Source organism: Pararhizobium sp. LjRoot238 (genome assembly GCF_964252955.1).
GTDB lineage: Bacteria > Pseudomonadota > Alphaproteobacteria > Rhizobiales > Rhizobiaceae > Pararhizobium.
On the sequence record NZ_CAXUPP020000002.1, the window covers coordinates 57672 to 717567 of the forward strand.

Sequence of the window (659896 nt, forward strand, 5' to 3'; positions counted from 1 at the left end):
ACGACCCCGCCGTGTCGGCGAGTTCGATTTCGAGCTGGCGTCCGACGCCGCCCGCGTCAACGGCGCAACGCAATTGGCCGTGACGCATCTGGATTGGCTGGATCATGGCTGCACCCACCTTCCTATGGATCGCTGGAATTCGGATCTGCGTCGCTTCATCGATCGCCTGGAGGAAGCCTGCAACGTCCCCGCGACGCTACTCGGGACGGGGCCGGATACCCACCACATCGTCGACCGTCGGCATATTCTATGATCCCGCGCTATGGCCGTATGGAAATGATGCATCTTTGGTCGCGGAAGCATAGCTATTCCTTGTGGTTGAAGGTCGAATTGCTGGCCTTGGAGGGGATGGAGGCTATCGGTAAGATCCCTTCAGGCACCGCCGAGATCGTTCGCGCCGCCGCTGTGGTCAACGTGGAACGGATCGCCGTTTTGGAGGCGCAAGTCCATCACGAGGTTATCGCATTCCTGACGTCCATTTCCGAACAGGTCGGCCTCGAGGGGCGCTTTATTCACTATGGCATGACGTCTTCGGATATGCTCGACACGGCGCTTGCCGTGCAAACGTGCCAAGCGATAGATCTACTTCTTGCCGGGATCGACAATCTCACAAAAACGCTCCGCCAACGGGCGGAAGAACATCGTAGAACCCTATGTCTTGCCCGCACCCATGGACGAGGCGCCGAACCGACGACATTCGGGCTGAAACTTGCCGGTTTTTTTGCAGAATTCCGTCGAAGCGCGCACCGCCTCGCCGAAGCCAGACGGGAAATGGCGGTTTGCAAACTGGCGGGCGCCGTCGGCACCTACACCACCATCGACCCTCGTGTCGAAAACTTCGTCGCCGACGCGTTGGGCCTTACGCCGGAGACCGTCGCAACCCAGGCGGTTGCGCGCGACAGGCATGCCTCGGTGATGACCGGCCTGGCGATCCTGGCGGGCGCGATCGAACGCCTGGCGACCGAATTGCGCCACCTCCAGCGGCAGGAAGTCGAAGAGGTTGCGGAAGGCTTTTCGGCGACGCAAAAGGGCTCATCGGCCATGCCACATAAACGCAACCCAATTTTTTGTGAAAACCTGACCGGCCTCGCTCGGCTCATCCGGGCGGCGGCGATGCCCGTTTTGGAAAATATCGCGCTATGGCACGAACGGGATATGTCCCACTCTTCGGTTGAGCGTGTGGCCCTGCCTGATGCGTTCATCCTGTGCGATTTCGCGCTCGCGCGCCTGACCGGGATCATGCGCGGGCTAGAGGTTCGACCACAAAAAATGCGCGCAAACCTGGACGCCATGCGGGGTCTTTTCGCCTCGCAGAGAGTTTTGCTGGCCTTGATCGGTACGGGCCTTAGCCGCGAGCAAGCCTATGCGATGGTTCAGCAAGCCGCGGCCCGCGCGCAGGATCAGGGCATGGCGTTCAGGGAAGCCGCCCTCATGGAACCGGGATTGGCAACCCGCATATCGGTGGAGGAAATTGACGCGGCCACCGACCCCGCTTCCTATTTGGCGAATGTCGATTTCATTTTTGAACGCGTTTTCGACGGCTTGTGAGTTTTGCGCGCCGGCGATCTCAAGCAATTCGCGGAGCCTACCGAAACGTCACCGGTTCTACCGCAACGCTAAAATCTTGTGTGTCTGCAGGCACAATGTATAGCCGTGGCGCATGGCTATATCAGCGCAAAGGGCGCGGTTGCGTGCGTTCAGGATCTCGTTACCGTCGTCGCGCGGCATGACGTAAATCGGCGCCACCACTTTTTCCTGGCGGAATAACCGCATGACGTAGTTTTCCTTCTGCGTGGATCGCGCCGGTAATCCGTCATCCGCATCGACCTCGTCGACGGACAGGACATATTTGTAAGCGGAGATGCGGGGCACGATATCCGGATGCAAACCCCGGGTTTTCGGGCTGCACACAATCGTCAGGCGGTCGCTTTCCGGCAATTCGATCCACAAGGTTCCACTGGTCTCGATTTGAACGCGCAACCCCCGCGCCAACAAGGTTTCGACCAGCGGAGCGATATTTTGCCGAAAGGGTTCGCCGCCGGTGATTACGATTAAATCGCAAAACGACGGGCGAATATTCTCGATCGTCTCGAGTAACTCGTCCAGGCTCGGCCGCCATGTGGAGGATTCGAAATCCGTATCGCACCAGAAACATTTCAGGTTGCAGCCGCAGGTGCGCACGAAAACACTGGGTTGGCCACTGAACGGCCCTTCGCCTTGAAGCGTATAAAAGACTTCCTGGATCCAAAGTTCGCGACCGTCGGTCAATTCCTGGCGTCTTAGTTTATTCTTGCCCTTCATGGCGAAAACTCCACCGTTTGCGACGACTTGATGGCTCGGGCAGCGGCGGCCTCCCGAAGAAATTGCTCGCGATAATTCGGCTGAACCTGTGGGACGCGATCGGTCGCATGTGGTTTGCTTTCGGCGATGCCTGCCCCGGTGATCTGGACGAAACGCGCCTTTTCATGCATTTCGGCGATGTCCATGCTGCCGCAATAGGAAATCCCAGACCGCAGCCCATTGCAAAGCGACCGCAGCACCTGCGCTAGCGGGCCGCGATACTCAAAGGTCGCTTCGACGCCTTCAGGCTCGTAATCGGCAATTTCGTCGTCGAAAACGACGTCACCCTCTGTCCTGCGTATGGTCAGGTTCACGCCAAGGGAGACAAAACCGGTCGAAATCTTGTAACGTCGGCCGTCGCGCTCGACCGTAAAGGCGGCGCTTTCCTCCGCGCCGGCCAGGACGCTTCCCAGCATCACCGTCGATGCGCCGGCCGCCAACGCCTTCGTTATTTCCCCGGATCCACGTATTCCGCCATCGGCGATCACCGGAACATCGCGTGCCCGCGCGACCGCCACGCAATCGCGCACCGCCGTCAACTGCGGCACACCCGCCCCCGCCACCAACCGCGTCGTGCAAATTCCGCCAGGCCCGATACCGACCTTGATGGCATCGGCTCCAGCTTCAATCAAATCATGTGTTCCCTCCGCCGTCGCGACATTCCCGGCGATCACCTCGACCGTGGGATATCGGTGCTTGAGGCGCGCAACCGTTTCTATCGCGTAGTCTGCGTGTCCATGGGCGATATCCAATACCAGGATTTCGGCCCCCGCCTTGACCACAGCGTCAGCGCGCTCCAACGCTTCCGGCTTTGCGCCAACGGCGGCCGCCGCCAAAAGGCTGCCATCGCCCGACCGCGTCGCAAAGCATGCCGCCGCCGCGTCGATCACGGCGCTCTTCACATCCAGTATCGCCGCCACCTGCTCTCTGATCGGCATCATTCTATGGAGAACGCCAAGTCCCCCCAACTGTCCCATGGCAATCGCCATTCTGGCATCCGTGCACCAGGGCACATTGGCGGACAGGATCGGCACCGCAAGCGTCCTTCGGCGCGTTACCCGGCTGGATATGTCAACGTCCTTGCGGCTCCAGGCGCGGGTGCGTTGCGGGACCAACAAAACATCGTCGAACGATAGGCCCAGAGGAATGATATCTTGCGTCATGATCTATTGCGCCCTTCGACATTGGGGGCGTGGATATGCGCCTGGTCGTGGGCTGGGGGATATGCAGAGAATGGATCACGTGCCGGCGCGTCTCTCACCAGCAGTTTGCCATCCAGCCGATGATCGGTGTGCCATTTGGCGTCACCGCCGAACGGGCGGGTATGCCAACTGGTTTCGGATCCTGCGATACCGGTTCCAATCAAACTGTCCAACGTAACCGAAAGGGCCATTTCCTCGAAACTCAGCTTCTCGAAACCTTCGGGCAAAAGAGGCAGGACCAGGTAACGATGACGGAATGTCGAATCATAAACTCGGATTTCGGTCTCGTCCGGAATATCCAATCCGAATTGCCGGGACAAAAATCCTCGGGGATCCGCTTCCATTCGTCGCCGATATTCGGCGCTACGGTACCAATACGGTGCCGGACCCAACAAAGTCGTGGGATAACAGGAACATAATGTGCACACGACCGCATGGTGCAATCTCGGTTCGTTCTTCAGAACGGTCAGGATCGTGCCATCCTCCAGCGCGATCCCGTATTCCGCCAGGACACCCGCGGTCTCGGTCAAAAGACGATGTTCGAACGAGGGGTCCCGCCAAGCGCGCGCCACCAAGATCGCGCCGGCGGGTAAAAACACGTCAGAGGATGGCCCATCTCCGTCTCGCATTAGGCGGCACCGCGTTGGGCGTAACCTACCGGATCCCTCAAACCAGCCTCGCTGAACCCTTTCAGTCGAAGCAGGCAGGAATCACATTCCCCGCAGGACAGCCCCTCCGCCGTCGGGTCGTAACAACTGTGGGTCAATCCGTAGTCAACCCCCAGGTCCGTGCCGTGTCGAATAATCTCCGACTTGGTCATCTGAATGAGCGGCGTATGAATCGTCATGGTCGTTTCGCCGGTCACACCTGTTTTCGTCGCCAGATTGGCCATGCGGACGTAAGCGTCGATATATTCCGGCCGGCAATCCGGATAACCGGAATAATCCAGCGCGTTGACGCCGATAAATATGTCGGAGGCCTTCAGCACCTCTGCCCAAGCCAATGCGAACGACAGGAAGATCGTGTTGCGGGCGGGCACATAGGTGACCGGAATTCCCTCGCTCATTTCGGAGGTCGGCCGTCCCTTGGGAACGTCGATATCCTGCGTCAGAGCCGATCCGCCAAATTGGCGCAAATCGATCGACGCGATCATATGGTCCCTGACGCCTGCTTCGGCAGCAACTTTCTTGGCCGCCTCAAGCTCGGCGATATGGCGCTGACCGTACCGGAAGCTCAATGCATACAGGTCGAAGCCCTGCTGCTTTGCAATGGCCAAAGTCGTTGCGGAATCCAATCCTCCGCTCAACAAAACGACGGCTTTCGATTTTGACATGGCACTACCCTCCTCATGTCGGCTCTGGGAAAATCCCCGTTGATAATACTGCCGTCCACCGAACCCGATCGCCACTTCAAGCCAGGTGTTCGCTCGCGTTCAATTCCGCGACGCTGCTCACGACGTGATCTGGCGCCAGCGCCTCCAAGTGATGGGCCAAAAACCTGAAATTGCCCGTCCGAACGGCAATCGTTCGCATCGCGAGCGCCTTACCTGCCTGAATATCGACCGGTGCGTCGCCGACGATGGCGACTTCCCGCGGATCCAAGTTCAGCTCTTTCAAGCTCCGCTCCACCAACGCGAGTTTCACCTCCAGGCTGCTGGAAGCCCCCCCGCTCGCCTCGGCCTTAAGGTCGTCACGGGTCAGAACTGTTTCGAAGCAATCGGCAACCCGCTCCCGCGCCAGCAGATGTTTCGTCTGCTCGGTGGCAACCCAGGCGCTGGCTATAGCAAGTCGCATTCCGGTATCGCTCAAGCTGCGGATAACGTCGGATGTTCCGGGAAAAAACCGCGCCTGCTCCATGTATGACCGAGGGATATGATCCAGATGATCCATCACCAGAATGTCGCCGATCTTCCGCCCTTCCTGAATGCTATGCCAATAGTCCAGGCTCAACACATGATCGCGGTCACTGGGTACGGACAAGCCTTGCCGGACATGCAAATCGTCGACGAACGCCAGGAACATACCGGAGAAATCCAGCAAAGTGCCGTCCCGGTCGAAGATCACAGCCCTTATCATCTGTGCACCTGGACCTCGTCTGCGCTCTGCCCACAAGGGCTTGACGGCGCGGCGACACAAAGCCGCTCGATGGGCCCATCCGTCACCGCTTTTTGGTTTTCCCACGGGAAAACAACCCAATCGTCCGATTCTATCGCCCAATAGTCGGGGCGATTTTGACAGTTGACGTTGCAAACAACCGTTGCGGATCGGATGGAGTTTGCGCCCATCCCGCGGAGTTGCCCGATGGTGGCGCTCAAGGTACCGCCATCGCCGGCGATGTCGTCGCAAATCAGCAAATGGCGAGCGGACCAGTCGTCTTTCTCCGGCGCCACCCAAGCGAGCTTGGGCGCTCCACGCTCCGCATAGCGCTCGTCGCCGGCGTTTCGGGTGACTGAAATCACACGCAGATCGCGCAATTCCAGCCTATGCGCCAACGCTGTTGCCAGCGGCAGCCCGCCTCGCGCCAACGCGACCACGGCGTCCGGCTTCACCGCATCCTGGTATACACGCTCGCAGAGAACATCTACCGACCTGCCGAATTCCTCCCAGCTCAATTGCAGAAGCCGCTTTCCCAGCCAAAGACCCATGGTGCCCTCCTACTGACGCCAGCATGAATGGAATTGGGAACCTGCTACGACCCGTGCCATTCAAAAATACAATCTAAGAGATTATTACATAATAGTTGCACATTTAAGATTGCAATGCAAGAATAGTCCCGAAGATATCGTGAACCCTGGCCCAGTGGGGAAACCATGCCGGAACATCATTTGATCACACGTGAAATCGGTATCGATGCGGCCCACCGCATCCCGCATCATGAGTCGAAATGCCACAACTTGCACGGACATCGATATAAGATCGCTGCGACTTGCGTGGGCCCCCTGTCCGGGGATGGTGAACAGACCGGCATGGTCCTTGATTTCGGTTTCCTAAAGGACGAAATGATGGGACAGATCGATGCCTGTTGCGATCATGGCATGATGATTTGGGTCGACGACCCCTGGATCGCTTCCTTTGTCCCCGAAAACGCATCGGAGGCCAAAGCCGCGGCAGTTCTGCGGGAATACCGCGCTGAGGTCGCTCATACCGGTCAGAAGCGGATCGAAGGTCCGTTCGGCAAGACTCTTTTGCTGGCGAATGTCCCAACTGCGGAAAACCTCGCGAAGCATTGGTTCAACAGGCTGGCGCCTCGTGTCAGGTTCCGTAGCAATAACCGCGCACATCTCCTGCGTGTAGAAGTTTGGGAGACGCCCAACTGCATGGCGACATACCACAGCCAAGATCCCGACTGGTTAGGATTCGATGCCGCGCCGAAACTGACCTCCGGCAAATTGAGCCATTTGAGGATGCCAGGCTACGACTCAGGATTGAGTTGATATTCGCGGGCCGTGAGTCGATTCGACGTTATCGTATAGTGGAAAAGTCTGTGCGCGGAGCGCGTGCATGCTCGCTCGTACCCGCTGTCAGCGCACCGGTGGAAGGCAAGCGGGGCCGGTCGGACTGACGGGAGGTCAAGGCAGCTTGAGCCGAGACCTTGCATTGATCGTTTTCGGCGATACAGGTTTGGTCGCGATCTGCGCGGTAATGTTCGTAACTGGAATCAATGCCGGCGGTCTACGGGCCAGAAAGTGCAAGCGGTTGTTCGCCCTGATCAGCAATTCTACCAATAGACGCAGTTGCATTTTTACTGCAGAACACCCCCAGGGGCGGGACTACGCTTTCGGACGGGTCGTCGCATCCTAGCCGGCTGGGGCGCGCGGAAACGTTCCGGCCGGACAAACCCCGCGGGCGTGGGGTCAAGACACATTGATTGAGATAGAGATGAGCGCGGCGGCGATGCATATGCCTGAGAAGAAGGCCTGGGCGCATCGGTCGTTTCGGGTTGCGATTCGCCCGGTGAAGTTGCAACCTGTCCTCGATCTTGAAACAGCGCGAAGAGGTGCTAGAGGCGCGCGTCGATGTCATGGAGCCGATCGTCTGGTCGAGTGATGGTGACGATTGACAAAGAACCCGCCACCCAAAAAGGTGACGGGTTACAATTGATCGAGAAAACGCAGAACAGATTAAAATCCCTCGAACATGTACGTCAAAAACGCTTTCGCTATAAAAGCCGGGCCGGTTTCCCCCAAGGCGACGGCGAGAGTAAATTAGCATTAACTTATAAACTGGTCGATCACTAACTTTGGCGAGTTGACGTCCGGCCGATTAAGTGGATGACCGCAGGTCACGCTGCGCTCCAGAGCGTTTTGCCTTGTCGAGCGTCGTTGTGGTCAAGCGCGCAGCTGGCAGTGTCGTCAGGAACAAATTCCTTTGCAGCGCGTTTTACACAAGAGAGGGATTGATGATTGGGAGGAGACCAATGCATCCGAACGAAATCCCCAAACCTACCGAAATTGAATGGCAACCCGTCATGGTCACGTTTCCAGACGGACGCGTTTACAAAATCTGCGGACCGCTGGAAGCATTTGAAGTTCTCAACTGCGAACCACAGGACGGTCTTTATTTGAACGCGAAGCTTTGCTGCCGGCTGGCGATGGAGCGCAAGATGTCCGCCGAGGAGGCCCGCCTGGCATTCATCGCCGCGACCATGGAGCACATGCTAAAGGTCGTATAGGCCCCTGCTGGCTTGTTCATGCCCCCAACCGAAAATACTTCCGTCGCAGAGGCGTTCTGCTCATCTATCCTCCAGGCATCATGCGCGAGCAGGCCACTTTATCGTAGCCCGTGTGGCTCGGGCCAGATCCGTCGTTGGCTATCAGCTATCAGAGATGTATTCGGCACAAATCGCGTAACGTCGATCTATCGGCGACCATCAGTAGGTCACCGTCGCAACGATGGTGTCGGAATAGAGCCCTTGTGTCGGCGTCGTTTGTGCCGGTACACGACCGTAGACCGGCACCGATTGCACCACTCCGGTGCCCGTGCCTGAATAGGTATTCGTGCCGCTTGTGCTGCCGAAAGGCAAGGTACCGGAGGCGTCGCGGTAGAGGCCATATGTGACAGATGCCGAGCCGTTGGTCATCTTCCGTTGCGTGGGGCCGGTTCCAGTCAAACCGTTATTCAGACCAATTGTGTACGCTGTACCGCTTGTGCACGTGACCGCTAGGCTCGTCGAGCCTGTGACTTCGCTTGCCAGCAGTCCTACAGTACCGAAATTCAGATCGCTGGCGCTTACCATACAACTCGCGGCCACTGTTGCAGTTGCGAAGGCATTGGCGGTACCTGCGTTAGTCCGTCCATCGCAGTTCGAGATCGCGGTGGTACTGGCCGCCGACGTCTGAATTCGCATGAAGCCGCTATACGATCCTGCGGCGAAGGTCTGACTGCTCCCCAAGCGAGCGTAGATCGTTACGGTCGTGGTCCCCGTTCCATTTGCGGGGACTGCAACACTATACACCTTGCCCGAGGATCCGCCCGAGGTCCAACTCCAAGACCCCCAGCCCGTCGTGTAGGTCGCATCCGTGTACGTTCCGTAGGCTAACCTATTGGAACCGCTGGTCAGATAGCGATTTGTGGCACTTGTGGCCAAGCCATTGGGGTCTGCGGCAATGCCGACGCAAACATAAGCTGTGGTGGCTGACGTGACCCCGTTGCAGCTGAGTGTTACCGTATTCGTTGCGGTCGCAGAACTTCCGGTGGTCACAGTCACGCTTCCGAACTGCAGCGTTCCAGCGTTCGTGGCACAACTCAAGGCTGCTTGTGCGTTACCCGGTTTCAGAATGAACAGCGCGGCTATGAGGAGCAAAATTCGCGTCGCAGTTGTCATTTGCATATCACCGGTCCAATCAACACCTGCTGGTCGTCTTTGGGCGTATAACGGAAGGCCGCGTGGCAGACGCCCCCTGTAAGCTCCACCGCCACCTCATTCTTTGCTGCGAGGTTCGAAATGAAGGCACGTCCATCATAGCCGGTCACGAAGTTCTGTCCGGCTGCCGCCCGGCCGCTGAGGCCCGCTCTCAGCGGTTCGCCCGTCGGACCATGGAGCACGACGATCGCGGCATGCGGCTTGGTATCCACGCCGAAGTCAACGATGACACCGCTTCCATCGGCCGGAACCACCGTCTCCTCAGTCTTCGCAACACTGGCATTGACGGGTAATTTGCCCGGATCAATTGCAATCTTGTTGTGTTCATATGAGCGTAGTCCCGAGACAAGAGCCTTGCCGGTAAGGCCCGTGGTGGCAACCGGCTTATTCTCGTAGAGGACGGGGACATCGGTTGCGCCGGCGTCCACGACGGCAAAGGCATCATCGATCCTGTTTGCAACGAAGACATCGCCACCGGCTGCCACGACCGATCCCTGGACCTGACCACGGCCGTAATAACGGCCATCGTAGGCGTCTGCCGTGACGTCCACCTGTCCATGATTGGACCGATAGCCGAGGCTTGCCGAGCGATGCTTTTCGGGGCCCTCGGTATCGCTCAGCCGCCAACCAAAACTGCCAGGCTCCCGACCGACCGGCTTTCCCACTTCCGCGTGAATTGCGGCCCCAGTCTCGTCGCGACCGCCATCGGACGAGGCGGTGACGCCGCCGCCGAGGGGTACGCTCAGACCCACCGCAATTCCTGAATTCTTGCTATTGCCGATGTCAGCCCAGCCGTTCGCATAGAGTGTGGCGCTACCGAATATCTGCCGCGAATAGCCGGCGGTGAGAATGTGGTCTGAACTCCCGTCTGCCGACAAGTTCCTGATGTAGCTAAAATTCAATGAGCCTTCGGCGAACGGCAGTGGGGCGCCGACCGATAGACGATCGAGCGCGCGCGCAGGAAGGGCGCTTGTGCTGAGATAACCTAGGGTATCGAGCGACGAACTCAGGAGAATGGACTGCGCAGTGACGGATGCAATGTCATTGTAGGAACCGAATGTACGCATCGTGGACGCGGATATGGAAACATCTCCCACCCTCGTCTCGACCGAACCAAAGGCAAGCCCACCGAATCTATCGTCAGTGTAGCTGGCGCCGCCAGCGCCACTCACGAGTACCTTGTCGGCGAGATTGAATACTGCGCCGATCCCGCCATTGGCAAGTTCAGGCGTCCCTTCCGCATGAGCTTGCAAAGTCAGGCGGTCCGTGAGGCCGTAGGAGAGACTGGCTGATCCAGCGAGTTCGTCCGAATACTCGTTAGACAGCGCGCCGTAATAGAGTCTCGGAAAGCCCACTTCGGCCGAGAAGTTTAGCAAGCCCTCCCGCATCAGGTTGCCTGACACGAAGAACGGCTGCGTCGTCTCGGTTTCCCGCCCGGCGGCGTCGCGAACGACCACCTTGGCATCGCCCTGGCCGCTGACAACTGGAAGATCGGTAATGCTGAAGGGACCGGCCAAGACTTCTTGAGAGACGCTCTTGACCCCATTGACGTAAACATCGACGGTGGAGGGGACGGCTGCGCTGCCACTGACGCTCGCCAATGGCAGAGTGATAAGATCCGGTCGGAGGCCAAAATTGCGCTGCACCTGAAAGCCGCCGAGACGTACGGGACGCGTCCAGGTCAAACCGCCGGAGATGGTGTCGCCAGCACTATAGGTGAGCTGACGTTCCGGATCTGAATAGCTCCATCTTGAATCGAGTCGTAACACGTTGTTTCCCGACGTCGTGAACGTGTCCGAAGTGACCACAGCCGTCTGCGAAGCGATGCCCAACGGGCTGAAGAGCCGTGCTTCGAAAGCCGCGGATAACCCTTCGAAGTTCCAATTGGACAAGGACTCGCCGCCGGTCGATCCGTAAAGGTCATAATTCAGGACTCCTCCGACTGCGGACGGGCTGACCGGAATCCGGTCACGCGGGTGTCGAGCCTGATAGGTCCTCGCCAACCGCATATTGTCGGGCAAGTCGATGTCGATTGTCTGCGCCGGTTCATCGAATTGGTATGCCAAGCCAGGAAGATCGGCGAGCAAAACCCGGTCCTCGCTCTTGTAGCCGGACGGAACCTTGACGCCGAGCTCTTCTAGTTCCTTACGCGTGGCACTAAGCCGTCCGCGGTCATCCTCGCGAAAAGCACCAATGAGATTGGTCGGCCGGCCTGCAAGCGATACCTCAAGCTGCAAATCCCGTTCCGCGGCACTGACCGCAGTCGGCGAAAGATCGGAGAAAGCAATGGCGAGCAGGAAAAAGCCGCGCGCCGCGCGAAAATCGAGAGGGACAACCATCCCCCCTCAACGTCGCACTTTGACGGAAGCCGAAGCCTTCAGATCACCGATCTGTGACTGCCCTCTGACGGTGACAGTGGCGCCGGGAGCAAATCCCCGAGCGGGAATACCAGAGGGCCACTGCATTGTCGAACCCGGCAGTACGTATCCGAGGAGTCCCCTCCCGAACGGCAGCGAGCGCCCTGCCCCATCGGCAACGGTGATCGAGGCGGCCCTCATATAAGTTTCACCGCGGTTCCTTCCCTGCAGAACATAGCTGTGGGGACCGCGCAACAAGCTCCATTCAACATCGGCGGGCCCGAGGTCCCCTTGATGAAAGAACAACGGTACGACGTGGCGAACGACCACAGCGACCGTCCCGGTGCGGCGTGGCGCAGCTGGCAATTCGTCGATAACGAGACGATAGTCCTCTTCACCCTGAACAGGATTGCTGGCAGTGCGAACGATCCGCACGAGATAGTCCTGGCCGGCCGGCAACTGAAGAGATGGCGGACTAGCCACAACCGCGTCGGTCGGCTCCAGTCGCTCCTGCCCGTCCCGTTGAACCCAACGGAAGACGCGAAACTGGACATTGATTGGCTTGTTCCCCGTATTTCGCACAGTGGCCGACGTCGCCGCGCCCGGGGCGGCGACGTCGAGAAGCACAGGTGCGACCTGTAGGGAAGCGGCCGTAGCCGCGGCCGTCATGGCACAATAAGAAACCATAGCGGCCGCAAGGCCACTGAAAAGCCACTTCATCGGTCGTGTCCCGGGTCTGATTAGTATGTAAGTTCGACCTGCACGGTGTCGGTATAGACGCCGGCAGCAGGGGTCGTTTGAGAAGGCACGAGACCATAGACAGTGAGGCTCTGGTTGATGCCGGTACCGGTGCCACTGACCGTGTCGGTGCCAATCGTATTGCCCCAATTCGTGGCGCACGCCGAATCCCGGCAAAGCTGATAGCCGATCAACTCGCTCGACGGGCCGCCAATCATTTCACGCGATGTGACGCTCGAGCCGTTGACGCCCTGATCAATCCCGACGCTATAGGGAGTGGCATTGGTGCACAGAACTGTCAGCGACGTTGAACCTGAGATGGCGGTGCTGAGCAGGCCTGTGGTCGGAAACACCAGGTCGCTGGCCGAAAGCGAGCAGGCGCTGGTAATGGTGATCTGCACATTGAAGGAAGCAGTACTCGTAGCCGCGAGAACGGACGATGGCAGGGCGGCAAGGCCGCAAAGAGCAAAAATGGGTAGGTAACGCTTCATAAGTCCCTCACATTGGTAAACATCGATCATCGTGTATTGTGCCACGGGTGACCGATGCTGCTTAGCGAAGTGCGATATTTGGCGCGTCTACCGTTTGGTATACCGGTCCTGCACGCGTCGCTGGCGATTGGTCCACGCGGAATGCCAACGCCGGGACGATGGAAGGCTGATACGGCAATCGCGAGCCCGGAGATTGTTCCGGATGCATAACCGGCGAGTGCGCTTCATGCCACTATTATCGGCGTAAAGCGCACATCATGTAGGCACGTTAAAAACGACCGATAATTGGTTACCGTTCCTTTTGTTCTTTATAGGTGAATCGGCCGAGATCAGAACTCCGAAAATGCTCGTCAGGAAGACGCGGTTGTCGTCGTTCCACGAGTCTTACCCCGACGGCGGCCGCTGCGCCTGCCTGCGAAAAGCACAGGCAGGCGCGTGGATACTGCCTTGCCTGCGGTATGCGAAAAGCATACCATCAAAACCAGTAAATCAGGAGATTCGCTGTGGCTTCCGTTGAAAAAATGACAATTGCCCTGACGCCGGAAATGGCCGGCTTCATTCGCAGTTCCGTCGATGCCGGTGAATATGCCTCGACCAGTGAAGCAATCCGCGAGGCCGTACGGGAATGGAAGGAGCGTCGCGATTTGCTTGGCTACACGGCCGAGGAACTGCGCGAGTTGGTGGATGAAGGGCTGGTCAGCGGTCGCAGCGATCACACCTCCATGGCCGACGTAAAAGCTGCGGCGCGCACGCGGTTAGCGGCTGTCCAGAAAACGCGCTGACCGTGTCGTCGATTCAACGGACGAAACAGGCCGATGAAGACCTGATCGCCATCTGGCTCGAGATCGCCACGGATCATCCAACCGCGGCTGACCGGGTGCTTGATGCCATCGAGAGCCGCTGGCGGGAACTGGTCCACCATCCTTACTCGGGCCTCGGCCGCAATGATATTGCACCGGGCATTCGGCATCTGGTCGTCGGAAATTATCTGACGCTTTATCGCGTTATCCCCGATCAGATCGAAATCGTCAGGATATTGTACGGCCGCCGGAAGACTAGCCGTTACGCCGTCGAAGGGCGAAATGGGTAAAGGTCACCGAGGCGGGTCACAAACGCAACTCGATACGATGAGGAAAGCTATGGTTGGAACAAGCGGAAATGTTGCCCCTTCTGCCCTCGCCGAATCTCCAGGCGGTTCGGCCGGGTCGCGCGAAAACTCACCCACGGAGACGCCGAGCGCACTGCCCACTCACCTCGAACATCTCACGGAGCGCGCCCGCACCTATGTCGAGGCGGCCAGTTCGTCCAATACACGGCGCGCCTATGTCAGCGACTGGAAGCATTTTGCCGCCTGGTGCCGGCGCCAGAACGTAGCCCCCCTCCCCCCGGAGCCGCAGATCGTCGGCCTCTATATCACCGCCTGCGCATCGGGGACTGTGACGGGGGACAAAAAGCCGAATTCGGTCTCGACGATCGAACGCCGTCTCTCCTCGCTCAGCTGGAATTATGCCCAGCGCGGCCAGCCGCTGGATCGGAAGGATCGCCATATCGCCACCGTCATGGCCGGCATCCGCAACATCCACGCAAAACCGCCGGTTCAGAAGGAAGCGGTGATGCCGCAAGACCTCATCGCCATGCTCGAAACCCTCGATCGGGGAAGCTTAAGGGGCATACGCGATCGCGCCATGCTGCTGATCGGCTTTGCCGGCGGCCTGCGCCGCTCCGAAATCGTCGGGCTTGACGTGAAGAATGACCAGACACAGGACGGCCGCGGCTGGGTGGAGATCCTCGACAAGGGATTGCTGGTGACGTTGCGCGGCAAGACCGGCTGGCGCGAGGTCGAGATCGGCCGCGGCTCATCGGACGCCACCTGCCCTCTCGCCGCGCTGGGGATGTGGCTCAAGCTCGCCAAAATCGCCCATGGTCCCCTCTTCCGGCGGGTGACGGGTCAGGGTAAATTGGTGGGGTCGGAGAGATTGAACGACCAGGAGGTGGCCCGCCTCGTCAAGCGCACGGCGCTGGCAGCCGGCGTGCGCGGCGATCTTGCCGAGGGAGAAAGGGCACAGAAATTCTCCGGGCACTCCTTACGCGCCGGCCTCGCCTCCTCGGCCGAGGTCGATGAGCGCTATGTGCAAAAGCAGCTCGGCCATGCCTCTGCCGAAATGACCCGCAAATACCAGCGCCGAAGGGACAGGTTCAGGGTCAATCTCACCAAGGCCGCGGGGCTGTAGCTGATGCCCCCCGGCTGCCGAGTGAACTGATGCTTCAATCTCGCCGTCCACAAAAAAAGAATGCCACCGAAATCTTGGACAACGAGGTCCTCGGCAATCCCTGCCCTGCCCCACCCTCCTTGGTCATCCGGCTCGACCGGACTAGCACGGCAGCTTGGCTGAGCTCACTTATTTAACTGCAGGGCGGCTGGCGCATCAATCGACGAAAAGCCGAACGCCTCCATGCGCTGCTCGCGGATACGGGTGGAAAGTCGGGTGAAATCGGCGTCCCACGACACCAGGCAGAAGCCGTCGAAACGGCCCCAATGCAGCAAGTCCATCGCGTAGATCACGGGCTTGATATCGAGGCATTCTTTTCCGTCGTATGGACAAATCGCTGTTGCGGAATAATAGCGTGTGCGGCGAGCATATCCGCCCAACCTTTGGAGCGCGTGCCGGAGAAATCGCCATAGATGCGACGAGGCGCTCGCCTCGCCAATCTTAGCCCCTCTTCAAAACAGGCAGTCAACAATCTTGGCCGAAGTGTCGTCGCTCAGGACGGCCAGCCGTGGCGAGCGCGGCCGGCTCTGGTTTTCCTCTCTTCTAGATCGCAGGACTTATCAGCCGCACACTATCCAGTTCTTTCCGTCGGCAGCCGATTTTGGCAGGGGGGCATTTAAAGCGACCGCCGCCTGAAGATCGGTCCGAAAGGGGAGGGCGCTCTTCAATAGGCGAGAGTGGGCGCCAAGATTTTTGACCGCGCGAAACCATAAGTGTTCGGTTGAAGTTGCTTGGTGGCGGGCCTTTCACGCAGGTGGCTGTCGCAACGAGCGCATACAACGGTGCGCCTTGATTTTGCAGGCCATTTCTAGTGCGTGGCTGCGCCTGTGTAAAATGAGGGAACGCGACCGGGCAGGCTACGCCGCGACTAGGGAATCACGTAAGCCTCTCCAAGCGTCAGTTGTACATGTACAACGTAGGTGGTGCGCGCGGATTTTTTGAGTGGGACGTTAACCTTTTGTTAACGAAAAACTCTTTGCCACACGGTTTAGAATCGGGTCTATTGCGATCAGCGCATTTTGATCGCTTAGCTGGCGATAAGCGCAGATTTCATTTTCGAGGCACAGATGTTGAACACGGCAAATAGCAAGAAGAGCGACAACTTGCGCTCCCTCATTTCGTCTGATGCGGATGAGTTGTCGCGCCAACTCCAGGCTCACCAGCAGCGGACATTTCCGCCCACCGCCCTTAAGACCATTCGTCAGTTCACCCCTGCAGAGGCGGCAGACTTCATTGGCATCCATCAGGGCTACCTGCGCCAGATCGTTGCCGATGGTCACGGCCCGGAGCCGTTGGCAAACGGTCGGCGAATGTATTCCGTGCAGGATATCGAGGCCCTGCGGCAGATCCTTGACGAAGGAGGGAAGGGGCCTCGTAAATACGTTCGCCATCGCCGTGACGGAGAGAAACTACAAGTCGTCTCCGTCATGAATTTTAAGGGTGGTTCCGGCAAAACAACGACTTCAGCCCATCTCGCCCAGTTCTTGGCGCTGAGAGGATATCGGGTTCTGGCCGTCGACCTGGATCCCCAGGCATCCCTTTCAGCGCTCTTCGGCCATCAACCTGAATTGGACGTCGGCGAGAACGAGACCATTTACGGTGCAATCCGGTACGACGAGGCGAAACGGGATATTACCGAAATTGTCAGGGCGACCTACACCCCGAACCTGCACGTCATTCCCGGTAACCTCGAGCTGATGGAGTTCGAGCACGAGACGCCCAAGGCGCTTGCAGCGCGCCAGAGCGTCGACTCGATGTTCTTCGCGCGGATTGGCGAGCGTTTGGCCGAGATCGAAAGTGCCTACGATATCGTTGTGATCGACTGCCCGCCCCAACTGGGCTTCCTGACCTTGTCGGCCCTCTGCGCGGCAACGGCTGTCCTGATAACAGTGCACCCCCAAATGCTGGATGTCATGTCCATGAGCCAGTTTTTGCATATGACCGGCGATCTGCTTCGCGTCGTTGAGAATGCCGGCGGTACCATGGATTACGACTGGATGCGCTATCTCGTAACGCGCTTCGAACCGAACGATGGTCCGCAGTCGCAAATGTCGGGTTTCATGAAGTCAATTTTCGGCAACCGGGTTCTCGAGAACGCGATGGTCAAATCAACCGCGATCTCTGACGCCGGCTTGACCAAGCAGACTCTCTATGAAGTTGATCGCAACCAGTTCACGCGAGGCACGTATGACCGCGCCTTGGAATCCCTTACAGCGGTGAACTCGGAGATCGAGGATCTTATCAAGCAGACTTGGGGAAGGAAGTAACCCATGGCTCGCAAGAATATTTTCGGACTGGGCGAGCCCGATGCAGCGGCGGCAGCGGAGATTGACCACACCCTCGCAAATGCGCGGCCGCTCGCGGGCTTCGAAAAACCGCTTCGGCGTGCAAGCCCAGTGGGGGCAATCTCACAATCATTGGGTGGGATCAATGAGAAGGCGCAGCGTGCCGAAAATCTGGAAAGACAGCTCGCGCAGGGCCTGACAGTCGTAGAGCTTGATCCACTGCTGATAGACAGTTCATTCGTCGTGGACCGCCTAGGCGTCAGCGCGCAGGATCAGGAAACGCTGGTTGCCCAGATTAGAGAGCATGGGCAGCAAGTGCCGATTCTTGTTCGTCCGCACCCCGAAAGGCAAGGGCGCTTTCAGGTTGCGTATGGACATCGCCGCCTGGCGGCAGTCAAGAAAATAGGTGGGGCCGTCAAGGCCGTTGTACGGGATCTCAGCGATGAGCAGCTCGTCGTTAGCCAAGGGCAAGAAAACAATGCTCGCACCGATCTGACTTTCATAGAACGATCGTTCTTCGCATTCCGCCTCGAAGCACGTCAGTTCAACCGCGACGTCATAATGTCAGCGCTCGGTGTCGACAAAGCAGCGCTCTCACGCATGATTGCACTGGTCGACCGCCTTCCTGGAGAATTGATCGAAGCAATTGGCGCAGCACCTGGATTTGGCCGCACACGATGGGCAGAAGTTGCTGACCTTCTCGAGGAAAACGGGAAAAGAGCCAAAGCCATCAAGCTCAGTCAGGAACCGAACTTCCAGAATATGACGTCGGACGAACGTTTCCAGGCGATCTATGATCAACTCCGCAAGGTGAAGGACAAGGCCAGGACAACGATCTGGAAAACCGCGAGTGGCGGGAAAGTTGTCAGGATTTCAGAAACCGACGAGAAACTGAACCTCGTCTTCGACAAGGGAATTGAACCGGCGTTCGGGTCCTTTGTCGAAGCCAAGCTCAACGCTCTCTACGAAGAGTTTGTGCAGTCAAAAGACATAGCTGGAATAGGAGACTGAACCGCAAAAGAAAAGGCCCCCAAAACGTCGCCGTCGTGGAAGCCTCTCTCATAGTTTCGCACCTAGAGAATCGCATTTCCCCGAATCACAGTCAAGAGTCTTTGACGCCGTTTTGGTGACTGGATTTCTTTTGCCTGACAGAAGGTGAAGGAAAATGCAGACGTATAGTGTAACGACGCCCGTTGGGCGGCGGCCGATGACGCTTGCCTTGATGAAAAGGCAGCTTGAGACGGCCGAAATCAAGGCGGGTAAGACCGTCGACAAATGGAAAGTTTTCCGTGACGCCTGCGAGGCGAGGATGATTCTCGGGATCCAGGACCGCACGCTCGCCGTGCTCGACGCGTTGCTGACATTCTATCCAGACAACGAATTGTCGGAGAAACGGGGCCTCGTCGTTTTCCCATCCAACACTCAGCTATCCGCTCGCGCGCATGGGATCGCAGGGACGACGCTCAGGCGGCACCTGGCTGCATTGGTCGACGCCGGCCTGATCATTCGCAAGGACAGCCCGAACGGGAAGCGCTATGCTCGCCGTGACGGCTCAGGCGACCTTGAGCAGGCTTTCGGCTTCAGCCTCGCGCCTATGCTTGCCCGCGCCGACGAATTCGCCCACATGGCCCAACAGATAGCCGCTGAGCGCAAACGGTTCCGTCTGACCAAGGAGACACTGTCAATCTGCCGGCGTGATGTCCGAAAGTTGATCTCCGCCGCGATGGAGGAGGGCGCCGCAGGCAATTGGGGGGCGATCGAGGGACATTTCGTAGCGTTGCTGGCACGAATACCCCGTGCGCCGACCACGAACGATTTGCTGCCGATTCTCGAAGAGATGCAGATGCTCCGCGACGAAATCGTTAATTTGCTGGAAATGCAGATAAAATTGGAAAAAAACGACACCAATGGTGTCCATTATGAACGCCACATACAGAATTCTAATACCGATTCCATTATTGAACTTGAACCACGCTTCGAAAAGGAACATGGAGCGAAATCGAACCCAGACATCCGACCAGCAAGCGAGCCGATCAAAGCATTCCCGCTGGGAATGGTTCTTCAGGCTTGCCCGGATATCATCGATTACGGACCGGGCGGCGTGGTGGGCAGTTGGCGAGATCTGATGTCAGCGGCCGTGGTGGTGAGATCCATGCTGGGGGTCAGTCCGACAGCGTATCAGGATGCCTGCGAGGCCATGGGGCCAGAAAACGCTGCGGTAGCGGTGGCATGCATCCTCGAGAGAGCAGGGCATATTAACTCGGCTGGCGGCTACCTGCGGCATCTGACCGGCAAGGCCAGACGCCGGGAGTTCTCGCTCGGCCCGATGCTGATGGCTCTGATGCGGGCTCATGGTGCCGGGGCGAAGAGGGTATCATGATCGGTGGCCCCAACTCTTGTTAGCGGCCAGCGATGAAAGTAAAAGAGATCTTTTGAAAATCAACTAGTTATGAAATCGATCATCGCGCTCTGAAAGAGCTGCTTCTTCCCACCGCCAAGGCAGGTGCCGATTGCGGCTATCCCGGCGAGATCTCGCCCCAGACAGGCAAAATGAAGCACCAGTCGCGACCAGGATCACCGCTGGGAGCCGCTTCGACGCTTGGATAGAATTTTCAGCTTTGTGCGGAGCGCGGAAGCGTCTATCTGTGCTTCGCGCGAGGCCAGTCCGCCGATGGGGCGGTAAGGCAAATGATCGAAGGAAGACGCTATGGCGACCGGTACCGTAAAATGGTTCAATGCAACGAAGGGGTTTGGCTTCATCCAGCCCGACGATGGCAGCGCGGACGTTTTCGTCCATATTTCCGCGGTGGAGCGGGCCGGCATGCGGAGTCTGAACGATGGGCAGAAGATCACCTATGAGCTGGTAAAGGATCGTAAGTCCGGCAAGATGTCGGCGGACAATCTGCAGGCCTGAACTGACTGCCCAACAATGTTTGGAAGGCTGGGTTCAACCCAGGCCTTCTCCGTTTGTGGGATTGGCCGTTCGCGATAGTTTCGCCCGGCTCATGCTGAACTGTTGCACTCATCGAAGCCCGGCGCATCTCCTCCCGCGTCGGGCTTTTTCGTTGCGTCAGCCACGCGATCGTCGCAGGTCAGCGGCGTATCCCGATTTTGCCATTCTTATAGGTCGTTGAACGATTGTGGCGAGCCGGCCGGTCGGCCGGCGATCAGAACGGCGCGTTCGTCATCCTCGGCCGTTGTTGTCTTGGTGCGGCCGACAGGGATCAACAGGTAGGGGACCGATCGTGATGACGCTACGAATGCCTAATTCTTAGGAATGAACGTCGCGTAGTCAGAAAGCTTCTACCTTGAATGGGCGTGGTATTTGGCATATATTCTGCACAGAAAACATGGCGTTGAATATGGCGAGATAGATATGGGACAAGGACTCAAGGTGCCCGCACAGAATGAGCCTCTGATCCTGTCCTATATGGATCGGTTCGGTAAGATTGCGATTGCGGAGGTTGCGGACGGATTTGGCATGTCCAAGGGCCAGCTTGCCGAGACGGCTGGATTGGCTCGGGAAACGCTCTATCGGGCTGAGCGGAGTCGAGCCGCAAAGGCGCAGGGACGTCTGCGCGAGATGCTTGAAATCATCAGTAGAGTAAGTGACTGGGCGGGCGGTAAGGAACAGGCCATGGCCTGGTACCGCGCACAACCGCTCCCCGCATTTGGTGGACGAACGGCGGAAGCGCTTGTCAAGGACGGCAAGGCTGGCGCGGTTCGGGACTATCTCGATCACATGGCGGTTGGTGGCTTTGCGTGAGACTTGCCGCGACCTGTTACCGGGCGCATGACCCACATTGGTCGTTCAAGCCGACATCTGGCGATGGCGCAGCAATTCGGGGTGCGCGCTTCAATCCTCGAGGCGTTCCCGCGCTCTATCTCGGTTTGAGCATTTTGACGGCTATCAAGGAGGCTAATCAGGGCTTCGCCCATCGTATCGATCCTTGCGTCTTATGTTCCTATGAAGTCGACTGCAAGGATATCGCGGACCTGACGACGGGTGAGGGGAGGGGAGAATTCTCGGTCACGATCGACGAAATGGCTTGCGCCTGGGCGACAGCGCTTGCGGACGGTGACCGTCCGGCATCCTGGTCAATTTATGATCGGCTGAAGGCCCAGGGTATCGCCGGCGTTCTCGTGCCAAGTTTCGCGCCTGGGGCGGATGCGGAAGACCAGAATCTGGTGCTGTGGAAATGGGGACCGGATTTGCCGTATCGGGTAACGGTATTCGATCCGAGTGGGCGCCTGCCGAAAGACCAGTTGTCCTGGCGTTGACAACTGAACCAGCGAAGACAATCAAAGTCCCGCGGCCTGGGTGAGATCGCAGGCACGGCGGCCAGCGCTTGACGCGCGGCGCCACCGCCTGGCCGGTCAGCCGATCGGCGCCGACGGCCCTGCCCCCCGGTCCTCACGCGCCAGACCAAAGGCGCATGGGCGATCCCCGGCCGGGTCCTAGGGATGGGCGGCAAGGGGAGAGGCGGAGCAGGCCCGTGGACTGCGGCGGAGTGGCAACCGGAGCGTCGTCCGGGAGGTGTTTTCGGTGTTCCGATCGCTGCTGTGAGCCATTTCTCTCCCTCGATGGCGGAATGATCGATACGCCGGCATTATTGGACATTATTGTTACGCGACATGGCGTGCGCTTTATGGCGTTCGTGATGGCAATAAGCGCACATCGCTGATACGCCATTAGCGGAGGTTCCGAAGGTCGCAGGAGAGCCGAAAGCGGACCCACACGGAACCAGCTTGCTAAGGCATCCATTCGGACTAAGCTGAAATTTCATATGCGGGTCCCCATTTTCGAGAAGAAGTTCATGAGCCAGCGCCTTCGCAATATCTTCAAATTCACAAGTCAAGCGGACAGAGAACGCGCAAAGTTTCTCTCTAGGGTGCTTGGTATCTTTTCCGAACAAATCGTTTCGGTATGGACTGGTGACGAGCGCTCGCCATACGAAAACCTCGGCCGACCAACGATCAAGATAGATGATGGTGGCCGCGGGTACACACTAGACTTCGCCCTTAGACAACGTGCCAGCGGCAAGATCTATGTGAGCGAAATGAAGTGCGAGATTGAGTTTCAGAATTTTAAATTCTTTGTTTTGGAACATGTTTCTCAACTTGATCATCACAAGAAGCCTGCATTTGAAGCATTCCTGAGGGCCGCACTTCCAACGGTTGACCAAACGATTTTCGTGGAAGGCAAGAGCATCGATATTGACGGCGCAATTCTCATTTGGGGTTCTGTTGCACCCGAAGGCCGAGACGGAGCTATTACGGCAAAAGGCTTCCATGATGTATTGTCGGTCGAAGAGATTTGCGCGGACCTGGCCTCGTGGAAATGTGTACGATACGCGGCACTAATTGAGCAGCGCCAGAAGTGGTGCAATGAGCTTTTCACGGGCTTACTCGAAGGCCGCGCCAGCTGATGCTCCAGAACCCAGGCCGCGTACGGCTGCGGCCGAAGGCGAGCGAACTTCTGCAAAGGGTCCCAAATTGGCATTTTTTCCGAAGCGCCGCCGCTCAGGGGCCAATTCCTTAGCCTTCAACCCGTCCTATCCATAACGCGTTGGATTCATAGAGGTTAGGGTTTCCAGCCTCCCGGCGTGCAATTTTTCACCATCGGCTCGCAATTCGCCTATTGTCGTTGTCGCGCTGACCATGATCGCGATGCGATGGCGGCCTTCTTGACGGCCACGGCAATTCAGCCCATTCTGATACAGACCTGTCTCATCACAATGGGCGTTTCCTATGCCATCACCATCCGTCACCACCGACAAGCGCCAGCACATCATCGAAACCGCCTATGGCCTGTTCAAGAGCGTCGGCTTTCATGCCACCGGTATCGACCGCATCATCGCCGAGGCGGACGTGGCCAAGATGACGATGTACCGCCATTTCCCCAGCAAGGACGGACTGATCGTCGAAGTGCTGCGGTACCGGACGGACCGGTTCAATACCCAACTCGACGACCTCGCTGAACAGGTGGCAACGCCGGAGGAGAAGATCGCCACCATCTTCGACTGGTATGAGCGCTGGTTTCGCAGCCCGGAATTCCATGGCTGCCTGTTTGCCCATGCGCTGGCCGAATTCGGCGATGCCGGCCATCCGGTCTTTGAGGCTGTTGCGGGGCACAAGGACGGTCTGAAACGACGTCTGCGCCAAATTCTCGATGAGACAATGCCCGCGGATCGGGCTGAAAGTGCGGCCGCTGCGCTCTTCATGCTTCTCGAAGGAGCAACCCTGTTGGCGCAGATGGGGCAGGGGGACGCTGCCATGCGTGACGTCCGCAAGGCGGCGTCAAGCATCATTGCCATGCCGGATGACCTTCAATGAGCACGGCCGTTATCGGTCTCGCACTCTTTGCGGCGGTCCTGCACGCGACATGGAACGCCTTCCTGCGCTCGGGCGCCGATCGTCTCTGGACCGTGACGGTCATGAGCCTGGCAATGGCCGTGGTCGCCACTCCCTTTGCCGCTGTCTTTCCCCTTCCGTCTTCAGCGGCGTGGCCGTATCTCTTCCTCTCCTCCTGTCTCCAGGTCGGCTACAGCGTCTTTCTGGTTTTGGCTTACCGGCATGGCGAACTGGGGCAGGTCTATCCCATCGTTCGCGGCAGCGTGCCGCTGCTAGTGACGCTTGGCGGATTGGTGTTTGCCGGTGAGCATCTTACCTTGCCTGCGATGATCGGGGTCGTTCTCGTTGCACTCGGTATCATGAGCCTTTCTCTGGGCCGGACCCGCGCCTCGACGACCTCCATCTTATTTGCGCTGCTGACAGGCCTGTTTATCGCCAGCTACGCCACGGTCGATGCGATCGGCGTGCGGATATCAGGCAATGCAAGCAGCTACGCGATCTGGATTTTCCTGATCTACGGTACCTTGATGACGGCAACCTTTGTCGCCATGCAAAGAAAACTTACCGTGGATGTCCGCTCGCCCGAAACCTGGAAGGCGATAGGCGGCGGCATGGTTTCTCTCATTGCTTACGGCGCGGTGATCGCGGCCTTCGCCCTCGCCCCCGCCGGTCCGGTCACGGCGCTCAGGGAAACCAGTGTCGTGTTCGCTGCGCTGATTGGCCGGATGTTTCTTGGCGAAGCACTGACGGTGCGGCGTGTCACGGCCTGCGCGATCGTCGCGCTCGGCGCCGTCTGCCTCGGCTCTTCGTGACAAACCAAACGGTCCGGACTTCAACCTTAAAGCAAAGGCGCCATCCCCATGAACATATCCATGTTGATCGGCATCGCGGCCGCCCTTTTCGCGGCCTTTGCATGGTCGCTGAATTTTGTCGTACCCATCGTCATCGGCGACTATTCGGTCTTCGATTTTGCGGTATTCCGGTTTGTGATCTCCGGCGCCGTCGGACTGGGCATTCTAGCCCTGAGAAGGGCGGCCGCCCGAGATTTGAGCGTTCGCGACCTGCTGACGGCACTCTGGCTCGGGTTCATCGGCTATGTCGGCTATTTCCTGACGGTCGTGGGGGCGGCCATTTTCGCAGGCCCGGTGATCGCGCCCGCGTTTCTGGGGCTGGTGCCGGTCGTACTGGCAATCACGGGAAACCTCCGTCACAGAACCGTCTCCTGGAATGTTTTGCTTCTGCCTCTCATGCTGGCTGCTATCGGCCTTTGTCTCGTCAACATCAGCGTCCTCGACCCGGGAAGCAAGGCGACGACACAGTCGCTGGTGATCGGCATTCCGCTAGCGGTCGCAGCCGTGATCCTATGGACATGGTTCGGCCTTCTCAACCAGAGCGCCCTTGCGAAGCGTCCGGGCATGGATGCGGGCGTCTGGACAGCGCTTATCATGGCCGGTGGTGGACTGGAGATGCTGGCTTTCGTGCCGATCGGTGTGGTGATGGACGTGTTCGAGATACCCAGGCTCGGCCTCGGCTGGAATGTTGCGGCACCACTTTACGTCTGGGGAACCTCTCTGGCGATCCTAGCATCCGTCGGCGGGGCCGCGGCCTGGACAATCGCCGCACAACGGTTGCCCGTCGTGCTTTCCGCTCAATTGATCGTGTCGGAAACAGTCTTCGGAACGCTCTTCGGACTGGTAGCCCATGGCCGTTGGCCGACGTTGACGGAAGCTGGCGGGATTGCGGTCCTAACCGCTGGTGTTGTCGCAGCGATCCGCGCCTTTTATGGTGAACCTAAATTGACTGCGGCAACGTAAGTCCAGAATTCCTGATTTTTGATCGAAGCTGCCGCTGCGCGGAAAGAACGGAGTTATGGGAGGGTGGGAGAGTTTCGCGATTTCGCTCACGCGCAGTCAGAACGGACCACGGCGCACCGGGCAGACCAACCACATGTTCGAAATTCCGACGGCAGCCAGAGCAACGGCTACGTCAAGCGCGGGACGAAGCCAGGGCGCCGGGCCCGGGAGTCGCAGCTGACGCGGAGGTAAATACGGGCCACATTGAGGAGTCCGCACTCTGGTAACGTCGGCCGAGCTACCACGCGATTTTGAGCGCCAGCTCTGCGGGTTCACCTGCGCCCAGCATCTATCCAAACGCACGCCGCAGGCGTAGTATCCCGAGATCACCCTCCAAACTCTAGACTCGGCCGCTCGCATCGGCGGCTTTCGAGAACGGTGGTCAAGATGAAGGACCAGCACGCTCGCACCGCGGAACAATTCGCGCGGCGGGCCCACGAGCAGAGTGTGCTGTATCGCTTTACCGACCGCCTCTATCGAGCGCGTTCGATGGGTGATGTCTATGACGCGTCTCTGGATGCAATTGCCGATGGACTGGGTTGCGCCAGGGCGTCGATCCTCCGCTTCGACGACAATGGGATCATGCGGTTCGTCGCCTGGCGGAACTTGTCAGCCGCCTATCGGCAGGCCGTCGACGGACACTCGCCATGGCGCCCGGGCGATCAAAATGCCGAACCGATCTTCATCGACGACGTTCAAACGGCTGACATACCGGAAGCTCTGAAGGCGACCATCCTGCAGGAAGGCATTCGCGCCCTTGCGTTTATTCCGCTGACGATCGATGACAAGGTCATCGGCAAGTTCATGACCTATTTTGCAAAGCCTCGCGACTTCACGACGAACGAGCTCCAATTGTCAGTGACGATTGCACGGCAACTCGGCTTCAGCATCGGCCGTCGCTTGGCTGACGATAACGCCCGTCGATTGAGCGCCGCCGTAGAATCATCGAAGGATGCCATTTTCACCAGTGACTTGAACGGCATCGTCACCAGTTGGAATACCGGCGCCGAACGGCTGCTGGGTTATTCGCAGGGCGAGGCCGTTGGAAAACCTGCGGCAGTCCTTGTCCCACGTGATCGGCGCGGAGAACAAGCGGCTATTCTCTCGCGGATACGCAACAGAGAACACGACAGTTGCTACGAGACCGTTTGGCAACGCAACGACGGAAACCTGGTCGATATCTCGCTGACGGTCTCGCCGGTCTTGGATCGCGACGAGACGATCACGGGCGTATCCTATATCGCGCGTGACATTACCGATCGCCGCCGTGCGGAGGAAAAGCAGCACCTGTTGCTCCGGGAAATGGAGCATCGGGTCAAGAACCTTTTCGCCGTGGCGAGCAGCATCGTCCGCGTTAGGGCTCGATCCACGACTTCGCCATCCGATCTAGCTTCTGCTGTATGTGCTCAACTCTCAGCACTCGCCCAGGCTCACTCTCTCACCCTGACGCCGCGCCTGACCGATGATCCCAGGGAGGCGCCAGCCACAAGTCTGCATTCCCTCATTAGGACCATCCTCTCGCCCTATGACTGCAAGGTCGATGCAGAGTCCGGCTTCATGATAACTGGGCCTGACGTGCGCGTGAGTGGTAACGCGATCACGCCACTCGCGTTGTTGCTGTACGAGTTTGCGACGAACGCAGCCAAACATGGTAGCCTGTCCATGCCCAGTGGACGCATAGCGGTTGAATGCACAGCTGAAGGCGATCGCTATACATTGGTTTGGTGCGAACGTGGCGGGCCGTCGGATGCCATGCAAGGCGGGGAAGGCTTTGGAAGCATGCTCGTCAAGGCCACGGCTGCGCAGCTTGATGCGAAGCTGTCCCAGGACTTTAGCCCGACCGGACTAACCATCCGACTATCGTTATCCGCGGACCGCCTCGCGAATTAAAGCGTGTTAACGTCGAGGCGCTCCGTCTATGCCACCTTGCTGGTCGGGTTTCCCTGAACCAAACCGGGAATATGGCGCTTCGACCAGCGGATGACCGCTGTCGTAAACATCTTGGAAGCGCCGAAATGACATTCGCCTCTCGACGTTCCCGCGTCTGGTTCGACGAGCCGCCAGCAGGATGTTGCCCCACGTTTCAAAACGGCCGGATGGACTGCCGCGCGACTTGCGCCCGTTATTTCGCTGTCAGGACGGCGAGCGCCAAGAGACCCTGCCGGCTTATCCAACAAACATCGCACGCAGACGGGCCATAAGACTTTCCGGCTGGTCAACATGCTTTGCCCGGATATAGCTGGCGGTCGTCTGAGCGCTTACCGTCGCGCCGAAATGGCAGTAGCAGACGATACGGTGCAATTGCCTGTCGGACAGTTCGAAGAACCGTTTCGCCTCTCCGTAAGTGTCGTTTTTCAGCCCGGCTGCCCGAAGGACAGGATCGTCGAAGGCGACCGAGATCGCCGAGTTGTTGCAGCGCAACGCGGCGCGCACCGCGCGCGGCTGATATTCGGTTTCGTGCAACGTCGAGAGAAGCCGCGGCGGATCCGCTTCGAGGAGTTCCGCCCAGCGTTGAAGACGCTTGTCGCGCGGCATGACGGGATGAGGATAATCCTGGATCCTGGCAAGATTCTGCAGTTGATCGAATTCATGGTGCTTCATGTCGCCCTCCATTGAGACGCGTAATGCTCAGACCACGACAGAAGTGTGAACCAAACCTATGCCCAGGTCCAGTCATTATGGGGTCAGGACAAGAGCAGATGGGGTGGTTGCCGTCCTCCCCTAACGGCATCGCAATGTGCCAAGATGATGTGGTGTAGGCCAGAGGACGGAGAGGACGGCGAGATGAAGGCGCTCATGCCGTGCTGCTCGTTGATCAGGCGGGATGGCACGTCACGCCGAAGCTCAAAGTACCCGACAACATCACGCTGCTGTTCCTGCCACCGCGGTCGCCCGAATTGAACCCCGTCGACAACCTGTGGCAATTTATGAGGGAGAACTGGTTGTCCAACCGGATATTTAAAGACTACGACGACATCATTTCCCATTGCTGTGACGCATGGAACAAGCTGGTCGCACAACCGTGGAAGATCATGTCGATTGGAATGCGTGATTGGGCGCACCGGTTTTGATTAGCGCTCGTTGGTATTAACTGCAATACTGCAATCGTATCGGCGTGAAGGCCGTGCATCCTTTGATGTTCATCCGCCGTCCTCGGCAAATGCAATGCCGCCACGTTGCTGACGCTGATTCTCACATTAAATGCCGATGGTCAGACTCGATTATCAAAGTAAGTGTACATTCTCAAATTAGGTACGCAGCTAACGTTGACATCGTTGAAAAGCCATTCTCACAATTAACTGCCAAGCGACAGCAGTAGTGCGAAGAACTTTAGGTCTTGCACAAGGGCATGGCACACTGGCATTGTCTCTATTCTTGGTCGAACAGAGACTCTCCCTCTGTGGGAGATCTTCTACGGCACATCGCGCTGCTTGATCAATTACGATCCCAGGGGAACCGCCATGCCTTTGCAGCCACCTCCACTCCGGAACGAAAGCGTCGTCGGCGCGCACGTGTATAGCCACAGCGGGGAGTTCTCTCCGGAAGTACTGGATCTGGAGCTGCCGGGCAGAGGACTCTCGTTCCGGTTCTTACGCAAGTATCGTTCGGCTCTCGCTCATCAAGCCGGCCTACTGGGGCGTGGGTGGAGCTTCGAGTATGCCCGCCGCATTGAACAGGCACACGACGATGTGCTGTACTACGACGAACGAAGTCGGGTCTCTCTGTTCACCGCGAGCAAAGATGCGGCTGCGTTGTACGCCCCGGGGTTCTACGGTGTCCTTGTGCAGGAGAACGACCGCTTCGTGCTGAAGCAACGCTTCGGCGAGCACCTGATCTTCGAACTCCCTCAGCATGGCGGGCGGTTACTCGCTGTTCAAGACAGAAATCTGAACACGATGCAGTTCGCCTATGCGGACCACGAGATTGTGGTGATTGACTCGCTTGGTCGGCACATCGTGATTAGACTGGAGGCAAACCGCGTCGTCGAAACCCGAGACCACACCGGGCGCCATTGGCAATACCGTTACAACCATGACGGATGTTTGACCGAGGTCGTTCACCCCGGCATCCGCGGCATCAATGGTCGACGCTGCACGAAATACTGCTACGACGCCAAGTTCCGTCTGCTCTCCATCACCGATCCCAAAGGTCAGACGTTCCTGCGGAATGCGTACGACGAGGCGGGGCGCGTTAACGTGCAGCAGCACGGTGGAGGAGCCTTTCGGTTCCAATACGACGCCGTTTCGACGAGCCCGGGAAGTGCGCCTGTGTACTGGACACGCGTCACGCTCAAGAACGGGGGCGTGCTCGAGTTGCTGCATGATGGCAGTGGGCAGGTACTCCAACGGACCCTGCCGATCCGAAAGGCTTCGCTGAGGCCTGCCGATCGCCTCGACGGCGACGACATGGTCGCGCTGACAACTACGTCACGCTACAACGAGAACGGCGAGCTTGTGCAGCGCTCGTACCCAGCCGGCAATTCCGCTGAATGGGTGTACGACGAGGCCAACAACGATCCACGAGCCCGCGGCAACCTCCTGGAAGTGAGACAGCTCCCTGCGCTCGGTTCCGGTGAAAACGCCGGTCCGCTGGTGACGCGGTCCACGTACGAGCCGATGTTTCAGCAGTTATCTTCGCGCACCGACGCCCGTGGGAACACGACACAGTATGAATACGACTCGCGCGGCAATGTGACGGCCCGTGTCTACCCTGTGCTGGGAGTGCACGATTTGGCGGATGGCGGCCGTCGAGGCATGCGGACGCTTCAGCTTACCGCCCGATACAAGTACAACAACGCCGGCCAGATCATCACGTATACCGACGCACGCGGCGCATCCATACAGTACTTCTACTACCCGGAACGTGGTGTCGCGTCCTCGTCAGCGGGACACCTGAACACGCTGGTCCAAACAGCCGGCGGCTATTTGGCTCGCGTGGTGCGCGACGCAGCGAGCGATGAGCGGAGAATGGCAGGAACGCCGGCGAGCCTCACCTCAGAATTCGAATACGACGAGCGCGGCAATCTCGTCTCCATCATCGACGGGAAAGGGCGTCCCACGCGCCTAGAATACGATGAACTCGGCAACCTTGTCGGAACCATTTCGCGTGAACCCTTCGAGTATCGCGTGTCGTTCGACTACGACGCCAATGGGAACATGGTGGAATGTTCGCTCAAGTTTGGCCATCATGCCTACGACGACGGCGCCCGCCAGGTGAACTTCGTCACGAGCGAGATACGTGAACGATTCGAATTCAACACCCTGAACAACATCGTGAAGCGCGTCGCGGCGTCAGGGACGAGGCAGAAGGCTCACACGTTCGTACGCGACGCCGCCGAAAATGTCGTCCGTGAGGTGGAGCCTCTTGGAAACATCATCGAGTATGACTATGACGAGCACCATCATCTTCTTGTTCGTCGCTTTGGTGTAGGTTCAGAATCCGTCAGCACCATTAGTCACACCTATACTCCGAACGGCAGCCTCCGCGAGACCATCGACGCCCGTGGAAACACCACCACGCATAATTACGATGCGTACCACCGCTATGAGGGTTATACCAATGCGCTCGGAACCTCCAAGAAGCAGTGGCGTGACGCTGTCGGCAATGTCGTCCGTGTCCAGATCTTTGGTGCGACGCTCCGGCCGGACCCGCTCGAGCACGTCGTTGATGTGCCAGTGAAGACACTCGCGGAATCGTGGTTGGAATTCGACGAGTTGAACAGGCGAGTTCGGGTCGATCGCGCGTGGCGAGATGCGGTCACGGACGCGCCTCTCGGAAACAGTCAGTACGACGGCCGGAAAGGCGTCGTCTCATCCGTCGTGCAGTACGGCGAGGGCCACTTGCCCGTAGCTGTGTGGAGCGAGGCCGGGAACACCGTCCGCCTCGATTACGACGGGGCCGGCAGGGTCACCGATATCCGAGACGACACCGGCGAGACTCTCTCGATCGAGTACGACGAAAATAGCAACGCGCGTCGCGTGTCTCGACTGGACCCGACCTTCCATCACGTCGTCGACCAACAGTTTGATGAAATGGACCGAGTAGTCGCCCGCGCAGTGAACGACGGAACTCCTCAGCTCCTTGCCTACAATGCGTTGAACTCGCCGACCGACTATCGAGATGCAGCCGGAGCGACTGTTGTTCTGCTCCAGGATACGTTCGGTCTCTTCGGGGGATTGCTGATGCGGGCGAGTGGTCATACGGACACTGCCGATTCGCCTGCAGAGCAGGAGCTGGTGCACCGGTTTGAATGGGACGATAACGCCCGCCTCGTCACCTCGATCAACGCCCGCGGAAACGCAACTCGATACCACTACGATGCGCTGAATCGCCTGAGCAGCATCGCATTTGCCGACGGAGTGACGACGCGCTTCCAGAGGGATCCCGGCGGTAACGTCTTGCGCATGACCCGCGGCGACCATGAGATCTTCGCCAATCGGTTCGACGTGCTCAATCGCCTGATTGAACGAACGATTCAAACGCGCGACGACGAGGCCCAGGTTGAAACCGTGCAATACGACAATCTGGATCGCGTCATGCTCGCGGCGAGCGCAGGGATCTCGACGAGACGACATTTCGATTCTCTCTCACGGGTGTTGTCGGAGAGCCAGTCCGGACGTACGATTCATTACAGCTACGACTCGGCCGGAAATCAGATACAGGCCCGCTATTCAGACAATTACGCGGTAGACGTGTCGTTCGATCAACTGCGTAGGCCCGTCGACGTTGCCGGGCCGCTGGGACCGGTCGCGTCCTTCACGTACCGCTCGAGCACGCAGGTGGATCGGGTCCGGCTCGGCGAAGGTCTGAGAGCGGTATACGACTACGAGCCGGAGACAAACTGGCTTGCACGCGTCGTCTACCGTGCGCAGCGAACAGGGACCGTGAGCGACGGCGCTGGATACAGCTATGGCGCCGGGGGGCGCAGGCTTCAGGAGGTACACCTTCGACGTAGCGACGACGCTGGTGAGCGCTATTTCTACGATTCGGCTCATCGGCCCATGCGCGCTCAGTACGGCGTTCTGCGATTGTCCGACCCGAATAGCCCGTTCGACCGGGACGTGCTGTATCAGTTGGGACCGACAGGACTCTGGCAGCGCAGAACCGTGCGCGATGGAGCTCTGGCAATCGTGGCGCAAGACGTGGCCGAAGCGACGTCACGGGAGCGTTATTCATCGGTCGGCAACAATCGCTTCACGTTCGACGGTAATGGCAACCGAATCGCAGAGACCCGCGATCAGAATGGGGTTCCTGCGGAGCGACGATATCTTTACGACTATGCGAACAGACTCGTTCGCGTCGAGGACCTCGGGCACAACGGCGAAACAGCGCAGACGATCGAGTATGCGTACGATGTGCTCAGCCGCCAGATTCTGAAGCGTGTCACCAAGAGCGGAGAGTCCCATACCTACACTCGCGTCTGGAGTGGCTATCGGTTGATTGAAGAATGGAGGGACGGCACCCTCGTGACACGCTTAGTATATGGCGGCCCCAATGAGCAGCCGCTGGCGATTGTACGGAACACACGCGAGGGGGAGCGACTGTATTACTACGCATACAACGGTCGAAACCTCGTCTCCAGCATCCTGGATGGCTCCGGCGGCGCGCTCGCAACCTACGAGTACGACTTCTACCGCCGCCCCCGCGTGACGGACGAGCGACCGGACGCGGACGGGTGGACATCCAGTCTGACGACACTCTTCGTTGGACCCAATCTAATGTGGGACTCGGACGCGGAGCTCGCATTCAGCGGCGCCGCTGCGCATGATCTGACGGTCGGCGAGCGTATCAACTCCCCATCCCGGACCTCGTTTGATGAAGCTCCGTCCGGGGCTCCGAACGTGTCGTCCGTTCCTCCGAAACAGACGCCTAGTGGCTTTCCGCCTGGGACGGCGTCGGCATTGGGCGCACTAGGCGCCACGATCGGAGCGCTCGGCGTCGGGATTGCCATAGGCGGGATTCTTACCGGCCCTGGAGAACTCGTTGTGGGGCCGGCCGGCTTCGCGGTGTCCGGGGTGGGCATTCTGATCGGGGGAGTCGGGGCCCTCATCGGGTATGTCGATGCATTGGGCGACGACCCGTTCGGCGAGAACGGCCCGATCGGTTTCGGTCCGTTCACACGGCCTGGGCAGTTCACCGGCCCTTCGGACTCCGTTCAGTTTGGCTCGTTCTCGCATCCCGGCGGAGGTAGCCACGGCGACGCCGGCAATTCATCGGGCGGCGGCGAGGGGAGTTCATCGGGCCAACCTGAAGATCGCCCGTTCGGTAACGGAATCGATTACGGCCACGAGGGTGGGGCGCCCGGCAACGGAAGCGGGAGTTCGGGCGGAAGTTCGGGCTCGGGCACCGGTTCCGGTTCGACCGGTGGTTCAACGGGCAGTTCCGGGTCCAGCTCGGGCCAGACACAAAAAGAGCACAAGCCAGTTTTGAACAACAACGGAGAGTGGGTCTACGAGGATACCGGTGAGCCCGTAAAGGATGAAGACAAGAAAGATGCAGGCGCACAGAAGGGCGGCAGCATGCCGAACCCTATCGACGGAACCGGCGAAGGGATCGACAAGGACTGGTGGCGCAACCTGCCGAATGCCAGCGCTTTGAGCGTCGCCGCTGCGCTCCGGTCGCCATTGAAGTACGACGAGCGGGAGGGCACGCCGTATCTTCAACTAGGAGCCGCCAGCGGGTCCGACCACCTGGTCGAGTTTCTCTCGCCCCACCCAGTCACGGTGGACGAGGGGGGCGAAGGAATCACGATCAACGTGAACGCCGTCCACTCAACTGGTCTGTCGACCGGTTCGAACACTGCTGATGGATGGGGCGACAAGCCGCGAACGCTGGCGGAAGCTGTTGCCGCGCCTCGCATCAGAGGGGGCGCCCTGTCGAGATTCTAATCACGCGAAGCCACGAAGACGAGCGCGTAGCAGGCCTCGTCCTCGTGCGCCAGCGCCCCGGATCGGCCAAAGGCGTCATGTTCATGACCATCGAAGACGAAACGGGTGTGCCAACGTGATGATGGGGCAGAAGGGAACCGTCGCCTTAAGTTGCGGCTGGTTACAGGAAGGTCGGATGATACGAACCTGCGGCAGGCGACACGATTGAACAGGAGCGGTTGTGAATGCAGATCGCTTGGGTCCCTTATCTTGAGAACGTGCCTCTTGTTACGAGGTAACCATCCGGGCAAGGCCGCAGACTAAGCTGGCTGATCTCTGAGCTCGACTTTGAGCATTATGCGGCGAAGCAAAGAGCCTGTGTCATGCGCTTGAGGCGGCTTGGTTGCGTTTCAGGCCTAGTCGATGGGGTGGACGCCCCCTACGGCATCGCAATGTGCCAAGGTAGCGGTGTCGAAACGTTGCTACAAAGGGGAGTGTCCATGAACGATACTACCATCATCGGAATTGATCTGGCGAAGAATGTCTTTCAGCTGCACGGAATGGGGGCTGATGGTTCGGTGACGTTCCGCCGGAAGGTGTCGCGGGTGCGGCTCCTGCCATTGCTGGCTGAGCATCAGGCGTGTCTTGTGGCGATGGAAGCTTGCGCCAGTGCTCATTATTGGGGCCGGGAGATCGGAAAACTCGGCCATGAGGTGCGTTTGATCGCGCCTCAGTATGTGAAGCCGTTCGTCAAACGGCAAAAGAATGATGCGGCTGATGCGGAGGCGATCGCCGAGGCGGCGTCTCGTCCGACGATGCGCTTTGTCGCAGTCAAGAGCGCGGAGAAGCAGAGCCAGGCGATGGTTTTTAAAACCCGTGATCTCCTGCTGGTTCAACGAACCCAGACGGCCAATGCGCTGCGCGGTCACCTTGCAGAGTACGGGGTTATCGCACCGCAGGGTATCCAGCATATAGGTCATTTGACCAGGGCCCTGGAAGATGCGGATACGGCACTTCCGGCGGTTGTCGTTGATCTCGGCAGAGAACTTCTCGATCATCTTGCGGCACTGAATGAGCGTATTGCCGCATTGAACGAGCGTATCAAGGAAATTGCGAGAACGGATGAAACCGCCCGGCAGCTGACAACGATTCCCGGCATCGGTCCGATTTCCGCTGCTGCGATGCTGGCCATCGCGCCATCGCCCTCGACGTTCTCGAAGGGGCGTGATTTTGCTGCCTGGCTCGGGCTCACGCCGAAACAGAATTCGACGGGTGGCAAGACGCGCTTGGGCGGGACATCGAAGATGGGGCAAAGAGACTTACGGCGTCTCCTGATCCTTGGTGCGATGGCCGTAGTGCAACAGGCTGCGCGGCATGGCGCGACTGCAGGGTCTTGGCTCGCACGCATGCTTGCGCGGAAACCAAAAATGCTGGTTGCAGTCGCGCTGGCAAACAAGATCGCCCGTGTCGCCTGGGTCTTGATGGCCCGCGGCGGGGTGTACCAGACTCCAGCTTCCGCCTGAGGGCGACTGGCTGGAGGCGTCGAAATGCGGCGGTTCTAAGCGGAGGTTTATGGGCGAAAAGTCGAGAAGACGGGATCGGGAAAACCAGTTTCGGGCCAAGTGCCTTTGAGCACGCCTAGTCGATTTGGACCAGATCCCCGAACGATCCATAAGGGCCCGCGGCATTGTAAGGCCGCATCATGAGGCCGGACACACGACGGAACTCGACCGCATTGCTCATCGCCAAAGTGAAAAAACCACTTGCATTTCCGGGGGCGTCCACACACGGCCCGAAGCTGATGAGGTGGAACGGCCCTTCTCGAACGGCATCAAAAGTGCCTAACGTGGTCGTGCGAAACGCCACAAGAAGAAGGACCGTTCCATGGAGAAGATTACCACAGTCGGGCTTGATCTGGCCAAATCCGTTTTCCAAGTTCACGGCATTGCCGGAGATGGAACCGTGATCGTGCGGCGGGCTCTCCGTCGTTCGTAAGCACCCGATTGGCACCGCCTGCCGGATAGCGCCTTGATGGCCTAAGACACGTCATTAACGACGTCGTTGATGACGTGTCTTAGGCGAGGTATGGGATGCGGGTCGAAATTCTTGGTCAGGAACGGCGGCGGCGTTGGGGCGACGAGAAGAAGCTCGCCATTGTCATGTCGGTTGGGCTCGACGGTGCGACGGTCACTGAGGTTGCACATCGGCACGATGTGACCCGGCAGCAGATTTACGCCTGGCGGCATGAGCTGAAGAAGAAGGGTTTGTTGCCGTCCACTGCCGATACGGTCTTCCTTCCCGTAGACACGTCCGCCATGCATGACGCCCCGCTCGGGCGTGAGGACGTTGCGCGCGTGCCTGCAATGATCGAGTTGCGGTTGAACTATGGGCGTAGCCTTCGCTTCGACAGTGGCGTCGATGCCACCGTCCTGACACGGCTCATCCGGGCGGTTGAAGCAGCATGATTGGACCAGGAACCGGTGTTCGAGTGTATCTCGCCTGCGGAGCCACGGACATGCGCAAAGGGGTAGAAGGTTTGGCTGCGCTTACGCAGGATGTGCTACGCCAGAAGCCGACGGGAGGGGCAGTCTTCGCGTTTCGAGGAAGACGGGGCGATCGCATAAAACTCCTGTATTTTGATGGCCAGGGCTTCTGCCTTTACTATAAAATATTGCAGAGGGGGCGTTTTCCATGGCCTTCAGCAGCAGATGGAACGACCCGGCTGACAACGGCGCAACTGGCCATGCTTTGGGAAGGGATCGATTGGCGACGTCCCAACTGGGGCGCTCCGCCGGCGCGTGTCGGTTGATTTTATCTCACTGAATCGGGGTCGGAACAAGAACTGCTCGAAATCGTACGCTAAGCTCGAATGACCGTCATGCAGCACGCAGGATTCTTCCAGGAAGTCGCAATGGCCTGAAGCCTTCAGGCATCTGCTGCTCGGTGTCCCAGGAATAGATGCCGGTGAGATTTATGTGTTCCCAGCTGAGCGGCGAGACATGCTTGAGCAAGGCATCGGGAATGTTCCGCCCGCTCTGACGCAGATGGGAGACGGCGCGGCTGAGGTAGACGGTATTCCAGTGAACAATAGCGCTGACAACCAGATTGAGGCCGGAAGCCCGGAATGCCTGGCTCTCGAACGAGCGGTCGCGGATTTCGCCGCGCTCGTGGAAGAAGACGGCACGCTTGAGCTTGTGCGCGGATTCTCCCTTGTTAAGTCCGGCCTGACATCGCCGGCGGAGTGCCGGGTTGGAATACCATTCGATCATGAACAGGGATCGCTCGATGCGGCCGAGCTCACGTAGGGCTTTTGCCAACTGGCTCGGCTTCGAGGATGCCGCCAGCTTTTTAAGGATCGTAGAGGGCGCGACGGTTCAGGTGCGGATCGATGTCGCCAGATGAAGCAGATCATCCCAGTATTCCAAAATGAGCGCGGTATTGATTGGCGCGCCGATATGGTCAGCCAGCGCCGGATAGGCATCGGCCTTCTCGAAGGTGTGGAACTTCCGGTCCTTGAGGTTACGCAACCGGGGCGCGAAGCGCTTTCCGATCAGGGCGAAGAGGGCAAATACATGATCGCTGGCACCTCCGGTATCAGTAAAGTGCTCCTCGATTTCCAGGATAGTGTCATGGTCGAACAGGCCATCGAGAACATAGGCTGCCTCACTCTCGGTCGGGCTGATCGGCAGAATGCTGAAATAGCCGTATTGATCGGAAAGGTGGCTGTAGAATTTCGAGCCCGGCTCGCTACCGTAGTGAAGGTTGATATCGCCGCGCTTGGCGGCACGATCGCTGGCCCGAAAGAACTGACCATCGGATGATGCAGTCGTTCCGGTGCCCCAAAGCTGGGCGTGGGGATGACGCGCATGGGCGTCCGTCACGCAGGCCTGCGCCGCGCGATAGGTTTCCGCGCGAGCGTGGAACATGCGCATCCAGCCGATCTGATGGGCGCTGATCCCCTTGGAGGCTCCGGCCATACGCTTTGGGCCAAGATTGGTGGCGTCTGCGAGCGTGCCGGCGAGCATAGCCAGAATGTTTTGCGGCGTATCGCCTGTTCGGACATGGGTGAACTGATCGGCAAAGCTGGTCCACTCATGCACGTCTCTCAGAAGATCGGGCACCTCGACAAGTGGATACATTTCGCTGAGCTCGACATTCAATTCATCGGCTGCGGCGGGAACTTCGCTGGCCAAGGGTGTCACGATCAGGGTTCCGGCTTCGAGACGGACCCCTTGGAGTTTGCCGTTGCGGGCGCGATAGGCAAGACGCTTGAGATTGAAGTCGAGCAACCGCTGCATTTCGGTGAGCCAGGCCATGCCGTCGCTCTGCACACCAAGGCCAAGCTGGTCGGATTCCTTTAGTTCGGTGAACGCAGGGCGGGGCATGAGATGTTCATTTATCGGCCGGAACGCCCTGCTGCCTTCAACCCATATGTCGGCCGAGCGAAGCCGGTCGCGTAATGCCGCAAGCGTTGCAATCTCGTAGAGCCGGCGATCGGGCCTTGCCTGCGCGAAGATCAGTTTGCGCTCCGCCACGCCGAGATGAGCGACCGGGATGCGTTCTGGAAGCACGCGCCGTCCTCCCGTGTAAAGGGATTTGAGGGTTTCGATCGCTGCGAGCAAAGGATCGTGCCGACGACTTGAATGGAATGTAAAGATCTGAAGGAACCGGCCCGCATATTTGCGAACATTGGCATATTGTTCGACGGCAAGAATCAAGGGCGACGCGTCATTGTCCGTCACCATTGCCGTAAGCACCGGCTTTGCCTGCACAAGTCGATGCCAGCCCACCTGCCGGTCGAGCGTTTCGATGGCATCTTCGTCATTGTCGTGAGCGGACTGAAGAGCCGTTATCGTGTCGAGAAACAGCCGTAGTGCTTTGGCTGTTTCCATCCGAGTGTTCACATGGCGCTGCTTCTTGCGGTTATTCGCCTGCGAAAACAGCCTGCCGATCAGCTTGATGAACATGGTGACTGCGGCGTCGGTGAGCTTTTGGCCGAGCTTGGTGATCTGCGCGACGATCGTCGCGCGCCGGCGATTGGCGTTGAAGTCGGCGGCAAGCCATGCCGGCGTCACATCGCCCTCCCGGACCATCTGCTCCCAACGACCGGAATGGATGCGGGCTTGTAGTCGGGGATCAATATCGAGCGCACGGATGAACGTGATCCTCTCCATCAACGCGACCAGGTTGCCGGCACCCGGAGCATCCGGCGCAGATCGCAGCCAATGGAACCGCGTTTGGCCGATCTCGGGATCAACCTTCAAAAGGTCATCGAGGGATTGGAGCTTTTCGACCAAAAGGTCCGATATCAGCGCTGCCTCAGCGAGCCGGCGGGCTATTACGCGGCCTGCAAAGCCGATCCGCTCTATTGTGTCAGATGCGGGAAGCAACACATTCCGCTCCCGCAGTGTGGTGACAATAGCTTGAGCGATGGAGCGACCCTTATCTGTTGTGGTCGCCGTTTCGATGGCGGACAACAAGGCGACTCGCCGGTCCTGCGCAGTTGCCGTTCGTTTTCCCAGATAGGAAAGCAGATGAGCAGTGTGCTCGCGTCGCGTCTCTTCTCGACGGGCATAAAAATGGAAACTCTCCGGATCAGCATCAAGCTGCTCGGCGACATAATTGAGCATCGACAGCGGCGGGATTTCATGCACCATGAGCGCCCGGCCCGGATGTCGCATCATGCAAAGCTGGACAGCAAAGCCAATCTGGTTGTGTTTTCGCCTGCGGACTTCAATCTCCAGCCGGTCCGATGGAGATAAAGTATAGTGACGGATCAGGCTGTCCTCATCGGTCGGTACGCCGAACAGCTCCTGTCGATCCTGAATTTTGAGAAGCTTCCGCCGCGCCATTTTTGACTCCATACAAACTTGCGTCGTTGGTTCCAGGCATGTCCGAAAACGAGCGATTCCGTACAGGGGCAAAACGCACTGTCCACAAATTACCTTGACAGAATTATGAACAGCTAAGATATTCCGGACATCCTATTCGGACGAAATTGAGCTGATGCCACGCACTTTTGCCTATGTCCGTGTCTCCACGACCGGACAAACCACCGAGAACCAGGTTCAGGAAATCGAAGTGGCGGGTTTCCATGTCGAGCCGCGCCGTATCATCACCGAGACGGTCTCCGGCAGCACCGCAATCGCGCAGCGCCGTGGTTTCACCCGCTTGATGGACAAACTGGAAGCTGGCGACGTGCTTATCGTCACCAAGCTCGATCGGCTCGGCCGCGACGCCATCGATGTCAGCATGACGGTCAAGAAGCTGGCGGAAATGGGCGTGCGTGTTCATTGCCTCGCGCTTGGCGGCGTCGACCTCGCAAGTTCGTCCGGAACGATGACCATGAATGTCCTTAACGCTGTCGCACAATTTGAGCGAGATTTGCTTATCGAACGGACCCAATCGGGCCTCAAGCGAGCAAAATCGGAAGGCAAGATCCTCGGTCGACCATCCCGCCTCAGCGAGAAGCAGAAACAGAATGTGCTGGAGGATCTCGCGAAAGGGATGAGCATCTCAGCTATTGCCAAAAAATTCACAACCAGCCGCCAGACCATCATGCGTGTTAGAGATGATAGTTCACGCGCTGTTCGATCTTAAGTGTTGTGGACACTTGTCGATCGATAACACGATGGCGGCGACTCGCGCCCTCCGGCAGACCTCGGGAACCGGCGCTCCTTCCCCGGTCTGCCACAGAATGAGGCGCTCGGCGCCTCCGTGAACTTCGACTTTTCATGCCGAAAACTCCGTCTAGACTGGAATTTCCAGCCTCAACCGGTCCAGAAAATCGGAGGTGTCAAAGCGGCAACAATGCGTCAGGCTTCACATCACCGATTGATGCGTAACTGTGCGTTTCCCTGACACCAGGAAGCGGCAGAATGACCCGCTGCAGGAATTCCTGAAACGTCGCCATGTCCGCTATTCGTGCTTTGACCAGGTAGTCGAAACCACCAATCACCATATGGCATTCGATGATTTCGGGTGCCTTCGCAACAGCCTCTGCAAAGCGGTCGAAGACGTGCGGTGCGGTGTGATCGAGCCTTACCTGGACAAAGACGAGCGTGCCGCGTCCGATCTTTGAGGGCTCCAGCACAGCCCGGACGGCGCGGATAAAGCCTTCACTGAAAAGGCGCTTGATGCGCTGTGATGCGCCGGTCGGTGACAATCCAACGCGTTGGGCGAGGTCAAGAACAGTCCGGCGACCATCTTCCTGCAGTAGCCCGAGCAACATCCGGTCGACACGGTCCAAATCGTTCATTTTAGATTCACACTTTCTTGGGTCCGAATGCGCGACAATCACACAAAAAAATCAAAACTAACATATTTTATCACGCCACTTGCCGCAATACGGTTGGAAAGTAACTAAACCCCAACCAGAACGAAGGCAAGCAAGATCATGGACAGCACACAACCTGCCGCGAGCATTCACACCAAGGGTGAGATCAAGATTCTCTCGCTGAGCGAAGCGGAGGTCAAAAAAAGTATCGACCTGCGCAAGCTGCTCGACGCGCTAGCGGACGGATTCAAAGCGCTTTCCGACGGTCGTGTCGTCAATCCAGCGCGGCCACAACTCGATATTCCGAATGCAGGCTATTCGTTGGCGATGCCGGCCTGGATGAAGGGCATGCATTTGACCGTAAAGCTGGTCAACGTGTTTGAAGGCAATATCGGCCGGGGCATCCCGAGTCACCTCGCAACAATACATCTCTTCGATCCAGAAACAGGAATGCCTGTTTGCATTATGGATGGCACCTACATCACGGCCGTACGCACGTCTGGCTCGGCCGTCCTCTCAGTGCGAGAGCTCGCCAGGCGTAATGCCAAGGTCGCGACCGTCGTGGGCGCGGGCGTTCAAGCTAGCCAGCACCTTCACCTGTTGCCACTCGTTCGAGACTTCCAGGAAATTCGAGTGTTCTCGAAGGATTTTGCTGATGCGCAGGCGCTGGCTTCACGTCATTCCGGTATCACCGCGGTCGAGGACCTCGAGACCGCGGTACGCTCTTCAGATGTCGTGTGCCTCGCGACGCACTCCTACGTCCCCGCGATATCCGCAGAATGGGTTCAACCAGGAACGCACGTGTCCTCGGTTGGTGTCGCGCCACCCGGCGGCGAACTTCCGATCGATTTGATCGCTCGCGGCAACCTCTTCGTTGAGACGCGGGATTCCTTCTTGCCAACACCCGTGGGTTGCTGCGAACTTGCAAATATTGATCCGGAGGCAGGCACCGATCTTGGTGCGATGTTGCTGGGACAGCGACCAGGTCGGACGTCAGATCAGCAGATCACAATCTACAAGGCCATGGGCGTCGCCATGGAGGATATGGTGGCAGCCGACCTCGCTTACCGCGAGGCCAAACGCCTGGGTGCGGGCCAAGCTATTTCTCTCTAGGTGGCCTGGACTGTTATCTGATCCGTAGGACCGTTGCTGCAACGATGACGACGGCGAGGTAGTTTCTCGCCGTCGTCCCGAAGCGTGTACATTGCGACCTCCTGGAAGAATCTTGCGTGCTGCATGACGGTCATTCGAGCTTAGCGTACGATTTCGAGCAGTTCTTGTTCCGACCCCTTGATGGAAAGGCATGGGCCACTATGCCAGACTTTCCTGCCGCGGTAGAACAGGAATGAATTCCTGCATCCGCGAACAAATCCCACCGAACGCTCCTCTGGGACGACCTAGCCCACTCCTGGATGGGCGGGCGTCAGAATGAGTGAGAGGTTGCTAAAGCGCGACAAGCGCGACAGTGCCGCCCATTCCTGCCATCAAATCTTTTAAGCGCCCGGCCTGCGTCTGCGGCACAGCGATCGCGAGCAAGCGTTTTGCTCGGGACGCACCGACGTAGATTTTGCGCGCCTCTTCGTTGTCGCCATTTTCAGTACCAGTTAGGAAATCGATGATGCCCTTCGCCGTCCTCGGCGACATCACCACGCAGATCGCGGGAAACTCCATGCCCTTGACGCTATGAATTGTTCTGGCTGGATGACCTTCCGCCGGTGCGACCGATAAAGCTCTATGAAGATCCCCGTTGCGTCGGAGCCGCTGATTGATCGATTGGCCGTTGGCCGGAAGCAGTGGAGCAAGTAGTCGGCGCGCCTCATCCTGCCACGCCTCCGCAGTCGCAAAACGCTCCGGCGCAAAGCGAAGCGCTTGGGCCAGTTCGGTCGCTCCGGGCCGCCACGCGTCCGGCGCGACATCGGCGTCGGCGAGATGTTGGTGATAAGTCTTGCCTTCTAGCTGACCACCCAATTCAAGCAGGACGCGGTGAACAGCGATCAGTGCTTCCTTCCGCGCTCCGATATCGAACGAAAAATGGAAATCGCTCACCGCGACCGCCAATCGATAGCTGAGGTCCCGGACGCCGGAATCTTGAGGGTGTCCCAGTGCATTGGCGCCCGTGCGCCGCGTTGCTGACACCACCGGACAATCGCGCGGCTCGAGCCCCGTCGCGGTCACAAGCTCCTGAAATTTTGCCCCGATCGTCGAAGGGACACCATTTCCGGGATAGGACAGTATCTTGACCGGGGTCGGCTCGTTGCGATGCTCTCCCAGGGCTTCATCGACTACGGCGCGCATATCTGGTGCGCGAAAAGCAACCACACCTTTGGTGATATGTTCGCTGGATCGGAAATTACCGTTCATCGGCAACCGTTCGGCCGGAGTAAATGTCTCGGCAAACTGGCGAAGCTCGCGCGTGACACCCCCTCGAAATCCGTAGATCGCCTGGTTAGGGTCGCAGATGACCTTGACCGGAACACCCGCCGTCCTGAACCAGGTAATGATCTCAAGATCGACCGGGTTACAATCCTGCGCCTCGTCGACGATCACCTCTTGGAAACGCGCCCCAAGCGCGGGCCCGAGGATAGCGCCACAAGCAGGATCACGTAACCGGGCGAGTGCCATTGAGCGCGCATCAGCGAAATCGAGTTCGCCGCGCTCGAGAAAGCGCATACGTGCGTTTCGTGCAACCGTCTCGTGCGCGGCGATCTTGCCGCGAAAGCCGTTGCGCTGAATCATGGCTGGTATGGCGTTGCCTGTCACGCGATCGAAGCACTCAAGCGGCAATGCTTGCGCCGCCGCAAACGGCTTTATTGTCCGATCGTCCTTGTCGGGTATCAATCTCGGCCGGGCGAGGCTGCCATCGACGCCGAACGGGGCTATCAGGAACTGCCAGAGAAACGAGTCGAACGTTCCGATAAAATGTGGAAATGCCGGCGTCTCAACCAGTCCCTCTCGACACAGCCGATCCTCCAATTCAGAGACGGCAGCGATTGTAAAAGACAGAAACGCAATGCCGCGACCTGCCGCCCGATTACCGAGGAGCTTTCGCGCTCGCTCCACCATTACGCGGGTCTTTCCCGCGCCCGGACAGGCAGCGATAAAGGCCGAGCCTTCATGGTCGATGACTCGCTGCTGCTCATCGGTCGGCACGAACGGCCTGGTGGTCATTTCACCAACGCCTCGATTGCATTCTTCAGATAGCCTGGGACCTTGAAAGCAGTGCCCTTGCTGATCTCCTCAGCGACAAGTTGGGCAAAGTCGCCTTTGCGTGTTGTGTCGAATAGGTTCTGAATTGCAACTGCTTGGGCAGCTCCAGCCTGAACAACTGCGGCGTCCCACTTGTCGCCCGATCGCGGGTGAAGCTTGAGATAAACATCCTTGAGACACTCGGCGTTGCCAGCGCGGACCAGCTCGGTTTCAAGCGAATAATCATTGATGATGACCTCGAGGAATTCAGTGGCGCCGAGGTCCTCGACAACGGCCTCCAGATCGCGTTTGCGCGCCGCGCCGGGAGTGATCGCACCTGCAGCCACGTCGCCACCGTCACCGTCCGTCAACACCACGAGTCTGTCGGCGATGCGGACTTCGTTAAACGGCGAAAGCAGCAATTTGGCATATGGCTGAAAATCAACTCCGTCGATCGGAACGAATACGGCCGATCGGAATAAACGCAGCTTCTCTGGATGGTCCTTGAGGACGATCTTCTTGGCCATAACGGGAAGCAAGAGTGCTTCGGCGATGCCCTCCACGAGGAGCACGCGGCCCCCGAAAAGGAAGGCCGATTTAGTGACGTCCAGATAGCGATCGACTTTGCGCTGCTCAACGGGATCGAGCGCCAGCGCAGCAAGTGGGATGCACCGTGTCATGCGCCTCGGCCGAACGACCGGTATGACTGGGTTCGGCTCGATTTCCTGCACGATCGCGGCAGGGACGCCAGCGAGCAGTTGCGGCTCCTCGTGTGCAGGGCCGGGGACAGCCTGCGAGATTGCAGGCATAAAGGAGCGGAAAAAGACGAGCTTTTTGCTCTCTACCCAGGCCGACAGATTCGGCGAGTGGGTGGCGACGACTACTTGCAGCTCGCCCGCCGGCCCCTGATGTCCCGGACGCGGTTTGCGGGATTTCTCCGCCTGATCGTCCAAAAAGCTCAGGACCGCGGCCTGGAGTTGGGGATGGAGGTGCGCCTCGGGTTCTTCCACGAGGAACAACGTGAGATCGGCGTCGTTCACTTTCTCGAGCTCGACCGCAATCGTTGCCATATAGAGGAGGTTGGCGTAGCCGTGCCCGGAATAGCGGAGATCTTCGGGTTCGATGCCATGATCGGCGAGCTTGAAGCGCAAATCGCGCGCGATGTCGATCAGCTTCTCGTCGCTCGCAAAACCGAGCGAGGACACCTGCCGACGGACGCCGGCTGTCAGCGCGCTCAATCCAATCTCGACGGCTCCACCAACCCTTTCGAGAATCTCCGCCCCGACCCCGCGTCTCAGGGACTTGGCCAGCGCCTCGGGATCGCCCCCTTCGAGGAAATGGTTCAGAAGCGCGTAGATCCGGCTCGGATTGCCCGAAGCCAAGGCCCGCTTGGCGTCGCGGAGCGGCGGTAGATAGACGTGACGGATCATCTCATGACAACCGGGCTCGGGATTCCCTTGCTGATGCCCTGCCCACAGATTCGGCCGGACCGGAAAACGGCCGGTCGTCTCATCATACTTCAGACCGAAGATACATCCGGTGATGGCCGCGTCGGTCGCGGCAGAGATCATCCGGCCCTGCTGAGCAGGGTTCAGCTTCGTGAAGCTCGCACTCAGCTCAAATCTCCGGTTCGCGCTTCCGAAACGGATATCTGTCGTCTCGCAGTAGAGTTCGCGGCGACCGCCGAGTGGCGCGGTAAGGAGGCGGATGGCGTCGATTGCATTGCTTTTGCCGCCGTTGTTCTCGCCGACCAGTAGTGTGAGATCCTCGCACAACGGAATGTCCAACTGCGCAAAGGACCGGAAATTATTCAGCGTCAATTTGTCGAGATACATGCGCCTCCGCCCCAGAATACTGATCCGCGCTGCATCTGCGGCAGCCGTGATCTCGATTCGTCACGATTTCAGGCCGGGGCCTTCAGCCGCCCCTGCATCCATTCTGTTAGATCTTCGTCCAGCTCTGCATCGACATAAACGTCGCATTGCGGCGCGGTGCCCGCGGTTACATCGACCACCAGATGGAGGCCGACCGAATACCCATAGGCTCCTGCCTGCTCGGTCATGCCCTTGAGCTTCCAGATGTCTCCTTCATAGTCCGTGTTCGTCACCTTCTTCACTTCGACAACAAGAAGGTTTTCCCGCTTTCCGACATGGTGGACTATGAGGTCGGGAACGATGGCGTCCTTGCCGATTAGTTCCTCGTCCGACAGCCCATAACGAAGCCGCTTAATGACGTTTTCTCGGCGGCTCCACTCGAGATCGAGCGACCATCCAGGATATTTGCATTGTAGGAGGATGGCAAGGCGCGCGACGATCGCCCGCTCGGAAGGATCTGCGTAGGCAAGCTCCTTGTCGCGTAAAAGCTCAAGCACGGCAGACGCGAATATATCCAAGGTGTTCTTCGGGCTATCCGGCATAGATATCTTTGTTCACCCTCGCTTGCCTGTGTCCTCTTGAGGGACGGAATCCCCTGGCTTGAGTGTCCACACCATGTGCGTCTTGTCGCCAATTTCTGCCAGCACCTTTTCAACATCAACCGGCGAAAGGTGGTTGGTCACAGACGACATCGGATGGAATTCGGGCGTGAAGCTCCTGACATGTCCTGACTTCTCGAAAAAGTGGTGCGCGGCGCCAGGAAGCATCTCCATCGGCATGGGAATTGCGGCACGTGGATTGTGATAGACGTTTAGACCTTCGATCCAAGTCTCTTCGTAGCCGGCCGCGTTCACGATGACGCGAAATATTTTCGGCAGGGTGGCGTTGGGATTGTGATCGACCATACGGCCCTCTCGGATCGCAAGCACCTGCTTGGAGCCGAATTTACCCAGAATTCCGAGCCGGTTAAATTTCGCGATTGTCCCCGCATTGGTGGAGATCACGGCACTCACCTGCTCAGAGTCAGGCGAGTGGAAAAGGCCGGAAGGGATGGGTGGCTTATCGCCCCATTGATGGGTTTGAACTCGCACCGGCGAGATAATCAGTTTTCCCTCGCTATCGCGAGTGGTGGGATACTCATAACCCCAAAGATACCGCTCCAGTGCAGGCTGTGAATGCACCATCGACATCGGAGACGAGAAATCGGCGATCGCGAGCACGAATGGCTTGCCTCTGACATAGGGCTGTTCCCAGTATTTCTTTTTTAGCTTCGAGAACAGCGCACTGCCAAATTTGATCGGCATATAGTCCTTCAAAAAGCGGTCGATTTCTTCTGGCGTATCCGTGGGCGGAGGGGGTACGATCTGCCCATCCTTCATTGTCGGGCCAACGGTAGCGGCTTCGATATAGAGTTCGCCCAACAAGCCGGCGCAGCAGAAATCAGGTACGTTGTGCTCGCGGCTCAGAATGTAACCTGCTTCGATCAACATGGCGTAGAGATAAAGCTCCCAGATGCGCTGGTCGAAACCGGTCGTTTGGAACTGCTCAATGAAATTGCCGTCCGCATCCTCATACCAGCGCATCATAGGCTCCATGATATCGCGCGCAGGGGAGTATCCTTCGTTTGTCGTCAGTTGGACGAAGGATGGATGCAGTTTTTGTTCGTCATGCAGGTGGGTGAAGAAATCGACTGGCTGTCCTTTTTCGTCGCCCTGATAGTGGTCGTCCGCTTGCGCTCGGGCAGCTTCCCGCATCCCGGCGAACAGCGCTTCCTGTGCCGCTTCAGGGGTAGGGCAAAAATGCGTCACATGGACACCCCGGAAACATCGCTTCTGGTCTCGTGCCATGACGATTCCACCAAAATCCTGATCTTCGATGTCTCGGGTGGTGATGCCGATGACATCGCCACCATCCGCTTCGAAATATGCCAGCTCGTCTAACACGAGCAGGGTCCGAGGGTGACGAGCATAGCCACCTAGAGCATTGAAGCGTGTAAATGAGATTGGTCTGATTTGCAGGTCGTCCATGATTTATCGTCGCACAGAAGCCACCGAGCCGACAACCAGAGTTTGCAGGGAAAACTTCTTCCGGACCTTGTTTAGCGAGGGGAGACCAGCTCTGGTGTCCGATTTTGTAAGCTCAGAGAATGGTGAACTTTGCAACCACCGGAATGGCGGTTCATGGTTGCTTATCGGCCAGAGGTCTGAGTCATGATGTGTATGGTATCCGCCCGCCCAACCAAGGTGGCGTGCTGACGGGATATGGGGGAACAGCGTCGTCCACCTGAGTATTTGGTATTTTGCTCGAGTGCAAGGCGATGACGCTGATGTCGACGCCGGACTGCAGGAGATGCAGCGCCGTGGTGTGGCGGATGGTGTGAGGCGAAATTGTCAATCGGCTTGTCAGTCTGCGACAATAACAGCTTGAAATGGCGTTCACCCGTCTCCTCCGGGTTGACCAGATAGTAGTTACGGATCTTGCGCGCGGAAAAGCCGTCAACCGGCTCGGTGTCACCCAAGGCCTTAGCCACGGCGGCGAGGAGAATGGTGACGGTGGAGAGCCGTTGCTGACCGTCGATGACCAGCAACGGCGCCTGGTGAGACACCTGAGACAAGCCAGATTCGATATAGACGATCGACCCAATGAAGTGCACCGGAATCGTCTCATCCTTGCCCGCCCGCAGGATGTCTTCCCACAGCTGACGGCACTCCTTCTCGGTCCACGAGTACGTCCGCTGATAGATCGGAATGATGAACTGCGGTGACTTCTTAAGAAACCCCAGAAGATTGGCTTCCGTTGCTTTCATTTCCCGCTCCGCTCCCCTAGCGACAATCCAAATCACTTGCGAAGGTTAGGCGGCAAATGCCTGGGATGCCAATCCGCGAACAACCGGAGCATGCATGATTGATGAGATTGCGCACAGCTTTCACAGGCGCCCCCTAAACAGCCCAGGCTCCAGCCAGGTGTGGTGCGGCCAGCAATGGGGTTGCCAGTCATTCAACTAAGCGGGCAGCATAATCGAATTCGGGATAGCCATTGTGCGGGACAAAGGCGGGCGAGTCCGGCGACCATTCAAGACGTTGCGTAACGCTCTTGAGATCAGGTGCTGCGTAGACGAAACGCTCGTCATAGCGGAGATAAAGTGTCTGGAAAAACTGCTCAAGGCGCAACGGGCTGTCCTCAGCAGGATAGCAGGGCAGGAGCGTGCCGAGCTCGGCATCCGCCATCTCTACCATTGCGAGAGCCACGGCTTCGTATCGCGATACGTCGTCTCGAATGCCACGGCGCCCGGTCAACTCGCGTAGCGCAGAATGAAACCGGATAATCGATTCCACCGGCGCACCGCCAACGGCCATGGCAATATCATTGGCCTTCAACTGCCGGGCCGGCGGAGCATGCTCGTCAGAGGCGGCAATCGCGGCTGCTTCTTCGATCTGCCGATTGGCCCGGATCACGAAGAGATAGCCGAAGACCATTGCGGGATAGGTTATGTGCAGATTTGTGCACTCGCCGATGGTCTCTTCCATGCGATTGGTGAGGTTGCGAAAGGCGCCTGTCATGCCTTTGCAAGAGATGGACAGAACCGGCCCAAGCCCGGGCTTGTTGACCACGACATCGACATTCTTGGTTTTCAGTCCGCCCAATATGGTCGCTTCGCCGCCGGCCGCCAATTCGGGCTCATACCGGAGCAGCCACTTACCCTTGGCTTTGCGAAACGAAAAGGGTGGGCGCGGCGTGATTTCCTCGGGGCGGAAACCGCCCTCGATGACCAAGCGGCAGGCAACATACCAATGCAAGGGTTTGATGTGCTGCTGGCTCTGCGTCACTCCCGTGTAGGAAGCAAAATGCGTAAGAGCTTGGCGCTCATTGGTCCATTGGCACGTTTTCGGAAAATCCGGATCCTCGATCGGTGTGGTACCTTCGGGCAGTTCCTCCTGTTCGGGCTCGTTATCAGACATAATGTCTCCAGCGACGCATGGTGGAGACGGCGTCGGCCATAACGTGACCGTCCAGTTGCGGGAGCAAATCCTCTGGCGGAAGAAGAATTTGCCCTGCCTCGCGCGGTTCAAGTTTCAACATACCGCCGCCGAGGGGATGCCCCTCGATTTCCCGGCTAAGGGACAGGAAGTTGCTGTCCCAATGCTTCACCAGGGAACCCATGGCGGCCTTGTCGCGCACGCGTACGCCGTGGACGGAATTGGTGCAGGTTGCGCCTGCGGCGTTACGCACCAAACTTGCGGACACGCCAGACATGTAAGAGAGAAAGAAGTCGGGCATCTGCACGTCCGGGACGGAATACCATGGATCGCGCACCCTGCACTTATAGGCCTCGCGAGCCTCAAGGCCGCCGGCACTGTCAAGATAGCGCCGCACAGGGGTCGGCAGTGTTGCCGCGCTGGTCTTGGGCAGACGCAGCAGCATCACCGCTTCATCCGCTGCGCGCCACTTGTCGATGGTTGACTTCGTCAGTTGATTGGCTGGCAGCGCGCGACCGTTGCGAACCGCCGGATGGAGGAGGGCAGAGGGAATACCCAGCTTGTCGGCCTGCGACGGCCGCAGATGGAAAAAGTCGTTGGCGCCAGAGACGTAGCCTATGCCGACGCTTGCAATCTCACCGAACCGTCTTGACCTCTCGTGTATTGCTGCCATGCGGTAGAGATCGCGGGCCGCCTCGGGCAAAAGGAACGGGCGCAGGCGTCGATTCCAGATGGTTCGCCATTCTGAAACAGGGATTTTCAGGGCATTGGCAGGAGGTCGCGTCGACTTGCCCGGCTTGAAATTGTCGACAGCGGTAAAGCGGATTTCGCCGGTTTGCCCGCCGAAACCTTCGGTATAGAGCAACCAGCAGTCTTCCGAGAGCTCCGGAAACAGTTTGGAGCGTACCGCCACCACGTGCACCACTTCGAAATTGTCGACCAGGTATTCGATCAGCGGCGCGGCGTAGGGCGCGTGGCCGATCTCGGCGGGTACAACAAATGCCATGCGGCCGCCGGTCTTCAGCACTCCAGCCGTCGCGACGAGGAAGGGCGCCCAGGAGGAAGCAAGGCCAGAGAACTTCGCACCCAGTGACCGGCACAGGGAAAGGGCGCGCTCACGCACCGGCCCCTTGAAGCTTTGATATCGGATGAAAGGCGGATTGCCTGCCGCGCATTCGAAACGCTCGGAGGTCTCCGCAGCCCATGCGAAGAAATCGCCTTCGTGAACCAGGGCCCATGGGGCGCGATACATGGCGACCTTGGCAGATTCGGGATCCTGTTCGATACCAACCGTATTTCGATGACTAGCGATAAACCGTCCGTCTCCGCACGACGGGTCGAGCATGCGGTCATTTTCATCATGAACCGCCCAGCGCACGAGGTTCCCCACCACCGGATCCGGTGTGTAGTAGGCCCCTGCTTCCTTCTGTGTCAGGCGTCTAGCCATGCTTCCCCCAGCCGATTCGTCGTCAGCTTATAGCAGAGTATGTTTCCGAATTGTTCTCAAGTCGAAAGATCAACAGGTTTTCGCGGTTCGTTGCCCAGAGCGTTCCGCCGGGCGCCCTGGCCCCACCGTCGCGGATAGGAGGGGACGCCTCGGTAGCCGCCCGAACCCGTTTAAAACCCGCGCTTAGAACGTCGTGATCACTTTGGGCACAAGAGAATTCAAGCTGGCCGGCACATTCACGGATTTTGAGAGCCTAATTGGCCGGAAATATCGGGATTTGGCGGCTTTCGAGAGAAGATCGGCTACTTTGAATGAATGACGAGCTAGGACGGCCTGAATGACAATCGAATAGGGCGAGAGATTCAACTCGTTGACGCCTCTGCCGATGTTGGATTCCTCGTCGAGGTACTTCATGCACTGCTCAACGGTAACACCAAGTGTCCGTAAGGCAGATCCGATTACTTTAGCCAGACGTTGTAGATCCTTGGGAAGGGCGGCAGGAACGAAGCGACTCCGTAACTGCACTATTATTTCATGTATTCCAACGAAATCATCAAATTCCTTGGCGATAATTTGTGATCCTGCGAGACTTTCAAAGCGTTCGATTGACAACTCTGCATGCTCGAGCATGGCTCGGATTTGAGAAGCCACGCGAAACCTCGCCCAGCTCACTTCATCAGTTTTATATGTTAGATCATGGGTGGCGATGCCCCAAGCGTGCTGTAAGAACGTTTTGATCTGAATTTCAAAGATGACGCTGTGAATCTCTGTTGACCCCGCATATCCGGGCTTAAGTCGCACATACATTCGCAGATCGTCGAACTGGAAGTCAGTGGGTCGGTTCGTTGTCTTGTCGGAAGCGAGTGGTCGTCGGGCGACCACATCGAAATTATCTTCGACGATCTTAGTAGCCTTCGCAATTTCGGACGAATTCCGCACGACCCATGTGCAGGCGTAGAAATCGTCGATTACGAGGTTTTCATCGCACAATCCGGCCTCGACCTTGAGCGCAAAACTCTCGTCGCTTTTGAGCCGTGATACGAAATGCCAATTCTCGTCGAAAAGATTTCGACCAGATTCGACCTGGACTTTAACGCGCTCGTTTATAACAAGCTGATCCGAGAAGGCGTCTCGGATTGTCTTTTCAATTTTCAATTTTCAGTGCTTTTCGTAGAGCTGTGAGACGTCTTAATCTCTGAGGATATTCCGTAGTGGCACTTTGGTTTGCGTCGAAATAACTTTGCGCCTCTTCGCTGAAGACGGGAGCTGCCGGTAGCGAGCTTTCGGTGCTTCCCTGGGTGATTGCATCCAGCCGTTTTCTTTCGGCGGAGATGGCAGCCACCTCTTTCATGAACGTAACATATCCCTTCGTCAGCTCGTCCGCGGACGGAAGCTGTTTAGTGTCGAGTACCAAAATGGCCCACAGGACGTAGGTATTGGACACGCTAGAAAGAAACTGCGAGACGGAATTGTCTAGCTCGTAAACTTTCGCCAGGATGGTGCGCGCATCCGAAAGTCTGGTCGCGAAATCATCTGGATCAAACGGATTGTCTGGATCCGTAATATCCTCATGCTCCGCGTAAGCGATATCGATCAAGTCGTGATCAAAGCCGACGATCTGCCTATCTAGCAGAATCATAAACAATTCCGCTATGAACTGGACATCAGCCATTCTCCTGGCTCGACCCGTCGTAACGATTCCAATTTTTTTCCAAATTTGCTCGTCAACTTCGCTGTCTACCTGACGACTGAACCAGCCATCGTACCGCGCATTCCTCAGCTCTTGTTGAGTAAGCTTCCTTGAGTTCTTGTTCATTCTTTCAAAAATTTCGTTCACAACGGCGCTGTCAACGTCATCGAAATACTCGACCACAAATGGGTAGTTCAGGAAACGATTTCTGATCACCGTGTCGCTTATGATGTCAGGCCATTTTTTATTATTCAGACGCTCGTCCCCGTAATTTTCAGGCAGCCGAATTTTACCCTGCGCGAATCGAATTATGGTTTCAATGCGCTGCTTGCCATCCACGACGTGAAAAATGGAGGCTCCCGTCGAGTCGATCGTCTTGTGAAGATAGATTGGTGGACAAGGGTAGCCACGAAAAAGAGTGTCTAGAAAATAACGTCGGTCCTTCGACGTCCAGACACTACGCCTTTGATAGGGCGGATCGAGGTCGAGCCGTCTTGATTCATGTTGGTCAAGGAACCATGAGATGTCTTGTGTGCCAGGCCGACGATTAATTTTGATCAAAGGATATACTCGCGCGAGAAACAGATGGCGACAACCGCTCGTAGCCATTTGGTTGCCGAAACAACATCACGAGTCAATGGAAGCTCGTACCCGTTAAGCCACTCCAGAACGGTTTTTCCCGCGATGTGGGTAACATTGGCCACTATGGCACCGGCGATCTGGAGATTTCGCTGAAGTCCTGTTGTTTGGCACTTAAAAGCAAGAATGCGGCTGTTTAGATCTCATTTGGCAGATAATTTGAGATTCGACGATTGCTTCCTCGCAGAGATGTATGCCCTGCATGAAATGCGATAGCAGGTTGATCTGCTGGCTCGCGTTGGCATCTTCGGCGATCTTCTTCCCTGCGCTTCTCGAAACGAGATTCATGAACGCGCTGCTGGCGACAGCATGGGCATCCGTCAGCTTGATGTCGTTGTTCTTAAAAGTTTCTCTGTTGGATTTGCACCTTTCCATGTGCTGACCACCGACGATAGACACCGGGGCAAAAGCTTTCTCACCCCAGTTTTCGACAGCCCCGACGATGTCGTCACCAAATTTCAACTCGTGCTTCTTTCCCATCCTACAGGCCCTTTAACTTCGGCTGCCGCCCCAGAGCGGTGGGTAGATCCTTACCAGGGGTGTAAAGCCCTGCCCTCGTGTTAATCTCGAACTCGCCGTCACGGGCATAGAGCTGCTTGGTGGCATTCCTTGCGATGCTCGTGTTCATGTCGGCAACCTGATCGCGTCGGAAATTCCGGTTCGGTGGCTGTTTGACGAATAGCCCGATGAGCGCGAGCTCTGGCGCGATCGGAAACATGATAATCGTGCCGGCAAGTCCAAATCCCGGAGAGTGTGGCCCCCAATCTTTTCCGTCAGCCCAAGCCAGAACCACAGGGTCGTCGCAGGTGATGAACGTGGTCCCTGGTGCCGCTGAGGCGAATGACCAGCTCCTGCGAGCCAACTGTTCGACGACCGTCGGAACCGAATCGAGCTCCAGACCTATGAGGTAGGTCTGATCGATCGCGATCTTATATTCGCCGCGCTCAATGAACGCCTTCATGTCCTCATAGCTGATGTCGTCTCGGATCGGTGCGCCTTGCTGGCGAGCTTCTCGGATCGAGTCGTGATAGCGACCCTTATCCTGAACCGTCATCCGCATCGTGCCATTGGCGATCTTCACAGTATGCGGCGTCTCCGTCCCATTGATTATGCGGTTGCACCGGTCAGGTCTTTTGCTTGCTGGTGGTGCTATGAGCACGTCGGGGAGTCCCGGACGAGGTCACTGTGAGGCGCTGGTCCGTTGCGCATAGGCCCATGGCATAAGGGCGTCGATATCTTTGGCGAGATGACCATTTGCGAGGCTGATGAAGAGATCGCGCAGGTAGGCGTAGGGCTCGACACCATTCATTTTGCAGCTTCCGATCAGGCTGGCAAAGCGGGCCCAGTTTCGGCCGCCCTCGTCATGCCCGGCAAACAGCGCGTTCCGGCGGTTCATGGCCGGGCTGCGTATGGCGTTTTCGACCAGGTTTGAATCGATGTCGACGCAGCCGTCGTCGAGGAATAGCCGAAAGCCATCCTGGCGTTTCAGCATATAGGCCATGGCCTCACCGAGATCGGACTTGCGCGAGACGCGCGCGGCTTGAGCGGACAGCCAGGTGAAGAACTCATCCACCAATGGGCGGGACAGGTGTTGGCGGACATCCCGGCGATATTCGGGATCACGGCCTCGGATGCCGTCTTCAATCTTGTAAAGAGCGGCGATACGTAACAACGCCTCGTCGACGATGGGCGAACCCTTCTTCGGCTTGGCCTTGATCAGTTTTCTGCGGCCATGCGCCCAGCAGAAGGCCAGCTTCAACGGATCGCCGCCCGTGCGGTCCAGCGTGGCGAGGTGCGAGTAGCCACCATAGGCATCGACCTGGATCGTGCCGTTGAAGCCGTCGAGGATTTCTGCGGCATATTCGCCTTTACGCCCAGGCCGGTAGTGGAAGACCACGCCAGTCGGCGCAGAGCCGTTCCAGCCGCGGTCGTCGCGCAAAACAGCCCAGAGATAGCCAGTTTTCGTCTTGCCGCGGCCCGGATCCAACACCGGGGCCGTGGTCTCATCGACATAAAGTCTTGAACTGCCCTGTTTCAGGATCATGGCCATGCGGTCTACCACCGGCGCGATCGCAGCACCCGTTCGGCCCATCCAATCGGCCAGGACCGTACGGTCGATCGGCACTCCGTGTCGGGCCATGACTGTCGCCTGACGGTTGAGCGGCATATGTTCGGAATGCTTGGACACGGCGATCTGCGCCAACAGGGCTTCGGTCGGCCAGCTACCTTCCAGCAAATGCGCCGGCGCTCTGGCCTGAACCACGCCCGTGCGGCCCTTGGGACAAGCGTATTTCGGGCGGATCGTGACGATCACCTGATAGCAAGCCGGAATTTGATCGAGCCGTTCCGTCCGATCTTCGCCGATCCGCACCATGTTGCCGCAACCACAGGGGCAAGCAATGCTATCGGGCTCGATCACCCGCTCGACCCGCGGCAGGTGCTCAGGCAGCGAGCGCGTCTTGCGCTGTTTGCGAGGGACGTCCTTCCCGATATCGGGTCCGCTCGCCGCGATCTTTTCCTCGACGAAGGCGATCTGGGCCTGTGTTTCGGCAATCGCCGTCTCAAGGTCTTCCAGCGCCAGTTCCATCTGCGTCGGATCCAGCTTTTCCGATTTCGGCCCGAACTTCGTGCGGCGGTAGTCCTGAACCTGGCTCTCCAGCCTCTCGATCAATTCCTTCAGCTCGGTGATGAAGGCGTCCTTTTCGGCCACCACCGCCTGCTCATGCTGACGTGCTGCACGCTCGACCGACAGCTCAAACTGCACCGCCGCAAAGGCGTTTAATACCTCGACGGGAAGGTCCGGGAACTGGCTGAGATCGATCGGCTGCGACATGCAGCTTTATAGCAAATGAAAGCAGAAAATCCCAATAAAACAATGCTAAAATCAAGCCAGTGAGTCATCCTGCCGCAGTCGGCGCTGCCACTCGCTGCGCCATCACCCGTCGCCAATCGAGCCCTTCGAATAAGGCTTCGTATTGAGCCCGCGAAAGACGCATCGTTCCATCCTGCACCTTGGGCCAGGCAAAGTTTCCCTGCTCAAGAACCTTGTACCTCACAAGAGAATGCAGCCTCTACCAATGCAGATCAGCAGTTAGTACGGGTAACGCATCCGTTTCATCCACTATTTCCGATGCAGTTGCCGTGTGTCGGCAGGCGCTGCAACCCGCATGGGGAGCGTCTTTTGCTGCAGACAGAGGATGCCACCGTTTGGTCCGTTCCCCCGCAATGGACTGACCTTGTGAGCCCAGATCCTGAAGTTGTCATGGGCAACGGACGGTCGCTCTTGCGGGTCGTCGACTTAATGGAATTGGCCGCCCTGGTAGAGCGCCTTTCCGGAACACGATGATGTGCAGGGAATGTAAAGATAAATATGCCGCATCTGTAAAGCTTATTATGCCGCATGGGTCTTATTCTTCTGGAATTAATTCCGCAATTACAAGGGCTACATAATGCTCAACCATGAGGATTGCCTTGACGAGACAGCAAAATACGTCATAATTAACGTTACGATAACGTCGCTTCATGTCCTCGGAGCCATCGATGTCTGCGAAGTACGACAGCAAGCGCACAAAGACGGATGTCCTTATCGAAGAGGGCACGTTCAATCCCGCCCCCGAGAAGGTGCGCGATCCAAAGTTTCGGGGCAGCGAGTTCTTCGATCCGCACGACGCCGTCCAGGTCAAATACGAGATGCTGCGTCGCGTCTCCATCGACAAGGTGTCGGTGACGGAGGCCTCCGACGAGTATGGTGTTTCCAGGCCAACCTACTACCAGGCCAAGGTGAACTTCGACATGGCCGGGATTGCCGGACTGGTGCCGACAAAGCCGGGCCCCCGCGGTCCCCACAAGATCGACGACAAAGTCCTGGCATTTCTGCAGGCGCAGCTCGCCCCAGGAGAACCCGTTCGCGCCCGGGAACTGGCCAAGCTGCTCCGCCAGGAACTCGATATCGAGCTTCATCCCAGATCGATCGAGCGGGTTCTAAAAAAAAGCGGCACGTAAACATTGCCGCGACGGCGGCATGCCCGATCCAACCGTCGACCATCGCGTCCCAGTACGAGGTATTGCGCAAGGCTGCCCTCGGCGCAGCGCTGCCGCTTATGGCCCGTAGCGGCCTGATGCTCTTTCTGCGCCGGGGCATGTGGGCATGGGTTCAGGCGCTGACCGCAACAGCAACCACCCCGCGAGAGCAGAACTACCCAGCGTCAATTGCTTGTCCGCTGCACGGCGGACACCGCGCCGTCGTTCACGTCCTTGCGACAATCGCCATGAGCACCAACGATCGGAGGTCACCATGAATGTACATCTCAAAGTCCAGCCTCATCACCTCGAACGCGGCGCCTACCTGTACATCCGCCAGTCTTCCATGCGGCAAGTCGTTGAGAACGTCGAGAGCGCCAGGCGGCAATATGCGCTTCGGGGACGCGCTGTCGCCCTCGGCTGGCGCGACGAGCAGATTATCGTCATTGACAACGATCAAGGAGAGTCCGGTGCATCGGCGGTCTGGCGCGAAGGGTTTCAGCGGCTGGTCAGCGATGTCGGCATGGGGCATGCCGGGATCGTCATGGGCCTGGAGGTCTCCCGTTTGGCGCGCAACAATGCCGACTGGCAGCGTCTGCTCGAGATCTGCGCCCTTGCCGACACCCTGATCCTCGACGAGGACGGCGTCTACGATCCGGCAAGCTTCAACGACCGGCTTCTGCTCGGTCTCAAGGGAACAATGAGTGAAGCCGAACTGCATGTGATCAAGGCAAGGCTGCGCGGCGGCATCCTCAACAAGGCGCGGCGCGGCGAGTTCCGCTGCCCCCTGCCAACCGGGCTGGTCTATGACCATTCCGGCAATGTGGCGCTTGAGCCGGACATGCAAATCAGAGAGACGATCGTCCATTTCTTCGAGACGTTCTCTCGCGTCGGATCCGCCTCCCAGACCGTCAAGGCCTTTCGCAAGGAAGGCCTTCTGTTCCCATCGCGCCTGCACAACAGCCAGACGGTATTCCGGCCACTGACGCCTTCGACGGCGATGCGTGTGCTGCACAATCCACGTTACGCCGGAGCCTATGCCTATGGCCGCCGCCGCTATCGACGCACCATTGATGGCAAGAGGATTGTGCGTGAACAAGATAATGATGATTGGACGGCATGTATTCCAGATGCCCATCCCGGCTACATCAGTTGGGAGCAGCATCAGGAGAACCTGAGGATTCTGAAGTCGAACATCTGCCACAAATGGAACGCGGGGGTCGCATCACCTCCGCGGGAAGGCCCGGCGCTGCTGCAGGGGCGGGCTGTGTGTGGGCAATGCGGCAGGCATTTTCGCATGCGCTACGCGGCCAGACGCGGCCGGCAGGAAGCCTGGTACGTTTGTGATCGCGCCCGTAGCGATCGCGGTGAACCCTTGTGCCAGGCGATCGCTGCACCTCCCGTCGACGAAGCCATCGGTATGCTGATCGCCGAGCAGATGACGCCGGCAGCCATCGAACTGGCGATTGAAGTCCGCAAAGAGATCGAAGCGCGACATGAAGAGGCGGATCGGCTGCGCTGTCGCGCGATCGAGCGCGCCCAAACGGAAGCCGATCTCGCCCAGCGCCGTTTCATGCTCGTCGATCCCAATAACCGCCTCGTCGCCGACACGCTCGAAGGCGAATGGAACGAGAAGCTCCGCATCTTGGCCAATGCCCGCGAAGAGCGCGAGCGCGCCCGGGAGCACGATCAATTCATCCTCGATAAGGCCGTCCACGAGCGGTTGGTCGCAATGACGGCGGACTTCAAAAAACTCTGGACCAATCCAGAGACCCCAAACCGCGAACGAAAGCGCCTGCTTGCCCACATCATTGAGGACGTCACCCTCCTCAAACTACCGAAGAGAGGCACAACCAAGGCTCATATTCGCTTCAAGGGCGGTAAAACCCAGACGCTCGTCACCATGAGCCCAAAATCTCCCAGCCAGCAGATCAAGACGAACCCCGACATCATCGAACTGATCGATAACCTCCTCGACAATCATATTTTTTCCGAGATAGCAGAGATGCTCAACGATCAGGGATATCGTCCGGGCTCGGTGACGCGCCGTGACCAGCGTAATGCACGCTTCACAACCAAACGCGTCACCTATCTCGTTCGCGAATACAAGCTGAGATCACGCTATGACCGGCTCCGGGATCGTGGGATGTTGACAAAAAAGGAGGCGGCTGCACACCTCAATATCCATGAACACACTCTCGCCAGATGGGCTGAACACGGCCTCGTCACCAGCCATGCCTACAACGGGCACTACTACCTGTACGAGCTTCCGAAGACAGATTTACCGCAAAAGCAATGCAGTCGATGGAACCAGCTCGTCGATCGCGTCGCCGCGCGTAAGTAAAATGCCAGCCAAGCCAAAACCTTCAACTGAATGCGAAAGAGAGATGCAGTATGAATGCAGATCGTTGTAGATCAGCACCATTCCGGTGCCATCCCATACCAGGATTTTCAGGCGATCCCCGCGCTTCGACCGGAAGATCACGGTGACCCCGGAATGCGGATCGAGCTTCAACTCGGTTTGCACCATCAATGCCAGAGCCTGATGGCCACAGCGGAAGTCCACCGGCCGTGTTGCGATCAGGATCGGCAATCGTTGCCCCGCGACAATCACGCCGTCCCTCGCATCGCTCGCACCAGAGCCGCAACCCGATCAACCGGCACATCACCGGGAACCCTTACCACAAGGTCTGAGCCGATTTCTAAGGTCACGATCCCCGACGTGGCCGCGACCGGCTCCAGAACTGGCGATGCATCGGTAGTCTGCGGCGGCTCTGTCGTAATTGCCAGGGGCACAAAGGCAGGCTCAAATGGCTCGCTGTTCTCGCAAGGTACGGCTGCCATCAGCTCCGCAGGTAACGTCAAAAGACCCTGACGCGCTTGCCGCCGCCAGTCCGAAAGCTGATGCGCAATAACGTCATGGCGACGCGCAACATCAATAACCCGCGCACCAGGCTGGAGGCTCTCCGCTACGATCCGAGCCTTCAGATCATTGGGCCATCGCCGGTTTCCACGACGGGCCTCGACAACCTCGAAGCGCCCAACAAACCCCTCACCATCCGCCATGCCAAATCTCCAGCTCTTGCCGGAGCCGTTCTGGCACAAACATCAATGGTCAAGAATATCCGGATTCAATGGGATGGAGGCGGCGCATACTCTTCACATGAAGGTCTTCGATCATCGACCGGAAGCGAGGGTTGCGGACGGCCACGTTCCCCATCAGCATCATGACCGACGAAAAATGAGCGTCGGATGGAAAGCTTTTCGTGGCGACCACTTCCTCGAGAAGCGGTGCGATCTCGCCTTCGATCTCGGCCATGCCATCTTCGACATGATTGGGGTCAAAACCCGCGACATCGATCCGGAAAAAGTTCCGTCGTGCTCCGATGTTTCTTACCAGCGTTCGGAACGCCTTCTTCGTCGACTGGTCAAAGACGAAAACCTGGCACTTCCGTCGGTCTACTGCATCGCTGAAGCCCCTTAGATAAAACTGCGGAATGAAGTGGTGATTGACGGTGTCTGACATTACTTTCCGCAGTGTTTGCAGACCTTTGGGGGTCTTACTTGGTCGATAACAGCCGATATCGCGCCGAGAACCTGCACGATGAAGGGCTCTGGTTCTTTATGGCTGGTGACGTCCATCGCAGCCCAGATGAGGCCGAGCGTCAGGAGTGTGTGCTCACGAAGTCCGTCGTCCAGTTGCTGGCGCGACAGAGCGGGTCCGCCGTCATCACCAGCATAAAGTGCTTTATCCCGAAAGCCCGCTCTTTCGTGGACGCGTTCAACCATGGCTGCTGGGTCCGGAAACCAACTTATAAAGGCATCGGAAGCCGCCTATGAGGACGGGTCCTCACCATCTTCATTGAACGAGAAAAGCCGGAGCCGCAGCGGATAGACCGCCTCACTGTCTCCGACCCTGACCCTTGCTAGGACGTCATCCGCAACAGGGTTGTGAGCTACCGCCAGCTTCAACTCTTCCGCATGACCCGAAATGATCTGAGCGTAGGTTGACACCACCGCTTTCTGCGCATGATCATGGATATTCACTTTCCCGGCCAGCTTTCGGTAGCCATGCTTTTTCGCGGAAGCGATGAACGCCGCAACCGCCTCTTCGGTGGCGTGTGTCGCGCAGAAATAGGCGATGGTATTCGAAATTTCGGCGTCAGCGATCTTTTGCGCCCGAACCAGGTGGTTCCGAGCGTTCACTGCACACGACAAAGCCCGGCCTGAGAGTTGCTCATTGGCCCGCCTGTAGACCCATTCCGCTACCGGATGGTCGATTAACGCCTTAACGACCACTATTCTCTCCCGGCTTGGAGGCCTGATTTGCGGTTCGTCATCATTCTCGCGAGTATGCAGAAGAAGCTGATTCCGAACGATATTCGCATGATTGAAATGCATGTGGAGTGGTTGCTATTTTAGAAAGCGGCCGGAACGCCTAGAACTTCCGAAATGGTCCACACCGCAACGGCAGCTAACCGCAAAACGCCGACCGAAACAGATCGGCGCGTGGCTGCATCGCCTCCCTATACCTCTTCACCGTTATGACGCTTTAGCTTTGAAGGTCGATTGACGCTGAAAACCTGAGTTTTCCACGCATGCAAAGAAGCTCTCGAGGTCCGCATCGGTGACAATCAGATTGTCATAGGCTGGCTTGTCGTCAGCGTCATCAAGCTTGAACATTTCCGAGTTGCTCCCGAATAAATCGTCCGCCGACCCGCCTTCACTGTGCTTGGCGACATTGCAGGTGAGCCGCAGCCGCTCCAGCTCATCGCGCTCTACGATCAGTCCTTCCGCCTCAAGGGCGCGGTAGGCCTTTTTCGGCTCGTACTTCTTGGTTTTCATGAATTTGTTGATCTCACGCTCCCAGAGATGATGCAGCGAGATCACGAAGGCTTGGCGGACGAGCGACAGCGCGGACTCGATCTCGGCGTTCGTATCGCCAAAATGTTCGCTGTAGTCATAGATGACCTGCCCGTCCTCGTCTTCCTCGTACAAGACGGCTGCGCCTGCATCAACTTCAGCCTTAAACGCGGCCCACTGCTGCTCGAGACGAGCGCGATCGTGGTCACAAGACCCTCGTGCGGCAGCGTAGGCCCGGCGCAAGTCGTCCAACTTGGCCTGAAAAAACCAGCCTCTCACTGTGTTCATCTGCAGGTTCATCACAGTTCTCCGTCATTTGAGCCGGGAGACATCCAAATTCCCGGATTTCCGGAATTCGGGGCTCCGGATCTAGCGGATCAGGTTTAGGCCGGCTTGCCACGATCAAGCAAGTGATCTTCCGACACCGGCAGCCCGCACCTAAATCTACCCCGCCTGATACGTCTGCCTTTGCAGTCCTTCCGACCTGAGCTGTCAGTCCGCTTCCGGCCCCGAAGCGGACACCCACGTGTCCGCAGTCGCCATTGCCGAAAAGGGCTCCTCACCAAACAACGCTCACGAAGGTGCTGCCCGCCATGAAGATGATGATGAGTGAGCCCGGAGTCCATAATGCCGCGCGAATGTCATGAATCTGGGCGGTGTAGTAGGCAAGGAAGTGCAGCAGACGCGTCACGACATAGCCATAGAACAGGACTTGCGCGAGAAGCAGCGATGGCGCTGTCGTTACATATACTAGCCCGGCAACAAGGAAATAGGGAATATTCTCGAGATCATTGAGCTGAATGCGGCGGATACGTTCAACGCGCTCGTTGGGCACCAATTGGGTGTCGTTCGGCCTTGGGTTGGCCATTGTCTTTTTCAGGTCCTCAGGATTTCTGAAACCGCCATTTTCGGCCATCATGCGGATCACCGTCAACCAGGACATCGCAACGCCCTTCAGGATCATCAATGTCGCAGCGATGGCGTATGCCGCGAATACAGGATTGGTCAGGCTTAGATGGTCCATGCGCAAATCTCCTCGACGCCGACTTAATGGTAAACAGACTTCTCATAGCATTTTTAGACCAACGGTCTAAAAAGTCAATATATGGACGAATCTAGGTCCTGCTGGTATGGTGTGTCGATCGCATCGACCGGAGCAACTTGTGCCAAGCAGTAAACATAGCCGTACCGTTGAAGACAAAGCTGCCAGCCGGTTGGCTCGCCAGGAACGCCGTCGCGCGAGGTCGAGAGAAGAAATACTCGATGCGGCACGCAAAGTGCTACTCAGGAGCGGCGTTGCGGCCATGACGCTTGAGGCCGTCGCAAGCGAGGCTGGAATTTCGAAGACAGGGCTGTATTACTATTTCAGCTCCAAGGACGTTTTGGTTTTCGAACTTGTATTCAGCACGCTTGAAGGCCACGCACAGGCAGTGCAAGCCGCCGTTGCAAACGCAGAGACCGGCGGCGAGGCGCTTGGGGCGATCGTGCGTGAGACGGTACACGCTTTCACTGCGCAAATGGACGACTTCCGCCTGGCATTCATGTTCGGCCAGGTTGCGGGATCGGCAGGCATTCAATGGTCGGCAGAACAGTTCGCCCGTATTCGCCCGCTCAACGCGATGATCTTTAGTGGAGCGGTTGCGCTGATCGAAAAGGGACAGGCCGTCGGCGGGAAAATCGAACCAAGGCTCCTCGCATTCCTTGCGTATCTATCGGCAATTGGTCTGCTCACCATGAAGGGAATGGTCGAAGCACAGGGTGACCCGTTGGTCTACAGTGATGAGAATCTCATCAACGGTTTCACAAAATTATTCGCGGCCGTGGACGGCAGCTAAAGTCAAGCATCGATAATTCGGCACTGAACGCGAGTGCTGGCCGCAATTGGCGCATTTGAGACGTCGCCCCGAAATTCGGAAGACGGGTCACCGGTTCTATTCCGCTCAAGGTGATTACGACTACCTAGTGTTGTGACTCTAACGCCTGTCGCCCGCGGGCGACCTTTTCAAGAATGTCGGTAGCGGATTTGGTCCAAACGAAAGGCTTTGGATCGGCGTTGTGATGATCGAGATAGTCTTGAATTGCAGCTTCGAGCTCGGCGACACTCTTGAATACGCCACACCGGATGCGATCGCCTGTGATCAAGCCGAAGAAGCGTTCGACCTGATTGAGCCAGGACGCCGAAGTGGGGGTGAAATGCATATGGAAGCGAGGGTGTTTGGCCAGCCAGGCTTTGACCGCCGGGTGTTTATGGGTGGCATAGTTGTCGGCGATCAGGTGCAGGTCGAAGCCCTTGGGCGTGCTGCGGTCGATGAGCCGAAGGAATTTAAGCCATTCCTGGTGACGATGACGTTTCATGCATTCGCCGATCACCCTGCCGGTCGCGACATCGAGGGCGGCAAACAGTGTCGTCGTGCCATGCCGCTTATAGTCATGGGTCATCGTTCCCGCCCGACCCTTCTTCATCGGCAGGCCCGGTTGGGTGCGGTCCAGCGCCTGGATCTGACTCTTCTCGTCGACCGAAAACACCAGAGCCCGGTCCGGCGGATCAAGATAGAGACCGACGACGTCCGTCACCTTCTCGACGAACCGCTTGTCGTTCGACAGTTTGAACGTCTTGGTCAAATGGGGCTTGAGCCCATGTGCCGCCCAGATGCGCTGTACGCTGGTGTGGCTCAGACCAACCGCCTTGGCGAGCGAGCGCGCGCTCCATTGCGTGGCCGCCGGTGGCTTTTCTCGCAGCGTCATCTCGATCACACGCGCAATGACTTCGGCGCTCAACGGCTTCTTACGGCCAGGCCGGGTCGCGTCGCGCGCAAGCCCATCGACACCCTGCTCAAGATAACGATCGCGCCAGCGATAGGCCGTCTTCTTGGTCTTGCCCAGCGTCCGCACAATCGATGCCAGACTCGACGCGTCCGCCCACATCAGCACGATCCGCGCCCGCCAAACCAGCTTCTGCGGCGTGTTCCGGGCCGCCACCCAACCTTCCAGCCGCACCCGATCCTCGGGCGACAGCAACAACTTCTTGTCCGTGTCCATGGACCCAGACTCGCATATTTGCCAGCCGCAGGGAATCCTTCCGTTAATTCCAGAACACTAGGGTCCGTCCCCGCAAAGGTACAGATTGCGACATAGGATTTCGGCCAAGACATTGACGTGTTGGCTTATTTTAGGTTTTTTGTTCCCCCGTTAGCGGCCTGGTTTCAAGGGTTGTTTTTCAGGGGGAGGATTCCGAAGCTGTCTGCGAGTTTTTTGTCGGAGAAATCGTATTCTCCGAGCATGTTGATGTGCGCCCACGACTGCGGCGAGTGGGCCTTGATGGTTTTCATCATTTCGGTGTGCGTTTCGGGATCGGCCGCCCGTAGCTTCGTTTCGAGATAGAGATAATTCCAGCAGATTATGGCGTTCTTGATCAGGCGGTTGCAGGCTTCGGCCACCTGCTGGTCTTCCTGCAGGGCGAAGATGAACTCGCGTGGGCTGCCAACGGCCACCGCGCGGGTAAATCGGTTGGCCAGTTCGACCTTGTTGAGCATGGCTTCGATGTCCATTCGCAGATCGACACTGTCGATGTAGCGCAGGATGAACAGGGTTTTGACGATGCGGCCGAACGCCTTGAGTGCCGTGTATAGACTGTTCTGCCTGGAGTAGGAATTGAGCCGTCGGAAAATGTCCGACGCCGTGGTTTCCTTGAGTTTGATGGTCACCATGAGCCGCAGGATTTCCTCCCAATGGGCGCGGATGATCGACTTCCTCGCTGAGCAGATTGGTGGTATCCGGGGGATCGAGAAGCCGCGGCCGGAGCGTTAGCCGGCGAGCCTCAGTTCCGTGTCGACGGGGGTGCATGCAACGTCCCCAGCGCCAAGGGGAACTAGAGATCCTTAACGCAAAGCAGGCAAGCGCCAGTTATCTACGGGTCCGAGGTTCGCATCTCATCGCTTGTGATTTTGAGTCAGATTGTCCCTTTCGATGCGCAATCGAATTGTTGATTGCAGCGGTAAACCACTATGCTCGCAATCGCCATTCGGTGTTTGAAGTATGCCCTCCGGTACCCTAAGGTGAAACTTCGAGTTTGAACCCCTTGGTCGATGGAAAGCGCCCCGTCTGCTGTACAAGCGAGCGCGATGAGGGAGTGTTTCCAAATGCTTATTCGTTACGGCTACGATATTACGATGACATGCAGCCAATCGACCCCGATGCTGTCTCTGTTGACGCCACGCCGTGAACGTGCCGCTGACGTGCGGTCGCCGGACGTTGTTCTAACCAACCCTGAAGTCGCGACGTCCACATATCTGGATCTGTTCGGCAATGTTTGCCGCCGTTTTATGGCGCCGGCAGGTGATTTTCAGATCTGGGGTGACGGGACGATGGAAGACAGCGGTCTGCACGATCCTGTCTTCTGGGACGCTCAGGAGGTGCCCGTGGCAGCCTTGCCCGACGACTGCCTCGTCTACCTGATGGGGAGCCGTTATTGTGAAACTGACAAGCTAAGCCAGATCGCGTGGGACAATTTCGGAAACCTCGCGCCGGGATGGGGACGCGTCCAGTCGATCTGCGATTTTGTCCACCGGCACATCACCTTCGGCTACAAGGATGCGCGATCGACACGAACAGCGCTGGAGGCTTACGACGAAGGCATCGGCGTATGCAGAGATTATGCCCATCTTGCCATCGCGTTATGCCGCTGCATGAACATTCCCGCCCGTTATATCAACGGTCACCTCGGTGATATCGGGGTTCCGATCCTTGACCCAATGGATTTCAGCGCCTGGATCGAAGTCTATCTTGGCGGTCAATGGATGACGTTCGATCCGCGCAACAACGTGCCCCGCATCGGCCGGATCGTTGTTGCATGCGGTAGAGACGCCGCGGACGTTCCGCTCATCAATTCCTTCGGCCCTCATGTGCTGAAGTCATTCCGCGTCTGGACATACGACGTGACCAATCTGGAGCAGGCCACTTTCTGATGTGGGGCGCCCCCAGCGATCTGTCGGTTGTGCGTAGATCTCAAAACTGGCCGTGCGACGGCCAACAGATGCGGTCCATTCTCGCTATTTTCGATAGGCTATCGTCAAAGGCTCATTGCCATAAGCGGCTCTGAGCGCTGCAACCTCTCCTGGTCGAACGCGATCGCTGCGCTTTCCGTTGTGACGTTCACCTGAACGGACATTCCCTCATAATCCGACGCGTCACCATTGTAGCTACCCGTTAGCGGAATGGCCTGGCGGGAATTGCGAGCAACGGCAACGCGGATCAGGTCACGATTGCCGACAATGCCGTTGGTGGGATCGAACTCGACCCAGCCGGCTCCTGGAAGGTAGACCTGACACCAGGCATGGGTGGAGCCGCCGCCGAGTGTTGTCGATCCGTCGCGATCGGGGACATAGATATAGCCGGTAACGAAACGAGCAGCGAGACCCAGCGATCGTGCCGCTTCCATCATCAGCAATGCAAAATCCCGGCATGTTCCCCGTCGTAGCTGCAGGGTCTGGATTGGTGTCTGCGTCCCATGTTCCAGCCGGCGGTAATAGGAGAAACTTTCGTGGATCGCAAAGCAAAGCGTCATCAGCAAGCGACCGGTTTCCGTCGGCTGGCCAATCCTAACGAACTGCCGCGCCCAGCGCCCTACCTGATCGCCCGGATCGGCGTGCTGGCGTTCGATTGTCTGCCTGATATCGGGCAATTCATCGGGATCGTACGCAAAAGGATAGGTCCGAGCCTCATCGTCGATCTGAAGATCGAGGGCGACTTGCGATGTATGATCGAGGCGGATGTGGCTTTCAAACCGCAAGGCGCGAGCCGGGTGTGCGAATCCCACCAGAGCGACGCAGTTGCCGAAGACATCATGGATCCAGCGAACATAAGCCGGCGCCGGATCAACGGCCAAGGTTGCGCTGAGAAGCCGTTGGTCGAAGCTATCCCGTGGACGAAACATCAAACGATGTTCAGCAAACTCCACAGGCCGCTTGTAGTGATATTCGGTGATGTGCCTCACGGAGAAAATAGTCATCGAGAAAGGTTCTTTACACATGGCTCGCGTCCGCAAACGTGTGATGCGGCTAGGTTTATACGTCGCTAAAAACCCCGACCGGGCTTTGATACCACTTTTTAATACCCGGCACATCAACGCCCTTCTTAAAAAGGTTTTTCAGCCTACCTCCACAAATGCTGGACAAGCGCGGCATCGTCGGTGGCTCCGGCTGTTTGTACTCCTCCGCCCTCATCCGCCGGGTCAGTTAGCCTGATGCGCCTTGGGCCATTGCACAACATCCTCAGCCTGAACCCATATTGTGTCTTCCTCGCCAGCGCGGCCGTGCTCAAGCTTGTAAGACGCGACTTTGCCAAACGTTTCCGCGTACTCTCTCGACCGCTCAAACTGAGCTTTCAGGGGGCGAAGCAATATCCTTAAGGGCTTCGCGCGTGACGATCACAAGCCAGTTGGCTGTCTCGTCATACATCGGAATATGGCCGTTTTCATCCGCGATGAACGCTGGCATGTCTGGTCGCAGGGAAAGTGGCATTGTTTCTCCTGAAGCTTCGGTACAAAGGTGCTGATCCTCGTTCACTCTTCTTGATGGAATCCGCTCCATGCAAATCCGCGCGCTTATCTATTTTGACGAACTGGTTCGCACCAACTCAATGCGGGCGGCGGCTGAAAACCTGCATGTCGCGCCCACCGCCATCAGCCGTCAGATAGAGAACCTCGAATATTACTTCGGCACGTCGCTGATTGAGCGGAGCGCCCGCGGCGTCACGCTTACCGCGGCAGGGGAGCTTCTTGCCGCGCGTGCCGCCCGCACCCTGCGCGAGCTCGACCATGTACGCCAGCTCATGGACGATCTCAAGGGATTGCAGCGCGGTGGAGTAACGGTGTTTGCAAGCGGTGCCGTTGTTGCAAACCTACTCGCGCCGGCACTCGCCGATTTCAGCCTGCTCTATCCCAAGGTTCGCTTCGAGGTAATAATAGCCAGCGCCTACCGCTCCATCGAGGCGGTGAGCAATGCGGAAGCCGATATTGCTGTCACGCTGTTTGCGCCACCGCTCGCAGGCAGCAAGGTCAGGCTGCGGTCGGAGGTAACCTACGACGTCATTGCCGCTGCCGACCATCCGGCTGCGCGCCACAGCGAAATCTCGCTTCGCGCACTTGCACCATACCCCCTTGCCGTTCCGGACCAAAGCTTCGGCGCGCGTCAGGCTTTTGACGCGCTATTTGCCCGCGAAGGGCTGACACTCGATCCGATCTTCATCACCAACTCGCTTGAAATGCAGAAGGAACTCGTCCTGCGTGGCGCGGCCATCACGCTGCTGCCGGCGCTGGCGGTTTCAAGGGAGTGTCAGGCCGGGCAGCTCGTTGCGGTGCCCGTTGCAGGCAGCAAGGGGGTGCGAACACCCCTGGATCTCTGTGTTGCCCCTGACCGGCAGTTGTCGTTTGCCGCCGCCAAGCTCCTGGACTTCATTGAGCGCTTCATGCGCGAAACAATGGGGCATACGATCGGGACCCGAAGGGGTTAGACGAGAGACTGGCCGCCCGTTCACAAATCGAGGGCGACATAACGGTTGGTGGATCACTTTTCGCTACACTCAGCACACATTTTCGACATTGTGTGCGCGCCGCTAAGCTGACACACTTCCTCCCAAACGGACCAGTCGCGTGAAATTGACCACAGCGACGAGACCGCAACAAGGGGAATATAATGGACCGCATTCAAAGCATAGCGGGTGGTGTGGTCCGCTCAGCCACCTTCGGGTTTGCGCTGTCCGCGGGCCTGCTTTTGGCGGGAGTGACGATCGCAGCAACCAAGACGTCGCTGGTGCTCGGCATGAGCGTCGAGCCTCAGGGGCTTGATCCGACGATCTCCGCGCCGGTCGCCATCGGCCAGGTGACCTGGCAGAATATCTTCGAAGGGCTAGTCGCCATCGACAAGGACGGTAAGGTCGTGCCGCAGCTCGCCAAGAGCTGGGAAATCTCCGAGGATGGTCTGACCTACACCTTCAAACTGCAGCAAGGCGTCAAATTCCATGAGGGCGAAGACTTCGACAGCTCCGTTGCCAAGTTCACCCTCGACCGCGCCCGTGGGCCGGAATCGACCAATGGCCAGAAGCGTTTCTTTGCCGCCATCGACACCATTGACACGCCCGACAAGCAGACGTTGGTTCTGAAACTCAAGGAGCGCAACGGCAGCCTTCTCTATTGGCTCGGCTGGCCCGCCTCCGTGATGGTCGGCACCAAGAGCGCCGCCAATGACAAGACGACACCGATCGGCACCGGCCCGTTCAAGTTCGTCAGCTGGACGAAGGGCGACCGCGTGGAGCTCGCCGCCAATCCCGGCTATTGGAACACGCAGACCAAGGTCGGCCTCGACAAGGTGACGTTCCGCTTCATCGCCGATGCGCAGGCCCAGGCGGCAGCGCTGAAATCCGGCGACGTCGATGCGTTTCCAGAGTTCGCCGCGCCCGAAATGATGGAAGGCTTCAAGGAAGACGCTGAGCTCGTGACCGTGATCGGCAATACGGAGCTCAAAGTCGTTGCAGGCATGAACAACAGCCGCAAGCCCTTTGACGACAAACGTGTTCGCCAGGCGCTGATGATGGCGATCGACCGCTCGACTGTCATCGACGGGGCCTGGTCGGGTCTCGGCACCGCCATTGGTAGCCACTACACTCCCAACGACCGCGGCTATATCGACCTGACCGGCACCTATCCATACGACCCGGAAAAGGCAAAGGCCCTTCTTGCCGAAGCCGGTTACCCTAATGGCTTCACCTTCACGATCAAGACACCACAGATGCCCTATGCGCCGCGTAGCGCCGAAATCATGCAGGCCATGTTTGCCGAGATCGGCGTGACCATGACCATCGAGCCGACCGAATTCCCGGCAAAATGGGTGCAGGACGTCTTCAAGGGGACCGACTACGATATGACCATCGTGGCCCACGCCGAGCCGATGGATATCGATATCTACGCGCGTGATCCCTACTATTTCAACTATAAGAACCCGGCATTTACCGACATTATCAAGAAGATCGAACTGACAACCGACCCCGTTGAACAGGGAAAGCTCTACGGCGAGGCACAGACAATCCTAGCGGATGACGTACCGGCTCTCTTCCTGTTCGTGATGCCGAAACTCGGCGTCTGGAACGCCAAGCTGAAGGGGCTTTGGGAAAACGAGCCAATCCCCTCAAACGTCTTGACCGACGTTCATTGGGAAGATTGAGCGGATGGGGCGACCGGCCTGACGATTGCTCTCGAGCTGACGCCCGCCCGTGACCGCCGATCGGCATCCGTACTCTGCGTTTCCGGCGTAAGCCGGGACCATGAGATGGTTGGACCAAGGACAGTGGAATGATCGTATTGCTTCTGCGCAGGCTTTCGAGCCTTCTGTTGACGTTGCTCGCGGTATCGGCGCTGATCTTCATCGTCATGGATGTGCTGCCCGGAGACCCGGCGGCGATTATGCTTGGCACGTCCGCAAGTCCCGATACGCTCGCGGCGCTCAGGCACGAACTGGGGCTCGACCAGCCGCTGATCATCCGTTATGCGCAGTGGCTTGGCAGCGTCGTCACTGGCGATCTCGGCAACTCCTACACCTACGGCGTTCCGGTCGCGGGCCTCATCGCCGAACGGCTCGCCGTCACCCTGCCGCTCGCGCTCTTTGCCATTGTCCTTTCGGTCGCCATCGCCATTCCGCTCGGCGTCGCCTCGGCCGCCAGACGCAACAGTGCTGTCGACTATGCCGCCGCCTTCGTCTCCCAGCTTTTTATCGCGGTGCCGGGCTTCTGGGTCGGCCTTCTGCTTGTGCTGGTTTTCTCGGTGTCGCTCGGATGGATGCCCTCGGGTGGCTTTCCAGGCTGGCAGGGCGGGTTTGCACCTGCGCTCGGTGCTTTGCTTTTGCCGGCGATCGCCCTTGCGCTTCCCCAGGCAGGCGTTCTCACGCGGGTGACCCGCTCGGCCGTGCTTGAAGTTCTGAACGACGATTTCGTGCGCACGGCACGCGCCAAGGGTCTGCCGCGCCGGGCCGCGCTGTGGCGCCATGCGGTGCCCAATGCGCTTGTTCCCGTGGTCACCATTCTCGGCCTGCAGTTCACCTTCCTGATCGCCGGTGCCGTGCTCGTCGAAAACGTCTTCAACCTCCCGGGCCTCGGACGCCTTGCTTTTCAAGCGCTCACCCAGCGCGACATCATCGTCATGCAGGATGTCGTGCTGTTCTTTGCAGCCCTCGTCATCATCATGAATTTTATCGTCGATCTCTCTTATCTCTATCTCGACCCTCGCCTGAGGGGGCGCAGCCGATGAGTGCCGGAACCGGAACCGTCGAAAAGCTCACGGTGCGCAAGACATCGCTCTTCCTGCGCCGCCCGAACCTCGTCATCGGCGGCACCATCATCGCTGTCCTTGTGATCATTGCCTTCGTCTCGCTGTTCTGGACACCGCTGCCGCCGGGCAAGATGCAGATCATCCACAAGCTGAAGCCGCCGCTGGCCCAGGGCTTGCTCGGCACAGACCATTTTGGCCGCGATGTGCTGTCGATGCTGATGGCGGGAGCCTGGAACTCACTGTCGATCGCGACCATCGCCGTTGCCTTTGGCGCCTCGCTCGGCACATTGCTGGGCGTCACCGCCGCCGCCCGACGCGGTGTGTTCGAAGCGGTGGCGATGCGCGCCAATGACGTGATTTTTGCGTTTCCGCCGATCCTGTCGGCCATGATGCTCGGTGCCCTTCTCGGCACAGGCCGCTTCACCGCCATCATCGCGATCGCCGTGTTCATGGTGCCGGTCTTTTCGCGGGTCACGGTCAGCGCGGCGTCGCAGGTCTGGGCGCGCGACTATGTGCTGGCCGCCCGCGGCGCCGGCAAGGGCGGCGTGCTCATCACCATCGAGCACATACTTCCCAACATCGCCAACCAGATCATCGTCCAGGTGACGATCCAGCTCGGCCTCGCCATCCTGACCGAAGCGGGACTGAGCTTTCTCGGCCTTGGCATGGCCCCTCCCGCTCCAACCTGGGGCCGGATGCTGGCCGACGCCCAGACCTATCTCGGTACGGCGCCATGGCTTGCCGTTCTCCCGGGTGTTGCAATTGCGCTCACCGTGTTCGGTTTCAACATGCTGGGCGATGGTCTGCGCGATCTGCTCGACCCGCGTGAGAAAGGTCGTGCATGACCGAAGCACCGATTCTTTCCGTCGAAAACCTCGCCATCTCCATGCGTCTGCCGACCGGCGGCCAGATGCAGATCCTCACCGATGTCGGCTTTGCGCTCAATGCGGGCGAAACGTTGGGTATCGTTGGGGAATCAGGCTCGGGCAAGTCGCTTCTGTCGCTGGCGGTCATGGGGCTTCTGCCTGGAGCCGCAACGGCCACCGGCCGGATCATGTTCGAAGGTCGCGACCTCCTTGACCTCGACGATGAGACCCTTTGTACCGTTCGCGGCAAACGCATCGGCATGATCTTCCAGGAGCCGATGACGGCGCTCAACCCGGCCATGACGGTCGGCGATCAGATCGCCGAAGGCTTGGTCTGGCACGAGGGCCTGTCATGGAGGGCAGCCCGTGCCGAAGCCGTCGAGCTGCTTGACCGTGTCCGTATTCCCGATGCCAAACGCCGGGCAAAGACCTACCCGCATGAAATGTCGGGTGGCCAGCGCCAGCGGGTCGGTATCGCCATGGCGCTTGCCCTCAAGCCCGCATTGATGATCGCCGACGAACCGACGACCGCCCTTGACGTCACGGTGCAAGCCGAGGTGCTGGATATCCTCGACGATCTCAGGCGCGAATACGGCATGGCGTTGATCCTGGTCAGCCACGACCTCGGCGTCATTGCCCGCATGTGCCGGCGCACCATCGTCATGTATGCCGGCCGGCGCATGGAGGAGGGGCCGACCCGGGAAGTGCTGACCCGGCCGCTGAACCCGTATAGCCGCGGTTTGCTTCGCGCAGTCCCGAAGCGCCGCACCGACGGCGGCAAGCTCGATACCATTCCGGGTTCGGTTCCCGGCTTTGCCAAGCTTCCGCCCGGCTGCTGTTTTTCCGACCGCTGTCCCGAGCGGATTGCGGATTGCCAGAAGGCCGAACCAGTCTGGACGGTTCCCGCCGCCGCCCGCGGGGTTCGCTGCATCCGGGCCATGCAGGAGTTTGCGCGATGAAGAAACGTCCGGTTCTCGATATCCGCTGCCTGACCCGCGACTATGCCGGCAATTCGCTGTTCTCCAAGCCGCATGTCAACCGCGCCCTCGACGACCTGACCATGACGGTGGATGCGGGAACCATCTACGGCATCGTCGGTGAATCCGGCTGCGGCAAGTCCACGCTTGCCAGGATCGTTATGGCGCTCGACCGGCCGACGTCGGGGGAGGTGATCTTCGACGGGGACGAGTTGTTCCGGCTGAACGATAAAGAGTTGAAGCGCAAGCGGCGAGACTTTCAGATGGTGTTCCAGGATCCGTTCGGGTCCCTCAATCCGCGCCATACGATTGGCCGCATCGTCGCGGAACCGCTGCATGTGCTCGAGAGTCGGCCAGGACGCGCCGAGACCCGTGACAAGGTCGCTGCCATGCTCGAAAGCGTCGGCCTGACGGCCGCCCATGCCGAACGCCACCCGCATGAATTTTCCGGTGGCCAGCGCCAGCGCATCGCGATCGCCCGCGCGCTGATCACCGAGCCGAAGCTCGTGGTCGCGGATGAGGCAGTGTCGGCGCTTGATCTGTCGGTCCAGGCACAGGTGCTGAATCTTTTGATGGAACTGCGCGCGACGCGCGGCGTGACCTTCCTCTTCATCACCCACAACCTCGCCGTGGTCGATGCGATCGCCGACACCGTCGGCGTCATGTATCGGGGCCGCATGGTGGAGACGGGCGCCGCCCAAGAGGTATTTGCGAACCCGCTGCACCCCTACACGCAGGTTCTCGCTGAAGCCGAACCAAGCATCGAGAAGTTCGGCCGTCCGGCCACTCAGCAGAAACCCATGCCAGCGATTGCCCACAGCGGCATGGGGTGCAGTTTCCGGGGCCGCTGTCCGATCGCCGCGGCGCGCTGCGCCGTCGAACAGCCGCAGCTTCGCACCCTGTTGCTCGGACGACAAACCGCCTGCCATCGCGCCGAATACCTGCTGCCGTCGGCACAGTCGGCCGAGGCGCTTCGCATCTGAAATGCATCCTCATTTATCCAGAGGCATACCGATGACCGACTTGCTCGATTTTACCATAAAGGACCTTTTGCGCTCGTTCAGGGAAGGCACGCTATCGCCCTCCGAATACTGGCAGGCCGTCGAAGCGCGGATTGCCGCCTTCGAACCCGAGGTCGCCGCTCTCTATGCCTATGATCCGGAAAGCGCCCGCGTGCAGGCGGCCGCATCGACTGAGCGTTGGCAGAAGGGCGAAACACGTGGCCCGCTTGACGGTATTCCCGTTACCCTGAAGGAACTGATCGCCACCAAGGGCACGCCGGTGCCGCTCGGCACCGCGGCCGTGGAGCTGATGCCCGCCGCCGAAGACGCGCCGATTGCCGCTCGCATGCGTGAAGACGGAGCCGTCGTCTTCGCCAAGACCACATGCCCCGACTACGGCATGCTCTCCTCGGGCCTGTCGAGCTTCCATCCGCTGAGCCGCAACCCCTGGAACACCACCCAGAATCCGGGCGGATCGAGTGCGGGGGCGGCCTCTGCCGGCGCCGCTGGCTACGGCCCCTTGCATATCGGCACCGATATCGGAGGCTCCGTCCGGCTTCCGGCCGGCTGGACCGGCCTGTTCGGCTTCAAGCCCAGCCATGGGCGTATCCCGGTCGACCCCTATTTCGTCGGTCGCTGCGCCGGCCCGATGACGCGCACTGTCGAGGACGCCGCCTGGTCGATGTTCACCTTGTCACGACCCGACTGGCGCGATGGCACCAGCCTGCCTCCGAACGACATCGACTGGATGGACCTTGAGATCGATGTGAAAGGCCTGAGGATCGGCGTGATGCTTGACGCCGGCTGCGGCCTTCCGGCAGAACCGGAAATCAAGGCCGCCGTGCTTGCCGCCGCCAAGTGGTTCGAGGAGGCCGGTGCCATCGTCACCGAAGTCGCTCCCGTCTTGACGCGTGACATGCTGGACGGTCTCGACAACTTCTGGCGTGCAAAGTTCTGGGGCGATATTGAGGGTCTGAGCGAAGAGCGCCGCGCCATGATTCTCCCCTATATCTACCAGTGGGCAGCCAAGGGTGCAGTGGTCACGGGCCTTGAAGCCGTTGATGGCTTTCGCCAATCGATCGAAATGCGCAAGGCGGCCGGCAAATTGTTCTGCGAGGTCGATGCGGTGCTATCGCCCACGAATCCGATCGTTTCCTATCCGGCCGATTGGGCATCGCCCACCAATGACCCGGAAAAGCCGTTCGAGCATATTGCCTTTACCGTACCGTGGAACATGTCCGAGCAACCGGCTGCCTCGATCAATTGTGGCTTCTCGGCCTCCGGCATGCCGATCGGCCTGCAGATCGTCGGTCCGCGATTCGCCGACATGCTCGTGTTAAGACTTTCCAAAGCATTCGAGAGCTGGACCGGCGGCGTCAAGGCCTGGCCGCAACCACCATCCTAGCAGAGATCTGAAGAATTCCATTGAAACGATAACCGCGAGCAGGCCGAAATCATGATCGAATTGCCCAACCCTGTGTTCAATGTTGGACAATAGAGTGTAGGGCAGGGACAGGACGTAGCGCGCATCTTTGCGAGAGCGTCTTCCAGTATCCTGACCGGTCGGCGAGAGGGGGCCCGTCGTTCAGCTTAGCAGAGAACATATCTACGGCCCGTGTTTTGACTCCAGGCGCTAACGTCACCAACAAGATGTCGGCTGTCAATGATGACTTGATCCAGGGTGTCTGTGACCAATCGGTCGCTTCGCCGACGCTCTTCGACAATTCGCTGAGCGCGCGCTGGACCGAATAGCCGGGTGTCCCGATCGATTTCACGAAGGCTTCGGTGAACGGGCTCATGCTGCCGGTGCCATCGGTAGCTGTGGCATTGGGAGAGGTCGAATACGGGAGGGCGTTCGACGCTCTGTCAGTCTGGTACTGACGCTAAAATAGCGCCGACTCCTGCTATCGAAAGTTTCGCACGCCTACAGATTTACGCACTCTGCGTACTGAAAATTCGAACGCATAAAAGAAATGCAGGTTTCCTCGCTACGTTTGCCGGTCGTCGGCAAGGCGAAATCCTCTATCTGAGCTAAATCATTATATAATTTAATCAGATAAGCACCCGTCCGGTGAAAGCACAGGAGCGATTGCACGTATTTTATGCAGGTTTTTATCCCGCAACAATTTGCATCACTGCAACTTGCGCACCTTCTTTTTTTTGCTAACTTGGACCTGCGAGTACTTCCGGACGAGACGTCCAGTATCTTGTCGGAATTCCTGGAAATGAACCAACGATCATAATCGTCGTGTCAGAATATATCCACGCTGATTCAATTTCGATTTCTAAAAATATCAATAAAATCAGATGAGCTTTCCATGCTTGGTATACTAGCCGACGACCTGACAAGTGCACTAGACGCCGCCGCACCATTTGCGGAGCGCGGCTTATCTGCCCGCATCAGTCGCGCCGGTCAAGCTTGAAGCCGGGGACTTCTACCTCCTGACCAATGGCGAGGCGTATTGCTCGGCAACCAACCCGGTGCTTGCGCCGCTTGATGGACGATTGATCTTCGATACGCACAAAGATGCAGATGGGGTGGTCCGTTACGGCGACACTGGGGACAAGGTAGTAGCGGCCGGTGGGCGATTTACGTTCGATGACGCCACAAGTGACATCCTGCTTAAGCAGCTTCCACCACTGATTCACATTCCTGCCGCCTCACAGCGTGCCGGTCCTCTTGGGGCTATCCTCGATTTGCTCTCTTACGAGACCAAGACGATCCAACCCGGTTCGGCCATCTCAGCCGGCAGCATCGCAAACGTCGTGCTAGTCCATATCCTTCGCGCGCACCTTGCCACCTCGCCACAGCCGATCGGCTAGCTCGGTGCGATTACTGACGCCCGTGTTGGAGCCGCCCTCACGCTGATGCATGGCGATCTAGCCCGACGCTGGAAGGTCGAAGACCTGGCCCTTGCCGTTGGAATGTCGCGAACGACGTTTACCCAGCGCTTCAAGACACTCGTTGGCTTGCCACCCCTCGACTATCTGATGCGCTGGCGCATGACGGTTGCCGGGACCGAGTTGAGGAAGGGTGACAAAAGCCTTTCCGCAGTTGCCGAGAGCGTCGGCTACGCCTCTGACACCGCATTTAATTCCGCTTTCAAGCGGACGATCGGGCAAAGTCCTGGTCGCTGGCGTAGTGGAAACTAGGGAAGGGGCGATTTCACGCGATGGTGGGGCCAGTTTTCGGCCTGCTGCTCGCCCATCCGGCCGTCAACAGGCATCGTAAACTTAACGTGCCAAGGCCAAGGAAGTGCGATATTTGTTGCGATCAGGCGGCTTGAAGGCGGGCGGCGTTATGTTTGTGCGGCATGCCGGATCATTCACACTGTTTTCGATCGCAGCCGTATAGATGGGAAATGTTGAAGTTTGATTCCTGCACCAAAGTGCGTTGAAAGTGAAGGCGCGGAATTTTCACTGAGATTTGTGTGGGCCGCCGGTTCGAATCCTATCAAAGCAAAGAGGGATCAAGTCATCTACCCAACTGACCGTCTGCAATGGGGCGAGCGAACACGCTCTGGCGGCAATTTGGGCCACCGAGGCGAGCAACGCGGCTTCGGCCGCCGGGGCATGCTACAAGTATCCCAACCACGCCACTCTCGCGCCAGACAGCGTGGGAGAACTGGATACCAGAGATGATTTTCAGACCGCCACTGGCGTGAGCCAGGGCTGATCCAACGCAATAGAACTGTCGACCACCGCGTCCACGAAGGCAACCCCCTTCAATCCGTCGTAGGCTGTCGGAATGTCCCGACCGATTGCAGACGGGTCGCGCCCTTCGCGCTTGGCGCGGATCGCTTCGGCAAATCCTGCATAGAGATTGGCGAACGCCTCCAGATAGCCTTCCGGATGGCCCGGAGGTGTCCTCGTCCGAGCCTTTGCTCCTTCGCTGAGATCGTCGGCTCCGCGTTTGATCGTCTCCGTCCTGCCGTTCAGCCGGGCATGCACGAGTTCATTGGGCTGCTCCTGGAACCAAGTGAGCGACGCTTTTTCGCCGAAGACCCTGAGCCTGACGCCGTTGGATGATCCGAGCGCCACTTGCGAAGACCAAAGAAGACCTCGTGCGCCGCCCTCGTAGCGCAGCATCACATGCGCATTGTCATCGAGGGCGCGTCCTGGAACGAAGGTGGCGAGATCGGCAGTCAGCGACTCCAGTTTCAAGCCCGAGACGAAGCCCGCGAGATGATAGGCGTGCGTGCCGATGTCGCCGATCGAACCACCGCGTCCGTTCTTCTTCGGATCGGTCCTCCAGGCGGCCTGGGCATTCCCTTCGGTTTCGATGGCCGTTGCCATCCATTCAAGCGGGTATTCCACCTGCACGGTTCGGATTTTGCCGAGTTGACCGGTCGCCACCATGTGACGAGCTTCGTGCACCATCGGATATCCGGAGTAAGTGTAGGTCACGCCCATGAACCTGCCGCTGTCACGGACCAGTTGCTCGAGTGAGACGGCGTCCTCCAAGGTCGCGGTCAGCGGCTTCTCGCAGATGACGTCGAAGCCTGCCTCAAGGAAGGCCTTGCTGATGGGGAAGTGGGTGAAGTTCGGCGTGCAGATGGCCACGGCGTCCATCTTGTCCTCGCGGGCAAGTTCGCCTTTTATCATTGCCTTGTATTCGTCGTAAGACCGGGACGGATCAAGCCCTTCGCCAGCAGCGAAGGCGTGGCCCCGTGCCGCATCGACGTCGAAGGCACCAGCAACGAGCTGCCAGGCACCGTCCTGGCGGGCGGCGATGCGATGTATGTTGCCGATATAGGCACCTTGTCCACCACCGATCATGCCGAGCCGGAGCGGTTTTTTCGTCGAACTATTGGATGTCATGTCAAACCTCAGTCAAGCCCGAGCATCGCCCGGTTGGCAGCCTTGTTCGCGCCGGATTTCACGAAATCGTCGAACGCGCGGTCGGCGACGCGGATAATGTGTTCGCGGATGAACTTCGCGCCTTCGGCCGCACCGTCTTCGGGGTGCTTGATGAAGCATTCCCACTCCAGTGTGGCCCAGCCGTCGAAATCGTATGTCGCAAGCTTGGTGAACACCGCCCCGAAATCCACCTGGCCATCGCCGAGGGACCGGAACCGTCCTGCCCGCTTGGACCACGGCTGGAAGCCACCGTATGCCCCGGTCTTGCCGTTGGGACGGAACTCCGCATCCTTGACATGAAACATCTTGATGCGCTCATGGTAGTGGTCGATGAATTCGAGATAGTCCAACGCCTGCAGCACAAAGTGGCTCGGGTCGTAGAGGATGTTGCACCGCGGGTGGTTGCCCACCCGCTCCAAAAACATTTCGAAGGTCAGCCCGTCATGCACGTCTTCACAGGGATGAATCTCGAAGCACAGGTCGACACCGTGTTCGTTAAAATCGTTGAGAATTGGCAGCCACCGTTTCGCAAGTTCGTCGAAGGCCTCGTCCACCAGACCTTCCGGCCATTGCGGGTAGGGATAGAGATAGGGCCAGAGGAGACTGCCCGTGAAGCTGACGTGGCGATCAATGCCGAGATTGCGCGAGGCGCGCGCCGCAAACCGCATCTGCTCCTCGGCCCATGCCCTGCGGGCGGCTGGATTGTTGTGAACCGCGGCGGGGGCGAAACTGTCCATGATCTTGTCGTGAGCCGGATGGACGGCGACGAGTTGCCCGGTGATGTGCGAGCCTAGTTCCGGCAATTCGAGACCTCGCTCTGCGAGGACGCCTTTGAGGTCGTCGCAGTAGGTCTTGCTTTCGGCCGCCATCTTCATATCGATGAGGCGCGTGTCCCACGTCGGAATCTGCACGCCTGCGAAACCCCTGTCGGCAACCCAGCCCGCAAGGCTCGGAAGCGAATTGTACGGCGCGTCATCAGCCGCGAATTGGGCAAGGTATATTGCTGGTCCCTTCATGGTCTTCATTTTGAGTTCCTCATGCAGAAAGGGCTATGGCCGGCGCCGGGGGACCGCCATCGTAGGCTCCCCAGACCGATTGGTCGAAATGGACGACCGAGCCGGTCATCATGCCGGAGTCGTCCGAGGCGAGAAAGAGAACGGCGCGTGCGACCTCATCGGGAGCCAGGATGCGGCCGAAGGGTTGGGCGGCTGCGGCCTTGGCGAGCCAGTCAGGTTCCGCGCCGTGATATTCGCGCTGAACGCGGTCTTCGCCGTCCGACGCCATCCAGCCGATGTCAAGCTGGTTCACCCGTATCCGGTTGCGCATCAGGGCATAGCCGGAGTTGCGGGTCAGCGTCGCCAGTGCACCTTTGGAGGCGGAGTAGGGTGACAGGAACGGTTGCCCGGCCCGCTCCGACGTCGAACCGATATTCACCATGCTGCCCTTGATGCCGTCGCGGATCATCAGCTTGGCGGCTTCCTGCATCAGGAAGAAGGGCGCGCGCACATTGATTGCGAACATTCGGTTGAACAGGTCGGGTGTTGAGTTCAGAAGGTTTCCGCGATCGGTGAGGCCCGCCGCGTTCACGAGGACGTCGACGCGGCCATACTTGGCATCCGCGTGCGTCACGACAGATCGGCAATCATCCACGTCCTCAAGATCGGCAGCCACAAAGGAAACCGGAACTCCGGTGTCCTCGATAATCGAACGGGCAACGGCGTTACCCTTGTCGCTGTTCCGGCCGCAGGTCACTATGCCCGCAGCGCCGGCCTTGGCGAACAGTCGGGCGATGGCAGCACCAAGCCCTTGGGTGCCGCCCGTCACAACGGCGATCTTTCCGTCGATCCGGTTCATGTCACACTCCCACCCGCTGTTTCCTGCGAATTTCCTCCTGGTGCACCCGTGCGTTCTGCACGGACGCCCGTTCCGACACTTCCGGCACCCCAACGTCCCAATCAGCGTCACCAGGCACCCACGCATAAGCGTCGGTCACGAGGGTGACGACGGTCGTGCGGTCGGTGGTCTGCGCCCATTCCATTGCGGACTTGAGATCGGCAAGGCTTTCGCAGCGACGGGCGAGAGCGCCCATCGATTCGGCGTGTTTGACGAAATCAACCGCGAACGGTTCCTTGACCCGGCAATCCTTTATGAGGTTGTTGAAGCCCGGGACGCCCTTGAATTGCTGGAGGCGGTTGATAACGGCATATCCTCCGTTGTCGCAGACGACGACGATCATCTTGTGGCCCGTCAGCACAGTGGAATAGATGTCGGAATTCATCATCATGTAGGTCCCGTCACCGAGCATGACGATGGGCGTGCCGTCGCCGTTCTTGGCCATGGCATGACCCCATCCTGCGGCGATCTCATAGCCCATGCAGCTGAAACCGAACTCGCAATCGAAGGTGTTCGGATTCTTGACGCGCCAGCCCTTGGTCACTTCGCCGGGCGTGCCGCCCGCGGCCGCAATCAGAGTGTCGTTGGGTTTTGCGCTTTCATTGACGATGGCAACGACCTGGGCGTATGTCGGAATTGGTCCGTTTGTTATTGCCTGATGCTGATCGAGAAGCTTGTTCCAATCAGCGAATAGCGACTTGGCCTTCGCCAGGCGTTCGGCATCCGTCTTCCAATCGCCCAGCGCCGTATCAAGTTCGATCACTGTTTCCAGCGCGTCTCCCACCACGGCCACGGCGCGATGCTTGATGGCGTCATAGCGGGCGGTGTTGATCGAGATGAATTTTGCGTCTCGATCGAAAGCGGTCCACGAACCGGTCGTGAAGTCCTGCAGGCGGGTGCCGATGGCGAGCACGACGTCGGCGTCCTGGGCAAGGGCATTTGCGGAGGTCGAGCCGATGATGCCAATCGGCCCGGCATGCGCGGGATGATCATGAGTGACTGCGCCTTTCCCGGCAATCGTCTCTACAATCGGAATACCGCGCTTGACGGCAAATTCCGCTACCGTCTCTTCGGCCAGCGAATAACGCACACCGCCGCCGGAGATGATGAGCGGCCTCTTCGCGGATTTAAGAAGGGCGACAGCTTCAGCCAGTTTGGCCCGGTCCGGCCGCGGGCGCGGAACCGACCACATGGTCGGCTCGAAGAATGCCACGGGATAGTCGAACGCGACTTCCTGGGCGTCCTGGGCAAGACCGAGGAATGCGGGGCCGCAGTCCGCCGGGTCGAGCATTGCTGCGATCGCCTGAGGCAGGGACGAGACAATCTGCTCGGGCAGGACAATGCGGTCCCAATAACGGGTAACCGCCTTGAAAGCATCGTTGACGGTCACCGTGGGATCGTTGAAGTGCTCGACCTGCTGCATCACGGGGTCCGGAATCCGGTTGGCGAAAACGTCGCCAGCGAGAAGCAGTACGGGCAGACGATTGGCATGAGCCGTCCCGGCTGCGGTGACCATGTTGGCGGCACCGGGTCCGATGGACGTCGCGGCAACCATCAACTGGCGGCGGCGTTTGGCCTTGGCGAATGCAACGGCCGCAAGCGCCATCGACTGCTCATTTTGGCCGCGCCAGGTCGGCAGCTTGTCCTGAACGGCCTCAAGCGCCTCCGACAGGCAAGTGACGTTGCCGTGGCCGAAGATGCCGAACACACCCGCAAAAAGCGGTGCGCGCTCGCCGTCTATCTCCGTGAATTGATTGCATAAATAGCGCACAAGCGCCTGCGCCATCGTCAAGCGCACGGTCTCGCGGGACATCTCGTCTCCTCCCATGGATCATGTTTTCCGGAAGCTACGAAATATTTATTGACAATGCAAGAGTTTCGCAACAAACATTGCAAAAAATGAACAGGGAGGTTCCTGATGTTGAAAATAGCCGTTCTCGGATGCGGTCGAATTGGCCGGATGCATGCCGAGAACATCGCCGCGCATCCACGCGCCAGCCTCGCTGGTGTATTCGATGTTCATCGTCCGGCGGCCGATGACATAGGCTCAAAATTGGGCGCAAGGGTGTTCGCTTCGGCGGATGCCGTCTTTTCCAGTGCGGATGTGGAGGCGGTGCTGATCGCAACGTCGACCCCGACGCATGCGGATTTCCTCGAGCAGGCGGTCGCATCTGGAAAGCCTGTCCTTTGCGAGAAACCGATCGATCTCAGCCTGCAACGGGTTAACGCCTGCGCAAAGGTTATCGGCGGGACGAAGGTCCCGATCATGCTGGGATTCGTCAGAAGGTTCGATCCCGGTCACCGGGCGGCACGAGACGCCATCCGGGCCGGTCAAATCGGCCAATTGCATCAGGTGGTCATCACCTCCCGTGATCCGGGAATGCCTCTGGTTGCCTATACCGAGGCATCCGGCGGTATTTTCCGTGACATGACCATCCACGATTTCGACATGGCGCGCTTCATCCTCGACGACGAAGTCACCGAGGTTTTTGCAACGGGCAGCCGTCTGATCGATCTGGCGCTGATGGAGCGGCTTGGCGATTACGATACGGTTACCGTTGTTTTGAAAACAGCGTCGGGCATGCAGTGCATCATCAACAATTCCCGGCAGGCGGTCTACGGATACGACCAGCGGGTCGAAGCACTCGGCACAATGGGGATGGTGATTTCGGAGAACCGCCGCCCGAACATGACGACCCTGCATGGTGCGGACTTCACCGGCAGGGGTGCGCCTCTCCTTAACTTCTTCATCGACAGATACGCCGAGGCCTTCATGGCCGAGATCGGCGCTTTCGTCGATGCCATCGAGAGCGGCAAGTCACCTGAAATCGGCTTCGAGGACGGTCGCCTGGCGCTTGTGCTCGCCGAGGCGGCTATCAGGTCGGTTGCAGAAGGCCGCTCAGTCAAAACCAGCGAAATCGGGTGATCCATGTATCAGAACTATGGACTTTTCATCGACGGCAAATGGCTTGGCGCGTCGGACAACGCAACGACGGACGTTCAAAGCCCGGTCACCGAACAGGTGCTGGGGGCAGTGCCAAGGGCTAGCCTTGCAGATACGCAAAACGCTCTTGCCGCCGCCGTGAAGGGCTTTGGAAAATGGCGATCGACAAGTGCCTTTGCCCGCGCTGACGCCATGCATCGAATTGCGGACGAAATGACACGCCGCGCCGACGAAGCCAAGCGGATGATTTCCCTTGAGACGGGCAAACCGATCGGACAGTCCGAGCGCGAGTGGGCACTGTCGATCGACCAGTTCAGGTGGTTTGCCGAAGAAGCCCGGCGCATATACGGGCGAATCATCGAATCGCGCGTGCCGAATGGGCGTTTCGAAGTAACCCGTGAGCCTGTCGGAATCGTCGGGGCCTTCACCGCATGGAATTTCCCCGCGGCACTTGTTGCTCGAAAGGCGGCACCCGCGCTTGCAGCAGGCTGCTCCATTATCATTCGCCCCTCCAGCCAGACGCCCGGCGTCGCCATGGTGATGGTGGATTGCATGCGGGCAGGCAACTTGCCGGACGGAACTGTCAACCTTGTGGTCGGTCCGACTGCGACGACCTATACGCCGATCATGGCTGACAAGGCGGTTCGCAAAGTGTCATTGACCGGGTCGACACGCGTTGGTCAGCAGATGATCCGTGATGCCGCGGACACGGTTAAGAAAGTGTCGATGGAACTCGGCGGCAACGCGCCCCTGATCGTCTACGACGATGCCGATCTCGAACTCGCGCTCAATGTCTCGGTTCCGACGAAGTTCGCCAACGCGGGCCAGGTCTGCGTGACGCCCGATCGGTTCTTCGTGCACGAGCGGCTGCACGATCAGTTTGTCGATGGCCTCGTTTCAAGGACGAAAGCACTCAAATTGGGTGACGGTCTCGATCCCTCGGTCCAGATGGGACCACTGATCAATGCCGCAAGGCTCTCCGAGGTCGAGTCCATTGTCGGCGACGCCCTGAAATCGGGGGCCACTTTGGCCACTGGCGGCGAACGCGCCTCGGAGTTCAACGCGGGCCATTTCTACAAGCCGACCGTTTTGACCGACGTGACGGACGACATGAAAGTCTTCGCGGAAGAGAATTTCGGACCGATCGCTGCGATCACACGATTTTCCGAGGAAGACGAAGTGCTGGCCCGCGCCAATGCATCGGAGATGGGCCTCTCCGCCTATGCGTTCACACGATCGCCGGACCGTGCGCGGCGGACCGTTGCCGCACTCAAGGCTGGGATGGTTGGGATCAACAGTTTCGCGCTTGCGGCCTCCGAAGCGCCCTTCGGCGGCACCAACCATTCAGGTATGGGCAGAGAAGGCGGCATCGAGGGCATTAGCGATTATCTGGATACCAAGCTCGCCCAGATCGTGTTCTGAGGAGGTCGATGATGTTGAAGAACAGACTCAAGCAGATATGGGCGGAGGGCCGCCCTTCCATCAATGGCTGGCTGTCCATAGGCAACGCTTTCACCGCCGAAATCATGGCCGCCCAAGGCTACGACTCGGTATCGATCGACGTTCAGCATGGAGCCTTGGACTACGGGGCAGTCCTGCCCATGTTCCAAGCTATGCGTGCATCGGGCGTCGTTCCCATGGCGAGGGTACCATGGTTGGAGCCTGGGATTATCATGAAAGTGCTCGACGCCGGGGCATACGGCGTCATCTGCCCGATGGTGAACACGGCTGAACAAGCGGCCGAGTTCGTCAGCTATATGCGATATCCCCCGCATGGCCAGCGCAGTTTTGGACCGACACGGGTGAGTTTCGCCGCCGGCGCGAATTATGCCGGAGAGGCCAATGACGAAATCCTGGCATTTGCCATGGTCGAGACCAAGCAGGCGATGGCAAATCTCGACGCAATTGCCGCGACGCCCGGCCTCGATGGGATTTATGTCGGGCCGGCTGACCTGACGTTCAGCCTGATGGACGGCACGCTTGCGCCTGGCTTCGACCGCGAGGAGCCGGAAATGATCGAAGCCCTCCAGCGAATCGTCGCCGCGTGCAAGTCAAACGGCATTCGGGCTGCACTACATTGTGGCACGGCCGATTATGCGGCCAGGGCGATCGGCTGGGGTTTCGACATGACGACAGTTTCCGGCGATTCGCGTCTGCTTGCTGCCGCGGCGGCGGCAAGCGTCGGGCGGTTCCGCGAACTCGTTGGCCAGGCTGCGGGAAAAAGCGAGAGAGGGGCATATTGATGACGCACATTCTTGTCGCTGGAAAACTCCATCCGTCGGGGGTCGCGCTGTTGAACAGCGTGCCGGGTGTCACTTTCGATTATGTCGAGGAAGTTTCCGAGCCGTCATACGCGCCGCTGATCGGCAAGGCAGATGCGCTGGTATTGCGAACACAGCCGCTCTCTGCCGCAACCGTCGCCAATGCCGGTCGGCTCAAGGTCGTCTCGCGGCACGGGGTCGGCTATGATGCAGTCCACCTGCCTTCCCTCAACGAAAGAGGCATCGCTCTCACCATTGTTGGCGATGTCAATTCGGTGTCGGTTGCCGAACACGCCATGATGCTGATTCTTGCGGCATCGAAGCGGGTGCTGCGGGGTGACCGTGCCGTTCGGCAACCTGCCGAATGGGGATGGCGGAACAGGCTGGAGGCGGAGGAGATTTCCGGCAAGAGCCTGTTGATTATCGGCTATGGCCGGATCGGCCGTCACCTTGCGCGGATGGCAGCCGGCTTCGGGATGGAGATCAAGGCTTTCGACCCCTATCTGACGACACAGGGCTGGCCCGATGGGCCGGTCGGCGCAGTAGACACCCTTTTGGAGGGCCTTGCTTGGGCGGATTACGTTTCCGTCAACGTTCCCAAGGCCGATCGCCCAGTTATTGGGTCGGCTGAGTTCGCGGCGATGAAGCGCGGGTCGATCCTGGTCAACACGGCCCGTGGCGGTGTTGTTGAAGAAGCGGCACTCGTGGACGCACTACGGTCTGGGCAGATTGGCGCGGCGGGACTTGATGTCTTCGACGACGAGCCGCCGGCTGAGGATAGCCCGCTACTCGGCTATGATCAGGTTGTGCTTTCGCCTCATATCGCGGGATTGACGAGAGAGTGCGGGGAGCGAATGGCAGTAGCGTCAGTTCAGAACGTGCTGGATTTCTTCGCGGGAAGCATTGACCCAAAGCTGGTCGTTAATGGTGGCAACGGTATCGGCAGCTAAGCCCTGCCTCCCAACCATAAACCCTGTTCAGGATGCACTGTCGGTCTGAGGCGATGGGCTGTGCACCTGTGCATTTTGGAGTTTTGCAACGAATATTGCGAATATTGTATTCTACCACATTATATTGCATTTTTCCTTTGACTCATTGAGTTTTGCATAATAGATATTTACGCAATGAACATTGCAAAATGGAGTTGCGCGGTGTTCAGGCCGGGGGCTGACGCGGGAGGCGTCTCCTGCAGCACCCTGCGGCTATGGGAGACTATTGTTCCACGGGAGGTATAAATGGAACGCCTGATCACCACACTTTTAGCCACAACAGTCATTGCCGCCGCGTCGCTGTCCGCGGCCGTCGCAGAGGAGAAGTCGAAGGTTTTCTTTCTTCTCCCAAACGAGACGACGATCCGGTTCGAGAGCCGTGACGCTCCGTTCTTTATCGACGCCATGAAGCAGAAAGCACCGAATGTCGAAGTCGTGGTGCAGAATGCGCAAGGTGATCCAGCCAAGCAGCAGTCGCAGGTCGAAGACGCGATTGCACAGGATGCCAAGGTCATCCTTCTGACATCCGCCGATGCCAATCTTGCCGCCGGCGAATTGGCCGCAGCCGAAAAGGCAGGCGTTCCCGTTGTCCTTTATGACCACGACGCCGTTGGCGGGAAGGCAGACGCGCACATCGTTTTTGACTCTCTCGCTGTTGGCAGGGAGCAGGGGAAACGAGCCGCCGAACTGATCAAAGCTATGTCGAAAAGCCCTGTCAGGGTGGCCCGCGTCAAGGGCAACCAGGGAGAATATGGCACGACGCAGTACGAAGCGGGTCAGAACGAATTCCTTCAGCCGTTGATTGACGCCGGCAAGATCCAGGTTGTCTGCGAACAATACACGCAGAACTGGGATCCGGTCCTGGCGCAAAGCTTTGCCGAGGATTGCCTCACGAAAAATGGCGGCGACGTTGATGTGTTTGTCGGCATGAACGACGGTACGACGGGCGGGTCCGTGGCAGCTCTGATCTCGCAAGGCTTCAAGCCTGGCGACAAGCTGGTAACCGGGGGGCAGGATGCTACGGTCGAAGCGCTACGTTACGTCGCCCAGGGATGGCAGGACAACTCGGTTCTGAAAGACCTCAAGGTGCAGGCGAACTATGCGGCCGACGTCGTCGCTTCGGTCGCGGGCGGCAACGGCGTGCCCAAAGACCTCATCAACGGCAAAGTCAACAACACGTTCATGGACGTACCCGCGGTGTTCCTGCCCGTCTCCAACATCACCAAGGACAATCTCGGCGACGTCGTGAAGGCCGGCGTCTGGACTTGGGCGGAAATTTGCAAGGGCATCGAGACGAGCGAAGTCTGCAAGCAGAACATGTAGTCATCGGGTGGCTTTGGGAGCGGCGAAGGCCGCTCCCTCTATTTTCGAACGCGATTGGGAGGAGGTCATCATGACCGTAACGATCGATGCTCTTTCAGAGGCAAGAGCAGCGCGGACGACGTCGTCGGTGCCGCTGATCTCGATGCGCAACATACAAAAGTCCTTCGGTTCGGTGCATGCACTTCGTGGAGCGTCGGTGGAGGTACATGCAGGCGAGATCGTTGCGCTTGTCGGCGACAACGGGGCGGGAAAGTCGACGCTTGTCAAAGTCATGGCGGGAGTGCACGCGGCGGACTCGGGTGACTATGAGATCGAAGGCAAGCCTGTCCATATCCGCACCCCATCCGATGCGACGGCTTACGGTATCGCCACGGTTTACCAGGACCTGGCCCTTTGCAACAATCTCGACGCTGTACAGAACCTGTTCCTTGGCCGCGAACTGACGGGGTCCGGCATTTTCGGCAGGCGTATAAGACGTGCAGAATGCGAAGTGAGGGCACGCGAGGTGATGACCCGTATGCGCCTCGGAAATCTGTCGCTCACCCGCCCCGTCGGGGCGATGTCCGGCGGTCAGCGTCAGAACATCGCCATTGCGCGTTCGATTCTCTGGAAGCCCAAAGTCGTCATCCTCGATGAACCGACGGCGGCCTTGAGCCACTCCGCTGCGCAACAGGTCGCCGACCTCATCCGCAGCCTTGCCGACGACGGACTGGGTGTGGTGGTCGTCAGTCACGACATCCATCATTTCGTGGTGAACTCGACCGACAGGATCGAGGTCATGCGTCTCGGCGCGAACGCTGCGAGTTTCCGCTCCAAGGACGTGACCGGCGAAATGGTCGTCAACGCAATGGTCGGCGGCAACGAAGGCGTAAACCTCGCAGGCTGACCCGCGGAGAATGCTCCGCTTTCCAAGGATAATGTCTATGGCTTCCATCTCCGCCAACGCGGCACCCAAGCGGCGCACCTTCGGGGAACTTCTGACGAGCGACCTGCGGGCCTTGCCGGTCGTTATCGCCCTCATCGCCCTCTGGGTATTCTTCGCCTTTCAGAGCGATGTCTTTCTCTCGCCGCGCAACCTCTCGAACCTTCTGTTGCAGTCGACCGTGGTTGGCATGATGGCGCTTGGCTTGATGTTCGTTCTTCTTGTGAAAGAGATCGACCTATCCGTTGCGGCTATCCACGGTGTCACGGCGGTGCTGAGCGCCAAGCTCATCGTGGATTACGGGGTCTCGCCCTGGATATCCCTCCCGGCCTCGATCCTGATCGGTGCCGCGATCGGGTCGTGCTCGGCGCGTTGGGTGAACTGGGTCGGCGTCCCGTCCTTCGTGGTCACACTTGGCCTCGGGCTTGCTTTGAACGGCATCCAACTTCTGCTGCTTCCCGCCACGGCACGGTATGGCTTGATGGGAACCGGCGTCGAGTTGATTGCACAGACGACAGTCTCCGGAGTCTATGCCTGGTTCGCCTGGGCGATCGGCATCGCCGCACTCGGCGTGTTGATCCTGTCCCGCGTCGCGCGCAGGCGTAAGGCAGGACTCGAAGTCTCTACCCTGAACGCGGTTGTCATTCCGCTGTCTGGTGCCGGGGTGATCGGTGCCATCGCTGTTTTGGTGTTGAACGCCAATCAGGGTATTCCTCTGCCGGTACTGATTTTCGCGATTCTGTTGGGTATCGGAGGCTACATCCTCAACGAGACCCAGTTCGGACTTTACCTTTACGCTGTCGGCAACAATGACGAAGCGGCGCGCAGGGCGGGCATCAAGGTGCCGTTCATTCGAATGGCTGCCTTCGCCATCGCCGGAGGCGTCGCCGCCATCGCTGGCATTGTCGCCTCGTCCCGGACGCTCGGTGTAGGTGTCTTCTCCGGTGGTGGCGTGGGCGGCGGCACCCTTCTTCTCGAATCCATCGCCGCGGCGGTGATCGGCGGCGTCAGCCTATTCGGCGGGCGAGGTGCCATTCATGCGGCACTCTTGGGCGCATTGGTGATCGGGACCGTGCAGAACGGCCTGAACCTGATGGGAGTCGACAATGAAGTCAGACTTATCGTCACCGGACTTCTCCTCGTCCTGGCGGTATCGATCGACAAGATCATCGAAAAGCTGACAGGCCAGCAGGCATTCTAGTCGCCGAGGCGGCCTGTGAAGCTTTGGTGTTGACCATACCGTTGGAAAATACAAATAGGGGTTGGCAATCCGCAGGCGCGCAGCGCACAATGCAATGAATTTTGCAGGATGTGGGAATGGCAGAAATCGAACCGCCGCGTGACTACGAAGAACTGATCCGCCTCGTCCATGAGCGGTTCGAGAACATGAGCAAGTCGTATCAGAAGATTTCTGTCTATCTGACGCAGAACCCGAACGACGTTGCCGTGCTTTCTGTGAGCGCAATTGCAGAACGCTGCGGCATCCACGCATCAAGCTTCGTGCGCTTCGCCCAGTCTTTGGGATATGAGGGCTTCAAGGAACTCCAGGGTCTGTTCCAGAAGCGTCTTTCCACTGCTGCCCCCGGCTTCGAAGCCAGGGTCAGGGCGCTCGAGGCCGAGCTTGGAGCGCGGACTGATCGGAGCGAACTTGGTTTCCTTCGCGATCTCGTCGTGCGTGACATGGCGTCGCTTCAGGACCTGCTTGCTCAGGTCTCTGCCGAAGATATGGCTCGCGCTGTCGACCTGTTGGAGAAAAGTGACACCATCTACCTTATCGGACAGTTGCGCTCGGCACCGGTGGTCGATCTCCTGCGTTATGTCCTGACGATGCTGGGCAAACGTTGTGTGCTTCTCGACCCAAGTGGTGGCCTTGCCACCTACATGGCACGCACGATGACCAAATCGGACCTGCTGCTGGCGGTCTCGTTCCGGTTTTACGCAACCGAGGTTGTGAATGTGGTGGAGCAAGTCGCGGAGAAAGGGGTTCCCATTGTGGCGATCTCCGACAGCACGCTTTCGCCCCTGGCGAAGTCCGCTTCAGTGCTGTTCGCAGTTCCCGAGCACGAATATACATTCTCCCGTTCGCTTGCGGCTCCGATGTGTCTCGCTCAAGCGCTGACAGTGGCATTGGCCAGCCGGCTGCAGGACAGTTCCAACGATCCACGGATTCCAACGGTGACGGGCCAGTGAAGGAGCCACAGGGCGAGATTGCCTTCCTCATCGGTTGGAATCTGCCCGAAAGGATGAAGCGCGAGATGCGCGGGTTCCTTGATTGCTTTAAACGAAAGAAGACGAACGTCGTAAGGCTGGCCCACTTGTTCAAGCGCCCAGCGAACATGCATGTCACGCGCCAGTCCCTTACGGCGATCGGGTGACCGTTCAAAGGCGGTAATTGTAGCAGTCATCGTCGTTCTCCATAGCTTGTCTGTCTTGAAGACGACTGGCTAAACGAGCTTCCGACACCTCATGCTCAAGAGCATTCTCGCCGTCCGTTCAAATACAGCTCAAGGGATGCAAGGCATCGTGACTCGGCCCGCACGGCCCCGTGCGAGTTACTCCTGCTTCGGCGTTGCGTAAAATTTCCCGGCGTGCGCCCAGTTCGTCGGAGGGATTTCGACGAATACGATGTCGATAGATTCGACCGGACAATTCAACACCTCCGAAGTGAGCTTTGTCACCTCCTCGACGTATCTGGTCTTTTGCTCGTGTGTCCGCCCTGGGGACAACTCGATCCTGACGATTGGCATTTGATTTCTCCGTTGATTGGTGATTGCGTCGGCATCCGTTCGACCACCGACAATGGCAAAGCGACAACTGAGTCTCAAGACCGCGCATCAGATTGTGATCGGAGCCCACGCTTGTTGCCGTCACGGTGATGTCGACGAAGGGTACTTTGATGGGAAGGGAGTGATCTTTGCTCGCGCTAGGATCATGAAAAAGCGGCTGCATGAGATTGCAGCCGCTTTCGCCGGCCAGGGAGGGGCGCGGCATGACTTGGGACATATGGAGGCTTATCGCAAGTCAATGGGTCATGATCAGCGCGGTCAATTCGTCGAGGCTGGTCTCTTCCTTGCGAACGGATTTCACCACCGTGCCGTGCGAGACAACCACGAAGCGGTCGCAGACCTGATAAGCGTGATAGAGATTGTGGGTGACAAAGACGCAAGACCGTCCGCCCTCTGCAATGTCGCGCATGATCGCCAGTACCTTGTTTGTCTCTCTCACTGACAAAGCCGATGTCGGCTCGTCGAGCAGCAGGATGTCGCGCTGGAAATGCACCGCCCGCGCAATGGCGACTGCCTGCGCCTGGCCGCCGGAAAGCTCCTCCACAAGAAGATCCGGCGAGGTGATGCCGGCAATCTTCACATGTTCGTTGAGGATCGACATCGCCGTCTCCCGCATCTTCTTCATCTTCAGGAAGCCGAAGGGATAACGTTCTTCGCGACCGGCGAAGATGTTGCGGAGAATGGACATGGATTTCACCAGCGCGATGTCCTGGTAGATCGTCTGGATGCCGGCGATCTCCTCGCTGTCGCGGCGGGACTGGACGCTGATCTCTTGTCCCTCGCGCATGAACTTGCCGGTATCCGGCCGGATGATGCCCGACAGGATCTTGATGAGGGTCGACTTGCCGGCGCCATTGTCGCCGAGCAGGCCGGTGACTTCGCCGCGATAGATGTTCATGTCGACGCCCTGGAGTGCGCGGACGTGACCATAGGACTTGGCGATGCCTTGGATGGAGAGAAGGGGAGTGATGGCTGCTGCATTGTCCATGATGATATCCGATCAATAGCGTTTCTTGGCGACCTGGTTCAGCGTCACGCCGAAGACGATGACGAGACCGACGAAGAGGTCGAGATAGAAGCCGGGAAGCCTGGCAAGCAGGATGACGTCCTTGACGAGGTGGAACATGACCGCCCCGATGACAATGCCGAGAACCGATCCGCGTCCGCCGGTAAGTGCGATGCCGCCCATCACACAGGCCGCGATCGCTTCCAGCTCCATGAACACCTGCGGATCGGTCGTTGCCGTCTTCACCCGGGTGATGGCAAGAACCCCGGCGGCAGCCGCCATCAAGGCGCACCAGATGAAAGCTGCAATCTTGGTGCGCGGCACGTTGATGCCCACCTGATTGGCCGCCATCGGATTGCCGCCGACGGCAAAGAAGTGATTGCCCAGCGTGTGCCTGTTGAGGATGAGCCAGGCGAAACCGGCAAGCACGAGGAACCAGACGAACTGCATCTGGATACCCACGATCTTGCCGACGGTCAGGAATTCGAACCATTCTGGCGGGGCGAACATGAGAGGTTTGTTCTGTGAGACGAGCCTTGCGCCGGAGCGGAAGATGAAGAGCGTGCCGAGCGTCGTGATGAAGGACGGAATACCGTAGTAGACGGTGATCCAGCCGTTGATGAAGCCGATCACGGCTGCGATTGCCAGAGCCGCAGCCACGCCGACGAGAACCGGATAGCCGAGGCTGTAGCACAGCACCATGACATAGGAGGAGAGCCCGAAGGTCGCGCCGACCGACAGGTCGAATTCCCCTGATATCATCAGGAGACCCATACCCAGCGCCATGATGCCGAGTGTTGGAATGGCGCGTGTCAGAACGTTGACGTTTGCCGTCGACAGGAAGCGAAACTGGTCGGGAACGGCAAGAGAGATCGCAACGCAGATGGCGATGGCCGCAATGAAAATCAGCGTAACGTTTCCGGCTGGATGCGCGCGGACCCGGTCAAGCCAGGATTTCTGCGTGTAACGGGTCGAGGCGGCCTGTCCGATTGCGGTGTTCATCAGTATCTCCTCCGGCCTGTCGCTGCGCCGACGTTCATATTGAGGATGACCGAGACGATGATGATCGTGCCGATGAAGACGGGCATGAACTCGCCAGGAGCGCGGATCAGCAGAAGAATGTTCTCGACGGTGACGAGTAGAACAGCGCCGAGCGTGATGCCGACGATCGAGCCGCGCCCGCCAAACAGGTAGGTTCCGCCGATGACGCAGGCGGCGATCGCCTGCAGTTCCAGCCCCGTCAGCGTCTGGCCAGGATCGATGGTGTTGATACGCGTTGCCTGCATCAGGCCGGCAAAAGCCGAACAGACCGAACAGATCATGAAGGCGAAGAGCTTGGTCCGGTGTGTCCGGATACCGTTCTTTTCCGCTGCTTCGGGATCGCCGCCGGTGGCAAAGACATGATTGCCGAAGACATGACGGTTCAGAAGATACCAGGCACCGAGACCGAAAACCGCCAGCCAGAGCGTCTGTGCGTAAAACGGCCCCCAGAGATGGCCGGCCATCAGCGCTTCGAACCAGACGGGCGGCTTCAGGCTGATGGCACCCGGCTGCCCGGTCGATGAACTGATCGATATGCCGCGAACGATGCCGCGCAAGACGAACATCATGCCGAGCGAGGCGATGAAGGACGGAACCCGCAGACGGTTGACGACGAAGCCGATGGTGGCCCCGATCAGCGCGGCGATGAGGAACGACATCGCGATTGCTGGAAGGAAAGGCCAACCCCACTGGGTAAACGCAAGAGCAGCGAGAAACGGACAGACCGTGTAGACACCAGCCAGGGACAGGTCGAATTCGCCGGCGATCATCAGCAATCCGGCGCCGATCGCCATGATAGCGATCACCGGAATCTGCTGGGCGAGAACGGAGAGATTGCCTGTGGTGTAGAAGTTGAAAGTGTCGGGGTAGGCAATCGTCGCACCGATGGTGCCGGCAAGAATGAGCCCGGAGAGAATGGCGATGTTGGCAGACGCATTCCGCATGAACTTCTGACGCCGGTTCTGCGTGCGGTAGCGGGTCGATGCTGCGCTGGCAATCGCCTGCGTATCGGTCGCGGTGGCCCCGAGGGCCTTGGGTATCGTGGTCATGACAATGATCCGAAGCTAAGGGCGGACATCGGCAGGATGTCGGTGCCTGAACAGCAGGGTGAGACGGGGCAAGGCCCCGCCTCTAGCGTCCCGTCACCGGTAGGTGCCGGTGAACTTCGCAACGATTTCGGCGTTCGACTTGTCGATGATGCCGTTGGAACTGTTGAAATCCGCCGGTGCAAGCCCGTAGCGCACTTCATAGGACGCCATCATCACGGCGAGAAAGCCCTGCCAGAACGGCTGCTGATCGACGGTGGCGATCGTCTTGCCGTCGGTGATGTTCTTCATGATTGCCGGAGATGTATCGAAGCCGCCGTTCGGCAATGGCTCGAGGCCCGCTTCCTCCACCGCCTGCGGGATGACGCCCGTTGGCGTGTTGCCGAGACCGATCACGCATTTGGTGTCCGGATTGGCCAGAAGATACTGGGCAATCAGTGTCAGGGCTTCCTCCGGCTTGTCGCCGGTCCGCAGGATCTCGCCATCGGCTCCCACGGCACGTAGCGCATTGAGGACACCCTGTCCGCGTGACGCGATGTGGTGCTGTTCCGGGCTTTCGCCGGGCAGCAGGCATTTGTCGCCCTTGGTGATCTTGCCGTCCGTTACAATGCGATTGCCGATCAACTCGCCTGCCGCAACAAAGTCCTGACCAATATAGGCTTCGCGAGAGCCCGACTTTGCACCATCCGGATGGTCGGTGTTGGTGGCGATCACCTTGATGCCGGCAACGCGCGCCTTCTTCAGCGGCTCGGTCATGGCTTCAGGGGCGGCGATCATCGGAATGATGGCGTTCTGCTTGTTGGCGATCGCCTGTTCGATGTAATTGACCTGACGGGCCGGGTCGAACTCGGCGTTCTGAATGTCCAGCGTCACGCCAAACTTCTCCGCGGCTTCGTTTGCCCCCTTCAACAGCGGCTCCCAGAAGGCGTTTCCGAGACAGCAGTGCACGATGAGCGTGACGTCGATCTTGTCGTCGTCGAGCTTTGCCACGGCAGGCGAGATCTGGGCAGCCATACCAAGGGCCGCCACTGTGTAAACAAGTGACCTTGTTAGCGTTTTCATCTGTTCCTCCTCGATGAGGGCCCACTCCTCTGAGACCCATGCAGGGAATTTCACTGCGATAGTGATGTTTTAGCCCCGCCTAAAAACGCTACTTGAAGAGGACCCTATGTCGCAGTGTGTATTTTGGTGGTTTTCCATCATTTCTCCGATTGCCAGATTACCTCCATGAATGAATGGTTGAAGCCGGAGGAGGAGTCATGAAAACAGAACATACGAAACGCGGTGTGGCGGACATTGCCGCGCGCGCAGGGGTGGGCACGGCGACTGTCGATCGCGTGCTGAACGAACGCGGCGGGGTCAGCCAGAAGACCATCGAGAAGGTGCTTCATGCCGCGCGGGAAATTGGCGTTCGCCGGATCTTGCCATCCAGCCATCAGCGCATCATCCGCATCGAAGCCATCCTGCCACGGCCGGAGCTGCCGCTGATCGCGCGGATGATCAACGAGTTTCGCCATGTGCTAGCCCGCGCGCAGAATTTCGGCCGGCCGGTCATCATTCAACGGCGTGTGCTGAAGGATGAAGCGCCACTGACGATCGCGCATGCCCTGCGCGAAACGAAGTGCGATGCCGTCATCGTCTACTCGCAGGAGCACGAACTGGTCGATGACGCCATCCACGATCTTCACCTCAAGGGCATTCCGGTCGTCACGCTGATCTCCGACCTGTCAGGGTCCCAGCGTCTCGCCTATGCGGGGACCGACCACGTTCGCGCCGGAAGCACTGCCGGATATTTCATGGGCAGCATCGTCCACAGGCCGGGGCCGTTGATCGTTCTCTGCAACCATCTCGGCTTCCAGTCCCATTCAAAGCGCGTCGAAGGTTTTCGCGAGGCGCTGAGGCTTTATGCCCCTTCGCTGGAAATTTCCGAGATCGTGGAGGGCCATGACGATCGCATTCTATCCAAGAAGAAACTGGCGGCGGCATTCAAGGCTCATCCGGATACGGTTGGTATCTACAATGTCGGTGCTGCCAACCTGGCGGTGATCGCCGCGATCCATCAGAATATTCTCCATCGCAAGCCAGTTTTTATCGGGCATGAGCTGACCGAAAACACCCGCCTGATGCTGAAGGAAGGCGACATGGCGATCGCCATCGATCAGAACCCGGAGCAGCAGGTGCAGTTCGCGCTCAGCGTGCTGATGCACCATTTCGGTTTCGAAGGCATGGACTACATCACACTTCCTTATGTCAGCCCGGTTCCCTTCACGCTTTACGGGCCTACGAACACTTAACGCCGCGAACACTCCGGGTTTTGATTTAAAACCATCAGAAAGCTGACTACGCAATCGCATCGCGATGACTACACTCACCCGAAAACCCGGCTTTTGGCGGGAGAACTCTGCCAGCGAGGCGGTAGACCGGCTTTCATTCCGGACTGCGGTGCTTGGGAAGCGGCAGCAGAGTCCATGGAGGAGATCGCGATGCAGACTGCAAGGAAAACCTATGCCTTGGTGGGCAATGCCGGTCAGGCAAATTCGTTGACCAACGACAATTTCGAGGCCGATGTTTCCACGCAATGGTTTGCGGCGCGGATCGATCGCAAGCTGATGAAGTCCTTGATGAAGCGGGACGACAAGCCGGCACTCGTTCATTTCGGCCTTTGGTTGCTCCTGCTCGTCGGCTTCGGCGGCGCTGCCATCGCCACATGGGGCACCTGGGCGACGGTGCCATGGCTGTTGCTCTACGGCGTGATCTATTCGATGTCCGATCACCATGCGCACGAGCTGTCGCATGGCACGCCTTTCAAGTCGAAATGGCTGAACGAACCACTCTATCAACTGAGCGCCTTCATGACGCTGCACGAGAGCGAATATTGGCGCTGGAGCCACACGCGCCACCACACCGACACGCTGCTCGTCGGCCGCGATCCGGAAATTGCCGTCATGGCGCCGCCGAACATCTTAAAGGGTGTGCTGGATTTCTTCTTTCTGTGGTCCGGCACACAGTTGCTGATCTCAATCGCCAAGCACGCCTTCGGCAACCTGTCGGGCGATGGTGAGCACTTCATCCCGGACAGCGAGCGCGGCAAGATCGTCCGCACCGCGCGCATCTATCTGCTGATCATGGCTGCGACAGTTGCCCTTGCCGTTGCGTTGCAGAGCTGGCTGCCGGTTTTGCTCGTCGTGACACCGCGTTTTTACGGCGGGTTCATGGCGCAGGCGTTCAATGTGACCCAGCATGCCGGGTTGCAGGAAAACGTGATGGATCACCGGCAGAACTGCCGGACCTTCTATACCAATCCCGTATTCCGCTTCCTCTACATGAACATGAACTACCATGTGGAGCATCACATGTTTCCGATGATCCCGTATTTCCGGCTGCCGGAGATGCACGAGGCGATCAAGGACCAGTGCGCGCCTGCCTATCCCTCCGTCTGGGCCTGCTGGCTGGAACTGGTCCCGGCCGTCTGGAAGCAGCGCCGCGATCCAAGTTTCTACATCACCCGCCCCGTCGCCATGGCGGCTGCCGAATAAAGTCGCCGAACATGGCTGCCGCCGCGGTTTGTGGCGGCTGGCGGTGTTCCTAAACGATCGAAGAACAGAAATTCGGTCGGACAAAGGCTGAGCGCCGCCCGCTCGTCTCAACATCAAATTTACAGGTGAAAAAATGCTTGTTGAAACAACCACATGGATCAAAGCCTGTGCTGCCGATGATATAGATGAAGAGGACGTCATCCGCTTCGACCACGACGGTCGGACCTATGCGATCTACCGCAGCGAAGACGACACGTTCTTCGCGACCGCAGGTCTCTGCACCCACGAGAAAGTCCATCTCGCCGACGGTCTGGTGATGGGAAACATCATCGAATGTCCCAAGCACAATGGCCGTTTCGACTATCGCACGGGAGAGGCAAAAGGCGCCCCCGTCTGCGTCAACCTTCTCACCTATTCGGTGAAGGTCGAGGACAGCACGGTCTTCATCCAGATCTGACGACGGCCGAATCCGCCAACGATCGAGGGGAGGGACAGCATGCAATACAGGACATTCGGAAGAACTGGTTGGCAGGTCAGCGAGATCGCGTTCGGCGGTTGGCAGCTCGGCGGCGACTGGGGCAATATCGATGATCGCCAGTCGCTGGACACGCTGCTCTACGCCTACGAGAAGGGCATCAACTTCGTTGACACGGCAGAGCTTTATGGTTCCGGCCGCAGCGAAGAGGTGATCGGCAAGTCGCTGAAGGGGTGGAAAGGCGGCAAGATCTATGTCGCGACCAAGGCCCAGCCGATCAGATGGCCAAGTCCCGATCTCGACAATCCCGAAATGAAGGGACGTTATCCCGACTGGTATCTGCGCGAAAACGTCGAAAACTCGCTGCGGCGGCTCGGCGTCGAGCAACTCGATCTGTTCCAGCTGCATTGCTGGCTCGCCGACGGTATCCAGACGCTCGAATGGCTGGAGACGCTCAACGCGTTGAGGCTCGAGGGCAAGGTCGACCGCATCGGCGTTTCGATCCGTGATTACCGGCCGGAGGAGGGCGTCGATCTGGCCAGGCTCGGACTTGTCGATTCCATTCAGGTGGTCTTCAACCTGTTCGAACAACGCCCGGCAGGCGCGCTGTTCAACGCTGGGGAAGCGACAGAAACGGCTTTCATCGCGCGCGTACCGCTCGACTCCGGCTCCCTTGTCGGCAACTGGACGGAAGAAACGAACAAAAGCTGGGAGCCGAACTCTGTTCCGGCCCAGTTGTTTCGCGACGAACGCTTCCCCGAAACCTTGCGGCGCATACAAGCGCTGAAAGCGGATTGCGGGACTTACTTTCCGACTCTCGCCGAGGCGGCGATGCGCTATGTGCTGAGCGCACCGCAGCTTTCGACGCTGATCCCCGGCATGAAGAACCGTGCCGAGGTCGACATGAATGTCGCCTATTCCGACGGTGCGGCGTTTCCCGATGAATTGGCGGAAAAGCTTCCCGCACATGCCTGGCCGAGGAATTTTTACAAATGACCCAATGGGCAAACGATCCTTTCCAGGCAGTCCGCATCGAATACCTGCTGCCGCACGAAATCCGCGCCGCCGTTTCTGCAATGCCGGTCGCATATGTTCCACTCGGTACCTACGAATGGCACTGCGAACATTTGCCGATCGGGCTCGATAGCCTGACTGCGCAGGGGCTCTGCCTGCGGGCGGCCACCTCCGCCGGCGGACTTGCGCTGCCGCCGCTTTATTATGGCACCGGCGGCGGACATAGCGAGTATCCCTGGACAATGATGATTGAGACGGACGCGGCAATTGCCGCATTGCTTCGAAAAACGTTGTCGAGGCTGAATGATTTCGGCTTCAAGGTCGTAGTTCTCTTTTCCGGACATTTTGCCGATACGCAGATCGACATGATTAAACGGCTGGCACGTGAATGGAACGGCGGTGGTACCAGCATGGCCGTTCTTGCATTGGCGGTGAACGAGATTGAAGGCCTGCCGCTCGCCCCGGATCATGCCGGTCTTTTCGAAACCACTCTGCTGGGCGAGTTGTGGCCTGACCGAGTTGATATCGGACAGCTGCCACCGGTCAATGAATCCGAACCGACGGACAGACATGATCCGACGCACCCGATCTGGGGCGTGATGGGGGCTGACCCGCGGGTCTACGAGGCTGAGACTGCGCCGAGGCTTGTCGACCCGTCGGTCAATTGGCTTGTTGCGAAAGTGAACGATGCGATCCGTCGCCGGGCGTAGCACGTCGACGGAAAACCGTCTGTTTTTCCACTTTCGGGTTGGGCATCGACCGTCATAATATCGGACACACGGTCCAACGACCGACGGTCATACCGCCAGATCCCACATTTTGATCGACGCCCGGTTAACGTTACGGTGCCCTGCAAGGAGCTCGTGGAACTCATGGTGCGGTCGATGTACGCGGAGGAAAACACGGTGGCGGGCCAGGTCTTCGTGCCTTTCGACATCTACACGCCGGAACCGCCGCCACACAGCCTGAGTCGGGCGGCAACGCTCGGGAATCTGGTGTGCGAGATCGGGGGTGGCCGAGCCTATCCGCCGGGCGGCGGGTCCGTCAGGGTCGCCATTCTCTCGATTAGCCAGCGTCCCGCCGGTCCTGGCGGCGTGTCAACCTTGTGGACCGCCTGCAGGTTATATTCGCCGCCCCGCCAATTGCGCAGGTTGAGCTTCACCAACCGTCCGGTCTTGAGGTCTGCGCGGACCGCTGGCTCCGGCATGCCTCCCCACCCCAGCCCGGCGAGCAGCAGCGCGTGCTTCACCCCCAGGTCGCCGATCCGCCAGTTGTTGAGACTGACGACGCCATAGTCGCGGCCGTCGGCGGCCGAGCGCTCCGACAGGATGAGTTGAATATAGTCGCTCGGCTCGCGCGGGCCGCCGCCCGCCCTCGCCAAAGGATGGCCGGGCGCGGCGACCGGGATCATGCGGACCGCTTCAAGGTCGACTCGGCGAAAGCCAGCCATGTTCATGTGCAGTTGGTTGCCGACGCCGATTCCGGCATGATCTTGGCGAACGGCACGCTCGACCCCACCCAAGGACTCGACGAGCAGCCGCACCGGCACCGTCGGGAAGCGGTCGTTGAACTGGCGCAGCAGCGCGGTCAGGCGGTCAACCGGAAAAATTGAATCGACCACCAGCGACACTTCGGGCTCGAGGTTGTCGAGAAAGCCGCGCACCCGCGCCCGCAATGTTTCGACGCTCAAGGCGACAGCCTTGGCTTCGGAAACGATCGCTTCGCCTTCGCGCGTCAGCCTTGGCTTGCGGGTGGTCCCGCGATCGAACAGCGACAGACCGAGCTGCTGCTCCAGCGTGTCAATCGCATAGCTGATCGCCGATGTGGCCCGACCAAGGCGCCTCGCCGCCGCGGTGAAGCTGCCTTCCTGCTCCACGGCGAGCAGCACCATGAGCTGGTCGATGCTGGGTGTTCCTGGGCCTATCATATCAGTTTTCCTGAAAAGAACCGTCAATATTATACGGGTTTTTCTAGAAAAGGCGAAGGCCTATCTTCAAGCCGGTCAACCCTCACCAGGGCCGGGTCCTGAACCAGCTTAAGGAGCTTAGCCATGCTTAGAGTCGGAATCGTTGTCGGCAGCACGCGGCCGGGCCGCAAGGCCGACACGGTCGCACGCTGGGTCCGTGAAATCGCGGCCAGGCGCGGCGACGCGGAGTATGAAATCGTCGACATCCTCGACTTCCACTTGCCGCTGCTCGACGAGGCGTTCCCGCCGTCGATGGGCCAATATTCGCAGCCGCACACCAAGGCCTGGGCCGAAAAGATCGCAGCCTTCGACGCCTTCGTGTTCGTCACACCCGAGTATAACCATTCGATGTCTGGCGCGCTCAAGAACGCGATCGATTTCCTGTTCCGCGAATGGAACGACAAGGCCGCCGGCTTCGTCAGCTATGGTTCGGTCGGCGGCGCCCGTGCGGTCGAGCAGCTCCGACTGGTGATGGGCGAGATCAAGGTCGCCGACGTCCGCGCCCAATGCGCGCTGTCGCTGTTCACCGACTTCGAGAATTTCACGACGTTCAAGCCGCAGCCGTCGCAGGAAGCGGCGGTCGAAGCGATGCTCAATGACCTCATCCCGTGGGGCCGTGCACTGCAGTCGATGCGGCTCGAAGCGAGCGAAAGAGGAATGCTATGACCACGATCACCAAACCCACGGCGGCCGAGCAGCGCACACGCCCAATCGTGCATCGCACGTTTGGCGACCGACACGGCCCGATTACCCGGCTGATGAGCCCGTCCGGCCTCGGTCGTAGGCTGAAGCCTTTCGTCTTCCTCGACCTGTTCGACGCCGGCGGATCGGATCTGTCGGGCTTCGGCTGGCACCCGCATTCGGGCATCGCCACGCTGACCTACCTTTGGCAGGGCAGCACGCGCTACGAAGACACGACGGGCGCCGCCGGCCTGCTCCCCGCCGCCGGCGTCGAATGGTTCAAGGCCGCGGGCGGCGCCTGGCACGGCGGCGGGGCCGGCAATTCCGGCCGCTCGCGCGGCTTCCAGCTGTGGCTGGCCCTGCCGCCGAGCGAGGAGCTCGGACCATCCGAAAGCATCTATCTGGGCCCCGAGGAGGTTCCGTCGACTGGCCCAGTCTCGGTCCTGCTGGGCAGGTACGGCGGCGTCGACAGCCCGCTCAAGGCGCCGTCGCCGATCGATTATCTCGCCGTCCGCCTCAAGGCCAACGAAACCTGGCGCTACGATCCGCCCGCTGGCCACGACGTCGCCTGGATCGCTTTGGCATCCGGCAGCCTTGCGGTTCCCGATCCAGTCCAAGCCGGCGAAATCGTCGCGTTCGACAAATCCGCCACCGCCATCGACATCCGCGCCGAGGTGGACAGTGAGTTCGTCCTGGGCTCGGCCGCCAGCCATCCGCACGACCTCGTGCTCGGATATTACTCGGTCCACACCAGCGCGGTAGCACTCGACACCGCCGAGCGCCACATCGCCGACATCCAGCTACGCCTGCGGCAGGAAGGCGTGTTGTAGCGCCGGCCACATGAAGGAAACCAGCATGTTCAATCACGACAAGAAGCTCATCGCCGTCATCGGCGCCACTGGCCAGCTAAGCAGAGATTCCTGGATTGGCCAACGGACGGATGTTCCGCTCGATGTTTAGGGCGGCGACGGCGGCGTGGATGGCGCGATCGAGGGTCTGCGTGCCGCCGAAGGTCTGGTGGGCGAGATGATGGGCCTTGAGATCATGCCAGACGACCTCGATGTCGTTGAGCTCTGGTGCGTATTTCGGCAGCCACTCGACGGTGAGCCAATGCTTGCGGGCCTCGATCGCGGCCAGAGAGAGCTTGCTGAGGTGGATCGGCCCGTTGTCCTCGACCAGTACGACCGGCGTCGTCGCTCGTCCCGGTTTGGGGGCGTACAGGCGATCAAGCTGCTCGAGGTGAGCGAGGAAGTCGCTGCTGCGCTTGGTCGGGCTCGTATGCACAATGAGCTGGCGGGTGAGGTGGTCGAGCGAGCCGATCATCGCAACTTTCTGGGCTTGGCCTGGCGCCGGCACCCGCAGATCGGCACCACGCTTGGCCCATGCCCGCGCCAGATAGGGATGCGTCAGGGCCTCGCTCTCGTCGCCATAAAGCAGGACGATGTCGCCAGCCTCGGCTTGAGCCTTGCGCAACTGGAGGCGCAATCCCACGCGCTCGATCTGCTCGGCGATCTGGCGGCCTTTCAGCGTGTGTCGAGGTCGCCGCCAGCGGAAGTTTTTTTTCGCAGCGCCTTGGACAGTTGCGACCGGCCGATCTTGATGCCCTCGCGCGCCTCGATCTCAACCATGAGGCGCGCGATTGTCCAGTTGGGCCGGTCGGCAACGGGAGCATCGAGCAGAGGAGTGACGACGCGAAGCGCCGCCTCGGTCTTGACCGGTGCCGGACCCGGCGCGACGGTCGCCTGCAACGCCTCGACGCCGCCGCGGGCGAAATCACTGCGCCAGAGGCGAACCGTATCCTCGCGCACGCCGAAGGCTTCCGCAATGCGCGGGCTGGTCCAGCCTGATAGCGTCAACAACAGCGCCCGTGCCCGATCCGCCTCGCCGCGGTCGCGTGAACGGGCCAACATGCGCAGTGCCTCACGCTGCTCCGCACCGGCCATCACCGGAGATTTACCTGCCATGCCATACCCCACAAATCACCGCCAAGATGGAATCACACTTGCTATCCGTTGGTCAAGCTGATGGAATCTGCTTAGGTGGCGCAGTCGTTCGCGCCCTGCAGGCTCGCAGCGATTTCCGGGTCCGCGCGCTCACGCGCAATCCCGGTAAGCATCCGGATCTCGCGGAGGAAGTCGTCGAAGCCGACCTCGACTGCTCGGCCTCACTCCAGGCAGCATTCAAAGGGGCCCATGGCGTCTTCCTGGTGACCAATTTCTGGGAGGAAGGAACCGATGAGCTCAAGCACGGACGTAAAGGAGTATAAGCTCGAGCAGCAAGCGGACGTCCCGAGCCCGGTCTTTGCCTCTATTGCTCGGGACAAGAAATACCCTAGATGTGTCGTACGCATCGCAACACCATGGAGGGGTCGGTTCCGGGAGGGGGCGAAATGACACTCTAAGCGCTTTTGGTACCTGTTATGCGGTGTGATTTTCGCCGGTTATACACAACAACCGCCGTCGGATACGCTCGCTGACATCACAGTTGGAAGTTCGGACTATCGACACCTCGATTTTGACAGAAGGAAGCGAAGTCTACGAGAAATCTTTCGGCCATTTCTCGATTGGAAGGGTCCTCGAGAATCTCAAGGATCTGTTCCGGCGTGTCCTTCATCACCGGAAGTCGAAAGAACAGGCTTTCATTGAAATTGGAACTTACCGTCGAAAGCACCGTTCGCAGGATGTTTAGCATGTCGTCTCCGCGGTGCGAGGCATGGACAAGAGCAATGGATTTCCCAATCACCTGATCACCAGAAACGAGCCAATCGATCGCATTTTTCAAGCCGCCGGGGATACTGCGAACGTATTCGGGGCTGGAAATGACTAACCCGTCACTCTCCGAAATCGCCTGTTTAAAAAGCCGTACGTTATCGGGCTCGTCAGAACCTTCGAGGTCGGGCGAAAAGACAGGCAAATCCCCTATGCCATCAAACACGTCGATGACGATACCTGTCGGAGCTATGACTTGCATCGCCTTCAACAATGCAGTGTTGGTGGACAGTCGGCGTGCGCTGCCTGAAATTGCGAGTATCTTCATCGATTCACCTATCGCGATGCACAATCGCCTGTATGTCACCCGTTAGGTCCTTGCTGAGGAACCAACTGAAAGGTGGTAGTGGGCCGGACTTTGTCATTTGTTTTCCACACGGTTTCGCTTCGCTATATCGGCAACCGTATTCTTGCTGATGGCGAGGTCGCGAGCGATCCAGCGGTAGCTGCGACCTTCCTCGACCAATTCCATGACCTGAGGCGCAAGCCTATCCGATTTGGGACGCACACCGAGCTGGCGGCCAAGCTTCTTGCCGCGTGCCTTGGCGGCAGCAAGGCCCGATTTGACCCGCTCGCTGATCAGGTCACGTTCGAATTCCGCAATGCCGGAGAGAAAGGTCGCCAACATCCGACCATGCGGAGATGACAGGTCGAAAGCCATGCCATTCATGGCGATCACCGAAACCTTCCAGCTTTCCAGCTCTCGCAGCGTGTTGAGGAGGTCGACGGTCGAACGGCCCCAGCGAGACAGCTCGGTCACGAGGACTGCATCAATCTGCCGGGCTTGGGCAAGCGCCATGATCTTGCGGCGTTCGGCCCGATCGAGCTTTGCGCCGGAGCCCGTCTCCTTGAAAACCTTGACGACGTTATAGCCGGCGCGAGTGGCAAATGCCGTCAGGTCGCGCTCCTGCCTTTCGCAAGATTGGTCGGCGGTCGAAACGCGGCAGTAGATGGCGGCTCGTTGTCCCAATTGAACCTTCACGGATTTAGGCCCCACAAGGCCTTGATTTGTATGGGGTGATTGTTGTCCAAAACAGACTTTACTTCAATAGGGACAACGCCCGCATGCCGAGACGACATATTCTCACCGAGCGACAGCGCTCAGCACTGTTCGATCTACCGGCCGATGAATTGTCACTGCTTCGGCACTACACGCTGGGCGACGACGATCTCGCACACATCCAGGAACGCCGCAGGCCGGAAAATAGGCTGGGGTTCGCCCTGCAGCTTTGCGCGTTGCGATATCCAGGGCGCGTGCTGGCTCCAGGCGAAGTGATCCCGCATGAGGTTTTGTCGTTCATCGGGGCTCAACTCGGCGTCTCGGCCGATGCGCTTCTCACCTATGCCGCCCGGCGGCAGACCCGCCAGGAGCATATGGAGGCGTTGCGTGAGATCTACGGCTACAAGACCTTCGCGGGTCGGGGTGCCCGTGATCTGCGGGACTGGCTTTTCGAACAGGCTGAAGAGGCCCGTTCGAACGAGGATCTTGCGCAGCGCCTGGTCGCGCGTTGTCGTGAAACTCTGACGATCTTACCAGCGATATCGACCATCGAGCGACTGTGTGCGGACGCGCTGGTCGCCGCCGAACGTCGGATCGAGACGCGGATCGCGGAAAGACTTGATACCGGCGCACGCAAACGGCTTGATGGGCTGCTGACGGAACTGCTCGATGCCAATATCAGCCGGTTTATCTGGCTTCGCCAGTTCGAGGTCGGCAACAATTCCGCAGCGGCGAACCGGCTGCTCGATCGGCTGGAGTTCCTGCGCGGCCTGGATATTGATCCGCAGGTCCTCACTAGCGTTCCGCCGCACCGTGTCGCACGCCTGCGTCGGCAGGGGGAGCGCTACTTCACCGATGGTCTGCGCGACATCAGCTCCGATCGGCATTGGGCGATCCTTGCCGTCTGCGCCGTGGAATGGGAGGCGGCGGTCGCCGATACCGTGGTCGAGACCCATGACAGGATCGTGGGAAAGACCTGGCGCGAGGCGAAACAGCTGCATGATGAACAGATTGCTGATTCCAAGGCAGCGGTCACAGACACGCTGCGCGCCTTCACTTCCTTAGGGGCTTCTTTGCTTGAAGCCCGCAATAATGGTGTGCCGCTGGAAATGGCCGTCGCCAAATCGGCGGAATGGGATCGACTCGAACAACTGGTCGCGACCGGCGCACAGCTCAGCAATACGCTGGCCGGCGAGCCATTGGCTCATGTCGGACAAGGATATCATCGCTTCCGCCGATACGCGCCCCGCATGTTGCGATGCCTGAAACTCAAGGCAGCATCGGTAGCCCAGCCCTGATTGCGGCGGCAAAAGCCATCGGCGAAATGCAAGCATCACCATCGGCAACCGACAGCTTTTTGCGGCCGAATTCGAAATGGCACCGCCATCTGCGAGCACAAGACCAGGGCGATAACCGTCTCCGGGAGGTGGCGGTCCTGTTTCACCTGCGCGATGCTTTCCGATCCGGTGATATCTGGCTCGACCATTCGCGCCGTTATGGCGATCTCAAGCAGGTCCTGGTGCCAATGACCACAGCACAGACGAACACCAGGCTGGCTGTTCCCCTTGATCCGCAGCTTTGGCTGACAGATCGCAAGGCTCGGCTCGCCGATGGTCTGAAGCGGCTGGCCCGCGCAGCGCGCGACGGAACCATCCCTCACGGCAGCATCGAGGAGGGAACGTTGCGGATTGACCGGCTGACGGCTGACGTTCCGGACAGTGCCGAGGAGCTGATCCTCGATCTCTATCGCCGGATGCCACCCGTGCGGGTCACCGACATCTTGCTTGAAGTCGATGCTGCGCTCGGATTCTCCGAGGCTTTCACCCATCTGCGAACCGGGGTTCCGTGCGGCGACCAGATCGGTCTGCTCAACGTCCTGCTCGCGGAAGGGCTGAATCTGGGGCTGCGTAAGATGGCGGAAGCCACGAACACGCATGATTACTCGCAGCTCTCGCGCTTGGCTCGCTGGCACGTCGAGAGCGAGGCAATGGACCAGGCGCTGGCGATGGTGGTCGCTGCCCAGCGAAAACTGCCGATGTCCCGCTTCTGGGGCATGGGCACGACCGCATCGAGCGATGGCCAGTTCTTCCCTTCAGCCCGGCAGGGAGAGGCTATGAACATGGTCAACGCCAAATATGGAAATGAACCCGGCCTCAAGGCTTACACTCACGTCAACGACCAGTTCGCACCGTTCGCCTCACAGACTATTCCCGCGACAGTCAGTGAGGCCCCTTACATTCTTGACGGCCTGCTGATGAACGAGGCCGGTCGGCAGGTCGGAGAGCAATATGCCGATACAGCCGGGTTCACCGATCACCTGTTCGGGACCAGTGCCATGCTCGGATACCGACTTGTCCTGCGTATCCGCGATTTGCCCTCGAAGCGCCTTTACGTGTTCAATCCCGCAGGCACGCCTAAAGATTTGCGCAAGCTGGTCGGCGGCAAAATCCGCGAAGAATTGATCGTTGCGAACTGGCCCGACCTCTTCCGCTGCGCCGCTACCATGGCCTCCGGCAAGATCAAGCCGAGCCAGTTGCTCCGCAAGCTTGCCTCCCATCCACGCCAGAACGATCTGGCGGTTGCGCTGTGGGAGGTTGGCCGCGTGGAGCGGACACTCTTTATTATAGAGTGGATCCTCGACACGGACATGCAGCGGCGCGCCCAGATCGGCCTCAACAAGGGCGAGGCCCACCACGCTCTCAAGAATGCGCTGCGCATCGGTCGTCAGGGTGAAATCCGTGACCGAACCACCGAGGGGCAGCATTACCGGATCGCCGGACTCAACCTGCTCACCGCAATCATCATCTACTGGAACACCCTCCATCTCGGCCATGCAGTCGCAGAGTGCCGAAATGAAGGACTTGATGTGCCGCCCGAACTTCTGGCGCACATCTCCCCGCTGGGTTGGGCACACATATTATTGACCGGCGAATATCTCTGGCCAAAGGGGGCAACGGCTTAGAGTGTCATTTCGCCCCCAGCCGGAACCGACCCCAGAGTGACGATTGCGACTCTACGCCCGCGGAGCTGATCAGCGGCTTCCTGCCGGAGATAGGCGCAACGTGACAGGCTTCGAGTGTCGGTCAAGGCGGTCTGTGTGCCGCGTCCCCGATCCGACGCGTGCCCCGACGGTTACAGCGTCGGTGAAGTTCATGGGTTATCTCCCTGCCCGATTTGAGGGCCCGCTTGCTGCGGGTTAAAATCAGGGGTAGCGCAGGCTTTTGTCGTACCTTAAAGTCTCCTCATGGCAATGGAGGTTGCCCGAGGAGGATTTCATGAACGATCCAATCATTGGATTTTTGGTCGCAGGTGAACTGTCCGCTCTATTCTGGGCTGCAGTGTTCATGTTGGCAGGCTAAATCCCAGCGATTATCGCTGCATCACTCTACGTTGGCCTCTTCGAATATCTCCGGCCCGAGCAGTATCTCGCCCCGGTATGGCTTGACCTTGGGCAGCATACACCCGTGCCCTGCCCCCAGTGGCGGAGTTTTCGCGTGGCGGTCAAGGGTGAGCGCGACGAATGCACCACGGCTTTCGCTGTTGACGGGATTGAAGTTGGTGGTCGTTTCAGAACTTCTGCTTTGATCGCTTTGGCATGAAGTAGCTACGGATCTTGACAAGCGCTTCGGCGACGGCGGCGGCATCCGTTTGGCTGGCCGGTCTGAGGGCCTCACTGAGTTTGCGGATCGGAGCGATGATATCGCCAGTAATGGCGTGACCGCGAATGACGGGGCGCCACTGCTTCTGCGAGAAGTCCGTACCCATTAGGAAACTGATGCGCCAATCCATGGTGTCGTAGGTTGGAGAGCATAAGGTTTTGTGGGGCGCCGACGAAATTGTGGTGAATGGTCTAAAGTCCGTCCTCTGATTTTTCACAGGGCGGTCGGATTTGAAAACGGCAAAAAACGAAAAGGCCCCACAATTCCTCATGCTCTCCTTTTACGCGCAGGTCAACGGTTCAAATCTCTTCAAGGCGATCATCTCAACATGACAGCTTTCGGCCCCGAAGCGGACATAGAAGGTTCGATCACTGAAAGATGGCTTCGCGCCCTCATGGCAGTCATTCCTGCGGTCCCGTCCATTCAACAAAAGCGGACATCGCCAATGGACAGGCCACAGGCAGCTATGCGCCCGACATTTTGCCTCGAACGACGGGAGTAGATCCTAAGCAGACCATCCGACCAATGGCTCGGAGCTATCTTCCTTTGGCCTAACCGCTCTATGTTGAGACAGCGTGCCTGGTCGGCAGTAGTGTCAGACTGGAGGGAGGGAGCATCACATGAGTGAGACCCGCAAAATAGCAGCGATCCTGGTCTCGGATGTGGTCGGCTACAGCCGGCTAGCCGGCGCGGATGAGGATCGCATCTTGGCACGGCTGCGGGCGCTGCGCAGCGATCTCATCGACCCCACCATCGCCGTTCATCGTGGCCGCGTCGTCAAGCGCACAGGCGACGGGAGCCTTGTCGAGTTCAGCAGCGTTGTGGAAGCAGTGCGCTGCGCGCTGGAAGTGCAGAACGCCATGCTTGAGCGCAATGCCGGGGTGCCGGATGATCGCCGCATCGAGTTCCGGATCGGCATTCACTTGGGCGACGTCGTGCAAGAACGCGATGGCGACCTGATGGGCGATGGCGTCAATATCGCCGCGCGCCTAGAAGGAATCTGCGAACCTGGCAATATCTGTCTTTCCGAGCAAGCCTATTGGCAGGTTAAATCAAGGCTCGATATCGCGATCAACGATCGCGGTGCGGTTCAGCTCAAGAACATCGCCGAGCCGGTCCGGGTTTATTCGCTACAGGTCGGCATTCCCGCGAAGGCCAGACCCGCGGCATCGGCGGAGGCCCTCGTGCCGGACAAGCCTTCGCCGCAGCTCGCGCTGCCCGACATGCCTTCGATTGCCGTGCTGCCCTTTGTCAACATGAGTGGCGACGCCGAACAGGAGTTCTTCACTGACGGGCTGACGGAGGACATCATTACCGATCTGTCGAATGTGCCCGGCTTCTTCGTCATCGCCCGCAACTCCACCTTTGCCTACAAAGGCAAGCCCACCGACGTCCGTCAGATCGCTCGCGATCTGGGCGTCAAATATCTCCTCGAGGGCAGCGCGAGGCGGTCCGTCAAGCGTTTGCGCGTCAATGTGCAGCTGATCAACGCGGCCGAAGGCGGCAATCATGTGTGGGCCGAGCGCTTCGACCGCGAAATTGTCGACATCTTTGAAGTTCAGGACGAGGTCACGCGCCGCGTTGTTGAAGCGATCTCCGGCAAGATTGGTGCGAAGCATATTTCTGCCCGTTCTAGGCCATCAAATCTAGAAGCCTATGACCTTTGTGTTAGGTCACGGGAGAAATGGACCATGTCCAGATCAGACAACAGCGACGCGCGTTCAGCTTTGGAACGCGCCGTTTCGCTTGAACCAAACTATTGTGAAGCGCACAGCAATCTTGCCCTTGTGCTGTTATTTGGCTGGGTTGATTGGGGAGAACCACAGATACCCGATCGCGCAAATGCTCTGATGCACGCGCAACGAGCCATGGAAATCGATCCCGGCGGTTCCAACGTTCGCAGGATCCTGGGCTGCGTTCAGCTTTTTGAGCGCAATTGGGATGAAGCAAAATTCCAATTCGATGCTGCCATACGGATAAATCCCAACAATGCAGATGCGGTAGCATGGATTGGGGAGCTTCAAATCTACTTGGGCAAGCCGCAAGCGGCGCTGACAGCTTGTGAAGAGGCGTTCCGATTAAATCCTCGTCCACCTGGTTGGTACTTCTGGATCGTGGGAATGGCGCAGATTTCCACCGGTCACTACGAAGAAGCTGTTGCGACCTTGAGCCTGGAGGAAACATATGGGACCGGTTCAAGGGTGAACCTGATTGCCGCGCTTGCTCTTGCCGGCCGCTTGCCTGAGGCACAGGAGGAAGCCCGCCTATTTCTTACGGGCAATCCAGGTTGGACGATCGGTGAACTGACAGCGAACTTGCCCTTTAGGAGCATGAGTGCTGCGCAGCCCTTTGTCGATGGCTGGCGTCTGGCGGGCTTGCCAGACTAGGCGGCACGGCAAGGGGGCCGTTTCCAAAGGCAATGGCGTAAGCTAACTACGGCTCCAGCAGTGTCGACAAGCCAATGGCCCTTTCTAGATAGCGCAAACATGCTGGCGCGCTGTTTCGACATCGCATAACTTGTTGCCAGTTTCCTTGGCTGGTCGCATGGGATCGCGCTGCACGATGGGTAAGAACACTTGGACCGCAGAGCAGGATCGGCTGCCTTGATGCCGATGCGGAATTCAATGGGCCTGTCGGACGGCACTTCTGCGTTACGCTCGTGCATCTTGTGCTGGATTTCGACGGCGCAGGCCCCCGCATTTAGCACGCTCGGGAACTCGACCAGTAAGCCGTCGCCGGTCAGCTTGACTATCCTGCCCTGATGCTCAGCGATCTTGGCGTACACCAGTTCGTGGCGATGCGCCATGAAAGTCGACAGGGTCCGCTCTCGTCGAGATCCATGAGCCTGGAGTAGCCGACCACATCGGCCGCGAGATGGCGGCAAGGCTAGGCTGACAGCGTTCTTGGCCATTGGCAATGTGCTGACGAGCAAGGAAATCGTGCGGATTGTATGGGCCCTCAGGCGTGGTGTCTATCGCGCCCCTTGGCTGTTATTGGGTTAGCTTAAGACCTTGGTCGCGCCACGCCGAACGTCCGCTCTCTTTTTTCGGACGCCATAAGCCGACCTTCCGAATTCGGCCCCCTCGATCCCTGCGCTCCTGCGTTCTCCTAACGGCCAATGTTGGCCGAAGGAGAACTGAAATGGGTATTGCACAATACGATCCTACCGCACTGGGCCGTCCGGCGTGGAACGCCGGCCGAACGGTCGGCGTCAAGAAGCCGCTGAAACAACGCCAGATCTGGGCGATCCGCTTCTTCCTCGACCGGGAGGGACGCATGAGAGATCGCGCGTTGTTTGACCTCGCAATCGACAGCAAGCTGCGTGGCTGCGATCTCGTGAAAATCAAAATCGGAAGCCTCGTGACAGGAACGGAAATTCGAACTCGAGCCATGGTCGTCCAGCAAAAGACCGGCCGTCCGGTTCAGTTCGAAATCACGGCGGACGTGAGGGCAAGTTTGCTTGCATGGCTTGAGCGGCGAGGTGGAACAGTTGACGACTACGCCTTTCCCAGTCGAGTCGACCATACCGATCATCTGAGTACTCGCCAGTATGCCCGATTGGTCGATGAGTGGGTGACCGCAATTGGTCTACGACGCGAAGACTACGGCACGCACTCGCTTCGGCGCACCAAAGCCGCAATGATCTACAAGGCGACAGGCAATCTTCGCGCGATCCAAATCCTGTTGGGCCACACCAAGATCGAAAACACGGTCAAGTATCTGGGGGTGGACATTGAGGATGCGCTCGAATTAGCGGAGCATACTGAGATCTGAGCGCGTGCGACCCCGCGCATAGCGGGGTCGCATGTGTAGGGAGAAATGTTTCAATTCTGGCTTTTGCAATCGAACGGCAATGCGCCGGTCATAGAGACGGTCGTCGCGCCTGCACGAAAGTAGACATCGCATCGGTTTGGACGCGATGGCAGCCATGCGCCCTCGTTGACCTTGCCGAATGACGCGCAACGGCGCAAAACTCTCCCATTGCTGATATAGCAACACTGACTCGTGCACCTTGTGAGACTCAGCAGCATACCCGCAGTTTGAGGTCGCGCGGGATTTTAGTAACCGATGCGCGTGCCGTTGTACGAAGGTTGCCTTTCACAACGACAAAGGATCCCCATCATGTCGGCCAAATCTAAAGAAGGCCTCGATCGCCGCGACTTCATGATTGCATCTATTGCCTCAGTAGGTGCGTCGGCTGTCCTCGCCAGCAGCGCTGGCCCTGCGATAGCCCAAGACACAACTGCATCCTCTGGCGACGCGGTATCGGGCGCACCGCAGGGGACGGTCTATACCGGCGATGTGATCGAAGGGAAGAAAGTCGTCAGCTCGCTCGACGTCAACGACCTGGAGCCCGGCCAGAGGCATCTTTTGTATTTTCAGGGGGCGCAGATGCCCACCGGACAGCACTGGCATGTGTCCGTGACGGTCGCCAAGGGGGCCCAGCCGGGCAAGCGCGGTGAGCTGGCTCGGTTTGTCTGAACAGTCCCCGGCGCTTGTTAAGTGGATTTCCGCCTTGGTTACGCTGCAGCCAGCATCGGCGTCAGCGCGTTGAAGTAAGCCTGATCCGGTGTCTGCCGGTCAAGCGAAGAATGCGGGCGTCGTTGGTTGTAAAAGTTTATATAGCAAGCAATCCCGGCCACCGCGGGCGGGCTGGTCGAGCATCTGGTCAAGCTCAACGACAAGGTGGAAGCCGGACAGAAGGTGGCCATCCAGCGCAACAGCTTTGGCGAAGTGGTTGCGGAGTATACGAGCAGCGTGGCTGGCGAGGTGACGGGCCAACGCAGCGACGCGATGTCCGAGCCGGGCAACCCCCTGGTATTCATCCTCTTCAATAAGGCATCGCCGGAGGGCGCTGAGGCCTATCCCGAGTAGTCACTTGCGCGAACCCATTCGTGACGTTCGCGCGTCCTCCCCGGAACGACAGGATTTGGGCTGACAGTGGACGACTGCCTTGCCTGCTTTGCACCCTCGATGCGGTCATGGGAATGTCGATTATCGCTCCATGGCACCTTTTCCGGCGACTATATTCGGTCGAAATTTGGCGATGCGTGACATTCGCGTTTCGGGCTTCTTGGTAGAGCTGAGATTGATCACGTAGCTTTTCTGCCGCCCTGGCGTCAGGCTCCGAAAGGCTTCTGCAAGCTCCGGATCGGAGTCCAGGGCGTCAACCAGCTCATCGGGCAGCTCGATTTCACTCTCATCCTTTGGTGGCTTGATCCCAGCCTCCGCGTAATCCATCGCCTCTCTCAAGTAAGACAGGATAACGGTCTTCATCTTTGCCACCTGAACAGTATCCACGAAACGGATCATGTCGGGATGACGTGTGTTCGGGCCTTGCCTCTGGAGGACGCCGCAAGGGTCTTTCATCAATGCCGCGTTGAAAAAGGTTAAGCGGAAATCATCGCGAAAAGCGCCGAAGATGACGATATTGCGGTCTCGATGCATGTAACATGGATGCCCCCATTTTACCGTCGCGACCAGCCCCGCATCGAGGCAAATCTGGCGCAGTTCATTCAGGCCTTGCCCCCATTGCCGCGTCGAACAGTCCGGTCCGGCAAAACGCTCGCAGCGCCCGCATCCCTTGGTAAAGTAGTCTTCAATTGAAGTGATCATGGTACGGACTGCGAATTCCATCGAATCTCTCATTGCTAAAGGAAGGAAACATCCCGCGTGGACTATGCTTTCGATCCGCGCCACCTGGCGGCGTAGGGGATAGCAAACATGTACAGGCCAGTGAACATCAGCACAAAAAGTGGTGGTAACGGCGCATATACGATCCACGGCGGAGGCTCCCCGAGCCCCATGGCCACAAAGTTGGCGATGACGGCCACCGTGAAGACAATCGAAAGCCATCGGTGAACCTGGCGAAACCACACATTCGAACGCACATGCAACTCCTGTGCTTATCAGTGTTGAGGGGGCGGGAGACCTTTCAATCTGTCCCGGTTAAAACCTGTTCCAGCTTTGCAAGGAACTCAGGCCAGCCTGCCTTGGCGCCACCGTATGCCTGCCTCTGATCCGGCCGGAATCCAGACTGTTCCATGCGCAGGCGGGTGCCTGTCGTCGTGGGCGAGAGCGAAAAAGTTACGACACTGTTCAGATCGAAGGCCGGATCGTCATGTTTGAAGTTCCAGGTATAGGAGAGCGTTCTTTGCGGCTCGACAACGAGCACCTCGCAATCCAGAACGCCACCCCACTCGCCGCGAAGATTAAACCGGTGGCCCACGACAGGACTGAAGTCATTCTTCATCAGCCACTCCGAGATCAGGTGAGGCTGGGTGAGCGCCCGCCAGATCTTTTCCGGCGGATGCGCGATCTCGCGCTCGACAATGACGGTGCGTGTTGCAGTCGATGTTTCGCTCATTGATCCATCCTGTCCAGCAAGTCTTCGAGGTCGGCGAACCGGCCCTGCCAGAAGCTTGTCATCTGGTTTGTCCATTCGATCAACGGAGCAAGGGCATCGAGTTGGGCACTGTAATGGGTTTGGCGACCGTGGTGGCGGTCGCTCACCAAGCCGGCCTGCTTGAGGACGGCCAGATGCTTCGACACGCCTGGCTGGGAAACTCCGGCCCGAGCCGTCAGGGCTGCGACAGTCTGATCACCGTCGCGACACAACCCCTCGAAAATGGCGCGCCGCGTTGGGTCAGCAAGCGTCTTAAAGAGCATGTCGCGATCTGGGATGGCAATATTTGGCATGGCAATCCATAACCCGTGAGCTATTGGTTCAATCAATAGCTCACGGGTTATGAGTTCGTCAAGAGGCTTTGAAGAAGAGATTATTTGGCCGCTATCACCAATGACATCAGTGGCGGCGATTTAGTCCGCTTCGGGGCCGGAAGCGGAAGGTCTGCTTTCGGAGAGCAGGCGCTGAAAGCTGACATTCGTTCACCAGCGGCGAAGGTCCGCTTTTGACCCCGCAGCAGACGATTTTTTGCTGCTGCCGCCGCGGTGCATGACCTCGGATGACCGGTCTACGGCATGGAAAGTTCGGGATGCTTGCGCTTCCTGCGCGAGCAGGTTATATACTGAACTAGATGGTTCAGTATATAAGTCCTCCCCTCGATCTCTCGTTTGCGGCGCTGTCCGATGCGACCCGCCGCGGGATCATCGATCAGCTTGGGCGAGGGGACGCGTCGATCACCAGTCTCGCGGATAAGTTCCAGATGACGCTGACCGGCATGAAGAAGCACGTCCAGGTTCTCGAGCAGGCGGGGCTGGTCGTCACGCAGAAGGTCGGACGGGTGAGAACCTGCAAGCTTGGGAAACGTGGCCTCAAGGCGGAGGCCGAGTGGATCGAGGCGCATCGCAAGCTCTTCGAGGCCCGCTTCGAAGCATTGGACGAAATCATCAGCGAAATGAAACAGGAGGGAAGCGATGACTCAGCAAGTTAACAGTGCAGGTGGTGCGAAGAACCGCACGTCAGTCGAGCGCAGAGGGGATCGCGAACTCGTCGTAACGCGGACATTCAATGCGCCGCCGAGCACGGTTTACAGGGCGTGGAGCCAGCCCGAGCTGTTCCAGCGCTGGTGGGTGCCAAAATCGGTATCCGGCGTTTCGCTCGTGTCGTGCGATATGGACGTCCGTACCGGCGGCAAATATCGGCTGGAATTCGGCTCCGGCGGTTCGGACACCATGGCCTTCTATGGCAAGTATCTCGAGGTGGTGCCGAACGAGCGCATCGTCTGGACCAACGACGAGGGCGAAGAGGGCGCGGTCACGACCGTGACCTTCGAGGACCAAGGCGGGAGGACACTACTGAATTTCCACGAAGTCTATCCGTCCAAGGAGGCGCTTGAGGAAGCACTACAGGGCTCGGCGGCCGCATTGCCGGAGCAGTTGGAGCAGCTCGACGAATTGCTTTCCAGCATAGGCGAGTAGCGCGGGTCGGGAAACTCGCCTCGAGGGAACGTCTGCTCTTGGGGAGGTGACCCCACCGGCCTTTCCGGCCAGAGCGAGGGCGTGTATCCGCCAGACATTCGCCGCTAATTCGAAAAGTACCGAAAGCTACCTTGATCAGGTCAGAGTGTCTTCTCACCAGATTGAAGGCCATGATAAACGGCGGCTATGGGAATCGAGAACTATCTGATCGAAGGCGGTTCCGGCACTGGAAAAACGTCTGTCGCTACAGAACTGGGGCGGCGGGGCTACCATGTCGTCCATGGTGACCGGGTCTTGGCCTATGTCGGCGACCCCGAGACAGGCCAGGCACTCGCAGGACCGCCCAAAGGCGCGGACCGCATCGTTTGGGGATACGCGCACTGGATCTGGCCGGTCGACAAGGTCCGGGCTATTGCTGCCGACACCACCCATCCTGCCACCTTCTTCTGTGGCGGCTCGCGCAATTTCCACAAATTCCTGGACCTATTCGACAAGGTTTTCGTGCTCGACATCGACGTTGAGACGTTGAACCGACGATTAGATGGGCGGCCGAATGAGCCGGGCTTCGAGCCGGCCGAGCGGGCGCTGGTACTCCGCTACCATCATACCCGGGAATATCTTCCCGTCGGCATCAATATCGACACGGCGGGTACCGTCCCAAGTGTCGTCGACGATATCCTCGCTCAACTCTCCTGAAGCCCTGAAAGTATTGTGAATGGGATGGGAAGCACTCGATTATTGCGGGAAAGACGCTGGCCGCCTGAACGGCTCACTTGCGGCATTGTCGCTTTCGTAGCCGACTGGCAGCTTGCAGAACGACAAACCGGGTGCCTTAACGACCGTCTTGAGGGCGCATTGCCGTTCGATTGCAAAAGCCAGAATTGAAACATTTCTCCCTACACATGCGACCCCGCTATGCGCGGGGTCGCACGCGCTCAGATCTCAGTATGCTCCGCTAATTCGAGCGCATCCTCAATGTCCACCCCCAGATACTTGACCGTGTTTTCGATCTTGGTGTGGCCCAACAGGATTTGGATCGCGCGAAGATTGCCTGTCGCCTTGTAGATCATTGCGGCTTTGGTGCGCCGAAGCGAGTGCGTGCCGTAGTCTTCGCGTCGTAGACCAATTGCGGTCACCCACTCATCGACCAATCGGGCATACTGGCGAGTACTCAGATGATCGGTATGGTCGACTCGACTGGGAAAGGCGTAGTCGTCAACTGTTCCACCTCGCCGCTCAAGCCATGCAAGCAAACTTGCCCTCACGTCCGCCGTGATTTCGAACTGAACCGGACGGCCGGTCTTTTGCTGGACGACCATGGCTCGAGTTCGAATTTCCGTTCCTGTCACGAGGCTTCCGATTTTGATTTTCACGAGATCGCAGCCACGCAGCTTGCTGTCGATTGCGAGGTCAAACAACGCGCGATCTCTCATGCGTCCCTCCCGGTCGAGGAAGAAGCGGATCGCCCAGATCTGGCGTTGTTTCAGCGGCTTCTTGACGCCGACCGTTCGGCCGGCGTTCCACGCCGGACGGCCCAGTGCGGTAGGATCGTATTGTGCAATACCCATTTCAGTTCTCCTTCGGCCAACATTGGCCGTTAGGAGAACGCAGGAGCGCAGGGATCGAGGGGGCCGACAGTGGAACGGCCGCTTCCTAGATGGTAGCGCTGAAAACCGACCTTTGTATTCAGCGTAGTGGGCCGACTGCAGGGACGACGAACGGAGCGACGGCCCTTACTTCACCGTGATGGCAATACCGCTGAGATCGGCGTTGACTTGCAGGCCTACCTGCTTGCCTGAGAGTTCGAGTTGGGCGCCCTTGTCATTGGTCATGACGATCACCTGGGCCCCTTTGCCGAGCGCGCCGCCACCGCCCGCCGCACCGTAGACCCCCGTCACATCTCGGGCGCGGCGAATGTGGCGAACGGTACCATGGAAATAGGTCTTAGAAGCCCCGAAGGCGAGGCCGCCCGAGATGCCGCCGACAGAGATGGGATAGCGGCGACCATGGAAGGTCAGCATGCCCTCACCTCCAGAACCACCCACAAAGAAGGCAGCCTTGTAGACTGAGAAGCTGATCGTACCGCTGTCGGCATGCGCGGAGCCGGCAAAGCTGATTCCTGCTGCAGCGATAACCGCAGCCGCGACTGAACGAAATCTGGACGAAATCTTCATGATGCGAGTCTCCTCAAAATCGAGGCTTACCCAGCCAGGAGGGCACGTCAGCGTCATGCCAAAGTCACAGCTGAAACAGTCTCGCCCGTCATTAGTTCCAAGCACGCGGCCAGAACCCGGCTGCGAGAAGGCCGCCACGAAACGAGGCGGATGGCAAACATAGTCTCGGTGGCAGGGCCGGTGGCAGCCAACGCTCGGCTGACTCAGGATTGCCTGCACGAAATCTAGAGCCACGAAAGCGAGGGGATACGCAAAGCTGTAAACATTTAACAACCCACAACCTTTGACCGCGTTGCTGAGATGTGCTCGGAGGCTCGTCGCGACGCCACGTACAGCGCGGTCACAGGAGATGTCTGCTTCCGGGCAACGTCAAGATCGACTTCTACGGCCGACATGACGGCGCTACGCTGCCGAAGTAACTTGGCAGCTTTCGACCCGAAGACGACTTTGCTCGCCGGGTCCCGGGTCCCGGATCCCGATATCTGCCACGCGGTCCCTTGCAGTTGTTGTCCGGCTGTTTGCGCATGTCGCATGTCAATAGCCACAGCCGCGTGACCGCGATCCTGGTTCATTGAGGTCGAACCGTCCGCAAGAAACGCCCTATCCGAATCGTTCTTCCGCGCCCTTAACGAAATAATTGACAGTCCAACCAAAACGGCGCTCCGTGGTTCGACGGCGATGGATCTTGGCACTCTTGGTTGAGGCCGGCCTTCGCCGTTACGATAGGGAGGATGCAATGCCGACAGTCATTGGCCACCATAACATCACAAAGGGAACGAAGCACTGGCTCGACTCGCCGAAGCGCAAAGAGCTTTTTGGTCCGCTCGGCGTGACCAACATACGAACATTTGTAGATCCACAAAATCCGACTCGGGTGGCCGTTCTTATGGACGTTCCGGACATGGACGCCATGATGAAAGCTATGCAGAGCAAGGAAGCCGCGGATGCGATGGCCTTCGATGGAGTGGTGCCAGAGTCCTTGGTGATCCTGATCGAATCGGAAAGGTGATTGCTCCGCTGGCCAAGGCTAGCAGGTCTTGGTCAGCGATTGCCGTGCGGTTCCGGTCATTCTGGAAAGCGCCCATTATCGGCGTAGAGCCCGGTGGCCACTGGCTTCAAGAGCGAGCCTTGTGCGTGAGCGCCGACGTTGGTCTCGGTCGCGCCAAGATCAGCCGCTACAGCTTGCGCAACCTAATGTCGGCTCAAGGTCAGCGAAGGATTCCAGTAGAAACACTGCTCATTGGCTTCGCCGCGCCTTCACGCTGATAACGAGTGCGATCCAGTGCCAGATCGGTAGGGTGTTGCCATGAAAGCCTGGCCCAGTCATCTCTGCGTATTCCGACGAAGCCGGCCATCGATTCCGATTTGAAGCCGGCCAGTCATTCCGATTTCATTCCGGCCGGCGTTCCGATTTGAAGGCGGCCATTTCTCGGACTGATCCTGGGTCTGTTTGATGTTTGGATCGGGTTTCGTTTCAGGTCAAGCTTCGGTGTTTTCGGGTGCGACTGGCGAGCGCTGTTTTCGCATGCTTTCGCCGGTGAGATCGATGCGATAGGCGTTGTGAACGAGGCGATCCAGGATGGCATCGGCAAGCGTTGGGTTTGCGATGATTTCGTACCAGCGATCCAGGGGCACCTGACTGGTGATGATCGTCGAGCGCCGCTCGTAGCGGTCTTCGATGATCTCGAGGAGATCGCGCCGTTGATCATCGTTGAGTTTTTCCGGTCCCCAGTCATCAAGGATCAGCAGGTCGGTCTTGGCCAAGGATTTGAGGATCCTGCCGTATCGCCCGTCGCCTCTTGCAAGTGCGAGCGTGGCGAACAGCCGAGGAACCCGGTGATAGGCGACGGAGAAGTCTTCGCGGCATGCTTTGTGACCAAGCGCGCAGGCAAGCCAGCTTTTGCCGACGCCGGCTGGCCCCGTGACGAGGAGACTGTGATGCTTTCTGATCCAGTCGCAGCCGGCAAGCGCCATGAACAGGTTGCGATCGAGGCCGCGAGCGGCCCGAAAGTCGGCATTCTCGATCTGTGCATCATGGCGCAGTTTGGCGGCCCTAGCACGGGCTTCGAAGCGCTTCTGTCGGCGCATGGTGGCCTCCCGTTCGAGCAGTATGGCAAGCCATTCTCCATGCTCAAGACCGCGGGCTTCGGATTGTGCGTCAAGCTCCTGGAAGGCTGTTGCCATGCCGTAAAGGCCGAGTTCGCGCAGCATGTCGATGGTGGGATTGATCAGCATTGGTTTGTCTCCTCAATGAAAGTAGTCGGGGCCACGCAGATTTGCGTGATCAACGATGGCCGTCGGTTCGGTGGAATGGCGCGCGGCCTTGTGGTTGGCCAGGAGCGAGGCGATGCTCTTGCAGTTCAGACCGCCGATCTCGACAGCGCGAGCTGACACCGCCTCGGCCCGATCTCGCGTGATATCGCGAAACAGGCGCAGAATGCCCAGGCATGTTCGAAAGCCCTGTTCAGGATGCGGACGACTGGCAAGAACAGCAGTGATCAAACCTTCGGTCTGCGGCCCAATGGATGCAGCCCAGCGCCGAAAGCGATCGGGTGTCCACTCGGCATATCGCCGATGGGAACTGGGCATATGATCCGGGTCGGTTCCATGCCGAGTGCCGCCATATCGCCGCTGATGAACGGCGACGCGCTTGCCGCGGTGGAAGATCTCAATGGTGCGTGCCGTCGCTCTCAAATCAACCTGCTGGCGAATGAGGCCATGCGGTACGGAATAGAGGAAGGTCTTGAACTCGACGTGATAATCGGTCGACACGCGGACCAAACGCCATTCGGCGAATTCGTAGTCTTCACCGGGAAGATTGGCGAGCGCGGCGCGCTCGACGCTCTCAAACAGCTGCCGGCGACTGACGCCGAGCCGGCGCATGACATGATCATTGATGCGATCGAGTGCCTGGCCAATGGCGGCATTAGCCTCAGCAAGCGAGAAGAACGTGTGATTGCGCAGACGCCCCAAGATGCACGATTGGGCAAAACGGACCCCGTTCTCAACTTTAGATTTGTCCCTCGGCTTTCGTGGCCGTGCTGGAAGAACGCCGACGCCATAGTGAGAAGCCATCATGCCGTAGCTGCGGTTGATCTCGGGATCATAGAAACTGGCGCGACTGACGCCTGACTTCAGATTGTCGGGAACAATCAGCCGGGGAACGCCGTCAAAGAAGCGGAACATCCGGACATGTGAGCCGATCCAGTCCGGCAGCGTTTGCGTCCAGGTCGCTTCCGCATAGGTGAAGCTAGACGCGCCCAGCACCGCCACGAATATCTCCGCTTCGCGGATCTCACCGGTCTTGCGATCAACGATCGGAATCTTCTTGCCGGAATAGTCGACGAAGACCTTGTCGCCGGCCGCATGCTCCTGGCGCATCGTCGGCGAAAGCCGTTGCTCAAAGCCCCGGAAGAGCTCACAAAAGCGACTGTAGCCGTAACCCTCTGGATGCGACCCACGATACTCCTCCCAGAGGATAAGCAGGGTGACGCCGGGCTTCTTGAGCTCGACAGCAAGCTCGGCCCAGTTGGGTTCGACGCGTCGTCTCGTGCCCCGTTTGACGCCATTGCGCGCAAAGAGCTTGTTCTCGAGCGCGTCGTCGGTCAGTTCCCCCGGCAGGGGCCAGCTCAACCCAACTGCTGCTGCGCGCTGGAGATTATCCTGCACCGTACTGCGGGCTATTCCCAATACGACGGCGATCTCGCGGGAGCTCGTCCCGCTTCCTGCAAGCCGAAGCATTTGTCTTAATTGTCTCATGGTCAGCCTTCTCTTTGCCGGCATCAAAATGTCCTCGTTCATCGCGAGGTGATTGATGCCAAAGTTGCTGACCCAGGGGGTATCTTCAGTGCCGAAAACTGGCCGGATTTTGATTGGAATGGTGGCCGGCTTCAAATCGGAATGGTGGCCGGTCTTTGGTCGGATTGACGGCCGGCTTCACGTCGGAATCCGCAGTCATCTCTCCGATAGATCGACGGAGATTACCTCGACGACCTTGTTACTGGTCAGAGTAGACGTGACTGCAAAGGCCTTCAAGTTGGCCTGTTCGATCATACCATCATGGACCTCTTTTTGCCGGCCCCAACGCGCCACGTATAGGAGGCTACGGTGTCTCGTTCTATCTCGAAGCCCTCGATGCTCTCGTCGGCTCGCGGCACGGAACCCTTGCGGCCAGGATGGCGCGAACGCCGTGGACTAATCGACTTTACGAAAGTCCAACGCAGCATTGTCATCCACAGCCGCCTTTTTGCGGGTGGTGTAGGGCTTAGCGCGACAGCCCGCGTTGTCGCATTGAGACCGCCGACTCTGCGCGATCAGTGTCCGCTTCCGGGAAAAAGCACAGCGCTCCCTTACGACAAATATGACGGCGCACAGCGGAAGCGAACATGCGTTCTCGTTCTGTGCTCGCAGGATCGCATAACGTCTCCTCGGGAACCTGCGCAGGACCGCCGCGGTAGGGAGGTTGGACGCCGGTCGTCCCACTATGGCTCAGCCCGGCAATATTCGCTTCTCCTCAAGGCGAGCAATTGGCAAGCTTTTTTACCCTGGGAGGGGACCTAACTCGTGATCCGCAAGTCTGAAGCGATTTTACTCCGCGAGGCGCACACCAATCCCGCCGTTTGGCGAAGGACCTTCACTGAGGAAAACAATACCGCGTTCCTCATAGACCCGCTTTATGGCTTCGACCGTCACAGGCTGAGGACCACGCGGCCCAACATCGTCCTGCTCGACCCTGCTGACGGTGTTCGCGGTTACCTTCGCCAACTGTGCCACTTCTCGCACTCCCAGCTTCAACATCGCCCGAGCGGCTCTCGCCTGAATCGAATTCACAGTGACCTCGTATTTATTTCGATACAGGGTATTGACATGTAACCCGTCGTATTATAGATACATCGTATTCATGCTGCCAGCAATCTTACAGGCTAGTGCAGGGCGTTTTGCGTCCGGCTTTTCTAGTGTTGCGACGAAATTCACTTCGTAAACGTCTCATTTCCCCATCAGGAAATAGCATTTTGGAACTCCGCCAACTCACCTACTTCGTTGCCGTCGCCGAGGAGCTCCACTTCGGCAGGGCGGCAGCCCGGGTGCATATTGCCCAGCCGGCACTGTCCACCCAGATCCAGGCGCTCGAGCGCGAGCTCGGCGTCCAGCTGTTTGTCCGCACGACACGACGTGTCGAACTGACAGTGGCAGGCGAGACCTTCTATGACCGATGCGTGCGGATTTTGAGCGACGTCGATATGAGCGCGGAGGTAGCCCGCTCGGTTGCCGGCAAGACGGCACGGAAGATCCGGATTGGCACTATTTATCCGGCCACCATCGGCGTGCTACCGGCGTTCCTGTCGAAGATCGCCCGCAAGTATCCCGATATCCAGCTGCAGATCCAGAGCGGTTCGACCGGCGACATCATCCGCAATCTCGAGTCCGGACAGATCAACCTCGGCTTCATCCGGCCGGTCGAGAACATCGGATCCCTGCGCTTCTTCTCGATGGCGAACGACGAGTATCTGCTGGCTATCGCCAAGGACAGTCGGCTTGCCGGTCTCGACGAGATCAGCATCGAGGACCTGCGCGATCAGAAGATCATCTCGTTCTCGCGCCAAAACCTGTCCTATACCGAACGCTACTTCGCCGAGATGTTCGTCGAGCATGATCTGGGGCGCAACATCGCCTACACATGCGACGACACGTTTGCGCTGATATCGCTGGTGTCGGCCGGCCTTGGCATTGGCTTTGCGCCACAATGGACAATGGATTTCCCGAACCGCAATTTCGAGCTTCGCAAGGTGAGGGGAGTGGACTTCAGGATCGGCATGGGGGTTGCGTGGAACACGGAGGATCCGACTGCCGCGCGTGATGATATCATCGATATTGCTCGCTCCCTCGTCAGGCCGCCCAGACATCTTGCAACCGAACTTTCGCGGTGAGCGTTTCGAGCCGCGGCGCAGCGGCGACAAGCATCCGGCAACGCCGGCGATCATTCAAAATCACTTCAGACACGGGGAGACGATGATGTCGCGCAATCCAGTCCGGTCCAAGAGACCGCAGGCCACAAGCCGTCAACCCGCCGACCAAGGCAATCCGGCCGATGACGCCATCATCGACCAGGCGCTCGCACTCTATGGCAGTGAAGCAGCGACCGCGGTCGCCTACTGTGGGCTGGACGCCTGGTTCGAGGATGAGGAGGAAGAGTTCCGCCGCTTCACGCGAATATTTCGCAGGCTCAGGAACTAGCTTGCTCCAAGCCATCTTCCCAAGGCGAACTCGGCTAGGAATCTAGTGCCGTCCCTGCCGCCAGCGATTTTTGCCGCCGCCTGTTCGAATTACAGCAGGTGGTTTGCTCCATTTCGATGATCACACGCCTCACGAAGGTGTTTTTCAGGATCGTGAGATTGGGACGATCGGCGGCAGAATGAACGGCAATCATGCGCGCAGTTGTCAGCTTCCGGATTCAGCGTCGCCATAATTAAACGCTATGGCGGCAGAATGGAGTTGTGTTGGCCAGCGGCACTTTTATCAACCTACTGTGACGAGGTCAGCAAAGACTGATCTTGAAAGACCGCAAAAGCGGCAAGAAGCAAACGACGGCATTGGGCCGGCGACTGCGTCAAAAACACGGAGTGGGAACTCATGAAACATACTTCAAGCCGCAGAGCATTTTGCATTTCCACCGCCATCCTTTCGCTCGCCGCGAGCGTTCCAGCATCGTCCGGCGTAGCGTGGGCGGCGGACGAAACCATCAAACTCGGTATCGTCGCGCCGATGAGCGGCCCCAACGCCCGCTATGGCGCATTCTCCATGCACGGCGCAGAACTTGCCGTGAAAGACATTAATGCAGCCGGCGGCATCGACGGACGCAAGATCGAGCTGTTCAACGCCGACAGCCAGGGCACCCCGGTCGAGGGCGTCTCGGCAACCCGCCGTTTGATCGACGAGGACGAGGTCGACTATATCATCGGCGACGTCTCCAGTTCCGTGACGCTGGCCATGCAGCCCGTGGCAGAAGACGCTGGCGTCCTCCTCCTCAACGCCGCATCGTCCAACCCGAAGATCACCTACAGTGCTGGCGTCGGCGGCTACAAATGGACCTTCCGCAATTACCCGACGGATGAGAACCGCGCTTTCGTTGTCGCGAAATACTCAGCCGAACAACGCGGTTTCAGCAAGTTCGCCGTGCTTTCGGTCGACAGCGACTATGGTCGCTCGGCAATCGAGTTCACCAAGAAGTACCTACCGGAATTCAAGGGCGAGATCCTCAGTGAGGACTATTACAAGGAAGGCGAAGTCGATTTCCGCAGCGTCCTTGCAAAAATCCGCGATAACGGAGCGCAGGCGATCATCATGTATGGCCTCGCCGACACGACGCCAATCGTCGCGCGACAGATGGTCGAGATCGGATTGGCCGGCAAGGTGACGCTCATCGGCAATGGCGAGTTCAACACGGAAAAGACCATCAAATCAGCCCCGACAGCCCTTGAAGGTGCCGTTGAGGCCGCAGCGTGGCTCCCGGCATTTGATTCAGCGGAAAGCAAGGCATTCGTCGAGAAGTTCACGACTGAATACAACGAAGCGCCGAACAACCACGCCTATGTCCACTGGGACACGGTGAACCTGCTCGCCAAGGCCATCCACGAAGCCGGCAGCCCCGATCGGGAAAAGGTCCGGGATGCGCTGTCGAAGATCAAGTACAAGAGCCCCGTCGGAGATGTCACATTCGACGACCACAATCAGGCGCGCCTGCCGATGATCCTTCTGCAGATCGAGAACGGCAAGCCCAGCATCAAGGGTGCCTACACGGCGGACATCCAGTATCCTGCTCAGTAAGAATGCACGAGGGATACGACCATGTTCTCAACCATCCTTGAGCAGATCGTCAACGGTATCGTGACGGGTTCTGTCTATGCGATCGTCGCTGTCGGCATGACCATGATATTCGGTGTGCTGCGAGCCATCAACTTCGCTCACGGCGAATACTACATGCTCGGGACGTTTGGAGCATGGTTTTCCATCGACTATCTTGGGCTGTCCTATGAAGCCTCGATCGTGGTGGGCGTGCTGTCCACCATCGTCGTGGCCTACGTGGTGGGCAAGCTGGTCATGCAGCGCATGGTCGGTACCCCGGCGGAGTCCGGGGTGCTCGCCACGCTGGGTATCGCGCTTGTCCTGCAAAACACGGTGATCCTCGTCTTCGGCGGCGGCTACAAGTTCTTCTCCGGCGGTTACATCGAGCCTGTCTCCATTCTCGGCTTCAGCCTGGCGGAACAGCGGATTCTCATTCTGGTTGTCTGTCTGCTGGTCTTCGTCGGTCTCGAACTGATGGTCACCTACAGCCGCATGGGCAAGTCGATGCGGGCAGTGTCGCAGAACGTCGATTGCTGCGAAGTCGTCGGCATAGACGTGCCGCAGGTCGTGCTTCGCACCTTCATCCTCGGTGCCGCGCTGGCCGCTCTGTCAGGTGTGCTGACCGCCCCTGTGAATGTCAGCGTCTATGGTGGAATGGGCGAACTCATCACGTTCAAGACGCTCCCGATCATCATCATGGGCGGCCTTGGCAATGTGCGCGGGACCTTCTTCGCAGCGATGATCCTTGGGATCGCAGAGAGCCTGGTCGCGACATATGTCGGCCTCCAGTTCCGCGATACCGTCGGCTTTGCCACGCTCATCCTGATGCTGATGTGGCGTCCGCACGGACTGTTCTCGACGCAGGCGCGCTTCTGAGCGCGTTCCGCCGAACCTTTCTCAAATTTGAGGACTCGACATGTCTCTCACGGAAACAGCACAGCAGATCCGTCGTGGCGATCTTCGTATTCCACTCGGTGCCGTCCTGCTGATCGTCGCGCTGACCGCCCCCTTTGTCGGTAGCCGATATGTCACGCACTCGCTGATTATCGCTCTGATCTTCATGCTTCCCGCCCATGGCCTGAACCTCCTGGTCGGATATACCGGACTGCTTTCACTGGCCCAGGCTGCGTTCTTTGGCATCGGCGCCTACACGGCCGGTCTCCTTGCCGTGACCTATGGAACGCCCTTCTATGTAAACGTTGTTGCGGCCGGCCTCGTCGCTGGAGCCATCGCGCTGCCGCTTGGCATTCCCGCGCTGCGGCTGCGTTCAACGTCCTTTGTGATGTGCACGCTGGGCTTCGTGATCATCGGCCAGGCGATCGCCAAGAACTGGATCTCGGTCACCCGCGGCGACATGGGCCTGTCGAGCATCCCCAAGCCGCACTTTGAGCTTGGGCCGCTGTCCTTTACCGTATCCGGAACGATGGGCTTCTACTATCTGGCGCTGGCGACCGGCGTGCTTGCGACGCTCGCCGTCTGGGCGATCGTCCGTTCTCCGGCTGGCCGCAACATGATCGCCATCCGCGAGAACGAAACGCTTGCGGAGTCCGTCGGGATCCCGACGTGGCGCTACAAGCTGATCGTTTTCATGATCAGCGCCGTCTTTGCCGGTGTCGGAGGCAGCATCTACGCCCATTATCTGACGGTCGTCAGCCCGCTGACCTTCCAAATGTACTACTCGACCACGATGCTGATCATTGTGCTCGGCGGCGGCGCGGGGACAATCACCGGCGTCGTCTTCGGGAGCCTCCTGTTCGTAGGGCTGACGGAAGCGCTGCGGATCACGCCCGAGCTTCGCATGATTGCTTATGGTCTGTGCCTGCTTGCCCTGGTTTTCTGGTTCAAGAAGGGCTTTTCCCCTCTCATCAACCGCTTCTGGGATACGATCGGAGGTGCGAAATGACTGGTCTTCCAATCCTCGAGATCAAGAACCTGCGCAAGTCCTACGGGGCGGTAAAGGCGGTAAACGACGTCAGCATCCATATCGACCGCGGCGAGATCGCCGGGATGATTGGACCGAACGGATCCGGCAAGTCTACCTTTTTCGACTGCAGTACCGGGCTGGCGAAACCGGACACCGGAACGGTGAAGCTCGATGGGCAGGATATCACCGGCTGGTCGCTGAACCGCATCGCCCGTGAAGGCCGGATGCTCCGGTCGTTTCAAAAGACGGTCGTGTTCAAGTCGCTGGACGTAGAGGAGAACCTGATCATCGCGGGTCAGATGTTTACCTTCCCGTCACTCTGGTCGACGTTCGGCCTCGGCGGTCTGTCGCGTCAACGCGTCTCGGGCTTGCGCGAAAGAGCGCGCGAACTCATCAAGATGGCCGGCCTTTGGGACGTCCGTCAGCAGCCGGCCGGTAACCTCTCCGGCGGGCAACAGAAGCTCATCCAGTTCGCGTCCATGCTGATGCCGGAGCCGAAGCTCATCCTGCTCGACGAACCGATGGCGGGCATCAATCCGAAGATCATCGAACGGGTCGTTGACACGATCCTCTACGCGAACAAGTCGCTGGGTGTGAGCTTCCTGGTGATCGAGCACAATATCGATGTCGTGACCAGCATCTGCCAGCGCGTGATCGTTCTGGACCAAGGGCAGAAGCTTGTTGAAGGACTACCGCAGGACATCATTCAGGATCAGCGTGTGAGGGAGGCCTATCTTGGTGGCTAATTCGGAACTATCGATCAGGAACCTGCGTGCAGGCTACGGCTCCCTGGACATCCTGAACGGCGTCGAGCTCGAGGTGCCGCCCGGCCAGTTCGTGGCGCTGATGGGCCCGAACGGAGCGGGCAAGTCCACGCTTTTGAAAACGCTCTACGGTATGACGACCATCAAGGATGGCAGCATTCACTGGCAGGGCAAGAACATCGCAGGCTACAAGTCGCGCGCCATCCTGGGCGAGGGGATCTCCTTCGTGCCGCAGGGGCGCTGCAACTTTCCGGTGATGACGGTCGACGAGAACCTGCAGATGGCGGCGTATACGATCCGCGACGCCAAGGTGAAAGCCGAACGCGACTACGTCTACGATCTCTTCCCGATCCTGAAGAAGCGCCGCTCGACGCTCGCCGGAAACATGTCGGGTGGCGAGCAGCAACTCCTCGAAGTCGCCATGGCGGTCCTGCAGCGGCCGAAGGTACTGCTGGTCGACGAGCCGTCGGTCGGTCTTTCACCCGCGGCGATCGGCGTCGTGTTCGAGGAGCTTCTCCGTTTGCATGCGGCGGGCCAGACCATCCTGCTTGTCGAACAGAACACGAAGAAGGCCATGGAAGTCGCCGAACGTGCGGTGATCCTGCGTCTCGGCAAAGTTATCTGGGACGGCCTGCCCAAGGACATCACCCATGACGAGCTCGGCGAACTCTTCCTGACCGGGAAGATGCGCGGCGAGACCGAAGCGGTGCACTAGAGCCGGATGATTCTAGGTCGCATCGACCTAGAATCTGAATCCGCTCTAGACTCAAAAACGGAGAGCATGATGTCGTCCGAAAATCGCGCGCACTTTTCGCCATCATGCTTTAGCGCCGCCTCCAGCCAGACCACAATCCAGAATTTGAGGAAACTCCCATGAGCAGTTTTGTGCCTGCATCACGCGTGTCCCGCATCAAAGTATCGCCGAGCACGGCGGCCGCGGCCCGCGCGCGCGAACTGAAGGCGGCTGGCCGCGACATCGTCGACATGACGGTCGGCGAGCCGGACTTTGATACGCCTGACAACGTGAAGGCCGCCGCTCATGCCGCGATCGATCGGGGAGAGACCAAGTATACGCCGGTGAATGGCACGCCGGCACTTCGCAACGCCATCATCGGCGATTTCCAGCGCCGTCTTGGCCTCAGCTATGCCGACAACGAGATCTGCGTCGGCGGCGGGGCAAAACAGATCCTCTTTCTTGCGCTGATGGCGAGCGTCGACAACGACGCCGAGGTCATCATTCCGGCTCCCTACTGGGTCTCGTATCCGGACATGGTGCTTGCCAACGAAGGTAAACCTGTGATCGTCCAATGCCCGCAGGAACAAGGCTTCAAGCTCATCCCGGAGGCGCTTGAGGCAGCCATCACGCCGAAAACCCTCTGGCTGATCCTGAATGCCCCCTCAAATCCAACGGGGGCGGCGTACAGCCGGAGTGAACTCAAGGCTCTCGGAAACGTGCTTCTGCGCCACCCGCAGGTCTTTGTTCTCTCCGACGACATCTACGATCAGGTCTGGTTCCGGGATGAGCCAATGACGACCCTTGTCGCCGCCGTGCCGGAACTGAAGGATCGTGTGCTGCTCACGAACGGCGTCTCGAAGTCCTATGCGATGACCGGATGGCGCATCGGCTATGCCGCCGGCCCTGCGCCACTGGTCGCAGCGATCAACAAACTACAGTCCCAGATGTCGTCCTGCCCCTCTTCCATCAGCCAGGCCGCCGCCGCTGATGCGCTGTCGTCGGACCAGTCGTTCGTGACCGAAAGCGTCAAGGTTTACAAGGAGCGCCGCGACTATGCCTGCGCCCGGCTGAACGCCGTTCCCGGCCTGTCGTGCCTGGTGCCGGACGGAGCCTTTTACCTGTTTCCGAATTGCGCGGGTGTCATTGGCAAGAAGACCCCGGACGGCAAGACGATCGAGACGGACCTCGATTTTGTGCTCTATCTGCTCGACGGTGTCGGTGTCGCCGCGCTCCAGGGCGCTGCCTATGGCCTGTCGCCGTATTTCCGCCTGTCCATCGCCACTTCGATGGAAGCCATCAAGGCTGCCTGCGATCGCATTGAAAGCGCCGTGGCGGCCCTTCGCTGAAGTCACGCCTATCGCGGGAGGGGCTTGCGCCGCTCCTGCTCCAGGCCGTAGGTTCCACGAAACAAAGCCGGGAACCATGAGCGTCGATTTCAGAAAACTGAGAAGCTTCGTCAAGATCGTCGATACGGGCAGCGTTTCGCGCGCTGCAGCGATCTTGCACACAGCGCAGCCGGCGCTGTCGCAGCAGATCGCTGCCCTTGAGGCGCACTTCAAGCACAAGCTCCTGATCCGCAGCAACGTCGGCATCACGCCGACCGAGGCCGGGCTCATCCTCTATCGCCACGCCCAGTTGATGCTCAAGCAGATCGATCAGGCACAGACCGACATCAACCAGTCGGCAAGGTCGGTCGCCGGCCGTGTCTCCATCGGGCTGGCGACTTATTCGACGTCCAGCGCTCTCTCGCTGCCACTGCTCAAGGAAATGAAGGCGAAGCATCCCAAGATCGTCGTCTATATCAACGACAGCTTTGGCCACATCCTGAGCGAACTGATCATGACGGGGAAGATGGACATGGCGCTGATCTACGCGGCCGATCCCATCAAGGGCGTAACGCTGCAGCCGCTGTTTCGGGAGGAGATGTTCCTTGTCTCGCCACCGGGCATGGAATTGCCGGGCGATCCCGCCGAGCCGCTACCGCTCTCGGCCTTGAACGAGCTGGCGTTGCTGCTCCCCAGCAAAGGCCACCTCTTACGTCGCCTGATCGATGAAGCCCTGGCCAGGGCGAGGGCCACGCCAGACGTTGTCTCCGAGATCGAATCCGTTCCGGCGCTCGGAGCGGCTGTCCTCGACGGACTTGGCTCGACGATCCTTCCAGCGTCTGTGGTGACCGAGACGTCGGGTTTCGCGGGCGCGCAAGTGCGGGCGCTGACGAAGCCCGTCATCGATGCGACCGTCTCGCTCTGCGTGTCGGACCACCTCCCTCTTTCGGAGCCGGCACTCGCCGCACGTTCCGTACTGCTCGATATCGTCGGCAAGCTCATGAGCAGCCATCACCAGGGCATCCGTCCAGCCTGATGGCTGCCATAAGCAAAGCCTATGGCGGCAGACTGTAGTTGTGTTGGCCAACGCACGACTGGTTCCCCTAACCTCCTCTCAGACAACGGGTTCGGCAGAACGGACCCGACCCCAGCGGCGCTTCTGCGCCGTACAGTCGTTTCGAGGGAAACATGGCAAAACTGGCTTTCGACACCGGCGGTACTTTTACCGACTTCGCTCTTCTGGATGACACCGGCGCGCTTCATCTCCACAAGGTCCTGAGCACGCCGAAGAATCCGGCCGAGGCGGTCGTGCAGGGCGTCTGCGAACTTCTGGAGCAGTTTTCCGGCACGATCACCATCGAGGACTTGCAGGTCCTCGGTGCCACCACCGTGGTCACCAATGCCGTGCTTGAACGCAAGGGTGTCGAGACAGGCTTCGTGACGACCGACGGCTTCCAGGACATGCTGCGGATCCGCAACGAGGGCCGCTACGACCTCTACGATCTCAACATCAAGTATCCCGATCCGCTGGTGACGCGCGCCAACAGCTACGGTGCGGCCGAACGCATAGCCGCCGACGGCTCGGTGATGACGGAGCTCAAGGAAGAGACCGTTCGCGAGATCGCCGGACGTCTCAAGGAAAAGGGCATCCGTTCGGTCGCGGTCTGCCTGCTCCACGCCTACAAATATCCGCAGCACGAGCAGCGCGTCGCTGCTCTTCTGCGTGAGGAATATCCGGACATCTTCGTGTCGCTTTCGTCTGATGTCTGCCCCGAAATGCGCGAGTTCGACCGCGCCTCGACGACTGTCGTGAATGCCTATACCCGGCCGCAGATGGCCGGACATGTCGCTCATCTCCAGCGCGAGTTCGCCAGGAAGGGTATCGACCGCCAGGTTCTCTGGATGACGTCCTCCGGCGGTCTGGTTCCCAGTCGCCGTGCTGCCGAGTTGCCGGTCCGCCTGATCGAGTCCGGTCCGGCCGCGGGCGCGGTCGCTGCCGCCGAGTTCGGCCGCATTGCAGGCGAGGGCAGCGTGCTCTCGTTCGACATGGGCGGCACGACCGCGAAACTCTGCCTGATCCCGAATGGTGAACCGACGGTTGGAACCGACCTGGAGGTCGCTCATTATCAGCGCTTCCGCAAGGGATCCGGCTTCCCTTTGAAAATCCAGTCCATCCAGATGATCGAGATCGGCGCCGGTGGGGGCTCCATCGCGGCCAAGAACCCGCTCGGCCTGCTCGATGTCGGGCCCCGTTCGGCAGGCGCGCTGCCGGGACCTGCCGCCTACCAACGCGGTGGCACCGAGCCGACCGTCACGGACGCCGACATCCTGCTCGGCTATATGGGCACCGAGTCCTTCGTCGGTGGGTCCTTCAAGGTATCGAAGGATGCGGCCCGCGAAGCGATGGCGAAGCTTGCCGCCTCCCTGGACGTTAGTATCGATCGCTGTGCGTGGGGCATCCACGACCTCGTGAACGAATCCATGAGCAAGGCCGCAGCGATGCATGCCACGGACCTTGGCGTTGATCCGAGATCCCTGCCGATGGTCGCCTTCGGCGGAGCGGGCCCCGTGCATGCCTATGGCATCGCCCGCAAACTCGGCATCAAACGCGTCATCTGCCCGACCGGAGCAGGCGTGACGTCGGCCATCGGCCTCTTGATCGCTCCGGTCGCGGTCGATCTGTCTGCAAGCCACCCGATGGCGGTCGATGCCTGGGATGTCGACGGCATGAACCGTCTCCTCGACGACCTGGCCGCACAGGGAGCCGAAGTCGTGTCCGCCGCCGGCGTTCCCAAGCAAACCATCGCCAACCGCTACACCGTTGATATGCGCCATGTCGGCCAAGGCCATGAAATCACGGTCGCGCTTCCAGATCGCAGCCTGGCCAAAGAGGAGTTTCTGAAGCAACTTCTCGAGAACTTCTACAAGCTCTACCGGGAGCTGTTCGGCCGCACGGTCGCGGCCTCCGTCGAGGTCATCACCTGGCGGCTGCGCGCAAGCGGAGAGAAGGATCAGGTTACCAAGCCGCACGAGACCCAGGTCGCCGACGCCCGGAAGGGAAGCCGCCAGGTCTACTTCCAGGAGCTTGGAGACTATATGGAGACGACGGTCTACGACCACTACAAGCTCCCCGTTCAAGAAGAGATCAAAGGCCCCGCGATCGTTGAGCAGCGTGAATCCACCGCCGTGGTCGGCCCGAGCGGCGTCTTTCATGTCGATGCCAACGGCAATCTCGTGATCAACATTCTGTAAGGGGAATACGATGTCGAAGCCCGCCACCGATTTTAACGACCCGATCAATCTGCAGGTGATGTGGAATCGCCTGATCTTCATCGCGGACCAGGCGGACAACGTGCTTGGCAAGACGGCATTTTCGCCGATCGTCCGCGAGAACCACGACTACGTCACCGTCCTTCTGGACAGCCGCGGTCGGGCCCTTGCCCAGTGCACCTGGTCGATCCCGGTCTTTATCACGTCGCTCCCGGCTGCCGCTCAGAAGTATTTTCTGCCGAAGTTCCCGGTTGAAACTCTTCAGGAAGGTGACGTCCTTGCCACCAACGATCCCGAGATCGGCACGGGCCACCTGCCTGATGTCACGATGATCACGCCGATCTTCAAGAACGGCAAGGTCGTCGCCTATGCCGGGTCGATCGCGCATCTTCCGGACATCGGCGGCGCTCCGCTGCACTCCGAGGCAAGCGACATCTTCGAGGAAGGCATCCGGTTTCCGATCGTGAAGCTGTTGAAGGCCGGCGTTCCCAACCAGGACGTATTCGACATTATCGCTGCCTCCGTGCGGTTGCCGACCGAAGTCCAGGGTGACCTCGAATCTATGATCGCCGCCAACAACGTGATGGGCCGCGAGTTGCTGAAGTTCCTCGACGAGTATGGCCTGGAAGATGTCGACGGGCTGGCCGACGCGATCCATTCGCGCTCGGAAGCGCAGACCCGCAAGGCGATCCGGGAATTGCCGAACGGCACCTATAGCGCCGAGGTGCTTCTCGACGGCTACGATGTCGACGTGAAGCTAAAGGCGAGCGTCATCGTCAGGGACGACTCTATCCACGTCGACTACACTGGTACGTCCGATCAGGTGCTGCATTCGATCAATTGCCGCACGAACTACCGCTATGCACACTCGGTCTATGCCTTGAAATGCCTTCTCGATCCCGAGACGCCGAACAACGAGGGCTGTATCACGCCGATCACGGACGAAGCCCCGCTCGGCAGCATCCTCAATCCGCAGCCGTGGACGGCCGGCAATTCCAGAAACCTGATCGGGCATGTGATCCCCTCGCTGATCTTCAGGGCACTGGAGGGCGTCGTTCCGAACAAGGTCATGGGCGACAGCGGCGGCGCGCCGATTTGGGCTGCCAACTGCGTCGGCCAACGCGACGACGGCACGCAGTATGGTTCTGTGCAGAACTTTCATGGCGGGCAGGGGGCACGCGCCGAATTCGACGGCCTCGACACTTTGAGCTTCCCGTCCAACTGTAAGGTGACCGCCATCGAGATGTTCGAGATCGCCGTTCCCGTGCTGACGGAGCGCAAGGAACTGATCGCGGACTCCGGCGGTGCCGGAAAGCATCGCGGCGGTCTCGGCCAGCGCGTCATCCTTCGCAATCTCGGCCGGACTCCAATGAGCATCTATCTTGCCTCCGAGCGCGTCCGTCATCCGTGCTTCGGCGTTGTCGAAGGTCAGAATGGCACCGCGGGCAAGGTCATGAAGGAAGGCAAGCCCCAGTTCCCGAAAGGAAAGGTTACCCTGAAGACAGGCGAGCGCCTCGAGGTGGAGACGCCGGGCGGCGGCGGTTGGGGCCGTGCACGCGACCGCGCCGTCGAGATCATCGAGCAGGATCTCGCCGAGGGCTTGATCACGCCGAAGGCAGCGAAGACTGTGTATGGCTACAAGGGTATGTCGGCCGTTGCGGCGGAATAGGAGGACGTGATGGGTCTGCTTGACGGAAAAGTCGCGCTGGTCACAGGAGCAGGGACGGGTATTGGCCGCGAGGCCGCGCTGCTTCTCGCCAAAGAGGGAGCACGCGTGGTCCTTACGGGCCGCCGACTGACGCCTTTGCGTGAAGTTGCCTCCAAGATTGAAATGAAAGGCGGCAGTGCGTTCGCTCGTGCGCTCGACATCGAATCCCGTGACGAGATCTTCGCAACCGTGAAATGGATCCGCGATGGCGTCGGTCCGGTGGATATCCTGGTCAACAACGCCGGGAGTGCGAGCAAGGTCCTGAATGCCCAATTCCTCGGCGAGGACGAGTGGAATTCGACAATCAATGTCAACCTGACCGCGGTCTTCAATCTCACCCAGGCGGTTCTTCCGGACATGATTGCTAAGGACGAAGGGACGATCATTACCGTTTCGTCGCTTGCGGCGCTCAATCCAAACCTTCTGGGCGGAGCAGCCTATGGCGCGGCCAAGGCCGGTGTGAAGAACTTCATGACCTTCCTTCACAACACCTATCGCAACCAGGGCATCCGCGCGACGACCATCCTGCCAGGCGAGACCAACACGCCGATCATGGACAACCGGGCACGGCCTCCTTTGGAGAACGAACGCGCCGCGATGCTCGATCCGCATGACGTGGCAAGGGCGATCGCGCTCTGCGCTAGCCTTCAGAAGGGAGCTGTCATACCCGAGCTCCAAATCTGCCCGACATTCATGCGCGACACCTCGGCCGACATCGAGACCGCGCGCTGGGTTGGAGCGCCGGCGGATACGCCCGACCTGCCAAAGCCCGACCTGCAAAAGAACGAAAAGTAGGAGGAGCATCATGAACGGTGCCAAGTTGCGCGACCGGCTGCACGCCGGCGAACCCATAACCATGTTCACACCACACCATGCCTCCTCGGGCCTTGCGGCGCGTCTGGTGGAATTCGGAGCCGACTCCATCTTCGTCGACTGCGAGCACGGGACGTGGAGCTTCGAGGATGTCCGGATGACGTCGCAGATTGTCCGCTCCGCCGGCGGCGCTGCGATTGTCCGTCCTCATTCGCATGAACGGTCGGTCCTGATCCGCTACCTGAACGCCGGAGCCGACGGGCTGATGGTGCCGATGGTCGACACCGCCGAGCAGGCGCGCGCAATCGTCGATGCCGTTCGTTACGCGCTACCGTCGGACTACGAGAAGCGGCTCGTCGTCAGCATGATCGAAACGCTCGAGGCTATCGACAATCTCGACGAGATGCTCACAGTCGACGGTATCGACGTCTTCTTCATCGGACCCGGGGACCTCTCCCAGAACATGGGGTTTCCGCCCGCGCCGCCGTTCGGCGAGCCGCGCCCGGCACAGGTCGTGGAGAAGGTCGCCTTTGCAGTTGAAAAGATTCGCGCAGCCGGGAAGGTGGCCGGGACTCTCGCGACAGCCGAGGAGCTTCCACGGTGGTTGGATAAGGGCGTTCAATTCTTCTATATCCATTCGGATCCGTTTCTACGCCGCGGCCTTGCCGGCATCAAACAGACGCTAAGCCGATGAAGGGTCGGGGCAAGAGCAGTTCAAAAACCCTGCGCTAAGATCGAACGGACGATGAACATCATGCACCTTTGAGACGTCTGCCGGGAAGTCGCAATGCTCTGAAGCCTTCAGGCATCTGCTGCTCGGCATCCCAGGAATGGATGCCGGTGAGGTTGACGTGCTCCCCACTGTGCGGGGACACGTGCTCGAGCAGCTCGTCGGCAATGTTCCTGCCGCGCTGGCGCAGATGCTCAGTGGCACGGCTGAGATAGACGGTGTTCCAATGCACGATGGCGTTCGCGTCATGTGCTAAATGGATCGCATAATGGCTCGCCTGGAATCGCGGTGGTGATTTGGACGGAAGCCTGTGACCAATACCTTCCATGCCATTTGAAAAGCAGCTATTTGACGCCAATAAGCTGCAAGCTGACGAGCCGTGAGGTCGTACGGTTTAGGGGTTCTTCCTCACTTTGTGTGGTTCATCCGCTGTTAGTGGCGCTTCCGCTATGGGCGGGCATGCGAACGAAATCGAAATGGTCGCCTGGCCCAGGGGTCAAGATTCTGGGTGTCGCGCTCACCGTTGACGACGGGTGGGTTGCGCGATCGGCATTTGCCCCGATTGTGGTCGGCGAAGCCGAAGTCGGCATGGCTGGTCCAACCGTCACCTCCAGGATCTACCAGTCCAGGGCAAGCCGGTGACAGTGAAGCTTCTGCTGAGCCGCTGGCGATGCTCATATCGCAAATGTGAGCGACAAACGTTCACCGACCGGCTGCCAATGATCGCTGCTCCTTATGCGCGCCGGACGAGAAGGGTCGGGGAGATTCTTGGCCTGCTTGGCCACAGCACTGGCGGCCGTCCTGGCGAACGCTTGATGCAACGGCTCGGCATGCCGGTCAGCGACGACACCATCCTGCGGCAGTTGAAACGCGATGCCACGGTCGCTCACCGCAACTCCGAGGTCCGGGTGGTCGGCATCGATGACTGGAGTTGGCGGAGGGCGACAAGCTATGGGACCATCATGATTGATCTCGAGCGCCGCTCGGTTGTCGACATTCTGGAAGATCGGAGCGTTGAGAGTGCGGCCAAGTGGCTGCGGAGCCATCCTTCGGTCGAAGTCGTCAGCCGGGACCGCTGCGGCCTCTATGCGCAGGCTGTTCGCGAGGGCGCACCGAAGGCGCGACAGGTTGCCGATCGATTTCACCTGCTCCAGAATCTTCGCTCGGCCATCGAAGAACAGATGAGCCTTTCTGGACGTGCCACCGGCAGGGCCATCCTGTCGGACGACGCAATCGTCGACGCTGCGACACACCGCCGTCGCGCCCGCCTCGCGCATAGGCAATCTCGCCAGGAAATATTCGAGAAGCTCCATACCTTGCGCGAAGAGGGTCTGTCTTACAGCGAGATCGCCCGACGGATCGGCTATGAGCGTCGCAGCGTAGCGAAGTGGCTCAAGTTCAAGGCTCCGCCAGACAGGCGGCGAGCAGCACTAAATCCCACATCGCCATGGTATTTCGAAGCCTTCCTCGCCCAATGCTGGGAGGATGGGAACCGCTGCGGCCGGCACCTGTTTCATGACGTCAAGCAGCGCGGCTACACCGGCAGCTTCGCAAATCTGGAGCGCCTGCTGGGAGCCTGGCGGCGGTCGGAAAAGAAGCAGCCCAGTGATGTACCGCCAGTCGCGTTGAAGTTGGAGCCGGTTCGAGATCCAGAAACTGGTCATGCGATCTCGCCGGTGATTGCCGCAGCGCTTTGCATCAAGCCGCGAGGCCTGCTGACAGACCGGCAGGCAAGGAAGGTCGATGCCCTGAAGCACGGATCTGACGCGTTCGCCGAGATGCGACGCCTGGCGATGCGCTTCCACGGCATCCTCCGCGGCAAGAGATCGGCACCACTGGATGCGTGGATCGACGATGCGATCGACTCCGAACTCATTCCGATCATGCGGTTCGCCCGCGTCCTGCGCAGAGACATCGATGCCGTCAACAACGCCATTGAGCTGCCCTGGAGCAACGGACAGGCCGAAGGCCAGATCAACCGCCTCAAGACGCTGAAGCGCGCAATGTACGGTAGGGCAGGCCCTGAACTGCTGAGGGCACGCATGCTCCCTCCGCGCCACGCAAAGTGAGGAAGAACCCTTAATCGTAAGAATTCGGCCGTTCCAGCGAGCTAGGGCACTTAACGTGAGATTCTTTAAGGCGATTTTCGGCGCTTAACGCCTTCAGATGCGGCAATAACCCTTTGTGATATTTTGCGATTTGCTGATGATATCCACCGAAGACAGTCATTTTATTCACAGCGGCGGTTCTCACATTAAGTGCGGAAATCCAAACCAAAATCTCACATTAAGTGCCCAGTCTCAAATTAACTGCCGCGCTATCTTATTGAAATTCTTGCAGGCAGAGTCTTGCGATTAAATGCAAAACGACACTCGGCGTATGGGCGCCATTCCTGGCCGCCACGTTTGTGGAAGGCCGCGCGGTGATTTCATCCTGGGCTGACGAAATACCCGACGAGCGACCCAGCATATTCTCCGCACAGGGCGCTGGATGGCAACTCGATCGGGCACGGTTCGATCGGCTGCTGATGCAATCAGCAGCGGCAGCGGGCGCACAGGTGCGGCTTGGCACGCCCGTGCGTTCGGCTGTGCGTGAGGGCGACGGCTGGCGGCTCGAACTGACAGATGGCGACATCACCGCCGGCGCGGTTATCTGGGCGACCGGCCGCTGCTGGAAGCTGGCGCGATCCTTCGGCGCGAAGCTGCGGGTGCACGGGCACCTTGCGGCCTATACCCGCTTTTTCGATGGCGTGCCGGGCGATTGCCGAATGGTTATCGAGGCACGTCCCGAGGGCTGGTGGCACAGCGCCGACTTGCCCGACCAGCGTCGGGTGGTCGCGTGCCTCACTGATCCGGATCTCGGAAGCGAACTGCGCGATCCGAAATCGTGGCACCGCGCACTGGCGACGACACAATTCATCGCCCCGCTCCTGCCTCAAGGCGCGCGTGAAACCGCGATGTCGGTGAAATCCGCGGGAACGGCCACGATCAATCCGGCCGCGGGTGAGCGCTGGGTCGCCGCGGGTGACAGCCTGTTCTGCGCCGATCCGCTGTCGTCACGCGGCATCGTGCATGCGCTGCGCTCGGGCATCCTTGCCGCCTACGCAGCATCGGACATGATCGATGGACGTGGTGAACTCGCCCGCATGCGCTACGCCATGATCGCCTCGCAAGGCCTTGCCGACTACATCCCCGCGCTTGCTGCCCACTACGCCGCCGCCGCGCGGTGGGACACGGCATTTTGGCAGCGACGTCGGCCTCGACCCGAGGCAGCGGGCGGCGACCGAAACTCACCAGGAGAACACGCAACGTAGTGGTTTCCGCAGCCCGCCCGACGTGATCACCCTATGTTCTCAAATGTCGGACAGAAACGGTCGCAAGATCGAGGTCGAGCGCCGGAGGATTGAGGCATGAGCGATCGATACGGCGAAGGCATTCGGCGAGATGCGGAGTTCCACAGCAAGAACCGGCTCACCCTCAGCCGGACCTTCGGCCCGGGCCCGCGCGCGCTGGTGATTGGGTGCAATCCTTCAGACGCAAACGCCTTGAAGGATGACCCGACGTCGATCTGGTGGAACAGATGGTTCGAAGCTGGCGGGTTCGGCGGCTATGACGCGGTGAACCTCTATCCGTTCTGCACGTCGAGCCCTGCGGAGTGCCGCCGCATCGTGGCGACGGCCGATCATGGGGCGTGGGCTGTGCGGGACGATATGCGTTTCGTCAATCTTGCGCATGTCGTGGCAAAGGCGAAGGCCGCAAGCAAGGTCTTTGTCTGCTGGGGCGCCATCGCTTGGGATATCGATTGGGTGGATCACGTTGTGGAGGCAATCCAGTCAGGTGAAGCACCGTATCCCGACCTCTGGTGCTGGGGGACGACACAGTCAGGCGCTCCCAAGCATCCCCTGGCGCGGGGCAAACACCGCATCCCGGCCGATCAACCGGCTATCCTGTGGAGGGCTGCATCACGCCGTGTGGTTATCCGCAACACCGTTCAATCTCGCTACAGAGTCAATGAACGCGAGTGCCGTCCGCAAGCGAAATCTTTACCGAACAGCGACCTCTGAAACTGCCTTTCTGAGGAGCGTACCGTCCAGCGTCACGGAAACTTCAACCTGGTATTGACCCTGAGGCAGGGTTCGCTTTCTACCGGCATGGGCAGCATATGCGGCCTTGTTCCGGTCGAGCGGCTCGCTTGTGTGATCGACAAGCGTCCCACCTTTCGCATCCCTTAGGATGAACCTGATCGCAGTGCCTTTTTTGAGATTTGCAAACCACGCCCACGTAACAAACACGCTGTCGTTGGTCGAGACGACCGGCGGTGGCCCTTCACGGACGAGTGCGTCGTAAGCGACCGGCCTTCCAGCCACCCCCAACGCAAGAATATCCGGTTTTGTCGGCTCGAGTTTTGCAACAATCTCCGGTGCAAACAGCGATTCATCTGGACGGAATGTCGATGTGCAGCCCTCCGAAAGTTTTCGACCCGTCAGTGGGTCGAGAGGGTCGCCGTGCCGGGAGACCGTGATGTGGACGTGGGGAAACTGAGCAAGGCCGGAGGCGCCAACCTCGCCGAGCCGGTCACCTGTTCGGACAACGTCTCCCGGTTTGACAGCCAGACTGCCCTTTCGCAGGTGGCAGTACTGGACTTCATAGCCGTCCTGAAGCTGCATGACCAAACCGTTGCCGCATTCCCTTCCCGCAACGCTCGCCCGGTCGCTTTCGGTTTCAATCAGATAATCTGGCTCTTGGTCGCGAACCCGAAGGACTTTGCCGTCGCCAACCGCGACGACAGCATATCCAGTTTCCATATCCTTCATCGAAAGGATGCGCAGATCCGTCCCCGAATGGCCGTCGTAGGTCAGGGTGCCGCATAGCGGATCGGCCACCGCATCGCCTGCTGCCATGTCGGGATATTGCTGCACAAAGCATGTTTTGCCGAGCTCGCATTGCGCCGGCAGTCCGAGCTCGATCGCTAAAGCGGGCGCACTGAGAAACACAGGAGCGAACGCGATCGATATTGAGCGATTCATAAGGTTGAGCAATGACAGACCCTGATTCCAGATGGGCAAGTCCACACGCTATCATAACGAGGTAAGTCAAGCGAGATGAGCAGACAGAGCTGTGCCAGCAAGCGGGGAGGGAGGGGGAGGGGATTGTCGAACGACACCCGAGGCGCGGAAATAAAGTCGCCGGCAGCCGTGCGGTCTGACGGGACCGAGCTTTCGCTCGACGTGGTTTTCGCTGGTATTCAAGCCCGGCTTTACGGCGGCGTTGTCAAGCGGGATTGAACAAGGGTGAGGCTGCGCACAAACTCAAGCGCGCTGTCTTTTTTCACGAGCGTGGCGAAATTCGTGATCGTTCGTTTGAAAGTCAGGCGTTTCGGGCGTCCGGCCTCAATCTCGTCGTCAGCGCAATCGTCCACTGGAACACCGTTTACCTCAGCCGAGCCGTGCAGCATCTGCGTCAGAAACGCCGCATCATTCCCAATGACATGCTCAAGCATGTTTCGCCGTTGAGTTGGGAACACATCAATTTGACCGGCATCTACACATGGGACGAACCGCCAAGCTTCGCCGACAGCGGCTTCAGACCGCTGCGAACTTCAACGGCAATAGCGCAAGCAGCCTGAGATTCATCATTCGTTCACGTCTACCGTATGATTTCGAGCAGTTCTTGTTCCGGCCCCATTTAGGCGTGATCGAAACGGCCGTGAAGAACATCGATCCGATCACTGCATCAGAGTTTAAAGAGGCGCTGCATCGCAATTTGCAAGACGCCATTTTCGTTCTCGCATACGATAGTGAAGTCCTAGATCGTCTCCGCGCACTTGATCAGCCCGTGCAAAATCTGCTTGAAGCCGCGACCCTGTTCGCGAGAGGCGATTTGGTGACACGGAAGGCCGAACTGTTGTCGGCTTGGAGCGGGTGCGAAAAGCGATGAATAACTGTCCTCCGTCTGATACGGCCCTGTGCATCGGCCTTTCGTGAGAAGTGATTGCGACGGGCCACACAGTCACCAAAATTGAAGCGTTTTCGTTTGTCTAAAGGACCTCGCGAAGGGCTTCAAACGGTCATCAGAAACTTCCGTTTTGAGGCGAAATCCTCGGCTAGGCAGCCGCCGCAGGCTCTGTCTACCCATCCTGCGGTCCGGACCACTCCGACCTCCCCTCATCCAATCGTCCGGCCGGAGGCGTCGAAGACGTGGACGCGATCCGCTGCGATGCCGAGCCGCACCGTGCTGCCCGCTTCCGCTCGGTACGTGCCTGGCAGTTCCACGGTCAGGAGATCGCGGAGGCCCGGGACGCGCGCGTGCAGCAGGCTCGACCCGCCCAAGCGCTCGACCAAAACGACGCCCGCCGCCAAGCCCCCGCTGTCGACGAGCGAAATGGCGTCGGGCCGGATGCCGAGTTCGACGCGGTCGCCCGCGGCGATGGCCCCCGAGGCCGGCCGGGAGGCGATCACCGGTCCGTCCGCACCGAGCCGGAAGTCGATCGGTCCATTGCCCGGCGCGGCGATCGCGAGAAGGAAGTTCATCTTGGGTTGGCCGAGGAAGCCGGCGACGAACCGGTTCGCCGGCTTCTCGTACAGTTCCAGCGGCGGCCCTTCCTGCTCCACCTGCCCATTGTTGAGGATAACGATCCGGTCGGCCAACGTCATCGCCTCGACCTGGTCGTGGGTCACGTAGATCATCGTCGTCCTGAGCTCGTCGTGGAGCCGGGCGATCTCGACGCGCATCTGGGCGCGGAGGTCGGCGTCGAGGTTCGAGAGCGGCTCGTCGAACAAGAAGACGTCCGGCGATCGCGTGATGGCGCGGCCGATGGCGACGCGCTGGCGCTGTCCACCGGACAGTTGACGCGGCTTGCGCTCGAGCAGTTCGCCGATCTGCAGGATGTTCGCCGCGTCGCGCACCTTGCGGTCGACCTCGGCCTTGCTCACCCCGATCATCTTGAGTGCAAAGCCCATGTTCTCGGCGACGCTCATATGCGGGTAGAGCGCATAGGACTGGAACACCATGGCGATGCCGCGGTCGGCGGCCGCCACCCTGCTCATCGGCCTGCCGCCGATCAGCAATTCTCCCGAGGTGATGCCCTCGAGCCCGGCGATCAGGCGCAGCAGCGTGGACTTGCCGCAGCCGGAGGGGCCGACGAAGACGACTAGTTCCTTGTCGGCGATGGAAAGCGAGACATCGCGCACAGCCTCGACCTTGCCGAAGCTCTTGACGATATTCCTGAGGTCTACGGATGCCACGCGCCTAACCCTTCGCCCTGACGGCCCACATTTCGATCTCGACCAGATACCCCGGCAAGAGGATCGCCTGCACCGCGCGTGCGCACCGGCAGCGGCTCGGGCATTGCCCCCTCGTAGACGGCGTTAAAGCGCGCCCAGTGGCCGAGGTCGACAAAGTGGATGTTGACCTTGACCCCATCGCTCAGCATGCGCCCGGCGCTCGCCAGGTGGCCTGCGCAATTGCGCAGCATCGCAATCGTCTGCTTTTCGATGCTGTCGCCGATGACGTGGCCTTCGAGATCGACGGCGACCTGGCCGGAGATGACGACGAGGCGCCGCGCGTCGACCTCGAGCACCAGTGAGTAGGGGCCGGCGGTCACATGCTGGCGCGCGCCCTTGGGGCGGCTCTTCAATGGATGATGGATCTCGTCACCGGCGAAGTCGGTCATCTCGCTACCCCTTGACGGCGCCGCTGAGCAGGCCTTCGACGACAAAGCGCCAGACGAGGACGACCAGCACCAGCGTCGGCACGATGGCGATGAAGATACCGGTGTTGAGCAGGCTCCAACTCACATCGGTGTTGCGTGCCAGCGCCGCCATGACGACCGAGACAGGCCGCGTCCGGGTGTCGCCGGAAAGGATCATCGCGAACATGTACTCCGAGTAGGAGATCATGAAGGCAAACAGCCCCGTGGCGCCGACCGACGGCAGCGCCAGCGGCAGCGCGACGCGCCAGAAGGTCTGAAAGCGGCTGCAGTGATCGAGAACGGCAGCCTCGAAGATCTCGGCCGGGATTTTGCGGAAGAACACCGACAGGATCAGCACAGTGAACGGCAGCGCCTTGGCGGTGTGGACCAGGATGATACCGATCTGGGTGCCGACCAGCCCCAAAAACTGCAGCATCATGTAGATCGGCGTCACCAGCGCCACGGCCGGCACCAGCGGCGACAAGATCAGGTACATGAAGCTGATCTTCTTGCCGGGGAAGACGTAAAGGGCAAAGACGAAGGCCGCCGGCGCGCCGAGGATGAGGTTCAGCACCATCGCGGCAAGCGCATTGATCGAGGAATTGACCAGCGCCCGCGGCACCTGCCGCGCGGCGTCCGAGATCATCGCGCGGTTGGCGCTTTCCTGCTGGTAGCTATCTGGCAACTGCCCGGTAAAGACGTAGCGGTAGGTCTCGAAGTTCGGGCCTTCGGTGAGGATCGACTTGTCGGGGCTGAGTAGGACGCGATCGGGCACCAGGCTGCCATAGAGCGAGAGCAGTACCGGCCCGCCGGTGAACAGCAGGATCAGCGCGGCGAAGGCTACGGTCAGGATGGGATGCAGCCGACCAGCCATCTCAATCGCTCGCGAACAGGTCTGAGGGCAGCGCCCGGGTGATGGCGACGATCAGCACCGCGGAGATGACGACGACGATGAAAGCGACCGCCGAGCCGGCGCCGAAGTCGTACATCGAAAAACTCTCCCGCCAGATCTGGAAGCTCAAAAGCGTCGTCGCCGTCCCCGGGCCGCCGCCGGTCATGGCGTAGACCAGGTCGTAGCTGGTGAACGCGGTCAGCGCGTTATAGACTAGCAGCACCACGATCATCGCCTTGATCTCGGGGAAGATGATGTAGCGGAACCGCTTCAGCGGATTGCGGCAGTCGATGGCCGCCGCTTCGAGCGTCTCGGAATTGATGGTCGAGAGCGCCGCCATCATCAAAACGACGGCGAATGGGATTTGCGTCCATACATGGGCGAAGGTCACCGCCATCAGCGCGGTACGCGGGTTAGTGAGCCAGAGGATCGAGCCCTCGATCAGGCCGAGATCGCGCATGATGCCGTTGAGGATGCCGAAGCTCGGGTGGAACACCCAGACCCACAGCACCGCCGAGATCGCGCCCGGCAGCACCCAGGGCAGCAGCACGATGGAGCGAACCACCTGCGAGCCGAAGAAGCGCCGCTGCAGGAAGAGTGCGATCAGCGTGCCGAGGATCACCACAGACGGCGCGGCGAAGAGCGTAAAGACCAGCGAGTTCCGCAGCGCATCCTGGAAATAGTTGCTGGCAACGACGCGCTCGTAATTCCTCAGACCGACGAAGGGCTCGCCGGGGAACAGGATCATCACCTCGTGCAGCGACGTCCAGAGTGCGTGACCGATCGGGTAGACCGTCATCAGGATGACGGGCAACAGCGCCGGCAGCAGCCACAGGCCCGGAAAGCGATTGATGGTCCACATGATCGGGCGTCCCGCGAGGCTTCGGGTGACTATGATGGCGGACAGCGACTAGTCGCCATCCGCCGGCTTCGGGAGGAAGCTTACCTGCTCGCGAACTTCTCCTTGAGTTCAGTCCAGCGCTGCGCGCCGTCCTTCATCACCCGATCGACCGGGGCCTCGCCGACCATCGCCTGGGCCAGTAGCGGCCGGAAGTATGCCGACCAGACCGAGGAGAACTCGGTATAGGTGCCGGCCTTGGCGATCGAAGCCTGCTTGCCGAGGGCGGCGACATCGGCCCATTTGCTCCAGGCGGTGATCACGTCCTGGTCTTCGAACAGCGGCAGCTGCGCGAAGCCGAGACCTTTTTCGACCGCCCAACGCTTGGCGACCGTATAGGGCTTGCCGGCCATGAAGTTGACGAACTTCCACGCCGCCTCGGCGCGGGCCGGATCCGCAGCCGTCTTGGCGGTAACAACGTAGGACTTGGCAAAGCCGAGGGTTGAATGCGTGTCTCCCGGCATCGGCGCGAGCGCAAACTGGCCGGCGAGCGGCTGGGTCGCGGCGTCGTTGAGGGCAGCGAGCACATAGGTAAAGACGATGGTGAAGGCGTGCTTGCCGGTATTCATCGCCGTGATGATCGTCACTTCATGGTTGTCCGACTGCACGAGGCCCTTGGCATAGGCGTCGGCGATCCACTGCAGCTGCTTGTAGGCGCCATTCTCGGGATCGGCGAACAGCGGGTTCAGCTCGGCGTCGAACAGTTCCGCGCCGCGGCCATAGGACTGCGCAACGAAGGCATCTAGGAAGTTCGGCAGCTCCTGGTTGTATTCGTAGATGATCGGCTTATCCATGCCGCCGGCCTTGAGCTGTTCGGCGGCCGCCGTCACCTCCTCCCAGGTCGTGGGCACGGCAATGCCGGCATCCTCGAGGATCTTCTTGTTGTAGAGGAAGCTGATGGTGTCCGAGTAGTACGGCAGGCCGTAGACCTTGCCGTCATAGGTCACATCGGTGAGCGCAAAGCCGGCGATATCGGCGGCAAGTTCCTCGACCGCGCCGGCGGGCGCCACCGCGTCCAGCGGGGCGATAAAACCGGCCGCACCCCATGCCGGCAACCAATCCTGACCACCATAGACAACATCGGTCGGCGTGTTGCCGCGGATGCGCAGGATCAGGCTGTCCTGATAGTCGGGCCACGCATAGTCGGTGACTTTGACCTTGATTCCGGGATTGGCCTCCTCGAAGAGGCGGATGTTGTCCTGGATGGTCTCGAGCGAATAGTTCCAGACGACGAATTCGAGCGTAAGATCCTGCGCCAGCGCGGGCTGCGCGGCGAGGCCTGAAGCCACGGCCGCGGCGGCCAGGAGTTTCCTGATTTGCATTTTGGGTCCATCCTCTCTGTCTCTTAGCGGCCGGTTCGTTGACTGACTGTACCGACCGGCGGGGGTGCCCCAATTCTCGTTGACACTCCTGCTCATTGGTTGAATTATACGGACCACTTGAGATCAATTGCAACTATCTTCGTAGAACAGGTCGCGGGATGGCGCATAACGGCGAAACCAATTTCATCGGCGGGCACTGGCGCAGCGATCCGCTGGGCGAGACCAGGCCGCAGCATTCCCCGATCGACGAAAGCGCCATCGGGCTGCTGTGCTGGAGCTCGCGGCAGGCGGCGGTCGATGCCATCGCCGCGGCGCGTGCGGCCCAGCCGGGCTGGCGCAAGGTCTCGACCTGGGACCGCGCCAGGGCGATGCGCCGGATCGGCGACGCCATCACCGCAAGGCACGAGGAACTGGCGCGGCTGCTGACGCTTGAGCAGGGCAAGCCCTACGCGGAGGCGTATTTCGAGGTCGGCAAGTCGGTCGACGGGTTCAACCTCGCGGCTGACCTGGTGAAATATCTCGAGGGGAGCACCATCCCGACCGAGGACCCGACCAAAAGGGTGATGACCTTCTACCAGCCGCGCGGCGTCTACGCCGTGGTGACGCCGTGGAATTTTCCGGTCAACATTCCGGTCGAATACATCGCGCCCGGACTCGCGGCGGGCAACACCATCGTCTGGACGCCGGCGCCGACCACCTCGCTCGTCGCCGTGGCGCTGGTGAAAGCCATCGAGGACGCTGACCTGCCGCCCGGAATCCTCAACCTCGTCACCGGTGCCGGCGATGTCGTCGGCGACGAGATCGTCTCCAATCCCGGCACCAACGCCGTGGGCTTTACCGGCAGTGCGGCGACCGGCAAGATCATCAGTCAGCGCGCCGCAGGCAAGCCGCAGCTCATGGAGCTTGGCGGCAACGGTCCCGTCGTGATCCTCGAGGATGCCGACCTCGATCGCGCCGCGGCGGCGACCGCGTCGGGTTCGTTCCTCAATGCCGGCCAGGTCTGTTCCTCGTCCGAGCGCATCCTCGTCCAACGCGAGGTCTATGACGCCTTTGCCGGACGCATGGCCGCCGCGGCGCGCGCGGTCGTCCTCGGCGATCCGCGCAAGGAGGGTGTCACCATGGGCCCGCTCAACAATGAGGGCGTCGCACGGAAAGTGGCCGAGCACGTCGGCGATGCCGTGTCCCGCGGCGCTAGGGCGATCGCCGGTGGCGAGCACCCGGAAGGCGCCCTCAGCCCCCTCTACTTCGAGCCCACCATACTGACCGGCGTCACCCGCGACGCGATCATCAACACCGAAGAAACCTTTGGACCGGTGGCGCCACTGCTCGTCTTCGACAGCGATGAGGAGGCGTTAGAGATCGCCCGCGACAACCGATACGGCCTGGTGTCCTCGGTTTTCACCCAGGATATCGACCGTGCCTTCCGCTATGTCGAGGAAATGCCGACCGGGATCGTCAACATCAACGACACCTCGAACTATTGGGAGCTGCACATCCCGTTCGGTGGCGTTTCGGGCAAGGACAGCGGCATTGGGCGCGTGGGCGGCAGACACGCGCTGACCGCCATGTGCGACCTCAAAACCGCAACCTTCACGGTGCGATGATGCGCTGGGAGGAAATGACCTCGCCCGAAATCGGCGCGCTGGACCGTGCCGCGACGGTGGTCATTCTGCCGCTCGGCTCCGTCGAGCAGCACGGCAACCACATGCCGCTCGGCACCGATACGCTGCTGGCCCAGGCGGTGTCTCTGGCGGCGGCGGAAACGGCGGGCGACACAATCGTCATGCCGCCACCCTGGTATGGATTCTCAGCCCACCACATGCGCTTCCCCGGCTCGACAACGCTGCGCCCCGAAACGCTGATCGCCGTGGTCGAGGACGTGATCGCCTCGGTGGTAACGCACGGCTTCCGCCGCATCCTCATCGTCAATGGGCACGGTGGCAATAACGGCGTGATCGACGTGCTGGCCTCAACGCTCGGCCACACCCATTACGGTGCCGCCCGGATCGCCGCGCTCACCTACTTTGCCCTCGCGCGCGAGGCGATCGCAAAACTGCGCAAGTCGGAAACCGGCGGCATGGGCCACGCCTGCGAGTTCGAGACCTCGATGGTCCAGCACCTCCGGCCCGAGCTGGTGAAGATCGACCTTGCCGAGACCACCTACCCCGATCCGGGCTCGCGCTACCTCACCACCGACCTGCTTGGTGCACAGGCCATCCGCCTCTACCACGACTTCGGCGACCTTTCGCCCACCGGCACCCTTGGCGATCCGGCGCTCGCCAGTCCAGAGGCGGGAAAGGCCTTCTTCGACGCTGTCACAAGCGAACTCGCCACGTTCATTGCCAACTTCCGCTTCTGGACCATTCCGGAGCGGCGGCCGTGATCGAACCGCTGAGAGTCAGCGTTATCGGCCTCGGCTTTTTCGGCGTCCGGCACGCCCGGGTCCATGCGGATCATCCAGCCGCCGAGCTGATCGGCGTCGCGGACCTCGATCCGGCGCGGGTCGCCGGGGTGGCCGGCATGACCGGCGCGCTGGGTTTGCCGATTACCGCAAGTTGCTCGCCCTGCCCGGCCTTGCATGGAGCGAGCCTCTGCCTGTTCTACGCACCAGATTGGGCGCGAATGATTGACAATGGTGGGCCGAATCGGCTCATTGCCGACCACCTCGAGGATCTGCATTGATGACCATGACTGCCGCATTGCCGCAACTGACCGCCATCAGCACCAACGACCGGGCGACCCCGTCGCTGGTCTACCGGTCGCTGCTGCGCAGTATCAAGGACGGGCTGATGGTGCCGGGTGCCAAGCTCCCCAACGAGCGCGAGCTCGCCCAGCAGCTCAACACCAGCCGCACGGCGGTGCGCAGCGCGCTGGCGATGATGGAGCGGCAGGGCCTGGTGCGCCGCCGCGTCGGCAGCGGCACCTTCCTCACTGACGATGCGCACGACGTATTCGGGCGCATGGACCAGACCAACGCCGCAAGCCACGAGGCCGTGCCGTCCTTCGCCGAGATCGTCGAGGGGCGCCTCTTGTTCGAGCCGGCAATGATGCACCTCGTCGTCAGCCGGGTGCAGGAGCACGAGATCGTCGAGATGCGCCGCATCCTCGAAATGATCCTTGGCGCCCCCACCTGGGAAGATTTCAAGGAAAGCATCTACGCGCTGCACCGGCAAATGTTCGCCTCGACCAAGAACAAGTTCCTCGAGCAGATCATGGCCTCGATCCTGGACGACCGCCGCGCCGTGCTGTTTGACGGTCACGACACCGACAAGCCAGCGCCTAGCCCGGTGAAACAGCAGTCCTACAAGGACCTCAAGTCGATTGTCGACGCAATTGCCGACCGCAACGGCAAGCGCGCCGAGGAGCTGGTTTCCAACCACCTGATGCGGACGCTTGCGACGATCAACATTTGGCAATAGGGCGTCACGCCACGAAAGTGGTGATTTGTCCGACTTTTGAGAACATATGGCGATCATGCGGCGAGGATGGATGTTTCGCGCCGCAGCGGCCTGAGTTCGCGGTTGTCTGACGGGGTCCAGATATAATCGCCGGTGAGGCTGATATGCTGCCACCCGAGCGGGGTGATGTGTTTGATCACGTCCGGCGGGGTGGCGACACCTTCGCGGTTGAGCGCGGCGAAAGCCGGTTCGAGATAGAGTGAGTTCCAATAGACGATGGCGTTGATGAGCAGGTTCAGCCCGGACGCCCGGTAGAACTGGCTCTCGAAGGTCCTATCGCGCAGTTCTCCGAGGCGGTTGAAGAATAGCGCTCTCGCCAGGGTATTCTGGGCCTCGCTCTTGTTGAGACCGGCGGTAGCGTTCCTGCGCATTTCGGGGTTCTGCCACTACTGCGGCAGGAAGGGGTCGGAACAAGATGGGGTTGCCGCCCTCCCCAGACGGCATCGCAGTGTGCCAGAGTTGTGATCTTTAGAGGTCACACAGCGGAGAGGACGGTAATGAAAGATACAATGATCGGGGTTGATCTGGCAAAAAATGTTTTCCAGCTCCACGGCGCATCGATGACGGGCGAGGTGCTGTTTCGCAAGAAGCTGTCGCGCGGCCAGTTTCTGCGGTTCATGGGAAGTCATCCCGCCGCTATTGTCGTCGTAGAGGCATGTGGCAGCGCCCATCATTGGGCGCGCGAATTGATGGCGCAGGGCCATGAGGTCAAGCTGATCGCGCCGCAATACGTGCGCAGGGCTACCTGGTGGGCCGCCCCCGTCCGATCTCCGACTATGCCAAGCATGTCGGGCGCGCGGACGAGCTGCCAGTATCCATTCCTGCCGATGCGTCCCGTCATCCGGTCGCAAGCGGCACCCACAGCTCAGGCGGGAGCTCCAGTGTTGGTTGATGTTGAAGGATTCGGCCAGATCCTGACGGAATTGCAGAAACTGAACGCAGAAAGGCGGTATCATAGGCCCCATGTTTGTCTCATCACAGGCGAATGGCGATTTCACCCTCAAAGCCGCCGAACTGGCCGATCGGTTCGGACTGTCCGAGCATGAGTTTCACCGATACATGGCGCTCGGCTTGATCGTTGGAAGGGTGGAGATTGGTTCGGGCGACCAGGAGGGTACGCGTCGGCTGTCGCTGCGCTTCGGAAATCGGATGTGGCGTGCGATAGTCAGTGCCGATAACTCAATCCAGGACGAAGAGATGGCGTTCCTGCGCGGAAACGTCTCGAAACGCCGACGTAGCCCGCGACCAGATACTGTTTAGCCGCATCTGCTGCGCCAGCCCCGCCCTCTTGGTCGCCCGAAACAATATATCCACGCGACCAGCATTAGTCTGGTTGAAAGCGATGTGGCTGCTGTTGCAGTCGGATAAGGGTTTGTCGTCGGTGCGGTTGGCCGAGACGCTTGGGGTAAGCCAACCGACGGCCTGGCGGATCGGACATGCACTCCGTCTCATGGTGGCGCGCGAAAAGATGCTCGACGGCACGGTGGAGATTGACCATTTCTATCTCGGTGGCTGGCCGAGAAAGCGGCCTGATGAGCCGCCTCCGGGACGCGGCCGCAAGGGGCAGGCGAAAACCGAGAAAACGCCAGTCATGGCAGTGCAACGACCGGCTGGTGTTGTTTGGCACTTAAACGGGTTCTTCCTCACTTTGCGTGGCGCGGAGGGAGCATGCGTGCCCTCAGCAGTTCAGGGCCTGCCCTACCGTACATTGCGCGCTTCAGCGTCTTGAGGCGGTTGATCTGGCCTTCGGCCTGTCCGTTGCTCCAGGGCAGCTCAATGGCGTTGTTGACGGCATCGATGTCTCTGCGCAGGACGCGGGCGAACCGCATGATCGGAATGAGTTCGGAGTCGATCGCATCGTCGATCCACGCATCCAGTGGTGCCGATCTCTTGCCGCGGAGGATGCCGTGGAAGCGCATTGCCAGGCGTCGCATCTCGGCGAACGCGTCAGATCCGTGCTTCAGGGCATCGACCTTCCTTGCCTGCCGGTCTGTCAGCAGGCCTCGCGGCTTGATGCAAAGCGCTGCGGCAATCACCGGCGAGATCGCATGACCAGTTTCTGGATCTCGAACCGGCTCCAACTTCAACGCGACTGGCGGTACATCACTGGGCTGCTTCTTTTCCGACCGCCGCCAGGCTCCCAGCAGGCGCTCCAGATTTGCGAAGCTGCCGGTGTAGCCGCGCTGCTTGACGTCATGAAACAGGTGCCGGCCGCAGCGGTTCCCATCCTCCCAGCATTGGGCGAGGAAGGCTTCGAAATACCATGGCGATGTGGGATTTAGTGCTGCTCGCCGCCTGTCTGGCGGAGCCTTGAACTTGAGCCACTTCGCTACGCTGCGACGCTCATAGCCGGTCCGTCGGGCGATCTCGCTGTAAGACAGACCCTCTTCGCGCAAGGTATGGAGCTTCTCGAATATTTCCTGGCGAGATTGCCTATGCGCGAGGCGGGCGCGACGGCGGTGTGTCGCAGCGTCGACGATTGCGTCCTCCGACAGGATGGCCCTGCCGGTGGCACGTCCAGAAAGGCTCATCTGTTCTTCGATGGCCGAGCGAAGATTCTGGACCAGGTGAAATCGATCGGCAACCTGTCGCGCCTGCGGTGCGCCCTCGCGAACAGCCTGCGCATAGAGGCCGCAGCGGTCCCGGCTGACGACTTCGACCGAAGGATGGCTCCGCAGCCACTTGGCCGCACTCTCAACGCTCCGATCTTCCAGAATGTCGACAACCGAACGGCGCTCGAGATCAATCATGATGGTCCCATAGCTTGTCGCCCGCCGCCAACTCCAGTCATCGATGCCGACCACCCGGACCTCGGAGTTGCGGTGAGCGACCGTGGCATCGCGCTTCAACTGCCGCAGGATGGTGTCGTCGCTGACCGGCATGCCGAGCCGTTGCATCAAGCGTTCGCCAGGACGGCCGCCAGTGCTGTGGCCAAGCAGGCCAAGAATCTCCCCGACCCTTCTCGTCCGGCGCGCATAAGGAGCAGCGATCATCGGCAGCCGGTCGGTGAACGTTTGTCGCTCACATGTGCGATATGAGCATCGCCAGCGGCTCAGCAGAAGCTTCACTGTCACCGGCTTGCCCTGGACTGGTAGATCCTGGAGGTGACGGTTGGACCAGCCATGCCGACTTCGGCTTCGCCGACCACAATCGGGGCAAATGCCGATCGCGGATCCGGCAGCGGAAACAACCCACCCGTCGTCAACGGTGAGCGCGACACCCAGAATCTTGACCCCTGGGCCAGGCGACCATTTCGATTTCGTTCGCATGCCCGCCCATAGCGGAAGCGCCACTAACAGCGGATGAACCACACAAAGTGAGGAAGAACCCCATAATGTTAGCGCCGAATTCGGTTGATGACGCAGCCATAGCCAGGCGAGTTCGACCATTGTCGCTCGCAAGCGCGGATTTCCCGCTTTCGAGACACCTTGTTCGCGATTGACGTTGCCGCTTTGCCAAGGGGAGGGAGCGAGACCCGCGTAGGAGGCGACTTGCCGCCGATTGTCGAAGTGTCTGAACAAACCTTCCGTGTAAAGTATCGTCGCGAACTCCGGACCAATTCCCCTGACCCTTAAAAGCGCGGCCGCTCTTGCCGGTGCGCTGGTGGAATTGTGAGACATCGACGCGTCTCGTTCCGCTTCCACGGCCTTGATCTGTGTAAGCAACAATTCGAGACGATCGAGTTCTCTGCAGATTTCGGCCTTGAGGTGTCCTGATAACATTCGACCATCTCCAGTTCGGAGCTCGTCCAGGCGCTGACGGCGATCACGACGTAAAGGCTCGTAATCTCGTATTCCTTGAGTGAAGAGCAGCCCCTTGATGCGATTGACGTGGAAAACGCGTTCCGCGATCAGGGTTTTCCGCTCTCGCCCGAGCCGACGGTTGTCGTCCTCTTCGGGGGTGAGAAGTTTGACCATCGAGCACGCACGCGGCTCGCCGCGTTTCCAGGCCATCAAAGCGCGTATTAATGTTTCGCCGTCGATGCGATCCGTCTTTGCCCGGCGATGGCGGCGTGGCATGGAAATAGATGCAGCTTCTACAATATGGCTCTCGATCCAGGCCTCCTTGCTGAGAACGCGCCCCAGCCAGAAGCCATCAAGTCCTGCCTCCTGGATCACGACCAGCGGATAAAGCCTGTCCTTACGCCGCTGCACTTTCTGTCGGAGAGCGGCGAAACACGAGAACAAGCCGGCTATGTCGCCACCAGGCACGGTATGGCGAGACATCTTTTCGCTTCCCGGAGAGAGCGCGGTCACGAGCCATGTCGATTTGCTCAATTCCAACGAGACGAAAATTGCGCCAAGATCGACGGGGGTAGCGGTGTGTGCTTGAGTTTGATCTGCTTTCATCGGCATGATTGGCCTCCAGAGAGTTTTCTAGCGACCTCACTCTGCCACGGTGCAGGCCGCTATCCACCCCTGATGGGATCTCAAGGCGACCGAGCGAAACCATCGTCCTCATGGTCACGGGTACGAGTCCGGTTATGTGGAGCATGATGCACTCTGCCGCACTGTCGGCAATCCGTTCCCGGGGAGCCAGGCGACACCGTCACCCAAGTGCCTTTTGGAGATAGGAGTGGTCAAAGACGCCAGCGGCAGATGCCCGGTTTCCTTCATCGAGCAGGCCTGCACGAACCATCAGATCGATGGTTGTCTCAAGGGCCTTGTCAGGAATGGCGAGGTCTTGAGGCCACATGCCCATGTCACGCATGTAGCGTAGGCCGCGGCGAGCCAGATCTGCTTCGTCCGGTACGGTGATGCGCTGGAAGATTGGCAGCGTGACCTCCTCCATCGAGGGATCGTTGGTGATCACATAGGCTTCGGCCAGCGCCTCCAGAAGCTTTCTGATCGTTTCGCGGTTCACATCAAGCCAGCTCTTATTGCCGATGAGCGCGGCAAACAGGATTTCCGGGATGACGTCATTGACCTCGCCGATCGAGTTGTAGCCCGCCTGTTCAGCCACGAAATTCCAGGGCGCCGGCTGCGGCGCGCAATCGATCTCGCCAGCCTGCAACGCTTCCCAGCGCTTTGTGTGGATGCCCGCCAGCACGAAGTCGTAGTCACCGGGATATTTGAGCCCTTCGCGGGCAAGCAGCAACTGGGTGTAGATCGCCGTGCCCTCTGTCAGCGACGAGGTGCCGATTTTCTTACCCTTCAGCTCGGCGATCGATTTGATCGAAGCATTTGCCACGATCGACATGGGAAGGCGGTTGGAGTTTGATGCCACCACACGCAGGTCGCCGCCCTTGACGTAATTTGCAACGGCGCCTTCAGGTGGTGTGATCGCGAGATCTGCCTCGCCCTCCAGGACTGCAGTGGTCGCCTTGTCGACGCTGCCCATGCGCAGATATTCAATCTTCAGCCCGCGCTTCTCGAACAGCCCCTGCTCTTCGGCGACGAAGACCGGTAGCCAGTTGAACCCTTGCGCGCCACCTGCCAGTTTAATTGTGATCGTCATGAACATTCCTCCATTATGTCGGCGATGAACTAGCGGTTCTGTGCCTTGAGCTTTTTGTCGAGCAACGGATAAACGCGCCGCACATTGCCTTCGAAGATCGCGTGCCTGTCTTCCGTGCTCAGGTTCAACGCGTCGATGTAGCGCTTGGTGTCGTCGAAGCTGTGCCCGGTTTCCGGATCCAGAGCCTTCACGGCACCGAGCAGCTCGGAGCCGAACAGAATGTTCTTCTTGTCGACCACCCGGAACAGGGTATCAATGCCGGCCTGGTGGTAGACGCAGGTGTCAAAGAACAGGTTGTTCATCAGATGCTGACCAAGCGGGGGCTTCTCGAGCATGATCGACAGGCCCCGATAGCGCCCCCAGTGATAAGGCGCCGCGCCGCCGCCATGCGGGATGATCAGGCGCAGCGTCGGATGGCGTTCGAACAGGTCGCCCTGGATCAGCTGCATAAAGACTGCCGTATCGGCGTTGATGTAGTGGGCACCGGTCGTATGCAGGCAACGTTCGCACGAGCCAGATACATGGATCATCGCCGGGACATCCAACGCGGCCATGGCCTCCCACATCGGGTCCCACCATTCATCATAGATCGGCGGTGCACTCCATCGCCCGCCTGAGGGGTCAGGATTGAGGTTGGAACCGACGAAGCCTTGCTCGACGCGACGTTCCAGCTCCGCTATCACCGGCTTAAGGTCGCCGTCGACAGTTTGCGGCAGTTGGCACACACCGGCAAAGTTCTCCGGGAACAGGTCGACGATGCGGTTGACGCAATCGTTGGATATCGTTGCCCATTCGGTCGCGATATCGACGTTGCCAATATGATGACCCATTCCGGAAGCGCGCGGACTGATGATTGTCAGGTCCGACCCACGCTCCTTTTGGAGCCGCAACTGATTGCCCTCGACAATCACCGACAATTCCTCGTCGGAAATGCCGGGGTAGACGGGTCTTTCGTGCGCCTTGCCTTCGGCATAAGCGACCTGCGCCTTGCGGAAGTCATGATGTTTCTGCGGCTCGGTTGTGAAATGGCCGTGACAATCGATAATCAGAGTCATCACGCATCCCATCTTGCTGGAAGCACGTTGACGCCCCGGAAGCGCCAGCCTTTGGCCTTCACCTCTTTGTCGGTATCGAGGCGCAGGTTGGGAAGCTGCTTGAACGCCTCTTCAAGTGCGATCTCGCCCATCGCGCGTGAGAGGAAGTGCCCCGAGCAGAAATGCGGGCGGAAGCCGAACGAGACGTGCTGCTTCTTCTTCCGGAACATGTCGAACTGATCCGCGTGTTCGAAACGTGCTTCGTCGCGGTTTGCCGAGCCCATGACGATCGCCACCGAGGAACCGGCGGGAATCGTTGTACCGGCAATCTCGAAATCGGTGGCGGCGACGCGCGGCGTCACCCCGATCGGCGCGATCCAGCGCAAGCCCTCATCGAAAGCCCTGAGCGCGTGTGCCCTCGGATCTTGCGCCATTACTTTCGCCTGATCGGCGTTCGAAAGCAGGCCGGCGCAGGCATTTGCCGCCGCATGTCCAGGTTCCTGCAGCCCCCCCAGAATGATGACGCGCATCGTTGGCGAGATCTCTTGCAGGCTGCGCACTTTGCCTTCCGGCATGCCGCCATACATGACGTGGCTCGTCAGTGTGTGGTTCGGTTTCGACAGCGCCGCGTCGTAGAGTGCGCCTAACTGGTTGCTGATGTCCTCGAGCGCGGCGTCGAGCCGATCCCAGACGGCCTGGTTGTTGGAAACATTCTGCAGGCCGAGCGCCATGGCGTGGAACCACTCGACCAGATTGTCATTCGAGGTTTCCGTCAGCCCGATCACGTCGCCGATACAGCGCACGGAAATCGGCTCGAAGAGTTCCGTCGTCAGGTTTGCCTCGCCCCTGTCCTTGATCTGGTCGATGAAGTGCTGCACCACGGGCCGCGTCAGGCGGTCGACATAGGAACGCACGCGCTCCGCCGTCAGATCGATTTCAATGCCTTGACGCAGACATGCGTGCTCCTCGCCCGACATCGTCAAGACGTTCGGCATGCCCATGACGCGAGCCTCGGGTCGGTCGGCAGCGCCTGAGGGGCCGAAGATCTTGTCATTTGCGCCGACCGTACGGCAATCGTCGTAGCGGGTGACGAAATACTCATTGGTCCCCTCAAAAAGGGCCACCGGTGCTTCCTTGCGCAGCCGCGCATAGACGGGGTAGGGGTCTGTATACAGATTGTCGCTTGTCAGCGCCGACGCGTCGTTGGCCATTTCTTCCTCCCATTCAGAACATCAAGACGGCAGTGCTGATTAAGCTCTGTTCCTCTCGCCTCGGTTATTTCTCTGCTTGTCGAACCGGAAACGCCCGGGTCGACAAAGTCTGATTTCGCATACTGCATCGTTTTCAGATACCGTACGTATCTTGAAATGAATCAACTGTCAATCAGCGGTGGGATTCCAGGCGAAATGCACGGTGGGTCCATTCGAAGGCCAAACCTCCAGTTCTTTCGGCAAGCAGCTGTCCTATGGTGCGACGGCCTTGCAAATCCGGATACCACGTGGTATTAGAAAACTATTGGTATCTATTATGACCGGGAGGAAATCATGACGCAGACGATGCGTGCCGCGCGCTTGCACGCGGTTGGCGAGCCTATGAAAATTGAACAAGTCGCAAGACCACTGGTCTCCGGCAGTGATGTCGTGGTCCAAGTCAAAGCCTGCGGAATGGTGCCCAATCTCGGCAATGTCCTTGCGAACTGGGAGACGTGGTATCCCCAGATGCCTCTGCCGCCGCGGCCTGCAATCCACGGCCTCGACCCTTCAGGGGTCGTTCACCAGGTCGGCGAACAGGTCGTGGGCCTCAAGCCTGGGGACCGGGTCTATGTCAATCCCGGCCGTTTCTGTGGAGCCTGCCACGCCTGCTCGTCGGGCCATCCGCAGGCCTGCCAGCATTGGACGCTCGGCGGCTACTTCGGCTACAATCCGAAGAGCCTGGAGATGTTCAAACGTTATCCGTACGGCGGCTTTTGCGAATACATGCTGGCGCCGCAAGCACAGGTCGTCAAAATTCCCGACAACATGTCTTTTGTGCAAGGATCGCGCATGGGCTATCTCGGCACGTCTTACGCCGCCTTGAAGAAATGCGGCCCATTGATGGGACGCTCGCTGATCATCAACGGCGCGACCGGAACCCTTGGGGTCGGAGCGACACTCTTTGCGCTCGCCATGGGGGTCGGCAAGATTTACGCAGTCGCGCGCGGCGACGAGTTGCTCGCCCGCCTGAAAGCGCTTGCTCCAAACAGGATCGAAACCTTCTCGAACCGGGCCGGCTCTACCGCCGACTTCGTTAAGTCCCAGACAGGCGGCGTCGGTGCTGATCTGATGCTCGACACGCTTGGCGCCAAGGCACCGCTGGAGTCCATGCTCGACGCAATGAAGGGGGTTCGGCGTGGTGGCCGCATCATCAATATCGGTGGCACCGCGGGCGATCTGCCTGTCGATGTCAAATGGTGGATGGACGAACAGATGGAACTGATCGGCTCGGTCTGGTTCACCGCGGCCGAGGGCATGGAAATCGCCGCCATGGTCGAAGGCAATGTCGTCGACCTTTCGGTCATGGAGCCGATGGTCTGGCCGCTGGAAGACATCAATGAAGCGATTTCCGGCGTGACAAAGGGCGACGGCGGCTTCACCTACTACGCCGTTACGCTCTAGCCGACAGGCGAAGCGGGCACCAGAACGGCTGCGATTAAACGCGGGCCTGGCCTACTATTCAGGGGGAGGGCAGGCCCGTCCTGCTCTGTCCTCCAGCGGGACATTGCCGGTCGATGACGCGAAAGCCGAGGCCCGCCAATACGCGGGCGCATTATAGAATGTCTTACAGGATGAATCGGTCTCTTTCTTCCGGCTTTGGAATGAAGCAGGCGGCCGTTCTCCCGGCGAGCCTGTAGCGATTGCGCGCGACGAATTCTTAGAGCCTGTCCACCCACTTTCTCGGGATGAGACGAAGAACGCGGCAGATCGTCCAGGGAAATCCGGGGCCGGCCACCAACCGAATGGTGCCTTCCGCGCGCAGGTAAGCACGACCGTCCTGGAGAAACAGGTTGGTCTTGTAGTCTCGGTCGTCGAGTCCATAGTGCTGATACAGCGCCGAACCGACTTCCGATTGCGCGGTCATGAAGCGATACTTGCCACTCTTATCGTGCTTCAGCGCAAATTTGACCCAGCCAGAACAGAAGACGCATTGGCCGTCGAAGACGAAGATTGGCCCTTCATCCGAAAAGGAGGGGACCGCCTTATCCTTCCTGTAGCTGTATTGCTCCTTGCTCAACATGGACTGATTTTCCACTGTGACCGCTCAGCCGGCCGTATCCGGCGTGCGCCGTCGAAACGTACTCGGGATCATTGGTAGACGCCTAATCGGTCCGCTCGGTCGTTGGCATGTTTTTCAATCCAGCTATGAAAGCATGGAACCCAGCTCGGAGCGGATTGAAGAGCGGATTGTGTTTTTCCTTTAGCATGACCTCGCCGAGTAGCTTGGTGCCGACCGCCACGGCCGTCGCCGCATCCGGCGCAAGGCCTGAATTGCCGCGCATGCGTTCCACTATCGCGATGATGTCATCATGATTGTTATGTTCGAAGGTCACAGAGGCGGGCTTGTCGGCAGCATGACCATTGCGTCCGCGAACCAGCCTCACTGATACTTCATAGGTGTAGACCGAAGAAGCCATTGATCTTACCCCATGGGTTTGTTGCCGTTACGAATGGAAAGGGTGCTTTTGGAGCATGCTATCACCGATCGCGCCTATCACCCTGCAACCGGTCGGCGTGGCGCCGACCGGTCAGTGAGTTGATCCGCCCTTGATCAGTTGTTGGGTTTGACGTTTCTCTGGGCCGTCCAAGACGCGATATAGTCCATCAGTCCCGGTGACAGGCAGTCGTATGGGGGAAGTCCCAAATCATTGAGACGTTGACGGACCCCATCCATCATTTCCGGCTCGACGCCGGCTTCGATGACGGAGGAGACGAAGGCTGCAAAACCGGGCTCCTGCCATCCGCTCTCCTGGAAGCGTTCGGGGTGGATGAAATCAAGGCCCTGGAAGGGGTGATCCCGCTCTACCGGCCCATACATATGCACGCCGCATTCCGTGCAGGCGTGCCGCTGGATCAGCGCCGACGGGTCGACCACCGCCAGCTTGTCGCCGTTTTCCAGCACGCTCACCTTGTCGTGGGGTGCGACCGCGACCATGGAAAAGACCGCACCTTCCGGCTTCCAGCATTTGGTACAGCCGCAGGCGTGGTTATGGGCGATGGCGCCCTCGACCCTGATTTTGACGGGGCGTTCGGTGCAGGCGCATATAAGCACGCCACCTGAAAAATCTGCCGTGCTCTTGGATACGCCTTTGTCGAGCAGGGGATGTATCGAGATCGAACTTGTCATGGGTTCCTCGCTGTGCCGGCCTGTGACGTGGATCCGGGCGCCGGCTCGCACCGTGTCGCGTTTTGGGGGGCAGTCTCTTTCTCAGAAGACGACGACGGATCGGATCGATTTGCCCTCATGCATCAGGTCGAAGGCGGTATTGATCTCCTCCAGCGGCATGGTGTGGGTGATGAGATCATCGATGTTGATCTTGCCTTCCATGTACCAGTCGACGATTTTGGGAACGTCGGTGCGTCCGCGCGCACCCCCGAAGGCGCTGCCTTTCCATACGCGCCCGGTCACCAGCTGGAATGGTCTTGTCGATATCTCCTTGCCGGCTTCCGCGACACCGATCACGATCGATTCACCCCAGCCGCGATGACAGCATTCGAGTGCCTGGCGCATGACGGTTGTGTTGCCGGTGGCATCGAAGGAGAAATCGACACCTCCGCCGGTCAGATCCTGGATCGCCTGCACAACCTTGTCGGAGCCGACGTCCCGCGGATTGATGAAGTCCGTCATGCCAAATTTGCGGGCCATCTCGGTCTTCGCTGGATTGAGGTCCACGCCGATGATGCGGTCTGCGCCGACCATGCGGGCGCCCTGGATCACATTGAGACCGATGCCGCCAAGGCCGAAGACGGCAACGGTTGCGCCCGGCCAGACTTTTGCAGTGTAAATCACCGCTCCTATGCCCGTCGTGACGCCGCAGCCGATGTAGCAGATCTTGTCGAAGGGCGCGTCTTCGCGAATCTTGGCGACCGCGATCTCCGGCAGCACTGTGAAATTCGAGAAGGTCGAGCAGCCCATATAGTGGAAGATTTCTCCACCGTCGCAGGAGAAGCGTGTGGTCTTGTCCGGCATCAGCCCCAGCCCCTGCGTCCCTCGGATTGACGTGCAGAGGTTGGATCGCCGGGAAAGACAGGTTTTGCACTCCCGGCATTCCGGCGTGTAGAGCGGAATGACGTGATCCCCAACGCGGAGCGAGGCCACGCCCGGTCCTACCTCACGAACGATGCCGGCGCCCTCATGGCCGAGGATTGCCGGGAACTTGCCTTCGGAATCGAGACCGGAAAGCGTATAGGCGTCTGTATGGCAGACCCCCGTCGCCATGATTTCGATGAGGACTTCGCCCGCCTTCGGGCCGCCGATATCGATCGTTTCGATAGTGAGAGGTTTGTTGGCCGCCCAGGCGACCGCAGCGCGAGATTTCATGTGTATTCCTCGGTCGCGAAGCGCGCATGCCGCGCGTTCGTTGCAATGAAAAAGGGACCTTCGTGTCTGACGGCCCGGAACTGTGTGTCGGGCTGCTGGAAACGGTCAGTTTGCCAGCACGATGGCCGCGATTGGGCATCATGCCGCGGGCTATCCCCTAGACGACCGCCCTGTCATTGGCTGTCCAACGGCGTGCAGCCGCACCGCGCATCGATTCGGTCATGGTGTTTCTCCCTATTTCCTCCACCCGGCAAACCGGGCTCCGTTTCCACTTGACGTACTTGTTAGTCTGTAGATACTAAACGGTATCTGAGATTGCAAGGCAAATCTTGGAGCAAGTTTGGCCCTGGCTTGATCAGAGACAGAAACGCCGGCGCGGCTTCTGATTGACCTGGGGCGACACACCTATTGTGAAATCGGGAGGTGAAAATGTTTAATGTAACCGGTGGCCAAGAGGCGCAACGGAGTGAGTTGAAGGATATCGTTCTCGCAGGTGGTGCGCTCGGCCTCAATTGGCTGCACGTCCATCTAGCCGTTTCCGCGGGAATATTTGAAGCAAAGGGATTGCGCGTATCCCTGAAGAGGACTGGCAGCGTCGAAAAAGCGACAGCGGCGGTCAAAGCGGGGGAGGCCAATCTTGCGATCACGCCACCGGAGGGCGCCATCGCCGACAAGGTTGCCGGCGGCGCGTTGCGCATCCTGGCTGGAAACGTCAATCGCCTGCCGTTATCGCTGATCGCCAATCCCCGCTTCACTCGGATCGAGGACCTGAAGGGGAGGGTATTGGGGACATCCTCCTTGACCGAGGGCACGGCGATCTACACGCGCGAAATGCTCTCACGACACGGCCTCAACTATCCAGCGGATTACCAGCTCGTCGTGGTCGGCATGCATCCGGCGCGATGGAAAGCACTCCAGGAAGGAACCATTGACGCGGCAGTGTTGCCGCTCAACTTCGTCGGCAAGGATGCGGGATATACCAATCTCGGAGAGGTTAGCGATTATATTCCAGACATTGTGTACACCGCGATTGTCGGCGATCGCCGATGGGCGACCACACACCGCGAGCAGATCACGACACTGCTGGCCGGGCTGCGCGAAGCGACCGAATTCCTTTACGATTCCTCAAGTAACGCGCTGGCGCGATCGATCGTGATGGACGTCGCCCAGACCGATGAACACTACGGCCAACGCGCGCTCGACTACATGCGAGAGAAGCGCGTCCTTGCCCGGTTCCTGGAAGTTCCGTCCGCAGCGCGCGCAACAACGCTGGATCTGATAATCAAGGCGGGCCTCCTCGATGCCAGCAGGCGTGGTTTAGCGGCGACGACATTTGACGAGAGCTTCATCGAAGCCACGATCGCAGCATAGCCGGAGAAAAACATGGAATTCACACTTGAACCTATGAACATCCTGAGGGTGTTGTGCGGCATCTGGTTTATCCCGCATTGCCTCGGGAAAATCAGGCACGTCGGTCCGGCTTCCGCGACGTTTGCCAAAGCCGGGTTTCATCCGGGCCGCCTGTTTGTCATCGTGACGATCGTCGTGGAGTTGATTGCTGGAACAGGCCTGGTTTTGAATATCTTTCCTCGGTTTGCGGCCGGCATGGCGGTCGCAGTCCTGCTGGGGGCCAGCTACGCTGTGCTCAAAATCAACGGATTGAACTGGCGATGGCAGAAACAGGGACCCGAATTTATGGTGTTCTGGTCAGTAGCCTGTATCCTCTCCGTGCTTGATTGACGCACTATCATTTTCGGGATACGCGTGGTATCTGAGTGCTGTAGCAATCAAGGAGTGCAAAGTTGGTCCGACTGACACGCGAACAGAGCCAAGCGCGGACGAAAGCAAAGCTGCTAGCGTCTGCACGCGAAGTTGTTGCGCGCGACGGATACGAAGGCGCAACCGTCGAACGCATCGCCGAAGAGGCGGGGTTCAGCAAGGGAGCGTTCTATTCCAACTTCAATGGGAAGGAAGATATCTTCCTTTATCTGCTGGAAACGCATTCCGGTGAAGACGTGGTCGAACTGCAGCGCCTGCTGGGAGACATAAGCGATGGTCAGATGTTGATCGACACCCTCAGCAAGTGGGCACAAGACCGTTCAGCCGACCCAAGCTGGGGCATGCTTGCGCTGGAACTGTTTCGGCGTGCAAGACGCGACGCGACTTTTGGTGAGCGACACTCAAATCTGTTTCGCGCCCAGTGGGAGGGACTTGGAAAGATCCTCTTGCGTCTTTTTCCGGAAGGCAAGGCACCTGCCGAACCGGCGACGCTTGGTGGCATCGTATTCGAATTGACCTATGGTGCAGCATCCAGCTTCACAAACGGCCCGACTGTCGGTGAGCTGGTCAAGGTCGCGTTGAGCTCAATGTACAAGGCATATGGCCTGGGGCGCGAGACAGGTAGCTGATGCGCCGCGGTCGGGCGCCGACCGCTCCGATCGGCGCCCACATGCGAGGGTGCGAAGTTGCGCTCCACCTTCGACCACATGCACGACAGGTCTTGTGCCTGCTCATTGGCATTGTTGAGTTTCGCCTCCATGGAAAGCCAATGGCATTCCAGCTCAATCCTGTCGTGCCGGTACCAGTCGATGAACATTAGGCTGGCAGCGCGCGACAAGTTCTTCCACTCGCCGCTCCCTGGACAGATTCCGACGGGCCTGCGCGTGGCGGCCCGCCAGACAAAAGCACTACGCCTTTAAGGTGGGGCGAAGCGCATGAGCTCCGTCGCCGCCCAAGGCGACGGCGACGAGGCCAACGACCCAGAATGCAGGAAACTCCCATCCGCCATTCGGATTGGTGAAGAAAAAGCCGGCCGCAGCGTGCACGGTGAAGATGGCTCCAAGCAGCACGGGAATAAGCGCTACGGCAGCGATGCGTGCGAAGAAGCCTGCGATCAGCGCAACGCCCCCCGCAAGTTCGACAGCTATTGTCAAATAGGCAAGTACCGGGGGGAGCCCAAGACTCCCAAAGAACTGAGCCGTTCCGGCCGGCGTGAACACGAAGATCTTAAGACCCACATGTGCGAGGAACAAAATGCCGAGCGCGACGCGCAGGACGAGGATGGCATAGGGGGCAGTGCGCAGGTCAATCAACGTAGTCTCCTATTGGCGTTGTGGCGAGGCCTCGGCCTGTCGCCAGGCATTCGATAACGCGGTGTCGTCCGTCCAAAGGGCCGGAAACTCATCACGCTGAAGCGCTAGCCCAAGGTCGGGACTTTCCGCTCCGTGCGTCGAAGAAGCGTGTACGTCGACACCACAATTCTTTTGACTCTCTAAAGTAACCGTTGACATACCACAGAGACTTCAGATACTTTACGGTATCTTGAGGAATAAGAGCTGTCAATCGCGTTTTGAGGAGAGCGAAACGCGACGAGGAGAGATGGCTCAGACAAGCAGTTCCAACGCGAGGGAGGAGAGACTATGGCTGTGGTTGCGCCGGCTGCCGAGGAGGGCCGCCCAGTGCTTTCGGTCGAAAACGTCGATGTCCGCTTCGGTGGCATTCAGGCACTAAAAGGCGTCTCGCTCAATGTGCGTATGGGCGAGATTTGCGGGCTGATCGGCCCCAACGGCGCGGGTAAGACGACGCTTTTCAACTGCATTACGCGGCTGAGCACCGTGACCGCCGGTACCATCCGTCTTCATGGGCAAACGATCGAAACCCTGCCACCCCGCCAAATCATCCGCATGGGAATTGCGCGGACATTCCAGAACCTCGGCATCTATGCCGGCATGACCGTGCTCGAGAATGTCATGCTTGGCGCCCATCACCTTAGTGGAGGACGCTTTGTCGACGCTTTGATGCGCCCCGGGCGATCCCGCCAACGGGAGCAGGAGATCGAGCATCGCTGCAGGGATATCCTTGCCGATCTCGGACTGGAGGACGTTGCCGACGTAGCAGCCGGGTCTTTGCCCTATGCGACGCAGAAGCGCATGGAGATCGCCCGCGCCCTGGCGTCGCGGCCGGCGCTCCTGCTGCTTGACGAACCCGCCGGCGGTCTCACCCATGGGGAGGTGACGGAGTTCGGCACCTTGGTCTCACGGGTGCGCGAAGCCTATGGCATGACTGTCGTCCTGATCGAACATCACATGGGCCTTGTCATGAGCCTGTGCGACCGGGTCGAGGTCTTTCATCTCGGCCAGAACCTGGCGAGCGGCAGGCCCGAAGAGGTGAGAGCCAACCCGGCGGTCATCGACGCCTATCTCGGGAGGTCCAGATGAATATTCTCACCGTCAAGGATCTGTCTGCGGGATATGGCACGACCGATGTTATTCACAAGGTGAATTTTTCCGTCGAGCAAGGCTCGATCGTAGCCCTCCTTGGCGCCAACGGTGCAGGCAAAACGACGATCCTGCGCTCTCTCTCGGGGCTACTTCCGTCGCGAGGTGTTGTTGAATTCGACGGAACGGATTTGCGCCATTGCAGTCCGGCGCGACGGGTCGAGATGGGTCTGGCGCACATACCGCAAGGACGCGGCACATTCGGTGACCTTTCCGTCGAGGAAAATCTGGCCGCGGGTGCCTTTACGGTCCGCGACAAAAAGCAGATCGCCGAAGACATGGAACGTTGGTACTCGGCATTTCCGCGGCTCGCCGAACGTCGGCGGCAGCAGGCGGGAAGTCTCAGCGGCGGCGAACAGCAGATGCTGGCACTCGCCCGGGCGCTGATGTCCCGCCCGAAGCTCCTGATGTGCGACGAACCGTCCCTTGGACTGGCGCCGGCGATCACCGAGCAGATCTTCGAGATATTCAAGTCGCTCAATCACGAGCATGGCATGACGCTTCTTGTCGTCGAGCAGAACGCCGACCTCACGCTTCAATTCGCGCACACCGCCTATGTCATGGAGGCCGGGCAAATCACGGTCAGCGGCACGGCAAGCGAACTGTTGAGCAATGAGGCGGTCCAGCAATCCTACCTGGGAGCCTGACATGGTGCTCTTTTTCCAACTGCTGATCGACGGCCTTGCTTCCGGCGCCATCTATGCGTCCCTCGCCCTTGCCCTCGTTCTGATCTTCCGCGCGACGCGCATCGTCAACTTTGGCCAAGGCGAGATGGCCACGCTGTCGGCCTATTGCGCCTGGCAACTCTGCGAATGGGGCGTGCCGATAGCGCTGTCGTTTCTTATCGTCGGGGCTGCGTCGTTCATGCTTGGTGTTTTCGTTTTCCGTGCCGTCATCAAGCCAGTTTCGAAGGCATCGACCGAAACCGTCGTCGTCGTTACGCTCGGATTGTTCGTGTTTTTTCAGGCGCTATGTCTGTGGCTTTGGGGTGCCGACCAACGTGCCTTCCCGGCAATGTTTCCGAGCATCGGTTGGGATATTCTGGGTGTTCGTGTAACCGCAAGCGCCCTTGGCATCCTGCTCGTACTGCTGTGCCTTGCCGCGACCATGGGTGCAATTTTCCGGTTTACCCGTCTCGGGCTTGCGATGCGGGCCTCTGCCTATAGCAGCGAGAAGAGCCTGCTTGTCGGCATCAGGGTTGAGCGAATGCTGATGCTCGGATGGGGTTTTGCCGCCACAATCGGATTCATCGCAGCTGCCCTCGTTGGCCCGCGTCTTTTCCTCAGCCCGACGATGATGATGCCGATCCTGCTCTATGCTCTGGCCTCGGCAACGCTGGGCGGTTGGGATAGCCCGCTCGGAGCACTGGTCGGCGGACTGATCGTCGGTGTGGCCGAAAGCCTCGGTGCGACCTTCCTTCCCTTCATCGGCGCGGATCTGCGCGTCGTCATTCCGATCGCCGTGACGCTGGTCATTCTGCTCGTCCGGCCCGTCGGTCTCTTCGGTTCCAGCAAGGTGGTGAAAGTATGAACGGCGTCCGAATGTTCCAATCCGCTCCCGCAGTGCTGGTCGCTGGCGTGGCGCTCTGTCTGCCGCTTCTTGCGCCGGACTTCATGCTGTTCGAGTTCAGCATCGCTGTTTCCTATGGCATCGCAATCCTCGGCTTGAACCTGCTTCTGGGTTTCAGCGGTCAGATCTGTCTTGCTCAGGGTGCGCTCTTCGGGATCGGCGCCTATACGACGGCAATCCTCAATGTGAACTTCGGCATGGATCCCATCGTGACCCTGCCGTTTGCGGCAATCGTTACCAGCCTCATCGGTGTTCTGATCGGTCTGCCGGCGCTGCGGCTACAAGGACTGCAGCTTGCGATCGTCACATTCGGCGTGGCGAGCGCCTTTCCGCAACTGTTGTTGAAGATAGACGGGGTGACTGGTGGCGTTACCGGGCTTGCGATCGATCAGCCGATGGCTCCGCGCTGGTTTCCAGGCAGCCAGGAATTATGGCTTTACGGTCTTTCACTGATCTGCGCTGCTCTCTCGGTCTTCATGCTGAGCCGCGTGCTGCGCGGCGACACGGGCCGTCTGCTGCGGGCGTTACGCGACAATCCGCTGATCGCTGAATCGCTCGGCGTCAACCTGACCAAGGGCCGACTGGCGGCTTTCGCCGCGAGCTCAGCTTTGGCGGGTCTCGGCGGCGGCCTCTTCTGCATCCTGAACGGCTTTATCAGTCCGCAATCGTTCCTGCCGATGAAATCGATCGACATCCTGATCGGCGGCATCGTCGGCGGTGTCACCAGCATGGCCGGGGCCTTTATCGGCGCTGTTTTCATCGTCTTCGTGCCGGGTTGGACAACGGACATCAATCCTGCGCTCGGGGGCTTGATCTATGGTCTCTGCCTGATCGCCATGATGATGGTCGCGCGGCAAGGCATAGCCGGGATTCCGATTGGCCGTGGCCTGCAGGCTTTGAAGCACTTCTTCAACAAAAAGGATTTGTCACGTGTTTCGGGCGTCGTGCCCGGGCAATTGGGAGGAGAATGACATGCAATTACTGACTTCATCGTGGACGTCGCTTGCACTGCGGGCGCTCACACTGGCGGTGTTTGTCGCCGGACCCTTGCACGCACAAGAGCCTTCGCCGGGGATTACGGATGACACCGTGAAGATCGGCATATCGGGGCCGCTGACCGGTCCGGTGGCCGCACTCGGCGCGATCGCCGAAGGTGTCAGGACAAGGATAGATCCGATCAATGCCGCCGGCGGCATCAAGATGGCCGATGGCAAAACGCGCAAGATCGAGCTCGTCGTGGAGGACGACGGCCTGGACCCGCAGCGCACCCTTATCAATGTGCGAAAGCTCGTCGAGAGGGAAGAGGTTCTTGCTGTCGTCGCAACCGCGGGCACGCCGAACAACCAGGCCATCGGGCGCTACATCACGCAGCGCAGCGTCCCCAACCTGTTCATGTATTCGGGCGTTCATGAACTCGCTGGGCCAGAATGGGAGATCGGCTTTGTGCCGTCCTTCACAACGGAGGCTGCGACCTTCGCGAAATATATCCTGGACAACAAGCCTCAGGCGAAGATCGCCCTTCTCTACCTCAACACGGAAACAGGGCAGACATTTCAAGCGGCATTGGAGAGTGCGTTAAGCGGCTCTGTCGCCACGATCGTTGCGTCTCAACCCGTGACATCGGCCGATCCTACGGTCGAAACACAGCTTTCGACGCTGAAGGCTTCCGGCGCCGATACGCTTGTCGTGATAGCCGGTCCCAAACAAGGGGCGGAAGCCGTGCGCTTTGCCACCGAAAGCGGTTGGAAGCCGACGGCGCTCGTCTCGAACATCGCAGCATCGATCGCTTCACTGAAACCGGCGGGCCTCGAAAATGCCAAAGGGGTCATTACCAGCCAGTTTCTGAAGCAGGTCAATGCCTCGGCGCCCGGCGATGACGGTGTGAAACGCTATCTGGCCGATCACGCGGCCGCGCAGTCGAAATTCTCTACTGATGACGCGCTGGGTCAGGCCGGTTATGCAATCGGCGATGGGCTGGTAAAGGTGCTCGAATCGATGAAGGCGCCGACGCGCGACGCGATGATGGAGGCTGCGCGCAACCTCGATCACGCACAGCTGGATTTGCTGCTGCCCGGCATCACCTTGACGACGAAAAGCGGCGAGGACGTCTACCCGATCGAATCGCTTCAGCTCTTCCAGTTCGACGGGGCGGCCTATCAACCAATGGGTGATGTCATTTCGTTCGAAGGCAAGACACCCAAGCAATGATCGAAAAAAGAACCTGTGGTGTTCGAAAGGGGGCAAGCTGCCCCCTTTTTCGTGTCGGCTGGTGTCGCGGCAGATCGAGGCGCTGATTCAACACCGCGATGCAAATTCATAGTTGACATTCTCGTTAGAATTCGGATACTAGCGGTATCTTGAAGTGAAGCCGGAGGAAGCTTCCTGATCAGTGGACGCCGGTTTTGACGCCGCGCCACGCGATGGAAGTTACGGGAGGAAAACATGGCGAAGGTAGTTAGAAACGTGGCGCGGACAGAGGACGCCATTGTTCGTGGTCTTGGCGAGCTGGGTGTCGCGACGGTTCATGAGGCGCAAGGGCGAAAAGGGCTGCTGGCCTCCTCGCTGCGCCCGATCTATCGCCCCGTGAAGATTGCCGGCAACGCGCTGACCTGCGAGGTCACCCCGGGGGATAACTGGATGATCCACGTGGCGCTCGAGCAAGCCCACCCAGGTGATATTCTCGTCGTTTCGCCGACCTCACCTTGCGACGACGGCTATTTCGGTGATCTGCTTGCGACGTCCGCAATAGCGCGCGGCATTCGCGGCCTGGTCATCGACGCAGGCGTTCGCGATATCGCCACTCTGACCGAAATGGGATTTCCCGTATGGTCCAAGACGGTTTCCGCGCAAGGGACCGTCAAGGAGACCCTGGCAAACGTACAGGTTCCGATTGTTTGCGCCGGATGTCTCGTCCGGCCGGGCGATGTGATCGTCGCGGACGATGATGGTGTCTGCGTTGTGCCGGCGGAGAGCGCCGCGGATGTCTTGGCGAAGGCGCGTGACCGGGAGCGGATGGAGGAGGAGAAGCGCCAGCGCTATGCGGCCGGCGAACTCAGTCTCGACGTGAACAATATGCGCCCCAAACTGCTGCAGGAGGGGCTTGTTTATGTCGACTGATATCAGCACCAGAGTGCCACGTCGCGTGGTCACAGGTATCCGTGCCGGCAAGTCCGTCTTCGTCAGCGACGGCGCGGTCCCGAACGCCCATCTACATCAGTCCATCCCCGGCTTCATGACGTCTGTCTGCTGGGCGACGCCCTCGCAGTTCAGTCTTCCGTTTGATGCGACGGATCCGTCTTTTCCTGGAATCAGCATACCGCCTGCTTCGGGCGAGACACGGTTGATGATCGTGCGCTTTCCGCCGGAGTCCGTCATGGCCGATCCGTCCTTCGACCCGATCGCCGCCGACGCCGAGCAGCGCCAACATCTGCCTGGGCTTGCCGAGCTCTTCGAGCGCGAGGCACCCGGTATGCACACGACGGACACGGTCGACTACGACATCGTGCTCGAAGGTGACATCTGGCTGGAGCTAGACGATGGCGCGGAGGTTCATCTTCGGCAGGGGGATGTCGCCATTCAGTGCGGTACCCGTCATGCCTGGCGCAACAAGAGCACGTCGCCGGCTACCATGGCTTTTATCCTGATAGGCGCGACGCGGCCCTGAAGCAAGCGCCGGCGATCAAACCCGGATCAAACCTGATTAATACGAGATTGCGCCAACTTGGAGGAGCGCGACGATGGATTACGATTGTCTTATCGTGGGCAGCGGGCACGGCGGTGTTCAGGCGGCTGTCTCGCTTCGCCAGCATGGTTTTTCCGGCTCGATCGGCCTTGTCAGCGATGACCGCGATCTGCCCTACGAGCGCCCACCGCTGTCCAAGGACTATCTGGCTGGAACAAAGCCTTTCGAACGCATTCTCATTCGCCCACCCGAATTCTGGGCCACACGGAACATCGATCTTCTGCTCGGAAACGAGGTCACCAGATTGGACGCGACAGAAAAGCGCGTCTTTTGTGCGAATGGTGCGGCTTTCGGCTATGGGCACCTGATCTGGGCGGCGGGAGGACGGCCGCGCAAAATGACCTGTGCCGGTCACGAACTTCGCGGCATCCATTCCGTGCGCAATCGGGCCGATGTAGACGGGATCATCGATGACCTTGAAAGCGTGCAGCGCGTGGTGGTCATCGGAGGCGGCTATATCGGGCTTGAGGCGGCGGCCGTTCTGACCAAACTCGGCAAGGCAGTTGTCGTCCTGGAGGCGATGGACCGCGTTCTTGCCCGCGTGGCCGCCGAGCCTCTCTCCCGTTTCTACGAAAAGGAGCACCGCGATCATGGCGTCGATGTCAGATTGGGAACCGGTATCGAGAGTTTCGTTGGCCAGGATGGACGCCTGGTCGGTGTCCGGCTCACGGATGGCGAAACCTTGGCTGCCGACATGGCAATTGTCGGGATCGGTATTCTGCCCTGCGTCGAACCCCTACTTGCCGCTGGTGCTGTTGGATGCAACGGCGTCGACATCGACGACCATTGCCGCACCAGTCTCGCCAACGTGTTTGCCATCGGTGACTGCGCGCGCATGGTTTCCGGCCATGGCCTGCGGATCGAGTCCGTCCAGAATGCGAGCGACCAGGCCACCGCTGTGACGAAGACATTGTGTGGCGAGCCGGTGCCCTACAGCGCCGTTCCCTGGTTCTGGTCCAATCAATACGATCTGCGTCTTCAGACGATCGGGCTATCGAGCGGATACGACCAGACTGTCGTCAGGGGTGACCCGAACGGGCGAAAATTCAGCGTCGTCTATCTCCGCGAGGGCGTCGTCATCGCGCTCGACTGCGTCAACGCTGTGAAAGATTACGTCGAGGGCCGCGCCCTTGTTGAGGGCAAAGCGCGCATCGCTGCCGATACTTTGGCCGACACAGGCGTCACTTTGAAATCGATGGCGAACAAGTGAATTGGCGCCACCACCGCGCGGTGTGCGTCGCAGATTATATGGGAGGATCGAGATGTCTACATTTACAGTAATCACACGCACCGGACAGGTCGTTCCTGTCGAGGGACGGCTCGGAGTGTCGGTCATGGAGCATATCCGGGACGCAGGTCTGGACGAGCTGCTTGCGCTCTGCGGCGGCTGTTGTTCCTGCGCCACCTGCCATGTCTATGTCGATGACGACATAAACGTTCGTCTGCCGGAGCTTTCGGTCGATGAGGACGAACTGCTCGACAGTTCGGATTACCGGAAGGCGCAATCACGCCTCTCTTGCCAACTTCCGTTCACGCCGGAACTTGAAGGGATGATCGTCGTCCTGGCGCCGGAAGATTGATTGCACCGACGCAATCTACGGCATCGGAATTCGCAGTCTTTCGGAAGGAAACACGGGTGCAGCACAGAATATTCATACCAAAAGAAACCAGTGAATCCGAAGGTCGTGTTGCCGCATCTCCGGAGAGCGTGAAGAAGCTGAAGACGCTTGGTTTCGAGGTTGTCGTCGAGGCGGGTGCAGGTACCTTGTCGCGGATTCCGGACAGCGAGTTCGAGAAGGCCGGGGCGCGGATCGGGTCGATTGCGGATGCGGGCGGCGCCGATGTGGTCCTGAAGGTGCGCCGGCCGACGTCGTCCGAGGTAGCTTCCTACAAGTCCGGCGCCATCGTGCTGGCGATCATGGACCCTTATGGCAACGATGAGGCGTTTGACGAGATGGCCAAGGCCGGGCTTTCCGCCTTTGCGATGGAACTGATGCCGCGCATCACCCGGGCGCAGTCGATGGACGTTTTGTCTTCGCAGGCGAACCTTGCCGGCTATCAGGCGGTGATCGACGCGGCCTACGAATTCGACCGGGCGATGCCGATGATGATGACGGCGGCGGGCACGGTGCCGGCCGCCAAGGTGTTCGTCATGGGCGCCGGCGTCGCCGGCCTGCAGGCGATCGCCACGGCAAGGCGTCTCGGGGCCGTGGTCTCCGCCACCGACGTGCGTCCCGCCTCGAAGGAACAGGTCGCCTCGCTCGGCGCCAAGTTCATCGCCGTCGAGGACGAGGAATTCAAGGCGGCCGAAACCGCCGGCGGCTACGCCAAGGAAATGTCGGCCGAATACAAGGCCAAGCAGGCGGCGCTGACCGCCGAGCATCTGGCCAAGCAGGACATCGTCATCACCACGGCGCTGATCCCCGGCCGTCCGGCACCGCGGCTGATCAGCCGCGAGATGCTGAAGGCCATGAAGCCCGGCTCGGTCGCCGTCGATCTGGCGGTCGAGCGCGGCGGCAATGTCGAGGGTGCGGTGGCCGACCAGGTGGTCGAGGTCGAGGGCGTCAAGGTCATCGGTTATCTGAACGTGCCCGGCCGCATCGCCGCCTCGGCCTCGGCGCTCTACGCCAAGAACCTCGTCACCTTCCTCGAGACCATGGTCGGCAAGGAGACGAAGGCGCTGGCGCTCGACGTCGAGGACGAACTCGTCAAGGCGACGATGCTGACGCATGGCGGCGCCGTCGTGCATCCGAATTTTGCACCGGCTGCGGCCGCAGTCACAGCTTGAAAATTGGAGAGGGCGGCTTTGGCGCTTCGGGGGAAGTGCGGCCGTCCTAAGGGAGATGTTTGATGGCCAATGACCTTCTCGACAAGGCGATCGGCGAGCTCGACCGGGCGGTCGAAGCGGTGCGCACGGCAGCCGAATACGTGCCGGATGCGGCCGGGGCCGCCGCCCACGGGCTGAGCGGCGGGGCGATCGACCCGTTCGTCTTCCAGCTGGCGATCTTCGTGCTGGCGATCTTCGTCGGTTATTACGTCGTCTGGTCGGTGACGCCGGCCTTGCACACGCCCTTGATGGCGGTCACCAACGCGATCTCTTCGGTCATCGTCGTCGGCGCGCTGCTGGCGGTCGGTATCTCGGCAAGCGGCCTTGCCACCGGCTTCGGCTTCGTGGCGCTGATCCTTGCCTCGGTCAACATCTTCGGCGGCTTCCTGGTCACCCAGCGCATGCTCGCCATGTACAGACGCAAAGACAAGTGAGGCGGCCCTGATGTCACCCAATATCGCAGCCTTCCTCTATCTCGTCTCCGGCGTGCTGTTCATCGTGGCGCTGCGCGGCCTGTCGCACCCGACCACCAGCCGGCGCGGCAATATCCTCGGCATGACCGGCATGGGCATTGCCATTCTGACGACGCTGTTGCTCGCCACGCCGTCGCTTGGTGGGTTCGTCCTGATCGTCGTCGGCCTTGCCATCGGCGGCGGGGCAGGCGCCTATATCGCCCGCTCGATCGCCATGACCTCGATGCCGCAGCTGGTCGCCGGCTTCCACTCGCTGGTCGGCCTTGCCGCCGTCCTGGTGGCCGCCTCGGCGCTCTATACGCCGTCCTCCTTCGGCATCGGCGAGATCGGCTTGATCCATGCCCAGGCACTGGTCGAGATGGCGCTCGGCGTCGCCATCGGCGCCATCACCTTCACCGGCTCGATCATCGCCTTCCTGAAGCTCGACGGCCGAATGTCGGGCAAGCCGATCATGCTGCCCTACCGCCATCTCATCAACATCGCGCTCGTCGTGCTGATCGTCTTCTTCATCGTCGGGCTCGCGGCTTCAGAAAGCCGTTTCGACTTCTGGGCGATCGTCGCGCTGTCGCTGGCCTTGGGCGTCTTGCTGATCGTGCCGATCGGCGGCGCCGACATGCCGGTGGTCGTGTCGATGCTCAACTCCTATTCCGGCTGGGCGGCGGCCGGCATCGGCTTCACGCTCGGCAATCTGGCGCTGATCGTCACCGGCGCACTGGTCGGTTCGTCCGGTGCGATCCTCTCCTACATCATGTGCAAGGGCATGAACCGCTCGTTCGTCTCGGTCATCCTCGGCGGCTTCGGCGGCGACAATGGCGCGATCGCCAGCGATGACGGCGTCAGCCGCACGGTCAAGCAGGGCTCGGCCGACGATGCCGCCTTCCTGATGGCCAATGCCTCCAAGGTGATCATCGTGCCGGGTTACGGCATGGCGGTTGCCCAAGCGCAGCATGCGGTGCGCGAGCTTGCCGATGCGCTGAAGAAGAACGGCGTCGAGGTGACCTACGCCATCCATCCGGTCGCCGGCCGCATGCCCGGCCATATGAACGTGCTCTTGGCCGAAGCCAACGTGCCCTATGACGAGGTGTTCGAACTGGAGGACATCAACTCGCAATTCGCCCAGGCCGACGTCGCCTATGTCATCGGCGCCAACGACGTCACCAACCCGGCGGCGCGCGACGACAAGACCTCGCCGATCTACGGCATGCCGATCCTCGATGTCGACAAGGCCAAGACCTGCCTGTTCGTCAAGCGCTCGCTTGGCTCCGGCTATGCCGGCATCGACAACACCCTGTTCTACAAGGACGGCACGATGATGCTGCTCGGCGACGCCAAGAAAATGACCGACGATATCGTCAAGGCGATGGCGCATTGATGTTTGAGTTGCGGTTCGTAACCGGGGAGAATTAGATTCCGCGCCCCCATGTGAAGTCTAGCCCCGTGAAGATAAGTGGGCTGAGTTTTCCGACGTTGGTTCCATAGGCAAAATTGGACCTGAAGTCGTGGTTGGTAATGTTGACCTCGAATGCAACGTCATTGGTGTCAACTCTTTGAGATCAATTCTTCTGGAGGGGCGGGCATGGGTCTATTTTCGCGTCGTCGCGGCAAAAATTCTGGTGCCGCCGTTCCAGCACCAGGCGCGGCGGACGCCGAGCGGCGAGGTCGCCGACGGTTCGTAGGCCAGTCGTGGAACAGGCATCTCCCCCAACCGGCGACGCCACGGCAACGCGGGTCTCAGAATGTGGTCGCTTCGGCCTCCCGACGACTGGCCGAGGCGTTTTCGATATTTCCGTTCGATGCTCATTCCGGGGGCGACCCAGGTTCCGCGCGGCGGCTTTCCGGACCATCATGCTTGACAAACTAATGGTATTTCAATACTAAAGGTGTTAGGAGACTAATTGGTACCTGTGCATTGAGCTCACGGTGCCGATCGGTGGGAGGATGGAATGGGATTGCTTTGCAACGGGAAGGCGCATGCTTTCCGTGGAGCCAGCATTGAGATCATGACGAGGCCGCTGGCCTTGAATCTGTATTCCTTCGCATCCCTCCAGCCGGTATAACTTCGATGGGACAATCACCCCACGAGGCACTAATCATCGGCATCGGGGCGGTCAGTCTGGCTGCTTTCGCGCTTGCCGGCGTTTGCCGGCTTTTGCGTGTAGGGAAAGTCTGGGGCGCACTCCTTGTCCCAGCGGTTTTTCTCCTCTCCTACTTCATGGCTTACGGCAAGGTTCCGTCTTTTCCGCCCGTGGGGGCGGTCAACAAGATCTTCTATATCGCTCTTCTCGGCGCCGTCGTCGGTCTGATTGTTGACCTCGCAGGCAAGCCCCGTCTGGCGTCCTTGTTGCTGGCGCTTCAGCCGGTTGCGGCCGCATTGTACGTCGGCGAGGCACGTTTGCGGGCAGCCCCGATCGAGGTGCTGGGCGCTGCCGCTGCCGGCTTTGCCGCGATGTGGATCCTGCGACGGGATATGGAGGCTTCCACAGGCGAGGAGGGTATGAGACGTGCGCTGGTACTGGCGATCGCCGCACTCGGATTTGCCCCTATCGCCCTGCTTGGCGCCTCGTCCGCCAGCCTACAGCTTTGCTTGATCTTCGCCTTTGCGGTTCTTGCAACACTGGTATGGAATTTGCGAAACGACGACTACGCTTTTGGCACTTCCTCCCTTTTGGGGGGCGCGGGCGGCATGATCGCAGTCGTCTACGCGGTCACACTGATAACCCGGAAGACGGACCTCCTCGCTCTCGCAGTATGGAGCCTCATCTTCTTGGTTCCCGCATTGAGCGATCGCCTGCCTTGGGTGGCGACCCGGAAGGGGAAGGTCGTGCGCCTCGTTGCCTTTGCACTCTTCTGCGCTGTTCCGGTGGTATGGGCAAGCGCCACCGCAAGGAGATGGAGGAAACCATCCGGCTTGCAGGTGAGATCGGTGTCAAGAAGATCGTGACCATGTCCGGTTTGCCGGAAGCGGCGCCCGGTGACATGGCGCCGAACTGGCTCGTCTACACCAAGAGCTGGCCGAACGAGATGCCGGAGCGTGATCGCTACCAGTGGGAAGACCGCGCGTTTCCGCTCTGGCACGATCTGGTGAAGCTTGCCAAGGAAGTTGGCGTCGAGAAATATGCGCTCGAAAACTTCTCGGCGATGCTCGTGTGGAATCCCGAAACCCTGTTCCGCCTACGCAACGAGGTTGGCCCGACAGTCGGTATGAACCTCGACCCGTCCCATCTGATGTGGATGGGGGCGGATCCCATCGCATCGGCACGCGCGCTCGGAGATGCGATTCATCACTGCCACGGCAAAGATACTCGCATCGAACGCGGACTGGCCGACGTGAACGGCCTGCTCGAACTCAAGGAGGTCACTGACGTTGCCAACCGGACCTGGAACTACGTCGCAGTAGGGGCAGGCCACGATCTGCAATGGTGGAAGGAATTCTTCTCGGTGGTTCGTATGGTCGGCTACAATGACTGGGTTAGCCTCGAAATGGAAGATTTCACGATGTCCACCGAGGCGGGCATCCAGTCGTCCATTGACGCACTTCAAGCAACGATCAGCCGCTGACCGGTTTGGCGCGGGCCGCGATTGCTGCCCGCGCACCACGCCTGCGTGAGGACGACATGACCAACCCGATCACCATCACCACTGCCCCCTGCTGCTGGGGTGTCGATGACGTGAAAAACCCTCATCTCCCCGCATTGGGAGAAGGTGCTCGATGAGGCGCAGGCCGCCGGCTTCGGGGGGTTGGAGCTTGGGCCCTATGGCTATCTGCCGCTTGACCTCGGCCTTGTTTCGGAAGCGCTGAACAAGCGTGACCTGAAGATTGTCGCCGGCACGATCTTTGACGATCTGGTTTCACCTCCAAATCTTGACAACCTCCTGCGCCAGACCAATGAGATCTGCGCGTTGATTACACGGTTGCCGAAGCCAGAAACCCATGCAGGTCAGCGCTATGCGGCACCGTATCTGACTGTCATGGACTGGGGTCACGACGAGCGTGACTATGCTGCGGGACATTCTGACCAGGCCCCACGCCTTGATGGAACGGCGTGGGATGGGATGGTGGAAAACATCCGCAGCATCGCAACGCTTGCGCGCGACAAATATGGCGTACGCGTCACCATCCATCCCCATGCTGGAGGCTATATCGAATTTGCCGACGAGCTGGAGCGTATCGTCAACGATATTCCTGTCGATCTGGCAGGTCTCTGCCTCGACACCGGGCATATGGCCTATTCAGGCATGGATCCTGTTGCCACCCTTCGCCGTTACTGGGATCGTGTCGATTACATTCATTTCAAAGACATAGATGCCAACGTTTTCAAGGACGTCATGGGCGAGCGCATTCGTTTCTTCGATGCCTGCGCGAAGGGGGTCATGTGCCCGATCGGTCGTGGCTCGATCGATTACCCTACTGTCCGAGCCCTGCTTACCGAGCTGGGCTATGGCGGATACATCACCATCGAACAAGAGCGCGACCCCCGAAACGCCGGCGGCATTCTTGAAGACCTGGCGGCCAGCCGGACCTTCCTGGCGCGTACCGGTTTTTGAGGGTCTGCGAGGAGACTTGACATGAAATCACTCGACGTCATCACCATCGGCCGGTCCTCGGTCGACCTTTACGGAGCCCAGATCGGCGGCAGGCTCGAGGACATGGGCTCGTTCAATAAATACATTGGCGGTTCGCCCACCAATATCGCCTGCGGCGCGGCTCGGCTCGGTCTGAAATCTGGTTTGATCACCCGCGTTGGTGACGAGCACATGGGCCGGTTCATTCGCGAGCAGCTTAAACGCGAAGGCGTAGATGTTGGCGGGGTCGCTACCGATCCTGAGCGTTTAACGGCACTCGTCCTGCTGGGCATTCGTAGCGAAGAGCAGTTCCCGCTGATTTTCTATCGCGAGAATTGCGCCGATATGGCGCTCAGCGAGGACGACATTCATGCGGATTACATCGCCTCGGGGCGCGCGCTCGTCGTGACCGGCACGCATCTGAGCCACCCACGGACCGAGGCAGCTGTTCTGAAAGCCTTGGAGCTCGCCCGCAAGCATGGGTTGCGTACCGCGCTCGACATCGACTATCGCCCAAATCTATGGGGCGTCGCCGGCCACGGTGAAGGTGAGAGCCGTTTTGTGGAAAGCGGCAAGGTGACGGCAAAACTGCAAACGACGCTGCATCTGTTCGATTTGATCGTCGGCACGGAGGAAGAGTTCCACATTGCTGGTGGCTCGACCGAGACGATTGAGGCGTTGCGCGCAGTTCGCAAAGTGTCCAACGCTACGCTCGTATGCAAACGCGGTGCTGCCGGCGCGGCGGCCTACGTGGGCCCAATACCGGGCAGGCTGGAAGACGGAGAGACCGGTCCCGGCTTCCCGATTGAGGTGTTCAATGTGTTGGGCGCGGGCGACGGCTTCTTCGCCGGGCTCCTGAAGGGGTGGCTCGAAGATGCGGACTGGCCCACGGCTCTTGAATACGCCAATGCCTGCGGCGCTTTTGCCGTTTCTCGCCACGGATGCACGCCGGCCTACCCGTCGCTTGAGGAGCTGAAGTTCTTCCTTGAACGCGGGGTCAAGCAACCTGACCTGCGCAACGACTGCGAGCTCGAACAGATCCACTGGTCCACGAACCGTCATCGCAATCACGGGGAAGACTGGCCTGAATACCGGATATTTGCGTTCGACCACCGTATGCAACTTGAGCAGATGCAGGGCTACACCCTTGAACGGGGCGGCGCCTTCAAGGAGCTGTGCCTCAAAGCGGCATTGGACGTTCAAGAGGGACGATCTGGCTACGGGATCCTGTGTGATAATCGCATCGGGCGGCGGGCGTTGCATGAAGCCTCGGGTACCGGCCTCTGGATCGGACGGCCCTGCGAATGGCCGGGTGCGCGCCCGCTGACGCTGGAGCCTGAACTGGGCAGTGATTATGGCGGCCTGGGCGAGTGGGCACGGGAAAACGTCGTCAAGGTCCTTTGTTTCTGCCATCCCGATGATGACGCTGAAATGCGTTCCGATCAGGAGGCGACGGTGAAACGCCTTTTCGAGGCATCGCGGCGCGACAACCTGGAATTCCTGCTTGAGATCATTCCCTCGAAGGTGGGACCGGTCGATGACGAAACGACGGCGACGCTGATCCAGCAGTTCTATGACATTGGCATCTTTCCCGACTGGTGGAAGCTTGAACCGATGAAAACAACCGCTGCCTGGGCGAACACCATTGCCGCGATCGAGAAGAACGACCGGTATACGCGTGGGATCGTCGTCCTGGGTCTCGATGCGCCGGAGGCCGAACTGGCGGCGAGTTTCGAGGTCGCCGCCGGTTTCGATCTTGTCAAAGGCTTTGCCGTTGGTCGGACGATTTTTGGCGATGTCGCACGCAGCTGGATGAAAAATGAAATGCAAGACGACGAAGCCGTCGGCGAAATGGCAAAGCGCTATCGACGCCTGTGTTCGGTTTGGGACAAGGCAAGGGCAGCCGCACGGGAGAAGACAGCATGACCAAGACAATCAAGCTCACCGCCGCGCAGGCGCTGGTCAAATGGCTTTCAGTGCAGATGACTGAAGACGGCGAGCGCTTCATCGAGGGCGTCTGGGCCATTTTCGGGCACGGTAATGTGGCGGGCCTGGGAGAAGCGCTGCATGGGATCGGCGACAAGCTACCGACCTGGCGTGGCCAGAACGAGCAGACTATGGCTCACGCTGCCATTGCCTATGCCAAAACGAAGCGACGCAAGCGGGCGCATGCGGTGACCAGCTCCATTGGACCCGGTGCGACCAATATGGTGACAGCGGCAGCTCTGGGGCATGTCAATCGTCTGCCGGTCTTGTTCATTCCCGGCGATATCTTCGCCAACCGCCGCCCCGACCCGGTGCTGCAGCAGATCGAGGATTTTGACGATGGCACGGTCAGTGCGAATGACGCCTTCCGACCGGTAGTCCGTTACTTTGACCGCATCGCCCGGCCGGAGCATCTGCTGACCGCGTTGCCTCGCGCGCTGTCCGTCATGACGGATCCGGCGAATTGCGGACCGGTATGCCTCGCTTTCTGCCAAGATGTGCAGGCCGATGCCTACGATTATCCGGAAAAGTTTTTTGAGCCAAAGGTCTGGCGTGTTCGCCGCCCGGAACCTGATCGCCGAGAGCTCGATGACGTGGTTGCGATGATCCGGGCGGCGAAGAGCCCGGTCGTCATTTCAGGCGGCGGTGTTCTTTATTCCGGCGCCGAGGACGTTCTCGCTGCCTTCGTGGAACAGCACAATATCCCCTTCGTCGAGACACAAGCCGGCAAGGGCGCGACCTCGTGGGAAAACGCCTACAATTTCGGCTCGCCCGGCGTTACCGGCTCGGAATGCGCCAACCGTCTTTGCGCGAAAGCCGACCTGGTGATTGGCGTCGGCACGCGCTTTCAGGATTTCACGACGGGATCCTGGGCCTTGTTCACGAACCAGGAACGGAAGCTCGTCTCCATCAACCTGCATGGCTATGATGCGACAAAGCATGGCGCAATGCCCCTCGTTGGTGATGCCAGGGTGACGCTGGAGAGGCTTTCCGCTCTGCTGGAGGATCATAGGGCGCCGTCTTTCGACGCCGAATCCCGGAACAATTGGCACCAGACGGTGAGTAAGGTCACTGCCGCGCCGGAAGTCGATTTGACCAACTATCTTCCCACCGACGCCCAGGTGATCGGCGCCGTGCAGCGGGTAGCCACGAAAAAAACCGTTGCAATGTGCGCGGCAGGCACGATGCCGGGCGCGCTTCAGGTGCTGTGGCAGTCTGCAAAAGGCGGCTACCACGTGGAATACGGTTATTCCTGTATCCGCCCGGCACCTCCAAGTGGAACAAGATCGAACACCGCCTGTTCTGCCACATTACCCAGAACTGGCGCGGCCGCCCGCTCGAAAGCCGCCTGGCCGTGGTCGAACTGATCGGTGCCACCACGACAAAGACCGGCCTCAAGGTCGAATGCGCCCTCGACACCCGCACCTACCACAAAGGCGTCAAGGTCTCCGATGCCCAGATGGCAGGCCTCCATGTCAAAGGCGACGCCTTCCATCCAGAGTGGAACTACACCATCACCCCAAGAAACACGTAGCGGTTATTCTGCGAACTGTCCTTAACGAAACGCCACGAACTGTTCAGACAAACCGAGCCAGCTCTCAACGACGCTAACCGTCACATCTGGCTCATACGTTTCCTTGCGATGGCAAGCTTCTGGGCCGGCGACCAACGGCGACGGCGCTTCAAGCCGGACCGCACTTCTATCTCCGAGTTGTGACTGCTCATAATGTGAAGATTACCTCGCTCACTTACTAAGTGGGAGATCGTTCCCGGCGACTTATGTGGCCATTACAGCTGCCGGATGCTATGCACAAAGTTACCGACTTCACCATGTTGCTTGGCGAAGTCGGTAACTTTAGAATCGTATCGTAGGCCGCGACGCGCGAGGTCTTCAGGTTGCCTTAAATCTTCAGAACTTGTAGCTGGCTCCGAACAGAACCTTCTGCTGAGTTGCACCGAAATCGCCAATGCCTGAGCCGAAGTCCTTGTTGCCGAAATCGGAATATCGATACTCGCCACGCACCAGGATATTGTCGGTAACGGCGTGCTCGACGCCACCCCCGGCCGTCCACCCGATCAGAATATCATCTTTCTTGCCGACGCCAGGTACATCGACCTTGCCGCCAGCTGCAGCGATACCTGCCGTAGCGAAGAACAATGTACGATCCCAGGCATAGCCCACTCGGCCGCGGCCGGACGCGTCCCATTCAAGATTGGCTTCGCCGCCGTCTTCGAAGTTGTAATTGAAGTCGTTTTCGATACCGTAAACGATATTTCCATACTGGAAATTGTACCCCGCATGGGCGCCGAAGGATCCACTGTCAATATCCTGGTCCGAGCCTAGAATGGTTGCCTGGTTCCACGAGTATCCACCTTGAGCACCGAGATAGAAGCCGGACCAGTCATAAGTCGAATAGGTTTGCTGCTCGGGAGGGAGCAGGGGCTGCTCATACACCGCATCGGCTGCCAGGGCTGGTACGGTGGAAGTGAGCGCCAGAGCGGCGAAAGCGAATAGCTTGAAACGCATAAAGGAAGCCTCATCTTTGGTTAGCAAAAGAGCGGCGATCGCAAGGCGTTTGGCCGACTCATGGGCTTCACTATGGGTTAGCCCGATGTTGCGGAGTGTCTTTTCACGTTATGATTTGTTACGATGCGCGAAACGCGCGCAGCCTGTCTATGGAGCCATCAACAATCGGCCCACCGTCGATACGAAGTATCCGCGCGCCCAAAAGTGCTGTCCGGTAAAACAGCCTTACATCTTGGCGATTAGCAGTTCTGCATCAAGACCACCTCGATCCGGGAAATCCGGAGATGGGCAGCGGCCACGTCGCTGCCCATCCCCGCGGGACGCTATCGGCGTCATGAACCTGCTCGGCTCGGCGTCCGCAGCAATATCGATACGACCCGCAGTGCGATCGTCGTCGCGGAAGTGGGACGTAGCGTCGTCGGCCTGGTCTCCGATATCCTCTCGATCCGAGGCGATCAGATCCAGCCGGTTCCCGATCTCAGAATGGCTTTCGACAGAGTGCCATGTATTCGAAACTCGTCAGTTTTCACCCGATACGAACGCGCATTCCATCGATCAAAAAACGGAGCGATCAGAGTTAGGTTTCGATATCGGCTCTCGACAGGATAAGGCGTGCGCGCGCCATGACAGGGCGATCAACCATCTCTCCGTTCACCTGGATTGCTTCACCGGAGGCCGTTTTAGAGACGATGTTGCACGCCCATGTGACGGTCTGTTCGTCCGGACGGTACGCTTGCCTGATCTGTTCGACCTGTTTCGGATGGATCGCGAGCTTTCCGCCAAAGCCGAGTGCCGCCGCGTGACGTACATCGTCTTTTGTCATTTCCGGGTTTGAAAGGTCGGTCGTCACCCCGTCGAGCGGCGCCGCGCGTCTGGCCGCGCGCGACCGCCAGACAATCTCGCTGCGAGCGTTAAGGAGTGCCATGCGCTCATGCGCGCAGCCAAGATCCAGCGAAAAATCCACTGACCCGAATGCCGCCATGACCACGTTTTCTACACTCAAGAGGTCGGGTAGCCGGGCGAGACCGACCGCAGTTTCTATGAGTGCGATAACGGGAACGCTCCGGCCGATACGCAGAACGGCATTCGTTATTTCCTCGGGCCGCTCGGCCTTGGGCAGCATGATGGTCACGTCTTTGAGACCTGTAAGCGCTTCCAGGTCTCCTTCGTGCCAAGGCGTGCCAGAGGCATTGATGCGAACGATGACTGGAGATTTCAGGCCTGCAAGGTGGCCTATGACAGCATCCCGAGCGCGCTCCTTGTCAGTTGGGGCGACGGCGTCTTCCAGATCGAGGATGATCGCATCCGCGCCGCTTTCATCGGCCTTGTGAAACCGATCCGGTCGCGAGGCCGGCACGAAGAGCGGGGCGACAGGCGGACGAAAATCTACCATTGCGCCGTGGCCTCCATCGTCACGTTGCCGTGGCCACTCTGGACTTCCAGAGCGAGGGCGCCGTCTTCGCCGGGTGTTCCCCGCAAGGTTAGCGTCTGCGCGCCGGTCGCCGGATTGGTGCCCCGGAAGGAGAAGCGCCGGGGCGGCCGGTCGCCGATCGTGGCGGCGAAATTCAAAAGCAGCGTCGCCTGAAGCGGCCCATGGATAACAAGGCCAGGGTAGTGTTCGATCTCAGTGGCATAGGGGAGATCGTAGTGGATCCGGTGCCCGTTAAATGTCAGTGCTGAATAGCGGAAAAGCAGGACCGGGTTGACGTCGACCGGTCGCTCATGCGGAGCAGGGGGTAGGGCAGCGGGCGCCAGAGCTGGGGGACTGCCTGGAGCGGCGGCTTCGCGATAGACGATGGTCTGGTCTTCGTCGATGACGGGCTCGGCCCCGGTACTTATTTCATGCCGTACTGTGACAAAGAAAAGTGAGCCGGAGCGCCCTTGCTTTTCCTCCACCTTGCGTATGGTCGAACGGCGCCGCACTAGCTCTCCAGGTCCGATCGCGCCATTGAATGTGAGGTCGCTTGCCGCCCACATCCGGCGTGGCAGAGGTACCGGTGGGAGGAAGCCACCCTTTGGGGGATGTCCATCAGGCCCGAGCTCGTCAGTCTCAGCGATTTCTGGAGCAAGGCACCAGTGAAGTCCGAGCGGCGTTGCATCCGAAGTCGTAAGAGCTGCGTGCGGCGAAAGCGTCGCACGAAAACTTTCGATCAGACGCGGGGTCACGACATCCTCCGCCTCGACCGACCGGCCGACCCAGGCCTGCAATTCGGCAGTGTCCTGCAATTCCATGGGAATTCCTCCTCAAGCAAACTCAGTACGGATACGATCCGTGTGGGCTCCGAGGGCAGGCACCGCCGGCACGTCCTCAAAACCGGCTGATCGTATCGCCGGTTTTGGGACACTCACGCGTTTTCCGTCCGGGAGACTGACCTCTATTCGGCGCAAAGCTTTATGCCTTGGCAGGTCGCGGATCTCCGTCACTCGGCCCCAAGCATTTTGCGCCGCGTCGAGCCTTCGAATCGCCTCGTCGCTGTCAATCGCCGCGAAGATCGGCTCGATTTCGCTGTCGAGCCCTTCCCGGTTGGCGACGCGAAGGGCATTGGTTGCAAACCGTACATCGTCAGTGAGATCGGGACGTTGCAAGACTGCATTGCAGAACCGCTTCCATTCGCTGTTTTGCTGAATGGACACGACGATGGCGCCGCCGTCCCCGCACGCATATGGCCTATAGGGATAGATAGATGCATGCGCGAGGCCGTAGCGTTCGGTCTCACGCCCCGCATGCTCGTAGTGTAGAAGCGGCACAGCCATCCAATCGGCCATACCGTCGAACATGGCAATCTCGATCACCCGTCCGCGGCCCGTCTTATCTCGGGCGAGCAGGGCTTCCAGGATCGCTGCGTGTGCATTCATTCCCGTGGCGATGTCGGCTGCAGACACGCCAATCTTGCTCGGTGTGTCTGGCGTTCCGGTGACGGAGCAAAGTCCACTTTCCGCCTGCACCAGCATGTCGTAGGCCCGCATGGCGGCATAGTCGGTATCCTGGCCATAACCGACAATGTTTACGGCGATGAGGCGCGGGTAACGTTCGGCGATTGCCTCGGCGGACAGGCCGAGCCGGCCGATGGCACCCGGTGCCAGGTTCTGTACGAGGACATCCGCCTTGGCGACCATGCGATTGAGCAGCGCCAAATCGGTCTCGGATTTGAGATCGAGCGCAGTGCTCTCCTTGCCGCGATTCAGCCAGACGAAATAGGCGGACATGCCCCCCACGGTCGAATCGTAGTGCCTCGCCGTTTCACCTTCCGGACGCTCGATCTTGACGACGCGGGCACCGGCATCGGCGAGCCGCACTGTGCAAAGCGGGGCGGCAACGGCCTGTTCGATCGAAACGACGAACAAACCCTCAAGCGGTCGGGCGCCCTCAAACATTGCGCTGAACACCGGAGCGGGCGAGGACACCCGGCTTCAAACGCTCGTTCGCGCCATAGTCCTCCCTCGGATGGAAGAATAGGCGTGGGGTCGTTTCGAATTCGCCAAGCCGCTTCTTGTAAGCTTCGAGATAAGCCTGGCGGCCATCCTCACCGACGCGGCCGGGCATGTGGGCGACGAAGGGTGGCAGAACGTCGAAGCCGCTGTATCGCAGAAGTCCGTTATGGATCGGCCACAGTACCGTCAGGATATCGCCGTCGATCCCGTCCGGAGCGTAAGTGTCAGCCGAGGTCCCGGTTGTCGCAGCGACCATGGCCGTCTTGCCCTTGAACATGCCGGTGTCGTACTTGCGCCCAGGGAGATAAGCGAAGCCGCGCGCAAAAACTCGGTCCGCCCAGCCCTTAAGGAGTCCCGGCATACCGAACCACCAAACGGGGAACTGAAAAATCACCAAGTCGGCGCGCTTCAGCTTTTCCATTTCCGCCGCGATGTCAGGCGCTGTCGTTCCCTTCTCGCAGGCTTTGGTTTGCTCAATCGGAAGGCTGAAAAATTCCGGATTGCTCGATTTCCCTTCGAAGTCGTCATGGCCAGCAACGGGATTGAAGCCCATCGCGTAAAGATCGCTCACGACGACATCGTGACCGGCAGCGGTTAAAGTCTCGACGGCAAGGTCCTTCATGGCGCCATTGAAGGATTTGGGTTCCGGATGGGCGTAGACAATGAGGACGTTCACGGCAGCATTCTCCTAATACGAACGGGGCAGGCCGAGCACATGCTCGGACAGGAACGAGAGGATAAGGTTGGTTGAAATGGGCGCGACTTGGTAGAGGCGCGTTTCGCGGAATTTGCGCTCAACATCGTATTCCTCCGCGAAGCCAAAGCCGCCATGAGTCTGAATGCAGACATTTGCAGCCTCGTTCGAAGCGTCCGCGGCCAGCATCTTGGCCATGTTTGCTTCTGCCCCCGGATTCTTGCCTGACTCGTAAAGGCTCAACGCTTCCCGCACCATCAGTTCCGCGGCCCGCATATTTGCGTAGGCTTTGGCGATCGGAAACTGGATGCCCTGGTTCTGGCCAATCGGCCGGCCGAACACTTGGCGCTCCTTGGCGTAGTTGCTGGCCTTCTCGATGAACCACTTGGCGTCTCCGACACATTCGGAGGCTATCAAGATGCGTTCGGCGTTCATGCCGGAAAGGATATAGCGAAAGCCCTTGCCTTCCTCGCCAATCAAGTTGTCTGCCGGAACTCTCAGGTCGTCGAAGAAGACCTCCGTCGTGGCATGGTTCATCATCGTGCGAATTGGGCGTATTGTGAGGCCGTTGCCGATGGCATCGCGCATGTCGACCAGCAGGACAGATAGACCGTCGGTCTTCTTGACCCCCTCCGTGAGGGGAGTGGTTCGCGCAAGAAGCAGCATCAGGTCGGAATATTCCGCCCGGCTCGTCCAGATCTTCTGTCCCTTGACAATGAAGTGATCACCGTCAAGGCGCGCAGTTGTCTTGAGCGCGCCCGTATCCGTCCCACTTGTTGGCTCGGTGACACCAAATGCCTGAAGGCGCAATTCGCCGGAGGCAATAGCCGGAAGGTATTTTCCCTTCTGCTCCGCCGAGCCGTGACGCAATAGTGTGCCCATCGTGTACATCTGCGCGTGGCAGGCCCCGCCGTTGCAGCCGGTCCGCTGGATTTCTTCAAGCACGGCCGCTGCCGCCGAGAGAGGAAGGCCCGCGCCGCCATATTCCTCGGGGATCAGGATCGACAGCCAACCTGCCTCCGTCAGCGCGTTTACGAACTCTTTGGGATAGGCCATCTCGCGGTCTTGCGCGCGCCAGTATTCGCCCGGAAAGCGCCGGCACAGCTTGGTAACCGCTTCGCGTATATCCGAATAGTCGTCGACGGCCTCTGTCATCCGCATACTCCTCATAACTGATCGCGCTAGCTAACTCGTAAGCGGCGATAACGACAAGGATAGACTGGCGAGATCAGCTATGCCGGAATTTTATAGGCGTTTTGGTGATGCCTCTGTCTCGCGGATAAGAACCCGGCCGGACCAGATTCCCCGTTCGACCAACGTTTCGATGGTCGTGGCGATAACTTGGCCGGCAAAGCGCGCGAGCCGAGGGACGGGCCGGTCGGTTGGATAGGACATGATGAGCCTGCGCATCGGTACAGGATCAACCAGGGGCGCCGCGCAAAGAGATCCTTTTGCCAGTTCCTCATGAATAGGTGCGAGCGGGAGCACCGTGACGCCATGGCCGCTTCGTACAAGAGATTTAAGCGTTGAATAGCTGTCGGCTTCCACCTTGACGTTCAGGGTTATAGTGGCCTCCTGGGCGAGCCGGTCGAGGATTGTGCGCAGTCCATGGCCGACGCTCGGCAACAGCAGGTGATAATCCTCCAATCTGGAGAAAGCGACTGGAGTGTCCTGCGAAAGTCCCGAATCCGACGGGCCGATGAGAAATAGCGTTTCCTCAAGCAGAGGATGGATGCGTAGGGTGCGAGCGCTCTTGGGATCGTAGAGAATCGCTGCGTCGATTTCGCCTCGATGCAGCCAGTCAAGCAGATAGCCAGAGTAGGCGCTGACGATCCTGAGTGTCGCCTCCGGATGCCTGGCTTTGAAGGCGGAGACCAGGGGCTCGGAGAGAATGTCCGAGGCAGTCGGCGGCATGCCGATCGACACATGACCGCGCAATGGCGCGTTCTCATCCGAAACGACGGCGCGGATTTCTTCGAGTTCGGCCATGATCCGCAACGCATGACGCAGCACGTCCTGCCCCTGCTCGGTGACGATCATGCCGCGGCCGTGGCGGTCGAAGAGGCGAACGCCTAGCTCCTCTTCCAGCAGTCGTATCTGTCGACTGAGCGCGGGCTGTGCGATGTGCATTCGGTCCGAAGCCTTCGACAGACTGCCGAGTTCAGCCACGTGAATCAGGGTGCGAAGTTGAGAAATGTCCATGCTATACAATATCGCTATATCTGATCGTTAAAAAGGGTCGATGTCGAAACATTTCCGTTAAGGCATACAAGGTCTATCGATAATTCTACAGGGAGGCGAACCTTGGCTGCCGCTGAAATCTTATCCGCTCAAAAAGGGCCGAGGGCTCGGGACCTCGAAACTGATTGGCCGATCGAGCTCTACGAAAAACTCAGGGCTGCCGATGTCAGCCACATGTCCTATGTGCCCGATGCCGGTCATTCGACCCTGATCAGGCTGTTCAACGAGGATCCGCAAGTTGTCAGCAATGTCCTGACGACCGAAGAAGAAGGTGTTGCTGTTGCCGCTGGAGCCTGGCTCGGCGGCAAGCGCAGCGTTGTTCTGATGCAGTCCTCCGGCGTGGGCAATTGTATCAACATGCTGTCTCTTCCGGTGCAGGCGCGCTTTCCCTTGCTCCTCCTCGTGACAATGCGGGGTGAGTGGGACGAGTTCAATCCGTGGCAGGTTCCAATGGGGCAGGCAACGCAGGCCTCGCTCGAGGCGATCGGCATTACAGTTCTGCGTGCAGAGACCGGCGCCGACTTGATCGAGACCGTGGAGCAGGCCGCGACGATGGCATACCAGGCTGACCAGCAGATCGCCGTACTGATCGGCCAGCGCCTGCTCGGCAAGAAGAAGTGGTAATCAATATGACGCTTTCGACGATGGACCGCCGGGTGGCGGTAAAGAAACTCCTCGATACGCGAGACGGTGCGTTGGTGGTCACAGGGCTTGGTTCTCCAAGCTACGACGTGCATGCAGCGGGCGACCGGAACGACAACTATTATCTGTGGGGCGCGATGGGTGGCGCCGCTTTGGTGGGCCTTGGACTGGCGCAGGCGCAGCCCGACAAGCGAGTAATGGTCATTACGGGAGACGGCGAGCAGCTGATGGCTTTTGGGGCATTGGCCACCATCTCGGTCGCAAAGCCGAAGAACCTCGACGTGATCGTGCTCGACAACCAGCATTTTGGCGAAACCGGCATGCAGTCGAGCCACACAGGCAAAGGTATTTCCTTCGACAAGGTGGCGGCGGCGGTTGGATTTGCTGAAACTGCTGAGCTCAGGACGCTGGAAGAGGTCGACAATCTGACTGCTCAGCTTAGAGAGCCGGCCGCGGGCCCGCGCCTCTTTGTGCTTAAGATCGCGGCCGAAAATCTACCGCGTTCACTTCCGCCGCGTGACGCCGTTCACGTCAAGAACCGTTTCCGGGCCCATCTGGGCTTTGCAACCTGCTGAGGTCTCAATGGCGCTGCTCGGTTTTCAGAACACGGTTGCCGGGCAGCTCCAGCCTGCCGAGGCCACCTTTGAATCCTTCGATCCCTATACCGGCAAGGCATGGGCTCTGATTCCGCGCGAGGGCGCCCAACAGGTCGACGCCGCTGTTGCCGCGGCAAAAGCCGCATTTCGGTCCAAGGAATGGAGCGATCTTACCCCAAGCGCACGGGGCAAGCTTCTCGTGCGCCTTGCCGACCTTATTGCGGCCAACGCCGAGCGCTTGGCCGCGATCGAGACGCGCGACAACGGCAAGCTGATCACCGAGACGACGGCGCAGTTGCGCTACATTCCGGAATGGTTTCGCTATTTTGGTGGGCTCGCCGACAAGATCGAAGGCGCTGTCCTTCCGATCGATAAGCCAGGAATGTTTGCCTATACCCGGCACGAGCCTCTGGGCGTCGTGGCGGCGATCGCTCCGTGGAATTCTCCATTGATGCTGCTGACGTGGAAGCTCGCGCCGCTGCTTGCCGCAGGCAACACGGTCGTTGTCAAGCCGTCTGAACACACCTCCGCCTCCACGCTGGAATTCGTAAAGCTTTTTGCAGAAGCAGGCTTTCCAGCAGGCGTGGTGAATACGGTCACCGGTATGCCGCTCGACGTCGGTGTGCCGCTGGTCTCGCATCCCGATGTCGTGAAGATTGCCTTCACCGGTGGCGAACCCGGTGGGTTGGCTGTGTATCGCGCCGCAGCGGAGGGGCTGAAAACCGTCACCCTGGAACTGGGCGGTAAATCGGCCAATATCGTATTTGAGGACGCCAAAATCGAGAGCGCGGTCAACGGAGCGATTTCGGGCATCTTCGCCGCGAGCGGTCAGACGTGTATCGCCGGTTCCCGACTTCTGGTGCATCGCCGCATCCACGATCAGGTCGTTGATGGGGTGGTGAAGCTCGCGGCAAGCGCCCGAATTGGAAATCCCGCGCATGCTGAAACGCAAGTGGGTCCGATAACCACGGAGGCTCAGCGCGAGAAGGTTCTTTCCTACCTGGATGTAGCCCGTGGCGAAGGCGCGCAATGTGTGCTGGGCGGTGGGAAGCCACTGGCGGACGGGCTGGGTGATGGCTGGTTTGTGCAACCAAGCATTTTTACCGGTGTCAACAACGGCATGCGCATCGCCCGGGAGGAAGTCTTCGGCCCGATTCTCTCGGTTATCCCTTTCGACGACGAGGAGGAAGCCTTCGCCATCGCCAATGACAGTCCTTATGGACTGGCGGCAGGATTGTGGACCGCAGACATGGGGCGGGCGCTGCGTGGCGCCGCCGCGATGGAAGCCGGCACGGTCTGGATCAATACCTATCGCGCCGTCAGCTACATGGCGCCGTTCGGTGGCTACAAGCGAAGCGGCGTCGGGCGCGAAAGCGGCCAGGACGCCATCTACGCCTATCTACAGACTAAGACCGTCTGGATTGACACAGTTGGCAGTACCGCCAATCCCTTCGTGATACGGTAGGAGAGGGCGTGGCGAAATCATCTGAATCCGTCGTCATAATCGGAGGTGCGATCGTCGGAAGCTCGATCGCCTATTTCCTGCGCGAGGTAGGCTTTTCGGGCGCCATCACCATCGTTGAGCGTGATCCGACCTACCAGCAATCTTCAACCGCTCTTTCTGCTTCTGCGATCCGCACGCAATTTGGCACTCCGGTCAATATCCACATGAGTCAGTTCGGCGCGGACTTCTTTCGCACGATCAAGGATCGTTTTGGCAGTACCGCCGATATCGGCTTTGTGGAGCGCGGATATCTTATTCTTGGAGGACCGGAAACGGTTGAGGTCCGACGGGCCGGTGTGGAGATGCAGCGCAAGGAGGGTGCTGACGTTGCGGCTCTTTCTGCTGAGGAATTAAAACAGCATTTTTCATGGCTCAATGTTGACGACCTCGGAGTTGCTACAACTGCGTGGCGCGACGAAGGTTGGTTCGATGCCTGGTCTCTCCTTTCGCTCGTGCGTACATCAGCGCGCGATCGCGGCGTTACCTACGTGAAAGGCCATGCCGAATATGTCGAGGTGTCGGGAGGACGTGTTGTCGGTGTCAAGCTTTCTGATGGCAACCTGCTTCCAGCCGATTGGTGTGTGAATGCCGCAGGCGCGGCCTCGGCTTCGGTTGTGCGCGGGATAGGGATTGAATTGCCCGTTTCTGCCCGCAAGCGCACTGTGTTTAGCATCAAGGCACCGTTGTCGAGGGATGGCTTCCCCATGCTGTTCGACACCTCCGGGGCCTGGATCCGCCCGGAAGGAGAGGGGTTCATTTGTGGGATCGCGCCCACCGAGGAAAACGACCCCGATGCCACGGGCGATTTCGAACCGGCCCATGAACTTCTAGAAGACGTGCTATGGCCCGCCCTTGCTCACCGCATTCCGGCTCTGGAGCAGTTGCGGGTCGAGCGTGCCTGGGCCGGCCACTACGAGGTCAACACGCTTGATCACAATGGAATTATCGGGCCGCATGACGAAATTCCAAACCTCATTTTTGCGACCGGTTTTTCGGGGCACGGCGTGATGCATGCGCCGGCGACGGGGCGTGGCGTTGCCGAACTGGTCGCGCACGGGGAGTACAAGTCGATCGATCTGTCTCCTCTCGGGTTCGGGCGTGTCCGTTCAGGCACGCCGCTTCACGAGAGCGTGGTCTACTAACTGAAAGAAGAAAAGGAGTGGAACAATGAGACTGGTGGGCAAGATTGCTGTCATAACGGGCGGCTCAAGAGGGATCGGCCGTGCGACTGCCGAGCGTTTTCTGGCAGAAGGTGCAAAGGTCGTCATTGCATCCGTGGATGAGGCTCGACTTCACGAAACCGCTAGAGAAATTGGCACGCCCGAAACGGTTCTGGTTGTCGCCACCGACGTCGGCAAGAAAGATCAAGTTGAAGCTTTGATCGCCAAGGCTGTCGAGAAATTTGGCCGCCTCGACATCATGGTCAACAATGCTGGCATTGCCATGGTGCAAGATTTTCTCTCGGTGACAAAGGAAGACTACGATAAGGTCCTTGGCATCAATCTTGAAGGCGCTTTCTGGGGCACTCAGGCTGCCGCGCGACAGATGATCTCCCAGGGTGAGGGCGGCGTGATCATCAACATGTCCTCGATCAACTCGGGTCTCGCCAACCCGAACGTTGCGACTTATGCAATCTCCAAGGGTGGCATGAATCAGATTACGGGCACCGCCGCGGTCGCATTCGCCCCGCACGGCATCAGGGTGGTGGGCGTTGGTCCAGGTACGATCGATACCGAGATGGTCCGCGGTGATTTTGTGTCGAGCGCTGGGGACAGGGTAATCCTCTCGCGTACGCCGCTCGGCCGGTATGGAAGAGCAGAAGAGGTCGCTTCTGTGGTCGCATTTCTAGCAAGCGACGATGCATCCTACATCACCGGCGAGACGATCTATCCGGATGGCGGCCGCCGCGTCCTGAATTACGTGATGCCCGACAAGGAGTAGTCCAATGGGGATCTTTGACAAACTTCACCACATTTGCATCGTCGTCCACGACGCCGAAAAGACCGCTGCCTACTTCGCCACTCTCGGAGTCGGTCCCTGGCAGAACTATCCGCCATTGGCAGCTTACAAGGAACTCGATGTGCCGAGCGAGGAGTCGTTCAAGGGACTGAAGTTCAAGTTTATCAATCTCGCCAACTTCCAGCTCCAGCTTTGTCAGCCGGGTCCGGAGGACGGTCCCCAGCGGCGCTTTCTCGATTCTCATGGGGAAGGTGTGTTCCATCTTGGCTTCGACATTCCCGATTGCGACGAGGCGGAGAACACCGGGTTGGCTCTCGGTCTTGCTTCACTGATGCGCGGCCGGCGCGACGATCGCAGCGGGTTTACCTTCTTCGATACCGCCGAGAAGGCCGGCGTCGTGCTGGAGGTACGCTCAAGTCCGGCACCTGCTGGAAAGGGCTGAGCAAGAAAGATGCGGACAATCGATCTCAATTCTGACTTGGGCGAGGGCTTTGGCCCTTGGCGCATGGGCGACGACGAGGCGGTTCTCGGCGTTGTCACCAGCGCGAACATCGCGTGCGGCGGCCATGCAGGGGATGCTGCGACCATGATGGAGACGCTGGAGCTCTCGCATGAGCGCGGCGTCGTCACCGGAGCGCACCCTGGCTTCGCCGATCGCGAAGGTTTCGGTCGCCGCCTTATCCCGCTGACGGTGAAGGAGGTCGAGCATCTCGTGGCGACGCAGGTCGGCGCCCTCATGGGGGCCGCTGCTTTGACAGGTGCCCGTATCCGGTATGTAAAGCCGCACGGCGCGCTCGGCAACTGGGCCGCCGACGACCCTGCCGTCGCCGATGCGATTGTGCGTGCGACACGGGCGATCTCGCTTGATCTCGCCATCCTCGCAATTTCCGGGACCGAGTTGGAGCATGCCGGTCGCGAGGCCGGACTTGCAGTCTTTAGCGAAATCTTTGCTGATCGTGGCTATCTCGCAAATGGTCGGCTTGTTCCGCGCAGCCGAGAAGGTGCGATGATCCACGATGCCGATGCGGCGGCCAAGCGGCTGGTCGAGTTCCTGTCGACTGGGCTGATGCCGACAATCGATGGGGTCGCAATTCCGCTGAAAGCTCATTCGATATGTGTTCACGGCGATAGTAGCGGTGCCCTCGCAATGGCCCGTCACATCCGGCAAGAGCTGGAGGCAGCAGGCGTTGAAGTTCGCGCATTCTTGAAACCGCTCAAGGAGCAGAGGTGATGGCCAAGGGATTTCTTATCGCGCAAGTCACCGTCACTAACCCGGGTGCGTACTCCAGGTATGCCAAAGCGGCGGGCGACCTCCTTAAACACTACGGTGCCCGGGGCATCGTCAAGCCAGAATCCGTCTTGATCAAGGAGGGGAACCCCAAGGCACGAACGGTGATTTTTGAGTTCGAGACTTTCGACAAAGCCAAGGAATTCTGGGATAGCCCAGAATATGTCGAAGCCAAGGCTCTGCGGGCGGATGCCGCCGATGCCGACTTCATCCTCATCGAAGGTGCTGACTGATTTGAATGCCATCGCCGCTATCGCTGTTTCCGAAATTGCCCCCCGATACCGGCCTGTTGCCGCTCATGCGCTGCTTGTCGAGTTCGGCGAGGTGATTGATGAACAGATTCATAACCAGGTCGTCAGGCTGGACGCTGCTTTGAAAGCCGCTCCATTCGACGGCTTTACCGAAGCGGTGCCCGCTTATGCAAGCGTGCTTGTCTGCTTCGATCCCCTTGTCACAGACCATCGAAGGGTTGAGGCGGCTTTATCGGATCTCATTGCTCATAACGTTGCACATGTTGGCTCCGATAGGTTACGTGACGTCGAAGTCTGTTACGATGTAGACTTTGCGACCGATCTCGCTTCCGTTGCGGAGACAAGCGGGCTTTCACCTGAGGCAGTCGTCAACGCCCATCTCGCTGGTGACTACAGCGTCTTCATGTACGGCTTTGCGCCGGGATATGCCTACCTCGCTGGCGTTCCCGAACCAATCCGGCTTCCTCGTAAACAAGCGGCTGTTCGAGGAGTTGCCGCTGGCAGTGTCCTCATCGCCGGTCCGCAATGCCTTGTCACCACGCTGACCATGCCGACCGGTTGGTGGATTATCGGCCGCTCGCCGACGAAGATCCTCGATCCTTCATCGGAAGATCATCCGTTCCTGTTCGACGTCGGTGACCGGGTGCGATTCCGCCGCATCTCGCACGCTGAATTCGAGGCGAGTAGTCGCACATGACCGAAGCTGTTTTTTCTGTCAATTTCGCAGGCCCGCATGTCGCTGTCCAGGATGCGGGGCGTCATGGCTACATGCGTTTTGGCGTACCCGCTTCAGGACCAATGGACCGAGCCTCTTTTGCTGCGGCAAACATTTCCCTTGGTAATCCAGCAACCCACCCGGCCATCGAAATCTCGATGGGGGGACTGGTGTTGGATTGTCTTTCCGGTGTGGTGACCTTTGCCGTTGCAGGCGGAGGTTTCATCGTAGACCACGCCGACAGGAAAGTCGGATCCTGGACGATCGCGACCCTACGCACCGGTGAGCGGTTGGCGATCCGGCCTGGGCACTGGGGCAGCTGGACTTATCTCGCCTTTGCTGGCGATCTCGCAACAAAGACCTGGCTGGGAAGTTCGTCTACCCATGCGCTTTCCGGATTTGGTGGCGGTCGCCTCACAACGGGGCAGACGGTCACCGTAAACGATGCGACGGTGCGAGACGATCGGCTCGGTGCAATTCCCTGCCCAGTCACGGCACGTCCCCGGTCGGAATTGCACGTGGTGCTTGGACCGCAGGATCGGTTCTTTTCGGAAGAAACAATCTCGAACTTTCTTTCCACGCCGTTTCACCTGACCGATGCTTACGACCGTATGGGAGTTCGCTTGCAGGGACCGGTGTTGACGCCGAGCGCTTCGCTCGACATGCCATCCGAAGCGATTGTGCGGGGTTCTGTCCAGGTGGCGGGTGACGGGGTTGCCACAGTTCTTCTCGCCGATCATCAGACGACAGGCGGTTATCCGAAAATTGCAACGGTCGTCGATACGGACTTGGACTCCTTTGTCCAACTGAGGCCGCGCGACCTGGTGGCGTTTAAGGCCGTTACGCCACAACAGGCAGTTGAGCACGTCCGGATGCGAGCTGCCACCGCCGCACGTTACTTCGCAGCAATCTCGACGCCGCGCGGCACACTGGAACAAAGGTTGATGAGCGAAAATCATCATTGATGGGGTAGTAGGTCCGACCCACGCTTGGGCCGCCCTTGAGACTGAAATAAAGGACGGAAGCCAATCAGCTAATCGGGTCGTCTAAGCGCTTGGTCGGCAACAAATACATACTTGGTTGATGTCGCCCCGGACCTGATGGGAGAGGGGAAAGGCTGTTGAGATGCTGCGCACCGCTTCCGCGTGCGCCCCAAATCGCCGGCGCGCAAGGCGCGACTTGCTGCTTGGCATCACACTCTCATCATCATTCTCTTTATAGTGACGGGCACGTCGCAATGCGACGCGAGCAAGTTGCCGGCTTAGTACCGCTGCCCGCTGATGTCGGCTTGCCACGTCAGGCGATGCTGTACGGATGATGGAATATTGGGGGTCGAATGAGCACGACAAGCAGTAACAGCAGAGTGGGTTGCCTAGATGGACTGCGCGGGATAGCGGCGCTGTGGGTGCTGATTGGTCATGCTCATCTCCTGAGTGGATGGCGCGTCCCAATCATCGGAGATCCTGATCTCGGCGTCGATCTTTTCGTTATGCTCTCGGGGTTTTTGATGGTGTTCCACTATCAACTCCGAAAGGACAGGGAGCCGTGGGAAAATTGGCTGACTTGGCGTTTGTTCTGGACGCGGAGATTCTTCAGGATCGCGCCGTTATATTACGTGATGCTGGCGATTGCACTGGCACTGGGGCCGATACTCTACGATGCGCGCATAGCAATCGATACTTTCAACGGCGTGCGGCTCCAGGCGGAATCGCGATATCTTGACGACAGTATCGTTAATTATCTTTCCCATCTGAGCTTCCTTTTTGGGCTGATACCGCAATATGCCTACCGTACGCCATTGCCCGACTGGAGCATTGGACTTGAAATGCAGTTTTATGCAGCCCTGCCGTTTTTAATGATCATCATTGGCCGGGCGGGTTGGTTTAAGGGAATGATTGGCATTGTGGTGTGTGGGGCAATGATCGCTTTGCTCACCAAGATGGTTGGGATTCGCTTTCCGATGCCTTCCTTCCTGCCTCTTAAAATGCATGTTTTTGCAGCCGGCATGTTGCTGGCTGGCCCTATGGGGAGCGATCGGAAAGCAGCGCTGCTTGCGTTCTCTGTCGCGGCGCTTCTGATATTAGTACCAATCGGAGGCGAGACTGACCTCCTGCACGGCGCGGTTCGACTCTCGATCGTTGCCTTATTCTTCAGTCTCATTCATGCAACGTTCCTTCCTGCCGGCCTATCCAAAGTCGCAGTTCCTGCCAGCAAATTTCTAGGAAACAGGTTCTTCCACAATTTGGGGGAACTCTCATTTGGGGCGTATCTGATCCATCTGCTGGTCATGCAGCCGGTTATCGCTCAACTCATCAAGTATTACGGGACAGAAATGAGCGATCCTGCGCGCTGGGCAGCATCCCTTGTCATCACTCTGCCGGTTGTCTATGGCTTCGCGTGGGCGGGGTACAATCTGATTGAAATTCAGGGCCAGAAAATCGGCAGGGCTTTAACACGAGCTCCAGCACCTGCGGCAGCATAGTCGCAATGCGGGAGCCTCAGCGCGTCTTGCTGCGTGACGCATCGCCCTGACATCGTATGGAACTTTTCTGGCGGGCAGCCAATGGGCGCCCGCGCCCTTGGTCATTGTCGGTGAGCGCATTTCATCGGCACTCAAGCCCCGCAGGTCCAGGGAAATGCTTCGAGATGCATTACGCCGGACGTTTTCAGAAAGGCTTTTGGCGCTGCGTTCAGGCAGAGGCTGCAAGAGGTCAGATTCTCTCGCTTACCGGGTAGTGTTGAACCAAGACCTAGTGCATTGATTCCAACACTTGGTGCCCACGTTTGACGGCTGCAATGATCTCATCCGGATCAGCTTTCCAGACGAAAGGCCGCGGGTGCTGATTGTGCTCCTTGATGAAGCGGTTGATGGCCGCCTGGAGATCGACGACGGAGTGAAAGACGCCGTGCTTCAAACGTCGGCGCGTCAGTTTGCGAAGAAGCCCTCGACGGCGTTCAGCCAAGAGCATGATGTCGGTACGAAGTGGAATGTCCATCGCGGATGCCTTGCCATCCAGGCGCGGACCTTCGGTTGCTTATGGGTCGCGTAGTTGTCGAGAATGACGTGGACGGCTTTATCCTGTGGCAGTTCAGCCTCAATCGCGTTGAGGAAACGGATGAACTCCTGATGCCGGTGACGCTGCATGTTGCGGCCGATGACGGAGCCGTCGAGAACATTCAGGGCAGCGAAGAGTGTCGTGGTGCCATGGCGCTTGTAATCAGGGGTCATCGTGCCGCCGCGGCCCTTCTTCAAAGGAAGTCCTGGCTGCGTCCGGTCGGGGCTGGTCGTCGTGCCGTATGGCAGCGCCAAGGGACATTTTAACTTTGCGCACAAACGGACATTCCAACCTTGCCGCCACATGCTTGTAGCCCGGCGGCAGTTCATATCCCTTCAAGGCGGGCAGCCCCTGTGATCACGCCTACCCAGATGACCGAGGGAGTTGTCACGTTGTTGAACGTTGATCGAACTATTCCGCCACTCTATGAGATCAGGGAAGGGGTCCGGTCACGGCTTTCCAGTGCGCCATGGCTTGATTTCGCAGCCTGCTCCTTTTTGTCAGCGATGAAACGACTTCAAAGCGGGGCGCTCATCACCGAATGTTTGTCGAACATGGAAATCTCAGCCCAGCACTGGAACGAATACGCCAGCTGTGAACTGCGCGGCAAGATAGACAGGACCGGTGTTGTTGATTGCCTTCTTGAGACTGTTACAAAGATCCAGATTGCCTCGGCTTCATCGGCACGGACATGTCGACATGCAAGCAATCGGCATGCTGTTGGTGAAAGCGGACTCGAGATTAGCGATATCGGCGCCGCGGCTGCAAAGAGCCTGAACTATATTCGCGCGGCGGTGGCGGGCGCATGCTCGAGGTAAGCGCAGCATCTAGCCCCAGTTCCCGAGAAACGATGACCCCCATATCCAACTCGTCAGTGTCATGGTTGCTGCCCTGACAGATGGTATCGAGTGACCGATATGGTTTGGCGATCGGCGATTTTAGCACGACGAAACTCAGATATTTGTCGATTCCGATGTCTCTGTCTATCAAGAGCTCCATAATGGTCTGATACTCGACAAGCCCGCTGGTGACAAACTTCACCAGATAATCGTAGCCGCCGGAAACCAAATGGCACTCGATTGCGGCCGCCAGCCTGACGATCGCCGCAGCAAAGCGGGCGAAATCGATCTGCCTGTGGTTCCGAAGCGTGATTTCCGTAAAGACGGTCACCGCCTGGCCAAGCTTGGCTAGGTTGAGCTGGGCAGAGTAGCCGCAGATGTAACCTTCCGTTTGCAATTTCTTCACGCGCATCAGACAGGGGCTTGGCGAGAGGTTGACGAGCTTCGCAAGCTCGGTGTTCGTCATACGCCCGTTCTTCTGGAGCTCGCAGAGGATTGTGATGTCGATGCTGTCGAGTTTCATTCCCTTACCCTATTGGGGCTATCGGAGATTACCGAGCGCGCGGGTTGATCCTGCTTCTGAAGGCATCGGGCAGGATCGCGCCATGCGAAATCCGTAGCGCAAAATCGACGAACCGTCATCGTTGGGGAGGTGTCGCCGATAGTCGGCGACACCGTTTCAATCACTTCACTGACAGTTCCGGCGTGAGGTAATAGTTGTTCAACGGATGCGGCCGAAAACCTTGGATACGGTCGCTGACCGCATCGAAGGTGTTGACGTGGACGATACCGACGACTGCCGCGTCATCCTGCAGTTTCCGGGCAATCTTGCCGTAGAGCGCATAGCGTTGTTCGTTATTGTCGTTGGCGCGTGCTTCCTTGATCAGCGCATCGACTTCAGGCGAGCAGTAATGCGCCAAATTGTATCCACCATCGCAGGAGAAGTCGGAAGACAGGAAGCCTGCCGGATCGAGAACATCGGTCAGATAGTTGCGCGAGAGGAAGGCGAGATCGAAATTGCCGCTGAGAAGATCCGGCTCAATGGCATTGTACTGCGCGGCCTTGATCGTGCTCTGTATGCCGACGTCCGCCAGCATCTGCTGGACGGCGGCAGCGATATCCTTGAATTCGGCTCTTTCGACATAGGCGATGATCTCCACCTTGAGGCTGCCGGGCGCAATGCCGGCTTCCGTGAGCAGCGATTTGGCAAGATCGGGATCATAGGTCGGCTTCTGATTCTTCGGTGCCCAGGCGTCCGTCGGGCGGAAGACATCGTTGGCAGGTGGCATAAGCCCGTCGAACAGAGCCTCGGAAATCGCCTGATTATCGATCGCCGCCTGAATGGACTTCCGCACGCGCACGTCATCGAAGGGTTTCTTCTTGTTGTTGATGACGAGCATGGTGGTGCGCGGTGTGGCAGCCTCCGATATTTTGGCAGAGCCGGAATCGTTGACTTGCTTAACGCTGGTGGCGGGGACGAGGCGCGCGATGTCCGCTTCGCCCGAACGGGCCTGGACCGCGCGCGTATTGGCGTCGAGGACGAAACGGACTTCGCCTTCCTCTATTGCCGGCTTCTTGCCCCAGTACGTCGAGTTCGCCTTGACTTTCAGGCCTTGTGCCTGGTCGACGGAGGTGATCGTGAAGGGTCCCGTGCAATGGTTGATCGGATCGATGCCACCATTGGCCTTATAGGCTGCTTTGGACAGAATGCTGGTGGCAGGAGCGGCGAGGTAAGCCGGCAACATAACAAGCGGTTGGGTGGTCGTTATGCGCACCTTGTCCTTCCCGACAGCTTCCACGGACTTGAAGATCTTTGGCGGAAAGGCGCGTGCCGCGACTTCTCCATGCAGGAGGCTGGTGAGCGCGGAGGCGACGGCGTCCGCGTCGAACGGCGTGCCGTCCTGGAAGACGACACCCTGTCTTAACGTGACCTCCCACACGTTCGGCTCAACGCGGTTGAAGGCGGTGGCGAGCCACGGCTCCAGTTTGCCCTCGTAGTTCACGCGTGCCAGGCCCTCGTAGCAGCCGGCCACCGTGCCGACATAGACGTCGTCGGAAGTCATCGCCCAATTGTTCCGGATGCTCCAGAAGTCGGCAACCACGACCGGCTGGGCATGCGCGGCCGTTGCCGCGAAAGCCAGTGACAATGCGGAAATCCTGTTGAATAACTTCATGCTTATGTTCCCCTTTTTTGTTTTGGAATAAAGAGTAAGGCGGCGCGGCTTAGCCGGCCGCCATCGCCGGAGCGTTAGCGTTCTCCGCGCCGCGAAGTGCCGCGATCCGTTCGAAATGATGGCAGCGCACGAAATGCGGCGTGGCCTCGTCTTCCATGATGCTGCACAGCGCTGGCTCCGCCTCTGCGCATTGGCTGTCGGCATGGGCGCATCGTGTTCGCAGGCGGCATCCGCTTGGCGGATTGAGCGGGCTCGGCGGCTCGCCGTGCAGGGTATCGATCGTCTCCTCCAGTCCGTGCTCGTCGAGAAGGGAGGAGGCGATCAACGCTCGCGTATAGGGATGTTGGGGATTGGCGAAGAGATCGGCCGCGGGCGCTATCTCGACGATCTGGCCAAGGTACATCACTGCGATGCGGTCACAGAAGCGAGACACGAGCCGCAGGTCATGCGTGATCATCAATATGGTGAGGCGCAGTCGGATTCTCAGTTCCGACAGGAGATTGAGGATCTGTGTGCGCATGGAGGAGTCTAGCGCCGACGTCGGCTCGTCGCAAACCAGAAACTCCGGACGCAGAAGCAGCGCTCGCCCGATACCGACGCGTTGCAACTGTCCGCCAGAGCATTGATGGGGGTAGCGATCGTAGAACGCATCCGTGAGGCCGACCTCGTGCAGCATGTCCAGAACCTTGGCCTTGCAATCCCCAGGCATATAGAGCGCATGCTGCATCAGCGGCGCGATCATGCTCTCACCGATCGTCATCGAAGGGTCTAGCGCCGAATAGGGGTCCTGGAAGACGAGTTGCATGGTGCGACGCATCTTGCGGAGTTCTTCGCCTTGCAATGCCAGGACATCGCGGCCGTCGACCTTCACACGTCCGGATGTCGGCGGTGTCAGGCGCATCAGCAAGCGAGCGACCGTGCTCTTGCCGCAGCCAGACTCACCGACAAGACCAAGGACTTCGCCATGGCGGATCGAAAAGCTGACGCTGTCGACGGAGCGAACGAGCCGCCGGCCCGGCAGTACATAGTGTTTCGTCAGGCCTTCCACGATGACGAAGTCGGAGTCCGCAATGCGTGGCTTCATGCCGAAGCTCCTTCACAGGCAGCGTGGTCTTCGCGGGTTGCGGCCCAGCAACGAGCCTTGCAGCCGTACTCGGTGTCGCCAAGATGCGGCTCCTCGACGATGCAGCGGTCGAGGCAGCCGTGTACCTGTGCAACCGGGCAGCGGGGATGGAAACGGCAGCCTGCCGTAAGATCCCGCGCATGGACGGCGCCGTGGGGGAGGGAGAAGAGCTTTCCCAGCGCATCGGCCTGAAAGAGAGAACAGCGAATAAGTGCCTGTGTATAGGGATGCGCCGGCTGCTTTAGGACTCTTGTTGCGGGACCTTCCTCGACGACGCGTCCGGCATACATGACGATGATACGATCGGCGACGGCGGACACGACGGAAAGGTCGTGGGTGATCAAAAGCACGGCGAGGCGTCGTCGACGGCGCTCGGCATCGAGAAGCCGCAGGATCTGCGCCTGCACGGTGACATCGAGGGCTGTGGTCGGCTCGTCTGCAATCAGCAGTTCGGGGCCGGCGCTGAGGGCCGCGGCCATCATCACTCTTTGCGCCATTCCGCCAGAGAGTTCGTAGGAATAGCAATCGGCGCGTGCCGAAGGATCGGGAATGCCGACCTCACTGAGCAATCCCACAACCTGACGGCGGTTTTCCCGTCCATGAATGCCGTTATGATAGTAAAGCGGCTCGCCGACCTGCGCTCCTACTCTCGACGTCGGATCGAGCATGGCCTGAGGTTGCTGGAACAGCATGGACAAGCGCCCGCCCCTGAGATGATCGAACTCGCCAGCCGATAGGTCTCGCAAGTCCTGTCCGGAGAAGTCGACGGCAGTCGCGCTGACCGTCGTGCCTGGAGGCAATAGCCGCATGATGGAGAGCGCGGTCACGCTCTTGCCGGAGCCCGATTCTCCAACGAGGGCGACAACTTCTCCCTTGCCGACGTCAAAGCTGACGCGATCCAGTATTGGTTGATCAACGCCGGCGAACCGCACCGTCAGGTCGCGTACCGATAGGATGGGCTGTCTCTCGCCCGAGGCGTGAGTTTTGCTGTCACAGGTCTGGCATGTCATGCGGTCTTCCCCTCTTTTTTATGAAAACTGGAGGTTCATGCGGCCGAAGCGACGTCCTTTCTTGCCTGAATGGCCTTGCGCATCGTTTCGACCGGATTGCCGAAATGCCGGCGCAGTTCGGCGAGCGCTTCTTCGAGCGTGCCAGACAACATGAGGTCGGCCAGCAACTGATGTTCCCGAACGAGCGCGTCGTTGCCGCTGTAGCCGCCCATCAGCTTGTGCAGGCAGAGCTTCGTCTCCGCCTGGACGGTCGCATAGACGCGCGATAGTCGCGGGCTCTCCGCCGCATCGACCAGCGTGCGATGAAATTGCATGTCGAGTTCCGCGATGAGCGGCCAGTTCTGGTTCTGGCGGGCGCGTTCCATCCGATTGGCGATCGCGCTGAGCTCCTTGTGGAGGGGCATCCGCTTCTCCTGCCTTGCCATGACCTTTTCCATGGCCGTGAGCTCCAGCGGCTGGCGCACCAGATAAATGTCGATCACGTCGCTTTCGGTGAGCTCGGGCACGAAGACCCCGCGATGCGGCAGACTATTGGCAAGTCCTTCCTGCACCAGGCGCGCAAGCGCCTCGCGAACCGGCCCACGGCTGACGCCGAACCGTTCCGCAAGTTCTGCTTCGTTCAACTGCGATCCCAGTGGGAATGTCCCGTCGAGAACGCCGTTGCGGACCTGTTCGGCGACTTGGGCCGCCAGGCTATAGCGCGGCAGCTTGACGTCACTGCCCTTTGATTTTGCCATGTAAGGCTCCCTAGAGTTCGTCATTGCTTCTTTTGCCTCTCCAGACCCTGGCCGATCCAGGTGACGGACAATGCGGTCAGGAAGATCGCAAGCCCCGGAGCGATGACCAGAAGCGGCATGCGATCGAAGTAGTTCTGGGCAGACGCCATCATCAGTGCCCAGTCGGCATTGGGCGGCTGGACGCCGAGCCCGAGATAGGACAATCCGCCGACCGTGATCAGCTTGTGGCCGAAGCGCAGAAAGGTGATCGCCGCGACAGGCCTGAAGACATTCGGCAACACATGTCGGAACAGGATGAAACTCGGACGGCAACCGAGCACTTCCGCTGCAGCGATATAGTCGCGGGTGTTGATGACAAGGGAGAGGCTGCGGGCAAGGCGGGCAAACGGTGCCCATCCGATGACCGTGAGCGAGATGATCAGCGTCGCATAACCGGTTCCGAAAATCGCCACCATGAACATCGCGATGATGACGTCGGGAAAAGATAGAAGCAGATCGACGATGCGCATGAGAAGCTCGTCGAGCCAGCCACCGGCTCGGGCGCTGATCATGCCGATGGTTATACCGATTGCTACGCAGAGAAGGAGCGTGACAGCCGAAATGGCGACGGCGAACTGGCCGCCGGTGAGAATGCGGCTCAGGAGATCCCGTCCGAGTTCGTCGGTGCCGAGCCAGTGTGCTGCGTTCGGCGGCTTCAGCCGCTTGAGCAGACTCTGTGTCGCTGGATCGTACGGCGCGATCCATGGTCCAATGATGAGAAGCGTCGCGATCATGGAGAACATGCTGGTTCCGACGACAAGCGTCCAATGACGACCTCGTGGAAAGCGAAACATCGTCAACTTGGTCCTGACCCGGTTATCCGACCACCGCAGCATAAGAGCGGGACTGAGGCTAGCGCGCATGACCGGCCCTCACGACGGGGTTGATGAACATGTGTATGATATCCGTGATCGTGGTGATGAGGATGGAAAGCACGACGATGCAGACAAAGCCGCCCTGCAGCATCGGAATGTCCTTGTTGATCACCGCCTCGTAGAGCAGGCGGCCCATGCCTGGGATGGAAAAGATGACCTCCACCACGACAGACCCGCCAAGCAGGCCTGCCAACCACATGGCGAAGAGAGTGAGGACCGGCATGATGCCGTTTCGCACTCCGTGATGCACCACGGTCTGGCGCATGTTGAGGCCGCGCGACAATGCGGCCGTTATATACGGTGCGCCGAGTACGTCGATCATGGCAGCACGGGTGACGCGCGTAAAATAGGCCATCGGGCGCAGCGACAGCACGAGTGCGGGCATGATGACAGAAGTCCATCCGCGCCAGCCAGCGGAAGGAAGCAGGCCGAGATGAAGGGACAGGAGCAGGATGGCCATTGGTGCCATCCAGTACTCCGGGACGGCGACGAAGGTCTGAGTGACGAAGGTCGTCGTGGTATCAAAACGGCCCCCCGGCCGCATGGCGCTCAGCGTGCCGAGAGGAAACGCCACGAGAAGCGCGAAGGCCAGTGCAACGGCAGCCAGCGTAGCAGAGACGCCGAGCGCGCGTGCGACCTCGTTTGCCACGGGCACCTTGTTCGCGAAAGATACGCCCAGGTCGCCTCGCACTGCGTCGGCCAGCCAGATTCCGTATTGTTCGTATAGTGGTCTATCGAGGCCGAGCTTCAGACGCAATGCCGCAACGGCGTCCTGATCGACCGCCAGATCGCCCACCCGCGATTGCAGAATTGTACGCACGGGATCCCCACCGCTCATATACGGCACGAGAAAAGCGAGAATGGAGACGAAGAGGGAGGTGGCGCAGAGGAAAGCCAGACGCTGAAGCAGGATTTTCGTCATCTTCCTTGTCTCGCCTCCGATTATCTTAATAGGTCGCGCAATGGATGATCCGCACAACAGGTGCGGATCAAGGCTTGGTGCCATGACCTGGGATCGCCGAGCGGTGGCGCGGCGGCGCAAGGCGAGAAATGAACGATGCCTATTGCCGAGGTTTTCATCTAAGCAGCCTTCTTATGCTATCCCCCTGGATGGCATATCATCATGAATTCACCTTCGTAGGATTGTCAACAATAGAAATGTTGGCGTAAAGCAGAAAATGACTTGATCCTATCCCCCTAGAGAGGATATAGGATGCCAAGAACGACAGCATGTTCGCCCTTGCATCTCTCATGGATATTGAAATGACTGACGCGGCTGATCTTGAATTTTCACCTGATTTGCATCTTTCTCTCCTTGCTGAGGCTGGCGGTGCGGGTGCGCGAGCGCGCCAATTCTGCCTTGACGTCATCAAGGAGTTCTATGGGTTCGATTATCGTCCGGATTGGCACGGTGATCTCGATTCCCTTCTCCTGCCGCCTGCCGGCAATCACTTCAGCAGCCTCCACCGCGGAGCTTTCTGGATTGTCGAGAACGGCCAGGGCGAGATCATTGCGACGACCGGTATCCGGCACCTGGGCTGGAAGCCTAATTGTGCGTCCCTGTTTTCCGATCTCTACGGAGATGGCACCGGCATCGCCTCACTCTGGCGGCAATACGTGCGAAAGGACTTGCGGGGGCTTGGGCTGGGCAAGAAGCTCGCCGCTCTTTGCGAGAGAGAGGCGCTGATCAGGGGCTATGAGCGCATGTATCTGCATGCCAGCTCCGATGCCTCAGCCACCGTTGGCTTCTGGAAATCCAGGAGATATGCCGCCATCGCCGATGACGGCGAGACCATCCATTTCGACAAGCTCCTGACCCGTCATTTGCCGCAGGCGGCGACCGCCTAACCCCTCAAATTCTTTCATCCACGACATTCGAACCAACGACTGGAGACACTATGGAATCCTTTAGTTCATTGATCGCCCAGGGCGGCGGCTCTGCCTGGCTCTTCATTCCAAGCGCCGTCCTGCTCGGTGCTCTTCATGGGCTTGAGCCTGGCCATTCCAAGACGATGATGGCCGCCTTCATTGTCGCCGTACGTGGCACCGTCGTCCAGTCGGTCATGTTAGGCTTGGCTGCGACCTTTTCCCATACCCTGGTCGTCTGGGCGATCGCGCTCGGCGGCATGTACCTCTTCTCCGGTCTCGACGCTGAGATCGCGGAGCCTTATTTCCAGCTCGTCTCGGCGTTGATCATTATCGGCGTCGCCGCCTGGATGTTCCGTCAGACATGGCGGGAGCAGCGTGCGGCAAAGCAATATGAGCGCGATGTCGCCGAATGGGAGAAGACCCGTAACAAGGCCATCCCCGCACAGCGCGTTGATACCGGCCATGGTTTCATGTCGATGGAGATCACGCCCGACAAGCCTGCCTTCTGGCGGCTGAAGGTCGTGAGCGGCGACAACTGGACCGCCGAATATGTAACTCTTTCGACCGAACGTCCGGATGGCACCAAGCAGAAGTTCACCTTCGTGGATCGCGACGGTTACATCGAATCCGTCGAAACCATCGCCGAACCCTATGACTTCATGGCGCGTCTCAGCCTCGACCACGGCGACCACGAGCATGATTACGATGTCTCGTTCCTGAAGGAAGGCGGTGCTGCCAAGACGCAAGGCGGCGGCGTCAATCTCGCGACCGAGGGGTATCAGGATGCGCATGCGCTCTCTCACGCCAACGACATCCGCAAGCGCTTCGACAATCGTCAGGTGACCACGGGGCAGATTATCCTGTTCGGATTGACCGGCGGACTCATTCCATGCCCGGCGGCCATCACCGTGCTTCTTCTGTGCCTGCAACTGAAGGAGATTTCGCTTGGGGCGGTCCTCGTCCTCTGCTTCTCGATCGGTCTTGCCCTTACGCTCGTCCTGGTCGGCGCGACCGCCGCAATCGGTGTGCGCAAGGCAACGCAGAAATTCTCCTGGCTTTCGAGCGCAGCCGCCCGCGCGCCCTATTTTTCGAGCGCCGTTATCGTGCTTGTGGGTCTCTACATGGGTTACCACGGTGTCAACGGTATCATGAACCCACATCATGAGCCCGCGGACAATGCCGCCAGCCTTATGGATACCGGGAGCACGGCCGTCGCCGCCGTCCGGTAATGGAGAGAGCCTTGCGGCGCGGTTCGCGACAACGATAAACAAAAGACAGGAGAAGCACCCATGCCCACCGCGCTTGCCTCGACAAAGAGCTTGAACTCGCCGCTTGACCAGATATCCGAGCATGGACTACCAAGAGACATGACCGATTCCACCGATGGCCACACCATCCATCATCACCACGAAGCAATCGCCAAGCGGTTGAAGCGCGCCGAAGGACACCTTCGCAGCGTCGTGCAGATGATTGAAAGCGGTCGGGAGTGCGTCGACATCGCCCAGCAGCTCTCTGCGGTCGAAAAGGCCATCACGCAGGCCAAGAAGACGCTCATTCAGGATCATCTCGATCATTGCCTCGAGGATGTCGTCGGTTCCCTTTCTCGGAAAGAACGCAAGTCGATCGACGAGTTCAAGACGATCACCAAATACCTTTAGTCTCCTGTCTGCATTTCCCGCAGGGCGAGGACGCGTGAGTTATCACCGTCGCAGCTTTGTGTGGTCATCTGTCGGTAAACCTTGCGATTCCATGGGGGAGTTCCAATGGAGCAATTCGTCGAACGTGTCGGAGATTTCATTCATAACCATCAAGCCTATGCGGGCCTGGTGGCAACCCTTATCGCCTTCGGCGAGTCCTTGATCCTCATAGGTTTCGCCATCCCGGCAACTGCTTTGATGTTGATCCTGGGAGGGCTGGTAGGGGCTGGGACAGTGGAGGCAGGACCGGTTGTTGCAGGAGCGATTATCGGCGCTATCCTGGGCGACGCCGTTTCTTATGGCATGGGTCGCTGGATAGGACCTGGCGCGGCGGACAGGTGGCCACTCAACCGATATCGGTCAGGCTTGGTACGCACGCGTTTCTTCTTTGAGAAATATGGATTTGCCTCGGTGTTTTTCGGCCGCTTTTTCGGTCCCGTGCGCTCGACCATTCCGCTCATCGCAGGAATGATGGCGATGGATCATCGACGGTTCCAGCTTGCCAACATGTCTTCGGCAGTTGTCTGGAGCGTTGCGATGTTGCTGCCGGGCTGGCTTGCGGGACGTGGTGCGTCGGAACTCGATGCCGCCAGTTATCTTGAGCGAGGTGCTGCGGTGCTGGCTATCTCGCTCCTCCTGGTTTTCGCAGGTGGAGTGATAGCCAAGAAAGTCTCCTCGATCGTCAGCAGGCGTCACGGCCAGGCGATCAGCAAGCACCATGAGTGCTGTGGCGGCAGGAGTGAAACCTGCCCTGGCCATTCTTGATTTTTCCGTGTCCATTATGATCCTATCCGTAGGGATAGGTTATAGCCCGGCACATCGCCGGCACAGTTTGAACCGCCGCCAGTCGGCATAACCTCGAAAGGAAAGTGTGAGATGTCCGAACAGCCTTCCATCCATATGGGCCACGGCCAAATGGTCGATATTGTTGGCAAGACCTCCGACAAATGGGAGATCATCTTCAGTGAGGCGGGCGTAGCTGACTACAAAGCGCCGCCGCTGAAGGAGATCGAGGCGGATGCAATCGACGTCGCCGGCAAGATTCATCCGCTTGCTATCGCAGCCGGTCCGAGTGAATCCACGGTCGTCGCCAGCGGTCAGGTCGATGGTGCCTACCGTGTGCGCGTCCGGGTTTGGCATGGAACCCATTTCCATACCCGAGAAGCCTTTCTGCCGGGTGCTGCACCGATCGAAGCCGTGATGGGGCCGAATGGCGGATCCTTGGCAACTTTCGACGAAAGCCTGCAGGTAGAGATCAAGCCGATCGACGCTGCCACGTGGGAACTCTTCTTCCTGAAGGATGCAACGCCGATCGAACCGCTCGCAGCCGAAGCTGTCATCGTGCAGGCTATCGGCCCGAAGGCGGAAGATTACCAGATCCGCAACCTCAAGACCGAATATTCAAGCAACCACAAAACCCTGATCGTCGAAGGCAAGATCAAGGACGCCGTTTATGCCCGCATCTCCATCGCAAAAGATGGCGACGAGGTCGTTCGCAGCATCCCGATTTTCCTGGCGAATTGATAGCCCGCCGGGAGAATGGCCGGGACCGCGATCCGGAGGGATCGTCTCCCGGCCTTTTCACCGCTTCCCTCGTACGAATTTATTCGGCCCGCCTGTCGCGAGCGGCTAGCCTATTTCAGGTAGGCGCGGGCAACATCGATCAACTCGACTGCTCGATCGCGACGCTTGCCCGGGCTCAGATCGGTGTCGGCGACATGCAGAAGGACGTGATCCTCGATTACCTCGGCGATCAGGCCGTTGATCGCACCCCGCACTGCGGCAATCACTTGCAGCGCTTCGGCACAGCTCTTCTACTCATCCAGCATCTTCTCAACGCCCTCCATCTGACCGCGGATACGGCGGACGCGATTGATCAGCTTGGTCTTCGCGCGCGGTGTGCGACATGCAGCCTCTTTTTGATAAGGACCCCGGTCAGGATCCTCCTGGAAAAGTTTTTCAGGCAGCAAAGGCTTGTCGGAGATGCTGTCCGGCGAACGCGAAGATGTTTCACGCCGGCCCGGGGCAAGCAGATCGCCGACGTCGTCGCGTTGGCGCCGTGTGCAATCGACGTCCAACGAGCCTCGCTGTTAACGAGGAAGGTTCTTTGCGCGCTCGCCAAGCAGCGTGCGCAATCTCTGCGCACGCATTTGTTCGAAGCCAGCCGCGCCCTTCAGAACATGCCTTGCGGATTGGCGCGGGGGATATTCTGGCCGATCCAGGGGGCCGAATTTTTCGGATTGCCGACAAGCTGTAGCGTGTCCCAGTGTTCGACGGCCTTTCCTTCGGCGTTCATCCTGTAAATATCGACGCCGGCCGTGTCATTGGGGTCATCGTGTCGGCTATCTCCAGGACTCTAACCTGATAGCGCGTCGCGTTGGGCCGATCTACGGAAAGCTCGTCGCGAGCCCGGACTACATCAAGGCTCATGGGGCTCCAGAAACGCCCGATGAACTCCTCACACATCAGGCGCTCATGCAGGGCACGGAGACTTGGCACATCGTCGACGGCGACAAGACGATCTCCGTTCGTCCGCAGGGGCGGTTCAAGGCAGACAATGGCACCGCTCTCGCCGTCGCGGCAGCAGCCGGGCTGGGTATCGCCTGGCCTCCGGCCTGCATCGTCGAGGATTATTTGGCTTCCGGCACCCTCGTCCCTGTGATGACACGCTATCCTCCCCCCACAGCCGGTGTGTTTGTTGTCCGGCCGCCGGGACAGTATCCTGCCCGAAAGGTTCGAGTCCTCACCGAACTGTTGATCGAGCATTTCGGATGAGATTAGCCTGCGTCGGAGGCTCTGTAGCGGGCAGCGTGCTGTATCTGAAATAGGTGGCGAATCCTGGCCGTCAGAGTGGTCGGATGACCGATACCAGCTGCGCCATCCACGAGGTGCTTTTCCATCTCCATCCTTTTCGCAAGCAGCATTCCCAGCTCCTCTGCGAGAGCTGGACGGTCATGCATGACTGAGGCGAGATGATCCTTCGAAATCTCATAGACAACCACGAACGTCAGCGCTCGGATGTTTCCGCGTTCCAACGCACCCATAAGAACGCCGCGCTCGCCGAAGAGGTCGCCGGGAGCGAGTCGCGCCAGATCAGCCTGGCCATCGACCCCATCGCGCTCCACCACCGCGACACCGGTTCGCACAATCATGAGCGAGGTCAGTGACGTGTCCGGCGCGGCGATGATGGTGTCCTTGCGGAACGTCAGCCGTTTCATGCTCGAAGCCAGCGCTTCCTTCTCGTCTTCCGTAAGGGTCGCAAACAAGGGGACCGAGTTCAGCAACCTCCATGCCGTCCCAGGATGCTTCGAGGCCTGTTCTACTGAACCGTCGTCCTGGACGGGAAGGGCGACGCCCGCCGGTCCCGCCAATTGAAGGCCTGCCGCCTTTGTGTGGCGATAGACGAGGTCAAAGATCTCGTTTTTGGCGGCCGCTGTTTTTCCGATACCGCCGACGCGGAAGGAAAGTTCGATCTCCACCGCCTGACTGTCGAGACCGACGATCGTGGCCGACGGTTCCGGAAATTTCAGGATGGAATTGCTGCTGAGGAGGACAGCGCGCATGGTGTCTTCTATGGATGCCGGCGGCTTTGTCGGCAGCAAGCGGATGGTGAGCGAGACGCCGTGCGCCTCTTCAGGGCTCGTGAGATTGGTCAGGCGCGCCTTCGCCAATGCGCTGTTCGGAACAATGATCAGATCGTTCGTTTCGACGACGCGACCCTGGAAACCGTCGTCGAGGACGATCCAGTCCCCGACAGTGTAGGGACGGCCGAGATTGAGAGCGATGCCTGAAAAGACATCATTGAGCGCCGCCTTCGGGTTTCCGTAAAGGGACGAGACTACTCATTGAACGACAGCACCCAGGCATCGCGGGCCGGGAAAATGCAAATAATCGTGGACATCAAGATTTTTGCACACGTGCTCAAGTTTGTCACCCGGTCGTTACGTTCGCCCCTTAGAGCAGAATGCGCCACGTTTTCGTGGGGTTTTCGAAACGGCAGTCATACCCGTGCTGCTTGTCATGAAGCTTCACATTGCTCTTCTCGGGAGACGAAGAAAATGACCATTCTGCCAACTCTAAAATGCATGACGGTTGCCGCCGCCATCCTGGCCTCGACTTCGGTTCTGGCTTTTGCCAAAGATATCACCATCAGCGTCTGGTCCGGCGGAACGGGCCCGAACGACACTTACCGCCTCGATGCCATCGAAATCGCAGCTCAACAGCTCGAGCGTGAAGCCGCGATCCGCGGCGAGGAACTGAAGATCAAGGTTGAAAAGACGCCCTATTCCGACTGGGAAAGCTTCAAGCAGGCGTTGACCCTGGCAGCCGAAGCCAAGAAGGCTCCGAATATCGTTGCCACCGGACACGAGGATATCGGGCCCTGGTCGCAGGCCGGCCTCATCGTTCCGGTCGAGGACTATGTCGATCTGGATTCCTGGCCGCTCAATGGCATCTATGAAAACCTGATGGAGATCGCGTCGTTCAACGGCGTTGTCTACGGCATCCCTCAGGATGCCGAATCCCGGCCGATGTTCTTCTGGAAGCCGCATATGAAGGCGATCGGCTACAGCGACGCCGACCTCGACGCGTTGCCGCAGAAGGTTCAGGACGGCGACTATACCATGGCGAACGTTCTTGAAGATGCCAAGAAGATGCAGGACAAGGGTCTCGTTCAGCCCGGTTACGGCTTCTATCCGCGCGTCAACAACGGCCCGGACTATTGGCAGTTCTACACCAGCTTCGGCGGCACGATGGAAGAGGACGGCAAGCTCGTTTTCGACAAGGCGGCGATGATCCGCGCCTACGAGTTCTTCGCCGATGCGGTGAAGTCGGACGTTACGAAGAAAAATCATATCGGCATGCCCGGCGACCAGTGGTGGAAGGAAGTCGCCACCGGCAAGGCCGGCATCTGGCATGGGGGCACATGGCACTATGCCCGCCTGGTCAACCAGGAAGGCCTGACGAATTTCTTTGACAATGTCGTGTTCACGCTGATCCCTGCCGGCGAAGGCGGTAAGGCAAACACGCTGACGCATCCGCTCGTCTACCTCCTGACCTCCGGTCACGAGAAGGACGAAACGGAGATCGCCGCCCAGCTGATCAAGATCGCTTCCGAGCCGCGCATCAACGTGCTCCACGCAGTGAAGTCGGCGCACCTCGGCATCTCGAATGCTGAAGCCGAAATCGATCTTTACTCGTCCGATCGCTGGGCGCGCGAAGCGACGGAACGCCTTTTGCCGCATGCCATCGCGATGCCCAACAATGCTGATTTCGGCACCTATTGGACAATCATGTGGAAGGGCCTCGAAGCGGCCTGGACCGGCGCGAAGACCGTCGATGCCTCCATCGGCGATGTCGAGAGCGAGTTGAAGAGCACGCTTGGCGACAAGATCGTCATTCGCTGAAATAGACGAGAATTTCCGGGCGGCGGCCATTCGCCGCCCGGGAACGACCGGGAGAACGTCCATGAAAACATCCAGATTGCTTGGGCTGGTCATGATCGCCCCGGCGGCGATCATGATCATCCTGTTCTTCCTGATGCCGGTCGTCCTGACCGGCGTGTTCTCCATGACGAATATGACCACCGCGACGGGGATCTCCGGCGGCGCCTACCAGATCGCCCCTCATTCGCTGAACGACCTGAAATCGACCATGCCGGATATCGCCGCGCAGATGGCGCAGCCCAGCTACACGATCGATGAGGCCGGTCTGACGGCTGTCGAAGGGTTGGGGCTTGGTCCGGGCATCGCGGCGGAATTGCGCGCGAAGCACATGGGCGAGGTTTTCCAGTCCCGCCGCGAAGCGGAGCGGATGCTCAAGGATCTCGATCAGCGGCCCTCGACGCGAGACGTGAAACAGATTTCCGCGCAGTTCAACCGTTCCGTCGTCAATTCGCGCTACTCCAGCAAGGAAGAACTTTTTTCGGCGCTGGATAAGCTCGGTTTCGAGCTGACGGACGCGCAGAAGGACAGCGTTGCGACGGCGACCTATACCGGCTGGCACTGGACGGCCGAGAATTTCTCGCGCATCACCTCCTCGCCGGATTTGGCCCGCGTCCTCTTCAACACGCTTCTCTACGTCGCGCTGGTGCTTGTTCTCTTCAACACGACCTATGCGATGCTGCTTGCAATCTGGACGCATTACATGCCGTCAGCGCCGGCGACGATCTTCCGCTCGATCTGGCTTCTGCCGCGCATCACGCCCGTCGTCATCTACGTGCTGATGTGGAAGTGGCTGGCTTGGGACACCGGCTTCCTCTCCGTTCTGATGGGAAAATTCGGGTATCCGCCGAAGAATTACATGCTCGACAATGCCTATAATGCCTGGTTGTTCGTCGTGCTGATCAACGGGTTCATCGGCGCCTCGATGGGCATGCTGGTGTTTTCTTCGGCGCTGAAAGCGATCCCGAAGAGCCAGTTCTTCGCCAGCGAAGTTGATGGCGCCAGCCGCTGGCAGCAGATCCGCTACATCATCCTGCCGCAGATGCGCTGGCCGATCCTCTTCGTCACCTGCTACCAGACGCTTTCGCTGCTCGCCTCCTTCAACGAAATCCTGCTATCGACGCGCGGTGGGCCTGGCAAGGCGACGGAAGTCTGGTCGCTCGCGGCCTATCACACGGCGCTCAACAACTATGCCGGCAACCTTGAATACGGCCTCGGTGCTGCCATGGCGCTTGTCCTGGTTGTCATCGGCATCATGCTTTCGCTCGGCTATCTGCGCATCTTCAACTACGGCACGCTGGTTTCCCGGCCGCTGATCGAGGACTGACCATGGCGGAGAACTCGCAACCCTCGGCAAACTACAGCACCTGGCCCGTCATCCTGGCATTGTCGATCGTCAGTGCGCCGCTGGTGCTGATGTATGCCTATCTGTTCATCGACACGATTACCGACACGGCGGCAGGGTCGCTCATCCCGGAGAGCTTCACGCTGCGCCACTGGCGCTTCCTCTGGGAAACGCCGGCGGGCAAGCCGAATATCTGGCTCGTCACCCTCAACACGCTGATCTTCACGGCGAGCGTGACCACCGTCATCCTGCTCGTCTCTTCCATGGCCGGCTACGTGCTGTCGCGTCTCAACGTGCCGGCGCGCGGTTTCTTTCTCGCCGGCGTGATGGTGCTGCATGCGTTCCCCTCGGTAACGCTGATCATCGCCATCTTCATCGTGCTGCAAATGATCGGTCTTTATAACTCGCTGATCGGCGTCATCCTGGTGAAGGCCGCCATCGATCTGCCGCTCGGCATCTGGCTGATGAAGGGTTTTTACGACACCGTGCCCTGGGAGATCGAGATGGCCGGAGTGGTCGACGGCGCATCGCGCTTTCGCGTCTGGCGCAGTCTGGTCCTGCCGCAAGTGAGGCCCGGAATCATGGCGCTGGGATTGTTCTCCTTCCTGTCCGGCTGGAGCGAATTCATCCTGCCGCAGGTGCTGGCGCCCGGCAGCAATGTGCAGGTGCTGTCGGTCTATCTTTCGGCGCTGATCTTTGACGACAACAATTTCGATTTCGGTACCTTCAAGGCCGTCGGCGTCTTCTACATCGTCCCGGTGCTGATCGTTTACGCGCTGTTCCACAAGTACCTGATGAATATCTACAGCGGCGGGAGCAAAGGCTGATGCGCATCGTTCTCGACAATTTTTCCAAAAGCTTCGGCGCCACCAAGGTCATCGAAGGCATGACGCTCGAGGTCGGCCATGGCGAGATGCTGGCGCTCCTTGGCCCTTCCGGCTGCGGCAAGTCGACAACGCTGTTTGCCATCTGCGGCATTCACCGGCCGACTGGCGGGCGTATCCTGTTCGGCGACCGCGACGTCACGGATCTGCCGAGCCAGGCGCGCAATATCGGCGTCGTCTTCCAGTCCTACGCGCTCTATCCGCATATGACGGTCGCCGAAAACATCGGCTTTCCGCTGAAGGTGAAAGGCATGGCTGCCGAGGACATCCGCAGGGAAGTGGACCGTATTTCCGCGCTCGTCCATATCGGCAACCTGCTCGGGCGCCGCCCGGGCGAGCTTTCGGGAGGCCAGCAGCAGCGGGTCGCGCTGGCGCGCGCCCTGGTGCGCAAGCCGGACGTCCTGCTTCTCGATGAGCCGCTCGCCAATCTCGACGCGAAGCTGCGTCTCGAAATGCGCTCGGAAATCCGGCGGATCCAGCGCGAGACGGGCATTACCGCGATCCTGGTGACGCATGACCAGGTCGAGGCGATGAGCATGTGCGATCGCATCGCCATCATGAAGGAAGGCGAGATCGTCCAGATCGCCGCGCCGGCCGACATGTACACCGATCCGCGCACCGCCTTCGTTGCCGGTTTTCTCGGCAATCCCCCCATTACTTTCCTTCGCGGTGTGATGGAGAGAGGCGCCCTTGCGATACCGGACAGTGAAATCCGCATTCCCCTGCCGGTCTCCGTTGCAGCATCCGAAGGTGCAAAGCTGATGCTCGGCGTCCGGCCCGAGCATTTCACGCCGGCGGGCGACATTGCCGTTCCCGGCACGGTTACTTTTGCCGAGACGCAAGGGCGCGAGAACCTCTACGACGTCCAGCTGAATGGTGGGCCGCTGCTCCGGTCGATCCAGCCCGTTCGCCATGACGTCAATATCGGCGATGCCGTTACTTGGGCGATCGACAGCAAGGGCGTGCTGGTCTTTGCCGATGACGGACGGAGGCTTTGATGCCCCGCGATTTTTCTCCATTCTTCAGGCGCTATGGCTGGCCTTCCGGCAAGGCAACGCTTCCCTTCTGCATAGGCCATCGCGGCGCAAGCGGTCATGTGCGCGAAAACACCCTTGAGGCGTTTCGGCTGGCTTCGGATCTCGGCGCCGAGATGTGGGAGTTGGATACGCAACTGACGCGGGACGGCATCGTCGTCGTATCACATGACGACCACCTTGAGCGCGTCTTCGGTGTCGATCGTCATATCTCGCGGATGTCCGCTGCCGAACTCGCAGCGCTCGACGGCGTCAACGTGCCGACATTCGAGGCAGTGGCAGCGCTCGCTCGCGAACTCGGGGCAGGCCTTTACATCGAACTCAAGGCACCTGGAACCGGGCCCCTTTGCTGGGAACATCTCGGACAAACAAACCAGCGCTTTGCCTGTCTGGGCTCTTTCGATACCGCGCAGGTGCGTCAACTGCGCGACGCCGGATGCGACTTTCCGCTTTCGGTCCTGGTGCGCACCGGCCATGACCCGCATGCGCTCGGCGCCGAGGCTGGCGCCGATATCCTGCATCTTTGCTGGGAGAGGGCAGGGGAGCGGCCACAGGACCTGGTGACAAAGGGATTGATGCGGAAAGCCTTCGATGAGGGAAGAGAGATCGTGCTCTGGCACGAGGAGAGACCGGCCATTCTCCGGGATATCATGCGGCTGCCGGTACTCGGCATTTGCACGGATCTGCCGGATCTGATGCGGCCTGTAATGGATGGGGAAGAAAGACTTGGCTGACAAGGACAACGGACCGCGCAAGGTCACGTCTTTCGACGTGGCGCGTGTGGCGGGTGTCTCGCGCGCCGCCGTTTCGCGCGCTTTCACGCCGGATGCGAGCGTCTCGCCGAAGACCCGGGAAAAGGTCTATCAGGCAGCGAAGGAACTCGGCTACCGGGTAAACTATCTTGCACGGAGTCTCACCAACAAGCGCTCTGATCTCGTCGGCCTTGTCGCCGCCGGCCTTGACAATCCGTTCCGCACACTGCAGATCGAGCATCTGGCAAGGGCGTTGCTGGCCCGCAATTTCCGTCCGATCCTGCTGCCGACGTCGAAGGAAAGCGACACGTCCGCGGTCATCGGACAATTGCTGCATTATGCGGTGTCCGGCGTCATCGTCACCTCGGACGCGCCGCCAACGGAGATCTGCGAGCAATGTGCTGCCGAAGGCGTCCCGATCGTGCTCATCAACAAGGGGGAGGACATTCCCTACGTCGACAGGATCGTCTCGGACGACCGCATGGCCGGACATCTCGCCGCCGAACACCTGATCGAAGGCGGCGTGCGGTCGGCTGCGGTCATGGCCGCACCGGCGGTTTCCTACACGGCGCGGCGCCGCAGCGAAGCCTTCCTCACCCGCTGCAAGCAGCTGGGGTTGCAGGCGCGGCTGATCCCGCTGCAGGTCAATGATTATCAGAACGGCTACAGCGCTGCCGGCGATCTGGGGACGCTCGGCGTTGAAGGTGTCTTCTGCGCCAACGATTACATGGCCTGCGGCGTCATCGACCGGCTGATGGGCGATCTCGGCCGTCGGGAGGAGCCACCGATCCGGATCATCGGCCATGACGACATTCCGCAGGCAAGTTGGGCTGCCTATGCGCTGACGACCATCCGCCAGCCCTGCGATCTTCAGGCCGAACAGACCATCGACCTGCTGATAAGCCGGATGGCCGAGCCCGACATGACGGCGCGCGTCGAGTTCACGCCGGTGTCGCTGATCAAAAGAAGGACTGCATGATGCCTGCCATATTCGATCCCTCCACGCTTCAAGCGCGCGCCGAGGCAGCGATCCGGATCGCGCGGCAGGTTGGGCGGCAAGCCGCCCGTTTCCGCCAGCAGGCGAAGGCCGGCACTTTGCACGTCGAAAACAAGGGACTGCAGGACTTCGTAACCACCGCCGACAGGCAGGCGGAGCAGGCAATCCGCGACGGGCTGCTGGCGCAGTTTCCCTCCGACACGTTCATCGGTGAGGAAAGCGGCGGACGGACTGGACCGGCCGGAACATGGGTGGTCGATCCGATCGACGGTACAACGAATTACATTCGCGGCTTCCGCCACTGGGGCGTTTCGATCGCCTTCGTCGCCGACGGCAGGATCGAGATCGGCGTGATCTACGATGCAGCACAAGACAAGGTTTTCCACGCCATTCGTAATGGTGGCGCCTTCAAGGACGGTAAAGAGATCCATGCCGCTGCGACCAACGATCCGTCAAAAGCCATGATCATTCTCGGCCATTCCCGCCGCACCAGCTTCGATGATTATCTTGCGGTCGCAAAGCGGCTGTATGAGCGCGGCATGGACTATCGTCGCATGGGTGCTGCGGCGATCGGCCTGATCCGCGTCGCTGAGGGCGTCGCCGATCTCTATTACGAACGGCATCTCAACGCCTGGGATCTGCTTGCCGGAGCGCTGATCGCGCAAGAGGCTGGGGCGAAGGTGGCTATGCCACGCCTTTCGGACCTTCTTGATCGCGGGGGTCCGGTGATCGCCTATTCGGCCGGCTTGCAAAGCGAATTCACCTTTCTTCTCGACATGGAGCACTTGGCGCCGGCGGAAGTCCTCCGTCGTTAGCCCGCAATGCGCTTCGACCAAGCCCGCGCCGTCGCCGGTGCTTCGTCCGTGGTGATCTGGTCAGGTTTCAGCGCCATCAACGCCGAAAAATCGCGCCACTCGACATCGCTGAACCCGCCTACAGGGTCCTTCAGCGTGAAGGTCCACGCATCGACACGTTTGCCTTCGCTGCGGCAGAGAGAAACCATGTCGAGGCCGTCGCGGGCGGCCTGCAAAAGCAAAGACCATTGAAGATAGACGGTGTCCGGCTCTGTCGGGCCGCTGACATCGGCGAGCAGGTTCTTTTCGACCGCCTGCAGCCCGTCTTGCCGGTAGATCAAAGCAAGTTTGTCGGTCGGATCGATGCCGCGCAGCAGGTGCGGCAGCTTTTCCTTCACGGCGACGATGAGATTGAGGCAGTGGCCGCTGACAATCACCGAGGCGGTCATGGTGTGGAAATGCGCCGCCAGATGCGCAATGCCTTTCGCGCCGACCGCTTCGTAATCGTCCTTCATGTCGAATTGCAGCAGCGCATCGGGATGAGCCGACTGCAGCATGGCAGCAAGATCTTCGCTGAATGTCAAATCCCTGCCGCCCTCGCGCATACGGGCATCACGTAGCTCGTCAAGGCTCTTTTGGGATATTCGGCCGTGGCCTGTCGTTTCGCCTTGCAGTTCGTCATCATGCAGTACGACGAAGCCGCCATCGGCGCGCACGCGCAAATCGAGTTCCATCGACGCGCCGAGGGCAAGTCCCATCCGCATGACGTCGGTGGAAAACAGCGGATCGGAAAGCCGCCGGCGAAGCCGATGCCATTTCAGCCGGACGGGATGACCGTCGTTTTCAATTTCAATCTTCAGGTCCGACACCATGGATGTACCCGCCTTGGCTTGTCACGTTGTTTTTTTGCTTAACCGTTCTGGATAGTTCGTTTGGCATGAACACGCCCGCCGTCAGATACAAGAACCATCGCTTTCCATGGGGGCATCATCGGCGCCGATCGTGACCCCACCCAGTTTCCATTTGCGTCGGTAAATCAAATCCTTAGGCTCACATCGCGTGGGGGTCAGCCTTCAGTGCCGATTCACAGCCGATCTGCTATCTGGTCCGGTCAGAGACGCCCTAGAACGCTACGCATGCTGTTTGAGGTACGTTAGGACCATCGCAAGCGTTGCGATCAAAGCCTCTTCCTTTTAGTTTAGAAGGACCAGGCGTGGCTATCAAACCCTCGGCATACCGATTGGCCTGAGATGGCGCCGGAGTGCTGCGATGCGGAAGATGGCGTTGGCGGCGCCATAGCCCCGGTAGCCGCGACGCTCGACGATCTCAAAGAAGAAACCTTCGCCATACGTTGGCGAATAGAGCTGGAAGTACTCGCCATGCTCGTCACGATCATACAGGATATTAGATGCCTTCAGCCGTTCAGTCATCTGCGGATCCAGGCCGAAACGCACTTCCACGTCCTCATAGTAATTGGGAGAAATTGACAGCGGTACAAAGCCGTTCTGCTGCAATGCCTTAGCCGTCGCGAAGATGTCGCGCGTCTCGAATGCAGGTGCTGGATGCCATCACGCCAGCGATTCATGTACGAGAGCTAATAGCCACTAGGGCCCATACCGCCACTGCGATCGTCGCCGATGGCAGCTGAACGCTGCTGACGACGAATGCGTTCCAGATTGGAGCGCCCCGACTGGCGACCATCGATCATCTTCGGCGCCATCTTGGGCGCTGGGCGGTACCCCTTGTTGGGGGCGAGCTTCTGCCTACATGCTGTCACATGGGACGTCCCGCGATCGGACGGGACGCGCCACGTCCACCCTCCGCCTCAGATGGGGCAGGCAATAGCAACCACAGGAGAGACCGATGCAAGAGCCCCTTGTCGTCCGCCGCGAGACGCAGATCCCGGCGCCGCCCGCCGCTGTGTTCGCGCTTCTGACCGATCCAGAGCAGATTCTGCGCTGGATGGGAACGGAAGCGCAAATCGAGCCTCAGCCTGGGGGGCTCTATCTCGTCAACGTCACCGGTGCTCGGTTCGCTCGCGGATCCTTTCGCGAGGTGGTGCCGGTACACCGCCTGGCCTACAGCTTCGGCTGGGACGGCAGTGAGGTGGTACCGCCGGGGTCGAGCCTCGTCGAGATCGACCTGATCGAGCAGCCGGACGGAACGCTGCTGCGCCTGACCCACACCGGCCTGCCCAGTGCCGAGCAATGCGCCGGTCATGCGGAAGGCTGGGCTCACTACCTCGGCCGGCTGGCCGAGGTCGCAGCCGGGCGTGCCACGGGTCCGGACCCGTGGCACGGCAGGGTGTGACTCCTTTCCGCTCTCGAAATCGTCGCCCGTGAACCGATTGCACCTTCAGGGCAACACCGGCTCGCAGGCGTTTCGAAGGCGGCCTCGCCCTGAATGTCACCTCTGCTCACTCCGCCCTTGAGTACTTCCTGTCCTGTCGTGGGATGTCCACACGCGGAAACATGAGAAGCAAGAGCGCCATCGCCCCGGTGCCGATGACAGCCTGCAGTCGCCGTGGCATGATCGAGGCATGGATCTGCCCGCCCCCCTCGTCTGGCTGGTTGACGAGGCCTGCGCCTCGTCCAGCCCCGCATCGTTCCTTGCCGAGCTCGGTGGCCGGCTGCTGGCCGACGGCCTACCGCTTTCCGGTGGAGCGCTGACGCTCGCAGTGCCGCATCCGATTATCGCCCGCCGCACTTGGTTATGGCGGGCGGAGACCGGGGCGGTGATCGAGGCACTGGGCTTCGCCAGCGGCCCGCCCATCCAAGCTGGGCGCGACTGGCTCGTGGGGCTCGGCCCGGTGCGGCAGGACACGGTCGGCTCGGCGCCGGACAGTCCGGTACTGGCCTGGGCCGGGGCTCGGCCATTCTCCGCCGCCGAGGCCGACCGGCTGCGCCAGGCCGCGCGCTTCGCCGCAGCGCCCTTAGCCGCCCTGGCCGCGCGGGCGGCGCTGTCAGCGCTGCTCGAGGCCTATCTTGGCCGGCGTAGTGCGGCCCGGGTGCAGGCCGGCGCGCTCTGCCGTGGCACCGGCGAGACCATCCGCGCCGCGCTGCTGTGTGCTGATCTGCGTGACTTCACTGTCCTGTCCGAGGCGACGGAGCCCGCGGCGATGATCGCTGCCCTCGACGCTTGGTTCGAGCGTGTCACCGGGGCGGTGCACGCTTTCGGGGGTGAGGTGCTGAAGTTCATCGGCGACGGCGTGCTGGCTATTTTCCCGGTCACCGGCGCGCCGGGCGAGGCCTGCGAAGCGGGGCTGCGCGCGGTTGCTGCAGCCCGCGCTGGCATGGCCCATCTCGATGCGGTGCGGCAGGCGCAGGGGCTGCCGCCGCTACCCTTTGGTGCGGCACTGCATTTCGGCGAGATACTGTGGGGCAATATCGGCGCGGCCGACCGGCTGGACTTTACCGCCATCGGTCCGGCGGTCAATCTGGTCAGCCGGCTCGAAGGGTTATGCAAGCCGCTTGGTCGCAGCGTGCTCATCTCGGGCGCGGTGGCGGCGAAGACGACAACGGTTTTGGTCCCGTTGGGCGAGCACTTATTGCGCGGTATCGCTGATCCCTGCGCGGTCTTCACCCTGCCGGAGGACTGAGTCCGCGGATACAGGCGAGGATACTACGTGCGTGACTAATATGGGCGACTGTCGGTACATATGTGCAGGCAATCGGCTTTGGCAGGCGCGGCCATTACCACAGGCCGCTCTGGGTCATCAACGATTCCGGTTCCACTCAACGTCCACTTACAAGCGGCGATGTCGACCCGATGAAGGTCCGGAGATCCCCTCCAAGGCAAGGTCCGTGAAGGGTCGATATCAGCCGTCGCAACGAGGCTGAAACGCCGCTCGAGCCGCGGTCCAGCGCCCAGGCCCCCAACAGCCGCGCCTGCCCTTCGACCCAATGCCGAGCCAAATTGAGCCTTGCCTCGTGCTTTTGGCAGCAAGACCGCCCAAAATGCAGCGACTGGGCCTTAAAGGCCTGCTCGACCGGCCGCAGGAAGAGGTCAGCGACGTTGACGTGATCCGGCGCTCCAATGCGAAGAGGATTGTGTCTGCGATATCTGGGCCCTGCAGGAAGGTCATCTGTTTGGCGAGATTGTCCATCTGCTGGCGATAGCCGGGATCAGTGATGGTCGCAGAGCTCGGCTGCAACAGGTGACGCAAATATTGTGCTTCTATCCGACTTCCATGCGCAGACCGTCGGAGAAGGCGGTGGACCGGTGATGTGAACCAGACGCTTGCGCCCGGCCTCCTTCAGCCATGAGGTCGCAAGTTCGGCGCCCTGCCCGTCGTCGGCGGCGAACGTCACGCTATCAGGTGTTCCCGTCGTGACAACGTAGACGACGGGCACCGGCAGGCCAGCGGGGTCGATCGGGAGAGAGCTGTCGATCCGCTTGCCTGTCGCGATGATGCCGTCCACCTGCTTATCCAGCATGGCATCAACATGGGTCTTGCCGAGCGCGGGATCGTCTTCGATTGCGGGATTGATGGCTTGACGCAGCGGCGCGACGACGCACCCGGGTGGAGGACCTTCATAGCGCGGATGACAAGCCAAGGCTCTTAGTGAAATGCCCTTTGCCACAGTCAATGGAGCTTGCCTGCATTATCGTGTCGCGGGGCGGTCCGGCCGGCCGCCGATCGTCTTTGCCAACTCTCTTGGCTCGGATATGCGCATTTGGGGCGAGGTAGAGGAGCGGTTGAGAGACAGGTGTGAAATGCTGTTTTTCGACCAGCGCGGGCACGGGCTGTCCGAGGTGACTGAGGAGCCGTACTCTATCGCGCAACTGGGCGAAGATCTGGTTGGCCTTCTCGACCACATCGGCTGGCGGGTCGTCTGTCTCTGCGGTGTTTCAGTGGGTGGCATGATCGCGATGCTGGTCGCAGATCGACATCCAGACCGGATTTCCGGTCTCGTCCTCCTCGACACGGCGGCGAAGATCGGGACTGTAGAGAGCTGGAACGAGCGCATTGGGGCCGTTGAGCACGGTGGCCTTGCCTCGATCAGCGAACACGTTCTTTTCCGGTGGTTCCCGCCTGGATACGCCGTTCGCCATCCGCAGCGTTGGGCAGCATGGCGGCGGATGCTTGAGGGCACACCCGTCCAGGGCTATATCAACACGTGCAAAGCACTCCGTGACGCTGATCTTCAAAATCACCTTGCGCGCGTCACGCTCCCCACGGTGGTACGGGTGGGAAGCGCAGATCAATCAACACCGCCGAACCTGGTTGCCGCCACTGCGCAGAAGATAGCGGGTGCTGACTTTGCGATTATTGCCGGGGCAGGGCACGTGCCATCGATCGATGCTCCGGATGCGGTTTCAGACGCAATCTGGTCGATAGGGTCGACTGGTCGTGCTTGACCGAGATGTCAGCACGGTTTCCGAAGCAGAGTTTCCGGAACCGTACGAAGACGTTTTGACTATCGCAGCTTCGTCCCTTAACGAGAAAAGAAGCATTCGCTTAAGCGCCTGCGGATGCAGAAGTCCGGTGGCTCCGGCCGTCCAGCCGTCGATATTAGCGGCCTTCCGCGTCGCAAATTCTACCGCCGCTATGACGATTAGCAATGTACGCCTTGAAGACGCACAACCATCGACAATCTAAACAATATTGCGTATACTCCAAGGATAGATGGAGGCTGACATGCCGAGCGTAGCAAATGAGAATAGTGAGCGTATGAGCCTGCGGATCCCAGCAGCTGCAAAAGCCAAGCTGGTGCGCGCCGCTGCGCTTAGCAATACGGACCTGACGAATTTCGTGACGCAATCCGCACTGCGGGAAGCAGAAGCGGTAATCGAAGAAGCCGAAACGATCAAAGTCTCGGAGCGGGATTACCTGCGCATCCTCGAACTATTGGAAAATCCTCCTGCGCCGAATGCGAAACTGCTCGCTGCTGCTCGCGCGTTGCCGAAATCAATATGACGGCTTGGCGTGAGGAGCCGATCGCCAAACAGCACGATCGCAAATCTTTCGACTGTGGTGATGCCGATCTCAACGATTTCCTACAGCGCTTTGCGCGACAAAGCCACGAGCAGGGCGGCTCAAAAACCTTCCTTGCGATAGACGAATCAGACGGCAAAACGATCTACGGCTTCTATAGCCTGGCGCCCACATCGATCGATCCAGACAAAGTACCGGAAAGTGTAAAGCGAGGGCTTGCCCGTCATGAATTGCCGGGGTTTCGACTGACGCGTTTGGCCGTAGATAAACAACGGCAAGGGCAAGGTATGGGCGGTCAGCTTTTGCTCGCAGCCGGCAAGCGATGCCTGCGTGCGGCGTCCGAAGTCGGCGGCGTGGTCATGGCGATCGACGCCAAAAACGACAGGGTTGCCGAGTGGTACAAAACTTACGGCGCGTTACCGCTTATCGAGTCGCCCCTGACGCTTGTGATTCCTCTCAACACCTTAGCGGCAGCGTTGAAAGCTGCGGGTCACGACGCCTGATCATCGGTCTTTTTCTCTTCTAACTTCGCTGGTTCGCCGGCATACTCCCAGCGTATTCCAGCATCCATCAAACTCCGGACAAAGCGGTCTTGGCCGATCGTTAAATCACAACGATGGACAATCAAAAAAGCAGTCTCGACACAAACGTCCTGCGTGTAAATTACCGACAGATGCCAGCTGATGGTTTGGATAACCGGATCGTTCTTGTCATTGGACGCCCTCGTTTCCCTGCTTTCGTTGTTGCAAACGGAGCTCGGTCCCCAGGCGTTTTCTCGAGACTTCTGTGGATGTTGCCATGCTCTCGCTGCAGAGAGCACGCTCTCAGCTCTGCTCAACATTGGGCGTGCACGACGGCTGATCCTGGCAAGCAAAAATGGCTCGCGAGCTCGCAGGCGCATCAAAAGCAGGGACAGCCATCGCGCAGACGAAGAAATGATGGGTTGCCATCCTCTTGAGCAGCGCTCGCCACGCAAACAGACCTATCTACTTAGCCAGCTTACTGGTAGCACCAAGAAAACCCACCGGAGTGCCACCATGAACCTCGACGACAAGTACCAAATCATCGTCAACGCTTTCCACAATACCAGGTGGGGCGTTTCGCCAACCGCGACACGCGGCGCGGTCGAAAGTCATGCCAAAAAGCATGGGCTCGAAGGGGCGGAATACACTGAGGCCCTCAACGGCGCGATGGCAGCTGGGCTTGTTGCGCAGATGGCGGATTCGGCTCTGACGATCCGGAACGCCGGCCGGAACCTGCTGCCTAAGCGATAGCCTGAGCGTTGGATGGCTGTAGCCCTGTCCCGCAACGGCGCCGGCCCTTCGACCGGCGCTTCAATGCCTCAGCGGCACGCCGCACGCGACCCGACATCAATTGATCCTTGCCCGTCACCATGCTAACTGCCGTCGGCCGCTAGGCGGGGCGGCAAGAGGGCGTGGCTGTTCTACCGGTTCACCACGCATCCACATAACGGGCCCCGTCTCCGGCGACTGCAGGATCGGGCTTGAACCAACGTCGGGATCGTATAGATAACCCAACGGATCGCGACTGCCATTAACTTTAGAGTGGGGTCGGGCGGCAGATTGACGTCACGCCGCTGCCACGAGACTACGTGGCCGCTCCTTGTATCCCGATGCGATACCTTGTGGGATGTTTCCAAACGGTTCGAATATTTCAACCTCTCCCGGTGTGGTGGAAGAGGCTTTGTCCTTCTATCGTGACCAGACCGAACGGCATCACAGCGCGATGATAACAGGCGACATCGAAACCGCACCGCCGCTTCGCGAAAAGGCGCATAATCTCGCTCTACGTTCGAGCAAGGGTGAGGCCGACATTTTGGCCGGATCGGCGCGCCCGGCTGCATGCTGGCACGGCTGACCGCTGCGGAAACCGGTAAAGTGCCGCTCTGGGGGCAAACCGGTAATTTCGTCGTTACGGTACGGGATGCGCGCGTGCGCGCCGAGATGGACGGCATGTTCGGGATCGGCGTGAAATAGTAAATTGATAAGTTTCAGCGCGCATGTGGTAGATTGGGACAAGTCGTTTCTCTCAGAGACCGGCTAGGCGACCGCAGTTTCTGGGCATCCGCGCCGAAATCTCACCCGGGCTGACACCGAACTCATTCGTCTCGACGGTGATCAGCGCTCATGTCCAAAAGGAGCTGAAAGGGCGACTTAGGGACATCAGCCTGCAATACCGCAAGAAATAGATACACATTGTGTATGCGTTTGTGGTATATTGGCCCTGAAGGAAGATGCCATGACCAGCAAAAACGCCACCGATACCCATACCCGCGCCGTCAATTTGAGGGTCCGTGAGGACGTTCGCGTCCTGATCGACCGTGCCGCCAAGGCCCACGGAAAAACCCGTTCGGATTTCATGATCGACGCTTCGCGTCGTGCCGCCGAAGACGCGCTTCTAGACCAGACATTGGTGCAGATCGATCCTGACAGCTATAAACACTATCTCTCCGTGCTCGACCAGCCGCCGAGCGGTGAAGGCTTCGAACGGTTGATGAACGCTCCCAAACCCTGGCAGCCGTAATGTTTTCAGCACCAACGCTTCTCGGCGAAGCGTACGATCTCCAGCTGTTCGACAGCGGGCATGACAGTCTCAATGAATGGTTGCGCCGTCGGGCGCGGGCCAATCAGGTCAGCGGCGCATCGAGAACCTATGTGGTTTGCGAGGGCGAGCGCGTTGTCGGTTATTATTGTCTGTCATCGGGGGCCCTTGCAGTTGTGGACGCGCCGGGGCCGATCCGGCGCAACATGCCGGACCCTATTCCCATGGCCGTGCTCGGCCGTCTGGCCATCGATCGCAACTGGCAGGGAAAAGGAATCGGAGCGGCGCTGTTGCAAGACGCTGTGCTGCGTACCGCACAGGCGGCCCACATCATGGGTATTCGCGGCCTTCTGGTCCACGCGATCTCCGAAGAAGCTAAGGCCTTCTATGAGCACTATGGCTTTATCGCATCCCCCGCCAACCCTATGACGCTCGTCATGTCGCTGAAAAGCGGTGCAGACCGGTAAACATCACCCATGCTACGCCGAGTTTGTTCATGCTTCCTCATCACAGGAACGATCCCGACCGCGTTTTTCAACAACCGGTCAATGGCCTTCTCAATGCGCGCCTCGAAATTTCCAACTCAAATTGATGCCGATGGAGGCCGAAGACATGTCCAGAAAACGTCCCACTGACTTTATCCTTCCGAGTTTCCGGTGATATGACGATGCATCGGTTGAGATTTGCAGGAATCAGCCTGCCGGTAATTCTGATCGTATCCGGTCATCGGCAACGGGCACCCAAAGTCGCGATAACCGCCATCGTGCGAAAACCCTTCATTCTCGCAAACGCGCGCCCTCCTCAAGGCACACCGAAAATGGGTGCCTAAAATGGCTTGATCAAGGCGGAGACTGGAGGCGTCTTTTTTGCATATTTTATGCATTTCCTTTGGGTCAGGCGTTTTATGGGCCTTCGTGTGGCGCTGGGCCTGCTTTGAATCAGACCAGCTGAAGGTTCGCTCAATTCATGTTCGGTCACACCCGCTCTTGCAAGGTGCCTGTTCGCCGATTGTCGGTTCGCCCCAAAATGGTCCTGCAATCTACGCGATTACACTTGACGACTACGGCAATCTTAGCGATAGTTGAAATGCCACGCATAGTCCAGTGTATTTGAGCACGTAAACATTCGGCCCTTCTCTTCCCGGAGAGGGGCCTTTTCACCCTTTAATTAACTGCGAGCGGTGTCGACTGGACTTCCGCCAGGAAAACGAAGCCCATTGACCGACGACGAGAAGGAACGGGCGTGCGTCGCAGCAATTTTCATGTTGATGCATTAGCGGTTTGAATCTCGTCCGAAAGTCGATTCTCCGATTGTTTCAGGGAGCGCCGCACTTTTGTCAGTAGACATAAAATTTCCTCGTCAATACTTAATTAGTCAGCGTTATTTCTTTTCTTGCGCGCTCGTGCGCGGCCTATGCACAGAGTTGCTGCGGCGCACGTCATTGTAACCAGTCCCAATAGCGCCGCGTTGATCAGCGGCATGTAGAGTGGATTCCGTAACAGCTCCCCTCTTCGGCCGTCCATCCAAACGGGCAGAGGAATGAAGAATAAGAACGTGATGGCTACAAACAAAGGAAGGATAAAATGTCGGAACCGGACTTCGCGCGACTGAGCAAAAGAAAAAGGGTAGCCCAATCCTATTTTGATGTTTGCGACCGCGGAAAAAAGAACGGCGACAATGGTGATTACATACAGCATAAAGCTGAATGATATATAATACCTAATATCCTGTGCTGGATAATTTTGAAAATTGGCAATTTCTACACTAAACTTTGGTATGAATGACATAATATTTGAAGCTGAATTAATGTCAAAAACAAATCTTGGTAGAAGTAGCGAAGCACCGTACACCGCGTAGAATGTCAAGCCGAAGTAGTTAAAGTATAATTGGTAGAGCCTTTTGAATCGTCTATCCTCTATGTCGTCTGCCATCCTAAGAAATAGCGGAGTGTTGTCGTTTTTCATATGCTTCAACTACGTACTTTGACTTTATCACTACTGCAACGTCTATGAGGAGGGGCCGTTTCCTAAATTAGCGGTAGACTGCAATCCTTAGTAGCGCAATCTTTAAGGGTGTCAATGAGCTCTGCAGTCGGGCGGTGAATTATTCACAGAGCACTGCGTTTGCGTACGCAATTCGGACGGGGCTCGCAGTTTGAGGATAACCCAGTCCGTTGCTCTACCTTGAGCAATCGGCGGTCATATGGGACCAAGCGGACGGAATGCTAACGAGTTTTCGAGTTGAAACACGACTTGGCTGTGACGCGATCCAGTGCCTTTCTATGCCGAGTTGGACTTATAAGTTTGCGTCACCTGCGGATGACAAGCAGCGCAATCCAACTCATTCTTCGGCCAAGAGGGTAGCGGTGCGTCGAATCTTTTACCGCGGAGATCTGGCTCAAGCGACGGCGCGTCCGACACAAATGCGCGAACCTGTGGGTCGGGCCGCTGGTATCGGGACGCCTCGAGCATTCTTGAGTAGTCGTAGCGTTCTCCTGCGAGTGCCGAACGAACCGCGAGGCCGATTGCCTGACCGATGGCCGGTGGGACTGCATTGCCGACCTGTCGAGCTGTTGAGTCCTTGCCTCCGGCGAAATCCCACCAATCGGGAAATCCCTGCAGACGGGCACGCATCCGCAGCGTGAGCTGTGGAAGGAATCCTTCGCCGCCGGCGTCTGCCACCTCCTGAGTCGGCGCAACCAGATCGATAAAATCTTTTGGATCTACCTTGGAAATCGACTTTTTACGAAGCATTTAGCCATGCCTGTGCGACACCGGCCATCGGACTATTTCCACATCGTCCGCATCCTTGCGGCGACATCGATACGGATCTGTCGGGCACTCCGTTCGGAGGCGGCCGCGCTCACAATGGGCCATGTTGCCGTTTCGAAGAACTGAAGAAGTGTCGCTGGAATGAAGCGGGTTCGCGACGCGTAGACATGTCGGTCACCCTGCGCGTTCTGGCCACCCGTGAAGAACCGTTGCGGCGTGATCAGCGTCAGGCTGTCTTTCGCCCGCGTCATGCCGACGTAGAGCAACCGGCGCTCTTCCTCGATGTCATCCGTGGTGCCGGTTCCGAGATCGGAGGGGATGCATCCGTCGATGACGTTTAGTATAAAAACCGACCGCCATTCCTGCCCCTTGGCGGAATGGATAGTGGAAAGAATGAGGTAGTCCTCATCGAGGAGCGGCACGCCTGCCTGATCACTCGTGGCGTCCGGCGGATCCAACGTCAACTCGGTGAGAAAACGCTCCCGGCTCGGATATCCCGCCGCAATCTGCTCAAGCTGAAGCAGGTCCGCTTTTCGTGTCTCAGCATCTTCATGGATACGGTCAAGATAGGGTTCGTACCACGCGCGCGCCTGGGTCATTTCGGCGGGCCAGCCGGCATCCGCCTTTCCTAGACCCACAAGAAGCTTCGCCAAAGACGGCCAATCGTCGCCAGCGCGCGGTGGTGCTGGAATTTCCAGTAGCGCAAACAACGGCTCCGGGTTCGCGGCAATCGCATCGAGAATCCTGGCGGCCGTCTGGGATCCGACGCCGGGGAGAAACTGTAGCAGCCGGAAGCCGGCGACGCGGTCCCGCGGGTTCTGAGCGAACCGCAGAATTGCCAGCATGTCCTTCACATGGGCACTGTCCAGGAACTTGAGGCCACCGAATTTGACGAATGGGATGTTTCGGCGTGTCAGCTCCACTTCCAGCGGGCCGCTATGGCTGGATGCGCGGAAGAGGACAGCCTGCTGCTTGAGCGTCATGCCGGCTTCGCGGTTCTCCAGCACTTGTTCGACGATGTAGTTCGCCTGGTCGTTCTCATCCTTTACTGTCAACAGCTTCGGTCGCTCCGCCGACTCTCTGTCGGTCCAGAGGTTTTTGGTGAACCGCTCGCGTGCCAGGTCGATAACGCCATTGGCCGCGGCAAGAATCGGCTGGGTTGAACGATAGTTGCGATCCAGGGTGATGACCTCCGCGGCTGGACTGAACTCCTTCGGGAAATCGAGGATGTTTCGAACGGTGGCGGCACGGAATGAATAGATGGACTGCGCATCATCGCCGACGACCGTCAGGCCGCGGCCACCCGGCTTCAAGGCCAACAGAACCGAGGACTGGAGGCGATTGGTGTCCTGATATTCATCCACCATCACGTGGTCGAAGCGGTTGCCGATGTCCTCAGCGAGCTCGGGGTCGCTGACCATCTGTGCCCAGTAGAGTAGCAGGTCGTCGTAGTCCAGGACGCTCTGCGCTTGTTTGGCGTCCACATAGGCCGCAAAAAGCCGCTTCAACTCCTCTTCCCATCCGGCGACCCAAGGGTATTGCTTGCGAAGCACCTCCTGGAGTGGAGTTTCGGAGTTCACCGTCCGCGAGTAGATGGAAAGGCAGGTTCCTTTCGTCGGAAACCGGGTGTCAGTCTTCGAGAACCCGAGTTCGTGACGGGACAGATTCATCAGGTCGGCAGAGTCTTCGCGGTCGTGGATGGTGAAGTCGACATTGAGCCCGATCTGCTCGGCATAGATCCGAAGCAGACGCGCTCCGATTCCATGGAACGTACCAGCCCAGGCCAGCGCATCGGTCATGACTGCGGCGTTCGCTCTCAGAACCTGGCGACAGATGCGCTCGACCCTTCGCGACAGTTCGGCCGCTGCCCGACGGGAGAACGTCATCAGCAGGATGCGACGAGGATCGGCACCATTGACGATAAGGTGGGCCGCGCGGTGCGCCAGCGTATTGGTCTTTCCCGAACCGGCACCCGCAATGATCAGGAGAGGGGGCCCGATGTGGCTACCGACTTGCGTCACCCCGTGTACGACAGCACTGCGCTGCGGCTCGTTCAGTTTCTCGAGATATGTCGATGTCACTCCCATTCCCCCAACACCTCTGGCATCTATAGTTTTGCTCAGAAGGAGCGCACGCGCCTCCGAACGGCCTGCAGAACAAATCGAGAACTATCAGGTCTTTGGGGTGTTGGAAAGGACCTGGTGTTCGACACCCAGCCACACCTGTCATTTCTTTCGGCAGGTGCAGGCGTCGTAGCCCCCGGAAAACAGGCGGCCGGCCCTCATGCCGATCACTACCGGAATGTCGCGGACATGCAAAAGGCGAAGAGACCGGGCCATCGCGATCGCTGCCTCTGCACAGATTGCTGCGTCCTCGGCGGCATTGTGATGCTTGAAGCTCAGGCCGAGATGACTGGCCAAGATGTTAAGCTTGTGTGATCCGAGATCCGGCCAGACCCTTTGCGCCATCTTCACCGAGCAGAGATAGGACAGTTCGGGGTAACTCAAACGGTAGAGATCGAGACAGGAGCGCCAGACGCTGAAATCGAAGGCAGCATTGTGGGCGATCATGGTGGCGCCGCGAAAGTCCTCGGCGAACTCATCCATCACCTCGGGAAACTCACCGGCATCCTCTACATGCTCCGGGCAGATGCCGTGGATGGCAATGTTGAAGGATGAAAAGCGCATGTTCTTGGGACGGATCAGCCGCTCCTCGACCCGCGCGACCCGGCCATCCTCGATCCAGGCCAGACCGACAGAACAGGCGCTGCCACGCTGCTCGTTGGCGGTTTCGAAATCAATGGCGATGGTCTTCAAGGCGGTGTCCCGGTTGGTCTTGTCCATCTTCTAGCGTTGAGCGAGTGATTCGGCATCCTTCCGGGGAACATTTTCCCGGAGACGGGCGGGCTCGTGCCCCGCCCGCACTGAGACGCTAGCGCCGTCGATGCCGGTCCGTCGCGCGGGACTTCTCATTCACCGCTGTTCCGACATCGGAATGGAGGTCCTTCTCGCCCCGGCGGCCGGTTCTCGGCGAAGAAGGTTGAAAGTATCCTCTCGGCAGCGGATAGAACCTTGTCGGGCCATCATGCTAGGAGAGGAAGCCGGGTTTCAAACCTGCCGGACGATGGTGCCGATCACATTGGCGAGAAAGCGCGCGGCGGTCAGGGCCGACAGGCCGTCAATATCGGCGGGAGGATAGAGCTCGACAAGGTCGAATCCGGCGATCCTGGCCCGCCTACCGAGGCCCGCGATCAGGTCGATCACCTGCGTGTAGGTGAGGCCGCCGGGCGTACGCGCCGCCACGCCCGGCATGATGCCGGGATCGAGGCCGTCGCAGTCGAGGGTGACGACGATCCGTGCTCCTTCCGGAATATGCCGGAGTGCGGCTTCGACGCCCTGGGCGTGAACCTCGCGGGCGGTCACGAAGCGGCTGCCATAGTGCCGCGCCGCTTCGATGTCGGTGAGGCGCGCGCTGCCGACGCTACGGAGGCCGACCTGCACGATGCCGGCGACATGCGCCATCTCGCTCGCCCGGCGCATCGGGCTCGAATAGCCGTAGCGTTCGCCATGCACCTCGTCGCGCCAGTCGATATGGGCGTCGATCTGCAGGATCCAAACCGGTCCGTGATCCGCAAAGCCGGCGAGGAAGGGAATAGTCACGGAACAGTCGCCGCCGAGCAGGATTGGTACAGCCGGCAATGCCAGGACCTCGCGCGTCTTCGCGTCGATCCAGGCCCGGTTGCCGGCATTGTCATGCATGGTGGTCGGGATGTCGCCGGCGTCGATGCATGAGACCGGCTTGCCGTCGAACAGCGGGCCGCCGAGATCGAAATCCCAGTGTTCGACGAGCGCGGCGTCGTCCTGGCTCGCAACGCGGATGGCGTCGGCGGCAAAGGCATAGCCACTGCTGTCCTTGCCGGGATAGGTGCTGCCGTGACCTGCTCCGAAGATGACCGCACGGGGCATGTGGCCATCGGCGAGGCGATCGGGAAAGCCGAGAAAGGAAGGCGAGGCGGTCATTTCTTGATGGTCCTGATGATGGTTTAGCTGAAATTTCGGTGTTGAGGGTGCTGGTTAGGATTGTTTGCGGAAATCCTACACCAGGCCGAGAACCCGCTTTCCGTGATCCGGGCCGACTATCGGTCTGAACCGGAATAGTACGGAGCCCTGTCTGCCTTTGGCTCCGTCTATTCGGGTTCGCCATCGACTTCCCCTGAGCGTCTCTGGATCGTCAGGTTTGGACGCCTTCCAGTGCATGGTTACCAGATGAAACTCGCCGGAGCTTGAAGAAATACCGGCGCGGGTCGTCGTGCACGCACATCATCCCGACCAGTTCGTCATCACTCACACGCCGGAAATGGTCCACGATGGGCTGTTTGTCGTAGACCATTGCCGCGCTCGCGACTTGTTCGAATGTTTGGAGCATTATCGAAGCTGTCGTACCTTTTGCGCGGAATGCCTTCTGAAGGTGCGAGAACATGTTCCGAGCAAGACCCGTTCGTCCCAGCGGCGCCGCCTTGATCACCAGCCTGATGGGGACGTAGCGGGGATCGATCGCTACAAGCGGTCCGGGCCGCCATTGGAAGAGCAAGGCGTCCACCCGCATGTCGGCGTGGAAACGCTTGCCGAACCACCCAAGGTTTTCCAGCACGCCGTCCAAAGGATGTCCAGAAGGGATGCCGACGCCTTTCCAAAGTCCTAGCATCTCAACGGGATGGACTGCCTCCAGCGACTGGAACCAGTCCTTCATCTTGTTCTGCGGGTTCGCTTGCACCGAAGTCCTCCAGCATAGTCAGGCTTGCGGATAAATCGGAGCGGACGTCCGAAGTTCCGGCAGTCGCGTCACCTAAATCCACCAAAATCAAAGATGGGTCGATACTCGAAGGCCCGGCCCGCCAACCCGTGTCCATCGCGTTCGCCGGTTCGTCCTCGTCAAGGAGATTGAGCGGTGGAGGGCTGACTGTCTCGATGGATGGCTGAGACGGCCTGGGAGACGACACGAGCAGTCCCCTCTCAAACTCGCCGATCGAAATTTTTTCAACAGGAGGGCCCACTTGGCGTCGAACGCTACCATTTTGATTTGCCTCGCTAATCTGTGAATCTGCTAAAACCGAGGGAATATATTCCTCATTTTGGCCGCCTTGACTCCGCTACGCGGGCAGCGCTGGATCAGTATTCCAGCGGGCTGCAGCTCATCGCTCCCACCTTCATTGTGGGTATAGTCCCCATGGTCGGAGATTTCGCCACCCGGCATCAGGAACTCGGGTGGCGCCAGCCCGGAAGCTCAAGGGCGCGCAGCACGTCGTATAGCCCCGCGAGCGTTGTGACGTGCTTGATGTCCTCGCGACCGCGATACTTGATTGTCCAGGCGTAATACGTCATGCGCGGTCACCTAACCCTCATCAGTCGGATGCAGGTGCAAAAACAGGCGGGCATCTATGATTGGCTCTTCTGCCGGGTCTGGATCTTCCGAATAGGCGAGGCGAAGGTTTCTCAGAACGTCCTCTATTGCGTCCATTGTCTCGACCGTGCCCCAGCCGTGCATATTCGCTTTGTCGATGATCTCCAGCAGATCGCGTTCGACCGCCTCCTGGCAGGTAAGTTGACGGTCTGGGTGGCTCACTGAAAATTTTGCGGCTTCGACTGTCATGGTGGCCTCCTGCTGCGGAGAACATCAGGAGTGTCTAATTTGTTCCTTCGGGCATGGTCATTTCCGGGGAGGCATCCCGCATGTCACTACTGATAGTTTTACCAGTTGCGGAGAATTTCGATTTGGATGACGAAGAAGTAGATCACAGGATCGACCGGATGGCCGAGGGGTTCGGCAATGTCGCTCATCTGAAGCAGGACACATCGACTACCTCAACGAGATCGGACGGGTTTTCTAGCCCATGCCTGAGAAACCGAGCGTCGGTTCGACGTCCTGCCGCTCGCCACTCATGGCTCGGAAAGACTTCGCTATGTCCTCCTCGAGCACGGAAACAGGCTCGAATTCCATCAGGCTGGAGGTTGCCGCGCCAATCTGGTCGGCGACTTCCTGGAGTTCCTCACGGTCGATCGTGCTGAACGCTGTCTCGATCAACGGCCGGGAGAGCGCCTCCAGACGGCAAGGTCTCCTTCCGCGTCCCGAAGGGCGGGAAGGACATCCATGGAAATCCTGCTCCGGACGTCGTGGCCGAACTTCCTTGTCGGATCCCTGCCGCCGTAGCACGCAAACTGGAAGTCCTTCTCGCTCGTCGGTGCCCGCCCGAGGCCTGGGCGCGTCCTGTATTCGTATGTCAGCGCGACCGTGCAGGGGTCTCCAGGCACACGGAAATCCGTCAGGACGGCGAGAACGTCCGGGTCGGCCTCGAAGTCCTTGATTTCAACGGAGACAAGGATTCGGCTTTCCTCGTCGAGTCCTTCCAGACCATCCCAGAAGTCGCCGAGGGACAACTCCCGCGCGCTGTCCGGCAGCGATGGATCGAATATCAACCGTAGACCATAAAGCAGGTTCTACTTCCCGACACGGTTCTCGCCGACGATAACGACGTTGCCGGCCAGCGAAACGTCCAGGCCTCGAAAGTTCCTGAAATTTTCGATCGTGGTCCTTGAAAGGTACATTAGTTTTCTCGCTGGAGGTCTCTTCAGAAATCATAGCCGATTCGCGGTGTAGTTGTCCTTGTCCAAGTTGTTCGTCCTGCTGTCGACCGACGTGTGGTTTGCGTAAAGACAGAGGGGGCGCGGCCCGTAACGGGGCGGCGCAAATCCGTAACGATAGGGGCTGATCCTTGCTTGATTTTGTTAGGAGCCGATTATTTTTTTGCCCCGCCGGAGAACCGGGAAAACATTGCAGCGGCTGACGGGGATCCGCTCACGGTGTTCGGTCATATCGCAACGTATGGCGAAGCCCGCCCTGGGGATCGTCATCCTTACCTAGGCGCGATGCGCGAGGGATATTTTCGAGAGTTCCGGACGCGTGTGTGTGAACTGGTGCTCAGCTTGAAAATCGGGAATCATAGCCTATCGGACAATGCCTGCGTGAACGGCTCAAGCAGCATTGACAAAGTTGGGGATGACGGGGCCCATCATGGCGCAGATCTCCTGCTTTGCGATAACATCGGGCATGTCCGACCTCTCCGATGAATCGCAGCAGGAACAAGTCTTTACGCCTTCCGCATACATGCGGCAGAGGCGACCGCACCTCTTCTCGGATACAACCGTCCGGTCGACCCCGGTGTTCGACCGTGAAACGCTGTCCTACCACCTCGAATCCTTGACGAGTCGCAAGGACGAGGGAGTTTTCGAATCCTTCGCAAAGAGGCTCGCGGAAAAATTCATCTCTCCCAACCTCCGACCTCAGACGGGACCGATCGGCGGCGGCGATGGAAAGACCGACGCCGAAACTCATCCGGCGTCCAGAAGCGTCGCGCTCCGCTGGTGGCTGCCGGATATCGAGGCCGCCGATCAGCGCTGGGCCTTCGCGTTCAGCGCAAAGAAGGACTGGAAGGCGAAGGTCAAATCAGATGTCGCATCGATCGCCGGAACAGGGCGGTCGTACCCGAAGATCATCTTCATCACGAGCAGGTTCGCTCCGGCCAAGGACAGCGCCAGGATTCAAGACGACCTGGAGGCTGCGCACGGAATCCCCGTGACCATCCTCGATCGGACCTGGATACTTGAGAAAGTTTTCGAGGGCGACAGCGCCGATATAGCCGCTGATATTTTGGGCGTGGGAAAGGGCGCTGAAAAGACGGTTCTTAAGGTCGAGCCGGAAGACGCCCGGAGGCTCGGCGAGCTCGACAAGCTGGAGAGGCGGATCGCGGACGGGGCTGAATACAGAGGCGCCGCGTCGGCTCTGGTGGAAGACTGCCACACGGCGGCCCTCCTTGCCCGCGGCGTAGAGAAGCCGCGGCACGAGGTCGATGGCCGTTTCTTGCGAGCGGTGCGCCTGGCAAAGGAACATTCGCTTGCCAAACTAAGCAGATTCCATCAGCTTGACCAACGGATAGCAAGTGTGATTCCATCTTGGCGGTGATTTGTGGGGTATGGCATGGCAGGTAAATCTCCGGTGATGGCCGGTGCGGAGCAGCGTGAGGCACTGCGCATGTTGGCCCGTTCACGCGACCGCGGCGAGGCGGATCGGGCACGGGCGCTGTTGTTGACGCTATCAGGCTGGACCAGCCCGCGCATTGCGGAAGCCTTCGGCGTGCGCGAGGATACGGTTCGCCTCTGGCGCAGTGATTTCGCCCGCGGCGGCGTCGAGGCGTTGCAGGCGACCGTCGCGCCGGGTCCGGCACCGGTCAAGACCGAGGCGGCGCTTCGCGTCGTCACTCCTCTGCTCGATGCTCCCGTTGCCGACCGGCCCAACTGGACAATCGCGCGCCTCATGGTTGAGATCGAGGCGCGCGAGGGCATCAAGATCGGCCGGTCGCAACTGTCCAAGGCGCTGCGAAAAAAAACTTCCGCTGGCGGCGACCTCGACACACGCTGAAAGGCCGCCAGATCGCCGAGCAGATCGAGCGCGTGGGATTGCGCCTCCAGTTGCGCAAGGCTCAAGCCGAGGCTGGCGACATCGTCCTGCTTTATGGCGACGAGAGCGAGGCCCTGACGCATCCCTATCTGGCGCGGGCATGGGCCAAGCGTGGTGCCGATCTGCGGGTGCCGGCGCCAGGCCAAGCCCAGAAAGTTGCGATGATCGGCTCGCTCGACCACCTCACCCGCCAGCTCATTGTGCATACGAGCCCGACCAAGCGCAGCAGCGACTTCCTCGCTCACCTCGAGCAGCTTGATCGCCTGTACGCCCCCAAACCGGGACGAGCGACGACGCCGGTCGTACTGGTCGAGGACAACGGGCCGATCCACCTCAGCAAGCTCTCTCTGGCCGCGATCGAGGCCCGCAAGCATTGGCTCACCGTCGAGTGGCTGCCGAAATACGCACCAGAGCTCAACGACATCGAGGTCGTCTGGCATGATCTCAAGGCCCATCATCTCGCCCACCAGACCTTCGGCGGCACGCAGACCCTCGATCGCGCCATCCACGCCGCCGTCGCCGCCCTAAACATCGAGCGGAACATCCGTCCGTTGGCCAATCCAGGAATCTCTGCTTAGAGCTGGCGGTCACCTACGACTGGGCTTGGACCACCTATTTCTGGTTCGATGATGTGAAGACCCTGGGCCAGATGTACGACGACGTGGAACGCCTAGCGCTTTCCAGCGATACGGCCGTCGATCTCGAACGCCTGTCCAATCTGCTCACCCTCTTCCACACAGCGGTGAGGTTCGGGACGATCACTCGGGATGATGCGAAGCTTGAGCAACGCACGCGGAGCCTGAGCGAAGCACTTGCCGCCGCCCAGGCCGACGGATCGCGCCCTAACAATGCGCTGCATGCGCATGCCCTGGCGCTCCTCCTGAAGCTGACGCAGTACGTGAACGAGACCTCCATAGATCCTTCCTACAACGGCAGTCTGCCTGTTCTCTGGGACGAATTCACCCAGGTCATCGAGGATTCCAAGGGTCTCGGCACGTTTCCTTTCGAGCAGATGGCGGACACGCTTACGGAGGTCGGCGAATTCATTCCCGAGTGCCCCGAGTTCGACCGCCTTTACGAGGCATTGACGGACGCCGTGGTCGAGCGCCGGAGCGAAGGCGAGGGAGCGACCCGGAACTGCGAGCGTGCTTGGCAGAAGCTCGACAAGGATCTGCCGTACGAGGCAATCCGCTGGTTCGGCCGCGCGGTCAGCTTGCTGGTCAAGGCGGAATACAGGCATGAGCTGATTGACGCGCTCGTCGGATCCAGTGTCGCGTACGAGAGAGCCGGATTGCTATGGGCTTCTCGAAACTACGCGCTCGCGGCAGTCTCTCACCAATGCGGCGAATTCCATCGCTCGGGCTCGATCTCCGATCTCTCCCCGCGCACACTTGCGAGGTGGCTGGCGACCGAGCTCCAGCTCGGTAGGGTTCCCTACATCCTCAACGCTTACTACATGTTCGTGGCGGTCCTGTCCGGTCGACTGCCTTCCGCTGAGCGCGACGAGGTCCTCGCCAAGGAGCAGATGCGCTACGGCGGAATCGTTGGCACGCTCCTGCTCAGGACGCCGTTCGGGGTGCTCGCGGATGTGACCCGACTGCCCGATGGTCTGGCACGCATCGGATTGTCGCAGGCGCGCATGGCGCTGCTCCATCTCATTGGGCAGGAGGACCTTCTTCGCGAGGAAGGCTACGTCCCGAGGGAGGTGTCGCAGGAGGAATACGCGGACTTCTTCGATCGGTTCGCCGCCATCGGAAAGGAGCTCGGCGTCGCTGATACTCCGGAATACATGCTCGCTGCAGTGGTGACGTTGCGATCAAAGGTCCTCGGCTGCGAGATCGAAATCATATGTGACAACAATTCGACATCGGTCTCGATCGGCGAGAGCCTTCTCGGAACCATCGAAGGCCTCCTGTCAACGAGCCTTGGTCATCGCATGATACCGATGATCGACAAGCTTCGGCTGAGAATCAGACCGGTGGATGATGCCGGGGTTGCGCCAAAGCTTGCATTTGTCGATGAAGACGGCCGCGCGGTTGGCATCGCTTCTCACCGCGGGCGGCTGACCTATCGCACTGTTGAAGAAGCGCGGTCATATCCGGATTGGCTGACCGAGGCTTCGACTGAGATCTTCCTGAGGCTGGTTCAACCGGACTCTCCCGAGGATTGGGCTCGAGCCGTCATTAAAGAGGAAAGCGGCTTCAGCCGCGCGGTGACCTTCTCCAACGTTCCAAACGACATCGGTGTGATACTCGGCGCCGATCGCAACGTATTCACGATCGACGACTGGATCGAAGAGAGCGACACACATTACAATGTGGTTCGTGACCGCGCGTGGACGCCGTCGGCCCTGGAGGAGCCTGAACACGCAAGGGATCCGGTCGTATTTGGCGAAGGCGAGCCGCCGGATGGCATGTTCGACTTCGAGCGCATGAAGCACAGCGACTTCCGCGTGATCAGTCCGATCGATATCGAAAAATGGAACGCGGCGAAATGGCGGGCGGTCTTCTTCATGACAGTGGAAGGTGACGGTCCTCCGCCGGTGATGTGCCTTGCCTTTCTCAATGCCGAGCCGGGCAGGGCGATATTCGAATCCTGGCAGACGCTATATGGCTTGGATGATCCGGACGAGAACCTGCGGATCGCCGTCAGGGCGCTTATGGCAGGCCCGAAACCCAGCGTGGCGACGAGCTCCCCGTATTGATCAGTATCGGGAAGCAAGGAGACGAAGTTAGGCAGCAAGTTTTCAATCGGGACGATGTCTTGGTCGCCGAGCGCATCGGTCAAAGCGGTGGCGGTGCTCAAGCGCCCTTCAACCATCAACCTGAAGTGCGCCTCCATGCTGGCATCTTCTGCTCCGATCGCGACGAAGCGGGCGAAATACTGTCGCCCGTAGTCGTTCCAATTGTCGAAATGCGGGAAAACGGCGAGAAGGGGCCGCGGAAGATCGGCGGCAAGAGCTATCGCCTGTGTGCGCGCGACAACGACGGTTACATGGCCTTGGGCAGGGATGATTTCGGGCATTGGGGATTGGACTCAGGAAAGGTTCGGCTCGACGCTACCGCTGCGACACGTCTGTGACAAGCATGGCTGGCTCCGCGAGCGGTTCCCCATCAAGCTCGTGCAGAATTATGCCTTCACGCCGAATGTCCGCGAAGAAATATTGCCCCTGAGTAAGCGCTTTGTTGACCTCGCGCAGGCCGTGGACGATCAGGCCAACCGGCGTTTTCACGCCCGGATCCCACATCAGGCGATCCTCGGCTTTGTCCCAATACTCCCGTTCAGCAAGTTTCCGGGTGTTGACGATAACAAGGATGTCGTAGTCCGAGCGATAGCCCTTCATCGTGTGCGGTTCGTCGACCCAATTGCCTCTGGCGTAGGATCCGAACAGGATGATTTTCAGGATGCGGCCGCGTTTCTTGAATGGTGACGTGGCGCCATTCAGCGCGTCTGCAAACTCTTCCTGAATGATCTCGACCACGCGGGCAAGCTCGCGCTGCTTCTTGTCGGGGAGGTGTTCAAGGCTCGACTTCATAGACAATCGATAGGCGAAAGGTCATGCGCCGTCTACTCGCACAAATGAGGGTTTTCGATCGAATTGGCCGGCTCGGGGAGCTCAGCAGACAGCGAGCGAATAGCCCGGCGATTTTGACGCCGCCCTACAGGCTCGAAATGCCGCCGAGATCTGAAGCTTGTGGTATGGCGACTTCGGTGGCTCGATCGTGCCATTAGGCAGGCGGCGCCGGTTCTTAAATGATCTGAAATCTATGAAGTTGGGTGTTAGTTATCGGCTCTAAGTGGTTGATTTATTGCAACGTCAGCAGGCTCGAAAAACACCAATTCATACTCACCCGAGACAGGAGCGTCATCCGTCGGGTTGCAGGCTTTGAATCGCAGTTCGCACCCGCCGCTCTCTATGCGGCGGGCCTTGTCGTGACAGCCCCGGCGTCCGGGCTTAGGCGTGGGCGTGATGGTGATCCCAGACCGCCCAGAGCGATACGACGGCGACGAGCAATCCAAGCACCACGTTGGTCCACATCACGTTCACGTTGGCCGCAAAGCCAAGCAGCCAAGGCGACGCGGCCAGCCAGAGACCGACCACCAGATTGACCCATTCTTCCCATTCGGCGAAGGCCGAAATTGCCGCGACCGCCAGCGCGCCGAGCACGATCCCGACGATCCACGCGTTCCAGGTTGGAACCGGTTCGGCGGCAAAGCCGATCATCTCACGCAATAAATCTGCATCCGCGCTCTTCTCAACAAGCGCGCGTTCATCATGTCATTGGTCATCGGTGGTCTTTCCGTCAGGTTGGTCTTCGACAACCCGACCCTATCGGAAAACACTGATGGCCGCCCGCAAAGCCAACCACCCGCTACAGCGCTATGAAAAGCGCGCGGCGGCTTTGCTACCTCCTGCCACCTACACCACCTGCCGGGACGCGATCGCTTTTGCGGGATGTCGTAATTCTCTCACGATAGGCCGGTGCGCACAAATCAAAGATTTGGAATGGGTGAGCTATTGACGGTACTTCAATGCAGGGATGGCGGCGTTGGAGCCCTGTTTCGGGAAGCGGACCTGTCACCCTAAACGAACGTGAGAGTTCCCCCGGCTTTGCCGGCTTTGCCGGGGGATATTTACGCTTCAGGACGTATTCGTCGAGATGGTAGCAGCATGAGCGGCTGGGCCTAGTTGCGCCTTCCACCGGGTTCATCGTAGGTAATGGCCTTTCGGCGCCCTTTCTTTGGCAGCCTACAACAGTGGACCCCTGTCATGACGACCCTCCAGCAGGTTGCCTTCCGCGCTGGCTGTTCGCTTGCAACAGCCTCGCGGGTCTTGAACGGGACCGGGCCGGTCAGTGACGAGATGGTCCGGAAAGTCCGGCGCGCTGCGGCCGAGGTCGGTTATCGTCCGGCGGCAGCGCCATCGGGTTCCTCACGGCGCCGGCCGGTCATCGGCGTCCTCATTCCCAGCGTCACCAACCCTGTATTTGCCGCCTCTTTGAGCAGCATTCAGAACCGCATGCTGGTTGCCGGCCACGGCGTCTTGATCGCCCAGTCGGACTATGATCCGGCGCGCGAGGCGGATGCGGTCGCTTCCCTGCTCAACCAGCAGCCGACCGGGCTGATCCTCACCGTCTGCGATGCTCACCGCAGCAAGGCGCTGTCGGCGGACCTGCCGCCAACGGTTTTGCTCGGCAATCCCACAACCGCGCGCTTTCCCGCAGCCGTGTGTGCCGACAACCGCCAGGCTGGCCGCGATATCACCGAATATCTCCTGTCCTGCGGCCATAGGCGCATCCTGTTCGTCTCCGGTTATTTCACGGCTTCCGACCGCGCAAGGCTGCGCTATGTCGGATATTGTGATGCGATGGAAGCAGCGCGCATGGCCGTGCTCGAAGCCACGCAGATCCCTTTCGTCGACGGGTTCGAAACGCTCGACCTGTCGGCGACCCTTTCGCGTTTTGCGCCGTCGGCTATCATCGCGTCGAACGACCTTCTGGCGCTTGGCGTCATCGCAGCCGTCAGGCGTCACGGCCTGTCGGTTCCGGACGATATCTCGGTCACTGGTTTTGATGGCATCGCAATCGGCAGGCTCACCTATCCGGCACTGACGACGGTGGAGATTCCGGATGCGACGATGGGCGCCGCTGCAGCATCGCTTCTGCTCGACATGGCCGAAAATGCCGCTGCGCCACGGCATCTGCAGGTGGCGCACCGGTTGCGTCCCGGTGGCACGGTGCGCGACATCCGGAAAGATACCTGACAAGCGCCCCGGAGGCGTGCGGGGAACGTAATGCGTATGCAGGCCAGCGGTCTTGAGCATGGGTTGGGAGGAGAGTGTGAGAGGAGGGCATGGGGCTCCTCTCAGTCCACGCGTGGGCGGACCAAGCGTGGATTCAACGCGCCGTCACGCGGCCGACAAAGCGCGCTCGATCGCTTCCGGTTCCTTGTCAATGACCAGCAAGAGTATCCGGGAGGGTGTATCCATATTGGAACGTCCTTGCTCCCAATCGCGGACGCGGCCGATTGAAAAACCATAACGTGCCGCAAAGGCCTCCTGAGAAAGGCCCAATTTCTCGCGGATCGCGCGAACATTGACGCTTGTCGGCACATGAACCTGATACGTGCTCTCGTCTGCCTCACCTTTGGCGAGAGCGAGCGCTTCTCTAGCCCCTTGCAGAATTCTCGAACCTGCCTTGCTCATGTTCCACGTCTCCCAAATTGCTTCACGTTTTGCTTGACACTCTTCCTCCAAACACGAGGAAGGTCGGTCAAAATCTTGCGAAGTTCATTGCACTCGGCCTTCGACAGGTTGCCTGCGTATTTTGCCGTAAATATCCAGCAGGAAAACCGGGATATCGTCGGCGGCATAGTGATAACACGAAAGCCACCACTCTTGCCTTTGCCGGGGCTCGCGACCCTGACCTTTCGCGCGCCGCCCGTCCCCGGCATAATGTCCAACGGACGGATTGTTCGCAATGAATGCGACGATCTCCTGCCGCTCCTCGTCAGCGACACCTTCATCCTTCGCGGATGCCAGAAAAGCGCGAGTTTCGACAACCGTTTGCACGAAGGGAATATACGGAATTTCCGTAGGTGGCGCAAGAGAAAAGTACGGAATTTCCGCAGTCAAGCCCACCGACCGCTCACCTCCAAGCTTCCGACCGGCTTGGCTGTCCGCTCGCTAATTGATCTCTGGCAGCATGGTTCGCGAGACAACCGGCGGGGTGCGCTGGTGGAAGAACCCCTCTCGACCAATCGCAAGCCCAGCGGAAAACGGAAATACAGCCAGACCGCACGAGCGATGATCTATGTTGGAAAACGGTGGCGTGTATAGCTGACTGAAGACGCGATCATGCCTGCCGACCACCGCCGATACGCTAAGCGATAGATAACGTGGCATCGCCCAAACACCCAAAGCAAAACGGCCGCCTCGGAGAGAGGCGACCGTGTCTCGTCTCAAGTCTGTTTAGCTGCGCGGCAAAAGGTCTTCGACGTCGGCAGCTGCGTCGTCTAGTGCTTCCTGCGGCGTTACAGACTGTTCGACCACACGCGACAGGTTCTCGACGATGGTCTGGGTGACCTTGACGCCGTTGCTGCCCGGGAAGGCATACCAGGGCTTCATGAGTGGCATCTGCTCGAGGCCGGCACGAAACAGCGGGTTCTCCTTGTAGAAGGTGCCGAGATAGTCCGGCGAAGCGGCAGCCAGTTCATTGTTCGGAACATAGCCAGTGCCGGGAACCACGACCGAGGCGCCATAGGGGCCGGCGGCGAATTTGGCGAACTTCCAGGCCGCATCCTGTTTTTCGGCGTCGTGCGTCAGGATGACGACGGCGTTACCGCCGGTCGGCAACTTGCCATTGACCGGATCGATCAGCGGAATATGGGCCGTGCGAAGATCGAACTTGGTACCGACATTCTTGATCGTGTTGCGCAGCGCGCCGGTCGTCTGGAAGGCGAAGCCGATCTTGCCGGCAACGAAGGCCTGCTCGCCGGCCTGCTTGGTCAAAACCGGAAGACCGCCTTCCTTGACCATGCGGTCCAGCACTTCAACGGCCTTCTGGCCTTCAGGACCATTAAAGGTCACTTTGGTCTCGTCTTCGTTGAGCATGGTGCCGCCCGCGCCGAACAAGAGCGCGGAGAACATCCAGTCGTCGCCCTGCCACCGGAAATCGATGCCTTCATTGCCGTCGCCGAGCGCCTTGATCTTGCCCCCAAGCGCGATCACTTCATCCCAGGTCTTCGGCGGAACGTCCGGATTGCCGCCTGCAGCACGCACCAGATCTGCGTTGTAATACATGATCGGATTGGACGTGGCAAAGGCGAGGCCCACCTGCTTACCCTTGACCTGGGCGAGCTTCAGGATGTTTTCGGAAAAGCCCTGAGCAGCCATGTCGGCTTCCTTGGCGACAAGTGGGCCGAGATCAACAGGGATATCGCGTTCGTTCAGCATGCGCAGGCGGTTGAGGCCGATGAAGGTGACGTCGGGCATTTCGGCCGTGCCGGCCTGACGCATGATCGTCTGGATGCCTTCTTCATAGGTCGCCGACGGATTGGCGAACTGGATCCTGATATCCGGATTTTCTTCCATGAACTTCTTCGAGATCGTGTCCATCACGTCCTTGAAGAAGCCGGGCATGGGGTAGTGGACCGTCAGGGTCGTTTCGGCATGTGCCGGGATCGACATGGCGATCGACACAGCGGCGGCGGCGAGGGCTTGGCTGATACGCTTCATGGCATGGTCTCCTTGAGTTGCGGCTTGAGTTGCGACCGGTCAGCCTTTGAGACCGGTCATGGTGATGCCCTCGACGAAGCGTTTCTGCGCGAGCAGGAAAGCAATCACGAGGGGAAGAGTGATGATGAGCGTGGCGGCCATCAGCGCGCCGTAGTCGTCGCCAGCCTCGGCCGCCCGGAAGAACAACAGGCCGAGAGGAGGCGTCGCGTAAGACTGGTTGGTGACGACGATCAGCGGCCAGAACAGGTCGTTCCAATGCGCGACCACCGAGAAGATGGCGAAAGCGGTGACCGCCGGCCAGGCATTGGGCACGATCACCCGTGCGACGATGCCGGCCTCCGACATGCCGTCGAGACGGGCGGCATGGATCAGGTCGTCCGGCATGGCACGGAAGAACTGCAGAAACAGGAAAATGCCGAACACCGAGATCGAGAATGGCGCAACCAGCGCGGTATAGCTGTTGAGCAGCGACAGGTTGTCTAATGCGACGTAGAGCGGCAGGGCGGTCGCATGGATCGGCACCAGCAGGCCGAGCATCACCAGCGTCATCAGGATCCGCGCGGCTCCAAATTTCAGTTTGGCCATGGCATAGGCGCAGGGCACGGCCACGACCACCTGCAGCACCAGGATCAGCCCACAGACGATGACCCCGTTCAACAGCAGGTTCGGCATCGATACCCGCATCAGGGCCTTTGTGAAATTGGCCACATAGGCCGAATGCTGCGGGATCAGCGACAGCGACGCGGAGAAAATTTCGCTTTGGTCCTTGCCGGCGGTCGAGATCATGAAAATGTAGGGCGCGAGGAACATCAGGGCGCCGAGCGACAGCAGAAATAGCCGGAACAAACGTCCGAGTGTCAGGGCCTGGGTCATGTGTAATGCACCTGCCGGTCGAGGAAGCGATACTGAAGGATCATCAGGACGACGAGGATGGCGAGAAACACGACGGTCATTGCCGAGGCGTAGCCGACCCTCAGGTAAACGAAGCCTTCCTGGTAGATGGTGAAGAGCAGCATTTCCGAGGCCTTGTTCGGTCCGCCTTCGGTGAGGGTCTTGACCGTCTCGAACACCTTGACCGAGTTGATGACGCTGATCGTGCCGACGAAGAGCGTGGTCGGCCCGAGCATCGGCCAGGTCACCAGCCGAAAGCGGTCGATGGCGGATTTTGCCCCGTCGACTTCGGCTGCCGCATACAATTCGCGTGGAATGGCAGTCAGACCGGCCAGGAATAGGACCATGTTGAAGCCGACCGATTGCCAGATGCCGATGATCGAAAGCCCGTAGACGACCGTGCTTGAGGCGCCCAGCCAGTTCGGGCCGGGTATGCCGAACAGTGCGAGGAAGGTATTGAGCGGGCCGATGCTCGGATGGAAGATGTATTGCCAGACCGTCGCCATGGCGACGAGCAGTGAGGCGACGGGCAGAAAGTAGACCGTTCGGAAGACGTCACGGCCGCGTGGTTCCAACTCGATCAGCAACGCGATGCCAAGGCCAAGCAGGATCGACACCGGCGTCACGATCGCCGTGTAGACGGCTGTGTTCCACAACGAACGGCGAAAGGTCCGGTCGCTGATCAGGTCGGCGTAATTTTCCAAGCCGACGAAGCGGAAGCTGCCGTAGCCAAGTTCGAAATCGGTAAAGCCGAGGGCGACCACGGCGATGGTTGGAAGCACGATGAACAGCAGCATCAGCACGATGGCAGGTGCAGCAAGCAGCCAGGCGATCTGCGCCTCGCGCCGCCCTGCCGTCTCGACAGCAGAAACCTGGAGGGCGATATCAGCCATGGGCGGCCTCCCGCACGGCGGCCGAAACTGGCGCGGACGGAAGGCGATGGCCGTCCTCGGCAAAGAGCATGATGCGCGAAGGATCCATGTTAAGACCGATCGCCTGGCCGGCAACAAGGCCGCGCGCTTCGGCGGGAGAGACCTTGGCAAGGACCGTCTCGCCGATGGCGGCGAGCCTGGCAAGGACGATGACTTCGGAGCCGAGGAACTCCAGGCGCTCGACCCGGGCTGCGAGTGTGCCTTGGCCTTCGGCACGGAGCTGCACGAATTCGGGGCGAATGCCAAGGGTGACGTTCGCCGCGCCACCAAGGGGCGCAGATGACGAGAGACGCAACGCGCCGAATTGAACGATGCCATGGGCGTCTTTCTTGCCCGGCAGCAGATTGATGCGTGGCTGGCCGATGAAGCGCGCGACCTCTACATGGCTCGGATCATCGTAGATGACCTGGGGGGTGGCCAGCTGCAGCAGATTGCCACCGATCATCACCGCCACCCGGTCGGCCATGGACAGGGCCTCGGACTGATCGTGGGTGACATAGAGCGTCGGCACGCCGGCGCGGCGATGCAGCTCGACGATCTCGCCGCGGGCGTGGACGCGCAGGTTGGCGTCGAGGTTGGAGAGCGGTTCGTCCATGAGGAAGACGCTCGGATTGCGCACCATCGCGCGGGCAAGCGCAACGCGCTGACGCTGGCCGCCCGACATCTGGCCTGGCTTGCGATCGAGCAGGTGGTCGATCTTCAGCGACGCGGCGATGGCTGCGACCTGCTTCTGGATATCAGCGCAAATCTGGCGCTGGCCTGGCAGCAAAGCGCCAATGAAGGGCAGCCGCTGCACCCCGGTCAGCTTGCGCATGGCAAGCGGCACGGCGATGTTCTGTCCGGCGCTCAGGTGCGGGTAGAGCGCGTAGGATTGAAACACCATGGCGATGTTGCGATCGGCAGCTCTCAGCTGCGACACTTCGCGATCCGCGATCCGGATTTCGCCGCCATCGGCATGATCAAGCCCGGCGACGATGCGCAGCAACGTGCTCTTGCCGCAGCCGGACGGACCGACAAGGGCGATGAACTCACCAGCTTCGGCCTCCAGCGATACGCCCTTCAAAATAGCGTGTCCGGCAAAGGATTTCCGAATGTCACGCAGCGAAAAGACACTCATTGCGCCGCCTCCGCCACCTGCTTGGAAACGGAACGTGGATAGACCTCGTGGATCACCTCGTCGATGAAATACGGGGTGAGCTCAGGCAAGGCGACGATCTCGCTCGAAACATCCTCACCGAGCGTATGGATGACGGCGCCGACCACCCGTTCGCCCGGCATTTCCCGCTCCAGCGTATCGATGATGAAGGCCGACGAGGGCCCCCAGACGAGAGAGGTGTTTTCGAATGCGCCTGTCCAGGCCCAATGCAGATGGCCGCTCGCAAAAAGCGCCACATCATGTGCAGCGAACAGGTCGTAGAGGCGCCGGCGTGGTGCCGGACGGATGCTCCAGTAGCCCGTATCGCCTTCATGCGGCTCATCGACGAAAAGCGGCTTGTGGGTGAAGATCGCCACCCGCCGGCCGTCGCGAGCCGACAGAATGTCCGCAAGCCAGGCAAACTGGGCCTCTTCCTCGGCATCGTCCTGGCCGAACAGCAGGCTGTTCAGCCCGATCAGTCGCCAGTTATGGTGATCCGACACCCAATAGTCGGGCCCGGCCAAGCGGCGCCAGCGTTCCAGCCTTGCGGCATCCACCGGTTGGTCGGAGCCCGGCAGATGGCCGACATCGTGGTTCCCCGGCACGATCAGCATCGGGATCGGAAGCTGACGCATCAGCTCCATCGAGAAGGCGATATCGTCTTCCTGGTCGGCGCCATCAATCGTGAGATCGCCGGTATGAACGACAAGATCTGCATCCGTCCGGGTGATCCAGGCAGCAAGCGGTTCCCAGTTGCCGTTGAAATGCGCCTTGTTGGGGCTCAGATGAGTATCGGTGATCTGAATGATCTTCATGGTGCGTTCTCTCCGCATCGGCTTCTGCAGCGGCGCCACAGAGTGACCCGGCGCATTCGCAGCCTCTGTAGAGGTCGCAGATGTCAGGCGATTGACCGGTGTTTTCAGATGATTTTCAGGTTTGTCACAGAGCCGTCAGAATAGGCGGTGTGCCCGGGGCGGCCGCGATCAGGCCTTGAGCGCCGGCGGGGGTGATGGCTGTTCGGATATCATACGCAAGAGCGGTCAGGACTCGCATCGGCCGTTCATCAGTCGCCGTATAGCGCGCTGATACATCCACCGTGATGGCGTCGAGTGGATGCTCCCGCTTTCACGGCACACGTCAAGCGGAGTGACATGGACTCCGCTCACAACGGCGCTCAAGGTACCGTTTCGAGATCCGTTGCGGAAAATTCGTCATGGGTCGCGAGGATGGGGACCCGGTAATATTTCGCGCAGGCGTAATGGAGACAATCGCCGAGATTAAGGCCGTGTCGGCCTTGCCGGTAGTTATTGGCGGCGCTGAGGGCGAGCTTAGTCGCACGCTTGGCGGGCGGCAGGTCCCGAAGCTCGATGCCTCGGGCCTCCAGAAACTCCATGACGATCTCCTCGACGGCGGCCACAGAAATCCCAAACTTGTCGGGTCGGGCTAGACCGAGGCAGGTCTCTAGGATGGCGACGGGCGAGGTAAACCTTTTCGTCGCCAGAGAAATGGCATTGGAAACCCTTTCGGCTTCCGACTCTTCCGACAGGACCGCGATCAAGGCGCAGGCATCGATAAACATCAGTCGCGTTCCCACATTTCATCGAACGCCTCTTTGGGAAGTGGTTTTTTGTTATCCGCGGACAAGTTGACGCCATGTTTCGCGCGCAGCCGGGCGGCGGTCTGAAGGGGCGTCTCTGCACTCAAACGGCGCTCGATCGCTTCCCGCATGGCGATCACGATGGCGTCCGTGATGCTGACGTTTTCGAGCCTCGCAAACTTGCGGGTAAGGGTGTCCGCCTGCTCGTTGGTGACATTGATGGGCATGGCATCGTCTCCATGTAGAAAATGGCATTGTAGATAACGCAATCTACATAATCAAGGTGAGCCGGTCGTTGTTCGTCGCGCTTACGCTCTTTATCGAGGAACTTGCGGAAGCACCGCCTCCGCCCAGCTGCTGATGCCAAAGCAGCGGCCAAGTTCGGGTTGAGAGCGAGCGCGCGATCGATGTAGGCGGCACTGACATCGAGGTCGCCGCTTACATGGCTGAGGACGTATCCACCGAAGGAGCGCGCAATCGCATCGTCCGAGCCAGGCAGCAAAGTTGCGACCGCATCGGAATTCCTGCATGGACGGCGCGAAAGCTGTGATCGCCATTGCGCAGACTGGTCCAATGCCCTGCATTTTCGGCAGCCTGCGCACCACATTTCTCTCCCGTGCCTCGGCAGCGATGCGACGGTCAATTCAAGGCGGTCCGATGTTGTTCATTGCGCCGCTAGCGGAGGGGTTTCCGCGATGTCAGGCCACCTCGATGTCGGTGCGGGAAAAATCCTCGCCCTTGAAAAGAAGCGGTTCGCCGCGAGTGGCGGCCAGCGCATAGGAAAAGCAATCGCCGTAATTCAGGCCCGCAGGATGCCGTCCCTTGCCGAATTTCCGCCGCGCTACGTAAGCCTGCCCGACATCGACCGGGGTGATCTCGACGCCGGCCTTGTGCAGCCACAGGTCGAGCTCTGCAGCGCCGGATTGTCCCAGACGGGCTTCGATCACCGTCGTTAGTTCGATCAAGGGGCGCCGCGAGGGGCACCATTTCCTCCCGCCGGCCGTTCCAAAGATAAACCTTGAAAAACCCGGCCATTGGCCGTACCTTTCTGGAAGGAGAACGGTTTTGTCAACACCTGCTTTGAACACATCCCGTGGTCGAGTCCGTGGTGAGCGTCTGGAAACGCGCGTCACTGCTGACCAGAAGAGCCTTATAGAACACGCCGCCGCGCTTCAGGGCCGGACGGTGACGGATTTTGTGCTGACCAGCGTGCAGGAAGCAGCTCGCCGTGCCATCGAGGAACATCAGCGCCTCGACCTGTCTGTCCGCGACAGCCAGGCGTTCGTGGATGCTCTGATCAATCCGCAGCCGGTCAATGACCGCCTGCGCGATACGGTGCAGCGGTATCGTCGGGCCACCGGCGTCTGACGGGTGGGAGAGCTTGCTGAGGGGGCATTGCGGATTGAGGTTCTCGGCCCGCAGCATGATCGTGCATCATTCGAGAGTGGCGTGGAGCCGCTTGATCGATATTTCAGAGTGCAGGCGGGACAGGACGCGCGCAAGAACATGGCAGCACCTTTCGTGCTGGTGCTGGCGGATGGTTTCGTCGCGGGATATTACACGCTGTCATCGACGGCGGTGAATGTGGGCGAATGGCCCGCCCAGATTGTCCGCAAGCTACCACGCTACCCGCTTATTCCGGCGACACTACTTGGGCGGTTGGCCGTTGATCGGCGTCAAGAGGGGCGGGGCTATGGCCGCTATCTTCTGGCCGACGCCCTGTTCCGAGCGGTCAGCAGCGAGATCGCCTCCTTCGCGGTCATCGTCGATGCCAAGGATGAGAATGCGCGTCGCTTCTATGAACGTGAGAGCTTCTTGCCATTTCCCGACCGGCCGATGAAGCTGTTTCAACCAATGGCCGATATTGCAGACCTGTTCAAATCATATGCCGTGGAAAGGTAGTGCAAGTCTGAACTTGAAGCCATGGCGAAGACGTTCGATGCGAGCGGCCAGTACCGCAATCGCCGTAATTCAGACCGGCAGGATGCCGCCCCTTGCCGAATTTCCGCCAGGCTCGCCGCGCCACATAGGCCTGCTCTACATCGACCGGCGTGATCTCGACACCGGCCCTATGCAGCCACAGATCGAGCTCATCGGCGCCGCTTCTCCCAGACGGGTTTCAATCACCATCGTCAGTGCGAGCAAGGATGCCGCGGACATGAGTCTCAGCGGTGCGTCCACGATCTTCCGTTCCAGCGCTTCGGCATCCGGCTCGTTGAGAGCGATCGCAACGATAGCCGATGAATCGATCACCATTAGTTGGGGGATCCGTTTTCGTCATAGCCGAGAATTTCTTCTGCCGAACGATTGTCCAGCACTGGCAGGGCGGCCCAGCGCCTGCGGCTTGCCGCCAGTTCTGCCAGCAGCACTTCTTTTCCCGCCTGATTTCCCAGGCGACGGAGACGATCTTCCGGTGCCCGCCGTGTTGCCAATGTGATTGTTTCGCCCGTTCGATCAGCCAATGCTTTGGCGAGGCGTTCAGTTTCCGGATCTTTTATGCTAAGTGCCATAAAATGGTTCCTTGGTACCTATATGGCGCAATTCTACCTACCGAAAAGGGCTTGGCAAGGGTTTGTCGGCGTTTCACGCAGGCCGCTTCGACGCAGTGGGGTTTGCAAAGGTAAGGCTTTCGACCTTCACGCCAAAGCCCATGAACCGTGCTGGGGGGCGAGGCGGCCAGCGCTCCGAACACAAGCCCAAAGTGGTCAATCTTCTGCGACGCCGTTTCCTTACCCCAGACACCGTTGCGCTGGAAGCCGAGCGCCGTCACAAGCGCACTCGGGATACCGATCAATGCCATCCTTTTCGGCAAGCTGATGTAGGATAGAATTCCTTGATGTCCGGTAGGATTTTATGCTACTTTCCATAAACGACGGCAAGGAAAGGCTTGAAACATGCAAACGGCTGAGAAAGTCAGCATTACCATGACCCCGGAAATGCTGCGCGTAATCCGGGAAACGGTAGACGCTGGCGAATACGCGTCCACCAGTGAAGTTATCCGCGATGCCATGCGGGTGTGGCAACGAGACCGCCAGGAGCATGCGGAACGATTGAATGCCATTCGGTCCCGCATACGGCATTCCTTTGAAGACCCGCGTCCTGATCTTAACGAAGACGAAGCAAACGCCGCGCTCGAGGCGATTCTTGCCAAGGTAGACGAAGACTTCGATCGTGCGGCGTTTTAAGGTCTTTTACCGTCCTGAGGCAATTGCCGATCTCGGGGAGATATACCGGTTCGTGGCGATGCGCAGCCAGAACCGCGTGATCGCACGGGATTTTGTGGAGCGGATCAAGGTGCGATGCAGCCGTATCGGCCATGTCCCCCTTGGAGGGATCGGGCGTGATGATTTGGAGCCCGGTCTGCGCGCCGTGCCTTTCGAGAAATCCGCCGTGATCACCTACAAGGTGGAAGAGGATGCCGTGCGCATCGGTAACATTTTCTACGGCGGCCGCGATTTTGAAGCGTTGTACCATGGCCGACCGCTCGAAGAGCGCGATGACGAGGAGACTCCGTCTTGAGCACTGAGGACGATGATTTTTTCCCGCCCGAGTATGTGGCGGCCAATAAAGCGCAAGCGGCCGACCTGAGGCCACAGGCGGCGGAACGCGGCTTGCGCTTCGAGGGATATCTTGTCCCTTCGGTCGCCGAGTGGGTCCTTGCCGAAGTTGAGCAAGGTCGTTTCCGTGATCCGTCCGAGGCCGTGTTCGTGGCGATGCAGGTATTTATGGAGATGCAGTCCTATCCGGATTTGCGCGAAGAGCTATTGAGGCGTGAGATCCGGAAAAGTCTGGCGGACGAAGGTCCGACTCTTTCGGGGGAAGAGGTGCTTGCCAATCTGAAGGAGCGCATGAAGCGGGCAGGTGGCCAAAAGCCACCGATGTGGTCGAAGGTACCGTTTCCGTCATAGAGGCTGAGTCAGGTCGCGCAGGGTTCATCGTCTGTGGATGCAGGCGCGCAGGTGTTCAGTCGCTCAATACCCCATTCCCCATCCGCACGCACCTGCTCTGGTCGTGAGGGTGCCTCGTGTCGAGAACTGGCACTGGGCGTCATCGATTCCGCACGTCTTCTCAAAAGGCCGCGGTTGCTCGCAGATCGCACCGTTGGCCGCCCCTTTTCTTCGCCGTCGTCTAAATCTTCGGACCCATGCCTGTCAGGCCTTGTGCTTGCGGCAGTAGAGTTCCAGCCGGTGACGCACAAGATCGTAGCCAAGTTCTGCGGCGATTTCCGCCTGCAATTGCTCGATCTTGTCGGAGCGGAATTCGATGACCGCACCCGTATCGATATCGATCAGGTGATCGTGATGTGGCGCATCCGCGGTTTCGAAGCGGGCTGTGGCGCTTTCGAAGGCATGGCGATGCACGACGCCCTGTTGCTCAAGCGCTGACAGCGTTCTGTAGACTGTTGAGAGCGAGACGGTTGCATCGATTTCTTTCGCCCGGCGGTGCAATTCGCTAGCATCCGGGTGGTCTTCGGCGATGGCGAGGATCTTTAGGATCGCTGCCCGCTGGCGCGTCACGCGCACACCGCCGTCCCGCAGGACGCCTTCCAGTTCCTCGACGCGATTCTTGTTCTGTTTCATGGCTCAACACTAGCCAAGGGCGACAAGTTTGAAAATAGCTAGTTGCGAATGCTTCGCATTTGCATTGACTTATGCAATTCATTCGCCTAGTCCTGCCAGCGACAACATCACGGAGTATGGGATGATCGATCAGACGAGACGCGCGATCCTGGCAGCAGCAACAGCACTGGCAGCCTTCGCGCTCGTTCCCGGTGCCGCATGGGCGCAGGAGAAATTCAAGGCCGTCACCACCTTCACGGTGATTGCAGACATGGCAAAGAACGTTGCGGGTGACGCCGCAATCGTCGAATCGATCACCAAACCCGGAGCCGAGATCCACAACTACCAGCCGACGCCGCGCGACATCCTGAAGGCGCACGATGCCAGGCTGGTCCTTTGGAACGGCCTCAACCTCGAGCTCTGGTTCGAGAAGTTCTTCCAGAACTTCGACGACATTCCGGGTGTAGTCGTGTCCGAGGGCGTGGAGCCGATGGGCATCGCCGAGGGACCCTATACCGGCAAGCCGAACCCCCATGCCTGGATGTCGCCCTCGGCGGCGTTGATCTATGTCGATAATATCCGCGACGCTTTCGTGAAGTACGACCCGGCCAATGCCGAGACCTACAAGGCCAATGCCGAGGCCTACAAGAAGAAGATCGCGGCGACGATCGACCCCATCCGTGCAGCGATCGCCAAGATTCCGGAGGAGAAGCGCTGGCTGGTCTCGAGCGAAGGCGCGTTCAGCTACCTGACCCGGGACTTCGGCCTGAAGGAGCTCTACCTCTGGCCGATCAACGCCGACCAGCAGGGCACGCCGCAGCAGGTCCGCAAGGTGATCGACGCGGTCCGCGCCAACAACATTCCGGTTGTCTTCTCGGAAAGCACGATTTCCCCGGACCCCGCCCAGCAGGTTGCGCGCGAGACGGGGGCAAAATACGGCGGCGTGCTGTATGTTGATTCGCTCAGCGAAGCGGACGGTCCGGTTCCGACCTATATCGGCCTCTTGCGCGTCACGTCCGAAACCATCGCGAAAGGCCTTTCGCAATGAACCTTCAGGTTAAAGCCCGGCCCCGCGAAGTGCCGGCGTCAGGTGACACGGATACGGGTATCCGCGCCGCCGGCGTCACTGTCACCTATCGCAACGGCCATCGCGCGCTGCGCGATGCCTCGTTCGAGATCCCGACCGGGACCATCACGGCTCTGGTCGGCGTCAATGGCAGCGGCAAGTCGACCCTGTTCAAGGCGATCATGGGGTTTGCCAGGCTGGCGCGCGGAGAAATCTCCATCCTCGGCCTTTCGGTGCCGGAAGCACTGAAGAAGAACCTCGTTGCCTATGTGCCGCAGGCAGAAGAGGTCGACTGGAACTTCCCGGTCCTTGTCGAGGACGTGGTGATGATGGGCCGCTACGGCCACATGAACATGCTGCGTATCCCCAAGAAGGCCGATCATGAGGCTGTCGAAGCAGCACTTGCCCGTGTCGGCATGAGTGATTTCCGCAAGCGGCAGATCGGCGAGTTGTCCGGCGGTCAGAAGAAGCGCGTCTTTCTCGCCCGCGCACTCGCACAAGACGGTCGCGTCATCCTGCTCGACGAACCCTTCACCGGCGTCGACGTCAAGACCGAGGATGCGATCATTCGCCTGTTGATCGGGCTGCGTGATGAAGGCCGGGTCATGCTGGTCTCCACGCACAACCTCGGCAGCGTGCCGGAATTCTGCGATCGCACCGTGCTTCTGAAAAATACCGTGCTCGCTTACGGCCCGACCGACACCACCTTCACCCGGGAAAATCTAGAGCTCGCCTTCGGAGGCGTGCTTCGCCATTTCGTGCTCGGTGGCGAAAGCCTGCACGACGATGCCGACCCGCGCCAGCTTTCCGTCATCAGCGACGACGAGCGGCCGCTGGTCATGTACGGCGCCAAGGGCCACATGGTATCGCAGCCGGCCAAGCCTGAGACCGATCCAGAGGCGAACGGCAAATGATCACCGCGCTCTCGGAACCCTTTACCTACGGCTATATGCTGAACGCCATGTGGGTGAGCGCTCTGGTCGGCGCGGTTTGCGCCTTCCTGTCGTCCTACCTGATGCTGAAGGGCTGGTCGCTGATCGGCGACGCGCTCTCGCACTCGATCGTTCCGGGCGTCGCCGGCGCCTATATGCTCGGCCTTCCTTTTTCGCTCGGCGCGTTTTTCTCCGGCACGCTCGCAGCCGGGGCGATGCTCTTCCTCAACCAGCGCACCCGGCTGAAAGAGGACGCCATCATCGGACTGATTTTCACCTCCTTCTTCGGGCTTGGCCTCTTCATGGTCTCGCTGTCGCCGACCTCGGTGAATATCCAGACGATCGTGCTCGGCAATATTCTCGCCATCACGCCCGCCGACACGCTGCAACTGGCAATCATCGGCATCGTCTCGCTCGTCATCCTCACGGCCAAATGGAAGGATCTGATGGTCACCTTCTTCGACGAGAGCCATGCGCGCTCGATCGGGATTCCGACGTCCTTTCTGAAGGTGCTGTTCTTCACCTTGCTTTCGGCCTGCACCGTCGCGGCGCTACAGACCGTCGGCGCCTTTCTCGTCATCGCCATGGTCGTCACCCCGGGCGCGACCGCCTATCTGCTCACCGACCGTTTTCCCCGGCTGATCATGATCAGCGTGGCGATCGGCGCGCTGACGAGCTTCTTCGGCGCATATTTCAGCTATTTCCTCGACGGCGCCACCGGCGGCATCATCATCGTGCTGCAAACGCTGATCTTCCTCTTAGCCTTCCTCTTTGCCCCGAAGCATGGCCTTCTTGCCGCCCGCAGGCGCAGTGCCGAAGCGCTGGAGGTCGCCCGATGATCTCGCTTGACATGCTACTCGCCGTCTTCGAATTCGAATTCATGCGCAACGCGCTTCTGATCTCCGTGCTGGTGGCGATCCCGACGGCGATGCTCTCCTGCTTCCTCGTGCTGAAGGGCTGGTCGCTGATGGGCGACGCAATCTCGCATGCGGTCTTTCCCGGTATCGTCATCTCCTACATCGTCGGCCTGCCGCTCGCCGTCGGCGCCTTTGCCGCCGGCATGTCCTGCGCGCTTTTGACGGGCTACCTCAAGGAAAACAGCCGGATCAAGCAGGATACGGTGATGGGTGTGGTCTTCTCCGGCATGTTCGGCTTCGGACTGGTGCTCTACACCAAGATCCAGAGCGACGTGCACCTCGATCACATTCTCTTTGGCGACATGCTCGGTATCGGTTGGCCTGATATCATCGAAACCGGCCTGATTGCGCTCGTGGCGGCCGGCATCCTTGCGGTCAAATGGCGCGATTTCCTGCTACACGCTTTCGATCCCGCCCAGGCAAAGGCCGTTGGCCTGCGCGTCAACTGGCTGCACTACGGGCTGCTTGCCATTCTGTCGCTGACGATCGTCGGGGCGTTGAAGGCCGTCGGACTGATCCTCGCCATCGCGATGCTGATCGCCCCCGGCGCCATCGCCTTCCTGATCACCCGCACCATGGGCGGCATGCTGATCGCTGCTGTGCTCGTTGCGGCGGTGGCCTCCTTCTGCGGCGTCTACGTCTCATTCTTCATCGACAGCGCGCCGGCACCGACCATCGTGCTTCTGATGACTGCGATGTTCGTCGTCGCTTTCGCCTGGTCCTCCTGGCGAACGGCACGCGTCGAGGCGCAGCGGACGATCGTCGAGTGACCTTGACCTCCTCTCCGTGAGCCGTAGCATACCCGTGACTCACCGCGGAAGGCGAAGCGCGCGGTTGGGGTCGACGTCAACCACCCCGACCATATCGACGCCGGCAAAGGCTTCGGCGTGGGTACTGGCCATGCCGCTCGTGCGGAGCAGCTTCGGCCCGCGCCCGACGGAAACTTTCGTGCGACTAAGCGGCACCACGCATTTTTGTTGTGGTCATGGCCCGGCCGGCCTCGTCGAAACGATGCACGCGACCTTCTACCGGCGCGACTTGCAGTCTTTGGCCGGGTTGGTGCCCAGAGACGCCGTTTTCCCGAACGATCATCGGTTCCGCCGATCCGACATCGAGATAGACATAGCTGTCGGAGCCGAGAATTTCCGAATGAACAACCGTTCCGGCCCACTGCCCCTCGTGCGGTGTGATCTCGATATGCTCGGCACGGATTCCGACCGTATGGGCATCATAGGGCCGCGAGAAATCACCGGAGAGGAAGTTCATCTTCGGTGAGCCGATGAAGCCGGCGACGAAGAGCGAATTCGGGCTTTCATAAAGCTCTAGGGGCGTGCCGATCTGCTCGACGAGCCCGTCCCGCAGCACGCAGATCCGGTCCGCAAGTGTCATGGCCTCGACCTGATCGTGGGTGACGTAGATCATGGTCGTCTTGTGCATGCTGCGATGGAGCTTGGCGATCTCGAGGCGCGTTGCCACGCGCAGTGCCGCGTCGAGATTCGACAGCGGCTCATCGAACAGGAACACTTTCGGATCGCGCACGATGGCCCGGCCGATTGCCACGCGCTGGCGCTGCCCGCCCGAGAGTTGCCGCGGCAAGCGCTGGAGATAGGGCGTGAGTTGCAGCATCTCGGCGGCTGATTCCACCCTTTGCCTGCATTGCGCCTTGTCCCGGCCCGCCAGCTGCATGCCGAAGGCCATGTTCTCGAAAACCGTCATATGCGGATAGAGCGCGTAGGACTGGAAAACCATGGCGATACCGCGCTTCGGTGGCGTCAACTGGTTGACGACCCGCCCATCGAAGGAAAGAGTGCCCGACGTGATCTCCTCCAGCCCGGAGATGAGCCGAAGCAAGGTGGACTTGCCGCAGCCAGAGGGCCCGACAAACACCATGAACTCGCCCGCCTTGATGTCCATGCTGACGCCCTTGATGACGTCGAAGGCGCCGAAGGATTTGCGGATATCCCGCAGCTGAATCTCTGCCATTTTATTCTCCTATCCTTTGACGCCGCCGGCCGTGAGGCCGGATATGATCCGCCGCTGAAAGATCAGGACGAGGATCACGAGGGGAACCGTGACGATCACGGAAGCGGCCATGATGCTGCCCCAGGGAATTTCAAACTGACTGCCGCCAGAGAGCAGCGCGATTGCGACGGGGACGGTGCGCTGGGTGTCCGATGACGTGAAGGTCAGGGCAAACAGGAACTCGTTCCAGGCGGCAATGAAGGCAAGCAGACCGGTCGTGACAAGTGCCGGCCACATCAGCGGCATGAACACCCGCGTGATGATTACCCAAGGGCTCGCGCCATCGACGATGGCCGCTTCCTCGATTTCGACCGGCAGATCCCGCATGAAGGTGGTCAGCACCCAGACCGTGAACGGCAGCGTGAAGATCATGTAGGAGAAGATCAGCGCGAACGGCGTATTGAAGATGCCGATAAAGCGGATGAGCTCGAACAGCCCGGCAAGCACCGCGATATGCGGAAACATCGAGACCGACAGGATGGTGAGCAACAGCAGGCCCCGCCCGCGGAAGGGCACGCGCGCCAGCGCATAGGATGCCGTGATCGCAAGCAGCAGCGACAAGGCCACGACCAAGCCGGCGACCATCAGCGAATTGCCGAGATTCCTCACGAAGCTGCCGCCGGACAGGACGCCGGCATAGTTTGCCAGAGAAAGGGATGTCGGCCAGTAGTCCACCCGGAACAAGGCCGTGCCGGATTTGAAGCTTGTCAGGATCGCGTAGTAGAAGGGGAATACCGCGATGACGATGATCGCGGCGACGAGGGCATAGAACGCCGTGCGCTTTGCAAGTGTGGCAACCATCAGCGCTCTCCTCCTTCCAGGTTGACGCGGCCGAACCACATGTAAAGGACCGTGATCGTCGCGATGATTAGGAACAGCATGGTCGAGGCCGCTGCCCCATAGGCGAATTTGTCGAATTCGAAGAGGTTTTCGCGGGCGAGCACCGACATGGTCCGCGTCTGCGCATTGTTCGGCGTCAGCACGTAGATGAGATCGAAGATGCGCAGCGAGTCCAGCATGCGGAAGATGACGGCGACCATCAGCGCCGGGCGGATCAGCGGCAAGGTCAGGCGCCAGAAAACCCGCACCGGATGGATGCCGTCGATTCGTGCGGCCTCGTAAATATCGCCGGGGACCATCTGCAGGCCGGCGAGGATGAGCAGCGCCATGAACGGCGTGGTTTTCCAGACATCGACGACCAGCACCGCGATCATCGCCGTGTCGGGACTGGCGGTCCAGGCGATCTTCTGGCTGATCAGGCCGAGGCCGAGCAGCATGTCGTTCAGAATGCCGAACTGGTCGTTGAGCATCCAGGCCCACATCTTGGCCGAAACGATGGTTGGAATGGCCCAGGGAATGAGAATGGCGGCGCGGACGAGACCGCGGCCGGGAAATTCCGCGTTCAGCACCAGCGCCACGATCAGCCCGAACGCGGTTTCGATAACAACCGAGATCAGCGTGAACTTCAGCGTATTCCAGACAGCGCCCCACCAGGCCGGATCGGCAAGGAGGCCGCTAAAGATGGTGCGGCCGCTCTTCAGCGTGACCCACGACAGGTAGTTCTTGAAGCCGACGAACTCCGCGCCCGACAAATTGGTCAGCGATGCGTTGGTGAAGCTGAAATAGATGGTTCTTATCAGTGGCCAGCCTGCGACGATGGCGAGCACGAACAGGGTCGGCGCCAGAAACATCCAGGCCGAACGGACACGCTGCGCCCGCAGATCGGAACCGATCGCGCTTTGGCCCACATGAACGGTCGAACCGGATTCGAGGGAAAGTTCGGTCATGACGATTGCTCACTGGTTGTCATCCAGCCCGGAGCCGGAAGCATCGAACGTGCGGACAGCAGCCACCGGCTGCTGTCCACGGCTGAATGCGATTACCAGGTGTCGCCCTTGAGCTCGGTCAACTCGACTTCGAGCAGTTCGAGATTCTCGGCGGCGGACCCGTTTCCGGAAAGCGTGTTGTGCACCGCGCCCCAGAAGTCGGACGAGACTTCGTTGTATTTGACCTTTGTGACGGCCGACGGGCGCGGCACGGCATTCTGGAAGATCGGTTTCCAACTCGCCATGAAGGGCTGGCTGGCGGCAATGTCAGCGTCATCATAAAGCGCCGAAAGGGTCGGCAGGTTGGAAAGCTCGATCGCGCGCTTCTTTTGAATGTCCTTCGAGGCCAGGAACTTCACCAGTTCGATCGCAGCCTCCTGCTCGTCCGAATATTTCGAGACGGCAAGATTCCAGCCGCCGAGCGCCGAAGACGGCTGATCGCCTTCGGCTGCGACCGGAAGCGGCACGACGCCGAATTTGCCCTTGATCGCGCTGTCGTCGCCGTTGCCGAGCGCGTAGGCGTAAGGCCAATTGCGCATGAACGCCGCCTTGCCGGTTTGCCAGACGCCGCGGGCCTCTTCTTCCTGGTACGCGAGCACGCCTTCCGGCGTGATGCTGCCGATCCAGCCCCTGGCACGGTCAATGGCGGCGGCCGCCTTTTCATTGTTGACCGAAATCGTGCCATCCGGCTCGACGATCTGCCCGCCGCCCGAGGACTTGATCCATTCGAGCGCATTGCAGGTCAGACCTTCATAGGCGTTGGCCTGAAATACGAAGCCCCAGAAATCCGCTTGCCCGGCGGCGCGTTCCTTTTCCTGGATTTCCTTTGCCGTCGCCTCCAGCTCGTCCCAGGTCCTGGGTGGCTGCTTGCCGTATTTTTCGAGAAGATCCTTGCGGTAGTACATGGCGGGCGCGTCGGTGAACATCGGCAAAGCGACAAGCTTCCCGTTGACCGTCTGCGACGCGATGATCGATGGGAAAAACTCGGGCGTCACATCCTTCGTGGCTTCTGTCAGATCAACAAACTGATCGGCAAGCTGAGGCGCCCAGATGACATCGGTCTGGTAGACATCGACATCCGTGTTTCCGGCTGCGAGCCACAGGCGATACTGCCCGAACTGCTCGCTGCTCGAGGCGGGCATCGTCACGAGATTGACCTTGTTGCCCGTTTTTGCCTCGAACTCGACAAGGCGTGCCCGGAGGAAATCCGCATTCTTGCCGGTCGAGTTTGCCGCGAGAGTGAGTTCGGCGGCAAAAGCGCTGCCGCTCGTGATCGCGCCCAGAATTACGGCAGTTGCAAGTCGTTTCATTGTCATCGGCTCCTCCCAGGCCTCCAAGCGCCAGCTGAAACAGGATCAGCAAAATCGAAAGCGCTTTGGTTGGAAAAAACTGTCAGAAACAGAAAATAGAGTCAAGGGCACAAATGAAAACGTAGCTCGTCCTCGCGTTACTAATGAAAATATGATTGAAAAATCAATTGAATAGCTAAAGCGCGTGTTCCGCACGTCTGGTTTTCCGGTATGGTGCGAGAGCTTAACTCGGGTAACAATTTGAAAACGTTTTAATTTAATCATGGCGAGCAGGCGCGATCTCCCCCTCAGATGGATTGCTGGCAGCGGGGTAGTCGAGCTATAGCTAATAATCAGCATGCCAAACCTCGTCGGGCCACATGAAACTCAAAGAATTTGCCAAGCATCTTGACCTCTCCCCGACCACGGTAAGCCGAGCCCTGAGCGGTTATCCGGAAGTTCGCGAAAGCACCCGCAAGCGCGTTGCCGACGCGGCGATACGCCTGGGCTACCGGCCGAACATCAACGCCGTGCGCCTGGTGACCGGACGCGTGGGTGCTATCGGCATATTGATGGAGAGGGGTCGGGAAGTTAATTTCGCTGAATTCCTGAGCGGAATGGGCGAGCGCCTGGGGGGAGAGGATATCGATATTCTCGTCAGCCCGATAGCCGAACACGATGCCAAGGACGAGATGCAACTCTATAGCCGGCTGGTGGAAAGCAGGCGCGTCGACGCCATCATCGTCAATGCGCCGAGACCCAATGACGAGCGCATCGCGCTGCTTCACAGACTCGGCATGCCGTTTCTCGTTCACGGCCGGTCCGAAACGGATGTCCCCTATGCCTGGCTTGATATCGACAACGAAGGCGCGATCAAGCGCGCCACCGCTCAGTTGCTCGATCTTGGGCACAGGCGGATCGCCATGATCAATGGCCGCCCGGGCGTCACGTTTTCCATGCATCGCGACAAGGGGTATCGTGATGCTCTTGTCGAGCGCGGCCTACCGTTCGATCCGCGCCTCGTCGCCCACGGGAGTTTCACCGACGAGGTTGGCTTCCGGTTCGCGCGGTCCTTCCTCGAACAATCGCCGCGCCCGACGGCCCTCGTCGCAGGCTCGATGATGACGGCACTCGGTGTCTATCGGGCCGCCCGATCTCTCAACCTTATCGTCGGCAAGGATATTTCGGTCATCGCCCACGACGACGTCTTCCCTTATCTGAACGCCGACAACATGGCGCCGTCGCTATCGACAACCCGGTCATCGATGCGCGCTGCCGGCACGCGGTCGGCTGAACTGGTCCTGCAACTCCTTGCAGGCAAGTCGCCGACGGAAATCCACGAACTCTGGCCAATTGAGTTGATACTCCGGGAATCCACTGGCCCGGTCAGTGCTCTTTCCTAGCGGTGAGGCGGGAGCTCAAGCAATGGGACGGCCGCCGACCCAGACGGTGGTGATGTTCGGCTTGGACGCGGTGTAGACGATCTTCTGCAGGATGGCCTCCCCGTGATCGAGATCTCCCCACAAACGGATGGTTCCCCTTTCGGCGGTGGTGTCGATCACCAGCGCGTCGAACTGGCAGCCCGGTTCGAACCGGCCGATCGGCAAATCGAGGGCCACTCCGCCGCCGGTGGTGGCAAGATAGAAAGCGTCGCGAAAGTCGATCCTGGTGTCTGCGCGCCTGCTTCTCGCTTCGGGCGGAAGATCGGGATCGGTTCCGCTCTCCAGTATGCGTGACACCATGATCGCGCCGCGCATGGCGTCGAACATCGAGCCAATCGGCCCGCCGGAAATATCCGTGCCAAGCCCGACATGGAGGCCCTTTTCCAGCGTCGCCTTCAGGGGAAACACCGCGTTGGCGAAATAGGCATTCGATACCGGGCAATGGGCGACGGCCGCTTGCCGCATCCGGATCGTTTCCATATCCAGCGGCGTTAGAAAATTGGCATGAGCCAGCACGCTACGCCTGCCGACGAGACCGAAGCGGTCGAGGCTTTCCGTGTCGGTCATCCCGTGGCGGGAAAGAACATAGCCATGTTCCCAGTCGCTTTCGGAGCAATGGGTCTGGACGTGGCATCCGCAGCTTTTTGCAAGATCGCCCAGCCCTTCCAGAGTGGCGTCGGTGCAGGAAGGGATGAAGCGCGGCGTGATCACTGGCAGGATCCGTCCTTCGCGATTGTCCGGATGAGAATTGATATACTCGATCAACGCCAGTGTGCCGCCGATCGCCGCGTCCGGCGAGGCGTCGCGGTAGCTCTGCGGGCATTGGTCCTGATTGTCCATCGTCACCTTGCCGATCAGCGCCCGCTGTCCCCGCTCCAGGCAGATGTCTGCCAATAGGCGAGTGGCATCCTGATGGATGGTGGCGAAATACAAGGCGGTCGTCGTACCGCTCGCCAGCAAATCATCAACAAGCAGCCCGTAGCTTCGCCTGGCGAACGCGATATCGGCATAGCGCGCTTCGAGGGGAAAAGTGTACTGGTGCAGCCAAACCTCGAGCGGCACGTCAAGCGCTTGTCCAAGTTGCGGATATTGCGGCGCATGGACGTGAAGGTCGACAAAGCCCGGCAGGATATAGGCGCCGGCCGGCAGGGTAACGAGGTTTCCTTTCGCCGAGGCCGCCCGTTTCTCCGCCTCGTAGGTTGGCTCGCCGGGCCGCCGGATCGATAGAATTTCCCCGTCTTCCCCGATCGTAATCAGCGCGTCCGCCAATTCATCGACGATCCTGCGCTCCGGCATGTGGAAGCCGGAGGCGAGAAGGGTCTTGCCGCGAAGAGCGGTCATGCGGCTTGTACATTCGTTCCGTAAGTGATCCCCTTTTCCTTCAGCCAGCGGCGGTAGGCGATGGATGAGGAGTCCGCCCTGGTCGGGATTTCCGAGCGTGGCTCGAGCGGCAGCAGGCGCGGGCGCTGGTTTTCAAGGATGATCCGGTCCTGCAGGAAGATCAGCTGCTGGAAATGGATGAGGTCTGTCTGGGTCGAGACATCGTCGATCAGGAACATCACCGGATGCGCCCGGCAGCGATCCGGGTCGAGCGGCTGCACGAAGAGGCAGATGACGTCCCAGCGATTGGCGGCATTCGGGCAGGTCTTGTAGAGGATGGTCGCGAAGGGATTGGCGACCCGATACATATATTGCGTCATGATGCCTTCGGTTGCGGAGAGAGCCGCCTGCGGCTGGAAGAACTGGCAGTTGGTCGCCCAGACCTCATCGACGTCGCGGCGGATTTCCGTGGTGTAGTGCAGCACCTCCGTATGCGGCTCGGCGCCGAGGATATCGGTGTGGACGAAAGGGAAATGCGCCATGTCGAGGAAATTCTCGACAATGCGAAGACCTGACGCCTTCACCGAGATCGCGCCGCAGACAACGATGCGCCGGTCATCTTCTTCCGTTTCCGGGATCGGCAGCACGTCGGTTGCCGGCGTGCCAAGCGTCACCCAGAGATAGCCGTAGCGTTCGCGGATCGAAAGCGGCTCGGCTCGGTCTTCCGCATGGACGGTGATCGCGCCATCAGCCGCGCGGTCGACAGTCAGATCGACGCCAAGCAGGCGATTGGCCATCGAGCCCTCGGCAATGTCCTGCAGCGCCTCGATGCAATACCACTGGTCGAGGGCGGCTTTTTCGGCGGGTCGGATCATGGTGCGGTCCTCTTTGCGTTCACTGGTCGTAGAAGTGGTTCATGACGCCGGCGACGTCAACGGACATCGCGGAAATAGGGTTCGCCGAGGGCGGCGGGTGCGGCCATGACGCGGCGCATGCGCTGCCAGGCGAGAACAGGCACGATGATGAGTGCGATGGTGCCGAGATAGGGCAGCATCGAGAGCACAGCAGGCGCGACGGGCCAGCCACGCGCCTGGCCGACGAAGCCGAGTGCCGTGATGAGGCCGAAGAGCAGACCGGAAAGCGCAGCCGGGATCGGCCGGTAGCCGGCGAAGATCACCAGCGCAACGGCAATCCAGCCGCGGCCGGCGACGACACCGTCCGACCAGGAAGGCACGAAGGCGAGCGTCAGATAGGCGCCGGCGCCGGCGGCAAGTGCCGACCCAGCGGTGACATAGGCAAAGCGGGTCGCGTTGACCGGGATGCCGGCCGCGTCTGCCGCCGCCGGGTTCTCGCCGACGGCGCGCAGGTTAAGGCCGTGGCGGGTCTTGAACAGCAGGTAATGCAGCGCCAAAGGCAGGATGATGTAGATGAGATAGACGAGGATGTTTTGCGAAAACAGCGCCTTGCCGAGGATGGGAAGCTGGCTCAGCAGCGGGATTTCGATGCGTTCGAAAACGGCTGGTGCCGGCATGCCGGAATAGGAGCGGCCGATGGTGGAGGCGAGCCCCGTGCCCATCAGGGTTAGCGCGAGACCGCAGAGCACCTGGTTGGCCCGCAGCCAGACGGTGGCTGACGCAAAGACCATTCCCAACAATGCGCCGACGGCGAGTGCCGCGAGAAAACCGAACATCGGGTAGGGCGTAGCGGTCACGGTGGCGATCGCGGTGATCGCGCCCATCGCCATCAAACCTTCAGCGCCGAGATTGACGACGCCGACGCGCTCGGCCAGCACTTCACCAAGAGCCGCAAGCGCGAGCACGCCGCCAGCGAGAAAGGCGGTCGAGAAAAGTCCGGTCAGAAGGTCCACAACTTTTCTCCTCAGGTCTTGCTGCGGGTGATGCGGTAATGGGCGAGTTCGTCGCCGATGGCGGTGAGGAACAGGATGAGGCCGGTGATCGCCAGCACGGCCGAAGTCGTCAGCCCCTGTGTCTGCAGGATGATACCGGCATTCAGGATCAACGCCATGAGCGCCGAAGAGAAGACCACGCCGACGCAGGAATTGCGGGCGAGCACCGCGACCATGATGCCGAGATAACCGAAATTGTTGGAAATGCCGCCCTGCAACCGATGCACGGTACCCGCGATCTCGAACATGCCGGCAACGCCCGCGATTGTGCCGGAGAGCAGCATGACGGTAATGATGTGGCGCCGCACCGGGATGCCCGCATATTTGGCAGCCGACGGATTGGAGCCGGAAAGCCGGACTTCATAGCCCCATCTGGAGTAGGCCAGCACCAGCGCGAAACCGATGGCAAGCAGGATGCCCAGCGGCAGGCCCCAATGAACCAACCCCCAGAATTCCGGAATTTCGGCCGAAAGGCGCGGCGTTGCCGAATTCGACATACCGACCCGGTCGCGCCAGGGGCCGGTCGAGACGTAGTAGACCAAAAGAGCCGCGACGAAATTCAGGAGCAAAGTGGTGATCAGTTCGTTGACGCCGGCATAGGCGCGGGCGAGCGTCGGCACCAGAATCCAGACCAATCCACCCAGCGCGCCGCCGAGGAACATCAGCGGCAGGATCAGGACAGGCGGGCCGGGAACGAAAAGCCCGATAGCGGTTGCCGCAAAGGCGCCGGCGTAGAACTGGCCCTCGGCGCCGATATTCCAGGCGCCGATCTGCTGGCCGACCGCTACTGACAGACCGGTCATCAGGAGCGGGATCAACAGCAGGCAGAGGTCTTCCACGCCAAAGGTGGAACCGAACGTCGCGCTGACGACCTGGGCTCCAAGATCAATTGGATCCGCACCAACGATTTCGAGAACGATCGAGGCAAGAAAAAGGGCAAGAAAGATCGCTGCTGCGCGGGCGGCAAGCGCAATGCCGGGATGTGCGGAGGCAAGCCGCTGCAGACGGAAGCCGGAAAGCATCAGGCGACCTCTCGGTTCTGCTTTCGACCGCCCATCAAAAGGCCGATCTCGTCGATGTCGACCCTGTCGTTTTCAATCACACCCATGATCTTTCCTTCATAAAGCACGGCGATCCTGTCGGAGAGGTTGAGCAACTCCTCCAGTTCCTCCGAAATCAGCACGATGCCGGCCCCCGCATCCCGCAGTTCGACGATGTATTTGAGCATGGTGTTGATCGCGCCGACATCGAGCCCGCGGCTCGGATAGGCGGCGATCAGCACCTTATGGGCGACGCGCATTTCGCGGCGGGCAACAAGGCGCTGCTGGTTGCCGCCCGACAGGTTGCGGATCGGCATGGCGAAGTCGGGCACAGCGACGTCGGCCACCGCGGCGATATTCCGGGCGAGCGTGGTCGCAGCTCTCGGCCGGTAGAGACCGGCTGTAGTGACGGGCGGCCTTTTGTACTCGCGCATCACCGCATTGACGGTGACGCTGAGCGCCGGCGCCAGACCGCTGTGCAGGCGGTCTTCCGGGATATGCCCGATGCCCATCTCGACGAAATCGGCCGCGTCGCCTCGCGCAACGGGCGTGCCGTCGATCAGGATGCGGCCTGACGATGGAGGACGGATCCCGGTCAGGACTTGGCTCAATTCGCGTTGGCCGTTGCCCGCGACACCCGCGATGCCGACGATCTCGCCGGCATGGACGTCGAGCGTCATGCCGCGCAGGGCGGGAAGCCCGGTGTCGCCCAGCGCCGAAACATTGTCGAGCCGGAGCACCGGCTGCTTGGAGACCGTTGCTGCGCCCGCGGGGCGCTGGCGCATGTCGGCAAGCACGATGTCGCGGCCAACCATCAGCTTGGCGAGCATACGTGGATTGCATTTGGCTGCCTGCTCCGTTGCGACCTTGCGGCCGCCGCGCAGAATGGTGATGCGGTCCGAGATTTCCAGAACCTCATCGAGCTTGTGGCTGATGAAGATGACGGCGTTGCCGCGATCACGGAATTCGCGTAGCGCCTTGAACAGTTCGCGCGCTTCGGCCGGCGTCAGCACGGCGGTCGGCTCGTCGAGGATCAGCACACGTGCTTCGCGGGCAAGCACCCGCAGGATTTCGACGCGCTGCTGCTCGCCGGTCGAAAGCTCGCTGATACGCGCGTCGGGACGGACTTGAAGATTGAATTTGCGGGCAAGCTCGGCGGTGCGCGCTTCCAGCTTCTGCGCCGAGGCGCGCTTCGGCGTCTTGTCCCAGCCGAGATGAATGTTTTCGGCGACCGTGAAGGCCAGGACCAACTTGAAATGCTGATGCACCATGCCGATACCGGCAGCGATGGCGTCGAGCGGCGACGAAAACTCCTTGGCATAGCCATCGATGATGATCTCGCCGGCGTTCGGCTGGTAGATGCCGGTCAGGACGTTCATCAGGGTGGATTTGCCAGCGCCGTTTTCTCCGAGCAGCGCGTGGATTTCGCCGGGCATGACCTCGAGGTCGACATCCTGGTTGGCGACGACGCCGGGGAAATATTTGGCGATCCCTTTCAACTGAACGAGCGGTGGCGTTCCCGGGGGTAGGGGGAGGCTCGGCGGGATGTCATTCATCGAAAGGGTCCGGCTGCATGCGATGAGCCCATTGATCGGCTCGATCTGGATCGTCAGGAGAGGGCGGCGGCCGCCGCCACCCTCAATCTTCAAAGGGCTTCTGCGGGCGGCTTAACTGGTCAGGCCGCTGACGCCCTCGACCGACCAATCCCAGGTGTAGAGATCCATGTCAGTCATCTTCTGGTCCTTGGCGACGCGGACGGTGCCCGTCGCGTCCTTGATTTCCCCGACAAAAGGCGACCAGCCGCCGATGATCTTGTCGCGCACCGCGTCTGCCGCCTTGGCAACATCGGCCGGAACCTTTTCCCCCCAGGCGTCGCGGTCGACGCCTGAGCCCATCTGCAGCAGCGTTTCGCTCGGCGTCCAGGTGCCGGCCAGGCGCTTGCCGACCTGGTCGACGTAGAATTTCTTGAAATCGATGATGATCGAAGACACGTAGGAATTCGGGCCATAGCGGCGGATGTCGGTGTTCCACATGGCAGCCCAGACGCCGCGCTGTTCGGCGACCTGCAGATAGCCCGCCTCGTCCATGATGCCGAAGAGGAAGTCGCAACCGTTGTCGATCAGAGCAGTGCCCGCCTGGGTGGCAGCCTGCGGGTCGAACCAGGAGTTGATTGCAATCGTCTGCAGCGTCGCATTCGGATTGACCGAGCGGGCGCCCATCAGGAAGGCGTTGGTGCTGCAGAAGACGGACGCGACCGGGAAGGAGGCGACGTAGCCGAGCTTGCCGGTCTTGCTGAGATGACCGGCCGCGACACCGACGACATAGGTCGGGTACCAGTGGGCGAGATAATACCAGGCCAGATTGTCCATGACCTGATGGCCGTCGCATTCCATGAAGGCGACATCGGGCGCGCGCTTGACGACTTCATGCAGAAAGTCGCCGGTCGACGACGTGTCGAAGATGATACTGGCGCCTTCGCTGACGAACTGGCGGTAGGTGCGCGTCGCATCGGCCGAGTAGGGGACGTTCTCGACCTCGATAACTTTCTTCAGCTTCGGAAAGGCCTCCTTGACGGCCAGCAGGCCCTGATGGTGGCTCCAGGTCCAGCCCTCGTCGGTGATCGGACCGACATGGCCAAAACCGATCACGGCGTCTTCCTCGGCAATGGCAGGCAGCGGGGCGGCCGAAGCGCTACCGGCGCGCAGGAAGCCAGCGGGCATTGCAAGGGCTGCAGCGCCGGCGGCACTCATATTGAGAAAGCCGCGGCGGGAAAGAGTACGCAGGTCGATCATATAGTCCCCTTTTGATTGTTGGCGTGCCTGGCTGCTGACGGACGGGCCGATTTGCAGCGCAGACCGCTTGGATATCGAGCAATGGCAACGCAACAATTGTGCCAAGCGGAGCGGCGTGAGGCGAAGCGCATCTTGCCGTCGCTTCGCCTCACGCCGAACCGAAATGTCTGCCCGGTTGCATTGGCGAGCATGGGCTTTTGATCGGTTGCGCTGACGACCGTGGACGTGATGGCGATGACGCGAAGTGTTGCTTCTGACCTACAGACCGGTCAGCAGAAAAACTGTTTCAGATGCTTGTTGTTCGCAATAGAGCGAAATTTCCGATGATTAGGATGCAAAAAATGCAACACTTGACGCTGCGAATTTCTTGAGCGTAAAACCCCTCTCAGGCAGAGGTGCACAAAATCAATGCATGGATAAAAATTATGCATCATGTGCAATCGATATGCGGAAAGTGAAATTTTGCGGCAGCTTTCTCCACGACGAAGTGTTGAGCACGGCGCGGGCACACATTGCCGACCGGGGCTGTGCCCGTGAACGAAAAAGCGCGCTTCGTGTTCAAAGGGCACCTGCAGGCCGACGCCTTTGTCGAGTTCGCCCGCCATCGCGCCCGCCGTCTCGACATTGCGCTCGATGTGGAAAGCGCGAGTGCAGAGGCGGTGAATGTAACGGTGGAGGGACCGGTGGATCTGGTCGATGCCTTCGAGATGGCCTGCAGTCTCGGACCTTACGAATGTCTTGTGCTGGATGTGGTGCGCACCCTCCCGGCCTGAGAGCACGCGGCGAAACAGGAGCTGGAAATGACGACTGGAAATACGTGGCATCCCGTCAGCCTGTCGCACGCGATCGAACCCGGGACGTCGGCGGGAACGCGGCTGTCGGGCGAGGATCTTGTCGTCTGGCGCGACAAGAGCGGTGGCGCCCATGTCTGGGAGGACCGCTGCCCGCACAGGGGCATGCGGCTGAGCTTCGGCTTCGTGCGCGGCGATCACATCGCCTGTCTTTATCATGGCTGGCAGTATGACAGCGGCGGGCAGTGCCGTTACATCCCCGCCCATCCCGACCTCGAGGTGCCGAAGACGATCAAGGTGCCGGTCTATCTGATTGAGGAGCGGGCCGGAATGATCTGGACGGCATTGGCTGCGGACGCCGGGCCTCTCACTGTTGCGGCGGACGAGACCGGAACCGTTCCAGTCCACAGCATCTATGTTGACTGTTCCGCCGATGCTGCCGCAGCCGCGCTGGAAAACAGCAAGCTCGTGCCTTTCTCGGCCGCTCGCGATGCCGAGACCAAGATCGCTGCCGTGGCGCCATCGCTTTACGCCGTTTCCGCCGGGCATGATCGCCTGCTGGTGGGGTTCCAGAGCCTATCCGAGCAGCGCACGGCGTTGCACGTGGTGATTTCCGGTCTTCCGGAGGTCTATCAAGGCAGCGGACAAGCGCATTTCCTCAATTGGGTTCTCGGCCTGCGCTACCGCATCGAAAATCCGCCGAAGAAGGTGGTTCCCTCGCCCGCTCGCGCCGTTGCGGAGGCGCTATGATGGCCTCGCTGACGCTGTACAATTACGACCTCGATGAAAGCTGCTACAAGGTTCGCCTTGCGCTTTCGATGCTGGGGTTGACCTGGGAGACCATCGCCGTCGACGTCTTCCCTGGCCGGGAGCAGATCACACCAGCCTTCCTGGCGATGAACCCGAGCGGCCGGTTACCCATTCTGAAAGACGGTCACCTCGTCCTCTTCGGCACGGAAGCCATTCTGGCGCATCTGGCCAAAACCCATGATGCGACCGGAAAATGGCTGCCCGGCGGTGGCGCTACCTTCGCGCTGGTCATGCAATGGCTGAATTTCTCCGCGCGCGATCTCGACGCGACGATCGCCGCGCGCCAGCATTCGTTGTTCGCCGAACCGGGCGACGAAAAGGCCTTGCGCGCCGCATCGACGAAGGCCCTGCGGGTGATGGACGATCATATGACGGCACGCGGTTTCGATGGCGCGGATTGGTTCGTTGGGCCGGATCCGACGATCGCCGATATCGCCCTGTTTCCGGCCTTTGCGCTCGCCAGAGATTTCGGCGTCGATCACGACGAATATCCGGCTCTGCGGCGTTGGGCGCGAAAATTCAGAACGATCAAAGGGTTCATGACCATGCCGGGCATTCCGGATTACCATTGAGGCCGGGAAAGCCAGGAGGAGGGAATAATTCGATGCGTGCGTTGACCCGTTTTTCCGTAATGCCGCTGTCTGCGATGACCCGCCGCCTTGCCGATGTCGCCTTCGGGCGCACCGATCCGGATGTTGTGATCAAGGGCGCACGCGTGCTTTCCACCTATTCCGAGCGCATCCTGCCTGATCGGGAAATCTGGCTCTCGGGCGGACGCATCGCGGCGGTGAAACCCTCGGGAACACACAAGGGCTCGGCGAAGAGCTACGATGCCAGGGGCGGGATCATCGCGCCGGGGCTGGTCGATCCGCATATCCACATCGAATCCAGCATGGTGACGGCCTGCGCCTATGCCGAAGCGGCACTGCTGAACGGCACGACGACGATCTTCTGCGACAGCCACGAGATCGGCAATGTCATGGACATTGCCGGCGTGGAGGCGATGCTGGAGGATGCGCGACTGGCGCCTTTGTCGATCTTGCTGACAGTCCCGAGCACCGTTCCGGCGACCTCTCCGGAACTCGAAACCGCGGGCGGAGACCTGACGCCAGCCAAGATCGCCGCGCTGTTCGATAAATGGCCGGAAGCTGTCGCGCTCGGTGAGAAGATGGATTTCGTCCAGGTGGCGATGGGCGACGAACGCAGCCACGCGATCTTGGCCGCCGCGCTGGAACGCGGACGCCCGGTCTCCGGCCATGTCTATGGCCGCGAATTCGTCTCGGCCTATGCCGCATCCGGCGTCACCGATACGCATGAGGCGATCGACCGGGAGATCGCCGACGACATGCTGGAGGCCGGCATCTGGCTGTTCCTGCGCGGCGGTCCGCCGACGACGCCGTGGCACAGCCTGCCGGAAGCGATCAAGACCATCACCGAACTCGGCTCCTCCCACAAGCGCATCGCCGTCTGCACCGATGACCGCGATGCCGACGATCTGATGATGTTTGGGCTGGACTGGGTGACGCGCGAGGCGATGAAAGCCGGCATGAGGCCGGAACAGGCGTGGGCGATGGGCTCGCTGCACGGCGCCACGCGCTTCGGCATGGAAGGTGATATCGGTGGTCTCGGTGGCGGACGCCGGGCTGATCTCGTCCTGCTCGATGATGGTTTCAAGCCGGTCAACACCTGGTATGGCGGCGAACTGGTCGTCGAAGGCGGCAAGATTACACCGCTGCTCGATCAGGCTTTATCGACACGTTATCAGTACCCGGAAGCGGCCTATCATACGGTCAAGGTGCCGAAGAGCATCAAGCTGACGCCGGATCTACCGACCGAAAAGGTCGTCGCTCACACCATCAAGACGGAGCTGCCTGGCATCACGCTTGGCCATGTCATGGTGACGCTGGAGCCGGCAAACGATTGGCAGACGCATTTTGAGCGTCACGGCCTCTGCTTCGTTACCGTGGTCGAGCGCCACGCCAAGTCAGCGGGCAATGTTGCGCATGGCCTGCTCAGCAATTTCAACCTGAGGCAGGGCGCCGTCGCGTCCTCCGTCGGCCATGACAGCCACAACATCATCATCGCCGGGACCAATGAAGCCGACATGCAGGTGGCCCTTCGAGCACTCGAAGAAACGCAGGGCGGCGCCTGCGTCGTCAAGGACGGCAAGGTGACGGCCATGGTGCCGCTGCCGATCGCGGGCCTACTGTCGGACAAGCGGGTGACCGAGGTTGCGGAAGAGGTGAGGGCCCTGAAGGTCGAGTGGGAGAAGGCCGGCTGCAGCATTCCCTACATGGGCTTCAACCTGATCCCGCTCTCTGTAATTCCTGAGATCCGCATCACCGACAAAGGCCTGGTGCTGGTGCCGGAAATGGAAATCGTGCCGTTGTTCGAGGTGGCATGACCCATGGATCCCTATCGTCTCGGCCTGGTCGCGACCCGCGTCCACTATTTCCAACTCGTCGCGCGCCTTGGCTCGATCCGGCAGGCGGCACTGGCGCTGAACGCAGCGCCATCCTCGATCAGCCGCGTCATCAAGCAGCTGGAGGATGAACTCGGCACGCCGCTCTTCGAGCGCATTCGCCAGCGATTGAAACTGACGAGCGCGGGCGAATTGATGCTCTATCGTGCGCGCGCCTCGACGGCGGAACTGAACCGGGCCTGGTCCGAAATCAACGATCTTCACGGACTGCATCGCGGCACGGTCTCGGTCGCGGTGATCGAAAGCGTGGCGCGTGGCCTGATGCCGAAGGCGCTGTCGGATTTCTGGGCGAAGCATCCGCAGATCACTGTCGATGTGAAAGTCATGGGCTCTCAGCAGGTCTGCGACGCGGTGGCGGAGGGGGAGTGTGATCTCGCCATGACCTTTGATGTCCGGGTGCCGCGCAATGTTCGCCGCATCGCATCGGTCACCTTGCCGCTCGGGGTCCTTGCGCTTCCCGGCAGCCGGTTTGCGGACAGGAAGGAACTGAAGCTGTTTGATCTCGCCGGAGAGCGGATGATCATGTCGGATCCCAGCCTGATGCTCGGCAATTCGGTGGAGGAGGCCTTCAACCGGTCCCTGATCGACCTCAACCGCCGCTCCCGCACCAATTCCATCGGCCTGATGATCGACATGGCAAAACAGGGCATGGGCACCGTATTGCAGACACGGGTCGGCATCGAGCAGGAGGTGGCGGACGGACGGCTCATTTTCGTGCCCTTGCGTGATCCGAAAATCAATCCGCGTCGCCTCATGCTGCTGTCTCGTTCGGCCAAGGAAATGTCGGATGCCGCGACCGCCTTCGGAGGCCTTCTGGCACAGGGGATCGATGGGTTGCAGCACTGAGATGTTGCGTTCTCCTTTGCGGCGCTCGGTTTACTTGAAAAGGCCCGGAAGCCAGAGCGACAGCGCCGGCACATAGGTGACCAGCATCAGCACCGCGATGCTGGCGCCGAAGAACGGCCAGATCGTGCGCATCGCCTCGCGGATCGAGATGCCGCCAACGGCACAGCCGACGAACAGCACCGTGCCGACCGGCGGCGTGTTCAGCCCGATGCCGGCGTTGAGGATCATGACGACGCCGAAATGCACGGGGTCGATCCCGAAGGCCTTGACCACCGGCAGGAGCACCGGCGTGCTGATGATGACCATCGGCGCCATGTCCATAAAGGTGCCGAGCAGGAGCAGAATGACATTGATCAGAAGAAGAACGATGATCGGGTTGTCGGATATGGCGCCGATGGCCGAGACCATGGTTTGCTGTACCTGCAGGAAGGCCATCAGCCAACCGAAGGATGCCGCCGTGCCAATGACGAGAAGCACCATGGCCGTCGTGCGTACCGCCTGGAGGACGGCCTCGACGAAGCCGTGCCAATCGAGCGCGCGGTAGACGAAGATGGCGACGAGGAAGGCGTAGAAGACTGCGATGCAGGAGCTTTCCGTCGCCGTGAACACGCCGGAGCGAACGCCGCCGAAGATGATGCCGATCAAGAGCAGCCCGGGCACGGAAGCGAGCAGATAGTAGCTGAGCCGCCGGAAACCCGGGAAGGGTTCCGACGGGTAGCCCTGCCGGCGCGCGACCACATAGGCGGTGACCATCAGTGCGGCGGCAAGCAGCAGGCCCGGCAGGATGCCGGCGGTGAACAGGTCGGCAACGGAGACATTGCCGCCGGCGGCGATCGAATAGAGGATCATGTTGTGCGATGGCGGGATCATCAGTGCGATGATCGCCGCGTTTACAGTAACGTTGACGGCATAGCTGCGGTCATAGCCGCGCGCTGCCATCTGCGGGATCATCAATCCGCCGACGGCCGAGGCATCGGCCACCGCCGAGCCGGAAATGCCGCCAAACAGCGTCGCCGCGACGATGTTGACCTGGCCGAGACCGCCACGCATATGCCCGACGATACCGGCTGCGAAGCGGATGAGGCGATCGGCGATGCCGCCACGGACCATAAGGTCGCCGGCAAAGATGAAGAACGGAATTGCCATCATGGCAAAAACGCCCATGCCGGAATTCATCTGCTGGAACACGACGACCGCCGGTAGGCCAAGATAGGCGACGGTCGCGACTGACGCGATGCCGAGGCAGAAGGCGATCGGCATGCCGATGAACATCAGAAACGTGAACACGCCAAAGAGGATTGCGTAAGCCATTATGCGGTCTCCTGCAGGACAACGTCAGCTGCGACTTCCGCACCAAGCAGAACGTCCACGAACCGTTCGGCGGCAAACAACGCAAACAGCACGCCGCCCGCGATCATCGGGAAAAAATCGACGCCGCCAGGCCAGCCAAGCACCGGGATGGTCGCGGTCCATGTGCCGGCGGCAAGCAAGGTGGAATAGACGGTCATGGAGAGCCCGAACAGCACAATCAGGCCAAGGCTCACGAGATCCATCACCCGCTGGACGAGGGGCGGAGCGGAATGGCGCACAAAGTCGAGCCCGAGATGCACGCTCTCGCGCACGCCGACGGCAGCACCGAGAATGATGAACCAGGACATCAGATGGAGGGACAACGGCTCGGACCAGCTGGGCGTATCGTTGAGTATGTAGCGGGCAAAGACCTGCCAACCGACGATGATCGTCATCGCCACCATGCCCAGTCCCGAGATATAGAGCGAAACCCGGCTCAGCCAGGACAGCACAGGTCGTACGGCCTGCATGAAACGCCACATTGCCTTTTCCTCCCTAGGCTCCGGACGCCATCCAAATCGTTGTCCGGGAATGCAAGGCCAGCCCCGCCGCGGTAGCGGGGCTGGCCGAGATCGTCAGTTGATGGCGCGGATCCGCTCCAGCAGATCCTTCATCTGCGGGTCGGTGACGAAGCGGTCGTAGACCGGCTTCATCGCTGCCGAAAATTCCGCTTTGTCGACCGTGATCACGTTTGCGCCGGCTGCACGGACCTTTTCTTCCGAGGCCTTTTCGCGCGCGGTCCAGAGCTCGCGCATCTTTGCGACCGACTCTTTCGCTGCGTCCTTCAGGACCTTCTGATCGTCGGCGGAAAGCTTGTCCCAGCTGATCTTGGAGATGACGAGGATTTCCGGATTGAGCGAATGTTCCGTCAGCGTGTAGTTCTTCGCAACTTCAAAGTGGCGCGAGGATTCATAGGACGGCCAGTTGTTTTCCGCCGCATCCACCACGCCGGTCTCGAGCGACGAATAGACTTCGCCGAAGGGCATGGGCGTCGCATTGGCGCCGAAGGCTTCCATCATGGCAATCCACAGGTCGGATTGCTGCACGCGAACCTTCATGCCCTTGAGGTCTTCCAGTTTCTCGATCGGCTTCTTGGTCGAGTAAAAGGAGCGCGCACCGGAATCGTAGAACGCAAGACCGACAAGGCCATGCGGTTCGAAGGCGGCAAGCACCTCGTCGCCGATCGGACCATCGACGGTCTTGTGCATGTGCTCGGTCGAGCGAAACAGGAAGGGCAGGCCGAGCACCACGGTCTGCTGCACGAGGTTGTTGAAGGGGGCGGCATTGACACGGTTCATGTCGATGACGCCGAAGCGGGTCTGCTCGATCGTATCTTTCTCGGTGCCGAGTGCCGCGTTGTTCGTCACCTCGATCTTGATGCGGCCATTGGTACGCTGAGAGACGAGTTCGCCCATGTACTTGACCGCCTCGACCGTCGGATAACCGTCCGGGTGGATATCCGCCGACCGGAGCGTGATTTCCTGGGCGTGCACGGAAACGGCACTCAGGGCGACGCCCATGGCCAGGCAAAGCATTTTTGCAATCTTCATAGTTTCCTCCTCCTTTGAAATTGATGTCCGAGGTCTCCTCGCCCCGAACGCATGCAACAATCAGTCGACCCCGCTTGCGAAAGGGGGAAGGCCGTAGAGTTCTTCGGGATTGTTGATGAGCGCGAGCTTGCGTGCCGCCTCGTGAGGCAGCCAGCCAAGAACTATGTCGGTCAGATCGGCGTCGTCGGGATAATCCTCGCGGGTCTTCGCCAGATTGTGCGGCCAGTTGCTGCCCCAGACGATGCGCTCCGGCGCATGGGCCGCAATGCTGCGCGAAACGGCAGCTACGTCGGCATAATCGGGTCCGCCGCCCTTTGTGGATTCGTAGACGCCGGCGAACTTGAACCAGCATTTTCCGCCATCGATCAGCCGCTTGACGGCGGCAATCTCGGGTCCGTCGGACGTTGCACCGGAGAAGAATTTGCCATGGTGATCGAAGACCCAGCGAGATTTCAGCCTCTTCAGGCGCGCCTCGTGGTCGAGGATGTGGCTGCCGTCGAATTGCACCGCGATCATCCAGCCGCGCGCGGCGGCGCGATCGTCGATCGCCTCCAGCTCGCTCAGGCCGACAGCACCGCCCGGCAGATCCATGATGCGCGCGCCGACGATGCCGGCTGCGGAGAAGGCGTCGAGTTCTGCTTCTGATATGTCGCGGCCGAAAGCTGCGACACCGCGGGCGATCGGGCCCATGGCACCCAGGCAAGCAATCAGATTGGTGTTGTCGCGCTGATGGGCATTGCCCTGGGTGATGATCACCCGGTCGATGCCGAGCCAGTCCATCACCTGCCGGTATTGGGTCGCATCGGGCAGAGTGCCGGCTGGCAGGTCCGGTCCGCCGGGCCTTGCCGGGAATCCGGGCAGATACATGTGCATCTGGGTGTCCACCGTGCCTTTCGGCAAGGGTGTCTGCAGCGGACGGCCGGAAAGCGGGCGGACCAGCATCTCAGTCGTCCTTCATCCGGAACTCGGCAAGCGCATCGCGGTTGATCTCGATGCCGAGGCCCGGCCCATCGGGGATTTTGACCACCCCACGCACATGCTCGATCGGCGTCTTGACGACGGCCTGACGGAATGGGTTTTCGGTGCGATCGAATTCAAGGATCGGTTCGATCGGGTTGACCCGCACCGGGTTCGGAACCATCGCTGCCATGAACTGAAGGGCGGCTGCGATATGGACCGCCGTGCCCCACACGTGCGGGACAACGCGGATACCATTCAGCGCCGCCATGTCGGCCACGCGCTTTGCCTCGGTGAAGCCGCCGACACCGGCGAGATCGGGCTGGATGATATCGACCGCGCGCGTCTCGATCGGCTCGCGCATGCCCCAGCGGCTGTGCCAGGTTTCGCCGCCCGCAATGGGTATCGGCTGCTTGGCACGCACTTCGCGATAGGCGCCGAGCTGCTCAGGCACCACCGGCTCCTCGAACCAGTCGATGTCGTATTCGGCAGCCTTGCGCCCAAGTTTGATCGCTTCCAGCGGGTCATAGCCGTGATTGGCATCCACCATCAGCCGCATGTCGGGGCCGACCGCCTCGCGCACGGCGCGAATGACGGCCAGATCTTCCTTGACGCCGAAACCGATTTTCATCTTGCTGGCGTGGAACCCCTCGGAGTGGTAGCGCGCCGCATCAGTGGCATTGTCGGCGACCCGGTCGACGCCGTCGCGCTTGAAGCTGCCCGTCGCATAGGCCCTGACCTCTTCGCGGAAACGTCCGCCGAGCAGCATCGAGACCGGCGCGCCGAAATGCCTGCCCTTGATGTCCCAGAGCGCGATATCGATGCCGGACAGGGCGGTCACTGCCAGACCGCGCTGCCCCTGGTCGCGCAGCGCATTGTAGAGACGGGCCCAGATTTTTTCGGTCTCGAGCGGATTTGCGCCGATGAGCCACGGCTTGTAGGCGGCGACGACTGCGGCGTTGGGCCGGGCAGGGCCGAGGCATTCGCCCCAGCCGGTGGTGCCGTCATCGCAGACGATCTCGACCAGAACATGCGCGCGGCGGTCGAAGCGCATCGAGGCGCTTTCAAAGGGCACCGCCAGCCGGTATTCGAGCAGATGCGTATGGACGGCCGCGATTTTCATCCTAGCGCTTCCAGGGTGCGATGAGTTTTTCGAGCATCGCTTCTTCTTCCGCCGTCAGATCGTCGAGGGGAGGGCGGACCTTGCCGGCGTCAAAGCCCTGCAGGCGCACGCCGGCCTTCACCGCCGCGACCGCATAGCCCTTGCGCCGGCTGCGGATCGCCATGAACGGGTAGAAAAAGTCCTTGAGGATCGCTTCGCAGCGCGCCCTGTCGCCGCCGCGCAGAGCCTTGTAGAACTCGACGGCAAGCGCCGGCACGAAATTGAAGACCGCGGAGGAGTAGGTGGTGAAGCCAGCCCCGAGATAGGCTTCTGCGAAAAGCTCTGCCGTCGGCATTCCGCCGAGATAGGTGAGGCGATCGCCCATGGTGGCGGTAATCTGGCGGATAAGCCCGATGTCACCCGTGCCGTCCTTGAAGCCCACCAGATTAGGACATTCGTCGCAGAGACGCTTCAGCGTATCGACGCCGAGGATCGAATTGTCGCGGTTATAGACCATAACGCCGATGCCGACGGACTGGCAGATGCGCTTTACATGGGCGTAGAGGCCCTCCTGCGGCGCATCGATCAGATAGTGCGGCAGAAGCAGAATGCCGTCGGCACCTGCCTTCTCGACCGAGCGCGCAAGTTCGACGGCGACCTCGGTACCATAGCCGCAACCGGAGACGATCGCGGTTTTTCCAGCGGCTTCCTTCGCCGCCCTGACCACGTTCGGAACTTCTTGAGGGGAGAGCGAGAAGAACTCGCCGGTCCCGCCAGCCGCAAAAAGGACCGGGGCGTCGTAGCTCGAGAGCCATTCGACGTGGCGCTGGTAGCTTTTGGCCTGGAATTTTCCCTCCGCGTCGAAATGCGTCACGGGAAAGGACAACAGCCCCGCGCCAAGCGTGGCTTTGATCTCTTGCGGCGTCATACTGGATTTCCTCTGTCTGCCTCCTCTGGCAAACCTGTCATACATGTATGACAAGATGGAGTCAATAACTTATCGTACAGGTTGGCGCTGTTCGCGCAGCAATGCCCTGTAGCGTGCCTGGCTGCCGCGCAAGTGCCGGCGCATGGCGTCGCGGGCCCCCTCTTCGTCGCCGTTCGATATGGCGGCGACGATGTCGTTGTGCTCGTCGTCGAGCAGCGCGATGTAGGCCCGCTGGTCGGTCTCTGTGTCGTCCTTGCGCAGTGCCGCGCGCGGAATGACGTTTTGCCCGATCATCGCCAGGAATTCCCGAAAGCGCGGGTTGTTGGTCGCCTCGGCGATGGCAAGGTGCAGGGCGAAATCAGCCTCGGCGCTCGAGACCCCGGCGTTCAGGCAGGCGCGCACCGCATAATGACGTTCGATGATGACCTCCTCTTGCGCCGGCGACCGCCGCAGGGCGGCAAGCCCGGCTGCTTCGACTTCGACCGCGGTGCGCAGTTCCAGTAGTTCAATCGTCGAGGAGACGCGCGCGGGATCGATATCCTGCAGCGAAAGCAGCGAGGAGGGGGGCGTGGGCGATGTCTCCAGGACGAAGACGCCGGCGCCCTGGCGGGCTTCGACCAGCCGGTCGGCGCGAAGGGCGGCGATCGCCTCGCGCACGACAGTGCGGCTGACGCCATGGGTCTCTGACAACCGTGCTTCACTTGGCAATTTGCTTCCTGGGGGGAACTGGCCGGCGGCGATCGCTCGTCTCAGCGTATCGCCGAGCCGTGCCGTCAATGTGCCTGTTACCGGCTCGGATCTTGCCTGAACGCTCATCGGAGCTCCTTCCTTCGCGCTATGCGCCATGCCGCCAAGAGAATGCCTGGATACTTGTCTGTCAAGTTGACGGAAATCCTCGCAATATATGCGCCTTGTTGACGGTGGTTTGTCAACCTGTATGATGACTTTTGGGGTGAACTTGGCCCGCGATAGCGGATTTCATGCAGTAGGCATGCAGAAATCATGGAGGATACGGATTTGAAGCGACTGCTGATCACGGGGGCTGCCGGTGGGCTGGGCAGAGCGATGCGCGCAAGAATGGCGAAGCTCGCCGACATGGTGCGCGTTTCGGATATCGCCGATCTCGGCGTTGCAGCGCCACATGAGGAACTGGTGACCTGCGACCTCGGCGACGCCGCGGCCGTGCACAGCCTCGTCGAAGGCTGCGATGGCATCCTTCATCTCGGCGGCATCTCGGTCGAGGACAAGTTCTCGAAGATCATGAATGCCAACCTTTTGGGGCTCTACAATCTCTACGAAGCGGCCCGCGCCCATGGCTATCCACGTATTCTCTTTGCAAGTTCCAACCATACCGTCGGCTTCTATCGACAGGACGAGCAAATCGATGCGACCGCGCCGATGCGACCGGATGGGCTCTACGGCGTATCGAAATGCTTCGGCGAGGCGCTGGCCCGCATGTATTTCGAAAAATTCGGACAGGAGACGGCGCTTGTGCGGATCGGCAGTTGCATGGAAAGGCCGACGAACCACCGCATGCTGTCGACATGGATGTCCTACGACGATTTCGATGCGTTGATCGACTGCGTCTTCCGCGCGCCGATGCTTGGCTGCCCGATCATCTGGGGCGTCTCGGACAACGACAGCCGCTGGTGGGACAATTCACACGCCGCCTATCTCGGCTGGCGTCCCCGCGACAATGCGGAACGCTTCCGGGCCGAGTTGGAGGCAGGAGCGTCGCGCCCGGCACCCTCCGCGCCTCTGGCGCTCTATCAAGGCGGGCAGTTCACGCAGGATCCGATTTTCGCGGAAGAATGAGCGGGTCAGCCATGAAAAGCAGGGTGGCTGAACATTTTGGCGTTAACAGCACCATTGCGCACGAAAGCAGTCATTCAGTTTTGCGGAGACCAAAAAAAGGCCTTTGATGCGGGAGGAGTGGTTGGCCTCGAGTGTCGAGTGTGCTAAGATGTACACAAATTGACACAAAGGAACATTGCAATGGCTGGTAGCTCTACCATGACGATCCGTGTTTCTACCGAGGTTAAGGCAAAGCTCGAACGGCTTGCCGATGATACCAGGCGCAGCAAATCTTTCCTCGCTGGCGAGGCCGTTTCGGCTTATGTCGAGCGAGAGCTTGCCATAATCGAAGGTATCAAGCGTGGCATGGCTGATGTTGAGGGCGGGCGCGTCGTAGCGCATGATGATGCCATGGCTGAAGTCTATGCCGCGATCGATGACGTGAAGGCCGGCCGGGCGTGATGCGGCCTGTTCAATGGTCCCGTGACGCGCTGGATGATCTGAAGGCTCAGATCGTTCACATTGCCGCTGAAAACTCTCTCGCCGCGAAAAGCGTCGCCGATCGTATCAGGGATACTGGAAACGCCATTGGCGAGATGGCGACCGGTAGGCCTGGCCGGATATCCGGCACCTATGAAAAAGTCGTCGTCGGCTTGCCTTACATCATTGCCTATTCGATCACCGCCAAAGGCGGACGGGAGACGATCTCCGTCCTACGTGTCATTCACACATCGCGCGATTGGCCGGATGAGGAATGGCCGGGATCAATTTAGATGCCTGCATTTCGCATCAAGTCGTCCAACGCTTCGCCATAGGACATGCCAGTGTCGTTACAATATTGCTTGAAGCGATTGATGACATCGATTGGCGCTCTTGCGAACGCCTGATCCAAGGGCTCGCTCGTTTTACGTACGCGTTTAATACGCTGCACCTGCTCGCGGCTTTGAAAGCAGCTCATCGAAAGCGCGATCGGCGGCACAGATGTTGTCAAAACGCGACGCCTTCAAGCGCGATGATCCTCGTCCTGGCGCACTGCTCGCGGATGGCTTTGAGCCGACTGTACTCTGGCGAATTGTACCAGCCCATCAGTGCCGCCATGTCTGGAAACTCGATGATGACTAGGCGGTGCGGCTCCCAGTCGCCTTCGAGCACTTTGGTCGCGCCGCCGCGCCCCAGGTAGCGACCACCATAACGTTGCTCGGTCGCTACCACATCCCGTTTGTACTCTTCGAAAGCATCCGCGTCCAACACATCGACATCTGCAATCAGATGAGCGGCCACAGCTGAATTCCTCCGCTAACAAGCTTGCTCAGCATACGCTTGCAGCCGGTTCGTGCTGACTTATGGGCCATGCGCGTGAGGCCCGAGCTACTTGCGAGGATAACCCGGGCCTCGGGTCGCTTCTGTCCACATATGGTGGCAGCGACCTGTGGAGGCTCGGCCCCGGCGAAAGACAAAACCCCCAGCCGACCCAAAAAGGGTGGCCCTCATGGATCAGCCATCAAAGTTTAGCAATATCTAATATATTAGCAACGTCCAAGGAAATCATCATCATGGGTGGGACAAAGGTGCCTAGGCCATCCATAAGGCGCGGGGTTGATCATCAATCCGGATGGCCACCCCAAAATGGCCCGCAGCACGACTGCCGGGCTGGTGGGAACCGCCACAGCTTTCAATCAAGGCGGGCAGTTTACGCAGGATCCGATTTTCACGGAAGAGTGAGCGGGGCGATTGTGAAAATCACGGCGCCTGAACCGCCGCCACGCAGAGTGGCGGCAAAGCTCTGCTCCACGGAAAATTCCAGTTCTGAATGGCCTGATTATGGGACACGGATCACAATTCCTGCATCCTAAGTTGTCCAGTCCAAAAAGTCGTACAAAACGAGCGCCCGCGGCAACTGACACGGGCGCTCGAATTCGCAGCGGCCTCCGGAGAGCCGACGCGTCAGGGAGCTTAGAGATTAGTGAGCAGCTCGTTGATCCGGGTTTCGGCATCGGCAAGGGCTGCGTCGGTGTCCTTTTGGCCGGTTTCTGCAGCGTTCATTTCCTCGCCGACGATGTCCTGGATTGCGAACCGGCGCTGCACGGCCGACGGCAGAGGACGGCCCAGAGCGGCAAGCGGCGCCAGTGTATCGCGGTGCGGCAGTGCTTTGAAGGCGTCAGATGCGAGTACCGCCTTGTAAGCAGGCAGATGGCCGGTGCGCGACCATTCGAAATCATTGTCGGCGAAGAACTTCAGGAACTTGCCGATGGCGGCCAGCTGTTCCGGGGTGCGCTCCTTCTGCGAGACAGCCCAGCTATGGCCGTCGGCATATTGCGCCTGGTCGCCCGCGAAAAGCTGCGGGAACGGGTAGACGGCATAACCGCCTGCATTCAGCGCTGTGCCTGCCTTTTCGGAGGCCGCGGTATAATCGCCAATGACCCAGGTGCCGTTCAGATGCACGCCACCATCACCGGCCAGAAACGCATTGATGCCTGTTCCGTAGTCGAGGTTCGGGGTAATATCGCCGCTCGTATAGAGCGTCCGGAACATTTCGACGACCTTCTTGGCTTCCGGCGTATTCAGCTTGACATGCTTCGGATCAGCGAAGAAATCGGAGTTCTGCTGGAAGAGATAGCTATAGAGATTCCAGGCCAAATTGGCGGTCTCGTTCGCCGTCGGCTGGATGAAATATGGCTTGCCTGTCCTTTCCTTGAACTGCTTGGCTTCGGCCAGAAGCTCGTCCACGCTCGTCGGCAGTTTTGGAGTGCCGTCGGCATTGACGAGTTCAGCTTTCTTGAAAAGGTCCATATTGATGTGGAACAGCAGGCTCCATGTGTCGATCGGCAGACCGTAGATCTTGCCGTCATCCTTGGTGACGCCGTTGCGAGCTGCATCCGTGAAACTGTCTGGCGTGACACCGACCGACATCAGCACGTCGTCAAGCGGCAGTAGCAGGCCCTTGGACTGGTAGTCCGACAGCACGGATTCATGGATGGTGACGATATCAGGTGCGTCGCCCGACGCGAACTGGGCGGTCAACTGATCATAACCCGGCCACTCCACAGTGGTGACGGACACGTGCACATCCGGATTGTCGGCATTGAACTTGTTGATCATCGAGGTGATGATCCCGCATTCGCCAACGGCCTTGGTGACATCGGTGTTGGTGCCGAAATCGGCGTCACAGGCACCGAAAAAGCGCTGCACGGTCAGTTCCGTCGCTGCAAAGCTTGGACTTGCGAGCATCATTACGCCCGCAGAGACTGCGGTAAGCAGTATTGTTTTCATTTTCATATCAGTTCCTCCTACTGAGTTTCCACCACTCCACCCTGGACTGGCTTCATTCTTCGTCGCTGCGGCCATCCCTCTCGACCGTCAGGCAATTTTCGCTATCGCACCGCAGCACCAGAGACGGCCGTGACGATGTATTTCTGGAAAAAGAGGTAGATGACCAGGATCGGCGCGCCGGCGAACACTGCCTGCGCCATCAGGAAGCCGATGCCCTCCGACTGGGCGAAATTTGTCTGTGTCGAGGCCATGCCGACCGTCAGCGTGAACATGTCCTTCTTGGTCGCCGAGATCAGCGGCCAGAAGTAATCGTTCCATGCACCGAGGAAGGTGAAGATGCCAAGGGTTGCCTGAGCCGGCACGGTGAGCGGCAGAAGCACCTTCCAGAAAATTCTAAAGCGGCCGGCATTGTCCAGCATGGCGGCTTCGTCCAGCTCCTTCGGGATGGCTCTGAAATACTGAGTCATCAGGAAGACGCCAAACGAAGTCGACAGGCCGGGGAGAATGAGGCCGTGATAGGTGTTGTGAAATTTCAGCATGCTGAAGATCTGATGGCGGGCGACCAATACTGCCTGTTCGGGCACGGCCAGGCCAAAGAGCACGATCACGAACAGGGTGTTGCGGCCAGGGAAGTTCAGCCGGGCAAAGCCGTAGCCCGCCAGCGACGACAGGATCAGCGTGCCGAGGGTGAGGCCACCCGAGACGATGATGCTGTTGAGCACCCAACGGAACACCGACGATGTGCCGATGGTATTGATGTAGTTCTTCAGCGTATAGGGCGCATGGAACACCGAATTCGGATTGGCCATCAGCTCGGCATTTTCCTTCAGCGACAGGCCGATGACCCACAGAACCGGTGAAATCATGATGATCGAGAGCAGGATGACGAGGGTCAGCAACACGCGGTCGCCGAAGGCTCGTCCCTTGATGGAAGTGGCTGGAGCGCTCATGCCTGATCTCCCTTGTTGCGGGTGACGACGTATTGGGCCATGGCCGCAATCAGGATGAGGACGAAGAGGATTTCGGAGGCCGCGGCACCCATGCCGAGATCCCAGCGACGGAACGCAGTATCATAGATGTAGAGCACGATCGGCTTGGTCATGTTGTTCGGGCCGCCGCGCGTCATCAGCCAGGCCTGGCCAAACAGCTGGAATTGCAGCACGATCTGTATGATGATCACCAGGATGAAGGTGCGTTTGATCGACGGCAGGGTAATGGACCGCAGCGTCTGCCAGCGATTGGCATTATCGAGCGCGGCTGCTTCGTAAATATCCTGCGGGATCTGCTGGAGCGCCGACAGAAACAACATCATCGGCAGGCCGATGCACCACCAGATCGTGGCAATGGCAATGCCGATCATCGCTATGCTGGGATCGGAGATGAATGCCGGGGCGGTTGCGCCGAACCATCCGTAGATCGTCGACAGCAGGCCGACATTCGGAATGTAGACGATCCGCCAGATCAGCGTAACGATGGTGACCGACAGCACCGAGGAGGAGAAAAACAGAGTCCGCAGCACGGCGGCAGTGCGCGTGCGGCGATTGAGGCAAAGCGCGAGAAAAAGGCCGATAAGCGCCAGCGTCGGCACCGTTAGCAGCACGAAATAGAAGGTATTCCAGACCGATTGCAGGAAGACCTTGTCGTGAAAGAGCCTGACATAGTTGTCGAGGCCGACAAACCTGCCGGTCGAGAAAGTATCCGCCTTGTGGAAGCTCAGCCACATGCCCCAGAAAAGCGGGAAGATGAGCAGCGTCGTGAAGAAGAAAAGGAACGGTGCGACGAAAACGAAGTTTCGCCATTGCGACGAGTAGATATTGGCGCTTGGGACCCTGACGCCGGCGGCCGGCGCTGCGGTCTCTCGGATCGTCAGCTGGTCAGCCATATCAGGCCTCCCTCGCATGCCAGGCGCGCCCGGTTTCATTGAAGAGATGCGATTTCCTGCCATCGAAGGCGAGGCCGACCGTGTCGCCAACGGCAACGCGGCTGTTGCCGACGTCGGAGGCGACGATGATCTGGCCATTGCTGAGGCGGGCATAGACCAGCGTGCGTTCGCCAAGACGCTCCAGCACATCGACCTTGCCGTTGACATTGCCCTGGCCGGTTGGCGCGATGCGCACATCTTCAGAGCGGACACCAAATGTATGAGCGCCATCGACGACCTGGTTTGAGGCGATATAGGTGGCGATAACCGTGCTGTCGGCGAATTTCACGGTAACGACGTCGCCGGATTTATCGATCGTGACATCGACGAAATTCATCGCCGGTGCGCCGACGAAGCCTGCAACGAACTTGGTCGCTGGGCGCTCATAGATCTCCATCGGCGAACCGATCTGCTCGATCTTGCGATTGTTCATAACGACGATACGGTCGGCGAGCGTCATCGCCTCCACCTGATCGTGGGTGACGAAGATCATCGTCGATTGCAGGCGCTGGTGAAGCTGGGCGAGTTCTATGCGAGTGCGGGTGCGGAGGGCCGCATCGAGATTGGAGAGCGGCTCGTCGAACAGGAAGGCTTTCGGCTCCTTGACGATGGCGCGGCCGATGGCGACTCGCTGGCGCTGGCCGCCGGAGAGCTGTCCGGGTTTGCGCTCGAGCAGGTGCGGCATTTCGAGGATACGAGCCGCCTCGGCAATGCGCGCATCGATCACGTCGCGCGCCACGCCGATATTGTCGAGGCCGAAGGCCATGTTGTCGCGCACCGTCATGTGCGGATAGAGCGCATAGGACTGGAACACCATGGCAATGCCGCGCCTGCCGGGAGGCAGGTGGTCGATGCGCTCGCCGTTGATGGCGATCTCGCCCCTATCAACAGTTTCAAGCCCGGCGATCATGCGGAGAAGGGTTGATTTCCCACAACCCGACGGTCCAAGGAACACGATGAATTCGCGCGCCTTGATGGAGAGCGACAGGTCATCCAGCACCGTCATGGCACCGAACTGCTTGCTCACATTCCTGATTTCGATATTTGCGGTCACGTCGACGCTCCTCCTCAGCGCATACACCGTCTCGATGGTTTGCCTGAAATCAGAGCTTCAGGCGGATCATCTGATAGGAATAGGCCGGCAGCGACAGGCTGAGCTTGCCGTCCGTCACCTTGGCGTTCGCACCCTTTTTGGGGCCGACATTGGAAGGATTTTCGGACGAATTGACGGCTTTTAGATCCGCATGCGTCATCACCTGATGGTCAACGATATCAGCCGTGCCGAAGCCGGTCAGGTCGATCACAGTTTCAATTGCGTCATTCGCATGCCGGTTGATGGCAAAAAAGGTCACATGGCTGGTTTCTGTGTCATGCACCCCAGTGACGTCGACATAGGCAACGTCGCCTGCAACGGTGGAGTTGTAGGTCGGGCTTTCGACCTTGAGGTCCAGCGCATTGCCGCGGCCATAGATCGAGGCATAAAAATAGGGGTAGAAGGTCGTCTGGCGCCATGCCGGGCCGTTCGGAACGGTCATGATCGGGGCGATGACATTGACCAGCTGCGCGAGGCAGGCGATCTTGACGACATCGGCACGACGGATGAAGGTGTTGAGGATCAGGCCGACCTGCAGCACGTCCTCGAAATTGTAGATGTCTTCGAGCAGCGGCGGGGCGAAGGGCCAGCCGTCATCGCCGCCGAGGATCTTCTCGTCCTGCTCCTTGGAATGATACCAGACGTTCCATTCGTCGAACGAGATATAGACCTGCTTGTTGGAGCGCTTCTTGGCCTTGATGTAGTCGATAACGCCTGCGACCGAGACGATATAAGCATCGAGCTTCTCGCTCATGGCGAGATAGTTCGGCGTGTCGTTCGCCTCGTTGTCGAAATACATGTGCAGGGAGATATAATCGACCTCGTTGTAGGTATGGTCGAGAACGGTCGCTTCCCATTCGGGATAGGTCGGCATCTTGGCGTTGGACGAGCCGCAGACGACAAGTTCGAGCGACTTGTCGAAGGCGCGCATGGCTTTCGCGGTCTCATGGGCGAGGCGGCCATATTCGTCGGCGGTCTTGTGGCCGATCTGCCAGGGCCCGTCCATCTCGTTGCCGAGGCACCAGAGCTTGACGTTGTAGGGGTCCTTGCGGCCGTTGGCGATGCGCTTGTCGCTCCACTCGCTGCCGCCGGGATGATTGGTGTATTCGAGGAAGTTGCGGGCTTCGTCGAGGCCGCGCGAGCCGAGATTGACGGCGAGCATCATTTCGGTGTTGGCGGACACGCACCAGTCGGCGAATTCGTGCAGGCCGACTTCGTTGCTTTCCGACGTGTGCCAAGCCAGATCGAGGCGCACCGGACGTTCTTCCTTAGGGCCGACGCCGTCTTCCCAGTTGTAGGCCGAGACGAAGTTGCCGCCGGGATAGCGGACGATCGGAACGTTGAGTTCCTTGACGAGGTCGATGACGTCCTGGCGCATACCGTTGGCGTCCGCCGTCGGGTGACCGGGCTCATAGATGCCCGAGTAAACTGCGCGTCCCAGATGCTCGATAAAGGATCCGTAGAGTCTCGGGTCGATTTCCGAGACAATATAGCGCGGATGTGCCGTAACGGCCGCCTTCATTGGATACCTCCCAATTCATATCACAAGTGATGATGTAAATCATCTTGTTTGATATTAAAGGCCAAGAATTGGGCTGAGGTCAAGGCGTCAAGAAGAAAAAGTATGATAATTTAGGCGGAAAAGCGCTCAATATTCCCCTAGAACGCTGTGTTTGCTCATTTATTTTTAATATCAAAAAGTCGGATATCAAGCTGTCTTCAGCCGCAACAGGATGTCCTGATCATAGTTGCCAAAACCCTTGCCGAAAATGTTAATGCCGCCCGGATGGGCCGCATTCTCGTAGACGCCGATGCGCAGCCGAATCGAATGGTGGTTGGCAAGATCGAGTTCTGTGATCGTCACATCGGATATCCTGACGCCATCGACATACGTGCCGTCCCTGGCGATGCGCCAGTTCTTCAGCTTGCCGTATTGCGAGCCCTTGAGTTTCCACCAAACAGGGGTAAAGACGCCGCGCTTGTCGCCGAAATCGCCCGGAGACATCCAGACGCCGACATCCTTGCCGTTGATCGTCAGGGTGATGTCGGAAGGCCAGTCGGCGCTGGTGCCGGGCACCTCCGAACTCAGCTCCATGACGACCTCGATTTCCTGGATTTCCATGTTGGAGAGCTTGGCATTGTTGGGAAATTGATACTCGACGAAGCCACGGGTGAACCATAGCAAACCGGCCTTCATCCGGTCTGGATCGAGAAAGGCGTTGGGCACATCGAGGAGACCAATAATACCCTCGGGAGAGCAGAGGCCGCATGGCGCAGTCACCTCGAAACCAGTGTAGAGGCCGATCGGCATGGACACCTCGATCGTGTCCTTGCGCATCTCGCGATACTCGCTTTTGAAGACGACCAGCACTTCCTCGGCGGTGGGGTAGCAGATCTTCTGGTTGCCCTTCCTAGCTTTCTGGTTTTCAGTGCGGATCAATCCGCAATCTTCTAGCACCTGGATGTTGGTGGAGACCGTCGATTGCGGTAGCAACAGGACGTTAGCGATGTCGTTGACATTCATCGGGCCCTTTTCATGCAGCAGCTTGAGCATCTGGACGCGGACGGACGAGGCCAGGCCCTTGAGTACAGCTAACCCTTCTTCAGGCTCAATGACGAGGAAATTTCTGCTCATGCGGGAGACCTGCGCTAAACGAGGCAATTTTAAATGTTTCATATCAGACATTTCGATATATACAATCGTAGCAACTTCGGCAATGAACTGCTTTTTTTGAATTCCAGTGGGTATTCATCTTGAATCAAGCGGCCTCTGTTGTGCAATTGCCGATACTTGGCATGCATCCCATGCTCCACGAGGCTCGCAGAGACCACTGTCCCGATGGGTGACATCGCCAGCGCCGTCGTTAATTTGTCAATTTCCAGTAAGACATCGCCCGGCGACTTCGGCGACCGGCGCGGCATGTATTCGCCACGCTGGTGGAAGCTCAGCGGGACCATCAAGAGCCTTGGTGTAGCCGATCACCACTCCATCCGTTTTCGGATCGGTATCGACGAAACAGCCGAAAACGCCGGCGGCTTGAACATTTTCGGCAAGGGTTTCGGGGATTTCGACCAGGATATCGTTATGTCGATCTTCTTTTGAGGAAGTGGCTTGAGCTGGAGGATGTTGAGCTCATCAGCACATCACCCAGGCTCTTGGCCCATCGTGGCTAAATCAAATTTTCCCTCGGCTCTATCACCCTATCTGAGGGTCATGTGTGCGCAGGCTTTTCGGCCTGAGCAGCCGCAGCGATCTGCCTGTCGGATCGCTGTGCAGTTGCAGCACGCGTGTGAAGAAACGATTGCCCGGTTCCATCCGGCCGATATTTACAACAGCCGCATTGCCAAGTTGCTGCTCCAGGAATGTCAAAACCGTGTGGTATGCATCAGTTTCCAACGTGTCGAGCGCCTCGTCTATGATGATCCAGCGCGGTTTGTGCAGGCCAAGCCGGGCAATGGCAAGAAGCCTCAGCTCAAGCTCGTTGAGTTTCAGTGTTGTCCGCATGTCCTGGTCGAGGCGACCGCTCAACTTGCCGAGACCGACCTTGGACAGAACCGCCGCGAGGTCCGCTTTGCGGAACCTGTCCGGGTTTTTCGGATAGGAGAGAACCTCTTGCAGTGTGCCGGGCGGGAAATAGGGCGTTCGCGGTACGAAGGCGATGTCATCTCCTTCGGGAAGCGAGATGCGTCCGTCTCCCCAGGGCCATAGGCCGGCGATGGAACGGAAAAACGGCGCCTTTTCCACGTCCGGGGCGCCGGTCACGAGCACGCGATCGCCGGGGCCGATTTCCACGTGCGGTTCCGCAAGCTTGATGCATCCGGAGGGGACAGCAATCTCAAGGTGATCGATCGTCAATCGAGGGCCATGCGCTTTGGCAAAGTCTATGCGTTTGTCGTTCTCGTGCCGCTCATCGGTCATCAGTATTGCGGAACGGAAGGCGGCCACTCTGAGGAGCGTCGCCCGCCAATCGGCAATGGTGTCGATATTGTCGACGAACCACCGGAGCGATACATGCACCTGGTTGAAGGCGCCGACGGCCATCATCAAGCCGCCGAAACTCAGGTCGCCGGCGAAATAGACCGGAGCCGCGATCACGATCGGCGCGATAACGGTGACCCATCCATAGCCGGACGTTACCCATGTCAGCCGGGTCAGCGCGAGCATCAGGCTGTGGCTGATTTCGAGAACCGATGAAAGGTCGCGCTGGAGCCGGTGTTTCTCGTTCGCCTCGCCGGCTGAAAGCGAGACTGCCTCAATGTGTTCGTTGACCCGCATCAACGAGAAGCGCAGGACGGCTTCCCGGGCGTAATGTTCGCCGTTGAGCTTGACCAAGGGGCGCCCGACGAACCAACTCAAAGTCGCCGCCGTGCCGGCATAGAGGAAGGCAGCCCAAACCATGTAGCCCGGAATATTGATATCATAACCGCTGATATGGAAGATGAAGCCGGCTGAAAGCGACCACAAGACACCGACGAAGCTGACGAGGAGAATGCCCGACTGAAACAGGCCGATGGAGAGGCCTGCCGTCATGTCGGCGAGATGGCGCGCATCCTCGTGTACCCGCTGGTCAGGATTGATACCGATGGCGCCGGCATTGGCGAGACGAAAGGCGCGCGCGGGTTTCATCCACTCGTTGATCAGGTCGAGCGTCAGGCCTTCCCGCAGCTTGATCCTGATCCACTGGTTGAGCCAGGTTTGCAGCACGTTGAGGATCAGAAGCCCGCCGGCAATCTCGGCAAAGACGACCAGTTGCAGCAGGAAGGCCGAGAGGTCGCGCCGCTCCAGCGTGTCGTAGAATGCCTTGTACCATCTGTTGAGCAGAATTTGGCCGAAAGCCGTCGCCACGATGAGGACCGCGATTCCAACCGCGAGCCATGTAATCACATTGCGGACAGGCGAGGCGATGAAGGCCCGCCGCATCATCCGCAATTGATTGCGAAACGACTGCTCGTCGTCGGCATCTGCCTCTCCATTGTTTTTACCGCTCTTTTGGTGTGGCATCGGCGAGGTCTCCAGCATGGTCTTGCGTCTAAGGTATAGCGCGCCTTGAGCGCTATTCTAAGCGTATCAGCAAATGAAGGGCTGAGACTGGTCAACGGATCCGCGTTTTTCAGCCACCCGGTCGATCCTGAGAATGGATTCGACGTGGTTTTTGATCCGCCTCATTGGGCGCTTTTATGGAGCGAGCGTGAAATCCTGCGACTAAGCTGCATTAACGCGCCGGTCCGGCGCTTGAGCCCAGGGACCGAAAATGACTTCTGGCGTGTTTGGTAGGCTTCAGCAGCCCGTTTCAAGGTCGAATACGTGTAACGACTTGCCACCGATAATCTCAAACTGAAAACTGCGACAATTTGGCGAGACTTTCCAGTGTCTTGCGCTCCCAGTTTGCGGCGCCCTGGTTGCGCGCAAACGCGATGGCCTCCTGAAACGAACCTTCGATACCTGCTGCTGCCGGATCGGTCCGAAGTTGCACTTCTGCCTTGAGCCTCAACAGCTCGGCGGTAAAATAATGTTCGCCCGTATGGCTGACGAGATCGAGCGCCTGGTTGAGCGTGGAGTCGGCGTTCTCGATATCGCCTGTTTCGAGATAGCAGTCGGCAAGCAGTCCAAGATAGCAGGATTTATCGATTTCTTGCTCGCCGAGATTGTCACACGTCTTGCGCATCTTCTCCAAGCCGCGCAAATCGCCATCCGTTCGGGCCATGATCAACCCTTGGAAGAACGAAGCTATATTCAGCCACATGCGAAATCCATTCTCTTGTGCAAGCGGGATCAATTCGCCGATCATTTCCCGCAGTGGGCTGATGTCGTTGCGAAGGGCCATGAGAATGCAGCCATTGCCGAGGCAGGCTGCAAGCCTATAGGCGGAATGCTGGCGCGCGTTGATTTCGGCGGCGCGATACAGTTGCAGTGCGGCCTCATCGGAGCCGGCCAGTTGCAGTGTCCACGAAAGGTAGAGCATAGCCATGCTTGGGAAGTCGCTTCCGATCTCGGCCGCGCGGGCCTCGTATTGAAGCGATTTTTCGAGGTGCTCGCGGGCTTCCCTGATATGCCCCTGGGCGAACAGGCTCATGCCCTTGAACTGTAGCCCCAGCACGAGCGCCTTGAGGTTGTTGCGGTTTTTTCCAATGTCAAGCAACTGGTCGCTCGCCCATACGGCGTCCGCGAAATGAGCAGAGTTGAAAGCAGTACCGAACAACCCGTCAAGTGCGCGGATTGGCGCATCGGAATTCTGCAATTTCTTGCTTAGACGCATAACACTTCGGTATGCCGCGCGTCCCTCGGGTGTGACCCCGAAGGTGGCGTAGAGCACGTCGCCGCGCTCCAGCTCGAGCCGCAATTCCTTCCGGTCGCGCTCGACAGAAGCGGGCAGCTTGGCAAGGCATGCCAGCCCATTTGCAAACATGTTTGCTGCCTCCACCTTGGCCCAGGTCTTGCCCATATTGAGCCCGGCAGTCAGCCAGCTGTCGGCCGCCTGTTCGAACAACTCGGCCTCGGCGAAGTGCTGGGCGAGTACTTCAGGATGCTCCGCCGCCAACTTGGGATGGATACGTTCGAGGGCCTCTGCGACTTTCTTGTGGAGTTCGCGGCATCTTTCGTGCAGCAGCGTATCATGCGCGGCCTCCTGCAACAGCGCGTGTGTGAATGTGTAGTATTGTCCGCTGGTTGCCAATTGCGGTGAAATCAGTCCGGACGATGTAAGATGCCGCAGCGTCGAATTCAGAGCGGTGGCCGAAAGGTCGCAAAGGTGGGCAAGCAGATTGAGATCGAATTCGCGTCCGATCACGGAGGCAATTTGGGCTATGGTCTTGCCGGAACCGAGTTTGTCCAGCCGAGAGAGCAGCGAGGACTGCAGTGAACTGGGAACCCCGACTGCAGGTCTCTTCGAACCTGGCTCGACACGGTCGAAGGAGAGCCCGGTCTCCAAAGCGGCACGCGCCAGTTCCTCGACATAGAGCGGCACACCTTCCGCCCGGCTGAGAACCGAGATGCTGGTTTCGTCCGGCAGGTTTTTGCCTTTGGCAATGCTGGTAACCAGCGTCTGGGCCTCGGCGTCGTTCAGTCGTTCCAACCTTATGTCATGCAGGTTTCCCGGCTCCGGGTGTGTCCGCAGTGATTTTTCGCGCGTGGTGATCAGGATGAGCATCGGAAAGGAGGTCGCTTCCCCGATGAGCGTTTCCAGAACCGCGCCCGACGAGGGATCGATCCATTGTTCGTCCTCGATCGACAGCAGCACCGGACTGATCCGCGAGACGGAATGCAGCCAGTCGATTAGGATCCTGTGTGACACATCCCGCTGCTGTGTGGATGTCAGTTCGGAGGCCAGGTAGCGCGTCTGGTCGATGGACAGCAATCCTGCAAATATCGGCATGGAATCGGACAGGGCAACATCGCTCAGTGCGAGAACCCCTTCCAGTTTTTCCAGACTTACTTTGGCCGGATCGTTGGCGTGCATGCCGGCATAGCGCTTGAGAAGCGTGAGGAAGGGGAACAGGGCAGTGTTGGAATAGGCGCTCGAGCACTGGAGCGTCAAATAGGTGCATCGCGGGATGCGGCGCTGGACTTCGAAAATCAGACGAGACTTTCCGATCCCGGGTTCGCCGGAGATCAAGGCAGTCTCGCCGCGATGGTCGGCAGCCATCCTATGCCAAAGTTCGAGCAAACGGGTCATTTCCCGGCGACGGCCGACCAGTTCGGTCAAGCGTGTCCGCTTTGCAAACCGGTTCTCGAGGACGCGCGGTTTTTCGACCCGCCAAACCCGCACCTGGTCGGAAAAACCCTTCAATGATTGCGGACCGAGATCGGTAAAGACGAATGCGCCGGATGCGGTCTCGTAGGTCTTTTGGTCCGTTAGTATCGTTTGCGGATCGGCGAGTGTCTGGAGCCGCTGCGCCAGGTTGGGAATGGACCCCAACGCGACCGTGGACACGCCGGCTGGCGCGCCGAGAAAATCTCCGACAACGACCAAGCCGCTGGCCACTCCGATACGAACCTGCAAGGGCGGCCCATCCGGCACTGGTATGCGAGGCACGAGGTTGAGAATGTCGAATGCGAGCTCAAGCGCCCGTTCCGCGTCGTCCTCCTCCGCTATCGGGTATCCGAACAGGGCCTGGAGAGCATCGCCGATATAGTTTGTGGCAATGCCGTTATGGCTTTTTACAGCGCTGGAGCACCGTGCCAGATAGGTGCGCGTCAATTTGCTGAAGTCTTCCGGATCCATCCGAACCGCATATTCGGTTGAACCGACCAGATCGCAAAACAGGATCGTCAACTGGCGGCGCTCGACTGTTGTCGGGGGCAATCTGCTGCCATCGTCTTCCTTGAGCAGTTCGATACCCGCGAGAATTTTCCTGCGTGGCCCCAAAGGGATCCGCATTTCCCGCAGATCCTGGTCCGACAGGAGACGAAGGCTGTCGAAGTCAATCTGGCATTCAGCGAATGTATCGGCGAGGTGGTCGAGCCTCAGTTGACCCAGCCATTTCCTGACGTCTTCCATCGAGACCCCCAGTGGAGCAGCTATGCCCTCGATTACTCTACTTTCGGGTATCTTTTAGCGAACGATAACATACCAGGGCGTTGTTCGCGAAGCCGTTGGCAGGCTCACGGCATGAACAGCCACAGACGTTCAATCGCATCGTATGTCGGCGTATAGGAGCTGCCCCTTTTCCCCATATGCCGCGTCGCTCTGATCGAAGCAGATCCTCTTGGGAAGAAGACGGACCAAGTATCGTCTGCCGCATTGGGCCGGCAGGTCTATCCTGAACTTGCGCAAACCAGTCGAGGGTGTCGGCTCGGTAAACTTTGCGTGGCCGAAATAGGAGGCATTCCGGATAAGCAAAGCGGTGCCGGAGGCGCCAATTTCGCCGTCTATGGCAGTGAAATTCTTGCCTTTCGCTTCATCCAGATCTGGATAGTCGCTTACTGGTGGAGCCCGCCCCGATTGCGGGATGTCTGCCGTCTTCACGGCCATATTGAAGCGAACGTCGTCCCTCTGTGGGACATCGCCATAACTGTTGAGATAGCTCCAGCTCACGCGAAGCAGGCGGTCTGCACCAATCTCGCCGGCCGGTAATGGAAGCACGGCCGCGGAGATGTTCGCAGGCTCGGAACCGTCGCCCGATCCGGGGGCGGGGCAGGCGGTGTAGAGGGGACGATAGCCGCATTCGGCGGCCCCCGCTCCCCAAAGGCAATTGCTCAGCTTCTGCCAATCCGCGGAACCAATTTCCGGTGCCGCGGACGACAGATCGTTGCCATGGTAGGGCAGCATCCAGGGATGGATCTTACCCGGACCCGAGCGCAGCGCCCAGGCCGTCCGATGAGAGTTGATCTCGCTTAATTTCATCCGTTCTGCCCGCACTTGCAGAAGTTGGGCCCAGGTCGGGTCCGCGACAAACGGCTCCTGTGCAACCGCATCCGGCGCGAAGCGCTGCCCCGTGACCTGCGTCGTCAATGTGTGGCATTCTGTGCAATTTCCCGTGGGGTCACGGACCGTCCTGGCTTGGCGAAGCTCGGCGCCGTAGGTGCCGGTGTAGCCTGAGCCGATGACGCGGAACGGTCTTTGCTCGTTACGGGACGTTGCGGGAAGATGGTCGCCGAGGCTGAAGGCGGCCGCTTGCTGGCCGTGAGCCCCGGCGCGATAGCCTACCCGCGCAAGCCCGATATGGGGCGCGACGACGTAGGCGTTCTTGTTGTCATGACAGGCCGAGCATTGAACCTGGAACGTCGGATCGTAAAGCGCCTCTGCGCGCGCGCGGCCGTCGTGATCGGAGTAGGAACGGCCGCCAGGCGGAACAAATCGCTGCGACCAGTCGAATTCGGCTCTGTCCTTTCGTCCGTCAAAGAACACGATCTCGCCTGTCTTCCGGTTGAAGCCGATTGTTCCCACCCGGGCGAACTTCGGGTTTGATTTCTGCCAGTAGGGGTCAGGCTCGATCCCCAGATGCGACGTCGATTTGCGGCAGAAGGTCAGCCATTCCACATTGCCTTTCACCACGCGGTTCAGCCGCGAGTTCATGCCGCAATAGCTGACGTTGCCGGCAAGCGAAGGCTTGTCGCATTGCGCGATGCTGGACGTCCATTTGACGATTTCGCCATCCACATTGCGGTGTTCGAATTCCAGCGGATGACCCGCCTTGCCGGGATTGGGCTTCAGGTCCACGATATTGCCCTCAACCTCCAGAGGGATCGTCTTCGCCGTATCGGCGGCGCAGTCCCCGTCGGGGATCGGGCCGAACACGGCGCGTGCTTCGTCACCGAATCTCGTGACCACATTGTTACTGGCAGATGCAGGTTCCCACAAGAAATCGCCATTCCAGCGCCGCGCAATCGTCGCAAACGCGCTGGCCACGCCCCCCGGGCCGTTTGTGCTCGTGAGCCGGATAGTGGCCTTTCCAGGCTTTGCGGCCAGTTGGACCAATTGCCGGCAAAGCTGGAAGGCCTGCAGGCTCCGGATATAGTCGCGGTGTTTCTCGTTTTGCGGAAGAACCTCGGCAATAGGTCCGGCCGGCGGCGACGGAGCCGTACAACCTGTTAGCCTGTCGCAACGGTCGATGCCGTCGCAAGCCGAGCCGCCGCCCGCTCTTGCGGCCTCACCGGCCATCTGCGAGCCAATCCGATAAATTTCGGCCGTGCTCGTTGGCTTTGGCAAGGGCCAGGTGAAGCCTATCGACAAGCCCGCTGCCGCTATGGGGACCAAAATAAAGCCGATGCTCCTCAAGGCCATCTCCGCGCTTTACTGGAAAATGCAGATCCGGCCCTTAGCGCGCTCTCAATACAACTTCGGCTCCGTCGGTGATGAGCCTCAACTTCGCAAATTTCCAAACATCACCCTCTTTTTGGAAGGTGCTCTCAAGGGTGGCGGTATAGTCGAGGGTCGGCGTTTCGACGGCCGCGAACTGCACCGTCACAAGCAGCGCCGTTTTTCCCTCCACCGTATCCGCATCTATCGCATGGAGAAGCGTGTTGCTTTCGAAGTGCCTGGTTTTAAAGGCGGAGCGCTTGGATTCGGTGTTTATGGCGCGAAGATAGGCCGTCAGTTCGTCGTCACTGGACTTCCTCTCGAATTGATCGAGCGCACCGTTGCACAGCTCATAGGCAACGTTTGCAAGGAGCATTTCATCCATTCCAACGACAGTTCCCTCGTCCAATGCCCAGAGATAGCGATGAATGAGGTCCATGATCAATTGTCGATCGGCAGGGGGAGGATTGGTCACTCTGAAGAGGTAATCGCCAGAGTCGACGCACTTCGTCGGCACCACCGCTGGCAGCGGTGTCGCGGACTGCGCAATTGCCGCTCCAGTCAATGCCAGGAAAAAGCCAAATCCGAGCAATGTCTTTTTCGGAAGCGCGCGACTTGCATATTCTTCGCGGATGGATGTCATGCCGTCCTCCATGGATTTCCGTGGCCAATCGGATGCAGAATCAGCGTATTGAATTCAGAGAATGCTCTGTTATTCTGCGCAACCCGCACGTTGCGTCCGCTAATACGCAGATTAAACATCATAGATTGTCGCCAGTCGCGGCGACGATAACTTCATGATCGAACTATCTACCTGAAATCCCTCTCCAGTAGCCATAAATACGCCAGATTGTTACTATTTTCTACATTAGAATACAAGAATGCACTACTTGTGGCAAGTCAGCTCTTGGACCCGCGCTACCGCATCTGCATGAAGCTGTTCTCTTATGCGTCGCGCCATGATGCGGTGAGGGCAACTCCGCAAGCGCCGTCACACTGCCTGCAATGGAACAGGCGCCGGCGCAACCGCAGCCCCTTCTCGTCCCGGACAATGACATGCGTCCTGCTTTCCCGCCTTGGTGGCTTATCGGGCTCGCGGATCTTATACTCTCCGGGATCGACCTGCCCATTGGCAAAGAGTTCGGCGACGAAAGATGCCGCGGCTGCTTCGGGGCTGGCCGACTCCAGCGACCTGCCGTCGACGGTCGCGCCGCGTGCGATGAAACGCGGTGTTTCCGCTCCCGTTTCAACGAGCAGCGGTTCTTCCAGGCCAAATTCGGAGGCCGGAACGGACAGGGCGACCAGTTGGTCCCGCGGCTCGTCTGTTTTGTCTGAACCGGTATCGGATTCCGTTTGGCGCGACCGGATGGCTTCCGCCGTTTCCGTCGAAAGAATGGAGCGGCGGACAAATATGTCCAGAAGCGCCGCCCCATACTGTGAGTCCACCAGCGCGCTCTCCTGCACCATCCGATGGGCGACCTCGGCGAAATAGCCGGTCACCACGAAGGACCGGATGACGCCTCCTGCCATGATGGCCCTCACTTGCTCGCTGACCTCGAGCAATTCATCAGGCGTCGGCGCGCCGCTGTCTGCGGCGTGATAGTCTAGGAAAGTGCAGAGCGCTTCAAACAACGCTCCGGTAAATATCCGCGAGAAGGAATGCGGGTTGGACGAGAGCGATGTGGTGAGTTGTTGTGGTGCAAGACTGGACGGATCGCAGTAGTTAAAGGCATTCCACGCGTTGCGAAGGCAATCCGCATCCGCAACGTGGGCGTCCTCGACGTGAAGGGTTACGCCAAATTGCTCCGCCAACCGCGAAAGCCTTGAATTGCAGTAGAGCTGCCCTGCGGTATTTGCCAACACGGAAGCGCGCAGCGACGGTAGCTGCAGAGCGCACAAGATGGCGCTCATGTCGCCGAAGGATTCATGGAAAGCTGAAATCTCCGGTACGCCTGTGCTCCAAAGTTGCGGCTTGATTGCATCCAGGATAGCATGCCCCAGTTCGTGGCAAAGCGTATCCGGACTGGCCCCCGTATAGATCGTTTCGGCGGGCAAGGTCCGGTGATAGAAATTCAGCGACGTTCGGTCGTAGTCGGCCTGCAGATCCTCCCACCTGTCAAGATAGACCTCCAGGATGGGACCGCGCTGCCACTCTTGTGCCGGAACCTGCGGTGCCCAGAAATCGGCTCCTCTTCGCAGCGCTTCGGCAGCGGTCCAATACCTGAAGGCGGCCGAGCCCGTTTGATCGCTGGGCGGCGGCGCCGGCGTGTCAAACAGATAGCCGAAGGGCTGTTTGGCAACGTCAGGCAAGGGTGCAACGGTGAGTGTGCCGCTGGCGGGATCGTCCTCCCACACGGTGATGGCGGCCGCAGCTGCGAAGTCATTGGTCTCTGCTGGCATAACTTCCTCCTGATCGCCTCTGCCAACTGGCAAAATCTCATCGTGGAAATTGAGCTGTCATGCGCATTGAGAACGCGGAGAAACCCGCAGGCTGTATGTGTGAAAAGCCGGATAGGCTTGGTTGCAGTCAGATTCCAAGTCGCGCCGCGACGAGACGAAGTTCGGCACCGCACCCGGTTAATCGTGAATGACTTTATTATATCTTCCGCAAATATGCCATGGTGTGTTTGATCTGCGGTTGTTCCCACAATGGCACACAACGCGGCGTACCCTTCACAACGGGAAGTGTTTGGTTTAGAAGCTCCCCGATATCCGGTCGCAGCCCACCCGGTCAAAACAAGGGATCCTACGTTATGAAAACCATCGTCATCTGCTCCGGCGGATTGGACTCCGTTACGCTTGCCCACAAGGTCGCCGCGGAACATCAGCTTATCAGCCTTCTCTCCTTCGACTACGGACAGCGACATCGCAAGGAAGTGGACTTTGCGGCCGCCTGCGCCGAGCGGCTTGGCGTGCCCCATCAGCTCATCGACATCAGCAACATCGGCAGCCATCTCACCGGATCGGCGCTGACCGACGATGTCGACGTTCCGGACGGGCACTATGCCGCGGAAACGATGAAAGCCACCGTCGTTCCGAACCGCAATGCCATCATGCTCGCCATCGCCTTCGGTCTTGCCGCCGCGCAGAAAGCCGACGCGGTCGCGGTCGCCGTGCATGGCGGCGATCATTTCATCTATCCCGACTGCCGCCCTGGCTTCATCGATGCATTTCAGGCGATGCAGAATCAGGCGCTCGATGGCTATGCCAGCGTTTCTCTCTACGCACCCTACGTGACCATCTCCAAAGCAGACATCGTGGCCGATGGCGCAAAGAACGGCACGCCGTTTCAAGAGACCTGGTCATGCTACAAGGGCGGAGCGCGCCATTGCGGCCGTTGCGGAACCTGCGTCGAACGGCGCGAGGCTTTTCATCTTGCCGGGATCGACGATCCGACCGAGTACGAGGATCCGGATTTCTGGATGGCCGCGACTGCCGGCTTCTCCGCCGAGGAGGTGAAATAATGTTCCACATCACCAAGGAATTTCACTTCTCCGCCTCGCATCAGCTGACCCATCTGCCTGCCGATCATCAATGCGCCCGGCTGCACGGACACAACTATATCGTCGAGGTGGAGCTTTCGGCGGCCGAACTCGATGAAAACGGTTTCGTCAGGGATTATCATGAGCTTGCACCGCTCAAACACTACATCGACGACAGCTTCGACCATCGGCATCTGAACGACGTTCTCGGCCATGATCGGGTGACGTCGGAATGTCTGGCGAAACATTTTTATGACTGGTGCAAGGAGCGCCTGCCGGAAACCTCGGCCGTGCGCGTCAGCGAAACGCCGAAGACCTGGGCGGAATACCGGCCATGACCGCCGCCCGCGAGACGCCGATCCGCGTCAGCGAAATCTTCGGGCCGACAATCCAGGGGGAGGGCATCCTGATCGGCCTTCCGACCGTCTTTGTCAGGACCGGCGGTTGCGACTATCGCTGTTCGTGGTGTGACACGCTGCATGCGGTCGACAGCGACTATCGCGATCAATGGCGCCCGATGTCGGCCGACGAGATCTGGCAGGAAGTCACCCGCCTTTCCGGCAATAGACCGCTCACAGTTTCTCTATCCGGTGGCAACCCGGCGATCCAGCCGCTCGGTCCGCTTATCGAGCGCGGACATCGCGAGGGGTATCGTTTCGCGCTGGAGACGCAGGGCAGCGTTGCGAAGGATTGGTTCGCCGACCTCGACGTTCTGGTGCTGAGCCCGAAACCACCGTCAAGCGGCATGGAAACGGATTGGGACGCGTTCGACACCTGTCTGCGAATGGCAGGAGAAAAGCCGCAGATCGCGCTGAAAGTCGTTGTCTTCGACGATCGCGATTACCTCTATGCCCGCGCAGCCGCCGCGCGCTATCCCGATCTTCCGGTTTATCTGCAACCTGGCAATCACACGCCGCCGCCACCCGATGACGACGATGCAAGGGTCGATATCGACGGCATCATGGACCGGATGCTCTGGCTGGTCGACAAGGTGACGGAAGACCGCTGGTTCGAAGCGCGCGTGTTGCCGCAACTGCACGTTCTGCTCTGGGGCAACAAGCGCGGAGTTTGAGGTTTTCCCTTCGACCGGTGGTGGCTTTTGACAAGGAACAAATCACTTTGTAAAATCGTTCCAATTCAGTACTTTGCGAGATGATTGGAAGGCAAGAGAATAAAGCGACTGCGCCCAGGCCTCGATTGAAACGACGTGTATGAGGTGTTCTGCGTGTCTATAATATCTGCGTGCCGCGCGGCTCTTCAGCGGCGGGTGTGGGGACCGCGCCGAGGATATTCTCGTGAAACGTATTGTAGCCGGCCGTCGCGATCGCTGCGTCCCATGCATTGCTGTAGCGATCCGCTGATCGTCGGTCGATACCCGCGCGTATCCGATCTTTTTGGCGTTATTATCCGTTTTCCCGTTGAAACCGTCAGTTTATAGACTCTGATTTATAGACGCCATCAAAGACAGAGAACAGGCCCGAGGGCCGGGCAAGGCACAGCGTTGCGGAGAAATCCGCAAACGACCGTTTTCAGACTGGCGCTTGTGCAGTGCTATCAAACATAGTACGATGCTATCGTTGATAGCTTTGTTGGAGGGAGGTCATCATGGCAAGCGTTACCGTCAGGAATCTGCCCGACGAGGTGCATCGCGCGCTTCGCGTGCGCGCAGCAACGCATGGCCGCAGCACTGAGGCGGAAATCCGCGACATTCTGGAAACGATTGTTCTGCCGCCACAGCGCATCAAGCTCGGGTCTTTGCTGGCCGAAATTGGCCGCGAGGTTGGGCTGACCGATGAGGATTGCGTAGTCTTCGACCAGGTGCGCGACAAAACCCCAAGCGAGCCGGTGAGCTTCGAATGATACTGCTCGATACGAACGTGGTTTCTGAGCCCTTGAAACCCAACGGCGAGCCGGCCGTGTTGGCTTGGATCGACGCGCAGGCCGTCGAAACGCTTTACCTGTCCGCCATCACTTTGGCAGAACTTCGCTTCGGCATCGCCGCCATGCAGGACGGCAAGCGTAAGGACAACCTGCGTCAGCGACTGGACGAGCGTGTTGTGCCGGTGTTTGCGGATCGCATCTTGTCTTTCGGCACTGACGCTGCCGCTGCCTATGCGGAGCTGCGTGCCCGCGCTCGCGCTGCAGGCAAGGCCATCGGGACGGCAGACGCCTACATCGCGGCTGTTGCAGCCACGCATGGTTTCACCATGGCAACGCGAGACACAAGCCCCTTCCAGGCTGCCGGCCTCAACGTCATCAACCCTTGGGAGGCGCAGTAATGACGCACGACCGGGAAACATACCCAATGGCTGGCCACAGGGATTCAGGCCGCTATCGACGACCCCACGGCCGAGCATCCCACATGATCAAGTCATGGCCGACTCTAGCCTTAGCCTAAGCTAGGTGCGCGGCATTCCCGCGGGCCTCAGATGTTTGCGCAACGCCGCGATGCGGAAGATCGCGTTTGCCGCGCCATAGCCGCGATAGCCTCTGCGCTCGACGATCTCGAAGAAGAAGCCCTCAGCGAAGGTCGGGCTGTAGAGCTGGAAATATTCGCCGTGCTCGTCACGGTCGTAAAGGATATTGTGCGTCCTCAGCTGCTCGCTCATCTGCGGATCAAGCCCGAACCGCGCTTCGAGATCGTCGTAGTAATTCGGCGAGATTGCCAGAGAGACAAAGCCGTTCGCTGAAAGCGCCGCCGCCGTCGCAAAGATATCGTCCGTCCTGAAGGCCAGGTGCTGGATGCCGGAGCCGAAGGTCTCGGCGATGAAGCGGCCGGCAAGGGTATTGCGGTTCTCGGCGCCGTTCATGGTGATGCGCAGCGACCCTTTGGAATTTTCCACGACCTGGCTGCGCACGATACCCGATGGGTCGATGATGTCGACAACCGGGGTCTTGTGGGCCTCCAGCAGGGACGTGTAGAAGAGCAGCCACGTCAGCAGTTCGTCATATTGCATGGTCTGGGCGACGTGATCGATCGCTTCCAGGCCCGCGGGCGATACCGTTGGCGTATCTGCGACGGGTTCGAACTCGACATCCCATATGCGGGCAAGCGCGCTTTTACGATCGAGAAAATAGACGATGCCGCCGCCCACGCCGCGCACGGCCGGCATTTCGATCTCGCCAGGGTCGAGCGGTTGCGCGAAAGGTTCGGCGCCAAGCGCCACGGCACGGCTGTGCGCCGCTTTCGCGTCGTCGACGAGCAGGCCTATGGCATAAGCGGACGTGCCATGCACGAGATACGAGGAGGCGGCGAAGCCGCGGCTTTCCGTGTTCACGACGAGGTTGATGCCACCCTGGCGAAAGACTGCGACGTTCTTGGTCCTGTGCTTCGCTGCCTTGCGGAACCCGAGTGTCGCAATAAGCGCCTCGAGTTGCGGCGCTTCCGCTTCATCGATCGCAAACTCGATGAAGGCGACACCTTCGACGGCAGCTCGCGCCGGCATGTCCGGCACGGCGAGGAGGCTTTCGGGTTCGGCACGCCGTACCTGGTCACCGAGATAGAGCAGCGAGCGATAGCCATCCAGTGCGATCGCCTTGGGGGATCCACCGCGAAACTGGTCGTTGAAAATTTCGAGCGAGAGATAGTCGTCGTAGCCGGTTGCTGCCACTGCCCTCATGAAGTCGAGCACGGGAAGGTCGCCTTCGCCGGGCATGTTGCGGAAATGCCGGCTCCAGTAAAGCAGATCCATGTCGATCAGCGGCGCATCGGCAAGCTGAATGATGAAGATCTTTTCCTTCGGGATGGAGCGGATGGAGTTGACGTCGATCTTGCGCGAGAGCGTGTGGAAGCTGTCAAGGATCAGGCCGATGTTCGGGTGATCGGCCCGCCGCACGATCTCCCAGGCGTCGCGATGGTCGTTGATGTGGCGGCCCCAGGCGAGCGCCTCATAACCGACGCGCAAGCCGCGCTTGGCCGCCCGTTCGCCGAGTTCATGGAAGTCCGCCGCCGCACGGTCCAGGCCGCCGATCGCGGCAGACGAGACGTTGGAGCAGACGAGAACGAGGTCCGTGCCCATTTCCTGCATCAGGTCGAATTTCCGCTCCGCCCGGTCGAAGGTTCGGGTTCTGAGGGGCTCCGGCATGCCCTCGAAATCGCGGAAAGGCTGGAACAGGGTGATCTCCAGCCCGAAATCGCGCACCATGCGGCCGACATCGCGCGGGCTCTCGTCAAACACCAGGAAATCATTCTCGAAGATCTCGACGCCGTCGAAGCCGGCTTTGGCAATGGCGTCCAGCTTGTCGCGCAGATCACCGCTGAGCGAGACGGTTGCGATCGAAGTCTTCATCCTGGTCTCCTCGGCTGTCTCGGGCTCAGGCGGTCAACGCCTTGAAATGAGAGAGCATGCGGGTTGCATCTGGTTCGCGTCCGGTAAACAGGCGGAAGGCGCCTACGGCCTGGAATACCGCCATACCGCCGCCATCGAGCGAGCTGCAGCCGAGCCGCCTGGCCTCAGCGAGGAGTTCGGTCTCCAGCGGAAAGTAAACGACCTCGGCGACCCAATGGCGGGGTTCCAGTATTTCGGCGGGAAGCGGCATTCCGGGGTATTTCTCCATGCCCGTCGGCGTCGCGTGGATCAGGCCGGTGGCCGCTTTCATCGCGTAAGCGAGATCGGCTCCAGCACGGACGTTCGCATCCGGAAAGAGGGCGGACATGCTCGTGGCCAGCGTTTCGGCGCGGTCCGTCTCCCGGTCGAAAACGGTCAGCGACTTGAGACCGAGCGAGAGGATCGCATAGGCAGTGGCGACACCCGCACCGCCGGCACCGAGCTGCACGGCAGACGAAAGATCCGCGTCGGGCAGGCCGCGGCGAAAGCTTTCGGCAAACCCCCACCAGTCGGTGTTGTGGCCGTAGCGGCGGCCTCCCTTTAGAACGACCGTGTTTACCGCGCCGAGATCGCGGGCTTCGTCCGACAGTTCATCGAGGAAAGGGATGATGAGCTGCTTGCAGGGGTGGGTGATGTTCAGCCCGGAAAGGCCATTGAGTTCCGCCTCCCGCAGCAGCTGCGGCAGGTCTGCCGGCGTCGCGCCGCGCTGGTTGAGATCGATCAGCTCGTATTCATAGGAAAGACCCTGTGCCGCGCCTTCACGCATATGCATTGCAGGCGTCAGCGAGGCCTGGATGCCGGCGCCGATCAATCCGGCCTTCAGCGGTTTGAGGAGTGTCTCGGTCATCGCAACTGGTTCCATTGATCGGGGGGGTGCCGGCCCGCCATTAGGCAGGCCGGCGGCAGGCTTACTGTCCGCGCAACGTGTTGAGTTCCTTGAACAGGGCGGCGACGGTATCGGCGCCGATTTCGGTGCTGAACTTGTCGATTACCGGCTTGACCGCATCGCGCAGCTTCTGCGTCTCTTCGGCCGAGAGTTCGCTGACCTCCATGCCGGTCGCCTTGATGTCCGCGATCGCCTTCGCGTCGAGTTCGCGCGAGACCTTGCGCTGATAGTCGCGAGCTTCCGTGGCGGCCGACTGGAAGACGGCCTTTTCCTCGTCGTTGAGGCCGTCCCAGAACTTCTTGCTGATCAGGACGATCTGCGGGTTGTACTGGTGACGGGTCACCGTCATGTACTTCTGCACTTCATAGAACTTGGCGTTGAGAATGTTCGCTGCCGGGTTTTCCTGGCCGTCCACCGTGCCGGTTTCGAGCGCGGTGTAGAGCTCGGTATAAGGCAGCGGCACGGCATTGGCGCCGAGGCTGTTGAACAGCTCGATCGGGATTGGCGACTGGATCGTACGGATCTTCAGGCCCTTGATATCCTCGAGCTTGGTCACCGGATGGCGGTTGTTGGTGAGATTGCGGAAGCCGAGCTCCCAATAGGCAAGGCCGACGAGGCCGGTGTCGGGCAGGCGTTCGATCAGGCTGGTGCCGAAAGTGCCGTCCATGACCTTGTCGGCTTCCTCGCCATTGTTGAAGAGGAAGGGCAGATCGACAGCACCGAACTCTTTCACGTTACCTGCGAGAATGCCGGCGTTCAGCACCGTCATCTCGATCACGCCGCCCTGCAACGCTGAGACGGTCTGGACGTCGCCACCCAGCACGCCGCCGGGGAAGAGCTTGACCTCGATCTTGCCGCCGCTCTTCGCCGAGACCAGTTCGGCAAATTTCTCCATGCCGGTCACTTGCGGGTGGCCCTTGTTGTTGGCGGCGGCGAATTTGAGCTGGTGCTCGCGGATTTCGGCAAGCGTCGGACCGGCGGTCAGCAATGCAAAGGGCACGGCAAGGCCAAGGGCCAGTTTCATCAGTCTATTCAACATGTCTTCCTCCCGAATTTGGCCGGGTTCTCCCATCGGCCGGTTGAATTTGCAGGCATTAGTGTCCGAACCAGGAGACCGGGACGGTCACCAGTTGCGGAAACAGGACGAGCAGTAGAAGCACGATCACCTCGGCGATCAGGAAGGGCATCACCCCCTTCATCAGTTCTTCCATGTTGAGTTTGGAAACACCGCAGATCACGTTCAAAACGGTACCCACCGGCGGCGTGATCAGGCCGATCGCGTTGTTGATGATGAACAGGACGCCGAAATAGACCGGATCGATGCCCGCCTGTTTGATGATCGGCATCAGGACGGGCGTCATGACGAGGATGGTCGGTGTCATGTCCATCGCGGTGCCGACGAGGATGACCAGGCCCATGATTGCGAGCAGCAGCAGCGTCTGGTTGTCCATCAGCGGCTCGACGAGCCTTGCCAGATCGCCGGGAACGTCCGCCACCGTGATCAACCAGGCCGAAACGGCGGCGCAGGCAACCAGGAACATCACGACCGAGGTGATCTTGGCTGCGGCCACGAAGACGTGGAACAGCTTGGCTGGCGGCAGTTCGCGATAGATCACCATCGACACAAAGAGAGAGTAGACGGCCGCGACGACGCCGGCTTCCGTCGGGGTAAAGACCCCGAACTTCAGCCCGATGATGATGATCAGCGGCAGCATGAGCGCCCAGATGCTGTCGAGGAATGCTTTCAGCCGCACCGCACTGCTTTGTTTTGCCGGCAAGGCGAACTGCTCCTTGCGGGCGACGATCATCCAGGTGGCGCAGAGGGCAGCCGCAATCATCAAGCCGGGAAAAATGCCGGCCAGGAACAACTTGGTGATCGAAACGCCACCGACCACGCCATAAAGGATAAAACCGATCGACGGCGGGATGATCGGGCCGATGATCGAGGCCGAGGCCAGCAAGCCACCGGTGCGCGCCGGATCATGGCCCGATTTCAGCATCATCGGGAAAAGCAATGCACCGAGTGCCGCCGCATCCGCCACCGCCGAACCGGACAGGCTGGAAAGGATGCAGGCCGCGAAGATCGCCACGAACCCGAGACCACCGCGAATATGGCCGACCATCGCCATGGCGAGATCGACGATGCGGCGAGACAGGCCGCCGGTGTTCATGACTTCACCGGCCAGAAGGAAGAACGGCACAGCCATCAGCGGGAAGCTATCCGCACCGTTCAGGACGTTCTGCGCGACGATCTGGGCGTCGAACATGCCAAGATACATCATCAGCGCGACACCGGTGATGATCAGCGCGAAAGCAATCGGCACGCCGAGTGCCATGGGACCAAGCAGGGCGCCGAGAAAGATCGTGACGGTCATGGTGCGCTCCTCAAGATTTCACGATTGGCTGGGCAAGCGCCGGCGCGGCATGATCGTCGAGCGCGATTTGATCTTCGCTATCACGCACGAACTCTGCCGTCGCGACATCAATGCGGCCGGTGGCGACGGCAAAGGCGTCCCAGAGGATGATCAGGAATGCGGGAATGCCGAAGGCGAGGCCAGCGCCATAAAAGACACCCATGGAAATGCCGGTGGCTGGTGCTGCAACGTGCAAATTGATCACTGCCTGCGCCCAGCTTCCGCTGATCATCAGCCATGTCGCCCACAACATGAGCGCGTGGCCCGCGAGGACAGCGGCTTTCGCGCCGCGCGGCGGCAGTCGCCTGAGCAGGGAATCGACCCCGAGATGCGCATGCTCCCGCATGGCGACGACGGCGCCAAGGAAGGTCAGCCAGACGAAGAAGATGCGCGACAGTTCCTCGGAATAGGTGATGCCGGTGTTCAAGGCGTAACGCAGGATGACATTGCCGAAGACGAGCACAACCATGCCCGCGAGCAGCAGCGCAATCGCAGCCTTCAAAACCAGGAAACAGAATTCGATTATCCGGACCATTCGCTCCTCCCAAGCGGTTTACCGCTCTTGCGGCTCATCATGACCTTCGTCGGTCAGGACTGGTTGGCACGCAAGGCAGGCACGACGATCACTCCTCCAAGCTTTCGTAGCGCCCTTCTAAAATGTACTAACTAGTTCGGATGTCAAGCGCTATATCTTGAAAGACGTCGGCAAGCTCAATAAGACTATCCCCAGGACGCGGAGCGGAACCGTCGTGCGGCGCGCTGGCTTTTTTGCCGTTCGCGTTGAAAATCAGGAACGTAGCGGGGGAGAAGCGGCAGGGAATGACGGTGCGATCAGAAAACGGACGCAAAAACGATCCACAGCGAACGAAGGAAGATATCCTGATCGTTGCCACGGAGGAGTTCGCCACCCATGGCCTTGCCGGCGCACGCGTGGATGCCATTGCCGAGAAAACCCGCACGTCCAAGCGGATGATCTACTATTACTTCGACAGCAAGGAGGCGCTCTATCTCGCCGTCCTTGAGCGTTCTTACCGAAAGATCCGCACGCTCGAAGAGGACCTGAAGCTATCCAGCCTGGAGCCGGAGGAAGCGCTAAGAACGCTGGTATCCACCACGTTCGACCATGACGAGGCAAACCCGGATTTCGTCCGCCTGGTCAGCATTGAAAACATCCACCATGCCGCGCATATGCTGCGCTCCGAGGCGATCCGCGATCTCAACGTCTCCGTCATCGAGACGATCGCCGGGATTCTTGATCGCGGTGTCGCGCAGGGCGTGTTCCGCCGCAATGCGGACCCGATCGACATCCACATGCTGATCAGCGCCTTCTGTTTCTTCCGCGTATCGAACCGCTACACGTTCGGAACGATCTTCCGTCGCGATCTCTCCGAGCCCGAAACGGCGCAGCGGCACAAGACGCTGATCGCCGAGGCCGTCATAAGCTATTTGAAAACTCAGCCTGAAAGCCAAAACAACTAACTGGTTCATTGCCTGTCTCGACGTCGGATGAGCCGGGAGCCACGGCCGGGCTGGCTATTCCGCGGACATCGTCAAACGCGCATCAGCTATCTAGCAGCAGGAGGGCGAGCATCTCCCTTCGTGCGCTTCCTGGATCGGCGGGCAGGGAACATCGCCATAGGAACAGAAGACACAGCAATCCCCAGGTTTCGGCCGAAGCATCGCGCCACATCCCTTGCATTCATAAAAGAACTGGCAGGCATCGCGGGGCATGACTTCGCTGGATTGGTGACCACAGTGCGGGCAGGTCAGAATGGAGACGAACTGGGTCATGCCGGCTGAACCAACTGGAGCAGAAGAGGTTCGAGCGAGCCCCAGCCGGCCGCGACCAAGACAATCACCGATGCTAGCAGTAGGATGAATGGCTTTCTTGGCCTGCGCCTTGTCGCGCAAGTCGATCCGGTTTCGCAGCGCGCGCGCCACCAAACGAACCACCCGGCGGCGACCGCAAAACCGCTCACAACGAGGAGGGGCAGCCTCCAGGCTGCCATGCTTGCAAGAACTCCGAAGAAGCTCGTCCCAGCGCCAAGGGACGCAAGCATCAGCGGAACGGCGCAGCAGGACGAGGCGGCAAGGGCCCCAAGGCCGAATAGGCCGCCGACAACAGCGGCGGCATTTGTCCTGCTGAGCGCGCCGGGCATCGGACTATTCGCGCCCTTCGATATTGTGGCGGATTCGGTTGACGGCACGCGTGTTTTCCTCCCAAGTTGCCTGTATCCTGAACCCTGTAGCGGCTACGGGCTCAAGAGGAAAAAATGAGGAAATCATGCAAGGCCTGACGATCGGCAAACTGGCGGAAGCGGCGGGAGTCCATCTGGAGACGGTGCGCTACTACGAGCGTATCGGCCTGATGCCCGAACCGGGGCGAACCACTGGCGGCTACCGGAGCTACGGCGACGAACATGTGCTCCGGCTGTCCTTCATTCGGCGAGCGCGGGAGCTCGGTTTCACGATTGAGGACATCAAGACCTTGCTGGCCCTGGCGGAGCCCGGACACCGGTCCTGTGCGGAGGTTCGCGCGCTGACGATGCACCATCTGGAGGTGGTTCGTGCCCGGATCGCCGACCTTCGCCGGCTGGAAAGCATCTTGACGGCGACGGTCGACCAATGTTCCGGCACCGCGACACCCGTTTGTCCGGTACTCGACATGCTCGACGAGATGTAGGCGCGCACCGGTGACAGCGGCCGGTCGACGGGCGCCGAGGCTATCCCGGAACATTGCCTAGCCGGGTGCGAAGGAGCGCCAGCCCCATCAGGGCGAGAAGAGCGAAAGCGGCGCCAACCAGGAATGTGCCCTGCGGCCCCACCATGTCCCACAGGATGCCAGCGATGATGCTTGCGAGCAGCAACGCGACACCGGTGACGAGGTTGAACATGCCGAAGCCCGTCCCGCGGAGTTCCGGCGGCGCGGCGTCGGCAACCAGGGTCGCAAACAGGCCCTGCGTGAACCCCATATGCAGCCCCCAGAACACGACACCGGCGATCAGGCCGGCGATGCCGGGCACAAGCGCGAGCAGCAGGTCTGCCGCAATGAGCAGGAGAAGACCGATCGCCAGCATCGCGACCCGGTTCACGCGGTCGGACAATACCCCCGCCGGATAGGCCGATAGCGCATAGGCGATGTTCATCACGACGAGGATGGCTGGAATGAGCATGAACGGCAGGCCGTCCGACTGAGCACGCAGCACAAGGAAGGCCTCACTGAAACGCGCGAGGGTGAACACGGTGGCGATAACGACGACCCACCAATAGCTCGCGCCGAGACGGCCGAGTTCGTCGCGGTGCAACGGCATGCGGACGCGGCGCAATCCTTCCGCCCGCTTTGGCTCTTTGACCGCCACGATAAGCAGCGCAACAGCCAGAAACGCCGGGATGACGGCAACCCAGAACACCGCCTGGAAGTGATCTGCCGTCAACCACATCAGGCCGATGGCAAGAAGCGGCCCGAGAAAGGCGCCGATCGTGTCGAGCGACTGGCGCAAGCCGAAACTCGCGCCGCGCAGATGCGGAGGAGCGATGTCGGCGACGAGAGCATCGCGCGGGGCGCCGCGAATGCCCTTGCCAACCCGATCGATGAAGCGCGCGGCAACAAGCCATCCGACCGTCGGCGCGAGCGGAAAGATCGGCTTAGTGATGGCGGCGAGACCGTAGCCGACGACAGCGAGGAACTTGCGCTTGCCGAGCCAGTCGCTGAGTGCCCCCGAAAACACTTTGGTGATCGAAGCGGTCGCCTCCGCGATCCCCTCAATGATACCCACGGCGAGCGCCGACGTTCCAAGCACCGCCACCATATAGACCGGCAGCAGGGCGTGGATCATCTCCGAAGAGGTATCCATCAGCATCGATACGAAGCCCAGCGCCCAAATCCCCGCCGGAATGGACCTCCGGCCGTTCTGCGGTTCCGAGATATTGATCGTCACTCAGTTGCCTCCGATGATTCCTATCATCTGTTTTCGTCGTGGGCATCGAAGACCCGGCGGGCGTAGGCATCGAGCAATTCTTCGCAGCCTCGCAACCGAGCCGCTGCGTCTTCAGCCAGGGCGGCTCCGTAAAAATCGAGCTTGCGGATCTTCTCCAGCCACCCCTGAAGTTTCCGGAGGTCGATGTCTTCCTCTTCGAGTTCGGCATAGGTGAACTTGTTGATGGCGATCTCCTTGGCAATCTCCGCCTCGAAATCCATGCAGCGCCCAAGGAACTCGCGATACTGCTCGTCGCGATCGGCCTTGAAACGGGCGACGACCTTTTCCTCCTGCACGCGATCGAGTGCCACCGTCTCCAGGATGACGGCTTCTCCGCCCATTTCGCCGATGTCGTTTTCCAGCATCTTGAGCCGCCGAACGTGATCCTCGCTCTTTGGCAGCAGGCAGACACCGTTCTGCAGGTAGACGGCGCCGAGGCCCTTCAGCCGGCGCCACAACGCGATGCGTTTGGCGGCCGGTTCGGGCGGCACCTTATAGGTGAGGAGAAGCCAGGTGAGTGTAACCATGAGGTCATTTTACTGTAACGGCCGTAACATTTCAACTGCAATGAATGTGAGACAAACGGCCACGGTAATCACGCGGCGCGGCCGCTCCCGGCTTTTGGCGTCTTGCCCGGGCAGCCAAAATACCCTATAGGAGTATAGTATGAGCCATACGAAAACCAACAAGGACCAACTCGTCGCCAGGGTCCGGCGCATCGCCGGTCAGGTGGCCGCAATCGAGCGGGCGCTTGAAGCCGAGACAGGGTGCGCGGTGGTCCTGCAGCAAGTCGCCGCCGCACGCGGGGCGATCAACGGGCTGATGGACGAGATCATCGAGGACCATTTGCTCGAGCACGTCGCCCATCCTGAGCTCGACGACGCGGCCCGTGCGAAAGGCGCGGAAGAACTCATCGCGGTGATCCGCCGCTACGCAAAATAAGGCAGGCAGGCTATGATCGGACACGGCAACATCGACCTTTACACACACGAGCATAGCTATCTGGGCGATTCCCATGACGCGAATGCGCGGCGGACTCTTTGGGTCGTGGCGCTGACGGCGGTGATGATGGTCGGCGAGATCGTCGCCGGCTCGATCTTCAATTCAATGGCGCTCCTGGCGGACGGCTTTCATATGGCAACGCATGCTGGCGCCCTTGCCATCGCGGCTTGGGCCTATGGCTTCGCCAAGCGGCATGCCCGAGACCGCCGCTTCAGTTTCGGCACTGGCAAGGTGGGTGACCTCGCTGGCTTTGCGTCGGCGCTCATTCTCGGCGTCATCGCGATCGGCATCGCCGTCGAGTCCATGGAGCGGCTGCTGGATCCGCGTCCCGTTGCCTTTACGGAGGCAACCGTGGTCGCTGTCATCGGCTTGCTGGTCAACATCGTCAGCGCGCTGCTGCTGAGCGGCGGACACACGCATGGCCATCAGCATGCCGGTCACGATCATCACCACGGCCACGACCATAGCCATGGCGCACACCATCATGACAACAACATGCGCGCGGCGTTCGTCCATGTCATCGCCGACGCCTTGACCTCGGTGCTGGCGATCGCCGCATTGCTCAGCGGCCGCTATCTCGGTTGGGTCTGGCTTGATCCGGTGATGGGCATCGCCGGGGCCATCGTCATCGCCACCTGGTCATGGTCGCTGATCCGGCAAACGGCGGCGGTTCTGCTCGATACGACCGACGCGCATCTCGAAGCCGAAGTGCGCGGGCATGTTGAGCGTAAGGGCGACGCCCGCATCACCGACTTGCATATCTGGCGAGTGGGGCCCGGGGCGCATGCCGCTATTGTCAGCGTGACGGGTCCGGTCGATGGCGAGACCGTGCGTTCGCGCCTCACGTCAGTGCATGAACTGACCCACCTGACGGTCGAAACCCGATAGCGCGCGGCACCGAACACCCGGCGACGATCGGCATGTGCCCGATTGAACGCCGTGTTCGTCTCCTTTAGTCATGTTGCCGAGGAAGCGACGGTCTTGTGAGGGGTTCGCGTGAAGCTGGATGTCCGATTATGTTTGCTGGCGGGCTGTATAGCATTCCTGCCGGTGGATGCGTTTGCGGAATGGCAGGCCGTCGAAAAGGTGCAGCCCTACGCCATCGCCGGGAAAACAGGCGCGGAGCTCTATGCCTCGATCGGGGAACGGGGACCCAAGGTTGGCGGCTTGGTCCGCGCCATCGCGCACACCAATTTCAAGCTGACCTGGACCAGGAAATATGAGGCGCAAGGTGATGCCTGCGTACTCGTTTCGGCGCGACCGAAGCTCATCATCACCTACACCTTGCCCAAACCGGCAGAGCAGCTGCCAGCCTTCACCAGGCAGGGCTGGGAGACCTTCATCACCGGGGTGCACAAGCACGAACTGGTTCACGGCGATCAAATCAAGGACATGGTGAAGAAGATCGAGACTGCCACAGTGGGTCTGTCGTCTCCCGGCGACCCCAATTGCCGCAAGATCAAGACCGAAATGACCAAGCGCCTCGGCGCGCTCTCACAGGCTCAAAGGCAGCAAAGCCGGGACTTCGACCGCGTCGAACTCAGCAATGGCGGCATTATCCACCAGCTTATTCTGACATTGGTCAACGGACCTTAAACACGTCGTCGTGCAAGGCAGACGTGTCAGAACGTCGGTGGCGTGCAGGCGCTGATCACTTCGCATGCGACCGGTCCCACGCAGCGGAACCGGTGCGGCCGCCGGCTTTCGAAATAATAGGCGTCGCCCGGTCCAAGATTGCGCCGCTCGTCATCCACCGTCACCTCCAGGCGTCCCGACAGGACGATCCCGCCTTCCTCGCCCTCATGAACGAGCGGAACCTTTCCCGTGTCGGACCCCGGCTGGTAACACTCCTTGAGGATCTGCAGGCTGCGTCCGAAGAGATTGTCGCCGATCTGCCGGTAGGAGATCGGTCCCTTGCCGATCTCGGTGAGCTCATCGGAGCGGTAGAAGGCCTTGCGAGGCCGCTCCGGTTCGAAAGCGAAAAACTCAGCCAAACCGATCGGAATGCCGTCGAGAATCCGCTTCAGCGCGCCAACCGATGGATTGGACGAATTCGATTCGATCAGCGAGATCGTCGAGTTGGTCACGCCCGCCCGTTTTGCCAGCTCGCGCTGGGACAGATTGCGCATCATCCGCAGGTGCCGGAGGCGGCCGCCGATATCGACTGACATGGACATCCGTTTCTGTTGTTCGAAATATCGCAAACATAGACACGGCGAGCAAATAAATTCAATGGGTTGAATGAACGAAGAAAAGGACTTGTTCGATCGGCTAAATCATGGCGGCAATGGCCCATCGCAAGGGAGATTTTCGATGGACGCGCACACCAAACCAAACGCCCCGGTTCTTGACAGTTACTGGATGCCATTCACCGCCAACCGGCAATTCAAGGCGGCGCCGCGCCTCCTGGAATCGGCGGAGGGCATGCACTACACGGCGGTCGATGGACGCCAGATTCTCGATGGCACCGCCGGACTATGGTGCGTCAACGCCGGCCATGGACGCCGCCAGATCGCCGCGGCGGTGGAGCGTCAATTGACCACGCTGGACTATGCGCCGTCCTTCCAGATGGGGCATCCGATCGCTTTCGATTTCGCCGAACGGCTGGCGGAAATCGCGCCGGGCGGACCGGGCAACCGGCTTGACCGGGTTTTCTTCACGGGCTCGGGCTCGGAATCGGTCGATACGGCGCTGAAGATCGCCATCGCATACCAGCGTGCCATCGGCCAGGGCACGCGTACCCGCCTGATCGGCCGCGAGCGCGGCTATCACGGCGTCGGCTTCGGCGGCATTTCGGTCGGCGGTCTGGTCAACAATCGCCGCGTCTTCCCGCAGCTCCCAGGCTCCGACCATCTGCGTCACACGCATGATCTTGCCCGTAACGCCTACGTGAAAGGCCAGCCGGAGCACGGCATGGAGCTTGCCGACGATCTCGAGCGCCTGGTGGCATTGCATGGCGCAGAAACGATCGCGGCCTGCATCGTCGAGCCGGTAGCAGGCTCGACCGGCGTGCTTGTCCCGCCGAAAGGCTATCTCGACCGCCTGCGGGCGATCTGCGACCGCCATGGCATTCTCCTGATCTTCGACGAGGTCATCACCGGCTTTGGCCGTCTTGGCGCTCCCTTTGCCGCGGACTATTTCGGTGTCCGGCCGGATATCGTCACGACCGCGAAGGGGCTGACGAACGGCGCCATCCCAATGGGCGCGGTCTTCACCAGCCGTGCCGTTCACGACGCGCTGATGCACGGACCTGAAGGCCAGATAGAGCTTTTCCATGGCTATACCTATTCCGGCCACCCGGCCGCTTGCGCCGCGGGCCTTGCCACCCTGGACATCTATCGCGATGAGGGACTTCTCACGCGGGCTGCCGAACTCGAAACCGAATGGCATGATGCCATGCACTCCCTGAAGGGCTTGCCGCACATCATCGACATCAGAACGATCGGCCTGATTGCCGGCATCGAGCTTGCATCCCGCGACGCGGCGGTCGGATCGCGAGCCTACGATGTCTTTGTCGATTGCTTCCAGAAAGGTCTGCTGATCCGGGTTACCGGCGACATCATCGCCTTCTCACCGCCCTTGATCATCGAGAAAGAGCAGATCGGCGAGATCGTCTCCATGCTTGGCGACGCTCTGAGGCGTGTGGCCTGATCTCTACGCCTGCAAAGCGCCCGGTCTCCGGTCGCTCCGCGATATCCGCCTTCGAAATGTCCTATTGGCAGTTGAAGTGTGAATGGTCTGTTAACGTGTAGCCCATCCACACTTCGACGCCGGCTGCGTCAAAAGCGCGTGTGGGGAACACTCTGCCGACACGATGCGTTATGCCGTGGACCCAGCTGTGGCTCGGCCTATACATCGGGTGGGGTTTAGAAGGGAAAAATGATGAAAAAATCTGTTTCAATGACGCTTTTCGCCGTGTCAATCGGCCTAACCGGCGGGACCGCCGCCAGAGCGGCCGATCTGCGGGCCAACGATCCAGTCCCGACTTATCAGGAATCGGATGTCCGCGGCGGCGTCAAGATCGGCTATCTCCAGTGCGATGTCGGCGGCGGCGCCGGTTACGTTCTGGGGTCCGCCAAGGACATCGACTGCGTCTTCCACTCGAGCATCGGTGAGGAGCGCACTGACCACTACACGGGTGCGGTCAGGAAGATGGGTGTCGATCTCGGCTTCACGACCCGCAGCAAGCTGATCTGGGCGGTCTTTGCGCCGACAGCGGGGTATCACCAGGGCTCGCTGAGCGGTCTCTATCAGGGTGCGAGCGCCGAGGCGACGGTCGGTGCCGGCGTCGGCGCCAACATACTGGTCGGCGGCACGTCCGGTTCAATTCACCTCCAGACGGTGAGCGTCACGGGCCAGATTGGCCTTAACCTCGCTGCGGGCGGCACGTCTGTAACCCTGACCGCCGTGAACTGAGCGCTCGCCAACGTACGTTGGACGACACCACATGATCACCGCATGGTTGCTCGGCATGCAGCCATTCGGTTTTCTTTTCCCGATGCGTAACGCCGCCTACTCGTCATGGGTCGAGCCGGCAGCGCGAAAACGTTCCTCGAATTCGCGCCGCAGGCTGCGGCGTGTCTCTGCCGCGCGTAGGCGGCGTTCTCGTATTTCATCGGCCGGCGTATAGGGCGGCACATTGGTCGGGCGCCCCTCCGCATCGACGGCAACCATCGTGAAATAGCAGGAATTGGTGTGCCGCCGCTCGCCGGTCCGGATATTCTCCGCCTCGACCCTTATGCCGACTTCCATCGAGGTCCGTCCGGCGTAGTTGATGGAGGCGCGGAAGGTCACGAGTTCGCCGACGTGGATCGGCTGGCGGAAGACGACCTGATCGACCGACAACGTCACTGCATATTCCTGCGAATATCGTGAGGCGCAGGAATAGGCGACCCGGTCCAGGAGATTGAGAAGCGCCCCGCCATGGACCTTGCCGCTGAAATTCGCCATGTCGGGCGTCATCAGCACGACCATCTCGAGTTGGCTCGTGTCGTGACCGTCTTCCATGCTCAACCTCCTACTCCAATTGCCGCAGCGCCGATCTCGGAAGCACGCGGTGCCCGCAACCCGGTGGCTCGCAATGTAGGCGAGATTGATAAAACGGGATAGGTCGTCAACGAATGGAAATGCCTTTCTGGATCGGTTGACGGATGTCATTTCCCGAAGGCGCGAGCGCAAACCGTGCAACGTCGCCGGGATCCTTTGAGGCGTGGCCCGGCGCGAAAGTGCGCTACTATGTAGGAGCCGCCGCCAAGCCGAATTGCCGAATGTCATTCCGACCAAATGCTGGAGTTCTGTGTTCCTGCAAGCGAGACGTGTCGGCCAAATTCGATTCTTTAGCTTGTCCGCGCCTCTCTGTCTTCAAATCTCTTTCGAAGCGACGTAAACTCCCACCGGTGGAGCGGGCCTTGGCAGATATAACAAAACACGCTCTCCGTGCGCTAAAATTCAGGGGGCCGGGGGAGCGGATCGGACGGACAGTGGTATGAACCAGGCGACCGAGAATTTGCGCGGCAGTTCAGGCGCGGCGGTACGACCGCCGGTCGCCTGGGCGCTCGCGGCGATCGCCGGGGTCGCGCTCGACTGGCTCTACCCGCTGCCATTCCTGCCGGCGGCCGTGCCGGCCGGCTGGCTCGGCGGCATCGTGTTCCTCGTCGGCCTGGCGCTGCTGATCTGGGCGGCGGCGACCTTCCGCCGCGCGGGAACGCAGATCCAGACCACCCAGCCGACGTCGAAGATCGTCGATGAGGGCCCCTACCGCTTCACGCGCAACCCGATCTATATCGGCATGTTCCTCGGTCTTATCGGCCTCGCCGTCGCCTTCGACAGCCTGTGGCTCATCGTCCTATTGGTGCCATTCTATCTCGTCATCCGCTACGGCGTGGTCGCCCGCGAGGAGGCCTATCTCGAGCGGAAGTTCGGTGACGTCTATCTCGCCTACAAGGCACGCGTCCGGCGGTGGCTGTAGTGAGACGAAGAGGGGGCAACCTGCGGGAGCCCGACGACGGGAACGGGGTGGAAATGAGGCGTTCCAAACCCCTGTCGCCGGATTAGCCGGCTGCCTTGGCCTGAGGCCGAATATTGGTCGCGTCGATCCGCGACACGGCCGCGTTCTTCCGGTTTGTAAGTTCGCGAGGAACAGACGGGCACTGGTCTAGCTCGCCATGGCAAAGACGTAGGCGGCGCCCTTCCTTTCAGCAAAGCCCACCCCCGGATAGGTCCAGTGATAGCCAAGCATCTTGATCTTGTCGGTGGCGGCGCGATCGACGAGCTTCTTGCGGTTTTCGATCGCGAGGTCCGGATTGGCGTCGAAGCCGAATTTCCACTCCGGGTGCTCGAACGAGACGATTTCGTTCGTCATGGAATCAGCCGTGATAATCAGCCCTTCGCCACCCGACACTTTGAGCGAGATATGGCCTGGCGTGTGGCCAGGGGTGTCGAGAACCGATAGCCCGGGCACGATCTCATCGCCGCCCTTCAACATCGTCACGCGATCCTTGACGGCGGCGAGATTGCGCTGGGCGCCCTTAACGAAGTCTCCCATCTCGGTCGGCATCTTTGACAAGAGCTCCGGGTCTGTCCAGAAATTCCATTCGGCGCCGCCGATATAGTAGGCGGCATTCGGCAGGAACAGCTTGTCGCCGTCGACGAGCGTTCCCCAAATGTGGTCAGGATGCGCGTGCGTGAACACCACCTTGGTCACCGCCCCTGGATCGATGCCTGCGGCCTTGAAGTTTTCGGCAAGTTTGCCTGCTGTCGGCTGGAACTTGTTGCCCGACCCGTTGTCGATGAGAATGAGGTCGCTGCCCTTCTTTATCAGCGGTATGTTGGTAGCCGGCTCGGCATTGCCAGATGCCCAGCCGAGTCGCTTGGCTATTTCGGCAAGCTGTTGTGGAGACGCATCGACAGCAATGATCTTGAGCGGCAGCCTGAGTGAGCCGTCGCTGAACACTGTGACTTCGAAATCGCCTTGCACGAAACTATGGGGCGCGGCGGACAGCGCCAGCGCTTTCCACGGCATGAGCGATGCCGAAGCTAGGGCCGCGCTGCCGACAAGGAATTGACGGCGATTGAGCAGATGCAGCAATTCTTCATGATCAATAGCCATGGGGTTGTCCTCCCTGGAACGGGCTCCGCAGAGCCTTCAACGGAGCACACTACGCCTTGCTACCAAACTTCCGAAATCACAAAGCGGATTCGCAGGGGTTAGGTCGACCTTGGTATAGTCCAATGCTAAGCAACGCTGAAATGATAGAGAGATTTCTGTCGCAATAATTCCTCGCAAAGTCCGAGACCCGTGACTGATTTTTCGACAGGCACTCCAACCAGCTTTCTAAACGGCGGCCGCTCGCCTGCCACAGTTATGGCCATGACCGCGCCGACTGTTCGATCATCGAAGGTTTTGCAGACGCCCGGAGTCGCCCAGCCTGTCATGAACAAAGGCCTTGGCGTCGCCGACCGCAGTGACCACATCGTTGCCGGAGGCCAGCCGCGCCGCAATCGCGCTCGCCAGCATGCAACCGGTACCACGCATCGAGACGGCAAGGCGAGGGGCCCTGAAGCACTGAATGGCGTGGCCCGCCTGAACGAGCATATCGACGGATTCCAGGCCGTCGCCGTGGCCACCCTTGACGAGGACCGCCTGCGCGCCTGCGGCGACCAGCCGTCGTGCCTGAGCGATTGCATCCTCTGCCGGGTCGCCTCCAGCAGGAGCCGTGAGATGCGAAAGCTCCGGCAGGTTTGGCGTAATCAGCGCGCATTGGCGAAACAGCCGATGCAATGGCGCTTTCGCGTTCGGAGCGAGCAATACGCTGCCCGATGTGGATGCCAGAACCGGATCGAGCACCACGGGAATATCCCGATGGTCCGTGAGAACCGAAGCGACGGCCGTAATCGTTGCGGCCGTTGCCAGCATACCGATCTTGATTGCATCGACGTGGTTGGCTGTAAGCGCCGCACGCATCTGCTGGGCGACACGCTCTGCCGGGACGGCATCGATATGCTGTACGCCGTGATGGGTCTGGACGGTGACCGCGGTCACCGCCACCGAGGCCTTCACACCGAATGCGGCCAGTGTTTCGATATCACGGACGATGCCGGCGCCGCCCGAGGAATCCGAGCCGGCGACGACAAGCACATGCGGCCTCTTGGTCATCGCTCCCTCTTCATCGAAATTGCGCCGTCCGCTCAACCCATTCCCGCGTGCGTGCCTCCGGATCGGCGTTGAGGGTGATGTCGGTGACGACGGCAGCGCTGTCGGCGCCATGGGCAAAGACGCTGTCGATACGATCGGTGTTGATACCACCAATGGCGACAAGCGGCAGCTTTCCGATACGTGCCTTCCAGTCGCCCAGCCTGCCCAGGCCCTGCGGCGCCCATTTCATCTTCTTCAGGATCGTTGGCCAGACTGGACCGAGCGCCACATAGTCGGGCGCTGCTGCGAGCGCGGTTTCCAGCTCCGTCTCGTCATGGGTCGAGAGCCCGAATTTGAGGCCTGCGGTGCGGATGGCGGCGAGATCGGCGACGGCCAGATCCTCCTGACCGAGGTGGACGAAATCGCAACCTTCGTCGATCGCCAGCTGCCAGCAGTCGTTGACGATGAGCTGGCAGCCATGCGCCGTGCAGATCGCTTTCGCGCGGCGGATGTCTTTTCGCAGTTCCATCTCCGCGCAATCCTTCATCCGCAGTTGCACCAGTTTCACGCCCAGCGGCACCAGGCGGTCGATCCAGTCGGCGCTATCGACGATCAGATAAAAGGGATCGAGCTTCATGAAAACACCCCCTTGCCGATGACCGGCGTTGAGGGCACCGCCATGTCGCGCGGTTCCAGCATGCCCGCCTGAAACGCAATACGGCCTGCTTCGATGGCTCCGGCGAAAGCCGCAGCCATCGCCGCAGGATCGGCGGCGCCGGCGACGGCGGTGTTGAGCAGCACGGCGTCGAAGCCGAGTTCCATGACGGTGGCAGCATGGGAAGGCCGACCGATGCCGGCATCGACGATCAGCGGAATGTCTGGAAAATGCGCCCGCATGCTGCGCAGCGCCGGCAGGTTGACAGGCCCCATGGCCGAACCGATCGGCGCGCACCAGGGCATGAGCACCCCGCACCCCGCTTCCAGCAACCGCTCCGCCACGACCAGATCGTCGGTCGTATAAGGAAAGACCTTGAACCCTTCGCCGTTCAATATGCGCGCCGCCTCGACCAGCGCGAACACATCAGGCTGCAGCGTGTCATGGTTGCCGATCACCTCGAGCTTGACCCAGTCCGTGTCGAAGACGTCACGCGCCATTTTCGCGGTGAGGACAGCCTCGGAGACTGTGTGGCAGCCGGCGGTGTTGGGCAAGACTTTTACGCCGAGCGTGCGGATCAACTCGAAGAAGGCGCCGCCCGTGCGGCTGCCGGCCGTTTCGCGGCGCAGAGAGACTGTGACGATATCCGTTTTCGATGCGCGGACTGCATCGGCGAGGATGGCCGGCGATGGGTAACGCGCGGTTCCGAGAGCCAAGCGGGAGGCAACCGAGGTATCATAGAGTTCAAGCATGATCAGCCTCCTTGCATCGGCGAGAGGATTTCGATGCGGTCTCGGTCGGAAAGGGCGAAGCCCGGGCGGTCCTCGCGATGCACCAGTTCGCCGTTGACCGCTGTCGCCAGCCAATCGCCTTCGTAGTCGAGCGAGAGCAGGAGCTCTGAAAGAACGGAAATGTCTGTTTGATGGTCTTCGCCGTTGATGGTCAGTTTCATCGGTTTACTCCCGTCTGAAGTGGGATGGCGTTCACGTGTTCGGGTGCATGAAGCGGCGACGCGACGCCGACGGGCATCTGCCCGATGTCTCCGCGCCAGTCGCCGGTCATGTGGGCTGCAACGTCCCTTGCGATGGAAGGCGCCAGCAGAAATCCGTGGCGGTAAAAGCCGTTGATGCGGATGGTGCCACCATCAATCTCAAAACGCGGCAGATTGTCCGGATAGGCGGGACGCACGCCGGCGCCGGTTTCGATCAGCCGAGCCTCGCTGAAGGCCGGGTGAAGCGCATAGGCCGCATTCAGGAGTTCCATCAGCGACCGGACGCTGATCGGCCCGGAATCGTCGCTCTCGATCATCGTCGCGCCAACCATGAAACGCCTGTCGCCCCGCGGCACGATGTAAAGCGGGATCCGTGGATGCAACAGCCGGACCGGACGGGACAGCCTCACCTCCGGCGTTTCCAGCATCAGCATCTCGCCGCGCACGCCGCGCAGTTTCGCCGCTTGGCCGATTGCGTATGACCCGGTGCAATCCACGACACGGTCGAACCCGGCATCCGGAAAATCCGTCGCCGCGCCGAAATGGAACCGCACGCCGATCGCCTGCAGCTTGTCGTGGAGCGCCGTTATTGCCCGTCGCGGATCGAGATGCGCTTCGTCCCGGAAAAACAGCGCCTTTTGAAACCGCCCGGCAAGGTCCGGTTCCGCTGCTGCAACTTGATCCGCATCCAGCCAGTCGCACGCGCAGGTGCGGGCCGCGAAGCGGGCAAGCTCGCCGGTATCCCGCGGCGGTGCGACAACCAGCGTGCCCTTGCGGATGACATGGCCGGGCAGAGCGGCGTCCCACCAGTCGGCGGCAGTGCGCCCAAGCGTCAGTACGGTGTCAGGCGCACTTTCCCTTTCACACCATGGCGCCAGCATGCCGCCGGCGAACCATGAGGCACCGCCGCCGGCCCGCGCCGCCGTCTCCGCGATCTCGACATGAACCCTGCGCGCTGCCAGTTCATGGGCAAGGGTGAGGCCGGCAACGCCGGCCCCCCTGATCAGGACGCGCATGGTTACTCTCCCGCGGGCGGAGCGTTTCCATCGGTGCCAAGCGGCATATAGAGATCGCCGCCCGCCTGGAACTTCGCGGCCATCGCTTCCAACCCCTCCTTCTGGGCCTCGGCGCGGATGTCATGCGATATCCGCATGGAGCAGAATTTCGGGCCACACATCGAGCAGAAATGCGCGACCTTGTGGGCTTCCTTCGGCAGGGTTTCGTCGTGGAAGGAGCGCGCCGTTTCCGGATCGAGCGAGAGGTTGAACTGGTCTTCCCAGCGGAACTCGAAACGGGCCCGCGATAGCGCGTCGTCGCGCAGCTGGGCTGCCGGATGCCCCTTGGCAAGGTCGGCGGCATGGGCGGCGATCTTGTAGGTGATGACCCCGACCTTGACGTCGTTGCGGTCGGGTAGGCCAAGATGCTCCTTCGGCGTGACGTAGCAGAGCATAGCCGTGCCGAACCAGCCGATCATGGCAGCACCAATGCCCGAGGTGATGTGATCGTAGCCTGGCGCAATGTCGGTCGTCAGCGGCCCGAGCGTATAGAACGGGGCTTCGCCGCAGACTTCCAACTGCTTGTCCATGTTTTCCTTGATCTTGTGCATCGGCACGTGGCCGGGGCCTTCGATCATCACCTGGCAATCTTTCGCCCAGGCGATCTGCGTCAGTTCGCCCAGCGTCTCCAGTTCCGCGAACTGCGCGGCGTCGTTGGCATCGGCGATCGAGCCGGGACGCAGGCCGTCGCCAAGCGAGAAGGAGACGTCATAGGCGCGGCAGATGTCGCAGATCTCTTCGAAGTGCTCGTAGAGAAAGCTCTCCTTGTGGTGATGCAGACACCACTTGGCCATGATCGAACCGCCGCGCGAGACGATGCCGGTGACGCGGTTGACGGTGAGCGGAATGTAGTGAAGCCGCACGCCGGCGTGGATGGTGAAATAGTCGACGCCCTGCTCGGCCTGCTCGACCAGCGTGTCGCGGAAGACCTCCCAGGTGAGATCCTCGGCAATTCCGTTGACCTTTTCCAGCGCCTGATAGAGCGGCACCGTGCCGATCGGCACCGGCGAATTGCGGATGATCCACTCGCGGATGTTGTGGATGTTACGGCCGGTTGACAGGTCCATCACCGTATCGGCACCCCAGCGGGTCGCCCACACCATCTTCTCGACTTCCTCGGCCATCGAGGAGGTGACGGCGGAATTGCCGATATTGGCGTTGATTTTCACCAGGAAATTGCGGCCGATGATCATCGGTTCGGATTCGGGGTGATTGATGTTCGCCGGGATGACCGCCCGCCCGCGCGCAACTTCCTCGCGCACGAACTCGGCTGTGACGTGATCCGGAATGCGGGCGCCAAAACTTTCGCCGTCACGAACCAGAGCCTCCTTTGCGGCCTTGCGCCCGAGGTTTTCGCGGATGGCGATGTATTCCATCTCTGGCGTGATGATCCCGGCCCGCGCATAGGCAAGCTGGGTGACGGCCTTGCCGTCCCTGGCCTTGAGCGGCCGGTTGCGGATCGGAAATTCCGGCGTCAGCCGTTCGCCGGTGGCAAAGCCGTTGTCTTCGGGTTTGACATGCCGGCCCTCATACGCCTCGACGTCACCACGCGCCGTCACCCAGGCGTGGCGCAGTCGAGGTAGCCCGGCGTCGATCGAAACGGTGAGGGTGGAATCGGTGTAGGGACCGGAGGAATCATAGACGGTGACCGGCGGTTCGCCCGACGTTGGATGAAGCGCGATCTCCCGCATCGGCACGCGGATGTCCGGATGCCGTTCACCCGGAACATGGACTTTGCGCGAGGCCGGCAGGGGGCCTGTGGTGACAGTCGGGGTGAGGTTTTTTGCGGCAATATTCATGGTTGAGGCTCCAAATTTTAGGTTGGAGACCCAGTCCTTTAGAGCCGGAATGATGGAAAGACGCTGACACGAATCCGCAAACGGAAATCGAGTCATGGCAGCGCTCGCACCGTCCCTACGCCAGTATGAACTGGATCAGGTTCAACGGGTCACTGCGCTGCTTGAGGGCGGAAGAACCGCCTGTCACGCCAGCAGAATCTCAGCCCCTTGTCGGGACCCCCCTGGTGAATGCGGTCAGTAAGGCATGGTTCTGGACGATGCGTCAAGGGCTGTTGGCGTGGCCTGGGTGATGACGCGTCAAGCGGCGACCGGCTGCTCCTTTGCGCCTGCACGGCAAGCTGTAAAGATTTTCAATGATTTCAGTCTTCGTCTCGACAGCGTGGCTGCAGCAAATTATCTATAAAAAATGACCTCGACGCTCGAAGACACAATTGCCAGCCGTATCAGCCGCATCCTTGCCGACAGGATCGTGACGGGAGAGCTCGATCCGGGCACGAAGCTGCGGCAGGATCATATTGCCGAGGAGTTCGGAACGAGCCATGTGCCCGTGCGCGAAGCCTTTCGCCGGCTGGAGGCGCAAGGCCTTGCGGTCAGCGAGCCGCGCCGTGGCGTGCGGGTCGCGTCCTTCGATCTCAAGGAAGTCCGCGAAGTCGCGCAGATGCGCGCCGCGCTCGAAGTGCTGGCGCTTCGCCACGCAGCACCGCACCTGACGCCATCGATCCTCGATCTCGCCGAAGAGGCGACGGTCGCCGGCGACAATTCCCGCGACGTTCGATCCTGGGAGGAGGCGAACCGGCGTTTTCACAGCCTGATCCTCACGCCCTGCGGCATGCCGCGCCTGCTTGCCGCGATCAACGATCTGCATGCCGCCAGCGCCCGCTTCCTGTTCGCCAGCTGGCGCTCCGAATGGGAAGTTCGTACCGATCACGACCATCGCGCCATCCTGACGTTTCTGCGTCAGGGCAATGTCGAGAACGCCGCCGCCGTTCTCGAGCGCCACGTGCAGTGGATCGGGCAAAAACCCGTCCGGAGTGCGTCGGGAACGACGCGTGACGCCTTCGCGATCGTCGGCTGACGGTTGGCCCTGTTCCGACAGGTTTTTCCGACCGATACGCGTCAAACTGCGAGGCCGTGCCGTCCTCCTGAATTCTCGCTTTGATTGAAGTTTTTCCCACCCTCAACGAAAGGGCGCTTGCGTCCGATTGCGCCACAATAAATTATAGATAATATCAGGTCTTATCTATAGTGAGCTTGAAGGCAGGCGCGACAAGAGGGGAATCTATCGAAAATGTTGCAAGGAAGCACAGCCGCAGACCGCGTTGAACTGTCCGTCGTCACCCCGTCGGAGTCGACGTCGCTCGCTCAGGCGAAAATTATCTATAATTCTCCGTTCAACGATCTGTTGTTTCGGGCACAGACCGTTCACCGGGCGAATTTCGATCCCAACGCCGTGCAGATGAGCCGGCTGCTGTCGATCAAGACCGGCGGCTGCGCCGAGGATTGCGGCTATTGCAGCCAGTCAGCGCACTCTCCGACGGGCCTCAAGGCTTCCAAACTGATGATGGTCGAAAAGGTCGTCACCGAAGCACGCAAGGCCAAGGACGAAGGGGCCACCCGCTATTGCATGGGCGCCGCCTGGCGCAGCCCGAAGGACCGAGACATGGAAACGCTGGTCGCGATGGTCGCAAGCGTCAAGGCGCTCGGCATGGAAACCTGCATGACGCTCGGCATGCTATCGCCCACCCAAGCCGGCGCGCTGGCCAAGGCCGGTCTCGACTACTACAACCACAATATCGATACGTCGGAAGAGTTCTATTCTGAAATCATTACCACCCGCACCTTTGCCGACAGGCTGGAAACGCTGTCGAATGTGCGCGAAGCGGGCATGAAGGTCTGCGCTGGCGGCATTCTCGGCATGGGCGAGACGACGGATGACCGCATCTCCATGCTGGTGACGCTCGCCAATCTCCAGCCGGCGCCCGAGAGCGTGCCGATCAACATGCTGATCCCGATTCCCGGCTCGCGGCTCGCCGATGCCGAGCCGGTCGATCCGATCGAATTCGTCAGGACCATCGCGCTCGCCCGCATCCTGATGCCACGCACCCACGTCCGCCTGTCGGCCGGGCGCACGCAGATGAGCGACGAAATGCAGGCGCTCTGTTTCTTCGCCGGCGCCAATTCGATCTTTGCCGGCGATACACTGCTCACCACCGAAAATCCGGGCGAGGACCATGACACGGCACTGTTCCGCCGTCTCGGTTTGAAGCCGATGGAGCTGGAGCCGGCTGAATGACGCCAACACGGCTCGCGCGCTATGAAGCGACGCTGGCGGGGCTGGAGCGAAAGGAAAGGCTCCGGACCCTGATGCCGCGGGACGGCGCCGATTTCAGCTCGAACGACTATCTCGGCTTCGCCGGTTCGACGCGGCTCGCGACGGCGGTCACTGCAGCGCTTCAGCGCGGGGTACCCGTCGGCGCCGGCGGCTCGCGCCTGCTGCGCGGCAACCACCCGGAACACGAGGCGCTGGAAGCGGAGGGTGCTGCCTTTTTCGGCGCCGAGCGCGTCCTGTATTTTAGCACTGGCTATGCCGCCAACGCCGCGCTTTTCTCAACCTTGCCGCAGCGCGGCGATCTCGTCGTGTATGACGCCTTGGTGCATGCCAGCGCGCACGAGGGAATGCAGGCGAGCCGGGCGCAGGCGACGCCGGCAGCGCACAACGATGTCGGGGCGTTCGAAGAGGCCATCGTCGGCTGGCGGAATGGCGGCGGAACCGGCCATCCGTGGATCGCCGTCGAAAGCCTCTATTCGATGGATGGAGATCGCGCGCCACTCGCCGAGCTTGCAGCACTTGCCGAAAGGCATGACGGCTTTCTGGTGATCGACGAGGCGCATGCGACCGGCGTCTTTGGCACCAGTGGCCGTGGTCTCGCCGCTGACCTTGAGAACCGGAGGAATGTTATCGTGCTGCACACGTGCGGCAAGGCGCTTGGGGTCTCCGGTGCGCTGCTCGGTGCGAGCGCGACGCTCTGCGACTATCTGGTCAACCGGGCGCGCGGGTTCATCTATTCGACCGCGCCATCGCCGCTGATGGCAGCGACCGTGCGTGAAGCGCTGCGAATGCTCGTGGATGAGCCGAAGCGGCGCGCGGATTTCGACGCGTTGCGCGCCTTTGCCAACACGGAACTTGCCGCAAAGCTCGGGGTGGCGGGCAGCGGCTCGCAGATCCTGCCGGTCCTGATTGGCGATAATGGCCGGGCGGTGCGGATTGCCGCACGCATGCGGGCCGAAGGCTTCGACATCCGGGCCATCCGCCCGCCGACCGTTCCCGAAGGCACGGCACGGCTCAGGATCGCGATCACGCTCAACGTCGACATGCCGACGATTACACGCATGTTCACCCGGCTGGCGGCGATCATGGCGGAGGAGAAGCCGTGATGCGGTTTGTCGTGACCGGCACGGACACCGGCATCGGGAAGACGGTATTTTCGGCGGCGCTGGCTGCGGCACTCGGCGGCACTTACTGGAAACCGATCCAAGCCGGGCTCGATGAAGAGACGGACAGCCAGACCGTCAGCCGGCTCGGGCGTCTTCCCGCGGAACGCATTCTGCCGGAGGCCTACCGGCTGAGGACACCCGCGTCGCCGCATCTTGCGGCACGGCTCGACCACGTGACGATCGAGCCTGAGACCCTGACGCCGCCCGCGACAGGCGCCCCGCTCATCATCGAGGGCGCCGGCGGCCTGTTGGTGCCGCTGACGGAAAGCCAAGTGTTCGCCGATGTCTTTGCGCGCTGGCGCATCCCCGTCATTCTCTGCGCGCACACGGGGCTCGGCACGATCAATCACACGCTGCTGTCGCTCGAAGCGCTGCGCAGCCGCTCCATTCCGGTTTTCGGCATCGCCTTCATCGGCGAAGAGATGGCCGAAACGCAACGGATCATCGCCGCGATGGGGAGCGTGCGGGTTCTCGGTCGCATGCCACCGCTTGATCCGCTGACGCCGCAGCGGTTGCAGCGGGCCTTTCGCGACCATTTCCCTCTTTCTTCCTTTCAGGAGAGGACGGCATGACCTCACCCGTCTGGCACCCCTTCACCCAGCACGGGCTGGAACCGCCGATGAAGCGCATCGTACAAACGGATGGTGCCTGCCTGATCGAGGAAGACGGCTCGCGCATCCTCGATGCCATATCCTCCTGGTGGGTCATCACCCATGGTCACCGGCACCCCGCGATCATGAAGGCTATCCAGGCGGCATGCGAGACCTACGACCAGATCATCTTCGCCGAATACACCCATGAGCCCGCCGAGGACCTGGCGCGGGGCCTGATCGAGATCGTGCCCGCCGGTCTCGCCTATGTGTTCTACTCCGACAGTGGCTCGACCTCAGTCGAAGTCGCGCTGAAAATGGCGCTTGGTTTCTTCCATAATTCCGGCACGCCGCGCAGCCGCATCTGCGTCATGGAAGACGGCTATCACGGCGATACGATCGGCACGATGTCGGCGGGCGAACGCGGTGTCTTCAACCAGGCCTACGAGCCACTGCTGTTCGGCGTCGATCGCCTGCCGTTCCCGACGCCCGGCAGCGAACAGGAAACGCTCGACGCCTTCGAGTTCTATTGCGCGACGGGTCAGGTGGCCGCGCTGCTGATCGAGCCGCTCATTCTCGGCGCAGGCGGCATGCGCACCTATCCGGCATCGGTCCTCGCTGAGTTGAAGCGGATCGCTGAAAGGCACGGTGCTCTGATGATCGCAGACGAGGTGATGACCGGCTGGGGCCGCACCGGCAGTATTTTTGCATGCGAACAGGCGGGCGTAACACCCGATATCCTCTGCACCTCCAAGGGGCTGACTGGCGGCGCGCTGCCGCTGGCAGCGACACTCTGCACAACCGAAATCTTCGATGCGCACCTTTCGACGGACCGCCGCCGGACGCTTTTCCATTCGAGTTCCTATACCGCCAATCCGATCGCCTGTGCCGCCGCGGTTGCCAATCTGGCCGTGTGGAAGGACGAGCCAGTGCGCGAGCGCATCCGTTCGCTGCAGGAGATGCAACAGGAGCGACTTGCCCGTTTCCAGGACGATCTGCGCTTTACCGATATCCGCCAGGTCGGCACCATCACGGCTATCGATCTGCGGGTGCCGGCAGGCGGCTATCTGTCGGACGTCGGTCCGCGGCTGAGGGCCTTTTTTCGCGAGCGAAAACTGCTGATCCGGCCGTTGGGAAACGTCATCTATCTGATGCCGCCTTATTGTGTCACCGCCGCCGAACTCGACCGGGCCTATGACGCGATCGACGAAGCAGCCGCGTGTTTCGCGGCGGGGCGGTTATGATGGGCGCGCGGTCGTCCCGGCTTGCCGGTTTCGGTCACTGTGTCCCCCGCCGGCGTGTCGAAAACGCCGAGATCGAGGAAAGGCTCGGCCTGGAGCCGGGCTGGATCGAGCGCCGGACCGGAATCAGGGCGCGGTACTGGGCTGAACCGGACGATACGCTGTCCGGCCTTGCGGCAAGCGCAGGAGCGGCTGCCATTAAAAATGCCGGCATCGCCCCGGACGATATCGCGCTCACACTTCTTGCCACGTCGACGCCCGATCATCTGCTGCCGCCTTCCGCGCCGCTTCTGGCCCATCGTCTCGGCCTGGCCAATTCCGGTGCGATCGACCTCGCCGGCGCCTGCTCGGGCTTTCTCTATGCGCTGACGCTCGCCGACGGTTTTGTCCGGTCGCAGGGCCGGCCGGTACTGGTCGTTGCGGCCAACATATTGAGCCGCCGGATCAACCCGGCCGAACGGGCAAGCGCGGTGCTGTTTGCCGATGCCGCCGGCGCCGTCGTCCTGATGCCGTCTCAGGATGTTGATACGGGGATTCTCGGCGTCGACCTCGCCTCCGATGGCAGTCGCTACGACCTGATCTCGATTCCGGCTGGCGGAAGCAACCGGCCCTTTGCGGCGGGCGTCGCAGCGAGTGAATGCCTGATGACGATGCGCGATGGGCGGGAGATGTTCGCGCAGGCGGTTGAGATGATGGGGCATTGTGGCAAACGCGCGCTCGAACAGGCAGGGCTTTGCGCAGCCGATATCAGCCGCTTCGTTCCGCACCAGGCCAACGCGCGCATTTTCGATGCAGTTTGCAGCCACCTTCGCATAGAACCGGAAAAGACCGTTCGCACGATCATGGACTATGGAAACTCCTCGGCCGCAACGATCCCGCTTTCCCTTTCGCTTGCCCATCAGGCCGCGCCTTTCGCCGCCGGCGAAAAACTGCTGCTGACCGCAGCGGGCGCGGGATTGACGGGAGGTGCCTGTGTGATCGGGATTTGACGCGACGTTTTGTCAGCGGTGGAAAATTGCCTGCCCACGACGACAGCGGACCGATGGGACGGAATGCTCCAAAGTTGGCGATTGCTCGGCGAACCGCGGTTCAGGGGCATGATCTGATCGTTTGACAAAGAGCCGAGAAGAGAAATCCGAGAGCCTGCTTCGGATCTCTCTGTTTAAGCGTGGACCCGTTCCGGCTCTACCAAATGGTATGGTTCTACAAGGCAGTCTGCAGGGATGCCCCACTCCTTGTGCAGCTTGCGGATCATATCGACAGTGAGCGCACGCCTCTTGTTCAAGACCTCTGAGGCGCGCGAGCGGGAATCGAAAAGGGCGGAGAGATCAACCTGGGTGCGACCGGACATCTCCATGTGGGCTTTGATCAGTTCAACGGGCTCCGGTGCCTCGATTGCATAGTGCTTGTCTTCGTAAGCCTCGATGAGGGTCGAAAGGATATCGAAGCGATCGGCTTCCGCCGTGCCAAGTGCTGGCTGGCTGTCAAAATACCGCGCGACCTCTGCAATAGCCCATGCAAGATCATCATCTGTTCTGATGGCTCGAATGTTTTCCATTACACTGTCTCCGGGTTGATGGCGTCGTATTCCTTGTGAGTGCCAATGAACTTTATGAGCACTCGTCTGAATGGATAGGCGACGTGCACGACCAGGCGATATTTATTGCCCGAAATGTCGAAGATGAGGCGATTATCGCTCACAAAATCGACATTGGCGCCGAACATCGCCTTTACGTCTGCCGGACCTGTCCAGTCCGCTTTGCTGACAATCGCATGCCACGTTTTCAAAGGTGTTTCTGCTTGGTCATGAACCTCCCAGAACTGCTTCAATGTGGACTTCGCGATAATTTGCATGAGTTATTTATATTCCCATATTGGGAACAAATCAACAGTCGGTTGAATTAACTTCGGAGATTATCCGGTGACGAGGTCACGTGCATGCGCGACTGCGAATGCGCTGAGGTAGTACATCATCATGACCGTTGTACCCCGTCGTCGGCGCGCGTTGCGAATATCAGCACCCAGATTCCGCGATGCGCGGCGAACAGGTATCGGCAATGTAGCTTCGGGTTTTCCCGGAATAATGTTTACCAACGTTTGCATTAACTCGCAGTGTGAGCGTTGGTGAGCATATCTTCAAGTTCTTCCTTGATGATGCCTGAGCCACTTTTCGCAAGATCGCCCGGCTGCTTGATTTTAGGTAACGACGGAATCTTGTGACTTTTGCTATCTATTTCCGAACTTTCGGGTAGAGCGGCAACCAAACCCGTCTCGCGCCGGAAAGCGGCGGGGCTTTTTGGATGTCCATTTGCGGAAGGCGCGATGAAAGGCGCTGGGTTCGGAGAAGCCGAGTTGCGCGGCGATCTCTCCGACGCTGCTTTTGCCATGGCGCAGCATTTCGACCGCAAGATCGCGGCGGATCTCATCCTGTGAGGCTTCAGGAGCTTGAAACGCTCCTCGGGGATCGTCGTTGCTTCCAGGGCGGAGCGATTAAGCAATATATCCGGAAAGCGAGAGTGTGGACTACGGGTTGATTTTGAACTACATATTCTGTCTATTCCGTTTTGGAAAGTATATTTCAAATATTGAAGTATATTAGATCGATGATTGCTTGGTGGGTGGGCCGCATGCGCGTATTTTCAGATGAGAACTTGGAGGTGATGCATCGCGCAGGATCATCTCCTTATCTTCTCATCACCTTTAATGAGATGGAAATGAAGGCGAACGGCAGCCGCTTCTGGGGGCAGCGGTTCTGCGAGAAAGCTAACATTTCGGCGCTTGGCTTCATCAGCCGACGGCCAAACTGGTTTCCGGCCGCGAGCGTCGTCAAGGCTGTCGAGGCGGCCGCGCCCATTCTTCGCACAGCACCGGAGCGGATCCTCTACGGGCACTCGCAGGGCGGCTACGCGGCGTTGCGCTACCGCAGGCGCTTCAACGCTGCCGTTGCCATCGCCTTTTGCCCGCAAGTCTCGATAGATCCAAAGGCCGTTCCTTTCGATGGAAGGTTCGCACGCTATTTCTCACCCGGCGTCCACGCCAATATGGGAGTCGCGCCTGATCACGCAGCTGGCCGCGCCTATCTCTTCTTCGATCCGTTCCACGCCGTCGACCACCGGCACGCGGTGCGAATCGCGACGCTGCAGGAGAGGACGCATCTCGTGCCGGTCCACATGACCGGCCATGGCACGGTTCGGGCGTTCACTGGGACGGCGCGCACGTTGTCGTTGATCGAAGCCTGCCGCGGAGACGATCTTCCGGGTCTACGCGCTTTGACCCGCGCAGCGCGAGTGACAGCGCCGATGCGACCCTATCAGATTGCTGTGACGGCGATCGCCCGCCATCCTGCCTGGGCCGATCGATTTGATGCGCGCTTCGGCTCGGCTTTCTCTACGGTCGAGAGAGCAAACTTCCTCTACCATCGGGCCAACCGCCACATTCGCGACGGTGAGCTCGAGACGGCGCGGACCATGCTTGCGGACGCCATGACGATTCAGCCGGAAAATACTGGCTTCGCCCGCCGCATAGCGGAACTGGACGGCCGTATCGCGCGCGGTCGCCAGGCGGATTGTGCCGCGTTTTCGTGATCTGAATGTTGCCGAGCCTACTCGACAAGATAACCTTCCTGAAGAGGGAAGGCCCATCTCAGGTCCACCCGCGGGCTGGGCTCCTGACAAATGCGGTTCTCCCGAAACCGGGCATTGGTTATGAGGAAAAGACAAGCAAAACAAATGCAAAGACCCGAAGCAGATCCCGTGATCCTTCTCAAGCGATCTGCTTCAGATACATTGCTCAGGCGACCGCGCGCCGTGCCGCGACGAGGGTTTCTATCTCCATGTTGACGCAGGCGCCGAGGTCGGCACGGGCAATTGCCATGTGCAAGTTGGCACTCACGAAGCCAGCAGGCGAGCCGCAATCGAAGGTGCGACCGCAGAACTCGAACGGCCTGATCATCTGCTTGCCCACAGCAATTCCTTGGGAACGCTCTTGGTTGCCGGCAGCATCCTTGTTCCAAAACCGGCGGCGGGGATGATGGCCTTGGGGACTTTCTTGTGCATTGTAGGTAGCCTCCAGTTCATACGACCTTGCGAATGGTCTTTCTCAAGGGTTTGGTTGCATCGATCGTCTCTTGGTCGAAGCCGTTTCAGCGTTCCTCAAGACGAGCGTCGTTAAAGCGAGTGCGAGTGAAGCACAGGGCTCTCGGCCATGGCGGCATCGAGTTTCCGCCGCAGCAGCGCGCGATAGAGTTTGAGGTGTTCGCGCGCGCAGCCGAGGTGGTCGGCAGGTTGTCGCATGGAGACGCGCAGCCGATCCCAGGTTTGGGTATCACCCAATACTTCGACGATACGGTCCGCGAGATCCTGGCTGCTGCCTGCGCGGAAGTGCAAGCCGTCCTTTCCGTCACGCACCTTCTCGGCCATCCCGCCGATGTCGGAGCAGATCATCGGCCTGCCATGGAGCAGGGCCTCCTGGATCACAATGGGCGAGTTTTCCCACCAGACGGATGGCAGAACCACCCAGTCGACCGAACGCATCAGGCGTGGCATGTCCGCATTCTGGTAAGCGCCGTAGAAACGGACGCGGTGGCCGGCGTCGGCGATGAGCTTCTTCATCCGTTCCTGGAATTCGATCGGTTGTCGCTCGAGGTTGCCGCCGAAGATCATCAAGCAGGAGTCTTCACCCCATATCTCCTTCGGGATGCGCGAAACAGCGTCGATCAGGACATCGACCCCCTTGAACGGAGTCATCTGGCCGAAATAGGCAAAGCGGTTGCGGCGCGGGTTGGGACCTTGCAACTCTCGTGGGGGCACAGCTGCTTCCACGGTGATCCCGTTTTCGATGACGCGGAGCTTGTCCTCTTCGATGCCCCATTTGACATAGCGCTCCGCCAGAAACCGGCTGGGGGAGACGAAGGCGTCGGCAAGGCCAAGCATCCCGCGCGCAAACAACTCCCGCTTCAAGAAGCGCGAGACGGGTATGTCGGGAAAGCAGCCGTGGCAGGCGACGGGGGAGGCTGCTTCGCAGAGCTGGCCGGAAGGCCGTTTCACCATCTGCCCGTGATTGTGGCAGATCGACAGATATTCGTGGAACGTGACGAGTATGGCCGCGTGCGGAAATGCTTCTCTAAGGGCGTAGAGCGCTTCGAGACCGATGCCGAGAACATGATGGAAATGCACGACATGGGGCCTGAGATCGCACGCAAAACGCAACAGGTCCCGGCTGATCGCCTGCGTATCGCCGTTGGACAAAAAGAAGTGGTCGTAGTCGTCCGTGTGGAACAGTAGCTCATCTTCGGCAAGGCGAAGGCTCATCAGCGCGGACGCGGCGTGCCGCGGTACTGGATGGCCGACCCGGGCCAGGTAAACCGATTCCACGTTCGGCAATGCCTTCAGGCCGTGATGCAGGTTGTGAGATGCGATTTCCGCTCCGCCGAGCGAGACTGTCGGGTGCGCATGCGAGACGACAAGGACGCGAAGCTGCTCGTTCATGCGGGCCTCTTTTTTGGGTGCTTTTCAACGGCGAGGACAGGCGCCCATTGGCTCTTGAAGATCTTTCGATCGATCTCCTTCACCAGAGCCGCCATCGCCGGACCGTCCCCGTCGCGTGCGTCGTCGCAGCCCCACATCTGCACCGAAGGCAGCAAATAGGAGTCGATGCCGGACCGGCTGAGGCGGAGGCCGAGATCCAGGCCTTTTTCCTGCGCGCCCAGATAGCCGCCGGAAAAGCCGCCCGCGCGCAACAGGGCGTCGCGGGGCATGACGCAGCACTCGAGCGAGGCTGCCGCGATACGGGTCAGCGTCATCCCGGTAACTGCTTTGAGCGGATATCCAGTATAGCGGCCCACGACTGGTTGGTCGCAGTTGTCGTCATCGATCCAGCTTCCCGCCCAGCGAACGGAATGGTCCTCGTAAGCTTGGACGGGCGAGATGATGCTTCCTTTCAGGGTTGCGGTTGTGGCCACGAGCTTGCCGTACCAGCCTGTCCCGTACGGGATCAGTGAGGCGGAAAGCGGCACGATAGTTTCACAGGAGAGTGCTTGCGTGCCGGCTTCAAGCAAGTCGTAGAAGTCGGCTGTTCCCTTCGCCGATACCAGCCTAACCGAAAGGCGATAGAACCGCGCGAGTTCACTGAGGCAGGCGGCCTGCCTGCGATAGCGCTCGGCAGGCATGGCGATCACGATCGGCGCGCGCCGGGTCTCCGGATCGAGCGCAAGCAAGGCCAGCAGCGGGGAAATGTGCTCCTCTGTCTCCCCTGCGCCGATGACGATCGGCGGGCTGCTTTCCTGATCGAAGGATCCAGCATCCAGGATTGCGTCAATGACCGGCGCCGACCTTCCGGTTTCGCTGAGGAATGGGACAATTTGTGTATCGATGATCGCGGGCAACGCACAGTTCGCGGGATCGATGGAGCCGATCTGGCGCAATGCCGCCAAGCGCGCCGAAACCCGCGTTGGTTTCACCGGCAGAAACGCACGGCGCGAATCGCGCAGCGTCAGTTCGAAGAAGAGAGGCGCACCAGAATCTTCACTCGGCAATTGGGCGTGGGAGATGAAGCCGTGCGCATGCTGTTCGCTCCGAAGGCTCGGCGCGAAGTGCTGCTGGTCGTTGAAACTGTCCGTGACATCGGGGCGATCGAGGCGCGTCCAGCGTTCGTCGACGCGAGCCGCGGCATCGCGTCGACGCAGTCTTACCGCTGCGACGTGGTCGTCGGGGTCATAAAGCCAGCCGGAGACGAGGAGATTTCCTCCATCGGTCTCAAAGGTGTTGTCTGTTCCCATCCGGACGGGATACGGCAGGCTGGAGACGGTTTCTTTGCCGTCAAAGCTGTTAGCGGCCGCTCGCAGGGACAGGAGCACGTCTGGCGCGCTACGTGTGTGCAGCAGGATCGACCGGATGTGTTCGGGCGTCTCCAGCGGGCCGGCGATGCGCTTTCGGGGGTGGACCGCGGCGTACCTCCAACCGGCGCGCCCTCGATAGACCAGACCTTCAATGTCGAGAGCGCGGGCAGCCTGGTTGGCCTCAAGCAGACCAACAAAACCCGAGGCGCTATCGGGAGCGTCCGGGCGGGGAAAAACGGCGATGCCGCACTCCTCGACCACCGGTGTCGCGTTGCCTACCACGGACACCCGGCAAGGCCCGGGCGCCATGCTGCGGCTCCAGCCCTGCAGGAACGTCGCGCCGTCATGGCTTTCACCAATCAACTCGACGAAACCATCACTTGCGTGGGCTGCCTGCAAAAGTGCCGTGATGGTCAGAAGTCTGCGGCGGTTAACGTTGCCGACCATCAGAACGTCCACGAGCCGGTCAATGACCGCGGCCGACTGAGATCCCGCGGACTCGGCCACGAGCGCGGCTGCTTCCTCCGCGGAGGCAAGTCGGGGCGCAAGGATGTAGCCTGCGCCCGTCTCATCCTCACCGAACCGTATCGTGGTCATGCCCCGGTCCGTGGCCCCTGTCGGTAGGAGCGCCGCGAAGCCGTGTTTAGCCCGTGGTGAGGGCGCGGCCAATCGCCATTCCGAGACAAACGCGCTTCGCGTGCCCGCTTGATCCCCGTCGACGCCGACCACCACTTCGCCGGCCATGACACGGCCGAGGCCGATGATCAGCAAAGTTGTCTCGTCTACGCGGCAGCCGAGAACCCTTCCAGAGCGCATCGCCCTGCTCGCCCCATGCTTGCCTGCTGCGGGGCTAGTAACCGCGGGGGACTGTTCTGTAACCAGCACGCCGTAACCTCCCTGCATCAGATCCTGGCAATCAGCGCAAGGCCAGCGCCCGCGGCAAATCCCACAAGAACGAACAAAAGCAGCAGCAGGGGCTTCAACTCGCCGTTCGCACGTTTCTGCAACGTATTCAGGCGCTTCTCCATTCCTGCCACCACCCCATCCAGCCGCATCAGATGGACATCGAGATCATTCAGCCGTTGGCTGATATCCACCCTGAGGCTTTCGACGGCGTCGCTGACATCGGTCAGGCCGACGGTCCCTGTCTCGGACTTGTCGGCATCGACTTGTGGTGTGCGCTGCACTGAGCGCTGTGAGACCTGCAACTGCCGCTGCGCTGCCATCAATACGTCGAGCTTGTCGAGCACTTTCGTCAGCGGCGCGGCGATAAGGGCTTCGGCCGCTTGCTCATCTGGCTGGGGAACGCGCAAGGCTTGCTCGGAGCCACTTCCATTTCGCGCCACGACGACGAGATCGCTCGCCCGCGACTGGACGGGTTCGGGCAGTGCGATTTCAAATGCGTGTTTGCCGTCGCCAATGCCGTTGCGCCGCAGGTCGGGGCGATTGCGATCGGCAACGGCCTCTGCAATCACCTTGCCATCGAGCAGGACACGGATGATCAGCCGTTGATCCGGCGCCATCGGGTCGAATGCCCAGCCGAAGATCCTGCCCATGTCGATGGCATCCACCCGGCCGTTCATCGGCTTGGCATTGTCCTGTTCGGATGCGGCATCCGGTCGTTCAGCGGGATTGGCCATGAGTTCTCCTATGCCTGAACCTGCGTCGTCTCGATCCGCTTGAGGTAGCGGCGGGCGGTTGTATCGATGTCGTCGGGCTTGCGCGCGTTTGCGGCGAACCGGCGCAACAGGCTCGGCTCTTCCAATATGCTGCGCATCGCCGCAGCGAGCGCTCGGGCATCGTTGGGCGGAACGGTCAGGCCGTTGACGCCGTGCTCGACCATTTCAGCCATTCCGCCAATGTTGCTGGCGATGACCGGGCGCCCCTGAGCCTGGGCTTCCTGAATGACCAACGGTGCATTCTCCCACCAGACCGAGGGAACGATGGTGCAATCGACTGCGGCCACCAGATCGCCGATATCTTCGCGGCGATAGGGGCCTCGGGACTGCACCGATGCCGATGTTTCGGCAAAGCGCCGATCGATCTCGTCGACAAAGGCCTCGCTCTGGAAGGGCGCGCCGCCATGGACGCGAAGCTCGAAATCGAGGCCATCGGCCAGAAGCTGGCGCGCGGCGTCGAGCAAAACGGTTACCCCCTTCCAGGGGTTTAGATTTCCGAAATATCCGAAGATCGGCCTTCCGCCCTCGAGCAACTCTCTTCGAACGCCGGCATCTCGGCTGGGGATACCGTTGGGAATGACGCTGATCTTATCCGCATCCAGTCCCCATCGCACGAAGCGCTCCCTTAAAAAGGCGCTGGGCGAGACGAAGTGGTCGACCGTGCTCAGCAGGGCCTTCAGGTGGCTTTCGCGCAAGGTAAAGCGGTCGAGCGGAATGTCCTTGAAACAGCCGTGGCAGCGGTCCGGGCTGGACTGGTGACACAGCTCCTTGCTGCCGGTGCGCACCATCAGGCCGTCATGATGGCAAATGGGGTAGTAGTCATGCAGCGTCATCACGATCTGGCAGTGGGGCAGGGTGCGGCGGACAATGTGAGGAAACTCGGCGCCAAGCAGCAGCAGGTGGTGGAGGTGAACCACGTCCGGCCGGAAATCACGCAGCAGCTCCGTTATATCCGGCACGATACCGTAGAGGTCGATCTGGCTCAAGAAGAAGCGGTCGAAATGTCCGGACCACAACAGGATTTCGTCTCCCGCCTGGCCGATGCTCTGAAAACTCGTGCCGGGCCTCGCTTCGCGATGGATCTGGTTCGTGGCACCGAGAAACAGGGCTTCGTGCCCCTCGCGCTGGTAAGCGCGAAACAGGTCGTGCGCGAAGATCTCCGTCCCGCCCGGATGAAGAGACGGATGGTTGTGGGCGGCCACCAGAATGCGCTTGCTCATCGGCCGCTTCCCCGCCGCTTCGACACGATGAAGTCCTGATGGTGGCTCGCTTTGGTGCCGCGCCAATGGCCCAGCGATTTTAGGGCGACGGAGAGGCCGGCGCGTTCGAGCGCCTTGTCCAGAAAACCGTCCTCGAAGCCGATTGCGGCAAGGCGCGGCTGGTTGGGGACGAACCAGCATGGGCTTTCGCGATAGCGTTGGAAAGCAAGACGCGGATCGCGCCGCCCGTGTTCGTTTGCCGCCGCGATCTGGTCGACCACGAACGCTGTCATGAACAGGCGTCCGCCGGGTGACAGAACCCTGCGGACTTCGGAGAGGTAGACGAGGACTTCCGCGGGCGGCAGATGCGTGACCACGGACGTCATGATCACGAAGTCGAAATGATGGTCCGGAAAGGGCAGCGCCAAGGCCTTACCGCTGATCTTGCCGCCCGGATTATAGAGCTCGTGTGCGATGTCCAGTCGCTGGAATGAGAAATTGGGGTAGGCATGCGTGATCGTACGCTGGCACCAGCCAATACCGTCTTCGACGGGATCGATGCCATCGTAGCGACTCGTTTGCGGATCGAGATACTGGGTGAGCGGCACAGCCATCCGGCCGATACCACAGCCAATATCGAGCACACGGCTGTCTTCGCGCAGGCCGCCGATGCGAATGAAGTAACCGAGGAACTCGGCTCCGATCGCGCGAAAATCACCATCTCCCACGAAGACGTTGGTGGTATCCGGTTGCGGCAGGAAACGATTTGCCCGAACGGATTCGATGAGCCAGCGAATACGGTCTTCATCGATCAGCCGGGCCGGCGCGGGCGGCTGCAGGAGTGCCACTTTCGTCATGCTGCGCTCCGTTCCCGGATTCTCTCACCCATGGCGGCGGGGCGATGTGGGTCTTTATCGCGTTGGTTCGCCATCAGCTCGCTGATGTCGTCCTCCCAGCGCTGCGTGTGCAGCCATGAATTGTACTGGCTGGCAACGCCGCGCATGTAGTCCTGGCTACGGCGGATCGAGCGGCGTTCGAAATGATAGAGGCACGCCGCCGGCTCATAGGCTATCTGCAACCCGAGGCGGCGGATCTTGAGGCAGAGGTCGCTGTCTTCGTAATCGCCGATCACGTAGTCGTCGGTGTAACCGCCAACGCGCTCGTAAGTCTCCCTGCGGGCCACGAGGCAGGCGCCGGTGACGCCGGGTACGTCGCGGGTCTGCTGCGCCGGCCGGTAGTCGCCAGGCATGCCCTTGTGGAAATGGTGGTTCAGCCAGATCCCGCGCTGGTCGCGGCCGAAATAAAGCCCGGCATGCTGCAGCGATCCGTCTTCGAAGATCAGTTTCGGGCCGATGGCCCCCAGTTTTTGCGTTTCCAACAACTGACGCGACAACACCTGGAGCCAGCCGGGCTTGCAAGGCACGACATCCGAATTGAGCATCACCAGGATGGAGCCGCGTGCGAAACGCGCGCCGGCATTGCAGGCACGCGCGTAACCGCCGTTGCGGTTCATAACCACCAGTTTCATCGGCAGCCCGTGCAGAAGATGCAGTCCGCCCAGCAGATGCTCCGTCTCATCCTGGATTTCCGGTGAATCGAGGACGTAGATGACCTCCGCGTTGGCTGCGAGCCAAGGGTCCGTGGCCATCCCCGATAATTGAAAACGCAGGAAATCGAGAACCTTGTAGAGGGGCACGACAATGGAAACGAGCGGCGCGTTTTCGGGCAGGCTGTAGTCCTTTGTGTAGTCGACCTCGATGGTCTTGCCCAACCGTCGTTCAATGTCCTGCAGGGCGGGAGCGAGAATCGTGCGGAAAGCATCGTCGACTGCATGCTGCGGCGGCACGGCGCGCAGGACGTGGTTTCGCTGGATTGCTGGCTCGAAAGGCTGTGGCTTCGGTATCAGCGGCCTGACCGCTCCTGAAGCGAGACGCATCTGAAATCGCGGTTGCAGCAGTGGTCCGGGGGATTCCGCGAGTGGAATCCAGGCAACGAAACCCGTCACATCGGTCTTGCTCTTTTCGTCCTTCCCTTGCGCCCATGCCGGGAATTTGTAGTTGTTTCCGTCGAGCGGCACGGCGGTGCCGTCTTCCTTGACATAGTCGATGCCAGCGAAGGCCGATGATGGTCCATGAAACCAGCCGCCGGCCAGAAGGCCGCCATCGAGCGCCAGAGCGAGATCGACTTCACCGGACGGGTGCATCGACGACTTGGCAATCCGGCTCGCCGCCAGCGGGGCGCGCGTTTGAAGATCGATCGCCGTGGCGGCGCCGCCCTCCGGCAACAGGGCGAGTTGACGGATGATCATTTCGCGCAGTTCCACCGCCTCGCGGTTTTTGCTCCACCAACCCTGAAGGCTGGCATGGCGCGACTTGGCGTCAGGCAGTTGGCGAATGGCGAGGCCATTCTTGCTCAGGAGAACAATGAGAAACGGAGGGGAGGGCGCGTCTGCGATGAAATGGCACGATTGTAGGCCGTTTTTCGCATTGCGCCCGAGGGCGAGCCGGTCGGCCATGCGTGTGATCGAAGTGGCACCGATCGCATAGATCGCTGTGATTTCGCCCAGATTCGGATTGATCACAGTCTCGATCAGATGGCGCCCCTGCGCAATCTGGCAGACGACACTGGCGGTCTGCGGTTCGGGCACGAGCGTGTGAAGGGCGTCTTCTACCACCATGTTGAAAAGATGGTCGCTAGCGATGCGGAAGGCGCTTCGCCACACAGTCAGCAGGTTGTTGACGAACTTGATGCGGGCATCCGGCGCGAGATCCGCGAAAAGAGCCTCGACATCGAGGGGTGCAAGCGCGCGTGCCGGCTGCATCATGACGGTTTCGATGGTGCTGCCGTGCTCCGTGCAAATATCCACATTCACGGGTCGCTTTTCTGGTCTCATCGCCCAGAACATGCGTTGTCCCCCGTTGCCAAGCGGCAGCATCATGCTGACGAGCGGTACCGGCGACTGCTCCATGGACAACAGACACCTCGTATTGGCGGGAAGGGCTGGGGGAAGGTCCCAGATGAGGACGGCGAGCTCGGTGCCGAGCCGAAAGATCTTTGCGTTCCTGAAAACGCCAGTGGCGTCTATCGATTCGTCGAATGTCACACGCTGTCCCTCTGAATCGGAATAGCGCGCCCCACGGGAGGAGGCAGGGCGCGCCGAGCTCAGGCTCAGTGAACGGTGAAGTAGTTATCGGGATTGGCCTGGATGTCGTCGGCATCGACATTTACCAATGTGAGCGTATCGCCATGACCGAGATCCACGACGACATTGCCGCCGACCTGCGTGACGCGCGAGGCCAGGTCTTCGGGCGAAGTCACGTCGAGGCCATTGATGCCCTTCGAGATCTGCAACAGATCCTCGCCCGCGATAAAGTCGAGAATGACGTCATTCCCGCCGCCGCCGTCGAAGACGAAGATGTCGTGGCCGGCACCGCCAGCCAAGATGTCGTTTCCAGCCCCGCCGTCAATGACGTCGTGGCCCTCGCCGCCATACAGTATGTCGTTGCCCTTGCCGCCGGACAAAAGGTCGCTTCCGTGTCCGCCGAACAGGATGTCGCTGCCCTTGTCGCCGTAGAGAAGGTCATCACCCCAGCCGCCGACGAGGGTATCGTCGCCGTTTTCACCATTCAGTAAGTCGCTGCCCTCGCCGCCGAACAGGGTGTCGTTTCCCTTTTCGCCGAACAGCAGGTCGTCCCCGTCACCACCGAACACGACGTCGTGCCCGTTGCCGCCGCTCACGAAATCATCGCCCCCATGGGCGCGAATGAAATCGCTGAAGCGGGAGCCGAACAGGGCGTCGTCGTATGCGCCGCCTTCCAATGTAGCCATCTGCCTCTCCTCTTCAGGTTTATATGCACGCGTCTTCGGCGCTGGATGCGACGATTGCGCGCCCGGATTGTGCATTGCAAAAAAGAACGGCGCAAGTATCTAAAAGAGATAAATCGTCTAATAATGAGAAATAAATTTCTTAATTTGAGTCTTAATGGTACATTATTTCGGCAATGGCAGCTTTTATGAAGTAAAATTAAGTTATTTTACTCGTAAATAACTTCAATAATTGAAGCAATTTACACGATAAACCTCTATATTTCGTTTCCGCGCGCTAATCTTCCCTGAAGGCGCGATTGAAACTCTCGACGGCGGGAGAGGTAAGGTAATCGATCGCAAGGCGTGACTTGTGGATAATCAGCACCTCCGCGGGCATGCCGGGATAGAGGCGGACATCGGGGTTTGCCTTGAGCGATGCCGCGTCGATTTTGGCGCGCGCGACGAAGAATGCGGTGTTTGACTTTTCATCTAGCGACTGGTCTGCGGCGACATATGTGATGGCGCCTTCCATTGGCAGGCGGGAACGCTGATTATAGGCCGTCAACCGGATCTGCGTCTGGGAGCCCACGGCCATGCTGTCGATGTCACGAGGATTGACGCGCATCTCGATCAGTAGGGGCTCATTTTCCGGAACGATCTCGAGCAGCGCCTGGCCGGGCGTGACCGCGCTGCCAGGGGTGCGCAGCCAGATGTTGCTGATGATACCATCCTGCGGAGAGCGGATCTCAAGGCGCCGAAGCACATCCTTCGAGGCGGTGATCTGCTCCTCGACATCCGCGAGCTCGATGCGTGCCGTCGTGATTTCGCCGGCGATCGTCGACTGAAACTCGCTTTCGATTCCGATCAGTGCAAGCTGCGCGCCCGCTCCGGCTTTTTCTGCCCGGGCCTTGTCGCCGACGAGCTCGCTCCGTTCCCGCGCAAGCTCGCTGAGCCGGGACTCGATGTCGATGAGTTGCGTGCGCGGGAAGACACCTTTTTTCACCAACGTTGCTATCGCCGTCCGCTGCTCGTTGATGAGGTCGATTTGCTGGTCCGTCGCCTGGATCTGGATTATGAGCGACTTCGCTTGTTCGAGATGCTCCTCGATGGTTTTTTTCTGGACCTCTATGCGCCCTCCCTGGGCCTCGCGCCGCTTTTCGAAAAACATCGTCTCCGCCATGACGGCGTCGTCGATCGCGGCGTCCCGGGCGTGGCCGAAATCGTGTGGAAAGCTGATCCGGGGCGCGTCGGTCTGCTCGGCCTTCAGTCGCGCCAGTTTCGCGATTAGGCCAATGCGCCGGATTTGGAGCGACCGCAGGCTGGAACGGGCTCGCGTATCCTCCAACTCGATTAGGGGCTGCCCGGCAGAAACCTTGTCGCCCTCCTGAACGAGCAGTCGGCTCATCACACCGCCTTCAAAATGACTGATGGTCTTTCTCTTCGTATCGACGATGACCGTGCCGTTGGCGACCGTCGCGCTGCTGAGTTCGGTCGAAAACGCCCAGGCAAAAAATCCACCGAAGGACACCAGGATCGTGGCGATCCCCGCGATGACAAGACGGCGGAGCGGCGAGCGGGTATCAAGTTGTTCGAATTCCAAGTCCGAGGGGCTGATATTCAGCGACACCGGCTGATGCAATGGCAGGCGACGCTCGGAAAGGTCGGGGCGGACCGCAAGAGGCTTCTTCTCCGTCATATCGCGGCCACCTCGCGGCGTGCTTCGCCCGGCATTGTGGCCGGAATCACGTCCGTTCGCGGCCCGAATTGTGTGACGCGGCCGTTTTCGAGCACGAGCAGCTTGTCGGCGACTTGCATGATGGCTGGCCTGTGAGCGATTATGATGACGATGGCGCCGTCGCCGCGCGCGTGCTGGATGGCGCGGATGAGGGCCTGTTCGCCAATCGCGTCCAGGTTTGCGTTCGGCTCGTCGAGCACGATGAGACGAGGTCTGTTGTAGAGGCAGCGCGCCAACGCTATGCGCTGCCGCTGCCCTCCGGAAAGGGTCAGGTGTCCGTCGCCGACGGGCGTGTCGTAGCCGAGTTGTAGGCGTCCGATCATGTCGTGGATGTCGGCCAGTCGCGCCGCCTCCAGCACTTTGTATGGATCGCTTTCGGCCATCCGCCCAATGTTTTCTCGAATCGTGCCTTCCAAAAGCGATACAGATTGCGGCAGATATCCGACCACTTGGCCGAACGAGTTGCGCTCCCAGAGATAAGTGTTGTTGCCGTCGAGGAAGACGCCGCCGGACGTGGGTCGCAAGATTCCGACCAGCAGGCGCGCGAGGGTCGATTTGCCTGCCGCGGAGGGGCCGACCACGCCCAGAACCTCGCCCGGAGAGAGGGAGAAAGAAATGCCCTTGATGATCGGCACATCCAGTCCCGGGGCTGCGTAGACCAGCTTGTCGACCACGATGTCGCCCGACGAATGCGGCGTGGGCATCGTTTGGCGGATCGCAAGGTCCGCCTTGAGGGTGGCCTCAAGGCGACGCCAGCCCGCGATCGCCAGAACCCACTGCCGCCAATTGTCGATGATCGAATCGAAGGGGATCAGGAGGCGTCCGACAAGAATGCTCGATGCCATCATCGCGCCGGGCGTGATTGCCTGCTCCAGCACTAGAAACGCTCCGGCTGCCAAGGTGACGATCTGGATGGAATAGCGCAGGCTGCGGGTGATGGACGACATCGCCTTGCTCCTGGTCCCACTCGCTTCAAAGGCGCTGAGGGCTTGCATTTGCAGGGCGCGCCAACGATTCGCCAGGGCCGGCAGCATACCCATCGCCTCGATAGCCTCGGCATGTCGCAGCGATGCGCCAATCTTGGACACGGCCTCGATATTTGTCTGGTTTGCTTCCTTGGTGAGTTGGCGTGTCAACATGTCCGTGACCAGGCCGCCGCAAAGCAGCAGCGCCGCGGAGACAGCCCCAATGAGGCCGAAAAGCGGATGCAAAACGAAAAGGGCGCCGAGGAAGATCGGTGACCAGGCCGCGTCGAGGGGCGCGGTCACCGCTGACGAGGTCAGGAAGCTTCGCAATTCTGCGATGTCCCGAAGCGACTGGGTCGCGCGCGACAGGCCCTGGTCGACCGAGGCCTGAACGGCGGCGGCCAGGACTGGCATGTTTAAACGCCGCACGAGCGCGCCCCCGATAGCTTGGAAAGACAGGGCGCGGATGAATTCCAGAACACCGAGCACCACAAGGGCGCCGATCGCCAAAATGGTGAGCATGACGAGCGTGTCCATGCTCTGGCTATTGAGCACCCTGTCATGAACTTGCAGCATAAACAGAGGCATCGTGAGTTGTAGCAAATTGAGACACACGCTAAGCGCCGCCGCATATAGTAACCCGGACAAGAATACACGCTTTGCTTGCGACATCAGCAATCCCGGGTTGTTTTGATCTTTGCCTCCCCAAATTTGACTCTTGCTTCTTGTCTCATTTTGAACAGTATCACGCATGGTGATTTGCCTTTAGTTAACGTTAGAGCCAACTTCTGGAGGGCAGAATTGGTTATAACTGTGCCGAAGTGTAGTAATGCTTCGGCCAATCTGGCACAGACGGGAGGGCTTGTGCAAGCTCGGGTTAATCAGGGGTGATGAGCATATTTGAAAAGTACTTCAATTTTTGAAGTACTTTTCCGAATCGGAGTGTGAAATGAAAGAAAATAGTGTGCTCAATCTGTCCGAACTTAATGACGATCTAGGAATTCGAAATAACGGGCAGGCAGCACAAACGGACCCCGGGCATTCTCGGGATGCAGAGTTTGGTGACCTCCGGCAAGTTACATATTTCGAGCTTGCTCGCCTGATGGAGCGGGCAAGTCGACGGTTTTCAGGCCTGATTCGGGCGGAGCTGACCAAGCTTCGTGTCGATGACGTGGGGCCGGCACAGGCGATGATTCTACTGGCAATCGGCGACTCGGAGCTCTCGGTCGCCGAGCTTCTGGATCGTGGGCATTATGTTGGCTCCAACGTTTCCTACTATCTGAAGCAGCTTGCCGATGGCGACTATATTGATCGCGTTGCCTCCCAGCGCGACAAGCGGTCCGCACGCATCAAGTTGACAGAGAAGGGGCGGCAACTGAGAGCAAATCTCCGCGACGCGGCAATGACCTATGAACGCGCGGTGAATCGTGGCGACCAGGATCAGCGGATGCTTGAGACGGCCTTCCAGACGTTGCACCAGCTCGAACTGGCCTGGGGCACCAATTCACGGTACGGCGTCTAAGTGGTGAGTGATGCCGTGGGCCTGGCAATGGCGGACTAGGCGATGCACGTGGCGTTTGTTCATCGGCGGGGCTTCGGCCAGTTCGCTGCCTTGGCCGCCCATCTCGCGCAGGCGGGCAATGAGGTAAGCCTCATCACCGAAACCATAGATCAAAAGATCCCATCCGTTCGCGTTGTTCGACATCGCGCGGAATCAGGTCCGCGCGCGAATCCACACATGGCCCGGCACATGGGTACTCCCGATCACCACGCGCGAATCGGCCATCGCGTCGCCGAAACGCTCGACGCCATGGCGCGGCAGGGGCTGGTGCCCGACATTGTCGTTGGCCATATCGGCTGGGGCAGCATGATGTTCCTGAAGGACGTGCTGCCGCGGGTGCCCGCATTGGGATATTGCGAGTTCTTCTACCGATCGGAAGGGGCGGACATCGGGTTTTCCCCCGACGATCGGCCCGATCTGGAGACGCGAAAGAGGCTGCGGCTGCGTAACATCGCGCAGCTCTTGTCCCTTGAGGCCATTGAGGCCGGCATCAGCCCCACCCATTGGCAAAGAAGTCTGTACCCTGCCGACGCCCAGGGGCGCATTTCGGTGTGTCACGAGGGCGTCGATACGGCGCGGTTTCGACCCGACCCGACAACTTCGGTCAGACTTTCGGACGGACGTGTGCTCAGGGCTGGGGGTTCTCCCATTGTCACCTTTGTCGCGCGCGACCTTGAGCCGTATCGCGGATTTCCACAGGCTTTGGCGGCTGCCGCGAAGGTTGTGCGACAGCGTCCCGATGCGCTGTTCGTTTTCGTCGGCGGAGATGGCACCAGCTATGGTGTGCCGCCACCCGGCGGCGGGTCGTGGAAGCACCATCTCCTGGAATCGCTGGACATACCGCGGGAAAATATCCTCTTTCCCGGCGTGGTGCCGCATTCAGTTTTGCGGCAGCTTTTCCAGATCTCGGCCGCGCACCTCTACATGACCTATCCGTTCGTTTTGTCTTGGTCGGTGTTGGAGGCAATGGCGTGCGGCGCTCTGGTCATCGGATCGGATACCGCGCCTGTCCGGGAGGTTATACGCGCCGGCCGGAACGGTCTGTTAGTGCCATTCTTCGACGCCGACGCACTCGCCGAGGCCATTCTTGGTGCCCTGGAGAATCCGGAACGCCACGTCGGGATTCGTGCCGCGGCGCGCCGTACCGTCGAGCGTCGCTTCCGACTGGCGGACTGCCTCGAGCGCCAACAGGATATTCTTGAAAAATTGGGTGGAAAATCACTGATTCGTCAAAAATGAGCGCGAAGATGCATTATTACTTTAATTTTCAAAGTATATGTGAACTATTTTTTATGTATTATTTTGACTTCTATCATTGTGCAGCGCAAAATTAGTTGCTAGCATCATCGTTGATGACGCCTGGTTACTTTAATAAACAACTGATTATCCAGCGTCTTTGAGTTTTGTTCCGAAATAATTTTTCAGAGGCGGTGCGTGCAAGATTTGATGTCTTCCATCATAGGGCAGCGACTGGCGGCAAAAAAACTGGTGGCGGTATCGGGCCGGGACCGGTCGTACTTCGAGGGGAGCGATATAGAGCATCTGGTCGCCTACCTCGAAATGGACGGACGCCCTCAGTCGACCTTGCAGAACGCCTTTCCGTTGATCGCCGTCGCCTTTTCCGACGAGGGCGAGGCGGATCTGCAAGAGCGCCTGGCGCTGCTGGGGTCTCTGGGTACGGTGCCCGCGGTTCCCCTCCAGCGGCTTGATCCCGCCAGCAAGCCGGACAGTCTTGCGCTTCTGCGCACGCTGGCCGAGGGCGGCGTCGGCCGGCTCGCTCGATACAACGCCTCGATCACCTCGGAGCTGTCGATTCTGAGGCGGGAACGCGAGACGCTGCTGGAAAATTACCGAGCTCTCGAAGATGCGTTCCAGGCGCGAAACTGGGAGCCGGTTTCCGAGATATTCTCCCACGATCCCTATGTCGACCCAAAGGACGAAGGGATCGGTCAACTGCTCGCCAACGCCTTTGTCGAGCAACTGCTGCCGGTGTCCAGCCTCGGCGTGGCGGGGCTCGCGCTTCACCTGCATTCCGTACCGAAAGCCAGTGGAGAGCTCGTCGTTGCGTTGCGGTATCTTGAAAGCGGGGAAGGTGTGGCGGAGTGGACCGTGCCCTATGCGCAACTCGTCCCGAATTGGAACTTCTTCTCACTGCCGCGAGCCTGCGGAGGCGCGGCACGGACACTCCGGCTGCGGATATCCGCGACCGGGCCCGAGACCGTCGGCCTTTCGCTCGGCTATCCGATCGCCGGCGAACGCTATTCGGCGCGGTCGGAACTTCCGCATCCGGATCTCGATCTGCGCCCGTTGGCGTTTAAAGTGTTCACGGGACTGCCCGGGGTGAAGCCGTCCAGGGCACCCAACATGATTGCGCCGAGCAGCCTGCTCGAGGGTCAATACATCGTCGATTATCGCCTGGCGGTCGACACGTTGAGCCAGATCGCGGACGTTTCAGTCACGCCCATCGTCCCGGAATTCCAGACGGTGCGCTTCCTTGAGCATGAGCATGCCATCGTCTGCCACCCGTTGCCAAGCGGTATATCGGCGGGCGCGGTCAGTCGCGCTGTCGAGCCCGGAACGATATCCTTCTCGGCAAGTGCCGTTATCGATCATCCGGAAGGCCAGCCCGCGGCGGTCAGCTTCCTGCTCGCCCCGGCGAATTCGAATGCGCGTTCCGAAGTGGCCGAGCTTGCGCGAAAGGGCGCAGCCAAGCCGTCGGCATTCTTCAGCGGGTGGCGCGAAGTCACGTCCAAGCAGGTCGTCAACATCAACATCCAGCTGGACGAGCCGGTACGTGGCCCGATGGATCTGATGATCCTCAGTCGCGCTGTCACGGATTCGGTCGATTTCTCCTGGCTCAAGGTGTCCGGCTTCAGGTTGGTCAAGCAATCGACGGAGGCCGCCGATGTCCGGTAACCGGCAATTCACGGACCTGATCGCCGTGGCCATGCCCCTCTACGGTCACGCGGCACTCGCCCTGGAGGCGATAGAGTCCGTACTTGCCTCGAATCTCAGTAGCTGCCGGGTCGTCATTATCATCTCGGTCGACGGCGATCCACGGCACGAAACGTTCGATCAACTGTTGCTCTACGCCGCGGCCAATCCTTCCGTCCATGTCGTGTTCGGCCAGAACGCCGGGCCGGGCGGCGCACGCAATCGCGCCATCGATTACGTCCTCGAGCACTTTCCCGAGGCGAAGGCTGTCTATTTCCTCGATGCCGACAATCGCGTCCTTCCCGGCACTATCGAGACGCTTTACCGGCATCTCCTCTCCAGTTGCTGCGGGTGGGTCTACACCAATATCGATACATTTTCGGTAAGCTGGCGTGCCCACTACGGAAACCGCTATTCGCGGCTGGTCCACTGCGTCACCGATAATATCTGCGACACGGGATCGATGATCTCAATCGATGTTTTTCTGGAAGGCGTCCGCTTCAACGACGACAGGCAGAACGGCTTCGAGGATTGGGAGTTCTGGCTGTCCTGCATCGAGCATGGTTTTGTCGGTACGCCCTGCCACGACACCGTCTTCGAATACCGGCTGAGGGCAGAGAGCCGCTTCAAGGAGGCGAACCGGGATCGTGCGACGTCGGTAAGCTTCCTGCGCAAGCGCCACATGCCATTGTTCCAGCGCCCGATGCTGGTGGATTTCGAGCATGAGGAATGCCCGCGATACCTGTTTGCGCGAACGGAAGACACCGCGATCTCCTTCTTCACCGATCCCCTCAAGCCACCGACGACGCTTCGCCTCGACGACATCATCCCGGCGTTCTGGGCAAACATTGGCGAACCCGACAATGAACATTTCCCGCCGTTCATGGTCGCCGGAAGTGGCGCGACGCTCGACTTGCTCCGGCGTTCGCGCATGCTGCCGAACGTGCTTGCCCACCTTGAGCGCCTGAGCGAGACCAGCAACGTCGTCTTCGTACAACTCACCAACGATGCCGCCCAGCGCAAGATCGAGCCAGTCGGTCAGGGGGCGGGTGGACAAAAAATCGGCCCCGCCGATCTCATTTTCCTTTCGTCCCGGCTCGTTCAGGACGTGGTCCAGAACAACGCGGTGGACTGGTTCGCGTCCATCGGCAGCCCGCAGGTATGGCCGACATCGACGGTTCTGAAAGTGCGCTTTCCTTTTCCAAGAAGCCTCCCGCGCCGCACTGTCATTACGCCTCAGCAGGTGATGATCAATTGCGTCAACGCGATTGCCGCGAGTCCCCTGCGGGAGACGGCGGGCAGGCGGTGGACCTGGCGTCCGGCGCGACTCGTGCCTTATGGCGATCTGCACAAGGCGCTGCGCAAGGAGGTCGGGGGATCACCGGTCCTGCCGCTCGGGCACAGCGAATGCAAGCGGACCGTGGCGCTGCTCGTGCCGAACGCCTCGTTCGGCGGCGCCGAGAAAGTCGTCTACGCGGCCGCCCGGGAATTGAAGGCGGCGGGTTACGAAACCCATCTCTTCGTGCTCGGCACGTCCCGGATGGACGTGATCGATGAATTCGATTCCTGCTTCGACCACATTCACTTCTGGGACGCGGGAATTCCAGCCTGGGGAGGGTCGGGTTCCTTCCTGGGGCAGGACTTTATCGCCGAGGAGCATTCGGTCGACTGGGAGGCGCTCAAGGGACAGCTTTCCGGCTTCGACCTAATCATCAACAACCATGTGATGGCCGTCCATCCCCTCATCGCGCGACTTCGCTCCGAAGGCACGCGCACTGCCTGCTATCTTCACGTCGTCGACAACACGGCCTTCAAGAGGCCCGCCGGTCAGCCCTTCGCAGCGATTGCCCATGAGCATTGCTACGATGCCTTCCTGACTTGCTCCGAACAGCTCAAGATTTATCTGCACAGCTACGGCGTCCCCCACGAGAAAGTCTTCGCCGTTGCCAATGGCGCGAGCTTTTCGGTGCCGCCAAAGGTTCTGGCGGAGGTTCTGGCGGTCAGGCGGATCGAGCGCAAGGGCGACCGGTTGCGACTACTCTATATGGGGCGGCTCGATCAGCAGAAGGGCATCGATCGACTGGCGGCGACACTCGCAGAACTGCGGGCCTCCAACGCCCCCTTCGACGCCCGGGCTATCGGCGGTGAAATCCTCGCCGATTCAAGCGTGTCCTGGAGCGAGCGATTGAAGGATCTGGGCGTCGACGTGCGCCCCCCCGTCTTCGCCAGCAAGGATCTGATCAAGGCGCTGGGCTGGGCGGATGTTCTCGTCATGCCCTCACGCTGGGAGGGCGCGCCACTGATGATCGCCGAGGCGCAGCAACTCGGCTGCGTGCCCATCGCGACTGCGGTCGGCGCCGTGGACGAACTCATTTCCGACGGCGAGGACGGCATCCTCATCGACGCGGCTTCCGATCCTCAGGTCGTGAGGGAGATGGCGCGGATCATTGAAGAGGTGGCGCACAATCGTGAGAGGCTCGCTCCGCTCATGGAGGGCTGCATCAGGACCGCCGCGCGCCGGTCATGGGCTTCCTCCTTCTCGGATTTCATCGCGTGGAGCGATCGCTCCGTCAAAAATTCATCACTGTCTCGCGCCGCGGTCTTTCGCGAGCAGTCGGCGGCAAATCCCGTGGTCGCGGCGATCGGCTGATTGCCGGGCCGCTTCCCTGAACAGAAAGGTCTAGTCGAATGCGTCCACGAATTCTCGTGACGGGTATTCCTGGTCACTACACACGCCTTGCTAATGGCGCCCAGGGCTTGTCCGTCTCCTATGCGGAGCGGCAGAAGCAGCCGGAAGCGAAAGAGGAGTTTCTGCAGGAGTTGCGCAACATCAGCAACACCGGCAACTACCTCATCGGCGAAGGCGCTCTGCGCGCGCTCGCGCCGCATGCGAAGCAGGTTCCCTTCTGGCATCTCTACAATTCGAGCAAAAGCGGCAGCGGGTTCGATGAGTTCAACGCCAACTTCGACATCTGCGTCTTCACCTGCGCGAACCTCCTGCGCAAGGGGCTCTCCGCGGACGCCGAGGCGGAGGTGCTCAGCCGGCTCAACATGCCAATCGTCATGCTGGGCATCGGCCTGCAAAACCGCAAGGACCTGGAGAACAATCTTCCAGAGGGAACGAAGCGGCTTCTCGCCATCTTGAAGGAGCGCGAGCACTACTTCCTGACGCGCGGCCACGAGTCGGCCGGCTTCCTGAAAGACCAGGGCTTCTCCTTCGTGCGACCGACCGGATGCCCTTCCGTCTATTTCATGCCGGACAACATGCGCCGCTCCATGAAGAAACTGTCGAGCGTGGAAATCGGCAAGGCGCGGACAATCTTTTCAGGCTACCTCGGCGGCAATCAAGATGCGATCCTCGACGCCAATGCGCTGGCCCCACAGGGCACCGCGCCGCAATACGTGGTGCAGGATGAGTTTCTTCACTTCGACATGCAGGTGGAGCCTAACGACGAGGGGCGCGTCTACGATTCCGCGTCGGGCCTGATGATCGGCGATCTGACCTATCCCGGCACGGAGCGCGAGAAGCAGCGGTTCGAGGTTCGCACTTTCTACGACACCAACCAGTGGCGCGCCTGGGCCTCGTCGATGGACTTCAATCTCGGCCGTCGTTTCCACGGCTCTATCATCGCCATGCAGGCGGCGGTGCCGAGCCTGATGGTGGCGGTGGACGATCGCATGCGCGAGATGCTCGGCTTCACCGGCCTTCCCGCCGTCGACATCACCGAGATCGACAAGGCAGAAAACCGCGCCGAGTTCGTGGCCGATCATCTGGCAAAGCTCAACACGAGCGAGCTTGTCGACCGGTATTCCGACCGCGAGCGCGCCTTCCGCACGACGCTTCGTGAAATCGGCATCGCGAATTAATCGCCCAAAGGCCACCATTATCGGTTCAAAGGATAGTTATGCGTATTTTGCTCACGGGAATTCCGTCTTATCTGCAGAGAACGATTGCGCAGGTTTCGGGCACGACTGTCGTCCACCGGCCCTATTTTGACGAGGCCAGCACTAAAAAGGACTTGATTTCCCAGGTCAGGCGGATCGCCAATACCGGCAACTACCTGATCGGCGAGGGCGCGGCCGAAAGCCTGCGCGGTCATGACGTCACCTACCTCCCCTTCTGGCACCTCGCCAACAACCGGGGATCGGAAGACCTCTACGAGCGCGTCAACCGCGAGTTCGATATTTGCGTTTTCGCCTCCGCCAACCTCTTGCGGCCCGGCTACTCCGCGGACCTGGAAGCCGAAGTCTTCGCCAAGCTGAAGATGCCTGTCGTGGTGATGGGCATCGGTATCCAGCGCAAGGAGGGTCTCAAGGAACTGCTGCCGGCCGGCACGCTCCTGTTCCTTGAGGTCTTGAAGAAAAAGGAGAGCTTCTTCCTTACCCGCGGCTATTTCACTGCCGAGTTTCTCAGGGAGCAGGGCATGAAGTTCGTCAAACCGACCGGCTGCCCATCGCTCTATTTCGCTCCGAACGAGATGAAGCGGTCACTTTCCGCGCTTGCCAATCCGGGACTGGCAGAAGCCCAGAAGATCGCCTTCGGCGGCTATCTCGGCAGTGTTGCCGATACGATCGTCGACGCGCATGCCTTGCTTAAGCCCGACAGCGTCGCAAGCTATGTCGTCCAGGACGAGGTGGTTGCCTACAACCTCTCCCTGACCGGCGACGACAATGACATTGTCTATGACCGGGCGAGTGGGTGCATCACTGGCGCGACCGAATACAAGCATTCGGAAAAATGGCAGCGAAAATCCGAACTGCTGGTCTATTTCGACACGAACCAGTGGCGGGGCGCAATGTCCTCGCGCGATCTCTGCTTCGGCCGCCGTTTCCACGGCTGCATCATCGGTATGCAGGCCGGCACACCCGCCCTCATGATCGCGGTCGACGACCGCATGCGGGAAATGCTGGAGTTCATCGGCTTCCCCTATATAGAGGCGGCGACCTGGAACCGGGAGGCGGACAAGCGCGCATATCTGTCGAATTTCCTCGCCAAGATAGACACGCAAACCGTGATCGACCGCTATTCCGCTTGCGAGGCAAATTTCCGAAATGCTCTGGGGCAGATTGGACTTTGAGAGGATGAAAGCGGCGGCGCAAAAGCGCGCGCGCCTCGCTTGCGCGCTGGCAGCGCTCTGGGCCTTTGCACCGGCGCCGCCGGCGGACGCAGACGATGCGTTCCCCGATCGCATCGGCATTAACCGGGTAAACCTCGCCTGGCTTTCCCGCGCCGATCAGAGGCGCGTGCTGAAGGAAATTGCGGCAAGCGGCATCACCCATGTCCGGCTTTCGCTGTCGAGGCCGGTGGAGAAGAGCATCGAAGCGCTCGAAATGGCGGACCGGCTGGGGTTGAAAGTCCTTGTCGAGATCCAGCTCGGCAACAAGGACTACTATCCGGCGGGGGTGCGCCCTCGCACCGGTTTCGGCCGCATATGGGATGTTCGGCGGCTTTCGGATCTCGATCTCGATCTCTACCGCGCGCAGCTGCGCTCGGCGCTTCGCCGCATTGATGGCATGGGCATCCGCATCGACGCCGTCGAGCCCGGAAACGAAATAAACTACAGCGCCTACAATGGCGACCTCGTCGTCTACGAAAAACCTGGGCGGCAGACACCGCGCAGCGTTTCGGAAGTCGCAAATCGCTCGGCCTTCGAGCGCGGGCTCGACGCATATGTCGGCGCCGTCCGGATCACCCGAGAGGAATTGCAGGCGACGGTGCATAGCCGCGGCGCGCTGCTGATTTCCGCTGGACTTTCCGATATCGGCGCAAACGAGGCCGACCATCGCGGGATGGAACGGCTCGATCCCGGTGCGTTCGTCTCACTCCTGCGGGAACGGGGGATCGACGCGCTGATCGATGGCTATGGCATTCATGTCTATCCGGGGCGCAAAGGTGACGCGGCGCTTGCGCGGTATGTGGCGGCGCTTCTCGACTTTTGCCAACCTGAAGGGGAGGGCAAGCCGTGCTGGGTGACCGAATGGGGCATTGCCAACACCGCGCTTTCTTGTCCGATCGACGACCGGAAACGAGAAGGGGCGATCCGCGCCATGCGCCGCGTCTTCGGGCAACGGATGGCGGAGCGAACGCTGGAAGCGGTCTTCTACTACGACTGGGATACCCAGCCGGTCTACAGCGTCTGGCGTTGCGGCGCCTTGAGCCCGGCCGGCGTGGCGGCCACCGAACCGAATGCCGGTGAAGGATCGGTGAGATGACCAATGTGATCTGCCCCCTCCTGTATTCGCGGCCCGAACGTGGCCGCGGTGGGTGGAGCGTGGAAATGGCGACGGGAGAAACTGCATGAAAGGGATCATTCTGGCAGGCGGCACCGGAACGCGGCTCTACCCTGTTACCATATCGGTTTCGAAGCAACTGCTGCCTGTGCATGACAAACCGATGATCTACTATCCGCTGGGCACGCTGATGCTGGCGGGAATCCGTGACATACTGGTGATCACGGTGCCGCGCGACAGGCCGCTTTTCGAGGGGCTTCTCGGTGACGGAAGCGCGCTCGGCCTCTCGATTTCCTATGCCGAGCAGCAGCGGCCGAACGGACTGGCTGAGGCCTTCGTCATCGGCCGAGAATTTGTCGGAGACAGTCCGGTCGCTCTCATTCTGGGAGACAACATCTTCTACGGAGCGGGACTTGCGGAAATCTGCCGCGACGCGGTCGCTAGGCAGGCCGGGGCCACCGTCTTCGCCTATCATGTGGACGATCCGGCCCGATACGGCGTGGTCAGCTTCAACACAACGACCGGCAAGGCCGACGCGATCGAGGAAAAGCCTGCGATCCCCAAGTCGAACTGGGCGGTCACGGGTCTCTACTTCTACGACAACGATGTGCTGGACATCGCGGCCTCGGTCCGCCCCTCGGGCCGGGGGGAACTGGAGATCACCGACGTCAACCGTGCCTATCTCGATCGCGGCAATCTCCACGTCCGCCGGCTTGGCCGGGGCTATGCCTGGCTCGACACGGGAACCCATGAGAGCCTGCACGACGCCGCATCCTTCGTGCGCACCATCGAATACCGCCAGGGCGTGAAGATCATGTGCCCGGAAGAGATCGCCTTCGAGCTTGGCTATCTTTCGGCGGACCAGGTTCTGGCGCGGGCCGCAATGCTGGGACAGACGGACTATGCCGTCTATCTGCGGCGGCGCATCCGAGAGCTTGCCGATGTTTGAGCTTCGTACTTTCAGCCTCGACGGTGTGCTGGAGCTGACGCCGCGCAGATATGAAGACGAGCGCGGCTTTTTCACCGAAACCTACAACGCGGCCTGCTTCGCTGCGAAGGGGATCGATACAACCTTCGTGCAGGACAATCATTCCTATTCGGCCAAAGCCGGCACGCTGCGGGGACTCCACTATCAGCTACCGCCGCGCGCGCAGGCAAAGCTCGTCCGGGTCGTCCGGGGGGGCGTTTTCGACGTCGTTATTGATCTTCGCCGCGGCTCGCCGACCTTTGCCAAATGGGTTGGTATCGAACTCTCGGCCGAGAAGGGCAATCAGATCCTGGTGCCGGTGGGCTTTGCGCACGGCTTCGTCACGCTCGAGCCGGATACGGAGGTCTTATACAAAGTGAGCGACTTCTACTCGCCTGACCATGACCGGGCTGTCCGCTTTGATGATCCCGAAATCGCCATCGATTGGTCCGCCAATATCGACCGCCTGGTGATATCTGCGAAGGACCGAAATGCACCGCTTTTGGCGAATGCAACCGTTTTCGAAGGGACTGCGTGATGGGGACGAGGGGCATGCGGATTCTTGTCACCGGCGGCGCGGGCTTCATCGGTTCCGCGGTTTGCCGCCAACTGGTGGCGGGCGGCGCGGCGCGCGTCGTCAATGTCGATAAGCTGACCTATGCGGGCAATCTCGACTCGCTGCGTACGATCGAGCGGCAGGCGAACTACGTACACTATCGCGCAGACATCGGCAACGAGCGGGGTATGCTCGAGATCATGCGCCGCGAGAAGATCGACGCGGTGATGCACCTCGCAGCCGAAAGCCATGTTGACCGCTCTATCGACGGGCCGGATATATTCATCGAGACTAACATCGTCGGTACCGTTCGCCTGCTTAATGCCGCGCTTGCTTATTGGAGTGAGCTCGCGATCGGAGCGCGCGAACGCTTCCGGTTCCATCACGTTTCCACAGATGAAGTGTTTGGAGACCTCCCCTTCGATGGGAGCGTGTTCACCGAAGAGACGGCTTACGCCCCGTCTTCGCCTTACGCGGCCTCGAAGGCTGCCTCAGATCATCTCGTGCGCGCATGGGCTCACACCTACGGGCTACCCGTCGTGTCGTCCAACTGCTCTAACAATTTTGGACCGTATCACTTTCCCGAGAAGCTGATCCCGCTCGCAATCATCAACGCCATCGAAGAGAAGCCACTGCCGGTCTACGGCACTGGGATGAATGTGCGGGATTGGCTGCATGTGGAGGACCATGTACGCGCACTGGAACTGGTGGTGAGGCAAGGAAGGCCCGGCGAAAGCTACAACATCGGCGCACGCGCCGAGCGCTGCAATGTTGCCGTTGTTGAGCGTATCTGCGATCTCCTCGATGGTCGGCGACCGCGCGAGCTGGGCAGAAGTTATAGGGATCTCATCGCGTTCGTCCCCGACCGGCCGGGTCATGACCGTCGCTATGCCATCGACCCCTCCAAGATCGAGCGAGAGCTTGGATGGAAGCCGCGGTTGGGGTTCGACGAAGGGCTAAGCATGACGGTGGACTGGTACCTGGCCAACCGGTGGTGGTGGGAGCCGATCCGGCACCGGCGCTATTCAGGCACGCGTCTCGGCGAACGTCAGCGACGTCTGGCATGAAGATTGCCGTAACCGGGACCAAGGGCCAAGTCGCCCTGGCTTTGATCGAGCGGGCACGAGCGCTGCCCGATGTCGAGGTGTTCACCCTCGGGCGCCCCGAGTTCGATCTGGCTCGGCCCGAGACCATCTGGCCAGCGCTGGCGTCCTTGCGCCCCCAACTTGTCGTTTCAGCCGCAGCCTATACGGCCGTCGATCGGGCTGAGCGTGAGCCGAAACTGGCCTATAGGATCAACGCGACCGGCGCCGGGGCAGTCGCCGAGGCGGCGACCCGTCTCGGAGTGCCGATCATCCATCTCTCGACCGACTACGTCTTTGACGGAAGGAAGCAGGGCGGCTACCGCGAGACGGATGCGCCGGCGCCCCTGAACGTCTACGGAGCTTCCAAGCTCGCGGGCGAAATCGCCGTGGCGGCGGCGAACCCCCGCCATCTCATCTTGCGGACAAGCTGGGTGTACAGCCCGTTCGGGACGAACTTCGTAAAAACTATGCTGCGGCTGGCAAGCGCGCGTAAGGAAATCGCTGTCGTTGCAGACCAGCGCGGCAATCCCTCATCGGCGCTCGACATTGCCGCCGCCGTTCTGCGCGCCGCCGTTGCGACGGGTGAGGGCGGGGCATACGGTACCTATCACCTCGCGGGAAGCGGCACTACTTCATGGGCCGATTTCGCGCGTCATGTGTTCTCCTCAAGCCGCGCTCGTGGGGGGGCGTGGGCGGAGGTTCGTGACATAACAGCCGCCGAATTTCCCGTGCAAGCACTGCGCCCATTGAACACGCAACTGTCCACCACCAAGTTCGCCTCGACATTCGGCTGGACCATGCCGCATTGGCGGCAGTCGCTTGACGAGGCGGTGGGACTGATCTTCCAGGACGCCGCGGGCTAGCACATGCCCACAACTCCGCGGCGCGCCGCATTCAGATGATGGGCAACGGCGTCCGTGGCTGCCGCGTCGATACCTCAGGTTCGATTGCCCGACAGGGGAAGCGTTGCATAGGCGGCCACAACTGTTCGCATTCCGCGCCCCTGTACAGGAAAGGCGACGCCCCGCAGAGCAGGCCCGTAAGCCTCCCTGTCACGAAAACAGCTCCCGGAATAGGAGGGGGCCAGCCTCTTCCTCCGCAAGGGCGGCGTGGTTAGCTGCCTCGCGGAGTGCCTGAAAGTCGGCCTGGTCCCCGACCCTCGTACCGCCAAGCCGCACCGTCACCGATATATGGCGCTCTTGCCCGGCTGCGAAGGTGGTCTCGTCTATCCGCGTACGGATGCGCTCGCAGATGTCTCTGGCGTCTTCCGTTGTTGTGCCTGGCAGATAGATCCCGAGTTCGTCGGTGGCAAGGCGGGCGACGAGATCACCATAGCGCACGCAAGAATGTACGATCCGAACAATCGATTGAAGCAGCGTATCTGCCCATTGCGGGCCATAGCGACGACCGATCTCATCGAAATTGCCGACCCTGAGAACGAGCATGACGCCATCCGGGCTTTCAGCAGTGGTCAGGCGCCTGCGGTCTATCGCATGCTCGACCGAGGTCGCAAATGCGTTGGCGCGCAGTGTACCCGTGACGGGATCATGCCGGAGTGCGTGCTGAAGTTCTTTTTGGATCTCACGAAGCGCTTCGTTGCGTAGACAAAGCGCAAATTGAAGCGGAAATGTAACAACTGCCGTTATTGACGCCACTGCGGTCAATTCTGCCCAAAACGGACGGTCGGGAATAAGCAGGCTTAATACGCAAACGGCTGCGATCGCCCCAACGGCACAGGCAAGGGCGCCGAGCGTTGCTATCTTGATATGCGGGACGATTGCGGCTTGGCGAGAACGAAATTGCAGAGTCATCGGTTAATGGAGCTTTTGCAGGGGTCGCTATCTATGAGGGATTCGGTGAAAATATCAGGTGAATAAATCTGATGGCATTTTAGCAATGGTCCACGCAAAACTTGACTATCACGCCAATCAGATTGCGGGCCTGTGAAGCCGAGGCCAATTTCCTCGTTTCAAAGCCCATTCGCACCTTCTGCGTTGGCACCGAGAGTATTTGCTTCTAACACAGAAAACGATGAAGGCCCGCAGTTCGTATTCCATCAAGGTGAGAAATCACAACCCTCGGTGTCATCAGGCCCCGCAACCACGCCTTTTCACGATATGACTATCAATGCAGCCGGTGCCGAGACCCGATGACATCAAAAGTCGACCGACTGTCCCGATAGATGGCCAAATCTTGAAAAATTTCTCGGCGATTTTCCCTTTAAAATCAATAGCGTAGCTTTCTGACGATCCAGACGTCGGAGCTTGTTCGCGGCCAGAATGAATTTTCCAGTGATTTCAATGCGTTATATATTATTTAAACAATCGAGGCACCGTACACGACTCTTCATGTTGCCGGTGTGATTTTTGGTCGTATTGGACATCTGTCACACCATGCCTTGATGGCGTTTGCGGGGGCGTTGATGATCCAGTTTCTGAGTGCGTCGAGACCGATGCGGAACCATGATTTTTCGCGGCGGCCATGGGTCTTTCGTTTGATGGCTTTGATGCCCATGGTTTTTGTCGCGCAACGATAGGCCCAGGCCATGGCCAGGGTGACGACGACCAGCAGGCAGGAGAGTTTGTCATGCGAGCGGATGCGGGTGTCTTCGAGATTGAGACCGCGTGTCTTGGCGTCGCCGAAGAGGCATTCGATGGCCCATCTTTTGCGATAGTCATTGAGTGCCTGCCTGACATCCTGGCGGTTGGTGACGACGATCAGCCATTCATCGCTCTTGAGCCGCTTTGCGGCGAAATGCACCGCATGCTTTGCCGGGCCGGGCGTGCCGTTGAGACGCCCCTGGCCGATCGCCGGAGCGGTTCTGGCGCGCTTTCTGCGGAGAAGCGATGCAAACGACCATGTCCGTCCGTCGTCCAAGGTAACGGTCATGTCGATCTTGACGCGGATGACGAAGTTGATCTTGTTTTCACAGAGGAAATCCATCCACTCTGCGCCGATGAACTCCCGGTCGGCCAAAAGCATCGTGATCGACGCGGCATCGAACAATGCCAGATAGCGGCGCATCAGGGCGATGCGGTGGCCCGTGTCGGAGTTGCCCTGATGCGGCAGAAACGTCCACAGCAGAGGCACCCGGAAGCGGCGCGTCACGATCGCCAACATCAGGATGTTGACATCGGTGGAGCCGATCTTCCAGTTGGTCCGATCGAGCGCCAGGCATTTGGGGCGCTCCAGATTGAGCATCTGCACCACCAGCAGGGCCATGCTGTCGGTATCCAGACGGACGAACTGGAAGAAGCGCTGAAGCCGGCGATAGTTTGATGCGTAAAGCGCCGAACCGGGCAAATGACTGGCAAGATGCGACAGGTTCACGGTGCGAGACTGCGCAAGCCCCGCGATCAAGACCACAAGGCTCAGAAGCCGACTCTTGCTCAACGCAAAATGCGTCGATAGCGTCGTCATGAGAGCGGTATGAACGGCAGTCATCATTGAAGATCCTTTTGGCGAAGAATCTTCAATCTAAGAGTCGGTCCGGAAAGTTATTCATTTTGAACAGAGCCTTCGCAGCATGAGGCGGATAGACGCCAGCTTGAGGAAGGCGAGCGCGTTGCGCGACAGATTTTCGAAATCCTTGGCCAGCCTGCGGCATCGACCCAGCCATGCGAACGTCCGTTCGACCACCCAGCGCCTCGGCAGAACCTCAAAACCCTTGGCGGTGTCGGAGCGCTTGACGATCGCGGTCGCAAGTCCTGGCATTGCCTTCTTTTGTCCCTTGGCGAAGACAGGCCCCTGATAGCCACCATCGGCGAACAGTTTCTTCAAGAACGGATAGCGCCCGAACAGCGTCTTCAGAACCAGCACGCCACCGTCGCGGTCCTGGATGTCGGCCGGATGAACCAGCGCATGCAGCAGAAGGCCTACCGTATCGACAAGGATATGGCGTTTCTTGCCTTTGATCTTTTTCCCCGCATCATACCCGCCCGGGTCAATGCAGCGCCCCCTTTTTCAGCGCCTTTGACGCTCTGGCTGTCCATGATTGCCGCCGTCGGACTGGCCTCGCGGCCCATCGCCTCACGGCATTTCACGTAGAGTTCCTCATGAATGCGGCCGAGCGTGCCGTCCCAGTTCCACAGGTCGAAATAGCTGAACAGCGTGCTCTTCGGCGGCAGGTCCTTCGGCACTGCCCGCCATTGGCAACCCGTGCTGAGAACATAAAGCAGGCCGTTGAGAACCTCCCGGACATCGACCTCACGCCTGCGACCGCCGTGCTTGGCAGGCGGAATCAAGGGTTCAGCCAGCGCCCATTCCGCATCCGTCAAATCGCTCGGATAGCGCAGACAATCTCGATTGTATTTCCCTCGGTTAGCCTTCGTCCACATCGCGTCCATGCCCTCATCGAATCAATTCAACTGCATGGAATCACAAACGATTCATATCATTCAACTTCTTTATGGACCGACACTAAGCGCATCATCCCGTTCTCACCCTGACTGTCGTGTACGGTGCAATCGAGGTGGGTGTGACGGGTTATTTGGATACCAAAGGAGATTTTAGCGGGTCTTGGCGTAGTTAACCAGTCGAATGCCGATGGTTGATGGTCAATAGATGATAGCTACAAGGAACTGGGTTATCACATCAATGTCAAGAAGCTACCTCGTTGGCGCGAAACTAGTGAAGCCTCAGCATTATTCACCTTGAATATCGAAGTCGACGGGACTATCTTACGCTTGTCTTACCTGCAGGACTCCGACCGATGGCTCATGCTGAAAACCTGATTACGACCGTTTCGACCAAAGGACAGGTCATCCTGCCGAAGGCGATCCGACAGCGGCGGGACTGGGAAGCCGGTACTCGGCTGATTGTCGAGGAAACCCCGGAAGGTGTATTGTTGAAGCAGGCACCCGCATTCTCGCCAACGCGGCCGGATGATGTGTTTGGCATGCTCCGTTTCAGGGGTGAGCCGAAGACTCTGGAAGATATGGAGGCCGGCGTACTGGCCGAAGCTCGACGCCGCCATGATCGCGATTGATACCAATCTCATCGCCCGGTATCTGACGGGCGATCACCCTGAACAATCTCCCCGCGCTCGTGAGCTCGTCAACGGGCAGGCAGTTTTTGTCGCCGTTACAGTAATATTGGAAGTCGAATGGGTGCTGCGCAGCGCCTACGGGTACGGTCGACCAGACGTTGCCCGTGCCCTGCGCGCTTTTGGCGGGCTGCCCACCGTGACGGTCGAGGATGCGGCAATCGTTGCTGTTGCTTTCGATCTCGCAGAGAAGGGAATGGATTTTGCCGATGCCCTGCACCTCTGTAAGTCGGCCCATTGCGAAGAGTTTGTCACCTTCGACCGAAAATTCATAAAAGCAGCGCAAGCCTCCGGTTACGAAAGCGTCCGGGAAGCCTGAAATCAATCCGTTAAACGGCGTCCCGTTTCGCTGAAGGTGTATTCCTTGACAAGAATCGCCTCGTCCAGATTCTTGTGGTTAGCGCTTCGATGCTCCGTCGGAGCACCACGATTATATCAGGCCAATATTCATTCTCTTGGCGATTCATCTTCCGGGATTGCTTATCGCCGGCATATGTTCACCAATGTTTGCATTAACTCGTTTAGTGTAAGCGTTGCGCAAAATCGCCCGGCTGCTTGATTTTAGGTAACATCGCGCGACGGAATCTTGTGACTTTTGCTATCTATTTCCGAACTTTCGGGTAGAGCGGCAACCGAACCCGTCTCGCGCCTGAAGGCGGCCGGGCTCTTCGATGTCCATTTGCGAAAGGCCCGGTGAAAGGCGCTGGGTTCGGAGAAGCCGAGTTGCGCGGCAATCTCCCCAACGCTGCTCTTTCCATGGAGCAGCATTTCGATCGCAAGATCGCGGCGAATCTCGTCCTTGATGCCGGCATAACTTTGTCCTTCGCTTTGCAGGCGATGGCGAAGCGTCGATGGCGACATCTTCATCTGCGCGGCAAGTGCGCTGAAGCCGGACCAGCCGGAAGGCGCCGCTTGCCGCAGCCGCTTGCGGACGCTGGCAGCCAGACCTGCGTCGTAGCGATAACGCACGAGAATATTGGCGGGTGCGCCGCGGAGAAATTGTTTCAAGGCCTGCTCCGTGCGCACGATCGGCAGCTTCAGCACGGCGCGATCAAAGGCGAGACGGCTGGCAGGTTGTGAAAATTGCACCGGCGCCCCGAAAAACAATCGGTAATCCGCCCCCTGTGGCGGTTCCGCACAGCGGAAATCCACGCTGCGGATCGGAATGCGGCGCCCGACCAGCCAGCAGGTGATGCCATGCAATAGAATCCAGTAGGTCCGGTAAGCGAAGGCCGAGCGGGCCTCGCCCATGTCCGTCAGCACGATTTCGGCCAGCCCGTCGCGGATGACGAGTTCGCCGCTCGGGTCTTCCAGCACCACGCCGAGGAAGCGCAAGGCGCGCCGCAGCGCCTGTTCCAGGGTCTTTGCATGCAGCACGCAATGGCAAAGCAGCGTGAAGCTGCCGCTGCGCATCGGCCGTCCGCCCATGCCGAAGAATTCGTCATCGACTTCGGCTGCGACCGCCAACCAAAGGGCGCCATAAGCCTCCGCGGAAATCGGCCTGTCGACCACCGGCGGCAGACCGAGTGACGCGAGCAGCGGTTCCGTCGGCTTGCCCTGCCGCCGCAGACAATCCAGCGCCTCTTCCACGAAAGAGGGTGAGATCATCCGCCGGTCCGCATCTGCCATGGCCGCTCCTCCAACATGGCAAAACTGGCCAAAAAATGAAGGACAGTTCTGTCATCGATTGCAATACAGTGTCAGCGTAGAGTCCTGCAAGACAATGCTGCCGAAAAGCAGGTACCATCAACAAAACGCGGCAGGGGAGGGCTGCATGATGGATCGAAAATCAGCACCCGCACCTGTTCGAAACGGGAGCGGACTATCATGTTGATCCCCGGCAAGGTCTTTGTGGTGACGGGTGGCGGTTCCGGCTTGGGTGCCGCGGTCGTCCGCATGCTGGTCGACGCCGACGCCCGCGTCGTCATTGCCGATGTTAACCTTGAGGCCGGTGAGCGGATCAGCGCCGAACTGGGGCCGACGAGTGCCCGTTTCGTCCGCACCGACGTCACCAGCGAAGCGGACGGCCTTGCCGCGGTCAACGCAGCGGTTGAGACCTTCGGTCACCTGCATGGTCTGGTAAACTGCGCAGGCATTGCGCCCGGCGAAAAGGTGCTGGGGCGCGACGGTCCCCATCGCCTGGAAAATTTCGCCCGCGCGGTCGGCATCAATCTCATCGGCACCTTCAACATGGTCCGTCTTGCTGCATCGGTCATCCAGAATGAGGAACCCGACAGCGAAGGCGAGCGAGGCGTCATCGTCAACACCGCTTCGATCGCCGCTTTCGACGGGCAGATCGGTCAGGCCGCCTACGCTGCGTCGAAGGGTGGTGTCGTTGGTATGACCCTGCCGATCGCCCGCGAACTCGCCCGCTACGGCATCCGCGTCGTTTCGATCGCTCCAGGCATCTTCGAAACACCGATGATGGCGGGCATGCCGCCGGAGGTTCAGGAAGCGCTCGGAAAGAGCGTGCCCTTTCCGCCGCGCCTCGGCCGCCCTTCTGAATTTGCTGCGCTGGTGCGCCATATCTGCGAGAATACAATGCTGAATGGCGAGGTGATCCGTCTGGACGGCGCCTTGCGCATGGGGCCGCGTTGAGGCTGGTCCCCGGGAGGTTGAAATGACTGTGCATGATCCCATCGTCATCGTTGGTTCCGCCCGCACCGCAATGGGTGGATTTCAGGGCGACCTGAAGGATGCGACCGCTCCCCAACTCGGCGCAGCGGCTATCCGCGCCGCCTTGGAACGCAGCCAGGTCTCCGCCGAAGCGGTGGAGGAAGTGGTTTTCGGCTGCGTCCTGCCGGCCGGCCAGGGGCAGGCGCCGGCGCGACAGGCAGCGATCGGCGCGGGCCTGCCCTTCGCGACGGGCGCGAGCACCGTCAACAAGATGTGCGGCTCCGGCATGAAGGCGGTGATGCTGGCGCATGACCTGATTGCGGCCGGCAGCGCGAACATTGCTGTTGCCGGCGGCATGGAAAGCATGAGCAATGCGCCCTATCTGCTTGATCGTGCCCGCGGTGGTTACCGGCTCGGCCATGGCCGCGTCATTGATCACATGTTCCTCGACGGGCTGGAGGATGCCTATGACAAGGGGCGGCTGATGGGCACGTTTGCCGAGGATTGCGCCGAGGCCTATCAGTTCACGCGGCCCGCGCAGGACGATTTTGCGGTAACGTCGCTGACCCGCGCGCAGAAAGCGGTTGAGGAGGGGCTTTTCGATGCCGAAATCACGCCAGTCACGGTGAAGACCGGACGGACGGAAAACATCGTCGGCCGCGACGAACAGCCCGGCAAGGCAAGACTCGAAAAGATCCCGACCCTGAAGCCCGCATTCCGCGAAAACGGAACGGTGACGGCCGCCAATTCCTCTTCGATTTCCGACGGCGCGGCGGCGCTTGTGCTGATGCGCCGCTCTGAAGCCGATCGCAGGGGCTTGGCGCCTCTGGCGACCATCATTGGTCACGCGACCCACGCGCAGGCGCCCAATCTCTTCGCGACCGCTCCCATCGGTGCCTTGAACAAGCTCTCCGAACGGACAGGGTGGAACCTCAGGGATGTCGATCTGTTCGAAATCAACGAGGCATTCGCCGTCGTCGCCATGGCGGCGATGCGCGACCTCGATCTGCCGCATGACAAGGTCAACGTGCATGGCGGCGCCTGCGCGCTTGGTCATCCGATCGGCGCATCCGGCGCCCGCGTCATTGTCACGCTTTTGGCCGCACTCGAGCGCTATGGGTTGAAGCGCGGCATGGCCTCGCTCTGCATCGGCGGCGGCGAGGCGACAGCGATCGCCGTCGAGCGGTATTGATCGGGCTGGGGAGGAGACCGATAGATGATCCTGACTGAACAACAAATCCAGATTCGCGATATGGCCCGTGACTTTGCACGCGAGCGCCTCCTGCCGGGCGCCGCCGAGCGCGACGTCTCGCACGCGTTTCCGAAAGAAGAGTTGAAGGAGATGGGCGAACTTGGCTTTCTCGGCATGCTGGTGCCGGAAGCCTATGGCGGCTCGGAAACCGGCACGGTTGCCTATGCCGTCGCGATTGAGGAGATCGCGGCCGGTGACGGGCCGTGCTCCACGATCATGAGCGTCCACAGTTCCGTCGGCTGCGTGCCGATCCTGAAATTCGGCACGGAGGACCAGAAACGGCGCTTCCTGCCAAAGCTGGCTTCAGGTGAGTGGATCGGCGGTTTTGCGCTGACCGAGCCGCAGGCCGGTTCAGATGCTTCCAATCTGCGCACCCGCGCCCGCCGTGACGGTGATCATTACGTGCTGGATGGCGCCAAGCAGTTCACGACGTCCGGCAAGAACGGGCACGTGATCATCGTCTTCGCCGTCACCGATCCTAATGCCGGCAAGAAAGGCATTACCGCCTTCATCGTGCCGACCGATACGCCCGGCTACGAGGTCGTGCGGGTGGAGCATAAGCTCGGCCTTCATTCCTCCGATACCTGCCAGATCGCTTTCACCGACATGCGGATTCCGGCGGACCTGCGCTTGGGTGCGGAAGGCGAAGGCTACAAGATCGCGCTCGCCAATCTCGAAGGCGGCCGCATCGGTATCGCCTCGCAGGCAGTCGGTATGGCGCGCGCGGCTTTCGAGGCGGCACGCGACTATGCCCGCGAGCGCATTGCCTTTAGCAAACCGATCATCGAGCATCAGGCCGTCGCCTTCCGTCTCGCCGATATGGCGACGCAGATCGAGGTGGCGCGCCAGATGGTGCTGCATGCCGCCGAACTGAAGGAAACCGGAGTGCCCTGCCTGACGGAAGCCTCCATGGCAAAACTCTTCGCCTCGGAAATGGCGGAGAAGGTCTGCTCGGATGCGATCCAGATCCATGGCGGCTACGGATATATGTCGGATTATCCGGTCGAGCGCATCTACCGCGATGTTCGTATCTGCCAGATCTATGAGGGAACAAGCGACGTGCAGCGCATCGTCATTGCGCGTAATCTATAAGGGGAGGAAGCCTCGTTTTCCGGGAGAGAGCAAGGAAAACCGGGGTCCAAAAAGGAGGAAGAGCACGGCATGACCGAGTTTCCGCAATTGAGCCTGCATGTACCGGAGCCGGCCGTCCGGCCCGGCGGTCAGCCGGATTTTTCCAACGTCAATATCGCCAAGGCAGGCTCGGTGCCACGCCCGGAAGTCGACGCCGCGCCGGAATCGATCCGTGATCTTGCCTATTCGATCATTCGCGTCCTCAACCGAGACGGCGAAGCGGTTGGCCCTTGGGCAGGATTGCTGTCGGATGTGGAATTGCTGACCGGCCTGCGCAACATGATGAAGCTGCGCGCCTTTGACGCCCGCATGCTGATGGCGCAGCGGCAGGGCAAGACCTCCTTCTACATGCAGCATCTTGGCGAGGAGGCCGTCAGCTGTGCTTTTCGCAAGGCGCTGAGGAAGGGCGACATGAACTTCCCGACCTATCGCCAGGCGGGCCTCCTGATCGCCGACGATTATCCGATGGTCGAGATGATGAACCAGATCTTCTCGAACGAAAGTGATCCGTTGCGCGGCCGGCAGTTGCCGATCATGTACTCGTCGAAGGAGCATGGCTTCTTCACCATCTCCGGCAACCTCGCCACCCAATATGTCCAGGCGGTCGGCTGGGCCATGGCGTCGGCCATCAAGAACGACACGAAGATCGCCGCCGCCTGGATCGGCGATGGCTCGACGGCGGAATCGGATTTCCATTCCGCGCTCGTCTTCGCCTCGACCTACAAGGCGCCGGTCATCCTCAACATCGTCAACAATCAGTGGGCGATCTCGACGTTCCAGGGCATTGCCCGCGGCGGTTCCGGAACCTTTGCCGCCCGCGGCCTCGGTTTCGGCATCCCGGCGCTGCGCGTCGATGGCAATGATTATCTCGCCGTCTATGCCGTATCCCGTTGGGCGGCCGAGCGCGCCCGGCGCAATCTCGGGCCGACGCTGATCGAGTATGTCACCTATCGCGTCGGCGCGCATTCGACCTCCGACGACCCGAGCGCCTACCGCCCGAAGACCGAATCCGAGGCCTGGCCGCTCGGCGATCCCGTTCTGCGCCTCAAGAAGCACCTGATCGTGAAGGGTGTCTGGTCGGAGGAACGGCACGTGCAGGCAGAGGCGGAAATCCTCGACGAGGTCATCCAGGCGCAGAAACAGGCGGAGGCACACGGCACGCTGCATGCGGGCGGAAAGCCCTCGGTGCGCGATATCTTCGAGGGGGTCTATGCCGAGATGCCCGCACATATTCGCCGCCAGCGGCAGAAGGCAGGATACTGACATGGCCAGAATGACAATGATCGAGGCCGTGCGCAGCGCCATGGACGTGTCGATGGAGCGCGACGACAATGTGGTCGTCTTCGGCGAGGACGTCGGCTATTTCGGCGGCGTCTTCCGCTGCACACAGGGGCTTCAGGCGAAATACGGCAAGACCCGCTGCTTCGATACGCCGATCAGCGAGTCTGGCATTGTCGGCACCGCAATTGGCATGGCGGCCTATGGCTTGAAACCCTGCGTCGAAATCCAGTTCGCCGACTATATGTATCCGTCCTACGATCAGATCACGCAGGAGGCCGCCCGCATCCGCTACCGCTCGAACGGCGATTTCACCTGCCCGATCGTCTTGCGCATGCCGACCGGCGGCGGCATTTTCGGTGGGCAGACGCACAGCCAGAGCCCGGAGGCGCTGTTTACCCATGTCTGCGGCCTGAAAGTCGTCGTCCCCTCCAATCCCTACGATGCCAAGGGGTTGTTGATCGCTTCGATCGAGGACCCGGACCCGGTGATGTTCCTTGAACCCAAGCGCCTCTACAATGGCCCCTTCGACGGCCATCACGAAAAGCCGGTCACGCCCTGGTCGAAGCATGAGCTCGGCGAGGTGCCGGAAGGACATTACAGCATCCCGATCGGCAAGGCTGAAATCCGGCGGCGGGGTGCCGCAGTGACCGTCATTGCCTATGGCACAATGGTCCATGTCGCACTGGCAGCGGCGGAGGAAATGGGCATCGACGCCGAGGTGATCGACCTGCGTAGCCTGTTGCCGCTCGATCTCGACACCATCGTGCAATCCGTAACCAAGACCGGCCGCTGCGTCATGGTGCACGAGGCGACCCTGACATCCGGCTTCGGAGCTGAGGTGGTGGCGCTGTTGCAGGAGCATTGCTTCTACCATCTGGAGGCGCCGGTCGTGCGCGTGACGGGCTGGGACACGCCTTATCCACATGCGCAGGAATGGGACTATTTCCCCGGACCCGGCCGCGTCGGGCGCGCCCTCGCTGAAGTGATGGAGGCGTGACCATGGGTGAATTCACCATCAAGATGCCGGATGTCGGCGAAGGCGTCGCCGAAGCCGAGCTGGTCGAATGGCATGTGAAGCCGGGCGATCCCGTCCGCGAAGACATGGTGCTCGCCGCCGTCATGACAGACAAGGCCACGGTCGAGATTCCCTCACCGGTGACAGGCACCGTTCTATGGCTCGGGGCAGAGATCGGCGATACGGTTGCCGTCAAGGCGCCGTTGGTGCGGATCGAAGTTGCCGGCGAGGGGGGCGAGTTGTCCGCGACCGCGATGCCGGAGACGGTGATCATCGAGACTGTCGAAGAGCAATCCCCCGTCGCAAAGGTAGCGAGCCCGCCGCCGGTTGAGATCAAGAAAGCAGTCCAGGCCGCGCCGGTCGCGTGGGTACAGACGCCTGCGGAAAAACCGCTCGCCTCGCCGGCCGTCCGCCTTCGCGCGCAGGAAAGTGGCATCGATCTGCGCCAGGTGCCGGGCACCGGGCCTGCGGGACGTATCACCCATGACGACCTCGACCAGTTTCTTGCGCGTGGTACACAGCCGTCCGTCACGCCGGCGGGTCTTGCCAGGAAAACGGCCGTCGAGGAGATCAAGGTCACCGGCCTTCGCCGCCGCATCTCCGAGAAAATGGTGCTCGCCACCTCACGTATTCCGCACATCACCTACGTGGAGGAGATCGACGTCACGGATCTGGAGGACCTGCGGACGACCATGAATGGCAGCCGCAAGCCGGACCAGACGAAGCTGACGATCCTGCCCTTCCTGATGCGGGCGCTGGTGAAGACGGTGGCGGAGCAACCGGGCGTCAATGCGACCTTCGACGATGATGCCGGCATCATCACCCGCCACGGCGCCGTGCACATCGGCATCGCCACCCAGACGCCCGCGGGCCTGACCGTCCCGGTCGTGCGTCATGCGGAAGCGCGCGGCATCTGGGATTGCGCCGCCGAGTTGGTACGGCTTGCAGAGGCGGCCAGAACGGGCTCGGCCCTGCGTGAAGAGCTTTCCGGCTCGACGATCACCATTACCTCGCTCGGCGCAATGGGTGGTATCGCGACGACACCCATCATCAACCATCCGGAAGTGGCGATTGTCGGCGTCAACAAGATCATGACGCGGCCGGTCTGGGATGGCAGCCAGTTCATTCCGCGCAAGATGATGAACCTCTCGTCGAGCTTTGATCACCGGGTCGTCGACGGCTGGGACGCGGCAACCTTCGTCCAGCGGATAAAGACGCTGCTTGAAACCCCCGCGCTGATTTTCATCGAAAGCTGATGCCCATGAAAGAGATCGTCTGCAAACTTCTCGTCATCGGCGCCGGCCCCGGTGGCTATATCTGCGCCATCCGCGCCGGGCAGCTTGGCGTTGATACCGTCATCGTCGAGACCGTCAAGGCCGGCGGCACCTGCCTCAACATCGGCTGCATCCCCTCCAAGGCGCTGATCCACGCGGCCGAGGAATTCGAGAAGGTCAGCCATATGGCCGGCCCGAAAAGCCCGCTCGGGATCAGCGTCGAGGCGCCCAAGCTCGACCTCGCAAAGACAGTCGCCTGGAAGGACGGCATTGTCGGCCGCCTGAATAGCGGCGTGCTCGGATTGCTGCGCAAGGCCAAGGTGAAGATCGTACATGGAAAGGCAAGATTCCGGGACGGCAAGACAGTCGAGGTCGAGACGGAAATGGGAACGCAGGTGATCCGCGCCGAGACGGTGGTGATTGCGACCGGCTCCGAGCCGGTTGAACTGCCGTCGCTTCCCTTCGGCGGACCGGTGATATCCTCGACCGAGGCCTTGTCGCTGAAAACCGTTCCGAAGAAGCTGATCGTTGTCGGCGGCGGTTATATCGGGCTCGAACTCGGGACAGCCTTTGCCAAGATGGGCTCCGAGGTGGCAGTGGTGGAGGCGACCCAGCAGCTCCTGCCGCAATATGATGCGGAACTGGTACGGCCCGTTACCAAGCGGCTGGGCGAGTTGGGCGTCCGGGTCTTGACCGGTGCCAAGGCCAAGGCGCTGTCGGATGAAGGCTGTGCGCTTCTGATCGAAACGGCGCATGGCGAGGAGCAGCGGCTCCCCGCCGACAGGATCCTGGTGACCGTCGGGCGCAAGCCGCGCACCGAAGGCTGGGGGTTGGAAGAGCTCGACCTCGATCGGGCCGGAAGATTCCTGCGCATCGACGACCGCTGCCGGACGTCAATGCGCGGCGTCCATGCCATCGGCGACATCACTGGCGAGCCGATGCTTGCGCATCGCGCCATGGCACAGGGCGAGATGGTCGCCGAAATCGTCGCGGGAAAGAAGCGCGTGTGGGACAAGCGCTGCATCCCCGCCGTCTGCTTCACCGACCCCGAAATCGTGACCGCCGGACTTTCGCCGGACGAGGCGCGAGCGCAAGGTTTTGAAATCCGGGTGGGGCTGTTCCCCTTTACTGCCAACGGCCGGGCGATGACAATGCTGTCCGAGGACGGGTTCGTTCGAGTGGTGGCACGCATGGACACCAATCTTGTTCTCGGCGTGCAGGCGGTCGGTGCTGGCGTGTCGGAGCTGTCGAGTACCTTTGCGCTGGCGATCGAGATGGGCGCACGCCTGGAAGACATCGCCGCAACGATCCACGCGCATCCGACACGCAGCGAAGGCTTCCAGGAAGCCGCATTGAAAGCCCTTGGCCATGCCCTCCATATCTGAGCCCGTTTCTCTCCGCGCCGCACCGCAAACGCTGGTCGATCGCGATGGCGCGCTCGGTCGCATCCGGCTCAACCGCCCCAAGGCGCTGAACAGCCTGACGCTTGAGATGGTGCGCGACATCGAAGCTGCCCTTGACCGGTTCGAGCGCGAGCCGGCCGTCACTGCCGTCCTCGTCACGGGTGAGGGCGAGCGTGGTCTTTGCGCCGGCGGCGATATCCGCGCCATCTATGACGCCGGAAAAGCCGGATCGGAATTGCCGGCAACCTTCTGGCGCGAGGAGTACCGTCTCAATGCCCGGATCGGCCGCTATTCCAAACCCTATATCGCCTTTATGGACGGGATCGTCATGGGCGGCGGTGTCGGTATCTCCGTCTATGGCGGCCATCGCATCGTCACGGAGCGCACCCGCCTCGCCATGCCGGAAACCGGCATCGGCTTTTTCCCGGATATCGGAGCTTCCTGGTTTTTGACACGCCAGAACAATGAGCTCGGTACTTATGTGGCGCTCACCGGCGATCCGCTCGGTGCTGCGGATGCCATCCTGTCTGGCCTTGCAGATACGTTTGTTTCGTCTGATCGCCTGCCTGCGCTCGCGAAAGCATTGGCGGGTCTTCCGACCGGAGCCGCTGGCGAGGAGATATCCGTACTCATCCAAGGTTTTTCGCAAGTGCCCCCCGCTGGCGCGCTTGAGGCACATCAGCCGGCAATAGACCTTCTGTTTGCCTTCGACACCGTCGAGGAGATTTTCGAGGCACTGCGCCGAGATGGGAGCCCCTTCGCTGAAAAAGTTCTTGCTGTGCTCGCGACAAAATCGCCGCTCAGCCTCAAGGTCACCCTCCGCCTTCTGCGGTTAGGTCGGCAGACGGCGCGCCTGGAATCCTGCCTCGAACGGGAATTCGAAGCGACTGCGGCGGTTCTGAAGAGCCACGATTTCTACGAAGGCGTGCGCGCCGCCGTCGTCGACAAGGACCGCAATCCGCAATGGCATCCGGCCCGCCTCGACGACGTCACCGAGGCGCAGGTCGCAGCCTATTTCCAGCCATCTGCCCATCCGCTTTTTTCGCACACGAATGAGGGAGGACCCCGCACATGACATCCATCGGTTTCATCGGCCTCGGCCACATGGGTGGCCCCATGGCGGCCAACCTGGTCAAGGCCGGATACACGGTCAGGGGTTTCGACCTGTCGCAACCGTTGCTGGAACAGGCGCGTGAAAACGGCGTGATCCCGAGCGCGTCCCTTGCCGAAACAGTTGATGCCGTCGATACCGTGATCACCATGCTGCCCGCCGGCAAACACGTGCTTACGGTTTGGGAGGAACTGGTGGTATCAGTGCCCTCCGGCACGCTGCTTATCGACTGCTCGACCGTCGACATCGACAGCGCCCGCAAGGCACATGCCATGGCCACTGCGGAGAATTGTCCTTCTCTCGACGCGCCGGTTTCCGGCGGTACCGGCGGTGCGGCGGCGGGAACGCTGACCTTCATGATCGGTGGAGATCAGGACGTTTTCGCCAAGGCTCAACCAATATTCGCGGCAATGGGTAAACGCATCATTCACTGCGGCGGCGCGACGGCGGGCCAGGCGGCAAAAATCTGCAACAACATGATCCTCGGTGTCAGCATGATCGCCGTCGGTGAGGCCTTCGTGCTCGGCGAGAAGCTCGGCCTCACGCATCAGGCGCTCTTCGACGTCGCGTCCGTTTCATCGGGGCAGTGCTGGTCACTTACCACCTATTGCCCCGTGCCCGGTCCGGTTCCCACCTCACCCGCCAACAATGACTACCAGCCGGGTTTTGCCGGAGCGCTCATGTTGAAGGACCTGAAGCTTTCGCAGGACGCGGCAGCAGCGACCGGAGCGATGACACCGCTCGGCGCCAAGGCCGCGGAGCTCTATCAACTGTTCAACGACCTCGGAAACGCCGACAAGGACTTTTCGGGCATCATCAATCTGTTGCGGGAAAAATCAGGCGCCGGCGCCGCGTGACGAGTCCAACCTGCGGCAGTAAAAACTCAGGAGCAAGCCAGTGGAAAAACCGATCATTATCGAACAGCAGGACCGGGTCGTCATCGTCACGTTGAACCGGCCCGCGGCCCGCAATGCGCTGAATTCCGAGATCATGCACGCGCTGGCGGCCGAGCTCGGGCCGCTCGACCGCGACCCGGGCGTCGGCTGTTTCGTGCTGAAGGGCTCGGACAAGGCTTTTGCCGCAGGCGCCGATATCAAGGAGATGGCGGACAAATCCTTCGCCGATATGTTCGGCGAGGATTTCTTTGCCGCATGGGATCGCTTTGCTTCGTTTCGCACGCCAAAGATCGCCGCTGTGGCGGGTTACGCGCTCGGCGGCGGTTGTGAGCTGGCGATGATGTGCGACATCATCTTTGCCGCCGATACGGCCATGTTCGGCCAGCCCGAGATCAAGCTTGGCGTGATGCCTGGAATGGGCGGCTCGCAGCGGCTGACGAAGCTCGTCGGCAAGTCGAAGGCCATGGACATGATCCTGACGGGACGGATGATGGACGCGACGGAGGCCGAACGCTGCGGTCTCGTTGCGCGTGTCATTCCAGCCGAGACGTTGTTGGACGAAACGCTTGCCGCTGCCCGCACCATCGCCGGTTATGGCAAGGCCGCGACCATGGCCGCCCGCGAAGCCGTCGATCGCGCCCTTGAGGGCGGCCTCCGGGAAGGCCTCCTTTTCGAGCGGCGGCTTTTTCACTCCCTTTTTGCCACCGCCGACCAGAAGGAGGGCATGGCAGCCTTCATCGAAAAGCGGGACCCGAAGTTTCACGGAAAATAGGCCCCACCCCCAAAACAGGCGGCGATATCAACGGGACCAGCGGGTCGGCTGTTTTTCAGCCGCCACCGCTTTTATATGTTTCCCAATGCCGCACGCAACCTAATCTGCTGGCATTTTCCATCAGTATTTCAACCGCACGTCGCATGCAGTCCACAAGCGGACCAATTTGATACCGCCTCAACCCATATGAAAATGAATTTCATAAAATAAAGTTTTCAGAGGATTTGAGTTGACGACGGTGAAAATCTGCCTCAGTCTGCGAAAATAAATTACGATAATAAACGGGGAATACCAGAAGAATGAAAGTGGGCATCATCGGGCTCGGATTCCGTCTTGGCTATCTGGGTTATGTCTTCAGGGCTATGGACGAAAGCTTCGAGATCGCCGGCTATGTCGATCCGAACCCGGCCGGCTTGCCCGGTCTTACGGAAAAAGGCATTTCCGCCGGCACCGCCTATGCGACCCCTGAAGAGCTGATCGCCAACGAAAAGCTCGATCTTCTGATGATCGGTTCGCCGAACCATATGCATCTCGATCACATCCGCATCGGGCTCGAATCCGGCCTCAAGGTTTTCAGCGAAAAACCGATCGTTACGAGCGTCGAGGAAAGCCTGGAACTCGCCCGGCTGATGGCCAGGTACGGGCATGAACGGCTGATGGTCGGCCTCGTGCTGCGCTATGCGCCGATGTACCGGGACCTCCGCGCCGCCCAGTCTGCCGGAACCCTCGGTCAGATCGTCTCGATCGAGGCGGCCGAGCATATCGAGCCCTATCACGGCGCCTTCTTCATGCGCGACTGGCGCCGCTACGAACGTTATTCCGGCAGCTTCATGCTGGAGAAATGCTGCCACGACCTCGATCTCTACAATGGCATCGTCGGCGCGCGGCCGGAACGCGTCGCCAGCTTCGGCGGGCGCAAGAGCTTCATCCCCGCCAACGACCCGGCCCGTGATGGCATCAACGATCTCGAACTCTTCCATCGCAAGCCGAGCGGCTGGATGGGCTCCGACAAGGTTTTCGACAGCGATGGCGACATCATCGACTACCAGGTCGCGATCGTCGAATATGCCAACGGCGTCGGCATGAACTTCCACACCAACCTCAACGTCCCGGACCAGTTCCGCCGCTTTTGCATCATGGGCTCGCGCGGCATGGCCGAGGGCGATTTCATCCGCGGTTATTTCGATGTCCACGAGATGCTGACCGGCAAGAAGGTCATTGAAAACAAATATGCCGCGACGGAACTGTCGCAGCATTACGGCGCCGACGAGCAGATGGCGGCCGACATCATCGGCCATGTCCGCGACGACCGGGCACTGCCCGTTTCTACGATCGATGCGCTGGAAGCCGGTATTCTGGCGCTGTCGATGGACGAGGCGCGCCGCAAGCGCAGCGTCGTCGATCTCAGGCCCATCTGGGATAGCTTCGACGAAGCGCTCCATTCCCTGGCGGCTTGAGGAGGGGGCAGGATGAGCGTTCAGCGCAGCACCGTCATCTTCGCCTGGATCCTCCTGCTACCGGCCGTCTTCTATGTCACGGTGATCGTGGCCTATCCGCTGGTGGACACGTTCATCCTGTCCTTTACCGATGCCTCGTTGAAGAAAACGACCAACTGGGTCGGCTGGGTCAACTACGAGAAGATCTTCAACGCCACCTTTGCCGAAGTCATCATCCGCACCTTCGTGTGGACCTTCTTCTCGGTGTCGATCAAGATGATCATCGGGGTCTTCGGCGCCTCGATGCTGAACGCCGCTGTTCCTGGCCGGGCACTGTTTCGCGTGCTGACCATGCCGCCATGGATCGTGCCGATGGCGATCGGCATCTTCATGTGGGGCTGGATGTATAACGGCCAGTTCGGCATGATCTCGGGCCTCTTGCAGAACTGGGGCATCGTCGACGGTCCTGTCGCCTTCCTCGCCCGCGGGGAGACGGCCTTCTGGGCGACGATCATGACCGACGTCTGGATCGGCGTGCCGCTGGTGACGCTCTATATGCTGGCCGCCATGCAGGCGATCCCGCAGGATCTCTACGAGGCCGCCTGGACAGATGGTGCGGGGCGCTTCTACCGTTTTCGCCGCATCACCCTGCCTCTCTTGATCCCCTCGATGATCACCATGTCGATGCTGTCGCTGATCGCGACCTTCAATTCGTTCGACATCATCTGGATACTGACGCAGGGCGGGCCGAACGGCGAAACGACGACGATGATCATCGACACCTACCGGACGGCGATCGGATCGAAGAAATACGGGGACGGCGCCGCGCGCGCCGTGCTGATCTGCATCTTCCTGTCGATCTTCTGCCTTGCCTATTTCCGTGTCACCAGCCGCCTTTCTTCGGGAGAGAGCAACCGATGAGCACGCAGCCCGCCATGATCAACCGCTACCGCTGGTACGAACTCGTCGGCGTCTATGCGGGCATCTTCGTCTTCCTGGCGTTCATCCTGTCGCCCTTCGTCGAAGGATTTCTGGTGTCGCTGAAGCCGCTCGGTCTCTTGTTTTCCTCGCCCTACAAGTTCTGGCCGGAAAACGGCTCCTTTGCGGCCTATCGGTCGATGTGGGTGAGCGTTCCCGGTTTTGCCCGCTATATCTTCAACTCCTTCTTCATCTCTTCCATCGTGACCGCGATCGTCCTGGTGCTGGTCGTGCCAGCAGCCTATGCCTTCGCCCGGTTCAAGTTCCGTGGCAGCGGACCGCTGCTGGCTGCGTTTCTCGCGGTCAACATGTTCTCGGGCGCGGTTCTTCTCATTCCGCTCTTCCGGCTGATGCGCACCATGGGCGTGCTCAATACCTATTTCGCGATGATCGTGCCTGGAGTCGCCTTCCTCATTCCCTCGGCGATCTGGCTGTTGCGCACCTATATGATGCGCATCCCGCGCGAGCTGGACGAGGCAGCCTTCGTCGATGGTGCGAGCCATTTCTATACGCTACGCCGGGTGATCCTGCCGATCGCCATGCCGGGTATTACCGTCGTCGCGATAACCACCTTCATCGGCTCCTATGCCCAGCAGTTCATTTTCGCGCTGACCTTCAACTCGAAGACCGAATACATGCCGCTGCCGATCGGGCTCTACGCCTATTTCGGCCGGCAGGAAGTGATCTGGAACGAGCTGATGGCCGCAAGTTTCGTCGGCATCGCGCCGGCCGTCATCCTCATCTTCCTGATGCAACGCTATCTCGTCGCGGGCCTGACGGCCGGCGCCGTGAAACAGTAACCGCAACAACGAGCTCTACAAGCAAGGGGAACGACCATGAAAAAGCATGCCTTAATGATTGCAGCCACCTTGGCGCTGCTGACTGGGACGGCGCTGCCGTCGATGGCGGCCGACACCGAAATCACCTTCATCGCCTGTGGCGACAAGATGCAGCCGGCGCATGCCGATTTCATTAAGAAGTGGGAAGAAGCCAATCCCGGCTACAAGATCGCCTCTGAAGTGGTTGGCTGGGCGCAGTGCCAGGACAAGGTGACGACGCTTGCTGCCGCCGGCACGCCAGTGGCGCTCGCCTATGTCGGCTCGCGCACGCTGAAGGAATTCGCCGACAACGAGCTGATCGTGCCGATCACCTTCTCCGACGAGGAAAAGAAGTCCTATTATCCCTATATCATGGACACGGTCACCACCGACGGCAAGCAGTGGGGCATCCCGGTCGCCTTCTCGACGAAGTCGCTCTACTGGAACAAGGCGCTGTTCAAGCAGGCCGGTCTCGACCCGGAAACGCCGCCGAAGACCTGGGCTGAAGAGCTGGAATACGCCAAGATCATCAAGGAAAAGACCGGCATTGCCGGCTTCGGCGTGGTTGCAAAGACCTTCGACAACACCATGCACCAGTTCCTGCATTGGGTGTACACCAATGACGGCTCGGTGATCGACGCCGACGGCAAGATCACCCTCGACAGCAAGCAGAATCTTGAAGCGCTGACGGCGCTCAAGGATATCGTTCCCTATGCCGAGGAAGGCCCGACCTCCTACGAGCAGAACGAAGTGCGCGCCATCTTCCTCGACGGCAAGCTCGGCATGATCCAGGCCTCCGTCGGCGCGGTCAACCGCTTGAAGGAAACCAAGATCGACTGGGGCGTCGCGCCACTGCCGCTCGGTCCGAGCGCCAAGGGTTCGGGCACGCTGCTAATCACCGACAGCCTTGCCGTCTTCAGCGGCACTGGCGTCGAGGAAAAGGCGATCGAGTTTGCCAAGTACCTGACCAATGCCGAACACCAGCCGATTTATGAGGCGCAGGAAGGCCTGACGCCGCTGCGCCCGGGCAAGGCGGTGGATGATATGGTCGCGGCCAATCCCTATTGGAAGCCGTTCATCGACGGCATCTCCTTCGGCGGTCCGGAGCCGCTGTTCACCGATTACAAGGGGCTGCAGAACAGCATGATCGAGATGGTCCAGTCGGTCGTGACCGGCAAGGTCGAGCCGGCCGATGCGCTGAAGAAGGCGGCTGCCGATCTCGAGCAATACAAGTAAGGCCATCGGACCGCGAGCCCACTGCATAATTTCGGAGAAATTATGCAGCATTTCAGAGTGTTACGGCGACCTTAGCGCGTCTTAAAAGACGCGCGGCGCCGTAAGGGTTCGCGGTCCACTCCTCTTCTGCTATGAAAGGGCCGCTTCTCGCCGGCGGCCGGAGACACATTCTTGGGACAGCTTAATCTCAACACGGTTCAGAAATTCTACGGCACGTTCGAGGTGCTGAAAGGCATCGATCTCGATGTCAGGAACGGCGAGTTCGTCGTTTTCGTCGGACCGTCCGGCTGTGGCAAGTCGACCTTGCTCCGGATGATCGCCGGTCTCGACGAGACCAGTTCCGGTGACATCCTGATCGACGGCAAGCGCGTCAACGATCTGCCGCCGGTCAAGCGCGGGATCGCCATGGTGTTCCAGTCCTATGCGCTCTACCCGCATATGAGCGTGTTCGAGAATATCGCCTTCCCGCTGCGCGTCGAAAAGATGCAGGAGGATAAGCTCAAGGCCAAGGTGGAGAATGCCGCCCGCATCCTTCATCTCGACCAGCGGCTTGAGCAGAAGCCGGGCATGCTCTCCGGCGGCCAGCGCCAGCGCGTGGCCATCGGCCGGGCGATCGTGCGCGAGCCGAAGATCTTCCTGTTCGACGAGCCGCTATCGAATCTCGATGCGGCGCTGCGCGCCGACATGCGCATCGAGCTTGCAAAACTCCACCGGCAATTGAAGGCGACGATGATCTACGTCACGCACGACCAGGTCGAAGCGATGACGATGGCGGACCGGATCGTCGTCCTCAATGCCGGGGAGATTTCGCAGACGGGCGCACCACTCGAGCTCTACCACAAGCCGGCCAACATCTTCGTTGCCGGCTTCATCGGCAATCCGAAGATGAACATGCTACCTGTCGTCTGCAAATCCGTGGGAGCCGGCGGCGTCGAGGTCGAATACCAGGGACAGTCGGCGACGATCCCCGTTGAAAGCCGCGCGGGCCTCATCGGACAGCCATTGACGCTCGGCATACGTCCGGAACACATCCAGTTCGGCGCGGCCGACCTCGTATTGACAATTGCGCCTTCGGTGATCGAACGCCTCGGCGCCCACACCGTTGCCTATGCAGCGCTCAACGGCGAGGGCGAGAATTTCTGCGCCATGCTGCCCGGCAGCGCCGCGATCCGCACGGAGGAGACGGTTCCAGTCGGCATCAATGCCGCCGACTGCCACCTCTTCGACGCCGACGGCATCGCGCTCGAGCGCCGGGTGGAGCTCACCGATGTCGATATTGGGCTTTTAAAAGCAGGTGCGGTCTAGGCCGTGGTGACGATTTAAGGTTTTAAGGTTCCCAAAGGGTTTCAAATCAGATTCAACACTGACTTTTGGAGGTCAGTGATGGATTGCGATGCTCTTCGGGATGATCAGTGGGAGCGTATCAAGGCGATTGTGCCCGGCGGGACCAAGGGCAAACGCGGTCCGCGAACCAACAACCGGCTTTTTCTGGATGCGTTGCTATGGATGGCTCGTTCTGGTGGCCGCTGGCGTGACCTGCCTGAGCGGCTGGGCGATTACCGCTCGGTCAAGCGACGCTATTATCGCTGGATCGAGATGGGTGTGCTCGACGACATGCTTGCCGTCCTTGCCCGCGAAGCCGACCTGGAATGGCTGATGATCGATAGCACCATTGTGCGAGCCCACCAGCATGCCGCCGGAGCGCGCAAGGAAAAAGGGGGGCGGATGCCCAGGGCCTGGGTCGGTCTCGCGGCGGATTGAGCACCAAGATCCATGCCGCGACGGAGGCTCTGGGGCTTCCGGTGCGCCTGATCGGCAGTCCCGGACAGCGCAACGACATCACCCTTGCACATCAGTTGGTCGAGGGTTTCGAGACGGATGCGGCAATCGCCGACAAAGGCTATGACGCAGACCATTTACGCGACAAGATCGCCGAAGCGGGTGCTGAAGTCGTCATCCCGCCAAAGCAAAACCGCAAAATCCAGCATCCCTATAACGCCGACCTCTACAAGGAACGCAACCGTATCGAACGCTTCTTCAGCAAACTCAAACAGTTCCGACGAGTGGCAACCCGATACGACAAATTGCTGGCAAACTTCATGGGCTTCGTCAAACTCGCCGCCATCGCAATCTGGCTCAAATAGTTAAATCGTCACCACGGCCTAGGTAACAGCGCCAATTGCGATCGATCAAGCAGCTTTGAAGGGCGCGTCACCAACGCCCTTTTCCATATATTCGGGAACAATCAGATAACGCCGAGCGCAGGGGCAATACGCCATCAACTTGAACACCGCGCCCTAAGCCATCGCCTCAAGCCGCGCCCTAGTCCATCCCATGCGGATTGTCCACCATCGGCCAGATGTCACGCGGTGCCCGGCGATAGGCCGTGCGGGCCGGGTTGTTCGGATAGGGCGTTCCTGCCGAGCAATAGAGGATTTCCGAGGCGATCGGGGCGAAGGATGCGTAGAAATGGTTGGTCGATTTGATGACCAGTATTTTCCTCGATGTCGGCTCGATCCCCATCACCGAAAACAGGCTCGGGTCGAAGCTCTGCGCCCGCGTCGAGTTCAGGATGATGTCGATACCGTTGAGCTGGATATGCGCCGCATCACCGAAGGGTGCATAGCTTTCGCCGAAGCGCATTTCGGCATTGCGCACGAGCCGGACGATCTTGACGACGCCATCGATCGGATTGCCGGTGCCCGGCGCCGATTTCGCGCCGAAGCGCAGCTGGATCTCGGCGCCTTCGCCGGCCGCCATGCAGATCTGCACCGCCATCGGATCCCAGATCGTGCCGACCGCCGTGTCCTTTGCGCCCTGCGCCAGCAATTCCGCCAGCAGAACCGTCGCATCGCCGGCCGTCCCGCCGCCCGGATTGTCCCAGGTGTCGGCGATCACCACCGGTCCGCTCGCCGCGGCAAGAGCGCGGGAAACGGCTTCTCTCTCGTCGATCTGCGGCATGATGAAACTGCCACGCTTGGCGAAAAGCTCAAGGCCAAGCTCGCGGGCGAGCACCGCGCCTTTTTCCGGCTTGCCGTCGGTGAGAACAACCATTTTCGTCCCCATCTCCGGCACGTCGCCGGCCATGAACCCATGCACGACGGAGATCGACAGAATATCCACATCCGCGGCCTCCATCCGCATGATCTTGTCGACGAAGGACCGCATCGGCTCACGTGATGTCGGATAGACGTCGATCATGCGGCAGTCGAACACCGACATCACCGGCTTGACGCGGCCGGCGAGCGTATCGAGCGTAATGCGCCACAGATCCTCGGCGCGGTCGACGAAGTCGGTATGCGGGAATTCCTTGAAGTAGACGAAGAAATTCGCGGCCGCCAGGCGCTTCGCCGTCAGGTGGCTGTGCGGGTCGAGTTCGGCGCAAACGAGAATATCCGGGCCGACGATATCGCGCAGACGGGTGAGGAAATCGCCTTCGGTATCCTCGTAGCCGTCGGCCACCATGGCGCCGTGAAGACCGAGCACGACAGCATTGACTGGAAGGGCTGCGCGCAGCTGATTAAGAATCTCGTCGCGCAGCCCCTCATAGGTCAGGCGATTGACGAGGCCCGCCGGATCCGCCCAGGCGGCCGTTCCCTCGATCAGTTCGAATCCCTTTTCGGAGGCCAACCGGCGGCCGACGGTGATCGGCGCGGAACAGAGCGTCGGCGTTTCCGGATGTTCGCCCGGCGGCGCGTAGAGCGAGGCCTCGAAGGCGCGGCGGTCGACGCAGATCGGCGAGAAGGTGTTCGTTTCGGTCGCCAGGGCGGCGGTAAATATGCGCAATGCCGTTGCCTCTTGCTTGCCCGCTCAGGCTCCGCCCATCGGATTGGGCAGATAGCCAGTGAAGCCGCAGATCTTCCACCGCCCCTCGTGCAGGCGGCAATAATAGAGTGTCTGCCACATCAGGATATCAACGCTGCCATCCGATTTCTTGAGGCTGCCGTCAAACTTCTTGCGGGCCAGCGCCATGTCGCCTTCGATCTCGATATCCTCGAGCGTCGTCGTCGTGAAGATCGCGGTGCGCGGATCTTCGGCGAAGGACTGCCGCGCGAAGTCTTCTGCCTGCCGCAGCCATTCGTTGCAATAGGCATTGAGCGAAGGAAAGGCAAGGCGCCATTTATCGGGGCTCGTTTCGCGTTTCCCGTCGATGCCGATGAAGCCGTCTTCAACGAAATCCCCGGCGACTTTCGACCAGTCTGCGGCGAGGAAGGCATCGATGTCGCGTTCGACCAGCATTTGCCAGATTGCATGACGGGCTGAGTCGGAAGATGGAAACGGATTGCGGAAAGGATCGCGCACGTTTACTCCCTGGATTGAAATTCTTTTCATAAATGATGTTTTTCTCTGGTCAAATTCCGCTTTCTATGGTCCGTTGTCAACGGATTGAGAAAATAATTTGCAAGGACGCAGGAATGCCCATCAAACGTTACGGCGCCGAACAGACGGGCGCTGGCGGCAGGCCGCTCCCATTCGCTCGCGCGGTTGAAGTGAATGGCTGGCTTCATGTATCCGGCCAGGTTGCAATGGAAAAGGGCGAAATCATCGAGGGCGGCATCATTGCGCAGACCCACAAGACGATCGCCAATCTGTTGGCCATTCTGGAGGAGGCCGGCTACGGCCCCGAGCATATCGTCCGCTGTGGCGTCTGGCTCGATGACCCGCGCGACTTCTGGACCTTCAACAAGATCTATCAGGACTATTTCGGTAAGCATCCACCGGCCCGTGCCTGCGTGCAGGCGTCGATGATGGTCGATTGCAAGGTGGAGATCGATTGCATCGCCTACAAGGAAAAGACTGCGTAGGTCAGACGGAAGAACCGGGAGCAGGGTGGACATAGGGTGAGAATCGTGTGCCGGATCGCAGCATTGCAGCGGGTGCAGGGAGCCCCCTCAAGGCGGGCTTGCGATCTCATGAAAGGTGCACTTTGAATGGATATCTTCTCGACGCTTCAGGAAGAGAAAGGCAAGCTCTCGCAAGCCGAAAGCCGCATCGCAGAGATCCTGCTCACCGATTTTGAATTTGCCGTGAATGCCTCGATCATCGAACTCGCCGGCAAGGCCGATGTCTCGCCCCCGACCGTCACGCGCTTTTGCCGCCGCCTCGGCTGCGAGAGCTTTTCCGATTTCAAGGTTCAATTGGCGCGCACCGCCTATGTCGGCATGCGCTATCTCAAGCCAGAGCCGAAGAGCCGCGAGCCTGCCGATGTGGCGCAGGATATCGTCGCCAAGGCGCAGAACGCGCTTTTCCTGCTGCACCGCAATCTTGACCTTGCGGCGATCGAACAGGCCACCGAGCGGCTCGCCGCGGCAGATATGATTTATGCCTTCGGCTCCGGCGGCAATTCGTCGATGATCGCCAGCGAAATGCAGAACCGCCTCTTTCGCCTGGGGCTGCGGGTCACGGCGAGTTCCGATCACAGCATGCAATTGATGATGGCCGCCGCCGCCAGACCGACGGATGTGCTCATCGGCTCCTCGTTTTCCGGCCGCAACGCCGAGCTCGTCCGCTCCTTCTCGCTGGCGCGCGACCAGAAAGTAACGACCATCGCGCTGACGCAGAGCGGCAGTCCGGTCGCCCGCGCCGCCGATATCACCGTGCCGGTCGATCTGCCGGAGGGCACCAATATCTATCGGCCGACCTCGACCCGCATCGCTTATCTTGCGCTCGTCGATATCATCGCGAGCCTTGTCGCCTATCACATCCAGCCGCAGGCGACGGTGACGCTGCGGCGCATCAAGCAGCAGCTGGTCGCCCATCGTGACGGCGACGACCGCCAGCTTCTCGGGGACTAGCAAAGGATATGGTCAGAAAGGAACCGGCATGTCTTCATCTGTCGCGATCGTAACAGGGGCCGCGGGTGACATCGGCCGGGCGATCGCCCGCCGCCTGGGCGAAGACCATGATATCGTGCTGATGCCCGATCTCGACGGCGCGGCGGCCGAGAGGGCGGCAGCCAGCCTCGGCGACCCCGGCAAGTTCGTCGCCTTTGCCTGTGACATCACCGATCCGGCAAATGTCGCCGATATGGCGAAGCGCGCCGCGGCGCTGGGCATGGTGCGAACCCTCGTCAACAATGCCGGCGCGGCGTGCGCGGTCAGTCTGCACGATACGACGCCGGAAATCTGGCGCATGGACAGCGTGCTTAATCTGGAGGCTGCCTTCCTTTGTTTTCGCGCTGTCGAAGAAGCGCTGAAGGCGACGAAGGGCTCGGTCGTCAACATCGCCTCGGTCAACGGCACCAATGTCTTCGGCCATCCGGCCTACAGCGCCGCAAAGGCCGGCCTGCTGCACCTGACGAAACTGATCGCCGTCGAGTATGGCAAGTTCGGCATCCGCGCCAATGCCGTCTCGCCCGGAACGGTCCGCACCCAGGCCTGGGAGGACCGCGCCGCCGCCAATCCCAACGTGTTCGAGGACGCACGGCGCTGGTATCCGCTGCAGCGGATCGCCAATCCGGAAGACGTGGCCAATGCCGTTGGCTTTCTTGCCAGCCCACTTGCCGCCGCTATCACCGGCGCCTGCCTTCCGGTCGATTGCGGCCTGACGGCCGGTCAGGCGGAACTCGCCCGCACCTTCTCCCAATCGGACCACTATTAGGAATAAGAGGAACAGACATGCAATCGGCGTCCTATCGTCTCGAAAGCGCGTGGCAACCGGATGGCGGTCCAGATGGCCGCTTCACTTTCAGCCTGTTCAATCTCTCCGACCGCCCGATCGAGAATTTCACGATCGTCTACACATCGCTGACGCGGGTCATCGACCAGAAGGCCTGCGAGAACGCGACCTTCGTCAAGCGGGACGCCAACTACCACGAATTCGCCCCGCCGGCCGGTTTCGTGCTGGCCCCTGGTGCAGGCTGGACGTTTGCGGTCAGCGGCTTGCACCGCAAGGCGGTGCATTGTACCGACGGTGCGAAATCCGCCTATCTTACGCTGAGCGATGGCAGCCATGTGGCGGTTGCCGTGTCCGATCTGCTTCTCGAAGGCCACGTCAGCGAGCCACCGCCGGTGCTGCTGCCGGAAGGAAAACTCGATCTGCCGTTTGCGCTGCAGCCCTGGCCGCGCCGGATCGACGCGGAAGCGGGGGAAGGCTTACCGGTCTGCCTCTATCCCGCCGCAGGCGCATCGCTGGAGGATTTTAGGGCTGTCGACACAGTGCTTGCGCTCTTCCGGCGGCTGTTCGAAGCGGATCACGTGCCGTTCAGCCTGACGCCAAACAGCCAGGGCAGGGCGCTGCATCTCGAACGGGACGCAGCACTCGCGCCGGAGGGCTACGAGCTTTCCTTCTCGGCAAACGAGGTCACCCTTTGTTTCGGTGGTACCGCCGGCCGTCAATACGGTCTGACGACCCTGGCACAGCTTCTGAACGGCGCACGCAGGGAGCCCGCGAAATTCCGGTTTCCGATCCGTGGCACCATCTCCGACGCGCCGCGCTACAGCTGGCGCGGCTGCCATCTCGACGTGTCGCGGCAGTTCTATCCGCTCAGCGATCTCTCGCGGCTGATCGATATTCTCGCCTGGCTGAAGCTCAACATCTTCCACTGGCACCTGACCGACGACGAGGCATGGCGGCTGGAGATCAAGGCCTATCCTGAGCTCACCACGGCCGGCGTCCTCCGCGGCCCGGATGGACCGCTTCTGCCGCAACTCGGCAACGGCGCAGAGCCTGTGGGAGGCTTCTACAGCCAGGACGATGTCCGCAGGCTCGTTGTCCATGCGTCAGCACTGAACGTCGAGATCGTGCCGGAGATCGACATTCCCGGCCACAACGCGGCGACGCTTGTCGCGCTGCGCGACCTTTCCGACGGTCAGGAGGCACCCGAGAGCTATCACTCGGTCCAGGGTTACGCCAACAACGCGCTCAATCCGGCCGTGTCGTTCACCTACGAATTCCTGGAAAAGGTCTTCGATGAAATGGTCGAGCTTTTCCCGTCCGCCTACATCCATGTCGGCGGCGACGAGGTGCCGGACGGGGCGTGGCTCGCCTCGCCGCTGGCCAGGACGTTGATGGAACGCGAGGGCATTTCCGGCACCTTCGGCCTGCAGTCCTATTTCCTCAAGCAGGTAAAGGACATGCTGAGCAAGCGAGGCAAGAAGCTCGCCGGCTGGAACGAGGTCGCCCATGGCGGCGGCGTCGATGCGGAAGGCACCCTGCTGATGGCCTGGCAGACGCCGGAGGTCGGCATCGAGCTTGCCCGCGAAGGCTATGAAGTCGTGATGACGCCCGGCCAGGCCTATTATCTCGACATGGTGCAGGCAGAGGCATGGCAGGAGCCGGGCGCAAGCTGGGCCGGTACCGTTCCACCCGCACACACCTATGACTACGAGGCCGAGGGCGATTTTCCGGAGGAACTAAAACATCGGCTGAAGGGCGTGCAGGCCTGCATCTGGTCGGAGCATTTCCTCTCGCGTGGCTATTTCAATCGCCTCGTCTTTCCGCGCCTGCCGGCCATCGCCGAAGCGGCGTGGACGCCGAAGAGCGAGAAGAACTGGCAGCGCTTCGCGGCCATCGTCGGTCTCAGCCCGAAACTTTGAGGTCCGAACTGTGAGGAAAGCCATGCGCATAGCCGTCGGTGGTATCCATACCGAGTGCAGCACCTATTCGCCCGTCCTGATGACAATCGAGGATTTTTGCGTGCTTCGCGATGCCGATCTGCTCGGTGCGGAATATTTCAACTTTCTCGATGCCGACGGCATCGAGCATGTGCCTCTGCTGCACGCCCGCGCGATACCTGGGGGGCCAGTGTCGCGACAAGCCTATCAGACCTTCAAGGCCGAATTCCTTGCAAAGCTTGAGGCGGCTCTGCCGATCGACGGTCTCTACCTGGCGATGCATGGCGCGATGAATGTCGAGGGTATGGAGGATGCTGAGGGCGACTGGATTTCTGCCGCGCGCGGGGTCGTCGGTTCCGATTGCCCGGTTGCCGCGAGTTATGACCTGCACGGCAATGTCAGCCAGAGGATCATCGATCAGCTCGATATCTTCGCCGCCTATCGCACTGCGCCGCATATCGATGTTCGCGAGACCATGGTGCGCGCCTGGTCGATGTTGATCGAGACGCTGCGCACCGGCCGGCGCCCGGGTGTGGCCTGGGCCAAGGTGCCCGTCCTGCTGCCGGGCGAATGCACCTCGACGGAGGACGAGCCGGCAAAGTCAATCTATCTCGGGTTTTCGTCTTTCGACGCGAAACCGGGGGTCCTCGATACCAACCTGATGATCGGCTATGTCTGGGCCGATGAGCCACGGGCAACAGCCTGTGCGGTTGTCACTGGCGTCGACAAGGCCAGTGCGCTGAAGGCCGCCGAGGAAATCGCCCTCCAATACTGGAATGCGCGAAAGAGTTTCGGCTTCGGCCCGCAGACCGGGCCGCTGGAAGAGATGCTCGACATCGCCGAGAGGGCGACCACATCCCCGGTCATTCTTGCCGATTCCGCCGACAATCCGACAGGCGGCGGTGTCGGCGACCGCGCTGATGTGTTGCGTGCGCTTCTTGCCCGTGACTGGCAGGGCGCTCTCATCGCCGGCATCACCGATCGGCCTGCCGTCGAAGCCTGCTTTGCCGCCGGCGAGGGAGCGTCGCTTGCCCTTCGCATCGGCGGCAGCCTCGATCCGGCAAGCGCTCCGGCTGACGTTACGGCAACGGTCTTGCGTCTCGATGATCCTGGCGCTCCGGCCGGGCGCCAGGCCGTCGTGCGTGTCGGCGGTATCGAGATCGTGCTTTCATCGCGCCGCCGGCCCTATCATAATATCGAGGACTTCCAGCGGCTGGGGCTTGATCCGAAGGCCGTGCGGTTATTGGTGGTGAAGTCCGGCTATCTCTCGCCGGAACTGGCGCCGATTGCCAATCCGAACCTGATGGCGGTGACCGATGGCGTCGTCAGTCAGGACATTGCCAATCTCGCAAGCAACCGCAGGGCAAGGCCGACCTTTCCCTTCGATCGGGATTTTGAATTTACGCCGCAGGCCAAACTTTCAGCGCGTTGGGACGCTGTGGCAGGACCGGCGGACTGAGCCAAACCATATTCAAGCAGTTCCTTATCCGCGCAATCCCGTCAATTCGCGGGCGCCGTTCATCTCTCCACTGGTGTCTTCATCATGACCTCCACGCTGTTGATCGCCTTCCGCCACCCGGTGGTCCGGTTGAGCATGATCGCGATCTTTCTGTTCGGCTTCACGGGTGCGGCGACATCGCCCTATCAGTCGGTCATCGGCATCACGGAACTGGGTCTGAGCGACGGCTTCTATTCGATCCTGATTTTCATGGCCGCCGCGGTCAATGTTGTCGCAAGTCTCTGGGTCGGCGTGCTCGCGGACAGGATCGGCAACTATCGGATCCTGCTGATGACCGTCATGACGTTCGGCGTCGTAGGCTATGGCCTGGTTTATGCCGTGCCTTCGGCGGCAAGCTTCGTCGTCTGTACGCTGATCATTTTGCCGGTCTACAACGCAATGAACTCGCTGCTGTTCGCCAATGTCCGCGCGATTGCCAATGCCGGGGGCGGGCGCGATGCAGCGGCGATCAACTCCGGCGTTCGTGCGGCGATTTCCGTCGCATGGGTGCTTGTGCCCGGTCTTGTTGCGCTCGTATTGGCGGGAAGCGGCAGCATGCTGCCCGCCTATCTGCTCGCCTGCCTCGGCTGCATCGTCAATCTGGCGCTGGTCTTCCTCAAATTGCCCGCCGCCGGGCCTCCCCAAGAGATCAGCCATCGTCACTCCTATCTCGCCTCCTTCGCCAAAGTTCTCTCGCCCAAAGTGTTTTGGAGGTTGATGGCTGTCTCGCTGATCACCTCGACGCTGCATGTCAACGCGGCGGTCCAGCCGCTGATCATTACCGGTGCCGCCGGGGGCAAGGTCACCGATATCGGGGTCATCGTCGGGATCGTCGCTTTCCTCGAAGTCGTCTTCATCTTCGTGTGGGCGCGGATCCAGCTTCACCTGCACCCGGTAACGGCGCTCGCAGCCGGCACGGTGCTCTATGCGGTCTATCTGGCGTTGCTCGGCTTCTCCTCCGCGCCCTGGCAGATCTATGCCCTGACGACGCTCAGCGCTTTCGCTGCGGCGGCCCTGATCAGCATTCCGATCACCTATATCCAGGACCTGATCGCCGATCGTCCCGGTCTTGGAAGCTCGCTTATTTCGGTCAACCTGTTCCTGAGCGGTGGGCTCAGCGCCATCCTGTTTGCGCTTGGGACCCGGTTCAGCGACTATTCGGGAACGTCGCTGCTCGGTGCGCTTGCCGGCACGGCGGGTTTTGCCCTGCTCATCTATCTCGACGGTCGGGGTGCGCGGCGACGGTCTGCGCGCTAAGTGTTGCGGGCCACTGACCGCGAACCGCCGTCAGCCCGATCCGAATATCGCCGTGTTTGGCAAGAAGCGATAGAGCCTGTTTCTGCGCCCACCATGCGGCCAATCCCAGCGCAACGCCGCCAACGATGGCGAGCCCCGAAAAGACAGGCGCGGCGATTTTTCCGGAAACCAGCGGGAGAAGCAGTTCCGGCACAAAACGGTGCATGAGATAGATGTGGAAACCCGCCGCGGAAATCGGCAGGATCAATGTCTTCAGCCAGCCCGGAACTGGCACACGCGGCAGGAACAACAGCAGGGCCAGAACCGGGATTTGCATGAAATATTTAACCCTGGTGCCGATCCAGACACTCTCGTAGAAAGCGAAGAAGCAAAACACGGCCGTACCGACCGTCATCAGCAGCAGCCGTTTTGCGGTGGTGTCCGCAAACCCCGCCAGAAAGCCGATGGCCGGCAGATAGAGAAGCCAGGGCAAGGTGAAAATCTGACGATTCCCGGCCATTTGCCGGAGTTCGGGAATGATCAGACGAGCAAGCAGCGCCACGCCCAGCAACACCAGACCGGCCGAGAAGGGCGACTGCCTGGCCATCCTTCGAACCGGTGGAAGGGCGAAGAAGCCGGCGAACAGGACAAGCATCTGGCAGTAGGCTTCGACGAACCAATAGAGGTAGGGAAGCATCGTGTGCCGTTCCGGATCGGCAAAACCGAAATTGCCGGCCATCAAGACCGAAGCCAGCGGCACCTCGCTCCAGGCGACTGCATAGCCCACGACAATCAGATAATACGGGATCAATATCTGCAGCGCCGATCGGAAGAGGCGGGCGATATCGAACCCGGAAATCGCGCGCCATTGGAAGCGGGCGAACCCGAAGCCGACGAGCAGGAGCATAGCAGCCGAGCCGCCGGGGATCGGCCAGAGCGTCTCGTGCTGGACGACGACAAAGAGGATGGCGAGCGCCCGGATGAGAAGATTGGCGTCCAGTTTGGGCAGCGTCACGGTGTGCTTGACGCTGCCTGCCAGCTTCGACACCGGCAGCGTTTCCCAGTTCGGGGGCGCTTCTCCGAGGATGCGCTCCAGAGCGATCGAAAGCTGCACGAAACGCAGGGAATCGCCGCCCAGCGACAGGAAGCTATCCTGCGGACCGACGCGGGCCGGGTAGAAGAGTTGCGCGAAAACATCCTGGACGGTTTCCGGCCTATTTCCGGCGTTCACGGTTCTGCCGGGGGATTGCGCCCTCAGAGCGCTGTAGTCGATCTTGCCTGAAGAAAGGCGCGGCAAATCCGCTTGCGGCGTGGCGCCGACCTGAAGCAAAGTCAGGCCGCTTGCCGCCGCCAGAATGTGTTTGACGCCGGTCTCGCTGGCAGGACCGGCGCAATAAGCGTGGATTGACTGGTCGTCACCGATGACGGCTGCGCGAATCCCATGTTTCTCAAGCGCCGCCTCCATCGCATCATGGCTGATCCTCAGACCCGCGATCTTCGAAATACGCTTCAGACGCCCGCAGATGCGTAACAGTCCCTCATCGTCCATCTCGGCGAGGTCGCCCGTTTTCAGGCAGTCGAGCTCGTGGCCATGCGTCAGTTCGCGGCGCGAACTCGCATATCCCATCATAACATTGGGACCGCGATAGACGAGCTGGCCGGGGCGTCCCGGTGAGGAGATCGTTCGTCCCTGTTCGTCCTCAACCGTCAGCGTGCCGCCGGGAACGGCGATCCCGATCCGGTCCTCGTTTCCCTCAAGCCGATCTGGTGGCACATAGGCCAGCCGCGCAGTGCCTTCCGTCTGGCCATACATCACGAAAAAAGCGCCGTCGTTTTCGCGCATACGATGATTGTAACGGCGGATGATATCGGGCGACAGGCGGCCACCGGCGACCGTCATGAAGCGGAGGGATGAAGGGAGCCTGCTGCGGAAATCAATGCTCTCCAGAAGCTCGTAGGAATAGGGAACGCCGGAAAAATTCGTGCATCCGGACTGTTCCAGCCGATCGTGGAATTGCGGATCCGATATCGACATTTTCGGGAAATACAGGCTGGCACCGACCGAAAGATGCGAATGCAGAACGGACAATCCGTAACAATAATGCAATGGCAGCGCCATGCAGCCGCGATCTGTTGCCGTCAGGTCGAGATACTGGGTTATCGACGCCGCATTGGCGTCGAGGTTGCGGGCGGAAAGCCTCACCGCCTTGGCGCGGCCGGTGCTTCCGGATGTCATCAATAGCAGCGCCAGATCGGGATGTGGCGGAATACCGTGCTGGTCGCGGCTGCGGAGAGGCTCGATCAGTCTCCAGCGGCCGTCGATCTGGCGAAAGGTGATATCGGGCGCAAATGCCTCTGCGACGACGGCACCCTGCGCCTGATCCGCCGGTGGCATCATGATCACGGCATGGCCGGACTGAAGGGCCGCGAGGTAGCCGATGATTGCGTGCTCGGAATGCGACGCTTCCACGCCGACCAGCATTTTCTCCCGGCCGAAAGTCGTGGATTTCTGACTGACACGATCTGCCAGTTGCCGGTATGTGATCGGGTCACGGTCTGGAAAAAGCAGTGCAGGCGCATCGCCCCAATTTGCCAGCGCGGACGTAAAGAGCGGTGCCATGGTGTGCGATCTTGACGGAATAGGAAGGGAAGTTGGATATGCTCCCTATGAAATGCATGATTGCTATTGTCAAGTTATCGGCAGGGGCATAGGTGTTTTCGGAGGGACGACCTTTGGCGCGTGGAACCGAATGACGGAGAAGAGATTGATTCCGGCAGCAAAAGACCCGGCGCTCGAACTCTGCAATGTAAGCCGCAGGTTTGGAAAGACCGTCGCTCTGGATGACGTGTCGCTGACGATCAGCTCCGGCGAGATCATCTGTCTCGTTGGCCGTTCCGGCTGCGGGAAATCGACATTGCTGAGAATGATCGCCGGGGTCGATATGGTCGATGCCGGCCGCATCCTGCTCAACGGAGACGAAGTTTCGGGTCCTTCAACCTTCGTGGAGCCGGAGGACCGCAAGATCGGTTTCGTTTTCCAGGACTACGCTCTCTTTCCGCATCTGACCGTGGAGCAGAACATCCTGTTCGGTCTCAGGGGCCGGCCGAAAAAGACTGTCGCCGACAGGGTCGCCGAAATTCTCGAACATATCGGCATCGAGCATCTGAAGGCACGGTATCCGCACATGCTGTCGGGCGGCGAACAGCAACGCGCCGCGCTTGCCCGCGCTCTCGCGCCACAGCCGGATATCCTCCTGATGGACGAGCCGTTCTCCAACCTGGATCGCGGCCTGCGGGACAGGGTTCGCGATGAAACGCTTTCGCTTCTGAAAAATCTTGGCACGACGGTCATCATGGTCACCCATGACCCGGAAGAAGCCCTTTCGGCGGGCGACAGGGTTGTCTTGATGAAGGCCGGCCGGATCGTTCAGACCGGGTCGGGCTACGACCTGCACGACAGGCCCGTGAACCCTTATGCCGCTGAGTTCTTCTGCGCCTTCAACAAGGTTCCCGGCGTTTACCGTCAAGGTCATGTCGAAACGGCGATCGGCCGGTTTGCGCAGAGGCTGGATCTCGGCGAAGGCAGCGCCGCCACGCTCTATATCCGCCCACAGGGAATTTCCGTGTCGCGTGAGCCCGCAGACGTCTGCGGGCGCGTGCACAGCCGTGTCTTCCTTGGTGACGTGGAACAGCTCGCCGTCAAGGTGGAGGGTTTGGAGCAGCCGCTCCTGGTTCGAACGATGCAGCGCCTGGAGGCCGGTACCGACACGGTCGGTTTGGCTATCTTGCCGGAGAGCTGCCTGGCATTCGCCGCTGCTTGCGCAGGGAGCGCAGATCCGGATAACCCGATCAAGCCTGAGGGATCATTTACGGTAAATTTTCCTCGTTAAACTTGACTGCAGTACTCCATTAATGCTTGACGGCGCGACACAATTCATCTGGAGGATTAAATGACCCCGTTCACCATCGCAAAATCCGCGCTGCTTTCAACCACCTTGCTGCTCAGCACGGGTGCCGTGTCTGCTGCGGAGCTCAACATCTACACAACCCGCGAGCCGGGCCTGATCCAGCCGCTGCTGGACTCCTTCACCGCAGCCACCGGTACTAAGGTCAACACGGTCTTCCTCAAGGATGGCCTGGTCGAGCGCGTCGCGGCCGAGGGTGAAAACTCGCCGGCCGATATCCTGATGACAGTCGACGCGGGAAATCTCGTAGATCTCGTCGAGAAAGGCGTCACCCAGCCAGTGGAATCCACTGTCCTGACGGAATCGATTCCGGAGCAGTTGCGCGATGCGAAAGGCAACTGGTTTGCGCTATCCATGCGCGCCCGCGTCATTTATGCAGCAAAGGATCTCGATCTCGCAGCCTTCCACTACGAGGATCTGGCCGATCCGAAATGGAAGGGCAAGGTCTGCATTCGCTCCGGCCAGCACCCGTACAACACCGCGCTCTTTGCCGATTACCTCGCCCATTACGGCGCTGAAGAGACGGAGAAATGGCTCGCCGGCGTCAAGGACAACCTGGCTCGCAAGGCAGCCGGCGGCGACCGCGACGGCGCCAAGGACATTCTGGGCGGCATTTGTGATATCGCGGTTGCCAATTCCTACTATGTCGGCCTGATGCGCTCGGGCAAGGGCGGCGAAGAGCAGGCTTCTTGGGGCAACGCCATTAAGGTCATCCTGCCAACCTTCAAGGACGGCGGAACACAGGTCAACGTCAGCGGCGCTGCCGTCGCAAAACATGCGCCGAACAAGGCGGAAGCCGTAAAGCTCCTGGAATACCTCGTGTCCGACGAGGCCCAGAAGATCTACGCCGAAGCGAATTTCGAATATCCGGTCAAGCCCGGCGCCGCGGCCGACCCGATCATTGCATCCTTCGGTGAATTGAAGATCGATCCGAAACCTTTGACGGAAATCGTCAGCCATCGTAAGCAGGCAAGCGAACTGGTCGACAAGGTCGGCTTCGACAACTAAAAACGGGAAGGCGCCCGCGGTGAATGCGGGCGCCTTCCTGTCGCCGACGAAATGGATTTTCCTTGATGACCAGCGCCGCACGAAGCCGGCACCGGCGCTCCACTGGGTCCAGGTGGCTGGTCTGCGCGGGCGCTACCGCCTGTTTCGTCCTGCTGCCGTTCCTGGCGCTCTTGTTGCAGGCGGTGCAGGGATCCGCAGGACTGTGGTCGCATCTTGTCACGACCGTCCTGCCCGTCGCCTTGATGGATACCGTCATTCTCCTCTGTGGTGTGGGCCTGATCACTGCCATTGTCGGAACGACGACCGCCTGGCTGGTCACGGCCTATACCTTTCCAGGCCGCCGGGTGCTCGAATGGGCGCTGCTGCTGCCGCTTGCGGTGCCGACCTACATCATCGCCTATGCCTATCTCGACATCCTGCATCCGATAGGGCCGGTGCAGGGGGCGGTTCGATGGCTGCTCGGCTATTCCAGCCCAAGGGAATTTCGCCTGCCGGACCTGCGCTCGATGACGGGCTGTATCCTGCTTCTGGGTTTCGTGCTCTACCCTTATGTCTATATTCCGGTGCGGGCGATGTTCCTGACACAGTCCGCCAATCTGATCGAGGCTGCAAGAACACTCGGCATTTCCCGGCGCGCAATCTTCTGGCACGTTGCCCTGCCGCTGGCGCGGCCTGCCGTTGCCGTCGGCGTCAGTCTCGCGCTGATGGAAACGCTCAACGATATCGGCGCCTCGGAGTTTCTGGGCGTGCGGACACTGACCGTCTCCATATACACCACCTGGGTGACCCGGTCCGATCTGCCGGGGGCGGCGCAGATTGCCTTGGCGTTGCTTGCGATCGTCGTCATCCTGGTGGGGTGGGAAAGACGGGCAAGGGGAAAACAGCGCTACACTTCCAGCGCGCAGCGCAATCGCGCTTTCGAACCCCGCCGCGTTTCTCCGGCAAAAGGTTTGCTCCTGTTTGTCACAGGGCTTCTGCCCATCCTTGTCGGCTTCGCCGCTCCGGCGGCCTATCTCGTCGTCGAAGCCTGGAAAAGGGTGGAGTTTGCCGGGCTTTCGCCTCGGTTCCTCGTCGAAGCCGTCAACACCATAGGCCTGGCGGTCTTTGCGACGGTCATCACGGTTCTTTTCGGCCTGCTTGTCGCCTATGCCAGCCGTCTGCGCCCCGGTGCCGCGTCATCCTGGTTTCACCGCCTCTCGACGCTCGGCTATGCTGCCCCCGGTACGGTCGTCGCGATCGGAATTCTAATCGTTCTGGGAACATTTGACGGCTTCGTGGACCGTACAGCGACCGCTTGGTTCGGCATTTCAACTGGGTTGCTGGTCATGGGGTCGAGTGCAGCGCTGCTCTATGCCTATACGGTGCGATTTCTTGCCATCTCGGCCGGCGGCATAGAGGCGGGGCTGGCGCGCATCCCCATCTCCTTCGATCATGCGGCGCGCACCTTGGGCCAATCGAAGACGGGTACCTTCCGATTTGTCCATCTGCCGTTGTCGAAGGCGGCGATCACGGCCGCCGCCTTGCTGGTGTTCGTCGATTGCGTCAAGGAGCTTCCCGCCACCCTGCTGCTGCGCCCGCTGAATGTCGAGACCTTCGCAACGCATCTCTACGGCGAAGCGGCGAGGGGCACCTACGAGGAGGCGTCCATCGCCGCTCTCGCCATCGTCGCCATCGGCATCCTGCCCGTCATCCTGCTTTCCCGCATGGGACGCGTCGCCAGGCATCTTGAGTGAGTTTGCCAACGGAACTGTCGTGCGGCGGTTTCTTGATTCCCCGACGGTGCCGAGCAACACGCTCCCCACTGCTCACCGATTTCGTGATCTTCGGAAAAGGTCAATATTCCACGGGCAGAGCAGCCGTCGATCATCCTGCCAATTTATACCTCCGTCGCCAAACACCAGGATAGCTCCGAGAGACGCGAAGTCTCCGTGTTTGGAGGCGGCGCTACAACACCAGAGCGGCAGGTCAGCAATCTGATCTGCTTGCGTCCGTCAAGACTTCGCTGGAAGCGGAAATGCGGAGGCGTTGTCCAACAAACTCATAAGGGTCGTGTATTCCAGCGCCAAACTTCGGATGCGCCAAGGACCCGGAACCACTTACCCAGCGATCGTCACTCTTAAAAAAGGTACTCGGCTCGAGGTGTTCGCAACTGACGGCGAGTGGCTACAGGTGACCGCTTCCCGGCAGTCGGGCTGGGTTCATGGGAGCTTCGTTACCGACGGCAGCCCTATCGCAGCCGAAAAAAGCCCGATCAAGCAGGAAGCCGTGCCGGCATGGCGATTGGTCAGAACGACGCCGGAAAACAGCTCACGTCCCGGAGGCATCCCGCGCGTTTGGGCGCACCCAAAAACGAGTTCTCCTTGGATTAGTTGCCCTTGAAAGCTTTTTTAGGAAACCGTCTATTTTTGAAAGGATTTTTAGGGTCATTACTGTTTTTTGGGGGCGGGGCTATTTTTTGAAAAGAAATTTTGGGCAACGAAAGTTTTTAAGAAGGCCCCAAAACCTCTTGATCTCTTCTCGCGATCAGGCTGTTCTTATATTGGAAATGAACATGCCCAGGGCGTGCTGAACTGCGTCCTTTGCAGGCTCGGTCCCGTGCCATTCGGGGAAGTGACCGTCAACCGCCATCCGTGCAAGCCCGTAGACGAGCGCTCTGGCAGCAAGCACCAGATGATCGAAGTCCAAGCCCTGGCGGAGCTCATCCCGGTCACGGGCCTGAGCGAGAAGGTCGATCATCAGTGTCCGTATCTCTTCATTGTCTCGACGCAGGCTCTCCGAGCCGTCGAAATCAATGAGCGTACGCGAGCTGATGATCTCGAAGTGAGTGGTATTGGATAGCGCCCATCGCAGATAGCCTCGGCCGATTGCTTCGAAAGCCGCCAGCGGGTCTTGTTCGCCGGTCTCGGCCACCGTTTCGGCCACCGCCTCCTTCAACCGCGTCATTGCCTGTTCGGCTACCGCCGTCATCAATGCGGTCTTGGTTTTGAAGTGCCGGAACGGCGCAGCGGGGGAGACGCCCGCTCGCTTCGCCGCTTCGCGCACGGACACATGGTCGATGCCGCGCTCCTCGATGATCGCGACCGTGGCGGCAACGAGCGCCTCCACCAAGTTGCCGTGGTGGTACCGCTTGGGTTCTTGGGCGACGTGGCCCTGTGGGTGCGCATCTGTCATGTCCCGAGTTCTATCATGTCGAAGGAATGTAATCACCATTTACTTTTAAGGTTGACCACGACATCTTGGCGATGTAATCAGTGATTACTTAACAAGGAGAATTCAAATGCACCGATCCGCCCTCAAATATGCTGTCACGCTATCGTTGCTCGCAACGGCGATGCCCGCGCTCGCTCAGGACAAACCGTCCCTCGAAATCGTCTGGCCGCCGGCCAATGCGGTGATCACGCTTGGTGACGACATCGACAAATCGTTCGGCGTCGTCGTCAAAAGCAACTTTAGACTGCTCGCGGCCGGGCAGTGCGGGGACGACGATCAATGCGGTCACGTCCACATGAAGATCGATCCGCGCGGCAATACCTGCAACATTCCAGGCCATCCCTATAACAGCATGAACAGTGACGTCGGCGGCGATCTGATCAAGGCTCGGTTCGGACATTGCCCATCACCCGACGGAATCCACGTCATCGGCATCCTTTTAGCCAATGACCATCACAAGCCGGTCCTTGTCGATGGCAAACCAGTCACGGCGCTCGTGACCGTAAAGACAAAAAAGTGAGCTGAGGGACGAGAATGGTCTAGCACGGACGGCTTCCCGGATGTCGCTGGCAAATTCCAGGACCTGTTCGATCTCATTTTTTCGCTGGCGGTCAGACATCTCCAAAAGGCGACGCTGATCAGCGCCGGCGGGAAGATGCTCACGGCAATTCCAGGTTCGGGCGCGAAGCCCGTGCTAGCCTACAGGGGCCCTAAAGAACGGAAGCGAGGTAAGGACAGTTCGCGGAATAACCGCTACGTGTTTCTTGGGGTGATGGTGTAGTTCCACTCTGGATGGAAGGCGTCGCCTTTGACATGGAGGCCTGCCATCTGGGCATCGGAGACCTTGACGCCTTTGTGGTAGGTGCGGGTGTCGAGGGCGCATTCGACCTTGAGGCCGGTCTTTGTCGTGGTGGCACCGATCAGTTCGACCACGGCCAGGCGGCTTTCGAGCGGGCGGCCGCGCCAGTTCTGGGTAATGTGGCAGAACAGGCGGTGTTCGATCTTGTTCCACTTGGAGGTGCCGGGCGGATAATGGTGGACGTGAAGGACCAAGTCGGTCTCGTCGGCCAGTTTCTGCAATTCCAACTTCCATAGCCTGACGCGCGCGCCGTTTGAGCCGCCGCAGTCGGCCGTGACGGTCAGTTCACTTGCCTTGGGATAGCGCTCTCGTCCCATGCGATCGAGCCAGCACCGGATCGACTGGACGGCGAACTCGGCCGTATCGGCGGTAATGCCCAAGCTGACGAAGCCCGCGTTCGCCGTCACGTCGTAGATGCCGTAAGGCACCACCTTGCCCAGTTCCTTGTCCTCGAAGTCATGCACCTTGACGCGGATCGGCGTGCCTTTCGGGCGATAGTCGCTGCCGACATTCTTGTAGTTGCCCACCAGTTCCTTTTTCTTGGTATCGACCGAGATGACCGGTTGGCCCTTGGCTTGGGCCGCAATCACCTTCGTGTTGATGTGCTCGAACTGGGCGTTGCGATCGGGATGGTGCGAGCCTTCGTCCGCCTTGCGGTTGCGCTGACGCGAAAAGCCCAGCTTCACCAACTCCTTGGCCACCGTGTCGGCGCTGATCGGGTGGCCCATCGCCGTCAGCGTGTCGGCGAGTTTATCCATACTCTTCGACACCCAGAGCAAGGGCCGCTCGGGATCGCCCAGCGTGGCCGGCTCCACCAGTCGCTTCAACTGCGCAACAAGCCCAGGATCAAGCGCGCTCACCGCCTTGCGCCCGCCGCCAGCACGCCGAACCTGACCCAGCCCCAGAGGCATGGCATCCAGGTCGTCCTGTCCGCGATTGATCGTCGACCGCGCCAACCCGGTGATCCGCGAGACTGCCGCAAGCCCGCCCCATCCCGCCGTGCTCGCCTCGGCCGCCGCGAACATCCGACGCCCGCGTTCATCGAGCTTGCGCCCCACTGTCTCCCAGCGGTATCTGATGCCATCCTCGTCGATCATGCCATCGACATACGTCTATCTGATCCGGCCGGGAATCCCCCGCACATGAGTCAATCAGACGCACCCTCGACAAATGACGATTCAGTTATTGTTCGGAGCGTCCTAACAGTAACGGGCGTTGCTGCCGACAACAGCACGGTCGAGAAGTAACCCCTGGGGCAACAGAGGCAGTCCATCCCTCAACCTATCAGCCGGTTGCCCCATATGTCTCCGCAATATTCCCTCTGACCTAATGCAGCCGAATTACGCCTTTCCATCGACGATGTTCATGCCAATCCGATCCGCCAACCCGAGTAGCACCGAGTAGGCATCAAGGTCTGAAAGGATGTCAATTGGATCATCCTGCGCGACGAGATCCTTCGCTGACACCCTATCCCCGAACAACACTAGAGCTTGAGCACGATCGTCCTGGCGCGATATCCAGCATAAGCCCTCGATATCAGGACACTGAGCATGGATCGCCTCCGCCCACACACGCGTGTCTGGATAACGATCCTTTTCTGTATCGATCAGCTGGTTGCGCTGAATACCAAGTTTTCGCAAGGTGGTTGAACGTAGGTCCGCCAGCGCGAAGTCGCGTTGCGGAGCGACTTGCGAGTAGACCTGTCCGGTCAGCTTCTGCCTATCATAGGTCTTCAGGCCGGCCGCAAAAGGCACGTCATGAAAGACCGTTTCCATTGCGGCGCAGTCGAACGTTGTGCCTCCATAGAGAGTTGGTACGCTCGCTCCCATCGCATCCTTTATGGGGCTGAATCGCGCGTTCCCTCTCGCACCTGGATTGAACTGTGCACCCCGGTACAGGTTCAGATGGATTCGATGAATGAACTGGCCCTTCGGCCAGATCATAACTTTCACGGATTTCGGCAGGTCATTTGGCGGGGCGGGGACATCCGCGGTCGATGCTTGTCGGGTTTTCGCTTTACCCATGGAGTGCGCCAGCCAAGTCATCTTCAGCGGCTGCAACAACTCGTTGAGGCTGATCCGCCAGTAAATCCTGTGGCCGCATGCCACCCAGGAAGCTGTTTACCGATGCAAACCAGTATGCGAGACCCCAGCCGTCCTTTTTCTCACGAAAAACCCTTAGGACTTTGGTGAGTGTCTTGATCGGGCGATAGCCAGTTCCCGGATCCAGCGCATACCCCGGAAAGTAATCGATACCCCGATGCCTGACAGCAAAGATCAGGCCATCCTTTTTCCACTTATTTGGTTGGGCGCTTGGATTGGTTGTGCTGAAGCCTGCGACCTCCGCGATTTGTGCAGCTGTCAGCCAATCTCCGCTTTCAAGCACGGCCTTTCTCGCGTCTGCTGTCATGCGTGCTTCAACGAGCATATGCTGTGGCGGTGGCACCTGGGGCACCAACGCCTCGATTATCGATTGGATAGTTTCGCGCTGACGACGTTCCAGAATAGTGCGAACCAGCGGCGCAATACTAACAACCGTCTCGGCTAAGGCCCTGACTGCGGGTCCACTTCCATGCTCGAGCGTTAATGCAATGACTTGCTCAGCAACAAGCCGATCAAGCTGGTCGCCGACCTGCTTGGGCGTTCCTGTGAGCGTCGCGAAGCCGGACAACTCAATTGATTCGTGGGCAAGTGCCATGATTTCACTCCGGGTAAAAATGATCATGGTTATGTATATAGCATGATAACCGGAATCATCAATGACGTATCGTCACTCGCTATCGGCACCGAGCCTAAGCAAACCGGTGGTGCGGAGATCGAGAACCAGGAGAAGAGCCGTGGCGGTCACTTCCGCTACTGCCCATTCCTCAACCTCGCTTTCGTCGAGCACACGTTTCGCGGCGCCCTCGAACCTGTCACGGACAATTGTCTCGGCGATCGCCGTAGGAAGATCGCGAGCAATGTAGACGAGGCGAAATTTGCGATCGGGGCTGGAGAATCGCGTATTGCCGAAGCCCATTCCAAGCGGTGTCGCCATGTGAGCAATCGGCATCAGGCGAAGGTGGGATTGTGGCTGGAACTCTAGTGTCAGGCTCGCCCTTGTCCTAGCGCGAGCAAAAATTCATGGGCTAAAAGAAGGCAAAAAATTATCCGGGAATCGTTCGGCGATGAGCGTCAAATGGAGGTTCTGAAATCCAGTTGATCATTGTCTGTGCTATCTTTCGAGGCACACAATTTTCGAACGATTTGCCCGCTGTAATTTAAGGAAATATGCAGCATTCGACACTGATTGCTCAGGGCTGCGCCTTGAGATAGGAAATGAGGTCCTGCCGGTCCTGGTCTTTGGATATCCTCATCGTCATTGTCGTCCCACGGACAAGGGTGACCGGTGCGGCAAGAAATGCATCCAGGTTTTCCTCCGTCCAGACAAGACCTGACTGGGCGAGCGCCTTTGAATAGCGTGCGCCTTCGACCGAGCCGGCTTTGCGGTCGACGACGCCCGCGAGCGATGGGCCGATCCTGTTCTGGCCGTTGACCGTGTGACATGCGCTGCAGCGGGTAAAAAGCGTTTCACCCCGGCTCGCATCGCCCTCTGCGGCGGCGATGGACGGACAGAGCACCAGAGCGGCGAGAACAAGCATTGATGCAGTTTTTATCGTGGTCATGGCAGAATGATCCCTTCGCAGTCTCAGTTCCTGGAGATCGGCAAGTCTGCCGCCCTGTGGACCGGCTCACAGTTCTCGCTTGCTTGCGGAACAGCCAAGAGATTCCGTAGCGATCTTCCACCCGGCGCGTTAGCTCAATCCTGTTATATTATTGCCTAATTCTGTCGATATCAAAAAAATGTGATAAGACAGAAAATAGGCTTCGGGATAGATGATTAGTGTCGAAAGAGGGATTCCAATGGACGAAAACCTGCCGCGGCGCGAGGAGTTGAGTGCGCAGACCGAAATAATTCGGGCACGCATTCTCGACGCGCTTTCGCAATTGTCATGGGACGGTGTCAGCTTCAAGCATTCGATTCCAGGACTTTCGCTCTACCGGATTGTCGAGTCTGCTGGCCCCTTTTCCAGTGTGTACGAACCCAGTGTCTCGCTGATCATCAAAGGCAGCAAGCGGGTCAATGTCGGCGACAAAACGCTCGTCTACGATGAATCATGCTTCTTTCTGACCGCCGTTGGTCTGCCCATGACCGGCCAGATTTGTGCGGTGAGCGAAGCGGAGCCCTATGTCGCAGCTATGTTGCGGCTTGACCTTGAGAAACTGCGGCGCCTGATTGCCGAATTCGATATACAGCCGGCGGAGATGCCCGATCCTGATCGCGGCGTCGCGATCGGTGCGGCCACGCCGGAATTGTTCGATGCTTTCTTGCGGCTGATTTTGCTTGCAAATTCGCCGAAGGATGTCGCATTTCTTGCCAATCATATTCACACAGAAATTCTCTATCGGCTGCTCTCGGGCGAGCAGGGCGCGCGACTGCGGCGTTTTGCGCTTGCAGGCACCAACAGCAACCGCGTGGCAAAGGCGGTTGCCTGGCTCAAGGAGAACTACACCTTGCCGCTGCGCGTCGAAGAGTTGGCTGATATGGCGAACATGGGCGTCTCCACGCTCCACCATCATTTCCGCGCGATGACTGCCATGAGTCCGCTCCAATTCCAGAAGCATCTGCGGTTGCATCATGCGCGAGAGCTAATGCTTTCCGGGGCGCTTGATGCGACAACTGCCGCGCTCAGGGTAGGGTATGAGAGTCCTACGCAGTTCAGTCGGGAGTATCGGCGCAAGTTCGGTCACCCCCCGCTACGTGACATAAGGGCTATTCTGGATTCCGACCCTTCGGCAGGGCGCGGCTCAGTCGGTTAGCAACAGAATGCTGGACGCAAGGTGACGACTGTCCGAGCAGGTCTTTGATGGTCGTATGTTCGCGGAGACGACAGGAATGGGCAATAATCAGACAGGATCGAACCTACCACGCATCCCGGTCGTGCTCTACAGTCGCGCAAGACTGGCAAACGGCAGCAGTGCGTGATCCGGCGTATCCCGGGTCGATCTCTGGCATCGCGCCCCACAACGCAAGGAGAACACGATGGTGACTCTAACGATCAACGGCACCGAGCATCAAGTCGAAGCCGAGGCCGATATGCCGCTTCTGTGGGTGATCCGCGACCTCGTCGGCCTGACCGGCACCAAATTCGGTTGCGGTATGGCACAATGTGGTGCCTGCACCGTCCATGTCGATGGTGCCCCCGTGCGGTCCTGCCAGACTTTCGTCGGCGATATCGACGGAGCGAAGGTCACGACCATTGAGGGGCTGACGGGTAAGGTTGCGGAAACTGTACAGACCGTTTGGGCTGATCTTGATGTCCCGCAATGCGGTTACTGCCAGTCTGGCCAGATCATGTCGGCTGCCGATCTGCTTACAAACAACCCCAAGCCAACCGACGACGACATCGACGCAGCGATGGCCGGCAATCTCTGTCGTTGCGCCACCTATCACCGAATCCGCGCCGGGATTCACGAAGCTGCCAAGCGTCTGGAGGCCTGAGCCATGATCCCGAAACTGATGCAATCTCTCGCTCGTCCCGCCGCACAGGTGCAGGCGTCCCGGCGGCAATTCCTACTTGGGGCGCTTTCTGTCGGCACCGGTGTCGCAATCGGCTACCGCATCCTGGCGGCGTCGCCCGCGGCCGCCAGTGAGACGGCAGCAGATGAGAGCGGCTCGCATGCCTTTACCCCCTATCTGACGATCGGCGGCGATGGCAAGGTCACCGTGCTTTCCTCCCAGTTCGAAATGGGGCAGGGATCCTATAACGGCCTGGCGACACTCGTGGCGGAAGAGCTCGACGCGGACTGGTCGACGATCGACGTGAAGGGTGTTGCCGGCAATGTGCAGGCCTACGGCAACATCGCCTTCGGCGGCGCCATTCAGGGAACGGGGGGCTCCACCTCCATGGTCTCCTCATGGGAGCGCTACCGCAAGGCCGGCGCTGGCGCGCGCGCCATGCTGGTTGCCGCAGCGGCGTCCGATTGGGGTGTCCAATCAACTGAAATCACGATCGAAAACGGTATTCTGGCGCATCCGTCCGGAAAGAGTGGCGGGTTCGGAATGTTTGCAGCCAAGGCGGCGACAATGCCGGTGCCGAGCGAAGTGACGCTCAAACAACCGGGCGACTGGAAACTCATCGGCAATGCCAAGCTGAAGCGCTTCGACAGTGCCCGCAAGACCAACGGGACTGAACAGTACACGATCGACGTCAAGCTTCCGGGCATGCTAACAGCGGTGATGATTCATCCGCCGATGTTCGGCGCCAAGGTTAAGTCCTTCGATGCCGCGGCGGCCCGTTCCATGAAGGGGGTCGTCGATGTCGTCGAGACGCCGCGTGGCGTTGCCGTTGTTGCCGAGCACATGTGGGCCGCGATCAAGGCCCGCGATGCGGTCACGGTGGAATGGGATGAGACCGGTGCCGAAAGGCGCGGTACTCCTGACTTGATGGCGATGTATCACGACATAGCGCGCAAGGCTCCGGCAGCCATTGCGCGCAAGGATGGTGACGTCGACGCCGCCTTTGCGTCCGCCGCCAAGGTCATCGAGGCAAGCTTCGAGTTTCCCTATCTGGCGCACGCCGCGATGGAGCCGCTGAACGCTGTCGCGCGCAGCAATGAGGACGGAACGCTGGAAGTATGGGGCGGACATCAGTTCCCCGATGTGTACCAGACGCTTGCCAGCCAGATCGCGGGTATTACGCCCGACAAGGTGCATCTGCATGTCATGAAAACAGGAGGCAGTTTCGGCCGACGTGCGGTATTCGACGGCGATGTGATCGTCGAGGCCGTGCACATTGCCAAGGCGCTCGGATTCCGGGCGCCTGTGAAGGTGCAATGGACGCGCGAGGACGATATGCGCGCCGGCCGCTATCGGCCAGCCTATGTGCACAACATGAAGGCCGGGATAGACGGTGACGGCAAGCTCGTTGCCTGGAGCAATCATGTAGTCGGTCAATCCATTGTTTCGAAGACCATGTTTGACGGCATGGTCCAGAACGGCGTCGATCCGACATCTGTGGAAGGGGCGAACAATTTGCCTTATGCCATTCCCAACCAGAGGGTCGGTCTGACGACAACGGAGGTCGGCGTTCCGGTCTTGTGGTGGCGATCGGTAGGTTCGACGCATACCGCTTTTGCCGCAGAAGTTTTCCTGGACGAAGTCGCCGAGGCGGCAGGGCACGATCCGGTCGAGTTCCGCTTGTCGATGCTCGAGCCGCAATCGCGCCACGCGATCATCCTCAAGCTCGCGGCGGAAAAGGCCGAATGGACAAAGCCCTTGCCGGCGGGCCGCTTCCGGGGTGTTTCCGTTGCGGAAAGCTTTGGTTCGGTGGTGGCGCAGATTGCTGAGGTTTCAGCCGATGGCAGCGGCAACATCAAGGTCGAGCGGGTTGTCGCAGCCGTCGATTGCGGGTTGGCGATCAATCCGGACCAGGTCCGAGCCCAGGTAGAGGGCGGCATAGGCTTCGGTCTGGGCGCCATACTGGGTGAGGAAATCACCTTGTCCGAGGGCAAGATCGATCAAGGCAACTTCGATTTGTACACGCCGCTCCGGATCGACGCGATGCCAGCCGTGGAGGTGCACATCCTGGCCTCTGCAAACCCGCCTTCGGGTATCGGCGAACCCGGCGTTCCGCCGATCGGACCGGCCGTTGCCAATGCCATCTACAAGGCTCTCGGCAAACGGATCCGGGTCATGCCCTTCGCCAAGTCGCTCAACGCCTGACAAAACATCCCCGGCCGGGCACGGCCGGGGATGCTGTTCTTACGGAAATACGCCGGCAGCCGGCGGGGCCGTGCTCGGTCATCGAGAACAGATTGCCGCTGAGGGATGGACCGAAAGGCCGGCCGGCCAATTCGATGCACAATTCGTCAAGCCGCGGTTCACCATTTTGATCAAGACGCGTGCGCACTCGTCCGCCATGCCCCGAAATAGTCTGCCTTCACGCCGCAAGGGAGCCGAAGGTTCGCTTCGGGTCCCCTATCGGGCCAGCTTCTTGTTTCATCCGGGCTCGCGACGTGCGGCCTCGCGTGGTCTTCGAGGTTTGAAGGAGATATACAGATGAAAGTGGAACCAGAGATCAGCACGGCGCATGAAACGCTAATACCATCCGAGACTTCTGATCCGCTTGTGACGGCAGAAATCTGGAAAAAGGGCGGCCGCGAGGTTGCGATTGCGACCGTGATCGAAACATGGGGGTCGGCGCCGCGACCGGTAGGAAGTCACCTGGTCATCGACCGTGACGGTAATTTTGAAGGCTCCGTTTCGGGAGGATGCGTTGAAGGCGCCGTGATCGCCGAAGCGATCGACATCATCAGTGACGGTAACGCAAAGATTCTGGAGTTTGGCGTTTCGGACGAGACCGCGTGGCGCACTGGACTTTCCTGTGGCGGCCGCATCAGCGTCCATGTCGAAAGGCTCGACTGATGGAATCGGCCAATCTGACGCGCCTGAACCTCGCCCGCCGATCTCGAATTTCCGTGGTGCTCGTCAAGAACCTTGAGCGAGGCACGGAGCGCGTGATCACCGAAGACGAAGATCTAGGTGGTGCATTGGCTGTAGCGGTTTCGCAGAGCTTCCGCTCAGGTCGGTCCCGGCTCGTTGAAGTGGATGGGGAGAGCCTGTTTCTGAATGTGCAATTGCCGCCGCCGCATATGGTCATCATTGGTGCGGTTCATATAAGTCAGGCACTCGCTCAAATGGCTCTGCTCGCCGGTTTCAATGTCAGGATCGTTGATCCGCGGACAGCTTTTGCCACGCCCGAGCGCTTTCCCGGCATCGAACTGGCTGCGGATTGGCCGGCGGATGTGCTCAAGGAACGGCCGCTTGATGCACAAACTGCGCTCGTTGCCCTAACACACGATCCGAAGATAGACGATTTCCCAATCGCCAATGCGATCCGTTCCGGCTGTTTCTATGTCGGTGCACTCGGCAGCCGCAAGACCCATGCGTCGCGTATCGAACGCCTGCAGGCAGATGGCTTGAGCAAGGATGACGTTTCGAGAGTTCGGGCGCCGATAGGCCTCAGCATCGGAGCTGCGAGCCCGGCTGAAATTGCCGTGGCTATTCTTGCTGAAGTCGTCCAGTCCCTGCGCCTTCGCGACCTCTCCTCACCAACGAAGAGCATTTCATGAAATTCGGTACGTATCCGGTCGAGGAGGCGCAGGGGCTGGTACTTGCCCATTCGGTCAAGTTGCCGGAGGGCACGCTTTCCAAAGGTCATGCGGTAACCGCGGGCGATATTTCACACCTCAAGGCTGCCGGCGTCGACCGGGTGGTTGCTGTGATGATAGAGGGCGGCGACCTGAGCGAGAATGAGGCAGCACGCCGGTTGTCGCAAACCATCGCCCCCCGCCATCTTCGCTTCTCCCAGGCGACCACCGGACGCGTCAACGTTTATGCGACCAGCCCCGGCCTTTTTGTCGTCGACAAGGCAGTCGTCGATCGTGTTAACCGCATTGATTCCGCGATCACGCTTGCCTGCCTTGCCGATCATACGACGGTGAGTGCCGGAGACATGGTTGGGACCATCAAGATCATCCCGCTTGCTGTGCCAGGATTAGCCATTGAAGCAGCCTGCAGCGCACTTCGTGCAGCCCCGGTCTTCGGGATCAAACCGTTTTCCAAATTTTCGGTTTCGCTTATATCAACCGAACTGCCGTCCCTTAAAGTCTCAGTCATGGACAAGACGAAACGCGTCCTCGAACGGAGGCTTGCTGTTTCCGGAAACGGTATTGTGCGCGAGCAGCGGGTGGCGCATGAATGCTTGGCTCTTTCCAGGTCGTTGCAAGACGTGATCTCGGCACCGGATGAAGCTCCCAAGCTCGTCATCATTTTTGGCGCCTCGGCCGTCGCTGACATAGCCGACGTCATTCCAGAAGCAATCCGCGCGGTAGGGGGGGAAGTGGTGGCTGTTGGAATGCCTGTTGACCCCGGCAACCTCCTGGTCCTCGGCCGCGTTGGCCAGGCTTACGTCATCGGTGCGCCTGGCTGCGCGCGCAGTCCGAAGGAAAACGGCTTCGACTGGGTTCTGGACCGGATCGTCGCTGGCGAGATGCCCGACGCTCACGATCTGGCTGGTATGGGTGTGGGAGGGCTACTGACGGAGATAAACATGCGGCCCCATTTGCGCGATGGCCCGGATATGCCAAGTACGACCGCATCGGTTGCGATCGTCGTGCTTGCGGCGGGTCGTTCAAGCCGCATGGGCGAGGGCGGTTCCCAAAAGCTTTTGGCGGAGTTCGACGGATTGCCGCTTGTGCGGCGTTCGGCTCAAACAGCACTGGAAAGCAATGCGCTTTCCGTGACGGTCGTCACAGGACACCGCCGAGCCGAGATTGAGCAGGTGCTGTCGGGATTGTCGGTTAGCACCATAGAGAATCCGAACTATGCGTCCGGCATGGCAAGCTCCCTCATCACCGGCATTTCGGTCGGTGCTGTTCGGCACGCCGATGGAATCTTGATCATGATTGCCGATATGCCGGGCGTTTCGACTGAAGATCTCAATATTTTGATCGCTGCGTTTCATGAATCGGGCGCGCGCGCCATCGTCCGTGCTGTCTCTCGTGGCAAGCGTGGCAATCCGGTTATTCTGCCACGCTCACTCAAGGCAGCCATTCTGCGTCTCGAAGGCGACATCGGCGCGCGGCATATCATTGAGACAGCGGGCGCCCCAATTATCGACGTCGAGATAGGTGACGCGGCCCACCTCGACGTCGACACGCCCGAAGCGGTGATTGCGGCAGGCGGTGTGTTAAGAAATTAGGTCTTGGGGGCTGAAGTCAGAGGTAACGAACGGCATCGCCGTGTATCGATGATCTATGAGCGCGCGCGGCACGTGTCCTACAGATAGCGTGAGGGCTCCCCAGTTGGTCCAGGCGCTGTGCCGGAGAGCTTCGACCAGCAAGGTGAAGGCTAGAGAGGCATGGCGTCGGCTTGGATAGTGATTATTATAATCTAAATTATATAACGTGCGAGACCATTCTAATTCTCGGCTGGGAATAGCACCGGTTATTCGGACACGAGCGCGCGGTCGACGGCCTTGAATCCGGCGGTTTTTGCACCACGTCTGGGCGACTTCGTCGCGCGCGCAGCCGTCTTGATCGACGGCTCGCCAATGCCAGTGCCTCTGCCGCCGATCGAGACGACGACGTCATCGAGATGCCAGACATCATTGCGATGGCCTTTTGCGGCGCAGCCGGCGAGCATAGCCGGCGCTGGATTTCGTGGCCCATCGGCGGATCGTCTCCGAGACTATGATGCCCCGTTCGAGCAGCAGTTCTTCGCCAGCCGGGCGAAGTCCATCCTTTTATTAGTTTGCAGAAGCCTGATACAGGTCGCGCTCAGCGGTCCATAGATCGGCGTAGTCAACGTTCTGCCAGTCTTTAAACCACGGGCCGCCATTGGTGTAATGTATCGCAGCAGGCGCTTCGTCACGACGCGGATATTCCCCCTCGAGAAAGTTCCATTCAAGCGGCAATGCGCCAATCAGATTATCATGCGAAACCCACTGAAAACGATGAAGGAAGGCAGGCGCCGCGGAATTCACGACTTCCGGAGTGAGAGCTTTCACATCTGGATGGGCATTGTTAAACAGGATGAAAGATGACCAGTTCTTACGCGGATAGATGGTTTGCTGTTTGCCGTCCATCTTGACCGCATTGGCAGGCGTGTAGTCGTGTTGGACCACAAACGCAGCCTTGTCACGGCCGGCATGTTTCAGAACATCACGCACATCGCGGGTAAAGAGGAAATCGCAATCAACAAAGATCGTCCAGCCGTCATGGGCACCGAGATAGGGGGTCAGGAAGCGCGTGATCGAAAATTCTGTCGTGGCATTGTCTGTGCCGCGCGTATAAAGGCCGAGTTCTCGCAGTGCCGCTTGCTTCAGCGGATAGATTTCTACGTCCGGGCCGCTATGGCGCAGGAGCGAATGACGGCAGACCTGCCAAGCAATGTCTTCGCGACTATCGTAACCGACATAAATTTTTAGACGATCGCTCATAGGCGTATGTTCCTTTGCACTAGGTTCATGTCGATAACCTTACCCGTCTTCGGACCGTAAGGGGCTGCCGGCCTTGCGCCGCCAGGTGGCTGTCTCCGGATCAGGCGTATTTAGAGCCTGACTGAAAAAGAGTTGGGTGGAGTTGTGATTCCGTCGGATTTGCTCAGGATTCGATGGAAACCGCAATGCCCTGGACTGACTTCACCCGACGCAAATATGGCGGACGGACGAGGCGGTGATGGCCGAACTTCGGCGTGCCGCCTGGCCGCTCGTGGCCTTCAGCGCGGCAATCAATGTCCTTATGCTGACGGCCGCTCTCTACACGCTGCAGGTCTACAACCGCGTGTTGTCGAGCCACAGCCTGGAAACTTTCACGGCACTGACAGTCATGGCCGTTGTGGCATCCCTGGCCCTGGCGATATTGGAAACCGTGCGCTCCCAGCTGCTGATCGCGGCCGGGATCTGGATGAACAGACGCCTGTCGCCAGTGCTGCTCTCTACCTCGATCGAACAGGCGGCGGGAACGCGGGGTGGGGTGGCGGTCGAGCCCTCCGTGATCTGGAGCAATTCGGTAACTTTCTGACGGGATCTGGGATATTTCCAATCCTCAAAGCTCCTTGGGCACCGATCTTTTTCGTAGCAAATCTTCCTTCTGCACCCTTGGCTCGGCTGGCTGGCATTGGGTGGCGGCACAGCATTCTTCGTGCTGGCGGTGCTGACTGAATTCGTCAGCCGACAGCCGGTCGCCGAAGCGAGTGGGGCCCAAGGCGATGATTTCCAGCATGGCGGTCACGGCAGGCTACCGCCGTGACCCGCGGCCTTCATCAAAAATCCTCCCATTCCTTGACTGCGGCTACGGTTGCGGCTCTACCGCTGCCAAAGGCGCCGGCCAGTTTCTGACCAAGCGCCCGGGCCGGGGACGTGACGTGACGGCTGCCGTGGCCGATGGCACGCGGAGCCGACGCGGCGCCGTCGAGCCTGAAACGGGTGATCAGCCGGGCGAGGCTGGAAGCCTCCTCGGCCAGCCGGTTGGTCGCTGCGGTCGATTCCTCGACCATCGCCGCGTTCTGCTGCGTCACCTGGTCCATCTCGTTGACGGCGGTGCTGACTTCCGACAGACCGGTCGACTGTTCCTTGGCGGCGGTGGCGATCGAATGCACATGCTCGTTGATCTTGACCACGTGGCCCTGGATCAGGGTGAGCGCCTCGCCGGTCGCCGTCACCAGCTTGACGCCGGACTGAACCTCGCCGCTTGAGCGCGAGATCAGCGCCTTGATGTCCTTGGCGGCTCCCGCCGAACGCTGAGCGAGTTCGCGCACTTCCTGGGCGACGACGGCAAAACCCTTGCCGGCATCACCGGCTCGAGCCGCTTCGACGCCGGCGTTCAGCGCCAAAAGGTTGGTCTGGAAGGCGATCTCGTCGATGACGTTGATGATCTGGCCGATCTCGCCGGAGGCCTGCTCGATCCGCCCCATCGCCGAGACCGCATCCTTGACCACAGCGCTCGACTGCTCGGTGCTGCGGCGCGCCTCATCGACCATGTGGCTGGCTTCCGTTGCCCGCTCGGTGGAGCTTTTGACCGCGACGGTGATCTCTTCTAGCGCCGAGGATGTCTCCTCCAGCGACGCCGCCTGCTGTTCGGTGCGCTTCGACAGATCGCCGGAGGCCGTCCGCATCTCGCCGGCGCCGCCGTTGATCGTGTCGATGGCGGTTCGGACCTCGCCGAGCACCGACCGCAGGTTGGCCATCGTCACGTTGACATTTTCCTTGAGTTCGCCGAAGGCGCCGTGGAACTCGCCGCGCATGCTTTCTGTCAGATCTCCCTCGGCCAGCGCCGACACCACCCGGCGGGTTTCGGCGATGCCCCTGTCGACCGAAGACACCAGCTCGTTGACCTGTGCGGCAAAGCGGTTGAGGTCGGCGTTGTCATAATCCCTGTCGATGCGCTGGGTGAAGTCGCCGGCGACCGCCGCCGAGACCACCTTGCCAATGCTCGACTGCAGATCAGCGCTCTTTGCTTGTAGCGCTGCTTCCTGCGCATTCATCTCGCGGACCTTAATGCCGTTCTGCTTGAATACCTCGACGGCGCGGGCCATCTCGCCGATTTCGTCGTGGCGCGCGCCGAATGGGACATCGGTGTCGAGATTACCGCTCGCGAGAACGCTCATGCTGTCAGTCAGCCTGCCGATCGGGCGTGCGATGCCTCTCGCTCCGAACACGGCTGACGCGGCGAGCGTAACGACAACCAAGGCGCCAACCACGAGGTTCAGCATTTGCGCCAGGCTCTGCGCGGCGTCCATATCACTGCTTGCGTGGTCAGCACGACCCTTCGCGACCTCAACGCCTTCGTCCAGCGTTTTCGTCATTTTTCCAGCGGTTTCCAGCAGCGATGACCGAAGATTCTCTTCCTTATCGCTGAGACGTGAATCGTTCGCCGCGCCCAGCTTGGTTTCGATCACTTTCGCAAGTTCACCGGCTGTGGCGAAATAGCCCTCGGCCAAAGTCTTGATTGTTTGGACTCGGTCGCGGTTGACCTGAATTGTCAGCGCCGACGTCGCTCTATCGAGATATTTGATCAACGAGTGATGGCGTTCTCGCAGGTAGGTGGCCGCCTTGGCCGCATCGTCTGCGGTGCGCGCCAAGCGCAGATCGCGGACGCCGATCTGCATTCCCCGCACGGACGCCTTTGCGTCGACGAGATCGCGGGAAATGATCAATTGCTGTCTTTCCAGGTTGGAGCTATCGGTGACCATTCGGTTCGTCTGCCATCCGGTAACAAGCATGGCGACCACCATGAAAATGCCAAGACCGGACATGAATGCGAGTTTTGCGCTGATGCGGGAAAAAATCGAGGGTAACGTCATAGCGGCTTTCCTCTGTGACTAGGTACAGGAAGTCGTCATGGCTTCGGGTATCCGGGATTTTTGAAAACTGTCCGGCCGAGTCATTCCGCCGGAAGGCGATGGAGCGCCGCGATTGGCATGACAAATGCACCGCTGGATTGGCAGTCCCGCCGCAGACCGGCGACAAGTGTTGCAGGTGTCATGTGCGGGCGAGGCAAGAAGTCTGTCGATCTACCTCAGGATGTAATACAAGCAGATATTTTTTTTAAGTCGTTGAAAACGTAAGCGCGTATTCGGTCTTCGTTACACAATGTTTGTAGTGATAAGCTGTACACGTGGGGGTTCTCATAAGAATGATGCACAACCAGTATTGAGGAATCGTTAATATTACAACGCGTTGCTTTCAGTTAGATATTTACGATTCTCATGTTTGATTGGGAACCATGGCCGTACTTAGTTCGCACTTACCCGGCCGAGGACAAGAATGAACGAACAGGCGTCATGTATTGAACCGGTAAAGACGTGGCGAACGAGTCCGGACGGGTGGCAATCGTTGCTTGCCGTTCAAGCTTCCGGTTTAGATCTTCGCAACGTCTCTCCCGTGGAAGGGAGCAACCCCCGCCATTTTCCAACGGCGATCGCTGGCACATCGCGTGAGAGCTCTACTCAGCCTTCGTCACCTGACCGCGGATTTCCCCATCTGGGTTAGCGGCAGTGTGCAGGTTAAGATACCAGCGTCCTCCCGCAAGATCCGCAGCTTGGGCGTCGTCCAGCGTAGCGGAACCCTTCGCCAGTGCCGAGACATCGATCGGAACGACAGGCGGCGCATTCTCGCCGACCGGGGCCGGGCCGTGGAAATGGGCCGCCGTCACATCGTCACTCAATCCGGAATGCTCGACGGTCCAGGAGAGATTTTTGCTTCCGGAATCGTAGGTTATGTCTGCCGTACCGGTCGCGCTGGTCTGGACTGGCGGCACCTCCTCGCTTCCCTTGAGCTCGGCCTTGAACTTCATCTCCTCCGCGAACCCGGTTGTTCCCGCAGAGAGAAAACTCACAAGCGCGATGGCACCGGTCCCGACCTTCAAAGCTCTCAATTGCATGGCTCATTCCTCCCGATTTGTTGCTGGTCCATTTGCTGAATCATTCTCCGCCAGCAGAAATATTGGCGTGGAGATAGGGCGCGCTCCGCTGGTGACCAGTGGTTGCCAAACGCTGGGCGTATCTGTCCCAATGAGGTCAGAGCCATGAGCGCATCCTCGATGCCGTGTCAGTGCGACAGCCGGGACTTGCGCTCCGGCCGCATTTCGGTGGCGGCGCGACAACGCCTCAAAGGACACAGCCGAGCCTCGCGGATCGGGTATCTCCACTCGATCGCGAGCCGAGAGACTCGGACGCTTCCAAAGGTCGCCCAGACGAGCGCCCTGACCTCGTCCCAGGATCCTTTCGAGCGCGGCCGTGATGTCCGGGCGGAGATCGAGAGAGATTCGTCGTTATTATCGACTGCCATTGTCGCCCCGTCCTCAGCCATCAGGTGTCAACTAAGCTTATCCAGACGTGCTGAGCTACCGGCAACGGGGCATTTTAGGCATTGTCGCGCGTATTATTTTTCGCAAATTCGGCGATCGCCGCGGTAGGGCTGATAGGAACAATCCGAGAGGCGGAAGGAGCGATAAGCTCGTGCGCAGGCCCGAATATTACAGGATGCCGCAGCCTGCGTTTCGCCTTCCAAGCTTTCAGGCCCAGGGCCGGGACTCGGCTCAGCCATGGCGGCTTGCATGAATTCACGCCATATGCGAGCGGGGAGGTCGCCGCCCGTGACGCCCCTCATCGGTGTGCCGTCGTCGTTGCCGACCCAAACGCCTGCCACCAGAGGCTCCGTAAAACCGACAAACCAGGCATCCCTGTTGTTCTGGCTCGTGCCTGTCTTCCCCGCTGCAAAGTCGCCGGGTGAAGCAGCGCGCCCCGTGCCGCGTTCCACGACGAGCTGGAGCAGCGTGACGAGATCTTGCTGGTAAGCCGAAATGTCGACCGAAGGTTTGATCTGCGGTCCGATGCGGAAAGCACGCGCCTGTGCCTCGGCCTGAAAATCGATGACGCCCCAAGGCTCGACGGGGGAATTTCCGGCGCGGACCGAAGCATAGGCCCCTGTCAGGTCAAGCAGATTGACCTCGGACGCGCCCAGCGCAAGCGCTGGACCTTTGGTCAGCGGCGCGTCGATGCCGAGTTCGCTGGCTGCGGCTGCGACATTCTCTATTCCGACCACTTGTGCAAGCGCAACGGTGGCGGCGTTGAGGGAACGAGCAAAGGCTTCGGCGAGTGTGACAGGGCCACGATAGCTGCCGCCTGAATTTTCCGGCGACCAGCCGTCGATCTCGATAGGGACATCGTCAATCCGATCAGCAAGGGTAAAACCCTGCTTCAAGGCTGCGTAATATACGAACAGCTTGAATGTCGAACCTGGCTGACGCATAGCCGCGACGGCCCGGTTGAATTGGCTGGCTTTATAGTCGCGTCCGCCCACCATTGCGACAACGGCTCCGTCGGGCGTCATAGCCACCAATGCGGCCTGCGATACCCCGCGCGACGCGCCCTCTTCATCAATGGCTCGGCTGATTATCTCTTCCGCGGCCTGTTGGAGACGGGGCATGAGTGTCGTACGTACCGTTATCGATCCGGGGGAGGCGCCCGCGATCTCACGCGCTTGTCCTGAGACCCAATCCGCAAACCAACTGCCCGAACGAGGTGTTGGGGTGGTCACATGGAGCGCGGCGAACTCGGCTTTCGCGGCCTTGGCCTCATCCGGCGTCAGTTTGCCATTTTCGACCATCGCGTTCAGGACGGTTGTCGTTCTTTGTCGGGCGCCATCGAAATTATCAATCGGGTTTAGCTGGCTCGGCGCCTTCAACAGACCCGCCAGCATGGCCGACTCCCTGATGTCAAGCGCATCGATATCCTTGTTAAAATAGATACGCGCAGCAGCTGGCATGCCCGTGGCGCCAGCGCCAAGATAGACCGAATTTAGGTACCGGGTGAGGATCTCCTGCTTGCCGAGGTTCCACTCCAGCCAGAACGCGATGACCAACTCCTGTATCTTGCGCTTCAGTGTCCGGTCACTTTCCAGATAGAGGACCTTGATCAGTTGCTGGGTGATCGTGCTGCCGCCTTGCACGACCTCACCCGCCTGGAAATTCCGGACCAATGCGCGTGATATCCCCCGCAGATCTATCCCATAGTGATCCAGAAAGCGCCGATCCTCGATCGAGAGGACTGCATCCACGAGGTGCGGCGGAAATTGTTCATAACTGGCGCGCGGTCCCTGGAACGGACCCTGCCGCACCAATGGCTGCCCGTCCGCTGTTTCAAGCACGATGGTTGGTTTCAGCGATCCATCGGCAATCTCCCGCCAAGGGACGTCCTTCAGGGCCCAGAATAGAATGCTGGCTAAAACCAGAGCAACGCTTAGCGAAGCCAGGGCGAAAATAGCGCCCCAGGAGCGCCATCTCACCCATTTTGAGGGCCGCCTAGACGTCAATTTGCCGAGTGCCACAGATAACCCAGACCACGCCCTTTCGAAGTGGACGGCAAGGCGGCCCGCTGCAAGTTTCGCACCCGACTGCGAGGGCGTGCGGTTGCGTGATTGTTCGTTGCGAGTTGCAAGCGCTTGCAGAAGCCAAGCCTTGATACGCCGCCATAGCGTCCTCAGGTCGTGGCGCAGAGCAAAGGCGAGTTCCAGAGCAGCATGCCTGCTTCGTTCAAAGATTGGGGGTCCGTTCTCTGCCGCAGAGGAGTGGATGACTGCATTGGTTGTTTGCTCATTTGCCCCGGCGCTTGCGCGCGGCGACGTTTTGTCGCCGCCAGCATTTGTTTGTCTGTTGTCCGTCTTCCTGGCTTCACGCAATTCGCGACCGCCTTTTCGCTTTGGTTCGTCCGCCGTCTCGACACTGTTGCCGCGCTTGTGTGCCCCTCACAATCTAGTGCTCGGCGCAAGGTAGGGAAAGGCATGCGGTTCGGCAAAGACTGTTTTCCGATACGCTCTTCTTTCGTATTTGTTTCGCCCCGGCTCTCAAACGGTCAGGCCGCTGTCGCAGCGGAACATCGTCAAATCGCTAGGCTGACCGTGCACGCGCCAACAGCGGCCGCCCAGTTCATGTCATCGGCGCTACCATTGTCAAACGCCTGGCAAAGGAAGGCGCGCGTCCGATCATCCATTACGGTTGCGACCGGGCCGCGGCAGAGGCGCTCCTGCCCCGCCGTTTCTGGGGAAGGACTGATCGACCAGGCGGACCTCTCGACGGCCGGCGGCGCCTTTGTGCTTTGCCGGGCGGATCGATGTACACCTCACCCATCGTTTCCAGCCTAAGGCAGCTCTCACTTTGACAAGCTTTGCCAATCTATGCCATAATTGTTATATGTGGAGGCCGACATGGCGACAATGAATGTATCCCTGCCCGATGCCATGAAAGACTGGGTTGAGGCGCAAACCAAAACGGGGCGCTACGCCAATGCGAGCGATTATGTGCGCGACCTGATCCGCAAAGATCAAGAGCGTACTGACAAGGTTGCGGCGATGCAGCGCTTTGTCGATGAAGGTCTGAAGAGCGGTGTGGGCAATCGGTCCAAGGACGAGCTTTTTGCGGCGGCCCAGGCGAAAGCTGACACCCCGCGCGGCCGCTGAGAATGGGCTTTCGCCTATCCCTTCAAGCGGAAGAGGATATTATCGGCATTGCCGAGGACGGCGTGCGCCTATTCGGCCCTGCGCAGGCGCGAAAGTATCACGACGAACTCTTTGCCGTCTTTGATCTGATCGCTGCCAATCCTCGTATGGCGCGCGAGCGTCGTGAGCTATCGCCGCCGATGCACATTCATCCCTTCAAGGCTCATTTGGTCGTTTATCGCATCGACGATGACGGCGATATCTTCATTGTCCGTGTGCGGCACGGACACGAAGATTGGACGGGCGACGCTTCCTAGGTAGTCTGCACTACGATCATAGCGCTGCCCCACGGCCGAAAAGCGCCTATCGGCCCAGCAGCCAGTGATGATCAAACCGGTTGACCCGGGAGATAGTAGTGGCCCAATTGTCATTTGCGCAGTCGGTCAGCAGCAGCTTCCCTATATTCGTTGCCACGATGGAGAAGTCTCTTGGCGATTGATCACCATGGCGGTGCAATGGCAAAGATTTCTGTGGCGCTCCAAAGCGCCGACAGCCTGGCCGACGCAAAAGCTACCGTCTGCGAAACCGTCCAAGAATGGTTCAGTTCCACCGGCCTGTACGGATCGACCCGTACTTCCTCCTCAACGCCTGGCCGGCGGGATGAAACCACCACCCGTCAACTGGAGTCCTTGAACATCACGTGGCGGGAGCGGGAGATCATCAATGGTGCGCAGCGGGAAAAACTGCGTATGAAATCGCCTCGATCATAAACCGATCCGCTCGGACGGCCTCAGAAAACTTGAACAGCTGCCTCGGACTGTGGTCATCGTCGTCGTCTTCCGTCTTCTTGCAATGCCGACCCGCTACCGGCTCGCCAGTGTTGCCACGAGATCGCCGAAGCGTTCGCCCTGAATGCTCACGTGCTGGCGCAGGAGCGTGCGCGCGCCTTCCGCGTCGCCGGCGAGAATTGCTTCCACGATCGCGCCATGCTCGGCGAACGACGTCGTGACGCGGTTGCGCACGCGAAGTTGGAGACGCCTGTAAGGCTGTAGACGGCGATGCAGGGCAACACACTGCTCGCCGAGGAAGCCGCTGTGGCTGGCGGTATAGATGGCCTTGTGGAAGCGTTCGTTGTCATAATAGTAGGTGTCGCTGTTACCTGCCGAAGACGAACGATCACAATCCGCGTGCGCTGCCAGAATGGCGGCACGATCGGCATCGGTGAGGCGCCGCGCGGCCAGCGAACCGGCCATGCCCTCGAGCTCCGCCATCACCTCGAACATTTCAAAAACGCGGTGCGGTCCCGGATCGACCACAATAGCACCGCGGCGCGGCCGGATTTCCACCAACCCAATCGCATTCAACTGCATCAGCGCCTCGCGCACCGGCGTTCTCGACACGCCGAAACGTGTGGCCAATTGCACCTCGTCCAGCCGTTCGCCAGGGGCGAAGTCGTTCGAGATTATCCCGTTTTCGATCTCGTCTCGCAGTCGTTGAACAACATTCTCCGACATTTTCGTGCCTTTCAATGCATAATTCTTATTCTTGTATGCAAGAACGTTGACATTGCGCACAAGAATGATTAAGAACGATACCACAATAGGCTAGTCGCACACAATTGGGCGGACACATCCGAACGCCAGCGCGTGTCAGGAATGTGCGGGAGCGCACTGCCTGCGCCGATTATGACTTTGCCAGGAGGAATCTGACATGGCAGGCATCTCGTTCTTCAGTGATATGGTGCAAAGCATCACTGATCGCGGCCGCAGGCTTCTCGCCACAGGAGCGCGCAGTGAGCCGGTCCAGGCCGAGACAAATATCGAAACCCTCTGCGACATGTTGCTGTCGAGCAGGGGCGAAGCTTCGGGCATGGCACTAGCCGCCGAGATCCTTCACCGCTGGACCCATCTTGACGCGACCGGTCAGCAAGTCTTCGTGCGTATGCTGTATGAGCAGTTCGGCCCTGACCACGCCAAGCTGGACAAGGCCATCGAACGCTATCGCAGCGACGGGGGTTCGGATGCCCTCATCGAACTGCATCAAGCCGCCGAGCCGCGCCGCCAGGAACTGGTGCGCAGGCTCAACCTGGCCCCTGGAGGCACGGCGAAATTGGTGGAGATGCGCGAGCGCCTGCTGGCCATGAAGGAGGCGACGGAACAGTTCCGCGCCGTCGATGCCGACTTCGCCCACTTGTTCGGCTCTTGGTTCAATCGCGGTTTCCTAACCCTGCGTCCGATCGACTGGTCGACGCCAGCCGATATCCTGGAGAGGATTATCAGATACGAGGCTGTTCATGAGATCGCCGGCTGGGAGGAACTGCGACGAAGACTGGCTCCATCCGACCGAAGGTGCTTTGCGTTTTTCCACCCGCGTCTAGCGGACGATCCGCTGATCTTCGTCGAAGTCGCATTGACCACGACGATCCCCTTCGCCATTGCGGATGTGCTTGACGAGAACCGTTCTCCAATCACCGCTCAGGACGCCACCACCGCCGTCTTCTATTCGATTTCCAACTGCCAGGACGGATTGCGCGGCATCTCGTTCGGGAATTTTCTCATCAAGCAAGTCGTCGAGGATTTGCGCCGCGACCTGCCCGGCTTGAAGACTTTCGTTACCCTGTCACCGGTGCCGGGTTTCGCCGGCTGGCTCGCAAGGCTGCGCAAGGCGACCGATGCTCGCCTCGATGATGAGGCCCTCAAGACGCTCGACCTGCTGGATGATCCGAGCTGGGCGGATGATCCGCGGAAGGCGCAGGCAGTCGAAGGAGTGCTCGTCCCGCTCGCCGCGCGCTATTTCGTCAAGGAACGTGCCGACGGCGGACGGCCGGTCGATCCTGTGGCCCGTTTTCATTTGGGCAACGGCGCTCGCCTCGAACGGCTGAACTTCCTCGCCGATCGCTCCGCCAAGGCATTGCGGCAGTCCCACGGCCTGATGGTCAACTATCTCTACAAGCTCGACGACATCGAGGCGAACCACGAAGCCTTGGCGCAACACGGCGAGGTCGCAGCTTCGCTGGAGGTGAAGCGACTGACCGAGACCGGGCCGGCCGAAAGGGGTCTCAGCGGCTCAGCCCGCCGACGCCGAAACGAAATGCAGAAAGCGTGATCAGCGCAGTTGGGAGGAGTTCAATGAGTAATCACCTGTTCGACGCTATTCGAGCATCCGCAAAATCCGGCGACGCCACTTTCATCGAGACAGTTGATGGCCAGCGCTGGACCTATGGGGATGTGCTGCGACTCTCTGGACAGATCGCCAGCGCGATCGACGTGCTTGGTGTCCGCCCTGGCGACCGCGTAGCGGTCCAGGTGGACAAGAGCCCCCTGGCGCTGATGCTCTATCTCGCGTGCGTGCGTTGCGGGGCTGTCTATCTGCCGCTGAACACCGCCTATACGCTCGCCGAACTTGACTACTTTATCGACGACGCCGAACCGCGGCTCGTCGTCGTCTCCTCCAAGGCTCGAGCTGCGGTCGAAACGGTCGTAAACCGTTACGGCGCGCTTGTCGAAACGCTGGATGCTGACGGTGCCGGATCGTTGATGGCGTTGGCCAGGGATGAGCCCGCGGATTTCATCGATGCGGCCCGCGCTCCGGATGATCTTGCCGCCATCCTGTACACGTCTGGAACAACGGGCCGGTCAAAAGGCGCGATGCTGACGCACGACAACCTGCTATCCAATGCGATGGCTTTGCGCGATTGCTGGCATGTGACTACAACCGACCGGCTGATCCACGCGCTGCCGATCTTTCACACGCATGGGCTCTTCGTGGCGACCAATGTGACGCTCATCGCTGGTGCCTCGATGTTTCTGCTGCCAAAGTTCGAGCCGGACGAAATCCTTTCTCTGATGCCGAGAGCGACGCTGATGATGGGCGTCCCGACCTTCTACGTACGACTGCTTCAGCACGAGGGTCTTAACCGGAATGCGGTCGCCAATATGCGGCTCTTCATTTCGGGCTCTGCGCCGCTGCTCGCCGAAACGCACGTCGCGTTCGAGCAGCGTACCGGTCACGCTATCCTGGAACGCTACGGCATGACCGAAACCAACATGAATACATCCAACCCTTATAACGGCGAGCGAAAGCCGGGGACGGTTGGCATCCCGCTGCCAGGCGTGGCGGTGAGGGTCACCGATCCGGTTACGGGCGAGACGCTCGGACCCGACGAAACCGGTATGATCGAGATGAAAGGGCCAAATGTTTTTAAAGGCTATTGGCGCATGCCGGAAAAGACGGCCGCGGAGTTCACCAAGGACGGCTATTTCATCAGCGGCGACCTGGGCAAGATCGATACCGCGGGCTACGTCCACATCGTCGGCCGCGGCAAGGATCTGGTGATTTCCGGCGGCTACAACATCTATCCGAAGGAGGTCGAGAGCGAGATCGACCAACTCGACGGCGTGGTAGAGAGCGCAGTCATCGGCGTCGCGCATCCGGACTTCGGCGAGGGGGTAACGGCGATCGTGGTCCTCAAGTCCGGCGCCACGCTCGACGAAAAGGCCGTGCTCGCAGCGCTGCGCAACCGGCTTGCGCGTTACAAGCAACCGAAACGGGTCATCTTCGCCGAGGAGCTTCCACGCAACACGATGGGCAAGGTGCAGAAGAACTTACTTCGCGACCAATACAGCGGCCTCTACCTGCACGCCTCTTAGGAGGTGCCACGTCCTGGCGTCGGTTCATGGGAGCGAGACCGACGCAGGCTGATCATTAACCGATTAAAATGAGAACGGGCGCCTGACGGCGTTTCCCGAGGGAGGAAACTATGAATATCCAGATCCTGTCAATCGTGCTGCTGGCCGGCATGTTCGTCACCGCCACGATCCAGCCTATCAATATGGGCGCCCTTGCCTTCGCCGGTGCGTTCCTGGCCGGCTCTTTGATCATGGGAATGAAAGCGAGCGAGGTCCTCGCCGGCTTTCCGAGCGACCTCTTCCTGACGCTGGTCGGCATCACGTATCTGTTTGCCATTGCCCATATTAACGGCACAATCGATTGGCTGGTTGAGGGAGCGGTGAAACTGGTGCGCGGGCATGTCGCCTGCATTCCCTGGGTTATGTTTCTCGTTGCCGCGATCATTACCGGTTTCGGCGCGCTTGGCCCGGCAGCGGTCGCCATCCTCGCCCCTGTGGCACTGGGTTTTGCGTTCCAGTACTGCATCAGCCCGGTTATGATGGGGTTGATGGTCATTCACGGCGCGCAGGCGGGCGGCTTCTCGCCCATCAGCGTCTATGGCGGTATCACCAACCAGATCGTTGAGAAAGCAGGACTGCCCTTCGCGCCCACATCGCTGTTTCTGTCCAGCTTCTTCTTCAACCTGGCAATCGCGGTCCTGGTCTTCTTCGTCTTCGGTGGCTGGAAGTCATTGCGCAAGCATACGGTCGCGTCTGGCCCGTTGCCCGACCTCCATCACGCGGGCGTGACACAGGCGATCGTCGGCCACGGCGGCACGCCGGCCGCGCCGATCAGCCATCACGGCTTCGAGGAGCAAACCAGGAACGTTTCGGCACTTTCGAGCCTGACCACCGAGAAGCTGACGACGCTGGTTGGCCTCACTGCGCTCGCCATCGGCGCGCTGGTCTTCAAATTCAATGTCGGACTGGTGGCCATCACGGTTGCCGTCGCCCTGGCGCTGCTGTCGCCGAAAACGCAGAAGGCCGCGATCGACAAGGTCAGCTGGTCGACCGTGCTGCTGATCGCCGGCATCATCACCTATGTCGGCGTCATGGAGAAGATCGGTACGATCGACTATGTCGCAGACGGCATTTCAAGCTTGGGCATGCCACTGTTGGTGGCGCTTTTGCTATGCTTCACCGGCGCCATCGTCTCGGCGTTCGCCTCCTCGACTGCACTGCTCGGCGCCATAATCCCGCTTGCGGTGCCTTTCCTCCTGCAGGGACAGATCAGTGCAATCGGCGTGGTTGCCGCGATCGCGATCTCCACTACCATCGTCGATACCAGTCCGTTTTCAACCAACGGCGCACTCGTCGTCGCCAACGCCCAGGAAGGCGAGCGCGAGAGCGTGCTGAAAACGCTGCTGATCTACAGCGCGCTGATCGCCATCATTGGACCGATTGTCGCCTGGCTCGTGCTCGTGGTGCCCGGACTCGTATAAGCTGTCGAAGGCCAGACCTGAAACCCGTGTGCCCCGGGTAAAATGCGGTGGCGGCTTTGAGCCTAGCCTTGGTTTTGACCGGGACGGTCGATCCGATGGCGTGCTTGAGATCGGCGTTGAGGCGTTCATCGGGGTTTAGCTCGGGCGAATAGCTGGGCAGGTAGAAGATTTCGATGCGCTCCTTGCGCGGCTGCAGCCATGCCTTGACCGCCTTGGAATGGTGGGCCCGCGGCCCCGCTTTCCATATCGAAGATGAGTGCTGTGAATTGCGCCAGAGACGTGGCCTGACGCAAAGGGACCGATCCTTTGAGTCCAAACGGTGGTTTGATCGCTATTCTGCCCCGGCCCGCTGTTCGGCGAACAGCGGGCCAAAAGGTTTACGTTCTGAAAATGCCGCATGCGTGACAGGAGCGGCATATGCGCAACATCGAAAATACCGGATTGTTCCGGCGCACAGATCACACTCGATGAAAGATGAACTTTCGCCGTTACCAGGCGGGAGACAAATCATCTTCCAACATCTCGTGGCGCACTATGTGAACGTCAAAACGACTGTGTCTGCGATCGGTCATCTCGGTCGTAAAGAGCGCGGTGAGATCAACGAAAGCGTCCAGCTTCATTTCACAATTGCGCAATTCCGTTGTTAGTCGCCACAACGCCTCGTCAATCGCGCGCAAGGCATCGGCGAGAATCTCGCCCTTTTTTCCTCCGTGGCGTAAACAGCTGTAGTTGACCGCATTGCTTATGGCGATGTCGGCAAACCGGCCAGGAAGGAATACCAGACTGGATCCGCTTTCATCTTCATAATTTGCCTCCGGATAGCGTTGCGCCCGTCCGAGTCGGGCTGCGTATCGGGTGTATACTGGCCTGAATTCAATCCGCGCGCGTCAGCCTTTGGTCCTAAATGCAGCGCGACTTTGGTCCTAGTTCACGAAATATCTCTCGTGGGAAAGTGGTCGCTGCCGATGCCAAACCGTACTCGGAGTGCGACCGGCCGTTGCGAAAATGCTGGACACATCTGCGCGCGGTCCGAAGCGCTTGAGCCTCAGACCTTGGTTCCGGGCCGCCCATTACGAGCGAATGGACAAGCGCGGCGATGTCGGCGAAACTTTTGACGCTGCGAACCCTGCAGGGTTGGTGCTGTCACATCTGGAGAGCGGAAGATACTAACCCTGGCGCCGGATAATCTCCATCGCGATTGGGCGCGTGGCGAGTTCGTGCTCGTCCGTCACTCCATTCTGGAACAGTTCGATAATTTGGCTGGCGATCATCTGTGCTTCGGGGCTTTCCGGCCGGACGTTCAAATGCGCCAAGCGTGCGGCCAGCGCCCGTTGCAATAGTTCAAGATCCGATGGGTCGAGAAATTGGCCGAACATGATTTCACCCTCAGCGAACTCAAGTGACCGTCGAATTATCGCGGTAATCTTCGGATTCGCAACTGATACTTCGGGGGAAGAGTCCGTCGAATAAGACCGTGCTTGCCCGCCATCACTGCGTTATCCTCTCGGATCGAGGGAGACCGTCCGTGACCAGGCAATCGGCACCAATTTTGAGAGATATGGCGAGGCAGTGTTTGTTCCGCGACGGTCTCCAGCGGGAGCGCCTCTGCGATGTCAGGCTTAGCACAAAACCATGCTTCGCCCGGCAACTCGTACGGTTCCCTCAAAGCGGCTGCAAGGCCCGGCAGTTGCCTCTCGAAATGCTTCCTTCCTATTCGCCTCCGGCTGGCACTAAAATCAAAAAATACGTCACTTAAAATCCGTCGATCATCCGGCTCCAAAGGAGCTTAGCTTCTCCAGCAGTTTCTCGGAGATCTCGAATTGCCGTGCCGTTCCGCGACCCATAGAGTTCTTGACGAGTGTCTCTTTCAACATTCCTCGCTTTACCAGAAGATCGACCGTCTCCTTGACGCCGCTGCGTGTCAGGGCCGTAATCTCCATGATATTAGAGAGTGTTAGCTTCTGGTGACCCTGGTTCATGCTGTACAGGATCGTCATCATGCCGACCTGCTTCAGCCTTGCCTGCGGCGTCTCGTCTTCAAGTGGGTGATCGAGGATCTCATGCAGAATGAGACCTGAGAAGGCGAGATTGTGCCATTGGGTCTTTAGCGCTCTTGTCATAACTTTTTACTGTGTTATATACGTCAGTATGGTGGCGCAAGGAGGTGGGCCACCTCTTCTGCCAGGGATGTCGTGTTTTTGAAGGGTCGTGTCCATGAAAAACCTTCTGCTCAACTCGTTTGTGGCCGGCTGCACCATTTTGGCACCCTATCTTATTTCGGGTAGTAAGGCGCAAGCAAGTGATTGGGGTTGCCAGGTCGTCTTGTGCCTCTCCAACCCCGGTGGCCCTACCCAATTTGCCGAATGCCGGCCTCCAATCCAGAAACTGTGGCGGGAGCTTGCAAAGGGGCATTCGTTCCCGACATGCAGCGGCGTCGGCTTCCACAGTTCGCGCCCAGGCTACGAGCCCCATTACTGCAACGCCGGGTACAGATTGTCAGGCGACTACGGTTCCCGCGGTCGGGAAGTCACCTGCGTGTCGACATCCTTGCAGCACGTGAGCAACGCGTTTTGCTCCAATGGCAGAAACGGCTACCGTTCCAACGCCGGTTCTGTCCTGTCGCCGCGTTGGCAGCGGGAGGGCGGCGGCCGATGCATGGGGTATTCGACCGCCCGCCCGAATGTACGATCGCAGCCCCACTATGTCGATGTCACTATCGATGGGGCTGAAACGCACCGGGTCTGGTACTGATCGATGGCCGTCGCTTTCGTGGATCTCGCGCAAAGCTGCGCACCCATGGTGGAAGTCAGAATGCTCGCCGCTGTCATCAGTCTCGAGAGTCGTTTCGAGCCTTTCGCCATTCGTATCAACAGCGGGCCGCCGCTTGCCAGCCAACCCGCATCGAAGGCCGAGGCAATTGCGCTTGCCACGTCCCTCGTTGCCGATCACCAGGACATCCAGATCGGTCTTGGCGGTATCGGCATGGAGGAGCTGCGCAAGCTGAACCTTTCGCTATCGGATGCCTTCGATCCCTGCATGAACCTCAAGGCCACGGCCACGCTCCTCGACGGATACTATCGCTTTGCTGTGCGCGCAGGCGCCGATGCGGCGCAAGCCGAAAACGTCATGCTTCAGTCCTACTACGGCCGAGACGATCCGGCTGTCGGCAAGATGGTCCGATATGACGAGCAGGTCCGCCAGGAAATGGTCCGGCTGTCCCCCAAACTGGCGTCTCTTTCCATAGCCGAGCCGCGCGATGAAGCCCCTCTCGATGAGCCCGCGGGCACTCAAGAGGTGTCGGCCGTCGCAAAATCTCTTCCCCAAGCCGATGAGACCGCCTCATGGGACGTCTTCAATTTCCGGCGGCGATCCTCGGTTCTCGTCTTTCAGAATGATCGATCGGAGCAAAGTGAATGATCTCAAAAGCCAGTCTTCGCCATGCCGCGGCTTCTGCCCTTATGGCAGCAGCCATCGTTGCCTGCATGGTCGAACCGGCCTTCGCTCAGGCCGCTGGTATCGAAACCGTATTGCAGAACATTGTCGACATGCTGACTGGCAACATTGCTCGTCTGCTCGCGGTCATCGCGGTGATCATCATCTGCATTGCCTGGATGTTCGGCTACATGGATCTGCGCCGTGCCGGCTTCTGGATTATCGGTATTGGCGGAATCTTCGGTGCCACCGAACTCGTGAACACCATCGTCGGGAGCTGAGCGACATGGCGAGCATTCCCAACCTTGAAGAAGACACTCTGTTCCTTGCCTGCACTCGTCCTGCGATGATCGCGGGTGTGACGATGGAGGCGATGGGCCTGAACATCATGCTGACGACGATCCTCTACATCACTGCCGGATCGGTCGCCTATGCGTTTGTCGGCGTCGTCTTCCATTTCATATTCCGGACGCTCGTCAAGCATGACCATAACATGTTCCGGATCCTCATGTCGTGGATCGAGACCCGCGGCCGATCGCGAAACACCTCCTATTGGGGCGGCGCCACGCTCTCGCCCTTGAAGCTCACCAGACGCTATGACGAAAGGGACTTGAGCCTTGCCTAGCATCGCAACGCTTCGATCCCGCGAACTCGGGCCGGAAACCTTCATTCCTTACGTCCGCCATATCGACGAGGCAACGATTGCGCTCGATTCCAGGGCGCTGATGGTGATGCTCGCGCTCGAGGGGGTTTCCTTCGAGACCGCGGATGTTCTGGACCTTAACAGCCTGCACCGCAATCTGAACACGCTCTACCGGAATATCGCCGATGAGCGCCTGGCACTCTGGACGCATGTCGTTCGCCGTCGCGACAACGACTATCCGGAAGGACAGTTCGCCAATCCCTTCTCTGAAGGGCTGAACTCACGATACCGCGAGCGGATGATCGGCGAGTACCTGTTTCGCAACGATCTTTACCTCTCGCTTGTCTGGCATCCCGGTCGAGATCCGGCCGAAAAGGCCGCCAAGCTTCTTTCTCGGCTGCGCAAGGCACGTCGTGCTGACGTCGAACTCGATGAGAATGCGCTGAGGCACCTGCACGACAAAGTATCCGACATCACGGCAGGCCTGAAGCGCTTCGAGCCACGCGTCCTGTCCCTCTATGAGCAGGACGGCATCCTGTTTTCCGAGCCGAGCGAGATCCTGCACCAGATCGTGGGCGGCCGGCGCGAGAGCCTTCCTTTGACGGAAGGCAGGATTTCTTCAGCGATCTATTCGGATCGGGTGATTTTCGGTCGCGAGACCATCGAGATCCGTCACGAGGCCGACAGCCGCTATGCCGGCATGTTCGGGTTCAAGGAATATCCGGCGATCACCCGCAGCGGCATGCTGGACGGTATCCTGACGGCGCCGTTCGAACTTATCCTGACCCAATCTTTCGCTTTTGCCTCGAAGGCCGATGCCCGCACGATCATGGGCCGCAAGCAGAACCAGATGGTCAGTGCCGGCGACAAGGCGGCGTCACAGATCGAAGAGCTTGGCGAAGCCATGGACGATCTGGAATCGAACCGCTTCGTCCTCGGAGAACACCATCTTGCGCTTTCGGTCTTCGCACCCTCGGTGAAGGAGCTCACCGACCATATGGCGAAAGCGCGCGCCCATCTTACCAACGGCGGAGCGGTCGTGGCCCGCGAGGACCTTGGGCTCGAAGCCGCCTGGTGGGGGCAGTTGCCGGGCAATTTCCGTTACCGGGCGAGATCGGGAGCCATCACGTCACGGAATTTCGCAGCACTGTCTCCCTATCATTCCTATCCGACCGGCCAGAAGGACGGCAACGAATGGGGACCGGCCGTCGCCATGCTGAAGACCGCGTCCGGCTCGCCTTTCTACTTCAACTTCCATCACAGCGACCTTGGCAACACGTTCGTCTGCGGCCCCTCGGGCACGGGCAAGACCGTCCTCTTGAACTTCATGCTTTCCCAGCTCGAAAAGCATGATCCGCATATGATCTTTTTCGACAAGGATCGTGGAGCAGACCTCTTCGTTCGGGCGGCGGGTGGCACTTACCTGCCGCTTGGGAACGGCGTTGCCACCGGCTGCGCGCCGCTGAAGGCACTTGAGCTCAGCGCGGAGAACAAGGTGTTTCTCACACGGTGGATCGGCAAGCTGGTCGGATCGACGAGACGTGAGCTGACGGTCACGGAGCTGCGCGACATCGCCTCGGCCATCGACGGCCTGGCTGACCTGCCGGTCGAACGGCGCTCCATCGGTGCCTTGCGTACTTTCCTCGACAACACCGATCCTGAAGGCATCGCGTCGCGATTGCGGCGGTGGGAGAGGGGAGGGCCGCTTGGCTGGGTATTCGACAACGACGCAGACGACATCGGGATCGGCGCCAAATTCATCGGTTACGACATGACCGATTTCCTCGATAACGAGGAAATCCGCACGCCCTTGATGGCCTATCTGTTCTTTCGCATCGAGCAGCTGATCGACGGGCGCCGCATCATCATCGTCATAGACGAATTCTGGAAGGCGTTGCAGGACGAGGGTTTTCGCGATCTTGCCCAGAACAAGCTCAAGACGATCCGCAAGCAGAATGGGCTCATGTTGTTTGCGACGCAAAGCCCGCGCGACGCGATCGTCTCGCCGATCGCCCATACCATCATCGAGCAATGCCCGACGCAGATCTTCCTTCCCAATCCGCGTGGCGATCACGCCGATTACGTCGACGGCTTCAAACTGACCGAACGGGAGTTCGAACTCGTCTCACGCGAGCTCTCGGTCGAAAGCCGCCGTTTCATCGTCAAGCAGGGACACAACAGCGTCGTCGCCGAGCTGAACCTTAGAGGCTTCGATGACGATCTCGACATATTGTCCGGCCGCACCGCCAACGTGGAACTCGCTGAAGCGATCAGGGCAGAGGTGGGCGACAGGCGTGAAGACTGGCTACCGGTGTTTCAGCAAAGAAGGAGGGTGGGTTGATGCAAAGGAGCGGAACACGGTTTGCTCTTGTGGCGGCAATTTTCTTATGGCCGGCCGGAATGGCATTCGCACAGGGCATCCCGGTCATTGACCAGACGGCGATCGCCAAGCAGATCGAGAGCATCACGCAGCTGAAGTCCCAGCTCGACACGCTTAACCAGCAGCTCCAGCAGGCTCAGCAGCTTTACGGATCGCTTAACAAGGTCACCAACATGGCGGATGTCGCAAGTCTGCTGAACGACCCTTCCATCCGCAAGGCACTGCCGCAGGACTTCAATGCCGTCGAAGGTTTGTTCAAGGGGGCGGGAACCGGCATCTTCGGTAATTCAGCTTCGAAATTCCTTGAGGACAATTCGACCTATCGCACGGACGCCAATGATTTCTACGCGCAGGAATTGTCGCGCATCCAGAACCAGAACGCAGGACAGATGAGCCTCGGCCAGCAGATCTACGATGCAGCCACCAAGCGCATCGACGGCATCGATCAGCTGCGCCAGCAGATTTCCAGCGCTGCGGACGCCAAGGACATCGCCGATCTCCAGGCGCGGCTGCAGGCGGAAACGGCATTCCTGCAAACCGACGTGCTGCGCATGCAGGGCTTGCAGATGGTTCAGCAGGCACAGGTGCAGGTCGATGACCAGAGAAAGGCCGAGGATTGGCGCAAGCGCATGGATGCAATGGGGGCGGCGCTCAAATGAAACATGTTCTCCTTGGAGTGATCGCGCTGGCCCTGTCGGCCTGCTTCGGCCAGACAGAACAAACCTATACCGTCGACGCGCTGACGGCCGACGAGGCGTTGCTCGTGAAGATCATCGAAGAATGCCGCAACAATCCCGGCGAGCTTGGTGAAACGCCCAACTGCAGAAACGCTCAAGCCGCAGACGGCAAGCTGCGTCTGGAGCGCATGCGCAAGTCGCTTGGAGGTTGACCCATGTATCAGGTCTTCAGCTTCGTGGATGGACAGTTCAAGGCGCCCCTGGAGAACTTCATCTCGTCGGGCACCTCGAACATCGCCAACTGGGTGAGTGGCCCGCTCACCGCGGCGCTGACCCTGTACGTCGTTCTCTACGGTTACCTTGTCCTGCGTGGTTCCGTACAAGAACCTATCCTCGAGTTTGCGTTTCGGGCGATGAAGCTTGCGATCATTGTCATGCTGGTGAGGAACGCCAGTGACTATCAGATCTATGTGACCGATCTTTTCTTCGAGACGCTGCCCCGCGAGATCTCGCAGGCGCTGAACTCGGGGACGGCGCCGAGCGCTTCCACCTTCGACAGCCTGCTCGACAAGGGCCAGAAGTGCGCGCGCGAGATCTGGTCCCGTGCCTCCTGGCCAGTCGACATCGTCACCGGTGTCGGCGGGATGATGGTCATCGGCGCGAGCTTTATCGTCGCAGCAATCGGCTACATCGTCTCCCTCTATGCGCGGCTGGCGCTTGCCATCATTCTTGCGATCGGCCCGATCTTCATTGCGCTCGCGATGTTCCAGTCCACCCGCCGTTTCACCGAGTCGTGGATCGGCCAGCTTGCCAATTTCGTCATTCTGCAGGTTCTGGTCGTGGCGATCGGCTCGCTGTTGATCACCTGCATCGACATGACCTTCACGGCGATCGAAAGCTATACCGACGTCCTGATGCGCCCGGTCGCGCTCTGCGCCATCTGCCTCGCAGCACTTTATGTCTTCTATCAGTTGCCCGGCATTGCGTCGGCGTTGGCGGCAGGCGGGGCATCCCTCACCTACGGATATGGTGCCGCTCGCGATGCCCACGAGAGCACGCTTGCCTGGGCAGCCTCGCACACCGCGAGAGCGGTCGGGCGAGGAACCCGCTCCGCAGGGCGCCGTCTCAGACCGGGCCGGGCCGAATGACAGCCCTCCCTCAAGAAACTGAACAGGTTGTTTCCGCATGCTTCGTATCGTTTCATTGGTTCTCGTCGCCGGGGCACTTTCCGCCTGCAGCGCGATGACACATCCTCTTCCCAAATGTGACGGCTACTCCCGCCGGCCGCTGAACCGGTCCATGTGGCAGTGGGAGGACAACAGCAAGCGGAAGCAGCCGGCGTCCAAGGCGGTTCCTGCGGACTCGACAAACCATGCCACCTCATACGCGGAGGAACCGGCCTCAGTCGCGCCAGCCGCCTTCACGCATTTCGATGTCGAAGGTTCTTATCGTCCGTGCGAGGACACGTGACATGGTGATGTCGGACAGTCTCAAGAGTTACTTCGACAAGGCACGCCGGTTCGATCAGGATCGTTTGGTCCAGGTGGAGCGTTCCGCCCGCATCGCCTGGTTCGTTGCGGGTTTTGCCGGCGTCGTGGCAGCCGTCTCCGTCTTCGCCATTGCCGGGCTGACCCCCTTGAAAACGGTCGAGCCCTTCGTCGTCCGGGTCGATAATTCCACGGGCATCGTCGACGTCGTCTCCGCCTTGACGTCCACCGCGGGCACCTATGACGAGGCCGTCACCAAATATTTCGCGGCCAAGTATGCGCGCGCCCGGGAAGGCTATGTCTGGAGCCAGGCCGAGGAAAATTTCCGCACCGTTGCCTTGCTGTCGACACAGCCGGAGCAGACCCGCTTTGCAACGGTCTACCGGGGCAGCAACCCGGATTCGCCGCAAAATGTTTACGGCCGTAGCGCGACGTCGCGCATCAACATTGTTTCGATTTCGCTGATCAATGCAAATGTGGCCTCTGTTCGCTACATGCGGACGATTACCCGCGGAGACGATGTGCGCGCCACGCACTGGGTCGCGACGCTCACCTTTTCCTATGTCAACGCGCCGATGTCCTCGACCGACCGGCTGGTCAATCCCCTGGGCTTCGCCGTCAGCGAATATCGAGCCGATCCGGAGGCCATCAATTGAGACAAATAGTCCTGATCGCCTCTTTTCTGACCCTTGGTCTTTCCTCGACGGCGCTGGCCCTGGAAATTCCCCGCGGTGCATCGCAGGACAGCCGTGTCCGCTTCGTGGATTATCAGCCATACAACATCACCAGGATCGTCGGGACGTTGCGATCATCGGTTCAGGTCGAATTTGCCGCCGACGAGGAGATTGCCCATGTCGCGCTCGGCAACAGCGTCGCATGGGAGGTGGCGCCCGCCGGCAACATCTTGTTCCTGAAGCCGCGCGAACATCAGCCGGTGACCAATATCTCGGTTGTGACCACCAGACGCGATGGATCGACGCGCAGCTATCAGATGGAACTGACGGTGCGTGACGGTACGGTCGAAGCCGGGCAGAACACCTATTTTTATGTGAAGTATCGTTATCCGGCCGATGAGGCGGAACGCCGACGAGTAGAGGCCGCCGCCCGCGCCCAGGTTGCCCAGGCCGGCGAGGCGGATAGGGTGCTTGCCCTCCATGAGGCTTATGGGCCGCGGAACTGGCGCTACTCGGCGCAAGGCGCCGTCTCCCTCGAACCGCAAGCGGTCTACGACAATGGCAAGGTCACGACCTTCGCCTTTGTCGGCAATCAGGAAATGCCGGCAATCTATATGGAAAACTCCGACGGCACAGAAAGCCTGATCCCCAAATCCGTCGATGGCAACCTGGTGCTCGTCCATGCGATCAGCCGCAAGTTCATTCTGCGCAGGGGCGGGGACGTGCTCTGCGTCTTCAACGAAGCCTACGACCGTGTCGGCATCAATCCCGAAACCAACACGACGTCACCATCGGTCGAGCGCGTCGTCAAGACGCAACCCGCCGCAGCGCAATAGGAAGGTGTCATGGCCGAGGAAGAGATTACCCGGATCCCTGGTGAGCGCGCTGAGACGTCGACCGGTCGTCGGCTTGATAGCAATCCGATCCTGAAGCGCGGCGCCGTCGCTTTCGCAATTGTCGCCTTCGTTGCCTTCGCCCTCTGGTCGATGCGCGGACAGAACAAGCCGACAGAGGGCGTTCAGCCGGAGCGGATCGTTATCCGTCAGACATCGGATTTCGAGCCAGCGAAAGAACCGGTCCAGCCGGTCACCACGCCGACGGAAGTCCAACTACCGACGCCCGTGGTGACCGAGCAGGCACTGAGCGAAGATGACAAGCTTCTGGACGCGGCCCGCCGCGCGCCTGTCATAGCCTATGGCGGCGAAAAGGCGCCGGCTACCCAGCGGCAGGACCAGGACGGCAGCTCTAATACGTCTTCCAATTACCTACCGTTCGACGCCAATCCCGGCACTCTCGGTTCACAAGCGGAAAACGAAGACCAGCGCTTCAACCGGATGCTGACACCGACGCAATTGCAGGGCTCACGCGCGGGAACGTTGGGCAACCGAGATTTCATCGTCGCAATGGGCACATCGATGCCCTGCGTACTGGAGACGGCACTTTCCTCCGACCAGCCGGGCTTCACGAGTTGCGTCATCAACCGCGATGTCCTGTCGGACAACGGTCGTGTCGTGCTGATGGAAAAGGGCACCCAGGTCGTCGGCGAATATCGTGGTGGCCTTCGCCGCGGCCAGAAACGCCTGTTCGTCCTTTGGAACCGTGCGAAGACGCCGAAGGGCGTGATCATCACCCTGGCGTCACCGGCAACCGATGCTCTTGGGCGTGCCGGCATGGACGGTTATATCGACACGCATTGGTGGGAGCGTTTCGGCAGTGCGGTTCTGCTGTCGATCGTCGGCGATGCGACCTCCTACGCCAACAGTCGGCTTCAGGATAGCGATGTCGAGGCGCAGAACAGCACGAGTGCCGGCCAGCAGGCCGCGGCGATCGCCGTGGAACAGTCGATCAACATTCCGCCGACGCTGTTGAAGCGCCAGGGCGAACTGGTCTCGATCTTCGTCGCCCGTGACCTCGACTTCTCGGGGGTCTACCGGCTTCGGGTGACGGAGCCCCGCAATCGGATCTACGATCGTGCCGTGCTCGGGGATTTCCGGCCGGCTTCGACACTCGTCACGAAATAGGAGTTCGCAAAATGACGGAAGCGGCCGACTCCGGTGTCGTGCGCGAGCTTCTTGCTCCATTCTCGCCCTTTCTCCGCGACAAGTCGCTCTACGAGGTCATTGTCAATCGACCGGGGCAGATAGTCACCGAGGGGATGGCTGGATGGCAGTCCTACGAGCTGCCGGAGCTATCGTTCGACAAGCTCATGCGTCTCGCACGCGCTGTTGCGAGCTATTCCAACCAATCGATCGATGAGACGCGGCCGATCCTATCGGCAACACTGCCGAACGACGAGCGCATTCAGATCGTGATCCCGCCAGCAACGACCAAGGGAACCGTCAGCGTCACGATCCGAAAGCCGTCGTCCGTATCGCTGAGCCTGGACGATCTCGATCAGGACGGGCTGTTCGACGATGCAGTGAAAGCCGAAAGAGACGTTAGCTCGTCGGACCGCAAGCTGTTGGAGTTCTATAGGAACCGAGCCTACAAAGCGTTTCTGCGGGAAGCCGTTCTAGCAAGAAAAAACGTCATCGTCTCCGGGGCAACGGGATCCGGGAAGACGACCTTATCGAAGGCATTAATCCGTCACATTCCTTCAACCGAGCGGATCATCTCGATCGAGGACACGCCCGAGCTGGTCATCCCGCAATCGAACCACGTTCGCCTCTTTTATTCCAAGGGTGGTCAGGGCATGGCGAAGGTCGGCGCCAAGGACCTACTCGAATCCTGCCTGCGCATGCGGCCGGACCGGATCCTGCTGCAGGAACTGCGAGACGGAACTGCATTCTATTACATCCGCAATGTGAATTCGGGGCATCCCGGTTCGATCACGACGGTCCATGCCGACTCCGCCCGCCTTGCCTTCGAACAGCTGACGTTGCTGGTCAAGGAATCGGAAGGCGGGAGGGACCTCGAGAGGCATGATATCCGTGAGTTGCTGACAATCGCCATCGACGTCATCGTCCAGTGCAAACGTGTCGGTGGACGGTTTCGGGTGAGCGAAGTTTATTACCGGGGCGCGCAATGATGGATCGCGTCCGGACGTTTGACGCATTGCGCAAATCCGGTCGTGGTGATGTGCAGGAGGTTGATGGAGAGCTGGATCGGTCGAAGTAGGTGCCCGCGCCGGCAGGTCAGCCTTCAGCAATTCATCTGCGATCGGCGGATTTGTAAACTTCGGAGCGCTCCCGCTTGCCGACCGCGATCACCGGTACGACGATGTCGGCATCGCGCACTTCGTAAACCAGCCGATAACCGCTGCTTCGCAACTTGATCTTGTAGCGATCCTTGCTGCCATGCAGTTTCGCCGACGGAACGCGAGGTGTTTCCAGCCGTTCGAGAAGCTTCTTCTTGAACTGCATTCGCGTGTTGGCATCGAGCTTGCGCCATTCCTTGTCGGCTTCGACGAGGAATTTTAGCTTATAGCTCACCGATGCTGACCTCGATCTCCTGTTGTCCCTTGCGGGAATCAGCGATCGCATTCAGCTCGATATCCTCCAGCCGGTCCATGAGCGCTTCGAAAGCCTTGGCCGGCACGCAGTAGAAGGCCGGCTCGTTTCGATTGAGGATGGCGACCGGAAAGCCTTCGCCGGCAGCGACAGTGCCCATTGGGTTCTTCTTCAGTTCCGAAACGCTTGCCGTTACCTCGGCGAGGATTGTATGCGGCATTTTAAACTCCCTGAGATCGGTACCATAGATAGCACTCTAAACAGGTCATTTCAAGGAGCGTGGATTGGGTCTAGCGGCCCTGCAGGCGGCTGGAAACAGTGAGGTTGCGGCGGCAGCGAGGTTCAGAGGGAGAGGGGGGAAGGGGAGGTAGTGACGGATTTGGAGGTTCGGAGAGAGGCTCCGGCCGATCCGTCATGGAGAAACGACATGGCACAGGCCATTCAGAAGATCACTCTCAGCGCCGCGTGTGACATTCCCTTTAACAAGCTGGTGCTCAGCCAGCAGAACGTCCGCAAGATTAAGGCGGGCGTCTCCATCGAGGAGTTGGCAGAAGACATTGCTCATCGCGGCTTGCTCGCGAGCCTTAACGTCCGCGCCGAGCTTGATGGCGAGGGCAAAGAGACCGGCATCTACCGTATCCCGGCAGGCGGGCGCCGCTACCGCGCGCTCGAACTGCTTGTCTCCCAGAAGCGTCTTGCCAAAACTGCAGGCGTTCCCTGCATCGTCAGCCGTGGCAACACACTGGAAGTGGAAGATTCTCTCGCCGAGAATGTCCACCGCGTTCAACTGCATCCACTCGACCAGTTCCGGGCTTTCCAGACGCTGCGTGAGCAGGGCCTCGGTGAGGAGGAGATCGCCGCTCGCTTCTTCGTCTCGGTCGCAACCGTGAAGCAGCGACTGCGGCTTGCGTCCGTGTCGCCGCGTCTTCTCGATCTCTATGCCACCGACGAGATGGCGCTCGAACAGATCATGGCGTTCTCGATCACCAACGATCACGCTCGCCAGGAGCAGGTCTGGGATATGGTGTCGCGCTCTCATGTGCGGGAAGCCTATTACATTCGCCGCCTGCTGACCGAAACGGCAATTCGTGCCAGCGACCGCCGGGCGGTCTATGTCGGCGTCGAGGCCTATGAGGCCGTCGGCGGCATCGTGATGCGCGACCTGTTCGAGCAGGACCAAGGCGGATGGCTCCAGGACCCGGCACTGCTGGAACAACTGGTGATCGAGAAGCTCAAGGCCGCCTCCGAAACCCTCAAAACCGCCGAGGGCTGGAAATGGGTCGAGGCTGCATTCGATTTCCCCTATGGTCATACCTCCGGGCTTCGCCGCTTCTACGGCGAGCAGGCGGATATGATCGAGGACGAGCTTTTCCGGTACGACACTCTCAAGGCCGAATACGACAAGCTCGACGCTGACTATGCCGCCGCCGAGGACTACTCCGAGGAAACGGAAAAGCGGCTCGAAGAGCTTGGCAATGAGCTCGACCGTTTCAATGACCGGCCCTTTGTCTTCGATCCCGAAGAGGTCGCCCGCGGCGGTGTCTTCATCTCGCTTGGTGCCGGCGGAGAGCTGAAGATCGATCGTGGTTTCGTCCGGCCCGAAGACGAACCGGAGGCGGAAGTCCAAGCAAGCGGCGGTGGCGATGTCGACGGCGATACCGAGGTCGCGACCAGCGGTGCCAATTCCACGAACGGCGTTGTCCTCGCCGGTGAGCAGGGGGAGGAAGAAGACGACACGGTCCGGCCGCTTCCTGACCGGCTGGTCCTCGATCTCACGGCGGCGCGCACCGTCGCGTTGCGCAATGCGGTCGCCAACGACCCAGCGATCGCCTTCATCGCCGTTCTGCATGTCTTTGTGCTGAAGACCTTCTATCTCTACGGCTCCGACTCGTGCCTCGAGCTGACGCTGCAGAGCGCGAAGTTCAGCCAGACGCAGGGGCTTGCCGACACGGTCTGGGCAAAGGAAATCGATCAGCGCCATGAGGCCTGGGGCCAGGATCTTCCAAAGGATCCGAACGGGCTCTGGGATTTTCTGATCGCGCTCGATGAGGTCAGCCGCCAGGTGCTCTTCGCCCATTGCGCTTCGCTATCGCTGAATTCGGTCATCGAGCCCTGGAACAAGCGCACCCGCGCGATTGCGCATGCCGATCAGGTCGCCCGCTCGCTCGGCTTCGACATGGTCGAGGCCGGTTGGACGCCGACCGCCGACAACTATCTCGGCCGCGTCACCAAGGCTCGCATCCTGCAGGCCGTGCGCGAGGCGAAAGGTGAGCAGTCGGCACAGCTGATCGATCACCTCAAGAAAGGCGACATGGTCCGCGAGGCCGAACGCCTCCTTGATGGCAGCGGCTGGCTTCCCGAACCGCTTCGGATGGCGGCGGATGCGACTGAGCCCAATCCTACTGACGATGCGGCCGGCGATCGCGGCGACGAAGGTGCCGATGAGGTCGCCGTCGCAGATCTTCCAGCCTTCCTGACGGACGACCAGCTGCCATCCGATGAGCCCGCCGCGGACACAGTCGGCGATGTGTTCGAAGGACATGTCGACGCGGCCGAATGATCGCTCCTCCCAGACCAACCCAAGGCCCGGCCACAGCGCCGGGCCTTTTCAGTTCCGGATATGGAGATTCAACATGTTTCAATGGTCAAAATCCTGCGCCTATGACGAAGAACAGAAACGCCGCTTTCATTCGATCGCTCGCTCCAGGCTGAAAAAGCTCGCCGCCGAGCTCAGTCTACCGGCTGGGACCTATGATATCCGCTCGAACAAGGCGGGCATCGCCGTCTCCGGCGAAAGCACTCTGCATCACGAACAGTTCTACCTGCAGGTCGGCCAGTTTGGCCCCGGCTCGGGCCACGGCATCCTCCTCCGCACCTGCAAGGGACGTAAAGATACAGCGGTGGTCCCAATCACTTCGTCGCCTTGACCCTGCTCAACGACACCCGCGCCCTCGCCGCCAGTGTCTGTGCGATCACCGGCATCGGCCGCTCGACATCGAGCACCGCAGCGCAAAGCCGCGCGGCCTGATCTTCTCACAATCCTTATCCACACAGCCCGGCATCCACACGAAGTGATGACCGGTCTTTTCGTTCAAGGAGCTTCATCGTGAACCTGTCTTCCACAACTTCTCGCCCTGTCACCTCCGGCTACCGTGTCGATATCTCGCGCGGCGAGCGCATTGGCCGCGTGTCGTCGGAATGGTTTTCCCGTCCCGCCGACGAACGCTATCTCTCGCTCGGCGAGCTCCATGATGCCGCCAAGTCCCGCACTGAGCGGGCGCACGCCCGCACCGTCGAAAGCTCGGCGATCCGGGTCGAGGCCACGCGTGACAATGCCGAACGGCTCGAACTCATCGTTCCCGGCCAGCGGCAACCGGTCGCGCCGACGCACTGGAGCTACGGCCAGCTCTGCAGCCTGGTCGGTGCGCCAGCGACCTACATGCGCCAGCTGCCGGCGCCGCTTGCCGCCATCAACCTGCAGCACGGATTGCTCAACCATCGTGCCGAACTGGTGAAAACGCTCGAGATGGACGATGGCCGGCTCGAGCTGCGCGCGGTCACCGGTCCCGAATATGGTCGCATCTGGGATCACGAACTTGTCTCGGCAGTGATGAACATTGCCGGCAATGGCACTGGTGACACGATGTGGAAAGTGCCGGGCGTGCTCGACTGGTCGACCATGACCCACAATCCCTTCGTCGATATTACCAAGGACACCACGACGCTTTATGCCAGCGATCGGGACGTCTTCCTGTTCCTGGTCGACGACACGCATCCCATCGAAGCCGGGCGCCTGTCGAACGGCGAACCGGATCTCTATTTTCGCGGGTTCTACGCATGGAACTCCGAGGTCGGCTCGAAGACGCTCGGCATCGCATCCTTTTATCTTCGTGCGGTCTGCGCCAATCGCAATCTCTGGGGCACGGAGAACTTCGAGGAGATCACCATCCGCCATTCGAAGTTTGCGGCTCAGCGTTTCGCTCACGAAGCCGCACCGGCGCTGACGAGCTTTGCCAACTCCTCTGCCGCGCCCTTCGTCGCCGGCATCAAGGCTGCGCGCGAGCGCATTGTCGCCCGCAGGCAAGAGGATCGCGAGGCGTTCCTGCGCCGGCGGGGGTTCTCGAAGGGCGAGACCGGCAAGGTCATCGAGATGGTCCTCGCCGAAGAGGGCCGGCCGCCCGAGTCGATCTTCGACTTCGTTCAGGGAATTACCGCTCTGGCACGAACGAAGGCCAATCAGGACGTCCGTCTCGAGCTCGAAGGCAAAGCAAAGAGGCTTCTCGAAAGCGCGGCCTGAACCCGTCCCTCACCCATCCATCCATCCCATTGCACAGCCGTCGGTCGGTCACACCGCCGGCGGCTTTTCCGTCTTCAGAATGCCACGCCGCCACGCCGTCTCGGCAAACGCACGATACCGGCGATTTATGGGCCATTACAGCTGCTGCTTGCAACTGTAGTATATGCAGGATAGAATATTCGTATATTCCAAGATTGAATATACCACCGTCCGCAGGAGAAATCGATGTCTCTCTACATTCGCGACAATGATGTGGATGCACTGGCGAAGCAAGTCCAACAAGTGATCAAGGCGCCCAACAAGACCGAAGCGGTTCGGATCGCACTGCGAAACGAACTAGAACGCGCCAGGCAGGCGACACCATTGAAAGAGCGGATCAAACAAATCCAGGATGACGTTCGCGCCATGGGTCCGGACGATCCCAGCTTCGACATGAAAAAATTCACCGACGAGCAGTGGGGCGGCATCTGATGTTCTTGGATGCCTCCGCCATTGTTGCCATCGTCGGCGACGAGGAAGACGCCGGTTACCTCATCGCCAAAATCGAAATGTCGAAAAAGTCTATCTACTATTCGTCGCTTTCGGTCTACGAGGCGGTCATCAGCCTGGCGCGAAAGAAGCGAGATGCAGCCTATGGTGATCAGGTTCCGATCCCACCACATCTGATTGATCTGGCCCAAAAGCACATCGATGCCTTCCTCGAGACCATTGGTGCGCGGGAAATGGCGATCGACAGCAGCATGCACCGGATAGCTATCGAAGCCTGCCGCACCTATGGCGGTGTGGTCGCCCATCCAGCACGACTTAATTTCGGGGATTGCTTCTCGTACGCCTGTGCCAAGGCGAGCCGCCTTCCCCTTCTGTTCAAGGGCGACGACTTTTCACAAACGGATATCGAAGCGGCCTAGCCTCGCGGCGCAGCATGTGGGCTTCGAGCGGTCGCTGTCTGCCGTGGCCGAAGGCAGTGTAGTCGTGAAAGGCTCGAGGAGCCTGTTCCCAAATCGTCAAGCGATATGCCGCAGCCGAGTGCCATCAAAGCGGCGATTCCGCTTTGAATCTGACCGAAGTCCGCTGTAAAGGCTGTCTCGGTAATTTCCAAATTGAGGCGTTTGGGATCGAAACGACTTCCGTGAATGATGCCGATGACGTGCAGCAAACCTTCTGGCGACGTCCCGCAGGCCGGCCGCAAGACATCCTCACAGGCTACATCGGCACTGGCGCCAAGGCCATGGGCCGGTCGGCGTGACCTTCGACAACACGGGCGCGCTGCTGCTGGTCGCCGACGACGTCGGCAACGTCACCTGGCGGGTGACACCGGCCCAGCGCCGGAAATGAGCCGCCCTTCCAGCGCGTCAATTTACTTCCGGGGCGCGGCTACTGCGCCGCTCGCGGATGCATTGGCCATTTGTCTGGCGACGAGAACCGGCGGCGGAAGGTTCACGGCAGCTCCGGCATGTCTCCTTCCCCGACGCGCCATATCCATGGCCTCATCTCCGCTCTCGCTTCGATCATTTCGCCCAGTGCCTTTTCGTAGTCTTCACCAGCCCCGGCCGGGACCACGAACATCGCAACTGCTGCCGGCCGCTGTTCAGGTAACGTCAGCGAAACGATCGGCTGTTCGCGCGATAGATTGAAGCGCAACCCTTTCACGCTTTTGCGTTTCAACCACGACAGCCTCTCCAGAAGACCTTGCTCATGGACGCTTTCGAACGGAATCCAGTTCTCGTTCACCACCATCATGGCGACTTGGTCAACCACCGCAATCCCCGCCCCGGATATCCCGAATGTGGCGATAAGGATGAGGTGGAATTCTTCACCTGATCGCCACAGCTCAAGCTCCGTTTCGTATCTGGCATTCAGCCGGTTCCACGTCGATTGCTCGACCATGAACGGAAAGGGGAGGTGACGGACGATAATCTTCTGTCCGTCGCGCGCGGCCGAGAACTCTTTTATTTCCCCCACGGCGACCATGAGTTTCCTTGGCCCCGAACCCGCCGCCTGCGCGCCCGCCAAGGCTGTTGCCCTCCGAGCGGAAATGCCGTCCTTGTCATCCTGGCGGAAAACCTCCGGCACGAAAAGAATATCACTGAGCGGTGCGCCGCGGACCGTCATCTGCCGCGCGGCATTCATCAGACTGCTGCGGACCCGTCCCCATCCACGTTTCCCGGCCCAGAGCGACGTCCATTCCGTCAGTTCCCCCACGTCCCACAGATAATGCAGCATTCCTCGCAACGACAGTTTCTTCGTTTCGTTGCGCACCGTTCCGGAGGTTTCGCCCGGGGACGCCGGCGCAGTGCCTGGTCCTCGCTTCGAGAGAGAGAAATCGAGCTTCAGCACGGCGGATCCGGACGCCTCATCGATCTGGATGGCGTTTCCGATCAACGGCCCGAGCCCCGATAGTTCATAAGGGGGCTCATAGGACGGGCAGGCTGGATCGTGGTCACGTCCCGAGAGCGGCATTCGCTTGATCAGATATTGCCCGTCCAGACGCGCGATGTACATCGGCACTGAAGGCTCCCGGCATCTGCAGTGTGGGCGAAGCTTGCGTTCGTAGGCGTCCTGCAGGACCGACTGAAGCTCGGCCGTGTCTTCCTCGAATGTCCGATCGCCTATCGCCAACTGCCGCATATCTTGTCTCCTGCCACCATCCGGTTGGGCTTGGGCGCTGACGAAGTCGATCACCCACTCCGAAAACCAAAGTCACTATACTGATTTAAATAAGGCAGTATATCGAACCGCGTCCGGCAGGAAAGCCTTTGGTGCAAGGAGAGGGAGAGAGGGGCCGGAAAGGGTTGGTCTGGCGAGGCTCGGAGAGCGCCTGGGCAGGCTGATCCATTCCTCGCTCTCGGATAAGGTTTCTCATGAACGTGATCTCATCTCCGGCCGAAACGACGGCTGCTACGCCTCTAGTTTCCTCAGACCGCGCCAGCCGTGCGGCCCGTATTTTCGAAGCGGCCAACGTATTGCTTCCTTTCCTCGAACGGGGCCAGCCGATCGGCGCCACAGATCTTCGCAATACCCTGACGCATCCCTTCGGCGGCAGTGATGCCGAGGGCTTCTGGACCTGGAAGGATGCTTACGACGCCTGCGAGGCGGCACAGGTTCTTTTCCTCCGCAAGTTCGGGCCTGCCATTGCTGCCCGCCCGCAGGCGCAGTCCGCCCTTTCCATGCTGACGAAAGTGGCTCAACTGATCCCAACCCACACCCGCCGTTCCGACGAGAGCCAGGCGCTGCAGCAGCTTTCCACGCCCATGCCGCTCGCGTATGTCGCAGCCCGAGCCGCCGGCATCCTCGCGGACGATATCGTTCTCGAACCATCCGCCGGAACCGGCCTACTGGCGATCTTTGCCGAGCTCGCCCATGCCCGCCTGTCTCTCAACGAATATGCCGCTCTCCGCGGTTCGCTGCTGGAGCGGTTGTTTTCCGGAACGAAGGTCACGCAGTATGACGCAGCGCGCATCGACGACTATCTAGACCACTCCGTCCGCCCGACCGTCGTGTTGATGAACCCGCCGTTCTCGGCCGGCATCCATGTCGAGGGCCGGGTCGCGGACGCCGCCTGGCGGCATCTCACGTCTGCCTTTGCCCGGCTTGCGCCCGGTGGCAGGCTGGTCGCGATCACCGCATCAGGCCTCTCCCCCGACCATCCCAAATGGCGCGATGCCTTCATTCGGCTTCAGCAGCAAGGCGCTGTCGCCTTCACCGCTGCCGTTAATGGCAGCGTCTATGCCCGCCATGGCACGAGCACCGAGACGCGGCTGACGGTGATCGACAAGCTGCCGGCCATCGATCCTTCGAAGCTCGTTTCGTCGCGTGGCACAGCCCCTGATGTCGAAACGCTTCTTTCTTGGATCACCGGCCTTCCTCCCCGCTCTCTCTCGACAGTAGCGAACGCCATCGGCGCCCTTTCCGATAGCCTACTGCGCAACGTGGCGGCGAAGATGGCGGCTCGGAAGGCTTCAGGAACGATGCGTCCGGCAGTGCTGTCTGCCGATGCACGGTCTTTGGCACCCGAACGACACCCGCGTCCCGCACCCGTCATCGATGATGTCATCGAGCTTCTCTACGAGGTGCGTGACGCGGCGCCGAAACAGCATGGCGGCATCGCCGACGAGATCTACGAGACCTACCGGCTACAGTCGATCCATATTCCGGATGCCCGGCCGCATCCGGACAAGCTGGTGGAATCGATCGCCATGGCCTCGGTCGCTCCGCCGAAACCCGGCTACCGCCCGCATCTGCCAGGTCGGATTGTCACGGAAGGTCATCTGTCTGCCGCCCAGCTCGAGAGCGTGATCTATGCCGGCGAAGCCCACTCCGGCCATCTTGCCGGTTTCTGGGCCATCGACGAATCCTGGGACAATCTCAAGGCAGTTGCCGCCGATACCGATGATGCTGTCCGTTTCCGGCGGGGCTGGTTCCTTGGCGACGGCACAGGAGCCGGCAAGGGTCGCCAGGTCACCGGCATCATCCTCGACAACTGGCTGAAGGGCCGGCGCCGGCATGTCTGGATCTCCAAATCCGACAAGCTGATCGAGGACGCCCAGCGCGACTGGAGCGCTCTCGGCCAGGAAAAGCTGCTTGTCACGCCCCTGTCGCGCTTCCGCCAAGGCAAGCCGATCCGGCTGGAGGAAGGGATCCTGTTTGCCACATTCGCGACGCTTCGCACCGATGAGCGCGAGGACAAGCCCTCCCGCGTGCAACAGATCGTCGATTGGCTCGGCAAGGATTTCGACGGCGTCATCGTCTTCGACGAGGGCCACGCCATGGCCAACGCCGCCGGCGGCAAGACAGAGCGCGGCGACAAGGCGGCCTCGCAGCAGGGCAGGGCGGGGCTTCGCCTCCAGCGCGCCCTCCCCAACGCCCGCGTCGTCTACGTCTCGGCCACCGGTGCGACCGATGTCGAATCTCTCGCCTATGCCGAGCGTCTCGGTTTGTGGGGCGGGTCCGACTTTCCCCTCCCGACGAGATCGGAGTTCATCGCGGCAATCGAGGACGGCGGCGTCGCGGCAATGGAAGTCCTTGCCCGCGACCTCAAGGCTCTCGGGCTTTATGCCTCCCGTTCGCTCTCCTTCGAAGGTGTCGAATATCAGATTGTCGAACACGAGCTCACTGAAGAGCAGATCGGCATTTACGATTCTTATGCCGAGGCGTTTCAGGTCATCCACAATCATCTGGACGCGGCCATGCGAGCCTCCGGCATCACCGGCGCCAGCGGCACGCTGAACAGACAAGCCAAGGCCGCCGCCCGCTCCGCTTTCGAAAGCTCCAAACAGCGCTTCTTCAATCATCTCCTGATCTCGATGAAGACGCCGTCCCTGTTGCGGTCGATTGTTGAGGATCTGGACAAGGGTCATGCCGCCATCATCCAGGTCGTCTCTACCGGCGAGGCGCTGACGGAACGACGACTGGCGCAAATCCCGACAGAGGACTGGAATGATATCCAGGTGGATATCACGCCCCGGGAATATGTCCTCGACTATCTCGCACATTCCTTTCCGACGCAGCTCTTCGAGGAGTTTTCCGACGCAGAGGGCAACGTCAGCTCGCGTCCGGTCTACGACGGCCAGGGCAATCCTATTCAGTGCCGCGAAGCCGTTGTGCGCCGGGATGAATTGGTCGAGCGGCTCGGTAGCCTCCCGGCCGTACCGACCGCTCTCGATCAGATCGTCCAGCACTTCGGCACACGAGAGGTCGCCGAGATTACGGGCCGCTCACGCCGAATTGTGCGGAAAGAGACCGGCGGGTCGATCAGTCGCTTCGCCGTCGAGAGCCGTCCTGGTTCTGTCAACCTCGACGAGACCCGCGCCTTCATGGATGACGAGAAACGCATCCTCGTTTTCTCGGACGCTGGTGGCACCGGGCGTTCCTATCATGCCGAGCTGACGGCCAAGAACCAGCGCCTGCGTGTTCACTATCTGCTCGAAGCCGGATGGCGCGCCGATGTGGCAATCCAGGGGCTCGGCCGCAGCCATCGCACCAATCAGAAGCAGCCACCGCTATTCCGGCCGGTGACGACGAACGTGAAGGCAGAGCGGCGCTTTCTGTCGACGATCGCCCGGCGCCTCGACACGCTCGGCGCCATCACGCGCGGACAGCGGCAGACAGGCGGGCAGGGCATGTTCCGCAGCGAGGACAACCTGGAATCCCAATATGCCCGCGACGCGCTGCGCCAGTTCTACGGGCTCCTCTCTATCGGCGGCATCGAGGGTTGCTCTCTTTCGACCTTCGAAGCGATCACCGGGCTGTCGCTGACATCGGAAGAGGGTGGCCTCAAGGACGAGCTGCCACCCATCCAGACGTTTCTGAACCGCATGCTGGCGCTCACCATCGGCATGCAGAATCTGCTGTTCGAAGCCTTCGAGGAATTGCTCGCTGCGCGCATCGAAGGCGCCATCGCCGCCGGCATGTACGACAAGGGACTGGAGACGATCACCGCCGACAGCATGTCGGTGACCAATCGCCGCGCCGTCTATACACATGCGGCAACCGGCGCCCAATCGCATTTGCTGACAATCGAGGAGAAGCGGCGCAATCAGCCGATGACGCTTGCCGGCGTACAGTCGCTCGTGAAGCAGGATCCGCGGGCAAAGCTGATGATCAACGGCAAGTCCGGCCGGCCGGCTGTCATGGTGCCGACCCGGTCGATCATGCTCGACGACGGATCGGTGCAGCCGCGCGTGTCGCTGGTCCGGCCATTGGGCGAGCTTCGTTATGAAGTCCGGCAGCTCGAGGATACCAATTGGGACGAAGCGGACGAGCCCACTTTCGTGGCCGCATGGGAAGCCGAAGTTGCGAGGGTGCCGGAGTTTTCCGTCGCCACTCTGCATATCATCAGCGGCTTGCTTCTGCCGATCTGGCGCCTGCTGCCGCAGGACTTCTGCCGCGTTTACCGCCTGGAGACCGATGGTGGCGATCGCGTCGTTGGCCGCGTGATCGCACCATCGGCACTGACGACGTTATGCCGCAATCTCGGCATCGACCAGATGCAGGTCGTCACCGCCGATCAGGCGTGGGCGTCACTGGTCGATGGATCATCGATCGTTGGGCTCGCTGGCGACATGACGCTGCGTCGGGTCCGGGTGATGAATACCTATCGTCTCGAGCTCACGGGTTTCACCGATGGCATGCGTGACTGGCTGAAGGCATCAGGCCTGTTCTCGGAGATAATCGCCTGGAAGACAAGGTTCTTCGTGCCGACGACTGAAGAGGGGCCGGTGATCCTCGGCCGCCTGATGCAGCGCCATCGCCTGGTCGACGTCTCCAGCCGGTCGTGATGGAGGCATATCGATGGTGTCCGCCTCGGATCTGGCGGGCCGTCTCGCGCGCGATGCCGAGGCGGTCTGCCGCCATTATCTCTCCGCCGGGCGTCGTTCCGGCAATTACTGGATTGTCGGCGATGTCGCCAACAGCAAGGGCCGCTCGCTCTACGTCCATCTCACCGGCTCCCGCGCCGGGAAATGGACAGACGCTGCGACCGGCCAGTTTGGCGATCTGCTTGATCTTGTCCGCGAGGCCTGTGGGCTTGTCGACTTCCGCGATGTGGCTGACGAAGCTCGGCATTTCTTGAGCCTGCCACCACCCGATCCAGCGCAGTTTCGGCCGAATGGTTCAACCAGCACCGCGTCAGTCAGCCGACCGGCAGCGGAACGGGCTCGGCGCCTGTTCCAGATGACGCAGCCGATTTCGGGCACGCTTGCCGATCACTACCTGCGTCAGCGCGGCATCCTGCGGGCATCGGCGCATGGGGCGTTGCGTTACCATCCGTCCTGCTATTATGGGGATCTCGTGACCGGCAGGACGACCAGCTATCCAGCGCTGATCGCAGCCGTCACCGATGCCTCGGGCATGATCACCGGCGTTCATCGCACGTGGCTCGATCCGGATGGTGACGGAAAGGCCAAAGTCGACGACCCTCGCCGTGCCCTGGGAGGCCTTCTTGGAAATGCTGTGCGCTTTGGCATGCCGGTCGATGCACCTCTAACGGTCATGGTGGCGGGCGAAGGTCTCGAAACCATGCTGTCGCTGTCGCATGTGCTGCCCGGCATGCCGATGGTCGCCGCGCTCACTGCCAATCATCTCGCCGCCTTCCGGCTTCCGGCCGGATGCTCGCGCCTCTATATCGCCGCCGACGCCGATGCAGCGGGCCGGCACGGCATTGAGGGACTGAGCCGCCGGGCGCAGGCGCTCGGGATCTTGCCGCTCGTGCTTGCCCCCGAGCTTGGCGACTACAACGAGGATCTGCGGCGGCTGGGGCCGAACCGCATGACAGCACGGCTTCGCGAGCAGCTCGCTCCGGAAGACGCGATGGCCTTTGTGCCCGCGTGATGCTCTGGCCATCGAAGCTACGCGCGTAGGGTCTGCGGCCGTACGGCAAGGCCGGCTCCACGGAGGTGTCCTTTCCGGTAGGCGCGCGCCCGCAGGCCTGCCGAGAGGCGACCCTTACCACGCGTGGATCCGGGCCTTCAGCGGGTCAGTCAGGTTTCTTCCCCTGCCGGGCCGCAGGACGGCCCGGCATTCCTCGCGCAAGCCAAGAAACCCTCCTTGCGCCGCCCGGCGCTGCGCTGGGCCGCTTCGCTTCGCTTGCGGTTCCGGCCCGTCTCCCACGTGATCGGGATCGCCGTCAGGCCGCGAGACGCGCGGCCGCAACCGGATGGAGATCACAATGGACCTTTCCCTTCCCCCCGACGACGGCGATGAGCCACACCATGCTTCCTCGCCGACCGACCGCTTCATCTACGAGATGCAGATCTATGGCTATCGCCCGTTCCAGGACGAGCCGGACCCGCGGCCGCTTCCCGAAGAGCCGGCTGTTCAGGCGTCGCTGACCACGATCTTCGATGCCCTGTTCGAAATGCTCGGTGAAACGCGGCTGGAACCCGATCTCGAAGATCTGTTCTGGTCGACCGTCAACCTCTTCCATCGCGCCGGCGAGCGCATCCAGCGCGAACTGCAACGCAACGAGGATGCGCAGCGCACCGAACAGCGCGAGCAGGACGGCTCGGAGGTCAAAAGCGTCGAGCTGGAACGCCATATTGCTGAGGGCATCACGCTTCTGGAGCGCCGCAACAGTTTCGAGTTCATGCGGGACTTCGCCGCCGACCTGTTCGAGGCCCAGGTCGGATCGGCATGGCGCCCGCGCACCGGCTCCAAGGTTAGCCATGCCAACATGACTGCGGCGATGATCGATAGCCGCGACTTCCTGTCCGCGCGCCGCCACGCCGAGACGGAGGTGCTGATCCCTGCAGGCACCAAGATCGCTTTTGCCGGCGGCATGGACTACAACGATCACGACGCCATCTGGGATGCGCTCGATCGCGCCCACACGAAATTTCCCGACATAGTCCTACTGCACGGCGGCTCACCAAAGGGCGCCGAGCGTATCGCTGCCTGCTGGGCCGAAGCCCGCAAAGTGACCCAGATCAGCTTCAAGCCGAACTGGACGAAACACGCCAAAGCCGCCCCCTTCCGCCGCAATGACGATATGCTCTCCGTGATGCCGGCTGGCGTTGTCGTCTTTCCGGGCTCCGGCATTACCGGCAATCTCGCTGACAAGGCACGCCGGCTCGGTATCCCGGTGTGGCGCTTCGGTGGAAACGGCGCGTAACGGGCTGTGTCAAAACGCCATGCGGAGTTTTCCGCATGGTGTTTTCCGGCAGATGGTTCGACGCCTCGACTTGACCCTTGGCGATCCATCCTGTTCATTTGCGGCATGTTCACAGCATTCAACGCCGTACAGCTTCGCATTTCGCTCGACGAAATCGAGCCGGAGGTCTGGCGTCGCCTTGTTTTGCCATCTGCCTGGGATCTGGAGCAACTGCATCTTGCCATTCAGGCGGCCTTTAACTGGTGGAACTATCATCTGCACGAGTTCCGGATCGGTGGGCTGCGCTACGGCGATGTCGCACTGCTCGCAGAGGACGCCATCGAGGACGATCCTCGCGTCTTTGATTTTCGTGAGGTGCGGCTTCTCGATTTCGAGCAGGGAGCCGTCTTCAACTACGTTTATGACTTTGGCGACGGCTGGCACCATTCGGTCGTGATCGAGGAATTTGTCGCCCTTGATGCGCATCCGAAGCAGGGCATCTGTATCGAGGGCGCGCGTGCAAGGCCGCCTGAGGACGTCGGCGGCGTACCCGGATATGAACGTTTCCTGAAGATCATCGCGGACAAGACCGACCCAGAACACACAGACACCAAACGGTGGTGTGGTGGATATTTCGATCCGGGGTGGTTCGATCTCGCAATCGTTGACAAGGACGTTCGCAATGCGCTGCGCCCGAATGTCCGGCGACGGCTTCACCAGCCGAAGCCGAAGCGTACCGAGCCCGCGACTTAATAAATCGCCGTGAAACAAATCCCTGCGACGGCGTTGTTCTATGCAGCCCTCCGTGCCGAGTTGCCTAATGTGCGGATGGGGGATGCAGTCTCGTATCAAGGGCGAAGGCTTCCTGGAACTTGAGCGCATATGCACCCGCCGCCACGCTCGCCACGAAGATGAGATTCCAGCTATGCGGTGACACCGCGCTCGGTATCGCTACAAAGCGGTGTTGCCGCAGGAGATCGTCCCCGAACGCCTGCTGCCCGGCGCCCGGTATGCCTGGGCGCAGCCAGTTCGGATTGGGCACGCTTGCCGGATCGACGACATGTATGCCAGACGTGTCGGTAATGACAGCTGCTGTCAGCATGTGAGGAACGGTGTCGAGGGCGCGAAAACCTTTGTGCACAGCGACTTCGAGAACGGCCGTCGCGGGATCGACCGAGCAATAGACCGCTCGCACACCCTTGCCGTTCCAGCGGCCGCCTACCCGATAGGCACCCTCACCACTGTCCCATGTCGAAGCATAGTTGGCCTGATCGAGCCGCCAAGAGATGAGCTCGGAGCCGCCGAGTGCTATCGGCAGAGGCATCATGCATAGACGCCGTATTCAAGTCGCTCAAGATGGTCTTCGACCAGTTCGACGCCGGCGGGTGTGCCCAACAGATCGATCGGACGGCGCTGATCGAGGCCGATCGCCGGGCGCTCCAGCCATTGCTCGGCTTCCGCCTGCGTTCCGAGGACGTCCGTCGCCTTTGCCAGGATCTCCGCGAACTTCCATGCCCGTCCGCTCTGCTCCTGGCTGAGGGGTTTGGATGGAGCGTCCTTGCGGCGCTGCCAGGTCCGCAGGCTCATGCCGACGGCCTTCTCGAGGGATTCGGTCTTGCCGATGAAGACCAGTTGTCCGACGAGGTGATCGAGCGCTGAGGCCGGCAAACCGTTCAGAAGCAGTTCGTGCGCGTCGAGCGCGCTGGTCAGCCGATGCGAGAGAACACGGGAGCCGCCGAGCAGCGCCGCCACCTTCTGCAGCCCGCCGTCGCTCGCTTCCGCAAAGGTCTTATCCGCCACCGCTGCCATGAACTCCTCCTGTGTCATTTGTCGCTTTACATATGACAGTTGACGCGGAACTTTTCAAGTGCGCCTTGTGGAGACGATCCTCAGAGGTAGATCGACGTTTGATCTGTCGTCTACGCTGCGAGAACCGTGCGTGGTCTCCCGCGGCCGGGCGGCGCTCGGATGGCCATGCGGCTCTTGTCTCCGGCTTCCGGCTGCTTCGAAACCATTCCCGTTCTCATGTCGCCTTTCTAAGGGACCGGCCGCCATCAGCGTCAACCCGCAAGGGGTTCCCCTTCGCTTGGGCTTCGGTGACGCCTGCGGCTCGGCCCCTTCTTCGGGCGCCATCGGGAATGGTCCCGAGCAACCGAAGGAGCAAGTCACATGGCCACCACGATCGCAACCCTGACGCAGAAGACCGACGGCAGCCTCGAAGGCGTCTTCGCCACCATCCGGGTCAACGCCCCGATCGCCATCGTCCCGAACGCCAACAAGGCGAGCGAGGAAGCCCCGGACTACCGCATCATCCACCGCAAGACCGGCTTCGAGATCGGCGCAGGCTGGAACCGCATCGCCCGCCAGACCGGCGAGGAATACCTCTCCGTCAAGCTGGAGGCCCCCGAGATCGGCGTGATCTTCGGCAATCTCGCACCCGCCCCCGGCGGCGAGCCGAACCGCAAGGTCATCCTCTGGAACAACCCGGCCTGAGCCGGATCGCCGGCCCCAAAAGGGCCGGCGTCATTTCCGACCGAAAATCTCTCCAATCAGAGGATCCCCAATTGAGCCGCTATACGATCACCGTCACTAAAACCGTCTCCAGACACGCCGATTCCGATACCGTCTTCGGCTACGACCGCCCGCTCCAGACTTTCTTCAAGCCTTCCCTGATGAGGAAGGAGAAGACCTGGCACTCTGGCTCGGCACCGCGCCCATGAGACGCTTTCTGTCCTCAGGGCTGCGGCGATCGCGAAGGGCTACGATTTTATCCCGATGTCGTCTGGTACGCTCTGGAGGCTGCTCGACGACTGCGCGTGAGGCGCTCCGGTCTCTGCCGGAAACCATCATCGAGGATGTTCTGGCGGATGATGCCTCGACTGGACGACGCAGCGCGTCGCAAAACACGAAACCCCGGCCCGGTCCAATGCCCAGCCACTTACCTAAATGTGGAATCTTGGCCATTGCTCCATCAACACCCCTTGTAACGTCGGTTATCAGGGGTGTTGCGCATGCCGGAGATTTTTTCGGAGACGCAAAAGCCGATTGCGACTGCCTCTCCCTACCGAGGGGTGAACGTTAACTTTGTTAGAACCCTCATTGCCCGAACGCCGGCGTCGCGGCGGAGTTAGAAAACTTCTTCGCTTCGGTTCAAACAACCGAACTAGATACTGGTGGGCGACGCCGTGGCAAGAGCGAGAACGGTTTTCGTTTTAGATTCGTACAACGAGGGGCGTAAGGTCATGGACCAGGCGTTGCGCCACCATCATACGTCTCCTCTTTGTCTTCTTCATCTTCATCATGGCCGTCTGCGGGAAGCATCTCGACTGGAGCGTATGCATCCTTCTGCCGTGCATCTCTGATTGCCGCAATCTCAACAATGCCGTCTCGTGAGCGAATTGTGAGCACGAGGGGAGGCATACTAACCTTCCGAGTTCCTTCTAGGATTCCCCTCTCGGTCATTTGGGGAAACGATGAAAGGAGGTCTCTCTGCCTTTCCAGGCGTTCAACGAGTTTCCTTGCGGCGGCTGGGTTAACCTCTGCGAGTTCGGCAACCTTGCTCAAGAACCACCGTTCTGCACTTCTGGAAAGGCGAACACGAGGCATCAACCCACCCGCATACCGCGTCGATATTCGGCGGCATCGACGATTGTCCGAGCCTTCTCAAGCACATCCTCCAGATCGACGCTGTCCCCACGATCCAGTTCATCGAGGCCTTGAGCATCTCTGAGGACTTCGGCCCCTTCAGTTGCAAGGTATTGACTGAGCGCCTTCTGCATTACCCACGTGCGATCACGTTCAAGAATTCCGGCGATACGATCAAACTCCGAAACCAGCCGCGTCGGCAGCCTCAGAGAAACTTGGGATTTTTCACTGTTCAGCATGACTATCGCTCCGTAATGCAATGAATTACACTGTAACCCAAACCCAAGTGAAGTCAATGCGCCTTGGCCTCGCAGCGGCGCGATCAGCTTTGAGGGCATCCTGCTGTCTCCAAAGGAGACGATCGTCCTTAGGTTTGCTCAAGGGCTCTGTTTCAATGCATCCGGTCTTCGACCGGCAAGGCATAAAAAAACCGGCTTTCGCCGGCTTTTTCCCCTAACCGCCCGGAGTCCAAGCCTCTCAGGATGTCAGGTTAGTTGTTGATACCCAACATGGTGTTGGATAACGTCCAAGTCAACGGGCATGTGCCAGCTCTACCTGTATGGAGCCCTGCCGCTAAAACAGCGGCGGCCGACGGGCGGCCAATACCGACACTTCGCTCCGGCACCTCAATTCAACCGCCCAATTTCGACGCGACCGACAGTGTCGTGAAACTCCGTCGGTAGGCGTACAGTCTGTGACGTGCCGGATTGGAGCACACGTGCGAGGTGTCGCACGAATGATCATTTAGATTCTTCTTCTCCCTGACTGCAAGCAATGACGCGGATCTGGGCGCACCCGGCGTGCCGCCGGTCGGGCTCTATTCCGCCAGCAGAGCCGGCTCCACGAAGCCTGCTACCCGCTGTCTTCGCGCCTGACGGCGTGACGATCCCTTGCGCGGAACAAGTGGCGCTGCGCGACGATACAATTGCAGCGAGGATTGCGGTTATCCTCCGGGCGCTGCATGCTAGGCCCAAGGCGTCTGGCTAGACCATTTCACCGAGCCACTATCGATGTCACGTCCCGGTTTGCTCGTTTTGGCGAATCTCCCGCATTCTCAAATCATCCTGACGGGATATACCCCCTCTGGCGCTTTTTGCGCACCAGTTCCAGAAAATGCCATGCCGCTTCCTGCTCGGTCGAAAACACGTCGCTTTTCTCGCCGCCACGTCTGCCGATCCGGCCCCAGGCCCTTACGACCGCGATCTCACCGAACAATGTCGCCTCGATCGACAACATGTAATAGCGCGCCATGTTGCGACTGGCGTCGATGCGCTGACAATAGAATTTGAACGGGTACAGAGCCATGGACGGAAAGATCGCCGGGAAGCGCAAAGCTGTCCAACGAGACTTTTGAATCGATCATTGCCCACCGATTCACGCCGTTGATGAATGCATCCTACGCCCTGACAAGATGGGGGCACACCAATGGTGGGAAATCATTGCACGGGTGCCTCCAATTGGCGGCACGAACTGGTCCCCCGCTGTCGGCGGCGCGACCAATGATATGCCAGTTTTTCGACGGAGACTTTGGAGCTGCATCGCCACCGGGGGCGAGCGCAGGGTGCCGGGTCGCTAATACCGATCACGGCCAGCAGTTTCGACGGAGAGATCGTCGCTCAGGGGAATACGGGCTTGCGGCAATCTCGTGCGACGCGGATGCATGTTGGCGGTGACGGCGCGTCTGGCTCGCCAGTCGTCGGGTGGCGAGGAGGCATCGACCGGGATGGTGCCGATCTCATCTCCCTGGACTACTACGACCAGGCGGCGCCCGGATGGCCATGGGGCTCTTGTCTCCGGCTTCCGGCTGCTTCGAAACCATTCCCGTTCTCATGTCGCCTTTCTAAGGGACCGGCCGCCATCAGCGTCAACCCGCAAGGGGTTCCCCTTCGCTTGGGCTTCGGTGACGCCTGCGGCTCGGCCCCTTCTTCGGGCGCCATCGGGAATGGTCCCGAGCAACCGAAGGAGCAAGTCACATGGCCACCACGATCGCAACCCTGACGCAGAAAACCGACGGCAGCCTCGAAGGCGTCTTCGCCACCATCCGGGTCAACGCCCCGATCGCCATCGTCCCGAACGCCAACAAGGCGAGCGAGGAAGCCCCGGACTACCGCATCATCCACCGCAAGACCGGTTTCGAGATCGGCGCGGGCTGGAACCGCATCGCCCGCCAGACCGGCGAGGAATACCTCTCCGTCAAGCTGGAGGCACCGGAGATCGGCGTGATCTTCGGCAATCTCGCACCCGCCCCCGGCGGCGAGCCGAACCGCAAGGTCATCCTCTGGAACAACCCGGACTGAGCCGCACAACAGCCGGTCCCGGAAACGGGGCCGGCGCCCAAGCGAACCGCTAAACAGGGATCAAACGATGTCAGAAGTTCACCGCCCGTAAAGTCGGCCGCCAGTCGAGCCCATCCCGCCGCTACATCGGCAGACCGGACATATACGGTAATCCGTTCGTCATCGGGCGCGACGGACCCCGAGCCGAGGTCGTCCGGAAATACGCAGAGTGGATCGTCCGGCAGCCGCATCTCATGGCGAAGTTGCCGGATCTGGCCGGGAAGGACCTTGTCTGCTGGTGCGCGACGCTGCGGTGCCACGGTGACGTATTGCTGGATCTGGTTCAGCGAAATGTCTGCGACAAGGGCTGATTGCCAACCCGCAAACGGGTATCGAACCCGTTTGCGGGTTTCGGGGTGCCACACGAGACGTGTGGCTGTCTGCTCAGTTCGGCTGAGTCTGCCATGAGGGGATCAAGGCCTCAAGGCCGCGCGGTTAGAATGCATCTCCAGAACTGTCCTGATTGTCTCTTTACCTTAGCAATAGTCATGCAGGATGCCGCCATGTTTGCTGAGCTTGCACGGTGTCCACAGGAGGGCCCCGCGCATCGCGGAGTGACCACACGAGTCCGACGCAGCGATGCGCGGGAGGTACCTGTGGTCAACGCGGGCACGGTAGGCCGGCCGCACATAGGGATAAAGACCATGGCGATGATTATTCCTGCGACGAAGGGGCAGACCGGTATTCCTGCCGGGTTTCCCATCCTGATGTCCGGCCGCATGGAAATTATCGAGGCAGCCTTCGCCTACCTTCTGGAGTTGGCTACCATTCCAGGCCGTTCGCATTCTTCAGACACGGTGCGGACCTACGCGGAACACTTATACGATTGGTTCGACAGTCTGGAACAGTCCGATCTGGATTGGAGGCTGGCCGATGAGGAAATGATTGCCGCCTACCGCAATCGTATGCTGGAACAGCCCAGTCCCCATACTGGCAGGCCCTATGCGCGCTCCACGATCAATGATCGTATTCGCTCCATTTGCCGGTTCTATAATTGGGCGCATCAACGCGGTTGGGTGACGCACTTACCATTCCGTATGATCGATGTACGGATTACTTCCGGGCGCAAGCAGTCTCTCCTGGCCCATACCAATACCCGGTCAGCGGTGGTCGCTGCGAATATTCTGACTGTAGCTGAATTCGAAAAGTTGCCGCGTGCGCTTCGAGCCGATCAGCTCGCGCGATTGTTCGGTCACCTTTCCATGCCCTATAGGCTGATGGCTGAATGGGCAGTCTGTACCGGCATGCGGCGGATGGAGCTGTGCGCCTTGACGGTTGCGCAATTGCCCGAAAGCAGGGGGGTCGATGCAGCTGATCATCCGCTGATCGGCGTACCCCTTGCGATAACGAAGGGCGGTCGACCCCGGACAATTTATCCACCGATCCGTCTTGTCGATCGCACGAACTGGTATGTCGGTGAGGAGAGAGCCGCTCTGGTTCGAGCTCGCCAGCGCAAGTCTCCGGTTTATGATCCGCGTGAGTTCCTGTTCCTGAACAGGCATGGAGGTACCGTGACACGAGCGCACCTTAGCGCAGTTTTTGCCGCCGGCTTCGAAGCCGCAAAAATTGATGGCAGTTTGCACTGGCTTCGCCATACGTTCGCCACGACAATGCTCGCCCGCCTTCAACGGATCGCCGCTGAAAAGCCGGAGATCAACCCACTCAAAGTGCTGCAGATCCTCCTCGGTCACAGCTCGATCCAGACGACGTCCATCTACCTGCGCTGTGTCGATCTGCATCATCGAGAAATCGCCGAGAGCATTGAATATCTTTATGGCGAGGTCATTCCTGATGCGGTCTGAGCGGCCACATATCGACCGGCGCCTTGCTGTGGCTCCAGCTCTCGATAAGCCGATCTCAAGCGGTATCGTGATCACTTTCCGTGACGAGTGGGGTGTCGTCGCACAGATGTTCGACCTCAATAGGCTTGGCTTATCGGTCGATCTTACGATTCTCTTTGCTGACGCTTTCCGCGCATCATTCGCCAGTGCCGCCACGGCGACACGGAAAGGATACTGGAAAGCGCTTCGCACGTTTGCTCGCTTCGTCGCGGAAGCAGGCACGATCGTTGAAGTTGCGGATCTCACGACCGAGGCTGTCGGTCATTATCTCGTATGGCTTGATCGCCAGAGATCGCGGACGGGCCAACCTTGGGGAGTATCAACCCGGCACGGCCGCTATTTGCCTATAAAGATCATACTTGAGTGGGCGATGCGAAATCGCGCCCATCTCATGCCAGAACAATTGCAGTTCCCGGCCAATCCTTTCCCGGGTCGTCACCGGACACCAGTCCCGCGCCGACTTCCAGCGCATGAGCTGAAGGCAATCCTACGAGCCTGCTATGCCGAAATCGACGTCGCATGGGCTCGCTTCGAGGAAGGGCGCGCAATCCTCGAAACAGACCGTGATGGCGTAATGGATGATCGTCGGGATCTGGAGACGCTGTTGGTCGCAACGGGTCGTGCGGGTGGCGGAATAATGCCATGGTACGATCGTGCCCCGGGGCGGCGGTCACATCGGCGGACGAGGCGCCATGGTGGCACTCGGATGCTGGCGCAACACCTGCATCTGACGGTCGATACTCTGGTCCCATTCTTTTTGGCTATCGCCATTCAAACGGCGGCCAATCCGGATTCCCTTCGAAACATAGGACGCGATTGCTTGGCTTCGCATCCCCTCGACCCTCATCGGATCATCGTTGATTGGGCCAAGCCGCGGGCGGGGAACGCCGTGCGCCGTGCGCAGCGCCGGACCTTTGACAAGCGACGGCGATATTCCGTCCCTAATCTTGTCGAAAAAGTGTTGGCGATGAGCGCGCCGCTCGTTGCCCATGCTTCACCTGGTGAACGCGACCGCCTCTTTTTGATCAGAGGTAACCGCCCGAAGGGAGTGGGCGTAATTGGCGCTCAGACGCTGGATGCCGGTATCCGCAGGTTTATTGCTCGTTCCAATGAAGGAATTGCCATCTGGAATGCCGCTCACCCTGAGCAACTTCGTTGCCCGATGCGAACCTTCGCCCCTGTCCTGTTCCGTGGCAGCGTGGCCATCGAACATTACCATGCGGCCGGCGGTGATATCCGCGTTGCGCAAGCATTGCTCAATCACTCTCGAGCCAGCACGACAGACCTCTATGTTCGCGGGCCCGAAACACAACGCATGTATGAGAAGACAATCGCGAGCCTCCAGCATCGGATGATCGGCTGGATCGCAATGCGCCAAGAGGCCCATGGTGTTGAGCGAAATATCGATGGTCAGATCGGGAACAGCAATGAGGGTTCAGCCGAAGCCTTCAGCCACATCTGCATCAATCCGGTGGCCGGCAAGGCTCCTGGATCCACCCAGGGGCGCCTGTGCCCAGGTTTTATGAGCTGTCTCAGCTGTCCCGGCCTCGTTATTCCGATAGACAGCCGACACCTGGCCCGAATTCTGCAAGTGATGCGCAAGTTGGAAATCGCCCGCGATCGGCTCGATGCAGAGCGTTGGCGATCAATTTACGCCCCCAGCTATCGCATTCTCAGTGAAGAGATCCTGCCGGACTTTCCTTCCGGATTGTATGAGGCGGCGGAGTGCTTGATCGAGACACTTCCACCCCTGCCGGACCCGGAGTGACGTCAATGGTGGCTCAACCTGCAAATGCGGAGCAGCGGATCCGAAATCAGGAAATCCGTATCTCGACGATATCGATGTGGTCGGATCGCATTTGGCAACTGGATGTCGACGTGCCGGGAACGACACCCGCCGATCTCGTGATCGATTGGGGCATAGCCTTTGTGGATGGAAGCCGATTTACCGATGAGGAATGGGTAGCGTGGCGCGAGGCTGCGCGGCGCTTTCTCTGGTCGCTGCGCGTGACGCCGCCTCCGGGTCGTCGCCGTGCAAGGGGAACGACTCTTGTCAGAAGATTCCAGACCCTGCGCGTTCTCATCCGGTGGATGGTCGCCGAAGGCTATCGATGCTTTGCCGACCTCGACCGTGATGCAGCTCACCGCTTTCTCGGCGTCGTTTACCAGCGACCGGGTCGCGGAGGGCGCTTTTTATCGGAGACCGTGACCCCGGTCGGTTATATCCGGATTCTGGACCTTCTCTATTTACAGCGAGATTGGCTTCCTGACGCGCCGGCTGAACCTTTGGTGGACCCGATAACCGGCTCCCGATCATTGAGACCCGGGCAACTGTCCAAGTCTATGCCCTATACGCCGGATGCTATTGCCGTTCCTCTTATCTCTGCAGCATTACGTCTCATCGGCACGCCAGCCGACGACATAATCGCGCTGCGGGAACAAGCCGAGGACGCCCACGGGCAAGCCCTTTCGAGCGGATTTGGATATAAGGCGCGACAGAGTCACATGCGCGCTTGCCTTGATAGCTTCCGCTTCGCGACGGTGCCCGGGGAAGCTCCTCCTTGGAGGACGGAGCCCGTGCTGACCATGAAGTTGGTGCAATTCCTGGTCACCCGGATTTACGACGCCTGCTTTGTCGTCATCGCCTATCTTGTCGGTGCGCGAGCCTCGGAAATCTTGGGCCTGCGGGCTGGATGCATCGAGCGGCATGCTGCTGCCGATGGCACCGAAACCTTCGCTTATCTGAGTGGCCAGATCTACAAAACAGCCGTTGGCATCGGCGGAACGCCGCATCGATGGGTGGCGCCGGACCCTGTTGTGCGGGCCGTGACTGTTTTGGAACGCTTATCTGCTCCCATCCGCCAGCGGATGGGGCGGGAGGAATTATGGTTGTCGGCGATGGCTGGGCGCGGCGGGATGGCCATCCCGCGATCATCCGGGCTGGCTGACCGGCTCAACGGACCGTTTACATCCTTTATAGATCTGCCTCTTTATAACGAACGGCCGTGGCATCTGACGACCCATCAGGGACGAAAGACCTTTGCGCGCTTTGTCGGTCGACGCGACCGTACCGGCCTTGACGCCCTTGCCTCGCACTTCGGCCACGTGACCAGAGCAATGACCGACAAAGGCTATGTCGGGACGGACTTCGATCTGACCGATCTGATCGATGGAGAGATCTCGAACGACACAAGGACGGCGCTTGAGGATTTGCTGACTACGGCAACGGCGGCCGGCAGTGCCGGACGAGTGATCTCTGCGCACAGTCGCTTCCGCGGACGTATACGAGACGGAGATGCTGCGGACTATGTAGACTTCATCCTGAGAGAAACCGACATGCGCCTCGGTCATTGCGATTGGGGCTACTGCGTCTACCGCCGCGAAAGCGCATCGTGCCTGGGTGATGATCGAGGCCCGAACCCGGTCATCAGAACACAGAGCATCTGCGCCACCTGCAGCAATTTTGCGGTAACGGAAAAGCATCGGCCGGTATGGGAGGAGCGCCGCAAGCAAAATGCACGGCTTCTGGCGCATCCGATGCTCGACGACGACAGCCGTGCGTTGGCAAGGGCCAGGATCGATGAATGTGACCGCATTCTGGGCGAACTTCAGCAAGGTCGCGAAAACGATGACGAATAGTGCAGAGCAGCCCGCGAAGCTGAAATCTCATGAAACGCGTCATCGAAATACCGAGCGCCGCATTCGGCAGGCGATGGATCGGCTTGTTGCACAGGCTTCGTTGGAAGGGCGGACTACCCGGGTCACAGTGGCTGCACTGGCGCGAGAAGCTCAGGTCAGCCGAAACACGATCTATGCCGAACACAGCAGTTTCCTCGAAGAATTGGCATCCGCAAATCCACCGCGCCCCGGAACTCAGCGACCGCCTCCCAAATCTGACATGTCGGCACTTCGAGCTTCGATGCATGAACTCCAAGCGCAAAGGCGGCTGCTCGCGACCGAGAATGCCAGCCTGCTGAAGCGTGTGCTGGATGCCGAGAAGGCCGTTGCTCGATTGGAAAAGCAGAACGCCAAGCTGGTTCAGGAGATCAGCAGGGTGCGGCGGCTTAGCTCGACATGACTGATCGCGTTGAAGCATCCACCCGTCCATGATCCGATGAGCGAGTGGTTGATTTTTTTGGGTCCGAGTCCGTGGAACCCAAAGTCCGTTACTTCAGATATCCCATCCTACCATGCCGGATCAGCTCGCCTCGAGCACGAGCGGTACCCCCAAAATGCTGCGCATTTTGGCTCCCCCACTCGCCGGCTCCGCCGGTCGCCTGCGGCGATCCTCGACCCGAACTGCTCCGTCATCGTGCACGTCTCTCGTCTTCAAACAGAGGAGAGACACATGCTTACCATCTACGACGAAATCCAGCAGCTGCGCGTCGAGCTTGCCGCCTGCATCCTTACGCCTGCCGAGCGCGCGGCAAGTGAGGCTGAACTCGCAAAGCTCCTCGCTGAACAGGCATCGCTCGACAGCGCATTCGACGCCATCATGGCAGACGAGGAGCCGCCAGAATGACGGCGCCTTCTCCAAACAGGACGCTTGACTAAGACCTAAGAGTGGCCCCTCCAATTTTTCCTGCGCTGCGTTTCACTGCGCTCCGGAAAAATCGGTTCCTCCGCACGCCGGCTCCGCCAGTCGCGTTCCGCTAGCCTTGACCCCTTGATCCCCTCATGACCGGCGGCGGCATCTTTCACGTCAACACGGAGATGACGACGATGACCACCGAACAGATTATCGAATTCGAGCGCCAGATCGAAGAATTGCGCGCCGAGATTTCCGCCTGCATCGATCCGGAAGAACGGCGGCAGATCGAATCCGAGCTTCGGGCCATTCGTGCCGAACTGGCCGCGGAAAACCGGGAGGAGCTGCCGTAACCGGCAGCCTTTCCGATCCCTTAGCCCTTCTGTCCGGATCGACCAGACAGAAGGGCTAGCGAAGAGCAGCCACCGCTCCCCCCGCCATGTCAGGAACACAGTCCCACCAGCGCGGAGCTCTCTTCTGACGCCTGATTGAATTCGAAATCCGCTTCATCATCGACCGGAACCAGGCCGCGGCATCCCGATATCCGGCGCTACCGCGTCCTCGGTGGTTGCCTTGCAGGATGCTCACGATTAGACTCTCGCAAAAAGGTCAGTCTGGCAGGTCGCGGTGCCTTCTGGGACACGTCGACAGGAGCGTCGACGCGATGCGACAATCAACAGGTGGACAATGGCATGGCAACGAGGAGGCGCATCAATGACAGCTGGATCTTCTGCTTCAGACAGCCGCGACGACGCCGACACCAAGGCTGTCCGCATGCTTCGGTCTCTGGCAAGAGTTCCGTTCGCCATTCTTCGCGGAACCATCCTCGCGATAGTCCATAGCGTCTGGTATCTGGTCTTCTACGTGCTTTGCATGTTTCGTCCGCTCACCGGATTGATGGTGCTGGCGGCGATCGTCATGGTGCCGATGTCGATTGTGGTATTCGCGCATCCCGCCGCCGCACGCGGAATGCCGTTCTGGGCTTTCGGCCTGATGGCAATCGGCCTCGTCGCCTTCGCGTTCGGCTATGCGCTGTTCGTCGACCGGATCACGCCGCCGGGCGCGGAGGATCCTTTCGACCGCTATCGCAAACGGCGTTGATCCTGGAATCTCCACCGCCGCCATCAAACGCATCGCAGCAGCTTCGCCTTAACGCTTGCGCACGAATTCGGTCCGCAGGACGAGACCCTTGATCCCCTCGTAGCGGCAATCGATCTCCTCGGGATTGTCGGTGAGGCGGATTGACCGGATGACAGTGCCCTGTTTCAGCGTCTGGCCCGCTCCCTTGACCTTCAGGTCCTTGATCAGCGTGACGGAGTCGCCATCGGCCAGTACATTGCCGCTCGCGTCCCGAACGGCCACGTCGCCCGCATCGGTCGCCGGCATCTCGGAAGCTGGAGTCCACTCGCCCGTCACTTCGTCATAGACGTATTCATCATTCTCGCCGGCCATGGTTACCTCAGTTCGAAAGAAATCTTGTCAGATGCTTCCGACCGCAAGCGTTCGGCCAAAGCAACCCGCATGGGGCAATACTCATCTTGAGGCCGATCGTCAAATCCGCACAAAGCGATTGACCTTAGCCGCCTCATCCATGTCCTTCCGCCGGAAATAGATCGCCCGGCCGCAGCGGATCGGGCTATGACCCTGCACGATGATGGAAGCTCTGCCGGCGATCGCCGCAGCCAGGACATGGCGGTCATCTGGATCCGGAAGCTGAAGGCTCGGAACAAGCGAGTGGTAGTCGGCAACCTCCGCTTCCGGAAGCACGCGCTTCATAAGATCACGCGTCGCCTTTAGCCTCTCTGTTGAGAGACCCGCCGTATTGGCCGCGAGATTCCGGATCCACTCCGCATGAATGTCGTCGGTCCAGCGCGCCTCGACGAGACCGTCGACGGCGCACTGGATCAAAAGGTTGCGAAGATGAAATGGATAGAGGACACACGCATCGTAGACTGCGACGGGCGGCTTACAGTGCATGGTCGCTCATGAGGCCTTCGGTATCCTCCGCGAGCGCGTCGAGTGCAGCTTGACGGGTGTCGAGTTTGGTTTTCAGGGTCAGGACATCCGTCAGCTTCGCGCGCCGGTGCTTGCCGACATAGCGAAACGGCAGTTCGCCGCGATCCATGCGCAGAACGACGAGCGGCCGGGAAATCCCCAGTATTATTGAGGCTTCGGTCGGGCTCAATTCCTGGTCCTCGGCAAGAATGGCGATACGCTCTCCGCGCAGGAGATGGGCCAGGACCGTTTCCACAACATAATGCCGCGACAATCTAACTGCAATAACTGAAATTTGAATTGTCTTGAGACTGATTAACGTCGACCGGTTCCTGCGCAAGCTTTTCTGGTGCCACACCCAACCCACCCTGTCTGCTCAGAACAGTCATTGTGCCGTGAGGGGAAAAGCCGCCTCAAGGTCGCGCGGTTAGAATGCATCTCCAGAACTGTCCTGATTGTCTCTTTACCTTAGCAATAGTCATGCAGGATGCCGCCATGTTTGCTGAGCTTGCACGGTGTCCACAGGAGGGCCCCGCGCATCGCGGAGTGACCACACGAGTCCGACGCAGCGATGCGCGGGAGGTACCTGTGGTCAACGCGGGCACGGTAGGCCGGCCGCACATAGGGATAAAGACCATGGCGATGATTATTCCTGCGACGAAGGGGCAGACCGGTATTCCTGCCGGGTTTCCCATCCTGATGTCCGGCCGCATGGAAATTATCGAGGCAGCCTTCGCCTACCTTCTGGAGTTGGCTACCATTCCAGGCCGTTCGCATTCTTCAGACACGGTGCGGACCTACGCGGAACACTTATACGATTGGTTCGACAGTCTGGAACAGTCCGATCTGGATTGGAGGCTGGCCGATGAGGAAATGATTGCCGCCTACCGCAATCGTATGCTGGAACAGCCCAGTCCCCATACTGGCAGGCCCTATGCGCGCTCCACGATCAATGATCGTATTCGCTCCATTTGCCGGTTCTATAATTGGGCGCATCAACGCGGTTGGGTGACGCACTTACCATTCCGTATGATCGATGTACGGATTACTTCCGGGCGCAAGCAGTCTCTCCTGGCCCATACCAATACCCGGTCAGCGGTGGTCGCTGCGAATATTCTGACTGTAGCTGAATTCGAAAAGTTGCCGCGTGCGCTTCGAGCCGATCAGCTCGCGCGATTGTTCGGTCACCTTTCCATGCCCTATAGGCTGATGGCTGAATGGGCAGTCTGTACCGGCATGCGGCGGATGGAGCTGTGCGCCTTGACGGTTGCGCAATTGCCCGAAAGCAGGGGGGTCGATGCAGCTGATCATCCGCTGATCGGCGTACCCCTTGCGATAACGAAGGGCGGTCGACCCCGGACAATTTATCCACCGATCCGTCTTGTCGATCGCACGAACTGGTATGTCGGTGAGGAGAGAGCCGCTCTGGTTCGAGCTCGCCAGCGCAAGTCTCCGGTTTATGATCCGCGTGAGTTCCTGTTCCTGAACAGGCATGGAGGTACCGTGACACGAGCGCACCTTAGCGCAGTTTTTGCCGCCGGCTTCGAAGCCGCAAAAATTGATGGCAGTTTGCACTGGCTTCGCCATACGTTCGCCACGACAATGCTCGCCCGCCTTCAACGGATCGCCGCTGAAAAGCCGGAGATCAACCCACTCAAAGTGCTGCAGATCCTCCTCGGTCACAGCTCGATCCAGACGACGTCCATCTACCTGCGCTGTGTCGATCTGCATCATCGAGAAATCGCCGAGAGCATTGAATATCTTTATGGCGAGGTCATTCCTGATGCGGTCTGAGCGGCCACATATCGACCGGCGCCTTGCTGTGGCTCCAGCTCTCGATAAGCCGATCTCAAGCGGTATCGTGATCACTTTCCGTGACGAGTGGGGTGTCGTCGCACAGATGTTCGACCTCAATAGGCTTGGCTTATCGGTCGATCTTACGATTCTCTTTGCTGACGCTTTCCGCGCATCATTCGCCAGTGCCGCCACGGCGACACGGAAAGGATACTGGAAAGCGCTTCGCACGTTTGCTCGCTTCGTCGCGGAAGCAGGCACGATCGTTGAAGTTGCGGATCTCACGACCGAGGCTGTCGGTCATTATCTCGTATGGCTTGATCGCCAGAGATCGCGGACGGGCCAACCTTGGGGAGTATCAACCCGGCACGGCCGCTATTTGCCTATAAAGATCATACTTGAGTGGGCGATGCGAAATCGCGCCCATCTCATGCCAGAACAATTGCAGTTCCCGGCCAATCCTTTCCCGGGTCGTCACCGGACACCAGTCCCGCGCCGACTTCCAGCGCATGAGCTGAAGGCAATCCTACGAGCCTGCTATGCCGAAATCGACGTCGCATGGGCTCGCTTCGAGGAAGGGCGCGCAATCCTCGAAACAGACCGTGATGGCGTAATGGATGATCGTCGGGATCTGGAGACGCTGTTGGTCGCAACGGGTCGTGCGGGTGGCGGAATAATGCCATGGTACGATCGTGCCCCGGGGCGGCGGTCACATCGGCGGACGAGGCGCCATGGTGGCACTCGGATGCTGGCGCAACACCTGCATCTGACGGTCGATACTCTGGTCCCATTCTTTTTGGCTATCGCCATTCAAACGGCGGCCAATCCGGATTCCCTTCGAAACATAGGACGCGATTGCTTGGCTTCGCATCCCCTCGACCCTCATCGGATCATCGTTGATTGGGCCAAGCCGCGGGCGGGGAACGCCGTGCGCCGTGCGCAGCGCCGGACCTTTGACAAGCGACGGCGATATTCCGTCCCTAATCTTGTCGAAAAAGTGTTGGCGATGAGCGCGCCGCTCGTTGCCCATGCTTCACCTGGTGAACGCGACCGCCTCTTTTTGATCAGAGGTAACCGCCCGAAGGGAGTGGGCGTAATTGGCGCTCAGACGCTGGATGCCGGTATCCGCAGGTTTATTGCTCGTTCCAATGAAGGAATTGCCATCTGGAATGCCGCTCACCCTGAGCAACTTCGTTGCCCGATGCGAACCTTCGCCCCTGTCCTGTTCCGTGGCAGCGTGGCCATCGAACATTACCATGCGGCCGGCGGTGATATCCGCGTTGCGCAAGCATTGCTCAATCACTCTCGAGCCAGCACGACAGACCTCTATGTTCGCGGGCCCGAAACACAACGCATGTATGAGAAGACAATCGCGAGCCTCCAGCATCGGATGATCGGCTGGATCGCAATGCGCCAAGAGGCCCATGGTGTTGAGCGAAATATCGATGGTCAGATCGGGAACAGCAATGAGGGTTCAGCCGAAGCCTTCAGCCACATCTGCATCAATCCGGTGGCCGGCAAGGCTCCTGGATCCACCCAGGGGCGCCTGTGCCCAGGTTTTATGAGCTGTCTCAGCTGTCCCGGCCTCGTTATTCCGATAGACAGCCGACACCTGGCCCGAATTCTGCAAGTGATGCGCAAGTTGGAAATCGCCCGCGATCGGCTCGATGCAGAGCGTTGGCGATCAATTTACGCCCCCAGCTATCGCATTCTCAGTGAAGAGATCCTGCCGGACTTTCCTTCCGGATTGTATGAGGCGGCGGAGTGCTTGATCGAGACACTTCCACCCCTGCCGGACCCGGAGTGACGTCAATGGTGGCTCAACCTGCAAATGCGGAGCAGCGGATCCGAAATCAGGAAATCCGTATCTCGACGATATCGATGTGGTCGGATCGCATTTGGCAACTGGATGTCGACGTGCCGGGAACGACACCCGCCGATCTCGTGATCGATTGGGGCATAGCCTTTGTGGATGGAAGCCGATTTACCGATGAGGAATGGGTAGCGTGGCGCGAGGCTGCGCGGCGCTTTCTCTGGTCGCTGCGCGTGACGCCGCCTCCGGGTCGTCGCCGTGCAAGGGGAACGACTCTTGTCAGAAGATTCCAGACCCTGCGCGTTCTCATCCGGTGGATGGTCGCCGAAGGCTATCGATGCTTTGCCGACCTCGACCGTGATGCAGCTCACCGCTTTCTCGGCGTCGTTTACCAGCGACCGGGTCGCGGAGGGCGCTTTTTATCGGAGACCGTGACCCCGGTCGGTTATATCCGGATTCTGGACCTTCTCTATTTACAGCGAGATTGGCTTCCTGACGCGCCGGCTGAACCTTTGGTGGACCCGATAACCGGCTCCCGATCATTGAGACCCGGGCAACTGTCCAAGTCTATGCCCTATACGCCGGATGCTATTGCCGTTCCTCTTATCTCTGCAGCATTACGTCTCATCGGCACGCCAGCCGACGACATAATCGCGCTGCGGGAACAAGCCGAGGACGCCCACGGGCAAGCCCTTTCGAGCGGATTTGGATATAAGGCGCGACAGAGTCACATGCGCGCTTGCCTTGATAGCTTCCGCTTCGCGACGGTGCCCGGGGAAGCTCCTCCTTGGAGGACGGAGCCCGTGCTGACCATGAAGTTGGTGCAATTCCTGGTCACCCGGATTTACGACGCCTGCTTTGTCGTCATCGCCTATCTTGTCGGTGCGCGAGCCTCGGAAATCTTGGGCCTGCGGGCTGGATGCATCGAGCGGCATGCTGCTGCCGATGGCACCGAAACCTTCGCTTATCTGAGTGGCCAGATCTACAAAACAGCCGTTGGCATCGGCGGAACGCCGCATCGATGGGTGGCGCCGGACCCTGTTGTGCGGGCCGTGACTGTTTTGGAACGCTTATCTGCTCCCATCCGCCAGCGGATGGGGCGGGAGGAATTATGGTTGTCGGCGATGGCTGGGCGCGGCGGGATGGCCATCCCGCGATCATCCGGGCTGGCTGACCGGCTCAACGGACCGTTTACATCCTTTATAGATCTGCCTCTTTATAACGAACGGCCGTGGCATCTGACGACCCATCAGGGACGAAAGACCTTTGCGCGCTTTGTCGGTCGACGCGACCGTACCGGCCTTGACGCCCTTGCCTCGCACTTCGGCCACGTGACCAGAGCAATGACCGACAAAGGCTATGTCGGGACGGACTTCGATCTGACCGATCTGATCGATGGAGAGATCTCGAACGACACAAGGACGGCGCTTGAGGATTTGCTGACTACGGCAACGGCGGCCGGCAGTGCCGGACGAGTGATCTCTGCGCACAGTCGCTTCCGCGGACGTATACGAGACGGAGATGCTGCGGACTATGTAGACTTCATCCTGAGAGAAACCGACATGCGCCTCGGTCATTGCGATTGGGGCTACTGCGTCTACCGCCGCGAAAGCGCATCGTGCCTGGGTGATGATCGAGGCCCGAACCCGGTCATCAGAACACAGAGCATCTGCGCCACCTGCAGCAATTTTGCGGTAACGGAAAAGCATCGGCCGGTATGGGAGGAGCGCCGCAAGCAAAATGCACGGCTTCTGGCGCATCCGATGCTCGACGACGACAGCCGTGCGTTGGCAAGGGCCAGGATCGATGAATGTGACCGCATTCTGGGCGAACTTCAGCAAGGTCGCGAAAACGATGACGAATAGTGCAGAGCAGCCCGCGAAGCTGAAATCTCATGAAACGCGTCATCGAAATACCGAGCGCCGCATTCGGCAGGCGATGGATCGGCTTGTTGCACAGGCTTCGTTGGAAGGGCGGACTACCCGGGTCACAGTGGCTGCACTGGCGCGAGAAGCTCAGGTCAGCCGAAACACGATCTATGCCGAACACAGCAGTTTCCTCGAAGAATTGGCATCCGCAAATCCACCGCGCCCCGGAACTCAGCGACCGCCTCCCAAATCTGACATGTCGGCACTTCGAGCTTCGATGCATGAACTCCAAGCGCAAAGGCGGCTGCTCGCGACCGAGAATGCCAGCCTGCTGAAGCGTGTGCTGGATGCCGAGAAGGCCGTTGCTCGATTGGAAAAGCAGAACGCCAAGCTGGTTCAGGAGATCAGCAGGGTGCGGCGGCTTAGCTCGACATGACTGATCGCGTTGAAGCATCCACCCGTCCATGATCCGATGAGCGAGTGGTTGATTTTTTTGGGTCCGAGTCCGTGGAACCCAAAGTCCGTTACTTCAGATATCCCATCCTACCATGCCGGATCAGCTCGCCTCGAGCACGAGCGGTACCCCCAAAATGCTGCGCATTTTGGCTCCCCCACTCGCCGGCTCCGCCGGTCGCCTGCGGCGATCCTCGACCCGAACTGCTCCGTCATCGTGCACGTCTCTCGTCTTCAAACAGAGGAGAGACACATGCTTACCATCTACGACGAAATCCAGCAGCTGCGCGTCGAGCTTGCCGCCTGCATCCTTACGCCTGCCGAGCGCGCGGCAAGTGAGGCTGAACTCGCAAAGCTCCTCGCTGAACAGGCATCGCTCGACAGCGCATTCGACGCCATCATGGCAGACGAGGAGCCGCCAGAATGACGGCGCCTTCTCCAAACAGGACGCTTGACTAAGACCTAAGAGTGGTCCCTCCAATTTTGCCTGCGCTTGCGCTCCGACAAAATCGGCTCCTCCGCGCGCCGGCTCCGCCGGTCGCTATCGCGAACCTTGACCCGTCTTCTCCCCTCACAGCCGCACGCGTTATCTTTCACAAACGTCAAGGAGACGAAGATGACGATCGAACAGCACATCGAGGAACTGCGCGCCGAATTGAAGAACGCCGTTGACGCTGAAGAGCGCCATCAAATTGAAGCCGAACTCGAGGCGGCGCGAGCCGACCTCACCCGGCATATCGCCGAAGAACCGGCTCCCGAATAGGGAGCCAGCTCTCAGCTGCCGGCCACAGGAGCCAGCTGGGCCGGATCGACCCGCTTGGCGAGCTTGCAGCCTCAGGGCGTTTTCACAAAGCGGTTCGGCTTCACGGCGGCGTCCATGTCCTTCCGCCGGAAATAGATCGCCCGGCCGCAGCGGATCGGGCTATGACCCTGCACGATGATGATCTGCTCGTCCTTGCGCATCGACTGGGTGATCTCGTGCGGCATGATCAGCGGCCGACGCTGGAAGTTGACGCTTTCGGATTTGCGCGTGCCGCCGTTCTTCGAATCCCAACCGATATTGCGGGATCGGCCCTGCACCTCGACGGTCATTTCGCCGCATTGCGCCGAGACATTGCGGGCTGTGTCGAGCGCCTTGATCGCGGCATAGGAGGCGAAGACGCAGCCGTCGATCCAGGACGTTGCCCCATCCTTGCCGAAGTGCCGTTCCAGTTGCCCGACCGATTGGTACATCAACATCATGCTGATGCCGTATTTGCGGCCGCGATCGCGGGCTTCCTCCAGCACGCGCATGTAGCCGAGCAGGTCGACTTCATCCAGCATAAAGAGTGCCCGACGCTTGAAGCCGCCATCGGCCTGCACCATCGCATTGATGAGAGAGCCGATGATGACACGGCCAATGCCCGGATAGGAGCGCAGGATCGACGCCGGGATATTGAGGAACACGTCCTTCTTGCCGGTGACGATATCGCTCGACTTGAAGGCATTGCCGCAGACGAGGGCGGCGTAACTGTCCAGCGAAAGCCATTGCGTATCCTTCGATGCCGTCGAGTAGACACCGCTAAACGTCTGCTCGGTCATGTTGGTGAAGACACCCAGCGTTTCGCGGATGAAGGCCGATTGCGAATTTTCCTGAATGTCGCGCAGCATGGCGAGCACGGAGGGCTCCGGCTCCGAAACGATCTGGCGCAGGCTGCGCAGGTTTCGCCGCCCGGCATATTCCGGCGACAGCCTGACGTGGGCCAGCAGGCCGGTCAGAAGATTGTGCGCCTGGTTCTGGAAGTAGGAGCCGGTCGAGGACTCGAAGCGCGCGCTTTCCGATAGAAGCATGTGCGCGATCCCGACGATATCTTCCTCTTGTCGCGTCGACGTCTCGATTCCGTCGAGCACATTGAAGCCCATGATCGGATTGGTCGGATCGAGCACCATGACCTCTCGACCGAGCACGCGGTTGCGGTGTTCGACCACCATCGGCGCGACCTCGGTGGAAGGGTCGAGGCAAATGAGCGGCCCGGTATAACGCAGCGCTGTCGGCAGGACGTTGCTTGTCGTCTTGTACCCGCCCGATCCGGCGAAGAAGAGCATATGGGTGGAGTCGAAGTCTTGGCTGTATGTCAGCAATGGAGCGCTTCCGCCTTTCCCCCAGGTCGTCCGATCGTTTGGATCGAAGGGGAGTTGATGGATGATTTCCTTGTCGACCCGATAGCGTTCGCCGACGACGATCTCGCCGTCCGGCGGGAACAGCTTTGCCGCCGCCGACATGGAAAGCCAGTCGGCATCCCCGAAGGTTCCGCGCCGCGCGCGCTTGACCGGTTCGGGCACGACGACGGAGATGCGCGCAGCGACTGCGACTGCCATGAAGCCAACAAGCGCGCCGACCACGGCAACCATGTCGAGGTAGGATAGCGCATGATCCCATGTGATCGTTCCGCTCTTCACAGACGGGGCAAGACGCCCGAATTCACGCAACGCGTAGAAGCCCGCGACAATCAAAAAGCACAACAGGCTCGCCAGTGCGATCGGTCGGCGACGATGAAGCGGCAATGCCCAGACGGCCAAAAGTCCGCCAAGCGGTCCGAACAGCAGAGCCGGCACGGGTGCCGCGCGCAGGAACCAGTATTGCGTCTTGCCTGACATGCCGGTGGCCAGTTCCTGCCAGCGCCAGCCGCAGATGTAGGCGGTCAACACTGTCACCGCGACCGGCACGAGGACGAGCAGAAGGCTCGGATGCAATCTGCTCTTCAGGGCCATTCCGCCTTCTCCTCGATGCGTGGTGAAACAACTGCCGGCGCAGCGGCCTTGAACGCCTCTGTGCCGATATCACGCAGCCGCCGGTGTTCGGCAGAGCCCGGGGTTACCTTTGCCAGTTCGAGCAGTCCGCCGAGCAGGAACGCCCGATCGGCCTTTGACAATCCTGCCTTGACGACAATGCCGCCGAGCAGGAATTTTTCGCGCGCTTCGCTTTTGCGGTCAGCTGTCATGTGAAACTGCTGCCGGCGCTGCAGCCCCGCTATCTGCTGGTCGACGCGTTTGAGCCGACACGCCATCAGCCCCTTTCTTCTCCCCTTTGCGAAATCGCGCGGCGATCTCCTTAAAGATCCGATCGAGCTCCTCCTCAGTGATCTCCATCTCCGCCAGACCGGACTTCGTCGCGGCGCGGGCAAAGCGCTCGGCGGATTTAACGATCAAAAGTCTTTTGCGTTCGCGCAGCTTCTCGATCTGGGTGTCGAGATCGGAGATCGATGATTTTGCAGCCATTCCCTGTTCCTTCCGGTGTCGGTGAGGTCTCAGCAATCCGGTTATACTAACTAGAATAGGATAGTAAAATAGGCTATTTTGTGTCGTCCCGAAAACGTCGCGCCGGATTTCTTAGCCGTGGCCGTCTTCCGGAAAAGCGGCATCGGCCTGACCAGGCCGATCGGTTTGAGGGCGCAATATACGTCGCTGGGGCGACGTGCTTGGAAGGTCAGGAGACTGCAGTGGCGATCATGTTCGTCAGAGCGCAGGTGATCGGCAGGGGAGCGGGACGCAGCATCGTCTCGGCCGCCGCCTATCGTCATCGCGCCCGGATGATGGATGAACAGGCTGGCACGTCCTTCAGCTATCGCGGCGGGGTGGCGGAGCTGGTGCATGAGGAACTGGCCTTGCCGGATCAGAGACCGGCTTGGTTTCGCACGGCAATCGGCGGACGTTCCGTTGCCGGCGCCAGCGAGGTGCTGTGGAATGCCGTCGATGCCTTCGAGAAGCGGGCGGATGCGCAGCTCGCCCGGGAACTGATCATCGCCCTGCCGGAAGAACTGACGCGGGCCGAGAACATCGCGCTGGTGCGGGAATTCGTCCGCGACAATCTCACCTCCAAGGGCATGGTCGCCGACTGGGTCTATCACGATAGGCAAGGCAATCCGCACATTCATCTGATGACGACCCTAAGGCCGCTGACCGAGGAGGGGTTCGGGGCGAAGAAGGTGGCGGTGACTGGAGAGGATGGCGAACCGCTGCGCGTCGTTACGCCGGACCGGCCAAAGGGAAAGATTGTTTACAAGCTCTGGGCCGGCGACAAGGAAACCATGAAGGCATGGAAGATCGCCTGGGCGGAAACGGCAAACAGGCATCTGGCGCTCGCCGGCCATGAGATCCGGCTTGATGGCCGCTCCTATGCCGAACAGGGGCTCGACGGGATCGCGCAAAAGCATCTCGGTCCGGAAAAGGCGGCGTTGACCAGGACGGGCAGGGAGATGTTCTTCGCGCCGGCGGATCTGGCGCGCCGGCAGCAGATGGCCGATCGGCTGGTGGCCGACCCGGTGCTATTGCTGAAGCAGCTGAGCAACGAGCGCTCGACCTTTGACGAGCGCGATATCGCCCGGGCGTTGCATCGCTATGTCGACGATCCCCAGGATTTCGCCAATATCCGTGCCCGTCTCATGGCTTCGAGCGATCTGGTCATGTTGAAGCCGCAGCAGGTCGATCCGCAGACAGGAAAGGCAGCGGAACCGGCGATCTTCACGACGCGGGAAATGCTGCGCATCGAATTCGACATGGGGCAATCCGCGCGGGCTCTCGCCGGACGCCGGGGCTTTGCTGTTTCCGGTCGACGTGTTGCTGCCGCCATCGAAAGCATCGAGACGCACGATCCGAAGAAGCGCTTCAGGCTCGATGGGGAACAGGTCGACGCGGTTTGGCACGTCACGGGCGACAACGCCATGGCAACGGTCGTCGGTCTTGCCGGCGCCGGCAAATCCACATTGCTTGCTGCCGCGCGTCTTGCCTTTGAAAACGACGGCCACCGGGTGATTGGCGCTGCCCTTGCAGGGAAGGCGGCGGAAGGACTGGAAGACAGTTCCGGCATCAAGTCGCGAACGCTTGCTTCATGGGAACTGGCCTGGGCGGACGGGCGCGACAAGCTCGAACGCGGCGATGTGCTGGTGATCGACGAGGCCGGCATGGTGTCGTCGCAGCAGATGGCGCGCGTCCTGAAGGTCGCAGAAGACGCTGGAGCAAAAGTTGTCCTGGTCGGTGATGCCATGCAGCTGCAGCCGATCCAGGCGGGTGCGGCGTTTCGTGCCATCACCGAGCGGATCGGCTTCGCCGAGCTTGCCGGCGTGCGCCGCCAGCGCCAGCAGTGGGCGCGCGAAGCCTCGCGGCTGTTTGCCCGCGGTGAGGTCGAACAGGGGCTCGACGCCTATGCGCGCCATGGCCATCTTGTCGAAGCGGGGACGCGCGAGGAGCTCATCGGCCGCCTCGTTTCCGACTGGACGGATGCCCGCCGGCAGCTGCTTCAGAAATCCGCCGGTTCCGAACATCCCGGCTGTCTCCGAGGCGACGAACTGCTTGTGCTTGCCCATACCAATGAGGACGTCAGACGCCTCAACAAGGCGCTGCGCGAAGTGATGACGGGGGAGGGCGCGCTCGCAGAGCATCGTTCCTTCGAGACCGAACGCGGGGCGCGGGAATTTGCCGTCGGCGACCGCATTATCTTCCTCGAAAACGCCCGCTTCTTCGAGCCGCGCGCCGAACATCGCGGGGCCCAACATGTGAAGAACGGCATGCTCGGCACGGTCGTTGCCACCACCGACAAACGCGGCCGGACCTTGCTTTCGGTGCGTCTCGACAACGGCCGTGACGTCGTCTTCGGCGAGGATGCCTATCGCAATGTCGATCATGGCTACGCCGCGACAATCCACAAATCTCAAGGGTCGACGGTCGACCGGACCTTCGTGCTCGCAACCGGCATGATGGACCAGCACCTGACCTATGTGGCAATGACCCGGCATCGCGATCGCGCCGATCTCTATGCCGCGAACGAAGATTTTCAGGCAAAACCGGAATGGGGCCGCAAGCCCCGCGCCGACCATGCCGCCGGCGTCACAGGCGCGCTTGTCGAAGAGGGGATGGCAAAATTCCGGGACGAGGAGGACGTCGAGGAAAGCCCCTATGTCGATATCAGGACCGACGATGGCGCCACACATCGTCTTTGGGGTGTCAGCCTGCCGAAGGCGCTGGAGGACGGCGGCGTCTCCATTGGCGATACGGCGACATTGCGCAAGGACGGCGTCGAGAGAGTCACGGTAAGAGTGCCGGTGATCGATGCGGAAACCGGGCAGAAGCGTTTCGAAGAGCGCACCGTTGATCGGAATGTCTGGACCGCGAAACAGGTCGAAACGGCGCAAGCGCGCGCAGAGCGGATCGAGCGGGAAAGCCACCGGCCGGAATTGTTCAGGCAGCTGGTCGAGCGATTGTCGCGCTCCGGCGCCAAGACAACGACACTCGATTTCGAGACCGAGGCGGGATACCGGGCGCATGCCAGCGATTTTGCCCGCCGCCGCGGAATCGATCATCTCTCTGAAGTTGCGGCCACAATGGAGGAGGGCGTGTCGCGGCGGCTGGCGTGGATTGCGGACAAGAGGGAGCAGGTGTCGAAGCTCTGGGAGCGGGCGAGCATTGCGCTCGGCTTTGCGATCGAGCGGGAGCGAGCGGTCGCCTATGACGATGGTGTCGGTCCACAGCAGCCCGTCGCTACGGCGGGTTCTGACGATGGCCGCTATCTGCTGGCGCCAGCAACCGTCTTTATCCGCAGTGCCGATGACGAGGCGCGGCTGGCGCAACTGTCGTCGCTGGTCTGGAGGGAGCGTGACGCAAAGCTGCGGCCATTGCTGGAGAGAATCTACCGCGATCCGGACACGGCGCTTTCGACGTTGAATGCTCTCGCGTCGAATACCGGCATCGAACCGAGGAGGCTTGCCGACGATCTTGCGACCATGCCCGCGCAGCTCGGCCGGCTGCGCGGCTCTGACCTCATGATCGACGGCCGCGCGGCGCGTGATGAGCGAAATAGCGCAATCGCGGCTTTGGCGGAATTGCTGCCGCTGGTGCGTGCCCATGCCACCGAGTTCCGGAAGAATGCCGAGCGTTTCGGCATCCGTGAGCAGATGCGCCGCACGCACATGTCGCTGCCTGTTCCGGCACTGTCGAAGAAGGCGATGGCGCGGATCGCCGAGATCGAGGCGGTGCGTGCGCGCGGTGGCGATGATGCCTATAAGACGGCTTTTGCACTCGCCGTCGAAGATCGATCGGTCGTCCAGGAGATCAAGGCGGTCAGCGAGGCCTTGACGGCCCGGTTTGGCTGGAGCGCCTTCACGTCCAAGGCGGACGCCGTTGCCGAACGCACGATGATCGAGCGCATGCCGGACAATCTCACACCTGAAAAACGCGAGGGGCTGAACAGGCTTTTTATTGCCGTGAAGCGTTTCGCCGAGGAGCAGCATCTGGCCGAGCGGCGGGACCGCTCACGCATCGTTGCCGCCGCAAGCGCCGATCTGGACAAGGAGAACGTCACTATGCTGCCCATGCTCGCCGCCGTCACCGAGTTCAAGACGCCGGTGGACGAGGAAGCACGATCGCGGGCGCTCTCTGCGCCGCTTTATCGCCAGCAGCGCGCTGCGCTGACGCACACGGCCACGCGCATCTGGCGTGACCCTGCCGGCGCGGTCGGCAAGGTCGAGGATCTGCTGCTGAAGGGTTTTGCCGCCGAGCGGATCGCCGCGGCCGTCACCAACGAGCCCGCCGCTTATGGCGCTCTAAGAGGCTCAGATCGCATCATGGACCGGATGCTCGCCTCCGGTCGGGAACGAAAGGACGCGCTGCAATCCATCCCTGAAGCTGCGGCCCATCTGCGCTCGCTCGGTGGAACCTACGCAAGTTCCCTCGATGCCGAAAGCCAGGCCGTTGCCGAAGAGCGCCGCCGTATGGCGGTCGCCATTCCGGGATTGTCGAAAGCGGCGGAGGAGGCCCTGGCGCGACTGGCGATCGCGGTGAAGAAAGACGGTCGCGCGCCTGGCGCGATCATCGGTTCCCTCGATCCGACCATCCGGCGCGAGTTTGCTGCTGTCAGCAAGGCGCTTGATGAGCGCTTCGGCCGCAATGCGATCCTCCGCGAGGAGAAGGATCTCATCAATCGGGTGCCGCCCGTGCAGCGGCGCGCATTCGAGGCGATGCGGGAGAGACTGAAGGTTCTGCAGCAGACCGTCCGCATCGAGAGCAGCCAGAAGGTTATGTCCGAGCGCCGCGATCGCACGATCAACCGGGCACACGGCATCGACGTTTAGAGGGCAACGAGCAAGGATCGAGAGGTCGATTGAGGGGCCGAATCTGACCATATTCGTGTCGTTCTCGTAATCATGTCGGCCTCATACCAGGCGGACTGAACAGAGTAGATCGAGTCGCAGAAGTATGGTTAATCTGCTACCTGAAATAGTCGCCTGCTGAGGACTACTAATCTTGTGGCATTAGTTACGAGAGCGAGAAAGCGATACAAACGCCCTCCGCATACCTTGCTAATTTCGGTAATTCCGATTAAGGTAATGTAAATTACGGTAATTGCGATTAAGGTAATTGCGATTAAGGTACGTTATATTACCTTACGGAGGCACAATGGAGTTTTTAGGTCGTGAGCGGGAACTCAAATTATTGAGAAACGAATTGACGGCTGCACGGCCGTCACTCGTCATTTTGTTTGGTCGGCGCCGTATCGGCAAGTCGAGGTTCCTGCGGGAGCTGGGTAAAGGACATGACGAGATTTATTTTCAAGCGACGCGGGTGTCATCGCTTTTGAATCTGGAACAATTCAAAGCTGAGGTAGGAAAAACAATCGGCTCTAAGCCACAGCTTAATGCACTGTCCAATTGGGAAGGAGTGCTCCATTATGTCGCAGAGCATACGGCGGAACATCCAGGCCTGATCGTTACGATCGATGAATTTCCCTACCTCCTTGATGATGAGCCCGCACTTCCTTCTATCCTGCAAAAATTCTGGGACTCTGGCGCACCTGACCAGGGAGCCATGAAGCTGATCCTTTGCGGTTCTGCTATCTCCCAAATGGAAGAAATGTTAGCTGAGCGGAATCCCCTCTATGGGCGCAAGACTTTATCGCTAGACATGAAGCCGCTGCCTCTGAGTGATGTTGCCAAGTTCTTCCCTGAGTACGATGCCGACGACATCATCAAGGCTTATGCGATTTTCGGTGGCATTCCCTACTATCTTCAGCTCTGCAACCCGAGCGCCTCCCTGAGGGAGAACGTCGTCAATCTATTGCTGACCGAGACGGGTACGCTAATTGATGAACCGAACACTCTGCTCCAGACGGAGCTAAGGGAGCCAACCTTTTACTCCAGCATCCTGGCGGCTGTTTCCGATGGCTGTAACAGCAAATCGGAGATTGCAAATCGACTCGGGGTTAAAGCAGACAACATCGGACCCTATATGGCAAAGCTGCGGGCCCTCGATCTCATAAGCAATCCCAAGTCGTTAGATGCCGATGAGAAAGGTCGAAATCGCCGCTATCGGGTCGCAGACAGCCTGATTTCGTTTTGGCATCGCTTTGTTCGACCAAACCTGACTGCGATCAGCAGCGGTTTCGGCGGGGACGTTTATGACCGCGTCGTAGAGCCTCAGTTTTCAGAGTATATGGGCATCGAGTTCGAAGGTATCGCGCTGGAATATGCCAAGCTCCACATTCAAGAGATACTCGGAGTGCCTGCCCAGGAAGTTGGCCAAATCTGGGGTCATGCCGATTTCGATATTGATGTCGCGGGGAGACTGCTGAACGGTGCGTTTTTCTTCGGGGAGTGCAAGTGGAGGACGAGCACAATCGACCTTGGCCACGTCCGGCTGCTACGCCAGCGATCAGAAAAAACAACTTACGGTAAAAGTGCGGCCGATAAGCATTTTCTGTTCTTCAGCAGAATTGGTTTTTCAAGCGACGTTATCGATTTAGCGAAGGAAGAAAAGCAACTTCATTTGCTTACCCCTGAAAATTTGGTGAATCCGCGCAGATAGACACCACTGGCTCGGAGCACGGCGGACTTCATTGTCTTGTGGCATTTGCATAATTCCGGAAATGTCCCGACCAGCACAACTCCGTCGCTAATCGCCACTGGCATTGTGTGGTGTTCGGCGAAAACCACCTGCTCTCGCCCTGCTACCAGATTCCAGTCGGAGAACCTCTCTGCCGTGGGGCGAAACTCGGGCGACGCGTCAGGAAAATGGAGTCGCTCCCGCAGAGGACCAGCGGACTGCCGGTGGCATGGCTCGCGAAACCTCAGGTATGGAAGCCTCCAGGATAGTGGCCTCAAGCACAGTTCGTATGCCCAAGAGGATGACGATGTTCTCTGCGGCAACCCAAAGAAACAGGTCCCTGCCGGATGATCTCACAATGGCCTGGCCACCGTCGAAGGCCAGCGTTGTTTCGAGGCCGCTGTTCGTCGGCGAACAACGCAGTAAGCCACTGGGAATTTCCAGCCGCGCAAGCATCGCGTTTGAATCTGGCAGTTGCACTGAAGTCTGCGAAAAGTACGCGTACATTTCCACCTCGATCGGTTCGGCTGATCGCTCAGATCACACGCGCCCTGGCCGGCTTCGACGATCGCTCTCATCCGCTCATTGGGTTCGAGTCGATGTTGCTAACAAGGAACGGGGCGAGAACCTCGCACTCAGATCGGCCCGCTGCTTGTCTCGCTGCTCTTTTTTCGCTGCATTCGCTCATGCCCCGGTCAGACGGATTTCTTCCCTGATTCCGTCTATTGCCGCGCAAAGATCTTTGATCTGTGACTCGGTGTGTGAGGCGGTCAGGCAGATCCGCAAGCCCGCCTCGCCGCGCGAGACGGTCGGAAAGAAAATTGCCGATGCGTAGAATCCGAGCTGCAGCAGTTGCCTTGCTGCAGCGACGGAAAGCAGCTCGTCTCCCAACCGTATGGTTCGGATCGGCAGCTCGCTTGCCATGTCCTGTGTCGGCATCAACCGGTCAAGGAGTGTCAGGTTTCGCCTCAACGTCTCCTGCCGTCTGGCGAGCTCATCCGTGCGATGAATGCGGGCCAACGCCCGTGCCGCGCCGATCGCCGCCGTGTTCAAGGATGCCGAGAACGCGTGTGCCACCGCAAAGCGTCTGAACAACAACTCCTGTGCCGCGGTTCCGAGCATCAACATGCCGCCGGATGCGCCAAAGCCCTTGCCGAGCGATGCGGCGACGATCGTCCGCTCGCCAAGCTCGTCAAACCCGGATCGCGCAAAGCCTGAGCCATTCTTACCGATGATGGAAATCCCGTGCGCGTCATCGATGTAAAGAAAGAGGCCGTATTTCTCCTGAAGGGCACGAAGCTCCGCAAGAGGCGCGCTGCCCCCCATCGAATAGGCACCATCACAGACATAAGCGACGGACTTATGGGTACGGCACAGTGCCTCAAGTGCCGCGAGGTCGTTGTGTCGGATCGTTTCCACGATGGTTTCTCCTGCGACCGTTGCCTTGTGGTGCGCAAGCGTCGCATGAGCAAGGCGGTCGAAGACGATCAGCGGCTTTTGCCCTGCCGTCAGGTGCCCCGAGGCCAGCAACGGCAGGGCGCTCATGTTGGCTGCAAGAACCGTTGTGAATGTAACCACCCGTGCGCGAAACAGGTCGGAAAGGTTCTCTTCGAGTTCTCCGAGGATGCTGAAATTGAGGCGCGTCCTGGCGCAAGACCAGTGCAGGGAGCCGGCTTCGCTGACCGCCTGCACCGCGCCGGCGACGATGTCGGGGTGGTTGTCGAGACCGAGATAGGAGCACCGCACGAAGTCGACGACCGTCGGACCGTCATGGGCCAGCCGGACGGTGCGACCTGCAAGTGGCATCGCATAGAGCGCCATGATGCCCTGGTAGTGGGCGGCATCGAAATTCGGAGCAGCCGCGCTGATCATCCCGGCGGTATTGCGAAACTGACCCTGGCGGCTGGTGGGTTGGGATGTGTGGCTCATATGACAATCTCATTCGCTACCTATGCGCGAAGAAGGCCACGGTACACAAAAAATGACAACGAAGCTTCTGTGAAAGAAAATTCAAGATTTGTAGAAGGTGAAAACCGGATTATTGGTTGTCGTCGGTGACATCTGCGACGTATCCGTTCGACCGGATCGTGCGGATAATCGTCCTTCCAGTCGCCTGAACAAGCGTGCGGCGGAGATTTGCAATATGAACATCCACAGTGCGGGCATTGACGTGATGGTTCGAGGGCCAGGCCGTTTCGATGAGATCAGCGCGTGAAAGAACACGGCCCGGCGCTTCGAGCAGCCGCTTCAGCAACCGGAACTCGATCGGGCTAAGCTGCGCGCAACCTGACTTGCATCTGACGAGGCGCGTCTGCTCGTCGAGTTCGAAATCGCCAAAACGAAGGACTGGCCGTGACGGGGTCGCGGGCACCGTGGCGCCTGTCTTCGTTCCCGAAAGAGCACGCAGGTAAGAGAGGATCCGTTCGGGTGAAACGGGTCGCACGAAACCCTCGTCAATGCCGGCTTTCAGTAGACCGAGATAGCTCTGCTCGTGGCGGGCCTGAATGAGCGCAAGGAGCGGCAGTTGCGCGGTCGCAGGACTTGTCTTCAGAGCGTGGCAGAGCCTTGTTACCCCATCGATGGTGTCGCTGGTGTCGACAAGCACTGCAACAACGGCCGGCACGTCAGAGGCCGCGATAGCGTCAAAATCTTCGGCCAGCGATACCCGAAAACCCGCCACTGCCAGGATATGGCTCATCAGCATGAAGAAGTCTGGATCGCTGGAATGGATAATTACGAGATCGGTCATGGCACTGGTCAAGCCCTCTGGAGCGGACTGTGTTTTGGGGGCCGGCCGCTTGATCGTTTGACGATAATCAGCCGGCCAAGTTTGTCCGGGTGGCATTCGGGGTATCATCGTACCCAGTTGTTCCATCGCTGCAGCAGCATGGCGGCATTGGCATTGATCCAGGCTGCATCGGGAACGATGACGCTATCCTTGATCTCCGCTGTCGTTGGCATGGATTTGCGGGCTTCCTCCGACATCAGGGAGATCGCCTCCGTGCTCGGCGGTGTGCAGGATAAAACGTCGCAGGCTTTTGCCTGAACGGCGGGGTTGTCGAGCCAGAACGCAATGAGCTTCAGGGCATTGTCCCGGTGCGGCGCGCCTTTGATCAGTGCAATCCTGTCGCCGACGAGAAACGAGGCTTTGTAAGACCAGCCGATCGGCAAGCCATCATTCTTCATGGCTTTCGCCCGCGTCAGCCAGATCTGGCCGAGATCGTACTCACCGTCGCGAAAGCCCTGCACGCTCTGATCACCGGTTTTCCACCAAAGTGTCACGTCGTCGCGGACTTCGTCGAGCTTGCGGAAGGCGCGATCCACGTCAAGCGGGAAAAGTTCGTCTTTCTTGACCCCGTCGGCGAGAAGTGCGGCGGCGAGGACGCGCCAGGGATCGTCGAAATTTGGAAATGCCCGGCCGCCGGGGAATCTGCCAAGATCCCACATGTCCGCCCAGGTTTCGGGTGCCGCTTGCAATCCATCGTCCTTCCGGTAGACGAGCAAGGTCGCCGTCGACTGGAGGAGCGCGCCTCCCGCCGCGCAAGCGTTGGCCGCCAGGTCCGCCTTGGTCGAAAAGCGCGCGCAAAAGGCAGTGAGGTCTTCGGTGACCTGGCGATGGGCCTCGGAGGCTGATTGGATTTCTCCGTCGAGATAAAGGTCCCAGGTCACATTGCCCGACTTCACCATGGCCGCCGCCTTGGCGCGCATTTCGGCGTTTGTCGCCGATACGATGGTCACCGCGACGCCGGTGGCTTTGGTGAAAGGATCAAACCACGCCTCTTTGAGAGCGCGGTCATAGGCACCGCCGGTTGAGGCGATGATCACTTGATCCTGGGCGTTCGCCGGGCAGTCGGTCATAAACGTGGTGGCGACAACAACGAGGCAAGCCAGACTGTATGCGTGGTTTATCCGTCTACTTATCATTGGTCTTGTACTCCTGCTTGGTTTTGGGTGCTTCCGGCCTTCGAGAGAAGCTGGACGAAGCCGATCAGAAAAAGCGAGGCGACGACAACCACGGTGGATGCGGCCGCAATGACAGGCGTCAGATTGAAGTCGATGTCTTCGAACATCTTGCGCCCGATCGATTTTCCGCCGACGTCCGAAATGAAGAACGCGACGGTTGCCTCGTCAAACGACGCAAGGAAGGAAAACACGGCTCCCGACGCGACACCTGGGGCAATGTTGGGCAAGGTGACATGGAAAAAGGTCTGCGCCCGGTTGGCGCCGCAATTCAGCGCCGCAAGCTCGAGCGCCGGGTCAAGTCGCTGCAGCGCTGCCGTCACTGTGATGACGACGAAGGGCACAGCAAGAACCGTGTGACCGACCAGAAAGCCGGTAAGGGTTCCGGTCAACTGCAGCGGCGAGAAGACGAGATAGAGTGCGACGCCGAGGACGATGTGAGGAACGACCATCGGACCCAGTGATAGCGCATGCAGCGCTGCCTTGAACGGCACATCCCCGCGGACGACGGCGAGTGCCGTCAGCGTGCCGACCACAGTCGCCGTCACCGAAGTGGCAATAGCGATGCGCAGGCTGAACCAGGTTGCCGCCATCCAGTCAGGGTCGCTGAAATAAGCAGCATACCATTTCCAGGTTATACCTTGAGGCGGGAATTGAAGGTGCGACGTCGTGCTGAGCGACATTGGAACGATGATCAATGTCGGCAGGATGAGAAAGAAGAGGATCAGTGCCACGACGAACCCGGCCAGCAGGGTGAGAACGACCTGTTTGGCGGGGCGGCTTCGAGACCGATGCATCGTCGCAGGATCGGTGGCGGCTTCTTGGGCCAGGATGTTTCGTTCAATGAACATTGTGAAATCCTTTGCTGAGCGACAGAGCCCTGCGGAACAGGAAGACGATCAGGAGAGCGACGGACAAGAGAACCGTCGACAGCGCTGCCGCGAACGGCCAGTCCAGAAGAACGGTCGTCTGCTGGCCGATGAGCGTGGCCATCAGCATGGAACCCGGCCCACCGATGAGGGCAGGGGTGATGTAGAAGCCGAGCGCGAGAACGAAGCAGAGGATGGCGCCGGCAAAAATGCCGGGCAGGCTGAGCGGCAGGGTGATCAAAAGGAAAGCCCGGACAGGGCCCGCGCCGAGATTGGCGGCAGCGCGCGCCAAATCCGGTGGCAGCGTCCGCAGCGTCGCATAGATCGGCAGAATGGCGAACGGCAAAAGGATGTGCGTCATGCCCACGATGACGGCACCCTGCGTGTAGAGAAGTTTCAGCGGTTGCATTGACAGCCCTGCGTCTTGCAGGACATCGTTGACGATGCCATTTCGCTGCAACAGGACGATCCAGGCATACGATCTGATCAGAACCGACGTCCAAAGGGGCACGAACACGCAGGCAGCCGTGATGAGCGCCGCCTTTCCCCGAAGCCGGGTCATGGCGAAAGCGACCGGATATCCGAGCAACAGGCAAAAGCCGGTGACGGCTGCGGCGGTCACTACGGTCGTCGTCATCACACCGATATACAGGGCGTCCTGTCCGAGCCGGATGTAGCTTTCGGCGCCATTTGCAAAGCTGAGCGCCACGAGTTTGGCTAACGGGTACAAAAAGCCGACTGCGAACGTCGCAACCAGCGGAAGGGTTAAGAACCACGAGGTGAGGGGCGCGTAGCGACTGGCGTCGCGGGGTCGAGTGATGGTGGCAAGCCGGCTTTGCTTCTGGACAGATGCCTGAACCTTCATCGCGCTGCGCCCTCGGCATCAAAAACCCTGAGCGCGTCGAGGGAAAAGGAAAGCGCGACATTGGAACCGCGGTCCGGCAGAGATCGAATGCTGGAGGGTACATCGGCGCGCAGCACGAGCTCCGGAACTTCGTGCAGACGCACGAGCGCGGTTCTTGAGGCGCCGGCAAACACCATCGTCTCTATTGTTCCCGACAGGCTCAACGCGTCGCGATCGCGGTACGGCGCGATGGCAATATGCTCAGGCCGAGCGGCAACCCGGACGGCGGCGCCCTCCTCGTGCCGGTAGGCTTGACGCCCCTGCGGCGTGCGAACCTGGACGAGGGCGTTGCCGACCTTAATCGCCACGTCGAGGTGATCCGTGCCGCAGACGGTGCCTGGAATGAAATTGACCGATCCGACGAAGTCGGCGACGAAAGCGTTGTCGGGATTGGCATAAAGGTCGCTCGGTGTCCCGATCTGTTCCAGCCGGCCCTTGTGCATGACGGCCACGCGGTCCGACATGGTGAGCGCCTCTTCCTGGTCATGCGTCACATAGATGACCGTTGCGCCGATCCGTTCCTGAATCCGTTTTATTTCGAACTGCATCGCCTCGCGCAGCTTCTTGTCGAGCGCGCCCAGCGGCTCGTCCATGAGGATGACAGGAGGGTCGAAGACGAGCGCGCGCGCCACGGCCACCCGTTGCTGCTGGCCGCCAGACAGCTGGTGCGGATAGCGGTGCTGCAACGCGCCGAGCTGGACGAGCTCCAGCATCGCGTCAACGCGTTTGGCTAAGTCGCGGCCCCTCGCCAGACGCCGCATGCGCAGCGGAAACGCGATGTTCTGGCGCACGGTCATATGCGGGAAGAGCGCATATTTCTGGAACACCATGCCGATGTTGCGCCGGTTCGGCGCGAGCATTGTCACGTCCTGGCCGCCGACCATGATCGAGCCGGCGGTCGGGGTTTCGAACCCCGCAATCATCGTCAGGAGCGTCGTTTTACCCGACCCGGACGGGCCGACGATCGAAACGAATTCGCCCTTGCCGATCTCAAGATCCGTCTCACGCACCGCCCAGACCGCGCCATAGGTCTTCTGCACCCGGCGAAGTGTCATCTGTTGTCCGATCAAGTCGTTTTCCTCTTTGCTGTTGGGTTCCCTCATGCGCTGCTGTGAGCGTGTCGGTTCCGGACGGTTCGCGGTTCTTCCCGGCGTGTCGGGTGGGAGGCGTGACTTTGTCACCACGAATCGCTACGCTTTGATGCGCCAAAACTTTGCAAAACCTTCACACTTCAATTTTTGTTGCATCAAAAATATGTTGTGTCAACACGTTTAGGATGAAATATGAAAGACGCAAACCTTGGGGATGCAGCCTATGCCGAGTTGAAGGACCGGCTGAGCAGGGGTGCCTACAAGCCGGGCGACAAGCTGACGGTGCGGTCAGTCGCCGAAGCGTTGGACGTCAGTTCGACGCCGGCGCGCGATGCGATCAATCGTCTGGCCACGGAAAACGCCCTGGTGTATGCCGGCCCGAAAACCGTCATCGTGCCCATCCTCACGGAAGCCGACCTGCGGGAGATCACCCTCATTCGCATCGCGCTCGAGGGTCTGGCTGCACAGCTCGCGGTCGATCACGCAAAGCCGGAACACATTGAACAATTAGGAGAAATTCAGGTTCTCATCAACGCCGCACTCGACAGCAGGGACTACGCGCGGTCGCTTTGGCACAACAAGGAGTTCCATTTTCTTGTCTACCGTCTCTCGGGATTGCCGCATCTGGTTTCCATGATCGAAGCCCAATGGCTCCGCGTCGGTCCGTCCTTCTATGGCCTCTATCCCGAATTTGCCGAGGCAAAACACGGGGTGCGCAACCATGAAATGGTGATCGAGGCGCTCACCGATCGGGATGGCGGTGGATTGCGTGCGGCGTTCGAAAACGACATTCGTGACGGATATCGGCGGTTGCGGTTTGCCGTCCGGGAGCGCGCCGCAGCTCTCTAGGTTTTTTGTTATACCGTCTTGACGAGCGCCGTTTTTGTTGCAACAAAAAATAAAGCTTGCGCAAAGCTTCTGATTTTCCCTTGCAACAAGAAGGCAACCCAGATGTCTACAGCAACAGCTGCCGGTGCGGCCGGGCATGTTCGACCGCGCTCGGCCGATCTCTATCGTCGCGGCCGCGGGGTGTTTCCGAGCGGTGTCACCCGGTCCACGATCGATCTCGATCCGTACCCGATTTATGTCTCAAGGGGTGAGGGAGCCTATGTCGTCGACGTCGACGGCAACCGCCTTCTCGACCTCAACAACAATTTTACCACGCTCCTCCACGGGCACGGCTTTGCGCCGGTGGTCGAGGCCGTCACCGATCTGCTGCGAAGGGGAACGTGCTTCTCAAACCCGACCGATCATGAGATCGCGCTCGCCGAGCTTTTGGTTTCACGCATTCCGGCAATCGAGCAGGTTCGGTTCGTCAATTCGGGTACGGAGGCCGTGATGTTTGCGATCAAGGCGGCCCGCGCCTTCACGGGCCGTCCGGCGATTGCCCGCTTCGAGGGTGCCTATCACGGCGCCTATGACTGGGCCGAAACCGGGCAGTACGGTTCCTTTGACAGCGCAAGGACCGGTCGCCGCACGGCAAGATCGGCCTATACCGGAGCGCCCGGCACGACGGCCGACACTGTCGTTGTCCTCGATTTCAACGATGTCGATGGGCTGGAAGAGAGCCTGATGCCCCATGCCAAGAGCCTGGCGGCAATCCTCATCGATCCGATGCCGAGCCGGGCAGGGCTCCTCAAGCCCCTTCCTCAGTTCATCGAGCGCCTCAGCGCCCTTGCACAAGAACATGGCATCCTCATCATCGCCGACGAGGTGCTCAATCTCAGGCAAGGCCATAACGGGGCCTCGTCCCGCTACGGGCTTGCGCCAGACCTCGTGACGGCCGGCAAGATCATTGGCGGCGGCTTTCCGATCGGCGCCGTTGGAGGACGTTCCGACGTTATGTCGGTGTTCGGTTCAGACGGAAAGGCGCCGCTGGTGCCGCAGGGTGGCACATTTTCTGCCAATCCTGTTTCGATGGTTGCCGGACGTGTCGCAATGGAAGCTATGACGCCGGAGGATTTCGAGCGTCTGGAACGGCTGGGCGACAGGCTGCGCAAACAGTTATCTGAACTTGCGGTAAAGCATGACGCTTCGTTTTCAATCGCGGGAGCGGCATCCCTCTTCCGCATCCATCCAAAGCGCAAGGTTCCCAACACATATGCCGATGCAAGGATGACGCCGGCGGAGGCAGCGCGGATGCGCAGTCTCAGTCGCTTCTTCCGGGAAAACGGTATCCTGCTTCCCGCCGATGCGGCCGCGTGCCTTTCGACGCCCATGACCGACGGTGACATCGACAGCGTGTCGTCTGCTTTCGAAACGTTTCTGACAACCTCTGACGGTGGCAAAGAGGAGGCGCAGCAGTGAATACCATATCGATCGAGGAGACTGTGGCCGATCGTGTCGCGAACGCCCTTCTGCGTCACGAGGTCGAATATCTTTTCGCCCAAAGCTTGCCGTCGGCGGTCGTCCTTGCCGCGGAAGCACGCGGCATCCGCCAGATATCCTACCGGCAGGAAAATATGGGGGGAGCGATGGCTGACGGATATGCCCGGATATCCGGAAAGGTCGGCGTCGTTGCCGCGCAGAACGGACCGGCCGCGACCCTTCTGGTGCCGCCGCTGGCCGAAGCCATGAAGGCAAGCATCCCCGTCGTGGCGCTCGTTCAGGAAGTTGAACGGGACCAGGCCGACAGGAATGCCTTCCAGGAGCTCGATCATATCGCGCTCTTCCAGTCCTGCACGAAATGGGTGCGCCGCGTCCAGGTCGAAGAGCGCATCGACGACTATATCGACGCTGCCTTTGCCGCGGCGACATCCGGTCGTCCCGGCCCAGTGGCGATTCTGCTGCCGGCCGACCTGCTTCGCTCGACGGTCAAGCCTGCGGCAACGGTGCGCCGCGCCAGTCTCGGGCGCTATCCGCTCGATCGCGGGCGACCGACAGAGGAGGCGATCGGACAGGCAGCCGGATGGATCGCCGCTGCAAAAATGCCGGTCGTTCTCGCCGGCGGCGGCGTGCATGGCGCAAGCGCCTGGACGCAGCTCGCGCACCTGCAAGAGCTGGCGAGCTTGCCGGTTTGCACGACCAATATGGGCAAGGGCGCGGTCAACGAACATCATCCTCTTTCGCTTGGCGTCCTTGGCTCGCTGACAGGTCCCCGGTCTCTTGGTGCCCAGACGCGGCAATTTCTGGAGGAGGCGGACCTGATCATCCTGATTGGCACGCGCACCAATCAGAACGGAACCGACAACTGGCGCCAGATCCCGAAAACGGCCCGTGTGATCCATATCGATGTCGATCCGATGGAGATCGGACGCAACTTCGAGGCGCTCCGGTTGGCTGGCGACGCGCGGGAAACCCTGAAAGCGCTGAATGTGGCCCTTGCAGAGCGGAACCTGGATCTCCGGCACGCTGCCCGCGAGGAGCTTGAGGATCGGATCGCCCGGTGCTGGGCGGATTTCGAGGAGGCACGTCAGCCGGTTGCACGGTCGAACCAGTCGCCGATCCGGCCGGAAAGGGTCATGCGCGAGCTTCAGCCCTGGCTTGACGACGATCTGACTGTCGTCGCCGATGCGAGCTACTCGTCCATGTGGGTCACCGGACAATTGCGGGGCACAGCCGAGGGCACGCGGTTCATTACGCCGCGCGGGCTGGCCGGGCTGGGATGGGGGCTGCCGCTGGCGATTGGCGCAAAGCTCGCGCAGCCGGAGATCCCAGTCGTGGCCGTGGTCGGCGACGGCGGCTTTGCCCATAGCTGGGCGGAACTTGAAACCATGGTGCGCCTCAACATCCCTGTCACCACGATCGTACTGAACAACGGTATCCTTGGCTTCCAGCGCGACGCCGAGACCGTCAAGTTCGGCCGCTACACCTCGGCGTGCCATTTCTCGCCCGTCGATCATGCCCAGATTGCCGCTGCCTGCGGTTGCCGGTCTGCGCGCGTCGATGATCCCGGCGATCTGGCGGACCTGATCAGGAAGGGCATCGAGGCGGATGGACCGTTCCTGATCGAGGTCATGACGGATCCGGAAGCCCACCCGCCGCTCTCGCTCTTTGCCGCGATGGACCAGGCGGCGTGATGATCGACCTCTCGCAACGTGTTGCGGTGGTGACCGGCGGCAGTTCCGGCATCGGACTTGCCGCCGTCAGCCATCTTCTTCACGCCGGCTTCAAGGTTGGATTTTTCGGGCAAAGTGCCGCCCATGTGGATCAGGCCGCCGCCAGGCTCAGCCGGCAGTTCGATAGCCGGCGCTTTCTCGCGCGCTGCGTCGATCTGACATCGCCGCAACAGGTTGCCGGTTTCTTTTCTGACGTCGAGGACCGGTGGCGTGTTCCCGACACGCTGATCTGCAACGCTGGCATCTCGCCAAAGAGCCCGGATGGTGCAACGCCCTTTGCGCAAGTCAGTCTCGATGAGTGGAATGCCGTTCTTTCCGTCAATCTGACCGGAGCGATGTTGTGCTGCCAGGCCGTTGTGCCGGCGATGGCACTGCAGGGGTTCGGGCGCATCATCCTGATCGGATCGATTGCCGGCAGGGCCATCCCAAAGGTGGCCGGAACCGCCTATGTCGTCTCCAAAGCCGCGTTGTCGGGTCTGTCGCGTTCGTTGCTGGCTGCCTGCGCCGGAACGGGCGTGACCGTCAATATGATCGCGCCGGGCCGCATCGCAACGGGCATGGCGGGCGCCCCCGACAGCGCGGTCAACCGTGCAGCGCTGGCACGCATTCCGGTCGGACGGCTCGGCGAACCGGCGGACGTCGCCAGCACGATCGGCTTTCTCGTCTCAAGCGATGCTGGCTTCATCAATGGAGCAATCATCGATGTGAATGGAGGGGAGTTCGCTCCCCTCTGAAAACCGGAGCCAGGACCATGCCAAAGATCCTCGTCTGCGTCGCGGACGCGCAGCTCTTCCTCTTGCTTCGCCATGTGCTGGTGAGCGAAGGCTTCGATGCTTTCCTTGTGACGCAGCCTTCCGAAGTTGTGCGCCTTTGCCGGCGCGAGGCGGTAGCCGCCGCCGTGATCGATTGGTCGGAAGGGGCGCTTGACAGGGGAGCCCTTCTGGCAGCGGTGAGAGCTGTTGCTCCGCCTGTCGCCGTGATCCTGCTTACACGGGATCAGGCCGGGCTGACTGTCGCCCCACCCGCATGTGAACTGCGTCTCGAACGTCCCTTCAATCCTGTCGCTCTGCTGCAGTTCCTGCGGCGTCTGCGCAATCTGCGCCTTGCCGCCGGCCATCCAGGCTTTTCCGGAACGGTGCTTCGGTTTGCCGACCTTGAAATGAACCTTGCAACGGTGAAAGTGCGGCGGGGCGGAAACGATGTCGCATTGACGGCGTTGCAGTTTCGCCTGTTGCGTCGTCTGCTCCAGGCGCCCACGGTCGTTTGCCACCGCGACGATCTTATTGAGAATTGCTGGCCGGAGCATGCCGAAGTCGAGCCACGAACCGTCGACATCCATATCGGCCACATCCGCCGCGCCCTGGATGCACTGGGCCTGGGTCTCATCCGCACGGTACGGGGACGCGGCTACGCGCTTCACATGCCATCCGGCATCAAGGCTTCAAAGCCGTCTAATTCCTGAGCCGCCGAAACATTCCCGCCAGGCGGCGGAACTCCGCCTCCTCGCCGTCGAACCAGGCGTCCAGCCCACAGAAGGCGATGGCGGTTGCTGCTTCACTGCCGTAGAGCGCATGGGCGTGGTCGATGATGGCATCATCGGCCGGACTGCCTTCGTTGACGATCTCACGGTTTGTTGGCTGCGGTCTCTTCGATCTGGATGGATTTCGCGACACGATAGTCTCCCCGCGTCCGGCGCAGGAAGGGATTTTGGTTGATCGCCGGACGTTGTCGCACGCGTGTCGCCGCGTCGATTTGAAGCTCGTGCCGTCCCTGGCGAATGTTTCATCGCGACTATCTTTCTATAGGGCCGTTGCCGTTACGGCAAGCGCAAACGCGCTTCCGAGGCCATCGAGAACGGCGCAACGGCTTGGCGGCGCCCGCATGGCGGGGAACCGGCAGCTGGCAGAGCAGGGGCGAAACGAGGAGGTGACTGTGCTGGCTGTCATCTCGCCCGCCTGGTCGGGGCGCACAAAAATCTTAGGAACCGGAAAAACGAAACGGTTCCGGGCCACGCGAAAACCAAATTCGCGGGCGGTCGATCCCGATTTCGCCCTGCCGGCGGCGTTGTGCTAAACCTCCTGGGGTTGCCCTTGGAACCGAAGTTGCATGCGCAGTCCACGAGCCGTGGCTCTGCCGCCGCGATGCTCGATTCTCTGATGCGCTCTACTTTGTCTGGTTGCGTTCACGGCCCCAGAGTCCAATCTGTCGCTCGCAATGCAATGACCGACCCGCGTGGCAAGCATGGGCTGTGCGGATGCGCATGGCTCGGCTCTGTTTGTAAAGCTTGTGTGAAAACATCTTTGCAAACCCTTCGTTGAAAAGTGGGCCGGCTTCCGGCACTGTCCCTTGTGCCGTAAACCGGCATAGTTGGTTCGAATCAGAGCCGAAGAGGTATTAATTGCCGATGAAGACGAGCCTCGATCACCTGCCGCCGGTCAAGCAGCACGAGCTTCGCCGCGTCGTCGAGGTCATCCTCGAGGAGTTCGAGGATGCGCTGAAAGGGGCTTCGGCGGAGTTCAAGAAACGCGGCCGGATCCTGAAAATCATCCTCTTCGGCTCCTATGCGCGGGGCACCTTCGTCGACGAGCCGCATACGAAGAAGGGTTACCGCTCCGATTTCGACATTCTTGTCATCGTCAACAATCGCAAGCTCACGGACTTTTCCGCCTATTGGCACAAGGCGGATGAGCGATTGATGCGGCATCCCGAGGTGAACACACCGGTCAGTCTGATCGTGCATTCTCTCAGAGAGGTGAATGCCGAGCTACGGCGCGGGCGGTATTTTTTCGTCGACATTCGCCGCGACGGTCTGGCGCTCTACGAGCTTGATGAGGAGCCGCTGGCGCTGCCGGGGCAGGTCAGCCCCGAAGAGGCGTGGCAGATGGCTGCCGGGTATTTCGCGGATCGATTGCCGCATGCGAAAGTATTCCTGAAGACAGCCCGATTTTGCGTAGAGCAGGGTGACTTGAAGGAAGCGGCATTCCTACTTCACCAAGCGATTGAACAAGCCTACTCCACAGTGCTACTCGTGCTGACAAACTACAGTCCAGCCTCCCACAACATGCGATTTCTGCGCAGCCTTGCAGAGGAACAACACCGGGATCTTGTAGATGTTTGGCCGCGTAGCCAGCAGCGATATGTTTCTTGGTTTAACGTCCTCAATGAAGCCTACGTCAAGGCTCGGTACTCGCCGTACTTTGAAATTTCGAAGGACGCTTTGGAATGGCTGACCGATCGGACTGGGACACTCATATCGGTGGTTGAGAAAATTTGCGAAGGTCATCTCAATCGGATTCGCCCTATCTAGACTATTATAAATGGTCGCTCTGGCGCGGTTAACGAGCAACCCGCGCGACTCACAATTGCAAGGAACGGCTGTAGACACGAGCCGATCGCGCTTCAGCGGTATTTGGGGGATTCGGATCGGAGATCCGCAGCGGCGACCTGCTCCGTGCCAGCTTCATGTAGGCAGCGCAATCGGCGTGGGGCCTGCAAGTCCATGCAGTTTTCGACGGCCGTATGTCAGATCACTTCGGGTTAGCAAAACCCAAGTCTAGCGCATCAAATCTCACTTCCCCGGTGCCATGACCGACGGGGGCAGCCACGATCGGGCGATCAGCGGGGCCGTTCGCGTAATTCGGTCCGAGATGGCGGGATGCGCCCGAGTTGGCACCGCGATGTGTTTGCCTCAAATCTTTCGCCATTTCGCAGAACGCCGAAGCGCGTGAGGTGAGGCAGGAAGAGCTTCTCCGCTGACTGCAGCCCTTGACGTCGGTTTGCGAGCTACCCTCAGCGACAGCACGACCCGCAACGGGATTTGCATGAAATGCATCTTGCACTTGCATTCTTTTGAGATTTTTTGGTGTGCAGGGACTTGACAGATGCGTTATATAATGGAATAAATATTCCATTATATAATTTAATGGCAATTTTATTCCGTTTAATCGGAGGTGCAGGGGCTGTCGCTCCTGCATTTGAACGGATGCATTCCTGACTATTCGTCGCCGGTAGCGAACTCAGCGGCAGAAACAAATGGAGGAGGGGAGACGATGACGATCCTACGCACAGTGATGGCTGTCATGATGTCAGCGCAGGCCGAAACAGTCGGCGGCATTGATCCCACCTGAAATGCATTTCTAGCCATGGCTATCGACCACGCGGGTATAGTGATTTTCGTGCTGCCGGTGAGGGCGCGGCCGCTCTGGAGCTCACCGGAGATTTGCCGTCGAGAAAAACGTGCCCTCAGAACTCGTCACTAAAGGCCTGAATAACCTTCAGCCGAAGAGCCAGCAGTTCATCAGGGAGGGTGAGTGATCCCGCCTTATCACGCGCGAAAGTTCATATACGGAAGTGCCACCATTTACTGGGAGAGAAAGCCACGTTTGCCGGTCGCGAGTGCGGGATCGGCCCATACAACAACATAGGGAGGCAATAAAAATGACAGTCAGTCCGACAACGATAGCGGCGGTGCGTGCGAGTGGCGCGGTGCCGAATGCCGAATATCTGCTTGCGGTCGAGGGGGTGCGCAAGGAATTTCCGGGGGTGGTGGCGCTCGACGACGTGTCGTTCCGGCTGAAGCGCGGCACGGTGCATGCGCTGATGGGCGAGAATGGCGCCGGCAAATCGACGCTGATGAAGATCCTGGCCGGCATCTACACGCCCGACAAGGGCGAGGTGAAATTCAAGGGTGTCGACATCCAGTTGAAGTCACCGCTCGATGCGCTCGAAAACGGCATCGCGATGATCCATCAGGAGCTCAACCTGATGCCGTTCATGACGATTGCCGAGAACATCTGGATCCGCCGCGAGCCGAAGAACCGCTTCGGCTTCGTCGATCACCGCGAGATGAACCGGATGACGGCCGCCCTGTTCAAGCGGCTGAACATCGCGCTCGATCCGCAGCTCGAGGTGCGCGACCTGTCGATCGCCAACCGCCAGATGGTCGAGATCGCCAAGGCGGTGTCGTACGAGTCCGACGTGCTGATCATGGACGAGCCGACCTCGGCGCTGACCGACCGCGAGGTCGCGCATCTGTTTGAGATCATCCGCGACCTGCGCCGCCAGGGCATCGGCATCGTCTACATCACCCACAAGATGAACGAGCTGTTCGAGATCGCCGACGAGTTCTCGGTGTTCCGCGACGGCAAGTATATCGGCACGCATGCCTCGAGCGATGTGACGCGCGACGACATCATCCGCATGATGGTCGGCCGCGAGATCACCCAGATGTTTCCGAAGGAGGAGGTGCCGATCGGCGACGTCGTCTTGTCGGTCAAGGACCTCTGCCTCAAGGATGTCTTCCACGATGTCTCGTTCGACGTGCGCGCCGGCGAGATCCTCGGTGTTGCCGGTCTGGTCGGCTCCGGCCGCTCGAACGTCGCCGAAGCGCTGTTCGGCGTGACGCCGGCCACATCCGGCTCGATCCGCATCAACGGCAAGCCGGTGACGATCGCCTCGCCGACGGCAGCGATCAAACACCGCATGGCGTTTCTGACCGAGGACCGCAAGGACACCGGCTGCCTGCTGATCCTCAACATTCTGGAAAACATGCAGATCGCCGTGCTGCAGGACCAATTCGTGACGATGGGCTTTGTCGACGAGAAGGGCGTCTCGGCGCAATGCGAGGAGATGGCCCGCAAGCTTCGGGTAAAGACGCCGAACCTTGAGGAGCGCATCGAGAACCTCTCCGGCGGCAACCAGCAGAAGGCGCTGATCGGCCGCTGGCTCATGACCAATCCGCGCATCCTGATCCTCGACGAGCCGACCCGCGGCATCGACGTCGGCGCCAAGGCGGAAATCCACCGGCTGGTGACGGAACTCGCCCGCGACGGTGTCGCCGTCATCATGATCTCGTCGGAAATGCCCGAAGTTCTCGGCATGAGCGACCGGGTCATGGTCATGCATGAAGGCCGGGTCACCGGGTTCCTCGATCGGGCCGAAGCCAGCCAGATCAAGGTGATGGAACTTGCCGCACGCTGACGGCCAGGAAATCTCAACCACAGGGAGGAAAGAGCAATGGATACCAATGTCGCGGCACAGGGCGCGAGCCCGCCGCTTGCCAAATCCAGACGGCGCATGCCGCCGGAATTCAACATTTTCCTGGTGCTGATCGGCATCGCGCTGGTCTATGAGGTGCTCGGCTGGATCTTCGTCGGCCAGAGCTTCCTGATGAACCCGCAGCGCCTGACGATCATGATCCTGCAGGTGGCGGTGATCGGCATCATCGCCGTTGGCGTGACGCAGGTGATCATCACCGGCGGCATCGATCTGTCCTCCGGCTCGGTCGTCGGCATGACGGCGATGATCGCCGCCAGCGTCGCGCAGGCGTCGAGCTGGCCACGGGCGCTGTATCCGTCGCTGACCGACCTGCCGGCGATCGTGCCGATCGGCCTTGGCCTCGGCATCGGCCTGCTGGCCGGCTTCATCAATGGCCAGCTGATCGCCCGCACGAAGATCCCGCCCTTCATCGCCACGCTCGGCATGATGGTCTCGGCCCGCGGCCTGTCGAAGTGGTATACGAAGGGCCAGCCGGTTTCGGGCCTGACCGACCAGTTCAACTTCATCGGCACCGGCATCTGGCCGGTCGTCGTCTTCCTCGTCGTCGCGCTGATCTTCCACATCGCGCTGCGCTATACCCGCTACGGCAAGTTCACCTATGCGATCGGCGCCAACGTCCAGGCGGCCCGGGTCTCGGGCATCAATGTCGAGGCGCATCTGATCAAGGTCTATGCGATCGCCGGCATGCTGGCGGGGCTGGCCGGCGTCGTGACGGCGGCGCGGGCGCAGACGGCGCAGGCCGGCATGGGCGTGATGTACGAACTCGATGCGATCGCCGCCACCGTCATCGGCGGCACCTCGCTGACCGGCGGCGTCGGCCGCATCACCGGCACGGTGATCGGCACGGTGATCCTCGGCGTCATGACCTCCGGCTTCACCTTCCTGCGCGTCGACGCCTACTACCAGGAAATCGTCAAGGGCCTCATCATCATCGCCGCCGTGGTGGTGGACGTCTATCGCCAGAAGGGACGCAAGAAGGGGTAGGGATGGATGAAAATCCAGTAAAAGTGACTTGGCCGGGGTGTTTAAATCCACCCCGGCCTTTTCGTTGTGCGCCAGGCATGGCGCATGGTGTGCGAACACCGTTTGGCCGGGATGGTATCCGGCCGATGACTTAACCCGCCGCGCGCCATGCCAGCAGCCGCTTTGGAAAGCGGAACCACGGAGGCCTCGTAGAACTCATTGGTTTTGAAGCTCTTGCGGCGAATCCGTGGTTTGCGCTGCGCATTCGGCAGCAACGCAGTCCCGGTCGGCAACTTTCTCGGTTAATATTAAAAAAGAATCTCTTCCGTGCCAATTGTATCCAATACAACCTTTGCTATAAATCGATCGCCGCGTCGTGCGGAAGGGCATTAGGTTCGTCATAGCTTAACCGCCTGATATATTTTCGAATTGGGCGGATGATTGCGAAATGGCGACGATTGTAGGGGTAAACGATACCAAGGAAACACTGACCGGCACGAACGACGATGACGTCATCGTCGGTGGCGCTGGCACGAACATACTCTACGGCAAGGATGGTGCAGATACCTTCGTGATCGGTGCGCGCCCAGGTGTGTCCAGTAGCGATACCGTCAAGGATTTCCAGCGCGGCATCGACAAAATCGACATTTCAGCTCTGGGAATTTCGAGCTTCAGCCAGATGAAGCCGCTTTTGATGCAATCCGATATCCCGGTGGTGACAGGCCTGGGAGTGATGAGCAACTTTAATAGCCGGGGATTTAGTCTTGAAAATGTGAAGCTCAGCACGCTGTCAGCCGATGATTTCATCTTCGATACATCGAAATCAACCGTTGACGCGGCGACTGACGGTTACGACACGTTGTTCGGAACAGCAGGTGATGACACGATGATCGCCGTTGAAGGCGAATTTGGCAACGACCGACTCTACGGCGGTGACGGCAATGACATCATGGACGGTCGGGGCAGTCGCAGTGCCACGCTTTTCGGCGGAGATGGCAACGACACGATGATTGGCGCCGGCAATGCCCTCTATGGAGGGAACGGTAACGATACGCTGATTTTTGGGGAGGGGGAAAGCAACCTCTACGGGGACAAGGGCGCCGATATCTTCAAGGCGCCAGCGCGTGTGTTTAGCAAGTATAGTTATGGAACCGACGGCGTAGTCGAAGATTTCGAGATCGGCGTAGACAAGATTGATGTCAGCGCATTCGGCATTGCCAGCTTTGCGCAGTTGAAATTGATCATGGAGCCTGCGCCGACCCGCAGCGGCACGTATTTCAATGCCTATTACGGCGCCGATGAGCTGTACACGTCCAACAACCATGAGATTCTGATCTACGATATCGCGATGAAGGATCTTCATGGTGCCGATTTTATTTTCGCATCGTCCACGATAAAACCGCGAACCGGAACGGCGTTTGACGACGTCATTTTCGCTGGTGACGGCGATGATACACTCAGCGGCGGCAGCGGATCCGACAAGCTTTTCGGAGGAGCTGGCAACGACATCATCATCGGTGGCTACGGCACAAACAAACTGTACGGGCAACAGGGCTCCGACACATTCAAAATCAATGCGGCGAAGAATGATACCCAGTCCGTCCAGGACATTGGAGACTTTCAGGTCGGCATCGATAAAATTGATGTGTCCGCTACGGGCATTTCAGATTTCGAACAACTGAAATTCATTCTTGAGAACCGGGATGGGCAGCTGATCTTCAAAACCGCTATCGATGCATATGAACATACGGTGCTCCTCAACAGGGTGAAAGCGCAAGATCTGACGGCTGCCGATTTCATTTTTTATGAGGGTGATGGAAAATCGGTTTCTGGGACCAATTTCGATGACCGCATATTCGGGAGCCGCGCCGCCGATATCCTCAATGGCGCCGACGGCAATGATGAGCTGTTTGGCGGCGGCGGAAACGATCAGCTCTGGGGCGGAGAGGGCGACGATAAGCTGTTCGGAGGTTCGGGGAACGACATTTTGGATGGTGGCGCCGGCAACAACAAGCTGTACGGAGGAGCGGGCGCAGATACGTTCAAGCTGTTTAACGGGAGAGGCTTTACAACGCTCGGGGATTTCCAGATCGGCATTGACAAGTTTGACCTGTCCATCCTCGGTATATCGAGCCTCGATCAGTTGCAAATGATACTGCAGCAAAAGAGCACCGCGGAAGCAGCCTTCAATATTCCGTTCAGGGGCGGATTCGTTACCGTGACGTGGCAGAATATCGATATTGGCATGCTGACACCGAGAGACCTTGGTTTTGACAAATCGGGCCCGAAGCACCTCACCGGTACTTATGACGTTGACTATCACTTCGGCAGCACGCGATCGGACATATTGGAAGGCGGCTACGACAACGATAAATTGTTCGGTGGCGACGGCAACGACACGCTGGACGGCGGAGAAAGCGACGACACTCTCTACGGCGGCGCCGGTAACGACAAAATTCTGGGTGGTACCGGTAACGATGCGATTTACACAGGTCTCGGCAAGGACATCGTCGATGGCGGTGAGGGAAGCGATACGGTTTATTTTTTGGCTGGCGTCACCCTTGATTTCGCTAACTCGGCCAACAGCACGGGCGAAGCGCAATACACGACGTACACGAATATCGAAGCGTTTCGCGGCTCGGCGGTAACTGATCGGATGACGGGAGGCGTTCTCAATGACAGGTTCTACGGCGAGGGTGGTAACGACGTCCTAAGGGGCATGGGCGGAGACGACAGACTTCAGGGCGCGAACGGAGATGACCGACTGGACGGCGGCGATGGGAACGATATGATGTTCGGTGGTGCGGGCAACGACAAATTGTATGGTGGCCTTGGCAAGGATCGGATCAATGGCGGGGAGGGCGACGACGTAATCATCGCCAGTAGCTGGGATATCGTTAATGGCGGCCACTTCGGGATAGATACGGTCGACTTTTCAAAGCCGGTGACGATGAGCCTACTGGATTCATCCCTCAACACGGGCGAGGCTGAAGGCTCGCATTATTACAACATTGAAATCTTCGACGGTTCAAACGGCGCTGACGTGATGGTCGGTGGCGTCTATTCGGAGACCTTTTTCGGTCGCGCTGGCGATGATGCGCTTGGTGGCATGGGAGGGCGTGACGTTCTTTCGGGAGGAGGCGGCGATGACCTCCTGTATGGAGGCGCTGGCGCCGATAAACTCTATGGCGGGAAAGGCGCAGATATTTTCGCGTATGCTCGTATTTCCGAATCGAAGGCGGCGAGAACAGGCCAGGACACGATTATTGACTTCCTTGCGTCCGAAGGCGACCAGATCGATCTTTCTTTCGTTGATGCGAATTCGACGGTCGCTGGCGATCAGGCCTTCTCCCTCATCGGAACCGGAGCCTTTACCGGCAAGGCGGGCGAACTGCGCTACGACAAGAATGCCTCTGATACCTATATCTGCGCCGATGTGAACGGCGACAAGACGACAGATTTCACAATCCATCTCGATGATGCAGTCACGATGTTAAAAGGCTTTTTCCTGCTTTAATGGAAATAGGCTGTGCTCGCCCTCAAATCGACGCTGTTGTCGTTCCGGCCAGATAGGCGTGGGCTATTCGATGGTTTCGTGTCGGATCGTTTTTCATAGGCGTAGAGTAGCCAACGTGCAGGCGAGTGCAACTGGTAAAACTTCCAGTTGCTTTCACTTCACCAACAATCACCATCAAAACCCGCGCCGGCGTTCAGCAGGCAAGCCGCAAAGCATGAAAACACCGTCGGTCGGTGGAAGGCGAGGGCGGCCGATAGGATGGCGAGGGCAGAAATGGCGTAAGTCACGAGCTATTTTGTTGAGCGTCTCGTTCAAGACCTTTTGCGCGTGGCGCGCTTCAATGCAGATCGCAGGAACCCCTTCGGCTAGACCGACGCCAATGATGCGGATGGCTTGGCCCAGTTGGCCGAAGCCGGCTTCTACAAGGCAGTCCGGGTAAAGGCTTTCGACAGCATGCTGACGCGCACGCTGGTGGCGGCCCGCAATCAGCTTCTGAGCATCTCAACCCAGCTCAGCAACCAGATCCGCGGCGTGATGAAGACGTTCGGCCTTATCATCCCTAAAGGAACAGGTAGGGTGTTTGATGGCAATGTGAGGGAACTCCTGGATGGGAATGACGGCCTGGCCAGGATCATATTGCCTCTGCTTGAGGCGTGGCGCGACATACGCAAGCGCGCAGCCGATCTTGATCGCCAATTGCTTGCGGCTGCACGGGAGAGCCAGGCGACGAAGCTTTTGATGACGATCCCGGGGATCGGCGCCGTCACGGCCATCTCCTATGTCGCAGCGATTGAAGATCCAGAAAATTTCCGAACGTCGCGCTCGGTTGGCGCCTGGCTCGGGCTGACAACGCGGCGTTATCAGTCAGGCGAGGTTGACTATGATGGCCATATCTCGCGACGAGGCGACAACCACCTGCGCGGACTGCTTTACGAAGCGGCGACCGTGATCCTCACGAGAACAAATGCCAAGAACGAGCCGGCGCAGATCGCGGCCGTCGAGATAGAGAAGATCGAAGGCGTAGAGGATGATTTCGCCGGGTTCGTGCGCCGCCGGCCGGCGGCCGAGCGCCCGCTGCAGCATACCGAAATCGGATCGGCCCTTCTCGTCGAGCACGACGGCTTCGCCATCGAGGATGGCCGTCTTCAGGGGCAGGTGAGGGGCCTCGGCGACGATCGATGGAAAGCGATCCGTCCAGTCATGCCCGCCACGGGTCAAGATCCGCACGCCGGTTGGCTCGATATGGACGGCCAATCGATAGCCATCCCACTTAACCTCGAATGCCCAGTCGCTCCCTTTTGGCGGCTTTGATATAAGCGTCGCCAGACATGGGTCGATGCGGCATGGCATTGGATCTGGGGGCGGGGGCGCACCAGCAGGCTTACGACGACGACCGCGCGGCGGAACGCCGGCATCCTGCAGGTTTCCGATCGAGGTTGGCTCTAAAGGCTTCCTCATTCCATCATTGTAACGATTGTGATGGTCTCTGGCTATTTCTCAAACTCTCGGCCCCAGCAACGACCCTCTCCTATACCAGCGTACTTCCGATTTTTCGCCCGCCATCGTCCTGACCGCAACTTCCGGATTGAACGGAAACGCAGAACATTCTATGCGTTGTGTGTTTCGCTGTTGGGGGTATTTATGGGTGTAACTTTGAGAATGGGTGCTGGCTACAGCATCAACATGGTTGATTTTGATTTTGATTTGTCCGAACTGCCAAGCGCCTATATCAGCCAATACAATAGCACCGCGATCGTGGGCTACGTTGGCGGGGTAAAGGTTACAATCAAAGGGACAGGTTTCACATATAATAGCAGCGGCATCACCGGCGGCGAAGTCCAGAGCATCTCGGAAACCTACGGTGGTGAAACGCTTTTTTCACTGACCGGCCTGCGACTGTCGGTCAAATCCATTTTGAATGTAGTGGCATCGGGAAGCATTACAGAAGCCAAAAAACTGGTGACGTCCGCGCTTTCGGGCTCCGACGATATCTTTGGCGGCCAATATTCCGACGCGCTCTTTGGATTCGCTGGCAATGACGATCTCTCAGGAGGACGCGGCGACGACGCACTCAGTGGTGGTTCTGGCGCTGATAAACTGCATGGCGGCCTCGGCGTCGACAAGCTATTCGGTGGCGCCGGGAATGATACGTTTGTGTACACTTCTGCTACGCAGTCAAACACCCGTCTCGGCCTCGACACGATTCGCGATTTAATGATCGGTGATAAAATCGATCTGTCAGGTATCGATGCAAATGTGAGGGCTGCTGGTAATCAGGCGTTCAGTTTCATCGGCACAGCGACATTTCACGGCAAGCCGGGTGAGTTGCGCTTTGAGAAGAAAGCTTCGGACACGTACATCTATGGTGATGTGAACGGCGACAAGGTGGCTGACTTTGCCCTTCATCTGGACGATGCGGTGACGCTGAGCAAAGGCTACTTTGTCCTTTAGCCAGCGGTTCCGGCGTATCTTCAAACCCCGCTTCGGCGGTGAAAGCCGGCATGTCATTCTCGTTTTAGGTCGCGGTCGAAGCTCGGCGTCCATCCACGGGTAAAACCGATGCTCATAGCAGTTTGGGTCAATACCAACTGCTCGCGCAGATGCCGACAGTCCACGATCAGCGTACCGATCGTGGCGCGAACATTGCCGTCGTGGAACGCCAGGGCAGCGGCGATTTCATCGACTGGGCCCTGAATATTGAATGTCATAGGCGACGGCGCTGATGGTAGGCACGGCTTCTCCTTCCCACTGTGCATAACCCAGTGGCTATCATGTGGACATATTTTCAGATTGGCGGCCGCATCGCCGTGAATGTTCTTATTATGTTCACACAGGGCGCGGAGTCAAGGCCGGCAGTCGCATCGTCGTTGAGGAGAGCCTCGATCTGGTTCTGGATGATCGACTGAGCCGTATCGACCGGTTCCGGCCGCCACGGCCTTCACCCGTCACGGCCGCATCAACATGCGTAACGCCACGCCGAAGACATTCGGCCGCTGGATGACCAGTCCTCCTGCCCGGCGTCGCGCGATATTCGCGGGCCTACCTGCATCACCTTGTCCGTTCGAACGAATCCATTGGCGGCATGCATTTGACCTGGAACAACCTGTCCTACTATCAGGACCTGATCGCGGGTATCCGGCGATCGAACAGGGACTATGCCGACCTCATGGCCGAAACGCAGGAAGCGTGGCGCCAGGAGAACTAGCGCCACGATGAATAGCGAGGCTCAGACTCGCTTAGCCTTGACGACGATGCGGTCAAGGTCACCGGTCGCGCTCGACAGCTTGATTGAGTAAAGACGATCACGTCGGGTTGGAAAACGGAAGCTGCCCTCGGCCACCGTCACCGTGCCGGCAGTAAGCGGCTCCCATGTCACGCTTCCGGAAATTGGCCGCTGCTTGACTGTCCATTTCAGGTTGGCGGGACCACCGTGCGGTACGATGACATCGACCAGCGCCTCGCCATTGCCGAAGACCTGCGGCTGAATGCTGAGGCCACCTTTCTCCGCCGTCGTCTGGAGATACTGGAAGTCCGACCAGAGTTGGCGCAAATAGGCGTCCGCCTGGTTCGTCAGCCGCTGGCGCGCTTGCTCTAGCCCGCGCACCTCGGGTCGCACCTTGGCACGGCCAGCTTCCTTTGTCAGGACCATCACGTTGGCTGCGAGAAGAACGCCGCGCCGGAAAGAGACGATCGGTTTCGAAAACTTCGTGCCCGGCTCGAAACCGTAATCCTGGAGACGTTCGGGGTGCGGCCGGTTGAAAATATGATCGCGCACGAAGCAATCGAAAACCGGCTCGGCATGTAGCGGCGAACCATGGATTAGATCGATCAGGTGGTTGGGATCGAAATAGTAGTTGTGAGGAATGTCCTCCGTTACGCCGCCGAATGTGATGGCCGTGGTGAAGGCATAAACGCCGCCAGGCTTCAAGACACGCTCGACCTCGCGGAAGTGGCGCAGGAAATCCTCGTCGCGCCCGATATGCTCGAAAGCACCGGTCGACCAGCAGAAATCAAAACTCTCGTCCGGAAAATCGAGCTTGCGCATATCCATCGCCATCGCATCGACCTTCTGCGCGTCGATCGGCCAAGGCGCTTTCTGCAGGATGAGATCAAGAGGATTATCGGTGCGCACGCCGACCCAACCGCTATTCGGCAAGTAGAGATCGGTGACCATCGTCTTTGCGACGCGCGGTACGATTGCATAGATCAGCTTTTCCGTACCCGCACCCATGGCAAGACCTTGGGCTGCGGGATGCAGTTTTCCCTTCTTCGACAGGGCACGGAAGATCATTGCGAACTCCCAGGCACGCCGGGAGCCGAATGGAACTGATCTTAGATCGTGCCTTAGAATAGTATCAATCTCGGGATCAAAGAGATCGTAAATGTCACATACTTTCTGCAGCGGCATGTTCACTCTTAAGTTCCTTTATCATTTATTCAAACATGTCATAAGTGAGCTTTGTTCGAACATGTTTTAAATGAGATTTTGCAGGAACGTCAATGTATCGCATGCAGAAGAGTTGTATTGATTTATTTGTCAGATTTCCGGGCCGGGCGCCTGCTGCAGCATCTGCACACCGTTGAGCTTGTAGGTGCCGTCCGGCTGCTTGACGAGAAAATACAGCGCCGTCGCCGAGCAGAGTTCACCCGCGAAGCCGTAGAGGTTGAGTTGTCGAGGCGCGAGGCGCTCGTGGACGATACTCAATCAGGATCTCGGCAGTCGGGTGGGCAATCCCCAGAATAACCTCACCCACTTGCCAGCACCGGCCACCAGAACCACGCCGCGCGGAGGAGCAGCAGGCACGCTGCAAAGCATGAAAACACCGTCGGCCGTTGGAAGGCTAGGGCGGCCGATAGGACGGCGAGGGCGGAAATAGCGTAGGTCATGGCGCCAGCGTCTTTTAGGAGATCGGGGCCTTTATTGAGCAACAAGGTCTCACCAATCGACGCGCTGTTGCCCTCAATGCGTCGGCATCAAAGCCAGCGTTCCCCTTGGAATGCTGGCTTTGTGTTCACGCATTCCGCGTGGGGTGCTGAGCCAGGAAGGGAGCAGGCGGCCTTCATTGTGCAGGCGGTTGGAGCGTCATGTTCATATTCGGTCAGGGTGAGGCCTCCGGCCAATCGCAGTGTCAGGCGTATTGCCATCGAAATGGGGTCCGTCATGGGTGTATAGGACGACCTCGCCGAGTTTACGCCGTCGCCGAAGACGAAATCGCCGTCCACCTCTATGGGGAAAGCAAGGCGCGACTGAAAGCTTGCAAGTGGTGCCGATTTGGAGCTCACACAGACAACCAACTACCCCTGGGACAGTGTGATTGCCTTCACCACGACACTGGCATCACCGGCGAGGTCCGCTCTTTCGCTTCGCACCCCGGAATGGGCGAAAGGTGCGACGCTGAGCGTCAACGGCGCGATACTCGACCTTTCGGCATGCGTGGTCGATGGCTATGCCCGCATCGAGCGGGACTGGAGTATGGCGACACGGTAGCCCTTTATCTGCCGCTTGCGCTCCGTCCACAATTTGCCAACCCGAAGGTTCGCGATCCCTCACATCGCTCATCCACGTATCTGTGTGTCACGGATCCTTTCGTATTGTTTCTCCATTGACTATCCCGGTTTGGTGAGCCGCCCTAGAATTAATCCTCTCCTGTATTCGGACCTGACGGCTGAGCGGCAATTGAAGATAGCTGAGCGGAAGGACCTGGTTCGATCCAAAGGCAGCATCGTTGCGGCGGTAACAGCGAGGATCGTTGTGGGCCTTCTGGCACTGCAGGGAGCTTTGGCTCTCGCCTTTGATTGGACGATTGTGGCCGTTATCGTGCCATAACTAGGCCAAGTTCAGACCGCTGCCAACGCAGGCCCTTCCTTGAGTAATCCGCGCCCTTAAGTCACACAGCGAAAATGACGAAGTCAAAACCGTTGATCAGGTTCTTAATGGCATCCGACCGACTTGCAGAAAAGCAAAAGGGGCCGTACGAAGCGGGGCGAGACAGCATTTCAGGAGAAGATCAGTGAAGTCGATCTTTAAGGCGTTAAGAGCACATGCCGCAGGCGGAAAATCGAACGCGCTGGCCGAACATGTGCGCCGTCATGGTAAGGTTCCCCTGTCTTGGGCTGGCTCCACTTCTAGTATGGACTATCTCAACATCGGCGATGCGCTCAGCGCTGTCATGGTGGCACTTCTGTCGGGCCGCGATATCGAGCGCGTCCCCTCAAAATCGAATTCACTACGCATGGCGTGCGTCGGGACGATCGGCCATGGATTTGCCGGTGGAGAAGTATGGTTCTGGGGAACGGGCGCGTCGATGTGGAAAAATCCCTCCGCGCCGCGCAACGACTGGCAAAGCTTCAGCGGCGCCGGGGAAAAAGGTTTTACAGTGGCCGCAACACGCGGCCCGGTGTCGGAGCATCTGCTGACGGGCAAGCCGGAGGGAACTGTCGGTGTCTATGGCGATCCGGTGTGGTTGTTGCCGCGTTTCTATGCCCCGGTCCCGGTTAAGAAATGGAAGTTGGGCGTTATCGTCCATCTGTCCGAATTGGCTGATCGCGATCCCGAGGCCCACCTCAAGTCCGAACTCCGGCGCTATTCCATCCCAGAGAATCTGAAAGACCACATCCATCTGATCAATACGGTGACGCCGATCAGTATGACGTCGATCAAAGATAAGATCGATGAGATTTTGGCCTGCGATCGGATCGTGTCTACGAGCCTTCACGGCATGGTCTTTGCCGAAAGCTACGGTATTCCGTGCCTACATTTTCCGCTGCGCGGTCCGAAGCAGGGACTTCATGTCCGGAATCTCGGCGCCAACTGCGATCTCGATTTGCGTATCATCGACCTTTATCGAGGGCTGGGAATGACCGAACTGCCGGTCTACGCGCAAGATCGCAACCATGTGACGGATTGGGACGACCTGATGGCCGCGATCGATAGCGCCTGGTTGCCGAAGACATTCAATGCGCAGGCTCTTCTTGATGCCTTTCCGCTCGATCTTGCTCCGTTAACGTCACCGGCCGGCGGAACGATCTGGGATCACCCGATCCTGCAAGATCTGGTTCTGCAGCATGACGTCAACGAGTTGAAGCGCATGGACAAACTGCGCGCATAGGGAAAACGAAAGGCCAGCTCTCGAAAACGCTTTTGACTGCGTTGCAACGGCAGCTTCAGCGCGATTTGCTGCTTTCAATCAACGTCAGCACAAGAGCGGAAAGCAGTGTCAGTGGCGTTGTGGCGGCCGTCTGGGGTTTGGAGCTTTGCGTTGGGGTAAGGCCGACTTTCCCGACCGGTTTGTCACTTGCGTTGACCCCGCTATTGCCGAGCGTCCACCAACCCTCGCGCAGGATTTTTTCGATGACGAATGTGGCGACGTCGAGTGATCTCGATGGAGAACCTGGCGGCAGAATATCGGCGGAAGTCGGATTACGATCGCTCATCACCGAGTAATAGACGCGCCTGATATCGTTATCGATCTCGTCACTACCCTCAGGCGCGGTGTTTATTTTCTGGCGAAGTTTGCGTAGATCGTTAACCGTGACCGCCGTACTGCCCGCTATGCCCGCCAGTTCGTCCGCAAAGAGATCCGGATTGGTTCCTTCACCCGTGAACAGCTCGGAGAGCGCTGAACCAGGTGCAGCTTGCCGGTTCCGGATCACCTTGGCGGCCCCCCGAATACCATCCCGAAACGCCTCTTTCCGGATTTCGTCCTGTTTTGCGATCAAGGCGGAGGCTGCGGAACAAACTTCGAGAAGAAGTGCTGCTGCCTTTTGATCGCCCATCGTCAGCGCTGCATCATTCGCCCTTGCGAGCAGATCATTCAGTGAAGGCTTTTGATCGGTCATCGGCAGTCTGATTTCTTCATCACGAGGGTGTCGTCCGACGTTTCCCTCAACGTGTTACTTGAACTTGGCATAGAGATTCTGAAGACGCTCGGCGTATTTTTCCGAGGAAAACAACTTGGCGCGCTCTAGACCCACCGTCTCATAGTGCTTCATCAATCCGTCGTCATTTGCAATGTCTTTGATAGCTTGCGAGATCGAATTAACATTGTACGGATCGACGATCAATGCGCTGTCACCGGCGACTTCCGGGTTTGCGCCTTCACTGCCTGTGATCACCGCCGTACCCAGTTGCATCGCCTCGAGGATCGGCAAGCCGAAGCCTTCGTACAGCGAAGGAAATACAACCGCCCTGGCGCACCGGATCAATGACGTCAGGAGATTGAGAGGGAGATATTCCAGTCGCATGACCGAGGACGTCTTCGCGGCGTGACCGGTCGTGGGACCTAAGAGCTGTTTATTGAGCAGGGATTTCTCCGAATCCTGAAGAGCGTCGAGAAGACGAAGCTCGTTGGCATCCTTCCAAACCAGCTGCCCGACGATCACCAGCGGAAGCTGGCTGTGGCTGGCGAGATAGGCTTCGATAATTCGGCCAACATTCTTCTTCGGCTCGATCGCGCCGAAGAACAGGAAATACTGCTTATGTTCGAGCCCGAAGATCGACGAGACCTCTTCGCGGACCTCGTCCTCGTTCCGGTTCAGAATACGGCTCGGTAGATTGACAGCTTGATAGGTGTTCGTTACGCGACTTTCATCAACGCCCAGAAGTTCTACGATATCCTGCTTGGAAGCCTCCGAAACCGTGACGATGTGATCGGCTTTTTCGCTGATGCGCTTCACCTTTTTTAAAAACGCTCTCTTATTGTCGAGCGTCGTATAGGGCAGCCGCAACGGGACAAGGTCATGGATTGTGTAGAGGTTCGCTGCGTTTTTCAGCGTGACGGACAAGGGATAGGTCCAGTGCGCAATGTCGGCACTTCCGGCGTAATCAATGTTCAGGAACTGTCCATAGGTCCGGAAATGCCAGCGCGAGATCGTATAAAGGTTACGCACGTTGAATATCCGGTCATGCTCAGGCAGACCACCGGGTGTTTTCCGGGCGATGACCTTTCCGGTGATTGGAACCTGCTTGGCGGTGACCCCAAATGGCGACTTAATCAGGCTCTTGACGATTTCCTTTGTCCTCATCGATCTGGGCGACGGGTCAAAGAAACTCACTTCCGCAAGAAGTTCGTTTTTACCGGCCGAAGATCGTACGCCGTACATCAAGTCAACCTTATGCCCCAGCGCCGACAGTTGCGCGCTCAAATTTCGGGCGTAGGTGGCAATTCCCGTGCCTTTCTCCAAAGCGAGATTGTAGCCATCGACCAGGACACGAGGTTTAGACATGAAATGTAGATCCCACTTGCTGTTTGCTTCATCGGCCTGGATTGTGCGGAGGCTCGGCCGAGCGATGGTTGTTCGTCTTTAAGTCTCAGGTGACGGAACCGTCATTGCTGGCTGAAGGCGATGCGACCCGCTATCTATGCGATTGCTATATCGGAAGCAACCTTAATGCTGTCGCCGGGCAGGCTTCAGAAACGCATTTGGCGGTGATGAAAGGGCTTGTGAAAACAACTCATATCAGCGGATGAATGGAATTTCAGCCGTTTGGCCGCTGAATACAACAGACATCGTGAAGAAACGACGTCGCCAATCAGATCAAACCGTAAATTCTGATGGCCTTAACATTATTTATGTCAGGCCCCGCAAGAATCTGCCCATGCCCGGAGTAGGTTAAGTCCCTTTTCCAACAAAGCCTTAGCTTGGCTCTCTGTTTCCGCCTCGACATAGCAGCGCATTTCCGGGGCATTGCCCGATGGGCGGAAATGGATGATGCGTCCGTCTATCAATGCCACGCGAAGTCCGTCAATGTCGCTAACGCCTGCGATGGTGCCAACATCGCTCAGAAATGCTTCCAGATTGGCATCGTCGCCCCGCAGATAAGCCATGAGGGCCGTGCTCGTCTCGGTTGGGAAATTCTCCAGACGATCGCTGAGTGCCACCGGAAGGCTGTACGATGCGGATATGACCGAAAGAGGTTGGCCATGTTGTGCCACCTTAGCCAGAGCAGCCAGCACCGGTAGGAAGCTGTCGCGGGTGGGTAACGAGCTGATCAATGTGCCGTTGATGGAGAAATCTGTAGCTGTCAGCACCCCGCCATTCGCCTCAAAGCCCAGTACGCCGGTCTGTCCGTCTGAGAGAGCCTGCATCATACCGGCGATAACGAAGGGGGAGCCGACGCGGGTCCGCAAAACCGTAAAGTCGTCGCAACGCTCTATTCCGGAATTCGACGTGATAGGCGTGACTGCAACTGCGGCCCCGGTGAATTGCGCGGCGATCAGACCCAGAAAATCGCCGCGCAAAGGTTCACCCGTCTCGTCGCTGACCAGCGGACGGTCACCATCGCCGTCGGCCGAAACGATAGCATCGAGAGAATGTTCGACAGCCCAGCCCTTCAGAAGATCAATGGTTTCTGGCGAGACGGCTTCCGTATCGACCGGAATGAACGTTTCGCTGCGGCCAAGTGGGACAACGTCGGCCCCAAAGTGGCGCAGCACGTCCACAAACAGGTCGCGGGCAACTGTGCTGTGCTGGTAAACGCCGATCTTGAGACCGGTCAAGGCGCCTGTGGCGAGGATGGCGGTGTTGCGGGCGACAAACAGCATACGAACGTCGCGCTCGTGGTCCGGAGCCGTCGCGGGCGTTGCATCGATAGGCGTGCCAGAAGCCATAAGCTCTGCCGCCGCAGCGCCGATCGCCAATTCGTCTTCCTTGGCGATTTCACCGTCGGGAAGATAGAATTTGATACCGTTGCGGTCTGCCGGGATATGCGAGCCGGTAATCATCAGTGCTGCAGCGTGCTTCTGAAGGCCGTAGAGCGCTAGTGCTGGTGTTGGGACCGTGCCGCAATCGAGGACCTTCAATCCGGCGCGTAGCAAAGCGCCGATACAAATCGCAGAGATCTGCGGGCTTGACTGACGGAAATCACGGCCGATGAGGACCGTATCGCCGGGCTTGGCCTGCGAGGAGGCGATAAGCGTGCCCGCGAACGCCGTAGCATAGATTGCAGCAGCGGGGCCTTCCAGATCAACAGAAAGGCCGCGCAGACCACTGGTGCCAAATTTCAGGTTCAAATTCAGTCCTTTCAAAACTTGCCCTCTGATATCGTCGAAACCGCGGGCAAGCCGTCACGTAAGCCGGCGGGAAAACGTAGGTGTGACACAACAACGATGCCCGAGCCTTCCGGCCCATGCATTTTCGTCTTCAAACCCGGCCGAACTCGTCATCAAGGCGAATGACATCGTCATCCTTGAGATATGAGCCTGTCTGCACCTCGATCAGTTCCAGCGGGATTTTGCCCGGATTGCTCAGACGATGAACTTCACCCTGCTGAATGTAGATCGACTCGTTCTCGTGTAGCAGGTGGGTCTTGTCGCCAATGGTGATTTCGGCCGTACCGCGTACGACAATCCAGTGCTCGGAGCGATGATGATGCTTCTGCAACGAAATCTTGCGACCGGGTGTTACGCGCAGCCGTTTAACCTCGAACCGCTCGCCGCTCAGCACGGAGGCAACCGCGCCCCATGGCTTATATGAGGTCGGGTGAATTTGCGTCAATTGACGCGTCTTTGGCGCCTTGGCCAAGCTCTTGACGATCTGGCCGACATTCTGACTATCAGCCAGATGCCCGACATAGACAGCATCTTCGCTGGCAATAACAGCCATGTCATCAAGGCCATGAACCGCAAGATGGATATCGCGCGACAAAACAAGAGAGTTGCGCGTGTTGGAAACGGTCGCCTTCTGGCCGACCACATTGCCAAACTCATCCTTGTCTCCGATAGCCCAGACAGAATCCCAACTGCCGAGATCCGACCAACTGAAGGAAGAGGGAACGACCGCCGCGTGCAGCGTTTTTTCAAACACGGCATAATCCACGGAGATGTCCGGCGCTTCAGAAAACGTTGCTGCGTCAAGACGAACGAAATCTAGATCGCTGACGGAACTCTGAACGGCTTTTTGTGTCGCTTCGTGCACTGCAGGGGCGAAGGCAGCCATTTGCGACAGGAACAGGCTGACCGGCAGCATGAACATGCCGGAATTCCAGAGATAGCGACCGCTTGCCAGCAATTGCTCGGCACGGGCCTGATCTGGCTTTTCCACAAACCGGGCGACCGTTTTTGCGCCGGAATGCAGGTCCGTTCCCGTTTCGATATAGCCGTAGCCGGTTGCTGGCTCCGTTGGAGTGATCCCGAATGTCACGAGCTTTCCGGCCATTGCGGTGTCACGGGCAGTGGCAATGCAGTCGAAATAATGGGTGTTAGAATCGATCTCATGATCGGAAGCTAACACCTGCATCACGGCGTTGTCGCCGTAGTCGCGCTGGACCAAAAAGGCTGCTGCAGCCAGAGCCGGCGCCGTATTGCGCGCGACTGGCTCAAGCAGGATACTCGACAGGGGCACATCGACGGTCATAGCTTGCTCGGCCGCCATGAAGCGGAATTCCGAATTCGTGACAATAACAGGCTGTTCGTACCACTCTGCGTCCGCAACCCGTTTCAAGGTTTTCTGAAAAAGGGAATGATCGCCAAGAAATTGGAGAAACTGTTTAGGCGCTGCAGATCGGGACAATGGCCAAAGCCGCGTTCCCTTACCACCGGCCATAATGACCGGCACGATTTTCAATGGCATGGGTTTCCTCTGTGAGCATTCTGTAGGCGAAAGATTTGCTAAAGTTGCGAGTCTTTCTGTTGAATTACATTGTGTGACGCCCGCTAACGATTTTCCTACACGCTGTCTGGCGCTGAGATAATGACTGGCTATATCATTTTTGATTCAGCTGTCGAGTTCTCGGCTGTCCAACGGCTATTAGCCATTGCTTTGATCCCGGTCGACTTCCAACGAATGGTAGAAATATACCACTTGCACTATTCATCCGGCTCTTCTGGCACAGATTCCTAATGCCGTCGCATCGCCTTGATTAAGGAAAGCTGAGGATTCTGGGAGTTCCATCGAACTCAATGGCCATGAGCCCTGTGGTTTCGCAAAGCCCGCTCCAGCGCCAAACCCAGCATCAGCGCCGCGAAGGTCCAGCCAAGCATATAATTCATGGACATCATATGGGTGGGATAAGTGGGAAAGAACGCTGTCCTGAACAGCGCGACGAAATGCATAATCGGGTTGTAAGCCAGAATATCCTTGACTGCCGGGGGCATGTATTCGGGAATGAAAAAGACCCCGCTGAAAAATATCTGAGTACGCGCAAAAATCGACCAGCAAAATTTCCATAGTGGAATCAGGTAGGTGAGGAACGAATTGATGAGACCAACACCAAAGGCTAACAACGTAAGCATTGCTAGAAACTGCACTATCGCAACCGGATTATAGGGTATTGCGTAACGCGAAAGACCTAAAACGCTAATCATTGCGAAGAAAGCAAGAAAGGCGAGCGTAAACGATAAAAATTCCACGAAACTGCGCGCAACTGAATAATCGAGCGCCTCAATGAATGGGATACTTGTGACTGCTTTGGATGCCTCAAGTGCAGATGCTGCTTTAATACTAATGGTCCGAAAGAAAAGAATGGGAAAAATACCTGTGGCTATAAACAACAGCAGGCTATCACCGATGAGTAGGCTTCGATGAAGATATGTGAAAATGATCCAGTGTCCGACAATAAATAAAAGCGCCTCTAGCAGATCAAACAACTGCATGAATGCATGCTTGCTGTTGCGCAGTCTGATCTCGCGAATCGTAAGCGCACTTACGATCCTCAATTGCCGGGACAGGCCGAGCGCCAACACATTCATCGAAAGATAAGCTCCAGCTAGCTACAACCGATCAAGCATGGTCACGGATGCTGTAATAGATCAACGTCAACACCACCCACGCACCGAACGCGGACAGGAATACCAGGAGCGTGTCGACAAAGGTGCGGGGGTAGGAAGCAATCTGGGGCAGTCCTGGCTGAACATAGGTGGCGAGGTAGGTCTGGTTGTTGCTGGCCCGCATACGGGCATTTTCATAGTTCGTCAGAGAAGACTCATAGAGTTTTGTCGTGATCTCGACATCTGTCTGCAACTGATCGTATTTCGTGACACGTTGCGCGTCGTCCAATGTGCCGGGCTTCGTTGCATCGACATCGGTAACCTGTGATTGCAAAATTTCGATCTGTTCTTTTGCGGCGGTAATCTGATTCTTGAGGACGGTGAGCCGCGGAGACGTCGGATCCATGTAGCTCGAAAGCGCGGAATATTGCGCTTCCAGTACCGACAAATCGCCCCGCAGCTTGTTGTTCAGAAGCATCTTGCCTTCGGCGTCCTTGCGAACGTCAATACTCTTCTGGCCGGAGCGCAGTTCCGTTTCGCGCTGACGAACGTCCTTGAGACGCGCCTCGGCGCGGTCCAGTTCATTTTTGGCGAAAGCCATCTGACTCTGGCGCGCCTTTTCGGAAATGTCGTTGACGAGCTTTTCGCATAGAGCCTGCAGGGCGGTAGATATTTTGAGTGCGTCCTGTGGAGAAAACGCCGTGACCTCGATCGTGTTGATACCCGTCATGATATCGTAGCTCGTCGAAACCCGGTTTCGCCAGTAATCCACCAGACGCTCGAGCGAGGCGTCTTCAGAAAGACGCGACCACCCATCGATGCCATCCATCGAATAGATCCGGCGCAAACCGACACTCTTCTCCAGCGCTTCCACCGCATCCCGGCTAAGCGTGTAATCGGCGACAATATAGCTGTTGGACATGGCAACGGCCGTATCTGCAGCGACGGAGGAGGAGGAAGATATGTACGCGCCATCCGTTGGCCGAACGGAGAAGCGGAACTCGGACATATACTGCGGAGATGCCACGAAGGCGAAATAAAGGGCACCGATGATCGTTGGCACGATGACCATCAGGAAAAAAGATATCGATGCACCAGACAGGCCGCCCTTTGCTTTGGCAACCATATCCGTAACCCGCGCGGAGCGATATATAACAGTCGTCTTGCGAGGAAACTGCTTGGGAACAATCGTGGGTGCCGCCGCCTGCTGGCGGACCGGCCTGACTTCATCGAGTCGTAACACCAATGCGCCTGTCTCATCCGAGCGAGCCTGTGATTTTTCGAGCTTCGCCGGCCGGTTCGTGTCCTTCAACGTCGTCTCCTGAACTGGGCGCAATCCCCGCCGTAAGGGAGCCTCATAACACAGTTCCACCATTCGGAAAAGCGTGGCGGATCACTAGCGCAGGGCAATCGCTTCAGCTTTTTCGGAGAGCGGTAGCGCTTGACGGTGTTCCTATGATTCATGGGAGGCTTTGATTCTGCGGAGCCTCCCATGCCTAAACCGCTGCAGCCCTCTCGCGCCATCCTCGATCATTTTTCAGCGCTTAGCGATCCTCGGCAAAGCTGGCGGGTGATCTATCCGTTGCCGGAAATCCTGCTTTTGGTTCTCTGCGCGACGCTTTGTGGGATGGAGGATTTCGTGGAGATCCGGCTCTGGGGCGAGGAGCGGATGGATCTTCTGCGGCGTTTCTTAGCCTTTGAGCGCGGTCTTCCGTCCCATGACACCCTCAATGACGTGATCAATGCGCTGGACGCGAACCTGTTCAAATCCTGCTTCACCTCGTGGGTGGAGGCGTTGCGGGACGACGATCCCGAGGTCATCGCCATCGACGGCAAGACCTCGCGCCGAAGCCATGCCCGCGGCAAGGGCCGCGAACCGCTGCATATCGTCTCGGCCTGGGCGAGCCGGCAGCGATTGGTGCTCGCACAGGAGGCGACGGACGCCAAGTCCAACGAGATCACCGCCATTCCGCTGTTGCTGGAACGGCTCGAACTCACCGGCGCGATCGTCACCATCGATGCCATGGGAACGCAGACGGCGATTGCCGAGACTATCGTGCGGCGCGGCGGCGACTATCTTCTTGCCCTCAAGGCCAACCGCCCCGCCCTCCATGAGGAGGTCGCGCGCTTCTTCGCCGATCCGCCCGCCGACATGATCGAACGCGGCAAGATCATCGTCGAAAGCGATCATGGCCGGCTGGAACAGCGCCGCCACACGGTTTGCCACGAGGTCGATTGGCTCTGGTCCGATCGCCGTTACACCGGCGAACCGCACTTCCCGCATCTGGCCATGATCGCCATGGTCGAGAGCCGCACCGAAAGGGCCGGAAAAATAGAGACCGAACGGCGCTACTATCTCTCTTCAGCAAAGCTCGACCCCGGCACATTCGCTGCCGCCGTCCGCGCCCATTGGGGCATCGAAAATCGCTTGCACTGGGTCCTCGATGTCGTCTTCCACGACGATCTCGCTCGTCTCAGGACCGGCTTCGGACCGCAAAACATGGCGGTCGTCAAACACATGGCCATCAACCTCGTCAGATCCGCAAACGACAGGCACAGCCTCAAGGTCAGGCGCAAAAAGGCAAATCTCAACAACGATTACCTCGAAAGCATCATCGTTCAGACGCAGAAATTAACCTGAAGCGATTCCCCTGATCACTAGCGCCAGCGGTGTTGACCTGTGGCGCTTTAAGCTTAGCAAGTTGGCAGCTTTGAGACAGATCCGTCTCTCAAGCGCTAATTTCCCAAATCAGTGAGCGTATTCGAAACGGATGCAGCCTGGGCAATCGGCGCAGCGGTCGAGCTGACAAGTGTTGCAAACTTGCGAACTTCGGCAAGAGACGAGTTCGCTATGTAGATGAGGTCACGATTGCGCAGATTGAAACTCTTCAACAGGAAGAAGCCACTCGGATCGCTGAGATCGACTTGGTAAATGACATTTGCAGCCGACCCATAGGTGGAGAAATTCTTCTCGGGCATGAGCTGACGCAGCAATTCCGTCGATTCCGTCCGATAAATGAAGACGCCCTTCGCATTCGCCCGTTCGTCGTTCAGGCCGCCGACTTTCGCCAGCGCCTGATTGAGATAAAGCTGGGATTCGTCGAACTGGATCGATGCATTAGCGATGGACGCACCAAAAACGGTGAAGCTCCTCGGCTGACGGATCAACGCAACGACGTCATCAGGCTGAACATAGATGTTTTCATTCGGATCGGAAATCAAGCGCTCCATCGGAATGGTCTCGGTGCGGCGGCCACGCGTGATCTGAGCAGAAAGCTGATGGGATTCGATACGGGGGCCACCAGCCATGGCAATAACGTCAAGCAGTTTTTCACCGCGCGGGGAAAGCGGAATTCGCCCGCTGCTTGCCACTTCGCCCGTCACCGTGACCGTGTTGGACACGTTCTTGACCACACTGACAAGAACCTGAGGTTGAACCGCCATCCGGACGAGCGCCTGTTCGATCGATTCCTTGACCTGTTCCGGCGTCCGGTTTGCAGCCTTTATAACACCGGCATAAGGAACGGAGATCGTGCCGGCTTCCGAAACTGGCTGCTCTGGTATCTGGGTTCCGCCGCCGCGGCCCGAACTTGAAAACAAACCGTCTGGCGATGCTTCCCAGATGGAAATAATGACTGTGTCGCCGACGCCGATTAGCGCGGAGCTGCGTTTTTTGGTATTTCCAAGCGATGCAGCGAGCTGCCGGTCAAAGCCCTGAGCCAGAATAGAGACGACATTGGGGGTCACGTTGATGAGCGTGTAGGGCGCATATTGGTCTTTGGCTTCAGCCTGGATCTTGTTTGCGCTGGGGCCCGAGCTCGGCATAGTGCACGACGACATGGCAACACAAACCGCAGCCAATGAAAGTTTGGCGAATTTATCCAAAAACTGCATATGAACCCTGTATCGCCGGACTTGCTAGCAAGCCCATTTTCATAATCAAATTCCGGTGCCGCATTGGATATATCAACACCGGCGCGTAAACAATGACATCAAAGCCGCAGCTCAAGAAAACAACAGTTTTGAGTTAAAAGCGACGCGACATCGTATGTCATTGCGATCAATAGCGGTTTCCTTGCAACACTTCTTGTGAACACCGCCATACCTTGTCCTTGAACTGAACCGCGCGAGGCAGAGGAAACGCATTGAAGAGCGCTTCTCCCGTGTAGCTCAGCGGCTGCCAATGATTGTCGATGAACGCCATTGCCTTTTCCCAATCCGTTTCCTGATGAAGCGGGTGAAGATAACTCAAGACCGAATCCCGATCGGCGCCGCCGTAAAAATCGATCATGCGATGATCGATTGATCGCGATCCGTCGATGGGCAAAAACCCGGACCCGCCATGATTGGTTGAGAACCAGGCGCAAGGAATGTTGTACGTCTCAGCAATGACCAAACCGTGAAGACTGGTGGAAAGAATACGCCGGCAGGAGACGATTTCCTGTATCTTGGCACGCATTCCAGCGATATCGGCGCCGGTATATGTGTTGATTATCTTGATGTTTTGGGAGAGTTCCGGTGGAACCCTGTAGCGTTCGAGGTTCTTGCGCACGGATGCGCGCGCGGTTGCCTCGTCCAGCTCGGAAATGTGGACGATCACGCCCAGTTCGAATTCCTTCTTGAGATCGGCAAACGGAAACACGCGTGGCAGAAACCAGACCGGATCGCCAAAAATGTCGGGAACTTCCACGCCGAGCCTGCGCAGCCCGGCCGCCGTCTGTTTCCCCCGGACCGCATGGACAACGAGTTGCGTGTTGTCGGGAACCCGATAGTCGCCGATGGCGCCAGTCGGTCCTCGCTTCAAATCGAAGCCGGTGCCCCAGACGTGGACCTTGGCCCCATACTGGGCATGGCCGATGGTTCCGACGGCCGTCATTCTCTCGTTGTCGTAATTGAAAGCGGCAGGCTCTATCTTTAATCCCGAAATGGCCGATACCATCACCGCACTGAGCGCGTCGCCCAGGTTCGCATCGGGATGCTGCCCGGTGGTCCAGACCCAGGAGAGACGAATGCGCTCGCTCTTCGTTTCATTGTCCTTCAAAAGTACGCCATCCGCGGGCGACGTGATCTTGCGGCGAAACAGCCGTCTTGCAGCACCCAGACCCACCGAAACCACCATCCTCTTATCGTGCCCGCCGCAAAATGCGCGAAAGCAGGCCGTTCTTGGCACGCACGATCAGCCCCGCTTCTCTCTTCGTCGGGACGGAACGAATTAATGGATGATCGAACGCGCTGCCGGTCGCGCCTTTTTCCAGCATGGACAAACGAAGCGGAAACGATTCGATGAGCGGATCTTCAGAGAGATATTTCGGCTCCCAGACGTCGTCGATGGTCCGGATCAGAGCATCCCAATTCGTTTCTTCCGTGCGCGGCTGGTACCAGACATCGAGATGATCCTGCCCTAAACCGCGATAGAGATCGACAAATCGCAGATCCAGCCCTTCTTCGCTCATAAGATCGATGCGCCCGAGCCCTGATGTTTTCGCTCTCGGTGAGAAATAGAGGCAGGGGATACCGTAAGATTCTGCGAACACCATTCCATGAAGGCTTGTGGAGACAATACGTTTGCAAGCCAGAATTTCGTCGAGCCGTTCCCTCAGGCCCTCAATCGAAACAGGCGTCACCGTATTGATCAACTTGATCGCTTTGCTATCTTCCGAGGCGATATCGTGACGCCTCGAATCGGCTCTGGGATGCGCATCGTGTTCGCGGTCCGCCAGTTCCGACAAATGAAGAATGACGCCCAACTCATAAGTCTTCTTTTTAGGCGCTTGGTGAAAGCGCGGCAGAAGCCATAGGGGATCGCCGTAGACGGCCGGACCGGTTGCATCCGGCGCCAGGATCCGCCGGCTGAACGGGCCGCGGGTGGCGTAGGTATGGATCCTGGTATCTGCGGGCCTGACGTACGGGACCTTTGGCTGATCGGTTTGATTCGGGTTGGCGCTGGGCGATGTTCCGGTTCCCCAAAACGATACGTTTCCGCCAGCAAACATATGACCGATGGTGCCGACCGCCGCCAGCCGTACCATATCCGACTTGGACGCGGTGTGATCGACGGGCAATCCGGACATCATCGATACGATGACAGGTGACAAGGCGTCGCCCAGATTGAGATAATTCTGATCACTGTTGGTCGTCACCCACGAAAGGGGAATTGACTTTTTGGAGCGAACGATTTCAAGGAGTTCTTGCGACAATTTTCACCATTTTCGGCTTTTCCGGATAGAACTGGGATCGGGATATTCCCACAGAATGCACCGCCGTTTCAGTTGCGGCGGCGTATACCATATCGATTTAATATGCGAAAGTGGCGCTTGTGGGAGCAAAAAAAACGGGCGATTGGCTGAGTACGCCGTCCTCTTCCAATTGTTGCAAACGGCCGTTTCTAGATTTGTAGGCATAGATGTATCGTCTTTCAATGAGGTCCCTTTCGATCGAAACACCTCGGGTGCTTTTCGACATTTCACGTCTAGTCCGCAGCTACGAGCAGTCTTTTGCTACCGGCGTGGACCGAATCGATCTTGCGATCGGTCTGGACTTGTTGAAACGATTTGGCTCGGAGTGTCATTTCGTTCACGCAGGCCGACATGGCGTTTGCATCCTGCCGCAGGATCTTGGAAAGGCCGTACTCTCACGCCTCCAACATTTGTGGAACGACGATCCATCTTCCGTGGCGAAGGCGAGTGCGTTGACCAAGCTTCGACTCAAGCACGAGCCACGTGTCCGCAGCCATTTTTTTCCCCCGAGCGACAGAATCGTGTCTGCGCAAACAACGTATGTCGTGGCTTCGCATTCGGGTGTGGGAAAGATTGCGGGAGGGATGAGCGGCCTCGATCCGCATCGGAAAATGCAGCGTCTGATCTACATTCATGATCTGATCCCCATCGAGTATCCGGAATATCAACGGCCGGAGACGAAGCAGCAGTTTTCGAGCTTTTTGAAAGAGCTGACGGATGCGCCTGTGATCGCCGTCAGCAATTCGAACGATACCGATCGGCGCGTCAAGAAATTCGCGGCGGAGAATGCCTGGCAGCTCGCAGCCACCGACGTCATCGTGCCAACGCTTGATTTCAGACTTATGCCAGCGACGCCTCTAACACCGTCCGTCAGCGCATTTCTAGAAAATAGCAGTCCCTATTTTGTCATTCTCGGAACAATCGAACCTCGAAAAAACCATCTTCTGCTGCTGCAGATTTGGCGTGAGTTGTCTCAGCTTAAAAACCAGCCGCGTCTCTGCATTATCGGAAAGCGGGGCTGGGAAAATGAAAATGTGGTAGACATGTTGGAACGTTGCCCGGCGATAACGGATACGGTATTCGAATTCGCCGATCTTTCTGATTTTGAAGTTCAGACAGTGCTGCAACACGCCACGGCGCTTCTGTTTCCCTCCTTTGCGGAGGGGCTCGGGCTTCCCATGTTGGAGGCTGCAGCCCTCGGCGTTCCATGTGTCGCCTCCGACATTCCAGTGTTTCGTGAAATTGCACCGGCCAGCACGACGTTTTTGAGTCCTCTGGATGGAGCGGGCTGGTTGGCCGAGATCGTCTCGCGGGCGGGCGATGTGCACAATAACCAGATGAAAGACCAATCTTGAGCATCAGCTTCACCAATGTTCACAAGACGCTGCGCCAGAAGACGTCGCGGACCAAGGTCCTTGAGGGCGCAGACGCTGAATTTATCGGTGACCGGCTCACCGGCGTTCTGGCGTCGCCCGGCAGCGGGAAGACGACGCTTGCCAATCTGACGACGGGAAAATTGCGCGCCGATATAGGCCGGGTGCGACGCTCGTCGCTGGTTTCCTTCCCCGTTGCCTCCGGGGGGGTTTTTAACGGCGCTTTGACAGGTCGAGAAAATCTCGCGTTCCTTTGCCGTGTGTTCGGCTTCGATCCTGTTCCAATCATCCGCTTCGTCGTGGATTTCACGGAAATTGGAAAGGCAATCGACAAGCCATTCAAGGACTTGAACCGCGATGAACGCACGAAACTTCTGTTCACATCCTGCTACGCTATCCCGTTTGAGACCTACATCGTCGATGAAAGCTTAGTCGGTGGTCGCGCCGCCTTCAGGCTACGATGCGAGGAGCTTGTTCTGGAAAGAATGCAGTCTTCGGGCTTCCTGATCATGACCTCTTCGCCCAACCTCATCAAAAAATACTGCAATGACGTCTTCGTCATCGACAATTTCAAAATATTGGAAATGACCTCGGTAGACGAAGCCGAAATGTTTCTGGGTGCCGACCGTCTGCGAGCGGGTAACGGCGAGCTCGAATTTGTTGGCGAGACCGATGAAAGCCAAATCTTGGAATAGCAGCTTTACGGCCTGCAGTTCGCGTTGCGGCTTCAAGAGCCGTTTCTCATCGCGTGCCTCCATGAACTGGACACCTCTATTTACCGGCTGCCGTTGAGTTGATGGGGGTGTAAAGCCGTCTTCCGGTGAACCTGGCGAGGAATCCTGTCATTTTTGATAATGATGCCGCCTCGGCGGCATGCATTCCGGCCCTTCGGCCCCTCGGCGTCATGCCGCCTGCGGTTTTCCGGTCAGCCAGACATAGCGGAGCATGTTGTAGGCGATATTGGCCATGCCAATCTTGACCTTCGCTCTGCTGATGCCGATGAAGAGCTTCATCCGGTCCTTCTCAAAGAGCGATAGGCGCTATCGGCCCGTGAGCGTCCGGTGGCCTGCTTTTACTCCGCCACACCGGCCTGTTTTTGATCCGCCGTTGACACACAGCCGTGTCGGCAGGCTCAGGTTGTCGCAGAATCGTTGAAGGCATGCAGCGTGTCGAGCCCGACGATTTCTGGAGCGACTGTGCAGACGTTGTTCATGATACGGTTGAAATTAGCGGTTCCCGTCTCAAGCACAGGAACAGCGCCATCATCAAATATATTCGAGCTGACGACGCTTTTCGTCGTACTTGATAATACGACGCCGGTCCCGCCACCAGTCTCAAAGACATTATTGGCAACAGAGATTCGCTCGCTATCTTCGGCTCTTATACATTCGGGAGACGCATTTAAAGCGTGCTTGCTGAACGAATTCCCTGACATCGAAACTAGCTTACTTCTACGAAGATGTATGGCTGCTGCAGCGCCACCACCACCGTACTTCTTAGCAACACACCCGGTTATGCTTACTCGCTCACAGTTAGTTAGTGAAGCAAAGGAGCGACCTAAGGAGTCAGCCTGGCAAGCATTTATTATCAGGTCCGTGACACCATCCGCAGCAATTAGTGTGCCGTTTACGCCGTCCCCGCCGGCAATATTTCCGCCCCACATGGATGTCACTCTAACATCTTCAATCGCTGGCATATCTCCTCTGCGAATGTAAAGAGCAGGCAAACCGTCTGGTGTACTGTCGGTATGAAATCCGTCCAAGTGTAGGAAGTGAACGGGGTCTTCATTCTCGCCCGGCATGAACTCGCTCCCATCTGGCCTGGTTTCAGCGAATGCACCAATGCGGTTGGTGCATTGGAGCATATTCACATTCCCTCCAGTCTGCAGCCCGTTCGCGCCATGTAACAAGAAACCGATATCGCCAGCCATGAAGTAGCAGTCAGACATCATCGCAGTATTATCGCAACCGTGATGCGTAGCTGCAGATATTGCCTTCATCCAGAAATATCCGCGAATTGATCTAGGCTTGCCAACAGATGTGCACTTCGTGATGAGCGCATTCACCGTATATTCTTGAGTGATGCACCAACGCAAATTTTGAAACTGCACATTCTCGATGACAGGATTGTGCATCCATACCAACTCTATACCATAACTGTAAAATTGATTCTTGCCTGCCCCTATAATAGTTAGATCTCGAACTGCGGCTCGGCCTACCAGATTCTTCTCATCCCCCTTTCCGCTAAACGCTGGCTCGCTTCCAGTTACCTGTATCCTCGTCCCCTCTTTAGTGTCCCCGCGCCATTCGATACCATCCTGCATTGGAATGCTGCCGACAACAGGATATCTACCACCAGGGATGTAAATCCCCCCGAGACCGGGCCGCCCAGCGCCGCCCGGGTTGATCCTGTCACATATTGCTTGGAAATATGGAGTCGCATCTCCGGAAAAAAGACCAGTTCGAAAATCAGCCTGCAAGGCTTCAGGAACAACATCGTATAGGCTTGCGCTGCCTTGGAGGGCACCCTCTCCACTAGCCGGAGTAATTTTTTTTGCGAAACTAACTCTAGCTAACTGGTCTGCAGAATAACCCCCGCCAGCAAACATCCCGGATCGCAGAAATGATCGACGATCCATAGTGTCTCCTGTAGATTATCTGTCCGACAATTCAGAGCAATACCAGAAAAAACGCGTCACGCAGATTTAGCGTCTTTTATTCTCCGGACAAACCTGAGCCCAGATGCAATAATTTCGGCCGTGGAGAGTCGGAAATCGATTTGCGGAAGGTTATTCTCTCTTGCAAACGCTCCATATTTATGCCCTCCAGGCTCTCCGAGAAAGGCTGCTTGCGCGCCAAGAATCTTGGCCATGACTAGTGAATGGTAGCGCCAGGCAATGACCCCGTCAACTCTTGCGTAATATTCGAGCAATGCTTCCACGTCTACTGGAAATGGCAATGCGTCAATCAAGCCTCTTGATGCCTGCCAAAAGTATTCTCCATAAATCACGTCATTTTGAGCAATCACATTGAAGTGACGCGTGTGTGGTATGTAGATGAATTTTGCAATATCATTTGATTGCTTTGCAATCTCCGTGTAAACGTGAAGAGCTTTTTTTCGGTGATCAGCATCATGATAGAACGGTACCGCCGAATGGCTTATGCCAATTGTAACGAGTTTGCTATCTAGAGCGCGTGGGGGTAAATCTCTAAGCTCCAGCACGAAATCCGGTTTATAAATTGCTCGATCAGTCACGCCGGTTGACTTTAAAACTTCGACGGAATGCTCATCTCTAACGCTTATCTCAGAGCAAAGAGAAAAGAACTCCTTAGCCGCATCAACCGCCACGTGGACCCCTTGTGCCCCCAGCCTTTCCGCCTTCACATCGCAGCCAATCGCTTTCGCATCTCGTGCACATTTCGCCATTGCTTCAGCATGACTGGCCGCCCAGAATAGGCCACCACCCGCAAATATCAGGGTATCGCTGTGATGCAGGTATCTTTCTGGGTTTGCAAGAAACTCGAAATGGTCGATGAATCCAATGGGCTCTCTCAGGAACAATTTGCCATAAGCGATGACTTTACAGTTCTCTTTACCGTATCGCTGCAAAGCCGATTTTAAGATTGCGTCGTCACCGAGGTTGCCGGTTCCATAAGCGCCATATAGAAATATCATCCAATAACCCTAGAGCTGAATTTCAAGCTACGTTGCGGCACATTTCGGCCAAGGGTAGGCTTTTGTCAATACTGGGGTAACAGCTTACGAAACGATGGAGCGATTTGCAACGCGGCGCCAGACGATGCCGTCACCAAATGGCGGCGTGTGCCCACCGACGTCATCCGTTACCATAATCATGCGGCCTTGCCAAAAATAGAGAAGCGGCCAACAACGAAGCTTGGCTGATCTAAACCCTTAAAATTGCGCTTGGACCTTTTGAGTTTGCAGAAGAAATTCTCGATGAGAGGTCACCATCTGTACGGTTCTGCATCCAACGGCAGTGGTAAAGCGTGTCGTGGATGCTGTGAGATGAAATCAGGGACATGGCCCGCGATCCCAACCTGTTGGAGTGATGCGTCGCTCGATGCCGTTATTTATTGGCTGGTTTTCACGGTTAACGGGTTGACAGCAGCCGGGTCTTCCTTCCCCTGGCGACGCTCACAGAATTCGAACGCTCCGAGTGAAGGAGACCCTCTCGGCAACCCCGGGAGGGTCTCCTTGCTGGATAGGTTCCCGTCTGTCGTCGCTGATTTTCTCTTGCCGAAGAGGTGTTGGCGGTTCCGGGGCGATCTCGTCGATGATCTTCGGCGAACTGACATTCCTAGACTGAGGGCTGCGAACCTGCGTCGAACATGGCTCCATACCGATCTCCCGCAGCAGCGATTTCGTATCCTTCGCGGTGAAGCACGAGCCGTTGTCCGTGAGTCATTCGATGGGCTTTGGAAGGGTGTTGATCCGAACGAAGCGGTTCTCTGCAGCGGTGATGACCTCCTGAACGACCTCGCTCTTGATGCCTTCGGTGGTCGCGACATGGGAGATAGTGAACCGCGCCGGGTTTGCCGGAGGCCGTTTGGTTTAAGTTATGCGGCCAATGCTGGTTCGTCCAGCATGGCGTAATATCGCTCCTCGGCTTCGGCTGGCGGGATATTGCCGATGGGCTCCAGCAACCGTCGGTGATTGAACCAGTCGACCCATTCAAGGGTAGCGAATTCGACAGCTTCGAAGTTTCGCCAGGGACCGCGTCGATGAATGACCTCGGCCTTGTAAAGACCGTTGATCGTTTCGGCCAGCGCATTGTCGTAGGAGTCGCCGACGCTGCCAACGGAGGGTTCTATCCCTGCCTCTGCCAGTCGCTCAGAGTATTTTATCGACACGTATTGGGCAGTCCGAATGGTGGACGAGCCCGCCGCGATGAACTGGCCGCCGATCATGGAGTGCCTGCTCCAATGCATCGAGGACGAAGCTGGCATGAGCGGTGCGGCTCACGCGCCAGCCAACGATGCGACGGGCGAACGCGTCGATCACGAAAGCCACGTAAACGAAGCCCTGCCAGGTGGCCAGTAGAGTAAGAAGCGCAGATGCGCTTCTCCTCCCCGAACCGTACTTGCACCTTTCAGCGCATACGGCTCTCTATTCAAGCTTGGCCCATGGCCATTGCAACATCATGATAGTGCGATGTGACGGTACTGCGGTTTTCGATCCGGAAGATGTATGGATTCGCCTCCGGATTGCGCCACCGGAACTGCGCCTTGGGGCTTGAGACAAGCCGTTGCAACGCTTTTCCGACGGGGCCGCCGCGTTCATTTCGACCAAACACGAGCCAGGTTTTCGCCTTGCCCGGTTCCGGGACCCGGTACCATTTTCGCATCAAGGGTTTGATGCGGGAGCGGTATTTGTGTCCCAGACAATGCGCCATTTTCCAAAACACGACATGGTCGATGCGTCGGAAGACGTACGCCGTGAAGTCGGTGAACTTGTAGAACGCCGCCCATCCCACCAACTGGCGGTTCAGGCTGGCGATCATATCGACCGTGCTGACACTATGATTGCCGGAAAGGATTTCGGTAAGTCTGCGAGCAAACCCCTTGGCCTTTTCCTTGGGTATCGTCGTGACGACGGACATCCGTCCGTGCGCCCCTCGCTTGCGGATGATCCGGTGCCCCAGAAAGACGAAGCCATCATTGACGTGAGTGACATGGGTCTTCTCCATGTTCAGCGTCAACTTCAACTCACCTTCCAGAAGCGCCCGGCATTCCTTGGACTTGCTTCGGAAAAGTGGAGAGGCGATTTCAGATCATGCGGCCAGTCTCTCGAAGTGTGCGGGGCTTAAATAATCAAGCGCCGAGTGCCTGCGAACGGGATTGTAGAAGCCGTCGATGTAACGGGCAATGGCAATTTCGGCGTGGTCTCGCGTTTGATAGATGGTCCTCCAGATCAGTTCTGATTTCAACGTTTTGAAGAACGTTTCGACCATCGCGTTGTCGTAGCAATTTCCCTTTCCTGACATCGAGATCAGAATGCCTTTGCTGCGCAGCAGCGCCTGATAGTCAATCGAACAATATTGACTGCCGCGATCGGAATGATGGATCAGGCCAGGCTTTGGACGACGCATGACAATGGCTTTTCGAAGAGCATTGACTGCCAGTTGGCGATGTAGCCGATCGCCGACATGCCAGCCGACGACGCGGCGAGAGAACAGGTCGATGACAACGGCAAGATAGAGCCAACCCTCGCGGGTCCATACGTAGGAAATATCAACACCCCATTTCTGGTTTGGCCCGGTCGCAGCGAAGTCCTGATCGATGATGTTCGGCGCGACCGGAAACGCATGCTGGCTATCCGTGGTGCGCTTGAACCGCCGCTTTTGCCGGGCATGGAGGCCATTTTCTCGCATCAGCCGGGCAGTTCGTCGTCGACCGATGGCAAAGCCGCAGTCTTGCAATTCTCGCGTCATGCGTGGACTGCCATAGGTCTCGTGAGAAAGCGCATAGGCCGAGCGCACATGCGCCAGCATCACCATATCCTCGTGCTGCCGACGACTGGCGGGTCGATCCTTCCAGGCAAAATAGCCGCTCTGGCTGACGCCCAGAACCTTGCAAAGACGGTATGCGGGGAATTCCGTTTTCGCCTGGTCGATGAAGCGGAACTTCATCGACTTCCCTCCTTGGCGAAAAAAGTTGCGGCACGCTTCAATATCTCGCGTTCCTGCCGCAGGATTTCGTTCTCCCGGCGTAACCGTTTCAACTCGGCCACCATGTCCTCGGTGGCAGCCGCCCCTGTCGGCGCATCCATCGCCTGATCACGGCTACGGCCGATCCAGCGCACCAGCGTCGATAGGCCGACGCCCAAATCCTGGGCGATCTCGCGCTGCGTCCGGCCGCTCGTCTGCGCTAGGCGCACTGCCTCCTTCTCAAATTCTTTCGTAAAATTCTTCTGCTTCGGCATTCCGGTTTCCTTTCAACTCAAGAAAACCTCTCCACTTTTCCGAAGCAAGTCCACCTCGCGGATTTCCTCTGCCTGAGCCTTGGTTCCTTTTACGATCACGACAAAGTCGTCAGCGTATCGACAGTAGGCGACGGCCGGTTTCCATTGCCGGTTCTCGCGAACCGTAATGGGCCTGCCTTGCTGGATGCCGAAGTTCCATGCCCATCGATCCTTGCGGGCTTTCTTGTTCAGGTATTTCGTCTCCAGCCACATATCAAACTCGTGGAGCATGATGTTGGACAGGAGCGGGGACAGAACGCCACCTTGCGGAACACCCTCGCTGGAGGCCATGAACAGGCCACGATCAATGTGACCTGCTTTCAGGAGCCGATAGAGAAGATCAACGAACCGACCGTCCTGCACCCGTCGCCGCACGCATTTCAGAAGCAGCCGGTGATGGACCGTGTCGAAGTAGCTGGCCAGATCACCTTCGATGATCCAGCGGCCCCTCGTCGTATCGGCTCCATCCTGTAGCTGTATCCTCACGGTGCGGACGGCATGATGCACGCTCCGTTCCGGCCGGAAGCCGTAGGACAAACGATGGAAATCGCTCTCCCAGATCGGCTCCATGGCCATCAGCATGGCGCGTTGGACGATGCGATCCGTCAGGGTCGGAATACCCAGTGGTCGTAGCTTGCCGTTGGATTTCGGGATATAGATTCGCTTGACCGGCTGAGGGCGATAACTCTCCTCCAGCAGGCTTGTCCGCAAGCCGTCCAGATGCTGATCCAGTTTGACCTGCAGTCGTTGCTTGTCCATTCCGTCGATGCCCGGTGTTCGTGCGCCACTTGACGCCAAAACGATCCGGGCAGCCTCGGCAAGCCATTCCCGGTTGGCAATAAGCCGAAGAAGCCGATCGAACCTTCGGTTCGGATCGTGTTCGGCCCATGTTGCGAGCTTGTGCTGCATTTCGCTGATTATCAAAGGTCTTCACCTCGCTTGGTCAGATAGTTTGCACTTCAAGCAGTTTGAACTGTTCCCCTTCGCCATGTGGCAGGCTTTCCCTGCCGCGGACTACTACGAGAACTCCGCCAACACGATGGACATCAGGGTCAACTCCCTTGCGACGCAGAACTTCGTTGTCATTCCATCATGCCTTCCCTCGTTCATATGCTGGACGTCTGCGTATTGGTGAGGCTGCCGGTCGCAGTCTTTTCCCTTGCTTTCCGCAAGTCGATGCCGATGCCATGGTCTGGCTGCATTCTCCCCATGGCTGCCACGGACAGCCTACGTGTTCGTCCGTGTTGGGATGACGCTGGCATACATCTCAGGCGTCATCATCAGCATTTCGCCTGTTAAGCCGTGTAGGCGAAGGCGACATTCCAGCCCTCAGATGCGGGTTAACCGGTTCGTGTTCCTCAACCTTCCAATACTTCAGCCTCGGGAACCATCTCGGCGTAACGGCTTCGCCTCAATCCCCTTTACCTGCGGGCTACGTCACCCTGCCAGTTGACGGCAGGTCACCGCCGCTTGGGCTCATGCCCCCTTACAGCAGAGGGCAGGCAATCCTTCGCATCCTCCTTTCTCTTTTGCATTCCAGTCATATGCCTCCCCGATTGGGGCGAGGCGCACCGTAGGTGAAATCGGAAAGCCACAGCATGTTTGGCCTTGGTGCGCGAAACTGGCGGTTTACCCGGTCGAGAGGACATGGAGCCGCTTTGTCGCTGACGGTCGTGCGTGCGGATCGGCTTGCCACGAATAATGCCTTGGAGACCCATTGCCCTCATAAGCCGAGCGACAGTGCATCGAGCGATGTCGAAGCCTTCCCGCTGCAACTGCCGCCAGACTTTCCGCACGCCATAGACCCTGAAGTTCTCATTGAACACCCGGCGTATCTCGATCTTCATGGCCATGTCCGCGGGCGCGGACCGACAAGCGATCCACGTCCAGCCGTTTGGCGATGGCGTCATAATAGGTGGACGGGGCAATCGGCAGCAACTTGCAGATCGGCTCGACCCCGAGCTCTGAGCGGTGTTCATCGATGAAAGAAATCATCGCTTCAGTGGGCGGTCGAGCTCCGCCTGGGCGAAATAAGCAGACGCCTTGCGCAAAATCTCGTTGGCCTGACGAAGTTCGCGGTTCTCGCGCTCCAGGGCCTTCATCTTCTCGGCCATATCGCTCGGCAACCCGGCTCGCTTGCCAGTATCGACTTCCGCCTTCTTGGCCCACTCATTGAGCGTATGCGCCGAGCAGCCGATCTTGGCAGCTATCGAGGAGACTGCCGCCCAGCGGGAGGGATGTTCGGCTTCGTGGTCGAAAACAAGCCGCACCGCCCGAGCGCGGACTTCAGATGAAAATTTGTTTGTTGTCTTGCTAGTCATGGCTCCACTTTCTCAGAAGTTGGAGCCTCCGGCAAACCCGGCGCGGTTCAAAGCCTCACGGTCACAGAAGTCGAGGGCGGCGAAGGCAACGCGGACTTTCTCTCTGTTGTCGCACTCGGGGCGCTTCCACAGATAGCCATAATGGGCACATTACCTTGCTCACTTAATAAGTGGGAGATCGTGTCTTGAGATTTATGGGGCTATTTCAGTTTGTGCTCCGGCTGATTCGCCTTGCCGTAGATTCTGCCATGAGCGCCGTGGGCCACAGGGGCGCCGTACGACATTTTGGCTACCCCCGACACGGTGCGCCGCTGCCGTCCGGCCATCGGGGCGAGTCCTTAGAACGACAAGTGTCGATCACGACAACCAGTACCGCGTAGACATCGATCGCAGGACCAGTAGGTCGATGCGAGAAGGCAAAGGGCGGCGCTTATCATCATTGAGAGAATGTCGATCGAGATAACACATGCCGTCGCAGTACTGGCGTCACGACGTGCTGCCGAGGTGGACAGAGGCCGCTAAAAGCGCTACCGACATCGCGCGCGGGGCGGTTAAGAGTTTGGTGCACAGTATGTGAGCTCTCTTGTGTCGCCCCAATAGAAGTCGCCGAGACGGCATTCGCTCTTAGGCTGTAATCGTCCAGAGGCCTTGCCGGATCTCGCGATCTGTTTTAACCAGCCCCTGTGACTGGAATTGGAGAACTGAAATTGGCGGACCAGAAAGTAGCTTTGATATCTGGCGTGACAGGTCAAGATGGGGCTTATCTCGCCCAATTGCTTCTTGATAAGGGCTATATCGTCCACGGCATCAAGCGTCGCTCTTCCTCGTTCAACACGGAACGCATCGAGCATATTTATCAGGATCCGCATGATGCGAATGCCCGATTTTTCCTTCATTACGGCGATATGACAGATTCGACGAATCTGATCCGCATCGTTCAGCAGACTCAACCTGACGAGATTTACAATCTCGCAGCGCAGAGTCATGTGCAGGTGAGTTTTGAAACGCCGGAATATACAGCCAACGCTGATGCCATTGGTGCATTGCGGATGCTGGAAGCCGTCCGAATTTTGGGTCTGACGAAGAAGACGCGTTTCTACCAGGCATCGACGTCCGAGCTTTATGGACTGGTGCAAGAGGTTCCACAGAGCGAAACGACGCCTTTCTATCCTCGCTCGCCTTATGCCGCGGCAAAGTTGTATGCCTACTGGATCGTGGTCAACTATCGCGAAGCGTATGGCTTGCACGCTTCCAACGGGATTCTCTTTAACCATGAGAGCCCACTACGCGGCGAGACGTTCGTTACCCGCAAAATTACGCGTGCTGCGGCGGCCATAAGCCTCGGCAAGCAGGACATGCTTTACCTTGGAAATCTGGACGCACAGCGTGACTGGGGACATGCGCGAGAATACGTGCGGGGCATGTGGCTGATGTGCCAGCAAGAAAAGTCGGATGACTATGTCCTCGCGACCGGCGTGACCACATCGGTTCGACAGTTCGTAGAGTGGGCATTCGAGGAGACTGGAAAGACCATTGAATGGAGAGGCGGTGGGATCGAAGAAAAGGGCTTCGATGCTGAAACGGGAAAATGCCTCGTTGCCGTGGATCCGCGGTATTTCCGGCCGACCGAGGTGGATCTGCTCCTGGGCGATCCCAGCAAGGCCCATCTGGTTCTCGGTTGGAGGCATGAGACGGATGTCAGGCACCTTGCCCGTGAGATGGTGAGGGAGGACCTGAAAATCATGAAGACCAGCACCGTGATGAAAGAGGCGTAACTTCATGTATTCCTTGAGCGGTAAGCGCATCTGGGTTGCGGGTCACAGGGGTATGGTTGGTAGTGCCGTGGTGCACGCGCTTGCATCCGAAGATTGCGAGGTCTTGTCAACCGATCGAAAGACAGTGGATTTGACACGCCAAGCCGACGTGGAGGCTTTTCTGTCGAGGGAACGGCCACATGCTGTTGTCATGGCTGCGGCAAAAGTTGGCGGAATTCTTGCCAATGATAGCTTTCCTGCTGATTTCATCTATCAAAACCTGATAATGGAAGCGAATGTAGTTGAAGCTTCGTTTCACAGCGGGGTTGAAAAACTGCTCTTCCTAGGATCGAGCTGCATCTATCCGAAAAACGCCGAGCAGCCGATAGACGAAGATGCTCTCCTGACTGGACCGCTTGAACCGACAAACGAGTGGTATGCCGTCGCAAAGATCGCTGGCATAAAACTATGCCAGGCCTATCGGAAGCAGCACGGGGCAGATTTCATTTCCGCGATGCCGACAAATCTCTATGGCCCCCGTGATAATTTCGATCTGTCGTCGAGTCATGTCCTGCCTGCACTGATGCGCAAGGCCTACGAAGCGAAGGTTCAGGGTAGGAGCGAAATAGTCGTCTGGGGCACCGGAACCCCGCGCAGAGAGTTTCTCTACAGTGAGGACTGTGCGGACGCTCTCGTCTTCCTCTTGAAAAATTATTCCGACGCGCGGCATGTCAATGTGGGTTCCGGAAGCGACGTAACCATTGCGGAGCTTGCGCGTCTGGTGTGCGATATCGTCGGCTTTAGAGGACATATTGTTTTCGATGAAACCAAGCCGGATGGGACGCCGCGGAAGCTGATGTCCGACCAAAAGTTGAGGTCGATGGGTTGGTCCCCCAAAAACTCCCTAGAAGCCGGTATCGAAAAGTCGTTTCGGTGGTTTATCGAGAATGTTGCTCAGAAGTAGTTATAAGAGCCGCGCCATACATGCCGCGGCTCGTTTCTGCTCATTTTTCCGCGGCCAACTTCTGTGGTTCAAGGTTTTTGGAATAAATAGAGAGAGCTGGGCTGATGCTCGCCGGCTTTAGCGAAAGATATATTACCTGGCACTACGCCGTGCAGCGTGTCTCAGAGACTTGAAAAGGTATCGTAAATGAGGTTGTTTATCTGCGACCCCGCATGCGTCCAATCATTTGGACATAATGTCGTCGCACTGAAGTATTTTCGTGACGCTTTCAAGGAGAATTTCTCTGATGCGATTGCTCTATGCTGTAAAGAGCTTGATCAAAAGCTAGCTAAATTTTACGATTTTGAGCCTTTTTATCAGTTTTACTACGACGGATACATACAATCGCCGAATCATCAACCACTGGGGGCCGATAAGCTTCGTGATTGCCCTCTTCGATACATCGATGTGCTTGAATGGGTCGCAACCGAGGACGCGGTTAAGATGGTATCACAGTTCGCGATTTCAGCGAATGACGCCGTCTTCTTTCCCCATCTTGATTTTTACGGCGTGGCGGGTGCCATCAACGCTTTCCTCGAGATGCCTGCATCCTCTCGCCCCACCTTGTATTTACGATTTATCGGTGTGATGGAGAACGCGAGCCCGAGTTATCGTGATCCGACTCCTGAGTTGATCGCGAGGATCAGGCGGGCGAAGGAGCAAGGACTGAAGATTTCTTGCAGTGCCGAGACGCCGCGACTTGCTGATTTCCTCGCGGTGCTTTTGGGGGATGTGGTTTCCGTAACGCCCTATCCCGACTTCGGATCTCCCATGCCACTACCTAGCGGCGCGGAGTTTACTTACTTCTGCCCCGGTTCCGCTCGTTTCGACAAGGGTTTCCTCACGCTCGCTGAAATTTTCTCGCAAGTCAGGCGCCGCTCTCAAGATCTCAAGATTCGCTTCATAACGCAGTCTCTGCCTTACCGAGAAGGAAAGCATTGGCAAAATTACACGTCCGCACTTTACGCCATCCCCGGGGTGGAGGTCTGCGAGCCGACCATCAGCGAAGCTGCGATGCTCGACAACTACCGAAGGTCGTCTGCATTGCTGCTCCCCTACGACACGACAATCTATGAGCGTCGTGGATCGGCAGCAATGATGGAAGGTGTTTCCTTCTGCCGACCGGTGATCACGTATGATGGATCTGCGTTTGCAGATCAGGTACGCTACTATGGGTGCGGTCTGGTGGTTTCTTCACCAGAAGAGATGGTTGACGCCATCTTCAAGTTGGCTCAAACGCCGAGAGAAACAATGGCCATTCAGACAATGCAGTCGAATTATCGCTTCAGGAAGGACGTTAAACAATCTTACGCGTCTTGGCTCCCGGTGCAGTCATGAAAGTTCTTTTCGTCGATCACAGTTACCATCAGATCACCTCTTCGAGTAACTTCTTTGTTGAGCTGCTTCGCCAGTTCTTCGATGTGGAGGTCTTTTACGCTGATCCCCAGACGCCTCAGGATATACTAAAAATAAGCGAAGCGACCGGCCATGACGTCGCCGTTTTGTGGCAGATGGATTTCCTTGCGCCGTATTTTCTAGCAAGAAGCATCCCGACCGTCGTCATTCCCATGTATGACGGTTCAGGGCCAATGCCGGACTTGCATTGGCTTTGGTCGCGGAAGGCTAAATTCATCAACTTCAGCCGGCGTCTCCACGAGCGCGTCAGAAGCTTCGGCGGAGATTCGCTGCTAGTCCGTTACTACCCCGAGCTTAAAGTCGACGCGCGCCTGTCAGACAAGCATGAGGATGTACGGGTGTTCCTCTGGCAGAGGCGCCCTGAACATAGCATCAATCTGCACGCGATTGAGAGGATGTTCGGGGACTCTCTGAGCGCTGTTCATATCCATAACGTTCTCGATGACCCGTCAATCGATGCCGAGTCTTTCCTGGCGACGGAACGTCAGGACTATGAGCTCAGTTTTTCTAAATGGCTCCCTTCGAAGGAAGCTTACGGAGAACTCTTAGAGCAATTTAATTTCTTTGTTGCGCCGCGCCGCGCCGAAGGGATCGGCATGAGCTTTCTCGAAGCCATGGCGCGCGGCATGATTGTGTGCGGTCACGACGATGCGACGCACGACGAATACATATCGAATGGCGTTAACGGGTTTCTGTTCAACGCGGACGCGTCCCAGAAGATCGACGTAGGATCCGCCGCCCAGCGACGACAGATGAGCGCCATGGCGATCAAGTCTGTAGAGGACGGCCATATGGCGTGGCTCGATTCTAAGTTGAAAATCATAGATTTCATAAAACAGGCTGAGCCAGTCCTCCCATCGGTCCCTCAACTGGTTTCCGAGGATTTTCTTCGCGGATTGATCGCGTCATATTACGCGAGCCTGCACGCGTACAACTCTTTCCTCGCTCGAAACCTGAGCTTTGGATCCGATCTAAGCGGTGTCCATCTCGAAGATGTTCTAGATGACAACTTCAATTACAACCCGTCGGCAAAAAATCCGCCACGACAGGGCCAACTGAGGTCAGCTGCGGACCGGATGCCGTGGCTCAACCAGAACAGTCTTCGTTCAGAAGAACTGGCAGATGGCGCTTATATCTTGGACGGCGCAGTGAGGCTGCGAGATAACATCGCATGGGTCGCGGGAGAGAAGCTGGTGCTTGGCTTTCGAGTCGATGTCAGGACCGCAGCCGCCAGCAAGCTAATGATCAACATCAAGCGGCTGGTAACCGACCCGGTACGTTATTGCCTCATCTTGAACAACGTTCTACTCGATGCGGGGCCGCTAACAGATCAAAGCGTTATTGAGGTGCCAATACCGCTGCGAGCAATACGCATCGACAATGAACTTCACCTGCAAATTGAAATGGTAACGAACAGTGAATCGTCGAATGGCGAGACTGCCGGCATCCAATCTATCGTGTTCGGTTAGAGTGGCACATGAAATTCAGTTTCCAAGGACGAAAGCGCAGCAAAAGCCTGCAGACGCAGAAGCTTATAGCTTCAGCCGACCAGAACAGGGATTTACGTCGCTGGGAGCAGGCTAGAGATCTGTATGCGCAGGCCCTGCATACCGATAAGTCGCTGGACCATATTTGGGTGCAGTATGGCCACGCCCTCAAGGAGAGCGGTGACCGGCTCGCGGCACTTGCTGCATACAAGACAGCATTCGATCTAGAGCCAGCGAATGCCGATACGGCTCTGCAAATTGCACATTGTGTGAAGCTGCTGGGCGACATAGACCAGGCAACGCACTGGTATTTACGTGCTCTCGAACTGGATCCCCGGGAATATCATGCTGAGAAGGAGTTGAGGTTTCTCGGCGTACCGGTAGAGTTGCATCTTCCGGATATCGAGAAGCGGCGAGCGCCGGTGAAATCATATTCCGTCTTAGGCCGTCCAGTGTTTCTTTGCGTGACAAGCTTAGACCTGATCTCCGACCCGATTGGCAGGTTCAAAGAAACGCTCTATCGGGACGAGTGTCTGCCTTCTATTCAGAGCGGCGGTTCCTTCGGGATTTGTCAGCTCTCCTCCCGAGGGGAGTTTGAGATTCTCGACGGGCTGAGCAGCAACGAGGACGCTCATCACTACGTCGCGCGACAATGTGTTCCTGATAAATCAGCAGTTATCATCGGCATCGATGCATGGCTGGATGTGATGGGTGTCGGCGCGGCGATTTTGGAAGAGATGCATGAGCGTGACTTGCTTCCCATTCTCTTCATCGACAAAAACATGGATAAGACGAGCGCTGTGTCGTTTCTAAACGATAAGTCGGCGTTGTATCTCAGTGCTCGACTGCTGAGCACGCTGACATTGGCCATCGACGGGCGGACCGTGTCCACTCTTGATAGCGTTGCATCAATTACGCAACATCCCCTCTCGCAGGTCTTCCAGGTCGAGCGAGACGTGACGGACGTTGCGGAAATGACTGTAAGTGGAAATGCCGTAGTAATTGTTGCCCGGGATTTAGATTCTGGAAAACTGAAAAATATACTTTCCGCAGTGGAAGAAGCTGGAAGTGCTGATCGATATCAGGTTCTCTACGAGCATAAAACCTCAAGCAACATTCCGTCGACGATTTTGACGGCCGGTAACTCATTTCACATATACTCGCGAGAGGGAATTGCTGCATTAAAGAGCGCGCGGCTTGCGATCATTGTTGACGATTGCGCGGATGGTGCACGTTGGATTACGATCGCGCGTCGCATGGGTTGCCCCGTTATTTCAGGGCTATTGGAATCGAACTTCCGGATCTGGGGTCGAGCGATCGTTGATTACGTTGATTTTTCCAATATCAAAAGCCTATCTCGCCTGACGCGTGCCGTTCAAGAAAATGGCGCGCGGCATCGTGAGACGGCTGGCGCAGAAGACACAGAGCGGAAGCGCCCTCACTGGATGTTGCAGAAGCTAAAATCTTACGCTTGGACGGGTAGATCCGGCTCCGCTACACTTCAGTTTGGTGAGTTCTACGCGTTCCGGAACAGCGGCTTTGCGGCTGATCATCAAAATGTGCAGTCCGCAGAGCGATTTCAATGTGGTTCAAACTGGATAGCCTCAAGGCAGGGATGTGAAGACGGCGCGTTCAGAGAAGTAAAGCTGTCGGCCCACGTCGACCTTGAACGGGGCCAATCACTTCAGATGAGGCTTTTGATTGTAAACGAACATGAAACCGCGAATGCAGAGTTACGCTGGACGTCGCCAAGAGGCGCGGTCTCGAAAACCCTGCATCCCCGCCAGCGCGTTTGGCTGGACATGCAAGCTGTGCCAAAGGGTCAAAGCGGCGATTATACTTTTTCTGTGGGATGGAGCGGACAAAGGGGCGCTTGCACACCTTTAGGCTTCGTCGCGTTTCCTTCCGACCAGGAAGCCTCCTGGTCCGGCTTTCTCGATGTCGTGAGCCAGGGAAAACGCCAAGGCCTCTTAGAGCGTCTAACCAGTTGAGTGCTGCTGGACTGGCGGTGAGAAACTGGGTGGCACCTTTGGCGATCCAACTATCGCCGGCTGCAATCGCCATGACCTGGGCCTTGGAGACCATGGGCACGGCGTCGAAGGCGAATCTGTCGAGTGTCTTTCCAGGCGGCAGATGCGCCTCGGCGAGGTGGCGTTCGATCCTGCGATGCGATCGCTCGGCCAACTCATGTTCGGCGATGGCCGACAGGAAGCGGGCGGCGGGCCATCCCTCCCGATCGGCCTGCTCGGCAAACTGCGGCCAGGCCTTGGGCGCATGGAGGCGCGATCGGCATGCCATTGCGCTGTACTGGCCCGATAGTCCAAATTCCCACCTCGCGTGGATGCGTTGCGTCGCAGCTCGCGAGAGATCGTGCTCGGCGACCTCCCGAGTTTGCGTGCAATGGCCCGGGCTCCGTTGCCTTTGGCGAGTTCGATTGCAATGTCCTCGCGCTCTGAAAATGTTAGATAACGCCCGCTCGGTGGCTTTGCCGATGGGGCCAAATGTGTTGGTGGCATTCCTCCTGAACTCCGAAACCATCGCGCTCCGACAGGCGCCTAAACTGCGGATTCCGACGTGAAGCCGGCCGGCAATCCGATCAAAGACCGGCCACCATTCCGATTTGAAGCCGGCCACCGTTCCAATCAAAGACCGGCCAGTTTTCGGCACTGAAGATTACCTCCTGGGTCAGCAACTTTTGGCATCGATACCTCGTGATGAACGAGGACATTTTGATGCCGGCAAAGAGAAGGCTGACCATGAGACAGTTACGACAAATGCTGCGACTTGCCGGAAGCGGGACCAGCTCCCGCGAGATTGCAGTCGTATTGGGAATAGCGCGCAGTACGGTGCAGGATAATCTGCAGCGCGCAGCAGCAATTGGATTGAGCTGGCCCTTGCCGGGCGAACTCACTGACGATGCGCTCGAGAACAAGCTCTTCGCTCGCAACGGCATCAAACAGGGCACGAGACGACGCGTCGAACCCAACTGGGCCGATCTTGCCGTCGAGCTCAAGAAGCCCGGCGTGACGCTGCTCATCCTGTGGGAGGAGTATCGTGGGTCGCATCCCGAGGGTTACGGCTATTCCCGCTTTTGTGAGCTCTTTAGAGGCTTCGCGCAGCGACTTTCGCCGACGATGCGCCAGGAGCATGCAGCCGGCGACAAGGTCTTCGTCGACTATTCCGGCAAGAAGATCCCGATCGTTGATCGCAAGACCGGTGAGATCCGCGAGGCAGAGATCTTCGTAGCGGTGCTTGGCGCATCCAGCTTCACCTATGCGGAGGCGACCTGGACGCAAACGCTCCCCGACTGGATCGGCTCGCATGTCCGGATGTTTCGTTTCTTCGACGGCGTTCCGCGACTGATCGTCCCCGACAATCTGAAGTCGGGCGTCAACCATGCCAGCTTCTACGATCCCGAGATCAACCGCAGTTACGGCATGATGGCCTCCCACTATGGCGTCGGTGTTCTTCCGGCACGGCCAAAAAAGCCGCGGGATAAATCGAAAGTTGAGAACGGAGTCCGTTTTGCCCAATCCTGCATTTTGGGGCGACTGCGCAAGCAGACGTTCTTCTCGCTTGCCGAGGCCAATGCCGCCATCGGCCAGGCACTCGATCGCATCAATGATCACCTCATGCGTCGATTGGGTGTTACCCGGCGGCAACTGTTTGAGAGTGTCGAACGTGCCGCGCTCGCCAGCCTTCCGGGTGAAGATTACGAATTCGCCGAATGGCGTTTGGCCCGCGTCTCGACGGATTACCACGTTGAGTTCAAGACCTTCTTCTATTCCGTGCCGCATGCCCTCATTCGCCAGCAGGTCGATCTGAGGGCAACGGCACGCACCATCGAGATCTTCCACCGCGGCAAGCGTGTCGCCGTCCATCAGCGCCGGTATGGCGGTCCGCGTCATGGAACCGACCCAGATCATATGCCCAGTTCCCACCGGCGATATGCAGAGTGGACACCGGATCGTTTCCGTCGCTGGGCTGCATCCATCGGGCCACAGACAGAAGGTCTGGTGATCGCAATCCTTGCCAGTCGCCCACATCCCGAACAGGGCTTTCGAACATGCCTGGGTGTGCTTCGCCTGTTTCGCGATATCGATCGCAATCGTGCCGAGGCCGTATCTGCCCGCGCTGTCGAGATCGGTGGGCTGAACTGCAAGAGCATTGCCTCGCTGCTGGCCAACCACAAGGCTGCGCGCCATTCCACCGAACCGACCGCCATCGTCGATCACGCCAATCTGCGTGGTCCTGATTACTTTCATTGAGGAGACAAACCAATGCTGATCAATCCCACCATCGACATGCTGCGCGACCTCGGTCTTTACGGCATGGCCACAGCCTTCCAGGAGCTCGACGCACAATCCGAAGCGCGCGGTCTCGAGCATGGAGAATGGCTTGCCATACTGCTCGAACGAGAGGCCACCATGCGCCGCCAGAAGCGTTTCGAAGCCCGAGCCAGGGCTGCGAAGCTTCGCCATGATGCGCAGATCGAGAATGCCGACTTTCGTGCGGCCCGCGGCCTCGATCGCAATCTGTTCATGGCGCTTGCTGGCTGCGACTGGATCCGCAAGCATCATAGTCTCCTCGTCACCGGGCCAGCCGGTGTCGGCAAAAGTTGGCTTGCCTGCGCACTCGGCCACAAAGCCTGCCGCGAGGATTTCTCTGTCGCATACCACCGGGTTCCCCGGCTGTTCGCCACGCTCGCGCTTGCAAGGGGTGACGGGCGATACGGCAGGATCCTCAAATCGCTGGCCAAGACTGATCTGCTTATCCTCGACGACTGGGGACCGGAAAAACTCAACGATGATCAGCGCCGCGATCTCCTCGAGATCATCGAAGACCGCTACGAGCGTCGCTCGACGATCGTCACCAGTCAGGTGCCCCTGGATCGCTGGTGGGAAATTATCGCAAACCCAACGCTCGCCGATGCCATACTGGATCGCCTCGTTCACAGTGCCTATCGCATCGATCTCACCGGTGAAAGCATGCGAAAACAGCGCTCGCCGATAGCGCCTGAAATACCGCACGCTTGACCTGAAACAAAACCCGATCCAAAAATCAACCAGACCCAGGATCAGTCCGAGAAATGGCCGCCTTCAAATCGGAATGGTGGCCGGAATGAAATCGGAATGACTGGCCGGCTTCAAATCGGAATCGGTGGCCGGCTTCATCGGAATACGCACCTAAACGCCGGCGTCTACCGCCGCGTCCTCACTCGTCTGACCAGACGCAACAGTTTGCCAGAAGCGGCAGAGATTCTCACGCTGCCAGACTGGCGGCCGGCCGGGCGAACGTAGTTTGCTTCGTGTGTAGAGCGATCCGAACGACGCTTGTGGGGCTTCATCGTAACATCCTTGTTCAAGGTGTTGCGACGACCGGTTGAATCTGCCCAATACGTCTGTATCCGCTATACCGAGCGTCTCACCGAGGCCGGAATAGAGCCGTCCGTAGGCAGTGTCGGCGACAGTTATGACAATGCTCTCGCCGAAACGATCAACGGCCTTTACAAGGCTGAGGTCATTCACCGACGCGGACCGTGGCGCAACTTCGAAGCCGTTGAATTCGCCACGCTCGAATGGGTCGACTGGTTCAACCACTCTCTTCTGGAGCCCATCGGAAACATACCGCCTGCCGAAGCCGAGGAACGCTACTACACCATGCTGGACGAGCCAGCCATGGCTATGCCCAGACCATAGGCCGTTTTAGTGCAGCCAGCTTATTCAATTTCGTAACTTCGAAGACGGTTCGAGGTCCCCTTGAACCGGGTTCAAAGTCGGAATGAAGGTGCCTTCTATGCAGCTCCTGGCGGTGTCATATTGGATGTTCAAACGGTCTAAGCCGCTTGAGTCGTTGACTTGCGCAACCCCAGCGCTAAAATTGCGAGGGCATTTCAGGGGCATATAGTGGTAATCGCGCATCATTTTTACTCGTCACCGGACGTGGTCGTTCGGTCCGAGCTATTTCCGGGCAACACGGCTTTTGTGACATTTCAATCTGCCAGTCACACCCCGGGATTTCACAGACAGGGGTTCGGAGACAGCTTCTTCTCCAAGAGAGGCATCCCGGCCATTCACTTCGTTCCGTCGGATAACCTCTGGTACCAGAGCGAGGACGTCGTCGAAGCCGTCATGCTGGCCCGCGAAGCATTGAGGCCCTATTCGCGAGTGATAACCTATGGCGCGAGCATGGGCGGCTACGCGGCTCTTAATTTTGCGCGGCTACTGGACGCCACTGAGAGCATCGCTATCTCGCCCCAGTTCTCGATCAATCCGAAATACGTGCCGTTCGAGACACGCTATACGGCGGCGCAGAACAGCATTCGAGCTTACGTGTTCGACAAGGTGGCGGCCCTCAAAACCAGCGATGTTCGGTCCTATGTCCTTTTCGATCCCCGCAACCGTCTGGACAATGAACATGCCCAGTTGATCAATAACGTCGGCGGCAATCTGGTGGGGCTTGGCTATTCCAGTCACCCGATTACGAGCGTCCTGCCAACGGAAAGCCTCAAGCAGTTCCTACTCAACGGCGTCAACGACAGTATTGACAAAGCGGTTCCCGATCTGGTCGGGTCCTATCGGGTTTCCCGCAAGCAGAGCAGTGCCTATTGGCTCTTCCTTGCCAAGCAGAACCCGAACGCAAGCCTTTCCAAACGCATCCGGCTGGTGCAGACAGCACTATCGTTCGATCAACAAAACGCGGACGCTCACCTTCTGCTCGCCAACCTTGTGATTAGGGAAAATCCCCATCTCTCCTTGATCCATTGCCAACGAAGCATCGAAGGCAAATCGGATTTCTGGCCTGGGTATCTGACACTTGCCAAGTGCCATTTGGCGCTCAAGCAGTTCGACAAGGCTGAGATCGCGACCGAGGAGCTTGAGCGGATCGCACCGAACCGCGTGGAGACGGCCCGGATGCGCGCGATGATCGAAACCGCGAAGAAACGCGGGACCAAAGTCTAAAAGCCTTAGAGCGGCGCGATCAGCAGCCCGCGTGCCGTCAAGGCGATCTGCAGCGTCGCGATATTCACATCGGCCGGGAGCGTTCCGGCAAGCAGGTACTGGTTGGCGATGCCACAAGCCTCGGCAGCGAGGCAGAGATTGATGATGATCCGAATCGACGACCAGGCGACGTGGCTGCAGCTTGGCGTGTGCAGCAGGTTCGGCCGCGCCGAGTTGAAGGTAACCGCCCGGCTGTTACCGCGGGGATTTTGCCTTGATGCGCGCGATGAGATCTGGGTCTGAGACGAAGTCGTCGAGGAACTCGTGCCATTCTTTGGTCGAGCGGCGGGCATCTTCGAGCATCTGCCTCAGCTCTTCAATGCCGTCGTCGGTCAGAGCGGTGATCGCCTCGTCCGTGCCGTTGTAGAGTAACCGCCCGATTGTTACCGCGGAGATTTCGCTTTGAAGCGGGCGATGAGCTCTTCGTCGTCGACAAAGGCTTTGAGGAAGTCGTTCCATTCGTCGGTCGAGCGGCGAGCGTGAGCAAGCATCTGGCTCAGCTCGTCAATGCCATCGTCAGTGAGAGCAGTAATTGCCTCGTCTGATCCGGCATAGACGCTGATGATACTTCCATAGGTCAGATTATCGGAATTTCTGACGATCGCCCGAAGGAGCTCAGGGTCCTCGTCGAGTATTTCCGCGACATAGTCGATGGTGAGGACGTGGGTGATCGTCGCCATCAGGCGGCCTCGGCACAGATTGCAGTAACCGGCACCCAATTCCAAGGGAGCAGCTCATCGAGGCGATTGATCTTGTGATCGTGGATGCGGTCGAGCACGTCGGCCAGATAGGCTTGCGGGTCGACGCCATTCATCTTGGCCGTCTCGATAATCGTCATGGCACGTGCCAGAGTCTCGGCCCCTGTGTCGGCGCCGGCGAATAACCAGTTTTTCCGCCCAATCCCCATCTCCCGTTCATTCTGCCCATGTCGGCGATGAAGTGGAAGTTCATTATCGTTGGCATCCCTATTTCGGCCAACAGGTTTGTGTTCGCCGCGTCGATCAGCGAGCGACAGGTCAGTTTCTGCAGGTTTTGGGGCCGACAGGTGTCGTTGTTTCGATTGCCGGATGGATGATCGATCCTGTGACGTGTGCCGGCATGACGATGGGTCCGGCACGGGTTGATCTTGCGGCGCTGATCGAACTGAACAGGCTGGTCACAGGCGGTGACAAGCCTGCACTCTTCCGAGGTGGACTTAGAATCGCTCAGGAGGAAGATGATGAGACCTCGTAATACGCTGGTGCCGGCGTCGGCCGACAGCTCGACCTGATATTCAAAACGCGCAAGCTCGACGGACTGAGCGACAAGGAGCGCAAGAAGGCGATATCAACGCTGGCCTGTCTGCTGATGCAGGCTGCCGGTCTGGTCGTCGAGGAGTTCGACGATGACCAGCACTGACTTGATTCCGGCAGCGCTACTCGCGCGCAAGGCCGTCGTCTATGTGCGGCAATCCACTCAGTCGCAGGTCATGACCAATCTGAAATCGCCTCTCCACTTTTCCGAAGCAAGTCCATGTCGCCGCGCACCGTGGGGATACACTGAACTGATGGAGTCGTCTAAATGAACGTGAGAGCGAGCCGTGGCGTCCCAACGAATTGAGAGCCGAACTGAACCCTTATGGGGTGGAGCCGGCAATAGGGAAGAACTGGCTACCCCAATAGCTTTTTAGCTCGAATATGGCGGATTTTATCAAAGACCGCCTTTCAGCTTTACGTTCGAGTAGCCAGATCATTTGTATCTGGTCCACCAACTGACGTTGCAGGATGTTCCAGCCGGTAGCATGGAAGAGTGCCTCCACCTGCTGGCTCGACATTCCGTTGACCCACGCGTGGGCGCGCCTCTCTACCACAGGCTTCGGCGCATCCGTTATACAGTAGGAAATAACAGCCCTGTCGTGGCGCCAGCTGAGAGTGTTCAGCAGCGCCTCCGGGGCAAATAGATATTCCAGAAGACCAAGGCAGGTTACAGCCTCCGCCTTAATTCGGGGAGGGCTCGCGTTATTGAAATCGCAAACGATCGTACGACTATCGCGCGACACAACGTCAACAGGGTAATAGGTTGTGGCGCTCGGCAAAAGCTCTTCAAGTGCCATCACGCCGCAACCAAGATCAAGGACGGATCGCGGTGTTCCGAGCAGCCGAGCCGCAATGCGAGCCCGAGGCTTCCAAGGCTCTGCTTCGGTTTGCTCCAATGTGCTCCACCTCTCCGTAACAGTCCGACGCTCCGTGATTGCGCGCTCTGTCAGAGCAATGCGCTCCTTCTCTGAAAGATTGTAAAAGGCCATCAGCGTTCTCGTTTGGTGGGAGCCTCATTTATCACCGACGCTATAATGTTTCCATCCCAGCCGAAGCAAATAAGGCGGGTGCCCAAGCCGAGACGGAAGCCGTTGCGGGATATTCCTGATTAACGGTCATGATACGGCGCCTGGCCGCCACAAAAAAGAAAAGTCCTCCCGCGTTCGCAGAAAGGACTCTTCCAGCCTGGAGCGTTCGAATTCCACAGGCGGCGCAACTAATCATGGCACCAGGCTCAGGTCAACAACAATGCCCATCATTTGATCTTGGGGTGCGGGGTCTTCGTGCTTTTTGATGGCGGCATAGATCTGCTCGATGACCGATGCATCTTCGATGGCGCCATCGAACACTTCGTCGACGATCTTGCCAAGCAGCTCGCGGCTGATCTGGTGGCTGGTGCCGGTCATCGCGACCGTGTCATGGTGTTCGATCTCGGTCATCGGTTCTTTCTCCATTTTTCAAAATCGGCGACGAGCTGGCGCCAACGGGATGCAGCGGCGTCGTCGGTGTCGAGTTCGGCGCGGAAAGTGATACGCAGCATGGTGCGGATACGGCTGATGACGCGTTCCTTGTCGGAAACGGCGACCCCGTGACATGTGAAGAGGAAGTCGATAAAATCTTTCTCGTTGCATTTCATGCCGCATTCGGCGGCGTATTTCTTCGGCTTCGGTCGATTGCGCTCTTGCTGTTCGACCACCCGCCGATAGCGTTCGGCGAGGTTGGTGTATCGGTCCAGCAGCCAGAGCAGATCCTCCGGCGCCGCGATCGCGAACTCACGGTTAAAGACGCTGGCATCGTCGAGGATGATCGAAACGTTTTCGGTTCCCTCGTCGCCGGCGGCCGTCAAGGTCAATCCGCGTTCGCCGGCCATGATGCCCCAGTCGCTCGCGGCAAGCGCGGCGCGGCTGCGGATCGCGTCCATGCGTTTCTGGTTGGCGCTGACGGCGGGCTCGGTCATGTCACCGGTCCTGCTCGACCAGGTCGACCAATGCCTCGCCAAGCGCCTCGGCAACTGCCTTCGCTTCGCAGACGTTCTCAGAGCCCTCTGAAATGCAGCCGGCAAGCACAGCCATAATGGTCGACAGGGCGTCCTCGTATTCGAAACCTTCCAAGAGCGCCATGATCGCGTGAGCAATCTGGGTCTGCATGCCGGTCAGATCTCCGGTATCGACGGTTACATCGGTCATTGCACCTGACCCTTTCCCTTTCGCCGCTCGCCGGGAAAGATGATCTCGCCGTTCATGGCGCGATAAGTCAGCGATCCATTTTCGAAATTAATGGTGCGGTCGTGTAGCAGCTCGGTGCCCTCGACTAAAAAGCGCTCGATGTTTTCTGGGTTGGTGACCAGCGAGGACAGTATGTGGCCGGCGATCTCGATGCCGGGTTCACCGGAATGGAACCCGACCGTATTGGCCACGTCAGCGATTTTCCGCAGGATGAGCTCGGCGTCGGTCATGCGCGAACCTCCGGAAAGCCGTTGTGCTCGATGCCATCAAGCAGACGGCCTGCCTCGGCTTTCGGGACGCGCAACATGTAGGGGCCGTTGGCATCCGAGCAGGGGCGACGGTTGCCCCGCTGCTTAAAAAGGAACGGGACGCCGGCGGCGGCGCATTGGTCGCGTAGGGAGGTCGCCCACTCTGGCTGCATTGGACGCACGCCAGCGCCGCTTTCGCCGCCGACGACAACCCAGTCGAGTTCTGGTTGCTTCCAGGACTGGAGATTATTCCAAAGCTGGTTCGGCATGTACTCGGGGATGTATAGGGCGCACGAAAGTGCAGAAAGCCTCGTCGTGCCTCAAGCAGCGGCCAAACGGTACATCGATGCCGGGATGAAGTCTCCCTTCGAACGCGGGCTTCCGAGTGATGCCGCAGGCGCAACCGATCCCGACGCGCAAAAGTCGAAAGAAAGCGCCTGACATGACCAACAACGTGAAGATCGGCGGGATCACCGTCGATGCAGATGATCCCTGCGCTCGTTATGCCGCGCTCGCAGCTGCCAAAGCCAGCCAGAGCAACGAGGCAATCACCAACCAAAACGGGACGACTGACCGGGTCGGAACGCCGGTTTCGCCCAGTGCGAATGTGGCCTTTGCCGATACCGGCGTCGATTATTCCGCGCTCATGCGGGCGCCACGCCAAAGCGTGACGATCGTCGAGGAATTCACCGGCGTGACGCACCACTACGTCAACGCCTTCTTCACCGGCAATTCCGAAAACAACCGGCTGAATGGTGAAGTCAGCGGCCTGACGCTGGTGGGCGAAGCCTATCGCAGGACGGCGGGCTGACCATGAGCCGGAAGGTTGTCAAACTCTCCCGGCGCTACGAGCCGCCGGGTGTCGTTCCGTTCGATACGGTCGAGCTGCGCGAGCCGGCCTATGCCGACCGCCACATGTCAGGTCTTGGTATGCCGCAGGAGTGGCAGCCGAACGGGCAGGGCGGCGGCGTGTTGATGACCTATCCTGGCGTGGTCGATGAGTATTTGCAGCGGCTGATCGTTTCTCCGGGTTACGAGCATAAGGTTGTCATCAAGACGCCGGGTAACGCGCCTGACATCATCGTCACGGCGCCGGGGCAAAAATGATGACCGCCGAGAGCTACGCGGGTCCAGGTATCTGGATACGCATACAGCACCGGTTCGGACCGCGAATGACGGAGTGGATATGGGCAACGATCATGACGGGTTGGGGGGCTCACTGCTGTTGCCGGACCCGGTGTTTGATCAGCCGTCGTTCGCGTTTTTCCGAGCTTTGTTCGACGAAGACACCTTCGGCTGGCTGGTTTGCGTCGGTCTCTTGCGGCTGGTCGGCCTGTTTATCATTGGAGCTCGGAAGAACGTCACACCTTGGATCAGGGTGTTTTCCGCATGTATCGCTTCATGGTCTTCGGCGGCATCAATTACTGCGTTGCCTATTCCGGCGTCATCAGCACTTGGATCGCGATCTATCCCATGCTCGCGCTTATCGAGCTTCTCAATGCCTACCGTGCTGCGCATGACGCCGGAGAGAATTATGCAGTTTCAGGACATCAGTGATCTGCCGCCCCTTGCCACAATCGCCTTCGGAATCAGCCTCGGCATTTTGTAATTCGTCACCAAAGGTGGGTTTTCGAACGGCCAACGCTCCTCTCCCGCAGCCGATGCGAATAACGCCCAGGTAGCGGCGGTTATCCCACTGCGCTCAACCGCGCTACAGCCGCCATTGAGGCGATGGAGAGCATTAATGGGAGGAAGTCGTTTGGGCGCGAGCTGGAAGGTCTCTGTCGGTCTATAAACCGGCTGTGCGAGGAAGTGGATGACCTCAAGAAAGAAATCATCCGCAAGGCCTGATCGGTACTACACAGTTTATGGTTGGTGTGTCTAGCCAAATAGAACGAACGTTGAACTCAAGTTCTGAAATAGATTTTTTTGGTTACTTAACCCCGTATTGTGAATGTGATAATTTCAGAACGTAATCAATTAAAAATCAGGAGGCATATTATGACAGTTTATAACGGAACGGCAGATTCGGACAGTTTCAACGCGACTAGTGCTGGATACGGCCTAGAACTTAATACCATCTATGGTTTAGGTGGGGATGATTATCTGACGGGTGGCTATCTTCGCGATATAATTTACGGCGACGCTGGCAGTGACACGCTTATTGGCGGAGATGGTACTGATATTCTCAGTGGTGGCGCCGATAACGATTATCTACACGGCCAGGAAGGGTCCGATAATCTCTACGGCAATAATGGAGACGATTACCTTTCTGGCGGCGACGGTGCCGATACGATCGACACCGGAAACGGCACGGATACCGTTTATGCGGGAACGGGCGATGACACCGTCTACCTATTCGGCGAAGGCCTCAAGACAGCTTACGGCGGCGCGGGTGACGACAGTTTCTTCGCCTATATCGGCACGGATGCAATCTACGGCGACCAAGGTGTCGATCTGGTGAACTATTCCTACGCCAATGCCGGGGTGACGATCAACTTGCAGGGTGGAAGAGGCGCGGGCGACATTGCTGAGGGGGATACATATCGCTCGATCGAGGACATTATCGGAAGCTTTTATAATGATCGCCTCAACGGCAACGGCGCCTACAACACCATTTCCGGTGGTAATGGCAACGACGTCATCATGGGTGGAGCTGGCGGCGACGAACTCGATGGTGGCGCAGACGTTGATACGTTGTCGTACTCAACGTCAAGTGCAGCAGTAAACGTCGATTTGCAAACCGGCATAGCTAGCGGCGGCCATGCCGATGGAGACAGCTTCTTCAACTTCGAGGACATAGCGGGCAGCGCCTTCAACGATGCGCTCTATGGAGACGCCGGTGCCAATCTCATCCAGGGGCAAGGAGGCAACGACAGTCTTTACGGCCGCGATGGCGCGGATCGTTTGTACGGTCTTGCGGGAGCTGACGCACTTGACGGCGGTGCCGGCGACGACACGCTGAGCGGCGGCGATGACAATGACGCACTTTATGGTAACACCGGCCGGGATCTGCTCTACGGAGGCGCAGGAGCCGACAGGTTCGTATTCAAGAACGCCGCCGACACTGGGGTGTCAGGCGCCCTACAAGACGTTATAATGGACTTCGTTGCTGCCCAAGGCGACAAGATCGATGTTTCAGGCATCGATGCCAACACCTCAGCCTCCGGCAACCAAGCCTTTTCCTTTATTGGTACGGCCGCTTTCCATGGCATCAGCGGCGAGCTGCGGTATCAGATCAGCGGCACTTCCACTTATGTCTACGGCGACGTCAATGGCGACAAGGCAATCGACTTCGCGATAAGGGTAAATGACGACATCGCCCTGACCAGTGGAAACTTCATCCTCTGATTAGAGTTACCGGATGGGGTGCCGGAGGGTCCCCCATCCGCGTTAGCGATGAGCACTCATTGTGTTAAGGCACAATTGGGGAATACTGGGGCGGCCGCCCACCCCCGTAGTCGCTGGCCATGTGCTCCATCGACCTTCGTCCACGTCAGCGACCATTCGTCCATGCTGCCTTCGTTGTGCATGTAGGTCCCGTGCTCTGAAGCTTCCAATTCGACGGTCACCCGCGCGGAGGGCGGAAATTTCCGTCGTCACCAGCGGCTGAAACAGACGCTCAAACAGGGGTGCGAACCTAAGCACTGAACATCCCACAGACGCCTCCAGCGACGCGCGTGAACCGGTAGGTGCCCGCTGCGGTGATGACCGTCGCGGGGACATCAGGGTTCAGCTCGAAGACGTGATGATAGGCATTGGCATCGTCCTTCAGGAGAAGGAGGACTTTTGCAGAAGCATCCACCACTCCCTTCAGCGCGACGGTAACGGGAAATACCGGCCTCAACGACCACATCGGCAGAATCCGCCGCCGTGCCTGCGGTGGAAAGAATTTTAGTCGCCATCACGGCCTCCTGTTATCGGGCTGATCAGCCCCTGAAAAATCTCGACAGTTGCTCAAAGAAACCGGCGATGCTGACCGCCGCGCATCTTGCGGACGTTCAGGGATCCGCCAAACAGATCGATACCGAGTGCCTTGCGCTCGGCGGCGCTGTAAAGGCCGGCGACACGCTCGAGAACTTGCTGCGCCGCAGACGCCACGCGGCTGTGCAGTGTCATCCGCGTGATCCGGGTTGATTTGCTCCAGGCGAGATACATATCGAAAGGAATTTCGATATGCGTCTGATGCGGCCGATGACGGATCCGTCGAGAACGTTCAGGGCCGCGAAAAGTGTCGTGGTGCCGTGGCGGTTGTAATCATGGGTCATCGTGCCGGCGCGACCCTTCTTCATGGGAAGACCCGGCTGCGTCCTATCCAGCGCCTGGATCTGACTTTTCTCATCGACGGAAAGGACAATCGCATGGGCCGGCGGCGAAACGTAAAGGCCGACCACATCGTGAAGCTTCTCGGCGAAAGCCTTGTCGTTCGATAGTTTGAAGCTGCGCCAAGGCATGATCCCTTCGAGGCCGGGCGCACCACGTCTTCCGAGATACGGACGGCGCCGTTATGGACGCGTCGAATGGCGTCGCGATGCGCATGGCTTCCCTATGAGGTCGGCCGATCTAAGCCGCGGGCGTTTTTGATGATCACCTCGATCTTCGAATCCATTACAATGCGCAGATCCCGGATCATACCGGCCGCTTCGAGCAGGGCGGCGCGGACGTCTGCATCAGGTCTGCTACCGGTAGACCCGGCCAAGGCGCCTATCGCTTTCAATGAATCGGCGGCAGAGCCGCATGTGGGAAATCCAACGATATCCCGCATGTTCCGGATTGTCGCAATAGCTCGCTTCAACAGCCGACCCCTCTCCATAGGCGGCAGCTTTGCCACTTCGTTGGCGGCACGTACGAGCTCTGCGATGAAATCGGTCGTCGCGGTCATCGGCAGATGTTTCCCCCGAGAGATAGGAGGGAGTCAATCCGCCTCTGGCGGAAAAAAATGCCGGGTGACTACCCAGCCTCTCGCGAGCTTCGGTGTTAGTCGAAAACTCATTCGCCGCAGTTGCAAAATAACTGGCCGTTCCTCCCCACGAGGTCCTTCAATGACCGGTTTTGGGAAATGCGATAGCTGGTCTCGGAACGTCGGCTGACATTAAAGCAGATCGGATTTATTGATGTAAGAGGCGACCTCAAAAAGAAGTGAGTGATTCCAGCCAGTTGTGATTCCCTCGGATTTGCGAACATTCGATGGAGATCATAATGGCCTGGACTGAAACATGGGGTAATCGCGGCGCGATCGCCCCTAGCCATTTTCTAAGATGACGGCTGGCGGGGGTGGTTGCGCCGATAAGATGGAAATACGGGCTCACGATTGGAAGGGGGCCCAAACATCAAATGGAGGCAACCGTGGACCAATATATCGGGCTTGATGTTTCATTGAAAGATGGAGTGGTTGCCGCCCTCCCCAGACGGCATCGCAATGTGCCAGGATAGTGGTGTTTACGATCGTGTCCCTGGACGTGGTGTAGCTGACGGCGATTGCCGTGCTTTCCGACCTGGGTCGGAGGGGATATCAGCGTGCCACAGCGGGCAGACTGATTTGCGGATCATCGCTCATTTGCGCCATGGTCTCAAGCGTCATGTATCTGGCGCGTTGGACGGCCCATTCGTCATTCTGTTCGAGCAGCAATGCACCGACGAGACGGACGATGGCTTCGTCATTCGGAAAGATGCCAACGACCTCGGTGCGGCGCTTGATTTCGCCGTTGAGACGCTCGATTGGATTTGTCGAATGGAGCTTTGCCCGGTGCTCTTTCGGGAAGGTCATGTAGGCGAGCACATCCTCTTCGGCATTGTCCATGATGGTGGCGAGCTTCGGAACTTTCGGCCTGATCTGATCGGCGACGCTGCGCCATTGAGCGCTTGCTGCCTCTGGGGTCTCCTGGGCGAAGGCCGTTGCGATGAAGGCGGATACGACGCGCCTGCCGCTCTTTCCGGCATGTGCCAGGACGTTCCTCATGAAGTGAACTCGGCATCTTTGCCAGGTGGCACTGAGAACCTTGGTGACCGCGGCCTTGAGACCCTCATGCGCATCGGAGACGACGAGCTTCACACCACGCAGACCTCGGCGCGTGAGCCTGCGCAGGAAGTCCGTCCAGATCGGCTCAGCCTCGGACGTGCCGACCTCCATACCCAGAACCTCGCGCCGCCCGTCGCTGTTGACGCCGACGGCGATGATGACGGCAACGGAAACGATGCGTCCGCCGCGCCGAACTTTGAGGTATGTGGCATCCACCCACACGTATGGCCAGTCACCTTCAATCGGCCTGTCGAGGAATGCCTTCACCTTGACGTCGATCTCTTCGCACAGTCGCGATACCTGGCTCTTGGAGATGCCGCTCATACCCATGGCCTTGACCAGATCGTCGACAGAACGGGTCGAGATTCCCTGGATATACGCTTCCTGGATAACGGCCGTCAGAGCCTTCTCCGCCATCCGACGCGGTTCAAGAAAGCTCGGGAAGTAGCTGCCCTTGCGCAGCTTGGGAATGCGGAGTTCAACGGTTCCGGCTCGTGTCTCCCAATCCCGATCACGATAACCGTTGCGTTGAGCAAGTCGCATCGGGTTCTTCTCGCCGAAGTCAGCACCCGTGGCTCCGCCGACCTCCAGCTCCATCAGCCGTTCGGCGGCAAAGCCCCCTCGGACTTGATCCGGGGGCATCTCGCGCAATAAATCGGCGTCTGCACTCTTCTCAACAAGCGAGCGTACGTTCATCATGTCATTGGTCATCGGTGGTCTTTCCGTCAGGTTGGTCTTCGACAACCCGACCCTATCGGAAAACACTGATGGCCGCCCGCAAAGCCGATCACCCGCTACAGCGCAACGAGAAGCGCGCGGGCGTTCGGCTTTGCTACCTCCTGCCACCTACACCACCTGCCGGGACGCGATCGTGTTTACAGCCACTGAGCGGAAAGGACGGCAACCGTGACGAAAGATACAATGATCGGGGTGGATTTGGCAAAGACGGTTTTGCAGCTCCATGGGGCGTCGATGACGGGGGAGCTGAAGTTCCGGAAGAAATTGTCACGGGGAAGTTTTGCCAAATTTATGGCCGAGCAGCCTCCAGCGGTGATCGTGATGGAAGCCTGTGGCAGCGCGCATTACTGGGCCCGCGAGATGAGCAGGTATGGCCATTGCGGATTTCGGATTAACGGGACAGCGATTCCGGTAAATCCCGGACAGTCGTTTCACTAAATCCCGGACAGTCTCGCGGGATCGACTTTCGTTCGCCTGGTTGATGTCATGGGTTATTGATTTCGGCGTTTCGCGCTTCGGTCAAGAGCGGTCGTGGTTTTTGCTTCCTCATGCTGTCTCCCTCGAGCGCAATTCGATGGGCGTTATGGACGATACGATCGAGGATGGCGTCAGCGATCGTCGGTTCGCCGATCATCTCGTGCCACTGCGCGACGGGGAGTTGGGCGGTGATCAGAGTGGATTTCCGGCGGTAGCGCTCTTCGAAGATTTCCAGGAGATCCAGCCGCTGCTGATCGCTGAGCGCATGGGTTCCCCAGTCATCGAGGATGAGCAATTGAACACGCGCGAGCTTGTCGACCAATCGGGGAAACCGACCGTCGAGGCGCGCCAGCGCCAAATCCTCGAAGAGACGAGGCATGCGGACATAGAGAACGGAATAATCGAGGCGGGCCGCCTGCCGTCCTATGGCGCAGGCAAGCCAGGTTTTGCCCGTTCCCGTTTGTCCGGTCAGGATCAAGTGCTCATGGGCTTTGAGCCATTCGCCTTGGGCCAGGGAGAGAAGCTGTCGGCGGTCAAGGCCGCGATGGGCGGCGAAGTCGATATTCTCGATGCAAGCATCGGGGAAGCGCAGTTTGGCGATTGCAAGCCGGTTGGTCAGGCGCTTGTCGCCGCGCACGGCCATCTCCCGGTCGAGCATCAGACCCAGCCATTCATCGCGGTTGAGATCGCTGCTCTCGGGCTGATTGACCAGTTCGCGATATGCTGCCGCCATGCCGGATAGGCCGAGTGCGTGCATCTGGTCGAGGGTTGGATGTGTGAGCATGTGAGTGTCTTCCTTTCTTCACTGGTAATAGGAGCTGCCGCGGATGTTGCCGTGCGCTGGGGCGGCTTGACCGGCTCGGCAACAGGCGGAGCCTGATCGAGGCCGGATTTGAGGATGGTGCTGACGGAGGAATAGCTGAGCGCATTGATCGTCAGTGCCCGATCGCACGCCGCCTCAAGACGCTCGGGCCCGTACCGGCGCGCCAGCGATAGAACGCCTTGAGCGGCGCGGTATGGCTCGCCGACGTGCTGGCCCGTATCGCAGATCTTCCTGTCTCCCGCCTGCATGAACTGCTCCCGTGGACGTGGAAAAGGCTACGTGAGGCCGAAAAGGCCCAGGATCAGTACATCGCCTGAGCGACAGCCTCACCATACTTCAGCCAGTGCGCCTGCGCGCGATCCAACTCCGCGGCCTTCCGCGTATGGATACGGAGAACCAGGCTGCGAAGCGTTTGATGACGATACCAGGGGTCGGTGCCGTCACGGCCGTCTCCTACGTTGCCGCGATTGAAGATCCAGAAAATTTCCGAACGTCGCGCTCCGTTGGCGCCTGGTTCGGGCTGACAACGCGGCGCTACCAGTCGGGCGAGGTCGACTATGACGGCCATATCTCGCGAAGAGGCGACAACCACCTGCGCGGACTGCTTTACGAAGCCGCGACGGTGATCCTCACAAGAACCGGTGTCAGGCGCGAGTACAGTCTCAAGAGCTGGGGGCTTAAACTGCGTGAGCGGTTGGGCTTCAAGCGTGCCGCGGTGGCGGTCGCCCGAAAGCTTGCGGTCATCATGCACAGCATGCTCAAGACAGGAGAATGGTTCAACGCATTGGCTGGCGCCACCGCATAAGCGAGGTGCCAGCCTTCTTATCTCAGCGCGTCAAACTTGATTTGAGGCACTGAGCGTCCCTGCTGTGGACGTGGGTTGGATCATTCCGTTCAGGGTGGCTGCAGCTCGTTGAGACTGCGCCTGAAACAAAGGAAGATCCTACCTGCGAAGACATCAATCACCAGAGGCACGGATCGTCAGAAGGTGCTTGACCTCACCACGCCGAATAGAGAAGACAACCACCCGGCGGAATTATGTCCGTCGGACGCGCCGATATGCAAGATAAGGTATTCAGCTTCACGTCCCTCCCAGGCGCTGGGTAAAAAGGCACCGCTTTTCGAGCTCATGGTAGACCTGGTCTGTTTGAAACAGGCACAATCGTCAGAAAGGAAGTAGGTGTCTTTGCAGATGGCAGCTATGCGGGCGACAAGCTGAAAAAGAGGCTGCAGAAAATCGGGAAATGGACACTCGAAATCATCAAGCGTTCCGGCAAGGCCAAGGGTTTTGAAATCCTGCCGCGCCGCTGGGTCGTCGAGCGCACCTTCGCCTGGTTGGGTCGATGCCGCAGGCTGGCCAAGGACTTCGAAAAATCCGTCGCTTCAGCAGAAGCATGGATAACCATCGCCCACATCCGCATGCTCACCAGACGCCTTGCAAGATATGGATATCGTTGAAGCCTTTTCGAGTCCGACTCTGACGTGACAAGGTAAAAATTGTGCCGCGGGGGGTCGCCATCTTCCACACGGGCTCCTAATGTCCTGAGCCTAGGAAAGCGGGCGCAATACGGCCTCGCCCGCATTTCCCACGGGCGTTGAAGCAGAATTCTATTCGATAAGCGACACCGTTCGACCTACGAGGATCTCGTCCGTTGGTGAAGCGCAGGTTTCCATCGTCGAATTGCCCGTGAATGTCACCTGGTCCGCAACAATCTGGGTGCAGCCTCCGGAAACCGTGGAGTTTCCGGTGAAGTCGATGCGGGCAGTCGGCATGTAGAGGTTTCCCTCCAATGTCGATTCGGAGTTGCCGGTCACCTGGTGAACCACGCCCGTCGTGTGACGGCTGCCGAAAAAGAGCAGGCCGGCATAGGGCCCGCTGGTCGGGGCGGACAGATCGATATCGCCGTTGCCGAGCAGCTTCGCTGCCGCCGAATTGGCGAAGAACAAGGTGACCCCTTCGCCCGAGAGCTTCGCCCCCGCAGTCACCGTGAAATCGCCACCGTCTATGATGTACAGGCCCGGCTTCAGAGAGATCGTTCCTTTGATCTCCAGTCCGCCACAGAACCGGATCGCCTCTTGCCCGTTCGCAAGCCGGTCGAACGTGTAGGTCGAATTCGAGACATAGGCGAGCGTTCTGCAGGGAAGCTGCTCGATGTGCAGTTTCTCCGGCTCGGCGACGGATGCAAAGGGGTCCGCCGTCGGCGGGGCGCGTTCGACAGGTTCATAACACCCGGTAAGCGTGAGCCCCGTCGTCGTGACGGCTTCGCCGACCGTGTAGACGCAGTCGGTCGACATCACAGCGCTGCCGTTCTTCATCAGAAAAGCGTCCGCAGCGTTTGAATTGGAGACCACGCTGCAGCCCGACAAATGAACTTCCGTCGAGCCGGTCACCGTCACCGCGCCGGACGCGGAGCTCGACAAAGCAAGCACACAGGCCTTCGAGCCGCCCTTAATCTCGGCAACGGCGCGGGCCCCGATCTCCATGGGCTCGCCGGAGAAGATGGATGAAAACAGGCGCGGATACGTCTCGCTCAGTGCCACCGTTATTTTAGCGTTGCCCGCGGTCGGGCCGGACTGGGTGCTGACGGTCATGCTGCCGGGCGAATAGCTGGACGCGCTCGCAATTCTGAGCGCGGTGGCCTCCAGGGCCAATTGCTGGTCGCCCGCCCGGTGGCGCACGGCGGCCGCATGCGCGGAGACGTCCGCCGCATGCTGCAGCTTACGCTGTTTCAGGTACCAGTAGCCCGTTTCGGCACCCAGGCCCATTGCGCCAATCAGCACGGGGAAGGCGATCGCGGCGATCACGGCCACTGCACCACGCTCGTCCCGTAGCAATCGACGCGGAAGGCCGCGTGACCGGGGAGGCGGCTTTTTGGCGCCGATAGTGTCGTTCATTCGGATGTCCTGCATCCCGCTGTTCCACACCAGACCATATATCGTGGCTCGGCGAGGCTTGCGATTCGACCGGTTGGCCTAGTCCGGGCCGCGCGCCTTGTTCGGCTCGTCTAGGCCATCAGGTCGAATGGCGATTTCGCGGTCCAGACGGCACATTTCGCGGGAATTGAAACCGGCCCGTCGGGGCCTCGCGAAAGGCACCTGAAGATGATTTCCACATCCGCCGCTTGGTTCGCATTCTTCCTGTTCGCCGGAGTGATGACCTATGCCGGCGTCAAGGACGTGGCGACGATGACGATATCGAACCGCCTGGTGGGCTCACTGGCGATCGGCTATGCCATTCTTGCGCCGGTCGCCGGCATGGACCCGACGACGATCTCGTTGAGCATTTTCGTTGCCTCCGCCGCGTTGGCCTGCACTTTCACGTTCTTCGCCTTCGGCTGGATCGGCGGCGGTGACGCAAAACTGCTCCCCGTGGCAGTGCTCTGGCTCGGTGCCGACCTCGCTCTGCATTTCGTCGTCTACGCATCGGTGTTTGGCGCAGCTCTGACGCTTGCGCTCATCCAGTTTCGGAGGGTCCCTCTGCCGATCGTCCTGAACGGACGCGCTTGGTCCAGCCGCCTGCACGCGCGTGAAGCGGGCATTCCTTATGGGGCGGCGATGGCGCCGGCGGCATTGCTGCTGCTACCGGAGAGCCATTGGTTCTCCGCCCTCGTCTGACGCCGCACTGACGACAACACATCGAGGTAAGCCATGATCCGCATCGCCATTCTCTTGCTCGCCCTGACCTCCGGGGGCATTGCCTCTTGGTTGGCGCTCGGCGTCTCCAATCAGCCGACAGCCGCGGCTGCCAATGTACAAAAGACGCCTGCGCAGGAGGTGCTCGTCGCGTCTTCCGAACTTCCCCGCGGATCGGTTCTTGAGGAGACCCACATGCGTTGGCAGCCCTGGGAAGGCGACATCCCACCGGTGTTCATCAGCCGCAGTTCACGGCCGGATGCGACAGAGGCGCTCAAGGGCATGCTCGCCCAGAGCAGCTTCGTCGCCGGGGAGCCGATCCGAGAGGACAAGCTCGCTGCGCGCGGCAGCGGTTTCCTCTCCAGCATGCTGCCCTCCGGAAAACGGGCGATCGCCGTTCGCGTGACGGCGGAAAGCACCGCCGGCGGCTTCATTCTGCCCAACGACCATGTCGACGTCATCCACACCGTCGCCCGCCCGGACTCCTCGAGCAAGGACGGCAAGGTCGCCAGCCGCGCGATCCTTTCCAACATACGGGTGCTCGCGGTCGATCAGACCGTCTCGGAGGGAGCCGATGGCACCTCCGTTGTCGGAAAAACCGCGACACTCGAGGCGGATCCCGAACAGATCGCCATCATTGCAGCGGCGGAAGCCTCCGGCTCGGTTTCGCTCGCACTCCGGGCTGTCGCCGACAACCAGGAAGCGCCGGTTGTCGAAACGGAGGGAAACCGAAGGGGCGTCGTACGCATTGTCAGTGGAGGGCGCATGTCGATGGTCGAAGTTCCGTCCCGCTCTGACGGCAGTTGATCTAGTTCACGGAAGTGTCGGACAAATGAAACAGCTCGGTAACGAAACCCAAGCAACGCTCCATGTAGCGGCCACTCCGCCGCTGTTGTCCGTCCCGAAGGTGGAGATCGCCGTCTTCTGCCGGTCGGAGGCAGTGGCTGAGGCGATCCGCGCCGCAGCGACCGACCGTCGCTTGGCGCGAGCCACGGTGACGGTAAAGGACGGGGGAATAAAGGAAGCCACGACCCTCTATGGTGGCGTCACCTCGCCGAACCTCGTCGTCGTCGAGAGCAATGACGATGAAGTCCGGTTGATGGCGGCGCTCGAGGCGCTGGCGGTGGAATGCGTGACCGGCACGAAGGTCATCGTCATCGGCCGGTCCAACGATGTCGGCCTCTACAAGAAGCTTCTGGACGCCGGTGTAAGCGACTATCTCGTCTCGCCGCTCGAGCAGCTGGAGTTTGTCACGGCGGTCCAACGCTGTTTCCGCGACGCCACCGAGAAGCTCGGGCGGGTCGTCGCCTTCATCGGCGCCAAGGGTGGAACGGGCTCCTCGACGCTCGCGCACAATGTGGCGCTCGCGATGTCGAAGCACGCGGATGCCGATGTGCTGGTGGCCGACCTTGACCTCCAGTTCGGCACTGTCGGCCTTGATTTCGATGTAGAGGCGACACAAGGCATGGCCGACGTGCTCAACAGCCCCGATCGTCTCGACGACGTCCTCCTGCGGCGTCTGAGCGTGCCCTACGCGGATCGACTGCACCTGCTTCCGTCCACCGCCGACCTCAATAGGTTCTTCATCCTCAAGGAAGGCCATGTCGATCATCTGCTCGATGTCGCTCGGTCCAATTCCTGGCACATCGTGGTGGACTTGCCTCACATCTGGATGCAATGGACGCGGAAAATCCTGCTGGAGGCCGACGAGATTGTGATCACCGCAACACCGGATCTGGCCAGCATGCGCAACGCCAAGAACCTGATCGCGCTCCTGAAGAGGGAGCGTCCCAACGATCCGCCGCCGAGACTCGTGCTGAACAAGAGCGACACGCCGAAGCTCCCGGAGATCAAACCGAAGGACTTTGTCGCAGCGGTGGGGCTCGAGGAGAGCGTGTGCGTTCCCTTCGATCCACAGCTTTTCGGCAAGGCGGCGAACAATGGCCGGATGATCATCGAGACGGCGCCCGATTCCAAGGCGGGGCGGGCGATGGTTTCGCTTGCATGGCGGGTTGGCGGGACGAGGGAGAGACGAACCAGGCAAAAGGGCCTCAAAGCATTGATTCAGCGGGTCTTCAAGCGCGGGGCGGCGAAGGCCCCGTCCACCCTCCGCAGGAAGGTGAGCGAGCTGAAGACGTCCGAAACTGGCGTTTCCGCCGTGGAATTTGCGCTGATTGCTCCGGTGCTCGCGCTCTGTCTCGTGGCCACGGCCGATGTCGGACTTGCGATTTCCGAACGGATGGCGATCGACCATGTCCTTCGCGCCGGCGCGCAAGCCGCCATGGCCGATCCCGGCGCGACACAGGTCCACAAGGTACTGCAGTCTACGCTTGCTCAAAGCGCAAGGCCGGCCAATGTCATGCTGGCGCCGGTGATGCGCTACTGCGCCTGCCCGGAAAACGCCGATGTCACACCCGAGGTTGCGCCGGACTGCGGAACGACGCTGTGTGCCGGGGCGGCCCCGCAATTCGTATATTATCGCCTGGAGGCGGCGAAAGCCTATCAGCCAATGTCTCTGCCCGAGGTGCTTCCGGCCTTTAAGCTCGGTTCCACCATGCAGGTGCAGGTCCGATGACGGCGTCGCTCTCGACCCTTCGTCGCGCCTGGTGCAGCCAGTCGGGCGCAATGGCGGTCGAATTCGCGCTAGTCTGTTTTCCGCTGCTCTTGCTCGTCCTCGGGATCGTCGAATTCGGCCGCGCCCTTTATGTACGAAACGACCTGTCCTACGCCACCGACATCGCGGCTCGGACGGTGCTCATCGGGCAGATTGCGCGCGACGCGCCCGACAGCGAGGTACAGGCAAAGCTGGAGAGCGCCGTACGCGACAGTTTCGACGGTGGTGATCCACTGCTGCTGCAGGTTTCTGTCAGTAAGGAGACGGTGGACGGGATCGCATTTCGTGTGCTGTCGGTCCGCTATCCGTTCACCTTTTTCCTGCCTGGACTGGCTGAGAGCCCCGTCAGCCTCGGACTGTCGCGGCGCATCCCGATCGGATGACCGAGACTGGCGGGAGGGTCATGGCCCGCCGGCGCCGGTGGAACCGCCGCCGTCAATGACTTGCGGCGTTGCGCCAGGTGGATTTCCTTCGCCGGATTGAACCGGATCGCAGCGCTCGGAGCAGCTGTAGGTCGCCCGTCCATTGCCCTCGTCTACGGTGATCAAACGACCGCCCGCAGCGACCACGTCTAGGACGACATTGGCAACCTCGGCGCCCTCGGCGTCCATCACGATCAGGTTCGTCGATCCCGGTGTCTTGCCGGTCAGAATTACCGTTTTGTCGTCGCTGAGGGTCGCCTGTGCGATGGCCGGATTACCGATGATGACTGTACTCGCAGGTCGATCGAGTATGAAAGGTCTTGCAAAATCGACGATGACCTTCACCACGCCATCTGTTTGGCGGGCGGGCTCCTGCGCGTTAGTGGCCCCCGGCCGATCTTCCGCAGCTTGAACCATACTCACCGCGGCGCATAACGCCAATGCGAGAACAGGCCATTTGACGCCGATGCGCATTCGACCACTCCCGTTTGTTGCCGATTCAGGTGAACGGACGGAAGCATCATTCGTTCCGGTTACTATAGCATTATCGCGGAGTGATCGATCGGACTAGGCCATCAGGCCGATCCTATCCGGAAGGGGTATCGACCATCAGGCCGAATGGATCAAAAGGGTTAACAAAGTCTATATGGAGGCCACACAGCAAGCGGGCAACGAGGCAGAATCCGACCCGGCCGTGTGATGCAGAACTGGATACAACCCCAACCCACTGAAGGATCGAACCATGAAGAAACTCCTTGTTCGCTTTGCCCGCAACGAATCCGGCGCGACCGCCATCGAATACAGCCTGATCGGCGGCCTCATCGCCGTCGCTATCATTGCCGCGGTAAGGACCGTCGGAACGGATGTCGCCGCGGTGTTCACCAGCATCTCCACCGCGATCTAATCGGCGAGCAGCAACATGTTGCAGAGCAAGGCGGCGACACCCGTCTCCGCCAGCTCGTTCTACACCATCGCAGTTTGATTGAAATCAGGTTGGCGACGTCGATGTTCGGTAAGAAATCCATATCGGAGCAGAAAGTTCTCGAGACGGTAGCGCTGCCGGAGGTAGCAGAGCCGCAAGCCGTCCCGATGCCAAGCCAATCTCTGAGGCTTGCCGAGCCCGTGGCGGTCGCCAAGCCGGAAAAGGCTGAGCAATATTACAGCCTGAAGAAGGAAATCTTCAGCGCCCTCATCGCCACCATTGATGTCGCGGCACTCTCCAGCATGGACGGCGACCAGGCACGCCAGGAAATCGGCGCGATCGTCAACGATATCGTCGCGGCCAAGAAGACCGGCATTTCCATGGCCGAGCAGAACGACCTGCTGCGCGATATCTGCAACGATATTCTCGGCTACGGCCCTCTCGAACCCTTGCTTGCACGCGACGACATCGCCGACATCATGGTGAATGGTGCAAACCAGGTCTTTATCGAAGTCGGCGGAAAGGTGCAGGAAACGGGCGTCCGTTTCCGCGACAACGAGCAGCTCCTCAACATCTGCCAGCGTATCGTCAGCCAGGTCGGCCGGCGCGTCGATGAATCGAGCCCGATCTGCGACGCTCGGCTCGCCGACGGCTCGCGTGTCAACGTCATCGCGCCTCCGCTCGCGATCGACGGACCCAGCCTGACGATCCGCAAGTTCAAGAAGGAGAAGCTGACCCTCGATCAGTTGGTACGGTTCGGCTCGATCTCGCCGGAGGGCGCCGAGGTCCTCAAGATCATCGGCCGTGTGCGCTGCAACGTGCTCATTTCAGGCGGCACAGGCTCCGGCAAGACGACGCTGTTGAACTGCCTCACGGGCTATATCGACCATGGCGAGCGTATCATCACTTGCGAGGACGCGGCCGAGCTGCAATTGCAACAGCCCCATGTCGTGCGCCTCGAGACCCGGCCGCCGAATATTGAAGGACAAGGTGAAATCACCATGCGCAGCTTGGTCAAGAACTGCCTGCGCATGCGGCCGGAACGGATCATCGTCGGCGAGGTCCGCGGGCCGGAGGCTTTCGACCTGCTGCAGGCGATGAACACCGGTCACGACGGTTCCATGGGGACGCTGCACGCCAACTCTCCGCGCGAGGCGATCTCGCGCGTCGAGGCGATGATCACCATGGGCGGGCATTCCCTGCCGGCCAAGGCGATCCGGGAAATGCTCGTCTCATCGGTTGACGTGATCGTGCAGGCGGCGCGTCTGCGCGACGGTTCGCGTCGCATAACACACATCACCGAAGTGCTCGGCATGGAGGGCGATGTGGTGACGACGCAAGATCTCTTCGTCTACGACATCCTTGGAGAGGACGGAAAAGGCAACATCATCGGACGACATCGTTCCACCGGCATCGGCCGCCCGGCCTTTTGGGATCGCGCCCGCTATTACGGTGAAGAAGCGCGGTTGGCCACCGCCCTTGACGCCGCCGAGACAAAGGCGGCCGCCTGAGAGTGCCGAAACTCACCAAAGCCATCCTGACACAGGTCGAACGAACATGCTGAGCTCTTCGATATTTCCCGTCTTCGTCTTTCTCCTGGGATCGACCTCAGTCGGGGGCCTGTTGCTCGCTGCGTTCTATCCACAGGCCACCAAAGCCAGCGCCTACCGGCAGAGATTCGAGCGCGTCGCGGCGCGGACCGAGAGCAGGCGGACGGAGCCGGCCGACGAGAACGGCCGCGACCGCCGTCGTTCGGTGGAAAAGACGCTTCGCGAGATAGAAGAGAAGCAAAAGGCGAATGCGCGCAAAGGGGGAAAGCCTAGGCTCGGCGTCAGGCTCCGCCAAGCGGGCCTCGGCTGGTCGCTCAGGTCCTATTATCTCGCTTGTGCCGGCGCCGGCTCCGCCGCCTATGTCCTGATGCTGCTTCCGGGGTTTGGCGCCTTGAGCGCGCTGGGTTTCGCCGTCGCGGTCGGTTTGCTCTTGCCACACACCTATGTGAACGCGAAGCGCAAGGCGCGGTTTAAGCGGTTCGGTGCCGAGTTTCCGAATGCAGTCGATGTGATCGTGCGCGGGCTCAAGGCCGGCTTGCCGATGACCGACTGCCTGAGGGTGATTGCGGCCGAGGCGCAGGAGCCGGTCAAAGGCGAATTCGTCACCATCGCACAGGACCAGACGCTTGGAATCCCCGTCGACGAGGCCGTGCAGCGCATGTGCGAGCGCGTACCGCTGCCGGAGGCTAATTTTTTCGCCATCGTCATCGCAATTCAGAGCCGTACCGGCGGTAGCCTTTCGGAAGCGCTCGGAAACCTTTCCAAGGTGCTTCGGGAGCGGAAGAAGATGAAGGGCAAGATCAGGGCCATGAGCGCAGAGGCGAAGTCCTCCGCAGGCATTATCGCCGCCCTGCCGTTCTTCGTCTCCGGCGCCGTGTACCTCACCAGCCCCGACTACATGTCGCTTCTCGTCACGACGCTGACCGGCAAGATCGTTCTCGTGGGCTGCGCCCTGTGGATGAGCATAGGCACTTTCGTCATGCGCAAGATGATCAATTTCGATTTCTGAGATACGACATGAACCTCGCTACCCATATCCCCGATCCGGACCAGTTCTCTGCCATGATGGCTGGCTTCGCCGCCTTTTCCGCCGTCGTTGCCGTTTCCTGGCCCTACATCTTCCGCGATACGCTTGCCGAGCGCATGCGCAAGGTGGAGGATGAGCGCGAACGCATTCGCCAGCGCGAGCGCACGCGGCTCATTGCCGAGAAGCGCAACGTGTCTCTGCGTGCCGAACCGAAGCGCCTGTTCCAGACGATCGTCGATCGCTTCAACCTTGCAAAGCAGGCGGAGGGCGGAGAAATCGTCCGCAAGCTGAGCATGGCCGGCTATCGCGGCCATGCTCCGGTGACGACCTTTCTCGCGATTAGACTGATAGCCCCGTTTGTGATCTTCGCGGCCTGCCTGCTCTATCTGCTGCTCATTGTTAGGCCGGAGGCGCCGCTCATGGCCGTAATTGCGGTGGCCGCCGGCGTGGGATCGCTTGGATACTTCGCTCCAGCGATTTACATCAGGAACAGGATCACGAAGCGGCAGCAGGCGATCCGCCGGTCGTGGCCGGAGGCGCTGGACCTGTTGTTGATCACCGTCGAAGCCGGGATGGGCATCGAAAGCGCCTTTCGTAAGGTGGGCGAGGAAATCGGCACGCAATCGCCGGAAATTGCGGAGGAAATCCTCCTGACAACGGCGGAGCTTTCCTATCTGCAGGACCGGCGGCAGGCCTATGAGAACCTGGGGCAGAGGACCGGCATGGAGGGCGTCCGCGCCGTCGTAACCAGCCTTATCCAGGCCGAAAAATATGGGACGCCTCTTGGTCAGGCACTTCGCGTGATGGCGCAGGAGAACCGCGATATTCGCATGAGCGAGGCTGAGAAAATAGCGGCGGCTCTTCCCCCCAAGCTGACCGTGCCGATGATCCTGTTCTTTCTGCCTGTTCTGTTTGCGGTGATCATGACTCCCGCCGCCATTCAGATAGCCGGGATGCAATGAATTTGGGGTACTGCAATTCTCAAGAGACGCGATTGGCTGGTTCTGTTGCAAACCCATTCATTAGGATCGGTATGGCATTGATCTCCGGTAATGTTCCGGAGATTGGCAATGTTTAAAGGTCGGCATTTCGAGCAGTCGGTGATCTTGCTGTGCGTGCGTTGGTATCATCTCAAATTAGGTGCCCGCGAACCCCACGGTCTCCTGATTCATGGTGCCATTGCGCTTTCGCGCGCGTTACGCCGGATCGTCTGGGGCGGCTGTCCCAGCGTCCGCAGAAAAGCCCGGCGCATGCGATCACTATCGGCAAAGCCGGTCTCCTCCGCGATCACGTCCATGGAGTGGCGACCTTGTTCCATCATCAGCCGCGCCGCCTCCACGCGCCGGTTCTCCACCGCCTTGGCGGGCGACTGCCCCGTCTCTGACCGGAAGGCCCGGCTGAACTGACGCGCGCTCAAGCCCGCCGCATCCGCCAGTTCCTCCACGGAGAGAACGCTGCGCAGGTTGGCCTTGGCGTAGTTGACCGATTTCTGGATCCGGTCCGACTTCGGGTCCAGTTCGAGCAACGCCGAGAACGGCGATTGGCCGCCGGCCCTGCGGTGGTAAACCACGAGCTTGCGTGCGACCGAGCGGGCGACGTCTTGGCCATGATCCTTCTCGACCATGTCCAGCCTGTCGTCTAATCGCGGTAGAGCGCTCCAGTACCGTTTCGATGGCGGCGAACTCCTCTGCGAGCGGATCTTCCTCGGACCGCATCGACAGCCCTCCCACTCCCCAAAGCTCCCCCCAGGCGGGCGCGGAGTACCGCGGGTGCACGGGTGAGCTCGTGGGTCGGCGGGCGGATGTCCATGTGGGCGTCGTGGAGGACGAGGTCTTCCCGGTAAACGAGCTCGCCCTCGAGACCCGGCGCCTCAGCCGCGTCGCGGAAGGCCGAAGCGCCTGCCGCAGTCAATCTTCCCGGAGGCCCTTGGTGAGCGAGTCGAGCAAGGGACGCAGCAGATAGTCCAGGAGAGTTTGTTCGCCCGTCAGAATCATTACCTCGGCAGGCATACCCGGGCTCAGCCGTACATCTCGCATCCGCCCAAGTTCCGCCCGATCAACCTCTACCTTGGCCAGGAAATAGGCCTCTCCCGAGCGGTCGTCGATCAGCCTGTCCGCCGATATCGTGCGCAAAATCCCATGGACCTGGGGCAGATTGCGCTGTCGATATGCGGTCAACAGAACGCGGGCCCTCATGCCGGGTCGAATCGTGTCGATGTCGATCGGTTTAACGCGCGCATCGACGATGAGCCCAGTCTCCGACGGTACGATGTCGAGAAGGGGCTCGCCCGGCCCGACGACGCCGGCTTCGGTCGTTACCCGCACGTTCATCACGGTGCCGGCGATCGGTGCTGCAATGACCGTTCGGCTGAGAACATCGGTTCGGGATGGCAATTGGCTGCGTAGCTCCGCCAGGCCTGCCCGCACCTTTGTCAACTCCTCGTTTGCTCGCTCCTTATCCTCCTGGCGCAGCGTGAGAAGCTGCATTTCTGTCTCGCCAATCTCCTGCTTGTCGCGCGCTATGCGGGCCCGGTTCGCCGCCTTTTCGGCGCGAATTTTGGCTCGCTCGCGCTGGAGTGCAAGTAGCCGCGGGAGGCGCTCAAGGCCTTTTCCATAGAGCACCTCCACGCCCTCGATCTCCTTGCCGATCAGCGTGAGCTGCGTGTCCTGGGCGGCGACTACTTCGTGCAGGCCGCTGATCTCTTCCTCCAACTGCTTTACGCGCTGAGCAAGAATTCGCTCTCTACCTTCCTGGGTGGCTCGACGACTATGCAGGAGGTCCCGCTGGCCCATCACTGTACTGTGGTCGTGGGCGATCCCCAACGTCCTCAATTCCTCTGGAAACCCAATCTCTTCCGCGCCGGTCTGCTCGGCGATGAGGCGTGCTTCCATCGTCAGCAGATGGACATAGCGTTCCCGCAGCTCGTCATAACCGCCGCGGGCCTGTATATCCTCGAGCGTCACGAGCTTCTGCCCTTTAACGACCCAGTCGCCTTCCCGAACATGGATCGCCCGAACGATCCCGCCTTCGAGGTGCTGAATGGTTTTACGGCTGCCATCGGGGCTGACCACAGCAGGCGCAATGGCGGCGCTTGCCAGCAGAGCGGTCGACGACCAACCGCCAAAGCCAGCAATAAGGAGCAGAAAAGCAGCATAGCCCAACCTGCGGGGCCAGCGGGTCAGATTCGCGAGGCTCGGCCCCCCGGTTCCCGATGAGCGTCTCGCAAAAGCGAGCCAAAGCAGAATCATCGTGCCGCCCAACAGGCTGAAGAGCGTGACACCGACAGCAATCTGCGCCGCCGCTCCGGGATCAGTCCAACCCGCCGCCCGGAACAGCTCGAGGTACCAGGCTTTCTTGAGCGCGGCGAACTCCTGCAATTGCGCGATGAGCGAGCCCCACATGGACGTTATTCCGCGTGCATCGGCGTCGGGTCCGCGCCGTTGGAACGCTGGCTTACCGTAGCCCCCGGCGCTACGACGCTGATCTGACGGCGACCGCTCGTGGTCATCTTCTGAACCTGATCGCGGTTGTTGAACATCACCACGCTGCCTTCTTTCAGAACCAGGATCTTGTCGGTTAATTGCAGCGGTATAAGCTGGTGCGTGACGATCAGAACCGTCCGCCCCTGCTGCTTCAGGTAAGTCAGTGCCCGGATCAGCGCTTGGTCGCCTTCGCTGTCCAGATTCGAGTTCGGCTCGTCCAAGACGATCAACGGTGGGTCGCCGAACAGCGCACGCGCGAGCCCAAGGCGCTGTCGCTGGCCCAGTGAAATCCGGCTGCCGTGCAGGCCGACATCGGTTTGGTAGCCGTCCGGGAGGTGGAGGATCAACTCGTGAATGCCAGCACGCTTTGCCGCCGCTATGACTGGGGCGCTCTCTACCTCCCGTAGGCGGGCAATGTTCTCGGCAACAGTGCCGGGGAAGAGCTCCACCTGCTGAGGGAGGTACCCGACGTATTGGCCCAGATCCTCGGAGTCCCAAGCTGAGACCTCCGCTCCGTCGAGGCGCACGTGGCCGTCGGAAGGCTTCCACGCGCCGACAACAAGGCGACAGAGGCTCGACTTGCCGGCGCCGGAAGGTCCGACAATGGCACCGGTCTGGCCAGGCTCCAGCACAAAGGAGACATTCTTAAGAATGCGGTCCCCCGAGTTCGGCGCGAGGTAACAGAGTCCCTGCACCACCAGTCTGCCTTGAGGGCGCGGCAGGCGGACAGGCTTCGCCGCAGCCGTCGTGACGCCGAGGAGGCGTGTCAGATTTCGATGTGCAGCGCGCGCGGAAACAAAGCTGCGCCACGCCCCGATCGAGCGCTCGATCGGGGCGAGCGCGCGACTGAGGATAATTGACGCGGCGATCATGCCGCCAGCGGTCAATTGCCCCTTCAGCACATAATAGGCACCGAGTCCGAGAATTAGAACCTGCAGCGCAAGGCGCAGGGCACGAGTGCTGCTGACGATGGCAACCGTCGTCTCGGCTAGGCGCTGCCGTTCGGCCTGGGCGTCGCGGCGTTGCGCCTGCCAGCGCGCGAGAACCGTGCTGGTCATGCCGAGCGGAGCGATGGTTTCCGCGCTCTCCACATAGCGAAGCGCATCCGCCTGGTTGTGGCGCAGCGCGACGCTGGCGCGTTGCTGCCGCCCCCGAGTGAGGAAGTCGTTCGCCAGGGCGGCGAGAAACAGAATCACGGCGCCGGCGGTTGCGAGCGTCCCAAGCCCAGGATGTAACAGCCAGACAACCGTGATGAAAACGGGCGTCCAGGGTGCGTCAAGAAACGCGAGAACGCCGTCGCCGCCGACGAAGCCGCGCAGATCGGCTACATCCTTCAGACCGGCATCCGCGCCGGTGGCGCCGGCGAGGCGCGCGTCCATCGATCGACGGATGACAGGACCGCTCAATTCACCCTCCAACCAAGCGCCGATGCGACCGAGAATCAATCGGCGCGCTTGCTCGAAGAGGCCGTAGACGGCGATAGCGGCGAGCGCCATGACCGTCAGCCAGAGCAGCGTATCCATCGAGCCGCTCGCCAGCACTCGGTCGTAGACCTGCAGCATATAGAGGGCGCTGACCAGCAACAGCAGGTTGGCGACGAAGCTAAACGCGATGAGCGTCGGAGCTTGGCGCCTGATCGCGGCCATCACCGCGGTGAAAGAATGTTCATTGCACTGCATGACAACAGACTCGAATCCACGATCGGGCGGTATGCCGGCTGTGCGCCCAAGGGGCGCACAGCCGCTTGCCATTTAGGCGATCACGCCGTCAACGTGGTCGTCGTCGAAAATGCCGGTCCCATCGATCCCAATCGAGAAGCTGTCGCTGTCGGTATCCCCGTCCGCGTCGGCGATCTGAACCGTGAAGTCGAGCTTCTCGTCAGGCGTTGGTTGCGTCTGGACGAGGCTGAAGCCGCCGATATCGAAGGTGTTGTTGTCGTTGCCGGAAATGCCATCTGCGTTGCTGATGTTTTCGATCAGCACGCGGTCATGGTTTCCGCTCGTCGTCCACTGCACCTTGTCGCCGGTGCTCAGGCCGGTGATTATCAAGTTGCCGTCGGCGTCGATCGAGGCTTCCGGAGTAAATTGCGTATTGCCTGTCTTGACGACGAAGTCGGTGATCGAGAACGACGTGATGTTGACGTGCGTGTCGTTGGTGAGCCCGTCGACGAAATTCACTCCCGGTTCCGCGGCGGTGCTGAAGGCCGAGATCTTGACGGTGACGGGTCCGACGCCCGGATTGGTCTGGTTAACGGTGAAGGACGCCGCGGTCGCATTGAACACGTTCTGGAAGTCGATGTTGGCTTCGATATCGGCCTCGTTCTGGTCCAGATTGGGCACGAGGAAGTTCGTGTTCGCGCCCGTGACGTAGGTGATGAACGCGCCCTCATCGGGGTTGATCTGGTTGCCGTTGACGCCGAACGAGGTGGTACTGCCGGCCTGGCTGATATTGAGCACATCCTTGGTGTTGATGTTTCCGCCCTGGGATTGATTGAGCGGGTCCTGCCCGATCACCACGATTTGCGTGGAGGTCGGATCGCCGAAGGTCATGAACAGGTTGCTGCCGGAGGGTGCCCCGGCGAAGCCGAAATTCACCTCCGCGGGCGGAGGATTTTGGAGGACATCGAAGGTATAGTTGCCGCTCGACAGGGTCAGCTTGAAGAAATCGATGTCTCCGGCGGTGTGTGTGCCGCTGGCATCAACATCCTTGAAGTACGTAGCGACAGTGTTGTTGTTGGTAAGGTCCCTGAGCAGCGTTACCTGCGAGGACGTGCCGTCCAGTATCGTCAGGGTCGCCGGCGAGCTCGTGATGCTATAGGTTGCCGGGTCGTCCGCCCCGACCACTCCGCTGAGCGTCTTGGTCACGGTGCTGCCAGCAGCGAAGTCCACCAGCCCATCGCTGATAAGTCCGATGGCCGGGCCGTCGTCCTGGAATTGCACGGCATCGCCGATACCGGTCGAACTGGTCGCGGTGTCGCCGTCGCCGTCGGTGACGGTCACCACCGCCAGCAACGCACCGTCGGTGATGTTCACCGACTCGTCGTGACTGGCGCCCGGGGTCGGATGAAGGATCGAAGCATACTGCGCCACGCTGACGACCCCGGTCGCGCTATTGATGGCCACTGCAAAGGCTGTCTGCCCTGCAGCCCCGCCGATGCGGCCGACCACCAGGTCGCCTTCCTTGAACAGGAAGATGCTGGTGCCGTCGGTCGTGTCGAGGCCGGAATCCACCCCCGCGGCGGACACCGCCAGCGAGAACGCCGTCGTGCCGCCCTCCTGATCGGCGCCGAACGAGCTTCCGGTTGAGCTCACCACCGCGCTTGGGTCCTGTGCGTACCCGGTTGGACTGAGGTCGGTGCTGATGTTGCTGACGCCCGCGAACAGGGCGATGACCCCTGCCGCAGTGGTGTCGTCTGCATCGGCCTGGTTGCCCGCGGTCTCGTCATGCGCCACCGTCGGAGCACCCTGGACAATGCCCGCCGTCGGGCCGTCGTCCTGGAATTGCACGGCATCGCCGATACCGGTCGAACTGGTCGCGGTGTCGCCGTCGCCGTCGGTGACGGTCACCACCGCCAGCAACGCACCGTCGGTGATGTTCACCGACTCGTCGTGACTGGCGCCCGGGGTCGGATGAAGGATCGAAGCATACTGCGCCACGCTGACGACCCCGGTCGCGCTATTGATGGCCACTGCAAAGGCTGCCTGCCCTGCAGCCCCGCCGATGCGGCCGACCACCAGGTCGCCTTCCTTGAACAGGAAGATGCTGGTGCCGTCGGTCGTGTCGAGGCCGGAATCCACCCCTGCGGCGGACACATCCAGCGAGAACGCCGTCGTGCCGCCATCTGTACCCGTAGAACTGCCGGTTGAGCTCACCACCGCGCTTGGGTCCTGTGCGTACCCGGTTGGGCTGAGGTCGGTGCTGATGTTGCTGACGCCCGCGAACAGGGCGATGACCCCTGCCGCAGTGGTGTCGTCTGCATCGGCCTGGTTACCCGCAGTCTCGTCATGCGCCACCGTCGGAGCACCCTGGACAATGCCCGCCGTCGGGCCGTCGTCTTCGATCACGATCTGCTGGCCGACGAACTCCGAGGCGGAGCTGGACGTCACGATACTGAAGCCGCCGATGTCGAAAGTGTTGTTGTCGTTGCCGGAAATGCCATCCGCGTTGCTGATGTTTTCGATCAGCACGCGGTCATGGGTTCCGCTCGTCGTCCACTGCACGGTGTCGCCGCTGCTCAAGCCGGTGATTATCAAGTTGCCGTCGGCGTCGATCGAGGCGGCCGGAGTATATTGCGTATTGCCTGTCTTGACGACGACGTTGGTGAGCGAGAACGACGTGATGTTGACGTGCGTGTCGTTGGTGAGCCCGTCGACGAAATTCACCCCCGGTTCCGCGGCGGTGTTGAAGGCCGAGATCTTGACGGTGACGGGTCCGACGCCCGGATTGGTCTGGTTGACGGTGAAGGATGCCGTGGTTGCATTGACGACGTTCTGGAAGTCGATGTTGGCTTCGATATCGGCCTCGTTCTGGTCCAGATTGGGCACGAGGAAGTTCGTGTTCGCGCCCGTGACGTAGGTGATGAACGCGCCCTCATCGGGGTTGATCTGGTTGCCGTTGACGCCGAACGAGGTGGTACTGCCGGCCTGGCTGATATTGAGCACATCCTTGGTGTTGATGTTTCCGCCCTGGGATTGATTGAGTGGGTCCTGCCCGATCACCACGATTTGCGTGGAGGTCGGATCGCCGAAGGTCATGAACAGGTTGCTGCCGGAGGGTGCCCCGGCGAAGCTGAAGTCGAGCTTCTCGCTCGCCGCGAGCTTGAGGGTGTTGCCGAGATCGACCGCGTCATCCGGATTGGTGCTGTCGCCATGGAAGATCGGCACGTAGGTGACGATGTTGAAGGTCACCTGGGCGCTGGTGAAGTCGGCGTTGATCCCGTCCTGCTTGAAGATGACGAAGGCAATCGCGTCGGCACTGCCGTTGCCATCGCTGTCATAGCGGCCGATCACAGTGTCGTCGCCATCGGCAAAGAGCAGGATATTCTTGCCGTCGACGGTGTCGAGCCCGCTGTCGTCGCCGTCGAGGGCGCCGCCGCTCCCGTCGGTGAACTTGAGGTCGGTAAGCTGGCTGCCTGCTGAGGCATTAACGGTGACCGAGTTCGTCTTGGTCGCGACGCCGACGCTGGTCGGGAACGTCGGGCTCAGCAGGAGATCCGTCTCAAGATAGGTCCGGATCGAAGCCGGCAGCGAGGAGTATGCCACATCGGTGTCGGTAAAGCCGTCGGTGCTGTCGCCGATTTGCAGCCCGGTGGTCTGGTCGTTGACGGCCTCGTCGTTGAGGATAAAGGTGATAGCCATTGCTGTCCTCCCTATTCGCGTGCCTATTCGCGTGATCTATCCCGGCGGGCGCCGCACGTCCTCGACACCACGTGCCCTGGCCGGTGCTGTGGTAGCTGTGTGGTAGCTGTTAACCAAAGCATGCGGAGATATGAGGCGCGGAGGCCGTAACTATGCCGCCGTACCTCCTGAGGCTTTTCTGGTGGACATTTCCAACTCCGCGGCTCTGCGCCGCTGATCCGAAATGGGACCGCAGCGCACGAAAACACGCCCTCCCACTTGGCGACTGATCCATGACCAACCGCCCGCAAATATTAGCAACAAGAAATATTATAACGCCCTTATTATTTTGTGGCAATTAAACTCTTAGTACTATTGGATTTTCTATTCGTAACAGCCTGAATTTGCACTACAAATGCTGACTAACTGTTGCCAGCGCGGTGAGTTGCTGGAACAGGGACTAGTTCGATTGGAGTATGTCTTTCCTGGCGCTTCGCCGGCGGAACATCGAGGTGTCTCTGTATCGCCTTGAAGACTCTCCGGGCGAGGCGCGCACGATTTTCTTGCTGGATGTCTTGGGACAGCGCTGCTGGGATTTCTCCGACCTTAAGAGGTTCGCCGAAAAATTCGAACGGAAAATGTATGGGATTGAGCCGGGCTCGAACCAATTGATGCTTGATGCGATCAAGGATCCGGCGCTCGGCCTTGAAGACTGGGAGATGGTCGAATCAAGCGAGCAGGGGATGCTTTCCGAGGTCGTCCGGCGCTCGCGCGATAAATCCTTCGTCGTCTTCCAGGGATGGGCGCCGCATCCGATGAACACGGTCATCGACATGAAATACCTGACGGGCGGCGACAAGTTCTATGGTCCGAACTTCGGTGCGGCGACCGTCTCCACGCAGGTGTCTATGATCCGCTGCTGCGGGCCGCGGCGCATGCGTTGATCGCTGAATTCGAACGGCCAGGTCCACCCGATCTCGCGTATGCGGAATCCCTCGTTCGTGCCGTCGCGCACCACCTCATTCGGCGCTACTCAATTGAACATATGAGCGAAGGTTCGCCTTGCTCGTTTATACAAGTTTTGATATAAGGCAGGTTATGAAGCGTCTCGAATTTCTCGGAGACTCCCTGGAGCAATTGCGGGACTTTCCCGAGGATGCGCGCAAAGAGGCGGGCGTCCAGCTGCACAAGGTGCAGCTGGGGCTTGATCCAAGCGACTGGAAGCCGATGACAAGCGTCGGGGCAGGGGTGCGGGAAATTCGTATCCGCGACGAGGCCGGAGCCTTTCGGGTGCTCTACGTCGCGAAGATCGAGGACGCGGTTTACGTGCTGCACGCTTTCCAGAAGAAGACGCAGCAGACCGCGAAACGGGATTTGGACTTGGCCGCATCCCGATTGCGGCAAATCTAGCGGAGGCTCGCTATGGAACGTCAGAGCTTTGCGAATGTATGGGACGCCTTGGAAGACACGCCACAGGAAGCGGCGAGCATGTCTATGCGCTCCAATCTCTTAATTGCCATCGAGCAGCGTGTGCGGAGCTGGAATGTCACGCAGGCCGAGGCGGCGCGGCGGCTTGGCATCACGCAGCCGCGCCTTAACGATCTGCTTCGCGGCCGGATCACTAATTTCAGTCTTGATACGTTGATCAACCTAGCCACACAGGCGGGGCTTTCGGTGCGGTTGGATATCGCCGACGCCGCATAGTTGAGTGAATGTGTATATACGCTTTTGAGTGTATGAGTTCTTGTGGAATAGGCCCAGTCGGCCCGAAGCTGCGATTTTGGCCAACTTGAAAAACGTTGTGGGAACATCGCTTGTGGGATTGACCAGGTAAACGCCGGTTCGTGACATTGCGCTCCAAATTGAGGAGCGTTGCAGCGAGTACGGGTATTTCGTGTTCGGATTTCGTCGGCCAATGGAGCCTGAGCTTTGCCGACATTGATTTCATCAATTCCAAACCGGCGGTAACAAGGTTGGGTCCTGGCAACGCAGTTGAAGTTCTTCAGCGCACGCGGTTTTTTCGCTGACGATGGCACATTGGTCCCGAACGATGCTGCCGAATACCTAGCCGAGCAGATCGGCGTCCGAGCCGACGAACTGTCCGGCTATGATTTCGGCGGGAGAACTGCCCGTCGGCATTGCGCCGAGATTTTACAATATCTCGGATTTCGCCGCATGAAGCGGGTGGACCGGGAAGCGCTGTCTTTCTGGATTATCGACGAACTTTGCCCGTCCGGACAGCCCGTCAGCGCTATGCTTGAGGCGGTGTTCCTCTGGTGCCGGGATCGCAATATCTATGGTCCTTCGACCAAGGAACTGGAACGGCTGGTTCGCTCGCAACGCCAGCAATATCTGGACGGTTGGCTTCATGAGGTGAGCGCCGCGCTTCCACCTGAGACTGTTGCAGCGATGGAAAGCTCCCTGGCCGACGCGGATGGACCGACGGGCTCCAATGCAATGAAAGCCGATGCAGGTCGGGCAACGCTGGACAACATTCTCGAAGTCACCGAGCGGCTGGCGTTCATCCGAAAGCTCGCTCTTCCCCGGATTTTTCTCTCGAACATCAACCCGGGGTGGATTGAACATGTCGTCCGCCGCGTTTCCGGCGAAAAGGCGTCGGAGAGCCGAGTGGGCAAGCGGTCGAGCGTCCGTTGAACGATCCCCTTACGGACTGTGACAAATACCGCTGACAATCAGTGCCAAATAGCGATAAAGGTCACACCGACCCTTTTGTGACCTTCCCGGCGTGTCACATTCGACTGTCACTCTGAGGTGCACCCTAATGTGATGGACCGAATAAGTGGATATAGGACGACATGATACGATCTTGATAATAGTTGATAAATATGCCATCTTAGACCCAGTTCGACTGAACGAGGATTCAACATGATCAGTGCCGATCTGGGTAAACAACTCGAAAGTTATGTTAAGCAGCTCGTCGATGCGGGTCGCTATGGTTCGAAAAGTGAAGTGCTGCGGGAAGGGGTGCGGCTGATTCAGGATCGTGAGACGCGCCTTGCCGCCCTCGATGCCTCGATCATGCGCGGTATTGCCGATGCTGACGCGGGACGAACGAAGCCAGCGAGCGAAGTTTTTGACCGACTGGAAGCAAAATACCGCGCTATGGCTGAACAGGCCGAAAAGTCCGCATGATCGTTGAATTTTCGGACGAAGCAGAAAGTGACCTCGAACAGATTGCGGACTACATCGCAAAAGATAATCCGCGTCGTGCTCTTTCATTCGTTCAGGAGCTACGCGGCAAGTGTGAGGCCCTTACGGCCTCTCCGAAGGGCTTCCCTTTGGTGCCTCGATATGAACAGCACGGCATTCGCCGTCGGGTTCATGGCAGTTACCTGATTTTCTACCGTGTGGAAGATGAGCACGTGGTCATTGTCCACGTTCTGCATGGTGCAATGGACTATGCCGCCATACTGTTTGAGGGCTAAGTCGATGACGGAGGATTTCAACCGCCAAGATTTCTCAGACCTGCCGCCAGAAGACAAAATGGGCTTTGCGGTTCCGAAGACACCGACCCACTCGCTCATGCTTTTGAACAGCTACATGCGCACAGACATGCTGCAGCACATCCATTTGCGTCTTCATCAGATGAGAGATGCAAACGAGCCAGGATCGCCTTTGCACCATATGGCGAAAAGTCTCGAACGGGGTCATCGACACCTACGACGGCATAAATCTGTTCGAGTGCTTTACCCGCAACCACTTCCACATCGATCCGGATTACGAATTCCGGCCGGAACAGGATTACCTCCACGACATCCGGTTGATGAAGCACCACCTCAAATGTCACAGGAAAACGATCAAGGACCTGGATAGCTGGCGCTGACCGAGCCATCCGGGAAAAGTCGGCTGATCCCTTATGTAGGTTTTCTGTTCCGTTGCTGATACTGCTGGCGAATTCATTTTGGCGTTAACTACGGTTGGCTGGGTGCGGCACTACGACTCACCTAGGATGGTGGTCGCCTGCGAGTCAAATACCAGCGCCGCCATTAGAATCGAAGTCATCCCCGCCTTTGATTCTGCACAGGATGGCCATGTCGCTTCAGCCAAGAGAAATCGCCCCGGTTCCTGAGGATACCCGCCGTGTCGCCCATGCGGCCTTTCCCAAAGGAAATATTTATATCCGCATGCGAGATGAGATAGGCACAATCTTCAACGATCCGATGTTCGCGCCCCTGTTCCCGGCCCGTGGCCAGCCAGCCCAAAGCCCCTGGCGTCTGGCGTTGATCACGGTGATGCAATTCGCGGAGGGCCTGTCCGATCGTCAGGCCGCCGACGCGGTTCGCGGCCGGATCGACTGGAAATACGCTCTGGGCTTGGAACTAACCGATCCCGGTGGTGACGCTTCGGTGTTGTGCGAGTTTCGCGGCCGTCTCGTTGATAGTGGCGTCGGGGCAGCCGTGCTCGATACGATGCTGTCGCGGTTCAAAGTGCGTGGCCTCTTGAAGGCCCGTGGCCAGCAGCGCACGGATTCCACCCATGTCCTGGCCGCGATCCGCACCCTCAACCGGCTGGAAACCATCGGCGAAACTTTGCGCGCGGCTCTAAACTGCCTGGCGACGGCTGCGCCGGACTGGTTGACCGGCGTGGTCATCCTTGAGACCGGGAACGACAGCTTCCGCTTCAAGAACAGCTCAGCGCACGAAGCCAAAACCAGGAAGGAGAAAAACAGGAACTTGGCCACCACACCAGACCCGAAGCATACATAAAAGGCGGGTCAATTCTCGGCGGAAACGCCGGGTCAGTTCCTAGTGGAAATCAACACTCCGAGAGCTGAAAGTCCCAAGCAATCCTGAAGATCTGATCCGGATCTTGAAGGATCCTGCCATACCGCTCGTCCGGATCGGACTCGGGGCCGGTCCACTGTCACAATGGCTGTTTAGCGGGATGGTGGAAGCTGGCCTGCCTTAACCGCCGCGCTTTAGCCGCCGCTGGATGAAAGTTCCATGGCAGGTCAGCTGAACCCCGTAGCGTCACTGTGGCTGAGACGAGACATTGAATTTTTCCCTTCAATCATATATATTCCGACGGACCGGAAGATTTAGCGTGGAGCCAATCATGTCAGTTGCTGAGATGTTGAAAACGACCGAAGCTGCGGTCGTCTCGCACGTCGCACTTCGCGACGTAAACAGAGTCATCGACGAGGGCATTCTGCCGGAAGCCTTTTTCTCGGTAGATAACGGGCGTCACGTGTTAGCTGCAGCATGCACTCTGATTTCATTCTACTTCGAAAGCGCGGAACGCCTCACGTCTGAGGAGCGTCTCAATACCATTCGGTGGGCGGAGCCCAGGCTGAGTGAATGGAGGGCGTTGAATTTTTCTTCGTTGGTGAAAATAGACTGGACCATGCATCACGACTTTCTGGCCATCGACCTTGCTCCATTTGTGCGAAAAATGGTTGAGCGTCTTGCCAGCCTTGAGGCGGCGCGCGCCATGGTTGTCTCTTCACCCGATATCTTGGGGGGAACGCCGGTGATCCGAGGCACACGTATCCCTGTCCATGACGTGGCTGCCTCAGTCACTGCTGGCTATTCTCTTGAAGACATTCTCGAGGCCTATCCCGTCCTTTATGCAAAACAGGTGGAGCTGGCGACAGTATATGCCGATGCCAATCCGCCGCGTGGGAGGCCGAGGCCGGTGACTGAATTGCCTATCGGAGCAACAATTATTACTGATCGCCGCGTACCGCGACGCAGGAAAGCGGTATGAGGCTATTGATTGATGAGTGCCTGAGCCCTCGGCTCGCAACGATGTCGCAGACGGCAGGCTATGGAGAATCGTCTCATGTCGTCTGGCTCGGAAAAAGCGGATGGAAAGACTGGGAACTAAAGCCGCTCATCCTTGACGGAGATTGGACTTTCGTAACGAAAAACTCGGTTGATTTTCGCGGGTCCGCTGCGAACCCAGGGTCAAAGGGCCAGTATGCCGATGTTGCTCTGCATGCTGGCCTGATTTGTTTGAACGGTCCCGACACAATGGAGTTGGCGATGCAGGTGGAATTGTTCGATGAGGCTCTCATAGAGTTGTCTATGAACAGTGACCTTGTGAACCAAGTGCTCGAAATCAACATGACCGACCAAGACGAAATTCATGTGCTTCGCTATCTGCTGCCGGCGGAGTAAATTTTATTACCTGGAGGCCTATAGACACGCCATAACACCTCCTCACCGATAGCTGCATATCAATGAAAGAAGAACGGCAAACACGGCAAGAGCAGTGCCGGGTGATGTCGGCTACGGACCCAGCACACGACATGCCAGGCCCTATCATTCAGCGCAGCTTTTGGTCGATTCCAACCGCTGACCGAGAATTGTCAGTTGGTCGCGGATTGCTCGCAAACCCGACCTATGTCGCGCGGAGACTTCTCGTTCTGTGCTCAAATGATCGCATAATATCTCATGCGCAGGTAAGCGACGGCCCGACGTCTTTTCGGGTGGGTCATCAACGTCGAAACCTTTTCCGTATCCTTGCAAGCCGATGGAAGTCTCGGCGACAGGGCATTTTGTGTGCTCTCTCACACCAATGCAGCGCGTGCCGAAATTGGCGATCGTTTAAGCGCGCGCGGTCATAGGTCAACGACGAACTGCACATCGAATCCAATCGCTCGTTACAGTTGCGTTTATCCTTTTTGACCCGGGCCTAATATTCAGGCCGGGATTTTTTGTAAAGTCATACTTTTATTCATTTCTTTTATTTATTTTTTCGCAGAAAACGTTCCAGTTCCGCCGCTTTTCATCAAGCTGTTGCAATAACAGTCCTTTATCGCATTGCACGTATACACTGACGTTATTGTGCAGCGCACATAGGGTGGTATCGTTGCAAGGCGTCAAAAGAGGAGCAGCCTGATGTTCAATTTCGAAGATGCAAACAAGAAAAGCAAAGAAACGATGGATACGATGTTGAAGAGCTATGCAGTGTTGACAAAGGCATTTCAAGCGATCGCCACCGAAGCCGCCGACTATTCCAAGAAGGCTTTTGCAGACAGCGTTGCTCACGTCGAGAAGATCAGCACCGTCAAGAGCGTTGAAGCTGCTTTCGAACTGCAGACCAAATATGTGAAGTCTGCTTACGAAGGTTATATCACCGAAGCCACGAAGATCGGCGAAATGTATGCAGATCTCGCCAAGGACGCCTACAAGCCCTTCGAAGCGCCGGTCGCCAAGGCGACAGCTGCCGTCAGGTCCGCTGCGGCCTGAGGCTTCCGGGTCACAAATCAAATTCTGAAAAACCGGCCGCACATTCCGCGGTCGGTTTTTTGTCTGCATGGTGGCGTCGATGAGCGGCGGCCCAGGAAATTATTCAAATCAATAGATTAACCTATAGTTCATTTCATCGCGGCAAGAAGTGGGACAGCCTGTCCTGGCTCACGGCAACAGCCCCGCCTCGCGCCGCAAATGCCGCGGTTGCGGAGACGGTTTTCCCGCCGCCGCGCTCGGAGGAGCGCGAGAGCGGCCGGAGCGAGCCGATAGGGGAGCGCAGCAGCCGAAGGCAACCCGCGCCCGCAAGGTAGCGCCGCAGGGTTTGAAGCAGGTTTGTGGGAAACCGTCGGTGTTCCGACCGGTTCAGGATCGGGGCAGACGCCAATAACCAGACCGCAGGACCGCGGTAACTGACCGATGTCGCGAGCCGGCCCCGTAAAGGGCCAATGGCGTTGGCCGGAGGGCATGCGCCATGGGCGACCTGCGGCCGCAAAGCGGATGGGCGACGACGGCACGGGAACTTCGCGCATGGTCGAAAGCACTAAGAGCAGCTGATGGCGGCCAATGGCATGAGGGCCAGGGAAAATGAGCGACGATCGGACCAGTACAGTCGTTGTTCCAGGAGATCGATGCTGCCGCGCGAGCCAAACTTGCGAAGATGTGATGCGAAAATCCTGACATGGCCGCTGGTGGATTATGTAGCCGCGATGGCTAGCGCATCGACGTAGCGGACGCGCTGGTCCGGCATCAGCGGCGTTCTTATGCGTTTCAGGGCTTCATTCCACTCCGTCAATCAAGATCGCATTGCACATCATACTCTGCAGACGGAGTGGTAGGATCACCTGATATGCCTCGTGGCCTCAAATTTTGTAACAGTATCGTCTTTTTCAGTGGATCTCCGGTTCGGGCAGTCTGTGTGCAGACTGGAGAAAGGTGAAGTCGCAGCCGTCGGGTGCCTGCTGAATGTTCTCGGCGTGCATTTTAAGGTAGCCGCGGCTGTAGTGGCGCACGGGCGGCGTCCAAGCGGCAAGGCGGCGCGCGATCTCGTCATCCGGCACTTCCAGCGTCAGGCTGCGGGACGCAACGTCGACCGCGATGATGTCGCCATTCCGGACAGCGGCCAAGGGCCCGCCGACATAGGCTTCGGGTGCGATGTGCAGGACGCAGGCGCCATAGCTGGTGCCGCTCATGCGGGCATCGGAGATACGCACCATGTCGCGCACCCCCTGCTTCAAAAGCTTGCGCGGGATCGGCAGCATGCCCCATTCTGGCATGCCGGGGCCGCCTGCTGGCCCGGCATTGCGCAGGACCAGCACCGTATCGCGGGTCACATCGAGCTGCTCATCGTTGACGGCCTTCATCATCGAATCATAGTCGTCGAAGACGAGCGCAGGACCCCGGTGCTTCAACAGCGAGGGATCGGCGGCTGCAGGTTTCATGACGGAGCCTAATGGTGACAGGTTGCCCTTGAGGATCGCGGTTCCGCCGCGTGCCGCGACCGGTCCCTCGAGTGGCCGTATAACGTCGGGAAGGTGGACCTCGGCGCGTGCGATCGCCTCACCGAGCGTGCCCGACACGGTGCGTTCGCCGGTGTTGAGCAAAGTCTCGAGCTGCTTCCACAAGGCCGGCAGGCCGCCGGCATAGTGGAAATCTTCCATCAGAAAGGTGCCGGTCGGACGAATGTTACAAAGGACCGGCACGCGTTCCGACATGCGGTCGAAATCATCGAGCGTCAGATTGATGCCGCACCGGCGCGCCATCGCGATCAGATGGATCATTGCATTGGTCGAGCCGGCCATGGCCATGTGGACGACGAGGGCATTTTCGAAGGCGTTTTCGGTGAGCAGGTCGGATGGCTTCAGGTCGCCCCAGACCATGTCGACGATCCTGATGCCCGAGAGCGCGGCCATGCGCGAATGGCCGGCGTCAGGCGCCGGGATAGAGGAGGCACCCGGTAAGCAAAGCCCGAGGGTGTCGGCGAGTGCAGTCATAGTCGAGGCCGTGCCCATGGTCATGCAGGTGCCGAAGGAACGGGCGATGCCGCGTTCCATCTCTGCCCATTGTTCTTCGCTGACGCGGCCGGCCTCCTTTTCCGCCCAGTATTTCCACACGTCAGATCCGGACCCGAGCGTCTGGCCGCGGTAATTGCCCCGGAGCATCGGTCCGGCCGGAACGAGGATCGTCGGCAAGTCAACCTGGATCGCGCCCATGATCGTGGCCGGTGTGGTCTTGTCGCAACCGGCAAGCAGCACGACGCCGTCGATCGGATGCGACCGGATCAGCTCCTCGACTTCCATGGCGAGGAAGTTGCGATAGAGCATGGTCGTCGGCTTGACGTAGGTTTCCGCAAGCGACATTGCGGGCAGCTCGATCGGGAAGCCGCCGGCCTGCCACACGCCGCGCTTGACCTCTTCTGCCCGGGTGCGCAGATGCGTGTGACAAGGGTTAATGTCGCTCCAGGTGTTGATAATCGCAATGACAGGTTTTCCGGCGAATTCCGTCTGCTCGTACCCCATCTGATAGGCGCGCGAACGATGACCGAAGGAGCGCAGATCCTCCGCACCGAACCAGCGAAAGCTGCGTAAATCCTGCGGTTTTTTACGTTCGGCCATAGGTGCCTCCTTTGCATACGCGAATGGTTCGTCTAAATTGCCTGTCCATAAAATAGACAGGTGGGTGCAGGCGATTGAACGAAGCGTTGTTGAAGCTGAAGCCGGCGCGGCGCGAACGCCTTGCCGATGTGCTCTACGGGCAGATCCTCGAGCAGATTACCAGCGGCCGGCTGGGCGAGGGTGACAAGCTCCCATCGGAAGCGCAGATCTGCCACGACTTCGAGGTGTCGCGACCGGTCGTGCGTGAAGCGCTGATGCGGCTGCAGGCGGATGGTCTCGTCGTTTCGCGTCAGGGCATCGGCACCTTCGTCAAGTCGCGGCCATCCGAGAACTTGACGGACTTCGCCGCCTCGGCCGAGATCGCCTCCTATCTCAGGGCCTTCGAGCCGCGGCTCGCGCTCGAGACCGAATGTGCCGGGCTTGCCGCTGCGCGCCGCAACAAGCGGCAACTCGGCCAGATTGCTGATGCGCTTGCGGCTCTCGAGGCGGCCTTCAGCAAGGGCGATACCGGCTGGGAGGAGGACTTCGCCTTCCATCTCGCTGTCGCCGACGCGGCCGGCAACGAACTCTTTCCCCGACTGCTGCAGGAGCTGCGCGACATCCTCAGCGGATCGATGCGCATGGCGCTCAGCCTGACACGGCAAGGTTCCGACGAGCGGCGACGGCGGGTGCTCGAGGAGCATCGCAAGATCTTTCAGGCGATCTCCAGCCAGAACAGCGACCTTGCGCGCCTCTACATGCGCTACCACCTTACCGAATCGCGCGCCCGTATCGTCGGGTCTCATCGGGACTTCTGACCGGCTCATTTCAACCTCGCGCTGCGTCCTTCGATGCTGGCACAGCGAAAGCCTCGCTGGCCGCCTTCAGGGACAGAGCGGCCGCCGATATCGCGGCAAGACCCTCGTCGCCATCGCGATTCGACAGGAAATCGCCGATAGGCCCTGTCTCGCTGATGCCGGCAAGGCGAACCGCCTCGTGGAGCACGCGGATCGGCGAGTGGGCATCGCGTAAATCTTCGAGCGGCAGGAAGGCTTCGCGGATGCGCTGCGCCTCGGTCGTCTGGCCTGCCTTGCAGGCGCGCAGGATTGCCATTGACAGGTGCGGCGCGATGCAGACAGAGCCTGACGTGAAGCCGTTGAGCCCAATTTCGAGATGGTCGATTGCCGGGCGCTCGCCGATGCCACCGATGATGCGCGCACCGGAACCGACGGCATCGAGGATGGATTTCAAATAGGGGTCATGTGTCGGCTTGGGACGAACCACCGCATATTTCAAGGCACAGATGGCGCCATCGTTAAACAGGCGGGCGACATCGGCCGGGGAGATGTAGCCCTCGTTCTTGATGTAGAGGATCAGCGGGCGGCCTGCGATGTCAGCGAGTTTGCCGATGCCGGTGGCCAAGCCCTGTGGCGTTGCCGGAAATGAGAGCGGCAGGACCATCCCTGTGGGGAAGTCGCGCCCGCGAAGTACCGCCGCCTGGTCGGCCGCCTTGCCGAAGTCGGCACCGATCGACGGGATCATCCAGCAGCTCTCATCGGGCGCAATCGCCTCCAGCATGTCGAGCAGGCCGTCAAAACCGCCGACGCCGAAATTGTAGAGGTTGGCGTTGCCGCCATAAAGGTAGGTCGTGACGCCGCCGGAATAAAGCCAGTCGACCAGCTTGCGGTTTTCGCCTTCGAGCGGCAGCCCGGCCGGATCGCGCGACAGCGGTGGCACCGCAAGAACCGAGGCGGCGAGGTCTTCCGGGGTGACGGGGGCGGTTTTCATAAAAATCTCCCTTGTAAGCTATTTGTAATGTTAGTTTACACGTTTGCCCGTTGCAAGTAGCCGATCTTTGTTTTCGCAGAGACAAAATATCTTTGTTTTCATATATTGAATACGGGCGGGCGCATTGGGCGATGCAAATGGCATCCGGGGCGATTTTAATCAAACATGTATGCAAAAATAACATTCCGCTGACTTCCCGACGGCAGGTTCGGCGTTGCGGAGAGCCCCGCCTAAGACGATCGGCGCGATTGCTTCTTTCGTCGACATTCCGGGAAGGGCTCTGCATCGGATGGGACTAGACGGGTCCGGTCATGTCTGGTGGGCTTTCGATAGTGAGGTATGCAGCATCGGCCTTGCTCGCTCTGGCCTGCTGATTGTCGCACTTCGCAATGCGGTGATCCTGTTCGATCCGGATGCGGCAAAACGTGCAGGATCGTTGCCAGCATCGAGGCGGAGCGGACCGATACACGACTGAACGACGGCAAGGTCGGCCCCATGACGCCTTCTGGGTTGGAACCATGCATGAGGTTGCGGACCCGGCGGCCGGTTGCCTCCCTCTATCGCGTGACGCCGTCGGGGGCCGTGGAGCGCAGGGTCGAGGGGCTTGTCTGTTCCAACGGGCTTGCCTGGAATGCCGAGGGTAATCTTCTTTTCCATTCGGACTCCCCCGCGCAATGGATCGACCGGTGGCGCTTCGACGCTGAAACCGGCCTCCTGTTTGACCGCCACCGCATCGCGATCCTTGACGAGACGACCGGCCGACCGGATGGTGCCGCCATCGACAGCGAGGGCTTCTACTGGAGCGCCGGTGTTTCGGCCGGAGCGCTCAACCAGTTTTCGCCAGGGGGAGACATCGTCGAGCGCCATCCATTTCCAGTCGGCGCGCCGATGATGCCATGTTTTGCAGGCCCGCGGCTAAGGACGATGGTCGTCGCGTCACTGCGGCCTGCCTGCGCACAGCCTCTCAGGCGGAATTTTCATTGCTCAAAGCCCTGTCGCAGGCGCCGCCGTTCAACGCTTCGACGACAGCGCGCTTGTCTGAGGAAGACTGCCGGGGGGACCGCCCGGCAGACCCTGAAACTAGATTGCGATGCCGTCAGCGGCGAAAACGTGACAGCGGGCCGGATCGAAATAGACCTTGAGATTGGCGCCGCGTTGCACATCCTGTTGGCCGTCGAGAGCGACCGTCAGCGCCTGCCCGTCTGGTGTCGTCGTATAGAGCATCGTCGCGCCGCCGAGGTTTTCGACGAGATCGACATTGACGGTGCCGAGCGCGATCCAGGCCTCGCGTTCGGCTACCAGATGCTCGGGCCGGATGCCGAAGGTCACTGTGTCGCCGGGCGCGCCTGCCTTGAGGCGGCGCGGCAGGCGGACGGTGTTACCGCCAACGCTCATCACAGTACCTTCGCCATCGGAGGCTTCGAGCCGGGCATTGAGAAAGTTCATCTTGGGGCTGCCGATGAAGCCGGCGACGAAGCGGTTGACCGGATGATTATAGAGTTCCAGCGGTGCGCCGACCTGCTCGATGCGACCGGCGTTGAGCACGACGATCTTGTCGGCCATAGTCATGGCCTCGACCTGGTCGTGTGTCACGTAGATCATCGTGTTGCCAAGGCTGCGGTGCAGGCGGGAGATCTCCACGCGCATCTGCACGCGCAACTCCGCGTCGAGGTTGGAGAGCGGCTCGTCGAACAGGAAGATACGCGGCTCGCGCACGATGGCGCGGCCAATGGCGACGCGTTGGCGCTGGCCGCCCGAAAGCTGCTTCGGCTTGCGCTCAAGCAGCTTCTCGATCTGCAGAATTCCAGCGGCGCGGCGCACGCGGGGCTCGATCTCGGCTCTCTTGTAGCCTGCGGTCTCAAGGCCGAAGGCCAGGTTCTTGTAGACCGACATATGCGGGTAGAGCGCGTAGGACTGAAACACCATGGCAATGCCGCGCTTGGCCGGCGCCACTTCGTTCATGCGCTCACGGTCGAGCAGCAAGGCGCCACCGCTGATCTCCTCGAGACCGGCAATCATGCGCAGCAGCGTCGATTTTCCGCATCCGGACGGCCCGACGAAGACGACGAACTCTCCGGGCTCGATATTGAGGTCGATGCCGTGGATGACGTCGAACGCTCCGTAGCGCTTTTCAACTTTCTCTAGGACTACACTCGTCGACATCGCCCACATCCTCCCTTGGACCGGTTCCCGGTGTTTTGACGCCGCACCGAATTGCTCGGCCGGAGTTGGTTTAATCGGTTGGGGCGCCGCTAGCGTGTTCGCGCGCGCCAGTCTGCATATTTCGGACTGTCCGCGGTAATTGGCAACGTGACTTCGGAACCACTGTCGGACGACTGGTAGATCGCCGTCACCAGTTCCAGCGCTTTTCGGGCGTCGCGGCTTGTCACCGGCAGCGGGCCTTCGCCGCTGAGGTACCGGTGAAAGTGTTTCATTTGCGTGGTGAAGCGTGGCGCGACAGGCTTCCAGTCAGCGAGCAGCGCGTCGATGCTTGCCTGCACGACAGCGTTCGCTGCGAGGATCTTCCACGGATCCCTGCCCGGTGCATAGGGCTCATGGCTGCTTTCGAAGGTCACGTTCTCAAAATGCAGCCGCAGCCGGCTGATCTGCTCCTGCGAACCCAGCGTGCAGGAAAGTGAGACGAGGGCGCCGTTTTGCATGAGCAGGCTCGCGGTTGCGCAATCCTCGACCTCGATGTCGTTGACGCGGGTCGCGACGCGGCCAAAGACCTTGTCGACCGGTCCCATCAGATGGGTCAACATGTCGTGCTGGTGCAGCGCGTGGGTGACGAGGACGCCGCCGAGCTCGGTCGCCCATTTGCCGCGCCAGGGAACGGAATAGTATTTCGGGATGCGCAGCCAAAAGGTCTCGACCGCGCCGAGATAGGGCTTGCCGGCGATGCCGGCGTCGATGATGCGCCTGGCCTGCTCGATGCCGTCTCCGTATCGATACTGAAAGATCGGCATAAGCACGCCCTTGGCGTTCTTTTCCGCCTCGATGATCTTGTCGACGCCAGCAATCGAGCCGGTGAGCGGCTTCTCGCAGATCACGTGTTTTCCGGCCCCAAGGGCTGCGACCACCTGGCCGAGATGGATGCTCGGCGGCGTGCAGATGTCGATGATGTCGATTGTGTCGTCGGCAAGCAGCTCGTCAAACGAGGTCGTGCGGCGAGCGATAGAGAACTCATCACCGACCTGCTTCAGCCGCGTTTCGTCGAGGTCGCAGATGGCGGCCACGCGGAATTTGTCGGGGTGAGGGAGATAGCCTTCGACGATGTGCGATCTGCCGATGCCACAACCGACGACAGCGACTGTCCAGATACTCATCTCATGTGTCTTTCCTGGTTGGTCTCGGCCATCTCCTGCGCCGTCAGCGCCAGTTCCATGGCTTTGAAGCAGCGGGCCTGCGGCATTGCAGTTTCCGTCCGGTCGTGGATGTCGGCGATGAACTGCCGGCCGAAGGGCAGCTCCAGCGCCGAGCAATCGAAGTACCGGACACCGGTCCCGTCCGTCAGGAACAGGTGGTTGCCGCCTTCGCGGCCGGCGAGGTCCACAGTCTTGCGGATTTCGATCGTGCCGGCCGTGCCGATGATGAAGAGACGGCCGTCACCCCAGGTCGGCATGCCGTCCGGCGTGAACCAGTCGACGTGAATCGTGCCGGTGATCTTACCGGCTATCAGGTGGATGTCGCCACTATCCTGCAGTTCCGGCCGGTCGGCGTTGGTGTGGTTGGAAACGCTCGCCGACAGCACCCGGGCCTCCGTCGCGTTTGTGAAGAACAGGAATTGTTCGCACTGGTGTGAGGCGATGTCGCTCAGGATGCCGCCATAGTCGGCGCGGCGGAAGAACCAGTCCGGCCGTGTCTCGCGCCGCAGCCGGTGCGGCCCGAGACCGACAGTATGGACTACCTCGCCGATCGCGCCCTTGGCAACGAGTTCGCCGGCCTTGACGGTAGCGCTGTTCTCGAAATGCTCGGAATAGAGGATCGAGAAAATCCGCCTCGTTTCGGCCTGGACGCGCTTCACTGCGGCGAGCTGTTCCAGGGAGGTCATCCCGGGCTTGTCAACCAGCACGTCCTTGTCATGGCGCATGACCGAGATTGCAAGGTCGGCGCGCCGCGTTGAGATCGCCGCCGATGTGACGAGGCCAATCGTCCTGTCCTCGAGGATTTCTTCGAGCGACTTGCGCGGCACGTCCTGATACACGCCACAAAACTCGGCAGAGAGCTTATCGTCCTCTTCGTGGAAGCCGACAAGTTTTGCTCCGGCACGCAGCAGGCAATTGACCTGGCCATAGATATGGCTGTGGTTCAATCCAACGGCGGCAAAACGCAATTCACGCATTGATACAGACACCTCGTATGGTCATGGCTTCGGTCAATCCCGCGGGGGATCGTTGATTGCATTCAGATCCGGCGTGTCACCGCTTCATGCCGGTCGTCGCGATGCCCTCGATGAGCAGCCGCTGGAAGAACAGGAAGAAGAAGAACACCGGCACCAGCGACAGCGTCGACATGGCGAACAGACCGCCCCAGTCGGACGTGCTGCTCGAGTCTACGAAGGTTCTGAGGCCAAGCTGGATGGTGTAATTGTTCATGTCGTTGAGGTAGATCAGCGGACCGAAGAAATCGTCCCAGGTCCAGATGAAGGAGAAGATTGCGGCCGTTGCCAGAACCGGAAGCGACAAGGGCAGCATGATCTTCCAGTAGATGCGCCAGGGGCTGCAGCCGTCCATCATCGCCGCCTCGTCAAGCTCGCGCGGGATGCCGCGGAAGAACTGGACCATGAGGAAGATGAAGAAAGCGTCCGACGCCAGAAACTTCGGCACGATCAGGGGCAGGTAGGTGTCGACCCAGCCGAGGTTGAGGAACAGCACATATTGCGGGATCAGTGTCACGTGATAGGGGATCATCAGCGTGCCGAGCATGATCGCGAACCAGAAGTTCCGACCCGCGAACCGAAGCCGCGCGAAGGCGTAGGCCGCGAGCGAACAGGCAACGACGTTGCCGATCACGGTCAGCACCGAGACGACGAGCGAGTTCCAGAAGAAGCGCCCGAAGGAAATGTCGAGGCCGAACCAGCCGCGGACATAGGAGCCGAGATCGATCGACGACGGCAGGAGCGACGTCGAGGAGAAGATCTCGTCCTCGGGCCGGACGGACGCCGAGACCATCCATAAGAGCGGGTAGATCATGGCGATCGATGCGGCGATCAGGGCGACATGGATCAGCGCGCTGGCGATGGGGCTGCGTCCGGTTGGCGGAGGTGGGAGCGGAGCAGTGACGGCAGTCATCAAAATGTCAGTCATCGTAGTGCACCCAGTAGCGCGATGTCAGGAAGGAAAAGGCGGTGAAGATCGCGATGATCACCACGAGGATCCAGGCAAGCGCCGAGGCGTAGCCCATCCGGAAGTTTCCGAACGCCTCCTGGTAGAGGTAGAGCGTGTAGAACAGCGTCGAATTGATTGGTCCGCCGGTGCCGCCGGAGATGATGAAGGCCGGGGTGAAAGCCTTGAACGCGTCGATCGTCTGGACCACGGCGTTGAAGAAGATGACCGGCGTCAACAGGGGCAGGGTAATCTTGTAGAACTGGCGGAATTTCGAGGCCCCATCTAGGCTTGCGGCTTCATACATGTCTGTCGGGATTTGCCGGAGACCGGCGAGGAAGATGATCATCGGCGAACCGAACTGCCAGACCGACAGCGCAACCAGCGTGTAGATCGAATAGTTCGGATGCGAGATCCAGCTTGGGCCCTCGATGCCGAACTGGCTGAGTGCGGCATTGACGAGCCCGTCGCCGGCAAAGAGCTGCCGCCAGAGAACCGCAATGGCAACGCTGCCGCCGAGCAGTGACGGCAGGTAGAAGATCGCCCGGTAGAAGGTCAGTCCATTGATGCCGCGATTAAGCGCGATTGCGACCAGCAGCGCAAAAGCCAGCTTGAAGGGAACGGAAAGCACCACATAGGTGAGTGTAACGCTCATGGCCGCGGCGAATTTCGGATCGGCGTTGGCGATCCGGACATAGTTCGCCATTCCCGTCCATTCAGGAGACCGAATGAGGTCAAAGTTCGTGAATGAAAGGTACAGCGAGACCAAGGCTGGCCCCAGTGTCAAACCGAAGAAACCGATCAGCCATGGCAGGAGGAACATGTAGCCCGGACCGTTGGCGGCCCAGAGGCGCGCAAGGCGCCCCTTGGCCTTCACCACCGTCCGCGGCCCGTCCACGGCAATTGCCGTCGTGGCGGTGCGCGTCACGCTGTGCATGCCGGTTAGCCTCGTCCAACGATGCGTGCGACTTCGTCGACGAGCGCCTTGCCGCCATCAGCGGGCGAAAGCTGTTCGAAGCCGACCTGCTCACCGATGCTTCGCAGGGCGAGTTCTGCCTCGCCTGCACCTGCCGGCGGCGGCGGCGGCAGCTTACCGACGAGATCGCCGAGCCCGGCGACATAGTCGAGTGCCATCTTGCCCTGCGGGTCGAGCTTCGCTGCGACAACCTCGCGCATTGCAACCGATTCCGGGATACCGCGTTCGACGCCGAGGATTTCTATGGCTTCCGGGTTCTTGACGAAAAAGTCGATGTAGGCGACGGCCTGATCGACGGCCTTCGACTGGGCCGAGACGGAGAAGAACATCGATGGCTTGCGGTAGTGCCCGCCCTTGGAGGCCGCTTCGATGCGCATGTGGTTGGTGAGACTGAGCTTGTCCTTGTTGATCGCCTGATAGCCGACGAACTGGTTGGAATGGGCGAAGGATGCGGCGGAGCGACCGATCGATACCGTGTTGGTCTCGATATCGTTCTTGTCGAGCGCCTGGACATCCGGGGGAACGCAGACGCCGTCTTTTCGGAATTTCGCCCACATGTCGAACCATGCGGAAGCGTCGTCAAGATCGAAGGCGATCTTGCCTTCGGCTGTGTATAGCGCCTTGCCGCGCTGGCGCAGCCAGTTTTCGAACAGCGGTTCGTTGACGCTGCCGTCGGCCAGGCCGTACATGCCTTTGCGCTTGCCCGCCCTGGTGATTTCTGCGCCCATGCGGGCGAATTCTTCCCAGGTCGTTGCCTGTGTCGGCAAACCGACGCCGCATTCCTCGAAGGCCGACGCGTTGAGCACGGTCGCGGCCGCGTTGGCGCCGAGACTGACGCCGTAGAGATGCCCGTCGACACTGCCGCCCTCGATCTGCGACCTGTCGAAGTCGTCGACCTTGAGTTTGGCCGGTACATAGGCTTCCAGTGGCGCCAGCGCACCGCGGCGGGCATATTCGACGATGTAGCGGTAGTCCATCTGTATGACATCAGGCGCATTGCGCCCGGCGACCTGCGTGGCAAGACGCGGCCAGTAGTCGCCCCATCCGAGGAACTCGCCGTTGATCGACGTGCCGGCATTCTTAGACTGATAGAGTTGCGAGACCTTGTTGGTGCGGTCGGCACGGGCCTGCGAGCCCCACCAGAGCACCCGAAGGCGAGAGTCCTGGGCGAGGGCATTGCCTGCTCCAAGTGCTCCGAGCGACAGAAGCGCTGCTCCTCCCGCGACGAAATTCCGCCTGCTTACGCGTAGTGTCATCTGTTCCTCCTCCTCATTGAGGACTGCCTCCCAGCAGTCCCCTTGATTTCCCTTGCAACAAATAACTAATTGGTTACAAGTTATGTTGTAAAGCGGCGAAGGTGTCAAGCACCTGTTTAGCGTTCTATCATTACCTTGTAACTTTATTTTACAATATGATAGTGCGGCTATTGCAAAATGTGTCGATGGAGAGGGTGCTCAGATGGATGGAGGCGGCGAGGCTGGTCGAACTGGGCGTGGTCGCCGTGGCGTGTCGGAGCGCGCGAACCAGCGCGATCCAGAGCGCACGCGAGCGGCAATTCTGGATGCTGCAACGGTGGAATTTGCGGGCAACGGCATGGGTGGCGCCCGTGTCGATGCGATCGCCGAACGAGCAGGCACCAACAAGCGCATGCTCTACCATTATTTCGGGGACAAGGAGCAGCTTTATCTCGCCGTGCTCGAGCAAGCCTACATCAATATCCGCTCGGCGGAGCGGGCGCTGGATCTTGCAAATCGGAGCCCGGAAGACGGGATTCGCGAGCTTTCTCTATTCACCTGGCGTTATTTTCTCGACAATCCCGAGTTCCTCAGCCTGCTGGGGACGGAGAACCTGCATAGGGCGCGTTGGCTTCGCCAGTCGAAGCGCCTGCGCGAGCTGCATTCGCATCTGATCGGCGAGCTCGCCGACCTGCTTCAGCGTGGAAAAGCCGAGGGCACCTTCATCGAGGATGCGGATCCTCTTCACGTCTACCTGACGATCGCCTCGCTCGGATATTTCTATCTTTCCAACCAGTACACCCTGTCGACGATCTTCGGGCGCGACCTGATCGAGCCTGCGAATGTCGGCCGGTGGGAACAGCATATCGTCCATGTGACGCTCGCCTCAATCCGCCGATAATTCCAAACATGTCATTTTTGTTGTTGACAAGTGCGTATTCTCTCTGCCATCAAGTAACTGTTTAGTTACCGGCTGAAGCAAAGGCCCTGGTCGCCCCTTCAGCTCACCGACGATGGCAGGGGAGGAACCAATGGCACGTCTCGGGATCATTCTTCACGGCGTCACCGGACGCATGGGATACAATCAGCACCTTGTCCGCTCCATTCTGGCCATCAGGGATCAGGGCGGCCTGATACTGAAGTCGGGTGAGCGCCTTGAGATCGATCCGATCATCGTTGGCCGCAATGCAGCCAAGATAGAGGAACTTGCCCGCAAGCACGGCATCGCCCGCTGGTCGAGCGACATCGGCGCAGCACTTGCCAATCCAAACGATACGATTTTCTTTGACGCCGGCACGACTCTGATGCGGGCGCAGCTCTTGAGCCGGGCGCTCGACGCCGGCAAGCATGTCTATTGCGAAAAGCCGATCTCGGACGATCTCGAAGTCGCGATCAAGCTTGCCCGCAAAGCGCGCGCCTCCGGACTGAAACACGGCGTCGTTCAGGACAAGTTGTTTCTACCCGGCCTGCGCAAGCTGGCGCTTCTGCGTGACTCGGGCTTTTTCGGCAAGATTCTCTCGGTGCGCGGCGAATTCGGCTACTGGGTGTTCGAGGGCGATTGGGGCGTTCCGGCACAGCGTCCATCCTGGAACTACCGCAAGGGTGACGGCGGCGGCATCATTCTCGACATGCTCTGCCATTGGCGCTACGTGCTCGACAACCTGTTCGGCGAGGTCCGCGCTGTGTCGTGCCTTGGTGCCACCCACATCCCGGCGCGCGTCAACGAGGGCGGGCAGAGTTATCATTGCGACACCGATGATGCCGCCTATGCGACTTTCGAGCTCGACGGTGGTGTGATCGCGCAGATCAACTCCTCATGGGCAGTTCGAGTAAGGCGCGACGATCTGGTGACGTTCCAGGTCGACGGCACCCATGGCTCGGCGGTCGCGGGACTGACAAAATGCTGGACCCAGCACCGGGTGAATACGCCGAAGCCGGTTTGGAATCCGGATCAGCCGCAGACGATCGACTTCTACAAGACCTGGGACGAGGTTCCGGATACGCAGGGCTTCGACAACGGCTTCAAGGTGCAGTGGGAAATGTTCCTGCGCCATGTCGCAGAGGATGCGCCATGGCCTTACGGGCTTGAAGCAGGCGCCAAGGGCGTGCAGCTTGCCGAACTGGGACTGAAATCCTGGGCCGAGCGCCGCTGGCTCGGCGTGCCGGCATTGGAGTTCTAGGCGATGGTGACGATCAACCTGCCGCTCGACGGCCGCATTACGCCCTACACGCTTACCGGAACGCCGATCCCGCTCGCGCGGCGGGAGGCGAAATCGTTCCCGCGGGTCGTTTTCGCCGCAGCCCATGTGGTCGCCGATCCGCTGGCCGACAACGACCCCTGGCTGACACCGGCGATCGACTGGGAGCGCACGCTTGCCTTTCGTCACCGGCTCTGGGACCTCGGGCTGGGTGTCGCCGAGGCGATGGATACCGCCCAGCGCGGCATGGGGCTTGGCTGGGCGGAGGCGCAGGAGCTGATCCGGCGCGCGCTTGCCGAAGCGCGCGGTCGCCGCGGCGCCCTGATTGCCTGCGGTGCCGGGACCGACCATCTTGCACCGGGACCGGACGTGACGCTCGATACGATCATCAGGGCCTATGAGGCGCAGATCGAGACGGTGGAGGCTGCCGGGGGCCGGATCATCTTGATGGCGAGCCGGGCCCTTGCCGCCGCCGCGCGCGGCCCCGACGATTACATTAAGGTCTATGACCGCATCCTGTCGCAGGTGCGCGAGCCGGTGATCATCCACTGGCTTGGCGAAATGTTCGATCCGGCGCTCGAAGGCTATTGGGGCAATCGCGACCATCTGATGGCGATGGAAACCTGCCTCGACGTTATCGTGGCGCATGCGGCCAAGGTCGACGGCATCAAGGTTTCGTTGCTGTCGAAGGAAAAGGAAATCGCGATGCGCCGACGCCTGCCGAAGGGCGTGCGCATGTACACCGGCGACGACTTCAATTATGCCGAACTGATCGCCGGCGACGAGCAGGGCCATTCCGATGCACTGCTCGGGATCTTCGACGCCATCGCGCCCGCCGCTTCCGCGGCCATGGCGGCGCTTGGCGCGGACCGTCAGCGCGAGTTCTTCGATCTACTCGAGCCGACCGTTCCGCTCTCCAGGCACATCTTCAAGGCGCCAACGCGCTTCTATAAGACGGGCGTCGTCTTCCTAGCCTATCTCAACGGACTTCAGGACCATTTCACCATGATCGGCGGCCAGGAGAGTGCCCGGTCGCTTGCGCATCTTGCCGATTTGTTCCGTCTCGCCGACCGGGCACGGGTCCTTGCCGATCCGGCGCAGGCGGCAGAGCGCATGCGCCACATTCTCGCCGTGCATGGCGTCGTTTGAGGGCGAAGGTGTGACCGGCAAGATCGAGATCAGGCTCGAAGAAGCGGCGGTCTTCGAACGCTCTGTTCGCTTCCGCTTCCCCTTCCGCTTCGGCGCCGCACGTGTTGAGGCGGCGCCGCAGGCCTTTGTCCGCGTGCGTATCAGCGATACGTCGGGGCGCAGCGCCATCGGCAGGGCGGCGGAAATGATGATGCCCAAATGGTTCGACAAGAGCCACGTGCTTTCGCCGGACGACAATGTCAAACAACTGCGCACGAGCCTTCGACTTGCGATCGGCGCCTACCGCGATGTGGGAAGCGGAACACCTTTCGCGCTTCATGCGGCAATCGAGGGGGAGCATCACCGCCGAGCGGCTGAACGGGGACTGCCGGGTCTTGTTGCATCCTACGGGCTGGCGCTCCTCGATCGCGCCCTTATCGATGCGGTCTGCTGCCTTGAGGGGCTAAGTGCCGTCGAGGCAGTCCGGCTCAACCGTTTGGGCATCGACGCGGCGACCGCGCCCGATCTGCGGAGCTTCGATCTGAACGGCTATTTCGCAAGTCTCGCTCCTGCGGCCACGATGGCCGTGCGTCATACGATCGGTCTCGCCGATGCGTTGACCTCGGCAGATATCGCCGAGGGGGCGCGTATCGGCGACAGCCTGCCGCAGACGCTTCAGGACGTCATCGCCGTCTATGGCCATCGCCATTTCAAGATCAAGGTCTCCGGCCGTCCGGCAGAGGATACTGGACGGTTGATCCGGATTGCCGAAGTGCTCGATGCGGCGACCGAGAGCTACGTGGCGACGCTCGATGGCAACGAACAATTCGAGAGCAGCGAGGGCGTCGGCGACCTACTCGACCGGATTGCGGCCGAACAGCGCCTTGCCCGGCTACGCAGCTCGATCCTGTTCTTCGAGCAGCCGATCGCCCGCGCCGAGGCGCTGTCGCGATCGGTTGCGGACATTTCCTGCCGCATCCCGCTAGAGATCGACGAGTCGGATGCCGATATCGGTTCCTTCGTCGAGGCGAAGGCGCTTGGCTACGCGGGAATTTCGACCAAGTCCTGCAAGGGCTTCTATCGCTCGCTCCTCAACAGTGCCCGCATTGCCAGGTGGAACAGCGAGGAAAGAACAGATCGCTACTTCATGTCGGCGGAGGACCTGACGACCCAGTCAGGGCTGGCGCTGCAGCAGGATCTCGTGCTTGCGGCCCTCATCGGCGCGACGCATGTCGAGCGCAACGGCCATCACTATGTCGACGGGATGGTGGGCGCGCCTCAGGAGGAGCAGGCCGCGTATCTGAACGATCACGGCGACCTCTATCACATGTCGAACGGCCGCGCCCGGCTCGCCATCCGGGGTGGGCGCGTCGCGTTCACGTCGGCGCTGGCCGCAAGGGGCCTCGGTTCGTCAGTCGAACCGGACTGGTCGGCGATGACACGATCATAACGGAAATCTCGGGAGGAAAACGAGCATGCCGGTCGAGGATCTATCCATCAATCTTGCAACCATTCGCGAGCAGTGCGGCTTCGCTGAGGCCGTGGACGTCTGCCTGAAGCACGGTATCACGTCGATTGCGCCATGGCGCGATCAGCTGGCCGCGGTGGGGCTGAAGGAGGCGGTCTCGATCGTCAAGTCCAACGGCCTCCACCTGACCGGCGTCTGCCGCGGCGGCTTCTTTCCGGCGGGGACCCGGGCGGAGCAGGAAAACGCGCTTGATGACAATCGCCGGGCCATCGATGAGGCCGCCGCGCTCGGCGCTGATTGCCTGGTGCTGGTCGTCGGCGGTTTGCCCAAGGGATCGCACGATCTCGGCGAGGCGCACAGAATGGTGGCAGACGGTATCGCGGCGGTGTTGCCGCATGCGCGCCAGGCGAACATGCCGCTCGCTATCGAGCCACTGCATCCGATGTATGCGGCTGACCGCGCCTGCGTGAACACGCTTGGCCACGCGCTGGACATCTGCGAGAGGCTCGGCGATGGCGTCGGCGTCGCGATCGACGTCTATCACGTCTGGTGGGATCCGGATCTCGCCAACCAGATTGCCCGCGCGGGGCGGATGAAGGCGATCCTCGCACACCATATCTGCGATTGGCTGGTGCCGACCGCCGACATGCTGACCGATCGCGGCATGATGGGTGACGGGGTCATCGACTTGCCGGCCATCCGACGCCTGATCGTGAATGCGGGTTTCAACGGCCGTCAGGAGGTCGAGATATTTTCCGCCGGAAACTGGTGGAAGCGTCCCGCGGACGAGGTGGTCGCGACTTGCGTCGAGCGGTTCCGGTCGCGCTGCTGATGAGCCGAAACTCGGATACAAAAATGACAAGATGCTATCGCAAAATCTGGTTTGATTCGTTGACAATCCTCGATTCTAACGACTAGCATGTATTTTAAATTTACATGTTGGGCGTTTTACGCTCGGCGGCAACCAATCTCCGAATGCATGTCAATCAAGAGGCTATCATGGAACAGAGACGTCGCTTTGCGTTGGTCGGAACGGGCAATCGCGGTACCACGATGTGGGGGCGGGACCTCCTTGCCGGCTGGTCGGATCACGTCGAACTGGTGGCGATCGTCGACCGCAATCCGCTTCGCGCCGAGCGGGCGCGGGCGATCATCGGAAGTGCGGCGTCGATCTACACCGACCTCGAGGCCATGCTGCGGGATACAATGCCCGACCTCGTGATCGTGTGCACGCCGGACGACACCCATGACGACATTGTGGTGCGCGCGCTCGAGTCTGGCGCCGACGTCATCACCGAAAAACCGATGACAACGACCGTGGACAAGATCCGCCGCATCACCGACGCGGAAAAGCGGACCGGCCGGCGGGTCGATGTTTCCTTCAATTATCGCTTTGCGCCGACGGCTGCCCGCATCAAGTCGCTGCTCGATGCCGGTGAGATCGGCCGGGTGACATCGGTCGACTTTCACTGGTATCTCGACACCTCGCACGGTGCCGATTATTTCCGCCGCTGGCATGCCTACAAGAAACATTCCGGCAGCCTGTTCGTGCACAAGGCAACGCATCATTTCGATTTGCTCAATTGGTATCTCGGCAGTGATCCCGAGGCGGTCAGCGCCTTTGGCGACTTGCAGATGTACGGCCGCAAAGGGCCATTTCGCGGTCCGCGCTGCAAGCTCTGTCCCCACAAGGCCGAGTGCGATTTCTATCTCGACCTCGGTGCCAATCCCTTCCTCGACGCGCTCTACGAAGAGCCCTCGGCGATCGACGGCTATTTTCGCGATGGATGCGTTTTCCGGGAGGACATCGACATTCCGGACACGATGGTCGCGACGATCCGCTACCGCAACGGCGTCCACGTCTCCTATTCGCTGAATACGTTCCAGCCAATCGAAGGTCACCACATCGCCTTCAACGGGTCGAAGGGGCGCATTGAGCTGCGACAGTTCGAGGCGCAGCCCTGGGAAACGCCGGCATCAGACGAGATACTGCTGGTCCGCAGCTTCGAGGAGGGCGGCCGCGCGGTCGAGCGGATCACCGTGCCGCATTCCTCCGGAGGCCATTACGGTGGCGACGACCGGATGCGCAACATGATCTTCAAGCCCGCTACCACCGATCCACTCGGCCAACGGGCGGGATCACGCGCCGGCGCCATGTCGGTGCTCTGCGGAATAGCCGCGTTCTCCAGTGCAAACGGCGGCTCGGTTGTCCGGCTTGCCGACCTGATGCCGGAACTTTTCAGCGAGCAGAGCGAGCGCGTGCTGAAGGCAGTGTAATCGGTTGATGCCCAAGGGCGCGTTGCCTCAAGCTGCCTGGGCGTCGAGAATTCGATGCAGCGTTGCGGCGTCCTCGAAAAACGCGGCCTGCTCGTCCTCCGGGACGAACTCCAGCATGGCGAAGCGTCGGCCCTTCCACCGTGATGCGGGGACTGCAGCAAGCACTGAGCGCCAGTAGCTGCTGGCGGTCTCCAGCGGGTAACGGTTGCGCTCGCGGTCCCAGGCAAAAACGTGGACGTGCGATACGTGCTGGCCAATCCGCGCGATCTCGGCCAAGGCTTCCTCGATCGGGAGGCCGGGGCGGGGCTGCCAACAGAGATAGACGTTGTCATGACCGATCGCCTCGATCAGACGCTCGGCGGAACCGGTGGTGTCGGTCAGCGACTGAGGGTGATACTCAAGCGAGATCGTAACGCCCGCGCGTTCGGCTTCCGCGGCCATTTCGCGGATCAATACCGCGACTGCCCGTCGTTCGGCTTCGCTGTAGTCGGCGGAATCGCGCCAGCGGGTTCCGGGCCAGATTCGAATGTTCGAGGCATCCAACCTGACCGTCGTATCGAGCGCCTTCGCGAACGCACCGATGTCGTCCGTTGGCGGTGACACATAGGAGCCGAAGGAGGTGGCAAGCCCCGCCGCGCGGGACAATCCGCCGATGGCTAGCGCAGCTTCATCGTCTCCGGGTATGACATGGACGTCACCGGCCCATTCGATGGCGGCAAGGTTTGCCTCGGTTGCCAGCCGGACGATCTGCGCCGGGGGAAGGGAACGGAAGGTGACGGTACAGAGCGCCGGTTCGAATCCGCTCATGCCATGCCCTCCAGATCCTGCCCGCGTACCTCGTGGCGCAGCGGCCTGCCGTCGATGAAGCGGGCGATCTCGTCGATCACCGTTTCTCCGAGCCGGATGCGCTCCAATCCGACGGCGCCGGCGATATGCGGCGTCAGGAAGACGTTCGGCAGGTCATAGAAAGGCGAGGTGCGCCCGGGGATCTCGGGATCCGTCACGTCGATGATAGCGTCGATGGCGCCGGTCTTCAGCGTTTCGAGCAACGCGTCCTCGTCGATCAGTGCGCCACGCGCCGTATTGATCAGCGTCGCACCGTTTTTCATCAGCAAGAGGCGTCGCGCGTCGACCATGTGGTGGGTCTGCGGGAGTGAAGGAGCGTGCAGCGAAACGATGTCGGCTCGTGTGAAGAGGGTATCGAGATCGACTTTCTCGACCTGGTGATCGGCTGCCTCGCCCTCGCTGACCATTGGGTCGTAAAGTAAGACCTCGTAGTCGAAGGGCCGCAGCAGCTCGATGACGCGGCGACCGATGCGAGAGGCACCGACGATGCCGACGACGCGGCGATAATTGCCGATCGACTCGGCTTGAAGCGGATGGGTGAGCGTCCGGTCGCGTTGGGCGACATAGAGATCGCGGAATCGAAAGACATTCTTGCCAGCGAAGATGATGGCCGCGAGGGTGAACTCGGCAACGGGGAGAGCATTCGCCTGCGCCGCGTGCGTGACCAGCACGCCGGCATCGAAGACCCATGGACCGACAATACCCTTTACCGTGCCTGCCGCATGGGCAACGAGGCGCAGATTAGGGGTGGAGGCAAGGGCGTTGGCATCGAAAAGCGGCGCGCCCCAGCCGGTGACCAGAATTTCCGTTTCGGCGAGCAGCCGCCTTGCCCTGTCATCCGTGAATGTTGTCATCGGCGTGGTATCAAGCAGAAGGCCGAGTTGCTCAAGCCGGAGCAGGAGCTCCGGCGGAAGAACGTGCTGCGTGCGGTCCGGCAGCATGGCAAGGGTGATCGAAGGACGCTTCATGGGATCTGTCCCGGCGCATCCATGGCGCTGACGATAACCGCGCTTGCGGTCATTGCGACAAGCTCGTCGAGGGCTGGCGCAGACGGCGGCTTCAGCCAGTCACCGGCGATGGTGGTCGTGTCGCGAGCCGCCAGCACAGCGGTGCGAAGTATGGTCTCTCCCGCGGGGATATTTCCGCGCAATTGCGGCACGAGGGTCTTTGCGACGACCAGGTTGGTATTAGGCGGTGCCTTGTGGGCGATGCCGTCGCGGGGAATGGTCGAGCCGAGGTCGAGAATGCCGGTGAAATCCTCCTCGCCGATCGCATAGGCGGCGCCCACCACCGAAGATAGCGTATCCATCTCGAAGTCACGCCTGGCGATGGCAAAACCGCCTTCGGCTGTTTCGAGCGGCCGGGGTGTTACGATGCGGTGAACGCGGATATGCCAAGGACCTGCCGGCATCAGCCAGGTCTCGACAGTGACGTCCGGCCAGGGCGACCATCGCGAGAACAATGCATTGCCCGCCAGCGTTGCTTCCTCGTTGGTCTCACGGACCCGATAGTGGAGGCTGTCATCGCTGAAGGCGAGGGTGGAATCGAAGGCGCCACTATGAAAGCCGCGCTCGTCGCATTCGACGCTGAAGCCATAACGTGCCGAATAGGCGAACTTTGCGTATTTCTCCGTGCCGAAGCGTTGCTGGAGGTTTTGCTGGCCCGAGGAAAGCGCCACCACATCACCTTTACCGCGCATGACGACCATGCCGGGATGACGAAGGGGAACAGGTTGGCGGACGGGCGAAAGCGGATTCTCTTCACTCGTCCAGAAGGGGTGCGTCTCGCTGACGGCGAGCGCCAGGAAAGCCTTGAAGGCCCAATAGGGGGAGCCGGCAGAGTTGTAGCTTTCCGACATCAGGAGGTTGGAATAGCCGTAGCCGATCGACAGCACCCCGTCGCGATGGGTCATCGGCTTGTCAGCCCACCAGCGCAGGTGTCTCAGGCAGAGCCCCTTAATCTCCCCCCAGGGCAGCGCTTCGACGTCGGCAAAAGCGAGGGCCGACCAGAAGCCGGCGCAGGCGAAGCGATAGGTGAGGCTGCGGCCAAATGCGATGGTCGCCCCGTCCTCGGCGAACCAATGACGGAAATCGCGGGCGAAGAGCGCCGCTCGCTCGCGATAGCGCTTCGCCCGATCGTCCTCGACCAGCCGCGAATAGATCAGCCCGTAGAAGTGAATGGCGAAGGGCACATAGTGGTCGATGCGCCGGACGTTGCCATCCCTGTACCAGCCATCGGCGATGTAGAACCCGTCGAGTTCCTCAAGGTAGGTCTCCGTCAGGCTGCAATCATAGTCGACGCCGAGCCGGTCGAGAGCGATGTCGACGAGAACACGGAAGAATTTCCAGTTGTTGTCGGCATAATTGAAACGGCGGGCGTGCTTCAGATAGGTGACGAGATTGTCCTTTGCGCTGGGGGGGAGCGGATCCCAGAGCTTTTCCGGGACGAGGGCAAGCGCGAAGCCGAGGGCTGCGAGTTCGACCATGCGCTGGTCGCGGCCTTTGACCGCGCCCCAGTATTCCGGATGTTTCGGGTCGGTGCCGTTGGAGATGCCTTCGGCATAGCGGTGCCAGAATGCGAAGTCGCCGCCGCCGGCAGTAAAGGGGGCGAGTCCCCAGAGCGGCCGTGCAAAACCCTCCAGATCGGCCGCTGCCCGGTCGAAATGTCCTGCCGATGCATCGAGGCGGACACGGGCATTGCCGGTTGAAAAATACGGCAGCAGCGGATCGAACAGATCGGTCAGCGCGCGCTGCATGTCGCCGCGGCTTGCGAGGGGATTACCGGCGAGCGGGTTTCTGCTGGCAGGATCAAAGATCATGGCACTATCTTCTCAGTCATCTGGAAGTGATCCGCCCCGCACCGGAACGACGGCGTGGCAGACATGGCGGGCAGGCGCGTCCCGTTCGCGAAACCGCGCCAACATCAGTCCGACAGCTTCGCGGCCAATGGCCACGCGGTCGACGCGCATGGTCGCAAGCGGCGGATCGGTCATCCTGGCGCACGGAAGATCGTCGAACCCGACGATCGCGAAATCCTCCGGCACGCGACGGCCAATCTCGGTCACGGCCTCGAGCACGCCAACCGCGATGAAATCGTTCATGCAGAAGGCAGCGCTGACGTCCGGGTCTTCCGCAAGCGCGGCGATCGTCACGGCACGGGCTTCGGCAATCGCGCTCGTGTGGAAGGAGAGCCGGATGATGCGGCCGGTGGCGTCCTTGGTTGCTCCAATCGCCGCCTCGAAGCCGCGGGCCCGTTCGCGCAGTGTGTGCCGATGGGAGCCGGTCAGATGCAGGATGCGGCGATGTCCGAACGCGAGAAGACGGTTTGTTGCCTCATAGGCACCAAAGAAATTCGCAGGCGAGACTCCGTCAAAGCGCATCAGGGGATCGGTGCCATTGACGAGAACGACGGGCGTGCGACTTTCCTCCAGCCAGGCGCGTAGCGTATCTGCGGGGTCAATGCCGACCAAAAACAGGCCCCTTGCTCCGGCCGTCGTCATCAGGTCCCGAACGGCCTCCGTCGTTACCCGATCCTCGCGCACCAGCCGGATGTCGAAGGGAATGCCGAACTCTGCGGCGCTCGAACGCAGCCCCTCGACGATGCCTTCATAGAAGACGCTGAGGTCGCCTGTGACGCCGTCACTGGCAATCAACGCCAGAACGCCCGGCGCCGTGTGGCTTCCGGCCTTGAGCGGATAGCCGAGATCCGATGCCACCTTGAGGATCTGGCGCCGAACATCGGCGCTGATGCCCGGTTCGTTGGCGAGCACCCGCGAGACGGTCGACACTGAAACGCCTGCGCGCGTGGCAATATCTGCTTGGCGAAGTTTTCTGGAAGGTTCCTCGATCATGTCGCAAACATTATGCAAATTATGCAAATTTGCAACAAGAAAGATAATTTCTTGCATTATTATTATTTTTGCATAATTCTTCCCGTCGATGATCGACTCGACTGCGCAGGAGGAGCGTGAGCGGGGTCGTAACGACAGGGAGGAATGTCCATGCTCATCAACCGACGTTCATTTATGCTCGGCTCGGCGGGCACAGCCGCCGGTCTCGTGCTCGGCGCGGGCGGCGCGCGGTCAGCCTTTGCGGCCGACGAGACGAAGCTGCGTGCCATGTGGTGGGGCTCGAACGATCGCGCCAAGCGCACGCTTGCGGTCGCCAAGCTTTATCAGGAAAAGAATTCGGGAACGACGATCGTCGGCGAGTCCCTGAACGGCGACGCCTACTGGACCAAAGTCTCCACCCAGATGGCCGGGCGCTCGATCGCCGACATCTTCCAACTGGAACCGCGGACGATTTCCGACTATTCGAAGCGTGGCGCCTGCCTAGCGCTTGATCCCTTCATTCCATCGGCTCTGCAAGTCGACGCCTTCGGCAAGGACATGCTCAACCTGACGACGGTGGACGGCAAACTTTGGGGGGTCGGTCTCGGCCTCAACTCGTTCTCGCTGTTCTACGACGGCGACGCATTTGCCAAGGCCGGCATCACGCCGCCCGGACGCGATACGACCTGGAAGGAATATGCCGACATCGCGGTCGAGATGAGCAAGGCGGCCGGCAGGAAGACCTATTGGGGCGGTCCTTACGGTGCGCGCTACAGCTATGTGTTCGATGCCTGGCTGCGGCAGCGCGGTAGCAGCCTCTACGACGAAAACGGTCTCGGCTTCAGCGTCGAGGACGCCAAGGAATGGTTCGCCTATTGGGAAGAGCTGCGCAAGCGCGGCGGCACGGTCAGCGCCGATATCCAGACGCTCGACCAGAACACGATCGACACGAACTGCCTGGCACTTGGCAACTCCGCCATGGGCATGGCCTATTCGAACCAGATGGTCGGCTACCAGCTGCTGATGAAAGGCAAGCTTGGCATCGACATGCTGCCGCGCGAGACGAAGGGTGGGCCATCCGGCCACTACTATCGCCCGGCTCTCATCTGGAGCATCGGCGCCACGACCGAGCACGGCGAGGAAGCCGCGAAGTTCATCGATTTCTTCGTTAATGACGTGGAGGCTGGCAAACTGCTCGGTGTTGAACGTGGTGTTCCGATGTCGCCGGCCGTGCGTGAAGCCATCCTGCCGACGCTCAATCCCACCGAGCGGGCGACGGTCGATTACATCAACGGGTTAAAGGACCAGGTCGGCGGCTATCCGCCACCGGCGCCGATCGGTTCGACCGAGTTCGATATCAGCATTCTGCGGCCCATCACCGACGAGCTTGCCTTCGAACAGATCTCCGTCGCCGATGCTGCCGCAAGGTTGGTGAGCGAGGGGAAGAACACGATCAAGGCCGGCTGACGAGGATCACTCCCCCCGACACGGTTGGTTTAGAGAAAATCCGCACGGTGAGGCGTAAAGCTGTCGATCAGCTTGTCGGCCTCCAGCGCCTTGACGCCGTGAACGAGGCCGGACGGGACGATAAAGCTTCCGCCCGCGCGTAAAATCTCGCTGCTGCCGTCAATTGTGACTTTGAACACGCCTTCCGCGGGTTCTGTTGCAAAATTTGAGGTATCCGCGAGGCCGGGCGATTTCTGCGGCTGCTCAGATCGCGGCAACGAGGGTTTCGAACTGTTTGGCGATTGACAAGCTGGCAGTGGAGCGTTCTTGCAGCTGGTGCTTGCGCAGCATGTGGATCATCTCGATGCCAGGCAATGTTGCGACTGCGGATCTGAAAGACTTGAAGCCGAGCATTGGATCCGCCGGCGGCGCGACCGATCCAGAAGGCGGCTGATGGTGTCACAGGAAATGATCGCTTCCCGGTTGGTCTGGCTGCCGTCGATAACGACGCGTTCCGGCCGGCCATGCCGGGCGAACGCCTTTTTGAAGCAGCGTTTGGCTGCAAAAGGGTCACGATGCTCGCTGAGCCAGAACTCGACCGTGCATCCGTTGCTGTCGATGGCCCGATAGAGATATCTCCAACGACTGCGAACCTTGAGATACGTCTCGTCGGCATGCCATTTGCCGGTGACGACGCGCTTGCGCCGGTTGAACCGCTCCGCCAGCAGGGGCGCAAAGTGCACGACCCAGCGATGGATCGTCGAATGATCGACGCTGATGCCGCGTTCGGCCATCATTTCCTTCAGGTCGCGCAGGCTCAGGCCATAAGTCAGATACCAACGCACGCACAGCAAGATCACCGACTGCTCGAAATGCCGACCTTCAAACATTGCCAATCTCCGGAACATTACCGGAGATCAATGCCACACCGATCCTAATGAATGGGTTTGCAACAGAACCCTTGCGGGCCCCCACACCGATAGCGCCGCCCACATAACGCCGGTACGGAGCAGTGCGTCACGCCTGGAGAAAAGGCTGACGATCGCGACGGGGTGCCGGTTTAACGGCTCGGCTTCTTTTTCGCAGCCGGCAGAAGGCCTTCTCGCTGCATCTGCTTTCGAACGTTCTTGCGTTGACGGCTAATGGCCTCGGATTTCTGGCGCGCCTTCTTCACGGACGGCTTCTCATAGGCTTCCCGCAGTCGCATTTCGCGGAAGACGCCCTCACGTTGGAGCTTTTTCTTCAACACGCGAAGCGCCTGATCAATGTTGTTGTCGCGAACCAATACCTGCATTTGAAACCTTTCGAAGATTGCAGTCCTGAAGAGGAAGCGCGCAATCTATCGTCTTCGATGAAATTTACTAGTCGGGCGGCGTCATCATTTTTCGTAATTTCCAGCGACGAAAAATTAGACTAAAGTCGTATCGCTGAAGATCGCGGTAGACGATCGATGCAACTCGATGTTGTCGTCCTCGGGAGGGATAATGATGCAACATTTCACGACCACCATACCACCAAAAGATATCGCGCTGCTGCAAACCGTTCTTGATGCCTGGTGCAGCCAAAACAATATGCTTCGAAGCAAAGCCGAGAACGAGGCGAGAATTCTGATTTCCGAATACAAACGCGGAGTACGGTCTCAAATCGGTCTGGTCGATGCATTGGTCGCGGCAGAAAAGCACCAATAATCGGCTTTAGGGACGCGAGCGGCAAGCCAATCGTGGCCCGGTCCTGAGCCGTTCACCATACCCAAAACCCCAACATCTGTACCTGTTGGACGGTCGTCGCAATCTCGGCGATATCTGAACAGTCAGCCGGAGTGCGGAGGTATTTTTCCGCACCTCATCTTTGGCCCCTCCCTCCGGAGGGAGGGGCTATTCGGTTGTTGGGCTTCCATATTAGCGGCCAGGTATTATACCTCAGGACAATCAATCCTTCGAAGCTTGCTGGTCCTCAACCATCAGCCGATTGATCTCGGTTTCGAGGTCAAATGGCTGTTCGGCTTCAGGTACGCTCGGATCCTGGACATTGTCTCCAGCAGGAGCAGCGGCTCGGACGTGCCGTAGGGCAGATCGTTCGCTGAGAAGGGAGCGGTAACGCTTGGCAACCTCCGGCATCTCGATTTGCCCGACGATCCATTCCTCGATCCAGGCATGGAAACGGTCGTCCTGTTCTACGGCGTGCCCAGCCTCACGCGCTCGTCGAAACGCATTCTCCGCCGCTCTGCGCCTGATCTCAACCGACATCTATCCCTCGCATTGTACCTTCGCCGGACTGAACATAGGCGTGGGCGTTGCGATTTCCATGACCACCCTGTCCGATATCAAGCGGTTCTATCGACAGTGCTTGCGGTAAAAGTGTGATGAGCGGCTCGTCACCTTCGGGCGTCGATCAGAGACCTACGCAATGGGCGGATGCGAGCAAATTACACAAACCAACATTGACAAAGGAGTGCCTGTGGGCCGGCACAGAACCAAACAGCTCATATGCATGCACGGTAACGCATCTTAAAGCTGCATGGCTATGGCCATGACAACGTCTTGAGATTTCAGACCACCCACAAGGTGGTTAGGCGTGGCACTTGCCGCCCTACTGATGCTCATGCTTTCTCGACACTCATTCCGCCACCAGGCCGTCAAATACCTCGAGCATCGCATCGCTGATTGCTTTCCCAAGCTCCGCAGCGGTTGCGGCAAGTGCCTCTTCGTTCATATCACGTGCGGCAATCGCAAAGGACGCACCTGCGGTCGTCACGATTTCCTGCGCACGCTGAATAGCCCAGAGTGCAAAATCACTGCGACTGCCAATTTCCGTCGTTTCCACGCGTTTTCTCCTGATTTGTTTTCATGGCTGGCTATATCCAATTTAGCGCTCCACGACAGCCGACCCTGAACGAATTTTGCTTCGCCAACCTGAACCTACCGGTTCAGCAAAACGGCATGGCTTCGATCCCCTATGTCGGCCGAGCGCAAATTTTTTTCTGGCGACGATTTTTCGAATTCACGTTCAGCAGCTTGACGACAAGACTTGAAAGCCAGCGTTCTGCAGGAGCGTTGGCTTTTTTGCTCGGAGCGATCAGAAGGAAAGATCGAGGACGCGGTCTTCGAACAGGCGGTTGCGGGAACCTTCGAGATGAAGTCGCATCGCCCTTTCCGCATCCTCCGCGCGGCCATCGGCAATCGCTTGATAGATGGCGTTATGCTCCTCGAAGACTTTTTCCAGGCCGAGCCTCGGTCCCATCAGCGACAGGCCATGCAGGTGCATGCCGACGGCAATGTGCGGTTTGAGGGCCTCGATCGAGGCCGTATAATAGTGATTGTTGGCCGCCTCGGTCACCGCTCTGTGGAAAACGAAATCCGCGTCGGTGCGATGAAGCTGGTGGCTCGTCGCCTCGCGCAGATCGGCAAGGGCAGCGGCAATCTTCTGGAGGGCAGCTTCGTCGCGTCTCTGGGCGGCGAAAAAGGCTGCCGCGGGCTCGATCGTCAAGCGAAACTCATAGCAGCGCTGGATGTCGGCGATCGTCTTGACCGGCGAATAGGCAAGATGCGTGGCAGGCGACGCCTGGGCACTGACGAAGGTGCCGGCGCCTTGCCGTGAATAGACCATGCCTTCTTCGCGCAACCGTCCAAGCGCGTCGCGCACGATCGGGCGGGAGACCCCCATGATCGAGGCGAGTTCGTGTTCCCCCGGCAGGCGGGAGTCCGGTGGGTAGTTGCCGGAACGGATGCGCTCGCGCAGTTGGTCGAAGACGCGATCGACCAGCCTGATTGATTTCCCACGCTCCGGTTTGGCGGCCTGGCCGGGCTCTCCGATTGAGGGGGCATCTTGCGCCATTTTCTTCACCACGCCTGTTTTTCGATCCTTGTCCTGTTGGACGTCCTTTGACTTAGCAGATTCTCAGGGACGAGTTTTAGCAAAGAATCAACGTTGCCAAAGCCTCCCGATTTTACCGCGCAACGGAAAACTCTGCCATCTGCGCTTTCGATCTCGAACCAGGGAATGCCCGCCTCGATTTCGCCGTTCGGAATAAGGACGGAGGCTCCCAGTTCTTCCAGGATAGCAAGCGCCGTGTCGCCGCCGCCCATCATCATCATCTCCGGTTGTGTCCGTTCAACCGTCTTGCAGATACCCTCGGCGAAGCGGGTAGCGACCCGCTCGGGAAGCACTGTTTGTTCACCGGAGCATCGCGCCACCGCAGGAAGCGCAGTGATGGCGCCAGGCGGTAGATTGCCGGCAGGCGCGTCGGCGATCAAGGCGATCTGACGCATGTTGCAGAGATGTTCTATCTGCGCGGTGGTGATCGGATCGCGAGATCCGAAGGCAAACAGGGTCTTTGCGGACGGCGAAAATATTGAGGGCGCTGGTGCCGATTTTGCCAGCGAACGGGCAAAGGCGCCGCCAAGGCCGCGCGCGCCGACGGCGACTTTCGTGGTCCAATCGGTGCAACGGGCCAGGTCATCCAACTCGCCATCGCTGGAGGCATTACAAACTTCTACCGAAAAGGAGCTGGAAGGAAATATAGGGCGAATTGGCAACGGCGTCTCCACGCCGCGCCCCGTGACGGCGCCGTTGACCGTGAAGCGCTGCTGATCGGGAATGGCAGGAGCTACGATGATCGTGTTGCGGCCTGTTGCGCTGGCGAGCGCCGTGCTTTCGGCAGCGACGTTGCCTTTCAGTCTGGAATCGATCTTCTTGAAGAGAATACGGGGCGTTTCTGAGCCGATCGCCGCAGCAACAGCCTCGATCCTCGCTGCGGCTGCATCCGCCGAAAGAGCACGTGACACTGTATTGACCACGACGACATCGGGATTGTGAGCCAATGCCGCGCGCAGCGCCTTTACGTTGATCGCCACCGCCACCGTCAGGCCGGCCTCGACGAAAGGCGTCCCGGTATCAAGCGCGCCCGTCAGGTCGTCGGCAATGATGGCAACTTGCAGCGTCATCCAGGCAATCCCTCGGTGACGGCATGACAGGCAACCATGTGTCCGGGACGCGCCTCGCGCCACTCCGGCACGACCTTGCTGCAGACGCTCATGGCGATCGGGCAGCGGGTGTGGAAGCGGCAACCGGACGGCGGCGAAAGCGGGCTTGGCACGTCGCCCTGCAAAATCTGCCGCTTGCGGCTGCGCTCGTGGGCGGGATCGGCTTCCGGCACAGCGGAAAGAAGTGCCTTGGTATAGGGATGCAGCGGATGCTCGAACAGTTCCTCGCGTGTCGCCAGTTCTGCCAGGCGACCGAGATACATGACGCCGACGCGGTCGCTGATATGGCGGACCACCGCAAGGTCATGAGCGATGAAGAGGTAGGTCAGTCCGTATTTCTGCTGCAGATCCAGAAGCAGGTTGATGATCTGCGCCTGGACCGAAACGTCGAGCGCCGAGATTGCCTCGTCGCAGACGATGAATTTCGGCTGGCAGGCAAGGGCGCGGGCGATCGCCACGCGCTGACGCTGCCCGCCGGACAGTTCGTGCGGGTAGCGCGAGGCGAAGCGTGGCGGCAGGCCGACATCGGCGAGCAGTTCGGAAATCTTCTGCGGCAGTTCCGCCTTGGTTGCGAGCTTGTGGAACAGGATCGGCTCGCCGACAGCCTCGCCGATGGTCATGCGCGGGTTGAGCGTCGAATAGGGGTCCTGGAAGACGATCTGAAGCTGGCGCCGATAGGGGCGCATCGCCTTTTCGTCGAGATCGACGATGTTCCTCCCCTCATAGATGACCCTGCCTCCGGTCGCCCTGTGCAGGTTGAGAAGCGTGAAGCCGGTGGTCGACTTGCCGCAGCCGGATTCGCCGACGAGGCTCAGGGTTTCGCCTTCGAGTATTTCGAAGCTGACGTCATCCAACGCATGTACGGTCGCGGCGCGCTCACCGAAGGCGCCAAGCCGGACGTGGAAGTGTTTGACCAGATTTTCGATGCGCATCAGCGGTTGGGCGCCCATCACGCAGCCTCCAGTTTGCGTTGCGCGACAAAGCAGGCGACACGATGCGTGCCGGCCTCGCCAATGCCTTCCAGCGAGGGGACGCGCTCGTGGCAGATCTGTTCCACCAGCGGACAGCGGGGTGCGAAGGGACAGCCCGTCGGGCGGCGGCCCGGCTCCGGTGGCGTGCCGCCGATCGAACTGAGGCGTGTCGAACGCTCGTCGGAAAGCTTCGGGATGGAAGCGAGAAGCCCTTGAGTATAGGGGTGGCTCGGATTCGCAAACAGCGCGTCGACGGGCGCATCCTCGACCACGGTGCCGGCATAGAGCACGTTGATACGATCGACGAGACCGGCGATCAGCGCGAGGTCGTGGGTGATCCAGACAACGGACATGCCGAGTTTGTCGCGCAACTCCTTCACCAGATCGACGATCTGTGCCTGGATCGTTACGTCGAGTGCGGTGGTCGGCTCGTCGGCGATCAGCAGTTGCGGATTGCAGGCAAGCCCGATGGCGATCATCACGCGCTGGCGCATACCGCCGGACAACTCGTGCGGATAGGCGTCGAGACGCTCCTCGGCGCCGGGAATACCGACAAGCTTCAGGAGTTCGCCGGCCCGCTTGCGCGCCTGTGCCTTCGTCATGCCGCGGTGATAAATGAGAGGCTCGGCCAATTGCTGGCCGATGCGCATCACCGGGTTGAGCGAGGTCATCGGGTCCTGAAAAATGAAGCCGACTTCGCCGCCGCGCACTTTGCGCAGATCGGAGTTCGACATCTTCTGCAGGTCACGCCCGGCGAAATTGGCCTCGCCCTTCGTGACCTTGATCTTGTTCGGCAGAAGCCGCATCAGGCTGAGCATCGTCAGGCTTTTGCCGCAGCCGGACTCGCCGACAATGCCGAGCGTTTCGCCTTTGTCGACATGCAGATTGATGCCATCGACGATGGTCGCGGGTCCGCTGCGGGTGTCGATCTCGATCGTCAGGTCCTTGACGTCGAGCAGGCGTTCTCTGGTCCTCGACGTGGGTTCAGGGCGAATGTCGTTGGCCATCAGCATCACTTCGCTCCGCGCGGATTGAGGGCATCGTTGAGACCGTCGCCGAGGAACGAAAAGGCGACGGAGGCAAGGCCGAGGACGGCGGCGGGAGCAGCCAGAAGGTGCGGATAATGCTGCCAGACGCGCAGGCCGTCGGAGATCATGTTGCCCCAGCTCGGGGTCGGCGGGTTTACCCCGACGCCGAGGAACGAGAAGGCGCTTTCGAGCACCATGGCCGTACCAAGACCGGCGCTGACGGCAACGATCAGCGGCCCCAGTGCATTCGGCACGACATAGCGCATGAGGATGATGCGGTTGGTGAGGCCAAGTGCCTGCGCTGCGGTAATATAGGGCCGCGAGCGGATCGACAGAACCTGCGCCCGAACGAGGCGCGCATAGGGCGGCCAGGAGATCAGCGCCATCGAGCCGAAGACGAGCAGGAAATCGACCCAGACCGTTTCGCGATAGATCGGGTTGAGCGTCGCCAGATACCGGCTTTCCATCCAGCTAGCGATTGGCGATTTCAGCGAGGCATTGATGACGACGACGAGAAGCAGGTTGGGGATCGACATGGTCATGTCGGTCACCCACATGACGACCTTGTCGAGCAGGCCACCGAAGAAGCCCGCCATCGCGCCGAGAGAAACGCCGATGAGAACGGCGATGAAGGTGACGACAACGGCCACCAGGAAGGCGGTTCGCGTGCCATAAATGACGCGGCTGAAGACATCGCGGCCGAGATCGTCCGTGCCGAAGAGATGCGACATCGACGGTGCCAGGTTGCGGGCGCTCAGATCCTGGCTCAGGAAGTCGTAGGGCGTCAGGTATGGCCCGAAGGCGGCCGTGAAGGCGAGGATAACGACGACGATGAGGCCGAAGACGGCAAGCCGGTTGCGGCGCAGCCGGTGCCATGCGTCGCGCCACAGGCTGACAGGCGGCTCATTGTCGGTCTGGACGGGGTTGGTCATGGGAACGACAGACATGGTCAGCGGCTCCTTCTGGTATCGTTGGCGCGCGGGTCGAGCAGCGGATAGAGCACATCGACCAGAAGGTTGGAGATCATCACCAGGAACGAGCCGATCAGCGTCACGGCGAGGATGACCGGATAGTCGGTATTGGTCAGCGCTTTCACGGTCAGGCGACCAAGGCCCGGCAGGCCGAAGACGAGCTCGACGAAGATAGCGCCGTTGACGATGGTGATCATGATCAGGCCGAGCTGGGTGACGACCGGCGTCAGCACCGGGCGCAGGATATGGCGAAGTGCCACCATCGTTTCCGGTACGCCCTTGGCGCGGGCGGTACGGACAAAATCCTCCGACAGCACCTCGATCACGGCAGCACGGGTCTGCCGCACGATCAGCGCGATAGGCTGGAAGGACAGAACAAGCAGCGGCAAGAGGATGCGGACGTCAAAGACGCCGCCCCAGCCATAAGGCACGGCCGAGCCGGGCAGAACCATGATCAGAAGCACCATCAGCATGGGCCCCGCGACATAGGCCGGGATCGCCCAGAGAAACAGGGCCGAACCGAGAATGGCATAGTCGGTGCGGGTGTTCTGGTTCAGTGCGGCGATCAGCCCAAGCGGAATGGCGACGACGGCGGTGAGGATGACGGAACAGAGTGCCAGCTTGAAGGAAACGGGAGCCGCGGCCGAGACCATCGCCCAGACGGAACGTCCCGAGCTCAGCGAATTGCCGAAATTGCCATGCAGCAGGTTCCAGATATAGCTGCCAAACTGGACGAGAAACGGCCGGTTGAGGCCCGCACTTTCGCGGATCGCCTCGATGCGTTCGGGGTTGTAGGCGACGTCGCCTGGCGCGCGCAGGAAGATCAGCTTGATCGGGTCGCCGGCGCCATAATAGGCCAGCGCATAGACGCCGAGCATAACGAGCAGGACGGAGGGAATCCAGACGACGAAACGGGTCGCAATGTAGCGCAGCATGGCAGTCTCCCACCCTGGTTTTCTGAAGATGAAGCTTCGAGTTCTCGCCGCAGCGTAAGCTCGCGCTATCATACTCCAGCAATCGAAATCTGTGCGGAAGCGGTTCGCGCTCCCGCACAGGAGATGTTGGTATCCGCTTGGCTCAAGCGACCGAGATGTCCCAAGGCGCCACGACCTGCCAGTCGAGGTTCTTGTCGATGCCGGTCACCTTGTCGGTCGCCCAGCGCGACATGGCCTGGGCGTACCAGGGGATGAAGGTCCAATCCTCGCGGAAGGCCTTCTGCGCTTCCTGCGCAAGCGCAACACGCTGCGGATCATCCACCGCCTTGGTGGCGGCTTCGGCGAGCAGACTGTCGACCTTGTCGTTCTTGTAGCCGCCAAGCTTGTTCTGCGCGTTCGAGGAGGTCGAAGCGATGGAACCGGCGAGATAGGAAACGGCATCCGGAACGCGGGTTCCAACGTCGTCGCGGAAAATCTGCACCGCGTTCTGGTCGGGACCGGCATAGGCATCCTGCTGCGGCTTCATGTCGACGGCAGTGATACCAAGGTTCTGGCGCCATTGCTCGGCGATGAACTGCGCTGCCGCCTCGATCGCCGGACCGGAAATGCCAACGAAGAGAAGTTTGGGCAGACGCTCTGGGCCGCCATAACTTGATTCCGCCAGCAACTTCTTGGCGCCTTCCGGATCATGGGGGTAGGGTTCGAAGCCGGAATTGTCGGCGCCCGGCACTGAGTTCAGAACCTGGTCCGTCTTCTTGTGCGGGCCATCCGGGAAGGAGGCCTTCATCAGGCCCTCGCGGTCGACGGCCATGATCAGCGCCTGGCGCACCTTCGGATCGTCCATTGGCGCGCGGGAAGCGTTGAACCAGAAGTGCTGGCTGGTCGGAATCAGCGGCCCTTCTGCAAAGCTGGCGCCGAGATCCTGCACGATGGTCGAGGTGACAAGTTCGGTATGCGCATTGTATTCGCCGGACTTCAGGAGCGATGTTGCGGTGACGTTGTCCTCGATCGAGTCGATCTCGATGCGGGCGAGCTTCGGTTTCGGGCCGAAGAAGTTCTCGTTCGGCTCGAACACCAGCTTGCCGGCGTCGAGGTCGATGCTGGTCAGCTTGAACGGACCGGAAGAGACCGCGCCGTTGTCGGGCATGTACCAGTCGGCGACTTCCTCGCCGTCTTCGCCACGAGATTGCGACGCCTTGGTGATCGGGACGATGTGGTTGCCGAGGCGCATGAAGAAGATCGGATCGGCGTCGGCCAGCGTGACGACGACAGTGCCTTCGTCCGGCGTCGCGATACCGGAAATTTCCTTGGCTTTGCCGGCGCTCACGTCAGCATAGCCGGCGACCTTGCTCAGCACCTGATCGGCGCGCTGGTTCTTCGTGTTCGGCATGGCCGCAACGTTCCACGAGCCCTTCACGTCCTCAGCGGTGATCTTGCTGCCGTCGGAGAAGACAGCCTTCGGGTCGATCTTGAAGGTCCAGGTCTTGTTGTCGGCGTCCGGTTCCCAACTTGTAAAAACGTAAGGGTGCAATTCACCCTTGCTGTCGAAATACATCGGCGCGGCCCACCAGGCGGAATTCCAGCGATAGGGCGGGCCGCCGCCGCGCAACGGCGACCAATCCTGGTTGAATGCGGGATGTGCGACCTTGAGTACCTGGCCTTCCTGGGCGACGACGATACGGGCATTCAGGCCAAAGAGGCCGAGGGCCACGCTCGTGCCGAGACCGAGTTTCAGGGCGTTGCGGCGCGTCATCTGCGGCTGTGTCGAGCCGGTTCCATTGTTTCGATTAGACATCTGATCCTCCCATAGATGCAGTCATCGCGCCCTCCATCTGTCTGGTTCCTGACAGGTTGCCGCGCCATGATGAGGTCAGACACTGGATTGATATTGTAAATATGTCAACATTAATTCTTTGAAATATTCGCTTCAATAATCGATTTGCGAATAAACCTCATAGTTTTCAATAGGATATTTTTTGTGTGAGATTTTTGGCGTGGAATTTTCCTTGACAAGTTGTCATGATTGCGGAAAAAGCGGATGGCTCTGGCGGTTCAGATCGAAAAAGCGTCAGGCAGGGCAGCAGGAGTTCGCAGGATGACAATTCAAGGGATAAGCGGCGTCTACAGCGCTGCCACCACGCCGCTCAATGCCGACTATACCCCGGACCTCGGCCTTTTCACCGCCCACTGCCACCGATTGATCGAGGAGGGGTGCCACGGTGTGGCGCTGCTGGGCACGACGGGTGAGGCCAACTCTTTCTCCTCGGCAGAGCGCCGCGACATCCTTGAGGCTGCGCTGAAGTCCGGCATTTCCGGCGGTCAGCTGATGCCGGGCACCGGCGTTGCCGCCATCCCGGAAACGATCGAGCTGACCCGGCATGCGCTATCGGTCGGCGTTACCCGCGTCGTCATGCTGCCGCCGTTCTACTACAAGGGTGTTTCGGACGACGGGCTTTTCGCGGCCTATGCGCAGATCATCGAGACGATCGCCGACGACCGGCTCCGGATCGTGCTCTATCACATCCCCCAGGTTTCTGGCATTCCGCTGACGCTGTCGCTGATCGGCCGCCTGATCAAGGCCTTCCCGCATACGGTGGTGGGGATCAAGGATTCCGCCGGCGATTTTGCCAATATGCAGGCTCTTGTCGCTGCTTTCCCAGGATTTTCGGTGCTTGCAGGCGCAGATCCGCTGCTCTTGCCGCTGATCAAGTCCGGCGGCGCCGGCTGCATCACCGCGACGTCCAATCTGGTCGCCGCTTCCCTGCGGATCGTTTACGACCACGCAAACGATCCGGGCCGTGCGGGTGAGGTCGAGGCGGCGCAGGCGCGGATCAACGCCTATCGCTCTCTCTCCAATTCCTATGTCCAGATCCCGACGATCAAGGCGATGGTGGGATTGAAGAACGGCAACGCCGCCTGGGGGCGCCCGCGTCCGCCATTGATGGCGCTGAGCGCCGCCGAGCAGGCAGATCTCGCAACCAAATTCGCGCAACTGCCTTGAGGAGCGATCAATATGCTGACCACCTCCGGCCTTCGGCCTGACGAAATTCCAGCGTTGATGAACGGGGCGCTCTCGCCGCACCCCTTGGAAAAGGGCCACTTCGAGGCGTTTCTGCCGTCGCCCTGTGTGCAAAATCACGCCGCAAATCTTGCATTCCTGCCCGACGGCACGCTCGCTTGCGTCTGGTTCGGCGGCACGATGGAAGGCATGGGCGACATCTCGATCTACATGTCACGGCTGGCGCCGGGCTCATCCCGCTGGTCGGAGCCCGAAAAAATGTCGGACGATCCGCAGAAATCGGAGCAGAACCCGCTTCTTTTCACCGCGCCGGACGGCAAGGTCTGGCTGATCTTCACATCGCAGACCTCGGGAAACCAGGACGGCGCTATCGTCAAGAGACGGATCTCTGCGGACGACGGCCGCACCTTCGGCCCGGTCGACATTCTTTGCGATATTCCAGGCACATTCGTGCGCCAGCCGATCATCGGCAACGCCCAAGGAACCTGGCTTCTTCCGGCGTTCCGCTGCGTTGGCGTGCCGGGAGCCCGCTGGACCGGCGATGTCGATACCGCGGCCGTTCTCGCCTCGCGAGATGCCGGTGAAAGCTGGCTGATGGTCGATGTGCCCGACAGCATCGGCGCGGTGCATATGAACATCGTCCCGCAAGACGGCACGCGGATGGTGGCTTTTTACCGCAACCGTTTTGCCGAACAGATCCTGCGCAGCGTCTCGGACGACGACGGCATGAGCTGGAGCGCGCCGGAACCGACCAATCTGCCGAACAACAATTCATCGATCCAGGCGGTTGGTCTTTCAAACGGGCGGATCGCCGTCGTCTATAACCATTCCAATGCCTCGATGTCGGGCGATCGACGCCATTCGCTCTACGACGAGATCGAAGCGGACGAGGGCGCGCAAGGCGAAAACCCCGAGGCCGCAGCGGTCTCACAGGGGCGCAAGGCGGTCTGGGGCGTTCCCCGCTCACCGATGAGCCTCGCCTTTTCCGGTGATGGAGGCCGGACTTTCGGAGGCCAGCGTGATCTCGATACCGGCGACGGCTATTGCCTGACCAACAATTCGAAAGACGCTCTCAATCGGGAATATTCCTATCCCTCGATCATCGAAGGACCGGATGGCGCGTTGCACGTCGCCTATACCTATTATCGCCGTGCCATCAAATATGTGCGGTTGGCATCCCCTGAGAGCTGAGTCCTGCCGGGCTCCCAGTGCAGTTCGGCAGGCGTTTAGAATTCAGGGACGTCACCTCGTTGAGCCCGTATTTTTGACAAGTGGGCCAATCAGCGTCCTTTTTAAGTGCGAAAAGCGCGAACGATTCATAATTTTACATGGTTTTTGACAGGCTACTTATGCCGGCTGAGTGTTGCCCGTCACGATGTTTTGCGGTCGCCGCCCATGCGACTGTCGTTATAAAATAATAATAAAAATAAGTAGTTGGTGCAATATATTGAACCAACGCCACCGTGTCGCATTCATCGAAGACGCAGAAAAGATGGATAGCCCCAAGTTCTCTATTGCCAAGAAAGCCTGTCTTGTGTAACAAATTTACATGTTGTTGCGGGCGCCTGCTGGCGTATACGCCTAGACGCGAGGATCCATCATGACAAGCCTGAGCGCGCCCATCACGATCGTTCGTCCCCAAATCATCGAGTTCGGCGTCGGTGTCGCGGCCAAGCTCGGGAAGTGGGCGGCCGCTCAGGGCTTTTCGCGCGTTCTTGTCGTCTCGGATGCTTTCAACGCGTCCCGCGTCGATATCCTCGAGTTGCCGGGCGTCGTCACCGTCTTCTCGCAGGTCAGGCCTGAGCCTGACACGGATAATCTGGATTTGCTGCTATCCGTTGCAAACGAGGCGCGCGCCGACCTGATCGTCGGTTTCGGCGGTGGCAGCGCCATGGATCTCGCCAAGCTCGCCTCCGTCCTCTCCGGCTCCGTGCAGACATTGCGTGAGGTCGTCGGCGCTGGCAAGGTTGCGCAACGACGGCGGGTGGGGCTTGCGCAAGTGCCGACGACATCGGGCACCGGCAGCGAGGCGGGCATCCGCGCTCTGGTTACCGATCCTCAAACCCAGGCCAAGCTCGCGGTCGAGAGCATCCACATGCTTGCCGACATCGCCGTCATCGATCCCGGCCTCACCTTTACCGTTCCGGCGGCGACGACGGCGGCGACCGGCGTCGATGCCATGGCGCATTGCGTCGAGGCCTTCACCAACCGCAAGGCGCATCCAATGATCGATCTCTATGCGATCGAGGGAGTTCGCCTGGTCGGGCGCTACCTCGCTCGCGCTGTTGCCGACGGTTCGGATGCGGAGGCGCGGGCAGGGCTCTCGCTTGCCTCGCTCTATGGCGGCTTCTGTCTCGGTCCGGTCAACACTGCCGGCGGGCACGCGCTTGCCTATCCGCTCGGAACCCGCTGGCATGTCGCCCATGGCGCGGCCAATGCCCTGATCTTCCCGCATGTGCTGGCCTTCAACACGCCCGCCGTTGCCGGGAAGACGAAGCAGGTGATCGAGGCGCTGAACCTGAAGGCGGGTTCAGACCAGGCATCGGTGTTCGACGCTTCGTTCGGCTTCTGCGCCGGGCTTGGCATCGAGATGCGGCTCTCCGGCCTTGGCGTGCCCGCTGATGATCTCGGCGTCATGGCCGACGACGCCTTCGCCATTCGCCGCCTTCTCGACAACAATCCGCGCGAGCTTGGCCGCAGCGACATTCTTTCGATCTACCAAGCCGCCTATTGAGACGACAGGCCCGCAGAGGATAATGATCATGAGCACATCACGCGTAGCCGTCACACTCGGCGATCCGGCCGGTGTTGGACCGGAAGTCATCGTCAAGGCGCTGGCGACACTGCCGGAAGCCGACCGGGCGAACTTCGTCATTATCGGCAATGTCGAGGCGCTGGAGCGGGCAAACAGGGTGACGGGGACGGAGTTGCGGTTTTCCGCAAAGCCGGTTTCCGGTGCCATCGCCGTCGATGAAGTCGCCATCGACGGCTCGTTGCCGGAGATCGGCAAGGTCAGCCCGGTCGCGGGGGACGCGTCCGTGCGCTACATCAAACGCGCCGTCGAGCTTGCCATGTCCGGCGATGTCGATTGCATCGTCACGGCGCCGATCAACAAGGAAGCAATGAACCTCGCCGGCCATCATTTCGACGGCCACACGGGGCTTCTTGCCCATCTCACCGGGTCGAAAAGCTCCTTCATGCTGCTCGCTTCCGAGCGGCTGAACACCATCCATGTCTCGACGCATGTGTCGCTGCGCACCGCCATCGAACGGGCGACGGTCGAGCGGGTGCTGGCAACGATCGAAGCAGGGCACAAGCATTTCCTGCGGCTTGGCCGCAGGGCCCGTATCGCTGTCGCCGGCATCAATCCGCATTGCGGCGAAGGCGGGTTGTTCGGCGACGAGGACATGAAATTCCTGGCTCCGGCGGTCGAGCTTGCGCAGGCGAAGGGCATCGACGTCGTTGGCCCGATTTCGGCCGACACGGTCTATGCGCGTGCCTACGGCGGCGCCTTCGACCTGGTGGTGGCGCAGTATCACGACCAGGGGCATATCCCGATCAAGCTCGTCGCCTTCGAGACCGCCGTCAACGTCTCGCTCGGACTGCCGATCGACCGTGTCTCCGTCGATCACGGGACGGCTTTCGATATCGCGGGTACGGGAAAGGCAAACCATGCGAACATGTTGTCGGCAATCGACTATGCGCGACTGGTTGCGCGGTCGCCGAGACCGATTGTGGTGTAAAACACGAACGTCGTGAAGCGACGAGGTCTCAGCCACGGGAAAACCCGGTCTCTGCGAGTAGCTGCGAAGGTTAAAGACGGCTAAATGCTAGCGGATGAGCCGCCGCTCCAAAAAAGCCTGCATGTCGCGGCGTCCGTCGATGACGCAGGAAACGACCACATCCGTACCCATCACGCGATAGATCATGCGCCACGGCTTGTGATGCAGTTCCCGGTATTCGGAAATTCCAAGGCCAGCCAGTTCCTTCGGCACGTTTCCGCGTCCCGGAAATTCCTCAAGACCGGCGCAAGCGCTCTCGATTTCCGCAAGGATGCGCTCGGCTGTTTCGACGCCATCACGGCCGGAAATGAAGCGATAGAGATCTTCGATATCTCGTTCGGCGTCCTCGGCGAAAAGAACGCGATATGGCATCAGGATTGGCTGTCCGCCAGACGTTTGCGAATACGCGCGAAGGATTCCGCAGCGGGACGGAGCTTACCCTCGTCGACCTGACGGTTGGTGAGCGCCAGCACCTTCAGCAGAGCCAATGTTTCCTGTGTCTCTTCGTATTGGCCGACATCCTGAAGGACGGCTTTCGCCTCGCCATGAAGCGTTATGATAACCGGCTGCGGATTGTCCTTCAGCGTCCGGATGATCTCCGGTGCATGCGCCTTCAGATAACTGATCGGCTTAACCTGTCCTGACAGCTTCATGTGATTGCTCCACTCGACCAGAATATAGACCACAAAATGGTCGATAGAAAGGTATGCTTCTTTCGATCTGCCGATGATCTCGCTCGCGTCAGCAAAGAGGAGCGCGATTTTTCCCGCCTTGCGGCAGCGGCTCGCCTTGCCGGTCTGGCCGACCCGGCATCGACGGCGGCACGCGATGCACCGAGCTTGTCGGCCACCGGCAGGATCACCTGCTGGAATTTTTCCGACGAGCCGAGCGCCCGGCCGCCGGAGATGATGATCTTCGCCGAGGTCAGTTCCGGCCGGTCGGATGAGGACAGCGCGTCCGAAACGAAGGAGGAGAGACCGGAAGAAAGAGCTGTCGCCGCGATTCTGTCGTCATGCCTATGCCTCGGGAACCTTCAACTGCTGTCCAACGTTGAATTGTAACGGTGATGTGGTTCACCGTTAATCGCCTGTGGGCTGATGACTCCTGGATTTAGATTTCGGTGTGAGGTCAGCTTCAGCGCATATTGCAGAAGGGAGAAGATCATGTCCTTTCGAGATATCGTTGTTTTTTTGGACGCGGGTGTAAACACCGCCATGCGTGTCCGTACTGCGGTCGATCTCGCCACAAAATACCGTGCGACGCTCATTGGCGTCGACATCAGCACGAAGGCGGCTTTTGAAGGAGAGAGCCACGATGCTGCACTCGCCATTGAACAGGAGTTCGTGACAGCACTGCAGGGAAAACACATCGATTTTGAGTATCGCTTGGCACCGCCGGATGCGCGGACAGCCGAGAAGCTGTTTTCTCATTGCGCCGACCTCCTGATCGCCACACAAACGAACTCCGACGACCGTCATCTCTGTAATTCGGCTGTCCCAGAGGACGTTCTTCTGAGTGCCGGGGTCCCGATGCTGGTGCTTCCCGCAGGGTGGAGAGGTGAAAATCCAATCGGAAACAGCGTTGTTGTTGCTTGGAATTTCAGTCGCGAGGCGACCCGGGCGGTTCACGATGCCATGCCAATCCTGAAAAACGCACAGAAGGTCTATCTCTTCGTTTTCGCTCCTAACTACAGTGACGAGAATAAGGATGTTCAGGACATCAAAGCACACCTTGAACGTCACGGCGTCAGGGTCACTTTGGCAGGTTGGCGCGACTATGGCGAAACGGATGTGACAAGCGCTTTGTTTGCAGGCCTTGACCGGGAAGATGCGGACCTTATCGTGTGCGGGGCCTACAGCCACTCACCCCTTTCCGAAGCTGTGTTCGGTGGAGTTACCAAGGTTCTGTTGAGTAACGTTTCCATGCCGGTGCTGATGTCCCACTGATCGGCAGCAGATCTGCCGCAACGTGACGTCGACGTCATTTTCCGACAGTTTCTGACTCATGCCCATGGTCTCGCGCGCGACGCGAATTGTATCCCCACGGTGAAGAACGGTGAAGGCCGTCTTGCGAGTTGAGGTGGCGAACATTGGAAGTCCTAGGAATAATCCCGGAATTCCTAAGAAACATTCAGCCGGGCGTTGACGCGGGCTGTAGTGTGTAGCCAAGCGACTTTGCCCTTCGCTCGAGATTGTTGAGGACGCGTCGGCGGTAACTCTCCTCGTAATAGGAGGCTCCCGGATCGCTGTATTCCATACCGTGACGCAGCGTATTGTAGAACAAGACGGCGATTTTGCGGGCGGTGGCGGTGACCGCCTTGGCCTTGCCAACCCGTGCGGACAAACGCCGATAGAATGCCCCCAACGCGGTCTCAGTGCGCCCGACCCCAACTGCGGCAAGCCGCAGTAGTGCCGCGGCCCGGCTGCCAGATCGTCGGGTTCGTGAGGACAACACCTTGCCGCCGGAGATTTTGTTGCTTGGTGAGAGGCACAGCCAGGAGGTGAAGTGCTTGGCATTGGGCCAGGCCGAGAGATCGGTTCCGCACTCTGCGACCAATTTGAGCGCCAGATAAGCCCCGAGCCCATGAATCTGGGTGACGTCGCAACCAAGCAATGCTTGCAGTGCGGCGCGAACATCGAAGGCTGGGCTATTGGATTGCTTCTTCGTTGTCCCTACGAGCGGCAGTTTGCCAGCAGGGCCGGACGAGACCTTCCGCAGCCGTTTCAAGACGGCCTCGATGCGCACGTCACAGAGCGCCACCTTGGCTTGGTAGACGTCGTACAACTCCAGCGCCTGGGTCAGGGCAAAGATGTGCTCTTCGCGATCATTGCCAACGAGCGCCTGACGGATCGTCTCGGCAGATGCTCGGCAGCGCGGATGGCGATGGGTCGATAGAACCATGGGGTCGCGCTCCCCGGCCACAATCGCACGGATGATCGCCATGCCGGTTGCACCGGTGATGTCTGTCACCACGTGGTGGAGTTGCAGATTCATTTGCGTCAGCGCCTTTTGCATGTGCTGGATGTGCGAGGCGGCATAATCCAGCAAACGTTCACGCTGGCGCAGATAGGCGCGCATGACTGCAACTTCGCCCTTCAGCCGGAAGCTGGCCCTGAGCAATCCATACTCATGCAAACGCTGCAGCCATTGGGCATCGCTGATATCGGTCTTGCGGCCCGGCACATGCTTGGCATCGCGAGCGTTGACCAATATGACGTCGAAGCCGCGCTGGTCGAGTATCTCGAAGACAGGGATCCAGTAGACCCCCGTGGACTCCATCGCGACCGTGCGCACGCCGCACTGCTTAAACCAGTCCGCCAACCGATGCAGATCGTCGGTGAAGGTTCCAAAACTGCGGACCGGCTCGGAAAACTTGTCGGGCCTGACTGCGGCTACGTGCAAAGTCGCGCCGATGTCGATTGCAGCCGCATCTGGGTGTGTAGGGGAAATATCACGCTTGCTGCGAGACTTCTTTGTTCCAGACATGGCAGGCTTCTCCTATTCGTTGACGAATGGAGGGGCTGGGCTGTGCCAAAAGATCAAATTCCTAAACGGGATCGCCGCAAAACGACGTCGCCACTCTCAAGTGCGCAGCAACCCATGGACCACGTTATGTGACGGGGTTAGATACCACCAAAATTCCAACGGCCGCTCCCCTCCAGCGCCCACACTAGCATACCGTTTCTAATCTCCGCAGGCGGGACACCGACCCGCGACTGGTTATGTAGCAGATGCCACAAAGGCAAATCACAGAATTTTCACCCGCTACGGTTGAATCGCAAGCCCTATTATCGGTGCGAGAGGGGTCTTGGCTTTGGTACGTCGAACTCGGCATCCGTGAAAAGATTAGGGAAGAGCCTTTCTCTGTAATCAAGGGGAAATGCGATGCGTACCGGCGTCTTTGGCGAGTTTGACTTTAGAAAGCCAGCATGTACAAGTTCGGTCAGGGTGTTCCGCGCTGTCCTTTCGGATGTCTTGGTAACGAGATTGATCTCGCCTCTTTCCATCGATCCGTGTCGCAATACAGCAGAAATCACGTCTGGCGCACGCTTGTCATCTGTCACTGCACTCACCAGCTTCCGGTAGCGGCTCTCTAGTTTATCGAAGGCGAATACGGCGGAGGAGAACCTGATCTGATCGAGCGTCACGGAGAGAAACCACTCACAAAACGCCTCCAACGCTTTCAAAGAAAGATTCCCCCGTCCGTCGCGGTCCCCCATCCGAGGATGGTCCGCATAATCCATCATCCGTTTGTATTCGGTCTTTTCATGCAAGCCACGGGCCAGTCCCCGCGAAATCGACCAAAGCCCCTTTCCGCCGATGCCAGTATCGAGTGACATGGCATGCGACATAAGTCTGCTCACCCTTCCGTTTCCGTCTGGGAAAGGATGGATGAAATTCAGCCTGTGATGGGCCGCCGCAATCGCGATCACCCTGTTCGTCGCACCCACCCGAGCCTGCCTGTAGCGCTTTGAGAAATGATCCATGAATGCAGTGACGCGGGGGGACGAAGGGGGTTGGTGCCTACCGACCACGACATCGTCGTTTCCCTCTATCCGGAATGCGCCCGGTACGATTGGAACTTGCGCCCCATCCGGACGCTCAACGAACTTGAACTCGTCTGGCATCTCCTCATAGAATCTTCGATGCACCCACAAAATGAAGTCTGCAGAGGTAGGCAAGGGTAGCCTTCCTTCGAAATGCATTTGGTCAATTTCTCTCTGTACGATCACGTGCGCCTTGGCCTCCAGGGCGAGCGGTCGGGTGGCCTCTTCCACTTCTGCGCCGGCAAGCGCATTCTCAATGTCCTTGGGTCGGGTGTTGTGACCTTCGATCAAATTCGAATAATAGCAGTTCATGACCCGCACGAGGTCGGACAACTCAAGAGCTGAATCGTTGTGAAGCCCCTGTCCCAATCCCGCAGCCTCTGAGTGAATTTCAACGACTAGGTCGGACAAAGCCGAGGGGATGCTTTCTTCGAAAAAGCAGGGTTCGATGCGAGTGGGGACTTCTTCCATATTCTTGCCGATCTTAAACCGATAGATATCGCTTCTATAATAGGTACTTACGTTGCATTTTACAAACGTCTTGCCGATCATTGCTTCCGATGTTGCTCAGACCTCCACCAAAGCCATATCTGCCGATCGGGAAAATTAAAATTACCCTTTTAAATCTGGTTCTTAATGACCTCTTTCGACAAATTCTGCCGAACATGATTGCATGGGGCCGCGGTGGCAGATGGCGGACGTCCTGCGGACCGTGACGCACCGCAGGACGTCGAAGAACCTGTGCGGCTACTGGCAGGGAGCTGCCGATCGGATCGACGATCAGGTCTGGACGCCGGGAGAGAAGCCGGAGCGCCCTGGCTACCTTCTTTAACACCTATCGATTGATCTCCCAAAGCCGGCGGCTGCCGGCATCACCTGACTGCTCGAAACGAACCAGGTCCTGCTTGTAAAGACCGTCGAGGATGGCGGCGAAACGGCTGGTGAGATGGCTGTTCAGCCCTTCGACCATATCGCCTAGCTGCTCCTGGGCCACGAACCGCTGCGCCACCTCGGCCGCAGCGACGGGACCGTCGGATTTTCTGAGGATGTCGAGCGCGATGTGTCGCGGGTTCCGGTTTCTAAGCAGGGCGGTAACTCGCTTGGTGGGGGTCCTTCGGTCCGCTGAAGTCTTCCGTTTCAGGTCGGATGCGCCCGACGAACTAAAATCCGGATCGTAGCATGCGATTACGGTCTCGAAGGCCTGCCTCTGCGCTTCAAGAACGGCCGCCTCGGCGCGGATCGCTTCCAGCTGCCCCGCCAGTTCCACCAACTTGCCCTTCAACTCGTCCACCACGCCTGCCATGCCACCCTCCGGTTTCACAACCAGAAGGTAGTTCTCACGGCACCCGGAATCTTGTGGCATTTGCTACATAACCAGTCGCGGGTCGGTGTCCCGCCTGCGGAGATTAGAAACGGTATGCTAGTGTGGGCGCTGGAGGGGAGCGGCCGTTGGAATTTTGGTGGTATCTAACCCCGTCACATAACGTGGTCCATGGGTTGCTGCGCACTTGAGAGTGGCGACGTCGTTTTGCGGCGATCCCGTTTAGGAATTTGATCTTTTGGCACAGCCCAGCCCCTCCATTCGTCAACGAATAGGAGAAGCCTGCCATGTCTGGAACAAAGAAGTCTCGCAGCAAGCGTGATATTTCCCCTACACACCCAGATGCGGCTGCAATCGACATCGGCGCGACTTTGCACGTAGCCGCAGTCAGGCCCGACAAGTTTTCCGAGCCGGTCCGCAGTTTTGGAACCTTCACCGACGATCTGCATCGGTTGGCGGACTGGTTTAAGCAGTGCGGCGTGCGCACGGTCGCGATGGAGTCCACGGGGGTCTACTGGATCCCTGTCTTCGAGATACTCGACCAGCGCGGCTTCGACGTCATATTGGTCAACGCTCGCGATGCCAAGCATGTGCCGGGCCGCAAGACCGATATCAGCGATGCCCAATGGCTGCAGCGTTTGCATGAGTATGGATTGCTCAGGGCCAGCTTCCGGCTGAAGGGCGAAGTTGCAGTCATGCGCGCCTATCTGCGCCAGCGTGAACGTTTGCTGGATTATGCCGCCTCGCACATCCAGCACATGCAAAAGGCGCTGACGCAAATGAATCTGCAACTCCACCACGTGGTGACAGACATCACCGGTGCAACCGGCATGGCGATCATCCGTGCGATTGTGGCCGGGGAGCGCGACCCCATGGTTCTATCGACCCATCGCCATCCGCGCTGCCGAGCATCTGCCGAGACGATCCGTCAGGCGCTCGTTGGCAATGATCGCGAAGAGCACATCTTTGCCCTGACCCAGGCGCTGGAGTTGTACGACGTCTACCAAGCCAAGGTGGCGCTCTGTGACGTGCGCATCGAGGCCGTCTTGAAACGGCTGCGGAAGGTCTCGTCCGGCCCTGCTGGCAAACTGCCGCTCGTAGGGACAACGAAGAAGCAATCCAATAGCCCAGCCTTCGATGTTCGCGCCGCACTGCAAGCATTGCTTGGTTGCGACGTCACCCAGATTCATGGGCTCGGGGCTTATCTGGCGCTCAAATTGGTCGCAGAGTGCGGAACCGATCTCTCGGCCTGGCCCAATGCCAAGCACTTCACCTCCTGGCTGTGCCTCTCACCAAGCAACAAAATCTCCGGCGGCAAGGTGTTGTCCTCACGAACCCGACGATCTGGCAGCCGGGCCGCGGCACTACTGCGGCTTGCCGCAGTTGGGGTCGGGCGCACTGAGACCGCGTTGGGGGCATTCTATCGGCGTTTGTCCGCACGGGTTGGCAAGGCCAAGGCGGTCACCGCCACCGCCCGCAAAATCGCCGTCTTGTTCTACAATACGCTGCGTCACGGTATGGAATACAGCGATCCGGGAGCCTCCTATTACGAGGAGAGTTACCGCCGACGCGTCCTCAACAATCTCGAGCGAAGGGCAAAGTCGCTTGGCTACACACTACAGCCCGCGTCAACGCCCGGCTGAATGTTTCTTAGGAATTCCGAATAATCCTAGGAGTAGTCCTTCTGTAATGGGCCTTTGCTCGTCACGTCCCTCAGCACCAAAATCTCGTCACCAGGATCATGCTTCTGTCCGTGGTCAACACCAGGGCTGCCAGACCATGCCATCAGATCCAGAACCGGCAGGTCAATCTAGGGTGCGTGATTGCCGAAGCACCACAGGGCTACTCACGACCTTGCCAGGCTCTCGTCCCGGCGACGGGACTTCATAGAGACGAACCTACAATTGCCTCGTCTCGATACGGTCTATTCATGCTATCGCGGCTTCCTTGCCCCAACGGAATTCCGTCTCATCCACCCACATACGATGAAGGACAGTCGCAAGCTTGCGGGCTGGCGCAACTTTCGCTCGCTTCATGCCGCGCCGCTTCCCCACGTCAATTGCCCAGCGCTTTAGCGCTGAGAACCTGGTCGCGCGCGTCAACATGATATGCGCGGCCTCGTAAAGGGCGGTTCGCACCATCGCGTCCCCAACCCGGCTGATGCCGCCATAGATATCCGTTTCGCCCGATTGATACTTCTTCGGTGTCAGCCCGAAGTACGCGCCGACCGTTTGCGACTTTCCAAACCGACCAGGATCATCAACGGCTGAGCGATAGGTGATGGCCACCAGGGCGCCAACCCCAGGGGTCGTCATCAATCGCTGGCAAACCCGATCTTCCCGAGCCAGCCGCAGCATCTGACGATGCAAACGGGGAAATTCGCTCCAAAGGGCCAGACGGGCCTGCAACATCGCACCGATGACAGCCTCCAATACGGTGTGGCCTTCGATGAGCTCGCGGATCCGCCCTTCAAAGCGGCCCCGGCTCACCTCACCAACCTTGAGGCCGTAGCCACGCAGAATGCCGCGAATGCTGAGCTCGATGTCGCGCAATTTGGCTTGCAACAGTTTGCGGCCCGTTAAAAGCGCCGCACATCTTGAGATTCAGGAGACTTCGAATGCACGGGGCGATACCAACCCATTCGCAACGGTTGGGCGATGATGGTCTATAGAGGATCTACCGTCGTATAACGCCCATTTGGTTCAACGCGCCAACCCGATATTCTGGCCCAAGTGTCAGCGCTTACGCATCTTCAGAATGAGGCAGCCAGCTGCCCAGATATCCTCGACCACCGCAGATGGTTCGGGCGCAACACTGTTCTCGTCCCCATGGCGATATTTCCCGGTCCGAACGAGAATGCCCTTTCCGACACCCGCAGAAAGTGCGCCGGCGACATCGTTCTCCGCATCGTCGCCAACCATGGCGACATCGGCCGGATCGCAACCAGTGCTCGCCACAGCCGCGAGGAAGAATTCCGGCGACGGCTTGCCGAAAAGCCTCGCCTTCGTGCCACTGGCATATTCGAGCGCCTCGACGAAGGGGCCCGCGTCCAGACTGAGATGCCCGTCAATATCGCGGAACACCCGGTTGCGGGCAAGTGCTAGAAATGGTGCACCATTCTGCAGTTCGCGGAAGGCCGCGTTCATATTGTCATAGGTAAAACGCTGAGCCGCATCGCCGAGGACGATCGCAACCGGTCCTTCAGTGCGGCAATCGGCGAAGTCTTCCTCAAGGTCGGGATGGACCAGCAAATGCGGCGCGTAACCGTTCTTATCCAGCCAGGCACGGGCGGCCGCAACCGGTGTGAACACCTCGTGCGGAGCCGCGCTGATGCCGAAGGACTGGAGTTGTTGAATAAGCTGCCGTTTGGATTGCCGCGTTGTGTTTGTCAGGAACCTGATAGGGATTTCGGCAGCGCGCAGGTGCGACATTGACTCGACGGCCCCAGGCATCGCCGCGTAGCCATCACAAAGCACGCCGGAGATATCCAGCAGGACGCCTTTGATCATGAGAGAATACTGCATGAGCGCGAAGGGTCGGTCAATGACTGTGGATCGGATGCTACTCAATCGGTCCGATAGGGAAGGGGCCGCCGACCTGCCGAGACCGATTGCGGTGTAAAACACGAACGCGACACGCACCTCCTTTGGGGGCACCGCGCTCGGGCGAACGAAGTCTCATCAGGATGCCCGCCTCGAGTTCGCGGGCGAGGCGAGGAAGCTCCTCGAACGCGCCGCCTGAAATCTCGCTTTTCACATTGCGCGTTTCCCGATCTCGCCGCCGACAAAAGCTTTCTTGTCTCAGGCCGTTTGACAACAGCACACTCTTGCCGGATCGTTGGCTATTGGCTGTGAAATTGCAATGCCAGCAGCCTTTTGGCGCTGTGTTGTCTGCGTGACGATGCCTGCTCGATTGGGCAGTCTCGTCGAGCGCCTTTTGAAACCGAGCACAATCTGAAGCAAACCGGGAGGATAACGTGAGCGACCATGTCTATAAGAAGGTGGAACTTATCGGTAGTTCGAAAGTCTCGCTGACCGAGGCGATCGAGACAGCGATTTCGCGGGCCTCGAAAACCATGAGAAACCTTGAATGGTTCGAAGTCGATCAAATCCGAGGGCACATCAAGGATGGCGCGGTGGCGCATTATCAGGTGGTCATGAAGGTTGGATTTCGGATCGACGATTGATGCGCTGAGCCGGTTGTCTGTTGCAACCCAAGAGCTGGTTCCCCGAGCCGTCGATCGGTTATCGACAAGCGAGGACAAACGGCTCCAATCTGCTCGCGCGCAGCCACAGCGAAAACGTTGCTTCCACTCGATGTTGCAGGTTTGCCGCACAAGCCATAGCGTAGGGAAATGGCGACATCGAAACTGACGGCCTATCGCAAGAAGAGGAACTTTTCGAAGACGCAGGAGCCGGTTGGAAGTCTTGCCGGCGGCGGCAACCGTTTCGTCGTGCACAAGCATCATGCCACCGCGGATCACTACGATTTGAGGCTGCAGGTCGGCGGCGTGCTGAAGAGTTGGGCAGTCCCGAAGGGGCCTTCGCTCAATCCGGCTGACAAGCGGCTGGCGGTCGAGACCGAGGATCATCCGCTCGAATATATCGACTTCGAGGGCGTGATCCCCGAGGGCGAATACGGCGCCGGTCCGATGATCGTCTGGGATACCGGCATCTGGGCGCCGATGGACGATGTCGAGAAAAGCTTGAGGACAGGCGCCTTCAAGTTCCGCCTTGCCGGCGAGAAACTCAATGGCGGTTGGATGCTGGCGCGGCTGAAGCCCAAGCCGGGGGACGATGACCAGCGCAACTGGCTTCTGTTCAAGGAGCATGATCTCGCTTCAAACGACACCATCGACATCCTCGCCGCGCGTCCGGAAAGCGTCAGGTCCGGCCGGCGGATCGAGGAGCTGGCGGAAAAGCCAAAGCCCGCGACCAGACCGGCAAAGCCCAATCCCGGCGTGCTTCCAGGTGCTGTGCGAGGCGCCCTGCCGGCGCGCATAGAACCACAACTTGCAACGCAGACGACTATACCGCCCGGCCGCGCCGACCAGCGCGAGATATGGCTGCACGAGATCAAGTTCGACGGCTACCGGACGATGGCGCACGTGTCCGCTGGTGCCTTGCATCTGATCACGCGCGGCGGACTGGATTGGACGAAGCGCTATGGCGACCTGCCGGAGGCCTTTCGGCGGCTGCCGTGCCGCGATGCCGTCATAGACGGCGAAATCGTCGTGCTGGATGACAAGGGGATCAGCCGGTTCGCGCTGCTGCAAGACGCGCTCGCTAGTGGCGCAGGCAACAGGCTTGTGTTCTATGCCTTCGATCTCCTTCATCTTGACGGCTGGAACCTTGCCAATGTTCCGCTCGAAAACCGGAAAGCGCTGCTGGCACAGCTGCTCGAGGGGTACATATCAAGCCACTCCGCCATTCAGCTGAGCGATCATGTCGTTGGCGATGGGCGTGCACTCTATGAACAGGCCTCGGAAATGGGGCTCGAAGGCATCGTGTCGAAGCGCGCATCGGTTCCCTACCACAGCGGCCGGTCGAAAACCTGGATGAAGACCAAGGCGCTGATGATCGGTGACTTCGTGATTGCCGGATACACCGTCTCCGAGGCCGCGGGCGGCCTTGCCGCGCTCGCGCTCGGCGAATGGGTGGAAGGCGAACTGGAATATCGCGGGAAGGTCGGAACGGGCTTCGACGCGGGAATGCTCAAGCAATTGCTTGCGCGGTTGGAGCCGCTGCGTGCCGGCGCGACGAGGCTTGAGGGCGCGCCAAAAGACGTCACGTGGGTTCGCCCGGTGCTCTCGGCGCACATTCACTATTCCAACCGGACCGCCGACAATGCGCTCCGCCACGCGGTCTTCAAGGGACTGCGCGATGTCGAGCTCTCAACCCAGGTTTCCGCCCGGCGAGAACGGTTGATCTCGGACGCCGATCTCGCAAGCATCTCCGTCACCAATCCGACACGCCGGCTGTTCGGCAAATCCGGCCCGACCAAGCTCGATATTGCAGTCTACTATGCCCTGGTCGGCGATTTCATGCTGCCGCATATTCTCGGCCGCCCGGTCTCGCTTGTTCGCTGCCCGACGGGAAAGCCTCAGGACTGCTTCTTCCAGCGCCATCCCTTCACTGGCATGCCATCCTCGATGGTGACATTCGTAACCACCAATTCCGAAGGCAAGACGAAATCCTACCTCTCCGTGCAGGACGCAAGAGGGTTTCTTGCACTGGCCCAATTCGGCGTGGTCGAATTCCACACCTGGGGGACAACGCGAAAGCAGCTGGAAAGGCCGGACCGCATCGTTTTCGACCTCGATCCGGGCGAGGGCATTGGCTGGCGAGAGGTGGTCGAGGCGGCCATCCACATCCGCGGTGAACTCGAGGCGCTTGGTCTTGTCCCGTTCGTCAAGACATCCGGCGGCAAGGGTATCCATGTGGTCGTGCCGGTCACGCCGAAGCACACCTGGAAGAAGGTGCACCCGGCGACAAGTGCCATTGCCTCTCGCCTGGCGGCGACTGCTCCGCAGACCTTCACCACAACGATGGGCAAGGACAATCGCGTACGGCGGATTTTCATCGACTTTCATCGCAATGCCCGCGGGCACACGTCGGCCGCTCCCTATTCGCTTCGTGCACGCACCAATCTGCCGGCATCGACCCCCGTGAGCTGGACCGATCTTGAAACTATCGACGCTCCGGAGGATTTGAACTATTCTTCTTTGCCGGGCCTCTTGGCCACATCCGGCGATCCCTGGGCCGATATCGACGAATTCGCCAGGGATTTGCCCTTGTTGCCTGAGGCTGGAAAGTAATCGTGTTGCCGCGCAGGAGATGATCATGGCGCCCAGGGCAAGTTGGAAAGGTTACCTCAAACTCAGTCTCGTGAGCTGCCCGGTCCGGCTCTATCCCGCCACCAGTTCGAGCGAGCGCATCAGCTTCAATCAGCTTCACAAGGATACTCATAACCGGATCAACATGAAGCCGGTCGACCCAGAACTTGGCCTGGTCGAACGGTCCGACCTGGTGAAAGGCTACGAGTACGAGGACAAGAAATACATCATCATCGAGGACGCCGATCTCGAGAGCGTGCGGATCGAATCCAACCACACGATGAACATCGAGGCCTTCGTCGACGAAAGGTCGGTCGACGTCATCTACCAGGATGCTCCCTATTATCTGGCGCCGGATGGGGCGATGGCCGAGGAGACGTTCGTCGTGCTGCGCGAGGCGCTTCGGAAATCCGGTAAGCTGGCGATCGCGCGTCTGGTCCTGTCCAGCCGCGAGCGGGTGATCACCATTGGTGCGCGCGAGACCGGGATGTTCGTCTGCACCCTGAGAAATCCCAGCGAGGTGCGCGGCACGGCCGAATATTTCGGCAATATCCCGGTCGGTAAACCCGAGCCCGAAATGCTTCAACTCGCCGAAGCGCTCATCCAGCAGAAGCTGACTACCTTCGATCCCAGGAACTACGAGGATCGCTACGAGGTGGCGCTGATGCGGATGATCCGCGAGAAGTTGAAGGGTCACATGCCGATCATTGCGGCAGCTCCCGAACGCGGCAATGTCATCAACCTCATGGACGCGCTGAAGGCGAGCCTTTCACAATCGAAGCCGCCGGCAAAAAGCAAGACCAAGTCGGAGCCAGCGGCAAAGCCGGCCGCGAAGGCCGTCGCTTCCGCAACGGCCAAGCCGACTGCCAAGAAGAAAATCTGATGACGGTTTCTGGCCAGACATTTGGCATCGTGGGTGCTCTGGCAGCATTCCCGCGACGGCTGGCGGCGCGGGAGGTCGAACGGCAGCACGGGCATTTGAGACGCGGTGTGACGCGCCGAACCTCGCATCTGGTCTTCGGCAGAGGTTTGCTGACAAAGGCAAGTGAAGCCGAGATCGAAGCGCGGTTCGACATGGAGGCCAGCCACGGCAGGTGTTTCCTCAGCGAGAACGGATTTCTTCGATTGCTGGGTTTGATGACATCGCCGGCAGCATCCGCCCTCACACGGCAGGCGCTGATTGACCAATCCCGGCTGTCTCCACGGAGCTTCGATTTTCTTTCCCTGTTCGATGCCTTCGAGCACGACGCGGAACCCTACTCCTTCCGTGATCTGATCCTCGCAAGGAAGTACGCGGGCCTGATTGCCAGCGGCGCCACCTGGGGTGCGATCGCAAGGTCGGTATGCCGCTCCCGTTCGGTGGCCTCGCTCACCGCGCTGTCGCTCCATCACGAGGGCCCGGATACGATCTATGTCCGCGATGCCGAAGGTTTGAGCGAGCTCGACGGCCAATTGCTATTCGATCTGGGAGCGCCCGACGACGCGGAGCTTGAAGACCTCTTCTCTCGGGCCGAGGCTGCCGAAGAGGACGGTCTGTACGACGAGGCTGCCGCCTTCTATCAACGTTGCCTTGCCATCGATCCCACGGACTCCGTCGCCGCGTTCAATCGCGCGAATTGCCTCAAGGCGGGTGGCCGGCCGCTGGAGGCTGCGCATGATTATGCGCGCGCTATCAAGCTCGACCCGAGCTTCGTCGAGGCCTGGTTCAACCTCGCCGGGCTTATGGGCGATCGCGGGCGGATCGATGCCGCGCGCCGGCACCTGCAAAAAGCGATCGAACTCGACGGCGACTACGCGGATGCCATCTTCAATCTGGCGAAACTTGAATTCGATGCCGGCAATCTCAGCGAGGCGCGACACCGGTGGGCGCGCTATCTCGAACTCGACAACGATTCCGAATGGGCACGAACAGCCACGCGCGGCGTGCAGTTCGTCGACCTCCAGTTCACCACGAAAACGGTTGGCTGAGATGGGCGAACGATTTCTGTTCGATGGACCGGACGATGGCGCCGTCACCATCCTGCTTGCACACGGCGCCGGCGCGCCGATGGACTCCGCGTCGATGACTGCGACTGCCAAGGCCCTTGCCAAGGCCGGTTTTCGTCTCGCCCGTTTCGAGTTCGGTTACATGGCAGCCCGCCGCACATCTGAGGGCCGCAAGCCACCGCCCCGCGCCGAGACACTTAATCCGGAGTATAAGGCGGCCGTCGCTGAACTCGCCGCAGACGGCCCCCTCATTATCGGCGGCAAGTCGATGGGCGGACGGGTTGCCAGTATGGTTGCTGACGATCTTTATTCTGCGGGGAAAATCATCGGGCTTCTTTGCCTCGGCTACCCTTTTCACCCTCCCGGCAAGCCGGAACAACTCCGTACAAAGCATCTTCCCGGGCTGACGACGCCGGCATTGATTTGTCAGGGGACACGTGACGAGTTCGGCACAAAGCAGGAAGTTCCGGGCTATACACTCTCAGACAAGATCGAAATTCTCTGGCTTGACGATGGCGACCATGACCTCAAGCCTCGCAAGAGCGTCTCCGGTTTCTCGGCCGCCGATCACCTGACGACCATGGCCGAGGCGGTGGCGACGTGGGCCGGCAGGCTGGCGCGCTGACGATGCGGCCCGCATGAAGATCGCGACCTTCAACATCAATGGCGTCAACCGGAGGCTCGACAATCTACTCGCTTGGTTGAACGCGGCCGGGCCTGATGTCGTCTGCCTCCAGGAGCTTAAGGCAACGGACGGACAGTTCCCTAAAGCCGCAATCGAGGCCGCAGGCTACGGCGCGGTCTGGCGTGGACAATCGGGCTGGAACGGAGTTGCGATTTTGGCGCGGGACCGCGAACCGATCATGACCCGGAGCGAGCTACCCGGCGATCCGTCCGATACACAGGGCCGTTACATCGAGGCGGCGGTCAACGGCATTCTGGTCGCATCGCTCTACGCACCCAACGGGAATCCGCAGCCCGGCCCGAAATTCGATTACAAACTTGCCTGGCACAATCGCCTCGCGGTGCATGCTGCGGAGTTGTTCGCGACCGGCGTGCCGGTCGTGCTTGCCGGCGACTACAACGTCGTTCCGGAACCGCGGGACATCTATTCCACCCGTTCTTACGATGACAACGCCCTCATCCAGCCCGAGAGCCGCGCCGCGTTCCGGCGCCTTCTCGATCAGGGCTGGCTCGACGCAATTCGTAAAGTTCATCCCGAAGGGGCAATCTATACGTTCTGGGACTATCGCCGGAACCGATGGCAGCGCGATGCCGGTCTGCGTCTCGACCACATCCTTTTGAGCACGAAACTGACGCGCCGCCTCGGCGGCGCGGGCATTGACAGGCATATTCGGGGCCTGGATGGCGCAAGCGACCATGCACCAGCGTGGATCACTTTGCGGGACTAAAGG

Annotated in this window: 614 protein-coding genes, 68 pseudogenes, 2 riboswitches and 1 other annotated feature (1 of these 685 running past the window's edge); of the genes and pseudogenes, 365 read left to right on the forward strand and 317 right to left on the reverse strand. The window is 59.7% G+C overall.

The genetic code is table 11. From position 1 onward, the window contains the following. Nucleotides 1-253, forward strand: the 3' portion of a protein-coding gene (locus ACSQ3F_RS21260) for an adenylosuccinate synthetase (protein ID WP_436102262.1). 755 nt of this gene lie to the left of the window's left edge; the window shows 253 of its 1008 coding nt (coding positions 756-1008); the start codon falls outside the window, past its left edge; it ends in the stop codon at nt 251-253. Next, nucleotides 250-1548 (forward strand): adenylosuccinate lyase, encoded by a 1299-nt coding sequence (purB, locus tag ACSQ3F_RS21265; RefSeq protein WP_436102263.1) that lies wholly within the window; start codon nt 250-252, stop codon nt 1546-1548. Before ACSQ3F_RS21260 ends, purB begins: the two co-directional genes overlap by 4 nt. 57 nt (nt 1549-1605) lie before the next feature. Here purB and ACSQ3F_RS21270 read toward each other — a convergent pair whose 3' ends face one another. From ACSQ3F_RS21270 to ACSQ3F_RS21295, 6 genes are all read right to left on the reverse strand, one after another. Beyond that, complete coding sequence (locus ACSQ3F_RS21270; RefSeq protein WP_436102264.1) at nt 1606-2301, reverse strand: 7-carboxy-7-deazaguanine synthase QueE; 696 nt, start codon at nt 2299-2301, stop codon at nt 1606-1608. Further along, nucleotides 2298-3503: an IMP dehydrogenase gene (gene guaB / locus ACSQ3F_RS21275; RefSeq protein WP_436102265.1), complete on the reverse strand. Its 1206-nt coding sequence runs from the start codon at nt 3501-3503 to the stop codon at nt 2298-2300. Before guaB ends, ACSQ3F_RS21270 begins: the two co-directional genes overlap by 4 nt. After that, entirely contained in the window at nt 3500-4171 is a 672-nt protein-coding gene (locus ACSQ3F_RS21280; RefSeq protein ID WP_436102266.1) for a nitrile hydratase subunit alpha, read from the reverse strand. The genes guaB and ACSQ3F_RS21280 overlap by 4 nt, the downstream gene beginning before the upstream one ends. Then, a complete protein-coding gene (gene queC, locus ACSQ3F_RS21285) occupies nt 4171-4875 on the reverse strand; it encodes a 7-cyano-7-deazaguanine synthase QueC (RefSeq protein ID WP_436102267.1) in 705 nt (234 codons plus the stop codon). Before queC (ACSQ3F_RS21285) ends, ACSQ3F_RS21280 begins: the two co-directional genes overlap by 1 nt. A gap of 76 nt (nt 4876-4951) precedes the next feature. Next, nucleotides 4952-5605 (reverse strand): HAD family hydrolase, encoded by a 654-nt coding sequence (locus tag ACSQ3F_RS21290; RefSeq protein WP_436102268.1) that lies wholly within the window; start codon nt 5603-5605, stop codon nt 4952-4954. A gap of 8 nt (nt 5606-5613) precedes the next feature. After that, nucleotides 5614-6186, reverse strand: coding sequence for a phosphoribosyltransferase (locus tag ACSQ3F_RS21295; RefSeq protein ID WP_436102269.1), 573 nt, complete (start codon nt 6184-6186; stop codon nt 5614-5616). A 165-nt stretch (nt 6187-6351) separates the two neighbouring features. Here ACSQ3F_RS21295 and ACSQ3F_RS21300 point away from each other — a divergent pair, with 165 nt between their 5' ends. From ACSQ3F_RS21300 to ACSQ3F_RS21310, 3 genes are all read left to right on the forward strand, one after another. Then, nucleotides 6352-6975: a 6-pyruvoyl trahydropterin synthase family protein gene (locus tag ACSQ3F_RS21300; RefSeq protein ID WP_436102270.1), complete on the forward strand. Its 624-nt coding sequence runs from the start codon at nt 6352-6354 to the stop codon at nt 6973-6975. Nucleotides 6976-7587: 612 nt separating this feature from the next. Next, on the forward strand, nt 7588-7779 hold the full coding sequence (locus ACSQ3F_RS21305; protein ID WP_436102271.1) for a hypothetical protein: 192 nt from the start codon (nt 7588-7590) through the stop codon (nt 7777-7779). Between the two features lie 179 nt (nt 7780-7958). After that, nucleotides 7959-8213 (forward strand): DUF982 domain-containing protein, encoded by a 255-nt coding sequence (locus tag ACSQ3F_RS21310; protein ID WP_436102272.1) that lies wholly within the window; start codon nt 7959-7961, stop codon nt 8211-8213. 198 nt (nt 8214-8411) lie between these two features. Here ACSQ3F_RS21310 and ACSQ3F_RS21315 read toward each other — a convergent pair whose 3' ends face one another. The 4 genes from ACSQ3F_RS21315 to ACSQ3F_RS21330 are packed head-to-tail and all read right to left on the reverse strand — an operon-like array spanning nt 8412 to nt 13020. Further along, the gene (locus ACSQ3F_RS21315) at nt 8412-9371 is read right to left on the reverse strand and encodes a Csu type fimbrial protein (RefSeq protein WP_436102273.1); all 960 of its coding nucleotides are present in this window, start codon (nt 9369-9371) and stop codon (nt 8412-8414) included. Then, nucleotides 9362-11743 (reverse strand): fimbria/pilus outer membrane usher protein, encoded by a 2382-nt coding sequence (locus ACSQ3F_RS21320; RefSeq protein WP_436102274.1) that lies wholly within the window; start codon nt 11741-11743, stop codon nt 9362-9364. Before ACSQ3F_RS21320 ends, ACSQ3F_RS21315 begins: the two co-directional genes overlap by 10 nt. A 6-nt stretch (nt 11744-11749) precedes the next feature. Continuing rightward, a complete protein-coding gene (locus ACSQ3F_RS21325) occupies nt 11750-12481 on the reverse strand; it encodes a fimbrial biogenesis chaperone (RefSeq protein ID WP_436102275.1) in 732 nt (243 codons plus the stop codon). Nucleotides 12482-12501: 20 nt separating this feature from the next. Continuing rightward, nucleotides 12502-13020 carry a Csu type fimbrial protein gene (locus ACSQ3F_RS21330; RefSeq protein WP_436102276.1) on the reverse strand — a complete coding sequence of 173 codons (519 nt, stop codon included), beginning with the start codon at nt 13018-13020 and terminating at the stop codon, nt 12502-12504. 473 nt (nt 13021-13493) lie between these two features. Here ACSQ3F_RS21330 and ACSQ3F_RS21335 point away from each other — a divergent pair, with 473 nt between their 5' ends. From ACSQ3F_RS21335 to ACSQ3F_RS21345, 3 genes are read left to right on the forward strand one after another with little or no spacing between them, the layout of a single operon-like run. Next, nucleotides 13494-13772: a type II toxin-antitoxin system ParD family antitoxin gene (locus ACSQ3F_RS21335; protein WP_436102277.1), complete on the forward strand. Its 279-nt coding sequence runs from the start codon at nt 13494-13496 to the stop codon at nt 13770-13772. 2 nt (nt 13773-13774) lie between these two features. Next, a complete protein-coding gene (locus tag ACSQ3F_RS21340; RefSeq protein ID WP_436102278.1) occupies nt 13775-14080 on the forward strand; it encodes a type II toxin-antitoxin system RelE/ParE family toxin in 306 nt (101 codons plus the stop codon). 49 nt (nt 14081-14129) lie between these two features. Next, on the forward strand, nt 14130-15221 hold the full coding sequence (locus tag ACSQ3F_RS21345) for a site-specific integrase (RefSeq protein ID WP_436102279.1): 1092 nt from the start codon (nt 14130-14132) through the stop codon (nt 15219-15221). Nucleotides 15222-15385: 164 nt separating this feature from the next. Here ACSQ3F_RS21345 and ACSQ3F_RS21350 read toward each other — a convergent pair whose 3' ends face one another. Then, nucleotides 15386-15700, reverse strand: coding sequence for an NYN domain-containing protein (locus ACSQ3F_RS21350; protein WP_436102815.1), 315 nt, complete (start codon nt 15698-15700; stop codon nt 15386-15388). A gap of 627 nt (nt 15701-16327) precedes the next feature. Between ACSQ3F_RS21350 and repA the strand changes: the two genes are divergently transcribed. From repA to ACSQ3F_RS21405, 11 genes are all read left to right on the forward strand, one after another. Beyond that, the gene (repA, locus tag ACSQ3F_RS21355) at nt 16328-17527 is read left to right on the forward strand and encodes a plasmid partitioning protein RepA (RefSeq protein WP_436102280.1); all 1200 of its coding nucleotides are present in this window, start codon (nt 16328-16330) and stop codon (nt 17525-17527) included. Between the two features lie 3 nt (nt 17528-17530). Then, nucleotides 17531-18556 (forward strand): plasmid partitioning protein RepB, encoded by a 1026-nt coding sequence (gene repB, locus ACSQ3F_RS21360; RefSeq protein WP_436102281.1) that lies wholly within the window; start codon nt 17531-17533, stop codon nt 18554-18556. Nucleotides 18557-18710: 154 nt separating this feature from the next. Next, on the forward strand, nt 18711-19925 hold the full coding sequence (gene repC, locus ACSQ3F_RS21365) for a plasmid replication protein RepC (RefSeq protein WP_436102282.1): 1215 nt from the start codon (nt 18711-18713) through the stop codon (nt 19923-19925). A 327-nt stretch (nt 19926-20252) separates the two neighbouring features. Continuing rightward, the gene (locus ACSQ3F_RS21370) at nt 20253-20459 is read left to right on the forward strand and encodes a cold-shock protein (protein ID WP_222275749.1); all 207 of its coding nucleotides are present in this window, start codon (nt 20253-20255) and stop codon (nt 20457-20459) included. A gap of 462 nt (nt 20460-20921) precedes the next feature. Next, on the forward strand, nt 20922-21311 hold the full coding sequence (locus ACSQ3F_RS21375) for an antitoxin Xre/MbcA/ParS toxin-binding domain-containing protein (protein WP_436102816.1): 390 nt from the start codon (nt 20922-20924) through the stop codon (nt 21309-21311). Continuing rightward, the gene (locus tag ACSQ3F_RS21380) at nt 21308-21826 is read left to right on the forward strand and encodes an RES family NAD+ phosphorylase (RefSeq protein WP_436102283.1); all 519 of its coding nucleotides are present in this window, start codon (nt 21308-21310) and stop codon (nt 21824-21826) included. Before ACSQ3F_RS21375 ends, ACSQ3F_RS21380 begins: the two co-directional genes overlap by 4 nt. Before the next feature lie 536 nt (nt 21827-22362). After that, nucleotides 22363-22974 (forward strand): hypothetical protein, encoded by a 612-nt coding sequence (locus ACSQ3F_RS21385; protein WP_436102284.1) that lies wholly within the window; start codon nt 22363-22365, stop codon nt 22972-22974. Nucleotides 22975-23296: 322 nt separating this feature from the next. Beyond that, nucleotides 23297-23881: a TetR/AcrR family transcriptional regulator gene (locus ACSQ3F_RS21390; protein WP_436102285.1), complete on the forward strand. Its 585-nt coding sequence runs from the start codon at nt 23297-23299 to the stop codon at nt 23879-23881. Further along, the gene (locus tag ACSQ3F_RS21395) at nt 23878-24711 is read left to right on the forward strand and encodes an EamA family transporter (RefSeq protein ID WP_436102286.1); all 834 of its coding nucleotides are present in this window, start codon (nt 23878-23880) and stop codon (nt 24709-24711) included. The genes ACSQ3F_RS21390 and ACSQ3F_RS21395 overlap by 4 nt, the downstream gene beginning before the upstream one ends. Nucleotides 24712-24759: 48 nt before the next feature. After that, nucleotides 24760-25713: a DMT family transporter gene (locus ACSQ3F_RS21400; protein ID WP_436102287.1), complete on the forward strand. Its 954-nt coding sequence runs from the start codon at nt 24760-24762 to the stop codon at nt 25711-25713. A gap of 426 nt (nt 25714-26139) precedes the next feature. After that, nucleotides 26140-27642, forward strand: a complete 1503-nt coding sequence (locus tag ACSQ3F_RS21405; RefSeq protein ID WP_436102288.1) for a sensor histidine kinase — start codon at nt 26140-26142, stop codon at nt 27640-27642. 276 nt (nt 27643-27918) lie between these two features. Here the strand turns inward: ACSQ3F_RS21405 and ACSQ3F_RS21410 are convergent, their stop codons facing one another. Then, nucleotides 27919-28353 carry a hypothetical protein gene (locus ACSQ3F_RS21410; RefSeq protein ID WP_436102289.1) on the reverse strand — a complete coding sequence of 145 codons (435 nt, stop codon included), beginning with the start codon at nt 28351-28353 and terminating at the stop codon, nt 27919-27921. A 188-nt stretch (nt 28354-28541) separates the two neighbouring features. On the opposite strand from ACSQ3F_RS21410, the pseudogene ACSQ3F_RS21415 reads away from it, so the two are divergent. From ACSQ3F_RS21415 to tnpB (ACSQ3F_RS21440), 6 genes and pseudogenes are all read left to right on the forward strand, one after another. Next, nucleotides 28542-28823 (forward strand): annotated as a pseudogene (locus tag ACSQ3F_RS21415) (transposase); the annotation flags it as partial. A gap of 390 nt (nt 28824-29213) precedes the next feature. After that, nucleotides 29214-34640, forward strand: coding sequence for a DUF6531 domain-containing protein (locus ACSQ3F_RS21420; protein WP_436102290.1), 5427 nt, complete (start codon nt 29214-29216; stop codon nt 34638-34640). Nucleotides 34641-35119: 479 nt separating this feature from the next. Then, a complete protein-coding gene (locus tag ACSQ3F_RS21425) occupies nt 35120-36142 on the forward strand; it encodes an IS110 family transposase (RefSeq protein WP_436102291.1) in 1023 nt (340 codons plus the stop codon). A 361-nt stretch (nt 36143-36503) separates the two neighbouring features. Beyond that, nucleotides 36504-36611: pseudogene (locus ACSQ3F_RS21430) on the forward strand (IS110 family transposase); the annotation flags it as partial. A 98-nt stretch (nt 36612-36709) separates the two neighbouring features. Continuing rightward, complete coding sequence (gene tnpA / locus ACSQ3F_RS21435) at nt 36710-37084, forward strand: IS66-like element accessory protein TnpA (RefSeq protein ID WP_436102292.1); 375 nt, start codon at nt 36710-36712, stop codon at nt 37082-37084. After that, nucleotides 37081-37428 carry an IS66 family insertion sequence element accessory protein TnpB gene (tnpB, locus tag ACSQ3F_RS21440; RefSeq protein WP_436102293.1) on the forward strand — a complete coding sequence of 116 codons (348 nt, stop codon included), beginning with the start codon at nt 37081-37083 and terminating at the stop codon, nt 37426-37428. The genes tnpA (ACSQ3F_RS21435) and tnpB (ACSQ3F_RS21440) overlap by 4 nt, the downstream gene beginning before the upstream one ends. A gap of 67 nt (nt 37429-37495) precedes the next feature. Here the strand turns inward: tnpB (ACSQ3F_RS21440) and ACSQ3F_RS21445 are convergent. Beyond that, a pseudogene (locus ACSQ3F_RS21445) lies at nt 37496-40471 on the reverse strand (Tn3 family transposase). A 154-nt stretch (nt 40472-40625) separates the two neighbouring features. Here ACSQ3F_RS21445 and ACSQ3F_RS21450 point away from each other — a divergent pair. After that, nucleotides 40626-41219, forward strand: coding sequence for a recombinase family protein (locus tag ACSQ3F_RS21450; protein ID WP_436102294.1), 594 nt, complete (start codon nt 40626-40628; stop codon nt 41217-41219). A gap of 196 nt (nt 41220-41415) precedes the next feature. On the opposite strand, the gene ACSQ3F_RS21455 is transcribed toward ACSQ3F_RS21450, so the two are convergent. Further along, nucleotides 41416-41877, reverse strand: coding sequence for an Lrp/AsnC family transcriptional regulator (locus ACSQ3F_RS21455; protein ID WP_436102295.1), 462 nt, complete (start codon nt 41875-41877; stop codon nt 41416-41418). Between the two features lie 138 nt (nt 41878-42015). On the opposite strand from ACSQ3F_RS21455, the gene ACSQ3F_RS21460 reads away from it, so the two are divergent. Continuing rightward, complete coding sequence (locus ACSQ3F_RS21460) at nt 42016-43008, forward strand: ornithine cyclodeaminase family protein (protein ID WP_436102296.1); 993 nt, start codon at nt 42016-42018, stop codon at nt 43006-43008. A gap of 330 nt (nt 43009-43338) precedes the next feature. Here ACSQ3F_RS21460 and ACSQ3F_RS21465 read toward each other — a convergent pair whose 3' ends face one another. The 13 genes from ACSQ3F_RS21465 to tnpB (ACSQ3F_RS21525) all read right to left on the reverse strand — a co-directional run bounded on the left by ACSQ3F_RS21465 (nt 43339) and on the right by tnpB (ACSQ3F_RS21525) (nt 57764). After that, entirely contained in the window at nt 43339-45063 is a 1725-nt protein-coding gene (locus ACSQ3F_RS21465; RefSeq protein ID WP_436102297.1) for a UvrD-helicase domain-containing protein, read from the reverse strand. Then, nucleotides 45060-46916, reverse strand: coding sequence for an ATP-dependent nuclease (locus ACSQ3F_RS21470; RefSeq protein ID WP_436102298.1), 1857 nt, complete (start codon nt 46914-46916; stop codon nt 45060-45062). The genes ACSQ3F_RS21465 and ACSQ3F_RS21470 overlap by 4 nt, the downstream gene beginning before the upstream one ends. A gap of 68 nt (nt 46917-46984) precedes the next feature. After that, a complete protein-coding gene (locus ACSQ3F_RS21475; RefSeq protein WP_436102299.1) occupies nt 46985-47473 on the reverse strand; it encodes a hypothetical protein in 489 nt (162 codons plus the stop codon). A gap of 36 nt (nt 47474-47509) precedes the next feature. After that, nucleotides 47510-48982: a hypothetical protein gene (locus ACSQ3F_RS21480; RefSeq protein WP_436102300.1), complete on the reverse strand. Its 1473-nt coding sequence runs from the start codon at nt 48980-48982 to the stop codon at nt 47510-47512. Nucleotides 48983-49143: 161 nt separating this feature from the next. Next, nucleotides 49144-49761: a DUF262 domain-containing protein gene (locus ACSQ3F_RS21485; protein ID WP_436102301.1), complete on the reverse strand. Its 618-nt coding sequence runs from the start codon at nt 49759-49761 to the stop codon at nt 49144-49146. Nucleotides 49762-49948: 187 nt separating this feature from the next. After that, nucleotides 49949-50914 carry a hypothetical protein gene (locus ACSQ3F_RS21490; protein WP_436102302.1) on the reverse strand — a complete coding sequence of 322 codons (966 nt, stop codon included), beginning with the start codon at nt 50912-50914 and terminating at the stop codon, nt 49949-49951. Further along, entirely contained in the window at nt 50907-52379 is a 1473-nt protein-coding gene (locus ACSQ3F_RS21495) for an N-6 DNA methylase (protein ID WP_436102303.1), read from the reverse strand. Before ACSQ3F_RS21495 ends, ACSQ3F_RS21490 begins: the two co-directional genes overlap by 8 nt. 183 nt (nt 52380-52562) lie before the next feature. Further along, nucleotides 52563-53534: a hypothetical protein gene (locus ACSQ3F_RS21500; protein WP_436102304.1), complete on the reverse strand. Its 972-nt coding sequence runs from the start codon at nt 53532-53534 to the stop codon at nt 52563-52565. Then, nucleotides 53524-54630: a DUF262 domain-containing protein gene (locus ACSQ3F_RS21505; RefSeq protein ID WP_436102305.1), complete on the reverse strand. Its 1107-nt coding sequence runs from the start codon at nt 54628-54630 to the stop codon at nt 53524-53526. Before ACSQ3F_RS21505 ends, ACSQ3F_RS21500 begins: the two co-directional genes overlap by 11 nt. Nucleotides 54631-54822: 192 nt before the next feature. Next, complete coding sequence (locus tag ACSQ3F_RS21510; protein WP_436102306.1) at nt 54823-55188, reverse strand: hypothetical protein; 366 nt, start codon at nt 55186-55188, stop codon at nt 54823-54825. Between the two features lies 1 nt (nt 55189). Further along, nucleotides 55190-55789, reverse strand: coding sequence for a DUF4238 domain-containing protein (locus ACSQ3F_RS21515; RefSeq protein WP_436102307.1), 600 nt, complete (start codon nt 55787-55789; stop codon nt 55190-55192). A gap of 99 nt (nt 55790-55888) precedes the next feature. Next, nucleotides 55889-57541: an IS66 family transposase gene (gene tnpC, locus ACSQ3F_RS21520; protein WP_436102308.1), complete on the reverse strand. Its 1653-nt coding sequence runs from the start codon at nt 57539-57541 to the stop codon at nt 55889-55891. Between the two features lie 64 nt (nt 57542-57605). Beyond that, on the reverse strand, nt 57606-57764 hold the full coding sequence (tnpB, locus tag ACSQ3F_RS21525; RefSeq protein WP_436099829.1) for an IS66 family insertion sequence element accessory protein TnpB: 159 nt from the start codon (nt 57762-57764) through the stop codon (nt 57606-57608). A gap of 56 nt (nt 57765-57820) precedes the next feature. Between tnpB (ACSQ3F_RS21525) and ACSQ3F_RS21530 the strand changes: the two are divergent. The 3 genes and pseudogenes from ACSQ3F_RS21530 to ACSQ3F_RS21540 all read left to right on the forward strand — a co-directional run. Next, nucleotides 57821-58054 (forward strand): annotated as a pseudogene (locus ACSQ3F_RS21530) (DUF5372 family protein); the annotation flags it as partial. A gap of 194 nt (nt 58055-58248) precedes the next feature. Beyond that, nucleotides 58249-58710 carry a helix-turn-helix domain-containing protein gene (locus ACSQ3F_RS21535; RefSeq protein ID WP_436099830.1) on the forward strand — a complete coding sequence of 154 codons (462 nt, stop codon included), beginning with the start codon at nt 58249-58251 and terminating at the stop codon, nt 58708-58710. A 292-nt stretch (nt 58711-59002) separates the two neighbouring features. Further along, a complete protein-coding gene (locus tag ACSQ3F_RS21540; RefSeq protein WP_436099831.1) occupies nt 59003-61072 on the forward strand; it encodes a recombinase family protein in 2070 nt (689 codons plus the stop codon). Here ACSQ3F_RS21540 and tnpB (ACSQ3F_RS21545) read toward each other — a convergent pair. The 7 genes from tnpB (ACSQ3F_RS21545) to ACSQ3F_RS21575 all read right to left on the reverse strand — a co-directional run bounded on the left by tnpB (ACSQ3F_RS21545) (nt 61010) and on the right by ACSQ3F_RS21575 (nt 64615). Continuing rightward, entirely contained in the window at nt 61010-61321 is a 312-nt protein-coding gene (gene tnpB, locus ACSQ3F_RS21545) for an IS66 family insertion sequence element accessory protein TnpB (protein WP_436102309.1), read from the reverse strand. The genes ACSQ3F_RS21540 and tnpB (ACSQ3F_RS21545) overlap by 63 nt on opposite strands. A 17-nt stretch (nt 61322-61338) precedes the next feature. Continuing rightward, entirely contained in the window at nt 61339-61794 is a 456-nt protein-coding gene (gene tnpA / locus ACSQ3F_RS21550; protein WP_436102310.1) for an IS66-like element accessory protein TnpA, read from the reverse strand. Between the two features lie 49 nt (nt 61795-61843). Next, the gene (locus ACSQ3F_RS21555; RefSeq protein ID WP_436102311.1) at nt 61844-62254 is read right to left on the reverse strand and encodes a DUF4238 domain-containing protein; all 411 of its coding nucleotides are present in this window, start codon (nt 62252-62254) and stop codon (nt 61844-61846) included. Continuing rightward, nucleotides 62254-62517 carry a hypothetical protein gene (locus ACSQ3F_RS21560; RefSeq protein WP_436102312.1) on the reverse strand — a complete coding sequence of 88 codons (264 nt, stop codon included), beginning with the start codon at nt 62515-62517 and terminating at the stop codon, nt 62254-62256. The genes ACSQ3F_RS21555 and ACSQ3F_RS21560 overlap by 1 nt, the downstream gene beginning before the upstream one ends. Nucleotides 62518-62562: 45 nt before the next feature. Next, nucleotides 62563-63027, reverse strand: coding sequence for a hypothetical protein (locus tag ACSQ3F_RS21565; RefSeq protein ID WP_436102313.1), 465 nt, complete (start codon nt 63025-63027; stop codon nt 62563-62565). Nucleotides 63028-63270: 243 nt separating this feature from the next. Continuing rightward, nucleotides 63271-63891: a hypothetical protein gene (locus ACSQ3F_RS21570; protein ID WP_436102314.1), complete on the reverse strand. Its 621-nt coding sequence runs from the start codon at nt 63889-63891 to the stop codon at nt 63271-63273. Between the two features lie 259 nt (nt 63892-64150). Further along, a complete protein-coding gene (locus ACSQ3F_RS21575) occupies nt 64151-64615 on the reverse strand; it encodes an MAPEG family protein (RefSeq protein ID WP_436102315.1) in 465 nt (154 codons plus the stop codon). Between the two features lie 106 nt (nt 64616-64721). On the opposite strand from ACSQ3F_RS21575, the gene ACSQ3F_RS21580 reads away from it, so the two are divergent. After that, nucleotides 64722-65426: a TetR/AcrR family transcriptional regulator gene (locus ACSQ3F_RS21580; protein ID WP_436102316.1), complete on the forward strand. Its 705-nt coding sequence runs from the start codon at nt 64722-64724 to the stop codon at nt 65424-65426. A gap of 124 nt (nt 65427-65550) precedes the next feature. Here the strand turns inward: ACSQ3F_RS21580 and ACSQ3F_RS21585 are convergent, their stop codons facing one another. Both ACSQ3F_RS21585 and ACSQ3F_RS21590 read right to left on the reverse strand, forming a co-directional pair. Beyond that, a complete protein-coding gene (locus tag ACSQ3F_RS21585; protein ID WP_436102317.1) occupies nt 65551-66630 on the reverse strand; it encodes an IS630 family transposase in 1080 nt (359 codons plus the stop codon). Between the two features lie 164 nt (nt 66631-66794). After that, complete coding sequence (locus ACSQ3F_RS21590; RefSeq protein ID WP_436102817.1) at nt 66795-67373, reverse strand: Tn3 family transposase; 579 nt, start codon at nt 67371-67373, stop codon at nt 66795-66797. Nucleotides 67374-67730: 357 nt separating this feature from the next. On the opposite strand from ACSQ3F_RS21590, the gene ACSQ3F_RS21595 reads away from it, so the two are divergent. After that, nucleotides 67731-68555, forward strand: coding sequence for a transglutaminase-like domain-containing protein (locus tag ACSQ3F_RS21595; protein ID WP_436102318.1), 825 nt, complete (start codon nt 67731-67733; stop codon nt 68553-68555). A 104-nt stretch (nt 68556-68659) separates the two neighbouring features. On the opposite strand, the gene ACSQ3F_RS21600 is transcribed toward ACSQ3F_RS21595, so the two are convergent. Together ACSQ3F_RS21600 and ACSQ3F_RS21605 are read right to left on the reverse strand one after the other, a co-directional pair. After that, entirely contained in the window at nt 68660-69598 is a 939-nt protein-coding gene (locus ACSQ3F_RS21600) for a transglutaminase family protein (RefSeq protein ID WP_436102818.1), read from the reverse strand. A 361-nt stretch (nt 69599-69959) separates the two neighbouring features. Beyond that, nucleotides 69960-70109, reverse strand: coding sequence for a hypothetical protein (locus ACSQ3F_RS21605; RefSeq protein ID WP_436102319.1), 150 nt, complete (start codon nt 70107-70109; stop codon nt 69960-69962). Between the two features lie 67 nt (nt 70110-70176). Between ACSQ3F_RS21605 and ACSQ3F_RS21610 the strand changes: the two genes are divergently transcribed. The 7 genes from ACSQ3F_RS21610 to ACSQ3F_RS21640 all read left to right on the forward strand — a co-directional run bounded on the left by ACSQ3F_RS21610 (nt 70177) and on the right by ACSQ3F_RS21640 (nt 78155). After that, nucleotides 70177-71100 (forward strand): LysR family transcriptional regulator, encoded by a 924-nt coding sequence (locus tag ACSQ3F_RS21610; RefSeq protein ID WP_436102320.1) that lies wholly within the window; start codon nt 70177-70179, stop codon nt 71098-71100. Between the two features lie 182 nt (nt 71101-71282). Further along, the gene (locus ACSQ3F_RS21615) at nt 71283-72806 is read left to right on the forward strand and encodes an ABC transporter substrate-binding protein (protein WP_436102321.1); all 1524 of its coding nucleotides are present in this window, start codon (nt 71283-71285) and stop codon (nt 72804-72806) included. Nucleotides 72807-72934: 128 nt separating this feature from the next. Then, complete coding sequence (locus ACSQ3F_RS21620) at nt 72935-73885, forward strand: ABC transporter permease (protein WP_436102322.1); 951 nt, start codon at nt 72935-72937, stop codon at nt 73883-73885. Then, nucleotides 73882-74751 carry an ABC transporter permease gene (locus tag ACSQ3F_RS21625; RefSeq protein WP_436102323.1) on the forward strand — a complete coding sequence of 290 codons (870 nt, stop codon included), beginning with the start codon at nt 73882-73884 and terminating at the stop codon, nt 74749-74751. The genes ACSQ3F_RS21620 and ACSQ3F_RS21625 overlap by 4 nt, the downstream gene beginning before the upstream one ends. Continuing rightward, nucleotides 74748-75731 carry an ABC transporter ATP-binding protein gene (locus ACSQ3F_RS21630; RefSeq protein ID WP_436102324.1) on the forward strand — a complete coding sequence of 328 codons (984 nt, stop codon included), beginning with the start codon at nt 74748-74750 and terminating at the stop codon, nt 75729-75731. The genes ACSQ3F_RS21625 and ACSQ3F_RS21630 overlap by 4 nt, the downstream gene beginning before the upstream one ends. Further along, nucleotides 75728-76732, forward strand: a complete 1005-nt coding sequence (locus ACSQ3F_RS21635; RefSeq protein ID WP_436102325.1) for an ABC transporter ATP-binding protein — start codon at nt 75728-75730, stop codon at nt 76730-76732. Before ACSQ3F_RS21630 ends, ACSQ3F_RS21635 begins: the two co-directional genes overlap by 4 nt. Before the next feature lie 31 nt (nt 76733-76763). After that, nucleotides 76764-78155, forward strand: coding sequence for an amidase (locus ACSQ3F_RS21640; protein ID WP_436102326.1), 1392 nt, complete (start codon nt 76764-76766; stop codon nt 78153-78155). A gap of 76 nt (nt 78156-78231) precedes the next feature. Here the strand turns inward: ACSQ3F_RS21640 and ACSQ3F_RS21645 are convergent. Further along, nucleotides 78232-78588 (reverse strand): annotated as a pseudogene (locus tag ACSQ3F_RS21645) (caspase family protein); the annotation flags it as partial. Between the two features lie 535 nt (nt 78589-79123). Here ACSQ3F_RS21645 and ACSQ3F_RS21650 point away from each other — a divergent pair. Beyond that, nucleotides 79124-79573, forward strand: coding sequence for a cupin domain-containing protein (locus tag ACSQ3F_RS21650; protein ID WP_436102327.1), 450 nt, complete (start codon nt 79124-79126; stop codon nt 79571-79573). Nucleotides 79574-79618: 45 nt separating this feature from the next. After that, complete coding sequence (locus ACSQ3F_RS21655; RefSeq protein ID WP_436102328.1) at nt 79619-79903, forward strand: helix-turn-helix transcriptional regulator; 285 nt, start codon at nt 79619-79621, stop codon at nt 79901-79903. A 492-nt stretch (nt 79904-80395) separates the two neighbouring features. Here the strand turns inward: ACSQ3F_RS21655 and ACSQ3F_RS21660 are convergent, their stop codons facing one another. From ACSQ3F_RS21660 to iolD, 4 genes are read right to left on the reverse strand one after another with little or no spacing between them, the layout of a single operon-like run. Further along, a complete protein-coding gene (locus ACSQ3F_RS21660; RefSeq protein WP_436102329.1) occupies nt 80396-81571 on the reverse strand; it encodes a Gfo/Idh/MocA family protein in 1176 nt (391 codons plus the stop codon). A gap of 8 nt (nt 81572-81579) precedes the next feature. Next, the gene (locus ACSQ3F_RS21665; RefSeq protein WP_436102330.1) at nt 81580-82635 is read right to left on the reverse strand and encodes a sugar phosphate isomerase/epimerase family protein; all 1056 of its coding nucleotides are present in this window, start codon (nt 82633-82635) and stop codon (nt 81580-81582) included. Between the two features lie 10 nt (nt 82636-82645). Next, nucleotides 82646-83464, reverse strand: a complete 819-nt coding sequence (locus tag ACSQ3F_RS21670; RefSeq protein WP_436102331.1) for an SDR family oxidoreductase — start codon at nt 83462-83464, stop codon at nt 82646-82648. Nucleotide 83465: 1 nt separating this feature from the next. Continuing rightward, nucleotides 83466-85316, reverse strand: coding sequence for a 3D-(3,5/4)-trihydroxycyclohexane-1,2-dione acylhydrolase (decyclizing) (iolD, locus tag ACSQ3F_RS21675; RefSeq protein ID WP_436102332.1), 1851 nt, complete (start codon nt 85314-85316; stop codon nt 83466-83468). A 102-nt stretch (nt 85317-85418) separates the two neighbouring features. Between iolD and iolG the strand changes: the two genes are divergently transcribed. The 8 genes from iolG (at nt 85419) to ACSQ3F_RS21715 (ending at nt 94132) form a co-directional block, all read left to right on the forward strand. Continuing rightward, nucleotides 85419-86429: an inositol 2-dehydrogenase gene (iolG, locus tag ACSQ3F_RS21680; RefSeq protein WP_436102819.1), complete on the forward strand. Its 1011-nt coding sequence runs from the start codon at nt 85419-85421 to the stop codon at nt 86427-86429. 3 nt (nt 86430-86432) lie between these two features. Next, nucleotides 86433-87869, forward strand: coding sequence for an NAD-dependent succinate-semialdehyde dehydrogenase (locus ACSQ3F_RS21685; protein ID WP_436102333.1), 1437 nt, complete (start codon nt 86433-86435; stop codon nt 87867-87869). 11 nt (nt 87870-87880) lie between these two features. After that, complete coding sequence (locus ACSQ3F_RS21690; protein ID WP_436102334.1) at nt 87881-88690, forward strand: HpcH/HpaI aldolase family protein; 810 nt, start codon at nt 87881-87883, stop codon at nt 88688-88690. Further along, complete coding sequence (locus tag ACSQ3F_RS21695; RefSeq protein ID WP_436102335.1) at nt 88690-89658, forward strand: hydroxyacid dehydrogenase; 969 nt, start codon at nt 88690-88692, stop codon at nt 89656-89658. The genes ACSQ3F_RS21690 and ACSQ3F_RS21695 overlap by 1 nt, the downstream gene beginning before the upstream one ends. 285 nt (nt 89659-89943) lie before the next feature. Next, a complete protein-coding gene (locus ACSQ3F_RS21700; RefSeq protein ID WP_436102336.1) occupies nt 89944-91020 on the forward strand; it encodes an ABC transporter substrate-binding protein in 1077 nt (358 codons plus the stop codon). A 70-nt stretch (nt 91021-91090) separates the two neighbouring features. After that, nucleotides 91091-91906, forward strand: a complete 816-nt coding sequence (locus ACSQ3F_RS21705; protein WP_436102337.1) for an ATP-binding cassette domain-containing protein — start codon at nt 91091-91093, stop codon at nt 91904-91906. A gap of 37 nt (nt 91907-91943) precedes the next feature. Then, the gene (locus tag ACSQ3F_RS21710) at nt 91944-93143 is read left to right on the forward strand and encodes a sugar ABC transporter permease (protein WP_436102338.1); all 1200 of its coding nucleotides are present in this window, start codon (nt 91944-91946) and stop codon (nt 93141-93143) included. Nucleotides 93144-93259: 116 nt separating this feature from the next. Next, on the forward strand, nt 93260-94132 hold the full coding sequence (locus ACSQ3F_RS21715; protein WP_436102339.1) for a MurR/RpiR family transcriptional regulator: 873 nt from the start codon (nt 93260-93262) through the stop codon (nt 94130-94132). A 5-nt stretch (nt 94133-94137) separates the two neighbouring features. On the opposite strand, the pseudogene ACSQ3F_RS21720 reads toward ACSQ3F_RS21715, so the two are convergent. The 6 genes and pseudogenes from ACSQ3F_RS21720 to ACSQ3F_RS21745 all read right to left on the reverse strand — a co-directional run. Continuing rightward, nucleotides 94138-94347, reverse strand: a pseudogene (locus ACSQ3F_RS21720) (glutathione S-transferase family protein); the annotation flags it as partial. A gap of 147 nt (nt 94348-94494) precedes the next feature. Next, nucleotides 94495-94767 carry a 4-oxalocrotonate tautomerase gene (locus ACSQ3F_RS21725; protein ID WP_436102340.1) on the reverse strand — a complete coding sequence of 91 codons (273 nt, stop codon included), beginning with the start codon at nt 94765-94767 and terminating at the stop codon, nt 94495-94497. Between the two features lie 196 nt (nt 94768-94963). Further along, a complete protein-coding gene (locus ACSQ3F_RS21730) occupies nt 94964-95716 on the reverse strand; it encodes an ATP-binding cassette domain-containing protein (RefSeq protein ID WP_436102341.1) in 753 nt (250 codons plus the stop codon). Nucleotides 95717-95728: 12 nt separating this feature from the next. Next, nucleotides 95729-96736, reverse strand: coding sequence for an ABC transporter permease (locus ACSQ3F_RS21735; protein WP_436102342.1), 1008 nt, complete (start codon nt 96734-96736; stop codon nt 95729-95731). Continuing rightward, nucleotides 96736-97824, reverse strand: a complete 1089-nt coding sequence (locus ACSQ3F_RS21740; protein WP_436102343.1) for an ABC transporter permease — start codon at nt 97822-97824, stop codon at nt 96736-96738. Before ACSQ3F_RS21740 ends, ACSQ3F_RS21735 begins: the two co-directional genes overlap by 1 nt. A gap of 93 nt (nt 97825-97917) precedes the next feature. After that, on the reverse strand, nt 97918-98883 hold the full coding sequence (locus ACSQ3F_RS21745; protein WP_436102344.1) for a substrate-binding domain-containing protein: 966 nt from the start codon (nt 98881-98883) through the stop codon (nt 97918-97920). Nucleotides 98884-99080: 197 nt separating this feature from the next. On the opposite strand from ACSQ3F_RS21745, the gene ACSQ3F_RS21750 reads away from it, so the two are divergent. The 5 genes from ACSQ3F_RS21750 (at nt 99081) to ACSQ3F_RS21770 (ending at nt 103556) form a co-directional block, all read left to right on the forward strand. Continuing rightward, entirely contained in the window at nt 99081-100115 is a 1035-nt protein-coding gene (locus tag ACSQ3F_RS21750) for a LacI family DNA-binding transcriptional regulator (protein WP_436102345.1), read from the forward strand. A 189-nt stretch (nt 100116-100304) separates the two neighbouring features. Further along, the gene (locus ACSQ3F_RS21755; protein WP_436102346.1) at nt 100305-101357 is read left to right on the forward strand and encodes a fatty acid desaturase; all 1053 of its coding nucleotides are present in this window, start codon (nt 100305-100307) and stop codon (nt 101355-101357) included. A 133-nt stretch (nt 101358-101490) separates the two neighbouring features. After that, on the forward strand, nt 101491-101814 hold the full coding sequence (locus tag ACSQ3F_RS21760) for a MocE family 2Fe-2S type ferredoxin (protein ID WP_436102347.1): 324 nt from the start codon (nt 101491-101493) through the stop codon (nt 101812-101814). A gap of 39 nt (nt 101815-101853) precedes the next feature. Beyond that, nucleotides 101854-102828 (forward strand): aldo/keto reductase, encoded by a 975-nt coding sequence (locus ACSQ3F_RS21765; protein ID WP_436102348.1) that lies wholly within the window; start codon nt 101854-101856, stop codon nt 102826-102828. Further along, on the forward strand, nt 102825-103556 hold the full coding sequence (locus tag ACSQ3F_RS21770) for a creatininase family protein (protein WP_436102349.1): 732 nt from the start codon (nt 102825-102827) through the stop codon (nt 103554-103556). Before ACSQ3F_RS21765 ends, ACSQ3F_RS21770 begins: the two co-directional genes overlap by 4 nt. A 311-nt stretch (nt 103557-103867) precedes the next feature. Here the strand turns inward: ACSQ3F_RS21770 and ACSQ3F_RS21775 are convergent, their stop codons facing one another. After that, nucleotides 103868-104773, reverse strand: coding sequence for a LysR family transcriptional regulator (locus ACSQ3F_RS21775; RefSeq protein ID WP_436102350.1), 906 nt, complete (start codon nt 104771-104773; stop codon nt 103868-103870). Between the two features lie 123 nt (nt 104774-104896). On the opposite strand from ACSQ3F_RS21775, the gene ACSQ3F_RS21780 reads away from it, so the two are divergent. Together ACSQ3F_RS21780 and ACSQ3F_RS21785 are read left to right on the forward strand one after the other, a co-directional pair. Beyond that, nucleotides 104897-105478, forward strand: coding sequence for an NADPH-dependent FMN reductase (locus ACSQ3F_RS21780; protein ID WP_436102351.1), 582 nt, complete (start codon nt 104897-104899; stop codon nt 105476-105478). After that, complete coding sequence (locus ACSQ3F_RS21785; RefSeq protein ID WP_436102352.1) at nt 105475-106323, forward strand: pirin family protein; 849 nt, start codon at nt 105475-105477, stop codon at nt 106321-106323. The genes ACSQ3F_RS21780 and ACSQ3F_RS21785 overlap by 4 nt, the downstream gene beginning before the upstream one ends. A gap of 76 nt (nt 106324-106399) precedes the next feature. On the opposite strand, the gene ACSQ3F_RS21790 is transcribed toward ACSQ3F_RS21785, so the two are convergent. Together ACSQ3F_RS21790 and ACSQ3F_RS21795 are read right to left on the reverse strand one after the other, a co-directional pair. After that, complete coding sequence (locus tag ACSQ3F_RS21790) at nt 106400-107020, reverse strand: IS630 family transposase (RefSeq protein ID WP_436102820.1); 621 nt, start codon at nt 107018-107020, stop codon at nt 106400-106402. Next, entirely contained in the window at nt 107017-107457 is a 441-nt protein-coding gene (locus tag ACSQ3F_RS21795) for a helix-turn-helix domain-containing protein (protein ID WP_436100471.1), read from the reverse strand. The genes ACSQ3F_RS21790 and ACSQ3F_RS21795 overlap by 4 nt, the downstream gene beginning before the upstream one ends. A 38-nt stretch (nt 107458-107495) precedes the next feature. On the opposite strand from ACSQ3F_RS21795, the gene ACSQ3F_RS21800 reads away from it, so the two are divergent. Then, the gene (locus tag ACSQ3F_RS21800) at nt 107496-107759 is read left to right on the forward strand and encodes an NmrA family NAD(P)-binding protein (protein ID WP_436102353.1); all 264 of its coding nucleotides are present in this window, start codon (nt 107496-107498) and stop codon (nt 107757-107759) included. A 212-nt stretch (nt 107760-107971) separates the two neighbouring features. Here ACSQ3F_RS21800 and ACSQ3F_RS21805 read toward each other — a convergent pair whose 3' ends face one another. Beyond that, a complete protein-coding gene (locus ACSQ3F_RS21805; RefSeq protein WP_436102354.1) occupies nt 107972-108529 on the reverse strand; it encodes an NADPH-dependent FMN reductase in 558 nt (185 codons plus the stop codon). Nucleotides 108530-108622: 93 nt separating this feature from the next. Further along, nucleotides 108623-109231 (reverse strand): recombinase family protein, encoded by a 609-nt coding sequence (locus ACSQ3F_RS21810; RefSeq protein ID WP_025428810.1) that lies wholly within the window; start codon nt 109229-109231, stop codon nt 108623-108625. A 95-nt stretch (nt 109232-109326) separates the two neighbouring features. Here ACSQ3F_RS21810 and ACSQ3F_RS21815 point away from each other — a divergent pair. Further along, a pseudogene (locus tag ACSQ3F_RS21815) lies at nt 109327-112223 on the forward strand (Tn3 family transposase). Nucleotides 112224-112828: 605 nt separating this feature from the next. Here ACSQ3F_RS21815 and ACSQ3F_RS21820 read toward each other — a convergent pair. Next, nucleotides 112829-113062 (reverse strand): annotated as a pseudogene (locus ACSQ3F_RS21820) (UPF0149 family protein); the annotation flags it as partial. Between the two features lie 478 nt (nt 113063-113540). Between ACSQ3F_RS21820 and ACSQ3F_RS21825 the strand changes: the two are divergent. From ACSQ3F_RS21825 to ACSQ3F_RS21835, 3 genes are all read left to right on the forward strand, one after another. Next, nucleotides 113541-115307, forward strand: coding sequence for an adenylate/guanylate cyclase domain-containing protein (locus tag ACSQ3F_RS21825; protein ID WP_436102355.1), 1767 nt, complete (start codon nt 113541-113543; stop codon nt 115305-115307). Nucleotides 115308-116061: 754 nt separating this feature from the next. Next, nucleotides 116062-116694 (forward strand): tyrosine-type recombinase/integrase, encoded by a 633-nt coding sequence (locus tag ACSQ3F_RS21830; RefSeq protein WP_436102356.1) that lies wholly within the window; start codon nt 116062-116064, stop codon nt 116692-116694. Nucleotides 116695-117042: 348 nt separating this feature from the next. Continuing rightward, nucleotides 117043-117402, forward strand: a complete 360-nt coding sequence (locus ACSQ3F_RS21835) for a hypothetical protein (RefSeq protein WP_436102357.1) — start codon at nt 117043-117045, stop codon at nt 117400-117402. A gap of 38 nt (nt 117403-117440) precedes the next feature. On the opposite strand, the pseudogene ACSQ3F_RS21840 reads toward ACSQ3F_RS21835, so the two are convergent. Beyond that, nucleotides 117441-117578: pseudogene (locus ACSQ3F_RS21840) on the reverse strand (integrase core domain-containing protein); the annotation flags it as partial. A gap of 46 nt (nt 117579-117624) precedes the next feature. Here ACSQ3F_RS21840 and ACSQ3F_RS21845 point away from each other — a divergent pair. Next, on the forward strand, nt 117625-117795 hold the full coding sequence (locus ACSQ3F_RS21845; protein ID WP_436102847.1) for a hypothetical protein: 171 nt from the start codon (nt 117625-117627) through the stop codon (nt 117793-117795). Between the two features lie 120 nt (nt 117796-117915). Here ACSQ3F_RS21845 and ACSQ3F_RS21850 read toward each other — a convergent pair whose 3' ends face one another. From ACSQ3F_RS21850 to ACSQ3F_RS21865, 4 genes are all read right to left on the reverse strand, one after another. Beyond that, nucleotides 117916-118536, reverse strand: a complete 621-nt coding sequence (locus tag ACSQ3F_RS21850) for a YdeI/OmpD-associated family protein (RefSeq protein ID WP_436102821.1) — start codon at nt 118534-118536, stop codon at nt 117916-117918. Between the two features lie 62 nt (nt 118537-118598). Next, nucleotides 118599-118811: a hypothetical protein gene (locus ACSQ3F_RS21855; protein ID WP_436102358.1), complete on the reverse strand. Its 213-nt coding sequence runs from the start codon at nt 118809-118811 to the stop codon at nt 118599-118601. Between the two features lie 44 nt (nt 118812-118855). Continuing rightward, nucleotides 118856-119287, reverse strand: a complete 432-nt coding sequence (locus ACSQ3F_RS21860; protein WP_436102359.1) for an SRPBCC family protein — start codon at nt 119285-119287, stop codon at nt 118856-118858. Beyond that, nucleotides 119284-119619, reverse strand: a complete 336-nt coding sequence (locus tag ACSQ3F_RS21865; protein ID WP_436102360.1) for an ArsR/SmtB family transcription factor — start codon at nt 119617-119619, stop codon at nt 119284-119286. The genes ACSQ3F_RS21860 and ACSQ3F_RS21865 overlap by 4 nt, the downstream gene beginning before the upstream one ends. A 338-nt stretch (nt 119620-119957) precedes the next feature. Between ACSQ3F_RS21865 and ACSQ3F_RS21870 the strand changes: the two genes are divergently transcribed. The 3 genes from ACSQ3F_RS21870 to ACSQ3F_RS21880 all read left to right on the forward strand — a co-directional run bounded on the left by ACSQ3F_RS21870 (nt 119958) and on the right by ACSQ3F_RS21880 (nt 121497). Next, on the forward strand, nt 119958-120314 hold the full coding sequence (locus ACSQ3F_RS21870) for an ArsR/SmtB family transcription factor (RefSeq protein ID WP_436102361.1): 357 nt from the start codon (nt 119958-119960) through the stop codon (nt 120312-120314). After that, the gene (locus tag ACSQ3F_RS21875; RefSeq protein ID WP_113002237.1) at nt 120298-120801 is read left to right on the forward strand and encodes an SRPBCC family protein; all 504 of its coding nucleotides are present in this window, start codon (nt 120298-120300) and stop codon (nt 120799-120801) included. Before ACSQ3F_RS21870 ends, ACSQ3F_RS21875 begins: the two co-directional genes overlap by 17 nt. A gap of 186 nt (nt 120802-120987) precedes the next feature. Further along, the gene (locus ACSQ3F_RS21880; protein ID WP_436102362.1) at nt 120988-121497 is read left to right on the forward strand and encodes a nucleoside kinase; all 510 of its coding nucleotides are present in this window, start codon (nt 120988-120990) and stop codon (nt 121495-121497) included. Between the two features lie 239 nt (nt 121498-121736). Here the strand turns inward: ACSQ3F_RS21880 and ACSQ3F_RS21885 are convergent, their stop codons facing one another. Then, entirely contained in the window at nt 121737-122369 is a 633-nt protein-coding gene (locus ACSQ3F_RS21885; protein WP_436102356.1) for a tyrosine-type recombinase/integrase, read from the reverse strand. A 165-nt stretch (nt 122370-122534) separates the two neighbouring features. Continuing rightward, nucleotides 122535-122975, reverse strand: a complete 441-nt coding sequence (locus tag ACSQ3F_RS21890; RefSeq protein ID WP_436102363.1) for a hypothetical protein — start codon at nt 122973-122975, stop codon at nt 122535-122537. Nucleotides 122976-123711: 736 nt separating this feature from the next. Here ACSQ3F_RS21890 and ACSQ3F_RS21895 point away from each other — a divergent pair. Beyond that, nucleotides 123712-123984: a hypothetical protein gene (locus ACSQ3F_RS21895; protein WP_341487399.1), complete on the forward strand. Its 273-nt coding sequence runs from the start codon at nt 123712-123714 to the stop codon at nt 123982-123984. A 470-nt stretch (nt 123985-124454) separates the two neighbouring features. On the opposite strand, the gene istB (ACSQ3F_RS21900) is transcribed toward ACSQ3F_RS21895, so the two are convergent. Continuing rightward, on the reverse strand, nt 124455-125210 hold the full coding sequence (istB, locus tag ACSQ3F_RS21900) for an IS21-like element helper ATPase IstB (protein WP_436102364.1): 756 nt from the start codon (nt 125208-125210) through the stop codon (nt 124455-124457). 12 nt (nt 125211-125222) lie between these two features. After that, nucleotides 125223-126734, reverse strand: coding sequence for an IS21 family transposase (istA, locus tag ACSQ3F_RS21905; protein ID WP_436102822.1), 1512 nt, complete (start codon nt 126732-126734; stop codon nt 125223-125225). Nucleotides 126735-127987: 1253 nt separating this feature from the next. Between istA (ACSQ3F_RS21905) and ACSQ3F_RS21910 the strand changes: the two genes are divergently transcribed. The 13 genes from ACSQ3F_RS21910 to ACSQ3F_RS21970 all read left to right on the forward strand — a co-directional run bounded on the left by ACSQ3F_RS21910 (nt 127988) and on the right by ACSQ3F_RS21970 (nt 142051). After that, on the forward strand, nt 127988-128902 hold the full coding sequence (locus tag ACSQ3F_RS21910; protein WP_436102365.1) for a LysR family transcriptional regulator: 915 nt from the start codon (nt 127988-127990) through the stop codon (nt 128900-128902). 85 nt (nt 128903-128987) lie between these two features. Next, nucleotides 128988-129209 carry a hypothetical protein gene (locus ACSQ3F_RS21915; protein WP_436102366.1) on the forward strand — a complete coding sequence of 74 codons (222 nt, stop codon included), beginning with the start codon at nt 128988-128990 and terminating at the stop codon, nt 129207-129209. Nucleotides 129210-129605: 396 nt separating this feature from the next. After that, nucleotides 129606-130799 (forward strand): ABC transporter substrate-binding protein, encoded by a 1194-nt coding sequence (locus ACSQ3F_RS21920; protein WP_436102367.1) that lies wholly within the window; start codon nt 129606-129608, stop codon nt 130797-130799. A 21-nt stretch (nt 130800-130820) separates the two neighbouring features. Further along, nucleotides 130821-131693 (forward strand): branched-chain amino acid ABC transporter permease, encoded by an 873-nt coding sequence (locus ACSQ3F_RS21925; RefSeq protein WP_436102368.1) that lies wholly within the window; start codon nt 130821-130823, stop codon nt 131691-131693. 40 nt (nt 131694-131733) lie between these two features. Continuing rightward, nucleotides 131734-132720 carry a branched-chain amino acid ABC transporter permease gene (locus tag ACSQ3F_RS21930; protein WP_436102369.1) on the forward strand — a complete coding sequence of 329 codons (987 nt, stop codon included), beginning with the start codon at nt 131734-131736 and terminating at the stop codon, nt 132718-132720. Further along, entirely contained in the window at nt 132717-133487 is a 771-nt protein-coding gene (locus ACSQ3F_RS21935) for an ABC transporter ATP-binding protein (RefSeq protein ID WP_436102370.1), read from the forward strand. The genes ACSQ3F_RS21930 and ACSQ3F_RS21935 overlap by 4 nt, the downstream gene beginning before the upstream one ends. Then, on the forward strand, nt 133477-134220 hold the full coding sequence (locus ACSQ3F_RS21940; RefSeq protein WP_436102371.1) for a branched-chain amino acid ABC transporter ATP-binding protein: 744 nt from the start codon (nt 133477-133479) through the stop codon (nt 134218-134220). Before ACSQ3F_RS21935 ends, ACSQ3F_RS21940 begins: the two co-directional genes overlap by 11 nt. Nucleotides 134221-134378: 158 nt before the next feature. Next, nucleotides 134379-135587, forward strand: a complete 1209-nt coding sequence (locus ACSQ3F_RS21945) for an aspartate transaminase (protein ID WP_436102372.1) — start codon at nt 134379-134381, stop codon at nt 135585-135587. Between the two features lie 76 nt (nt 135588-135663). Next, nucleotides 135664-136602, forward strand: coding sequence for a nitrogen assimilation transcriptional regulator NAC (nac, locus tag ACSQ3F_RS21950; RefSeq protein ID WP_436102373.1), 939 nt, complete (start codon nt 135664-135666; stop codon nt 136600-136602). 152 nt (nt 136603-136754) lie between these two features. Next, nucleotides 136755-138818 (forward strand): hydantoinase/oxoprolinase family protein, encoded by a 2064-nt coding sequence (locus tag ACSQ3F_RS21955; RefSeq protein WP_436102374.1) that lies wholly within the window; start codon nt 136755-136757, stop codon nt 138816-138818. Between the two features lie 10 nt (nt 138819-138828). Next, nucleotides 138829-140505, forward strand: coding sequence for a hydantoinase B/oxoprolinase family protein (locus ACSQ3F_RS21960; protein ID WP_436102375.1), 1677 nt, complete (start codon nt 138829-138831; stop codon nt 140503-140505). A gap of 9 nt (nt 140506-140514) precedes the next feature. Beyond that, entirely contained in the window at nt 140515-141339 is an 825-nt protein-coding gene (locus tag ACSQ3F_RS21965; protein WP_436102376.1) for an SDR family oxidoreductase, read from the forward strand. Nucleotides 141340-141349: 10 nt separating this feature from the next. Beyond that, nucleotides 141350-142051, forward strand: coding sequence for an HpcH/HpaI aldolase family protein (locus tag ACSQ3F_RS21970; RefSeq protein WP_436102377.1), 702 nt, complete (start codon nt 141350-141352; stop codon nt 142049-142051). A gap of 58 nt (nt 142052-142109) precedes the next feature. Here ACSQ3F_RS21970 and ACSQ3F_RS21975 read toward each other — a convergent pair. Then, nucleotides 142110-142328: pseudogene (locus ACSQ3F_RS21975) on the reverse strand (Tn3 family transposase); the annotation flags it as partial. A gap of 218 nt (nt 142329-142546) precedes the next feature. Between ACSQ3F_RS21975 and ACSQ3F_RS21980 the strand changes: the two are divergent. From ACSQ3F_RS21980 to ACSQ3F_RS21990, 3 genes and pseudogenes are all read left to right on the forward strand, one after another. Next, nucleotides 142547-144156 (forward strand): annotated as a pseudogene (locus tag ACSQ3F_RS21980) (ISL3 family transposase). 353 nt (nt 144157-144509) lie between these two features. Then, entirely contained in the window at nt 144510-145400 is an 891-nt protein-coding gene (locus tag ACSQ3F_RS21985) for an NAD(P)/FAD-dependent oxidoreductase (protein ID WP_436102378.1), read from the forward strand. Between the two features lie 96 nt (nt 145401-145496). After that, on the forward strand, nt 145497-146150 hold the full coding sequence (locus tag ACSQ3F_RS21990) for a DUF1643 domain-containing protein (RefSeq protein ID WP_436102379.1): 654 nt from the start codon (nt 145497-145499) through the stop codon (nt 146148-146150). Here the strand turns inward: ACSQ3F_RS21990 and ACSQ3F_RS21995 are convergent. Next, complete coding sequence (locus ACSQ3F_RS21995; protein ID WP_436102380.1) at nt 146130-147158, reverse strand: M23 family metallopeptidase; 1029 nt, start codon at nt 147156-147158, stop codon at nt 146130-146132. The two genes, ACSQ3F_RS21990 and ACSQ3F_RS21995, sit on opposite strands and share 21 nt — an antisense overlap. Nucleotides 147159-147325: 167 nt before the next feature. On the opposite strand from ACSQ3F_RS21995, the pseudogene ACSQ3F_RS22000 reads away from it, so the two are divergent. Both ACSQ3F_RS22000 and ACSQ3F_RS22005 read left to right on the forward strand, forming a co-directional pair. Next, nucleotides 147326-147712, forward strand: a pseudogene (locus ACSQ3F_RS22000) (Tn3 family transposase); the annotation flags it as partial. A gap of 80 nt (nt 147713-147792) precedes the next feature. After that, nucleotides 147793-148023, forward strand: a complete 231-nt coding sequence (locus ACSQ3F_RS22005; protein WP_436102381.1) for a hypothetical protein — start codon at nt 147793-147795, stop codon at nt 148021-148023. Between the two features lie 227 nt (nt 148024-148250). Here the strand turns inward: ACSQ3F_RS22005 and ACSQ3F_RS22010 are convergent, their stop codons facing one another. From ACSQ3F_RS22010 to ACSQ3F_RS22030, 5 genes are all read right to left on the reverse strand, one after another. Beyond that, complete coding sequence (locus tag ACSQ3F_RS22010) at nt 148251-149330, reverse strand: ABC transporter ATP-binding protein (protein WP_436102382.1); 1080 nt, start codon at nt 149328-149330, stop codon at nt 148251-148253. Continuing rightward, a complete protein-coding gene (locus ACSQ3F_RS22015; RefSeq protein ID WP_436102383.1) occupies nt 149318-149758 on the reverse strand; it encodes a RidA family protein in 441 nt (146 codons plus the stop codon). Before ACSQ3F_RS22015 ends, ACSQ3F_RS22010 begins: the two co-directional genes overlap by 13 nt. 4 nt (nt 149759-149762) lie before the next feature. Continuing rightward, a complete protein-coding gene (locus ACSQ3F_RS22020) occupies nt 149763-150650 on the reverse strand; it encodes a carbohydrate ABC transporter permease (protein WP_436102384.1) in 888 nt (295 codons plus the stop codon). 1 nt (nt 150651) lies between these two features. After that, nucleotides 150652-151530, reverse strand: coding sequence for a carbohydrate ABC transporter permease (locus ACSQ3F_RS22025; protein ID WP_436102385.1), 879 nt, complete (start codon nt 151528-151530; stop codon nt 150652-150654). An 80-nt stretch (nt 151531-151610) separates the two neighbouring features. Next, nucleotides 151611-152888 carry an extracellular solute-binding protein gene (locus tag ACSQ3F_RS22030; protein WP_436102386.1) on the reverse strand — a complete coding sequence of 426 codons (1278 nt, stop codon included), beginning with the start codon at nt 152886-152888 and terminating at the stop codon, nt 151611-151613. A gap of 158 nt (nt 152889-153046) precedes the next feature. Between ACSQ3F_RS22030 and ACSQ3F_RS22035 the strand changes: the two genes are divergently transcribed. From ACSQ3F_RS22035 to ACSQ3F_RS22050, 4 genes are read left to right on the forward strand one after another with little or no spacing between them, the layout of a single operon-like run. After that, nucleotides 153047-154492, forward strand: coding sequence for an aldehyde dehydrogenase family protein (locus ACSQ3F_RS22035; protein ID WP_436102387.1), 1446 nt, complete (start codon nt 153047-153049; stop codon nt 154490-154492). Further along, nucleotides 154492-155271, forward strand: coding sequence for a creatininase family protein (locus tag ACSQ3F_RS22040; protein WP_436102388.1), 780 nt, complete (start codon nt 154492-154494; stop codon nt 155269-155271). Before ACSQ3F_RS22035 ends, ACSQ3F_RS22040 begins: the two co-directional genes overlap by 1 nt. Then, nucleotides 155268-155570, forward strand: coding sequence for a hypothetical protein (locus ACSQ3F_RS22045; protein WP_436102389.1), 303 nt, complete (start codon nt 155268-155270; stop codon nt 155568-155570). The genes ACSQ3F_RS22040 and ACSQ3F_RS22045 overlap by 4 nt, the downstream gene beginning before the upstream one ends. After that, nucleotides 155570-156307, forward strand: coding sequence for a FadR/GntR family transcriptional regulator (locus ACSQ3F_RS22050; RefSeq protein WP_436102390.1), 738 nt, complete (start codon nt 155570-155572; stop codon nt 156305-156307). The genes ACSQ3F_RS22045 and ACSQ3F_RS22050 overlap by 1 nt, the downstream gene beginning before the upstream one ends. 53 nt (nt 156308-156360) lie before the next feature. Here the strand turns inward: ACSQ3F_RS22050 and ACSQ3F_RS22055 are convergent. Next, nucleotides 156361-156729, reverse strand: a pseudogene (locus tag ACSQ3F_RS22055) (Tn3 family transposase); the annotation flags it as partial. A gap of 114 nt (nt 156730-156843) precedes the next feature. Between ACSQ3F_RS22055 and ACSQ3F_RS22060 the strand changes: the two are divergent. The 3 genes and pseudogenes from ACSQ3F_RS22060 to ACSQ3F_RS22070 all read left to right on the forward strand — a co-directional run. Next, a pseudogene (locus ACSQ3F_RS22060) lies at nt 156844-157083 on the forward strand (IS110 family transposase); the annotation flags it as partial. 226 nt (nt 157084-157309) lie between these two features. Beyond that, entirely contained in the window at nt 157310-157606 is a 297-nt protein-coding gene (locus ACSQ3F_RS22065; RefSeq protein ID WP_436102391.1) for a DUF6522 family protein, read from the forward strand. 58 nt (nt 157607-157664) lie between these two features. Then, a pseudogene (locus ACSQ3F_RS22070) lies at nt 157665-157964 on the forward strand (IS1595 family transposase); the annotation flags it as partial. 25 nt (nt 157965-157989) lie between these two features. Here the strand turns inward: ACSQ3F_RS22070 and ACSQ3F_RS22075 are convergent. From ACSQ3F_RS22075 to ACSQ3F_RS22095, 5 genes and pseudogenes are all read right to left on the reverse strand, one after another. Next, nucleotides 157990-159615 (reverse strand): ISL3 family transposase, encoded by a 1626-nt coding sequence (locus ACSQ3F_RS22075; protein WP_436102823.1) that lies wholly within the window; start codon nt 159613-159615, stop codon nt 157990-157992. 60 nt (nt 159616-159675) lie between these two features. Continuing rightward, nucleotides 159676-160701 (reverse strand): annotated as a pseudogene (locus ACSQ3F_RS22080) (IS110 family transposase); the annotation flags it as partial. A 193-nt stretch (nt 160702-160894) separates the two neighbouring features. Then, nucleotides 160895-161803: an ABC transporter substrate-binding protein gene (locus ACSQ3F_RS22085; RefSeq protein WP_436102392.1), complete on the reverse strand. Its 909-nt coding sequence runs from the start codon at nt 161801-161803 to the stop codon at nt 160895-160897. 29 nt (nt 161804-161832) lie between these two features. Next, the gene (locus ACSQ3F_RS22090) at nt 161833-162858 is read right to left on the reverse strand and encodes an amidohydrolase family protein (protein WP_436102393.1); all 1026 of its coding nucleotides are present in this window, start codon (nt 162856-162858) and stop codon (nt 161833-161835) included. Beyond that, nucleotides 162858-164048, reverse strand: coding sequence for a cytochrome P450 (locus ACSQ3F_RS22095; protein ID WP_436102394.1), 1191 nt, complete (start codon nt 164046-164048; stop codon nt 162858-162860). Before ACSQ3F_RS22095 ends, ACSQ3F_RS22090 begins: the two co-directional genes overlap by 1 nt. A 333-nt stretch (nt 164049-164381) precedes the next feature. Between ACSQ3F_RS22095 and ACSQ3F_RS22100 the strand changes: the two genes are divergently transcribed. Continuing rightward, nucleotides 164382-165491 carry an alcohol dehydrogenase catalytic domain-containing protein gene (locus ACSQ3F_RS22100; RefSeq protein WP_436102395.1) on the forward strand — a complete coding sequence of 370 codons (1110 nt, stop codon included), beginning with the start codon at nt 164382-164384 and terminating at the stop codon, nt 165489-165491. 163 nt (nt 165492-165654) lie between these two features. Here the strand turns inward: ACSQ3F_RS22100 and ACSQ3F_RS22105 are convergent. The 4 genes and pseudogenes from ACSQ3F_RS22105 to ACSQ3F_RS22120 all read right to left on the reverse strand — a co-directional run bounded on the left by ACSQ3F_RS22105 (nt 165655) and on the right by ACSQ3F_RS22120 (nt 168411). After that, nucleotides 165655-166107 (reverse strand): annotated as a pseudogene (locus ACSQ3F_RS22105) (thiol-disulfide oxidoreductase DCC family protein). An 85-nt stretch (nt 166108-166192) separates the two neighbouring features. Continuing rightward, entirely contained in the window at nt 166193-166507 is a 315-nt protein-coding gene (locus ACSQ3F_RS22110; protein ID WP_436102396.1) for a DUF3861 domain-containing protein, read from the reverse strand. 134 nt (nt 166508-166641) lie between these two features. After that, nucleotides 166642-167217 carry an S-(hydroxymethyl)glutathione synthase gene (gfa, locus tag ACSQ3F_RS22115; protein ID WP_436102397.1) on the reverse strand — a complete coding sequence of 192 codons (576 nt, stop codon included), beginning with the start codon at nt 167215-167217 and terminating at the stop codon, nt 166642-166644. 81 nt (nt 167218-167298) lie between these two features. Then, nucleotides 167299-168411 carry an S-(hydroxymethyl)glutathione dehydrogenase/class III alcohol dehydrogenase gene (locus tag ACSQ3F_RS22120; protein ID WP_436102398.1) on the reverse strand — a complete coding sequence of 371 codons (1113 nt, stop codon included), beginning with the start codon at nt 168409-168411 and terminating at the stop codon, nt 167299-167301. 429 nt (nt 168412-168840) lie between these two features. Here ACSQ3F_RS22120 and ACSQ3F_RS22125 point away from each other — a divergent pair, with 429 nt between their 5' ends. The 3 genes from ACSQ3F_RS22125 to ACSQ3F_RS22135 all read left to right on the forward strand — a co-directional run bounded on the left by ACSQ3F_RS22125 (nt 168841) and on the right by ACSQ3F_RS22135 (nt 170819). Next, nucleotides 168841-169782: an ABC transporter substrate-binding protein gene (locus ACSQ3F_RS22125; RefSeq protein WP_436102399.1), complete on the forward strand. Its 942-nt coding sequence runs from the start codon at nt 168841-168843 to the stop codon at nt 169780-169782. Between the two features lie 12 nt (nt 169783-169794). After that, on the forward strand, nt 169795-170151 hold the full coding sequence (locus ACSQ3F_RS22130) for a DoxX family protein (protein ID WP_436102400.1): 357 nt from the start codon (nt 169795-169797) through the stop codon (nt 170149-170151). A 62-nt stretch (nt 170152-170213) separates the two neighbouring features. After that, entirely contained in the window at nt 170214-170819 is a 606-nt protein-coding gene (locus ACSQ3F_RS22135; RefSeq protein ID WP_436102401.1) for a TetR/AcrR family transcriptional regulator, read from the forward strand. A gap of 279 nt (nt 170820-171098) precedes the next feature. Here ACSQ3F_RS22135 and ACSQ3F_RS22140 read toward each other — a convergent pair whose 3' ends face one another. Continuing rightward, nucleotides 171099-171503, reverse strand: a complete 405-nt coding sequence (locus tag ACSQ3F_RS22140; protein WP_436102402.1) for a DoxX family protein — start codon at nt 171501-171503, stop codon at nt 171099-171101. Nucleotides 171504-171830: 327 nt separating this feature from the next. Between ACSQ3F_RS22140 and ACSQ3F_RS22145 the strand changes: the two genes are divergently transcribed. The 19 genes and pseudogenes from ACSQ3F_RS22145 to ACSQ3F_RS22235 form a co-directional block, all read left to right on the forward strand. Beyond that, nucleotides 171831-172628, forward strand: coding sequence for an ABC transporter ATP-binding protein (locus tag ACSQ3F_RS22145; RefSeq protein WP_436102403.1), 798 nt, complete (start codon nt 171831-171833; stop codon nt 172626-172628). Beyond that, nucleotides 172625-173335, forward strand: coding sequence for an ABC transporter ATP-binding protein (locus ACSQ3F_RS22150; protein WP_436102404.1), 711 nt, complete (start codon nt 172625-172627; stop codon nt 173333-173335). The genes ACSQ3F_RS22145 and ACSQ3F_RS22150 overlap by 4 nt, the downstream gene beginning before the upstream one ends. Nucleotide 173336: 1 nt before the next feature. Continuing rightward, complete coding sequence (locus ACSQ3F_RS22155; protein WP_436102405.1) at nt 173337-174218, forward strand: branched-chain amino acid ABC transporter permease; 882 nt, start codon at nt 173337-173339, stop codon at nt 174216-174218. Further along, entirely contained in the window at nt 174215-175228 is a 1014-nt protein-coding gene (locus tag ACSQ3F_RS22160; protein ID WP_436102406.1) for a branched-chain amino acid ABC transporter permease, read from the forward strand. Before ACSQ3F_RS22155 ends, ACSQ3F_RS22160 begins: the two co-directional genes overlap by 4 nt. A 1-nt stretch (nt 175229) precedes the next feature. Then, nucleotides 175230-176465: an ABC transporter substrate-binding protein gene (locus ACSQ3F_RS22165; protein WP_436102407.1), complete on the forward strand. Its 1236-nt coding sequence runs from the start codon at nt 175230-175232 to the stop codon at nt 176463-176465. Between the two features lie 234 nt (nt 176466-176699). Then, a complete protein-coding gene (locus tag ACSQ3F_RS22170) occupies nt 176700-177374 on the forward strand; it encodes a 4-carboxy-4-hydroxy-2-oxoadipate aldolase/oxaloacetate decarboxylase (protein WP_436102408.1) in 675 nt (224 codons plus the stop codon). Next, entirely contained in the window at nt 177364-177921 is a 558-nt protein-coding gene (locus ACSQ3F_RS22175; RefSeq protein WP_436102409.1) for a cupin domain-containing protein, read from the forward strand. Before ACSQ3F_RS22170 ends, ACSQ3F_RS22175 begins: the two co-directional genes overlap by 11 nt. A gap of 73 nt (nt 177922-177994) precedes the next feature. Continuing rightward, a complete protein-coding gene (locus ACSQ3F_RS22180; RefSeq protein ID WP_436102410.1) occupies nt 177995-179209 on the forward strand; it encodes an NAD(P)/FAD-dependent oxidoreductase in 1215 nt (404 codons plus the stop codon). 52 nt (nt 179210-179261) lie between these two features. Continuing rightward, nucleotides 179262-179579: a 2Fe-2S iron-sulfur cluster-binding protein gene (locus ACSQ3F_RS22185; protein WP_436102411.1), complete on the forward strand. Its 318-nt coding sequence runs from the start codon at nt 179262-179264 to the stop codon at nt 179577-179579. A 68-nt stretch (nt 179580-179647) separates the two neighbouring features. Continuing rightward, complete coding sequence (locus tag ACSQ3F_RS22190; RefSeq protein ID WP_436102824.1) at nt 179648-180787, forward strand: Re/Si-specific NAD(P)(+) transhydrogenase subunit alpha; 1140 nt, start codon at nt 179648-179650, stop codon at nt 180785-180787. A gap of 62 nt (nt 180788-180849) precedes the next feature. Beyond that, nucleotides 180850-181260 (forward strand): proton-translocating transhydrogenase family protein, encoded by a 411-nt coding sequence (locus tag ACSQ3F_RS22195; RefSeq protein ID WP_436099995.1) that lies wholly within the window; start codon nt 180850-180852, stop codon nt 181258-181260. Nucleotides 181261-181270: 10 nt separating this feature from the next. After that, the gene (locus ACSQ3F_RS22200; protein ID WP_436102412.1) at nt 181271-182671 is read left to right on the forward strand and encodes an NAD(P)(+) transhydrogenase (Re/Si-specific) subunit beta; all 1401 of its coding nucleotides are present in this window, start codon (nt 181271-181273) and stop codon (nt 182669-182671) included. 175 nt (nt 182672-182846) lie between these two features. Next, nucleotides 182847-182975, forward strand: a complete 129-nt coding sequence (locus ACSQ3F_RS22205; protein WP_436102413.1) for a hypothetical protein — start codon at nt 182847-182849, stop codon at nt 182973-182975. Nucleotides 182976-183361: 386 nt separating this feature from the next. Further along, a complete protein-coding gene (locus ACSQ3F_RS22210) occupies nt 183362-184240 on the forward strand; it encodes a hypothetical protein (protein WP_436102414.1) in 879 nt (292 codons plus the stop codon). Then, nucleotides 184159-184857: pseudogene (locus ACSQ3F_RS22215) on the forward strand (sugar phosphate isomerase/epimerase family protein); the annotation flags it as partial. The gene ACSQ3F_RS22210 and the pseudogene ACSQ3F_RS22215, both read left to right, overlap by 82 nt. A gap of 56 nt (nt 184858-184913) precedes the next feature. Beyond that, nucleotides 184914-185844 (forward strand): annotated as a pseudogene (locus tag ACSQ3F_RS22220) (TIM barrel protein). Between the two features lie 21 nt (nt 185845-185865). Further along, the gene (locus ACSQ3F_RS22225) at nt 185866-187788 is read left to right on the forward strand and encodes a bifunctional 5-dehydro-2-deoxygluconokinase/5-dehydro-2-deoxyphosphogluconate aldolase (RefSeq protein WP_436102415.1); all 1923 of its coding nucleotides are present in this window, start codon (nt 185866-185868) and stop codon (nt 187786-187788) included. Then, nucleotides 187785-189107, forward strand: a pseudogene (locus ACSQ3F_RS22230) (thiamine pyrophosphate-binding protein); the annotation flags it as partial. The gene ACSQ3F_RS22225 and the pseudogene ACSQ3F_RS22230, both read left to right, overlap by 4 nt. Continuing rightward, nucleotides 189107-189382: pseudogene (locus tag ACSQ3F_RS22235) on the forward strand (ISAzo13-like element transposase-related protein); the annotation flags it as partial. The pseudogenes ACSQ3F_RS22230 and ACSQ3F_RS22235, both read left to right, overlap by 1 nt. Nucleotides 189383-189430: 48 nt before the next feature. Here the strand turns inward: ACSQ3F_RS22235 and ACSQ3F_RS22240 are convergent. The 8 genes and pseudogenes from ACSQ3F_RS22240 to ACSQ3F_RS22275 all read right to left on the reverse strand — a co-directional run. Further along, nucleotides 189431-189573: pseudogene (locus tag ACSQ3F_RS22240) on the reverse strand (transposase); the annotation flags it as partial. 184 nt (nt 189574-189757) lie between these two features. Continuing rightward, complete coding sequence (locus ACSQ3F_RS22245) at nt 189758-190375, reverse strand: outer membrane protein (RefSeq protein WP_436102416.1); 618 nt, start codon at nt 190373-190375, stop codon at nt 189758-189760. 577 nt (nt 190376-190952) lie between these two features. Then, a complete protein-coding gene (locus ACSQ3F_RS22250) occupies nt 190953-191768 on the reverse strand; it encodes an HpcH/HpaI aldolase/citrate lyase family protein (protein ID WP_436102417.1) in 816 nt (271 codons plus the stop codon). Further along, nucleotides 191762-192607: an FAS1-like dehydratase domain-containing protein gene (locus ACSQ3F_RS22255; protein WP_436102418.1), complete on the reverse strand. Its 846-nt coding sequence runs from the start codon at nt 192605-192607 to the stop codon at nt 191762-191764. The genes ACSQ3F_RS22250 and ACSQ3F_RS22255 overlap by 7 nt, the downstream gene beginning before the upstream one ends. A 12-nt stretch (nt 192608-192619) precedes the next feature. Further along, on the reverse strand, nt 192620-193750 hold the full coding sequence (locus ACSQ3F_RS22260) for a CaiB/BaiF CoA transferase family protein (protein WP_436102419.1): 1131 nt from the start codon (nt 193748-193750) through the stop codon (nt 192620-192622). Beyond that, the gene (locus ACSQ3F_RS22265) at nt 193743-194483 is read right to left on the reverse strand and encodes an NAD(P)H-dependent oxidoreductase (protein WP_436102420.1); all 741 of its coding nucleotides are present in this window, start codon (nt 194481-194483) and stop codon (nt 193743-193745) included. Before ACSQ3F_RS22265 ends, ACSQ3F_RS22260 begins: the two co-directional genes overlap by 8 nt. A gap of 12 nt (nt 194484-194495) precedes the next feature. Continuing rightward, the gene (locus ACSQ3F_RS22270) at nt 194496-195656 is read right to left on the reverse strand and encodes an acyl-CoA dehydrogenase family protein (protein WP_436102421.1); all 1161 of its coding nucleotides are present in this window, start codon (nt 195654-195656) and stop codon (nt 194496-194498) included. Nucleotides 195657-195746: 90 nt separating this feature from the next. After that, entirely contained in the window at nt 195747-196703 is a 957-nt protein-coding gene (locus tag ACSQ3F_RS22275) for a LysR family transcriptional regulator (protein WP_436102422.1), read from the reverse strand. A gap of 102 nt (nt 196704-196805) precedes the next feature. Here ACSQ3F_RS22275 and ACSQ3F_RS22280 point away from each other — a divergent pair, with 102 nt between their 5' ends. From ACSQ3F_RS22280 to ACSQ3F_RS22330, 11 genes are all read left to right on the forward strand, one after another. Beyond that, complete coding sequence (locus ACSQ3F_RS22280; protein WP_436102423.1) at nt 196806-197366, forward strand: thiamine pyrophosphate-binding protein; 561 nt, start codon at nt 196806-196808, stop codon at nt 197364-197366. Between the two features lie 5 nt (nt 197367-197371). Beyond that, nucleotides 197372-197959: a thiamine pyrophosphate-dependent enzyme gene (locus ACSQ3F_RS22285; protein ID WP_436102424.1), complete on the forward strand. Its 588-nt coding sequence runs from the start codon at nt 197372-197374 to the stop codon at nt 197957-197959. Between the two features lie 7 nt (nt 197960-197966). Continuing rightward, complete coding sequence (locus ACSQ3F_RS22290) at nt 197967-199445, forward strand: aldehyde dehydrogenase (protein WP_436102425.1); 1479 nt, start codon at nt 197967-197969, stop codon at nt 199443-199445. A gap of 8 nt (nt 199446-199453) precedes the next feature. Next, nucleotides 199454-200626: an NAD(P)/FAD-dependent oxidoreductase gene (locus ACSQ3F_RS22295; RefSeq protein ID WP_436102426.1), complete on the forward strand. Its 1173-nt coding sequence runs from the start codon at nt 199454-199456 to the stop codon at nt 200624-200626. A gap of 25 nt (nt 200627-200651) precedes the next feature. Continuing rightward, entirely contained in the window at nt 200652-201425 is a 774-nt protein-coding gene (locus ACSQ3F_RS22300) for an SDR family NAD(P)-dependent oxidoreductase (RefSeq protein ID WP_436102427.1), read from the forward strand. 4 nt (nt 201426-201429) lie between these two features. Further along, nucleotides 201430-201885 (forward strand): VOC family protein, encoded by a 456-nt coding sequence (locus ACSQ3F_RS22305; protein WP_436102428.1) that lies wholly within the window; start codon nt 201430-201432, stop codon nt 201883-201885. 9 nt (nt 201886-201894) lie between these two features. Next, nucleotides 201895-202674, forward strand: a complete 780-nt coding sequence (locus ACSQ3F_RS22310) for a LamB/YcsF family protein (RefSeq protein ID WP_436102429.1) — start codon at nt 201895-201897, stop codon at nt 202672-202674. Continuing rightward, nucleotides 202674-202964, forward strand: coding sequence for a DUF1330 domain-containing protein (locus ACSQ3F_RS22315; protein ID WP_436102430.1), 291 nt, complete (start codon nt 202674-202676; stop codon nt 202962-202964). The genes ACSQ3F_RS22310 and ACSQ3F_RS22315 overlap by 1 nt, the downstream gene beginning before the upstream one ends. Then, the gene (locus ACSQ3F_RS22320; RefSeq protein WP_436102431.1) at nt 202930-203679 is read left to right on the forward strand and encodes a 5-oxoprolinase subunit B family protein; all 750 of its coding nucleotides are present in this window, start codon (nt 202930-202932) and stop codon (nt 203677-203679) included. The genes ACSQ3F_RS22315 and ACSQ3F_RS22320 overlap by 35 nt, the downstream gene beginning before the upstream one ends. Continuing rightward, on the forward strand, nt 203676-204662 hold the full coding sequence (locus ACSQ3F_RS22325) for a biotin-dependent carboxyltransferase family protein (protein ID WP_436102432.1): 987 nt from the start codon (nt 203676-203678) through the stop codon (nt 204660-204662). The genes ACSQ3F_RS22320 and ACSQ3F_RS22325 overlap by 4 nt, the downstream gene beginning before the upstream one ends. Before the next feature lie 371 nt (nt 204663-205033). Beyond that, entirely contained in the window at nt 205034-206179 is a 1146-nt protein-coding gene (locus tag ACSQ3F_RS22330) for an acyltransferase family protein (protein WP_436102433.1), read from the forward strand. 268 nt (nt 206180-206447) lie between these two features. Here the strand turns inward: ACSQ3F_RS22330 and ACSQ3F_RS22335 are convergent. From ACSQ3F_RS22335 to ACSQ3F_RS22370, 8 genes and pseudogenes are all read right to left on the reverse strand, one after another. Beyond that, nucleotides 206448-206974: pseudogene (locus ACSQ3F_RS22335) on the reverse strand (IS630 family transposase); the annotation flags it as partial. A 676-nt stretch (nt 206975-207650) separates the two neighbouring features. After that, nucleotides 207651-208115: pseudogene (locus tag ACSQ3F_RS22340) on the reverse strand (Lrp/AsnC family transcriptional regulator); the annotation flags it as partial. Nucleotides 208116-208275: 160 nt separating this feature from the next. Continuing rightward, entirely contained in the window at nt 208276-209766 is a 1491-nt protein-coding gene (locus tag ACSQ3F_RS22345) for an ABC transporter substrate-binding protein (RefSeq protein ID WP_436102434.1), read from the reverse strand. 49 nt (nt 209767-209815) lie between these two features. Continuing rightward, nucleotides 209816-210850 carry an ABC transporter ATP-binding protein gene (locus ACSQ3F_RS22350; protein ID WP_436102435.1) on the reverse strand — a complete coding sequence of 345 codons (1035 nt, stop codon included), beginning with the start codon at nt 210848-210850 and terminating at the stop codon, nt 209816-209818. Next, nucleotides 210847-211899 (reverse strand): ABC transporter ATP-binding protein, encoded by a 1053-nt coding sequence (locus ACSQ3F_RS22355; protein ID WP_436102436.1) that lies wholly within the window; start codon nt 211897-211899, stop codon nt 210847-210849. The genes ACSQ3F_RS22350 and ACSQ3F_RS22355 overlap by 4 nt, the downstream gene beginning before the upstream one ends. Nucleotides 211900-211934: 35 nt before the next feature. Continuing rightward, the gene (locus ACSQ3F_RS22360) at nt 211935-212636 is read right to left on the reverse strand and encodes a GntR family transcriptional regulator (protein ID WP_436102437.1); all 702 of its coding nucleotides are present in this window, start codon (nt 212634-212636) and stop codon (nt 211935-211937) included. A gap of 20 nt (nt 212637-212656) precedes the next feature. Continuing rightward, a complete protein-coding gene (locus tag ACSQ3F_RS22365) occupies nt 212657-213511 on the reverse strand; it encodes an ABC transporter permease (RefSeq protein WP_436102825.1) in 855 nt (284 codons plus the stop codon). A 16-nt stretch (nt 213512-213527) separates the two neighbouring features. Next, on the reverse strand, nt 213528-214472 hold the full coding sequence (locus ACSQ3F_RS22370; protein ID WP_436102438.1) for an ABC transporter permease: 945 nt from the start codon (nt 214470-214472) through the stop codon (nt 213528-213530). A gap of 341 nt (nt 214473-214813) precedes the next feature. Here ACSQ3F_RS22370 and ACSQ3F_RS22375 point away from each other — a divergent pair, with 341 nt between their 5' ends. The 5 genes from ACSQ3F_RS22375 to ACSQ3F_RS22395 all read left to right on the forward strand — a co-directional run bounded on the left by ACSQ3F_RS22375 (nt 214814) and on the right by ACSQ3F_RS22395 (nt 218640). Then, entirely contained in the window at nt 214814-215398 is a 585-nt protein-coding gene (locus tag ACSQ3F_RS22375) for a GNAT family N-acetyltransferase (RefSeq protein WP_436102439.1), read from the forward strand. A gap of 50 nt (nt 215399-215448) precedes the next feature. Then, nucleotides 215449-216648 (forward strand): nickel/cobalt efflux transporter, encoded by a 1200-nt coding sequence (locus ACSQ3F_RS22380; protein WP_436102440.1) that lies wholly within the window; start codon nt 215449-215451, stop codon nt 216646-216648. Between the two features lie 138 nt (nt 216649-216786). Next, complete coding sequence (locus ACSQ3F_RS22385; RefSeq protein WP_436102826.1) at nt 216787-217077, forward strand: metal-sensing transcriptional repressor; 291 nt, start codon at nt 216787-216789, stop codon at nt 217075-217077. Nucleotides 217078-217182: 105 nt separating this feature from the next. Beyond that, the gene (locus ACSQ3F_RS22390; RefSeq protein WP_436102441.1) at nt 217183-217881 is read left to right on the forward strand and encodes a DedA family protein; all 699 of its coding nucleotides are present in this window, start codon (nt 217183-217185) and stop codon (nt 217879-217881) included. A gap of 111 nt (nt 217882-217992) precedes the next feature. Beyond that, nucleotides 217993-218640, forward strand: a complete 648-nt coding sequence (locus tag ACSQ3F_RS22395; RefSeq protein ID WP_436102442.1) for a hypothetical protein — start codon at nt 217993-217995, stop codon at nt 218638-218640. Nucleotides 218641-218750: 110 nt separating this feature from the next. Here ACSQ3F_RS22395 and ACSQ3F_RS22400 read toward each other — a convergent pair. Together ACSQ3F_RS22400 and ACSQ3F_RS22405 are read right to left on the reverse strand one after the other, a co-directional pair. Beyond that, nucleotides 218751-218963 (reverse strand): annotated as a pseudogene (locus tag ACSQ3F_RS22400) (metal-sensing transcriptional repressor). Between the two features lie 326 nt (nt 218964-219289). After that, the gene (locus ACSQ3F_RS22405) at nt 219290-219412 is read right to left on the reverse strand and encodes a hypothetical protein (RefSeq protein WP_436102848.1); all 123 of its coding nucleotides are present in this window, start codon (nt 219410-219412) and stop codon (nt 219290-219292) included. Between the two features lie 35 nt (nt 219413-219447). Here ACSQ3F_RS22405 and ACSQ3F_RS22410 point away from each other — a divergent pair. Beyond that, nucleotides 219448-219891: pseudogene (locus ACSQ3F_RS22410) on the forward strand (substrate binding domain-containing protein); the annotation flags it as partial. Nucleotides 219892-219893: 2 nt separating this feature from the next. On the opposite strand, the gene ACSQ3F_RS22415 reads toward ACSQ3F_RS22410, so the two are convergent. Both ACSQ3F_RS22415 and ACSQ3F_RS22420 read right to left on the reverse strand, forming a co-directional pair. Further along, nucleotides 219894-220679 carry a Crp/Fnr family transcriptional regulator gene (locus ACSQ3F_RS22415; protein WP_436102827.1) on the reverse strand — a complete coding sequence of 262 codons (786 nt, stop codon included), beginning with the start codon at nt 220677-220679 and terminating at the stop codon, nt 219894-219896. A gap of 90 nt (nt 220680-220769) precedes the next feature. Beyond that, a pseudogene (locus tag ACSQ3F_RS22420) lies at nt 220770-220910 on the reverse strand (mechanosensitive ion channel domain-containing protein); the annotation flags it as partial. Between the two features lie 264 nt (nt 220911-221174). On the opposite strand from ACSQ3F_RS22420, the gene ACSQ3F_RS22425 reads away from it, so the two are divergent. The 7 genes from ACSQ3F_RS22425 to ACSQ3F_RS22455 all read left to right on the forward strand — a co-directional run bounded on the left by ACSQ3F_RS22425 (nt 221175) and on the right by ACSQ3F_RS22455 (nt 228384). Next, the gene (locus ACSQ3F_RS22425) at nt 221175-222521 is read left to right on the forward strand and encodes an extracellular solute-binding protein (RefSeq protein WP_436102443.1); all 1347 of its coding nucleotides are present in this window, start codon (nt 221175-221177) and stop codon (nt 222519-222521) included. Nucleotides 222522-222582: 61 nt separating this feature from the next. Next, nucleotides 222583-223884, forward strand: coding sequence for a carbohydrate ABC transporter permease (locus ACSQ3F_RS22430; protein WP_436102444.1), 1302 nt, complete (start codon nt 222583-222585; stop codon nt 223882-223884). A gap of 2 nt (nt 223885-223886) precedes the next feature. Continuing rightward, nucleotides 223887-224729, forward strand: a complete 843-nt coding sequence (locus ACSQ3F_RS22435; RefSeq protein WP_436102445.1) for a carbohydrate ABC transporter permease — start codon at nt 223887-223889, stop codon at nt 224727-224729. Further along, nucleotides 224729-225784 carry an ABC transporter ATP-binding protein gene (locus ACSQ3F_RS22440; protein WP_436102446.1) on the forward strand — a complete coding sequence of 352 codons (1056 nt, stop codon included), beginning with the start codon at nt 224729-224731 and terminating at the stop codon, nt 225782-225784. Before ACSQ3F_RS22435 ends, ACSQ3F_RS22440 begins: the two co-directional genes overlap by 1 nt. Then, nucleotides 225784-226554, forward strand: a complete 771-nt coding sequence (locus tag ACSQ3F_RS22445) for a glycerophosphodiester phosphodiesterase (RefSeq protein WP_436102447.1) — start codon at nt 225784-225786, stop codon at nt 226552-226554. The genes ACSQ3F_RS22440 and ACSQ3F_RS22445 overlap by 1 nt, the downstream gene beginning before the upstream one ends. Next, nucleotides 226547-227551, forward strand: a complete 1005-nt coding sequence (locus ACSQ3F_RS22450) for a LacI family DNA-binding transcriptional regulator (RefSeq protein WP_436102448.1) — start codon at nt 226547-226549, stop codon at nt 227549-227551. The genes ACSQ3F_RS22445 and ACSQ3F_RS22450 overlap by 8 nt, the downstream gene beginning before the upstream one ends. Next, nucleotides 227551-228384 carry an inositol monophosphatase family protein gene (locus ACSQ3F_RS22455; protein ID WP_436102828.1) on the forward strand — a complete coding sequence of 278 codons (834 nt, stop codon included), beginning with the start codon at nt 227551-227553 and terminating at the stop codon, nt 228382-228384. Before ACSQ3F_RS22450 ends, ACSQ3F_RS22455 begins: the two co-directional genes overlap by 1 nt. Here the strand turns inward: ACSQ3F_RS22455 and ACSQ3F_RS22460 are convergent. Together ACSQ3F_RS22460 and ACSQ3F_RS22465 are read right to left on the reverse strand one after the other, a co-directional pair. Then, the gene (locus tag ACSQ3F_RS22460; RefSeq protein WP_436102449.1) at nt 228381-229235 is read right to left on the reverse strand and encodes a glycerophosphodiester phosphodiesterase; all 855 of its coding nucleotides are present in this window, start codon (nt 229233-229235) and stop codon (nt 228381-228383) included. The two genes, ACSQ3F_RS22455 and ACSQ3F_RS22460, sit on opposite strands and share 4 nt — an antisense overlap. A gap of 348 nt (nt 229236-229583) precedes the next feature. After that, nucleotides 229584-229916 (reverse strand): annotated as a pseudogene (locus ACSQ3F_RS22465) (3-keto-5-aminohexanoate cleavage protein); the annotation flags it as partial. Nucleotides 229917-230226: 310 nt separating this feature from the next. Between ACSQ3F_RS22465 and ACSQ3F_RS22470 the strand changes: the two are divergent. Continuing rightward, complete coding sequence (locus ACSQ3F_RS22470; protein WP_436102450.1) at nt 230227-230673, forward strand: SRPBCC family protein; 447 nt, start codon at nt 230227-230229, stop codon at nt 230671-230673. Between the two features lie 229 nt (nt 230674-230902). Further along, complete coding sequence (locus ACSQ3F_RS22475) at nt 230903-231961, forward strand: adenylate/guanylate cyclase domain-containing protein (RefSeq protein WP_436102451.1); 1059 nt, start codon at nt 230903-230905, stop codon at nt 231959-231961. Between the two features lie 376 nt (nt 231962-232337). On the opposite strand, the pseudogene ACSQ3F_RS22480 reads toward ACSQ3F_RS22475, so the two are convergent. Both ACSQ3F_RS22480 and ACSQ3F_RS22485 read right to left on the reverse strand, forming a co-directional pair. Further along, nucleotides 232338-232587 (reverse strand): annotated as a pseudogene (locus ACSQ3F_RS22480) (oxidoreductase); the annotation flags it as partial. Further along, nucleotides 232578-232844: pseudogene (locus ACSQ3F_RS22485) on the reverse strand (LacI family transcriptional regulator); the annotation flags it as partial. The pseudogenes ACSQ3F_RS22485 and ACSQ3F_RS22480, both read right to left, overlap by 10 nt. An 88-nt stretch (nt 232845-232932) precedes the next feature. On the opposite strand from ACSQ3F_RS22485, the gene pcaD reads away from it, so the two are divergent. From pcaD to ACSQ3F_RS22520, 7 genes are all read left to right on the forward strand, one after another. Further along, nucleotides 232933-233724 carry a 3-oxoadipate enol-lactonase gene (gene pcaD, locus ACSQ3F_RS22490; protein ID WP_436102452.1) on the forward strand — a complete coding sequence of 264 codons (792 nt, stop codon included), beginning with the start codon at nt 232933-232935 and terminating at the stop codon, nt 233722-233724. A gap of 280 nt (nt 233725-234004) precedes the next feature. Continuing rightward, complete coding sequence (locus ACSQ3F_RS22495; RefSeq protein ID WP_436102453.1) at nt 234005-234283, forward strand: DUF1778 domain-containing protein; 279 nt, start codon at nt 234005-234007, stop codon at nt 234281-234283. Then, complete coding sequence (locus ACSQ3F_RS22500) at nt 234280-234804, forward strand: GNAT family N-acetyltransferase (protein ID WP_436102454.1); 525 nt, start codon at nt 234280-234282, stop codon at nt 234802-234804. The genes ACSQ3F_RS22495 and ACSQ3F_RS22500 overlap by 4 nt, the downstream gene beginning before the upstream one ends. 534 nt (nt 234805-235338) lie before the next feature. Continuing rightward, a complete protein-coding gene (locus tag ACSQ3F_RS22505) occupies nt 235339-235575 on the forward strand; it encodes a hypothetical protein (RefSeq protein ID WP_436102455.1) in 237 nt (78 codons plus the stop codon). A 588-nt stretch (nt 235576-236163) separates the two neighbouring features. Next, nucleotides 236164-236298, forward strand: coding sequence for a hypothetical protein (locus ACSQ3F_RS22510; RefSeq protein WP_436102456.1), 135 nt, complete (start codon nt 236164-236166; stop codon nt 236296-236298). 262 nt (nt 236299-236560) lie between these two features. Beyond that, nucleotides 236561-236845: a DUF1778 domain-containing protein gene (locus ACSQ3F_RS22515; protein WP_436102457.1), complete on the forward strand. Its 285-nt coding sequence runs from the start codon at nt 236561-236563 to the stop codon at nt 236843-236845. Continuing rightward, nucleotides 236845-237330: a GNAT family N-acetyltransferase gene (locus ACSQ3F_RS22520; protein ID WP_436102458.1), complete on the forward strand. Its 486-nt coding sequence runs from the start codon at nt 236845-236847 to the stop codon at nt 237328-237330. Before ACSQ3F_RS22515 ends, ACSQ3F_RS22520 begins: the two co-directional genes overlap by 1 nt. 1812 nt (nt 237331-239142) lie before the next feature. Here the strand turns inward: ACSQ3F_RS22520 and ACSQ3F_RS22525 are convergent. From ACSQ3F_RS22525 to ACSQ3F_RS22565, 9 genes are all read right to left on the reverse strand, one after another. Beyond that, complete coding sequence (locus ACSQ3F_RS22525; protein WP_436102459.1) at nt 239143-239616, reverse strand: DNA cytosine methyltransferase; 474 nt, start codon at nt 239614-239616, stop codon at nt 239143-239145. Between the two features lie 32 nt (nt 239617-239648). Further along, nucleotides 239649-241721 (reverse strand): ATP-dependent helicase, encoded by a 2073-nt coding sequence (locus tag ACSQ3F_RS22530; RefSeq protein ID WP_436102460.1) that lies wholly within the window; start codon nt 241719-241721, stop codon nt 239649-239651. A 138-nt stretch (nt 241722-241859) separates the two neighbouring features. Then, entirely contained in the window at nt 241860-242450 is a 591-nt protein-coding gene (locus ACSQ3F_RS22535; protein ID WP_436102829.1) for a 3'-5' exonuclease, read from the reverse strand. Between the two features lie 291 nt (nt 242451-242741). After that, a complete protein-coding gene (locus tag ACSQ3F_RS22540) occupies nt 242742-243653 on the reverse strand; it encodes an agmatinase (RefSeq protein WP_436102461.1) in 912 nt (303 codons plus the stop codon). A 211-nt stretch (nt 243654-243864) separates the two neighbouring features. Next, entirely contained in the window at nt 243865-244383 is a 519-nt protein-coding gene (locus ACSQ3F_RS22545) for a GXWXG domain-containing protein (RefSeq protein ID WP_436102830.1), read from the reverse strand. Between the two features lie 503 nt (nt 244384-244886). After that, nucleotides 244887-245015, reverse strand: a complete 129-nt coding sequence (locus tag ACSQ3F_RS22550) for a hypothetical protein (RefSeq protein ID WP_436102462.1) — start codon at nt 245013-245015, stop codon at nt 244887-244889. Nucleotides 245016-245025: 10 nt separating this feature from the next. Next, the gene (locus ACSQ3F_RS22555) at nt 245026-245283 is read right to left on the reverse strand and encodes a hypothetical protein (RefSeq protein ID WP_436102463.1); all 258 of its coding nucleotides are present in this window, start codon (nt 245281-245283) and stop codon (nt 245026-245028) included. A gap of 234 nt (nt 245284-245517) precedes the next feature. Then, entirely contained in the window at nt 245518-245715 is a 198-nt protein-coding gene (locus ACSQ3F_RS22560) for a hypothetical protein (protein WP_436102464.1), read from the reverse strand. Next, on the reverse strand, nt 245712-246107 hold the full coding sequence (locus ACSQ3F_RS22565) for a hypothetical protein (RefSeq protein ID WP_436102465.1): 396 nt from the start codon (nt 246105-246107) through the stop codon (nt 245712-245714). The genes ACSQ3F_RS22560 and ACSQ3F_RS22565 overlap by 4 nt, the downstream gene beginning before the upstream one ends. Before the next feature lie 595 nt (nt 246108-246702). On the opposite strand from ACSQ3F_RS22565, the gene ACSQ3F_RS22570 reads away from it, so the two are divergent. From ACSQ3F_RS22570 to ACSQ3F_RS22590, 5 genes are all read left to right on the forward strand, one after another. After that, a complete protein-coding gene (locus tag ACSQ3F_RS22570) occupies nt 246703-247650 on the forward strand; it encodes a hypothetical protein (RefSeq protein ID WP_436102466.1) in 948 nt (315 codons plus the stop codon). Between the two features lie 15 nt (nt 247651-247665). Beyond that, nucleotides 247666-248106, forward strand: a complete 441-nt coding sequence (locus tag ACSQ3F_RS22575) for a helix-turn-helix domain-containing protein (RefSeq protein WP_436100471.1) — start codon at nt 247666-247668, stop codon at nt 248104-248106. A gap of 11 nt (nt 248107-248117) precedes the next feature. Beyond that, nucleotides 248118-248723, forward strand: a complete 606-nt coding sequence (locus ACSQ3F_RS22580) for an IS630 family transposase (RefSeq protein WP_436102132.1) — start codon at nt 248118-248120, stop codon at nt 248721-248723. 71 nt (nt 248724-248794) lie between these two features. After that, nucleotides 248795-250849, forward strand: a complete 2055-nt coding sequence (locus tag ACSQ3F_RS22585) for a hypothetical protein (protein ID WP_436102467.1) — start codon at nt 248795-248797, stop codon at nt 250847-250849. Nucleotides 250850-250908: 59 nt separating this feature from the next. Beyond that, entirely contained in the window at nt 250909-251226 is a 318-nt protein-coding gene (locus ACSQ3F_RS22590) for a hypothetical protein (RefSeq protein WP_436102468.1), read from the forward strand. 1 nt (nt 251227) lies between these two features. Here ACSQ3F_RS22590 and ACSQ3F_RS22595 read toward each other — a convergent pair. Both ACSQ3F_RS22595 and ACSQ3F_RS22600 read right to left on the reverse strand, forming a co-directional pair. Continuing rightward, nucleotides 251228-251680, reverse strand: a pseudogene (locus ACSQ3F_RS22595) (nucleotidyltransferase domain-containing protein); the annotation flags it as partial. 420 nt (nt 251681-252100) lie between these two features. Beyond that, the gene (locus ACSQ3F_RS22600; RefSeq protein ID WP_436102469.1) at nt 252101-252379 is read right to left on the reverse strand and encodes an SPW repeat protein; all 279 of its coding nucleotides are present in this window, start codon (nt 252377-252379) and stop codon (nt 252101-252103) included. Between the two features lie 112 nt (nt 252380-252491). Here ACSQ3F_RS22600 and ACSQ3F_RS22605 point away from each other — a divergent pair, with 112 nt between their 5' ends. Together ACSQ3F_RS22605 and ACSQ3F_RS22610 are read left to right on the forward strand one after the other, a co-directional pair. Beyond that, on the forward strand, nt 252492-252668 hold the full coding sequence (locus tag ACSQ3F_RS22605; protein WP_436102470.1) for a hypothetical protein: 177 nt from the start codon (nt 252492-252494) through the stop codon (nt 252666-252668). 248 nt (nt 252669-252916) lie between these two features. Then, the gene (locus ACSQ3F_RS22610) at nt 252917-253909 is read left to right on the forward strand and encodes a substrate-binding domain-containing protein (RefSeq protein ID WP_436102471.1); all 993 of its coding nucleotides are present in this window, start codon (nt 252917-252919) and stop codon (nt 253907-253909) included. Between the two features lie 144 nt (nt 253910-254053). On the opposite strand, the gene ACSQ3F_RS22615 is transcribed toward ACSQ3F_RS22610, so the two are convergent. The 12 genes and pseudogenes from ACSQ3F_RS22615 to ACSQ3F_RS22670 form a co-directional block, all read right to left on the reverse strand. After that, nucleotides 254054-254350 carry a helix-turn-helix domain-containing protein gene (locus ACSQ3F_RS22615; RefSeq protein ID WP_436102472.1) on the reverse strand — a complete coding sequence of 99 codons (297 nt, stop codon included), beginning with the start codon at nt 254348-254350 and terminating at the stop codon, nt 254054-254056. An 84-nt stretch (nt 254351-254434) separates the two neighbouring features. After that, on the reverse strand, nt 254435-254785 hold the full coding sequence (locus ACSQ3F_RS22620) for a hypothetical protein (RefSeq protein ID WP_436102473.1): 351 nt from the start codon (nt 254783-254785) through the stop codon (nt 254435-254437). 110 nt (nt 254786-254895) lie between these two features. Then, nucleotides 254896-255003, reverse strand: a pseudogene (locus ACSQ3F_RS22625) (IS6 family transposase); the annotation flags it as partial. Nucleotides 255004-255115: 112 nt separating this feature from the next. After that, nucleotides 255116-256381, reverse strand: a complete 1266-nt coding sequence (locus ACSQ3F_RS22630; protein WP_436102474.1) for an ABC transporter substrate-binding protein — start codon at nt 256379-256381, stop codon at nt 255116-255118. Between the two features lie 39 nt (nt 256382-256420). Beyond that, nucleotides 256421-257254 carry a carbohydrate ABC transporter permease gene (locus tag ACSQ3F_RS22635; protein ID WP_436102475.1) on the reverse strand — a complete coding sequence of 278 codons (834 nt, stop codon included), beginning with the start codon at nt 257252-257254 and terminating at the stop codon, nt 256421-256423. Next, nucleotides 257251-258165: a carbohydrate ABC transporter permease gene (locus tag ACSQ3F_RS22640; RefSeq protein WP_436102476.1), complete on the reverse strand. Its 915-nt coding sequence runs from the start codon at nt 258163-258165 to the stop codon at nt 257251-257253. The genes ACSQ3F_RS22635 and ACSQ3F_RS22640 overlap by 4 nt, the downstream gene beginning before the upstream one ends. Continuing rightward, a complete protein-coding gene (locus ACSQ3F_RS22645) occupies nt 258158-259321 on the reverse strand; it encodes an ABC transporter ATP-binding protein (RefSeq protein WP_436102477.1) in 1164 nt (387 codons plus the stop codon). Before ACSQ3F_RS22645 ends, ACSQ3F_RS22640 begins: the two co-directional genes overlap by 8 nt. Beyond that, nucleotides 259318-260154: a metallophosphoesterase family protein gene (locus ACSQ3F_RS22650; protein ID WP_436102478.1), complete on the reverse strand. Its 837-nt coding sequence runs from the start codon at nt 260152-260154 to the stop codon at nt 259318-259320. Before ACSQ3F_RS22650 ends, ACSQ3F_RS22645 begins: the two co-directional genes overlap by 4 nt. A gap of 359 nt (nt 260155-260513) precedes the next feature. Then, nucleotides 260514-260918, reverse strand: a complete 405-nt coding sequence (locus ACSQ3F_RS22655) for a type II toxin-antitoxin system VapC family toxin (RefSeq protein WP_436102479.1) — start codon at nt 260916-260918, stop codon at nt 260514-260516. Further along, nucleotides 260918-261163: a type II toxin-antitoxin system VapB family antitoxin gene (locus tag ACSQ3F_RS22660; protein WP_436102480.1), complete on the reverse strand. Its 246-nt coding sequence runs from the start codon at nt 261161-261163 to the stop codon at nt 260918-260920. Before ACSQ3F_RS22660 ends, ACSQ3F_RS22655 begins: the two co-directional genes overlap by 1 nt. A gap of 90 nt (nt 261164-261253) precedes the next feature. Beyond that, entirely contained in the window at nt 261254-261520 is a 267-nt protein-coding gene (locus ACSQ3F_RS22665) for a transposase (protein WP_436102831.1), read from the reverse strand. A 114-nt stretch (nt 261521-261634) separates the two neighbouring features. Further along, nucleotides 261635-261898 (reverse strand): annotated as a pseudogene (locus ACSQ3F_RS22670) (type II toxin-antitoxin system VapC family toxin); the annotation flags it as partial. A 103-nt stretch (nt 261899-262001) separates the two neighbouring features. On the opposite strand from ACSQ3F_RS22670, the gene ACSQ3F_RS22675 reads away from it, so the two are divergent. Both ACSQ3F_RS22675 and ACSQ3F_RS22680 read left to right on the forward strand, forming a co-directional pair. Beyond that, complete coding sequence (locus tag ACSQ3F_RS22675) at nt 262002-262304, forward strand: DUF1778 domain-containing protein (protein ID WP_436102481.1); 303 nt, start codon at nt 262002-262004, stop codon at nt 262302-262304. A 3-nt stretch (nt 262305-262307) separates the two neighbouring features. Next, nucleotides 262308-262838: a GNAT family N-acetyltransferase gene (locus tag ACSQ3F_RS22680; protein WP_436102482.1), complete on the forward strand. Its 531-nt coding sequence runs from the start codon at nt 262308-262310 to the stop codon at nt 262836-262838. Nucleotides 262839-262893: 55 nt separating this feature from the next. Here the strand turns inward: ACSQ3F_RS22680 and ACSQ3F_RS22685 are convergent. Both ACSQ3F_RS22685 and ACSQ3F_RS22690 read right to left on the reverse strand, forming a co-directional pair. Beyond that, nucleotides 262894-263192 (reverse strand): annotated as a pseudogene (locus ACSQ3F_RS22685) (type II toxin-antitoxin system VapC family toxin); the annotation flags it as partial. After that, on the reverse strand, nt 263192-263446 hold the full coding sequence (locus ACSQ3F_RS22690; RefSeq protein ID WP_436102483.1) for a type II toxin-antitoxin system VapB family antitoxin: 255 nt from the start codon (nt 263444-263446) through the stop codon (nt 263192-263194). The gene ACSQ3F_RS22690 and the pseudogene ACSQ3F_RS22685, both read right to left, overlap by 1 nt. Nucleotides 263447-263830: 384 nt before the next feature. Between ACSQ3F_RS22690 and ACSQ3F_RS22695 the strand changes: the two genes are divergently transcribed. From ACSQ3F_RS22695 to ACSQ3F_RS22705, 3 genes are read left to right on the forward strand one after another with little or no spacing between them, the layout of a single operon-like run. After that, nucleotides 263831-264121, forward strand: a complete 291-nt coding sequence (locus tag ACSQ3F_RS22695; RefSeq protein ID WP_436102484.1) for a ribbon-helix-helix domain-containing protein — start codon at nt 263831-263833, stop codon at nt 264119-264121. Beyond that, nucleotides 264108-264455 (forward strand): type II toxin-antitoxin system RelE/ParE family toxin, encoded by a 348-nt coding sequence (locus ACSQ3F_RS22700; protein WP_436102485.1) that lies wholly within the window; start codon nt 264108-264110, stop codon nt 264453-264455. The genes ACSQ3F_RS22695 and ACSQ3F_RS22700 overlap by 14 nt, the downstream gene beginning before the upstream one ends. Next, nucleotides 264452-264844 (forward strand): hypothetical protein, encoded by a 393-nt coding sequence (locus ACSQ3F_RS22705; RefSeq protein ID WP_436102486.1) that lies wholly within the window; start codon nt 264452-264454, stop codon nt 264842-264844. The genes ACSQ3F_RS22700 and ACSQ3F_RS22705 overlap by 4 nt, the downstream gene beginning before the upstream one ends. 243 nt (nt 264845-265087) lie before the next feature. Here ACSQ3F_RS22705 and ACSQ3F_RS22710 read toward each other — a convergent pair whose 3' ends face one another. Continuing rightward, entirely contained in the window at nt 265088-265516 is a 429-nt protein-coding gene (locus ACSQ3F_RS22710) for a Fur family transcriptional regulator (protein WP_436102487.1), read from the reverse strand. Nucleotides 265517-265637: 121 nt separating this feature from the next. On the opposite strand from ACSQ3F_RS22710, the gene ACSQ3F_RS22715 reads away from it, so the two are divergent. Genes ACSQ3F_RS22715 through ACSQ3F_RS22730 form a run of 4 tightly spaced genes read left to right on the forward strand, consistent with a single transcriptional unit; the run spans nt 265638 to nt 269180 of the window. Continuing rightward, the gene (locus ACSQ3F_RS22715) at nt 265638-266543 is read left to right on the forward strand and encodes a metal ABC transporter substrate-binding protein (RefSeq protein WP_436102488.1); all 906 of its coding nucleotides are present in this window, start codon (nt 265638-265640) and stop codon (nt 266541-266543) included. Further along, nucleotides 266540-267475, forward strand: coding sequence for a manganese/iron ABC transporter ATP-binding protein (locus ACSQ3F_RS22720; protein ID WP_436102489.1), 936 nt, complete (start codon nt 266540-266542; stop codon nt 267473-267475). The genes ACSQ3F_RS22715 and ACSQ3F_RS22720 overlap by 4 nt, the downstream gene beginning before the upstream one ends. Then, the gene (locus ACSQ3F_RS22725; protein ID WP_436102490.1) at nt 267472-268332 is read left to right on the forward strand and encodes a metal ABC transporter permease; all 861 of its coding nucleotides are present in this window, start codon (nt 267472-267474) and stop codon (nt 268330-268332) included. The genes ACSQ3F_RS22720 and ACSQ3F_RS22725 overlap by 4 nt, the downstream gene beginning before the upstream one ends. Beyond that, complete coding sequence (locus ACSQ3F_RS22730) at nt 268329-269180, forward strand: metal ABC transporter permease (protein ID WP_436102491.1); 852 nt, start codon at nt 268329-268331, stop codon at nt 269178-269180. The genes ACSQ3F_RS22725 and ACSQ3F_RS22730 overlap by 4 nt, the downstream gene beginning before the upstream one ends. Before the next feature lie 184 nt (nt 269181-269364). Here ACSQ3F_RS22730 and ACSQ3F_RS22735 read toward each other — a convergent pair whose 3' ends face one another. The 4 genes from ACSQ3F_RS22735 to ACSQ3F_RS22750 all read right to left on the reverse strand — a co-directional run bounded on the left by ACSQ3F_RS22735 (nt 269365) and on the right by ACSQ3F_RS22750 (nt 273568). Then, nucleotides 269365-270393 carry an ABC transporter ATP-binding protein gene (locus tag ACSQ3F_RS22735; protein WP_436102492.1) on the reverse strand — a complete coding sequence of 343 codons (1029 nt, stop codon included), beginning with the start codon at nt 270391-270393 and terminating at the stop codon, nt 269365-269367. Nucleotides 270394-270402: 9 nt separating this feature from the next. Continuing rightward, entirely contained in the window at nt 270403-271233 is an 831-nt protein-coding gene (locus tag ACSQ3F_RS22740) for a carbohydrate ABC transporter permease (protein ID WP_436102493.1), read from the reverse strand. Further along, nucleotides 271233-272219: a carbohydrate ABC transporter permease gene (locus ACSQ3F_RS22745; protein WP_436102494.1), complete on the reverse strand. Its 987-nt coding sequence runs from the start codon at nt 272217-272219 to the stop codon at nt 271233-271235. The genes ACSQ3F_RS22740 and ACSQ3F_RS22745 overlap by 1 nt, the downstream gene beginning before the upstream one ends. A gap of 92 nt (nt 272220-272311) precedes the next feature. Next, a complete protein-coding gene (locus tag ACSQ3F_RS22750; RefSeq protein WP_436102832.1) occupies nt 272312-273568 on the reverse strand; it encodes an ABC transporter substrate-binding protein in 1257 nt (418 codons plus the stop codon). A gap of 359 nt (nt 273569-273927) precedes the next feature. Between ACSQ3F_RS22750 and ACSQ3F_RS22755 the strand changes: the two genes are divergently transcribed. Beyond that, nucleotides 273928-274950, forward strand: coding sequence for a LacI family DNA-binding transcriptional regulator (locus ACSQ3F_RS22755; RefSeq protein ID WP_436102495.1), 1023 nt, complete (start codon nt 273928-273930; stop codon nt 274948-274950). 15 nt (nt 274951-274965) lie between these two features. On the opposite strand, the gene guaD is transcribed toward ACSQ3F_RS22755, so the two are convergent. From guaD to ACSQ3F_RS22785, 6 genes are all read right to left on the reverse strand, one after another. After that, nucleotides 274966-276330 (reverse strand): guanine deaminase, encoded by a 1365-nt coding sequence (gene guaD, locus ACSQ3F_RS22760; RefSeq protein ID WP_436102496.1) that lies wholly within the window; start codon nt 276328-276330, stop codon nt 274966-274968. Next, complete coding sequence (locus ACSQ3F_RS22765; RefSeq protein WP_436102497.1) at nt 276327-277184, reverse strand: aromatic ring-hydroxylating dioxygenase subunit alpha; 858 nt, start codon at nt 277182-277184, stop codon at nt 276327-276329. Before ACSQ3F_RS22765 ends, guaD begins: the two co-directional genes overlap by 4 nt. Before the next feature lie 56 nt (nt 277185-277240). Further along, nucleotides 277241-278176 carry an ABC transporter permease gene (locus ACSQ3F_RS22770; protein ID WP_436102498.1) on the reverse strand — a complete coding sequence of 312 codons (936 nt, stop codon included), beginning with the start codon at nt 278174-278176 and terminating at the stop codon, nt 277241-277243. A gap of 11 nt (nt 278177-278187) precedes the next feature. After that, nucleotides 278188-279237 carry an ABC transporter permease gene (locus tag ACSQ3F_RS22775; RefSeq protein WP_436102499.1) on the reverse strand — a complete coding sequence of 350 codons (1050 nt, stop codon included), beginning with the start codon at nt 279235-279237 and terminating at the stop codon, nt 278188-278190. Continuing rightward, nucleotides 279237-280811, reverse strand: coding sequence for an ABC transporter ATP-binding protein (locus tag ACSQ3F_RS22780; protein ID WP_436102833.1), 1575 nt, complete (start codon nt 280809-280811; stop codon nt 279237-279239). Before ACSQ3F_RS22780 ends, ACSQ3F_RS22775 begins: the two co-directional genes overlap by 1 nt. Nucleotides 280812-280922: 111 nt before the next feature. Further along, entirely contained in the window at nt 280923-282047 is a 1125-nt protein-coding gene (locus ACSQ3F_RS22785) for a BMP family ABC transporter substrate-binding protein (RefSeq protein ID WP_436102500.1), read from the reverse strand. Nucleotides 282048-282580: 533 nt separating this feature from the next. Here ACSQ3F_RS22785 and ACSQ3F_RS22790 point away from each other — a divergent pair. From ACSQ3F_RS22790 to ACSQ3F_RS22810, 5 genes are read left to right on the forward strand one after another with little or no spacing between them, the layout of a single operon-like run. Continuing rightward, nucleotides 282581-282820 (forward strand): hypothetical protein, encoded by a 240-nt coding sequence (locus ACSQ3F_RS22790; protein ID WP_436102501.1) that lies wholly within the window; start codon nt 282581-282583, stop codon nt 282818-282820. Between the two features lie 27 nt (nt 282821-282847). Beyond that, nucleotides 282848-283588, forward strand: a complete 741-nt coding sequence (locus ACSQ3F_RS22795) for a Rieske 2Fe-2S domain-containing protein (RefSeq protein ID WP_436102502.1) — start codon at nt 282848-282850, stop codon at nt 283586-283588. Beyond that, entirely contained in the window at nt 283585-284220 is a 636-nt protein-coding gene (locus ACSQ3F_RS22800) for a glutathione S-transferase family protein (protein ID WP_436102503.1), read from the forward strand. The genes ACSQ3F_RS22795 and ACSQ3F_RS22800 overlap by 4 nt, the downstream gene beginning before the upstream one ends. Before the next feature lie 32 nt (nt 284221-284252). Continuing rightward, nucleotides 284253-286052: an adenine deaminase gene (locus ACSQ3F_RS22805; RefSeq protein ID WP_436102504.1), complete on the forward strand. Its 1800-nt coding sequence runs from the start codon at nt 284253-284255 to the stop codon at nt 286050-286052. A gap of 3 nt (nt 286053-286055) precedes the next feature. Next, nucleotides 286056-286976, forward strand: a complete 921-nt coding sequence (locus tag ACSQ3F_RS22810; RefSeq protein WP_436102505.1) for a LysR family transcriptional regulator — start codon at nt 286056-286058, stop codon at nt 286974-286976. A 30-nt stretch (nt 286977-287006) separates the two neighbouring features. On the opposite strand, the gene ACSQ3F_RS22815 is transcribed toward ACSQ3F_RS22810, so the two are convergent. The 7 genes from ACSQ3F_RS22815 to ACSQ3F_RS22845 all read right to left on the reverse strand — a co-directional run bounded on the left by ACSQ3F_RS22815 (nt 287007) and on the right by ACSQ3F_RS22845 (nt 293679). Then, on the reverse strand, nt 287007-288287 hold the full coding sequence (locus ACSQ3F_RS22815) for a TRAP transporter large permease (RefSeq protein WP_436102506.1): 1281 nt from the start codon (nt 288285-288287) through the stop codon (nt 287007-287009). Beyond that, a complete protein-coding gene (locus ACSQ3F_RS22820) occupies nt 288287-288808 on the reverse strand; it encodes a TRAP transporter small permease (RefSeq protein ID WP_436102507.1) in 522 nt (173 codons plus the stop codon). Before ACSQ3F_RS22820 ends, ACSQ3F_RS22815 begins: the two co-directional genes overlap by 1 nt. 93 nt (nt 288809-288901) lie before the next feature. Next, nucleotides 288902-289876, reverse strand: coding sequence for a TRAP transporter substrate-binding protein (locus ACSQ3F_RS22825; protein WP_436102508.1), 975 nt, complete (start codon nt 289874-289876; stop codon nt 288902-288904). Between the two features lie 60 nt (nt 289877-289936). Continuing rightward, entirely contained in the window at nt 289937-290818 is an 882-nt protein-coding gene (locus tag ACSQ3F_RS22830; protein ID WP_436102509.1) for an amidohydrolase family protein, read from the reverse strand. A 1-nt stretch (nt 290819) separates the two neighbouring features. Continuing rightward, nucleotides 290820-291956, reverse strand: coding sequence for a mandelate racemase/muconate lactonizing enzyme family protein (locus tag ACSQ3F_RS22835; protein ID WP_436102510.1), 1137 nt, complete (start codon nt 291954-291956; stop codon nt 290820-290822). Nucleotide 291957: 1 nt separating this feature from the next. Then, on the reverse strand, nt 291958-292863 hold the full coding sequence (kdgD, locus tag ACSQ3F_RS22840) for a 5-dehydro-4-deoxyglucarate dehydratase (RefSeq protein WP_436102511.1): 906 nt from the start codon (nt 292861-292863) through the stop codon (nt 291958-291960). Between the two features lie 69 nt (nt 292864-292932). Further along, a complete protein-coding gene (locus ACSQ3F_RS22845; RefSeq protein WP_436102512.1) occupies nt 292933-293679 on the reverse strand; it encodes a FadR/GntR family transcriptional regulator in 747 nt (248 codons plus the stop codon). Nucleotides 293680-293880: 201 nt separating this feature from the next. On the opposite strand from ACSQ3F_RS22845, the gene ACSQ3F_RS22850 reads away from it, so the two are divergent. From ACSQ3F_RS22850 to ACSQ3F_RS22860, 3 genes are all read left to right on the forward strand, one after another. Continuing rightward, nucleotides 293881-294678 (forward strand): NAD-dependent epimerase/dehydratase family protein, encoded by a 798-nt coding sequence (locus tag ACSQ3F_RS22850; RefSeq protein ID WP_436102834.1) that lies wholly within the window; start codon nt 293881-293883, stop codon nt 294676-294678. 180 nt (nt 294679-294858) lie between these two features. Then, complete coding sequence (locus ACSQ3F_RS22855; protein ID WP_436102513.1) at nt 294859-295119, forward strand: CopG family ribbon-helix-helix protein; 261 nt, start codon at nt 294859-294861, stop codon at nt 295117-295119. Further along, entirely contained in the window at nt 295116-295430 is a 315-nt protein-coding gene (locus ACSQ3F_RS22860) for a type II toxin-antitoxin system RelE/ParE family toxin (RefSeq protein ID WP_436102514.1), read from the forward strand. Before ACSQ3F_RS22855 ends, ACSQ3F_RS22860 begins: the two co-directional genes overlap by 4 nt. Here the strand turns inward: ACSQ3F_RS22860 and ACSQ3F_RS22865 are convergent. From ACSQ3F_RS22865 to ACSQ3F_RS22900, 8 genes are all read right to left on the reverse strand, one after another. After that, on the reverse strand, nt 295427-295648 hold the full coding sequence (locus ACSQ3F_RS22865) for a hypothetical protein (protein WP_436102515.1): 222 nt from the start codon (nt 295646-295648) through the stop codon (nt 295427-295429). The two genes, ACSQ3F_RS22860 and ACSQ3F_RS22865, sit on opposite strands and share 4 nt — an antisense overlap. Continuing rightward, the gene (locus ACSQ3F_RS22870; RefSeq protein ID WP_436102516.1) at nt 295645-295938 is read right to left on the reverse strand and encodes a DUF1330 domain-containing protein; all 294 of its coding nucleotides are present in this window, start codon (nt 295936-295938) and stop codon (nt 295645-295647) included. Before ACSQ3F_RS22870 ends, ACSQ3F_RS22865 begins: the two co-directional genes overlap by 4 nt. A 672-nt stretch (nt 295939-296610) precedes the next feature. Further along, nucleotides 296611-297927: an extracellular solute-binding protein gene (locus ACSQ3F_RS22875; protein ID WP_436102835.1), complete on the reverse strand. Its 1317-nt coding sequence runs from the start codon at nt 297925-297927 to the stop codon at nt 296611-296613. Between the two features lie 101 nt (nt 297928-298028). Then, the gene (locus ACSQ3F_RS22880; RefSeq protein WP_436102517.1) at nt 298029-298877 is read right to left on the reverse strand and encodes a carbohydrate ABC transporter permease; all 849 of its coding nucleotides are present in this window, start codon (nt 298875-298877) and stop codon (nt 298029-298031) included. Further along, complete coding sequence (locus tag ACSQ3F_RS22885) at nt 298874-299809, reverse strand: carbohydrate ABC transporter permease (protein ID WP_436102518.1); 936 nt, start codon at nt 299807-299809, stop codon at nt 298874-298876. Before ACSQ3F_RS22885 ends, ACSQ3F_RS22880 begins: the two co-directional genes overlap by 4 nt. Nucleotide 299810: 1 nt before the next feature. Then, on the reverse strand, nt 299811-300902 hold the full coding sequence (locus tag ACSQ3F_RS22890; protein WP_436102519.1) for an ABC transporter ATP-binding protein: 1092 nt from the start codon (nt 300900-300902) through the stop codon (nt 299811-299813). Between the two features lie 49 nt (nt 300903-300951). Beyond that, complete coding sequence (gene arfA / locus ACSQ3F_RS22895) at nt 300952-302463, reverse strand: arabinosylfuranosidase ArfA (RefSeq protein WP_436102520.1); 1512 nt, start codon at nt 302461-302463, stop codon at nt 300952-300954. 186 nt (nt 302464-302649) lie between these two features. Continuing rightward, entirely contained in the window at nt 302650-303576 is a 927-nt protein-coding gene (locus ACSQ3F_RS22900) for an ArsR/SmtB family transcription factor (RefSeq protein WP_436102521.1), read from the reverse strand. A gap of 204 nt (nt 303577-303780) precedes the next feature. Between ACSQ3F_RS22900 and ACSQ3F_RS22905 the strand changes: the two genes are divergently transcribed. Next, nucleotides 303781-304044 carry a hypothetical protein gene (locus ACSQ3F_RS22905; protein ID WP_438825853.1) on the forward strand — a complete coding sequence of 88 codons (264 nt, stop codon included), beginning with the start codon at nt 303781-303783 and terminating at the stop codon, nt 304042-304044. Nucleotides 304045-304137: 93 nt separating this feature from the next. On the opposite strand, the gene ACSQ3F_RS22910 is transcribed toward ACSQ3F_RS22905, so the two are convergent. From ACSQ3F_RS22910 to ACSQ3F_RS22930, 5 genes are all read right to left on the reverse strand, one after another. After that, nucleotides 304138-305943, reverse strand: a complete 1806-nt coding sequence (locus tag ACSQ3F_RS22910) for an ABC transporter ATP-binding protein/permease (RefSeq protein ID WP_436102522.1) — start codon at nt 305941-305943, stop codon at nt 304138-304140. Between the two features lie 328 nt (nt 305944-306271). Further along, nucleotides 306272-309439 (reverse strand): ATP-binding protein, encoded by a 3168-nt coding sequence (locus ACSQ3F_RS22915; RefSeq protein WP_436102523.1) that lies wholly within the window; start codon nt 309437-309439, stop codon nt 306272-306274. A gap of 129 nt (nt 309440-309568) precedes the next feature. Next, on the reverse strand, nt 309569-311665 hold the full coding sequence (locus ACSQ3F_RS22920) for a hypothetical protein (RefSeq protein WP_436102524.1): 2097 nt from the start codon (nt 311663-311665) through the stop codon (nt 309569-309571). 34 nt (nt 311666-311699) lie between these two features. Next, nucleotides 311700-312323 (reverse strand): nuclear transport factor 2 family protein, encoded by a 624-nt coding sequence (locus ACSQ3F_RS22925; protein ID WP_436102525.1) that lies wholly within the window; start codon nt 312321-312323, stop codon nt 311700-311702. 302 nt (nt 312324-312625) lie between these two features. Next, nucleotides 312626-314080: a hypothetical protein gene (locus ACSQ3F_RS22930; protein WP_436102526.1), complete on the reverse strand. Its 1455-nt coding sequence runs from the start codon at nt 314078-314080 to the stop codon at nt 312626-312628. Between the two features lie 353 nt (nt 314081-314433). Here ACSQ3F_RS22930 and queC (ACSQ3F_RS22935) point away from each other — a divergent pair, with 353 nt between their 5' ends. The 5 genes from queC (ACSQ3F_RS22935) (at nt 314434) to ACSQ3F_RS22955 (ending at nt 317441) form a co-directional block, all read left to right on the forward strand. Then, complete coding sequence (gene queC, locus ACSQ3F_RS22935; protein WP_436102527.1) at nt 314434-315144, forward strand: 7-cyano-7-deazaguanine synthase QueC; 711 nt, start codon at nt 314434-314436, stop codon at nt 315142-315144. Continuing rightward, entirely contained in the window at nt 315144-315500 is a 357-nt protein-coding gene (gene queD / locus ACSQ3F_RS22940) for a 6-carboxytetrahydropterin synthase QueD (protein ID WP_436102528.1), read from the forward strand. The genes queC (ACSQ3F_RS22935) and queD overlap by 1 nt, the downstream gene beginning before the upstream one ends. After that, the gene (gene queE, locus ACSQ3F_RS22945) at nt 315497-316234 is read left to right on the forward strand and encodes a 7-carboxy-7-deazaguanine synthase QueE (RefSeq protein WP_436102529.1); all 738 of its coding nucleotides are present in this window, start codon (nt 315497-315499) and stop codon (nt 316232-316234) included. Before queD ends, queE begins: the two co-directional genes overlap by 4 nt. 533 nt (nt 316235-316767) lie before the next feature. Beyond that, nucleotides 316768-317022 carry a FitA-like ribbon-helix-helix domain-containing protein gene (locus ACSQ3F_RS22950; RefSeq protein ID WP_436102530.1) on the forward strand — a complete coding sequence of 85 codons (255 nt, stop codon included), beginning with the start codon at nt 316768-316770 and terminating at the stop codon, nt 317020-317022. Next, nucleotides 317019-317441 (forward strand): PIN domain-containing protein, encoded by a 423-nt coding sequence (locus tag ACSQ3F_RS22955; protein WP_436102531.1) that lies wholly within the window; start codon nt 317019-317021, stop codon nt 317439-317441. Before ACSQ3F_RS22950 ends, ACSQ3F_RS22955 begins: the two co-directional genes overlap by 4 nt. Before the next feature lie 120 nt (nt 317442-317561). On the opposite strand, the gene ACSQ3F_RS22960 is transcribed toward ACSQ3F_RS22955, so the two are convergent. From ACSQ3F_RS22960 to ACSQ3F_RS22980, 5 genes are all read right to left on the reverse strand, one after another. After that, a complete protein-coding gene (locus ACSQ3F_RS22960) occupies nt 317562-319451 on the reverse strand; it encodes a bifunctional sugar phosphate isomerase/epimerase/4-hydroxyphenylpyruvate dioxygenase family protein (protein ID WP_436102532.1) in 1890 nt (629 codons plus the stop codon). Nucleotides 319452-319476: 25 nt separating this feature from the next. Next, nucleotides 319477-320337 (reverse strand): shikimate dehydrogenase, encoded by an 861-nt coding sequence (locus tag ACSQ3F_RS22965; RefSeq protein WP_436102533.1) that lies wholly within the window; start codon nt 320335-320337, stop codon nt 319477-319479. A gap of 61 nt (nt 320338-320398) precedes the next feature. Next, nucleotides 320399-321415, reverse strand: a complete 1017-nt coding sequence (locus tag ACSQ3F_RS22970) for a TRAP transporter substrate-binding protein (RefSeq protein WP_436102534.1) — start codon at nt 321413-321415, stop codon at nt 320399-320401. A gap of 55 nt (nt 321416-321470) precedes the next feature. Further along, entirely contained in the window at nt 321471-322751 is a 1281-nt protein-coding gene (locus ACSQ3F_RS22975) for a TRAP transporter large permease subunit (RefSeq protein WP_436102535.1), read from the reverse strand. Nucleotides 322752-322761: 10 nt separating this feature from the next. Next, nucleotides 322762-323325: a TRAP transporter small permease gene (locus ACSQ3F_RS22980; RefSeq protein WP_436102536.1), complete on the reverse strand. Its 564-nt coding sequence runs from the start codon at nt 323323-323325 to the stop codon at nt 322762-322764. A 284-nt stretch (nt 323326-323609) separates the two neighbouring features. On the opposite strand from ACSQ3F_RS22980, the gene ACSQ3F_RS22985 reads away from it, so the two are divergent. Continuing rightward, a complete protein-coding gene (locus ACSQ3F_RS22985) occupies nt 323610-324269 on the forward strand; it encodes a TetR/AcrR family transcriptional regulator (RefSeq protein WP_436102537.1) in 660 nt (219 codons plus the stop codon). A gap of 90 nt (nt 324270-324359) precedes the next feature. Here ACSQ3F_RS22985 and ACSQ3F_RS22990 read toward each other — a convergent pair whose 3' ends face one another. Both ACSQ3F_RS22990 and ACSQ3F_RS22995 read right to left on the reverse strand, forming a co-directional pair. Beyond that, on the reverse strand, nt 324360-324581 hold the full coding sequence (locus ACSQ3F_RS22990; RefSeq protein ID WP_436102538.1) for a GDCCVxC domain-containing (seleno)protein: 222 nt from the start codon (nt 324579-324581) through the stop codon (nt 324360-324362). Then, a complete protein-coding gene (locus ACSQ3F_RS22995; protein ID WP_436102539.1) occupies nt 324578-324949 on the reverse strand; it encodes a mercuric transporter MerT family protein in 372 nt (123 codons plus the stop codon). The genes ACSQ3F_RS22990 and ACSQ3F_RS22995 overlap by 4 nt, the downstream gene beginning before the upstream one ends. 125 nt (nt 324950-325074) lie before the next feature. Here ACSQ3F_RS22995 and ACSQ3F_RS23000 point away from each other — a divergent pair, with 125 nt between their 5' ends. Then, nucleotides 325075-325473 (forward strand): MerR family transcriptional regulator, encoded by a 399-nt coding sequence (locus ACSQ3F_RS23000; RefSeq protein ID WP_436102540.1) that lies wholly within the window; start codon nt 325075-325077, stop codon nt 325471-325473. A 40-nt stretch (nt 325474-325513) separates the two neighbouring features. Here the strand turns inward: ACSQ3F_RS23000 and ACSQ3F_RS23005 are convergent, their stop codons facing one another. Beyond that, entirely contained in the window at nt 325514-326728 is a 1215-nt protein-coding gene (locus tag ACSQ3F_RS23005; RefSeq protein ID WP_436102541.1) for an MFS transporter, read from the reverse strand. 23 nt (nt 326729-326751) lie between these two features. Next, a complete protein-coding gene (locus ACSQ3F_RS23010; RefSeq protein ID WP_436102542.1) occupies nt 326752-327294 on the reverse strand; it encodes a Chromate resistance protein ChrB in 543 nt (180 codons plus the stop codon). Nucleotides 327295-327433: 139 nt separating this feature from the next. On the opposite strand from ACSQ3F_RS23010, the gene ACSQ3F_RS23015 reads away from it, so the two are divergent. From ACSQ3F_RS23015 to ACSQ3F_RS23025, 3 genes are all read left to right on the forward strand, one after another. Continuing rightward, entirely contained in the window at nt 327434-327709 is a 276-nt protein-coding gene (locus tag ACSQ3F_RS23015; protein ID WP_436102543.1) for a metal/formaldehyde-sensitive transcriptional repressor, read from the forward strand. 12 nt (nt 327710-327721) lie between these two features. Continuing rightward, entirely contained in the window at nt 327722-328657 is a 936-nt protein-coding gene (dmeF, locus tag ACSQ3F_RS23020; RefSeq protein WP_436102544.1) for a CDF family Co(II)/Ni(II) efflux transporter DmeF, read from the forward strand. A 108-nt stretch (nt 328658-328765) separates the two neighbouring features. After that, the gene (locus tag ACSQ3F_RS23025; RefSeq protein WP_436102545.1) at nt 328766-329365 is read left to right on the forward strand and encodes a DUF922 domain-containing Zn-dependent protease; all 600 of its coding nucleotides are present in this window, start codon (nt 328766-328768) and stop codon (nt 329363-329365) included. A 26-nt stretch (nt 329366-329391) separates the two neighbouring features. On the opposite strand, the gene ACSQ3F_RS23030 is transcribed toward ACSQ3F_RS23025, so the two are convergent. Further along, entirely contained in the window at nt 329392-329940 is a 549-nt protein-coding gene (locus ACSQ3F_RS23030; RefSeq protein ID WP_436102546.1) for a cupin domain-containing protein, read from the reverse strand. Between the two features lie 142 nt (nt 329941-330082). Between ACSQ3F_RS23030 and ACSQ3F_RS23035 the strand changes: the two genes are divergently transcribed. Together ACSQ3F_RS23035 and ACSQ3F_RS23040 are read left to right on the forward strand one after the other, a co-directional pair. Continuing rightward, on the forward strand, nt 330083-331420 hold the full coding sequence (locus ACSQ3F_RS23035; RefSeq protein ID WP_436102547.1) for an aspartate aminotransferase family protein: 1338 nt from the start codon (nt 330083-330085) through the stop codon (nt 331418-331420). Nucleotides 331421-331651: 231 nt separating this feature from the next. Next, nucleotides 331652-332185, forward strand: coding sequence for a DUF992 domain-containing protein (locus ACSQ3F_RS23040; protein ID WP_436102836.1), 534 nt, complete (start codon nt 331652-331654; stop codon nt 332183-332185). A 96-nt stretch (nt 332186-332281) separates the two neighbouring features. Here ACSQ3F_RS23040 and ACSQ3F_RS23045 read toward each other — a convergent pair whose 3' ends face one another. Further along, nucleotides 332282-332776 carry an acyl-CoA thioesterase gene (locus ACSQ3F_RS23045; protein ID WP_436102548.1) on the reverse strand — a complete coding sequence of 165 codons (495 nt, stop codon included), beginning with the start codon at nt 332774-332776 and terminating at the stop codon, nt 332282-332284. A gap of 478 nt (nt 332777-333254) precedes the next feature. Between ACSQ3F_RS23045 and ACSQ3F_RS23050 the strand changes: the two genes are divergently transcribed. After that, nucleotides 333255-333737, forward strand: coding sequence for a methyltransferase family protein (locus ACSQ3F_RS23050; protein ID WP_436102549.1), 483 nt, complete (start codon nt 333255-333257; stop codon nt 333735-333737). Nucleotides 333738-333923: 186 nt separating this feature from the next. Here the strand turns inward: ACSQ3F_RS23050 and ACSQ3F_RS23055 are convergent, their stop codons facing one another. From ACSQ3F_RS23055 to thiC, 7 genes are all read right to left on the reverse strand, one after another. Then, nucleotides 333924-334877: an MBL fold metallo-hydrolase gene (locus ACSQ3F_RS23055; protein ID WP_436102550.1), complete on the reverse strand. Its 954-nt coding sequence runs from the start codon at nt 334875-334877 to the stop codon at nt 333924-333926. A gap of 282 nt (nt 334878-335159) precedes the next feature. Then, entirely contained in the window at nt 335160-335924 is a 765-nt protein-coding gene (locus tag ACSQ3F_RS23060; protein ID WP_436102551.1) for a hydroxymethylpyrimidine/phosphomethylpyrimidine kinase, read from the reverse strand. A 10-nt stretch (nt 335925-335934) separates the two neighbouring features. After that, nucleotides 335935-336540, reverse strand: a complete 606-nt coding sequence (locus ACSQ3F_RS23065) for a thiamine phosphate synthase (protein WP_436102552.1) — start codon at nt 336538-336540, stop codon at nt 335935-335937. Next, nucleotides 336537-337310, reverse strand: a complete 774-nt coding sequence (locus tag ACSQ3F_RS23070; RefSeq protein WP_436102553.1) for a thiazole synthase — start codon at nt 337308-337310, stop codon at nt 336537-336539. The genes ACSQ3F_RS23065 and ACSQ3F_RS23070 overlap by 4 nt, the downstream gene beginning before the upstream one ends. A gap of 2 nt (nt 337311-337312) precedes the next feature. After that, nucleotides 337313-337510 carry a sulfur carrier protein ThiS gene (thiS, locus tag ACSQ3F_RS23075; protein ID WP_436102554.1) on the reverse strand — a complete coding sequence of 66 codons (198 nt, stop codon included), beginning with the start codon at nt 337508-337510 and terminating at the stop codon, nt 337313-337315. Continuing rightward, nucleotides 337507-338565: a glycine oxidase ThiO gene (thiO, locus tag ACSQ3F_RS23080; RefSeq protein ID WP_436102555.1), complete on the reverse strand. Its 1059-nt coding sequence runs from the start codon at nt 338563-338565 to the stop codon at nt 337507-337509. The genes thiS and thiO overlap by 4 nt, the downstream gene beginning before the upstream one ends. Nucleotides 338566-338567: 2 nt before the next feature. Beyond that, nucleotides 338568-340403 carry a phosphomethylpyrimidine synthase ThiC gene (thiC, locus tag ACSQ3F_RS23085; protein WP_436102556.1) on the reverse strand — a complete coding sequence of 612 codons (1836 nt, stop codon included), beginning with the start codon at nt 340401-340403 and terminating at the stop codon, nt 338568-338570. Between the two features lie 94 nt (nt 340404-340497). Then, a riboswitch (TPP riboswitch) is annotated at nt 340498-340636 on the reverse strand. A gap of 173 nt (nt 340637-340809) precedes the next feature. Between thiC and ACSQ3F_RS23090 the strand changes: the two genes are divergently transcribed. From ACSQ3F_RS23090 to ACSQ3F_RS23115, 6 genes are all read left to right on the forward strand, one after another. Further along, entirely contained in the window at nt 340810-341478 is a 669-nt protein-coding gene (locus ACSQ3F_RS23090; protein ID WP_436102557.1) for a GntR family transcriptional regulator, read from the forward strand. A gap of 213 nt (nt 341479-341691) precedes the next feature. After that, the gene (gene bioB, locus ACSQ3F_RS23095; protein ID WP_436102558.1) at nt 341692-342696 is read left to right on the forward strand and encodes a biotin synthase BioB; all 1005 of its coding nucleotides are present in this window, start codon (nt 341692-341694) and stop codon (nt 342694-342696) included. After that, nucleotides 342693-343838: an 8-amino-7-oxononanoate synthase gene (locus tag ACSQ3F_RS23100; protein WP_436102559.1), complete on the forward strand. Its 1146-nt coding sequence runs from the start codon at nt 342693-342695 to the stop codon at nt 343836-343838. The genes bioB and ACSQ3F_RS23100 overlap by 4 nt, the downstream gene beginning before the upstream one ends. Further along, complete coding sequence (gene bioD, locus ACSQ3F_RS23105) at nt 343838-344470, forward strand: dethiobiotin synthase (protein ID WP_436102560.1); 633 nt, start codon at nt 343838-343840, stop codon at nt 344468-344470. Before ACSQ3F_RS23100 ends, bioD begins: the two co-directional genes overlap by 1 nt. Next, nucleotides 344467-345732, forward strand: coding sequence for an adenosylmethionine--8-amino-7-oxononanoate transaminase (locus ACSQ3F_RS23110; RefSeq protein WP_436102561.1), 1266 nt, complete (start codon nt 344467-344469; stop codon nt 345730-345732). Before bioD ends, ACSQ3F_RS23110 begins: the two co-directional genes overlap by 4 nt. Further along, nucleotides 345729-346718 (forward strand): beta-ketoacyl-ACP synthase III, encoded by a 990-nt coding sequence (locus ACSQ3F_RS23115; protein WP_436102562.1) that lies wholly within the window; start codon nt 345729-345731, stop codon nt 346716-346718. Before ACSQ3F_RS23110 ends, ACSQ3F_RS23115 begins: the two co-directional genes overlap by 4 nt. Before the next feature lie 173 nt (nt 346719-346891). On the opposite strand, the gene ACSQ3F_RS23120 is transcribed toward ACSQ3F_RS23115, so the two are convergent. From ACSQ3F_RS23120 to ACSQ3F_RS23130, 3 genes are all read right to left on the reverse strand, one after another. After that, complete coding sequence (locus ACSQ3F_RS23120; RefSeq protein ID WP_436088262.1) at nt 346892-347287, reverse strand: helix-turn-helix domain-containing protein; 396 nt, start codon at nt 347285-347287, stop codon at nt 346892-346894. Next, nucleotides 347287-347583: a type II toxin-antitoxin system HigB family toxin gene (locus ACSQ3F_RS23125; RefSeq protein WP_436102563.1), complete on the reverse strand. Its 297-nt coding sequence runs from the start codon at nt 347581-347583 to the stop codon at nt 347287-347289. The genes ACSQ3F_RS23120 and ACSQ3F_RS23125 overlap by 1 nt, the downstream gene beginning before the upstream one ends. Nucleotides 347584-347955: 372 nt before the next feature. Continuing rightward, entirely contained in the window at nt 347956-348126 is a 171-nt protein-coding gene (locus tag ACSQ3F_RS23130; protein ID WP_436102564.1) for a helix-turn-helix domain-containing protein, read from the reverse strand. A 230-nt stretch (nt 348127-348356) separates the two neighbouring features. On the opposite strand from ACSQ3F_RS23130, the gene ACSQ3F_RS23135 reads away from it, so the two are divergent. Next, nucleotides 348357-349313: a hypothetical protein gene (locus ACSQ3F_RS23135; protein ID WP_436102565.1), complete on the forward strand. Its 957-nt coding sequence runs from the start codon at nt 348357-348359 to the stop codon at nt 349311-349313. A 205-nt stretch (nt 349314-349518) separates the two neighbouring features. On the opposite strand, the gene ACSQ3F_RS23140 is transcribed toward ACSQ3F_RS23135, so the two are convergent. The 11 genes and pseudogenes from ACSQ3F_RS23140 to ACSQ3F_RS23190 all read right to left on the reverse strand — a co-directional run bounded on the left by ACSQ3F_RS23140 (nt 349519) and on the right by ACSQ3F_RS23190 (nt 362702). Next, entirely contained in the window at nt 349519-349692 is a 174-nt protein-coding gene (locus ACSQ3F_RS23140; RefSeq protein WP_436102566.1) for a hypothetical protein, read from the reverse strand. Then, nucleotides 349692-349784: pseudogene (locus ACSQ3F_RS23145) on the reverse strand (UTP--glucose-1-phosphate uridylyltransferase); the annotation flags it as partial. The gene ACSQ3F_RS23140 and the pseudogene ACSQ3F_RS23145, both read right to left, overlap by 1 nt. Nucleotides 349785-349895: 111 nt before the next feature. Beyond that, on the reverse strand, nt 349896-351215 hold the full coding sequence (locus ACSQ3F_RS23150) for a glycosyltransferase family 4 protein (RefSeq protein ID WP_436102567.1): 1320 nt from the start codon (nt 351213-351215) through the stop codon (nt 349896-349898). Next, entirely contained in the window at nt 351212-353380 is a 2169-nt protein-coding gene (locus ACSQ3F_RS23155) for a glycosyltransferase family 2 protein (protein WP_436102837.1), read from the reverse strand. The genes ACSQ3F_RS23150 and ACSQ3F_RS23155 overlap by 4 nt, the downstream gene beginning before the upstream one ends. 86 nt (nt 353381-353466) lie before the next feature. Then, a complete protein-coding gene (locus tag ACSQ3F_RS23160; protein ID WP_436102568.1) occupies nt 353467-354204 on the reverse strand; it encodes a hypothetical protein in 738 nt (245 codons plus the stop codon). 8 nt (nt 354205-354212) lie between these two features. Further along, nucleotides 354213-355463, reverse strand: a complete 1251-nt coding sequence (locus ACSQ3F_RS23165; RefSeq protein WP_436102569.1) for a glycosyltransferase family 4 protein — start codon at nt 355461-355463, stop codon at nt 354213-354215. Continuing rightward, entirely contained in the window at nt 355460-356299 is an 840-nt protein-coding gene (locus tag ACSQ3F_RS23170; protein WP_436102570.1) for a class I SAM-dependent methyltransferase, read from the reverse strand. The genes ACSQ3F_RS23165 and ACSQ3F_RS23170 overlap by 4 nt, the downstream gene beginning before the upstream one ends. Then, nucleotides 356296-358545: a glycosyltransferase family 2 protein gene (locus ACSQ3F_RS23175; RefSeq protein WP_436102571.1), complete on the reverse strand. Its 2250-nt coding sequence runs from the start codon at nt 358543-358545 to the stop codon at nt 356296-356298. The genes ACSQ3F_RS23170 and ACSQ3F_RS23175 overlap by 4 nt, the downstream gene beginning before the upstream one ends. Nucleotides 358546-358610: 65 nt before the next feature. Beyond that, the gene (locus ACSQ3F_RS23180; RefSeq protein WP_436102572.1) at nt 358611-359270 is read right to left on the reverse strand and encodes a calcium-binding protein; all 660 of its coding nucleotides are present in this window, start codon (nt 359268-359270) and stop codon (nt 358611-358613) included. A gap of 274 nt (nt 359271-359544) precedes the next feature. Beyond that, on the reverse strand, nt 359545-360945 hold the full coding sequence (locus ACSQ3F_RS23185) for an HlyD family type I secretion periplasmic adaptor subunit (RefSeq protein ID WP_436102573.1): 1401 nt from the start codon (nt 360943-360945) through the stop codon (nt 359545-359547). Then, nucleotides 360942-362702, reverse strand: a complete 1761-nt coding sequence (locus ACSQ3F_RS23190; RefSeq protein WP_436102574.1) for a type I secretion system permease/ATPase — start codon at nt 362700-362702, stop codon at nt 360942-360944. The genes ACSQ3F_RS23185 and ACSQ3F_RS23190 overlap by 4 nt, the downstream gene beginning before the upstream one ends. A gap of 196 nt (nt 362703-362898) precedes the next feature. Between ACSQ3F_RS23190 and ACSQ3F_RS23195 the strand changes: the two genes are divergently transcribed. The 11 genes from ACSQ3F_RS23195 (at nt 362899) to rfbD (ending at nt 376146) form a co-directional block, all read left to right on the forward strand. Continuing rightward, nucleotides 362899-363471 (forward strand): MarR family transcriptional regulator, encoded by a 573-nt coding sequence (locus ACSQ3F_RS23195; RefSeq protein ID WP_436102575.1) that lies wholly within the window; start codon nt 362899-362901, stop codon nt 363469-363471. Nucleotides 363472-363513: 42 nt separating this feature from the next. Then, nucleotides 363514-364749 carry a glycosyltransferase family 4 protein gene (locus ACSQ3F_RS23200; protein ID WP_436102576.1) on the forward strand — a complete coding sequence of 412 codons (1236 nt, stop codon included), beginning with the start codon at nt 363514-363516 and terminating at the stop codon, nt 364747-364749. A 207-nt stretch (nt 364750-364956) separates the two neighbouring features. Next, nucleotides 364957-366426 (forward strand): DUF6212 domain-containing protein, encoded by a 1470-nt coding sequence (locus tag ACSQ3F_RS23205; RefSeq protein ID WP_436102577.1) that lies wholly within the window; start codon nt 364957-364959, stop codon nt 366424-366426. Beyond that, nucleotides 366416-369094 carry a glycosyltransferase gene (locus ACSQ3F_RS23210; protein WP_436102578.1) on the forward strand — a complete coding sequence of 893 codons (2679 nt, stop codon included), beginning with the start codon at nt 366416-366418 and terminating at the stop codon, nt 369092-369094. The genes ACSQ3F_RS23205 and ACSQ3F_RS23210 overlap by 11 nt, the downstream gene beginning before the upstream one ends. A 38-nt stretch (nt 369095-369132) precedes the next feature. Next, nucleotides 369133-370311, forward strand: coding sequence for a polysaccharide pyruvyl transferase family protein (locus ACSQ3F_RS23215; RefSeq protein ID WP_436102579.1), 1179 nt, complete (start codon nt 369133-369135; stop codon nt 370309-370311). Nucleotides 370312-370349: 38 nt separating this feature from the next. Then, complete coding sequence (locus ACSQ3F_RS23220) at nt 370350-371522, forward strand: polysaccharide pyruvyl transferase family protein (RefSeq protein ID WP_436102580.1); 1173 nt, start codon at nt 370350-370352, stop codon at nt 371520-371522. 4 nt (nt 371523-371526) lie between these two features. Continuing rightward, entirely contained in the window at nt 371527-372657 is a 1131-nt protein-coding gene (locus tag ACSQ3F_RS23225) for a glycoside hydrolase (protein ID WP_436102581.1), read from the forward strand. A gap of 85 nt (nt 372658-372742) precedes the next feature. After that, on the forward strand, nt 372743-373624 hold the full coding sequence (gene rfbA / locus ACSQ3F_RS23230; RefSeq protein WP_436102582.1) for a glucose-1-phosphate thymidylyltransferase RfbA: 882 nt from the start codon (nt 372743-372745) through the stop codon (nt 373622-373624). Further along, the gene (gene rfbC, locus ACSQ3F_RS23235) at nt 373617-374180 is read left to right on the forward strand and encodes a dTDP-4-dehydrorhamnose 3,5-epimerase (protein WP_436102583.1); all 564 of its coding nucleotides are present in this window, start codon (nt 373617-373619) and stop codon (nt 374178-374180) included. The genes rfbA and rfbC overlap by 8 nt, the downstream gene beginning before the upstream one ends. Nucleotides 374181-374194: 14 nt before the next feature. Beyond that, nucleotides 374195-375265 carry a dTDP-glucose 4,6-dehydratase gene (rfbB, locus tag ACSQ3F_RS23240; RefSeq protein ID WP_436102584.1) on the forward strand — a complete coding sequence of 357 codons (1071 nt, stop codon included), beginning with the start codon at nt 374195-374197 and terminating at the stop codon, nt 375263-375265. Then, nucleotides 375262-376146 carry a dTDP-4-dehydrorhamnose reductase gene (gene rfbD / locus ACSQ3F_RS23245; RefSeq protein WP_436102585.1) on the forward strand — a complete coding sequence of 295 codons (885 nt, stop codon included), beginning with the start codon at nt 375262-375264 and terminating at the stop codon, nt 376144-376146. Before rfbB ends, rfbD begins: the two co-directional genes overlap by 4 nt. A 189-nt stretch (nt 376147-376335) precedes the next feature. Here rfbD and ACSQ3F_RS23250 read toward each other — a convergent pair whose 3' ends face one another. From ACSQ3F_RS23250 to ACSQ3F_RS23260, 3 genes and pseudogenes are all read right to left on the reverse strand, one after another. Next, nucleotides 376336-377094 carry a GGDEF domain-containing protein gene (locus tag ACSQ3F_RS23250; protein WP_436102586.1) on the reverse strand — a complete coding sequence of 253 codons (759 nt, stop codon included), beginning with the start codon at nt 377092-377094 and terminating at the stop codon, nt 376336-376338. Nucleotides 377095-377629: 535 nt separating this feature from the next. Then, nucleotides 377630-378730 carry an IS4 family transposase gene (locus ACSQ3F_RS23255; RefSeq protein WP_436102587.1) on the reverse strand — a complete coding sequence of 367 codons (1101 nt, stop codon included), beginning with the start codon at nt 378728-378730 and terminating at the stop codon, nt 377630-377632. Between the two features lie 54 nt (nt 378731-378784). Beyond that, nucleotides 378785-379629, reverse strand: a pseudogene (locus tag ACSQ3F_RS23260) (IS5 family transposase). 365 nt (nt 379630-379994) lie between these two features. On the opposite strand from ACSQ3F_RS23260, the gene ACSQ3F_RS23265 reads away from it, so the two are divergent. Next, a complete protein-coding gene (locus tag ACSQ3F_RS23265) occupies nt 379995-380270 on the forward strand; it encodes an AbrB/MazE/SpoVT family DNA-binding domain-containing protein (RefSeq protein WP_436102588.1) in 276 nt (91 codons plus the stop codon). Continuing rightward, complete coding sequence (locus ACSQ3F_RS23270; RefSeq protein WP_436102589.1) at nt 380257-380646, forward strand: type II toxin-antitoxin system VapC family toxin; 390 nt, start codon at nt 380257-380259, stop codon at nt 380644-380646. The genes ACSQ3F_RS23265 and ACSQ3F_RS23270 overlap by 14 nt, the downstream gene beginning before the upstream one ends. Nucleotides 380647-380888: 242 nt before the next feature. Here the strand turns inward: ACSQ3F_RS23270 and ACSQ3F_RS23275 are convergent, their stop codons facing one another. Further along, nucleotides 380889-381956 (reverse strand): AraC family transcriptional regulator, encoded by a 1068-nt coding sequence (locus ACSQ3F_RS23275; RefSeq protein WP_436102590.1) that lies wholly within the window; start codon nt 381954-381956, stop codon nt 380889-380891. A 198-nt stretch (nt 381957-382154) separates the two neighbouring features. Here ACSQ3F_RS23275 and ACSQ3F_RS23280 point away from each other — a divergent pair, with 198 nt between their 5' ends. The 16 genes from ACSQ3F_RS23280 to ACSQ3F_RS23355 all read left to right on the forward strand — a co-directional run bounded on the left by ACSQ3F_RS23280 (nt 382155) and on the right by ACSQ3F_RS23355 (nt 399690). After that, the gene (locus tag ACSQ3F_RS23280; protein ID WP_436102591.1) at nt 382155-382925 is read left to right on the forward strand and encodes a 3-hydroxyacyl-CoA dehydrogenase; all 771 of its coding nucleotides are present in this window, start codon (nt 382155-382157) and stop codon (nt 382923-382925) included. 22 nt (nt 382926-382947) lie between these two features. Further along, complete coding sequence (locus tag ACSQ3F_RS23285; protein WP_436102592.1) at nt 382948-384135, forward strand: acetyl-CoA C-acyltransferase; 1188 nt, start codon at nt 382948-382950, stop codon at nt 384133-384135. A 24-nt stretch (nt 384136-384159) separates the two neighbouring features. Next, on the forward strand, nt 384160-385287 hold the full coding sequence (locus ACSQ3F_RS23290; protein WP_436102593.1) for an acyl-CoA dehydrogenase family protein: 1128 nt from the start codon (nt 384160-384162) through the stop codon (nt 385285-385287). A 69-nt stretch (nt 385288-385356) separates the two neighbouring features. Beyond that, nucleotides 385357-386589 carry a 3-methyl-2-oxobutanoate dehydrogenase (2-methylpropanoyl-transferring) subunit alpha gene (locus ACSQ3F_RS23295; protein WP_436102594.1) on the forward strand — a complete coding sequence of 411 codons (1233 nt, stop codon included), beginning with the start codon at nt 385357-385359 and terminating at the stop codon, nt 386587-386589. A gap of 1 nt (nt 386590) precedes the next feature. Beyond that, nucleotides 386591-387604 (forward strand): alpha-ketoacid dehydrogenase subunit beta, encoded by a 1014-nt coding sequence (locus tag ACSQ3F_RS23300; RefSeq protein WP_436102595.1) that lies wholly within the window; start codon nt 386591-386593, stop codon nt 387602-387604. Between the two features lie 2 nt (nt 387605-387606). Then, nucleotides 387607-388878 (forward strand): dihydrolipoamide acetyltransferase family protein, encoded by a 1272-nt coding sequence (locus ACSQ3F_RS23305; protein WP_436102596.1) that lies wholly within the window; start codon nt 387607-387609, stop codon nt 388876-388878. Nucleotides 388879-388883: 5 nt separating this feature from the next. Further along, nucleotides 388884-390281: a dihydrolipoyl dehydrogenase gene (lpdA, locus tag ACSQ3F_RS23310; protein ID WP_436102838.1), complete on the forward strand. Its 1398-nt coding sequence runs from the start codon at nt 388884-388886 to the stop codon at nt 390279-390281. Further along, on the forward strand, nt 390265-391374 hold the full coding sequence (locus ACSQ3F_RS23315; RefSeq protein WP_436102597.1) for an enoyl-CoA hydratase/isomerase family protein: 1110 nt from the start codon (nt 390265-390267) through the stop codon (nt 391372-391374). The genes lpdA and ACSQ3F_RS23315 overlap by 17 nt, the downstream gene beginning before the upstream one ends. After that, a complete protein-coding gene (mmsB, locus tag ACSQ3F_RS23320) occupies nt 391371-392267 on the forward strand; it encodes a 3-hydroxyisobutyrate dehydrogenase (RefSeq protein ID WP_436102598.1) in 897 nt (298 codons plus the stop codon). Before ACSQ3F_RS23315 ends, mmsB begins: the two co-directional genes overlap by 4 nt. A gap of 40 nt (nt 392268-392307) precedes the next feature. After that, a complete protein-coding gene (locus ACSQ3F_RS23325; protein ID WP_436102599.1) occupies nt 392308-393078 on the forward strand; it encodes an enoyl-CoA hydratase in 771 nt (256 codons plus the stop codon). 299 nt (nt 393079-393377) lie between these two features. After that, on the forward strand, nt 393378-394535 hold the full coding sequence (locus tag ACSQ3F_RS23330; RefSeq protein ID WP_436102600.1) for a Gfo/Idh/MocA family protein: 1158 nt from the start codon (nt 393378-393380) through the stop codon (nt 394533-394535). A 12-nt stretch (nt 394536-394547) separates the two neighbouring features. Next, nucleotides 394548-395435, forward strand: coding sequence for a carbohydrate ABC transporter permease (locus ACSQ3F_RS23335; protein WP_436102601.1), 888 nt, complete (start codon nt 394548-394550; stop codon nt 395433-395435). Beyond that, entirely contained in the window at nt 395432-396292 is an 861-nt protein-coding gene (locus ACSQ3F_RS23340) for a carbohydrate ABC transporter permease (RefSeq protein WP_436102602.1), read from the forward strand. The genes ACSQ3F_RS23335 and ACSQ3F_RS23340 overlap by 4 nt, the downstream gene beginning before the upstream one ends. A 36-nt stretch (nt 396293-396328) precedes the next feature. After that, complete coding sequence (locus ACSQ3F_RS23345) at nt 396329-397546, forward strand: ABC transporter substrate-binding protein (RefSeq protein ID WP_436102603.1); 1218 nt, start codon at nt 396329-396331, stop codon at nt 397544-397546. 171 nt (nt 397547-397717) lie between these two features. Then, on the forward strand, nt 397718-398851 hold the full coding sequence (locus ACSQ3F_RS23350; protein WP_436102604.1) for an ABC transporter ATP-binding protein: 1134 nt from the start codon (nt 397718-397720) through the stop codon (nt 398849-398851). Nucleotides 398852-398929: 78 nt separating this feature from the next. Next, nucleotides 398930-399690 (forward strand): IS5 family transposase gene (locus ACSQ3F_RS23355; RefSeq protein ID WP_436099515.1). Its coding sequence is split into 2 segments (ribosomal slippage): nt 398930-399269 and nt 399269-399690, totalling 762 coding nucleotides; the frame shifts between segments, so codons are not numbered across the junction. Between the two features lie 178 nt (nt 399691-399868). Here the strand turns inward: ACSQ3F_RS23355 and ACSQ3F_RS23360 are convergent. Continuing rightward, nucleotides 399869-401332: a M81 family metallopeptidase gene (locus ACSQ3F_RS23360; RefSeq protein ID WP_436102605.1), complete on the reverse strand. Its 1464-nt coding sequence runs from the start codon at nt 401330-401332 to the stop codon at nt 399869-399871. 24 nt (nt 401333-401356) lie between these two features. After that, entirely contained in the window at nt 401357-401848 is a 492-nt protein-coding gene (locus tag ACSQ3F_RS23365; protein ID WP_436102606.1) for a hypothetical protein, read from the reverse strand. A 113-nt stretch (nt 401849-401961) separates the two neighbouring features. Between ACSQ3F_RS23365 and ACSQ3F_RS23370 the strand changes: the two genes are divergently transcribed. The 6 genes from ACSQ3F_RS23370 (at nt 401962) to ACSQ3F_RS23395 (ending at nt 408856) form a co-directional block, all read left to right on the forward strand. Further along, on the forward strand, nt 401962-402351 hold the full coding sequence (locus tag ACSQ3F_RS23370; RefSeq protein WP_436102607.1) for a RidA family protein: 390 nt from the start codon (nt 401962-401964) through the stop codon (nt 402349-402351). A gap of 126 nt (nt 402352-402477) precedes the next feature. Next, nucleotides 402478-403341 (forward strand): MurR/RpiR family transcriptional regulator, encoded by an 864-nt coding sequence (locus ACSQ3F_RS23375; protein ID WP_436102608.1) that lies wholly within the window; start codon nt 402478-402480, stop codon nt 403339-403341. 28 nt (nt 403342-403369) lie between these two features. Then, nucleotides 403370-404146: an SDR family oxidoreductase gene (locus ACSQ3F_RS23380; protein WP_436102609.1), complete on the forward strand. Its 777-nt coding sequence runs from the start codon at nt 403370-403372 to the stop codon at nt 404144-404146. A gap of 17 nt (nt 404147-404163) precedes the next feature. Further along, nucleotides 404164-406083, forward strand: a complete 1920-nt coding sequence (locus tag ACSQ3F_RS23385) for a beta-N-acetylhexosaminidase (RefSeq protein ID WP_436102610.1) — start codon at nt 404164-404166, stop codon at nt 406081-406083. A 22-nt stretch (nt 406084-406105) separates the two neighbouring features. Then, nucleotides 406106-407560, forward strand: coding sequence for a M81 family metallopeptidase (locus ACSQ3F_RS23390; protein ID WP_436102611.1), 1455 nt, complete (start codon nt 406106-406108; stop codon nt 407558-407560). Nucleotides 407561-407644: 84 nt separating this feature from the next. Next, entirely contained in the window at nt 407645-408856 is a 1212-nt protein-coding gene (locus ACSQ3F_RS23395) for an MFS transporter (protein ID WP_436102612.1), read from the forward strand. On the opposite strand, the gene ACSQ3F_RS23400 is transcribed toward ACSQ3F_RS23395, so the two are convergent. Continuing rightward, on the reverse strand, nt 408810-411455 hold the full coding sequence (locus tag ACSQ3F_RS23400) for an AMP-binding protein (protein ID WP_436102613.1): 2646 nt from the start codon (nt 411453-411455) through the stop codon (nt 408810-408812). The two genes, ACSQ3F_RS23395 and ACSQ3F_RS23400, sit on opposite strands and share 47 nt — an antisense overlap. Before the next feature lie 130 nt (nt 411456-411585). On the opposite strand from ACSQ3F_RS23400, the gene ACSQ3F_RS23405 reads away from it, so the two are divergent. The 4 genes from ACSQ3F_RS23405 (at nt 411586) to ACSQ3F_RS23420 (ending at nt 416187) form a co-directional block, all read left to right on the forward strand. Continuing rightward, the gene (locus ACSQ3F_RS23405) at nt 411586-412725 is read left to right on the forward strand and encodes an ABC transporter ATP-binding protein (protein WP_436102614.1); all 1140 of its coding nucleotides are present in this window, start codon (nt 411586-411588) and stop codon (nt 412723-412725) included. A gap of 60 nt (nt 412726-412785) precedes the next feature. Further along, the gene (locus tag ACSQ3F_RS23410; RefSeq protein WP_436102615.1) at nt 412786-413808 is read left to right on the forward strand and encodes a Fe(3+) ABC transporter substrate-binding protein; all 1023 of its coding nucleotides are present in this window, start codon (nt 412786-412788) and stop codon (nt 413806-413808) included. A gap of 65 nt (nt 413809-413873) precedes the next feature. After that, entirely contained in the window at nt 413874-415541 is a 1668-nt protein-coding gene (locus ACSQ3F_RS23415; RefSeq protein ID WP_436102616.1) for an ABC transporter permease, read from the forward strand. 340 nt (nt 415542-415881) lie between these two features. Then, nucleotides 415882-416187 carry an SH3 domain-containing protein gene (locus ACSQ3F_RS23420; RefSeq protein WP_436102839.1) on the forward strand — a complete coding sequence of 102 codons (306 nt, stop codon included), beginning with the start codon at nt 415882-415884 and terminating at the stop codon, nt 416185-416187. A gap of 144 nt (nt 416188-416331) precedes the next feature. On the opposite strand, the gene ACSQ3F_RS23425 is transcribed toward ACSQ3F_RS23420, so the two are convergent. Further along, on the reverse strand, nt 416332-416979 hold the full coding sequence (locus ACSQ3F_RS23425) for a TetR/AcrR family transcriptional regulator (RefSeq protein WP_436102617.1): 648 nt from the start codon (nt 416977-416979) through the stop codon (nt 416332-416334). A 106-nt stretch (nt 416980-417085) separates the two neighbouring features. Between ACSQ3F_RS23425 and ACSQ3F_RS23430 the strand changes: the two genes are divergently transcribed. Beyond that, entirely contained in the window at nt 417086-417538 is a 453-nt protein-coding gene (locus ACSQ3F_RS23430; RefSeq protein WP_436102618.1) for a hypothetical protein, read from the forward strand. Between the two features lie 233 nt (nt 417539-417771). Here ACSQ3F_RS23430 and ACSQ3F_RS23435 read toward each other — a convergent pair whose 3' ends face one another. The 5 genes from ACSQ3F_RS23435 to ACSQ3F_RS23455 all read right to left on the reverse strand — a co-directional run bounded on the left by ACSQ3F_RS23435 (nt 417772) and on the right by ACSQ3F_RS23455 (nt 421541). Next, nucleotides 417772-418974, reverse strand: coding sequence for an ISAzo13 family transposase (locus tag ACSQ3F_RS23435; RefSeq protein ID WP_436098414.1), 1203 nt, complete (start codon nt 418972-418974; stop codon nt 417772-417774). A 243-nt stretch (nt 418975-419217) separates the two neighbouring features. After that, nucleotides 419218-419901 carry an RES family NAD+ phosphorylase gene (locus ACSQ3F_RS23440; protein WP_436102619.1) on the reverse strand — a complete coding sequence of 228 codons (684 nt, stop codon included), beginning with the start codon at nt 419899-419901 and terminating at the stop codon, nt 419218-419220. Further along, nucleotides 419894-420574, reverse strand: coding sequence for a hypothetical protein (locus ACSQ3F_RS23445; RefSeq protein WP_436102620.1), 681 nt, complete (start codon nt 420572-420574; stop codon nt 419894-419896). Before ACSQ3F_RS23445 ends, ACSQ3F_RS23440 begins: the two co-directional genes overlap by 8 nt. 72 nt (nt 420575-420646) lie before the next feature. Continuing rightward, the gene (locus ACSQ3F_RS23450) at nt 420647-420913 is read right to left on the reverse strand and encodes an RES family NAD+ phosphorylase (RefSeq protein WP_436102621.1); all 267 of its coding nucleotides are present in this window, start codon (nt 420911-420913) and stop codon (nt 420647-420649) included. Between the two features lie 256 nt (nt 420914-421169). Further along, on the reverse strand, nt 421170-421541 hold the full coding sequence (locus tag ACSQ3F_RS23455) for a c-type cytochrome (protein WP_436102622.1): 372 nt from the start codon (nt 421539-421541) through the stop codon (nt 421170-421172). 238 nt (nt 421542-421779) lie between these two features. Between ACSQ3F_RS23455 and ACSQ3F_RS23460 the strand changes: the two genes are divergently transcribed. The 6 genes from ACSQ3F_RS23460 (at nt 421780) to ACSQ3F_RS23485 (ending at nt 428681) form a co-directional block, all read left to right on the forward strand. Further along, nucleotides 421780-422736: an AraC family transcriptional regulator N-terminal domain-containing protein gene (locus ACSQ3F_RS23460; RefSeq protein WP_436102623.1), complete on the forward strand. Its 957-nt coding sequence runs from the start codon at nt 421780-421782 to the stop codon at nt 422734-422736. 223 nt (nt 422737-422959) lie between these two features. Beyond that, nucleotides 422960-423418, forward strand: a complete 459-nt coding sequence (locus tag ACSQ3F_RS23465; RefSeq protein WP_436102624.1) for a (2Fe-2S)-binding protein — start codon at nt 422960-422962, stop codon at nt 423416-423418. A gap of 3 nt (nt 423419-423421) precedes the next feature. After that, entirely contained in the window at nt 423422-425641 is a 2220-nt protein-coding gene (locus ACSQ3F_RS23470; RefSeq protein WP_436102625.1) for a molybdopterin cofactor-binding domain-containing protein, read from the forward strand. A gap of 336 nt (nt 425642-425977) precedes the next feature. Further along, entirely contained in the window at nt 425978-426343 is a 366-nt protein-coding gene (locus ACSQ3F_RS23475; protein WP_436102626.1) for an XdhC family protein, read from the forward strand. Further along, the gene (locus ACSQ3F_RS23480) at nt 426343-427050 is read left to right on the forward strand and encodes an XdhC family protein (protein ID WP_436102627.1); all 708 of its coding nucleotides are present in this window, start codon (nt 426343-426345) and stop codon (nt 427048-427050) included. Before ACSQ3F_RS23475 ends, ACSQ3F_RS23480 begins: the two co-directional genes overlap by 1 nt. Continuing rightward, complete coding sequence (locus tag ACSQ3F_RS23485) at nt 427047-428681, forward strand: NTP transferase domain-containing protein (protein WP_436102628.1); 1635 nt, start codon at nt 427047-427049, stop codon at nt 428679-428681. The genes ACSQ3F_RS23480 and ACSQ3F_RS23485 overlap by 4 nt, the downstream gene beginning before the upstream one ends. Nucleotides 428682-428992: 311 nt before the next feature. Here ACSQ3F_RS23485 and ACSQ3F_RS23490 read toward each other — a convergent pair. Next, nucleotides 428993-429200: pseudogene (locus tag ACSQ3F_RS23490) on the reverse strand (IS6 family transposase); the annotation flags it as partial. A gap of 27 nt (nt 429201-429227) precedes the next feature. Next, entirely contained in the window at nt 429228-429920 is a 693-nt protein-coding gene (locus ACSQ3F_RS23495; protein ID WP_436102629.1) for a glycosyltransferase, read from the reverse strand. Nucleotides 429921-430158: 238 nt separating this feature from the next. On the opposite strand from ACSQ3F_RS23495, the gene ACSQ3F_RS23500 reads away from it, so the two are divergent. Next, entirely contained in the window at nt 430159-430503 is a 345-nt protein-coding gene (locus ACSQ3F_RS23500; RefSeq protein WP_436102630.1) for a hypothetical protein, read from the forward strand. 24 nt (nt 430504-430527) lie between these two features. On the opposite strand, the gene ACSQ3F_RS23505 is transcribed toward ACSQ3F_RS23500, so the two are convergent. From ACSQ3F_RS23505 to ACSQ3F_RS23520, 4 genes are all read right to left on the reverse strand, one after another. After that, complete coding sequence (locus ACSQ3F_RS23505; RefSeq protein WP_436102631.1) at nt 430528-430713, reverse strand: hypothetical protein; 186 nt, start codon at nt 430711-430713, stop codon at nt 430528-430530. 31 nt (nt 430714-430744) lie between these two features. Beyond that, nucleotides 430745-432784, reverse strand: coding sequence for a methyl-accepting chemotaxis protein (locus tag ACSQ3F_RS23510; protein ID WP_436102632.1), 2040 nt, complete (start codon nt 432782-432784; stop codon nt 430745-430747). Nucleotides 432785-433425: 641 nt separating this feature from the next. Further along, nucleotides 433426-433863 (reverse strand): CHRD domain-containing protein, encoded by a 438-nt coding sequence (locus ACSQ3F_RS23515; protein WP_436102633.1) that lies wholly within the window; start codon nt 433861-433863, stop codon nt 433426-433428. A gap of 500 nt (nt 433864-434363) precedes the next feature. Continuing rightward, nucleotides 434364-436235: a PBP1A family penicillin-binding protein gene (locus tag ACSQ3F_RS23520; protein ID WP_436102840.1), complete on the reverse strand. Its 1872-nt coding sequence runs from the start codon at nt 436233-436235 to the stop codon at nt 434364-434366. A gap of 951 nt (nt 436236-437186) precedes the next feature. Here ACSQ3F_RS23520 and ACSQ3F_RS23525 point away from each other — a divergent pair. The 3 genes from ACSQ3F_RS23525 (at nt 437187) to ACSQ3F_RS23535 (ending at nt 438187) form a co-directional block, all read left to right on the forward strand. Beyond that, a complete protein-coding gene (locus ACSQ3F_RS23525; RefSeq protein WP_436102634.1) occupies nt 437187-437438 on the forward strand; it encodes a type II toxin-antitoxin system ParD family antitoxin in 252 nt (83 codons plus the stop codon). A 2-nt stretch (nt 437439-437440) separates the two neighbouring features. Beyond that, on the forward strand, nt 437441-437734 hold the full coding sequence (locus tag ACSQ3F_RS23530; protein ID WP_436102635.1) for a type II toxin-antitoxin system RelE/ParE family toxin: 294 nt from the start codon (nt 437441-437443) through the stop codon (nt 437732-437734). Between the two features lie 171 nt (nt 437735-437905). Beyond that, on the forward strand, nt 437906-438187 hold the full coding sequence (locus ACSQ3F_RS23535; RefSeq protein WP_436102636.1) for a hypothetical protein: 282 nt from the start codon (nt 437906-437908) through the stop codon (nt 438185-438187). A gap of 93 nt (nt 438188-438280) precedes the next feature. Here the strand turns inward: ACSQ3F_RS23535 and ACSQ3F_RS23540 are convergent, their stop codons facing one another. Then, nucleotides 438281-438931, reverse strand: a complete 651-nt coding sequence (locus ACSQ3F_RS23540) for a GntR family transcriptional regulator (protein WP_436102841.1) — start codon at nt 438929-438931, stop codon at nt 438281-438283. A 196-nt stretch (nt 438932-439127) separates the two neighbouring features. On the opposite strand from ACSQ3F_RS23540, the gene ACSQ3F_RS23545 reads away from it, so the two are divergent. The 3 genes from ACSQ3F_RS23545 to ACSQ3F_RS23555 all read left to right on the forward strand — a co-directional run bounded on the left by ACSQ3F_RS23545 (nt 439128) and on the right by ACSQ3F_RS23555 (nt 443526). Continuing rightward, nucleotides 439128-440522 carry a malonyl-CoA decarboxylase gene (locus tag ACSQ3F_RS23545; protein WP_436102637.1) on the forward strand — a complete coding sequence of 465 codons (1395 nt, stop codon included), beginning with the start codon at nt 439128-439130 and terminating at the stop codon, nt 440520-440522. Between the two features lie 23 nt (nt 440523-440545). Beyond that, complete coding sequence (locus tag ACSQ3F_RS23550; RefSeq protein WP_436102638.1) at nt 440546-442066, forward strand: malonate--CoA ligase; 1521 nt, start codon at nt 440546-440548, stop codon at nt 442064-442066. A gap of 110 nt (nt 442067-442176) precedes the next feature. Then, nucleotides 442177-443526 (forward strand): SLC13 family permease, encoded by a 1350-nt coding sequence (locus ACSQ3F_RS23555; RefSeq protein WP_436102639.1) that lies wholly within the window; start codon nt 442177-442179, stop codon nt 443524-443526. Between the two features lie 49 nt (nt 443527-443575). Here ACSQ3F_RS23555 and ACSQ3F_RS23560 read toward each other — a convergent pair. Further along, a pseudogene (locus tag ACSQ3F_RS23560) lies at nt 443576-443755 on the reverse strand (transposase); the annotation flags it as partial. Between ACSQ3F_RS23560 and ACSQ3F_RS23565 the strand changes: the two are divergent. Then, entirely contained in the window at nt 443700-444173 is a 474-nt protein-coding gene (locus ACSQ3F_RS23565) for a hypothetical protein (RefSeq protein ID WP_436102849.1), read from the forward strand. The pseudogene ACSQ3F_RS23560 and the gene ACSQ3F_RS23565 sit on opposite strands and share 56 nt — an antisense overlap. Nucleotides 444174-444692: 519 nt before the next feature. Here the strand turns inward: ACSQ3F_RS23565 and ACSQ3F_RS23570 are convergent. After that, complete coding sequence (locus ACSQ3F_RS23570) at nt 444693-444902, reverse strand: hypothetical protein (RefSeq protein ID WP_436102640.1); 210 nt, start codon at nt 444900-444902, stop codon at nt 444693-444695. A 390-nt stretch (nt 444903-445292) separates the two neighbouring features. Next, entirely contained in the window at nt 445293-445646 is a 354-nt protein-coding gene (locus ACSQ3F_RS23575; protein WP_436102641.1) for a MarR family transcriptional regulator, read from the reverse strand. Nucleotides 445647-445740: 94 nt separating this feature from the next. Here ACSQ3F_RS23575 and ACSQ3F_RS23580 point away from each other — a divergent pair, with 94 nt between their 5' ends. From ACSQ3F_RS23580 to virB11, 13 genes are read left to right on the forward strand one after another with little or no spacing between them, the layout of a single operon-like run. Continuing rightward, nucleotides 445741-446277 (forward strand): hypothetical protein, encoded by a 537-nt coding sequence (locus tag ACSQ3F_RS23580; protein WP_436102642.1) that lies wholly within the window; start codon nt 445741-445743, stop codon nt 446275-446277. Between the two features lie 3 nt (nt 446278-446280). Continuing rightward, nucleotides 446281-446943, forward strand: coding sequence for a type IV secretion system protein VirB1 (locus ACSQ3F_RS23585; protein WP_436102643.1), 663 nt, complete (start codon nt 446281-446283; stop codon nt 446941-446943). Beyond that, nucleotides 446940-447239, forward strand: a complete 300-nt coding sequence (locus ACSQ3F_RS23590; protein WP_436102644.1) for a TrbC/VirB2 family protein — start codon at nt 446940-446942, stop codon at nt 447237-447239. The genes ACSQ3F_RS23585 and ACSQ3F_RS23590 overlap by 4 nt, the downstream gene beginning before the upstream one ends. Before the next feature lie 5 nt (nt 447240-447244). Then, complete coding sequence (locus ACSQ3F_RS23595; RefSeq protein WP_436102645.1) at nt 447245-447583, forward strand: type IV secretion system protein VirB3; 339 nt, start codon at nt 447245-447247, stop codon at nt 447581-447583. Beyond that, nucleotides 447576-449942 carry a VirB4 family type IV secretion/conjugal transfer ATPase gene (locus tag ACSQ3F_RS23600; RefSeq protein WP_436102646.1) on the forward strand — a complete coding sequence of 789 codons (2367 nt, stop codon included), beginning with the start codon at nt 447576-447578 and terminating at the stop codon, nt 449940-449942. The genes ACSQ3F_RS23595 and ACSQ3F_RS23600 overlap by 8 nt, the downstream gene beginning before the upstream one ends. Beyond that, a complete protein-coding gene (virB5, locus tag ACSQ3F_RS23605) occupies nt 449942-450640 on the forward strand; it encodes a P-type DNA transfer protein VirB5 (RefSeq protein ID WP_436102647.1) in 699 nt (232 codons plus the stop codon). The genes ACSQ3F_RS23600 and virB5 overlap by 1 nt, the downstream gene beginning before the upstream one ends. Next, nucleotides 450637-450870, forward strand: a complete 234-nt coding sequence (locus tag ACSQ3F_RS23610) for an EexN family lipoprotein (protein ID WP_436102648.1) — start codon at nt 450637-450639, stop codon at nt 450868-450870. Before virB5 ends, ACSQ3F_RS23610 begins: the two co-directional genes overlap by 4 nt. Before the next feature lie 3 nt (nt 450871-450873). Then, nucleotides 450874-451806, forward strand: a complete 933-nt coding sequence (locus ACSQ3F_RS23615; RefSeq protein ID WP_436102649.1) for a type IV secretion system protein — start codon at nt 450874-450876, stop codon at nt 451804-451806. Between the two features lie 37 nt (nt 451807-451843). Further along, nucleotides 451844-452128, forward strand: coding sequence for a hypothetical protein (locus ACSQ3F_RS23620; RefSeq protein ID WP_436102650.1), 285 nt, complete (start codon nt 451844-451846; stop codon nt 452126-452128). Between the two features lies 1 nt (nt 452129). Continuing rightward, nucleotides 452130-452801: a virB8 family protein gene (locus ACSQ3F_RS23625; RefSeq protein ID WP_436102651.1), complete on the forward strand. Its 672-nt coding sequence runs from the start codon at nt 452130-452132 to the stop codon at nt 452799-452801. Further along, a complete protein-coding gene (virB9, locus tag ACSQ3F_RS23630; RefSeq protein ID WP_436102652.1) occupies nt 452798-453655 on the forward strand; it encodes a P-type conjugative transfer protein VirB9 in 858 nt (285 codons plus the stop codon). The genes ACSQ3F_RS23625 and virB9 overlap by 4 nt, the downstream gene beginning before the upstream one ends. Nucleotides 453656-453664: 9 nt before the next feature. Further along, nucleotides 453665-454840, forward strand: coding sequence for a type IV secretion system protein VirB10 (gene virB10, locus ACSQ3F_RS23635; RefSeq protein ID WP_436102653.1), 1176 nt, complete (start codon nt 453665-453667; stop codon nt 454838-454840). An 11-nt stretch (nt 454841-454851) separates the two neighbouring features. Next, nucleotides 454852-455847 (forward strand): P-type DNA transfer ATPase VirB11, encoded by a 996-nt coding sequence (gene virB11, locus ACSQ3F_RS23640; protein ID WP_436102654.1) that lies wholly within the window; start codon nt 454852-454854, stop codon nt 455845-455847. 121 nt (nt 455848-455968) lie between these two features. On the opposite strand, the gene ACSQ3F_RS23645 is transcribed toward virB11, so the two are convergent. Continuing rightward, nucleotides 455969-456250 carry a type II toxin-antitoxin system RelE family toxin gene (locus ACSQ3F_RS23645; protein WP_436102655.1) on the reverse strand — a complete coding sequence of 94 codons (282 nt, stop codon included), beginning with the start codon at nt 456248-456250 and terminating at the stop codon, nt 455969-455971. Continuing rightward, the gene (locus ACSQ3F_RS23650; protein WP_436102656.1) at nt 456240-456488 is read right to left on the reverse strand and encodes a type II toxin-antitoxin system Phd/YefM family antitoxin; all 249 of its coding nucleotides are present in this window, start codon (nt 456486-456488) and stop codon (nt 456240-456242) included. The genes ACSQ3F_RS23645 and ACSQ3F_RS23650 overlap by 11 nt, the downstream gene beginning before the upstream one ends. A gap of 207 nt (nt 456489-456695) precedes the next feature. Between ACSQ3F_RS23650 and ACSQ3F_RS23655 the strand changes: the two genes are divergently transcribed. The 5 genes from ACSQ3F_RS23655 (at nt 456696) to ACSQ3F_RS23675 (ending at nt 461473) form a co-directional block, all read left to right on the forward strand. Further along, the gene (locus ACSQ3F_RS23655) at nt 456696-458828 is read left to right on the forward strand and encodes a ParB/RepB/Spo0J family partition protein (RefSeq protein WP_436102657.1); all 2133 of its coding nucleotides are present in this window, start codon (nt 456696-456698) and stop codon (nt 458826-458828) included. Between the two features lie 73 nt (nt 458829-458901). Further along, nucleotides 458902-459195 (forward strand): hypothetical protein, encoded by a 294-nt coding sequence (locus ACSQ3F_RS23660; RefSeq protein ID WP_436102658.1) that lies wholly within the window; start codon nt 458902-458904, stop codon nt 459193-459195. 179 nt (nt 459196-459374) lie between these two features. Beyond that, nucleotides 459375-460565 carry a DUF932 domain-containing protein gene (locus tag ACSQ3F_RS23665; protein WP_436102659.1) on the forward strand — a complete coding sequence of 397 codons (1191 nt, stop codon included), beginning with the start codon at nt 459375-459377 and terminating at the stop codon, nt 460563-460565. A gap of 225 nt (nt 460566-460790) precedes the next feature. Beyond that, a complete protein-coding gene (locus ACSQ3F_RS23670) occupies nt 460791-461036 on the forward strand; it encodes a type II toxin-antitoxin system VapB family antitoxin (protein ID WP_436102660.1) in 246 nt (81 codons plus the stop codon). Continuing rightward, nucleotides 461036-461473: a type II toxin-antitoxin system VapC family toxin gene (locus ACSQ3F_RS23675; RefSeq protein WP_436102661.1), complete on the forward strand. Its 438-nt coding sequence runs from the start codon at nt 461036-461038 to the stop codon at nt 461471-461473. Before ACSQ3F_RS23670 ends, ACSQ3F_RS23675 begins: the two co-directional genes overlap by 1 nt. Here ACSQ3F_RS23675 and ACSQ3F_RS23680 read toward each other — a convergent pair. Both ACSQ3F_RS23680 and ACSQ3F_RS23685 read right to left on the reverse strand, forming a co-directional pair. After that, nucleotides 461470-461736: pseudogene (locus ACSQ3F_RS23680) on the reverse strand (EAL domain-containing protein); the annotation flags it as partial. The gene ACSQ3F_RS23675 and the pseudogene ACSQ3F_RS23680 overlap by 4 nt on opposite strands. Nucleotides 461737-462002: 266 nt before the next feature. Next, nucleotides 462003-463193: a DUF1173 domain-containing protein gene (locus ACSQ3F_RS23685; RefSeq protein ID WP_436102662.1), complete on the reverse strand. Its 1191-nt coding sequence runs from the start codon at nt 463191-463193 to the stop codon at nt 462003-462005. A 233-nt stretch (nt 463194-463426) separates the two neighbouring features. Here ACSQ3F_RS23685 and ACSQ3F_RS23690 point away from each other — a divergent pair, with 233 nt between their 5' ends. The 4 genes from ACSQ3F_RS23690 to ACSQ3F_RS23705 all read left to right on the forward strand — a co-directional run bounded on the left by ACSQ3F_RS23690 (nt 463427) and on the right by ACSQ3F_RS23705 (nt 470904). Beyond that, nucleotides 463427-467842, forward strand: coding sequence for a strawberry notch-like NTP hydrolase domain-containing protein (locus ACSQ3F_RS23690; RefSeq protein WP_436102663.1), 4416 nt, complete (start codon nt 463427-463429; stop codon nt 467840-467842). Nucleotides 467843-467855: 13 nt separating this feature from the next. Continuing rightward, complete coding sequence (locus tag ACSQ3F_RS23695) at nt 467856-468893, forward strand: DUF7146 domain-containing protein (RefSeq protein WP_436102664.1); 1038 nt, start codon at nt 467856-467858, stop codon at nt 468891-468893. Between the two features lie 337 nt (nt 468894-469230). Beyond that, entirely contained in the window at nt 469231-470172 is a 942-nt protein-coding gene (locus ACSQ3F_RS23700; RefSeq protein ID WP_436102665.1) for a DUF2493 domain-containing protein, read from the forward strand. Nucleotides 470173-470277: 105 nt separating this feature from the next. Further along, a complete protein-coding gene (locus tag ACSQ3F_RS23705; protein WP_436102666.1) occupies nt 470278-470904 on the forward strand; it encodes a plasmid pRiA4b ORF-3 family protein in 627 nt (208 codons plus the stop codon). A 64-nt stretch (nt 470905-470968) separates the two neighbouring features. Here ACSQ3F_RS23705 and ACSQ3F_RS23710 read toward each other — a convergent pair whose 3' ends face one another. Together ACSQ3F_RS23710 and parS are read right to left on the reverse strand one after the other, a co-directional pair. Further along, a complete protein-coding gene (locus ACSQ3F_RS23710) occupies nt 470969-471478 on the reverse strand; it encodes an RES family NAD+ phosphorylase (protein WP_436102667.1) in 510 nt (169 codons plus the stop codon). Beyond that, entirely contained in the window at nt 471475-471960 is a 486-nt protein-coding gene (gene parS, locus ACSQ3F_RS23715) for a type II RES/Xre toxin-antitoxin system antitoxin (RefSeq protein ID WP_436102668.1), read from the reverse strand. Before parS ends, ACSQ3F_RS23710 begins: the two co-directional genes overlap by 4 nt. A 360-nt stretch (nt 471961-472320) precedes the next feature. On the opposite strand from parS, the gene ACSQ3F_RS23720 reads away from it, so the two are divergent. Further along, nucleotides 472321-472644, forward strand: coding sequence for a DUF736 domain-containing protein (locus ACSQ3F_RS23720; protein ID WP_436102669.1), 324 nt, complete (start codon nt 472321-472323; stop codon nt 472642-472644). 747 nt (nt 472645-473391) lie between these two features. Here ACSQ3F_RS23720 and ACSQ3F_RS23725 read toward each other — a convergent pair. The 3 genes from ACSQ3F_RS23725 to ACSQ3F_RS23735 all read right to left on the reverse strand — a co-directional run bounded on the left by ACSQ3F_RS23725 (nt 473392) and on the right by ACSQ3F_RS23735 (nt 475101). Next, the gene (locus tag ACSQ3F_RS23725; protein WP_436102670.1) at nt 473392-473757 is read right to left on the reverse strand and encodes a type II toxin-antitoxin system RelE/ParE family toxin; all 366 of its coding nucleotides are present in this window, start codon (nt 473755-473757) and stop codon (nt 473392-473394) included. Then, nucleotides 473757-474035, reverse strand: a complete 279-nt coding sequence (locus tag ACSQ3F_RS23730; RefSeq protein WP_436102671.1) for a CopG family ribbon-helix-helix protein — start codon at nt 474033-474035, stop codon at nt 473757-473759. Before ACSQ3F_RS23730 ends, ACSQ3F_RS23725 begins: the two co-directional genes overlap by 1 nt. Before the next feature lie 820 nt (nt 474036-474855). Continuing rightward, on the reverse strand, nt 474856-475101 hold the full coding sequence (locus ACSQ3F_RS23735) for a WGR domain-containing protein (protein WP_436102672.1): 246 nt from the start codon (nt 475099-475101) through the stop codon (nt 474856-474858). 668 nt (nt 475102-475769) lie between these two features. Here ACSQ3F_RS23735 and ACSQ3F_RS23740 point away from each other — a divergent pair. The 9 genes from ACSQ3F_RS23740 (at nt 475770) to ACSQ3F_RS23780 (ending at nt 483602) form a co-directional block, all read left to right on the forward strand. Continuing rightward, entirely contained in the window at nt 475770-476093 is a 324-nt protein-coding gene (locus ACSQ3F_RS23740) for a DUF736 domain-containing protein (protein ID WP_436102673.1), read from the forward strand. A gap of 59 nt (nt 476094-476152) precedes the next feature. Continuing rightward, entirely contained in the window at nt 476153-476443 is a 291-nt protein-coding gene (locus tag ACSQ3F_RS23745; protein ID WP_436102842.1) for a DUF4326 domain-containing protein, read from the forward strand. Between the two features lie 333 nt (nt 476444-476776). Beyond that, a complete protein-coding gene (locus ACSQ3F_RS23750; RefSeq protein ID WP_436102674.1) occupies nt 476777-477934 on the forward strand; it encodes a tyrosine-type recombinase/integrase in 1158 nt (385 codons plus the stop codon). Continuing rightward, complete coding sequence (locus ACSQ3F_RS23755; RefSeq protein ID WP_436102675.1) at nt 477894-479741, forward strand: hypothetical protein; 1848 nt, start codon at nt 477894-477896, stop codon at nt 479739-479741. The genes ACSQ3F_RS23750 and ACSQ3F_RS23755 overlap by 41 nt, the downstream gene beginning before the upstream one ends. A 5-nt stretch (nt 479742-479746) precedes the next feature. Beyond that, entirely contained in the window at nt 479747-481612 is a 1866-nt protein-coding gene (locus ACSQ3F_RS23760) for an integrase (protein WP_436102676.1), read from the forward strand. Next, nucleotides 481560-482051 (forward strand): hypothetical protein, encoded by a 492-nt coding sequence (locus ACSQ3F_RS23765; RefSeq protein ID WP_436102677.1) that lies wholly within the window; start codon nt 481560-481562, stop codon nt 482049-482051. The genes ACSQ3F_RS23760 and ACSQ3F_RS23765 overlap by 53 nt, the downstream gene beginning before the upstream one ends. A gap of 270 nt (nt 482052-482321) precedes the next feature. Beyond that, the gene (locus tag ACSQ3F_RS23770) at nt 482322-482495 is read left to right on the forward strand and encodes a hypothetical protein (protein ID WP_292582362.1); all 174 of its coding nucleotides are present in this window, start codon (nt 482322-482324) and stop codon (nt 482493-482495) included. A 200-nt stretch (nt 482496-482695) separates the two neighbouring features. Then, nucleotides 482696-482854 (forward strand): hypothetical protein, encoded by a 159-nt coding sequence (locus ACSQ3F_RS23775; protein ID WP_436102678.1) that lies wholly within the window; start codon nt 482696-482698, stop codon nt 482852-482854. Between the two features lie 361 nt (nt 482855-483215). Next, entirely contained in the window at nt 483216-483602 is a 387-nt protein-coding gene (locus ACSQ3F_RS23780) for a hypothetical protein (protein WP_436102679.1), read from the forward strand. A gap of 48 nt (nt 483603-483650) precedes the next feature. Here the strand turns inward: ACSQ3F_RS23780 and ACSQ3F_RS23785 are convergent, their stop codons facing one another. The 3 genes and pseudogenes from ACSQ3F_RS23785 to ACSQ3F_RS23795 form a co-directional block, all read right to left on the reverse strand. Then, a complete protein-coding gene (locus ACSQ3F_RS23785) occupies nt 483651-483953 on the reverse strand; it encodes a zinc ribbon domain-containing protein YjdM (RefSeq protein ID WP_436102680.1) in 303 nt (100 codons plus the stop codon). 207 nt (nt 483954-484160) lie between these two features. Beyond that, nucleotides 484161-484478 (reverse strand): annotated as a pseudogene (locus ACSQ3F_RS23790) (PIN domain-containing protein); the annotation flags it as partial. Further along, nucleotides 484468-484752: pseudogene (locus ACSQ3F_RS23795) on the reverse strand (DNA-binding protein); the annotation flags it as partial. The pseudogenes ACSQ3F_RS23790 and ACSQ3F_RS23795, both read right to left, overlap by 11 nt. A 380-nt stretch (nt 484753-485132) precedes the next feature. Between ACSQ3F_RS23795 and ACSQ3F_RS23800 the strand changes: the two are divergent. The 6 genes from ACSQ3F_RS23800 (at nt 485133) to ACSQ3F_RS23825 (ending at nt 491187) form a co-directional block, all read left to right on the forward strand. Next, nucleotides 485133-486290: a tyrosine-type recombinase/integrase gene (locus ACSQ3F_RS23800; RefSeq protein WP_436102674.1), complete on the forward strand. Its 1158-nt coding sequence runs from the start codon at nt 485133-485135 to the stop codon at nt 486288-486290. Next, a complete protein-coding gene (locus ACSQ3F_RS23805; protein ID WP_436102675.1) occupies nt 486250-488097 on the forward strand; it encodes a hypothetical protein in 1848 nt (615 codons plus the stop codon). The genes ACSQ3F_RS23800 and ACSQ3F_RS23805 overlap by 41 nt, the downstream gene beginning before the upstream one ends. Nucleotides 488098-488102: 5 nt before the next feature. Continuing rightward, nucleotides 488103-489968 carry an integrase gene (locus ACSQ3F_RS23810; RefSeq protein WP_436102676.1) on the forward strand — a complete coding sequence of 622 codons (1866 nt, stop codon included), beginning with the start codon at nt 488103-488105 and terminating at the stop codon, nt 489966-489968. Beyond that, entirely contained in the window at nt 489916-490407 is a 492-nt protein-coding gene (locus tag ACSQ3F_RS23815) for a hypothetical protein (RefSeq protein WP_436102677.1), read from the forward strand. The genes ACSQ3F_RS23810 and ACSQ3F_RS23815 overlap by 53 nt, the downstream gene beginning before the upstream one ends. 270 nt (nt 490408-490677) lie before the next feature. Next, a complete protein-coding gene (locus tag ACSQ3F_RS23820) occupies nt 490678-490851 on the forward strand; it encodes a hypothetical protein (protein ID WP_292582362.1) in 174 nt (57 codons plus the stop codon). A 189-nt stretch (nt 490852-491040) separates the two neighbouring features. After that, nucleotides 491041-491187, forward strand: coding sequence for a hypothetical protein (locus ACSQ3F_RS23825; protein WP_436102681.1), 147 nt, complete (start codon nt 491041-491043; stop codon nt 491185-491187). A gap of 71 nt (nt 491188-491258) precedes the next feature. On the opposite strand, the gene traG is transcribed toward ACSQ3F_RS23825, so the two are convergent. Genes traG through ACSQ3F_RS23840 form a run of 3 tightly spaced genes read right to left on the reverse strand, consistent with a single transcriptional unit; the run spans nt 491259 to nt 493682 of the window. Continuing rightward, nucleotides 491259-493175 carry a Ti-type conjugative transfer system protein TraG gene (gene traG / locus ACSQ3F_RS23830; protein WP_436102682.1) on the reverse strand — a complete coding sequence of 639 codons (1917 nt, stop codon included), beginning with the start codon at nt 493173-493175 and terminating at the stop codon, nt 491259-491261. After that, entirely contained in the window at nt 493166-493405 is a 240-nt protein-coding gene (locus ACSQ3F_RS23835; protein ID WP_436102683.1) for a conjugal transfer protein TraD, read from the reverse strand. Before ACSQ3F_RS23835 ends, traG begins: the two co-directional genes overlap by 10 nt. After that, nucleotides 493395-493682: a TraC family protein gene (locus tag ACSQ3F_RS23840; protein WP_436102684.1), complete on the reverse strand. Its 288-nt coding sequence runs from the start codon at nt 493680-493682 to the stop codon at nt 493395-493397. The genes ACSQ3F_RS23835 and ACSQ3F_RS23840 overlap by 11 nt, the downstream gene beginning before the upstream one ends. A 221-nt stretch (nt 493683-493903) precedes the next feature. On the opposite strand from ACSQ3F_RS23840, the gene traA reads away from it, so the two are divergent. Beyond that, a complete protein-coding gene (traA, locus tag ACSQ3F_RS23845) occupies nt 493904-498526 on the forward strand; it encodes a Ti-type conjugative transfer relaxase TraA (RefSeq protein ID WP_436102685.1) in 4623 nt (1540 codons plus the stop codon). Nucleotides 498527-498851: 325 nt separating this feature from the next. Further along, nucleotides 498852-500255 carry an ATP-binding protein gene (locus ACSQ3F_RS23850; RefSeq protein WP_436102686.1) on the forward strand — a complete coding sequence of 468 codons (1404 nt, stop codon included), beginning with the start codon at nt 498852-498854 and terminating at the stop codon, nt 500253-500255. A gap of 702 nt (nt 500256-500957) precedes the next feature. Here the strand turns inward: ACSQ3F_RS23850 and ACSQ3F_RS23855 are convergent. The 6 genes from ACSQ3F_RS23855 to ACSQ3F_RS23880 all read right to left on the reverse strand — a co-directional run bounded on the left by ACSQ3F_RS23855 (nt 500958) and on the right by ACSQ3F_RS23880 (nt 507076). After that, on the reverse strand, nt 500958-502202 hold the full coding sequence (locus tag ACSQ3F_RS23855) for an aminotransferase class I/II-fold pyridoxal phosphate-dependent enzyme (RefSeq protein WP_436102687.1): 1245 nt from the start codon (nt 502200-502202) through the stop codon (nt 500958-500960). A gap of 109 nt (nt 502203-502311) precedes the next feature. After that, nucleotides 502312-503022 carry a winged helix-turn-helix transcriptional regulator gene (locus ACSQ3F_RS23860; RefSeq protein WP_436102688.1) on the reverse strand — a complete coding sequence of 237 codons (711 nt, stop codon included), beginning with the start codon at nt 503020-503022 and terminating at the stop codon, nt 502312-502314. A gap of 104 nt (nt 503023-503126) precedes the next feature. Continuing rightward, a complete protein-coding gene (locus tag ACSQ3F_RS23865) occupies nt 503127-504131 on the reverse strand; it encodes an extracellular solute-binding protein (RefSeq protein ID WP_436102843.1) in 1005 nt (334 codons plus the stop codon). Nucleotides 504132-504193: 62 nt separating this feature from the next. Further along, nucleotides 504194-504916 carry an ABC transporter permease gene (locus ACSQ3F_RS23870; protein ID WP_436102844.1) on the reverse strand — a complete coding sequence of 241 codons (723 nt, stop codon included), beginning with the start codon at nt 504914-504916 and terminating at the stop codon, nt 504194-504196. A gap of 157 nt (nt 504917-505073) precedes the next feature. Next, nucleotides 505074-505967 carry an ABC transporter permease gene (locus tag ACSQ3F_RS23875; protein ID WP_436102689.1) on the reverse strand — a complete coding sequence of 298 codons (894 nt, stop codon included), beginning with the start codon at nt 505965-505967 and terminating at the stop codon, nt 505074-505076. After that, entirely contained in the window at nt 505964-507076 is a 1113-nt protein-coding gene (locus tag ACSQ3F_RS23880) for an ABC transporter ATP-binding protein (RefSeq protein ID WP_436102690.1), read from the reverse strand. Before ACSQ3F_RS23880 ends, ACSQ3F_RS23875 begins: the two co-directional genes overlap by 4 nt. A gap of 213 nt (nt 507077-507289) precedes the next feature. On the opposite strand from ACSQ3F_RS23880, the gene ACSQ3F_RS23885 reads away from it, so the two are divergent. The 5 genes from ACSQ3F_RS23885 to ACSQ3F_RS23905 all read left to right on the forward strand — a co-directional run bounded on the left by ACSQ3F_RS23885 (nt 507290) and on the right by ACSQ3F_RS23905 (nt 512617). Next, nucleotides 507290-507946: a GntR family transcriptional regulator gene (locus ACSQ3F_RS23885; protein ID WP_436102691.1), complete on the forward strand. Its 657-nt coding sequence runs from the start codon at nt 507290-507292 to the stop codon at nt 507944-507946. Between the two features lie 102 nt (nt 507947-508048). After that, on the forward strand, nt 508049-509404 hold the full coding sequence (locus ACSQ3F_RS23890; RefSeq protein WP_436102692.1) for an aspartate aminotransferase family protein: 1356 nt from the start codon (nt 508049-508051) through the stop codon (nt 509402-509404). Further along, nucleotides 509401-511116 (forward strand): acetolactate synthase catalytic subunit, encoded by a 1716-nt coding sequence (locus tag ACSQ3F_RS23895; protein WP_436102693.1) that lies wholly within the window; start codon nt 509401-509403, stop codon nt 511114-511116. The genes ACSQ3F_RS23890 and ACSQ3F_RS23895 overlap by 4 nt, the downstream gene beginning before the upstream one ends. After that, complete coding sequence (gene fabG / locus ACSQ3F_RS23900) at nt 511113-511889, forward strand: 3-oxoacyl-ACP reductase FabG (protein WP_436102694.1); 777 nt, start codon at nt 511113-511115, stop codon at nt 511887-511889. The genes ACSQ3F_RS23895 and fabG overlap by 4 nt, the downstream gene beginning before the upstream one ends. 17 nt (nt 511890-511906) lie before the next feature. Further along, complete coding sequence (locus ACSQ3F_RS23905; protein ID WP_436102695.1) at nt 511907-512617, forward strand: winged helix-turn-helix domain-containing protein; 711 nt, start codon at nt 511907-511909, stop codon at nt 512615-512617. Here ACSQ3F_RS23905 and ACSQ3F_RS23910 read toward each other — a convergent pair. Beyond that, complete coding sequence (locus ACSQ3F_RS23910; protein ID WP_436102696.1) at nt 512607-512828, reverse strand: hypothetical protein; 222 nt, start codon at nt 512826-512828, stop codon at nt 512607-512609. The genes ACSQ3F_RS23905 and ACSQ3F_RS23910 overlap by 11 nt on opposite strands. Nucleotides 512829-513559: 731 nt before the next feature. On the opposite strand from ACSQ3F_RS23910, the gene ACSQ3F_RS23915 reads away from it, so the two are divergent. The 5 genes and pseudogenes from ACSQ3F_RS23915 to ACSQ3F_RS23935 all read left to right on the forward strand — a co-directional run. Next, nucleotides 513560-514462 (forward strand): nucleotidyltransferase and HEPN domain-containing protein, encoded by a 903-nt coding sequence (locus ACSQ3F_RS23915; RefSeq protein WP_436102845.1) that lies wholly within the window; start codon nt 513560-513562, stop codon nt 514460-514462. A gap of 1130 nt (nt 514463-515592) precedes the next feature. Further along, the gene (locus ACSQ3F_RS23920) at nt 515593-517134 is read left to right on the forward strand and encodes a sugar ABC transporter ATP-binding protein (RefSeq protein WP_436102697.1); all 1542 of its coding nucleotides are present in this window, start codon (nt 515593-515595) and stop codon (nt 517132-517134) included. A gap of 36 nt (nt 517135-517170) precedes the next feature. Next, nucleotides 517171-518196 carry an ABC transporter permease gene (locus ACSQ3F_RS23925; protein WP_436102698.1) on the forward strand — a complete coding sequence of 342 codons (1026 nt, stop codon included), beginning with the start codon at nt 517171-517173 and terminating at the stop codon, nt 518194-518196. Between the two features lie 427 nt (nt 518197-518623). Further along, nucleotides 518624-521692 carry a calcium-binding protein gene (locus ACSQ3F_RS23930; protein ID WP_436102699.1) on the forward strand — a complete coding sequence of 1023 codons (3069 nt, stop codon included), beginning with the start codon at nt 518624-518626 and terminating at the stop codon, nt 521690-521692. Between the two features lie 369 nt (nt 521693-522061). Continuing rightward, a pseudogene (locus tag ACSQ3F_RS23935) lies at nt 522062-522670 on the forward strand (IS110 family transposase); the annotation flags it as partial. Here ACSQ3F_RS23935 and ACSQ3F_RS23940 read toward each other — a convergent pair. Next, a pseudogene (locus tag ACSQ3F_RS23940) lies at nt 522662-523150 on the reverse strand (ATP-dependent DNA ligase); the annotation flags it as partial. The pseudogenes ACSQ3F_RS23935 and ACSQ3F_RS23940 overlap by 9 nt on opposite strands. A gap of 183 nt (nt 523151-523333) precedes the next feature. Between ACSQ3F_RS23940 and ACSQ3F_RS23945 the strand changes: the two are divergent. Continuing rightward, on the forward strand, nt 523334-524143 hold the full coding sequence (locus ACSQ3F_RS23945; RefSeq protein ID WP_436102700.1) for a calcium-binding protein: 810 nt from the start codon (nt 523334-523336) through the stop codon (nt 524141-524143). A gap of 53 nt (nt 524144-524196) precedes the next feature. Here the strand turns inward: ACSQ3F_RS23945 and ACSQ3F_RS23950 are convergent, their stop codons facing one another. Further along, nucleotides 524197-524400, reverse strand: a complete 204-nt coding sequence (locus tag ACSQ3F_RS23950) for a hypothetical protein (protein ID WP_436102701.1) — start codon at nt 524398-524400, stop codon at nt 524197-524199. Between the two features lie 223 nt (nt 524401-524623). Here ACSQ3F_RS23950 and ACSQ3F_RS23955 point away from each other — a divergent pair. Then, nucleotides 524624-524897, forward strand: a pseudogene (locus tag ACSQ3F_RS23955) (tRNA-guanine transglycosylase); the annotation flags it as partial. Nucleotides 524898-524918: 21 nt separating this feature from the next. On the opposite strand, the gene ACSQ3F_RS23960 reads toward ACSQ3F_RS23955, so the two are convergent. Both ACSQ3F_RS23960 and ACSQ3F_RS23965 read right to left on the reverse strand, forming a co-directional pair. After that, nucleotides 524919-525983, reverse strand: a complete 1065-nt coding sequence (locus ACSQ3F_RS23960) for a methyltransferase domain-containing protein (RefSeq protein WP_436102702.1) — start codon at nt 525981-525983, stop codon at nt 524919-524921. Between the two features lie 246 nt (nt 525984-526229). Further along, a complete protein-coding gene (locus ACSQ3F_RS23965) occupies nt 526230-526397 on the reverse strand; it encodes a hypothetical protein (protein ID WP_436102703.1) in 168 nt (55 codons plus the stop codon). A gap of 482 nt (nt 526398-526879) precedes the next feature. On the opposite strand from ACSQ3F_RS23965, the pseudogene ACSQ3F_RS23970 reads away from it, so the two are divergent. After that, nucleotides 526880-527248 (forward strand): annotated as a pseudogene (locus tag ACSQ3F_RS23970) (glycoside hydrolase family 127 protein); the annotation flags it as partial. Nucleotides 527249-527703: 455 nt separating this feature from the next. Further along, a complete protein-coding gene (locus ACSQ3F_RS23975; RefSeq protein ID WP_436102704.1) occupies nt 527704-528801 on the forward strand; it encodes a polysaccharide pyruvyl transferase family protein in 1098 nt (365 codons plus the stop codon). A gap of 55 nt (nt 528802-528856) precedes the next feature. Here the strand turns inward: ACSQ3F_RS23975 and ACSQ3F_RS23980 are convergent, their stop codons facing one another. From ACSQ3F_RS23980 to ACSQ3F_RS24005, 6 genes are all read right to left on the reverse strand, one after another. Next, nucleotides 528857-529531, reverse strand: coding sequence for a hypothetical protein (locus ACSQ3F_RS23980; protein WP_436102705.1), 675 nt, complete (start codon nt 529529-529531; stop codon nt 528857-528859). Between the two features lie 54 nt (nt 529532-529585). Further along, entirely contained in the window at nt 529586-530917 is a 1332-nt protein-coding gene (locus ACSQ3F_RS23985; protein WP_436102706.1) for a glycosyltransferase family 4 protein, read from the reverse strand. Nucleotides 530918-531267: 350 nt separating this feature from the next. Further along, a complete protein-coding gene (locus ACSQ3F_RS23990; protein ID WP_436102846.1) occupies nt 531268-532704 on the reverse strand; it encodes a phosphomannomutase in 1437 nt (478 codons plus the stop codon). A gap of 130 nt (nt 532705-532834) precedes the next feature. After that, nucleotides 532835-534262 carry a mannose-1-phosphate guanylyltransferase/mannose-6-phosphate isomerase gene (locus tag ACSQ3F_RS23995; RefSeq protein ID WP_436102707.1) on the reverse strand — a complete coding sequence of 476 codons (1428 nt, stop codon included), beginning with the start codon at nt 534260-534262 and terminating at the stop codon, nt 532835-532837. A 326-nt stretch (nt 534263-534588) separates the two neighbouring features. Further along, nucleotides 534589-535380, reverse strand: a complete 792-nt coding sequence (locus ACSQ3F_RS24000; protein ID WP_436102708.1) for an ABC transporter permease — start codon at nt 535378-535380, stop codon at nt 534589-534591. 31 nt (nt 535381-535411) lie between these two features. After that, nucleotides 535412-536710 (reverse strand): hypothetical protein, encoded by a 1299-nt coding sequence (locus tag ACSQ3F_RS24005; RefSeq protein ID WP_436102709.1) that lies wholly within the window; start codon nt 536708-536710, stop codon nt 535412-535414. 180 nt (nt 536711-536890) lie between these two features. Here ACSQ3F_RS24005 and ACSQ3F_RS24010 point away from each other — a divergent pair, with 180 nt between their 5' ends. Next, on the forward strand, nt 536891-538039 hold the full coding sequence (locus ACSQ3F_RS24010; RefSeq protein WP_436102710.1) for an ISAs1 family transposase: 1149 nt from the start codon (nt 536891-536893) through the stop codon (nt 538037-538039). Nucleotides 538040-538134: 95 nt separating this feature from the next. Here the strand turns inward: ACSQ3F_RS24010 and ACSQ3F_RS24015 are convergent, their stop codons facing one another. The 3 genes from ACSQ3F_RS24015 to ACSQ3F_RS24025 all read right to left on the reverse strand — a co-directional run bounded on the left by ACSQ3F_RS24015 (nt 538135) and on the right by ACSQ3F_RS24025 (nt 541595). Further along, a complete protein-coding gene (locus ACSQ3F_RS24015; protein WP_436102711.1) occupies nt 538135-539292 on the reverse strand; it encodes a polysaccharide biosynthesis/export family protein in 1158 nt (385 codons plus the stop codon). Between the two features lie 166 nt (nt 539293-539458). Beyond that, nucleotides 539459-540439: a polysaccharide pyruvyl transferase family protein gene (locus tag ACSQ3F_RS24020; protein ID WP_436102712.1), complete on the reverse strand. Its 981-nt coding sequence runs from the start codon at nt 540437-540439 to the stop codon at nt 539459-539461. 82 nt (nt 540440-540521) lie between these two features. Beyond that, nucleotides 540522-541595, reverse strand: coding sequence for a polysaccharide pyruvyl transferase family protein (locus ACSQ3F_RS24025; RefSeq protein ID WP_436102713.1), 1074 nt, complete (start codon nt 541593-541595; stop codon nt 540522-540524). Between the two features lie 251 nt (nt 541596-541846). Here ACSQ3F_RS24025 and ACSQ3F_RS24030 point away from each other — a divergent pair, with 251 nt between their 5' ends. Continuing rightward, nucleotides 541847-542989: a glycosyltransferase family 4 protein gene (locus ACSQ3F_RS24030; protein ID WP_436102714.1), complete on the forward strand. Its 1143-nt coding sequence runs from the start codon at nt 541847-541849 to the stop codon at nt 542987-542989. Then, the gene (locus ACSQ3F_RS24035; protein WP_436102715.1) at nt 542986-543702 is read left to right on the forward strand and encodes a hypothetical protein; all 717 of its coding nucleotides are present in this window, start codon (nt 542986-542988) and stop codon (nt 543700-543702) included. The genes ACSQ3F_RS24030 and ACSQ3F_RS24035 overlap by 4 nt, the downstream gene beginning before the upstream one ends. Nucleotides 543703-544139: 437 nt before the next feature. Here the strand turns inward: ACSQ3F_RS24035 and ACSQ3F_RS24040 are convergent, their stop codons facing one another. The 8 genes and pseudogenes from ACSQ3F_RS24040 to ACSQ3F_RS24075 form a co-directional block, all read right to left on the reverse strand. Then, nucleotides 544140-545645, reverse strand: coding sequence for a right-handed parallel beta-helix repeat-containing protein (locus tag ACSQ3F_RS24040; RefSeq protein ID WP_436102716.1), 1506 nt, complete (start codon nt 545643-545645; stop codon nt 544140-544142). Between the two features lie 56 nt (nt 545646-545701). Next, nucleotides 545702-546682 carry a polysaccharide pyruvyl transferase family protein gene (locus tag ACSQ3F_RS24045; protein ID WP_436102717.1) on the reverse strand — a complete coding sequence of 327 codons (981 nt, stop codon included), beginning with the start codon at nt 546680-546682 and terminating at the stop codon, nt 545702-545704. 633 nt (nt 546683-547315) lie between these two features. Then, nucleotides 547316-547552, reverse strand: a pseudogene (locus ACSQ3F_RS24050) (IS3 family transposase); the annotation flags it as partial. Between the two features lie 32 nt (nt 547553-547584). Further along, nucleotides 547585-548071, reverse strand: a pseudogene (locus tag ACSQ3F_RS24055) (DDE-type integrase/transposase/recombinase); the annotation flags it as partial. Nucleotides 548072-548138: 67 nt separating this feature from the next. Beyond that, a complete protein-coding gene (locus ACSQ3F_RS24060) occupies nt 548139-548732 on the reverse strand; it encodes a group II intron maturase-specific domain-containing protein (protein WP_436102718.1) in 594 nt (197 codons plus the stop codon). Nucleotides 548733-548798: 66 nt separating this feature from the next. Beyond that, nucleotides 548799-549949 (reverse strand): IS3 family transposase gene (locus ACSQ3F_RS24065; RefSeq protein ID WP_436102719.1). Its coding sequence is split into 2 segments (ribosomal slippage): nt 548799-549682 and nt 549682-549949, totalling 1152 coding nucleotides; the frame shifts between segments, so codons are not numbered across the junction. A gap of 12 nt (nt 549950-549961) precedes the next feature. Then, nucleotides 549962-550912, reverse strand: a complete 951-nt coding sequence (locus tag ACSQ3F_RS24070) for a reverse transcriptase domain-containing protein (RefSeq protein ID WP_436102720.1) — start codon at nt 550910-550912, stop codon at nt 549962-549964. A 643-nt stretch (nt 550913-551555) separates the two neighbouring features. Further along, nucleotides 551556-552309, reverse strand: a pseudogene (locus ACSQ3F_RS24075) (IS3 family transposase); the annotation flags it as partial. After that, nucleotides 551909-552025, reverse strand: a sequence feature (AL1L pseudoknot). It overlaps the preceding pseudogene by 117 nt. A 707-nt stretch (nt 552310-553016) precedes the next feature. On the opposite strand from ACSQ3F_RS24075, the gene gmd reads away from it, so the two are divergent. The 5 genes from gmd (at nt 553017) to ACSQ3F_RS24100 (ending at nt 559960) form a co-directional block, all read left to right on the forward strand. Next, nucleotides 553017-554084, forward strand: coding sequence for a GDP-mannose 4,6-dehydratase (gene gmd / locus ACSQ3F_RS24080; RefSeq protein ID WP_436102721.1), 1068 nt, complete (start codon nt 553017-553019; stop codon nt 554082-554084). A 4-nt stretch (nt 554085-554088) separates the two neighbouring features. Then, nucleotides 554089-555027: a GDP-L-fucose synthase gene (gene fcl / locus ACSQ3F_RS24085; protein WP_436102722.1), complete on the forward strand. Its 939-nt coding sequence runs from the start codon at nt 554089-554091 to the stop codon at nt 555025-555027. 186 nt (nt 555028-555213) lie between these two features. Continuing rightward, complete coding sequence (locus tag ACSQ3F_RS24090; protein WP_436102723.1) at nt 555214-556404, forward strand: glycosyltransferase; 1191 nt, start codon at nt 555214-555216, stop codon at nt 556402-556404. Beyond that, nucleotides 556401-557951, forward strand: a complete 1551-nt coding sequence (locus tag ACSQ3F_RS24095; RefSeq protein WP_436102724.1) for a glycosyltransferase — start codon at nt 556401-556403, stop codon at nt 557949-557951. The genes ACSQ3F_RS24090 and ACSQ3F_RS24095 overlap by 4 nt, the downstream gene beginning before the upstream one ends. Before the next feature lie 8 nt (nt 557952-557959). Beyond that, nucleotides 557960-559960 (forward strand): hypothetical protein, encoded by a 2001-nt coding sequence (locus ACSQ3F_RS24100; RefSeq protein ID WP_436102725.1) that lies wholly within the window; start codon nt 557960-557962, stop codon nt 559958-559960. A 7-nt stretch (nt 559961-559967) separates the two neighbouring features. Here the strand turns inward: ACSQ3F_RS24100 and ACSQ3F_RS24105 are convergent. Then, nucleotides 559968-560267 (reverse strand): annotated as a pseudogene (locus tag ACSQ3F_RS24105) (ATP-binding protein); the annotation flags it as partial. After that, a pseudogene (locus ACSQ3F_RS24110) lies at nt 560225-560521 on the reverse strand (helix-turn-helix domain-containing protein); the annotation flags it as partial. The pseudogenes ACSQ3F_RS24105 and ACSQ3F_RS24110, both read right to left, overlap by 43 nt. Nucleotides 560522-560725: 204 nt before the next feature. Between ACSQ3F_RS24110 and istA (ACSQ3F_RS24115) the strand changes: the two are divergent. Together istA (ACSQ3F_RS24115) and istB (ACSQ3F_RS24120) are read left to right on the forward strand one after the other, a co-directional pair. After that, nucleotides 560726-562237, forward strand: coding sequence for an IS21 family transposase (istA, locus tag ACSQ3F_RS24115; protein ID WP_436101599.1), 1512 nt, complete (start codon nt 560726-560728; stop codon nt 562235-562237). A gap of 12 nt (nt 562238-562249) precedes the next feature. Further along, complete coding sequence (gene istB / locus ACSQ3F_RS24120) at nt 562250-563005, forward strand: IS21-like element helper ATPase IstB (protein ID WP_436101600.1); 756 nt, start codon at nt 562250-562252, stop codon at nt 563003-563005. Between the two features lie 153 nt (nt 563006-563158). Here the strand turns inward: istB (ACSQ3F_RS24120) and ACSQ3F_RS24125 are convergent. Then, nucleotides 563159-563316: pseudogene (locus ACSQ3F_RS24125) on the reverse strand (IS30 family transposase); the annotation flags it as partial. 43 nt (nt 563317-563359) lie between these two features. Here ACSQ3F_RS24125 and ACSQ3F_RS24130 point away from each other — a divergent pair. Then, a pseudogene (locus ACSQ3F_RS24130) lies at nt 563360-563668 on the forward strand (integrase core domain-containing protein); the annotation flags it as partial. 159 nt (nt 563669-563827) lie between these two features. Further along, the gene (locus tag ACSQ3F_RS24135; RefSeq protein WP_436102726.1) at nt 563828-564931 is read left to right on the forward strand and encodes a hypothetical protein; all 1104 of its coding nucleotides are present in this window, start codon (nt 563828-563830) and stop codon (nt 564929-564931) included. Nucleotides 564932-564936: 5 nt separating this feature from the next. On the opposite strand, the gene ACSQ3F_RS24140 is transcribed toward ACSQ3F_RS24135, so the two are convergent. The 3 genes and pseudogenes from ACSQ3F_RS24140 to ACSQ3F_RS24150 form a co-directional block, all read right to left on the reverse strand. Continuing rightward, nucleotides 564937-565263, reverse strand: coding sequence for a hypothetical protein (locus ACSQ3F_RS24140; protein ID WP_436102850.1), 327 nt, complete (start codon nt 565261-565263; stop codon nt 564937-564939). 90 nt (nt 565264-565353) lie between these two features. Continuing rightward, complete coding sequence (locus ACSQ3F_RS24145; RefSeq protein ID WP_436102727.1) at nt 565354-565650, reverse strand: hypothetical protein; 297 nt, start codon at nt 565648-565650, stop codon at nt 565354-565356. After that, a pseudogene (locus ACSQ3F_RS24150) lies at nt 565650-565883 on the reverse strand (transposase domain-containing protein); the annotation flags it as partial. The gene ACSQ3F_RS24145 and the pseudogene ACSQ3F_RS24150, both read right to left, overlap by 1 nt. A 26-nt stretch (nt 565884-565909) precedes the next feature. On the opposite strand from ACSQ3F_RS24150, the gene ACSQ3F_RS24155 reads away from it, so the two are divergent. Beyond that, nucleotides 565910-566203: a hypothetical protein gene (locus ACSQ3F_RS24155; RefSeq protein ID WP_436102851.1), complete on the forward strand. Its 294-nt coding sequence runs from the start codon at nt 565910-565912 to the stop codon at nt 566201-566203. A 382-nt stretch (nt 566204-566585) separates the two neighbouring features. Here the strand turns inward: ACSQ3F_RS24155 and ACSQ3F_RS24160 are convergent, their stop codons facing one another. The 6 genes from ACSQ3F_RS24160 to ACSQ3F_RS24185 form a co-directional block, all read right to left on the reverse strand. Further along, the gene (locus ACSQ3F_RS24160) at nt 566586-567254 is read right to left on the reverse strand and encodes a methyltransferase domain-containing protein (protein WP_436102728.1); all 669 of its coding nucleotides are present in this window, start codon (nt 567252-567254) and stop codon (nt 566586-566588) included. 231 nt (nt 567255-567485) lie between these two features. Beyond that, entirely contained in the window at nt 567486-567704 is a 219-nt protein-coding gene (locus ACSQ3F_RS24165) for a hypothetical protein (protein ID WP_436102729.1), read from the reverse strand. Beyond that, nucleotides 567701-568222 carry a hypothetical protein gene (locus tag ACSQ3F_RS24170; RefSeq protein ID WP_436102730.1) on the reverse strand — a complete coding sequence of 174 codons (522 nt, stop codon included), beginning with the start codon at nt 568220-568222 and terminating at the stop codon, nt 567701-567703. Before ACSQ3F_RS24170 ends, ACSQ3F_RS24165 begins: the two co-directional genes overlap by 4 nt. Before the next feature lies 1 nt (nt 568223). Then, nucleotides 568224-568451: a hypothetical protein gene (locus ACSQ3F_RS24175; protein ID WP_436102731.1), complete on the reverse strand. Its 228-nt coding sequence runs from the start codon at nt 568449-568451 to the stop codon at nt 568224-568226. Beyond that, the gene (locus ACSQ3F_RS24180) at nt 568448-568720 is read right to left on the reverse strand and encodes a hypothetical protein (RefSeq protein WP_436102732.1); all 273 of its coding nucleotides are present in this window, start codon (nt 568718-568720) and stop codon (nt 568448-568450) included. Before ACSQ3F_RS24180 ends, ACSQ3F_RS24175 begins: the two co-directional genes overlap by 4 nt. Continuing rightward, a complete protein-coding gene (locus ACSQ3F_RS24185; RefSeq protein ID WP_436102733.1) occupies nt 568717-569007 on the reverse strand; it encodes a DUF5131 family protein in 291 nt (96 codons plus the stop codon). The genes ACSQ3F_RS24180 and ACSQ3F_RS24185 overlap by 4 nt, the downstream gene beginning before the upstream one ends. A 173-nt stretch (nt 569008-569180) precedes the next feature. On the opposite strand from ACSQ3F_RS24185, the gene ACSQ3F_RS24190 reads away from it, so the two are divergent. The 4 genes from ACSQ3F_RS24190 to ACSQ3F_RS24205 all read left to right on the forward strand — a co-directional run bounded on the left by ACSQ3F_RS24190 (nt 569181) and on the right by ACSQ3F_RS24205 (nt 572089). Beyond that, nucleotides 569181-569549 carry a hypothetical protein gene (locus tag ACSQ3F_RS24190; protein WP_436102734.1) on the forward strand — a complete coding sequence of 123 codons (369 nt, stop codon included), beginning with the start codon at nt 569181-569183 and terminating at the stop codon, nt 569547-569549. Between the two features lie 2 nt (nt 569550-569551). Then, nucleotides 569552-569845: a hypothetical protein gene (locus ACSQ3F_RS24195; protein ID WP_436102735.1), complete on the forward strand. Its 294-nt coding sequence runs from the start codon at nt 569552-569554 to the stop codon at nt 569843-569845. 79 nt (nt 569846-569924) lie between these two features. Beyond that, a complete protein-coding gene (locus tag ACSQ3F_RS24200; protein ID WP_436102736.1) occupies nt 569925-570347 on the forward strand; it encodes a hypothetical protein in 423 nt (140 codons plus the stop codon). A 392-nt stretch (nt 570348-570739) separates the two neighbouring features. After that, nucleotides 570740-572089: a calcium-binding protein gene (locus ACSQ3F_RS24205; protein ID WP_436102737.1), complete on the forward strand. Its 1350-nt coding sequence runs from the start codon at nt 570740-570742 to the stop codon at nt 572087-572089. Between the two features lie 289 nt (nt 572090-572378). Here the strand turns inward: ACSQ3F_RS24205 and ACSQ3F_RS24210 are convergent, their stop codons facing one another. The 5 genes and pseudogenes from ACSQ3F_RS24210 to ACSQ3F_RS24230 all read right to left on the reverse strand — a co-directional run bounded on the left by ACSQ3F_RS24210 (nt 572379) and on the right by ACSQ3F_RS24230 (nt 575468). Continuing rightward, nucleotides 572379-572594, reverse strand: coding sequence for a hypothetical protein (locus tag ACSQ3F_RS24210; RefSeq protein WP_436102738.1), 216 nt, complete (start codon nt 572592-572594; stop codon nt 572379-572381). Nucleotides 572595-572695: 101 nt separating this feature from the next. Continuing rightward, nucleotides 572696-572857: a hypothetical protein gene (locus tag ACSQ3F_RS24215; RefSeq protein WP_436102739.1), complete on the reverse strand. Its 162-nt coding sequence runs from the start codon at nt 572855-572857 to the stop codon at nt 572696-572698. A gap of 68 nt (nt 572858-572925) precedes the next feature. After that, nucleotides 572926-573183 (reverse strand): annotated as a pseudogene (locus tag ACSQ3F_RS24220) (IS630 family transposase); the annotation flags it as partial. A 101-nt stretch (nt 573184-573284) separates the two neighbouring features. Further along, nucleotides 573285-573620, reverse strand: a complete 336-nt coding sequence (locus ACSQ3F_RS24225) for a hypothetical protein (protein WP_436102740.1) — start codon at nt 573618-573620, stop codon at nt 573285-573287. A 630-nt stretch (nt 573621-574250) separates the two neighbouring features. After that, complete coding sequence (locus ACSQ3F_RS24230; protein WP_436102741.1) at nt 574251-575468, reverse strand: IS256 family transposase; 1218 nt, start codon at nt 575466-575468, stop codon at nt 574251-574253. Between the two features lie 195 nt (nt 575469-575663). On the opposite strand from ACSQ3F_RS24230, the pseudogene ACSQ3F_RS24235 reads away from it, so the two are divergent. Then, a pseudogene (locus ACSQ3F_RS24235) lies at nt 575664-575873 on the forward strand (IS110 family transposase); the annotation flags it as partial. Nucleotides 575874-575979: 106 nt separating this feature from the next. On the opposite strand, the gene istB (ACSQ3F_RS24240) reads toward ACSQ3F_RS24235, so the two are convergent. Both istB (ACSQ3F_RS24240) and ACSQ3F_RS24245 read right to left on the reverse strand, forming a co-directional pair. After that, nucleotides 575980-576756, reverse strand: a complete 777-nt coding sequence (istB, locus tag ACSQ3F_RS24240; protein ID WP_436102742.1) for an IS21-like element helper ATPase IstB — start codon at nt 576754-576756, stop codon at nt 575980-575982. 18 nt (nt 576757-576774) lie between these two features. After that, nucleotides 576775-577004 (reverse strand): annotated as a pseudogene (locus tag ACSQ3F_RS24245) (IS21 family transposase); the annotation flags it as partial. Here ACSQ3F_RS24245 and ACSQ3F_RS24250 point away from each other — a divergent pair. The 3 pseudogenes from ACSQ3F_RS24250 to ACSQ3F_RS24260 all read left to right on the forward strand — a co-directional run. Beyond that, nucleotides 576987-577112 (forward strand): annotated as a pseudogene (locus ACSQ3F_RS24250) (transposase domain-containing protein); the annotation flags it as partial. The pseudogenes ACSQ3F_RS24245 and ACSQ3F_RS24250 overlap by 18 nt on opposite strands. Nucleotides 577113-577138: 26 nt before the next feature. Beyond that, nucleotides 577139-577600, forward strand: a pseudogene (locus tag ACSQ3F_RS24255) (transposase); the annotation flags it as partial. 377 nt (nt 577601-577977) lie between these two features. Next, a pseudogene (locus ACSQ3F_RS24260) lies at nt 577978-578253 on the forward strand (transposase); the annotation flags it as partial. A gap of 150 nt (nt 578254-578403) precedes the next feature. Here ACSQ3F_RS24260 and ACSQ3F_RS24265 read toward each other — a convergent pair. Next, nucleotides 578404-579690 (reverse strand): pilus assembly protein TadG-related protein, encoded by a 1287-nt coding sequence (locus tag ACSQ3F_RS24265; protein WP_436102743.1) that lies wholly within the window; start codon nt 579688-579690, stop codon nt 578404-578406. A gap of 207 nt (nt 579691-579897) precedes the next feature. On the opposite strand from ACSQ3F_RS24265, the gene ACSQ3F_RS24270 reads away from it, so the two are divergent. The 4 genes from ACSQ3F_RS24270 to ACSQ3F_RS24285 are packed head-to-tail and all read left to right on the forward strand — an operon-like array spanning nt 579898 to nt 583425. Further along, nucleotides 579898-580410, forward strand: coding sequence for an A24 family peptidase (locus tag ACSQ3F_RS24270; protein WP_436102744.1), 513 nt, complete (start codon nt 579898-579900; stop codon nt 580408-580410). A gap of 33 nt (nt 580411-580443) precedes the next feature. Then, nucleotides 580444-581235, forward strand: coding sequence for a Flp pilus assembly protein CpaB (gene cpaB, locus ACSQ3F_RS24275; protein ID WP_436102745.1), 792 nt, complete (start codon nt 580444-580446; stop codon nt 581233-581235). A 25-nt stretch (nt 581236-581260) separates the two neighbouring features. Further along, nucleotides 581261-583003, forward strand: a complete 1743-nt coding sequence (locus tag ACSQ3F_RS24280) for an AAA family ATPase (RefSeq protein ID WP_436102746.1) — start codon at nt 581261-581263, stop codon at nt 583001-583003. Continuing rightward, nucleotides 583000-583425 carry a TadE/TadG family type IV pilus assembly protein gene (locus ACSQ3F_RS24285; protein ID WP_436102747.1) on the forward strand — a complete coding sequence of 142 codons (426 nt, stop codon included), beginning with the start codon at nt 583000-583002 and terminating at the stop codon, nt 583423-583425. Before ACSQ3F_RS24280 ends, ACSQ3F_RS24285 begins: the two co-directional genes overlap by 4 nt. Nucleotides 583426-583443: 18 nt before the next feature. Here ACSQ3F_RS24285 and ACSQ3F_RS24290 read toward each other — a convergent pair whose 3' ends face one another. Then, the gene (locus tag ACSQ3F_RS24290; protein WP_436102748.1) at nt 583444-583938 is read right to left on the reverse strand and encodes a pilus assembly protein N-terminal domain-containing protein; all 495 of its coding nucleotides are present in this window, start codon (nt 583936-583938) and stop codon (nt 583444-583446) included. A 268-nt stretch (nt 583939-584206) separates the two neighbouring features. Here ACSQ3F_RS24290 and ACSQ3F_RS24295 point away from each other — a divergent pair, with 268 nt between their 5' ends. From ACSQ3F_RS24295 to ACSQ3F_RS24310, 4 genes are all read left to right on the forward strand, one after another. Then, nucleotides 584207-584368: a Flp family type IVb pilin gene (locus ACSQ3F_RS24295; protein WP_436102749.1), complete on the forward strand. Its 162-nt coding sequence runs from the start codon at nt 584207-584209 to the stop codon at nt 584366-584368. Between the two features lie 101 nt (nt 584369-584469). Further along, entirely contained in the window at nt 584470-585897 is a 1428-nt protein-coding gene (locus ACSQ3F_RS24300) for a CpaF family protein (RefSeq protein ID WP_436102750.1), read from the forward strand. A gap of 46 nt (nt 585898-585943) precedes the next feature. Beyond that, nucleotides 585944-586945 carry a type II secretion system F family protein gene (locus ACSQ3F_RS24305; RefSeq protein WP_436102751.1) on the forward strand — a complete coding sequence of 334 codons (1002 nt, stop codon included), beginning with the start codon at nt 585944-585946 and terminating at the stop codon, nt 586943-586945. Between the two features lie 8 nt (nt 586946-586953). Continuing rightward, on the forward strand, nt 586954-587925 hold the full coding sequence (locus tag ACSQ3F_RS24310; protein ID WP_436102752.1) for a type II secretion system F family protein: 972 nt from the start codon (nt 586954-586956) through the stop codon (nt 587923-587925). A 206-nt stretch (nt 587926-588131) separates the two neighbouring features. Here ACSQ3F_RS24310 and ACSQ3F_RS24315 read toward each other — a convergent pair. From ACSQ3F_RS24315 to ACSQ3F_RS24330, 4 genes and pseudogenes are all read right to left on the reverse strand, one after another. Continuing rightward, nucleotides 588132-588605: pseudogene (locus tag ACSQ3F_RS24315) on the reverse strand (GlxA family transcriptional regulator); the annotation flags it as partial. A 265-nt stretch (nt 588606-588870) separates the two neighbouring features. Continuing rightward, the gene (locus ACSQ3F_RS24320) at nt 588871-590364 is read right to left on the reverse strand and encodes an HlyD family type I secretion periplasmic adaptor subunit (protein WP_436102753.1); all 1494 of its coding nucleotides are present in this window, start codon (nt 590362-590364) and stop codon (nt 588871-588873) included. Between the two features lie 5 nt (nt 590365-590369). Further along, a complete protein-coding gene (locus ACSQ3F_RS24325; RefSeq protein WP_436102754.1) occupies nt 590370-592124 on the reverse strand; it encodes a type I secretion system permease/ATPase in 1755 nt (584 codons plus the stop codon). A 72-nt stretch (nt 592125-592196) separates the two neighbouring features. After that, entirely contained in the window at nt 592197-595802 is a 3606-nt protein-coding gene (locus ACSQ3F_RS24330; protein ID WP_436102755.1) for a DUF5801 repeats-in-toxin domain-containing protein, read from the reverse strand. A 572-nt stretch (nt 595803-596374) separates the two neighbouring features. Here ACSQ3F_RS24330 and ACSQ3F_RS24335 point away from each other — a divergent pair. The 12 genes and pseudogenes from ACSQ3F_RS24335 to ACSQ3F_RS24390 all read left to right on the forward strand — a co-directional run. Next, a pseudogene (locus tag ACSQ3F_RS24335) lies at nt 596375-596686 on the forward strand (glycine betaine ABC transporter substrate-binding protein); the annotation flags it as partial. A 193-nt stretch (nt 596687-596879) separates the two neighbouring features. Next, nucleotides 596880-597191: a type II toxin-antitoxin system RelE/ParE family toxin gene (locus tag ACSQ3F_RS24340; protein ID WP_436102756.1), complete on the forward strand. Its 312-nt coding sequence runs from the start codon at nt 596880-596882 to the stop codon at nt 597189-597191. 12 nt (nt 597192-597203) lie between these two features. Beyond that, on the forward strand, nt 597204-597485 hold the full coding sequence (locus ACSQ3F_RS24345; protein WP_436102757.1) for a helix-turn-helix domain-containing protein: 282 nt from the start codon (nt 597204-597206) through the stop codon (nt 597483-597485). A 158-nt stretch (nt 597486-597643) separates the two neighbouring features. Continuing rightward, nucleotides 597644-598409: pseudogene (locus tag ACSQ3F_RS24350) on the forward strand (DUF4158 domain-containing protein); the annotation flags it as partial. Nucleotides 598410-598667: 258 nt separating this feature from the next. Continuing rightward, on the forward strand, nt 598668-598934 hold the full coding sequence (locus ACSQ3F_RS24355; RefSeq protein WP_436102758.1) for a type II toxin-antitoxin system ParD family antitoxin: 267 nt from the start codon (nt 598668-598670) through the stop codon (nt 598932-598934). Beyond that, entirely contained in the window at nt 598931-599227 is a 297-nt protein-coding gene (locus ACSQ3F_RS24360; protein WP_436102759.1) for a type II toxin-antitoxin system RelE/ParE family toxin, read from the forward strand. Before ACSQ3F_RS24355 ends, ACSQ3F_RS24360 begins: the two co-directional genes overlap by 4 nt. Before the next feature lie 167 nt (nt 599228-599394). Beyond that, the gene (locus ACSQ3F_RS24365) at nt 599395-599625 is read left to right on the forward strand and encodes a hypothetical protein (RefSeq protein ID WP_436102760.1); all 231 of its coding nucleotides are present in this window, start codon (nt 599395-599397) and stop codon (nt 599623-599625) included. 208 nt (nt 599626-599833) lie between these two features. Further along, a pseudogene (locus tag ACSQ3F_RS24370) lies at nt 599834-600379 on the forward strand (transposase); the annotation flags it as partial. A 187-nt stretch (nt 600380-600566) separates the two neighbouring features. After that, a pseudogene (locus ACSQ3F_RS24375) lies at nt 600567-600707 on the forward strand (IS110 family transposase); the annotation flags it as partial. A 150-nt stretch (nt 600708-600857) separates the two neighbouring features. After that, nucleotides 600858-601508, forward strand: coding sequence for a DUF433 domain-containing protein (locus tag ACSQ3F_RS24380; protein ID WP_436102761.1), 651 nt, complete (start codon nt 600858-600860; stop codon nt 601506-601508). Beyond that, nucleotides 601505-601921: a DUF5615 family PIN-like protein gene (locus ACSQ3F_RS24385; RefSeq protein ID WP_436102762.1), complete on the forward strand. Its 417-nt coding sequence runs from the start codon at nt 601505-601507 to the stop codon at nt 601919-601921. The genes ACSQ3F_RS24380 and ACSQ3F_RS24385 overlap by 4 nt, the downstream gene beginning before the upstream one ends. 723 nt (nt 601922-602644) lie before the next feature. Continuing rightward, nucleotides 602645-602995 carry a phasin family protein gene (locus ACSQ3F_RS24390; protein WP_436102763.1) on the forward strand — a complete coding sequence of 117 codons (351 nt, stop codon included), beginning with the start codon at nt 602645-602647 and terminating at the stop codon, nt 602993-602995. A gap of 890 nt (nt 602996-603885) precedes the next feature. On the opposite strand, the gene araD is transcribed toward ACSQ3F_RS24390, so the two are convergent. Next, the gene (gene araD / locus ACSQ3F_RS24395) at nt 603886-605610 is read right to left on the reverse strand and encodes an L-arabinonate dehydratase (RefSeq protein ID WP_436102764.1); all 1725 of its coding nucleotides are present in this window, start codon (nt 605608-605610) and stop codon (nt 603886-603888) included. Nucleotides 605611-605684: 74 nt separating this feature from the next. Between araD and ACSQ3F_RS24400 the strand changes: the two genes are divergently transcribed. Next, on the forward strand, nt 605685-606407 hold the full coding sequence (locus ACSQ3F_RS24400) for a FadR/GntR family transcriptional regulator (protein WP_436102765.1): 723 nt from the start codon (nt 605685-605687) through the stop codon (nt 606405-606407). A 10-nt stretch (nt 606408-606417) separates the two neighbouring features. On the opposite strand, the gene ACSQ3F_RS24405 is transcribed toward ACSQ3F_RS24400, so the two are convergent. Continuing rightward, a complete protein-coding gene (locus tag ACSQ3F_RS24405; RefSeq protein WP_436102766.1) occupies nt 606418-607377 on the reverse strand; it encodes a dihydrodipicolinate synthase family protein in 960 nt (319 codons plus the stop codon). 495 nt (nt 607378-607872) lie between these two features. Here ACSQ3F_RS24405 and ACSQ3F_RS24410 point away from each other — a divergent pair. Then, a pseudogene (locus ACSQ3F_RS24410) lies at nt 607873-608259 on the forward strand (SMP-30/gluconolactonase/LRE family protein); the annotation flags it as partial. A gap of 198 nt (nt 608260-608457) precedes the next feature. On the opposite strand, the gene ACSQ3F_RS24415 reads toward ACSQ3F_RS24410, so the two are convergent. From ACSQ3F_RS24415 to ACSQ3F_RS24440, 6 genes are all read right to left on the reverse strand, one after another. After that, entirely contained in the window at nt 608458-609540 is a 1083-nt protein-coding gene (locus tag ACSQ3F_RS24415; RefSeq protein ID WP_436102767.1) for an ABC transporter ATP-binding protein, read from the reverse strand. An 89-nt stretch (nt 609541-609629) separates the two neighbouring features. Further along, nucleotides 609630-610703, reverse strand: a complete 1074-nt coding sequence (locus ACSQ3F_RS24420) for a Gfo/Idh/MocA family protein (RefSeq protein ID WP_436102768.1) — start codon at nt 610701-610703, stop codon at nt 609630-609632. Beyond that, nucleotides 610700-611719, reverse strand: a complete 1020-nt coding sequence (locus ACSQ3F_RS24425) for a Gfo/Idh/MocA family protein (protein WP_436102769.1) — start codon at nt 611717-611719, stop codon at nt 610700-610702. Before ACSQ3F_RS24425 ends, ACSQ3F_RS24420 begins: the two co-directional genes overlap by 4 nt. 76 nt (nt 611720-611795) lie before the next feature. Further along, nucleotides 611796-612683: a carbohydrate ABC transporter permease gene (locus ACSQ3F_RS24430; protein ID WP_436102770.1), complete on the reverse strand. Its 888-nt coding sequence runs from the start codon at nt 612681-612683 to the stop codon at nt 611796-611798. Continuing rightward, complete coding sequence (locus ACSQ3F_RS24435; protein ID WP_436102771.1) at nt 612676-613638, reverse strand: carbohydrate ABC transporter permease; 963 nt, start codon at nt 613636-613638, stop codon at nt 612676-612678. Before ACSQ3F_RS24435 ends, ACSQ3F_RS24430 begins: the two co-directional genes overlap by 8 nt. 5 nt (nt 613639-613643) lie before the next feature. Beyond that, nucleotides 613644-614933 (reverse strand): ABC transporter substrate-binding protein, encoded by a 1290-nt coding sequence (locus ACSQ3F_RS24440; protein WP_436102772.1) that lies wholly within the window; start codon nt 614931-614933, stop codon nt 613644-613646. Nucleotides 614934-615135: 202 nt separating this feature from the next. Between ACSQ3F_RS24440 and ACSQ3F_RS24445 the strand changes: the two genes are divergently transcribed. The 6 genes from ACSQ3F_RS24445 (at nt 615136) to ACSQ3F_RS24470 (ending at nt 621983) form a co-directional block, all read left to right on the forward strand. After that, nucleotides 615136-615813, forward strand: coding sequence for a TetR/AcrR family transcriptional regulator (locus ACSQ3F_RS24445; protein WP_436102773.1), 678 nt, complete (start codon nt 615136-615138; stop codon nt 615811-615813). Between the two features lie 130 nt (nt 615814-615943). Next, the gene (locus ACSQ3F_RS24450) at nt 615944-617092 is read left to right on the forward strand and encodes a Gfo/Idh/MocA family protein (RefSeq protein ID WP_436102774.1); all 1149 of its coding nucleotides are present in this window, start codon (nt 615944-615946) and stop codon (nt 617090-617092) included. Between the two features lie 3 nt (nt 617093-617095). Further along, a complete protein-coding gene (locus ACSQ3F_RS24455; protein ID WP_436102775.1) occupies nt 617096-618259 on the forward strand; it encodes a dihydrodipicolinate synthase family protein in 1164 nt (387 codons plus the stop codon). Then, nucleotides 618246-619688 carry a mandelate racemase gene (locus tag ACSQ3F_RS24460; RefSeq protein ID WP_436102776.1) on the forward strand — a complete coding sequence of 481 codons (1443 nt, stop codon included), beginning with the start codon at nt 618246-618248 and terminating at the stop codon, nt 619686-619688. The genes ACSQ3F_RS24455 and ACSQ3F_RS24460 overlap by 14 nt, the downstream gene beginning before the upstream one ends. A gap of 25 nt (nt 619689-619713) precedes the next feature. Then, nucleotides 619714-620538 carry a sugar phosphate isomerase/epimerase family protein gene (locus ACSQ3F_RS24465; protein ID WP_436102777.1) on the forward strand — a complete coding sequence of 275 codons (825 nt, stop codon included), beginning with the start codon at nt 619714-619716 and terminating at the stop codon, nt 620536-620538. Between the two features lie 167 nt (nt 620539-620705). Beyond that, nucleotides 620706-621983: a Gfo/Idh/MocA family protein gene (locus tag ACSQ3F_RS24470; protein ID WP_436102778.1), complete on the forward strand. Its 1278-nt coding sequence runs from the start codon at nt 620706-620708 to the stop codon at nt 621981-621983. A 27-nt stretch (nt 621984-622010) separates the two neighbouring features. On the opposite strand, the gene ACSQ3F_RS24475 is transcribed toward ACSQ3F_RS24470, so the two are convergent. Genes ACSQ3F_RS24475 through ACSQ3F_RS24490 form a run of 4 tightly spaced genes read right to left on the reverse strand, consistent with a single transcriptional unit; the run spans nt 622011 to nt 626679 of the window. Then, nucleotides 622011-622790 (reverse strand): sugar phosphate isomerase/epimerase family protein, encoded by a 780-nt coding sequence (locus ACSQ3F_RS24475; protein ID WP_436102779.1) that lies wholly within the window; start codon nt 622788-622790, stop codon nt 622011-622013. After that, nucleotides 622787-623797, reverse strand: coding sequence for a hydroxyacid dehydrogenase (locus ACSQ3F_RS24480; protein WP_436102780.1), 1011 nt, complete (start codon nt 623795-623797; stop codon nt 622787-622789). Before ACSQ3F_RS24480 ends, ACSQ3F_RS24475 begins: the two co-directional genes overlap by 4 nt. Next, nucleotides 623794-625647, reverse strand: coding sequence for a DUF2264 domain-containing protein (locus tag ACSQ3F_RS24485; RefSeq protein WP_436102781.1), 1854 nt, complete (start codon nt 625645-625647; stop codon nt 623794-623796). The genes ACSQ3F_RS24480 and ACSQ3F_RS24485 overlap by 4 nt, the downstream gene beginning before the upstream one ends. Before the next feature lie 12 nt (nt 625648-625659). Continuing rightward, nucleotides 625660-626679 (reverse strand): LacI family DNA-binding transcriptional regulator, encoded by a 1020-nt coding sequence (locus tag ACSQ3F_RS24490; protein WP_436102782.1) that lies wholly within the window; start codon nt 626677-626679, stop codon nt 625660-625662. 150 nt (nt 626680-626829) lie between these two features. Between ACSQ3F_RS24490 and ACSQ3F_RS24495 the strand changes: the two genes are divergently transcribed. Next, on the forward strand, nt 626830-628125 hold the full coding sequence (locus tag ACSQ3F_RS24495) for an ABC transporter substrate-binding protein (protein ID WP_436102783.1): 1296 nt from the start codon (nt 626830-626832) through the stop codon (nt 628123-628125). 29 nt (nt 628126-628154) lie between these two features. Here ACSQ3F_RS24495 and ACSQ3F_RS24500 read toward each other — a convergent pair. The 3 genes and pseudogenes from ACSQ3F_RS24500 to rpsU form a co-directional block, all read right to left on the reverse strand. Continuing rightward, nucleotides 628155-628325: pseudogene (locus ACSQ3F_RS24500) on the reverse strand (cupin domain-containing protein); the annotation flags it as partial. A 43-nt stretch (nt 628326-628368) separates the two neighbouring features. Then, nucleotides 628369-628994 (reverse strand): IS6 family transposase gene (locus ACSQ3F_RS24505; protein WP_436102784.1). Its coding sequence is split into 2 segments (ribosomal slippage): nt 628369-628526 and nt 628526-628994, totalling 627 coding nucleotides; the frame shifts between segments, so codons are not numbered across the junction. A gap of 170 nt (nt 628995-629164) precedes the next feature. Further along, nucleotides 629165-629398: a 30S ribosomal protein S21 gene (rpsU, locus tag ACSQ3F_RS24510; RefSeq protein WP_436102785.1), complete on the reverse strand. Its 234-nt coding sequence runs from the start codon at nt 629396-629398 to the stop codon at nt 629165-629167. A gap of 190 nt (nt 629399-629588) precedes the next feature. On the opposite strand from rpsU, the gene ACSQ3F_RS24515 reads away from it, so the two are divergent. Beyond that, nucleotides 629589-629792, forward strand: coding sequence for a hypothetical protein (locus ACSQ3F_RS24515; RefSeq protein WP_436102786.1), 204 nt, complete (start codon nt 629589-629591; stop codon nt 629790-629792). A 240-nt stretch (nt 629793-630032) separates the two neighbouring features. On the opposite strand, the gene ACSQ3F_RS24520 is transcribed toward ACSQ3F_RS24515, so the two are convergent. The 9 genes from ACSQ3F_RS24520 to ACSQ3F_RS24560 all read right to left on the reverse strand — a co-directional run bounded on the left by ACSQ3F_RS24520 (nt 630033) and on the right by ACSQ3F_RS24560 (nt 638786). Continuing rightward, a complete protein-coding gene (locus ACSQ3F_RS24520; protein WP_436102787.1) occupies nt 630033-630350 on the reverse strand; it encodes a hypothetical protein in 318 nt (105 codons plus the stop codon). 370 nt (nt 630351-630720) lie between these two features. Continuing rightward, on the reverse strand, nt 630721-630927 hold the full coding sequence (locus ACSQ3F_RS24525; protein ID WP_436102788.1) for a hypothetical protein: 207 nt from the start codon (nt 630925-630927) through the stop codon (nt 630721-630723). Nucleotides 630928-631179: 252 nt separating this feature from the next. After that, a complete protein-coding gene (locus ACSQ3F_RS24530) occupies nt 631180-631938 on the reverse strand; it encodes a FadR/GntR family transcriptional regulator (RefSeq protein ID WP_436102789.1) in 759 nt (252 codons plus the stop codon). Nucleotides 631939-631943: 5 nt separating this feature from the next. Continuing rightward, complete coding sequence (locus tag ACSQ3F_RS24535; RefSeq protein WP_436102790.1) at nt 631944-633047, reverse strand: four-carbon acid sugar kinase family protein; 1104 nt, start codon at nt 633045-633047, stop codon at nt 631944-631946. Continuing rightward, nucleotides 633044-634036 carry an ABC transporter ATP-binding protein gene (locus ACSQ3F_RS24540; RefSeq protein WP_436102791.1) on the reverse strand — a complete coding sequence of 331 codons (993 nt, stop codon included), beginning with the start codon at nt 634034-634036 and terminating at the stop codon, nt 633044-633046. Before ACSQ3F_RS24540 ends, ACSQ3F_RS24535 begins: the two co-directional genes overlap by 4 nt. After that, a complete protein-coding gene (locus ACSQ3F_RS24545) occupies nt 634036-635070 on the reverse strand; it encodes an ABC transporter ATP-binding protein (protein WP_436102792.1) in 1035 nt (344 codons plus the stop codon). Before ACSQ3F_RS24545 ends, ACSQ3F_RS24540 begins: the two co-directional genes overlap by 1 nt. Beyond that, the gene (locus tag ACSQ3F_RS24550) at nt 635070-636032 is read right to left on the reverse strand and encodes an ABC transporter permease (RefSeq protein ID WP_436102793.1); all 963 of its coding nucleotides are present in this window, start codon (nt 636030-636032) and stop codon (nt 635070-635072) included. Before ACSQ3F_RS24550 ends, ACSQ3F_RS24545 begins: the two co-directional genes overlap by 1 nt. A 2-nt stretch (nt 636033-636034) precedes the next feature. Beyond that, on the reverse strand, nt 636035-636991 hold the full coding sequence (locus ACSQ3F_RS24555) for an ABC transporter permease (RefSeq protein WP_436102794.1): 957 nt from the start codon (nt 636989-636991) through the stop codon (nt 636035-636037). Between the two features lie 142 nt (nt 636992-637133). Further along, a complete protein-coding gene (locus tag ACSQ3F_RS24560; RefSeq protein WP_436102795.1) occupies nt 637134-638786 on the reverse strand; it encodes an ABC transporter substrate-binding protein in 1653 nt (550 codons plus the stop codon). A gap of 300 nt (nt 638787-639086) precedes the next feature. Here ACSQ3F_RS24560 and ACSQ3F_RS24565 point away from each other — a divergent pair, with 300 nt between their 5' ends. The 4 genes from ACSQ3F_RS24565 (at nt 639087) to pdxA (ending at nt 643753) form a co-directional block, all read left to right on the forward strand. Then, complete coding sequence (locus ACSQ3F_RS24565) at nt 639087-639992, forward strand: dihydrodipicolinate synthase family protein (RefSeq protein ID WP_436102796.1); 906 nt, start codon at nt 639087-639089, stop codon at nt 639990-639992. 12 nt (nt 639993-640004) lie between these two features. Continuing rightward, nucleotides 640005-641201: a sialidase family protein gene (locus ACSQ3F_RS24570; RefSeq protein ID WP_436102797.1), complete on the forward strand. Its 1197-nt coding sequence runs from the start codon at nt 640005-640007 to the stop codon at nt 641199-641201. 409 nt (nt 641202-641610) lie between these two features. After that, nucleotides 641611-642744, forward strand: a complete 1134-nt coding sequence (locus ACSQ3F_RS24575; RefSeq protein ID WP_436102798.1) for an iron-containing alcohol dehydrogenase — start codon at nt 641611-641613, stop codon at nt 642742-642744. A gap of 28 nt (nt 642745-642772) precedes the next feature. Continuing rightward, nucleotides 642773-643753, forward strand: a complete 981-nt coding sequence (gene pdxA / locus ACSQ3F_RS24580) for a 4-hydroxythreonine-4-phosphate dehydrogenase PdxA (RefSeq protein WP_436102799.1) — start codon at nt 642773-642775, stop codon at nt 643751-643753. 87 nt (nt 643754-643840) lie between these two features. On the opposite strand, the gene ACSQ3F_RS24585 is transcribed toward pdxA, so the two are convergent. The 3 genes and pseudogenes from ACSQ3F_RS24585 to ACSQ3F_RS24595 form a co-directional block, all read right to left on the reverse strand. Beyond that, nucleotides 643841-644164: a type II toxin-antitoxin system RelE/ParE family toxin gene (locus tag ACSQ3F_RS24585; protein WP_436102800.1), complete on the reverse strand. Its 324-nt coding sequence runs from the start codon at nt 644162-644164 to the stop codon at nt 643841-643843. Next, a complete protein-coding gene (locus ACSQ3F_RS24590; RefSeq protein WP_436102801.1) occupies nt 644164-644445 on the reverse strand; it encodes a type II toxin-antitoxin system Phd/YefM family antitoxin in 282 nt (93 codons plus the stop codon). Before ACSQ3F_RS24590 ends, ACSQ3F_RS24585 begins: the two co-directional genes overlap by 1 nt. A 146-nt stretch (nt 644446-644591) precedes the next feature. Then, nucleotides 644592-644801: pseudogene (locus ACSQ3F_RS24595) on the reverse strand (FAD-binding protein); the annotation flags it as partial. Nucleotides 644802-644845: 44 nt separating this feature from the next. Next, a riboswitch (Fluoride riboswitch) is annotated at nt 644846-644906 on the forward strand. 49 nt (nt 644907-644955) lie between these two features. Between ACSQ3F_RS24595 and ACSQ3F_RS24600 the strand changes: the two are divergent. Continuing rightward, complete coding sequence (locus ACSQ3F_RS24600) at nt 644956-645738, forward strand: universal stress protein (protein ID WP_436102802.1); 783 nt, start codon at nt 644956-644958, stop codon at nt 645736-645738. 184 nt (nt 645739-645922) lie between these two features. Here the strand turns inward: ACSQ3F_RS24600 and ACSQ3F_RS24605 are convergent, their stop codons facing one another. Together ACSQ3F_RS24605 and ACSQ3F_RS24610 are read right to left on the reverse strand one after the other, a co-directional pair. Then, complete coding sequence (locus ACSQ3F_RS24605; RefSeq protein WP_436102803.1) at nt 645923-647278, reverse strand: IS110 family transposase; 1356 nt, start codon at nt 647276-647278, stop codon at nt 645923-645925. Nucleotides 647279-647580: 302 nt separating this feature from the next. Next, nucleotides 647581-648891, reverse strand: a complete 1311-nt coding sequence (locus tag ACSQ3F_RS24610) for a Fic family protein (protein ID WP_436102804.1) — start codon at nt 648889-648891, stop codon at nt 647581-647583. Between the two features lie 121 nt (nt 648892-649012). Here ACSQ3F_RS24610 and ACSQ3F_RS24615 point away from each other — a divergent pair, with 121 nt between their 5' ends. Then, on the forward strand, nt 649013-649171 hold the full coding sequence (locus ACSQ3F_RS24615; protein WP_436102805.1) for a hypothetical protein: 159 nt from the start codon (nt 649013-649015) through the stop codon (nt 649169-649171). 3 nt (nt 649172-649174) lie between these two features. On the opposite strand, the gene ACSQ3F_RS24620 is transcribed toward ACSQ3F_RS24615, so the two are convergent. Further along, nucleotides 649175-649642 carry a hypothetical protein gene (locus ACSQ3F_RS24620; protein ID WP_436102806.1) on the reverse strand — a complete coding sequence of 156 codons (468 nt, stop codon included), beginning with the start codon at nt 649640-649642 and terminating at the stop codon, nt 649175-649177. Between the two features lie 305 nt (nt 649643-649947). On the opposite strand from ACSQ3F_RS24620, the gene ACSQ3F_RS24625 reads away from it, so the two are divergent. Next, entirely contained in the window at nt 649948-651303 is a 1356-nt protein-coding gene (locus tag ACSQ3F_RS24625) for an IS110 family transposase (protein ID WP_436102803.1), read from the forward strand. 285 nt (nt 651304-651588) lie between these two features. Here ACSQ3F_RS24625 and ACSQ3F_RS24630 read toward each other — a convergent pair. After that, nucleotides 651589-652319: pseudogene (locus ACSQ3F_RS24630) on the reverse strand (IS110 family transposase); the annotation flags it as partial. A 76-nt stretch (nt 652320-652395) separates the two neighbouring features. Beyond that, the gene (locus ACSQ3F_RS24635; RefSeq protein ID WP_436102807.1) at nt 652396-653169 is read right to left on the reverse strand and encodes a TIGR01458 family HAD-type hydrolase; all 774 of its coding nucleotides are present in this window, start codon (nt 653167-653169) and stop codon (nt 652396-652398) included. A 467-nt stretch (nt 653170-653636) separates the two neighbouring features. Here ACSQ3F_RS24635 and ACSQ3F_RS24640 point away from each other — a divergent pair, with 467 nt between their 5' ends. From ACSQ3F_RS24640 to ACSQ3F_RS24665, 6 genes are all read left to right on the forward strand, one after another. Next, entirely contained in the window at nt 653637-653846 is a 210-nt protein-coding gene (locus tag ACSQ3F_RS24640; RefSeq protein ID WP_436102808.1) for a dodecin, read from the forward strand. Nucleotides 653847-654014: 168 nt separating this feature from the next. After that, entirely contained in the window at nt 654015-656477 is a 2463-nt protein-coding gene (gene ligD / locus ACSQ3F_RS24645; protein WP_436102809.1) for a DNA ligase D, read from the forward strand. Nucleotides 656478-656502: 25 nt separating this feature from the next. Next, nucleotides 656503-657378, forward strand: a complete 876-nt coding sequence (locus tag ACSQ3F_RS24650) for a Ku protein (RefSeq protein WP_436102810.1) — start codon at nt 656503-656505, stop codon at nt 657376-657378. After that, nucleotides 657378-658463 (forward strand): tetratricopeptide repeat protein, encoded by a 1086-nt coding sequence (locus ACSQ3F_RS24655; protein WP_436102811.1) that lies wholly within the window; start codon nt 657378-657380, stop codon nt 658461-658463. Before ACSQ3F_RS24650 ends, ACSQ3F_RS24655 begins: the two co-directional genes overlap by 1 nt. A 1-nt stretch (nt 658464) precedes the next feature. Further along, on the forward strand, nt 658465-659106 hold the full coding sequence (locus tag ACSQ3F_RS24660) for an alpha/beta hydrolase family protein (RefSeq protein ID WP_436102812.1): 642 nt from the start codon (nt 658465-658467) through the stop codon (nt 659104-659106). A 13-nt stretch (nt 659107-659119) separates the two neighbouring features. Then, the gene (locus ACSQ3F_RS24665; RefSeq protein WP_436102813.1) at nt 659120-659893 is read left to right on the forward strand and encodes an exodeoxyribonuclease III; all 774 of its coding nucleotides are present in this window, start codon (nt 659120-659122) and stop codon (nt 659891-659893) included. Nucleotides 659894-659896 lie beyond the last annotated feature (3 nt).

Excerpts from the sequence above, each read along its gene's own strand:
- ACSQ3F_RS23725 (WP_436102670.1), bottom strand. The coding sequence starts at position 473,757 with ATGCCTCGTGTTCGCCTTTCCAGAAGTGCAGAACGGTGGTTCTTGAGC.
- ACSQ3F_RS23690 (WP_436102663.1), top strand. The coding sequence starts at position 463,427 with ATGAACGTGATCTCATCTCCGGCCGAAACGACGGCTGCTACGCCTCTA.
- ACSQ3F_RS22345 (WP_436102434.1), bottom strand. The coding sequence starts at position 209,766 with ATGAAGTTATTCAACAGGATTTCCGCATTGTCACTGGCTTTCGCGGCA.
- ACSQ3F_RS21700 (WP_436102336.1), top strand. The coding sequence starts at position 89,944 with ATGGAACGCCTGATCACCACACTTTTAGCCACAACAGTCATTGCCGCC.
- ACSQ3F_RS24475 (WP_436102779.1), bottom strand. The coding sequence starts at position 622,790 with ATGAGCGGATTCGAACCGGCGCTCTGTACCGTCACCTTCCGTTCCCTT.
- mmsB (WP_436102598.1), top strand. The coding sequence starts at position 391,371 with ATGACATCCATCGGTTTCATCGGCCTCGGCCACATGGGTGGCCCCATG.
- gfa (WP_436102397.1), bottom strand. The coding sequence starts at position 167,217 with ATGACAAGTTCGATCTCGATACATCCCCTGCTCGACAAAGGCGTATCC.
- ACSQ3F_RS21710 (WP_436102338.1), top strand. The coding sequence starts at position 91,944 with ATGGCTTCCATCTCCGCCAACGCGGCACCCAAGCGGCGCACCTTCGGG.
- ACSQ3F_RS24270 (WP_436102744.1), top strand. The coding sequence starts at position 579,898 with ATGATTTCCACATCCGCCGCTTGGTTCGCATTCTTCCTGTTCGCCGGA.
- ACSQ3F_RS22145 (WP_436102403.1), top strand. The coding sequence starts at position 171,831 with ATGGCTGTGGTTGCGCCGGCTGCCGAGGAGGGCCGCCCAGTGCTTTCG.
- ACSQ3F_RS24305 (WP_436102751.1), top strand. The coding sequence starts at position 585,944 with ATGCTGAGCTCTTCGATATTTCCCGTCTTCGTCTTTCTCCTGGGATCG.
- ACSQ3F_RS22525 (WP_436102459.1), bottom strand. The coding sequence starts at position 239,616 with ATGCTTCGTAAAAAGTCGATTTCCAAGGTAGATCCAAAAGATTTTATC.
- ACSQ3F_RS23385 (WP_436102610.1), top strand. The coding sequence starts at position 404,164 with ATGCAATCGGCGTCCTATCGTCTCGAAAGCGCGTGGCAACCGGATGGC.
- ACSQ3F_RS23010 (WP_436102542.1), bottom strand. The coding sequence starts at position 327,294 with ATGGTTACACTCACCTGGCTTCTCCTCACCTATAAGGTGCCGCCCGAA.
- ACSQ3F_RS23410 (WP_436102615.1), top strand. The coding sequence starts at position 412,786 with ATGACCCCGTTCACCATCGCAAAATCCGCGCTGCTTTCAACCACCTTG.
- ACSQ3F_RS22325 (WP_436102432.1), top strand. The coding sequence starts at position 203,676 with ATGACCGAAGCTGTTTTTTCTGTCAATTTCGCAGGCCCGCATGTCGCT.
- ACSQ3F_RS21745 (WP_436102344.1), bottom strand. The coding sequence starts at position 98,883 with ATGAAAACGCTAACAAGGTCACTTGTTTACACAGTGGCGGCCCTTGGT.
- ACSQ3F_RS23510 (WP_436102632.1), bottom strand. The coding sequence starts at position 432,784 with ATGACGTTACCCTCGATTTTTTCCCGCATCAGCGCAAAACTCGCATTC.
- ACSQ3F_RS22795 (WP_436102502.1), top strand. The coding sequence starts at position 282,848 with ATGACGACTGGAAATACGTGGCATCCCGTCAGCCTGTCGCACGCGATC.
- queC (WP_436102527.1), top strand. The coding sequence starts at position 314,434 with ATGAAAACCATCGTCATCTGCTCCGGCGGATTGGACTCCGTTACGCTT.
- ACSQ3F_RS23050 (WP_436102549.1), top strand. The coding sequence starts at position 333,255 with ATGAACCAGGCGACCGAGAATTTGCGCGGCAGTTCAGGCGCGGCGGTA.
- ACSQ3F_RS23950 (WP_436102701.1), bottom strand. The coding sequence starts at position 524,400 with ATGACATTCAATATTCAGGGCCCAGTCGATGAAATCGCCGCTGCCCTG.
- ACSQ3F_RS21405 (WP_436102288.1), top strand. The coding sequence starts at position 26,140 with ATGAAGGACCAGCACGCTCGCACCGCGGAACAATTCGCGCGGCGGGCC.
- ACSQ3F_RS23890 (WP_436102692.1), top strand. The coding sequence starts at position 508,049 with ATGTCTACAGCAACAGCTGCCGGTGCGGCCGGGCATGTTCGACCGCGC.
- ACSQ3F_RS24185 (WP_436102733.1), bottom strand. The coding sequence starts at position 569,007 with ATGCCGAACCAGCTTTGGAATAATCTCCAGTCCTGGAAGCAACCAGAA.
- ACSQ3F_RS22200 (WP_436102412.1), top strand. The coding sequence starts at position 181,271 with ATGTCACCCAATATCGCAGCCTTCCTCTATCTCGTCTCCGGCGTGCTG.
- ACSQ3F_RS23555 (WP_436102639.1), top strand. The coding sequence starts at position 442,177 with ATGAATATCCAGATCCTGTCAATCGTGCTGCTGGCCGGCATGTTCGTC.
- ACSQ3F_RS24435 (WP_436102771.1), bottom strand. The coding sequence starts at position 613,638 with ATGCACAGCGTGACGCGCACCGCCACGACGGCAATTGCCGTGGACGGG.
- ACSQ3F_RS23705 (WP_436102666.1), top strand. The coding sequence starts at position 470,278 with ATGTTCACAGCATTCAACGCCGTACAGCTTCGCATTTCGCTCGACGAA.
- ACSQ3F_RS23730 (WP_436102671.1), bottom strand. The coding sequence starts at position 474,035 with ATGCTGAACAGTGAAAAATCCCAAGTTTCTCTGAGGCTGCCGACGCGG.
- ACSQ3F_RS23920 (WP_436102697.1), top strand. The coding sequence starts at position 515,593 with ATGACAGTCAGTCCGACAACGATAGCGGCGGTGCGTGCGAGTGGCGCG.
- ACSQ3F_RS21460 (WP_436102296.1), top strand. The coding sequence starts at position 42,016 with ATGGACAGCACACAACCTGCCGCGAGCATTCACACCAAGGGTGAGATC.
- ACSQ3F_RS24545 (WP_436102792.1), bottom strand. The coding sequence starts at position 635,070 with ATGCTGATGGCCAACGACATTCGCCCTGAACCCACGTCGAGGACCAGA.
- ACSQ3F_RS23875 (WP_436102689.1), bottom strand. The coding sequence starts at position 505,967 with ATGAAGGTTCAGGCATCTGTCCAGAAGCAAAGCCGGCTTGCCACCATC.
- ACSQ3F_RS24145 (WP_436102727.1), bottom strand. The coding sequence starts at position 565,650 with ATGGCGACGATCACCCACGTCCTCACCATCGACTATGTCGCGGAAATA.
- ACSQ3F_RS21635 (WP_436102325.1), top strand. The coding sequence starts at position 75,728 with ATGAAGAAACGTCCGGTTCTCGATATCCGCTGCCTGACCCGCGACTAT.
- ACSQ3F_RS22800 (WP_436102503.1), top strand. The coding sequence starts at position 283,585 with ATGATGGCCTCGCTGACGCTGTACAATTACGACCTCGATGAAAGCTGC.
- ACSQ3F_RS21605 (WP_436102319.1), bottom strand. The coding sequence starts at position 70,109 with ATGCCACTTTCCCTGCGACCAGACATGCCAGCGTTCATCGCGGATGAA.
- ACSQ3F_RS21935 (WP_436102370.1), top strand. The coding sequence starts at position 132,717 with ATGACTGGTCTTCCAATCCTCGAGATCAAGAACCTGCGCAAGTCCTAC.
- ACSQ3F_RS23375 (WP_436102608.1), top strand. The coding sequence starts at position 402,478 with ATGGATATCTTCTCGACGCTTCAGGAAGAGAAAGGCAAGCTCTCGCAA.
- ACSQ3F_RS24230 (WP_436102741.1), bottom strand. The coding sequence starts at position 575,468 with ATGACCAATGACATGATGAACGTACGCTCGCTTGTTGAGAAGAGTGCA.
- ACSQ3F_RS22995 (WP_436102539.1), bottom strand. The coding sequence starts at position 324,949 with ATGCCCGGCGCGCTCAGCAGGACAAATGCCGCCGCTGTTGTCGGCGGC.
- ACSQ3F_RS23055 (WP_436102550.1), bottom strand. The coding sequence starts at position 334,877 with ATGGCTATTGATCATGAAGAATTGCTGCATCTGCTCAATCGCCGTCAA.
- ACSQ3F_RS23205 (WP_436102577.1), top strand. The coding sequence starts at position 364,957 with ATGTCTTCCATCATAGGGCAGCGACTGGCGGCAAAAAAACTGGTGGCG.
- ACSQ3F_RS23405 (WP_436102614.1), top strand. The coding sequence starts at position 411,586 with ATGACGGAGAAGAGATTGATTCCGGCAGCAAAAGACCCGGCGCTCGAA.
- ACSQ3F_RS23985 (WP_436102706.1), bottom strand. The coding sequence starts at position 530,917 with ATGTCTAAACCTCGTGTCCTGGTCGATGGCTACAATCTCGCTTTGGAG.
- ACSQ3F_RS22150 (WP_436102404.1), top strand. The coding sequence starts at position 172,625 with ATGAATATTCTCACCGTCAAGGATCTGTCTGCGGGATATGGCACGACC.
- ACSQ3F_RS21620 (WP_436102322.1), top strand. The coding sequence starts at position 72,935 with ATGATCGTATTGCTTCTGCGCAGGCTTTCGAGCCTTCTGTTGACGTTG.
- ACSQ3F_RS23515 (WP_436102633.1), bottom strand. The coding sequence starts at position 433,863 with ATGCAATTGAGAGCTTTGAAGGTCGGGACCGGTGCCATCGCGCTTGTG.
- ACSQ3F_RS24195 (WP_436102735.1), top strand. The coding sequence starts at position 569,552 with ATGAGCCGGAAGGTTGTCAAACTCTCCCGGCGCTACGAGCCGCCGGGT.
- thiC (WP_436102556.1), bottom strand. The coding sequence starts at position 340,403 with ATGAATATTGCCGCAAAAAACCTCACCCCGACTGTCACCACAGGCCCC.
- ACSQ3F_RS22025 (WP_436102385.1), bottom strand. The coding sequence starts at position 151,530 with ATGTGGACCATCAATCGCTTTCCGGGCCTGTGGCTGCTGCCGGCGCTG.
- ACSQ3F_RS23045 (WP_436102548.1), bottom strand. The coding sequence starts at position 332,776 with ATGGAAGACGGTCACGACACGAGCCAACTCGAGATGGTCGTGCTGATG.
- ACSQ3F_RS22350 (WP_436102435.1), bottom strand. The coding sequence starts at position 210,850 with ATGAAGCCACGCATTGCGGACTCCGACTTCGTCATCGTGGAAGGCCTG.
- ACSQ3F_RS24360 (WP_436102759.1), top strand. The coding sequence starts at position 598,931 with ATGATCGTTGAATTTTCGGACGAAGCAGAAAGTGACCTCGAACAGATT.
- ACSQ3F_RS24440 (WP_436102772.1), bottom strand. The coding sequence starts at position 614,933 with ATGACACTACGCGTAAGCAGGCGGAATTTCGTCGCGGGAGGAGCAGCG.
- ACSQ3F_RS22510 (WP_436102456.1), top strand. The coding sequence starts at position 236,164 with ATGCTGGCACGGCTGACCGCTGCGGAAACCGGTAAAGTGCCGCTCTGG.
- ACSQ3F_RS23700 (WP_436102665.1), top strand. The coding sequence starts at position 469,231 with ATGGACCTTTCCCTTCCCCCCGACGACGGCGATGAGCCACACCATGCT.
- ACSQ3F_RS24300 (WP_436102750.1), top strand. The coding sequence starts at position 584,470 with ATGTTCGGTAAGAAATCCATATCGGAGCAGAAAGTTCTCGAGACGGTA.
- ACSQ3F_RS23550 (WP_436102638.1), top strand. The coding sequence starts at position 440,546 with ATGAGTAATCACCTGTTCGACGCTATTCGAGCATCCGCAAAATCCGGC.
- ACSQ3F_RS22165 (WP_436102407.1), top strand. The coding sequence starts at position 175,230 with ATGCAATTACTGACTTCATCGTGGACGTCGCTTGCACTGCGGGCGCTC.
- ACSQ3F_RS23785 (WP_436102680.1), bottom strand. The coding sequence starts at position 483,953 with ATGGCCGGCGAGAATGATGAATACGTCTATGACGAAGTGACGGGCGAG.
- ACSQ3F_RS22320 (WP_436102431.1), top strand. The coding sequence starts at position 202,930 with ATGCCGACTTCATCCTCATCGAAGGTGCTGACTGATTTGAATGCCATC.
- ACSQ3F_RS22395 (WP_436102442.1), top strand. The coding sequence starts at position 217,993 with ATGTCCGAACAGCCTTCCATCCATATGGGCCACGGCCAAATGGTCGAT.
- ACSQ3F_RS22355 (WP_436102436.1), bottom strand. The coding sequence starts at position 211,899 with ATGACATGCCAGACCTGTGACAGCAAAACTCACGCCTCGGGCGAGAGA.
- ACSQ3F_RS22725 (WP_436102490.1), top strand. The coding sequence starts at position 267,472 with ATGATCACCGCGCTCTCGGAACCCTTTACCTACGGCTATATGCTGAAC.
- ACSQ3F_RS24415 (WP_436102767.1), bottom strand. The coding sequence starts at position 609,540 with ATGTCGACGAGTGTAGTCCTAGAGAAAGTTGAAAAGCGCTACGGAGCG.
- ACSQ3F_RS23655 (WP_436102657.1), top strand. The coding sequence starts at position 456,696 with ATGGCACAGGCCATTCAGAAGATCACTCTCAGCGCCGCGTGTGACATT.
- ACSQ3F_RS21375 (WP_436102816.1), top strand. The coding sequence starts at position 20,922 with ATGGGACAAGGACTCAAGGTGCCCGCACAGAATGAGCCTCTGATCCTG.
- ACSQ3F_RS21670 (WP_436102331.1), bottom strand. The coding sequence starts at position 83,464 with ATGAACCGGATCGACGGAAAGATCGCCGTTGTGACGGGCGGCACCCAA.
- ACSQ3F_RS22180 (WP_436102410.1), top strand. The coding sequence starts at position 177,995 with ATGGATTACGATTGTCTTATCGTGGGCAGCGGGCACGGCGGTGTTCAG.
- tnpC (WP_436102308.1), bottom strand. The coding sequence starts at position 57,541 with ATGTCGCAGCCGATCGATCTCAGCCAGTTCCCGGACCTTCCCGTCGAG.
- ACSQ3F_RS22040 (WP_436102388.1), top strand. The coding sequence starts at position 154,492 with ATGCGCTGGGAGGAAATGACCTCGCCCGAAATCGGCGCGCTGGACCGT.
- ACSQ3F_RS21955 (WP_436102374.1), top strand. The coding sequence starts at position 136,755 with ATGGCAAAACTGGCTTTCGACACCGGCGGTACTTTTACCGACTTCGCT.
- ACSQ3F_RS23345 (WP_436102603.1), top strand. The coding sequence starts at position 396,329 with ATGAAAAAGCATGCCTTAATGATTGCAGCCACCTTGGCGCTGCTGACT.
- ACSQ3F_RS24205 (WP_436102737.1), top strand. The coding sequence starts at position 570,740 with ATGACAGTTTATAACGGAACGGCAGATTCGGACAGTTTCAACGCGACT.
- ACSQ3F_RS22960 (WP_436102532.1), bottom strand. The coding sequence starts at position 319,451 with ATGAAGACTTCGATCGCAACCGTCTCGCTCAGCGGTGATCTGCGCGAC.
- ACSQ3F_RS23340 (WP_436102602.1), top strand. The coding sequence starts at position 395,432 with ATGAGCACGCAGCCCGCCATGATCAACCGCTACCGCTGGTACGAACTC.
- ACSQ3F_RS22690 (WP_436102483.1), bottom strand. The coding sequence starts at position 263,446 with ATGGCACTTAGCATAAAAGATCCGGAAACTGAACGCCTCGCCAAAGCA.
- ACSQ3F_RS23030 (WP_436102546.1), bottom strand. The coding sequence starts at position 329,940 with ATGTCAGTCGATATCGGCGGCCGCCTCCGGCACCTGCGGATGATGCGC.
- rpsU (WP_436102785.1), bottom strand. The coding sequence starts at position 629,398 with ATGCAGGTATTGGTTCGCGACAACAACATTGATCAGGCGCTTCGCGTG.
- ACSQ3F_RS23070 (WP_436102553.1), bottom strand. The coding sequence starts at position 337,310 with ATGCTTGAACTCTATGATACCTCGGTTGCCTCCCGCTTGGCTCTCGGA.
- ACSQ3F_RS22575 (WP_436100471.1), top strand. The coding sequence starts at position 247,666 with ATGGCAGGTAAATCTCCGGTGATGGCCGGTGCGGAGCAGCGTGAGGCA.
- ACSQ3F_RS22630 (WP_436102474.1), bottom strand. The coding sequence starts at position 256,381 with ATGAAGCGTATCAGCCAAGCCCTCGCCGCCGCCGCTGTGTCGATCGCC.
- rfbB (WP_436102584.1), top strand. The coding sequence starts at position 374,195 with ATGCGGATTCTTGTCACCGGCGGCGCGGGCTTCATCGGTTCCGCGGTT.
- ACSQ3F_RS21795 (WP_436100471.1), bottom strand. The coding sequence starts at position 107,457 with ATGGCAGGTAAATCTCCGGTGATGGCCGGTGCGGAGCAGCGTGAGGCA.
- ACSQ3F_RS24655 (WP_436102811.1), top strand. The coding sequence starts at position 657,378 with ATGACGGTTTCTGGCCAGACATTTGGCATCGTGGGTGCTCTGGCAGCA.
- ACSQ3F_RS23170 (WP_436102570.1), bottom strand. The coding sequence starts at position 356,299 with ATGACGAAAGTGGCACTCCTGCAGCCGCCCGCGCCGGCCCGGCTGATC.
- ACSQ3F_RS22830 (WP_436102509.1), bottom strand. The coding sequence starts at position 290,818 with ATGCTGGTCCGCCCGCTTTCCGGCCGTCCGCTGCAGACACCCTTGCCG.
- ACSQ3F_RS22225 (WP_436102415.1), top strand. The coding sequence starts at position 185,866 with ATGAAATCACTCGACGTCATCACCATCGGCCGGTCCTCGGTCGACCTT.
- ACSQ3F_RS22875 (WP_436102835.1), bottom strand. The coding sequence starts at position 297,927 with ATGAAAACAATACTGCTTACCGCAGTCTCTGCGGGCGTAATGATGCTC.
- thiO (WP_436102555.1), bottom strand. The coding sequence starts at position 338,565 with ATGCGCGTCCTGATCAGGGGGGCCGGCGTTGCCGGCCTCACCCTTGCC.
- ACSQ3F_RS21690 (WP_436102334.1), top strand. The coding sequence starts at position 87,881 with ATGTTGAAGAACAGACTCAAGCAGATATGGGCGGAGGGCCGCCCTTCC.
- ACSQ3F_RS23415 (WP_436102616.1), top strand. The coding sequence starts at position 413,874 with ATGACCAGCGCCGCACGAAGCCGGCACCGGCGCTCCACTGGGTCCAGG.
- ACSQ3F_RS21805 (WP_436102354.1), bottom strand. The coding sequence starts at position 108,529 with ATGAAGATACTCGCAATTTCAGGCAGCGCACGCCGACTGTCCACCAAC.
- ACSQ3F_RS23720 (WP_436102669.1), top strand. The coding sequence starts at position 472,321 with ATGGCCACCACGATCGCAACCCTGACGCAGAAGACCGACGGCAGCCTC.
- ACSQ3F_RS23685 (WP_436102662.1), bottom strand. The coding sequence starts at position 463,193 with ATGCGGCAGTTGGCGATAGGCGATCGGACATTCGAGGAAGACACGGCC.
- ACSQ3F_RS21640 (WP_436102326.1), top strand. The coding sequence starts at position 76,764 with ATGACCGACTTGCTCGATTTTACCATAAAGGACCTTTTGCGCTCGTTC.
- ACSQ3F_RS24045 (WP_436102717.1), bottom strand. The coding sequence starts at position 546,682 with ATGATATTTCTATATGGCGCTTATGGAACCGGCAACCTCGGTGACGAC.
- ACSQ3F_RS22170 (WP_436102408.1), top strand. The coding sequence starts at position 176,700 with ATGGCGAAGGTAGTTAGAAACGTGGCGCGGACAGAGGACGCCATTGTT.
- ACSQ3F_RS22245 (WP_436102416.1), bottom strand. The coding sequence starts at position 190,375 with ATGCGTTTCAAGCTATTCGCTTTCGCCGCTCTGGCGCTCACTTCCACC.
- ACSQ3F_RS22820 (WP_436102507.1), bottom strand. The coding sequence starts at position 288,808 with ATGTGGCGTTTCATGCAGGCCGTACGACCTGTGCTGTCCTGGCTGAGC.
- araD (WP_436102764.1), bottom strand. The coding sequence starts at position 605,610 with ATGGCCGAACGTAAAAAACCGCAGGATTTACGCAGCTTTCGCTGGTTC.
- virB5 (WP_436102647.1), top strand. The coding sequence starts at position 449,942 with ATGCAAAGGAGCGGAACACGGTTTGCTCTTGTGGCGGCAATTTTCTTA.
- ACSQ3F_RS24560 (WP_436102795.1), bottom strand. The coding sequence starts at position 638,786 with ATGTCTAATCGAAACAATGGAACCGGCTCGACACAGCCGCAGATGACG.
- ACSQ3F_RS23570 (WP_436102640.1), bottom strand. The coding sequence starts at position 444,902 with ATGTTCGGCCAATTTCTCGACCCATCGGATCTTGAACTATTGCAACGG.
- ACSQ3F_RS22495 (WP_436102453.1), top strand. The coding sequence starts at position 234,005 with ATGCCGAGCGTAGCAAATGAGAATAGTGAGCGTATGAGCCTGCGGATC.
- pcaD (WP_436102452.1), top strand. The coding sequence starts at position 232,933 with ATGCCCTTTGCCACAGTCAATGGAGCTTGCCTGCATTATCGTGTCGCG.
- ACSQ3F_RS22975 (WP_436102535.1), bottom strand. The coding sequence starts at position 322,751 with ATGACCGTCACGATCTTTCTCGGCGCCCTGCTTGGTCCCATGGCACTC.
- ACSQ3F_RS22855 (WP_436102513.1), top strand. The coding sequence starts at position 294,859 with ATGGCTGGTAGCTCTACCATGACGATCCGTGTTTCTACCGAGGTTAAG.
- ACSQ3F_RS22715 (WP_436102488.1), top strand. The coding sequence starts at position 265,638 with ATGATCGATCAGACGAGACGCGCGATCCTGGCAGCAGCAACAGCACTG.
- ACSQ3F_RS22090 (WP_436102393.1), bottom strand. The coding sequence starts at position 162,858 with ATGACTCTGATTATCGATTGTCACGGCCATTTCACAACCGAGCCGCAG.
- ACSQ3F_RS21480 (WP_436102300.1), bottom strand. The coding sequence starts at position 48,982 with ATGGACGACCTGCAAATCAGACCAATCTCATTTACACGCTTCAATGCT.
- ACSQ3F_RS21385 (WP_436102284.1), top strand. The coding sequence starts at position 22,363 with ATGAGCCAGCGCCTTCGCAATATCTTCAAATTCACAAGTCAAGCGGAC.
- ACSQ3F_RS24345 (WP_436102757.1), top strand. The coding sequence starts at position 597,204 with ATGGAACGTCAGAGCTTTGCGAATGTATGGGACGCCTTGGAAGACACG.
- ACSQ3F_RS23440 (WP_436102619.1), bottom strand. The coding sequence starts at position 419,901 with ATGGGTAAAGCGAAAACCCGACAAGCATCGACCGCGGATGTCCCCGCC.
- ACSQ3F_RS21785 (WP_436102352.1), top strand. The coding sequence starts at position 105,475 with ATGACCACGATCACCAAACCCACGGCGGCCGAGCAGCGCACACGCCCA.
- ACSQ3F_RS22615 (WP_436102472.1), bottom strand. The coding sequence starts at position 254,350 with ATGAGCAAGGCAGGTTCGAGAATTCTGCAAGGGGCTAGAGAAGCGCTC.
- arfA (WP_436102520.1), bottom strand. The coding sequence starts at position 302,463 with ATGAAGGCGGCCGTTACGGCACATCCGCGCTATATTGTCTCGGAAATC.
- ACSQ3F_RS24180 (WP_436102732.1), bottom strand. The coding sequence starts at position 568,720 with ATGACCGACGCCGAGCTCATCCTGCGGAAAATCGCTGACGTGGCCAAT.
- ACSQ3F_RS23775 (WP_436102678.1), top strand. The coding sequence starts at position 482,696 with ATGACCACCGAACAGATTATCGAATTCGAGCGCCAGATCGAAGAATTG.
- ACSQ3F_RS24535 (WP_436102790.1), bottom strand. The coding sequence starts at position 633,047 with ATGACGCTGCAAGTTGCCATCATTGCCGACGACCTGACGGGCGCGCTT.
- ACSQ3F_RS22365 (WP_436102825.1), bottom strand. The coding sequence starts at position 213,511 with ATGCTGCGGTGGTCGGATAACCGGGTCAGGACCAAGTTGACGATGTTT.
- ACSQ3F_RS21925 (WP_436102368.1), top strand. The coding sequence starts at position 130,821 with ATGTTCTCAACCATCCTTGAGCAGATCGTCAACGGTATCGTGACGGGT.
- ACSQ3F_RS23960 (WP_436102702.1), bottom strand. The coding sequence starts at position 525,983 with ATGATCTTCCGTGCCCTGTCGAAGAAGGGAAAACTGCATCCCGCAGCC.
- ACSQ3F_RS24365 (WP_436102760.1), top strand. The coding sequence starts at position 599,395 with ATGCAAACGAGCCAGGATCGCCTTTGCACCATATGGCGAAAAGTCTCG.
- ACSQ3F_RS22550 (WP_436102462.1), bottom strand. The coding sequence starts at position 245,015 with ATGACGTATTACGCCTGGACAATCAAGTATCGCGGTCGCGAGGACATC.
- pdxA (WP_436102799.1), top strand. The coding sequence starts at position 642,773 with ATGAGCACATCACGCGTAGCCGTCACACTCGGCGATCCGGCCGGTGTT.
- ACSQ3F_RS21455 (WP_436102295.1), bottom strand. The coding sequence starts at position 41,877 with ATGAACGATTTGGACCGTGTCGACCGGATGTTGCTCGGGCTACTGCAG.
- ACSQ3F_RS21325 (WP_436102275.1), bottom strand. The coding sequence starts at position 12,481 with ATGAAGTGGCTTTTCAGTGGCCTTGCGGCCGCTATGGTTTCTTATTGT.
- ACSQ3F_RS23160 (WP_436102568.1), bottom strand. The coding sequence starts at position 354,204 with ATGGCCAATCCCGCTGAACGACCGGATGCCGCATCCGAACAGGACAAT.
- ACSQ3F_RS23040 (WP_436102836.1), top strand. The coding sequence starts at position 331,652 with ATGAAAAAATCTGTTTCAATGACGCTTTTCGCCGTGTCAATCGGCCTA.
- ACSQ3F_RS24340 (WP_436102756.1), top strand. The coding sequence starts at position 596,880 with ATGAAGCGTCTCGAATTTCTCGGAGACTCCCTGGAGCAATTGCGGGAC.
- ACSQ3F_RS21735 (WP_436102342.1), bottom strand. The coding sequence starts at position 96,736 with ATGAACACCGCAATCGGACAGGCCGCCTCGACCCGTTACACGCAGAAA.
- ACSQ3F_RS24325 (WP_436102754.1), bottom strand. The coding sequence starts at position 592,124 with ATGCAGTGCAATGAACATTCTTTCACCGCGGTGATGGCCGCGATCAGG.
- ACSQ3F_RS24460 (WP_436102776.1), top strand. The coding sequence starts at position 618,246 with ATGGCGTCGTTTGAGGGCGAAGGTGTGACCGGCAAGATCGAGATCAGG.
- ACSQ3F_RS21655 (WP_436102328.1), top strand. The coding sequence starts at position 79,619 with ATGCATGGCGATCTAGCCCGACGCTGGAAGGTCGAAGACCTGGCCCTT.
- ACSQ3F_RS23295 (WP_436102594.1), top strand. The coding sequence starts at position 385,357 with ATGACCGAGTTTCCGCAATTGAGCCTGCATGTACCGGAGCCGGCCGTC.
- ACSQ3F_RS24420 (WP_436102768.1), bottom strand. The coding sequence starts at position 610,703 with ATGAGTATCTGGACAGTCGCTGTCGTCGGTTGTGGCATCGGCAGATCG.
- ACSQ3F_RS21780 (WP_436102351.1), top strand. The coding sequence starts at position 104,897 with ATGCTTAGAGTCGGAATCGTTGTCGGCAGCACGCGGCCGGGCCGCAAG.
- tnpA (WP_436102310.1), bottom strand. The coding sequence starts at position 61,794 with ATGGCGGATGGTGAGGGGTTTGTTGGGCGCTTCGAGGTTGTCGAGGCC.
- ACSQ3F_RS24635 (WP_436102807.1), bottom strand. The coding sequence starts at position 653,169 with ATGATCAAAGGCGTCCTGCTGGATATCTCCGGCGTGCTTTGTGATGGC.
- ACSQ3F_RS24280 (WP_436102746.1), top strand. The coding sequence starts at position 581,261 with ATGAAACAGCTCGGTAACGAAACCCAAGCAACGCTCCATGTAGCGGCC.
- ACSQ3F_RS22720 (WP_436102489.1), top strand. The coding sequence starts at position 266,540 with ATGAACCTTCAGGTTAAAGCCCGGCCCCGCGAAGTGCCGGCGTCAGGT.
- ACSQ3F_RS23650 (WP_436102656.1), bottom strand. The coding sequence starts at position 456,488 with ATGCCGCATACAATCCTCGCCGAGGTAACGGCAAGCGTTTCGGAACTG.
- ACSQ3F_RS23945 (WP_436102700.1), top strand. The coding sequence starts at position 523,334 with ATGGGTGTAACTTTGAGAATGGGTGCTGGCTACAGCATCAACATGGTT.
- ACSQ3F_RS24295 (WP_436102749.1), top strand. The coding sequence starts at position 584,207 with ATGAAGAAACTCCTTGTTCGCTTTGCCCGCAACGAATCCGGCGCGACC.
- ACSQ3F_RS23185 (WP_436102573.1), bottom strand. The coding sequence starts at position 360,945 with ATGACGGAGAAGAAGCCTCTTGCGGTCCGCCCCGACCTTTCCGAGCGT.
- ACSQ3F_RS22980 (WP_436102536.1), bottom strand. The coding sequence starts at position 323,325 with ATGGTCCGGATAATCGAATTCTGTTTCCTGGTTTTGAAGGCTGCGATT.
- ACSQ3F_RS24290 (WP_436102748.1), bottom strand. The coding sequence starts at position 583,938 with ATGCGCATCGGCGTCAAATGGCCTGTTCTCGCATTGGCGTTATGCGCC.
- ACSQ3F_RS23465 (WP_436102624.1), top strand. The coding sequence starts at position 422,960 with ATGGTGACTCTAACGATCAACGGCACCGAGCATCAAGTCGAAGCCGAG.
- ACSQ3F_RS23995 (WP_436102707.1), bottom strand. The coding sequence starts at position 534,262 with ATGCCATTGAAAATCGTGCCGGTCATTATGGCCGGTGGTAAGGGAACG.
- ACSQ3F_RS22900 (WP_436102521.1), bottom strand. The coding sequence starts at position 303,576 with ATGAGCAGAAATTTCCTCGTCATTGAGCCTGAAGAAGGGTTAGCTGTA.
- traG (WP_436102682.1), bottom strand. The coding sequence starts at position 493,175 with ATGGCCCTGAAGAGCAGATTGCATCCGAGCCTTCTGCTCGTCCTCGTG.
- ACSQ3F_RS23435 (WP_436098414.1), bottom strand. The coding sequence starts at position 418,974 with ATGATCGACGAGGATGGCATCAGATACCGCTGGGAGACAGTGGGGCGC.
- ACSQ3F_RS21570 (WP_436102314.1), bottom strand. The coding sequence starts at position 63,891 with ATGAACCTGCAGATGAACACAGTGAGAGGCTGGTTTTTTCAGGCCAAG.
- repA (WP_436102280.1), top strand. The coding sequence starts at position 16,328 with ATGTTGAACACGGCAAATAGCAAGAAGAGCGACAACTTGCGCTCCCTC.
- ACSQ3F_RS24355 (WP_436102758.1), top strand. The coding sequence starts at position 598,668 with ATGATCAGTGCCGATCTGGGTAAACAACTCGAAAGTTATGTTAAGCAG.
- ACSQ3F_RS22185 (WP_436102411.1), top strand. The coding sequence starts at position 179,262 with ATGTCTACATTTACAGTAATCACACGCACCGGACAGGTCGTTCCTGTC.
- ACSQ3F_RS22930 (WP_436102526.1), bottom strand. The coding sequence starts at position 314,080 with ATGCCAGCAGAGACCAATGACTTCGCAGCTGCGGCCGCCATCACCGTG.
- ACSQ3F_RS22805 (WP_436102504.1), top strand. The coding sequence starts at position 284,253 with ATGCGTGCGTTGACCCGTTTTTCCGTAATGCCGCTGTCTGCGATGACC.
- dmeF (WP_436102544.1), top strand. The coding sequence starts at position 327,722 with ATGATCGGACACGGCAACATCGACCTTTACACACACGAGCATAGCTAT.
- ACSQ3F_RS22430 (WP_436102444.1), top strand. The coding sequence starts at position 222,583 with ATGAAAACATCCAGATTGCTTGGGCTGGTCATGATCGCCCCGGCGGCG.
- ACSQ3F_RS21835 (WP_436102357.1), top strand. The coding sequence starts at position 117,043 with ATGTCGGCCAAATCTAAAGAAGGCCTCGATCGCCGCGACTTCATGATT.
- ACSQ3F_RS22030 (WP_436102386.1), bottom strand. The coding sequence starts at position 152,888 with ATGCAAATCAGGAAACTCCTGGCCGCCGCGGCCGTGGCTTCAGGCCTC.
- ACSQ3F_RS23580 (WP_436102642.1), top strand. The coding sequence starts at position 445,741 with ATGAAAAACCTTCTGCTCAACTCGTTTGTGGCCGGCTGCACCATTTTG.
- ACSQ3F_RS22585 (WP_436102467.1), top strand. The coding sequence starts at position 248,795 with ATGTACGACGACGTGGAACGCCTAGCGCTTTCCAGCGATACGGCCGTC.
- ACSQ3F_RS21965 (WP_436102376.1), top strand. The coding sequence starts at position 140,515 with ATGGGTCTGCTTGACGGAAAAGTCGCGCTGGTCACAGGAGCAGGGACG.
- ACSQ3F_RS23750 (WP_436102674.1), top strand. The coding sequence starts at position 476,777 with ATGGCGATGATTATTCCTGCGACGAAGGGGCAGACCGGTATTCCTGCC.
- ACSQ3F_RS23905 (WP_436102695.1), top strand. The coding sequence starts at position 511,907 with ATGCCAAAGATCCTCGTCTGCGTCGCGGACGCGCAGCTCTTCCTCTTG.
- ACSQ3F_RS23115 (WP_436102562.1), top strand. The coding sequence starts at position 345,729 with ATGATGGGCGCGCGGTCGTCCCGGCTTGCCGGTTTCGGTCACTGTGTC.
- ligD (WP_436102809.1), top strand. The coding sequence starts at position 654,015 with ATGGCGACATCGAAACTGACGGCCTATCGCAAGAAGAGGAACTTTTCG.
- ACSQ3F_RS21395 (WP_436102286.1), top strand. The coding sequence starts at position 23,878 with ATGAGCACGGCCGTTATCGGTCTCGCACTCTTTGCGGCGGTCCTGCAC.
- ACSQ3F_RS21420 (WP_436102290.1), top strand. The coding sequence starts at position 29,214 with ATGCCTTTGCAGCCACCTCCACTCCGGAACGAAAGCGTCGTCGGCGCG.
- ACSQ3F_RS21410 (WP_436102289.1), bottom strand. The coding sequence starts at position 28,353 with ATGAAGCACCATGAATTCGATCAACTGCAGAATCTTGCCAGGATCCAG.
- ACSQ3F_RS23450 (WP_436102621.1), bottom strand. The coding sequence starts at position 420,913 with ATGGCGACACCGCTTGGAATGGGCTTCGGCAATACGCGATTCTCCAGC.
- queC (WP_436102267.1), bottom strand. The coding sequence starts at position 4,875 with ATGTCAAAATCGAAAGCCGTCGTTTTGTTGAGCGGAGGATTGGATTCC.
- ACSQ3F_RS21390 (WP_436102285.1), top strand. The coding sequence starts at position 23,297 with ATGCCATCACCATCCGTCACCACCGACAAGCGCCAGCACATCATCGAA.
- queD (WP_436102528.1), top strand. The coding sequence starts at position 315,144 with ATGTTCCACATCACCAAGGAATTTCACTTCTCCGCCTCGCATCAGCTG.
- ACSQ3F_RS23545 (WP_436102637.1), top strand. The coding sequence starts at position 439,128 with ATGGCAGGCATCTCGTTCTTCAGTGATATGGTGCAAAGCATCACTGAT.
- rfbD (WP_436102585.1), top strand. The coding sequence starts at position 375,262 with ATGAAGATTGCCGTAACCGGGACCAAGGGCCAAGTCGCCCTGGCTTTG.
- ACSQ3F_RS22250 (WP_436102417.1), bottom strand. The coding sequence starts at position 191,768 with ATGGTAGATTTTCGTCCGCCTGTCGCCCCGCTCTTCGTGCCGGCCTCG.
- ACSQ3F_RS24225 (WP_436102740.1), bottom strand. The coding sequence starts at position 573,620 with ATGACCGCGACGACCGATTTCATCGCAGAGCTCGTACGTGCCGCCAAC.
- ACSQ3F_RS22125 (WP_436102399.1), top strand. The coding sequence starts at position 168,841 with ATGTTTAATGTAACCGGTGGCCAAGAGGCGCAACGGAGTGAGTTGAAG.
- ACSQ3F_RS22015 (WP_436102383.1), bottom strand. The coding sequence starts at position 149,758 with ATGACCGACTTCGCCGGTGACGAGATCCATCATCCATTGAAGAGCCGC.
- ACSQ3F_RS22645 (WP_436102477.1), bottom strand. The coding sequence starts at position 259,321 with ATGAGTGTCTTTTCGCTGCGTGACATTCGGAAATCCTTTGCCGGACAC.
- ACSQ3F_RS23220 (WP_436102580.1), top strand. The coding sequence starts at position 370,350 with ATGCGTATTTTGCTCACGGGAATTCCGTCTTATCTGCAGAGAACGATT.
- ACSQ3F_RS22405 (WP_436102848.1), bottom strand. The coding sequence starts at position 219,412 with ATGAACGCCGAAGGAAAGGCCGTCGAACACTGGGACACGCTACAGCTT.
- ACSQ3F_RS22085 (WP_436102392.1), bottom strand. The coding sequence starts at position 161,803 with ATGACGATCACAATTAAACTGGCAGGTGGCGCGCAAGGGTTCAACTGG.
- ACSQ3F_RS23275 (WP_436102590.1), bottom strand. The coding sequence starts at position 381,956 with ATGGCAGATGCGGACCGGCGGATGATCTCACCCTCTTTCGTGGAAGAG.
- ACSQ3F_RS22785 (WP_436102500.1), bottom strand. The coding sequence starts at position 282,047 with ATGATCGACCTGCGTACTCTTTCCCGCCGCGGCTTTCTCAATATGAGT.
- ACSQ3F_RS23380 (WP_436102609.1), top strand. The coding sequence starts at position 403,370 with ATGTCTTCATCTGTCGCGATCGTAACAGGGGCCGCGGGTGACATCGGC.
- ACSQ3F_RS23860 (WP_436102688.1), bottom strand. The coding sequence starts at position 503,022 with ATGACCGATCTCGTAATTATCCATTCCAGCGATCCAGACTTCTTCATG.
- ACSQ3F_RS22780 (WP_436102833.1), bottom strand. The coding sequence starts at position 280,811 with ATGAATGACATCCCGCCGAGCCTCCCCCTACCCCCGGGAACGCCACCG.
- ACSQ3F_RS22990 (WP_436102538.1), bottom strand. The coding sequence starts at position 324,581 with ATGACCCAGTTCGTCTCCATTCTGACCTGCCCGCACTGTGGTCACCAA.
- ACSQ3F_RS24450 (WP_436102774.1), top strand. The coding sequence starts at position 615,944 with ATGGCACGTCTCGGGATCATTCTTCACGGCGTCACCGGACGCATGGGA.
- ACSQ3F_RS23525 (WP_436102634.1), top strand. The coding sequence starts at position 437,187 with ATGGCGACAATGAATGTATCCCTGCCCGATGCCATGAAAGACTGGGTT.
- ACSQ3F_RS24215 (WP_436102739.1), bottom strand. The coding sequence starts at position 572,857 with ATGACACTGCACAGCCGCGTGGCGTCTGCGGCGCAGCAAGTTCTCGAG.
- ACSQ3F_RS23190 (WP_436102574.1), bottom strand. The coding sequence starts at position 362,702 with ATGCGTGATACTGTTCAAAATGAGACAAGAAGCAAGAGTCAAATTTGG.
- ACSQ3F_RS21320 (WP_436102274.1), bottom strand. The coding sequence starts at position 11,743 with ATGGTTGTCCCTCTCGATTTTCGCGCGGCGCGCGGCTTTTTCCTGCTC.
- ACSQ3F_RS24405 (WP_436102766.1), bottom strand. The coding sequence starts at position 607,377 with ATGAAAACCGCCCCCGTCACCCCGGAAGACCTCGCCGCCTCGGTTCTT.
- ACSQ3F_RS22100 (WP_436102395.1), top strand. The coding sequence starts at position 164,382 with ATGACGCAGACGATGCGTGCCGCGCGCTTGCACGCGGTTGGCGAGCCT.
- ACSQ3F_RS21630 (WP_436102324.1), top strand. The coding sequence starts at position 74,748 with ATGACCGAAGCACCGATTCTTTCCGTCGAAAACCTCGCCATCTCCATG.
- ACSQ3F_RS22710 (WP_436102487.1), bottom strand. The coding sequence starts at position 265,516 with ATGAAACAGAACAAGAATCGCGTCGAGGAACTGGAAGGCGTCCTGCGG.
- ACSQ3F_RS23195 (WP_436102575.1), top strand. The coding sequence starts at position 362,899 with ATGAAAGAAAATAGTGTGCTCAATCTGTCCGAACTTAATGACGATCTA.
- ACSQ3F_RS21540 (WP_436099831.1), top strand. The coding sequence starts at position 59,003 with ATGAATGTACATCTCAAAGTCCAGCCTCATCACCTCGAACGCGGCGCC.
- ACSQ3F_RS21660 (WP_436102329.1), bottom strand. The coding sequence starts at position 81,571 with ATGACATCCAATAGTTCGACGAAAAAACCGCTCCGGCTCGGCATGATC.
- ACSQ3F_RS21600 (WP_436102818.1), bottom strand. The coding sequence starts at position 69,598 with ATGACTATTTTCTCCGTGAGGCACATCACCGAATATCACTACAAGCGG.
- ACSQ3F_RS24190 (WP_436102734.1), top strand. The coding sequence starts at position 569,181 with ATGACCAACAACGTGAAGATCGGCGGGATCACCGTCGATGCAGATGAT.
- ACSQ3F_RS22730 (WP_436102491.1), top strand. The coding sequence starts at position 268,329 with ATGATCTCGCTTGACATGCTACTCGCCGTCTTCGAATTCGAATTCATG.
- ACSQ3F_RS21865 (WP_436102360.1), bottom strand. The coding sequence starts at position 119,619 with ATGCCAAATATTGCCATCCCAGATCGCGACATGCTCTTTAAGACGCTT.
- istA (WP_436101599.1), top strand. The coding sequence starts at position 560,726 with ATGAGACAGTTACGACAAATGCTGCGACTTGCCGGAAGCGGGACCAGC.
- ACSQ3F_RS24445 (WP_436102773.1), top strand. The coding sequence starts at position 615,136 with ATGGATGGAGGCGGCGAGGCTGGTCGAACTGGGCGTGGTCGCCGTGGC.
- istB (WP_436102364.1), bottom strand. The coding sequence starts at position 125,210 with ATGCTGATCAATCCCACCATCGACATGCTGCGCGAACTCGGCCTTTAC.
- ACSQ3F_RS22750 (WP_436102832.1), bottom strand. The coding sequence starts at position 273,568 with ATGAAACGACTTGCAACTGCCGTAATTCTGGGCGCGATCACGAGCGGC.
- ACSQ3F_RS22885 (WP_436102518.1), bottom strand. The coding sequence starts at position 299,809 with ATGGCTGACCAGCTGACGATCCGAGAGACCGCAGCGCCGGCCGCCGGC.
- ACSQ3F_RS24455 (WP_436102775.1), top strand. The coding sequence starts at position 617,096 with ATGGTGACGATCAACCTGCCGCTCGACGGCCGCATTACGCCCTACACG.
- ACSQ3F_RS21610 (WP_436102320.1), top strand. The coding sequence starts at position 70,177 with ATGCAAATCCGCGCGCTTATCTATTTTGACGAACTGGTTCGCACCAAC.
- ACSQ3F_RS23710 (WP_436102667.1), bottom strand. The coding sequence starts at position 471,478 with ATGATGCCTCTGCCGATAGCACTCGGCGGCTCCGAGCTCATCTCTTGG.
- ACSQ3F_RS21875 (WP_113002237.1), top strand. The coding sequence starts at position 120,298 with ATGACTCAGCAAGTTAACAGTGCAGGTGGTGCGAAGAACCGCACGTCA.
- ACSQ3F_RS21345 (WP_436102279.1), top strand. The coding sequence starts at position 14,130 with ATGGTTGGAACAAGCGGAAATGTTGCCCCTTCTGCCCTCGCCGAATCT.
- ACSQ3F_RS23800 (WP_436102674.1), top strand. The coding sequence starts at position 485,133 with ATGGCGATGATTATTCCTGCGACGAAGGGGCAGACCGGTATTCCTGCC.
- ACSQ3F_RS24615 (WP_436102805.1), top strand. The coding sequence starts at position 649,013 with ATGGGGCCGCGGTGGCAGATGGCGGACGTCCTGCGGACCGTGACGCAC.
- ACSQ3F_RS22745 (WP_436102494.1), bottom strand. The coding sequence starts at position 272,219 with ATGACCGAACTTTCCCTCGAATCCGGTTCGACCGTTCATGTGGGCCAA.
- ACSQ3F_RS22130 (WP_436102400.1), top strand. The coding sequence starts at position 169,795 with ATGGAATTCACACTTGAACCTATGAACATCCTGAGGGTGTTGTGCGGC.
- ACSQ3F_RS23210 (WP_436102578.1), top strand. The coding sequence starts at position 366,416 with ATGTCCGGTAACCGGCAATTCACGGACCTGATCGCCGTGGCCATGCCC.
- ACSQ3F_RS22635 (WP_436102475.1), bottom strand. The coding sequence starts at position 257,254 with ATGACCCAGGCCCTGACACTCGGACGTTTGTTCCGGCTATTTCTGCTG.
- ACSQ3F_RS22530 (WP_436102460.1), bottom strand. The coding sequence starts at position 241,721 with ATGGGAGTGACATCGACATATCTCGAGAAACTGAACGAGCCGCAGCGC.
- ACSQ3F_RS23760 (WP_436102676.1), top strand. The coding sequence starts at position 479,747 with ATGGTGGCTCAACCTGCAAATGCGGAGCAGCGGATCCGAAATCAGGAA.
- ACSQ3F_RS24530 (WP_436102789.1), bottom strand. The coding sequence starts at position 631,938 with ATGGCGCAAGATGCCCCCTCAATCGGAGAGCCCGGCCAGGCCGCCAAA.
- ACSQ3F_RS23735 (WP_436102672.1), bottom strand. The coding sequence starts at position 475,101 with ATGGCTCTGTACCCGTTCAAATTCTATTGTCAGCGCATCGACGCCAGT.
- ACSQ3F_RS23065 (WP_436102552.1), bottom strand. The coding sequence starts at position 336,540 with ATGAAGCTCGATCCCTTTTATCTGATCGTCGATAGCGCCGACTGGATC.
- ACSQ3F_RS21695 (WP_436102335.1), top strand. The coding sequence starts at position 88,690 with ATGACGCACATTCTTGTCGCTGGAAAACTCCATCCGTCGGGGGTCGCG.
- ACSQ3F_RS24140 (WP_436102850.1), bottom strand. The coding sequence starts at position 565,263 with ATGCCCGCCGCTCGACCAAAGAATGGCACGAGTTCCTCGACGACTTCG.
- ACSQ3F_RS22255 (WP_436102418.1), bottom strand. The coding sequence starts at position 192,607 with ATGGAATTGCAGGACACTGCCGAATTGCAGGCCTGGGTCGGCCGGTCG.
- ACSQ3F_RS23180 (WP_436102572.1), bottom strand. The coding sequence starts at position 359,270 with ATGGCTACATTGGAAGGCGGCGCATACGACGACGCCCTGTTCGGCTCC.
- ACSQ3F_RS22985 (WP_436102537.1), top strand. The coding sequence starts at position 323,610 with ATGACGGTGCGATCAGAAAACGGACGCAAAAACGATCCACAGCGAACG.
- ACSQ3F_RS24090 (WP_436102723.1), top strand. The coding sequence starts at position 555,214 with ATGAGGTTGTTTATCTGCGACCCCGCATGCGTCCAATCATTTGGACAT.
- ACSQ3F_RS23150 (WP_436102567.1), bottom strand. The coding sequence starts at position 351,215 with ATGAACGAGCAGCTTCGCGTCCTTGTCGTCTCGCATGCGCACCCGACA.
- ACSQ3F_RS23420 (WP_436102839.1), top strand. The coding sequence starts at position 415,882 with ATGCGCCAAGGACCCGGAACCACTTACCCAGCGATCGTCACTCTTAAA.
- ACSQ3F_RS23125 (WP_436102563.1), bottom strand. The coding sequence starts at position 347,583 with ATGCAAATTATCGCGAAGTCCACATTGAAGCAGTTCTGGGAGGTTCAT.
- ACSQ3F_RS21870 (WP_436102361.1), top strand. The coding sequence starts at position 119,958 with ATGGTTCAGTATATAAGTCCTCCCCTCGATCTCTCGTTTGCGGCGCTG.
- ACSQ3F_RS21625 (WP_436102323.1), top strand. The coding sequence starts at position 73,882 with ATGAGTGCCGGAACCGGAACCGTCGAAAAGCTCACGGTGCGCAAGACA.
- ACSQ3F_RS24425 (WP_436102769.1), bottom strand. The coding sequence starts at position 611,719 with ATGCGTGAATTGCGTTTTGCCGCCGTTGGATTGAACCACAGCCATATC.
- ACSQ3F_RS23315 (WP_436102597.1), top strand. The coding sequence starts at position 390,265 with ATGCCCTCCATATCTGAGCCCGTTTCTCTCCGCGCCGCACCGCAAACG.
- ACSQ3F_RS22735 (WP_436102492.1), bottom strand. The coding sequence starts at position 270,393 with ATGGCAGAGATTCAGCTGCGGGATATCCGCAAATCCTTCGGCGCCTTC.
- ACSQ3F_RS23390 (WP_436102611.1), top strand. The coding sequence starts at position 406,106 with ATGCGCATAGCCGTCGGTGGTATCCATACCGAGTGCAGCACCTATTCG.
- ACSQ3F_RS21665 (WP_436102330.1), bottom strand. The coding sequence starts at position 82,635 with ATGAAGACCATGAAGGGACCAGCAATATACCTTGCCCAATTCGCGGCT.
- istA (WP_436102822.1), bottom strand. The coding sequence starts at position 126,734 with ATGAGACAATTAAGACAAATGCTTCGGCTTGCAGGAAGCGGGACGAGC.
- ACSQ3F_RS22570 (WP_436102466.1), top strand. The coding sequence starts at position 246,703 with ATGGCGCAGATCTCCTGCTTTGCGATAACATCGGGCATGTCCGACCTC.
- ACSQ3F_RS21560 (WP_436102312.1), bottom strand. The coding sequence starts at position 62,517 with ATGGTTGAACGCGTCCACGAAAGAGCGGGCTTTCGGGATAAAGCACTT.
- ACSQ3F_RS24000 (WP_436102708.1), bottom strand. The coding sequence starts at position 535,380 with ATGAATGTGTTGGCGCTCGGCCTGTCCCGGCAATTGAGGATCGTAAGT.
- ACSQ3F_RS21465 (WP_436102297.1), bottom strand. The coding sequence starts at position 45,063 with ATGACCACCAGGCCGTTCGTGCCGACCGATGAGCAGCAGCGAGTCATC.
- ACSQ3F_RS23225 (WP_436102581.1), top strand. The coding sequence starts at position 371,527 with ATGAAAGCGGCGGCGCAAAAGCGCGCGCGCCTCGCTTGCGCGCTGGCA.
- ACSQ3F_RS22175 (WP_436102409.1), top strand. The coding sequence starts at position 177,364 with ATGTCGACTGATATCAGCACCAGAGTGCCACGTCGCGTGGTCACAGGT.
- ACSQ3F_RS24160 (WP_436102728.1), bottom strand. The coding sequence starts at position 567,254 with ATGGCCTTTTACAATCTTTCAGAGAAGGAGCGCATTGCTCTGACAGAG.
- ACSQ3F_RS24620 (WP_436102806.1), bottom strand. The coding sequence starts at position 649,642 with ATGGCAGGCGTGGTGGACGAGTTGAAGGGCAAGTTGGTGGAACTGGCG.
- ACSQ3F_RS24095 (WP_436102724.1), top strand. The coding sequence starts at position 556,401 with ATGAAAGTTCTTTTCGTCGATCACAGTTACCATCAGATCACCTCTTCG.
- ACSQ3F_RS22260 (WP_436102419.1), bottom strand. The coding sequence starts at position 193,750 with ATGTTTGAGGGCGCCCGACCGCTTGAGGGTTTGTTCGTCGTTTCGATC.
- ACSQ3F_RS21425 (WP_436102291.1), top strand. The coding sequence starts at position 35,120 with ATGAACGATACTACCATCATCGGAATTGATCTGGCGAAGAATGTCTTT.
- ACSQ3F_RS22905 (WP_438825853.1), top strand. The coding sequence starts at position 303,781 with ATGGGTGACATCGCCAGCGCCGTCGTTAATTTGTCAATTTCCAGTAAG.
- ACSQ3F_RS22310 (WP_436102429.1), top strand. The coding sequence starts at position 201,895 with ATGCGGACAATCGATCTCAATTCTGACTTGGGCGAGGGCTTTGGCCCT.
- ACSQ3F_RS21490 (WP_436102302.1), bottom strand. The coding sequence starts at position 50,914 with ATGTCTGATAACGAGCCCGAACAGGAGGAACTGCCCGAAGGTACCACA.
- ACSQ3F_RS22300 (WP_436102427.1), top strand. The coding sequence starts at position 200,652 with ATGAGACTGGTGGGCAAGATTGCTGTCATAACGGGCGGCTCAAGAGGG.
- ACSQ3F_RS22810 (WP_436102505.1), top strand. The coding sequence starts at position 286,056 with ATGGATCCCTATCGTCTCGGCCTGGTCGCGACCCGCGTCCACTATTTC.
- ACSQ3F_RS23885 (WP_436102691.1), top strand. The coding sequence starts at position 507,290 with ATGAAAGACGCAAACCTTGGGGATGCAGCCTATGCCGAGTTGAAGGAC.
- ACSQ3F_RS22920 (WP_436102524.1), bottom strand. The coding sequence starts at position 311,665 with ATGGCCTTGAGGAGCATCGGCTTTATTTTGGTCCCCATAGCGGCAGCG.
- ACSQ3F_RS24380 (WP_436102761.1), top strand. The coding sequence starts at position 600,858 with ATGTCAGTTGCTGAGATGTTGAAAACGACCGAAGCTGCGGTCGTCTCG.
- ACSQ3F_RS22470 (WP_436102450.1), top strand. The coding sequence starts at position 230,227 with ATGCAAGAGCCCCTTGTCGTCCGCCGCGAGACGCAGATCCCGGCGCCG.
- ACSQ3F_RS24665 (WP_436102813.1), top strand. The coding sequence starts at position 659,120 with ATGAAGATCGCGACCTTCAACATCAATGGCGTCAACCGGAGGCTCGAC.
- ACSQ3F_RS21890 (WP_436102363.1), bottom strand. The coding sequence starts at position 122,975 with ATGAAGATTTCGTCCAGATTTCGTTCAGTCGCGGCTGCGGTTATCGCT.
- ACSQ3F_RS22370 (WP_436102438.1), bottom strand. The coding sequence starts at position 214,472 with ATGACGAAAATCCTGCTTCAGCGTCTGGCTTTCCTCTGCGCCACCTCC.
- ACSQ3F_RS22765 (WP_436102497.1), bottom strand. The coding sequence starts at position 277,184 with ATGATCCGACCCGCCGAAAAAGCCGCCCTCGACCAGTGGTATTGCATC.
- ACSQ3F_RS23485 (WP_436102628.1), top strand. The coding sequence starts at position 427,047 with ATGAAATTCGGTACGTATCCGGTCGAGGAGGCGCAGGGGCTGGTACTT.
- ACSQ3F_RS23615 (WP_436102649.1), top strand. The coding sequence starts at position 450,874 with ATGTATCAGGTCTTCAGCTTCGTGGATGGACAGTTCAAGGCGCCCCTG.
- ACSQ3F_RS23400 (WP_436102613.1), bottom strand. The coding sequence starts at position 411,455 with ATGGCACCGCTCTTTACGTCCGCGCTGGCAAATTGGGGCGATGCGCCT.
- ACSQ3F_RS23835 (WP_436102683.1), bottom strand. The coding sequence starts at position 493,405 with ATGACAGCTGACCGCAAAAGCGAAGCGCGCGAAAAATTCCTGCTCGGC.
- ACSQ3F_RS23370 (WP_436102607.1), top strand. The coding sequence starts at position 401,962 with ATGCCCATCAAACGTTACGGCGCCGAACAGACGGGCGCTGGCGGCAGG.
- ACSQ3F_RS21280 (WP_436102266.1), bottom strand. The coding sequence starts at position 4,171 with ATGCGAGACGGAGATGGGCCATCCTCTGACGTGTTTTTACCCGCCGGC.
- ACSQ3F_RS23305 (WP_436102596.1), top strand. The coding sequence starts at position 387,607 with ATGGGTGAATTCACCATCAAGATGCCGGATGTCGGCGAAGGCGTCGCC.
- ACSQ3F_RS22650 (WP_436102478.1), bottom strand. The coding sequence starts at position 260,154 with ATGAAGATCATTCAGATCACCGATACTCATCTGAGCCCCAACAAGGCG.
- ACSQ3F_RS22605 (WP_436102470.1), top strand. The coding sequence starts at position 252,492 with ATGGCCGCCCGCAAAGCCAACCACCCGCTACAGCGCTATGAAAAGCGC.
- ACSQ3F_RS23475 (WP_436102626.1), top strand. The coding sequence starts at position 425,978 with ATGAAAGTGGAACCAGAGATCAGCACGGCGCATGAAACGCTAATACCA.
- ACSQ3F_RS22270 (WP_436102421.1), bottom strand. The coding sequence starts at position 195,656 with ATGACAGAGGCCGTCGACGACTATTCGGATATACGCGAAGCGGTTACC.
- ACSQ3F_RS21485 (WP_436102301.1), bottom strand. The coding sequence starts at position 49,761 with ATGAAAGCAACGGAAGCCAATCTTCTGGGGTTTCTTAAGAAGTCACCG.
- ACSQ3F_RS22950 (WP_436102530.1), top strand. The coding sequence starts at position 316,768 with ATGGCAAGCGTTACCGTCAGGAATCTGCCCGACGAGGTGCATCGCGCG.
- ACSQ3F_RS22545 (WP_436102830.1), bottom strand. The coding sequence starts at position 244,383 with ATGAAGGACTGGTTCCAGTCGCTGGAGGCAGTCCATCCCGTTGAGATG.
- ACSQ3F_RS21920 (WP_436102367.1), top strand. The coding sequence starts at position 129,606 with ATGAAACATACTTCAAGCCGCAGAGCATTTTGCATTTCCACCGCCATC.
- ACSQ3F_RS24320 (WP_436102753.1), bottom strand. The coding sequence starts at position 590,364 with ATGTGGGGCTCGCTCATCGCGCAATTGCAGGAGTTCGCCGCGCTCAAG.
- ACSQ3F_RS24330 (WP_436102755.1), bottom strand. The coding sequence starts at position 595,802 with ATGGCTATCACCTTTATCCTCAACGACGAGGCCGTCAACGACCAGACC.
- ACSQ3F_RS23930 (WP_436102699.1), top strand. The coding sequence starts at position 518,624 with ATGGCGACGATTGTAGGGGTAAACGATACCAAGGAAACACTGACCGGC.
- ACSQ3F_RS22970 (WP_436102534.1), bottom strand. The coding sequence starts at position 321,415 with ATGTTGAATAGACTGATGAAACTGGCCCTTGGCCTTGCCGTGCCCTTT.
- ACSQ3F_RS23610 (WP_436102648.1), top strand. The coding sequence starts at position 450,637 with ATGAAACATGTTCTCCTTGGAGTGATCGCGCTGGCCCTGTCGGCCTGC.
- ACSQ3F_RS23590 (WP_436102644.1), top strand. The coding sequence starts at position 446,940 with ATGATCTCAAAAGCCAGTCTTCGCCATGCCGCGGCTTCTGCCCTTATG.
- ACSQ3F_RS22380 (WP_436102440.1), top strand. The coding sequence starts at position 215,449 with ATGGAATCCTTTAGTTCATTGATCGCCCAGGGCGGCGGCTCTGCCTGG.
- ACSQ3F_RS22435 (WP_436102445.1), top strand. The coding sequence starts at position 223,887 with ATGGCGGAGAACTCGCAACCCTCGGCAAACTACAGCACCTGGCCCGTC.
- ACSQ3F_RS22360 (WP_436102437.1), bottom strand. The coding sequence starts at position 212,636 with ATGGCAAAATCAAAGGGCAGTGACGTCAAGCTGCCGCGCTATAGCCTG.
- ACSQ3F_RS23100 (WP_436102559.1), top strand. The coding sequence starts at position 342,693 with ATGACGCCAACACGGCTCGCGCGCTATGAAGCGACGCTGGCGGGGCTG.
- ACSQ3F_RS24575 (WP_436102798.1), top strand. The coding sequence starts at position 641,611 with ATGACAAGCCTGAGCGCGCCCATCACGATCGTTCGTCCCCAAATCATC.
- ACSQ3F_RS24390 (WP_436102763.1), top strand. The coding sequence starts at position 602,645 with ATGTTCAATTTCGAAGATGCAAACAAGAAAAGCAAAGAAACGATGGAT.
- ACSQ3F_RS22520 (WP_436102458.1), top strand. The coding sequence starts at position 236,845 with ATGTTTTCAGCACCAACGCTTCTCGGCGAAGCGTACGATCTCCAGCTG.
- ACSQ3F_RS24175 (WP_436102731.1), bottom strand. The coding sequence starts at position 568,451 with ATGACCGATGTAACCGTCGATACCGGAGATCTGACCGGCATGCAGACC.
- ACSQ3F_RS24520 (WP_436102787.1), bottom strand. The coding sequence starts at position 630,350 with ATGTCGGTTGAGATCAGGCGCAGAGCGGCGGAGAATGCGTTTCGACGA.
- ACSQ3F_RS21850 (WP_436102821.1), bottom strand. The coding sequence starts at position 118,536 with ATGATCACTTCAATTGAAGACTACTTTACCAAGGGATGCGGGCGCTGC.
- rfbC (WP_436102583.1), top strand. The coding sequence starts at position 373,617 with ATGTTTGAGCTTCGTACTTTCAGCCTCGACGGTGTGCTGGAGCTGACG.
- ACSQ3F_RS22050 (WP_436102390.1), top strand. The coding sequence starts at position 155,570 with ATGACCATGACTGCCGCATTGCCGCAACTGACCGCCATCAGCACCAAC.
- ACSQ3F_RS23865 (WP_436102843.1), bottom strand. The coding sequence starts at position 504,131 with ATGACCGACTGCCCGGCGAACGCCCAGGATCAAGTGATCATCGCCTCA.
- ACSQ3F_RS23500 (WP_436102630.1), top strand. The coding sequence starts at position 430,159 with ATGGCCGAACTTCGGCGTGCCGCCTGGCCGCTCGTGGCCTTCAGCGCG.
- ACSQ3F_RS24490 (WP_436102782.1), bottom strand. The coding sequence starts at position 626,679 with ATGATCGAGGAACCTTCCAGAAAACTTCGCCAAGCAGATATTGCCACG.
- ACSQ3F_RS24470 (WP_436102778.1), top strand. The coding sequence starts at position 620,706 with ATGGAACAGAGACGTCGCTTTGCGTTGGTCGGAACGGGCAATCGCGGT.
- parS (WP_436102668.1), bottom strand. The coding sequence starts at position 471,960 with ATGGCAGCGGTGGCGGATAAGACCTTTGCGGAAGCGAGCGACGGCGGG.
- ACSQ3F_RS22285 (WP_436102424.1), top strand. The coding sequence starts at position 197,372 with ATGACGCTTTCGACGATGGACCGCCGGGTGGCGGTAAAGAAACTCCTC.
- ACSQ3F_RS22640 (WP_436102476.1), bottom strand. The coding sequence starts at position 258,165 with ATGGCTGATATCGCCCTCCAGGTTTCTGCTGTCGAGACGGCAGGGCGG.
- ACSQ3F_RS23445 (WP_436102620.1), bottom strand. The coding sequence starts at position 420,574 with ATGGCACTTGCCCACGAATCAATTGAGTTGTCCGGCTTCGCGACGCTC.
- ACSQ3F_RS22315 (WP_436102430.1), top strand. The coding sequence starts at position 202,674 with ATGGCCAAGGGATTTCTTATCGCGCAAGTCACCGTCACTAACCCGGGT.
- ACSQ3F_RS23250 (WP_436102586.1), bottom strand. The coding sequence starts at position 377,094 with ATGACTCTGCAATTTCGTTCTCGCCAAGCCGCAATCGTCCCGCATATC.
- ACSQ3F_RS22500 (WP_436102454.1), top strand. The coding sequence starts at position 234,280 with ATGACGGCTTGGCGTGAGGAGCCGATCGCCAAACAGCACGATCGCAAA.
- ACSQ3F_RS22965 (WP_436102533.1), bottom strand. The coding sequence starts at position 320,337 with ATGACCGAGACACTCCTCAAACCGCTGAAGGCCGGATTGATCGGCGCC.
- ACSQ3F_RS22515 (WP_436102457.1), top strand. The coding sequence starts at position 236,561 with ATGACCAGCAAAAACGCCACCGATACCCATACCCGCGCCGTCAATTTG.
- ACSQ3F_RS23255 (WP_436102587.1), bottom strand. The coding sequence starts at position 378,730 with ATGATGACTGCCGTTCATACCGCTCTCATGACGACGCTATCGACGCAT.
- ACSQ3F_RS21575 (WP_436102315.1), bottom strand. The coding sequence starts at position 64,615 with ATGGACCATCTAAGCCTGACCAATCCTGTATTCGCGGCATACGCCATC.
- ACSQ3F_RS23335 (WP_436102601.1), top strand. The coding sequence starts at position 394,548 with ATGAGCGTTCAGCGCAGCACCGTCATCTTCGCCTGGATCCTCCTGCTA.
- ACSQ3F_RS21685 (WP_436102333.1), top strand. The coding sequence starts at position 86,433 with ATGTATCAGAACTATGGACTTTTCATCGACGGCAAATGGCTTGGCGCG.
- ACSQ3F_RS23155 (WP_436102837.1), bottom strand. The coding sequence starts at position 353,380 with ATGCGCTCTGGAAGGGTTCTCGGCTGCCGCGTAGACGAGACAACTTTG.
- ACSQ3F_RS23200 (WP_436102576.1), top strand. The coding sequence starts at position 363,514 with ATGCACGTGGCGTTTGTTCATCGGCGGGGCTTCGGCCAGTTCGCTGCC.
- ACSQ3F_RS21945 (WP_436102372.1), top strand. The coding sequence starts at position 134,379 with ATGAGCAGTTTTGTGCCTGCATCACGCGTGTCCCGCATCAAAGTATCG.
- ACSQ3F_RS21730 (WP_436102341.1), bottom strand. The coding sequence starts at position 95,716 with ATGGACAATGCAGCAGCCATCACTCCCCTTCTCTCCATCCAAGGCATC.
- ACSQ3F_RS22020 (WP_436102384.1), bottom strand. The coding sequence starts at position 150,650 with ATGGCTGGTCGGCTGCATCCCATCCTGACCGTAGCCTTCGCCGCGCTG.
- ACSQ3F_RS22845 (WP_436102512.1), bottom strand. The coding sequence starts at position 293,679 with ATGAGCGTTCAGGCAAGATCCGAGCCGGTAACAGGCACATTGACGGCA.
- ACSQ3F_RS24495 (WP_436102783.1), top strand. The coding sequence starts at position 626,830 with ATGCTCATCAACCGACGTTCATTTATGCTCGGCTCGGCGGGCACAGCC.
- ACSQ3F_RS21895 (WP_341487399.1), top strand. The coding sequence starts at position 123,712 with ATGCCGACAGTCATTGGCCACCATAACATCACAAAGGGAACGAAGCAC.
- cpaB (WP_436102745.1), top strand. The coding sequence starts at position 580,444 with ATGATCCGCATCGCCATTCTCTTGCTCGCCCTGACCTCCGGGGGCATT.
- ACSQ3F_RS21300 (WP_436102270.1), top strand. The coding sequence starts at position 6,352 with ATGCCGGAACATCATTTGATCACACGTGAAATCGGTATCGATGCGGCC.
- ACSQ3F_RS24650 (WP_436102810.1), top strand. The coding sequence starts at position 656,503 with ATGGCGCCCAGGGCAAGTTGGAAAGGTTACCTCAAACTCAGTCTCGTG.
- ACSQ3F_RS22505 (WP_436102455.1), top strand. The coding sequence starts at position 235,339 with ATGAACCTCGACGACAAGTACCAAATCATCGTCAACGCTTTCCACAAT.
- ACSQ3F_RS21930 (WP_436102369.1), top strand. The coding sequence starts at position 131,734 with ATGTCTCTCACGGAAACAGCACAGCAGATCCGTCGTGGCGATCTTCGT.
- ACSQ3F_RS24200 (WP_436102736.1), top strand. The coding sequence starts at position 569,925 with ATGGGCAACGATCATGACGGGTTGGGGGGCTCACTGCTGTTGCCGGAC.
- ACSQ3F_RS24540 (WP_436102791.1), bottom strand. The coding sequence starts at position 634,036 with ATGGGCGCCCAACCGCTGATGCGCATCGAAAATCTGGTCAAACACTTC.
- ACSQ3F_RS23675 (WP_436102661.1), top strand. The coding sequence starts at position 461,036 with ATGTTCTTGGATGCCTCCGCCATTGTTGCCATCGTCGGCGACGAGGAA.
- ACSQ3F_RS23015 (WP_436102543.1), top strand. The coding sequence starts at position 327,434 with ATGAGCCATACGAAAACCAACAAGGACCAACTCGTCGCCAGGGTCCGG.
- rfbA (WP_436102582.1), top strand. The coding sequence starts at position 372,743 with ATGAAAGGGATCATTCTGGCAGGCGGCACCGGAACGCGGCTCTACCCT.
- ACSQ3F_RS23620 (WP_436102650.1), top strand. The coding sequence starts at position 451,844 with ATGCTTCGTATCGTTTCATTGGTTCTCGTCGCCGGGGCACTTTCCGCC.
- ACSQ3F_RS24385 (WP_436102762.1), top strand. The coding sequence starts at position 601,505 with ATGAGGCTATTGATTGATGAGTGCCTGAGCCCTCGGCTCGCAACGATG.
- ACSQ3F_RS21915 (WP_436102366.1), top strand. The coding sequence starts at position 128,988 with ATGTCGCGCAATCCAGTCCGGTCCAAGAGACCGCAGGCCACAAGCCGT.
- ACSQ3F_RS23455 (WP_436102622.1), bottom strand. The coding sequence starts at position 421,541 with ATGACCACGATAAAAACTGCATCAATGCTTGTTCTCGCCGCTCTGGTG.
- ACSQ3F_RS22665 (WP_436102831.1), bottom strand. The coding sequence starts at position 261,520 with ATGCAGGGCATTGGACCAGTCTGCGCAATGGCGATCACAGCTTTCGCG.
- ACSQ3F_RS21705 (WP_436102337.1), top strand. The coding sequence starts at position 91,091 with ATGACCGTAACGATCGATGCTCTTTCAGAGGCAAGAGCAGCGCGGACG.
- ACSQ3F_RS24590 (WP_436102801.1), bottom strand. The coding sequence starts at position 644,445 with ATGAAGCTGTCAGGACAGGTTAAGCCGATCAGTTATCTGAAGGCGCAT.
- ACSQ3F_RS23530 (WP_436102635.1), top strand. The coding sequence starts at position 437,441 with ATGGGCTTTCGCCTATCCCTTCAAGCGGAAGAGGATATTATCGGCATT.
- ACSQ3F_RS23660 (WP_436102658.1), top strand. The coding sequence starts at position 458,902 with ATGTTTCAATGGTCAAAATCCTGCGCCTATGACGAAGAACAGAAACGC.
- ACSQ3F_RS21990 (WP_436102379.1), top strand. The coding sequence starts at position 145,497 with ATGAGCGATCGATACGGCGAAGGCATTCGGCGAGATGCGGAGTTCCAC.
- ACSQ3F_RS23130 (WP_436102564.1), bottom strand. The coding sequence starts at position 348,126 with ATGCTGCGCCATGGCAAAAGCAGCGTCGGAGAGATCGCCGCGCAACTC.
- ACSQ3F_RS21585 (WP_436102317.1), bottom strand. The coding sequence starts at position 66,630 with ATGGACACGGACAAGAAGTTGTTGCTGTCGCCCGAGGATCGGGTGCGG.
- ACSQ3F_RS24625 (WP_436102803.1), top strand. The coding sequence starts at position 649,948 with ATGTCTGGAACAAAGAAGTCTCGCAGCAAGCGTGATATTTCCCCTACA.
- ACSQ3F_RS23470 (WP_436102625.1), top strand. The coding sequence starts at position 423,422 with ATGATCCCGAAACTGATGCAATCTCTCGCTCGTCCCGCCGCACAGGTG.
- ACSQ3F_RS23285 (WP_436102592.1), top strand. The coding sequence starts at position 382,948 with ATGACTGTGCATGATCCCATCGTCATCGTTGGTTCCGCCCGCACCGCA.
- ACSQ3F_RS23395 (WP_436102612.1), top strand. The coding sequence starts at position 407,645 with ATGACCTCCACGCTGTTGATCGCCTTCCGCCACCCGGTGGTCCGGTTG.
- virB11 (WP_436102654.1), top strand. The coding sequence starts at position 454,852 with ATGACGGAAGCGGCCGACTCCGGTGTCGTGCGCGAGCTTCTTGCTCCA.
- ACSQ3F_RS21535 (WP_436099830.1), top strand. The coding sequence starts at position 58,249 with ATGTCTGCGAAGTACGACAGCAAGCGCACAAAGACGGATGTCCTTATC.
- ACSQ3F_RS21765 (WP_436102348.1), top strand. The coding sequence starts at position 101,854 with ATGCAATACAGGACATTCGGAAGAACTGGTTGGCAGGTCAGCGAGATC.
- ACSQ3F_RS21755 (WP_436102346.1), top strand. The coding sequence starts at position 100,305 with ATGCAGACTGCAAGGAAAACCTATGCCTTGGTGGGCAATGCCGGTCAG.
- istB (WP_436102742.1), bottom strand. The coding sequence starts at position 576,756 with ATGCTCACACATCCAACCCTCGACCAGATGCACGCACTCGGCCTATCC.
- ACSQ3F_RS22915 (WP_436102523.1), bottom strand. The coding sequence starts at position 309,439 with ATGGAAGACGTCAGGAAATGGCTGGGTCAACTGAGGCTCGACCACCTC.
- ACSQ3F_RS21760 (WP_436102347.1), top strand. The coding sequence starts at position 101,491 with ATGCTTGTTGAAACAACCACATGGATCAAAGCCTGTGCTGCCGATGAT.
- ACSQ3F_RS21615 (WP_436102321.1), top strand. The coding sequence starts at position 71,283 with ATGGACCGCATTCAAAGCATAGCGGGTGGTGTGGTCCGCTCAGCCACC.
- ACSQ3F_RS22110 (WP_436102396.1), bottom strand. The coding sequence starts at position 166,507 with ATGGCTTCTTCGGTCTACACCTATGAAGTATCAGTGAGGCTGGTTCGC.
- ACSQ3F_RS21270 (WP_436102264.1), bottom strand. The coding sequence starts at position 2,301 with ATGAAGGGCAAGAATAAACTAAGACGCCAGGAATTGACCGACGGTCGC.
- ACSQ3F_RS23290 (WP_436102593.1), top strand. The coding sequence starts at position 384,160 with ATGATCCTGACTGAACAACAAATCCAGATTCGCGATATGGCCCGTGAC.
- ACSQ3F_RS23495 (WP_436102629.1), bottom strand. The coding sequence starts at position 429,920 with ATGAGCGATCGTCTAAAAATTTATGTCGGTTACGATAGTCGCGAAGAC.
- kdgD (WP_436102511.1), bottom strand. The coding sequence starts at position 292,863 with ATGACGCCGCAAGAGATCAAAGCCACGCTTGGCGCGGGGCTGTTGTCC.
- ACSQ3F_RS21450 (WP_436102294.1), top strand. The coding sequence starts at position 40,626 with ATGCCACGCACTTTTGCCTATGTCCGTGTCTCCACGACCGGACAAACC.
- ACSQ3F_RS23300 (WP_436102595.1), top strand. The coding sequence starts at position 386,591 with ATGGCCAGAATGACAATGATCGAGGCCGTGCGCAGCGCCATGGACGTG.
- ACSQ3F_RS23110 (WP_436102561.1), top strand. The coding sequence starts at position 344,467 with ATGACCTCACCCGTCTGGCACCCCTTCACCCAGCACGGGCTGGAACCG.
- ACSQ3F_RS22925 (WP_436102525.1), bottom strand. The coding sequence starts at position 312,323 with ATGACATCCATCCGCGAAGAATATGCAAGTCGCGCGCTTCCGAAAAAG.
- ACSQ3F_RS22460 (WP_436102449.1), bottom strand. The coding sequence starts at position 229,235 with ATGGTGTCGGACCTGAAGATTGAAATTGAAAACGACGGTCATCCCGTC.
- ACSQ3F_RS22475 (WP_436102451.1), top strand. The coding sequence starts at position 230,903 with ATGGATCTGCCCGCCCCCCTCGTCTGGCTGGTTGACGAGGCCTGCGCC.
- ACSQ3F_RS22445 (WP_436102447.1), top strand. The coding sequence starts at position 225,784 with ATGCCCCGCGATTTTTCTCCATTCTTCAGGCGCTATGGCTGGCCTTCC.
- ACSQ3F_RS21305 (WP_436102271.1), top strand. The coding sequence starts at position 7,588 with ATGGTGACGATTGACAAAGAACCCGCCACCCAAAAAGGTGACGGGTTA.
- ACSQ3F_RS22155 (WP_436102405.1), top strand. The coding sequence starts at position 173,337 with ATGGTGCTCTTTTTCCAACTGCTGATCGACGGCCTTGCTTCCGGCGCC.
- repB (WP_436102281.1), top strand. The coding sequence starts at position 17,531 with ATGGCTCGCAAGAATATTTTCGGACTGGGCGAGCCCGATGCAGCGGCG.
- ACSQ3F_RS21495 (WP_436102303.1), bottom strand. The coding sequence starts at position 52,379 with ATGGCTAGACGCCTGACACAGAAGGAAGCAGGGGCCTACTACACACCG.
- ACSQ3F_RS23810 (WP_436102676.1), top strand. The coding sequence starts at position 488,103 with ATGGTGGCTCAACCTGCAAATGCGGAGCAGCGGATCCGAAATCAGGAA.
- ACSQ3F_RS22880 (WP_436102517.1), bottom strand. The coding sequence starts at position 298,877 with ATGAGCGCTCCAGCCACTTCCATCAAGGGACGAGCCTTCGGCGACCGC.
- ACSQ3F_RS21580 (WP_436102316.1), top strand. The coding sequence starts at position 64,722 with ATGGTGTGTCGATCGCATCGACCGGAGCAACTTGTGCCAAGCAGTAAA.
- ACSQ3F_RS21400 (WP_436102287.1), top strand. The coding sequence starts at position 24,760 with ATGAACATATCCATGTTGATCGGCATCGCGGCCGCCCTTTTCGCGGCC.
- ACSQ3F_RS21310 (WP_436102272.1), top strand. The coding sequence starts at position 7,959 with ATGCATCCGAACGAAATCCCCAAACCTACCGAAATTGAATGGCAACCC.
- ACSQ3F_RS22375 (WP_436102439.1), top strand. The coding sequence starts at position 214,814 with ATGACTGACGCGGCTGATCTTGAATTTTCACCTGATTTGCATCTTTCT.
- ACSQ3F_RS24480 (WP_436102780.1), bottom strand. The coding sequence starts at position 623,797 with ATGAAGCGTCCTTCGATCACCCTTGCCATGCTGCCGGACCGCACGCAG.
- ACSQ3F_RS22815 (WP_436102506.1), bottom strand. The coding sequence starts at position 288,287 with ATGGCTTACGCAATCCTCTTTGGCGTGTTCACGTTTCTGATGTTCATC.
- ACSQ3F_RS23670 (WP_436102660.1), top strand. The coding sequence starts at position 460,791 with ATGTCTCTCTACATTCGCGACAATGATGTGGATGCACTGGCGAAGCAA.
- ACSQ3F_RS22775 (WP_436102499.1), bottom strand. The coding sequence starts at position 279,237 with ATGCTTTCCGGCTTCCGTCTGCAGCGGCTTGCCTCCGCACATCCCGGC.
- ACSQ3F_RS22455 (WP_436102828.1), top strand. The coding sequence starts at position 227,551 with ATGCCTGCCATATTCGATCCCTCCACGCTTCAAGCGCGCGCCGAGGCA.
- bioB (WP_436102558.1), top strand. The coding sequence starts at position 341,692 with ATGTTGCAAGGAAGCACAGCCGCAGACCGCGTTGAACTGTCCGTCGTC.
- ACSQ3F_RS23090 (WP_436102557.1), top strand. The coding sequence starts at position 340,810 with ATGACCTCGACGCTCGAAGACACAATTGCCAGCCGTATCAGCCGCATC.
- purB (WP_436102263.1), top strand. The coding sequence starts at position 250 with ATGATCCCGCGCTATGGCCGTATGGAAATGATGCATCTTTGGTCGCGG.
- ACSQ3F_RS21595 (WP_436102318.1), top strand. The coding sequence starts at position 67,731 with ATGCTTATTCGTTACGGCTACGATATTACGATGACATGCAGCCAATCG.
- ACSQ3F_RS21510 (WP_436102306.1), bottom strand. The coding sequence starts at position 55,188 with ATGGGAAAGAAGCACGAGTTGAAATTTGGTGACGACATCGTCGGGGCT.
- ACSQ3F_RS22440 (WP_436102446.1), top strand. The coding sequence starts at position 224,729 with ATGCGCATCGTTCTCGACAATTTTTCCAAAAGCTTCGGCGCCACCAAG.
- ACSQ3F_RS24605 (WP_436102803.1), bottom strand. The coding sequence starts at position 647,278 with ATGTCTGGAACAAAGAAGTCTCGCAGCAAGCGTGATATTTCCCCTACA.
- ACSQ3F_RS23480 (WP_436102627.1), top strand. The coding sequence starts at position 426,343 with ATGGAATCGGCCAATCTGACGCGCCTGAACCTCGCCCGCCGATCTCGA.
- ACSQ3F_RS23915 (WP_436102845.1), top strand. The coding sequence starts at position 513,560 with ATGAAGACGAGCCTCGATCACCTGCCGCCGGTCAAGCAGCACGAGCTT.
- ACSQ3F_RS24555 (WP_436102794.1), bottom strand. The coding sequence starts at position 636,991 with ATGCTGCGCTACATTGCGACCCGTTTCGTCGTCTGGATTCCCTCCGTC.
- ACSQ3F_RS23870 (WP_436102844.1), bottom strand. The coding sequence starts at position 504,916 with ATGTCGCTCAGCACGACGTCGCACCTTCAATTCCCGCCTCAAGGTATA.
- nac (WP_436102373.1), top strand. The coding sequence starts at position 135,664 with ATGAGCGTCGATTTCAGAAAACTGAGAAGCTTCGTCAAGATCGTCGAT.
- iolD (WP_436102332.1), bottom strand. The coding sequence starts at position 85,316 with ATGTCCCGCGAGACCGTGCGCTTGACGATGGCGCAGGCGCTTGTGCGC.
- ACSQ3F_RS22835 (WP_436102510.1), bottom strand. The coding sequence starts at position 291,956 with ATGAAAATCGCGGCCGTCCATACGCATCTGCTCGAATACCGGCTGGCG.
- ACSQ3F_RS21315 (WP_436102273.1), bottom strand. The coding sequence starts at position 9,371 with ATGCAAATGACAACTGCGACGCGAATTTTGCTCCTCATAGCCGCGCTG.
- ACSQ3F_RS21775 (WP_436102350.1), bottom strand. The coding sequence starts at position 104,773 with ATGATAGGCCCAGGAACACCCAGCATCGACCAGCTCATGGTGCTGCTC.
- tnpA (WP_436102292.1), top strand. The coding sequence starts at position 36,710 with ATGCGGGTCGAAATTCTTGGTCAGGAACGGCGGCGGCGTTGGGGCGAC.
- ACSQ3F_RS24610 (WP_436102804.1), bottom strand. The coding sequence starts at position 648,891 with ATGATCGGCAAGACGTTTGTAAAATGCAACGTAAGTACCTATTATAGA.
- ACSQ3F_RS23165 (WP_436102569.1), bottom strand. The coding sequence starts at position 355,463 with ATGAGCAAGCGCATTCTGGTGGCCGCCCACAACCATCCGTCTCTTCAT.
- ACSQ3F_RS23565 (WP_436102849.1), top strand. The coding sequence starts at position 443,700 with ATGCGCTCCTTGCGCGGCTGCAGCCATGCCTTGACCGCCTTGGAATGG.
- ACSQ3F_RS21330 (WP_436102276.1), bottom strand. The coding sequence starts at position 13,020 with ATGATCGATGTTTACCAATGTGAGGGACTTATGAAGCGTTACCTACCC.
- ACSQ3F_RS22555 (WP_436102463.1), bottom strand. The coding sequence starts at position 245,283 with ATGACAGTCGAAGCCGCAAAATTTTCAGTGAGCCACCCAGACCGTCAA.
- ACSQ3F_RS23740 (WP_436102673.1), top strand. The coding sequence starts at position 475,770 with ATGGCCACCACGATCGCAACCCTGACGCAGAAAACCGACGGCAGCCTC.
- ACSQ3F_RS23270 (WP_436102589.1), top strand. The coding sequence starts at position 380,257 with ATGATCGCGATTGATACCAATCTCATCGCCCGGTATCTGACGGGCGAT.
- ACSQ3F_RS24170 (WP_436102730.1), bottom strand. The coding sequence starts at position 568,222 with ATGACCGAGCCCGCCGTCAGCGCCAACCAGAAACGCATGGACGCGATC.
- istB (WP_436101600.1), top strand. The coding sequence starts at position 562,250 with ATGCTGATCAATCCCACCATCGACATGCTGCGCGACCTCGGTCTTTAC.
- ACSQ3F_RS23850 (WP_436102686.1), top strand. The coding sequence starts at position 498,852 with ATGGAGTTTTTAGGTCGTGAGCGGGAACTCAAATTATTGAGAAACGAA.
- ACSQ3F_RS22910 (WP_436102522.1), bottom strand. The coding sequence starts at position 305,943 with ATGCCACACCAAAAGAGCGGTAAAAACAATGGAGAGGCAGATGCCGAC.
- virB10 (WP_436102653.1), top strand. The coding sequence starts at position 453,665 with ATGGCCGAGGAAGAGATTACCCGGATCCCTGGTGAGCGCGCTGAGACG.
- ACSQ3F_RS22120 (WP_436102398.1), bottom strand. The coding sequence starts at position 168,411 with ATGAAATCTCGCGCTGCGGTCGCCTGGGCGGCCAACAAACCTCTCACT.
- ACSQ3F_RS23540 (WP_436102841.1), bottom strand. The coding sequence starts at position 438,931 with ATGTCGGAGAATGTTGTTCAACGACTGCGAGACGAGATCGAAAACGGG.
- ACSQ3F_RS23120 (WP_436088262.1), bottom strand. The coding sequence starts at position 347,287 with ATGGAAAACATTCGAGCCATCAGAACAGATGATGATCTTGCATGGGCT.
- ACSQ3F_RS21555 (WP_436102311.1), bottom strand. The coding sequence starts at position 62,254 with ATGTCAGACACCGTCAATCACCACTTCATTCCGCAGTTTTATCTAAGG.
- ACSQ3F_RS24660 (WP_436102812.1), top strand. The coding sequence starts at position 658,465 with ATGGGCGAACGATTTCTGTTCGATGGACCGGACGATGGCGCCGTCACC.
- ACSQ3F_RS23695 (WP_436102664.1), top strand. The coding sequence starts at position 467,856 with ATGGTGTCCGCCTCGGATCTGGCGGGCCGTCTCGCGCGCGATGCCGAG.
- ACSQ3F_RS24600 (WP_436102802.1), top strand. The coding sequence starts at position 644,956 with ATGTCCTTTCGAGATATCGTTGTTTTTTTGGACGCGGGTGTAAACACC.
- ACSQ3F_RS24430 (WP_436102770.1), bottom strand. The coding sequence starts at position 612,683 with ATGACTGACATTTTGATGACTGCCGTCACTGCTCCGCTCCCACCTCCG.
- tnpB (WP_436102293.1), top strand. The coding sequence starts at position 37,081 with ATGATTGGACCAGGAACCGGTGTTCGAGTGTATCTCGCCTGCGGAGCC.
- ACSQ3F_RS21770 (WP_436102349.1), top strand. The coding sequence starts at position 102,825 with ATGACCCAATGGGCAAACGATCCTTTCCAGGCAGTCCGCATCGAATAC.
- ACSQ3F_RS21740 (WP_436102343.1), bottom strand. The coding sequence starts at position 97,824 with ATGACCACGATACCCAAGGCCCTCGGGGCCACCGCGACCGATACGCAG.
- ACSQ3F_RS24265 (WP_436102743.1), bottom strand. The coding sequence starts at position 579,690 with ATGAACGACACTATCGGCGCCAAAAAGCCGCCTCCCCGGTCACGCGGC.
- guaD (WP_436102496.1), bottom strand. The coding sequence starts at position 276,330 with ATGACCGCTCTTCGCGGCAAGACCCTTCTCGCCTCCGGCTTCCACATG.
- ACSQ3F_RS23840 (WP_436102684.1), bottom strand. The coding sequence starts at position 493,682 with ATGGCTGCAAAATCATCGATCTCCGATCTCGACACCCAGATCGAGAAG.
- ACSQ3F_RS23825 (WP_436102681.1), top strand. The coding sequence starts at position 491,041 with ATGACGATCGAACAGCACATCGAGGAACTGCGCGCCGAATTGAAGAAC.
- ACSQ3F_RS22330 (WP_436102433.1), top strand. The coding sequence starts at position 205,034 with ATGAGCACGACAAGCAGTAACAGCAGAGTGGGTTGCCTAGATGGACTG.
- ACSQ3F_RS22035 (WP_436102387.1), top strand. The coding sequence starts at position 153,047 with ATGGCGCATAACGGCGAAACCAATTTCATCGGCGGGCACTGGCGCAGC.
- ACSQ3F_RS21885 (WP_436102356.1), bottom strand. The coding sequence starts at position 122,369 with ATGGGTATTGCACAATACGATCCTACCGCACTGGGCCGTCCGGCGTGG.
- ACSQ3F_RS23035 (WP_436102547.1), top strand. The coding sequence starts at position 330,083 with ATGGACGCGCACACCAAACCAAACGCCCCGGTTCTTGACAGTTACTGG.
- ACSQ3F_RS23585 (WP_436102643.1), top strand. The coding sequence starts at position 446,281 with ATGGCCGTCGCTTTCGTGGATCTCGCGCAAAGCTGCGCACCCATGGTG.
- ACSQ3F_RS22065 (WP_436102391.1), top strand. The coding sequence starts at position 157,310 with ATGTTTGTCTCATCACAGGCGAATGGCGATTTCACCCTCAAAGCCGCC.
- ACSQ3F_RS23820 (WP_292582362.1), top strand. The coding sequence starts at position 490,678 with ATGCTTACCATCTACGACGAAATCCAGCAGCTGCGCGTCGAGCTTGCC.
- fcl (WP_436102722.1), top strand. The coding sequence starts at position 554,089 with ATGTATTCCTTGAGCGGTAAGCGCATCTGGGTTGCGGGTCACAGGGGT.
- ACSQ3F_RS24465 (WP_436102777.1), top strand. The coding sequence starts at position 619,714 with ATGCCGGTCGAGGATCTATCCATCAATCTTGCAACCATTCGCGAGCAG.
- ACSQ3F_RS24515 (WP_436102786.1), top strand. The coding sequence starts at position 629,589 with ATGATGCAACATTTCACGACCACCATACCACCAAAAGATATCGCGCTG.
- ACSQ3F_RS22660 (WP_436102480.1), bottom strand. The coding sequence starts at position 261,163 with ATGCCCATCAATGTCACCAACGAGCAGGCGGACACCCTTACCCGCAAG.
- ACSQ3F_RS22755 (WP_436102495.1), top strand. The coding sequence starts at position 273,928 with ATGAAACTCAAAGAATTTGCCAAGCATCTTGACCTCTCCCCGACCACG.
- ACSQ3F_RS22305 (WP_436102428.1), top strand. The coding sequence starts at position 201,430 with ATGGGGATCTTTGACAAACTTCACCACATTTGCATCGTCGTCCACGAC.
- ACSQ3F_RS23575 (WP_436102641.1), bottom strand. The coding sequence starts at position 445,646 with ATGACAAGAGCGCTAAAGACCCAATGGCACAATCTCGCCTTCTCAGGT.
- ACSQ3F_RS24010 (WP_436102710.1), top strand. The coding sequence starts at position 536,891 with ATGCCTAAACCGCTGCAGCCCTCTCGCGCCATCCTCGATCATTTTTCA.
- ACSQ3F_RS24040 (WP_436102716.1), bottom strand. The coding sequence starts at position 545,645 with ATGGATCGTCGATCATTTCTGCGATCCGGGATGTTTGCTGGCGGGGGT.
- ACSQ3F_RS22390 (WP_436102441.1), top strand. The coding sequence starts at position 217,183 with ATGGAGCAATTCGTCGAACGTGTCGGAGATTTCATTCATAACCATCAA.
- ACSQ3F_RS22610 (WP_436102471.1), top strand. The coding sequence starts at position 252,917 with ATGACGACCCTCCAGCAGGTTGCCTTCCGCGCTGGCTGTTCGCTTGCA.
- ACSQ3F_RS21830 (WP_436102356.1), top strand. The coding sequence starts at position 116,062 with ATGGGTATTGCACAATACGATCCTACCGCACTGGGCCGTCCGGCGTGG.
- ACSQ3F_RS22075 (WP_436102823.1), bottom strand. The coding sequence starts at position 159,615 with ATGCGAACGAAATCGAAATGGTCGCCTGGCCCAGGGGTCAAGATTCTG.
- ACSQ3F_RS23135 (WP_436102565.1), top strand. The coding sequence starts at position 348,357 with ATGCGCGTATTTTCAGATGAGAACTTGGAGGTGATGCATCGCGCAGGA.
- ACSQ3F_RS22415 (WP_436102827.1), bottom strand. The coding sequence starts at position 220,679 with ATGCGCGCTGTCCTCCTCAGCAGCAATTCCATCCTGAAATTTCCGGAA.
- ACSQ3F_RS21295 (WP_436102269.1), bottom strand. The coding sequence starts at position 6,186 with ATGGGTCTTTGGCTGGGAAAGCGGCTTCTGCAATTGAGCTGGGAGGAA.
- ACSQ3F_RS21880 (WP_436102362.1), top strand. The coding sequence starts at position 120,988 with ATGGGAATCGAGAACTATCTGATCGAAGGCGGTTCCGGCACTGGAAAA.
- ACSQ3F_RS22955 (WP_436102531.1), top strand. The coding sequence starts at position 317,019 with ATGATACTGCTCGATACGAACGTGGTTTCTGAGCCCTTGAAACCCAAC.
- ACSQ3F_RS23855 (WP_436102687.1), bottom strand. The coding sequence starts at position 502,202 with ATGAGCCACACATCCCAACCCACCAGCCGCCAGGGTCAGTTTCGCAAT.
- ACSQ3F_RS23980 (WP_436102705.1), bottom strand. The coding sequence starts at position 529,531 with ATGACCGATCAAAAGCCTTCACTGAATGATCTGCTCGCAAGGGCGAAT.
- ACSQ3F_RS23330 (WP_436102600.1), top strand. The coding sequence starts at position 393,378 with ATGAAAGTGGGCATCATCGGGCTCGGATTCCGTCTTGGCTATCTGGGT.
- ACSQ3F_RS22290 (WP_436102425.1), top strand. The coding sequence starts at position 197,967 with ATGGCGCTGCTCGGTTTTCAGAACACGGTTGCCGGGCAGCTCCAGCCT.
- ACSQ3F_RS22695 (WP_436102484.1), top strand. The coding sequence starts at position 263,831 with ATGCAAACGGCTGAGAAAGTCAGCATTACCATGACCCCGGAAATGCTG.
- ACSQ3F_RS23595 (WP_436102645.1), top strand. The coding sequence starts at position 447,245 with ATGGCGAGCATTCCCAACCTTGAAGAAGACACTCTGTTCCTTGCCTGC.
- ACSQ3F_RS23425 (WP_436102617.1), bottom strand. The coding sequence starts at position 416,979 with ATGACAGATGCGCACCCACAGGGCCACGTCGCCCAAGAACCCAAGCGG.
- ACSQ3F_RS21970 (WP_436102377.1), top strand. The coding sequence starts at position 141,350 with ATGAACGGTGCCAAGTTGCGCGACCGGCTGCACGCCGGCGAACCCATA.
- ACSQ3F_RS24565 (WP_436102796.1), top strand. The coding sequence starts at position 639,087 with ATGACAATTCAAGGGATAAGCGGCGTCTACAGCGCTGCCACCACGCCG.
- ACSQ3F_RS22540 (WP_436102461.1), bottom strand. The coding sequence starts at position 243,653 with ATGACCGCCTCGCCTTCCTTTCTCGGCTTTCCCGATCGCCTCGCCGAT.
- ACSQ3F_RS23215 (WP_436102579.1), top strand. The coding sequence starts at position 369,133 with ATGCGTCCACGAATTCTCGTGACGGGTATTCCTGGTCACTACACACGC.
- ACSQ3F_RS24210 (WP_436102738.1), bottom strand. The coding sequence starts at position 572,594 with ATGTGGTCGTTGAGGCCGGTATTTCCCGTTACCGTCGCGCTGAAGGGA.
- ACSQ3F_RS22275 (WP_436102422.1), bottom strand. The coding sequence starts at position 196,703 with ATGGACATTTCTCAACTTCGCACCCTGATTCACGTGGCTGAACTCGGC.
- ACSQ3F_RS23925 (WP_436102698.1), top strand. The coding sequence starts at position 517,171 with ATGGATACCAATGTCGCGGCACAGGGCGCGAGCCCGCCGCTTGCCAAA.
- lpdA (WP_436102838.1), top strand. The coding sequence starts at position 388,884 with ATGAAAGAGATCGTCTGCAAACTTCTCGTCATCGGCGCCGGCCCCGGT.
- ACSQ3F_RS21470 (WP_436102298.1), bottom strand. The coding sequence starts at position 46,916 with ATGTATCTCGACAAATTGACGCTGAATAATTTCCGGTCCTTTGCGCAG.
- ACSQ3F_RS22425 (WP_436102443.1), top strand. The coding sequence starts at position 221,175 with ATGACCATTCTGCCAACTCTAAAATGCATGACGGTTGCCGCCGCCATC.
- ACSQ3F_RS23060 (WP_436102551.1), bottom strand. The coding sequence starts at position 335,924 with ATGACCAAGAGGCCGCATGTGCTTGTCGTCGCCGGCTCGGATTCCTCG.
- ACSQ3F_RS22740 (WP_436102493.1), bottom strand. The coding sequence starts at position 271,233 with ATGGTTGCCACACTTGCAAAGCGCACGGCGTTCTATGCCCTCGTCGCC.
- ACSQ3F_RS23000 (WP_436102540.1), top strand. The coding sequence starts at position 325,075 with ATGCAAGGCCTGACGATCGGCAAACTGGCGGAAGCGGCGGGAGTCCAT.
- ACSQ3F_RS21825 (WP_436102355.1), top strand. The coding sequence starts at position 113,541 with ATGAGTGAGACCCGCAAAATAGCAGCGATCCTGGTCTCGGATGTGGTC.
- ACSQ3F_RS22195 (WP_436099995.1), top strand. The coding sequence starts at position 180,850 with ATGGCCAATGACCTTCTCGACAAGGCGATCGGCGAGCTCGACCGGGCG.
- ACSQ3F_RS23770 (WP_292582362.1), top strand. The coding sequence starts at position 482,322 with ATGCTTACCATCTACGACGAAATCCAGCAGCTGCGCGTCGAGCTTGCC.
- ACSQ3F_RS23460 (WP_436102623.1), top strand. The coding sequence starts at position 421,780 with ATGGACGAAAACCTGCCGCGGCGCGAGGAGTTGAGTGCGCAGACCGAA.
- ACSQ3F_RS22655 (WP_436102479.1), bottom strand. The coding sequence starts at position 260,918 with ATGTTTATCGATGCCTGCGCCTTGATCGCGGTCCTGTCGGAAGAGTCG.
- ACSQ3F_RS24165 (WP_436102729.1), bottom strand. The coding sequence starts at position 567,704 with ATGACCGAGATCGAACACCATGACACGGTCGCGATGACCGGCACCAGC.
- ACSQ3F_RS23280 (WP_436102591.1), top strand. The coding sequence starts at position 382,155 with ATGTTGATCCCCGGCAAGGTCTTTGTGGTGACGGGTGGCGGTTCCGGC.
- ACSQ3F_RS23625 (WP_436102651.1), top strand. The coding sequence starts at position 452,130 with ATGGTGATGTCGGACAGTCTCAAGAGTTACTTCGACAAGGCACGCCGG.
- ACSQ3F_RS24285 (WP_436102747.1), top strand. The coding sequence starts at position 583,000 with ATGACGGCGTCGCTCTCGACCCTTCGTCGCGCCTGGTGCAGCCAGTCG.
- repC (WP_436102282.1), top strand. The coding sequence starts at position 18,711 with ATGCAGACGTATAGTGTAACGACGCCCGTTGGGCGGCGGCCGATGACG.
- thiS (WP_436102554.1), bottom strand. The coding sequence starts at position 337,510 with ATGAAACTGACCATCAACGGCGAAGACCATCAAACAGACATTTCCGTT.
- queE (WP_436102529.1), top strand. The coding sequence starts at position 315,497 with ATGACCGCCGCCCGCGAGACGCCGATCCGCGTCAGCGAAATCTTCGGG.
- ACSQ3F_RS21370 (WP_222275749.1), top strand. The coding sequence starts at position 20,253 with ATGGCGACCGGTACCGTAAAATGGTTCAATGCAACGAAGGGGTTTGGC.
- ACSQ3F_RS24015 (WP_436102711.1), bottom strand. The coding sequence starts at position 539,292 with ATGCAGTTTTTGGATAAATTCGCCAAACTTTCATTGGCTGCGGTTTGT.
- ACSQ3F_RS24100 (WP_436102725.1), top strand. The coding sequence starts at position 557,960 with ATGAAATTCAGTTTCCAAGGACGAAAGCGCAGCAAAAGCCTGCAGACG.
- ACSQ3F_RS22210 (WP_436102414.1), top strand. The coding sequence starts at position 183,362 with ATGGGACAATCACCCCACGAGGCACTAATCATCGGCATCGGGGCGGTC.
- ACSQ3F_RS22385 (WP_436102826.1), top strand. The coding sequence starts at position 216,787 with ATGACCGATTCCACCGATGGCCACACCATCCATCATCACCACGAAGCA.
- ACSQ3F_RS21860 (WP_436102359.1), bottom strand. The coding sequence starts at position 119,287 with ATGAGCGAAACATCGACTGCAACACGCACCGTCATTGTCGAGCGCGAG.
- ACSQ3F_RS23430 (WP_436102618.1), top strand. The coding sequence starts at position 417,086 with ATGCACCGATCCGCCCTCAAATATGCTGTCACGCTATCGTTGCTCGCA.
- ACSQ3F_RS24550 (WP_436102793.1), bottom strand. The coding sequence starts at position 636,032 with ATGTCTGTCGTTCCCATGACCAACCCCGTCCAGACCGACAATGAGCCG.
- guaB (WP_436102265.1), bottom strand. The coding sequence starts at position 3,503 with ATGACGCAAGATATCATTCCTCTGGGCCTATCGTTCGACGATGTTTTG.
- ACSQ3F_RS24485 (WP_436102781.1), bottom strand. The coding sequence starts at position 625,647 with ATGATCTTTGATCCTGCCAGCAGAAACCCGCTCGCCGGTAATCCCCTC.
- ACSQ3F_RS21750 (WP_436102345.1), top strand. The coding sequence starts at position 99,081 with ATGAAAACAGAACATACGAAACGCGGTGTGGCGGACATTGCCGCGCGC.
- ACSQ3F_RS23265 (WP_436102588.1), top strand. The coding sequence starts at position 379,995 with ATGGCTCATGCTGAAAACCTGATTACGACCGTTTCGACCAAAGGACAG.
- ACSQ3F_RS22160 (WP_436102406.1), top strand. The coding sequence starts at position 174,215 with ATGAACGGCGTCCGAATGTTCCAATCCGCTCCCGCAGTGCTGGTCGCT.
- ACSQ3F_RS22095 (WP_436102394.1), bottom strand. The coding sequence starts at position 164,048 with ATGGCCAACGACGCGTCGGCGCTGACAAGCGACAATCTGTATACAGAC.
- ACSQ3F_RS24585 (WP_436102800.1), bottom strand. The coding sequence starts at position 644,164 with ATGCCATATCGCGTTCTTTTCGCCGAGGACGCCGAACGAGATATCGAA.
- ACSQ3F_RS23780 (WP_436102679.1), top strand. The coding sequence starts at position 483,216 with ATGACAGCTGGATCTTCTGCTTCAGACAGCCGCGACGACGCCGACACC.
- ACSQ3F_RS21715 (WP_436102339.1), top strand. The coding sequence starts at position 93,260 with ATGGCAGAAATCGAACCGCCGCGTGACTACGAAGAACTGATCCGCCTC.
- ACSQ3F_RS24570 (WP_436102797.1), top strand. The coding sequence starts at position 640,005 with ATGCTGACCACCTCCGGCCTTCGGCCTGACGAAATTCCAGCGTTGATG.
- ACSQ3F_RS24310 (WP_436102752.1), top strand. The coding sequence starts at position 586,954 with ATGAACCTCGCTACCCATATCCCCGATCCGGACCAGTTCTCTGCCATG.
- bioD (WP_436102560.1), top strand. The coding sequence starts at position 343,838 with ATGCGGTTTGTCGTGACCGGCACGGACACCGGCATCGGGAAGACGGTA.
- ACSQ3F_RS21960 (WP_436102375.1), top strand. The coding sequence starts at position 138,829 with ATGTCGAAGCCCGCCACCGATTTTAACGACCCGATCAATCTGCAGGTG.
- ACSQ3F_RS22825 (WP_436102508.1), bottom strand. The coding sequence starts at position 289,876 with ATGAAGATTGCAAAAATGCTTTGCCTGGCCATGGGCGTCGCCCTGAGT.